Origin of the sequence: Burkholderia seminalis (genome assembly GCF_001718535.1) — a bacterium.
Lineage (GTDB): Bacteria > Pseudomonadota > Gammaproteobacteria > Burkholderiales > Burkholderiaceae > Burkholderia > Burkholderia seminalis.
The window spans coordinates 1248961-2169538 of record NZ_CP013400.1 but is presented as its reverse complement, the minus strand read 5'-3'; the positions used below and the strand labels follow the sequence as shown (position 1 = coordinate 2169538).

800 protein-coding genes, 13 pseudogenes and 1 riboswitch (2 of these 814 running past the window's edge) are annotated in these 920578 nt (G+C 67.2%); of the genes and pseudogenes, 429 read left to right on the top strand and 384 right to left on the bottom strand.

The features are described from left to right. The 7 genes from WJ12_RS30305 to WJ12_RS30275 all read right to left on the bottom strand — a co-directional run. A protein-coding gene (locus WJ12_RS30305) for an LWXIA domain-containing protein (RefSeq protein WP_069245972.1) crosses the window boundary here: on the bottom strand, positions 1-7273 show its 5' portion. Its footprint begins 6239 nt before the window's first position; only the first 7273 of its 13512 coding nucleotides appear in the window; its start codon is at positions 7271-7273; its stop codon lies beyond the left edge, outside the window. Between the two features lie 246 nt (positions 7274-7519). Beyond that, positions 7520-8308, bottom strand: coding sequence for a lytic transglycosylase domain-containing protein (locus WJ12_RS30300; RefSeq protein WP_069245971.1), 789 nt, complete (start codon positions 8306-8308; stop codon positions 7520-7522). Then, complete coding sequence (sctR, locus tag WJ12_RS30295; RefSeq protein ID WP_034189410.1) at positions 8305-8979, bottom strand: type III secretion system export apparatus subunit SctR; 675 nt, start codon at positions 8977-8979, stop codon at positions 8305-8307. Before sctR ends, WJ12_RS30300 begins: the two co-directional genes overlap by 4 nt. 3 nt (positions 8980-8982) lie before the next feature. Beyond that, positions 8983-10137, bottom strand: a complete 1155-nt coding sequence (gene sctQ / locus WJ12_RS30290; protein ID WP_069245970.1) for a type III secretion system cytoplasmic ring protein SctQ — start codon at positions 10135-10137, stop codon at positions 8983-8985. A gap of 372 nt (positions 10138-10509) precedes the next feature. Next, a complete protein-coding gene (locus WJ12_RS30285; protein ID WP_034189412.1) occupies positions 10510-10908 on the bottom strand; it encodes a winged helix-turn-helix domain-containing protein in 399 nt (132 codons plus the stop codon). Positions 10909-11221: 313 nt separating this feature from the next. Further along, the gene (locus WJ12_RS30280) at positions 11222-13432 is read right to left on the bottom strand and encodes a xanthine dehydrogenase family protein molybdopterin-binding subunit (RefSeq protein WP_069245969.1); all 2211 of its coding nucleotides are present in this window, start codon (positions 13430-13432) and stop codon (positions 11222-11224) included. Between the two features lie 2 nt (positions 13433-13434). Then, positions 13435-13896, bottom strand: a complete 462-nt coding sequence (locus tag WJ12_RS30275; protein ID WP_011354470.1) for a (2Fe-2S)-binding protein — start codon at positions 13894-13896, stop codon at positions 13435-13437. 180 nt (positions 13897-14076) lie between these two features. Between WJ12_RS30275 and WJ12_RS30270 the strand changes: the two genes are divergently transcribed. After that, entirely contained in the window at positions 14077-15000 is a 924-nt protein-coding gene (locus tag WJ12_RS30270) for an AraC family transcriptional regulator (protein ID WP_059556784.1), read from the top strand. Between the two features lie 44 nt (positions 15001-15044). On the opposite strand, the gene WJ12_RS36980 is transcribed toward WJ12_RS30270, so the two are convergent. Further along, on the bottom strand, positions 15045-15269 hold the full coding sequence (locus WJ12_RS36980; protein WP_226104081.1) for a hypothetical protein: 225 nt from the start codon (positions 15267-15269) through the stop codon (positions 15045-15047). Between the two features lie 410 nt (positions 15270-15679). Between WJ12_RS36980 and WJ12_RS36160 the strand changes: the two genes are divergently transcribed. The 8 genes from WJ12_RS36160 (at position 15680) to WJ12_RS30230 (ending at position 23129) form a co-directional block, all read left to right on the top strand. Further along, positions 15680-16078, top strand: coding sequence for a hypothetical protein (locus WJ12_RS36160; protein WP_141727549.1), 399 nt, complete (start codon positions 15680-15682; stop codon positions 16076-16078). A 1049-nt stretch (positions 16079-17127) separates the two neighbouring features. Continuing rightward, complete coding sequence (locus tag WJ12_RS30260; protein ID WP_034189521.1) at positions 17128-17451, top strand: hypothetical protein; 324 nt, start codon at positions 17128-17130, stop codon at positions 17449-17451. A 111-nt stretch (positions 17452-17562) separates the two neighbouring features. After that, positions 17563-18153, top strand: a complete 591-nt coding sequence (locus tag WJ12_RS30255; RefSeq protein ID WP_034189416.1) for a hypothetical protein — start codon at positions 17563-17565, stop codon at positions 18151-18153. Between the two features lie 73 nt (positions 18154-18226). Continuing rightward, positions 18227-18508, top strand: a complete 282-nt coding sequence (locus tag WJ12_RS30250; RefSeq protein ID WP_034189417.1) for a hypothetical protein — start codon at positions 18227-18229, stop codon at positions 18506-18508. A 44-nt stretch (positions 18509-18552) separates the two neighbouring features. Then, positions 18553-20217 (top strand): hypothetical protein, encoded by a 1665-nt coding sequence (locus WJ12_RS30245; RefSeq protein WP_059556783.1) that lies wholly within the window; start codon positions 18553-18555, stop codon positions 20215-20217. A 155-nt stretch (positions 20218-20372) separates the two neighbouring features. Beyond that, positions 20373-20957, top strand: coding sequence for a hypothetical protein (locus WJ12_RS30240; protein WP_059556782.1), 585 nt, complete (start codon positions 20373-20375; stop codon positions 20955-20957). 174 nt (positions 20958-21131) lie between these two features. Then, positions 21132-22490: a sigma-54 dependent transcriptional regulator gene (locus tag WJ12_RS30235; RefSeq protein ID WP_233622691.1), complete on the top strand. Its 1359-nt coding sequence runs from the start codon at positions 21132-21134 to the stop codon at positions 22488-22490. Between the two features lie 132 nt (positions 22491-22622). After that, complete coding sequence (locus WJ12_RS30230; RefSeq protein ID WP_059556780.1) at positions 22623-23129, top strand: hypothetical protein; 507 nt, start codon at positions 22623-22625, stop codon at positions 23127-23129. A 27-nt stretch (positions 23130-23156) separates the two neighbouring features. On the opposite strand, the gene WJ12_RS30225 is transcribed toward WJ12_RS30230, so the two are convergent. Next, on the bottom strand, positions 23157-23648 hold the full coding sequence (locus WJ12_RS30225) for a hypothetical protein (RefSeq protein ID WP_034189422.1): 492 nt from the start codon (positions 23646-23648) through the stop codon (positions 23157-23159). 379 nt (positions 23649-24027) lie between these two features. On the opposite strand from WJ12_RS30225, the gene WJ12_RS30220 reads away from it, so the two are divergent. Continuing rightward, positions 24028-24705 (top strand): LuxR C-terminal-related transcriptional regulator, encoded by a 678-nt coding sequence (locus WJ12_RS30220; protein ID WP_059556779.1) that lies wholly within the window; start codon positions 24028-24030, stop codon positions 24703-24705. 25 nt (positions 24706-24730) lie between these two features. On the opposite strand, the gene WJ12_RS30215 is transcribed toward WJ12_RS30220, so the two are convergent. Then, complete coding sequence (locus WJ12_RS30215; protein WP_034189424.1) at positions 24731-26284, bottom strand: methyl-accepting chemotaxis protein; 1554 nt, start codon at positions 26282-26284, stop codon at positions 24731-24733. A gap of 254 nt (positions 26285-26538) precedes the next feature. Here WJ12_RS30215 and panE point away from each other — a divergent pair, with 254 nt between their 5' ends. The 8 genes from panE (at position 26539) to WJ12_RS30175 (ending at position 35792) form a co-directional block, all read left to right on the top strand. Continuing rightward, a complete protein-coding gene (gene panE / locus WJ12_RS30210; protein WP_034189522.1) occupies positions 26539-27486 on the top strand; it encodes a 2-dehydropantoate 2-reductase in 948 nt (315 codons plus the stop codon). A gap of 239 nt (positions 27487-27725) precedes the next feature. Next, positions 27726-28685: an AraC family transcriptional regulator gene (locus tag WJ12_RS30205; protein WP_034189425.1), complete on the top strand. Its 960-nt coding sequence runs from the start codon at positions 27726-27728 to the stop codon at positions 28683-28685. A gap of 119 nt (positions 28686-28804) precedes the next feature. Continuing rightward, positions 28805-29749 carry a substrate-binding domain-containing protein gene (locus tag WJ12_RS30200; RefSeq protein ID WP_069245968.1) on the top strand — a complete coding sequence of 315 codons (945 nt, stop codon included), beginning with the start codon at positions 28805-28807 and terminating at the stop codon, positions 29747-29749. 62 nt (positions 29750-29811) lie between these two features. Next, positions 29812-31332 carry a sugar ABC transporter ATP-binding protein gene (locus tag WJ12_RS30195; RefSeq protein ID WP_069246049.1) on the top strand — a complete coding sequence of 507 codons (1521 nt, stop codon included), beginning with the start codon at positions 29812-29814 and terminating at the stop codon, positions 31330-31332. Further along, positions 31319-32326, top strand: coding sequence for an ABC transporter permease (locus WJ12_RS30190; protein WP_034189427.1), 1008 nt, complete (start codon positions 31319-31321; stop codon positions 32324-32326). Before WJ12_RS30195 ends, WJ12_RS30190 begins: the two co-directional genes overlap by 14 nt. Positions 32327-32372: 46 nt before the next feature. Beyond that, entirely contained in the window at positions 32373-33461 is a 1089-nt protein-coding gene (locus tag WJ12_RS30185) for an alcohol dehydrogenase catalytic domain-containing protein (RefSeq protein WP_034189428.1), read from the top strand. A 31-nt stretch (positions 33462-33492) separates the two neighbouring features. Continuing rightward, positions 33493-35037 carry an FGGY-family carbohydrate kinase gene (locus WJ12_RS30180; RefSeq protein WP_069245967.1) on the top strand — a complete coding sequence of 515 codons (1545 nt, stop codon included), beginning with the start codon at positions 33493-33495 and terminating at the stop codon, positions 35035-35037. After that, entirely contained in the window at positions 35034-35792 is a 759-nt protein-coding gene (locus WJ12_RS30175; protein WP_034189430.1) for an SDR family oxidoreductase, read from the top strand. The genes WJ12_RS30180 and WJ12_RS30175 overlap by 4 nt, the downstream gene beginning before the upstream one ends. Before the next feature lie 68 nt (positions 35793-35860). On the opposite strand, the gene WJ12_RS36530 is transcribed toward WJ12_RS30175, so the two are convergent. The 8 genes from WJ12_RS36530 to WJ12_RS30140 form a co-directional block, all read right to left on the bottom strand. Beyond that, the gene (locus WJ12_RS36530) at positions 35861-36001 is read right to left on the bottom strand and encodes a hypothetical protein (protein WP_021158153.1); all 141 of its coding nucleotides are present in this window, start codon (positions 35999-36001) and stop codon (positions 35861-35863) included. A 178-nt stretch (positions 36002-36179) separates the two neighbouring features. Next, complete coding sequence (locus WJ12_RS30170; RefSeq protein ID WP_034189431.1) at positions 36180-36764, bottom strand: nucleotidyltransferase family protein; 585 nt, start codon at positions 36762-36764, stop codon at positions 36180-36182. A 102-nt stretch (positions 36765-36866) separates the two neighbouring features. Further along, on the bottom strand, positions 36867-37499 hold the full coding sequence (locus tag WJ12_RS30165) for a M15 family metallopeptidase (protein WP_226104061.1): 633 nt from the start codon (positions 37497-37499) through the stop codon (positions 36867-36869). A gap of 186 nt (positions 37500-37685) precedes the next feature. Beyond that, positions 37686-38081 carry a type II toxin-antitoxin system VapC family toxin gene (locus tag WJ12_RS30160; protein ID WP_059556955.1) on the bottom strand — a complete coding sequence of 132 codons (396 nt, stop codon included), beginning with the start codon at positions 38079-38081 and terminating at the stop codon, positions 37686-37688. Continuing rightward, on the bottom strand, positions 38078-38317 hold the full coding sequence (locus WJ12_RS30155; RefSeq protein ID WP_082744637.1) for a type II toxin-antitoxin system Phd/YefM family antitoxin: 240 nt from the start codon (positions 38315-38317) through the stop codon (positions 38078-38080). Before WJ12_RS30155 ends, WJ12_RS30160 begins: the two co-directional genes overlap by 4 nt. A gap of 120 nt (positions 38318-38437) precedes the next feature. Beyond that, positions 38438-39121 carry a Fe2+-dependent dioxygenase gene (locus WJ12_RS30150; RefSeq protein ID WP_034189433.1) on the bottom strand — a complete coding sequence of 228 codons (684 nt, stop codon included), beginning with the start codon at positions 39119-39121 and terminating at the stop codon, positions 38438-38440. Next, positions 39118-39873, bottom strand: coding sequence for a tetratricopeptide repeat protein (locus tag WJ12_RS30145; RefSeq protein WP_034189434.1), 756 nt, complete (start codon positions 39871-39873; stop codon positions 39118-39120). The genes WJ12_RS30150 and WJ12_RS30145 overlap by 4 nt, the downstream gene beginning before the upstream one ends. Before the next feature lie 3 nt (positions 39874-39876). Then, positions 39877-42120, bottom strand: coding sequence for a TonB-dependent receptor (locus tag WJ12_RS30140; protein ID WP_059556773.1), 2244 nt, complete (start codon positions 42118-42120; stop codon positions 39877-39879). Between the two features lie 321 nt (positions 42121-42441). Here WJ12_RS30140 and WJ12_RS30135 point away from each other — a divergent pair, with 321 nt between their 5' ends. Both WJ12_RS30135 and WJ12_RS30130 read left to right on the top strand, forming a co-directional pair. Continuing rightward, positions 42442-42681 carry a FitA-like ribbon-helix-helix domain-containing protein gene (locus WJ12_RS30135; RefSeq protein WP_034189436.1) on the top strand — a complete coding sequence of 80 codons (240 nt, stop codon included), beginning with the start codon at positions 42442-42444 and terminating at the stop codon, positions 42679-42681. Continuing rightward, positions 42678-43097 (top strand): type II toxin-antitoxin system VapC family toxin, encoded by a 420-nt coding sequence (locus WJ12_RS30130; protein ID WP_059556772.1) that lies wholly within the window; start codon positions 42678-42680, stop codon positions 43095-43097. Before WJ12_RS30135 ends, WJ12_RS30130 begins: the two co-directional genes overlap by 4 nt. Before the next feature lie 131 nt (positions 43098-43228). On the opposite strand, the gene WJ12_RS30125 is transcribed toward WJ12_RS30130, so the two are convergent. Beyond that, entirely contained in the window at positions 43229-44524 is a 1296-nt protein-coding gene (locus WJ12_RS30125) for an aspartate carbamoyltransferase (RefSeq protein ID WP_034189438.1), read from the bottom strand. Between the two features lie 233 nt (positions 44525-44757). On the opposite strand from WJ12_RS30125, the gene WJ12_RS30120 reads away from it, so the two are divergent. Beyond that, positions 44758-44892, top strand: a complete 135-nt coding sequence (locus WJ12_RS30120) for an entericidin A/B family lipoprotein (protein WP_021158165.1) — start codon at positions 44758-44760, stop codon at positions 44890-44892. 97 nt (positions 44893-44989) lie between these two features. Here the strand turns inward: WJ12_RS30120 and WJ12_RS30115 are convergent, their stop codons facing one another. The 3 genes from WJ12_RS30115 to WJ12_RS30105 form a co-directional block, all read right to left on the bottom strand. Next, entirely contained in the window at positions 44990-45538 is a 549-nt protein-coding gene (locus WJ12_RS30115) for a hypothetical protein (protein ID WP_034189439.1), read from the bottom strand. Positions 45539-45724: 186 nt separating this feature from the next. Next, on the bottom strand, positions 45725-46678 hold the full coding sequence (locus tag WJ12_RS30110; protein ID WP_059556954.1) for a DMT family transporter: 954 nt from the start codon (positions 46676-46678) through the stop codon (positions 45725-45727). Positions 46679-46858: 180 nt separating this feature from the next. Then, a complete protein-coding gene (locus tag WJ12_RS30105) occupies positions 46859-47653 on the bottom strand; it encodes an AraC family transcriptional regulator (protein WP_034189440.1) in 795 nt (264 codons plus the stop codon). Between the two features lie 170 nt (positions 47654-47823). Between WJ12_RS30105 and WJ12_RS30100 the strand changes: the two genes are divergently transcribed. Together WJ12_RS30100 and WJ12_RS30095 are read left to right on the top strand one after the other, a co-directional pair. After that, positions 47824-48657: a molybdenum cofactor biosynthesis F family protein gene (locus WJ12_RS30100; protein ID WP_059556953.1), complete on the top strand. Its 834-nt coding sequence runs from the start codon at positions 47824-47826 to the stop codon at positions 48655-48657. Next, the gene (locus WJ12_RS30095) at positions 48654-49463 is read left to right on the top strand and encodes an SDR family oxidoreductase (RefSeq protein ID WP_059556771.1); all 810 of its coding nucleotides are present in this window, start codon (positions 48654-48656) and stop codon (positions 49461-49463) included. Before WJ12_RS30100 ends, WJ12_RS30095 begins: the two co-directional genes overlap by 4 nt. Before the next feature lie 104 nt (positions 49464-49567). Here the strand turns inward: WJ12_RS30095 and WJ12_RS30090 are convergent, their stop codons facing one another. The 6 genes from WJ12_RS30090 to WJ12_RS30065 form a co-directional block, all read right to left on the bottom strand. Beyond that, a complete protein-coding gene (locus WJ12_RS30090) occupies positions 49568-50275 on the bottom strand; it encodes a dihydrodipicolinate reductase C-terminal domain-containing protein (RefSeq protein ID WP_059556770.1) in 708 nt (235 codons plus the stop codon). A gap of 151 nt (positions 50276-50426) precedes the next feature. Then, the gene (locus WJ12_RS30085; RefSeq protein ID WP_034189443.1) at positions 50427-51194 is read right to left on the bottom strand and encodes a DUF4410 domain-containing protein; all 768 of its coding nucleotides are present in this window, start codon (positions 51192-51194) and stop codon (positions 50427-50429) included. 227 nt (positions 51195-51421) lie between these two features. Further along, positions 51422-52768 carry an ATP-binding protein gene (locus WJ12_RS30080; RefSeq protein WP_059556769.1) on the bottom strand — a complete coding sequence of 449 codons (1347 nt, stop codon included), beginning with the start codon at positions 52766-52768 and terminating at the stop codon, positions 51422-51424. Beyond that, positions 52768-53481: a response regulator gene (locus WJ12_RS30075; protein WP_034189445.1), complete on the bottom strand. Its 714-nt coding sequence runs from the start codon at positions 53479-53481 to the stop codon at positions 52768-52770. Before WJ12_RS30075 ends, WJ12_RS30080 begins: the two co-directional genes overlap by 1 nt. 45 nt (positions 53482-53526) lie before the next feature. Then, the gene (locus tag WJ12_RS30070; protein WP_226104060.1) at positions 53527-53832 is read right to left on the bottom strand and encodes an EF-hand domain-containing protein; all 306 of its coding nucleotides are present in this window, start codon (positions 53830-53832) and stop codon (positions 53527-53529) included. A 92-nt stretch (positions 53833-53924) separates the two neighbouring features. Continuing rightward, positions 53925-55001: a hypothetical protein gene (locus tag WJ12_RS30065; protein WP_059556952.1), complete on the bottom strand. Its 1077-nt coding sequence runs from the start codon at positions 54999-55001 to the stop codon at positions 53925-53927. A gap of 630 nt (positions 55002-55631) precedes the next feature. Between WJ12_RS30065 and WJ12_RS30060 the strand changes: the two genes are divergently transcribed. The 5 genes from WJ12_RS30060 to creD all read left to right on the top strand — a co-directional run bounded on the left by WJ12_RS30060 (position 55632) and on the right by creD (position 61056). Continuing rightward, positions 55632-56540, top strand: a complete 909-nt coding sequence (locus tag WJ12_RS30060; RefSeq protein ID WP_034189530.1) for a sterol desaturase family protein — start codon at positions 55632-55634, stop codon at positions 56538-56540. Positions 56541-56596: 56 nt separating this feature from the next. Further along, complete coding sequence (locus WJ12_RS30055; protein WP_069245965.1) at positions 56597-57310, top strand: SDR family NAD(P)-dependent oxidoreductase; 714 nt, start codon at positions 56597-56599, stop codon at positions 57308-57310. A 79-nt stretch (positions 57311-57389) separates the two neighbouring features. Next, entirely contained in the window at positions 57390-58100 is a 711-nt protein-coding gene (creB, locus tag WJ12_RS30050; RefSeq protein WP_049032529.1) for a two-component system response regulator CreB, read from the top strand. Between the two features lie 15 nt (positions 58101-58115). Then, on the top strand, positions 58116-59567 hold the full coding sequence (gene creC / locus WJ12_RS30045) for a two-component system sensor histidine kinase CreC (RefSeq protein ID WP_059556767.1): 1452 nt from the start codon (positions 58116-58118) through the stop codon (positions 59565-59567). Between the two features lie 103 nt (positions 59568-59670). Further along, entirely contained in the window at positions 59671-61056 is a 1386-nt protein-coding gene (creD, locus tag WJ12_RS30040; RefSeq protein WP_059556766.1) for a cell envelope integrity protein CreD, read from the top strand. A 76-nt stretch (positions 61057-61132) separates the two neighbouring features. On the opposite strand, the gene WJ12_RS30035 is transcribed toward creD, so the two are convergent. Then, the gene (locus WJ12_RS30035; protein WP_034189450.1) at positions 61133-61555 is read right to left on the bottom strand and encodes a RidA family protein; all 423 of its coding nucleotides are present in this window, start codon (positions 61553-61555) and stop codon (positions 61133-61135) included. Between the two features lie 161 nt (positions 61556-61716). Here WJ12_RS30035 and WJ12_RS30030 point away from each other — a divergent pair, with 161 nt between their 5' ends. Next, complete coding sequence (locus tag WJ12_RS30030) at positions 61717-61914, top strand: oxidoreductase-like domain-containing protein (protein WP_034189451.1); 198 nt, start codon at positions 61717-61719, stop codon at positions 61912-61914. A 72-nt stretch (positions 61915-61986) separates the two neighbouring features. On the opposite strand, the gene WJ12_RS30025 is transcribed toward WJ12_RS30030, so the two are convergent. Continuing rightward, positions 61987-63447, bottom strand: coding sequence for an MFS transporter (locus WJ12_RS30025; protein ID WP_059556765.1), 1461 nt, complete (start codon positions 63445-63447; stop codon positions 61987-61989). Between the two features lie 144 nt (positions 63448-63591). On the opposite strand from WJ12_RS30025, the gene WJ12_RS30020 reads away from it, so the two are divergent. Together WJ12_RS30020 and WJ12_RS30015 are read left to right on the top strand one after the other, a co-directional pair. Then, a complete protein-coding gene (locus WJ12_RS30020) occupies positions 63592-64464 on the top strand; it encodes a LysR family transcriptional regulator (protein WP_034189453.1) in 873 nt (290 codons plus the stop codon). A 60-nt stretch (positions 64465-64524) separates the two neighbouring features. Beyond that, positions 64525-64845, top strand: a complete 321-nt coding sequence (locus WJ12_RS30015) for a DUF7660 family protein (RefSeq protein WP_059556764.1) — start codon at positions 64525-64527, stop codon at positions 64843-64845. A gap of 31 nt (positions 64846-64876) precedes the next feature. On the opposite strand, the gene WJ12_RS30010 is transcribed toward WJ12_RS30015, so the two are convergent. Beyond that, positions 64877-65779, bottom strand: coding sequence for a LysR family transcriptional regulator (locus tag WJ12_RS30010; RefSeq protein ID WP_049033348.1), 903 nt, complete (start codon positions 65777-65779; stop codon positions 64877-64879). Between the two features lie 98 nt (positions 65780-65877). On the opposite strand from WJ12_RS30010, the gene WJ12_RS30005 reads away from it, so the two are divergent. Then, positions 65878-66858 (top strand): NAD-dependent epimerase/dehydratase family protein, encoded by a 981-nt coding sequence (locus WJ12_RS30005; RefSeq protein WP_059556763.1) that lies wholly within the window; start codon positions 65878-65880, stop codon positions 66856-66858. A 350-nt stretch (positions 66859-67208) separates the two neighbouring features. Here the strand turns inward: WJ12_RS30005 and WJ12_RS30000 are convergent, their stop codons facing one another. The 5 genes from WJ12_RS30000 to WJ12_RS29980 all read right to left on the bottom strand — a co-directional run bounded on the left by WJ12_RS30000 (position 67209) and on the right by WJ12_RS29980 (position 72143). Beyond that, complete coding sequence (locus WJ12_RS30000; RefSeq protein ID WP_034189531.1) at positions 67209-67910, bottom strand: DUF2848 domain-containing protein; 702 nt, start codon at positions 67908-67910, stop codon at positions 67209-67211. A gap of 46 nt (positions 67911-67956) precedes the next feature. Then, positions 67957-69264, bottom strand: a complete 1308-nt coding sequence (locus tag WJ12_RS29995; protein WP_069245964.1) for an MFS transporter — start codon at positions 69262-69264, stop codon at positions 67957-67959. An 83-nt stretch (positions 69265-69347) separates the two neighbouring features. Beyond that, complete coding sequence (locus WJ12_RS29990; RefSeq protein WP_034189458.1) at positions 69348-70037, bottom strand: DUF4286 family protein; 690 nt, start codon at positions 70035-70037, stop codon at positions 69348-69350. A 99-nt stretch (positions 70038-70136) separates the two neighbouring features. Continuing rightward, positions 70137-71180, bottom strand: a complete 1044-nt coding sequence (locus WJ12_RS29985) for a LysR family transcriptional regulator (RefSeq protein WP_059556761.1) — start codon at positions 71178-71180, stop codon at positions 70137-70139. Between the two features lie 171 nt (positions 71181-71351). Then, positions 71352-72143 carry an SDR family NAD(P)-dependent oxidoreductase gene (locus tag WJ12_RS29980; protein ID WP_059556760.1) on the bottom strand — a complete coding sequence of 264 codons (792 nt, stop codon included), beginning with the start codon at positions 72141-72143 and terminating at the stop codon, positions 71352-71354. Between the two features lie 401 nt (positions 72144-72544). Here WJ12_RS29980 and ypfJ point away from each other — a divergent pair, with 401 nt between their 5' ends. The 12 genes from ypfJ (at position 72545) to WJ12_RS29920 (ending at position 85583) form a co-directional block, all read left to right on the top strand. Continuing rightward, positions 72545-73426: a KPN_02809 family neutral zinc metallopeptidase gene (gene ypfJ / locus WJ12_RS29975; RefSeq protein ID WP_034189460.1), complete on the top strand. Its 882-nt coding sequence runs from the start codon at positions 72545-72547 to the stop codon at positions 73424-73426. A 161-nt stretch (positions 73427-73587) separates the two neighbouring features. Then, the gene (locus tag WJ12_RS29970; protein WP_059556759.1) at positions 73588-74316 is read left to right on the top strand and encodes a helix-turn-helix transcriptional regulator; all 729 of its coding nucleotides are present in this window, start codon (positions 73588-73590) and stop codon (positions 74314-74316) included. 79 nt (positions 74317-74395) lie between these two features. Then, complete coding sequence (locus WJ12_RS29965) at positions 74396-74593, top strand: hypothetical protein (protein WP_034189462.1); 198 nt, start codon at positions 74396-74398, stop codon at positions 74591-74593. 179 nt (positions 74594-74772) lie between these two features. Beyond that, positions 74773-76275 carry an aldehyde dehydrogenase family protein gene (locus tag WJ12_RS29960; RefSeq protein ID WP_034189463.1) on the top strand — a complete coding sequence of 501 codons (1503 nt, stop codon included), beginning with the start codon at positions 74773-74775 and terminating at the stop codon, positions 76273-76275. A 63-nt stretch (positions 76276-76338) separates the two neighbouring features. Next, a complete protein-coding gene (locus WJ12_RS29955; RefSeq protein WP_034189464.1) occupies positions 76339-77679 on the top strand; it encodes an aspartate aminotransferase family protein in 1341 nt (446 codons plus the stop codon). Between the two features lie 239 nt (positions 77680-77918). Beyond that, the gene (locus WJ12_RS29950; RefSeq protein WP_059556758.1) at positions 77919-79421 is read left to right on the top strand and encodes an APC family permease; all 1503 of its coding nucleotides are present in this window, start codon (positions 77919-77921) and stop codon (positions 79419-79421) included. After that, the gene (locus WJ12_RS29945; RefSeq protein WP_059556757.1) at positions 79418-80005 is read left to right on the top strand and encodes a DUF3156 family protein; all 588 of its coding nucleotides are present in this window, start codon (positions 79418-79420) and stop codon (positions 80003-80005) included. Before WJ12_RS29950 ends, WJ12_RS29945 begins: the two co-directional genes overlap by 4 nt. Before the next feature lie 70 nt (positions 80006-80075). Continuing rightward, positions 80076-81014 carry a helix-turn-helix domain-containing protein gene (locus tag WJ12_RS29940; protein ID WP_034189533.1) on the top strand — a complete coding sequence of 313 codons (939 nt, stop codon included), beginning with the start codon at positions 80076-80078 and terminating at the stop codon, positions 81012-81014. Between the two features lie 165 nt (positions 81015-81179). Next, positions 81180-82388, top strand: a complete 1209-nt coding sequence (locus WJ12_RS29935) for a porin (RefSeq protein WP_059556756.1) — start codon at positions 81180-81182, stop codon at positions 82386-82388. Between the two features lie 195 nt (positions 82389-82583). Further along, entirely contained in the window at positions 82584-83822 is a 1239-nt protein-coding gene (locus tag WJ12_RS29930) for an ABC transporter substrate-binding protein (RefSeq protein ID WP_059556755.1), read from the top strand. A gap of 34 nt (positions 83823-83856) precedes the next feature. Beyond that, complete coding sequence (locus WJ12_RS29925) at positions 83857-84726, top strand: carbohydrate ABC transporter permease (RefSeq protein ID WP_034189469.1); 870 nt, start codon at positions 83857-83859, stop codon at positions 84724-84726. Next, positions 84696-85583, top strand: coding sequence for a carbohydrate ABC transporter permease (locus WJ12_RS29920; protein WP_167361903.1), 888 nt, complete (start codon positions 84696-84698; stop codon positions 85581-85583). The genes WJ12_RS29925 and WJ12_RS29920 overlap by 31 nt, the downstream gene beginning before the upstream one ends. A gap of 32 nt (positions 85584-85615) precedes the next feature. Here the strand turns inward: WJ12_RS29920 and WJ12_RS29915 are convergent, their stop codons facing one another. Then, positions 85616-86638: a LacI family DNA-binding transcriptional regulator gene (locus tag WJ12_RS29915; RefSeq protein WP_059556754.1), complete on the bottom strand. Its 1023-nt coding sequence runs from the start codon at positions 86636-86638 to the stop codon at positions 85616-85618. A gap of 6 nt (positions 86639-86644) precedes the next feature. Here WJ12_RS29915 and WJ12_RS29910 point away from each other — a divergent pair, with 6 nt between their 5' ends. Continuing rightward, a complete protein-coding gene (locus tag WJ12_RS29910; RefSeq protein ID WP_156444737.1) occupies positions 86645-87565 on the top strand; it encodes a phosphatidylinositol-specific phospholipase C in 921 nt (306 codons plus the stop codon). Here the strand turns inward: WJ12_RS29910 and WJ12_RS29905 are convergent, their stop codons facing one another. Both WJ12_RS29905 and WJ12_RS29900 read right to left on the bottom strand, forming a co-directional pair. Then, a complete protein-coding gene (locus WJ12_RS29905) occupies positions 87566-88522 on the bottom strand; it encodes an alpha/beta hydrolase family protein (RefSeq protein ID WP_059556753.1) in 957 nt (318 codons plus the stop codon). 51 nt (positions 88523-88573) lie between these two features. Continuing rightward, the gene (locus tag WJ12_RS29900; protein WP_034189472.1) at positions 88574-89185 is read right to left on the bottom strand and encodes a LysE family translocator; all 612 of its coding nucleotides are present in this window, start codon (positions 89183-89185) and stop codon (positions 88574-88576) included. Between the two features lie 82 nt (positions 89186-89267). Here WJ12_RS29900 and WJ12_RS29895 point away from each other — a divergent pair, with 82 nt between their 5' ends. Then, positions 89268-89795, top strand: coding sequence for a GNAT family N-acetyltransferase (locus WJ12_RS29895; RefSeq protein WP_059556752.1), 528 nt, complete (start codon positions 89268-89270; stop codon positions 89793-89795). Between the two features lie 18 nt (positions 89796-89813). Here the strand turns inward: WJ12_RS29895 and WJ12_RS29890 are convergent, their stop codons facing one another. From WJ12_RS29890 to WJ12_RS36155, 3 genes are all read right to left on the bottom strand, one after another. Beyond that, positions 89814-90875, bottom strand: a complete 1062-nt coding sequence (locus WJ12_RS29890; RefSeq protein ID WP_034189474.1) for an alkene reductase — start codon at positions 90873-90875, stop codon at positions 89814-89816. Positions 90876-90956: 81 nt separating this feature from the next. Beyond that, on the bottom strand, positions 90957-91265 hold the full coding sequence (locus tag WJ12_RS29885) for an ArsR/SmtB family transcription factor (protein WP_034189475.1): 309 nt from the start codon (positions 91263-91265) through the stop codon (positions 90957-90959). Positions 91266-92456: 1191 nt separating this feature from the next. Continuing rightward, entirely contained in the window at positions 92457-92774 is a 318-nt protein-coding gene (locus WJ12_RS36155; RefSeq protein WP_124571842.1) for a hypothetical protein, read from the bottom strand. 685 nt (positions 92775-93459) lie between these two features. On the opposite strand from WJ12_RS36155, the gene WJ12_RS29880 reads away from it, so the two are divergent. Next, positions 93460-99282, top strand: a complete 5823-nt coding sequence (locus WJ12_RS29880) for an ATP-binding protein (protein ID WP_156444736.1) — start codon at positions 93460-93462, stop codon at positions 99280-99282. Positions 99283-99329: 47 nt separating this feature from the next. Then, positions 99330-100388: a hypothetical protein gene (locus WJ12_RS29875; protein ID WP_231750632.1), complete on the top strand. Its 1059-nt coding sequence runs from the start codon at positions 99330-99332 to the stop codon at positions 100386-100388. Positions 100389-100661: 273 nt separating this feature from the next. Here WJ12_RS29875 and WJ12_RS29870 read toward each other — a convergent pair. Together WJ12_RS29870 and WJ12_RS37245 are read right to left on the bottom strand one after the other, a co-directional pair. Then, positions 100662-101141, bottom strand: a pseudogene (locus WJ12_RS29870) (integrase core domain-containing protein); the annotation flags it as partial. A gap of 328 nt (positions 101142-101469) precedes the next feature. Next, positions 101470-102468, bottom strand: coding sequence for a helix-turn-helix transcriptional regulator (locus WJ12_RS37245; protein ID WP_082744636.1), 999 nt, complete (start codon positions 102466-102468; stop codon positions 101470-101472). Between the two features lie 200 nt (positions 102469-102668). On the opposite strand from WJ12_RS37245, the gene WJ12_RS29860 reads away from it, so the two are divergent. From WJ12_RS29860 to WJ12_RS29845, 4 genes are all read left to right on the top strand, one after another. Then, positions 102669-103781 carry a ComEC/Rec2 family competence protein gene (locus tag WJ12_RS29860; protein ID WP_059556748.1) on the top strand — a complete coding sequence of 371 codons (1113 nt, stop codon included), beginning with the start codon at positions 102669-102671 and terminating at the stop codon, positions 103779-103781. Positions 103782-103794: 13 nt separating this feature from the next. After that, on the top strand, positions 103795-106023 hold the full coding sequence (locus WJ12_RS29855; RefSeq protein ID WP_059556747.1) for a Mov34/MPN/PAD-1 family protein: 2229 nt from the start codon (positions 103795-103797) through the stop codon (positions 106021-106023). Then, positions 105938-106780 (top strand): hypothetical protein, encoded by an 843-nt coding sequence (locus tag WJ12_RS29850; RefSeq protein ID WP_231750631.1) that lies wholly within the window; start codon positions 105938-105940, stop codon positions 106778-106780. The genes WJ12_RS29855 and WJ12_RS29850 overlap by 86 nt, the downstream gene beginning before the upstream one ends. Positions 106781-106892: 112 nt before the next feature. Continuing rightward, positions 106893-107813: a DUF6602 domain-containing protein gene (locus WJ12_RS29845; RefSeq protein ID WP_059556745.1), complete on the top strand. Its 921-nt coding sequence runs from the start codon at positions 106893-106895 to the stop codon at positions 107811-107813. A gap of 704 nt (positions 107814-108517) precedes the next feature. On the opposite strand, the gene WJ12_RS36150 is transcribed toward WJ12_RS29845, so the two are convergent. Continuing rightward, positions 108518-109522 carry a hypothetical protein gene (locus WJ12_RS36150; RefSeq protein WP_156444735.1) on the bottom strand — a complete coding sequence of 335 codons (1005 nt, stop codon included), beginning with the start codon at positions 109520-109522 and terminating at the stop codon, positions 108518-108520. A gap of 710 nt (positions 109523-110232) precedes the next feature. Between WJ12_RS36150 and WJ12_RS29835 the strand changes: the two genes are divergently transcribed. Further along, positions 110233-110949: a hypothetical protein gene (locus tag WJ12_RS29835; RefSeq protein WP_156444734.1), complete on the top strand. Its 717-nt coding sequence runs from the start codon at positions 110233-110235 to the stop codon at positions 110947-110949. Between the two features lie 3 nt (positions 110950-110952). Here WJ12_RS29835 and WJ12_RS36145 read toward each other — a convergent pair whose 3' ends face one another. Then, positions 110953-111102 (bottom strand): hypothetical protein, encoded by a 150-nt coding sequence (locus WJ12_RS36145; RefSeq protein WP_156444733.1) that lies wholly within the window; start codon positions 111100-111102, stop codon positions 110953-110955. Positions 111103-111666: 564 nt separating this feature from the next. Here WJ12_RS36145 and WJ12_RS29830 point away from each other — a divergent pair. Further along, positions 111667-112661, top strand: a pseudogene (locus tag WJ12_RS29830) (IS5 family transposase). Positions 112662-112918: 257 nt separating this feature from the next. On the opposite strand, the gene WJ12_RS29825 reads toward WJ12_RS29830, so the two are convergent. After that, positions 112919-113830: a LysR family transcriptional regulator gene (locus WJ12_RS29825; RefSeq protein ID WP_034189481.1), complete on the bottom strand. Its 912-nt coding sequence runs from the start codon at positions 113828-113830 to the stop codon at positions 112919-112921. 310 nt (positions 113831-114140) lie between these two features. Here WJ12_RS29825 and mdlC point away from each other — a divergent pair, with 310 nt between their 5' ends. The 12 genes from mdlC to WJ12_RS29765 all read left to right on the top strand — a co-directional run bounded on the left by mdlC (position 114141) and on the right by WJ12_RS29765 (position 129843). Next, positions 114141-115730 carry a benzoylformate decarboxylase gene (mdlC, locus tag WJ12_RS29820; protein ID WP_059556742.1) on the top strand — a complete coding sequence of 530 codons (1590 nt, stop codon included), beginning with the start codon at positions 114141-114143 and terminating at the stop codon, positions 115728-115730. 70 nt (positions 115731-115800) lie between these two features. Further along, a complete protein-coding gene (locus tag WJ12_RS29815; RefSeq protein WP_404824230.1) occupies positions 115801-117237 on the top strand; it encodes an aldehyde dehydrogenase in 1437 nt (478 codons plus the stop codon). 263 nt (positions 117238-117500) lie between these two features. Continuing rightward, positions 117501-118847 carry an MFS transporter gene (locus tag WJ12_RS29810; protein WP_034189484.1) on the top strand — a complete coding sequence of 449 codons (1347 nt, stop codon included), beginning with the start codon at positions 117501-117503 and terminating at the stop codon, positions 118845-118847. A gap of 113 nt (positions 118848-118960) precedes the next feature. Next, positions 118961-120100, top strand: a complete 1140-nt coding sequence (locus WJ12_RS29805) for an alpha-hydroxy-acid oxidizing protein (RefSeq protein WP_226104048.1) — start codon at positions 118961-118963, stop codon at positions 120098-120100. A 68-nt stretch (positions 120101-120168) separates the two neighbouring features. Further along, entirely contained in the window at positions 120169-121128 is a 960-nt protein-coding gene (locus WJ12_RS29800; protein WP_167361901.1) for an AraC-like ligand-binding domain-containing protein, read from the top strand. A 152-nt stretch (positions 121129-121280) separates the two neighbouring features. Continuing rightward, entirely contained in the window at positions 121281-122333 is a 1053-nt protein-coding gene (locus tag WJ12_RS29795) for a carbon-nitrogen hydrolase family protein (RefSeq protein WP_059556738.1), read from the top strand. Between the two features lie 133 nt (positions 122334-122466). Continuing rightward, complete coding sequence (locus tag WJ12_RS29790; protein ID WP_197423859.1) at positions 122467-123699, top strand: MFS transporter; 1233 nt, start codon at positions 122467-122469, stop codon at positions 123697-123699. Positions 123700-123894: 195 nt separating this feature from the next. Then, on the top strand, positions 123895-125355 hold the full coding sequence (gene iaaH / locus WJ12_RS29785) for an indoleacetamide hydrolase (RefSeq protein WP_059556737.1): 1461 nt from the start codon (positions 123895-123897) through the stop codon (positions 125353-125355). Beyond that, positions 125352-126536, top strand: a complete 1185-nt coding sequence (locus WJ12_RS29780; protein WP_059556736.1) for a substrate-binding domain-containing protein — start codon at positions 125352-125354, stop codon at positions 126534-126536. The genes iaaH and WJ12_RS29780 overlap by 4 nt, the downstream gene beginning before the upstream one ends. A 4-nt stretch (positions 126537-126540) precedes the next feature. After that, complete coding sequence (locus tag WJ12_RS29775) at positions 126541-127386, top strand: branched-chain amino acid ABC transporter permease (RefSeq protein ID WP_059556949.1); 846 nt, start codon at positions 126541-126543, stop codon at positions 127384-127386. Next, positions 127364-129139: a branched-chain amino acid ABC transporter ATP-binding protein/permease gene (locus WJ12_RS29770; protein WP_034189489.1), complete on the top strand. Its 1776-nt coding sequence runs from the start codon at positions 127364-127366 to the stop codon at positions 129137-129139. Before WJ12_RS29775 ends, WJ12_RS29770 begins: the two co-directional genes overlap by 23 nt. After that, positions 129136-129843: an ABC transporter ATP-binding protein gene (locus tag WJ12_RS29765; protein ID WP_226104047.1), complete on the top strand. Its 708-nt coding sequence runs from the start codon at positions 129136-129138 to the stop codon at positions 129841-129843. The genes WJ12_RS29770 and WJ12_RS29765 overlap by 4 nt, the downstream gene beginning before the upstream one ends. Positions 129844-129917: 74 nt before the next feature. On the opposite strand, the gene WJ12_RS29760 is transcribed toward WJ12_RS29765, so the two are convergent. Next, positions 129918-130652: a helix-turn-helix transcriptional regulator gene (locus tag WJ12_RS29760; protein ID WP_034189490.1), complete on the bottom strand. Its 735-nt coding sequence runs from the start codon at positions 130650-130652 to the stop codon at positions 129918-129920. 449 nt (positions 130653-131101) lie between these two features. Between WJ12_RS29760 and WJ12_RS29755 the strand changes: the two genes are divergently transcribed. After that, entirely contained in the window at positions 131102-132160 is a 1059-nt protein-coding gene (locus WJ12_RS29755) for a porin (RefSeq protein ID WP_051701016.1), read from the top strand. 134 nt (positions 132161-132294) lie between these two features. On the opposite strand, the gene WJ12_RS29750 is transcribed toward WJ12_RS29755, so the two are convergent. Beyond that, positions 132295-133686, bottom strand: coding sequence for an aminotransferase-like domain-containing protein (locus WJ12_RS29750; RefSeq protein ID WP_059556734.1), 1392 nt, complete (start codon positions 133684-133686; stop codon positions 132295-132297). Positions 133687-134068: 382 nt separating this feature from the next. Between WJ12_RS29750 and WJ12_RS29745 the strand changes: the two genes are divergently transcribed. From WJ12_RS29745 to WJ12_RS29685, 13 genes and pseudogenes are all read left to right on the top strand, one after another. Further along, positions 134069-134551: an MSMEG_0572/Sll0783 family nitrogen starvation response protein gene (locus WJ12_RS29745; protein ID WP_034189492.1), complete on the top strand. Its 483-nt coding sequence runs from the start codon at positions 134069-134071 to the stop codon at positions 134549-134551. Between the two features lie 19 nt (positions 134552-134570). Continuing rightward, positions 134571-135593: a Nit6803 family nitrilase gene (locus tag WJ12_RS29740; protein WP_059556733.1), complete on the top strand. Its 1023-nt coding sequence runs from the start codon at positions 134571-134573 to the stop codon at positions 135591-135593. Then, a complete protein-coding gene (locus WJ12_RS29735; RefSeq protein WP_059556948.1) occupies positions 135586-136656 on the top strand; it encodes an MSMEG_0568 family radical SAM protein in 1071 nt (356 codons plus the stop codon). The genes WJ12_RS29740 and WJ12_RS29735 overlap by 8 nt, the downstream gene beginning before the upstream one ends. Before the next feature lie 2 nt (positions 136657-136658). Further along, positions 136659-137219: an MSMEG_0567/Sll0786 family nitrogen starvation N-acetyltransferase gene (locus tag WJ12_RS29730; protein WP_124607758.1), complete on the top strand. Its 561-nt coding sequence runs from the start codon at positions 136659-136661 to the stop codon at positions 137217-137219. Next, the gene (locus WJ12_RS29725; RefSeq protein WP_059556732.1) at positions 137216-138202 is read left to right on the top strand and encodes a sll0787 family AIR synthase-like protein; all 987 of its coding nucleotides are present in this window, start codon (positions 137216-137218) and stop codon (positions 138200-138202) included. Before WJ12_RS29730 ends, WJ12_RS29725 begins: the two co-directional genes overlap by 4 nt. Beyond that, the gene (locus WJ12_RS29720; RefSeq protein WP_059556731.1) at positions 138199-139383 is read left to right on the top strand and encodes an MSMEG_0565 family glycosyltransferase; all 1185 of its coding nucleotides are present in this window, start codon (positions 138199-138201) and stop codon (positions 139381-139383) included. The genes WJ12_RS29725 and WJ12_RS29720 overlap by 4 nt, the downstream gene beginning before the upstream one ends. A gap of 9 nt (positions 139384-139392) precedes the next feature. Further along, positions 139393-139677 carry an MSMEG_0570 family nitrogen starvation response protein gene (locus tag WJ12_RS29715; protein ID WP_034189497.1) on the top strand — a complete coding sequence of 95 codons (285 nt, stop codon included), beginning with the start codon at positions 139393-139395 and terminating at the stop codon, positions 139675-139677. Positions 139678-139733: 56 nt separating this feature from the next. After that, positions 139734-141035, top strand: coding sequence for an MSMEG_0569 family flavin-dependent oxidoreductase (locus WJ12_RS29710; protein ID WP_059556730.1), 1302 nt, complete (start codon positions 139734-139736; stop codon positions 141033-141035). Between the two features lie 391 nt (positions 141036-141426). Continuing rightward, on the top strand, positions 141427-141738 hold the full coding sequence (locus tag WJ12_RS29705) for a winged helix-turn-helix transcriptional regulator (RefSeq protein WP_226104046.1): 312 nt from the start codon (positions 141427-141429) through the stop codon (positions 141736-141738). Between the two features lie 84 nt (positions 141739-141822). Continuing rightward, positions 141823-142515: an HAD family hydrolase gene (locus WJ12_RS29700; RefSeq protein ID WP_034189500.1), complete on the top strand. Its 693-nt coding sequence runs from the start codon at positions 141823-141825 to the stop codon at positions 142513-142515. Positions 142516-142549: 34 nt separating this feature from the next. Further along, positions 142550-143902 (top strand): MFS transporter, encoded by a 1353-nt coding sequence (locus tag WJ12_RS29695; RefSeq protein ID WP_167361900.1) that lies wholly within the window; start codon positions 142550-142552, stop codon positions 143900-143902. A gap of 85 nt (positions 143903-143987) precedes the next feature. Next, positions 143988-145163 (top strand): alpha/beta fold hydrolase, encoded by a 1176-nt coding sequence (locus WJ12_RS29690; protein WP_059556728.1) that lies wholly within the window; start codon positions 143988-143990, stop codon positions 145161-145163. A gap of 127 nt (positions 145164-145290) precedes the next feature. Beyond that, positions 145291-146259: pseudogene (locus tag WJ12_RS29685) on the top strand (D-2-hydroxyacid dehydrogenase family protein); the annotation flags it as partial. 267 nt (positions 146260-146526) lie between these two features. On the opposite strand, the gene WJ12_RS29680 reads toward WJ12_RS29685, so the two are convergent. From WJ12_RS29680 to WJ12_RS29665, 4 genes are all read right to left on the bottom strand, one after another. Beyond that, positions 146527-147666 (bottom strand): patatin-like phospholipase family protein, encoded by a 1140-nt coding sequence (locus tag WJ12_RS29680; protein ID WP_059556726.1) that lies wholly within the window; start codon positions 147664-147666, stop codon positions 146527-146529. Positions 147667-147810: 144 nt separating this feature from the next. Next, the gene (locus tag WJ12_RS29675; protein ID WP_049031278.1) at positions 147811-148272 is read right to left on the bottom strand and encodes a cupin domain-containing protein; all 462 of its coding nucleotides are present in this window, start codon (positions 148270-148272) and stop codon (positions 147811-147813) included. Positions 148273-148364: 92 nt separating this feature from the next. After that, positions 148365-148706, bottom strand: coding sequence for a plastocyanin/azurin family copper-binding protein (locus tag WJ12_RS29670; protein WP_049031279.1), 342 nt, complete (start codon positions 148704-148706; stop codon positions 148365-148367). Between the two features lie 19 nt (positions 148707-148725). Then, positions 148726-149670 (bottom strand): metallophosphoesterase family protein, encoded by a 945-nt coding sequence (locus WJ12_RS29665; RefSeq protein ID WP_034189506.1) that lies wholly within the window; start codon positions 149668-149670, stop codon positions 148726-148728. Between the two features lie 257 nt (positions 149671-149927). On the opposite strand from WJ12_RS29665, the gene WJ12_RS29660 reads away from it, so the two are divergent. The 3 genes from WJ12_RS29660 (at position 149928) to WJ12_RS29650 (ending at position 153372) form a co-directional block, all read left to right on the top strand. Further along, a complete protein-coding gene (locus tag WJ12_RS29660) occupies positions 149928-150155 on the top strand; it encodes a hypothetical protein (RefSeq protein WP_059556725.1) in 228 nt (75 codons plus the stop codon). Between the two features lie 101 nt (positions 150156-150256). After that, complete coding sequence (locus WJ12_RS29655; protein ID WP_034189508.1) at positions 150257-152011, top strand: ABC transporter permease; 1755 nt, start codon at positions 150257-150259, stop codon at positions 152009-152011. 11 nt (positions 152012-152022) lie between these two features. Beyond that, positions 152023-153372 (top strand): ABC transporter ATP-binding protein, encoded by a 1350-nt coding sequence (locus WJ12_RS29650; RefSeq protein ID WP_069245961.1) that lies wholly within the window; start codon positions 152023-152025, stop codon positions 153370-153372. A 27-nt stretch (positions 153373-153399) separates the two neighbouring features. Here the strand turns inward: WJ12_RS29650 and WJ12_RS29645 are convergent, their stop codons facing one another. Then, positions 153400-154278, bottom strand: coding sequence for a MurR/RpiR family transcriptional regulator (locus WJ12_RS29645; RefSeq protein ID WP_059557548.1), 879 nt, complete (start codon positions 154276-154278; stop codon positions 153400-153402). Positions 154279-154616: 338 nt separating this feature from the next. Here WJ12_RS29645 and ggt (WJ12_RS29640) point away from each other — a divergent pair, with 338 nt between their 5' ends. Beyond that, positions 154617-156368 (top strand): gamma-glutamyltransferase, encoded by a 1752-nt coding sequence (gene ggt / locus WJ12_RS29640; RefSeq protein WP_034189943.1) that lies wholly within the window; start codon positions 154617-154619, stop codon positions 156366-156368. A gap of 184 nt (positions 156369-156552) precedes the next feature. Then, positions 156553-157881: a dicarboxylate/amino acid:cation symporter gene (locus WJ12_RS29635; protein ID WP_034189942.1), complete on the top strand. Its 1329-nt coding sequence runs from the start codon at positions 156553-156555 to the stop codon at positions 157879-157881. Positions 157882-157940: 59 nt separating this feature from the next. Here WJ12_RS29635 and WJ12_RS29630 read toward each other — a convergent pair whose 3' ends face one another. The 3 genes from WJ12_RS29630 to WJ12_RS29620 all read right to left on the bottom strand — a co-directional run bounded on the left by WJ12_RS29630 (position 157941) and on the right by WJ12_RS29620 (position 160879). After that, on the bottom strand, positions 157941-158882 hold the full coding sequence (locus tag WJ12_RS29630; protein ID WP_208606520.1) for a terpene synthase family protein: 942 nt from the start codon (positions 158880-158882) through the stop codon (positions 157941-157943). 271 nt (positions 158883-159153) lie between these two features. Continuing rightward, a complete protein-coding gene (locus WJ12_RS29625) occupies positions 159154-159543 on the bottom strand; it encodes a DUF3331 domain-containing protein (RefSeq protein ID WP_034189940.1) in 390 nt (129 codons plus the stop codon). A 43-nt stretch (positions 159544-159586) separates the two neighbouring features. After that, on the bottom strand, positions 159587-160879 hold the full coding sequence (locus tag WJ12_RS29620; RefSeq protein ID WP_059557550.1) for an NAD(P)/FAD-dependent oxidoreductase: 1293 nt from the start codon (positions 160877-160879) through the stop codon (positions 159587-159589). Positions 160880-161026: 147 nt separating this feature from the next. Here WJ12_RS29620 and WJ12_RS29615 point away from each other — a divergent pair, with 147 nt between their 5' ends. After that, positions 161027-161680 carry a TetR/AcrR family transcriptional regulator gene (locus tag WJ12_RS29615; protein ID WP_034189938.1) on the top strand — a complete coding sequence of 218 codons (654 nt, stop codon included), beginning with the start codon at positions 161027-161029 and terminating at the stop codon, positions 161678-161680. Between the two features lie 27 nt (positions 161681-161707). Here the strand turns inward: WJ12_RS29615 and WJ12_RS29610 are convergent, their stop codons facing one another. Beyond that, a complete protein-coding gene (locus WJ12_RS29610) occupies positions 161708-162619 on the bottom strand; it encodes a LysR family transcriptional regulator (protein ID WP_059557552.1) in 912 nt (303 codons plus the stop codon). Positions 162620-162727: 108 nt separating this feature from the next. On the opposite strand from WJ12_RS29610, the gene WJ12_RS29605 reads away from it, so the two are divergent. Beyond that, positions 162728-163489, top strand: coding sequence for an SDR family NAD(P)-dependent oxidoreductase (locus WJ12_RS29605; protein WP_059557554.1), 762 nt, complete (start codon positions 162728-162730; stop codon positions 163487-163489). 39 nt (positions 163490-163528) lie between these two features. Here the strand turns inward: WJ12_RS29605 and soxR are convergent, their stop codons facing one another. Beyond that, positions 163529-164008 carry a redox-sensitive transcriptional activator SoxR gene (soxR, locus tag WJ12_RS29600; RefSeq protein WP_027805447.1) on the bottom strand — a complete coding sequence of 160 codons (480 nt, stop codon included), beginning with the start codon at positions 164006-164008 and terminating at the stop codon, positions 163529-163531. Between the two features lie 79 nt (positions 164009-164087). Between soxR and WJ12_RS29595 the strand changes: the two genes are divergently transcribed. The 4 genes from WJ12_RS29595 to WJ12_RS29580 all read left to right on the top strand — a co-directional run bounded on the left by WJ12_RS29595 (position 164088) and on the right by WJ12_RS29580 (position 171865). After that, entirely contained in the window at positions 164088-165284 is a 1197-nt protein-coding gene (locus WJ12_RS29595) for an efflux RND transporter periplasmic adaptor subunit (protein ID WP_059557555.1), read from the top strand. A gap of 13 nt (positions 165285-165297) precedes the next feature. After that, positions 165298-168471: an efflux RND transporter permease subunit gene (locus WJ12_RS29590; protein WP_059557556.1), complete on the top strand. Its 3174-nt coding sequence runs from the start codon at positions 165298-165300 to the stop codon at positions 168469-168471. Continuing rightward, complete coding sequence (locus WJ12_RS29585; RefSeq protein WP_034189932.1) at positions 168468-169979, top strand: efflux transporter outer membrane subunit; 1512 nt, start codon at positions 168468-168470, stop codon at positions 169977-169979. Before WJ12_RS29590 ends, WJ12_RS29585 begins: the two co-directional genes overlap by 4 nt. A 368-nt stretch (positions 169980-170347) precedes the next feature. Next, on the top strand, positions 170348-171865 hold the full coding sequence (locus WJ12_RS29580; protein ID WP_059557558.1) for a purine-cytosine permease family protein: 1518 nt from the start codon (positions 170348-170350) through the stop codon (positions 171863-171865). Between the two features lie 99 nt (positions 171866-171964). Here WJ12_RS29580 and WJ12_RS35515 read toward each other — a convergent pair. After that, a pseudogene (locus WJ12_RS35515) lies at positions 171965-172096 on the bottom strand (SDR family oxidoreductase); the annotation flags it as partial. Positions 172097-172120: 24 nt separating this feature from the next. Then, positions 172121-172294: pseudogene (locus WJ12_RS35510) on the bottom strand (LysR family transcriptional regulator); the annotation flags it as partial. Here WJ12_RS35510 and WJ12_RS36140 point away from each other — a divergent pair. The 3 genes and pseudogenes from WJ12_RS36140 to WJ12_RS29570 form a co-directional block, all read left to right on the top strand. Next, positions 172280-172432: pseudogene (locus WJ12_RS36140) on the top strand (MFS transporter); the annotation flags it as partial. The pseudogenes WJ12_RS35510 and WJ12_RS36140 sit on opposite strands and share 15 nt — an antisense overlap. 151 nt (positions 172433-172583) lie before the next feature. After that, a complete protein-coding gene (locus WJ12_RS29575) occupies positions 172584-173834 on the top strand; it encodes an MFS transporter (protein WP_059557560.1) in 1251 nt (416 codons plus the stop codon). 175 nt (positions 173835-174009) lie between these two features. Beyond that, positions 174010-174621 carry a cysteine hydrolase family protein gene (locus WJ12_RS29570; RefSeq protein WP_059557562.1) on the top strand — a complete coding sequence of 204 codons (612 nt, stop codon included), beginning with the start codon at positions 174010-174012 and terminating at the stop codon, positions 174619-174621. A 19-nt stretch (positions 174622-174640) separates the two neighbouring features. Here the strand turns inward: WJ12_RS29570 and WJ12_RS29565 are convergent, their stop codons facing one another. The 3 genes from WJ12_RS29565 to WJ12_RS29555 all read right to left on the bottom strand — a co-directional run bounded on the left by WJ12_RS29565 (position 174641) and on the right by WJ12_RS29555 (position 178066). Beyond that, on the bottom strand, positions 174641-176266 hold the full coding sequence (locus WJ12_RS29565) for an amidohydrolase (protein ID WP_059557563.1): 1626 nt from the start codon (positions 176264-176266) through the stop codon (positions 174641-174643). A gap of 379 nt (positions 176267-176645) precedes the next feature. Further along, positions 176646-177461, bottom strand: coding sequence for a helix-turn-helix transcriptional regulator (locus WJ12_RS29560; protein WP_226104071.1), 816 nt, complete (start codon positions 177459-177461; stop codon positions 176646-176648). A gap of 128 nt (positions 177462-177589) precedes the next feature. Then, complete coding sequence (locus WJ12_RS29555) at positions 177590-178066, bottom strand: nuclear transport factor 2 family protein (protein ID WP_059557565.1); 477 nt, start codon at positions 178064-178066, stop codon at positions 177590-177592. A gap of 275 nt (positions 178067-178341) precedes the next feature. Between WJ12_RS29555 and WJ12_RS29550 the strand changes: the two genes are divergently transcribed. Beyond that, positions 178342-178728: a winged helix-turn-helix transcriptional regulator gene (locus tag WJ12_RS29550; RefSeq protein ID WP_059557566.1), complete on the top strand. Its 387-nt coding sequence runs from the start codon at positions 178342-178344 to the stop codon at positions 178726-178728. A gap of 269 nt (positions 178729-178997) precedes the next feature. Here the strand turns inward: WJ12_RS29550 and WJ12_RS29545 are convergent, their stop codons facing one another. Further along, the gene (locus WJ12_RS29545) at positions 178998-179369 is read right to left on the bottom strand and encodes a YXWGXW repeat-containing protein (RefSeq protein WP_059557568.1); all 372 of its coding nucleotides are present in this window, start codon (positions 179367-179369) and stop codon (positions 178998-179000) included. A gap of 585 nt (positions 179370-179954) precedes the next feature. On the opposite strand from WJ12_RS29545, the gene WJ12_RS29540 reads away from it, so the two are divergent. Next, complete coding sequence (locus WJ12_RS29540) at positions 179955-181070, top strand: porin (RefSeq protein ID WP_059557570.1); 1116 nt, start codon at positions 179955-179957, stop codon at positions 181068-181070. Positions 181071-181248: 178 nt separating this feature from the next. Here WJ12_RS29540 and WJ12_RS29535 read toward each other — a convergent pair whose 3' ends face one another. Beyond that, positions 181249-181647: a GreA/GreB family elongation factor gene (locus WJ12_RS29535; RefSeq protein WP_034189921.1), complete on the bottom strand. Its 399-nt coding sequence runs from the start codon at positions 181645-181647 to the stop codon at positions 181249-181251. 514 nt (positions 181648-182161) lie between these two features. Between WJ12_RS29535 and WJ12_RS29530 the strand changes: the two genes are divergently transcribed. Beyond that, a complete protein-coding gene (locus WJ12_RS29530; protein ID WP_034189920.1) occupies positions 182162-182491 on the top strand; it encodes a DUF4148 domain-containing protein in 330 nt (109 codons plus the stop codon). Between the two features lie 156 nt (positions 182492-182647). On the opposite strand, the gene WJ12_RS29525 is transcribed toward WJ12_RS29530, so the two are convergent. After that, positions 182648-183106 carry a CBS domain-containing protein gene (locus WJ12_RS29525; protein WP_059557571.1) on the bottom strand — a complete coding sequence of 153 codons (459 nt, stop codon included), beginning with the start codon at positions 183104-183106 and terminating at the stop codon, positions 182648-182650. 178 nt (positions 183107-183284) lie between these two features. On the opposite strand from WJ12_RS29525, the gene ribA reads away from it, so the two are divergent. Both ribA and WJ12_RS29515 read left to right on the top strand, forming a co-directional pair. Next, positions 183285-183935 (top strand): GTP cyclohydrolase II, encoded by a 651-nt coding sequence (gene ribA / locus WJ12_RS29520; RefSeq protein WP_034189918.1) that lies wholly within the window; start codon positions 183285-183287, stop codon positions 183933-183935. 156 nt (positions 183936-184091) lie between these two features. Next, positions 184092-184658, top strand: coding sequence for a GNAT family N-acetyltransferase (locus WJ12_RS29515; protein ID WP_059557573.1), 567 nt, complete (start codon positions 184092-184094; stop codon positions 184656-184658). A gap of 21 nt (positions 184659-184679) precedes the next feature. Here the strand turns inward: WJ12_RS29515 and WJ12_RS29510 are convergent, their stop codons facing one another. Further along, positions 184680-185066 carry a VOC family protein gene (locus WJ12_RS29510; protein WP_059557575.1) on the bottom strand — a complete coding sequence of 129 codons (387 nt, stop codon included), beginning with the start codon at positions 185064-185066 and terminating at the stop codon, positions 184680-184682. Positions 185067-185364: 298 nt separating this feature from the next. Between WJ12_RS29510 and WJ12_RS29505 the strand changes: the two genes are divergently transcribed. Beyond that, positions 185365-185655, top strand: a complete 291-nt coding sequence (locus WJ12_RS29505) for a hypothetical protein (protein ID WP_059557577.1) — start codon at positions 185365-185367, stop codon at positions 185653-185655. Between the two features lie 175 nt (positions 185656-185830). On the opposite strand, the gene WJ12_RS29500 is transcribed toward WJ12_RS29505, so the two are convergent. From WJ12_RS29500 to WJ12_RS29490, 3 genes are all read right to left on the bottom strand, one after another. Further along, positions 185831-186595: a hypothetical protein gene (locus WJ12_RS29500; RefSeq protein WP_197423869.1), complete on the bottom strand. Its 765-nt coding sequence runs from the start codon at positions 186593-186595 to the stop codon at positions 185831-185833. 51 nt (positions 186596-186646) lie between these two features. Then, positions 186647-187255 (bottom strand): acyl-homoserine-lactone synthase, encoded by a 609-nt coding sequence (locus tag WJ12_RS29495; RefSeq protein ID WP_049035377.1) that lies wholly within the window; start codon positions 187253-187255, stop codon positions 186647-186649. A gap of 209 nt (positions 187256-187464) precedes the next feature. Continuing rightward, the gene (locus WJ12_RS29490; RefSeq protein ID WP_059557581.1) at positions 187465-187908 is read right to left on the bottom strand and encodes a DUF4902 domain-containing protein; all 444 of its coding nucleotides are present in this window, start codon (positions 187906-187908) and stop codon (positions 187465-187467) included. A 73-nt stretch (positions 187909-187981) separates the two neighbouring features. On the opposite strand from WJ12_RS29490, the gene WJ12_RS29485 reads away from it, so the two are divergent. Next, on the top strand, positions 187982-188701 hold the full coding sequence (locus WJ12_RS29485) for an autoinducer binding domain-containing protein (protein WP_034189911.1): 720 nt from the start codon (positions 187982-187984) through the stop codon (positions 188699-188701). Positions 188702-188743: 42 nt separating this feature from the next. Here the strand turns inward: WJ12_RS29485 and WJ12_RS29480 are convergent, their stop codons facing one another. From WJ12_RS29480 to WJ12_RS29460, 5 genes are all read right to left on the bottom strand, one after another. Beyond that, positions 188744-189451 (bottom strand): MgtC/SapB family protein, encoded by a 708-nt coding sequence (locus WJ12_RS29480; RefSeq protein ID WP_006483946.1) that lies wholly within the window; start codon positions 189449-189451, stop codon positions 188744-188746. Between the two features lie 307 nt (positions 189452-189758). Beyond that, positions 189759-191303 (bottom strand): TolC family protein, encoded by a 1545-nt coding sequence (locus WJ12_RS29475; RefSeq protein ID WP_059557583.1) that lies wholly within the window; start codon positions 191301-191303, stop codon positions 189759-189761. After that, positions 191290-193320: an FUSC family protein gene (locus WJ12_RS29470; RefSeq protein WP_059557584.1), complete on the bottom strand. Its 2031-nt coding sequence runs from the start codon at positions 193318-193320 to the stop codon at positions 191290-191292. The genes WJ12_RS29475 and WJ12_RS29470 overlap by 14 nt, the downstream gene beginning before the upstream one ends. Next, the gene (gene mdtN, locus WJ12_RS29465; protein WP_034189908.1) at positions 193301-194350 is read right to left on the bottom strand and encodes a multidrug transporter subunit MdtN; all 1050 of its coding nucleotides are present in this window, start codon (positions 194348-194350) and stop codon (positions 193301-193303) included. Before mdtN ends, WJ12_RS29470 begins: the two co-directional genes overlap by 20 nt. Beyond that, positions 194347-194640 (bottom strand): hypothetical protein, encoded by a 294-nt coding sequence (locus WJ12_RS29460; protein WP_034189907.1) that lies wholly within the window; start codon positions 194638-194640, stop codon positions 194347-194349. The genes mdtN and WJ12_RS29460 overlap by 4 nt, the downstream gene beginning before the upstream one ends. A 529-nt stretch (positions 194641-195169) precedes the next feature. Between WJ12_RS29460 and WJ12_RS29455 the strand changes: the two genes are divergently transcribed. Continuing rightward, complete coding sequence (locus tag WJ12_RS29455) at positions 195170-196315, top strand: metallophosphoesterase (protein ID WP_059557586.1); 1146 nt, start codon at positions 195170-195172, stop codon at positions 196313-196315. A gap of 49 nt (positions 196316-196364) precedes the next feature. On the opposite strand, the gene WJ12_RS29450 is transcribed toward WJ12_RS29455, so the two are convergent. Next, positions 196365-196952, bottom strand: a complete 588-nt coding sequence (locus WJ12_RS29450) for a malonic semialdehyde reductase (protein ID WP_059557610.1) — start codon at positions 196950-196952, stop codon at positions 196365-196367. Positions 196953-197189: 237 nt separating this feature from the next. Here WJ12_RS29450 and WJ12_RS29445 point away from each other — a divergent pair, with 237 nt between their 5' ends. From WJ12_RS29445 to WJ12_RS29425, 5 genes are all read left to right on the top strand, one after another. Continuing rightward, a complete protein-coding gene (locus tag WJ12_RS29445; protein WP_034189905.1) occupies positions 197190-197786 on the top strand; it encodes an alpha-ketoglutarate-dependent dioxygenase AlkB family protein in 597 nt (198 codons plus the stop codon). 303 nt (positions 197787-198089) lie between these two features. Continuing rightward, complete coding sequence (locus WJ12_RS29440; protein ID WP_034189904.1) at positions 198090-198296, top strand: hypothetical protein; 207 nt, start codon at positions 198090-198092, stop codon at positions 198294-198296. Between the two features lie 135 nt (positions 198297-198431). Then, positions 198432-198617 (top strand): hypothetical protein, encoded by a 186-nt coding sequence (locus WJ12_RS29435; RefSeq protein ID WP_059557587.1) that lies wholly within the window; start codon positions 198432-198434, stop codon positions 198615-198617. Positions 198618-198716: 99 nt separating this feature from the next. Next, a complete protein-coding gene (gene tecA / locus WJ12_RS29430) occupies positions 198717-199196 on the top strand; it encodes a type 6 secretion system effector deamidase TecA (protein WP_049035372.1) in 480 nt (159 codons plus the stop codon). A gap of 269 nt (positions 199197-199465) precedes the next feature. Beyond that, positions 199466-200359, top strand: a complete 894-nt coding sequence (locus WJ12_RS29425) for an IclR family transcriptional regulator (protein WP_034189901.1) — start codon at positions 199466-199468, stop codon at positions 200357-200359. Positions 200360-200460: 101 nt separating this feature from the next. Here the strand turns inward: WJ12_RS29425 and WJ12_RS29420 are convergent, their stop codons facing one another. Continuing rightward, positions 200461-201540: a porin gene (locus WJ12_RS29420; RefSeq protein WP_069245960.1), complete on the bottom strand. Its 1080-nt coding sequence runs from the start codon at positions 201538-201540 to the stop codon at positions 200461-200463. Between the two features lie 446 nt (positions 201541-201986). Here WJ12_RS29420 and WJ12_RS29415 point away from each other — a divergent pair, with 446 nt between their 5' ends. The 17 genes from WJ12_RS29415 to WJ12_RS29335 all read left to right on the top strand — a co-directional run bounded on the left by WJ12_RS29415 (position 201987) and on the right by WJ12_RS29335 (position 217109). Continuing rightward, positions 201987-202304: a non-heme iron oxygenase ferredoxin subunit gene (locus WJ12_RS29415; protein WP_006489883.1), complete on the top strand. Its 318-nt coding sequence runs from the start codon at positions 201987-201989 to the stop codon at positions 202302-202304. Position 202305: 1 nt separating this feature from the next. Next, positions 202306-202617 carry a recombinase-like helix-turn-helix domain-containing protein gene (locus WJ12_RS29410; protein ID WP_034189899.1) on the top strand — a complete coding sequence of 104 codons (312 nt, stop codon included), beginning with the start codon at positions 202306-202308 and terminating at the stop codon, positions 202615-202617. 54 nt (positions 202618-202671) lie between these two features. Continuing rightward, positions 202672-203742, top strand: coding sequence for an aromatic ring-hydroxylating dioxygenase subunit alpha (locus tag WJ12_RS29405; protein WP_034189898.1), 1071 nt, complete (start codon positions 202672-202674; stop codon positions 203740-203742). After that, positions 203735-204505, top strand: a complete 771-nt coding sequence (locus WJ12_RS29400; RefSeq protein ID WP_069245959.1) for an SDR family oxidoreductase — start codon at positions 203735-203737, stop codon at positions 204503-204505. Before WJ12_RS29405 ends, WJ12_RS29400 begins: the two co-directional genes overlap by 8 nt. Before the next feature lie 29 nt (positions 204506-204534). Continuing rightward, positions 204535-205062, top strand: a complete 528-nt coding sequence (locus tag WJ12_RS29395) for a cupin domain-containing protein (protein ID WP_034189947.1) — start codon at positions 204535-204537, stop codon at positions 205060-205062. An 18-nt stretch (positions 205063-205080) separates the two neighbouring features. Beyond that, the gene (locus WJ12_RS29390) at positions 205081-205977 is read left to right on the top strand and encodes an alpha/beta fold hydrolase (RefSeq protein ID WP_059557590.1); all 897 of its coding nucleotides are present in this window, start codon (positions 205081-205083) and stop codon (positions 205975-205977) included. Beyond that, positions 205974-206831 (top strand): IclR family transcriptional regulator, encoded by an 858-nt coding sequence (locus WJ12_RS29385; RefSeq protein ID WP_034189895.1) that lies wholly within the window; start codon positions 205974-205976, stop codon positions 206829-206831. Before WJ12_RS29390 ends, WJ12_RS29385 begins: the two co-directional genes overlap by 4 nt. After that, positions 206828-207625: an SDR family oxidoreductase gene (locus WJ12_RS29380; RefSeq protein ID WP_049030514.1), complete on the top strand. Its 798-nt coding sequence runs from the start codon at positions 206828-206830 to the stop codon at positions 207623-207625. Before WJ12_RS29385 ends, WJ12_RS29380 begins: the two co-directional genes overlap by 4 nt. Beyond that, on the top strand, positions 207618-209285 hold the full coding sequence (locus WJ12_RS29375) for a thiamine pyrophosphate-binding protein (protein WP_069245958.1): 1668 nt from the start codon (positions 207618-207620) through the stop codon (positions 209283-209285). The genes WJ12_RS29380 and WJ12_RS29375 overlap by 8 nt, the downstream gene beginning before the upstream one ends. Beyond that, on the top strand, positions 209278-210093 hold the full coding sequence (locus tag WJ12_RS29370) for an aspartate dehydrogenase (RefSeq protein ID WP_069245957.1): 816 nt from the start codon (positions 209278-209280) through the stop codon (positions 210091-210093). The genes WJ12_RS29375 and WJ12_RS29370 overlap by 8 nt, the downstream gene beginning before the upstream one ends. Positions 210094-210165: 72 nt before the next feature. Further along, positions 210166-211656 carry an aldehyde dehydrogenase gene (locus WJ12_RS29365; protein ID WP_034189891.1) on the top strand — a complete coding sequence of 497 codons (1491 nt, stop codon included), beginning with the start codon at positions 210166-210168 and terminating at the stop codon, positions 211654-211656. 18 nt (positions 211657-211674) lie between these two features. Next, positions 211675-212637: a VOC family protein gene (locus WJ12_RS29360; RefSeq protein ID WP_049029270.1), complete on the top strand. Its 963-nt coding sequence runs from the start codon at positions 211675-211677 to the stop codon at positions 212635-212637. Then, positions 212634-213878, top strand: a complete 1245-nt coding sequence (locus WJ12_RS29355; RefSeq protein ID WP_069245956.1) for an NAD(P)/FAD-dependent oxidoreductase — start codon at positions 212634-212636, stop codon at positions 213876-213878. Before WJ12_RS29360 ends, WJ12_RS29355 begins: the two co-directional genes overlap by 4 nt. A gap of 27 nt (positions 213879-213905) precedes the next feature. Then, the gene (locus WJ12_RS29350; RefSeq protein ID WP_034189888.1) at positions 213906-215306 is read left to right on the top strand and encodes an MFS transporter; all 1401 of its coding nucleotides are present in this window, start codon (positions 213906-213908) and stop codon (positions 215304-215306) included. A gap of 173 nt (positions 215307-215479) precedes the next feature. Further along, the gene (locus tag WJ12_RS29345; RefSeq protein ID WP_049032715.1) at positions 215480-216031 is read left to right on the top strand and encodes a GNAT family N-acetyltransferase; all 552 of its coding nucleotides are present in this window, start codon (positions 215480-215482) and stop codon (positions 216029-216031) included. Positions 216032-216107: 76 nt separating this feature from the next. Then, positions 216108-216521 carry a PPC domain-containing DNA-binding protein gene (locus WJ12_RS29340; protein ID WP_069245955.1) on the top strand — a complete coding sequence of 138 codons (414 nt, stop codon included), beginning with the start codon at positions 216108-216110 and terminating at the stop codon, positions 216519-216521. A 75-nt stretch (positions 216522-216596) separates the two neighbouring features. Next, positions 216597-217109, top strand: a complete 513-nt coding sequence (locus WJ12_RS29335) for a DUF4274 domain-containing protein (RefSeq protein WP_069245954.1) — start codon at positions 216597-216599, stop codon at positions 217107-217109. Between the two features lie 113 nt (positions 217110-217222). On the opposite strand, the gene acnB is transcribed toward WJ12_RS29335, so the two are convergent. Further along, positions 217223-219808 carry a bifunctional aconitate hydratase 2/2-methylisocitrate dehydratase gene (acnB, locus tag WJ12_RS29330; protein ID WP_034189884.1) on the bottom strand — a complete coding sequence of 862 codons (2586 nt, stop codon included), beginning with the start codon at positions 219806-219808 and terminating at the stop codon, positions 217223-217225. Positions 219809-220037: 229 nt separating this feature from the next. Between acnB and WJ12_RS29325 the strand changes: the two genes are divergently transcribed. Further along, complete coding sequence (locus WJ12_RS29325) at positions 220038-220979, top strand: BPL-N domain-containing protein (RefSeq protein ID WP_226104072.1); 942 nt, start codon at positions 220038-220040, stop codon at positions 220977-220979. Between the two features lie 22 nt (positions 220980-221001). On the opposite strand, the gene WJ12_RS29320 is transcribed toward WJ12_RS29325, so the two are convergent. The 3 genes from WJ12_RS29320 to WJ12_RS29310 form a co-directional block, all read right to left on the bottom strand. Next, complete coding sequence (locus WJ12_RS29320) at positions 221002-221475, bottom strand: nuclear transport factor 2 family protein (RefSeq protein WP_034189882.1); 474 nt, start codon at positions 221473-221475, stop codon at positions 221002-221004. Between the two features lie 117 nt (positions 221476-221592). Next, positions 221593-221841, bottom strand: coding sequence for a hypothetical protein (locus WJ12_RS29315; protein WP_034189881.1), 249 nt, complete (start codon positions 221839-221841; stop codon positions 221593-221595). A 558-nt stretch (positions 221842-222399) separates the two neighbouring features. Further along, positions 222400-222834 (bottom strand): universal stress protein, encoded by a 435-nt coding sequence (locus WJ12_RS29310; RefSeq protein ID WP_034189880.1) that lies wholly within the window; start codon positions 222832-222834, stop codon positions 222400-222402. Positions 222835-223202: 368 nt separating this feature from the next. Here WJ12_RS29310 and WJ12_RS29305 point away from each other — a divergent pair, with 368 nt between their 5' ends. The 6 genes from WJ12_RS29305 to WJ12_RS29280 all read left to right on the top strand — a co-directional run bounded on the left by WJ12_RS29305 (position 223203) and on the right by WJ12_RS29280 (position 228208). Continuing rightward, positions 223203-224687, top strand: a complete 1485-nt coding sequence (locus WJ12_RS29305; protein ID WP_069245952.1) for an amidase — start codon at positions 223203-223205, stop codon at positions 224685-224687. 341 nt (positions 224688-225028) lie between these two features. Further along, positions 225029-225718, top strand: coding sequence for a hypothetical protein (locus WJ12_RS29300; protein WP_049030883.1), 690 nt, complete (start codon positions 225029-225031; stop codon positions 225716-225718). A 145-nt stretch (positions 225719-225863) separates the two neighbouring features. Continuing rightward, a complete protein-coding gene (locus WJ12_RS29295) occupies positions 225864-226697 on the top strand; it encodes an arylamine N-acetyltransferase family protein (RefSeq protein WP_069245951.1) in 834 nt (277 codons plus the stop codon). 114 nt (positions 226698-226811) lie between these two features. After that, positions 226812-226988: a ribbon-helix-helix protein, CopG family gene (locus WJ12_RS29290; RefSeq protein ID WP_034189876.1), complete on the top strand. Its 177-nt coding sequence runs from the start codon at positions 226812-226814 to the stop codon at positions 226986-226988. 1 nt (position 226989) lies between these two features. Then, positions 226990-227340, top strand: a complete 351-nt coding sequence (locus WJ12_RS29285; RefSeq protein WP_034189875.1) for a VOC family protein — start codon at positions 226990-226992, stop codon at positions 227338-227340. Between the two features lie 7 nt (positions 227341-227347). Next, complete coding sequence (locus tag WJ12_RS29280) at positions 227348-228208, top strand: class I SAM-dependent methyltransferase (protein ID WP_069245950.1); 861 nt, start codon at positions 227348-227350, stop codon at positions 228206-228208. Positions 228209-228212: 4 nt separating this feature from the next. On the opposite strand, the gene WJ12_RS29275 is transcribed toward WJ12_RS29280, so the two are convergent. The 4 genes from WJ12_RS29275 to WJ12_RS29260 all read right to left on the bottom strand — a co-directional run bounded on the left by WJ12_RS29275 (position 228213) and on the right by WJ12_RS29260 (position 235110). Then, positions 228213-233054, bottom strand: a complete 4842-nt coding sequence (locus WJ12_RS29275) for an NAD-glutamate dehydrogenase (protein WP_069245949.1) — start codon at positions 233052-233054, stop codon at positions 228213-228215. A gap of 165 nt (positions 233055-233219) precedes the next feature. Beyond that, positions 233220-233408, bottom strand: a complete 189-nt coding sequence (locus WJ12_RS29270; RefSeq protein WP_034189872.1) for a 4-oxalocrotonate tautomerase — start codon at positions 233406-233408, stop codon at positions 233220-233222. 57 nt (positions 233409-233465) lie between these two features. Beyond that, on the bottom strand, positions 233466-234242 hold the full coding sequence (locus tag WJ12_RS29265; RefSeq protein WP_059557604.1) for a class II aldolase/adducin family protein: 777 nt from the start codon (positions 234240-234242) through the stop codon (positions 233466-233468). Next, a complete protein-coding gene (locus WJ12_RS29260) occupies positions 234217-235110 on the bottom strand; it encodes an urea transporter (RefSeq protein WP_059557605.1) in 894 nt (297 codons plus the stop codon). The genes WJ12_RS29265 and WJ12_RS29260 overlap by 26 nt, the downstream gene beginning before the upstream one ends. Positions 235111-235365: 255 nt before the next feature. On the opposite strand from WJ12_RS29260, the gene WJ12_RS29255 reads away from it, so the two are divergent. After that, the gene (locus WJ12_RS29255; protein WP_069245948.1) at positions 235366-235926 is read left to right on the top strand and encodes a putative glycolipid-binding domain-containing protein; all 561 of its coding nucleotides are present in this window, start codon (positions 235366-235368) and stop codon (positions 235924-235926) included. Here the strand turns inward: WJ12_RS29255 and WJ12_RS29250 are convergent. From WJ12_RS29250 to WJ12_RS29230, 5 genes are all read right to left on the bottom strand, one after another. After that, positions 235881-236792, bottom strand: coding sequence for an alpha/beta fold hydrolase (locus WJ12_RS29250; protein WP_069245947.1), 912 nt, complete (start codon positions 236790-236792; stop codon positions 235881-235883). The two genes, WJ12_RS29255 and WJ12_RS29250, sit on opposite strands and share 46 nt — an antisense overlap. Positions 236793-236796: 4 nt before the next feature. Further along, positions 236797-237702 carry a metal-dependent hydrolase gene (locus WJ12_RS29245; RefSeq protein WP_034189867.1) on the bottom strand — a complete coding sequence of 302 codons (906 nt, stop codon included), beginning with the start codon at positions 237700-237702 and terminating at the stop codon, positions 236797-236799. Further along, the gene (locus WJ12_RS29240) at positions 237699-238637 is read right to left on the bottom strand and encodes an SDR family NAD(P)-dependent oxidoreductase (protein ID WP_069245946.1); all 939 of its coding nucleotides are present in this window, start codon (positions 238635-238637) and stop codon (positions 237699-237701) included. The genes WJ12_RS29245 and WJ12_RS29240 overlap by 4 nt, the downstream gene beginning before the upstream one ends. 21 nt (positions 238638-238658) lie before the next feature. Continuing rightward, on the bottom strand, positions 238659-240236 hold the full coding sequence (locus WJ12_RS29235; RefSeq protein ID WP_069245945.1) for a flavin-containing monooxygenase: 1578 nt from the start codon (positions 240234-240236) through the stop codon (positions 238659-238661). A 247-nt stretch (positions 240237-240483) separates the two neighbouring features. Continuing rightward, a complete protein-coding gene (locus WJ12_RS29230; protein ID WP_034189946.1) occupies positions 240484-241155 on the bottom strand; it encodes a lysoplasmalogenase in 672 nt (223 codons plus the stop codon). A gap of 374 nt (positions 241156-241529) precedes the next feature. Here WJ12_RS29230 and speB point away from each other — a divergent pair, with 374 nt between their 5' ends. After that, a complete protein-coding gene (speB, locus tag WJ12_RS29225) occupies positions 241530-242498 on the top strand; it encodes an agmatinase (protein WP_069245944.1) in 969 nt (322 codons plus the stop codon). A gap of 57 nt (positions 242499-242555) precedes the next feature. Here speB and ilvA read toward each other — a convergent pair whose 3' ends face one another. The 5 genes from ilvA to WJ12_RS29200 all read right to left on the bottom strand — a co-directional run bounded on the left by ilvA (position 242556) and on the right by WJ12_RS29200 (position 247868). Beyond that, on the bottom strand, positions 242556-244136 hold the full coding sequence (gene ilvA, locus WJ12_RS29220; RefSeq protein ID WP_236871763.1) for a threonine ammonia-lyase, biosynthetic: 1581 nt from the start codon (positions 244134-244136) through the stop codon (positions 242556-242558). Positions 244137-244384: 248 nt separating this feature from the next. After that, positions 244385-245365, bottom strand: coding sequence for a sulfonate ABC transporter substrate-binding protein (locus WJ12_RS29215; protein WP_034187990.1), 981 nt, complete (start codon positions 245363-245365; stop codon positions 244385-244387). A gap of 123 nt (positions 245366-245488) precedes the next feature. After that, on the bottom strand, positions 245489-246337 hold the full coding sequence (locus tag WJ12_RS29210) for a MerR family transcriptional regulator (protein WP_034187989.1): 849 nt from the start codon (positions 246335-246337) through the stop codon (positions 245489-245491). A gap of 27 nt (positions 246338-246364) precedes the next feature. Beyond that, complete coding sequence (locus WJ12_RS29205) at positions 246365-246907, bottom strand: GNAT family N-acetyltransferase (protein WP_034187988.1); 543 nt, start codon at positions 246905-246907, stop codon at positions 246365-246367. An 88-nt stretch (positions 246908-246995) separates the two neighbouring features. Continuing rightward, positions 246996-247868, bottom strand: coding sequence for a LysR family transcriptional regulator (locus tag WJ12_RS29200; RefSeq protein ID WP_051700978.1), 873 nt, complete (start codon positions 247866-247868; stop codon positions 246996-246998). Between the two features lie 131 nt (positions 247869-247999). On the opposite strand from WJ12_RS29200, the gene WJ12_RS29195 reads away from it, so the two are divergent. Then, a complete protein-coding gene (locus tag WJ12_RS29195; protein ID WP_034187986.1) occupies positions 248000-248998 on the top strand; it encodes a quinone oxidoreductase family protein in 999 nt (332 codons plus the stop codon). Between the two features lie 59 nt (positions 248999-249057). Here WJ12_RS29195 and WJ12_RS29190 read toward each other — a convergent pair whose 3' ends face one another. Beyond that, the gene (locus WJ12_RS29190) at positions 249058-250572 is read right to left on the bottom strand and encodes an MDR family MFS transporter (protein ID WP_059556694.1); all 1515 of its coding nucleotides are present in this window, start codon (positions 250570-250572) and stop codon (positions 249058-249060) included. Between the two features lie 231 nt (positions 250573-250803). Between WJ12_RS29190 and WJ12_RS29185 the strand changes: the two genes are divergently transcribed. After that, positions 250804-252363, top strand: coding sequence for a methyl-accepting chemotaxis protein (locus WJ12_RS29185; RefSeq protein WP_059556693.1), 1560 nt, complete (start codon positions 250804-250806; stop codon positions 252361-252363). A 72-nt stretch (positions 252364-252435) separates the two neighbouring features. Here WJ12_RS29185 and WJ12_RS29180 read toward each other — a convergent pair whose 3' ends face one another. The 4 genes from WJ12_RS29180 to WJ12_RS29170 all read right to left on the bottom strand — a co-directional run bounded on the left by WJ12_RS29180 (position 252436) and on the right by WJ12_RS29170 (position 256880). Further along, entirely contained in the window at positions 252436-252807 is a 372-nt protein-coding gene (locus WJ12_RS29180) for a hypothetical protein (RefSeq protein WP_226103996.1), read from the bottom strand. A gap of 26 nt (positions 252808-252833) precedes the next feature. Further along, positions 252834-254048: a DUF6402 family protein gene (locus tag WJ12_RS35495; RefSeq protein ID WP_197423855.1), complete on the bottom strand. Its 1215-nt coding sequence runs from the start codon at positions 254046-254048 to the stop codon at positions 252834-252836. Positions 254049-254239: 191 nt separating this feature from the next. Continuing rightward, the gene (locus tag WJ12_RS29175; RefSeq protein WP_059556692.1) at positions 254240-255907 is read right to left on the bottom strand and encodes an ATP-binding domain-containing protein; all 1668 of its coding nucleotides are present in this window, start codon (positions 255905-255907) and stop codon (positions 254240-254242) included. A gap of 118 nt (positions 255908-256025) precedes the next feature. Next, positions 256026-256880 (bottom strand): helix-turn-helix domain-containing protein, encoded by an 855-nt coding sequence (locus WJ12_RS29170; RefSeq protein ID WP_034187982.1) that lies wholly within the window; start codon positions 256878-256880, stop codon positions 256026-256028. Positions 256881-257106: 226 nt separating this feature from the next. Between WJ12_RS29170 and WJ12_RS29165 the strand changes: the two genes are divergently transcribed. The 12 genes and pseudogenes from WJ12_RS29165 to WJ12_RS29110 all read left to right on the top strand — a co-directional run bounded on the left by WJ12_RS29165 (position 257107) and on the right by WJ12_RS29110 (position 275652). Further along, the gene (locus tag WJ12_RS29165; RefSeq protein ID WP_059556691.1) at positions 257107-258441 is read left to right on the top strand and encodes an NAD(P)/FAD-dependent oxidoreductase; all 1335 of its coding nucleotides are present in this window, start codon (positions 257107-257109) and stop codon (positions 258439-258441) included. Between the two features lie 60 nt (positions 258442-258501). Further along, a complete protein-coding gene (locus tag WJ12_RS29160) occupies positions 258502-259596 on the top strand; it encodes a potassium channel family protein (RefSeq protein ID WP_034187980.1) in 1095 nt (364 codons plus the stop codon). A 425-nt stretch (positions 259597-260021) separates the two neighbouring features. After that, positions 260022-260390: pseudogene (locus WJ12_RS29155) on the top strand (Rieske 2Fe-2S domain-containing protein); the annotation flags it as partial. Between the two features lie 536 nt (positions 260391-260926). Then, the gene (locus tag WJ12_RS29150; protein WP_059556689.1) at positions 260927-261397 is read left to right on the top strand and encodes a hypothetical protein; all 471 of its coding nucleotides are present in this window, start codon (positions 260927-260929) and stop codon (positions 261395-261397) included. Next, positions 261321-264269 (top strand): bifunctional glycoside hydrolase/polysaccharide deacetylase family protein, encoded by a 2949-nt coding sequence (locus tag WJ12_RS36975; protein ID WP_404824224.1) that lies wholly within the window; start codon positions 261321-261323, stop codon positions 264267-264269. Before WJ12_RS29150 ends, WJ12_RS36975 begins: the two co-directional genes overlap by 77 nt. Further along, positions 264172-268392: a tetratricopeptide repeat protein gene (locus tag WJ12_RS29140; RefSeq protein ID WP_226104004.1), complete on the top strand. Its 4221-nt coding sequence runs from the start codon at positions 264172-264174 to the stop codon at positions 268390-268392. The genes WJ12_RS36975 and WJ12_RS29140 overlap by 98 nt, the downstream gene beginning before the upstream one ends. Before the next feature lie 171 nt (positions 268393-268563). Continuing rightward, complete coding sequence (locus WJ12_RS29135; RefSeq protein WP_080287820.1) at positions 268564-269061, top strand: penicillin-binding protein activator LpoB; 498 nt, start codon at positions 268564-268566, stop codon at positions 269059-269061. A gap of 34 nt (positions 269062-269095) precedes the next feature. Beyond that, the gene (locus WJ12_RS29130; RefSeq protein WP_059556686.1) at positions 269096-270556 is read left to right on the top strand and encodes a PelD GGDEF domain-containing protein; all 1461 of its coding nucleotides are present in this window, start codon (positions 269096-269098) and stop codon (positions 270554-270556) included. A gap of 64 nt (positions 270557-270620) precedes the next feature. Further along, entirely contained in the window at positions 270621-271655 is a 1035-nt protein-coding gene (locus tag WJ12_RS29125; protein WP_059556724.1) for a tetratricopeptide repeat protein, read from the top strand. Further along, the gene (pelF, locus tag WJ12_RS29120) at positions 271652-273298 is read left to right on the top strand and encodes a GT4 family glycosyltransferase PelF (protein WP_059556685.1); all 1647 of its coding nucleotides are present in this window, start codon (positions 271652-271654) and stop codon (positions 273296-273298) included. Before WJ12_RS29125 ends, pelF begins: the two co-directional genes overlap by 4 nt. Beyond that, positions 273298-274671 carry an exopolysaccharide Pel transporter PelG gene (pelG, locus tag WJ12_RS29115; RefSeq protein WP_059556684.1) on the top strand — a complete coding sequence of 458 codons (1374 nt, stop codon included), beginning with the start codon at positions 273298-273300 and terminating at the stop codon, positions 274669-274671. Before pelF ends, pelG begins: the two co-directional genes overlap by 1 nt. A gap of 45 nt (positions 274672-274716) precedes the next feature. Beyond that, positions 274717-275652: an endo alpha-1,4 polygalactosaminidase gene (locus WJ12_RS29110; RefSeq protein WP_236871762.1), complete on the top strand. Its 936-nt coding sequence runs from the start codon at positions 274717-274719 to the stop codon at positions 275650-275652. Here WJ12_RS29110 and WJ12_RS29105 read toward each other — a convergent pair. Then, on the bottom strand, positions 275614-276030 hold the full coding sequence (locus WJ12_RS29105) for a hypothetical protein (RefSeq protein WP_059556683.1): 417 nt from the start codon (positions 276028-276030) through the stop codon (positions 275614-275616). The two genes, WJ12_RS29110 and WJ12_RS29105, sit on opposite strands and share 39 nt — an antisense overlap. A gap of 510 nt (positions 276031-276540) precedes the next feature. On the opposite strand from WJ12_RS29105, the gene WJ12_RS29100 reads away from it, so the two are divergent. Next, positions 276541-278109 (top strand): methyl-accepting chemotaxis protein, encoded by a 1569-nt coding sequence (locus WJ12_RS29100; protein WP_059556682.1) that lies wholly within the window; start codon positions 276541-276543, stop codon positions 278107-278109. A gap of 209 nt (positions 278110-278318) precedes the next feature. On the opposite strand, the gene WJ12_RS29095 is transcribed toward WJ12_RS29100, so the two are convergent. The 7 genes from WJ12_RS29095 to WJ12_RS29070 form a co-directional block, all read right to left on the bottom strand. Then, positions 278319-278588, bottom strand: coding sequence for a hypothetical protein (locus WJ12_RS29095; RefSeq protein WP_034187971.1), 270 nt, complete (start codon positions 278586-278588; stop codon positions 278319-278321). Between the two features lie 209 nt (positions 278589-278797). Then, positions 278798-278974 carry a hypothetical protein gene (locus WJ12_RS36135; protein ID WP_156810509.1) on the bottom strand — a complete coding sequence of 59 codons (177 nt, stop codon included), beginning with the start codon at positions 278972-278974 and terminating at the stop codon, positions 278798-278800. Then, a complete protein-coding gene (locus WJ12_RS29090; RefSeq protein ID WP_051700970.1) occupies positions 278971-279408 on the bottom strand; it encodes a hypothetical protein in 438 nt (145 codons plus the stop codon). Before WJ12_RS29090 ends, WJ12_RS36135 begins: the two co-directional genes overlap by 4 nt. After that, entirely contained in the window at positions 279405-279935 is a 531-nt protein-coding gene (locus WJ12_RS29085) for a chemotaxis protein CheW (protein WP_059556681.1), read from the bottom strand. Before WJ12_RS29085 ends, WJ12_RS29090 begins: the two co-directional genes overlap by 4 nt. 34 nt (positions 279936-279969) lie before the next feature. Continuing rightward, positions 279970-281700, bottom strand: a complete 1731-nt coding sequence (locus WJ12_RS29080; RefSeq protein ID WP_059556680.1) for a methyl-accepting chemotaxis protein — start codon at positions 281698-281700, stop codon at positions 279970-279972. Between the two features lie 331 nt (positions 281701-282031). Next, entirely contained in the window at positions 282032-283411 is a 1380-nt protein-coding gene (locus tag WJ12_RS29075; RefSeq protein WP_034187969.1) for a sigma-54-dependent transcriptional regulator, read from the bottom strand. Next, entirely contained in the window at positions 283393-284892 is a 1500-nt protein-coding gene (locus WJ12_RS29070; protein WP_319000386.1) for a sensor histidine kinase, read from the bottom strand. The genes WJ12_RS29075 and WJ12_RS29070 overlap by 19 nt, the downstream gene beginning before the upstream one ends. 456 nt (positions 284893-285348) lie before the next feature. Between WJ12_RS29070 and WJ12_RS36970 the strand changes: the two are divergent. The 5 genes and pseudogenes from WJ12_RS36970 to WJ12_RS35485 all read left to right on the top strand — a co-directional run. Next, positions 285349-285544, top strand: a pseudogene (locus WJ12_RS36970) (IS3 family transposase); the annotation flags it as partial. Between the two features lie 303 nt (positions 285545-285847). Next, positions 285848-286525, top strand: coding sequence for a YfdX family protein (locus tag WJ12_RS29065; protein ID WP_034187967.1), 678 nt, complete (start codon positions 285848-285850; stop codon positions 286523-286525). A 6-nt stretch (positions 286526-286531) separates the two neighbouring features. Next, entirely contained in the window at positions 286532-286792 is a 261-nt protein-coding gene (locus tag WJ12_RS29060) for a GlsB/YeaQ/YmgE family stress response membrane protein (RefSeq protein WP_034187966.1), read from the top strand. Between the two features lie 605 nt (positions 286793-287397). Next, positions 287398-287619 (top strand): annotated as a pseudogene (locus WJ12_RS37215) (methyl-accepting chemotaxis protein); the annotation flags it as partial. Positions 287620-287754: 135 nt separating this feature from the next. Then, on the top strand, positions 287755-288723 hold the full coding sequence (locus WJ12_RS35485) for an alpha/beta hydrolase family protein (protein ID WP_226103998.1): 969 nt from the start codon (positions 287755-287757) through the stop codon (positions 288721-288723). A 518-nt stretch (positions 288724-289241) separates the two neighbouring features. On the opposite strand, the gene WJ12_RS29055 is transcribed toward WJ12_RS35485, so the two are convergent. Further along, a complete protein-coding gene (locus WJ12_RS29055) occupies positions 289242-290426 on the bottom strand; it encodes a GGDEF domain-containing protein (protein ID WP_059556722.1) in 1185 nt (394 codons plus the stop codon). A 509-nt stretch (positions 290427-290935) separates the two neighbouring features. Then, the gene (locus WJ12_RS29050) at positions 290936-291328 is read right to left on the bottom strand and encodes a tautomerase family protein (protein ID WP_059556678.1); all 393 of its coding nucleotides are present in this window, start codon (positions 291326-291328) and stop codon (positions 290936-290938) included. Positions 291329-291427: 99 nt separating this feature from the next. On the opposite strand from WJ12_RS29050, the gene WJ12_RS29045 reads away from it, so the two are divergent. Together WJ12_RS29045 and WJ12_RS29040 are read left to right on the top strand one after the other, a co-directional pair. Continuing rightward, complete coding sequence (locus tag WJ12_RS29045) at positions 291428-292336, top strand: LysR family transcriptional regulator (protein ID WP_034187963.1); 909 nt, start codon at positions 291428-291430, stop codon at positions 292334-292336. A 133-nt stretch (positions 292337-292469) separates the two neighbouring features. Further along, a complete protein-coding gene (locus WJ12_RS29040) occupies positions 292470-292865 on the top strand; it encodes a tautomerase family protein (RefSeq protein WP_034188006.1) in 396 nt (131 codons plus the stop codon). Between the two features lie 105 nt (positions 292866-292970). Here WJ12_RS29040 and WJ12_RS29035 read toward each other — a convergent pair whose 3' ends face one another. Next, positions 292971-293918, bottom strand: a complete 948-nt coding sequence (locus tag WJ12_RS29035; protein WP_059556677.1) for a GlxA family transcriptional regulator — start codon at positions 293916-293918, stop codon at positions 292971-292973. A 509-nt stretch (positions 293919-294427) separates the two neighbouring features. Here WJ12_RS29035 and WJ12_RS29030 point away from each other — a divergent pair. The 14 genes from WJ12_RS29030 to WJ12_RS28965 all read left to right on the top strand — a co-directional run bounded on the left by WJ12_RS29030 (position 294428) and on the right by WJ12_RS28965 (position 309692). Next, a complete protein-coding gene (locus WJ12_RS29030) occupies positions 294428-295237 on the top strand; it encodes an SDR family NAD(P)-dependent oxidoreductase (RefSeq protein ID WP_059556676.1) in 810 nt (269 codons plus the stop codon). A gap of 31 nt (positions 295238-295268) precedes the next feature. Then, positions 295269-296150: a type 1 glutamine amidotransferase domain-containing protein gene (locus WJ12_RS29025; protein WP_226103999.1), complete on the top strand. Its 882-nt coding sequence runs from the start codon at positions 295269-295271 to the stop codon at positions 296148-296150. A gap of 314 nt (positions 296151-296464) precedes the next feature. Then, the gene (locus WJ12_RS29020) at positions 296465-297016 is read left to right on the top strand and encodes a sigma-70 family RNA polymerase sigma factor (RefSeq protein WP_047903836.1); all 552 of its coding nucleotides are present in this window, start codon (positions 296465-296467) and stop codon (positions 297014-297016) included. Then, on the top strand, positions 296998-297972 hold the full coding sequence (locus WJ12_RS29015; RefSeq protein ID WP_059556675.1) for a DUF4880 domain-containing protein: 975 nt from the start codon (positions 296998-297000) through the stop codon (positions 297970-297972). The genes WJ12_RS29020 and WJ12_RS29015 overlap by 19 nt, the downstream gene beginning before the upstream one ends. Before the next feature lie 132 nt (positions 297973-298104). Continuing rightward, entirely contained in the window at positions 298105-298569 is a 465-nt protein-coding gene (locus WJ12_RS29010; RefSeq protein ID WP_105392488.1) for an Lrp/AsnC family transcriptional regulator, read from the top strand. Between the two features lie 331 nt (positions 298570-298900). Continuing rightward, positions 298901-301270 (top strand): TonB-dependent siderophore receptor, encoded by a 2370-nt coding sequence (locus tag WJ12_RS29005; RefSeq protein WP_059556720.1) that lies wholly within the window; start codon positions 298901-298903, stop codon positions 301268-301270. A 31-nt stretch (positions 301271-301301) separates the two neighbouring features. Next, positions 301302-302057, top strand: a complete 756-nt coding sequence (locus tag WJ12_RS29000; RefSeq protein WP_226104000.1) for an energy transducer TonB — start codon at positions 301302-301304, stop codon at positions 302055-302057. A 22-nt stretch (positions 302058-302079) separates the two neighbouring features. Continuing rightward, the gene (locus tag WJ12_RS28995) at positions 302080-302814 is read left to right on the top strand and encodes a MotA/TolQ/ExbB proton channel family protein (protein WP_034187958.1); all 735 of its coding nucleotides are present in this window, start codon (positions 302080-302082) and stop codon (positions 302812-302814) included. Positions 302815-302827: 13 nt separating this feature from the next. Then, positions 302828-303250: an ExbD/TolR family protein gene (locus WJ12_RS28990; RefSeq protein ID WP_080287816.1), complete on the top strand. Its 423-nt coding sequence runs from the start codon at positions 302828-302830 to the stop codon at positions 303248-303250. Further along, complete coding sequence (locus WJ12_RS28985) at positions 303247-305028, top strand: ABC transporter ATP-binding protein/permease (protein WP_059556673.1); 1782 nt, start codon at positions 303247-303249, stop codon at positions 305026-305028. Before WJ12_RS28990 ends, WJ12_RS28985 begins: the two co-directional genes overlap by 4 nt. Positions 305029-305107: 79 nt before the next feature. Next, positions 305108-306331: a thioredoxin gene (trxA, locus tag WJ12_RS28980; protein ID WP_059556672.1), complete on the top strand. Its 1224-nt coding sequence runs from the start codon at positions 305108-305110 to the stop codon at positions 306329-306331. A gap of 42 nt (positions 306332-306373) precedes the next feature. Next, complete coding sequence (locus WJ12_RS28975; protein ID WP_034187954.1) at positions 306374-307732, top strand: TldD/PmbA family protein; 1359 nt, start codon at positions 306374-306376, stop codon at positions 307730-307732. 12 nt (positions 307733-307744) lie between these two features. Beyond that, on the top strand, positions 307745-309220 hold the full coding sequence (gene tldD / locus WJ12_RS28970) for a metalloprotease TldD (protein ID WP_059556719.1): 1476 nt from the start codon (positions 307745-307747) through the stop codon (positions 309218-309220). A 40-nt stretch (positions 309221-309260) separates the two neighbouring features. After that, positions 309261-309692, top strand: a complete 432-nt coding sequence (locus WJ12_RS28965; RefSeq protein ID WP_226104001.1) for a Fis family transcriptional regulator — start codon at positions 309261-309263, stop codon at positions 309690-309692. A gap of 60 nt (positions 309693-309752) precedes the next feature. Here the strand turns inward: WJ12_RS28965 and WJ12_RS28960 are convergent, their stop codons facing one another. After that, the gene (locus WJ12_RS28960; RefSeq protein ID WP_047903003.1) at positions 309753-310511 is read right to left on the bottom strand and encodes an SDR family oxidoreductase; all 759 of its coding nucleotides are present in this window, start codon (positions 310509-310511) and stop codon (positions 309753-309755) included. A 140-nt stretch (positions 310512-310651) separates the two neighbouring features. Beyond that, the gene (locus WJ12_RS28955; RefSeq protein ID WP_034187951.1) at positions 310652-311596 is read right to left on the bottom strand and encodes a LysR family transcriptional regulator; all 945 of its coding nucleotides are present in this window, start codon (positions 311594-311596) and stop codon (positions 310652-310654) included. Positions 311597-311762: 166 nt separating this feature from the next. Between WJ12_RS28955 and WJ12_RS28950 the strand changes: the two genes are divergently transcribed. After that, a complete protein-coding gene (locus tag WJ12_RS28950) occupies positions 311763-312977 on the top strand; it encodes an FAD-dependent monooxygenase (RefSeq protein ID WP_059556671.1) in 1215 nt (404 codons plus the stop codon). A gap of 51 nt (positions 312978-313028) precedes the next feature. Here WJ12_RS28950 and WJ12_RS28945 read toward each other — a convergent pair whose 3' ends face one another. Both WJ12_RS28945 and WJ12_RS28940 read right to left on the bottom strand, forming a co-directional pair. Then, positions 313029-313964, bottom strand: a complete 936-nt coding sequence (locus WJ12_RS28945; RefSeq protein WP_059556670.1) for an alpha/beta hydrolase — start codon at positions 313962-313964, stop codon at positions 313029-313031. Positions 313965-314025: 61 nt separating this feature from the next. Next, positions 314026-315123, bottom strand: a complete 1098-nt coding sequence (locus WJ12_RS28940) for an OpgC domain-containing protein (protein WP_034188001.1) — start codon at positions 315121-315123, stop codon at positions 314026-314028. Between the two features lie 381 nt (positions 315124-315504). On the opposite strand from WJ12_RS28940, the gene WJ12_RS28935 reads away from it, so the two are divergent. After that, positions 315505-316659, top strand: coding sequence for a porin (locus WJ12_RS28935; RefSeq protein ID WP_059556669.1), 1155 nt, complete (start codon positions 315505-315507; stop codon positions 316657-316659). 37 nt (positions 316660-316696) lie between these two features. Here the strand turns inward: WJ12_RS28935 and WJ12_RS28930 are convergent, their stop codons facing one another. Then, complete coding sequence (locus WJ12_RS28930; RefSeq protein ID WP_034187947.1) at positions 316697-317608, bottom strand: LysR family transcriptional regulator; 912 nt, start codon at positions 317606-317608, stop codon at positions 316697-316699. A 142-nt stretch (positions 317609-317750) separates the two neighbouring features. Here WJ12_RS28930 and WJ12_RS28925 point away from each other — a divergent pair, with 142 nt between their 5' ends. After that, entirely contained in the window at positions 317751-318752 is a 1002-nt protein-coding gene (locus tag WJ12_RS28925) for an aldo/keto reductase (RefSeq protein WP_059556668.1), read from the top strand. A gap of 114 nt (positions 318753-318866) precedes the next feature. After that, the gene (locus tag WJ12_RS28920) at positions 318867-319607 is read left to right on the top strand and encodes a sulfite exporter TauE/SafE family protein (RefSeq protein WP_034187945.1); all 741 of its coding nucleotides are present in this window, start codon (positions 318867-318869) and stop codon (positions 319605-319607) included. Positions 319608-319711: 104 nt separating this feature from the next. Here the strand turns inward: WJ12_RS28920 and WJ12_RS28915 are convergent, their stop codons facing one another. The 3 genes from WJ12_RS28915 to WJ12_RS28905 form a co-directional block, all read right to left on the bottom strand. After that, a complete protein-coding gene (locus WJ12_RS28915; RefSeq protein ID WP_059556667.1) occupies positions 319712-321883 on the bottom strand; it encodes a hypothetical protein in 2172 nt (723 codons plus the stop codon). Positions 321884-322380: 497 nt separating this feature from the next. Next, positions 322381-322767, bottom strand: a complete 387-nt coding sequence (locus tag WJ12_RS28910) for an ester cyclase (RefSeq protein WP_059556718.1) — start codon at positions 322765-322767, stop codon at positions 322381-322383. 35 nt (positions 322768-322802) lie between these two features. Next, positions 322803-323699, bottom strand: a complete 897-nt coding sequence (locus WJ12_RS28905; protein WP_059556666.1) for a LysR substrate-binding domain-containing protein — start codon at positions 323697-323699, stop codon at positions 322803-322805. A gap of 497 nt (positions 323700-324196) precedes the next feature. On the opposite strand from WJ12_RS28905, the gene WJ12_RS28900 reads away from it, so the two are divergent. The 3 genes from WJ12_RS28900 (at position 324197) to WJ12_RS28890 (ending at position 327138) form a co-directional block, all read left to right on the top strand. Then, the gene (locus tag WJ12_RS28900; RefSeq protein ID WP_059556665.1) at positions 324197-325048 is read left to right on the top strand and encodes a peptidoglycan DD-metalloendopeptidase family protein; all 852 of its coding nucleotides are present in this window, start codon (positions 324197-324199) and stop codon (positions 325046-325048) included. Positions 325049-325258: 210 nt separating this feature from the next. Then, positions 325259-326158: a class A beta-lactamase gene (gene bla, locus WJ12_RS28895; protein WP_059556717.1), complete on the top strand. Its 900-nt coding sequence runs from the start codon at positions 325259-325261 to the stop codon at positions 326156-326158. A gap of 107 nt (positions 326159-326265) precedes the next feature. Continuing rightward, positions 326266-327138: a LysR substrate-binding domain-containing protein gene (locus tag WJ12_RS28890; RefSeq protein ID WP_034187999.1), complete on the top strand. Its 873-nt coding sequence runs from the start codon at positions 326266-326268 to the stop codon at positions 327136-327138. Positions 327139-327174: 36 nt separating this feature from the next. Here the strand turns inward: WJ12_RS28890 and WJ12_RS28885 are convergent, their stop codons facing one another. The 9 genes from WJ12_RS28885 to sapR form a co-directional block, all read right to left on the bottom strand. Further along, on the bottom strand, positions 327175-327510 hold the full coding sequence (locus WJ12_RS28885) for a type 1 fimbrial protein (protein WP_034187940.1): 336 nt from the start codon (positions 327508-327510) through the stop codon (positions 327175-327177). A 363-nt stretch (positions 327511-327873) separates the two neighbouring features. After that, positions 327874-328128, bottom strand: a complete 255-nt coding sequence (locus WJ12_RS28880; RefSeq protein ID WP_059556664.1) for a GlsB/YeaQ/YmgE family stress response membrane protein — start codon at positions 328126-328128, stop codon at positions 327874-327876. 129 nt (positions 328129-328257) lie between these two features. Then, positions 328258-329034, bottom strand: coding sequence for an ABC transporter ATP-binding protein (locus WJ12_RS28875; protein ID WP_059556663.1), 777 nt, complete (start codon positions 329032-329034; stop codon positions 328258-328260). After that, entirely contained in the window at positions 329031-329924 is an 894-nt protein-coding gene (locus WJ12_RS28870; protein ID WP_059556662.1) for an ABC transporter ATP-binding protein, read from the bottom strand. The genes WJ12_RS28875 and WJ12_RS28870 overlap by 4 nt, the downstream gene beginning before the upstream one ends. A gap of 1 nt (position 329925) precedes the next feature. Further along, positions 329926-330840 carry a nickel transporter permease gene (gene nikC / locus WJ12_RS28865; protein ID WP_034187936.1) on the bottom strand — a complete coding sequence of 305 codons (915 nt, stop codon included), beginning with the start codon at positions 330838-330840 and terminating at the stop codon, positions 329926-329928. Positions 330841-330906: 66 nt separating this feature from the next. Next, positions 330907-331977, bottom strand: coding sequence for an ABC transporter permease (locus WJ12_RS28860; protein ID WP_059556661.1), 1071 nt, complete (start codon positions 331975-331977; stop codon positions 330907-330909). Between the two features lie 10 nt (positions 331978-331987). Next, positions 331988-333589, bottom strand: a complete 1602-nt coding sequence (locus WJ12_RS28855; protein ID WP_059556660.1) for an ABC transporter substrate-binding protein — start codon at positions 333587-333589, stop codon at positions 331988-331990. 61 nt (positions 333590-333650) lie between these two features. Further along, positions 333651-334214 (bottom strand): D-alanyl-D-alanine dipeptidase, encoded by a 564-nt coding sequence (ddpX, locus tag WJ12_RS28850; protein WP_034187933.1) that lies wholly within the window; start codon positions 334212-334214, stop codon positions 333651-333653. 17 nt (positions 334215-334231) lie between these two features. Next, positions 334232-335131 carry a sap1 transcriptional regulator SapR gene (sapR, locus tag WJ12_RS28845; protein WP_034187932.1) on the bottom strand — a complete coding sequence of 300 codons (900 nt, stop codon included), beginning with the start codon at positions 335129-335131 and terminating at the stop codon, positions 334232-334234. A gap of 399 nt (positions 335132-335530) precedes the next feature. Here sapR and WJ12_RS28840 point away from each other — a divergent pair, with 399 nt between their 5' ends. After that, positions 335531-336787, top strand: a complete 1257-nt coding sequence (locus WJ12_RS28840) for an oxalate decarboxylase family bicupin (protein ID WP_059556659.1) — start codon at positions 335531-335533, stop codon at positions 336785-336787. Positions 336788-336885: 98 nt separating this feature from the next. Further along, a complete protein-coding gene (locus tag WJ12_RS28835; protein WP_059556658.1) occupies positions 336886-338193 on the top strand; it encodes an Nramp family divalent metal transporter in 1308 nt (435 codons plus the stop codon). A gap of 15 nt (positions 338194-338208) precedes the next feature. Here the strand turns inward: WJ12_RS28835 and WJ12_RS28830 are convergent, their stop codons facing one another. The 6 genes from WJ12_RS28830 to WJ12_RS28805 form a co-directional block, all read right to left on the bottom strand. Further along, positions 338209-339462 (bottom strand): hypothetical protein, encoded by a 1254-nt coding sequence (locus tag WJ12_RS28830; RefSeq protein ID WP_059556716.1) that lies wholly within the window; start codon positions 339460-339462, stop codon positions 338209-338211. A 197-nt stretch (positions 339463-339659) separates the two neighbouring features. After that, complete coding sequence (locus WJ12_RS28825) at positions 339660-341249, bottom strand: ABC transporter substrate-binding protein (RefSeq protein ID WP_059556657.1); 1590 nt, start codon at positions 341247-341249, stop codon at positions 339660-339662. Between the two features lie 124 nt (positions 341250-341373). Next, entirely contained in the window at positions 341374-341706 is a 333-nt protein-coding gene (locus WJ12_RS28820) for a sugar ABC transporter ATPase (protein WP_034187928.1), read from the bottom strand. A 268-nt stretch (positions 341707-341974) separates the two neighbouring features. Further along, complete coding sequence (locus WJ12_RS28815) at positions 341975-342304, bottom strand: hypothetical protein (RefSeq protein WP_059556656.1); 330 nt, start codon at positions 342302-342304, stop codon at positions 341975-341977. Positions 342305-342483: 179 nt separating this feature from the next. Then, positions 342484-344043, bottom strand: a complete 1560-nt coding sequence (locus WJ12_RS28810) for a DHA2 family efflux MFS transporter permease subunit (RefSeq protein WP_034187926.1) — start codon at positions 344041-344043, stop codon at positions 342484-342486. A gap of 399 nt (positions 344044-344442) precedes the next feature. Further along, a complete protein-coding gene (locus WJ12_RS28805; protein WP_059556655.1) occupies positions 344443-345345 on the bottom strand; it encodes a LysR family transcriptional regulator in 903 nt (300 codons plus the stop codon). A 146-nt stretch (positions 345346-345491) separates the two neighbouring features. On the opposite strand from WJ12_RS28805, the gene WJ12_RS28800 reads away from it, so the two are divergent. Continuing rightward, a complete protein-coding gene (locus WJ12_RS28800) occupies positions 345492-347522 on the top strand; it encodes an FUSC family protein (RefSeq protein ID WP_059556654.1) in 2031 nt (676 codons plus the stop codon). Between the two features lie 5 nt (positions 347523-347527). Here the strand turns inward: WJ12_RS28800 and WJ12_RS28795 are convergent, their stop codons facing one another. Continuing rightward, entirely contained in the window at positions 347528-348448 is a 921-nt protein-coding gene (locus tag WJ12_RS28795) for a bestrophin family protein (RefSeq protein WP_059556653.1), read from the bottom strand. Between the two features lie 12 nt (positions 348449-348460). Next, positions 348461-350785 carry an FdhF/YdeP family oxidoreductase gene (locus tag WJ12_RS28790; protein WP_069245943.1) on the bottom strand — a complete coding sequence of 775 codons (2325 nt, stop codon included), beginning with the start codon at positions 350783-350785 and terminating at the stop codon, positions 348461-348463. A gap of 155 nt (positions 350786-350940) precedes the next feature. Between WJ12_RS28790 and WJ12_RS28785 the strand changes: the two genes are divergently transcribed. Further along, positions 350941-352362: an aminotransferase-like domain-containing protein gene (locus WJ12_RS28785; protein WP_034187921.1), complete on the top strand. Its 1422-nt coding sequence runs from the start codon at positions 350941-350943 to the stop codon at positions 352360-352362. 48 nt (positions 352363-352410) lie between these two features. Here WJ12_RS28785 and WJ12_RS28780 read toward each other — a convergent pair whose 3' ends face one another. Next, positions 352411-353622 carry a mechanosensitive ion channel family protein gene (locus WJ12_RS28780; protein ID WP_059556651.1) on the bottom strand — a complete coding sequence of 404 codons (1212 nt, stop codon included), beginning with the start codon at positions 353620-353622 and terminating at the stop codon, positions 352411-352413. Positions 353623-353823: 201 nt separating this feature from the next. Then, positions 353824-354120, bottom strand: a complete 297-nt coding sequence (locus tag WJ12_RS28775) for a hypothetical protein (protein WP_154233741.1) — start codon at positions 354118-354120, stop codon at positions 353824-353826. On the opposite strand from WJ12_RS28775, the gene WJ12_RS28770 reads away from it, so the two are divergent. Continuing rightward, positions 354119-355840 (top strand): SulP family inorganic anion transporter, encoded by a 1722-nt coding sequence (locus WJ12_RS28770; protein ID WP_059556650.1) that lies wholly within the window; start codon positions 354119-354121, stop codon positions 355838-355840. The two genes, WJ12_RS28775 and WJ12_RS28770, sit on opposite strands and share 2 nt — an antisense overlap. Positions 355841-355852: 12 nt before the next feature. Here the strand turns inward: WJ12_RS28770 and WJ12_RS28765 are convergent, their stop codons facing one another. Then, complete coding sequence (locus WJ12_RS28765) at positions 355853-356719, bottom strand: LysR family transcriptional regulator (protein ID WP_059556649.1); 867 nt, start codon at positions 356717-356719, stop codon at positions 355853-355855. 51 nt (positions 356720-356770) lie between these two features. On the opposite strand from WJ12_RS28765, the gene WJ12_RS28760 reads away from it, so the two are divergent. Beyond that, positions 356771-357424: a LysE family translocator gene (locus WJ12_RS28760; RefSeq protein ID WP_082744623.1), complete on the top strand. Its 654-nt coding sequence runs from the start codon at positions 356771-356773 to the stop codon at positions 357422-357424. A gap of 36 nt (positions 357425-357460) precedes the next feature. On the opposite strand, the gene WJ12_RS28755 is transcribed toward WJ12_RS28760, so the two are convergent. The 6 genes from WJ12_RS28755 to WJ12_RS28730 form a co-directional block, all read right to left on the bottom strand. After that, on the bottom strand, positions 357461-358915 hold the full coding sequence (locus tag WJ12_RS28755) for a DHA2 family efflux MFS transporter permease subunit (RefSeq protein ID WP_059556648.1): 1455 nt from the start codon (positions 358913-358915) through the stop codon (positions 357461-357463). Beyond that, positions 358912-359475: an isochorismatase family protein gene (locus tag WJ12_RS28750; protein WP_059556647.1), complete on the bottom strand. Its 564-nt coding sequence runs from the start codon at positions 359473-359475 to the stop codon at positions 358912-358914. The genes WJ12_RS28755 and WJ12_RS28750 overlap by 4 nt, the downstream gene beginning before the upstream one ends. Before the next feature lie 68 nt (positions 359476-359543). Further along, positions 359544-359987 carry a MarR family winged helix-turn-helix transcriptional regulator gene (locus WJ12_RS28745; protein ID WP_034187914.1) on the bottom strand — a complete coding sequence of 148 codons (444 nt, stop codon included), beginning with the start codon at positions 359985-359987 and terminating at the stop codon, positions 359544-359546. 85 nt (positions 359988-360072) lie between these two features. Next, a complete protein-coding gene (locus WJ12_RS28740) occupies positions 360073-360306 on the bottom strand; it encodes a DUF7661 family protein (RefSeq protein WP_034187913.1) in 234 nt (77 codons plus the stop codon). Between the two features lie 42 nt (positions 360307-360348). Beyond that, on the bottom strand, positions 360349-361431 hold the full coding sequence (locus WJ12_RS28735) for a serine hydrolase (protein ID WP_059556646.1): 1083 nt from the start codon (positions 361429-361431) through the stop codon (positions 360349-360351). Positions 361432-361614: 183 nt separating this feature from the next. Continuing rightward, complete coding sequence (locus tag WJ12_RS28730) at positions 361615-361893, bottom strand: hypothetical protein (protein WP_059556715.1); 279 nt, start codon at positions 361891-361893, stop codon at positions 361615-361617. A 51-nt stretch (positions 361894-361944) separates the two neighbouring features. Between WJ12_RS28730 and WJ12_RS28725 the strand changes: the two genes are divergently transcribed. Together WJ12_RS28725 and WJ12_RS28720 are read left to right on the top strand one after the other, a co-directional pair. Further along, complete coding sequence (locus WJ12_RS28725; RefSeq protein ID WP_049031348.1) at positions 361945-362820, top strand: LysR family transcriptional regulator; 876 nt, start codon at positions 361945-361947, stop codon at positions 362818-362820. A 73-nt stretch (positions 362821-362893) separates the two neighbouring features. Then, positions 362894-363178 carry a transcriptional regulator gene (locus WJ12_RS28720; protein WP_156444728.1) on the top strand — a complete coding sequence of 95 codons (285 nt, stop codon included), beginning with the start codon at positions 362894-362896 and terminating at the stop codon, positions 363176-363178. A 53-nt stretch (positions 363179-363231) separates the two neighbouring features. Here WJ12_RS28720 and WJ12_RS28715 read toward each other — a convergent pair whose 3' ends face one another. The 4 genes from WJ12_RS28715 to WJ12_RS28705 form a co-directional block, all read right to left on the bottom strand. Beyond that, positions 363232-363975 (bottom strand): transporter, encoded by a 744-nt coding sequence (locus WJ12_RS28715; protein WP_034187910.1) that lies wholly within the window; start codon positions 363973-363975, stop codon positions 363232-363234. A 97-nt stretch (positions 363976-364072) separates the two neighbouring features. Beyond that, positions 364073-366838, bottom strand: a complete 2766-nt coding sequence (mgtA, locus tag WJ12_RS28710) for a magnesium-translocating P-type ATPase (protein ID WP_082744629.1) — start codon at positions 366836-366838, stop codon at positions 364073-364075. Positions 366839-366885: 47 nt separating this feature from the next. Further along, positions 366886-367044: a hypothetical protein gene (locus tag WJ12_RS36655; RefSeq protein ID WP_208606519.1), complete on the bottom strand. Its 159-nt coding sequence runs from the start codon at positions 367042-367044 to the stop codon at positions 366886-366888. 510 nt (positions 367045-367554) lie between these two features. Next, positions 367555-369210: a S8 family peptidase gene (locus WJ12_RS28705; RefSeq protein WP_059556644.1), complete on the bottom strand. Its 1656-nt coding sequence runs from the start codon at positions 369208-369210 to the stop codon at positions 367555-367557. Between the two features lie 423 nt (positions 369211-369633). Here WJ12_RS28705 and WJ12_RS28700 point away from each other — a divergent pair, with 423 nt between their 5' ends. Next, positions 369634-370530 (top strand): glutamate/aspartate ABC transporter substrate-binding protein, encoded by an 897-nt coding sequence (locus tag WJ12_RS28700; protein WP_049034956.1) that lies wholly within the window; start codon positions 369634-369636, stop codon positions 370528-370530. 358 nt (positions 370531-370888) lie between these two features. On the opposite strand, the gene WJ12_RS36130 is transcribed toward WJ12_RS28700, so the two are convergent. Then, on the bottom strand, positions 370889-371026 hold the full coding sequence (locus WJ12_RS36130) for a hypothetical protein (RefSeq protein WP_154233740.1): 138 nt from the start codon (positions 371024-371026) through the stop codon (positions 370889-370891). On the opposite strand from WJ12_RS36130, the gene WJ12_RS28695 reads away from it, so the two are divergent. The 4 genes from WJ12_RS28695 (at position 371025) to WJ12_RS28680 (ending at position 375271) form a co-directional block, all read left to right on the top strand. Continuing rightward, on the top strand, positions 371025-371867 hold the full coding sequence (locus tag WJ12_RS28695; protein WP_034187908.1) for a transporter substrate-binding domain-containing protein: 843 nt from the start codon (positions 371025-371027) through the stop codon (positions 371865-371867). The genes WJ12_RS36130 and WJ12_RS28695 overlap by 2 nt on opposite strands. Before the next feature lie 77 nt (positions 371868-371944). Next, a complete protein-coding gene (locus WJ12_RS28690) occupies positions 371945-373447 on the top strand; it encodes an amino acid ABC transporter permease/ATP-binding protein (protein WP_059556643.1) in 1503 nt (500 codons plus the stop codon). 23 nt (positions 373448-373470) lie between these two features. Continuing rightward, entirely contained in the window at positions 373471-374811 is a 1341-nt protein-coding gene (locus tag WJ12_RS28685; RefSeq protein WP_059556642.1) for an amidase family protein, read from the top strand. A 61-nt stretch (positions 374812-374872) separates the two neighbouring features. Next, positions 374873-375271 (top strand): ectoine synthase, encoded by a 399-nt coding sequence (locus WJ12_RS28680; RefSeq protein ID WP_034187905.1) that lies wholly within the window; start codon positions 374873-374875, stop codon positions 375269-375271. A gap of 49 nt (positions 375272-375320) precedes the next feature. Here WJ12_RS28680 and WJ12_RS28675 read toward each other — a convergent pair whose 3' ends face one another. The 3 genes from WJ12_RS28675 to WJ12_RS28665 form a co-directional block, all read right to left on the bottom strand. Beyond that, a complete protein-coding gene (locus tag WJ12_RS28675; protein ID WP_034187904.1) occupies positions 375321-375995 on the bottom strand; it encodes a GntR family transcriptional regulator in 675 nt (224 codons plus the stop codon). An 85-nt stretch (positions 375996-376080) separates the two neighbouring features. Beyond that, a complete protein-coding gene (locus WJ12_RS28670; RefSeq protein ID WP_034187903.1) occupies positions 376081-376941 on the bottom strand; it encodes an urea carboxylase-associated family protein in 861 nt (286 codons plus the stop codon). A 292-nt stretch (positions 376942-377233) separates the two neighbouring features. Next, positions 377234-377767 (bottom strand): hypothetical protein, encoded by a 534-nt coding sequence (locus tag WJ12_RS28665; protein WP_049031138.1) that lies wholly within the window; start codon positions 377765-377767, stop codon positions 377234-377236. 295 nt (positions 377768-378062) lie between these two features. On the opposite strand from WJ12_RS28665, the gene WJ12_RS28655 reads away from it, so the two are divergent. Both WJ12_RS28655 and WJ12_RS28650 read left to right on the top strand, forming a co-directional pair. Further along, on the top strand, positions 378063-379310 hold the full coding sequence (locus WJ12_RS28655) for a multidrug effflux MFS transporter (protein WP_034187900.1): 1248 nt from the start codon (positions 378063-378065) through the stop codon (positions 379308-379310). A gap of 17 nt (positions 379311-379327) precedes the next feature. Beyond that, positions 379328-379849 (top strand): GNAT family N-acetyltransferase, encoded by a 522-nt coding sequence (locus WJ12_RS28650; RefSeq protein WP_034187899.1) that lies wholly within the window; start codon positions 379328-379330, stop codon positions 379847-379849. A 22-nt stretch (positions 379850-379871) separates the two neighbouring features. Here WJ12_RS28650 and WJ12_RS28645 read toward each other — a convergent pair whose 3' ends face one another. The 3 genes from WJ12_RS28645 to WJ12_RS28635 all read right to left on the bottom strand — a co-directional run bounded on the left by WJ12_RS28645 (position 379872) and on the right by WJ12_RS28635 (position 389004). Continuing rightward, complete coding sequence (locus tag WJ12_RS28645; protein WP_059556640.1) at positions 379872-380561, bottom strand: hypothetical protein; 690 nt, start codon at positions 380559-380561, stop codon at positions 379872-379874. A 159-nt stretch (positions 380562-380720) separates the two neighbouring features. Further along, entirely contained in the window at positions 380721-382958 is a 2238-nt protein-coding gene (gene pbpC / locus WJ12_RS28640) for a penicillin-binding protein 1C (RefSeq protein WP_034187897.1), read from the bottom strand. Between the two features lie 10 nt (positions 382959-382968). Next, a complete protein-coding gene (locus WJ12_RS28635; RefSeq protein WP_059556639.1) occupies positions 382969-389004 on the bottom strand; it encodes an alpha-2-macroglobulin family protein in 6036 nt (2011 codons plus the stop codon). Between the two features lie 305 nt (positions 389005-389309). On the opposite strand from WJ12_RS28635, the gene WJ12_RS28630 reads away from it, so the two are divergent. The 9 genes from WJ12_RS28630 (at position 389310) to WJ12_RS28595 (ending at position 401927) form a co-directional block, all read left to right on the top strand. Continuing rightward, complete coding sequence (locus WJ12_RS28630; protein ID WP_049028374.1) at positions 389310-389816, top strand: sugar dehydrogenase complex small subunit; 507 nt, start codon at positions 389310-389312, stop codon at positions 389814-389816. Then, positions 389816-391435, top strand: a complete 1620-nt coding sequence (locus tag WJ12_RS28625) for a GMC family oxidoreductase (RefSeq protein ID WP_069245942.1) — start codon at positions 389816-389818, stop codon at positions 391433-391435. Before WJ12_RS28630 ends, WJ12_RS28625 begins: the two co-directional genes overlap by 1 nt. 2 nt (positions 391436-391437) lie before the next feature. Next, positions 391438-392715 carry a cytochrome c gene (locus WJ12_RS28620; protein ID WP_059556637.1) on the top strand — a complete coding sequence of 426 codons (1278 nt, stop codon included), beginning with the start codon at positions 391438-391440 and terminating at the stop codon, positions 392713-392715. Between the two features lie 172 nt (positions 392716-392887). Then, positions 392888-393307: a DoxX family protein gene (locus WJ12_RS28615; protein WP_034187892.1), complete on the top strand. Its 420-nt coding sequence runs from the start codon at positions 392888-392890 to the stop codon at positions 393305-393307. Between the two features lie 63 nt (positions 393308-393370). Beyond that, positions 393371-394474, top strand: coding sequence for a porin (locus tag WJ12_RS28610; protein ID WP_034187891.1), 1104 nt, complete (start codon positions 393371-393373; stop codon positions 394472-394474). 784 nt (positions 394475-395258) lie between these two features. Beyond that, on the top strand, positions 395259-397763 hold the full coding sequence (locus tag WJ12_RS28605) for a type VI secretion system Vgr family protein (protein ID WP_069245941.1): 2505 nt from the start codon (positions 395259-395261) through the stop codon (positions 397761-397763). Between the two features lie 60 nt (positions 397764-397823). Beyond that, positions 397824-400757 carry a glycoside hydrolase family 19 protein gene (locus WJ12_RS28600; protein ID WP_083262756.1) on the top strand — a complete coding sequence of 978 codons (2934 nt, stop codon included), beginning with the start codon at positions 397824-397826 and terminating at the stop codon, positions 400755-400757. Next, a complete protein-coding gene (locus WJ12_RS36125; RefSeq protein ID WP_156444727.1) occupies positions 400742-401536 on the top strand; it encodes a hypothetical protein in 795 nt (264 codons plus the stop codon). The genes WJ12_RS28600 and WJ12_RS36125 overlap by 16 nt, the downstream gene beginning before the upstream one ends. A gap of 136 nt (positions 401537-401672) precedes the next feature. Continuing rightward, positions 401673-401927: a PAAR domain-containing protein gene (locus tag WJ12_RS28595; protein ID WP_059556635.1), complete on the top strand. Its 255-nt coding sequence runs from the start codon at positions 401673-401675 to the stop codon at positions 401925-401927. A gap of 620 nt (positions 401928-402547) precedes the next feature. Here WJ12_RS28595 and WJ12_RS28590 read toward each other — a convergent pair. After that, positions 402548-403867 carry an MFS transporter gene (locus WJ12_RS28590; protein WP_034187888.1) on the bottom strand — a complete coding sequence of 440 codons (1320 nt, stop codon included), beginning with the start codon at positions 403865-403867 and terminating at the stop codon, positions 402548-402550. A 42-nt stretch (positions 403868-403909) separates the two neighbouring features. Continuing rightward, positions 403910-405094 carry a M20 aminoacylase family protein gene (locus WJ12_RS28585; protein WP_034187887.1) on the bottom strand — a complete coding sequence of 395 codons (1185 nt, stop codon included), beginning with the start codon at positions 405092-405094 and terminating at the stop codon, positions 403910-403912. A 180-nt stretch (positions 405095-405274) separates the two neighbouring features. Here WJ12_RS28585 and WJ12_RS28580 point away from each other — a divergent pair, with 180 nt between their 5' ends. Beyond that, positions 405275-406177, top strand: coding sequence for a LysR substrate-binding domain-containing protein (locus WJ12_RS28580; protein ID WP_049034222.1), 903 nt, complete (start codon positions 405275-405277; stop codon positions 406175-406177). A 173-nt stretch (positions 406178-406350) separates the two neighbouring features. Then, positions 406351-406671, top strand: coding sequence for a pyrimidine/purine nucleoside phosphorylase (ppnP, locus tag WJ12_RS28575; RefSeq protein ID WP_006478890.1), 321 nt, complete (start codon positions 406351-406353; stop codon positions 406669-406671). Between the two features lie 88 nt (positions 406672-406759). On the opposite strand, the gene WJ12_RS28570 is transcribed toward ppnP, so the two are convergent. The 4 genes from WJ12_RS28570 to WJ12_RS28555 form a co-directional block, all read right to left on the bottom strand. Beyond that, a complete protein-coding gene (locus tag WJ12_RS28570) occupies positions 406760-407095 on the bottom strand; it encodes a hypothetical protein (RefSeq protein WP_021162025.1) in 336 nt (111 codons plus the stop codon). A 412-nt stretch (positions 407096-407507) separates the two neighbouring features. Next, positions 407508-409295, bottom strand: a complete 1788-nt coding sequence (locus WJ12_RS28565; RefSeq protein WP_059556634.1) for a chloride channel protein — start codon at positions 409293-409295, stop codon at positions 407508-407510. Positions 409296-409315: 20 nt separating this feature from the next. Continuing rightward, complete coding sequence (locus tag WJ12_RS28560) at positions 409316-409729, bottom strand: MarR family winged helix-turn-helix transcriptional regulator (protein ID WP_034187884.1); 414 nt, start codon at positions 409727-409729, stop codon at positions 409316-409318. Between the two features lie 123 nt (positions 409730-409852). Further along, positions 409853-411028: an HPP family protein gene (locus WJ12_RS28555; RefSeq protein ID WP_059556633.1), complete on the bottom strand. Its 1176-nt coding sequence runs from the start codon at positions 411026-411028 to the stop codon at positions 409853-409855. A 370-nt stretch (positions 411029-411398) separates the two neighbouring features. Here WJ12_RS28555 and WJ12_RS28550 point away from each other — a divergent pair, with 370 nt between their 5' ends. Further along, entirely contained in the window at positions 411399-412367 is a 969-nt protein-coding gene (locus WJ12_RS28550) for a LysR family transcriptional regulator (protein ID WP_034187882.1), read from the top strand. A gap of 27 nt (positions 412368-412394) precedes the next feature. On the opposite strand, the gene WJ12_RS28545 is transcribed toward WJ12_RS28550, so the two are convergent. After that, entirely contained in the window at positions 412395-413759 is a 1365-nt protein-coding gene (locus WJ12_RS28545; RefSeq protein WP_059556632.1) for an MFS transporter, read from the bottom strand. Between the two features lie 76 nt (positions 413760-413835). Then, the gene (locus WJ12_RS28540) at positions 413836-414774 is read right to left on the bottom strand and encodes a 2-hydroxyacid dehydrogenase (protein WP_059556631.1); all 939 of its coding nucleotides are present in this window, start codon (positions 414772-414774) and stop codon (positions 413836-413838) included. A gap of 113 nt (positions 414775-414887) precedes the next feature. Here WJ12_RS28540 and WJ12_RS28535 point away from each other — a divergent pair, with 113 nt between their 5' ends. The 8 genes from WJ12_RS28535 (at position 414888) to WJ12_RS28495 (ending at position 424517) form a co-directional block, all read left to right on the top strand. After that, positions 414888-415796: a LysR family transcriptional regulator gene (locus tag WJ12_RS28535; protein ID WP_034187879.1), complete on the top strand. Its 909-nt coding sequence runs from the start codon at positions 414888-414890 to the stop codon at positions 415794-415796. A 276-nt stretch (positions 415797-416072) separates the two neighbouring features. Next, a complete protein-coding gene (locus tag WJ12_RS28530; RefSeq protein WP_034187878.1) occupies positions 416073-417104 on the top strand; it encodes a TRAP transporter substrate-binding protein in 1032 nt (343 codons plus the stop codon). 3 nt (positions 417105-417107) lie between these two features. Beyond that, entirely contained in the window at positions 417108-418994 is a 1887-nt protein-coding gene (locus WJ12_RS28525; RefSeq protein WP_082744620.1) for a TRAP transporter large permease, read from the top strand. An 8-nt stretch (positions 418995-419002) separates the two neighbouring features. Further along, positions 419003-420085 (top strand): LacI family DNA-binding transcriptional regulator, encoded by a 1083-nt coding sequence (locus WJ12_RS28520; RefSeq protein WP_059556630.1) that lies wholly within the window; start codon positions 419003-419005, stop codon positions 420083-420085. Further along, the gene (locus WJ12_RS28515) at positions 420082-421104 is read left to right on the top strand and encodes an NAD(P)-dependent oxidoreductase (RefSeq protein WP_059556629.1); all 1023 of its coding nucleotides are present in this window, start codon (positions 420082-420084) and stop codon (positions 421102-421104) included. The genes WJ12_RS28520 and WJ12_RS28515 overlap by 4 nt, the downstream gene beginning before the upstream one ends. Further along, positions 421101-421955: an amidohydrolase family protein gene (locus tag WJ12_RS28510; protein ID WP_034187874.1), complete on the top strand. Its 855-nt coding sequence runs from the start codon at positions 421101-421103 to the stop codon at positions 421953-421955. The genes WJ12_RS28515 and WJ12_RS28510 overlap by 4 nt, the downstream gene beginning before the upstream one ends. A 637-nt stretch (positions 421956-422592) precedes the next feature. Then, positions 422593-423363 carry a hypothetical protein gene (locus tag WJ12_RS28500; protein WP_034187872.1) on the top strand — a complete coding sequence of 257 codons (771 nt, stop codon included), beginning with the start codon at positions 422593-422595 and terminating at the stop codon, positions 423361-423363. Positions 423364-423383: 20 nt separating this feature from the next. After that, positions 423384-424517, top strand: coding sequence for a transporter substrate-binding and LysM peptidoglycan-binding domain-containing protein (locus WJ12_RS28495; RefSeq protein WP_034187871.1), 1134 nt, complete (start codon positions 423384-423386; stop codon positions 424515-424517). A 90-nt stretch (positions 424518-424607) separates the two neighbouring features. Here the strand turns inward: WJ12_RS28495 and WJ12_RS28490 are convergent, their stop codons facing one another. Continuing rightward, positions 424608-425696, bottom strand: coding sequence for a calcium:cation antiporter (locus tag WJ12_RS28490; protein WP_034187870.1), 1089 nt, complete (start codon positions 425694-425696; stop codon positions 424608-424610). 549 nt (positions 425697-426245) lie between these two features. Between WJ12_RS28490 and WJ12_RS28485 the strand changes: the two genes are divergently transcribed. The 5 genes from WJ12_RS28485 (at position 426246) to WJ12_RS28465 (ending at position 431953) form a co-directional block, all read left to right on the top strand. After that, positions 426246-427802, top strand: a complete 1557-nt coding sequence (locus tag WJ12_RS28485; protein ID WP_059556628.1) for a 3-hydroxyacyl-CoA dehydrogenase — start codon at positions 426246-426248, stop codon at positions 427800-427802. 55 nt (positions 427803-427857) lie between these two features. Then, a complete protein-coding gene (gene paaK, locus WJ12_RS28480; protein WP_059556627.1) occupies positions 427858-429180 on the top strand; it encodes a phenylacetate--CoA ligase PaaK in 1323 nt (440 codons plus the stop codon). A gap of 38 nt (positions 429181-429218) precedes the next feature. Further along, positions 429219-430019 (top strand): enoyl-CoA hydratase-related protein, encoded by an 801-nt coding sequence (locus WJ12_RS28475; protein ID WP_059556626.1) that lies wholly within the window; start codon positions 429219-429221, stop codon positions 430017-430019. A 127-nt stretch (positions 430020-430146) separates the two neighbouring features. After that, on the top strand, positions 430147-430827 hold the full coding sequence (locus WJ12_RS28470) for a MarC family protein (protein ID WP_034191227.1): 681 nt from the start codon (positions 430147-430149) through the stop codon (positions 430825-430827). Positions 430828-430972: 145 nt separating this feature from the next. Then, complete coding sequence (locus WJ12_RS28465; protein ID WP_059556625.1) at positions 430973-431953, top strand: aldo/keto reductase; 981 nt, start codon at positions 430973-430975, stop codon at positions 431951-431953. Between the two features lie 35 nt (positions 431954-431988). Here the strand turns inward: WJ12_RS28465 and WJ12_RS28460 are convergent, their stop codons facing one another. The 4 genes from WJ12_RS28460 to WJ12_RS28445 form a co-directional block, all read right to left on the bottom strand. Continuing rightward, entirely contained in the window at positions 431989-432855 is an 867-nt protein-coding gene (locus WJ12_RS28460) for a CPBP family intramembrane glutamic endopeptidase (RefSeq protein WP_059556624.1), read from the bottom strand. Positions 432856-432959: 104 nt separating this feature from the next. Beyond that, on the bottom strand, positions 432960-433616 hold the full coding sequence (locus tag WJ12_RS28455; protein WP_034191647.1) for a VC0807 family protein: 657 nt from the start codon (positions 433614-433616) through the stop codon (positions 432960-432962). Positions 433617-433758: 142 nt separating this feature from the next. Beyond that, positions 433759-435690 (bottom strand): sensor histidine kinase, encoded by a 1932-nt coding sequence (locus WJ12_RS28450; RefSeq protein WP_059556623.1) that lies wholly within the window; start codon positions 435688-435690, stop codon positions 433759-433761. 396 nt (positions 435691-436086) lie between these two features. Further along, on the bottom strand, positions 436087-437151 hold the full coding sequence (locus WJ12_RS28445; RefSeq protein ID WP_034191231.1) for a 2,3-butanediol dehydrogenase: 1065 nt from the start codon (positions 437149-437151) through the stop codon (positions 436087-436089). 589 nt (positions 437152-437740) lie between these two features. Here WJ12_RS28445 and WJ12_RS28440 point away from each other — a divergent pair. Further along, positions 437741-438952 carry an MFS transporter gene (locus WJ12_RS28440; protein WP_059556622.1) on the top strand — a complete coding sequence of 404 codons (1212 nt, stop codon included), beginning with the start codon at positions 437741-437743 and terminating at the stop codon, positions 438950-438952. Between the two features lie 41 nt (positions 438953-438993). Further along, the gene (locus WJ12_RS28435) at positions 438994-439473 is read left to right on the top strand and encodes a DUF3331 domain-containing protein (RefSeq protein WP_059556621.1); all 480 of its coding nucleotides are present in this window, start codon (positions 438994-438996) and stop codon (positions 439471-439473) included. A gap of 29 nt (positions 439474-439502) precedes the next feature. Here the strand turns inward: WJ12_RS28435 and WJ12_RS28430 are convergent, their stop codons facing one another. Further along, positions 439503-440705: a GNAT family N-acetyltransferase gene (locus tag WJ12_RS28430; protein ID WP_059556620.1), complete on the bottom strand. Its 1203-nt coding sequence runs from the start codon at positions 440703-440705 to the stop codon at positions 439503-439505. Positions 440706-440886: 181 nt separating this feature from the next. Here WJ12_RS28430 and pdxR (WJ12_RS28425) point away from each other — a divergent pair, with 181 nt between their 5' ends. From pdxR (WJ12_RS28425) to WJ12_RS28410, 4 genes are all read left to right on the top strand, one after another. Continuing rightward, the gene (gene pdxR / locus WJ12_RS28425; RefSeq protein ID WP_034191235.1) at positions 440887-442359 is read left to right on the top strand and encodes a MocR-like pyridoxine biosynthesis transcription factor PdxR; all 1473 of its coding nucleotides are present in this window, start codon (positions 440887-440889) and stop codon (positions 442357-442359) included. A 215-nt stretch (positions 442360-442574) separates the two neighbouring features. Beyond that, on the top strand, positions 442575-444155 hold the full coding sequence (locus WJ12_RS28420) for a trypsin-like peptidase domain-containing protein (protein ID WP_059556619.1): 1581 nt from the start codon (positions 442575-442577) through the stop codon (positions 444153-444155). 212 nt (positions 444156-444367) lie between these two features. Next, complete coding sequence (locus tag WJ12_RS28415; RefSeq protein ID WP_059556618.1) at positions 444368-445594, top strand: MFS transporter; 1227 nt, start codon at positions 444368-444370, stop codon at positions 445592-445594. A gap of 124 nt (positions 445595-445718) precedes the next feature. Next, positions 445719-446264: a DUF4303 domain-containing protein gene (locus WJ12_RS28410; protein WP_034191238.1), complete on the top strand. Its 546-nt coding sequence runs from the start codon at positions 445719-445721 to the stop codon at positions 446262-446264. A 55-nt stretch (positions 446265-446319) separates the two neighbouring features. Here the strand turns inward: WJ12_RS28410 and WJ12_RS28405 are convergent, their stop codons facing one another. The 7 genes from WJ12_RS28405 to cobA all read right to left on the bottom strand — a co-directional run bounded on the left by WJ12_RS28405 (position 446320) and on the right by cobA (position 452282). Further along, entirely contained in the window at positions 446320-447018 is a 699-nt protein-coding gene (locus WJ12_RS28405; protein WP_046548002.1) for a fumarylacetoacetate hydrolase family protein, read from the bottom strand. Between the two features lie 126 nt (positions 447019-447144). Then, complete coding sequence (locus tag WJ12_RS28400) at positions 447145-448086, bottom strand: helix-turn-helix transcriptional regulator (protein WP_059556617.1); 942 nt, start codon at positions 448084-448086, stop codon at positions 447145-447147. 91 nt (positions 448087-448177) lie between these two features. Next, positions 448178-448960 (bottom strand): YkgJ family cysteine cluster protein, encoded by a 783-nt coding sequence (locus WJ12_RS28395; RefSeq protein WP_059556616.1) that lies wholly within the window; start codon positions 448958-448960, stop codon positions 448178-448180. Positions 448961-449021: 61 nt separating this feature from the next. Then, positions 449022-449621, bottom strand: coding sequence for a uracil-DNA glycosylase family protein (locus WJ12_RS28390; RefSeq protein WP_059556615.1), 600 nt, complete (start codon positions 449619-449621; stop codon positions 449022-449024). A gap of 124 nt (positions 449622-449745) precedes the next feature. After that, positions 449746-450798, bottom strand: coding sequence for a CmpA/NrtA family ABC transporter substrate-binding protein (locus tag WJ12_RS28385; RefSeq protein WP_034191243.1), 1053 nt, complete (start codon positions 450796-450798; stop codon positions 449746-449748). A gap of 5 nt (positions 450799-450803) precedes the next feature. Continuing rightward, complete coding sequence (locus WJ12_RS28380; RefSeq protein WP_034191244.1) at positions 450804-451400, bottom strand: ANTAR domain-containing response regulator; 597 nt, start codon at positions 451398-451400, stop codon at positions 450804-450806. 120 nt (positions 451401-451520) lie between these two features. Next, a complete protein-coding gene (cobA, locus tag WJ12_RS28375; protein WP_049030155.1) occupies positions 451521-452282 on the bottom strand; it encodes a uroporphyrinogen-III C-methyltransferase in 762 nt (253 codons plus the stop codon). 608 nt (positions 452283-452890) lie between these two features. Here cobA and WJ12_RS28370 point away from each other — a divergent pair. The 4 genes from WJ12_RS28370 to WJ12_RS28355 are packed head-to-tail and all read left to right on the top strand — an operon-like array spanning position 452891 to position 461403. Next, complete coding sequence (locus tag WJ12_RS28370) at positions 452891-454216, top strand: MFS transporter (RefSeq protein WP_059556614.1); 1326 nt, start codon at positions 452891-452893, stop codon at positions 454214-454216. Between the two features lie 21 nt (positions 454217-454237). Further along, entirely contained in the window at positions 454238-456823 is a 2586-nt protein-coding gene (gene nirB / locus WJ12_RS28365) for a nitrite reductase large subunit NirB (protein ID WP_059556613.1), read from the top strand. Between the two features lie 31 nt (positions 456824-456854). Then, positions 456855-457199 (top strand): nitrite reductase small subunit NirD, encoded by a 345-nt coding sequence (nirD, locus tag WJ12_RS28360; RefSeq protein WP_034191247.1) that lies wholly within the window; start codon positions 456855-456857, stop codon positions 457197-457199. A 16-nt stretch (positions 457200-457215) separates the two neighbouring features. Further along, positions 457216-461403: a bifunctional nitrate reductase/sulfite reductase flavoprotein subunit alpha gene (locus WJ12_RS28355; protein WP_069245940.1), complete on the top strand. Its 4188-nt coding sequence runs from the start codon at positions 457216-457218 to the stop codon at positions 461401-461403. Positions 461404-461448: 45 nt separating this feature from the next. Here WJ12_RS28355 and WJ12_RS28350 read toward each other — a convergent pair whose 3' ends face one another. Together WJ12_RS28350 and WJ12_RS28345 are read right to left on the bottom strand one after the other, a co-directional pair. Continuing rightward, positions 461449-462225 (bottom strand): SDR family oxidoreductase, encoded by a 777-nt coding sequence (locus WJ12_RS28350; RefSeq protein ID WP_059556611.1) that lies wholly within the window; start codon positions 462223-462225, stop codon positions 461449-461451. A gap of 4 nt (positions 462226-462229) precedes the next feature. After that, positions 462230-462673 (bottom strand): GlcG/HbpS family heme-binding protein, encoded by a 444-nt coding sequence (locus WJ12_RS28345; RefSeq protein ID WP_034191250.1) that lies wholly within the window; start codon positions 462671-462673, stop codon positions 462230-462232. Between the two features lie 95 nt (positions 462674-462768). On the opposite strand from WJ12_RS28345, the gene WJ12_RS28340 reads away from it, so the two are divergent. From WJ12_RS28340 to WJ12_RS28310, 7 genes are all read left to right on the top strand, one after another. Beyond that, a complete protein-coding gene (locus tag WJ12_RS28340) occupies positions 462769-463683 on the top strand; it encodes a LysR family transcriptional regulator (protein ID WP_082744619.1) in 915 nt (304 codons plus the stop codon). 83 nt (positions 463684-463766) lie between these two features. After that, positions 463767-464201: a hypothetical protein gene (locus WJ12_RS28335; RefSeq protein ID WP_059556609.1), complete on the top strand. Its 435-nt coding sequence runs from the start codon at positions 463767-463769 to the stop codon at positions 464199-464201. A gap of 516 nt (positions 464202-464717) precedes the next feature. Beyond that, a complete protein-coding gene (locus WJ12_RS28330; protein WP_069246047.1) occupies positions 464718-466157 on the top strand; it encodes a UbiA family prenyltransferase in 1440 nt (479 codons plus the stop codon). 15 nt (positions 466158-466172) lie between these two features. Next, positions 466173-467363: a hypothetical protein gene (locus tag WJ12_RS28325; protein WP_059556608.1), complete on the top strand. Its 1191-nt coding sequence runs from the start codon at positions 466173-466175 to the stop codon at positions 467361-467363. After that, the gene (locus WJ12_RS28320) at positions 467360-467698 is read left to right on the top strand and encodes a DMT family transporter (RefSeq protein WP_034191254.1); all 339 of its coding nucleotides are present in this window, start codon (positions 467360-467362) and stop codon (positions 467696-467698) included. Before WJ12_RS28325 ends, WJ12_RS28320 begins: the two co-directional genes overlap by 4 nt. Before the next feature lie 494 nt (positions 467699-468192). Beyond that, on the top strand, positions 468193-470787 hold the full coding sequence (gene mprF, locus WJ12_RS28315; protein ID WP_034191255.1) for a bifunctional lysylphosphatidylglycerol flippase/synthetase MprF: 2595 nt from the start codon (positions 468193-468195) through the stop codon (positions 470785-470787). After that, positions 470784-472064 (top strand): virulence factor family protein, encoded by a 1281-nt coding sequence (locus WJ12_RS28310; RefSeq protein ID WP_059556607.1) that lies wholly within the window; start codon positions 470784-470786, stop codon positions 472062-472064. Before mprF ends, WJ12_RS28310 begins: the two co-directional genes overlap by 4 nt. A gap of 79 nt (positions 472065-472143) precedes the next feature. On the opposite strand, the gene WJ12_RS28305 is transcribed toward WJ12_RS28310, so the two are convergent. The 6 genes from WJ12_RS28305 to uxuA form a co-directional block, all read right to left on the bottom strand. Beyond that, positions 472144-472617 (bottom strand): DUF934 domain-containing protein, encoded by a 474-nt coding sequence (locus WJ12_RS28305; protein WP_059556606.1) that lies wholly within the window; start codon positions 472615-472617, stop codon positions 472144-472146. Further along, positions 472614-474398, bottom strand: a complete 1785-nt coding sequence (locus tag WJ12_RS28300) for a nitrite/sulfite reductase (protein ID WP_069245939.1) — start codon at positions 474396-474398, stop codon at positions 472614-472616. Before WJ12_RS28300 ends, WJ12_RS28305 begins: the two co-directional genes overlap by 4 nt. A gap of 205 nt (positions 474399-474603) precedes the next feature. Beyond that, positions 474604-474999 (bottom strand): hypothetical protein, encoded by a 396-nt coding sequence (locus tag WJ12_RS28295; RefSeq protein WP_034191259.1) that lies wholly within the window; start codon positions 474997-474999, stop codon positions 474604-474606. A 100-nt stretch (positions 475000-475099) separates the two neighbouring features. Continuing rightward, on the bottom strand, positions 475100-476533 hold the full coding sequence (locus WJ12_RS28290; protein ID WP_059556604.1) for an aminotransferase-like domain-containing protein: 1434 nt from the start codon (positions 476531-476533) through the stop codon (positions 475100-475102). 128 nt (positions 476534-476661) lie between these two features. Continuing rightward, positions 476662-477972 carry an MFS transporter gene (locus WJ12_RS28285; protein WP_069245938.1) on the bottom strand — a complete coding sequence of 437 codons (1311 nt, stop codon included), beginning with the start codon at positions 477970-477972 and terminating at the stop codon, positions 476662-476664. Between the two features lie 71 nt (positions 477973-478043). Further along, complete coding sequence (uxuA, locus tag WJ12_RS28280) at positions 478044-479105, bottom strand: mannonate dehydratase (RefSeq protein WP_208606518.1); 1062 nt, start codon at positions 479103-479105, stop codon at positions 478044-478046. Between the two features lie 266 nt (positions 479106-479371). Here uxuA and WJ12_RS28275 point away from each other — a divergent pair, with 266 nt between their 5' ends. The 3 genes from WJ12_RS28275 to WJ12_RS28265 all read left to right on the top strand — a co-directional run bounded on the left by WJ12_RS28275 (position 479372) and on the right by WJ12_RS28265 (position 483171). Continuing rightward, entirely contained in the window at positions 479372-480094 is a 723-nt protein-coding gene (locus tag WJ12_RS28275) for a FadR/GntR family transcriptional regulator (protein WP_059556602.1), read from the top strand. 174 nt (positions 480095-480268) lie between these two features. Beyond that, positions 480269-481399, top strand: a complete 1131-nt coding sequence (locus WJ12_RS28270) for an extracellular solute-binding protein (RefSeq protein ID WP_034191651.1) — start codon at positions 480269-480271, stop codon at positions 481397-481399. Continuing rightward, complete coding sequence (locus tag WJ12_RS28265) at positions 481396-483171, top strand: GGDEF domain-containing protein (protein WP_059556601.1); 1776 nt, start codon at positions 481396-481398, stop codon at positions 483169-483171. Before WJ12_RS28270 ends, WJ12_RS28265 begins: the two co-directional genes overlap by 4 nt. Positions 483172-483259: 88 nt before the next feature. Here WJ12_RS28265 and WJ12_RS28260 read toward each other — a convergent pair whose 3' ends face one another. The 3 genes from WJ12_RS28260 to WJ12_RS28250 form a co-directional block, all read right to left on the bottom strand. After that, positions 483260-483559: a DUF4148 domain-containing protein gene (locus tag WJ12_RS28260; RefSeq protein WP_034191264.1), complete on the bottom strand. Its 300-nt coding sequence runs from the start codon at positions 483557-483559 to the stop codon at positions 483260-483262. Positions 483560-483838: 279 nt separating this feature from the next. Next, complete coding sequence (locus WJ12_RS28255; protein ID WP_027791787.1) at positions 483839-484093, bottom strand: hypothetical protein; 255 nt, start codon at positions 484091-484093, stop codon at positions 483839-483841. 53 nt (positions 484094-484146) lie between these two features. Continuing rightward, complete coding sequence (locus WJ12_RS28250; protein WP_082744628.1) at positions 484147-485499, bottom strand: D-serine ammonia-lyase; 1353 nt, start codon at positions 485497-485499, stop codon at positions 484147-484149. A 76-nt stretch (positions 485500-485575) separates the two neighbouring features. Here WJ12_RS28250 and WJ12_RS28245 point away from each other — a divergent pair, with 76 nt between their 5' ends. Then, the gene (locus tag WJ12_RS28245; protein ID WP_059556600.1) at positions 485576-486526 is read left to right on the top strand and encodes a LysR substrate-binding domain-containing protein; all 951 of its coding nucleotides are present in this window, start codon (positions 485576-485578) and stop codon (positions 486524-486526) included. A gap of 369 nt (positions 486527-486895) precedes the next feature. Here WJ12_RS28245 and WJ12_RS28240 read toward each other — a convergent pair whose 3' ends face one another. Further along, positions 486896-487741 (bottom strand): sulfite exporter TauE/SafE family protein, encoded by an 846-nt coding sequence (locus tag WJ12_RS28240; protein WP_034191266.1) that lies wholly within the window; start codon positions 487739-487741, stop codon positions 486896-486898. Positions 487742-488015: 274 nt separating this feature from the next. Here WJ12_RS28240 and WJ12_RS28235 point away from each other — a divergent pair, with 274 nt between their 5' ends. Continuing rightward, on the top strand, positions 488016-488912 hold the full coding sequence (locus WJ12_RS28235) for a LysR family transcriptional regulator (protein WP_059556599.1): 897 nt from the start codon (positions 488016-488018) through the stop codon (positions 488910-488912). A gap of 118 nt (positions 488913-489030) precedes the next feature. Then, positions 489031-489663, top strand: a complete 633-nt coding sequence (locus WJ12_RS28230) for a LysE family translocator (RefSeq protein ID WP_034191268.1) — start codon at positions 489031-489033, stop codon at positions 489661-489663. A 69-nt stretch (positions 489664-489732) separates the two neighbouring features. On the opposite strand, the gene yddG is transcribed toward WJ12_RS28230, so the two are convergent. The 3 genes from yddG to WJ12_RS28215 form a co-directional block, all read right to left on the bottom strand. Next, positions 489733-490677: an aromatic amino acid DMT transporter YddG gene (gene yddG / locus WJ12_RS28225; RefSeq protein WP_148094304.1), complete on the bottom strand. Its 945-nt coding sequence runs from the start codon at positions 490675-490677 to the stop codon at positions 489733-489735. A gap of 185 nt (positions 490678-490862) precedes the next feature. Beyond that, entirely contained in the window at positions 490863-491144 is a 282-nt protein-coding gene (locus WJ12_RS28220; protein WP_059556598.1) for a hypothetical protein, read from the bottom strand. 103 nt (positions 491145-491247) lie between these two features. Then, positions 491248-492933, bottom strand: coding sequence for a purple acid phosphatase family protein (locus WJ12_RS28215; RefSeq protein ID WP_034191271.1), 1686 nt, complete (start codon positions 492931-492933; stop codon positions 491248-491250). A gap of 322 nt (positions 492934-493255) precedes the next feature. On the opposite strand from WJ12_RS28215, the gene WJ12_RS28210 reads away from it, so the two are divergent. The 7 genes from WJ12_RS28210 to WJ12_RS28180 all read left to right on the top strand — a co-directional run bounded on the left by WJ12_RS28210 (position 493256) and on the right by WJ12_RS28180 (position 498556). Beyond that, positions 493256-493555 (top strand): YXWGXW repeat-containing protein, encoded by a 300-nt coding sequence (locus WJ12_RS28210; protein WP_059556712.1) that lies wholly within the window; start codon positions 493256-493258, stop codon positions 493553-493555. 226 nt (positions 493556-493781) lie between these two features. Next, positions 493782-494555 (top strand): RNA polymerase sigma factor, encoded by a 774-nt coding sequence (locus WJ12_RS28205; protein WP_082744618.1) that lies wholly within the window; start codon positions 493782-493784, stop codon positions 494553-494555. Then, positions 494552-494971, top strand: a complete 420-nt coding sequence (locus tag WJ12_RS28200; protein WP_034191273.1) for a hypothetical protein — start codon at positions 494552-494554, stop codon at positions 494969-494971. Before WJ12_RS28205 ends, WJ12_RS28200 begins: the two co-directional genes overlap by 4 nt. Further along, positions 494968-495471: a periplasmic heavy metal sensor gene (locus tag WJ12_RS28195; RefSeq protein WP_034191274.1), complete on the top strand. Its 504-nt coding sequence runs from the start codon at positions 494968-494970 to the stop codon at positions 495469-495471. The genes WJ12_RS28200 and WJ12_RS28195 overlap by 4 nt, the downstream gene beginning before the upstream one ends. A gap of 254 nt (positions 495472-495725) precedes the next feature. Further along, positions 495726-497120: a DUF1800 domain-containing protein gene (locus tag WJ12_RS28190; protein WP_059556597.1), complete on the top strand. Its 1395-nt coding sequence runs from the start codon at positions 495726-495728 to the stop codon at positions 497118-497120. A 2-nt stretch (positions 497121-497122) separates the two neighbouring features. Further along, a complete protein-coding gene (locus WJ12_RS28185) occupies positions 497123-498280 on the top strand; it encodes a DUF1501 domain-containing protein (RefSeq protein WP_034191276.1) in 1158 nt (385 codons plus the stop codon). Positions 498281-498337: 57 nt separating this feature from the next. Continuing rightward, a complete protein-coding gene (locus WJ12_RS28180) occupies positions 498338-498556 on the top strand; it encodes a YXWGXW repeat-containing protein (RefSeq protein WP_049031193.1) in 219 nt (72 codons plus the stop codon). Positions 498557-498626: 70 nt separating this feature from the next. Here the strand turns inward: WJ12_RS28180 and WJ12_RS28175 are convergent, their stop codons facing one another. The 3 genes from WJ12_RS28175 to WJ12_RS36960 form a co-directional block, all read right to left on the bottom strand. Next, positions 498627-499823, bottom strand: a complete 1197-nt coding sequence (locus tag WJ12_RS28175; RefSeq protein WP_059556595.1) for a tyrosine-type recombinase/integrase — start codon at positions 499821-499823, stop codon at positions 498627-498629. Positions 499824-499995: 172 nt separating this feature from the next. Further along, positions 499996-500442, bottom strand: a complete 447-nt coding sequence (locus WJ12_RS28170) for a hypothetical protein (RefSeq protein WP_059556594.1) — start codon at positions 500440-500442, stop codon at positions 499996-499998. Positions 500443-500608: 166 nt separating this feature from the next. Continuing rightward, positions 500609-500773: a hypothetical protein gene (locus WJ12_RS36960; RefSeq protein WP_226103898.1), complete on the bottom strand. Its 165-nt coding sequence runs from the start codon at positions 500771-500773 to the stop codon at positions 500609-500611. Between the two features lie 405 nt (positions 500774-501178). On the opposite strand from WJ12_RS36960, the gene WJ12_RS28160 reads away from it, so the two are divergent. After that, complete coding sequence (locus tag WJ12_RS28160) at positions 501179-501559, top strand: DUF4377 domain-containing protein (protein ID WP_059556593.1); 381 nt, start codon at positions 501179-501181, stop codon at positions 501557-501559. A 9-nt stretch (positions 501560-501568) separates the two neighbouring features. Here the strand turns inward: WJ12_RS28160 and WJ12_RS28155 are convergent, their stop codons facing one another. Next, positions 501569-502957: a DHA2 family efflux MFS transporter permease subunit gene (locus WJ12_RS28155; RefSeq protein ID WP_049036097.1), complete on the bottom strand. Its 1389-nt coding sequence runs from the start codon at positions 502955-502957 to the stop codon at positions 501569-501571. Positions 502958-503707: 750 nt separating this feature from the next. Between WJ12_RS28155 and WJ12_RS28150 the strand changes: the two genes are divergently transcribed. Beyond that, positions 503708-504385, top strand: coding sequence for a hypothetical protein (locus WJ12_RS28150; RefSeq protein ID WP_082744617.1), 678 nt, complete (start codon positions 503708-503710; stop codon positions 504383-504385). A 224-nt stretch (positions 504386-504609) separates the two neighbouring features. On the opposite strand, the gene WJ12_RS28145 is transcribed toward WJ12_RS28150, so the two are convergent. From WJ12_RS28145 to WJ12_RS28130, 4 genes and pseudogenes are all read right to left on the bottom strand, one after another. After that, positions 504610-506775 (bottom strand): hypothetical protein, encoded by a 2166-nt coding sequence (locus tag WJ12_RS28145; RefSeq protein ID WP_156444725.1) that lies wholly within the window; start codon positions 506773-506775, stop codon positions 504610-504612. A gap of 998 nt (positions 506776-507773) precedes the next feature. Beyond that, positions 507774-507890: pseudogene (locus WJ12_RS28140) on the bottom strand (transposase); the annotation flags it as partial. A gap of 248 nt (positions 507891-508138) precedes the next feature. Next, entirely contained in the window at positions 508139-509077 is a 939-nt protein-coding gene (locus WJ12_RS28135) for a response regulator (protein ID WP_034191654.1), read from the bottom strand. Positions 509078-509144: 67 nt separating this feature from the next. Continuing rightward, a complete protein-coding gene (locus WJ12_RS28130) occupies positions 509145-512582 on the bottom strand; it encodes a hybrid sensor histidine kinase/response regulator (RefSeq protein WP_034191284.1) in 3438 nt (1145 codons plus the stop codon). Positions 512583-512806: 224 nt separating this feature from the next. Here WJ12_RS28130 and urtA point away from each other — a divergent pair, with 224 nt between their 5' ends. From urtA to infA, 10 genes are all read left to right on the top strand, one after another. Beyond that, a complete protein-coding gene (gene urtA, locus WJ12_RS28125) occupies positions 512807-514081 on the top strand; it encodes an urea ABC transporter substrate-binding protein (protein ID WP_034191285.1) in 1275 nt (424 codons plus the stop codon). Between the two features lie 55 nt (positions 514082-514136). Further along, positions 514137-515054: an urea ABC transporter permease subunit UrtB gene (gene urtB / locus WJ12_RS28120; protein ID WP_034191655.1), complete on the top strand. Its 918-nt coding sequence runs from the start codon at positions 514137-514139 to the stop codon at positions 515052-515054. Positions 515055-515127: 73 nt separating this feature from the next. Continuing rightward, the gene (urtC, locus tag WJ12_RS28115) at positions 515128-516297 is read left to right on the top strand and encodes an urea ABC transporter permease subunit UrtC (protein ID WP_034191286.1); all 1170 of its coding nucleotides are present in this window, start codon (positions 515128-515130) and stop codon (positions 516295-516297) included. A 3-nt stretch (positions 516298-516300) separates the two neighbouring features. Then, complete coding sequence (gene urtD, locus WJ12_RS28110) at positions 516301-517044, top strand: urea ABC transporter ATP-binding protein UrtD (RefSeq protein WP_034191287.1); 744 nt, start codon at positions 516301-516303, stop codon at positions 517042-517044. Positions 517045-517078: 34 nt separating this feature from the next. Further along, positions 517079-517768 carry an urea ABC transporter ATP-binding subunit UrtE gene (gene urtE, locus WJ12_RS28105; protein ID WP_059556590.1) on the top strand — a complete coding sequence of 230 codons (690 nt, stop codon included), beginning with the start codon at positions 517079-517081 and terminating at the stop codon, positions 517766-517768. 61 nt (positions 517769-517829) lie between these two features. Further along, positions 517830-519068, top strand: coding sequence for a formamidase (gene fmdA, locus WJ12_RS28100; protein ID WP_049036105.1), 1239 nt, complete (start codon positions 517830-517832; stop codon positions 519066-519068). Between the two features lie 37 nt (positions 519069-519105). Beyond that, the gene (locus WJ12_RS28095; RefSeq protein ID WP_034191290.1) at positions 519106-519441 is read left to right on the top strand and encodes an FmdB family zinc ribbon protein; all 336 of its coding nucleotides are present in this window, start codon (positions 519106-519108) and stop codon (positions 519439-519441) included. A gap of 77 nt (positions 519442-519518) precedes the next feature. After that, positions 519519-520544, top strand: coding sequence for an aliphatic amidase (locus WJ12_RS28090; RefSeq protein ID WP_059556589.1), 1026 nt, complete (start codon positions 519519-519521; stop codon positions 520542-520544). Between the two features lie 533 nt (positions 520545-521077). Further along, positions 521078-521281: a cold-shock protein gene (locus WJ12_RS28085; protein ID WP_006483056.1), complete on the top strand. Its 204-nt coding sequence runs from the start codon at positions 521078-521080 to the stop codon at positions 521279-521281. A 468-nt stretch (positions 521282-521749) separates the two neighbouring features. After that, positions 521750-522013, top strand: coding sequence for a translation initiation factor IF-1 (infA, locus tag WJ12_RS28080; RefSeq protein ID WP_006483034.1), 264 nt, complete (start codon positions 521750-521752; stop codon positions 522011-522013). Positions 522014-522182: 169 nt separating this feature from the next. On the opposite strand, the gene WJ12_RS28075 is transcribed toward infA, so the two are convergent. Further along, entirely contained in the window at positions 522183-522989 is an 807-nt protein-coding gene (locus WJ12_RS28075; protein WP_059556588.1) for an alpha/beta fold hydrolase, read from the bottom strand. Between the two features lie 400 nt (positions 522990-523389). Between WJ12_RS28075 and WJ12_RS28070 the strand changes: the two genes are divergently transcribed. The 13 genes from WJ12_RS28070 (at position 523390) to WJ12_RS37205 (ending at position 535004) form a co-directional block, all read left to right on the top strand. After that, a complete protein-coding gene (locus WJ12_RS28070) occupies positions 523390-524637 on the top strand; it encodes an alkaline phosphatase family protein (protein WP_059556587.1) in 1248 nt (415 codons plus the stop codon). Next, positions 524634-524885 carry a hypothetical protein gene (locus WJ12_RS28065; protein ID WP_059556586.1) on the top strand — a complete coding sequence of 84 codons (252 nt, stop codon included), beginning with the start codon at positions 524634-524636 and terminating at the stop codon, positions 524883-524885. The genes WJ12_RS28070 and WJ12_RS28065 overlap by 4 nt, the downstream gene beginning before the upstream one ends. A gap of 630 nt (positions 524886-525515) precedes the next feature. Next, complete coding sequence (locus WJ12_RS28060) at positions 525516-526640, top strand: HlyD family secretion protein (RefSeq protein ID WP_156810508.1); 1125 nt, start codon at positions 525516-525518, stop codon at positions 526638-526640. Positions 526641-526648: 8 nt separating this feature from the next. Then, on the top strand, positions 526649-527563 hold the full coding sequence (locus WJ12_RS28055) for an ABC transporter ATP-binding protein (RefSeq protein WP_226103899.1): 915 nt from the start codon (positions 526649-526651) through the stop codon (positions 527561-527563). A gap of 2 nt (positions 527564-527565) precedes the next feature. Then, positions 527566-528696: an ABC transporter permease gene (locus WJ12_RS28050; RefSeq protein ID WP_059556583.1), complete on the top strand. Its 1131-nt coding sequence runs from the start codon at positions 527566-527568 to the stop codon at positions 528694-528696. 6 nt (positions 528697-528702) lie between these two features. Further along, complete coding sequence (locus WJ12_RS28045) at positions 528703-530172, top strand: efflux transporter outer membrane subunit (RefSeq protein WP_082744615.1); 1470 nt, start codon at positions 528703-528705, stop codon at positions 530170-530172. Positions 530173-530597: 425 nt separating this feature from the next. Further along, positions 530598-530846, top strand: coding sequence for a hypothetical protein (locus tag WJ12_RS28040; protein ID WP_034191296.1), 249 nt, complete (start codon positions 530598-530600; stop codon positions 530844-530846). A 216-nt stretch (positions 530847-531062) separates the two neighbouring features. Next, positions 531063-531362, top strand: a complete 300-nt coding sequence (locus tag WJ12_RS28035) for a hypothetical protein (protein ID WP_034191297.1) — start codon at positions 531063-531065, stop codon at positions 531360-531362. Positions 531363-531529: 167 nt separating this feature from the next. Next, positions 531530-532174 carry a DUF1326 domain-containing protein gene (locus WJ12_RS28030; protein WP_034191298.1) on the top strand — a complete coding sequence of 215 codons (645 nt, stop codon included), beginning with the start codon at positions 531530-531532 and terminating at the stop codon, positions 532172-532174. After that, on the top strand, positions 532171-532962 hold the full coding sequence (locus WJ12_RS28025; protein ID WP_034191299.1) for a DUF2182 domain-containing protein: 792 nt from the start codon (positions 532171-532173) through the stop codon (positions 532960-532962). Before WJ12_RS28030 ends, WJ12_RS28025 begins: the two co-directional genes overlap by 4 nt. Before the next feature lie 85 nt (positions 532963-533047). Next, positions 533048-533395 carry a copper-binding protein gene (locus WJ12_RS28020; protein ID WP_059556581.1) on the top strand — a complete coding sequence of 116 codons (348 nt, stop codon included), beginning with the start codon at positions 533048-533050 and terminating at the stop codon, positions 533393-533395. Positions 533396-533728: 333 nt separating this feature from the next. Next, entirely contained in the window at positions 533729-534109 is a 381-nt protein-coding gene (locus WJ12_RS37210; RefSeq protein ID WP_059556580.1) for a hypothetical protein, read from the top strand. A gap of 88 nt (positions 534110-534197) precedes the next feature. Beyond that, positions 534198-535004, top strand: coding sequence for a collagen-like triple helix repeat-containing protein (locus WJ12_RS37205; protein WP_059556579.1), 807 nt, complete (start codon positions 534198-534200; stop codon positions 535002-535004). Between the two features lie 120 nt (positions 535005-535124). On the opposite strand, the gene WJ12_RS28005 is transcribed toward WJ12_RS37205, so the two are convergent. After that, complete coding sequence (locus tag WJ12_RS28005; protein WP_059556578.1) at positions 535125-535586, bottom strand: Lrp/AsnC family transcriptional regulator; 462 nt, start codon at positions 535584-535586, stop codon at positions 535125-535127. A gap of 114 nt (positions 535587-535700) precedes the next feature. Here WJ12_RS28005 and WJ12_RS28000 point away from each other — a divergent pair, with 114 nt between their 5' ends. Beyond that, positions 535701-536333, top strand: coding sequence for a LysE family translocator (locus tag WJ12_RS28000; RefSeq protein WP_034191304.1), 633 nt, complete (start codon positions 535701-535703; stop codon positions 536331-536333). Here the strand turns inward: WJ12_RS28000 and WJ12_RS27995 are convergent. Genes WJ12_RS27995 through WJ12_RS36955 form a run of 3 tightly spaced genes read right to left on the bottom strand, consistent with a single transcriptional unit; the run spans position 536330 to position 538092 of the window. Beyond that, positions 536330-536737, bottom strand: coding sequence for a DUF6331 family protein (locus WJ12_RS27995; protein WP_059556577.1), 408 nt, complete (start codon positions 536735-536737; stop codon positions 536330-536332). The genes WJ12_RS28000 and WJ12_RS27995 overlap by 4 nt on opposite strands. 7 nt (positions 536738-536744) lie before the next feature. After that, the gene (locus WJ12_RS27990; RefSeq protein WP_059556576.1) at positions 536745-537740 is read right to left on the bottom strand and encodes an alpha/beta hydrolase; all 996 of its coding nucleotides are present in this window, start codon (positions 537738-537740) and stop codon (positions 536745-536747) included. 22 nt (positions 537741-537762) lie between these two features. Beyond that, positions 537763-538092: a TetR-like C-terminal domain-containing protein gene (locus WJ12_RS36955; protein ID WP_226103917.1), complete on the bottom strand. Its 330-nt coding sequence runs from the start codon at positions 538090-538092 to the stop codon at positions 537763-537765. On the opposite strand from WJ12_RS36955, the gene WJ12_RS36950 reads away from it, so the two are divergent. Beyond that, entirely contained in the window at positions 538021-538356 is a 336-nt protein-coding gene (locus tag WJ12_RS36950) for a hypothetical protein (protein ID WP_226103901.1), read from the top strand. The genes WJ12_RS36955 and WJ12_RS36950 overlap by 72 nt on opposite strands. Before the next feature lie 109 nt (positions 538357-538465). Here WJ12_RS36950 and WJ12_RS27980 read toward each other — a convergent pair whose 3' ends face one another. The 5 genes from WJ12_RS27980 to WJ12_RS27960 all read right to left on the bottom strand — a co-directional run bounded on the left by WJ12_RS27980 (position 538466) and on the right by WJ12_RS27960 (position 543765). Beyond that, positions 538466-540394, bottom strand: a complete 1929-nt coding sequence (locus WJ12_RS27980; protein WP_059556574.1) for a TonB-dependent receptor domain-containing protein — start codon at positions 540392-540394, stop codon at positions 538466-538468. 215 nt (positions 540395-540609) lie between these two features. Continuing rightward, positions 540610-540802: riboswitch (cobalamin riboswitch) on the bottom strand. Positions 540803-541218: 416 nt separating this feature from the next. Further along, positions 541219-541467: a hypothetical protein gene (locus WJ12_RS27975; RefSeq protein WP_034191309.1), complete on the bottom strand. Its 249-nt coding sequence runs from the start codon at positions 541465-541467 to the stop codon at positions 541219-541221. Positions 541468-541583: 116 nt separating this feature from the next. Further along, positions 541584-542558 (bottom strand): threo-3-hydroxy-L-aspartate ammonia-lyase, encoded by a 975-nt coding sequence (locus WJ12_RS27970; RefSeq protein ID WP_059556573.1) that lies wholly within the window; start codon positions 542556-542558, stop codon positions 541584-541586. Between the two features lie 50 nt (positions 542559-542608). After that, positions 542609-543247, bottom strand: coding sequence for a helix-turn-helix transcriptional regulator (locus WJ12_RS27965; protein ID WP_049034881.1), 639 nt, complete (start codon positions 543245-543247; stop codon positions 542609-542611). After that, positions 543244-543765: a YbaK/prolyl-tRNA synthetase associated domain-containing protein gene (locus WJ12_RS27960; RefSeq protein WP_049034883.1), complete on the bottom strand. Its 522-nt coding sequence runs from the start codon at positions 543763-543765 to the stop codon at positions 543244-543246. The genes WJ12_RS27965 and WJ12_RS27960 overlap by 4 nt, the downstream gene beginning before the upstream one ends. A gap of 404 nt (positions 543766-544169) precedes the next feature. Between WJ12_RS27960 and WJ12_RS27955 the strand changes: the two genes are divergently transcribed. From WJ12_RS27955 to WJ12_RS27945, 3 genes are all read left to right on the top strand, one after another. After that, positions 544170-545756, top strand: a complete 1587-nt coding sequence (locus tag WJ12_RS27955; RefSeq protein WP_034191313.1) for an isocitrate lyase — start codon at positions 544170-544172, stop codon at positions 545754-545756. A 155-nt stretch (positions 545757-545911) separates the two neighbouring features. Then, positions 545912-546079 carry a hypothetical protein gene (locus tag WJ12_RS37200; protein ID WP_226193956.1) on the top strand — a complete coding sequence of 56 codons (168 nt, stop codon included), beginning with the start codon at positions 545912-545914 and terminating at the stop codon, positions 546077-546079. Between the two features lie 620 nt (positions 546080-546699). Next, complete coding sequence (locus tag WJ12_RS27945) at positions 546700-548565, top strand: phosphoenolpyruvate carboxykinase (GTP) (RefSeq protein ID WP_059556571.1); 1866 nt, start codon at positions 546700-546702, stop codon at positions 548563-548565. Between the two features lie 287 nt (positions 548566-548852). Here the strand turns inward: WJ12_RS27945 and WJ12_RS27940 are convergent, their stop codons facing one another. Further along, positions 548853-550517 carry an acid phosphatase gene (locus WJ12_RS27940; protein WP_059556570.1) on the bottom strand — a complete coding sequence of 555 codons (1665 nt, stop codon included), beginning with the start codon at positions 550515-550517 and terminating at the stop codon, positions 548853-548855. Between the two features lie 479 nt (positions 550518-550996). Here WJ12_RS27940 and ftsH point away from each other — a divergent pair, with 479 nt between their 5' ends. Together ftsH and WJ12_RS27925 are read left to right on the top strand one after the other, a co-directional pair. Beyond that, complete coding sequence (ftsH, locus tag WJ12_RS27930; RefSeq protein ID WP_059556568.1) at positions 550997-552970, top strand: ATP-dependent zinc metalloprotease FtsH; 1974 nt, start codon at positions 550997-550999, stop codon at positions 552968-552970. Positions 552971-553055: 85 nt separating this feature from the next. Further along, the gene (locus WJ12_RS27925; RefSeq protein ID WP_059556567.1) at positions 553056-553523 is read left to right on the top strand and encodes an OsmC family protein; all 468 of its coding nucleotides are present in this window, start codon (positions 553056-553058) and stop codon (positions 553521-553523) included. Positions 553524-553538: 15 nt separating this feature from the next. Here the strand turns inward: WJ12_RS27925 and otsA are convergent, their stop codons facing one another. The 3 genes from otsA to WJ12_RS27910 all read right to left on the bottom strand — a co-directional run bounded on the left by otsA (position 553539) and on the right by WJ12_RS27910 (position 559524). Beyond that, positions 553539-554945 carry an alpha,alpha-trehalose-phosphate synthase (UDP-forming) gene (gene otsA, locus WJ12_RS27920; RefSeq protein WP_034191319.1) on the bottom strand — a complete coding sequence of 469 codons (1407 nt, stop codon included), beginning with the start codon at positions 554943-554945 and terminating at the stop codon, positions 553539-553541. A 421-nt stretch (positions 554946-555366) separates the two neighbouring features. Then, positions 555367-556986, bottom strand: a complete 1620-nt coding sequence (locus WJ12_RS27915; RefSeq protein WP_082744613.1) for a methyl-accepting chemotaxis protein — start codon at positions 556984-556986, stop codon at positions 555367-555369. 459 nt (positions 556987-557445) lie between these two features. Beyond that, entirely contained in the window at positions 557446-559524 is a 2079-nt protein-coding gene (locus WJ12_RS27910; RefSeq protein WP_226103902.1) for a TonB-dependent receptor, read from the bottom strand. Between the two features lie 401 nt (positions 559525-559925). Here WJ12_RS27910 and adhP point away from each other — a divergent pair, with 401 nt between their 5' ends. Beyond that, entirely contained in the window at positions 559926-560954 is a 1029-nt protein-coding gene (adhP, locus tag WJ12_RS27905) for an alcohol dehydrogenase AdhP (protein WP_059556564.1), read from the top strand. 69 nt (positions 560955-561023) lie between these two features. On the opposite strand, the gene WJ12_RS27900 is transcribed toward adhP, so the two are convergent. From WJ12_RS27900 to WJ12_RS27890, 3 genes are all read right to left on the bottom strand, one after another. Continuing rightward, positions 561024-562469 carry a sialidase family protein gene (locus WJ12_RS27900; RefSeq protein ID WP_034191323.1) on the bottom strand — a complete coding sequence of 482 codons (1446 nt, stop codon included), beginning with the start codon at positions 562467-562469 and terminating at the stop codon, positions 561024-561026. 455 nt (positions 562470-562924) lie between these two features. Beyond that, entirely contained in the window at positions 562925-563356 is a 432-nt protein-coding gene (locus WJ12_RS27895) for a MarR family winged helix-turn-helix transcriptional regulator (protein ID WP_059556563.1), read from the bottom strand. Continuing rightward, positions 563353-564270: an alpha/beta hydrolase family protein gene (locus WJ12_RS27890; RefSeq protein WP_049035347.1), complete on the bottom strand. Its 918-nt coding sequence runs from the start codon at positions 564268-564270 to the stop codon at positions 563353-563355. Before WJ12_RS27890 ends, WJ12_RS27895 begins: the two co-directional genes overlap by 4 nt. Positions 564271-564652: 382 nt before the next feature. Here WJ12_RS27890 and WJ12_RS27885 point away from each other — a divergent pair, with 382 nt between their 5' ends. Beyond that, on the top strand, positions 564653-565600 hold the full coding sequence (locus WJ12_RS27885) for an ABC transporter substrate-binding protein (RefSeq protein WP_034191326.1): 948 nt from the start codon (positions 564653-564655) through the stop codon (positions 565598-565600). A gap of 61 nt (positions 565601-565661) precedes the next feature. Beyond that, positions 565662-566756, top strand: a complete 1095-nt coding sequence (locus WJ12_RS27880; RefSeq protein ID WP_059556562.1) for an LLM class flavin-dependent oxidoreductase — start codon at positions 565662-565664, stop codon at positions 566754-566756. Between the two features lie 70 nt (positions 566757-566826). On the opposite strand, the gene WJ12_RS27875 is transcribed toward WJ12_RS27880, so the two are convergent. The 6 genes from WJ12_RS27875 to WJ12_RS27845 are packed head-to-tail and all read right to left on the bottom strand — an operon-like array spanning position 566827 to position 573678. Continuing rightward, entirely contained in the window at positions 566827-567759 is a 933-nt protein-coding gene (locus WJ12_RS27875; RefSeq protein WP_059556561.1) for an ABC transporter substrate-binding protein, read from the bottom strand. A 34-nt stretch (positions 567760-567793) separates the two neighbouring features. Beyond that, positions 567794-569590 carry an amino acid ABC transporter permease/ATP-binding protein gene (locus WJ12_RS37075; RefSeq protein ID WP_082744612.1) on the bottom strand — a complete coding sequence of 599 codons (1797 nt, stop codon included), beginning with the start codon at positions 569588-569590 and terminating at the stop codon, positions 567794-567796. Between the two features lie 59 nt (positions 569591-569649). Continuing rightward, on the bottom strand, positions 569650-571002 hold the full coding sequence (locus WJ12_RS27860) for an LLM class flavin-dependent oxidoreductase (protein WP_034191329.1): 1353 nt from the start codon (positions 571000-571002) through the stop codon (positions 569650-569652). Between the two features lie 7 nt (positions 571003-571009). Continuing rightward, positions 571010-572059 (bottom strand): LLM class flavin-dependent oxidoreductase, encoded by a 1050-nt coding sequence (locus WJ12_RS27855; RefSeq protein ID WP_059556560.1) that lies wholly within the window; start codon positions 572057-572059, stop codon positions 571010-571012. Positions 572060-572111: 52 nt separating this feature from the next. Further along, positions 572112-573059 (bottom strand): ABC transporter substrate-binding protein, encoded by a 948-nt coding sequence (locus tag WJ12_RS27850; RefSeq protein ID WP_034191331.1) that lies wholly within the window; start codon positions 573057-573059, stop codon positions 572112-572114. 58 nt (positions 573060-573117) lie between these two features. Beyond that, the gene (locus tag WJ12_RS27845) at positions 573118-573678 is read right to left on the bottom strand and encodes a GNAT family N-acetyltransferase (protein ID WP_034191332.1); all 561 of its coding nucleotides are present in this window, start codon (positions 573676-573678) and stop codon (positions 573118-573120) included. Positions 573679-574206: 528 nt separating this feature from the next. On the opposite strand from WJ12_RS27845, the gene WJ12_RS27840 reads away from it, so the two are divergent. Together WJ12_RS27840 and WJ12_RS27835 are read left to right on the top strand one after the other, a co-directional pair. Then, on the top strand, positions 574207-574608 hold the full coding sequence (locus WJ12_RS27840; RefSeq protein ID WP_034191333.1) for a hypothetical protein: 402 nt from the start codon (positions 574207-574209) through the stop codon (positions 574606-574608). Positions 574609-574864: 256 nt separating this feature from the next. Further along, positions 574865-575935, top strand: coding sequence for a double zinc ribbon family protein (locus WJ12_RS27835; protein ID WP_034191334.1), 1071 nt, complete (start codon positions 574865-574867; stop codon positions 575933-575935). 96 nt (positions 575936-576031) lie between these two features. Here WJ12_RS27835 and WJ12_RS27830 read toward each other — a convergent pair whose 3' ends face one another. The 3 genes from WJ12_RS27830 to WJ12_RS27820 form a co-directional block, all read right to left on the bottom strand. Further along, entirely contained in the window at positions 576032-576955 is a 924-nt protein-coding gene (locus WJ12_RS27830) for a recombination-associated protein RdgC (RefSeq protein WP_049030612.1), read from the bottom strand. Positions 576956-577111: 156 nt separating this feature from the next. Beyond that, positions 577112-577990: an SDR family oxidoreductase gene (locus WJ12_RS27825; RefSeq protein WP_185732937.1), complete on the bottom strand. Its 879-nt coding sequence runs from the start codon at positions 577988-577990 to the stop codon at positions 577112-577114. 25 nt (positions 577991-578015) lie between these two features. Next, positions 578016-578732: a GNAT family N-acetyltransferase gene (locus WJ12_RS27820; RefSeq protein WP_049030610.1), complete on the bottom strand. Its 717-nt coding sequence runs from the start codon at positions 578730-578732 to the stop codon at positions 578016-578018. A 112-nt stretch (positions 578733-578844) separates the two neighbouring features. Here WJ12_RS27820 and WJ12_RS27815 point away from each other — a divergent pair, with 112 nt between their 5' ends. The 3 genes from WJ12_RS27815 (at position 578845) to WJ12_RS27805 (ending at position 581543) form a co-directional block, all read left to right on the top strand. After that, a complete protein-coding gene (locus WJ12_RS27815; protein WP_059556559.1) occupies positions 578845-579816 on the top strand; it encodes a GlxA family transcriptional regulator in 972 nt (323 codons plus the stop codon). Between the two features lie 333 nt (positions 579817-580149). Beyond that, positions 580150-580557 carry an MAPEG family protein gene (locus WJ12_RS27810; protein ID WP_049030608.1) on the top strand — a complete coding sequence of 136 codons (408 nt, stop codon included), beginning with the start codon at positions 580150-580152 and terminating at the stop codon, positions 580555-580557. A gap of 47 nt (positions 580558-580604) precedes the next feature. Beyond that, on the top strand, positions 580605-581543 hold the full coding sequence (locus WJ12_RS27805; RefSeq protein WP_069245936.1) for a PLP-dependent cysteine synthase family protein: 939 nt from the start codon (positions 580605-580607) through the stop codon (positions 581541-581543). A 117-nt stretch (positions 581544-581660) separates the two neighbouring features. Here the strand turns inward: WJ12_RS27805 and WJ12_RS27800 are convergent, their stop codons facing one another. Beyond that, positions 581661-582695: a succinylglutamate desuccinylase/aspartoacylase family protein gene (locus WJ12_RS27800; RefSeq protein WP_034191340.1), complete on the bottom strand. Its 1035-nt coding sequence runs from the start codon at positions 582693-582695 to the stop codon at positions 581661-581663. Between the two features lie 77 nt (positions 582696-582772). Then, a complete protein-coding gene (locus WJ12_RS27795; RefSeq protein ID WP_034191341.1) occupies positions 582773-583678 on the bottom strand; it encodes a LysR family transcriptional regulator in 906 nt (301 codons plus the stop codon). Between the two features lie 118 nt (positions 583679-583796). Here WJ12_RS27795 and WJ12_RS27790 point away from each other — a divergent pair, with 118 nt between their 5' ends. Together WJ12_RS27790 and WJ12_RS27785 are read left to right on the top strand one after the other, a co-directional pair. Continuing rightward, positions 583797-584378, top strand: coding sequence for a flavodoxin family protein (locus WJ12_RS27790; RefSeq protein ID WP_034191342.1), 582 nt, complete (start codon positions 583797-583799; stop codon positions 584376-584378). Positions 584379-584459: 81 nt separating this feature from the next. Further along, complete coding sequence (locus WJ12_RS27785; protein ID WP_059556557.1) at positions 584460-585515, top strand: aldo/keto reductase; 1056 nt, start codon at positions 584460-584462, stop codon at positions 585513-585515. 208 nt (positions 585516-585723) lie between these two features. Here WJ12_RS27785 and WJ12_RS27780 read toward each other — a convergent pair whose 3' ends face one another. Together WJ12_RS27780 and WJ12_RS27775 are read right to left on the bottom strand one after the other, a co-directional pair. Then, positions 585724-585999 (bottom strand): hypothetical protein, encoded by a 276-nt coding sequence (locus tag WJ12_RS27780; protein WP_034191344.1) that lies wholly within the window; start codon positions 585997-585999, stop codon positions 585724-585726. A 247-nt stretch (positions 586000-586246) separates the two neighbouring features. After that, on the bottom strand, positions 586247-587794 hold the full coding sequence (locus WJ12_RS27775; protein WP_034191345.1) for a sensor domain-containing diguanylate cyclase: 1548 nt from the start codon (positions 587792-587794) through the stop codon (positions 586247-586249). 470 nt (positions 587795-588264) lie between these two features. Here WJ12_RS27775 and WJ12_RS27770 point away from each other — a divergent pair, with 470 nt between their 5' ends. The 3 genes from WJ12_RS27770 to WJ12_RS27760 are packed head-to-tail and all read left to right on the top strand — an operon-like array spanning position 588265 to position 593047. After that, a complete protein-coding gene (locus WJ12_RS27770) occupies positions 588265-591144 on the top strand; it encodes a xanthine dehydrogenase family protein molybdopterin-binding subunit (protein WP_059556556.1) in 2880 nt (959 codons plus the stop codon). Continuing rightward, the gene (locus tag WJ12_RS27765) at positions 591141-591791 is read left to right on the top strand and encodes a (2Fe-2S)-binding protein (RefSeq protein ID WP_059556555.1); all 651 of its coding nucleotides are present in this window, start codon (positions 591141-591143) and stop codon (positions 591789-591791) included. Before WJ12_RS27770 ends, WJ12_RS27765 begins: the two co-directional genes overlap by 4 nt. After that, positions 591788-593047 (top strand): cytochrome c, encoded by a 1260-nt coding sequence (locus WJ12_RS27760; protein WP_059556554.1) that lies wholly within the window; start codon positions 591788-591790, stop codon positions 593045-593047. The genes WJ12_RS27765 and WJ12_RS27760 overlap by 4 nt, the downstream gene beginning before the upstream one ends. A gap of 85 nt (positions 593048-593132) precedes the next feature. On the opposite strand, the gene WJ12_RS36515 is transcribed toward WJ12_RS27760, so the two are convergent. Continuing rightward, complete coding sequence (locus WJ12_RS36515; protein ID WP_167361899.1) at positions 593133-593291, bottom strand: hypothetical protein; 159 nt, start codon at positions 593289-593291, stop codon at positions 593133-593135. Between the two features lie 206 nt (positions 593292-593497). Between WJ12_RS36515 and WJ12_RS27755 the strand changes: the two genes are divergently transcribed. Then, the gene (locus tag WJ12_RS27755) at positions 593498-593971 is read left to right on the top strand and encodes a hypothetical protein (RefSeq protein ID WP_034191350.1); all 474 of its coding nucleotides are present in this window, start codon (positions 593498-593500) and stop codon (positions 593969-593971) included. Between the two features lie 147 nt (positions 593972-594118). On the opposite strand, the gene pal is transcribed toward WJ12_RS27755, so the two are convergent. The 5 genes from pal to WJ12_RS27730 all read right to left on the bottom strand — a co-directional run bounded on the left by pal (position 594119) and on the right by WJ12_RS27730 (position 598660). Continuing rightward, positions 594119-594610, bottom strand: a complete 492-nt coding sequence (gene pal / locus WJ12_RS27750; protein ID WP_034191351.1) for a peptidoglycan-associated lipoprotein Pal — start codon at positions 594608-594610, stop codon at positions 594119-594121. Positions 594611-594983: 373 nt separating this feature from the next. Next, positions 594984-596195 (bottom strand): porin, encoded by a 1212-nt coding sequence (locus WJ12_RS27745; RefSeq protein WP_082744611.1) that lies wholly within the window; start codon positions 596193-596195, stop codon positions 594984-594986. Positions 596196-596434: 239 nt separating this feature from the next. Continuing rightward, positions 596435-597013, bottom strand: coding sequence for a hypothetical protein (locus WJ12_RS27740; protein ID WP_059556553.1), 579 nt, complete (start codon positions 597011-597013; stop codon positions 596435-596437). A 32-nt stretch (positions 597014-597045) separates the two neighbouring features. Then, a complete protein-coding gene (locus WJ12_RS27735; RefSeq protein ID WP_049031807.1) occupies positions 597046-597492 on the bottom strand; it encodes a VOC family protein in 447 nt (148 codons plus the stop codon). A 97-nt stretch (positions 597493-597589) separates the two neighbouring features. Beyond that, on the bottom strand, positions 597590-598660 hold the full coding sequence (locus tag WJ12_RS27730) for an AraC family transcriptional regulator (protein WP_226103904.1): 1071 nt from the start codon (positions 598658-598660) through the stop codon (positions 597590-597592). Between the two features lie 158 nt (positions 598661-598818). Between WJ12_RS27730 and WJ12_RS27725 the strand changes: the two genes are divergently transcribed. Then, positions 598819-599616: a hypothetical protein gene (locus tag WJ12_RS27725; RefSeq protein WP_226103905.1), complete on the top strand. Its 798-nt coding sequence runs from the start codon at positions 598819-598821 to the stop codon at positions 599614-599616. Between the two features lie 231 nt (positions 599617-599847). Here WJ12_RS27725 and WJ12_RS27720 read toward each other — a convergent pair whose 3' ends face one another. After that, positions 599848-600159, bottom strand: a complete 312-nt coding sequence (locus WJ12_RS27720; protein ID WP_034191353.1) for a hypothetical protein — start codon at positions 600157-600159, stop codon at positions 599848-599850. Between the two features lie 738 nt (positions 600160-600897). On the opposite strand from WJ12_RS27720, the gene WJ12_RS35365 reads away from it, so the two are divergent. Then, the gene (locus WJ12_RS35365) at positions 600898-601185 is read left to right on the top strand and encodes a hypothetical protein (protein WP_080288006.1); all 288 of its coding nucleotides are present in this window, start codon (positions 600898-600900) and stop codon (positions 601183-601185) included. A 31-nt stretch (positions 601186-601216) separates the two neighbouring features. Here the strand turns inward: WJ12_RS35365 and WJ12_RS36120 are convergent, their stop codons facing one another. From WJ12_RS36120 to WJ12_RS27710, 3 genes are all read right to left on the bottom strand, one after another. Further along, positions 601217-601363 carry a hypothetical protein gene (locus WJ12_RS36120; protein WP_156444724.1) on the bottom strand — a complete coding sequence of 49 codons (147 nt, stop codon included), beginning with the start codon at positions 601361-601363 and terminating at the stop codon, positions 601217-601219. A gap of 354 nt (positions 601364-601717) precedes the next feature. After that, positions 601718-602032, bottom strand: coding sequence for a hypothetical protein (locus tag WJ12_RS27715; RefSeq protein WP_034191355.1), 315 nt, complete (start codon positions 602030-602032; stop codon positions 601718-601720). A gap of 244 nt (positions 602033-602276) precedes the next feature. After that, positions 602277-603140 carry an SDR family oxidoreductase gene (locus WJ12_RS27710; RefSeq protein ID WP_059556551.1) on the bottom strand — a complete coding sequence of 288 codons (864 nt, stop codon included), beginning with the start codon at positions 603138-603140 and terminating at the stop codon, positions 602277-602279. A gap of 111 nt (positions 603141-603251) precedes the next feature. Between WJ12_RS27710 and WJ12_RS27705 the strand changes: the two genes are divergently transcribed. From WJ12_RS27705 to WJ12_RS27695, 3 genes are all read left to right on the top strand, one after another. Continuing rightward, positions 603252-604151 carry a LysR family transcriptional regulator gene (locus WJ12_RS27705; RefSeq protein ID WP_059556550.1) on the top strand — a complete coding sequence of 300 codons (900 nt, stop codon included), beginning with the start codon at positions 603252-603254 and terminating at the stop codon, positions 604149-604151. Positions 604152-604406: 255 nt separating this feature from the next. Next, the gene (tcuC, locus tag WJ12_RS27700) at positions 604407-605702 is read left to right on the top strand and encodes an MFS transporter (RefSeq protein WP_034191358.1); all 1296 of its coding nucleotides are present in this window, start codon (positions 604407-604409) and stop codon (positions 605700-605702) included. 52 nt (positions 605703-605754) lie between these two features. After that, positions 605755-606537 (top strand): substrate-binding domain-containing protein, encoded by a 783-nt coding sequence (locus WJ12_RS27695; RefSeq protein WP_034191663.1) that lies wholly within the window; start codon positions 605755-605757, stop codon positions 606535-606537. A 40-nt stretch (positions 606538-606577) separates the two neighbouring features. On the opposite strand, the gene dctA is transcribed toward WJ12_RS27695, so the two are convergent. After that, positions 606578-607894 (bottom strand): C4-dicarboxylate transporter DctA, encoded by a 1317-nt coding sequence (dctA, locus tag WJ12_RS27690; protein WP_059556710.1) that lies wholly within the window; start codon positions 607892-607894, stop codon positions 606578-606580. 30 nt (positions 607895-607924) lie between these two features. After that, positions 607925-608848 carry a LysR family transcriptional regulator gene (locus WJ12_RS27685; protein WP_034191665.1) on the bottom strand — a complete coding sequence of 308 codons (924 nt, stop codon included), beginning with the start codon at positions 608846-608848 and terminating at the stop codon, positions 607925-607927. Between the two features lie 573 nt (positions 608849-609421). On the opposite strand from WJ12_RS27685, the gene WJ12_RS27680 reads away from it, so the two are divergent. Beyond that, positions 609422-610921, top strand: a complete 1500-nt coding sequence (locus WJ12_RS27680) for a sensor histidine kinase (RefSeq protein WP_059556549.1) — start codon at positions 609422-609424, stop codon at positions 610919-610921. A 64-nt stretch (positions 610922-610985) separates the two neighbouring features. Continuing rightward, positions 610986-612158, top strand: coding sequence for an alpha-hydroxy acid oxidase (locus tag WJ12_RS27675; protein ID WP_059556548.1), 1173 nt, complete (start codon positions 610986-610988; stop codon positions 612156-612158). A 71-nt stretch (positions 612159-612229) separates the two neighbouring features. On the opposite strand, the gene WJ12_RS27670 is transcribed toward WJ12_RS27675, so the two are convergent. Both WJ12_RS27670 and WJ12_RS27665 read right to left on the bottom strand, forming a co-directional pair. Beyond that, a complete protein-coding gene (locus WJ12_RS27670) occupies positions 612230-612874 on the bottom strand; it encodes a response regulator transcription factor (RefSeq protein ID WP_034191359.1) in 645 nt (214 codons plus the stop codon). Positions 612875-612982: 108 nt separating this feature from the next. After that, the gene (locus tag WJ12_RS27665) at positions 612983-614077 is read right to left on the bottom strand and encodes a porin (RefSeq protein ID WP_034191360.1); all 1095 of its coding nucleotides are present in this window, start codon (positions 614075-614077) and stop codon (positions 612983-612985) included. Positions 614078-614891: 814 nt separating this feature from the next. Between WJ12_RS27665 and WJ12_RS27660 the strand changes: the two genes are divergently transcribed. From WJ12_RS27660 to WJ12_RS27630, 7 genes are all read left to right on the top strand, one after another. After that, a complete protein-coding gene (locus WJ12_RS27660; RefSeq protein WP_034191361.1) occupies positions 614892-616043 on the top strand; it encodes an ABC transporter substrate-binding protein in 1152 nt (383 codons plus the stop codon). Positions 616044-616062: 19 nt separating this feature from the next. Further along, entirely contained in the window at positions 616063-617100 is a 1038-nt protein-coding gene (locus WJ12_RS27655; protein ID WP_034191362.1) for a branched-chain amino acid ABC transporter permease, read from the top strand. Continuing rightward, entirely contained in the window at positions 617097-618905 is a 1809-nt protein-coding gene (locus tag WJ12_RS27650; RefSeq protein WP_034191363.1) for a branched-chain amino acid ABC transporter ATP-binding protein/permease, read from the top strand. Before WJ12_RS27655 ends, WJ12_RS27650 begins: the two co-directional genes overlap by 4 nt. Beyond that, positions 618906-619628 (top strand): ABC transporter ATP-binding protein, encoded by a 723-nt coding sequence (locus WJ12_RS27645; RefSeq protein ID WP_059556546.1) that lies wholly within the window; start codon positions 618906-618908, stop codon positions 619626-619628. A 1-nt stretch (position 619629) separates the two neighbouring features. After that, entirely contained in the window at positions 619630-620676 is a 1047-nt protein-coding gene (locus tag WJ12_RS27640) for a ketopantoate reductase family protein (protein ID WP_059556545.1), read from the top strand. A 39-nt stretch (positions 620677-620715) separates the two neighbouring features. Next, positions 620716-621483, top strand: coding sequence for a class II aldolase/adducin family protein (locus WJ12_RS27635; protein ID WP_059556544.1), 768 nt, complete (start codon positions 620716-620718; stop codon positions 621481-621483). 388 nt (positions 621484-621871) lie between these two features. Continuing rightward, positions 621872-623020 carry a porin gene (locus WJ12_RS27630; protein WP_034191366.1) on the top strand — a complete coding sequence of 383 codons (1149 nt, stop codon included), beginning with the start codon at positions 621872-621874 and terminating at the stop codon, positions 623018-623020. A gap of 303 nt (positions 623021-623323) precedes the next feature. Here the strand turns inward: WJ12_RS27630 and WJ12_RS27625 are convergent, their stop codons facing one another. Then, a complete protein-coding gene (locus WJ12_RS27625; protein WP_034191669.1) occupies positions 623324-623782 on the bottom strand; it encodes an Lrp/AsnC family transcriptional regulator in 459 nt (152 codons plus the stop codon). A gap of 183 nt (positions 623783-623965) precedes the next feature. Here WJ12_RS27625 and WJ12_RS27620 point away from each other — a divergent pair, with 183 nt between their 5' ends. Beyond that, positions 623966-625063 (top strand): branched-chain amino acid aminotransferase, encoded by a 1098-nt coding sequence (locus WJ12_RS27620; RefSeq protein ID WP_049029464.1) that lies wholly within the window; start codon positions 623966-623968, stop codon positions 625061-625063. Between the two features lie 100 nt (positions 625064-625163). Next, positions 625164-627125 (top strand): FUSC family protein, encoded by a 1962-nt coding sequence (locus WJ12_RS27615; RefSeq protein ID WP_226103906.1) that lies wholly within the window; start codon positions 625164-625166, stop codon positions 627123-627125. A 132-nt stretch (positions 627126-627257) separates the two neighbouring features. On the opposite strand, the gene WJ12_RS27610 is transcribed toward WJ12_RS27615, so the two are convergent. From WJ12_RS27610 to WJ12_RS27575, 7 genes are all read right to left on the bottom strand, one after another. Next, positions 627258-628790: a mannitol dehydrogenase family protein gene (locus WJ12_RS27610; protein WP_226103907.1), complete on the bottom strand. Its 1533-nt coding sequence runs from the start codon at positions 628788-628790 to the stop codon at positions 627258-627260. A 24-nt stretch (positions 628791-628814) separates the two neighbouring features. Continuing rightward, on the bottom strand, positions 628815-629543 hold the full coding sequence (locus WJ12_RS27605; protein WP_034191368.1) for an HAD family hydrolase: 729 nt from the start codon (positions 629541-629543) through the stop codon (positions 628815-628817). 55 nt (positions 629544-629598) lie between these two features. Beyond that, on the bottom strand, positions 629599-631014 hold the full coding sequence (locus WJ12_RS27600; RefSeq protein WP_059556542.1) for a sugar porter family MFS transporter: 1416 nt from the start codon (positions 631012-631014) through the stop codon (positions 629599-629601). 810 nt (positions 631015-631824) lie between these two features. Beyond that, positions 631825-632400, bottom strand: coding sequence for a DUF308 domain-containing protein (locus tag WJ12_RS27595; protein ID WP_059556541.1), 576 nt, complete (start codon positions 632398-632400; stop codon positions 631825-631827). A gap of 621 nt (positions 632401-633021) precedes the next feature. After that, positions 633022-633330, bottom strand: a complete 309-nt coding sequence (locus WJ12_RS27585; protein WP_059556540.1) for an EthD family reductase — start codon at positions 633328-633330, stop codon at positions 633022-633024. A 50-nt stretch (positions 633331-633380) separates the two neighbouring features. Continuing rightward, entirely contained in the window at positions 633381-634862 is a 1482-nt protein-coding gene (locus WJ12_RS27580; RefSeq protein ID WP_059556539.1) for an MFS transporter, read from the bottom strand. 49 nt (positions 634863-634911) lie between these two features. Beyond that, positions 634912-635508, bottom strand: a complete 597-nt coding sequence (locus tag WJ12_RS27575; RefSeq protein WP_059556538.1) for a TetR/AcrR family transcriptional regulator — start codon at positions 635506-635508, stop codon at positions 634912-634914. A gap of 200 nt (positions 635509-635708) precedes the next feature. Here WJ12_RS27575 and WJ12_RS27570 point away from each other — a divergent pair, with 200 nt between their 5' ends. From WJ12_RS27570 to WJ12_RS27545, 6 genes are all read left to right on the top strand, one after another. Continuing rightward, complete coding sequence (locus WJ12_RS27570; RefSeq protein ID WP_059556537.1) at positions 635709-637193, top strand: HD domain-containing phosphohydrolase; 1485 nt, start codon at positions 635709-635711, stop codon at positions 637191-637193. Positions 637194-637411: 218 nt separating this feature from the next. Further along, a complete protein-coding gene (locus WJ12_RS27565) occupies positions 637412-637957 on the top strand; it encodes a thioesterase family protein (RefSeq protein WP_059556536.1) in 546 nt (181 codons plus the stop codon). A 29-nt stretch (positions 637958-637986) separates the two neighbouring features. Then, positions 637987-638454, top strand: a complete 468-nt coding sequence (locus WJ12_RS27560) for a Rossmann-fold NAD(P)-binding domain-containing protein (protein ID WP_059556535.1) — start codon at positions 637987-637989, stop codon at positions 638452-638454. A gap of 187 nt (positions 638455-638641) precedes the next feature. Beyond that, on the top strand, positions 638642-639235 hold the full coding sequence (locus WJ12_RS27555; RefSeq protein ID WP_059556534.1) for a cytochrome b/b6 domain-containing protein: 594 nt from the start codon (positions 638642-638644) through the stop codon (positions 639233-639235). Between the two features lie 2 nt (positions 639236-639237). Next, complete coding sequence (locus WJ12_RS27550; protein ID WP_034191378.1) at positions 639238-640029, top strand: molybdopterin-dependent oxidoreductase; 792 nt, start codon at positions 639238-639240, stop codon at positions 640027-640029. Positions 640030-640092: 63 nt separating this feature from the next. Then, a complete protein-coding gene (locus WJ12_RS27545; RefSeq protein ID WP_034191379.1) occupies positions 640093-640707 on the top strand; it encodes a hypothetical protein in 615 nt (204 codons plus the stop codon). A gap of 124 nt (positions 640708-640831) precedes the next feature. Here the strand turns inward: WJ12_RS27545 and WJ12_RS27540 are convergent, their stop codons facing one another. After that, on the bottom strand, positions 640832-641662 hold the full coding sequence (locus tag WJ12_RS27540; protein WP_034191380.1) for an oxidoreductase: 831 nt from the start codon (positions 641660-641662) through the stop codon (positions 640832-640834). 142 nt (positions 641663-641804) lie between these two features. Continuing rightward, positions 641805-642551 (bottom strand): glucose 1-dehydrogenase, encoded by a 747-nt coding sequence (locus WJ12_RS27535; protein WP_059556533.1) that lies wholly within the window; start codon positions 642549-642551, stop codon positions 641805-641807. A 138-nt stretch (positions 642552-642689) separates the two neighbouring features. On the opposite strand from WJ12_RS27535, the gene WJ12_RS27530 reads away from it, so the two are divergent. Further along, positions 642690-643559 (top strand): LysR family transcriptional regulator, encoded by an 870-nt coding sequence (locus tag WJ12_RS27530; RefSeq protein ID WP_059556532.1) that lies wholly within the window; start codon positions 642690-642692, stop codon positions 643557-643559. Positions 643560-643719: 160 nt separating this feature from the next. On the opposite strand, the pseudogene WJ12_RS35360 reads toward WJ12_RS27530, so the two are convergent. The 8 genes and pseudogenes from WJ12_RS35360 to WJ12_RS27495 form a co-directional block, all read right to left on the bottom strand. Beyond that, positions 643720-644184, bottom strand: a pseudogene (locus tag WJ12_RS35360) (helix-turn-helix domain-containing protein); the annotation flags it as partial. Positions 644185-644473: 289 nt separating this feature from the next. Next, complete coding sequence (locus WJ12_RS27525) at positions 644474-645919, bottom strand: NAD-dependent succinate-semialdehyde dehydrogenase (RefSeq protein WP_034191383.1); 1446 nt, start codon at positions 645917-645919, stop codon at positions 644474-644476. A gap of 150 nt (positions 645920-646069) precedes the next feature. Continuing rightward, positions 646070-647368, bottom strand: coding sequence for a c-type cytochrome (locus WJ12_RS27520; RefSeq protein WP_059556531.1), 1299 nt, complete (start codon positions 647366-647368; stop codon positions 646070-646072). Positions 647369-647382: 14 nt separating this feature from the next. Next, entirely contained in the window at positions 647383-649602 is a 2220-nt protein-coding gene (locus tag WJ12_RS27515; protein ID WP_059556530.1) for a xanthine dehydrogenase family protein molybdopterin-binding subunit, read from the bottom strand. Between the two features lies 1 nt (position 649603). Then, on the bottom strand, positions 649604-650059 hold the full coding sequence (locus WJ12_RS27510) for a (2Fe-2S)-binding protein (protein ID WP_021162722.1): 456 nt from the start codon (positions 650057-650059) through the stop codon (positions 649604-649606). Positions 650060-650193: 134 nt separating this feature from the next. Continuing rightward, positions 650194-650493: a putative quinol monooxygenase gene (locus WJ12_RS27505; protein ID WP_034191386.1), complete on the bottom strand. Its 300-nt coding sequence runs from the start codon at positions 650491-650493 to the stop codon at positions 650194-650196. 93 nt (positions 650494-650586) lie between these two features. Beyond that, a complete protein-coding gene (locus tag WJ12_RS27500) occupies positions 650587-651645 on the bottom strand; it encodes an NADP-dependent oxidoreductase (RefSeq protein ID WP_059556529.1) in 1059 nt (352 codons plus the stop codon). 222 nt (positions 651646-651867) lie between these two features. Beyond that, entirely contained in the window at positions 651868-652488 is a 621-nt protein-coding gene (locus tag WJ12_RS27495; protein WP_034191388.1) for a TetR/AcrR family transcriptional regulator, read from the bottom strand. A gap of 301 nt (positions 652489-652789) precedes the next feature. Between WJ12_RS27495 and WJ12_RS27490 the strand changes: the two genes are divergently transcribed. Then, positions 652790-654361, top strand: coding sequence for a hypothetical protein (locus WJ12_RS27490; protein WP_069245935.1), 1572 nt, complete (start codon positions 652790-652792; stop codon positions 654359-654361). 131 nt (positions 654362-654492) lie between these two features. On the opposite strand, the gene WJ12_RS27485 is transcribed toward WJ12_RS27490, so the two are convergent. Next, positions 654493-655512 carry a DNA-binding protein gene (locus WJ12_RS27485; RefSeq protein ID WP_069245934.1) on the bottom strand — a complete coding sequence of 340 codons (1020 nt, stop codon included), beginning with the start codon at positions 655510-655512 and terminating at the stop codon, positions 654493-654495. 372 nt (positions 655513-655884) lie between these two features. Here WJ12_RS27485 and WJ12_RS27480 point away from each other — a divergent pair, with 372 nt between their 5' ends. Next, the gene (locus tag WJ12_RS27480) at positions 655885-656550 is read left to right on the top strand and encodes a cation diffusion facilitator family transporter (protein WP_059556526.1); all 666 of its coding nucleotides are present in this window, start codon (positions 655885-655887) and stop codon (positions 656548-656550) included. A gap of 263 nt (positions 656551-656813) precedes the next feature. Here the strand turns inward: WJ12_RS27480 and WJ12_RS27475 are convergent, their stop codons facing one another. Then, entirely contained in the window at positions 656814-657941 is a 1128-nt protein-coding gene (locus WJ12_RS27475; RefSeq protein ID WP_034191392.1) for a 4-hydroxyphenylpyruvate dioxygenase family protein, read from the bottom strand. A 356-nt stretch (positions 657942-658297) separates the two neighbouring features. Here WJ12_RS27475 and shiA point away from each other — a divergent pair, with 356 nt between their 5' ends. Next, on the top strand, positions 658298-659605 hold the full coding sequence (gene shiA, locus WJ12_RS27470) for a shikimate transporter (RefSeq protein WP_059556525.1): 1308 nt from the start codon (positions 658298-658300) through the stop codon (positions 659603-659605). 33 nt (positions 659606-659638) lie between these two features. Here shiA and WJ12_RS27465 read toward each other — a convergent pair whose 3' ends face one another. Further along, a complete protein-coding gene (locus tag WJ12_RS27465; RefSeq protein WP_226103908.1) occupies positions 659639-660256 on the bottom strand; it encodes an HNH endonuclease in 618 nt (205 codons plus the stop codon). A gap of 364 nt (positions 660257-660620) precedes the next feature. Here WJ12_RS27465 and WJ12_RS27460 point away from each other — a divergent pair, with 364 nt between their 5' ends. Next, positions 660621-661922 carry a UDP-N-acetylglucosamine 1-carboxyvinyltransferase gene (locus tag WJ12_RS27460; RefSeq protein WP_034191394.1) on the top strand — a complete coding sequence of 434 codons (1302 nt, stop codon included), beginning with the start codon at positions 660621-660623 and terminating at the stop codon, positions 661920-661922. A gap of 92 nt (positions 661923-662014) precedes the next feature. Here the strand turns inward: WJ12_RS27460 and WJ12_RS27455 are convergent, their stop codons facing one another. Next, positions 662015-662629, bottom strand: a complete 615-nt coding sequence (locus WJ12_RS27455) for a hypothetical protein (protein ID WP_059556523.1) — start codon at positions 662627-662629, stop codon at positions 662015-662017. 115 nt (positions 662630-662744) lie between these two features. Here WJ12_RS27455 and WJ12_RS27450 point away from each other — a divergent pair, with 115 nt between their 5' ends. Next, positions 662745-663515 (top strand): IclR family transcriptional regulator domain-containing protein, encoded by a 771-nt coding sequence (locus WJ12_RS27450; protein WP_034191396.1) that lies wholly within the window; start codon positions 662745-662747, stop codon positions 663513-663515. A 24-nt stretch (positions 663516-663539) separates the two neighbouring features. Here the strand turns inward: WJ12_RS27450 and WJ12_RS27445 are convergent, their stop codons facing one another. From WJ12_RS27445 to WJ12_RS27425, 5 genes are all read right to left on the bottom strand, one after another. Continuing rightward, the gene (locus tag WJ12_RS27445; protein ID WP_034191397.1) at positions 663540-665840 is read right to left on the bottom strand and encodes an ATP-dependent DNA helicase; all 2301 of its coding nucleotides are present in this window, start codon (positions 665838-665840) and stop codon (positions 663540-663542) included. After that, positions 665837-667534, bottom strand: a complete 1698-nt coding sequence (locus WJ12_RS27440; RefSeq protein WP_059556522.1) for a VRR-NUC domain-containing protein — start codon at positions 667532-667534, stop codon at positions 665837-665839. Before WJ12_RS27440 ends, WJ12_RS27445 begins: the two co-directional genes overlap by 4 nt. 95 nt (positions 667535-667629) lie before the next feature. Beyond that, positions 667630-668511, bottom strand: coding sequence for a MipA/OmpV family protein (locus WJ12_RS27435; protein ID WP_049028585.1), 882 nt, complete (start codon positions 668509-668511; stop codon positions 667630-667632). Positions 668512-668714: 203 nt separating this feature from the next. After that, entirely contained in the window at positions 668715-669026 is a 312-nt protein-coding gene (locus WJ12_RS27430; protein WP_034191672.1) for an ATP-binding protein, read from the bottom strand. Between the two features lie 302 nt (positions 669027-669328). After that, positions 669329-669628, bottom strand: coding sequence for a hypothetical protein (locus tag WJ12_RS27425; protein ID WP_049028584.1), 300 nt, complete (start codon positions 669626-669628; stop codon positions 669329-669331). A 143-nt stretch (positions 669629-669771) separates the two neighbouring features. Here WJ12_RS27425 and WJ12_RS27420 point away from each other — a divergent pair, with 143 nt between their 5' ends. The 3 genes from WJ12_RS27420 to WJ12_RS27410 all read left to right on the top strand — a co-directional run bounded on the left by WJ12_RS27420 (position 669772) and on the right by WJ12_RS27410 (position 671324). After that, positions 669772-670020: a hypothetical protein gene (locus WJ12_RS27420; protein ID WP_049028583.1), complete on the top strand. Its 249-nt coding sequence runs from the start codon at positions 669772-669774 to the stop codon at positions 670018-670020. 338 nt (positions 670021-670358) lie between these two features. After that, entirely contained in the window at positions 670359-670790 is a 432-nt protein-coding gene (locus tag WJ12_RS27415) for a CBS domain-containing protein (RefSeq protein ID WP_034191673.1), read from the top strand. 30 nt (positions 670791-670820) lie between these two features. Next, a complete protein-coding gene (locus WJ12_RS27410; protein ID WP_059556521.1) occupies positions 670821-671324 on the top strand; it encodes a PRC-barrel domain-containing protein in 504 nt (167 codons plus the stop codon). Positions 671325-671330: 6 nt separating this feature from the next. On the opposite strand, the gene WJ12_RS27405 is transcribed toward WJ12_RS27410, so the two are convergent. Genes WJ12_RS27405 through WJ12_RS27395 form a run of 3 tightly spaced genes read right to left on the bottom strand, consistent with a single transcriptional unit; the run spans position 671331 to position 674439 of the window. Beyond that, the gene (locus tag WJ12_RS27405) at positions 671331-671954 is read right to left on the bottom strand and encodes a DUF4142 domain-containing protein (RefSeq protein ID WP_059556520.1); all 624 of its coding nucleotides are present in this window, start codon (positions 671952-671954) and stop codon (positions 671331-671333) included. A 52-nt stretch (positions 671955-672006) separates the two neighbouring features. After that, positions 672007-672414 (bottom strand): BON domain-containing protein, encoded by a 408-nt coding sequence (locus WJ12_RS27400; RefSeq protein ID WP_059556519.1) that lies wholly within the window; start codon positions 672412-672414, stop codon positions 672007-672009. Positions 672415-672450: 36 nt separating this feature from the next. Next, positions 672451-674439: a hybrid sensor histidine kinase/response regulator gene (locus tag WJ12_RS27395; protein WP_059556708.1), complete on the bottom strand. Its 1989-nt coding sequence runs from the start codon at positions 674437-674439 to the stop codon at positions 672451-672453. Between the two features lie 381 nt (positions 674440-674820). On the opposite strand from WJ12_RS27395, the gene WJ12_RS27390 reads away from it, so the two are divergent. Continuing rightward, positions 674821-675858, top strand: a complete 1038-nt coding sequence (locus WJ12_RS27390; protein ID WP_034191405.1) for a sigma-54 interaction domain-containing protein — start codon at positions 674821-674823, stop codon at positions 675856-675858. A 28-nt stretch (positions 675859-675886) separates the two neighbouring features. Here the strand turns inward: WJ12_RS27390 and WJ12_RS27385 are convergent, their stop codons facing one another. Together WJ12_RS27385 and WJ12_RS27380 are read right to left on the bottom strand one after the other, a co-directional pair. Next, complete coding sequence (locus WJ12_RS27385; protein ID WP_034191406.1) at positions 675887-677686, bottom strand: methyl-accepting chemotaxis protein; 1800 nt, start codon at positions 677684-677686, stop codon at positions 675887-675889. 244 nt (positions 677687-677930) lie between these two features. Next, positions 677931-678185 carry a DUF3562 domain-containing protein gene (locus tag WJ12_RS27380; protein ID WP_034191407.1) on the bottom strand — a complete coding sequence of 85 codons (255 nt, stop codon included), beginning with the start codon at positions 678183-678185 and terminating at the stop codon, positions 677931-677933. Positions 678186-678745: 560 nt separating this feature from the next. Here WJ12_RS27380 and WJ12_RS27375 point away from each other — a divergent pair. Both WJ12_RS27375 and WJ12_RS27370 read left to right on the top strand, forming a co-directional pair. Beyond that, positions 678746-679180, top strand: coding sequence for a hypothetical protein (locus WJ12_RS27375; RefSeq protein WP_059556518.1), 435 nt, complete (start codon positions 678746-678748; stop codon positions 679178-679180). Further along, the gene (locus WJ12_RS27370; protein ID WP_049030940.1) at positions 679156-679341 is read left to right on the top strand and encodes a hypothetical protein; all 186 of its coding nucleotides are present in this window, start codon (positions 679156-679158) and stop codon (positions 679339-679341) included. The genes WJ12_RS27375 and WJ12_RS27370 overlap by 25 nt, the downstream gene beginning before the upstream one ends. Positions 679342-679732: 391 nt before the next feature. On the opposite strand, the gene WJ12_RS27365 is transcribed toward WJ12_RS27370, so the two are convergent. The 5 genes from WJ12_RS27365 to WJ12_RS27345 all read right to left on the bottom strand — a co-directional run bounded on the left by WJ12_RS27365 (position 679733) and on the right by WJ12_RS27345 (position 685200). Further along, positions 679733-680668 (bottom strand): universal stress protein, encoded by a 936-nt coding sequence (locus WJ12_RS27365; RefSeq protein WP_069245933.1) that lies wholly within the window; start codon positions 680666-680668, stop codon positions 679733-679735. Positions 680669-680876: 208 nt separating this feature from the next. Continuing rightward, positions 680877-682259 carry an amino acid permease gene (locus WJ12_RS27360; protein ID WP_059556516.1) on the bottom strand — a complete coding sequence of 461 codons (1383 nt, stop codon included), beginning with the start codon at positions 682257-682259 and terminating at the stop codon, positions 680877-680879. A 442-nt stretch (positions 682260-682701) separates the two neighbouring features. After that, positions 682702-683727 (bottom strand): DedA family protein/thiosulfate sulfurtransferase GlpE, encoded by a 1026-nt coding sequence (locus WJ12_RS27355; RefSeq protein ID WP_034191410.1) that lies wholly within the window; start codon positions 683725-683727, stop codon positions 682702-682704. A 187-nt stretch (positions 683728-683914) separates the two neighbouring features. Further along, entirely contained in the window at positions 683915-684421 is a 507-nt protein-coding gene (locus WJ12_RS27350) for a cupin domain-containing protein (RefSeq protein ID WP_059556515.1), read from the bottom strand. A gap of 308 nt (positions 684422-684729) precedes the next feature. Further along, the gene (locus tag WJ12_RS27345; protein WP_034191412.1) at positions 684730-685200 is read right to left on the bottom strand and encodes a universal stress protein; all 471 of its coding nucleotides are present in this window, start codon (positions 685198-685200) and stop codon (positions 684730-684732) included. Between the two features lie 321 nt (positions 685201-685521). Between WJ12_RS27345 and WJ12_RS27340 the strand changes: the two genes are divergently transcribed. Further along, positions 685522-687636: a PAS domain-containing sensor histidine kinase gene (locus WJ12_RS27340; protein ID WP_034191413.1), complete on the top strand. Its 2115-nt coding sequence runs from the start codon at positions 685522-685524 to the stop codon at positions 687634-687636. Beyond that, entirely contained in the window at positions 687633-688280 is a 648-nt protein-coding gene (locus tag WJ12_RS27335; protein WP_006483707.1) for a response regulator, read from the top strand. Before WJ12_RS27340 ends, WJ12_RS27335 begins: the two co-directional genes overlap by 4 nt. A 39-nt stretch (positions 688281-688319) precedes the next feature. On the opposite strand, the gene WJ12_RS27330 is transcribed toward WJ12_RS27335, so the two are convergent. Next, entirely contained in the window at positions 688320-688724 is a 405-nt protein-coding gene (locus WJ12_RS27330) for a lysozyme inhibitor LprI family protein (protein WP_034191414.1), read from the bottom strand. 325 nt (positions 688725-689049) lie between these two features. Here WJ12_RS27330 and WJ12_RS27325 point away from each other — a divergent pair, with 325 nt between their 5' ends. The 3 genes from WJ12_RS27325 to WJ12_RS27315 are packed head-to-tail and all read left to right on the top strand — an operon-like array spanning position 689050 to position 691366. Continuing rightward, positions 689050-689652 carry a DUF1326 domain-containing protein gene (locus WJ12_RS27325; protein WP_034191415.1) on the top strand — a complete coding sequence of 201 codons (603 nt, stop codon included), beginning with the start codon at positions 689050-689052 and terminating at the stop codon, positions 689650-689652. Positions 689653-689675: 23 nt separating this feature from the next. Continuing rightward, positions 689676-690464: a DUF2182 domain-containing protein gene (locus WJ12_RS27320; protein ID WP_059556514.1), complete on the top strand. Its 789-nt coding sequence runs from the start codon at positions 689676-689678 to the stop codon at positions 690462-690464. Between the two features lie 8 nt (positions 690465-690472). Then, positions 690473-691366 (top strand): DMT family transporter, encoded by an 894-nt coding sequence (locus tag WJ12_RS27315; protein ID WP_051701101.1) that lies wholly within the window; start codon positions 690473-690475, stop codon positions 691364-691366. Positions 691367-691466: 100 nt separating this feature from the next. Here the strand turns inward: WJ12_RS27315 and WJ12_RS27310 are convergent, their stop codons facing one another. The 6 genes from WJ12_RS27310 to WJ12_RS27285 form a co-directional block, all read right to left on the bottom strand. After that, positions 691467-691796: a DUF4148 domain-containing protein gene (locus WJ12_RS27310; RefSeq protein ID WP_034191417.1), complete on the bottom strand. Its 330-nt coding sequence runs from the start codon at positions 691794-691796 to the stop codon at positions 691467-691469. Between the two features lie 224 nt (positions 691797-692020). Beyond that, positions 692021-692896, bottom strand: coding sequence for a PilZ domain-containing protein (locus tag WJ12_RS27305; RefSeq protein ID WP_059556513.1), 876 nt, complete (start codon positions 692894-692896; stop codon positions 692021-692023). Between the two features lie 79 nt (positions 692897-692975). Then, entirely contained in the window at positions 692976-695552 is a 2577-nt protein-coding gene (locus WJ12_RS27300) for a penicillin-binding protein 1A (protein WP_059556512.1), read from the bottom strand. Positions 695553-695725: 173 nt separating this feature from the next. After that, positions 695726-696733: a trans-3-hydroxy-L-proline dehydratase gene (gene lhpH, locus WJ12_RS27295; protein WP_059556511.1), complete on the bottom strand. Its 1008-nt coding sequence runs from the start codon at positions 696731-696733 to the stop codon at positions 695726-695728. A 69-nt stretch (positions 696734-696802) separates the two neighbouring features. Beyond that, positions 696803-697924 carry a branched-chain amino acid ABC transporter substrate-binding protein gene (locus tag WJ12_RS27290; protein WP_059556510.1) on the bottom strand — a complete coding sequence of 374 codons (1122 nt, stop codon included), beginning with the start codon at positions 697922-697924 and terminating at the stop codon, positions 696803-696805. A gap of 126 nt (positions 697925-698050) precedes the next feature. Continuing rightward, complete coding sequence (locus tag WJ12_RS27285) at positions 698051-698788, bottom strand: FadR/GntR family transcriptional regulator (protein WP_034191422.1); 738 nt, start codon at positions 698786-698788, stop codon at positions 698051-698053. A 262-nt stretch (positions 698789-699050) separates the two neighbouring features. On the opposite strand from WJ12_RS27285, the gene lhpI reads away from it, so the two are divergent. The 3 genes from lhpI (at position 699051) to WJ12_RS27270 (ending at position 701335) form a co-directional block, all read left to right on the top strand. Further along, positions 699051-699986 carry a bifunctional Delta(1)-pyrroline-2-carboxylate/Delta(1)-piperideine-2-carboxylate reductase gene (gene lhpI / locus WJ12_RS27280; protein WP_034191677.1) on the top strand — a complete coding sequence of 312 codons (936 nt, stop codon included), beginning with the start codon at positions 699051-699053 and terminating at the stop codon, positions 699984-699986. A gap of 151 nt (positions 699987-700137) precedes the next feature. Further along, on the top strand, positions 700138-700542 hold the full coding sequence (locus WJ12_RS27275; protein WP_034191423.1) for a response regulator transcription factor: 405 nt from the start codon (positions 700138-700140) through the stop codon (positions 700540-700542). Between the two features lie 16 nt (positions 700543-700558). Beyond that, entirely contained in the window at positions 700559-701335 is a 777-nt protein-coding gene (locus WJ12_RS27270; RefSeq protein ID WP_034191424.1) for a helix-turn-helix domain-containing protein, read from the top strand. 14 nt (positions 701336-701349) lie between these two features. On the opposite strand, the gene WJ12_RS27265 is transcribed toward WJ12_RS27270, so the two are convergent. The 6 genes from WJ12_RS27265 to WJ12_RS27240 all read right to left on the bottom strand — a co-directional run bounded on the left by WJ12_RS27265 (position 701350) and on the right by WJ12_RS27240 (position 705680). After that, positions 701350-701676, bottom strand: coding sequence for a hypothetical protein (locus tag WJ12_RS27265; protein ID WP_034191425.1), 327 nt, complete (start codon positions 701674-701676; stop codon positions 701350-701352). Positions 701677-701830: 154 nt separating this feature from the next. Next, positions 701831-702070: a hypothetical protein gene (locus WJ12_RS27260; protein ID WP_034191426.1), complete on the bottom strand. Its 240-nt coding sequence runs from the start codon at positions 702068-702070 to the stop codon at positions 701831-701833. Between the two features lie 16 nt (positions 702071-702086). Further along, positions 702087-702377, bottom strand: a complete 291-nt coding sequence (locus WJ12_RS27255) for a DUF1488 family protein (RefSeq protein ID WP_034191427.1) — start codon at positions 702375-702377, stop codon at positions 702087-702089. Positions 702378-702488: 111 nt separating this feature from the next. Then, the gene (locus WJ12_RS27250; RefSeq protein WP_034191428.1) at positions 702489-702887 is read right to left on the bottom strand and encodes a DUF488 domain-containing protein; all 399 of its coding nucleotides are present in this window, start codon (positions 702885-702887) and stop codon (positions 702489-702491) included. 159 nt (positions 702888-703046) lie between these two features. Further along, positions 703047-704249: an amino acid aminotransferase gene (locus WJ12_RS27245; RefSeq protein ID WP_034191429.1), complete on the bottom strand. Its 1203-nt coding sequence runs from the start codon at positions 704247-704249 to the stop codon at positions 703047-703049. Positions 704250-704294: 45 nt separating this feature from the next. Continuing rightward, positions 704295-705680, bottom strand: a complete 1386-nt coding sequence (locus tag WJ12_RS27240) for an amino acid permease (RefSeq protein WP_034191430.1) — start codon at positions 705678-705680, stop codon at positions 704295-704297. A 321-nt stretch (positions 705681-706001) separates the two neighbouring features. Between WJ12_RS27240 and WJ12_RS27235 the strand changes: the two genes are divergently transcribed. The 3 genes from WJ12_RS27235 to WJ12_RS36510 all read left to right on the top strand — a co-directional run bounded on the left by WJ12_RS27235 (position 706002) and on the right by WJ12_RS36510 (position 707945). After that, positions 706002-706475 (top strand): Lrp/AsnC family transcriptional regulator, encoded by a 474-nt coding sequence (locus tag WJ12_RS27235; RefSeq protein WP_049032428.1) that lies wholly within the window; start codon positions 706002-706004, stop codon positions 706473-706475. A gap of 400 nt (positions 706476-706875) precedes the next feature. After that, complete coding sequence (locus WJ12_RS27230; RefSeq protein ID WP_059556509.1) at positions 706876-707508, top strand: type VI secretion system amidase effector protein Tae4; 633 nt, start codon at positions 706876-706878, stop codon at positions 707506-707508. Beyond that, positions 707505-707945, top strand: a complete 441-nt coding sequence (locus WJ12_RS36510) for a hypothetical protein (RefSeq protein ID WP_319000368.1) — start codon at positions 707505-707507, stop codon at positions 707943-707945. Before WJ12_RS27230 ends, WJ12_RS36510 begins: the two co-directional genes overlap by 4 nt. A gap of 21 nt (positions 707946-707966) precedes the next feature. Here the strand turns inward: WJ12_RS36510 and WJ12_RS27225 are convergent, their stop codons facing one another. After that, a complete protein-coding gene (locus WJ12_RS27225) occupies positions 707967-708824 on the bottom strand; it encodes an EamA family transporter (RefSeq protein WP_059556707.1) in 858 nt (285 codons plus the stop codon). Between the two features lie 404 nt (positions 708825-709228). On the opposite strand from WJ12_RS27225, the gene WJ12_RS27220 reads away from it, so the two are divergent. Both WJ12_RS27220 and WJ12_RS27215 read left to right on the top strand, forming a co-directional pair. Further along, the gene (locus tag WJ12_RS27220) at positions 709229-710902 is read left to right on the top strand and encodes a phospholipase C (protein ID WP_034191434.1); all 1674 of its coding nucleotides are present in this window, start codon (positions 709229-709231) and stop codon (positions 710900-710902) included. 95 nt (positions 710903-710997) lie between these two features. Beyond that, on the top strand, positions 710998-712419 hold the full coding sequence (locus tag WJ12_RS27215; protein WP_059556508.1) for a cytochrome-c peroxidase: 1422 nt from the start codon (positions 710998-711000) through the stop codon (positions 712417-712419). Positions 712420-712443: 24 nt separating this feature from the next. Here WJ12_RS27215 and WJ12_RS27210 read toward each other — a convergent pair whose 3' ends face one another. The 5 genes from WJ12_RS27210 to WJ12_RS27190 form a co-directional block, all read right to left on the bottom strand. Continuing rightward, positions 712444-713175 carry a class I SAM-dependent methyltransferase gene (locus WJ12_RS27210; protein ID WP_059556507.1) on the bottom strand — a complete coding sequence of 244 codons (732 nt, stop codon included), beginning with the start codon at positions 713173-713175 and terminating at the stop codon, positions 712444-712446. A 79-nt stretch (positions 713176-713254) separates the two neighbouring features. Then, positions 713255-714565 carry an NAD(P)/FAD-dependent oxidoreductase gene (locus tag WJ12_RS27205; protein ID WP_059556506.1) on the bottom strand — a complete coding sequence of 437 codons (1311 nt, stop codon included), beginning with the start codon at positions 714563-714565 and terminating at the stop codon, positions 713255-713257. After that, positions 714562-715317: an amino acid ABC transporter ATP-binding protein gene (locus WJ12_RS27200; RefSeq protein WP_059556505.1), complete on the bottom strand. Its 756-nt coding sequence runs from the start codon at positions 715315-715317 to the stop codon at positions 714562-714564. Before WJ12_RS27200 ends, WJ12_RS27205 begins: the two co-directional genes overlap by 4 nt. Next, on the bottom strand, positions 715314-715970 hold the full coding sequence (locus WJ12_RS27195; RefSeq protein ID WP_034191439.1) for an amino acid ABC transporter permease: 657 nt from the start codon (positions 715968-715970) through the stop codon (positions 715314-715316). The genes WJ12_RS27200 and WJ12_RS27195 overlap by 4 nt, the downstream gene beginning before the upstream one ends. An 88-nt stretch (positions 715971-716058) precedes the next feature. Continuing rightward, positions 716059-716835, bottom strand: a complete 777-nt coding sequence (locus tag WJ12_RS27190; protein ID WP_034191440.1) for an ABC transporter substrate-binding protein — start codon at positions 716833-716835, stop codon at positions 716059-716061. A 161-nt stretch (positions 716836-716996) separates the two neighbouring features. On the opposite strand from WJ12_RS27190, the gene WJ12_RS27185 reads away from it, so the two are divergent. Continuing rightward, positions 716997-717788: an IclR family transcriptional regulator gene (locus WJ12_RS27185; RefSeq protein ID WP_034191441.1), complete on the top strand. Its 792-nt coding sequence runs from the start codon at positions 716997-716999 to the stop codon at positions 717786-717788. Positions 717789-717968: 180 nt separating this feature from the next. On the opposite strand, the pseudogene WJ12_RS36935 reads toward WJ12_RS27185, so the two are convergent. Beyond that, positions 717969-718016 (bottom strand): annotated as a pseudogene (locus WJ12_RS36935) (hypothetical protein); the annotation flags it as partial. A 180-nt stretch (positions 718017-718196) separates the two neighbouring features. On the opposite strand from WJ12_RS36935, the gene WJ12_RS27180 reads away from it, so the two are divergent. From WJ12_RS27180 to WJ12_RS27165, 4 genes are all read left to right on the top strand, one after another. Further along, positions 718197-718907, top strand: a complete 711-nt coding sequence (locus WJ12_RS27180) for a GntR family transcriptional regulator (RefSeq protein ID WP_059556504.1) — start codon at positions 718197-718199, stop codon at positions 718905-718907. Between the two features lie 58 nt (positions 718908-718965). After that, positions 718966-719772, top strand: a complete 807-nt coding sequence (locus WJ12_RS27175; RefSeq protein ID WP_034191443.1) for an SDR family oxidoreductase — start codon at positions 718966-718968, stop codon at positions 719770-719772. Between the two features lie 35 nt (positions 719773-719807). Then, positions 719808-720740, top strand: coding sequence for a 3,5-dioxohexanoate:acetyl-CoA acetone transferase (gene kce / locus WJ12_RS27170; RefSeq protein ID WP_034191444.1), 933 nt, complete (start codon positions 719808-719810; stop codon positions 720738-720740). Positions 720741-720961: 221 nt separating this feature from the next. Then, a complete protein-coding gene (locus WJ12_RS27165; protein WP_059556503.1) occupies positions 720962-722290 on the top strand; it encodes an MFS transporter in 1329 nt (442 codons plus the stop codon). Positions 722291-722561: 271 nt separating this feature from the next. Here WJ12_RS27165 and WJ12_RS27160 read toward each other — a convergent pair whose 3' ends face one another. Further along, positions 722562-723896, bottom strand: a complete 1335-nt coding sequence (locus WJ12_RS27160) for a chloride channel protein (protein ID WP_059556706.1) — start codon at positions 723894-723896, stop codon at positions 722562-722564. A 164-nt stretch (positions 723897-724060) separates the two neighbouring features. Beyond that, complete coding sequence (codA, locus tag WJ12_RS27155) at positions 724061-725311, bottom strand: cytosine deaminase (RefSeq protein WP_059556502.1); 1251 nt, start codon at positions 725309-725311, stop codon at positions 724061-724063. Between the two features lie 338 nt (positions 725312-725649). On the opposite strand from codA, the gene WJ12_RS27150 reads away from it, so the two are divergent. Together WJ12_RS27150 and WJ12_RS27145 are read left to right on the top strand one after the other, a co-directional pair. After that, positions 725650-726792 carry a porin gene (locus WJ12_RS27150; RefSeq protein ID WP_034191447.1) on the top strand — a complete coding sequence of 381 codons (1143 nt, stop codon included), beginning with the start codon at positions 725650-725652 and terminating at the stop codon, positions 726790-726792. A 206-nt stretch (positions 726793-726998) separates the two neighbouring features. Beyond that, positions 726999-727301 (top strand): DUF4148 domain-containing protein, encoded by a 303-nt coding sequence (locus WJ12_RS27145; RefSeq protein ID WP_059556501.1) that lies wholly within the window; start codon positions 726999-727001, stop codon positions 727299-727301. A 119-nt stretch (positions 727302-727420) separates the two neighbouring features. On the opposite strand, the gene WJ12_RS27140 is transcribed toward WJ12_RS27145, so the two are convergent. Then, complete coding sequence (locus tag WJ12_RS27140; protein ID WP_034191449.1) at positions 727421-728368, bottom strand: LysR family transcriptional regulator; 948 nt, start codon at positions 728366-728368, stop codon at positions 727421-727423. A gap of 200 nt (positions 728369-728568) precedes the next feature. Here WJ12_RS27140 and WJ12_RS27135 point away from each other — a divergent pair, with 200 nt between their 5' ends. Beyond that, a complete protein-coding gene (locus WJ12_RS27135; protein WP_034191450.1) occupies positions 728569-730752 on the top strand; it encodes an FUSC family protein in 2184 nt (727 codons plus the stop codon). 137 nt (positions 730753-730889) lie between these two features. After that, positions 730890-731102 carry a hypothetical protein gene (locus tag WJ12_RS27130; RefSeq protein WP_034191451.1) on the top strand — a complete coding sequence of 71 codons (213 nt, stop codon included), beginning with the start codon at positions 730890-730892 and terminating at the stop codon, positions 731100-731102. Between the two features lie 138 nt (positions 731103-731240). On the opposite strand, the gene WJ12_RS27125 is transcribed toward WJ12_RS27130, so the two are convergent. Together WJ12_RS27125 and WJ12_RS27120 are read right to left on the bottom strand one after the other, a co-directional pair. After that, positions 731241-732350 (bottom strand): DmpA family aminopeptidase, encoded by a 1110-nt coding sequence (locus WJ12_RS27125; RefSeq protein WP_059556500.1) that lies wholly within the window; start codon positions 732348-732350, stop codon positions 731241-731243. Between the two features lie 64 nt (positions 732351-732414). After that, positions 732415-733821, bottom strand: coding sequence for an APC family permease (locus tag WJ12_RS27120; RefSeq protein ID WP_059556499.1), 1407 nt, complete (start codon positions 733819-733821; stop codon positions 732415-732417). A gap of 132 nt (positions 733822-733953) precedes the next feature. On the opposite strand from WJ12_RS27120, the gene WJ12_RS27115 reads away from it, so the two are divergent. Beyond that, positions 733954-734754, top strand: a complete 801-nt coding sequence (locus WJ12_RS27115) for a helix-turn-helix transcriptional regulator (protein ID WP_034191454.1) — start codon at positions 733954-733956, stop codon at positions 734752-734754. Positions 734755-734892: 138 nt separating this feature from the next. Then, positions 734893-735276 carry a hypothetical protein gene (locus WJ12_RS27110; RefSeq protein ID WP_059556498.1) on the top strand — a complete coding sequence of 128 codons (384 nt, stop codon included), beginning with the start codon at positions 734893-734895 and terminating at the stop codon, positions 735274-735276. Positions 735277-735348: 72 nt separating this feature from the next. On the opposite strand, the gene WJ12_RS27105 is transcribed toward WJ12_RS27110, so the two are convergent. Together WJ12_RS27105 and WJ12_RS27100 are read right to left on the bottom strand one after the other, a co-directional pair. After that, positions 735349-735654: a panthothenate synthetase gene (locus tag WJ12_RS27105; RefSeq protein ID WP_034191456.1), complete on the bottom strand. Its 306-nt coding sequence runs from the start codon at positions 735652-735654 to the stop codon at positions 735349-735351. A gap of 172 nt (positions 735655-735826) precedes the next feature. Then, a complete protein-coding gene (locus WJ12_RS27100) occupies positions 735827-737278 on the bottom strand; it encodes a cytochrome P450 (RefSeq protein WP_059556705.1) in 1452 nt (483 codons plus the stop codon). 87 nt (positions 737279-737365) lie between these two features. Between WJ12_RS27100 and WJ12_RS27095 the strand changes: the two genes are divergently transcribed. From WJ12_RS27095 to WJ12_RS27090, 3 genes are all read left to right on the top strand, one after another. Next, entirely contained in the window at positions 737366-738304 is a 939-nt protein-coding gene (locus WJ12_RS27095) for a helix-turn-helix domain-containing protein (protein WP_059556497.1), read from the top strand. Beyond that, entirely contained in the window at positions 738295-738453 is a 159-nt protein-coding gene (locus WJ12_RS35325; RefSeq protein WP_261340697.1) for a DMT family transporter, read from the top strand. The genes WJ12_RS27095 and WJ12_RS35325 overlap by 10 nt, the downstream gene beginning before the upstream one ends. Positions 738454-738742: 289 nt before the next feature. After that, positions 738743-739117, top strand: coding sequence for a COG4315 family predicted lipoprotein (locus WJ12_RS27090; RefSeq protein WP_049028502.1), 375 nt, complete (start codon positions 738743-738745; stop codon positions 739115-739117). 114 nt (positions 739118-739231) lie between these two features. Here WJ12_RS27090 and WJ12_RS27085 read toward each other — a convergent pair whose 3' ends face one another. Together WJ12_RS27085 and aptA are read right to left on the bottom strand one after the other, a co-directional pair. After that, positions 739232-740749 (bottom strand): CoA-acylating methylmalonate-semialdehyde dehydrogenase, encoded by a 1518-nt coding sequence (locus WJ12_RS27085; RefSeq protein ID WP_059556496.1) that lies wholly within the window; start codon positions 740747-740749, stop codon positions 739232-739234. 48 nt (positions 740750-740797) lie between these two features. Further along, positions 740798-742153, bottom strand: a complete 1356-nt coding sequence (gene aptA, locus WJ12_RS27080; protein WP_034191682.1) for an omega-aminotransferase AptA — start codon at positions 742151-742153, stop codon at positions 740798-740800. Between the two features lie 105 nt (positions 742154-742258). Here aptA and WJ12_RS27075 point away from each other — a divergent pair, with 105 nt between their 5' ends. Further along, entirely contained in the window at positions 742259-743209 is a 951-nt protein-coding gene (locus WJ12_RS27075; RefSeq protein WP_049028381.1) for a LysR family transcriptional regulator, read from the top strand. An 88-nt stretch (positions 743210-743297) separates the two neighbouring features. Here WJ12_RS27075 and WJ12_RS27070 read toward each other — a convergent pair whose 3' ends face one another. From WJ12_RS27070 to WJ12_RS27060, 3 genes are read right to left on the bottom strand one after another with little or no spacing between them, the layout of a single operon-like run. Further along, a complete protein-coding gene (locus WJ12_RS27070; protein ID WP_034191460.1) occupies positions 743298-744554 on the bottom strand; it encodes an MFS transporter in 1257 nt (418 codons plus the stop codon). After that, a complete protein-coding gene (locus tag WJ12_RS27065) occupies positions 744551-744886 on the bottom strand; it encodes a hypothetical protein (RefSeq protein ID WP_034191461.1) in 336 nt (111 codons plus the stop codon). The genes WJ12_RS27070 and WJ12_RS27065 overlap by 4 nt, the downstream gene beginning before the upstream one ends. Positions 744887-744923: 37 nt before the next feature. Beyond that, the gene (locus tag WJ12_RS27060) at positions 744924-745394 is read right to left on the bottom strand and encodes a MarR family winged helix-turn-helix transcriptional regulator (protein WP_059556495.1); all 471 of its coding nucleotides are present in this window, start codon (positions 745392-745394) and stop codon (positions 744924-744926) included. Positions 745395-745562: 168 nt separating this feature from the next. On the opposite strand from WJ12_RS27060, the gene WJ12_RS27055 reads away from it, so the two are divergent. Further along, positions 745563-746054, top strand: coding sequence for a 2,4'-dihydroxyacetophenone dioxygenase family protein (locus WJ12_RS27055; protein WP_059556494.1), 492 nt, complete (start codon positions 745563-745565; stop codon positions 746052-746054). Positions 746055-746075: 21 nt separating this feature from the next. On the opposite strand, the gene WJ12_RS27050 is transcribed toward WJ12_RS27055, so the two are convergent. After that, positions 746076-747224, bottom strand: a complete 1149-nt coding sequence (locus WJ12_RS27050) for an epoxide hydrolase family protein (RefSeq protein ID WP_069245932.1) — start codon at positions 747222-747224, stop codon at positions 746076-746078. Positions 747225-747289: 65 nt separating this feature from the next. Beyond that, the gene (locus WJ12_RS27045; protein ID WP_059556492.1) at positions 747290-748249 is read right to left on the bottom strand and encodes a GlxA family transcriptional regulator; all 960 of its coding nucleotides are present in this window, start codon (positions 748247-748249) and stop codon (positions 747290-747292) included. Positions 748250-748385: 136 nt separating this feature from the next. Here WJ12_RS27045 and WJ12_RS27040 point away from each other — a divergent pair, with 136 nt between their 5' ends. Further along, positions 748386-749180 carry an SDR family NAD(P)-dependent oxidoreductase gene (locus WJ12_RS27040; RefSeq protein WP_034191466.1) on the top strand — a complete coding sequence of 265 codons (795 nt, stop codon included), beginning with the start codon at positions 748386-748388 and terminating at the stop codon, positions 749178-749180. A 334-nt stretch (positions 749181-749514) separates the two neighbouring features. Next, positions 749515-751299 (top strand): sensor domain-containing diguanylate cyclase, encoded by a 1785-nt coding sequence (locus WJ12_RS27035; RefSeq protein WP_049033847.1) that lies wholly within the window; start codon positions 749515-749517, stop codon positions 751297-751299. Positions 751300-751369: 70 nt separating this feature from the next. Here WJ12_RS27035 and WJ12_RS27030 read toward each other — a convergent pair whose 3' ends face one another. From WJ12_RS27030 to WJ12_RS27020, 3 genes are all read right to left on the bottom strand, one after another. Then, the gene (locus tag WJ12_RS27030; protein WP_059556491.1) at positions 751370-752731 is read right to left on the bottom strand and encodes an MFS transporter; all 1362 of its coding nucleotides are present in this window, start codon (positions 752729-752731) and stop codon (positions 751370-751372) included. Between the two features lie 86 nt (positions 752732-752817). Further along, the gene (locus tag WJ12_RS27025; protein ID WP_059556490.1) at positions 752818-754164 is read right to left on the bottom strand and encodes an MFS transporter; all 1347 of its coding nucleotides are present in this window, start codon (positions 754162-754164) and stop codon (positions 752818-752820) included. Positions 754165-754343: 179 nt separating this feature from the next. Next, positions 754344-755303 carry an MBL fold metallo-hydrolase gene (locus WJ12_RS27020; protein WP_006482658.1) on the bottom strand — a complete coding sequence of 320 codons (960 nt, stop codon included), beginning with the start codon at positions 755301-755303 and terminating at the stop codon, positions 754344-754346. Between the two features lie 176 nt (positions 755304-755479). On the opposite strand from WJ12_RS27020, the gene WJ12_RS27015 reads away from it, so the two are divergent. Both WJ12_RS27015 and WJ12_RS27010 read left to right on the top strand, forming a co-directional pair. Beyond that, the gene (locus WJ12_RS27015; protein ID WP_059556489.1) at positions 755480-757138 is read left to right on the top strand and encodes an IclR family transcriptional regulator; all 1659 of its coding nucleotides are present in this window, start codon (positions 755480-755482) and stop codon (positions 757136-757138) included. 232 nt (positions 757139-757370) lie between these two features. Continuing rightward, positions 757371-757514 carry a hypothetical protein gene (locus tag WJ12_RS27010; protein WP_167361898.1) on the top strand — a complete coding sequence of 48 codons (144 nt, stop codon included), beginning with the start codon at positions 757371-757373 and terminating at the stop codon, positions 757512-757514. Positions 757515-757838: 324 nt separating this feature from the next. Here WJ12_RS27010 and WJ12_RS27005 read toward each other — a convergent pair whose 3' ends face one another. Beyond that, positions 757839-758321, bottom strand: coding sequence for an Lrp/AsnC family transcriptional regulator (locus WJ12_RS27005; protein WP_034191471.1), 483 nt, complete (start codon positions 758319-758321; stop codon positions 757839-757841). A gap of 285 nt (positions 758322-758606) precedes the next feature. On the opposite strand from WJ12_RS27005, the gene WJ12_RS27000 reads away from it, so the two are divergent. From WJ12_RS27000 to WJ12_RS26985, 4 genes are all read left to right on the top strand, one after another. Next, positions 758607-759263 carry a LysE family translocator gene (locus tag WJ12_RS27000; protein WP_049031151.1) on the top strand — a complete coding sequence of 219 codons (657 nt, stop codon included), beginning with the start codon at positions 758607-758609 and terminating at the stop codon, positions 759261-759263. A 121-nt stretch (positions 759264-759384) separates the two neighbouring features. Further along, on the top strand, positions 759385-760560 hold the full coding sequence (gene kch / locus WJ12_RS26995) for a voltage-gated potassium channel protein (RefSeq protein ID WP_049031150.1): 1176 nt from the start codon (positions 759385-759387) through the stop codon (positions 760558-760560). Between the two features lie 61 nt (positions 760561-760621). Continuing rightward, positions 760622-761053: a YqaA family protein gene (locus WJ12_RS26990; protein WP_049031149.1), complete on the top strand. Its 432-nt coding sequence runs from the start codon at positions 760622-760624 to the stop codon at positions 761051-761053. A 161-nt stretch (positions 761054-761214) separates the two neighbouring features. Beyond that, entirely contained in the window at positions 761215-763197 is a 1983-nt protein-coding gene (locus WJ12_RS26985) for a methyl-accepting chemotaxis protein (RefSeq protein ID WP_059556488.1), read from the top strand. 32 nt (positions 763198-763229) lie between these two features. Here the strand turns inward: WJ12_RS26985 and WJ12_RS26980 are convergent, their stop codons facing one another. Next, positions 763230-764882 (bottom strand): acyl-CoA synthetase, encoded by a 1653-nt coding sequence (locus WJ12_RS26980; RefSeq protein ID WP_059556487.1) that lies wholly within the window; start codon positions 764880-764882, stop codon positions 763230-763232. 168 nt (positions 764883-765050) lie between these two features. Here WJ12_RS26980 and WJ12_RS26975 point away from each other — a divergent pair, with 168 nt between their 5' ends. From WJ12_RS26975 to WJ12_RS26950, 6 genes are all read left to right on the top strand, one after another. Beyond that, a complete protein-coding gene (locus WJ12_RS26975) occupies positions 765051-765794 on the top strand; it encodes a Crp/Fnr family transcriptional regulator (RefSeq protein ID WP_059556486.1) in 744 nt (247 codons plus the stop codon). A gap of 186 nt (positions 765795-765980) precedes the next feature. Then, positions 765981-769148: an efflux RND transporter permease subunit gene (locus WJ12_RS26970; RefSeq protein ID WP_034191478.1), complete on the top strand. Its 3168-nt coding sequence runs from the start codon at positions 765981-765983 to the stop codon at positions 769146-769148. A 37-nt stretch (positions 769149-769185) separates the two neighbouring features. Further along, a complete protein-coding gene (locus tag WJ12_RS26965) occupies positions 769186-770415 on the top strand; it encodes an efflux RND transporter periplasmic adaptor subunit (protein WP_059556485.1) in 1230 nt (409 codons plus the stop codon). Positions 770416-770432: 17 nt separating this feature from the next. Further along, the gene (locus WJ12_RS26960) at positions 770433-771920 is read left to right on the top strand and encodes an efflux transporter outer membrane subunit (RefSeq protein WP_156444729.1); all 1488 of its coding nucleotides are present in this window, start codon (positions 770433-770435) and stop codon (positions 771918-771920) included. A gap of 12 nt (positions 771921-771932) precedes the next feature. Beyond that, complete coding sequence (locus WJ12_RS26955; protein ID WP_034191481.1) at positions 771933-772628, top strand: heavy metal response regulator transcription factor; 696 nt, start codon at positions 771933-771935, stop codon at positions 772626-772628. After that, the gene (locus WJ12_RS26950) at positions 772625-774091 is read left to right on the top strand and encodes a heavy metal sensor histidine kinase (RefSeq protein WP_059556483.1); all 1467 of its coding nucleotides are present in this window, start codon (positions 772625-772627) and stop codon (positions 774089-774091) included. The genes WJ12_RS26955 and WJ12_RS26950 overlap by 4 nt, the downstream gene beginning before the upstream one ends. A 72-nt stretch (positions 774092-774163) precedes the next feature. Here the strand turns inward: WJ12_RS26950 and WJ12_RS26945 are convergent, their stop codons facing one another. From WJ12_RS26945 to WJ12_RS26930, 4 genes are all read right to left on the bottom strand, one after another. Further along, positions 774164-775204, bottom strand: a complete 1041-nt coding sequence (locus WJ12_RS26945) for an AraC-like ligand-binding domain-containing protein (RefSeq protein ID WP_059556482.1) — start codon at positions 775202-775204, stop codon at positions 774164-774166. 144 nt (positions 775205-775348) lie between these two features. Next, positions 775349-776875, bottom strand: coding sequence for an amidase (locus WJ12_RS26940; protein ID WP_034191484.1), 1527 nt, complete (start codon positions 776873-776875; stop codon positions 775349-775351). Between the two features lie 55 nt (positions 776876-776930). Beyond that, a complete protein-coding gene (gene oxdA, locus WJ12_RS26935) occupies positions 776931-777989 on the bottom strand; it encodes an aliphatic aldoxime dehydratase (protein ID WP_059556481.1) in 1059 nt (352 codons plus the stop codon). A 95-nt stretch (positions 777990-778084) separates the two neighbouring features. After that, positions 778085-778981: a transporter gene (locus WJ12_RS26930; RefSeq protein WP_034191486.1), complete on the bottom strand. Its 897-nt coding sequence runs from the start codon at positions 778979-778981 to the stop codon at positions 778085-778087. A gap of 523 nt (positions 778982-779504) precedes the next feature. On the opposite strand from WJ12_RS26930, the gene nthA reads away from it, so the two are divergent. From nthA to WJ12_RS26910, 4 genes are all read left to right on the top strand, one after another. Then, entirely contained in the window at positions 779505-780104 is a 600-nt protein-coding gene (gene nthA / locus WJ12_RS26925) for a nitrile hydratase subunit alpha (RefSeq protein WP_059556480.1), read from the top strand. Between the two features lie 44 nt (positions 780105-780148). Beyond that, positions 780149-780802, top strand: a complete 654-nt coding sequence (gene nthB / locus WJ12_RS26920) for a nitrile hydratase subunit beta (protein ID WP_034191488.1) — start codon at positions 780149-780151, stop codon at positions 780800-780802. After that, complete coding sequence (locus tag WJ12_RS26915) at positions 780799-782061, top strand: GTP-binding protein (protein ID WP_059556479.1); 1263 nt, start codon at positions 780799-780801, stop codon at positions 782059-782061. Before nthB ends, WJ12_RS26915 begins: the two co-directional genes overlap by 4 nt. Before the next feature lie 184 nt (positions 782062-782245). Beyond that, complete coding sequence (locus WJ12_RS26910; protein WP_049031615.1) at positions 782246-782833, top strand: LysE family translocator; 588 nt, start codon at positions 782246-782248, stop codon at positions 782831-782833. Between the two features lie 12 nt (positions 782834-782845). Here the strand turns inward: WJ12_RS26910 and WJ12_RS26905 are convergent, their stop codons facing one another. Further along, complete coding sequence (locus WJ12_RS26905) at positions 782846-783691, bottom strand: helix-turn-helix domain-containing protein (protein ID WP_059556478.1); 846 nt, start codon at positions 783689-783691, stop codon at positions 782846-782848. A gap of 170 nt (positions 783692-783861) precedes the next feature. On the opposite strand from WJ12_RS26905, the gene WJ12_RS26900 reads away from it, so the two are divergent. Beyond that, complete coding sequence (locus WJ12_RS26900) at positions 783862-784656, top strand: SDR family NAD(P)-dependent oxidoreductase (protein ID WP_049029691.1); 795 nt, start codon at positions 783862-783864, stop codon at positions 784654-784656. 27 nt (positions 784657-784683) lie between these two features. Here the strand turns inward: WJ12_RS26900 and WJ12_RS26895 are convergent, their stop codons facing one another. The 5 genes from WJ12_RS26895 to WJ12_RS26875 all read right to left on the bottom strand — a co-directional run bounded on the left by WJ12_RS26895 (position 784684) and on the right by WJ12_RS26875 (position 789832). Continuing rightward, positions 784684-785058, bottom strand: coding sequence for a hypothetical protein (locus WJ12_RS26895; protein WP_034191495.1), 375 nt, complete (start codon positions 785056-785058; stop codon positions 784684-784686). A 213-nt stretch (positions 785059-785271) separates the two neighbouring features. Next, positions 785272-786342 (bottom strand): AI-2E family transporter, encoded by a 1071-nt coding sequence (locus tag WJ12_RS26890; protein ID WP_034191496.1) that lies wholly within the window; start codon positions 786340-786342, stop codon positions 785272-785274. 124 nt (positions 786343-786466) lie between these two features. After that, positions 786467-787576: an NADH:flavin oxidoreductase/NADH oxidase gene (locus WJ12_RS26885; protein ID WP_034191497.1), complete on the bottom strand. Its 1110-nt coding sequence runs from the start codon at positions 787574-787576 to the stop codon at positions 786467-786469. Between the two features lie 141 nt (positions 787577-787717). Then, on the bottom strand, positions 787718-788404 hold the full coding sequence (locus WJ12_RS26880; protein WP_059556477.1) for a type 1 glutamine amidotransferase domain-containing protein: 687 nt from the start codon (positions 788402-788404) through the stop codon (positions 787718-787720). 414 nt (positions 788405-788818) lie between these two features. Then, positions 788819-789832 carry a substrate-binding domain-containing protein gene (locus WJ12_RS26875; RefSeq protein ID WP_059556476.1) on the bottom strand — a complete coding sequence of 338 codons (1014 nt, stop codon included), beginning with the start codon at positions 789830-789832 and terminating at the stop codon, positions 788819-788821. A gap of 187 nt (positions 789833-790019) precedes the next feature. On the opposite strand from WJ12_RS26875, the gene WJ12_RS26870 reads away from it, so the two are divergent. Next, positions 790020-791603 (top strand): glycoside hydrolase family 68 protein, encoded by a 1584-nt coding sequence (locus WJ12_RS26870; protein ID WP_069245931.1) that lies wholly within the window; start codon positions 790020-790022, stop codon positions 791601-791603. A 163-nt stretch (positions 791604-791766) separates the two neighbouring features. Next, positions 791767-793389: a glycoside hydrolase family 32 protein gene (locus tag WJ12_RS26865; RefSeq protein WP_059556474.1), complete on the top strand. Its 1623-nt coding sequence runs from the start codon at positions 791767-791769 to the stop codon at positions 793387-793389. A 90-nt stretch (positions 793390-793479) separates the two neighbouring features. On the opposite strand, the gene WJ12_RS26860 is transcribed toward WJ12_RS26865, so the two are convergent. Further along, positions 793480-794229, bottom strand: coding sequence for an SDR family oxidoreductase (locus WJ12_RS26860; RefSeq protein ID WP_059556704.1), 750 nt, complete (start codon positions 794227-794229; stop codon positions 793480-793482). A 121-nt stretch (positions 794230-794350) separates the two neighbouring features. Then, the gene (locus WJ12_RS26855) at positions 794351-795268 is read right to left on the bottom strand and encodes a LysR family transcriptional regulator (RefSeq protein ID WP_059556473.1); all 918 of its coding nucleotides are present in this window, start codon (positions 795266-795268) and stop codon (positions 794351-794353) included. Positions 795269-795432: 164 nt separating this feature from the next. Between WJ12_RS26855 and pdxR (WJ12_RS26850) the strand changes: the two genes are divergently transcribed. The 8 genes from pdxR (WJ12_RS26850) (at position 795433) to WJ12_RS26815 (ending at position 803348) form a co-directional block, all read left to right on the top strand. Next, entirely contained in the window at positions 795433-796917 is a 1485-nt protein-coding gene (pdxR, locus tag WJ12_RS26850; RefSeq protein WP_059556472.1) for a MocR-like pyridoxine biosynthesis transcription factor PdxR, read from the top strand. Between the two features lie 95 nt (positions 796918-797012). Continuing rightward, positions 797013-797450 carry a carboxymuconolactone decarboxylase family protein gene (locus WJ12_RS26845; RefSeq protein WP_049032701.1) on the top strand — a complete coding sequence of 146 codons (438 nt, stop codon included), beginning with the start codon at positions 797013-797015 and terminating at the stop codon, positions 797448-797450. 10 nt (positions 797451-797460) lie between these two features. Then, complete coding sequence (locus WJ12_RS26840; protein ID WP_059556471.1) at positions 797461-797880, top strand: cupin domain-containing protein; 420 nt, start codon at positions 797461-797463, stop codon at positions 797878-797880. 211 nt (positions 797881-798091) lie between these two features. Further along, the gene (locus tag WJ12_RS26835; protein WP_034191506.1) at positions 798092-798790 is read left to right on the top strand and encodes a TetR/AcrR family transcriptional regulator; all 699 of its coding nucleotides are present in this window, start codon (positions 798092-798094) and stop codon (positions 798788-798790) included. Then, the gene (locus WJ12_RS26830) at positions 798787-799752 is read left to right on the top strand and encodes an HlyD family secretion protein (RefSeq protein WP_156444723.1); all 966 of its coding nucleotides are present in this window, start codon (positions 798787-798789) and stop codon (positions 799750-799752) included. Before WJ12_RS26835 ends, WJ12_RS26830 begins: the two co-directional genes overlap by 4 nt. Then, positions 799749-800696 carry an ABC transporter ATP-binding protein gene (locus WJ12_RS26825; RefSeq protein ID WP_034191508.1) on the top strand — a complete coding sequence of 316 codons (948 nt, stop codon included), beginning with the start codon at positions 799749-799751 and terminating at the stop codon, positions 800694-800696. The genes WJ12_RS26830 and WJ12_RS26825 overlap by 4 nt, the downstream gene beginning before the upstream one ends. Beyond that, complete coding sequence (locus tag WJ12_RS26820; RefSeq protein ID WP_059556470.1) at positions 800693-801847, top strand: ABC transporter permease; 1155 nt, start codon at positions 800693-800695, stop codon at positions 801845-801847. The genes WJ12_RS26825 and WJ12_RS26820 overlap by 4 nt, the downstream gene beginning before the upstream one ends. A gap of 10 nt (positions 801848-801857) precedes the next feature. Continuing rightward, positions 801858-803348: an efflux transporter outer membrane subunit gene (locus WJ12_RS26815; RefSeq protein ID WP_059556469.1), complete on the top strand. Its 1491-nt coding sequence runs from the start codon at positions 801858-801860 to the stop codon at positions 803346-803348. An 89-nt stretch (positions 803349-803437) separates the two neighbouring features. Here WJ12_RS26815 and WJ12_RS26810 read toward each other — a convergent pair whose 3' ends face one another. Both WJ12_RS26810 and WJ12_RS26805 read right to left on the bottom strand, forming a co-directional pair. Continuing rightward, positions 803438-804655: a porin gene (locus WJ12_RS26810; RefSeq protein WP_049034896.1), complete on the bottom strand. Its 1218-nt coding sequence runs from the start codon at positions 804653-804655 to the stop codon at positions 803438-803440. 478 nt (positions 804656-805133) lie between these two features. Further along, positions 805134-806198, bottom strand: a complete 1065-nt coding sequence (locus WJ12_RS26805) for a phytoene/squalene synthase family protein (protein ID WP_059556468.1) — start codon at positions 806196-806198, stop codon at positions 805134-805136. A 374-nt stretch (positions 806199-806572) separates the two neighbouring features. On the opposite strand from WJ12_RS26805, the gene WJ12_RS26800 reads away from it, so the two are divergent. After that, positions 806573-807715: a glycerophosphodiester phosphodiesterase gene (locus WJ12_RS26800; RefSeq protein ID WP_059556467.1), complete on the top strand. Its 1143-nt coding sequence runs from the start codon at positions 806573-806575 to the stop codon at positions 807713-807715. Positions 807716-807758: 43 nt separating this feature from the next. Here the strand turns inward: WJ12_RS26800 and WJ12_RS26795 are convergent, their stop codons facing one another. Both WJ12_RS26795 and WJ12_RS26790 read right to left on the bottom strand, forming a co-directional pair. After that, positions 807759-809384: a rhodanese-related sulfurtransferase gene (locus WJ12_RS26795; RefSeq protein ID WP_059556466.1), complete on the bottom strand. Its 1626-nt coding sequence runs from the start codon at positions 809382-809384 to the stop codon at positions 807759-807761. Positions 809385-809484: 100 nt separating this feature from the next. After that, positions 809485-810051 (bottom strand): cysteine dioxygenase family protein, encoded by a 567-nt coding sequence (locus WJ12_RS26790; protein WP_034191515.1) that lies wholly within the window; start codon positions 810049-810051, stop codon positions 809485-809487. A 17-nt stretch (positions 810052-810068) separates the two neighbouring features. Here WJ12_RS26790 and WJ12_RS26785 point away from each other — a divergent pair, with 17 nt between their 5' ends. Continuing rightward, complete coding sequence (locus WJ12_RS26785; RefSeq protein ID WP_197423852.1) at positions 810069-811043, top strand: LysR family transcriptional regulator; 975 nt, start codon at positions 810069-810071, stop codon at positions 811041-811043. 61 nt (positions 811044-811104) lie between these two features. Here WJ12_RS26785 and WJ12_RS26780 read toward each other — a convergent pair whose 3' ends face one another. Beyond that, positions 811105-812439: an acyl-CoA dehydrogenase family protein gene (locus tag WJ12_RS26780; RefSeq protein ID WP_034191517.1), complete on the bottom strand. Its 1335-nt coding sequence runs from the start codon at positions 812437-812439 to the stop codon at positions 811105-811107. A gap of 214 nt (positions 812440-812653) precedes the next feature. On the opposite strand from WJ12_RS26780, the gene WJ12_RS26775 reads away from it, so the two are divergent. The 8 genes from WJ12_RS26775 (at position 812654) to WJ12_RS26740 (ending at position 820751) form a co-directional block, all read left to right on the top strand. After that, entirely contained in the window at positions 812654-813739 is a 1086-nt protein-coding gene (locus WJ12_RS26775; protein WP_049032552.1) for an LLM class flavin-dependent oxidoreductase, read from the top strand. Positions 813740-813762: 23 nt separating this feature from the next. Then, positions 813763-814602 (top strand): class II aldolase/adducin family protein, encoded by an 840-nt coding sequence (locus WJ12_RS26770; RefSeq protein WP_034191519.1) that lies wholly within the window; start codon positions 813763-813765, stop codon positions 814600-814602. A 30-nt stretch (positions 814603-814632) separates the two neighbouring features. Beyond that, complete coding sequence (locus tag WJ12_RS26765) at positions 814633-815667, top strand: ABC transporter substrate-binding protein (RefSeq protein WP_034191520.1); 1035 nt, start codon at positions 814633-814635, stop codon at positions 815665-815667. Positions 815668-815671: 4 nt separating this feature from the next. Continuing rightward, the gene (locus WJ12_RS26760; protein ID WP_059556463.1) at positions 815672-816763 is read left to right on the top strand and encodes an ABC transporter permease; all 1092 of its coding nucleotides are present in this window, start codon (positions 815672-815674) and stop codon (positions 816761-816763) included. Then, positions 816757-817572 (top strand): ABC transporter ATP-binding protein, encoded by an 816-nt coding sequence (locus WJ12_RS26755; protein ID WP_059556462.1) that lies wholly within the window; start codon positions 816757-816759, stop codon positions 817570-817572. The genes WJ12_RS26760 and WJ12_RS26755 overlap by 7 nt, the downstream gene beginning before the upstream one ends. A gap of 50 nt (positions 817573-817622) precedes the next feature. Continuing rightward, complete coding sequence (locus tag WJ12_RS26750; protein WP_059556461.1) at positions 817623-818807, top strand: c-type cytochrome; 1185 nt, start codon at positions 817623-817625, stop codon at positions 818805-818807. A 34-nt stretch (positions 818808-818841) separates the two neighbouring features. Further along, on the top strand, positions 818842-819795 hold the full coding sequence (locus WJ12_RS26745) for an ABC transporter substrate-binding protein (RefSeq protein ID WP_034191524.1): 954 nt from the start codon (positions 818842-818844) through the stop codon (positions 819793-819795). Between the two features lie 89 nt (positions 819796-819884). Then, a complete protein-coding gene (locus tag WJ12_RS26740; RefSeq protein WP_034191525.1) occupies positions 819885-820751 on the top strand; it encodes an MOSC domain-containing protein in 867 nt (288 codons plus the stop codon). Positions 820752-820793: 42 nt separating this feature from the next. On the opposite strand, the gene WJ12_RS26735 is transcribed toward WJ12_RS26740, so the two are convergent. The 3 genes from WJ12_RS26735 to WJ12_RS26725 all read right to left on the bottom strand — a co-directional run bounded on the left by WJ12_RS26735 (position 820794) and on the right by WJ12_RS26725 (position 824253). After that, complete coding sequence (locus tag WJ12_RS26735; protein WP_034191526.1) at positions 820794-822215, bottom strand: sensor histidine kinase; 1422 nt, start codon at positions 822213-822215, stop codon at positions 820794-820796. Then, positions 822212-822892, bottom strand: coding sequence for a response regulator (locus tag WJ12_RS26730; RefSeq protein ID WP_059556460.1), 681 nt, complete (start codon positions 822890-822892; stop codon positions 822212-822214). Before WJ12_RS26730 ends, WJ12_RS26735 begins: the two co-directional genes overlap by 4 nt. A gap of 125 nt (positions 822893-823017) precedes the next feature. Further along, on the bottom strand, positions 823018-824253 hold the full coding sequence (locus WJ12_RS26725) for a multidrug effflux MFS transporter (protein WP_059556459.1): 1236 nt from the start codon (positions 824251-824253) through the stop codon (positions 823018-823020). Positions 824254-824356: 103 nt separating this feature from the next. Between WJ12_RS26725 and pdxR (WJ12_RS26720) the strand changes: the two genes are divergently transcribed. From pdxR (WJ12_RS26720) to WJ12_RS26700, 5 genes are all read left to right on the top strand, one after another. Continuing rightward, a complete protein-coding gene (gene pdxR, locus WJ12_RS26720; protein WP_069245930.1) occupies positions 824357-825829 on the top strand; it encodes a MocR-like pyridoxine biosynthesis transcription factor PdxR in 1473 nt (490 codons plus the stop codon). Positions 825830-826045: 216 nt separating this feature from the next. Then, the gene (locus tag WJ12_RS26715; RefSeq protein WP_034191529.1) at positions 826046-827146 is read left to right on the top strand and encodes an ABC transporter substrate-binding protein; all 1101 of its coding nucleotides are present in this window, start codon (positions 826046-826048) and stop codon (positions 827144-827146) included. 113 nt (positions 827147-827259) lie between these two features. Then, positions 827260-829032, top strand: coding sequence for an ABC transporter permease (locus tag WJ12_RS26710; protein ID WP_034191530.1), 1773 nt, complete (start codon positions 827260-827262; stop codon positions 829030-829032). Continuing rightward, the gene (locus WJ12_RS26705; protein WP_034191531.1) at positions 829025-830092 is read left to right on the top strand and encodes an ABC transporter ATP-binding protein; all 1068 of its coding nucleotides are present in this window, start codon (positions 829025-829027) and stop codon (positions 830090-830092) included. Before WJ12_RS26710 ends, WJ12_RS26705 begins: the two co-directional genes overlap by 8 nt. A gap of 142 nt (positions 830093-830234) precedes the next feature. Beyond that, on the top strand, positions 830235-831326 hold the full coding sequence (locus WJ12_RS26700) for a porin (RefSeq protein ID WP_059556457.1): 1092 nt from the start codon (positions 830235-830237) through the stop codon (positions 831324-831326). A 141-nt stretch (positions 831327-831467) separates the two neighbouring features. Here WJ12_RS26700 and WJ12_RS26695 read toward each other — a convergent pair whose 3' ends face one another. Together WJ12_RS26695 and WJ12_RS26690 are read right to left on the bottom strand one after the other, a co-directional pair. Further along, complete coding sequence (locus WJ12_RS26695; protein WP_034191533.1) at positions 831468-832433, bottom strand: quinone oxidoreductase family protein; 966 nt, start codon at positions 832431-832433, stop codon at positions 831468-831470. Positions 832434-832479: 46 nt separating this feature from the next. Further along, positions 832480-832731, bottom strand: a complete 252-nt coding sequence (locus WJ12_RS26690; protein WP_034191534.1) for a hypothetical protein — start codon at positions 832729-832731, stop codon at positions 832480-832482. 95 nt (positions 832732-832826) lie between these two features. Here WJ12_RS26690 and WJ12_RS26685 point away from each other — a divergent pair, with 95 nt between their 5' ends. Further along, positions 832827-833627 carry an AraC family transcriptional regulator gene (locus tag WJ12_RS26685; RefSeq protein ID WP_059556456.1) on the top strand — a complete coding sequence of 267 codons (801 nt, stop codon included), beginning with the start codon at positions 832827-832829 and terminating at the stop codon, positions 833625-833627. Between the two features lie 239 nt (positions 833628-833866). Here the strand turns inward: WJ12_RS26685 and hpaI are convergent, their stop codons facing one another. The 7 genes from hpaI to WJ12_RS26650 are packed head-to-tail and all read right to left on the bottom strand — an operon-like array spanning position 833867 to position 839773. Beyond that, positions 833867-834673: a 4-hydroxy-2-oxoheptanedioate aldolase gene (gene hpaI, locus WJ12_RS26680; protein ID WP_059556455.1), complete on the bottom strand. Its 807-nt coding sequence runs from the start codon at positions 834671-834673 to the stop codon at positions 833867-833869. An 11-nt stretch (positions 834674-834684) separates the two neighbouring features. Then, positions 834685-835488, bottom strand: a complete 804-nt coding sequence (hpaH, locus tag WJ12_RS26675; protein WP_049036266.1) for a 2-oxo-hept-4-ene-1,7-dioate hydratase — start codon at positions 835486-835488, stop codon at positions 834685-834687. 20 nt (positions 835489-835508) lie between these two features. Continuing rightward, a complete protein-coding gene (locus WJ12_RS26670; protein ID WP_034191538.1) occupies positions 835509-835901 on the bottom strand; it encodes a 5-carboxymethyl-2-hydroxymuconate Delta-isomerase in 393 nt (130 codons plus the stop codon). Positions 835902-835945: 44 nt separating this feature from the next. Next, entirely contained in the window at positions 835946-836794 is an 849-nt protein-coding gene (hpaD, locus tag WJ12_RS26665; RefSeq protein WP_059556454.1) for a 3,4-dihydroxyphenylacetate 2,3-dioxygenase, read from the bottom strand. A gap of 42 nt (positions 836795-836836) precedes the next feature. Then, positions 836837-838300, bottom strand: a complete 1464-nt coding sequence (gene hpaE / locus WJ12_RS26660) for a 5-carboxymethyl-2-hydroxymuconate semialdehyde dehydrogenase (RefSeq protein WP_034191540.1) — start codon at positions 838298-838300, stop codon at positions 836837-836839. Positions 838301-838322: 22 nt separating this feature from the next. Then, on the bottom strand, positions 838323-839087 hold the full coding sequence (locus WJ12_RS26655; protein WP_034191541.1) for a fumarylacetoacetate hydrolase family protein: 765 nt from the start codon (positions 839085-839087) through the stop codon (positions 838323-838325). Then, entirely contained in the window at positions 839084-839773 is a 690-nt protein-coding gene (locus WJ12_RS26650; RefSeq protein WP_034191542.1) for a fumarylacetoacetate hydrolase family protein, read from the bottom strand. Before WJ12_RS26650 ends, WJ12_RS26655 begins: the two co-directional genes overlap by 4 nt. Positions 839774-839925: 152 nt before the next feature. Here WJ12_RS26650 and hpaR point away from each other — a divergent pair, with 152 nt between their 5' ends. Beyond that, complete coding sequence (gene hpaR / locus WJ12_RS26645; protein WP_034191543.1) at positions 839926-840366, top strand: homoprotocatechuate degradation operon regulator HpaR; 441 nt, start codon at positions 839926-839928, stop codon at positions 840364-840366. 54 nt (positions 840367-840420) lie between these two features. Here the strand turns inward: hpaR and WJ12_RS26640 are convergent, their stop codons facing one another. After that, positions 840421-841632 (bottom strand): SDR family oxidoreductase, encoded by a 1212-nt coding sequence (locus WJ12_RS26640; RefSeq protein ID WP_059556453.1) that lies wholly within the window; start codon positions 841630-841632, stop codon positions 840421-840423. Between the two features lie 647 nt (positions 841633-842279). On the opposite strand from WJ12_RS26640, the gene WJ12_RS26635 reads away from it, so the two are divergent. From WJ12_RS26635 to WJ12_RS26625, 3 genes and pseudogenes are all read left to right on the top strand, one after another. Further along, complete coding sequence (locus WJ12_RS26635; RefSeq protein ID WP_034191545.1) at positions 842280-842624, top strand: DUF3564 family protein; 345 nt, start codon at positions 842280-842282, stop codon at positions 842622-842624. 421 nt (positions 842625-843045) lie between these two features. Next, on the top strand, positions 843046-844938 hold the full coding sequence (locus WJ12_RS26630) for a peptidoglycan D,D-transpeptidase FtsI family protein (RefSeq protein WP_034191546.1): 1893 nt from the start codon (positions 843046-843048) through the stop codon (positions 844936-844938). A gap of 139 nt (positions 844939-845077) precedes the next feature. Continuing rightward, positions 845078-845437: pseudogene (locus WJ12_RS26625) on the top strand (SDR family oxidoreductase); the annotation flags it as partial. A gap of 75 nt (positions 845438-845512) precedes the next feature. Here WJ12_RS26625 and WJ12_RS26620 read toward each other — a convergent pair. The 4 genes from WJ12_RS26620 to WJ12_RS26605 form a co-directional block, all read right to left on the bottom strand. Next, positions 845513-847228: a cation:proton antiporter domain-containing protein gene (locus WJ12_RS26620; RefSeq protein ID WP_034191547.1), complete on the bottom strand. Its 1716-nt coding sequence runs from the start codon at positions 847226-847228 to the stop codon at positions 845513-845515. A 208-nt stretch (positions 847229-847436) separates the two neighbouring features. Continuing rightward, positions 847437-848858, bottom strand: a complete 1422-nt coding sequence (locus tag WJ12_RS26615; protein WP_034191548.1) for a cytochrome c — start codon at positions 848856-848858, stop codon at positions 847437-847439. Further along, the gene (locus tag WJ12_RS26610; RefSeq protein ID WP_034191549.1) at positions 848855-850633 is read right to left on the bottom strand and encodes a GMC family oxidoreductase; all 1779 of its coding nucleotides are present in this window, start codon (positions 850631-850633) and stop codon (positions 848855-848857) included. The genes WJ12_RS26615 and WJ12_RS26610 overlap by 4 nt, the downstream gene beginning before the upstream one ends. After that, positions 850633-851373: a gluconate 2-dehydrogenase subunit 3 family protein gene (locus WJ12_RS26605; RefSeq protein WP_034191685.1), complete on the bottom strand. Its 741-nt coding sequence runs from the start codon at positions 851371-851373 to the stop codon at positions 850633-850635. Before WJ12_RS26605 ends, WJ12_RS26610 begins: the two co-directional genes overlap by 1 nt. Before the next feature lie 602 nt (positions 851374-851975). On the opposite strand from WJ12_RS26605, the gene WJ12_RS26600 reads away from it, so the two are divergent. Next, positions 851976-852560 (top strand): RNA 2'-phosphotransferase, encoded by a 585-nt coding sequence (locus WJ12_RS26600; protein WP_059556452.1) that lies wholly within the window; start codon positions 851976-851978, stop codon positions 852558-852560. 12 nt (positions 852561-852572) lie between these two features. On the opposite strand, the gene WJ12_RS26595 is transcribed toward WJ12_RS26600, so the two are convergent. Continuing rightward, on the bottom strand, positions 852573-852989 hold the full coding sequence (locus tag WJ12_RS26595; RefSeq protein WP_034191550.1) for a DUF3995 domain-containing protein: 417 nt from the start codon (positions 852987-852989) through the stop codon (positions 852573-852575). Between the two features lie 284 nt (positions 852990-853273). On the opposite strand from WJ12_RS26595, the gene ald reads away from it, so the two are divergent. Next, a complete protein-coding gene (gene ald / locus WJ12_RS26590) occupies positions 853274-854389 on the top strand; it encodes an alanine dehydrogenase (protein ID WP_034191551.1) in 1116 nt (371 codons plus the stop codon). A gap of 53 nt (positions 854390-854442) precedes the next feature. Here the strand turns inward: ald and polX are convergent, their stop codons facing one another. The 5 genes from polX to WJ12_RS26565 form a co-directional block, all read right to left on the bottom strand. Continuing rightward, complete coding sequence (polX, locus tag WJ12_RS26585; RefSeq protein ID WP_059556702.1) at positions 854443-856209, bottom strand: DNA polymerase/3'-5' exonuclease PolX; 1767 nt, start codon at positions 856207-856209, stop codon at positions 854443-854445. 152 nt (positions 856210-856361) lie between these two features. Beyond that, positions 856362-856754: a TraR/DksA family transcriptional regulator gene (locus WJ12_RS26580; protein ID WP_034191552.1), complete on the bottom strand. Its 393-nt coding sequence runs from the start codon at positions 856752-856754 to the stop codon at positions 856362-856364. Positions 856755-857055: 301 nt separating this feature from the next. Continuing rightward, positions 857056-858228 (bottom strand): glycosyltransferase family 4 protein, encoded by a 1173-nt coding sequence (locus WJ12_RS26575; protein WP_059556451.1) that lies wholly within the window; start codon positions 858226-858228, stop codon positions 857056-857058. A gap of 153 nt (positions 858229-858381) precedes the next feature. Beyond that, on the bottom strand, positions 858382-859797 hold the full coding sequence (locus WJ12_RS26570; protein ID WP_226103912.1) for an undecaprenyl-phosphate glucose phosphotransferase: 1416 nt from the start codon (positions 859795-859797) through the stop codon (positions 858382-858384). Positions 859798-859799: 2 nt separating this feature from the next. Next, entirely contained in the window at positions 859800-860582 is a 783-nt protein-coding gene (locus WJ12_RS26565; protein ID WP_034191554.1) for a Crp/Fnr family transcriptional regulator, read from the bottom strand. 919 nt (positions 860583-861501) lie between these two features. Between WJ12_RS26565 and WJ12_RS26560 the strand changes: the two genes are divergently transcribed. From WJ12_RS26560 to WJ12_RS26535, 6 genes are all read left to right on the top strand, one after another. Further along, positions 861502-862284 carry a Crp/Fnr family transcriptional regulator gene (locus WJ12_RS26560; RefSeq protein ID WP_034191555.1) on the top strand — a complete coding sequence of 261 codons (783 nt, stop codon included), beginning with the start codon at positions 861502-861504 and terminating at the stop codon, positions 862282-862284. A gap of 167 nt (positions 862285-862451) precedes the next feature. Then, positions 862452-862703 carry an acyl carrier protein gene (locus tag WJ12_RS26555; RefSeq protein ID WP_006490451.1) on the top strand — a complete coding sequence of 84 codons (252 nt, stop codon included), beginning with the start codon at positions 862452-862454 and terminating at the stop codon, positions 862701-862703. Beyond that, positions 862700-863896 (top strand): acyl-CoA dehydrogenase family protein, encoded by a 1197-nt coding sequence (locus tag WJ12_RS26550; RefSeq protein ID WP_034191556.1) that lies wholly within the window; start codon positions 862700-862702, stop codon positions 863894-863896. Before WJ12_RS26555 ends, WJ12_RS26550 begins: the two co-directional genes overlap by 4 nt. Further along, positions 863893-864867, top strand: a complete 975-nt coding sequence (locus WJ12_RS26545) for an amino acid--[acyl-carrier-protein] ligase (RefSeq protein WP_034191557.1) — start codon at positions 863893-863895, stop codon at positions 864865-864867. The genes WJ12_RS26550 and WJ12_RS26545 overlap by 4 nt, the downstream gene beginning before the upstream one ends. Continuing rightward, the gene (locus WJ12_RS26540) at positions 864864-865919 is read left to right on the top strand and encodes a DUF1839 family protein (protein ID WP_034191689.1); all 1056 of its coding nucleotides are present in this window, start codon (positions 864864-864866) and stop codon (positions 865917-865919) included. The genes WJ12_RS26545 and WJ12_RS26540 overlap by 4 nt, the downstream gene beginning before the upstream one ends. A 29-nt stretch (positions 865920-865948) precedes the next feature. Next, positions 865949-868399 (top strand): glycoside hydrolase family 2 protein, encoded by a 2451-nt coding sequence (locus WJ12_RS26535; RefSeq protein ID WP_226103913.1) that lies wholly within the window; start codon positions 865949-865951, stop codon positions 868397-868399. Between the two features lie 60 nt (positions 868400-868459). Here the strand turns inward: WJ12_RS26535 and WJ12_RS26530 are convergent, their stop codons facing one another. Then, a complete protein-coding gene (locus WJ12_RS26530) occupies positions 868460-869851 on the bottom strand; it encodes a sigma-54 dependent transcriptional regulator (RefSeq protein ID WP_034191559.1) in 1392 nt (463 codons plus the stop codon). Between the two features lie 699 nt (positions 869852-870550). Further along, on the bottom strand, positions 870551-871768 hold the full coding sequence (locus WJ12_RS26525) for a glycosyltransferase family 4 protein (RefSeq protein ID WP_082744626.1): 1218 nt from the start codon (positions 871766-871768) through the stop codon (positions 870551-870553). A gap of 239 nt (positions 871769-872007) precedes the next feature. Here WJ12_RS26525 and WJ12_RS26520 point away from each other — a divergent pair, with 239 nt between their 5' ends. Together WJ12_RS26520 and WJ12_RS26515 are read left to right on the top strand one after the other, a co-directional pair. After that, positions 872008-872670: a GNAT family N-acetyltransferase gene (locus WJ12_RS26520; RefSeq protein WP_082744608.1), complete on the top strand. Its 663-nt coding sequence runs from the start codon at positions 872008-872010 to the stop codon at positions 872668-872670. Then, a complete protein-coding gene (locus WJ12_RS26515; RefSeq protein WP_034191560.1) occupies positions 872667-874229 on the top strand; it encodes a mannose-1-phosphate guanylyltransferase/mannose-6-phosphate isomerase in 1563 nt (520 codons plus the stop codon). The genes WJ12_RS26520 and WJ12_RS26515 overlap by 4 nt, the downstream gene beginning before the upstream one ends. A 36-nt stretch (positions 874230-874265) precedes the next feature. Here WJ12_RS26515 and WJ12_RS26510 read toward each other — a convergent pair whose 3' ends face one another. From WJ12_RS26510 to WJ12_RS26490, 5 genes are all read right to left on the bottom strand, one after another. Continuing rightward, positions 874266-875468, bottom strand: a complete 1203-nt coding sequence (locus tag WJ12_RS26510; RefSeq protein WP_059556700.1) for a right-handed parallel beta-helix repeat-containing protein — start codon at positions 875466-875468, stop codon at positions 874266-874268. 74 nt (positions 875469-875542) lie between these two features. Further along, positions 875543-876601 carry an acyltransferase family protein gene (locus WJ12_RS26505; RefSeq protein WP_059556448.1) on the bottom strand — a complete coding sequence of 353 codons (1059 nt, stop codon included), beginning with the start codon at positions 876599-876601 and terminating at the stop codon, positions 875543-875545. A 108-nt stretch (positions 876602-876709) separates the two neighbouring features. Beyond that, positions 876710-878062 carry a hypothetical protein gene (locus tag WJ12_RS26500; protein ID WP_059556447.1) on the bottom strand — a complete coding sequence of 451 codons (1353 nt, stop codon included), beginning with the start codon at positions 878060-878062 and terminating at the stop codon, positions 876710-876712. A 61-nt stretch (positions 878063-878123) separates the two neighbouring features. Continuing rightward, positions 878124-880391: a polysaccharide biosynthesis tyrosine autokinase gene (locus WJ12_RS26495; RefSeq protein ID WP_059556446.1), complete on the bottom strand. Its 2268-nt coding sequence runs from the start codon at positions 880389-880391 to the stop codon at positions 878124-878126. 55 nt (positions 880392-880446) lie between these two features. After that, positions 880447-881655, bottom strand: coding sequence for a polysaccharide biosynthesis/export family protein (locus WJ12_RS26490; RefSeq protein WP_059556445.1), 1209 nt, complete (start codon positions 881653-881655; stop codon positions 880447-880449). A gap of 81 nt (positions 881656-881736) precedes the next feature. Between WJ12_RS26490 and WJ12_RS35315 the strand changes: the two genes are divergently transcribed. Next, positions 881737-882198: a hypothetical protein gene (locus WJ12_RS35315; RefSeq protein WP_226103914.1), complete on the top strand. Its 462-nt coding sequence runs from the start codon at positions 881737-881739 to the stop codon at positions 882196-882198. 155 nt (positions 882199-882353) lie between these two features. On the opposite strand, the gene WJ12_RS26480 is transcribed toward WJ12_RS35315, so the two are convergent. Further along, the gene (locus tag WJ12_RS26480; protein ID WP_059556444.1) at positions 882354-884204 is read right to left on the bottom strand and encodes a serine aminopeptidase domain-containing protein; all 1851 of its coding nucleotides are present in this window, start codon (positions 884202-884204) and stop codon (positions 882354-882356) included. A 488-nt stretch (positions 884205-884692) separates the two neighbouring features. Between WJ12_RS26480 and WJ12_RS26475 the strand changes: the two genes are divergently transcribed. From WJ12_RS26475 to WJ12_RS26465, 3 genes are all read left to right on the top strand, one after another. Next, on the top strand, positions 884693-885949 hold the full coding sequence (locus WJ12_RS26475) for an oligosaccharide flippase family protein (protein ID WP_034191694.1): 1257 nt from the start codon (positions 884693-884695) through the stop codon (positions 885947-885949). A 75-nt stretch (positions 885950-886024) separates the two neighbouring features. Then, positions 886025-887083 carry a glycosyltransferase family 2 protein gene (locus WJ12_RS26470; protein ID WP_034191566.1) on the top strand — a complete coding sequence of 353 codons (1059 nt, stop codon included), beginning with the start codon at positions 886025-886027 and terminating at the stop codon, positions 887081-887083. A 450-nt stretch (positions 887084-887533) separates the two neighbouring features. Continuing rightward, positions 887534-889735, top strand: a complete 2202-nt coding sequence (locus tag WJ12_RS26465; RefSeq protein ID WP_059556699.1) for a glycoside hydrolase family 3 C-terminal domain-containing protein — start codon at positions 887534-887536, stop codon at positions 889733-889735. A 65-nt stretch (positions 889736-889800) separates the two neighbouring features. Here WJ12_RS26465 and WJ12_RS37060 read toward each other — a convergent pair whose 3' ends face one another. Continuing rightward, entirely contained in the window at positions 889801-889926 is a 126-nt protein-coding gene (locus WJ12_RS37060) for a hypothetical protein (protein WP_257786268.1), read from the bottom strand. Beyond that, positions 889923-890501 carry a DUF4865 family protein gene (locus WJ12_RS26460; RefSeq protein ID WP_197423856.1) on the bottom strand — a complete coding sequence of 193 codons (579 nt, stop codon included), beginning with the start codon at positions 890499-890501 and terminating at the stop codon, positions 889923-889925. Before WJ12_RS26460 ends, WJ12_RS37060 begins: the two co-directional genes overlap by 4 nt. A 130-nt stretch (positions 890502-890631) precedes the next feature. On the opposite strand from WJ12_RS26460, the gene WJ12_RS26455 reads away from it, so the two are divergent. Beyond that, positions 890632-891489 (top strand): LysR family transcriptional regulator, encoded by an 858-nt coding sequence (locus WJ12_RS26455; RefSeq protein ID WP_059556698.1) that lies wholly within the window; start codon positions 890632-890634, stop codon positions 891487-891489. A gap of 354 nt (positions 891490-891843) precedes the next feature. Further along, positions 891844-892431 carry an IMPACT family protein gene (locus WJ12_RS26450; protein WP_034191569.1) on the top strand — a complete coding sequence of 196 codons (588 nt, stop codon included), beginning with the start codon at positions 891844-891846 and terminating at the stop codon, positions 892429-892431. Between the two features lie 60 nt (positions 892432-892491). On the opposite strand, the gene ppk2 is transcribed toward WJ12_RS26450, so the two are convergent. The 7 genes from ppk2 to WJ12_RS36110 form a co-directional block, all read right to left on the bottom strand. Next, positions 892492-893442 carry a polyphosphate kinase 2 gene (gene ppk2, locus WJ12_RS26445; protein WP_034191570.1) on the bottom strand — a complete coding sequence of 317 codons (951 nt, stop codon included), beginning with the start codon at positions 893440-893442 and terminating at the stop codon, positions 892492-892494. A gap of 88 nt (positions 893443-893530) precedes the next feature. Next, the gene (locus WJ12_RS26440) at positions 893531-894925 is read right to left on the bottom strand and encodes an OmpW/AlkL family protein (protein WP_059556442.1); all 1395 of its coding nucleotides are present in this window, start codon (positions 894923-894925) and stop codon (positions 893531-893533) included. Positions 894926-894929: 4 nt separating this feature from the next. Continuing rightward, on the bottom strand, positions 894930-896225 hold the full coding sequence (locus WJ12_RS26435) for a beta-barrel domain-containing protein (RefSeq protein ID WP_059556441.1): 1296 nt from the start codon (positions 896223-896225) through the stop codon (positions 894930-894932). Positions 896226-896237: 12 nt separating this feature from the next. Next, positions 896238-897242, bottom strand: coding sequence for a lysophospholipid acyltransferase family protein (locus WJ12_RS26430; protein WP_034191696.1), 1005 nt, complete (start codon positions 897240-897242; stop codon positions 896238-896240). Beyond that, a complete protein-coding gene (locus tag WJ12_RS26425) occupies positions 897239-899359 on the bottom strand; it encodes a peptidase domain-containing ABC transporter (RefSeq protein WP_059556440.1) in 2121 nt (706 codons plus the stop codon). Before WJ12_RS26425 ends, WJ12_RS26430 begins: the two co-directional genes overlap by 4 nt. A gap of 131 nt (positions 899360-899490) precedes the next feature. Further along, a complete protein-coding gene (locus WJ12_RS26420) occupies positions 899491-899676 on the bottom strand; it encodes a hypothetical protein (RefSeq protein ID WP_027791386.1) in 186 nt (61 codons plus the stop codon). A gap of 225 nt (positions 899677-899901) precedes the next feature. Continuing rightward, entirely contained in the window at positions 899902-900075 is a 174-nt protein-coding gene (locus tag WJ12_RS36110; RefSeq protein ID WP_006495012.1) for a hypothetical protein, read from the bottom strand. Positions 900076-900455: 380 nt separating this feature from the next. On the opposite strand from WJ12_RS36110, the gene WJ12_RS26415 reads away from it, so the two are divergent. Beyond that, positions 900456-901772: a TolC family protein gene (locus WJ12_RS26415; RefSeq protein WP_404824206.1), complete on the top strand. Its 1317-nt coding sequence runs from the start codon at positions 900456-900458 to the stop codon at positions 901770-901772. A 213-nt stretch (positions 901773-901985) separates the two neighbouring features. On the opposite strand, the gene WJ12_RS26410 is transcribed toward WJ12_RS26415, so the two are convergent. After that, positions 901986-902435, bottom strand: coding sequence for a winged helix-turn-helix transcriptional regulator (locus WJ12_RS26410; protein ID WP_059556439.1), 450 nt, complete (start codon positions 902433-902435; stop codon positions 901986-901988). 352 nt (positions 902436-902787) lie between these two features. Between WJ12_RS26410 and WJ12_RS26405 the strand changes: the two genes are divergently transcribed. Together WJ12_RS26405 and WJ12_RS26400 are read left to right on the top strand one after the other, a co-directional pair. Beyond that, on the top strand, positions 902788-903711 hold the full coding sequence (locus WJ12_RS26405; protein ID WP_059556438.1) for an alpha/beta fold hydrolase: 924 nt from the start codon (positions 902788-902790) through the stop codon (positions 903709-903711). A 478-nt stretch (positions 903712-904189) separates the two neighbouring features. Beyond that, complete coding sequence (locus WJ12_RS26400; RefSeq protein WP_059556437.1) at positions 904190-906613, top strand: right-handed parallel beta-helix repeat-containing protein; 2424 nt, start codon at positions 904190-904192, stop codon at positions 906611-906613. Between the two features lie 256 nt (positions 906614-906869). On the opposite strand, the gene ggt (WJ12_RS26395) is transcribed toward WJ12_RS26400, so the two are convergent. Then, positions 906870-908591 (bottom strand): gamma-glutamyltransferase, encoded by a 1722-nt coding sequence (gene ggt / locus WJ12_RS26395; protein ID WP_034191577.1) that lies wholly within the window; start codon positions 908589-908591, stop codon positions 906870-906872. Positions 908592-909001: 410 nt separating this feature from the next. Between ggt (WJ12_RS26395) and WJ12_RS26390 the strand changes: the two genes are divergently transcribed. The 3 genes from WJ12_RS26390 (at position 909002) to WJ12_RS26380 (ending at position 915599) form a co-directional block, all read left to right on the top strand. After that, a complete protein-coding gene (locus WJ12_RS26390; RefSeq protein WP_034191578.1) occupies positions 909002-909526 on the top strand; it encodes a metal-dependent hydrolase in 525 nt (174 codons plus the stop codon). Positions 909527-909716: 190 nt separating this feature from the next. After that, a complete protein-coding gene (locus WJ12_RS26385) occupies positions 909717-914183 on the top strand; it encodes a DEAD/DEAH box helicase (protein ID WP_059556436.1) in 4467 nt (1488 codons plus the stop codon). Positions 914184-914324: 141 nt separating this feature from the next. After that, a complete protein-coding gene (locus tag WJ12_RS26380) occupies positions 914325-915599 on the top strand; it encodes an APC family permease (protein WP_034191580.1) in 1275 nt (424 codons plus the stop codon). 92 nt (positions 915600-915691) lie between these two features. Here the strand turns inward: WJ12_RS26380 and WJ12_RS26375 are convergent, their stop codons facing one another. The 4 genes from WJ12_RS26375 to WJ12_RS26360 form a co-directional block, all read right to left on the bottom strand. Next, positions 915692-915988 (bottom strand): XRE family transcriptional regulator, encoded by a 297-nt coding sequence (locus WJ12_RS26375; RefSeq protein ID WP_059556435.1) that lies wholly within the window; start codon positions 915986-915988, stop codon positions 915692-915694. Positions 915989-916060: 72 nt separating this feature from the next. Next, positions 916061-916420 (bottom strand): type II toxin-antitoxin system RelE/ParE family toxin, encoded by a 360-nt coding sequence (locus tag WJ12_RS26370; RefSeq protein ID WP_049033345.1) that lies wholly within the window; start codon positions 916418-916420, stop codon positions 916061-916063. A gap of 127 nt (positions 916421-916547) precedes the next feature. Continuing rightward, on the bottom strand, positions 916548-917534 hold the full coding sequence (gene pcaQ / locus WJ12_RS26365) for a pca operon transcription factor PcaQ (RefSeq protein ID WP_059556434.1): 987 nt from the start codon (positions 917532-917534) through the stop codon (positions 916548-916550). Between the two features lie 77 nt (positions 917535-917611). Next, positions 917612-918349, bottom strand: a complete 738-nt coding sequence (locus tag WJ12_RS26360; RefSeq protein WP_034191583.1) for a helix-turn-helix domain-containing protein — start codon at positions 918347-918349, stop codon at positions 917612-917614. Between the two features lie 120 nt (positions 918350-918469). Between WJ12_RS26360 and WJ12_RS26355 the strand changes: the two genes are divergently transcribed. From WJ12_RS26355 to pcaG, 3 genes are all read left to right on the top strand, one after another. Then, positions 918470-919045, top strand: a complete 576-nt coding sequence (locus WJ12_RS26355) for a YiiX/YebB-like N1pC/P60 family cysteine hydrolase (RefSeq protein WP_034191584.1) — start codon at positions 918470-918472, stop codon at positions 919043-919045. A gap of 277 nt (positions 919046-919322) precedes the next feature. Then, a complete protein-coding gene (pcaH, locus tag WJ12_RS26350; protein ID WP_006489685.1) occupies positions 919323-920030 on the top strand; it encodes a protocatechuate 3,4-dioxygenase subunit beta in 708 nt (235 codons plus the stop codon). 3 nt (positions 920031-920033) lie between these two features. Further along, a protein-coding gene (gene pcaG / locus WJ12_RS26345; RefSeq protein WP_034191585.1) for a protocatechuate 3,4-dioxygenase subunit alpha crosses the window boundary here: on the top strand, positions 920034-920578 show its 5' portion. 49 nt of this gene lie beyond the right edge of the window; only the first 545 of its 594 coding nucleotides appear in the window; its start codon is at positions 920034-920036; the stop codon falls past the right edge of the window.

Sequence of the window (920578 nt, the reverse complement as noted above, 5' to 3'; positions counted from 1 at the left end):
GGTCGTAGGACAGCGGGCCCGAGCGGTCGAGCGTCAGTGCGTCGACGCCGGCTACCGGCTTGCCGTCGAACGGCGACGCCTTCACCGGGCGGGCGCGCGACCATGCCGTTTCCTCGGCGAGCGTGGCGGCCGTGTCGCGCGGCGCCGGCATCGTGACCCCGGTACGCCGCGCGGCCTGCGCGTGGCGCCGATACAGCTCGCCGTAGGTCACGCCGCCGTCGAGCGACGTCGGGCTGTGCTCGAACGCGTCGGCGAGGCGCGCGAGCGAGGCGGCGTCACCGGGCCGCGCGCGGCCGTATTCGTTGGCGATCGCCTCGGGCAGCGCGACGTGGCGGCCGATGTCGACGCCGAGGTTCGCCCGGATCTCGTCGCGCACCGCGAATGCGTTGACCTGCGCGCGCGCCTCGGCGAGCAGCGCGCTACGCACGTAACCCTGCGTCGAGCCGTAGTCGAGCCCGAGCGTGCCGGTCGCGGCCTCGAGCGCATGGCGGGCCTCGTGCGCGAGCACGTAGACCATCGATCCGGTCGACCGCAGGCCGCCGTCGATCGTGACGCGGCGCCGCCGCGTATCGATCTTGCTGCCGCCGCCGGGCTTGCCGCGCACGACTTTCCAGCCGGCGTCGGTGCCGAGCCGAAGCTGCTGCGACAGCAGGCTCGACGCGTCGATCAGCCGGTACGCTTCCTTCGGCAGCGGGGCGCCGCCGAAGCGCATCCGCACGCGCGTGATGACCGACGGTTTTTGCACGAACGCATCGGGCGGCGGCGTTTCGGCGAGCCGCGGATGCGCGAGTTCGATGTTGCCGCGCTCGAGGCCCTGCGTCAGCGCGCGCTCGATCACCGCGAGCCGCTGCAGCGCGGTGAAGTGCTCGCCCGCGCCCGTGCCGATCGGGCCGGGGTCGCTCAGCAGGAAATCGCCGCCGCGCGTGAAGAGGCCTTGCAGGTCGAAGCCGATGCCCGTGCGTTCGACGACTTCGCGAATCTGCCGGATATGCTCGAGCGCCGCGCGCGACACCACGCGCGGCAGCGCGCCCGTCTCGAAGCCGTAGCTGTGGAACACGCCCAGCGGCCGGTACAGCACGGCGACGCGGTTCAGCGCGGAGAACGGACCGTGCATCGTCACGGTCTTCAGGTCGTACGCGGCGAGATCGTCGAGTGCGATGCTCTCGTCGATCGCCGCTTCGATCTGGCGGGCTTCCGACGTATGCGGGCCGTGGTCGTAAACCGCGAGCGCGGCATCGTGGCCGAGCGCGAACACGGTTTTTTCGCCGCCGGCGCCGAGCAGTTCGCCGACGTGACGCTCGACGTCGATCCGCGCGGCCGGATTGCCCTCGACGTGCACGCCTTCGGCGTCGGCCGCCAGCGGCCCGAGATCGTGCGGTGCCGCGGGCGCCGGGTCGTAGCGGCGGAACACGCCAGTGTCGAGCAGCGCCGCGCGTTCGCCGACCGCGTGCGGGGGCGGCGCATACACCGGCCGCTGCCACAGGTTCGCGAGCTGCGCGGCAGCCGCATCGCCGCCGTGCTTCGCCGACAACACGATCGAATAGCCGTCCTTGATCAGGAACGACGGCGCCTGGTCGAGCGCGTATTCATGCACGCTGGCCGGTTGTCCACCCGCGAGCAGCGTGCCGTCCGGCAACGTGTCGGCATGCAGCATCAGCACGCCTTCGTCCTGCAGCATCGTGAAGTGGCGGCTGCGCGCTGCTTGCAGGTCGGCCGCGGCAGGCACGGGCCCGTCGCCGAACGGCGATGCATAGTCGGCATGCGCGCGGCTCCAGGCGACGCGTTCGTCGAAGCTGCGCACGCCGCGCGGCGCGTCGGCGGTCTCGTGCGTTTGCGGCGCGGGCATTCGGCGCGGGATGCCGCCGCGGCGCTTCTGGCGCGACCACACGTCGTCGTAGAAGTCGCGGTAGGTCTCGCCGTCGCGGCCCGATACGGGCGCATCCGCGAATGCGTCGACGAGGCGTCCGACCGTGCCCGCGTAGTCGTGCGACGGCGCGCGCCACGCGGCGCCTTCGCGCTCGATCGCATCGGGCAGGCGCACATGCGCGGCAATGTCGCCGCCACCCGCGAGCTTGATTTCGTAGCGTGCCTCGAACGCGTTGATCTGCGCGCGCGCCTCGGCTTCGAGCGCCTTGCGCGTGAAGCGGCTGCGGTTGCCGTAGTCGAGATTCAGCACACCGGCCATCGCCTCGACCGCATGGCGCGCTTCGTGCGCGAGCGTATATGTGATGCTGCCCGGATGCTGGAGCGCGCCGTCGATCGTCACGCGACGCTTGCGCGGGTCGATGCGGCTGCCGCCGCCGCGCTTGCCGAGCGTCACGCGCCAGCCGGCGTCCTGCAGCATGCGCAGTTGGGTGGCGAGCGTGCCCGACTGCATCGCGAGCGCCTGTGCGGCTTCGGGCAGCGCCGCGCCGCCGAAGCGCATCTGCATCCGCGTGACCCAGCCCGGCTTCGATGCGTCGGGGTCGGGCGGGGCGGTCTCGGTCGTTTCGGGGTGCGCGGCGGCGAGGCCGATGTCGTCGTTCGCTGCGGCGCGACGTTCGCCGCCGGTCGGTGCGGGTGCGGTCTGGTCGCCCGCGTCGTCGATCGCGCGCGTGCCGCGGTCGGCCGCGGCCGTTTCCCGCTCCGCGTTCCGCTCGGGCGCACCGGGGCGTTCCGGCCTGACGAGCACGAGCACGCGGTTCGGCGCGCTGAACACGCCGTCGAGCGCCTTGACCGGCTCGGGCGGCGCGGCCGTACGGGGCATCGCCGGTTCGTTCGGGCCGCGCTTGCCGGCCAGCACGATCACCGTGTCGTCGCCGGCAGCCGGGCGGGGCGATGCCGGCGGCGTTTCGTCGGCCGCGGCCGCGCCCGGCAAGCCGGTTTCGGCCGCCGTGGTTTCCGGCGCGGGATCGAAACGCAGCACGCGTGCGTCGGCGCGCAGCTGGCCGTCGGCGCCGAACGCGTCGGGTGCGGCGGCGTAGACGGGCTTCTGCCAGCGGTTCGCGAGTTCGGGCGCCAGTGCCGCGTCATGTTCGCCCGCGACGACGATCACCGGCTCGTCGAGATCCTGCGGGCGCAACGCGGACGGCCGTGCGCCAGGCGCGTCCTGCGCCGCGCGGTCGCGCACGACATAGACGGTGCGGTCGCCGACCTCCAGCGGTTCGGCGCTCGGCCCGCGTGGGACCGCGACGCCGGCCGGATCGCGCGCGGCCGCCCGGGCGGCCGGCGCTTCGTCCGTCAGGTCGACGATTTTCACGTTGACGCGCGGCGGCGAGCCATCCGTCTTCGTTCGCGTGCCGCCGCCGGCGGGTTCCTCGAGGTCGGCGGGCCGCGTGCGCAACGCCTGCGCGTCCTCGCTGCGCCGGTCGTTGCGCGCGGCCGACGTGCGGTCCAGTTCGGTTTCGTCGTGCTGCTGATCGATGCGCGCGCGTTCCTGGCTCGCGCGCTGCGTGCTGCGGGCGTTGTTCGCCGTGCTGGCCGTTTCGCTTTCGGCGGCCGTCTGCGCGAGGCTGCGCGGCGCCTGCGTGTCGGCGCCGCTTGCCTGCCGGATCGCTTCGCTCGTCTGCGCAAGGGTGTGATCGAGCAGTTCGAGCCGCGTCTTCGGGACGACGTTCGGCGTCGTGGTCATCTCGCCGTCCGGGCCGAACGACAGGCGCTCGCCGGTTCCCGTCACGTCGTCGATGCGCGTGCCGTTGGTCCATTCCTTCGGCGAGGCCGACACGACGGACAGCGTGCCGTCCTCGCCGAGCACCACCGATTTGCCGGGCGGCATCTGCTTGCTGGACGTCTTGTCGAGCACGCGGATCGGTTGGTTGTCGTAGGTCAGGATCTTGTCGCCGACCATCAGCATGCCGTCGGGCGACACCTTCACGGCTTCCCCGTCGAGCGTCGCCCGGGTGCGGCCGTAGGCGAGCGACGACACGTCGCCCTTGTTCAGGATCCGGCCGAGCATCTGGCTGTCGACCGTGACGGTGTCGCCGTCGGCCCCGCGGATCGGCACCGGCCGGCCGGTGTGCGTGCGCACCGACGTCACCGCGCGTTCCTTCAGGCCGCCGGCGGCCATCAGCGCGACGTTGGTGATCCCGGACTTGAGCTGCTCGCCGGCCGCCTTCGTGTCGCCCTTGACGAAATAGTCGTAGCCCGCTTCGCCGAACGCCTCGACCGCGCCGCCCACGCCCGTCACGACCGCGGTGGCGCGCGCGCCGGTGGTAAGCACCGATGCGACCTTCGGCGTGCGCGTGAGCGCCGTGACCGCGCGCGTGAACAGCTTGCTGCCGGCGAGCTTCGCGGCGCCCGCCGCGCCCATCGGCACGAGGTTGATGAAGTCGGCCCGCGCGCCCGCGTCGGTAAACGGATTGAGACTGCGCCCGTGGTCGGCGCGGTTGGCCAGATCGAGGCCCGCGCTCGTCATCGTCGCGCCGATCGCCGTGTACATCATCCCCGCGCCGAGGATGTTCAGCGGCACGCCGACGATCGCGCCGATGCCGGTGCCGTCGAGCAGCGTGCCGAGACCTTCGAGCGCCATCCCGCCGACCATCATGCCGATGTTCAGGCCCGTGCTGGTCAGCGTGTTCAGGAAACTGTCGAAGCCGCTTTCGTGATGCGCGGCCTTCGACACGAGCTGCAGCGAGCCGTCCGCGTTGTGACCGGTCGCGATGTCGACGGTGCCGTCCTTCGACAGCTCGTTGTTGTCGATGTAGTCGTTGATGTCGTTGTAGGTGCTCGCCGTCTCGTCGACGTACTGCGTGCCGTCCTTGCCGCTGACCTTGAACAGCGCGCTGGTGGTCATGCCGGCATCCTTGGCGGCGTAGACCATCGGCAGCACGTTGACCTGCGTCGTCGCACCGCCGCCGATCGACAGCAGCTTGTCGCGCACGCTGTTGATCGTCGACAGCTTATCCTTGTCGGTGTAGCGCGCGACATCGTCTTTCGTCGGCGATACGGGATCCGAACCATCGCTCGACGATGCCGTGTTCGGCACGTCGGGCTGCATGCCGAGCGCGACGCCGATCAGGTTGCGCTGCTCGTTGTCGGTCAGCTTGCCGAACGCGATCGTATCGCCGTTCTGCGTGCTCGCGCTCGCCGCGTCGAGCAGCGAGTTCGACAGCTCGCCGCGGTGCGCCTCGTAGAAGTCGTGCAGCGCCTTCTTGTAGTCGTTGCCGGCGTCAGAGTCGGGCGCCGCGTAGCGCAGCCGCTCGTCGAGTCCCGCGTCGAATTGATCCATCAATACCTGCTGATGCGACGTCTCGCTCAGCAGTTGCAGACGTTGCACCGCATTGTCGGCCTGCGTGACGGCCGCCTTCGCCTTGTCGAGCGGGTCCTGGTACAGGTTGGGCCGCGGCATCGACGGCGCCGGGATCATGTCGTCGCCCGCGACGGTGCGAAAACGCATCGGCGGCGGATTCGCGGCTGCCCAGTCGTCGTACTGCTTCTGCACCGACGCGAGCGTGCTCTTCGCCTGCGTCTGCTGGATGCGCGCCTGCGACAGCGCGAGCTGGGTCGCGCGCTCGTTGACCGAATCCGACATGCGGCCGTCGGCCGCGCGGATCGCGCCCGCGACGGTCTGCATGCGCTTCACGTCGAGCATCGTCGGGCCGGCCTGCGCGGCGGACGGGCCCGACGACTGCGGCAGCAGGAACGGGCTGTCGAGCAGCGGCGACGCGGGCAGCGACGCTGCGCCGTTGGACCCGGGCAACGTCGGCGGGGCCAGCGGCGACGCACTCGGCAGCGTTGGCGTGCCGGCGGGAGCGGCCGACGTCGCCGTCGACAACGACGATGCGGGCAGCCCCGGCAGGCCGTTCGCGGTCGACAGCGACGGCGTCAGCAGCGGCGGTTGAAGCCTCGGCTTCGTGAATATCGATTGCGCGTTCACCTGCGCCTTGATCTGCGATGCCTGATCGTCGTACTGCTGCGCGAGCGTCGCACCGTACGCGACGACGAAACCGTCGTGCGCGATGCTTGCCTGCTGCTTCGCCTGATCGAGCTTCGCATACGCATCGCCGAGGTCCATATCGACCTGCGGATCCTTGATCATCGCGTGCGGATTGTCCTTGTGCCACGCGTTGGATGCGTCCAGCTTCTTCGTATAGTCGGCCTGCAGCGCGTCGACCTGCCGCTGCGCGGACAGCATCTGCAGATAACCGCCGCTCGTGTTCGCGGCCGTCTGCGCGCGGGCGAGCGCGGTCTTCGCGTCCGACACCGCATTCGCGACGACCACCGTCGGTCCTTCCTTGCCGCTGGCCGAATCGTAGCGCTGCTGCGCGTTCGTGAGCGCCAGGCTGTCGTTGGCCGCGCCGTACGCGGCGTTCGCATAGTTCGCATCCTTCGCGGCGGACGTGACCGCCTGCTGCGCGGCATCCTGCGAAGCGGGGGCATCGGGCATCGTGACCTGCAGTTCCAGCGGCTGCAGTGCATCGTTCAGCCGCCCGACGCCCGCATCGAGCGCGGCCTTGTAGTCCGGATCGGCGAGGTACGACTGGAACTGCGTATACGCGAGGTTGGAATTCGCGACGTCCGCGAAGTATTTCGACGCGCCCACGGCCGCCTTCGCGCTGGCGGTCTGCCAGTCGTCGTAGAGCCGGATCTGCAGCGGATTCTTGCAGTCGCCCGGCTGCGGTACCCAGTTCGGATCGTTCGCATGATCGGGGAAGGCGGCCAGCAGCGTCTTGAACTGCTGGTCGGCCGCGTGCTGCGCGTCGCCGGCGTCCGTCACCTTGCCGGAATCGTCGATCTTCATCCCGGCCGGCATGTCGGCGTTCGCCTGTTCGCCGTACAGGATCATGTAGCCGGCGTCGGTGGTCACGTTCAGCTCGCGCTGCGCGGTGTCGGCCGCCGTGCGCGCCTTCGCGTAGTCGGCCTGCGCGGTCTTGCGGTCGTCGGCCGTCGACTCGGGATCGCGGTTGACCAGGTGCAGCACGTTCTGCGCGCCCTGCAGCGTCTGCGATGCGTTGTCGTAGTTCGTCTGCGCGTCCTGGATCGCTTTCTGCACCGCGCGCGTCTTGTCGTTCTCGACGGTGATGTCGGGCGGCGGCGCCGTATATTGCGCGGCCATGTTCTGGATCAGCGACGTCGCGGACTGGATCTCGGCGTTGGTCGGCTTCGACGGATCGGTGGCCAGCGATGCGGAGACGGGAATCGGCGGGGCGACGCTCGGGCTCGCGGGCCCGGCGGCCGGATCGTCCTTTTTCGGCGGCGGAGGCGGCGGGGGCGGCGGTGCGACGACCGGATTCAGCGTTTCCGACAGGAAGCGCTGCCAGTTGACACCCAGTCCCACTCCGTCGATCAACAGCATGCTCGTCTCCGTTGAACCGCCCAATGCGCGGCACGCGCGGCGCCCTGCGCGCCGCGACGTGATCGTTCGAGTGTACGGACGCCCCCGGCGACGGGAACACCGCTGTTTCGTAGCGGCAGGAAGGGGTCGGCGCCCGGGCGCCGCGCGGGCTACGAGACGGGCGCCGCGTGCGGCAGCCGTGCCGCGCGGCGTGGTTCGGACCCCTGAAAGCGCCGCGCGTGCAGGGCGCCGCGCGCGCTCATGCGGTCACTGATCGAGACACCGCACGCACAGCCGCTTCGTCTGGCTCGCCGACAAGCCGTGGCACATCATCACGACCGGGCGCGCATGGCACGACGGCGGGTCGGCGGAGGCAGCCGGCAACGGCAGCCTGCGCGCGCGATCGGGCGGCGTGGTCGCGGCCGCGTCCATGCGTCGCTGCCGCGCCGTCGGCGGCACGTCACGCACCACCGGGATCGGTTCGACGCCGCCTTCGCGCGCGTTGCGCTGCGCGCTCGCGACGACGCGGCTCACGTAGCCGCTCGAGAAGCCGGTCGTGAAGTTGCCGCTGTAGTAGCACGACAGCGCCGCGCGCAGTGCGGCCTGCGTGGCGCGGCCGGTGCCCGACGAGCGCGCGAAGCATTCGGTCAGGATCGCGCCGCCGGCCTGCAGGTTGCGGCATGGCTCGAACATCGTCGTTTCGTCGAGCCCGTATTTCGCGAAGTTGCGCGCGTTCACCTGCGCGAGGCCGACGCTGTAGCTGTAACCGCGCGACGACAGTTCGCGCGCGGTCGCGCGCGCTTCGTCGAGCGACGCGGGCTGGCGCGTCAGGTGGCCGCCGACCACGCCGATCGCATACGGATTGAAGCCCGACTCGGTGCGCACCAGCGCGGCGAGCGTGTCGGGATCGACGTTCGGCGCGCAGGCGCGCGCGAGTCGAGCGAAACCCGCGGCAGCGCCGGCCGCCCGCGCGTCACGCGGCTGCAGGCCCGCCAGCGCGAGCACGGCCAGCGCGCACAGGCACGCCGCCGCGATTCGCAGGCCGCGCGCGTTCATCCCGCACCCGCCACGCGGTACGACATCACGAGCCCGTGCACGAGCAGCGACCAGCCGTCGAGCGCGACGAACAGCAGCAGCTTGAACGGCACCGAGATCGTCGTCGGCGAGATCATCTGCATCCCGAGCGCGAGCAGGATGTTCGCGACCAGCAGGTCGACGACGATGAACACGATGTAGATCACGAAACCGATCTGGAACGCCTTCGTCAGCTCGGCGAGCGTGAAGCTCGGCACCAGCACGAGCAGGTCGTCGTCCTTGATGCCGTCGGCGCGGTGCTTCGGCCAGACCGCCGTCGCGGTGCGCACGAAGAACTCGCGGTCGCGCTGCCGCGTGTGCGACACGAGGAATTCCTTGATCGGCGGCAGCGCGGCATCGGCGAGCGCGCCGACGTCGGCCGTCGACAGCTGCCCCGACGCGTCGAAGTGGCGCGCCTGCAGCGCATCGCGGATCGACATCCCGACGGGCGCCATGATGAACAGCGACAGGATCAGCGCGATGCCGTTCAGCACGAGGTTCGGCGGCACCTGCTGGATGCCGAGCGCGGAGCGCAGCAGGCCGAGCACGACCACGAGCTTCGTGTAGCTCGTCACCATCAGCGCCGCGAACGGCGCGATGCCGAGCGCGGCGATCACCGCGATCAGCGCGACCGGGTTCGGCAGGTTGCCCATCGTTCAGCGCTCGCGCGGCGCGGGTTGCGTCAGCGTGACGACGCGCACGCCGAGTTTCTGGCCGACCGCGATCAGGTGGCCGGTGCCGATCAGCATCCCGTTCGCGACGAGATGGATCACGCTCTGGTTGATCCCTTGCTGCAGTTCGATCACGGCGCCCGGCTGCAGCGCGCTCAGCTCGCCGAGCGGCATCGACGCGGGCGGCAGCTCGAAGCGCAGGTCGACCGCGAGGCCGTCGAGCGTGCGCGGCGCATCGGCGGATGGCGCATCGTGTGTCGTGACGGGCGCGTGGTCGGTGCGGGTCGGTTCCAAAGGCATCTCCCTGATTCGTTCGACGGTCAGCCGGTTGCCCGACGGCCGTCCGGTGATTTCCCACGCCGGCGCGGCCGGCAGTCGCGCGACGCACAGCAGGTTCTGCTCGTGCGCCTGCCAGCGTTCGATCGCGATGATGTCGCCGCCGACGATGTCGGCCAGTTCGGCCGTCGTCAGCTCGGTGCGGCCGATCTCGAACACGAGCGGCACGGGCAGGTTCGCGTAGGCCGCGCGCGCATCGGCGAGCGCGGCCGGCGCGGTCGCGAAGAACACGGCCAGTGCATCCGGCACGTCGAACAGCAGCGCGCCATGGCAACGCCACGCGGCATCGGCGCGCCGCAGCTCGAAGCGCAGCGCGGCCGGCGCCGCACGCCAGGCCGGCACGCGCTCGGGCGGCGGCAGCAGCTCCACGCGCTGCCGCGTCGCGGCCTGCAGCACGGCCGCGAGCGGCGCGCCCAGGTCGGCGAGCAGCGCCGCGCGGATCACGGCCGGCACGGCCGGATCGGCTGCGTCGCCGAGCCATTCCGTTTCCGCGACCGGATCGATCCACAGCGTGCCGGTGGCCGGGCCGATGACGAAGCGGTACGCGTGCGCATCGGCGGCCGGCTCCGCGTCGACGCGCCAGCGCACCTCGTACGCGTGCTCGCCGAGCGTGACCGGGACGGCGCCCGTCGCGCCGTACGCGTGCGACAGCCCGCGCGCGGCGGCGGCGGACAGGCGCGGCAGGTACGGCGACGCGTCGAGCGCGACCGCCGCCGGCGCAGCGGCGGGGGGCGCGGAAGCGGCGGGCATCGCCCGGCTCGCGGCGTCGCCGGCGTCGGCATTCGTCAGGAACTGCGCAGGCACGGCGGGATCGGGGCGGATTCGGCGTTGATTCGACGGGTTGTTCCGGGGCCGGCGGCGCCGTAGGGCGCGCGGCTGCTGCGTCGATTGTAGGGACGGCCATGGCCGCGTGCCGGGCCGGAATCCGTAGTCGCACGCATCGTGCGGCGATCGAGCTAGCGGGGTGCTACGAAGCGTGATGAAGCCGGGCAGGCGGCGGCCGGCGCCCAAAAGCAACCGCCGCCCGGAGGCGGCGGTCGGGTCGCGACTGGCTGGCGGGCCGGAGGGCGTGCAGGCCGGATCCGGCTGGCAGGCCGCGAGGCGCTGCGGCTGGGCGCAGCGCGGTGGGGGGGACGTGGCCGCTGCGCCGCGAGCAGGCGGCGCGCGGGGACAGCGTCACGCGTAGTCGGCGGCCATCGCCGGTTGCGGCGCGGCACGCAGGACCGGCGCGGCATCGTGGCGCTCGACGTGCGTCATGGCCGCACCGAACAGCACCAGGCGATAGCCGACCGCGTAGATCGGGATGATCCGCAGGTTCTTGTCGTGTTCGAGCTGCAGCTTCGAACGGATCCGCGAGATATGGGTGTCGAGCGTGCGCGACGACACGCCGAGCTCGCGGCCCCACACGGCTTCCTGGATTGCCTGCCGCGGCACGATCTTGTTCATGTTGTCGAGCAGGAATTCGACGACGTCGAATTCGCGCGGCGTCACGTCAACGACCTTGTTGTCGATTTCGATCGTGCGGCGCACGAAGTTGATTTTTATGTTGTCGATGTACAGGTATTTGCAATCCATGGTGGCCCTCACATGTCCATTAAGGAGTGTTTGCGGGTCCTGTGCTGCAACTTTCGGGCCAGGCAGAGGATTATCGAGCGCCGACTGGCGGCGGCACGGCTGCGCGCGGCCCGGCAGCCTTGAATTTAAAAGAATTTTTAACGGGAGAGGCGAGGCGGACACTGAAGGGGTCCGAGCATCATTGAAGGATTGTTACGTAGCATCGGGTGGGGATGTTACGGGTGACGGGCGTTACGTCTGACGTAACGCGAGGGGCGGCTGGATGGAGACCGGCCACGGGGGCGTTTCGCCCCGCGGCCGGTGCGCCTGCACATCAGGCCTTCGCGCCCTCCGCCGAATCGAACGGCAGCACGTAGTGCCGCTTGCCCGTCGCCGCGAAGATCGCGTTCGCCACGGCCGGGCCGACCGGCGCGACGCCCGGCTCGCCGACGCCGGTCGGCGCCTCGGCCGACGGCACGATATGCACTTCGACCTTCGGCATCTCGGCCATCCGCAGCACCTGGTAGCCGTCGAAGTTGCGCTGCTCGACCTGGCCGTCCTTCAGCGTGATCGCGCTGTGCATCGCCGCGCCGAGCCCGAAGCCGATGCCGCCCTCCATCTGCGCGGCGACGATGTCGGGATTGATCGCGATCCCGCAATCGACCGCGCACACCACGCGCTCGACCTTCACCTTGCCGTCCGCGTCGACCGACACCTCGGCGACCTGCGCGACATAGCTCTTGAACGCCTCGGCGACCGCGATCCCGCGCCCGCGGCCCTTCGGCAGCGGCTTGGCCGGATCCCAGCCGGCCTTCTGCGCGGCGAGATCCAGTACCGCGCGCATCCGCGGTTCCTTCTCGAGCAGGTCGCGGCGGAACGCGTACGGATCCTTGCCCGCCGTGTGCGCGGCTTCGTCGATGAACGCCTCCACCGCGTAGGCCGTGTGCGAGCTGCCGACCACGCGCCACCACAGCACCGGCACGCCGGTCTTCGCGGTGGTGAGCTCGACCGACACGTTCGGCACCGCGTACGGCAGGTTCGCCGCACCCTCGACCGACGTCGCGTCGACGCCGTTCTTGACCATGAACGCTTCGAACGGCGTGCCGGCGAGGATCGACTGGCCGACGATCCGGTGGCGCCAGCCGACCAGCTTGCCGTCCGCGGTCAGGCCCGCGTCGAGCTTGTGGAAGTACATCGGGCGGTACAAGCCGCCCTGGATGTCGTCCTCGCGCGTCCACTGCAGCTTGACGGGCTTGCCGTCCGCGCCGAGCGCCTTCGCGATCGACACGGCCTCGACCACGTAGTCCGACCACGCGTTCGCGCGCCGGCCGAAGCTGCCGCCCGCATACAGCGTGTGGATCTGCACCTGTTCGGGTTTTAGCCCCGCCGTCCTGGCCGCGTTGGCCTGGTCGACGGTCTGGAACTGGTCGCCGGCCCAGATTTCGCAGCTGTTCGCCGTCAGCTTGACGACCGCGTCGAGCGGCTCCATCGGCGCGTGCGCGAGATACGGGAATTCGTACGACGCGCTGATCTTGCGCGCCGCGCCCGCGATCGCCGCGTCGGCGTCGCCGTCCTTGCGCGCCGACGTGCCGGGCTTGTCGGCGAGCTGCCGGTATTCGCGCATGATCTCGCCGGACCCGCGTTTTTCCGCGTGCGCGTCGTCCCACTCGACCTTCAGCGTGTCACGGCCCTGTTTCGCGGCCCAGAAGCCGTTCGCGACGACTGCCACGCCGCCCGGCACCTGCACGACCGACACGACGCCCGGCACGGCCTTCGCGGCCGTCGCGTCGAACGATTTCACCGTGGCGCCGAAGCGCGGCGCGCGCTGCAGCAGCGCGACGCGCATGCCGGGGAAGGTCGTATCGAGCGTGAAATGCGCGGTGCCGTTCGATTTCGCCGACGCGTCGACGCGCGGGATCCGGTGCCCGATCAGCTTGAAATCGGCCGGCTGCTTCAGCGTGACCTTGTCGGGCACGGGCAGCTTCGACGCATCGGCGACGAGCGTGCCGTACGGCGCCGTCTTGCCGCTCTTCGCGTGCGTGACGACGCCATTGGCGGTCGTCAGCTCGCTGGCCGGCACCTTCCAGCGGGCCGCGGCGGCCGACACCAGCATCGCGCGCGCCTTGCCGCCCGCTTCGCGCAGCTGCTGCCACGAGTTCGCCATCGCCGAACTGCCGCCGGTGCCCTGCATCGTGCCGAACGCGAGGTTCGCGTAGCGCTTCGCATCGGCCGGCGCGCTTTCGACGCGCACGTTCGACCAGTTCGCGTCGAGCTCCTCGGCGACGATCGTCGCGATGCCCGTATACGCGCCCTGGCCCATTTCGACGTGCTTCGCGATGACCGTGACGGTGCCGTCGGGCGTGATGCGCAGGAATGCGTTCGGCGCGAAACCGGCTTCGGGCGCGGTCGCGGCGAGCGCGCGGCGGCCGAAGCCGGTGAAGTCGAAGCCGATGGTCAGGCTGACCGCGGCGGCGGCCCCCGCGGTCTTCAGGAACGTGCGGCGCGACGGACGCACGGAGCCGGTGTTGTCGAGTTCGATCGTCATGGTCAGGCTCCCAGCGTCGCGGCTGCGTCGTGGATCGCGGCCCGGATGCGGGCGTAGGTCGCGCAGCGGCACAGGTTGCCGTTCATCGCGGCATCGATGTCCGCGTCGGTCGGCTTCGGGTTCTGTTCCAGCAGCGCGGTGGCCGACATGATCTGGCCGGACTGGCAGTAGCCGCATTGCGGCACCTGCAGCTTGACCCAGGCGGCCTGCACGGCGTGCGCGGGCTTGCTCTGCAGACCCTCGATCGTCGTGATGTGCTTGCCCGCGATGCCGGCGAGCGGCAGCACGCACGAGCGGACGGCCTGGCCTTCGAGATGCACGGTGCACGCGCCGCACTGCGCCATGCCGCAGCCGAACTTCGTGCCGGTCAGTCCCGCGTGTTCGCGAATCGCCCAGAGGACGGGCATCGACGGATCGGCGTCGAGCGTGACGTTCTTGCCGTTCAGGACAAACGAGGTAGGCATTTTTATGTCTCCATGGGGAAAACCCGCCATACGGGCAGGTTAGCCGGGAGTGTGCGCGAGCCGCCGCTTTTTGCGTCTACCCAATCCTGCAAATTTATTGAACAATCCTGCAAATCCCCGGCACGCGGCGGGCCGTTTCGCTATGCTCCCGCGACACGGGAAATCATTCGAGGATGCGTCATGGACATGACCGATATCGTGGCGTCGCGCGAATCCGGGCGGCGCGAGCTGGCATCGCTGATCGGCCGTTTCGCACCGGCCGACGGCTCGCATTCGACGGCCGTGCCGGGCTTGATGCTGCATCGGCACACGCGTCCGGTCGATCTCGGCTGCGGCGTGTCGCGGGCCGCGCTGGTGATCGCCGCGCAGGGCGCGAAGCGCGTGATCGTGGCCGGTCACGCTTACGAATACGACACGCACAATTGCCTGATTACGTCGATCGACTTGCCGATCCTCTCGCGCGTGACGCGCGCGTCGCCGGAGGCGCCGTACCTGTGCCTGTCGCTGACGCTCGATCCGCAGCGCATCGTCGAGCTGGCGGCCGAGATGCGGCTGCCCGAGCCCGATGCGGGCCCGGAAGGCGAGGGGATCGCGCTCGCCGAACTGACGCCGCCGCTGCTCGACGCCGCGCTGCGACTGTTGCGCCTGCTCGATACGCCTGCCGACATTCCGGTCGTCGCACCGTTGATCGAAAAGGAAGTGCTGTACCGGCTGATGACGAGCGGGCAGGGCACGCGGCTGCGACACATGGCCATCGCGGGCAGCCAGACGCACCGGATCGCGCGCGCGATCGAATGGATCCGCGATCACTTCGCGGAGCCGATGCGCGTCGAGTCGCTCGCGCAGGCGGTCAACATGAGCGTGTCGTCGCTGCACCATCATTTCAAGCACGTGACGACGCTGAGCCCGCTGCAGTACCAGAAGCAGTTGCGGCTGCACGAAGCGCGGCGGCTGTTGCTGCGGCAGGGCGGCGACGTCGGGTCGGTCGCCGCCGTCGTCGGCTACGAAAGCGCATCGCAATTCAGCCGCGAATACAGCCGGCTGTTCGGCGCGCCGCCGATGCGCGACGTCGTGCACCTGCGGAAGAAGGAATTGCTCGGCTGAGGTGCCGCCGGCACCGGCCGGCACGCGTCTCGGGCGGTGCGCGGTCATTCATCGCCGTCTCCTTCGTCGAGCATCTCGAGGAACCACAGGTCGATCTGTCCGACGGCGTCGCGCACGCGCTCCATCCCGCTGCACGGGTGCCGTTTCGGCAAGCGCCGGTCCGCCTGTTCCGATGTCGACGAAGCGCCGCGACAGGCGCTCCGGTTTCGCTGACAACCCCGTTGATGCTTGAATGGCGCAAGCGCCGATCGATCGGTGGTGATCTTCATCGCCGTTTCCCCGACACGCAGGTTGCGAGCGGGCCGCCGCCGGTGCTCCGTGTGCCGTGGCGTGCCGCTCGGTGAGAGCCGGACATCAGGCAATCGGCATGCCACGGACGACACGCCGCCGCCGGGCGCGGGCACGGCCATGCCTTCGCCGATCGACAGGCGTGCAGGCGTTTCACGCGTGAATCGTGGGGACAGGCGAATGAGCCGGGCGAGCGCCGGATCAATGCGATTCGATACGATGAAACGCTCGATAAATCAGGCTTTTACGAGATTGTTAACGTAAGGCGCACGTTGAATCGGCATGTTTCATCGATGAGAATCGAGCGGATAAATGCTTGAAAACGTTTCTCGAATGTGTCGCATCCTCGGGGTGTATCCGGCGTGAAAGGTGGGTTGAGCCGGAATGAAAAATGGTGCTTGTGCTTTTGCCGGCATTCCATGTTTACATTTGTTTTAATTATTACGCCGGTAACGGTCGCGATGGCAACATTTTTCGTCGCGCGATCGTGTCGGTATTTTCACGAATGAATCAAATTCGTTTTGCCGAACCGGGGATAAGCAAGCCGAAGACGCATCGAAGGCCGTTGCGTCTGGCGCCGGGGCCGTACGCAGGGTGGATCGATTCTCGTTCGTTTTCGCACGGAAGCCGGGCCGCATACGCATCGAAGCGTCGTTCGTCAGTGGAAACACGGATGCCGCCCGGCGGGCGACGCGGCGCGCTTCTCAAGTTTGAAACACCCGTTCAACCTGCCGTCCGGCAACGCGCCGCGGGCCGGATTCGTCCGTCTAATCACGGGATTGCGTCATGAAGCGCAGCGATCGCGACGTGTGCCAAACCTTTGCCGCGATACATTCCTGAAACAAAAAACGACGTTTCCGGCGAAAAGCCGCGGCCTGGCGGCGGTTCGGCGCGCGCAACGAACGATGGCGCAACGCGTGGCACGCTGCTTGCGGTATTGGACGCATCGGCGGGCGGTCGACACGATGCAACAAAGATGTGGGGGCGACCAACTCGTCAGTAAGCAGTCGGGGAAACGGCGATGAAGACCATAAGCAGTAGTGTGATCCGCGCGTATTTTGCGCACCAATGGGGTAGTCGGAGAAATCGGGGTGTTGCTCACGACGCAGTGCCAGCGTCGCGGGTATTCCATCGCTTTCCCGGCGTCCGCGCCGGCCGCGTGCCGCGGCGGTTGTCGCGCCTCGTGACGAGCGGGCGACAGGGGTGCCCCCTTTCATTCAGTTCACCCGGATGGGTCAGGCTGTTCGTGCCGGACAGCGTGACGCCGTTTCGTCTTCAACCGTGCAGGGCGGTTTCGATCGCGCCGGGCCAGTACCGGCGCCGGCCGGATTAGATCGAACGCACGTCGGCCGGATTGTCCGGACGCCCTTTCTTCGCCAGCTCAGGGAGCAAACATGCCATCTGTCTGCAATGCGGCACCGTCGTCGCTCGGCTGACGAGCGCCATTTGAACGGCTGTCGTATTTTGCGGTGGTATATATTCGCGCATTTTTGATTTCGAAAACGAATGCCAGTGCCGGTATCCGTTTTCGACGGGGTATCGAAAATCGTGAGCCGGAGGATGCGTGCGTCATTCCGGTTGCGAAATTGGAGGTGTTTTTTAAAAATATTCAATGGTCATAAAAATAATAGAAAACACCTACGCATAAATTTTGGACAAGCTGAAAACATAAAACTAGACTTCGGCTGTCAAAAATGGACAAAAAAATTAAAATTAAGAGCCGGCACGAATTTCTTGATTTGATAGTAATCCTTATTTTTTAAGGATTGCTCGAGGCAGGAAGGTTGATGGCGTGCAGTCTTCCTTGCTCATTCTCTCCACGCCGTTATGGAGTCGACCATGAAGAAGCTTCTGATTGCAGCAGCAGTTCTGGCGGTTTCGGGTGCAGCGTTTGCAGGCAGCGGCACGGTGTCGAGCAGCAATTCGACGAGCGGTGGCCAGACGATGGCCGGAGTTGCCGGGTTCGGCCACTTCTCCGCGACCGATTCGGGCGCAGCACTCGGTGCCGCCGGTGCACTTGCCGGTGGCCCGGGCAGCGCTTCGGTCTCGTACACGAGCCACACGCAAACGTCGACGGTCGGCGGCTTCGGCTTCGGCGGCGCACAGGCTGGCGGCAGCAGCGGTGCGAATGCCGGCTCGACTGGCTGGACGTATCACCACTAAGCCGCGGCGCGTAGCGTTCGTCATTGGCTGGCGGTACGGATGCCGGGCTTCGCCCCATCAGGGCGGGCCTGGCTCCGCCACCGTCGAACTTCCTCACAGCAAGGAATTGCTATGAAAGCCAAAGTCATATTAGCGACAGCGCTCACCGTCCTATCGTCGGCCGCATTGGCAGCAGGTTCGTTCACGAACAACCAGACGCAATCCGTCGCAGCGGGTGTGTCCGGTTCGGTACTGGTCGGATCCGGCAGCTATACGAGCAATTCGACATCGACGGCTGGTGCAAGCGCCGGCAGTACCGTGACACCCGCTGGTTCCGTCGGCACGGCGTCCGCCAACCACAACTCGACTTCGACGGCCAGCGGTTCGGGCATGAACGGAGGCGCGTTCGCGGCAGGCGGCGGTATCGGTGCTGCAGGCTCGTTCGGTGGAAACAGCAAAACGAACGAGAACGCGAATGCGCTGTCGGGAGGGGTGACCGCCACGATCGTACTCGGCGCGAACCACTACACGGCCACGGGTGCGAACGACAACGGCAACGCCAACGCGGGTGCCGCCGGGCTGACGGGCAGTGGTGGGTCTGCTGCGATCACGGGTTCGACTCACTACAACTCGTCGACCGCGTGGAGTACCGGTCCGGCCGGTTCGCCGTCCGCATCGGGTGGAAGCCAGGGCAGTTCGAGCGCGACCGGGAGCAGTCATTAGTCAGGTGTGGGGGGGACCAGTTTCCCAGCGACGCTGGTCTCTTTTCCGCATTGTTGTCACGTAAGGAGTTGGCATGAAGCAGAACCTGATTGCCGCCGCTCTGATGCTCGCGTCTCTGACGGCGTATGGCGCTGACCGTGCTGCCGATGGTGGGCAATCGACTATGCAGACGTCAAACAATCCTGACCAGACAACCAAACCGTCAGAACAACAAACGCTTTCGTCGGGCAGTGCCATCGGCGGACCGGATGCCCAGCAGTGGCAGGGCGTGTCGGCCGGCTCGTGGTCCCAGCTGGGCAGCGGCTGGAAGCAGTTCGGGGAAGCAGCGAAAACTGAAGGCATTCAGGGGAATTAGTACGGTTGCCTGGGTCGGAGGTCAAACCTCGTCCGGAGAGTGAAATGAACAGCAACAGGATCAAGGTGGCATGCGCGGCGATGTTCGCGATGACCACGATCGGTGCCCACGCGCAAACTGCCGACTCGACGTCGAGCGCGCAGTCCTCGACGTCGTCGACGGCCGTCAGCCAGGGTGGCGGTTCGAGCATGAACACGAACACCACGAGCTCGCGCGGCGGCAATGCCACCAGTTCCAGCGGGGTGCGCGGCAGCGGCAATTCGAGCGTGAACTTCAACGTGACGATGCCGTCCAGCACCAGCGGAGGCACGAGCGTGACGCCGCAGTCGCTGCAGTCGTCGGGCGCGCCCGGCACCAACCCGTACAACACCCAGACTTCGGAAAACGTCAACTACTCCGGTACGCAGACGATCAAGACCAACCCGGCGATCCAGGCGCCCGGCCTCACGACCACGCTGTCCGATACCTGCATGGGTTCGGTGAGCGTCGGTGTGTCGTTCCCGGGCTTCGGCGCGACGGGCGGCACGACGCTGGTTGACCAGGCCTGCGTCCGGCGTCTCGATGCGCGTGAATTCCGTGCGATGGGCCTGACCGACGTGGCGCTCGCGCTGCTGTGCCAGAGCGATGCGAACCGGCGCGCGGTGGAAGCGACCGGCCACCTGTGCCCGGGCACGACCGCGCCGCTCGCGCGTTCGAACGTGGCGCCGAGCGTGGAAGCGACCGTCGCGGACGACGTGAAGTATCGCGACCCGATCGTGCGCGACCGCATGGGCCTGCCGCCGCTCGGCTCGGCCGCGCCGGCATCCGCGCCGACGCGTCCGATCCAGACGACGTCGGTGCAGGCAGCGCCTGTTTCGGTGCCGGTTCCGATTCCGGTGCCGGCGGTCGCGCCGGTCGCCGCCGCCCCGGCCGTCGCCGCCCCGGCCGTCGCCGCGCCGGCAGTCGCCGCGGCCACCCCGGCGGTCGCGTCGCCCGCTGTTGCCGCCGCGGCGCCGGCAGTGGCTGCACCGGCGGCAGCGGCGCCCGCGGTTGCTGCGGCACCTGCCGTCGCCGCCGCGCCTGCCGCCGCGGTCGTACCGGCAGCCGCGATGGCGGCCGTGCCGGCTGCGGCTGTCATCGCCGCGCCCGCGGTGGCTGACAAGGCATCGCAAGCGCCTGCCACGCCGGTCGCTGACACGAAGGCCGCCGAGCCCGCCCAGCCCGTGGCTGACACGAAGGCGCCGGAGCCCGCACAGCCCGTTGCCGACACGAAGGCCGCCGAGCCCGCCCAGCCGGTTGCCGACACGAAGGCGCCCGAACCCGTGCAGCCCGTCGCCGACAAGGCACCGGAGCCGATGCCGGCCGCCACCGACAACGCAGCGCAGGCCGCAGGCGAACCGGTTGCCGAACCGATGCCGGCCGCTGCCGTCGTCACGGCGCCGGCAGCCGATGCAAAGGCTGCCGAGCCGGCGCCGCAAGCGACTGTCGAAGCGCCCGCTCCGCAAGCCGCGCTGCCTGAGGCAGCAGCGCCGGCCGACATGCCGACTGCCGACGCGAAGGTGCCCGAAGCGGCCGAATCCGCTGCCGCACCGGCTGCGCCCGCCGCCGACATGCCGGCGTTGAGCGACCCGGCCCAGGCGTTGCCGCCGGCCACGGTCGACCAGCAGGCCGCACCGGCCGCACCGGTTGCGCCGGCGCCGGCCGTCATCTCGACGAGCACGTCGTCGTAAGCACGCGGGGCCGTCTGCCGCGCGGCCGAATGCCGGTCGCCCGGCCGGCGCCCGGCCCCGATGCCCGATGGACGTTTCCGGTTGGACGGGTGTTGGTCCCATCCCCGAGATCAACACCTCTTTTTGCCTGACGAGGATGCAAGGAGGCCTCAATCATGAGGATCTTTTTGGTCGCTTTGCTGCTGGTCAGCGTGCAAGCCGCTGCGCAGACGGTTTTCCAGAATCCCGCGGTGTTCGTGATCCTGAGCGAGCAGACCGCCGCGAATGCCGTGAGCGTTCAGCAGGCGCTGACGACGCTGGGCCGCGCCGACAACACCGCATGCGCGCCGATGGTGATGATCGGCGATCCGCAGATGGTCTACATGATGCCGGAGCAAGGTCATGCGCCGTCGTGGAAGTCGCCGGTATACGGTCGCGGCGCACCGTTCGAAGCGCAGAACGGCCCGACGTCGACGGGCAAGACGGTCGGCGCGATGCAGCATGCCGAGGACATGCAGACGCAGCCGTGGAGCGACGGCAGCGCGATCACGCAGAAGATCGCCGGCGAGTCGAGCGTGACGGCGGCGGACCGCGTGAGCGGGTGGCAGCACAGCGGGCTCGACAGGATCGAGACGGCCCGGGCCGAGGACGTGACGGTGAACGGCAAGACCTACCATGCCTATCGCGACGATCTCAACACGTCGGTGAAGCCGGCCATCGAGCCGCAGATCTACACGCAGCGCGTCGTGTTCTGCCGATAACGAAACATCGATTCGAGGACGGGGCGGCGCCGCGCCGCGGGACCACGGGCCCCGCCGCATGCGATCCGGCAATGGCCGTTCCGACAACCAACCCTACGCGGCGAGGCCATCGTGAACTATTGCTGCCAGCTGAGAGTGTCGGGCCCGCAGGATGTCGAAAGGGAGGCCGGCGCGATGTCGTTCGTCGCCGCCCGGCGCAATCATGCGGTGCCGTCGCGGCCGCTCGTCTACCTGTCGCAGCGGCACGACGCCGCGCTCGCCGACTGCCTGGCGTCGCGCGGCTGGGACGTGTGGCGCGCGAAAACCGTTGCGGACGCACTGAATCTCGTCAAGGCGAACCGCCCGCATGCCGGCATCGTCGATTTCGGCAGTTTCGGGTCGCCCGACATCGCGTCGTTCGAGGCGCTGCTGCGCGACTCGCGCGTCGGCTGGGTCGCGCTCGCCGACGGCGAGCGGCTGCGCGACCTCTCGATCGCGCGCCTGATCCGTCGTTGCTGTTTCGACTACGTGCGCAACGCGACGGCCTATACGACGATCGGCTATCTGGTCGGCCATGCGTACGGGATGCTGAAGCTCGCGGACGGCGACCCGGCTGCCGATGGCGTGCCGCCCGCCGGCGCGATGATCGGCTCGTGCGACGCGATGCGCCGGCTGTTCGCGACGATCCGCAAGGTCGCGAACACGGACGCCACCGTGTTCATCGCCGGCGAATCCGGCACCGGCAAGGAGCTGACCGCGGCGGCGATCCATCAGCAGTCGCTGCGGGCCGATGCGCCGTTCGTCGCCGTGAACTGCGCGGCCATCCCGTCCACGCTGCTGCAGGCCGAACTGTTCGGCCACGAGCGCGGCGCCTTCACGGGCGCGCACCAGCGCAAGATCGGCCGTATCGAGGCCGCGCACGGCGGCACGCTGTTTCTCGACGAGATCGGCGACATGCCGTTCGAGAGCCAGGCGAGCCTGCTGCGATTCCTGCAGGAGGGCAAGATCGAGCGGCTCGGCGGGCACCAGTCGATCGCGGTCGACGTACGGATCGTATCGGCGACCCACGTCGATCTCGAGGCCGCGATGCGAACAGGGCGGTTCCGTGCCGATCTGTACTACCGCTTGTGCGTGCTGCGCATCGACGAGCCGCCGTTGCGCGCACGCGGCCGCGACATCATGCTGCTTGCCGATTACGTGCTGCGGCGTTATCGCGGCGACGGTTCGCACCGGATTCGCGGCTTCACGCCCTGCGCGGTCGAGGCGATCCACAACTATCCCTGGCCGGGCAACGTGCGCGAGTTGATCAACCGGATCCGGTTCGCGGTCGTGATGACGAACGGCCCGCTGATCTCGGCGGCCGATCTCGAACTGCATGCGTACACGTCGCGGCGGCCGCCGACGCTGGCGGAAACGCGCCGGCAGGCCGAGCGGCGCGCGATCGAGGAAACGCTGCTGCGCAACCGCCACCAGCATGCGGACGTCGCGGCCGAACTGGGCATTTCGCGCGCGACGCTGTACCGCCTGATGACCGCACACGGGCTGCACGGCTGATGGGCGCCGGTGCGCGGCGCTCAAGACTGCGCGACAGCGGCCGTTAAGACAGGAAATGACCCGTGCGGACCGCCGGCGCATCGCCGCGCTGGCGGCCGACACGCGGCGCATCACGCTTATCCGAGGGTTATCGTGACAGAGTGCAGTCACTGCGGCAGGACGTTCCTGGTCGGCGGCCGGTCGATCGACGGCCGCCGCTATTGCAGCCGGGTGTGCGCCCGCGCGCATCCGATCATCGTCGAGGCCGAACGGGTGCCCGACGCGAAAGTCCGGCAGTATGTCGACGACTGGCGCTACGGGCCGTGCCCGATCTGCCTGCGCGAAGGGCGGCCGGTCGACGTCCATGCGTCGCATCGCGTCGTGTCGCTCGTGTTCGTCACCCGCTGGGCGACGCGGCGCCACGTGTGTTGCCGCCGCTGCGGACGCCGGAAGCAGGCGCTCGCGCTGCTCGCGTCGGCCGCGCTCGGTTGGTGGGGGCTGCCGTGGGGCATCGTGCTGACGCCGATCCAGCTCGTGCGCAACGCGCTCGGGCTGGCCGCGCGCGATCCGGAGGTCGCGACGCAGCAGTTCGAGCAGTTCGTGCGGCGCAAGCTGGCGGCGCGCCGGCTCGCGCGTGCGGAGCAGGGCGCCGGCACCTGATCGCGCGCGCCGGCGCGTCGCGCCCGCTCAGGCCGGCCGCTCGAAGCCCGACGCGACCCAGCGTTCCGCGCTGGCCTTGTTGAGCTTGAACCCGGCCGACACCTTCGCTTCGGCCAGCAGCTCGCCATACGAATCGAATGCCTTCAGTTGCGCGTACGGCTCGAACTCGTCCGGCACGATGTCGAGCGTCACCGATACCTCCTGCCCGTCGTCGCCCTGGACCGTCACTTCCTTGTGCAGCATCGCGCGCCGCTGCTGCTCGTGCCGCATCAGCACCTCGGTCGCGGTTTTCACGAGCGTGCGGAACGCGTTCGCGTCCATCGGTTTCGGATTCTTCTTGTCGCGGCCCATCGTCCAAGGCCCGACGAGCGCGGGCTCGGACTCGCCGTCCTTGATCATCTCGACGGCCCAGCCGTCGTCGTCTTCGTTCTTGATGATGCGGGCCGTCCAGCCGTTGTCGCGCCAGAGGCCGTCTTCGTGGATGGAGGTGTCGTCGGATTGCAGATCGGAGTCGGTCATGAGGAAAAGGGGCGAGTGCGGGCAGCCGGCAAAAGGGCGGTGGCGCGCGGCCGGCAGCGGCGCATCGCGCGCCGCCGGCGAGCCCGGAGTGGCATGCAAAGGCCGTAATTTTACCTGCTGGCGACCGCATGGCGCGCAACCTCGGCCATCGGGCCGATGCCGCGACCGTCGGCCGCTGGCCGCCGGCCGCCTGAACCCGCGCAAATATCAAACTTGTATTACCTCCCCGGCGGCCGATCCACGTGCCGTCCGATATCCCGCCCGCGCACGGCTTCCTAGAATCGGGTGGCAGGCTAAAAATAGCCTGCTCATCCTTTCAACGCTTGGCCGGCCGCCCGCGTTCCGCGCCGCGCGGCCGGCGAACCACCAGGAACTGCGCATGAGGAAATTCAATGTTCGCATCGTCGTCGCTTACGACTGGCCGCTGACGCTGGCCGGCATCGAGCAGGTCGCCGGCAGCGCCTGCGCGATCGAGCTCGTCGCGGTCTGCCGGAGCACGGCCGAACTGGTCGCGTCGCTCGGCGCGGTCGACTGCGATGTCGTGCTGGTCGACTATGCGATCCGCGGCGACGCGCGGATGGACGGCCTCGCGCTGTTCGGCTGGCTGCGCCGCACGCGGCCGAACGTCGGGATCGTCGCGCTGGTCGCGAACGAGAATCCGCTGATTTTCCGGTCGATCATCGCGACCGGCGGCGTGAGCGTCGTCAGCAAGTTCGACGAGGTCGGCCACATCGTCACGGCGATCCATTCGAGCTACAGCGGCGGCGCGTACCTGTCGCCGGTCGTCAGGCGCGCGCTCGACACGCTCGGCGAGCGCGGCGAGGCGCCGGTGAAGCTGACGGCCCGCGAGATCGAGGTGATTCGCCTGTACCTGTCGGGCGTGCCGATCAAGACGATCGCGCAGCGCCTGAGCAAGGGCAAGCAGACGGTCAGCGCGCAGAAGATGAGCGCGATGAAGAAGCTCGGCGCGAGCAACGACGTCGAGCTGATCCAGCGGGCGGCCGGACTGGGGCTCGGCGGCGGGGCGGGCGCGCTGCCGGCCGGCGGCGCCGCTTGAGCATGCCCGCGCCCGCCGGGCGTCTTCAGGCCGGCAACGCGAACCGCGTGACGGCGTCGCGCAGTGCCTCGGCCTGATCGCGCAGCGAATGCGCGGCTGCCGCCGCCTGTTCGACCAGCGCCGCATTCTGCTGCGTGACCTGGTCCATCTCGCCCACCGCGCGATTGACCTGTTCGATCCCGGCGCTCTGCTCGCGCGACGCATGGCTGATTTCGTCGAGGATCTCGTTCACGCGCCGCACCGACTGCACGAGCTCGGACATCGTCTCGCCCGCGTTGGAAACGAGCGCCGCGCCGTGTTCGACCGTCTCGTTCGACGACACGATCAGCGACTTGATTTCCTTCGCCGCCGTCGCCGAGCGTTGCGCGAGCGAGCGCACTTCGGCCGCGACCACCGCGAAGCCGCGGCCCTGTTCGCCCGCGCGCGCCGCCTCGACGGCCGCGTTCAGCGCGAGGATGTTGGTCTGGAACGCGATGCCGTCGATCACGCCGATGATGTCGCCGATCTTGTGCGAGCGGTCGGTGATCTCGTTCATCGTCCGCACGACGTCGTCGACCACCGCGCTGCCGCGCGTCGCGACCTGCGCGGCCTGGCCGGCGAGTGCCGCGGCCTGCGCGGCGCTGTCCGCGTTCTGTTTCACGTTCGCGGTCATCTGGTCCATGCTCGACGCGGTCTGCACGAGCGCGGCCGCTTGTTCCTCGGTGCGCTGCGACAGGTCCGTGTTGCCGGACGCGATCTCGCTTGCGCCGACGTTGATGTTCTCGGTGCCGGTCCGTACGCGCGACACCATGTCGATCAGCCCGCCCTGCATCGTGTGCAGCGCATGCAGCAGGCTGCCTCGATCGTCCTGCTTCACGGTCACGCGCGCGGTCAGGTCGCCTTGCGCGATGCGCTGCGCGGCGTCGAGCGCGACTTCGAGCTCGCCGCCCAGGTTCGCGCGCACGCTCTTCAGCACCATCACCATCACGGCAGTCGCGATCGCGCCGAGCACGGCCGTCATCGCGAACCAGCGGCCGATGCTCGCGAGCACCGCCGTGCGCACGTCGTTCATGTACATGCCCGTCACCAGATACCAGTCCCACGGCGCGAAGCGCTGCACGGCGCTGGTTTTCTCCTGCGGCTTGTCGGCGCCCGGTTTCGGCCACAGATATTCGACGAAACCCTTGCCGCCCTCGGCGTTGCCGGCCTTCACGATCTCGACGAAGAGGTGCTTGCCGTCCGGGTCGGTGAAGTTCGACACGTCCTTGCCGTTGAGATCGGTCTTGATCGGATGCATCACGATCACCGGCTTCGAATCGTTGATCGAGATGTAGCCGTCAGCGCCGTGACGCATCGCCGCGATCGCCTCGAGCGCCTTCTGCTTCGCATCCGCTTCCGGCAGCGCGTTCTGCTGCGACAGCTTGTAGTAATGGTCCGTCACGCTCGCGGCCTGCGCGACCAGCGAGGCCAACTGGTCGCGGCGGTCCGCGATCATCGACGCGCGCGTCTGCCATGCGCCGAGCCCGGCGATCACGAGCAGGCCGAGCCACAGGATGACGATCATCGAGGCGAGTTTCTGATTCAGCGAAAGGTTGCGCATGGTGTGTGGTCGGTCAGTCGAGGAGGCTCGCCGGGGCGGCGTGACGGGATAAGTATCTTGACGGCGCTCGACGCGCGTTACCGTAGACGGGTTATCCCTAGGAATCGGTGCCGCCGCCCATCCCTTCGCTGCCGGTAAGGGTATCTATGCATATGCATAAAGGGTATCGCTATACTGTCGGGCGATGGTGTACGCGCTGCGCGCCCGGGGCTGGCGCCGGCGCGGGCGCTGAACGAAACCGAAAGGAGGCAACGATGCGAATTCTGGTGGTAGGGGCCGGCGCGGTCGGCGGGTACTTCGGCGGCCGGCTGGCCGCGGCAGGGCGTGATGTGACGTTCCTGGTGCGCGACGGCCGGGCCGCGGCACTGGCACGCGACGGGTTGCTGATCCGCAGCCCGCGCGGCGACCTGACGCTGGCGAACGTGCAGACGGTGCGCGCGGCCGACGCGAACGCGGGCATTGCGCCGTTCGACCTCGTGCTGCTGAGCTGCAAGGCATACAGCCTCGACGACGCGATTGCGTCGTTCGCGCCGTTCGTCGGGCCGCGGACGCTGATCCTGCCGATGCTCAACGGGATGCGCCACCTCGACGTGCTGCGCGAGCGCTTCGGCGCCGCGCAGGTGCTCGGCGGGCTGTGCGTGATCGCGGCCACGCTCGATCGCGAGCAGCGCATCGTGCACCTGAACGATACGCACGGCGTGACGTTCGGCGAGCTCGCCGGCGGCGAATCGCCGCGCGTGCGGGCGGTTGCCGACGTGCTCGGCGGCGCGGGCTTCGACGCGACGCTCAGCGACGACGTCGCCGCACGGATGTGGGAAAAATGGGTGTTCCTCGCCACGCTCGCCGCGAGCACGTCGCTGTTTCGCGGCTCGGTCGGCGACATTCTGGCCGCGCCGGATGGCCGCCGCCTGCTCGAGACGATGCTCGCCGAATGCAGCGCGATCGCCGAACACAATGGCCACCGGCCCGATCCGGTCGCCATCGAACGGATGCAGCGGATGGTGCTGACGCCGTCGCCGCTCACCGCGTCGATGCTCCGCGACGTCGAGAACCATGCGCGTGTCGAAGCCGATCACGTGATCGGCGACCTGCTCGCGCGGCGCGACCCGCAGGCGGCCGACGCGTTGTCGCTGCTGCGAATCGCGTACAACCACCTGAAAGCGTACGAGGTGCGCACCGCGCGCGAGCACGCGAGCGCGTAGGCGCCGGCGCGGGCGGCCGCACGGCCGTTCCGCACTGCACAAATTTGCCGTCCGGCGCCGTTTGCGGCCGGATCGCGCAAAAAAGTATCGGAAATCAGGCGTAAAGTTGGTGGAGCCGCGTACGCGATCGACCTACATTGCTTCCCATGCGACCGGTCGCGTCGCCGCGCGGAACGCGGCAACACGCGGCGCGCCGCCGAACAGGCCGGCCAGCGATACATGGGAATGGAGACGCCAACATGATGCACCCCGATCTCGAAGTGGTCGACGTGCGACGCGACGAGTCGTTCAAGGTCTGGTCGCACGGCTATCCGTATCGCACGATCCGTTGGCATTTCCATCCCGAATTCGAGCTGCACCTGATCGTCGCGACGCACGGCAAGTATTTCGTCGGCGATCACGTCGGCTCGTTCGGCCCCGGCCATCTCGTGCTGCTCGGCCCGAACCTGCCGCACAACTGGGTCAGCGACATGGCCGAAGGCGAAACCGTCGAGCGCCGCAATCTCGTGATCCAGTTCGACCCGGCGTTCGTCCGGCGCTGCATGGACGCGTTTCCCGAATGCCGCGACGCGCAGGCGCTGCTCGACGATGCGCGCCGCGGAGTCGGTTTCGACGCCGCGACGAGTGCCGCGATCGCGCCGCTGTTCGACGCATTGCTGGCGGCGCGCGGCATGCGCCGCATCGCGCTGTTCATGACGATCCTTGAACGCCTGTGCGGCGCGGCCGAACGCACGCTGCTCGCGAGCCCCGCGTACGACCAGACCGACGTCACGCCGACGCGGTTGAGCCACGCGCTGTCGTATATCGGCAAGAACCTCGCGTCCGAGCTGCGCGAATCCGATCTCGCGCAGCTGACCGGGCAGAGCGTCAGCGCGTTCTCGCGCGCGTTCCATCGCCAGACGGGCATGCCGTTCGTCCAGTACGTGAATCGTCTGCGGATCGAATCCGCGTGCCAGATGCTGCTCGCCGACGACGCGAACATCACCGACATCTGCTTCCAGGCCGGCTTCAACAACGTGTCGAACTTCAACCGCCAGTTCCGCGCGGTGAAGGGGATGGCGCCGTCCGAATTCCGTGCGCTGCAGCGCCTGAACGCACGCAGCCGCGACCTGGCGCTGCATGCGGCGCCGACCGGCAACCCGATGCCGCCGCGCGTGCTGACGCCCGGCGCGCCCGAACTCGCCCCGCAGCCCGGATGATCGCCGGGCCGTTGCCCGCCTGAGTTTCCCCTCCGTTTCACCCAGCCGATCGCGCCGTTCACGTCGCGAGGGGCGTATTCACCCACGAAAAAGCCGCACACAATTCTGGAGACACCGTCATGACGCACGCATCGCCCGCCTCATTCCCCCGTCGCGCCGCCCGCATGGCGGCCGTTGCCGCGCTCGCCGCCGCGGCGTGGCTGCCCGTCATGGCCGCGCAGGCCGCGCCGCTGCGGATCGGCATGACGTTCCAGGAGCTGAACAACCCGTATTTCGTGACGATGCAGAAGGCGCTGAACGACGCGGCCGCGTCGATCGGCGCGCAGGTCGTCGTCACCGATGCGCATCACGACGTCAGCAAGCAGGTGAGCGACGTCGAGGACATGCTGCAGAAGAAGATCGACATCCTGCTCGTGAACCCGACCGACTCGACCGGCATCCAGTCGGCGATCACGCAGGCGAAGAAGGCCGGCGCGGTGGTGGTGGCCGTCGACGCGAACGCGAACGGCCCGGTCGACTCGTTCGTCGGCTCGAAGAACTACGACGCCGGCGTGATGTCGTGCGAATACCTCGCGAAGGCGATCGGCGGCAGCGGCGAGGTCGCGATCCTCGACGGCATCCCGGTCGTGCCGATCCTCGAACGCGTGCGCGGCTGCAAGGCCGGGCTCGCGAAATTCCCGAACGTGAAGCTGGTCGACACGCAGAACGGCAAGCAGGAGCGCGCGACCGCGCTGTCGGTCACCGAAAACATGATCTCCGCGCATCCGAACCTGAAGGGCATCTTCAGCGTGAACGACGGCGGCTCGATGGGCGCGCTCGCGGCCATCGAAGGGTCGGGCAAGGACATCAAGCTGACGAGCGTCGACGGCGCGCCCGAGGCGATCGCCGCGATCCAGAAGCCGAACTCGAAGTTCATCGAGACGACCGCGCAGTTCCCGGCCGACCAGGTGCGCATCGCGCTCGGCATCGCGATGGCGCGCAAGTGGGGCGCGACGGTGCCGAAGGCGATCCCGGTCGACGTGAAGGTGGTCGATCGCGGCAACGCGAAGGGCTTCAGCTGGTGAACGACGTGCGACGCGACGCGAAGGGCGGCGGCACGGCCGAGGCCCTTCGCACGGAGAAGCCGATGGACACGATACTCAGGCTCAGCCACATCACGAAAAGCTTTCCGGGCGTGAAGGCGCTGTCCGACATTCATCTGGACATCGCGCGCGGCGAGATTCATGCACTGCTCGGCGAGAACGGCGCGGGCAAGTCGACGCTGATGAAGATCCTGTGCGGCATTCATCAGCCGGATGCCGGCACGATCGAGATCGACGGCACCGCGCGCCATTTCGCGGACTATCACGACGCGGTCGCGGCGGGCGTCGGCATCGTGTTCCAGGAATTCAGCCTGATTCCGCACCTCGATGCCGTCGACAACCTGTTCCTCGGCCGCGAGCTGCGCAACCGCTGGGGCGCGCGCGACCGCAAGCGGATGCGCCACGCGGCCGCCGCGATCTTCGCGCGCCTGGGCGTCGCGATCGATCTCGATGCGCCGATCCGCGCGCTGTCGGTCGCGCAGCAGCAGTTCGTCGAGATCGGCAAGGCACTGTCGCTCGACGCGCGCATCCTGATCCTCGACGAGCCGACCGCCACGCTCACACCGGCCGAGGCCGGGCACCTGTTCGCGATCATGCGCGAGCTGAAGCGCCAGGGCGTTGCGATGATCTTCATCTCGCACCATCTCGACGAGATCTTCGCGGTGTGCGACCGCATCACGGTGCTGCGCGACGGCCAGTACGTGGCGACGACCGACGTCGCGCGCACCGACGTCGAGCAACTGGTGCGGATGATGGTCGGCCGCCGGATCGAGAGCAGCTTTCCGCCGAAGCCCAGGTTGCCGAGCGACGCGCCGGCCGTGCTCGAAGTCGACGCGCTGCAGATCGAGCGCGACGGCCCCGTGAACCGCTTCACGTTGCGAGCCGGCGAGATTCTCGGTTTCGCCGGGCTGGTCGGCTCGGGCCGCACCGAGACCGCGCTCGCGGTGATCGGCGCGACGCGTGCGCACCGCAAGGACGTGCGTGTACGCGGCACGGCGGCGAAGCTCGCCGATCCGGCCGATGCGTTGCGCGCCGGTATCGGCATCCTGCCGGAGAGCCGCAAGACGGAAGGGCTCGTCACGTCGTTCTCGATCCGCGACAACATCTCGCTGAACAATCTCGGCAAGTACCGGTCGATGCGCTGGCTGATCGACCGCGGCAGCGAGGCGCGCACGACCCACGACGTGATGCGGCGTGTCGGCGTGAAGGCGCCGTCGATCCACACGGAAGTCGCGACGCTGTCCGGCGGCAACCAGCAGAAGGTCGTGATCGCGCGCTGGCTGAACCATCACACGTCGGTGCTGATCTTCGACGAGCCGACGCGCGGCATCGACGTCGGCGCGAAAGCCGAAATCTACGGGCTGATGCGCGAACTCACCGCGCGCGGCTACGCCATCATCATGATCTCGTCCGAGCTGCCGGAAATCGTCGGCATGTGCGATCGCGTCGCCGTATTCCGGCAAGGACGCATCGAGGCGACGCTCGCCGGCGACGAGATCGATCCCGACACGGTCATGACCTATGCCACGGCCGGCACGCGAGGAGCGACCCATGAACCTGCCTGATTCTTCTTCCACGCCTTCCACGACGCTCGCGGCGACGGCCGGCGACGCGCCGCCGCCACGCGCGCCGTGGACGCAGCTGCGGCGCTCGACGCTGTTCTATCCGCTCGTCGGCCTGATCGTCGTATGCATCGCGATGATGATCGCGAGCCCGAGCTTCCTGTCCGCCGCGAACCTCGAGAACGTGCTGCGCCAGGTGTCGATCAACGCGATCATCGCGGTCGGCATGACCTGCGTGATCCTGACCGGCGGGATCGACCTGTCGGTCGGCTCGGTGATGGCGCTGTCGGGCACGCTCGCGGCCGGGTTGATGGTCGCGGGCGTCAATGCGGTCGCCGCGCTCGCGATCGGCATCGCGGTCGGCCTCGGCTTCGGCTTCCTGAACGGCGTGTTCGTCGCGTTCGCGGGGATGCCGCCGATCATCGTCACGCTTGCCACGATGGGCATCGCGCGCGGCCTCGCGCTGATCTATACGGGCGGCTATCCGATCGACGGCCTGCCCGACTGGGTCGCGTTCTTCGGCAGCGGCAAGGTGCTCGGCATCCAGGCGCCCGTGCTGATCATGCTGGTGGTGTACGCGATCGCGTGGCTGCTGCTCGACCGCATGCCGTTCGGCCGCTACGTGTATGCGATCGGCGGCAACGAGCAGGCGACGCGGCTCACCGGCGTGCGCGTCGCGCGCGTGAAGCTGATCGTCTACACGCTGGCCGGCGTCACGTCGGCGCTGGCCGCGATCGTGCTGACCGGCCGGCTGATGAGCGGGCAGCCGAACGCGGGCGTCGGCTTCGAGCTCGATGCGATCGCGGCCGTCGTGATGGGCGGCACGTCGATCTCGGGCGGGCGCGGCGCGATCCTCGGCACGCTGGTCGGCGCGCTGCTGCTCGGCGTGCTCAACAACGGGCTGAACATGATCGGCGTGAACCCGTATGTGCAGAACGTGATCAAGGGCGGAATCATCCTGCTCGCGATCTACATCAGCCGCGAACGGTCGCGGTAACGATCGATTCATCGGTCTTCCGAATCATCAACGAAAGAGACAACTCATGACGACACCCGAAGCCCAGCCGCGGATGACCGCGGTCGTCTGCCACGGCCCCGAGGATTACCGCGTCGAGCAGGTCGCGAAGCCGCGCCCCGGCGCGAACGAGCTCGTGATCCGCATCGCCGCGTGCGGGATCTGCGCGAGCGACTGCAAGTGCTATACCGGCGCGAAGATGTTCTGGGGCGGCCCGAGCCCGTGGGTGAAGGCGCCCGTGATTCCCGGCCATGAATTCTTCGGTTACGTCGAAGCGCTCGGCGAAGGCGCGGCCGAGCATTTCGGCGTGGCGCCGGGCGACCGCGTGATCGCCGAGCAGATCGTGCCGTGCGGCAAGTGCCGCTATTGCAAGTCGGGCCAGTACTGGATGTGCGAAGTGCACAACATCTTCGGCTTCCAGCGCGAGGTCGCCGACGGCGGGATGGCCGACTACATGCGCATCCCGCCGACCGCGATCGTCCACAAGATCCCGCTCGGCGTATCGCTCGAGGATGCGGCGATCATCGAGCCGCTGTCGTGCGCGATCCACACCGTGAACCGCGGTGACGTCCAGCTCGACGACGTCGTCGTGATTGCCGGCGCGGGCCCGCTGGGGCTGATGATGACGCAGGTCGCGCACCTGAAGACGCCGAAGCGGCTCGTCGTGATCGACCTGATCGACGAACGGCTCGAACTCGCGCGGCAGTACGGCGCCGACGTGACGATCAACCCGAAGCGCGACGATGCGCGCGAGATCGTCCGCGCGCTGACCGACGGCTACGGCTGCGACGTGTACATCGAGACGACCGGTGCGCCGGTCGGCGTGAACCAGGGGCTCGACCTGATCCGCAAGCTGGGCCGCTTCGTCGAATTCAGCGTGTTCGGCGAGGATGCGACGGTCGACTGGTCGATCATCGGCGACCGCAAGGAGCTCGACGTGCGCGGCGCGCACCTGGGGCCATACTGCTATCCGGTCGCGATCGACCTGCTCGCGCGCGGGCTCGTCACGTCGAAAGGCATCGTCACGCACGATTTCGCGCTCGAGGACTGGGACGACGCGATCCGCGTCGCGAAATCGCCCGAATCGATCAAGGTGCTGCTGAAGCCGGCCCGCTGATGCGGCCGGCGTGCGCGTTACCGGAGACATCATGGAATACGTGATTGGCGTCGACATCGGCACGCAGAGCACCAAGGCGCTGCTGGTCGACCGGCATGGCACGATCGTCGCGCGGCACGCGGCCGGCTACCAGCCCGATACGCCGCGCCCGCTGTGGGCCGAGCAGTGGCCGCAGGTCTGGTTCGACGCGGTGCTCGAGTGCATCGCGGGGTGCGTGCGCGACGCGCGTGCGCAGGGCGTGCCGGCCGCTGCGATCCGCGCGGTGTGCGTGAGCAGCCTGTACGGCGGCTCGGGCATTCCGGTCGACATCGACATGCGGCCGCTGCATCCGTGCCTGATCTGGATGGACCGGCGCGCGACCGCGGAAGTCGACTGGGTCAACGAACACGTGAACGTCGAGCGGCTGCGCGTGATCACGGGCAATGGCGTCGACAGCTACTACGGCTTCACGAAGATGCTGTGGCTGCGCGGCCAGCGGCCGGACGTGTGGGCGAACGTGCGCTATTTCCTGCCGCCGAACGCGTACGTGATCTACCTGCTGACCGGCGAAGTGGCGGTCGATCACAGTTCGGCCGGCAACATCGGCGGCGTGTACGACGTCGCGCGCCGCGAGTGGTCCGACGACGCGCTCGACATGCTCGGCATTCCGGCGACGATGATGCCCGAGCGGCTCGTCGATTCGACGGAGATCGTCGGCGGGCTGCTGTCGCAGTGGACGGAGCAGCTCGGCGTGCCGGCCGGCACGCCCGTCGTCGCGGGCGGTGTCGACGCGGCCGTCGCGACCTTCGCGGCCGGCGCGACGCGTACCGGGCAGCATGTCGCGATGATCGGCACCAGCATGTGCTGGGGCTACGTGAGCCGGCATGTCGATGCGCGGCACGGGCTCGTCAGCATGCCGCACGTGTTCGACGGGCAGCGCGACCTGTACGTGTTCGGCGGCGCGATCACGGCCGGCGCGTCGGTTGCGTGGTTCCGCGACCAGTTCTGCCAGGCGGAAATCGATGCGGCGCGCCTGCTGCCGCACGGCGATCCGCACGTGCTGCTCGAGGCGGCGGCCGAACGCGTGCCGGCCGGCGCCGACGGCGTGCTGTTCCTGCCGTACCTGATGGGCGAGCGCAGCCCGGTGTGGGATGCGAAGGCCAGCGGCGCATTCGTCGGGCTGAGTCTCGCGCATACGCGCGCGCACCTGTATCGCGCGGTGCTCGAAGGCGTCGCGTTCGCGTTGCGCCACAACATCGAGGCCGGCCGGCGCGGCGCGGTCGCGCTGGACGACCGGTTGATCGTCGTCGGCGGCGCCGCGCATTCGGCGCTGTGGATGCAGATCATCGCCGACGTGACGGGTTTTCCGGTGTGGACGATCGAGCAGGACGTCGAAGCCGCGATGGGCGCCGCGCTGCTCGCGGGGGTCGGGGCGGGGCTCGTGTCGCACGACGAGGCGCAAGGGGGCTGGGTCACGCTCGTCGAGCGTGCGCGGCCCGACGCCGGCCGCGCCGCGACGTACGACGCGCGTTTCTCGCTCTACACGGCGCTGTATCCGGCACTCAAGCCGATCATGCACAGGCTGGGCACATCATGAACACACGATTCGATTTCAGCGGTGCGCGGGTGCTCGTCACGGGGGCATCGAGCGGGATCGGGCGCGCGTGCGCGGTCGCGCTGGCGCAGGCCGGTGCGCAGGTCGTCGCGGCGGCGCGCGACATGGCCGCGCTCGATGCGCTGGCCGGCGAGACCGCGTGCGAGACATTGCGCATCGACGTCGGCGGCGACGAGCGTGCGATCGACGCGGCGCTCGCCGCGCACGATGCGTTCGACGGCCTCGTCAATTGCGCGGGGATCGCGTCGCTCGAACCGGCACTCGAGGTCGGCGCCGAACAGTTCGATCGCGTGATGGCCGTCAATGCGCGCGGTGCGGCGCTCGTCGCACGCGCCGTCGCGCGGAAGATGATCGAACGCGACGCGCGCGGCGCGGCCCGGGCACGGGGCAGCATCGTCAACGTGTCGAGCCAGGCCGCGCTGGTCGGCCTGCCCGCGCATTTGAGCTACTGCGCGTCGAAGGCGGCGATGGACGCGATCACGCGCGTGCTGTGCATCGAACTCGGGCCGCACGGCATTCGTGTGAACAGCGTGAACCCGACCGTCACGCTCACGCCGATGGCGCAGTTCGCGTGGAGCGAGCCGGAGAAGCGCGCGCCGATGCTGGCCGCGATTCCGCTCGGGCGCTTTGCGGAACCCGACGAAGTCGTCGAGCCGATCCTGTTTTTGCTGAGCGACGCGGCGTCGATGATCAGCGGCGTGTCGCTGCCGGTCGACGGCGGGTATACGGCGCGCTAGGCCGCGTCACGCGGCGATCGCGCATGACGGAAACACGGCCATGAAGGCGCGCGGCAGCCGATGCGCGGCTAAACCGGGTCCTTGCTCGGCGGTCCGTCCGGTTGTTGCGGGTTGTCGTGATGACCGGGCGGCGACGACAGCGGGTCGTCTTCCGGATCGCGGTTCGGGTCGGCCGGTGGCTCGGGCGTCGGGGTCGTGTGGTCGGTCATGGAGAACTCGCGCAGTGCGTGACGGCGGCGCGGCGGGTGCGCCTCGTCTCCGTTATAGCCAATCGGGCGCACGTTTGCAGCGGGATTGTTGCCGCCGGTCGGCGAGCGTCGGGGAAGTTCGCGCGTGGGCGGTTTGCGTGCGGGATCGTGCCGGGCGCGGGCTCCCGCGCGATCGCGGTCAGCGTAAATCCGCAGGCGTATCGACGTCGCGCAGGATGCCGGGATCGTCGACCTCGAGCAGTTTCACCGGCGCACTGGCGAACAGCGCGCGGGCGCCCGTGTCGCCGTCGAGGGCGGCGAGCGCATCGAAATGGTGCGCGGCGAAACCGACCGGATGGCCGCGTACGCCGCGATAGGCGGGCGCCACGATCGAGGCGTCGTCGGCTTCGAGCGCGCGTGTGACCGTTTCGTAGGTGGCCGCGGCGATCCACGGCATGTCGGCGAGCGCGACGAGCCAGCCGCTTGCGTCGGGCGCCGTGCGGACGCCGGCCGCGAGGCTGGCGCCCATGCCGCGCAACGCGTCGGGTGCATAGACGACCTGACAGCCGGCTTCGTTCAGCAGAATCGCGAGTTTCTCGGCGCCGGGACGGACGACCGCGATCACGTCGGCCGTGGCCACCGCGAGACGGCGGGCGGCGGCGACCGCCACCGGCGTACCGTCGGGAAGCACCGCGAGCAGCTTGCTGTGCAGGCCGCTCGGGTCGAAGCGTTGACCAAGGCCGCCCGCGAGCAGGACGCCGGTGGCAAGTGATGCATAGGACATCGGCGCGGGGGGAGTGAGGCAGGTGCTGCGATTGTGCGGGAGCGGGCGGGGATCGGCAAGTGAGGATGTTACCGAGGCGCGCCCGTCAGGCCGGCAAGACTGTCATCGCGATGTCTCGTCGAGCATGCTTTCCTCGACAGGACCGTAAATGGCGTGCGATTCGTTCTTGATGAGGGCCCAATAGCGATCGCCGAACGACCAGTGCCACCATTCGGACGGGTAATTCGTGAAGCCGGCGCTGGCCAGCGCGGCGCTCAATATCTGGCGGTTGCGTGTGGCCGGGCGGCTGATGAACGCGTTGTGCGTGTCACCGGACGACTCCTGGTCGGTGGCGTTCATGATGCTGCCCATGTCGGCTTCGACGCCGTCTGCCGAAATCAGCGTGAGGTCGACGGCGGCGCCGGTCGGGTGAGCGGCGACCTCGGGCGGCGCGACATAGTGGCTCGCGAGTTCGACCAGCACGTCGTCGGACGGCAGCGGATTCAGCGTCGCGCGCAGCGCCGCGAGGTGGCTGGCGAAGTATTCGCGCTGAAGGGCGAGCGGGCGATAGCCTTCCTTCACATACAGGCGCAGGCCGGCCGGGAGCGCGTGCGCGGCGGCGGTCAGCCTTTGCGCGACACCGCGGCGAACCTTCAGGAAATGCGGACTCGTGTTCGCCACGACGCTGCGCGAGTGGTCGACGGCGATGCGTTCATCGAAGGAAGCGAGATCGACGAACCCTTCGTGCGACTCCATCAGGGGGATCGACCGGACGGCGGGATCGGAGAGCGATATCACGGTAGCGGGCAAGTGGCGCGACGACGGTGGCAGGCCACGAACCGATGGGGTGAGGCGGCCGTGGTCGTTCTGGTCAGACGAATCGTCAATATGCCAGAGTCCGGCCGGGGACGCGCGACGATTGGGCCCGCAGGCGGGCGATGCTTACCAGAGTGTCTTCACGTGCGCGTACGCGCGGATTTTTTCGTCTCGGGTGACGAGCGGCGCGCCGAGCCGCCGCGCGGTTGCAACGATCATGCGGTCGGCCGGATCCTTGTGGAACGTGCCGGGCAGGTCGGTGGATTTCGCGGCGATGTCGGCGTCGACGGGCACGAACCGCATGCCGTCGATCTGCGCGACGGTGGCGAGCCACGCGTCGACATCCATCGTCAGGGCGAGGCGATCGTTGCGCACCAGCATGGCGATCTCCCACGCGGAGATCGCGGACGCGGCGAGCCCGCCTTCGCTGCGTGCGCGATCGATCGCGCTGCGCGCTTTCTTGCTGAGCGATGCGTCGCCCGCCGCCCACCATACCAATGCATGCGTATCCAGCACGATCACCGCGACGCCTCCCAATCATCTTCCGCAATCGGATCGAGAGGATTGTCGTAGCGCATGACCGAGCCGCGCAATATGTCCAACGGCTGAGCCTCGCGTGCGTGATACGGCCGGATTTCGAGCGTCGGCTTGCCGTGATCGGTGACGATCAGGCTTTCGCCAGACGACTCGACGAGCCGGAAGTATTCGAGTGCGCGAGCCTTGAATTCGGATTTCGATACGGGAGCGAGAGGCATCACGATATGAGCATGGTCATTTGACGATGGTCATTTTAGGCCCGCATTTCGACCCGACGCAAGCGCCGGGCGTCACGCGTGCGCAACGCGTGGCGCCGGAAAGGGCGGCGTTACCGGTTCGCGCTACGCATCGGCCCACTTCCTCAACAGGTTGTGATAAATCCCCGTCAACGCAATGACCATCGGATCCTTCGCGCCTTTTTCCGCGGACAGCGCCTGAATCTGCGTATCGAGCTGGAACAGCAGCGTGCGGTCGCCGTCGTCGCGCACCATGCTCTGGATCCAGAAGAACGACGCGACGCGCTCGCCGCGCGTCACCGGCGTCACGTGATGCAGGCTCGACGCGGGATACAGCACGAGATCGCCCGCCGGCAGCTTCGCGCGATGCACGCCGTACGTATCCTCGACGCACAGCTCGCCGCCGTCGTACGCATCGGGTTCCGCGAGAAACAGCGTCGCCGACAGATCGCTGCGCACGCGGAAATCGGTGCCGCGCAGCAGCCGGATCGCGTTGTCGACGTGCGTGTCGAACGTCTCGCCGCCGGCATAGCGATTGAACAGCGGCGGGAATACCTTCAACGGCAGCGCCGCCGAAAAGAACAGCGGATGGCGCGCGAGCGCATCCTGGATCGCGTCGCCGACGGCACGCGCGACGGGCGAGCCTTCCGGCAACTGCCGGTTGCGTTTCGCGAGCGCCGACTGCGCGCCGGACGTCGCGTTGCCGTCGACCCATTCGGCGGCATCGAGCAGGTCGCGGCATTGCGCGACCTGCGCCTGGGTCAGTACACCGGGGACATGAAGCATCATGATGCGGATTCCATCGGGTGCGGCGCCAGTTGCATGGCTGCCGAGCGAAAAGCGTCGACCGGCGACGACGCGAGATACGCGCGCATCTTCGCGACGAACGCGGGCGTCGCGGTGGCCGGCACGCGCGCGAGCCAGTCGAGCGCTTCGTCGATGTGCCCGCGCTCGGCGAGCAGCCGCGCATAGTTGAACTGGCCGCGGAAGTCGCCGGCTTCGGCCGCGCGGCGATAGTGGTCGAACGCGGCGCCGGTGTCGACCGGTACGACCCAGCCATCCTCGTAGAAGCCGCCGATCAGGTTGATCGACTTCGCATGGCCGAGCGCGGCCGCACGGCGGAACCAGTCGAGCGCGTCGGGGCGGTTCTCGTCGACGCCGTTGCCGAGCGCGAGCGCCGTCGCGTAGTTGTACATGCCCCAGTCGAGCCCCGCCTGCGCGGCGAGCCGGTACCAGTACACGGCGACCGGCGCGCAGGCGGCCGTGCCCCAGCCGAACTCGTAGCAGCGGCCGAGCATGTTCATCGCCATCGGATGGCCGGCTCGGGCCGCATGCCGGAACCAGTCGAACGCGGCCGCCGGATCGCGCGCGACGCCGTGCCCGTCGAGCAGGTACTGCCCGTAGACAGCCTGCGCATCGACGATGCCGTGGCCGGCGGCCGCCGCGACCCACGCGGCGGCGCGCTCGGGCGGCCCGGCCAGGATGTCGGCGAACTCGCGCGGCGATACCGACGCGAGCGCCTTCAGCGACACGGCCTCCATCGATCAGTAGCGCGCGTTCAGCGTGACGAACGCCGAGCGGCCCGGCGCGATCGACGCATAGTGCGCCGGATACGCCTGATCGAAGTACGTGCGGTTGAACAGGTTGTTCACGTTCAGCTGCAGATCCAGCTTCTTGTTGATCCGGTACTGCGCCATCGCGTCGAAGCGCCAGTACGACGGCACGGCGCGCAGGTTCGCGGGATCGCCGAACACTTCCGACATGTAGAACGCGCCGCCGCCGACCGTGAACTTCGGCGTCACGTCGTAGTTCGACCACATCGTGAGGCTGTGTTTCGGCGTGTTGGGGAAGCGGTTGCCGTTGTTCGCGCGGTCCTTGCCGTTGTCGCGCAGCTCGCTCTTCATGTAGGTGTAACCGCCGAACACCTGCCACTGCTTCGTGATCTGGCCGGCGAGGCCGAGTTCGAGGCCTTGCACGCGCTTGTTGCCGACCATCGCGTACTGGTTGTTCGGCAGCGTCACGCGCGCATTCGTCGTGTCGATCTGGAACAGTGCGGCCGTCAGCGACAGCTTGTCGTTCAGCACGTTCCACTTCGTGCCGAGCTCGATGCTGCGGTTCTTTTCCGGCGACAGCTGATCGGCGTTCGCACCGACGCCGCCGCGGCCCGGCGTGAGCGACTGCGTTTCGCTGCCTTCGCCGAGCATCATGCCGGCCGGCGTCGACGACGTCGCATACGACGCATAGATGCTGCCGTTCCGTGCGGGCTTGAACACGAGGCCGGCTTGCCAGTTGAACAGCGTGTCGTCGCGGGTGGTGGTCTTGCCGCCGTTGGCCTTGGTGTCGGTGAAGCGGGTCGAGTAGTCGTCGACACGCACGCCGGCGTTCACCTGCCAGCGCGGCGTGATCTCGATCGTGTCGAAACCGTAGATCGACTTCGTCGTGGTGCGCGCATGCGCGTAGTCGTTGTTGCGCGTGATCGAACCGGCCCACGGGTCGTTCGGGTTCGGCGACCACAGGCTCGTGCAGTTGTAGCCCGACGCGGCGCCGATGCCTTTCTGGCAGATCTTGCCGGTGTCGGTCGCGACCGTGTACGAATCGCGCTTGCCCCATTCGCGCGACAGCTCGATGCCGGTACTGAAGCTGTGCTTGAACGGGCCCGTGCGGAACTCGCCGAACAGTTCGGTCTGGTTCGCGAGGCTGTTGATCGAGCTGTTGCGGTTGTTGTTGCGGCGCCAGACCTTGCCGTTCACCACGTTGCCCTGACTGTCGTCCGGCTGCGTCCAGATGTAGTCCTGCGTCGATTCCGTGTAGCGCGTGGTGTTGCGGATCGTCAGCGACGACGTGATGTCGTGCTCGATCCTGATCGTGCTGATGTCCGACGTGGTCTTGCGGAAGTCGCGGTCGATCAGGCCGTAGAAGTTGTGGCGGTCGACGGGCGCCGGATAGATCGTGTCGACGTTCGAGGGCTTGTTCGACGTCGTGTAGAAGTACGGGATGCCGCCGTCGGGCATGTCGTCCGTCGACAGGTGGTAGTAGCTCGCGGTCACGCGCGTCGGCGTGCCGAGGCCGAACGCGATCGACGGCGCGACGCCCCAGCGCTCGTTGTTGACGGCATCGCGGCCGGCGACGTCGTTGTTGTGGCTCATCAGGTTCAGGCGGAACGCGGCGTGATCGGCGAACTGCCAGTTGCCGTCGGCCGTGAAGCGGCGGTAGCGGTCGGTGCCGAGGCCCGCGCTCGCGGCGGCCGTCGTGCCGAGGTGCGGGGCCTTCGTGATCAGGTTGATGCTGCCGCCTGCGCCGCCGCGGCCGCCGTAGGCGCCGTCGGAACCCTTGGTGATCTCGACGCGCTCGGTATTGAAGATCTCGCGCGTGGTCGCGCCCGTGTCGCGCATGCCGTCGACGAACAGGCTGCCCTGCGTGTCGTAGCCGCGGATGAACGGACGGTCGCCGAGCGGGTTGCCGCCTTCGCCGGCGCCGAACGTGATGCCGGGTACGGTGCGCAGCGCTTCGGTCAGCGTCGACGCGCCGCTGCTGCGGATCAGTTCCTGCGGGATCACGGTGACGGATTTCGGCGTGTCGACGAGCGGCGCGGTGAATTTCGCGGAAGCGGAAAAGTCGGCCTTGTAGCTGGGCTCGGTCTTGCCCTGGATCTCGATCGGCGCGAGATGGCCTTCGGTGCTGGCGGGGGCCGCGGGCGGCGTGCCGTCGGCGAATGCCGGGCTCGCGGCGAGCACGCCGCAGAGGGTGGTGAATGTACCGAGCTTCAGCTCGTCGGGACGGGACTTCATGATGCGCTTCGACCTCGCGAGGTGGCCCCGGAGACGGTGTGGTGCAGGAATGTGCATGCCGCCGGGAATTATTACGATTTGTTTTCAGGCGGCATTCTATGTAATTTCATGTTGAATGAGAAGCGTTCTTGTTTGTATTTGTGACGGAATCGTTAACGAATGTGTCGGAGGGCTGCGGGCCGGCGATGCGCGGAGAGATGGCCGATCGGCCGAGTATGGCGCGGGTATCGGGCGGACTAGAGTGGTTGCGACTCGACTCGGTCCGTGTGACTGCAAGATGATAAAATGACTGCATTGAAAGCAATCTTGGTGGAACGCGTCATGCCAGTGCTCACCGTTCGAAATTTGCCCGACGAAGTGCATCGCGCACTTCGGATTCGTGCTGCCCGGCATGGTCGCAGTACCGAAGCCGAGGTGCGCGACATCCTCGAACAAGCCGTTCTGCCCGAGGGGCGGCTCAAGCTGGGAACATTGCTGGCGGAATTCGGGCCGGAGGCAGGCGATGACGATTTCGGCATCCAGCGCGACAAGGCGCCAGCCGCTCCGATGAGCTTCGAATGATCCTGGTCGACACGAACGTCATTTCGGAGCCGTTGCGGCGCGAGCCGAGCGCGGCAGTCGTCGAGTGGCTCGATGCGCAGCACGTCGAGACGCTGTTCCTGTCGGCGGTCAGTCTTGCGGAATTGCGGTTCGGCGTCGCCGCGTTGCCGGAGGGGCGCAGGCGGGACTGGCTGCATCAAGGCATCGAGCAGCGCGTCGTCCCGCTGTTTCGAGGTCGGATCCTGCCGTTCGACGATGCGGCGAGCAAAGCGTATGCGAGCCTTTGCGCGCGGGCTCGTGCCGCAGGCAACGCGGTCGCCGTCGCCGATGGTTACATTGCCGCCACGGCCGAGGCGAACGGGCTGATCGTGGCCGCGCGCGACGTCGCGCCGTTCAAGGCGCTCGGGCTTCGCGTCATCGACCCTTGGGCGCGATAGTTCGCGATTTTCAGCCTCTTTCCTTGCGCCGAAATTGAAAACGCGCCGTGCAAGACGGCGCGTTCCGCGTCAGGCCAATCCGGTGCGCTCCCGCAGCGATGGCGGGTGGGCGCGACATGTCCGGTGCGATGTCAGTCCACCCCGTGAAACACCGCGTCTTCCGGCCCGAGGTAGGCAGGCGGGCGCCACGTCGCGTCGCGCATCGAATGCTGAACGAGATTCTCGACGCCGAGCAGCACCGCGAAGATCGCCATCCGCACCGGAATGCCGTTGTCGGTCTGCCGGAAGATGGCTAGACGCGGGTCGCGGTTCAGGTCGACCGACAGGTCGTTCGCGCCGGGCCGGCTGTCGCGCGGCAGCGGGTGCATGATCAGTGTGTCGGGCTTGCACGCCGAATCGACCAGCGCCTGGTTGATCTGGAAATCCGGTGTGTAGCCTTCGAACGATTCGTCGGTGAAGCGCTCCTTCTGGATCCGCGTCGCGTACACGACGTCCGCACCGCGCAATCCGGCCGCGAGGTCGGTCGTCTGCTCGATCACATGGCCGTTCGTCGCGATCTGGTCGACGATGTACGCCGGCATCTCGAGCGTCGGCGGCGACACGAGCGTGAACTTCAGCCCGCGGTACAACGCGAGCAGCTTGACGAGCGAGTGCACGGTACGGCCGTACTTCAGGTCGCCGACCAACGCGATGTGCGCGCCGTCGACGATCTTGCCGAGCCGCGAGAACTCGCGCTGGATCGTATAGAGATCGAGCAGCGCCTGGCTCGGATGTTCGCCGGGGCCGTCGCCGCCATTGATCACGGGCAGGTTGGTGGCGCGCGCGAACTCGGCCACCGAGCCTTTCTCCGGATGGCGGATCACGAGCGCGTCGACGTAGCCGGCCATCACGCGGCTCGTGTCGTAGATCGATTCGCCCTTGGCCATCGACGAGAACGTGAAGCCCGTCGTGTCGCATACCGAGCCGCCGAGCCGGCAGAAGGCCGCGCCGAACGATACGCGGGTGCGCGTGCTGGCCTCGAAGAACAGGTTGCCGAGCACCGCGCCTTCCAGCACGCGCGAGATCTTGTGGCGGCGCGCGATCGGCTGCATCACGTCGGCCACGCGGAACAGCGCCTCGACCGAGTCCCGCGAGAACTGGTCGACCGAGATCAGCTGCGGCTTGCCTTCGAACAGGAACTGCTTCGAGAGTCCTTGCTTGTCTACGCTTTGCGTATAGTCCCCACCATCCGGTGCCGAGCGCTCGACGATTTCCGACACGAAGCGCTCGACGATCTCGGGCATCCCGCGCGATTCCTGCGAGTCGTCGGGCAGCAGCCACGTATCGAGCGCGCGCCGGCTGACGCCGATACGATTGGCGAACGCTTCGCGGGTCATGTTGAGGCGGCGCATCGCGTCGCGGAGGAAGGCTTGCTGGGGAACGGTCATCGGCGGCTCCTGACGGAAAATATACGCGGTGCGTATATTAGTTCGTGGCGCAATGAAGTCAAGGAAAATCTGCGCGACCGGCTGTGTGGCGCGGGTAACACGCGGCGGGTTGGTGCTGGCGCGCCGCTTCCGTCTCCGTATAATCAGGTCAGGCCCCGTGTCCGGCATCCTGTCGTGCGCCGGGCCACACACGATTCGCCCGGTCGGGCTTGTTGATTCGAAGGAGAATGAGAATGACGCGTACGATTGCTGCAATGCTGCTGGTGGTGACCGCCGCGCTCGCCGGATGCAATACGGTCGCCGGCGTGGGCCAGGACATTTCGAAGGGTGGTCAGGCGATCAGCGATACGGCCGAAAAGGCCAAGTAAGGCGACCGGTTCCGGAATGCAGAAGGCGCCGGGCCGTCCCGCGATTGCGGGGCGGCCCGGCGCCTTTTTTGTGTCTGGCGTCAGCGCGGGTGCGGCGTCAGGCGTGTTCGACGAACGCGTAGCGGCCTTCGACCTTGCGCGGCGTGAACCAGCCGTAGTCGGGGAACATCCGGTTGCGCACGTACCACACGTAGCCCACCAGCAGAGCCGTGATCAAGAGGCTGGGCAGCGCGGTCGACGGGTCGCGTCCGAGCTCGGCGACGGTCTTCGGCAACTGAAGCAGCGACAGCAGGATGAACGCGTGATAGGCGCCGACGCGATTCGTCGCAAAACCCCAGATGAACAGCAGCGACAGCGGCACGGTCAACGCGAGGAACACGAGCACGAGGACATTGCCGGCGCCGCTTGCGAAGAAGTAATACGCGAGCATGAGGCTGATCGCCAGCTGGGCGATACCGAGCGCGACCAGGATCCGGATGTGCACCTTGTTCTTGCGGCAGCGCTCGGGGTCGGGGCGCGACGCGATCAGGTGCGCGAGCACGCGATCCTTGAGCCCCTGTCCTGACAGTTCGGCCAGTGCGTCGGCCTTCCTCGTTCCCGCGGAGAGCAGCACCGCGATTCTTGTTTTGGCTTCCTTCCTGTTCATTGCTGGGCGGATTGTCGTTCGGAGGTTGTCAAAGGTTCCGGCCACGCGAATATTGCATCTTGCGAGGTGGCGCGCAATCGATTTGCGGCCCGCGGACACATTCCTACAGTTGCCGGAGCGTGCGGGAGATGGGCCATATGACGACGGGAAGCGGCCGCCGTTGCCGTCTCCCGCGATGGGCGCGGGTCAGTCGGCGGCGGCTCGCGCGGTGGTGGGCGCGGGGCTCGCGGGCTTCGCATCGCGCGTGTCTGCGCGGCGCTCGCGCCGCCGAGTGGCACCGACGAGCATGCCCGCGACGACGAGCGCGATGCCGGCGACTCGCGTGCCGGTCAGCGTTTCACCGAACAGCGCGACCGCGAACAGCACGGCCGAGACCGGCGCGACCGCCGTGAAGAGCGCGGCCTCGGTGCCGCTGGTGCGGGCCGAGCCGGCGTACCAGCACAGGTAGCCGAGCACGGTCGGTACCAGCGCGTAGTAGGCGATCGCCGATACCGCGCCGACGGTCCAGCCATGCGCGGCCGCGCGCCATTCGAATGCCGCCGGCACGAGCGCGAGCACGAAGCCGAGGCCCGACATCGCGGTGGACAGCGCGAGCGGCGTCAGCGGCGCGGCCAGCCGCCGGTTGAGCAGGATGAAGACGGCTTCGCACGCGACGGCGGCCAGCACCAGCGCGTCGCCGGCAAGCGTCTGGAACGACGGCATCGCGTGGCCCGGTGCGAACGTGACGAACAGCACGCCGGCCGTGGCGAGCGCGGCGGCCACCCAGTCGCGCGGCGTCTGCCGCTCGCGCAGCACGACGGCCGCGATCAGCGTGGACATGGCCGGCAGCGTGCCGAGCATCACGCCCGCGTCGAGCGGCGACGACAACTTCGTGCCGCTGATCAGCAGCACCGTATAGCCGACGCCGCCCGCCGCGGCCTGAATGACGAGCAGGACGGCGTCGCGCGCGGAAAGGCGGGGCCAGCGCATGCGCTGCGCGCGCATCAGCGCGAACAGCAGCGGCGTCGCGATCAGGAAACGCAGTGCCGTGGCCGCGAACGGCGGCAGGCCGTCGGCCGCGAGACGGCTCGCGATGACGGTGCTGCCGACGCCCGCCATCGCGGCGGCGAGATAGAGATAGCCGATCAGTCGTGTTTTCATGCGCCGCATCGTCGCGTACGGCGGTTATGTGCGTCTTGAATGAAATTGCAGCGACGGAGGCCTGATTGCGGTGTGCTGCTTGCGTGCGCCGGCGATCCGCGGACCACCGGTGACCGTCGTGCGGGCGACTGCCTTCAAATGCGGTGCGACTGGGCCCGGCGCATCAAGAGGGCGCTCGCGTCAAACCGCCTGTGCGAACCGCCCGGGCGTGATTCCGAACTGGCGCGCGAATGCGCGCGTCAGGTGGCTCTGGTCGGCAAAACCGGCTTCGGCCGCGGCATCGGCGATCGGCATTCCGCTGGCGAGCAGCGCGCGCGCCAGCCGGGCGCGCGACTGGATCAGGTAGGCATGCGGGGTGATGCCGAGCTCGCGCGCAAAGCCGCGCAGCAGCTGGAAGCGGCTCACCCCGCTCAGGCCGGCCAGTTCGGTGAGCGAAACGGGCGCGGCCGGCGCCGCGTCGAGCCGCTCACGGGCCACGCGGACCGCCGGGGCGACGCCGGCCGCCGGCAGCGTGCGGTTCGCATGCCGGGCGAGCAGCCCGGCGACGAGCATCACGAGCGCCTCGTCGCGGGCGATCGACTCGGATGCGCCGGCGACGATGCGAGCATGCAGCCGGCCGACGGCGGCCGCGAGCCGCGCGTCGCGCACGGCCGGGTGCGCCAGCTCGACGCCGCCGAGGCCTTCTTCCGCCGCGACGCCCGCCACCAGCGCGGGTGCGAGGTACAGCATCCGCCAGCGCCGGCCCGTGCCGGCATCGATCGGCGATCCGTCGTGCATTTCGCCCGGGTTGACCATGATCGCATCGCCGGCCAGCGCGTCGACCTGCCCGCGGCCGCTCCACGACCGGTGCGCGCCGCTGACGATCACGCCGACTCCGAATTCGTCGTGCGCGTGACGCGGAAACGCGCGGTCGGATTCGAGGCTGATCGCCTCGATGCCTTCGCCGGTGCGTCGGTAGTGGGTGACACGGTGCATGTGCGCTCCTCGCGCCGGTCGCGGCGCGGATCACGTGCACTTTAGCGCGTTCCGGCGCCGCGCGCCCTTCATCCTTTTGGCGGATACCGCGCGGCATGCGCAGCCCGCACCATGTGCATATCGGCAGCGTACACGGCCCGTCGGGCCTGAAGCTGCGCGGGAGACGGCAGGTGGAACGACAGGGTCCGGTATTCATTCAGGTTGGTGCGCTCGCGGACGGCTTCGCGCCGGAAGCGAACATCCTCGCGTCCGTCGACGCGCTCGCCGGGCGCACGCTCGTGCTCGGTGATGCAGCGGGCGCATGGCGCGTCTATTCGTTCGAGCCGGGCGCGCTGCAGTGGCGCGACGCGGCGACCGACACGGGCGGCCGCGAGCCGTGCCGCGTGACGCGGCTGCGCGAGGGGCTGTACTTCGTCGACTACATCGACACGGCTGCCCGCGCGACGTCGGTCAGTCTCGTGATCGATCTCGACCAGGGCGTATGGACGTCGGTCGTCGGCGTGCTGCCGACCGAAGCCGACACGCGCATCGACGCATTCACGCGCGTCGCGCGCGGGCTGCCGCTGACGGGCGTCGACGCGGCATTCCGGCACGGCACGCTCGGCGGCCACGCGCAGCCGGGGCCGTTGCATGCACCCACGCGCGAGTTGATCGGCAAGCGCACGATGTACCGTTACAGCCCGACCGAATGCTACGAGCACATCTACCTGAACGAGAACTTCTACGCGTGGCAGTGCCTGCAGGGCGTCGAAGGCGGGCTGGCCGATGTCGACCGCTGTCACTACTTCAGGATCGCCGACGCGCTGTATCTGTTCGTGTGGCGCGAAAAGGTGGTGCCGACGCTTGGCGTCGTCCTGATCGATCTCGCGCAGCGCAAGACCGACGGCAAGATCTTCGGCTATCAGGGCGGCGATTTCGGGTCGCTGTCGAACTTCCAGATCGGCGCGTACGCGCAGGTGCTGAACGAAACCGTGCACCCGCTCGGCGGCGAGGCGCAGCGATGAATGCGGTGCCGGGCAGCGGCCGCCTGCGCGCGGATTTCAGCGGGCGCGTCGTGCTCGTCACGGGCGCCGCGCAGGGGATCGGCGCGGCGATCGCACGCCGTTTCGCGGAGTCCGATGCGTTCGTCGCCGTCGCCGACCTGAACGGCGACGCGGCTGCCGCGCAGGCCGAAGCGCTGGCCCGCGCGGGCGGCGACGCGCGGGCGTACCGGGTCGACGCAGCCAGCCGGGACGAACTGGGCGCGCTCGTCGCGGCAGTCGAGCGCGACGGCGGCCGGCTCGATGTCGTCGTTCACAACGCCGCGTATTTTCCGCTGACGCCGTTCACGCACATCGACGAGCCGACGCTCGCGCGCACGCTGTCGGTCAACCTGTCGGCGCTGTTCTGGCTCGCGCAGGCCGCGTTGCCGGCGTTCGAGCGTGCGGGGGCGGGCCGGCTGCTCGTCACGTCGTCGGTGACGGGGCCGCGCGTCGCCTATCCGGGGCTCGCGCATTACGCGGCGTCGAAGGCCGGCGTGAACGGCTTCATTCGCGCGGCGGCGCTGGAGCTTGCGCGTCGCAACGTGACGGTGAACGGCGTCGAGCCGGGAATGATCCGTACCCCGGCGGCCGGCAATCTCGGCGACGCGTCGGTCGCGGCGCAGATCGCACGCGATATCCCGCTCGCGCGGATGGGCGAGCCGGAGGACATCGCGAACGCGATGCTGTTTCTCGCATCGGCCGACGCGGCGTACATCACGGGGCAAACGATCGTCGTCGACGGCGGGGCGACCTTGCCGGAAAGCGGTGCGGTGCTGGGAGACGCCTGACGGCGGGCGCGAACCGTCGCAAGCCGCCTCGGCGGGAAGGCCGCGGCCGGCAGGCGTGGCGGGCGTGGCGGGCGGCGTCACCGCTGGCCGGCCCGTCGCCGTGACTACAGCCAGCCGTTGCGGATGAATTCGACGATCGAATACCGGCGGTTCTCGAGATCCTGTTGCTGGACGGCTTCGACGATGCGCGATACGCCGTCCGCGTAAGGGGTCGCGCCGTACACGCGCGATTCGAGCCGCAGGCTGCATGCACCGTCGTCGATGTGTATCCGGTGCACCGCATGGCGGCCGAGCTGATCGTCGGGGATGCCGAATTCGCCGCGCTGCACGTCCGGGTCGCGCACGGAGCGGATGTCCTCCGCCGGCACGCCGAGCGACTGGGCGATGCCGACGGCCGTGCCGGGGACGGACGTCTTGGCGGCCTGATGCGACTCGGTCAGGCTGATCTTGCAACCGCGAAACAGGTGGCCGCTGGTTTCCAGCATGCTCATGAACTTGAGCATCAGGATGTTCGTGTTCGGACAGAGCACGACCGGAAAATCGTGCGACGCGGTTTCGAGGTCGGAGCCGGTGGACAACTCGATGAGCGGCGACACGGTGGCGCGGCAGAACGCGATCGCGGCGGGGAGTTCGCGGCCGGAACCGGCGTGCACGACGATCGATCGGGCGTCGGTACGTCGGGCGTCGGTACCTCGGGTGTCGGTTCGCGTGCTGTCCGCCCAGGGCAGCACGCGACAGATTGCCGGGTCGAGCGTGTGCGCATCGAGCAGTTCGTGGGCCAGCTTGCCGGTTCCTACGACGATTACTTGCATGGACTTGACGGGTTGGGATTCGGGATTCGGGCCGCGGTCGACGCGGGCCGGCGGGTGGCCCGGTACGGCGGCGCGGCGCGCTGGCCTCGCGCATTATGCCCGGCCGTCCGCCTCCGTGCCGGCCGGGCCGTGCGCGAGACGTCGCGGCGCGTCAGCTTGCCGACGTGGTCGGCAGCCATGCATTCGCCGCATTCTGCGCGGCGAGTTGCTTCGCGATCGAACGCGCGAGGCGGTCCGTATCGGAAGCCACCGTGTCGTGCTTCGCTTCCGACGCGCCATGCAGGCCGGCGCCGACTGCCGCCGACGTCGCGAGACGGCCGGCCACCGCGCCCACCCCGGCGGTTTCGACCATGCCGGGCAGGTGGCCGCTGTTCGCGCTGGCCGAGAACGTGCCGAGCGGCTGCGCGATGCCGTGCGCCGGCTGAAACAGCACGGTGACCGATGCGCCCACTTCGCTCTTGCCCGCGCCGAGCCCGATCAGGATGCGGCGGCGACGGTTGCCGGCGTCGATCGTGTCGAACCGGCCTTCGATCACCAGCGCGTCGCGGCCGTCGGGTACCGGGCCGCGCAGCGCGGGCATGCCTTGCGCCCGGAGTTCACGCACGAGCGCATCGGCGAGTTGATCGCGGGTCTTCAGCGCGCGCTGCTGGCGCTGTGCGTCGGCGGACGAACCGGTGGCGAGCGTCGCGAGTGTGTGGATCATTCCTCCGTCGACCTGGACGTCGGTGGTGCCCACGTCGAACGCGGAGACGTAGACGACCTCGGCATGAACCCGCGGCAGCGTGCGGGCTGCCGGCGCGGCGGCCGTGGTCGTGGTTGCGGTCGATGCGCAACCGGTCATCGCGAGCGTGCCGGCAATCAGCGCGACGCGGGTCAGATGTTTGGCATGGGCGGCAAATGCGCGAAGGGAGGGGAACATGTCGATCTCCGTGGTCTGGATGACGGTGCCGATACCATCGCGGCATTCAGGAACGCGAACGATCGGAAGCGGGGCGTGATCGCTGGCGAGGGAGAGGGTTCATGCCGCTGCGCAACACGCAGGCGCAAGTATGCTCAGGTTGGGTGTCGCGCGCCACGCAGGAATTATGTCGGCGCATGTCACGCGCCGGCGCGCGACATGCGCCGCGCAGTCGGGCTGTCAGGCCGTCACGCCGACAGCGGCGGCCGGGCCGGCGCAGGCGGATCGAGCGGCAGCGCGACGACGGCCTCCAGGCCGCCGCCATCGCGGTCGCGAAACGTCAGCGAACCGCCGTGCAGGCGGGCGATCCGTTCGACGATCGCAAGGCCGAGCCCCGTGCCGCCGGCATGGCCGCGCGCGTTCGCGCCGCGGCTGAACGGTGCCTTCAGCCGTTCGAGTTCGGCGGCGCCGACGCCGTTGCCGCGATCGCTGACGACCGCATACGCGATGCCGTGCTCGGTCCAGGTCCGTACGCCGAGGCCCGTGCGACCGTAGACGACCGCGTTCTGCATCAGGTTCATCAGCAGCCGCATCAGGCCGATCGGGCGGAACGCAAACGCGGGCACGTCGCCTTCGTCGAATTCGAATGCGTGTCCGAGCCCCGCGAAATCCGCGACGAGCTGGCCGATCAGCGCATTCAGGTCGCCGGTTTGCGGGGTCTCGCGCTCGCCGCTGCCGGCGTAATCCATGAATTGCTGCAGGATCGTATCGATCTGGTCGAGGTAGTGCTCGGTCGATGCGGTGAGCGTGTCGTGCGTGCCGCGCGGCAGCGCCATCGCGATCGCCAGGCGCAATTTCGTGAGCGGCGTGCGGATGTCGTGCGACACGCCGGCCAGCATCAGCGAGCGGGTTGCGTCCGCCTGTTGCAGCGCATCGGCCATCCTGTTGAACGCACGGCTCACGTCGGCGATTTCGGTCGGGCCGTCGGTGGGCAGCGGCGGCGGGCGTTCGCCCGCGCTGACTCGCTGGGCCGCGCGCGCCAGCGCGTCGAGCGGCCGGTTCAGGTGGAGCTGGATCAGGTAGCCGGTCAGCGCCGCGAGCAGCGCCAGCGCGACCGACAGCACGAGGGCCGTCGTGATGCCGCTCGCCTGCGCGTCGGCGGCCATCGGCAGCGGCACCCACACCGGCGAGCCGGCGGCATGGAGCCGGATCCACAGGCGTTCGTCGTCGCCCGACTGCCAGCGCGCCGGCAGGTCGGACGGCAGGTGGCGTTCGAGCGCCTGCATGAACACGTCGCGCTGCCAGGTGCGGAAGAAGGCCGCGAGGTCCGGCGCATGCGGCGGTGCCGCCGGCGGCGGCGAGGCCTGCCCGCCGAGCTGCGCGACGAGCGTGCGGCCCGCGTCGGGCGGCATGCCGGCGAGTGCCCGGTCGAGCAACTGCACGTAGTCGGAAAAGATGATCGACGCGCGCTCGATACGCGGACGCTGCACGTAGTGCAGCAGCACGCCGAGCGAACAGACGAGCGACAGCGCGACGAGCGCGACCAGCAGCGCGATGTTGCGCGCGAGCAGCGAGCGCGGCAGCGGGATGCGCATCACGATTCGACGCCGGCCACCAGCATGTAGCCGATGCCCCAGACCGTCTTGATGAAGCGCGGCTTGCCGGGATCGTCCTCGACGATCTGGCGCAGCCGCAGGATCTGCACGTCGACGCTGCGGTCGAGTGCGGCGTGGTCGCGGCCGCGCGCGCGGGCGAGCAGGTTTTCGCGGCTCACCGCGCGGTTCGGCGACGAACCGAGCGCATGCAACAGCAGCATCTGCGCCGAATGGATCTCGACGGGCACGCCGTCGCGCATCAGGGTTTGCTGGCCGACGTCGAACGTGAACGCGCCGAAACGCAAGCGCTGCGACGTGACCGTCGGTTCGCCGGCCGCCATTCTCTGCCGTCGCAACAGCGCACGGATGCGGGCCACGAGTTCGTCGGGGAGAAACGGTTTGGCCAGGTAATCGTCGGCACCCGTCTCCAGGCCGACGACCTTGTCCGCGGCGTCGCCTTTCGCGGTGAGCATCAGGATCGGCAGCGTCTGGCCTTCGGCACGCAGGCGTCGGCACACGCTCAGGCCGTCCTCGGGTTCCATCATCAGGTCGAGCACGAGCAGGTCGTACGGTTCGCGCTGCAGCAGGCGGTCGAGCCGCTTGCCGTCGGCCACCGCGCGCACCTGGAAGCCGTGGCCGGTCAGGAAGCGTTGCAGCATGTTGCGCAACTCGGCTTCGTCGTCGAGCACGACGATCCTGCAAGGCTGTTCCATTGGCTGCCTCCCGGTGCGTACTGCGGGGCCGCACGCGCGCCGCGATCAGCGGGCCGCCATGCGCTGGCGCATGAAGCCGGCGAGCTGCGCGAGCGTGACGTAGCCGTTGTGCTGCACGTCGATCTCGTCGAAATGCTGCGCGACCATCGGCATGCCCGCGGCGGCCTGCTCGCGGGTGAGCTTGCCGTCGTGCGTCGTGTTCGCGCTGGCGAAACGGGTCTGCAACTGCATCAGCGCATGTTCGGCGCGCAGGCCGCCAGCCGCCGCACCCGGCGGCACCTGCTGGGCCGACGCTGCTGCAGAAACGATACACAAAACGACGGCGGCAATCATCTTCTTGATGGACTTCATGGGGTTTCTCCTTGCGTGGCTGACGGGTCTGCGCCGGCCGGGTGGGTTGATGAAACGGAATCGGGTGGAATGCGAAACGGGCTTCGGCGGAATTACGCCCAGTGCGCGGGGACCCAGACGCGGCCGGCCCAGTGAGCGGGCACCCAGATGACGGCGCGCGGCGGGTGAGCGGCATAGACGGCGCGCGGGGCGGCGTACACGGCCCGGGGCAGCGGCGGCGCGAGGTACAGGACCTTCGGCGGCGGCGGTGCGACGTAGACGACGTGTGGCGCGGCGGCGACCACGACGGCCTTCGGTGGCGCGACATGCACGACTTTCGGTGGGGGCGGCGGCGTGACGATGACGGCAGCCGGTGCGGGCGGCGGTGCCGCGGCCACGGCTGCGGCAGGTGCCGGCGCAGGCGCGGCAACGGCGACCGTGGCGGCTGCCGGTGGCGCGGCCACGATCACGGCGGCCGGCGGGGGCGGCGCGACAGGCACCGGTACCGGCGCCGTCCCGCCTGCCACGACGACCGTACCGCCTGCCGCCGTGCCGCCGTGGATCACCGTCGTGCCGCCGGTCGACACCGTGCCGCCGTGGACGATCGTCGAGCCGCCCGACGTCGTTACGACACCCGGCGCCACGCGCGTCGCGCTGCCGGAACGGGTGACGCTCCCGCCGTCGGTGCCGGTCACGGTGCCCGAGCGCGAGCAGGTCGAACCCGCGCAGTTCGTCGATGCGGCGTGGCTGGCCGTGTTGCCGCCCGAACCCGTGATCGTGCCGCTCGACGTGTACTGCCCCGGGCCGTTGCGCGTCACGCTGCCGGACGTCGACGCGCTGCGGCCGTCCGAACCCGTCAGCGAACCGGTGTGCGAGCAGGTGCCGTCCGCGCAGCTCGTGTCGCCGCCGTGCTCGACCGAGCGCCCGTTCGGGCCGACGGCCGTGCCGCTGTTCGAGAACTGGCCGGGCGCGGTGCGCGTGACGGTGCCCGTATTGGTGGCGAGGCCGCCGCCGGGGCCGATCACGCCGCCGGCATGCGAGCAGCTGCCGCCGCCGCACGAGCCGGCATGCGCGCCGCTGTAGGTGCCGCGCGGCGTGTAGGCGGTGCCGTGGCCGGACCAGCCGGCGAAGGCCGGCGCGCTGGCGAGTGTGACGAGGGCGGCGGCGGTGACGAGGAAGCGGTTTTTCATCGGGTGTCCTTGCGGTTCGTTGCGGTGCACGCGGTGGCGTGGCGACGGGACGAACTTTAGGACGGCGACGCGCATCCGTCGCGTCATGAAAGATGTCGCGGTGTTACACGCGGTGCGGTGTTTTTCGGTACGACGAATGCGTGCGCCGGCCGCGTCGATCGCGGGCGTGCCGCGCCAGGCAACGGATCACGGCGATGCAGTCATGAGCGGGGAGGTTTGACGGCAGGGGGCGGCACATCCAGTTCACGGCGCGCAAACGTGTCGCGGTGACATGCGGCGACATATTTGCCGACTGGTTCATGCATGCACCGCGCCGATCCACATATGTCGTCCAGTCGCTGCCGATTCCATCGAACACCTGTTGCACACGCCGCCGGCCTGCTCAACCGCGACATACCGCGACATATTTCTCGCCGGACACGCACGCGTTCGCCTTCCGCCGGCCCGATCTCCAGTCCACACGCGTCCGCGACCGCTGCCGGCCGCTCGAACCCACTTCATCGCGACATACGGCGACATATTTCCTGCGTGGCCTTTCCGTTCCTTGCCCCCTACAGTGCGTTCCATTCGACGCGACAGCGGCATGTGCTGCCCATGACGCGTCCGACTCAACCGAAGGAAAGGCCCATCATGCTCACCACCACCGGAAAGCTCGCGTACATCGTCACGCTCTTCATCGTTGCCGTCTCGCTCGTCGAGGCGGCCGTGCTCACCTGGCGCCGCAGCCGCCAGCCCGAACCGTTCGACTGGAACGAGGTGTGGCTGTCGCTTGCCGATCTCGCGGGCCGCAAGCTGCTCGCGCTCGTGCCGCTGTCGCTCGCCACGCCCGTGTTCGATCTGGCATGGGCGCACCGGCTCTTCACGATCCCGCTCCACAGCGTCGCGCTCGCGCTGCTCGTGTTCGTCGGCCAGGAATTCTGCTACTACTGGTATCACCGCGCGTCGCACCGCGTGCGCTTCTTCTGGTCGACGCATGCGGTGCATCATTCGCCGAACCAGTTGACGCTGTCGTCCGCGTTCCGCCTCGGCTGGACCGGCAAGATCGCCGGCGCCGCGATGTTCTTCACGCCGCTCGTGTGGCTCGGCGTGCGTCCCGAAGCGGTGCTCGCGATCCTGTCGTTCAACCTGATGTACCAGTTCTGGCTGCACAACACGTGGATGCCGAAGCTCGGCTGGCTTGAATACGTGTTCAACACGCCGTCCGCGCATCGCGTGCACCATGCGTCGAACCTCGATTACCTCGATGCGAACTACGGCGGCGTGCTGATCGTGTTCGACCGGCTGTTCGGCACCTATGTCGCCGAGCGCGACGACGAACCGTGCCGCTACGGCCTCGTCACGCCGACGCGTTCGCGCAATCCGTTCGTCGTCGAGCTCGAGCACTGGGCGAGCCTGGCACGCGACGTCGCGACGGCCCGCGACGTGTGGACCGCACTCCGTTTCGTGGTGCTGCCGCCGGGCTGGCGGCCGGGCAACCAGGGCGAAACGACGGAGGAGCTGCGCCGCCGCAGCCTCGTCGCCGTGCGCACGGATGCGTGAACGGCGCTACGCTGTCGGATCTTCGTCAATCACCCTCGATCCAGGAGAACGCATCGATGGAACACGACCTGAAAGGCAAGGCAGTCGCGATCACCGGCGGATTCGGCCATCTGGGCGTCGCGACAGCCGCATGGCTCGGCGCGCGCGGCGCACGCGTCGCGCTGATCGGCCGCGGCGCGGCCCCCGGTGCACCGGCGCTGCCCGGCGTGCCGGCCGATGCATTGCGCATCGGCGGCATCGATCTCGTCGATCCACAGGCGGCCGCGCGGGCACTCGAGTCGGTCAATCGCGAATTCGGCCGGGTCGACGCGCTGCTGAACATCGCGGGCGCATTCGTGTGGCAGACGATCGCCGACGGCGATGCCGCCACGTGGGATCGCATGTACGAACTGAACGTGAAGACGGCGCTGAACGCATCGAAAGCCGCGCTGCCGTACCTGCTGGCGAGCCCGGCCGGCCGTGTCGTCAACATCGGCGCGGGCGCGGCCTTCAAGGCGGGCGCGGGCATGGGCCCGTATGCGGCCGCGAAGGCCGGCGTCGCGCGCCTCACCGAGGCGCTGGCGGCCGAGCTGCTCGACCGCGGCGTGACGGTGAACGCCCTCCTGCCGAGCATCATCGATACGCCGCCGAACCGCGCGGACATGCCCGACGCGGATTTCACGCGCTGGGTGCGGCCGGAACAGATCGCGGCGACGATCGGGTTCCTGCTGTCGGCCGACGCGCAGGCGATCACCGGCGCATCGATTCCGGTGAGCGGCCGCGTGGCGTAGCGCACCGGCCGGGAAGGGGCTCGCGCGGCCGGTCGTGCGTACAATGTCGCACCGGATTGCGCGACCCAGACCCGAGACCATGAATCAGCCCAATATCCTGATCGTCGAAGACGAAACGGCGATCGCGGACACGATCGTCTACGCCCTCGGCACCGACGGCATGCAGACCGTCCACTGCACGCTCGGACAGGCGGCGCTCGACCATCTGCGCGATACGCGCTTCGATCTCGTGGTGCTCGATGTCGGCCTGCCGGACCTCAGCGGCTTCGAAGTGTGCCGGCGGCTGCGCACGTTTACCGACATTCCGGTGATTTTCCTGACCGCGCGGCACGACGAGATCGACCGGATCGTCGGGCTCGAGATCGGCGCCGACGATTACGTGATCAAGCCGTTCTCGCCGCGCGAGCTGGCGGCGCGGGTACGTGTGATCCTGCGCCGCTTCCATCGGACGGCCGCGCCGGAACCGGCGCCCGGGCCCGCGGCGGCGCCGGCGGAACCGACCGCGCAGGGTTTCACGCTCGACACCGACGGCGCGCGCGTATCGTGGCTCGGCCACGCGCTGGACCTCACGCGTTATGAATTCGGCCTGCTGGCGCTGCTGGTCCGGCATCCAGGGCGCATCTACTCGCGGGAACAGCTGATGGACCTCGTGTGGCACGAGGCATTCGACTCCGCCGATCGCACGGTCGACACGCACATCAAGACACTGCGCGCCAAGCTGCGCGCGATCGATCCCGAGCGCGACCCGATCCGCACGCATCGCGGCATGGGTTATTCGCTGCAACCGTAACGACCGGCACCGCCCATGCATATCGGCCTGCGCATCTTCTTCGGTTTTTTCCTGATCGTCGGTCTCGCCGCGCTGATCACGCTGCGCGTGTTCGTGCAGGAGGTGAAGCCCGGCGTGCGCGAGGCGATGGAGGACACGCTCGTCGATACCGCGCAGGTACTCGCGGCGCTGGCAGCCGACGACCTGGCGAACGGGCACATCGCCGACGGCGCGTTCGCGCGTCAGCTCGGCAAGCTGCACGAGCGTCCGGTCAGCGCGAACGTGTGGGGCATCCAGAAGAACGCAATCGGCTACCGCCTCTACGTCACCGATGCGCACGGCATCGTGCGCTACGACTCGTCCGGCAGCGCGGTCGGCCAGGACTATTCGCGCTGGAACGACGTGTACCGGACGCTGCGCGGCGAATACGGCGCGCGCAGCACGCGCAGCGATCCGAACGACGACGGCAGCACCGTGATGCACGTCGCGGCGCCGATCCGGCGCGGGAACGAGATCATCGGCGTGCTGACGATCGCGAAGCCGAACCAGACGGTCGCGCCGTTCATCGCGCGCAGCCAGCGCAAGATCATGCTGTACGGCGCGTTGCTGATGGGCGGCGCGATCCTGATCGGCGCGGCGTGCACGTGGTGGCTGGTGCTCGGGCTGCGGCGCCTGCAGCGCTATGCGCGCGCGATCGCGGCCGGCGAGCGCGCGGCGATGCCGCTGCAGGGCGCGAACGAGCTGGCCGAGCTGGGGCGCGCGGTGGAAAGCATGCATCGGCGGCTGGAGGACCGGCAGTACGTCGAAACCTACATCCACACACTCACGCACGAGATGAAAAGCCCGCTGGCCGCGATCAGCGGCGCGGCCGAACTGCTGCAGGAAGACATGCCGGTCGCGAACCGCCGGCGTTTCACCGAGAACATCCGCCGCCAGGCCGGCCGCCTCGAACAGATGATCCGCAAGCTGCTCGCGCTGGCCGAGGTCGAGCAGCAGCAGCGCCTGTCGGTGCGCGAACCGGTTGCGCTGCGGTCGGTGCTCGACCAGCTCGTCGACGATATCGAGCCGCGCGCGCGGCAGCGCGGCGTGAGCCTGCGGATCGACGCGAACGAGGCGGCCGATCCGGCGGTCGTCGAAGGCGATCCGTTCCTGCTGCGGCAGGCGCTCGGCAACCTGCTCGACAATGCATTGGATTTCGCGCCACGGGGCAGCACGATCCGGATCGCGCTCGAACGGCGGGTGGCGGGCAGGGCGCACGTCGCGGTCGTGCGCGTCGACGACGACGGCCCCGGCGTGCCCGACTACGCGCTGTCGCGCGTGTTCGAGCGCTTCTATTCGCTGCCGCGCCCCGACGGGCAGGATCGCAGCACGGGCCTCGGGCTGTGTTTCGTCCGCGAGGTCGCGATGCTGCACCACGGCCAGGTTGCGCTCGCGAACCGCGACGAAGGCGGCGCGTGCGCGACGCTCACGCTGCCGTCGCCCGGCTGAACGCACTTCACGTTCGCCACACATTCGCTTCACACCGGCTTCAATCGCCCTTCACCGGGGCCGCTCATGCTGACCGCATCTTCCACTACGGTGTCGGTTGGCAATGAATCGAGTCCTGTTGTTCAAATCCATGATCACCGCGTTGCTCGCGCTGGCGATCCTGATCCCGCTGCAGATGGTCCAGAGCATCGTGCGGGAACGCGCCGAGTATCGCGAGAGCGCCTTGCAGAGCATCTGGGCGAGCTATGCGGGCCCGCAGACGGTGACGGGGCCGGTGCTCGTCGTGCGTTACACGGAAGTCACGCGCGTGCGCGACAGCGCGCCGCCGCGCGGCGCGCCGAAGACGAGCCTCCGAAGCGAGACGAAACGCATGCTCGTGTTTCCGAAGACGCTGAACGTCGACGGTGCGCTCGACATCAAGGTCCGTTATCGCGGCATCCACAAGGCGCTCGTGTACGACCTGGCGAGCCGGATGACGGGCACGCTCGCGCTGCCGGACCTGAAGAAGCTGCCGCAGGCGGACGGCCACGTGAGCTTCGCGATCGATGACGCGTATGTCGCGCTCGGCATCGGGGACATTCGCGGGCTGAAGGCGCAGCCCGACCTGCGCATCGGCGGCGAGCGGCTCGAGATCGAGCAGGGCACGCGGCTGGAGAGCCTGCACCAGGGCGTGCATGCGAGCGTCGATCTCGCGGCGCTCGCGAAAGCGGGGGCGGTCGTGCCGTTCAGCATCGACCTGCTGCTGGTCGGTGCGGAATCGGTCGCGTTCGCGCCGGTGGCCGACCAGAACGATTTCTCGCTGAAGTCGAAGTGGCCGCATCCGAGCTTCGGCGGCGCATTCCTGCCGGGCGAGCGCACGATCGATGCAAACGGCTTCACCAGCAACTGGCACGTGACGTCGTTCAACACGAAGGCGCGCGAGCAGGTCGCGTCGGGCAACGGCAACGGCGAGGGCGCGATCGAGATGGCGTCGGTGTCGGTGATCGAGCCCGTGAACGTCTATCTGCAGGCCGAGCGCGCGACGAAGTACGGTGCGCTGTTCGTGATGCTCACGTTCGCGAGCTTCTTCATGTACGAGCTCGTGAAGCGGTTGCGCATTCACCCGATCCAGTACACGCTGGTCGGCTTGTCGCTCGCGCTGTTCTTCCTGCTGCTGTTGAGCCTGTCCGAGCACATCGCGTTCGGCTATGCGTATCTCGCGGCGAGCAGCGCATGCATCGGGCTGCTCGGCTTCTACCTGTCGTTCGTGCTGCACAGCGCGAAGCGCGGCGCGCTGTTCGCGGTGCTGCTCGCGATGCTGTACGCGGCGCTCTACGGGCTGCTGCTGTCGGAAGACAATGCGCTGATGCTCGGTTCGCTGCTGCTGTTCGCGATCCTCGCCGGCATCATGACGCTCACGCGCCGCGTCGACTGGTATTCGCTCGGCGCCGCGTGGCAGCCGCTGGCCGACAAGCCGGGGGCCGCGAAGACCGGCGGGCCGGCGAAGTAAGCGGGCGGGTGGCGAGCAGGTGCGCGCCGGGCGGGAATGCCGCGCCGGCGCGCGATCCCACGCGGGCCGATGTCCGTCACACGGCCGTCTCCGGGCGACGAAACCGCGCCGCCGGAATCTCGGCGATGGCCGCGATCTCGATCAGCAGGTCGGGATGGTAGAGACGCTCGACCTGGACGGTCGTCGTCACCGGATAAGGTGCGGCGAAGTACGTGTTGCGGATGTCGCCGGCCTGCATGAATGCCTCGATGTCGGTGGCGTAATGGACGAGCGAGATCACGTCGCGCATCTGCCCGCCCAGCGCGGCCAGCACATCGCGGACGTTGTCGAGTGTCCGGCGAACCTGGGCGCGCATGTCGCCGGCACCGACTACCTGCCCGTCGCGGTCGAGCGCGACTTGCCCTTTCAGATGCACGATCCGGCCGTCACCCTGGATCACGGCCATCGAGAACGCGCCGAACGGCGCCCAGACTTCCGGTGGATTCACGGCTTCGGCCATCGCGCGGCTCCTATTGGGGGAAATGGGGCGAACGCAGCGGAGTGCCGCGGTCGGCAGTCGCGCCGTGACGGATGCGTTGATCGTCGATCCGCCAGGCTTGCCGAAAGCGGCGGCGGCCCGGATCGCCCTATACTGACCGTTCCACATCACCGGAACACGCCGTGCCGAATCAAGCTTCAGAGGATCCGTCCGTCGACGATCCCCGTCCGACCCCGCCCATCCAGCCCGAACTGGAAGACTGCTGCAACAGCGGCTGCTCGCCGTGCGTCTTCGACCTGTATGACGAGGCGCTTGCGCAGTATCGCATCGACCTGGCCGAATGGGAGGCGCGGCAAGCGCAGCGCAAGCAACCGCATTGAACCGGGGGCGCCGGGGGGGGGGGGGCTGTTCCCGGCCCGGTCGGCCTGCGGGCGAGTCCGTCTCGCTCCCGTTCACGCGCCGGCGTGCAGCCGGCGATGCAGCGGCCCGAGCGCCGTCGACAAGGCGATGCACGCCAGCAACACGACCGTCAGCGTGAACATCGACGTCCTGAATCCCTGCACGTAATCGACCGCGGCCGGATGGCTGCCGAGCCGGGCGAAGAACACGCCGCCGATCGTCGCGGCACCGACGGCCGCGCCGATCTGCAGCATCGCGCTGACCATCCCGGACGCGACGCCCGCGCGGGCCGCGTCGACTTCCGCGAGCACGATCCGTACGACCGACGGCAACACGAGCCCTTGTCCGATCCCGATCGCCGCGATGCCGGCATAGAAGCCGGGCCCCGGCGCGCCTTCGCTCGCGAGCGCGGCAGCGGTTGTGACGCCGGCCGCGAGCATCACGAAGCCGAGCGTGAGGACGCGATGGCCGCCGAACCGGCCGACGAGGCGCGGCATCAGCAGCGGACTGGCGAGGAAGCCGAGCCCGAGCGGCAGGATCGCGAACCCGGACGCGAGCGGCGACCAGTTCAGGCAGCCCTGCAGATAGATCCCGTAACTCAGGAAAAACGCGCTCAGCATGTAGAACAGGAACGCGAGCAGGAGCCCGAGCGCGACGACCGGGTTGCGGAACAGGCGCACGTCGAGCAGCGGATCGCGGCCGCCGGCGAGCCGGCGCGATTCGACGGCCAGCAGCGCGCCGAGCATCGGCAGCGCGCCGACGAGGCACGCGACCATCCACAGCGGCCAGCCGGCCTCGCGGCCGTGCGTGAGCGGGTACACGAGCATCAGCAGGAACAGCGACATCAGCACCGTGCCGGGCACGTCGATGCGCTGGCCGCGCGGCGGCCGGTTCTCCGGAATGAAGCGCCAGCTGCCGATCAGCGCAAGGATGCCGATCGGCAGATTGACGAGGAAGATCGCGCGCCAGCCGAGCCCGAACGGATGCAGGCTGATCAACGCGCCGCCGCCGAGCTGGCCGATCACGGCCGCGAGGCCGAACGCGAACCCGTAGAAGCCCATCACGCGCACCTGTTCCTGCGGGCTGAACACGCTGCGGATCGTCGCGAGCACCTGCGGCGCGAGGATCGCGGCGAACAGGCCCTGCAGCACGCGGCCGCCGACGAGCACGGTGCCGTTGCCGGCGAGTCCGCACAGCGTCGACGCGAGCACGAAGCCGGCCATGCCGGTCATGAACATGCGCTTGCGGCCGTACAGGTCGCCGAGGCGGCCGCCCGTGATCTGGACGACCGCGCTCGCGCATGCATACGCGGACACGACGAGCTGCAGTTCGGCAGGGCGCGCGCCGATGCCGTCGCGGATGGCCGGTAACGCAAGATTCACGATGAAGTAGTCAAGCGGCGGCAGAATGGCGCCGACCAGCAGGACCACGAGCGCCCAGCCGTGATGGCTGCGCGGCGTCGCCGCGGCGGCCGCGCCGGCCGGCGCGCAAGGAGCAAGGGTGGGGTTCGTCATGGCAGCAGGGTCCAAAAAATGAGGGCCGTATGTGCAGGCGACGCACGCCGGCCGTTGACCCCGTATTCTGGCGATCGCCTATGGTTCGGAAAAGCGGGAAAGAGTGGTAGCATCCATCGGGTTATTCGATGGATGGAGAGGGCGATGCGCGGTTTCGACCTGGATCAGTTGCGCACTTTCGCGGCGGTCGCGGACGCCGGCAGCCTGTCGGCCGCCGCGCCGCTGCTGCACCTGTCGCAGTCGACGGTCAGCGAGCAGGTGCGCAAGCTCGAATCGCGCGCCGGCGTGCCGTTGTTCGTGCGCAGCAAGCGCGGCGTCGAGCCGACGCCGGCCGGCACGCGGCTGCTGCAGCACGCCCGGCGCATCGTCGCGTTGAACGAGGCCGCGTTCGACGAGCTGCGCGGGCAGGCGATCAAGGGCGAGCTGCGCGTCGCGATCACCGACTACTACCGTACGAATGAAGTGGCGGGGATGCTGGCACGACTGCGCGAGTGCTATCCGCAGTTGAGCCTGCACGTGAGCGCGATGAAGAGCGTGGACATCGAGGCCGCGCACGCGCGCGGGCAGATCGATCTCGGCGTCGTGATGAACCTGTCGAGCGGGCCGTTCCGGCCGGCGTCGGCCGATGCGCGCTGGGTGTTGCGGCGCGAGCCGCTGTCGTGGGTCGCGTCGCCCGCGCTCGCCGAGCAGTTGCCCGAGCCGCTGCCGCTCGTGCTGCTGCCGGACGACTGCATGATGCATCAGGTCGCCGTGCGCTCGCTCGACGAGCAGCACACGCCGTACGTGCTGGTGCACAGCGCATCGGGGGTCGCGGGGCTGCAGTCGATGCTCGCGGCCGGGCTCGGGGTCGGCTGCCTGTGCGCGTCGGCGATCGGCGACGGCCTGATGCGGCTCGGCACGAAATTCCGCTTGCCGCCGCTGCCCGACGCGGTGTTTTCGCTGACGCCGCCGATGCCGGGCGAACGCGAGACCGTCACCCAGGCGCGCGAAGTGCTGTCGCGCCAGCTGCTGATGTAAAACCTTGCCGCGCGACACGCGGCGGCGCGTATCCGGGAGGCGCGCCAGGGGACCACAGGCATGAACGACGATCTGAAGAACCAGATGGCCGAAAGGCTGCAGGACGCGCTGGAGCGCGTGGTCGACGAGCGCTCGCTGATCCACTTCCTGCGCGTGCTCGGCCATGACTGGCACAAGGAGCGGCAGCTCGAGGCCGACATGCCGCCGTCGCCGTACGCCCGCGCCGCGCTCGGCTGGGAAAACCGCTCGATCGGCGAGTACCTGGAGGCGATGGTCGACTGGGCCGAGGCGTCGGAGGAAGGGCTGCGGTTCTACGACGTGCCCGAGAACCCGTGGCGCCGTCTCGCGGACATCCTGTTCGCCGGAAAAAGCTACGAATAGCGCGGCCCGCGCGATTCACGCCAGCCGCCGTCTACTCGGCGGTTTCGCCATCGACATAAGCACGCAACCCGTTGGCGAGCGCGTCGAACACGGCACGGCAGCGCGGGCTCGTCCGCAGGTCCTCGTGCATCACGACCCAGGTTTCCAGCCGCATCGCGAGTGCGTCCGGCAGCACGCGCACGATCCGGGCGTCGCGTTTCGCGAGCGCCGACTGGCAGAAGCCGATTCCGTAGCCGGCGCGGATCATCGCGAGTTGCGCGAGGTTGCTGTCGGTGCGCAGCGCGAACGCGTCGCGTTTCCATGACGGCATCCCGCGCCCCGCCGAACGGATGAACGGCGTGACCGTATCGAAGCCGATCAGCGCATGATGCGCGAGTGCATCGATCGTCGCGGGTGTCCCGTTGTGCGCGAGGTAGTCGTCGCGGGCATACAGCCCGACCTCGATTTCGCCGATGCGCCGCGCGACGAGCGCCTCCTGCGCGGGCGGCGCCATCCGCACCGCGATGTCGGCCTCGCGCTTCAGCACGTCCTGGATGCGGTCGGTCGGCACCAGTTCGATCACGAGCCCCGGATGCTCGCGCCGCAACCGCGCGAGCATCGGCGGCAGCACCTCGACGGCGATCACGTCGCTGGCCGAGATCCGCACGATGCCGCGCACGCCCGCGCCGTGGCTCGCGGCCGCGCGCTCGAACGCGGCCGCCGCGCTGCGCAGCGCTTCGGCGTGGCCGCGCAGCGCAAGCGCCGCCTCGGTCGGCAGCAGGCCCGACGGCGAGCGCGTGAACAGCGTCTGGCCGAACGCGGCTTCGAGCGCCGCGACGTGGCGGCCGGCCGTCGGCTGCGTGATGCCGAGCGCGCGCGCCGCGCCGGAAAGCGAGCCCTCCGTCAGCACGGCGAGAAAGGTCCGGTAGCGTTCCCAGTTCAGATCGATGGTCATAAATAAATGTATAGCTGATCTTCGAGGTTGGGCAATTTATTGTTAGTCGCCGGCACGCCAGAATGCGTCTCACGATGGTTCATTCAAGGAGAGCGGCGATGACGACGGATACAGGCATGGCGCACCGGCAGGCACTCGTGCTCGGTGCGAGCGGCGGGATTGGCGGGGAAGTCGCGCGGCAGTTGCGCGATGCAGGCTGGCAGGTGCGTGCGCTCAAGCGCGGGCTCGATGCCGAGGTCGTGGAGCGCGACGGCATCGTGTGGATGCGCGGCGATGCGCTGGATCGCGACGCGGTGGTCCGTGCCGCACGCGGCTGCAGCGTGATCGTGCATGCGGTGAATCCGCCCGGATACCGGAACTGGCCGACCCAGGTGCTGCCGATGATCGACAACACGATCGCGGCGGCGACGGGGGCGCAGGCGACCGTCGTGCTGCCCGGGACCGTCTACAACTATGGCGCGGATGCGTTCCCGCTGCTGCGGGAGGATGCCCCGCAGCATCCGGCGACCCGCAAGGGCGCGATCCGCGTCGAGATGGAGCGGCGGCTGCAGGACGCGACCGCGCGGGGCGTGCGCACGATCATCGTGCGGGCGGGCGATTTCTTCGGGGCGAGCGCCCGCAACAACTGGTTCTCGCAGGGGCTGATCAAGCCCGGACGGCCCGTCGCGACCGTCAATGTACCGGGGAGGCAGGGCGTCGGCCATCAGTGGTCGTACCTGCCGGACGCCGCCCGCGCGATGGTCGAACTGATCGAACGGCGCGATGCGCTGGAGCCGTTCGCGCGTTTTCATCTGGGCGGGCACTGGGATGCGGACGGCACGCAGATGGCGCAGGCCGTGCAGCGCGTCGCGCAACGGCACGGGGCGCGCCCGGTGGTGCGGCGCTTTCCGTGGTGGCTCGTGTGGGCGGCGGCGCCGTTCGTCACGACGCTGCGCGAGATGCTGGAGATGCGTTACCTGTGGCGCGAGCCGCTGCGGATGGACAACGCGCGCGTCACCGCGGTGCTCGGCCGCGAGCCGGTGACGCCGCTCGATACGGCGGTGGAGGCGACGCTGGCGGGGCTGGGGTGTCTCAAGTGAGCCTGGGCCCTTGCGACGGGCTTCGCCCGGGCACGGGAAAGCGCCGTCGCGCATTGAAGCACCCGCGGGACAACAATTCTCCACATACCCGCGCACGTCCGATGCGCATCATGTCGGTGATACCGATCATGCGAAAACGGGGGCGCGATGTGGCAATTCGGATGGAAAGCGTCGGTTGCGGGAGCAATCGTGTTCACATTGAGCGGGTGTACCAACCTGGCAGGTGTGCTGTACTGCGACAACTCGCAGTTCAACTTCCCGGACTACCGCTGCTTTGAATCGTACAGGTAGGAACGGGCGCGCCGGCCGAACGCCGCCGCGCGCGCGTCCCGTGCGGTTTTCCGCTGCCGTTACGCCACGACCGGCAACACCTCGACCGCATACCGGTGCCGCAGGCTGCGCCCGAGCACCGGATCGTGCAGTTCCATCTCGAACGCATCGCCGTCGCCCATCGCCGCGATCGCGCCATGCACGGCGACCGTCCCGCCATACATCGCGCAGCGCGCGGGCATCGTGCGGCGGTCGTCGAAACGCCGCCACAGCACGTCCGGCGCGAGCAGGCCGCTCACCGCGCCGTGCTGGTACGCGACCCGTTCGCCATCGCGCGCAATCAGCCACGCACGCATCTCGATCGCGTCCCAGTGACCGGCGACGTCCGCATACCGCCATGCATCGCGGCCGAGCGGTTTCGCGCATACCTGCTTCGACACCGCGACGCCGTACGCCTCGACCTCGCGATCCGTGTGATCGGACCCGACCGTCACCAGCGTGCCGGCCGGGCTGTCGACGAGCACGCACTCGATCTCGCCGCCCGAGCGTGTACCGAGCACGCCGATCGACGGCGCCTGCGTGAGCAGCGCGGACGATACGCGATAGAAGCACGGCGTGGTCGACGGCGGCGCGACGCCGAGCGCCGCGAGTTCGTCGATATGCGCCTGGATCGCGGCCGGGTCGCGGCCGGCCCAGCCGGCAATCACGACGCGCTCGATGTCGACGTCGACGGCGGCCGGTGCATCTTGCAGGGAAATCACGTTGAACGACAGGGCTTGCATGCGGATATCCATTTGAAGTGCGAAGCAATGAATCGGCTGGCGGCGCTCAATCCTCGAGAGCCCGGTGTGCGGTCTCGCGCGCGGCGAGCAGCGCGATCGACGTGACGACGAGCGCGGCGGTGACGTACAGCGACACGGCCGTCGTCGTGCCCGTCTGCCGGAACAGCGTGGCGATCACGAGCGGCGCGAAGCCGCCGCCGACGATGCCCGCGAGCGTGTAGGCGAGCGACGAGCCCGCATAGCGCACGCGGGTGGGGAACTGTTCGGTCACGAACGCGCCCTGCGGGCCATACATCACCGCATGGATCACGAGACCGACCGCAACCGCCGCGACGATCGCGCCGGGGCGCGCCGAATCGAGCATCGCGAAGAACACGAACGCCCACACGATGCCGGCCAGCGCGCCGGCGAGATACACGGGCCGGCGGCCGAAGCGGTCCGACAGCGCGCCGAAGAACGGCACCGCGAGTGCGTTGCACGCGGTGCCGATCATCACGGCCGTCAGCGCGACGGGGCGCGACAGGTGCAGCACGGTCGTCACATAGGTCAGCGTGAACACGACGATCAGCGCATACAGCACGTCCGAGCCGATCCGCGAGCCGCCCGCGATCAGCAGACGCTTCCAGTGATACTTCAGCACGTCGGCGACGGGGACGTCGGCGGTCGCGTGCGATTCGGCGAGTTGCTCGAACTGCGGCGTTTCGTCGACGCCGCGCCGCATCCAGAAACCGAACACGACGAGCAGCGCGCTGGCCGCGAACGGCACGCGCCAGCCCCACGACAGGAAGGCGTCGGACGTGGTCGACAGCGTCACGAGCGCGATGCAGCCGGTGCCGAGCAGCGCGCCGAACGACGGGCCGATCTGCGTCCACGACGCGGACAGCCCGCGCCGCTTCTGGTCGCCATGCTCGACCGACAGCAGCACCGCGCCGGCCCATTCGCCGCCGAGCGCGACGCCCTGCACGAAGCGCAGCGCGACGAGCAGGACCGGGCTCAGGATGCCGGCCTGCGCGTAGGTCGGCAGCGCACCCATCAGCGCGGTCGTCACGCCCATCAGCACGAGCGTGAGCATCAGCACCGCGCGGCGGCCGATGCGGTCGCCGAGGTTGCCGAACACGAAACCGCCGAGCGGGCGCGACACGTAGCCGACCGCATAGGTCGAGAACGCGAGGATCGTGCCGGCCAGCGGATCGACCGACGGGAAGAACAGGTGATTGAAAACGAGCGCGGCGAGCGTGTTGTAGATCGTGAAGTCGTACCACTCGAGCGACGTACCGATCATGCTCGCGGTCGCGAGTCGGCGGGTGCGGACGCGGCGGGGCGCGTGGGCGGCGGGCTGGGCGAGAGTGCTCATGGTATCGGGCGGGTCGTGACGGATGACGGGAGAGGGACCGGCGTGCGGACCGCGTGCGGTGCGGCGAGCGCCGGTGTCGGCGTTCAGGCAGGCAATGCGGCCGCGGCGGCCGGTTCGGCTTCGGCGTCACGGTGCGCAACCCGCGGCGGCGCGGCGGCGCGCCACAGCAGGTCGAACGTGCGGACGTCGTCGTGCCCGGCGAGCGCGGCGGCCACGCGGCGCGTGACGGCTGCGTCGCTGCCTTCGACCAGTACGAGTGCATCGGCGGCCGGGCGGGCGGCCGCATCCGCGCCGATCGGCGCGGACAGGTCGGGTGCGGTGCGGAAGAGTCGTGCGGCGTGGATGCCCGGTTCGTGCAGCGCGTCGTCGAAGCGCGCGCGCAGTGGCGGCACGTCGATGTGCTGCGGCGGCAGCACGAACAGCGCGAGATGCGCGCCTTCGCCGTCGCCGGCCTCGATCGTCAGCTCGCCGACGCGACGCTGCGTGCCCGTCATGCGTTCGAAGTTCGCGAGCGACCAGGCGGTCTGCTGCGTGAAGGCGCGGCGGTACGCGTCGCCGCGGAACACGTCGAGCGCCTCCGTCACGTACAGCGCGAGGTATTTGCGCGGGCCGCCGTCGGTCGCGCGAAAGCGCCGTGCATGCGTGAAGCCGGGAATCGCGACACGTTCCTGCATGTGCTCGCGGTCGTACCACGCGTTGAAGTCGGCTTCGTGCGCGGGGTCGACATCCGTCCAGACGCAAAGCTGGCCGTGCGGGAGGGAAAGGCGGGTCATCGCGGGGTTCCTCGTGACGGGGGTGTCAGGAACCGCAGTGTCCCGAAGACAGGCCGCGCCCGTCCAACAAGAAAACAAATTCGCGGTGAACAGGTTTTCTTATGAGCGGCGCGGGCGGCGTGTCGCGGCGGGGGACGCCGGTGCGGCTCGCGTCGTGCGTTTCGTTTTTGTCGGCGTTGCTGTTGTTGTTCGGGTTGCCTTGCGTGCCGCCGCCGTGTCGATGCGATCGGGCGCGGCCGGGGCGGCAGGCTTTGCGAAGCTCGTAGCCGGGGCCGTTGGACGCGCGACTTCGCTCGCGAGTTCGGCGATGCGCGCGGCCACCGGCAGCCCCTGGCTGCGGTACGTCGCGACGAGCGGCAGCGCGGGGAATTCCGGTTCGACGTCGAGCAGTTCGAGCGCGCCTTCCTGCAGCTCGCGCCCGATGATCGCGGGCGGCAGCGCGGCGACGCCGAAGCCGTCGGCGACGAGGCGGATCATCGCGGCGACCGACGTGATGCAGTTGATGCTGGCCGGCCGCTCGACGGCCGCGAACAAGCGCTCGATCGTCGCATGCGGACCCGAGTGGCGCGAGAAGCTGATGATCGGAAACCCGGCCAGGCGCGCGACGTCGAGCGGCTGGCCGCCGAGCCCGAGGCGCGGGCTCGCGGCCCAGCGTACGGGGAACTCGCACAGCGGCAGGTTCGTGAAGTCGGGGCCCGGCACCGGGTCGGTCTGAAGGATCAGGTCGACGCCGTCGGTGCTGAGCAGACGGGTCAGGTGCAGCGTCGTGTCGCTCGTGATCTCGACGTCGAGGCGCGGATAGCGCTCGCGCAGTTGCGCCATCAGCGCCGGGAACCAGCTGTGCACGATCGACTCGATCACGCCGATCCGGATCAGGCCCGCGTCGCTCGCCGCATCGATGTCGCGGCGCATTTCGCCGTCGAGCCGCACGATCCGCTCCGCATAGGCCAGCATGCGCCGCCCCGCCGGCGTGAGGGTGGCCGAGCGCGTGTTGCGGTCGAACAGGCGCACGTCGAACGCCTCCTCGAGCGACGCGATGCGGCTCGACACGGCGGCCTGCGTCGTGTGCAGCTTTTCGGCCGTGAGCCGGAAGTTTTCCAGCTTCGCGAGCCAGACGAAGGTTTCAAGAAACCGGATGTTCATCGATGTCCGAACGCAGAGGCCGGCCGGGAGCGGCGGCGGGATCGGTCGATGGTAGCGGATTTCCGGGGTGGGAAACGCGCGGGCGCCGGGTGTGTCGTCGCGGGTACGGGCGGCCGGCGGCCGACTCGCCGGCCGCCACCCGGTGTCACGCGGGCGGTGTGCCGGCTTGCATCAAAGCCGGTCGAACGCGAGCGTCGGCACGTCGACGGCCATCGCGCCGCCGTCGGCGACGAGCGTCGCGCCGGTGACGAACGACGCATCCGGCGACGCGAGGAACGCGCAGATGGCCGCGATTTCGTCCGGATCGGCCGCCCGCCGCAGCGGCACGTCGGCGCTGACGCGGGCGTACGCGCCGTCGAGCGAATCGCCGTGCGCGGCCATCAGCGGCTCCATTTCCGCGTCGGCCATCGGCGTGCGGACCCAGCCCGGGCAGACGGCGTTCGCGCGCACGCCTTGCGGGCCATAGTCGCGCGCGAGCGAGCGCGCGAGCCCGAGCAGCGCATGCTTGCCGACCGTGTAGCCGCATACGCCGGGCCCGGCCGCGAGCGCCGCGATCGACGCGACCAGCACGATGCTGCCGCGCTGCGCGATCAGGTCGGGAAGGCACGCGCGTGCACTGACGAATGCGGTGTCCAGGTTCGCGTGCATCGCGTCGCGCCACCGCGCATCGTCGGTTTCGTCCGCGCGGCCGGTGCCGTGGCCGCCCGCGCATGCGACGAGCGCGTCGACGTGACCGAAGCGTTCGGCGATCCGCGGCAGGAAGCCGGCCCAGTCGGCCGTGCTCGCGGCGTCGCCCGCGAGCGCGAGACCGCCCGTTTCGGCGGCCAGCGCGTCGAGCGGCGCCCGACGGCGCCCGATCAGCACGACGCGGTCGCCGCGGCTGGCGAAGCGGCGCGCGCACGCGGCGCCGATGCCGGTGCCCGCGCCGGTGATCGCGATCGTGCGGGAGGGCGGGTGCGTCATGTCGTTCTCCGGAAAGGTGTCGTGAGCGGCCACTTTAGGCGGTGCCGGCACGCGGCGGTATCCGCCGAAAGGATGAATGAAGGCCGTCCGGACGGCCGGTTCGGTCCTGCCCATTTTGCAAAGGCTGACGATGTCCTGCGCCGAATCGCTCTATCCTCCACATTTTTGGGATAAGTCGCGAAAGCCCGGCAAAATAGCGCGGGCGTACGCGCGCATCGACGCGCGGCGCGTCGGCCGGCCGATTCCGTCGTGCGAGCGGCGCGGCGGGCCGGCAGGAACGGCGCGAGCGTGCATCCGCTGCGCGGGTATCGCGTCCGCCGCTGGATCGAGTCGTCGCGACGTATCGCCCGGTTGCGCGCTGGCGCGGCCGGACCATCGACAAGGACAGGGAGGGGCCGGCAATGAGGCTGGACGACGAAAGAGAAAGCATGAACGTCGAGGATCGCCGCGGCGCCGGCGGTTTCGGCGGCGGGCGCGGTGCGACGATCGGCATCGGCACGATCGTGGTCGCGCTGGCCGCGTCGTATTTCTTCGGGATCGACCCGCGCGTGGTGCTCGAGGGCGCGTCGGCGCTGCAGGGCCGCCAGCAGCAGGCGCAACCCGCGCCGGAGCAACGCCAGGGCGCGCCGGCCGCCGATCCGGGCGCGGTGTTCACGCGCAAGGTGCTCGCCAACATCGAGGACACGTGGACGGGCGTCTTCTCGACCCAGCTGCACGCGCAGTATCAGGCGCCGAAGCTCGTGATGTTCACGAACTCGACGCCGACCGCCTGCGGCACGGGCCAGACGGCGATGGGGCCGTTCTATTGCCCGGCCGACCGCAAGGTATATATCGACCTCGGTTTCTACGACGAACTGCGCAAGCGTTTCGGCGCGGGTGGCGATTTCGCGCAGGCCTACGTGATCGCGCACGAAGTCGGCCATCACGTGCAGAACCTGCTCGGCATTTCCGACAAGGTCGATGCGGCGCGCCGCCGGTCGAGCCAGGCGCGCTCGAACGCGCTGTCGGTGCGGATGGAGCTGCAGGCCGACTGCTTCGCCGGCGTGTGGGCGAACAATGCGCAGCGCGCCAACCAGCGGCTGATGGAGCCCGGCGATTTCGAGCAGGGGCTGAAGGCGGCCGCCGCGATCGGCGACGATCGCCTGCAGCAGCAGGGGCAAGGCTACGTCGTGCCGGAAAGCTTCACGCACGGCACCAGCGAACAGCGCGTGTACTGGCTGCGGCGCGGGATGGAATCGGGTGAGGTGAGCGCCTGCGACACGTTCTCCGCGAACGCGCGCTGAATGATGGCGCGCGCATCGTCGCGCGCGTATCGTCCCGGCCGGACCGGTCACCGTCGCCGGACCGGGACGATTTGCCGATTTGTGCTCACCGGCGCTTTTCGGCGCCGGTAGGCTGGCCCGGACTTCGCTATTCGATCCGTTCGCCCGCCGCCGATTCCACCATGCCGATCCCATCCGTTCCCGTCGATCACGCCGCCGCCGACTGGCCGCGCGCGCTGCGCGCGTGCGTGGAGGTGTTCGACGCGTTCGCGAGCCCGTCCGCGATCGTGTTCTACCGGCTCGACCAGAGCGGCGAACCGGCCGATTTCGAGCTGTTCGGGATGCCGGAATCGATGCATCGCACCTATGTCGCCCGCTACCGGATGCTCGATCCGCTGCATCCGTCGCGCTGCGCGGCCGGTGAGCGCGCGGTCGTGACGCTCGCCTCCCAATTGCCTGACGAAAGACGCGAGGCGTCCGCGTACTGGACCCGTTTCCTGCGGCGCCACGACGTGGCCGACGTCGTCGAGATCTGGCTGCGCGACGCGGGCCGCACGATCGGCGCGTTTTCGCTGTTGCGTTTCGGGACCGGGGACGCGTCCGGCCACAGCACGTCAGGGCGGTTCGCGCCCGGCGAAATCGACGCGCTCGCGCGGCTGCAGCCGATGGCCGAAGCCGCGCTGGGCCCGCTGCTGCGCGCGCGGCGCGGGATCCACCGGATCGGCTGCGAGGAGCGGCTCACCTATCGCGAGGAACAGATCGCGCGTCTCGTGCGGGACGGGCGCTCGAACAAGGAGATCGCGCGCGATCTCGCGCTCGGGCAACCGACGATCAAGACCCACCTGATGCGCATGTATCGCAAGCTCGGCGTGTCGAACCGTACCGAACTGGTCGGGGCGCTGTTTCTGTAGTCGTCCTGCAAGCGGGGCCCCGACGTCGTGCAGTACCATGCACGATCGTCGTTTCGATAACAATCAAAGGGCCGGGAAAATGGATGTCGCACTCACTGCCGCTTCGCTGGTGGTCGTCGCGTTGAGCATTGCGCTGCCGATCTTCATCGTCAGAACCGTGCGAAGCGGGACGTACGATTCGCTGTATTTTCTGATCCCGCTGGCACTCGGGGTGTACTGGCTGGACTACCAGGCATACGACTTCCTCGCGTCGATGTCGCAGGGTTTCAAGAACTAGCCTGTCGGTCGGTTCCTCCGTCACGCCCCGCCATCCGACCCGCGGGGTTCGAACCCGCCGCCTTCCCTCACGCGCTGCCAATTTGCGCTCACCGGGCGCGATCCCTCGTCGATACAGTGGTCCGACGCCCGCGTGCCTTACCGGCACGCGGTCCAGCCACGACAATCATCGAGACGCCCATGAGCAACACGAACTTCGTCGCCGTCAGCGACACCGTGCGCACTTTCGTCGCGCGCGATTTCGGCCTCTTCATCGACGGCGACATGCAGCCCGCGCAATCGGCTGCGCGGCTCGACGTGTACGACCCCGCGACGGGCGAGCGGCTCGCGACGGTCGCGGACGCCGACGCTCGCGACGTCGACCGCGCGGTCGCCAGCGCGAAGCGCGCGTTCGACACGCGCGTATGGAGCGGGCTGCGCCCGGCCGACCGCGAACGCATCCTGCTGAAACTCGCCGACCTGATCGAAGGCGACGCCGAGACGCTCGCCCAGCTGGAAACGCTGAACCAGGGCAAGTCGATCCACGTGTCGCGCGCGATCGAGGTCGGCGCGAGCGTCGAATACGTGCGCTACATGGCAGGCTGGGCGACCAAGATCACCGGCCAGACGCTCGACGTGTCGATCCCGTTCCCGCCCGGCGCGCGCTATACGGCCTACACGCGCAAGGAGCCCGTCGGCGTGGTCGCCGCGATCGTGCCGTGGAATTTCCCGCTGATGATCGCCGTGTGGAAGCTGATTCCCGCGCTCGCGGCCGGCTGCACGATCGTGCTGAAGCCGTCGCCGGAAACGCCGCTCACCGCGCTGCGCCTCGCCGAACTCGCCCGCGAGGCCGGCGTGCCGCCCGGCGTGTTCAACGTCGTCACGGGCGGCCGCGTCTGCGGCTCGGCGCTCGCGAGCCACCCGTCGATCGCGAAGATCTCGTTCACGGGCTCGACCGCGACCGGCAAGCTGGTCGGCGCGGCGGCCGTGCAGAACATGACGCGTTTCTCGCTCGAGCTCGGCGGCAAGAACCCGATCGTGATGCTCGACGACGTCGACGTCGCGCAGGCGCTCGACGGGGTCGCCGCCGGCGCGTTCTTCAACCAGGGGCAGGTGTGCGCGGCCGCGTCGCGCCTCTATGTGCACCGCAGCAAGTTCGCGCAGCTCGCCGACGGCCTCGCCGGCGTCGCGCAGTCGATGAAGCTCGGCGCGGGCCTCGACACGACCGCGCAGATCAATCCGCTCGTGTCCGCGCATCATCGCGACAAGGTCGTCCAGCACATCGAAGGCGCGCGCCGCGCGGGCCTCACGTTCCTCGCGGGCGGCACGCCGGCCGACGACCTGCCCGGCTACTACGTGAAGCCGGCCGTGATCGCCGATCCGCATCCGGACAGCGCGATCGTGCGCGACGAGGTGTTCGGCCCCGTGATCGTCGTGGTGCCGTTCGACGACGCGGCCGACGCCGTGCGTCTCGCGAACGCGTCGCCGTACGGCCTTGCCGCGAGCGTCTGGAGCAACGACCTGAAGCGTGTGATGAACCTCGTGCCGCAGATCGAGGCCGGCACCGTCTGGGTGAACTGCCATATCCCGCTCGATCCGTCGATGCCGTTCGGCGGCTACAAGCAATCGGGCATCGGCCGCGAATTCGGCCAGTACGCGATCGAAGGCTTCACCGAAACCAAATCCGTCTGCATCGCGCACTGACGCGCGGCGCGGCCCCCGAATCCGAACGACCCAGGTTCAAACGATCCGACAGTGGAGATTGCAATGAGCTACAACGAAGCGAAATTCTGGCACCCGATGGTGCACCCGAACGAGATGAAGCAGCGCAAGCCGATCCGCATCGTGCGCGGCGACGGCTGCTACGTGTTCGACGAACAGGGCCGCAAGCTCGTCGACGGCGTCGCGGGCCTGTGGAACGTGAACGTGGGCCACAACCGCCAGGAGGTGAAGGACGCGATCGTGCGCCAGCTCGACGAGCTCGAATACTTCCAGCTGTTCGACGGCATTTCGCATCCGCGCGCGGAAGAACTGTCGAAGAAGGTGATCGACATGCTCGAACCCGAAGGGATGCGCCGCGTGCTGTACAGCTCGGGCGGCTCCGATTCGATCGAGACCGCGCTGAAGATCGCGCGCCAGTACTGGAAGGTGCGCGGCCAGGCCGACCGCACGAAGTTCATTTCGCTGAAGCAGGGCTATCACGGCACGCACTTCGGCGGCGCGTCGGTCAACGGCAACACGGTGTTCCGCCGCAACTACGAACCGAACCTGCCCGGCTGCTTCCACGTCGAGACGCCGTGGCTGTACCGCAACCCGTTCACGCAGGATCCCGAGGAACTCGGCCGGATCTGCGCGGAACTGCTCGAGCGCGAGATCCAGTTCCAGAGCCCCGACACGGTCGCCGCGTTCATTGCGGAGCCGATCCAGGGCGCGGGCGGCGTGATCGTGCCGCCGGCCAACTACTGGCCGCTCGTGCGCGAGGTGTGCGACCGCTACGGCGTGCTGCTGATCGCCGACGAGGTCGTGACGGGCTTCGGCCGCAGCGGCAGCCTGTTCGGCAGCCGCGGCTGGGGCGTGCGTCCGGACATCATGTGTCTCGCGAAGGGCATCTCGTCGGGCTACGTGCCGCTCGGCGCGACGGTCGTGAATGCGCGGATCGAGGAGGCATTCGCGGCGAATGCCGATTTCGGCGGCGCGATCATGCACGGCTACACGTATGCGGGCCACCCGGTCGCATGCGCGGCCGCGATCGCGAGCCTCGACATCGTCGTGAAGGAAGACCTGCCGGCGAATGCGGCGAAGCAGGGGGCGTATCTGCTCGAGGCGCTGAAGCCGTTCGCGGAGCGTTTCGCGGCGGTCGGCGAGGTGCGCGGCAAGGGGCTGATGCTCGCGCTCGACCTCGTCGCGAACAAGGACACGCGCGAGCCGATCGACCCGCTGTCAGGCTACGCGAACGCGGTCGCGGAAGTCGCCCGCGAGAACGGCGTGCTGGTGCGCCCGGTCGGCACCAAGATCATCCTGTCGCCGCCGCTCGTGATCCAGCGCGAGCAGCTCGACCGGATCGTCGACGCCCTCGCGGCGGGCTTCGAGGCCGTGCCGTTCGCGTGACGGCGTAGCCGCATGAAGGCAAACCGGCGGCGGGACGCGCGAACGCCGCCGCGGGTTTGCCGATTTGCGCTATGACCTGGTTTTTTTGCCTGCGTATTTTTTCGACATCGGATCACGCCGTGATCGACAGGGGTCCGGGAACGAAGCGCTGAAGCGCCGCCCCGGGCCGATCGCAAGGCAAATTTGGCACCAGCCGCCGACGAAGCGCGGGTTCGGGCCAGCACTGGAAGGAGACGAAGATGTCGGGATGGTCAGGCGTTTCCGGCGCCGCGGGCGACACGTCCGCCGGCTCGCCGGCGCAAGCGGGCGGCGGCACCGCGCTGAAGGCCGGTGCGGTCGGTTTTCCGACCGCGCTGGCGAGCGCCGTCGGCCTCATCATGGCGAGCCCGGTGATCCTCACCGCGACGTCGGGCTTCGGGATGGGCGGCTGGGCGTTCGCGGTCGCGATGATCATCGCGTTCGTGATGATGCAGGCGCAGGCCACCACGTTCTCCGAAGCCGCCGCGATGCTGCCGACGGCCGGCTCGGTCTACGATTATCTGTCGTGCGGGCTCGGCCGCTTCTGGGCGATCACCGGCACGATTTCCGCGTATTTCCTCGTGCACGTGTTCGCCGGCACGGCCGAGACGATCCTGAGCGGCATCATGGCGCTGGTCAACTTCGAATCGCTGAACGCGGCGTTCGAGAAGCACAACAGCTCGTGGCTCGTCGGCGTCGGCCTCGTGGTCACGTTCGCGGTCACCAACATCGTCGGCATCAAGGTGTTCAGCAAGCTGGAGATCGTGCTGACGGCCGGCATGTGGCTGTCGCTGATGATCTTCGGGATCCTCGGTCTCGCGGCCGCGCCCGCCGTGCATCTCGACGGCTGGTTCGGCCGCTCGGAAGTCGGCACGTCGGTGCCGGCCGTGCTGTCGCTCGTCGGGATGGCGATGTTCATGTTCGTCGGCTGCGAGTTCGTCACGCCGCTCGCGCCGGAAATGAAGGCGCCGGGCAGGACGATTCCGCGCGCGATGGCGCTCGGCCTCGTCGGCGTCGCGATCTGCATGTTCCTGTACGGCGCGGCGATCCGCCGCCAGGTCGCGAACGTGCCGGTGAGCCCCGACGGCCTCACGCACCTGCTCGACACGCCGGGCGCGATTCCCGCGTTCGCGCTGCAGGTGCTCGGCCCGTTCGGCCGCGTGTGGTTCGGCATCGCGTTCCTGTGCGCGGGCGCCGCGACGATCAACACGCTGATGGCCGGGCTGCCGCGCATCCTGTACGGGATGGCGATCGACGGCGCGCTGCCGCGCTGCTTCGCATACCTGCATCCGCGCTTCAAGACGCCCGTGGTCGGCATCGTGGCGGCGGCGATCGTGCCGATCTTCCACGCGTGGCTGATCAACGGCAATCTCGACAGCATCCTGCACCTCGTGCTCGCCGCGACCTGCGCGTGGGGCACCGCGTACCTGCTGGTCACGGCATCGGTCGTGATGCTGCGCATCCGCCGCCCGGACCTGCCGCGCCCGTACCGGTCGCCGCTGTTCCCGCTGCCGCAGATCGTGTCGAGCGTCGGCATCGTGCTCGCGATCTGGTACATCACGCCGCCGGGCATGAACGCGCGCGACATCTACGTGCCGTTCGGCGCGATGCTCGGGCTCACCGCGCTGTACGCGCTGTTCTGGACGCTCGTCGTGCAGCGCCGGCATCCGTTCAGGCCGGTGCCGGTCGAGGAAGTGCTGCGCAACGAGCACGTTGCGTCGTGAAGGCCGCGCTCGCCCGCTGGCGCGCGGCGCCCGACGCGCCGCCGCCCGGTCATCGGCCCGGCGCGATCGCCGCGCGGGTGCTGGCCGACCTGCAGGCCGCGCGCGAGGCCGACGATATGGGCGGCGCCACGGCGCGCCTGCCGAACGGCGTGCGCGTGAGTGTCGACGAGCGCGTCGAGCGGCAGTTCCTGATGCATACGGTCAGCGTGAAGGTGGCCGCGACCGTGCGCGGGCCGGCCGCGCAGGGTAGCGCCCGCGTGCGGCAGACCGGCTGGCTGCGCCGGACGGGGATCGACGGGGTACGCGACTCGGGATGCGACCCCGTATTCGCTGACACGCTGACCGCGCTGGTCGCCGAGCCGTCGCTGGTCGACGCGCTGCGGCCGCTGCACCTGACCGAGTGCACGATCGGCGCGCGCGACGGCCGCTGGACGCTCGCGATCGTGCCGTTCGGCGGCAGCGAGGTCGTGAACCGGATGCCGTCGTTTCGCCGCTACGTCCGGCTGACCGGCGAGCAGGCCGCCGCGCTGTCGGCGGCCTTGCTTGCGTTCGAAACCGCACTACGCAGGATTTTGCGAGGGTAAGCTGTGGCGCTGCGTGCCGTGCGAATCCGGCGGCCGCATCCAGGACCCAAGGGTTTTACCGGAGATGCCGATGCTGTTCCAGTCACGCTCACACGAAGACGTGCACGATCACGGGCTCGCGATCGCGGGCTGGCATCAGGTCTACCGCCAGATGACGCCCGGCCCCTTCAAGGGCACCGTCACGCAGGTGCTGTACGACGATTTCCACTTCTTTCGCGAAACCACCAACCGGCGCGTCGCGCAAACCGGGCTTGCGCCGGCCGGGCGCACGTCGCTCGCGGTGCCGTTGTCCGTCCCGCTCGCGGGTACCTTCCAGGGCCAGCCGGTCGACGGTTATGCGCTGCTCGCGCTGCGCGCCGGCGAGGATTTCGAATTCCACACGCCGGAAGGAATGGGGCTCGTCGGGATCAGCGCGGCGTCCGACATGGTCGACGAGCTGTGCGAGGCCGAATTCGGCGCGGCCGGCGCGCGCAAGCTGCGGCACGTGACGCGGCTGTCCGACGAACAGGGCGTTGCGCTCGGCGTGCGGCTGTCGGCGCTGATCGACGACGCGCAGCGCAACCCGGGCCACCTCGAGCACGCGGCCACGCGCAAGATGTTTCGCGACGCGATGCTCGGCATGTTCCTCGATGCCCTCGAACAGGGTATCGGCGTCGAGCGCCGCGACATCACGCATGCCACCTACAGCGATATCGTGAGCCGTTGCGAGAAGCATCTGCGCGACCGGCCCGAGGAGCCCGTCACCGTGCTCGAACTGTGCCGCGCGCTGCGCTGCAGCCGCCGGACGTTGCAGACGAGTTTTCAACGCGTGGCCGACGTCACGCCGGTCGGCTACCTGCGCACGATCCGGCTGAACGCGGTGCGCCGCATGCTGCGCACGACGTCGGCGCAGCAGCTCGGCGTCGGCGAGGCCGCCGCGAGCTGGGGATTCACGCATCTCGGCTATTTCGCGCGAGAGTATCGCGACCTGTTCGGCGAACTGCCTTCCCAGACGACGCGCCCCGAATGATGCGCGCTGCCCGCGACGGCGCCGCCGGGCAGCGTCGCGGGCAGTGCAATCCACCGTTTGCCGATTTGCGATAGAGGTCCTGAATTTTCGCTGGATAGAGTCCCGTCACCCATATCGACAACGCCATCGATTTGCACTGCGAATCGATGAACACAGAGGGCGGACATGAAAATCGGACGACGACTGGCCGCAGCCGCGGCGACGCTGGGTTGCATGCACGCACACGCGCAGACCTCGGGAAGCGTGACGCTGTACGGCACCGTGGATACCGGCATCATCTACTCGACGAACCAGCAGTTCACGCGTGCGGACGGCAACACGGGCGGCGGCCATGCGTGGCAGATGGGCGGCGGCAACCTCGTGCCGTCCCGCTTCGGTTTCCAGGGCGCCGAGCCGCTGGGCGGGGGGCTCGACGCGGTGTTCACGCTCGAGCAGCAGTTCCTGTCCGCGAACGGGCAGGCGCTGCAGGGCGGCACGGCGTTCAGCCGGCAGGCGTGGGTCGGGCTGCGCCAGGACGGCATCGGCACGCTCGGTCTCGGCCGCCAGTACGACTCGTACACCGACATGCTCGGCGCGTACGTGTCGAGCAACAACTGGGCGACGCCGTACGGCTCGCATCTCGGCGACGTCGACAACCTGAATGCCGCATTCAACTTCAACAACGCGGTGAAGTTCACCAGCGCCGATTTCCACGGGCTCACGTTCGGCGGCACGTTCAGCTTCGGCGGGCAGGCCGGCGACTTTTCCGCGAAGCGCGGTTATGCGGTGGCCGCGACGTACACGCGTGCGCCGGTGGCGTTCTCGGTCGGCTATCTCGACCTGCACCAGCCGCTCGACGCGGCGCTCGGCGGCGCGAGCGGCTACATCGGCGATTTCGCGTGCAGCAACGCGGGCGCGATGTACTGCCTGCTGCAGGATGCGGGCTCGATGCGCGCGTTCGGCGCGGGCGGCTCGGTCGCGCTCGGCGCGGCGACGGTCGCGTTGACGTACACGCATACGCGCCTCGGCGACAGCCGCTATTTCTCGACCGCCGCGCAGCCGCGCACGCAGGCGTTCACGTTCGACATCGGCGAGCTGAACGTCACGTACATGTTCACGCCGGCGCTGCAGGGCGGCGTCGCGTACATCTTCAACGCGGCCCATACCGACGGGCGCGGCACGACGCGCTTTCATCAGGTGAATGTCGGCACGAACTACAGCCTGTCGAAGCGCACCGCGCTGTACGCGGTCGCGATCGGCCAGATCGCCAGCGGCACGGGGCTCGGCACCGATGCGAACGGCAACGCGGTGAACTACGCGCAGATCCCGGTGCTCGCGAACAGCAACGCGAGCCGGCAACTGGCCGTGATGGCCGGGATCCGCGTGAACTTCTGACCGGGGCGCAGGGGCGGAGCGGCAGGCGGGGCGGGGCAGCCGGGTGCGGCGGCGGCCGTTCCCGCCGTGTGCCACAAATTCTTAACGATCGGCGTGAACAATGGCGTTCGCATCCGGCGGCCAGCCGCGTCACCCGCGTTGCACACGTGTGCAACGCCTGGCCGCTCCGCCACCACGCCGAACGAGAGAGACCTCATGACCTTGCTGAGCCGCCTGCGCGCGCTGTCCGCCGCCCTTGCGCTGTCCTTCGCCGCCACGCACGCCGCTGCGGCCGATCTCGTCATCGCGGGCCGCGACGACATTTATGGCAAGGGGCTGGCCGACGCCGTCGCCGGCTTCAACAAGCTGCACCCGGGCACCGAGATCGAGCTGCTCAAGCTGCCGAACGCGAACCTGTACCAGAAGCTCAAGCTGTCGATGCGCGAAGGCACCGGCACGTACGACCTCGTGATGATGGACGACACGTGGGCGCCCGAATTCGTCGGCAACGGCTGGCTGAAGCCGCTGCCGGCGTCGCTCGCGGACGCCGATCTCGTGCCGTCCGCCGTCGCGCTCGGCCGCAACGCGGCCGGTGCGCTGTACGCGCTGCCGATCGTCGGCAACGTCGAGATGTTCGCGTACCGCAAGGACCTGCTCGCGAAATACAAGCTGCAGCCGCCGCGCAACTGGGACGACGTGCTGAAGATCGCGCAGACCGTCGGCGGCGCGGACAAGAGCGTGTCGGGCGTCGTGTTTCGCGGGACCAAGGGCAATCCCGTCGTGACGGGCTTCCTGCCGATCCTGTGGGCGTACGGCGGCGACGTGTTCGACCAAGCCGGCAACGTGACGATCGATTCGCGCGAAGCGCAGGCCGCGCTGAAGACGTTCCTCGCGCTGAAGGCGTCCGCACCGAAGGACGTCGACGTGTACGGCGCCGCGGAAGTGCGCGACGCGCTGCAGCGCGGGACGGCCGCGCAGTCGATCGAGGTGTGGCCGGCGTGGGTGCCGGCGCTCGACGATCCGAAGCAGTCGCGCGTGGTCGGGCAGATCGCGCTGCAGCCGCCGCCCGGGCAGACCGCCGGCCCGGCGCCGATGCTCGGCATCTGGCAGATGGGCATTCCGAAGGACGCACCGCACGCGAAGCTCGCGCAGGACTTCCTCGCTTACCTGACCGCGCGCGATACGCAGACGCGCCTCGCCGGCATCGGCATTCCGCCGACCCGCCGCAGCGTGTTCAACGATCCGGCGCTGGTGCGCCAGTACCGCTGGTATCCCGATCAGCTGAAGGCGCTCGAAGCCGGCCGCGCACGGCCGCGCGTGAAGGACTGGCAGCAGGTCGAGAGCATTCTCGGCGACCAGCTGCAGCTCGCGCTGACCGGGCAGGCCGCCCCCGACGCCGCGCTGCGCCAGGCGCAGCAGAAGATCGCGCAGGCGACGGCCGCGGCCGGCAAGTGACCGCCCGCGTCAACCCGGTGGCCGGAGGTCGCGCATGAAGTCCTTCGGCCGCAGCCTGCCGTTCGTCGCCCTGCTCGGGCCCGCGCTGCTGGTGCTCGCCGCGCTCGCGCTGTATCCGGTCGCGCAGGTGCTGATCGATTCGTTCTGTCAGGTCGACTACTCGGCCGGGCGCCGCGCGTTCACGGGGCTCGCGAACTACCGCGCGGTGCTCGGCGACGACGCGTTCGCGGCCGGCTTCGGCAACACGCTGCGCTTCACGATCGTCGCGTCGCTCGCCGAAGTCGCGCTGGGCTTCGGTCTCGCGCTGCTGTTCGTGCGGGCATTTCCGGGCCGGCGCATCGCGCTGCCGCTCGCGATCCTGCCGATGATGCTGTCGACGCTCGTGTGCTCGGCGATCTGGCGCAACTGGCTGAACTTCGACGGCTTCCTGAACACGCTGCTCGCGGCGTTCGGCATCGAAGGCGTGCGCTGGCTGTCCGATCCGCATCTCGCGCTCTGGTCGCTCGCGCTCGTCGACGTCTGGCAGTGGACGCCGATGGCGTTCCTGATCGTGCTGGCCGGGCTGCAGTCGATTCCGCAGGAGCTGTACGAGGCCGCGCGCACCGACGGCGCGAGCGAGTGGCAGTGCCTGCGCGACATCACGCTGCCGCTCGCGGCGCCGCAGATCGGCCTCGCGCTGCTGCTGCGCTCGATCGATACGTTCAAGCTGTTCGACAAGGTCTATGCGCTGACGGGCGGCGGCCCCGGCAATGCGACGCAGACGTTGTCGACCTATATCTACGACACGGGCTTCCGCTTCTTCAACGTCGGCCCGGCCAGCGCCGCGTCGGTGCTGATGCTCGCGGCATCCGCGGTGCTGGTTTCGGGGTACGTATGGCAGACGGTTCGCAAGCGGCGCGCATGACGGTGCATCCCGCACGCGTCAGGGGCCCACGCACGGGCGCCGCATTCGGTCGCGCGGTGCCGTGGGGTTTGCGCGTCGTCGCGCTCGCGCTGTTGCTGCTGCCCTGCCTGTGGATGGCCGGCGCGGCCTTCATGCCGACGCTCGAACGCCTCGATCATCCGCTGCGGATCTGGCCGGCCGCGCCGACCCTCGAGCATTTCGCGTCGGTGTGGTCCAACGGCATCGGTGCGCCGCTGCTCAATTCGCTGCTGGTCGGCTTCGGCACGACGCTGCTCGCGCTGGCGCTCGCGTTTCCGGCCGCGTATGCGCTCGTGCGGCTCCGGTTTCCGGCGCGGCTCGACCTGCTGTTCCTGGTGCTCGTGCTGGCGTTGAAGCTGATGCCGCCGATCACGATCGCGGTGCCGTTGTTCGCACTGGCGAAGCGGCTGCACCTGCTCGATTCGACGTTCGGCCTCATGCTCGCGTACCAGATCTATGCGTTGCCGATGGCGATCTGGATGCTGCTCGCGTTCGTTCGCGAAGTGCCGATCGAGTACGAAGAGGCGGCCTGCATCGACGGTGCGGGGCTCGCGCGGCGGCTCGTGCAGATCGTGCTGCCGTTGTGCGCGCCGGGGCTGATCGCGACCGCGATCTTCGTGTTCATCGCCGCATGGAACGAGTTTCTGATCGCATTGCTGTTCGTGTCGACGCCGAGTCGCTTCACGCTGCCGCTCGCGATTGCCGGCTACGTGACGGAGAACGGCATCGACTGGGGCGACCTGATGAGCGCGGGGCTGATGGCGTCGCTGCCCACGCTGGCCGTGGCCGGCTATGTGCAGCGCTATCTGCTGCGCGGGTTTGCGGGCGGGCTGAAGTGACGCGCGGCCGCGCCGCGCCCGATGTCACGCCGTCACGCGCAGCTGTCCCGCACCACCTGCGCGACCGGCACGACGCGCGTGCGCGACGGGCCGTCGAACGTCTGCATGCGGTCGGCGAGCAGGTCGATCGCCGCGTGCGCGAGGCCGCGCGTGTCCTGCCGGAGCGTCGTCAGCCGATACGCGTCGTATTCGGCGGCGGGGATGTCGTCGAAGCCGATCACGCACAGGTCGTCCGGCACGCGCAAGCCGAATTCGCTGCGCGCGACGTCGATCACGCCGAGCGCGAGCAGGTCGGACGAGCAGAACACGCCGTCGGGCCGTTCGCTCGCGGCGAACAGTTGCCGCGCCGCGTCGATCCCGCTGGCATGGGTATCGGACGGCGTGTCGAGCACGCGGGCGAGCGTCGCGCCGAACGCGTCGCGTTGCGCGAGCGCCTGCTCGAATGCCGCGGCGCGCGACCGCGCGCTGTAGCTGGCCCCGCGCGGCCCGACGAACGCGAGCCGGCGCGCGCCGGCCCGCACGAGCCGCTGCGCCGCCTGGACGGCGCCCGCCGCGTTGTCGCTGACGACGACATCGGCCCCCGGCAGGTTCGCCTCGCGATTGATCATCACGACCGGAATCCGGTGTTCGAGGTACTGTTGCGCGACCGACAGCGGCGGCGACGCGGACGTCATCACGAGCCCCGCGATCCGGTAGCTGAGCAGCTGTTCGAGCGATTGCCTGACCTGGCGCGGATCTTCCGCATTGGTCACGAGCGGCGTCAGCGCACGCTGCCCGAGCGTGGCCATCAGGTCCGACAGCAGCCGCGCGCGAAACGGGTTCTCGAACCCGGCCGTGACGACGCCGATCATGCTGCTGCGCTGCGTGATCATGTCGCGCGCGATCAGGTTGACCTGGTAGCCGAGCGCACGCGCGGCGGCCATCACGCGTTCGCGTGTTTGCGGTGCGATGCTCGCCGTCGGCGAAAATGCGCGCGATACCGCGGAGCGCGAGACGCCTGCCCGCGCCGCGACATCCGACGCCGTCACCCACGGTTTTCTTTCCTTGTCATTCATCGATTCATGATCCCTTCGCGCCACGAAACGTGCATGCCGCTCGCCGACTGGATGTCGGCGCTCGACGATGCGCGGCTGCTGCATACGCTGACCCTACCGGGCAGCCATGACACCTGTGCGTATACGGTCGACGATGCGCTCGTGCGCACGCAGCGCGCGCCGCTCGACGCGCAGCTCGCGCACGGCGTGCGGCTGCTCGACATCCGCTGCCGGCACGTGCGCGACGCGTTCGACATTCATCACGGCGGTATCGCGCTGGGGATGACGTTCGACGACGTGCTGGCAAGCTGTGCGCGCTTTCTCGACGCGCATCCGCGCGAATGCATCGTGATGTCGGTGAAGGACGAGTGGCCGGCCCAGGCGTGCACGCGCGGGTTCGACGCGACGTTCGACGCGCATCGCGCGCGGCACCCGCGGCTGCGCTGGCATGCCGGCGGCACGCTGCCCGCGCTCGGCGACGTGCGCGGCGCGATCGTGCTGCTGCGGCGCTTTCGCAGCGGCCGGCCGCTCGGCATCGACCTGACTGCGTGGCCCGACAACGCGACGTTCACGATCGATCATCCGGACGGCGCGTTCGTGATCCAGGACGAATATCGCGTGCCGGTGGCCGCATCGATCGCGTGGAAGTGGCGCGCGATCGACGCGCTGCTGACGCACCTGCCGGTGCCGGACAGCGGCCGCTGGGCGATCAGTTTCTGCAGCGGGACGGGAATGGGCGCGAATCCTTCCGTGGTGGCGCACGGCGACGGCAGGGTGCCCGGCATTCATGCGAGGCTGGCCGAGCGGTTGCACGCGCAGCGCGGCCCGCATGGCGCGATGCTGCTCGATTTCTGCGATGACGACGACTGGGCGCTGGTGCGCGCGCTGATCGAATGCAATGACCACGTGCCGGAGCAGGGCGTCTGGCGCAAGGCGTTTCGTTGTTAGTCAGCGCAGGTTCGCGTTGAAGAACGCGAGCGCCTTCGCGTCGAGTGTCCGGTGGAAGGCCGCGCGATCGAAGCCCTTTGCGTCGGTGCAGATGTCGGGCGCGTCGCGCGCCAGCTGTTCGGGGCACGGCGCCAGGAATGCGAAATGCGCGGCATTCGATACGACGTGGAATTCCGGCCGCTGCGGCAGCAGGGCCGCCAGCGCGGGCGCCATTTCCGGCACCACGCCGTCGCCGCCGGCCTCGGAGGCCCAGAGCTGGATCGGCGCATGCACGTCCTTCAGCGTGTCGGCGCTCGGGAATGCGTCGAACGGATCGGCGAGCACGTAGGCCTTGATGCGCGGATCGTGCGTCAGCGGCGCTTTCGGCACGTCACCGTCGCGGATTTGCCGGCAGATCGGCCATGCCGGGTCCGGGCAGGCGAGCGCCGCATGCACGAAATCCGGGTTGGCGCCGGCCAGCACGAGGCCCGTGAAGCCGCCGCGCGAAAATCCGAAGAAGCCGATGCGGGTCGGGTCGGTTCGTGCGGCATCCGGCGCCTTGTCCAGCATGTAGTCGACCAGACGCGTGATGTCGGCCGGACGCTCGACGAAGTCGCGCAGATCGGCCGCGCGGCTCATGTCGGAGAACGTGTCGCCCGGATGGTTGATCGCCGCGACGACGTAGCCCGCGTCGGCAAGCGTTTCCGCGAGGTCGTGATGGCCGAGGAACGTGCCGCCGTGGCCGTGCGAGATCACGACGAGCGGCAGCTTGTCGCCGGCGGTCGGGCAGTCGCGCTGCCCTTGCAGCACGAAGGGGCCGATCGTGAGCGGCCGGCCGGGGGCGGCGCAGGGTGTCCAGATGGCCGCCCGCACCGCGGGGCCGCGGGTGTCGGCCGGAATCGTGACGAACTTGACGCCGGCCGCATGCGCGATCGTGGCGGACAGGCAGAGCAGGACGGCCGATAGCCAGGTTTTCATGTGCAATCCCGGGCAAGGGCGGGCGCCGCGATACGCGCCGGACGGAAGCGCTTACCGCGTCGCGATCGCCACTGCCGCGGAGGCCATCGCGGTCGCGCTCGTGCGGTTCGCGATCCGTTTCGCACGCGTCGATGTCAGGAACGTGCGTGCACGCGATGCGAGCAGCGACCAGAAGCAGTCGGCAAGAATCAGCACGGCGAGCATCGTGCCGACGAGTTCGGCCCACGCAGCGACACTGACATGCGCGAGATCGACGATGGTCGGCAGGAGTGCGAGATAGAACACCATGATCTTCGGATTGCCGAGCGTCACGAGCATGCCGGCGACGAACATGCGCCACGGCGACTGGCCGCGCGGCAGGTCGTCCGCGCCCGTGTCGGTGGGCGCGATCCACATTTTCCACGCGAGGAACAGCAGGTACGCGACGCCAAGCAGCTTCAGCACGAACAGGCCCGTCGCGAACGTGCGTGCGAACGCCGACAGCCCCGCGACCGCGAGCGTGAGCCACAGCGCTTCGCCGAGCCACATTGCCATGAGGAACGGCAGAACGTCGCGGATGCCGTTCGTCAGCACGCGCGCGACGAGCGCGGCGACGCTCGGTCCGGGCGTGCCCGCGGTGACGAGCAGGGCGAAGGCGAAGACGGTGAGCGTGGACAGCGTCATGGCGGGCCTCGGAGTGGGACGTTCGAAACGTATGAAGTATCGATTATAGTGACGGCCGTTCCAGCCTGCCTGAATTGCCGTCATGACAGCATCGATCCTGATTCGTCCCGCCACGCGCGAGGACGCGGCCGCGATGGCCGCCGTGGAAGTCGCCGCCGCGCAGCGGTTTCGCGAAATCGGCATGGCCGACATCGCCGACGGCGAGCCGACCGACGCGGCCGCCGTGCTCGCGCGCATCGACGCCGGCCGAGCGTATGTCGCGGTCGATCAGCAGGGGACGTGCGTCGGGTTCGCGTTCTACCGGCTGCTCGACGCGCGGCGCCTGTATCTGGAGGAACTGGATGTCGCGCCGTCGCATGCCGGACAGCGGATCGGCGCGCGCCTGATCGAACAGGTGAGGGCGCGCGCGGTGCAGGAGCACGTCGAGCAGGTGCTGCTGTCGACGTTTCGCGATGCGCCGTGGAATGCGCCGTACTACGCGCGCCTCGGTTTCGACATCGTCGACGACGCATCGCTCGACGATACGCTGCGCGCGATTCGCGCGCACCACGTTGCGCTCGGCCTCGACGAAACGCGGCGCGTGTTCATGCGCGCGGACGTGCGCGCCTGAACACGTGCTGCCTGGCCGTCAGGCCGCGTCGCTCAGCGCCGGGTAGTCGGTGTAACCCGTTTCGCCTTCCGCGTAGAACGTCTCCGGTACCGGCTGGTTGAGCGGTGCGCCGAGTTCGAGGCGGCGCGGCAGGTCCGGGTTCGCGATGAACAGCTTGCCCCAGGCGATCGCGTCGGCGCTGCCGCTGGCGAGCGCGGCTTGCGCGGTGTCGAGCGTGAACTGCTCGTTCGCGATCAGCGGGCCGCCGAACGCTTCCTTCAGGCGCGGGCTCAGGTGGTCGCCCGAATACGATTCGCGCGTGAAGATGAACGCGATCTTGCGGCGGCCGAGCTCGCGAGCGACGTAACCGAACGTGGCCGCCGGATCGGAATCGCCCATCGTGTGCGCGTCGCCGCGCGGTGCGAGGTGCACGCCGACGCGGCCGGCGCCCCACACGTCGATCGCGGCGTCGACCACTTCGAGCAGCAGGCGCGCGCGGTTCTCGATCGGGCCGCCGTACGCGTCGGTGCGGTGGTTGGTGCTGTCCTGCAGGAACTGGTCGAGCAGGTAGCCGTTCGCGCCGTGGATCTCGACGCCGTCGAAGCCGGCGGCCTTCGCGTTCTCGGCACCCTTGCGGTAGGCGGCGACGATACCCGGGATTTCGTCGAGCTCGAGTGCGCGCGGCGTCACGTACGGACGCTGCGGACGCACGAGGCTCACGTGGCCGCCCGCGGCGATCGCGCTCGGCGCGACCGGCAGGTCGCCGTTCAGGAACACCGGATCGGAGATCCGGCCGACGTGCCAGAGCTGCAGCACGATGCGCCCGCCGGCCGCATGCACGGCCTGCGTCACCTGCTTCCACCCTTCGACCTGCTCGTCGGACCAGATGCCCGGCGTGTCCGCATAGCCGACGCCCTGCGGCGTGACCGACGTTGCTTCGGTAATGATCAGGCCGGCCGACGCGCGCTCGCTGTAGTAGCGCGCCATCAGCGCATTCGGCACGCGCGTCGTGCCCGCACGGGCGCGGGTGAGCGGCGCCATCACGATGCGGTTCGGCAGGCTCAGGTCGCCGAGGGTAACGGGGTCGAACAGTGTAGGCATGGCAGATAACCTCTTCTCGAAAGGCGGGGAAGCCGGCGCGTCATGTGCGATGGCGCCCCGCATGGCCGGTTGGGCCGATGGTTAGAGTTCGCGGCGCATGGCGTCGTGAAATGCGTCGATGACGGCCTCGTTGCGCCGGAAGAACGCCCACTGGCCGATCCGCGTCGACGTCACGAGCCCCGCGCGCTGCAGCGTGGCGAGGTGCGCGGAGACGGTCGACTGCGACAGCCCGCAGCGCGCGTCGATCTGGCCCGCGCAGACGCCGTGTTCGTACGGCAGCGTCTGTTGCGGGAAATGCTCGTTGGGCGTTTTCAGCCAGACGAGGATCTCCCGGCGCACGGGGTTCGAGAGCGCTTTCAGGATTGCGTCGATGTCGATTTCGGTCGGCATGGAAGGGCTTGGTGTTTCGGTTCGGCAAACGGGTATCGTCGATGAGCGAATCATATATCGTAATTTAACGATATGCTTGAAACCACTGCTGCCAATGGGGTTGATAGGTGTCGACATACAAACAAGGTCGCACTTATGAAAAGGGGGCTGAAATGTTCAAAAAAGACCACACCTTGTATTTTGCTATGTGGGAAAGTGAGATAACTGGTTGATATCAATCACCTTTATTTTCTGCTGAGTTAGGGGCTTGGGGAGTCAGCAGGGGCGTGCAAAAGTTTCCCGCCAAGAAAATTGATTAGTATTTCTACGTTAATGTGCGTACTAGGTCGCTGTGGCAAGGGAAAGCGATATCATTTCATAAGGCTTTCAAATTGAGGTGGGAATCCACTCAATGTGAGTCGACTGAATGACCTGACGTTGGCGTTTTCCCTGCGGGTGACAGAAGACCAAGGGAGGGCCACGGACGAACGCCGCGCCGACTGCACGGGTGGCTCAATATAGGCCCTTTTTGCGGCGACGGCAGACTTACAGGACCGCGTGACATCTCGTCGACGTTGTGGCGCTCAATCGCGAGAACTGAAGGGGAACATAGTAAGGGCTATGTTACCCTTCATTTCGGGATATGAGCGAAGCCTCCGCTTGCGAGGCACCTTGTCCGAGGGGCATTGAGCGAGCGAAAAGCGGTGCAGTCACCGTTTCGGCGCCCTGGTATTTCTGATGCTGGCGACGACGTGCCGTCGGCAGGTTCATTGGGTATTGCGGCAGACGCGGCCCTGGAGATTCTTCGATTGGGGGTGGGGTGACTGGTGAGGCGGCTTCGTCTCGGTCGATACAGTAGCTTCATTGCGGGTGCCTACATTTGACGTGGTGAAAGGCGAGGGCCTCGGCGGACCGATGGCTGAATTCTCTCCGCGGTGCGGAGAGAATTGGCGAGAGCGTCCGGCAGGGTTGCCTTGTCGCCTCGGGGACGAGGATGACCTGTAGCTGGGTCGTTGTACTCAGATACAGGTCTTCTATTGACTAGCAGTTCGGCGAATCGAGCCAGTGGTGTACGAGCAGCGCCTTTTCAGCCTGACCCGCGGCCGGCCATGCGCGGACGTATGCCTCTGGCAGACCCGCAAACTCGTCAAGCGTGCTGACAACCGAAGAAGGCTGGTCGAGCCCGCGCGGACGCAGTCAACGCTCCGACTGCTAGACGATGGCGGGTGCCCCGTTCTTTGTTGCGCGTTGGCTTGTGATACTCATGCCCGTGGCATACTTTGCCGCGCGTAGGATTGGCGTCACTTCGGCGTCGAAGCCAGCCACATCACATTTGCACCAACGGTGTCCCGCAGGTAGTAGGTTTCTGCAACGGATGGCATCGTCGGTCGCGCCGCGAATAGCTGCGCTGTTCCACGCGAATTCGGCCATCTTGACGAACCGCCAGCTGCCCTGCGGTGTGGCGATGGGCATGCTCGCCGGGTCGCCCGGCATCAACAGGTTCGTGATCCAGAAATTCATATTCAGCATGGTCTCTCTTTACAGACCTAATGGTCGCGTTCGCCCTGAGGGTATTCGACTATTCATATTGAGCTGAGGCCTTGAACGCGAATTCGGCGCAATCTAGCATCTCCACCGGAACTTGTAAGCGAGCGGAGCTTTGACACTACCGTTGTTGCTAACGAGGAGCAGGTTGCGCGGCCGGAGGTCATAGCGTGTCTCACTGCGAACGTCCGTATTTAACAATCCAAATATGAGTTACATTATGTTACAGTTTAACGCTGCGCCTCTTCAGTAACTCGTGGAGGCCGTATCGCGAATTGCCAAAGAACGATCATTCGGGGGAAGAGACTTGCAACGCGAATCGCCTTCGATACAACGCCCCGTCGACGGATTGCCCAAATCGCTCCTCGTGCAGGAAGGTCATACCGTTGCGGCAATAGCTCTCATGCAACGATCAGCGGGGTTAAGCCGAGAGGTTCGTCGCAGCATCGATATCGATGCCCCCTTGCTGAGCGACAAGCGCACCTATCGAACCGTGGCTATCCCGCGCTCAGACGAGCGGGTCCTTACGCACTATCTCAGCGCGTTCGCGCGTTGCTTAGCCTTTTGGTCCTATGTCAGACGTAGGAGCGGGGAGGGGAAGGGGCGAGGTAGTCGGGTTTATGCGCTGGCATTGGACGTTCAGTTGCTTTCAGCTTACGAGCCACGTTGGATGGAGCTCGTTTACGACGAAGTTGCGCTGTCAGCTTCGTGCCAAGAATGGCCGCGAATAGCTGAGAGGCTCATAGACTGGCTCAAGGCGCGCGAAAGATCGCAAAATTGGCCGCAGGCCCTCGGCGTGTTCATGCTTTGGCCGCGCATCGTGGATGATCTTTCTCGATGGGACTCAATGGACGATGCGCAGCGGAACACCTTGGCTCGCGCTGCATTCGCCTTGTCATCGATCGGGTACACGGATTGGTTCGTTCGTGACGCTTTGAAGCGCCAACCTAAGTTGGAAGGCGAGTTTGGTAGCTTAGTGCAAGACTCTGAGCCGGGATTGGGCACAACGCCTGAAGGGAACGTGAGCGTACCCGCCAATATGAACTCTGAGTTGCCCGAGACCATTGAAGATGAGTTGCCCGAGACCGTTGAAGATGAGTGGGACCAGGGGTGGGATCAACTACTTGCTAGATTGAAGCTCCTGACTGAAGAGCTTCAGCAAAGACCGAACTTGGATGCAGTGGAGAACCTCGAAAGTTTGTGTGGCGAGTTGCGCAACGCAGTCGAGAGCATCCCTGTCAGCGATACCCTAGTAAGGGCAAGAATTGATGTTGCCGTCGATACCCTATTTTCAGTCTGCACGCAATTGCAGGCAGAACAGCCTTTCCAATGGCTGGTGGACGAACTTATCCAACAGGTATTGGCCCGTTGGCATTCCGCAAAGCAAGGTTGTACCGAGAGCGATGCACTTACAGCGTTAGCTGAAGAGTCAGAGAAAGCGTGCGCTCGAGTCGAGGTAAGTGCAGAACGTTTTAAGCAGGCCTGGCTCCAGCGTGAGACCCTGCAAGCTGCCGTGGACGCAACAATTGCTCAGTTACGCGGAGTCAAGGCTCCAGCGGAAAGGCGCGCACTTGAACGGAAGAAGGCGGACGAACAGCGCAATCTGCTGGATGCAGAGGACGCGCTCCCACGTTTGGAAGATGAATTGTTGGCGTGCGCCTCGCCTTTCGAACAACCATTCGATCACTGTGCCGATTATTGTGCCGATTATTGTGCCGAAGTGGCCCAACCAAGAGCCGGCGAGTACGCGAACGCTTTTGAACCAACGGTAGCGATCGAACCAGTAGTCGACGTACGCACTTCAGACGATCCGGCCGAGCCGGGGAGCTACGCAAAAGATCTTGAACCTCGCGCCGACTTCGAACTGCGTCAGGAGGCGTCGCAGGCCAATGCGGGGCCCCCGGCCGACGATGTTCAATCAGAACCCGAGGCCGTATCGCAAGCCGAGGCCGGTACACACGATCGGTCATGGCAAGCGGGCTCGCTTCGTATGCCATCAACGCCCGAAGTTGCCCAGACGAAGGCGCCGGACGAGGATCTCTATTCGGCTGAGGCAGGCGACCGTTGCAAGCCTATTTGGATGTTGCTTAACGAGCATCACTTAGGGCTTGCGTACCAGTTCACGAAAGCACTGTCAGTGCAGGATCCGGGCTTGAAGGTGCCTCCGCCGGCACTATTAGCCGCAGTCACCCTCGCCAATAAGCTGGTGTTGCCAGATGGGTCGATCAGAGAAGCGCTCCCCAATTACCTCAATGACCTCTCCCCGGAGATCTTCGTTCAAAACGGCCCTCATGCGTGGCATACCGCGCTGAATCTGCTGCTGGTGGCCGCAACGTTGCGGCCCATGGTCCTCGTTCCTAGTGTAGGGGCGGCAACAGTTGCTGGATACTTGCATCTATCCAACTACCCGGTGTTGTATGGGCTCATCGATGAAATCAGTGGATTGAGCGAAAAGCTTCAGGGTTTCCGCATTGAACTGGCAGCACTCAAAGCGGCGCGCACGGAGGCGGGCACTCAAATGGAGTTGGAGGGCTTGCGACAAGGGGCCAGTGAGTGGTTGGAGACGCACGCTCCGGCGATGACTATGAAATTTGCCGCGGCGACTAATGTTTGGCGTCATTGGACAAAGCCGCAGGGCGTAATTCATCAGCTGGTCTCGCCCGTCGCCTTGCGTGAGACGGGAAGCTTAGCCCAAGTGAAGCAACTGGTTGCGGATCTATCCGACACCGATGGATTCCTCCGTTTAGTCCGCGAAACGGACCGCAAGGATTTGCGTCGAACGCGGGGGGAAGACATTCATTCGGGTGCGCTGAGTCAACTAGAGCGCTGTGCTGGGGAAGCGGTGTTGCTGGCTCGCAAATGGATTAGCTTGGTGGAGTCCGGTGGGCAGCACGGTAGTCGACTTCGTGCCTTGTTGAACGAGGTTCGCTTGACCCTTGATAAAGCGGCACCTGGGTTAGCAGCCGAGTTGGATAGTGGTGAAGAATGCGAATGGGGACTTATAAAGGCTGCCAAAGCGGTTGTCCGATCTGAGTTTCGCGCGATGCAGGACTTGTTCGATCCTGCGGCGCAGCTGCTGTCGGCGGAACCCTCGGCGGCGGAGGCTTTGGCACGGGAAGTCCTGTTGGTTCCTGAGCTGCATCTGTTTGAGCGCTGGGAAGTGAGAACGGCCGCCGACGGTGTGATCTCCGCGATATCCGCGTGGTCGAACGCGCCCGAAGACTGGGAGCACGCCTATAGGGCTCGCGTGGAAAGTGGCGACCTCTTTGGTGCTGAGCTGATCGTGCAAGACTACCCGGACCCGACGCTGGCCGAGCGCTGGGGTACCGAGCTTAAGCGGGAGCGTGAATCTTGGCGCTTGGCCTTGGGGCGTGCAATCGCTGATGTCCGGCGTGAGGTTGAGGTCGGCAGAGCATACGGATATTTGAACGACCAAGACCTCGGGCAATTCGAAACGGAGCTCGTTCGATGCCAAGCGCGAGCCGAACAATTTGGAACGTTTGATGCGGCAATTGCCGCAGTGGGCTCCGTGCGCAGGGCGCTGGAGAGTAATCGTACAACGCGTACCGATCAGGTTCGGCGATCACTTTCTGAAATTCGTCGGAACGAGGAGGCCGAGGTTGGCATAACTGAGGTCGAGAAGATCTTGGCACTCGGCGATGTTGCGACAGCTAACGAACTGCTGCACCGCTTGCGCGATGGTAAGCCGGTATGGCCTGAAGGACACGCTTCGGTCGACCTGTTCACTGATTTCTTCCCCTCGGTAGAGCAAGACGTCGACGCTTGGCTGGAGTCGAATCCTGCTCGGGCTGTCGTAGACGGTGCAATTCGAAGTGGTCAAAAGGTCGGTCCCTTGGACTTCCACCGTCTTGGTTCCGCGCAGCGGGAACAAGCGGCGAGATTGTATGCATTGTGGTCTGACCTGAAGTCCAGAAAGCGAGCAGAAGCGGGGCAACTTGAGGCATTCTTTAGTGGTCTCGGCTTCTCATTCAAACGAGTACAGTCGGCCAATGAGCGTGCGAATAACCGAGATGTTTGGAATCTGGACATAGGTGAGTTGGAAGATCGCACGGTCTGCCCGGTGCCTCACTTCGGGTCCATGGCGAAGGGCCGCTACCGCGTAATCTGCATTTGGGATCAACCGGCGGAGGAAGATATTTTGCAGTTCGTGGGTGACTCGACACTGCAGAAGGCGACGATCATCCTCTACTTCGCTCGCATGAAAGGTCATCGGTGGCGGGAATTGTCGAGACTCGCCAAGACCATGCGCCGGGCGTTCTTGCTAATCGACGAGGTCATGCTCGTCTATTTGGCGGCACAGTCCGTTTCACGGGTGTCCGGGTTCTTCCAGCTTGCCCTTCCATTCGCGTACTCAGCCCCATACGACGCCACGGCGGGGCTCGTGCCTCCGGAGATGTTTTACGGTAGAAGTGCTGAGCTCGATGCCGTAAAGGGACTCAACGGCAGATGCTTCATCTACGGTGGGCGGCAACTGGGCAAAACGGCTCTCTTGCGACGTGCAGAGCAGTCGTTCCACGCGCCGGCGGCGGGCAGATTTTCGCGTTGGGTAGACTTGCGCGCCGAGGGCATTGGTGTAAGTCGCCAGGCAGGGGACTTGTGGATCTGCTTGGCCGAGCATCTGAAAGCCATCAAAGTCCTCGATAGCTCGATCCCAAGCCCAAATCCATCTCGCAAGGGAAGCATTGACACCGTAGTTCACGAACTTAGAAGCTTTCTGGGTCAGGACTCGGATCGTCGTATTTTGCTGTTACTTGATGAGGCAGATCGTTTCTTTGAACAGGACGGGAAGAGCGATTTCGCCGAGACACGGCGCTTGAAGCAACTGATGGATGACACTGCCCGGCGCTTCAAAGTTGTATTCGCAGGTCTGCACAACGTACTTCGGATGACCGAGAGAGCAAACCATCCCTTAGCTCATTTCGGTGAACCCATCAAGGTTGGCCCGCTCGTTGACGAGGATGAAATTAAAGAAGCTGAGGACCTCGTGCGTCGACCAATGGCTGCTTCCGGATTCAGCTTTGAGTCACGCAGTTTGGTCATTCGTGTGCTCGCGCAGACAAACTATTATCCCAGTCTCATCCAGCTGTATTGCGCTCACTTGTTGCGCCACATGCAGTCCGGTATGACCATTGCAAAGCGCAATTCGGGGCCCCGTTACGTCATTACCGACAAGGACATCGAGAGCGTATACTCCAGCGGGGCGCTGCGTGATGAAATTCGATCCAAATTCCGGCTGACGTTGCAGTTGGATCCTCGTTACGAGGTAGTCGCATATGCGATCGCATTGGCTGCCCTACGAGGTACTTTCGCACACGCAGATGGTATGGATTGGCGGAGTATTCGCGAGCGCGGAGCATTGTATTGGTGGCCTGAAGGATTTGTGGACACGAGTGAGCTTGATTTCCGTGTGCTTTTGGACGAGATGGTAGAACTTGGTGTACTCAGCAACGTTCGAAAGGGTTACTACACGCTTCGAAATCCGAATGTCCTTCTGTTGCTTGGTAGCCAAGACGAAATCGAGGCTGTGCTTATAAAGGACCGTGAGCCAGCGGTCGAATTTGAGCTTTCGTTCCGTCCGCCACTCAAAGCGGCGCCAAACAGCCACATTCGCAATCCGCTGACGTACCAGCAGCTTCGAGAACTGATGCGGAGCGAGAATACGATCACTGCACTTGCGGGCAATAGTGCAGGTGGTATTACGCAGGTTGTTGAGGCGTTGCGTGACTACGTGGGTGGGACGGCAGGAGTTGTTGTACTGGACGACTGCCCGGATACTCCGTCGTTCGCAAAATCGTTAGATCGTGCACTAAAGGCCCGTGATACCGAAGGAAACACTTTGATAGTGGTTCCGTCGACTGCTCCTTGGAGCGCCGGCTGGATTGATGCCGCTGAGCAGAAACTCAATCTGCTCAGAAGTCCAAGCAAATTTGTTTCGTTGGTTTTCCTTGCAGATCCACTAACTCTGTGGAGCGCGATGCAAGATAGAGCATCGTTCGTCGGAATGCGTGCGCCTTGGATGTCGTTGCTGCCTTGGACCGACGAGTTCGTCAAGCATTGGCTTGCTGAGCACCAGCTTCCTTCGGAAAAGGAGACACGTCATCAGGTTCGTCAGGTGACTGGCTACTGGCCGTCGGCGCTGCAAGAGTTGGTAGCTAACTGCAGAGAGGCGCGCGAGCTGAAACGACGCATCGAGGAATTGAGCCTTTCTCAAATCGAGTCCGATGATGCAAAGACGTGGGCTGAGCACGTCGGCTTGACAATTCACGACCCGAAGGTCGTGCTCCAGTCGCTAGCGAGTTGGGGAGAGCCTGCGACCGCATCGGAACTGGCGGAGCTTGGAGACGTCACGCGGGATAAGGTGGAGCAAAGCCTTCATTGGGGTGACCTTCTCGGTCTGGTCGTGCGCGAAGGGGGAGACTACTGGAGTCTCGATCCTTTTATCAGCGGACTGCTCAAGAGGTTGCAAAACTGATGCACCTTTGGAATCTTCCGGGGCCTGGTCATTTTCTTGATCAGGCTATGGCTGCGCTGAGAGAGGGCAGTAGTGTTCTCATCCCGGTGCCTCTGCACGGGATGCATGGTCTTTCGCGCGCCTTGGAACAAAAGCTGCACGTTGACGGCTGGGATTGCCATTCTGTTCGCGATGAAGGTGGTGCCCCCGTAGAGCAAATTTTTGCCACACTCTGTCTAGATGACGGAGGTTCCATCCGGCGAACAGTATCTTTGTTACGACAGTGTTTGAAACCTGGGCAGATCGTACTGATCCACGGTGTGCGGCCGTCAACGTGGAGCGCATGGAAGCAGTTTCTTGACGAGTATGAGTTAGCCAGCCGCGGTGTGGGAACGATTGAGCGTCCCCTCGTAGTCTTGCTAACGGAAGGAGTCTCGTTGAGAGAGATGCCGGAAAGAGGTGCGGCGCTGCGTGTATTGGAATGTGAAAACGTAATTGGCGAGATTGATGTACTACTTTTTACTACATCGATACTCCGAAATGGAGTTAAGGCCGACTACAAGTTGAAGCTGATGGCTCGGATGATTTGCCGGCTGGCGTTGTGGGATCTTGATGTTGCCCGATTCTTGACGGAGCGAAAGCCTGATGAATTACTAGACCCTAAGAGGGTGTTGAGCGAGGCCATATTGGAACTTGGATTGCCGGATGGTCTGACCCGGACATGGGAATCTGGAGGAATTCAGCGATTTGATGACGTGGAATGTGCTCATCCGTTTATTGTCGTCAGCGAAGGTGATGTGCATCAGGAGTTGATGATGCGATTGTGGGCAGCGCAGGCGGCGGAGGTTCTTCCAGCGCTTGAGTTGCAGCGCAGAAGTCTCGTACGCCGTATGCGCGGCTTGATAACCATGCCCGTCGTGGTTGACGGCATCAAGTATGATGATCTCGATGACATGGAGATTGGGCCATTGTCGCACGTGGCGCACATTAATCGGTTAAGCAACGCGATCCGTTTGACCGCGAATAAGCTTAAGCGATTGCGAAATAGCCTTGCGCATCTCGAGGTGCTCGGCGCAACCGATGTTTTTGACGAAGCGCTATATCGCCATAATCTGGTGGACCGTTGACTCGTCACGGAAACTCCAGTGCCGGTCAGCGATGTGTCTATTCTTGGATGGAATAGCCTGCGATCGTTGCAAGCTCGAAGTATAAGGCGAGGATTCAGACTTTGAGCCGTTGAGGCATTTCGCAGCCCATAGTAAAGTAGTGTGGAGCAAGCCTCGCGAAGGATCGACTTGAGGGCCAATCGCGCAACTGACCTACGTGATTTCTTCGGGTCATTTCATTCTTGGAGAACGGCCTCGGTTGAACGGTCCCAGTTTTGAGTGCCAAAGGCAATGTTAGTCTTCGGCGTTCTGTTGGTCCGTCAGTTGGGCCTGCAGGCCCAACTGACGGATGTATTCGGCAGGCGGCACTTCACCGAGAGCCCTGTGAGGCCGACTCCCGTTGTATTCGACCCGCCATCGCTCAATTTGCTCCCTGGCGTCGGCCAGCGATGTGAACCAGTGCACGTTCAGGCATTCATCGCGTAGCGTGCCGTTGACCGACTCCACGAATGCGTTATCCGTTGGCTTGCCGGGCCGGCTGAAGGCAATCTCGACCTTGTGATGGTAAGCCCCCAGGTCCATCACCTGACTCGTAAATTCCGAGCCGTTGTTCCAAAACAGCGTGCGGGGCGCTCCGCGTTTGCTCCTCAATTCTTCCAGTGCACGCACGACATCTGAAGCGCTCAGTCGCTGGCCAACATCGATGGCTAGTGCTTCGCGCGTAAAGACGTCGACGATGGTCAGCGCGCGGAACCTCTGGCCGTTCGAAAGCTGCGTTTCATCGTTCGGCTCCTTTCATACTGAAAAAGTCCGCCGGAAACTCGCTTACATCATGGCACTGTTTACTGGGGGCCGCTCAAGTGCATGCCGTGTATCCGATCCCTCCGGCGAGAATCTCGCGAGACCGGCACCTCCGCGATCGATGCAACCCTCAGTCATGTGAGCCATGCCCCCGAGTTTCGATTGAACAAGGCCTCGGCGAGGCCGCTCGTCCCTTGCGCCCAAGTATTTTTCAGGAAAGTGAGTCGACCAGCCTCGGGGTACTCTCTTTTTTGATGGACAATTTTCTCGCTGAACACTGCCTCATCGTCAAGTTCAGTGGTTAGGCTTGGCCCGGCTTAGGTAAAAGCGGCTTTATTTCTGCAAGGTTCGCGATAGTAAGCTGCCGCTCCCCTTTTCGCGGAGAGCCGTTTATCTCGAAATTGAGTGTCCGCAGTGCATAGAACAACATGGCTTGTCGGCAAGTGATGGTTACCTTGCCGTTCTTCATGCCGTAGTCGATTTCGACACCCTTGCGCTGCATGGGGGAAAGCGAAACATCGGGCATTAGGACAAGTTCGACGTGAGTGTTCCACTCCCGGTCGTCTGAAGGCTCGATGTCAGACGCCTTCGGTTCTTCTGCTGACAAGATCCGTCCGAATACGAAATCTTTGAACCCTTTCCGCATGTGGCAGTAAGCGCGAACGTGCCAACGCACACCGTCGTAGCCGAATGCGTGAGGGCTGATGTAGCGTTCCTGTTCCTCGTCGCGAGCGATCGACTGGTAACGAATCTTGAGCATAGCTCGCTCCGCAATTGCACGCAGCATGAGGGCCAGTGTCTTTGATTCGATAGTTCTTGAAGGAAGGGGAACAGACGCCACCGGGGGACAAAACGACAAGAACGTCTGTTCGCTGGCCAGAATCTTTCGCTCTAGTGCTAGCAATTGCGATAGGTACTGCCTTGGCCCAGAGGATTCGAAGAGCGGAGTGAACTCTGCTGAGGCAATGTACGTGCGAGAGCTCGTGTCGTACTGCAAATTTCCTGGGGCCAATTCCATATAACGCGAGATGTCAGCCGACGCTTGAGGCACCGAGATCTTGAAGAACTCGGTCACGTCTCGTCGGTTGATTCGGCCGTCCCACTGCAGGCGGAACTCGATGAACTGGAGGCGACGCTCTTGGCTCCACTTGACCGGCCCGGATTCACCACCTTCACTGGACTTCTTCTTCCCAGCGGAGGTGGTTTTCGTGGAGTCGCTCGTTGCCTCGTCCGCCAGTGCCGCGTGGCTAGCGGACCTTGCGTTTGGGGTCGGTTGGGGCGGAGTGCGATGACGTGGCATTGTGTCCGTATAAAAAGTTGACGCATAAAAAAACTATGCGTATAGTAAGTGTACTGGCAAACGCTTCAACCCGCAAGGGTGGGTTGAGACGTCGTTGCGTGCCCGAATTTGGCGCGCGTTACTCAACCCGACGCTACAAGGACGGACTAACAATTATGGCGACACCTGAAATCACCTTTTTCCCCGTAGGCAACGGAGATATGACCCTTATTAAATTGTCCAGCGGCCGGACGATTCTTATCGATATCAATATCCGGCAGTCCGGCGACGGTGTGCGCGACGTGCTCAAGGATTTGCGCGAGAAACTCGCCGTTGACGAGGAGGGACGCCCGTATGTGGACGTGATGGTGCTGAGCCATCCGGACCAGGACCACTGCCGCGGCCTGCGTGAGCACTTCCATCTGGGCTCGTTGATGGACTACCCGACGAAGGGCGAGCCGTCGAAGATTGTCATTCGCGAGATGTGGTCGTCGCCGCTCGTATTCCGCCGCGCCTCAAAATACCACACGCTGAGTGACGACGCGCGCGCATGGAACACGGAAGCAAAGCGCCGCGTTGTGCTCTTTCGCGAAGAAGGGGAGTTGGAAGATGGCGACCGCATCTTGATTATGGGCGAGGACACGGACGGCAAGACCGACGATATTCTCGACATCGTCGTGAAGACCGATGAGCTCATCACGGCGGTGGCCGGGAACGAGGAGGAGAACTTCAGCGCATTGCTTCTGGCGCCGATGCCTGCTGATGATGAGCACGATGCAGATGAACTCTCAAAGAACGAGTCGAGCATCATCATCAACTACTCCATCGGCACGGGAGCGGTCACGGACGCCGTGAAGTTCCTGTCGGGCGGCGATGCAGAGGTGTACATCTGGGAAAAGCAATGGAAACGCCACAAGGACGACACGACGGCGCTCGAGTACGACTTGCTGTCGACGCCTCACCATTGCTCGTGGCACACACTCTCGTGGCACAGCTGGAGCAAGAAGAAGGAGGACGCTGAAGTGTCTTCCGACGCGCGCAAAGCGCTGTCGCAGACGCGTGCGGGCGCTTACATCGTCGCCAGCAGTAACCTGATTCTCGACGACGACAATGATCCGCCCTGTATCCGCGCGAAGCGCGAGTACGAAGCTATCGCGAAAGAGGCCGCAGGCAAGTTTGTGAACACCTCGGCCCATCCCAACGAGAAGAATCCCGAGCCGATGGTGTTCGAAGTCACGTCGGGTGGCGTCAAGGCGAAATGGAAGGTTGCCGCGGCCCCTGCAGCGGCGGGTGCTGCCGCAGCATTCGGCTCGAAGCCCTTGTCGCACGGCTAAGACGGAGGTCGCCATGAACGCTCTACTGCAGGGTGCAATCCAGTTGCTCGAGGCGCATCCTGCGGTCGAGTCGGTAAAGGTCGAAGAAACCTCCGGCGGTGGCGCAAACGTCTACGCGACGTTTCTCGTTGACTTGCCGTCACGCTGGGCTGCCGCGGGCGCAAGTCCGAACGGCGTCCGAGCGCGAGAGGAAGTGCTCGTCGAATTTCCGTCTGGTTTCCCGGATAGGGCACCGCAATTCACGTTGCGCGAGGATTTTCCGGATGCGTTGCCGCATATCTATCTGCACAAGCGCGGAAGTCGGGTGCCCCCGTGCATTACGTTCGGCGACAAGCTTGATGTAATGCATTCAGACGGCTTCTTTCGCCTTGTCGACCAGATGTCGGATTGGCTCAACAAAGCTGCGGTCGATGAGCTGGCCATCAATGAAAAGGGCTGGGAACCGAGTCGAAGGGACGTTGGTTTCAACTTTGTCGAGATGGACCCCGTGAAACATTTCGACAAGCCACCGTTTGGCGGGTGGCGCCTCTTCATGTGCATGACTGGCTGGAGCAAAGACGGCCGCTGGTCGGTAGCGCGTGACCCTCAGCAGAAGTTCCCAGTCGGCAACCGAGCCTTCATGCATGAGTGGCTGGACACTCTTCGGATGAGCGACACGGCCTATTGGGGACGTGTACCTTTGGTTTTCTGCTGGCCGCAAGCGGCTCCTGGCGGGCAACCCGTTATTCACGAGCGATACAAGGCTGATACGGTCACGACATTTGCTGAGCTTGCTGAGCAGGCCTCAGAGTGGGGGTGTCGAGTTGCGCTAGACGATTTCGTGAGCAATTTCAACCACACCCTTGCCTCGTCGAAAGACAAGGTCGTAACGCTCCTGTATTTCGCCTTCCCGGTGCGCAGGCCCACAAACGTTATCGGCACTACGAGCCAGTTTGAGATTCTGGGCTACAAGATGCAACTCTCGCTGCCGGCCAAACTGGCTCTGGATGACACGACGCTGGTCAGTGCAGTTGCTTTCTCATCTCCCATCTCTTCGAAACTACTGAAGCGGACGTCGGCGCTGCCGGAACTATCGAAGGAGTTGCAGCTGACATTTGCGGGATGCGGGAGCCTCGGGTCGAAGGTTGCGATGCATGTCGCGCGGGCGGGCGGCAAGGCAGCGATGCTTATAGACGGGAAGCTTACTGTCGCGCATAACGTGGCTCGCCATGCGCTCTTGCCCGACGACGTGGCGAACCTCCACGGCAAGGCGGAGCGGCTGGCGCAAATTATGGGAAGCTTTGCTTCAAAACGTCCGAAGTTTGTCGCATCTGACGTTCGCGGCCTGGACTTCAACGCAGCGAAGTACCGAGATTTTTTTCGTGGTGAGCAATCGGTAGTGGTGAACACGACCGGCTCATCCGCTGTGCGCGACTTTTTCGCAAAGGCGAAATTTGACGCACGCGTCATTGAGGGGGCTCTCATCCGTCATGGCGACGCAGCCTTCATGACCGTGGAAGGAGAGGGGAGAAATCCCTCGACTGTCGACCTGCTGTATCACGCGTACGAGCGACTGCGTTCGCTCGGCTTTTTGCGCGATGCGGGTGTAACCGCGGCGGCGAACATTCTCGAAATCGGTATCGGCTGCCACTCGGTCACTATCCCCATGTCTGACGCTCGAGTCTCGCTAGTCGCAGCTGGTATGGGCCAGAGACTGCATCACTACGACGAGGCCGGCTTGCCAGCGACCGGCATGGCGTCCGTTGCTTGTGTGGATGACGATGGAATGTCCATCACGTGGGCTCACGATGAGGTTGGGGCAACGCACGTCGCGGAGGTGTTCGACGAGAAGACGTGGACCGTGCGCGTGCTCGATACGGCCCATAAAAAAATTGTCGCTGATGTTGCAGAGCATCCAACGGTCGAAACTGGCGGCATTATCGTGGGAAGTGTCTCCGCGCTCACGAGAGAGATATTTATCACAGACGTCCTCCCTGCGTCGCCTGACAGCACGCGCTCACCTGCGCGTTTCGTGCTCGGGGTCGAAGGAACTCTCGATACGATTCGCGGCTACGAAGCGCTCGGTGGACACACGCTCTGGTGTCTGGGGACATGGCATAGCCATTTGGCGGTGAGTGGTCCATCACAGATGGACAGGGATACCGCGAAATCGCTCGATGGACAAATACGTCACGCGGCGGTTCTGCTCATTCGCCACCCGCAAGGTTACGCTGCGCTGGTCCGCGATGGCACGCCAGCTTAAAGGTCGCACGGCTTCGATACTCGACACGGCGGGGAAACACATGGACGCTCTACAGCAGGTCGCGCAAGTAGCATCATCTGGAAAGTCGTTGAAAGCGCGCAATATGGTCTGGCTCGTCGGTGTTGGCATTTTCGATGTCATCATATTGTTGGTCATCGCGTTTCATCACCCCATCGACGACTTCACCGCGGATAAGGGGATGGCGCTACGAACAGGCCTGTCGGTTTTCCTGCCCGTTCCCATTATTTTTCTTTCGTACTTGCTCTCGCACTCGCAGAAGGCGATTCTCGTATTCTGGCGCCTTCGTAACCCGATGCCTGGTTCGCGAGCTTTCTCCGTGCATGCACAGACCGATACGCGGATTGACGTCGATACGCTGAAGAAAAATGTGGGGGCTTTCCCGAGTGATGAGCGCGACCAAAATTCGATGTGGTATAGGCTCTACAAGCAGGTGGAGAACGAAGTGTCGGTGCTCGAGAGCCACCAGAAATATCTGATGTTCCGGGACATCGCTGCGATGTCGCTGTTGCTTGTGCCGCTGGTAGCGCTTGGGCTCTTTCTGTTCGGCAACACAGTCAGGGCTATCGTATGGTCTGCGGTGGTCTTCGCAGTCCAGTATCTGATTGCGGCGCTGGCAGCACGTAACTCCGGAATCCGCTTCGTACAGAACGTACTTTGCATCCACTCAGCAAAGAAGGTCAGCGGTTCCCGGCGCGCTGCCCCGAGCAAGCCCGAAAAGAAGGGGGCAGGTCAGTAGAACTGATAAGCCTGCTCAGCGGCTTTGCGTTTATTACCAGAATCCCTAAGAATCTACTTTAAGCCCCGGTCGCACGGACCTTCACCACCTAGCACTTATCTTCGGAGCCGTCATGGCACAAACTCCGGTTGATGTTCGACAGCTGCTGACCGCCACGGCCGCGAGCCTGTGGGCGACGTTCCTTGACAGTGCCGCACATGCCCGGCCAGACCACAAGGGAGGGCCGCGCGAGGCGCGCGTGCGGCAGTTTCTGCGTGAGCGCCTGCCGACGAAGTGGGGTGTCACGCACGGGCACGTGTTCCGTGGCGATGTCACGTCGCCCGAATTCGATGTCCTCGTGTACGACGCACTCAACTGTCCGGGCTGGACGCTCGACGCGGGCGACGATCCGCGGCGTCTTGTCCCGCTGGACGCGGTGATCGGCGTTATCGAGGTCAAGTCTACGCTTGATTACCGCACACTTGCGGCGGCAGTCGACAAGCTTGCGCAGCTGGATGCCGCACTCGCCGCAGAAGCTGCGCAGAACGGTCCCGCCGAGTACGCACCGTTTCGGCATGTCTTCGCGTACCGGCTTGATCCTGACGATGACTTTGACGGCTGGGGCAGGCCCGGCTATGCACTCACGCGGTACGCGGGGGCCCACACCCAGCCTGACGGGATTTTTGTGCTCGACAGTCACTTCTCAGTGCGGGTGAATGGTCACGGCATCGCCCATGCTTTCGGGCTGCATCGCGGCCAGACACCCGAGGAGATCTGGAATTCCACGTACGACCTCCAGAACGAGTCTATCCAGCGCGACCTCCAACTGGACCCGTCGTACTGCAACGATTACTTCACCACCAAGGCGAAGGATGGCCTGCTTTTGCTGGCCTTCCTGACCTACGTAATCCAGCGCGCCTCGCGCTACGAGCCGGCCGGCGTCGACTATGCTGACGAGTTCTGCCGCTGGGGCGGCCCTGCGCTCGGTGGCCTGCTGAACTTTCGCAGCCCACCCGACCCGGACTGTGCAGCCGTCACGGTCCCGCAGGCTTGATCGTGGCCGGCCTGATAGCTGTGGGAGCCGCCCGCCAAGCTCGACGATGAATTGCAACTACAACTGGAACGCCACGGCCTGGGTAATCCCGATGCGGGAGGGCACGGCGATGATGGACACCAGTGGCGTAGCGAGTACGACCGCACCGCGATCATGGTGCTCCAATGCGGAGACGAACCTCGGTATAGTACGGGCGCCAGTTCCCTGACGTGACCACAACGACCGGAGAGTCGGACGAGCCAAATTCTCAAGTTTCTACGTCGAAACTAGGAATACCCGAAGCGAGATATCGCTCATGTGGTTGAACCGGCCCTGGGCCTTGTCGAGACTTCAATTCTTGAGAGAAATGATAGGAGCGCCTCTATCCCTCATCGTGAGGCACCAACCTTCGACTTGAGCCTATCCGATAGCACCTTTACCGAATCTGCGTGACCGATCGCGATATATTCCCGACCGTTGATTCACTAGACAGGTCGGGCCGGGCGCGACTTAGAGGACTAATTGGGTGGTTGTCGTCCAGCTTACTACTGGCGGGTTCCGGCCACTAGCTGCCACTCAATCTTGCTTGCAGATGTCGGCCTCCGTAGCAACACCCGTCACGAACTGGTAGCCGACCGTATTGCGGAGACGTCATAGCTACCTCGGAGTGTTGTCTTAGTTAAGACAACACTCCAGACACTAGAAATTCACGTTCGCCTCGGCTCCTAGCCCTTGTCACGACGCCAATCAACGAACTGTTCCCACGCAAACTGTTCTCTCGCGGCTCGCAGTTCTTCGCTGGCTTCCCTGAACGGCAGAAACTTCACCGTCATGTATTCCGGGCTTGGTTCCTCCACGCCCTCCATTTTGTTCGCAAGGTTGACAAACGCCTCTGACCAGACGATTCCGATACTGTTTTCCATGTTTGGCGCATGAAGCGATAACAGTCCATGATGCTGTTCGCGACGCATCTCCAACACGGTGACTATATGCCTGCTCTTGTTGATCGAGACGAAGTAGTCGAATTGAGCATTATCCCAAGAGCCCTCCGCGTTGCTTGCTGCAAGTTTCGCCCGCGCCCTCGCATCAACGTCACTTTCTAGCGGACGCCGACTGGTTATGACTTTGGTCCCACTAATCTGATTGTTCACAAGGCAAAGGGCCTCCTCGCGAATCATCGTGGCACACATTAGGTCGTCGAAGCTTGGGGTCTCGCCATGAATGACGTACAGGTGATCGCCTTGCCAGCGCACTCCATCTGGAGTTACCCAAGCTGCAATGAAGGCACCTCCTACGCCGTGTTGAGGCAAATAGTCGTGCACACCGTAGCTCTGCAATGCAGAGACTAATTGAGAGAAGATTCGCTCTACATGCAGCGGATGCGAGCCGAGTCGGTTCAACACGTTTTGCAGGCTTGAAACGAGCCCGGTGGTCCATTCATGCTGCCCAGAGGGCAATGTGCTTCCAAGCTGGATTAACCCGCTCACCTCGTCAATCGTTGATGTAGCGACGTTGACATGCAGAAGGCAAGGTCTCTCGGACTCGTAGAAGGCGAAAAGCACATCTGCATCGTTCTCGCAAGGAGTGACGCTAATCAACGCCTCGCTCACAGCTTTTCGTGCATCGAGCTTCAATGCACGAGCTTCTCCATACGCGTCGATTAGCGCACGCGCGGTACGGACATCGCCGGCGAAGCCCGTTAATGTATCGGCCCCGACAGCCAGTTTCATACCTTTTTCGAATACGAATCTCCAAGGCTTTTCCCCAACATCACCCTGCCGCTCCCCAAACACCGTTGTGGTTTCGCTGTCGGCAGAGTCGATTGACGGCGATGCAGAGCTAAAACCGCTGTCCGCGGCGATAAAGACGCCCCGGTCCGTCCATAGGCCTACACAGTATGTCACTCTCAGATTCCCGTAGAAAATTGTGAGGGCGGCCACATCTATCGCGCGCACTGTTCATCGCAATCGTACATCACGCCCATACAGGTCGTGAACGACCGAAGCTCGCTCGAACGTAGACAACGATGCAGCCACGTCGATTGGCTCAAACGGGTCGATATGCGACGGTCGCGCCTTGCAAGGCGGCGGCCGTCCGTGTTCGGCCATGAAGCGATGGTCGCCCCGCGCGTCTCCCCGGCATTTAGAGAGTAGCTCTATACTGTCTACCGCTGTTTGACGCGAGGTGACGAACACGAAATTACGGACGGGCCCAACGGTGCTGATGCGCCCAGAGCGGCCGCGCGGTTGAAAGGAGAGCACAGCGCCATTCTTAGTGTCCAATGTTGGCTCCAGAGCACTCTTCTGCGCCTGGGTACTTTGCGGATTGCGCCCGAAAGACCTGAGAGGGCGGCGAGGACTGGCGTGTCAAGCCCGCTTCCGTGTGTGGCATAGTCAGTCCTGAAACCGAAACCGAAACCGAAACGAGAGGCAACCAAAACATGAGAAAAGTAGACCCTGCCGACGTGAAATCCGACTTCGCTGCATTCGTTGTCGAGAGGCTCGCTTACTTCGATCGGATGTCTGCCCATCTCTTGGCCAAGCCGTCGCCACCACATTGGAAAAAAGACCTCAGTGTACTTTCGGAAATGACGCTCCAGTCGACATACGTTGCCTTTGAGGTGTTCCTTTCAGACCTGCTTCTCGCATACGTGAATCGCGATTTCTCACAGTACCAAGCTGAGCTTGCTACACGCATTGATGCTTCTGTGCGCGCGAAATTCAGAGACTTCGCGGCAGATCGAACTGTTTTTTCTCCGCTCAAACACATCAAGATCGACGATTTGGAAGATGTTGTTGACCCAACCGGCTGGAACCAGACTTTCAAAGACGTGGCGGGACTGAAAAAGCGATTCTCTGAATGGGTCACGCCGGCTCTGGGCGCGAACGTTGCCGCGATCAACGCGTCTGACACCAACCTTATTGACACCACGCATGCCATCCGTAACTTCATTTCGCACCGGAGCGTTAGTTCGAAAAAGGTGATGAACACAGCCTTGGCTTCGATGGCGGTGAATGCCACTTGCCCTAACAATCCACTGGAGCGCGGTGTGCATGACGTACACGACATCGGTGCCTACTTGAAGGCAAACACTGGCGGCAAGCTGCGAATCAAGATTTACATGGAACGGCTCTCAGCCATCGCGCTGACGCTTTAGGTGTCACGTGTACAAGTTCATCGCCAGCATCACCTCGTTCGTGATGTTTCCGTAGTCGCAGAGGTCCTGTGGCGCACCGTTGGTCGGCAAGTACGTATTGTCGACCAAGTGCACGATGGGGTCTTCCACGAGGGCGGTGAGGGTCTTACTCATGGAGGCAAAGCGGGTCGAAAATGTGACGACTGATCCTTGTCACTCAGCGCGAGTTCAGCCGCTGCGACCGACTGACCGCAACCCGCTGCGGAACAGTCATCGGGCATTCCCCATCGAACTTCCGCTTCGGGTCGTTCAGAGTCGTTCGCGTTGCTCCATAACCGCCATTCGTGGTCACGTGCCGATCCTGACGCCGGGATGAATGCGCCAACAAGATAGGGAACCTTATCATGACACCACGATTGCTCGTTCAAACTTGGGTTCCGCCGAACCGGTGACCGCGACTGCCGGCGCCATTGGGGAGTTGACGCTGGTCTTCGCGAGATCGCGGCCAGTGACAACTTTAATTCGCAACGCACAACCTCATGAATTTTCGAGTGTTTCGCATCTTCTGGTCAACGTCAACCGGCGAAGTGACAACTTTGCTTCGCAAACGGTGACAAGTCTAATTTGATCGACGCGAACGGACATCATTAGGGAAACACTGATCAATTCGGCTTGGCGGTCATCGCTGACGAAGCCGAGGGCGTTGTAGAAAGAAGCTCACGGAACGGTCCCACGACGATGAAACGGCAGATTGGTTTTGCAGAAGCGGAAAACCCTGGGCAAGAAGCGAGTGACCCGGCGACAGCGCTTCCTTGCGGAAATGGAGAAGGTGGTGCCGTGGCGGCGCCTGCTGTCGGTGATTGAGCCGTACTACCCGAAAGGTGAACGGGGTCGGCCGCCGATCGGTCTTGAGCAGCATGCTGCGGATCTACTTTCTTCAGCAGTGGTACAGCCTGTCTGACGAAGGGCTTGAGGATGCTCTGTACGACAGCATCGCGATGCGCGCCTTCGCGGGCATCGACCTGGCGCGCGAGGGCGTGCCGGACGCTACCACGCTGCTGAAGTTCCGGCGCCTGCTGGTGGAGCACGAACTGACGCGAAAGCTGTTCGATGAGATCGGCATTGAGTTGTGCGAGCGCGGGCTGATGATGAAGGAAGGCACGCTGGTGGATGCGACGATCTTCGAGGCCCCGCCGTCGACGAAGAATGCCGAAAAGAGCCGGGATCCCGAGATGCACCAGACGAAGAAGGGCAACGAGTGGCATTTCGGCATGAAGGCTCACATCGGGATGGACGCTGACGCGGGGCTGGTGCATAGCGTGATCACCCCGGCCGCCAATGAGTCGGATGTATCGCAGGCACACGCGCTGCTGCACGGCCACGAGCGTGAAGCGTTCGGCGATGCAGGCTACACCGGCGTGGACAAGCGCGAGGAGATGAAGGGGCGGGCACTGAAGTGGCACGTGGCGCTCAGGCGCAGCAAGATCAAGGCGATGCCCCAGGGCATGCTCAAGGATCTGGTGATTGCGGCCGAGCGGACCAAGGCGCAGATTCGTGCGCGGGTTGAGCATGCGTTCCATGTCGTCAAGAATCTGTTCGGACATCGCAAGGTGCGCTACAGGGGGCTGGCCCGGAACACGGCGCAACTGTTCAGCCTGTTTGCACTGGCGAACCTGGTGATGGCACGAAAGCGGCTGTGGCCATGCCATGGGAGCAGTCCGTCTGGTGTGTGAAAAATGCTGGGACGTGGTCGCGCAGATGCCCAAAATTCACTGCGGCGGCCTTCCAGTTTAAAAATTGCGCGCCGTATGTGCCGATCCGGCTGCGATAGGCTCATTGATCAGTGTTTCCTTAGGGAATTGCTGCCCTCTGTATTGGCTGGCAATTCAGGTACGGACATTTATGTGCATCTACAATAGGTATCGGCGTACAAAAGGATTACGGCCGGAAGAAGGGGGCGGAACGCCGAAGCCTTTCGCCGGCCGCCTGCTCACTTGCGCAACGATCCGGTCAGTTGACGCAATTCGTCCAGCAGCTTGACCGCGGGTGTGGGTAGCGTGCCGCGCCGGCGTCGAAACGCGGTCAACGTGCGTTGCGCATCCAGGCCTTCGATGTCCAGCGCGTCAATGACGCCGGCCTTGCTTTCGGTGTCGTACATCGGCTCGGCCATCCATGAGACGAAGCCGCATCGTGCTACCAGGCTTTTGAGCACGGTGACCGAACGGGTCTCGACGGCAATGGCCGGCATCGGGAGGCCTCGGGCTTCGAAGGTTTCTTGCATGTGGGCATAAGGTCCGGTTCCCTTGGGCGTGATGGCCCACCGTTGTGTCAGCGTGTCCTCGAGCCGAAGGCCGCGCGTCGAGCGCAACGGATGATCGGTCGCCGCGACCACGAAACTCCGGTCGGTCCATGAACAATCGGTGAGCGCAGCGACCTCGTCGGTTTCGATTCCCGAGGTGCAGAGCGCGAGGTCGATCTCGTAAGCGAGCAAACCCTCGACGAGACGGTCCCACACGCCTTCAATCACCTCGACGCGCAGGTTGGGCCATTTATCGAGCACGCACGCGATGGCCATCGGCAGCACGAGGCTCGCGATGCTGCCCACCGCGCCCACCTTGATGACGCCTTTCGCGAGGCCGCGCATCGCGTCCAGTTCCTCGCGCGCCTGCTCGGCTTCCCTTTGCAGCAACATGGCATGCGGCATCAACGCCTCGCCCAGCGCGGTCAGCTGCATCCCTTTCGTGTGGCGCTCGAACAGCGGCGCCCCGACCGATTCCTCGAGCCGCTTGATCGATCTGCTCAGCGCGGGCTGGGTCATGTCGAGCAGCGTCGCGGCTCGTCCCAGGCTACCGGCGGACACGATCGTCGTGAACATCGTCAACTGCTGCAGATTGAAACTCATCGTGGCGAACCCGATGGAAAGGGATTAAAGGTATCGAACAAGATCCCGAATGGGAGGGCGGCTAGGTGTCTTCCCTGAAAGGAGCCGCCGCGTACGCTCGCAGCGGCTGCCGGAAAACCGGCTCTGGCGGCGCTCAGCCCCGCCCGGTAAGGCTTCCGGCCTGAATGGACCCATCAGGCCACTCGACGATGTCATGCATGAATGTAATGGCTTTGAGCATTCTTGGCAATTTTCAAACAAGGTATCGAATCCCATACTGCGGCTCATCCCATCACCGCCAGCCCGAATGGCGAACCGCAGAGGATTCGAGATGCAACGAAACACAAGTGGGCAGCCGACCGTTCGCGATGCCGTCGTGGACTTGATGCGGCGCCTCGGCATGACGTCCGTGTTTGCCAATCCCGGCTCGACCGAGCTACCGATGTTCCGCGACTTCCCGGAGGATTTCCGGTACGTGCTGGGCTTGCAGGAAGCGGTCGTTGTCGGCATGGCGGACGGGTATGCGCAGGCGACCGGCAACGCCGCGCTGGTCAACCTGCATTCGGCGGCCGGTGTCGGCAACGCGATGGGCAACATCTTCACGGCGTTCAAGAACCGCACGCCGCTGATCGTGACTGCCGGCCAGCAGGCCCGCTCGATCCTGCCGTTCGATCCGTTTCTGTCGGCATCGCAAGCAACCGAGTTGCCGCGCCCCTACGTGAAATGGAGCATCGAACCGGCTCGTGCCGCGGATGTGCCGCTGGCGCTCGCCCGTGCGTACCACGTGGCGATGCAGGAGCCGCGTGGCCCCGTGTTCGTTTCCATTCCGGTCGACGACTGGGATCAGCCGGCCGACTTCGTCGAGGCGACACGGGTCAGCACTCGGGCCCGCCCCGATCCGGAACGGATCGCGGAGATCGGCGACGCGCTGGATCACTGCCAGCGGCCGGCCATCGTCGTCGGCGCGGAACTCGATCGCGCCGATGCCTGGAGCGAGGTTATCCAGATCGCCGAGCGCCACAACGCGCGGGTTTACGTCGCGCCGATGTCGTCGCGCTGCAGCTTCCCTGAAGATCATCGGCTCTTCGCCGGATTCCTTCCGGCGATGCGCGAAAAAATCGTCCGGATTCTGCACGGGCATGACCTGATTTTCGTCGTCGGGGCGCCGGCGTTCGCGTATCACGTCGAAGGCAGTGGGCCGCATGTGCCTGACGGTGCGGCGTTGTACCAGCTCATCGACGATCCGGCCACCGCGGCGTGGACGCCGGCCGGCACGTCGGTGGTGGCGAACATTCGCCTGGGGCTGGCGGACCTGCTCGCCCGTCCGGCGCCGCGGGGTCGGCCGCTACCGGCGCCTCGCGAGGCCGTCGAGCGCGCCGAGCCCACGGCGGTCATGTCGGTCGCCTATGCGTTGCAGACGCTGTCCGAGGTCCGCCATGCAGCCGATATCGTGGTCGAGGAGGCGCCGAGTTCGCGCCCCGTCATGCAACGGTATCTGCCGTTCACGCGCGGTCAGACGTTCTACACGATGGCAAGCGGCGGTCTGGGCTACGGCATGCCCGCCGCGGTGGGCGTGGCTTTGGGCAAACCGGGCAGCCGCGTGATCGGCCTCATCGGCGACGGCTCGGCGATGTATTCGCCGCAAGCGATCTACAGCGCGGTCCAACTCGCTCTCCCGATCACATTCGTCATCCTGAATAATTCACGCTACGCCGCCTTGCAGGAATTCGCGCCCGTATTTGGCTTTTCCGCGTCGGATCCGGTGCAGGGCACCGATCTCCCTGGGCTGGATTTCGTGTCTCTGGCCCACGGCATGGGCTGCAAGGGGGTTCGGGTGAGCGACGCACGGTTGCTCAAGTCCGCGCTGGAAGACGCGTTGTCGTCGGGTGAAACGCGCCTTGTGGAAATCGTCGTGGCCTGACCGTGAATCGGCGGTTCGGCAGGCCAGCATGTCAAACATATTCGAGGAGACGGAAGTGAATCAGGTAGCGATGCTGATCAATGGCGAGCGCACGATGGCTCGCGACGGGGCGACATTCGAGCGCCGTAACCCGCTCGACGACACGGTCGCCTCGACGGCGCCGGCCGCGACCGTCGCCGATGCACAAGCCGCGGTGCACGCCGCGGCCGCCGCGTTTCCCGCATGGTCGGCGATGGGGCCGGGCGAGCGACGCGCGTTGCTGAATCGAGCGGCGGAGGCACTCGAGGCAAAGGGCGACGCTTTCGCGCTGGCAATGGCAACCGAAACGGGCGCGTCCCGCCTGTGGGCCGATTTCAACGTCAAGCTTGCGGCCGACGGATTGCGCGAAGCCGCTGCGATGATCACGCAGATCTCCGGCGAAGTGATTCCGTCGGACGTACCCGGCAGTCTCGCGCTGGGGGTTCGGCAGGCTGCCGGCGTCGTGCTCGGGATCGCACCGTGGAACGCTCCCGTCATCCTGGGCGTGCGTGCGGTTGCGTTGCCGCTGGCGTGCGGCAATACCGTCGTGCTCAAAGGCTCGGAAATTTGCCCCGCGACCCACGGCCTCATCATCGAGGCATTGCAGGACGCGGGACTGCCGCGCGGCGTCGTGAACTTCGTCACGAATGCGCCGGCGAATGCCGGCGATATTGTCGAAGCGCTGATTGCCGAGCCCGCGGTCAGGCGGGTGAACTTCACGGGTTCGACGCGCGTCGGCCGCATCATCGCGACCCAGTGCGCGAAGTATCTGAAGCCTTCGGTACTTGAACTCGGCGGAAAGGCGCCGTTTCTGGTGCTTCACGATGCCGACGTCGACGCTGCCGTGCAAGGCGCGGCATTCGGCGCGTTCGCCAATTCCGGCCAGATCTGCATGTCCACCGAACGCATCGTCGTCGACACGGCGATCGCCGACGAATTCGTCGCGCGTCTGGCCGAGAAGGCCAAGAGCCTGCCGCTTGGCGATCCGAGAAAGGGCCCGGCCGTCCTCGGTTCCGTCGTGGACATGGCGACCGTCAGGCGATGCAACGACCTGATCGACGACGCGCTGGCGAAAGGCGCGACCCTGGTGTGCGGAGGGAAATCCGATACCACGCTGATGCCGGCCACGTTGCTCGATCACGTGACGGCGGACATGCATATCTACCGGGAGGAGTCGTTCGGGCCCGTCAAGGCGATCGTCCGCGTCGATGGAGACGAAGCGGCCATCGCATGCGCGAACGACAATGAATATGGTCTGTCGGCGGCGGTCTTCAGCCGTGATGTCGCGCGCGCGTTGACGGTCGCGCGGCGTATCGAGTCCGGGCTTTGCCACGTCAACGGGCCGACGGTTCACGACGAGGCGCAAATGCCGTTTGGCGGGATGAAGTCCAGTGGTTTCGGGCATTTCGGCGGCAAAGCCGGAGTCGCGGAATTTACCGATTTGCGCTGGATCACCGTGCAAACGACGCCTCGTCACTACCCGTTCTGATCGTTGCCGCGGTCGGGGCGCGTCTTTTTCATGGTGGAAGAGACGGGCCTCCGGATCGTGGACGCGAACAAAACAACAACGATATACCGGTGAGTAGCCTTCGCTCCTCGAACGACGAGCGATCGGCACAAGGAGACTGCAATGCCTGTCGTCAATTTCGAGTTGTCGCTCGATCGCATCCGGTTCGAGCTTGACCGTCACGTCGGAACACGGATTACCCGGCGATGCGATTCAGACTTGACCGATCTGGCGGGGAGAGCGAAATGAACGATCGTAATCCTCTTCTGCCGACGGTAGACATCGGCCGTACCCTCGACGATGGACCGTTCTCGGCGTTCCAGCGAACGGTCGTCCTGCTCGCCGCGCTTGCGATCGTGATGGATGGATTCGACGGGCAACTCATCGGGTTCGCCATTCCCAGCCTGATCAAGGAATGGGGCATCACGCGCAACGCATTCGCGCCCGCCGTCGCAGCCGGCCTCGTCGGCATGGGGATCGGCAGCGCGTTCGCCGGGCTGTTCGCGGACAGGTTCGGTCGGCGCTGGGCCATCATCGGGAGCGTGCTGGTATTCGGCTTGGCGACGAGTTCGATCGCGCTGTCGCCGGACGTCACGACCATCGCGATCCTGCGCTTCTTCGCGGGACTGGGTATCGGCGGTGCGCTGCCGAGCGCGACGACCATGACGGCGGAATTCACGCCTGCGCGCCGGCGCACGCTCGCCGTGACCGCCACCATCGTTTGCGTACCGCTCGGGGGCATGCTGGCGGGGCTGTTCGCGAGCGTCGTGCTGCCTCATTACGGCTGGCGGGGACTCTTTCTGATCGGCGGCACGCTTCCCGTGGCACTGGCGCTGCTGCTGTATTTCGTCATGCCGGAATCGCCGCGTTATCTTGCCCGCCGTCACGAACGCTGGAACGAATTGCGTCACCTGCTGACCCGCATGTCCCGCTCGATTCAGCCGGACGCCGTGTTCGCCGATCAGAAGGAGCAGAAGGCGGGACCGCGCCCGGGCTTTCGTGCGCTGTTCGCAGACCATCAGGGCCGTGACACGGTGGCGATCTGGGTCGCATTCTTCATGAACCTGGTCGCGGTCTACAGCGCATTCAGCTGGTTGCCGACGATGCTGGCAGGCGAGGGACTCAGCCCGTCGGTGGCCGGTTCCGGTCTGACCGCCTACAACCTCGGCGGCGTATTCGGCGCAATGGGCTGCGCGCTGGCAATCGGTCGGTTCGGATCACGCTGGCCTTTGCTCGTCTGTTGCCTGATGGCATCCGCGAGCGCGCTGTTCCTGCGTGGTCTCGACGTCTCCGCCCACACGACGTTGCTCGTGTTCGGAATCGGTCTGCACGGCCTCTTCGTGAACGCGGTCCAGTCGACGATGTATGCCCTTTGCGCATACGTCTATCCCACCGAGATTCGCGCGACCGGGACCGCGTCCGCGCTCGCGTTCGGGCGGCTTGGCGCGATTCTCAGCGCGTTCGCGGGGGCATTCGTGATCACGCAGGGCGGTGCGTCCGCATACCTGGGCATGCTGGGTGCCGCGATGGCGATGGTGTTCATCTGCCTGATGATCGTGCGTCGCCATATTCCGCCCATCAATGGCGCCTGACCTCGCTCGTCCGGTCGACAGCGGCGCGCGAAACCGCACGCCGGCGCGCCGCGTTTTTTTGCATCACGATTGACTCCGACAGTACCCCGATCATGACAACAGGATTTCCCGGCATGTTCTCCGTCAGCGACTATCGAGACGAAGCCAGACGGCGGCTGCCACGCATGGTGTTCGACTATCTGGAAGGCGCGGCGGACGATGAATCGGGGCTGACGCATAACCGTTCGGCGTTCGACACATTGCAGTTGTTGCCGCGCCGGCTGTCGGACGTCAGCACACGCGCGCAGTCCGTGGCGTTGTTGGGCCGGCGGAACCCGTTACCGCTGGTGATCGCGCCAACGGGCCTCAATGGCGCTTTCTGGCCGAAGGGCGACCTCGCCCTTGCGCGCGCGGCGGGCAAGGCCGGTATTCCGTTCGCGCTGTCGACGGCTTCCAACATGTCCATCGAGGAGGTGGCAAAGGGGGCCGACGGAGAACTGTGGTTTCAACTGTACGTCGTTCATCGCAACCTCGCGAAGAGCCTGGTCAATCGTGCCCGCGCGGCGCGCTATTCGACCCTGATCCTTACCACCGATGTCGCGGTCAACGGCTTTCGCCGACGCGATCTTCGCAACGGTTTCGCGATGCCGTTCAAGGCCAGTGCACGTGCGGCGGTCGACGGACTATCGCACCCGCGCTGGCTTTGGTCCTACCTGATGAACGGCATGCCCGAGCTGAAGAATTTCGCGACGGACGATGCATCGGACACGGCCTCGCAGGCCGCGATCCTGCGCCGACAGATGGATGCGAGTTTCGGTTGGGACGACCTGCGCCGCCTGCGGGACGAATGGCCGGGCAAGCTCCTCGTCAAGGGCATCGTGACGGCCGACGATGCCGCGCGGTGCGTCGAGCTCGGCGCGGACGGCGTCATCGTTTCGAACCATGGCGGCAGGCAACTCGCCGCCCTGCCGGCGACAGCCGACGTGCTGCCGGACATCGTCGAGCGCATCGCGGGCGCGACGGTCATGCTCGACAGCGGCATACGGACGGGGGCCGACGTCGTCAAGGCGATCGCGCTGGGGGCCCAGGCCGTGATGCTGGGGCGCGCCACGTTATACGGGTTGGCGGCCAGAGGGGAAGCCGGCGTGAGCGACGTCATCGAAATGATCAAACGGGAAACGGACCGGACGCTCGCCCTCATCGGTTGTCGCTCGGTGGAGGCGCTCGATCGCAGCTACGTTTCGAAGCGGCCGTCCCGGGGTATTGCGCATTGACGCCGGATTTTGGATGCGCAATGGTCCGGGTTAACGCTCTCGCGTATCTGCCGCCGGAACCTCGTGCCATGAATCAAGTGACGACCACGGATCATTACCATCGCGACGACAGGCTTCTGGCATGGGCGGATCAGGTTCGGGCCAGCTGCGTCCCGATGGTTTTCCGGACCGAGTCCGATCAGGGGTTTCATGGCGAGATTTCGAGCGTGAACACCGACGGCGTGTGTGTGTCGCGGATCTCGGCGGTCGATCACGTCGCGGCGCATGACTGGGACGAAGTGCGGCGCACGGCGGACGACTACCTGCTCGTGGCGATCCAGACCGAAGGGCGAGGCGCGATCGAGCAGGATGCCCGCACCGCGTTCGTCGGCCCTGCCGACATGGTGCTGTTCGATTCGTCGCGCAGTTTCGTCTGGCATTTCTCCGGGCAGCATTACACGATCCGCTTTCCCCGCAAGGCGCTGGAGAAATGGGTGCCGTGCGGCCGGCAGCACACCGCGGTGAGGATTCCCGCGGCCACCGGGATCCGCCGGATCGCCGCGGACCATATCGCGTCCCTGCACCGGGCGCTTTCGTCGGACGAAGGCGCCACGACCGGTTGCGAGCGGCTTGGCGACGTGTCCGCGAACCTGGTCGCGCTGGCGTTGGCGGATTATTTCAACACGGTCCCGCTGCCCAAATCCAACGTGAAAGAGATGCATCTGCTCCGCGCACGTGCGTTGATCTGTGACCGTATTCGCGAACCGGAACTGGGACCCGAACAGATCGCCGATGCACTGGGGGTATCCAGCCGTTATCTTTACCGGCTGTTCGCCGAGGTCGGAGAGTCGATCGGCGAGATCATCTGTACGGCCCGACTCGACGGATGCGGCGAGTGGCTTCGGCAACGCGCCTACGCAAACCGCTCGATTACCGATATTGCGATGGCGTGGGGTTTCAATAACGCATCGCATTTCAGTCGCACGTTTCGACGTCGCTTCGGCATGTCCGCGCGCGACTACCGTGCGACGCATCGCGACGCTGTCTGAATCGCCGCTGAGCAGGCTGCACGTCAATCGCGCGTGCTGGCAGCATAAGCAAAAATCCTGTTCTGTCAGAGTCAAGCGTCCGCCATATTGGCCCCGGACACTTCGTCTACAACGTTGCGGGCGTCCCGTCCCGCGAGTCGTGGAGGAGTATCTTGGCGCTCAATCATCCCCAGTTCAAGGCGGCTGTCGTGCAGGCCGCCCCGGCCTTCCTCGATCTTCAGGCCGGAATCGAAAAGTCCATCCGCTTGATTGAAGAGGCGGCGCGGGCCGGCGCCGCGCTGATCGCATTCCCTGAAGTGTGGCTGCCGGGCTATCCGTTCTACGTCTGGCTCGGTACACCGGCCTGGTATATGAGCAAGGGCTATGTTCAGCGCTACTTCGACAACTCGCTGAGCTACGACAGTCCGGAAGCCGATGCACTGAGGGACGCGGCGAGGAAAAATCGCATCACGGTCGTGATGGGCCTCTCGGAGCGCAAGGGCCACTCGTTGTATATCGCACAATGGATGATCGGCCCCGACGGCGAGACCCTGCTGCAACGGCAGAAACTCAAACCCACCCACCTCGAGCGGACGGTTTTCGGTGACGGGGAGGGCAGCGGCCTGACCGTGATCGACAGTTCGTTGGGCAAGCTCGGCGCGCTGTGTTGTGCCGAACACGTGCAGCCTTTGACCAAAGCCGCCATGTATGCGCAAGGCGAACAGGTCCATGTTGCCGCGTGGCCGAGCTTTTCCCTCTATGAATTCGCCAGCGCATTGAGCCACCAGGTGAACAACGCGGTTTCGCGGACCTATGCCGTCGAAGGCGGGTGCTTCGTCCTCGCGCCGTCGACCGTCGTCACCGAGGAGATGGTCGAGCATCTTTGCGACACCGAGGACAAGCGTCAGCTGTTGCGGGCGGGCGGTGGCCATAGCGTTGGATACGGGCCCGACGGGGCGGAGTTGTTCGACAAGATCGACGAAACCGCGGAAGGCCTGCTCTACGCCAATATCGATCTCGGCACGCAATCGCTGTCGAAGTGCGTGTTCGATCCCGCGGGGCATTACTCGCGGCCCGACGTGCTGCGATTGCTGATCGACCGGCGACCGCGCCCCCCTGTCGCCGAAATACTCGACGGAACGCCGGCGGAGACGGCCGCCGACGATCTAGCCTCATCAGACGGCGGCTGCCCGACCGGGCTTGCGGGCAGCGGCGGAGATCGGTAGCGGGACCATCGGGCTCGCCATGTCGTGTCATGGCGGGCCGGCCGGAGGTTTTCGTTTCGCGGCCCGGTGGGCTTGGCGGTTTTTCTTCGAATCAACGGTCATTCAGTCACGACGATATAGTTAGGATGGCGATATGAAATACAAGGAAAGTAGCGACTACGAATGGAAGATGGTCATCTTTCTTGCGGTGCTGTTCGGCATCGTGGGTCTCGACCGTCTGGTCATCGTGTACCTGTTTCCGGTTCTGCTGCCGGAGCTGAAACTGAACAATACGCAGGCAGGCGCCATCGCCTCGGTGCTCGCGTTGACCTGGGCCATTTCGACATGGGTGCTCGGGAGCCTGTCCGACCGCCACGGGCGCCGCAAGATTCTGCTCGGGTCGTCGATCTTCTTCTCGGTGATGACTGCCTTTACCGGCGTCGCCAAGTCGTTCCACGGCATGCTGCTCGTGCGAGGCCTTCTCGGCGTGGGCGAGGGGGGCGTGTTCAGCGCCAGCGTCGCGACCATCGACGAAATATCGACGCCGAGCCGGCGCGGCCTGAATCTGGGCGTCCACCAGTCGTTTTTCCCTCTTCTGGGTATCGGCCTCGGACCGATCATCGCGACCCAACTCGTGATGCATATGCGCTGGGAGTGGGTGTTTTTCGTGCTCGGCATTCCGGGGCTGTTGCTGACGTTCCTGATCGGCCGGACCATGCGAAAGACGGAGGCCGGTCGCGACACGCAGGCCCGCTCGGCATCGGGTGGCCCCTTGACCGTGCTGAGATACAAGAACATCTGGCTGACCACGGTCATCGGATCGCTGTTCCAGACGGGCCTGTTCGTGTTCTCGACGTTCGTCGCGCTCTATCTGACCAAAGTCGTGGGCCTCGGTCTCGGCACGGTCGGCCTGATCATATCCGGATGGGGTTTCGGCGGGTTTATCGGGATGATCGCCGTTCCGGCGATATCGGATCGGCTCGGGCGGCGGATCGTGCTCGTCGTTTCCGCGGCTTGTTACGGCATCCTGATGTTGGCGTTTGTTCTTTGTCACGCGTCTCCGGTCGTCATGTTCGCCAACCTCTTTGCTGCCGGGATTTGCGGCTTCGGCATCGCACCGCTCTTTCTTGCCGTGATTCCCTGCGAATCCGTCCCGTCCACGCTGACCGGCTCGGCCGTGGGCGTTCCCACCGCAGTCAGTGAACTGATTGGCGGGGTCCTGATGCCGGTGGTGGCAGGCGGGCTCGCCGACACGTTCGGTCTGGGTTATCCGATGCTGATCGTCGGAGGCGTGTCGCTGGTGAGCGCGCTCGTGGGAATGTTTCTCGATGAAACGGTGCCCGCGGCGACGTCGAAGCATGCCGTCTCGACCATCGACGCGGCCTGACCGTTCGGCAACGGGCAGGCGGATGTCGGACCGTTGCGCGGACTCGCGCGACCAGGGCCACTGACGTCGGTCGCGGGGCTGTACCAGGGGCGGTGAAGCGACGCTGTCAGGGTTGACTGCGTCGTCATTTCTGACGATGCGCGACAAAAAGGCCGACGCGCAATCTACGAAGACCGCAATGTACGAGAGACGTAGATGCCCACCCTGCCGCAGCTTTCAGTCGTCGACGCAAAAGGCGCGATCGATCGACGCGAGATCTCCTGCCTGGAATACGTACAGGCGCTGGTGGATCAACAGGCCAACACCGAGTCGCTGAACGGGTTCGCGCATTTCAACCCCGAGACGTTGTTGCAATCGGCGCGAGCCCACGACGAACCGCTCGCAGCCCGGACAGGCCGGATGTCACTTGCCGGCATTCCGTTGGCGATCAAGGACAACATCGACTGCGCGGGCATGCCGACAGCGGCTGGAACGGCCGCGCTTCGCCACGCCGTTCCTCGAGCGCAGGCGCCAGTCGTGGCGCGTGTGGTCGAGGCGGGGGCGTTGGTCGCCGGCAAAGCGAACATGCACGAACTCGCTTTCGGCTGCACCAACGACAACGGATTTTTTGGCCCGGCCCGCAACCCGTATGACCCGTCCAGAATTCCCGGCGGAAGCAGCGGTGGGTCGGCCGTGCTGGTGGCGAGCGGGGCGGTGCCGGCGGCGCTCGGCACCGACACGGGCGGATCGGTGCGCATCCCGGCGGCGCTGTGCGGGCTGGTCGGCTTTCGTCCCACGCACGGACGTTATCCGTCCGAGGGCGTCGTGCCGATATCGCCCACGCGCGACACGGTCGGCCCGATCGCCCGCACCGTTGCCGACGTGATGTTGCTGGACGCGATCCTGTCTGGAAGGGGTTCAGCGCCTCCCGCTGCCGACGATGCACGTGACGTTCGCCTGGCAGTTCCGTACTCGACGTTGTGGGAGGGGTTGTCGCCCGACGCGCGGCCGGTACTCGAACGTGCGCTGCAGACGCTGAAGGATGCGGGCTTCGATCTGGTTGACGTGGACCTGCGACGTTATCCGTTTTTTCGTGCGAAGAAGAACGCAACCATTCCTTTTTTCGAGTTCGGCGGCGCCGTGGGCCGCTATCTGGAAACAGGCGGCGTGGCCGTGACGTTCCCGGAGATCGTTGCCCAGATCAGGAGCCCGGATGTGATCCGGATCGTCGGCGACATCCTGGGGGCCGGTGCGATTTCCGCGGCCGAATACGCCGAAGCGCTCCTCGCGCGAGAGCGGTCCCGCACGTCCTACGTGGCGTGTCTTCGCGAAGTGGAGGCAGATGCGCTGCTGTTTCCCACCGTCCTGATTCCCGCTTGCCGCATCGGCGCCGAAACCGTGGTGGTCGGGTCTGAAGCGCTCGATGTCTTTGCCGCATACACACGAAATACCGAACCGGGCAGCAACGCAGGGGTGCCCGGCATCACCGTTCCCGCAGGCCTGACCCGGGACGGCCTCCCGGTTGGATTGGCGCTGGACGGTGCGCCGTATTCGGATCAGCGAATCCTGCAGATCGGCAAGGAAATGGAGCGCGTCCTGTGTGCGGCGACGTTCCCGCGTCTCGACGCACACGTTCAATCATCCGGCAACGGCTTAACGAGAAAGGCAAGCAAATGAATCGTCGACATATCCTGAAAAGTATTGCGCTCGGTGCCGCCAGTGCCGCGGTGGGCGTCGGGGGGCTCGTTCCGGTGTCGGTTCGCGCGGCAAACCAGCCGCTGAAGTTGGCGCTGATGGCGCCGATGAGCGGGCCGGCCGCATTTTTCGGTCAAGCCTGCAAAAACTGTGCAGCGATGGCGATCGACGAGATCAATGCGCGCGGGGGCGTGTTGGGACGCCCGCTCGAGTTGCTGGTGGGAGATGCCGGCGCCGCGCCTTCCGAGTCCGCGCAGACGGCGCTGCGCCTGTGGAAGCGCGACAAGGCGGAGGTCTTTGTCGGATCGCACGATAGTGCTGTCCGCACGGCGCTGGAAAGTCTGTTCCGAGGCCAGGTGCCTTACTTCTATACCCCGATGTACGAAGGGGGCGATTGCGCGAAGGGCACGTTCTTCGTTGGCGAGACGCCCGCGCAGCAACTGACGCCGGTCATTCCGTGGTTGACCGCCCAGCACCAGGTCAAGCGCTGGTTCCTGATCGGCAACGACTACGTCTGGCCGCGCAAGTCGAACGAAGTGGCGAAAAAGGCGATTCAGGGTTCCGGCGCGACCGTGGTCGGCGAAGAGTACGTTCCGTTCGACGTCGACAACTTCGACGCGGTACTGGGCAAAATTCGCGACAGCAAGGCGGATGCGGTGTTCATCACGCTGGTGGGCGGGTCGGCCGTCACGTTCAACAGAAGTTTTGCGAGCTTCGGTCTCGGCGACAGGATGATCCGCTTCGGCACGATGATCGAGGAAAACACGTTGATCGGGATCGGTGCGTCCAACACCAGGAACCTCTACTCGGCGTCCGGCTTTTTCGCGACGCCGACCGCAACGTCCGCGCCGTTTCTGGAGCGTTATCACAAGCGGTTCGGCGCGTCGGCGGTTTTGAGCAGCATCGGCGAGTCGACGTACGAGGGCGTCCTGATGTATGACGCGATGGCCAGGAAGGCGAATTCCGCGTCGATCGGCGATCTGACGAAGGCCTCCGACGGGGCAGGCTACAAAGGCCCGCGCGGCGTGGTCACGATGAAGTCCCGCAACGTGACGGCCGACATCTTCCTCGCCAGGGCATCAGGTGCGCGATACGACATCGTCAAGACGTTCTCGCAGCTTGGCTCGGCCGAGACCTGTGCGAGCGGAGCGGGTGCGGGTTGACGTCATGCTGCTTTCCCATCTTCTCAATCTCGGGTACGCGTGTGCGGCCCTCGCGCTCACGACGATCGGTCTGGCCATCGTGTTCGGGCTGCTGGGCGTGCTGAACATGGCGCATGGCGAGTTCATCATGCTGGGCGCGTACTCGGTGGTCGTCGTGCAGCGTTTCGGATTACCCGCTTTGCTTGCCATACCCGTGGCGATCGTCGTATGCGCTGCCGTGGGTTGGATCGTCGAACGCGTGCTGGTTCGTCCCTTGTATGAGCGGCCGTTCGATACCTTGCTCGCCACCTGGGGCGTTTCGATCCTGCTGCGCGAAGGGGTGGTCGCATTGTTCGGAAAGGGTTACCAGGACGTGACAGGCGCGGATGGCGCATCGATCGATGTCCTGGGCACCCCGTATCCGGCATTCCGGCTTGCGATGATGCTCGCGGTGGGCCTGGCATTCGCCGCGCTCGCGGCATGGTATGGCCGCAGCCAGACGGGCGCGCGGATTCGGGGCATGGTCGCGAATCCCCTTCTTGCCAGGGCGGCCGGCATCAATACGACCCGGCTGGCCAGCGGCACGTTCATCACGGGGGGGGTGCTGGCCGGGTTGGCGGGGGTGTTGCTCGCGCCGATCGTGCGGGTCGAGCCGTACATGGGCCTCGACTATCTGCTCAATTCGTTTTTCGTGCTCGTGGTCGGCGGCCTGGGCAGCTTGCTCGGTCTCGCGGTCGGCACGTTCGTCATCGGCGGAACGCAGGTCGCGGTGTCGAGTTTCATCGATCAGACGTCGGGTTACACCGCCGTTCTGATCCTGTCCATCTATTTCTTGTGGAGTCGCCCGAATGGCCTCGTCTCGCGCCGTTGAAACGGCCCTCCAGGTTGTCACGGCTGCGGTTCTTCTGAGCTTGCCGCTGTGGGCCGGTGACTACAGTGCAAACCAGATCGGGCTTCTGTTGCTGTATGGAATGGCAACGCAAGGCGTTGCGTTGTGCTGGGGGAATGCGGGCTTTTTGCCGCTGGGCCAAAGCCTGTTCTTCGGGCTGGGCGCGTATGTCAGCGCCTTGGTATTGCGCGCCGCGGCCGCGGCCGGCGGCGAATGGCAGATCGTCCTGCTTCCGCTTGCAGTCGCGGTACCGGCGGCCCTGGCCTATGCCATCGGATTGATCGTCTTTGCGCGCCGGATCGACAGCGGGCCGTTTTTTTCGCTGATTACCCTTGCGTCATGCATGTTGGGATTTCTGTTGGCCAATCAATGGAGCAGCGTCACCGGCGGCTTCAACGGGCTCACCGATATTCCCGACCTGCCGATGACCGACCGGTATGGAAACCTGTATTACGTGATCGCCGTGGCCGCGGTTGTCGTCACGGCGGGGATCACCTGGTTGAGTCGCCGCCCCATCGGGACGCTCTGGGCCGCCCTCTCGGAGAATGAGGATCGCCTCCAGTTCCTTGGATTCGCGACGCACCGGCTGAAGGCGGCCGCTTTCGGCCTCTCGGGCGCGATCGCGGGTCTGGGCGGCGCGCTGTATGCGCCTCACGAGGGTCTCGTTGGCCCTCAGGCGGTCGGCGTCGCGTTGTCGGCGCAGTTCGTCATCTGGGCAGCCGTCGGGGGGAAGCGCAGTCCGTTGGGTGCGCAACTCGGTGCCGTCGTGATCGGGCTGCTCGCCGCGACCTGGCGCGATCTGTTCACCTATTGGGAAGTGCTGGTCGCGCTGATTTTCATCGGTGTGGTGCGGCTGTTTCCCGATGGCCTGGCCGGCGCGGCCGCCGCGCTTGCCCGGATGGCGGGTCTGCGCGTCGCGAACGTCATTCCGGAGAAACGGCTAGATGCTCACGAGATCGCGACGATCGACAGGCGGCCGGCTCAATCCGCGTTGCTCAGTTTCCGCAAGGTGGAAGTCAGCCAGGGGGGCGTCAACATTCTCAACGGGCTCGATCTCGAGGTGGGAGCCGGGGTCATCCATTGTTTCATTGGCCCGAATGGCGCCGGCAAGACGTCGACATTCAACGCAATGACGGGCCGCTTGCCGGTCCGTTCAGGTGAAATTCACTTTCGCGGGACCGAGATTTCGTCCTCTCAGGCGTGGCAGGTCGCCCGACTGGGCATCGGCCGCAAGTTTCAGATTCCCGCGGTGTTTGCCCGGTTGTCGGTCGACCAGAATCTTCAGATCGCCCTGTGGGCGAACCGGATACGTCCTCGGGAGATGCTGAGCGCGGCGCCGCTGCATTGGAATTCGGTTCAACGCGTACGCACGCTCGGGAAATTCGGGTTTCTCGAATCGAATCTGGCGGTTCGTGCGGGCGATCTGTCTCAAGGGATGCGCCAGATGCTGGAGTTCGCGATGGTGGCGATCACCGAGCCGCGTCTTTTGCTCCTCGACGAACCGTGCGCCGGCCTCTCGGCGCACGAAACCCGTCACATGATGGACGCGATCACGTCGACCGTGGGCGAACTGGAGGCGTCAGCCATCGTGATCGAGCATGACATGAGCGCACTCGAAAAGATCGCCGGCAACGTGGTGGTCCTGCATCAGGGAAGAAGCCTCGCGGTCGGATCGCTGTCGCAGATCAAGATGTCGGCAGACGTCAAGGCCGTCTACTCGGGAGGAAGAAAGTGAGCGAACGCCGGCGGGAAGCCGTGTTGAGGTTTTCGTCGATCGTCGCGGGTTACGGCGACACGATGGTGCTCAAGGGAATCAGCGGCGAGGTGGCCGCGGGTAATGTCCTGGGGGTGTTTGGCCGCAACGGTGTGGGCAAGTCGACACTGATGCGCGCCCTGACAGGTGTTATCCAGCCCACTTCCGGGGCAGTCACGGTCAACGGCGGTGAAGTAGGAAAAGTACCGTCGCACCAACGGCGACGTCTGGGGATGAGCTATGCGCCGCAGGAACGGGTTGTCTTCGACAATTTGAGCGTTGCAGACAACCTGACCCTCGGATTCAGGACAAGAAGCCTGGAAGCATACGAAGAATTGTTCGAGATTTTCCCGCGTCTGAAAGAGCGGTTGCCGCAGGCAGCCGGGAAGCTGAGCGGGGGTGAAAAGAAGCTGCTTTCCTTCGCCAGGATCATCGCGGAGCGTTCGCCGCTCACGCTGATCGACGAGCCGTCGGAAGGCGTTCAGCAGGAGAACCTGGAGCGGATGGCATCCGTTATCCGGTCTCGAATCGAGGAAGGCGCGGCGTTCGTGGTGGTCGAACAGAATCTGACGTTTCTCACTTCGATCGCGGACCATTTCATCGGTCTGGATCATGGAGAGGTCGTGCTGTCGGGCGACTCGATCGATATGTCGCGCGACCGGCTCGAAGCCGTATTGGCGGTTTAGGCTTTCGTATCAGGCAATTCGCCGCTCGTGCGTACCTGACGTACCTGAGCGTCGACCGCGCCGTTCAATCGTCGTCACGGCGCGGCCGTTCCGGCCGCGGCGACGGAAGCAGCCAGCTCCGCACGGTTGGAGAATCCCTTCTTGTCCATGATCCGTCGCAAATGGGTGCGTACGGTCGACAAGCTGATGCAGAGAAGGCGGCCGATATCCTGATCGGTACAACCCTTTGCGACGAGCTGGGCGATCTCGCTCTCACGGTCCGTGAGCCCCGTCGCGCTGCCTGCCCGACGTTTGATGGCGCGGCAAAGGAACGGCTCGATCGCATCGAGCACGAGTTTGTCGCGCAGCTCGAATTCAGGCCGATTCCTGGTTCGCCAGATTCTCAGGTCGCTGAGCTGGCGTTCGCCGTCGAAAACGAACACGTTGATCCCGTGATGCAAACCATCCTGCGCGAGAAACTCGTTATAGAACTCGCTTTTCTCCAGGGCAGGCCGGTCCATCACTTCTTCCACGAACGTGGCCCGGCGCATCCTGCAGAGCTGCGCCGTCATCGGGTCATTGTGCTGATACCAGCTTGTGTAGCGACGCACGTGATCCGAGTCGACGTTGACCGCAATCGGGTCGACGTAGGTCCCTTTCTCGGCATCCCAGTTGTAGGAGACGCAGAAATCGGATCGCAACAACCGGGTCAAGTCTGACAAAACGACACGTCTGACATCCACGATCGGTCCGAGCTCTTCGAGCCGCCCGATGATGTCGCCGAAAAGTCGGAGTTCGTCGAGCGTGAGATCGTGAACTGGTGGCTTCAAGGGGGCCTCATCGGTAGGAGGAGTCGGGAGACGGCACGCGCGACAGTCTTGGAAGACTGGTTCGCATTACGCATCAATCATAGCAGTGTAAAAAATCCCGATCAGCAACGAACGTGCGGCCTTTGCCCGTCCGTTGTATTCATGCCGCAGTCGCATCCGCCGCCTGTTTTCGGGCCGAAAGGGATGCCCGCGGCGGACCCTGAATGCCGCCGCCACTGACCGGGATTTCCGCATCGACATTTCTGACGATGGGGCTCAAAAAACGACGGTCATAAAGTGGACGCGCAGTGGGAAGCGGACGTGTTGAGACCGTTCGTCGTGGAGGCAAGCCGGAGGTTTACCCGCAGACGCCTGCCCATTGATCAAACGATTCCAGCGCATTTTCAGCGGGACGTGTTCCTCAGCCATTTTCGTCAACGAAAACTACGCCATAAAATTAGGATAGCGATATGAACAGGATCATCAAGCGAAGCATGGTGGTGTGCGCCGCGGTTGGGTGCGGCGTGGCACATGCGCAGTCGTCAGTGACGCTGTACGGGCTGGTCGATGCGGGCATCACGTACACGAACAATGCAACGTCGGGCACCGGACATGGCGCGCTCGTGCAGTTCACGTCCGGGTCGTCGCAGGGAGATCGTTGGGGGCTGACGGGCAAAGAGGACCTGGGTGGCGGGCTCAAGGCGATCTTCACGCTCGAAAGCGGTTTTCAACTTTCCAACGGGGCCTTGGCGCAGAGCGGGCTGTTGTTCAACCGCGCGGCCTTCGTCGGCCTCGACGGGCGGTTCGGGACGCTGACGCTCGGGCGGCAATACGACTTCATCGGCGATATTTTCCCCGCGTACTCGATCGCGGGAAACACGGCCGCGGGTATCCTCGCGTGGGGCATTCCGGCGTATGCGGCTGGCGGGTATACGCTGGATAACCGACTGTGGGGCGACAACGTCAATAACTCGGTGAAGTATCTTTCGCCGACGATTTCGGGCTTCAGTGTCGGGGCGATGTACGGTTTCGGCAATGTGGCCGGCTCATTGGGCACCAACAGCGCGATGAACTTCCTGCTGAACTACAACCGGGGCGGGCTCGCCGCATCGCTGTCGTATTTCAAGCAGCATAACGCGACCCGCTCCGCGAATTTGACGGAATACGCCGGCGGTGCAACATACAGCCTGGGGAAAGCGCAGATATTCGGTGTGGTGACCGATGTCCAGTTGAGCAGCGGCACCCAAGCGCGCGCGCTGACCTATGACGGCGGCGTGACTTACTTTGTCAGGCCCGACCTCTCGCTCGGCGCCGGGTTCCAGTTCCAGCAGCGCAACAACGGGGTCGGCAGCGCGAATCAGGCGACCATCGGGGCCGATTACTTCATTTCCAAACGCACGGACGTGTATTTCGTCGGGGCGCTCGCGCATGATCATGCGCACGGCGCTCAAATCGAAGCAGCGCTCGGATCGCCGTCCAGCACGAGTTTTCAGACCGCGGCGAGGATCGGCATTCGGCACAAGTTCTGACTGGTGCGGCGGCACGTGCCGGTGGTGCACGGGCGGGCCGGCAGCGCTTGGTCGTGCGTCGAAATACGATGCGCATGTGAGTGGATGCGTCGCGCGGCGTCCGGTTCGTGCGATCCGTCCGCTACCCGGCGCGGCTACATCGCGGCACTGTAAAGATGATGTGCGTCGGTCAGTGCGTCGGCGACAAGCTGCAGGCCGTCGCGGCAGCGCTCCTGATCCTGCGGGCCGCCGAGGCAGAGGCGAATCGCGTCCGGCGGGTTGCCGTCGGTCGAGAATGCCGCGCTTGCCACGGCGGCGACACTCCGGCTTCGCAGATATTGCGCGAGATCCGGTGCTGTCCACTGGCACTCGCCGGGAACCGGCAACCAGAGATGAAAACCGTCGGGATGCGCGTCGAAAGGCCATGCGCCGAGAACGCGGCTGGCGATCGCCTGCCGTGAATGCGCCTCGGATCGGATGGCGGCCAGCATCTCGCTTGCCGTGCCGTCGTTGATCCACTGGGTGGACAGCAGCATCGTGAACGGGCTCGGCATCACGGTCGTGGCGCGCAATGCCCCCGCGATGCGCTGTGTTTCGCGCACCGTCGGCGCCAGCAGGTAGGCGATTCGCAGCCCGGCGCCGAGGTTCTTCGACATGCCGGTCACGTAGTAGGTCAGTTCGGGGGCCAGCAACGCCAGTGGCGGCGGGGCGCTCTGCGGCAGCATCGCGTACGCGTCGTCCTCGATGATGGGCACGTTGTAGCGCATCGCGATATCCGCCAGCGCTTCGCGGCGCCTGAACGGTATCGTGAGCGTGCTTGGATTCTGCAGGGTCGGGTTGCAGTACAGCGCCGCGGGCTGTCCGCTTCGGCAGAACGATTCGAACGCATGCGGCAACGGCCCGTCGTCGTCCCGCGGCAGCGGCTGCAACTGGACGCCCAGTTGCGATGCGATGGCCTTGATGCCGGGGTACGCGAGTGAATCGAGGCAGATCGAATCACCGCGGCGCGCAAGCCGGGAGACGAGCGCGACGAGCGCGCTGTGGATTCCCGGACAAACGAGCACGGTATCGCTGCTGCAGCCGGGCAGGCGATGGGCCAGCCATGCGCGGCCGGCGGCGCGATCCGCCGGTGTGCCGCCGAAATCCTGATATCGCATCAGTTGGTAAGGGTCCGCGGCGGCGAACAATGCCGCCGCCGATTGTTGCAGCCGGCCGACCATCTCGGCCGGTTCAGGGGGCATGTTCATCGACATCTCGATGCTGCTCCCGCCCGACAGCTGGACCGTTTGCGTCGGGCCGCGCACGAACGTGCCGCTTCCTGCCCGCGTATCGAGCAAGCCGCGTCGGCGGGCTTCCGCATACGCGCGGGCGACCGTCGTGTAGTTCAGGTTCAGCGCCCCGGCGAGATCGCGCAGCCCGGGCAGGCGGTCGCGCGGTTTCAGCCGGCCGGCCGCAAGATCTTCCTCGATGAGGTCGGGGATCAGCTGATAGGCCGGTTTCCTGCTTTCCAGCAAGCGCTTCGACCAATGATGGATTGCGTAATCCATACCTGTTTCCATTTGACGATTCATCAAAACGTTAGCATGGCGCATTAATCGAAAAATATATATATCGCGCCGTGGAAGGCGACTGATTGCATTGATTGCATCGTGTATCGGATTGATGCATCGATGCACGCCGGGCGCGCACCGGTTCATGCGTGCTGCATCAGTCAGGTGCGCCGTTCGGCCCGGACGGGCCGTTTTCAGTTGGATCCGGATTGGGGCACGCAAGGATCGAACCGACTGCAGCGGCATTTTTGGATTGAATGATTGCAGAGTGATTGCATCGGGTCGCGGCCCGGTTGGCATATGCGTTGCGTTAATGAGTTCGCCCGGATTCGAAAGCGTTCGGGAATCTCATTCAACTCATTTCCAGACGGAGCGTGCCATGCCCGCAGTCAATCAGCCGCTGCACAAGAAGGGAGATTTCCTCGTCGACTACGAGGAAAAAGTATTCGAAGACGTCAAGGCGGAAGCGGGCGAGAAGGCGCTCGTGACGTTCCACACGGTTGCGTTCGAGGGGTCGATCGGCTTCGTGAACCTCCTGCAGGCGACCCGCCTGCAGCGCAAGGGGTTCGAGACGTCGGTGCTGCTCTACGGCCCCGGCGTGACGCTCGGCCTGCAACGCGGGTTCCCGACACTGGGCGACGAGGCGTTTCCCGGCCATCTGAACTTCAACAAGCAGCTCGTGAAGTTCATGGAGGAAGGCGGGAAAGTCTATGCGTGCCGCTTTGCATTGCAGGCGCTTTACGGGCACGGCGAAGCGTCGCTGATCGAGGGCATCCGGCCGATCAACCCGCTCGACGTGCTCGATATCCAGCTGCTTCACCGCAAGGAGAACGCGCTGATCATCCATACCTGGACCGTTTGATCGAATCACGGGTGCCATCATGTCCGACAAACGCATCGTCCGGGCGGCAGCCGTCCAGATCGCGCCCGATCTGGAACGCGCCGGCGGCACGCTCGACAAGGTCTGCGCGGCGATCGACGAGGCCGCCGGCAAGGGCGTCCAGCTGATCGTCTTTCCCGAAACATTCGTGCCGTACTACCCGTACTTCTCGTTCGTGCGGACGCCGGTCGCGTCCGGCGCCGATCACATGCGGCTCTACGAGCAGGCCGTGACGGTGCCGGGGCCCGTGACGCATGCGGTTGCGGAGCGCGCGCGCCTGCACGGGATGGTGGTCGTGCTCGGCGTGAACGAGCGCGACCACGGCAGCCTGTACAACACGCAGCTGATCTTCGACGGCGACGGGCGCCTCGCGCTGAAGCGCCGCAAGATCACGCCGACGTTTCACGAGCGGATGATCTGGGGGCAGGGGGATGCGGCCGGACTCAAGGTCGTGCGGACCGGTGCCGGACGGGTCGGTGCGCTCGCCTGCTGGGAGCACTACAACCCGCTCGCCCGTTATGCGCTGATGACGCAGCACGAGGAAATTCATTGCAGCCAGTTCCCCGGATCGCTGGTCGGCCCGATCTTCGCGGACCAGATCGAGGTCACGATCCGCCACCACGCGCTGGAGTCCGGCTGCTTCGTCGTCAATGCGACCGGCTGGCTGACGGATGCCCAGATCGAGTCGATCACGGGCGATCCGAATCTGCAGAAGGCCCTGCGCGGCGGATGCAATAGCGCGATCGTGTCCCCGGAGGGGCAGCACCTGGCCGAGCCGTTGCGTGCCGGCGAAGGGATGGTGATCGCCGACCTGGACATGTCGCTGATCACCAAGCGCAAGCGAATGATGGACTCGGTCGGCCATTATGCGCGGCCGGAACTGCTGAGCCTTGCCATCAACGATCGGCCGGCGGCGACGGTGACCCCGATGGGGATCAACGGGTCGGCCGCCCCTGACTTCGAGGGAAACTGCCATGAGCGTGAACGCGAAACCGTCGGTGCAGAGCCGGCAATTGATGACTGAACTGCAGTCGGTCGGGCTGCGCCTCGCGGATCCGCGGGTTGGCGCCGCGAGCCGGCGCGGCGGTGCCGGGCCGTCCGATCACAAGGCCGTGACGGTCGACGGCGTGACCATCATGGTGCCTGTGCACACGAGCACCGCGTGGGATTCGCCGTTCGTCGCGGGGGCGCCCGATGCGGCGGGCGTCAGCCAGCTCTCGCGCGGCACCATCCCGATCGCGAGCATCAGCTTTCCGTCGAACCCGCGCTTCTACGCATTGCAGACGCTGGAGGGCGTGCCGTATTCGCACATCGCGACGCTGCACGGTGCCGACGTGCTGGCGACCACGGTGTTGCAGACCTGCATTCGCTACGAGAGCCGGCGCAAGACCTGCCAGTTCTGCTCGATCGGCCAGTCGCTCGCAGCCGGCAGGACGATCGCCCGCAAGACGCCTGAACAACTCGCCGAGGTGGCGCGCGCGGCGGTCCTGCTCGACGGCGTCAAGCACATGGTATTGACGACCGGCACACCGCCGACGCCCGACCGCGGCGCGCGCGTGCTCTGCGAAAGCGCGTTCGCGATCAAGGCGGCCGTCGATCTCCCGATCCAGGCGCAATGCGAGCCGCCCGACGACGACGGCTGGTTCGAGCGGATGAAGGCAAGCGGGATCGATACGCTGGGCATGCATCTGGAAGCCGTGACGCCGGCCGTGCGCGAACGGATCATGCCCGGCAAGGCGAGCGTGCCGCTGTCCCGCTACATGGCGGCATTCCGCGCGGCCGTCGCGGTGTTCGGCCGCGGACAGGTCAGCACCTACATCCTCGCCGGGCTCGGCGACAGCGCGGCCGCGATCCTCGACATGTCGCGCGAACTGATCGGGTTGGGCGTGTATCCGTTCGTCGTGCCGTTCGTGCCGATCAGCGGCACGCCGCTGGAGAGTCATCCCGCGCCGTCGCCGGAATTCATGCGGGCGGTGCTCGAACCGCTCGGCTCCATGCTGCGCGATGCCGGCATGCGCTCCGCCGACATCAAGGCAGGCTGCGGAAAGTGCGGTGCCTGCTCGTCGCTGTCGACCTACGAGGTATGACCATGTACTGCGCAGAGATGGGACTGGCCGACAGCAGCAGCCCGTACCGGCCAGCCGAATACCGGATCAAATGGGCGGCGCTTCCCTGGGAAATCGACGAGGCATACAAGCTGCGCCGGGCCGTGTTCTGCATCGAGCAGGGCATCTTCGCCGGCGACGATCGCGACGATATCGACCGCCACGCGCAATTGCTGGTCGCGGTCAGTTGCTGCGCGGGGCTGCCGGAGCAGGTGGTCGGCACGGTGCGGATTCACGAAACCGGGCCGGGAACCTGGATGGGCTCGCGGCTCGCGGTGCATCCGGCATTCCGGCGGCAAGGCAGGATCGGCTCGATGCTGATCGCGCTGGCCGTCAGCAGTGCGCATGCCGAAGGTTGCCGGCGCTTCGTCGCACACGTGCAATCGCAGAACGTGCCGCTGTTTCTTCGGCTTCACTGGGATGCGCTCGGCGAGGAAACGTTGTTCGGACGTCCTCATCAACTGATGCAGGCCCAGCTTGAACACTATCCGCCGTGCGGCACGCCGTTCGAGGGTTTCGTCCTGCGGCTGGAGGGGGCGCAATGAGTGTCGAGGATCGCATCGCGACGCTGCGCGCGAGCCGCGGCTTCCAGCACAAGCACGACATCGCCGGCGTGGTTGCGTCGCTCGCGGGCGCATTACCGAACGGCGAACGGGACCTCGCACAGGCCGTCGCGCTCGGTGACGACTGCGCGGCGATTCCCGACGCGGACGGCTACCTGCTGTTTGCGATCGAGGGGATGGTCGGCGATTTCGTCGAGTCGATGCCGTGGTTTGCCGGGTACAGCGGCGTGATGGCGAACGTCAGCGACATCTACGCGATGGGCGGGCGGCCGATCGCCGTCGTCGATGCATTGTGGAGCGACGGAATCGACGCCGCGCGGCCGGTGCTCGCCGGGATGGCCGCGGCGGCGTCCGCGTACGGCGTGCCGATCGTCGGCGGCCACAGCAACACGCGCAGCGTGCAGGGGCAACTGGCCGTATCGATCCTGGGCCGGGCCCGCGCGCTGCTGTCGAGCTTCAGCGCGCGGCCGGGCGATCGCCTGATGATGGCGGTCGACCTGCGCGGCGCATTCGAGGCGCCGTATCCGTTCTGGAATGCGTCGGTCGGCACGCCGCCGGCCCGGCTACGCGGCGATCTGGAGATTCTGCCGACGTTGGCCGAAGCCGGGCTGTGCGACGCCGCGAAGGATATCTCGATGGCCGGCGTGCTCGGGACGGCGCTGATGCTCGCCGAATGCTCGCGCGTCGGTGCGCGGATCGCGCTGGACGCGATCCCGCGTCCTCCAGGGGTCGACTTCGATCGCTGGCTGACGGCCTTTCCGAGCTATGGGTTCGTGATGGCGGCGCGGCCGGCGCATGCCGACGCGATCGCGGAACGCTTCGCGGCGCGCGGGCTTGCGTGCGCGGTGATCGGCGATATCGACGCCTCGTGCGAGGTCGTCGTCGAAGAAGCGGGCGAAACGGCGGTGCTGTGGGATTTCCGGGTCGAGCCGTTCATCACCTGCACCGTTGGGGATGTGCGATGAGCGCCGATACGTTGCGCATCGCACTGCTCACCCACTCGGTCAATCCGCGCGGCGGTGTCGTGCACGCGCTGGAACTCGCCCGTGCGCTGCACGATGCGGGCAGCGACGTCACCGTGTTCGCACCGGCCGCGCCGGGCGAGAGAATGTTCCGCGACGTCCGGTGCCGCGTCGTGCTGGCGCGCGTCGATGGCCATCCGCGCAGCGTCGCGGACATGGTGCGCGCGCGGATTGTCGCGATCAGGCATGCATTGCTGGAGCACGATGCAAGCGGCTTCGACGTGCTGCATGCCCAGGACAGCATCACGGGCAATGCGCTGGCCGACCTGAAGCAGTCGGGTGTAATAGACGGCTTCGTACGGACCGTGCATCACCTCGACGTATTCGACGACCCGCAGCTCGAACGCTGGCAGGCGCGCGCGTGGCGAGCGGCGGACCAGGTGCTGTGCGTGAGCGCTGCGTGGGCAGCCACGATGCGCGGGACGTTCGGGGTCGACGCAAGCGTGGTGCCCAACGGCGTGGACGTCTCCCGGTTCGCTCGGGCGGATCGGGCGGCCGTGCAGGCGGTGCGGCAGCGGTTCGGCCTGCACGGCGCACCGGTCGTCCTCGCGATCGGCGGGATCGAGCAGCGGAAAAATTCGATCGCGCTGCTCGAGGCGTTCGCCCGGTTGCGCGGCACGATGCCCGACGCACGGCTCGTGATCGGGGGCGGCGCGAGTCTGCTCGATCACGATGCCTACGCGCGCCGCTTCGTCGCGCGCGCCGCCGCGCTGGGGCTGGGGATCGGCGTCGACGAAACCGTCGTGTCGACGGGGCCGCTCGACGATGCGGCGCTGGTCGCGCTGATGCACTGCGCCGACGTGGTGTCGATGGTGTCGATCCGGGAGGGATTCGGCCTGGTCGTGCTCGAGGGGCTTGCTTGCGGAAAGCCCGTGGTCGTATCCGAAATCGAACCCTTTACCGAGTATCTGGACGAGCGCGTGTGTGTGTGGGCCGATCCCGCCGATGTGGATTCGATCGCCGGCGCGCTGCGCGACGCGCTATCGGGACGGCGTGCTCCCGATTTCGCACGTGCCGTGCCCGCGCTGATGAACCGCTTCACATGGGAAGCGAGTGCGCGCAGGCATTTGGACATCTACCAGGACAGGCTGGCGCAGCGTGCGCAAGCATCGTCCGCCAAGTGAGGAGGCATCATGCCGGTCATGCATTTTCGGGTCCGTTGGCCCGACCAGTCGGAAACCAATTGCTATTCGCCTTCGACCGTGGTGTCGGAATTTTTCACGCCCGGCACGCAATACGCGCTCGACGACTTCGTCGAACGAGCCCGGCGTGCCCTGGGTATCGGGTCCGAGCGCGTACGGGAGAAATACGGGTTCGCGTGCTCGGCCGCGATGGATGAGCTGGCACGGATCGAAGCGCACGCGCAACGATTTTCTCCGCAGGGCGATGCGACCGTGACCGTCATCGAGCTCGTTTAGGGCGTCCGGCACGCGGCAATCCACCGTCGTCTTCAACACACATTCAGGACTGCATCATGTCAAGCGAACCCGTTGTTTCATCCAGCATCCCGGATATCGATTCCCGTCTCGGCGTAGCGGTCGTCGGCGGCGGGCAGGCAGGACTGTCGATCAGCCACTACCTGAAGCAGGCAGGTATCGATCATCTCGTGTTCGAAAAGGAGACCGTGACGCACACGTGGCGCACGCAGCGCTGGGACGCGTTCTGTCTCGTGACGCCGAACTGGCAGTGTGCGCTGCCGGGTTATCCGTATCGCGGTGCGGATCCGCACGGCTTCATGACGAAGGACGAGATCGTCGAGTATCTCGACGGATTCATCCGCAGCGTCGATGCCCCGGTGCTGGAACACACCGCCGTCGAGCGTGTGACGCGCGACGCGGACGGACGCTATCGCATCGCGACGTCGCGCGGCACGTACACGGCGGATCGGGTCGTCGTGGCATCGGGCGGCTACCATCGGCCGATCGTGCCGCGGATGGCCGAGCGGTTTCCGGCCACGATCGTGCAGATCCAGTCGTCGGAGTACCGGAATCCGGCCGCGTTGCCGGACGGACCGGTTCTCGTGGTCGGATCGGGACAATCGGGTGCGCAGATCGCGGAGGACCTCCACCTCGCCGGGCGAAAGGTGTTCCTCGCGGTGGGCGATGCGCCTCGCTGCGCCCGTTTCTACCGGGGCAGGGACGTCGTCGACTGGCTGGCCGACATGCAGTACTACGACATGCCGGTCGATGCGCATCCGCTGCGCGAAGGCGTGCGCGACAACACCAACCACTATGTGACCGGCCGCGACGGCGGGCGCGATATCGATCTGCGCCGCTTTGCCGCCGACGGGATGGAACTGTACGGCCGGCTGGAGGATTTCACGGGCGGACAGTTGCGCTTCTCCGCGGATCTGGCGGCGCGGCTCGACAGCGCGGACGATACGTACAACCGGATCAACGCCGGCATCGATGCCCATATCGAGAAGAACGGAATCGCGGCGCCCCCTGCGACGCGTTACGCGCCCGTGTGGCGTCCGGCCGGCGAGCGCACGGCGCTCGATCTCGCGGCGAGCGGCATCGCATCGGTCATCTGGTGCATCGGCTTCACCCCGGATTTCAGCTGGCTGGATGCGCCGGTCTTCAACGGCCGCGGTTATCCCGCGCACCGGCGCGGCGTGACGCCGGTTCCGGGGCTCTACTTCGTCGGACTGCCGTGGCTGCACACGTGGGGATCGGGGCGATTCTCCGGCGTTGCGCGCGATGCCGCCCATATCGTCGACCAGATCCGGGCCGAGATGACGGCGCCGCGGCGCTCATCCGAAAGCGTGGCTGCCTGACGCCGCTGCATACGCCATCCATCGCCATCGAGCCGGCATGCCGCGACGCGCGCACGCGAGGCTCGCGGAAGACTGGCCGGGCGACGCGTGCAGGCAGCGTCGCCGGGATGCGCCGGCCGCGCATGCGGGCCGCGACGACCCCGGGTTCTTCGACGAGGGGGCGGCAGCATGCCCATGCGACGATCGTGCCGATGCCCGCCGGTTTCGGCGCGTCGGACTACGCCGACAATCTCGCCTATAACGATGTCTACGATCGCGCGTTGGAAAGTCAAACCGAAACGAAGCTCGATTCAGGCAATTGACTCCGCCGGACGATTGCTTTAAAAAGTAAAGCATGACCACGCCAAGAATCGGACAACGCGTTCGCGGATCGACGACGGGGCGGCCCATCATGGTCGTGCTGGATCTGCTCGGGCGCCGCACCGCGCTGCGCATTTTGTGGGAGCTGCGCGGCTCGCCGCTCACGTTCCGCGCATTGCAGGAAGCCTGCGAAACGAACGCGCGTCTGCTCAACACGCGGCTGGCCGAGCTCAAGGCGTCGGGCCTCGTCGAGCACGGGGAGGGCGGCTATCGTATGACCGCCGAAGGCCGCCGGCTCGAAGCGGCGCTGCAGCCGTTGCTGGGGTGGGCAAGAGAGTGGGCGAAGCGCGACCCGGACGGGCTGGACGCGGCCGATCGCGAACAAGCCGGTCAGGCGCGCTGACCGCTCCTGCGCGCGGGTGCGGTCGCATCGTCATTCCAGGTCACGCGTCGAGCGTGATCCATTTTTCGTTCGCGGAGTCCATTCATGCCTGTTCGGGCCGTCATATTCGACTTCGATCTGACGCTGGCGGATTCGTCCGCGGCGATCGTCGAATGCACGGAATACGCATTGCATCGGCTTGGCGCGGCACGCGCGACACCCGCGCAGATCGGCGCCGTGATCGGTCTGACGCTGCCGCAGATGTTCCGTTCGTTGACGGGCGAGACCGAAGCGGCGCGGGCCGATGCGTTCGCGCGGCACTTCGTCGCGCGTGCCGACGAGATCATGGTGCCCGGCACGCGCATCTATCCCGAGGTGCCGCCGCTGCTTGGACGGCTGCGCGAGCAAGGGCTCGCCGTCGCGATCGTGTCGTCGAAGTTTCGCTACCGGATCGAGGCGATTCTCGAGCGCAACGGCTTGCAGTCGCTGGTCGACGTGTTGATCGGCGGAGAAGACGTGCAACGTCACAAGCCGGATCCCGAAGGGCTCGTGCTGGCGTTGGCGCGGCTGGGCCTGCCTGCCGCCGCCGCGATCTATGTCGGCGACCATGCGGTGGACGCGCAGGCGGCCGAGCGCGCGGGCGTGCCGTTCGTCGGCGCGGTGACCGGCATGACGTCGTTCGATGCGTGGGCGCGCGCGGGCAAGCAGGCGGTCCCGGCGCATATCGGCGAACTGGCCGCGATCGTGCGGCGGATGCAGCACGAGCCGGGCCGGGCGTCCGGCCCGCACGGCGTCTGACGCCGGTTTCGGGAGCCGCACGATGCCGCGCCGCGTGAACCATCTCCGCTGGAAGATCGTCGCGTTTCTGGTCGCGCCGCTGACCTTCGTGATGACGCTCGATCGCGCGGCGATGGCCGTGGCCGCTCCGGCGATCCAGGGCGAACTCGGCCTGTCGATCGTCGAGATGTCGATGATCCTGACGATCTACTTCTGGGCCTATGCGCTCGGCCAGATCCCGGCCGGACGCGCGGCCGAACGCTTCGGGTCGCGCCGCGTGCTGTTCGGCACCAGCACGCTGTGGTCGCTGATGATGATCGTCACGCCGCTCGGCGGTTCGTTCGCCTGGTTGTTCGGTTGCCGGCTGGTGCTTGGCGGCGCGCAGTCGGCAGACTGGTCCAGCAGCGTCGTCGCGCTCAAGCGCTGGTTTCCGGCCGGCGAGCGTGCGAAAGGCAACGCGGTGCTGCTCGCGGGGCTGTATCTGGGCCCGATCGTGTCGGCGCCCCTCACGGCCTGGACGATCGTCCATTTCGGCTGGCATGCCGTCTTCCATGGATTCGGCGCGCTCGGCCTGCTGCTCGGCGCAATCTGGTGGTTCGGCTACCGCGATGCGCCGGCGTCCCATCCGCTGATCACGCCGGCCGAGGCGGACTACATCGCGGCCGGCCAGCCGCCCGGCCAGACGGCCGTGTCGGGTTCGCTCGCGCGTTGCCTGCGGCTGGGGCGTTTCTGGATCTTCGGCATCCAGTACTTCCTGCTCGTGCTGATCCAGAGCTTCTACACGACGTGGCTGCCGACCTACCTGATGCGCGCGCGCGGCCTGTCGCTGAAGGCAATGGGGCTGTACGCGTCGCTGCCGTGGGTGGCCGTGTTCGCGGCGGTATTCGTCGCGGGTACCGTCAGCGACCGGTTGCTGAGGAAAACGGGTTCGATCTACCGGGCGCGCACGCCGGTCGCGATCGCGGGATTCGTCGTGAGCGCGCTGGCCCTGGTCGCCGCGTCGCGCGCGCAGGCGATGGCCGCGGTCATCGCGCTGCTGTGCCTGTCGTTCGCGGCCGTCGGATTCGTGCAGGTCGTCGTGTGGTCGGCCGCGCAGGATCTCGGGCGGCCGTTCGCCGGCGTGATGTCGGGCTGGACCAACGTATGGGGCGCCCTGTCGAACGTCGCGGGGCCGATGGCGCTCGCGCTCGTCGTCAAGATCACCGGCAACTGGGGCAGCGGGATGGTCGTGATCGGTGCCGCGGCGGCCTGCGGCGCGGTGCTGTGGCTGTTCGTGCATCCCGAGCGCCCGCTGCTGGCCGCGACGGCGGGCGGCTTGCCGCCGTCGGCAGCGGGCGGGAATGCGGCGCGCGGCGACGCGGGCGCAACCCGTGCCGACGCCGGGCGGGTGTCCGAGCCGGCCGACTGAGCCGTATTGCACAACGGGCCGGCAGCGCGCGACGGATTCTGCGACCATCGCCGTTAAAGTCCTGTCCGCAACCCGATCCGCTGCCATGTCCCTTATTTCCGTCGCCTTTGCCAGCATCCGGCCCGCGCGTGCGCGGTCGTTCGCCCGTGCGCTGTCGTTCGCACTTTCGCTCTCGGTTTCGATCGCCTGTGCCGTCATCGGCATGGCGGGCAGTGTGCGTCCAGCCGAAGCCGCGACGCCTACCCAGCGCGAACGTCTCGAAGCACCGGTCAAGGCCGTCGCCGACCAGCGCGTGGCCGTCGCGACGCCGCAGGGCAGCGCGGCGCTGCCCGTCTATGCCGACCATCCGCTCGATCAGCCCGCGCCCGACGTCGTGCGCGTGTTCATCGTGATTCACGGCACGCTTCGCAACGCCGACACGTATTACGCGTCGGGGCGCCAGGTCGTCGAGAAGGCCGGCGCGGCCGGCAGCGGCACGATGGTCGTCGCGCCGCAGTTCCTGACGCGCGCCGATACGCGCGCATTCTCGTTGCCCGCATCGACACTCGCGTGGACGCAGGAAGGCTGGAAGGGCGGCGAACCGGCGCGCCAGCCGGGGCCGGTCAGCTCGTTCGCGGCGCTCGACGCGCTGCTCGCGCATTTCGCCGACCGCAGCCTGTACCCGTCGCTGACGACGGTCGTCGTGATCGGTCACTCCGCCGGCGCGCAGTTGCTGCAGCGTTACGCCGTGGCCGGGCACGAAGGCGACGCGCTGGCGCGTGGCGGCGTCGCCGTGCGCTACGTGGTCGCGAACCCGTCGAGCTACCTGTATTTCGACGACGAACGGCCGAATGCCGACGCGATCGCGGGCGGCATCTGCCCGCGCGCGACGCAATGGAAGTACGGGCTGAAGTCGGCGCCGCCTTACGTCGCGTCGCAGGATGGGCGCGAACTCGAAACGCGTTATGTGGCGCGCGATGTCGTGTACCTGCTCGGGCAGGCCGATACGAATCCGTACACGCATTTCATCGACCGTTCGTGCGCGGCGATGGCGCAGGGCCCGTACCGGCTCGCGCGCGGGCTCGCGTATTTCGACTACCTGAAGAAGCGGCACCCGGACGATCTCGCGCAGCAGGTCGTCGAAGTCCCGGGCGTCGGGCATGACGGTCTCGGCATGTTCACGTCCGCTTGCGGGCTGGCCGTGCTGTTCGGGCAGGCCTTGCCGCAATCGTGTCCGGTCGTCGCCGGCACCGCGCCGGCGATGCGGGCGGCAGGGCCGTGAGCGGGCGAGCGAGGTGCGCGCGCGGCGAGAATCGATCGATCAGAAAAATGCAGGAATCGGCGACATAAATTCATTTCCCTGCGCGGCGTTCGCGGTTCAGGATGACGGCGTTCCCAGGAGCGTCCCCATGAACATCACGATCCTCGACGATTATTTCGACACGCTGCGCACGCTGCCGAGCTTTCGCAAGCTGGACGGGCAGGCGGTCACGATCTGGAACGACCATGTGCAGGACGTCGACGCGCTGGCCGAACGCCTGCGCGATACGGAGGTGCTCGTGCTGATTCGCGAGCGCACGCAGATTCGCGCGCCGCTCATCGCCCGGTTGCCGAAGCTGCGGTTGATCAGTCAGCGCAGCGTGTATCCGCATATCGACATCGACGCGTGCACCGCACACGGCGTGATCGTGTCGTCGAACCAGCATGCCGGCACGCCGTCCTATGCGGCTGCCGAACTCACCTGGGGCCTCGTGCTGGCCGCGATGCGCCAGATTCCGCAGCAGATGCGCGCGCTGCAGGCCGGCCACTGGCAAACCGGCGTGGGCCGGACGCTGCGCGGGCGCACGCTGGGCATTTACGGCTACGGCCGGATCGGTGCGGAGGTCGCCCGATACGGCGCCGCGTTCGGGATGAACGTGCGGGTCTGGGCGCGCGAAGCGTCGCGGCAGCGCGCCCGCGACGACGGCTGGCACACGGCGCCGGACAAGCGCACCTTCTTCGAAACCTGCGACGTGCTTTCGTTGCACATGCGGCTCGTGCCCGCCACGCGCGGCATCGTGACGGCCGAGGATCTCGGCCGGATGAAACCCGATGCGCTGCTGGTGAACACGAGCCGCGCGGGCCTCGTCGCCGCGGGCGCGCTCGAGGCGGCATTGCAGGCCGGCCGGCCCGGGATGGCGGCGCTCGACGTGTACGAGACCGAGCCGCTGCGCGACCCGCGGCATCCGTTGCTGCGTTTGCCCAATGTCGTGTGCACGCCGCATATCGCCTACGTGACCGAGGACGAATACGAAACGCAGTTCTCGGATGTGTTCGACCAGATCGTGTCCTATGCGGCCGGACAGCCGATCCACGTGGTCAACCCGGACGTGCTCGCGCATGAAGCGGCATCGATCGAGCCGTTGATCCTCGACCTGCTCGAATGGATCGGGCCCGGCGCGCGGCCGTACGACGAGGTGATCGACGCATGGCGCACGTCGTGCCCGCGCCTGCCGGTCTGGGAGGAGGCGTGCGCGCGCGGTTACGTGGTCCGGCACCATGCGCCCGGCGGCGTGGCGGAGGTCGAAGTGAGCGAAGCCGGCCGCGCCCGTGTCCGGGCCGCGCGCGCCTGAGCGTGCGGGGCGAGCGGCCGCGCCATCCGCGCGTCATGCCGTTTTTTCGGCGACCGGCGCTGCGTCCGGATCGTACACCGTCAAGCCTTCCGTCGGATCCGTCGGCACGTCCCACGGGCGCGCGGCGATCGCCCGTTTCGCCGCGTCGTAGCCGGCCTGCCGGCGCGCCGCGATGCCGGCCGGCGTGAAATCGATGTCCTTCAACTGATTGTCGCCGTCGAGCCGCGGCGCGGCGAGCTTGATCAGGTGCATCGTCGTCTCGCATCCCCACGCGGCGAGCCGGCGCACCGCGGGCGACGCACGGTCGGCTTCCGGCACGTGCCGGACCAGCTCGCGGATCACGTGGCGCAGCCGGTGAATCTGCTGCTGGCGCGCGATGTGGCTGTCGGTGCGGCTCGCGTACTGGATGTCCTTCTGTCGCTCCGACACCTGCCAGATGCTCTCGGGCTCGGGGCCGGCCGGATTCCACATCTGCACGGAGAAGATGATCGAGCTGCGGCGCGGGTTGTCGTCGAGCACGACCTCGACCGGCGTATTCGAATACACGCCGCCGTCCCAGTACGGCGCGCCGTCGATCCGTATCGCCGGAAACGCGGGCGGCAGCGCCCCCGAACTCATGATGTGCTCGATCCCGAGCCGTGTATCGCGTGAATCGAAATAGCGCATCGTGCCCGTACACGCGTTGACGGCGCTGACGGTCAGGCGCGGATGGCCCGCGTTCAGCAAGTCGGGATCGACCAGCGACGCGAGCGTGTCGCGCAGCGGCGCGATCCGGTAGTACGACGCGCGATCGACGCCGAGGCGCGCCAGCGGCCCGAACCACGACGCCGGATTGGGCTGGAAGAAGCCCGTGATGCCGCCGCCGATGATCATCAGCTCGGCCAGCATCCGGTCCCAGCCGGGCAGCAGGGGCGGGACGTCGAAACGGGTCCGTTCGGTCACGCGCCGCCAGAACGCCGACAGCTTGTCGTAGCGCTGCTCCGGCGGGTTGCCCGCGATCAGCGCCGCGTTGATCGCGCCGATCGACGTGCCGACCACCCAGTCGGGCCGGATCCCGGCTTCGTCCATTGCCTGGAACACGCCGAGCTGGAACGCGCCCAGTGCGCCGCCGCCCTGGAGCACGAGCACGACTTGCCCGGGGAGGTCCATTCGTGCCGGCTGGCTCGCGGTCATGGCTTGCCTCGCTGCGTATGACGGTGGGTCGGATCCGAACAGTTCGATTCAGTTTAGGCGATCGATCGCGCGGCGTCGCCCGCCGCGCGACGGCGGCCCGCGTTTGCGTTGCCGCTCGCGTCCGACCCTTTGGCGCGGCCGGCGTCACGCGTCCGGGTAAGGCGTGCCGTCCTTGTGCAGGAACCGGCCGTCGCGGCTCGGGCTCATCAGGTCGATGTCCGGGCAGGTGATCACGTCGTCCGGCGAACGCGAGCCGACTTCGAGATAGACGGCAACCGCGTCCGACCGGTTGACCAGGTGGTGACCGTTGCCCGAGTTCTTCGGAAACGCGGCGCAGTCGCCCGCGCGCAGCACGGTCTCGCCGCCGTCCTCGATCATCACGAGCTCGCCTTCGAGCACGTAGACGAATTCGTCCTCGTCGGAATGCCAGTGCCGCTGGGCCGACCACCCGCCCGGCGGCACGCGCATCAGGTTGACGCCGAAGTCGCGCAGCCCGCCCGCGTCGCCGAGACGCTGGCGGACGCGCTGCGCGCACGGCGCGTCGAACGGCCGCGGATAGCCGCTGCCGCGGCGTTCGGGCACGGCGCCGAGGTCGATCCTGGGCATGGGCGGCTCCGTCTGCCACGCGGGCGAATGGGACGGCGATCATTGTAGGCCGATGCCGCCCGCCATTCGTTCGCGTCGTTTGGCGGGCCGCGTCATTCGACGGTGATCGTCTCCTTCATGTACGGGTGAATCCCGCAGAACACCTTGTAGACGCCCGGCTTGTCGAAGCGAAAGGAGTAGGTGTCGCCCTGGTCGAGCGCCGCCGAGTGAAAGATGCCGGCATCGTTGACGACGGTGTGCGGTTCGCCGTCGAGGTTCTTCCACGTGACGGTCGTGCCGGCCTTGATCGTGGTCGACATCGGCGAAAACATGAAATTGCGGATCGTCACGAGCGGGCCGGCCGGGCCCTGCGCGAACGCGGCGAGCGGCGTGCCGGCGGCGGCCGCGCACAGGATCAGCGCGGCGACGGTGCGGGTTGGCATGAAGCGGATCATGTCGTTCTCCTTGTTTTCATCAGGCCAGCGTCGTGTCGTGAAGCGACGACGCAACCGGATGGCCGGCGAATTCGACGGTCGTCACGCCGAGCATCGCGGGCAGCCGGTCGCGCGGCACCGTGAGCGGCACGGGGCCCGGGCCGTTGCCGGCCGTCGGCTGCGGGAACGCGGTGGAGCGCGCGGTATGGAACGTCACGTTGCCCTCGACCTTCGACACGATCTGGTGAATGTGCCCGTTCAGCACGGTGACCGAGCCGAAGCGGCGCAGCAGCGCCATCGTCTGCGGCGCGTCGCCGGTGCCCCAGCCCCACGGTTCGTAGATGGTCCACATCGGCATGTGCGAGAACACCACGATCGGCGTGCTCGACGAGCGGCCCTTCAGGTCCTGCGCGAGCCATGCGAGCTGGTCGTCGCCGAAACTGCCGAGCCCGTTCGGCTTGAAGTGCATCACGTTGACGAGGCCGATGAAATGCACGCCCGCGTGATCGAAGCTGTAATAACCGCGGTTGTCCGACGCCTTGCCGAACCGGCCGAAATATTCGGCGCCCGACCCGTCGGTGACGTCGTGCTCGCCGGGCACCGTGTGCAGTTCCGGCACGCGCAGCGCGGCCAGCAATTGCGACGCGTGGTCGAACTCCTCGGGCTTGGACAGGTGCGTGATGTCGCCCGTATGGATGGCCAGCGCCGGCATCGCGGGCATCCCGTTGACGAGTTCGATCGTCTGCTTGAGCGTGGCCGATACATCGGGATTCGCGTCCTTGTTGAAGCCGATGTGCGTATCGCTGATCTGCACGAACAGCGGCTTGCCCGCGTCGGCCGGGCGCGCATCGCCGGTCTGCGCGAGCGCGAGGTCGAACGGCGTCAGGATGCCGCCCGACAGCGTAAACAGCGTGCCGAGGCCGCCGAAGGCCATGCATTGCAGGGCCTTGCGGCGCGACGGGCGGGTAGGGGTCGATGAAGACATGGGAGCCTCGCAATCGTGTGACGAAACCGGACGGCCGGATCGTCCTGGAATAAGCCGGCGCCTTCGGATGCGATACCGGCGAAGCGGCGGATTTATTCCCGCGCACGACGCGGTCGACCCCACGTGTTCGCGGCTTCCGGGGCGCCGCGCGATGCCTGGAGGATGACCCGTCAATGTCCTGTAAGTGACACGTCATATTTGCGTCACGGCCGACCGATAGCCTGCGACTCCGAATCACCTCTCTCCGGAGCCCCTTCATGCCGAACCTCGCGGCAACGGAAACGGGCGGCGCGGTCGGCCGCCGCACGCGCACGACCCGCCTCGTGCGGTTCTTTCTGATCGTTGCCTGCGGCATCGCCCATGTCGGCGTTCATCCCGATGCCGAGCCGAGTCCCGTCAAGGAACGCGCGGTCCCGCCGTTCCTGCTGCTGTTCGTCGCGCGGCTGACGGCCGGGATGGCCGGCGCGTACGGGCTGCCGGTATGACTGCGCACGGGCTGTCCTGATTCGCGCCGCGGGGCGCGACGCCTGGCCGCGAGACCGGCGGCCGGACCCATCGACTTTCAATTCGACACAACACGCTACCGATGGATCTCAGTTTCTTCGACCCGAATCGCACCGCCAACGCGTCCGCGTGGCGCGTGCTCCCCAATCGCTGGGACGCCGTCGCGTTTCCGCTGATCATCGGCATCCTCGCGATGGCGATCGTCGGTTTTCACGAGACGATGGCGCCGATCGGCGTACTGCAGACGCAGAAGATCTCGCTCGACCCGTCGAACCTGCCCGAATACGCGTTGCGCACCACGCTGCGGATGCTCGCGGCGATGGTCGCGTCGCTCGCGTTCACGCTCGTCTACGGCACGCTCGCCGCGAAAAGCCGCCGTGCGGGCATGGTGCTGATCCCGATCCTCGACATCCTGCAGTCGGTGCCGGTGCTCGGCTACATCTCGTTTACCGTCACGTTCTTCCTCGCGCTGTTCCCGGGCCGCGTGCTCGGCGCCGAACTGGCGGCGATCTTCGCGATTTTCACGAGCCAGGCGTGGAACATGACGTTCAGCTTCTACCAGTCGCTGCGCACGGTGCCGCGCGACCTGAGCGAAGTGTCGCGCGGCTTTCACCTGACGCCGTGGCAGCGGTTCTGGAAGCTCGACGTACCGTTCTCGCTGCCGGGCCTGATCTGGAACATGATGATGTCGATGTCGGGCGGCTGGTTCTTCGTCGTCGCGTCGGAGGCGATCACGGTCGGCAACCAGACGATCACGCTGCCGGGCATCGGCGCGTATCTCGCGCAAGCGATCTCGGACAAGAACCTCGGCGCGGTCGGCTGGGTGATCGTCGCGATGTCGGTCGTGATCCTTGCCTATGACCAGTTCCTGTTCCGGCCGCTCGTCGCATGGGCCGACAAGTTCCGGATGGAGAACACCGCGTCGGGCGATGCGCCGCAATCCTGGCTGCTCGACATGATGCGCCGCACGCACCTGATCCATCAGCTGCTCGTGCCGGCCGGCTGGCTGCTGTCGCAGGCCGCGCGGATTCCGCTGCGCGTGCCGTCGCGGAAGGGCGCGCGCTCGCGCGGCGCATCGTCGCGCCGCGCATCGCGCCTCGGCGACATCGTGTGGGGCGCGTTCGTGATCCTGCTGACGGCGTACGTCGCGTGGCGCGTCGTCAGCTTCGTCGCGACCGGTGTGACGATGGGCGAGGTCGGCCACGTGCTCGTGCTCGGGCTCATCACGCTGCTGCGCGTGCTGGTGCTGATCGCGATCGCGTCGCTGGTCTGGGTGCCGCTCGGCGTGCTGATCGGGCTGCGTCCGAAGCTGGCCGAGAAGATCCAGCCGCTCGCGCAGTTCCTCGCTGCGTTCCCGGCCAACCTGCTGTTTCCGGTATTCGTCATCGTGATCGTCCACTTCCACCTGAACGCGGACATCTGGCTGTCGCCGCTGATCGTGCTCGGCACGCAGTGGTACATCCTGTTCAACGTGATCGCGGGCGCGATGTCCTATCCGAACGACTACAAGGAAGCGACGAAGAATTTCCGCATCCGCGGCTGGCAGTGGTGGCGGCAGGCGATCCTGCCCGGCATCTTCCCGTACTACGTGACCGGTGCGATCACCGCGTCGGGCGGCGCATGGAACGCGAGCATCGTGTCCGAGTTCGTGCAGTGGGGCGACACGAAGGTCGTTGCGCACGGCCTTGGCGCGTACATCGCGCAGACCACCGCCGCCGGCGATTTCCCGAAGATCATCCTGGGCATCGCCGTGATGTCCCTGTTCGTCACCCTGTTCAACCGTCTGCTGTGGCGTCCGATGTACGCCTACGCGGAATCCCGGCTCCGTCTCGATTGAGAGTAAGCGCGATGCAACCAAATTCGACCGTTATCAACGCACCCACCAAGACGTCCCAGCCGCTGCAGCCGCCGCGCCTCGGCGAGGAAATCCTGCGCGTCGAGCACGTCAACCGCGGCTTCAACAAGACGCAGGGCGAACTGCTCGTGCTCGACGATGCGAACCTGTCGCTGCGCGAAGGCGAGATCGTCGGGCTGCTCGGCCGTTCGGGCTCGGGCAAGTCGACGCTGCTGCGCATCATCGCCGGCCTGATCGAACCGACCGGCGGCGAGGTGACCTACCTCGGCAAGCCGCTGACCGGCCCGGCCGAAGGCGTCGCGATGGTGTTCCAGACCTTCGCGCTGTTCCCGTGGCTCACCGTGCTGCAGAACGTGGAAGCCGGCCTCGAGGCGCTCGGCGTCGGCGCGCGCGAGCGGCGCGAGCGCGCGCTGGCCGCGATCGACCTGATCGGTCTGGACGGCTTCGAGAACGCGTACCCGCGCGAGCTGTCGGGCGGCATGCGCCAGCGCGTCGGTTTTGCGCGCGCGCTCGTGGTCGATCCGACGATCCTGCTGATGGACGAGCCGTTCTCGGCGCTCGACGTGCTGACGGCCGAAACGCTGCGTACCGACCTGCTCGATCTGTGGACGCAAGGCCGCATGCCGATCAAGTCGGTGCTGATCGTCACGCACAACATCGAGGAAGCCGTGTTCATGTGCGACCGGATCCTCGTGCTGTCGTCGAACCCGGGCCGCGTGATCGCCGAGATCAAGGTGCCGTTCAAGCATCCGCGCAACCGGCTCGATACCGATTTCCGCAAGCTGGTCGACGACATCTACGCGAAGATGACGGCGCGCCAGACCGGCGAGGCGACGAAGAAGGGGCTCGAACTCGGCAGCTGGATGCCGCGCGTGTCGACCAACCTGATGGCCGGCCTGATCGAGACGCTCGCGATGGCGCCGTACCACGGCCGCGCGGACATGCCGGAAATCGCGCGTACGCTGCATCTGGAAGTCGACGAACTGTTCCCGATCGCCGAAGTGCTGCAGCACCTCGGTTTCGCGGACGTGCGCGAAGGCGACGTGTTCCTGACGCCGCCCGCACGCGTGTTCGCGGAATTCGGCACGCAGGAGCGCAAGCTGATGTTTGCCGATCATCTGCTGAAGCACGTGCCGCTGGCGGCCCGGATCAAGAAGGTGCTGAACGAGCGCCCGGGCCATCGCGCGCCGCGCGTGCGCTTCGAGCAGGAACTGGAGGATTTCCTGTCGGACGAAGCAGCCGAGGAAACGCTCGACGCGGTGATCGACTGGGGCCGTTACGGCGAAGTCTTTTCGTACAACGACAAGACGGAGGTGTTCAGTCTCGAGGATGTCGAGAGCTGAGGGCCGGGCCCGGATGGCGAGCGATCGTCATTCGGGCAAATCCCGCTGATTCGTATCCTGCTCGATCCCCCCGGTACTGAGCCGCTCGATCTTCTCCATCCGCTGCCGCGCGAGTTCCGGCAGCCGGTTCGTCACGCCGATCACCAGCGCTTCGGCGAGCGCCAGCGCCGGCACGTTGGTCTGCAGCATCGCGAACGGGCGCCCCTGGATGCGCAGCACGATTTCCGCGAATTCGCCGATCGGCGAGCGCCATTCGTCGGTGATCAGCAGGATGCGCGTGCCGAGCCGGTGCGCGGCCTGCGCGAAGCGGATGCTGTCCTTCTGGTAACGGCGGAAATCGAAGATCACGAGCACGTCGTCGCGCCCCATGTCGACCAGTGCGGCCGACGCGAGATTCACGTTCGGCTCGACATGGTGGACATGCGGCCGCGCGTAGGCCAGCGTGAACGAAAACAGCGACGCGAGCGGCGCCGTATAGCGCCCGCCGCCGCAGAAGACGCGCACGCCCGGATCGGCCAGCACTGCCACCGCGGCGTCGAATGCCGCCGCGTCGAGCTTGTCGATCGTGGTCGCGAGCGACCCGGACAGCCGCTCGAAAATCGCCGCATGACTGTCGCGCATGCCCGTTTCCGAGTGGAACGCGTCCATCCGCGCGAGCGGCGAATTCATGGCGGTGTCGATCTCGTCGTGCAGCGCCTGCTGGAACGACGAGTAGTTCGGAAAACCGATCCGGACGACGAAGCGGAATACGGTCGGGTCGCTGACTTCCGCCTGCTTCGCGAACTGCGCGATGGGCCCCAGCCCGAGACTGGGATAGCGATCCAGCAACGCCTGCGCGACTTTCTGTTCCGACGGCGTGAAGCTATCCATCTGGGATAGCAGCAACGCCCTGATGCTCGTCCCCATCGGGCACTCCGGCTCTCTTATCTGAATGACAAACGGCAGACCTGGGTCTGCAGGCGACTCCGCGCATGTTAGCCGATCGACGGACGGCGGGCCGCGACCGTCCCGATATGGGAGGGACGTCTCGCCTGTTCCGATGGCGCGTGCATGAGTGTAATGAAATAAACATGTGAAGGGATTTTTATTGACGAATCACCGCCTTGGATTCAGTGATAACCCTAGGTTTTGGCCCAAAAAAACGAGTGCTATGATCGCGCCTCGCTGAAATGTATCGTTTATTACATGGTTGTCGAGCGACGCATGCCGGCCCGGTCCGGTTTATTTGTCTGGAGGATTCCGTCATGAGGCGGCTCGTAGTACTCACCCTGTTGTCGGCCGTGAGCGTGTGCGCGTTCGCCGCATCGGACCCGGCGGTCGAAGCGAAGAACGGCATGGTCGTGTCGTCGCAGCACTTCGCGTCGCAGATCGGCGTCGACATCCTGAAGGCGGGCGGCAACGCGGTGGACGCGGCGGTGGCGGTCGGCTATGCGCAGGCCGTGACGAATTCGTGCTGCGGCAACATCGGCGGCGGCGGTTTCATGACGCTCCACCTGGCCGACGGCCGCGACCGCTTCATCAATTTCCGCGAGACCGCGCCGGCCGCGGCGTCCGCGAACATGTATCTCGATGCGGCGGGCAACGTCATTCCGGAGCAGAGCCTGTACGGTTATCGCGCGGTCGGCGTGCCGGGCACGGTGGCCGGCCTCGATCTCGCGCAGCGCAAGTACGGGAAACTCACGCGCAAGCAGGTGATGGCGCCGGCGATCCGGCTCGCGCGCGACGGCTTCGTGCTGACGCGCGGCGATACGGACATTCTCGATACGACGGTCGAACGCTTCAGGAAGGACCCGGAAGCCGCGCGCATCTTCCTGCGCCCGGACGGCACGCCGCTGCAGCCGGGCGACCGCCTGGTGCAGAAGGACCTGGCCCGCACGCTCGAGCGCATCGCGGAGCAGGGGCCCGACGCGTTCTATCACGGCGAGATTCCGAAGATCGTCGAAGCGGCCGCCAGGCGCGGCGGCGGCGTGATCACGGCCGCCGACTTCGCGTCCTACCGCGCGCAGGACATGGCGCCGCTGACGTGCACGTATCGCGGCTACGAGTTCGTGTCGGCGCCGCCGCCGAGCTCGGGCGGCGTGACGATGTGCGAGACGCTGAACATCCTCGAAGGGTATGACCTGCGCAAGCTCGGCTATCACTCGGCCGCTGCGGTCCATTACATGACCGAAGCGATGCGCCATGCATACGAAGACCGCAACACGCTGCTCGGCGATCCGAACTTCATCGACAACCCGGTCGCGAAGCTGACGAGCAAGGAATACGCGGCGCAGATCCGCAAGAGCATCCATGCCGACACGGCCACGCCGTCGGTCGACGTGCAGCCCGGTGTCGGCGTCCACGAGAAGCCGGAAACGACGCATTACTCGATCGTCGACCACGACGGCAACGCGGTGTCGACGACCTATACGGTCAACGGCCGTTTCGGCGCCGTGGTCATCGCGCCGGGCACGGGCTTCTTCCTGAACGACGAGATGGACGACTTCACGGTGAAGGTCGGCGCGCAGAACCTGTTCGGCCTCGTGCAGGGCACGCGCAACTCGATCGCGCCGGGCAAGCGTCCGCTGTCGTCGATGGCGCCGACCATCGTCAAGAAGGACGGCAAGGTGTTCATGGTGGTCGGGTCGCCGGGCGGCTCGCGCATCATCACGATCACGCTGCAGACCGTGCTGAACGTGATCGACTACGGGATGACGCCGCAGGACGCGGTCGCCGCGCCGCGCATCCATCACCAGTGGCTGCCGGACGAGGTCTATTACGAAACCTACGGCCTGTCGCCCGATACGCTCGCGATTCTGCGCAACATGGGCTACAAGATGGTCGAGCAGACGCCCTGGGGGGCCGCCGAGCTGATCCTGGTCGGCCTGCCGGGCACCGAAGCGGCGAGCCGCCAGAGTTCCGGGAACGATTCGTCGGTGTCCGGCAACGTGCGGCCCGGTTTCATCTACGGCTACAACGATCCGCGCCGTCCGGCCGGTTCGGCGATCGGCTACTGAGCCGGTCGCATCCCGCTGAACGGCCGCCGCCGGTGTTCGCTTTCCCGCGAATGCCGTCGCGGCGGCGGCAGGTCCGTTCGCGGACACTCGCAAGCCCGACCGGCTTGCCACGCGCGCCCCGCGGCACGGCACGGCTCGCGCGCGGTTTTATCCGTCAACCCCTTTACCGTGCACGGACTCCGTCATGAACAAACGAATGTCAGCGGCAGGCTGGATCCTGCTCGCGATGGCGGCCGGCATCTTCATCGGCTACCTGATCTACACGCAGCTTCCGGACAAGCAGTCGGCCGCGGAAATCGCCGGCTACATCTCGCTCGTGTCCGACGTGTTCCTGCGGCTGATCAAGATGGTGATCGGCCCGCTGGTGTTCTCGACCCTCGTCGTCGGCATCGCGCACATGGGCGACGCGTCGTCGGTCGGGCGCGTGTTCGTGAAGGCGTTCGGCTGGTTCGTCACCGCGTCGCTGGTCTCGCTGCTGCTGGGCCTGCTGATGGCGAACCTGCTGCGGCCCGGCGAGAACCTCGGGCTGCCGCTGCCGGATATCGGTGCGTCCGCGCACCTCGCGACGTCCAAGTTCACGCTGAAGGATTTCGTCGGCCACATGGTGCCGAAATCGATCGCCGAGGCGATGGCGAACAACGAGATCCTGCAGATCGTCGTGTTCTCGATGTTCTTCGGCGTCGCGCTGTCGGCGCTCGGCGAGCATGGCAAGATTCTCGTCGCCGCGATCGACCAGCTCGCGCACGTGATGCTGAAGATCACCGGCTACGTGATGAAGCTCGCGCCGCTCGCGGTGATGGCCGCGATGGCGTCGACCGTCGCGGTCAACGGGCTGTCGATCCTGCTGAAGTTCGCGGTGTTCATGGGCGACTTCTACATGAGCCTCATGCTGCTGTGGACGACGCTCGTCGCCGCCGGGCTGCTGTTCCTCGGCCGCCGGGTGTTCAGGCTGCTGGTGCTGATCAAGGAAGCGTTCATGCTGTCGTTCGCGACCGCGAGCTCGGAAGCCGCGTACCCGAAGATCCTCGATGCGCTCGACCGGTTCGGCGTGCGCCGCAAGATCTCGAGCTTCGTGATGCCGATGGGGTATTCGTTCAACCTCGACGGCTCGATGATGTACTGCACGTTCGCGTCGCTGTTCATCGCGCAGGCCTACAACATCCACCTGTCGCTCGGCACGCAGGTCACGATGCTGCTGGTCCTGATGCTGACGTCGAAAGGGATGGCCGGCGTGCCGCGCGCGTCGCTCGTCGTGATCGCCGCGACGCTGCACCAGTTCAACATCCCGGAAGCCGGGCTGCTGCTGATTCTTGGCGTCGACACGTTCCTCGACATGGGGCGCTCGGCCACGAACGCGGTCGGCAATTCGATTGCCAGCGCGGTGGTCGCGAAGTGGGAGGGCGAGCTGATGTCGGAGTCCGAAGCACTGGCGCATGCCGCGCATCTCGATGCCGAACTCGAGCGGCAGAACGGCGATCCGCGCACGCCGGCCGGCTCGGCGATCGGTTCCTGACCGGCCTTGGACGGCCCGACGGCCGCCGTCGGGCCGCGATCGGGGGAGGTTTCCCCGCTTCAGGGGCGGGCTGCCGTACCCGCCCCGACGGGAACGTGCTCGAGATACGACGTGTTGGCCAGATCGTCCCGGATATAGCGTCCGCCGTCTTCGTACATGAAGATGTGCCAGTCGTAGTTTCCGCGCATCAGGTCGTGCCACATTCCGACGTAGTGCTCGAGCTGCCGCCATTCCTGTTCGCCGGCGGCGGCCGGCAGCACGTCGCTTTGCCGTAGCGCGCGCTGCTGACGCGTGAATTCCCGATAGGCATCGTCCACCAGGCGCCGGCATTCGTCGATGGCGCGATCGAGCGGCCACCCGCGCTCCCGCTCCAGCACCATCACGAAGTTGTGGACTTCCCCCAGGTGCTTTTCGCGCTCGTACGAGAAGACGTCGTTGACGAGAAACACGGTGTCGAGACTGAGATCGCCCAGTTGGCGTACCGCCGGATGGGCAATCGTGCGCGGAGCGATTTCGTATCCGCAGGTCGCCTCCAGGTGATCGAGCAGCACGCGGGCGCCGACCGATTCACGACGGGGTTCCCAGAAGGTATACAGGCTCGGGTACCGGCCGGCGGCATGCCAGTCCGCTTCCCTGAGCCAGCCGTTGAAGAACTGGCGCCAGTGTTCCTGCGTGCGGCGGCGCCAGTGTTCCGACATGTCGTGCGATGCGCGATGCCAGATGTCGAGAAAGGCGCGAATCAGCGGCGTGTCGCGCGCGACGGACCGGTCGTCCGGATCCCAGGTCAACGCAAAGTAAGGCGCGAGGAAATCGCGGACACGCTGCGGACTTTTCGCGACCAGCCCGCAGGTATCTTCGAGAAGGCCCATCAGCGTGACGAAGTCGGCTGCCAGCTGCACCGCGCGTTCGGGCAGGTTGGGCCAGGTCAGTGCCGCGAACGACGGGCCGCCTATCTGCAGTATGCATTTGGCGGCTTCGTCGTCGCTGGTCTGCAGGCCCATGCGTTTCAGCCATGCGCCGTCGCCCGCGTCGAAGCGTCTCGGGTCGTGGCGGGCATCGGACAGGCGGGGAAGGGCGAAATGCACGTTGGGCATGGAGCACACTCCAGGAGCGTCGAGCCGGGCGCGGATGCGTGTTCAGATACTAGTGAATCGTGCCCGGGATGCAAGCGCGTCGTTCAGGCAAGCGTGCCTGGCAGCATCATTGCATCGGCATTCGAAATATTCCCGTGCGCTGTTGCGACGATGCGGGCAAACACGGGCGGCCCGCACGTCACACGGCTTCCACCGTGTCGATGCACGCCGCGAGCACCATCGCGGCGGCGTTGCCCGGCGTCGAGCCGAGCAGTTGCGGCGCGTAGACGCTGTCGCCGATTTCGATCGCGCGCCCCGACAGCGCGCATACGCCGCGCTTGCGCGTCGTGAACAGCCGCCATTTCTGGTAGCCGTAATGCCCGGTGCACGCGTCGCGCCACGAAATCATCACGGTGTCGGCCGTGGGCCGCTCGAGCACGCTGATGGCCGGCTTGCTCGAGGCGTCCCACGACGGCAACCGGTCGCGCGTGACGGTGCGCCGCCGCGGGCCGCCCCACGAGACGGACGGCATGTCGAAACTGCCGATCGCGGCGACGGTCATGAGCCAGGGCGCTGCAGGGTTGTTCATGTCATGTCCCTCGAAACGTTACGTGGTGCCGCCACGCGCGGCATCACGACAGGCGGATGCGCGGCTGCACCCAGCCGTTGATCCGTTCGGCGATCCACAGCAGGGTCGCCTTGGAGAAACCGTGCAGCGCCTGCTGGTGCCGCCGGTAGAGCATCAGGTGGCTGAACTGCGCGAAACGCCCCTGGATGAAGCCGCCGCGAAAGAACCCGAACTGCCCGAGCGTGCCGAACGCGTCGTAGTCGCTGATCGATACGAGCGCGCCGAAATCGTGGAACGCGAACGGCGGCATCGGCGTGCCGTCGAGCCACGCGGGCAGGTGCTTCGCGAGATGTTCGGCCTGCTGCGTCGCGACCTGCGCGGTGGGCGGCAGCGGCCGCTCGTGGCCGTCGGGCAACAGGCTCGCGCAATCGCCGATCGCGAACACGCGTTCGTCGCCCGTGGCCTGCAGCGTCGGGCCGACGACGACCTGGTTCGCGCGGTTCGTGTCGAGCCCGCCGAGCGCCTGCATGAAATCCGGCGCCTTCACGCCGGCTGCCCAGACCATCAGGTCCGCTTCGGCGAACGAACCGTCGCCGTAGTGGAATCCGTTCGCATCGGCCGACGTGACGCGCGTCGACGTCAGCACGTGAAAACCGATCTGTTCGAGCCGCCGCTGCGCGGACGCGGAAATCCGCGGCGGAAACGCGTTCAGGATGCGCGGGCCGCTTTCGAGCAGCGTGAGCTGCAGCCGCTCGCGCACGGTCTCGTCGCCATAGGCCTGCGCGACCTCCAGCAGGCGGCTCAGCTCCGCCGCGAGTTCGACGCCCGTCGCGCCCGCGCCGACGATCGCGACGCGAAACGGTTCGTCGCGCGCGATGCTGCGGAACACGCGCATCCGCAACGCTTCGTTGAAGGTCTCGGCCTGCTGCTGGCTGTCGATGAAGTAGCAGTGCTCGCGCACGCCCGGCACGCCGAAATCGTTGGCCTGGCTGCCGAGCGCGAGGATCAGCACGTCGTATTCGTGTTCACGCGCCTCGATCACCACCGCGCCGTCCTGCGAGCGGATCTCGCCAAGCTGCACGCGGCGGCGCGCACGATCGAGCCCCTTCAGTTCGCCGGGCTGGTACGTGTAGCCGTGGTCGCGGGCATGGGCGAGGAAGATCACCTGCTGCTGCTGGACGTCGCGCGTGCCGGCCGCGATCGTGTGCAGCATCGGCTTCCAGATGTGCGTCGGACTGCGGTCGACGACGGTGACCTGCGCCCGCCCGGACCGGCCGAGACGCTCGCCCAGGCGGGTCGCAAGCTGCAGCCCGGCGATCCCGCCGCCGACGATGACGATGCGTGTAGGGGTTGTCATGGATAAATCATCACGTGATGAATAAGGTATGATCCTAGCGCTTCCCGGCTCCGCGTGTCAACGGAGTCGGGCGGGCAGCCTCGTTACGGGACGTGAAACCGGGGCCCGAACACAGGCATTCGAACCAATCAAGGGGAGCAGGAAAACGTGGCTGAAGTCACTGAGCGCGTGCCGTCGAAGCGGCGTACGCGCGGGCGGCCGCTGGCGGATGCGTCCGTCGGTCCGGACGTGATATTGCGGGCCGCGCGCCGCACCTTCGCGAAGCGCGGCTACGACGCGACGAGCGTGCGCGAGGTCGCGCGCGAACTGGGCATCGACGCGGCGCTGATCGCCCATCATTTCGGCGCGAAGGAAACGTTGTGGCTGGCCGTGGTCGAGCAGATCGTCGAGCTGGCCGCGCCGTTGTTCGATGCACTGCGCGCGCTGCGCGCGTCGTCGCTGCCGCATCGCGACCGCGTGCGGCGCGCGCTCGAGCTGTGCGTCGATCACGAGTTCGCGGAGCCGGATATCGGCATGTTCTTCTCGACCGCGGCGACCGAGGAGGGCGCGCGGCTCGACCGGCTGCAGGAGCGGCTCGTGCGCCCGTATCACGATGCGATGTTTCCGCTGCTGGCGGAGGCGGTCGAGGCGGGCACGATCCGCCCGGTCGATCCGAACATGCTGTTCTTCATGATCGCGAGCGCGATCGGCATGACGGTGTCGTACAGCCACATGATGCTGGAGTTCACGTCGCTGCCGACGCGGCCGGAGGCGTTCCGGCAGGCCGTGCTCGACGTCGTGTTCGGCGTCGTCGGCGACTGACGGCCGCCGCGCGCGCAATGCGCGCGGTCACGTCGCGGCAACCAGCCCCAGTTCACCGACCGCGTTGCGCGCGGTCTCGCGCAGCGCATCGACGAGCGGCGACGGCGTGCGGTAGGCGATCGCCAGCTCGTACGCCAGCGGGCTGCCCGCCTCCTTCAGTTCGCAGAACGCAATGCCTGGCGGCTGCATCGGCACGAACAGGCGCGGCATCAGCGCGACGCCGATGCCGCCCGCGACGAGCCCGGCCGTCGTCTGCATCTGGCGCGGCTGCTGGACCACGCGCGGCGCGAAACCGGCCTGCGCGCAGGCGGTGACGATCAGCGCATGCATGCCGGGCCCATGGTGCGCGGCGAACATGATCCACGGTTCGTCCGCCAGCTCGGCGAGCGCGATGCGCTTGCGGCGCGCGAGCCGGTGGCCGTCGGGCACCGCGGCCACCATCCGGTCGCGCAGCAGCGGCTCGACGCGCACGTCGCCGGCCTCGGCCACCGGCAGCACGACGAGGCCGACGTCCGTGCGGTCCTGGCGCAGCGCGAGCACCTGCTCGGCGGTCGTGCCTTCTTCCAGCTGGAAATCGACGTCCGGATGCCGCTCCTGGAAGGCGCGCAGGATCAGCGGCAGCAGCGCGTTGACCGTGCTGTCGACGAAGCGCAGCCGCAGCGTCCCGCCGAGACCCGCGCCCGTGCGGCGGGCCACGGCCACCGCGCGCTCGGCCTGCTCGAGCGCGCGCCGCGCCTCGAGCAGGAACGCGTCACCGGCCGGCGTGAGCCGCGAGCCACGGTTGTCGCGTTCGAGCAGGGCGACACCCAGGGCGTCCTCGAGCTTGCGGATCGCCGCGCTGAGCGGCGGCTGCGCCATGTGCAGCCGCTCGGCTGCACGCCGGAAGCTCAGCGTCTCGGCGACCGCGACGAATTGCCTGAACTGGCGCAGATCGATCATGCGATACCGTCCGTGTATCAGTAGGTCATCGAATTCGTATTTTACCTATCACCCTGAGCTGCCCAGAATGTCCCTGTCAACACACGTCGACAGTCAGGAGGGCAGGTCATGACGGGCAGCGAACAGCAACGTACGGCGATCGTCACGGGCGGATCGAGCGGGATCGGCTTCGCGATCGCGAGCAGGCTGGCGCAGGAAGGGTATCGGGTCGCGATCGTCGGGCGCGACCTCGCGCGGCTGGAGGCGGCCGTCGCGCGCCTGGGCGGCGCGGCGATCGGGCAGGCGGGCGACCTGAGTGTGCGGCGCGACGCGGCGGCGGCGGTCGCCGCGATCGTCGCGCGGTGGCCGCGCATCGACGTGCTGGTCAACAATGCGGGGCTGACCGGCCGCGTCGGTTCGGATACCGAAGCGGGCGAGGCCGAAGCCGTGTGGGATACCGTGCTCGACGCGAACCTGAAAAGCCTGTTCCTGACGACGATGGCCGTGCTGCCGCACCTGGCCGACCGTGACGCGCGGATCGTCAACATCGGCTCGATCGCGGCGCGCGCGGGCAGCCTGCTGCCGGGCGGCCTTGCCTATGCCGCCGCGAAGGCCGGTGTCGAGGGATTCACCGTTGCGCTCGCGCGCGAACTCGGGCCGCGCGGCATAACGGTCAATACGGTTGCGCCCGGCTATATCGCCGACACGCGTTTCTTCGGCGACGGCGGCGTCGCGCCGGCCATCGCGGCGACGATCCGCGAGCAGACGCCGGTTGGCCGCGTCGGACATCCGGACGACATCGCCGATGCGGTCGCGTGGCTCGCCGGGCCGCGCGCGTCGTTCGTCACGGGCGCGACGGTGGCGGTAAACGGCGGCTGGCGCGTCGGGTGACGCACACGGCGCACGCCGCGGGCGCGGGGGCGCCGCCGGTCATTCGGCATCCGTCGGCGGCTTGTCGCCGAGCCAGCGCCGTGCGCCGGGCCCATTGCGGCCCGCGCGGTCTTCCGGATTGGTCAGCTTGCAGCGCTTCAGCGACAGGCAGCCGCAGCCGATGCATTCGTCGAGGTTGATGTAGAGCCGCTGCAACTCCTCGATCCGGCTCGCGACGCGCTGCTTCCAGCCGCGCGACAGCCGCTGCCAGTCCTTGTTGCTCGGCGCGGTGTCCTCGGGGAGGCTGACGAGCTGCTCGGCGATCTCGTCGAGCGAATAACCGATCTTCTGCGCGAACACGATGAACGCGATCAGCCGCAGCACCGCGCGCGAATAGTGCCGGTGGCTCGAGCCGTTGCGGTGCGACTTGATCAACCCGCGCGTTTCGTAGAAGCGCAGCGTCGACGCCGGCACGCCGCTGCGCGCGGCCACTTCGCGGATCGACATCAGCGGCCATTGCGGGGTTTCCTGGATACCCATGATGTCCTCCGGGAAAGCTTGACTTGAAGTTAACTTCAACTTTTATGCTACGCGGCAGTTTAACCCGTCGCGAGGCATCATGCTCTCCTTATCCCTACGCAGGACGTCGCCTTTGAGCGTCGCCTGCGCACTGTTGCTGGCGTTGTCGGGCTGTCACGACGGCAAAGGCCCGTCGTCGGCCCAGCCCCTTCCCGAAGTCGGCGTCGCCACGGTCGCGCCGCGCACGGTCCGCCTCGCGGACGCGTTCAACGGGCGCGTCGAAGCGGTCGATGCGGTCGAACTGCGGCCGCGCGTAAGCGGCTATCTGCAGCGTGTCGCGTACAAGGAAGGCGACGCGGTCGCGCAGGGGGCGCTGCTGTTCGAGATCGACCCGCGCCCGTACCGGATCGCGCTCGACCGCGCCAGCGCGCAGCAGCAGCGCGCTCGTGCGGCCGCGAGCCTCGCGCAGGTGCAGCTCAAGCGCGTGCAGACGCTGATCGATGCGCACGCGACGTCGCAGGAAGAACTCGACAACGCGCGCGCGACCGCCGAGCAGGCACGCGCGGACCTGCAGGCGGCCGATGCGGCCGTCGCCGACGCGAAGCTCAATCTCGGCTTCACCGAAGTGCGCGCGCCGATCGCCGGGCGTGTCGGCCGCGCGGTCGCGACCGTCGGCAACCTCGCGCGCGCGGACGACACGCTGCTGACGACCGTCGTGTCGCAGGATCCCGTGTACGTGTATTTCGACTGCGACGAGCAGAGCTACCTGCGCTACAACGCGCGCCGCGCCGATCCGAAGCATCGCGCGATCGGCGCCGATCCCGTGCGCGTGGGCCTCGCGAACGAGACGGGCTTCCCGCACGCGGGCACCGTCGATTTCCTCGACAACCGGCTCGATCCGCGGACCGGCACGATCCGCGCACGCGTGCGGCTGCCGAATGCGGATCATACGTTCACGCCGGGCCTGTACGCGCGCGTGCAGCTCGTCAGCGGCCGCGACGAGGATGCGCTGCTCGTCGACGACAAGGCCGTGCTGACCGACCAGGACCGCAAGTACGTCTACGTGATCGGCCCGGGCGACAAGGCGCTGCGCCGCGACGTGACGATCGGCCGCGAGCTGGAGGGAGAGCGGATCGTCGAGAAGGGGCTGCAGGCAGGCGACCGCGTGGTGGTCGACGGCGTGCAGCGGATCTACTATCCGGGCGCGCAGGTGAAGCCGAAGGCGCTGCCCGCGCGCGCCGAGGCCGGTCGCGCCGCGCAGGCCGTGGCCGACGCCGGCACGCCTGCCGCGCATTGACGGGAGCGACGCAATGGATTTCTCCCGATTCTTCATCGACCGGCCGATCTTCGCGGTCGTGCTGTCGATCGTCATCTTCGCGATCGGCTTGATCTCGATTCCGATGCTGCCGGCCGGCGAATATCCGGAAGTCGTGCCGCCGAGCGTCGTCGTGCGGGCGACCTATCCCGGCGCGAACCCGAAGGAAATCGCCGAATCGGTCGCCGAACCGCTGGAAGAAGCGATCGACGGCGTCGAAGGCATCATGTACATGAAGTCGGTGGCGGGATCGGACGGCAGCCTGCAGGTCGTCGTCACGTTCCTGCAGGGCGTCGATCCCGACACGGCCGCCGTGCGCGTGCAGAACCGCGTGAGCCAGGCGTTGTCGCGCCTGCCCGAAGAGGTGCGCCAGTACGGCGTGACCACGCAGAAGCAGTCGCCGACACCGCTGATGTACGTGAGCCTCTACTCGCCGGACAACAGCCGCGATTCGCTGTACCTGCGCAACTACCTGACGCTGCACGTGAAGGACGAGCTGTCGCGGCTCACCGGCATCGGCGACGTCGGCGTGTACGGTTCCGGCGACTACGCGATGCGGCTGTGGCTCGACCCGAACCGGCTCGCGTCGCGCGGGCTCACTGCGAGCGACGTGATCGCGGCCGTGCGCGAGCAGAACGTGCAGGTGTCGGCCGGCCAGCTCGGCGCGGAACCGTCGCCGAAGCGGAACGACTTCCTCGTGTCGATCAACGTGCGCGGCCGCCTGCGCACGGTGCAGGAGTTCGGCGACATCGTGCTGCGCAACGGCGACGACGGCCAGGTCGTGAAGCTGTCCGACGTCGCGCGCATCGAGCTCGGCGCGGGCGACTACACGCTGCGCTCGTATTTCAACGACAGGCATTCGGCCGTGGTCGGCATCTTCCTGTCGCCGGGCGCGAACGCGCTCGATGTCGCGAAGGCCGTGTATGCGAAGCTCGACGCGTTGTCGAAGCGGTTTCCGCCCGGTGTCGCGTACCGCCCGGTGTGGGACCCGACGGTGTTCGTGCGCGAGTCGATCCGCGCGGTGCAGCACACGCTGATCGAGGCCGTCGTGCTGGTCGTGCTCGTCGTGATCCTGTTCCTGCAGACGTGGCGCGCATCGATCATTCCGCTCGTCGCGGTGCCCGTGTCGGTTGTCGGCACGTTCGCGTGGCTCTACCTGCTCGGCTATTCGATCAACACGCTGACGCTGTTCGGGCTCGTGCTCGCGATCGGGATCGTCGTCGACGATGCGATCGTCGTTGTCGAGAACGTCGAGCGCAACATCGCGCAGGGGCTGAGCCCGCGCGATGCCGCGCACCAGGCGATGCGCGAGGTGTCGGGGCCGATCGTCGCGATCGCGCTCGTGCTGTGCGCGGTGTTCGTGCCGATGGCGTTCATGTCGGGCGTCACGGGCCAGTTCTACAAGCAGTTCGCGGTGACGATCGCGATCTCGACGGTGATCTCCGCGATCAACTCGCTGACGTTGTCGCCGGCGCTCGCCGCGAAGCTGCTGCGCCCGCACGGCGCACCGAAGGATGCGCTGACGCGCGCGCTCGATCGCGCATTCGGCTGGCTGTTTCATCCGTTCAACCGGTTCTTCGAGCGCAGCTCCGACCGTTATCACGGCGTCGTCGGCCGCACGCTGAAGCGGCGCGGCGTGGTGTTCGCGGTCTATGCGGCGCTGCTCGCGGCGACCGCGCTGCTGTTCAACGCGGTGCCGGGCGGCTTCATCCCCGTGCAGGACAAGCTGTACCTGTTCGCGGGCGCGAAGCTGCCGGAAGGCGCATCGCTCGCGCGCACCAGCGCGGTGACCGAGCAGATGACGAAGATCGCGCTCGGCACCGACGGCGTCGAGATGGTGCCGGCGTTCGCGGGGCTGAACGCGCTGCAGGGCGTGAACACGCCGAACATCACGAACTCGTACGTGATCCTGAAGCCGTTCGACCGGCGTCACCGCAGCGCCGCGCAGATCAACGCGGACCTGAACGCGCGCTTCGCGGCGATCGACGGCGGCATGACCTATGCGCTGATGCCGCCGCCGATCCAGGGCCTCGGCAACGGTTCGGGCTACGCGCTGTACCTGGAGGATCGCGGCGGGCTCGGCTACGGCGAGTTGCAGAAGGCGTTGTCCGCGTTCCAGGCCGCGGTCGCGAAGACGCCGGGGATGAGCTATCCCGTCAGCTCGTACCAGGCGAACATCCCGCAGCTCGAGGTGAAGGTGGACCGGCTGAAGGCGAAGGCGCAAGGCGTCGCGTTGACCGACCTGTTCAATACGCTGCAGGTGTATCTCGGCTCGATGTACGTGAACGACTTCAATCTCTTCGGCCGCGTGTATCGCGTGATGGCGCAGGCCGACGCGGGCCACCGGCAGACGGCCGCCGACATCGCGAACCTGCGCACGCGCAATGCGAACGGCGAGATGGTGCCGATCGGCTCGATGGTGACGGTCGGGCCCGCGTATGGGCCCGACCCGGTCGTCCGCTACAACGGCTATCCGGCCGCCGACCTGATCGGCGATGCCGATCCGAAGATGATGTCGTCGTCGCAGGCGATCGCGAAGCTCCAGCAGATCGCGAAGGACGTGCTGCCCCCGGGCATCACGCTCGAATGGACCGACCTCAGCTATCAGCAGGTCACGCAGAGCAACGCGGCGATCGTCGTGTTCCCGCTCGCGGTGATGCTCGTGTTTCTCGTGCTCGCGTCGCTGTACGAGAGCTGGACGCTGCCGCTCGCGGTGATCCTGATCGTGCCCGTGTGCATGTGCGCGGCGCTGTTCGGCGTGTGGCTGTCGGGCGGCGACAACAACGTGTTCGTGCAGGTCGGTCTCGTCGTGCTGATGGGGCTCGCGTGCAAGAACGCGATCCTGATCGTCGAATTCGCGCGCGAACTCGAAATCCAGGGCAAGGGCGTGATCGAGGCGGCGCTCGACGCATGCAAGCTGCGCTTGCGCCCGATCGTGATGACGTCGGTCGCGTTCATCGCGGGCTCGGTGCCGTTGCTGATCGGCAGCGGTGCGGGCAGCGAGGTGCGGGCGGCGACCGGCATTACCGTGTTCGCGGGGATGCTGGGCGTCACGCTGTTCGGGCTGTTCCTGACGCCCGTGTTCTATGTGGCGATCCGCAAGCTCGCGGGCGGCACGCCGGCCGTCTGGAGCGAACAGCACGGCACCCTCGAAGGAGAAAACCGATGAGCGCCGCTTTTCGACTTTCCGCGCTCGCGATGTCGTTGACGCTTGCCGCGTGCGCGGTGGGCCCCGATTTCAAGCGGCCCGATATGGCTACGGCCGCACGGTTCGCGCGCGACGGCCATCCGGCGACGCCGCGCGACGCGTCGCCGCCCGATATGCCGCCCGATGCGTCGGCCGCCGCCGATGCCGCGTTCTGGCGCGGCTTCGGCGATCCGGTGCTGACGCAGTTGATCGATGCGGCGCTCGCGGCGAACCAGGACCTGCAAGTGGCCGTGTCGCGCTACGACGCATCGAACGCGCTGCTGTCGCAAGCAACGTTCGACCGCTATCCGACGATCACCGCGAGCGGCCAGATCGGCCATCAGCTGATGAGCAAGGATCAGGCGTTCGGCGCGCCGCGCAGCCAGCGCGACACGCCGACGTCGAACATCGGCATCAACGCCGCGTGGGAACTCGACCTGTTCGGCCGCGTGCGGCGCTCGATCGAGTCGCAGCGCGCGGAAACGGCCGCGAGCGCGGCCGACGTGCGCGCGGTGCGCGTCGCGATCGCGGGCGAAGTGGCGAGCACGTACGTCGATCTGCGCGGCTCGCAGGAGCGGTTGCGAATCGCACGCGAGAACGCCGACAACCAGCAGCAGACGCTTGCGCTGATCAATGCGCGCGTCGGCGCGGGGCGGGGCTCCGACCTCGATGCGGCGCGAGCACGTGCGCAGTACGAATCGACGACGTCGCGGATCGCCGTGTACGAAGCCGCGATCGGCGTCGACGAGCACCGGCTCGCGGTGCTGACCGGGCAGACGCCCGATGCGCTGATCGGCCGCTTCGGTCCGCCGAAAACCGGTGCGTCGCCGGGCACGCCGGTGCCGCTCCCGGCGCTGGCCGCCGACCTCGATCCCGGCACGCCGGGCGACCTGCTGCGCCGGCGTCCCGATGTCGCGGCCGCCGAGGCGCGGCTGCACGCGGCGACCGCGCGCGTCGGCGTCGCGACGGCCGACCTGTTTCCGCGCTTCACGCTGTCGGGGTTGCTCGGCAGCGCGACGAGCAGCTACGGGTTCTTCCGCGCGGGCAGCGACACGAACCTGATCGCGCTCGGCATCGACTGGTCGTTCCTCGACGTCGGCCGTGTGCGCGCGCGGATCGCCGCGAGCGACGCGGAAGCGGCCGGCCAGCTCGCGCAGTACCGGCAGACCGTGCTCGGCGCGCTGGAGGAAACCGAGAACGCGCTGCTGCGCGTTGCCCGCACGCGCGACGAGACCGCGCACCTCATACGCGCGGCCGACGACAGCGCGCGCGCCGCGCAGCTCGCGCAGACCCGCTTTTCGGCCGGCGCGATCGACTACTACGAAGTGCTCGACGCGCAACGGACGCTGCTGCAGGCGCAGGACGCGGCGGCCGACGGCCGGATGCGCAGCGCGGCGTCGACGGTCGCGCTGTACAAGGCGCTCGCGGGCGGCTGGCCGTCGGGCACGGGGCAGGGGGCGCAAGGCCCGCTTGCGCAGTCGGGGAAGTAGCGTGAGGCGGTCGGCGCGGCGTTTCCGTGGCTGCGCACGGCGGCAGGGCTCGATCTCGACGTTTCCGGTTTCCCGCACGTCGAACGCTGGCTGGCCGACATCGCCGCGCGGCCGGCCGTTCAGCGGGGCCTGATCGCCTGCCGCGCGCCGGCGGCCGTGGCGGCGCATTGATTCGCATCGCCCGCGCCGTACGGACGGCGCGGGCACCGGCCGCCTGCCCGCCGGGAAACATTGCTCTCCTTCGTCGTAAACGTCTCGAATGCGTGATATTTGCGGCCGCCGATCCGGTTTAGAGTGGCCGCGAATCGATGACGATGCGTCGTATGGCCGCAGAGCCTTACAGGCGCACCAGAGGAGTGGGAGACAACATGGGTGAAGGCAGGATTACGCAGGTCGAGTCGTTCGGTTTCGAGCGCATTCCCGATGCATCGCGCTATGCGCGGCCGATCGATCTGTTCCGGTTGCTGTTCGGCGGCTGCAATACGTTTTCCACATCGGTGCTCGGCAGCTTTCCGGTGCTGGTCGGGCTGTCGTTCAAGGCCGGTGTCTGCGCGATCGTGCTCGGCGTGCTCGCCGGCACGTGCATCCTCGCGCCGATGAGCCTGTTCGGCCCGCGCAACGGCACGAGCGACCCCGTGTCGTCCGGTGCGCATTTCGGCATCCACGGCCGGATCGTCGGCTCGTTCCTCGCGCTGCTCACGTCGATCGCGTTCTTCTCGCTCGCGGTGTGGAGCTCCGGCGACGCGCTCGTCGGCGGCGCGCACGACATGGTCGGTGTGCCCGTCAACGGCTTCACGCTCGGCGCGGCGTACATGGTGTTCGCGGTGCTCGTGCTGATCGTCTGCATCTACGGCTTCCGTTTCATGCTGTGGGTCAACAAGATCGCCGTGTGGGCCGCGAGCGTGCTGTTCGTCGCGGGCCTGTTCGCGTTCGCCGGCCTGTTCGACATGAACTATGCGGGCACGCTGCAACGGGGCAGCACGGGTTTCTGGGCCGCGTTCGTCGGCGCGGTGCTGGTCGCGCTGAGCAATCCGGTGTCGTTCGCGTCGACGCTCGGCGACTGGGCACGCTATATCCCGCAGCACACGCCGAGGCATCGCGTGATGGGCGCGGTGTTCGCCGCGCAGGTCGCGACGTTCGTGCCGTTCTTCTTCGGCCTTGCGACCGCGACGATCATCGCGTCGAAGGCACCCGCGTTCATTGCGTCGAACGACTACGTCGGCGGGCTGCTCGCGATCTCGCCACGCTGGTTCCTGCTGCCGATGTGCCTGATCGCGATCATCGGCGGGATGTCGACCGGCACGACCGCGCTGTACGGCACCGGCCTCGACGTCTCGAGCATGTTCCCGCGGATCCTGAACCGCGTCCGCGCGACGCTGCTGATCGGCACGATCGCGATCGCGTTCATCTTCGTCGGCCGCTTCTGGTTCAACCTCGTCGAAAGCGTCGCGACGTTCTCGACGCTGATCGATACGTTCAGCTGCCCGTGGATGGCGATCATGGTGATCGGCTACGTGACGCGCCGCGGCTACTATCTTGCCGACGACCTGCAGGTGTTCAATCGCGGGCTGCGCGGCGGCCACTACTGGTTTACGCACGGCTGGAACGTGCGCGCGATGGGCGCATGGCTGCCGGCCGCGTTGGTCGGGCTCGCGTTCGTGAACCTGCCGGGCCAGTTCGTCGGGCCGCTCGGCCACCTCGCGGACGGGCTCGACCTGAGCGTGCCGGTGTCGCTGGCGGTGGGCGGGATGCTGTACTTCGTCTTGCTGACACTGTATCCGGAGCCGGACGGCGTGTACGGCCCGCGCGGGCGCCGCTTCGTGCGCGGCGGCAGGCACGGCGCGCGCGGTGCCGGTGCGCCGGCGATCCAGCCGAAGGGGTATTGAGCGGCGTGGCCTCTTGCTCCATGTCCTGAAGCGCCAACGCCGCCGCGCGGGTCGAGCCGCTGGCGGCGTTGGCGTTTCCGTTTCCGGCAGTGCGGCCGATCAGTGGAGTGTGCAGCCCGCGAGCATCCCGCCGTCGACGATGAATTCCGACCCCGTGCAATACGCGAATTCGTCGGACGCGAGGAACAGCACGAGGCTGCCCACTTCGTCGGGCTCGCCGATGCGCGCGGCAAGGGCTGCGTGCCGATCGACGCGCTACCGTGCGGTCGGCCCCTTGACCGCCAGCCGCCGGCACACGGTCGCGAGCGCGAGCAGGTTCGGATCGCGTTCGTGGCGCTGCAGGAAGCTCAGACCGATCGTCTGGCAGATCATGGGGCCGGCGAGCGGCACGAGCGCGATCTTGTGCGCGAACAGGTCGCGCACGCGGCCGGCTCGCCCGTCGCGCCCGCCTGGTACGTGCTGTTCGCGGCATCGTTCGGGCTGCTCGCGAGCGTGTTCATGCGCGACGGCGCGCCGTGCGTGGTCGCACGCCGGCAATTCCAGGGCGAACCGCTGAGCGCCAGGTAGCGGCCGGCGGCCGCGCCCCGGTGACCCATCGGCGCGGGCGCCGTGCCGGGTAGCGGCGCAGCCGATGGTTAGCATCGCGGGCGGCGGCCTACCGCGGCCGCCGCCCGGTCATTACGCTTGGGCGATCATCCACTCCTTCCGGAAGGTCGCCATGTCCCGGCTCGATTACACGCTGCTCGGCCCCTGTCTGCTCGCCATCGCGCTCGACGCGATGGGATTCGGGCTCGTCTACCCGATGATGTCCGCGATCTTCAGCGATCCGCACGCGGGCATCCTGCCGGCCGACGCCGGCCCGCATCTGCGCAATTTCTATCTCGGTCTCGGCTACGGGATCTACCCGCTGTGCATGTTCTTCGGCTCGTCGCTGATGGGCGAGCTGTCCGATCGCTACGGCCGCCGCAGGATCCTGCTGCTGTGCGTGCTCGGCCTCGCGGCCGGCTACGCGATGATGGCGGCCGGTGCGTGGCACGCCAGCGTTGCGCTGCTGCTGGCCGGCCGCGGGCTCACCGGCCTGATGGCCGGCTGCCAGGGCATCGCGCAGGCGGCGATCACCGACCTGAGCACGCCGGAGAACAAGGCGTACAACATGAGCATCATGTCGCTCGCGTTCAGCGCGGGCGTGATCGTCGGCCCGGTGCTCGGCGGCGTCACGTCCGACCGGACGATCTCGCCGCTGTTCGACTACGGCACGCCGTTCGTGCTGGTCGCCGCGCTGTCGCTCGTCTGTGCGTGCTGGACCTGGGCATCGTATCGCGACTCGGCCGCGCCGCGCGGCGATACGCGCATCGATCCGCTGCTGCCGCTGCGGATCATCTGGGAAGCCGCGCGCCAGCGCAACGTCGCGTTCCTGTCGGTGGTGTTCTTCCTGATGCAGGTCGGCTACGGGCTGTACCTGCAGACCATCATGCTGCTGCTGCAGGCGAAATTCGGCTATACGAGCGCGCGGCTCGGGTTGTTCAGCGGCGTGATCGGCATCTGCTTCGTGTTCGGCCTGCTGTTCGTCGTGCGGCTGATGCTGCGCGTGTGGCGCGTGATCGACATCGCGAAGACGGGCCTGCTCGTCGCCGGGCTGGGCCAGATCCTGTCGGCATGGTTCCCGCACGAACCCGTGCTGTGGGCGCTCGCGATGGTCGTCGGCTGTTTCGACATGGTGGCGTACACGACCATGTATACGGCGTTCTCCGACGCCGTCAGCGAAGACCGGCAGGGCTGGGCGCTCGGCGTCGCGGGCTCGGTGATGGCTGTCGCGTGGGTCGTCACGGGCGCGCTGACCAACCTGCTGCCCGTGTTCGGCGAGACCGGTCTGCTGCTGATCGGCGGCGCGGGCTTCCTGCTCAGCTTCGTGATGATGGCCGCGTACGGGCGGACGCGACCGGGCGCCCGGACGGCCGCGCTGTCGTAGGCGGCACGCACGTTGGCCCGATCCTGTCGGACGTTGTCCCGTGTGCGGCTGTCGCGCGAGGCCGCGCGGCCCGACACTGGCGCCTCGCGGCCGCGGAAGGATCGGGCCGCGTCCGGCGGCGCCGGCCGGCCCGGCGCGCCGTCTCGTCAATATGCGAACCGAAAGGAAGCGACCCATGCAACACCCGACCATCCGTACCCTGGCCGGCGCGACCGCGCCGACGTCGATCGACGCCGCCCGCAGCGCGCTGCTGGTGATCGATTTCCAGAACGAATACTTCAGCGGCCGCCTGCCGATTCCGGACGGGCCGCGCGCGCTGGGCAATGCACGGCGCGTGATCGCGTTCGCCGACCGCGCGGGCATTCCGGTATTTCACGTCCAGCATGTCGATGCGGCCGACAGCCCGATCTTCGCCGACGGCAGCGACGGGTTTCGCTTCCACGCGGACCTGCAGCCGGCGCCGCACCACGCGGTCGTGAAGAAGACGTCGGTGAGCGTGTTCCCGACGACCGACCTCGACGCGCGCCTGAAGGCGGCCGGCGTCGACACGCTGATCGTCACGGGCCTGATGACGCATGCGTGCGTGGCCGGCGCGGCACGCGATGCGGTGCCGCTCGGCTATGCGGTGATCGTCGTCGACGACGCGTGCGCGACGCGCGATCTCGACGTCGCGGACGGCAGCACGGTGCCGCACCGCGACCTCCATCGCGCGACGCTGGCCGCGCTGTCGGACACGTTCGGCGACGTGCTGACGACCGAACAGGTCCTGGCGCTCGACGTCGCCTGACGACGGCGCGGGCCGGCGCTCAGTCGGCCCAGCCGGGCACCGCGTGCACGACTTCGCCGCGGAAGCACGTCTCGATCACGCGGGTTTGCGCGAACGTCTCGACCGGGTGCGCGAACGGATTGCGGTCGAGGATCGCGAAGCTCGCGTCCTTGCCCGCTTCGAGCGAACCGGTGCAGTCGTCGAAACGCAGCGCGTAGGCGGTGTTCACCGTGTAGGCCTCGAGCATCGTGAGCAGGTCGAGCCGTTCGTGCGGGTTCCACGGCGGGCTGTCGGGCTGGTCGATCAGCCGATGCGTGACACCCGTCTGGATGATCTGCATCGGGTCCATCGTGCTGACCGACCAGTCGGAGCCGGCCGCGAGCATCGCGCCCGCGTTGCGCAGGCTGCGGAACGGATAGTTGCGCGCGGTGCGCTCGGCGCCGAGCAGGTCGCGATAGAGCTGTTGCTGCTCCTCGCGGGCGGCCGTCCACAGCGTCTGCACGCTTGCGATCGCGCCGAGCCGGTTGAAGCGGCCCATGTCGGCCGGATCGACGAGCTGCAGGTGCGCAAGCTGCGCGCGCCGGTCGCGCATGCCGTTGCGGCGCTGGACATGTTCGAGCGCGTCGAGCGTCATGCGCACCGCGCGGTCGGCGAGCGTGTGGAAGTGCAGGTCGAAGCCGGCGGTATCGGCGAGCAGGCAGATTTCGTTCAGCGCGTCCTGGCTCCACAGCGCGAGGCCGCAGTCGTCGGTGCCCGCATACGGCTCGAGCAGCGCGGCGGTTTTCGATTCCGGCACGCCGTCGACGAAGATCTTCACCGTGTGCAGGCGCAGGTTGTCGCGCTCGTATTCGCGGCGCCACGCGGCGAAGCGCTCGATCTGCTCGCGCGGGTCGCGGCGCGGGTTTGCGTAGAGCCCCGCGCTCATGTACGCCTTCAGGGTGCCCGCGCGCTGCGCGTCGGCATAGGCCTGGAGCTCGGCTTCGTCGACGCGTGCATCGAACCAGCCGGTGATGCCGTAGCCGTGCGCCATCGCGTGCGCCTTGGCGAGCGACTTCGGGTAGCCGGCCGGGCTCAGCTGCGGAATGAGCGGGCACACGCGGTAGAACGCCGCTTCGTGCACGACGCCGTTCGGCGCGCCCGAGGCGTCGCGCTCGATCACGCCGCCGGACGGATCGGGCGTATCGGCCCGGATGCCGGCCGCTTCGAGGCCCTTCGTGTTGAGGCAGCCGCTGTGCACGTCGAAGCCGACCACGAGCAGCGGCCGGTCGGGCACGATCCGGTCGAGCAGTTCGCGGGTCGGATACGTGCCGAACGCGGCGAGGTTCGCGCCGCCGAGATAGACCCACGGCTCGTTCGGCGTCGCATCGGCGCACGCGCGGATACGCTGCAGGATCGTGCCGGGATCGTTGATGCCGGACAGGTCGAAGTCGCCGAGGATCTGATGGCCTTCGAGCGGGTGCACGTGACCGTCGATGAGGCCCGGCAGCATCAGCCGGCCGGCGAGATCGACCCTTCGCGTCGCGGGGCCGGCCAGCGGGCGGATGTCGTCGTCGTGGCCGACCGCGACGATCTTGCCGTTCCGGGTGGCGAGCGCCTGCGCGAAGCGGCGCTGCACGTCGCCCGTGTAAAGCAGGCCGTTCAGATAGACGGTATCGGCGTGTTGCATGTGTCTCCTCCGGGTAGGGGATCGACGGGCGCGCGTGTACGGCGGGCGGGCCGTGCGGCTCGTCCGGTCGGGTGCGCCCGGTCGGGGTGGAACGGGGTGAGAGGGGTTACGTGCCGGCGCCGCGTGGCGGCGCTGCTGCGCCGTGGCGAAGGTCGGCAACGGCTGCCGGAGCGTCATGCCGGTTTCGCCGACGGGCCCGTATCGGCGAATCGATGAGCGACGCGCTTGCGGCCGTGCAGGCCGGCGTCGATCCGGTAATCGGCATGCCGTGTCTCCGTGGTATCCGACGCGTTGCTGCCGTCGGGTGAGTCAGATACTAGGAGCGGGGCGGCCGGCTGTCTGTCGTCGTTTTGAGGACAACGTGCGACAAAGGCGGCGTTTACCGGCTGCGGTCTTCCTGCGCTTCGTCTTCGGTCACGCACCACGCGAACAGCCCGGCGCGGTTCGCGACGCCGAGCTTCGCGAGCGCGCGGCCGAGATAGGTGCGCACGCTGCTGGCCTTGAGCGCGAGCGTGTCGGCGATTTGCGGGACGGGCCGGCCTTGCAGCACCGCGCGGCAGACGAGCCGCTCGCGCTGCGACAGCGCCGCGCCGCTGGCCGACAGCCGTTGTTCGAAGCGCAGCAGCAGCGCGCCGTCGTCCGAGCGCGGCGTCAGGCGGGCGAGCCGCGCATGCTGGATCAGCAGCGGCAGCACGAAATCGCCGAGCTGCCGCAGCAGCGCCAGTTCGGCCAGCGTATAGGACGGCTGGCCGCGCCGGCGGAACAGCGAGAATGCATAGACATAGTCTCGCTCGCTGCCGAGCAGCGTGCAGTCCTCGCCGAGGTCGCCGAGCGCGAACTGGCGGCCGTACTCGGTCGCCGTGTCGATTTCGTCATTGCAGGAGAACACGAGCTGCGAATCGGTCGCGCGCTCGATATGCGGGAGCAGCGTGTCGTCGCGCCAGTCGCCCTGTGTATACAGATCGAGTGCGTGGCGCGTGCCGTCGGGATCGTCGCCGCCGGCGAAGAACAGCACGTCGACGCTGTTGACCGAGTGGGACGGCGCGTCGCGCCGGTAACGCGTCGCGACGCTGTAATGGGATTGCGGATCGACGGTTTCGCGCAGCCACGCCCAAAGCCGGGCGGGAAACTGCGGACTGCCGAGGCTGGCGACCAGGTCGCCGGCGTTGCTCAGGGAGATATGGGCGGGGTTCATCGTTGACACCGTCTTCGCGAACGGCCGCCTTGGCGGGCCGTGCTTCGCCTGCACCGGAGCGGCGGCGAAGCACGATTGTAGGGGACTTCGCGCGCGCAGGGCACCCGCGCTTGCCCGCCGCCCGCGCGTCAGAACATCGTGTTCCGGTTCGCGGCCGTTTCGGGCACCGGCTGGATCACGTCCCAGTGCTCGACGATCCTGCCGTCCTTCACGCGGAAGATGTCGACCACCGCTTCGCCGCGATCGCCCGGACGCTCGGTCGCGTGCACGTGCAGGTACACCAAGTCGCCGTCGGTCGCGCTGCGGACGATGCGTGCGCGCGAGGCGGGGTTCTTCTGGAATGCGCCGACGAAATACGACACGAACGGCTTCTTGCCGTCCGGCACGTGCGGGTTGTGCTGTTTGTAGTCGTCCGCGACGACGGCGGCGGCTTCGACCGCTTCGTGCTTGTTGAAGAAGCGGTCGTAGAACGTCAGCACGAGCTGGCGGTTGGCTTCCTCGGCAGCCAGGTCGCGGGGAGCCGGGCCGGCGGCCGGCGCGGCCGCCGATGCGGCCAGCAACATGCATGCGGCGACGGTGCGAGCGGAGGAGCAGAGCGATGACATGTGGCGATTTCCTTGTCTGACGGGTCGTGGATGCGCGCGAAACTGCCGGGACGCATGCCGTCCGATGCGCAGCGATCGGACGCAACGCATGCGTCGTTACTGCGGCCGATACGGCGACGCCGCGCCATCGTCATGTTTCGTTGAACTGGCGAATCCCGGCAGTTGTCGGGGCGATCGAATGGTACAGTTGCCGCGAACCCGTCACAAGAAGTCATCGCGGTGTGAACAGGTCACACCGCGATGACCGTGCGTTGCCCGTGAAAGAGAATCCAGTCATGCCGTTGCCGTTAGCCGACGAATCCGTCGAACTCGATCAGCCGTGCCCGATCCGCGATGTCCTCGATCGCATCGGCGACCAGTGGAGCCTGCTCGTGCTCGAGGCGCTGTCCGGCGGCACAATGCGCTTCAACGAACTGGGCCGCGCGATCGGCGATGTGTCGAACCAGATGCTGTCGCGTACGTTGAAGCGGCTCGAACAGGACGGCTTCGTCAGCCGCACGCTGTTCGCCGAAGTGCCGCCGCGCGTCGAATACGCGCTGACCGAGCTCGGGCGCTCGTTCCTGACGCCGATGCAGGCGATGATCAGATGGGCCGATGAACATCATCGCGCGATCCGCGCGGCGCGTCGTCGTGCGCGAGAACAGGAGGGTGGCGGGCGTTGAGCGGCATGCACGGACCGTTGCGTCGATGCACGGCGTGCTGCGGAGGCGCGACGGGACGATGTACGGCCGGATACGTCTGCATCGGCATCGATTGATTTCGTTATCCGAACGGTGCCGTCAGGATGAATAGCCGGGACGATGCGTCGATGTGTGCATCGTGAAGGTGTCCGGGCGCGGGCCGGACGATGCGTTGATGGCGGGCTACGCATCCTGACGCGACGGCGCGAACGGTGCCGCTTCCCGCTTGCCGTCCGGCGCCGTGCGGCGGCCTATCGCCACGAGCCGTCGACGTAGACCCATACCGGCCCCTGGCGGCGCCAGTAGCCGGGTACCCAGCGACGTCCGGGGCGCCGCGCGACCCAGCGGCCGGGCACCCATATATAGCGGCCACGCTGCCAGCGCCAGTAGCCATCCGTCCATATATAGCCGTGCGGCCGGGGCGGCGGCGGCCGGCGGTCGTGCCGGGCCGCGGGGGGCGCGAGGCGCGGGCGATCATCGTACGGCGGGCCGCCGGGCACGCGGTTCGGGCCGGACGGCCGGTACACGGGCGGCGCGGGCTGGGCCGAGGCGGCGCGCAGCCAGCCGGTCCCGGCAAAGGCGGCGGTCAATCCGATGGCGCGCAGCAGCGAGCGTCGATTCATGGCGTGTCCTGTGCAGTAATGAAGGCTGCCTTACATTAGCCTGCCGGAACGCCCGCCGGGTTACGTGAGCGGTTAAGCCTGTTACTGCGTGTCACGGCAGGGCAAACCGCCTGTTCCTTTCTGTCGGCTGACGGGGAGTCGCCCGCGGCGCGGCCGCCGCATTCTGTTTACCAATGGTTGCGAGTGTTTTAGATGTCCAACGCTCGAAGATTGAGACCGGTTCGGGTAAAAATTACCGTTTTGGGGTGCTCGGCCGGATCCGTTTGTTGTTTCTATGCAACCGTCAAGACGATGACATGTAAGAATGGTGCGATGAATGCCTCCAAAATGCTGTCGTCAAGAAGTCAAAAAAAAGCGTTAAAACAAATACTTATGACTAGGCCCCACTTTCATTATTTCTAGTTCTGGAAAAGCTTATTTCTTTATTTGCGGATCGCTCCCCTAGGGTACACCCCTAAACTCACGGTTCCCAAACGGGCAACTATCCGGGCGTGGCCAGCAGGACCGATGGCACTCCCGGGCGGTTGAAGACCGTTTATGAACAAGGTCGCGAGACCTGCCTCTTTTTAGAAGGGAGCTCCACGAATGAACAAGACTCTGATCGTTGCAGCAGCTGCAGCATCGTTCGCTACCGTCGCTCACGCGCAAAGCAGCGTCACGCTGTACGGCGTGCTGGACGCAGGCATCACCTACCAAAGCAACGTCCAACCGGCACTGGGCCAAGCTGGCAAGTCGCGTTGGTCGATGGGTTCGGGCATTGACCAGAGCCGTTTCGGTCTGCGTGGTTCGGAAGACCTCGGTGGCGGCCTGAAGGCAATCTTCACGTTGGAAAGCGGCTTCAACATCGGTAACGGCCGCTTCGCGAACGGCAACGGCGGCATGTTCAACCGCCAAGCTTTCGTCGGCCTGTCGAGCCAGTACGGCACGGTCACGCTGGGTAAGCAATATGACGCAACGCAAGACTACCTGGCGCCGCTGACGGCAACGGGCTCGTGGGGCGGCACGTACTTCGCGCACCCGCTGAACCTCGATCGTCTGAGCACGAACGGTGACGTCGCTCAGAACAACACGATCAAGTACACGAGCGCGAACTACGCTGGCCTGCAATTCGGCGGCACGTACTCGTTCTCGAACAACACGAACTTCGGTAACAACCGTGCGTACAGCGCAGGCGTTGCATACCAGTTCCAAGGCCTGAAGCTGGCGGGTGCATACTCGCAAGCGAACCTGGGTGACGGCACGAACGCAAACGGCGCAACGTCGTCGGCGATCGGTGGCATCGCTAGCCAAGGCCGCGTCCGTACGTACGGCGCTGCTGCTGGTTACGCATTCGGCCCGGCGCAAGTCGGCGCAGCGTGGACGCAAGCGCGTCTCGACAACAATGCTGTTGGTGTGGGCACGCTGCGCACCGACAACTACGAAGTCAACGCAAAGTACAACCTGACGCCGGCTCTCGGCCTGGGTGCTGCTTACACGTACACGAACGCGAAGATCAACAACGGCAGCACGCACTGGAACCAGTTCGGTCTGCAAGCTGACTACGCACTGTCGAAGCGCACGGACGTCTACGCACAAGCTGTGTACCAGCGTGCAGCGAAGAACGGCATCGGCGCATCGATCTACAACGGCGACGTCAGCACGCTGCCGAGCTCGTCGATCAACCAAACCGCAGCAACGGTTGGTCTGCGTCACCGCTTCTAAGCGTGACGGCGGGGTAACCCGCTTCGCAGCATCAAAAAAGGCGCCTTCGGGCGCCTTTTTTTTGTCTGCGGAATGTGATGTCGACGATTCGCGTCGTCCGGATGCAAAAAAGCGAGGCGCGTGCCTCGCTTTTTTCGTTGTGCGTCGGTGTTGCGCGCGGCACTGGCCGCCGGTGACGTCAGCGCGTGTACTCGCCGTTGGCTTCCGGCTGGAACACGATCGCGGAGACTTTCATCTGCTTTTCGGCGCCGCTCGGCTGCATCACCTTGACCATCTGGCCACGCTGCGTGCCCAGCAGCGCCATGCCGACGGGCGAGAAGACGTTCAGGCGGCCGAGTTCGAGATTGGCGGCGTCCGGATAAACAATCGTCCAGGTCGCCTGTTCCTGGGTCGCTTCGTCGAGCAGCGTGATCTGCGAGTTCATCGTGACGACATTGGCCTTGATGGCGTCGGGCTGCACGATGTCGGCACGCTCGAGCAGCGTGTCGAGCATGGTCTGGAAGCGCGGGTTCTGTTCGGCGTGCTTCTCGAGGCGAGCAACGTCGAGTTCGGTCAACTGGTAAAGGCGTTGTTTCATGGCAGTTCTCCAAATGATCGGCAAGGGCAGGCGTGGCGTGCCTATGGGGATCGCCCGGAGCCTGTCTGACCTGGCTCCGGGAGGAGACCGAGCCGTCAGATCAGGCGCCGGGCAGGGGCGAGCGGTGCCTGGGCCGTGCGTCGAGCGAGGGGATGCGCCGGATGGCCGGCGTGCGCGCGCACGCCGGCCGGCCCGGACGGCGAAACCGAAAGGAGCGTGAGCGCGTACATGGTGGATGGAATATCGGCTGGCGATTAAAACCTTACGATTCTACAACACAACCTTCGGGATATGTGATCCGGCTGTTGGCGTTTCGTCAGCGATTGTTGTGCATATAACGCAAGTTGCGCGGGCTGTGTGCGGAAATATTTGGTGATTTTTTCCAAAATTGCAACGCTGTATGTTCCAACTAAGGGTTTCCCCTTGGAGTGACGCGCACTACACTGGATTCATTCGCTTCAGACAGGGTCCTGCCGAGGCGACGTCAAAAGAGAACATATTCCGGAGGTAAATCATGAAGTCGATCATCTACGCAGCCATCGCCGCATCCGTCCTTGCCGCACCGATCGCATCGTTTGCACAGTCCGAACAGGGGCTGACGCGCGACCAGGTCAAGGCCGAACTCGTGCAACTCGAACAGAACGGCTACAAGCCGCTGGCGAGCGATGCGCAGTACCCGAGCAACATCCAGGCAGCCGAACAGCGGATCCAGCCGAACCAGCCGATGCTCGCACAGGCCGATACGAGCGGCTACGGCGCCGTCGCGACGGGCGCGGGCCAAGCCGGCCGCCGCGTGACGCGGGAAGCACCGAATCCGGTGAATTCGGTCTACTTCGGCAACTAATCGAACGTCCCCGGTCTGCCCGAGCGCACCATTCAATCGACGAGACGCGCGCCGTTTGCGCGCGTCGTTCGCCCGCTGGAGCAGAACCTCCGTCGCCGCATGTCGGCGGCTTTCCGCCCAGACGCTGACGCGTTTGGGCCTTTTTTGCTGCGCGGATCAGGTCGAAGCGACCGGCGTGCCGTGAATGTAGTGTTCGAGCTGGCTGATCGTGAACTGCTGATCGGCGATCACGCTCTTCACGAGGTCGCCGATCGAGATGAGGCCGACCAGCTTGCCGCCGTCGAGGACGGGCAGGTGGCGCATCCGGTGCTCGGTCATCAGCGCCATGCACTCGTCGGTGGATTGCGACGGTTCGACGTAGCGTACCTTCGCCGTCATGATTTCCTCGACGCGGGTCGCTTTCGATGAACGGTCCTGCAGGACGACCTTGCGCGCGTAATCGCGCTCGGTGACGATACCCGCGATGTCGTCGCCGTCCAAGACCAGCAACGCGCCGATCCCCTTTTCCGCCATCAGCTTGATGGCGTCGTAGACGAAATCGGTCTTCGTGACGGTGTAGATCGTGCGGCCCGAATCAGGCTTGGCCTTGAGAATCTGCGCGACAGTCGTGCTCATTCGCTTTCTCCGTGTGCAGGTCGATACAGGGAAGGCAGGGCGTTGGTGCGCGACACCCGTTGAGCCCAGTATAGCCGGGCGCGCAGTGGCAGTCGCGTGACGTTTCCAGATTAGCGGTAAACTCCCGTCACGCACTATCCACACAACTCCTACATTCCTGAACGTTTCGATTCAATTCATGATGTCTTCGCGTCCCCAATCGCCCGCGCCGGGCAATGACCAGGCCGACGAGTGCGTGACACTCGTCGCCACCGCGTCGCTGCCTACGCGTTACGGTACGTTCAAGTCATACGCGTTTCGCGTATCGGGCAGCGATGCCGAACATCTTGCGCTCGTGATGGGCGACGTGGCCGGCGAGCAGTCGGTGCTGACGCGGCTGCACTCCGAATGCCTGACCGGCGACGTGTTCGGCTCGTATCGCTGCGATTGCGGCGAGCAGCTCGACCTTGCGTTGCGCTACATCGCGGCGGAAGACCGCGGCGTGCTGTTGTACCTGCGCGGTCATGAAGGGCGCGGGATCGGCCTGAGCAACAAGATCCGCGCGTACGCGCTGCAGGAGCAGGGGCGCGACACCGTCGAGGCGAACCTCGACCTCGGCCTGCCCGACGATGCCCGCGAATACGATTCGGCCGCCGCGATCCTGCGGATCCTCGGCGTGACGTCGGTGCGGCTGATGAGCAACAACCCGGAGAAGTTCGACACGCTCGCGAAGCACGGCATTCCGGTCTGCGAACGCGTGGCGCTGGCGGTGCCCGTACGCGAGGAAAACGAGCGTTATATCCGCACGAAGCAGACGAAGTTCGGGCATTACTTCGAAGAAAACGAGTAATCGCGATGGGCGCACCCGTGCCCGTTTCTCGTGGTTTGTTCCATCGATCGTCGCGGGCGGACGCGACGATCGAGCTTCCTCCTTCGTCAGCCGCCCCGCGTTCGGGTTCGTGATGTCACCAGCGTTCCGCTGCCGCCCGTGCGATTCTCATCACCCATGTCCACCCTCTCGAAGATCGAAACCGAACGCCTGATGCTGCGTCGCTGGCGTGCGTCGGATGCGGGTGCGCTTTCGGCGATGCATGCCGATTCGGACGTGACCGCGTGGCTCGCGCGCGGCCCGATGTCCGTCGACGAGGCGAGCGACCTCATCGCGCACTTCGACGCGCATTTCGATGCACACGGCTTCGGCGTGTGGGCGGTCGAACGTCGTGCCGACGCGACGCTGCTCGGGCTTTGCGGTCTGTCGCATGAAGCGCGTGCAACCCATCCGATGGCGCCGAGCGTCGAGATCATGTGGCGGCAGGCGCGCCACGCGTGGGGGCAGGGCTACGCGCTCGAAGCGGCTGCCGCCGCGTTGGCCGACGGGTTCGGCCGGGCCGGGCTCGGCGAAATCTTCGCGTGGACGGCCGACACCAACGTGCGGTCGCGGCGTGTGATGGAACAGATCGGCATGCTGCGCCAATCCGCGCGCGACTTCGATCATCCCGCGTTGCCGGACGGGCATCCGCTGCGGCCGCACGTCGTGTATGTCGCGCGCGCCGGCGGGGTTGCCGGCGCGTAACGGCTCACGCGTCTGCGCGTGTCAGTGCCACGTGCCGTTCTGCAGCACGATTCGGTAGCCGTCGGCATCCTCGAAGGTCTGGCCGGATATTTCCCAGTACGGATTGAACGACGTCACGGGCATGAAGCCATGTGCGGCGGCGCGCTCGCACGCGGCTTCCCATTCCGGTCGATCGGGCAGGTAGAAGACGATCAGGTCTTCGGGTGTGGGCGACGGCGCGATCGGATGATCCGGGCAGTGCGTGAATTCGAGGTGATAGTCGAGGCCTTCGCGTCCGAGCATCACGCCGGAAAAGCCGTCGTGATCGTCGAAACGCGCGAGGACCGACAGGTCGAGGGCGTCGCGATACATGCGCTCGGTGCGGGCGAGGTTGCTGACCGGGCGGGCAATACGCAAGTGGGCGTGCAAGATGACCTCGGCGAAGGGTGGCGGGCCCGGTCAATGATAAGCGGACCGATCGGGATTGCGTGAGGCGAGCGGATCGTGTCGCGGCGCATGCTCGTCGTGTCGAACGATATCGATTCGTTTCGGCCAAACGAAGCGGAGGGGCGACTCCCGACTCGCTCAAGGTACAACAAACATGACGCTTCAGATTCAGTGTGTGCACCGCGGCCGCCGCATGTCTGCGGAGCCCTCAAATCCCGGCCTTCCGCAGCAGCCTGCTGTTCGACGTGCGGATTCGTGCAGGTCGGACGGGAGATGAGGAATGAGTAAGCCCGATCTGCGTCGGCCGGTTGCCGGACCTTATCGCCAATCGCGATGGGCGGCCGGACTGGAGGCCGTCTTTGGATGGGTGGCCAAGGGCACGTTGGTACTGGCCGGGCTGGCGATGGTCGCGTTGATGGCACTGACGGGTGACGTCGGCGCCGTGACGGACCTGCCGTCGACCAGGAAGGGTTGGCTATACCTGTTGTTGATCCTGGTCGTGGCGCTTGCGCTGATATTTACGGTGTATCACTACTGGCTGCACCCGGCCGGCGCACGTCCGGCGGGTTAGCCGGAACGGAAAATGATGTGGCCCCGAGATCCGCGCAGGCAATAAAAAAGCCCGCTGCTTGAGCGGGCTGAATCCATGTTTGGAGACATGGAGGAGACAGACGTCAATTTAAGGGAAAACCCGGACGTTTGCAAGCGCTAGTTGTATCCATGCAACTGGCAGCCGCGTGATCCATTCACATGCCGCTGGCCCGCGCATGTGCCGCAAACGCGCCGAACCGCTCCTGCGCGACGGGCAGCGCGTACTTGTCGCGCATTTCCGTCTCGATCCATGCACAGGCCTCGCGTGCGCAGTCGGTCAGCGCATGCCGCGTCGCATGGCCGTCGATGTCGTAGACGAAGCGTACGCCGACCTCGTCGTCGGCCACCTGGCGCTCGAGCTGATTGAGCTGCAGTTGCGGCCCGTGCTGCTGCGACAGCGCGCGCAGCTCGTCGAAGTGATATTCGAGCCAGTCGGCAAAGAACAGCGCGTCGCTGTGGCACGGCAGGCGAAAGGCCGTGCTGCGCGACGGGCGCGGGGCGGCCTCGCCGGCCGGTGCGAGCGGCGCGCTGTCAGCGGCGCGGGTCGTATCGACGGGCGCCAGCGGGTGCCGAATGTGCCGGTACGGTGCGCGATCGCGCAGCGCATGCCACAGTAGCTCGTCGCCGGCGGCGCCGGACGGCTGCATCGTCAGGTCGTGCTGCCCGCCTCCGGCCGGGGCGGTGCCGCGAATCACGAGGCGCAGCGAGCAGAGCGGCTCGTCCGCGACCAGCAGCGTCGCGGGGCGCGGCAGCCCGCAGACGAGCGGCGCGGCGCCGGCGGCGCGAAACACGAGCCCGCGGCGGTCGAGCCGCACGAGCGGCAGGGGCCTGGGAAACGACGGATAGGCGACCGCAATGCGGGCGCCGCCGGCGCTCGTCAAGCCGGGCATCATCGCGCGAAAGACCTGAGACTGGTCCACGTTGGTTCTCCTTCGTTACGATGCCGCCCGGACGGACACGCGCGTTCCGGCTCAGGCGGCGATGGCTTGCCGGGTTGCCTGCCCCGGCTCGATTCCTAGCGCGGCAAACGTTTGCGGATCGATGTCGATCCAGCACGCGACCACCAGACGACCGTCCACCTGTTTCGGCGGGCCTGCGCGGTGCGCGTGAATGCCGATCCGGCGGAACAGCCGCTCCATGCTCGCGAACGTCACGCCGATCAGCTGGCGCGCGCCGAGCTGCGCCGCGCATTCGACGACCGCGGCCAGCATCGGGCGCACGGCCCACTCGGCGTTGCCCGGGCCGCCTTCGTCGTCGGTCGCCGCGAACCTGGACAACTCCCAGACGGCGGCCGATTGCGGCAGCGGCATGTCTTCGGCGATCAGGTCGGCGAACAGCGACTTCAGCAGGTACGGGCGCGTGGTGGGCAGCAGGCGCGCGCATCCGCACATGTCGCCGCCGGCGTTCCTCGCGAACACGTAGACGGTATCGTCGCGATCGAACTGGTCGCGCTCGAAGCTTTCGTTCGCCGACGGAAGCGCCCAACCGAGCTGTTCGACGAATACGCGGCGCCGATAGCGCCCTAGATCCGCTGCAAGTTCGTGTGGCAACCGCCCTTCCTCGTGAACGAAGGTCCGCATGGTGTCCTCGGATCTGTGCTTTTGTATGCGTGCATTACATCGCGCGGCACGAGGGAGCTGTAACTGGTAACTCTTACAGGGTGGCGGCCCAAAGGCGCCATTTGCGGCGTGGTAACGGTTTCTTGATCGACGGGATTGAAAACTGGACGGCTTTTGCTTATAAAGAGCGCCAGTCTTGCGAAATGATCAGAGGAATGCGCGGCAGGTTGTCACTGGAGCGTGGGACCGGCATGATAGGTGTCGTTGCGACCGAGCACGGCCGACGCGACCGCGGCGGGCCAGTCCATGCCGGCAAGCCGCGCGGCGAGCGCGGCGGCCGTGCGGACCATGCCGATGTCGGCGCCGGTGGCATCGACGACCATCACGTTGCTGCGGACGTCGCCGCCCGCGATCACGAACGTGCCCGTCGCGCGTTCGAGGTACCAGTCCCAGCCGACCGTCACGTAAGGGGCGCCGGCGCCGGCCGCGCGGTGCCATTCGGTGTAGCCGGCGAGGCGTGCGTCGATCGCGCTGTCGCGCAGTTCGGCCAGCAAGGATGCGTCGAGGCCGCTCGAGACATGGTCGAGTGCAAGCACGGCCAGTGCGTCTTTTGACAGGCGTACGTAGCCGTCCGGGGACGGGCCGGGGACCGGGTGCAGCAAAGGTGAGGTCATGCGCGGAATGTATCAGCCTCGAACGGGTGCTGGAACCTGACAAGTATGACAGCGTGACGTTGTCGGAGAACGAATGGAACTGCGCTGGCAGGATGCCTATCAACAATTCAGCGCCGCGGAAGACGAGCAGCAGCTCTTCCAGCGGATCGCCGCCTATTCGAGGCGGCTGGGATTCGAATACTGCTGCTACGGCATTCGCGTACCGCTGCCCGTATCGAAGCCGTCGGTCGCCATCTTCAATACCTATCCCGACGGCTGGATGGCGCACTACCAGGCGCAAAACTACATCGAGATCGATTCGACGGTTCGCGACGGCGCGCTGAGCACCAACATGATCGTCTGGCCGGATGTCGACCGGATCGACCCGTGCCCGCTGTGGCAGGACGCGCGCGATTTCGGGCTGTCGGTGGGCGTCGCGCAGTCGAGCTGGGCGGCCCGCGGCGCGTTCGGCCTGCTGAGCATCGCGCGCCATGCCGACCGGCTGACGCCTGCCGAAATCAATATGCTGACGCTGCAGACGAACTGGCTCGCGAACCTGTCGCATTCGCTGATGAGCCGCTTCATGGTGCCGAAGCTGTCGCCCGCGGCGGGCGTCACGCTGACCGCGCGCGAGCGCGAGGTGCTGTGCTGGACGGCCGAGGGCAAGACCGCGTGCGAAATCGGCCAGATCCTCAGCATCTCGGAGCGGACGGTCAACTTCCACGTCAACAACATCCTCGAGAAGCTCGGCGCGACCAACAAGGTCCAGGCGGTCGTGAAGGCGATTTCGGCCGGGCTCATCGACGCGCCGTGACGCAGGCGAGGGCGGCGCCGGATGCGGCGGCCGCCACGCCGCTCACTCCATCATCGGTTCCGCTTCCTTCGCGGTCCAGCTCACGCTGGAAATGCTCTTCTCCATGCTCATCCGGCTCGCGATCTGTTCGAGCTTCTGCTGATCCTTCGGATGCAGCTTCAACGTCGCGGTCACCTTCAGCCGGTCCGGCTGATCGGGTACGTCCTCGCTCGTCAGGCTCTGGAACGACAGCGGCTTCGCGTACATCGCGTTCGACAGCAGCGTGCGGATGTGCACTTCGTCGGCGGCCAGGCAGATCACCGTGATCTGGTATTCGCGCACGAGATCGGCGTTCGAGACGGGCGTCGCGTTGATCGCCTGGCTGACACCGCGCAGCACGGTATTGGTGAGCAGCACGACGCCGGTGCCGGCCAGTGCGGGCACGTAATGGCCGGAGCCGGCCAGCACACCGACGGCGGCCGAGCACCACAGCGTCGCGGCCGTGTTGATGCCCTGGATCGAGCCCTTGTCGCGCATGATCACGCCGCCGCCGAGAAAGCCGACGCCCGACACGACGTAGGCGGCGATCTGCGTGACGCCCGCGACGCCATTGCCGGTCAGTACGCCGAGCGTGACGAACAGGCACGCGCCGCTGGCGACGAGCGTGATGGTGCGCAGGCCGGCCGTGCGCTGGCGCATCTGGCGCTCGAGGCCGATGGCGACGCCGCAGGCGAACGCGGTGAAAAGACGGAGTGCGAAATCGAAAGTCATGGTTGTCCTGCCGTGCAAGAAGCGCGCGCCGGCCGTCGTCGCCGCGGCGCAAGGCCATGGGCGACGCGTGGACGGCCGTCATCGCGCGGTACTGTACCGCGCGAATGCGTCATTTAGTGTGTAACGGGGGGCGTGCGGGCTCGCGGAACGCGAGCCGGGGCAGGAGAACTGCGTCGGACAGGCGTTCAGGCGGCAAGCGGCGCACGCAACGGAGTGCTGCAACTGTCCACGATGGTTCCTGAAGGAAGAATGGGCGGCATTCTAGTGGGCGGCGCGCGCAGGCGTCAACCGCCTTGCGGCGGCCGTGCTACTGCGCGGCGCCGATCGTGCCCGTCGCGAGCGCGAGCGCGGCGGCGGCCGACAGCGCGCCCGCATAGCTGTCGACCTCCGCGTTTCGGGCCGCGAGCAGCTGGCTCTGCGCGATCGTCGCGTCGGTGACCGAGCCGACGCCGTTACGGTACGCGGTCAGCGCCGCGTCGTAGCTGGTCTGCGCGGCATCGACGAGCGCCTTGGCCGCGTCGTGCGACGCGAGGCTCGTCTGCACCGCGTTCTGCGCGGCGACGACCTGCCGCACGGCTTCCTCCTTGGTCCGCGTGAGGCGCGCGGACGCGCTTTCCGCATCGTTGCGCGCCTGCATCAGCACGGCCGAGCGCAGGCCGCCGTCGTACAGCGGAATCGTCACGCCGAGAAACACGCCGCCGCCGTAGCGGCTTCCGTTCAGGTTGACGGTCGGCGCCTGGTCGCCGATCGCGGGTAATGCGGAAATGGCCGTGCCGCCACTCGCGTATGACGTCGACGCGGACAGGAAGATCTTCGGCATGAACGCGGCTTCGGCGGCCTTGATCTTCGCGCGATTGGCCTTTTCGAGCGCGAACGCGCCCTGCAGGTCGGGGCGGCGCGCGATCGCATCCGACACGATCGCATCGACCGACGAGCCGAGCGCGGGTGGCAGCGGCCGCTTCGGCAGCGCGGCGATCGTCGGCTTCGACAGCGGCGAGATGCCGAGCGCGGAGACGAGCGCGAGGTAGCTGTCGCTTTCCGCGCCGTTTGCCTGGACGAGCGCGAGGTTCGCCTGCGCGCGGTTCTGCGTCGCCTGCGCGAGCTCGACGACCGTGCCGACGCCGTGCTTGAGCCGCGCGCGCGACGCCGCGAGGATCGCGTCCGCGTTCGCGAGACCCTGCTGGGCGCTGACGGCGCGCGAGCGCGCGGCTTCGTAACGGTAGTACGAGACCGTCACGTCGTGGATCACCTGCTGGTGCACGGCCGTGAACGCGACGTTCGACGCGATCGAGGCCTGTTCGGCCGCTTCGACGCGCGCCGCGCGGCCGCCGAAATCGAACAGCAGCCATTGCAGCGACAGCGCCGAAATCGTGCCGTGCACGGTGGTGTCGCTCGACGAATCGCCGAGGATCGTGGACGTCGAGCCGTGGCTCGTCTGGTACGCGCCCATCGCGGTCGCCGACAGGCGCGGCAGGTAGGCGGCCTTGGCGAGGCCGACCGCGAGCGCCGCATTGCGAGCGTCGTTCCACGCGATGCGGGTGAGCGGGTTCGCCGATTCGGCGAGATCGATCAGCTCGGGCAGCGTGTACGGATGCGCGGCATCGAGCACGGCCGGCGGCGAGACCGACGCGAGCGCCGGCGACGCGGGCAGCGTGTAGTCGTGCGCGCCTGGCGTGGACGCGCGCGGCGGGCCCGGCACGATGTCGCCCGCGGCCGACGTTTGCGGCTGCCACGGGCGGTCGGATGCCTCCGGCGCCAGGTCGATCGACGACGTCGCGCAACCGGCCAGTGCGACGGCGGTCGCGAGGGCGGCTACGGCGATCGAGGCGGCCGGCGGTTCAGGTCGACGCATGGGGGGCAGGCTCCTTCGGTGTGGCTGGACGGGCGGCGTCGGCGATCTGCGCGAGCCGCGTGTCGATCAGGTTCAGCAGCGCGTCGCGTGCGGGGTCGGTGGGGGCGGCGCCCGGCGGCGCGGCCGAGGGTGCGCGGGCGTCCGGACGGGGCACGGCGTTGTCGCCGCCCGGTTCGGTCACGCGCGCGAGTTGCGCGTCGATCGCGATGTCGCCGGGTTGGCGTTCGGCGAGCAGGAACAGCGGGCCTTCGAGCGCGCCGAGTTCCGCGAGCGCGCGCCGCCGCGTGGCCAGCCACGTCGCGGCCGGTCGGACCCACGACGGTTCGTAATGGACCAGGCCGAGCTCCTGCGTGATCGCGCCATGGCGCGCGAACGCTTCGGCCGCGAGCGTGCGTCGCTCGGCCGGCTGCGCGATCCGCGCGATCCGCCGCCACTGGTCGAGCAGCGCGGCGAGCGCGACGTCGATCTGCTTGCCGATGCTGACGGGCCAGATGCGCGTGAACACGAGATACACGACGACGTTGCCGAGCAGGATGCCGATCGTGCGGTCGCGCGCGATCGTCAGGTCGAAGCCGGGGCCGGCGCCCTGGATCACGCACAGGAAAAACGCGAACGCGATCTGGAAACCCGCGTACGCGATGCGCGGCGAGCCGAATGCGATCCACGCGGACAGCCACGCGCCGGCGAACACGAGCGCCATCAGGTGGCCGACCGACGACAGCGCCGGCACGACGAACACGAGCGCGGCGGTGCCGAGCAGCGCGCCGACCATGCAGCCGACGATCCGCAGCGTGAGCTTCTCGACCGTTTCGGCCGTCGAGCCGAGCGACACGATGTAGCAGGTGACGACGCAGGTATGGATGCCCGACCAGTCGAGTTGCGAGTACAGCAGGTAGCAGAAGATCGCCGCGGCGGTCGTCTTCAGCGCATAACGGATGTGGTCGGGATTGGTGCGGGCGTCGGGCAGGAAGAAGCCGCCGCGTGCGGCCGGCGCGGGGGCTTCGGGTATGGCGGCAGGGGCGGCGGCCGCGGCATCGGCCGTCGCGCCCGGCTCCGCGAAACGCGTGATCGCGGCATGGAGGTCGGTCGCGGCGATGCGCGCGAGCGGCGGCAGCGCGTCGGCGGGCGGCAGCGCGAGCGTCACGTCGACCGGGTAGCCGCCGCGTTCGAGAATGGCGGCCATGTCGTCGAGCGTCGCGGCGATCGGCGCGGCGAACGCATCGGGCAGCCGTGCGTCCGGTTCGCGATCGGCCAGCGCGACGCCGACCATCAGCGCGGTGCTCGACGCGATGGCCTGCCGCAGCGCCGCGACGTCGGCGGCGCTCGACGAGCCTTCGAGTTTCGACAGCTTGAGCCACGTGAGCAACTGCTTGTCGCCTTCGCGCAGGCTCGCGTCGAACGCGGCGCGTGTATCGTCGCCGCCGCGCAGTCGTCGCGCGGAGAGCCGCAGCCGCTTCGCGAGTTGCGCGTGCAGGAGCTTGCGCGGCGACGGCGCGATCAGCAGGTTGACGACGATCGCCACGCCGACGGGGATCGCGATCGTCAGCCAGATATAGAGCAACGCGCGCGTCGCGGCCTCGCCGAACGGCGCGAGGCCGAGCTGGTCGAGCCCGAAGCCGACGATCATCGCGAGGATCGCGCCCACCGGGCGCAGCTTGCTGGCGGAAGTCAGATAGAGGAGGGCGACCGACAGCACGGCCATGCAGGCGACCCGCAGGATCGAATAGTCGATGCTGAAGATCGCGATGCCGAGCACGAGCCCGATCACGATCGTGACGATCAGCAGCAGCGCGGCCGCGAGCACGATGCTCGTCACGCGGTCGGCGCGGATCATGAAGAACACGACGTACGCGGACAGCGCGGCTTCGGGCGTGCCATTCGCGGCCGTCACGAGCGCGGTCAGCGCGCAGATGAGCGCGACGCGCACGGCGATGGCCGTGCGCCCCGGAAACGGCGCGAGCAGTCGCAGGACTTCGCGCGGGCCCGGCGCGCGAACGTCAGCGGCAGGCAGTGCCATGCCGGACCTCGACGATCGCGCTGGCGCCGACGCGTACGAGCGCGGCGTCGGGCTCGTCGAGCTTCACGCGCACCGGGAAGCGCTGCGCGACGTGCACCCAGTTCACCGAGTTCTGCACGATCGGCAGCGAGCGCGGCAGGTTGATGCGCGCGCTGTCCGCGATGCCGGCGCCGATGCCGACGACCTTGCCCGTCAGCGGGCGGCTGCGGTCGATCATCGAATAGACGGTGGCGCAATCGCCGACCGCGATGCGGCTCAGCGCCGTCTCGCGGAAGTTGCCGACGGCGAACCATTCGCGCGCGTCGATCAGCGTGAAGATCGACTGGTTCGGCGCGAGGGTTTCGCCGGCGAGCACGGTCAGGCCCGTCACGAGCCCGTCGTGCGGCGCGCGCACGACCGTATCGTCGAGTGCATGCTGTGCGCGTGCGAGCGCGGCTTCGCGCGCATGCAGCGTCGCGATCGCGTCGGCTTCGTCGCCGATCGTCCGGGCCGATGCGTGCTGCTGTTCCTGCGCCTGCGCGAGCGACACGGACGCGTCGCGCTGGCGGACCTTCGCCTGGTCGAACTGCTGCGCGCTGACGTAGCCCTGCGCGGCAAGCGGCGCGAGGCGGTTCACGTCGCGCGTCGCGAGATCGTAGTTCTGCGTCGCGCGCTTGACCTGCTCGGCGGCGACCGCCGCGTTCGAACGCTCGCCGATCAGCGAGCGGCGGCGCGTGTCGAGCGATGCGCGCGCGAGTTCGACGTCGGCCTGCGCCTGCGCGACCGACAGCCGGTACGGCACGGGATCGATCTCGTACAGCAGGTCGCCCTTCGCGACGCGCTGGTTCTCGTGCACGGCGAGTTGCACGATGCGGCCGCCGACCGGCGACGCGACGTGCACGACGTCCGCGTCGATCGACGCGTCGTCGGTGGACGGGTAGGCCGTCGTGCGGTAGTACGCATACACGAGCGCGGCGATGCCGAGCGCGACGATCGCGAGCGCGATCACGCGGCCTTTCACGGACGGGCGGGGGAGTCCGGCGGCCTTCATGCGAACGGCCCCGTGCCGGTGAGCCAGACGATCACGGCGACCACGAGCCCGATCGCGGTGCAGACGGCGAGCTGGTAAGGCACGGTGGCGGCCCAGCCGGTCGCGACGAACACGCGGTGCGCGACGATCGCGCCGATGACGCCGACGATCGCGCTGACGAGCCAGAGCGGGAAATACGCGCCGAACAGCACGTACGACGGGGCGCCTCGCGACGCGCAGCCCGCGAGCGGCAGGGCGGGCGCCAGGGCGGCGGCAACGCGCAGGGGCGCGCGCGGCATTGTTTTTCTCATGGTGTGACGAGCTCGACGTTGGGGGTGGATGCCGGGCGCGGCGCAATGCGGATCGTCGCCGCGACGACGATTCCAGGGTACGGAGCCGATCATAAATCAGCGCGATGCGGATCGCCAGCCATCCGGCGCGCGTGCACGGCACGGGCGGTGCGCGCTCGCGGACGCGCCGACGGTCGTGCCGGTCCGTCCGGCCGCGCGTTTCCGCAACGATGACTGGCCCGCCGCGATTCTGCCAGTGCGCTCTCGCGTAGGGTTGCTAACGGACTGTAAAGGATCGTCAGATGAAAGAAGGGAGGCAGCTTTTGTCATGCCGACGCAGTGCAATGACGGTGGAAACGATCGATTGCTGCCTGACCGTACGCGAATCCGGCCGGCTATCGCGTGAAGCCGCGCGGCCCTTCACCGGCGGCCGCGACCGGTCGTCACGGGCGGGATCTGTGTACCATCGTGCGTATGGCGCGACGTGCGGTACGGGACAGCCCCGTGCCGCGCGTCGCGGAAGCGGTGTCGCAACGAAGGTGAGTGTTCCATGCGAAGTTTCTTTGTCCGGTTCATTGCAATCGGCGTGCTGTTCCATCTGTACGTCGGGATACGGATCATTCCCGATGCATTCGCGTCGCCGGTCGCGCGCACGATCGCGGCGCTCGTGCTGGCGAGCTTCGTCGTGCTGATTCCGGTCGGCATGTTCTCGCGCCGCTTCGACGAAGGCTGGGCGGCGACGCTGGTCGGCTGGGCCGGCGCGCTCGTGATGGGTTTTTTTTCGTCGCTGCTGGTGCTGACGTTGCTGCGCGAGTTCGTGCTGCTCGGCGTGGTCGCGTGGCGGTATCTCGGGCACGACGGCGCGTGGCGCGGCGCCGCGACCGACACGGCGCTCGGCGTGCTGGCGGCCGCGGTGCTCGTCACCGCGATCGGGTTCGTCGGCGCGCGCCGCACGGCGGCGGTCAAGCGCGTGTCGATTCCGGTGGCGGGGCTGCCGGCGGCGCTCGACGGGCTGACGATCGTCCAGCTGTCCGACATCCACGTCGGGCCGACGATCAAGCGGCCGTACATCGAACGGATCGTGCGTGCGGTCAATGCGCTCGACGCCGACCTGGTGGTCGTGACCGGCGACGTGGTGGACGGTTCGGTCAAGCGCCTGCGCGACCACACGGCGCCGCTCGGCCAGATGCGGTCGCGGCACGGCAGCTTCCTCGTGACCGGCAACCATGAGTATTACGCGGGCGCGCATGAGTGGATCGACGAATTCCGCCGCATCGGGCTGACGGTGCTGCTGAACGAGCACGTGCTGATCGAGCATGACGGCGCGCGCGCGGTGCTCGCGGGCGTGACCGATTTCACGGCCGGCGGGTTCGATCCCGCGCATCGCAGCGACCCCGAGCAGGCGCTGGCGGGTGCACCGCGCGACGTCGGCACGAAGATCCTGCTCGCGCATCAGCCGCGCAGCGCGGAAGCGGCGAATCGCGCGGGTTACACCGTGCAGCTGTCGGGCCATACGCACGGCGGCCAGTTCCTGCCGTGGCCGCCGTTCGTACGGATGCAGCAGCCGGTGATCGGCGGGCTGAACCGCTTCGGCGACATGTGGCTTTATACGAGCCGCGGCACCGGATACTGGGGGCCGCCGAACCGCTTCGGCGTGCCGTCCGAGATCGCGCTGATCCGCTTGACGCGTGGTTGAGGCCGGCGCAAGCCCGTTATCGGCGTGAACGGGCCCGCGCTCGCAACCGTTATTCGATGCGGGCGATGTCGTCGAAATCGAAGCGCGGGCTGCGCGGGAACAGGCCGGCCGGATCGCCGTAGCCGAGATTCACGAGGAAGTTGCTCTTGATCGCGGTGCCCGCGAAGAATTCGGCATCGACCTTCGCGCCGTCGAAGCCCGACATCGGGCCCGCGTCGAGGCCGAGCGCGCGTGCGGCCAGGATCAGGTAAGCGCCTTGCAGCGACGCGTTGCGGAACGTGGTGGCCTCGATCAGCGCATCGTTGCCGGCAAACCAACTGCGTGCGTCGGCGTGCGGGAACAGGCGCGGCAGGTGCTCGTAGAACGCGTAGTCCATCCCGACGATCACGGTGACGGGCGCGGCCATCGTTTTCGCGAGGTTGCCGTCGGACAGCGCGGGTTTCAGGCGCGCCTTCGCTTCGGGCGACTTGACGAACACGAAGCGCGCGGGGCTCGAGTTCGCCGACGTCGGGCCGAATTTCGTCAGGTCGATCAGGCGGTGCAGCAGCGCGTCGTCGACGGGTTTGTCCTGCCACGCGTTGTGCGTGCGGGCGGAGCGAAACAGTTGATCGAGGGCGGAATCGGAGAGCGTCGTCATGATGGGATCCGGGAAGAATGCGGCCGGGTCGCGCCGGCCGGCATGGCGGAGAAAAGCGGCGCCCCTCGGCGGGGCGTGCCGCGACACGCCGCGATGATAGCGTGATGCGCGAATGCGCATCGCGGCACGCGGCCGCTTCCTTTCATCGGCGAATGACAGCGCATGGCGGGCCGGGGCGCCGTTGGCTAGTATGCAGACAGGCCTCGTTCGTTCCGTTTCTCGCCCGTTCCTTCCGACATGTCGACCCCCGATTTCTTCGCTGACACGCCCGTGCCCGACGTGGACTGGTATCCCGACTGGCTCGCGCAACCCGATGCCGATCGCGCGCTGGCCGCGCTGATCGGCGAGGTCGCCTGGCGGCAGGACACGATCCGCACGCCGCGCGGCCGCATTCCGTTGCCGAGGCTGACCGCGTGGCAGGGCGAACCGGATGCCGTCTACGTGTACTCGGGGATCCGCAACGTGCCCGCGCCGTGGACGCCGGCCGTGCTCGACCTGAAGCAGGCGGTCGAGGCGACGTGCGGTACGCGCTTCAACAGCGTGCTGCTCAATCGCTATCGGAACGGGCTGGACGGCCTCGGCTGGCATGCGGACAACGAGCCGGCGCTCGGGGATGAACCGGTGATCGCATCGGTGAGCCTCGGGGCGATGCGCGTGTTCGATCTGCGCCACCGCGCGACCGGCATCACGCATGCGTATCGCCTCGTGCACGGCAGCCTGCTCGTGATGCGCGGGCGCACGCAGGCGGAATGGCAGCACCGCGTGCCGAAGGCGCCGGGTGTGCAGGGCGAGCGCGTCAACCTGACTTTTCGGCGCGTGATGTCCGCCGGATAGGTCGCGCCCCGTTTATGCGATCCACGAATGGCCGACGCAAGCAATCGTTCGCGTGTGCGGCACGTTGCCGCACGAATGCGATGCCGCATCGCCCGGCGCGGTGCGGAAGCCCGTGCCGTATGGGTTTCAGTCAGTTTCGATCGACCGGCCGGTTCCGATAGATGAGTGAAACCTCTGATGGTGCGTCGCAACAATTATTGACTAGACTGTCGAATGGCAGAAGCGCGTCGGCACACCGGCGCGACCCTTTCGACATGCCTCGAGTGTGGCCTATGCGGCGCGCAAGGGGCAGGAGCAAAACGCGTGACCGTACTCGACCCTTCCTTCGAACCCTCGCTGCACGTCTTCGAGCAAGACGGCGGATGGCAATGGGCGCTGACGGTGAAGCGGGCGACCGGCGTCGGTGTGAAAGTCGTTGCGTTCAGCCAGGAAGGCTTTCGCGGCGAGGCCGAGGCGTACGCCGCCGGCCAGCTTGCCCGCGCCGAATATGACGCAGCCGTGACGGCCTGACGCCGTCGCGGCGGTCCGCCCGAGGATCGCCTCTCGCCGTCCCCCTTTCGCCGCCCGCTGCCGGGCGGTGCTTGCCCGATTCCTTTCCGTTTTCAGCTTTTTGTCCGCCGCGCGGCGCGCATCGCGCGACACCGCATGCGGGACGTCGTCACGCGCGTCGAGTTCGTGTCGCTCGGCGATCCCGGTGCCGATGCGACGCTGCGGCAACTGCTCATGACCGGCCCGCTGGCGGAGCCGCGGCCCGACATGCCGCAGCCGTTGCGGGTGCGCCCGCGGCTCGCGCCGAATCCCGACACGTTGGCGGCGGCGCGCACGCCGTGACACCGGGAGCAGGGTCGGCGCCGGCGGATATCGTAATAAGATATGAGGTTATCGCGCCGGCGGGACGACGGCGTCCGTTTTCCTCACAAGGAGCTATCCATGCAACTGACCCAGCTAGGCGGGCATGTCGCCCAATCCGGCCTCGGCGAAAGGCAAAAACACGCGCAGGCGCTGATGTTCGGGATGGCCAACATCAACGAGTACGTGTCCGGCGGCGTCTGCTACGACGCCGCGGCCTATGTCCGGTATCTGCTGCGTGCCGACGCGCTGATCGCGCCCGGTGCGCTGCTCGACACGATCGGCCAGCTGTGGAAGTCTCGGTTCAACTTCGAGACCGGCGATCAATGGGACGGACGCGCGAGCATTCCGGCGGGCACCGCGGTCGGCTTCTCCAGAAACGGTAACGTGTTTCATGCGGCGATCGCCGTCGGCGGCAGCCGGATCCGCGCGATCAACGGCGGCCTGCTGGGCAGCGGCTGGATGTATGCGGTCGATCTCGCGCGGGTGCTGGAGCCGGATCCGGCCGGCGGCTTCACCTACGACCGCGCGAACATTCGCGTCTACCTGTCGCGCCTGTAGGCGATCCGGCGCGCCACGCCGGACACGGGCGGCCGCACCTCGGCGGTGCGGCCGGCTGCCCGCCGTTCGGCGATTCCCGCATGGCGTCGCGCCGTCCAACGCTGCTATCCTCTCGACCTTGAATGACACCGCATCGCGGTGTGGATGCGCATGTTGCGTCACGGCGTGCGTGCCGGTGCGATCCGGCGCGCGCGCTGAGGTAGCATGACTGAATATCCACGATGATCCATGACCTGTTTCGTGACTGATTTCCTTTCGTCCATGTCCACATGGTCAAGACAACGATGAGCGGTGCACCCGATCCGGCGACGCCCGGCGACGACGAATCGTCCGGCGGCGCGTCGTCCTACCTGGTGCCGGGGCTCGAACGCGGGCTGCGGATCCTGGCCGAATTCTCCGCGCGCGAGCCCGTGCTCGGCGCGCCGGAACTGTCGAAGCGCATCGGCATTCCGCGCACGACCACGTTCCGCCTGCTGCAGACGCTCGAGGCGCTCGGCTTCCTCGAGCGCGTGAACGGCGACCGTTATTTCCGGCTTGGCGTCGGCGTGCTGCGGCTCGGTTTCGAATACCTGAACTCGCTTGAATTGACCGATCTCGGTACGCCCGTGCTCGAACGGCTGCGCGATGCGACCGGCCTGTCGACGCATCTGCTGATCCGCGACCAGCGCGACGTCGTGTTCGTCGCGAAGGCGCAGAGCAATACGTCGATGTTCGGTTCGGTGAAGGTACACGTCGGCACGCGCTTGCCCGCGCACGCCACCGTGCACGGCCACGTGCTGATGGGCGACCTCACGCGCGACGCGTTGCGTCAGCTCTATCCGGAGAAAAAACTCGAGCAGTTCACCGAGCGCACGCCGGGCAGCGTCGACGAGCTGTACGAACGCGTGCGCCACTACGCGCGGCTCGGCTACGCGGTCAGCGAGGCGGCGTTCGAGAGCGGCATTTCGGCGGTGACCGCGCCCGTGCGCGATCAGTCGGGCTCGATCGTCGCGGCGATCACCGCGACGGTGCCGCGTTCGGAGATCGGCGAGGCCGGCGAGAAGGAACGGCTCGTCGAAGCCGTGTGCGGCGCGGCGGTCGACCTGTCGCAGCGGCTGAACTATCGTCCGCTCGAAAGCGATCCGACGTTCGCGCACGCGCGCCACAAGGTCGCGATGTTCTGACATCGACGCTTCGGGCAGGCCGCCGCACGCGGCCGCGCACAGAAGAAAGAGCGGCCCGCGGGCCGCTCTTTTCGTTTCAGGCGCCGGACGCCCGGCACCGCTCAGAACGAGTGATGGATCCCGGTCAGGACGATCACCTGGTTCGCGGTGCTCGACACGCCGGCCGTGAAGAACGCGGCCTTCGCGCCGCCCGACCCGTGTTCGTAGAGCACGTTCGCATAGAGCTGCGTGCGCTTCGACAGCGCGTAGATGTCGCCGAGCTCGACCTGCGTCCAGCGGCGGCCGGCCAGCGTCGTGGTCGCCGCACCGCCCGCGATCGTGTTGAACGCGCTGCTGCGGTAGTTCACGCCCGCGTCGTAGCTCTGGAACGTATCCGGATAGCCGTTCGACTGCATCTTCGTGCGCGTGTAGAGGCCATGCACGAGGAAGTCGCCGAACTGGTAGGACGCGCCCGCGCCGATGTTCTCGACCTTGTTCGCGAGATAGCCGTTCGCGGTGTTCTGCCCCTGGAACGACGTAATGCCGGTCTGGCTGATCAGGATCGAGCGGTCGTGCTCGTTCGAGTACACGGCCGACGCCTTGAACGGCCCGTTCGCATAGTTCAGCGCGACGCCGACCGACTTGCCGGTCGAGAAGTTCGTCGTGTTGCCGAGCGCCAGCGTGGCCGCGGCCGAGAAACCCGCGAAGGTCGGCGAGCGGTACTTGACCGCGTTGTTGTACGGCACGTTGCCGGTCGCGGCGAGCCCGTCGATGTTGCCCGGGTGGAACGCGTACCAGCTCAACGCGAGGTAGGCCGTGCTGAGCGGATCGAGATAGTCGAACGACAGCGGCGTCTGGCGGCCGAGCGTCAGCGTGCCGTAGCGGTCGGAGCTCAGGCCGACGAATGCCGCGCGGTTCCAGATCGTGTTCGCGGTCGCGAACTGGCCGTTGTTCGTATAGAAGCCGTTTTCGAGCTGAAAGATAGCCGACAGGCCGCCGCCGAGATCTTCCTTGCCCTTCAGGCCCCACCGGTCGGGCTGGGTGTTGCCCTGGATCATCGCCCACTTTGCATGGCCGCCGACGTTGTTCACATATGCGACGCCCGCATCCAGGCTGCCGTACAGCGTCACGCTGCTCTGTGCCCACGCGCCCGACGCGGCGCCCAATCCGACCACTGCTGCTGCTACCGCATGCTTGACCATTTGATCTCCTGAATCTCCAACCTGATGAAAACGTGCCATGGCGGCATGTGCGGGGACGGCCGGCCGTCGCACAGGGGTTCGCCATTTGGTGGGCATTTTTATGTTCCATATAAGGAACGGTGTGCCTCTGATGGAATGGAGTATAGAGTCGTCAAGCACCGTATCAAAAATAAATTTTTCGGGCCGGAAGGGTTTTCCGACGATGCCCGGCATCGGTGCGTGATGCCCAGAAAATGACGATAAATGCCCGTTACACAACAAAAAAATACATTTGACAAGGTGATCGAAGGCGATCGTCGATCGCACGGTCAGTGTTTTCCCTAGGACATGCAGCTTTTTATTTTACTCACGGAAGGTCGCTCCTATAATCACCATCCATAAACTGATGTTCCTGATATGGAACAAATCGGAACAAACCGAGAGTCGATCAGAAGGAAGGGTGTGAGATGTCAGAGCAATGGATTTGCGCCGGTCACGCCGGCGCGCTGTCGGAAGACACGCCGATCGAGTTCAAGCGGACCGACGGCGTCGAAATCGGGATCTATCGCGTCGGCGACGACGTGTATGCGCTCGAAAACGTGTGCCCGCATGCGTACGCGCTGCTGACGCAGGGGTTCGTCGACGAAGGCACGGTCGAATGCCCGCTGCACGAGGCCGTGTTCGACATCAAGACGGGCGAATGCCTGAAGGGTCCGGGCGGGCGCGCGCTGAAGCAGTACGCGGTGCGCCTCGCCGGCGAGGAAATCCAGATCAAGGTGGAATGACATGAAAGAAGCGACCGTCAACTTCAATCCCTTCCTGAAGCCGTGGGTGGCGCCGCAGCCGAACAACGTCGCGGGCAAGGGGCAGATCGAGATCCCCGGCCAGGTCGAGAACCAGGTCTGGCAGAACCGCAAGGCCGCGCCGACGCAGTACGAGAACGATCTCGGCGATGCGCTCGAGCGCGTGTTCGAAGCCGGCGCGACCGAGCTGGACGACGTCGTCGCGGGCCTGAACCGCATCGGCTTCCGCGCACCGGACGGCACTGCGTGGACCGCCGAACGTTTCCGCGCCGAAATGGCCGCGCTGGCGGAATGAGCGCGCCGCGCGCGTGAACGCCGACCCGACGACAACCGCATCCGGAGCACACTGATGACGTCCCCCGTACAACACGCAGTCCAACACGACCCGGTCCGTGACTATCTCGACCGCGGCATCAAGAACTACTGGTATCCCGTTGCACCCAGCTGGCAGGTGTCGAATGCACCCGTCGGCCTCACGCGCCTGTCCGAGCAGATCGTGCTGTGGCGCGATCACGACGGCAAGGTCCACGCGCTCGAGGATCGCTGCCCGCACCGCGGCGCGCGCCTGTCGCTCGGCTGGAACCTCGGCGGCAGCATCGCGTGCTGGTATCACGGCATCGAAGTCGACGGCGGCGGCACCGTCAACCGCGTGCCGGCCGTATCGAACTGTCCGCTCGAAGGCACGAAGTGCGTGAAGTCGTACCCGGTGGAAGAGAAGGCCGGCGCGATCTTCCTGTGGTTCGGCGACGAAGCGCACGGCGAGCCGGCGCCGCTGAACCTGCCCGAGGAACTGGTCGCCGACGAGTACGCCCATTTCCTGTGCGTGTCGAACTGGAAGTGCAATTACCAGTACGCGATCGACAACGTGATGGACCCGATGCACGGCGCGTACCTGCACGCGACGTCGCACTCGATGGCCGAAGGCGACAAGCAGGCCGACATGCGCGTGCGCAAGACGGAAACGGGCCTGATGTTCGAGAAGACCGGCCAGCGCGACGTGAACTTCGACTGGGTCGAGCTCGGCGAAACGGGTTGCCTGTGGATGCGCCTCGCGATTCCGTACAAGCAGAAGTTCGGCCCGGGCGGCAACTTCGGGATCATCGGCTTCGCGACGCCGGTCGACGGCGACAACTGCCAGGTCTATTTCTGGCGGACGCGCAAGGTCGGCGGCTGGCAGCGCGACGTGTGGCGCTTCATGTACCGCAACCGTCTCGAGGGCCTGCACTGGGACGTGCTCGAGCAGGACCGCTACGTCCTCGAAAGCCTCGCGCCGCACGCGCGCGATCACGAATACCTGTACCAGCACGACGTCGGCATCACGCGCGTGCGCCGGATGCTGCGCCAGCGTGCGCAGGAACACCTGTCCGCACTCGATGCGCATCGCGCGGCACACGCCGCTTCGGAGCCCGCGAATGGCTGAGCTCGCTCCGGTCGTGCCGCTGCCGGGGCGCCGCGTGCTCGTCACGGGCGGCGCACGCGGTCTCGGTGCGGCGTTCGTGAGGGCGCTCGCCGCCGCGGGCGCGCAGGTCGCGTTCGGCGACGTGCTCGTCGAAGAGGGCCGCGCGCTGGCCGCGGAACTCGCGCAAGCGGGCCACGCCGCGCATTTCCTCGCGCTCGACCTGGCCGATCCGGCGAGCATCGACGCGTTCGTCGCGCAAGGTGCCGCGGCGCTCGGCGGCATCGATGCGCTGATCAACAACGCGGCGATCACGAACTCGGGCGGCAAGCTGTCGACGGAGCTCGACGTGTCGACGTGGGACGCCGTGATGAACGTGAACGTGCGCGGCGTGTGGCTCGTCAGCAATGCAGCGCTGCCGTACCTCGCGCAGTCGGGCCGCGGCGCGATCGTGAACCTCGCATCGGACACCGCGCTGTGGGGCGCGCCGAAGCTGCTCGCGTACGTCGCGAGCAAGGGCGCGGTGATCGCGATGACGCATGCGCAGGCACGCGAGTTCGGTGCGCACGGCGTGACGGTCAACGCGATTGCGCCTGGGCTCACCGAAGTCGAGGCGACCGCCTACGTGCCGGCCGAGCGTCACGCGTTCTACCTGCAGGGCCGCGCGCTGACGCGCGCGCAGGTGCCCGACGACGTGACGGGCCCCGTGCTGTTCCTGCTGTCGGACGGCGCGCGCTTCGTGACGGGTCAATTGCTGCCGGTGAACGGCGGCTTCGTAATGAATTGATGTTTTCACACTGAATGAAGGAGTGGACGATGGCGGACGCCGATCTCGAACGCAAGTCGTGGGACCAGCCGGAAGGCGCAAGCTTCAACGACTGGATGGAAGGGCGTGTCGCGCGTTACGCGACGCGGCGCTACGACTGGGACGCGCTGAAGTTCCAGGCCGACTACGACCCGAAGTACCGCCGCGCGCAGATGCGCTACGTCGGCACGGGCGGCACGGGCGTCGCGAAGGACGTCAACACGGTGCCGGCCGGCGGCTTCACGTTCTCGACGATGGTCATTCCGGCCGGCAACATCGGCCCGAGCCACATCCACACCGACGTCGAGGAAATCTTCTTCGTGCTGCGCGGCAAGATGAAGGTCATCTGCGAGCGCGACGGCGAGACATGGGAAGCGATCCTCGGCGAGCGCGACCTGATCTCGGTGCCGCCGGGCGTGTATCGCACGGAAATCAACGTTGGCGAGGAAGATGCGCTGATGTGCGTGATGCTCGGGTCACCGAAGCCGATCACGCCGACGTATCCGCCCGATTCGCCGCTCGCGAAGATCAAGCGTTGAGACGGAACCGGTGAAGCAATGAGTGTCATCGACAAACGTGAACGCGACCGCACCGCGGCGTTCGCCGCGCTGCTCGGGCAGTTTCCCGAGCAGCGTTGCGCGGCCGGCGCGGCGGGCACGATCGGTTACCGCGAGGCCGGCGCGCAGCATGCGGGCCGCGCGCTGCCCGTCGTGCTGCTGCACGGGATCGGCTCGGGCGCCGCATCGTGGGTTCGCCAGCTCGACACGCTCGGCGCGTCGCGGCGCGTGCTCGCATGGGATGCGCCCGGTTACGGCGTGTCGACGCCCGTGCACGGCGCGTCGCCGGATGCCGCCGATTACGCGGCATCGCTGAACGCGTGGCTCGAGGCACTCGGCATCGAACGCTGCGTGCTGGTCGGTCATTCGCTCGGCGCGATCGTCGCGGGCGGTCTCGCCCGCGCGATGCCTGCGCGGATCGCCGGCCTGCTGCTGGTATCGCCCGCGGGCGGTTACGGCAGCGCGCCGGCCGATACGCGCGACGCGCGCCGCGACGCGCGGCTCGCGATGCTCGCGGCGCTCGGCCCGGCCGGGCTCGCCGAGCAGCGCAGCGGCAACATGCTGTCCGGTTTCGCGAACGAGGAAGCGAAGGCGTGGGTGCGCTGGAACATGGCGCGCATCGTGCCGGCCGGCTACGCGCAGGCCACGCATCTGCTCGCGAATGCCGATCTCGCGACCGATCTCGCCGGCTTTCGCGGCCGCACGGCCGTGGCCGTCGGCGCGCACGACGCGATCACGCCGCCCGCCGCGTGCGAGCGGATCGCCGCGGCCGCGCACGTCGCGCTACAGGTGATTCCGCAAGCAGGCCACGCCGGCTACGTGGAAGCGCCGGCCGTTTATTCCGCCTTGATCGACGGTTTCTGCCGTCAATGCGACCCACAGCGGGGGCTGGCATGAGCGAACCGCTGCAACGACCGGCATCCGAACACGCGAAGGCCGACGCGAACTATGTGGTGCCGGGCCTCGAACGCGGGCTGCGGATTCTGGCCGAATTCTCGCCGCGCGAGCCGGTGCTCGGCGCGCCCGAACTGTCGAAGCGGCTCGGCATTCCGCGCACGACGGTGTTCCGTCTGCTGCAGACGCTCGAATCGCTCGGCTTTCTCGAGCGTGCGGACAAGGATCGCAACTACAAGCTCGGCATCGCCGTGTTGCGGCTCGGCTTCGAATACCTGAGCTCGCTGGAGCTGACCGATCTCGGCCTGCCGGTGATCGAAAGCCTGCGCGATGCGACCGGCTTCACGACGCACATCGTGATCCGCGACGGCCGCGACGTGGTGTTCGTCGCAAAGGCGCAGAGCCAGTCGCCGGTGTTCAGCTCGATCCGCGTGAACGTCGGCACGCGCCTGCCCGCGCATGCGACGACCCACGGCCACGTGCTGATGGGCGACCTGTCGCTGAAGGAACTGCATGCGCTGTATCCGGAAGGCGCGCTGACCCGGATGACGAGCGCGACGCCGGAAACGGTCGACGCGCTGTACGACGTGATCCGCGAGGATGCGCTGCGCGGCTACGGCGTCAGCAATTCGTCGTTCGAGCGCGGCATCTCGGTGGTCACGGCGCCGGTGCGCAACGAGACGCAGAAGATCGTCGCGTGCATCACGGTGACGGTGCCGCGTCCGGAGATCGACGCGGCGCTGATCGCGGACGGGCTGATCGACAAGGTGCAGCGCGCGGCGGCGGAATTGTCGCGGCGGCTCAATTACCGCTCGGATGACGAGCACACGTTTCTGAAGGCTTTAGGACTCCGATGATTCAGATCGATCTGACCGGGCAGGTCGCGGTGGTGACGGGCGGTTCGTCCGGCATCGGCCTCGCGACGGCCGAACGGTTCCTGCAAGCGGGCGCGTCGGTTGCAATCTGCGGCCGCGACGGCGACCGACTGGCGCGCGCCGAAGCGATGCTCGGCGGGAAATACCCGGGCGCGCAACTGCTCGCCGCGCGCTGCAACGTGCTCGACGAAGCCGACGTGGCTGCATTCGCGCAGGCGGTATCGGCGCGCTTCGGCCGTGCCGACATGCTGGTCAACAACGCCGGCCAGGGTCGCGTGTCGACCTTCGCCGATACGACCGACGACGCATGGCGCGAAGAACTCGAGCTGAAGTACTTCAGCATCATCCGCCCGACGCGCGCGTTCCTGCCGCTGCTGCGCGACGCGCAGGCGCCGACGATCACGTGCGTGAACTCGCTGCTCGCGCTGCAGCCGGAGCCGCACATGGTCGCGACGTCGTCGGCGCGCGCGGGCGTGCTGAGCCTCGTGAAGTCGCTCGCGACCGAACTGGCGCCGCAGCGCATCCGCGTGAACTCGATCCTGATCGGCATCGTCGAGTCGGGGCAGTGGCGCCGTCGCTACGACACGCAGGCGCAGCCCGGCGAAAGCTGGGACGACTGGACGGGCGCGCTCGCCCGCAAGAAGAACATTCCGCTGAACCGCTTCGGCAAGCCTGACGAGGCCGCCTGGGCACTCTTTTATCTCGCAACGCATCTGTCGTCGTACACGACGGGCAGCCATATCGACGTTTCTGGAGGCTTTGCACGCCATGTCTAAAAAAACCACGGTTGGCGAGCTGATTGCCGCCTTTCTCGAGCAGTGCGGCGTGAAAACCGCATTCGGTGTCATCTCGATCCACAACATGCCGATCCTCGACGCGATCAACTCGCGCGGCAACATCCGCTATGTCGGCGCGCGCGGCGAAGCGGGCGCATTGAACATGGCCGACGGGCTGGCCCGCGTGTCGGGCGGCCTCGGCGTCGCGTTCACGAGCACCGGCACCGCGGCCGGCAATGCGGCCGGCGCGATGGTCGAGGCGCTGACGGCCGGCACCGCGCTGCTGCACGTGACGGGACAGATCGAGACGCCTTACCTCGACCAGGATCTGGCGTACATCCACGAAGCGCCCGACCAGCTGTCGATGCTCGACTCGATCTCGAAGGCCGCGTTCCGCGTGCGCACCGTCGAAACCGTGCTGCCGACGATCCGCGAAGCCGTGCGCATCGCGCAAACGGCGCCGACGGGCCCCGTGTCGGTCGAGATTCCGATCGACATCCAGGCAGCCGAAATCGAATGGCCGGAAGACCTCGAACCGGCGCACGTCACGGTGCGCGAGCATGACACCGCGCGCGTCGCGAAGCTCGCCGACGCACTCGCGGCGAAGCGCCGCCCGCTGCTGTGGCTCGGCGGCGGTGCGCGCCACGCGCGTGAGGAAGTCGAACGCCTCGTGAAGCTCGGCTTCGGCGTCGTGACGAGCGTGCAGGGCCGCGGCGTGCTGCCCGAGGATCATCCGGCGACGCTCGGCGCGTTCAACGTGCACGCGTCCGTCGAGGCGTTCTACAACACCTGCGACGCGCTCGTCGTCGTCGGCTCGCGCCTGCGCGGCAACGAGACGCTGAAGTACAAGCTCGCGCTGCCGCAGCCGCTGTTCCGCGTCGACGCCGATGCGCTCGCCGACAACCGCGGCTACCGCAACGAACTGTTCGTGCACGGCGATTCGAAGCGCGTGCTGGCCGAACTGGCCGATCGCCTCGAAGGCCGCCTGTCGGTCGATCCGCAATTCGCGGCCGATCTCGCGGCGGCCCGCGAACAGGCGGTGGCCGACGTGTCGAAGGGCCTCGGGCCGTACAAGAAGCTCGTCGACACGCTGCAGGGCGCGGTCGGCCGCGACTACAACTGGGTGCGCGACGTGACGATCTCGAACAGCACGTGGGGCAACCGCCTGCTGAAGATCTTCGAGCCGCGCTCGGGCGTGCATGCGCTCGGCGGCGGCATCGGCCAGGGCATCCAGATGGGCATCGGCGCGGCGCTCGCGGGCGCCGCGGCGAAGACGGTCTGCCTCGTCGGCGACGGCGGCCTGATGGTCAACGTCGGCGAACTCGTGACGGCCGTGCAGGAAAACGCGAACGTGATGATCGTGCTGATGAACGACCAGTGCTACGGCGTGATCCGCAACATCCAGGACGCGCACTACGGCGGCCGCCGCTGCTTCGTGCAGTTGCACCAGCCCGATTTCGCGCAGTTCTGCGCGAGCTTCGGCCTCACGCACTACCGGATCACGTCGCTCGACGACGCCGAGGCGATCGTGCGCGAAGGGCTGGCGAAGGAAGGGCCGGTGATGGTCGAAGTCGACATGCTGTCGGTCGGCACGTTCGCGTCGCAGTTCGCGGGCCCGCCGGTGAAGAAGGAAGCGCCGACGGAGCGCCAGTATGCGTAACGCGCACGCACCCGTCGACGTCGCGATGATCGGCTTCGGCGCGATCGGCGCGGCCGTGTACCGCGCAGTCGAGCACGATGCGTCGCTGCGCGTCGCGCACGTGATCGTGCCGGAACACCAGCGCGCGGAGGTACAGCGCGTGCTCGGCGGTGCGGTGGAGGTCGTGTCGTCGGTCGACGCACTGGCCCGCCGCCCCGAGTTCGCGCTCGAATGCGCGGGCCACGGCGCACTCGTCGATCACGTCGTGCCGCTGCTGAAGGCCGGCACCGACTGCGCGGTCGCCTCGATCGGCGCGCTGTCCGATCTCGCGCTGCTCGACCTGCTGTCGCGGGCGGCCGACGAAGGCGGCTCGACGGTGACGCTGCTGTCGGGCGCGATCGGCGGCATCGACGCGCTGGCGTCCGCGAAGCAGGGCGGCCTCGACGAAGTGCTGTACGTCGGCCGCAAGCCGCCGCTCGGCTGGCTCGGTACGCCGGCCGAGGCCTTGTGCGACCTGCATGCGATGACCGGGGAAAAGGTGATCTTCGAAGGCACCGCGCGCGACGCCGCGCGGCTGTATCCGAAGAACGCGAACGTCGCGGCAACCGTGGCGCTCGCGGGCCTCGGTCTCGACGCGACGCACGTGCGGCTGATCGCCGATCCGGCGGTCGAGCGCAACGTGCACCGCATCACCGCGCGCGGCGCGTTCGGCGAGATGTCGCTCGAAATGAGCGGCAAGCCGCTGCCCGACAACCCGAAGACGTCCGCGCTGACGGCGTACAGCGCGATCCGCGCGCTGCGCAACCGCGCGGCCCGCTGCGTGATCTGACCGGGCCTTGGACCGTCCGCCCGCGCCACGGCGAGGGCGGACGCGCAGACACAGAATTGTGGGACTTGTGACATGACTCCTTTCGATACCAGCCTCGTACCCGACGGCACCATCCTGGTGGGCGGCGAGTGGCGGCGCGGCCGTGGCGCGCCCTACGCGAGCATTTATCCGGCCGACCAGTCGCTGAACATGGAAGTGTCGACGGCGAACGCGGAAGACGCGGCCGAAGCCGTCGAGGCCGCCGACGCCGCCTGGCGTCGCGCCGATTGGGCCGGGCTGAAGCCGCACCAGCGCGCGCAGGTGCTGTACCGCATTGCCGACCTGATCATGCAGCGCCACGAGGCGCTCGCGAATCTGCAGCGCCGCGACAACGGCAAGCCGATCGGCGAGACGCGCGTGCTGGTGGCGAGTGCGGCGAACACGTTCCGCTATTTCGCGGCGTGCCTCGAGACGCTCGACGAGGAACTGACGCCGTCGCGCGGCGATTACCTGACGATGAGCGTGTACGAGCCGATCGGCGTGATCGCGGCCATCACGCCGTGGAATTCGCCGATCGCTTCCGATGCGCAGAAGCTTGCGCCGGCGCTCGCCGGCGGCAACGCCGTCGTGCTCAAGCCGGCCGAAGTCACGCCGCTCGTGTCGCTCGCGCTGGCGCGCATCTGCGAGGAAGCCGGCGTGCCGAAGGGCGTGCTGAGCGTGCTGCCGGGCAAGGGCTCGGTGATCGGCGACGTGCTCGTGCGCCATCCGCTGGTGAAGAAGGTGTCGTTCACGGGCGGCACCGAGGTGGGCCGCGGCATCGCGCGCCTCGCGGCCGAGAAGCTGATGCCGGTGTCGCTCGAACTCGGCGGCAAGTCGCCGACGATCGTCTGCGACGACGCCGATCTCGATCACGCGGTCAACGGCGTGCTGTACGGCATCTTCAGCTCGTCGGGCGAAGCGTGCATCGCCGGTTCGCGGCTGTTCGTGCAGCGCGCGGTGGCCGACGAATTCATGAAGCGCCTGGTGGCCGGCGCCCGCAAGCTGCGCGTGGGCGACCCGACGCGGCCCGACACGCAGATGGGGCCGCTGATCACCGCGAAGCATCGCGAATCGGTGGAGCGCTACGTCGCGCTCGGCCTCGAGGAAGGCGGCCGCCTGCTGTGCGGCGGCGAGCGGCCGTCGGGCGACGGGCGCGAGAACGGCTTCTTCTATCAGCCGACGATTCTCGAAGGCTTGCCGAACAGTGCACGCATCTGCCAGGAAGAAATCTTCGGTCCCGTGCTCGTCGCGATGCCGTTCGACGACGAAGCGTCGCTGATCGCGCAGGCGAACGACAGCGTGTTCGGCCTCGCGGCCGGCATCTGGACGCGCGACTACAAGCGCGCCTGGCGCATCGCGCGCGCGCTCGAAACGGGCACCGTGTGGATCAACACGTACAAGCTGTTTTCGATTTCCACGCCGTTCTCGGGCTGGAAGGAGAGCGGAATGGGGCGCGAGAAAGGGCGTCTCGGCATCCGCGAGTACATGCAGCAGAAGAGCCTCTACTGGGGCTTGAACGACGCGCCGCTGCCGTGGGCGAACTGAGCGAAGGGGAATGACGCAATGAGCATTTTGGGAATCGAGCAGATCACGTACGGCGTCGACGATCTCGCGACCTGCCGGCGCTTTTTCGCCGACTGGGGGCTGAAGGAAATCGCGTACGACGACACGCGTGCGTGTTTCGAGACGCTGAACGGCTGCACCGTGCTGGCCGTCAAGGCCGACGATCCGGCGCTGCCGCCGGCATTCGAGGCGGGTCCGACGCTGCGGGAAGTCACGTGGGGCGTCGCGACGCAGGGCGAACTCGACGCGCTGCGCACGACACTCGCCGGCCAGCCCGGCTATTACGCGCAGGACGATGCGGTCGGCTGTATCGACCCGAACGGCATGGCGATCCGCATCGAAGTCACGCGCAAGCGTGCCCTGGACATCACGGGCTCGCCGTCGAACGTGTGGGGCCGGACGCTGCGCGTCGACCAGCCGAGCCCGATCTACGCACGCGCGGAGCCGGTCGAGGTCGGGCATGTCGTGTTCTTCACGAACTGCCTCGACGCGCAGGAAAAGTTCTATCACGAACTGCTCGGCTTCGAGACGTCGGACCGCTACCCGGGCCGCGGCGCGTTCATGCGTTGCGCGCCGCACGGCGGCCACCACGACCTGTTCCTGCTCGCGCTGCCGACGGGCAAGCGTGGCCTGAACCACGTCGCGTTCACCGTGCGCGACATCCATGAAGTGTTCGGCGGCGGCATGCACATCGACCGCTGCGGCTGGGAAACGCAACTCGGTCCGGGGCGGCACCCCGTGTCGTCCGCGTACTTCTGGTACTTCCAGAACCCCGCCGGCGGTCTGATCGAGTACTACGCGGACGAAGACATGCTGACGCCCGAATGGCAGCCGCGCGAATTCGAGCCGGGCCCGACCGTGTTCGCCGAATGGGCCGTCGACGGCGGCCTCGACGGCAACACGCGCCGGCAGAAGCACGCGCAGGCGCCGGAAGGCAAGTTCATGACGGAGCGCAAATCATGACCGAAGCGAATACGTCCGCGCAGCCCGCGCCGGGCACGGTCGTCGTGATCGGCGGCGGCCAGGCCGCCGGCTGGGTGCTGAAGACGCTGCGCGCGCAAGGCTACGCGGGCCGTCTCGTGATGATCGCCGACGAGCCGCACCTGCCGTACGAGCGTCCGCCGCTGTCCAAGGCCGTGCTGGCCGGCGACGCCGACATCGAGACCGTGCGCGTCGTGCGTCCCGACGAATTCGACGCGTTGAACGTCGAGGCGTGGCAGCCGGAACGCGCGGCCTCGATCGACCGTGCGCGGCGCGTGGTGACGACCGCGAGCGGGCGCGAGATCGAATACGACCGGCTCGTGATCGCGACCGGCGGCACGTCGCGCCGCCTGCCCGATTCGATCGTCAGGACGCCGAATCTGCATTACCTGCGCACGCTCGACGAAGCGGCCGCGCTCGGCGAGAAACTGCGTGCGAGCCGGCGCGTGCTCGTGATCGGCGGCGGCTGGATCGGCCTCGAAGTCGCGGCGACCGCGCGCAAGCTCGGCGTCGACGCGGTCGTGGTCGAAGGCGCGCCGCGGCTGTGCGGCCGCTCGGTGCCGCAGATCGTGTCGGAGTTCCTGCTCGACCTGCATCGCTCGAACGGGGTCGACGTGCGCACGGGCGCGGCGCTCGCGTCGCTCGACCCGCAGCCGGACGACGCATCGAAGGTACGCGCAACGCTCGCCGACGGCACGACGATCGACGCCGATTTCGCGGTGGCCGGCATCGGCCTCGCGCTGAACGCGTCGCTCGCGAGCGATGCGGGGCTGGCGGTCGACGACGGCATCGTCGTCGACGAATTCGGCGCGACCAGCGACCCGGCGATTTTCGCGTGCGGCGACGTCGCGAACCATCACAACGGCTGGCTGAAGCGGCGCGTGCGGCTCGAATCGTGGGCCAATGCGCAGAACCAGGCGATCGCGGCGGCGAAGGCCGTGCTCGGCGTGCGCGCGCCGTACGCGGAGATTCCGTGGTTCTGGTCCGATCAGTACGACGTGAACCTGCAGATTCTCGGCGATCTGCCGGCCGATGCGCAGCTCGTCGTGCGCGGCGAGCTCGCCGCGCGCCGTGCGACGCTGTTTTTCGTGGGCGATGGGCAGGTGAGAGGTGTCATCGCCGTGAACAACGCACGTGAGCTGAAGCTCGCGCGCAAGTGGATGAACCAGGGCCGGGCCGTGGATACGGAAGCCCTGGCAGACACAACCCAAGCGCTTGCCTGACCGGCGAAAGACCAGGAGATCCCCCGCATGAGCACTTTCGACAACGTCGTGGCCGGTCGCGCCACGATGGAAGCTGCCGCCTCGACGCCCGGCGCGATCATCGCGCGGCTCGAGCGGCTTCCGGCCAACGCGATGCAGATCCGCGCGCGCGTGCTGATCGGTACCGCGACGTTCTTCGACGGCTTCGACGTGATCACGATCGCGGCGACGCTGCCGTTGCTGATTCACAAATGGGGGCTGTCGCCGACGCAGATCGGCATGCTGATCGCGTCCGGCGCGATCGGCCAGCTGATCGGCGCGTTCCTGTTTCCCGCGCTCGCGGAAAAACACGGTCGCGTGAAGGCGATCGCGTGGAGCTCGGCCGTGATCGGCATCACGAGCATCGCGTGCGGCTTCGCGCCGACCTTCGAGGTGTTCGTGCTGCTGCGGATTCTGCAGGGGCTCGGGCTCGGCGGCGAGCTGCCGGTTGCCGCGACGTACATCAACGAGATCACGCGCGCCCATGGCCGCGGCCGTTTCGTGCTGCTGTACGAGATCGTGTTCCCGATCGGGCTGCTCGTGTCGATGGCGCTCGGTGCGTGGCTCGTGCCGCGCTTCGGCTGGGAAATCATGTACTTCGTCGGCGGGTTGCCGCTGATTCTGGCGCTCGTGCTGACGCGCCTCGTGCCGGAATCGCCGCGCTGGCTCGCGTCGCGCGGGCGGCTCGCGGAAGCCGGGCGCGCGACGAGCGCGTTCGAAGCGTCGGTGCGCGGCGATCTGCCGCCCGTCACGCAGACGGCCGCGTTCGACGAGATGGTGCGCCAGCATCCGAAGCGCAGGATGAGCGACCTGTTCCGCGCCGCGTATCGCAAGCGCACGCTCGCGGTGGCGACGTTGTGGGCGACCTGCGGGTTCATCCAGTACGGGCTGTCGACGTGGCTGCCGACGATCTACAAGAACTTCTATCACGCACCGCTGCAGCTCGCGCTGAATCTCGCGGTGATCGGCTCGGTGATGGGCGTGCTCGGCTCGCTGGCCTCCGCGCTGCTGGTCGACAAGCTCGGCCGCAAGCCGGTGATCGTGTGGTCGTTCGTGCTGTGCGCGCTGTCGCTGGCGCTCGCGGGTGTCTATCACGCGTCGTCGGTGTACGTCGTCGCGATCTTCTGCTCGCTGTCGCTCGGGTTGATGGCGTCGGGGTTCATCACCGCGTACGTCTACACGCCGGAGCAATATCCGACGAGCATCCGCGCGTCGGGCTGCGGGCTCGGCAGCGCATGGCTGAAGATCGCGTCGTTCGTCGCGCCGATGGTCGTGCCGCACGCGATCATCGGCGGGAACCTCGCGCCCGCGTTCTACCTGATCGGCATCGTGCCGCTGATCGCGGCGGTGACCGTGCATTTCGTCGGGATCGAGACGAAGGGGAAGGTGCTGGAGGCGCTGGAGGCGTGAGCGCATGCCGCGATGGCGGATGAAGTGAACGGAAGGGCCCGGGTGAGGTTTCCCGGGCCTTCTTGTTTCGGGGCGACCCGGTCGTGTCGCGTGGTTGGCCGCTCGGGTGCGCAATTGTTGACGGACGGCTGGCGTGTTCTAATTCACAGTCGCCATTTCGTCAGACCATTGTCATGCCCCTGTTCGAACCCGTCACGCTGGATACCTCCCGCCTCGTCCTGAGGCCGCCTCGCGAAGCCGACGCGCAGGCGTTCTTCGAGATCTGGTCGGATGCCGAAGCGATGCGCTATTTCTCGTTCTCGCCGATGACGCGGATCGAGCAGGCCGCGGAGCGCGTCGCGCGCAACCTGACGACGTCCGCGAGCGGGCAGGACCTGATCTGCGTGCTCGAACTGCGCGAAACCGGCGAGGCGCTCGGCGAATGCGTGCTGTTCCATGCGCACGAGCAATGCCGGCGCGCCGAGATCGGTTTCAGCCTGCGGCCCAGGTTCTGGCGCGGCGGATACATGCGCGAAGCGGCGACGGCCGTGATCGAGCATGCGTTCGGCGTGCTGAAGCTGAACCGGATCGAGGCCGATATCGATCCGCGCAACGTCGCGTCGGCGCGGCTGCTCGAAAGCCTCGGCTTCGCGCGGGAAGGGCTGCTGCGCGAACGCTGGATCGTCGGCGACGAAGTGTCGGACAGCGCGTTGTACGGGTTGCTGGCGAGCGATCGGCGCGGGTGAGCCGGTGTGACTTGCCCGATTCGCGAGACGAACGTACGCTTTGTCGATACCACGGTCCACCAGCGGGTTCTCGTCCATGCAAGCCCATCCCCTGCGTCTGTCCCCCGGCGACGATCTGCGCGGCGCCATCGAGACGGCATTACGCCAGCACGAATCGCACGCCGCCTTCGTCATCCAGGGCATCGGCAGCCTGAGCGTCGCGCAACTGCGCCTCGCCGGTGTCGACGCGCCGACCGAACTGCGAGGCGACCTCGAAATCCTGACGCTGGCCGGCTCGGTGTCGCCTGACGGCGCGCACCTGCACATGTCCGTTTCGGATGCACACGGCCGCGTGTCCGGCGGCCATGTGTCGGGCGGCTGCGTGGTGCGCACGACGGCCGAGATCCTGCTCGTGCTGCTGCCCGCGCACCGGTTCTCGCGCGAGCTCGACGCGGGCACCGGCTTCAACGAACTGGTCATCCGGCGAGGGCAGGGTGGCGGCGCCGCATGAGTGTCGCGCCGCGGCGCTGGCATGGCCGATCATTCGAGCCCTTCTCGTTACCGCTCATTCCGCAAGATACGATTCATGAACGACTCCGACATCGAACAGAAGGCGTGGGACCTCGTCCGGGCCTGGCTCGAAGGCGCGACGCCCGAGCAGTGGCACCGGTTCGCCGCACGCTCCAATTACGACGGCAACGGCCGCGCGTTGCGCTGGCTGCTGGACAACCGCAACGTCGATCGCGCGACCGCATTGCTGATCTACTGGAATCTCGGCGCTGCGTGGTTCGTGCAGTACGCGAACGAAAGCGATCTGGGCCACGCGTCGTATCAACGCGATACGTTCCGGCTGCTTCGTGAAATCGAGCAACGGTACGCCGACGGCTATTACGCCGATCACGGAATCTGGTTCGATCCGTACGACTTCGATGGCGCAGGGCCGAACGATTATCCGGACGTCCCGGTCGCGCGGCCCGTGCCGGCGCCGATGCTGCAGCCGACCGACGGCCGCGAGTACGTCGATCTCGAAGAAGCGGACGGGTATGACGAGGGCTTGCCGTTCGACGTGGTCGAGCAACTGCACGCGCTGTACGACTGACCGGGCGGGCGCGTCCGGCCGATGACGCATAAAAAAGGCGCCGCAGCCATTCGGCCCGCGGCGCCTATCGGTGCGCTGCGACGTCGACCACCCGCCGCAGCCCGACTGCGTGCTTAGATCTGCACGGTGTCGGCCACTTCCTTGAAGTCTTCGATCTGGTCGAAGTTCATGTACTTGTAGATCTTGTCGCCGTTCGCGCTGAGCACACCCATGTCGGCCATGTACTCTTCCTTGGTCGGGATCTTGCCCAGACGCGAGCAGATCGCCGCCAGTTCCGCCGAGCCGAGATACACGTTCGTGTTCTTGCCGAGACGGTTCGGGAAGTTGCGGGTCGACGTCGACATGACCGTCGCGCCTTCGCGCACCTGAGCCTGGTTACCCATGCACAGCGAGCAGCCCGGCATTTCGGTGCGTGCGCCGGCCGTGCCGAACACGCCATAGTGGCCTTCTTCCGTCAGCTGCTTCTGGTCCATCTTGGTCGGCGGCGCGACCCACAGCTTGACCGGGATGTCGCGCTTGCCTTCCAGCAGCTTCGACGCGGCACGGAAGTGACCGATGTTGGTCATGCACGAGCCGATGAACACTTCGTCGATCTTCGCACCGGCGACGTCGGACAGCGTCTTCACGTCGTCCGGGTCGTTCGGGCAGGCGACGATCGGCTCGTGGATGTCGGCGAGGTCGATCTCGATGACGGCCGCGTACTCGGCGTCGGCATCCGGCGCGAGCAGTTGCGGATCGGCCAGCCACTGTTCCATCGCCGCGATACGGCGCTGCAGGCTGCGCGGATCCTGGTAGCCCTGCGCGATCATCCACTTGAGCAGCGTGATGTTGCTGTTCAGGTACTCGATGATCGGTTCCTTGTTCAGGTGCACCGTGCAACCGGCGGCCGAACGCTCGGCGGACGCATCCGACAGCTCGAACGCTTGCTCGACCTTCAGGTCGGGCAGGCCTTCGATTTCGAGGATGCGGCCCGAGAAGATGTTCTTCTTGCCTTGCTTGGCGACCGTCAGCATGCCTTGCTTGATCGCATACAGCGGGATCGCGTTGACGAGGTCACGCAGCGTGACGCCCGGCTGCATCTTGCCCTTGAAGCGGACCAGCACCGATTCCGGCATGTCCAGCGGCATCGTGCCGGTGGCGGCCGCGAACGCGACGAGGCCCGAGCCCGCCGGGAAGCTGATGCCGATCGGGAAGCGCGTGTGCGAATCGCCGCCGGTGCCGACGGTGTCGGGCAGCAGCATGCGGTTCAGCCACGAGTGGATCACGCCGTCGCCCGGGCGCAGCGCGATACCGCCGCGCGTGCTGATGAAGTTCGGCAGCGTCTGGTGCGTCTTCACGTCGACCGGCTTCGGATACGCGGCGGTGTGGCAGAACGACTGCATCACGAGGTCGGCCGAGAAGCCGAGGCAGGCGAGATCCTTCAGTTCGTCGCGGGTCATCGGGCCCGTGGTGTCCTGCGAGCCGACCGAGGTCATCTTCGGTTCGCAGTACGTGCCCGGGCGCACGCCCTGGCCTTCCGGCAGACCGCATGCGCGGCCGACCATCTTCTGCGCGAGCGAGAAGCCCTTGCCGCTGTCGGCCGGCTGGTGCGGCAGGCGGAACAGCGTCGACGGCGCGAGGCCGAGCGCTTCACGCGCCTTCGCGGTCAGGCCGCGGCCGATGATCAGCGGAATGCGGCCGCCGGCGCGCACTTCGTCGAACAGCACGTCGGACTTGACCTGGAATTCGGCGATCACTTTGCCATCTTTCAGCGCCTTGCCTTCGTACGGGCGCAGTTCGACCACGTCGCCCATTTCCATCTGCGACACGTCGAGCTCGATCGGCAGCGCGCCGGCATCTTCCATCGTGTTGTAGAAGATCGGGGCGATCTTGCCGCCGAGGCACACGCCGCCGAAGCGCTTGTTCGGGACGAACGGGATGTCTTCGCCGGTGAACCACAGCACCGAGTTGGTGGCCGACTTGCGCGAGGAGCCGGTGCCGACCACGTCGCCCACGTACGCGACCAGGTGACCCTTTTCCTTCAGCGATTCGATGAACTTGACCGGGCCGCGCTTGCCGTCTTCTTCCGGCGTGATGCCCGGGCGCGCGTTCTTCAGCATCGCCAGCGCGTGCATCGGGATGTCCGGGCGGGTGGTGGCGTCCGGCGCCGGCGACAGGTCGTCGGTGTTGGTCTCGCCCGTCACCTTGAAGACGGTGATGGTCAGGCTTTGCGGCACTTCCGGACGGCTCGTGAACCATTCGGCGTCGGCCCAGCTCTGCAGCACGGCCTTCGCGTGCGCGTTGCCCTTGTCGGCGAGTTCCTTCACGTCATGGAACTGGTCGAACATCAGCAGGGTTTTCTTCAGCGCGTCGGCCGCGACGGCCGCGACCGCGTCGTCGGACAGCAGCTCGATCAGCGGCTGGATGTTGTAGCCGCCCAGCATCGTGCCGAGCAGTTCGGTGGCGCGTGCGCGCGAGATCAGCGGGCAGGCGGTTTCGCCCTTGGCCACGGCGGCCAGGAAGCCGGCCTTCACGCGGGCGGCTTCGTCGACGCCGGCAGGCACGCGATGGGTGATCAGGTCGACCAGTGTCTGCTCTTCGCCGGCCGGCGGGTTCGTCAGCAATTCGACCAGTTCGGCGGTCTGCTGAGCCGTCAGCGGCAGGGGAGGAATACCGAGCGCGGCGCGGGCGGCCACGTGAGCACGAAAGTTTTCAAGCATGGGGAGACCTGCTGATATTGCGTTTGAGGGGAAGGCCTTGCCGGCACTCCGGGGCGATTCCAGGCACTGCTTTGAGCGGGATTCTAATCTCAATGGTCTGGAACGTCAAATGTCTTATGTCTTATATAAGAGTTGATGTGCGAAGGGCCGGGCATCGGGGCTGCATGGCCGAGCTGGCCTTGTCTGGCGTGGCCCGGTGGGCGGCCGGCGAGCCCGGATCAGGTTGCCGGTGCCGCACATTTCTGCACAAGTACGCGGGAAACGGCACACACGCGGCGCGTTCGCGCGGCTACGCTTCCTGTCGCGCAGCTTGCGATCGGGGTGTGACAGCGCGAGGCGGAAATTGGCGCGTGCCCGCCGATTCGTCCCCGGCGACGGCGATCCTCTTACTCCGGTGTTCAGGACCATGCGATCCAGAGACTCGATTTTCCTGGCGATGTCGCTCGTCGCGTCGTCGGCCGTTCATGCGGCGGCGACCGGCGACGAAACGCGTCGCGAGGCGAGCCGGCCCGTCGCGCTCGTCTATCGCGGCCCCGCCGCGTGCGATGGCTGCCCCGAGGCGATCGCCAGCCGCCTGCGGGAATCGGACGACAAGTTCAAGGTGATCTACGTCGGCCCGGCGGAAAAACTCAAGATCACGCCCGCCGCGCTGGCCGGTGCGGCGTTGTATGTGCAGCCCGGCGGGGGGCAGGACATTTCCGGCGCGGCGGCCAGCATCGGGAAAAATGCAATCAGGGCCGTGCGGCGTTACGTGTCGAACGGCGGGCGTTACCTGGGGCTCTGCATGGGCGCGTACTTGGCGGGCGAACACGGTTTCCGGCTGGTCGACGGCGAGATCGATTCCGAGGTCGGCCGGCCGGGCTCGGCGCTTCACGGCATCGCCGACACGGTCACGCCGGTCGTCTGGCGCGGCAAAAGGCGCTGGATCTACTATCAGGACGGCGCGATGCTCCCGGCCGTGCCGGCCGGCTCGGGCGGTGTCGTGCTGGCGACGTATCCGAACCGCGATATCGCCGCCGCGACGTACCGCTACGGCAGAGGGCGAGTCGGGCTCGCCGGCCCGCATCCCGAGGCCGATGAAAGCTGGTATCGCCGGTACGGCCTCAGGCACCCGGACGGCGTGTTGCCCGACATGGCCGATGACCTGATTCGCGCGACGATGGCGCCGTAGCGGCGCGGTTGCGGGGCGTGACTTATTTCCGCTTCGCCCGGTACGCGTCGAGATTTTTCCGCGCCTGCGCGCGGATGGCGCGTTGCATGAACGGCGTCCAGCCGAGCAGCGCGCCTTTCAGCCCGAGCGCCTGACGCGCCCAGCGCCACAGGTCGAAACTGTCGCGATGCTCGACGATGCGTCCGTCGCGAAACCGGAACCGCGCGTCGATCCGGTTGCCCACCATCCGGCCGGTCGCGGCGAACCGGTAGTGCGCGATCCACGCGGCACGCCCGGCCTGTTCGTCCGCCGCCACGTCGCCGAACGTCAGCGAGAATTCCTGCGCCCGCGCGACCAGCATGCGCCACATGTCGCGGGCGAGGTCGCCGCGCAGTTCGCCGAACGCGGGATCGCTGAAGATGACGTCGTCGGCATAGCAGGCGAGCATCGCGTCGATGTCGCGCTGCTGGAAGGCCGTGTAGAAGCGCTGGATCAGTTCGGTGTTCGGATGACTCATCGTGGGGCGTGGCGGAGGGGCGGACCATGACGTCCGTCGAAGCGTCGATAAGGAAAATGGCGCCGAGCGGCGTGAGCGGGCGGTTTCGCCCGCGGCCGGCATGTTACAGGATGCGCGTCAACGATTCGCCATCGTGACGTCCCGCTCGTCTCGCCCGGTCACCAGGCAACCGGACATGTAGGCCTCGCTCTGGCTGCCGGCGGCGGCCTCGCCGAAGCCGCGGCCGAGCGCGTCGGCCTTCACCTGCGCGGCGCCTTGCTCGCACGCGAGCGGGCTGGCGTCGCGGCCCTGTGCATGCAGGATCGCGCGATCGCCGATCAGATAGGCCAGCAGCGCGAATACGGCGATATGTACGGTTCGTCTCATGATTCGTCTCCTCGTCGCTGCAGCGTAACGCGGATACGTCTGACGAAGCACTTGGGGCTTCCCCCGGTAAACATCTGCTGAAAACGGCGGCGGGGGCGGTGTGATCCCGCCCTGTCTAACGTCGCCGCGCCGGCGCGCGGGTGATTCGCGCGAGTTTGACGAATGTCAGGGTGCGGACGGGCGGCGGCGGTTGCGCGGCCGCTCGAGGCGATAGCATGAACACATGATTTGACGGAATGCGATGGCGGATCAATGCCCCGGTTCCGGCAAGCAGGTGCATGTCGAATATCGCTGTCGAAATAGTGAGGAATCCAAATGCTTAACGTCTCTTCCGTCCTGCTCAGTCTCGCCCCGATGTGGGCCATCCTGCTGCTGGCGTCGTCCGCCGCCGCCTATTTCGTGTTCTGGCGCAAGGTCATCGACTGAACGCCGCTCGATGACAGGACGTGCGCGACGCACCGTGCGCGCACGTCCTCGCCGCGCGTTCGACGGCCGACGGCGCAAGCCCGCGGCCCGTCACGCGACCGGCGGCAAGGGCATCCCCGCGCCCGATGCCGGTCATTGCACGGCCGTCACCGGCACATTCGAAATCCGCACCAGCCGGCCCATCACGCTGCGGCGAAACACCGACATCAGCGCATGCAGCGGATCGTGCCGCGGCGCGACCACCACGATCTCGTCGCATCCGGTCTCGGCTGCCGCGGTTGCGATCGTGTCGGCCACCGGGCCGACCTTCATCACGACGGTGTATTTGACGCCGGCTTCCCGCAGGATCCGCTCCGCCGTCGCCAGATCGTCGGACGCGAACTTCTCCTCGATCGAGCGCAGCCGCGACAGCGGGTAATAGGCCTCGAGCCGCGTCGATTCGAGCGGCGCCTGCACGTTGATCAGCACGATCTCCGACGCGCACCGTTCGCGATACAGGAATGTCGCATGGCGAACCGCCTGCAGCGAGCGGGGCGAGTGACCGACCGGAACCAGCAGCTTGAGCATGAACGATGTCCAGGAAACGAGATGCTTCCAGCGTAGCGTGCGGCCGCGGCGGGCGATCTAAAGAGATCGGGCGGCCGCGTAAAAATGTCGTTAACGCGCGTCGTCGTGTGACGCGCCTAATTAGAAATATAAGAAATTTAAGTTTATGCGCATAAACGATTTCACTGGCCGGGACCGTGTGCATGGCCCGACGCGCCACGCGCCGATTTAGTCGGATCCGCAATGAATCGCGACGGAAAATATCGGAGGTCGCCGATCCGGCGTCGCGTAGAGTAGAGCATCAGCCGCGGCGGCGGCCCCTTCCGGCCGGCCGGGAGCGACCGCCGCCTCGCGGCCCGCCATTCCATTGCGATTCCAGGAGACCCCGCATGCCGCACGGCGCCCCGCAGCTTCTCGCTCCCGCTTCCATTTCCGTCGATCCGATCGTGCGCCTGTCGGCCGGCGAGCTCGCCGCGGCGATCCGCAGCAAGGCGGTATCGTGCGTCGAGACGATGCGCGCGTATCTCGATCACGTCGAGCGAGTGAACGGTGCGGTCAACGCGATCGTCGCGCTGCGCGAGCGCGATGCGTTGCTGGCCGAAGCCGCGGAAAAGGATGCCGCACTGGCGCGCGGCGAGTACCACGGCTGGATGCACGGGATGCCGCAGGCGCCGAAGGATCTGGCGATGACGAAGGGGCTGCGGACGACCTACGGTTCGCCGATCTTCCGCGAGAACGTGCCGCAGGCCGATTCCGTCGGCGTCGCGCGGATGCGCGCGGCCGGCGCGATCTTCATCGGCAAGACCAACACGCCGGAGTTCGGGCTCGGCTCGCACACGTTCAACGAGGTCTATGGCGCCACGCGCAACCCGTACGACCTGACGAAGAGCGCGGGCGGCAGCAGCGGCGGCACGGCGGCGGCGCTCGCGGCGCGGATGCTGCCGGTCGCGGACGGCAGCGATTTCGGCGGTTCGCTGCGCAACCCGGCCGCGTTCTGCAACATCTACGGCTTGCGTCCGTCGCAGGGTCGCGTGCCGCGCTGGCCGGGCGTCGACGTATTCATCCAGCAGCTCGGCATCGAAGGGCCGATGGGCCGCACCGTCGGCGACGTCGCGCAGTTGCTTGCGATCCAGGCCGGCTACGACGCGAACGATCCGCTGTCGCTCGCGGAAGATCCGGCCGTGTTTGCGCGGCCGCTCGACGCCGACCTGCGGGGCAAGCGCATCGCGTGGGTCGGCGACTGGAACGGTTATCTCGCGACCGAGGCCGGCGTGCTTGCGCAGTGCGAGCAGGGGCTCGCGGTGCTGCGCGAGATCGGCTGCGACGTCGACGCCGCGTTGCCGGCGTTCGCCCCCGACCGCATCTGGCGCTTGTGGCTCGCGCACCGGCATCTGCTGTCTGGCGGCGGGCTGCTCGCGCACTATCGCGACCCGGCGCGCCGCGCGCTGCTGAAGCCGGAGGCGATCTACGAAGTCGAGGGGCTGCTCGCGATGCAGGGCGCGGCGGTGTTCGACGCGAGCGTCGAGCGCACCGCGTGGCATCAGGCCGTGCTGAGCTTCTTCGAGCGCTACGATTTCATCGCGGCGCCGACCGCGCAGGTCTTCCCGTTCGACGTCGACCAGCGCTGGCCGAAGGAGATCGCCGGCCGTGCGATGGACACCTATCACCGCTGGATGGAGACGGTCGTGCCGTGGACGCTGGCCGGCTGCCCGGTGATCAACGTGCCGGTCGGCTTCAACGACGCGGGGCTGCCGATGGGCATGCAACTGATCGGGCGCCCGCGTGCCGATCTCGCGGTGCTGCAACTCGCGCGCGGTTACGAGCAGGCGGCCGACTGGGTGGGCCGGCGGCTGCCGGCGTGGATGGTCGCGTAATGGCGCGGCCGGCCGACGGCCGGTATCAGGGTGATGAAACGGGCGGCGGCGAGCCGCCCGTTTTGTTCCGACCGCCGAACGCGACGCCCGGCGGCGATGCGTGTTGCCCTGCTGCATGCAAGGCTTGACTCCGCCCGCATTGACGCAACGGAAGAACGAATGCCGGTGCGCGCGTGAGATCGAACGGCAAACGTGGACGAATCCGAGCAACGACGTCCACCGGTCGCGGAATGGCAAGCGGCTACGCACCGCGATTTCGTTTCGATGTGTTTCAGTCGTTGCGGTACGGCGCGACGCGCTTCGACAATATCGCCTCGACCATTCGGGCACGAGGGAAACACATGAAGCACATTCGCGCGACCGGCCGGTACCTGGCCTCGGCAGGCATCGCGTTCGGCATCCTGGCGAGCGGTGCCGCGCACGCACAACTCGACCTGCAATCGCTCGGCGCATCGCTGCTCGGCGGCGGCCAGCAGCAGGCGGCCCCCGCGCAGGGCGGCGGTGTCGCGCAGTTGCTGCAAGCCTATGTCGGCGCGAACCAGCAGGTCCTGACCGGCCAGTCGTCGCTCGCGTCGGCGATGGGGCTGACCGGTGCGGCCGGGCAGGCGCAGCAGGCCGCGAGCCAGCTGTCCGGCGGCAATGCGCTGACGCCGGCCGCGCTGTCGCAGATGGGCGGCGCGCAGCAATCGGTGTCGCAGGCGCTTGGCCAGGCGTTCGCGAGCGGCGGCGCGACGCACGGCCCGATCGACAAGCAGGCGTTCAGCAACGGCCTCGCGTCGCTCGGGCAGGGGCTCACGCAGTATTCGCAACTGCAGTCGGGGCTCGGCAATCTCGGTTCGACGAGCGCGGCGTCGCTGCTGCAGTCGGGCCTGAACCCGCAGAACATGCAGGCCGCGTCGTATATCGCGCAAAGCGCGCCGGGCCAGTTGCAGTCGCTCGCGGCGACGCTCAGCCAGGCCGTGCAGTTCGCGACGAGCCAGGGCATTTCGGTGCCGTCGGTCGCATCGTCCGCGCTGAAGCTGCTGCCGTAACGTCGTGCGGTTGCGGTTGCGGTTGCGGGTTCGGGTGCGGGCGTGGACGCATCGGCATCGGGTGCGGCGATGAACGATCGCCCCGCCCAACATGGGGATGTCGCACGATGCTATCGTGGCGTGTCCCTGTTATCGGTGCCGGTTCATGATTGATTCGTTCGACCTCTCGCGCTATTTTTTCCGCATCGGCTACGACGGCCCGGCCGAGCCGACGCTCGACGTGCTGCGCCGGCTGCATCTGCTGCATCCGCAGGCGATCCCGTTCGAAAACCTCAACCCGCTGACCGGCGCGCGGGTCGCGCTCGACCTGCCGTCGATCGTCGACAAAGTGATCGAACGCCGCCGCGGCGGCTACTGCTTCGAACTCAACAAGCTGTTCTACACCGCGCTCGCGACGATCGGTTTTCGCGTGACGCCGCTGATCGCGCGCGTACGCTGGATGCGGCCGCCGGACGTGCCTGCCGCGCATACGCACATGCTGCTGCGCATCGACCTCGACGGCGCGGCGTGGCTCGCGGACATCGGTTTCGGCAGCGCGACGCTGACGGCGCCGCTGCGTTTCGTGCCCGACGAGCGGCAACCGACGCCGCACGGCGCGTTTCGTATCGTCGCCGCGCCGGTCGACGGTGAATTCGACGTGCAGCTCGAGACGCCGGACGGCTGGCAGACCACGTACCGCTTCCTGCCGAAGCCGGTCGAATGGATCGATTACGACGCCGCCAACTGGTTCACGTCGACCTATCCCGACTCCATCTTCCTGCATGACCTGATCGCGTGCCGCGTGCTGCCGGAAGGCCGCGCCGCGCTGCGTAACACCACGCTGACGCTGCGCGACGCAGCGGGCGCGGGGCGCGCCGTCACGTTCGACAACGCGGCGGAGTGGAGCGCGTGCCTGCGCGACACCATCGGCGTCAATACCGACGGATTCGATCTCGACGCGCTGTTTGCGCGGCTCGCGGCGCGTGCCGCCGCGCAATAACGCGAACGCACGATCGTCGCAGGGCGGCCGGTGCGCGGGCCGCTTCCGGCTTTCATCGTCGATCCCGCCGCTTGCGCGATTGACATTTGCTATATTGCTAGCATACTAGCATCCATGACCGACGAAGAAGTGAAGCAGTTCAACGTGTACCTGCCGCTCGGCCTGATCCGGCAGGTGAAGCATCGCGCCATCGAAACGGAGCAATCGCTGTCCGCGCTGGTGGCCGACGCATTGCGTGCGTATCTCGCCGCGCCGCCGCCCGGCGCGGAACCGTCCATCAAGGAGCCGTGACATGTCATCCGAGCGAATCGAAGCCGTGTACCTGACGACGCACAACTGGGGCAAGTCGGCGAAGTTCTTCCAGGCGCTGGGCTTCAGGCTGGAATTCGAAACCGATCACCAGTCGGGCCAGCTGCGCAGCGGCGACGGTCCGTTCCTGTTCATCGCCGAAGTGCCGCCGAGCGAGACGCCGGACATGCAGGTCGTGCTCAAGGTGCCCGACGAGCAGTCGGTGCGGCCGCAACCGATCGTCGACGTCGTCACGCCGTTCGAGGACACGCATTGGGGCACGCGCGACATGACCGTGCGCGACCCCGACGGCCGCGTGTGGCGCCTGCAGGCGCCGGGCAAGCAGGGTGCGTGAGGCCGGCATGACCGATATCCGCGAAGACGCCCCCGACAGCACGGCCGCCCGCGTCGCGCTGTGGCGCGCGCTGCACGTGCGGCTCGACGCGCCACCGCACGTGCTGGCCGACGAGGTCGGGCTCCGGTTGCTCGCGCCGCCGCCGGGCTGGCAACAGCGCGGCGACATGGATCCGCAGTTCACGCGGCCGTTTCGCGCGTCGATCGTCGCGCGGGCGCGCTTCATCGAGGATCTCGTGACGGAGCAGGCCGCGCGCGGCGTGAACCAGTACGTGATCCTGGGCGCGGGCCTCGACAGCTTCGCGCAGCGCCGGCCGGACATGGCGTCGCGCGTGACCGTGTTCGAAGTCGATCCGCCGGCGCCGCAGGCCTGGAAGCAGCGCCGTCTGGCCGAGCTCGGTTTCGGCGTGCCCGACTGGCTGCGTTTCGTGCCGGTCGATTTCGAGGCGAAAGCGTCGTGGCGCGACGCGCTCGTCGGCGCGGGGTTCGATGCCGGCAAGCCGGCCGTCGTGGTGTCGACCGGCGTCAGCATGTACCTGACGCGCGAGGCGAACGCGGCCGCGCTGCGCGAGGTCGCGTCGCTCGCGCCGGGCTCGACGCTCGCGATGACGTTCCTGTTGCCGCTGGAGAACGCCGATCCGGATGTGCGTCCGGCGCTCGACATGGCCGCGAAGGGCGCGCGCGCGAGCGGCACGCCGTTCATCAGCTTCTTCATGCCGGCGCAGATCCGGGCGCTCGCGCTGGAGGCCGGTTTTGCGAAGGCCGTGCATGTATCGGCCGCGGAGCTGACGCGCCGCTATTTCGCCGATCGCGCGGACGGCCTGCGGCCGCCGAACAACGCGGAAGAGCTGCTGGTCGCGACGGTCTGAACCGTCACGCGCGTTCGAGCACGGCCATTTCCCGCACGACCACGAGCAGCACCGCCAGGCTCGCGCCCCCCGACGCGCGCAGATCCGCCAGCAGGTGCGCGTAGCGCGCGAGCGCGGCGTCGCGGCGCTCGCGCCACGCGCCGACGATCGTCTCCGGCGTCGTCGAATCCGGTGATTCCGCGAGCGCGCTGGTCGTCAGCGTGCGCTTCAGGCGCGCGACTTCCGCGAGTGCGGCGGCGCGCGCGAGCATGTCCCAGTGCGTCGGCGTCGGCAGTGTCGCCGCGCGCTCGCTGATCCATCCGTAATTGAGCAGCGTGCCGAGCGAGAAATAGACGCCCGCGACGAGTTCGAGGCTGCGGTTGCAGGTGGCCGCCACCTCGGCGATGTCGAGCAGCGCGGCCGAAATATCGCCGCTCGCGACGCGCACCGCGAGCGCGCTGTCGACGCCGGCTTCGACCAGCACGCGCTGCCGCTCGGACAGCGCATCGAGATCGTCGGCCGGCAGCAGCGCCGGCAGTTGCGGGGCGAGCCGTTGCGCCGCGTCGCGGCAGCGGGCGATCAGTTCGGCGACGCCGCCGTCGGCCACCGCGCCGGATTGCAGATGCCGCAGGAACCACAGCGCCGCGCGCTCCAGCAGCCGCGCGACGTCGACGAACATGCGCGCCTGCACGTCGTCGGCCACGCGGTTGTCGAGCGCATCGATGTCGCGCCAGACCGCATCGAGATCGAACACGTCGCGCGCCATGATGCATGCACGCGCGATATCGCCCGGCTGCGCGTCGGTTTCCTCCATCAGCCGGTGCACGAACGCGCAGCCGACACGGTTCACGAGCGCATTGGTCAGGTGCGTCGCGAGAATCTCGCGGCGCAGCGGATGGCGGCCCATCGGTTCGCTGAAACGCTGCTGCAGCGGTTTCGGGAAGTAATCGACCAGCATCGCGGCGACGAGCGGGTCTTCGGGCACGTCGGATTCGAGCAGCGCGTCGTAGAGCCACATCTTGCTGTACGCGAGCAGCACCGCGCGCTCCGGCGACGTGAGGCCGAGCTTCGCGGCTTGCCGCTCGGCGACTTCGTCGTCGGTCGGCAGGAATTCGATCACGCGGTTCAGCCGGCCCGCGCGTTCGAGCCAGCGCATCAGCCGCGCCTCCGCGTCGAGCAGCTCGACCGCATGGCGGCCGGCGATCGACAGCGCCTGCGTCTGGTAGTAGTTGTCGCGCAGCACGAGCAGCCCGACTTCGTCGGTCATTTCCGCGAGCAGCGCATTGCGCTGCTTCTCGGTCATCTCGCCGTCCGACACGACGAGCCCGAGCAGGATCTTGATGTTGACTTCGTGATCCGAACAATCGACGCCGGCCGAGTTGTCGATCGCATCGGTGTTGATGCGGCCGCCGCGCTGCGCGAACTCGATACGGCCGAACTGCGTGCAGCCGAGGTTGCCGCCTTCGCCGACCACCTTGCAGCGCAGGTCCGCGCCGTTCACGCGCACCGCGTCGTTCGCGCGGTCGCCGACCTGCTGGTGGGTTTCGCGCGCGGCCTTCACGTAGGTGCCGATGCCGCCGTTGTACAGCAGGTCGACCGGCGCCTGCAGGATCGCGCGGATCAGCTCCGTCGGCGGCAGCGCATGCGCGTCGATGCCGAGCGCCGCCTGCACGGCCGGCGACAGCGGGATCGTCTTCGCGGTGCGCGGGTACACGCCGCCGCCCGGCGAAATCGCGGCCGGATCGTAGTCGGCCCAGCTCGAGCGTTCGAGCGCGAACAGGCGCGCGCGCTCCGCGAAGCTCGCCGCGGGATCGGGGTTCGGGTCGAGGAACACGTGCCGGTGATCGAACGCGGCGACGAGCCGGATATGCGGCGACAGCAGCATCCCGTTGCCGAACACGTCGCCCGACATGTCGCCGACGCCGACCACCGTGAAGTCGGTCGTCTGCGTATCGATGCCCATCTCGCGGAAGTGCCGCTTCACCGATTCCCACGCGCCGCGTGCGGTGATCGCCATCTTCTTGTGGTCGTAGCCGACCGAGCCGCCGGACGCGAACGCGTCGTCGAGCCAGAAGCCGTATTCGTGCGAGATCGCGTTCGCGTAGTCGGAGAAGGTGGCCGTGCCCTTGTCGGCGGCGACGACCAGGTACGGATCGTCGGCGTCATGGCGGACCACGCCGGGCGGCGGCACGATCGCGTTGCCGACGAGGTTGTCGGTCAGGTCGAGCAGCCCGCGCAGGAAGGTCTGGTAGCACGCGACGCCTTCGCGCATCCACGCTTCGCGATCGCTCGGCGGCGGCGGGTTCTTCACGACGAAGCCGCCTTTCGAGCCGACCGGCACGATCACGACGTTCTTCACCATCTGCGCCTTCATCAGCCCGAGCACTTCGGTGCGGAAATCCTCGCGGCGGTCCGACCAGCGCAGGCCGCCGCGCGCGACGCGCCCGCCGCGCAGGTGCACGCCCTCGACACGCGGCGAATACACCCAGATCTCGAACATCGGCTTCGGTTCGGGCAGGCCCGGTACCTTCGCCGGATTGAACTTGAACGACAGATACGGCTTCGACTCGCCGTTCGCATCGGCGAGGAAGTAGTTCGTGCGCTCGGTCGCGTTGATCACGCCGAGGAACTGGCGCAGGATGCGGTCCTCGTCGAGGTTCGGCACCTGGTCGAGCGCGCCTTCGATCGCCTTCAGCAGCCGTTCGGCCTGCACGTCGCGCGAATCGCCGGTGGCCGGGTCGAAGCGCAGCAGGAACAGCTCGACGAGCTGCCGCGCGATCGCCGGGTTGCCGGTCAGCGCGCGTTCGATATAGGCATCGCTGAACGTCGACCCGACCTGCCGCAGGTATTTCGCGTACGCTCGCAGGATCGTCACTTCGCGTGCGCTCAGGTGCGCGCGCAGCACGAGGCGGTTGAAGTCGTCGTTCTCGATCCGGCCGGTCCAGATCCGGTCGAACGCATCCTCGAACAGGCCTTTCACGCGCTCGATGTCGAACTCGGTATCGTCGGCGAGTTCGAGGCCGAAATCGTGCACCCATGCGTGCGTCGCGTCCTGCGTCTGGATCCGGTACGGCCGCTCCTCGTCGACGCGCACGCCGAGATGCTCGAGCATCGGCAGGCTGCGCGAGAGCGCGATCGGGTCGCCCGCGCGATAGACCTTGAAGCGGAATGCACGCGGCTCGGCCTCGATCGGCCGGTACAGGTTCATCGCGAGCTGGCCGGTGTCCGTCACGCGCTCGATCAGCTCGATGTCGCGCACGGCCGTGCGGGCCGGGTAGTCGTCGCGATAGCCGGCCGGGAACGAATCGGCATAGCGCTGCAGCAGGCGGTTGCCTTGCTCTTCCCCGAAGGCGTCGAGCAGCGCGTCGGCGAGATCGTCCTGCCAGCGGCGCGTGACCTGCACGAGCCGCGTTTCGAGCTCGCGTGTATCGACGTCGGGCATCGTTCCCGGTTCGGCATGCACGACGAAATGAATGCGCGCGAGCGCCGATTCCGACAGCAGCGGCGTGAATTCGACGTTCACGCCGTTGTACGCGTCGACGAGCAGCTTCGCGATGCGGCGGCGCAGGTCGGTGTTGTATTTGTCGCGCGGCACGAACACGAGGCACGACACGAAGCGGTCGAACCGGTCGCGCCGCACGAACAGCCGCGTGCGCTGGTGTTCCTGCAGGCGCAGGATGCCGAGCGCGATGTCGTAGAGCCGGTCTTCGTCGGCCTGGAACAGTTCGTCGCGCGGATAGGTTTCGAGCACCGTCACGAGCGACTTGCCGAGGTGCCCCTTCGGCAGGAAGCCCGCGCGCCGCACGATGTTCGCGCACTTGCGGCGCACGATCGGGATCTCGGTGTACGAACCGAAATAGGCGGTCGACGTGTAGAGCCCGATGAAGCGGCGCTCGCCGGTGACTTTCCCGTCCGCGCCGACGAGCTTCACGCCGACGTAGTCGAGATAGCCGGGCCGGTGCACGGTCGCGCGCGAGTTTGCCTTGGTCAGGAAGATCGGCCACGCGCCGGTGATGATGTCGGCTGCGGCGGGCGGCAGCGGCGTCACGTCGGGCGTGCCCGACGTGCGCAGCGATTCGCGCAGGATGCCGTAGCCCGAGCCCGCGATGCCGCGCAGGCCGAAGCCCGTGCCGTCCGAGACCAGCGCATAGTCGCGCTGGCCGAGGAAGGTGAAGTGATCGGCGGCCATCCATTCGAGGAACGCGCGCGCCTCGATGTCTTCCGCGGTCGATTCGCGCGCCTTCATTTCCTTGATCGTCGCCCGGGCGATGTCGACGATCTTCGGCCAGTCCTCGACCGACGCGCGCACGTCGCCGAGCACGCGCGCGATGTCCGCGCGCAGCGTGTCGAGCAGCGCGGCGTCGCCGCAGCGGTCGACTTCGAAATGGATGAACGACGCGAGTTGCGACTGGCCGTCGCCGGGCGTCGCGCCGCCCGCGTCGACACGCGCGATGCCGCCGTCGGCGCCGCGCCAGATGCGGAACACCGGGTGCAGCGCCGAGTGCAGGGCGAGCCCGAGGCGGTTGACGGCCATCGTGACCGAGTCGACGAGGAACGGCATGTCGTCGTTGACGATCTCGATCACCGTGTGATCGGAGTGCCAGCCGTGCTGTTCGAGGATCGGGTTGTACACGCGCAGCCGCTCGCTGCCGGGCACGAATTTCTGCGCGGTCTGCCAGTGCGCCATCGCGGCGCCGTACAGGTCGGCGATGCCGCGGCTCTGCAGATCGTCGGCGTCGACGAAATCGTAGTAGTGACGCAGGAAGGGTTCGACGATCCGGAAGGTGGCTTCGGGCAGGCGCCCGCGCGCGAATTCGACGACATCGGAGAGCAGGTGTGCGACGACTTCCTCGTTCTTCGCTTCCATGGCGGTCTCCTCGTCGGGTGGCCATTGGCTGCTGCGTCTGTCCGGCATTATGGCGCCGAATGCGTGACAAAGCGATGTGCGGGCGCACAACGCGGGGCGGCCCGAGGCGGCCGCAGCGTGTGAATCAACGCGGGGTGGGCGGTGCCGAAGCGGCGCCGCCGATGCTCAGCCCTCGTCGCTCCACAGCTTCCCGCCCGTCGCCCAGTTCTCCTTCTTCACGTCGGTCAGGATGATGTCGACCGAGCCCGGCGTGCAGCCGAGCGTCTCGCATGTGACGCGCGTGATGGCTTCGACGAATGCGCGCTTCTGGTCGACGCTGCGGCCTTCGAACAGCTGGATATTGAAAGTCGGCATGGCAATGCTCCGGTTGAGGTTGAACGATTCTGCAGGACGAGGATGAGGCACGCGGCGTCAGTCGCGATACGACGGGTCGATCCGGTCGAGGCGGCGCAGCAGCGCCGGCCATTCCAGTTCGCCTTCGATCGCGCCGCCGTCGCGCAGTTGTTCGGCGGTGCGATTGGCGATGGCCGGGTCGGGCAGCACGAGCGGCCCGCCGCCTGCCTGCGCACGCATCTGGACGTCACAGGCCTTGATCAGCGTATCCATCAGCACATACGCTTCGGCCACGGTGCGGCCGACCGTCAGCGTGCCGTGATTGCGCAGCAGCATCGCGGATTTCGCGCCGAGGCTCGCGGTCAGCCGCACGCCTTCGGCCGGCGAGAACGCGAGCGCCTCGTAGTCGTGGTAGGCAAGGTCGCCGTGAAAGCGCAGCGCATGCTGCGACGCGGGCAGCAGCCCGTCGCGCTGGATCGACACGGCGATGCCGGCCGTATTGTGCAGATGCATCACGCAGACGGCGTCGGCGCGCGCGGCATGCACGGCCGCGTGCAGCGCGAAGCCCGTCACGTTGACCGCGTGCGCGCTGTCGCCGATCCGGTTGCCGGCCAGGTCGATCTTCACGAGGTTCGATGCGCGCACCTCGTCGAACGTCAGGCCGAACGGGTTGATCAGGAAGTGGCCGGGCTCGCCGGGCACGGTCGCCGACAGGTGCGTGTAGATCAGGTCGTCCCAGCCGTTCAGCGCGACGAGCCGGTACGCGGCGGCGAGATCGACGCGCATCCGGCGTTCGGCATCCGAGACCGGGCCGCCGGGCTTCACGGCATCAGGACGGTGTGCGAATGACGACATCGGGTTCTCCGAGAGGGAAGCGGCGCGCGACGGCGACGGTTGCCCACGACGCGAGTGCGAACGGGGCCGTGAACGCGGGGACGCCCGCGCGCATCGCGAGCCACTGGATCAGCGCGGCGAGTGCGGCGGCGGCCAGTGCGGCGCGCGGGCCGCGCGACATCAGCGCGAGCGCGGCGAGCGCGCCGTTGAAGCCGAGCAGGCCGTCGGCCAACCAGGCGCCGTTCGCGCCGAGCGCGACCAGCAGCACGGTCGACACGCTCGCGCCGACGAGCGCGAACGCGGCCGCGCGGCGCGATGCGACGGCGAGGCCGGCGACGATCAATACGCCGGGCCAGACGCCTTGCGCGAAGGTGGTCTGCGCGACGCCCGACAGCAATGCGCCGGCAGCGGATGCAAGCGTCGGCACCGGGGCAGTCGCCGCGCCGTCGGCATGCTGCAGCGCGACAAACGGCAGCCACGGCGCGGTGACAGCGAGACAGGGGCTCGAATACGGACACAGGTGCAACCGGGCGAGGGGCCCGCGCGTCGCGCGCTGCACGAGCGCCGCGCCGATCGAGACCAGCGGCACCAGCGCGACGGCCGCAAGCTGACCGGGCGCGAACAGCACGGCGATCAGCGCGGCGAGCGCGCCGTTGAAGCCGTGCAGCCCCTGTTCGACGTCGCGGCGCTCGGCACCCGTCAGCACGGCGGTCATGCTGGCGGCGGCCGAACCGACCAGCGCCGCGCTCGCGAGCCGCAGGTCGGTCAGCGCCAGTGCGACGAGCAGCAGCGCGCCGGTGAACGCGTTCGCCTGTAGCACGATCTGCCCGATGCCGCGCAGCAGGATACGCAGGTCGATCGACGGCGAGGCGGGGCGGGCGGTAGGCATGATGGTGGCGTAGCAGGACGAGCCGCGAGCATAGGACACAATCCCATGCACCGGAATAGGGAATTCTGGATAGTCAGGATTTGTCGCCGATGCACCGAGGTGGGGAATGAGGCGAGCGACCCTGTCGTACCGGCGCTGCATGAACGTTTTTTTGATACGAAATCCGCGTGGTGGGCGAATGGCGGCCTTCGCCGGCGTTGCCGCCGGCGAATTCGTGCGACGATGCCCGGCATCGGGCAACCGGGAGGGGAAAAGATGCGTGAAGTGCGTTGGGCGTCGCTCGAAGGCGACGGGGTCGAACATCTGACGTTCGACCGGAGCGGCGACGCGATCGTCGTCGAAAGCGCGGTGGTCGGCCAGCGGTACGGCCGCGCGTACGGGCTCGCGTATCGCGTCGAGTGCGATCCGCAATGGCGGGTGACCTACGCGGTGCTCAAGGTGATGGGCGGCGGCACGCTCGAGCTGCATGGCGATGGTGCCGGCCACTGGCGCGACGGCTCGGGCCGCGCGCTGCCTGAGCTCGACGGTTGCGTCGACATCGACATCGCGGCGACGCCGTTCACGAATTCGCTGCCGATCGGCCGCCTGGGGCTCGCGCGCGGCGAGCGGCGGCCGATCGACGTCGCGTACATCTCGACGCCGGACCTGAAGGTCACGCCGGTCAAGCAGGCCTACACATGCATCGAGCCGGGCCGGCGCTACCGCTACGAAGGGATCTTCCGGAATTTCACGGCCGAGATGGACATCGACGACGACGGCCTCGTCGTCGACTACGAGACGCTGTTCAGACGCCTGCCGGCGGTTGCGGGCCGCTGAACCGCCGCGTTTGCGACCGACGGCCGCTCCTGCGCGGACGCGAAGCGGTCGATCCGCGACGCGATGATGTCGGGGTGGCGCAGCACGACCCAGTGGCTGCCGTCGATTTCCTCGCGCACGTGGTCGCCGAGCCAGCGGTCGAGGTCGACCGACATCTCGGGCGTCACGTAGCGGTCGCGCACCGGCACGAGGATCTGCACCGGCGCCTGCGCGTATCGTTCGCGCGGCTTGCGTGCCCGTGCGAGAAAATTCGCGCGGTACAGCTGCAGCCCGTTCAGTGCGTTTTTCAGTTGCACGGGATCGCGCTCGGCACGCACGCGCTCGGTCAGTTGCAGCCAGCGCGGCCACAGCGCCGCGCCGCCGAGCCGCCAGACGAGCGACGGCACGACCGGCAGATGGAAGAACGCGATGTACCACGACTTCAGGCTCTGCCTGAGCCGCATCTTCGCGCGGAACACGTGATCGAGGCACGGGCCCGAGATCGACGTGTACGACGCGATCCGGCCGCGGAACGCGGGATCGGTCACGGCCTCCCAGCACTGGATCGAGCCCCAGTCGTGGCCGACCAGATGGAACGGCCGGCCGCCGCAGGTCGCGTCGGCCACCGCTTTCAGGTCGGCGGCGAGCCGCTCGAGCGTGTAGTCGGCGCGGCGGCGCGGCGCATCGGACGCGCCGGCGCCGCGCACGTCGTATGCGATCACGCGGTAGCGCTTCGCGAGCCGCGCGCGGATCGGCGCCCACACGGTGGCCGAGTCGGGGTAACCGTGCACGAGGATCAGCGGCGGCGCGCGACGCGACCCGCTTGCGTAGACGGCGAGTTTCACGTCGCCGGATTGGACGGTCAGCATCTCGTGGGCGCGCGCCATGGCGTCATGCCTGCGGGACCGGGTGCAGCGGCACGCGGCGCGGGGCGGCTTGCGCCGCGTAGCGTGCGTTGGTCGCGTCGATGTTCTCGAGCAGCGAGTCGAGCCCCTGCAGGTACTGGTGGTTGTCGTGGTCCCACGGGTGGAAGCCCGGGCGGAAGTAGTCGAGCCATTCGCGCGCGATGCTCGGAAACACGCCGTGCTTCGGGCCGTACAGATACTTCACGAGGCGCCACATGCCGCCGAACTTGCCGTGTTCGCGACGGTGCGCGCGCATCAGCCGAACGTGGAAGTCGAACACGATCGTCCAGAAGAATACGGTGGTCGTCAGCATCGTGCCCGTGCGCAGCAGGTAGCTGCCGAGGCCCGGCTTCATCACGGTCTTCCACACGTCGTAGGACACCGCCTTGTGCTCGGTTTCCTCCATCGCGTGCCACATCCACATCTGCTGGTAGCCTTCGACCGAGCCGTCGATCCGGTGCTCGTGGCCCGACAGCAGCTGGTTCGCGAGGATCGCCGTGTAGTGCTCGAGCGCGATCGTGATCGCGAGCTGCATCGAATGCGGCAGCACCTTCTTGAACCAGCCGAGGATCGTCCACAGGCGCTTGTCGAGCTTGTGCGCGGGCAGGCCGGACGCCTGCAGCAGGTCGTTGTATTCGATGTGCTCGCGCGTATGCATCGCTTCCTGGCCGATGAAGCCGAGCACCTGTTTCTTCAGCTCGGGATCCTCGATCCGGTCGCGGTAGTTGCGCACCGAATCCATGAAGAAACGCTCGCCGGCCGGAAACAGCAGCGACAGCGCATTCATGAAGTGCGTGACGGGCACGCCTTGAACGTGCCAGTCGCGTGCGCGTTCGGGCGGCAGCGCGAAACGGACGTCGCGCCGCACGGGCATCATGTTCGGGGTCGTCATGATTGTTCTCCTCCCTGATTGCCTGCATTGTTGTAGGTGGCGGCGTGCAGCGGCGCGGGCGCCGGCGTGCCGCGTGCGGCCTCGCGGCGGGCCCGCGCGGCCTCGCGGCGTGTCGCGAGCACGACGAGCGCCTGGTACGCGGCGGGCAGCACGCGCGCCATCCAGTCGCCGGCCTTCGCGTCGCGGCCGATCAGCACGCGGCGCTTGTTCTTGCGCACGCCGGCGAGGATCGTGCGCGCGGCGTCGTCGGCGGTCGTGATGAAGAACTTCTCGAACGTGTCGCGGCCTTGCTGCTCGCTCGCGACCATGAAGCCGACCATGTTCTTCGACACGCGGCTCGCCTGCGCGATGTTCGTGCGGATGCCGCCCGGATGCACGCAGGTCGCCGACACGCCGCACTTCATCATGTCGAGTTCTTGGCGCAGCGATTCGGTGAAGCCGCGCACCGCGAACTTCGTCGCGTTGTAGCCGCTCATGCCCGGCTGCGCGAAGATCCCGAACAGGCTCGACGTGTTGATCACGTGGCCGTCGCCCGATGCCTTCAGGTGCGGCAGGAATGCCTTCGTGCCGTGCACGACGCCCCAGAAATTGATGTTCACGATCCACTCGAGATCGCTGTATTCCATGCCCTCGATCGTGCTCGACAGTGCGACGCCCGCGTTGTTGAAGATCAGGTTGACCTTGCCATGTTCCTTCGCGGTGTCGTCGGCCCACGCGAACATCGCGTCGCGCTCGCCGACGTCCAGCACGCGCGTCGATACGCGCACGTTCGGCGCGATCGCGCGGACGATCCGTTCGGTTTCGGCGAGGCCGACGCCGTTCTTGTCGGCGAGCGACATGTTGCAGCCGGCCTGCGCGAGCTGGACCGCGAGCGCGCGGCCCATGCCCGAACCGGCACCCGTGATCGCGGCGACCTTGTTGGCGAAATCTCTCATGTCGGTGGCTCCTTGTCTGGCTCAGGCCGCTTCGGCGGACGTGGAAGCGGCGGGCGCGGCGGCGGGCCGCGCGGCCGTGTCGTGTTGCGGTGCGCGATACGCGTGGTAATCGGCGATCGAGAAGTGCGCGGTCGCCTGGCGGAAACGCCACGTGAAACCCGGCCACAGCGTCGTGTTCTTGCCGGTGCGCGGATCGAGATACCAGCTCTTGCAGCCGCCCGTCGACCAGATCGCCTTCTTCAGCTTGCCCTGCAGGTCGCTGTTGAACTGCGCCTCGACGAGCGGGCGCACCTCGATCGCCTCGGCGCGCTCGCGGCGCATCGCCTGCAGCGCGCCGAGGATGTATTCGATCTGCGACTCGATCATGAACACCATCGAGTTGTGGCCGAGGCCAGTGTTCGGGCCGACGATCATGAAGAAGTTCGGGTAGCCGGGCAGCGTCGAGCCGAGATACGCGTGCGCGCCGTCGCGCCATGCGTCGACGATGTCGAGCCCGCTGCGGCCGATGATCGCGCCGCGCGGATACGGATCGGCGACCTGGAAGCCGGTGCCGTAGATCAGGCAGTCGACTTCATGGCGGCGGCCGTCGGTCGTCACGACCGCGTCGGCTTCGATGTGGTCGATGCCGGTGGTGATCACGTCGACGTTCTTGCGCGACAGCGCCGGGTAGTAGTCGTTCGAGATCAGCACGCGCTTGCAGCCGAGCGTGTAGTTCGGCGTGACGGTCTTGCGCAGCTCGGGATCGGGGATCTGCTTGCGGATATGGCGCAGCGCGAGCTTCTGCACGTTCTTCATCAGCGACGGATGGATCGCGAAGCCGAGCACGCGCGATTCGAGCATCCAGTAGATGCCGCTGCGCACGGCCTTCTGCGTGAACGGCAGCGTGCGGAACAGCCATTTCTCGAAGCGGGTGAGGTTGCGGTCGGGCTTCGGCATGATCCACGGCGGCGTGCGCTGGAACAGCGCGAGCGTCTTCACGCGCGGCGCGATCTGCGGCACGAACTGGATCGCGCTCGCGCCGGTGCCGATCACCGCGACGCGCTTGCCTTCGAGCGCGTAGTCGTGATCCCACTGCTGCGAATGGAATGCGCGGCCCTGGAAATGCTCGACGCCGGGAATCGCCGGCAGCGCGGCGCGCGACAGGCCGCCCATCCCCGAGATCAGCACGCGCGCGGACAGCCGCTTGCCGTTCGCGAACGTGAGGCGCCAGCGTTGCGCGGCCTCGTCGTATTCGGCGCGCTGCAGCTCGTGGTTCATGCGCAGGTGCGGGCCGACGCCGAAACGCTGCACGCAGTCTTCGAGATACGCGCGGATCTCCGGCTGCGGCGCGAACATGCGCGTCCAGCGCGGGTTCGGCGCGAACGAGAACGAATAGACGTGCGATTGCACGTCGCATGCACACCCGGGGTAATGATTGTCGCGCCACGTGCCGCCGACCGACGCGGCCTTCTCGAGGACGACGAAGTCGGTCACGCCTGTTTGCCGCAGGCGGATCGCCATCCCGAGGCCGGCGAAGCCGGTGCCGATGATGGCGATGTCGATGGTTTCGTCCTGGCCGTCGTGGCCGGGTGGACCGAAAGGCAACGTGCGAGCATTCATCCGGGTGTCTCCGATTTGGCTCATTTTTGAATGTTACATTGTTTGATGTAACGATAGTGGGTGAACCCGGAAACCGCAAGAGGCTAGAAGCGGCGCTCTAAGGGCCGGAAGCCAGGCGGGAAAAGGCTGAGCGGGGGTTTGGAACGGTTCGTTTTCCGCGCCGCGGGATCGGCGGAAAGGGCCGTCGACAGGACGAGACAGGCGATGGACGAGACCGCCGGCGCGCGGCGGCCTGTTTGAAACGGTATCAGGGACGGATCGGGCGGGCGGTCGTCTCATGGAAAACCCCGGCCACGATCGTGACCTGCGCGAGCGCGTAGAGGCCCCAGATCAGGTAGTCGATACCCGGAAAACCGCCGAGGAACCGGCCGACGCCGATCAGCGTATCGGAGCCGACGAAGATCAGGCTGCCGATCGCGACGAGCGCGCCGTGCGTGCGGGCGGCGAGCGCGAAGCTCGCCATCACGCACAGCACCAGCATGTAGACGGCCACCGGCGCGAGCAGCGCGCCGAGATGCGGGAAGAACGCCGCGTAGAACGCCGGCGCGGCGATCCACAGGCCGATCAGCGCGACGATGCGCCAGCCGTGCGGCCGCGCGCGCCAGCGAAAGAAGATCGCGCAGTAGCACACGTGCGTGAGCAGGAAGGACCCGAGGCCGAGGACGAACGACAGCGGCCAGTCGGGCAGCGCGAGCAGGACGTCGCCGAGTACGGCGGTCGCGAGCGCCGCGCACAGCCACGCGCGTTCGCGCGGCGCGCCGCAGGTGCCGCCGGCCGCGAGCAGCAGGATGCCCATCGCGGCCTTCGCGGCGGCCTGGCCCGGATAGGGCGCCGCGGCGAGCGACAGCCCGTACAGCAGCGCGGCGGCGATGGCGAGCGGCCAGAGCCGGCGGTAGGTGGCGGGAAGCGTGGCGAGCAAGGCGGGGGTCTCCGGTGTGTCGTGGTCCGCGGTGGACGGCGCGCCGTCGAGGGCGCGGCTGCCGGCCATTATCCGGAAGAACGCGCGGGCGAAAACCGGCGAATCCTTCTAGGAATCGATGGCGGCCGGCGGCGATGCCGCCGCCGGATTTCTCGGCGCGTTGCCCCGGTTGAACCGGGGCAACGACTTCAATTCGGCTTGTTATGATCGCCGCGGTATTGCCGTTGTCGTTGTCGTTGTCGTTGTCGCTGTTCCGCCCGGCCGCGCGACTGGCTGCGCAGCCGGTGCGTGCCCGATGAATCCCTGCCGTGCCCGACCCGTGCGCTCACAGGGAGCAGGGCGGCGCCGGCTCCCCACGAAAACAGGTCCGACCCATGACCGAACTTCTCCACGGCGACGGCGCGATCCGTCGCACGACGCCGTACGGCTCCTCGATCGAAAACACCTATGCGGGCGTGCTGTCGTTCATGCGCCGCAACTATTCGCGCACGCTCGACGGCGTCGACGTCGCGATTTCCGGCGTGCCGCTCGATCTCGCGACGACCTATCGGTCGGGCGCGCGGCTCGGGCCGGCCGCGATCCGCGCGGCGAGCGTGCAGTTGGCCGAGCTCAATCCGTATCCGTGGGGCTTCGATCCGTTCGACGATCTCGCGGCCGTCGACTACGGCGACTGCTGGTTCGACGAGCACAACCCGCTGTCGATCAAGCCCGCGATCGTCGAGCATGCGCGCACGATCCTGCGGTCCGGCGCGAAGATGCTGACGTTCGGCGGCGACCACTACATCACGTATCCGCTGCTGGTTGCACATGCGGAGCGCTACGGCAGACCGCTTTCGCTGATCCATTTCGACGCGCACTGCGATACGTGGGCCGACGACGAGCCGGACAGCCTCAATCACGGGACGATGTTCTACAAGGCCGTGAAGGAAGGGCTGATCGATCCGGCGACATCGGTGCAGGTCGGGATCCGTACGTGGAACGACGATTTTCTCGGGATCGAGCGGCTCGATGCCGCGTGGGTGCATGACCATGGTTCGCGTGCGGCGGTCGAGCGGATCGTCGACATCGTCGGGTCGCGGCCCGCGTATCTGACGTTCGATATCGACTGTCTCGATCCGGCGTTCGCGCCCGGGACGGGGACGCCGGTCGCGGGCGGGTTGTCGTCCGCGCAGGCGCTGGCGATCGTGCGCGGGCTGGGGGCGGTGAATCTGATTGGCGCGGATGTGGTGGAGGTCGCGCCTGCGTACGATCACGCGGACATCACCGCGATCGCGGCCGCGCATGTCGCGTGCGATCTGCTGTGTCTGTGGCGGCAGAAGAAGGTGGCGGGCGCGGGGAAGTAGGAGAGCGGGGGCATGCCGCCGGCGCGTCGTGTGCGCCGTCGGCATGCGCTTTCGGTCCTACAGGAACAAGCGATAGGCGAGATTGTCGCCTTCCTCGATGGACGGATAGCCAAGCGTCGACAGGAGGTGATCGAATGCCGCGCGGTCCGCTTCCGGCACCTGGATGCCGACGAGGATCGAGCTGTAGTCCGCGCCCTGGTTGCGGTAGTGGAACAGGCTGATGTTCCAGTCCGGCGCCATCGACGACAGGAACTTCATCAGCGCGCCCGGCCGCTCGGGGAATTCGAAGCGGAACAGGCGTTCGTCGAGCGCGAGCGGCGAGCGGCCGCCGACCATGTAGCGGATGTGTTCCTTCGACAGTTCGTCGTGCGTCAGGTCGACGCTCTTGAAGCCGTGCGACTCGAAGTTCGCGGCGATCTCCGCCGATTCGCCGCGGCGCTTGATCTGCACGCCGACGAAGATGTGCGCGGATTGCGCATCGGCGATCCGGTAGTTGAACTCGGTGACGTTGCGGTCGCCGACGAGCGAACAGAAGCGCCTGAAGCTGCCGCGCTCCTCGGGGATCGTGACCGCGAACACCGCTTCGCGCGCCTCGCCGACCTCCGCGCGCTCGGCGACGAAGCGCATCCGGTCGAAGTTCATGTTCGCGCCGGAGGTGACCGCGACGAGCGTCTGGTTCTCGACGCCTTCGCGTTCCGCGTACAGCTTCGCGCCGGCCACCGCGAGCGCGCCGGACGGTTCGAGCACGCTGCGCGTGTCCTGGAACACGTCCTTGATCGCCGCGCACAGCGCGTCGGTGTTGACCGTCACGACGCCGTCGAGGAATGCGCGGCACAGCCGGAAGGTTTCCTCGCCGACGAGCTTCACCGCGGTGCCGTCGGCGAACAGGCCGACCTCGCTGAGCTCGATGCGCTCGCCGGCGTCCAGCGACTGCGCCATCGCGCACGAATCCTCGGCCTGCACGCCGATGACCTTGATCTCCGGGCGCACGGCCTTCACGTACGCGGCGACGCCGGACGCGAGCCCGCCGCCGCCGATCGGCACGAAGATCGCGTGGATCGGGCCCTGGTGCTGGCGCAGGATCTCCATCGCGATGGTGCCCTGGCCGGCGATCACGTACGGATCGTCGAACGGGTGGACGAACGTGAGATCGCGTTCCTGCTGCACCTTGACCGCGTGCGCATAGGCATCGCTGTACGATTCGCCCGCCTGGATCACCTCGACGCTCGGGCCGCCGTGCGCGCGCACGGCATCGACCTTCACCTGCGGGGTCGTGACCGGCACGACGATCACGGCCTTGATGCCCATCCGGGCCGCCGAGAACGCGACGCCCTGCGCGTGGTTGCCGGCCGACGCCGTAATCACGCCGCGCGCGAGCGCGTCCGCCGGAATGTGCGCCATCTTGTTGTACGCGCCGCGCAGCTTGAACGAGAACACCGGCTGGTTGTCCTCGCGCTTCAGGTAAACGGTGTTGTGCAAGCGGGCCGACAGATTGCGGGCCGGCTGGAGTTCCGTCTCGCGTGCGACGTCGTACACACGGGCCGTGAGGATTTTCTTGACGTAGTCGATCGGTGGTCGGGCCTGCTTGACAGGTGCGACGCAGGCGTCGGGCGAGCTGCGATACAAAGACACGGTCATTTCCTTTCGAGGGCGGGTTTGACATGCCCTGGGCGGAAATGAAAAACCCGCCTCAGGGGCGGGTTGTCGTCATTGAGCCGGATGCGCGCTAACCCACCATTCGAAGAATGGTGCGAATAATCAGCGCGATGGCGAATGTTCGGTGGCTCATGTCTTGAAGCATCAACCATTGCAGTGGCAGTTGTCAACCGTACGGAGCGAATGGGTGCCTGGGCCGATCGCCGACACTTCGCGCCGCGGTGCGCGCGTTACTTCGCCGCCAGCGCGCTCGCCACGCTTTTGTCGGTCCACGCGTTCTCTGCCACGCTCAGCTTCTGCGGAATCAGCTTCGCCGCATAAAACGCATCGGCCACCCCTTGCTGGACCGCGACGATCTTCTCGTCGACCGGCACCGCACCGAACGGCACGCGCTTGATCCACGTCTCGACGAGCGGCAACGGCAGGCCGACCTTCGGCGCGATCAGCGCGGCGGTCTCCGACGGATGCCCATTGACCCACAGGCCCGTTTCGCGCACCTGCTTCAGGATCGCGCCGACCACGTCCGCATGCCGTTGCGCGAAATCGCGCGTCGCTTCGTAGAAGTTGTTCGCCGGCGTCAGACCCGTGTAATCGGACAGCGTGCGAATCTTCAGCGAATTCTGCGCGGCCGCGTAGTACGGATCCCAGACTGCCCATGCATCGACGTTGCCGCTCTCGAACGCGGCGCGCGCGTCGGCCGGCGGCAGGTACACCGGGCGAATTTCGTCGTAGCGCACGCCGGCCTTCTTCAGCGCCTCGAGCAACAGGTAGTTCGCGCTCGAACCCTTCTGCAGCGCAACCTTCTTGCCGCGCAGGTCGCCGAGCGAACGGATCGGCGAATCGGCCTTCACGAATACCGCCTCGTTGTGCGGCGACGGCGGCTCCGCGCCGACGTACACGAAGCGCACGCCGGCCGCCTGCGCGAACACGGGCGGCGGCGCGCCGGTGTAGCCGAAATCGATGCTGTTCGCATTCAGCGCCTCGAGCAGTTGCGGGCCGGCCGGGAATTCGAACCATTGAACGTCGTAGCCGAGGGGCTTGAGGCGCGATTCGAGCGCGCCCTGCGCCTTGACGACCGACAACAGGCCGGCCTTCTGATAGCCGATGCGCACGACCTTGTCGGCGGCGCCTTGGGCGAAGCTGGACGTCGCGGCAAGCGCGACGAGTGTGACGGCGGCGGTGCGGGTGATCCAGCGGGTGAAACGAATCATCGAACGGACTCCATGCGAAACGTCTTCGGGGAGCGGCCGGTGCCGCTCGGTTGGAAGAATCGTCGCATGGGCGTTCGTGCCCGCAAACGAAGCATTGCCGATATGAATATGACGGCGGCGGTCCTATGCTTTGTCGCCGTCGCGTGCGGGATCGGATGTATCCGGCGCGCCGGACTGCCGCGCGGCTTCGTCGCTGAGCTTCTTGTCGAGGATCGTCGCGACGCGGCCGCCGAGATACGCGCCCGCCGCGGTTTCGAGCGCGCGGTTCGTCTCGCCTTCGACGAACACGGCCGCGAGCGGGCGCAGGCGCCAGATCGCGTCGACGAGTTCGGGCACGTCGGTGGCCGGCGGCAGCGTGCCGGCGTCGTAGCGGTCGAGCCGCTTCACGACGAGATCGACGAGCAGCCGCGCGATCGCGTCGAAGTGCGGCCGGGCGAGACTGATCACGTCGAGCAGCTCGCGCGGCGGAATGCCTTCCTTCGTCATCGCGGCCGCCGCCTCGAGCAGCGCGGGGCTCTTCGCGACGAACGACAGGCCGCGCCGTTCGAGCAGCCCGAGCTCGGTCACGCGCGACAGCTGCGTGGTCGCCTGCGGGCCGAACATCTGCGCGAGCGCGGCGAGCGAATAGGTCTTCGGCAACTCGTGCGACCAGCGGCCGCCGATCGCGTTTTCGAGGCCGAGGATCGAGCGCAGGTCGTGGCCTTCGTCGATCGCCTTGATCAGGTCCTGGATGTTCGACAGCGTGTAGCCGCGCGCGAGCAAATGGTTGATCAGCTTCAGGCGCGCGACGTGCGTATCGTCGTAGATGCCGACGCGCCCGCGTTTCTCCGGCGGCGCGAGCAAGCCGCGATCCTGGTACGCGCGGACGTTGCGCACGGTGGTGTCGGACACGCGCGCGAGCTCGTCGACCGTGTACTCGTTGCGGGAATCCGGCGCAGCCTCGTCGGGCGTGGAATGAGTCTGTTTTGACATGCGGGCATTCTAGCGCGACGCGGCGGGTCAGGGCGAGGCGGGGAGCGTGTGCGCGCCGCCGCCGAGCGGCCGTTGCAGCAGCGCCGTGTCGATCCAGCGGCCGTGCTTGAAACCGACCGCTTTCAGCACGCCGGCTGGTTCGAAGCCGAATGCGTGGTGCAGCGAGGTCGAGCCGCCGGTGCCGCCGTCGGCGATCACCGCGATCATCTGCCGCCACGGGCCTTGCTCGCAGCGCGCGATCAGCGCCGCGAGCAACGCGCGGCCGATCCCGCGCCCGCGCTGCGCATCGTCGATGTAGATCGAATCCTCGATCGCGAAGCGGTACGCGCTGCGCGTGCGGTACGGCGTGGCATACGCGTAGCCGGCCACGCGGCCGTCGCATTCCGCGACGAGATACGGCAGTCCTTGGCGCAGCACCGCGTCGCGACGCGCGCGCAGTTCGGCGACGTCGGGTGGCGTTTCCTCGAACGACGCGACGCTGTGGTGCACGTGGTGCGCATAGATCGCGTGGATCGCATCGAGGTCGGTGTCGACGGCGTCGCGAACGACGCAGGCAGGAGCAGTGGACATGGCGGAGGCGGCGGAGAAATGAAAACGTTACTATGCCGCTCGCCGTGCGGCTTGGCAAAGCTGTCGGGCAAATTACGGTGTCGGCTGTCTACAGCCGTCCGTCCGCCGCGTGAACCGCATCGGCGATCGCTTCGGCGACGCGCTGCACGCGCGGCGACCGGCGCACGTCCGGGTGAACGACAAGCCAGATCTCGCGCTCGATGTCGCAACGCGGGGCGTCGGTCAGCTCGACGAGCGGCGTAGCGACGCGGGCGGCCGGATCGTCGACGAGAAACCTCGGCAGCAGCGCGACGCCGGCCCCGGCGGCGCACGCGCGATGCTGCGCGGCGAGGTCGTTGGCGATGAACGCGAAACGGCGCCCGGCCGCGAAGCGTTCGAGCCATTGCTGCTGCGGCGTTTGCGCGAGCGCGTCGTCGTAGCCGACGAACGGCCAGGTGTCGGGCGGCGCGTCGGCCCATTCCGGTGCCGCGCACAGCGCGAAACGCATCGTGCCGAGCCGGCGCGCGGCGAGTCCCGGCTCGCTCGGCCGCGACAGCCGCACCGCGAGATCGGCCTCGCGCGCATACAGGTTCGCCGCATGCATCTCGCCCAGCAGGTCGATCCGCAGTGCCGGCCACGCACGCTGTGCCCGGGCCAGGCGCGGCGCGAGGAAATGGCTGGCGAACACGGGCGACGCCGACACGCGCACTACACCGTCGAGCGCCGCGGCCCCTTGCGCGGCGCGCGCGAACGCATGTGCGTCGGCTTCGAGGCGCGCGGCGTGTTCGGCGAGGTGCAGCCCTTCGTCGGTCGGCGGCCAGCCGCGCGGCAGCCGGTCGAACAGCCGGATCCCGAGCGCCGACTCCAGCGCGTCGATGCGCCGCGCGACCGTCGAGTGCTGGACCTGCAGCGCCCGCGCGGCGGCCGACAGGCTGCCGCCGCGCATCACCGCGAGGAAGTAGCGGACGTCGTCCCAGCTCATCGGCAGCGCGGATGCCGGGGCGGAATCCGGATCGGTCGAATTTTGCACAGTAAATGGGCGATTAGCGTGAATTCCGCTCGATTATGCACGATGGGATGATCGCATCACATCATTCGAAAGCGAGGAACGTCATGACCCAGACTGCCCATGCCATCCGGATCGGGATCGACCGTTACGGCGACGCCGGCGTACTGCGCCGCGTCGATGCGCCCGTCGCGCCGCCCGGCGCCGGCGAAGTGCGGATTCGCCAGACCGCGATCGGCGTGAACTTCGTCGACATCTATTTCAGGACGGGTGCGCACGCATTGCCCGCGCTGCCGGACGCCCTCGGTGTCGAAGCGGCCGGTGTGATCGACGCGGTCGGGCCGGGCGTGACCGATCTCGTGCCCGGCCAGCGCGTCGCGTACGCGGGGATGCCGACCGGCAGCTATGCGAACCTGCGCACGATGCCGGCCGGCCGCGTACTGCCGATTCCCGACAACCTGAGCGACGCAGCCGCCGCTGCCGGACTGCTGAAGGGGATCACCGTCTACATGCTGATGCATCGCGTCCGCCAGGTCGGCGCCGGCGACACGGTGCTCGTGCATGCGGCGGCCGGCGGCGTCGGGCTGCTGGCGACGCAGTGGGCGCGCGCGCTCGGCGCGCGGGTGATCGGCACGGTCGGGTCGGCCGCGAAGGCCGCGCTCGTGCGCACGCACGGCGCCGACGCGGTGGTCGATTATCGCGAGGAGGATTTCGTCGCGGCGGCGCGTGCGTTCGGCGGTGGCGCGGGGGTCGATTACGCGATCGACGGAATCGGTGGCGACGTGCTGACGCGCACGCTCGGCGCGGTCCGTCCGTTCGGGATGGTCGCGAGCATCGGGCAGGTGGCCGCGATCGGCACGCGGCAGACGTTCGATCTCGACGAACTGGGCCCGGCCCGTTCGATCGCGCTCGCGCGGCCGAGCGTGCTCGGCTTCATCGCGCGCGACGTCGACGGATATCGGGACGCCGCGCGCGCGACGCTCGACCGGCTGGCCGGCGGCATGCATGTCGAGATCGGCGCGCGGCTGCCGCTCGAACAGGCGGCCGACGCGCACCGGCTGCTGGAGTCGCGCGCGACGACGGGCGGTGTTGTGCTGCTGCCATGACGGCGGTCGCGCGCCGATCGCGAGGCGGCCCGCCGGTCGCGTCGTGATTCGCCGAACGCTCAGTGGTGCTTGCGCAGCGGCGCATCCTCGACGAACCACGCGAGCACGAACGCGATCGCGATCACCGTCGCAGCCGACAGATACACGACATGCAGCGACCCGGCGAACGCGTGCAGATACGCATCGCGCACCGCGCCGGGCAACTGGTGCACGGCGGCCGGGCCGAGCGCGGGCGGCAACGCCGTGCCGGCCGGCAGCGCGTGCATCATCCGCGACTGCAGCCCGTGCGAGAACAGCGCGCCGAACGCGGCGACACCGAGCGAGCCGCCGATCGAGCGGAACAGCGTCGCGCCCGACGTCGCGACGCCCATGTGCCGGAATTCGACCGTGTTCTGCACGGCGAGCGTGAGCACGGGCATCACCATGCCGAGCCCGATCCCGAGCAGCGCCATGTACGCATACATCGTGTGCAGCGGCGTGTCGAGCGTGAGCGTCGCCAGCAGCGCCATCGCGACGCCGCCGATCAGCGTCCCCGCGATCGGGAACATCCGGTACGAACCGAGCCGCGAGATCAGCCGGCCGCTGACGATCGACGTCACGAGCATTCCGCCCATCATCGGCAGCAATTGCAGGCCGGCCTGCGACGGCGTCGAGCCTTTCACGACCTGCAGGTAGAGCGGGATGAACGTGACCGAGCCGAACAGCGCGACACCGACCACGAAGCCGATCAGGCTGACCAGCACGAAGGTGCGATGGCGAAACAGTTCGAGCGGCATGATCGGCTCGACCGCGAGGCGCTCTTCGTAGACGAAGCCGCCGATCGCGACGACGCCGAGCACGAGCGTCATCCACAGTTGCGGCGACGTCCACGGCAGCAGCGAGCCGCCTTCGCTCGTGAACAGGATCACGCAGGTGAGGGCGGTCGCGAGGAACGCGGCGCCCATGTAGTCGATCCGGTGCTTCACGTGCGCGGTGTGCGGCCGGAACGCCACGCCGATCACCGCGAGCGCGAGCAAGCCGAGCGGCAGGTTGATCGTGAAGATCCAGCGCCACGACAGGTGCTCGACCAGGAAGCCGCCGAGCAGCGGGCCGACGATCGTCGCGAGGCCGTAGACGCCGCCGAACATCCCCTGGTAACGCGCGCGGCGATCGGGCGGGACCAGATCGCCGATCGCGGCCATCGTGACGACCATCAGGCCGCCGCCGCCGAGTCCTTGCAGCGCGCGCAGCACGATCAGCTGCGTCATGTCCTGCGCGACGCCGCACAGCGCGGAGCCCGCGAGAAACAGCACGATCGCGGCCTGCAGCACGATCTTGCGGCCGTACAGGTCGCCGAGCTTGCCGTACAGCGGCAGCACGACGGTGGACGACAGCAGGTACGCGGTGACGACCCACGACAGCTGTTCGAGCCCGCCGAGCTCGCCGACGATCGTCGGCAGCGCGGTCGACACGATCGTCTGGTCGAGCGCGGACAGCAGCATGACCAGCAGCAGCGCGGCGACGATCAGGCCGGTCGGCGCGTCCCGGCGCGCCGTTTCGACGGCCGGAGGAGTGAGGAGGGTGTCGCTTGTCATCGATATGTCTGCCATGGCAGGGAATTGAATCGAAATATAGCCATGGATGATTGCCTAGTCAATTTCTGCCCAGCCTTGATATGTTGCAGGCGTAACAGGAGATTGCCGGCACGAAAAATTGACCGGGATCAGACGAGAAACGGGGGCGGACTCAAGTTTCTTGCAGGCAAACCGTAATACAGAGTGCCGCGGACCGATTGCCGCGGCACTTTTCACCGCTCACGTGCCGTCATGAACCTGAACGCCCTGTTTTCCCGTTTCTCGATCCGTACGCGGATCTTCTCCACGCTCGGCCTCGTTGCCCTGCTGCTCGTCGTGTCGGGGCTGATCGGCCTCGCCGGCATGCAGAGCTCGAACCGCGCGCTCGACGAGGCCTACACGCAGCAACTGGCTGCGAAGACCGCGCTGTCCGCGGCGAGCCTGAACCTGACGATCGTGCGCACGACGCTCGATCGCGCGCTGCTGCATCCGGAAGCGCCGGACGTGCCGGATCTCGTCAAGAAGGCCGAGAGCTATCTCGCGAAGGCCGACGCGGCCTGGCGCAACTACGCGGCGATGCCGCACGACGGCGACGAAGGCCCGCTTGCGAGCCGCCTCGACGCCGCGCGCCAGGCGCTGATCGGGCAGGCACTGAAGCCGCTGATCGATGCGATCCGCGAAGGCCGGCGCGACGAGGCCGACCGGCTGCTGATGTCGGTTGCGCCGCCGCTGTCGGTCGCGCTCACGCAGGCGACCGATGCGCTCGACGCATACCAGGTCGCGCGCGGCAAGGACGTGTACGACACCGCGCAGACCTATTACGGCTGGATGCGCATGGGCGCGATCGCGGGCATCGCGTTCGGCCTGGCCGCGTGCCTCGGCTGCGCGATCGGCCTGCATTTCGCGATCACGCAGCCGGTGAACCGGCTGCTGTCGCATTTCCGCCGCCTGTCGGAGGGCGACCTGACGTCGGAAGTGCGCTGGTCGTCGCACGACGAAATGGCCGAGCTGGTGAAGGGCGTGACGGGCATGCAGCGCAGCCTCGCGGATACGGTGCGCCAGGTCAGCCAGGGTTCCGAAGCGATCTCGACGGCGACGCACCAGATCGCGGCCGGCAACACCGACTTGTCGCAGCGCACCGAGGAGCAGGCATCGGCGCTGCAGGAGACGGCCGCGAGCATGGAGCAGCTGACGGCGACCGTGAAGCAGAACGCCGACCACGCGCTCGAGGCGCAGGCCTGCGCGGACAGTGCGAGCGAGATCGCGACGCGCGGCGCGACCGTGGTGGGCGAGGTGATCGGCACGATGAACGAGATCGACCAGAGCTCGCAGAAGGTTGCCGACATCATCGGCACGATCGAGGGCATCGCGTTCCAGACCAACATTCTTGCGCTGAATGCGGCGGTCGAAGCCGCGCGCGCCGGCGAGCAGGGCCGCGGTTTTGCGGTGGTCGCGGGCGAGGTGCGCACGCTCGCGCAGCGCTCGGCGTCCGCAGCGAAGGAAATCCGCACGCTGATCGGCGAATCGGTCGAACGCGTCGCGACCGGCTCGCGGCTCGTCGGCATGGCCGGCACGACGATGCAGGACATCCAGCAGGCGATCGGGCGCGTGACGGGCATCATGACGGAGATCGCGGCCGCATCGGGCGAGCAGCGCGACGGGATCGAGCAGGTGAACCGCGCGGTGTCGCAGATGGATCAGGTGTCGCAGCAGAACGCCGCGCTCGTCGAGCAGGCTGCGGCCGCCGCGGCGTCGCTCGAGGAGCAGGCCGACGGGTTGCGTCGCGCGGTGGGCGCGTTCCGGGTGGCTTGAGGGCCCGTCGAGAAGTGAAGCCCCGGTAACGGGGCTTTATTCTTTTATAAACCGCGATTTTCTGGCGTGCCTTTAAAACAGGGGCAATCTGGCGCGAAGCCAATCCCACCTGGATGGCGGAATCGTCAGATGTTTTTCGTAACGCGATTTGCCGGTCAAATCGATGTAGCGAACCAGGTTGCCCTCGTAATCCAGGGGCGGGTGGAAGACGTTTCCGTGATGCCAGTTGACGGAGAAATATCGTCGAGCGAGAAGCTCGCCGTCTTCGCTGAATACTCTTAGCTCTATATTGTCGTTCGCTGCGTCCTGGTCGTTTCCGCCGGTGCCGCACATCTTGAATCGGTACGGAACGCCATTCATGTTCTTTACGCCGCCGTCCAGTGTCTCCGGATGGTCGTAGAAATCGCATCGCCCGTAGGTGGGGCGACTGAAATGAATGATCAAGCCTGCGGCTATGTAAATGCTAAAGGCTAGGCCAATGTATCTGATGGCTCTATTCTGCATATTTCGCCAAGATTGAGATCGATTGGTTTTTTCAACTTCAAATAAACCGGGTTTGAATATATCACGAAGTCTCTGCCTCGGTGATGTTTCTCACGCCAGCGGCTGTAGTCTGCATTGTGGATTGGAAAGTAAACATCGGAATTTCTGAATTTTCCGATCCAACCCCTTCGCGTGTCTACAGGTTTGTTGATGTTTCTCGACCAAATGCCGATGTCGGAATCTCGTTTTGGAGAGCTTGATCCAGTGAGAATCGATTCGGGGGCAATGATGACTCCGTGCTTGTTCCAGTGCCCTAAGTATTGCTTTCCGTTGAATGAATAGTTGTCTTTCACATATGCATAGATGTGGGTGATTTTTCCGGCGACGTCAAGGCAGTAATAATTTCCCGATTTCTCGTATTTGAAATATTTTTCGCTTGAAATTTCAACTTTTCCGATGGCGACATAAATATTGAAGTTCGCCAGCGCTCCTGTGAGATCGGTTGGGGCGAGATTTTCCAGGGTGTCCCAGTTGCCTATTGGCGCCAGCTGAAATTGCCAATCGTTGTGAAATTTCTGTAAATTGGATGTAAATGGAGTGGTACTGAAGTCGGACGTTGGATTTCTTTCGAAAAAGAGTTTCTTGAGGAAGGATTTTGTGATGTCTGATGCCGTCCGGATGGATCGCTCGCTATAGATGTCGCTTGCCAGAAGTTTTTCGTATTTTCTTTTGACACTTCCGAATTTCAATGCCCAGTCGAGAGTAACGACATTGTCGTTCAGCGGCTGGGTTGATGTCGGGTCATCGTTGTAAATATGCGCATCACCCGCAAACCAGATTCGCGCAAGTTTGGCTGAAACCTTCCAGCCCAAATTGTCCATCGCGATTGGTACGTCCTGGAGATCGAAAAGCGGCGGGTTTTCGCAAGCTTCCGATTCCGCCTGTCTCGGCGATCCTTGGGTTGTTGGTTGATCGGCTTGCGGCGGCGGTTGGGGGGCCGCAGAGGGCTTGGGAGCAGTCGAGGGCCTGGAAATCGGCTTGGGAGGCGGTGGCGGCTTTTCCCCCGGTGCGAGCCGGTCGAGCGAGACACCCCTTTGGGTATCAAGCGGAATGCACCCTTGGGAACCCTTGTATTCCTTCAGCTCCGATCCGAACCACCCCTTTTTCGGCTTGTAGTAAGCCACCTTTTTTACGTCGGCCATGGACTATCCCGTTTGCAACGAATAGCCGGGCATCGTAAAAGCCGGCGGCAAGCGGATAAACCGTCAGCAGTGGCCGAAACAGGGCGAAACGCGGGGGGACAAGGGGGCGAAGCAGGAAGAAATGTGCCCGATTGTGTCGGCGACCGTCATGTCGGCGACCGTCCCCAAGCCGGGCGCGCCGTCCCGCCGCGTTATCCCGCCGCGAGTTGCGCGGCCGCGCGCGACGACGCGACGATCAGCAGCTTCATCGTCGCCCGCGTCGCGCCGACGAACAGCTTGCGCGCGGCACGCGCGTCGAGCGTGTCGAAGTCGACCTCGGTGAGGATCACGCACGGCGCCGACTGGCCCTTGAAGCGATAGATCGAATCGAGCAGCACGTCGCCTTCGCGATATTCGGGGTTGCCGAACAGGTCGTACTTGCCGGTGAAGCTCTTGATCCGGTGCGGGCCGAGCTGGTCGAGCGGCGCGAGCACCGAGCCTTCGCGGCCGCGATACGACAGTACCGCGATGTCCTGCTTGCGGAAGCCGAGCGACAGCGCCTGCGTGACCGCACGCTTGGTCGCGTCGATACAGGCTTCCGCCAATGCGTCGGCCGACGCGCCTGGTTCCCCGTATGCCGATACCGACGGATCCGAACCGTCGAACGGGCTGCCCGAGCGCAGCTCGGCCGCGAGCGGCTCGACGCGGCCGACGACGTCGCGCACGAATTCGAGCAGGTCGCGCGGGCTGCGGTAGTTCGTCAGCGCCTTCAGCGTGACCCAGCCGGGCAGTGCGACGGGCTCGCGCATGTACAGATTCTGCAGCGGATCCTCCAGCCACCACCATGCGCCGTCCGGCGCCAGCAAGCGCTCCAGTGCGGCCGCCCACGGCGCGTGGAAATCCTGTCCTTCGTCGACGACCAGCACGTCGAAGCGCCAGCGCTCGGGAATTGGCGCTTCCGCGAAACGCGCTTCGAGCCGCTCGAATTCGCCGGGCGCCTGGAAGTCGGGCGTATAACCGCTGTCGCGCGCGACCCAGTCGCACAGCTGGTGGTAGTTCGCGATCTTCGCGCCGGGCGGCGCGATGCGCGCGATGTAGTCGGCGAGCGGCCGGTTGAAGCACACGTACAGCACGCGCTTGCCGGCCGCGACGGCGTCGCGCATCGCCTGCACCGCGAGCTGCGTCTTGCCCGAGCCGGCCGTACCGGTGACGCGCAGCCGGAACGGCGCGAATTCGAGCTGGCGCGCCCACGCGGCGAGCCCGCCCGACAACCGCGTGACGAGCGTGCCGGCCTGCCCGACGAGCGCGCTCGTGTCGGGCGTGAGCGCGAGCTCGTCCGCGAGGAAATGGTGGAGTTTCGGCGCGTTCGGAAAGGGCTCGTCGTCCTCGGGCAGGATCTGCAGGATCACGTGCGCGAGCTGGGCCTTGCGCGATGCGTCGACGATACGGTCGGCCGGGACGCCCGCGATCGACGCGTCGCGGATCGAGTAGTCGGGGCAGTACAGCAGCGCCTCGACGCCGTAGACGCCCGCGCCGAGCGCGGCCGTCAGGCGCCGGTGCAGCGTCTCCTGCGTGCGCGCAAGCTGGATCGGGACATTGCGCTCTTTCTGCAGGTAGACCTTCACGAGCCCCTTGGGCGTTTCGCGCAGGAAGCCGGCCTTCTGCTCGATCAGCAGCACGCGGCCGGCCGGGCTCACGACGACGAACGCCGCTTCGCCGAATACCGAGAACGCCTGGTCGGCGCGCGTCCAGTGGACGCCGTGATACACGGTGTAGCTGTCGGGCAGCGCGTGTTCGAGCGCGGCGAGCGTTTCGCGCTCGCGTTCGGCCGCGCCGGTCGCGGCGAGGCTTTTCCAGTCGTCGGGGATGAGGCGGGCCATGGCGTGGGCGGCGGATGCCGGCGTGGGCGTGAACAGGTGCGGCTATTGTACTGATGAACCTGTTCATGCCCGCGGCGCCGCGCGTGCGTTGGCCGCTCGAAGGGCGGCCGGGCGGAGGTTATCCGCGCGCGAGCCGTTTCGCGAGATCGGCGCTGAGAATCGCCATGCGCGCGGGTTTTTCGTAGCAGACGACGTCGAACGCGCGGATCACTTCGCTGATGTCGGCCTCGCTCGCGCGGCCGGTGAGCAGGTCGCCCGTCAGCACGAAAATCGGCGCGCCCGGGTTGTCGGACGTGCGCACGGCCTTGATCGCGGTGGCGGCCGTGCTGTCGTCGAACAGCCATTCGGTCAGCACGGCGTCGAACGCCTGGCCCTGCAGCGCGTCGACGAACGGCGCGAGGCCGTCGAACGAGGCCGTCGAGAAACCCTGCCGTTCGAGGTAGCGGCATAGCTCGGTCGCGCTCACGCGGTCGGGGTCGATCACCGCGACGACAAGCTTGTCGCTCTCCGCGCGGCGCGGATAGATTTCGATCTTGTGCACGTCGTACGCGTTTTGATACAGCACGCCGGTGTGGCGCAGCACGCGCCAGCGGCCGTTCTGTTCGTACGCGACGAACTCGGGGCGCGCACCGGCCTCGAGCGGCGCGCCGATCCATGCGGTGCACGGAATCTCGGCGACGCCCGCATACAGGACGGCCTCCTGCGAATAGGCGCCGACCATGCCGGGGTCGAGCGTTTGCGCGCCGAACAGCTGCGCGGCGGGTTCGCCGTACGCTTCGGCGACTTTCTTGATCTGCGCGAGCGTCCAGGGGCTGCTGCCGCGCAGTTTGCGATGGCCTTGCGAGAAACTCAGGTCGAGGATGCGGCACAGCTCGGTGGTCTGCTGGCGCTTGCCGATGCCGTTGCGGGTCATCAGCTCGCGCACGCGCTCGGCAACCGCGAGGGAATCCGTGGTGATTGCTTCAGTGGTCATGCTACGGGAACGGATCGTGACGTTCAGAACGACGCCTTGCGGCAGTCTCGACGGACAGTCTTCATGACGTCCAATGGCGAGCCGACCGGCCACGCGCGGAAAAGATAACTTTACCGCAAAATGGTCGTCATTCAGTGTCGCGTAAGGTGCGTTTGTGTGAAAGGTGTGTCACGACGTTACCGCCGCGCCCCCTCATCTCGTATGGATTAACGCTTGACAGGAAGCAATGACGACAACCTATCCGCTGCACGATGCCCTGACCCGCGCCGAAACGGCGTTTCCGGCCGAAGCCGACGTGGTGATCGCCGGCGCCGGCATCATGGGCTGCGCCGCCGCGTATTACCTGAGCCTGCGCGGGTTGAAGGCCGTCGTGCTCGACAAGTCGCGCATCGCCGGGCAGCAGTCGACACGCGCCTGGGGCTTCGTGCGGCAGCAGGGCCGCGAGTCGGCCGAGGTGCCGCTGATGATGGCCGGCATGCGAATCTGGGAAGGGTTAGAGGAAACCCTCGGTTTCGATCTCGAATGGCGGCAGGGCGGCTGTCTTTATATTGCGGACAACGAAGCGGACTGGTCGTCGTTCAACGCGTGGCTCGCCATTGCGCGTGAGCACGGGCTCGACACGCGCACGCTCACCCGCGCGCAGATCGACGAACGCGTCAGCGGCCTTTCGCCGCAGGCGCGTACGCTCGGCGGGTTGTATACCGCGACCGACGGGCAGGCCGAGCCGCGTCGCGTGGCCGCCGCGTTCGCCGCGCGCGCCACCGAGGGCGGGGCGCGTTTCTTCGAAGGCTGCGGCGTGACGGCGATCGAGACGGCCGGCGGCGCGGTCGTCGGCGTCGCGACCGAGCGCGGCACGATCCGCACGCGGCGCGTGATCTGCGCGGCCGGCGCGACCAGCTTCCGGCTGCTCGACGGCGTCGGCATCCGGCTGCCGCAGCAGGCCGTTCGCGGCACCTGCATGCGCACCAACGTGGTGCCGCCGGTGTCGGCGGCGACGGTGTGGGGGCATGGCCTCGGCATCCGGCAGCGCAAGAACGGCGCGATCAACCTCGCCGACGACATGCAGGTCGACGTGGACCTGACGCTCGGCCATTTGCGCGGGTTGAGCCTGTTCTGGCCGGAGTTCTGGTCGCAGCGCGACAAATTCCGGTTGCACGTGAATGCGGCGGCGTGGCGCGATGGGCTTGCACGCATCAACGGCGCGGCCGGGCCGATCGAGCCGCGCGATCCGCAGCCGCAGCCGAACCGCGCGCATGCGCCGCGCGCGCTCGCGAAGCTCAAGGCGATCTTCCCCGCGTTGAAGGATGCGCAGATCGTCGAGGCGTGGGCCGGCCTGATCGACGTGCTGCCCGACGGCATCCCGGTGATCGACGCGCCGGGCACGCCCGCGGGGCTCGCGATCGCAACGGGGTTCTGCGGGCACGGTTTCGCGATGGGGCCGATCGTCGGCCGGCTGCTCGCCGAATGGATCGACACGGGCGCGCCGTCGCTCGACCTGTCGGCGTTTCGCGCGCAGCGCTTCGTCGACGGCACGATGGTGCGGCCGCGCAGCATGCTGTGACGGCCGGGTGCGCGCGTTCCCGTCGTAGAATCGAGCCCGCATCCTTCAGGAGAATCCCCGTTGGCAACGCCCTCCGACCAGCGCCGCTCGTTGCGCATGCGCCTGCGTCGCGCCCGCAACCCGTGGCAGGCGCCGCGTGCGCGCACGCTGTTCACGCGTCCCGCGACGTCGCCGCGGCGCACGCTGCTGTTCCGCATCGGCGCGGTCGCGCTGCTGTGCACGCTCGCGTTCGTCGTGCTGTACCTCGATCGCGACGGCTTGCGCGATTCGACCAAGAGCACGCCGATGACCGTCGCCGATCTCGTGTACTTCACGATGGTGACGGTGGCGACGGTCGGCTACGGCGACATCGTGCCCGTCACCGAGCGGGCGCGCCTGCTCGATGCGTTCTTCATCGTGCCGATCCGCATCGTCATCTGGTTCATTTTCCTGGGCACGGCCTATCAGTTCGTGATCCAGCGCGTCATCGAGGAATTCCGCATGAAACGCCTGCAAAAGCAACTGTCCGATCACATCGTCGTGTGCGGTTACGGCCTGTCGGGGTCGATCGCGGTGCGCGAGCTGCTGGAAAGCGGCGTCGATCCGGCGACGATCATCGTGATCGACTCGCAGCAGCAGGCGCTCGAGGCCGCGACGTCGCTCGGCGTGACGGGATTGCTCGGCGATCCCGCCCATGAGGATCTGCTGCAGCAGGCGCAGGTGCGCGCGGCGAAGGCCGTGATCATTTCGGTGACCGACGATCCGACCGCGATCCTGCTGACGCTGTCGGTGCGCAGCATCGCGCCCGATACGAAGATCGTCGTGCGGATCCAGGAGAACCTGTATCAGCGGCAACTGCGGCAGGCCGGCGCGGACGTGATCGTGTCGTCGACGAAGATCGGCGCGCTGCTGCTCGCGGACGCGGTGCACAGCCGCTACATCGTGCCGTTCGTCAACGACATGCTGTCGACGCGCGGGCGGGCGACGCTGATCGAGCGCGAGGCGCTGCCGCACGAGATCGGCTGCATGACGAACGTCGTGCCGGGCGCGATCGTGGTCGGGCTCGACCGCTGCGGGAAGATCCAGTCGTTCTACGAGGATCCGCCGTGCCGGATCGAGGCGGGCGATACGCTGGTGGTGATTCAGTCGGCGCGGATTCCGGATCCGGATGTTTGATGATTGATTGTCACTGTAAAGTCAATTAATTCAATGGGTTGTGGTTGTTTTTCAAGATGGCGTGTCGTTTTTGTCATTGTGTAGGCGTCGTGTAGGCATTCGGGAGTGATATCGGTCTACGTAGATCCTCGTGGAATCGATGCCTCCGAATCGGGTTCGACGGCCGTCAGTCCGAAGCAGCATGTTTTTCAACGATCTTGATAACTTGACCAATCCATTTACATCCGGGTTACGTCTCGATATCTGATGTGGTTAAAGCGATTGCCAACTGTATAGCCCCACCTCCCATGTAGGAGATGTTGGTACAGCCGTTGCACGATGCAAATCGATTCCCAATCGACGTTGGCAATGCTTCTGTCGCTGGCAAAGAGCTGTTGACGTGGTTAGAGCGGCACAAGATGCGAGATCTTTTGTCGCCGCCGCAGGTCACGCGCGCGCTGGGCCTGAACATGTCGCAGATGAACCTGCACTTCGACGGCTACCCCGGCGGGTGCGTGATGACCGTCGCGCTGGACGGAGACGTCAAGTACAAGCTGCTCCGGTGCGTGACGCCGGTGAGCGACGGCAAGAACGTCATGCACATGCTGATCTCGATCAAGAGGGTGGGCGGCGTCCTGCGCCGCGCGACCGACTACCTGCTGTTCGGGCTCCAGACCCGGCAGGCCTCGGGGTACGACGTCAAGATCTGGAACGGGATTAAGCGGGACGGCTGCGGCGCGTACGGCAAATACGACAAGCTCGTGCTCAAGTACCGCGCGTTCTGCCGGGGCTGGGCCGACCGCGTCGGCCGGTAGCGTTGCCGCGGTGATGCCGAGGGCCGCCAGCGGCATCGATATGCCCGATACGCGATGACGAGATGGCCAGATCGCGCCCGATCGGCGATTTTATCGATCGAAGCGAATGCGGGCGTGCTCGCGCGTAGGCACGCCCGCCGCATGTGCCGCGGCGTGGATAAATCGCGGTTAAAGGCAGGCTGTAAGGCAATCGAATTCGGTATTCAAAGCAATCGGTACCCATGATAGCGTGGCGCTGCAAACGTGTGCGGCCATGGTGCGCGTCACGCCTGTTGCGACGTATCGAGGGAGTCGAATGCCATACGCAGGTCATCTTGGGCCGGGATAATCCAGGAACTCCGCCGGTGATTTCGATCTCGGTATGTGGCTCCGGTTCGATTGGGCAACGGCATCATCCCATCTCGCCGCGAATGTCCGTCGAAATGCCTTCGTCGTCTTTACGATGTCGCATCAAAACATAAATTTATGTAAGAACATAAAATTTATCAATGGGCATGGTAATTTAAAAAAGAAGAACAAACGGGGAAATAATAAGTATGGCCAAGTCGGAAAAAGCATCCGGGTTGATGCTTGTCGCTAGTTTCATCGGCTCTTCGGCGATCAATGGCTGCAATGCGCTGCGCTTGCAGCCATTTGCGGTGCGGGTCTTGTGTGTGCTGGCAATCACGTGCTGTTTTTTCGTCGCCTATCGAGGCGAAGTGGTGCCGTCCGGGGCGAAGGCCGAGAGCACGGATTGCTTCGAATATTGCTCGGACATACACGGCATGGGCGCACTTCAAGCCGCCCTCGTACTGGCTGCCGACAAGGCCGCCGGTTTCAGAATCGCCACGCGCTTGCAGATGCCGCGTATCAGGGACGCGGGCCCTCGCAGGCATGGGCGTCGGCAAACGATGAGTGCGCAAACGACCTCCACTTCATCGTGGTTGCTGCATGCACGTGCTCCGATGGAGCGCGACGGCCGCGTGCAGATGGACGGACGTCTGTCGACTTTCGACACCATCCGCTAGGTCTTACCTGTGCTGTGCCGGGGCGGCGTGTGCCGGCATTGCTTTACGTCCGGAACGACACGAATTGAATCACCCACCCAGAGCAAGCGCGGCCTCCGTGCTCGCTGTCCGCGGCAGCGTGGCCGCGATCTTGTGCAGCGCGGCGCTTGCGTTCGTTTCGCTGCACGTCATGGCGGCCGATACCCCGGCAGTTCCATCCTCGTCGGGCGCGCTGCATGCGAACGTCGCGTTTTTCGACGGCGCGCAGCCGCCCGAGGCGTTGCTGCAAGCGTTCGACGCGGTGGTGCTCGATCCGGCCCGAGGCTTCGATCCGGCAACGCACCCGCTCGCGCACACCGTTTGGATCGCGCACGTACCGCATGACGCGTCGGGCTCGGCCCTTGGGCCGGCTGCGTTTGTCTCGCAGCGCATCGAGCCGCTGTGGGCGCGCGGTTATCGCGGCTTCCTGCTCGACACGCCGGAGGCGATCGCATCGAGTGAGGCAATTCATGCGGCCTATCCCGACGCGCGGCTGATCGTCGGCGGCCACGATGCGCTGCGTGCGGCGCAATCGCATGCGAATGTGCTTTACGCGGTACTCGGTCCGCCGCTGGTACGCGGTTTCGTGGACGGCGACGATATGGGTACGGTACGCGACGTCGCCGCTGCAGACCGTGCCGCACGCGTCGACGCGGCACGGATTTTCATGCGTGAGACGCACGTGCCGGTGTTGTCGATCGAGATCTGCGAGCGCACCGACCGTGCATGTGCACGCGCGACGGCCGCGCAGGTCGTCGCGACCGGCGTGACGCCGTACGTGACGGACGCCGGCCGTGACGTCGTCGGCATCGGTGCGATCGAAGTGCTGCCTCGCAAGGTGCTGATCGTGCAGAACCGCGACGCGGATACGCCGGTGGACGAAACGCGCGGCGTGCGCGACCTCGCGATGCCGCTCAACTATCTCGGCTACGACGTCGAATACGCGGATCTCGACGCGCCGCTGCCGGCCGATATCACCCCGGACCGTTACGCGGGCGTCGTCGCCTGGATCGAAGGCGCGGAGCCCGCCGACCCGGCGAGATGGCGGCGCTGGATCGATGCGCGCATCGCGGATCACGTGCCGGTCGCCTTCATGGGACAGTTCGGGTTCGACGCCGCGCAGGAAGAGGGCGCGGCACTCGATCTGCAGCCGGTACCCGGCCCGTTCACGGCGCCGCTCAGCGTCGTGACGCGCGATCCGATGATGCACTTCGAGATCGATCCGAGGCCGGATGCGCGCGATCTCGTCGGGATGCGGGTCGGCTCGCGCAGCCGCGTGCTTTTGCGGCTCGCGGCGGCCGGCACGAACATCGACGCGGCCGCGATCACGCCGTGGGGCGGCTATACGCTGAGTCCGTACACGGTCGTTTCGCTGAACGGCATCGGGCAGACGCGTTGGGCGATCCAGCCGATCTCGTTCGTGACCGACGCGCTGCGTCTCGTGCGGATGCCGTCGCCGAGCGTCACGACGGAGAACGGCCGCCGCCTGTTCATGACGCACGTCGACGGCGACGGCTATGCGTCGCGCGCGGAATTCCCCGGTGCCGATTATTCGGGAGACGCACTCTATCGACGTATCTTCACGCGCTACAAAGTGCCGATGACGTTGTCGGTCATCGAAGGCGAAGTGGGGCCGACAGGCCTGTATCCGAAACTGTCGCCGCGCCTCGAGGCGCTCGCGCGGCAGATGTTCGCGCTGCCGTGGGTGCAGATCGGTTCGCACACCTACTCGCATCCGTTCCAGATGGCCGACCTCGATGCGACGACGGGCGCACGCGTCGACCACCGGAACAACGTCGAGCGCGGCAACGGCGGCGATACGGCGTTCTCGCTGGATATCCCGGGCTACACGTTCGATCTCGACCGCGAGATCGCCGGCTCGATCGCCTACATCGACTCGCGTCTCGCGCCGCCGGGCAAGCGTACCGAAGTGTTGCAATGGCCGGGCGACTGCGAGCCGCCCGCGATCGCCGTGCGCAAGGCCTATGCGGCCGGCGTGCAGAACATCAACGGCGGCGACACGATCATCCGCAAGTCGGTGAACAGCTGGACCCATATCGCGCCGCTCGGCATCGACAAAGGGCCGGGCGCGTACCAGGTATACGCGCCGGACCAGGACGAGAACGTTTACACGAACGACTGGCAGGGACCGTTTTATGGTTTCACGCAGGTACTCGAAACCTACGACATGACGGAGCATCCGTATCGCTTCAAACCGATCGACGTGTACTACCACATGTACAGCGGCACGAAGATCGCGTCGCTGCGCGCGCTGGATCAGATCTACTCGACCGTGCTGACGCAGCCGGTGCTGCCCGTCTACATCACCGATTACACGCACAAGGTGCTGGACTGGCGCGATTTCGCGGTCGCGCGTGAAATGGCCGGCGGCGCATGGGTCGTGCGCGGCAACGGCGACGTGCGCGAGTTGCACTGGCCGCGCAACGACGTGCCGGACCTGCGTGCATCGCAGGGCGTGACAGGTTATGCGCCCGGCCCGGACGGCCTCTATATCCATATTGCCGACGGCGCCGCACGTGTCGTGTTCGAGCGCGCCACGGAGAGCGGACTGCGCGGCGGAGCGCAATCGCATGGCCCGGGCGGGACACCGTACATCGCGCAAGCGAACGGATTCGTCCGGCACTTCCACCGTACCGCCGGCGGGATGTCGTTCGAGTTCGGCGGCTACTACCAGCCGTTCGTCGAGCTTGCCGATGCGCAGCGCTGCCGTGTGCGCATCGCGGGCCGACCGATCGATGCACGGCACGACGGAACGGTTCTCCGTTTCGAAACGGCGGCCGACGTCCGTCTGCCGATGCGCTACCAGCCGGTCGAGATTGCGTGTGACCGGTAATCGCCCGCGTATCGCGCCGCCATGGCTCGTGCTGGTGCTGGCAGGCGTCGTGCTGCTGGCTGGCTATGCGGTTGCACCTCATGACGGGCTGCGTGAGCGGATGGCCGCGGTGGGCGGCCCGAGCGATCTGAGCGCGGCGTATCTCGAAGCATGGTTGAAAGTGCGGCCGCGCGACGAAGCGCTACTGGCGATGCTCGGTGAGCAATATGTGTCGCTGGGCCGGCTCGCGGATGCGGGGCGGGTCGTTCAACGGATGGACGAGGCGGCTTCCCCGCCCCTGCGGCAGGCCGCGATGAAGCTGCAGCTCGCGATCGCGCAGCAACGCACGAACGAGATGCAGGCCGACGATCCGCGCCGTTCCGTTGCGCTTGCCGCACTGCGCCGGCAGATTTCCGATGCTGCCGCGCTCGACTGGTCCGATCGCGATCTCGAATGGTTCGCGCAATCCGCGGCATCGGTCGGTGCCCCCGCGCTCGCGCTGCGGTTCTATGTGCGCCTCGCACGGCGCGACACCGCACATCGCGACAAGTGGGACGGATACGTGTCGCGCTACGCGTTGCAGATCGGCGACTACCAGGAGGCGGCAGACAGCTGGTTCCGGCGTCAGCAGAACGCGACGACGCTCGGCGCACAGCGTCGCTGCTTCATCGCCGGCATTCGTGTGCTGCAGGCCGGCAATCTGACCGCCGATGCAATCGCGGTTGCGCAGCGCCAGAACGACGCGTTCATCGACGATCAGCCGACGCTCGTCGCGTTGCTCGATCTCGCACGGGCGGCGCAGCGGCCGGACCTGATCGAGCGGTATGCGAAGGCGTTGGCGCGGCGCGCGGGGATCGGCGGGATTGCCTATCGGAGCAGGCGCGCGGAGCGCGTGCTCGCCATGCCGGCGGTTCACCGGTCGGGTTCGACGCAGCAGGCGTACGCCTATCTGGACGGTCCGATGGTCTGGGGTGGCGCACGTCGCGGTCGCGTCGCGCGGCAGCTCCGGGCAGGCCATGACGGCCATGGCCCGTTCATCGATGCGGCGCAAGCGCAAGTCACCGCACCGACGCAACCGCGGGCGCACATCGTGAAGGTCGCGCTGCAACGGCGCGACGCAATGATGCGCTTCGTCGACGCGACGCAGGTATCGAATCATGCGAGAGCCGTGCAACTTCGGTCGCCGCCGGCTGCCGACGGGGCGGACATTGCCGATCTTCTCTATCAGTCGTTCCTGGAGTCCGCCGATCCCGCCAATGCGGAGAAGGTCGCGCTCGCGCAGCTCGCCAAGGAACCGCATTCGGCGCTGTGGCGCAAGCGCCTTGCACAGGTGGCCGAATGGAATGGGGCGTCGCAGCTCGCGCTGAAGTCGTGGCTCGACTATGCGCGACAAACGGGCGACCCCGTCGGCTGGCGGAACGTTCGGCGCATCGCCCCGATGCTGGACGACGACGACGCCTACCTGGCCGCTTTGCTGTACGCGGCACGGGCGACGCCCGACGATCTCAAGCTCGTCGATTCCGTCACCGCAACGTATGAGCGTCTCGGGCGGCCGGACGACGCGATCGCGTTCCTCGACGGTCTGCCGCACGGCCGTGAAGCGAACGCGCTCGACGAACGCGCCGGTGCGCTCGCGGAACGTGCCGGCCACGATGACGAGGCACTCGCGATCTACCGTCGGTTGCAACGGCGCGAGCCGCGCAATCCGCGCTACGCGCTGCACACCGCCAATGTGCTGTATCGCGACGGTGACTACGCGGGCGCACTCGATGCAATGACGAATGCGAGCCGTTACGCGCAGGACGGCGAAGTGGCGTTCTGGCGCAACTACGGCGAACTCGCGCGCCTGCTGCAACGTGACGACGCGGCGCACGACGCGTATCGTCATCTGCTGGCGAGCGATGCGGCGACGCCCGACGATCTGGCCGACATGTCGTACTTCTACGATGCGTACCCGATCGACGCCGGCCGCATCTCGGTGCTGCACTACCGGCGCGACCATACCGTGCGCGCGCTGCAGCAGGCGGTTTACTACTACACCGCAGCCGGCGCGATGGAGCGCATCGACGCGCTGCTCGCGAGCCTCACGCCGCGGGAGCGCGAGGCAGCCGAGGCGTCGCCGGGTTTTCTCGGCGTACGTGCCGAGTACGAGCGGCAAGCGGGCCGTCCGCTCGATGCGTTGCACGATCTGCAGCGTGCGGTCGATCTGCCGGGCGCATCGGTGGATCTGAATGCGGCGCTATTGTGGACGCTGGTCGATTACGGCACGGATGCCGAGTTGCATGCGGCGCTCGTGCGCTGGCGCGACAAGGCTTCGGCTGACGCGCCGCTGTGGGGACCGTACGCCGCGGCCGAACTCCGTCTGAACCGGCCCGTCGATGCGCTCGAATATCTGCGCCGTCAGGCCGTGATGATGTCGCACGATCCGCTGTGGCTGATCACGTACGCCGATGCGCAGGAAATGGCGGGACGTCCGGATCTCGCGTGGTCGATTCGTCGCAAGGTGTGGCTGCAGATCGGCGCATTCGGCCGGAAAGAGGCCTGGCAGACGCCGCGGGAACGGGATGCACGGTCCTCGCCGCCGCGGCGGACGACGCAGGAGCGGCAAGCGTCGCAACCCATCCAACGCGGTGTTCCGGCACGTACGTCGCAGGACATCGAGACGCACCTGGAGCTGCGCAGCCGCGGCGTCGATCTGGCTGCGCAATATTCGAATGCCGACCACGCGGTCGCGCTGCTCGATGAACTGCTGAAGGACGGCTCGGCGACTGCCGATTTCATCAGCGAACGCCGTACCTTGCTCGGCGATGCACGCGGTCTTTCGCCGCTCGAATCGTCGGCGCGGGGCAGCACGAAATCGACACAGGACATGCTGGAAAAAGACCGCCGTGCGTACGCCGCGGTCGCGCAGGAGGTGGCGATTAGCTGGGCGCTGTCGCACGAGGCGAATCCGCTGGCGAAGCGGTGGCTCGCGTTGCAGGCGGCGAACCTGTTCGCGCGGCCGGCGTCCGCGCAATTGACCGTCGCGCTAGCCGACGGCGACATCGGGACGATGGAACGTCTGCTCGATCAGGGCGTGCACCTGCCGCGCTACGACCGTATCGATGCGGCCGAAGCCGTCGACCGGCCGGCGCAAGCACAAACGCTCGCGTTCGATGGCCTCGATGGTGCGCCCGACGACAGCGAAATGCATCGGCGTTTCGTCGAAACCGCGCTCGCGTGGCCGCAGTCGCTCGACGCGAGCATGACGACCTACGCCGAACGTCCGCTCGATTACAGCGAGCAGACGATCGCGGCAAGCCGCAAGATCGCCGGGCATTACCTGATCGGCATGACCGCCACGCTCGACCTCCAGCGATCGACGGACGCGTCGCAACTGGTCAACGTGCCGTCGGCGGACCGCTCGCTGGTGGTCCATGCCCGTCGACAGACGCGCGACGATGCGTTCACGGTGAGTGCGGGCCGCCGCGAAGGACTCGACACCTTCTATACGCTCGGACTCGGCGCGGAATTCGGACGCGACGGACCGCTGCGGTTCGGCATACGTGCGGGTCGCGATCAGGTCGCCGACGAGCTGCCGGCGTTGCGCATCGGCGGGATGAAGGACAACCTGATCGCCGATGGAAACTGGCAGGCGAACGAATGCGTGACGGTGTCCGGCAGTGTCGAGATGGACCGCTTCTACAGCCAGGCGCGCACCTATCTCGGTAGCGGCGTACTGTCGACCGCGCAGGTGAGCTACCGAATTCGTACGGCCTACCCGGACTATACGATCCGCGTCGTCGGCACACACGGCGCTTACGGTGCGGGGGGGCGGGCGGACACGCTGATTTCGTCGCTTCTGCCTGCCGCGAGCCGGTCGGCCTCCGCCGGAAACTTCATGCCGGCCACGTACACGCAATACGGATTGTTCGCGGGGTTCGGGACCGATCTGCGCGAACGGTACACGCATCGGTGGCGGCCGTTTCTCGAGGTCGGCGTCGTGCACGATTCGATTCAGGGCGGCGGAGCGGCCATCGATGCCGGCATGGCGGGCTCGGTGTTCGGCGGGGACCACGCCGCATTGTTCATCCAGCACCAGCGTGTATCACGCCTCGGTACGCCCGTGACGGTGGTCGGCGCGCAATACCGCTGGTTTTATTGATTCCGGTTTCCGTCGTCGCGCGGCGCGAACGGAACGACGCACACGATGATGCATACAACGAAGTGAGTAGGGAGTGGTTCGATGAACGAGATGAACGAAGCGGCTGTACGGTCCGGATGGTTGCGCTGCGCGGAGGCAGCCCGGCTCGTCCGTTGGGGCGCGGCGATCGCGATGTCGGCGGCGGTGCTCGCGGGCTGCGGCTCGATGCGCCAGACTGCGGCGCCGACGCTCGCGGCCAGCGATGCGGTGGCGATCGCGCCGATTGCGAACTTCACCGAAACGCCCGCGGCGGGCGGGAGCGCCGCGGCGCTCGCGGCGACCGTGTTGCGCGCGAACGGGCTGGCCGACGTGCGTCTCGCGCCGGCCGACGGAGACGGCAACGCGATGTTCGACACCGCGCAGCGCGACACGGGCGAGCGTCGGCTCGCGTGGGCGCGCGAGCATCACGTGAAGTACGTGCTGGCCGGCGCCGTCGAGGAGTGGCGCTACAAGGTGGGCGTCGACGGCGAGCCGGTCGCCGGCCTGACCTTCGAACTCGTCGACGTCGAGTCGGGCCGGGTCGTCTGGAGCGCCGCGGGTACGCGCAGCGGCTGGAGCCGTTCGAGCCTGTCGAGCGTCGCGAATGCGCTGGTCGGCCGCCTGCTCGCGCCGTTGCGTCCGCGCTCGTGATGCGTGCTCGACACGACTGCACCGGAAGACGACCATGAGCTCCGCGAACGCTACCGATAACCCTCACGGCGGGAGCGGCCCTGCATCGGCGTCGCCTCGATCGCGCCAGACGAATCCGTTCGGGCACCTGAGTCGGATACGCCGTCTCGTCGCGCCGGCCGTTGCGCGGCCGATTTCGGTCGTGGAAACGATCGTGTTCATGCTGATCGTGCTCGCGCTTGCGTGGCACTTCGACCGAAGCGATCCGCTGCTGCTGCATGCGGATTTTCCATGGCTGTGGTTCGGCCCGCTCATCGTCGCGCTGCGTTACGGGACGCTGCTCGGGTTGCTCGCGAACGCGTTGATGATCGGCGCATGGCAATGCGTCGCCCACCTGCATCCTGCCGCGGCCGGCGAAGTGTGGCCGCTGCAGCGCTTCGCCGGCGGCTTGCTGCAGACGATCGTCGTCGGCCATTTCGGCGACACGTGGGGCGCTCGCGCAACTCGGGCGAACGCGCTCAACGACTATCTGAACGACCGGCTCGTCGCGATCACGAAGAGCCACTACCTGATGCGTCTGTCGCACGAGCGGCTGGAAAAGGATTTGCTGTCGAAGCCGACCACGCTCCGGGATTCGATCACCGAACTGCGCCGTCTGTCGCTCGCGCACGGATTCGATGCGCCTCCGCAGGGTGTGGCGAGCACGGTGCGGCTACCCGGTGCGCACGCGCTGCTCGAATTCGTCGCGCAGGCATGTCAGATCGAGGTGGCGGCGCTGTATCCGGTCGAAGGCGCGACGCAGTCGCCCAGAATCGTGTGCGAACCGGTTGCGCGGCTCGGCGATGCATTCGATTTCGACCCGCGCGACGGCCTCGTGGCCCGCATGCTCGAGACGAAATGCATCGCCCATCCGAAGAGCGGCGGCGACGTGGCGCCGAATACGGCGCTGCTGGTCGCCGCGCCGGTCGTGTGCGCCGACGGTCGCCTGATCGCGTTGCTCGCGATCAAGCGCATGCCGTTTCTGTCGCTGAACTTCGATAATCTGCAACTGCTGCTGGTGCTGCTCGGCTTTTACGCGGACGGCGTCGAGCATGCGGCGTGCGTGCGCGACGTGGTGGCGGCGGTACCGGCATGCCCGTACGAATTCGCGCTCGACATCGCGCGTCTGACGCGCCTGCAGCGCGAGTCGGGGATCGCGTCGTCGCTGGTCGCGCTCGTGTTCCAGCACGACGAGGCGGACGATTCGCTGTTCGAGCACGTGATGCGCGGGCGCCGTTCGCTCGATCTCATATGGCCGCTGAAGACGCCGACGCAATCGGTGCTCGTGAACCTGATGCCGGCGACCGATACGGCCGGCGTCGACGGTTATCTCGCGCGCATCGAGGCGAGCTTCGCGGCGCAGTTCGGTCTCGATCTCGAAGGCGCGCGGATCGGCGTGCATACGCTGCATCTGGGCAGCCTCGAACCGGGGGCGGCGTTGCAGCGCCTGCTGAAGGGATGCGGCGTTCATGTCTAGGCCGCGATCCGGTTCGCGGGCGCCCGGTCTCGAGCGGCGCGCGTTGCGCGTGCCGCCGGCGTCGATGCTGGCCGCACTCGCGTCGTGCGTCGGCATTGCGATCGTCGCGGCGCTGCAGTATGCCGTGCTCGTGCAGTTCGGCGGGTCCGCCCGGGTGGGGGCGGCGATGACCGTCCTGGCACCGTCGGTTGACCCCCTGTGGCCCGTGTTCGGGGCGATGGTGGCGGGCGGCGCGGCGCAGGCGGTGCTGTACCGGCAGTTGCTGCCGCAACGTTACCGAACCCAACGCAACGGGACGCTCGCGGCGCTCTGGCTCGCCTGTACGTTCGTGCCGGTCGGCGGCGGCCTCGTCGTGCTGGCCAGCTGTGCGTGGGCGGCTTGCTGGCCCGCGAAGCAGGGCGACGACGCATACGCCGACGTGCCTTTGCCCGAGTTCGTCACCTATCTCGTGTCGCGCGTCTCGCACGGCGGCGGTGCGCGTCTGCAGGCGCGTCTCGTGAATACGCGGGTGGCCGCGTCGGATCGGCTCTCCGCGCTGGTTGCGATCCAGAGCATGCCGACGCGCACGACCGGCACGCTGCTGCGCGATCTGCTCGCCGATCCTCTCGAAGACGTGCGGCTCATCGCATACGGCACGCTCGACCGCGCCGAGAACGAGATCGCGCAGAACATCTTCCGTGCGCAGCAGACGCTCGATGCCGCCGACGACGATGCAACGCGCCAGGCGAATCATCGCCGGCTTGCCGAGCTGTACTTCGAGCTGGTCTATCAGAATCTCGTGCTCGGTGCGGTGCACGGGCACACGCGCGAACAGGCCGACCGCCACGCGCAGGCCGCGCTCGCGATCGACGCAGGCGACGCGGCGATGTGGCTCGTTCGCGGCCGCCTCGCACTCGCGACCGGCGACGCGGACGCGGCCGTGCAATACATGAGCCGTGCGCTCGAATGGGGCTTTCCGCGCGAGCGTCTCGTGCCGTGGCTTGCCGAGGCTGCATTCCTGCGTGGCGAGTATCCGCGCACGGCCGAACTGCTCGCGTCGCTCGGCAACGCGGCCGCGCTGCCCGTTCTCAATCCCGTCGTTCGTTACTGGTCGTCATGAAACCGTCCATTCACCGCCGTGCCGGTCCGTCGACCGCGATCGACGTTTGCCTGCTGCTCGAGGGCACGTTCCCGTATGTGCGAGGCGGCGTATCGAGCTGGGTCAACGAGATGATTCGTGCCTACCCGCACAAGCACTTCGCGATCGTGTTCATCGGCAGCCGGGAAGACGACTATCATGGCGCCGCGTACGCATTGCCCGACAACGTCGTCCACTTCGAGTCCCATTATCTGTATGGCGACGTGCCCGCCGATACGGGCAGCGCACGGGAGATTCCCGGCGACGCCGAAGCGTTCAGGCGTTCGGCTGCGCTGCACGATGCGTGGCGCGGGCGGGATGCGGACGGCGTCGTGGCGAATCCGGCTGCGCTGATGGCTGACCTGGTCCAACTGATCGACGACGACGGACCGCTGAACGAGCGGCAGTTTTCCACCAGCCGCGCGGCGTGGGACTTCATCGTCGAGCGTTATCGCCGCTACTGCACGGACCCGTCCTTCACCGACTACTTCTGGACGGTACGGATCATGCACAAGCCGCTGTGGCAGCTTGCGCGGATCGCACGCGGACTGCCGCCGGCGCGCGTCTATCACACCGTATCGACGGGTTATGCGGGCTTTCTCGGTGCGCTGTTGCATTACCGCACGGGCCGGCCGCTACTCGTTTCCGAGCACGGTATCTATACCAAGGAACGCAAGATCGATCTGCTGCAAAGCGAGTGGATCCGCGACAACCGGGGCGCGTTCGAACGGGACATATCGGCGATCAGCTATTTTCGCGCGCTGTGGGTGCGTTTCTTCGAAGCACTCGGCAAGCTCGCCTACGACGCGGCCGACGAGATCGTCGCGCTCTACGAGGCCAATCGGCACCGTCAGATCGCCGACGGCGCCGATGCCGCCCGGACGCGCAACATTCCGAACGGCGTCGACGTGGACGGCTTCGCGCCGCTGCTGGACAAGCGGGACGGCGGCCCGCGCCGCGTCGTCGCGCTGATCGGCCGCGTGGTGCCGATCAAGGACATCAAGACGTTCGTCCGCGCGATGTTCATCGCATCGCGGACGATGCCGGAAATCGAAGGCTGGATCGTCGGGCCAGAAGAAGAGGATCCCGCGTACGCGCTGGAATGCCGGGCGCTCGCGCAGAGCCTCGGGCTCGCGACGACGGTGCGCTTTCTCGGCTTCCAGCGGATGCACGACATTTTGCCGAAAGTCGACGTGATCGCGCTGACCTCGATCAGCGAGGCGCTCCCGCTCGTCGTGCTCGAAGGCTTCGCGGCCGGCGTGCCGTCGATTACCACGGACGTCGGGTCGTGCCGGCAACTGATCGAGGGGCTCGGAGAGGACGACCGCGCGTTCGGGCCCGCCGGCGCGGTCGTGCCGATCGCGAATCCGGCCGCGTTCGCGCAGGCGGCGCTCGACCTGCTCGGCGACGCGCAGCGCTGGCAGGCCGCGCAGCAAGCCGGCCTCTCCCGCGTCCGACGCTTCTACACGCGTGCACAGATGATCGACCGGTATCGGGCGTTGTACGATGCGCTCGCGATCGCCCCCGACCGGATGCGCCGCGGGCGGCCGTTCGAAGCCGGCTGCCCGGTGCACCATGCAGGTGCGGGCGTGGTTGCATCCGGCTCGAGCAAGGAGGGCCGCTGATGGCCGGCATCGGCTTCGAGTTGCGCAAGATCCTGCGGCAACAGACGCTCTTCGGCGTCGCACGCGCATACGCATATGCGGGGCTGATCAGCTCCGGGCCGCTGATTCTGTCGATATTCGGAATTCTGATCATCGGCGTGATGAGCGTCGCGTTCGTGATACCCAAATATGCGATCGTCCAGTTTCAGGTGTCGGTGACTTACCTGATCGCGTGCAGTCTGATTCTGACCGGGCCGCTGCAATTGTCGTTCACGCGCTTCATCTCCGACCGGCTGTTCGAGAAGCGCGACGATCTCGTGCTGTCGAACTATAACGGTGTGGCGTTGATTGCCACGGCGGCATCGGGATGTGCCGGCTTCATCGCGGTGGCGTCGGGATTTCGCGGCGAGCCGCTGCTATATCGGCTGCTGATGGTCGCGGGATTCGTCATCGTCAGCAATATCTGGATCGCGGTGATCTTTTTGTCCAGCGTGAAACAGTACCGGCAGATTCTCGCGGTATTCCTGGTCGGATACGGCTGCACGGTCGCGTTCGCGCTGATGCTGAACCGGCAGGGCATTTGCGGCCTGCTCGGCGGTTTCGTCGCCGGGCATCTCGTCTTGCTTACCGGGCTTTCGGGGTTGATCTACCGAAACTACCGCAGCGATCGCTTCGTCTCGTTCGAGATGCTCGACCGGCGCTTCGCGTATCCGACGCTCGCGCTTGTCGGACTGCTGTTCAATCTCGGCGTATGGCTCGACAAGTTCATGTTCTGGTATGCACCGGGCACGGGTGTGCAGGTGATCGGGCCGTTGCGTGCATCGGTGATCTACGACATACCCGTGTTCATCGCGTACGTTTGCGTGATGCCCGGGATGGCGACGTTCCTGGTACGCATCGAGGCGGACTTCGTCGAGTATTACGATGCGTTCTACGAAGCCGTGCGCAGCGGTGCGACGCTGCGGCACATCAACGACATGCGCGACATGATGGTCGGCAGCGTGCGCGCCGGGCTGTATGAAATCATCAAGGTGCAGGCCGCCGTGCTGGTGCTGATCGTCGCATTCGGTCACTGGCTGCTGGCGGCCCTGCATATCTCGACGCTGTACCTTCCGCTTCTGCTCGTCGACGTGATCGCCGCGAGTCTGCAGGTGCTGCTGCTGGGTTTGCTGAACGTATTCTTCTATCTCGACGCGCGCCGGCTGGTCGTGGCGCTGTCGACGGCTTTCGTCGCGCTCAACGGCGTGCTGACCGGCATCACGCTATGGATGACGCCGGATGCATACGGCTATGGCTTCGCGCTTGCGCTGCTCGCTCTCGATGTCGCGGCGGTCCTGCTGCTCGACCGCAAGTTCGGCCGCCTCGAATACGAAACCTATATGTTGCGTCATTGAGGAGATATGTTTTCATTCCGAATCCGTCGGCCGCACGGGCGGCCGATGATGGCGCTGGCGCCGGCCGCGGCTGCCATCGCAGTCGTCATCTTGGGTGCGCTGTGCGGGCGGGCAGGCTATGCGCAACCCGCACCGCCCGTATCGTCGCCCGACGCGTGCGATCCGGCCGATGCGATGCGTGCGCATTCCGTCGCGTTCTTCTACGGCAACGACGTGCCGGTTCGCCAGCTGGAGAAGTTCGATGTCGTTGTCGTCGAACCCGACAGCGGCTTCGATCCACGTGCGCAAGACGTGCGACGCCCCGCGTGGTTCGCCTATGTGAGCGTCGGCGAAGTCACGCAGGAGCGCGACTATGCGCGCAGGATGCCGAAACGGTGGTTGTTCGGGCGTAATACGACATGGGCGTCGGCGGTCGTCGATCAGTCGGCGCAGGGGTGGCCGTCGTTTTTCGTCGAACAGGTGATCGCGCCGCTGTGGGCGCGTGGGTACCGAGGCTTCTTTTTCGACACGCTGGATTCGTACCAGCTCGTCGCGAAGACGGAAGTGGCGCGCGCGAAGCAGGAGGCTGGCCTGGTCGCCGTGATCCACGCCGTGAAATCGCGCTATCCGACTGCGCAACTGATCCTGAACCGCGGCTTCGAGATCTTGCCGAAGGTGCATGACGCGATCGCCGCGGTTGCATTCGAATCGCTGTTCGGCAACTGGGATCAGCGCAACCGGCGTTACGGCGCCGTCCCCGCAGCGGATCGCGACTGGTTGCTCGCGCAAGCAAAGGCGATTGAAGCGCGCTATGCGCTACCGGTGGTCTCGATCGACTATTGCCCGCCGGAAGACGCGGCGTGCCGCGACACGATCGCCGCGAAGATTCGCGCGACGGGTCTCATTCCGTATGTGACGGACGGAGCGTTGCGCACCGTCGGCACGGGCCCCGATGCGACGGCATCATGGCGATGCCGCGACGCGAGGTTCGGCGGAGATTGACGCATTCTGCCTACTGCTGTCGAGCGTATCTCGAGACAGCGCGTCGATTGCCGCAATGATCGAATTGAACAGCCCGGAGAGTTCGTCTGCGTGCACACTGACGCGAGCAAGCATTTCTCGCTGCTCGGCGGTCGTGGCCTCTGCTTGCCAGCGCATGAACTGCTCGTCTTGAATCGGTAACGTTTTTCGTTGCCGGGCGTAGTAATGCCGGATTCGTCCAAGCATCGCGCCGTCCAGCACGTGCGGCTCCATTTTGTGCGTGGTCAGTTTGACCTGTATCCCACGCGCTTCGTCCAGTTGAGCGTCGAACAAATAAAGGAAGGTCGGCAAAAACCGGATCGGTCGCCATGCCGGCGCTTGTCGCGTGGTGTCGTTCATCGTTGGAAATCCGCCGGGATGACTGTTTTGTCGATCTGTGTCGAGAGTCCCCCACGCTGCGCGCGCCGGTATTGAGCCACTGGCTGGACATCGACCGCGCAATACATGCAATCGGTATGCCATCGGGTCCGCTGCGATCAGGCAAGGGTTGGCCGGCAGGGCTGAAACCCATGTGTCAACGGTTCGTGACACCGATGTATGGAAATCCGTACTCGTCGCGGTACGCGACGATGCGACCGCGCTGCCGGTTCCCGTTTCCCCGGTGACGAGGGCGTCCAGCATTTTCATCACGGCCGACGCGACGTTTTTCGCGGTAATCGATAAAAAGATAATACGCCCGTGATCGTTTGCGAGGACGGATAGTCACCTGAGGCGCAAGCGTGTCAGGGCAAGCCGACCGATATATCCGACCATCTCGCGAAAGGTTTCCTCAGGCGAGGAATGCATGAGTTACAGGAAGTTTGCCTGCGTGCCGACATAACGAACAACAACACACGGGGGGAAGCAAGCATGGGCTCCATGACAGTCGGCAGGAAGCTGGGCGTTGCATTCGGTATCGTCGTACTTATATCGTTGATCGGCAGCGCGATCTCGATCGTCAATTTTCTGAAGCTGAATCAGGCGAACGGCTGGAACGTTCATAGTTACCAGGTCTTGCGAGCGAACGACGACATGCTGACCAGCATGGTCAACATGGAGACGGGCGTGCGCGGCTACGTGGCCTCGGGGGATGACCGGTTTCTGGAGCCCTACAAGGCAGGCGTCAAGCAGTTCGCCGCGTCGCTCGATGTCGTTCGCGGCCTCACCGCGGACAACGCGGCGCAGCAGCGTCGTCTCGAGACACTGCGCGACATGCATCGGAAGGTGGCGGAGATCGATGACAAGCTGATCGCGATGCGGCGTGACGTCAATGCCGGTACGCAGCCGGCCAACGTGCTGATCGACTACTTCAAGCAGGGCAACGACAAGCAGTTCATGGATCGCTATCGAGCCGTGACCGCCGAGCTGAATGAGGCCGAGCAGTCGCTGCTCGATCAGCGCTCAGGGGAAGTGGCTAGCTTGACTGCGTTGACCAAGTTGACGCTGGCGGCAGCAGGCGTCATCACCGTCGTCCTCTCGATCGTGCTGGGAACCGTCATCACGCGCGGAATCATGCGGTCGCTGGGGGGCGAGCCCGCCGACGCCGCGGTCGTGGCCGGGCGTATTGCCGAAGGCAATCTCGAAGCACCTGTGCCGGTCGCGCCGAACGATCGCGGCAGCCTGATGGCGTCGCTCGAATCGATGCGGCGGCAACTGAGCGGCATCGTGTCGGAAATCCAGTCGACCGCGGAATCGATCACGACTTCGGCTGGCGAAATCGCGCAAGGTAACCTGGATCTCTCGCAGCGAACGGAGGAGCAGGCGGCTTCGCTCGAGGAAACGGCAGCCAGCATGGAGCAGTTGACCGCGACGGTTCGTCAGAATACGGAAAACGCCCGGCAGGCGAATGCGCTCGCGGGCAGCGCGTGCGAGGTCGCGATGCGCGGCGGCGAAGTGGTGAACCAGGTGGTCGACTCCATGCGCGCCATTTCGAGCAGTTCGGGCAAGGTTGCCGAAATCATCGCCGTGATCGAGGGGATTGCGTTCCAGACGAACATCCTCGCGCTGAATGCGGCAGTCGAGGCCGCGCGTGCGGGCGAGCAGGGGCGCGGATTTGCGGTGGTGGCCGGCGAAGTGCGCACGTTGGCGCAACGCAGCGCGAACGCGGCCAAGGAAGTCAAGGATCTCATCACGGGTTCGGTGGAAAGCGTGGCCCAAGGGTCGCAGCAGGTCGAACGCGCGGGCGCCACCATGTCGGAGATCGTGCAGTCCGTGCGGCGAGTGACCGACATCATGAATGAAATCGCATCGGCGTCGGACGAACAGGGAACGGGTATCGAGCAGGTCAACGTCGCCGTGGGCCAGATGGACTCGGTCACGCAGCAGAACGCGGCGCTCGTGGAGCAGGCATCGGCGGCCGCGCAGGCGATGGCGCAGCAGGCGACCACGCTGCGCGAGGTCGTCGGGGTATTCAGGATCGGTCGCGCGCTCGCGCACTGACGCCCCCCGAATCTCGGTGCTCCACTCGAAGTCGATGCGCGAGGCGCCGAGTCGCTCGCGTGGCGATGCTTTCATGGATCGAGGCAGTTTGTCGCAGGATGTTCGGTGAACCGAGCGCCGGCCGTATCGCGCTTCCGTGTGGCGACCGCGTCATGCCCGCATGTCGTTTCGCCCCTCTTCAAGCGTGGATGAATGTCTGCGCAAGCTTTCTACAGGTTCTCGACCGGAACGGGAATCGTCTCGCCTTGATACGGTATCGCCGAGAACGGTCCGACCGCGCGAAGGATCCGATGCCGATTCAGTTCGAAGGCCAACCGAATCTGCTGTTCGCTCGTATCCCGGGCGCCGAGGCAGGTGCGGACCGTCTCGCGCAATAACGAAAACGAGCGATATCCCCAACCGAATCCATAAGCGGAAAATTGCAGCGTGCCCGCATCCGTCAAAACGGGCAGCGTGCTCTCGATCGGTAGCATGTTCATCCTTGGCACCTGTTTGAAGACCATACGGTATGTCGCCGCGCATAGGGGCTGCGTGACGGTCAAGCGAGCATGCCGCGCTATCCGGTCCGCTTTCGACTACGTCCACCGTTGCACGGACCGCTTCCTGTTCGCGCGAAATATGCAAGCGACGTGCCACGTCAAGGCCTATGCCGGACAAAGGCACTGCCAACAGCGAACAATCAGATGTGTCAAGCAATCGATACACCGGCGTCAACGAATTTGACGCCGATCGAGGTTGATGTGGGTATTGTTTTATTGTCGTCAATCAACCGAAATAGTTTGGAAAGGGAGGCGATGCCGGTTACATCGCCGATACCGTTCATTCGCACGGCGGGTTTTCGCAAAGCCAGTGCGCATAGGCTCATGGCGCCGGCTCGAATCGAGGTCGGGCGAACGTCGACGAATCGTTCGGCTGCTTGACGCCGGATGTTGCCCGGGACGATTCGTCGAGCCACGCGATGATCGAATCGTACAGCGCGGCGAGGTGGTCGGCGCGCTCGCCGATCCGCCTGAGCATTTCCCGTTGCTCCGTAGTCGTGGCTTCCCATTGCCAACGCATGAATTGCTCGTATTGAATCGGCAACAGCTTCCGTTGCCCGATGTAGTAATGCGTGACTCGCTCGCGCATCGCAGGATCGGCCATGCGTCCTTCCGTCGTGTGCCGGGTCAATTTGTCGAAGGTCGCCCTCGCTTCGTCCACTTGAATGTCGACCAGATAAAACAGGATCGGCAAAAACTCGATGGGCCGCCATACCGGCGGCCGTTGCGTGTCTTTCGTCATCGTTTGAATGTCGATCAAGCTTCGCTCGGCCGGTTCCAGCGCGCGCCGACATCGATCGTTTCCATCAGTCGATCGATGTCGAGCAGGGTCAGCATTTGTTCGCCGTCGTCCCCTTCATGGATGGCGAGGCCCGTGACGCATTCCGTTTGCATCGCGGTCCCGACCTCCGGCGCGGGGCGGCGAGCGGAGAGATCGATATCGACCACGCCGCTCACCGAGTCGACGATCAAACCGATCGCCTGTTCCGCACCGTCGAGTACGATGATGGCGGTCGGTACGGTGTCGCTGATCGGGTCCAGCGAGAACGTCATGCGCAGGTCGACGATCGGCATGACGAGGCCGCGCAGGTTGATCGTGCCTTTGACGAACGGCGGCGCATCGGCGGCGGACGTCGGTTCTACATAGGGGCGAATTTCGCGGACACTCATGATATCGATGCCGTATTCGTCGTCGCCGAGCACGAAAGCGACAAATACCTGCTTGGTCGCGTCGCCGGCGCTTTCGCGTACGGGTGTGCTCTCCGCGATTTCAACTGCTTCCGTCATGTCATGCTCCAGAAAATGGATGGTTCGTGCCGTATCAAAAGGCGGTCCAGTCTGCTGCCGCGTCCATCGCGGCACGGGGTGACGGCGCGCTTGCCTCCGTCACGGGCGTGCGGCCCGGTCGCACCGGCCGTGACACGGCCGCCGTGGTGGCCGCACCCCGGCGCGTCGCCGGCTGGTCGTAGGCATGGCTATCCACGGACCCGACACGGAAGAACGAGACGGCCTCGGTCAATCGATGGCCCTGATCTTCGAGCGACTTCGACGCGGCCGCCGCTTCTTCCACCAGTGCCGCGTTCTGTTGCGTGACTTCGTCCATCTGCGTGATCGCGATGTTGACCTGTTCGATCCCGCGACTTTGTTCGGAGGACGCCGCGGCGATTTCACCCATGATGTCTGTCACGCGTGCCACGGCCTTCGTCACGTCGGCCATCGTATGGCCCGCATCGTCGGCAAAACGCGAGCCGTCCCGAATCTTCTGGACGGATGCGCCGATCAACGCCTTGATTTCCTTGGCTGCACTCGATGAACGCTGCGCGAGGCTTCTCACTTCGCTCGCCACGACGGCGAAGCCGCGACCCTGTTCGCCCGCGCGGGCAGCTTCCACGGCGGCGTTCAGCGCGAGAATATTGGTCTGGAACGCGATGCCCTCGATGATCCCGGTGATCTCGGCTATCTTCGACGAGCTGTCGCTGATGTCGGTCATGGTTTCCACGACCTGGCTCACCACCGCGCTGCCTTTGTGCGCGACGTCCGACGCACCGTTGGCCAGGGCGCTCGCCTGTTGCGCGCTCTCCGCGTTCTGACGCACGGTAGCGGTGAGCTGTTCCATGCTCGATGCCGTCTCCTGCAGCGACGCCGCCTGTTGCTCCGTGCGGGACGACAGGTCCTGGTTGCCGGACGCGATCTGGCTGGATCCCGTCGCGATGCTGTCCGCGGCGGTACGGACTTGCCCGATCAGGCGGACGAGGCTCGCCTGCATCTCGCCCATCGATGCCAGCACGCTGCCCTGCGGCGCGGCCGCGGCGCCGTCCACGGTGCCGAGGTCGCCCGCCGCGACGCGGCGTGTGATGTCGCTCAGGGCGCCGGGTTCCGCGCCGAGTGCGCGCGTGATGCTGCGCGTGATCAGGAGCGCCGCAACGACGGCGGCGGCGACGGCGGCGAGACAGATGCCGATCAGCAGCGCGCGGTGTCTGTCGTACTGTTGCGCGGACGCCTGCTTGCTTTCGGCCGCCCGATTGCTTGCGAAGCTGGCGTAGGTGTCGGCTGCTGCGACGAGTTCCTTCAGTAGCGGCCGGCATTGATCGTCGATCATCGCGATCGCCTGGTCTCGCTGGCCGTGCAACGCGGCGTCGCCGATCGCGACGGCCACCGGGCCATATCGCGACTCGATGCGATTGATCTCGGCCACCAGCGCGCGGCCTTTCGCCGTCACGTCGGGGTTGGTGGCGATGGCTTCGTTCAGCTGGCGAAGCCGTGCCTGCACTTCGTCGTGCGCCTGCGTCATCGCAACGCGTTCGGCTTCGATATCGTCGGGCTTCGTCACGAGCACCAGATTACGGACGGCGACCGCGCGACGAAGTACCGCCGCACGAACTTTTTCGGTCAATTCCGCGCGCGCACGCGCACCGTCGACGTAGTTGGCGAAACTGTCGTTCGCATCCCCGAGCGCACCGAGTGCGATCACCGAAACCAGAACCACCAGCGCGGCCATCATGCCGAAGGTCAGCGCGAGTTTCGCTCGCACGGTCAATTGTCCGAAGCTCATGTTTAGTCTTCCCTTGTCGTTTGCCCTGGTCGAGCGGTTGTCGTTGTGCTTGTTATGAACGTCGGGTCGGGAAGGCATCGACATGCGTCGACGCTCATCCGCTTCCCGTCGTTGAAATCACGATCACGCAGGGACCGGTACCGGCTTCGATGTCTTCGCGTGCAGTTTCGCGAAGGATGAGCGCCGCCTGCCCGGTGCGATCCGCGAGATCGCTCCGGGCAATACATGCAAGCGGTGTGCCACATAAAGGGGACTGTCGGACAAGGCTTTGCGGGCAGCGCGGCAGCGAGACTGTCAACGCATCCGGACACGCGTGTCCGGCAATCCGACGCTAGCCGATGTCGAGGTGTGCCATGCGCGTGTACAGCGACTGGCGGCTGATGCCGAGCCGCTTCGCTGCTTCCGCGCGATTGTCGCCGGTGAGTCCGAGCGTGCGCAGGATCATCTCGCGCTCGACGGCGGCGAGTGCTTCCGACAGCGGACGATTGAGCATCGCGGCAGGCAGCAGCGCGTCGCGCGAAGGAACACCCGGTTCGTCGAGGAACGCGAGATCGCATCCGGTGACGACGGCGCCGGGCGCGAGTGCATTCACGCGCGCGATCGCGTTGCGCAGTTCGCGTACGTTGCCCGGCCACGCATACGCGATCAGGCGGCGCTCCGCCTGCACGGACAGCCGCTTCGTCGTAGTCGAGGCCGACGTCGTGTCGAGAAAATGGACGGCGAGCGGCAGGATGTCGGCCAGCCGCTCGCGCAGCGGCGGCAGATGAATGGGGATGACGTTGAGTCGGTAAAGCAGGTCTTCGCGAAACGTTCCGTTCGCGACCATGGTCCGCAGGTCCCGATGGGTTGCCGCAATCACGCGGACGTTCACCGAAATGGACCGGTTGACGCCGAGTGGGGTGACTTGCTGTTCCTGCAGCACCCGCAGCAGCTTGGCTTGCATGGAGGTCGCCATGTCGCCGACCTCATCCAGAAAAAGCGTGCCGCCATCGGCTTCGACGATTCGGCCGGTCCGGGCGGCCGTGGCGCCCGTGAAGGCACCTTTGCAATGGCCGAAAAGCTCGCTTTCGAGCAGCTCATGAGGAATCGCCGCGCAATTCACGGCAACGAACGGGCCGGCGCTACGCGACGACTCGACGTGGAGCACCCTGGCCGCGACTTCCTTGCCGGTTCCCGTTTCCCCTGTGATGAGAACGGTCGCGTCCGACGCTGCCGCGCGGCCGATACATTTCTGTACTTCGCGCATCGCCGCGCTGATGCCGAGCAAGCGCGGCTCCGCACCGACAGGTTCGTCGAACGCGTCGACGTTCGCCTGCGCATGGGGAGCGGCATCGGACAGAGGATGGGCCGCGAAGATCCGCTCGAGCAGGCTCGCGATATCGTCGCGGCCGACCGGCTTCGTCAGGTGGTCGAATGCGCCGAGGCGCATGGCGGCGATCGTGTTGCCGCTACGGGCATAGGCGGTCAGTACCACGACGGGGACCGTCGCGAGTCGAGGGACGCGCCGCAGTTTCGCGAGCACGGCAATGCCGTCCATGTCGGGCAACCGGATGTCGAGGAATATGCAGGCGGGTTGCAGACCTCGGTCGACGCGGGCGAGCGCGTGCTCGCCCGTGCCGGCGCATAGGGTTTCGTGACCCAGATCGGTCAGCGTTTCAGACAATCCTTCGCAGAAGGCATCGTCGTCGTCGATCAGCAGGATGGTCGCCATGGGATATCGATGACAAAGCAAGTAGTAGGGGTGGCGGCGTGACAGGCGTTGCCGCCGTGCGACGCTGCGATCTCTCGAACCAGGGTGAGACCGAGCCCGCAGCCGCCGGGCCGCGCGCTGACGAAGGGCTCGAAGATGCGCGCGCGCTCGGCTTCGGCAACGCCAGGGCCGTCGTCGGCGACTTCGAGCACGAAGCGTGCGCCGCATGGTGAAGCGCGGCGGCTGGCCTCGACGTGAACCTTGCCGCCCGGGCGAACGTGCGCCAGCGAATTGACGATCAGATTGTCGAGCGCACGACGCATCTGGGCAGGGTCGAATACGGGGCGATCGGTCGTGTCGCTGGCGGAGGCCGTCGGCATATTGCAGGCCACCGTCAGCGCGACATTCTTGCCGCGCGCGAGCTCGTCGTGTGTCTGCACGCTTTCCGAAAGCCACGTGGCCGGATCGACCGGCTCCAGGCGCGGCGTAACGGGCTGGGTGAGCGCCAGGAGCCTGGACACCTGGATTTCGATGCGCTCGATCTGGCCGAGTATCGAGCGCAGCGCCGATTGCTGCCGGCAGGCATCGCCGGCCAGCGCGTTCTCGGCTTTCAATCGCATCGCGCCAGCCGGATTGCGAATTTCATGCGCAACCTCGGCGGCCAGTGTGCCGAGCAGCGCGACACGATGTGCTTGCGCGAGGCGTATTTCCAGTTCGCTCGCGTGTTCGCGAGCATTGCGGGTACGCGCAGTACAGCGGTTGAATGCATGCGCGATCCGATCCAGTTCCGGCTCGCCCGGGCAGGGGATGCTGCCGGCGGAATCGGCGTCGTCGTTCGAGAGCGCCGTGTCGAGCCGCACGAGTTTGTCGCGCCATGCGCGCAGTGCGAAGGCGAGATACAGGGAAACGGCGAACAGAAGCGCCAGAACGACGGCAAACGTTGCTACGATGGCGTCGCCCTGACGGACCAACATCGATTGCGCGCGCACAAGGGTCCATGCATAGAGCCCGGCATGTCCGTTCACCGGGCACGCGATCGCGACGACTGCGTCGTGGTGCCTTCCCGCTATTTCGGCGGCGGAGCGCACGCCGGTGGACGCTGCCGAGAGCGCGCTCAGGATCAGCGGCGTTTCCGCTTCCGGAATGTCGCGCTTGATGCCGCTGCCGGGGTACGACGGAAACGCGTAAGCCAGAAATCCACCGGCATGCTCGGGCGCATTCGCCGACGGCGCGGAATGCAACGCGCCAGCGTGCCAGAAGCCCCCTTCGATACCCGCGGATGCGGCAAGGGCCGCGTTGAGTACGTCGCGCAACAGTTGAACGCTCGGCTCCGTCGCGTGAGGTAACGACAGCGTGTAGTGGGAAGCAATCGCGTCGCACGCGTCGCTCGCGCGCTGCCTGGCGGAGGCGATCCGGTGGCCTTCGGTGCAACTGGCCATTAACCAGACGATTGCGACCAGCGATGCGCACGACGCCGCGGCAAGTGCCCTGAGTAGCGACAATTGCGTTGAAAACCTCGGTCTGACTAGCGGCATGGTCTTGCGTGGAACGGTGCTACGTCGGTGCTCATGGAAATGGTCTGCACAATGCAGGGCAATCGCGTTCGCGTCTGCGTCGACGTTCGGTCGAGAATAATGGGGTGGCCGTGGGGACGATGTGGCGGGCCATTCTTGTTTGAAGCATGCGATGTATGCGGTACGCACGCACTCGCATCGCTCGGTTGGCAGGTTTTGTCAGACAACAGCTTCTGAAATGCGACACGTTCCGGCTGTGAAATCAATGTGTCAGGCCGGTTCGTGGTCGTATCTGGAAGTGATCCTTATTATCTGAATGGTACATAAACGTTTTATTTTCGTCCTGTGCGCAATCGTTTGCGTATGTGCGCGATCAATAAAAAGCAATGCGGTCCCGCGTCCGCACCGGCACGCCGCGCGTGTGGAAGTTCCACCTCGGCAAGTTTGCGCGAGCAGCGTAGCGAACATTCGTCGACGCGAGCGGCGGTCGAGTCAATGGCGCCGATGATGGGCTGTACGGCGCAGACGCCGCTAGCATTGGGCAAACCAGGTCGATCATGGCGATCGTGATGGCGTGACCACTGACGAACGCGAACGGCTGAAGGCCGTGGAGCGCAACGTTAATGGGACGAGGGAGTCTGTCAGTTCCATTTTTTCAGGCCGGCCTCGGTAAAGATCTCGTCAGGATGGAACATGCTCCGCGCATCCACCGGGACATGACGCCCTCCATTCTGCGGAATCCGAATCAACTCATGTGTTGATTTCCATCGAGAGGCTCCCACTGCGCGCCAGATGGGTTGGTGAAATCTCGTGTTGACCGCCAGGGTTAAGTTTCTTTTAAGTCCGCCTTCGTATCTTGTGTTCAGGGCGCGTGAATGATGCAACTGCGTGATGTCCAGTCCGCCCTACGGGAACAACAACGATCAGAGAAGGAGAATTCGACATGTCCACCCTGAACAGAAAGAAAGTAGCCTTCTGCGTGATGTCGGTCGCATTGCTGGTCTGCGGTACTGTGCCTGCCGGCTATGCGGTCGCGGCCGTCACCCAGGCAAAGGCCGTCAACCAGGATTTCACGAAACTGTCGCATGCCGGGAATCGGGCCATGATTGACGTCATGATTGCCCGATCTGCGCTCTTCGACGGCCATCCTGAGGCGGCCACCCATCTGCTGGCCGACGCCAAGACGGCCATGCAGGCGGCGAAGTCCGACAACTCGGCCTTCATGAAGGCCGAATCGACGCTGAGCGACGCCGCCGGTGCACACGCCAACACGGCTACGAGCAATCAGGCTACGGCATGGCTGCCGGTCGGCGGTGACATGACCGTACTGGATGACTTTACCGCCCAGCCGGTCAAGGCCAAGGCAGTCGCCAACGCCAACGCGGCCTTGAAGAAGGGGGACCGCGAAGGGGCGATCAAGGCGCTGAAACTTGCTGACGTCAATGTCGCCTATACCGTCGACGTCGTTCCACTCGACCAAACCGCCGAGCGTATCGATCAGGCGTCGGCACTGCTGAACGCGGGCAAGTATTACGAAGCAGGTGTCGTCCTGCACCACGTGCAGGACAGCCAGCGCTTCGATCAACTCGATATTAATGCCGTGCCGGCCACCCGCGGATAAACCATCGTGAGCGATACCTCCCATAGCCTGCTGACGTGGATTCTCATCGGCGGTGCGTCAGGCTGCTTTGCCGGGGTGGTCTGGCGTGGACGCCCGTACCAGATCATTCGCGATATCGTTCTGGGCGTCATGGGCGCATGCGTGGTCTCAGGTATTGCTCATGTCCTAGATTTATCGGTAGCCAACAGCGTGTTTCTCGACATTGTCACCTCCACGGCGGGTGCGCTCGTCGCACTCGCCGCAATGCGTCAATTGCGCAAGACCTAGTCTGACGCGCAAGCGGCTGATACGCTCGATACACCGATTGTCGTCGCGCGCCGCGCTGCAACCGACGATCGTCAGGCAACTGAGGATGTTACAGGGCGAGAATCCTGCATGCGCCTTCAAGTTCCCCTCCTAAAAGTACGCGCGCGGCGTTTGTAGAGGTGGCTCCGGCATTTTCTGCTGTGCGCCCCGCGGCATCGGAATCGCGCGTCCGGAGCCGCACGCAGATCGCCGATGACGGCCCCACGCGATGGAGCACGGGGTTCCCAATGCCGTCGATCACGAGTTCCCTTCCGCAAGTTTGCATTTTGTCGTAAACAACTTGTATGGACCATTCATCATCGCCTCGGGAACCTCTATGAGAAATAGGTAAGGATCTAGCCGCCTGACTATCGGATTCGGGTTATTGACGGTCCTACCGGTGGCAATCGCCGTGACCGCGTTTTACGGAATGTGGCAATTGAACCATCAACTTGACGCTATTACGCGAGTAAGCAATACGGAAGCACGGTTGGCAAACCCACTATGCTCATCAATACAGGATCGCGCAATCGCCATCCGGAATCTGGCGTTGCTCACTGCCCAGCAAGATATGGCACAGGAAGCCGACGGCATTCCTTGCGCTCAACGCAGCGGTCGACGCGGCGCGTGCGGATGAGCAGGGACGAGGCGTCGCGGTTGTCGCAGGTGAAGTCCGAACCTTGGCACAACGAAGTGCGGTAGCGGCGAAGGAAATCAACGAGCTCATCGGAACATCGGTATCTCACGTCGCTGCGGGTTCAAATCCGGTTTCGAACGCTGGAGCGACAATGGAGGAGATCGTCCGATCGTAAGCGATCGATAAACGACGCCCCTCGGTCATCAAACGTGTAAGAACGCTCTGATATCCTTCGCCTCTCATTCTGGTTGACCAGGGGAGTAGTGACATGCGTTGGATAGTGCCTCTCGTACTGGCGATCGTATGTATGTCCGCGCTGGCTGATCCGGCCGCTTTTAACGCAGGGATAATCCGGCTCACGGGGGTGAACGAAGCTGCCCCTTTCAACACGGTGATCTTTTACCCTACGCGTGAGCGCGAGGTTCCGTGGCAAGCGGGCCCGTTCACTGTTGAGGCGACGCGCGATGCTTCGCCTGTACCGGATGGCCGTTTCCCCGTTGTATTGATTTCACATGGACGAGGCGGCGGTCCCTTCAGCCACCGTGAATTGGCCACAACTCTGGCTCGCGCCGGATTTATCGTCGTCTTGCCGACGCACGTTGGGGACGCTTCAGGCTATCCCCGAGCGCCGTCCCAAGCCCAGATTCTGATTGATCGCCCCCGGCAGGCAGAGGCCGCGCTCAATGCAGTCCTCGCGGATCCACGGTTTTCCGCGAGCGCCGATGTCGGCCGAATTGGCATGATCGGATACTCAGCCGGTGGCTACACTGCGCTGATTCTGGCCGGAGCGAAACCCGATTTTGCGTATGCCGGTGCGTACTGCGCAGATCACGATGATCCGGGATCGTGTCCGCGTCCAGCAACCAGCAATGGTGCGCACGGCACCCAAGGCAAAGCGGCCGTACCCGCTGACCTGGTAGCTTGGCAACCGCCCGTTGATCGCCGCCTGAAGGCCTTGGTGCTGATGGATCCGCTGGCGATGATGTTCGAGGCATCTGGCTTGTCCGCCGTGCGCGTACCGACGATGCTCTATCGACCGCGGGACGACAGCTATCTTGGTTCTGCGAGAAACGCTCTTGGAGTTGTGTCAGGCTTGCCCACACCGCCCGCAGTCCACATCGTGCCAGGCAACCACTTCGTTTTCATTGATCCTTGTCCGGCCTCGGTCGCGGCCAGTGCGGCACTGATTTGTCAGGATGCGCCCGGGATCGATCGTGTGGGGATTCATCGCCAGATCGACCATGAGGTCGTGGACTTCCTACGCGCAAATCTATAAGTCATCCAGACTGAGCTGACCTGCTCCAGGGAAGCAACGCGGCGTGGTCGATGGCCGACCAAGCGGAAAGCCTGAAAGCGGCAGTGTCTATCTTCAAAGTCGACTAGTAGCCACGGCCGATTCCGTTGCCTTGGCCCATTCACGGTGGCTGAGGGGACCGCCGCCTCGCCCGTGTGAAATCAATACAACGGGGAAGCGGCCATCCGGTACAGGCGAAGCATCGCGCGTCGCCTCAACGGTGACCGGGCCCGCTTGCCACGGAACCTCACGCTCACTCGTAAGGGTAAAAGATCACCGGATTGAAAGCGGCAGAGCCGGATTACCCCTGCGTTAAAAGCGGCCGAATCAGCCAGCGCGGAACGCGTACATACGATCGCCAGTACGAGAGGCACTATCCAACGCATGTCACTGCTCCTGGTCAGCCAGAATGAGAGGCGAAAGCTATTAGAGCGTTCTTGCGCGTTTGATGACCGAGGGGCGTCGTTTATCGATCGCTCATAGTTGACTTATTCGCGATGCTACGCACGTGCGGTCTCGTCGCGCTCTTGTCCTCGGGCGTGATGAACCAGCTGACTGCCACCTTGGGACTTGGCCAGATATAGTGCTTGATCTGCAGCTGCGAGCAGATCGGTGAGTGCAATCATCTCCGAATTCGATGTCGCCAGGCCAATGCTGACGGTTGCTTGAATTCGATGACCGTCGGCGCTGTGAACCATCCTGGCAAACTGGCTCGCAATGATTTCTCCGACTGTTTTCGCGCGATGGCTATCGTGGTCAGGAAGCAGGGCAGCAAATTCTTCACCGCCGATGCGCGCCAGAATCGTATTCGCGTCGGTACTGGCGCGAACCACGCTCGCGAACGACCTCAATACCTCGTCGCCGGCCTTGTGACCATAGCGATCGTTAATTCTCTTGAAGTGGTCGAGATCAAACGCAAGGAGCGTGACGGGGCGTCGACGTATTGCGCAATCGTCGATCACTCGCTCTCCCTCTTCAAAAAACAGCCTGCGATTTCCCAGGCGGGTCAAGTAATCCGTACGGGACTCTTGCAGGAGTTCGCCATGAACTTCCTCCCGGGTGAGCCGGAGTAGCGTCATCGGCAAAATGACGGAATAGAGGACACCCTCGTACATCGTGATTTTGCTCGAAATTGACAATGCTTGCGTCCCAAAAATCGAGACCAGCCATGGCAGGACAATGGCTCTGGCAGCGTAGAACAATGCATGGATTCCCGTCACCGCCACAGCGACGCGTCGAGATTGAACGGCCGGCATCGCGTCACGTCGTGTCAGTTCGAGGGTTGTCATTGCGGAAACGAGCGCGATGGGTATCGCGCTGGCATAGAGCCATACTGCGGCCTGCCAGCGCGCACCGGCCGCCGCCCATGTGAGCCCCATCAAGAGAAGCAGACCGATCGAGCTTGCGAGATGCCGCCGGCCGTTGAACATTGCCACAGCGTGCAAAACCAGGAGATAGCCGCCCAGAATCACGAGATTGCTTATAGCAGCGCCAGCGGAGCCCAGCAGTTCAAGCCGAAACGCAGCCACCGCGCAACCGACCCCTAGCGTCGCATAGCCGGCCGCCAGCATTCGCAGTTCGTTGCTGCGCTTGGGATGCGATACGTGCTCCCAATATGTCATGGCGGAACTGGCCAACAAGGTTCCGATCGCTAAAAGGTAGAGGGTAGCAAGATCGACTTTCATCGTCGTTATAAAGCACGTCGCCGCCACGACGAGGAAGAGGTTGCCGACAAACCTGCAATAACGGCAGATACTAACAATTCTTGAGAATAGACGGGGAAATGGCGATCCTTACGTTTCAAAAACTGTTCTGACCTCCTGTTCTTGCAAGTTCAATCGCAGTACTTTGCGGCGCAGCCAACAGAACGTTGAGTCAAATTTGTGCCGCCAAGCCGCTTGACTGACCCTGAAACGGGTTGGATTCGCTTTCGGGGATGACGTTTCGATTCGATGGCCGGGAATTGGGTTCGTCTCGATCGAGGAGGGAACGGCGAAACCATCGCGCTGGCGTTGCCGGTGATCACGCCCGGTTCGACCCTATCCCCGGCACACCCGGTCGTGCTCCCGCCAGTAGGCCGTCTCGCCGCCGATACCGGCGACACGGTCGGCTGGCCGCTCGGCGTGATGTCGGCAAAGCGCATCGTGACCGACCGTCCGATGGCGCGAGTGACGCAGGAGTTGGGGCGGCGGAGTTACGCCTTCGGCGCGTATTGCATCTCGCCGTTGCCGAACGACCAGTCTTCGCGCGCGACGTCAACGAGGCTGATCCACACATCTTCCTTGCGCACGCCGGCCTTCGCGTGGATGCCGTCCGCAACGGCGCGGTAGAAGGCCTTCTTCACGTCGATCGTGCGCCCCGCGTTCCAGGTGACCTGGATAAACACGATGCCGGACGTGTAAGTCACGCCCAGATATCCGTCGGCCGGATAGACGAGCTCGTCCGGCGCATGGCGCGAAATGATCTGGAACTTGTCGTTCTCCGGGACGTTGGCGATCGTGGTCATCGCTTCGTAGACCGTGTCGCTGACAGCCTTGACGCCTTCGGGCGATGCGTCTTTCGACAGATTGATTCGTACGAGGGGCATTTCATTCTCCGTGGACTGGTGTGCGATTGCGGTTGAGAGTAGGCTAGTGCACAAGTTTCCACAAACGAATGTTTTTCATTGAAATGTTGACGAATCGGAATGATGATTGAAGAACTGAAATCGTTCATCGCGGTAGTCGACGCGGCTTCGCTGACCCGCGCGGCCGATCAGCTGTGCGTGTCGCAATCGACGATATCGAAGCGCATACAGCGGCTCGAGGAGGGGCTGGGCGCCACGTTGTTCGACAGAAACGCCAAGCCGCCGCGGCCGACGGCGCTTGCCAGCCGGGTCTACGAACAGGCCGTGCCGGTTCTGCGCGCGTTGAACCAGCTTCACGACATTGCCCGGGAAGATTCTCCGCCGTCGGGGACGCTGCGCTTCGGCTTGCCGCAGGCCGTCGCGGATATCGTGCTGTTCGACGCCGTCATGACCATGAAGGCGCGGTTTCCTGCGCTGGACGTGAGGTTGCTTACCGACTGGAGCGTCGGTTTGCAGCGCATGGTCGAAAACGGATCGCTCGACGTCGCGTTGCTGATGTTGCCGGCGGGGGCTTCGCTGCCGGAGGACTTCGGCTGCAGCCTCGTCACGAGATTCGATGTGAAGGTGGTGCAGAGCGCGTCGAAGCCGGTCGTCGATGCTCGCGCGACGGTGGAAGCGCTGTCCGCCCACGGGTGGATACTCAACCCTGACGGCTGCGGCTATCGCGCCGCGCTCGAGCGTGCGATGGCCAATCGGGGGCAGCGCTTTCGATTGAGCATCGACACCTATGGAACCGACATGCAACTCAGGCTCGTGGCCAGCGGGCTCGGGCTTGGCCTCGTGCCGACGGACGTGTTGCGCGCGAGCCCGTGGCGTTCGCAGCTCAGCGTCGTCGAGGTCGGCGGCTTTGCGCTGGCGCTGGACGTGTGGCTCGTGTTTCCGCGCGCGCTAGGCAATCTGCGGCGCGCGGTCGATGTGCTCGCGGAGTCGGTGGCGGCCTCCTTCGAGCAACAGGCCATTGGGCAGTAGCGACGCGCTGTGTCCGGAATCATTGCTTATCCGACATGGCGAGGGCGGCGAGCCGGGTGCCAGAATCGGCTGGCAGCCTACGCACAGGCCGATGCCGCACGAGTTCGATCAATCACCTGGAATCCTGACCACCATGCCCTATCTGCAACTGGACGTGAACGACCACTATTCGGTGGAAGCCAAGCAATTGCTCGCCGCCAGAATGAGCGAGACCTATGCGCGGATGATGTCGGTCGATATTCGGCGTATCAGCGTCGCGATCCGGGAACTGGGGCAAGGCGGTGTCTGGCGCATTGCCGAGGCGGGCAAAGCGCCGGTCCCGGTCGCCGTGATGATGCTGGATATCCGGCGGGGGCGCCCGCCCGAGCAGCGCATGGAAGTGGCGCAGGCGCTTTGCGCGCACTGCGTGGAGATTCTCGGCCTGCGTGAGGACCGGCTCAATGTCGAATTCACGCAGCATTCCGGCGACGAGATGTACCACCCGGCGCTGGGCGGTTACAGCCCGGAGTGGGGCCCCGGCGAGCAATAGATCGTCCGCTTGCACGGCTGGCTGCCTGCAGACCTGCTGGTGGTCGGGCGCTCGGGGTTTGGGCAGGCAAGACCGCGCAAACCTCGCCTATTGGTTCAACAAGTCCTAGTTCACGAGCGGCGCGACTCCCGAGGCTCGCTGGATGGTCTGCGGGGGTTGCCCGAACGCGCGCAGAAACGCTTGGCGCATGCGCTCGCGGTCGCCGAATCCGGTTTCTCTCGCAATGATTTCGATCGGGTGGCGCGTCGTTTCCATCATCAGGCGCGCGGCCTCGACGCGCAGCCGCTCGACCGCCTTGGCGGGGGATTGCCCCGTCTCCTCCCGGAACACGCGGCTGAATTGGCGCGGGCTCAAACGTGCCGCCTCCGCCAGTCGTTCCACCGACAGATCGCTCGCCAGGTTTTCGCTCGCATAGGTCAGCGCCATTCGCACGCGGTCCGATCGCGCGTCCAGTTCCAGCAACGTCGAGAATTGCGACTGCCCGCCGCCGCGCCGTTGGTACAGCACGAGCTTGCGCGCGACCATGCGCGCCGTTTCCAGCCCGAAGTCGCTTTCGACGATCGCGAGCGCGAGATCCACCCCGGCGCTCATTCCGGCCGAAGTCCAGACCTGGCCGTCCACGACGAAGATGCGGTCTTCGTCGAGCTGCACGTCCGGATATTGTTTCCTGAAATCCCGCGCGTGATACCAGTGCGTCGTGGCCCGTTTCCCGTCGAGGAGGCCGGCGGCCGCGAGGACGAAGGCGCCCGTGCATATCGACGCAATGCGCCGCGAGTGGAAGGGCGCGCGACGCAGGAAGTCCACCAGCCTCGCCGACGGAAGCCGGCATTCGTTGTCGCCGGCGACGATCAGCGTGTCATAGCCGTCGTTGGCCAGTGGCTCGGTGTTGACCGAAAACCCCTGCGACGACACGACCGCTCCACCGTGCTCGGACACGATCCGGAACTGGTACACCGCCTCGCCGCGGAGCAGATTCGCGTACTCGAACACGCTCGCCACCGCGAGCGCGAGCGACTGGAAATTTGGGTAAACAACGAGTCCTACGGTGTGCATGATGTCCGCCAGGTGGATGGCCTGATTAATTGAATCTAGCATAAAACGGACATCGCCGCGGGCTGCGGTGGCGCTTCACTCATGCCCTTGTGCGCGGCCCGATCCGGGGCTGCCGCGCTTTCGCCGGCATGCCCGTCGATGTCGTCGAGGCGCCGCCCGATGGCGTGGCGCAACGGACTGCGCGACCGTTTCGGGCATCGCGCGACGCGCGTTTCGTGTGGCCTCGATTCAATCAGGATGCCTATCTTCACCGGTTTTCCCCCCTGTCTTTTTCCAGGTTCGTCCTGTCGGCCGTCTTCGGAGGGGGCAAGGCGCCGCGCGGCACCCTCTGCAGGGCCGATTTTGGGTAACCGGGCGTCTCTTGCAAAGGACGAATCCGCAAGGTTTCCGGTCAATGCATCGATGGCAGAAATCATTGCATCTATGACATTGAGGATGAGCGTGGTCGAAGCCAGAATTCATTCCACGAACCGACACCCGGTCGGCTCAATCCACGGAAAGGAAAAGACATGAGCACTTCCACGAAAGGCACCGCGCTGATCACCGGCGCATCGGCCGGCATCGGCGCCATTTACGCGGACCGCCTCGCCAAACGCGGCTACGACCTCATTCTGGTGGCGCGTAATCAGGATCGTCTGAATACGCTGGCGGGTCGCCTTACGGCCGAAACCGGCCGCTCGGTCGAGACCGTTGCCGCCGATCTGAACGACAAGGCCGCGCTCGCGAAGATCGAAGGCATTCTGCGCGAGGACAGCAGCATCACGATGCTGGTGAACAACGCGGGAATTGGCTCGGTCGCGTCGATTCTCAACGGCGACGTCGACACGATGGAGTCGATGATCAATCTGAACATCACCGCGCTCACCCGCCTGACTTACGCCGTCGCCCCGGTGTTCGCCGGCAAGGGCACGGGCACCATCGTCAACATCGGCTCCGTCGTTGGCATTGCGGTCGAACTGCTCAACGGCGTGTACAGCGCGTCGAAGTCGTACGTGCTGAGCTTTGGTCACGCCCTTCAACGCGACCTGGCGGACAAGGGCGTGCGCGTGCAGACGGTGCTGCCCGCGGCGACGGCGACCGAGTTCTGGGATGTGGCCGGCTACGCGAAGCAGAAGGAGGCGGCCAGCACGATGACGGCCGACGACCTGGTGGATGCCGCGCTCGCGGGCCTCGATCAGGGCGAGCTCGTGACGATCCCGACGCTGCACGACGGCGACGGCTGGACGCAATGGGAAGCGGCCCGCCGCGCACTCACGCCGAAATTCGCGAACGCCAAGGCCGCTCCGCGCTACGCGGCGGATGCCAAGGCCGGCGCTTGAACCGGCTCACTCATTTTTTCGGAAGGGTTTGATGATGAACATCCTCAAGATCGGTGCTGCCGTACTCGCCACGTCGGCCGCGTTTGCATCGCCGGTGGGCGCGTCGGCGCAGTCGCGCGGCAAGGTGCTGGTTGTCATGTCGAGCGCTCACGCGCTCGATCTGCGCGATGGCAAGACATATTCGACCGGTTATTACCTCAACGAATTCGTCGTGCCGTACCGCAAGCTCGTCGAGGCGGGCTACGAGCCGGTGATCGCCAATCCGAATGGCGACATGCCGGTGATGGACGCGAACTCGAACAACAAGCTGTTTTTCGGCGGAGACGATGCCGCGCGCGCGGATGCACTGAAATATGCGCAAGGTATCGCGCAACTGAAGCATCCGAAGACGCTCGCGTCCGTCGTCTCCGAGGGGACCGACGGTTATGTCGGCCTGTTTATCCCCGGCGGCCATGCGCCGATGGTCGACCTGCTCAAGGACCGGAATCTCGGCAAGATCCTGGTCAGCTTCCATGACAGCGGCCGTCCCACCGGGATCATCTGTCACGGGCCGATTGTGTTGTTGTCGACGCTGCACGATCCGGATGCCTTCGTTGCATCGATGACCGCCAACGACGGCAAGGCGAATGCCTTCGCGGCCGGCTGGCCGTATGCCGGTTACCGGATGACCGTCTTCTCGACGGGCGAGGAGCAGCAGCTCGAAGGTCCGAACGGGCTCGGTGGCAACGTGCCGTTCTATCCGGTGAACGCGCTGGCCGAAGCCGGCGCCCACGTCGATACGGTGGCGAACTGGCACGGCAATGTCATCGTCGATCGCGAGCTGATCACGGGGCAGCAGCCGATGTCGGCGCCGGAATTCGGCGACGTCCTCGTGGCGAAACTGACGGCCCGCGCGAACGGAGTTCGTCCGTGACGGCAGCGGCCGGGCGTTATTGCGCCCGGCCGCTTCGATTTCGCTGCCGACTCGACATGGACCGGGCAGTGGGCGGCATTTGACGCAGGCGAGCCGGTGGCGATGGATCTCGGGTATCGCGGCGCCCTTGCCGTCCCGGCGTCGAGGACGACTGCCCCGGACGTCAGGGTTCTGGATTGGTATCGCGCCGGCACGCGGCGATTTTGAAATGGCATACTACGACACCGATCTAGCGGGGCATGACGTTGCATTTCGGCAGATGATTGGCATCCTGCAGTGCACGCCCATCGCGCCATCGCTTTGGAAATTGGCACATGAGCACTGGCCCGGCAGCACAGCCTCTCGACAAACTGGAAAGGAGCGACGACGAGTCGGCTCGTTCCCGCTCGGTTTGGCTTGCCAACGAGTTTCGGGCCAGCTATGGATGGTTGAAGGCGAAGCTGCTGCGGCGTGTCGGATCGCCGGCCGATGCCGAGGATCTGGCGTCGTCGTCGTTCGAGGCGCTTGCCGGCGTCGATGACCCGCCAGGTATTCGCGAGCCTCGAGCGTGGCTGACCGTCATCGCCCAGCGTCTCACCTTCGAGATGTGGCGCCGCCGGGATCTCGAGCGCGCGTATCATGAGGCGCTCCTCAATGCCGAGGAACCCCTCGCGCCGTCCGCCGAATCGATCGTCGAGATTTCCCAGGCATTGTTCCTGATCGATCAGGCGCTCGATGGATTGCCTCCGAAAGCGAGAAGTGCCTTTATCTACAGCCAGATCGACGGCCTCACTTATTCCGAGATTGCCGCTCGACTCGGCGTTTCGACAAGCATGGTTCGCAAATACATCGCCCAGGCGCTTACCCGATGCTTTCTGATCAGTTGAATGCCGCGCGCGGCGCCGGCACGGTCGATTCGTGCGCGGAGGAAGCCATTCAGTGGGAGGTCCGGTTGCGTGCCGAGGACGCCACGCAGCAGGATCGCGATGGCTTCGAGGCATGGCGCCGCGCCGATCCCGCGCACGAAGCGGCGTGGATACGGCTCCAGGAGGGGCTGGCACGGTTTGCGTCGCTGCGGAACGCGCCCGGCTCGGCGGTGCGAAGCGCGCTGAACGAGCCGTCCCGTGCGCGGCGCCGCATGTTGAAGGCGGGCGCCGGGGTGGGCGCGCTGGCGCTGGCCGCGATCGGGACGCGAGAACTGGTCCGGGCCTATTCGCTCGACGCCGATTATCACAATGGCGATCTGACGCCGCAGGCCGTGGCGCTGAAAGACGGAACGCCGATCGTCCTCGGGGCATCGGCGCGTGTTTATTGGACGCGGGACGGCGCGCGCGGCGACGTCTATCTTGCGTCCGGCCAGATCCTGTCGAGTCCCGCCACGACGAACCGCTCGCCGTTCGCCGTGAGGACGCGGGACGGGACGGCAATCACGAGCCGCGCCCGCCTGAGCGTCGATGCATTGCGTTATCACACCGTGGTCGCGGTGCAGGGCGGCGATGCAACCCTTGCGACGCCGCGCGGCGGTAGCGTCCGCATCGCCGATGGTTCGGTCTGGTCGCTATCGCCGGGGCGCATTGCCCGCATGCCGGAGACGGCCGCCGACATCTTCGCCTGGAGCCGCGGCACGCTCGTCGTCCTGGATCGGCCGCTGCCTGACATCCTCGAGACGCTGGGCCGCTACTACGGCGGCTATATCCGGTTTCCGCAGGCCGCGCTCGCTCGCCGGGTCAGCGGCGTGTTCCCGCTCAACGACGCCGAGGCGGCGCTGCACCAGCTCGCCAACGGCCTGGGACTCTCCCTGGCCGTGTATGGCAAGGTTCTGGCCGTCGCCTCCGAGGCTTGACGCCGCGCCCCGTTCAGCCGGGGCGCGAAAAAAATTTTTCTTTCCCGGTGTCACTTTTCCCGCTTCGTTGCACAAGGTGAATGAAGGCGTCCGAATGCCTGCGACGCTTACCTTGTCCCGAAGGGGGGAACTGTGATCGACCATATCGACAAGGCCATCCTGACAGTCCTGCAAGAGGACAGCACGCTTTCAGTGGCGGAAATCGCCGATCGCGTGCATTTGTCGACGACGCCTTGCTGGCGCCGCATACAGAAGCTCGAGCAGGACGGCGTCATCGCCCGCCGGGTTGCCCTGCTCGACGCCGACAAGCTCAATGTCGGCGTGACCGTGCTCGTCGAAATCAGGACTGCGCAGCATACCGCGGCCTGGCTCAAACGCTTCTGCGACGTGGTCGCCGACATCCCCGAGGTGATCGAGGTGTACCGCATGAGCGGTCATATCGACTACCTGCTGAAGGTGGTCGTTCCGCACATTGCCGGGTATGACGGCGTGTACAAGCGCTTGATCAGCGAGCTGGAAATTTTCGATGTGAGTTCGAGTTTCTCGATGGAGACCATCAAGCATACGACGAGGTTGCCCCTCGATTACGTTTGCTGATTTTCTTGTCTGCGGATTCCGCCTGCTGGATTGAATTTTCAAGGACGGCGCGGTCGGTGGGAATAAAAAACCGGAAATGGCGCGAAGGACGAATTCTTTCAAAAAAGTATTCCGGGCAGGATCGCTAGACTTTTTCATGTGGATGAGGAGCCGGCAAGCCTGCCGGGGCCGGCGGCCTCGAGCGAAGCCGGGAGTGAAGGGGGAAGGCATGCCGTTGCGGTTGGCCGCTGCTTCTCGACTTCTCGATCGTGTGGGACAAGACAGGCGTTTTGCCGAAATACAACCGACTAGGGATGGGTGCATCGTGGGGATCAAGTTCGACGGCAAGGGTATGGCCCGCAACGTTGCGGCAATGGCGATCGCAATGGCGGTTGCCCAGACTTTCATGGTGTCCGCGGCGTATGCGCAGCAGGCGGAACAACACACCTATCATCTGCCGAGCGGTCCGCTGGATCGCACGTTGGTGGAGATCGCCCGGGTCGCGCAGCTTCCGTTGAGCTATGACGCGTCATTGGTGCAGTCGCTCAAATCGGCGCCGGTGGACGGCACGTATTCGGCCGAGGCCGCGATCCGCAAGGCGTTGCAGGGCACGGGCCTCGACCTGGTTCCGACGGCGAACGGCGGTTACACGCTGGCTCACGTCAAGGCGGATGCCAAGGGGGTTTCGTCGGCGCCGGCCGCTGCCGCAGCCGCAGCCGCGGCGACCACGGCGCAGGTGGACACCACCTTGCCCCTCATCAGCGTGGCGGCCAGCCGGGATTCAGGCGGTACCGGCTTCGTCGCGGAATCGTCCTCCACCTATGCGCGCTCGGATGTGCCGCTGAGCGAGACGCCGAAATCGGTCAGCGTCATCAATGCCGCGGTGATCCAGAGCCAGGGTGCTCAGTCGCTCTCCGATGTGCTGAGGAATGCTTCCGGTGTCGTCACGCGGCCGGGGCCGCTGGGCGTGCCGAATTACACGATTCGCGGGTTTGTAGCGCAAAACCTCACGTCGGATGGATTGTCGACTGTCGGGACGGCCCCTAACGTTACGCCGACGATCGCCATCTCGAGCGTGGAAGTGGTCAAGGGACCCTCGGCCATCGTGAATGGCAACAGTCCGCCGGGAGGCGTCATCAATCTCGTCAAGAAGACGCCGCAGGCCGATCCGTTTCATGAAATCCAGGTGGGCTACGGATCGTACGGCGACACCCAGATCGCGCTGGACAGCACGGGCGCGATCACCGCCGACAAGAAACTCCGGTATCGCTTCATCATCTCGGGTGAACGGGTCGGCCAGAATTCGATGGGATATGACGGCAAGAGAAATTTCTACTTTGCGCCGACTGTGCAATGGAAGGACTCGACCACGGATGTGACGGTCGGCTATGAGCGCACGGTCTACCGCGAGCCGGTTCCCCAGTTCACGCTCGGCCACGCTGCCGGCGATATCTATCGAAACTATATCGACAAGCCGCTTGGCACGCCGTCCGACCATTTCGGCGCGCAAACGGACAATATTTTCATTCATCTCGAACAAAAGCTCGGCTCGGCGCTGACCTTCGTGAGCAAGGGTTCCTATACGCGGACCCAACAAACGCAGCAAGCCTGGACTACGGCCACGCCGCTCTCGGCGACCAACGGCGTGTTGTTCCACAATTTCGATTCGCTCTCGGATTTCTACAGTTGGAGCTTCCAGAACTACCTGCGCGCCAAGTTCAATGTCGGCGCTGCGAAAAATACGGTGATTGCTGGCTGGGACGTTCTTCGCTACAGCCAGCATCAGTTTGACACCACGACATCGAAATTCATTTCCATTCCGAATGTCTTCGGCTCATTTACGCTTCCGTCGTCCGACACGGGAAACCTGATGCCGAATGGGACTACCTACTTCACCCAAACCGGCTTGTATCTACAAGATCAGTTCTCCTACAAGAATTTCCATGCACTCGCGTCCGTGCGCCGGGATACCTATCTGACACATGCGACCTACGCCGGTAACCCACCCCCGGGAAACCATCAGAATGCGTATAGCCCGAGCCTCGGCCTGCTCTACGAACTGACGTCCGAGGTTGCCGCCTACGCCAGCTACAACCGTGGCTTTCAGCCGGGCACGGCGCTTGAATTCGGCGGCGGCGTGCTCCCCCCGCAAACCAGCCAGCAGGTCGAAGTGGGCATGAAGTTCAACCTGCTGGACGACAAGCTGGCCATCACGACCTCGGCTTACCGCACCTCGTTCAGCAATTACAACGTTGCCGACCCGGCCCATCGCGGCTTCTATCTTCCCGCCGGCGGCGCCGTGAGTCGCGGATTCGAAGCGGAGATCAGCGGCCAGCCGCTTCCCGGCGTCAACCTGATCGGTAGCTACACGTACAACGACTTCGTGCAGCCGCCGAACAGCAAGCTGGCGGTGAACCTGCCCAAGAACAGCGCCAGCCTGTGGGCGACCTACAACTTCCGCTCCGAGAAGCTCCAGGGTTTCGGTGTCGGCGCGGGGTTGTTCTTCGCGAGTGGGCAGTACATCGGCACGGGCTCGGCGTATCGCATCCCCAGCCAGGTGGAGACGGATCTCGGCGTGTTCTATCGGAAGAAGGGTTACGGCCTGAATCTTTCGGTCAAGAACGTATTCAATCGCAAGCTCTACTACAGCAGCACGACGCCCTCCTTGATCCCGATGGGACCGGAGCGGACCGTCATGCTCACCGGTACCTATGATTTCTGACACCCTCGAGACTCGGCCGTGGAGCGGCGGCATGTCGAATCCTGAGCGCATCACTCATTCGCGGGCGCGATGGCGGCGCGCGGCGATCGGGGGCGCGGTCGTGCTGGCGCACGCACTGGGGCTGTATCTGATCGTTCATCGCAGCGTGGACCTGATCAGGCTGGAGGCCGACCGGGCCTCCGGTGCGTCGGTTCAGGTCAGGCTCGTTGCCGCGCCGACACCCGAGCCCGTCGCGCGGCCGGAACCGAAGCCCAAGCAGGAGCCTCAGCGGAAGCCGGAACCCAAGCCCGTCGACAAGACCGTGGTGCGGAAGACGGCACCCTTGCTTTCCTCGGAGGCTCCTGCTGCCCGGACCGTCGCGCCAGCCAAGACCGAGCCCGTCAAACCGGTCGAGCCGGCGCCGCCGGCGCCGCCGGTACCGGTGCCCAGCGCGGTCGCGCCCTCTGCTGCGACACCGCCCGCACCCGCGCCGGGCCCCCAACTGCTCGATAGCCCGAAGCAGATCAGCAGCGCGGAGCTCAAGCAGCTCGGTTGCCGTATCCCGCGGCCGGACTATCCGCCGAAGGCCCGGCGGCTGGAGCAGCAAGGCACGGTGGTGGTGAGGCTGAACATCGGCGTGGACGGTGTGGTGAAGACGGCGCGGGTTGCGCAAAGCAGCGGCTACCCGCTGCTGGATGCGGCCGCGCTGGCGGCGATCGAAGCCGGCCATTGCCAGCCCTACACGACCGCCGGTATTGCCCGTGCCGTAGAGGCCGAGCAGCCGATCGCCTTCAACCTGAATGATTGACCTGGAATCTACGGAGCAAAAAATGGAACAGTACGGCATCGCCAACGTCTGGCAGCAGGGCGACTTCATCACCCGGTTCATCTTCGTCTTTCTTCTCGGCATGTCGATCGTGTCGTGGTTCGTCATCGTGACCAAGGGCCTGGCGAATCGACGTCTCGAGGTCATGGGCAAGCGTGCGCAGACGCGCTTCTGGTCCACGCCGTCGCTCGATGACGGCATCGAGGCGCTGGGCGACGGCACCGACAATCCGTATCGCGCCGTGGCCCTTGCCGGCCGCGAGGCGAACGACCAGCAGGCCGGCGGCGACGCGTCGCTGCAAGGCAGCCTCAGCAGCAGCGAATGGGTGGCGCGCGGCCTGCGCAACGCGTTCGACGACGAGGTTGCCCGCCTGCAGAACGGCCTGGCCATTCTCGGGTCGATCGGCAGTACCGCGCCGTTCGTCGGCCTGTTCGGGACCGTGTGGGGCATCTATCACGCGCTGATGGCCATCGGCGTGTCGGGACAGGCCAGCCTCGATCATGTCGCGGGCCCGGTCGGCGAGTCGCTGATCATGACGGCGATCGGCCTGTTCGTGGCGATCCCCGCCGTGCTCGGATTCAACTACGTCAATCGAGGCAACAAGCGGGTGAGCCATCGGCTGAACCGGTTCGTGCACGAGTTGCACGTGTACTTCGTGACGGGCGCCAAGGCCCGCTGCGACGTTCGCCCGGTGCCCGCGGCGCCGGCGACGAGCAAGCGCGTCAACGCCGCCGCCTGACCGGGAGCCTATCGTGTCGATTCTCATGGATGGCAACAACGACGAAGGCGTGATGAACGACATCAACATGACGCCGTTGATCGACGTCATGTTGGTTCTGCTGATCATTTTCATCGTGACGCTACCGGTCATCAACAAGGCGGTGAAGGTCGATCTGCCCAAGGCCGCGGCCCAGCCCGCCCAGTCGAAAACGCAGGACATCGACCTGTCGATCACGGCTGACAAGACCGTGCTGTGGAACAAGGATGTGGTCGACGACGCGGCGCTGAAGCTGCGTGTCGAGGCGGCGTCGAAGCAGGGCGATCCACCGGCCGTCAACATCAATGCCGACGAGCACGTCGAATACGGGAAGGTCGCCGCGATACTCGCGGCGCTGCAGGGCGGCGGGCTGAACAAGATCAATTTCGTCATGCAACCGGACAAGGGCCAGCAATGATCAGGAATCGGGCATTCCCGACGGATCGCGCCGAGGATCGGGATGCCAGGCGTCACTTTCCTTCCGTCTGGAAGTTGATCACGCCGTACTGGACCACCAGGGAGGGCATGCTGTCGGCATTGATGCTCGCCTACGTGCTTGGGGCGGGCTGGAGCCACACCTATATCGCCGTGTGGCTCAACCGATGGACCGGCACGTTCTACGACGCCGTGGGATCCGGGAGGTTTCAGGCGCTGCCGAACCTGCTGTTGCAGTTCCTGCTGGTGTCCATGGCCGCCGCCGCGCTGACGGTGTCCACGGTGGTGATGCAATCGATCGTCGAGATTCGCTGGCGGCGATGGCTGACGACCTGGCTGGCCGATCAGTGGCTGGCCCGCCATACCTACTACCGCATCGAGCGCGACCGCGCGCTCGAGAACATCGATCAGCGTATCGCGGAGGATGCGAAGCAGTTCGTCAAGGACACCTTGCAGCTGTCGATGGGCGTGCTTCAGGTGCCGGTGAGCATCGTGAGCTTCAGCGTGATCCTGTGGTCGATCGGCCATTCCCTGGATCTCGATATCGGTGGACACACGTACAGCATCCACGGATACCTGGTCTATGCCGTCTTTCTCTATCAAGGCCTGTTTTTCTGGGCCACGCACCTGCTCGGCCGACGCTTGATCACCCTCAATGCCAAGCAGAACCGCGTGGAGGGCGACTTCCGCGTGCTGATGGTGCGGGTGCGCGAATTCGCCGAGCAGATCGCCTTCTTCGATGGAAGCGGCGCGGAAGGCAAGCGATTGAACGGGGCTTTTCGCCAGGTCGTTTCGAATCTTTATGCGCTGCTTTGGGTCAACACGCGGGTCTCGCTGTTTACCAACATCGTCGGGCAATTCAGCTCGGTGGTGCCCGTGGTGCCCACGTTGCTGGTATTGCCGCAACTGATAACGGGGGGGCTGACGCTGGGCGGGCTGATGCAATCGAACGCAGCATTCAGTTCCGTGTCCAGTTCCCTGGCGTTCTTTCCGCAGGCCTATCTGGGATTCACCGCGTGGCGCGCCGAAGCGAACCGGCTTCGGGAATTTCTCTACGTGAACGCGCTGGATTCGCGGGGAAACGTCGTGTTGACCGCCGGCGAGCGCGGAGCCGTAGGCGCCCACGGGTTGGTTCTGCGCGACGCAGCCGGCGCGGAGATTGCCCGCGTGCCCGACTTCTCGCTCGCACCCGGTTCGCGCTGTCTGATCCGCGGGCGCTCCGGAAGCGGGAAAAGCACGCTGCTCAGAGCGCTCGCGGGCCTCTGGCCCTACGGCGAGGGCATCGTCACCTGCGGTGCCGAAGGAACGATGTTCGTTCCGCAGCGCAGCTACATTCCCGTCGGCACGTTGAAGGCGGCGATCGCGTATCCGCACGAGGAATCGACGTACACCGACGGCCAATGCGCGGACGTCCTGCGCGCATGCGGCCTCGATGCGCACGTTGCATCGATGCTGGACGCCGATCGCTGGAGCGACCGGCTTTCCGGCGGAGAGCAGCAGCGGGTGGCGTTCGCACGCGTGTTGCTGGCCCGCCCGACCACGATATTTCTCGATGAATGCACGTCGGCGCTCGACACCGAGAGCGAGCGAACGCTCTACCAACTGCTGATCGACTGGCTACCTCAGGCCACGATCCTCAGCGTTGCGCATCGACAGGCGTTGCTGGCCTTTCATCAGCAGACCCTCGACTTTTCGCCGGAACGGGCATCCGCGGTCGCGGCCGGCCTGACCGGCCCGGCTTCGTCTGCCTGCCCGGCATGACACCGTGATCCCGTCAGGACGCTTGCACCTCACCGGGGTCAAGGTCCGACAAAACCGAACTGATGGACAGGAACGTGAAATGAGCGATTTGAAAAGTGTGACCGCCGCGAGCTTCGAGGCCGACGTGATGATGAACAGCCGTCCGGTGCTGGTCGACTTCTGGGCCGAATGGTGCGGGCCGTGCAAGGCGCTGGCGCCGACGCTCGAGAAGGTGGCGCGGAACTTCGACGGCAAGGTCGACATCGTCAAGGTCAACGTCGACGAGCATCCGTCCTTGCGCGAGCGTTTCGGTGTGCGTGGCATTCCCGCCCTGGTGCTCATGAATGGCGGCCACGAGGCGGGCCGCATCGTGGGCCCCCGGTCGGCCACGCAACTGGCGAGTTATCTCGATGCGCACCTGGGAACCGTCACGCAGCTGGCCAGGCCCGAAGTGACGCTTCGCGCGTTCGGCGGTGATCCGCAGGTGAAAGCGGCGCGCATCGCACGGTTGCGCGATTATCTGGATCACAAGCAAGCCGCGCTGGACACCCCCATGTGGCCGGACAAGATCAGCGGCGCACTGGAATTCGTCGCCGACTCGCATGATCCGGACGAGTGCGCATCCGTGTTGGGCATGCCGACCGATGTGGTCGAGGCGGTGACGGTCCTGTCGAGCTATCGAGGCACCCATTTCAAGGCGGCGCTGTTCGTGGCGGACTGGCTGGAAAGCGTGCCGGTCGGCGCGAATCTCTCGACGCTGCCCGGCCGGCTGCTGGTGTCGATCCTGTCGAGCCGGATCGTCTCGGACACGCTGGAGGGAGAATCGAGGTTGCTGGCGATTCGTGACGAGCTGGTTTCGCTGCACGCGGCGGAAACGGACGGCGCTCCTGTGGCGGACGCGAACTGGGCGGACGTCCGACAGGCATCCAGGGCGGCGGCGGCCGAACTCGGCGACGGGAGTGCTGCCGTGGCCGCCGAGGTGCTGGAGGCCGCTTCGTCGTCGTTGGCCCGGAATCCGGACGTCTTGAAGGAATTCGTCTTTTCACTTTGCAGCTCCGTGCGGAAATGGCTTCAGGTCAAATGCAACTGGGGCGCGCAGGACGATGCGCGCTTGAATCAATTGGCGGAAGGGGTCTTCAAGCAGGCAATCGACGCCGGCGTCGAGCCGCCGCGGGGCAGCGCGCTGATGGAGCGGGCGGCGGAGGTCGATCCTCAACTCGTGGGGCGTTTCCTGTCCTATTACGAGGACGGCCATCTTGCCGCGGCCGAGCGGGGCAGCGCGATCGGCGACATGCTGATCGCGCTCACCGGGCAGACCGCCTGACGCATTCGACGACACGATGCCGCATGGCGGAGGAGCAGGCTGATGCAATCGAGCAGTACGCAGTTGCAAACCGTTGCCGCTGAACTGGCGAGTTCGGCGGAGCGTGTGATCGCGTTCGCGCGGCAGGCGGGTGCCGAGGGGACACGCGTGGAGATCGAGGCCGCCGAATCGAGCGCCGTGACCGTGACGAACCGGGTACAGACGGAACGCAGTTTTTGCGGCACCCTGGAGATGACGGTGACGGTGTTGCGCGACGGAAAACGCGCTTTCGCGAAATCGTCGGACCTGTCGGACGACGGACTGAAAAAGATCGTTCGCGCGGCGATCGAGAGTACCGCCGCAACCGAGCCCGATCCCGCGGCCGGATTCGCCGATTCGAGCCAGTTGGCCAGGGACTTTCCCGATCTCGATCTCCATCACCCGCTGGATTGGTCGCTCGACGATATCGGTGCCCATGCGCAACGCGCCGAGGATGCGGCGTTCGCACATGACCCGTCGATCAAGGCGTCGAAGGGCGTGACGGTGAGAACGATGTCGGGCACGTCGTTGCTGGCCACGTCGGCGGGGTTCCATGCGACGGCGCCGTGGTCCGTCCATTCGATCGCATGTGCGCCCGTCGCGTTCGGCACCGGCGAGAAGCAGATCGGTTTCTGGGGCCATGCAAGTCGCGCATTCGACGATCTCGCGAAACCGGAGGAGGTCGGGGCGCTGGCCGCCAGGCGAGCCATCGACGCGCTCGGCGCGACGCAAGTCCCCACGCAGCAATGCCCGGTTTTGTTCGAGCCGTCGGCGTCGCTGGGGCTGCTGGCCGAACTGGTGTCCTCGGCATCGGGGGATGCGCTGTACCGGAGCGGATCGTTCCTGAAGGATGACATCGACGCGCCGTTGTTTCCGCCGCATGTCCAGCTTGACGAGGATCCATTCGTCAGGCGCGGGATGGCCAGCCGCTGCTTCGACAGCGACGGCATTCCGGGCGGGCGCCGCAAGGTGGTGGAGGACGGCCGCCTGCGCGGGCTGTTTCTCGGGCTTTATGCGGCGCGCCGCTTGAACCTGACGCCCACCGGCAACGGCTACGGGCCTCACAACCTCGACATGCGCAGTACACGGACCCAGCCCGGCGACGACTTCGCCGCGATGCTGAGGAAGCTGCATCGCGGACTTCTGGTCACGGAGATGGTCGGCGGCGGCGTGAACCGCCTGACCGGCGATTTCTCCCGCGGCGCCAAGGGGTTCTGGGTGGAAGACGGCGAGGTCCGCTTCCCGGTGAGCGGTATCACGATAGCGTCGAATCTCCGCCGGATGTTCGGCGGACTACAGGCGATCGGCAGCGACGCGTTGACGAGGGGATGGGCGACCTCCGGATCGTGGCTGATCGATGCAATGAAGATCGGGGGAGCTTGAAACATGAGTGACATGAAGCAGTGGCAGGTATTGCGGCCTGCCCGCGAGGAGATCCGCACGCTGGCGCGGCACGCGCTGCTGGACCGGCATGGCATCGACGAAACGGCGCTTTTTTCCGCGATGGGCATCGCCCTCGGCCAGCGATGGGACTTTGCGGATGTCTTCCTCAAGGAAACGACCGCGGAATCCTGGTCGCTGGAAGGCGGGGCCGTGCGCGCGAGTTCGTATCGTTGCGATAGCGGCTTCGGACTGCGCGTGTTGAAGGGAGAGCAGGCGACGCTGGCGAGTTCGCAACGCATCGACGCGATGGCGCTCCGGCATGTTGCGTCGCGACTTAGCGAAACCGGAAGTGGCATGTCGCGTGACGGCTCGGCAGCGATGCAGCGCAGGCCGGTTGCAACGGCACGATCGTTCTACGACCCGGCTCATCCGTTGCGGACGATGGAGGGAGCGGACAAGATCGCGCTGCTGAAGACGCTCGACGAGATCGCCCGGGCCGCCGACCCGCGCGTGATCGAAGTGCATGCCGTGCTGAGCGCCGTGCATGAAACGATCTGGATCGCGCGATGCGACGGCCTGAGTGGCGGCGACGTGCGTCCGCAACTGGCCTTGTGGATCAACGTGCGCGTCAGGTCCGGCGCGCGCGTGGAGAGCGCGAGCGGAGGGATCGGCGGGCGCTATGGCATCCGGACGTGGGATGACGACGAACTTCGTACCTTCGTGCGGGAGCGTGTGACGGCCGCCCTCACGAAGCTGCAGGCGCGGCCGGCGCCGGCCGGAAAAATGACGGTGGTGGTCGGCCCGGGCTGGAATGGCGTCTTGCTGCACGAAGCGGTCGGCCATGGACTGGAAGCCGACGGCGTGCGCCGCGGGACGTCCGCCTTCGCGGGACGCCTCGGCGAAAAGGTGGCGTCCGGGAACGTGACCATCGTCGACGACGGAACGCTCCAGGGGGGCCGCGGTTCCTTGAATATCGACGACGAAGGGTGCGCGACGCGGCGCACGACCTTGATCGAGAACGGCGTGCTGCGCGCGTACATGCAGGATGCGCTGAGCGCGAGGTTGATGGGAATGGAGCCGACCGGAAACGGCCGCCGCGAGGGTTACGCGTCGCCGCCCATGCCGCGCATGACGAACACGTTCATGCTGAACGGGGACCACGAGCCGCAGGAAATCATCGAGTCGGTACGCAACGGTATCTACGTGTCGGGTCTCGAGGGCGGGCAGGTCGACATCACGAGCGGTCAGTTCGTCTTCGAGGCATCCGAGGCCTACCTGATCGAAAACGGCAGGATCACCGCGCCGGTCAAGGGCGCGACGATCACGGGCCACGGCCCCGATACCATCCGGAACATCAGCCTGGTCGGCAACGATCTCGCCTGCGATCCCGGCAGGGCGACGTGCAGCAAGGCGGGGCAGTCGATCCCGGTGGGCGTGGGCCAACCGACCGTGAGGGTGGATGAAATGACCGTCGGAGGCACCGCATAGTCATGGCCGTCGAGGCGGCGCATTGCCGGTGGAATGGAACGTGAATAAATGGGCTCATCGTCTCAGTCAGTCCAGCCGCACGCAACGCGAGGCGAAAACGGAACTGCTGCCCTTGCCGAGGCCGATACGCGATGCCTTGTCGCTGGAGTATCACCTTCAGCTCGAAGCGCTGCATGCCGGGGTGGGGTCGCTTGTCGCGCTTCAGGTCCTGATGAGGACCGTGATCGCCACGGGCATCCTGTGCGAATACGGCTACGGGGATGTCGAGGACGCTTCGTACAAGGACCTGGAAAAGATCGCGAACCACGCGTTTTCCTCGGGTTGCCAAGGGCATTTCCATTTCGACGGCGACGCATTCCATCTGTTCGCGAGGGTGCTGACAACGCATGATTTGCAGCTGGAAGTCGCCCCCGTCAAGGTGATCGACGAAGTCGCGAAGCGCCTGGAGCGATACTGCACGGCGACCCGGTGATCGGGTTCCGAAGAATCGGCCGGTGCGGCGCGCGCAACGCGCCTTCGCCCGCAGCGCGCGCTATCCGCGCCCCACGAACGGCATCGCGGTCGCCATGATCGTCATGTTCAGGATGTTCGTGTCGAGTGGCAGGTTCGCCATCTGGACGACTGCGTTCGCGACATGCGCGACGTCCATCCGCGCCTCGGGCGCGAGGCTGCCGTCCGCTTGCGGGACGCCTTGCGTCATCCGTTCCGTGAGCGAGGTCGCCGCGTTGCCGATGTCGATCTGGCCGCATGCGATGTTGTACCGGCGGCCGTCCAGCGCCAGCGATTTCGTGATCCCGGTCACCGCATGCTTGGTGGCCGTGTACGCGATCGTATCGGGGCGCGGCGCGTGCGCCGAGATCGAGCCGTTGTTGATGATCCGGCCGCCTTGCGGCGTCTGCGCTTTCATCACGCGCCACGCGGCCCGTGCGCACAGAAAGACGCCGGTCAGGTTCGTCGCGACGACGCTGTTCCATACGTCGAGGTCGTATTCGTCGAGCGACACGACCGGGGCGTTGCGTCCGGCATTGTTGAACAGGACGTCGAGCCGGCCGAATTGCTGCGCGATCTGCGCGAACGCGCGGTCGACCGACGCCTCGTCGGTGACGTCGGCGGGAAACGCGTGCGCGTCGCCGCCGGCGGCGCGGATGGTGTCCTGCGTTTCTCGCAACGAGGCCTCCGTGCGCCCGAGCAGCGCGACGGTGAAGCCGGCCTGCGCGAGCGCGATTGCTGCTGCCCGACCGATGCCGGAGCCGGCGCCCGTAACGGCGGCGAATTTCTTCGAGACAGACATGGCTTGATTTCCTGCGGGTTGAGTGAGGAACGAGGCGGCCGAGGTTCGATGTCGTCAGCCCTTCGGCAATGTAGTCGAAATGCGCGGCGCACGGATTCGAGCGATATCGGCACTCGTGTCCGACCACGCGGCGAAGGCGATCATTTCTTCCGGCCAGTCGCGGCCTTCCGTGCTCGTGCGCCCGTCTCCGCGAACAGGTCGACCACGACGTCGCGCAGCCAGCGGTTGCCTTCATCCTGATTGACGCGCGTGTGCCACAACATATGGATCGGCGTGCCGGGCAGCGCGACGGGCAGCGCACGCCAGCCGAGCGAGAACGGCGCGGCGAGCTGCTGCGCGAGATGCTCGGGCACCGTCGCGATCAGGTCGGTGCGCTGCAGGATGTAGCCCACGCTCATGAAATGCGGCACCGTCAGCCTTACCCGGCGCTTCACGCGGCGCCGCTGCAGCCATTCGTCTACCTGCCCGTGACCGGTGCCGGCCGACACCACGACCAGATGTTCGGCGTCGCGCCATGCGTCGACCGTCAGCGCCGCTTCCTCGAGCGGATGGCCGCGCCTGAACAGGCACACGTAGCGCTGATCGAACAACCGGCGCTGATAGAACCCGCCCTTGAGCTGCGGGAGCAGGCCGATCGCGAGATCGACGCGGCCGTCGGCCATTTCGTCGCCGAGGTTGACGCTCGTGTTGCGCACGGTATTGAGCGCGATGCCCGGCGCCGCGCGCGCGAGGTGTTCGAGCAGCGCGGGCAGGAACACGACTTCGCCGATATCGGTCATGCCGATCGTCAGCGTGCGCGTGGCGCGCAGCGGATCGAAACCGGTCTCGGGATTCAGCGCGGCGTGCAGCGTCGCCAGCGCATGCGACACGGGTTCGGCCAGGCGCAGCGCGAACGGCGTCGGCACGACGCCGCCCGGCCCGCGCACGAACAACGGATCGCCGAGCCGGCGGCGCAGCTTCGCGAGCGCGTTGCTGACGCCCGGCTGGCTCATGTTCATCTGTTCGGCGACGCTCGACACGCGCCGCTCCTGCATCAGCCGCTGGAAAAGCAGCAGCAGGTTGAGGTCGATCTCGCTCAGTTCCATGGGTTTCGCGGTGCCCGGTTCATTGCATTCCGTGATGAAGCAGATTCATTTCATTTTATTGCGGGATGAAAGTCCACTCCTGAAAATACCGATACGGCCCATGCACTCGACATGGCCGCTGCGCAAGGCGCGAGCCCCACACGGAAATATCGGAGACACCTTCATCATGCAGACGAATCTGAAGATTGCGATCGTCGGCGCCGGCATCGGCGGCCTGACGCTCGCGCTCGCATTGCGCGAGCACGGCATCGACGCGCAGCTCTACGAGCAGACCCATGAATTGCGCGAAGTCGGCGCGGCCGTCGCGCTGTCGGCCAATGCGACGCGCTTCTACGAACGCATGGGCTTGCGCGCGGCCTTCGATGCGGTGTGCGCGGACATCCCGGGGCTCGTGTATCGCGACGGGCGCAGCGGCGCGGTGATCGGCCATCATCGCGGCGAGCCCGACTACCGCCGGCAATTCGGCGGCGCGTACTGGGGCGTGCATCGCGCGGATCTGCAGGCGATGCTGTCGAACGCGGTCGGTCCCGACTGCATCCATCTCGGCCATCGTCTGGTCGATCTCGCGCAGCAGCCCGATCGCGTGACGCTGTCGTTCGACAACGGCACGCGCGTCGACGCCGATCTCGTGATCGGCGCGGACGGCGCGCGTTCGATCACGCGGCGCTGGATGCTCGGCTACGACGACGCGCTGTATTCGGGCTGCTCGGGTTTTCGCGGCGTGGTGCCGGCCGCACGCATGGACCTGCTGCCCGATCCCGACACGATCCAGTTCTGGGTCGGTCCGCACGGGCATCTGCTGCACTATCCGATCGGCGACAACGGCGACCAGAACTTCCTGCTGGTCGAGCGGCATCCGTCGCCGTGGCCGTCGCGCGACTGGGTCATGCCGGCCCAGGAGGGAGAGCAACTGCGCGTGTTCGGCGACTGGCACCCGGCCGTGGTGCAGATGATCACCGCGGTACCGATCAGCCAGCGCTGGGGGCTGTTCCACCGTCCGCCGCTCGGCCGCTGGAGCCGCGGGCGCGTGACGCTGATCGGCGATGCCGCGCATGCGCTGGTGCCGCACCACGGGCAGGGCGCGAACCAGTCGATCGAGGATGCGGTGGTGCTGGCGGCACAGCTCGCGAAGGCCGGGCCCGGGAAGTGGCGCGAGGCGCAGGAAGCCTACGAGCGGTTGCGTCGCGGCCGCACGCGCAAGGTGCAATACGCATCGATCTCCGCGGCCGACGTGCTGCACCTGCCCGACGGGCCGGCCGCGCAGGCGCGCAACGCGCGTCTGGCCGACCGCGATCGCGTGCTGCAGCACCTCGACTGGATTCACGACTTCGACGCGCTCGACGATGAGCCGAGCGAGCGGCAGGGCGGTACCTGGCTTTGAGCCCGATGGCGGACGCGACAGGTGTTGCGTTCGCCGGTTATCGGCCGGTCGTCACTTCACGCACTCCAGCGCGTACTTCAACCCCTGCCCGAGCACCCCGCGCCACACGTCCCACGTGTGCCCGCCGTCGACGATGCGCAGCTCGGCCGGATTCTGCGCGCGGCGCAGGTGCGTGTACAGCACGCTCGATTCCGCCTGGATCGTCAGGTCGTCGTCGCCGGCCGCGATGAACATCGGCACGCGCCAGCTGCGCGCGAAATAGCCGCGCAGCAGCGCCGGGTAGTTCAGCTCGTGCCACACGCGTGAATCGAACTGCCGGTCGCCGAACACGCCGACGTAGCGCGCGGCGGAATTGAGCGGCGGCTCGTTCGCATAGATCGCGGGGCTCAGCAGCATCGCGCCGCAGAACAGGCCCGGCTCGAGCAGCGAGAAGCGCAGCGCGCCGAAGCCGCCCATCGACACGCCGCCGATCGCGCGGCCCGCACGCTGGTTCGACACCGCGAAGTGCGCCTCGACCTCCGGCAGCAGGTCGTTGAGGAACGCGCTCTGCATCTTCTCCTTGCGGTCGACGTACCAGTCGGTGCCGCCCTGCGGCATCACGATCACGACGGGCGGAATCTCGCGGCGCTCGATCAGCGTGTCGGCGGTGGCCTGCAGGCGGCCTTGCGTGACCCAGTCGTTCGCGTTGCCGGCATTGCCGTGCAGCAGGTACATCACCGGGTAGCGCGCGCCTTCCGGGTTGTAGCCGGGCGGCAGGTAGACGGTGTATGACCAGTCGCGCTTCAGCGACGCCGACCGGAACGTGCGCAGCACGACGCTGCTGCCCGGGTTGACCGGCGGTTCCTGGGCGCTCGACGGTGTCGTGGCGGTCTGGACGGCCGGGGGCGGCGGCACGGGCGAGACCGGCGGCGCGGCCGGCGTGGCGCCGGCGGTGGCGATGGAGCCGGCGATCAGGGCGATGGCGAACGGAAGGGCGAGTCGGCGCATGGCGAAGCGTTTCAGGAGAGGCGCCGGCTATCGTAGCAGCGGCGCGTGACGGCGCGGCGCGTCATCGCCGCGAACGGAACGGCAGCCGCGCGACGAGCGGCCCGTAGAGTTTGGCGACGAGATACAGCAGGCCCATCGCGACGGCGTCGGCGGCCAGGCCGAGCGGCACGTTCAGATAACCTTCGGTCGCCTGGTAGAGCAGCGAATCGACGGCGAGCGAGATGCCGGTGCCCGCGACGAAGCACAGCAGCCCCTGCCGGCCGATCGTGCCGATCCACGGCATCGCGTGCGCGACCTTCTTCATCCAGCCGAGGTGCACGAGCTTCGCGGCGAGCCATGCGATCGCGAGAAAGTTCACGAGCCGCAGCGCGCCGAGGTTCTGCTTGATCGACGGATCGGTCGGGAACGGCTCGATGCGCAGCCGGTAGTACGCGCCGGCCGCGACGATCGCGAGCGAGCCGGCCGTCAGCAGCCAGCCCTGCGGGCGGGGAGCGAGTGTCTGGTAGACGGGCTGGCAGCGCGCGATCACGCCGAGCACGAACAGGAACTGCCACGCGAACGGGTTGAAGTCCCACGGCACGCCTTCGACGGTCGGCAAGAAGCGCGCGACGTGCGGCGCCGCGTACCAGAGCGACCCGCTGAACGCGAGCAGCAGCCACGGCTGCGTGCGCGCCAGCGGCAGCGTGAGCGGGACGAGCAGCGCGAAGAACGCATACATCGGCAGCACCGACGCGAGGTACGGCTGGCGGCGGAACAGCAGGATGTCGCGCAGCGCGGCGAGCGGCTTGTGCAGCAGGCCGTCGAGGTCGTTGGTCGGCATGTTCGGGCCGTCGATCGCGAACGCGTTCAGCGCGGCGGTGATCAGCAGCATCAGCCCGGCCGTCACGAGGAACGCGCGATAGATCTCGAACGCGCGCCGGATGAAGCGCTGGCGCGCGGCGGCCTCGTCGTGCCGTTCGGCGAGCGAGTTGTAGGCAATGGCGGTCGCGAAGCCGCCGAGAAACACGAACACCTCGGCCGCGTCGCACAGCGCGTATGCATGCAGCGTCACGCGCGACAGGATGCTGCCGCCGATATGGTCGACGACGATGACGAGCAGCACGAGGCCGCGGAAGAAATCGAGTTCGGCGTAGCGGCCGGCCCGGGCAGGCGCGGTCATCGGACCGCCGCCCGGCGCGCGCCGCGGGCGCGGCCGGCACGGGCCGCGCATGAGTCGGGGTGAAGCATGACTTCGTGAAGAAATGGCGAACGGATGCGCATTGTGCCACCGATGCGACACCCACCGGGTTTACGCGGATGGCGGGCCCGCCTGCCGCTGCCGATAAGCCCGGTCAGGCGGTCGGCGCAACCGGGCAGTTGGACGAGCGCAACGCTTTGCGCACGGCGACGCCCCCCCGATGGACGGACGGTTTCCGACGTGACACCATTTTATCCTCACGCGGCCGCACACCGCGTCGTCCGCCCTGCGGGCCACACATACAACAGACCAAACATTCGCCGGGCGCTCGGCCCGCCCGGCCCCCGGCTCCGGAGATACGTCATGAAGAAGCACGCCATTTTTGCCGCCGCGCTCGCTGCATTCGCCTCGCCGGCCTTTGCCCAGAACAGCGTGACGCTGTACGGCCTGATCGATGAAGGCATCAATTACACGAACAACGTCAACGTCAATGGGGTCGGAAAGACGAATTACCAGCTCGCGAGCGGCTACGCGCAGGGCAGCCGCTGGGGGCTGAAGGGCAGCGAGGATCTCGGCGGCGGGCTGAAGGCGATCTTCACGCTGGAAAACGGTTTTGACGTCAACAACGGCCGGCTCGGCCAGGGCGGCCGCATGTTCGGCCGCCAGGCGTTCGTCGGGCTGAGCCAGTCGCGCTTCGGCACGCTTACCTTCGGCCGCCAGTACGACGCCGTCGTCGACTATCTCGCGCCGCTGACCGCGAACGGCAACTGGGGCGGCACGCTGTTCTCGCACCCGTTCGACAACGACAACACGGACAACTCGTTCCGCGTCAACAACACGGTCAAGTACGCGAGTCCCGACTGGAACGGACTGACGTTGGGCGGCACGTACAGCTTCAGCAACAGCACGGGCTTCTCGAACAACCGCCAGTACAGCATCGGCGCGCAGTATTCGCTGGCCGGGCTGCAGGTCGCGGCCGCCTATCTGCAGGCGAACAATCCGGGCATCGGCAATGCGGGCGCGATCGCGGCCGACGACGCGAACTTCGTCGCCGACCGCCTGCGCATCTTCGGCGGCGGCGTGAACTACACGTTCGGCCCGGCGACGGTCGGCGTCGTCTACACGAAGACGGACGTGAAGAACCCGGTGTCGACCGTCTACCTGCCGGCCTCGACGTTCGCCGGCCTCGGGCTGACCGCGACCAAGTTCCAGAACATCGAGATCAACGGCAAGTACCAGCTCACGCCCGATTTCTATCTCGGTGCGCAGTACGTGTACACCGACGGGAAGTTCGATGCGGCCGCCGGCTCGTTCAAGCCGAAGTACCACACGGTCGGCCTGATGGCCGACTACAGCCTGTCGAAGCGGACCGACGTGTACCTGCAGGGCGCGTGGCAGAAGGTGGCCGGCGACAAGACCGGCACGGCGGCCGATGGCGGCTACGTCGTCGGGACCGACGGCCCGTCGGCGTCGTCGAACCAGTTCGCGGTGCGCGCCGCGATTCGCCACAAGTTCTGATCGGCGGGCGGGGCCGGCGCCCCGGCGTCGGCCCGCGTCAGTCCGCCAGGTGGGTGCCGCCGAGCGTGTCGGCAAGCCAGTCCACGAAGATCCGCACGCGCGGCGCCAGGTGCCGGCCGTACGGGAACACCACCGACACGGGCAGCGGCCCGGCACGCCATTCCGGCAGCACTTCGACCAGCGAGCCGTCGGCGAGCAGCGGCGCGAGCCCCTCGCGCGGCGCCTGGATCAGCCCGAGGCCCGCGAGGCAGCAGGCGAGATACGCCTGCGAACTGTTGACCGACACGACGCTGTGCATCTTCACCGCGTGCATCTCGCCCGAATCCATGTCCGCGTATTCCCAGTCCAGCTCGCGGCCCGTCCGGCTCGAGAAATAGCCGACCGCGACGTGGTCCGGCAGCTCGTCCGGCGAGCGCGGCGTGCCGTGGCGCGCCAGATACGCGGGCGACGCGCAGTTGATCTGCGCCAGCTCGCCGATGCGCCGCGCGACGAGCGACGTGTCGGACAGCACACCGACGCGTACCGCGCAGTCGATGCCGTCGGCGACGAGATCGACGAAACGGTCGGTCGTGCCGATCACGACGCGCAGGTCGGGGTAGCGCGCGTGGAAATCCGGCAGCGCCGGAATCACCTGGTTCAGCGCGAAGCGTTCGGGCAGGTCGACGCGGATCACGCCGCGCGGCGACGCGCCGGCGTCCTCGAACAGCGTTTCCGCATCGTCGAGATCGGCGAGCAGCTGCACGCAGCGTTCGTAGTAGGTCGCGCCTTCGGCCGTCAGCGCGACGCGCCGCGTCGTGCGTTGCAGCAGGCGGATCTTCAGGTGCTTTTCGAGATACTGGACGGCGTTGCTGACGGTCGGGCGCGGCAGGTGCAACTGCTCGGCCGCTTTCGTGAAGCTGCCGAGATGGGCGACGCGCGCGAAGATGCGCATTGCTTGCAGATGGTCCATGCGGGCGGAAGTCTGGGCGGGGAGGAGAACAGGCTCCATTGTTAATCAGCGTCGAATGGTTTGGTGGCGCGTTTCGCGTTTATCGCGCGGCGTCGTGCGCCCAGAATCCGTTCCATCCACTCACCCTTCGGAGGAAACGGACATGGACACGCGTCAACTGGGCCGCACGGGCCCGCAGGTATCGGCGATCGCGCTCGGCTGCATGGGTATGTCGGACTTGTACGGGCCGGCCGACCGCGACGAGAGCATCGCCACGCTGCACGCGGCGCTCGACAACGGCATCACGATGCTCGACACCGGCGATTTCTACGGGATGGGCGACAACGAGATGCTGATCCGCGATGCGTTGCGCGGCCGCGCGCGCGACCAGGTGCTGATCAGCGTGAAATTCGGCGCGCTGCGCGATCCGGCCGGCGGGTTTGCCGGCTACGACGCACGGCCCGTCGCGATCCGGAACTTCGTCGCGTATTCGCTGAAGCGGCTCGGCACCGACTACATCGACATCTACCGGCCCGCGCGCGTCGATCCGGCCGTGCCGATCGAGGACACGGTCGGCGCGATCGCCGATCTCGTGAAAGCCGGGTACGTGCGCCATATCGGGCTGTCCGAAGCCGGCGTCGACACGATCCGCCGCGCGGCGGCCGTCGCGCCGATTGCCGACCTGCAGATCGAGTATTCGCTGCTGTCGCGCGGCATCGAAGCCGACATCCTGCCGGCCTGTCGCGCGCTCGGCATCGGCGTGACGGCCTACGGCGTGCTGTCGCGCGGGCTGCTCGGCGGGCGCTGGAGCGCGGCACGGCAGGGCGAGCGCGACTTCCGCGCGGCGAGCCCGCGCTTCCAGGGCGACAACCTCGTACACAACCTCGCGCTCGTCGACGCGCTGCGTGCGATCGCCGACGAGAAGGGCAGCAATCCGGCGCAGGTCGCGATCGCGTGGGCGCTGTCGCGCGGCACCGACATCGTGCCGCTGGTCGGTGCGCGCAAGCGCACGCAGCTGCAGGACGGTTTGCTGGCGACAAGAATGCAACTAACGGTCAATGATGTCGACCGCATCGAAGCGGCGGTACCCGCCGGGTCGGCTGCCGGCGAGCGTTATCCCGCCGCCCAGATGGCCCACCTCGACAGCGAGCACGGACGGGGGTGAGCCAGGGGCCGGCCCGTCCGGCGGGGCCTAGCCAGCCTCAGGCAAAACCAGATGGCGGGCTGCGTGGCGGAGCGGCACCATCGGCGCCGTACTCGACCGGATGGAACCACCTCCATGCAAATTCATACGCTGACAATCATCGTGCTGGTGTTCCTGCTGGCCGGCGCGGTCAAGGGCATGATCGGGCTCGGGCTGCCGACGATCGCGATGGGGCTGCTGACGCTCGCGATGCCGCCGTCGGCCGCGGCGAGCCTGCTGCTCGTGCCGTCGTTCATCACCAACGTGTGGCAGTTGGGCCTCGGCCCGTCGTTCGGGCCGCTGCTGCGCCGGCTGTGGCCGCTGCTCGCTGGCCTCACGATCGGCACGCTGACGGGCGGGCTGCCCGCGCTCGCGGCCGGCAGCACGTGGACGCACGCGGCGCTCGGTGTCGTGCTGATCCTGTACGGGGTGTGGGGGCTGGCCGCCGCGCGGCTGCCCGCGCCGGGACGCCGCGAGAAATGGCTGTCCGCCGTGGTCGGTTACCTGACGGGCGTCGTGACGGCGGCAACCGGCGTGTTCGTCGTGCCGGCCGTGCCGTATCTGCAGGCGCTGCGGTTGTCGAAGGACGACCTGATCCAGGCGCTCGGGCTGTCGTTTACCGCATCGACGATCGCGCTCGGCCTGCAGTTGCGCGTATCGGGTGCGTTGCAGACGGTCGACCTCGGCGTGTCGGCACTCGCGCTCGTGCCGGCCCTGGCGGGGATGGCCGGCGGGCAGTATGCGCGACGCGTGATGAGCGAAACGGCGTTCAAGCGCTGCTTCTTCGTCGGGCTGATCGCGCTCGGCGCGTATATGGCCGTTGCGGGGTGGCTGTGAACGGGTACCACGCGCCGCGCGTGGGCGCTGCCCCTTGCTGAAGCGCCCGAAGCCGGCTCAAGCGGCCGGCTTCGGGCGCGTTCACGTGGCGCGAATCACACGGTTCAGGCCGGGTCGGCGTACTTCAGCGACCACCCGAACGTGCGCGTCGTGCCCGCGCCGAGTGCGAACGGCTTCGTCGTGCACGCGAAGTTCGAGTGCAGCTGGCCGATCGGTGTCGTCGACAGCGGGTTCGTCGTGCCGTTCGCCGTGTCGAAGGCGGACAGCGCGCAGGTGTCGAACCCCGACGCCGCATAACCGGTCGCGGCGCTGTTGGCGTACGTCACCGACACGCCATCGCCGTTGGCCTGCGTCGATGCGAAATCCGCGAACGACGTGAAGTCCGTCTCGACCGCGAGGTTGCCCGTGAGCGTACCCGAGCTGAGCGTATCGCTGCGCGAGATCGTGCCGTGCGCGAACGTCAGCACCGTATGCACCTGCAGGTCGAGATCCGTCGTGTAGGCGGCGTTCTTCGATGCGAGGCGGAACTTCGTCGTATCGAACGACACGATCACCTGGCCGTTGGCTTGCTGCACGTTCAGGTTCTTGTAGTACGTGACGGGAATGTACGTCTTCGCGTTGTACGTCACCTGCGGCACCAGCAGCGCGTAGCCGAGGTCGGTCGTGCCGTAGATCAGCTTGTCCGAGAACGGTACCGGGTAGTACGGCGTGTACGAGTTGTAGTCGGGCGCCTGGCTCAGGTTCAGGTTGATCACGCGCCGGCCGTCGCGCACGGTGAGCAGCGCGGCGCTGTACGGATGCGCGGCGTCGGTTGGCTGGTTGTACCAGGTCAGCGTATAGCGCGGCAGCGCGTCGAGCCATGCGCCGTAGTCCGCATCGGCCATCGGCGCCTTGCCGCCGAAACCGAGCTTGTTCCACCACGCGTTCACGTACAGGTACTGGTGCAGCAGGCTGAAGTTCTCGCCCATCACGCGCGGCTTGCCGCGATACGCGTCAGTGCCGCGGCCCTTGACCCACATGTTCACCGACGGTGTCGGCAGCGACGGGTCATACCAGTACGTGTCGAAACGATGCGCGGCCTGGTAGATGAACGTGTACGCGACGCGCTTCTCCTGGTCGGTCAGCACGCCGGCGTTGGCGGCGGCCGTCAGCACTTCCATGAACGCGGAATCGCCGTACGGGCCGATCGAGCGGCCGTAGTTGAAGCCCTGGCCGCTGGCGTTCAGCTGCGGCAGGATCAGGTCGACCGACTTGCGCAGATAGCCCTTCAGTTCGGGCGTGAGATTCGCCACGTTGTCCATCTCGAACGTGCGCTCGACCACTTCGCCAATCAGCAGCGTGCTGTAGCGGTCGAAGCGCGCCTGGTCGTAGTAGGTCGTGTGCGTGTTCGACGCTTCATCGGAGAAGCCGCCGGAAGAATCGTTGCGGATGTGGTTCGTCAGCGTGTACAGCAGCGCATCGCGCGCGCCCATCGCCGCGACGGACGGATCGGTCTTCGACGCGAACGACGGGCTGCTCCAGCCGAGTTTCTGGCGCAGCCCGGCAATGCCGTAGGACACCGCATAGTAATTCTGCGCGGTGTTGAGCGACGCGATGTCGATCGGCGTGCCGGCGGCCGGGCACGTGTTGGTCTTGCCGCTCGCATCGGGGCCGAACATGTCGCAGAAGGTGAGGCGCTGCTGCAGTGTCGCGAGCATCGCGTCGCTGAAGACTTCGTTGAGCATCCCGTGCGCCTTCAGGTTGTTCAGCGCGACGAGATAGTAGTACTCGCCCCACGACGTGTTCGCGTACGTGTAGTTGCCGCCCGACTGCGCCATCATCGCGGTCGTGATCGTCTGGTAGGTCGCGAGGTAGCTCGCATACTGCGGGTCGTTCTTCGACTTCATGTCGATCAGGATGTACGACAGGCCGAGCGCGAGCTTGCCGGGCAGGAATTTGTCGCCGGTGTTCGTGTCGAGCACGTGGACGGGCGTGCCGTCGCCGAGATCCATCACGACCTGCGTGAAGTCGGGCGATTTCCGGATCAGGTCGAACAGCGCGCGCATCTGGCCCATCATCGTGACCGGCACATTCGTGCCGGCCGGCACGCTGGTGTCGGGCGCGCCGTAGACGAGCGCCTGCAGCGAGTTCGCCGCGAGCGCGGGGGGCGTGGACGTGGACGGGGGCGGCGATGACGGCGGCGTATCGGTCACGTCGTTGCCGCCGCACGCGCTGACGAACACGACGGAAAGGGCGCTGAGCGCGGCGCCGAGCGCGAATCTGCTGCGCGGATGCATTGTGTCTCCAGTTTTGAATAGTGATGAAGGACAGGCGGGTGTGGCCGTTGCCGCGCTCGATGCCCGTACCTGACCGTCGCCTTGCAACCCTGATCCCTGAAGGCGGACGGCCTGAATCACAACTCGAGCGGGCAAGCGTTTCCCCCGCGCGGACCGTGGCCGGCGTCGCGCCGATGAATTGGAAAACGTTTTCCAAATTTAGGCATCGCGCGGTGCGATGTCAATGAACTTTCACGTCGGAGGCGCCGGTGAAAACCCGGATGGTGGGAATGACCGGACAGGTGCGCGAATCAGAATTTCGCGAAAATCACGCAAGATATTGCCGATGGGCGAGCGCGTTTCATCCTGGGTGCGGGCGGTGGCGTGGCAAACGGCAGGGCTGAACGACGGCACGCTCTTGGCCAGTCATGAGAGAAAACGTTATCCAGAAGAGCCGAAGTGCATCAGGCGGGAAATCGGATCGCCGATCCCGACCGGCAGCGGCTGCCGCGACGGGGTTAAAGCTGTGCCTCGATCGCGGCCTTGTCGATCACCGACCAGACCTGGCGGATCTTGCCGTCATGAAACTCGTAGAACACGTTCTCGGCGAACGTGACCTTGCGGCCGTCGACGGCCAGCCCCATGAACGTTCCTTTCGGCGAACAGGCGAAACGCAGCCGGCACGCGACGCGCGGCGGCTCGCACGCGAGCAGCCGGATCTCGAAGCGGAGATCGGGAATGTCGCGGTAGTCCCGTTCGAGCATCGCGCGGTAACCGGCGAGGCCGAGCGGGCGGTCGTTGTGGATCACGTCGTCGGCCACGTATTCGCCGAGCGCCTGCCAGTCCTGCCGGTTCAGGCAGTCGATATAGGCGCGATAGCGGGTGGCGAGATCGGTGTCGGTCATGGTCATGGCTCCGAGTATCGACGAGACCGCATGCGTCACCGCGACGCTGCCTCGCCGGACAAGAATGCGACGAATTCGCGCGTGTACTTCGGCAGCGCGTCGAACGAGCGCGCGCAGAGCGTTAGTTTCCGGTGACTCCACGGATCGGACAATTCGACGAGTCGCACGTCCATCGTCTGCATCGCGCGCTCGGCCGCATGACGCGACACGATGCCGATGCCCACGCCGCTCGCGATCACGCGGCAGATCGCATCGAAGCTCTTCAACTGCACGCGATAACGGATCCGCTTGCCGAGCGCGCGCGCCTGGTCGGCGAGATGCACCTGCAACGCGCTGCCGTCGGTGAGGCCGATGAAATCCTCGCCGGCGATCGCGTCGAACGCGACCTTCTCGTGCGACGCGAGCGGATGCGCGGCCGGCACGACGACGATCAGCCAGTCCTCGCGGAACGGCTTCTGTTCGAGCCCGCCGAGCCCGACCGAATCGGCGACGATGCCGACCTCGGCCGTCTTGTTGCGGATCGCATGCACGATCTCCTGGCTCGAGCGCTCCTCGACGCTGACCGACAGCTTCGGGTGATGCGGCAGGTAATTGGCCAGCGCGTCGGGCAGGTATTCGCTCAACGATGCCGTGTTGCACAGCAGCCGGATATGGCCGCGCAGCCCCTGGCCGTATTGCTGCAGTTCGCCGCGCATGTGGTCGATCTGCTGCAGCACGGTGCGCGCATGGTGTTCGAGCGCGCGGCCCGCGTCGGTCGCCTGCGCGCCCGACTTGGTCCGGTGCAGCAGCGGCACGCCGAGCTCGTCCTCCATGCCGCGGATGCGCTCGCTCGCGGCCTGCAGCGTGATGTGCGTGCGCTCCGCGCCGCTCGTGATCGTGCCGGCTTCGCAGATGTTCAGGAAGAGCCGCAGGTCGGTCAGGTCGAAGCGCATGATGGGCGGGGCGTGAGGACGTTGTCGAATGGCCGATAAGTTAGCAGGAACCGCCGCGCCGGTCTCAGGCGCAGCCTGAGGCCCGCTTCGACGGTTCCGTATTTCCGGGGCGCGATCGATGGCCGATCATGGCTGCACATCAACCGGGGAGCCTGTCATGCAGATCGATTCGTCATGGGGCGTGTCGTTCAAGATCGCGCTGCATCTGTTGTTCCTGTGCATCGGCATCGCGTGGGCCTGTGCCGAATTCGTCGGATGGTTGCGTTGAATCGAGTACCTATCGAGGTTGATCCTTCATAGTTTTTTGAAACGAAAATTCTTCCGCTTTCCTGCAAAAAGACCATCAAGTTTTTCCGAAGCGGACCGTATTACCGGTATCGAATGCCGGCCGGCATCCGGTTCGTGATCGTTTGTCATCATTGTTTGCATCCGGTTACACGTCGGCCGTTCCGTTTTTGAGATGCTTGAAAGATTGTCAAACCGGAGTCGGATCGTCCATGAAAACGCGCGAGATTCACCGCAACGCGGCGTGGCTGCCGGGCCTGGCAGCCGCGCTCGTCATGGCCGGTTGTGCAAGTACGCAGTCCGTCCCGCCGAGCGACACGCTCGCGGGCCCCACGTCGAACCAGCCGGCTTCCGCTCCGTCGGCGGCCACGTCCGCCGCGCTGCCGCCGGCGCCGATTCTCGTCGCGCAAAAGTACGTCGTGAAGCGCGGCGACACGCTGACGGGCATCGCGTCCGCGAACGACTGCAGCGTTGCCGACCTGCGCACCTGGAACAAACTGGCCGCGCACGGCAGGCTGCGCATGGGGCAGGTACTGCGCATCGTCAAACAGCAGCCGTTGCCGCCGGCCGGCGCGGCCGGCACGCAAACCGCGGCGGGCAACGGGGCCGCAGGGAGTCAGGCAACGTCGCAGACCACCGCATCGAACGCGAGCGACCGGCAGGTCGTCAAGGAAACGAAACGGCATGCGGGCGGGGTCGCGCTCAAGTGGCCTGCCAACGGCAAGATCGTCGACGGGTTCCGGCCGGGGCAGAACCGCGGCATCCAGATCGCCGGCCGACCGGGCGACCCGGTGCGCGCCGCGGCCGACGGCCGTGTGATGTATGCGGGCACCGGCCTGAACGATTACGGCAGCCTGATCATCGTCCAGCACAACGCCGATTTCCTGACCGCGTATGCGCACAACCGCAAGCTGCTCGTGAAGACGGGCGACATCGTGCGCCAGGGTGACGCGATCGCCGAGATGGGCGACCTCGACAACTCGCGCGTCGCGCTGCTGTTCGAGGTGCGGCGCGACGGCAAGCCGGTGAATCCGATGCCGTACCTGCCTTCGTCGCAAGGGTGACGCGGGGCCGTTTTGCTGGAACGTGGCGGCGCTCGCTGCTACGCTAGGGGCTGTTCATGCGCGTCCCGCGCATGGCGGGGCCGACGGGCGTCATTCGGGGATGCGCGGCGAATGCCGTCGCGGGCCGGCCGTCGGCATGAACCGGCGCGCTTCGTCGAAGCGCGCCCGCGTTGCTTCGTGCCACCGTTTCCGACAGAACACACCGCATTCATGGAACATTCTCCGACACGCCGCTCGCTGTTGCTTGCCGCCGTTGCCGCACCGTTCGTCGCCGCGTGCACGTCCGCGCCGGTCGCCGACCAGGGGCGCGCCCATACCGCGCAGGCCGAACTGGCCGCGCTCGAAAAAGCCTCGAACGGCCGGCTCGGCGTCGCCGCGCTCGATACGTCGAATGGCGTGCGCATCGCCCATCACGCGCGCGAACGCTTCCCGCTGTGCGGCACCTACGCGGTCATGGCGGCCGCCGCGATGCTCGCGCGCGGGTCGCTCGATGCGTCGCTGCTGCCGCGCCGCATCCTGTATCGTCGTTATGAAGTCGTGTCGGGCTCGCCGATTACCGAAAGCCGCGTCGACACGGGCATGACGATCGCGCAGCTGTGCGAGGCGATGCTGCAGGCCGGCGACAAGGGGGCGGGGAACCTGCTGATGGGCGTGCTCGGCGGCCCGCAGGCCGTCACGTCGTTCGCGCGCGAGAGCGGCGACACGACGTTCCGCCTCGACCACTGGGAGCCCGAACTGAACCGGGCCGCGCCCGGCGACGAACGCGACACGTCGACGCCGGTCGCGATGGTCGACACGCTGCAGCGATTGCTGCTCGGCGATACGCTGCACGAGCCGCAGCGTACGCAGCTGACGGAATGGATGGCCGGTGGCGCGCGCGGCGCGACCGGCATCGCGGCGGGCGTGCCGCCGGGCTGGCGCGTCGCGGACAAGGCCGGTACGGGCGGCTACGGCACGACGACCGATGTCGCGGTGCTGTGGCCGCCGTCGCGCGCGCCGATCGTGATGGCCGTGTCGTTCACGCAGCAGCGGGCCGACGCGGCGGCCCGCGCGGACGTCGTCGCGTCGGCGGCGCGCATCGCGGCGGGTGCGTTGACCGCGACGGCCTGACCGTCCGGCGTCTCGCGCAACGCGCACGTTTGGCTTATCGTGTCGGTCTGTGCGCGCCGGTGTCGGCGCGCGGCCCTTTCGCGCCGTATTTCCGTTTCCCGTTCGCCATGCGCCGACTTCCGCCCCTGCACGCGTTGCAGATCTTCTCGACGGTGGCTCGCCACCGCAGCTTCACGCGCGCGGCCGAGCAGCTGTGCATCACGCAGGGCGCGGTGAGCCGGCAGATCCAGACGCTCGAGGCGCACTACGGCTTTCCGCTGTTCAAGCGGCATGCGAAGGGGCTCACGCTGACGGCGGAGGGCGAGCAGCTGCTGCCGGTCGTCAACGAGAGCTTTGCGCGGATCGAGGACATCTCGATGAAGCTCACGCGGCAGCGCACCGATCTCGCGCTGAAGGTGCCGACCTGCGTGATGCGCTGGATGCTGCCGCGCATCATGCGCTTCCAGGGCGAGCACCCCGATCTCCATGTGCAGATCACGACCGCGTGGCAGCACGTCGTCGATTTCTCGACCGAGCCGTTCGATGCGGCGGTCGTCTACGGCACGTCGCCGGGCCCCGGCGTATTCGCGCTGCCGCTGTTCGACGAACGGCTGACGCCCGTCTGCGCGCCCGAATTGCGGCAGGCGTCGCCGCTCGATACGGTCGGCGATCTCGCGCGCCATACGCTGCTCCATCCGACGCGCGACCATCGTGACTGGCGTGCGTGGCTCGACCATGCGGGCGAGCGCGGCGTCGATCCCGCGCGCGGGCCGACGTTCGACACGCTCGATCTCGCGACGAACGCGGCGATGCAGGGTTTCGGCGTCGCGATCGGCGACGTGACGCTCGTCGACGACGACGTCAGCGCGCGCCGGCTCGAACGGCCGTTCGACATCGTGCTCGAAACCGGCGCGCGCTACTTCTTCGTGTATCCCGAAACCATCGGCAGCCAGCAGAAGATCCGCGCGTTCAGCGACTGGATCGCGCGTCATCGCGACTGACGGGCGGCCACGGCGGCGGGCGCCCGACGGCGGATTTTACTGGTAGGTCACGACGGCGATCATCGGCGCATGATTGCTGCCCGTACGCTCAGGTAAAACGATTGCGCGCGAGGCCTGCGTAAAGGTCGTGGTCTTGATCGTGCGCAGGCTGGCCGCGTCGACGAACGCGACTTGTCCGCTTGCCGGACGCGGGCAGTCGGGGCGCACGTGTGCGTGGGCGACATCGGCCGTATCGAGCGCGAACGAGCAGGGCGGCTCGACGATCATGCCGGAGAAGTGAATGATGCCGGACGTGCCGCCGGCAAAGGACGAGGACGTGGCCAGAAGCGAGCCAGCCAGGACGAACGAGGCGGCGAACAGGCGATGCTTCATGACAGGCTCCAGAGAGGAAGCGCGTCGCAGCGGGGCCGCTCGGGTGGCAGTCCGTCAACGCTGCGATGCTGTATGCGTAAACGGCAAAACCATCGGACCTCTTGAATCGAAAAATGGAAATAAAGGGAATAAGCAAACCGCGCGTTATTCCTTCAATCAATTTATCTCAAATTTGCGCGCCCGCAAGTCGGGGATTCGCCGGTCGCGTACGCTCGCTGGAAGACCATTGGCGGATGGGGGAGCGTGCCGTTGAATCGTTGCGAAGCCAACGAGTCGGTAGTTACCCGGTCTCCGGCTCGCCACAAGCAAAACGGCCGCTCTGACGAGCGGCCGTTTTGCATTGACACGACGCGAGCGCGGTGTTCAGCCTGTGCGCTTGCGGATCGCGCCGACGACCACGAGCAGCACGATCGCGCCGATGATGGACGCGATCCAGCCGGCGCCCTGGCCCGGCGCATACCAGCCGGCGGCGCGGCCGACGTAGCCGGCGACCAGCGAGCCGACGACGCCGAGCACGACGGTCATCAGGATACCCATCTTGTCGTCGCCGGGCTTGAGCGCGCGGGCGAGGAGGCCGACGATGAGCCCGACGACCAGGGTTTCGATGAATTGCAGCATGAACGCCTCCCTATTGCGATTGAGCTGTTGATGAAAGGAAATGGACCCGCGTGGCGCGCAAGGGTTCCATGCAACGGCCAGCCGGCGCGTGGCGTGCCGAGTATCGCACGCCGGCGCGTCGCGCGGATGTCAGTTCGCCGGTGTTTCAACCACCGGGTCGAGACGGCGGTAGCCTTCGGTCGCGTTCAGCAGCGTGCGCGTGTAGTCGCGTGCGACCTGTCCTGCCCGCACGTCCTCGACACGGAGCTGTTCGACGATCTCGCCGTGCTGCATGACCGCGACGCGCTGGCACAGGAAGCCGATCACCGCGAGGTTGTGGCTCACGAGGATCATCGTCAGTTGGCGTTCGCGATGCAGGCGGCGCAGCAGGTTCAGGATTTCTGCCTGCACCGACACGTCGAGCGCGGACGTCGGTTCGTCGAGCAGCAGCACGCGCGGTTCGACGATCAACGCACGCGCGATCGCGACGCGCTGCCGCTGGCCGCCCGACAACTGGTGCGGATAGCGAAAACGGAACGCGGGGCCGAGGCCGACCTCGGACAGCGCGCGGGCGATGCGCGCATCGGCGTCGCCGATCGCATGGATCGACAGCGGCTCGCGCAACGTCTGGTCGACCGTGAAGCGCGGATGCAGCGACGCGTACGGATCCTGGAACACCATCTGCACGTGGCGGCGGAACGCGCGATCGGGCGTGCCGCCGACCGGCCGTCCGTCGATCGACAGGCTGCCGGACGCGAGCGGCACCAGGCCCGTCAGCGCACGCAACAGCGTCGACTTGCCGGAACCCGATTCGCCGACGAGCCCGAACACTTCGCCGTCGCGCACCGCGAAGCTCGCATCGCGCACGGCGTCGACGTGACCCGTGCGGGTCGGGAAACGGATCGATGCGTGATCGACGTCGATCATCGTGCTGCCTCCTGTCGGCCGGCGGGCTCGAGCCACGCCGGATCGCGGCGCAGCACGGGCAGTTCGTCGGGCGGGTTCGCGAGCGGCGGGGTCGCCGCGAGCAGCCCGCGCGTGTAGGGATGCGAGGCGTCGCGCAGGTCGCGCGCGGCGCAGGTCTCGACCACGCGGCCCGCATACATCACCGCGACGCGGTCGCAGAACGACATCACGAGCGGCAGGTCGTGGCTGATGAACATCAGGCCCGTGCCGTGGCGCGCGATCATCGCGTCGAGCACCGCGAGCACCTGCATCGACACCGCGACGTCGAGCGCGGACGTCGGTTCGTCGGCGATCAGCAGGCGCGGGCCGGTCGACACCATCATCGCGATCATCACGCGCTGGCCCATGCCGCCCGACAATTCATGCGGATACGCATCGGCGACGCGCGCCGGGTCGCGGATCTGCACGGCGGAGAGCGCGTCGACGATCCGTTCGCGCAGCGCGCGGCCGCGCAGCCCGGGCTCGTGCAGACGAAACGCTTCGCCCATCTGCTTCGCGACTGTCATCACCGGGTTCAGCGAATACTTCGGGTCCTGCAGGATCATGCCCATCTGGCTGCCGCACAGCCGCCGGCGCTCGCGCGGCGACATCGCGAGCAGGTCGTGGCCCGCGAAGCGCATCGTGCGCGCCGACCAGCGGGCGGCGTCGGGCAGCAGGCCGAGCAGCGCGCGGCCCGTCAGCGACTTGCCGGAGCCCGATTCGCCGACGATGCCGAGCCGTTCGCCGGGGGCGAGCGTCAGCGACAGGTCGCGCACGGCGTCGGTGACGACGCCGTCGTGGCCGCGAAAGCCGATCTTCAGCCCGTCGATCTCGCAGAGCGGGGCGGGCGCGGGGGCGGTATTCGTCGGCATGTCATGCTCCATGGCGGGGATCGAAGACGTCGCGCAGCCCGTCGCCGAGCAGGTTGAACGCGAGGCTCACGAGCAGGATCGCGATGCCGGGCAGCGTCGCGACCCACCACGCGTCGAGCAGCACGTTGCGGCCCGATGCGACCATGAAGCCCCATTCGGGGCTCGGCGGTTGCGCGCCCAAGCCGAGAAAGCCGAGGCCCGCGACGGTCAGGATGATGCCGGCCATGTCGAGCGTCGCGCGCACGATCACCGACGACATGCACAGCGGCATGATGTAGCGCAGCAGGATGCGCGGGCCCGACGCGCCCTGCAGCCGGGCGGCGTGGATGTAGTCGGCTTGCGCGATGCGGATCGTCTCCGCGCGCGCGAGCCGCGCATACGCGGGCCACGCGGTGATCGAGATCGCGACGACCGCGTTGATCACGCCGGGCCCGAGCGCGGCCGCGAACGCGAGTGCGAGCACGATCTTCGGGAACGCGAGCGCGATGTCGGTGATGCGCATCAGGACGCTGTCGACGAAGCCGCCGCAATAGCCGGCCGTGGTGCCGATCAGGAGGCCGATCGGCACCACGATCACGACGACGAGCAGCGCGATGCCGAGCGTGAGGCGCGAGCCGGCGATCAGCCGCGAAAGGATGTCGCGGCCGAGCTGGTCGGTGCCGAACCAGTGCGACGGCGAGCCGGGCGGCAGCAGCCGGTCGGACAGCACCTGGCGCAGTGGGTCGTGCGGCATGATCAGCGGGCCGATGATCGCGACGACGATCAGCGCGACGAGGATCGCGAGCCCGAACAGGTTGAGCGGATTGGTGGCGAACCGGCGCCAGCGTCGGTACGCGAGGCCGAGTGCGGCCTGCGAGCGCGACGCGGGCGCATCGGACAGCAGCCACGCGCGCGGCGTGAGGCGCTCGGTGTTCATGATTGGACGACCTTCGGCATCGGCGATGAAAGAAGCGGGGGGAAAGCGGTCATGTCGGCGTAGCCCTCAGCGCGCACGCGGATCGAACACGCGGTAGAGCGCGTCGGTCAGCAGGTTGACGGTGATGAACATCGCGCCGATCACGAGCGTCGCGCCGAGCACCGCGTTCATGTCGGCGTTCAGCAGCGCGCCGGTCAGGTACGAACCGAGCCCCGGCCACGCGAACACGATCTCGGTCAGCACCGAGCCTTCGAGCAGGTTGCTGTACGTAAGCGCGATCACGGTCAGCAGCGGCACCGCGATGTTGCCGAACGCATGCCGCCAGATCACGCGCCGTTCCGACAAGCCCTTCGCGCGCGCGGTGACGATGTATTCCTGACTCAACTGGTCGAGCATGAACGAGCGCGTCATGCGGCTGAGATACGCGACCGAGTAGTAGCCGAGGATCGCGGCCGGCAGCGCGATGTGCGACACCGCGTTGCGGAACACGTCCCACTCGCCGGCGAGCGCGGCGGCGATCAGCAGGCTGCCCGTGCGCGGGTCGACCATCCCGTCGTACACGGGGTCGAGCCGGCCGGGCCCGCCGACCCAGTGCAGCCGCGCGTAGAACAGCAGCAGCCCCATCAGCCCGAGCCAGAACACGGGCACCGAATTGCCGATCAGCCCGACGAAGCGCGCGATGTGATCGATCGGCCGGTTGTGCTTCACGGCGGCCGCGACACCGAGCGGCACGCCGATCGCGATGCCGATCAGCGTGGCGATCGTCGCGAGTTCGAGCGTGGCCGGGAACACGCGCCGGATGTCGTCGAGCACCGGGTTCGCGGTCAGCAGCGACACGCCGAGATTGCCGTGCAGCACGTCGCGCACATAAATCATGAATTGCGTGGCGAGCGGCTTGTCGAGCCCGAGCGCGATGCGTTCGGCCGCGTATGCGTCGGCCGACGCGCGATCGCCGAGGATCGCGAGCACGGGATCGATCGGCACCTTGCGGCCGATCACGAACGTCAGCGCGAGCAGCCCCGCGAACGTGACGGCGAGCGTGAGCGCCCAGCGCAGCCCGCGCAGCGCCCAGCGCACGGCCGGGCGACGCGCGGGCAGCGTGCGCAGTGCTTCGAGTGAGGAGGCGGGAGTCGACATGCGGCGAATCTTATTGCTTCTTCAGGTTGCGGTACGACACGAGATCGTTGATCGGCCCGACCTCGAGCCCGCTCACGCCGGGCCGTGTCGCGACCTGCGCGACTTTCTCGAACATGATCACGAACGGCGAGTGCGCGAGCACTTCCTTCTGCATCGCCTGATACCGCTGCGCGCGTTTCGCGGCGGTCGGCTCGGCGAGCGCGGTGTCGGTTTCCTTCGTCAGTTGCGGGATGTCCCAGCTGTTGCGCCAGGCCAGCATTTTATAGCTCGACTTGTCGGAGTTGTCCGGATTCCACGCGAAACCCTGCGCGTTGCTGTGCGGATCGATGTAGTCGGCCGACCATTCGCCGATGTAGATGTCGTGCTGGCGCGCGCGGTATTTCGCGAGCGTCTGCTTGTTGTCGCCGGGGATCAACTGCACCTTGATGCCCGCCTGCGCGAAGTTCGCCTGCACTGCCTGCGCGATTTCCGTGTACGGATAGTCGTTGCGCACGTCCATCGTCACCGAAAAGCCGTCGGGCACGCCGGCCTTCGCGAGCAGCGCCTTCGCTTTCGCGACGTCGAGCTTGTAGCGGTTCGCGTTCAACGTGCCGAGGAAGCCTTCGGGCAGGAAGGTCTGGTGCACCTTGTAGGTCGTCTTCACGACGTTGCCCTGGATGCCCGCATAGTCGACGAGCCATTTCAGCGCTTCCTGCACGTCGGGCTTCGCGAGCGTCGGGTTCTTCGTGTTCAGGCCGAGATACAGCAGCGTCGCCTGCGGCGAAGCCGATACCTTCGCCTTGCCCGATTTCACGACCGACGCCAGATCGTCGGGGCTCAGGTCGCGCGCCGCGTCGACGTCGCCGTTTTCGAGCAGCAGGCGCTGGCTCGCGGCCTCGGGCACGTGGCGCAGCACGATGCGTTTCATCGCGAGCGGCAACCGGTAGCCGTCGAAGCGCTGCAGCACGAGGCTGTCGCCGGCCGTCCACTTGACCAGCCTGTACGCGCCGGAGCCGGCTTCGTTGGTCTTCAGCCACGCATTGCCGAAGTCGTTGCCTTGCTGATGCGACAGCAGCAGCTTCTTGTCCAGCACCGACGCGGGCCACGAGCCGAGCACGTTCAGCACGAACGTCGGCGCGTACTTGCGGTCGGTGGTGACGGCAATCGTCTGGTCGTCGAGCTTCTTCACGTTCGCGACGACGTTCGCCTTCGTCAGGCCGATGCCGGTCAGCACGGCGGCCGGGCCCTTGTCGAGCAGCACCGCGCGCTGGATCGACCAGGCGACGTCGTCGGCCGTCAGCGGATTGCCCGAGTGGAACTTGAGGCCCGGGCGCAGCTTGAACGTATAGGTCTGGCCGTCGGTGCTCACCGTCCACGACTGCGCGACGTCGCCGTTGAATTTCGACGGATCGCGCAGGTCGACGCGCACGAGCCGGTCATAGGTATTCGCGACGTATTCTTCCGGCACCAGTTCGTAGATCTCGCCCGGGTCGAGCGTCGTGAATTCGTCGAGCAGCGTGGCCATCACGAACATGTCCTTCGGTGTTTCCGCATGCGCGGCGCAAAGCGGAACGGCGGCGAGAACGGCCGCGGCGGCCAGCGCCGCGACGAGTCGGGATGTCGGGAATTTCATGGGCGCTCCATCTGTCGTTGAAGTCGTTGAACGTGAACGGTGAGGGGGACGTGCATCGTCGTTACATCAGGCGCCACGGGCCGCTTGCCGCGTCGTCGATCTGCGGCAGCGCGTGCGAGCCGGGCAGTTCGTAGTGCCACCATTCGCTGTCGATGTGCGCGAAGCCGGCCGCGTGCATCACGCCGAGCAGCAGCAGGCGGTTGCGTTGCACGGCTTCAGGCAGCCCGGCGTGGAAGTGACCCGACGCGGCGACCATCTCGTCGAAACCGGTACCCATGTCGAGCGGCTCGCCGTTCGCGGCGACGAGCGTCAGGTCGAGTGCGGTGCCGCGGCTGTGATTCGAGCCGCGGCCGAGATCGGCGATGAAGTTCGGGTCGGGCAGGAAATCCCACAGGACCTGCTGCGCCTGCGGCGGCCGGTACGCGTCGTAGACGCGCAGCGTGAAGCCGGCTTGCGCCGCGATGTCGACCGCCCGCCGCAACGCGGCCTCGGCCGGCGCCAGCAGCAGGCAGTGCGCATGGCGGTAGATCGGCTTGCCGGTCAGGTTGCGGTCGGTCGCGTAGACGAGATCGATGTCGACGCGATGCGTGGCGGGCGTGATTTCGACGAGGCGGTGATCGTTCATCGGCAGGGCGGTCTCGCTCAGGATTCGAATTGGTCGAACGTGCGCTGCAGTTCGCGGTTGCGTTCGACGCGGCGGTCGATCGCGGGGCCGAGGCGGTCGACCACGGCCGTGATCAGCAGGTTGAACAGGCAGGTGAGCGGCGCGAGCGAATCCCAGAACTGGCCGACATCGGTCTTCACCTGCAGCAGGTCGGACGGCCAGTCGCGCGCCCACGGGCACGACAGGTCGGTGACCAGCGCGAACGGCTGCCCGCGCTCGGCGGCCGCCTGGCAATAGCGGCGCGCGCCGCGCGAATACGCACGCGTATCGGTAACGATGCAGTACGGCCGCTCGAATTCGGAGTTCAGCGAATCGACGTACGAGCCCGACTGGCCATCGGAATAGAACACGCGCGGGCGCAGGTATTCGAGGTAGCTGCTGAAGGCGTTGCTGATGCCGCGCGTCGACTGGATGCCGAGGATGAACACCGCGTCGGCCTGTGCGATCCGGTCGGCGACCTGCGCGAACACCGGGCCTTCGGCGAGCCGGTACACGTGGCGGATCGCATCGAGCTCGCGTTCGAGCGACAACGCGAGCGCGCGTTCGCCGCGGCGGGCGCCGTCGTTGCCGCCGACATCGCCGTCGACCGAGTACGTGCCCACCGTGCGGCGGTATTCGTCGAGCCGGTCGGTGATCATCCACGGACGATCGCTGCCGCCGCGCAGCTCGCGCTTCAGGTCGTCGAGATTGCGGTAGCCCACGCTGCGCAGGAAGCGCCCGACCGAGATGCCGCTGGTGCCGGCCTGCTGCGCGATCTGGTCGGCAGTCTCGAGCCCCAGACGGTCGAGGTTCGCGAGCATGTAGCTCGCGATGCGCTTGGCGGTCGGTGTCAGCTCCGCGTAGCGGGATTCGACGGTACGGGCGAACGCGCAAGTCATCGGCTGTTAGATCGTTGTCGTTTGGTGATCGAATGTCATCTATCTGACAAAGCCAAAATCATTCGCGCCAGCGGATAAAAACTATGGTGTGAGGATGGGTGATAGGTGCGCGACGAACCGGCGTTCGCACGGCTCAACCCCTGAATCGCCGATCGATTGGCGGATCGTTCGCCTTGAATGTCGCGGTGAGCCGTTCCGCCAGTCGTGTCCCGCGGTATCGCGATTATTACAAAATTAAAGCGAATCACATTAAATCATTAATTCAGGTCAATAATTCATTTAAGTTTTGCGTCGATTTGGATTTAACTTGCGTGACGGGATGTTCGATTTTCGATAATCCGAAAACGGCATGTATTCCGTAATGGGAATTCGCTCAATCGAAATAATGAAGAGGCAATCATGACGAATCTTTCTCGACGCAAGATGCTGGCGAATACGGCTGGCGCCATTGCCGCCGCAGGCCTTGCCGTAACGGCCAAAGCCGCGTCGTTCGGCAATCCGGACAGTCCGCCGGAAGGGGCGGTCAACGCGCGCAACAAACAGGGATTGACCGACCCGGGGCCACAAAATCCCGCATTGGCGAATCAATTTCCGTCTTTCCAGGATCCGCCTGCCACCGATATCAACGGGATGCCGTTATTCTGGGCGTCTTTCAATAATGCCCATAAACGCATTCAAAACGGCGGGTGGGCGCGCGAGGTCACGCAGGACGATTTTGCGATTTCCGAAACCATTTCCGGCGTCAATATGCGCCTCACGCGCGGCGGCATTCGCGAGATGCACTGGCACCAGCAGGCCGAGTGGGCAATCATGCTTGACGGCCGCTGCCGGATCACCGTGCTCGACGAACTCGGGCGGCCGTCGGTGCAGGACGTCAAGACCGGCGATCTCTGGTATTTCCCGCCGGGCCTGCCGCATTCGCTGCAGGGCCTCGGCACCGACGGCGCCGAATTCCTGCTCGCGTTCGATAACGGACGCGCATCGGAATTCAATACGCTGCTGCTGACCGACTGGGTCGCGCATACGCCGCCGGACGTGCTCGCGCTCAACTTCGGCGTGCCGGCCGACGCGTTCAGGAACATTCCGCTCGACAACCTGTGGATCTTCCAGGGCGACGAACCAGGCCCGCTCGCGGACGCGCAGCGCGCATCGGCCTCGTCGGCCGGCGCGCCGCCGCATCCGTTCATCTTCTCGCTCGGCGACATGAAACCCGTCAAGAAGACGCGCGGCGGCGAAGTGCGGATCGCGGACAGCACCAACTTCAACATCTCGACGACGGTCGCGGCGGCGCTCGTCACGGTCCATCCGGGCGGCATGCGCGAGTTGCACTGGCATCCGAACGCGGACGAATGGCAGTACTACCTGCAGGGCGAGGCGCGGATGACCGTGTTCGACACGGGGCCGAAGGCGCAGACGGCCGACTTCCGCGCGGGCGACGTGGGCTACGTGAAGAAGAGCCTCGGGCACTACGTGCAGAACACCGGCAAGACCGATCTCGTGTTCCTGGAGATCTTCAAGACCGACCGGTATGCGGAGGTGTCGTTGTCCGACTGGCTCGCGCATACGCCGCCGAAGCTCGTCGAAGCGCACCTGAACGTCGCGCCCGACGTGATCGCGCGGTTTCCGCGCAACCGTCCCGACGTCGTGCCGCTGTAACGCGGCCGGCGCGCCGCGGCCGGCGGGCGGCAGGCCGGCCGTGGCGTCCGCTTCCACTTCCACTTCCACGTAAGCCCCTATCCGAACGGAACCTCACCATGATTCCCGTCACGAGCAAAACCGCCGGCGGCTTCGCGCTGCCGGGCGCGTCTCCCGAACGCATCGACGGCGCGGCGCGCGCCGCGCTGGAAGGCCGCCGCACCGGTATCGCCGCGCTGCTGCCGTTCGTCGGCCCGGCCGTGATCGCGTCGATCGGCTACATGGACCCCGGCAACTTCGCGACCAACATCCAGGCCGGCGCCGCGTACGGCTACCGGCTGCTGTGGGTCGTGCTGGCCGCGAACGCGATCGCGATGCTGTTCCAGGCGATGTCCGCGAAACTCGGCATCGTGACCGGCCGCAACCTCGCCGAGCTGTGCCGCGACCGTTTCCCCGCGCCGGTCGTGCTGGGCATGTGGATCGCGTCGGAAATCGCCGCGATGGCGACCGATCTCGCCGAATTCCTCGGTGGCGCGCTCGCATTCGGGCTGCTGTGCCACCTGTCGCTGTTCGCCGGGATGATCGCGACGGCGCTGGCGACCTGCGCGATCCTCGCACTCGAGAAGCGCGGCTTCCGGCCGCTGGAAGCCGCGATCGCGGCGCTGGTCGGCGTGATCGGCGCGTGTTATCTCGGCGAACTGCTGATCGCGCCGCAGGACTGGCATGCCGCGGCGTTTCATCTGGTCGTCCCGCAGATTCCGGATCACGCGGCGCTGACGATCGCGGTCGGGATCATCGGCGCGACGATCATGCCGCACACGCTGTATCTGCATTCGGGCCTGACGCAGGATCGCGCCGCGCCGCGCGACGACGTGGAACGGCGGCGGCTCGTGCGTTTTTCGAACCGCGAGGTCGTCGTCGCGCTCGGGCTCGCCGGGTTCGTGAATCTCGCGATGGTGATGATGGCGTCGTCGGCGTTCCATGCGAATGCGCCGGGCATGACCGACATCGGCGACGCGTATCACACGCTGATCCCGGTGCTCGGGCCGGCCGCCGGCGTGCTGTTCCTCGTCGCGCTGCTGACGTCGGGCGTATCGAGTTCGGTGGTCGGCACGATGGCCGGGCAGGTCGTGATGCAGGGCTTCATCCATCGCCGCCTGCCGGTGTGGGTGCGCCGCGCGGTGACGATCGCGCCCGCGTTCGCGGTGGTCGCACTCGGCTGCGACGTCACGCGCGCGATGGTCGCGAGCCAGGTCGTGCTCAGTTTCGTGTTGCCGATACCGATGATCGCGCTGTTGATGCTGTCGGCGCGCGAGGACGTGATGGGCGCTTATGCGATGCGGATGCCGCTGAGGATCGTCGCCGGCGCGGCGACGGTCGTGATCGTCGGGTTGAATGCGTACCTGGTGTGGGCGGTGTTCAACTGAGCGGCGGCGGGGCGGCTACTGCTGCATGTCCGGCGCCTCGCGCAGCCGCCAGATCGCGTTGCACTGCTGGCCGCCGAGGCTCGTCGCGCGTAGCGTGACGACGGTGCCGGCGGCGACCTGATACCAGAAATGCGCCATCAGCTCGGTGCCTTTGCGCTGCGCCTGCCCGTCGACCAGCACTTCGCACCGCAGCGGCGACGGCGAACCGGACGGGTGCGTGACGTAGACGTTCAGGCGCGCGATGTCGCGGGTCGCGGTGAACACGACTTCGTGGTTGCCGCTGCCGACGAGCATCGTGCCGCCCGGTTCGTCGATCGCCTGCAGGTAGGCGCCCGCGCTGCCCTCGATCGCGGCGGACGAAACGGTCAGCCCGGCCGATCGCACGTAGTCCGCCGCGGCGATGCGTGCGGCGACCGCGCCGGAGGGCACCGGGGTGCCGTCCGACAGCGCGAACGGCGCGCCGTCGCGCAGCGCGGCGTCGGTGTGGTTCGCGTAGTAGCGCCACCGGTCGAGGAAGCGGATGTCGCCGGTCATGTGCAGCGCGCGGATCGGTTCGTCCTGGTAACGGAGCGTCGTCGTACCGCTGCCCGCGTCGAACGATTCGTGAATGCCGTACTTGCTGACGAAGTTCTGGACCGGGTCGAGCAGCGCCGTTTCGCCCTGGGCGCTCCACAGATGCAGGAACGTCGTGTCGATCCCGAAGCACGCCAGGAAATCGGTGCCGACGCGCGCGAGGCAGTCGCGCAGGTGAGCGGCATAGCGTGCCCATGCGTCGGTGGTCCCGGCCACGAGCCCGGCCTGCAGCGCACCGCCGTGGCGGGCGGTGACCGCGTCGACGACGAGGCGCCAGTGATGGTCGCGCCGCTCGCCGATCAGCGGCGTGACGACGAACGTGCAGAACAGCGGGTCGGGGCACACGTGAATCCGGTCGTCGCCGATCCGCGAGAACAGGTCGAATTGCGGCGCACAGAACCAGATGTCGGCATCGTACAGCGCGAGCTTGCGGATCTGCGGGTTGCGCGCGCAATACCCGGCCGCCTCGATGAAGCGGCCGACCGGCAGCGCATACGCGTCCGACGCGTCGATGACGTCGACCGACTGGCTCGCGAGGATCTGCCGCTTGCGCTCGGACAGCCCGTAGCCGATCACCGCGATCCGTCCGTCGTAGCCGGTCTGCCGGAGCGACAGCAGGAACGGCACGAGCATTTCGTACCACGCGCGGTTGTTGTCGTTGATCGCTACGCAGACCGCGTGCTCGCTCGGATGCATGTTCGGTTCCCGTTGTGCGCACTCGGGCGTGCGCATCCTGTCCTGGTTGGTGACGCGAATCCGGTGACGTGGATCACCGCCGGGCGCCGCCGGCCCCGGTCATTGTAGATCGGCGCCGCCGCGCTACATAGCGCCGGCGCCGCGGCCCATGGCGATTACCCGCGCGCCGGCAGGGCCGGGCACGCGGGCCGCCGCGATTATTTCGCGAGCGTGCGGTATGACACGAGGTCGTTGATCGGCCCGATTTCCGGCCCGGTCGCACCGGGGCGCGTCGCGACCTGCACGACCTTCTCGAACATGATGATGAACGGCGAGTTCGCGAGCACGGCCTTCTGCAGCGCTTCGTAGCGCTGCGCGCGCTTCGCGGGCGACGGCTCGACGAGCGCGGCCTCGGTGTCTTTCGTCAGTTGCGGAATATCCCAGCTGTTGCGCCACGCGAGCATCTTCGTCGGCGATTGATCCGAGTTGTCCGGATTCCATGCGAAGCCGCGCGCGTTGCTGTTCGGGTCCATGTAGTCGGGCGACCATTCGCCGATGAAGATGTCGTGCTGGCGCGCGCGGTACTTGCCGATCGCCTGCTTCGCATCGCCGGGGATCAGCTTCACGCGGATGCCGCCCTGCGCGAAGTTCGCCTGCAGCGCCTGCGCGATCTCGAGGTACGGATAGTCGTTCGGCATGTCCATCGTCACGTCGAAGCCGTTCGGCAAGCCGGCCTTCGCGAGCAGCGCCTTCGCCTTCGCGACGTCCTGCTTGTACGGCCGCGCGTTCGACGTGCCGAGGAAGCCTTCGGGCAGGAAGGTCTGATGCACCTTGTAGGTCGTGCTGACGATGTTGCGCTGGATGCCGTCGTAGTCGACGAGCCATTTCATCGCCTGCTGCACCTCGGGTTTCGCGAGGTTCGGGTTCTTCGTGTTCAGGCTCAGGTACAGCAGCGCGGATACCGGCCACGACGCGACCTTGATCTTGCCGGCCTTCGACAGCGCGGCGAGGCTGTCGGGGCTCAGGTTGCGCGCGGCGTCGGCGTCGCCGTTCTCCAGCAGCAGCCGCTGCGCGGACGCTTCGGGCACGTGGCGGAGCACGACGCGCTTCATCGGGTACGGCGTGCGGTATTTCTCGAAACGCTGCAGCACGATGCTCTCGTTCGGCGTCCACTTGACGAGCTGGTACGGGCCCGAGCCCGCATCGTTGGTCCGCAGCCACGCGCTGCCGAAATCGTTGCCCTGCTGGTGCGACAGCAGCAGCTTCTTGTCGAACACCGAGGCCGGGCACGCGCTGAACACGTTGAGCACGAAGCTCGGCGCGTACTTGCGGTCGGTTTCGAGCACGACGGTCTGCGGATCGACCACGCGCACCTTCTGCATCACGTTCGCCTTCGTGAGGCCGAGATCGGCGAGCACGCCGGCCGGCCCCTTGTCGAGCAGGATGGTGCGCTGCAGCGACCATGCGACGTCGTCGGCGGTGACGGGGTTGCCGGAATGGAACGTGAGGCCGGGGCGCAGCTTGAACGTGTAGGTCGTGCCGTCTGCGCCGACCGTCCACGATTGCGCGATCTGTCCGTCGAAGCGCGTCGGATCCTTCAGGTCGACCCGCACCAGCCGCTCGTAGGTGTTCGCCACGTATTCGGACGGCACCAGCTCGTAGATCCCGCTCGGGTCGAGGGTCGTGAATTCGCCGAGTTGCGTGGCGACGACGAAGATGCCGGGCGGCGTGGCAGCCTGCGCCGGCAGCGCCGGAACAAGCGCGACGAGCGCGGCGCTGACGAACAGCCGGGACAGCAGGTGCTTCATGCGGGCTCCATCGAGAGGGAATCGTGGTGCGATTCTCTCATCGACGGCCGTCCGGATGAAAATATTCGGCGCGCGCGGTGCGGCGCGCGGCAGTCGGCCGGGCGGGTGCCCGGCGCGGGGGGCGTCAGATCGCGCAGCGCGCGATCGCGAAGCGCATGGCTTCCTCGGCCGGTTCGTTGCCCGAGCCGCGCACGACCTTGACGACCGAGCCGTTGCCCGACGGCGTCAGCGTGACGAAGTAGGAATTCGAGCCGACGGCGATATCGGTCACGCCGTTGTGCTGCGATTGCTCGGTGCCCGACAGGCGGCTGTCGAGGCAGTTCGCGATGGCGTAGGCCGGACGTTGCGACGACACGTAGATCATCGGTGCGGCACCCGACGAGGCCGAGTCGGACGAGGGCGCGGAACCGCAGGCGGCGAGCAGGGCGGCGGGAAGGAGCAGCAGGAATCGTTTCATGGTCGGTCGTCGGGTGTCTCGTATCGAGGCTGGGGCGCGGGGTAGGCGAAACGCGAAGCTTCGCGACGAAACCGCCCGGAATCGGGCCGTTTTTGACGGACGACGATGCGACAGGCGGCTGACGACGGAGTATACCCGCAGCATCTGACGCCGTTCGCGCGTTGAAACGATTCGATACAACCAGCCGATCGAACAAGCACCCGCTGCCACATCGCGGCAGCGGGCGTTTCAGGTGATGGCGAATGGGCGCTTGCCGGTGTTGTCGCTGTTATTGGCCGATCTTGTTGCCGACCGCATTGTCCTGCTGGTTCAGCACGTGCTTTTCGCTCTTCGTGATGTGGCCGTGATCCTGCGCGGCCATGTCCCGCTCTTCCCGGCGGATCTTGCGGTCGTCACGGTGCAGGCGCGCGGCCCGGGCGTGCGACATCTCGCCTTCCGTCACTTCGTGATGGATGCGGCGATGCTGGTTCGCGAGGCGCCGGTTGACCGCTTCGCGGCGCGGATGCGCTTGCTGCCACGGCGTTTCGGCGAACGCGGTGCCGGTCAGGACCGACATCAGGGTGGCGGCAATCGCGATTTGACGGGTCAGGGCTCGCATCGTGTTTTCTCCTGTCGTTGCGCCGTCCCTCTGGAGGAGCGGCGCATGACGAAAAAACGCGGTACGGGTGCCGGCTGTTGACGTTTCCGCCTGTATCGATTGCAAGTCTTTATTACGTCGCTAGGTGGCGGCCCGGGCCCGGCATGCGCGGCACGAGGCCCGGCCGCAACGGCCGCGGATCAATGCGCGCCGGCCGCCGCCGCATCGGCATCGCCGCCGCCCGAGCGCGCCGGTTTCGTGATCCAGATGAGCGGGATGATCGCGATGAAGATGATCGCCGACACGTAGAAGATGTCGTTCAACCCCATCACGGCCGCCTGCGAATCGACCGATGCGTTGAAGAACGCGAGCGCCGAATCGGGACTCAGGTGCAGCAGCGAGCGTGTCGTGTCGACCTGTTGCGTGAAGACCGGGTTGGTGACGCTCGCCTGTTCGGTGAGCCGCACGTGATGCAGGATCGTGCGGTCGTTCCACGCGTTGCTGATCAGCGACGTGCCCACCGCGCCGCAGAACGTGCGGCCGAAATTCGACAGGCCGGCCGCGGCCGGGATCTTTTCGGGCGGCAGCCCGGACAGGATGATCGACGTCAGCGGCACGAAGAACATCGCCATCGGAATGCCTTGCAGCAGCGTCGGCAGCACGAGGTCCCAGCGCGACACGTCGGTGTAGAACGTCGTGCGCATCATGAACACGACCGCGAAGCCGACGAACGCGAGCGTCGCGATATAACGCGGGTCGGTGCGTGGCAGCAGGCGTCCCATGACCGGCGTGAGCAGGATCGCGAACAGCCCGAGCGGCGCGGTCGCGAGCCCCGAATCGACCGCACGGTAGCCGAGATAACCCTGCATCCATTGCGGCAGCAGCACGAGCGTGCCGAAGAACATCCCGTACGCGACCGAGATCGCGATCGTGCCGCCCGCGAAGTTGCGCTGCGTGAACAGCCGCAAGTCCACGATCGGGTTGGCCTCGTACAGCTCCCACACGAGGAAGAACGCAAAGCCGATCAGCGCGACGATGCCGAGCGCGACGACGACGGGCGAGTTGAACCAGTCGAGATCCTTGCCCTTGTCGAGCATGATTTGCAGCGACGCGACCCACAGCACGAGCAGCAGCAGGCCGACCGTATCGATCGGCAGGCGGCGCGTGGCCGATTCGCGGTCGCGGAACACGATCCATGTGACGGCCGCCGCGAAGAAGCCGACCGGAATGTTGATGTAGAAGATCCACGACCAGTTGTAGTCGTACGTGATCCAGCCGCCGAGCGACGGCCCCGCGATCGGGCCGACGAGCGCGGTCATCGACCACAGCGCGAGCGCGCTCGACGATTTCTGCCGCGGCCAGGCGCCAAGCAGCAGCGCCTGCGACAGCGGCGCGAGCGGCCCCGCGACCGCGCCCTGCAGGATCCGTGCGGCGAGCAGCGTCGGCAGGTTCGGCGCGATCCCGCACAGCCACGACGCGAACACGAACAGCAGGATCGACGTGACGAACAGGCGCACCTGGCCGAAGCGCTGCGTGAGCCAGCCGGTCAGCGGAATCGACACCGCGTTCGCGGCAGCGAAGATCGTGATTACCCACGTGCCTTCGTCGACCGAGACGCCGAGGTCGCCCGAGATCGTCGGGATCGCGACGTTCGCGATCGACGAGTCGAGCACGTTCATGAACATGGCGAGCGATACCGCGATCGTGCCGATCGCGAGCTTGCCGCCCGACAGCGGCGCCTGGGGTGACGGAGATGACATGGTGTTCCTGCGTGATGAAAGGTGGCCGGGCGGCGCGCGCCGTCGGCCGCGCGCGCGACGCGTGTGCGGGCGGGCCGCGAAGCGGACGGCGCGATGCACCACGCGCGGGCGGCCCGGCAAACGGGGCCGTCCGCGCGCGGCGTGCGGTTCAGGCGTTCGATCGGATCGGCGAAGCCATGACGGGCTTCGGGGCGCGGGCAGGCCGGTCAGGAAGGCGCGACGCGCGTGACGCGGCGGCGGGCAGCGCTCGCGTGGCTGCCGTAACGTGTGTGGCGATTTTTCATGGGCACAGGCTAACGATGCGGCGAACGGCGATCAACGCTCGCGCGCTCATTAATTCCTTTCGTGCGCCGCAATAATGCAGCCGGCCCGCCTCGATGGCCGGTCGCGCGATGCCGGTTACGGCGACGCGCGCCACGCGGTGAAGACTTCCGTCAGGAATTCGACGAATGCGCGCACCTTGCTGTCGAGCGTCGCGCGCTTCGGATACAGCGCGTGCAGTTCGACGTCGTTGGTGCGGTGCCAGTCGGGCAGCACGATTTCGAGTTCGTTGTTCGCGAGCCGCCGCGTGGTGAAGTGCGTGGAGATCAACGCGATGCCGCCGCCGCTCGCGGCCTGGCGCAGCACCGTGACCGATTCGTTCGAGATCAGCACGGGCCGCACCGGCACATCGGCCACGTCGCCGGCCGCGTTGGTGAGCCGCAGCGTCAGGCCGGGCGTGTCGCGGCCGACGAACAGGATGTCGTGATCGGCGAGGTCCTGTGGTGTCTGCGGCCGGCCGGCACGGTCGAGATAGTGCGGGCTGGCCGCGAGTTTCGCGTGCGACCAGCCGAGCGAGCGCGCGACATAGCCGGAATCGGTTAGCACGCCCGTGCGCAGCGCGACGTCGAAGCCGTGCTCGACGAGGTCGAGCGCGCTGTTGTCGTAGATCAGCACGAGCTGCACCAGCGGGTAGCGTCGGCGAAACTCGGCGAGCGCCGGCTCCAGTTCCAGCAGGCCGATCGCGTAGGGCACCAGCACGCGCAGCGTGCCCTCGGGCTCGGTGCGCAGCGCCCGCGCCTGGCGGTCCGCGTCGAGCAGGATTTCCTCGGCGCGCAGGCAGCGTTCGTAATAGTCGCGCCCCGCTTCGGTGACGGACACGCGGCGCGTCGTGCGGTACAGCAGCTGGACGCCGAGATCGTCCTCGAGCTGCCTGACCTTGCGGCTCACGCGGCTGAGCGGCATGTCGAGTTGCGTGGCGGCGGCGGTGAAGCTGCCGCGTTCCACCACGCGCAAGAATATCCGGATGCTTTCGAGGTCCATACGGGGCGTTTCAGGGTTCGGCCTGCGCGCATCTTACCGTCGCGCGCCGGATCGCGGCGGGCCGCACCGATTATCCTGCCCGGTGCAATAACGCATCCCGCCGCCGCCCCGTAGTGGCGGCCCGCGCGCGATCGTATGCTCGCCGGATGAAATTCGCTTTCCCCAGCGTGCCGCCGTTCGCGGCCGTCCGGGCCGCGCTGCGCGACGCGCGCCCGATGTTGCCGCCCGGCGCGCTCGCGTTCGCGCTGCGCAATACCGCCGCGTCGTTGCTCGCACTCTATATCGCGTTCCGGATGAATCTCGACGATCCGAAATGGGCCGCGTCGACCGTGTGGATCGTCGCGCAGGGCAGCCGCGGGATGGGGCTGTCGAAGAGCCAGTACCGGATTCTCGGCACCGCGATCGGCGCGGCCGTCGCGCTCGCGCTGACCGGTGCGTTCGCGCAGACGCCCGAGCTGTTCCTGCCGGCGCTCGCCGCGTGGATCGGGCTGTGCGCGGGCGTCGCGACGTTCCAGCGGAATTTCCGCGCATATGCGGCGGTGCTCGCCGGCTATACGGCCGCGATCATCGCGATGGATGCGGTGTCCGCGCCGCTGCATGCGTTCGACATCGCGGTGGCGCGATTCCTGTATGTGGTCGTCGGCATCCTGTGCGGCGCGCTGTTCGAAACGGTGTTTGCGCCGGGCGCGCCGCTGAACGATGTCCGCACGCGGCTTGCGCGCTATCTCGACCGCGCGGTGACGCTCGGCGCGGGCGCGCTGCGCCGTGAGCCGAACGGGGCGGCCGTGCACCGCCTGTTCGCGGATGCGCTCGAACTCGACACGGCGGCCGAGTATGCCGCGGCCGGCGCGCCGCCGGTGCGCAACGCGATCGGCCATCTGCGCGCGGCGGCGCTGGGCGTGCTCACCGCGCAGGCCGCCGGGCAGGCGATCCGCGAGCATGCGGCGCGCGCCGGCGACGCGCCGGATCCGCTGATCGACGAAGTCGCGCGCGTGCTGGACGGCGTCGCTGCATCGGACACCCCGGGGCACGCGATCGCGGCGTTGCGCGCGCGCGTGGACGACGCACTGCACGCGGCGGCGGCCGCGCAGCGCGGCCCGGACACGTCGCGCCTGCTCACGCTCGACCGGCTGGCGGCGCTGCTCGCCGGGTTCGAGCGCGCGTTCGCGAGCCGGGCGCTGCTCGACCGGCCGGAGCCGCCGCCTTCGCGCGTGCGCTATGCCTTTCACCACGATCCGGTGCTCGCGTGGCACAACGGGATCCGCGCGTTCATCGCGGTGCTGGCCGCATCGGCGATCTGGATCGTCACGGCGTGGCCGTCGGGCGCCGGCTTCGTCGCGATCACGGCCGTGGTCGGCGCGCTGTTCTCGACGCGGCCGAACTCGGTGCGCGCGGCCGTCGGTTTCCTGAAAGGCACGGCATGCGCGGCGGCCGCCGGCGTCGTCTGCAACTTCGTCCTGTTGCCCGCGGTGTCGGGCTTCGAGATGCTCGCGACCATCCTCGGCGTGTTCCTGGTCGCCAACGGCGTCACGATGCGTCATCCGCGCACGGCCGCGATGGGCAGCGCATTCGCGATCTTCTTCTGGAATTTCACGTCGCCGGACAATACCGCGCGCATCGGCGATGCCGCGTTCCTGAACAGCGCGCTCGCCACCATGCTCGGCATCGCGTTCGGCGCGCTGATCTTCGCGCTGGTGTTTCCCGGCGATCCCGGCACGAGCCGGCGGCGGCTGCATCGTGCGGTGCGCCGCGACCTGGCCGGCATCGCACGCGACCCGCGTGCCTGGTCGGAGAGCGTGTGGCTGAGCCGGACGGCCGACCGTCTCGCGCGCGAACTCGGTTTCGCGGGCAGCCTGCCGCAGACGCTGATCGAGCGCGACATGCGCGACCTGCTCGCGATCTGGGGAATCGGCGACAGCCTGCTGTCGCTCGCCGCACTGGCCTCGCGCGAGCCGACCGTGCGCCGTGCGGTGGCCGTGGTGCGCGGCCGCGTCGCGCGGGCGGAATTCGCGCGGCTCGACCGGACCTGCGACGCGGCGGCGCGCGTGCTGCGGCGGCGCGCGGCCGGTCGCGCAGGCGATGCCGCGCAGGCGATGCTGCGCGGTGTCGTGCTGGTGCGGCGGATCGCCGACGCAGCCGCCGAGCACGGCCGTTTCCTGCGCGGCCTCGGCGACTGAGCGGTTCAGGTGAGGCGGTATGCGCGGCCGGGCGTCACTTCGGCCGGCAGCGGCTCGCGGTTCAGTTCGAGCAGCGTGCGTTCGATCTGGCGCGTCATCGCATCGAGCGCGAGATGGTTCGGCCCGTCGCCGAACGGCTCGGCGATCGCATGCGCGATCGCGTCGAGCGCGATCAGCGTATAGGCGACGAACACGGTGACGAACGGTGTCGCCGCGCCGATCGAGTCGACGAGGCCGAACGGCAGCAGCACGCAGTACGCGTAGATGGTCCGGTGCAGCAGCACGTCATAGGAAAACGGGATCGGCGTCGACGCGATCCGTTCGCAGCCGCTCACCATCGCGACGAGATCGTCGAGGCGCGCGTCGAGCATCCACAGGCGCGTATCGGCGAGGCGGCCCGCGTCGGCGCGTGCGGCGAACGCTTCGCGCAGCGCGTGCACGATGACGATCGGGCGGAACCGGGAGCCGGCGACACGCGCATGAGTGGCCTCGTCGAGCAGCCCGCGCAGGTCGGCGGCCGGATCGGTGCCGCGCAGTTGATGCTTGAGCGCATAGACGAAGGCGACGACCTGCCGCACGAAGGCGCGCCGCGATGCGTCGTCGCGGTCGACCGCACCGTAGCAGAGCGCCTGCGAGACCAGCGTGCGCGCGGCGGTCAGGACGCCGCCCCACAGTTGCCGGCCCTCGCGGTAGCGTTCGTAGCTCGCGTTATTGCGAAACCCCGCGAAGATCGCCAGCGTGAGCCCGATCAGCGTGAATGGCGTCGGGTTCAGCGGCACCTTCTCGCCGAGCACGCGGCCGCCGCCCCACACCGCGACGAGGCTGATCGCGAGCGTCAGCACGAGCTGCGGCAGGATGGTGGGCAGCACCGAGCCGTTCCACACGAGCAGCATCCGCAGCCAGTGCTCGCGCGGACGAACGATCATCGTCGCGCTCCGTCAGGCGGCGATCGAGGCCGGCGCGGCCGCGCGATGCAGCAGCACGGGCACCGACTTCGACGTCGGCGTGTTGCACACGTCGCCGACGCTGTCGAGCGGCACGAGCGGGTTGGTTTCCGGGTAATACGCGCCGATGCAGCCGCGCGGGATGTCGTACTCGACGAGCAGGAAGCCGTCCGCGCGCCGCTCGATCCCGTCGTGCCACACGGTTTCCATGTCGACCCATTCGCCGGCCTTCAGGCCGAGCATCGCGAGATCGTCGCGGTTGACGAACACCACGCGGCGCTGGCCGAACACGCCGCGATAGCGGTCGTCGAGCCCGTAGACGGTCGTGTTGTACTGGTCGTGCGAACGGGTCGTCATCAGCGTCATCAGCCGTTCGCCGTGCAGCGCGCGGGCGCGCTGGATCGGCGTGTCGGTCGGCAACGCGTGCGCGATGAAGTTCGCCTTGCCCGTCGGCGTGAGCCACTCGCGATCGCGCGACGCGACGCGCAGGTGGAAGCCGCCCGGCCGCGCGATGCGCGTGTTGTAGTCGTAGAAGCCGTCGAGCGTCGCCTCGATCGCATCGCGGATCTTCGCGTAATCGTCCTTGTACGCGAGCCAGTCGATCTTGCCGCCGCCGAACAGCGCATGGCCGATGTGCGCGACGATCGCGGGCTCCGACATCAGGTTCGGCGACGCCGGTTTGTTCATCCCGTACGACACGTGGACCATGCTCATCGAATCCTCGACCGTCACGCCTTGCGCGACGTTGTCCTGCAGGTCGATTTCGGTGCGGCCGAGCGTCGGCAGGATCAGCGCGTCGCGGCCGTGGATCAGGTGGCTGCGGTTCAGCTTCGTCGTGATGTGCACCGACAGGTCGCAGCGTCGCATGCCTTCCCACGTGCGCGGCGTATCGGGCGTCGCCATCGCGAAGTTGCCGCCGAGGCCGATCAGCACCTTCACGCGGCCTTCGAGCATCCCCTCGATCGTCTCGACGACGTCGTAGCCGTGGTGGCGCGGCGGTTCGAAGTCGAACACGTGGCCGAGGCGGTCGAGGAACGCCTGCGACGGCTTTTCCTCGATGCCGACCGTGCGGTTGCCCTGCACGTTCGAGTGGCCGCGCACCGGGCACAGGCCGGCGCCGGGGCGGCCGATGTTGCCGCGCATCAGCATCAGGTTCGTCAGCATCTGCACGGTCGCGACCGAATGCTTGTGCTGCGTGATGCCCATGCCCCACGTCGCGATCACGCGTTCGCTGCGCGCATAGCGTTGCGCGAGGCTGTCGATCTGCTCGTACGGCACGCCGCTTTCGGCGGTCAGCGCGGACCAGCTTTCGTTGCGCAGGTCGTCGGCGAAGGCGTCGAAACCGGCCGTGTGCTCGGCGATGAACGCGGTGTCGACGACGCGCGGCGCACCGGCGGCGCGCGCGGCGTCGTCGAGTTCGAGCACCCGCTTCGCCATCCCCTTGATCAGCGCGAAATCGCCGCCGATCGTCGGCTGGATGAACGTCGATGCGATCCGGGTGCCCGACATCGTCAGCATCTCGATCGGGCTTTGCGGATCGGCGAAGCGTTCGAGGCCGCGCTCCTTGAGCGGGTTGATCGACACGATCGTCGCGCCGCGCTTCGCGCATTCGCGCAGCTCGCCCATCATCCGGGGGTGGTTGGTCGCGGGGTTCTGGCCGAAGATCAGCAGCATGTCCGCGTGCTCGAAATCGTCGAGCGTGACGGTGCCCTTGCCGACGCCGACCGAGGCCGGCAGCCCGCGGCTCGTCGCCTCGTGGCACATGTTCGAGCAGTCGGGGAAGTTGTTCGTGCCGTACAGCCGCACCAGCAACTGGTACAGGAACGCCGCTTCGTTGCTCGCGCGGCCGGACGTGTAGAACGCGGCCTGGTTCGGGTCGGGCAGCGCGCGCAGGTGGCGCGCGATCAGGTCGAACGCGTCGTCCCACGCGATCGGCACGTAGCGGTCGGTTTGCGCCTCGTACACCATCGGGTCGGTGAGGCGGCCGTGCTGTTCGAGTTCGAAATCCGACTGTTCGAGCAACTCGGTGACCGTGTGCGCGGCGAAGAATTCGGGCGTCACGCGCTTGCTCGTCGCCTCGGCGGCCACCGCCTTCACGCCGTTCTCGCAGAATTCGAACGTCGATGCGTGCTGGCGGTCGGGCCACGCGCAGCCGGGGCAGTCGAAGCCGTCCGGCTGGTTCTGGCGCAGCAGCGTACGGTAGTTGCCGCCTGCGACCTTATCCTTGATCAGGTTGATCGTGACGGCTTTCAGCGCACCCCAGCCGGCGGCCGGGTGAGTGTACGGTTCGATGCGCGCGGTGGCGGATTTCTTTTTCATGGTGCAGCGGGTGTCGGGGTCGATGGGTGCAGAGTACGCGCGGCACCCGTGCCGCTGTGTGTACACCTGTTCGCTTCAAAAAAGAGTACAGTTTCGGCCATTCGCACGGTGCGGATCGCAACTGTGTTGTTGAAGGGAAGTTGAAAGGGAGGCGCGTGAAGCGTTACGAACAACTGGCCGACGATCTCCAGGCGCAGATCGAGCGTGGCGTGTACCGGCCGGGCGAACGGATTCCGTCGGTGCGGCAGGCGAGCCGGCAGCAGCAGCTCAGCGTGACGACCGTGCTGCGCGCCTACCTCGTGCTGGAAAGCCGCGGCCTGATCGAAAGCCGGCCGCAGTCGGGCTACTTCGTGCGGGCACGCGCGGCGGCGCCGGCCGAGGCCGAGCTGCATACGTCGGCGCCGACGGCCGAGCCGTCGGCGGTGGACGTGAGCCGGCTCGTGCTGTCGACGCTGCGCTCGATCGCGCGCGACGACGCGGTGCCGCTCGGTTCGCCGTATCCCGACGCGTCGCAGTTTCCGGTGCAGCGTCTCGCACGCTATGCGCAGACGATCGGGCGACGCCGCACGCGCTGGGGCGTGATCGACGACCTGCCGCCGGGCAACCAGGAACTGATCCGCCAGATCGCGCGGCGCTACGCGGAACGCGGGGTCGCCGTCGAGCCGGGCGAGATCGTGATGACGATCGGCGCGACCGAAGCGATCAACCTGTGCCTGCAGGCCGTCGCGAAGCCGGGCGACACGATCGCGGTGGAGTCGCCGACGTTCTACGCGATGCTGCACGCGATCGAGCGGATGGGCATGCGCGCGCTGGAAGTCGCGACGCACCCGGGCGACGGCATCGATCTTGACGCGCTCGAACGGGTCCTCGAGCGCGAGCGCATCGCCGCGTGCATGGTGATGCCGAATTTCCAGAATCCGCTCGGCTTCCAGATGCCCGATGCGCGCAAGCGCGCGCTCGTCGAACTGCTCGCGAAGCACGGCGTGCCGGCGATCGAGAGCGACGTGTATCACGAGCTGCATTTCGGCGACACGACCCCGAGCGCGCTGAAATCGTTCGACCGTGACGGCCTCGTGCTGCATTGCGCGTCGTTCACGAAGAGCCTGTCGCCGCGTTACCGGATCGGCTGGGCGATGCCGGGCCGCTATCGCGACCAGGTCGAGAAGCTGAAATTCCTCAACACGCTCGCGACGCCCGCGATCGAGCAGCTCGCGATCGCCGAGTACCTGAAATACGACGGCTACGATTTCCACCTGCGGCGCATGCGCAAGCTGTACGCGCAGCAGGCGAGCCTGATGAGCGCGATGGTGCGCCGGTTCTTCCCGGAAGGCACACGGCTGTCGCAGCCGCAGGGCGGGTATGTGCTGTGGGTCGAGCTGCCGCGGCAGGTCGATGCGATGAAGCTGTACACGCTCGCGCTCGCGCAGCGGATCACGGTCGGCCCCGGCCACATGTTCTCGGCGGGCACCGACTACCGGCATTTCATCCGGCTCAACTACAGCTATCCGTGGTCGCGCCAGATCGAGGACGCCTTGAAGGTGCTCGGGCGGCTCGCATCGGAGTGCGCGGCGCGATAGGCGCGGCCGCGTCGCGCATCGACCCGTCCGCGGTGCCCGCGCGCCGGCTTACGCCGCGCGGACCATCTGCCGCATGTCGAAACCCGACGGATGCTGGTACACGCGCAGCCCGAACTCCGGCAGCACCGCGATCAGGTGATCGAACAGGTCGGCCTGGATGGCCTCGTAGTCGACCCACGTCGTCGTATCGGTGAAGCAGTACAGTTCGAGCGGAATGCCTTCGGCGGTGAGCGGCAACTGCCGCGCCATGCAGGTCATGTCGCGGCGGATGCGCGGATGACCCTTCAGGTAGTTCGCGACGTACGCGCGGAACGTGCCCAGATTCGTCAGCTGGCGGCGGTTCGCCGGGCAGTCGCCGGCCGCGCCGAGCGTGCCGTTCCATTGCTCGATCGCGTCGACCTTGTCCTCGAGATAATCCCTCAGCAGCGTCAGGCGTTCGAGCCGTTCGATCTCGTCGTTCGATAGAAAACGCACGCTCGTCGCGTCGACGAACAGCGCGCGCTTGATGCGGCGGCCGCCCGCTTCGGTCATCCCGCGCCAGTTCTGGTAGCTCTCGGTGATCAGCTTCCACGTGGGCACCGTGATGATCGTGTGATCGAAGTTCGCGACCTTGACGGTGTTCAGCGTGATGTCGATGACGGTGCCGTCCGCACCGGCCGACGGCATCGTGATCCAGTCGCCGATCCGCAGCATGTCGTTCGACGACAGCTGCACGCCGGCGACGAGGCCGAGCAGCGTGTCCTTGAAGATCAGCATCAGCACCGCCGACATCGCGCCGATGCCGGACAGCAGCAGGCCGATCTGCTTGCCGGTCGCATCGCCGATCACGACGAGCGCGGCGGTGATGAACATCACGAGCTTGACGAGTTGCATCGCGCCTTTCAGCGACAGGCGCGGCTGGTCGCGCTGGTGCGTGCGGTGGGTGTGCTCGAGCGCGGACAGCGTCGCGCTGATGGTCATCGTCACGAGGAACACGATCAGCGCGAACAGCACCTTGTCGGCGACCTGCGTGACGCGCTCCGGAATGCCGGGCACCGCGCCGAGCCCGAGCTTGACCACGACGAACGGGACGATGCGGTTCAGCCATTTGAAGGCGCCGAACTCGAACAGCGCGTCGTCGATGCGCGTGGCGGACAGCCGCGCGAGGCGCGCGACCACGCGAAACAGCAGGAAATGGACGGCGGCGGTGATCGCGCCGGCGGTGGCAAGCAGAATGAGGATGCCGACGAGCGGCGTCAACCAGGATTCGTTCAGTGTCATGGCGGAAAACAGGGACCTTCTTGTGCGTTGAATCGGCGCCGCGACGCGGCGCGCGCCCGGTGAAGGGCACATGAAAGGGACCGTGATTGTGCCATCGGGTTCCGGACGCGTGGGGTGACGGCGGGTCGAACGGCTCCCGAATACGCTCACCATTGTGCAGGTGTCCTTCGCATCGAAGTGAGGGCGGGCGGTGAATCCGCGTCACCGCAAGCCGGTGCGCGAGTCTGTTGCCGGATGCCTCGCACGCACGGCTGCGATCGGCTCGAACCCGGCGTGGCGGGCCTTCGCGCGTCGACGCGCATGGTCGGCGATCCATGCAATCATGCGAGCGTCGCGGGTGTTGCCGGCATGCCGCACGCGCCGGCGTGCGAGCGGTGCGTCAACGGTGAGCGCCGCGCGCCGCGTTCGCGCACTTGCCAGGCAAGGCCCGCCCGGGGCACGATGCGCGAACGGCTTCGCGATCCTCGCCACTTCTTCGACCTCACGCATTTCACGCATGCAAGATTCCAACGAAAACCGCCCGTCGGGCGTGCGGCTGTTGAAAGGCCTGCTCCCGATCCGCCGGGCAGGCGCCATCCGCGACGTGTTCGCGGGCCTCTCGCTCGCCTCGATGGACATCCCGCAGGTGCTCGGCTACGCGCGCATCGCCGGGATGCCGGCCGTCACGGGCCTCTACACGGTGTTCCTGCCGCTCATTGCATTCGCGTGCTTCGGTGCGTCGCGCCATCTTGTCGTCGCCGCCGACTCCGCGACCGCGACGATCTTCGCGAGCCGGCTGTCGTCGATGGCACCTGCCGGCAGCGCGGAATATGCGGCACTGGCCGGCATGGTCGCGCTGCTGACCGGCGCGATGCTGCTGCTCGCGCGCATCTTCAAGCTCGGTTTTCTCGCCGATTTCCTGTCGCGCACGGTGCTGGTCGGCTTTTTCGCCGGCGTCGGCGTGCAGGTGTCGATCGCGATGCTCGGCGACATGCTCGGGTTGTCGGTGCCGTACCCGGCGTCGCGCAGCCTTGCGCAACTCGACTACGTCGTCACGCATCTCGTCCACGCGAACCGGCCGACGCTCGCGCTCGCGGCGCTCGTGGTCGTCGCGATCCTCGCGTGCAAGCGGTTCGCGCCGCGCGTGCCGATGCCGATGATCGTCGTCGTGGGGAGCATCGCGGCGAGCGCGGCGTTCGACTTCGCCGCGCAGGGCGTTGCGGTGCTCGGGCCCGTCGCGGGCGGGTTGCCGTCGCTGCGCTGGCCGTCCGTCACGTGGCAGCAGTTCCTCGATCTCGTGCCGGTCGCCGCCTCGTGTTTCGTGATGATCATCGCGCAGAGCGCGGCCGCCGCGCGGGTGTTCGCGCAGCAGTACGGCGAAGACGTCGACACCAACGCCGATATCCTCGGCCTCGCGGCCGCGAACGCGGCGGCGGCGGTAGGCGGCGCGTTCGTCGTCAACGGCAGCCCGACGCAGACGGCAATGGCGGATGGCGCGGGCGTGCGCAGCCAGATCGGCCATCTCGCGTTCGCCGCCGTGGTGGCCGTCGTGCTGCTGTTCTTCAGCACGTTCCTGCAGTACCTCCCGCATGCGGTGCTGGCCGGCATCGTGTTCACGATCGCGCTCGGGCTGATCAACGTGCGCAGCCTCGCGGCGATCCGCCAGGAAAGCCCCGGCGAATTCACGCTCGCGCTCGTGACGGCCACGGCCGTCGTGACCGTCGGTGTCGAGCACGGCATCCTGCTGGCCGTCGCGCTGTCGCTGATGCGGCACGTGCGCCACAGCTACCAGCCGCATACGATGGTGCTCGAGCCTGTCGCGGGCAACGGGCGCTGGCTGCCGGTGCCCACGCGGCGCGGTGCGATGACGGCGCCGGGGCTGATCGTCTACCGGTTCGGTTCCGACCTGTTCTTCGCGAACGACCATCTGTTCGCCGGCGAAATCACCGAACTCGTCGACACGGCGCCGGTGCCGCCGCGCTGGTTCGTGATCGATGCGGGGGCGATCACCGATGTCGACTATTCGGCCGCGCGCACGCTGACCGATCTCGTCAAGACGTTGCACGCGCGCGGGATCGGCGTGCTGTTCGGGCGGGTGAACCGCTACCTGCGCGCGGACATGGATCGCCACGGGATCACCGACGTCGTCGGCGCATCGTGCATCTTCGCGACGCTGCATCAGGCGCTGGAGGCGGCGGGCACGACGCCGCCGGCGCCGCAGGAGCCGGGCACGGTGTAGCGCGAACGGGCGCTAGGCGGCCGCGCGCAAGCGCGCGAACCCGTTGCGCAGATAGCGGGCCAGTTCCGTCGCGGCCGGGGTGCGCTGGCCGCGCGGCACATGCAGGTCGATCGAGAAGTTCGGCAGCGCGGGCAGGCCGCTGCCGGCCGGCAGGATATCGAGGTCGGTCGGGACGGTGGACGCGAGCCAGACGGTCACGGCGAGATCGGAGCGCACGGTCGCGGCCGTGGCATCGAAGCTGCCGTTCTCGAACACGGTGCGCCAGGCGCGATCGCAGCCGCGCAGCGCGTCGAGCACGGTCGGGCGGAACGCGCAGGTCTGCGCGACCATCGACACCGGCAGCGGCGTGTTGCGGTGCGCGGTGCCGCCTTTCGCGCCGACCCAGACCAGCCGGTCGACGGCAATGCACTCGCCGCGCGACGACCCGACCGGCGCCTCGACCAGCGCGACGTCGAGGTCGCCCCGCGTGAGCCCCCGGCGCAGTTCCGGCGACGCCGCGCACACGAGCGTGAGCGCGACCTGCGGATGCGCCTGTGCATAGCTTTTCAGGATCGGCGCGAGACAGGTGCCGACCAGGTCCTGCGGCGCACCGAGACGGACCGCGCCTTCCACGGCGCCCGCCGTCATGTCGGTGAGCAGCGCATCGTGTACGGCGAGCAGCCGGCGCGCCTGTTCGAGCAGCCGCTCGCCGGCCGCCGTGAGCAGCAGGTTGCGATGCTCGCGGACGAACAACGGGCCGGACAGCGCCTCGAGCCGCGCGACCTGCTGGCTGATCGCGCCTTGCGTCAGGTGCAGCGCGTGGCCGGCCGCCGTCATGCTGCGATGATCGGCGACCGAGACGAATGCGCGCAACAGCGCGATGTCGAGATTGCGTGCCATGCGTCACATTATGAATGCTAATGGCTGGCATAAAAAGCTTTCGCTTTCGTAATGGAGGGATCGCGGGTAAAAACGGGGCTTCGACGACGACAACCGGGAGCCGCCGTGCCGCTTCACGACTACCTGCCGCTGATGCTGTTCGTGATCGTGTCCACCGTGACGCCGGGCGGCGCGACGACGCTCGCGACCGCGTCGGGCGCCCATTTCGGCTACCGGCGATCGCTGCCGCTGATGGCCGGGATCGCGGCCGGCCTGGCGTCGATGGCGGCCGCGGCGGCGGCCGGGCTCGGCAGTGTGCTGCTCGCGCTGCCGACGTTGCAGCTTGCGATGAAAGCAGCCGGTTCGCTGTACCTCGTGTGGCTGGCCGTCCGCATCGGGCGCGGCGGCAAGCCGCGGCTCGACGCCGCCGTGCACCGGCCGCAAGGGTTCGTCAGCGGGGTGTGGATGCTGTGGCACAACCCGAAAGGCTGGGCGATGACGCTCGGCGCGGCCGCGTCGTTTGCCGCGCTCGCGTCCGGCCCGGCCCGGCTTGGCGTGCTGCTCGGGCTGGCATTCGGCGTGGCCGCGATGGCGTCGTTGTCGTTATGGTGTTTCGCCGGGCTGCTGTTCGCACGCGTGTTGCGCACCGAGCGGCAGTGGCGTTGCCTGAATGCGGGACTGGGGCTGCTGCTCGTGATGTCGATCGTGCCGATGTGGCTGCCGTAGCGGGCCGCCGCGCCTGTCGCGCGACGCGCCCCGGGTTCAGCGCGAGCCGGCCCGCGCGGCGCCGGCAGGCTGGCTCCCGGCAGCGCTCGACCTCAACGGCAGCCGCAGCGTCGTGACGAAGCTCGCCGCATGCAGCGCGCACAGCAGGCCAAACGCCCATGTATACGCGACGGCCGGCGTGCCACCGGGCGACATCGATTCGGCCTGCAGTCGCCACGCGAGGAACAGCGTGCAGATCGTCGTGAACGTCGGGCCGCCGAGGCGCTGCACGATATTGAGCGAGGTGGTCGCCATCGGCAGGTTGCGGCGTTCGACCGATGCATACGCGGCCGAGATCGACGGCGCGCCGATCGCGCTCTGGCCCATGCCGCGCAGGAACAGCGCGGGCACGAGCACCAGCGGATCGTAGCCGGTCAGCGCGAGGAACACGAACGGCAGCGTCGCCGCCAGCGCGAGCAACGCGCCGGCGGCGGCCAGCCGGCGCACGCCGAACCGGCCCGTCAGCGCGCCCATCGACGGATAGGTGACGAGCATGCCGAGCCCGAGCGGCGCGAGCAGCCACCCCATCTCGCCCGGCGAGCGGCCGCACGCCTGGATCAGGAACACGGGAATCAGCATCTGGCCCGCGTACATCGCGCCGTTCGACAGGAACTGCGTGCCGGCCGCCGCGCCGAACACGCGCGAGCGAAACAGCGCGAGATCGATCAGCGCGTGCTCGCCCTGGCGGCGCTCGAAGCGCAGGAACGCGGCGAGCAGCAGCGCCGAGCACGCGAGCGCGGCGATGCCGGGTGCCGAGCCGATTCGTTCGGCGCCGTACAGGAACAGCACGAGGCCCGGCGACAGCAACGCGAGGCCGATCCAATCAAGTGCGCGCGGCTGGACATCGTCGTGGTCGCCCGGCAGGAATCGCACGGCCAGGGCGAGTGCGAGCACGCCGACGGGCAGGTTCACGAGAAACAGCCAGCGCCACGACGCGTGCTGCAGGATCGCGCCGGCCACGACCGGCCCGAGGATCGGCGCAAGCAGCACGGGCACCGCCGCGTAGCCGATCACGCGCGCCATCTGCTGCCCGGCGACGCGCGCGATCATCATCTGCGCCATCGGCGCGAGCAGCCCGCCGCTGACGCCTTGCAGCACGCGGAATGCGATCAGCGACGGCGCGGACCACGCGAGCCCGCACAGCGCCGACGTGAGCGTGAACGCCGAGAAACACCACAGGTACAGCGCTTTCGCGCCGATGCGGTCGACGAGCCAGCCGTTCAGCGGCAGCACCAGCGTCAGCGCGAGCAGGTAGCCGCTCGTCACCCACTGGATCGTCGACAGGCCGGCATGCAGATCGGTCGCGAGGTTCGACAGCGACACGTTGACGATCGTCGCATCGAGCTGCGACAGCAGCGAACCGAGCGTCGCGACCGCGCTGACCTTCCAGATCGACGGATCGAGCCGGCCCGCCGCGAGGCCCGGCGCCGGCTGCGCGCGTTCGTCGCTCACGCGCCGCGCCGGTTGAGCAGCGCGACGATGTCCTGCGTCGTGCCGGTCTCGCCGAGGCGCGGGAACAGGCGCTCGATGCTGTTCACGTGCGCGTCCGCGTTGAGGTCGGTCATCGCATCGACCGCGAGCGTCACGTTGTAGCCGAGTTCGTGGGCCTGCCGCGCGGTCGATTCGACGCCGATGCTCGTCGCGACGCCGGTCAGCACGATCTGCGTGACGCCGGCGGCCTTCAGGTGCGCGTCGAGATCCGTGCCGGTGAATGCGCCCCAGGTCTTCTTCGTCACGACATGGTCGCCGGGTTGCCGGTTCAGCTCGGGCACGAGCTCGGTCCAGTCGGCGGGCAGCGCGTCCCGTCGCGCCGGCTGCTGCGTGCGTCCCGGCGCACCGCCGGCGACGTTGACGAGCACGACCGGCAGGCCGCGGCTGCGGAATGCGTCGAGCAGCGTGCGCGCGTGTGCGATCACCGGGGCGACCGGGTGGGCCGTGGGCAGGGCGACGATGCCTTTCTGCAGGTCGATGACGACCAGTGCCGTGTTCGTGTCGAGGCGGGTTGCGCTCATGATGGGGCTCCGTGGGAAAGGGCGGGGAACACCGGACGCGCGGATGCCGCGCGGCGCGCCGGCGGGATTCATTGCTCGCCGAGGCGGCGGATCAGCGGGATCGCGGCGGCGAGCGTGTCGATGTCCGCGGGCTCGAGCTTCTCGATCGCGGCGCCGAGCCACTTGTGTTTCGCGGCGTTGCGCTTGCGCCGGGCGTCGAGGCCGGCCGCGGTCAGCTTGAACAGGATCTGGCGGCCGTCGGTCGGATGCGGTTCGCGCTCGACGAGCGCGTCTTCCTCCAGGCTCGCGAGAATCGCCTTCATCGACTGCGGCTTCATCGCCTCGGCGCGCGCGAGATCGGCGGTCGTCATCGGCCCGTGCCGTTCGAGCCGCGCGAGCGCGCTCGTCTGGGACATGCCGAGCCCATCGGATTCGATCCCGGAGCGCAGACGGCGGATGAGCTGGCCGACCGCGAGGGTCAGGTCGGCGGCGACGGTTTCGGCGGAAGCGCCGGGTTTGCGTGGCGGGTTCATGCGGCGAATCTTAGAATACGACAGGAAAACTTGCAAGTTTAACTGTTGAATTATCCGCGAGACGACTGCGCGCCCCGGCGCGCGATTACGCGTCGCGCGGCGCGATCGGGACGACTTCGTTGTATTTCGGGGTCGCGCTCTCGTGCAGCAGGTCGCCGAGGTATTGCGCGAGTTCGTCCGCGCCGAGGGCGGACGGGACATGCAGGCCGGCGGGGCGCCGCTTGCCTTCGGCGCCGAGATCGAACACGGCCCAGCAGTCATTCTTGCGTACGACGGCGAGCAGCCGTCCGAAGGCGTTGAAGCGGTATTCGTCCTGCATGGCGTCGCTCCCGTCGGTTGGGCGCGCCGGCTGCCCGCGCGCTTACTGGATCGAGCAGGACAGCCAGCGGTGGATCTTGAGCGCGTCGCTCGAGACGCCGGCCCGCGTCGGCGCGCCGAGCAGCACGACCGTTTCGCGGCGGCCCTTCACGCGCATGCGCATCACGACCCCGTGCCCGGATTCGTTGATGAAGCCGGTTTTCTGCAGCCGGATCGGCAGGCGGCGGTAGCGGACGAGCGGGTCGGAATTCACGTACACGAGTTCGCCGTCGCCGGGGCGCACGGTGGTCGACGTGTCCGTCGAGAAATAGCGGATCAGCGGATCCCGTGCGGCCGCGCCGACGAGCCGAGCGAGATCTTCCGCCGTCGACACGTTGTGCGGCGACAACCCGGTCGGCTCGCGGAAGTGCGTATGGCGCATGCCGAGCCGGCGCGCTTCGCGGTTCATCGCGTTGACGAACGCGGCGCGCCCGCCCGGATAGTCGCGGCTCAGCGCGGCGGCCGCGCGGTTCTCCGACGACATCAGCGCGATATGGAACATGTCGCGGCGCGACAGTGCCGAGCCGACCTGCAGGCGCGAGCCGGTGAACTTGATCGTGTCGCGATCGTGCGCGGTGACGCGCAGCACGCCGTTCAGCGGGCGATCGGCGTCACGCGCGACGACGGCCGTCATCAGCTTCGAGATCGACGCGATCGGCCGCACGGCGCGCGCGTTGCGAGCCAGCAGCGGTGTGCCGGAGTCGACGTCGAGCACGTAGGCCGCGCGTGAATGCAGCGCCCTGACCGCGCGCGGCGTGTAGCCGCAACTGGCGAGCAGCCTGGGTTTTGCGGCCGGGCGCGGCCGCACCGCGGTCGTGCGCTGCGCGCGCCGCTGTTGCGGCGCGGGTGCGGCGTGACGCTTGACGGCTTGATGCTTGACGCGCGGGCGACGGTGCTTGACGGCCTTTTTCGTGCGGTGAGGCTTCTTCTTGACGGCCTTCGAGTGCGCGTGCGCCTGGGCGTGTGCGGTGCGATGCGGCTGCACGTGCTGTGCGGACGCCTTCGCGGCGAACGCGAGCAGCAGGAACGAAAGGGCGAGGATCAGGGAGGTCCGGGCGCGAGGCAGGCGCGCGATGAGGCCGGTCAAGCGAAAGTCTCCTTTTCACGCGCAATGCGGCTGCGCGGAATGCGTGGGCGGTCGGCGGGTGCGGGAAATTATACGGTCGATCGCGTGGCGATGAGAGGGGACGAGTCGCAATGACGCGTGATGTGGGCGGATTCCGATCGTTTTCGTGCCGCCCGTCGGCGCGCCGCGCGGGGTGAAAGCCGTTCAGCGCGGCCAGTTCCGTCGCGACACGACCGCGAAACTGATCGCGATCGAGCCCGTCATGGTGCGCGGCGGCGGGTCTTCGATCGCATCGCCGAAGCGGAAACGCCGACTGCGGCCGTCGGCGCGTTCGGCACGACGTTTCGGTGCGCGCGCATCGGTTGCGGCAGCGTGTTCGTTTGCGTCCGCACCGTCGCATGACGGCTCGGCCACACAATCAACGGCTTGATCGAAAGACATGACGGTGAATTCCGGGAAGGGCATGTCCGTATTGAACGTCACCGCGTTCAATCAGTAAAATGAATATTTCAATCGATCCGATTCCTTTCAAGAATGGAACTGAAACTGCTGCGCACGTTCCTGACGGTGACCGAGCTGTGCCATTTCAGCCGCGCGGCCGATGCGCTGCACATGAGCCAGCCGGCGCTGAGCAAGCAGATCGGCGCGCTCGAGGCGAGCCTGGGCGGCAAGCTGTTCGAGCGCGGCCGGCACGGCGCGGAGCTGACGCCGTTCGGCGAACGCTTCCTGCCCGATGCGCAGGCGCTCGTGCGAGACGCCGACGAGATCCTTGCGCGCGCGAGGGAAGCGACTAGCGGGCAGCGCGGGCATCTGCGGCTCGGTATCTGCCTGTCGGTGCTGATGCTCGTGCCGAAGCTCATCGCCGAGTTCCGGCGGCGCAATCCGGGCATTGCCGTCACGTTGAGCGACCTGTCGTCGTCCGAGCAGACGCGCCGGCTGCGCGCGGGCAAGCTCGACGTCGGGTTTCTGCGTTTGCCGTCCGACGAAGGATTGTCGTCGTTCAAGGTGGTCGACGAAGCGCTCGCGCTCGCGGTGCCGCCGCATCTCGGCTTCAAACGCGTGCCGGCCGACCTCGACGTGCTCAACGAGATCGGCTTCATCGCGCTGCAGCGTGCGCGCGGCCCCGGGCTGGCCGCCCAGATCGACCGGTGGTGCGTCGAGCGGCGCTTCGTGCCGCACGTGATGCAGCAGGCGGAGGACGTGCAGTCGGTGCTGACGTCGGTCGCGGCCGGCGTCGGCGTCGCGTTCATCCCGTCGAGCGCGCGATATCTGCTGCGCGATGCGACGGTGATACCGCTCGACGGCCGGGACGCGAAGTGGCGCGTGGGGCTCGCATGGTTGTCGGATCGCGACGATCCCGTCACCACGCGTTTCGTGTCGTTCATGCGCACCGCGCTCAAGGGCGCGTGACGCGGCGTATAGTATCCGCGATCGCCTTTCCTGAATGAAGGCCGGCCCGGCGCCGGCCGACGCACCCGAACCGATGACTTCAGAATCCGACGAATCCCCGCTCGATCCCGCGCTCGTTGCGACGCTCGCGACGCTGCACGAGGCCGCGAGCGATCCGGCCGGCAAGACGTGGTCGCTGCCGAAGATCGCGAAGCGCACGCAACTGCCGATGAGTACGCTGCGCCGCGTGCTGACGCAGCTCGACGCCGTGGGCCTGAGCGCCACGACGTTGAACGAGGACGGCACCGGTAGCGCCGCGCTGACCGACGAAGGGCGCGCGGTGTGCGCGCAACTGTTCGGCGCGAACGACGGCCCGTGAATGAAGAACGGGCCGCCGATGCGGCCCGCGCTTGCGCGGCGCCATGCCGCGTATTACCAGCGCGCCGTCACGCCGCCCATCACCGAATGACGATAGGTCTGATCGTTCAGCCCGCGCCGGTAGCCGATGTCGAGATCGAGCCAGCGCGTCGGCGAATAGATCGCGCCCGCGAGCACGAATGCCGGATTCGCGCCGGCGGTGGTTTCCGTGTTGCGCGACGTGCCGATGTCGGCCACGAGTTGCAGCCGGTCGGTCGCCTTGTAGATCGCGGCGGCCGACACGGCCCAGGCCGACGTCAGGTCGCCCTGGCGATTCGGCTGGTACGCGATGCCCGCGTTCGCGAGCAGCGAGACACGTGCGACGTCGGCCTGCGCGAGCAACGTCGCACCGGTGCCGACGCGGCCCGTGCCGAGCCCGCGGCTGTCGTTGCCGGTCGGCATCGTCACTTTCGGCTTCAGCGCGAGCGACAGCGGCCCGCGTTCGAAGAAGCGCCATTTCATGCCGATTTCGACATCGCCGATGCCGGCGCCGTTCTCGTCGGTGCGCGTTTGCAGATGCGTGTACGGCGCGTTGACGTACACGTCGGCGTGTTCGCCGAACCCGCGCGTGAGCGTCGCGTTCCACAATTGGTGGCGGCCGCTGTCTTCCTGTTTCGAGGTTTCCTCGCCGTTGAACTCGACCTGCCAGTTCGCGTTGCCCTGCGTGCCCGTGTCGTCGCTGACGAGCGGATGGGCGGCATGGGCTTCGAGGGGCGCAAGAAGGGCGCTCGCGGCGGCGAGCGGAAGGATTCTTTTCATCACATTACCCGTGGAGCGTCGTGAGTGTGCCGGCCCGCGGCGTGGCGCGGGCCGGCACGTCGTCATCCGGACGGAACCGGTACCGATCCGGAACGGATCAGAACCACTGCTTGTAGCGGCGCACGTAGATCGTCTTGACGATCTGCGCAAGCAGGATGTAGCCGATCATCGTCGCGGCGAGCCACAGCCAGTAGGTGCCCGGCAGGTGCATGAAGCCGATCGCTTCCGCGAACGGCGAGAACGGCAGCCAGCAGCCGATCGCGATCGCGGTGAAGGTCGACAGCAGCACCGGCAGCGACGCCGTGCTCTGCAGGAACGGGATCTTCTGCGTGCGCAGCAGGTGCACGACGAGCGTTTGCGACACGAGGCTCTCGATGAACCAGCCGGAGTTCATCACGACCTGGCCGCCCGTACCGCCGTTCAGGTGATACAGCGCGCCCGCGCCGAACACGGTCCACATCAGGACGTACGTCGTGATGTCGAATACCGACGAGGTCGGCCCGACCCACAGCATGAAGCGGCTGATGTTGCCGGCTTCCCATTTGCGCGGCTTCTTCAGGAACTCGGGGTCCATCCGGTCCCACGGCAGCAGCATCTGCGACGTGTCGTAGATCAGGTTCAGCACGAGCAGCTGGGTCGCGAGCATCGGCTCCCACGGCAGGAACGCGCTGGCGACGAGCACCGAGAACACGTTGCCGAAGTTCGAGCTGGCGGTCATGTTCAGGTACTTCAGGATGTTGCCGAACGTCTCGCGGCCCTTGATCACGCCTTCCTCGAGCACCATCAGGCTCTTTTCGAGCAGGATGATGTCGGCGGTTTCCTTCGCGATGTCGGCGCCGCTGTCGACCGAGATGCCGACGTCGGCGTCGCGCAGCGCGGGCGCATCGTTGATGCCGTCGCCAAGGAAGCCGACCGTGTGGCCGTTCGCCTGCAGCGCCTTGACGATGCGCGCCTTCTGCAGCGGCGTGAGCTTCGCGAACACGGTCGTGCGTTCGACGACCTGTGCAAGCGTCGCGTCGTCGAGCGCTTCGATTTCCGTGCCGAGCATCGGCTTGCCGGGTTCGAGGCCGACCTGGCGGCACACCTTCATCGTGACGGTCGGGTTGTCGCCCGTCAGCACCTTCACCGCGACGCCGTTTTCGCGCAGCGCGGCGAGGGCCGGCGCGGCCGATTCCTTCGGCGGATCGAGGAAGGTCAGGAAGCCGCGCACGACGAGATCGTGTTCGTCGGCGGTGCGATACTGCGCGCGCTCGTCGCCGCGTGCAATCGTACGCGTCGCGAGCACGAGCACGCGGAAGCCGTCCTCGTTGTAGGCGGTCGCCTGTTCGAGCAGCCGCTTGCGCGCGACGAAGTCGAGCGGGCGTACGCCGTCTTCGTCCTGCACGTGGGTCGACACGGCGAGCATTTCCTCGACCGCACCCTTGCAGATCAGCAGGTGCGTGCCGTGCCGGTCCTCGACGACGACCGACAGGCGGCGCCGCACGAAGTCGAACGGCAGCTCGTCGATCTTCTTGTAGCCCTGCGGCTTCACGCGTTCGCCGATCTCGTCGGCACGCGCGACGACCGCGATGTCGATCAGGTTCTTCTGGCCGCTCTGGTGAAAGCTGTTCAGCCAGCCGAGCCGCAGGATTTCCTCGTTCTTGTGACCGGACAGGTCGAGGTGATGTTCGAGGATGATCTTGTCCTGCGTGAGCGTGCCGGTCTTGTCGGTGCACAGCACGTCCATCGCGCCGAAGTTCTGCACCGAATTCAGCCGCTTGACCACGACCTTGCGGCGTGCCATCGCCACCGCGCCGCGCGCGAGGTTCGCACTGACGATCATCGGCAGCATCTCGGGCGTCAGGCCGACGGCCACGGCGAGCGCGAACGTGAGCGCGCTCAGCCAGTCGCCCTTGGTCAGCCCGTTGATCATGAACACGATCGGCACCATCACGAACATGAACTTGATCAGCAGCCAGCTCACGCTCGCGACGCCGCGGTCGAAGCTCGTCTCGATGCGCTTGTGGCTCACGACGTTGCGCGCGAGCGAGCCGAAGTACGTGTCTTCTCCGGTCGCGACGACGACGGCCGTCGCCGTGCCGCTGACGACGTTGGTGCCCATGAAGCAGACGTTCTCGAGATCGAGCAGCGACGCCGACGCGTCGGGCGCCGAGCCGGCGGCCGGTGTACCCGCGGACTTGCCGGCCACCGCGCCGAGCGTGTCGTACTTCTCGACGGGCAGCGCTTCGCCGGTCAGTACGGCCTGGCTGATGAACAGGTCGCGCGATGCGAGCAGGCGGACGTCGGCGGGGATCATGTCGCCGGCCGACAGGTGCACGATGTCGCCGGTCACGACCTCGCGCATCGGCACCTCGCGCCGGGTCGGCTCGGACGTGTCGGTCATCGCGCGCTGCACGGTGGCCGTCGTGCGGACCATCGCCTTGAGCTTCTCGGCCGCGCGCAACGAACGGAATTCCTGCACGAAGCGCAGCAGCGCGCTGATCGTGACCATCGTCAGCAGGATCGTCATGCCGACATAGTCGCGATCGTCGGGCGCCGCGAAGTAGACGTCGGTGAAGAAGCTGATGGTGGCGAGCACCAGCAGCACGTAGACGAACGGATTGTGGAACGAGAGCAGCAACTGGCGGGTCCAGTGCGGCGGCTTGTCGTGCGCGATCTCGTTCGGGCCGTAGTGCTGCAGGCGGTCGGCGGCCTGGTCGTAGGTGAGGCCGCGCGTGCTGGTGTGCAGCGTCTTCAGCGTGTCCTCGAGCGGGCGGGCCGCTTCCTGTGCCGCGCGCATGATGCGCGGCGCGTTCTGCTGGCCGGCGCCGCTCTTGATGAAGCCGCGCTGTTTCTTCTGCGATGGGTTGTGTCGTGTTGTCATGAGTCGCTCCTTGCGCACGAGGCGGCGGGCGGGGAGCGACCGTGACGTTATCGACGCACGAGCGCTCCCCGCCGCGTCGCGTCAGGCGCGATCGGCTGTGGATCGGAAAAGGCGGGAACGCTCGCCGGCGCGAGTGAAGCGGTCGGCGTGTCGATGCGCGGCGTCGCACCGGCGAGCGGTAATCGACTACTGTCGTCTGAGTTCATCTGCACTCCTGTCGGTTGCGGATAATCGGCACGGGCGATCGGCGGCGCCGCGCGCAACGAGGCGCGCGGCCGGACGGCACGCGAACGGAGAGCGCGCGCGGCTGGCGCCGCGCGCAACGCGAACGCACGCGCGCAATGGCGCGTCGCGTGCATTCGACGATATCGAAAAATTCGGCGGGAGATCGGGCCGGTAGTCAGGCCGGAAGGACGCCGCATCCTGCTTCCCGGGATGCGGCAGAAGACGAGGCTCTGCGCGTTTTCCTCAGGCAGCAGTCAAGTTGGTCGAGCACCAACTACAACTCGCATCGGTGTTCACAGAACACTCCATGTATTGAGACGGGAGCGATGGTAATGGCTCGTCGTGCGAAGCGTCAACCCTTTTGTCAGGCGTTATTTCGAGATGCTTGGCCGGGCCGGCGTGGGTGCGCGGAATCGCCGGACGGACGGCAACGAAACGGCCGCGCGCACGCCATGCGGGCATGCGCGCGGCCGCGTCGGTCAGCGCGCCGGTTACTGGTTCGCCGACGCGATGGCCGCCCCAGCATCGAGGATGCCCGAGCCTGCCGGCATCGCGGTGCACGACGTCCCGGCTGCCAGCTTCGCCGCGCGCGTGCCGCCTTGCAGCTTTTGCTGGATCTGCGCGGGCGTGAGGTTGCCGTTCACCGACAGCATCAGCGCGGCGACCCCCGACACTTGCGGCGTCGCGAGGCTGGTGCCGTTCGCGGGGCCGTAGGTGTCCGCGCCCGGCGTCGTCGTGCCGGTGTTCGACGTCGACAGGATGTTGACGCCCGGTGCGCTCAGCGAGACATCGGCGCCGAAGTTGCTGAACGATGCGCGGCGGCCCGTCGCGTCGGTCGCGCCGACGGTGATCACGCCGCGGCAGTTCGCGGGCTGGTCGAGGCCGGTCGACAGGCCGTCGTTGCCGGCCGCGACGACCACGGTCACCCCTTTCGCGGTGACGTCGTCGATCGCCTGCTGGAACGTCGTGCTGCATGCGCCGACGCCGCCGAGGCTCAGGTTGATGACCTTCGCCGGCCGCGGGTTCGTCGGGACGCCGTTCACCGCAATGCCGGCTGCCCAGCGCATGCCGTCCGCGATGTCGCTCGTCACGCCGCCGCACTTGCCGAGGACGCGCACCGGCAGGATCTGGCCGAGCCACGACACGCCCGCGATACCCGTGCCGTTGTTGGCGGTCGCGCCGATCACGCCCATCACGCGCGTGCCGTGCCAACTGCTGTCGCTCGGCTGGCTCGCGCAGTGATAGTACGGGCCGTTCGCGTTGTCGAGTTCCTGCTGCGTGACCCAGTCGCCCGGATCGGTTGCGTCGGGGCCGCGCGTCATGCCGTTGTTGCTGGTGTTGACGTTGCTGATGAAGCTGTAGCCGGACAGCAGGTTGCCCACGAGGTCGGCGTGCGGCCGGTAGCCCGTGTCGAGCACGGCCGTGACGACGGTCGGCGAACCCTTGCTCACGTTCCAGGCGGGCGGCAGGTCGATCCCGGCCGTCGGGTCGGACAGGTACCACTGCTGGTTGTAGAGCGGGTCGCTCGGCGTGTCGCGAATCTGCATCGGGTGATCCGGTTCCGCGTAGTCGACATCGCTGTCGGCCGCGAATGCCTGCGCGAGTGCGGCTGCGTCGGTGGCCGCCATGCGCTGGCCGAGCGACAGCACGGCCGCGCCGTTCGAGATCGTCCGTTCGACCTGCACGTTCACCGGCGCTTGCGCGACCGTGCTCGCATAGGCGCGCGCGCTGCCGGCCACCGGCGCCGTCCAGCGCGTCATCGCGCGCTGGATGACCGCGTCGAGCCGCGTCCCGTTGTCGATGGCCGACATCGCACGCGTGGCCGTCAGCGTCTTCAGCTTGACGATCAGGTGATCGACCGGCGGCTCGGCCGGTGCCGTCTGCGCAGCCATCTGCACGGCGGCCTGCTGCGTGGTGCATGCATTGCCGCCTGACGAGGCGGGCGGGGTCGCGGGGGGCGTGGGCGTGGGGGCCGGCGTCGGTGTCGGCGCCGGTGCAGCGTTGGAGGAGGAGGGGTTGCTGCCGTCGCCGCCGCCTCCGCCGCCGCAACCGGCGAGAGGCAGGAGGGCGGCGGCGGATAGCATGCCGGCGAGCATGCGCGCGTGTGCGGAGCGCGCCAGCGCAGAATTGAAACGTTTGGCTCTCATGTTGAAACTCGATCCTCGTAGATAACCGTCGTGCCGGCGGTGGCGCTGGTCCGGCTGATCCGGACCTAGTCTTTTTTGTCTGACGGTTGCAGCAGGGTTGCTGCGACGCGCCATGCACTGGGTAACGGCGTGCGCGGCGGCTTCTTGAGTGCGTTTCGCGAGAAAAACAGGGGGTGCCGCAAACGATTTCGTCGGTGCGGCGCAGCATGAACGCGCGTTTGGAACGGGTGGCACAAAGGGCGGGGGCGAGCCCGTGCGAGGCCGGTCGGGGTGACCGTGCGGCGCGGAATCGATTGGCGCGGCACGGAAAACCTCTTTCACGGTCCGGCCGGTGTTGAAAGTCGCTTACGCTTGCCCTGATGTGACGCGAATATTGTCGGGCGTACGATCGCGGTTCGATCAACGTTTCGTCAGGAGATACGCATGGATCGCCGTTTCCGTTGGCTGGCTGTCGCGCTGTCCTGCGCGCTGGCGGGCGCCGCGCACGCACAGGCCCTTACCGGTACGCTGAAGAAGATCAAGGAGACGGGCGTCGTGTCGCTCGGCATTCGCGAGTCGTCGGTGCCGTTCTCGTATTCGGACAACCAGCAGAAGAACATCGGCTACTCGCGGGACATCGCGTCGCGCATCATCGATCAACTGAAGACGGATCTGAATGCGCCGAACCTCACGGTGAAGGAAATCCCGATCACGTCGCAGAACCGGATTCCGCTGCTGCAGAACGGGACGATCGATTTCGAGTGCGGGTCGACGACGAACACGCTCGAACGGCAGAAGCAGGCCGCGTTCTCGAACAGCATTTTTCTGTACGGCATTCGCTTCAGCACGCGCAAGGACTCGGGCGTGAAGGATTTCGCGGACCTGGCCGGCAAGACGGTCGCGACGACGGCCGGCACGTCGGACGAGCGCCTGCTGCGCAAGCTCAACGAAGAGAAGGCGATGAACATGACGATCATCAGCGCCAAGGATCACGCCGAAGCGTTCATGAACGTCACGACCGGGCGCGCGGTGGCGTTCGTGATGGACGAGCCGCTGCTGTACGGGGAGATCGCGAAGGACCGTAACCCAGGCGCGTACACGGTGTCGGGCACGCCGCTCGTCCACGAAAACTACGCGTGTATGATGCGCAGGGACGATCCGGCGTTCAAGCGGGTCGTCGACGGCGTGATCGCGAAGATGCAGACGTCGGGCGCGGCCGAGAAGCTCTACGACCAGTGGTTCATGCAGCCGATTCCGCCGAAGGGCGTGAGCCTCAACTATCCGCTGTCGCCGGAGATGAAGCAGCTGTTCAAGAATCCGACGGACCAGGCGCAGTACTGATCGCCGCATCGTGGCGGTATCGCGCCGCACATGAAAAACCGCCGGCACATGCCGGCGGTTTTGCTTTGCAGCCCCGGTGCCCGGATCCGCTCGCTTCCCGGCCTGCGAAGCAGCGGCGTCGGAGGCCGCGAACCCGCTCGGCGCCGTCCGTGCCGGATGCCGAAACCCGCCTCCTGATCCCCGCAACACGCATCGTGCCCGCGGCGCCGTATCTCGACGGACGCCGTCCCGGGCCTCGTCCGTGCGAGTTCCTTGCTCCTTTTTGATGACCCGTTCCATGCGCCGGGCGACCGGCGGTGCGTGCACGCCGGTGGCGTATCCGCCGACGCCGTGTGCCGCGTAAACCCGAATTCAGATTTCAATTTGAACTGGTCAGAATCGGCCGAAATTGTTCAACAATCTTCGGCGAAAAATCCCGGAAAGCCGCGCAGGGCGGCGTGCGGGAGGCGTTGTGGCGTTTCAGCGCGGGAGCCGAATAACCCAGGAGCTTCGCCATGTCCGCTCGTCTTCCGCTTCGACGTTTCCTCCGCGGCGCGCTTGTGCCGCTGGCCTTCGCGTGCTCGCTCGCAGCGGCGTCGCCGCTGCAGACGGTGCGGCCCGGCACGCTGCTGGTGGGATCGGATCTCACGTATCCGCCGTACGCGTACCTGGATGCCGGCAAGCCCGCCGGCTTCGACGCCGAGTTCTCGCGGATGCTGGCGCACCACCTGCAACTGGAGCCGGTGTTCCTCGATACACGCTTTCCGGACCTCATCCTCGGGATGAAGGCGCGCCGCTTCGATGTCGTCGCGTCCGCGCTCTATGTGACGCCCGATCGCGTGAAGCAGGTCGATTTCGTGCCGTACCTGAAGACGGGCGCGTCCCTGCTCGTCGCAAAAGGCAGCGCATTTCTGCCGAAGACGCCGCAGGACCTGTGCGGCAAGCGGGTCGGCTCGATCAAGGGCGCGTCCTGGACGCCGAAGCTGCGCGCGGTCTCGCAGGACACCTGCAAGCCGGCCGGTCGCGGCGAGATCGCGATCCTCGAGTTCCCGACGTCGCCGGAAGCGACGTCCGCGCTGATGGCAAAGGCGGTCGACGTCCAGATCGAGGATGCGGCCGTGGCGCAGGGGATCACGAAGCAGACGAACGAGCGCATCGAAATCAGCTCGACGACGCTGCTGTATCCGATCGTGATCGGCCTGGGCGTGACGAAGGGCGACAGCGGCCTGCAGGGCGCGCTCGAAGGCGCGCTGAGCGACGCGAAACGCAGCGGCGAATACGGCAGCCTCGTGAAGAAATACGGGTTGCAGGAGCCCACGCCGGCCGACGTTGCCGGGGCGCTGGGCGCCGCGAAATAAGCGCGAAGCAGGCACGACCCGACCATCGCGTGCCGCTCGGTGCGGCCGCAGCGCCCTTCGGGGTTGAGGAGTCTTCGATGCAGTTCGATTGGCACTATGCGTTTCAACTGTTGCGGGACACGGATTTCTGGCGCGCGTGCGTCGTGGTCGTCGAACTCAGTGTCGCCACGTGGGGGCTCGGCGTGTTGCTCGGGTTTCCGGTGGCGCTCGCGAGGCAGTCGCACCGGCCGCTGCTGAAGCGCGCGGCGGCCGGGTACATCTGGTTCTTCCGCAGCCTGCCGCTGCTCGTGCTGCTGGTCTTCATCTACAACCTCCCGCAGGTCTTCCCCGCGACCAGCGTGGTGCTGTCCGATCCGTTCACGGCCGGCCTGATCGCGATGGTGCTGAGCGAAACCGCGTATTTCGCGGAAATCCATCGCGGCGGGATTCTGTCGGTGCCGCGCGGGCAAATCGAGGCGGGGCGCGCGCTCGGGATCCGCTTTACCGGCATCCAGCGGCTGATCGTGATGCCGCAGGCGATCCGCATTGCGCTGCCCGCGCTCGCGAACGAGTTCATCACGATCGTCAAGCTCACGTCACTGGTGTCCGTGATATCGCTTGCCGAGATCCTGCTCGTCGGACAACGGCTCTACACGCAGAACTTCCTTGTGTTCGAAACGATGCTGGCCGTCGCGTTCTACTACGTGCTGATCGTCACGGTGTTCAGCCGGCTGCTGGGTTATCTCGAGAGGCACCTCGACGTCAGCCGCCGCACGCCCGCGCAGTCAGGCCACGCGGATCTCGAACTGCCGCTGTCGGTGCCTGCTGTCGCGCCCAGACCGCGGGCGAGCGCGGAATTCGCACTGCGCGTGAAAGGCGTGCAGCAGCGCTACGGCCGCCACGAGGTGCTGAAGGATATTCATCTCGACGTCGCGCCCGGGCAGGTCGTGTCGATCATCGGCCCGTCCGGCTCCGGCAAGACCTCGCTGATCCGTACCATCAACGGCCTCGCGCCGGTGAGTGCCGGCGAGATCGACCTGTACGGCGTATCGTTCATCCGCGCGTCCGCTTCGCATCCGCCGCGCGTGTCGGACGCGCGCATCCTGGATATCGGCATGGTGTTCCAGGGCTTCAACCTGTTTCCGCATCGCACCGCGCTGCAGAACGTGACGATGGCGCCGTGCTATCACCGGCAGGCCGATACGGCGGCGGTCCGGCTGCAGGCACTGTCGCTGCTGTCGAAGGTCGGGATGCTCGAACATGCGAACAAGTATCCGCACCAGTTGTCGGGTGGCCAGCAGCAGCGTGTCGCGATTGCGCGTGCGCTCGCGACACGGCCGTCGATCATGTTGTTCGACGAGCCGACATCGGCGCTCGATCCCGAACTCGTCGGTGAAGTGTTGAAGGTCGTCGAGACGCTGGCAGCAGAAGGGATGACGATGGTCATCGTGACCCACGAAATGAATTTCGCGTTCAAGGTTTCCGACCGGATCGTGTTCATGGAGAACGGACGCATCCTGTACGACGTGCCGCCGGAGCGGATCCGCGGCAGCGCGGACGCGCGCGTGAAGGATTTTCTGAAGCACGTTCACTTTGCATGACGGACCACTGGATCGGAGCAGGAATGGACCCGACGGCTTTCCGGCTGAGCGACATGCACGATCATGCGTGTGCCGAGCGACTGCTCGCCTGTCTGGAACGCGCGAACGCGCATCCCGGCGACATCGAAACGGCATGGCTCGCGCGTCGTGACGACGCGGCGACCCGCGAAGCGCGGGCAATGGACGCGTCGTTGCGCGCCGGGACGGCCGATGCGCCGCTGGCCGGGGTCGTACTGGCGGTGAAGGCCTGTTTCGATTGCGAAGGCTGGGTCACGCATGCGGGTTCGCGCGTGCTGGCGGACGCGCTGCCGGCGCGCGCCGACGCCGCACCGGTAGCGGCGCTGCGTCGTGCCGGTGCCGTCGTGGTGGCGCAGACGGCGATGACCGAGTTCGCGTATGGCGCGCTCGGCGTGAACCACGCGTACGGCACGCCGATGACGCCACTCGATGCACGGCGCGAGCGGGTCGCCGGCGGATCGAGTTCGGGCGCGGCCGTATCGTTGGCGCTCGGCGCGGCCGAGCTGTCGCTGGGTTCCGATACGAGCGGTTCCGCGCGCATTCCAGCCGCATTCTGCGGTGTGACCGGATTCAAGCCGTCGCGCGGACGCTATGCGACCGGCGGCATGCAGCTTCTGTCGACCAGCTTCGACGTACCGGGCTTGCTGGCCGCGACGGTCCGCCTGTGCCGGCGCGCGGACGCGGTGCTGCACGGACGCGGCCTGCAACGGGCGGCGCCGGCAACCATTCGCGACTTCACGTTCATCGTGCCCGAGCCATTTGCGACCGACGACCTCGATCCCGTGGTCAGCCGCGCGTTCGACGGATGGTTGTCCCGGCTGTCCGCGCAGGGTGCGCGCATCCTGCGCAAGCGGCTCGATTGCGTGGCCGAGGCCGGTGCCGTCGCCCGCACGGGCGGCATCATCGCCGCGGAGGCGTTCATGCTGCATCGCGCGCGCCTCGCAACGGCCGCGGACCGCTACGATCCGCTGGTCGGGCCGCGCATCGCGGCGGGCGAGCACGTGCGCGCGCACGACTACGCGGCGGCTTTGCTGCGTCTCGCCGCGCTTGCCGATACATACCACGCCGAACTCGGCGACGCGGATGCGGTGTTGACGCCGACGGTGCCGATGCTGCCGCCGCGCCTGGCCGATCTGGCCGACGAAGCCGTGTATCTCGCACGGAATGCGCGGGCGTTCAGGCTGACCGAATTCGCCAACCGGCTCGATCTGCCGAGCATCAGTGTGCCGGGCGACCTGCGGAACAGGCAGCCTGTCGGCTTGCTGATCACAGGGCGCCGCGGCGAAGACGCACGACTTTTCGATGTCGCGGCCACGGTCGAACGGACGCTGACCGGTTTCGCATGACGCGTTTCCCCGCGGCAAGGATCGCCTTGTCATCTTTCATCGTCACTATTCAGAGGTACTTATGATCGTCGTGAGATCGGCCGATATTGCCAATACCGAACGCCATGCGCGCGGCCCGGGCTGGGACAGCAAGCGCATGATCGTCAGGCAGGACGGCGTTGGCTACTCCGTCCACGAAACGCGCGTGCATGAAGGCGCGGAACTGCATCTGCATTACAAGAACCACTTCGAGACCAACTACTGCGTGGCCGGGGAGGGCGAGGTGGTCGACACGGCGACCGGCACCGTGCATCGGATCACGCCCGGAACGATCTATGCGCTGAATCTGAACGATCCGCATATCCTGCGTGCGACGCGCGGCGACCTGCATCTCGTGTGCGTGTTCAATCCGCCGCTGACGGGGCTCGAGACGCATCGGGAAGACGGCAGCTACGCGCTTCCGGCTGAACGGCAAGCCTGACCCCGTGTGCGGTCGGGCCGTTGCGCACCGCATCATGCGGTGCGTGGCGTCAGGCTGCGTCGCGATGGCCGCGCTTGATCGCTTCGACGAGCATCCGTTCGGAATCGTCGAGATAACGCGCCAGCGTGGTAACGGCTTCGCTGCGGCGGTTCTGCGTGAGCAGGTCGTAGATCTGGTATTCGCGCTGGATCCAGTCAGGCGTTTGCACGCGCTTCTCGTCGGGATCGGCCGCGAAGACGAGACGCAACTGCGCCGAGATGGTCCGGAAGAATTCGTCGAGCAGCGCCGACTTCTGAAGCGCGACGATGTGCTGGTGAAACCGCAGGCTGTGCGTGCCGACGGCTTGCCAGTTTTCCTTGTCGAGTTCCCGCTCGGCCGCGCGAATGGCGGTCTGCATCTTTTCGAGCAGCGCCGGCTGGGCGAGTTCGGCCGTGTTCAGCGCATGCAGTTCGAGCGTCCGGCGCGCGACATAGAGATCGCGCACGTCCTGGCGGTTGAGCGTGCGCACGACGACGCCCTTGTGCCGCACGAACGTGACGAGCCCTTCACGGCCGAGCTGATGCAGGACTTCGCGAAGCGAGTTGCGCGACGTGTCGTATTCGGCGGCGAGGTCCATCTCGATCAGCGCCGTGCCGGGCGGCAGCTTGCCGCTGATGATGTGCTCGCGCAGTTGATGGCTGATCCGGTCGGCGACCGACTGTCCTCTCGCTTTTTCGCTTGCCATTCCGTTCGTTCGCTCCTCTCCTGATCGTGCGCCGCCGGCGTGGCCGGCCGGCGGCGTTTCGCCATTCTACGGGCTGCGGCTCGGGTTACGCCGTTTCGCCGTGCTGCCAGTCGGCCTGCGGCTGCTGCATGCCGTGCTGGCCGCGGTACGGCGCGACGGACGGCGACGACCAGCCTTCGAGCAGGCTCGGGTCGAGCCGGTACACCTCGACGCCGAGCGGCCGGCACACGTCGATCGGATCGCGCGCGCCGGGCCCCCACATCGGCACCGACAGATCGCCGCCGGGGCAGGTGGACATCGCGCACAGCACGTCGATTTCGGCGAAGAATTCGAGGTAGTCGCCCGGTTTCGCGGGGCACGCCTTCATGAAGTACTTGTCGTCGTCGTTCAGGCCCGTGCACTGGAACACGTTGAGCACGTCGTGCACGTCGAATTCGGTGAGCCCGTACGGCGCGACCGCGCGCACGAGGTTCGAGTGGCAGTGGAAATGAAAATCCTCGCCGGTCAGCAGCTTGTTCACGTACGGGTCGCAGCGCGTGCCGAGCAGGTCGTGCACGCGGCCGCCGTCGCCGTCGACGCCGTAACCGGCGAGCGTGTCGTCGGTGATCGTGACCATCGGGCGCAGATACGGCAGTGTCGACCAGAGCCGGTCGAACGTCGTCACGTGCGCGGCCTGCAACTGGCGCGTGCGCGACGCCCACATGCGTTCGCGCGGATTGTGCAGGTTCCAGATGTTGAAATCCGCGACTTGCGGGCCCTCGAGCGTGACGATCCGGAATACGTGGCCGGCCGGCACCGTCCAAGCGAAGCCGCTGCGGATCGGCACGACGTGCGAGGCAATCCGTTCGCGCGCGTCCTGGCGCCGGGCAATCGCGGAATAAAAGGCTTCGTCGACGTTCAGGACGGAGCCCTTGGTGACCTGGTAGGCAGCGGGATAGTTCGACATGACGCGGTACTCTCGGGAAAGGTTGGCAGATGCGTCGATCCGGCTGTAACCCTTTATGGTGGCCGGTCAGGCGTCAATTCGCATGATTGATTGTTCAACAATTGATTGGCGCTCCGGGGAGTATAGGGGGAAGGCGGGGAGGTGTGTCAATCGGAGGAAAGTCCGGAGGATCGGGGGCGGTGGCGCACGCGCCGCCTCTGGCGACACGCCGGGCGTCGCACATGAAGAAACCGCCGGCACATGCCGGCGGTTTTGTTTTGCAGCCCGGTCGCTCGTGCGTCGGCGTCGCGCGTCAGGCCTTGATTTCGGGCCCGCGCGCAGCCGGCCGGGCCGGTGCCGACGGCGCCGCCGAAGGCACCGAAGGCCGCGCCGGCACGATGACGAGCACCGGTTGGGGCACGGCCCACGCCGGCATCGCGAACCCGACCGGTTGCGGCATCGGCATGGCGAACGCGTTGGCGAGCGCGATGTGCTGGAGTGCCAGCATCTGCTGCTGCATCGCGACCATCTGCGCCTGGGCTGCCTGCATCCGGTACTGCGCGGCCTGCATCTGCCGCAACGCTGCCGCAGGCGGCATGCCGCCCGACGACGACGTCTGCATCTCGAAGCTCGCGCCGCCTTGCGGGCCGTGCCAGCTCCACGTGCTGACCTTCATCGGGCCGACGGCCGTCTGGACGACGCGCGTTTCGGCTTTCACGGGCACGGCCTGCCCGTCGACGTCGACGAACATCGGTTGGGCGGCGGCTGCCGCGCCGGCCTGGCCGGCCAAGGCGAGCACGGGCACCAGTGCCAGCGCGCCCGCCGCCATATACGAACGGAATCGCATCTTCGTATCTCCATCAAACGAGACTGATCGAATCAACAATGACGTGCGGCTCACGGAGTGAGCCATCCGGGACAATGCCGCCGTCGGCTTAAATCAACATTAAAACCGCGGCCGGCCGCCCCGGTCAGCGCCTTTCCGGAAGGGCCGCGCGGCATTCAACCTCGCCCGCGCCAGGGGGAATCCGGTCGCCTGGCGCCACAACAGGCACAATACGGGATTCGCCACGATCGCACGCCTGTTCGACATTCGAACATCGACGGTGCGGCACCGCTGCCCGATCTCCTTCCCAGTCGTCATGAACGCCACGCTCACTCCCGCGCGCGAGTCGAATTCGCCGCGCTTCCTGCTGTTCCTGATCTGTCTGTTCGCATCCGCCGGCCAGCTCGCGATCGACATCTACGTGCCCGCGCTGCCCGACATGGCGCGCTCGTTCGCGACCACGCCGCAGGCGATCCAGTCGAGCGTGTCCGGCTACATGGCGGCCTATGCGCTCGGCCAGCTGATCTTCGGCCCGATCGCGGACGCGTACGGGCGCAAGCGCGTGCTCGCGTTCGGGCTCGTGATCTACACGATCGGCTGCCTGCTGTCGCTCGGCGCGCCGAACCTCGAGACGTTCATCCTGGCGCGCTGCCTGCAGGGCTTCGGGATCGCGACCACCAACCTGCTGGCGAAGGCGATCATCACCGATTCGTTCTCGGGCCAGGCGCTGATGCACGCGTTCACGTACATGTCGATCGCGTGGGGGCTCGCACCGATCATCGCCCCGGTGATCGGCGCGCACCTGCAGGAATGGTTCGGCTGGCGGGCGTGCCTCGTGTTCCTGCTCGTCTACTCGCTGGTGATGTGGGCGCTGCTGTGGCACTACCGCGAAACCTTGCCGAAGCCGGTGCATCTCGAGCCGCGCACGCTGATGACGAACGCGGGCAAGGTGCTGGCGAGCCCGGTGTTCCAGAGCTGCTTCCTCGCCCAGGGGCTGTGCTACAGCATCCTGCTCGTGTTCAACATCGTCGGGCCGTTCATGGTGCAGACGACGCTGCACAAGCCGCCGACCTTCTTCGGTTATCTCGCGCTCGGGATCGGCTTGATGTATTTCCTCGGCGGGCTGTCGAACCGGATTCACGGGCGCGGGCTGCCGAGCGCCGAGCAACGGCTGCGCATCGGCGCGCGCGTGATGGCCGGCGCATCGGTCACGATGCTGGTGCTCGCGCTGACCGTCGGCCTGCGCGTGTGGACGCTCGCGACCCCGGTGCTCGTGATGGGTTTCTGCGCGGGTGCGATGTACCCGACGCTGATGGCCAAGGGCAATTCGCTGTTTCCGCATATCGCCGGGCTGACGAGCGCGATCCTCGGCTGCGCGCTGCTGCTCGTGTCGTCCGCGATGATGGGGCTGGCCGGCTTCGTGTCGATCCATGTGCTGACGCCGCTTGCGGTGTTCTTCGTCGCGCTGTCGTTCATCGTCGTGTGGATGGTGACGAAGCTGCTGCGCTACCTGTCGCAGCAACAGGCCGCGCCGGTCGTTTGCGGGCGCGGGGAGGCCGCGTAAGCGCGGCCGGCCGACCCATGAGCCGAATCCTGCTGAACCGCGTCGCCCGATCCGACGCCGCCGACCTGATCGCCGCCAATCGCGCAAGCCGCAATCATCATCTGCCGTGGGTCGACTCGTTCGTCGACCAGGCGGGTTTCGACCCATGGTTCGCCCGCTGCCTGACGGGGCCGAACGTCGGCCTCGTCGCACGCGAGCAGGCGTCCGGCGCGGTGGTCGGTGTCGTGAACCTCAACGAGATCGTCGGCGGCGTGTTCCAGAGCGCGTATCTCGCGTACTACGGGATGGCGGATTTCAGCCGCAAGGGGCTGATGACGGATGCGCTGCGCGCGGCGATCGCCGTCGCATTCGGCGAGCTGGGACTGCATCGGCTCGAAGCGAACATCCAGCCCGGCAACCACGCGTCGATCGCGCTGGTGCGGCGGCTCGGCTTCGCGAAAGAGGGCTTTTCGCCGCGCTATCTGCGCATCGGCGGCGAATGGCGCGACCACGAGCGCTGGGCGCTGCTGGCGGACGACGCGCGCGAAGCCGGCACCTGACGGCTGATTCCCGTCGCGCCCGTTACAGCGGATGCGCGGCGCCGGCCTGCTGCAACAGCGAAACGGCAACCGGATCCGGCTGTCCGTTCGAGTCGATCGCGCCGGCCTTGGCCAGTGCGACGAGGTCGCTGTCGACGCCCGGTTGCCCGACCACGAACGATGTGGTCAGGAACGCCGGCGCCGCGAGCGTGACCGCATAGCGCTGCTGCAGGTTCGACACGACGGCCGATTGCGCGGCCTGGACCGCGTTCGGGTCGTTCATCACCTGCTGATCGTGCAGGCTGCCCTGGAAATGACCGATCAGTCCGGCCGTGTTCGTGCCGAGCTGGGCCGCGAGATAGACCAGCATCAACTCGGTCTCGGGCGTCGTATTGAAGGTGCCGCCTGCATACGCGAGCGAATGAAGGCGCGTGCCGCCCGACGCCACGGTGATCACGCACGGCAGCGTCGCGTTGAGCGTCACGCGGTAGTTGCCGCCGCCGTCCGTCAGCGTCGTCGCCGAGCCGGCCGCGCAGCTGACCGTCACCTGCGCGCTCGCGAGCGCGCCGCCCGTCGCGGCCGTACCCGACAGCGCGACGGTTTGCGTATTGTTGTTGAAGCAGACATCGACGCCGAAGCAGGCATCGCCGTTGCACGCCTGGAGGGCGGCGAGCGTTGCGACGCACAAGACGCCCAGCGCGGGGCGGGTGAAGCGTTCGTAGCGAATGTTCATGGTCGCGGACGATCGGAAGAATGGGGCAACCGGTGCGCGTCGGGAAGGCGGCGCTGTTCTCATTCTAGGCCCCGGATCGGCGCGCTGCTGGCTCGTTTGACCCGGTCGCGACGACAGCGACGCACATGCCTCTGCACCGGGGTTGGCCGGTTCACGTGCTCAGGGCTTGCGCGCGGCCGTCTTCGCGAACGCGCCGCGCACCTCGAAGCTGATCGCATCCGCGACGTTGCCGCGTGCGTCGACGAGCTCGAGCCGGTGCCGTCCCGGCCACGGCAGCCATGCGATACGGTCGGCATGCCCGATCACCTTGTCGTCGAGCCGCCATGCGAACTTCGTCGCGCGCCCGGCCGAGCGCTCGAACCAGATGCGCTGATTCCTCGGCGGAATGTCCGGGTCGATCGCGAAGATCGTGCCGTCGGTCGGCGCGCCGATCGTCAGCGGCGCGCGCGCGCCGTCCTTGCCCGGCGCGACGGGCGCCGCGAGCCGGATCGTGTCGACCGCCGTCCCGGCGAGGAACCACTCGTTGCGTGCAGGCTCGATGTCGCGCTCGAACGCGATGCGGCGCGTCTCGACGCCGGCCGGCGCGCGCGGCGCGCGGCTCGGCAGGTCGCGGTGCAGATAACCGACGACGGCCGACCACACGGGCGACGCGCCCGTGACACCCGACACGTCCCACATCGGCGAGCCGTCCGCATTGCCGACCCACACGCCGACCGTATAGCGCGACGTGTAGCCGACGGTCCAGTTGTCGCGCATGTCCTTGCTCGTGCCGGTCTTGACGGCGGAGAAGAAGCGCGTCGCGAGCGGGTTGTCGAAGCCGAACGTGCGCACGCGCGCGTTGTTGTCGGACAGGATGTCGGTGACGATGAAGCTGGCCGCCTCGCTGAACACGCGCGTGCCGTCATTCGTCCCGGCGGGCGTCGATGCGCCGGATGCCGGTGCCGCGGCCGGCAGGTCGACGACCTTGCGCGCGACGCCGCCGTTCGCAAGCGCGCGATAGGCGTTGGTCAGCGAGAGCAGCGTGACGTCGGCGCTGCCGAGTGCGAGGCTGAAGCCGTAGTAGTCGCCTTCCTGCGCGAGCGGCAGGCCGAGTGCGGTCAGCGTGCGCGCGAAGCGGTGCGGCGTGACGAGCACGAGCGTGCGCACGGCCGGCACGTTCAGCGAGCCGCCGAGCGCGCTGCGCACGCTTACCCAGCCCTTGAAATCCTTGTCGTAGTTCTGCGGAATGTACAGGCCGCCGCCGGCGGCGAGGTTGATCGGCGCATCGTCGAGCAGCGACGCGGCCGTCAGCCGTTTCTCGTCGAGCGCCTGTGCATAGAGGAACGGCTTGAGCGTCGAGCCGGCCTGGCGCGGTGCGAGCACGGCATCGACGTCGCGCGCGCTCGACAGTGCGCCCGACGACCCGACCCATGCACGAATCTCGCCGGTCGCGTTGTCGATCACGACGACCGCGCCGTCCTGCACGTTGCGCCGGTGCGCGGGCGCATTGAGTTCGGTCAGCGCGCGCATCAGCGTGTCGCGCGCGAAGCGCTGCAGCGGCGCATCGAGCGTCGTGCGGACCTGCGCGCCGGCCGCCGGTTTGACCTCGGCCGCGATGCGCCGCGCGAAGTGCGGGGCGAGGGCGGCGCCGTCATCGCGCACGGCGCTGGCGGGGCGCGCAACGACGAGCTGCACGTAACCGTCGAGCGATGCGCACGCCGGTTCGGCGTGCATGTCGCGCAGGATCCGGCACGCACGTTCGGCGATCTTCGCGGGCGCCGCGTTCGGCGCACGCACGAGCGCAGCCGCGATCGCCGCCTCGCGCGCGTCGAGGCCCGACGGCGCCTTGCCGAACAGCACCTGCGACAGCGCGCCGAGCCCGACCGTCTCGCCGCGGAACGGCACCAGGTTCAGGTAGGCCTCGAGAATCTGGTCCTTGCGCCAGCCGCGTTCGAGCAGCAGCGCGTTCATCGCCTGCGTGGCCTTTTGCGGCAGCGAACGCTGGCCCGAGCGGCGCGGCGAATCGCTGAGCAGCCCGGCGAGCTGCATCGTGACGGTCGACGCGCCGCGCGTGCGCTCGTTCCACAGGTTGCCCCACGCGGCGCCGGCGATCCCGCGCCAGTCGACGCCGCTGTGTTCGTAGAAGCGCTTGTCCTCGGACACGACGATCGCCTCGCGGAACGCGGGCGAGACATCCGCGAGCGATACCCAGTCGCCGCGCCGTTCGGCGAGGTCGACGCGCGTGCGCTGCAACGGCGTGCCGTCGCGCGCGAGCAGCACCCAGTCGGAACTGCGCCAGTTGCGGCGCACGTCGTCGTAGCCGGGCAGCGCATGTGCAACCAGCGGCGCGGCCAGCACGACGGCGACGAATACGCGGCCGGCGAAACGCGCCGGCCGCGGCCATGCCAGATCGATCATCACGGTCTCGTTACTTGCCCGCGTCGGGCGCCTTCACGGTCATCGGCGGGTTCGGCCACAGGCCGTGGACGGACGGCGCGTACAGCGCCTCGACGCGCGTCGGCGGCAGCCCGAACGTGCCGACGTTGTTCAGCCGCACCGTGTACTCGACCGAGAATTTGCCCTTCGGCAGATAGTCGTAGTACGCGCGGTAGCCGTCGAAATCGCGCTCGATGAATGCCGGCCATGCGCCGTCCGGCGTCTTCTCGCCCTGCGTTGCCGCTTCGGAGTCGCGGCCGAGGCCCGAGCCGAGGATCGTCGCGCCGGCCGGGATCGGATCGTTGACGGCGACCCACGTCATGTCGCTCTGCGCATCGATGTCGAGATGCACGCGCACGACGTCGCCGCGCGTCAGCACGCCCTTGACGGCCGGCGACACGGGCGTGACGGTCTTCGTGATCCGGTAGCCGGCCGCGAACGGCGCACGCAGCGGCACGGCCGCGAGGCTCTCGACCGTCGCCCACGGGCGGCCCGTGCCGTCCTGCGTGACGGACAGCGTGGCTGGCCCCTGCGACGCACGCGGCCACGGCAGCATCACGCTGCGCGCGGCGGCGGCGCGGGTCGCGGCGGTGGACGACACCGGTGCGTCGGCAGGCGCCGGCGCCTGCGACCACGAGATCGAACGCTCGTCGCCGCCGAGCGCGACCTTCGTCGCGCCGGCGACCGGCGTGCTCTCGTAGGTGCGCGAGAAGCGCTCGACCGCGAGCAGCCCGAGGGCGTTCGACGTCGTCGTCTGCCATGCGCCCTGGCGCTGCAGCGCGAGCAGGCCGGCCGTCACCCGCGGCATCTCGTCCTTCCATGCCGGGTCGCCCGCGAATTCCAGCGCGAGACGCGCGGCGTTGGTCTCGTTGCTGGTCATCAGCCACCACAGGTCGTCGTCGCGTGCGGTCGAGAACACGAGCTGCGTGCCCTGGTACGTCAGGCGCGCCCGCAGGATCTGTTCGACCTGCGCGCGTTTCTCGTCGCGCTGCGGGATGTCCTTCACGCGCGTCAGGATCGCGTGATAGTCGATCACCGCCGACGTCGGCCACTGGTTCGGCGCGATCTCGATCGAGCCGAGCATGCGGCCCTGCGCGGCGCCGAAGCGCGACAGCGCCTCGATCGCGGCGAGCTTGCGCAGGTCGCGATCCTGGCGCGGCGCCCACGCGTTGCGCTCGATGCGGCCGTCGACGAAGCGTGCAAGCCCGGCCTCGAGCTGCGTGCGCAGGTCTTCCGGCAGCGCGAAGCGCGGGTCGAGGCGGCTGGCTTCGTCCGACACCACGAGCAGGTACGACGACAACGTCGGGCTGCCGTGGTGCGAATCGTCGGACGACGGCGGGAAATAGCTCGCCAGCCCGTCACCGTCGAGGTAGACCGGCATGCGGGCGATCAGCGCCTGCCATTGCGCCGGGTCGCGCAGGCCGATCGCGCGTGACGTTTGTTGTTCGAGGCAACGGTACGGATAACGCTCGAACCAGCGCCGCACGCCGGGCAGGCCGTCGGCGAGCTTCGACTGCAGCGAGACGGCGATGCCGCCGCGCGGCGAACCCCGCGCGTTGTTCACGGCGCCGGCCGGGGCCGACACGGGCACCGTCAGCGTGCCGTCGACCTGGGCGAGCGTGGCCTGCTGCACGGTCACCGGCAGGGCCGGCACGACCTTCTGCGCGACCGCCAGCGCGTCGGACGCGCGCTTGCCGCCTTGCTCGGCCGCCTCGATGCGCCAGTTCAGCGCACCGGCCGCATCGAGCGCCTGCTCGGGCACGGTGATGGTCCAGGCCACCTCGGTTGCCGTATTGGCCGCGAGCGACACGGTTTGCGGCGCGACGTCGAGACCCGTCACGCGCGGCGTCACGACGACCTGCATCGCGCGGTCGGTCGTGTTGCGCAGCGTGACCTGCGCGCGGAACGCGTCGCCTTCGCGCACGAGCGGCGGCAGGCCGGAGATCAGCTGCAGATCCTGCGTGCTGCGGATCGACGTGCTGCCCGTGCCGAAACGGTCGGGGCCGACCGCCGCGATCGCGACGATCCGGAAGCGCGTGAGCGCGTCGTTCAGCGGCACCTCGACGGTCGCGCTGCCGCTTGCATCGAGCGTCACGCGTGGATTCCACAGCAGCAGCGTGTCGAACAGCTCGCGCGTCGGCGCGCTGCCGCCTCCGCCGCCGGCCGGCACGGCCTTGCGGCCGAAGTGGCGGCGGCCAACGATCTCCATCTGCGCGGTGGCCGTCTCGACGCCGTACGCGCGCCGGCGCAGCATCGCGTCGAGCAGGTCCCAGCTGTTGTTCGGCATCAGTTCGAGTAGCGCCTCATCGACGGCCGCGACCGCGATCTGCGTGCCGGCCGGTGCAGGCTGGCCGTTCGGCAGCGTGACCTTCACGTGCGCCTGCGCCTTGCCGCGCACCGTGTAGCGCGTCGCGTCGGTCGTCACGGTCACGCCGAGGCGATGGACGCCCGTGCCGACCTTGATCTCGCCGAGACCGTAGCGGAACGCGGGCTTCGACAGGTCGACGAACGCCGTCGGCGCTTCATAGTGGCGGCCTTCGCGCCAGAACGCGCGCGCCCATTCGACCGGCGCTTTCCAGCCCCACGTGAAGAACGAATACCACGGCACCTCGCGAATCCGGCCGCGCAGCGCGAGCACCGACACGTACACGTTCGGCCCCCACGAGTCGCCGACCTTCAGGTCGACGGTCGGATTCTTGCCGTTCAGCTCAACGATGTGCGTTTCCATCACGCCGCCGCGTTCGACCGCGACGAGCGCCGTCGCATAGCGGAACGGCATCCGCACCTGGAAGCGGGCCGTTTCGCCCGGTTCGTACGACGTTTTCTCGGGGATCACGTCGATCCGGTCGGTGTTGTCGCCACCGAACCAGAGTTCGTCCTCGCGCGTGACCCACACCGACGTCGACGCATTCGACGTGCGGCCGTCGCCGTCCTTCGCGACCGCGATCAACTGCACGTTGCCGGCCTGTTCGAGCGTCGCGTCGCAGGCCATGCGGCCCTTGTCGTCGGTCTTGCCCGAGCACAGCACGCCGAGCTCGCGCGTGTCGCTCTTGTTGTCGTACGCATAGAAGCCGCCGACCATCCGCTTGCGCGACGAGGTCGTGATGTGCGCGACGCCCTTGATCTCGATCGGCACGGACGCGCGCGGCTTGCCCTGCAAATCGACCGCCAGTGCCTGCACCGGCACGCGCTGGCCGACCGACACCCAGCGGCCGGCCTTGATGCCGGCCACCACCGCGGCCGGCCACAGGATCGTGTCGCCGCGGATCGTCTGCACTTCGCCGTTCGGATCGGCGAACGTCGCTTCCAGCGCGATGCGCTTCGGCGCGTCGACGTCGGGCAGACCCTTGAGCGTGACCGAGCCCGCGCCGTTGCGGTCGAGCGTCAGCGGCAGCTTGTCGGCGATCAGCTTCGTCGCGTCGGGATCGTGGTTCGACGAGGACGCGTTGTCGCCGTCCTGCGAATCGTCGTCGGCGTTGCCGTCGCTCGAGTCGGGACGGTACGGCGTGAAGCTGAAATCCTCGAAGCGATCGGCGAACGGCGGCGATGCCCATTTCATCAGCGCCGATACCTGCACGGGCAGGTTCGATGCGCCGCCGCCCGACACGTAGTCGATCTGCACCGCGAGCGGCGCCTCCTTCGCGGCGACGAGCGGGCTCTTCTGCGCGTCGCGCGCGCCGATCGAGCCTTTCAGCACCGGCAGGCGAAACGCCTCGACGCGGAAGCTGCCGCTGTAGTAGGTGGCGGTCGGTGCATCTTCCGGGCCGCCTTCGAGTTCGACGCTGTATTCGCCGAGCTTCGCGGCGGCCGGCAGCGTGAACTGCGTGTCCGCGCTATGGTCGGCCGCCCACGTGAGCGGCAGCTTGTACGTCTGGCCCGTGCCGAGATGGCGGATCGTCACACGCGTCGGGGTTTGCGACGGGAACGCGAGACTCTGCAGCGTCTCGGTGCGGATGAAATGCTTCATCGACACGGTTTCACCGGCGCGCAGCAGCGTGCGGTCGAACACCGTATGCGCACGCACGGTCGGCGCGCTGTCGGTGTCGGTCGGCACGTTGAAGCGCCACGATTCGATCCCGCGGTTCCAGCCCGAGCTGACGAACGCCATGTCGGGGCCCGTTTTCGGATCGTTGACGCGCGCCGACACGAAGTAGTCGTCGAAGCGCTGCTCCGACGAGCTGCATGCGCGCTTCGGCTCGAACGGCCCGTCGATCTTCAGCAGGCCCTGCGCGTCGGTCGTGCCGGCCGCGATTTCGTCGCCGTTGCAGTCCGACACGCGGATCTGCGCGTTCGGCACCGGCTTGCCCTTGTCGAGCGTCGTGACCCAGACGAGATTGTTCTCGCGGCCCTGTTTGAGGTGCACGCCGAGGTTCGTCACGAGCACGGTGGTGCGCACGTACATGCTCGACGGCTTCGCGAGCAGCGAGCGGCCGAGCGCGGGCGACGCGAGTTCGAGCACGTAGAAGCCGGGCTTGTCGATCGGCACGCCGACCACCTCGAACGGGCGCAGCGTCTTCGGATCGGCCCGCGGCAGCGTCAGCGTTTGCGCGCCGGGCTCGCCCTCGAGCAGCGACAGCGAGCGCACGTCGATGCGGCGATTCTTCGGCGCGGGCTGTTTTTCGCCGGCTTCGAGCGGCACGTAGACGGGGTGCTGGCCCTTGCGGTCGAGCAGGCCGGGAATCTGGCTGTCGATCGAGCCGGCCGTCATCGACCAGTTGTCGAAGCGGTCGACGGTGCGCATCCACTGGCGGATCGCCGTATCGTTCTCGACCTTCAGGTTCGCGAATTGCGCGCCGCCCGCGTTGAGGCCCGCGATATGCAGGTCGGCCTCGACGTTGCGCAGCGTGACGGGCACGAGCGCGGGCGTGTCGGGTTCGGCGAAGCGCTCGACGATCCCGAACGTGCCCGACGAGAATTTCGCGAGCGGCGGCATCGGCGCGGTGCGTGTCGCCAGCGGGAACAGGTCGGCGTTGGACAGCGAGCGGTCGGTCACGTCGCGCAGGCCCGACGGCAGTTCGATCGTCAGGCCGGCCTGCGCGGGCAGCGGCGGGTTGAACGTGACGGTCGTCACTTCCTCGCTGTGGTCGTCGGCCGCGAAGGTCGGGCTCAGCGAGCCGTCGGGGCCGCGCAGCTTGATCGCTTCGGCGTTCTTGCGCGAGATCGGCGCATTGAACGACAGCGTGAGCGGGCGCAGCGGCGTGCAGGGCGCCTTCGCGTTCTCGCGTTCGCACGAGAAGCTCGCGGCGAACGGCGCGCGTACGGTGAAATCGAAGCGGCGTTCGGTTTCGTTCGCGATGCCGCTCGGGCTCGCGACGCCCTTGCCGTAGACGAGCTGCATCTTCGCGCTGGCCGGCAGCGCCTGCGAGCACGACAGCGTCAGCACGCGCGCGGCTTCCTTCTTGAACCCGAAATGATCGAGCAGCGCGTTGCGCGTATCGTCGTCGGCGGCCGTGACCGGAATGCGGTTGCCGATGCCCGCCGCTTCGCACCAGATGTTCGCGAGCGCCGAACGCGGCTCGGCCGGGCCGTTCAGCTTCAACACGAAAACCTGGTGTTCCTCGATTTCCCGCGAGCCGGGGCGCACCGACACCGGGAACGGGCCGCCCGTCTGGAACGTGAAGCGGCGCGGGCCGCTGGCTGCATTGCCGGCGACCGAGCGCAGCGTGTCGTTGAGCGCGACCGAGCAGCGCACGCCGGGCGGCAGGTCGTTTTCGAAGTCGTAAACCCAGGTCTTGTCGTCGAGCCAGTGACCCTGGCCGCGCGCGGCCGTCGAGTCGTTACAGGTCACGCGGGCGGGGTTCGGCGCGGAGGCCGAGCCGAACGCGACCATCGGTTCGTCGAACTTGACGACGCTCTGCCGGACTTCGGTGACGGTGCCTTGCGGCGACACGCTCACCGTGCGCGCCGCGCCCGCGTGCAGCGAAAGCGCCGCTGCGCCGCCGAGCGCCGCGACGGCGCCGAGGCGCCAGAGCAGCCGGATGGTGCGGTCGGTTCGATCGGCTTTGTTGTGTTTGTCGTGCTGCTTCATCGCTCGATTGCCCTCGGAGGGAAGCTTTCTGTTTGATTGCACGCGATTCTAACCGACCGTCATGCGCGCGCATCGCGGCGCGCGGGGTGTCGCCGGCATGCGACACCGGGGTTGCGCGCCGCAGATTTGTCGCGCCGACGACACAAAAATGCATCGAAATTTCGATTGTCTCGGATTGCGGAACATTAAATGGACTATAAAAAGATTGTTCGATCCGATTTGTGCGCGTACATTTCAGGTCCGCGCCAATGTTTGAGAAATATCAAGCGTGGTTTTCCCGAATCCGGTGTTCGAGAGAAGGAAACATGCACAACGACAACACTCCCCACTCGCGTCGCGAAAGCGACGCAACCGCAAGCGGCATCACACGGCGTCAATGGCTGCAGGGCGCACTGGCGCTGACGGCGGCGGGCCTCACCGGCTCGCTGGCGTTGCGGGCCCTGGCCGACGATCCCGGCACAGCGCCGCTCGATACGTTCATGACGCTCTCGGAAGCATTGACCGGCAAGAAGGGGCTGAGCCGCGTGCTCGGCGAACGCTTCCTGCAGGCCTTGCAGAAGGGCTCGTTCAAGACGGCCGACAGCCTGCCGCAACTCGCCGGCGCACTTGCGTCCGGTTCGCTGAACCCCGATCAGGAGGCGCTCGCGCTGAAGATTCTTGAAGCGTGGTATCTCGGCATCGTCGACAACGTCGTGATTACCTACGAAGAAGCATTAATGTTCAGCGTCGTCTCCGATACGCTCGTGATTCCCTCGTATTGCCCCAACAAACCCGGCTTCTGGGCCGAAAAACCGATCGAGAGGCAAGCCTGATGGCCGATACCGATACGCAAAAAGCCGACGTCGTCGTCGTCGGATCGGGTGTCGCAGGCGCGATCGTTGCCCACCAGCTCGCGATGGCCGGCAAGTCCGTGATCCTGCTGGAAGCCGGCCCGCGCATGCCGCGCGGCGACATCGTCGAGCGCTTTCGCAACCAGGTCGACAAGACCGATTTCATGGCGCCGTACCCGTCGAGCGCATGGGCGCCGCATCCGGAATACGGCCCGCCGAACGACTACCTGATCCTGAAGGGCGAGCACAAGTTCAACTCGCAGTACATCCGTGCGGTGGGTGGCACGACGTGGCACTGGGCCGCGTCGGCGTGGCGCTTCATCCCGAACGACTTCAAGATGAAGACCGTGTACGGCGTCGGCCGCGACTGGCCGATCCAGTACGACGACCTCGAGCATTGGTACCAGCGCGCCGAGGAGGAACTCGGCGTGTGGGGCCCGGGCCTCGAGGAAGACCTGTACTCGCCGCGCAAGGCGCCGTACCCGATGCCGCCGCTGCCGTTGTCGTTCAACGAGCAGACGATCAAGAGCGCGCTCAACGGCTATGACCCGAAGTTCCACGTGGTGACCGAGCCCGTCGCGCGCAACAGCCGCCCGTACGACGGCCGGCCGACTTGTTGCGGGAACAACAACTGCATGCCAATCTGCCCGATCGGCGCGATGTACAACGGCATCGTGCACGTCGAGAAGGCCGAGCAGGCCGGCGCGAAGCTGATCGACAGCGCGGTCGTCTACAAGCTCGAGACGGGGCCGGACAAGCGCATCGTCGCCGCGATCTACAAGGACAAGACCGGCGCCGACCATCGCGTCGAGGGCAAGTACTTCGTGATTGCCGCGAACGGCATCGAGACGCCAAAGATCCTGCTGATGTCCGCGAACCGCGATTTCCCGAACGGCGTCGCGAACAGCTCCGACATGGTCGGCCGCAACCTGATGGACCATCCGGGCACCGGCGTGTCGTTCTACGCGAACGAGAAGCTGTGGCCGGGCCGCGGCCCGCAGGAGATGACGTCGCTGATCGGCTTCCGCGACGGCCCGTTCCGCGCGACCGAAGCCGCGAAGAAGATCCACCTGTCGAACATGTCGCGCATCAACCAGGAGACGCAGAAGATCTTCAAGGCCGGCAAGCTGATGAAGCCCGAGGAGCTCGACGCGCAGATCCGCGATCGTTCCGCGCGCTACGTGCAGTTCGACTGTTTCCACGAAATTCTGCCGCAGCCCGAGAACCGCATCGTGCCGAGCAAGACGGCCACCGACGCGATCGGCATCCCGCGCCCCGAGATCACGTATGCGATCGACGATTACGTGAAGCGCGGCGCCGTGCATACGCGCGAGGTCTACGCGACCGCCGCGAAGGTGCTCGGCGGCACCGACGTCGTCTTCAACGACGAGTTCGCGCCGAACAACCACATCACGGGCGCGACGATCATGGGTGCGGATGCACGCGACTCGGTCGTCGACAAGGACTGCCGCACGTTCGACCATCCGAACCTGTTCATCTCGAGCAGCTCGACGATGCCGACCGTCGGTACGGTGAACGTGACGCTGACGATCGCGGCGCTCGCGCTGCGGATGTCGGACACGCTGAAGAAGGAAGTCTGACCGTGCGGAAATCTACTCTCACCTTCCTCCTGGCCGGCTGCCTCGCGCTGCCCGGCCTCGCACGCGCGGCCGATTCGGCCGATCCCGCGCAGGTCAAGCGCGGCGAATACCTCGCGGTCGCGGGCGACTGCATGGCCTGCCACACTGCAAAGGGCGGCAAGCCGTTCGCGGGCGGTCTTGGCATGCCGGTGCCGATGCTCGGCAAGATCTATACGAGCAACATCACGCCCGATCCGGATACCGGCATCGGCAACTGGACGTTCGACGACTTCGAGCGCGCGGTGCGCCACGGCGTCTCGAAGAACGGCGACAACCTGTACCCGGCGATGCCGTACGTGTCGTACGCGAAGATCAACGACGACGACGTGCAGGCGCTGTACGCGTACTTCATGCACGGTGTCGAGCCGGTCAAGCAGGCGCCGCCGAAGAACGAGATCCCCGCGCTGCTGAGCATGCGCTGGCCGCTGAAGGTCTGGAACTGGCTGTTCCTGAAGGACGGCGTGTACCAGCCGAAGCCGGCGCAGAGCGCCGAATGGAACCGCGGTGCGTATCTGGTGCAGGGCCTCGCGCACTGCAGCACGTGCCATACGCCGCGCGGCATCGCGATGCAGGAGAAATCGCTCGACGAAACCGGCGGCAGCTTCCTGTCGGGTTCGGTACTCGCAGGCTGGGACGGCTACAACATCACGTCCGACCCGAACGCGGGGATCGGCGGATGGACGCAGCAGCAGCTCGTCCAGTACCTGCGCACCGGCAGCGTGCCGGGCCTCGCGCAGGCGGCCGGCCCGATGGCCGAGGCGATCGAGCACAGCTTCTCGAAGATGACGGAAGCGGACATCGGCGCGATCTCGACGTACATCCGCACGGTGCCGGCGGTGGCCAGCGGCGACGCGAAGCAGTCGCGCTCGTCGTGGGGCAAGCCGGCCGAGGACGGGCTGAAGCTGCGCGGCGTCGCGCTCGCGTCGTCGGGCATCGATCCGGCGCGGCTGTACCTCGGCAACTGCGCGACGTGCCACCAGATGCAGGGCAAGGGCACGCCGGACGGTTATTACCCGCCGCTGTTCCACAACTCGACGGTCGGCGCGTCGAATCCGACCAACCTCGTGCAGGTGATCCTGAACGGCGTGCAGCGCAAGGCCGGCAGTGAGGATGTCGGGATGCCGGCATTCCGCCACGAGCTGTCGGATGCGCAGATCGCCGCGCTGACGAACTACCTGACCGGGCAGTTCGGCAATCCGGCCGCGAAGGTGACCGAGCAGGACGTCGCGAAGCTGCGCTGACGCGGCGCGCGGCGAAGCAGGGCAACAATAGACAAGAGGAGGCGCACAGCACATCGGGCGGGCCCGATGCCGGTTGTTGCAGAGCGGGACGGGCGGCGCAGGCGGCCGCCCGTCCTGGATCGTTGGCAATCCGGTGCGCGTAGACCGTGCATCGCTTTCGTTGATCGAGACCATGACACCGAATCAACCGTTTCTCGCGTCCCAGCGCGATGTGCTGCTGCTGTTGTCCCGAATCCTGCTCGTGATCCTGTTCGTGATGTTCGGCTGGAAGAAGATCGTCGACTTCTCCGGTACGATCGCGTTCATGGGTTCGGAGGGCGCGCCCGCGCCGATCGTGTCCGCGGCGATCTCCGTCGTGATGGAGCTGTTCGCCGGCATCGCGATCCTGGTCGGCTTCCAGACGCGCCCGCTCGCGCTGCTGCTGGCGCTCTATACGATCGGCACCGGCATCATCGGCCACCACTACTGGACGATGACGGGCGGCGAGCAGATCAACAACATGATTCATTTCTACAAGAACATCGCGATCGCGGGCGGCTTGCTTGCACTGTGCGCAGCGGGCCCCGGCCGATATTCGATCGATCGCGGATAAACGGACCCTGGGCGCGCGCATGGGGCGCGCGCGGGAAGGTCGAGACTCCGAGGGGGCATCATTTTGCGACTTAAACATTTCGCATGGCTGATCGCGGCCGCCACACCGGCGGCCGCCTTTGCACAGACGAGCGTGACGCTGTACGGCCGGATCGACGGCGGCATCGAATACCTGAATCACATCGCGACGCCGAACGGCAGCAAGTCGCGCTGGAGCGCGGAAGGCGGCGACTGGGGCACCAGCATGTTCGGCCTGAAGGGCGTCGAGGATCTCGGCGGCGGGCTGTCGACGGTCTTCAACCTGGAAACCGCATTCCAGGTGATGAACGGCACGACCGGCGGCGGTCGCATGTGGTCGCGGCGCGCGTATGTCGGGCTGAAGAGCAACACGTGGGGCCAGCTGCAGGCCGGCCGCAACCTGTTCATCGACAGCGACGGCGTGTGGGAATTCGACCCGTTCGTTCAGCAGGCGTTTTCGTCGGCGTCGCTCGTGCGTGGCCGCAACTGGCAGCAGAGCAGCAACAACATCGAATATCACAGCCCGGTGATCGGCGGCTTCGACGTGCAGGCGCAGTATGCGTTCGGCAACCAGTCGCGCGGCTTCAACTACGGCGCGGCCGACGATTTCGGCCGCTCGGACGGGATCATGATCTCGTACCATTCGCCGGTGCTCGACGTACGCGGCATCTACGACGAACTGCGCGACAACAACGGCAAGTTCAGCAACATCTTCACCGCGTCGCGCGAGTATTTCGTCGGCGCGAACGTGAAGGTGCAGAAGTTCAAGATCCAGGGCGCGTATACGCACTACCAGGCGCCGGACAGCCCGGCCGGCGTGGCCGATCGCGCCGATCACTACTGGCTCGGCGCGACCTATGCGGCGAATCCGCAATGGGCCGTGACGGCCGGCGGCTATTACGTGAAGGTGGGCGACGGCGGCAGCGACGCATCGCACGATCCGTCGGGGCACGCGATGATGTACGTGCTCGGCACCACGTACAACCTGTCGAAGCGCACGTTCCTATACGGCACGGTCGCGTATGTGCGCAACGGCGGGAATTCGAACTTCTCGCTGCTCGCGACGCCGCGCGATGCGACGTCGGGCACGAGCCCGCTGGCGGGCGAGTCGCAGACGGGGGCGTATGTGGGGATGATGCATACGTTCTAAGCGGGCAACGGCAGATACGTAAAAGGCACGGGTGGTCGCACCCGTGCCTTTTTTGCGTTTACGGCGACTGCGAAGATGATTGCGGCGAGCATATTGGTGTCGACGCGGAATTCGAATGCATCTTGCGAGCCGGGACGGCTGTTATATCGCTGCCGTACATCGAGCGGCCATCGGTTCGCTCATAGCGTATGGCGTACCTGAGTAGTGCGCTGCCGGTGATGCGCACTCGATGGATTCACACTCCGAAACGTTTACGGTCCGGAAATCCGAAGCAGACAACGGATCCGCGATTGGTCGCTATCAACTGATATCGCCACTATTCGATCCGTTCGGCCGACAGCACGGACGTGTCCATGAAGATCGTGCACCGGCGACCATTACCGCACGAAAACCGAGGCTGGCGCCCGTACGGCATGCCATGTCCATCTTCATCCCGGCAATCACGACTTTGCCGACGCTGCCGAATGCAGCTGCTCGACCAGTCGCGAGCCGATGCTTCCCGCGACATTGCCGCAATCGAAAGCAGGATGTAAGTTGTGCGGGATTCATTCCGGCGCGTTGCGACGCTGAATGGGAAAGCATCATCAGCGTACGACGGGACGGATCACGATTGGATGCGATGAATGCCGATTCGGTCCGATTCAGTGGTTTGAATCGCGCCGGTGCCCGAAGGTTCTCACCAGTGGTGGCAATTCCGGGCCTTTTCCTCTTTTGACGAGATAGCAATCAGCTCGTGGCGTTGCCCGGCGGTCGTTTCTGTTACTACATGGTACGGGGTAGCCTGATGGTTTCCGATTTGCTGAACAAGGCGCTGCGCGCGCAATACACGCAACACGGACGGATTGTCCGTCTTGACACGCCGCTTGGCGAGGACCGGTTGATTCCGCTCTATGTCCGGGGGCGTGCGTGCTTGGGGCGAGACTTCGAATTCACGATCGATGCAACCTCGACCCGGCTCGAATTGATTCAGGCCAAGGCCCTGATTCGGCAATCCGTGACGCTGTGGATTCGGCAGACGGACGGGAGCGAAATGCCGATTCACGGTTATGTGACTGCGTTCAGTCGCTTGGGCGCGGACGGTGCCAACACCTACTACCAGCTTCGGTTCAATTCGTTCCTCGCGCTGCTTCGGCTGGGCAGCGACCGTCGGGACTGGGTCGAGGCGCCCGCACAGCAAACCGTGTCCGACGTGCTCGCAAAGTATCCGCAGGCATCCGGTAACGTGACCTGGCAATTGCGTCGAGGGCTACGTTCGTATTCTCAGCGCATGCAATGGGAATCCGACTGGAACTACGTCCACCGCACGTTCGAGGAACTCGGCCTGTTTCCGCGTTTCGACATTGCACCGGACGGCAAGTCGCATCGGGTCGTCATCATGGACGACCTTTTTTCAGTTCCCGAATTGAAGCGCAGGACCATCTCGTTTAGCGGTTCGGTGCAGGACGAGGAATTCGACGGCCTGAGCGAATGGATCGATTCGCAAGAAATCCAGTCCGCCGAACTCGACACGGGCACGTTCGATTACAAGCGTCCGGATCTTTCCAAACACGTCACGATGCCCGCATTCGATCTCGACGATGTTCCAGGCTTGGGCGAGCAATACGAATACACGGGGTCGCACACGTGGTCGGATCGCGACATGGGCGAGGCTCAAGCGAACTTTATCGCCGAGGAATGGCGCTCACGCGCTCAGCGCTTCTACGGAGTGGGCGCGCTGCGTTGCGCATGGCCGGGTCGCTATGGTCTGCTGACCGGGCACCCGGTGCACGATGCGCAGTTGGAACAGGATCGCGAGATGGCGATTCTTTCCGTGAGCTGGCTCATCCAGAATAACGTGCCGGGGCTGGAAAACCTGATGCGCTTTCGCAAGAGCGTGCGCGCGGAGGTCGAGCAAGTGCGTACGAATGGTGCAGGTTCGGTGGTGCGCCATACCGACGGTGGCGTTGGATTTTTCCACGTCGAAATCGAAGCGCAGCGGCGTCGCGTCGCGTTTCGCAGTCCGTTCGAACACAAGAGGCCCGTCATGCAGCTTCAGACCGGCATTGTCGGCGGACCGGGCAGCGAGGAAATCCATACGGATGCGATGTTGCGAGCGAAGGTTCGATTGACATCCGATCGACTCAATGACGGCGACCAGAACGTCTCGGCGTGGATACGCGCGGCGATGCCCGATGCGGGCCACAAGCGCGGCGGCATGTTTCCGCTGCGCAAGAACGACGAAGTCCTGATCGGCTTCGTTAACGGTGATTGCGATCGCCCCGTGATTCTGTCGAGAATGCACGGTGGCGAAAGCATGCCGGAATGGCACACGCACGGGCTGACCTCGGGCTTGTTGTCGCGCGAATACGGCGGCGAAGGTTATAACCAGCTGATGATGGACGACGCCAGCGGGCAGAACCGCGTGCACTTGTATTCGACGAGTTACAGCTCGCATTTGCACCTGGGCTACCTGATCCAGCATTCGGGCAACACGCGCGGTGCATTCATCGGACAGGGCTTCGACCTCAAGTCATTGGGCTACGGTGCGGTGCGGGCCGAACAAGGGCTCTATGTGTCGACGCAACCGGCAGCCACGCAACCGATGCGTGCGACGGCGGCATCCGAACAGCTTACTCGCGCCGAAGCGATGCTGGCGACGACGTCGCAGGCGAGCCAGACGAATCGGGCGCAGAGTCAGCAAGACGGCCACGATGCACTGAAAACTTTCACGGACGCAACGCGGCACCCGGTGGCTGGCACGATCAAGGGTGGGCGCACGGCAGGCGGTGGCACGGGCAACGCGAACGGCTTCGCGAAGCCGATCATGCTGCTGTCGAGTCCGGAAGGCATTGCCGTATCGACACAAGGGTCGGCACACGTTACGGCAAACAAGCAAGCCAATGTGGTTGCCGGCGAGAACATCAACCTCGCGGCCGGGCGAGCATTGCTCGCCAGTGTGCTGGAGCGAATCAGCCTCTTTGCGGAAAAACTCGGTGTCAAGATCTACGCGGGGAGCGGGCCGATAGACCTTCAGGCGCAGAACGATTCGATGAGCTTGGCCGCATCGCAAGACGTGAAAATTACGGCGGGCAAGAGGATGTATCTGTCGGCTGACGAAATCTGGATCGGCGCAAATGGTTCGTACATCAAACTGACGGCGAACATGATCGAGAACGCAACCTCCGGCCAGATTGTAGAAAAGTGTGCGGATTGGGAGAAAGCGGGAGCGGCAAGCGGCGCGCTGCGAAACCCGCTGCATTCGTCGCCGGTATCGGCCGACGGCGGTCGTTTCACCGTGTTCTCCGGTTAAACCGCGCGGCGGGATCGTTCCAATACAAAAAATCCTGAAACCGAATCCGAGTCGGGAATCATGAGCAAGACAATGCCTAAAAAGAAGCACCATCCGGCGTCCGCCCCAAAATCGGCCGCCAAACCTGCGGAACCGGCGGATACGGCACTGAGCTGGGCCTACCCGTTCACGCCGGTAGGCAAGAACGACGCGGCCGACCCGATGACCTATTTCAGGGCGCTGGCCAAGTGCGAAAACGGCTTTTATCCGCTCGGCGTCAGCGGCATGTGGCACGGTGGCGTGCACTTCGCCGACGGCAGCGCGGAAATGCTGAAGCAGGACAGCGGCGTGCGCGCGATTGCGGACGGCAAAATCGTGGCGTATCGGCTGAACGCGAAATACGAGGAAACGACGTACCCGAACAATGCTGGTCGGGCGCACTACTCGACCGGCTTTGTACTGGTCCGCCACGAACTGAAGTTGCCGCCGAAGCCGGCCGCGAAGGAATCCGCGAAATCGGCTCCCGCATCGGCCCCCGCGCCTGCATCGACTGATACCGCGCCCCCGACAGCCGCCCCTGCCAATAACGCGCCGTCCAACGGCAAACCGGCGAACGACAAATCCCTCGTGTTCTTCAGCCTGTACATGCACACGATGGATTGGGCCAGCTATCAGAAAGCAATTGAACAGGCGAAATCGAACCCGAAGCCTGACCCGGCGCTTCCGGTACCGATGTCGTATTGGGAAGGCGATCGCTACTATCGAGTGGGCGGCAAGGCGAAGGACAAGCAAACCGTTCCGAAGCGGAAGGCGCCTGCGCAGCCATCCGCGAAGCGGATCAATGGTGCCGACGATCTGCCTGTCAACAACACGAACCAGAACGAGCCTCCGCCCGCAGATAGCGGTCAAGATGCCACTCCTCCAGCACCGGAGGCAGGCTTGCACATTCGAGAGTTGCCGAACGGAAAGAGCAAGATTATCGGGATATTACCGATGGGGGCCGAAATCGTTGCGGGCGAAGGCGATCCCACACACTTGGACTGGATCAAGATCAAGTCCATTAAATCGGGCACGGTTTTGTCTGCCGAAGTCGGTAAGCCGGTGTCCCCCCAAGCGCCGTGGAGCTACGTGTTCAAAGGGGACCTGGACGCTGTTGTCGATCCGAAACCGCTCGATACGGTAGTGATCCTGAAGGAGCCGCAGCGCGTCAAGGCAGGCGAAGTCGTCGCGCATGTCGGCCAGTATCAATGGCCCAGTAAGGCGAGCCCGATACCGCCGAAGCCGAACTATCCGATGTTGCATCTCGAAGTGTTCGCGGGGCCGGACCTGAAAGACTTCATCGATCAAAGCCGTGCGCGCGCGAAAGAATTGAACGATAAAAACAAACCGCTTCTGGAAATCGAGCCGGGGGCCAAGCTGGTCAGCGAAGTGCCCGCGCCGGATCAGAAACTGACCCAATCCGGATTGAAGCTTGTACCGATAGGCGACGCAAAGGGTTCGCGCTGGATCAAGGTGCAGCCAAAGAGCGTGATGACTGTGCCCGCGAAAGGCAAGCAGAAGGCCAAACAAACCTTCGCGGACGTTGGGAACCCGATGTGGGTTGAAAGCAGTCTCGCGAACACGATCAGCACGTCGAATGTCGCGGGATGGCAGAACTTTCCGCTGGACGTTTCCAAGGCAAGCGGGCCGGGAGCGGATTTCCGGGATGTGCTCCGCCGTACGGATCTCGACAAGCTTGGGGCGGACAATGTCGCGATCGACGACAAGGGGCATCACTGGTGGAACATCACGATTGGTTCGAAGGACGGTTCCGCACGACAAGGATGGGTATGCGATACCGGTCATGACGGCGTGCAGTTGCGTAGCCCTTGGGAATGGCCGGGTTTCGAATTGGTCGACAACGGCAGCGTCAGCCCTGCCGACATGTTCAAACGCCATATCCATACGACCGAACAATATCTGGCGGATGAGGAAGGTACCGAGTTCAAGGGCGCGGCGGGGAAGGTCAACGCTGGCGAACTCATCACGAAACTTGAAACGGCGATCGATACGAACCACGACGGGAAGGTGACTGCACAGGAACTGAAGCATGCGCTGGAAACGCGGTGGATGGCTGAAGCGGTTTCGCACCTTGTTGTGCGCAATGAAACCGAATGGGGTGGCGGTATGGGCAAGTGGGAGGAACTCACCCCGCTCATGAAGAAACAGACCGAGATGTGGAAGACGGAACTTGATCGGCTTGCCAAGCTTCAGTGGTGGGAACAAGTCAAGGGAGTTGATGGCTTTCCTACGGACCTCTCGCCTTGGCACTTCCATCCGATTGGGTTGCTGGGGAATTTTGCGAACACGGATTGCTGTGCAATTACGGTCGAGCTATTGGAAAAGATGTACGGAAAATCGGGAGACTGGTTTACGGGGAAAGGCGGATCAAGGACCTTTGTGCAGGAGTTTCCGGAAAAATACCCGAATATATATAAATACGAAAAATATAAATTCGTTTCGCTGCTTAATAATAAACTTAAGGAATATGGAATTGTCGGTTGTTATCATAAAGCTCATTTTCTCGCGCAATGCTTCCATGAATCGGCTAGATTCGAGACAACAATAGAGTTCGCCTCTGGCGAGGGTTATAATCCCGGGGTGCATCCGGATGCTATTAAAAATGGAAATACTAATCTCGGGGATGGGCCGAAATACAAGGGGAGGGGAATAATTCAACTGACATGGAAAAATAACTATGCAGCATACTCGGCTCACAGGGGGATCGATTTTGTAACCGATCCTGAGCTTATTGCTACCGATATGGAAAACGCTATTGACGCATCTTGCTGGTACTGGCGCAACAAAGGAGCGATTTCGGAAAAATATGACGCCAAGGGCGATATAAATATCATCGTGGATCACGAGAAAAATAATGTCAGATTGGTTACGCTGGCCGTTAATGGTGGACATAATGGATTGCCCGAGCGTCAGGAGCTTTTTGATCGAATCAAGAAAGAGTGGGGATTGGTTTGATGATTTTAAAAATAAATATATTGCTAAAATTTGGCTTGATTTATGCGATCTTTGTGATTGTGTCATCAGTTGCTTCTGCTGAGATTTCCAATGGACTCTCGATAAATAAAAAAGGGGAAATCCGTGATTGTAGCGGTTCGTCAACGTGCAGAAGCATTGAGCCAGCCGGCGATCTAAAAAAGGCCATTGAGGACGGTTACGAGAATTTGGCTATTGTTGATATTTATAAAGATGGAAGTAAAGAAATTGCAGCCACGAGTGGTGGGGCGGATGGTTGTTCGAAATTTTTCTCTTATGATCGTACGTCGCGCAGATTTTCCGTCTTGAGATTCTCGGATCGGGATATATGTAATTTTCGAGTCGAAGGAGGTAGATTGATTAGTTCGTATCGGTTTGATGGAAAGCAATATGAGGATGTCTATAAACTCGAGAATGGAGGATATCAAATCGCAATAAGTGATGCGTGTGTTGGATGTGATGAGGTTTCTCGTTCTGTGTACACTGATGGGAAAATTTCTGAAAAAATAATCGTCACCAATCAGCGGGACTATGTGAAGCGCACGCCGGTAATTACGACGGTTGTTGCGGATAAGGCTGGATTATACGATGACCATTCGGGTTCTTCCTTGGCAAAAATGTATTTGCTGAGAGGGGATAGAGTTCAGCTCGCAGATTTCAATAGTGAAAACGGCCTTTGGTATCTTGTAAAATATTTTACGAGGCGGCATGGTGCTATACTCAAATGGATTAAATGTGAAGACTTGGCTATATGCGAGTAGATCAGATTCCATTAAAAGATGCTGAGTCGATGGGTAAGGTATTGAGATTGAATGGCGTTAGGTGGGGGTGTGAAATTATGAATATAGGATGGAATTTCTGTTGTCGTGAACTCGGATATCCGAGATAGGGTGAGATATGTCCATTAATTTCGTTCGAGTCGGTGATTCTACGGACCACGGAGGCAAAGTCGAAACTGGCTCGTCATCAATGAAATTCGATGGCCGCTACGTCGCGCGTAAAGGCGACCGCGTATCGTGTCCGCAGCATCCGGAGGTGGCGCCGAACGTTATCGAGGAAGGCGACGAATCGATGAAGGACGACGGCATTCCGGTTGCGCGACACGGTCATCGAGCGACATGCGGCTGTCATCTGATTTCGAGTCTCGGGTGACGCTGCAACGGCAGTGGGAAACCTGACCATTGATGCGGGCGTGTCCATGCAGTATTGCGTCTTTACCCCCAGAATCACGATTTCGCAGATGTCGACCGCGTGCCCACGAAGCAACTCGATCGGGTCTTGTCGAATACGATATCGCGTGCCTTATCGATCGCAAGTTTCGGCAACGGCACAGCGAGTCGGGAGCGATCGGCGAGCCGGCGGAACCGGTGCGACTCACGGCGAACATCGACCCACTCGCGTCGTGTGCACGACAGATCAACCGGTTGACGTTGGCCAGCAAGCGTTCGCTGCCATGCGGACGATCGGAATCGTGGAACATCCCGCCTGCATGTTGAGCGAAAGCAGCGCTCGTTTTGGGGAGACGGTGTCGGACATTACGTTTCTCCTGAGTGGCCGATGCAGAAGGAGAATCGAAAAGACCCCGTCCGGAACCGGTGGGGCCTGTGGGAATCGGTGACGCTACGATATTGCGCGCACTCGCCGCACGAGCCCGCCGAAGGCGATCGTGCGTGTGGTCGTCGAAAGGGTGATCGTGGTGTTGTGTATTGGTCAATGATGTCCGATGCGCGCGGCGTCAATGACGCTTCACACACCGGGCATCCCCCCACCGCTCAGTCCAACGCCTTCCCCGCCTTTTCATCCATGCAACGAATCGCGAGCAACGTCATCGCGCCGCAACCGATCGCATACCACGCCGGCGCATTCGGATTCCCGGTTGCCGCGATCAGCCACGTGACGAAAAATTGCGCGAAGCCGCCGAAGATCGCGACGCCCACGCTGTACACCAGCGCACCGCCCGTCGCCCGCACCGCACGCGGGAACAACTCGCCGAGCATGGCCCCCGTCGCGCCAATGTTGATCGCATGCACGATCGACAGCGCGGCGATGATCGACAGCAGCGACGTGGCGCCCGGCCAGCGGTTCAGCGCGATGAACGCCGGGTAGATCGCGGCCATCAGCGCGATGCGCGTCCACCAGACGATCCGGTTGCGCCCGAACAGGTCGGACAGGTGGCCACCGATCGGCGTCACGAGCATCAGGATCGCGCCGGCGACGCAGCCGGCCGTCATCGACAGCCAGGTCGGCAGATGCAGCACCTGCACGCCGTAGATCGCCATGTAGAACACGATGATGTAGTGGATCGACGTGCCGCCGATCGTCACGCCGAGGCCCGCGAACACCGCCTTGCCGTGATGGCGCAGCACGTCGGCGAGCGGCAGCGACGCGACCGGCTCGTCGTGCGCGGCGGCAGGTGCGGCGGCCGGTACCTCCTCGACGGTGCGGCGCAGCCAGTAGCCGAGCGGCACGAACAGCGTGCCGATGATGAACGGCACGCGCCAGCCCCAGCTTTCGAGTTGCGCGGCGTTCAGCGTCGACGTCAGTGCAACGCCGGTGAGCGCGCCGGCGAGCGCGGCGAGCCCCTGGCTCGAGAACTGGAACGACGCGTAGAAGCCGCGCCGATGCTGCGGCGCCTGCTCGAGCAGCAGCGTCGTCGACGCGCCGACTTCGCCGCCCGACGCGAACCCCTGCAGCAGGCGCGCGAGCACGAGCAGCAGCGGTGCGGCGATGCCGATCTGCGCGAAGGTCGGTGCAACCGCGATCGTCGCGGTGCCGAGCGCCATCAGCAGCAGCGTGAGGATCATCGCGCTCTTGCGGCCGGCACGGTCGGCGTACATGCCGATCACGAGCCCGCCGAGCGGACGCGTGACGAAACCGACGCCGAAGCTCGCGACCGCGAGCATCAACTGCCCGAACGGCGAATGCACGGGAAAGAACAGCTTGCCGATCAGGATCGCGAAGAAGCTGTAGACCGTGAAGTCGTAGAACTCGAGCGCGTTGCCGACGGCGGCGGCCGCGATCAGCCGGCGTTTCTTCGCGGCGGCGCGGGCATCGACCGGCGTGCCGGCGAACGGAAGGGCAGACGTTTCCATGGGGTTCCCCCGATAAGCGCGAAACTGCGTGATGAAGGGCCGTCAGGCGGCGAGCCAGGCTTCGGCGACGCGCACCCAATAGCTGGCGCCGATCGCGAGGATGTCGTCGTTGAAGTCGTAGCCGGGGTTGTGCACCATGCAGCCGCCCTTGCTGCCGATCCCGTTGCCGATGAACGCGTAGCAGCCGGGGCGCGCTTCGAGCATGAACGCGAAATCCTCGCTGCCCATCAGCGGTGCGGCTTCGGTTTCGACGCGTTCGGCGCCGAGCATCTGGCGCGCGATGTCGGCCGCGAACGCGGTCGGTTCCGCGTGATTGACGAGCACCGGGTAGCCGTAGTCGTAGTCGACTTCCGCGCTCACGCCGAAGCTTTCCGCCTGGCCTCTCGCGAGTGCTTCGATGCGGCGCGCGAGCAGCGCGCGCACGTCGGCGTTCAGCGCGCGTACCGACAGCTTCATCACGACGGTCTCGGGAATGATGTTGAACGTCTCGCCGGCCTGTACGCTGCCGACCGTGATCACGGCCGCCTGCTGAGCGTCGACCTCGCGCGCGACGATCGTCTGCAGCGCGACCATGATGCTGCCCGCGGCCGACATCGGATCGCGCGCGAAATGCGGCATCGCGCCGTGGCCGCCGACGCCGCGCAGCGTGATCGTCACGCGGTCGGCCGACGCCATCGCGGCGCCGGTGCGGAAGGCCATGTCGCCGGCCGCGCGGCCCGGCATGTTGTGGATCGCGAAGATCGCGTCGCACGGGAAACGGTCGAACAGGCCGTCGTCCATCATCGCCTTCGCGCCGCCGAAGTTTTCCTCGGCCGGCTGGAAGATCAGGTTCAGCGTGCCGGAGAACTGGCGCGTCGCCGCGAGGTGACGCGCCGCGCACAGCAGCATCGCGGTATGGCCGTCATGGCCGCACGCGTGCATCTTGTTCGCATGGCGGCTCGCGTACGGCAGGCCCGTGGCTTCGGCGAGCGGCAGCGCGTCCATGTCGGCGCGCAGCCCGACCGTGCGCGTGCCTTGCCCTTCGCGCAGCACGCCGACGACCCCCGTCTTGCCGATGCCGCGATGCACTTCATAGCCCCAGCCGGTGAGCAGCTCGGCGACGAGGTCGCTCGTGAGCGTCTCTTCGAACGCGAGCTCGGGATGGGCGTGGATGCGGCGGCGCACCTCGACCAGCTCGGGAGCGATCGCGGCGATACCGGGGATGACGGGGTTCACGGCTTGCAGCATGGGGTCTCCAGTGGGGCCGAAGGGCGTTTGACGCGTATATGACGAGCAAGCATATAAATTTCTTTTGCGTACCAGAAGCTGATAAATTGCTTTGGTGCACACCACCGGTTGCCGCTCGGGAATACCCTGAGCCGGTAACGCCGCGATGCACGGGGTTTCCACGGATCACGCGTTGCCGCCATGAAATACCATCAGTTGAAAGCGTTCGTCACCGTTGCCGAAGAAGGCAGCATCCGTGCGGCCGCACGGCGCCTGAACGTGTCGCCGGCGGCGCTGACGAAGGCGGTCAAGGAACTCGAGATCGCGCTCGGCGTGTCGCTCGTCGTGCGTACCGCGCGCGGCGTTCAACTCACCGCGTTCGGCCAGCAATTGCAGGTGCGCGCGCGGCTGATCGTCGCCGAAATGCAGCGCGCCCGCGACGACATCGAGCAGGCACAGGGGGCGATGACGGGCTCCGTGTCGGCGGCGATCACACCGGCGGCCGCGGTGACGATCCTGCCCGACGCGTTTCGGGCATTCCGGCGCCGCTTCCCGGTGGCGCGCGTCAACCTGATCGAAGGGTTTCCGGGCGTCGCGCTGCCGCGCCTGCACGACGGCTCGCTCGATTTCGCGGTGGCGGTCGTCGTCCCCGAACTGCTGGCGGCCGAGTTCGACCATGCGGAGCTTTACGCGAGCCGCTCGCTGATCGTCGCGCGCAAGGGGCATCCGCTCGCGTCGGCCACGTCGCTCGCCGATCTCGTCGACGCCGACTGGCTGATGAACCCGTCGCCGGAAAGCTCGACGCAGGTGTTGTTCAATTCATTCGTCGCGTACGGGCTGCCGGTGCCGGCGCGCGTCGTCGAATGCCCGAGCTTCGGGCTCGCACACAGCCTGATGACCGGTTGCGACCTGATCGCATCGATGCCCGAGCAATTGCTGCAGGGCGAGTGGGCGCGCGACCAGCTCGCGGTGTTGCCGATTCGCGAGCGGCTGCCGGGTGTCTCGGTACAGGTCGTCACGCGCCGCGACAGCCCGCTGACGCCGGCCGCGGCGATGCTGCTCGACTGCTTGCGCGATTCCGCGCGGCGCAAGGGGTTGCGGTGAACCCGAGTTCCACGGCAATCATGTAGTCATCCTGATGATGATCACCCCGACAAGCGACCGGCGGTCGGCCGTTCCGACGTATGCCGCGCGAGCCGGTATGATATCGGCCGGCCCGCCGCTCCGGCCGGCCTCCAATCCATCACTATCCGGCATCCAGCAATCAGAGGCATCACATGACCAGTGCAACCCAATTCGACAACGTATCGGTCGTCAAGCGCGCGAACGTCTATTTCGACGGCAAGTGCGTGTCGCATACCGTGCTCTTCCCGGACGGCACGCGCAAGACGCTCGGCGTGATCCTGCCGTGCGCGCTCAACTTCGGTACGGACGCGCCCGAATTGATGGAAGTGCAGGCCGGCAAGTGCCGCGTGAAACTCGACGGCAGCAGCGAATGGCAAACCTATGGCGCCGGCGAGTCGTTCTCGGTGCCGGGCAAGAGCCGCTTCGACATCGAAGTGCTCGAGACGCTCGATTACGTCTGCAGCTACCTGTAAGCGCGGGCGGCAGAAAAAGAAAAAGCCCCGTCGAAACGGGGCTTGTCGCAAGCGGATGGCGCAAGGCCATCCGGAGCGCCTGTTCGATTTACAGGCAGGCGTTGATGTCGCCGGCCGACGAGGCATCGCCACCGCGGAAACCGACCCAGGTTTTCGCGTTCGCGGCGTTGGCCGGGCGCACCACGGCGGCAGCGCCGTTCGGCGGCTGCTGGCCCGGTGCATAAACGGCCATGGCGAGGCCGTTCGCCAGTTCGTACTGCGACGTCACTTGCTGTTGCGACTTGTCGGCCCACGTCTTGGCGATGCACTGCGCGACCTGGTCGGCGGGCTTTTGGCTTTGTCCCACGTTCTGCAGGGCAGAATCGGCTGCATGAGCAGAAAATGCCACGGTCAATGCGATGAGCGGTAAGTATTTCGCGTTCACGTTATCTCCCTCGAGTCGTGATTGATTAGGTGGGATCCGCAGTAGTACTGCGTGCTAGTGAGATCGCATCGGGCGAGCACGGTTCCGGCTATTCCGAAACAAGTTGTTAACGCGCTTGCCAAATGGCGGCTCCGGTGCTGTGCAGCGTTGCTGCGATGCGGCATGCGTCGTCTGCGACTCGACGTCATGTGTTGCCCGGTCGGCGCGCGGTCCGGTCGTGTGGTGTCGTGACGGCCGCGGCAAACGGCATGTGCGTGCATGCCGTGCCGCGACTCTTTATCAGATGGCGAAGTGGAATGGCTGATTGATGGCCCCGTCGCATGGACACCATCATGACAAACTTTCGCCCGTCGAACTGTTAACCAACTTTAAACGCGGGACGCGACCGAATGTGATGCAGCACGCGGGGGCATCAGCCCGCCTCGCGGGTGCCTGCGTCGCGCAGGTTGACCGGGACGATGGGGCGGAAGCGCTCGCGCTTCTGTTCGTCGTCGAAGTGATGGCGCGCGGGCTTGATCAGGTCGCTGCGCGACACGATGCCGATGACGCGCAGCGATTGCTCGTCGTCGACGACGGGCAGGCGTTCGAGGCCGAGCATCGCGAGTCGCGATGCGACGACGCGGCACGTTTCGTGCGCGAGCGCGACGACCGGCACGCGGTTGGCGAATGCATCGGAGATCGGCGACTCGGCGCCTGCCTCTGCGCGCCGCGCATCGAGCGTCGCACGATCGACGAGGCCGAGCAGGCGGCCGTGCTGCACGACCGGGTACGCGCGATGCGTCTGCTTCGCGCCGAAGTAGCGCGACTCGACGGTAGCGAGCGTCGTCGCGCCGTCGATCGCGACGACCCGGTCGGCCGACGTCATGACTTCGCCGATGTCATGGCGCTCGAGCGGATCGACGCCGTATTCGCGATAGATGTGATAGCCGCGACGCGCGATCTTCTCCGTCATGATCGAACGCTTCATCACGATGGTCGAGAAACCGTGCGCGACGAGCGTCGCCGCGAGCAGCGGCAGCAGCGCGTTCGCGTCGTGCGTGAGGCCGAATGCGAACACGATCGCGGTCAGCGGAGCGCCGAGCGTGGCACCGAGCGTCGCGGCCATGCATACGAGCGGCCACAGCGCCGGATCGCCGCCCGGCAGCATCGGCGACAGCACGGTGCCGAGGCCGGCGCCGAGCATCAGGAGCGGCGCCAGCACGCCGCCCGACGTGCCCGAGCCGAGCGCGATCACCCACATCACGGCCTTCACGACCAGCAGCGCAAGTGCGATCTTCAACGCGATGTGCTGATGAAGCAGATCGCCGATCACGTCGTAGCCGACGCCGAGCGCGCGCGGTTCGAGCCAGCCGCCGATGCCGATCGCGATCGCGCCGAGCGCGGGCCACCACATCCAGTGCACAGGCAGCTTCGCGAAGGTGTCCTCGACGCGATAGAGCGCCGCCGACAGGCCGCACGCGAGCATGCCCGACAGCAGGCCGGCGACGATGCACGACAGCAGCGCGACGGGCGTCGGCACGGCCGTCGTCAGCGGAAACAGCGGATCGACGCCGAAGCACACCGCGCGTGCGAACCCGGCCACCGCGCACGCCAGCGCGACCGGCAGGAAACTGCGCGGACGCCATTCGAACAGCAGCAGCTCGACCGCGAGCAGCACCGCGGCGACCGGCGTGCCGAACACGGCCGTCATGCCGGCGGCCGCACCGGCCACGAGCAGCGTCTTGCGCTCGGCGGCGGTCACGTGCACGCATTGCGCGACCAGCGAGCCGAGTGCGCCGCCCGTCATGATGATCGGGCCTTCGGCGCCGAACGGGCCGCCGCTGCCGATCACGACGCCGGACGACAGCGGCTTCAGGATCGCGACCTTCGGCGACATGCGACTCTTGCCGAACAGGATCGCCTCGATTGCTTCGGGAATGCCGTGGCCGCGGATCTTCCGCGAACCGAAGCGCGCCATCGTCCCGACGATCAGCCCGCCGATCACCGGGATCACGATCACCCATGCGCCGAGCGTGTTGTTCGCCGGGGAGCGGTCGGCGAACGAGAGCTGCTGGAAGAAGAACAGGTTCGTGAACAGGTGGATCAGGCTCGACAGCACGAACGCGGCGAGTGTGCTGAGCAGGCCGATCCCGGCGGCAAGCAACGCGATCCCGGGCAGGCGTTCATTGGGCGCGAAATCGCGTTTGTGTGGTGCGTTCATCGGCGTGGCAAGGGCAAGGGTCAGTAATCGATCCGGGGCACCTGGAACGTGTCCTTGAGCGACTTCAGCTCGGCGCGATGCATGGCCGCGAGGCGGGCGAGCAGCGTTTCGCCGGCCGGCTCGAGGTGGACCTCGACCTGGCGGCGATCGGCTTCGCTCGGCTTGCGCTTCACGAGCCCGAGCGCTTCGCAGCGCGTCACCAGTGCGACGACGCCGTGATGCTGCGCCTGCAGGCGTTCCGCGAGCTCGCCGATGGTCGCCCATTCGCGATGCGGATAGCCCTTGATGTGCAGCAGCAGCAGGTATTGCAGCGGCGTCACGCCTTCGCTTTGCGCGGCGCGTTCGGAGAAGCGCTCGAAGCGGCGCATCTGGTAACGGAACTCGGACAGTTGCTGGAAATCGCTCTTGTTCAGCGCGCGTCGGGTATCGTTCATCGAGGTCGGTCGTACGGACGGTTTCGGTAGCGTCAAATATATCACAACATGATATAAATGAACGATATTGGGCGGAATGGAGACGGTCCGCGCTGCGTCAGCCGTTTTGTGGCGTCACGTGCGTTACGCGGCCTCGAGCATTTGGGTCTGCCGATAAAGGCCCGTCACGAGATCCGTCTGCGTCATGATCCCGACGAGCCGGCGCGACGCATCGACGACCGGAATGTGGTGGTGGCCCGAATGCGTGAACAGCGGCACGAGCGCGGTGATCGGCATCGTTTCCGGCACGCACGCGACGTCGCGCGTCATCACGGTGGCGACGCTCGCAGGCCGGCCGCCGAGCGATTGCGGCAGTCGCGCGGACAGGCGTTGCCACAGCGGGGCCGGGCGGCGCGGCTGGCGCGTGAGGTCGGCGCGCGTGACGATGCCGGTCAGGCGGCCTTCGCCATCGACCACCGGCAGTGCCTTCACGCAGTGACGGTCGAGCAGTGTCAGCGCGGCCGTTACCGACGTCGACGGTGCGACCTCGATCGTGTGTTTCGTCATGAGGTCGGCGCAAGTGAGCTGGCCGAACGTGCGCGTATAGGCCTGCATCTCGGTTTCGCGCAGCAGCGTTTCGAGATCGTCCGGATCGATGTCGAGCCATTCGCCGCGGCGCTTCAGCACCGCGTCGAGATCGCTGCGCGTGAAGCCGCCGTGCGCCGGCACGGCGCCGCCCGCCCGCGGTTTCGCTTCGGGATGTACGCCGCCATGCGGGTAGCGATGCCCGGTCAGCGCGTGATACGCGAGCGCGGCCGACAGCAGGATCGCCGATTGCAGCGCGATCGGCTCCAGCACGAAACGGAAGCCGAGCGAGTGGATGGCCGGGCCGCCGACCACGGCTGTGAGCGCGACGGCGCCCGACGGCGGGTGCACGCAGCGCAGCGCGAACATGCCGCCGATCGCGCACGCGATCGCGACCGCGGCGGCGGTGACCGGATCGGCGATCCATTGCGCGCAGGCAACGCCGACCGTCGCCGCGACGAGATTGCCGCCGATGATCGACCACGGCTGCGCGAGCGGGCTTGCCGGCACCGCGAACAGCAGCACCGCCGATGCCCCCATCGGCGCGACGAGCAGCGGCACGAGGCCCGGCCCGCCGGGTAGCAGCCGCATCGTGGCGCCGACCGTCGCGATTCCCATGAGCGCACCCGTGCACGAACGCAGGCGCTCGCGCCAGCCAAGCGATATCGGATGCGGAAGGAAGCCGTGCAGCCATTGCCGCAACGTGCGGCGCGATGGAGGGGAGCCTGGTGACATGAACGGGCGAGCGGTAAAGGTGACGGCGCGGTGCGGTGCGCGCGCGGTGACGAGAGCGGAATTATATCGTGTTGTGATATAAATTGCCGCGCGGCATCCAGCCGTTGCGCACGGGGGGAGCCCGAGTCTTGCGAAAACCTTTCGTCCGATGAAAGCTTCGGGGGCGGACAATCGCGCAAATTTGTCTGCGGCGGCGTACAATTCCGGCCACTGAATCCCCCGTCATGCCAGAACCACGTACGCGATGCCCGCTCTCCCGCCTTTTCCCCGGCTCGCTGATCGATTCGACGTGGTTCGCGGCCGCGTTCCGTTTCCCCTCTGACGCGAGCGCCGCCGACGCCTCCCCACTGACTCTCCCCAAGCCAATCCAATGGACATGCTCGAAAACATGCGCCTGTTCGTGCGCGTTGTCGAAGCCGGCAGTTTTACTGCGGTCGCGAAGGAAATCGACGCGACCACCGCGCAGGTGTCGCGCGCGGTCTCGAACCTCGAAGCGCACGTACAGACGCGCCTGCTGCATCGCACGACGCGCCACCTCGGTCTGACCGAAAGCGGCGAACGCTATTTCGAGCGCGCGAAGTCGATCCTCGCGGAAATCGACTACGCGAACGCCGAGGCGCGCAACGCGCTGCTGCGGCCGAGCGGCAAGATGCGCATCCATGCGATGACGGGGCTCGGGCAGAGCCATGTCGTGTCGTCGATCGTCCGGTACCAGGAGGACAATCCCGACGTGTCGGTCGAGCTGACGCTTGCGCAGCGGATGCCGAATCTCGTCGAGGAGGGTTACGACGTGTCGATCGTGACGGCGTCGCAACTGCCCGATTCAGGTTATGTCGCGCAGACCTGCGGCACGAGCTGCAGCGTGCTCGTCGCGTCGCGCGAATACCTGGCGCGGCACGGTACGCCGCAGACGCCCGACGAACTGCCGAACCACGTGTGCCTGCGCCTCGACACGCCGGCGTCGCCGGCCGGCGAATGGCGGCTCGAGCGCAGCGACGGCGAGGAGGCGGTCTACGAACTGCAGCCGGCGCCGTTCCAGGTCAACGTGCCGGACGCGCTGTGCGTCGCGGTGCGCGCCGGGCGCGGGATCGCGTGCGTCGCGCTGTACACGGTGCTCGACGACATTCGCGAAGGGCGGCTGATCCGCGTGCTGCCCGAGTATCGGCTGCAGACGGTGAGCGTGTACGCCGTGTATGCGACGCGCCGTTATCTCGACGCGAAGATCCGCACCTTCCTCGATCACCTGCGCACGACGCTCACGCCTGCGCTGGAGAACGACCTGCGCGAGCTCGAGCGGCTGACGATCGAACCGGCACCAGGCGGCCGCAAGCGCGCGTGACGGCGCGCCTGCGCGCGGCGGCGGCGTTCACGCGGCCGGCGTGATGCGGATCCGCTCGAAGCGGCCCGCGAGCCACGTGTATGCGGCGATGCCGATCAGCCCGTGCGCGGCGACGAACCACAGCGCGCCGGCAAACGAACCCGTGCTGGCGACGAAGTAGCCGATCGCGAGCGGCGTGACGATCCCGGCGATGTTGCCGAGGCCGTTGAACACGCCGCCGCTCAGCCCGACCATGCCTTCCGGCGCCGTATCGGCGAGCACGGCCCAGCCGACCGCCGCCAGCCCCTTGCCGAAGAACGCGATCGTCATCAGCGCGATCACGATCGCGTTCGACGACGCGCCGTTCGCGAGCACGAGCAGCGTCGCCATCGCCATCCCCGCGACGAACGGCGTCTTGCGTGCCTTCGACGGATGCAGTCCACGCCGGATCAGCCAGTCCGACAGCACGCCGCCGAGCACGCCGCCCGTGAACCCGCAGATCGCCGGCAGCGCGGCGACCCAGCCGGCTTCCATGATCGTCATCCCGCGCCCCTTGATCAGGTAGATCGGAAACCACGTGATGAAGAAGTACGTGAGTGCCGTGATGCAGTACTGGCCGATATAGATCGCCCACAGGTTCCGGTGGCGGAACAGTTGCGATGCGTCGTGCCACGACACGCGCGGCCGGTGGCGGACGCGATTCGCCTCGAGATCGACGAGCGCGCCGTGTGCGCGCAGGTAGTCACGCTCCGCATCGGTCACGCGCGGGTGGCCGTGAGGTTCGCGATACCACGCGAACCACAGCACCGCGAGCGCGATGCCGAGCAACCCCATCCACAGGAACACGTGCTCCCAGCCGAGCGCGTGCGTGAGCCAGGCCATCGCGGGCGTGAACAGCACGACGGCCATGTACTGCGCGGAATTGAACAGCGCCGACGCGGTGCCGCGTTCGGCGGTCGGGAACCAGCAGGCGACGATCCGCGAATTGGCGGGGAAGGCCGGCGATTCGACGAGGCCGAGCATGAAGCGCATGACGAACAGCGCGAGCGTCGCGCCCACACCCTGCACGGCGAGCCAGCCGACCGTGCCCTGCAGCATCGTGAAGACCGACCACAGCAGCAGGCTCAGGCCGTACACGCGCCGCGCGCCGAAGCGGTCGAGCAGCCAGCCGCCCGGGACCTGGCCGATCGCATAGGCCCAGGCGAACGCGGAAAAGACGATGCCGAGCTGCACGGGCGTCAGCCCGAGGTCGTGCGCGACGCCGGTGCCGGCGATCGACATCGTCGCGCGATCCGCGTAGTTGATGACGGTGACCGCGAAAATCAGCGCGAGGACCGTGTAGCGGACGCGGCCGATCGTGCGCGACGCGGCGGGGGAGGCGGCGAGGGCGGCGCCGCTGGATCGATTGGGCATGCGTGTCTCCTGGCCTCCGTCGGGCGGAGGCATCGGTTGTCGTATCGAGGATGCCGGCCGTACGGCCGCGCCGCGGTCAGCCGGTGACGCTGGTCGGCGGGCGCTGGCCCGCGAAACACGCGGCGAGGTTGGCGAGCACGATCCGGCCCATCTCTTCGCGCGTTTCGTGCGTGGCGCTCGCGCGGTGCGGCTGCACGACGACGCGGTCGAGTTCGAGCAGCGCGGCCGGGACGTGCGGCTCGTTCGCGAACACGTCGAGGCCGGCGCCGGCGATCGTGCCGTCGGCCAGCGCGCGTACGAGCGCGGCCTCGTCGACCAGCTTGCCGCGCGCGACATTGATCAGGAATCCTTGCGGGCCGAGCGCGGCGAGCACGTCGGCCGTCACGAGCACGTTGCCGTGATCGGCCGATGCCGCGATCACGAGCACGTCGCTGTCGCGCGCGAGGGCGGCGAGATCGGGCACGTAGCGATAGCTGCTGTCGCGGTGCTCGCGCGGGCCGAAGTAGCTCACGGGCATCCGGAACGCCTGCGCGCGCTGCGCGATCGCGCGGCCCACGCGGCCGAGCCCGACGATGCCGAGCCGCTTGCCGGTGACCTGCGTCGCGAGCGGCCGGGCCGTCTTGCCCCAGCGGCCGGCGCGCACGATCCGCTCGCCGGCGCCGAGATCGCGCAGCGTCATCAGGATCAGCCCCAGCGCCATGTCGGCCACGTCGTCGGTCAGCACGTCGGGTGTCGTCGTCACGTGGATGCCGCGTGCGCGGGCGCGATCGAGATCGACCGCATCGGTGCCGATGCCGTTGATCGCGACGATCTCGAGCGCGCTCAGCCGGTCCATCAGCGCGGCGGACAGGCCGTTCGCGCCGCCGGTCACGACACCCCGAATGCGCGAGGCCACGCGATCGAGCAGCGCGTCGGGTTGCGCGGCCGCATACGGTCGGTGCACCGCGTAACGGGCGGACAGTTCGGCGTCGATGGTGTCGGGGAGCGGCTGGGTCAGCAGGATGTCGATGGTCATGAAGGTCTCGGTCGTCGTGTTCGGCGCGGGCCGTGCATCAGGTGGAACCGAGTATAGGAATCGCATCGATATCGGTCTAACATCAAAAGACTATCGATTGATTCAAGATTTGGATGATTGAACTACACCAGCTTCGCTGCTTCGTCGCGGTGGCCGAGGAACTGCATTTCGGCCGCGCGGCCAAGCGGCTCTTCATGACCCAGCCGCCGCTCAGCCGGCAGATCCAGCTGCTCGAGCACGCGCTCGGCATCGCGCTGCTCGAACGCAGCAGCCGGCAGGTCAGCCTGACCGCGGCCGGCGAGCGCTTCCTGCGCGATGCGCGGCACATCCTCGAATTCTCGGCACGGGCCGAGCAGGCCGCGCAGCGCGTCGCGCACGGCGGGGCCGGCCGCATCACGCTCGGCTTTACGGCCGTCAGTGCGTACCGGATGATTCCGGTGCTGCTCGCGCACGCCGCGCATGCGCTGCCGGACGTCGACGTCGAATTGCGCGAAATGGTGTCGACCGTGCAGATCGACGCGCTCGCGTCGCGGATGCTCGACGCGGGTTTCGTGCGCCAGCGCGCGGCGCGCCAGCCGCTGGAATACCGGCTCGTGCAGCGCGAGCCGATGCTCGTCGCGGTCGCGCAAGGCGCGCCGCTCGCCGGCTACGAGCAGATCGGCCCCGACGAGCTCGACCGGCAGCCGTTCATCGCGTACTCGCCGAACGAGGGGAAGTACTTCCACGACATGATCTCGGGGATGTTCGCGGGCGCCGGGCGGCTGCCGAACTACCTGCATTACGTCGGGCAGACGCATACGATCCTCGGCCTCGTGCGCGCGGGGCTCGGCGCGGCGCTGGTGCCGGCATCGGCGCGCGAGCTTCATGTCGACGGCGTGGTGTTCCGGCCGCTGGCGGGCGTCAATGTCGCGGCCGAGCTGTATCTCGCGTGGCGGGCGGACAACGATAATCCGGCGCTGCCGGTGTTCAACGCGATGGTCGAGCGGTTTCTGACCGAGAGCACGGACGACGTGGGCGTCTAGCGGCGTTTGCTCGCACGAGCGTGCGCCGGCGTGCGCCGAAAAGTCTGTCGTCTGACGATTCGATCCGCCGTTCGAATTGTTTCGGCTGCAGCCGAAAATGTGCTGGAAGCGGCCAATTTTTGTCCGGTTTTCGCGAAAAAACGCGCTGCACGCCCCCTTGGTTTTCATTTCAGGCAGGGGAAACCCTCATTTTTCCTTATCGGTCATCGTATTACTGTATCGATACACTAAATCGATACAGTGACGTCGCGAGGCGCACTGCAAAGGAGACGGCTCATGAATACCTACACCCGGCGGCGCTTCCTGCAGACGGTGTCGGCGGCCACGCTCGCGGCCGCGGGCGGCTTGCCGGAAAGCGTGCGCGCGCAGCAGCCGGTCGTCGCGCTGCGCTGCTCGTCGTCGATGCCGGCCGACCGGAACGCCGCGCACTACGTGTGGTACGAGCGTCTCGCCGCGAACCTGAAGGCGAGCGTGGGCGATGCGATCCGGGTCGACTACTTTCCGAACAGCCAGCTCGGCAAGGAAAACGACGTCGTGCAGCAGGTCAAGATCGGCGCGATCGACATGATGATCGCGGGCTCGTCGATCTGGGCCACGATCGCGCCGGAGCTCGGGATGCTCGATCTCGGCTACCTGTTCGACAGCTATGCGCATGTCGCGAAGGCGCTCGACGGGCCGGTCGGCACGAGCCTGAACACGCTGCTGCAAAAGCGCGCCGGATGTTCGGTGCTGACCTGGGGCTCGCATTTCGGCGGCCGCTGCGTGTTCACGAAGCAGCCGGTGACGGCGCTGGCGGGACTGAAGGGGACGAAGCTGCGCGTGCTGCCGACGCCCGCGTTCATGGACACCTTCAAGGCGATGGGCGCGGTGCCGACGCCGATTCCGTTCGGCGAGCTGTACATGGCCGTGCAGACGGGCGTCGTCGACGGCCTGGAACACGATCCCGCCACGGTGCTCGCGAGCCGCTTCGACGAGACCGTGAAGTCGTGCTGGCAATCGCACCACGTGTTCGCGGCGATGACCGTCGTGATGGGGCGGCGTGCGCTCGACCGGATTCCGGCTCATCTGCGGCCGGCGTTCGAGCGCGCGGTGGCCGACGCGACCGTGCAGCAGCGTGCGATTGCCGCGCAGAAGGCCGCGCAGGCGGAGCAGGCGCTGAAGCAGCGCGGCATGTCGTTTTACCCGCTGGCCGATGCCGAGCGCGCGGTGCTGCGGCAGACGATGCGCGACCGCCTGTATGTCGCGTTCGCGAAGCAGTATCCGGCCACCGCGCCGCTGTTTCCGGCGATCGCCGCCGCGCGGGGTTGAGCGATGGACATGCATTCCGTCTCGGGCGCCGCATCGGCGCCCGCTGCAGGCCAACCGGCGCATCGCGCCGCCCGCGTGCTCGATGCGGCGCTGCGCTGGATTGAAATCCTGTCGGCGGCGGTGCTCGCCGTCGACGTGCTCGTCGTGTTCGTGTCGGTCGTGTTCCGCTATTTCCTGCACGACCCGGTCGACTGGGCCGAGGAAGTGGCCAGTGCGCTGATGATCGTGCTGGTGTTCTTCGGCGCGGCGACGGTGCTGGGGCGCAGCCAGCATGTCGGCATCGACGTGTTTCGCGGCCGGCTGCCGGCACGCTGGCAGGGCGCGCTGATCCAGGTCGGTCACTGGATCGTGGCGGCCGTCGCGCTGAACCTGCTGGTGTCGTCGTGCCAGTTGCTCGCGGATTCGTACGACCAGATGACGACGGGCGGCTTGCCGGGCTGGATCAACGGGTATCCGATGATGTTCGGCGCGCTGTTCATGACGGTATTCGCACTCGCCAATGCGCTGAACGCGCCGCGCCGCCGGGTGATCGGCACGTTCGCGTGCTGTGCGGCGCTCGCGGTCGCCGTGTACGGCTGGAACGCACTGTGGCCCGCGCATGCGGTCGCGCCGGGCACGCTGCTCGTCGCGGGCTTCGTCGGCGGGCTGGTGCTCGGCGTGCCGATCGGGTTCGTACTGGCGTTTTCCGCGCTGCTGTATTTCCTCGCGGATCCGACGCTGCCGCTGCTCGTCTACTCGCAACAGGTGATGGCCGGTGCCGATCACTTCGTGCTGCTGGCGGTGCCGTTCTTCGTGCTGGCGGGGCTGCTGATGGAGTCCAACGGCATGTCCGCGCGGCTCGTCGAGTTGCTGCTGCGGATGTTCGGACGCGTGCGGGGCGGGCTCGGCCTGATCGTGATCTTCGCGACCGCGTGTTTTTCCGGCGTGTCGGGCTCGAAGCTGGCCGATATCGCGGCGGTGGGCGGCGTCGTGATGCCCGCCGTGCGCCGCGCACGGCAGGACCCGAACGAAACCGCCGCGCTGCTCGCGTGCAGCGCGGTGATGGCCGAGACGATTCCGCCCTGCGTGAACATGATCATCATGGGCTTCGTCGCGAACATCTCGATCGCCGGGCTGTTCGTCGCCGGGATCGTGCCGGCGGCCGTGCTGGCCGCGTCGCTCGCGGTCGTGACGGTGATCACCGGGCGCAAGATCGACGTGGCCGAGGTGTTCGTCGAGCGTCGCGCGTGGCTGCCGCTCGCGGGCGGCGCGCTCGTCGCGCTGGTCATGGTCGCGATGATCGGCAAGGGCGTGACGTCGGGTGTCGCGACGTCGACCGAGGTGTCCGCGTTTGCGGTGGTCTACGCGCTGGTCGTGGGCTGGCTCGCGTTCCGCGAACTGACGTGGCGTTCGGTCGGCCGCGTGTTCGTGCGCGCCGCATCGATGGCGAGCGGCATCCTGTTCATCGTCGCGGCGGCGTCGAGCGTGTCGTTCGCGCTGTCGATCGAGCAGATTCCGGCGCTCGTCTCGGGCACAATGACGGCGTTCGCCCATCAGTACGGCGCGACGATGTTCCTGCTGTTGTCGGCGCTGCTGATGATCGTGTTCGGCGCCGTGCTCGAAGGCGCGCCCGCGCTGATCATCTTCGGGCCGCTGCTCGCGCCGATCGCGCTGCAGCTCGGCATCAACCCGCTGCATTTCGGTACGGTCGTGGTGGTGGCGATGGGGTTCGGGCTGTTCGCGCCGCCGGTCGGCCTCGGGTTGTTCACGACGTGCGCGATCACGGGCACCGAGGTCGGGCGCGTGGCCCGGCCGATGGTGAAATACCTGCTGGTGCTGTTCGTCGCCCTGGTGGCGCTGATCTTCGCACCGGCGTTTTCGTTGTGGCTGCCGGCCCGTTTCGGCCTGTAGCCCGTTCCATGCAAGACGACATGAGTACGATTCAGGACGTGGCCCGTCATGCGGCCGTTTCGGTCAGCACGGTTTCGAACGTGCTCAACGGCCGTACCGATCAGATGAAGCCGGAAACGCTCGAACGCGTGAAGGCCGCGATGGACGCGCTGCGGTACCGGCCGAGCACGCTCGCGCGCCAGCTCAAGACGGGGCAGACGCCGCTCGTCGGACTGCTGGTGCCGTCGATGGCGAACCCGATGTACGGCTACATCGCGCGCGAGGTCGAGGCCTGCGCGCAGGAACAGTACGGTCATCGCGTGCTGATCGGCAACACGTATCGCGACGCGCGCAAGGAGGCGTCGTTCTTCGACGATCTCTACGCGCATGGCGTGCGGCGCGTGATCGTGATCTCGTCGCTCGCCGACGAAAGTCACCTCGAGCGCGCGGCCGAACGCGGGATGACGGTCGTCAGCTACGACCGCCGCGCGACGCCCGGCGAGCCATCGAAGGTCGACCATGTGACGGCCGACAACGAGGCGGCCGCGCGGCTCGCGACGCGCCGCCTCGTCGAGGCGGGCCATACGCGGCTCGCGTTCGCGACGGTGGCCGGCATCACCGTGAGCCGCAGCGACAAGATCCGCGGCTTTCTCGCCGTGGCAGGCGAGGCGGGCGGCGCCACCCAGGCGCGCGTGCTCGACGGCGGCCCCGCCAACGAATACGGCGATTCGGTGATCGTCGATGTCGGGCGTGCGCTCGGCGTCGAGCTCGCGGCCGATCCCGCACGGCCGACCGGCATCGTCGCGGTCAACGACCTGTTCGCGCTCGGCCTGATGGCGGGGCTGCGCGACGGCGGGTTGCGGGTGCCGGACGATGTATCCGTCGTCGGGATGGACGGTCATTTCCTGTCGGCGATCTCGTGGCCGGCGCTGACCACGGTGCAATTGCCCGTTACCGAAATGGCCGGCGAGATGGTGCGGCGCGTGATGCGGCAGGAGGGCGACGCGCCGTCGGCCGCCGGGCAATGCGTGTTCGCGGACGTGACGCTCGTCGAGCGCGCGTCGGTGGCGCCGCCGACGCATGCGGCCGGCACGAGCGGAGGCCGCGCATGACGCGCGTCTACGTCACGCATCCGGTCGGGATGATCGACCACTACTTCGGCGCCAGGGCGCTCGACGCGCTGCGCGCGATCGCGGATGTCGCCTGCAACCCGCACGATCGCGAACTCGACACGGACGAGCTGATTGCCGCCGCGCAGGGATGCGACGCGATCGTCGCGTACCGGCAGACCCCGGCACCGCGCGCGCTGTTCGCGGGGCTGCCGGCACTCGCCGCGTTCCTGCGTTGCGCGGTCGACATCCGCACGGTCGACGTCGCCGCGGCGAGCGCGTTCGGCGTGCTGGTCACGCAGGCGAGCCCCGGCTTCGGGCCGGCCGTCGCCGAATGGGTGGTCGGCGCGATGATCGACCTCGCGCGCGGGATCGGTGGCTACGCGGACGCGTACCATCGTGGCGCGCCGCCCGCGCCCCGGATGGGGCGCGAATTGCGCGGCAGCACGCTCGGCCTGATCGGCTACGGGCAGATCGCGCGCCATCTCGCACCGATCGCGACGGCGCTCGGCATGCGCGTGCTCGTCAGCGATCCGTACGTGCAGGTCGATGCGCGGCCGCTCGAACAGGTCGACTCCGCCACGTTGCTGCGCGACGCGGATTACGTCGTCTGCCTTGCCCCGGCCACGCCGGCCACCGCGAACCTGCTCGATGCGGCGGCATTCGCCGCGATGAAGCCGGGCGCGTGCTTCATCAATGCGTCCCGCGGCGAACTCGTCGACGAGCAGGCGCTGGCCGACGCGCTCGACGGCGGCCGGCTGGCAGGCTGCGCGCTCGACGTCGGCCGCGCGGCGGACCAGATGCCGACGCCCGCGCTGGCCGCGCATCCGCGCGTCATCGCGACCCCGCACATCGGCGGGCTGACGCTGCCGGCGATCGAGCATCAGGCGCTGGAGACGGTCGACCAGCTCGCCGCGCTGCTCGACGGGCGCGTGCCGACCGGCGCCGTCAACGCGGCGCAGGCGACGCGGCTGGAGCGCTGGCGTTCGGCCGTCGCGTCTGCCGCACGGGGCATGCGATGACGCACGACACGACGGGCAGTCGGCCGCCGAACCTGTGCGATTGCCATATCCATATCTACGACGATGCGTATCCGCTCGCGCCGACGGCGACCTTCCGTCCCCCGCATGCGCCGGTGGACGCGTATCGGCGCATGCAACAGGCGCTCGGTCTCACGCGTGTGGTCGTCGTGCAGCCGACCGGCTATGGCTTCGACAACCGCTGCACGCTTGACGCATTGGCCGCGTTCGGCCCGCAGGCGCGCGGCGTCGCGACGGTGCCGGTCGACGTGCCGGACGCCGCGCTCGAGCGGCTGCATGCGGCCGGTATCCGCGGCGTGCGCTTCATGACGCTCGCAGGCGGCGTCGCGCGCTGGGACGAACTGGAACGCCTGGCCGCGCGGATCGCGCCGCTCGGCTGGCACGTCGACGTGCAGCTCGACGGCCGGACGCTGCCGGACGTCGGGTCGATGCTGGCGTCGTTGCCGGCGCGTGTCGTGATCGATCACACGGGCAAGTTCCTGACGCCGGTTGAAACGGAGGCGCCGGCGTTCGTCGCGTTGCGGCGCCTGCTCGATCGCGGCCACGTGTGGGTGAAGCTGTCCGCGCCTTACGAAACGTCGCAGTCCGGTGCGCCCGGTTACGGCGACGTCGCGCGCCTCGCCGCGGTGCTCGCGCGCGAGCACGCGGCGCGTTGCGTGTGGGGCAGCAATTGGCCGCACCCGAATGCGTCGCCAGTGCCCGACGATGCAAACCTGCTGGGCTGGCTGTACGCCTGTGCCGCGAACGACGCGGCGGCCCGTACGATTCTCGTCGACAATCCGGCGGCGCTCTACGGGTTCGATGCGCGCACCTCGCCCGACGCCGCGACGTAGCTGCCGGTCGACCGGCCGGCCGCAGGCTGCGGGACGATGCCAAGCAATCCTGACCGGGCACGGGCGCTTGCCGTGCCGGCAACATGCTTACGGTGTTGAAAGTTGACGTGCGGTGCACGCTTTCGATCGGGAAAGCCACGGGCCATGCCGACCGCTTGACGCTGAATGCCGGTCGGCGCAGGATACGTTCGTGCATTTGGAGCGGGACGCGCCGGCCGCGCGGTTCCTGCACCCGCGACACGCAAAAGAACAACGATGAGCCTTTACGCCCTCGTACCGGAATACCGGCGCCGCATCCGTTCGCGCGCCGCGACGACGCTTCACCCGACGCCCGCCGCGTCACGTATCCGTCATCCCGTTTCGTACCGCACGTCGGTACACTTTCCCGTCCGCGCACGGGCCGCGACGATGAACGGCGCCGGTTCGGCCTGCCGCATCGCACCGTCGCACGCCGCCCCCGATCACCGCATTCCGAACGGCGCCTACACCGGCGTCTCGTGACGTCCGCACGCGCCCATCCTTGCATTGCGCCGCCGGCTTGCCTGTCTGCCGGGCGGCACCGGAGTCCGAAGCATTTCGATTGAGCTTGAAAAAGCACACGTACGCAGTTCGGTTCGAGGTTCCAGGAGAAAAACTCATGTCGCAGCTTTCGAATGAAGCAAACGGCAGTTCGGGGAGTGGCAAGGTCAAGCTGATCAAGTGGGCGATCATCGTCGCCGGCGTCGCGATCGCGGCACCGGCCGCGCTGTTCATCCTGAAGGGGGTGATCGCGCTGGTCACGGCGGGCGTGATCGGTCTCGGCGCGATTTATCTGGCGCCGGTCGTCGCGATGAAGCTCGCGAACCAGAAGGTGAAGATGATCGTCGAGGAGGCGCAGTCGAATCCGATCGAGACGCTGATCAACCAGCTCGCGGAAAAGCGCCAGGACGCGCAGAAGTTCGCGGACAGCATCACCGCGTTTCGTACCGAGGTGAAGAACTTCGAGGGCAAGACGGAACTGTTCGAGAAGCAGTACCCGGACGACGCGCCACGCTTTCGCGCGCAGCTCGACACGATGAAGCAGCTGCTCGCGTTTCGCGAGGGCCGCTACAAGCAGGTGCAGGTCGAACTGAAGAATTTCGCGGCGGCGATCGACCGCGCGAAGGCGATGTGGGACATGTCGCAGGCGGCGCAGAAGATGAACAAGCTCGCGGGCCGGCAGGCGTCCGATACGTTCGAGCAGATCAAGACCGACGTGGCCGTCGATTCGGTGATGCGCTCGGTCAACAAGGCGTTCTCCGAGATGGAGACGTCGCTGATGGATAACCCCGAGGTCAAGCAGGCGCAGCAGCAGGCGGTGCTGAACGGCGGCCGCGCGCCCGGACTCGATGCGGCGAACCCCGCGCAGTTGCCGTCCAAACAACAATAACTTCCCGCAGGCCCTCAACCATGAAAAAACTTCTTGGCGCAATCGCGTTTCTGGTCGTGCTCGTCGGCGTATGGATCGTGCATCAGGGCGGCCTGTCGACGCTGATTCCCGCGCATGACGCGGCATCTTCCTCGACATCCGCCCAAAATGTCGACACCGGGCAGTCCGCGCAGACACCGCCGTCGGCGAACGTGCTGCCGGCCGGCTTCACGCCGCAGGCCAGCACGCTGAAATCGATTGCCGAGAACGGCATCGTGCGAATCTCGGTGCAGAACCCGAGCGAGCCGTTCTTCGGCGAGGACAAGGGAGCACCGCACGGCTTCAACGTCGAATTCGCGCGGCTGCTGTTCGCGGATCCGTCGTTCTCGCGCGGCGGCAAGCCGGTCGTCGTCGATACGCGCCACGAGGTCGACACGTACCCGGGCGTGCCGAAACAGCTGCTCGATACCGACGCGAAGGGGAACCATGTGGTCGACGTCGCGATGGACGGGCTGACGTTCCCGGACAACTCGCCGGCCGGCGTCGTTTATTCAGTGCCGTACGTCGACGATTTCGGCTATTCGCTGATCGTGCGGCAAGGCTCGGCGATCCGCTCGACCGACGATCTCGTCGGCAAGACGGTCGGCATCCTGAAGGGCGACCCCGACGTGCGCGCGTTCGTCACGCGCCAGTATCCGAACGTGCACTTCGTCGAGGTCGACGATTCCGATCCGGCGTTCATCGCGAAGAGCATCGACGGCCGCACGGTCGACGCGTTCATCTACGACTATCCGTTCGCGGTCAGCTCGATCAGGAATACCGACCTGAAATTCGCGGTGACCAAGCTCGACGGCTCGAGCATCGCGTACAAGATCGGCGTGCGCGCCGACGACCAGGATCTGCTGATCTACCTGAACGCCGCGATCGCGAAGCTCAAGCAGTCGCCGCAGTATCTCGACCTGTTGCGCAAATACTTCGTCAGCGACCAGACGGTGACGACCGCGGCCGCATCGGGCGAACATACGTACGTGGTGAAGGCGGGCGACACGCTGAACATGATCGCGGCGAGCAAGCTCGGCAGCGGCCAGCGCTATCGCGAGATCCAGCGCCGCAACAACCTTGCCAATCCGAACCTGATCCTGGCGGGCCAGCACCTCGTGATTCCGGTCCGGTAACGATGGCGTGACGTGAACGCGGGCGGGTGAAGGGACGTAAACGAGCGCGGCCCGGCGGAGGTGATCCGCCGGGCCGCGCGTTTTCGGGCGTCAGTGAGTGATCGACAGGAACAGGTACGCGGCGAACAGCGCGAGGTGAACGACGCCGTGCAGCACCGTCGTGCGCCCCTGGCTGAGCGTGAGCGTGCTGACCAGCAAGGTGAGCGCGAGCAGCACGGTTTCCATCGGCCCGATGCCGAGCGTGAGCGGCTGGCCGACCCAGATGAACACGGCCGCGACGGTCGGGATCGTGAGCCCGATGCTCGCGAGCGCCGAACCGAGCGCGAGGTTCATGCTGGTTTGCAGGCGGTTCGCGCGCGCGGCGGTGACGGCCGCGAGCCCTTCCGGCAGCAGCACGAGCGCGGCGATCACGATGCCGACCGCGGCCTCGGGCGCACCGAGCTTCATGACCGCATGCTCGACGGCCGGCGACAGCAGCTTCGCGAGCAGCACGACCGCGACGAGGCTCGCGAACAGCAGGATCATGCTGGTCACCGCGGTGCGGTTGCTCGGCGCTGCCGCGTGCACCGCCTCGTTCGCGCTGTCGTGCGCGGCGAGGAAGTAGTCGCGGTGGCGTACGGTCTGCACGAACACGAACGCGCCGTACAGCACGAGCGACGCGACGCCGGCGAACGCGAGCTGCGATTTCGAGAAGAACGGGCCCGGCGCGGCGTTCAGGTAGTTCGGCATCACGAGCGACAGCACCGACAGCGACGCGAGTACCGCGAGCGCCTTGCTCGCGCCGCGCCCCTGGAAGTCCTGCTCGCCGTGCTTCCATGCGCCGACCAGCAGGCAGATGCCGACGATGCCGTTGCAGATGATCATCACGGCGGCGAACACGGTATCGCGTGCGAGGCCCGATTTCTCGGGGCCCGCGCCGAGCATCACCGACACGATCAGCGCGACCTCGATGACGGTCACGGCGACCGCGAGCACGAGCGTGCCGAACGGCTCGCCGACGCGATGCGCGACGACTTCAGCATGATGGACGGCGGCGAACACGGCGCCGGCGAGCGCGGCGGCGAGCACCGCGATGACGAGGCCTTCGGCCGGCACGACGCGCGACAGCGCGAGTACCAGCCAGGCGGCAAGCGGGGCCAAGAGGGTCCAGCGCGGGAGCTGGTTGGACGAGAGCGGCATGGAGGGTTTCCTGGTGCGAGTGGCGGCGCGCGACGCGCCGTCACGGGTTGACGAAGCCCGGCCGTACTATCCGCCGAACGAGGACGATGAAACCGAAGGGGGGCAGTGCGCAATGCGCTGCCCTGGGTTCGCCGCGGTGAGGCGGCGAGGGGCGCGGGCGGGCCGAAGCCCGTCGCTGGATGAAACGGTTCAAGGCGGCCGGCCGCGGACGGCGAGGCGAGTCCACGGGACGACGCGCGGGCCGTAGGCCCGGCTCCGACCCCGCAAGGGTGGCCGGCGATGGACGGCGGTGGCGGCGTGACACGCGGTTTCCCCCTGAAATCCGGCGGTTTGTCGAATTTTATCAGGCGTTCCGGGGTCACTATCTCATATTCGAACCCTTACGTTGACCTTTCGGTTCACAAAAAGTGCCCCGATCTTTCGATTTTTTATCTTTGCAGTCTCCGTAACGGTCTCTTGCACGACACATTCGGGCACGCCCTGACATAAATCTACCGACCGGTCGGTTTATAATCGCTCGCACCTCCACTTCATGACGGATCGCAAGCGATGGCTGTTTCCTCTGCACAATCGGTGAACTCGGGCGCGCTGGCGCCGTCGGCCGTCGTCGGCGTGATCGGCGCCGGCGCGATGGGGGCGGGCATCGCGCAGGTCGCGGCCGCGGCCGGCCACACGGTGCTGCTGTACGACCTGAGCGAAGCGGCCTGCGACAAGGCGCTCGCCGGCATCCGCGCACAGTTCGCGCGACTCGCGGAGAAAGGCCGGCTCGAACCGGCGGACGCCGATGCGGCAGGCAACCGGATCCGTCCGGTGCGCGCGCTGGCCGACTTCGCGGGCGCCGCGCTGGTGGTCGAGGCGGCGGCCGAGCGGCTCGACGTGAAGCGCGAGATCTTCGCGACGCTCGAACGCCATGTCGACGACGCCTGCATGCTGGCGACCAACACGTCGTCCATTTCGATCACGTCGATCGCGGCCGGGCTGCGCGTGCCGCGTCGCGTCGCCGGCCTGCATTTCTTCAATCCGGCGCCGCTGATGGCGCTCGTCGAAGTGGTCAGCGGGCTGGCGACCGCTGCCGATGTGGCGCAAGTGCTCTACGCGACTGCCGCCGCGTGGGGCAAGCGGCCCGTGATGGCGAAATCGACGCCCGGTTTCATCGTGAACCGCGTCGCGCGGCCGTATTACGCGGAGGCGCTGCGCGTGCTGAACGAGCAGGGCGGCGCACCGGCCTCGATCGACGCGGTGATGCGCGAGGCCGGCGGTTTCCGGATGGGGCCGTTCGAGCTGATGGACCTGATCGGCCACGACGTGAACTTCGCGGTCACCGAATCGGTGTTCCGCGCGTACTTCAACGATCCGCGCTACACGCCGTCGCTGATCCAGCAGGAACTCGTGAACGCGGGCTTCCTCGGGCGCAAGTCGGGGCGCGGCTTCTATTCGTATGCGGATGGCGCGCCGGCGCCCGCGCCCGATCTCGAACCGCCGCGCGCCGCGCCGGCCGACGTCGTGCTGTTCGCGCAGGACGGCCCGGCCGCCGTGTTGCATGCGCGCTTCGCCGAACGCATCCCGGGTGCCCGGCAGGCGGGCATGCAGCAGGACGACCTGCTCGCGACGACCGGCCGCGCGTCGATCGCGCTGACCGACGGCCGCACCGCCACCGCGCGCGCCGCGCAGACGGGCGTGGCCGATCTCGTGCTCGTCGACCTCGCGCGCGATTACGCGCAGGCCGGGCTCGTCGCGCTGACGCGCGCGCTCCAGTGCGGCGACGCGGCCTATGCGGATGCGGTAGGCCTGTTCCAGCAGGCGGGCTTTCGCGTCGTCGGCGTCGCCGACGTGCCGGGGATGGTCGCGATGCGTACCGTCGCGATGCTCGCGAACGAGGCGGCCGACACGGTGAACCAGGGCGTGTGCTCGCCCGCCGATCTCGATCTCGCGATGGAAAAGGGCGTGAACTACCCGTGCGGCCCGCTCGCGTGGGCCGATGCGATCGGCATCGGCCGCGTGTTTCGCGTGCTGTCGAACCTGGCGGCGAGCTACGGCGAGGACCGTTATCGCGTGTCGCCGCGCATCGCCGCGCTGCACGCGGCCGGCCGGACGTTCCGGTCGTGATCGTCTTGCCATTTCGAACACGATAACGACATCACTCCACTGGAGGAGCACCCCGATGACTCACCCGACGCATCCCGCCGCCGCCCTCGAACCGATCGAGACCGCCAGCCGCGACGAACTGCAGGCGCTGCAGCTCGAGCGCCTCAAGTGGTCGCTGCGCCACGCGTACGACAACGTCCCGCACTATCGCCGCACGTTCGACGCGGCCGGCGTGCATCCGGACGACCTGAAGTCGCTCGCCGATCTCGCGAAATTCCCGTTCTCGACCAAGAACGACCTGCGCGACAACTATCCGTTCGGGCTCTTCGCGGTGCCGCGCGAGCAGGTCGTGCGCGTCCATGCATCGAGCGGCACGACCGGCAAGCCGACGGTGGTCGGCTACACCGCGCGCGACATCGACACCTGGGCGAACGTGACCGCGCGCTCGATCCGCGCGGCCGGCGGCCGCCCGGGCGACACGCTGCACAACGCGTTCGGCTATGGCCTGTTCACGGGCGGTCTCGGGATTCACTACGGTGCCGAGCGGCTCGGCTGCATGGTCGTGCCGATGTCGGGCGGACAGACCGAGAAGCAGGTGCAGCTGATCCGCGATTTCGAGCCGAGGATCATCCTCGTCACGCCGTCGTACATGCTGAACCTGATCGACGAGATGGTGCGGCAGGGGATGGACCCGGCCGAATCGTCGCTGAAGATCGGCATCTTCGGCGCCGAGCCGTGGACGCAGGCGCTGCGCGAGGAGGTCGAAACGCGCGTGGGCATCGACGCGCTCGATATCTACGGGCTGTCGGAAGTGATGGGCCCGGGTGTCGCGTGCGAATGCGTCGAGACGAAGGATGGCCCGGTGATCTGGGAAGACCATTTCTATCCGGAGATCATCGATCCCGTCACGGGCGAAGTGCTGCCCGACGGCAGCCAGGGCGAGCTCGTCTTCACGTCGCTGACGAAGGAGGCGATGCCGGTGATCCGCTACCGCACGCGCGACCTCACCGCGCTGCTGCCGCCGACCGCGCGCGCGATGCGCCGTCTCGCGAAGATCACGGGCCGCTCCGACGACATGCTGATCGTGCGCGGCGTGAACGTGTTCCCGAGCCAGATCGAGGAGATCGTCGTCGCGCTGCCGCAGCTGTCGGGCCAGTTCCAGATCACGCTGTCGCGCGACGGTCACATGGACCGGCTCGACCTCGCGGTCGAGCTGCGCTCCGAGGTGGCGGCGTCCGTCACCGACGGCGATCGCGCGGCGCTTGCGCGCGAGCTGCAGCACCGGATCAAGACGATGGTCGGCGTGTCGTCCGGCGTGACGGTGCTGGCGGCCGGCGGCATTCCCGCCACCGCGACCGGCAAGGCGCGTCGCGTGATCGATCGTCGCCAGGCCGCCTGATGCCGATATTTGCCGTTCACCCCGAGGAAACCTGTTCGATGGATGGATTGAAGACCCTGGCCGTCACGGTCGATGCGCGCGGCATCGCGACCGTCGCGCTGCAGCGCGGCGACGTGCTCAACGCGTTCGACGAGACGATGATCGCCGAGCTGACCGATGCGTTCACGGCGCTCGGCCGGCGCGACGACGTACGCGCGATCGTGCTGCGTTCGGACGGCCGCGCATTTTGCGCGGGCGCCGACCTGCAGTGGATGCAGCGGGCGAGCGCGAACGACGCGGCCGCGAACCTGCGCGATGCCGAGCGTTTCGCCGCGATGATGCGCGCGATCCGGCAGTGCCCGAAACCGACGGTCGCACGCGTGCAGGGCCACGCGTTCGGCGGCGGTGTCGGCCTGTGCGCGGCCTGCGATATCGTGATTGCGAGCGACCACGCGCGCTTTTCGGTCAGCGAGGCGCGCTTCGGGATCCTGCCGGCCGTGATCGGCCCGTATCTGGTCGAGGCGGTCGGCCAGCGCCAGGCGCGCCGGCTCGCGTTGACCGCGACGCAGCTCGCCGCCGCCGAAGCCGTCGCGATCGGCCTGATCCACCAGGCCGTGCCGCTCGATGCGCTCGACGAAACGCTCGACCGCACGCTCGCCGAACTGGGCCGCAACGGCCCGCACGCGCTGATGGAGATCAAGCGCTTCTTCGACGCGATCGGCGAGTATCCGCCGTCGGACGAGCGTGCGGCATTCACCGCGCAGACGATTTCCCGCGTGCGGGCGACGCCGGAAGCGAAGGAGGGCTTCGCCGCGTTCTTCGCGAAGCGGCCGCCGGCCTGGGAGGCGGGCGCCGAGTAAGGCGGCGCGACCCCGATCGGCGGCGAAACGGGCCGGTCCGCGAATTGCGTCTCGGGCGCGGGCGCTTGCTCTACAATGCGTGACCCCCGGCGCGCTGCCGGCCCAGCCCCGACCGATGCTTCGCACGATGATCGTCAACCGCCTTATCTCCGAGATCCTGTTCGGCTTCACCGGCCTGATCGGCATCATCAATCCGATCGGCATCGCGTTCCTGTTTCTCGAACGGACCGAGGCGCTCACCGAGCACGAGCGCGACCTGCTCGCGAGAAAGGTCGCGTTCAACTCGTTCGTCGTGCTGCTGGTCGCGTTCTTCGCCGGCACGCCGGTGCTGCATTTCTTCGGCATCTCGATGGAAGCGCTGCGGATCGGCGGCGGCTTCGCGGTTGCGGTGGCCGGCTGGCAGATGCTGAACGAGCCCGACGGGCCTGGCGGCCCGGGCGGCGGCGACACGCCGGTCAAGCCGATCGACGCGAACGCGATCATGACGCGCGCGTTCTTCCCGCTGACCGTGCCGCTGACGGTCGGCCCCGGCTCGATCGCCACCGCGATCGCGCTGAACGCGAACCGCACGCACAAGCTGTCGGAGTTCATGCTGTCGAGCATCGTGTCGATCGCCGTCTCCGTGCTCGTCGCGGTCGTGATCTGGCAGGTCTATAGCCGCTCCGCGCTGCTCGCGCGCTACCTCGGCAGCGAAGGGACCAAGGTCGCGAAGCGCGTGTCGGCGTTCCTGCTGCTGTGCATCGGCGTACAGATCATGCTGACCGGCTTCTCCGCGTTCCTGCAGCCGATCGCCGACCAGGCCAAGTAACCGGATCGTCCCGGTTCATCCTTTCACGCAGCCTGCACGCGTGCGCGTGCCGTACGCGTTCGCGCGGTGCGGGATACCATGCGACGTCCGGCGGATGCGCGACGCGCATGTCGCCGCAATCCCAACTTGAGTGGCGAGGCGTGCAATGGAATACGTGAAATTCGGGTCGACCGGGCTGGACGTGTCGAAGCTGGTGCTGGGTTGCATGACGTTCGGCGAGCCGCTGCGCGGCACGCACCCATGGACGCTGCCGGAAGCGGAAAGCCGGCCGATCATCCAGCGGGCGGTCGAAGCCGGCATCAACTTCTTCGACACCGCGAACATGTACTCGGACGGCACGTCGGAGGAGATCGTCGGCCGTGCGCTGCGCGATTTCACGAAGCGCGACGACGTCGTGATCGCGACCAAGGTGTTCTACCGGATGCGCCCGGGGCCGAACGGCGCCGGCCTGTCGCGCAAGGCGATCATGACGGACATCGACCAGAGCCTGAAGCGGCTCGGCACCGACTACGTCGATCTTTACCAGATCCACCGCTGGGACTACGGCACGCCGATCGAGGAGACGCTCGAGGCGCTGCACGACGTCGTGAAGGCCGGCAAGGCACGCTATATCGGCGCATCGTCGATGTTCGCGTGGCAGTTCGCGAAGGCGCTGCACATGTCGAAACAGAACGGCTGGACCCGCTTCGTCAGCATGCAGAACCACCTGAACCTGCTGTATCGGGAAGAGGAGCGCGAAATGCTGCCGCTGTGCGAGGACGAAGGCATCGCGGTGATTCCGTGGAGCCCGCTCGCACGCGGCCGGCTGACGCGCAGCTGGGACGAATCGTCGGAACGGCAGCGGAAGGACGACGTCGGCCAGCGGCTGTACGACGCGACGATCGAGGCGGACAAGGCGATCGTCGACGCCGTTGCGGCGATCGCCGCCGCGCGCAACGTGCCGCGGGCGCAGGTCGCGCTGGCGTGGGTGGCCCAGAAGCGCGGCGTGACCGCGCCGATCGTCGGCATCTCGAAGCCGCAGCAACTGGACGACGCACTCGGCGCGCTCGAGTTGAAGCTGACCGACGACGAAATCGCCACGCTCGAGCGCCCGTACGTGCCGCACGCGGTCGCCGGGTTCAACTGACCGAGCGGCCCCGCTGGCGCCGCCGCGCACCGCGTTCAGCGCGCGGCGGCGAGCATCGGGTAGGTGAACAGGCCGAAGTGGACGACGTTCAGCCCCGCATGCGCGATGGCGGCTGCGAGCAGGCCGCCGCGCCGCCACGCGAGGCCGTAGCCGGCGCCGGCCAGCGTGCCGAGCACGATCCATTGCCAGCCGCCGGCCGCGTGCGCGGCGCCGAACAGCACGGCGCCGGTCGCGAGCGCGGCCCACGGGCCCCACGAGAACGCGCGGAGCGCGCGCGTCAGCCCGCCTTGCACGTAGCCGCGGAACAGCGCTTCCTCGGCCAGCGTCACGAGCAACAGGTTGTTCACGAGCCACAGCCAGCCCGACGCCGGCCACTTGGGCGCCCAGCCGACCATGCCGAACGCGAGCGCGCCGGCCAGGCACGCGGCGGCCGTCGCGACGGCCGCCATCGCGCCGGTGCGCAGCGCGCGCGGCAGGGCGACGTCGGGCGCGACCCACGGCAGTGCCCACAGCAGCCACAGGCCGACCAGCGGCTTGTCGAGATTCAGGTACATCGTGAACGGCACGGCGTCCGGCGTGAAGCGCGTCGGGCCGATCACGAGCGGATTGTGGAACCCGGGGATCAGGTGCAGGCTCAGCGCGATCGCCAGCGCGGCAAACACGGCGTGCGCGGCGATCCGCACCGCGCGTGGGCGTGCGGGCAGCACGCCCCACGCGGCCGCGGCCAGCAGCGCGAGCGGCGCCAGCGCGAGCGCCCCGAGCTTGCCGAACGCCAGCGCGACGGCATAGCCGAACGTCGCCAGGATGATGCTCAGGCCGTGCAGCGGACGATGCCAGGCGAATGCGGCGGCCGCGAACAGGGCGAGCCAGATCGTGGCACACGGAAGGAGCGAAAGGGACATGACGGGACAGGCTTGGGTCGGACGAGACGCCGCGCATCATACAGCAGCCGTCGCGACTGCCGCCGGCGCGCGACGAACGGGTGGAGCCGGCAGCGGGCCGGGCGTCAGCGGCCGGCGGTCTCGGTGACGCCGTTGCGGCCCGGGATGTCGACGCTGTTGCGCACGCGCATTCGCCGCCGGTACCAGAACGTCCACGCCAGCAGACAGCCGAACACGGTGTAGCCGACGATCGGCGACACGACGAGCACGCGCTCGACCGGCCAGGTCATCACCATCCAGCAGCGCAGCAGCATTTCCAGCGTCATGACGCCGCCCCACACGAACGTCATCCGCCGCAGCATCTGCCGTAGCCCCGGCTGCGCGGCCCAGACCGCTTCGAAATGTGCGGCGCCGCCGTCCATCTCGCGGGCCACGGTCGCGCGGGCGAGATAGAAGATCAACGGGCGTGTGCGGAACAGCGACAGCAGGAACACGACGCCGATCGTACCCGACGCGAGCGATTCGCGCATCAGCAGCGTGCGCGGGCTGCCGCCGAGCGCCATCCCGATGATCGACAGCGCGATGCCGAGCAGCACGATGGCCGCCACCGCGTCGACGCGGCGCGAGCGGACGAATTCGACGATCGACCAGACGATCGGCGGGACTGCCGACGCGTACAGCGCGCCGGTTTCGCCGAAATGCGGTTGCGCGACCCGGTAGGCCACCCACGGCAGCACGAGGTTGACGAAGAGTTCGAGTATCAGTCCGGCTCGCGGTTTCACGGTGCGCCATTCCACGCAGGTTGGGGCGAACGCGCGACGGACGGGGTGGCCCGCGGTTGCCCCGAAAAGGGTTCGGTCCAGTATATCGAAGAATCGTGCGCGGCTGCGGCGCCGCAATCGCCGTCTGCCGCGTCCGGTCGCGTCACGCGTTGGCGACCGACGGCAGCGTGATCGTGACCGCGGTGCCTTGCAACACGGCGCTTTCCACCTGGATCGCGCCGCCATGCCGCTCGACGACGGCCTTGACGAACGCCATGCCGAGCCCGACGCCGCTGGTTTCCGGTTGTCCGGCGGTGCGAAAGCGCCGGTAACGCTCGAACAGCCGCGTCTGGTCCGCGCTGCTGATTCCGCATCCGCTGTCGCGGATCGTGCAGCGTACCGTCTTGCCGTCGGCGCCCGGCTCGACCCGGCATTCGACGCTCGTCAGCGACGCGCTGTACTTGATTGCGTTGTCCAGCAGGTTGATCAGCGCGCGCGACAGCAGGGCCGGGTCGCCCGGCACGACCGTATCGTCGCGTCGGGGCACGTCGTCGATCGACATGTGCTTGCGGTGCGCGAGCGGCCACACCGCGTCGCGGGCCTCGTTCATCAGGTCGGCGAGATTGACCGGCACGTGTTCGTATTCGCCGGCCTCGGCACGCGACAGCTGTGCGAAACCGTCGGCCATCGCCAGCGTGTGCCGCGCGATCCTGGCGATCCTCGCGAACTGCTGCTTCGTCCGTGCATCGCGCGCGTGGTCTTCCTGCGCGTCGATCAGGATGATCAGCGACGTCAGCGGCGCGCGCATGTCGTGCGAGAACAGCGTCAGCATGTCGTTGCGCTGGCGCTCGAGCATGTCGCGGCGGACATACGCGTGGCGCAACGTCTCCAGCGCATCGTGGATGCGGGCGATCTCGGGCCCGATGCCGCGCGGCATCGCGACGTGCGCCGTATCGCCGTCGCTGAGCGCGACGATCCGGCGGCCGAGCGCATCGAGCGGTTTCGACAGCAGCCGCTGCGTGCCGCGCGCGAGCGAGATCAGGATCGCGACGCTGAGCGCGGTCGCGAGCGCCGATATCGCGACCTTGATCCGGGCCGTGTCGCGGTCCGAAACGGCCTGACGCCGGGCGACGTCGATGACGCGGTCGCGCAGCAGTTCGCATGGCCGGAAATACGGGACGATCGTCCTCGAGAAGTCGGCGGCGCTCATCGCATAAGTGCCGGTCCGGCCGCTCGCGACGATCGTGTCGACGAGCGGGAGCAGGTGAGTGTCGAACGCCGCGTCGAGCTGCGCGTACTCGCGCGCGACGTCGGCATCGTCGAGCTGTGCGCCGATCGCGCCGTCGATCAGGGCGCGCAATTGCTCGATGCGCCCGCGCATCAGCATGATGTCCGCGAACTGCGCGCGATCGAGTGCCTGCCGTTTGAACATCGGCGCGATGAGCACGGAGCCCGTGCGGCCCGCGTATTCCCGGAGATCGCTCAGGAGCCGCGCCAGCAGGATCGCGCCAGACGTGCGCGGATCGCGCATTGCCGTGTCGGCCATCGCGCCGTCGATCAGCCGCGACACGGTGTCGACGACACGGAACAGGCGCGCCTGCGCGTGCTGGATATCGCGAACGGTGCGTGACGCGAGCGGTCGGGCGGCGAGCGCGTCGACTTCCGCGCGCGCATCGGCGAGCGTGATCCGGATGGCGTCGAGTGCGTGCAGCAGGTTGCCGCGCTCGCGGTCGTCGAGCGCGGCCGCCTGCCCGATGGCGGTGCGCAAGCGCGCGAGCGCCTGGTTGGAACGGTCGCGGGCGGCGAGCAGGTTGCGCAGTTTCGTCGTGTCGTCGTTCTGCGGGCGCACCAGCAGGTCGTTCGTCGGGCCGCGCTCGGCCGAGAGCAGGTTGGCGGCGACCATCGTGCCGTGGATGAATTCGAAGCTTTGCAGGTCGGCGTTTTCCTGCCGGTATTGCCGGAAACTTCCCCAGATGATCGTGCCGCACAGCACGGCCAGCAGCGTGGTGACGAGCGCGAAGCCGATATGGGTCTTCTGCTGGATCGTCAGCGTTCGAACGTTGTTTGCGTGATCCCGATGGAACGAGAGGGTCATGACACACCATGTTTGCAAGCTATCCCGGGTAGGCCGTATTGTCGGCCTGTCGGCGCCGTTGCACCGTGAGGTTCAACAGGGGCGCCGCCGTTTCGCGGCGGCACCGATCGCGGCCGGGAAGCCGCATCGCGCGTTGCACAGGATCGCCTTGCGCCACGGTCCTGTCGATACCGGGTGAAACATGGTTGATCGGGAGAAACCCTGATCGCGTGTCAGGCAGGTGGCGCGTTGTGCTTGATTGTATGGATAACGAAGTTTATTCGAAACCGTGTCCGCGTCTGGAAACGAGATGCGGTTCGCTTCGGACGGTGGCAGCGGGAAATCGGGAGAGGGCGGTCGGATGCGTCGCCCGGGAATTGGGCGACGGTCGGCCATGAAGCGGTGAGGCGCGTGCTATCAGGAAACGGCGGGCTGCACGATGATCTTCACGTTCCGGTCCTTGTGGTTGACCAGTTCCTCGAACCCGCGCGCGACGATGTCGCCGAGCGCGATGCGCCCGGTGATGAGCGGCTGCACGTCGATGCGGCCGTCCGCGATGAAACGGATCACGTCCGCGAACTCGCCGTTGTAGGCGAGCGAGCCGATCACTTCCTTCTCGGTCGACACGATGTCGAAGAAGTTGAACGGCGTCGGCTCCTCGAAGATGCCGACCATCACCGACTTGCCGGCCTTGCGGATCACGTCGATCGCGAGCTTCGCGGTGGCCGTGTGCCCGATGCACTCGAACGACACGTCGGCGCCGTAACCACCCGTCAGCGCCTTTACTTCCGCGACCGCGTCCGACGTCTTCGGATCGATGACGACGCTCGCGCCGACTTCCAGCGCCTTCTGCTTGCGCGCGGCCGACATCTCCAGCGCGATCACGCGCCCGGCGCCCGCGGCCTTCGCGCACATGATCGTGCACAGGCCGATCGTGCCCGCGCCGACCACGACGACGGTCTGCCCGACGATGTTGCCGGCCTTCTTCACCGCATGCAGCCCGACCGCGAGCGGCTCGATCAGTGCGCCGGCCTCGGTCGGGAAGTTGTCGGGCAGCTTGTACAGCAGTTCGGCCGGCACGTTGACGAATTCGGCGAACGCGCCGTTGTTCATCAGCCCGGTGAACGCGAGGTTCTCGCAGATGTTGTACAGCCCGTGCCGGCAATACCAGCAGGTGCCGCAATGCTGGCACGCATCGGCCGTCACGCGGTCGCCGACCGCGAAGCCGGAGACGCCTTCGCCGAGATCGGCGATCTCGCCGCTGAACTCGTGGCCGAGGATGCACTGGCCTTTCAGTCCCGTCAGCGGATGCGGCGCGTCGACCGGGATGAACACGGGCCCCGCGACGTATTCATGCAGGTCGGAGCCGCAGATGCCGCACCAGTGCACGCGAATCGTGACCCAGCCGGCCGGCGGGCGCTGCGGAACGGGAACCTCTTCGACGCGGATGTCGTGGCGGCCGCGCCAGACGGCGGCTTTCATGCTGCGGGCGGTGATCGGTGCCGGTGTACTCACGTTGCTGTCTCCGTCAGGTTGTCGTCGGGCGCGTGGCATGGCTGCCGCGGCGCCCGTCGCGCGAATGCGCGCTCGACCGGTATGCAGGAACGGGGCCAGCGTGGATCGGTGTGCGTTACGGTGCGCCGACGGGTGGGAAGGTGTGCGGTGCGGTATGTTTCCGTGCATTGACCGTGGATGATCCGACCGGAAGCGTGCGCGGAATTTGCTGCACCCGCGAAACGGAGGATTGCGTGAGACGCCGGGACATTCGTCTCAATGCAATGAGACGAATGGCGAGACGAACGGAGGCGTGTGGCGGGCGTCGATACGCGCTCAGGAGACGATTTCGTCCACCGCGACCGACGCGAGCGGCGTGACGCCGGCGGCACGATGCCGCGGCTGACCGGTCCCGGTCGCGGCCGGTGTGCTGACCGATTGCCACGGTCCCCGAAACGCATCGTTGCGCAAGTTACCCCTTTACTTGAAGTTAACTTCAATTTGTATCATGTGCGCCAGTCCGACTGCGGGCGCGTGAGACATCCCGTTGCGCGCGCCCGCTTCAACGGAGGTGGAGATGACCGAATCGCCTGTCGCGGCCGATGCCGCCGCGCTGCCGTCGCGCGGTTACCGGGCCGCCGTCGCGAACGTCGTGCTGGCGAGCATCGTAGCGGCGCTGCACGTCGGCAAGGCGACGATCGCGTTACCGTCGTTGCAACACGAGTTCGGTGGCTCGCTTGCATCGCTGAGCGGGATCATGTCGGTGTTTCCGTTCGTCGGCGTGTTCGGCGGGATCGCGGCCGGGTTGCTGGTGCGGCGCTGGGGCGACCGGCGGTTGCTGACGACGGGCCTCGTTTTCCTCGGGGTGTCGAGCGTCGCAGGCGCGTGGGCGGGCAGCTTCGCGCTGCTGCTGGCCACGCGCTTCGCCGAAGGGCTCGGTTTCGTGATCGTGGTTGTTGCCGCGCCGGCCGTGCTGAATCGCGTGACGCCGCCCGAGCGGCGCAATCTCGCGTTCGGTCTGTGGAGCACGTTCATGCCGGCCGGCATGGCGCTGTCGATGCTCGTCGGGCCGCTGCTCGGCGGCTGGCGCAACGGCTGGCTCGCGGCCGCGGTCCTGACGTTCGTCGCGGCGGCCGCGGTACCCGTGACGACATCGGCCGGCACGCCGTCGCGTCAGGCGGCTGCGACACGCATCGGGCCCGCGCTGCGCGACGTGCTCGGGTCGCGCTCGACCACGCTCCTGGCGCTGGGCTTCGCGACCTACAACGTGCAGTTCTTCGCGGTGATGACGTTCCTGCCGGTGTTCCTGATGCAGCGCCTCGGCGTCACGGTCGGCGCGGCGGGGCTGATCAGTGCGGCGATCGTCGCCGCGTGCGTGATCGGCAACCTGACGGCCGGCTGGTTGCTGTCACGCGGTGCGCGGCCGGGAATCGTGATGGCCGCGACGTCGGTTGCGATCGGTGCGGCCGGCGCGGGGCTCTTCGGCGCGGCGACGCCCGCGCCGCTCGCGGTCGCGCTGGGCTTCGCGTTCTCGGCCCTGGCCGGGATGCTGCCCGCGACGATTCTCGCCTGTGCGCCGGGTTCCGCGCCTTCGCCGTCGCTGGCGCCGCTCAGTATCGGCTGGGTCGTGCAGGGCAACTATCTCGGCCAGGTGATCGGGCCGCTGGCGATCGGCGCGATCGTCGGTGCGTTCGGCTGGCGTGGCGGCATCGGGCTGATGCTCGCGGCCGCCGCGGCCGGTGCGGCGATCGGCGTGGCGTTGCTGCGCGAACCGCTGGGCCGGCGCTGAGTGCGCCGGTGCCGTTCAACCTGCACGGAAATTCGTCAAGCATGCTCAACACCCTGGAAAGCCCGACCTGCGAAGAAGACGTGTCGTGCGACGCGCCTGCATATGGCGAGCACGAAGCGAGGCCGCCGCGCGATGGCGTCGTCGCCCAACCGTTCGTGACGATCGGCCGTGCGTCGGGGCCGGAGCACGCGGCGGCGGTTTCGCCGTTGCGTCCGCAACTGTTCGTCACGGTGCTGGAGGCCGGTGACGACGGCCTGCTGATTCGATGGGTCGAGAGCGGCCGTTGCCATTACGGCGAACAACGCTGGCGTTTGCGCGTCGCGCTGCAGCCGGGCCGCTGCGCGATCTCAGGGCAGCCGATCGCGCCGGGCGAGCCCGTGTTCCGGCCGGTGCGGCGGCCCGTGCCGGCCAATGGCGATGAGATGATCTGCCCGGCGTCGGTGCCGGGCGCGGCCGCCGCGACGCGCGACGTGGCCGCGGGGCACGACGACGCGCACGACTCGGCCGACGTGCTCGACTGAGCGGAACGCCGGCCGGCCGCGAATCCGCGTTACTTCTTCAGATCGTGCCGGTACTGGATGAACCCCGAATTGTTCGCGAGCTTGTCGTACAGCGCGCGCGCGGTCGTGTTGGTTTCGTGCGTGAGCCAGTACACGCGGCTCGCGCCGGCTTCGCGGGCGCGTGCGTAGACGGCCTCGATCAGCGCGCCGCCCGCGCCTTGCCCGCGCGCGTCGGGGGCCGTGTACAGGTCCTGCAGATAGCAGTACGGCCCTTCGGTCCAGCACGAACGGTGGTAGATCGAATGCACGATCCCGACCAGCTTGCCCGACGCGTCGAAGGCGCCCAGCACGAACATCGGTTCGGCCGGATCCATCAGGCGTGCCCACGTCGTGGCGAATACCGCATCGCTCAGCGCGGTGTCGTAGAACTTCTGATAGCCCTGCCACAGCGGGCGCCACGCGGCTTCGTCGGCGGCGACGAGCGGGCGTACCGTGACGCGCGTGGCGTCGTTCGCACGGCTGGCCGCGTCGCGCGCGCCGGCCTGCGCGTGGCGGATCGCGGTGAGCGAGCGGCGCTGGTTGCCCTGCGCGTCGAAGTTGTCCGGTGCGAGCCACGCTTCGAACGCGGCGCGCACGTCCGGCCATTCGCCGTCGACGATCGAGAACCAGGCGGTGTCGCGATTGCGGCCCTTGTAGACGATCGCCTGCCGGAACGTGCCTTCGTAACGGAAGCCGAGCCGCGCGGCCGCCTTGCGCGACGGTTCGTTGAGGTCGTCGCACTTCCATTCGTAGCGCCGGTAGCCGAGCGTGTCGAACGCGTACTTCATCAGCAGGAACTGCGCTTCGGTCGAGACCGGCGTGCGCTTGAGCAGCGGCGAGAACGTGACGGAGCCGACTTCGATCACGCCGTTGGCCGGATCGATGCGCATCAGCGCGAGCGTGCCGACCGCGCGGCCCGTGGCGCGATCGATCACCGTGTAGTGCAGCGGATCGGCGCTCGCCTGCGCGCCGCGTGCGTAGTCGCGGTAGCTTGCCTCGTCGGTGTACGGGCCGTGCGCGAGATAGGTCCAGTCGCTGCCGTCGGGCGCTTGTGCGTAGGCGGCGTACAGGTCGGCCGCATGGCGCTCGGCGTCGAGCGGTTCGAGCCGGCAGTAGCGGCCTTCGAGCGCGATGCGCTCCGGGCGCGGGCGCGCGGACCAGTCGGGGACGGGGTGGCCGATGGATTGCTGGAAGGCGTTGGTGAGCGTGGACAAGGTCGATCTCGCTTCGGTTGGCGGCCGGCGACATGCCGGCATGCAGACGATCGTAGTCCCGGCGAGGTACCATGAGAAGCGCCAGGGATCGGCAAATTTATGGTGCCACGATCTGGCGGCCGCCAGCTTCGCGCCACTCGCCGCGCGCCACGTTCCGACATTTTCACGCTGCGATGTTCCGATGACGACTGCCTTTCCTTCCGGCGACGCGCCGTTGCTGCCGCTCGACGCACCGCTGGCGCGCGCACCGGGCGCGCCTTCGCTGCAGCGCCAGTTGCTGCGCCGCGTGCGCGACGCGATTCTCGGCGGAGCGATGCCGGCCGGCACGCGGCTGCCTGGCACGCGCGCGCTGGCGGAGACGCTCGGCGTGTCGCGCAACACGACGGCCGCGGTCTACGAGCAGCTCGTCGCCGAGGGGTTCCTGCAGTCCGACCGTCGCGGCACACGCGTGGTCGGGCTGTCGCGGCCGGCGCCGCCGCGCCGGCGAGCGGCGCCGCCGGCCGTCGCCCAGCGGCTCGGCCGGATTCGCCCGAGCCTCATCGGCGCCGGCGAGTCGGAGGGGTTCCGGCCGGGCGTGCCCGCGCTGTCGCATTTCCCGGTGGACGCGTGGCGGCACGCGATCGACCGCGCATTGCGCCGTGCCGGCCGCGACCTGCTGGCGTACGGCGACCCGCTCGGCGAGCGCGCGCTGCGCGAATCGATCGCGCGCCATCTGGCCGTGACGCGCGGCGTGCGCTGCGATCCCGAGCAGATCGTGATCACGGAAGGCGCGCAGGGCGCGATCGCGCTGTGCGCGCAGCTGCTGACCAACCCGGGCGATACGGTGTGGGTCGAGGAGCCCGGCTATCGCGGCGCGCGTACGGCGATGCAGGCGGCCGATCTCGAGGTCGTGCCGATGCCGGTCGACGCGGAGGGACTGCGCGCGGAAGCGGACGACTGGCGCGAACGGACGCCGCGCCTCGTCTACACGACGCCGTCGAACCAGTTCCCGACCGGCGCCGTGCTGTCGATTTCGCGCCGGCTCGCGCTGATCGATGCGGCGCGCCGGCATCGCGCGTGGATCATCGAGGACGACTACGACAGCGAATTCCGTCACACCGGCGAGCCGATCGGCGCGATGCACGGGCTTGCTCCCGATTCGCCCGTCGTTTATCTCGGTTCGTTCAGCAAGACGATGTTTCCGGCGTTGCGGATCGGTTTTCTCGTGCTGCCCGAGGCGCTGTTGGCCGCCGTGCGACCGGCGCTGCCGGAGATGCTGCGCGGCGGGACGCGTCACGTGCAGCTCGCGCTGGCCGATTTCATCGAGACCGGCGAGTACGGCCGGCATCTCGGGCGGATGCGCCGGCTGTATCGCGACCGGCGGCGTTTGTTGCTCGCCGCGCTCGACAGCAGCCTCGGCGTGCCGCACCAGGTGGAGGGCGGGCCGTGCGGGCTGCATCTCGCGTTGCGGATGCCGGCGCGCTATCGCGACCGCGCGATCGTCGACGCGGCCCGCGCGCACGGCATCGGGCCGTTTCCGCTGTCGGGCTTTTCGATCGACGCGGGGCGGGCGGGCAACGGGCTCGTGCTCGGGTTCGGCAATACGTCGGCCGATGCGTTCGAGCCGATGTTGAGGATGCTGTCGGCGCTCGCGGAGCGGGTGGCCGGGAGTTGATTCGTTGCCGGACTTGTGCGGATTGACGAACCGCGCACTTTGTCCGGAACGAACGCCATCGCGGCTCCGCGCCCGCCGCCCCATCCGGCATACGGGTTTCGATTCATCTGTTCGAACAGGCCGCGTGGACTATAAATGGATGCGTGTACCGGTGCTTGTCGGGCGCCTGCGCGTTTCGCGCAGGCCGGCGCCGCGACTGCCGGGGGAGGTGCACCGTGGTTTGCCAGACGCTTGCTCGCGCCGTGCTTCGCACCGCGTTGATCGGGGGCGTGCTTGCCGTTTTTTCGCCGCCGCCCGCTGCCGTTGCCGCCCCCCTCGCACCGCCCGCCGCGCCACGCGCGATGAAGCAGCGGGCGCCCGCCGCGCCTTACGCGATGCCGGTCGATTTTCCGGCGATCGTCGACCGCTACGGTCCGGCCGTCGTGACCATCATGGCTGCCGCGCCCGACCAGCAAACGGGCGGTCCGTCCTTCGCGATGCTCGATCCCGACGATCCGCTCGCCGCATTTTTCCGGCACGACGCGCCGGCGCCCGCGCAGGGAGCGCAGGCGCCGCAGACGCCGGCACCCGATACGGCGCCGCGTGCGGTGTCGGGTAGCGGCTCGGGCTTCATCGTCAGCGCCGACGGCCTGATCCTCACGTCGGCCCACGTGGTCGACGAGGCGACCGACGTGACGGTGCGGCTGACCGACCGCCGCGAATTCAAGGCGACCGTGCTGGCCGTCGATCCGCAAAGCGATGTCGCGTTGCTGCGCGTCAGCGCGACGAAACTGCCGTTCGTGCGCATCGGCGATGCGTCGAAGGTCCGCGCGGGTGAGCCGGTGATGACGATCGGCGCGCCGGACGGGTCGGGCAACACGGTCACGGCCGGCATCGTCAGTGCGACGTCGCACCGCTTGCCGGACGGCAGCACGTTCCCGTTCTTCGAAACCGACATCTCGCCGAATCCCGACAACTCGGGCGGCCCCGTGTTCAATCGCGCGGGCGACGTGATCGGCATCGCGGTGCAGGTCTACACCGGCAACGATCGCTACGCGAGCATGACGTTCGCGATTCCGATCGCATTCGCGGCAAAGGTGCGCGCGCAGTGGCAGGCGCAACAGCAGACACAGATGCAGGCGCAACAGGCTCAGGCGTCCGCCCCCGGGGCGTCGCCCGGCAACGCGTTCGGCGTCGACGTGCAGGACGTCGGCGTCGGGCTGGCTGCGGCATTCGGGCTGCCGCGCCCGGCGGGCGCGCTCGTCAATGGCGTCGCGCCGGGCTCGCCGGCCGCCGCGGCCGGTCTGAAGCCCGGCGACGTGATCGTGAAGTTCGGCGACAAGGCGATTGGCCGTTCGGCCGAACTGAACGACCTGGCCGCAGCGCTGCCGCCCGGCGAGAAGGCGCCGCTGCGCGTGATCCGCAACCGCGCGCCGGTGATGCTGACGATCACGGGCGCCGATGACGCGGCCGGGAACGCACCGGCCGCGACGGCGGGCATGGCCGCGCCGAAGGCTGCGGCACGATCGGGCCCGGGGGCGGGCGACCGGGGCGACCGGCTGGGACTGACGATGCACGCGCTGAGCGACGACGAGCGCCGTTCGACGGGGCTCGCGGTCGGGATGATGGTGGACGCGGTGCACGGGCCGGCCGCGAGCGCGGGCATCCAGCCGGGCGACGTCGTCCTGGAACTCAACGACACGCTGCTCGAGACGCCGGACGACGTGCAGTCGCTCGAAGCGAGCGGCGGCAACGTGATCGCCGTGCTGATCCAGCGCAACAACGCGCGGAAGTTCGTGTCGGTGCGCGCGCGTTAGGGCGTTGACGCGGCCGGCGTCGTTCGCCTAACATCGTCCGATATCACGGGCGGTCTGCCCGGCATTCAGGAGCCATTCGGCATGAAAACGGCTTGCTTCATCGTCGTAGTCCACAGGCGCAGGGTCCGGTAGCGGCACCGCGCCGGCACCCATGCGCCCCCGACTCGTTCGGGGGTTTTTTTTTGCTTTGCGCACGGCCGTCGGGCACGTGCATGGAGGGCATCCGCTTGTCATCGAACCCGCCGATCGATTCCGCCCCGGCGTCGCCGCGACAGGCGACGCTGATCCTGCTCTGCGCGCTCTCGGTGCTGCCGCTGAGCCTGTTCCTGCCGTCGTTGCCGGCGATCGCGCGCGACCTGCGCACCGACTATGCGCTCGTCGCGCTGTCGCTCGGCGGTTACGCGGCGGTGGCCGCGTTGCTCGAGTTCGTGATGGGACCGCTGTCGGACCGGTTCGGGCGGCGGCCGGTCGTGCTGACGAGCGTCGGCATATTCGCGCTCGGTTCGCTCGGCTGCGCGATGGCGACCGATGTCCGCGTGTTTCTCGCGTGCCGGGTGATGCAGGCGGCGATCACGTCGGTCTACCCGGTGTCGATGGCGACGATCCGCGATACCGGCGGCGGCGCGCGCGCGGCGAGCCGGATCGGCTATGCGGCGATGGCGGCCGCGTTCGCGCCGATGCTCGGCCCGACGCTCGGCGGCGCGCTCGACCAGGCGGCCGGCTGGCGGGCGAGCTTCTGGCTGCTCGGCGCGGCCGGCATCGCGCTGTTCGGCTGGTGCGCGTTCGATCTCGTCGAAACCCATACGCAGCGTTCATCGAGCTTCCGGCAGCAGCTTCGTGCCTATCCGGCGCTGCTGCGCGCGCGCCGTTTCTGGGCCTATGCGCTTTGCATGGCGTTCTCGACGGGCGCGTTCTACGCATTCCTGGCCGGCGCGCCGCTCGCCGCGAAAACGCTGTTCGGCATCCCGCCGGCGGAGATCGGCTTCTGCATGGGGACGATCACGGCCGGTTTCGTCGGCGGCAGCTTTCTGGCCGCGCGTGTCGCGCGCCGCTACGCACTGGCCACGACGATCCTGTGCGGACGCGTCGTCGCGTGTGCGGGGCCGCTGATCGCGCTTGCGCTCGTGTTCGGCGGCGCGACGCGTGCGCTCGCGTGGTTCGGCCCGTGCGTGCTGGTCGGCATCGGCAACGGGCTGACGAATCCCGGCGCGCATGCCGGCGCGGTGTCGGTGCGCCCGGAGCTGGCGGGCACCGCGTCGGGGCTGGCCGGTGCGATGACGATCGCCGGCGGCGCCGCGTGGTCGTCGCTGACGGGCGCGGTGCTGACCGCCGGCAACGCGGGTTACGCGCCGCTCGCGATGATGCTGCTGTCGACGGCGATCGCGCTGGCGGCCGCGATCTGCGTGAGGATATTCGATGCGCGGGACGCCGCACGCTGACCGCGGGTGCGGCCCGGTACCTTGGCGCGACCGATTGGCGGACAATCCGTCGAATACCGGGAGACGATGCACCCTCCGCGAGCCGTATTCGCCGACGCGCGAACGGTGCTTGGGCGAGGAAGCGATGAGCGATTTTTCAGATTTCCAGCGGGACATTGCCGATGCCGCGAGGGCGACCTTCAAGGCGCTGCGGGCGTTGCACCCCGACGAACATTTCTACGCGTTCGCGCTTTATACGGACAGCGGCGCGATGACGGTGGTGCCGGCCGCCAATTCGATCGAGGGGCTGCGCCGGATCCGCGCGCAACGGGCGATCGCGGACGACGATCCGGCGCCGTGGTGCACGTGGGGCTCCGCCGAATGGGCGTACGAGGCGGCGGAGGCCTCGCCGTTCAACGCGATCTGCGGCAGGCTGGCCGACGAAGTGCTGAGCCCGCGGTTCGTCCAGTCGCGATTCGCGGCATTCTCGCGGCAACTGCAGACCGACATGATCGAGGCATTGCGGCTGCTCGACCGCGAGGGCCTGTTCGGTACGGGCGAGGACAGGGCGGCCATCACGCTGTTCGTGTCGATCAGCGACGACGACGCGGCCGAGGCGCTGGAAAACGCATCGGCGAAAGCGCTGAATCCGCCGGCCGTCGCCGACGCATTCCTGCGCCGTTACGGCTGACCGGCATCGGGATACCGCACGGCGGCCCGGACGGGCGGCCGCCGTGCGTGCCGCATTACGGCTTCGCGCCCACCACGAATTCGAACGTCGCGACGCCGTCGACGCCGCCCGTCACGCGGTCGCCCGGCTGCAGCGCGCCGACGCCGGCCGGCGTGCCGGTGAAGATCAGGTCGCCGGCCTTCAGCTCGACCGAACGCGACACGTAGGCGATGACGTCGGGCACGGCCCAGATCATGTCGGCCAGATCGCCTTGCTGGCGCGTGTCGCCGTTCACGGCGAGCCAGATGCGGCCCGTCGCCGGGTGGCCGGTGGCCGACGCCGCGCGCAGGGCGGTCACGGGGCCCGACGCGTCGAAACCCTTCGCCCAGTCCCACGGGCGGCTCAGCTTCTTCGCCTCGGCCTGCAGGTCGCGGCGCGTGAGGTCGACACCGACGCCGTAGCCCCAGACGTGCGACAGCGCGTCGGCCGGGTCGATCGACCGGCCGTCCTTGCCGATGGCGACCACCAGCTCGATTTCATGATGGAGGTCGTTCGTCAGCGGCGGATAGGCGACGGTGCCGCTGGCCGGGACGATCGCGTCGGCCGGCTTCGTGAAGAAGAACGGCGGTTCGCGGTCGGGATCGGCGCCCATTTCGCGGGCATGGTCGGCGTAGTTGCGGCCGACGCAGAATACGCGGCGCACCGGAAAGCGCGCGGACGACTGGTCGACTTCGACGGAAGGACGCTCGGCGGCGTCGATGACATAGGCGGACATCGGATGGCCTCGTTCGGTGGGAAGACGGATACCGGTGCCCGTGCGGCGCCCGGGTCGGCATGCGTGCAACGATACCCGACGCGCGGGCGGCCGGATGCGACGCAACTGCGTTTTACCGGGACAAAACTACGTGTCGGCGGCCGCCGGCGCATCGTCGCCGTCCGGGAGCGCGGCGTTCGCGTCGCGGTAGGCCTTCGGCGACACGCCGACGCGCGCCCGGAAGCGCCGCGCGAAATACCCTTCGTCGCGGAAGCCGACCGAGCGCGCGATGTCCGCGATGCGCCGGCTCGTGTGGGCCAGCAGCGATTGCGCGAGCGCGATCCGGCGCTCGGTCACGAGATCGGTGAACGTGCTGCCGGTTTCCTTGCGGATCAGGTGCGCGAGATAGTTCGGCGACAGGAACGCGGCCTCGGCGGTCGCGGCGAGCGTCAGGTCCTCGCGGGTCAGGTTCGCGCGGACGTGCCGCAGCACGCGCGCGAGCGCGTCGCGCCGGCCCGCGCGCTGGGCGCCGCGCTGCGCGAGCTTGTCGAGCGCACCCGCATACTGCGTGCAGACGAGCCCGATCAGCTGCAGCAGATAGCCGCGCAGCAACGTGGTCGAGCCGAACGTGCGCACGCGATCGGTGTCGAGCATGCACAGCGCGAGGCGGCGTGCCTCGTCGAACGTGTCGCCGGTCAGGATGAAGTCGAGATGCTCCTGGAAGCGGAACGGCGTCAGCTCGGGGAAGCGGTGTGCGGGCACGTCCTCGAGATCGAGCGGATCGACGTCGAGATCGGCGCGCAGGAACGCCTGGCTGAAGTTGATCACGATGAAATGCGCGCCGTCCGGATGCGGGATCAGGTGCTCGCGGTGCGGCAGCACGAACGCGAGCGCGCCGCGCGGAAACGGCCGCGTGACGCCGCCGATCCGTTGCTCGGTGTCGCCGCCGAGGTTGAACTGGATCTGGAAATACGCGTGCCGGTGCGGCTCGGTGATCGCCTGCCGCGACGCCTGGTCGCGGATGTAGAAGTCGAGCCGGTCGCTGCGTTCGGGCATCCCGTACAGGCGCGGCGGGGCGGTGGAGGGCATGAGGGATTCTGCTGTGGATGACGCGGTTGAGCCGCGATGGTACAGCGAACCGGGCGCGGCCGGAACGTGCGGGCGCGTGGCGGCGCGGCGATCAGGCGTCCGGATGGAAGCCGAGATAGCGGGCGTGCGGCTCCGTGCCGCGGGCGGCGAGCATGCTCGATGCACCGACCGACACGAGCGTTTCCACCGTGGGCGCGCGGTTCGACACCAGCGTCCATTCGATTGCGGCGCGGGTTTCGGCCGGCAACGGGGTGCGCAGGTCGGTCAGCGCGGCGAGCAACGCGGCGGCCGGCGGCGCATGAACCATGAAGCCTTCGTTGGCGACGGCCGCGGTGTCGATGCCCAGCGCCGCGCACAGCCGCGCGCGCAACGGCGTCTCGGCTTCGCTCGCCGCGCGCGAGCGTGCGATGGTCTCGTGCGTTGCCGCGTCCACGAGCATGCCGCCGCGGACCAGCGGCGCGCGCTGCCACGCGTCGGGCGGGCATTGCTTGCCGCCGGGCATCAGCGGCACGAACGGATTGACTTCGGCCGGATAGATCCGGCACACGAGCGGGCGTTCGTCGTAGATCCCGCAGCGCAGGTCGTCGCGCAGGTTCGGGCACGGGCCGGCATGCGACGCGGTGAGCACGGCCGTGATGCGCACGGGCAGCGAACCGCTCGTCGCGGGCGTCGAACGCGCGCGCTTGTAGGCAGCGAACGCGTCGCCGGGCTCGGGTTCGACGGGCCACGGCATCGCGTCGCACAGCAGTTCCACGTGGCCGCCGCGTTGCAGCCATGCGATCGCCTCGTCGAGCGTCAGCGGAATGCGCAGGTCGCGGCAGCATGCGCCGCATCCGGTGCAGGCAAAGTCGAGGTCGGTCGAGGTGGTATTCATGAGGGGATGGCGGGGACATCGGGCGGGACGCGAGGCATGGCGAAGCCGCCGGTGATTGCGTTCATCGGCCGAGCAGCGGTGCCACGCGGCGGCGGAGTTCGGGCACGACTTCGGCGTCGAACCACGGGTGGTGCTTGAACCACGCCTGGTTGCGCGGCGACGGATGCGGCAGCGGCACCACGCCGGGGCCGTAGTCGCGCCACGCATGCACGGTGTCGGTCAGCGTCGCCTGGCGCGTGTCGCGCAGGAAATGCCGCTGCGCGTACTGGCCGACCAGCAGCGTCAGGCGGATCGACGGCAGTTCGGCCAGCAGCCGGTCGAGCCACAGCGGCGCGCACTCCGGGCGCGGCGGGTTGTCGCCGCTCGCGCCGCGGCCCGGATAGCAGAAACCCATCGGCACGATCGCGAAGCGCGCTTCGTCGTAGAAGGTGTCGGCGTCGACGTCGAGCCAGCCGCGCAGCCGCTTGCCGCTCGCGTCGTCCCACGGGATGCCGCTCGCGTGGACGCGTGTGCCCGGCGCCTGCCCGACGATCAGGATGCGTGCGTCGCGATGGGCGCGCACGACGGGGCGCGGGCCGAGCGGCAGGTCGGCTTCGCAGGCACGGCACGCGCGGATTTCGGTGAGCAGCACGTCGAGCGGCGCGCGCGTACGTTTCGGCATCGATTCGGATCGGGGACGGAGTGGTCATGCGGTGTCGCCCGGGCGGTGCCTGTCGGCCGCCGCCGGGTGGCCCGGAGCGGTGTGGCGCGGCCCGGGAGCGTGCCTTCGGCTTCAGGCGCCCGCATTACGCGCGCGACGGGCCCGATGCGCCGCCTTCGGCGACTGCAGCATCATACAACGCGGTCTGCGCGATTGCCGCGGCGATCGCCGCATCGTCGTGCGGGCCGTCGAGCATCCCCCAGCGCCGGTATTGGGACAGGAACCAGCGGCCTTCGAGCGGATCGGGCCGGTTCACGGTACCGCCGTCGTGGAAGCGGATCGGCAGCGGCGGCGTGGCGAACGGCCCGGCGCCGTAGTCGCCGAGCAGGCGCGGCGCGATCAAGCGGGCCGGCACGCCGAGCGCGTCGGGCGACGCGAGCCAGTCGGCGGCCTCGCGGCGATGCGCGGCGCTGTCGAGCCACGCACACGCATCGACGAGCGTGCGGATCAGCGCTCGCGCGGTGGCCGGATACAGCGCGACGAAGTCGCGCCGTGCCGCCAGCACCTTTTCCGGATGATCGGGCCAGATCTCGCTCGTGACCGCGACGGTGCGGCCCGCGCCGCATGCGTCGGCCACCGCGTGCCATGGCTCGCCGGCACAGAAGCCGTCGAGCTCGCCGCCGGCGAGCGCGGCGACCATCTCGGGCGGCGGGATCACGACGCTGCGCACGTCGCGCAGCGGATCGACGCCGTGCGACGCGAGCCAGTGGTTCAGCCACATCGCGTGCGTGCCGGTCGGGAACGTCTGCGCGAGCAGCGGCTTGCGGCCGAGCGTCGCGAACGTGTCGCGCAGGCTGCCGGTGTCGCGGAACGCGTCGGCGAGGCCGCGCGACAACGTGATCGCCTGGCCGTTGCGGTTCAGCACCATCAGCGCGGCCATGTCGGCCTGCGGGCCGCCGATGCCGAGCTGCAGCCCGGTGACGAGGCCGTACAGCGCATGCGCGGCGTCGAGTTCGCCGCTCAGCAGCTTGTCGCGCACGGCGGCCCAGGACGGCTGGCGGCTCGGCTCGAGCGTGAGGCCGTGCCGCGCGCCGAGGTTCAGGCGCTGCGCGACGATCAGCGGGGCCGCGTCGCTCAGCGCGACGAACCCGAGGCGAAGATGGGCGCGTTCCGGCGCGGCGGGAGGTGAGGTATCCATGGCACTCATGACTGGGGTGAGGCGTCGAGCAGTTGGCGCGCGACGTCGACGATGCGCAGGCCCTGATCCATCGCGCGCTTGCGCAGCGCCGCGTACGCATCGTGCTCGGACAGCTTGCGCTGGTCCATCAGCGCGCGTTTCGCGCGGTCGATCAGCTTGCGTTCGGCGAGTTCGCGCTCGACGTCGGCCAGCCGGCGGCGCAGCGCATCGTCGTGCGAGAAGCGCGCGAGCGCGACTTCGAGAATCGGGGCGAGCCGCTCGGCCGACAAGCCTTCGACGAGATACGCGCTGACGCCCGCGCCGACCGCCGCGCGGATCAGTTCCTGGTCGGCGTCGTGGCTGAACATCAGCACGGGGCGCGGCGCGGTCGTGTGCATCACCGCGAGTTGTTCGAGCGTGTCGCGCGACGGCGAATCGGTGTCGATGATCACGACGTCGGGGCGCTGCTCCTCGACGGCTGCCGGCAGGCGCGCGGGTGTCGCGACGTCGTTCAGCATCTCGTAGCCGAGGCGCGCGAGCGCGTCGCCGAGCTCGCCGATCGGCTTGTCGGTGTCGGTAACGAGCAGCACGCGCAGGCGGGGGGGCTGGGCAGGCGAACTCATGAGGCAGGCGACGGGAGCGGTGAAGCCGCGGGGCCGCGCGCGAACGACGCATGCAGGCCGCGCGCGTGGCCGTTGGCGGCGGGAACGGAGAGCGGCCGAAGCCGTGCGAAGCCGCGCATGTCAGGCGGCCCGCGAAAACACCGTGCCGACCGCGGCATCCGCATCCTGCGCGGCGGCTTCGCCGATCGCGCCGCCGACGAGGATCACGGCCGGGCTGCCGAGCCGCGCGGCGTCGATGCCGTGCGCAAGCGTGCCGAGCGTGCCGGTCCAGCGGCGTTCGTCGGGCGTGCCGGCCCATTGCACGGCCGCTGCCGGCGTCGACGCCGGCAGCGCGGCGAGCAGGCCCGACGCGATGCGGTCGATGCGGCTCATCCCCATGTAGATCGCGAGCGTCGTGCCGGTCGCCGCGAGCCGCGCCCAGTCGGGTTCGCCGTGATCCTGGCGGTGCGCGGTGACGAACGTGACGCCCTGGCAGTGCGCGCGGTGCGTGAGCGAGACGCCGAGGCTCGCGGCGGCCGCGAATCCCGACGAGATGCCGCTGACGATCTCGACCGGAATCGCGGCGGCGCGCAGTGTCGCGAGTTCTTCGCCGGCGCGGCCGAACAGCAGCGCGTCGCCGCCTTTCACGCGCACCACGTGCGCGCCGCGCAGCGCGTAGCGGCGCATCAGCTTCTCGATGAATGCCTGCGGCGTGGAGCGGCAGCCGCCGCGCTTGCCGACGCGGATCACGCGCGCCCGCGGCGCGAGTTCGGCGATGCCGGGCGCGACCAGGTCGTCGAGCAGCAGCACGTCGGCGGCGGCGAGTGCCTTTACGGCCTTCAACGTGAGGAGATCGGGATCGCCGGGGCCGGCGCCCAGCAGCGTGACTTTGCCAGTCGTCATGTCGTGTTCCATTGCCGCATGCGTGCGTGCGGCGGTCGATAACGGTCTGCGCGGTGGCGGCGGGCGATCGAAACGCACCGGCATCCGCCGTGCCGCGCACGGGAGGGACGCCGTTGTCCTGGGGGAGCCTGCCCCGAAGGGCGGGCAAGGGTTTGCGGGAACTGCCCACCGGCGCCGTTGCCGGTGTCGCGCACGAGATCGAGCAATATCCGGGCCAACCGGTGCACGGCCCGGCACGCACCGCGCGCGGGCAGCCGCCATGCCGTATCGCGTGCGTCGCGCGCCACGTGTGCGCACCGCGATGTCGCACGGCGACAGTGCTGCAGCGCACCACATCTGTGCCTCGCTGCCTCACCGCGCAGCGTCCGCCGCGCGTCGCCGGGCGCCGCATGCCGGCCGGCGAGCCTTGTACGGCGGGGCTGCGGGCCCGATTGGCGGCAACATGGCATGGCGTTTGCGTAAGCCAATTCGGGCGGATCAACGGCGATTCGTCCGCAGTACCGATTACCGACGCGCCCGGCAACGGGCTTCTTGGGCAACGGCGTCCTACGCATCGGGTCTCGACGAGACCGGGTGCGCAGGACGCCGTTTTTCGTTTGGCGGATGACATGACCGACAAAGCTACCCGTATCGATCTCTTCAGCTTCCGCACCGCGCCGATGCGCGCGTTCCACATGACGTGGATGGCGTTCTTCGTCTGTTTCTTCGCGTGGTTCGCGTGCGCGCCGCTGATGCCGCTCATTGCACGCGAATTTCACCTGACGGCGGCTCAGGTCGCCAACATCAACATCGCCGCAGTGGCTGCGACGATCGCCGTGCGGCTGCTCGTCGGCCCGTTGTGCGACCGCTTCGGCCCGCGCCGCGTGTATGTCGGCCTGCTGCTGCTCGGCGCGATTCCCGTGTTCGCGGTGTCGTTCACGCACGACTATCTGTCGTTCCTGATCTGCCGGCTCGGCATCGGTGCGATCGGCGCGGGCTTCGTGATCACGCAGTACCACACGTCGGTCATGTTCGCGCCGAACGTCGTCGGCACCGCGAACGCGACGACGGCGGGCTGGGGCAACGCCGGTGCCGGCGCGACGCAGGCGCTGATGCCGCTGCTCGTCGCCGCCGGCCTGATGCTCGGCCTCGGCGAGGATTCGTCGTGGCGCGTCGCGCTGGTCGTGCCGGGCGTCGCGATGCTCGTGATGGCCTGGGCGTACTGGCGTTTCACGCAGGACTGCCCGCAAGGCGACATCATCGCGCTGCGCAAGGAAGGCGTGACGGTCGACAGCGGCAAGAAGGGCGGCTGGGCGAGCTTTGTCGCCGCTTGCGCGAACTATCGCGTGTGGATGCTGTTCGTCACCTACGGTGCGTGCTTCGGCGTCGAGGTATTCATCCACAACATCGCCGCGCTGTACTACGTCAATCACTTCAGCCTGTCGCTGAAGGACGCCGGTTTCGCGGTCGGCCTGTTCGGGCTGCTCGCGCTGTTCGCCCGCGCGCTCGGCGGCTGGCTGTCCGACAAGATCGCCACGCGCCGCAGCCTCGACGTGCGCGCGGCGCTGCTGTGCGCGCTGATCGTCGGCGAAGGGCTCGGGCTGATCTGGTTCTCGCATGCGCAAAGCGTCGGCGTCGCACTCGTCGCGATGCTGGCCTTCGGCCTGTTCACGCACATGGCCTGCGGCGCGACCTACGCGCTGGTGCCGTTCATCGACCGCAAGGCGCTCGGCGGCGTCGCGGGGATCGTCGGCGCGGGCGGCAACGTCGGCGCGGTGGCGGCGGCTTTCCTGCTGAAGGGCGTGGGTGACGTGCAGCAGACGCTGAGCCTGCTCGGCCTCGTCGTGACCGCGACCGCGCTGTGCGCGATGGCCGTGCGCTTCAGCGAAGAACACAAGGCACGCGAAGCCGAGCTGCGCGATCGCGCGCTGGCCGCCGCCAACGCCGCGAACTGATCGAGCGAAGGAACCTTCACCATGAAACTCATCGTCATCGGCCACGGCATGGTCGGCCACAAGTTCCTCGAATGCGTCGCGGCGCAAGCGGGCGAGGCGGGCGCGCTGCAGGTCACCGTGCTCGGCGAGGAGCCGCGCCCGGCCTACGATCGCGTGCACCTGTCCGAGTTCTTCGCGGGCAAGTCGGCGCACGACCTGTCGCTGGTCGAGCCGGGCTTCTTCGAGCGTCATCCGCAGTTCGACCTGCGGCTGAACGCGCAGGTCGCGTCGATCGACCGCGCCGCGCATACGGTCACGCTTGCGTCGGGCGAAACGCTCGCGTACGACAAGCTCGTGCTCGCCACGGGCTCGCGCCCGTTCGTGCCGCCGGTGCCGGGGCGCGATCGCGCAGGCTGCTTCGTGTACCGGACGATCGAGGATCTCGAGGCGATGCAGGCGTGCGGCGCGCACGCGAAGCGCGGCGTCGTGATCGGCGGCGGGCTGCTCGGCCTCGAATGCGCGAAGGCGCTGCGCGACATGGGGCTCGACACCCACGTCGTCGAATTCGCGCCGCGGCTGATGGCCGTGCAGGTCGACGACGGCGGCGGCCGGATGCTGCGCGCGAAGATCGAGGCGCTCGGCGTGACCGTGCATACGGGCAAGAACACGCTGGAAATCGTCGACGGCGAGGACGGCGCGCACCGGATGGCATTCGCCGACGGCACGCATCTCGACGCCGACATGATCGTGTTCTCGGCCGGCATCCGTGCGCGCGACGAACTGGCCCGTGCGTGCGGGCTCGACACCGGCCCGCGCGGCGGCATCGCGATCGACGACGCGTGCCGCACGAGCGACGCCGACATCTACGCGATCGGCGAATGCGCGGCCTGGAACGGCATGGTGTACGGCCTCGTCGCGCCCGGCTACGACATGGCGCGCGTGGTCGCGACGCAGCTTGGCGGCGAGGTCGGCGCGGGGGCCGCAGCCGCGTTCGCGGGCGCCGACATGAGCACGAAGCTGAAGCTGATGGGCGTCGACGTCGCGAGCATCGGCGACGCGCACGGCACGACGGCCGGCAGCCGCACCTACCAGTATGCGGACGAGCGCCGCCAGGTCTACAAGAAGCTCGTGGTATCCGACTGCGGCAAGTTCCTGCACGGCGCGGTGATGGTCGGCGACGCGGCCGAGTACGGCACGCTGCTGCAGATGATGCTGAACCGCATCGAGCTGCCCGAGTCGCCCGAATTCCTGATCCTGCCGTCGTCGGACGGCGCGGCGAAGCCGGCGATCGGCGTCGACGCGCTGCCCGCGGCCGCGCAGATCTGCTCGTGCAACAACGTGTCGAAGTCGCAGATCTGCGCGGCGGTCGCCGACGGCGCGACGAGCCTCGGCGCGCTGAAGACGTGCACGGGCGCCGGCACGTCGTGCGGCGGCTGCGTGCCGCTCGTCACGCAGATCATGAAGGCCGAGATGCGGAAGCAGGGCCTCGCGGTCGACAACCATCTGTGCGAGCACTTCCCGTATTCGCGTCAGGCGCTGTTCCACCTGATTCGCGTCGAGCGCATCACGACCTTCGACGAACTGCTCGCGAAGCACGGCCGCGGGCTCGGCTGCGACGTGTGCAAGCCGGCCGTGGCGGGCATTCTCGCATCGTGCTTCAACGAGTTCGTGCTCAAGAAGGCGCACGCGGGGCTGCAGGATTCGAACGACTATTACCTCGCGAACATCCAGCGCGACGGCACGTACTCGGTCGTGCCGCGCATGCCGGGCGGCGAAGTCACGCCGGAAGGGCTGATCGCGGTCGGTCAGGTCGCGAAGAAATACGGCCTGTATACGAAGATCACGGGCGGCCAGCGCGTCGACCTGTTCGGCGCGCGCGTCGAGCAGTTGCCGTCGATCTGGGAGGAGCTGATCGCGGCCGGCTTCGAGTCGGGGCACGCGTACGGCAAGGCGCTGCGCACGGTGAAATCGTGCGTCGGGTCGACCTGGTGCCGCTACGGCGTCGGCGATTCGGTCGGTCTCGCGATCGACCTCGAGCACCGCTACAAGGGGTTGCGCGCGCCGCACAAGATCAAGTTCGGCGTATCCGGCTGCACGCGCGAATGCGCGGAAGCGCAGGGCAAGGACGTCGGCATCATCGCGACCGAAAAGGGCTGGAACCTGTACGTGTGCGGCAACGGCGGGATGAAACCGCGCCATGCGGAGCTGCTCGCGTCCGACCTCGACCGCGACACGCTGGTCCGCTACGTCGACCGCTTCCTGATGTTCTACGTGCGCACCGCCGACCGGCTGCAGCGCACCAGCGTGTGGCGCGACAACCTCGAAGGCGGTCTCGACTACCTGATCGACGTCGTCGTGCACGACAAGCTCGCGATCGCGGCCGAACTCGAAGCCGACATGCAGCACGTGGTCGACACCTACGAATGCGAATGGAAGCGGGCCGTCACCGATCCGGATACGCGCAAGCGTTTCCGCCACTTCGTGAACAGCGACGCGCCCGACACGACCATCGAATTCGTCGAGACGCGCGGCCAGATCCGGCCCGCGACACCCGGCGAGCGGGCGGGCGGCAAGCGCGTGCCGATTCCCGTCGTGGCCGACAGCGCGACCGAACCGGCAACCGCCTGACCGATATCCGCATCACTTCAAGGAGCCCGTCATGAACGATCGTCTTTCGCCATCCTGGACCCGCGTGTGCGCGCTCGACGACATCGTGCCGAACACCGGCGTGTGCGCGCTCGTCAACGGCGCGCAGGTCGCGGTATTCCACGTCGCGCATGCCGACGGCGGCGTGTTCGCGATCGACAACGTCGATCCGGTATCGCAGGCGGCCGTGATGTCGCGCGGGCTGATCGGCAGCCTCGGCGAGCGCATCGTGGTCGCGTCGCCGCTGTACAAGCAGCACTTCGACCTGCGCACCGGCGAATGCCTGGAGGCGCCCGAGCAGTCGGTGAACGCGTATCCGTCGCGGGTCGAGGACGGTTTCGTATGGATCGCGGCCTGACCGTCCCGGAGCGCGCATGACCGCCACCCCCGTCAAGAGCGTGTGCCCGTACTGCGGCGTCGGCTGCGGAATGGTGCTGCACGTCGAGGACGGCGAAGTCGTCAAGGTCTCCGGCGACGCCGACCATCCGGCCAACTTCGGGCGGCTGTGCACGAAGGGATCGTCGGCGCACGTGGCGCTGCGCCGCTCGGGACGGCTCGACCGCGCGTTCGTGCGCCGCGCGCGCGAGGACGACCTCGTACCGCTGCCGGCGCGCGACGCGATCGCCGAAACCGCGCGCCGGCTGCGCGCGGTGCTCGATGCGCACGGCCCCGACGCGCTGTCGTTCTACGTGTCGGGGCAGATGTCGATCGAGGCGCAATACCTCGTCAACAAGCTCGCGAAGGGTTTCGTCGGCACCCACAACATCGAGTCGAACTCGCGTCTCTGCATGGCGAGCGCGAGCACCGGCTACAAGCAGTCGCTCGGCGCGGACGGCCCGCCCGGGTCGTACCAGGACTTCGATCGCGCGAACCTGTTTTTCGTGATCGGCGCGAACATGGCCGACTGCCACCCGATCCTGTTCCTGCGGATGATGGACCGCGTGAAGGCCGGCGCGAAGCTGATCGTGGTCGATCCGCGCCGCACCGGCACCGCCGACAAGGCCGACCTGTTCCTGCAGATCCGGCCTGGCACCGATCTCGCGCTCGCCAACGGGCTGCTGCATCTGCTGCATGCGAACGGCCGCACCGATGCCGCGTTCATCGACGCATACACGGAAGGCTGGGACGCGATGCCCGCGTTTCTCGCCGACTACACGCCCGAACGCGTGGCCGCGATCACCGGGCTCGCGGAAGCCGACCTGCGCACGGCCGCGCAATGGATCGGCGATGCGCAGGAATGGATGAGCTGCTGGACGATGGGGCTCAACCAGAGCACGCACGGCGTGTGGAACACCAACGCGATCTGCAACCTGCATCTGGCAACCGGCAGGATTTGCCGCGCCGGCAGCGGGCCGTTCTCGCTGACCGGTCAGCCGAACGCGATGGGCGGGCGCGAGATGGGCTACATGGGGCCGGGCTTGCCGGGCCAGCGCTCGGTGCTGTCCGACGACGACCGCCGCTTCGTCGAGCACCTGTGGCGCGTGCCCGCCGGCACGCTGCGCAAGGACGCCGGCAAGGGCACGGTCGACCTGTTCGAACGGATGGCGGCCGGCGACATCAAGGCGTGCTGGATCGTTTGCACGAACCCGGTCGCGACCGTGCCGAACCGGCGGAACGTGATCGCCGGTCTGCAGGCCGCGGAGCTCGTGATCGCGCAGGACGCGTTCCTCGACACCGAGACCAACCGCTACGCGGACATCCTGCTGCCCGGCGCGCTGTGGGCCGAGGGCGACGGCGTGATGGTCAACTCCGAGCGCAACATGACGCTGATGCGCGCGGCGGTCGCGCCGCCCGGCGACGCGCTGCCCGACTGGCGCATCGTCGCGGAAGTCGCGCGTGCGATGGGCTTCGGCGAGGCCTTCGACTATGCGTCGGCGGCCGACGTGTTCGACGAGATCGTGCGCTTCTCGAATCCGGCGACCGGTTACGACCTGCGCGGCGCGAGCCATGCGGCGCTGCGCGACGGCCCGGTGCAATGGCCGGTCGCGCCGGGCACCGCGCGCGAGCGGCATCCGGTCCGCTACCTGAACGACGGCGTGAGCCAGACGCCGCGCACGGCCGCCGACGGCGGCGATGCGCCGCGCATCGCATTCCCGACACCGTCGGGCAAGGCGCGCTTCTTCGCGCGGCCGCACGTCGACCCGGCCGAACTGCCCGACGACACGTTCCCGATCGTGCTGAACACCGGGCGGCTGCAGCATCAGTGGCACACGATGACGAAGACGGGCAAGGTCGCGATGCTGAACAAGCTCAACCCGCGCCCGTTCGTCGAGCTGCACCCGGACGATGCGCGCGCGCTCGGCATTGCGGCGAAGGACGGCGTTGAAATCCGTTCGGCGCGCGGCCGCGCGGTGCTGCCGGCCGTCGTGACCGAACGCGTGCGGCGCGGCAACTGCTTCGCGCCCATGCACTGGAACGACGTGTACGGCGACGACCTGTGCGTCAACGCGGTGACGAACGACGCGATCGATCCGGAATCGCAGCAACCCGAACTGAAATATTGCGCGGTCGCGCTGCGGCGCGTCGACACGGATGCGTTCGCGTCCGCCGATGACGACGCGGCGCAACCCGATGCATGCGCCGACGACGCGGGGCCCGCGCCGGCGCCGGTGCAGGCTGCTGCTTCACAGGAATCCGACATGGCAGACATCGACACTTTCGCGGCCGCGCTCGGCGTCGCCGATCTCGCGCCGCCGCCGTTGACCGATACCGAACGGCTGTATGTGGCGGGCCTCGTCAGCGGGCTGAAGGCCAGCGCCGGCCGGCGCGAGGGCGGTGTGCCGGTGCTGCCGGCCGCCGCGCCGTTGACGCCGCCGGTGCGGCTCTGGCTCGACGGGATGCTCGCGGGCCTGTTCAGCCGCTCGCTGCCTGCGCATGCGCAGGTTGCCGACACCGCCGCGCTGCCGGCCGAGACCGCCGCATCCGGCGGCGTGCGGATCGTGCGCACGCGACCGAAGGTCGTGCTGCTGTGGGCGTCGCAGACCGGCAACATCGAATCGCTGACCGACGACTACGCGACGCGGTTGATGAACGCGGGCTTCGAGATCCGCAGCGCGTGCATGTCCGACTATCCGGTCGCGTCGCTTGCCGGTGCGCAATACGTGCTGCTGATGACGAGCACGTTCGGCGACGGCGACGCACCCGACAACGGCAGCGAGTTCTGGGACGCGCTGCGGGCCGGCAGCGCGGCACGGCTCGACGGCGTGCATTTCGCGGTACTCGCGTTCGGCGACCGCAACTACGACCAGTTCTGCGGCCACGGCCGCCGCCTCGACGCGCGGCTCGCGGAACTCGGCGCGGCGCGCCTGTGCGCGCGCGTCGATTGCGACGTCGAATTCCAGCACGATGCCGACCAGTGGCTCGAACGCGTCGTCGCGCGGATCAAGGAGGCCGACGCGGCGCTGCACGCGGTGCCGTCCGGCGGGATGAGCCCGCCGGGGCTGCTGCCGACGAAGGCGCAGCCGGCGCCGTCGAAGCTCGTCGCGAATGTGCGGCTCAATCGCCCGGGCGCCGTGAAGGACACGCGCTACGTGTCGCTGTCGACCGACGGCGCGAACCTCGAATACGAAACCGGCGATGCGCTCGGCGTGTGGCCGACCAACTGCCCGGAACTGGTCGACGAACTGCTGTCGGTGACCGCGCTGAAGGCCGATGCGCCGGTGTCGGTGGCGGGCGTCGGCGAGATCCGCCTCGGCGACGCGCTCGCGCGCCACTTCGACATCACGCGTCCGCATCCGGATACGCTCGCGTTCATCGCGTCGCGCAGCGCGAACGGTGCGCTGAAGGCGTTGCTCGGCGACGATCGCAAGGGCGACCTGAAGCAATGGCTGTGGGGGCAGCAGCTCGCGGACGTGCTGCACGCGTTTCCGGTCGATCTGTCGGGCACGGAGCTGGTCGGCATGCTCAAGCGCATGCAGCCGCGCCTCTATTCGATCGCGTCGAGCCCGAGCGCGCACCGGGGCGAGATTCACCTGACCGTGTCGGCCGTGCGTTATCACAACGGCCGTCGCGCACGCAAAGGCGTCGCGTCGACGTTCCTCGCCGATCGCGCGGACGATGGACGCGTGCCGGTGTTCGTGCAGAAGTCCGCGCATTTCCGGCCGCCGGTGAACGGCGACGTGCCGATCGTGATGGTCGGCCCCGGCACCGGCGTCGCCCCGTTCCGCGGGTTCCTGCACGAGCGGCAGGCGCGCGGCGCGCGCGGGCGCAACTGGCTGTTCTTCGGCGAGCAGCACGCGCAGACCGACTTCTACTACGGCGACGAACTCGGTGCGATGCACGACAGCGGCTTCCTGACGCGGCTCGATCTCGCGTTCTCGCGCGACCAGGCCGACAAGATCTACGTGCAGGACCGGATGCGCGAGCAGGGCGCCGAGTTGTTCGCGTGGCTGGAGGAAGGCGCGCACTTCTACGTGTGCGGCGACGCCGCGCGGATGGCCAGGGACGTCGATGCGGCGCTGAAGGCCGTCGTTGCCGAGCACGGCGGGATGTCGGACGAAGCCGCGAACGACTATGTCGCGCGGCTCGCGAAGGCTCGGCGCTACATGCGCGACGTGTACTGACCGCGCGAGCGGCGGCGCGCCGTCCGGCGCCTGCCGCCCGGCTCGTCATTGCTGCCGTTCCCATGCGCGCGCCTGTTCGGCGCGTACGAATGCTTCCGACGATTCCGGCAGCAGGTTGCGGAACGCGCCGCCGTCGCTGTCGATCACGTCGACCATCTTCGCGATCATTTCCTCCGGGTCGTGCTGTTCGAGCGGGAACGTCAGCCGCTCGGGCGTCACGGTATGCACGGCGGGATCGCGCCAGCGCCGCGTCGTTTCCATCATCCGGTCGTTGAAGCCCGTGCGGTACGGGCCGGGGTTCACGACCGCGACGCGGATCCCGTGCGGCGCCAGTTCCGCCTGCATCGCCTCGGCCACCGCTTCGACCGCGTGCTTCGACGCGCAATACGCACCCGTGAACGGCCCCGTGATCAGGCCCGCGATCGACGACACGAACACGATCTTGCCGTGCCCGCGCGCGAGCATGCCGCGCGCGATCTGCTGCGTGAGTTCGAGCGGACCGAACACGTTCACGTCGAACAGCTCGCGGACGATCTCGACCGGCAGGTCGACGAGCGCACCGGCCTCGCCGACGCCCGCGTTGTTTACGAGCACGTCGATGTCGAGTTCCGCCGCGCGGGCGCGATCGTGCGCCGACGTGACGTCGAGCTTGATCGCGCGCAACGCGGCGCCGCGTTGCGTGGCGGCGGCCGTCAGTGCGTCGATTTCGGCGGTGACGCGAACGCCGGCCGTCACGTCGTGACCGCGCGCGGCGAGCCGTAAGGCGACCTCGCGGCCGAACCCGGTGCCTGCGCCGGTGATGAGGATGCGCTTCTGTGTCATGGGCTTACCCTGTGGTTGGGAGGTGGAGCGTTGCCGGAAAGCGGTCGCGGCCGTGTCGCGCGATCGCGGTGTCTTCATCGACGCTGCCGCCCGAGACGCCGATCGCGCCGACGCAGCGCCCGTTGCCGTCGATCAGCGGTTCGCCGCCGCCGAACGTGACGAGCCCGCCGTGACTGTGCTCGATGCCGTGCAGCGGACCGTCGCCCGACATCGCGCCGAGCGCATCGGTCGACGCACGGAAGCGGACTGCCGTCAGCGCCTTGCGCTGCGCGAGATCGATCGCGCCGAGGAAGCAATCGTCGGTGCGCACGAAGGCGAGCAGGTTTGCACCGGCATCGACGATGGCGATGGCGACGCCGTCGACCTGCAGCGACGCGGCGTGCGCGAGGGCCGCATCGATCGCGCGACGGGCGGCTGCGAGCGGCAGCGCGGCGGTAACGGGTGACATGCGAAGCTCCGGTGAGACGACAGCGTCAGTGTAGGCAGTTGCGGTATATGGGAGAATCCGCATTCCGCTCGAAAGAGTTTCAAGTTTTTCTAATGATGGGCAGACGCGATCCGATGGCCGGGCTGCACGTGTTCATGACCGTCGCGACGGCCGGCAACTTCACGCGGGCCGCCGCCGCGCTCGGCTTGACGCCGGCTGCCGTCAGTCTCGCGATCGGGCAGCTCGAGGGCGAGCTGAACGTGAAGCTGTTCAACCGCAGCACCCGCGGCGTCAGCCTGACGGAAGCCGGGCAGCGCTACTGGCGGCAGACGGAGCCCGCGTACCGGCAGGTCATGCAGGCGCGCGACGAGCTGAAGGATGCGCGCAGCGAGCCGAGCGGCGTGTTGCGCGTGACCGCGCTGCCGCTGGCGCGCTCGCTCGTGATCGCGCCCGTACTCGCCACGTTTCGCGAGCGTTTTCCGAAAGTCCGGCTCGAGATCCGCTACGAGAACGAACTGGTCGACATCGCGAAGGACGGGTTCGATGCGGGAATCCGGCTGGCCGACCGGTTGCAGCCGGGCATGATCGGCGTGCGCATCGCGCCGGCGCTGACGTGTGCGTTGGTCGCGTCGCCCGGTTATCTGGCACGGCATGGCGTGCCGGCGTCGATTGCGGCACTCGGGCGTCATGCGTGCATCCGGTTCCGTTTCTCGGAAAGCGGACGCCTGCACAAATGGCTGCTGCAAGACGGGCCGCGCGACGTCGACCTCGATCCGGACGGCGTGTTCGTGACGAACGATGCCGACGCGGTGATCGATGCGGCGCGCGCGGGTGTCGGCGTTGCATTCGCGTTCATGCGCGAGCGCATCGAGCAGGATCTGCTTGATGGCTCGCTCGTCGAGGTGCTGCCGGGCGTGTGCCGCACACTGCCGCCGATGTGGCTGTACTACGTGAATCGCAAGCACGTGCCGGCCAAGCTGCGCGCGCTCATCGACGTGTTGCGCGAGCGCGACGGCGCGGACGCGGCGTGATCGCCGCAGCGGCCGGCTGACTGCAGCGCTGGCCGAGGCGGCGCATGATGGCGGCTCCAGCCACGAAGCCACGGAGTCGCGTCATGACGGCAGCCCGGTATTTCCCGATTCGAACCCTTGTGATCGCCGCAGCGCTGGCCGGTGCCGCGACCGGTAGCGCGCCGGCCGTCGGCCAGACGTCGACCGTGCCGGCGGGCTCGGCCGCTGCGACGCCGGATAACGCGATACTCCTGACGGTTTTCCTGAAACACGACCAGGCGCGCCCGCTCGCCGAGCTGAATGCGCAACTCGCGAAGCAGGGGTTCTACAAGGCGTTTCCGCCGCCGGGCGTCGAAGTGGTGAGCTGGACCGTGACAATGGGGATCGGGCAGATCGTCGTGCTGCGGCTGCCGGCGTCGCGGCTGCGCGAGGTCAATCGCGTGCTCGAGGATACGGCGTGGGGCGCCTATCGGACGGAGTTCTATCCGACTTACGACTACAAGGCAATCGCGTTGGGGGAGCGTGAGCGGGGGAGGTGAAGCGTGATCCGGCGTGTCGTGGTTCGGCGATATCGTCCGGTATCGACCGTGTCGAAATTCAGCCGGGAAATGGCCGGAACAGAATTGAGGCGAGTGCCTTTCGATTTTGTCCTGGAGGGAGCCGGGGGATTATGTGTCTTCGTAAATGCATTGCGCATTGAGAGTGACGGAATAACGTGGAATGTTTTGGAGAGAGTCGCCATTTGGTGACATTCTTTAAAAAATAATAGAAATGGCTGCCTGCCGCCCGTCACGTTATCGTGAGTGGGGGCGTCTGTAGTTGACGCGATCATGCGGACAAGGGCGACACGGGACAAAAGTGGTCGTATTGTTGCGGGTTCGGCTTATCGGACCCCGTTTTCTGGTAAGATCCCGCGATTTGAAAAGTATTCACAATGAAGTCGGGGCTGGTGTAAATAAAAAAGAACGCCGATATCGCTTTCTACCGATAAATTTGGCGCAAGGAACGGATTGACCAGTTTGGCGTCGATGTCAAACGGAAATGAATCACACATGATGCGAGAGACCAGAAAATTGCCGCTTGTCGTCGATCTCGACGGCACGCTGACGACGTCGGATACCTTGATGGAATCCGTGATACGCGTCGTCAAGCATCAACCTGCAAACCTGCTGAAATTGCCTTTCTGGCTCGTGGGCGGCCGCGCTGCATTCAAGGGCAAGGTCGCGGAACAGGTTGGTTTTCGGGCCGAGACGCTTCCCTACCGCGAGTCGCTTGTCGATTATCTGGCCCACGAGCGTAAAAGTGGTCGCAAGATCGTGCTGGCAACGGCGGCCCATCGTTCGATTGCCGAGCAGGTGGATGCTCATCTCGGTTTGTTCGACCTCGTCATTGCAACCCATGGCGATACGAACCTGAAAAGCGAGACGAAGCTTGCCGGCATTCGTCAACAAGTCGGCGACGATTTCGTCTACGCCGGAGACAGCAAGGCCGACATCCCGATCTGGGCGAATGCGAAGGGCGCCATTCTGGCGGGCGTCGCCCCCGGTATTGCCGCGGACGTCCGGAGCAACATTCCAGTCGAACGCGAGTTTCCGAACGAGCCTGTCGGGTTCCTGACCTGGTGCAAGGCGTTGCGAGTCCATCAATGGTTGAAGAACCTGCTGCTGTTCGTCCCGCTGTTGACGGCCTTTGCATTCTTTGACGTCGCCAAGGTTGCCACGCTCGTGCTCGCGTTTCTGTCGATGTCACTGGGGGCATCCGCAACGTACATTGCCAACGATCTGTGGGATCTGGACAACGACCGGCGCCATCCGCGCAAGCGCAATCGCGCGTTCGCGAACGGCACGTTGTCGATCGCCCAAGGTATCGGGGGTGCCGCGCTACTGCTCGTGATCGCGCTTGCATTGGCATTCGCGGTGTCGTCCGAGTTTGCGGGAATGTTCGTGCTGTATCTGATATTGACGACCGCATACAGCTGGAGCCTGAAATCCGTCGTGCTGCTCGATGTGGTGGCGTTGTCGCTGCTGTATACGCACCGGATCGTCGCGGGAGCGGTTGCAGCTGAAATCCAGGTCAGCCGCTGGCTTCTCGCGTTTTCCGTGTTTGCCTTTCTCAGCCTGGCGCTCGTGAAGCGTTGCTCGGAACTGGTGTTCCTCCGCCAGAACGGAAAACCCGTATCGGCGGGCCGTGACTATCGTGTAAGTGATCTCGAAGTACTCTGGCCGTTCGGGATCGGCGCGTCGCTTGCCGCGGTGGTCGTGTTCGGCTTGTTTATCAATGCGCCTGAAACGGCCGCCCGTTACACGATTCCCCATCTGCTCTGGTTCGTTCAGATCGGCCTGATCTACTTGTTCGGCCGACTTTGGATCGCAACGGTGCGTGGCGCGATGCACGACGATCCAATCGTCCATATTCTCGAAAACCGGGGTAGTCTCGGCATGCTTTGCGTCATGGTGGCGCTCGTGCTGGCTGCTCACTTTCTGCGCGTGCTGTAAGTAGCGCGGATCCCTATGACGGAAATGAACCGAAACCGCGTGCGGGCATTCTGCCGCTTCGCCATCGTCTACGTGTTGCTCTTCGTGTGCGCCGGTAACATCACCAACAGCATGTTGTTGAAGTGGGGGTTCCGTGACGATCAGAAAGGCGATTTTGCAACGAGCTACAGTCTCGTGGGAATGATGAACGGCGATGCGCCGAAACCCTTTGTCTATCGTTCATCATTTCCGAAAGCCGCGAAATGGATGGTCGAACGCCTCGGGCAAGCCAGGCAGGACAAGCTGTTCAAATCGATCATCCGCCATGATTCGCTGCGCAACGCCTATTTCACGAACGTGCCGGACAAGTATTGGACACCGGTCGTGGCGCTTGTCTATCACCTGACCTACATTGCGATCGTACTGTCGACGCTGCTGGCGCTGTGGATGGTGTACAGGCTGGCCCGGCTGCATGGGTTGAGCTTCGGGCATTCCGTCGGATTTCTGGCGGCGTTCAGTTTCGTTTACCCGCTCACATTTCAGCAGGGCGGCTACTACTACGATTTCTTCGAACTCCTGGGTGTGCTGGCGGCGTGCTACTTCGTATTGACGAAGCGCCTGCTGGCTTGCACGCTGACGATTGCCGTTTTCTCGCTGAACAAGGAGACGTTCTTCCTGGTTCCGCTCGCATTTTTCTTCCTGCATGAACGCGACGTCGCGTTGTCGAGGCGCGTTGCATGGCTGGTTGTGCAATTGGGCATTTGCGCGGTGACCCGGCATTTCGTCATGAGCGGTTATGGCGGGAACGCGGGCGGCTTCGTTGAATATCATATATGGGACAACCTTAAGTTCTGGCTGAATCCGGTGTCCTATTTGTCGTTCTATAACCTCGTCGGCAAGGGAATTTTTACGCCGAGCCTGGAAAACCCGTTGATGCTCGTGCCGCTTGCGGTGTTCTTCCGGGCGGCTTGGCGAGCGACGCCCGCACGTTATCGAGCTTACTTCCTTGCGGCGTTCCTTCCGGTGCTGCTGCTGTTCTGCTTTTTCGGTTATCGGGACGAGGCGCGAAACTTCTCGGTCGTCTTTCCTGCGATCGTGTTGATCGCTCTCCATGGCGCGAATCGGTTCAATGCGATCTTTGGCGGGGGCGCCGGCGAGCCGGACGGCGTTCGTGTCCGGTCCGGTCGTCGGCCCGACGTTGCCACGGTGACGGAGGTCGCGAGATGAATTGGCTGATTGTGATCGCGAGTGGTGCTTTCGGCGGGCTGGCCAGCCTGCTGCTCAGAGTGGCGGCGCTCAAGGGGATTGCGCTTGGCGAGTCGAGCGTATTGCCGTGGATGGTGCGCGGCGCGGCGGTAGGGGCTTATGGTATCGGGTTCGTGCTCTACGCGGTCGCTCTGCGCAAGACTTCGCTCGGCGTTGCGTATCCGACCATGGTTGCGATCTCGATGCTCGTCGTGCTGGGGTTCACGGCGCTGCATGAGCATCTGTTGCGACCGATGCAGGCAGTCGGTGCACTGGTCATCCTGATCGGTGTCTGGATGGTCACGCGTTACGCGTAAATCATAAATGGCCTGGCGTTCGGGGTACCACCGTTGTCGCCACGTGGTCCAGACTGCATCACCGGCCAATCGTCGAAGCCGGGATTGCAACCTTTCAAGCGACGGGCGGCACGTCAGATGACCCGGCCCCGTTTCAGCAGCGCCCACTCCCCGACAAATTCGTCCTCGCCCTCCGCGCCCCGTCCGGCAGATTTTTCCCAAATGCATCACAAGTCATTCATCCGATGAAAAAACTGCCCGTGTTCCCGGTATGATGCGCACCTTGCGTTTGTGCGGTGCACGATTTTTATGTGTTGTCAGCTCGCCCGGCGAGCCACAAAAGCGCACAATGCGAACCTGAAAGATTCTGTAATATAAATTCCGTATACTCGTAAGTTCTGATCCAGGCGCCGCCGGGCCCCGTCTTCGGCCGACCGCCCACGCAGAACAACCAGATACGTCGCCGCTTGGCTTGCCTGCGCCGCGACACGCTATGCACCACCACTGAACAATTTATGTCTTCCCGCCACTCTGGTTCGCCCGGCCGCGCCGCGGCGGTGATCGCCCGTGCCCGGGCGTTGATCCGCAACGAGCGCGTGCTGTCGCCGCTGCTCGCGCTCGGCATCGGCCTGCTGCTGATCGTGGTTTTCCAGCATCTGTCGGAATCCGTCGACTACCGGTCGGTGATCCGCCAACTGCGTCACCTGTCCGCCGGCGAGTGGGGCGCGTCGCTCGCCGCGACGGCCCTCAGTTATCTCGCGCTCGTCGCCCGCGACGCGGTCGGCCTGCGCTATGTCGCCGCGAAAGTACCGCGCGTCGCGCTGTGGATCGGCGCGATCGCCGGCTCCGCGCTCGGTAACGCAACCGGTTTCGGCGCACTGACGGGCGGCGCGGTCCGCGCGCGCGTGTACGGCGTATCGGGCGTGACGCCCGCGCAGATCGGCCGGATGACCGTCTTCACGAGCGGCACGCTGGCGCTCGCGATGGTGCTGATGACGGCGGTCGGCATGGTCTGCGTGCCGGAGGCGCTTGCCGCGATGCTGCACGTGGCGCCCGGCGTGCTCACGTGGACCGGCGCCGCGCTGCTCGTGGTGCTGGCCGTGATGGTCGCGATGTGCGGCCACACCGCGCGCCCGGTCGTCACGCGCTTCAAGTGGCTGTCGTTCGACGTGCCCGCGCGGCGCGATCTCGTCGCGCAGGTCGTCTACGCGGTGCTCGACGTCGTCGCGGCAGGCCTGACGCTGTGGGTGCTGCTGCCGGCCGCGCCGGTCGGTTTCCCGACCTTCATCACCGTCTACGCGGCCGCCTTGCTGCTCGGGATGATCGGCCATACGCCGGGCGGGATCGGCGTGTTCGAAGCCGCGATGGTGTTCACGCTCGGCCGCGAAGTGCCCGCGCACGCGATGGTCGCCGCGCTGATTGCCTATCGCGCGATCTATTTCGGCGTGCCGCTCGTGTTGTCGGCCGGCCTGCTGGCCGGTTTCGAGGGCCGCGCGCTGCGGCGCCGGCTCGTCACGCGGCAGGCCGTGCGCGTGTCGCAGCTCGCACCGGTGTTCCTGAGCCTCGTGACGTTCGCGGTCGGCGGGATGCTGGTGATCTCGAGCGCGACGCCGGCGTTCTGGCATCGGATCGCGATTCTGCGTCATATCGTGCCGTTGTGGGTGCTCGAAGGCTCGCAGGTGATCTGCAGCGTGCTCGGCGTCGCGCTGCTGTTCGTCGCGCGCGGGCTGCTGCGGCGGCTCGACGGCGCATGGTGGATGACCTTCGCGTTGACGCTCGCGAGCCTCGCGCTGTCGCTCGCGAAGGGTCTCGCGTTCGTCGAGGCCGGCGTGCTCGGCACGCTGCTCGTGCTGCTGCTCGTCAGCCGCCGACGCTTCAACCGTCATTCGTCGCTGCTCGCCGAGCGCTTCACGGTGAGCTGGTTCGTGTCGGTGACGATGGTGCTGATGTTGGCCGTGTGGGTGCTGTTCTTCGCGTTCCGCGACGTACCGTACACGCGCGAGCTGTGGTCGCATTTCTCGTTCGATGCGCGTGCGCCGCGCGCGCTGCGCGCGACGCTCGCGGCCGGCGTGTTCGTCGCGCTGTTCGCGCTGTGGCAACTGCTGCGTCCGGCGCCCGGGCGTTTCGTGAAACCCGCGGAGCAGGACCTGATCGACGCGGAGCAGATCATCCGCGCGCAGGAATGCAGCGACGCGGGCCTCGCGCTGATGGGCGACAAGTCCTTCCTGTTTTCCGAATCGCGCCGCGCGTTCCTGATGTACGCGAAGAACGGCCGCACGTGGGCCGCGCTGCACGACCCGGTCGGGCCGCGTGAAGAATGGCCGGCGCTGATCAGCAAGTTCATCGCGCTCGCACACGCGCACAGCGGCCGCGCGGCGTTCTACCAGGTGCGCGCGAACGCGCTGCCGCTGTATCTCGACGCGGGCCTCACGCTGATGAAACTCGGCGAGGAAGCGCATATCGCGCTCGACCGGTTCGACCTGAAGGGTTCGAACCGCTCCCACCTGCGCTACGCGCTGCGCCGCGGCGACAAGGACGCGCTGACGGTCGAGGTGATCGCGCCGGGCGACGTGCCGGCCGCGCTGCCGGCGCTGCGCGACATTTCCGACGGCTGGCTCGATAGCCGCGATGCGCGCGAGAAAAGCTTCTCGGTGGCCGCGTTCCACGACGGCTATCTCGCGACGCAGTCGGTGATGCTCGTGCGGCAGGCCGACAAGCCGATCGCGTTCGTCACGTTCATGACGACCGACCTCAACACCGAGGCGACGGTCGGCGTGATGCGCCATCTGCCGGACGCGTCGCCGTACGCGATGGAGTATCTGTTCACGCAGCTCGCGCTGCATCTGAAGGAAGCGGGTTTCCGCAAGCTGAGCCTGGGCATCGCGCCGTTCTCGGGAATGGGGGCGGCGAAGATGCCGTCGCCGTGGCACCGGCTCGGCCTGATGGTCTGGCGCTTCGGCGGCCGCTTCTACAACTTCCGCGGCTTGCGCGCTTTCAAGAGCAAGTTCGAACCGCACTGGGAGCCGCGTTATCTCGCGGCCTCGGGCTCGGTCGGCGTGTTCGTCACGCTGGCGGATCTGTCATTGCTGGCTGGAGGTCGGCGCTCATGAGTTTGAAGAAGGGAATCGCGCGGGCGGCAGCCGCCTGCGCGGGAATGATGCTGGCCGGCGCCGCGTGCGCCACGCAGCCGGCCGCCGTGAAAGCCGAAACCGTGTCGGGCGGCCGTTATGGGCCCGTTACCGTGACCAAACCGAGCGGGCCGCTGCGCGGATTCGTCGTGCTGTTCTCGCGTGAGGCCGGCTGGAATGCCGCCGATCAGCAGGCGGCCGACGCGCTCGCGAAAGCCGGTGCGATGACGGTCGGCGTCGATACCGAGCGCTACGCGATGAATCTCGCCGCGAAGCAGGAGACCTGCCACCACCTCGACGGCGACGCCGAGGCGGTCAGCCATCAGCTCGAACGTCTCGCGCAGTCGTCGCGTTATTTCACGCCGATCGTCGCGGGCGTGGGCCAGGGCGGCGCGATCGCGAAGCAGATCCTGTCGATGGCGCCGGAGAACACGATCGCCGGCGTCGTGTCGGTCGCCCCGGCCGCGAAGCTCGATCCGCGCTTCAAGCCGTGCCCGCCCGATCCGACGATCGTGCGCCGCGCGATGCCGGGCTTCGTCGAAACGGCGGCCGCGGGCGACAACACGAAGCTGGTCTCGCTCGTCACGTCGCACCTGCGCGACAGCGGCAGCGGCGATGAACTCGACGTGTCGGATCTGCCGCTCGTCGAGCTGCCGGCCAAGGGCGGCAGCGACCGGCTGGCGATCGTGATCTCGGGCGACGGCGGCTGGCGCGATCTCGACAAGACGATCGCCGAGGCGCTGCAGCGCGACGGCGTGTCGGTGGTCGGCATCGACAGCCTGCGTTATTTCTGGAGCGAGAAGCCGCCCGCGCAAGTGAGCCGCGATCTCGCACGCGTGATGCGCACGTACATGGCGCGCTGGCATGCAAGCCGCGTGGCGCTGGTCGGCTACTCGTTCGGCGCCGACGTGATGCCGTTCGCGTACAACCGGCTGCCGGCCGACCTGCGCGACAAGGTCGCGGTGATGTCGCTGCTCGGCTTTGCGCCGTCCGCCGATTTCCAGATCCGCGTGACGGGCTGGCTCGGAATGCCCGCGAGCGACAAGGCGCTGAAGGTCGCGCCGGAAATCGCGAAGGTGCCGCCGCAGCTCGTGCAGTGCTTCTACGGCGCGGAAGAGAAGGACACGATGTGCCCGGCGCTCGCGAACACGGGCGCCGACGTGATCAAGACGCAGGGCGATCACCACTTCGGCCGCGACTACATCGCGCTCGAGAAGAAGATTCTCGGCGGGTTCGGCAAGCCGGTGGCGGCGCGCTGAACGCTGGCGCCCGCGTTGCCGCGGGCACCGGCCGGAATCCTGCCGGTTCATCGTACGGGCGGCCAGCGTGCCGCCCGTTTCATTTTCCGGCCGCTGCCGCCGTCGCCGCCGTCGCCGCTGTCGCCGCTGTCGCCGCCGTGTCGTGCGGCGGCGTGGCCGTTCTCGCGTCGCGCTGATAAAAGCCCGGGAACCGGTCGAGTTGCCGCCGTGCGGCCGCGATTTCGGTGTCGTCGGCGAGCACCGCGCTCGAAAACCCCGTGCGTTCCATCAGCAACAACTGGTCGACCAGCACCTCGCCGGTCGCGCGCAGGTCGCCGGCGAAGCCGAAGCGCTTGCGCAGCAGGTACGCCTGGCTGTACGCGCGTCCGTCCGTGAACGACGGAAACTGCAGGTCGATGCGGGCGGCTTGCGCGATTTGCGCGGCGAGCGGCGCCAGTTCCTCGTCGTTGCCGATCGTCAGCGTCGCGTCGTCGTGCGGCTGCGTGTCGTCGGCGTGGTCGGCCGGCGTCAGCAGGCGGATGCGTGCGTGTGCGATGGAGGTTTCCTGGTTCATGCGTGCTCCGCCCGGTGGCGCGCGTCGTTCGCGGCGGCCTTGAAGGGTTCCGCGCCGATGCGGCGCACGGTGTCGATGAATCGTTCGCTGCGGCCGTTCGTGTCGATCCGCGCGTCGAGGTACGCGCCGACGATCGCATCGACGACATCGACGATCTCGTCCGCCGAGAACGACGGACCGATCACCTTGCCCGGCCGCGCTGGGCCGCTCGCGGCGGAGCCGTCCGACCCGCCGAGCGTCACCTGGTACCACTCCGCGCCGTCCTTGTCGACGCCGAGGATGCCGAGGTGGCCGCTGTGATGATGGCCGCACGAATTGATGCAGCCGCTGATGTGCAGGTCGAGGTCGCCGATGTCGTGCAGCAGGTCGAGATCCTGGAAGCGCTCGGTGATCGCGTCGGCGATCGGGATCGAGCGCGCGTTCGCGAGCGCGCAGAAATCGCCGCCCGGGCACGCGATCATGTCGGTCAGCAGCCCGACGTTCGCGCTCGCCAGCCCGATCGCACGGGCGTTTTCCCACAGCAGGAACAGATCGTCGACATGCACCCACGGCAGCACGACGTTCTGCGTGTGCGTGACGCGCGCCTCGCCGGCCGAGAAGCGGTCGGCGAGATCGGCGAGCGCGTCGAGCTGGTCCGGCGAGGCGTCGCCCGGGGCCTGCAGGCGGCGCTTGAACGACAACGTGACGATGCGCAGCGCCGGATCGCGACGCGCGGCGACATTGCGGGCGAGCCAGCGCGCGAACGCCGGATGACGGGCCGCCTGTGCGGATACGCGTGCCTGCGCGCCGGCGAGGTCGAGCGTGCGGGACTTGAGCCGCGGCGGGACGAACGACGCGGCCACGCGATCGAATTCGGCCTGCGGGATCGTGTGCGGGCCGCCGTCGAGGACGACGATCTGGCGGAACTCTTCCTCGACGTCGTCGATGTAGCGCTGCCCCTCGGTCTTCACGAGGATCTTGATGCGTGCCTTGTACTTGTTGTCGCGGCGCCCGTAGCGGTTGTACACGCGGACGATCGCCTCGATGTAGTTCATCACGTGTTGCCACGGCAGGAACGCGCGCAGCAGCGTCGCGATCATCGGCGTGCGGCCCATTCCGCCGCCGACACTGACGCGAAAGCCGAGTTCGCCCGCGTCGTCGCGCACGAGCTGCAACCCGACGTCGTGCCAGTCGGTTGCCGCGCGGTCTTCGGTCGCACCGGTGATCGCGATCTTGAACTTGCGCGGCAGGAACGCGAATTCGGGATGCAGCGTCGTCCACTGGCGCATCACTTCGGCGAACGGGCGCGGATCGGCGATCTCGTCCGGCGCGACGCCCGCGCGCTCGTCGCACGAGATGTTGCGGATGCAGTTGCCGCTCGTCTGGATGCCGTGCATGTCGACGGTCGCGAGCAGGTCCATCACGTCGGCCGCCTTCGCGAGCGGAATCCAGTTGAACTGCACGTTGGTGCGTGTCGTGAAGTGCGCGCTGCGGGTCGGCAGGCGCAACGTGCCGAGCAGCGCCTGCGCGTCGCATGCGGCGCGGTAGGTGGCGTCGTCGGGCACGTCGTAGTCGCGCGCGATTCGCGCCAGCACGCGGAGCTGCGCGCTCGACAGCTCGCCGTACGGCACGGCGACGCGCAGCATCGGCGCGTGGCGTTGCACATACCAGCCGTTCTGCAGCCGCAGCGGCCGGAACGCGTCTTCGCTCAGCGTGCCGTGCTGCCAGCGCTCGAGCTGGTCGCGGAACTGGGCGGCGCGGCTGTGCACGAGCGCCCGGTCGAAATCGGTATATCGGTACATGACGTGATACGCGAGAAGCGCCGCGGCGCGGATTGCGCGCGGCTCGGACAGGCGTTGCGACGGATGTCAGGCAACGGGAGACAGCGTAGGGAACGCGGTGCGGCGGGACAAGCAGCAGAACGGGACGAAAAAGGCGCAGCAGATGGCGGGCGACACACAGGCGCCGGCGCGGGAGACCGGGCATGCGGCCATGCCCGCGGCGCGATCAAACGCTGGCGTCGACGACGAGCGCCGGATCGAGCGCGCGGATGCGCTGGTCGATGAAGTAGCCGCCGCCTTCCTGATAGCGCAGGAACAAGCGGCCGCACGAGCGGCAGCGGCTGACGCTGCAGCGGTTGTACGGGAAATGGCGCAGGGCGATCGGTGCGTCGTCCGACGCGTAGCGCGTGCCGGCCGGGTGATGCTCCGCATAGGTCGGCTCGGCGTCGCCGGGCGGCACGAGCGTGGCGATTTCGGTCAGTTGCGCATCCTGCAGCGACAGCGGCAGGGTCGTCCATCCGGCGAGCGACGTCTTCGTGCACGTGCACGATTGCGTGACGTGCGCCGCTTCGGCCGTCAGTTTCAACAGGGCGGCGTGATCGAGGTAAGGCAGTTGGCTCATGGGAGATCGTGAAGGTGCGACGGGATCCGCAATGTAACCCGCGCGCGGATTGCCTGCATGGCCGCGACGCGGGCGGCACGCACCGCGCGTACCGTAACGATCAGCCTGCCTTGCGGAGCGGCGGCTGCGCGACCAGTTCGCCGAGCACGCGGATCGCACGCTCGATGTCGCGGCTCCACGGATGACCGAAGTTCACGCGCACGCAGCGCTCGAAGCCGTGCGCGGCCGAAAACAGCGGCCCCGGCGCGACGCTGATGCCGCGAGCGATCGCCTGGCGGTGCAACTCCATCGCGTCGATCGCGTCGGGAAACGCGAGCCACAGGAAGTATCCGCCGTCGGGCCGCACCCATTCGACGCCGGGCGGCAGCCAGCGCCGCAACGCGTCGTCCATCCGGTCGAGCTGAGCGTGCAGCGCGCCGCGCAGCTTGCGCAGGTGGCGGTCGTAGCCGCCGTGCTCGAGATAGTTCGCGATGCCGGCCTGCGCGGGAATGCTGGCCGACAGCGTCGTCATCAGCTTGAGCCGCTGCACCTTCTCGGCGAAGCGGCCGGCGGCGGCCCAGCCGATCCGGTAGCCGGGCGCGAGGGTCTTCGAGAACGAGCTGCAGTGCATCACCAGGCCGTGTCGATCGAACGCGCGCGCGGGCAGCGGATAGTCGGGGCCGAAATGCAGCTCGCCGTACACGTCGTCCTCGATCAGCGGCACCTCGCGCGCCGCGAGCAGGTCGACGAGCGCACGCTTCTTTTCGGTGGACAGCGTGACGCCGGTTGGATTCTGGAAATTGGTCATGAACCAGCACGCGCGGATGGCGTGCCGGTCGAGCGCGTTTGCCAGCGCATCGAGATCGAGGCCCGTATGCGGATCGACGGGAATCTCGACCGCGCGCAGGTCGAGCCGTTCGATCGCCTGCAGCGCCGCATAGAACCCGGGCGCTTCGACCGCGACGACGTCGCCGGGCCGCGTCACGGCCATCAGGCACAGGTTCAGCGCCTCGAGCGCGCCGTTCGTGACGACGATCTCATCGATCGGCTGCGAGATGCCGGTGGCGAGATAGCGGCGCGCGATCTGCTGGCGCAGCGCCTCGTTGCCGGGCGGCAGGTCGACGACCGTGCTCCACGGGCTCACGAGCCGCGTAGCCTGCGCGAGCGACTTCGCCAGGCGCGGCAGCGGAAACAGCTGCGGCGCGGGGAACGCGGAACCGAGCGGCACGATGCCGGGCTGCGTGGCCGCGTCGAGGACGGAGAACACGAGGCTGCTGATGTCGACCTTGCGCGTGGCGCCGGCGCGGCTCGCGCGGCGCTTCGCGGCGGGGTTCGCCGCCGGCGTGGCGCCCGGCGCGACGTAATAGCCCGAGCGTTCGCGTGCACGGATCAAGCCCCACTGTTCGAGCAGGTAATACGCGCGAAACACCGTCGACTGGCTCACGCCGTGCTGCGCGATGATCTGCCGCAGCGACGGCAGGCGCGTGCCGACGGCAAGGTTGCCGTTGCGGATGTCGTCGGCGATCGTATGGGCGAGGGTTTCGTAGCGTTTCATCGGCGTGGGCGGGGCGCGCCGTCGCCGCGCGCGGGCCGGAGTGGCGCCGCGCCGGCGGGCGCGGGTCATTGTCCGACGGGCGGCCCGAAAAGGAAAGCGCGGGGCACCGGCCGCGCGTTCCGGCAGTGTCAGGCCGCGTTCGGCGCCGCATTCCGCCCGTTCGCACGGCCGCGCAGCGGCGGCAGCGGCTCGACCTTGCCGACGACGAACAGGTACGACAGCGCGCCGACCACGCACAGCGCGCCGGCCGCCGCGAGCGGCACGACGAACGAGCCCTTGGTGATCGACAGCATCACGCCCGTGAAGGTCGTGATGAAGATTCCCGCGAGATTGCCCGCGAAGTTCTGGATGCCGCCGATCGACGCGACGTGCGCGGGCGTCGGCGCGATTTCGCCGACGAGCGTCCACACGTTGGCGCCGGCGAACGACAGGCTGGCATACGCGAGGGCGAACAGTCCGAGGCACGCCCACGTGTTTTCGACGAGCGCGGACAGGGCGATCGACGACGACAGCAGCATCCCGGGCACGAGGCAGGTCTTGCGCGCGGCGGTGGCGCTCCAGCCGCGGCGAAACAGGCTGTCCGACACGTAGCCGCCGAGCCAGCCGCCGGGAATCGCGAGCAGCGCGGGCAGCATGCCCCACGTGCCGAGCGATGCGAGCGAGAAGCCGCGCGACTGCAGCAGGTAGCTCGGGAACCACGTGATGAAGAAGTAGATCGCGAAGTTCAGGCAGAACAGGCCGATCATCATCCCCCACACGGTGCGATAGCGGAACAGGTCGAGCCACGATACGGTCGGGCCATCGGTTGCGGCCGCAACGGCCGGTGCGCCGCGTTGCGCGAGCAGCGCATCGACGGCATCGGGTGCGATCGCGCGGTAGCGTTCGGGGTCGCGATAGACGAACCACCAGGCGAGTGCCCACACGATGCCGATGCCGCCCGTGATCACGAACGACCCGCGCCAGCCGACGATCGAGATCAGCCACGCGACGAGCGGCAGCGACAGCGCGGAGCCGACACGCGAGCCGCTGTCGAAGATGCTGCTCGCGAGCCCGCGCTCGCTGCGCGGGAACCAGTTGAACGCGACCTTCGCGAACGACGGGATCGCGGCCGCTTCGCCGACGCCGAGCATCAGCCGTACGCCCACGAGTTGCGCGAGGCCGCGCGCGGCGCCCGTCGCGACGGTGAACACCGACCACCAGCCGACGGCCAGCGCGAGGCTCACGCGCACGCCGACCTTGTCGATGAACCAGCCGGCCGGCAGCTGAAGGAACGCATAGGTCCAGAAGAACGCGCTCAGCACGAGCCCCATGCCGACCGCGTCGAGGCCGAGGTCGGCGCGGATGCTGGGCGCGGCGATCGCGAGGTTCGCGCGGTCGATGAAGTTGATGACGTTGGCCAGGAAGCACATCAGGATCATGACCCATCGGATGCGTGGCATGCGGTGTCTCCGTGCGGAATGTCGTGACGGGCGGCCGGCGATCCGCTGCGCCGGCTGCCTCGATGGGCGGATTACCGCGACGCGTGCGGCGTGCGGTCGAACTTCGCGAGCGCTTCCCACAGGCCGTTCAGGTAGACCGCGCCGAGCGCCCGGTCGTACAGGCCGTAGCCGGGCTTGCCCGTTTCGCCCCAGATCATGCGGCCGTGGTCGGGGCGCACGTAGCCGGTGAAGCCGGTGTCGTGATACGCCTTCACGATCGCGGCGATGTCGAGCGAGCCGCAGCGCGACAGGTGCGCGGTTTCCTCGAAATCGCCGTTCGCGTCGACCTTCACGTTGCGGATGTGTGCGAAGTGGATGCGGCCCATCGCGCCGAACTCGCGCACCAGCGCCTCGACGTCGTTCTGCGGGCCCGCGCCGAGCGAACCCGAGCACAGCGTCAGCCCGTTCGCGGGCGTGTCGACGATGCGCAGGATCCGCGCGAGATCGTCGCGGTTCTTCACGATGCGCGGCAGCCCGAAGATCGGGCGCGGCGGATCGTCCGGGTGGATCGCCATCTTCACGCCGGCTTCCTCGGCAACAGGGATGATCGCCTTCAGGAAGTACTCGAGGTTCGCCCACAGCGCGGCTTCGTCGACGTCGCGATAGTCGGCGAGCAGGGCCTGCAGCTGTTCGGGCCGGTAGCTCGAATCCCAGCCGGGTAGCGCGATGCCGTCGTTCGGATCGATCCGGTCGACCGCGTCGGTGCTGAATGCGAGACAGGTCGAGCCGTCGGCGAGCGTCTTCGACAGCTCGGTGCGCGTCCAGTCGAACACGGGCATGAAGTTGTAGCAGACGACGCGGATGCCGGCCGCGCCGAGCTGGCGGATCGTCTGCCGGTAGTGGTCGATCAGACGATCGCGCCCCGGCTTGCCGAGCTTGATGTCCTCGTGCACGGGCACCGATTCGACGACTTCGAACCGCAGGCCGGCGCGCTCGATCGTTGCTTTCAGCGTTTCGATCTTGTGCGCGGGCCAGACTTCGCCCACCGGTTCGTCGTAGATCGCGGACACGATATGCGTGACGCCCGGGATCTGGCGGATGTATTGCAGCGAGACCGGATCGGACTCGCCGTACCAACGGAAAGACATCTTCACTGGAGCGGCTCCTGGCTGGCGGTTCATGCACGGACGACCGGGCCGCAGCGTGCGGCCCGGTGCCGGTGAGCGGATTATGATTGGTATGCCAGTTAGGCGGGATAGTGGTTTACCAGTTGTGAGGTTATCGCATGGATAACAGACAGCATCCGCGATTGCGCGGCAGGAAGGACCGACAAGCCGAATCAGGTGCGGGTTGAAATTGGTGTACCATTTTGAGGATCCGGTGCCGCGACGGCGCCGGCCAGCCTGTTGCGAGCCTTTCGATGACCGATCTTTCCAGCCTGCCCGCCAGCCGCGACACCGATGCCGCGGACCGCTCCTATATCGGTCTTGCGCGGCAGATTCACGCGATGGTGGCCGCCGGCGCGTTCGAAGCCGGCGCGCGGTTGCCGTCGGAGCGCAGTCTGGCCGACCAGTTCGGCGTGAGTCGCACGCAGGTGCGCGAGGCGATCATCGCGCTCGAGGTGCAGGGGATCGTCGAAGTGCGGATCGGCTCCGGCATCTACGTGTCCGCGGCCGACGCCGCACGGCCGGTGACGTTCGAGGTGCCGCGCGGCCCGGGGCCGATCGAGACGCTGCGCGCGCGCGGGCTGATCGAAGCGGAAGTCGCGGCGCTCGCGGCGACCGAACGCAAGGACGCCGATCTCGACCGCCTGTTTCTCTCGCTGACGACGATGCGCAAGCAGATGGCCGACAAGGCCGCGTACGACGCGGCCGACCGCCAGTTTCATCTGCGGATTGCGGAGTCGACCGGCAATACGGTGCTGCTGCACATGGTCACGGCGATGTGGGACTGCGCGCGCAGCGATCCGCTGTGGGACAAGATCGAGGAGCACTTTCACTCGACCGCGCTGCGCGAGGCGTCGCAGGAGGACCATCAGCGGATCTTCGCGGCGATCATGGCGCGAGACGCGACAGGTGCGCGCGACGCGATGCGTGCACACCTGTCGCGCGTGATCGCGGAGTTCACGCAGGCCTGGCGCTGACGCGGGTTTCAGCGGCGCGACGCGGGCCGCTGTAGCTGCGCCGCATGCCGCATGTCGCCGCCGTCGCCGGTGCCGGCGAACATGCGCGCCGCGTACGGCTTCTTCCAATTGCGCGACCGTCCGATTTATGGTCTCGTTGCGGGATATCGCATCGACTCGAAAAAGGACAGTCGAATGCAGCCGGGCGATTCACGCGGGGTCCGATTGATCAGGGGAATCGGTGCACGCAAGCGTGCACGCGGCGCCGTGCGCAGCCTGCTCATCATATTGACGATAGGCTTTCTGGCACCCGTCGTGCCGGCGTTCTCCGCCTCTCCCGAAACCGTCAACGACAACGTGCTGCGCGTGCTCGCGTGGCCCGGCTATGCGGACAGCGACATCGTCGGCGCGTTCGAGGCGCAGTTTCGCGCGCGCGTCGAAGTGACGTTCGTCGACTCCGACGAAGCGTTGTGGTCGCGGATGCACAGCGCGTCGCCGCCGCCGTACGACGTGCTGGCCGCGAATACGGCCGAGATCCAGCGTTATGCGCGCGAACGCCTGCTCGCGCCGATCGACCTGCAGCGCATTCCGAACCGGCGGCGCCAGTTGCCGAACTTCCAGCAGGTCGCGACGATCGGCGGGCTCGTGCAGGACGGCACGACCTACGCGATCCCGTTCACGTATTCGTCGATGGGGCTGATCTACGACCGCAAGCAGGTGCCGGCCGCGCCGCGCTCGATGCGCGAGCTGTGGAATCCGCGCTACCGCGGCAAGGTGCTCGACTTCAACAGCGCGCAGCACAATTTCTCGTTCGCCGCGCTCGCGCTCGGCTATTCCGATCCGTTCCGGCTGTCGTCCGCGCAGACGCTCGCGGTCGCGCGCAAGCTGATCGACCTGCGCCGCAACCTGCTGACGTATTACACGCTGCCCGAGGAGGCGACCGCGCTGTTCGTCCAGCATCGCGCGGCACTGATGTTCGGCAACTACGGCACGCAGCAGGTCGAACTGCTGCGGCGCGCGGGCGCGGACGTCGGCTACGTGATCCCGGAAGAAGGCGCGCTCGCGTGGCTCGATTGCTGGGCCGTCACGCGCGGCGCGCAACGCCCCGGGTTGGCATTCGCGTGGATCAACTACATGCTCGAACCGGCGATCGGCGCGCTGCTGACCGAGCGCCAGGGGCTCGCGAATACGCTCGAGCCGCCGTCGGGGCTCGACACCGGGCACCAGCATCTCGTGTGGCTCCAGCCCGTCGAGAACATCGCCCGCCGCGAATCGTTGTGGAGCCGTATCGTGTCGGGCGACCGGCCGGAGCGGTTCGGAAAATGATCCGGCTCGGGCTCGTGTCGAAGCTGTCGGTGCTGTTCGCCTGCATCGGCGTGATCGCGTCCGGCACGACCGGCTACTACGCGTATCGCGCCAATCGCGCGATGCTCGTGCAGGAAGCGCAGCACAGCCTGCTGATGTCGACGCAACTGCTCGGGCAACGCTTCACGACCGCGCTGGCGGATGTTGCCGACGACGCGCTCGTGCTCGCGCAGTTGCCGTCGTCCGCGTTCGTCGCGGGTGACGACAAGCCGGACATCGCACGCCGCACGCGGCTCGAGCAGGTGTACCGGAGCTTCATGACAAATCATCCGGAGTACCTGCAGATCCGCCTGATCGCGAGCGGGCATTTCGGGATCGAACGTATCCGTGTCGCTCGCGATGCGAGCGGCATCGTCGTGCTGCCCGAAAGCGCCTTCCAGGAGAAAGGGCAGTTTTCCTACGTATTCGACACGCTCGCGATGGCGCCCGGTCACATCTACCTGTCACCGATCGTGATCAATCACGAGACGGGATCGCACGAGGCCGAGGGGCTGCCGATCCTGCGCGTGGGGACACCGGTGGTCGACATGTCCGGCCGCACGGTCGGCGCGCTCGTCGTCGACGTCGAATTGTCGCGCGTGTTCGACCGGCTCGAGCGCGACCTGCCGGAAGACTATGCGGTCTATCTCGCGAACGAGTGGGGTGATTTTCTCGTGCATCCCGATCCGGCGCAGACGTTCGGTTTCGACCGCGGCCGGCGCGTGCTGATGCAGGACCGTTTCACCGCCACCCGCGCGTTGTTCGACCACGCTCAAACGAACGTGACGCTCAATGGACTCGCGCAGCCCGACGAGGCGCCGGGCCAGATGTTCGCGTTCGCGCGCACGCCGTTCGGGCACGACGAGGGCAACCGCTTCGTCGTGCTCGGCATGGCGCGCCCGCTCGCGGACGTGCTGGCGCCGGCCGGCGTGCTCGGCGAGCGGATCGTCCGGATGGTGCTCGTGTCGAGCCTGCTGGCGGCGATCCTCGCGATCCTGTTCGCGCGTGCGATCACGCGGCCGCTGCAGACGCTGGCGCGTGCCGCGACCCACGTGTTCGACGATTCGGCCGCCGAGCGGCTGCCGACCGCGCGCGCCGACGAGATCGGCGTACTCGCGCGCTGTTTCGACAGCATGCGCGTCGAGATCCGCACGCAGGTCGCGATGCTGCGTGCGAAGCAGCAGGAACTCGCGCACCTCGCCGGCCACGACCCGCTGACCGCGCTGCCGAACCGCCTGCTGTTCATGGAGCATCTCGAAGCTGCGATCTGGCATGCGGCGGCGGTACGCGAAGGGCTGGCGGTGATGTTCGTTGATCTCGACCGCTTCAAGCAGATCAACGACCAGCACGGGCACTCGGCCGGCGATCGCACGCTCGTCGCGGTCGCGAAGCGGCTGAGCCGTGCGCTGCGCAGCGGCGACATGGTCGCGCGGCTCGGCGGCGACGAATTCATCGTGCTGATCGCGGACGTGCGTTCGCCGGCGGTGATCGGCGACGTCGCGGCGCGCATCCAGATCGTGATGGCCGAGGAGCTGGAGTTCGGCGATCGGCGCGTGGCGGTCGGTGCAAGCATCGGTGTCAGCGAGTATCCGGCCGACGGCGCGTCGGCCGAGGAACTGCTCGTCAAGGCCGATGCGGCGATGTACGCGGCGAAGGCGTGCCCGCAGTGCGTGTGCGTGCGCTATCAGGATCTGGTCCGAGGCGGCGTCGCGACGGACGCAGGCGACCGGGTCGCATCGGGCGGCAGCCGCTGACGATCGGGCGGCGAAACTGGCGCTGCAAACGCGACGAGCCCGTCAGGGACGGGCTCGTCGCATGGCGGCACTGCGCACGGCGGCAGGCTTAGTGGCCGAAGTAGACCGAGTCGTGCGCGCTTTGCGGCTTCACGGCCGGTGCACCGCCCTGGACGGTCGCGGCCGGCTGTGCGCCGTAACCGCTGTTGTCGGCGCCGCGCACGCGGGCCTGGGCGGCCTGGATGTCGGCCGGGTAGTACGGGCTCGACAGGCCCGGCTTGTAGCCGGCTTGTTCGAGCTGAACCAGTTCGTTGCGCACCTGGGCGCGGGTCACGGTGCTTTGGGCGAATGCGCTGAACGAAGCGGACAGGGCGACAGCGGCAACGACTGCGGAAACGAGCGATTTCATGATGACCTCCGATGTTTATTGGCTTTCCGCGTTCGACACCATGTCGTAAGCGGTTGATTACATCGTAGGCGCCGGTCGACCTAGGGTAAACGTGAGTTTCAGCGAAAGATCGTTGCAGGCGAGGCAATAATTCCGCGACAAATATCTTCCGTCCCCATTGTGTATTGCCGGGTGTGCAACGGAAAGGCGACCGGGGCGCGGCGTGGATGGCGCGTACGGGCGGGCGCCCGGCGGCAGCGGGAAGCGGGAACGGTGCGGGCAGGCTGCGGGGCGGCCGGCTCAGACGTCGTCGTCGATTTCCTTGCGCTCGCGGCGTTCCTCGTTGCCGCGGCGCGCGCGCAGGCGCTGCCGCGACAGGACGGCGATCACCTGCTGGGTCGGCGCGCCGGACGGGAGTTCGTTGCGGATGCGATCGGGCACCATCGGCAGGCCCGCACGCTGCCGGCGCAGCGCCTTGGCGATTGCCCGGCGGCATTCGTCGCCGTGGCAATCCCATTCATCGCGGATTCTCTGGCAATAACGGCATTGTTCCATCCGGACAGTCTACCCGGTCTTCGGGAACCGGGCTGGGCGCCGGGCGGAACGCGTCACGCGCCGGCGGCGGCGAGCGCTTCCGCGTGAGACTGGAAGCGGCGGTGTTCTTCCGGCGGAACGAGCGAGCCGCCGGTTGCCCAGATGACGTGCGTGGACGCGCGCATGTCGATCGCGTGGCGGCGCAGGTAGTCCCTGCCGGCCGCCGACCGGGCCAGCCAGCCCGGCCCGCCGACGGCGGCCGCGGCCGACGGTTCCAGTTCCACGCCCGTGGCGCGTTGGACCGCGCGCAACTGCGCGTAGAGCTGCGCGTCGCCGACCGTGAAGACGCCCGACAGTTGCGACGCCATCAGCGGGCTGACCAGATGCGACGCTTGCGCGACCGCCAGGCCGTCGGCCTCGGTCCGGTTGTCGAGCCCGATGTCGTAGACTGACACCGGCGTGCCCGCACCGGCAGCGAGCTGGACGAGCATGCACGGCGCCGCGACGGGCTCGGCGAAAAAGCAGTGCACGTGCTCGCCGAACAGCGCCTTGAGGCCATACGTGATGCCGCCTGGCGCGCCGCCGACCCCGCACGGCAGATGGACGAAGAGCGGATGCGCGGCGTCCACGCGGCGACCCGATTCGGCGAGCTGCGCGGCCAGATGCCGGGCGCTCGCGGCGTAGCCGAGGAACAGCATCAGCGAGCCTTCGTCGTCGACGAAGTGGCAGCGCGGTTGAGCGCGCGCCTGCGATCGACCCGCGGCGACGGCCTGCGCGTAATCGCCGTCGTGCTCGACCACGCGGACGCCGCGTTGTCGCAGGCGCGCCTTCTTCCACGGCTTTGCGTCGGTCGACATGTGGACGACCGATTCGAACCCCAGCGCGGCGGCCATCACGCCGATACTCAGGCCGAGATTGCCGGTGCTGCCCACGACGACGGTATGGGTGGCGAACAACGCGCGGGCGGCGGCCGACGCGAGGATCCGCCGGTCGCCAGTGGGGGCGATCAACCCGTGTTCGATCGCGATCGACTCGGCGAGCGCGAGCACTTCATGAAAACCGCCGCGCGCCTTGATCGAACCGGCGACCGGCAATGCATCGTCGCGCTTGATGAACCAGGCGCCGTGCGCGTCGTCCGCGTGCGACAACGCGCGCCGCAAGGTGTCCGCCGGCATCAGCGGCGATTCGATCGTTCCCGCCGTGGCCGCGAGCTCGGGAAACAGCTCGGCCATCAGCGGCGCGCAGCGCGCCAGTCTCGCTTCGGCCGCAACGATGGCGTCGGGTGAGGGCGCGTCCTGCGGCAACGGCCGGCCGGCTTCGGGGTTCAGCCACAGCAGCGGTTGACGGGATTGCAGTCTGGCTAATAGATCGTCGGGTTGAGGTGTGGCGGTCACGGGGCGGCCTTGCGTTCGTTGAGCGAGATTCAGAGCTGGAATGCTACGATTCAAGGCGACCGCGCAAAAGCGCCGATTTCTAATCAATGCATTAGCTGGACTTATACAAATGCGACTGGACGGTTCGATCCTCGGTGCGTTGCACTGCTTTGAAATGGCCGGCCGGCTGTTGAGCTTCACGAAGACGGCGCAGGCGTTCAACCTGACGCAAAGCGCCGTGAGCCAGCAGATCCGGAATCTGGAGGACCGGCTGGGTTATCCGCTGTTCGTGCGACAGGCGCGCGGGTTGAGGCTGACGGAGAAGGGCGCGATTCTGCTCGGGACGATGTCGAGTGCGTTCGGCGATATCCAGCGCACGCTTCAGGCGCTCGGCATGTCGGACGCGCCGCTGCGGGTCAGTTGCCTGCCATCGCTGGCATTGCAGTGGCTGATGCCGCGCCTGACCGCGTTTCACCGGCAACAGCCGAACGTGTCGGTGCGTGTGCAGGCCGAGTTCCAGGTGCTGGATCGCGAGGCGATGGAGACCGGCGACATCGACGTGGCCGTGCGCTACGACCCGGTGCAATACGGTCGACTGCATGCCGAGGTGATGCTCGACGAAATCCTGTTCCCGGTCGCCACGCCGGCGTATCTGGCGCGGCATCCGGCGTTCGCCAGCGGCAAGTCGCCGGCCGGCGTCGTGTTGCTGCACGATGCCGCACCGTGGGTCGGCGCTTCCGAGTTCGTCGAGTGGCGTACATGGCTGGAGGCCGTCCGGCCGGCGTGGCTCCGGCATCTGGATGGGCCGCAGTTCAATTTTTCCAGCCTGGCGATCACGGCCGCGTTGAACCATCAGGGGGTCGCGATGGGGCGCGCGGCGCTCGTGCACGACGAGCTCGCGAGCGGACGGCTCGTCGATGTGTTCGGCGTGCATGTGCGTGCGCCGGCGCGCTACATGCTGCTGTCACGCAACCCGGACGATCCGCGTACCGCCGCGTTTTCGGACTGGCTCAAGGCCGAATGCGTGCGTTTCGGCGAGGCCCGGTCGAGCGTGTCGCCGAAGACGGGGCGGCTTGCATGAACGATGCCGCCGGATAACTCGATCGGAGTGCGAAGAAATCGACGGTGGTGGTATTGCTGAAAATGACGGTTTCCCGTCCGGCGGCATACGGATGGCTTGCGCATGGACGGGCCCGGTTACCTTATCCGAGCGACCAGATGCCCCAGATCGCGATCAACAGGCCGAGGCCCAACCCGCAGCCCAGCAACACATAGGTTTCCATTTCGTGCCTCTGAAAACGTGGCGGCGCGGATGTCGGCATCGGCGCGCGTACAGCACAGTCGGCAGCGTATCGTCGGCATTGACGGTGGGGGCGATACGCCGGGTCCGCGAATACTACGCCTTGCAGCTTTCAGAACGCATGCGCGATCGATGACGGCGCGCCGCCCGCTATTGCCGGACCGCGCGCGCGTGGTCGCCCTGGGCGACAGGCGAGCCGGGCCGGAACACGCCCGATTTCCAGATCATCTGCGAGGCCGCGACGAGCACGAACAGCAGGACGACCATCCGGAAGATCTTCGGCGACATCTTGTCCCGCAGCGGGCGAACCAGCCACATGCCGGCGATGGCCGGCAGGCTGGCCGCCGCCGAGATCGCCAGGTCGGCGCCGCTCGCATGCGCGGCGCCGCTGAACGTCGTGATCAGCGTGACGATCGACACCACGAGGATGATCGCGATCTGCTTCGTGAACACGCGCCCGGTCGCGCCGGCCGAGATCAGGTAGGTCGCGAGCAGCGGCCCCGGAACCGACGCGATGCTTTCCATCAGCGCGGCGCCAAAGCCGAGCGCGAACCCGACAGGTTTTTGCCACGCTTCCGGCAGGTTGAGTTTCGGCGCGGCGAGCATCAGCGCCGCGGCCACGATCAGCAGCGCACCGGATGCCGCCTGCGCGTGTCCCGGATTGAGCGACAGCAGGATCGCGACGCCGACGATATTGCCGATCACGGTGCCTGCGATCGGCGCGGCGATTTTCCTGGCCGTCGCGAGTACCTGGCCGCCTTCCAGCGCCTGCGGAATGTTGCCGAGGATGATCGGCATCGACAGCAGCAGCACCGCCTGCCGGATCGGCAGGAACTGGCTGAGGATCGGCATCGCGATCAGCGGCACGCCGATTCCCGTGATGCCCTTGGCCATCCCGCCCAGCAGCAACGCAACGGCGATGCCGGCCAGGTCGAGCACGGACAGCGCCTGCAGGCTGGAAACCAGTACACCTTCAGTCAGATTGAAATGAATCATGGCGTGGCATGTCGGGGCCGATCCGGCAGGTCGCGCCGGCGAGCATGAGCAACGCGGCGGCGTGGTTCAACCGGGCTAATCGACTGCCGGCCGGTGCGCATGCAAGGGCACGGCGAGTCGCGCGGACATCTTACCCGAGCGCTGCCGGCGATGTCCGGCTCGACCGCGGCGTGGCGCGGGCACGGTGTTCCGTACGATGGACGCGATTCAATATAATTCATGAGGAATTGCCGCTTCATGCAGCAAGTACATGTCATGGAAACAAGGAAATCCGATGACGCTAGCCCAGTTGCAGGCCCTGGCGGCCGTAGTCGAACTCGGATCGCTCACGGCCGCTGCGGACCGGCTCAGCCGCAGCCAGTCCGCGATCAGTCATGCGCTGACCGAGCTGGAGGATCTCACGCAGGTCAAGCTGCTCTGGCGTGACCGGCAGCCGGTCGTCCTGACGGCGGCGGGCGAACGCCTGTGGCCCTACGTCCAGCGCGTCGTCCGTGAAGCGCAGGTACTGCGCCAGCAGTTCAGCCTGTCGCGCGGCAAGCTCGAGGGGCGGCTGGTGGTCGCGTCGCTGCCCAGCGTCTCGCTGGCGTTCGTCGTCCCCGCGCTCGAGGTGTTAAAGGGCCTGCACGAAGGCGTATCGGCGGTGCTGCTCGAAGGCACGGACAGCGAAGTCGAGGGATGGATCGACGACGGGACCGCCGACGTCGGCGTGGTGGCCGGCACGAAGACGTTCGCGCACAACCTGCCGCTGCTCGACGAGGATTTCGTCGCGGTGGCGGCGGACGGCATGTTCGCCGGCCGCAAGCGCGTGTCGGCCAGGCAGTTGTCCGCGGCGCCGTTCATTTTTTCGAAGGCCGGATGCGGGCCGCTGATCGCGGATTACTTCGCGCGCGGCGGCGCGCCGCTGCGGGCCGCGTTCAACGTGGTCGAGATGCGCACCATTCTGTCGATGGCGGAGGCCGGCATGGGCGTATCGATCGTGCCGCGCATCACGCTCACGTACACGCCGTTCGGCGGCCGCGTGCTGGAACTGTCGCCGCGGCTGCATCGTTCCGTGCGGCTGGCCTGGAATACGGCCGGCAACGCGGTAACCGATGAATTCGTGAAACTCGTCGACGCACAACGTGCGAAGGCAGGGAAGGCGATCCACGCACGCGCGAAAAAGGGCAGGTAGCGCACAGCCGGTGCGATGAACGGCGCTCATGGGCAACGTGCAGTTTATTCATGCCGATGATTGCCGGAATGCAATACATTGATCGGACCTCGTCATCGTTGCGCCGAAGGAGATTGCCGTGCCGGCCTTGCCCACCCTGTTTGCATTCGGACTCGTGTCGCTCGGCATGGTGCTGACGCCCGGACCGAACATGATCTACCTGGTGTCGCGCTCGATCTGCCAGGGCCGCCGCGCCGGGCTCGTGTCGCTCGGCGGCGTCGCGCTGGGGTTCGTGTTCTACATGCTGTGCGCGGCGTTGGGCATCACCGCGCTGGTGATGACCGTGCCGTACGCATACGACGCGCTGCGCTTCGCCGGCGCGCTGTATCTGGCGTACCTGGCGTGGCAGGCACTGAAACCCGGTGGCCGCTCCGCGTTCCAGGTCCGGCAATTGCCGCACGACAGCCGCGTCAGGCTGTTCGCGATGGGTTTCGTCACGAACCTGGCGAACCCGAAGATCGCGGTGATGTATCTGTCGCTGTTGCCGCAGTTCATGTCGCCGGGCCACGGCAGCGTGCTCGCGCAATCGCTGGTGCTGGGCTGCGTGCAGATCGCGGTGAGCGTCAGCGTGAATGCGCTGATCGCGTGCATGGCCGGTTCGATCGCGGGCTTTCTCGCGGGGCGGCCGCTCTGGGCGTCGGCCCAGCGCTGGTTGATGGGTACCGTGCTGGCCGGACTCGCCGTGCGGATCGCGCTGGAGTCGCGAAGCTAGCGCGCGAAGGCGGGCGCTTGGGGAACGGCCGGCTGCCGGCCGGCCTTGCGCCGATCGCGCCGGGCAGCATCAACCGTGGCAATTGCCTTCGGCCTTCTTGCCGACCCGAACGGGCATGGCCTTGTCGTTGCGTCGGCTGCGCGTCGAGAGCCAGCACAGGATCGATCCGCCGCACACCATCAACGCGCCTTGCCAGAATTCGACAGACAGCGGCGCATGCAGCAGCGTCGCGGCGAGCGCGGCGGCGAGCACCGGCGTGAAGTACGACGCACCGACGATGACCGTCACGTTGCCATGCATGATGCCGGTGTTCCAGGCCGCATAGCCGAACCCCAGCGCCGACGCTGCCAGCACGAGATACAGGACCGCGTGAAAGCTGAACGTCATGCCGCCGCCGCCTTCGATCGCGAACTTGATCCAGAGCACCGCGGCGACCAGCATGAAGAACGGCGTGACGCCGTTCTTGCCGTCGGCGAGGCGCGCCGTCACCGTGCAATAGGCTGCCCAGATCAGCGCGCCGACGAATGCGAGGCCGTAGCTCAGCGGATTGTCCGCGACGTTGCGCAGCATGCCGGCCGGATCGAGGCCGCGGTCGCCGCCGAGCACCCAGCAGATGCCGAGCATCGACAGCAGGACACCCGGCACGACCAGCAGGTTCGCGCGCTGCTTGTTGAATACGATGGCGGCGACCAGCGTGAGGCTCGGCCACAGATAGTTGACCATCGCGACTTCGATCGCCTGCTGCCCGTTGCTGGCATAGCCGATCGACAGCGCGAGGCACAGCTCGTATGACACGAACAGCAGGCCGCCCCAGCGCAGATAGCTTTTCGGGAACCTGCTCAGGTCGGGGAAGCCGATTGAAAACACCAGTAGCACGGACGCCACCGTATAGATCATCGCGGCGCCGCCGGTCGCGCCGAGGCTTTCGCTGACGCCGCGAACGAGCGCGACCACCGAGGCCCATAACAATACCGCGCCGAGCCCGGCGAGCGTTGCCCTGTTCTTGCGTTTCATGCGTCCTGCCTGTTTCAACATGCCAATTCGATTTCGGATGATACGGGGCCGCTCGCGCGCGCCGTCATCGCGCGCGGCGATGCAATGGGGGGGATTTCGACGGAACCGCGCATTTTAACGGGGCGATGCCGTTGCGGCGATGCAGCCGGACTGGCGTGTACGGCCGATTCGGGTGCGCGAGTCGATCACGCGTCGTCGATACGCCATGCGGCGCCGATCGCCGACAACGCGCGCCCGATCGAGTCGAGCATCGCCTCCCGTGTCGGCCCGAGCGTCGTGACGAGGAAGAATCCCTCTTCGTCGGTCGTCAGGCCGATCAGCGGCCAGCCGGCGGTGTCGCTCCGAACCTCGAGCCGTTGTCGATTGCGATCGATGTCGATGCCGCGATGCGCTTGCCGCAGCGCATTCGCGATGGCATCGAATGCGTTGGCCGACGGGATCGTGTGGATGCGGTATTCGAAACTCATCTTCGTGGGCCGGGGGGCGAGCCGCGCAGTCTAACCCGTGCCGCGGCATCCCGTCCCTCGATGGCCGTGCAACCGGCGCCCGCCGCGGCGGGCGCCCGCACGATCACCGTTCGTGCCGCTTCTTGCTCAGTTCGATCGTTTCGAACAGTTCGTACTGCGCGCTCGGGTGCTGGTCGGCGCCCGGCGCGTGGTAGTAGCGCATCGTGATCGTCGTGTGGCCGCCCGGCTTGCCCGGGTCATGGTCGAACACGGCGATCCCGTAGCCGGTGCCCGTGTCGCGGCGCGCGGACCAGATCGCATCCTCGAGCGCATCGGCCGGCTGGCGCACGAACGTGTTCGGCGCGGTGCCCGGCACCGGCCGGTTCGGCTTCGTGAACACCTTCGCACGCGCAAAGCCGGTCGACGGATTCTCGCCGTACACGTCGAGCGGCGCGCTGGTGCCGCCGCCGCCGAGGATCAGGTGGATCGTGCCGTGGCTCGTGTCGAACCGGGTGCGGTCCGGGTCGTTCGAGCCGACCGGACGCGGCTGCAGCGTCTCGACCACTTCGCCGGTGGTCGCGTCGACGCCCGCGCGGTGATTGCAGCCGCGCACCGGGTAGCTGCGCTCGTAGTCGTGATCGTGTCCGCACAGCACGAGATCGACGCCGTAGCGGTCGAACAGCGGCAGCCACGCTTCGCGAATGCCCTTGTCCGAACCGTTGCCCGTTTTCGACGAACTGAGCGCGTCCTGGTGCATCTGCACGACGATCCAGTCGATGTCGTCGTCATGCGCGGCATGACGCAGCGTGCGTTCGAGCCAGCGCGTCTGCTCGCCGTTGCTGTAGCCGCGCACGTAGAACGACGTGCCGGGTTCGATCGGCGGGCGGCCCGTGCTCGCGGCCGGCACGAGCGGCGCCGGGCCGCCGACGAACGCGGCGGCGTCCTGGTACACGACATCGTCGGCGTCGAGCGACACGAACAGCACCGAGCTCACGCGGAAGCTGTACCAGCGGCCCGGGAAGTGCGTGCCGTTCTCCGGCAGCGAATAGCGCGCGAGATACGAGTCGAGCCCCTGCGGGCCGTTGTTGAACTCGATCTCGTGATTGCCCGGGCACGGCATCCACGGGCGATTCGCGGCCGACGTCTGGTTGTTGTTGCCGAAATCGCGCCACACCTCGGGCTGGTGCGCGGGGTTCAGGTTCGCGTAGCAGAGGTCGCCGTTCAGCAGGTGGAACAGCGGCTGGAACTGCTCGACGGCCTGCACCGCGAACCGGCTTTGCGGCGACGACAGCACCCACGCGCCGTTCGGCGTCGCGAGATCGCCGTAGCTGGTGAAGCGAAACGGCGCGCGGCCGCGCGGCGCCGTCGAGAAATTGGCGGAGAACGGCTGCGCGGCGTTGCCGTCGTTGTCGGCGGTGATCTCGTAGCGGTAGCGCGTATCGGGTTTCAGCCCGTGCACGCGCGCGTGGTACGTGAACACGGTTTCGCCGTTCAGGCCGTCGGTGTACAGGCGCTGGACGCCGTGCACGGTACGCGGCGGCTCGCCGTCGGCGACGATGCGCGCACGCGGATTGACGGCCGGCGCGAGCGACGCCCACGAGATCACGACCTCGGACGCCGGGTCGTTGCCCCACGTCAGGTGAACCTGTTCGGGCGTGCCGTCCGGATTCGACGCGGCGGCGCGCGCGGCTGCGAGGCCGCCGGCGGCGGTGGCGAGGCCGGAGACGCCGGCAAGTTTCAGGAAGCCGCGACGCGATACCGAAGCGGCCGGCTCGTTCGGCTGATCAGGGAGAGTGTCCTGGTTCGACATGGTCGGTGTTTTCGTGGGTGGGGACGCGAGAGGTGGAACCGTGGGGCCGTGCGCGAGCGCGGCCGGGGCATGGGCCGGAAACGAGCGGGATCCCGGTCGCATGCATTGTCGAAGGGCAGTTTTGCCGCGTTGTGACAGCGCCGCAACCCGGCTGGGCGGCAGCCGATACGCGCGATCGCGCGGCGTGGCGTCCGACCCGCGCCGAATCCCGTTCGGTCCGTCTGGAATTTATTTGCGGATTCCGCGACGGAATCGCTTCGCCCGCGCCGTTTAACGCATGAACGGCCGCAACCGGTCGATGCCCGTTACTTCGGAGTCTTTCATGAAACTTTCCGTTCCATTGCGATTTGCCGTGGCCTGCGTGGCCGTGCTGGCGGCATCCGCGTCGTTCGCGCAGGCCGTGATCGTCGCGCCTGTCGCCCCGCCGCCGCCACGCGTCGAAGTGATGCCCGCGCCGCGTGCGGGCTACGTCTGGGACCAGGGGCACTGGCACTGGCGGCAAGGGCGCTACGTGTGGATTCCGGGCCACTGGCAAGTGGTGCGTGTCGGTTATCACTGGGTACCGGGGCATTGGGCCGCGCGCGGGCCGGCCTGGCGCTGGGTGCCCGGCCACTGGGCCTGATGCGTACGACGTCGCGCGGCACGCCGTGCCGGCGCGACGGATTCTTCATGCAACATCATGAGTCGAAGCGATGCCTTTCCGAACCATCGTGATCCTGGCGGCCGCAGCCGTGGTGCTGGCCGGCTGCGTCGTGGTGCCGGCCCGACCGGTGTATTACCGGCCCGCGCCGGTCGTCGTATATTGAGCGCGCCGGCCGCCGGTCGCGCGGCCGGCAGACAGGATCGATATGCCGCGCGAACCGGATGTCGATGAAGCGGACGTGGCCGACGCCGTGTGCGATGCGCGCGGCGTCGACGAACAGTCGGCGTGGCGCCGTCCGGTGATGGCCCGACGCATGCAAGGAGAGCACGACGATGAGCTTCAGCCGGGCGGCGGGTATCCCTGCCGGCACAGGGCGGCGCCCGCGCGCCGCGAGACGGAGCGGGCGGCGTTGAACGATCGCGACGACCGCGATCCGGACGCGGAACTCGTCGCGCGCGTCGGCGCGCGCGATTCATCGGCAGTGCGCGTGCTGGTCGCGCGCAAGCTGCCGCGGCTGCTCGCATTGGCGACGCGCATGCTCGGCGACCGGAACGAAGCCGAGGACGTCGCGCAGGAGACGTTCTTGCGAATCTGGAACCATGCGCCGCGCTGGCGCGAAGGCGAGGCGCGCTTCGATACGTGGCTGCATCGCGTCGTGCTGAATCTCTGCTACGACCGGTTGCGCGGCCGCCGCGAGGAGCCCGTCGATACGCTGCCGGACGTGCCCGACACGCAACCGGAGCCGGCCGCGCATGCGGAGTTGCGTTCGCGCGACGCGCGCGTGCGGCAGGCATTGGCCGCGTTGCCGCCGAGGCAGCGGGAAGCGCTGGTGCTCCAGTACTATCAGGAAATGTCGAATGTGGAAGCGGCCAACCTGATGGGCATCACCGTCGATGCGCTGGAAAGCCTGCTTGCCCGTGCGAGGCGCAACCTGCGCGCGCAGCTGGCCGGCGACCCACCTAGCGAGGACAAGCGATGACACCCGAACGATTTCGTACCATCGTCGCCGCGTACGGCTCCGACGCGCGGCGCTGGCCGGCCGGCGAGCGAGCGGCCGCCGAAGCATGGGCGCAGGCGAACCCGCGCGAAGCGCTGCTGGCGCTGGACGACGCGGCCGACCTCGATGCGTGGCTCGCGTGCGACACGGTCGCACCGCCCGCGCCGTCGCTGGTCGAGCGTATCGTCGCGACGGCGCCCGCGCCGCGGCGCGCGCGACGGCGTGGCAATGTGTGGTGGTCGGGCGCGGCGTTCGCGGGCGTCGGCCTGGCCGGTGCGCTCGCGGGCGCGGTGGCCGTGTCGATGCTGATGCTCGGCAGCGCGCCGCCGTCACAGCATGAATCGGGCTATCTGACGACGACGTTCGGTGGTCCGAGCATCGATTGGAGCGATGAATGACTGAACGTGGCTGGAAATTCATCCTCGTCGGCTCGGTCGTGCTGAACGTGTTCATGCTCGGCGCGATCGGCGGCGGTGCCTATCAGTGGTTCTCGACGCATCGCGACCTGCATGCGGCGGGCGCACCGGCATCGCGCACCGCGTTGCGTTTCGCGGCGGACGAATTGCCCGAGGCGCGACAGCGCGAATTCGCCGCCGCGTTGAAGGCGGCGCGCAAGACCGGCCGCGATTTTGCACGCGAAGGGCGAGACGGCCGGATCACCGTGCTGGACCTGCTCGCCGCGCCGCAACTCGATCGCGCGGCGATCGACGCCGCGCTCGATCGCACGCGCGCGGCCGATACCGCGATGCGTGCGCAGGTCGAGCGCAGCGTCGTCGATTTCGCGGTGACGCTGACGCCCGACGAGCGTATGAAATTCGTCGACGGGTTGCAGCACAGCGGCAACTGGCGCTTGCCGCCGAAGCTGCAGAAGAAGCCTGACCCGCCGGCGAGTCAATGAGCCTTGCGTGACGGCGGCGCGCGATCCGCGTGTCGCCGTCGCGCGCGCTCGGGCACGTGCAATGCGTGCGCCTTTCCGCTGGCTTGCGTCGTCATCGTCGTTGTTCGTTCATTCGTGACGTGCGCTGCCGTGCGACGAGCCTTCCGCCGGTCACTGCGCCCGCGTTCCCCGATCGATATTTATTTGCGATTCCCGCGACGGATTTCCCGGTGCGCCCGCGTTGAACAGGGGTACGCACCGCGAGAGAGCCCGTCATGGACCACCCGAACGACATTACGCCGGCCGCGATCGCGCTGAACCGCTTCGGTCTCGGCGCGCGCGCCGACGAAGCGCCGCCTGCCGACCCGAAGGCGGCGCTCGTCGCGCAATTCGACCGTTACGATGCGCGGCCCGCCGCGTGGGCCGGCGAGCCCGATGCGGTTGCGCTCGCGACGCGCTTCGCGAACGCGCGCAACACGATGACGGGCGACGACGCGGCTGCGAAACGCGCGACCGCGCAGTCGATCCGGCGTGACGGCTACGACGCGTATCGCAGTGCCGTCACCGCACGCATGAACAGCGCGTTGAACACGTCCACGCCATTCGTCGAACATCTCGTGCATTTCTGGGCGAACCATTTCGCGGTGTCGGTCGACAAGGGGCAGGTGGCCGCATATGCGGGCGCGTTCGAACGCGACGCGATCCGCCCGCACGTGCTCGGTCGTTTCGAGGACATGCTCGTCGCCGTCGAGCAGCATCCCGCGATGCAGGTGTTCCTCGACCAGGCGCGCTCGGTCGGCCCGGACAGCCCGGCCGCGCTGCGCGCCGAGGCACGCAACCCGTCGGCAAGGCGCGGGCTGAACGAGAACCTCGCGCGCGAAATCATGGAGCTGCATACGCTCGGCGTGCGCACGGGCTACACGCAAGCGGACGTGACGGAATTCGCGCGTGCGCTGACCGGCTGGAGCATCGCCGGCGGGCGAGGGCCGCAGCCGGGCGATGCCGCGCCCGGTGCGTTCGTGTTTCGCCCGAAGCTGCACGAGCCGGGCACGCGCACGGTGATGGGGCGCACCTACGACCAGCCGGGCGAAGCCCAGGCACGCGCGATCCTGCACGACCTCGCGCGTTCGGATGCGACGGGCCGGCACATCGCGTTCCAGCTCGCCCGTCATTTTGTCGCCGACAATCCGCCGCCCGCGCTGACCGACCGGCTGGCCCGCGCGTTCGATGCGAGCGGCGGCGACCTGCCGACCGTCTATCGCGCGCTCGTCGATGCGCCCGACGCGTGGTCGCCGGTCAATCGCAAGTTCAAGACGCCGTGGGAGTGGGCCGTGTCGTCGCTGCGCGGGCTCGGCTGGCGCGACACGGGCGACCTGAAGGCCGCGCCGCTGCTCGCGCAGCTCGGCCAGCCGGTGTGGCGGCCGGGCTCGCCGGCCGGCTACGACGACGTCGCCGCGAGCTGGGCCGCGCCCGACGCGCTCGTGCGGCGCGTCGAGATTGCACAGCGGCTGGCCGCGCGCACGGGCGACCGGCTCGATCCGCGCACGCTCGGCAACACGCTGCTCGCCGGTTCGATGAGCACGCCGACCGCGACCGCACTGTCGCGCGCGGAAAGCGCGACGACATCGCTCGCGTTGCTGCTCGTCTCGCCCGATTTCCAACGGAGATGACCATGGCCCTGTCACGCCGACAATTCCTGAGCGTTGCCGCCGCCGGCGCGGGCGCGATCCTCGTCGCGCCGCGGATCGTGTTCGCGAACGTCGCGACCGACCGCCGCTTCGTGTTCGTGATCCAGCGCGGCGCGGCCGACGGCCTGAACATCGTCGTCCCGTATGCGGAGCCCGCGTATGCGTCGCTGCGCGGTCCGCTCGCGATCGACACGGCGGCAGCAACGCGGCTCGACGGCACGTTCGCGCTGCACCCGTCGCTCGCGCAGACCGCGCAGCTGTACCGCGACGGGCAGGCGCTGTTCGTTCATGCGATCGCGTCGCCGTACCGCGACCGCTCGCATTTCGACGGCCAGAACGTGCTCGAAACGGGCGGCCGTGCGCCGTACCAGGTGAAGGACGGCTGGCTGAACCGGCTTGCCGCGCTGCTGCCCGCGACGCGCGAAAGCGCGATCGCGTTCGCGCCGACCGTGCCGCTCGCGTTGCGCGGCACCGTGCAGGCCGCGTCGTATGCGCCATCCGGTTTGCCGGCCGCGCCGGACGACCTGCTCGCGCGCGTGTCGTCGCTCTACGAGGCCGATGCGCAGCTCGGCCCGCTGTGGCAGTCGGCGATGGACGCGCGCGGCCTCGCCGGTGATGCGCAGGCGCGGCAGGATCCCGCCGGCGTCGGCAAGCTCGCGGCGACGTTCCTCGCGCGCGACGACGGCCCGCGGATCGCGATGATCGAGACGGGCGGCTGGGACACGCACAGCGCGCAGAACGCGCGACTCGCTAACCAGTTGAAAGCGCTCGACACGATGCTTGCCGCGTTGCGCGACGGCCTCGGGCCCGCGTGGCAGCAGACCACGGTGCTGGTCGCGACCGAGTTCGGCCGCACGGCGGCGGTCAACGGCACGGGCGGCACCGATCACGGGCAGGCGTCGGTCGCGATGCTCGCGGGCGGTGCGGTTGCCGGCGGCCGTGTGATCGCCGACTGGCCGGGGCTGCGGCCGGGTGACCTGTACGAAGGGCGCGACCTGAAGCCGACCGCGTCGCTCGACGCGCTGATCGCCGGCGCGGCCGCCGAAAGCCTGCGGCTCGATCCGCGCCGCACCGCATCCGCGCTGTTCGCGGAAAGCGGCGCGACGCGGCCGATGACCGGCCTGATTCGCGGCGCGGCATGACGCGGCCCAAGCCGCGCTCGTCCCCGCTGGACCATGACATAACAGGGAGAATTGATGATGAAGATCCGGACCGTTTCGTTGGCCATGCTGGTAAGCGCGAGTGCCGTGCTGATGTCCGCCTGCGTGGTCGAACCCGTGCGGCCGCCGCAGCCGGCACCCGTCGTCGAAGTGGCGCCGCCGCCACCGGCGCCCGGTTATCGCTGGGCGAAGGGGCATTACCGGTGGGCCGGCAATCACTGGGCGTGGGTGCCCGGGCACTGGGTGGCCGTGTACTGACCTCGCGTGACGTGCCGAGCGACGGGGAGGCCGGGAAGCGGGGGCGCGTATTGGCGCGGCGGCACGCCGCCTAGTCCCACCCGATCCGGTGTTTCTCCTCCGTTTCGCGATGCCGCCAGTCGTCGTCCGCGTGCAGGTACTGGCTCGTCGTCGTGAGCGATGCGTGGCCGAGGTTGTCGCGCACGAGCCGCAGGTCGACGCGGCCGTCGGCCATGTGCGAGCCCGCGCTGTGACGCAGCCAGTGCGCGGACGCCTGTTCGAGCACGCGCGCCTGGTGGTCGCCGGCTTCGCCGTTCGCACGCAACCGGTCGGCCGCCTGCCGGAATACCTGCTTCACGATCCGGTGCAGCGCCGCGCGCGTGAGCGGCTTGCGTACCTGGCCGGCCGGCAGCACGAGCGGCGTCGGTTCGCCGTCGGACGGCAGCGCCGGCATCCCGTGGGCGCGCCGGTAGCGCGCCAGCTCGGCCATCATCTCGTCGGTGGCCGGCACGAGCCGCTGCCGGCCACCCTTGCCCGTCACGTCGAGCCACCAGCGATCGTGCCCGTTCGCGTCGCGCCGGCAGAAGAACTGGCCCATCGTCGTGTCGGCCGCTTCGGTGATGCGCAGCCCGCCGAGATACAGCAGCGTGAACAGCCAGCGCGCGCGATCCGCATGGAAGCGCGTGCGCGCATCGTCGCGCGGCATCGCGGCGATCGCCTCCTTGACCGACTGCCACAGCGGCTGCCCGAGATGGCGCGTGACGCGCGGCGCGGGACGGCGCTGGCGCTGCCGCGACAACGCGAGCGGATTGCCGGCCAGATAGCCGGCCTGCACGAGCCACGAGAACATCACGTTCAGGATCACCAGCGCCTGCCGCTGGCTGGCCGGCGACAGCGGCCCGTAGAACGGCCGCCAGCGCGGATCGTCGCGCGGATGCTTGCGGCCGCCGTTCGCGCACCACAACTCGGCAGGTGCCGGCGCGAGCAGGAACTGCCGGTAGACGACGAGATCCTCGTGCGTGAGCGACGACAGCGGCTTGCCGCATGCGATCACGGCCCACAGCAGCAGGCGTTCGGCTTCCTTGCGGTAGTTCTGGAACGTGGTCGGCGTGTCGACGAAGCGCGCGAGCCACGCGCGCACGGCGTCGAGATCATGGGTTGCGGCGATCTGCGGATGCGCGTTGCCCGAGCGGTTGGTGCCCGTGCGGCCATCGAGCGCCGCCGGCACGGTCAGCGCATCGATCGGCAGCGGGCGCAGCACGGCGTCGGACGGAACGGGAGAGGGCATGCGAGGGGCGGCGCGTTGCGCGAACCGCGCGGACCTGGCCGGGCGGACGATGGCAACGCGTCAAAGCGTATCGGGAAGCGCCGATGGTACCTGAACGGGGCGCGGCAAAGAAAGCGGCGAGTACCGATCGCGATGATCCCGGTCAGCTGGTCGACCGGGTGACGGGCACGGCCTACAGCGGGCGCCGTTCCCCAAACCACTTCCTGCTGTTCGGCGTCAATAGCAGCAGCGCGGCGATGACCAGCAGGCAATCCGCCAATCGAAGGGTGGAGCCGGGTGCGTGTTCAAGCATCGAGCGCGTGCTGAGTGCGAGGCTGAGCGAGATCCATCCGAGCGTCCACGTTCTGGCCCAGCGCCTTTGACGGCCCAGGTTGAAGAGCAAGATCCCGCCGATCGCGGGAGCGGCGACCATCGGCAGCATCCATGCGATGCCTGCCCAGAACATGGGCTTGACGTGAATCGCAAGGAGTACTTCAGGGTGTCGAATCGTGTCGATTATCCCGCGTGCCGCATTGAAACTCGTGATGCACCACACGACGAAGAGCATCAGCCACGCGCCCAGCGTCGCGCCGGGCATCCGTTCCGCAAAGATCGAACGTCTGATCGTTCGGAGTGCCATCTCGTTTGCCCTCGAATCGGATTGGCCGGCCGATGCGGCGGCTCTTGTCGCCCGCGCCGGTTTCGGCTGTCGGGTTGGCTTGTGCCGGCCGATTATGGGGCCACGCGGAACGAGCATGCAACGTGTTTCAGGCATGCCGGTCGCGGTACAGCGGCCATCGTGCGCGTCACCCCAGCGACAGCCCGCTGTTCAACGACATCCGCACCAGCGTTGCCTGCCGCGTGATGCCCGTCTTCGAAAAGATCGCACGCAGGTACGGGCGCGCGGTGTTCTTGCTGATCGCGAGCGCCAGCACGGTCTCGGCCGGCGTGAGGTCGAACGGCTTGCGCACGACGTCGTGCGGCGTCTGCGACTTGCGCTCGGCATCGCGGATGAAGATCGCGCGCCGGCCCGCGCGGATCGTCCCCGGACCACTCGCTCAACCGTACCGCCCGGATCAGCACGCCGAGAGGGGCTTGCCGGACGGGCGCGACACCGCAATCGCGTGCGCGACCGATAGCGTGATAACACCCGTGCGTTCCGCGCGCACCTGGCGGATCAGCTTCTGCCGCTTGCGGTCCTCCAGCGGATACGACGCTTCGGGCGTGCCGCCGCGCACGCGCGGGCCGTCGCATTCGGCGAAGATCTCGTCCGAGGCAAAATGCGGGTGGTCAGATGCGTTTTGTAAGGTAATTGTGAACTTTCTCGCCGCGCGGGTCGTCTAATCGGCCCTCCAATGCTCCCAGAGGAACCTCAGATGATTCACAAGACCCGAACGCTGCTCGGCGCGGCCGTCATTGCCGGCAGCACGCTCCTCGCCGGATGCCAGACCGACGCGGCCGCCACGGCATCCGGTGCTGCCCGCGCGCCCGACGCCAGGCCCGTGACCAAGACCGTCTACGTCGCGCCGCAGTCCGCGCGCTGCACGGGCGTCGCGCCGATGGAGTGCCTGCAGGTGCGCAGCAGTCCGAGCGAGCCGTGGAGCCTGTGGTACGCCGGCATCGAAGGGTTCGCGTACCAGCCCGGTTACCTGTACACGCTCGAAATCGACGAATACCGCGTCGCGCAGCCGCCGGCCGACGGCTCGTCGATCCGCTGGGTACTCAAGCGCGTCGTCGAACGCCGTCAGGCGAACTGACGGCGGCGTTCATGCCGAGGGCCGCGCCGCCGCACCGGCCGGCGGCGCGGCCGTATCGATCCGCCGGAACACGGCGGACGACAGCAGCGTCACCGCCCCCATGCACGCGAACGACAGCATGAACCCGTGCGCCATCGAGCCCCAACCGGCGGCGAACAGGTTCACGAGCCCGCCGCCGATCGACACGCCCAGGCCCATCGCGAGCATCTGCATCATCGTGAACAGGCTGTTGCCGCTGCCGGCGTCGGCATGCGACAGCCCCTTGAGCGTCACGCCGTTCATCGCCGCGAACTGCATCGAGTTCGCCGTGCCGAACACGATCAGCAGCACGCCTTCCAGCACCGGCGCGGGCCGTGCCGATACCAGCGCGAATCCGGCGATCGCGCAGCCGACGATCGCCGTGTTCACGACCAGAAACGCCGCATAGCCGAACCGCTTCACGAGCGGCGCGATCCAGCGTTTCGCGATCACGCCCGCGATCGCGGCCGGCAGCATCATCAACCCCGACTGCAGCGGCGTATAGCCGAGCTGCACCTGCATCAGCAGCGGCAGCAGGAACGGCACCGAACTCGTGCCGATCCGGCACAGCAGGTTGCCGAGCAGCCCGGACCCGAAATTCGGCTCGCGGAACAGTCCGAGCCGGAACAGCGGCTGCGCGCGCCGCCTCGCATGCGGCAGGTACGCGAGCGCGCTCGCGAGGCCGACCACGGCGAGCCCGGCCGCCCACGCGGCACGATGTGCAGGCATCGGCGGGTCGATCGCGAGCGACAGCGCGATCATCGCGGCCGACAGCAGCGCGCAGCCGACGAAGTCGAACGGCGGCGGCTGCGTCGCCTGGTCGTGCGGCAGGTAGCGCTGTACCGCGATGAAGCCGACCACGCCGACCGGCACGTTGACGATGAACACCCAGTGCCATGAAATCGCCTGTGTGAGCCAGCCGCCGAGCGTCGGGCCGACGATCGGGCCGAGCTGGCCGGCGATCGACACGAACGCGATCGCCGCGACGTACTGTTCGCCCGGCACGCGACGCAGCACGGCGAGCCGCCCGATCGGCAGCAGCATCGAGCCGCCGATGCCCTGCACGGCGCGCGCGACGACGAGCTGGCCGAGCGTATGGGACGCCGCGCAGCCGATCGACGCGAGCACGAACACGAGGATCGCGACCGAAAACACGCGGCGCGTGCCGAACCGGTCGGCGAGCCAGCCGGACGCCGGCGTGAGCATCGCCATCATCAGCGTGTAGGCGACCACGACGGGCTGCATCGCGAGCGGCGACGCATGCAGGCTTTGGGCGATCGAAGGCAGCGCGGTGTTGACGATCGTCGTGTCGAGCGACTGCATGAAGAACGCAGCGGCGACGATCCAGAGCAGCGCGGAGTGTGTGGGTTCCCGGGACATGGCGAAAGGCAGGGTACGACGGCCGGGCCGGCGTCGTGCCGGCCTTCAGGCGTTCGATGGTACCGATTCCGGCGGCTGCCGGGAAGCCGTCCGCGCGTGCCCGGCCCGATGGCCGCGTCCGTCTCCACGGACAAGATGCATGCGCACGCATCGGTATTCACCCTACCTCGCCATGTGCGGAGTGGCATCGGCGTCGTTTGCGCCCGTTTCGAGGGCACATTTTTGCAACGTTTTTCCAGCGCATTCCTCTGCACACGATTGATCGCCATGGCGACGCGCGTGCGCTGACGGCCGTCCGGCCTCGTTTCACAGGCATCGCGCGATCGGCGTGCAAGACCGTCAATCGCGTCTTTCGGCCTGGCGCGCCGAATACGGATACGTTCCTGAAACATTTTCCCGTCATCGCGACCCGCGTTGCCGCCCGTGCGCGCCGGTCACGCCTTCCCCGCTGCGGTTTGCGCCGCATGGCACGTGGCTTGCGGTTGACCCGGTGCCGCCGGTGCAGACGGATTCGCCAGAACGATTGCACATCGGCGGCATGTAACGACATCGAAACAAACCGGGGATCGGATCGGGGAGCGGGGCGTCGTGTGCCGCGACGCAGGCGCCGCGCATGTCGTATCGGTCATGCGCACGGGGCAACGCGTTCCCGATCCGTCGAACAGCAAGCTTGCTTGCAGGGTGTCGTGCCGGGGTTCGCACCGCGCATCGCGACGAAGGCCGCGTGCGGCGGGGCGTCGCGCCCGGCACATGTCGGGGGAGGCGCCCATGAAAACGACAGTGAACCAATGGGCATTCATCGCGGTGGTGTTTGCCGCGAGTGCGCACGCGCAGGAAATCTACCTGCAGGGCGGTACGCAGGGCGTCGGCATCGGTGCGGCCGTCAGCTTCAATTCGATGCTGGGCGCGCATGCGGATTTCAATGCGATCGATCTTTCGCATGACTTCACGGTGGCCGGCAATCGCTATCAGGACGACCTGAAGCTGCGTCAGGGCGGTTTGTACGCGGACATCTTTCCGTGGCGCGGCAGCGGCTTCCGCGCGACGCTCGGGTTGCGCTTCAACGACGACGAGCTTCGCGGCGTGTCGGTACCGACCAACGGCACGTACGTGTTCGGCGGCAAGCGGTATCCGGCGTTGCCGGGGATGTATGCGGTCGCGCAAGCGCGTTATCCGACCGTGATGCCGTACGTAGGAATCGGCTACGGGCACCGGCCGGCGTCGAAAGGGCTCGGATTCGTCGCCGATATCGGCGTCGCGTACGGGATGCCGAAATGTTCGTACTCGCTGTCGCCGGAACTGGCCGCCGCGGCCGGACCGGCGAAGAGCCAGATCCTGGTCGCGAGCGGGCTCGATCAACTGCGACAGGTGATGTCGCGATACCGGTGGTATCCGGTCTTGCAGATCGGGATTTCGTACCGGTTTTAGCGACTTGTTTCGAGAAATCGTAACTAGTGGAAAAGAACCCTTGTGGTTACGGGTTTTTTGCTGTTTGCGTTTTATATGCTGATTGCGAGTCAGCCGCCCATGTCGACGTAACTGCGCGCGCCCTGAGCGTGAATCGCGGTCGGACATACGCGCCTGCCCCGTGCCTTGCATATCACGCAGCGGCCGCATGCCACGTTGAACTGCACGGACACCAAGCCGCCCTTCTACAGGTTCGTGACGTCGGAGCCGATCTCGACGGCTTCAACGGTGACTTCATGGCGAGGACGAGCTGACTGTCGCGCTGCGATTCCTGCCGTGGGCACCACAGGTTCACGTGGCACGATGAACAGGCTGGCAAAGCGAAAGTCGTTGTCGCCGAGATCAGCGTTGCGTGCGATCCGCACGTAGTTGACGCCGGGCGCGAACGGAAAGACGTCGTTTGTCTCGTAATAGTGAAAGGCTCGACCATCCTCGCCGAGCAGCGCGGGGCTGCCTTCGCGCGAGGCCAATGCGGCGGTGGCGAGCACGCGTTGCCCAATATGCGCCGTGAGCGTCAAATTGACGAACGTGTCCGAGGTCGTCCTCACGTCTGCCAGCAACGGGACAAGGCGGCAGGCGATCGGTGCCGCGGTGCGGTTCGTCACGACGAAGGTCAGATGCTTGCCGACCAGGATCGACTTGCCGATCATCACGTCCGGGTAAGCGGCCGGCGAGCCGAGTGTCGACGAATCCGCCAGGCTGAAACCGCAGGTCAAGTCGAGTTCGAGCCCGACGTCGGCGCCATGCAATTCCGCGAGTTGCGACGCGGACGAGTAGTGTCGCAGTGCCATGCCGGCATATGGAACGCTGCGGCCCGAATCCTCGCGACACGTCTTGTCGGAATAGGTGCCCGGTGCGGTCAGGAACGCCGAAACGAAATAACCCGGCTCGAGTTTCGCCGCGTTGCCGGGTGTATACGACTGGATGTAATCCGGGTTGTCGACCAGATCGAGGACGTTGCCGTATCCGTCGGTTGCCGCCGAATAGCGCGTGCCGGTGCCGTCCTGCACCTGCAGCGCATAGAGAAACTGGTTTTCGTTACGGAAGAAGTTCGCCCCCCGCACGGACGCTTTCCAGATGCAGCCGAGACCATCCGTCAACTCGCCCGCTGACTGATTCGCGGCGAACGAGTGCCGAATCGCGAGCAGGCTGCCCGACACGCCGTCGAAGCCGCCGGTGCAACCTTGCGCGTCGATGTGTGTCGATCGGCCTGCGCCGTCGACGAATGTCTGATTCATGCGGACGACGCACGGATCGCCGCCGTAACCGCAATGGCAGATTGCGAGCAGATCCGTCACGTACGACGTGCGAGACGGCAGCGTTGCGTCAGCCGTGCTGCGTACGACGTCGTGCGTGTAGATCTCCATCGAGTTGCGGAAGTCGATCTTCTTCCGGTGCATAGCCGTGAAGCAGCTCTTCGCCGATTCGAGAAACCTCGCATGACCGAGCGTATAGAAGTTGCGGACGTAGTCGTTCTTTTTGTCCGGATCGGAAAGCGAGTTCAGGTGCTCGGCGAGCACTTTCTGCATGGCATTCTGGTACTGGTAGATCTTCTCGCGCATCTCGCCCAGTGTCGCGGCGACCGTGTCGGGCGCAAGAGAGAGCTGGTCGCGCATCGACAGGTACACGCCGTACATCGAAACCTGCGCGCCGCAGGCGAGTGCGTGCATCGTCAACCCCTGATATTCGGAACCCTTGATCAGGAACATCGGCGTGAGCATCGTGCAACCGCTCCAGAACGCCGCGAACTTCGCGGTGATGGCGTCCACCATCGACGCCGAATAGGGCGGCGAGTTTCTTCGCACGAATTCGACGAGGAAGTGCAAGTCGTCGTTGATGCCCGCCAGCGTTTGACGCATGATCTCGACGTTGTTTTTCGAAATCTCGTCCGTCGCGATGCGACGGATTATCGTTTCCTCATCCGGCCCGCGCTCGAATAGCGTATTCAGGTGGTTGAACAACAGGTTCAACACTTCGCCGACGAGCGGCCCGGCGGCCGGAATGAACGATGCGAGCGCCTTGATCGTGACTTCGCCGAATGCGATGAGCCCCGGCAGGGTATTGGTCGACAACGCTGCATTGACGATATCCACGATTGCGATTGTCGCCGGCTGGTATTGCTCGATCTGGGTCTTGATTTCGCCGAGCTTCATTTTGAAGCCGGGAACCAGCAAGTCGTTTTCATCGAAAGCATGGACGGGCGGGGCGGCATTTCCCTCGAGCCCCGAGGCGATCGCGCGCGATCGGGCCGATGGCGTGCCGTCATCGCCGCCGCACGCGGCGAGCAGCGGCAGCACTGCACTGCATGCGCTGTACATCAGGAAGGCTCGTCGGTCGATTCGAGGTGTCATCGCGTCTCCGTAGGACAGTAACGGTGTCACGTGCGGCCAGTGCAATCGGCGACGAACTGGCGGACGTGCGGGTACCCGGCGTACCGGGTAACGGGAGCGGATGCGGGGAGCGGCGGTTCGGTTGCCGCCTGCGTGCAGAGAGAGGACGTCGTGATTCTCGACCTCTTGAAGTAGGGGAACGGTAGCATATTCATTGTCGAATCGTCAAAGAATGTGAACCTTTAAAGTATTTAGTTTAACAAAATGACTGTTGACTACATGGTCGCCAGTTTGTAGCCCGCATATTCGACTTATTGAAATTTGTGAAGTGTGTAGTTAAACCTGGCTATGCGATGAGTCGAGCTGTCATCGGTAAAGACTCGCCACAACAGGGAACAGGGTTGTGCAGTGAGCAACTGGAACGGATGAGCGGCTTCGATTGCATGGCCGATTGCGATGCATGATCAAACGCAGTTCGCGATCTCCGCTGGACTGCGGCGGAGCGCGCTTCGTTCGCAGCGATTTACATGATGAAGTTCCTGCAACCCGTACGAGGGAACACACATTCGTATCGGCAAGCGAGGCGACCGACATCTCCGTACCTTGCTCATACACGGTGCTCGCGCGGTACTCCGAACCGCACCAACCAGACATGACAAGAAGCACGCCTGGGCTCTCGCATCGCAATGCCAGACGACGCGCCAATCGGGCCATGGTTGCGATCGCGAACAAGATTGCATGTGTGATCTGGTCGATGCTCGCAACCGGCCGGTCGTATCGGAAATCAGTGTGGCAACGTCACCAGCGATGCGTTGACGAATTGACGAGTGGCACTCCGGTCGATCCGGGCGAGCAGGGAACCAGTCTCTTATAACGGTCCCTGAGGTCTGCCAGTTGTCGAGGCCCGCACGCGTGGAATTCCGGTTGGGCGCTGGGCGATGCCCTGACGCCGGATGGAGGGACGCAATCGACTTCCGTGTCTGTCAACTTCCGTTTGCTGTTGGGAGCAGTCCATGGATGTAGAAAATCGCGTCGCTGATCCCCGTCTTGCGGCAGACCTCCGCGACAGGCGTTCCCCGCGCGGCCTGCCTCGACGCGTATGTGATCTGCTCTTCGGTGAACTTGCTCTTCTTCACGGCATGACCTCCTGGTCTCAATGACAACGTCATGCCGGAATTTTCCACTGTCAACTGGGACAGTGTTGTGGGTTCGCCTCACTCACCGAAGCTGTCTCGTCGGCGCGTTTGCGTTGGTGTCGTCATCACGGAGCCGCGGGGCAGGCGGCTGGCGCGCCGCGCAACGGGATAGCGCCGCACGAACCGTTCGCCAGGGCGAGAGGCACGGTATCGGTGTTGACGAAGGACGAGTCCGGAATTGACGCGCTTCAGGCACGTTCGAGCATTTTGATCGCTGCGGCGGCTGCGCCTGCGCGGGTCTCGACATGTAGCTTGCGGAACAGGTGTTCAAGATGCTTGTTCACCGTGCGCGGGGCTATGCCGAGAATGTCGCCGATATCGCGGTTTGTCTTGCCGTGCGACACCCACAGCAGCACTTCGGCTTCCCGTATGGTCAGGCCGAAGCGTTCGGCGAGCGCATTGCAATGCGCCGTGTCGTCTCTTTCCTTGAGGATCACGATCCATTCGCCCGGTTCCGGACCGAGCGTCGCACTGGCCGAGCGACGTATCTGGCCCGTGCTGACTTCGTGCACGGCGTCCCCTTGGGCGCCGCGCGCGAGCCAGTCGATGAACCACATGCGCAGCGGGGCAGGCAGAGTCGGTGGCGCATCGGACCCGCGTGCGTTCTTGGTTTGCCCGGCATCGGCGGGGCCGTCATGCGTAGTCGCGTATGCGGCGATATGATGCGCAGCCTGCGGACTCTGCCAACGAATCGTGCCGTCCGCGCCGACGATCAGCGCCGCGCGTGTGTCGAGCGACAGTGCCGCCTCCGCGTACAACTGCGCACGTGAACGCCGTACGTGGGCGCCGATGCGCGCGCACAACTCCTCGGGCTGCACCGGTTTGGTCACGTAGTCGATGCCGCCCACGCGAAAGCCGCGTACGACGTGCTCACTCTCCGTCAATGCGGTCATGAAGATGACGGGAAGATGCTCGTGCCGTCCGTCCTGCTTGATACGCAGGCATGTTTCGAAGCCGTCCATGTCGGGCATCATTGCATCAAGCAATACCACGTCGGGCGTCACGCGCGCGAGGCGTTTAAGCGCATCCTCGCCGGACAGGGCAACGATAACCGTGTAGCCGTGCGCCTGCAGCGTATCGGAAAGAAAAGCGAGGTTCTCCGGCGTGTCGTCGACGATCAGTATCATGGGCCGTTCGTGCAGCCACGCGGCCGGGTTGTCGGCGAGCGGGGAGGCCGCGATGGTGGTGCGTGCGTCACGCGTTCGAGCCGCGCGCGAGTCGGTCAAGTTCATGCTCGAGTTCCCTTAGCTGAAAACGTTCCGCCAACGAGCGCAACGCGTCGATTTGATGCCGCAACTCGGGCCAGGTCTCGCGCGCGGCGTCGAGCTGTTCGATCACGCCCTGTACGTAGCCGACTTCGAGATGCGCATGCAGGTGTTCGATGAGTTCGCGCGGCCACACGGCGAGCGCGAGCGGCTGCGTCGCGGCCGGTGCGTTTGCCGCCGGAAGTGAGCTCGCTTCGGTATCGGACGCAATCCAGTCGAGTGCAAGCAGTTGCGCAAGCTTGTCGAGCAGCAGATTCACCTGCAGCGGCTTGACCAGATAATCCTTGCATCCGGTCGCGCTTGCGCGATCGCGGTCATCGGCGAACGCGTTGGCGGAGAGCAGAACGATGGGCGCGTTCGACAACTGATTCTCGGAGATCAGGCGACTGGTTTCGTAGCCGTCCATCAACGGCATCGAAATGTCCATGATGATGGCGTCCGCCGTGTGCATCGCAAGCCAGCGCAGCGCATCGGTGCCGCTGGCCGCTTCAGCGACATCGAAGCCAAGCGGCGTGAGCAACTGCACGACGATGTCGCGCTGGTCGTCGAGGTCGTCGACGACGAGAATGGTGCGGCGCGCCCCCGTATAGCCGCGAATCGACGCGAGTTCGGTGCGTGTTTCGGCTGCCGTGTCAACGGCGGGGGCGAACAGGCGGACCACAAAGCGCGTGCCATGCCCGACTTCACTGTCCACCTCCAGGCTGCCGCCGAGCGCTTGCGTGAGCAGGCGGCAGATCGTGAGCCCGAGACCGGCGCCGTGATCGTACGCATGGGCTGCTTCGCCGCGTTCGAACGGCAGGAACAGGCGCTCCAGTTCGCTGGGCGGGATGCCGGGGCCGGTATCGATCACCTCGAATTTGAGTGTATCGAGCACATGACTCACGCGCAGCGTGATCGTGCCGCTCGACGTGAAGCGGATCGCGTTGCCGATCAGGTTGGTGAGGATCTGACTCATGCACTTCTGGTCCGTGCGCACGGTGGCGGGAAGCCGACCGACCGTCTGCACGTCGAATGCGAGTGCCTTTTCGAGCGCCTGAGGCCGCAGCATCGACGTAAGGTGGGCGACGAAATCGGCGAGGGATACCTTGGCGATGTTCAACTGAAGCTTGCCTGCCTCGATGCGCGCGATGTCGAGCAGCCCGTCGACGAGCGCGAGCAAATGCTCGCCGCTGCGATGGATCGTGCGCACGGCGTTGTAGCGCATCGGCGTGAGTTCTTCCTTCGCCTGCAGCAGCAATTGCGCGTAGCCGAGAATGCTGTTCAACGGAGTGCGCAACTCGTGGCTCAAACCGGAGACGTAACGGCTTTTGGCCTGATTGGCCGATTCCGCAGCGGCGGTCGCACGCTTGAGCGCCGCGTCGGTCTTCTGATGCGCGTCGATTTCAAGCATCAGCAATTCGTTTTGCCGCTGCGACTCTTCCTGCGTGACGCGGCGGTTTTCGCGCTCCAGCACGAACCACCAGGCCGCGATGCAGCCCACCAACGAGAGCGCGAGAAAAATATTCAGGAAGCTACCCGAGAGCGCGCGGCCGATCGATGGTCCGGCGGCGATCATCGAAGTCGCGCTCTGCGACCAGATCAGATAGAGCACGCTGCCCAGCACCGCGAGCATGGCGAGCACGAGGCTCGCATAGTGAATGAGGCGCAGCGCGGCGGGGCCGAGTCGCGCGCCCGGCAGCACGCGGTGCAGCGCGCGGTCGGCCTGCGCGGCGAAGCGCGCGTGCGGTTTGCAGCGGTCGTGGCAGCGCGAGTCGAGCGAGCAGCACAGCGAGCAGATCGTGCCTCCATAGGCCGGGCAGTACGCCGTATCGTCCGGTTCGAAGGTGTTTTCGCAGATCGCGCAGCGCAGCGAGGTGGCGTCGCCGGTCGGTTGCGCGGCACGGGCAATGTAATAGCGCCCGCGCGTGAGTACCGCGAGCACGGGCGCGCACGCGAACGCCGCACCGAACGCGATGAACGACGACATCGCCTTGGCGAGCACGCCGAACAGGCCGCTATGCGCGAGCATCGCGACGGCGGCTGCGATCAGCATCGCACCGACACCCACGGGATTCACATCGTAGAGATGCGCGCGCTTGAACTCGATATGTCGCGGGCTATAGCCAAGCGGCTTGTTGATGACGAGATCGGCGAACAACGCGCCGATCCACGCAATCGCGATGTTCGCGTAGAGCGACAGCACCTTGGCGATCGCATCGAACACGCCCATTTCCACGAGAAGCAACGCGATCATGACGTTGAACACGAGCCATACCACGCGGCCCGGATGGCTGTGCGTGAGCCGCGCGAAAAAATTGGACCAGGCGAGCGAGCCCGCATAGGCATTGGTCACGTTGATCTTCAACTGCGAGACGATCACGAACAGCGTCATCGCGGGCAGCGCCCAACTCGCGAGCCCCAACGGATCGAGCAGCAGATGATAGGCGACGAGGTACATCTGCGTAGGCTGGGTCGCGTGGCTCGCATCGACCTCGTACTGGAGCGCAATGAAGGCGAGGAATGCCCCGCCCAGCATCTTGAGCGCGCCGGGTACGATCCAGCCCGGCCCCGTCGAGAGCAGCGCGAACCACCAGCGCGTGCGGTTCTTCGCGGTGAGCGGCGGCAGGAAGCGCAGATAGTCCACCTGTTCGCCCACCTGTACGATCAGCGCGAACACGACCGTCGATGCTTGACCGAAGGCAATCAGGCTGAAAGCGCGGCCCTGCGGCGCGAAGCCCGCGAAGGTGGTCCACTGCGCGACCAGGTCGGGATGGTGCCACAGCACGGCTGCGTAGGGCAGCACGAACAAGACGAGCCACAGCGGCTGCGTCCAGCTTTGCAGGCGGTTGATCAGCGTGATGCCGAACATGACGATCGGAATCACCACGAGCGAACTCACGACGTAGGCGATCGCCAGGGAAATGTGGAAATACAGCTGGAGCGCAAGCGACATGATGGCCGCTTCGAGCGCGAAAAAAATAAACGTGAACACCGCGTACAGCAGCGAGGTGACCGTCGAGCCGATATAGCCAAAGCCCGCGCCGCGCGTGAGCAGATCCATGTCCACGCCGTAGCGCGCCGCGTAATAGCTGATGGGCAAACTGGTGAGCCAGATCAGCACGGACACGGCCGCGATGGCCCAGAGCGTGTTCGTGAAGCCGTAGTTGACGACGAGACTGCCGCCTATCGCCTCCAGCACCAGAAACGACACCGCGCCAATCGCCGTATTGGCCACGCGCAGCTCCGACCAGCGCCGGAACGAGCGCGGCGTGAAGCGCAGCGCGTAGTCCTCGAGGGTTTCGTCGCCAACCCAGGCGTTGTAGTCGCGGCGCACCTTGACGATGCGTTGCGTACCGGGCGCGCCCACTGACGGGTGACTCTGGGACATGAAGATGATCCGAAATGGTGCGAAAGCGGCACGAGCGGGGCGCGAACGGCGTCACGGCGGACCGCACCGCTCAGGATCGCCCTGCAATGCAAATTACATTCCAGCACGCGCGCCGGGAATACGTCGATTGACGTATTTCGATCGTCAAATTGGCTTTCTACATTGCGTCCAACCTCGACCCAGCCCGCAGCGACCCGCATCGGGCACCCGATAAGGAGAACGTGATGTCCGCAGACGATCGACTCGATGACGATGCCCGGATGCCTTCGCCACTGCGCCGGAAAATGCTCGGCGGCCTGGCCGCCGCGCCGCTGATGGCACTGGGCCTGCCGCGCGGCGCGTTTGCGCAAACGCCGCCCACGGCGAAGGTCAATACCACGGGCCTCGCGGTCACGGACACGACGGTGACGGTCGGCCAGCTTCATTCGGCCACCGGCACGATGGCGATTTCCGAAACCGGCTCGATCCAGGCCGAACGCCTCGCCATCGAGCAGATCAACGCGATGGGCGGCGTGCTCGGCCGCAAGGTGCAGATCATTCAGGAAGACGGCGCCTCCGACTGGCCGACCTTCGCCGAAAAATCGAAGAAGCTGCTGGAGAACGACCACGTCGCGGCGGTGTTCGGCTGCTGGACCTCGGCCTCGCGCAAGGCGGTGCTGCCGGTGTTCGAGAAGGATAACGGCCTGCTCTATTACCCGACCTTCTACGAAGGCCTCGAACAGTCGAAGAACGTGTTCTACACGGGCCAGGAAGCGACCCAGCAGATTCTCTGGGCGCTCGACTGGGCCTCGAACACCAAGAAGGCCAAGACGTTCTTTCTGATCGGCTCCGACTACATCTGGCCGCGCACCTCGAACAAGATCGCGCGCCGTCATATCGAACAGCATCTGCATGCGAAGGTGGCGGGCGAGGAGTATTACCCGCTCGGCACCACCGAGTTCGCGTCGTTGATGAACAAGATCAAGCTCGCGCGTCCGGACTGCATCTTCGCGACCGTGGTGGGCGGCTCGAACGTGGCGTTCTACAAGCAGCTCAAGGCCGCGGGCATCACGCCGCAGAAGCAGTTCCTGCTGACGCTGTCGGTGACCGAAGACGAAGTGCTCGGCATCGGCGGCGACAACTTCGCGGGTTTCTATTCGTCGATGAAGTATTTCCAGTCGCTCGATAACGAGAACAACAAGAAGTTCGTCGCGGCGTTCAAGGCGCGCTACGGGCAGAAGTCGGTGATCGGCGACGTGACGCAGGCCGCCTATCTCGGCCCGTGGATCTGGAAGGCGGCGTGCGAGCGCGCGGGCAGCTTCGACGTGGACAAGGTGGTCGCGCATTCGGCCGGCATCGAGGTGGCGAACGCGCCGCAAGGGTACGCGAAGGTCGATGCGAACCACCACCTGTGGAGCCGCTCGCTGATCGGCGAAGGGCAGGCGAACGGCCAGTTCAAGGTCGTCGCGCAGTCGGAGCAGCCGATCCAGCCGAATCCGTTCCCGAAGGGCTACATGTAATCCGTCAACCGCAGCGGCGCGGCGGGCCATGATGCCGCCGCGCGAGGAGCGTTCGATGTCCGCTACCGATATTTTCAACATCACGCTGATGCAGGGCTTCGCCGGTCTGAGCCTCTTCAGCGTCCTGCTCCTGATGGGGCTCGGGCTCGCCGTGATCTTCGGCCAGATGGGCGTGATCAACATGGCGCACGGCGAATTCATGACGATCGGCGCCTATACGGTCTACATGTTTTCGTGGTTGTCGCAGAACGTCTGGCACGCGCTCACGCCCGTGTATTTCTTCTTCGCGATTCTCGCGGCGTTCGCGCTGGCCTTCGCGGCGGGCTGGCTCGCCGAATGGGCGCTGATTCGCCATCTGTACAAGCGCCCGCTCGACACGCTGCTCGCCACCTGGGGCCTGAGCCTCGGCATGCAGCAGGTGTTCCGGTCGACCTTCGGGCCGAAGGAGGTGAGTCCGGCGCTGCCCGACTGGCTGATGGGGTCGTGGGAGCCCACGCCCGGCCTCGACATTCCGGTGAGCGGCATGTTCGTGATGGGCCTCGCGCTGCTGATGACGGGCGGGCTGCTGCTCGCGCTTTATCGCTCGCGCTGGGGCTTGCGCGTGCGCGCCACGGTCGCGAACCGGCCGATGGCGAACGCGGCGGGCATCAACACGCAGCGCACCGACCGCATGACTTTCGCGATTGGCTGCGGTATCGCGGGCGTGGCGGGCGCGGCTTTCACGGCCATCGGCTCGACGGGACCGACGAGCGGCTCGCTCTATATCGTCGATTCGTTTCTCGTCGTGACGTTTGGCGGCGCGGCGAGCCTGCTCGGTACCGTGGCGTCGGCATTCGGCATCGCGCAGATGCAGTCGATCAGCGAGTTCTTTCTCTCGGGCTCGATTGCGCGCGTGCTCACGCTGCTCACCGTCGTGGTGATTCTCATGCTGCGTCCGCAGGGCCTGTTCGCCTCGAAGGTGAGGCGAGTCTAAGCACATCGGCTCACGTCAGCGCGCGTTCATGCGCAAGCCTCATTCACAGCTTCATTCGTATGGAGAGATGGACATGGAACCCATCCAACCCACGGCGGGCGGCGTATCGCCGCGATCCGGCCCGGGCGCGCCGCCGGCCGGCTGGCGGGCTCGCGCGGCGCGGCTCGACGCGTCCGGCTACGCGGGCATCGTGCTGCTTGCGCTGCTCATCGTGGTCGTGTTTCCGCTCGCGCTCGACACGTTCCGTCTGAACCTGATGGGCAAGTACCTGACCTACGCGTTCGTGGCGATCGGCCTCGTGATCGCGTGGGGCTACGGCGGCGTGCTCAGTCTCGGCCAGGGCGTGTTCTTCGGCCTCGGCGGTTACGCGATGGCGATGTTTCTCAAGCTCGAAGCGTCCGATCCGGCCGCCACGCGCACGCAGACCACGCCGGGCATTCCCGACTTCATGGACTGGAACCAGCTCACCGCGCTGCCCGCATGGTGGAAACCGTTTCATGGATTGCCGTTCTCGATACTCGCGGTGCTCGTCGTGCCGACGGCGCTCGCGTTCGTGATCGGCTACGCGATGTTCAAGCGGCGCGTGGGCGGCGTCTACTTCGCGATCATCACGCAGGCGGTTGCGCTGATCCTCTCGGTGCTCATCATCGGCCAGCAAGGCTATACGGGCGGCGTGAACGGCATCACCGACCTGCGCACGCTGCTCGGCTGGGACATCCGCACCGATCACGCGAAGCTGATCCTGTACTTCGTGAACGCCGCGCTGCTGATCGGCGCGCTGCTCGCCTGCCGCTACGTTCAGCGCAGCAAGCTCGGCACGCTGCTGCTCGCGATGCGCGACAAGGAAGACCGCGTGCGCTTCTCGGGCTACGACGTCGCCATGTTCAAGGTGTTCGCGTTCTGTCTCGCGGCGATGCTCGCGGCCGTCGGCGGCGCGATGTTCACGCTGCAGGTGGGCTTCATGTCGCCGTCGTTCGTCGGCATCGTGCCGTCGATCGAAATGGTGATCTACGCGGCCATCGGCGGGCGCATGTCGCTGGTCGGCGCGGTGTACGGCGCGATTCTCGTCAATCTCGGCAAGAGCTGGTTCTCGGAGAGCTTTCCGAACCTCTGGCTCTATCTGATGGCGGCGATGTTCATCGGCGTGGTGATGGTGTTTCCGAACGGGCTGGCGGGTCTGTACGAAGAGCATGTGCGCCCGCGCGTGAGACGTCTGCTCGGCGCGGCGAACAAGGAGGCGTGAAGCATGAGCAATACCGACTTTCTGCTCGCGATCGAAGACCTGACCGTGTCGTTCGACGGCTTCAAGGCGATCGATTCGCTCAATCTCTATCTCGAACGCGGCGAGTTGCGCGTGGTGATCGGCCCGAACGGCGCGGGCAAGACCACGCTGCTCGATCTCATCTGCGGCAAGACCAGGGAAACGGCGGGCAGCATCAAGTTCCGCAACGAGGAAATCACGAAGCTCGCGGAATTCCGCCGCGTGCGTCAAGGGATCGGCCGCAAGTTCCAGACGCCGTCGATTTACGAAAACCTGAGCGTGGCGCAGAACCTCGAAGTGTCGTTTCCGCGCGGTCGCAGCGTGTTTGGCGCGCTCGCCTATCGGGAGGACACCGAAGTGGCCGATCGCGTGCGCGACGTGGCCAGTGAAATCGGCCTCGCCGGCGCGCTCGATCTGGAAGCGGGGCTGCTTTCGCACGGCCAGAAACAGTGGCTCGAAATCGGCATGCTGCTGATGCAGGATCCGGAACTGTTGATGCTCGACGAGCCGATTGCCGGCATGAGCGTGCGCGAGCGCGAACTGACCGCCGACCTGCTCGACCGCATCTGCCGCAACCGCTCGATGATCGTGATCGAACACGACATGGCGTTTGTGGAACGCATCGCGCACAAGGTCACGGTCATGCATCAGGGGAAGATCCTCGCGGAAGGGCCGATGGCGCAGGTGCAGGCCGATCCGCGCGTGATCGACGTCTACCTCGGCCACTGAGTCGGCAATCGAACGACAACACGGAGAACACATCATGCTGGAAGTCGACGATCTCGTCGTCAGCTACGGCCAGAGCGAAGTGCTGCACGGCATCGGCTTTTCCGTTGCGCAAGGCGAAAGCGTGGCCGTGATGGGCCGCAACGGCATGGGCAAGACCACGTTGTTCAAGGCGCTGATCGGCATGCTGCCCGCCAATCGCGGCACGGTGCGCGTGGCCGGCGCCGACGTTTCGAAGGACGAGAGCTACCGCCGCGTGTCGAAGGGCATCGGCTACGTGCCGCAAGGCCGGCAGATCTTCGCGTCGCTGAGCGTCGAGGAAAACATTCGGACGGGCCTCGAAAACGCGCAGAGCCAGCAGGTGCCCGACGAACTTTACGCGTTGTTTCCCGTGCTGTTCGACATGAGAAAGCGCAAGGGCGGCAATCTCTCTGGCGGTCAGCAACAGCAACTCGCGATTGCGCGCGCGCTTGCAACCGACCCGAAAGTGCTGCTGCTCGACGAGCCGACCGAAGGCATCCAGCCGTCCGTCATCAAGGACATCGCCAGGGCGCTCAACCAGATTCGCACGAGCCGCAATATCGCCATCGTCGTCTCGGAGCAGGTGTTGAGCTTCGCGCTCGACGTGGCCGACCGCCTGTTCGTGATCGAGGGCGGCCGCTTCGTGCACCAAAGCACGCGTGACGCGGGCGACACCGACCGCATCCGCGAATACCTCTCCGTCTGAGCGCGGCGCGGCGTTCGCGCGCCGCGCCGTATGTCAATCCGCGAACCCAGGAGCCAATGCCATGCCCGAGACTCTCATCAAGGTCGATCTGAACCAGTCGGCCTACGAAAACGAACAGGTACACAACCGCTGGCACCCCGACATTCCGATGGCCTGCTGGGTGAAGCCCGGCGACGACTTCATTCTCGAAACCTACGACTGGACCGGCGGTTTCATCAAGAACGACGACAGCGCCGACGACGTGCGCGACATCGACCTGTCGATCGTGCACTTTCTCTCCGGCCCGGTGGGCGTGCAAGGCGCCGAGCCCGGCGACCTGCTGGTGGTCGACCTGCTCGACATCGGCGCGAAGGCCGACAGTCAGTGGGGCTTCAACGGCTTCTTTTCGAAGACCAACGGCGGCGGCTTTCTGACCGATCATTTCCCCAGCGCGCAAAAATCGATCTGGGATTTTCACGGTGTCTATACGCGTTCGCGCCATATTCCGGGCGTGAATTTCGCGGGCCTGATTCACCCGGGCCTGATCGGCTGCCTGCCCGATCCGAAATTGCTGGAGACCTGGAATGCGCGTGAAACCGGCCTGATCGCCACCGCGCCCGATCGCGTGCCGCCGCTCGCGAATCCGCCGTTCGCGGCCACCGCCCACATGGGCAAGCTCGCGGGCGAGGCGCGCGACAAGGCCGCCGCGCAGGGCGCACGCACGGTGCCGCCGCGCGAGCATGGCGGCAATTGCGACATCAAGGATTTGTCGCGCGGCTCGAAGGTGTTTTTCCCGGTCTACGTGGATGGCGCGGGCCTTTCGGTCGGCGACCTGCACTTCAGCCAGGGGGACGGCGAGATCACGTTCTGCGGCGCGATCGAAATGGCCGGCTGGGTGCACATGCGCGTGAATCTCATCAAGGGCGGCATGGCGAAATACGGGATTCGCAATCCCGTCTTTCAGCCCAGCCCGATCACGCCGACCTATAACGATTACCTCATTTTCGAAGGTATTTCCGTCGACGAGCAGGGTGGCCAGCATTATCTCGACGTCACCACCGCGTATCGCCAGGCGTGCCTGAACGCGATCGAGTATCTGAAGAAATTCGGTTATTCGGGCGCGCAAGCGTATTCGCTGCTCGGCTGCGCGCCGGTGCAGGGGCATATCAGCGGCGTGGTGGATATTCCGAACGCGTGCGCGACCTTGTGGCTGCCCACGCAGATCTTCGATTTCGACATTCGCCCGAATGCCGACGGCCCGATCCGGCACATCCAGGGCGGCGTGGATCTGCCGTGTTCGCCGGATCTCGCGAAGGCGTGAGCGGCACACTGAAATAACGCAGGAAAAGGAGGCTGTCATGCCCATCTACGACTTCGAGTGCGCAAGCTGCGGGCCGTTCTCGGTCATGCGCCGCATCGCGGATCGCGAAAAACCGTGCCGTTGTCCCGAGTGCGGCGCGCAAGGCGGGCGCGTGATCGGCGCGCCATCGCTGGCGCTGATGACGGGGGCGCGCCGCGCCGCGCACGCGACCAACGAGCGTGCCGCGCACGCGCCGCGTCAGTCCGACGACGGGCCGCCGCTGCGCCATCGCGCCGGCTGCAGTTGCTGCTCGGGCGGCGCGGCGAAGCTTGCCGGCACGGCGTCGGACGGCCTCAAGCGGCCGGCGGGACGGCCCTGGATGATCAGCCACTAAGGTGTGCCGCGCGCGAGCCGATGCCCGGAAGCAGCGGCCGTCGCGCGCGGCGTCAACGTGTTCGAGGAGGAAGCGTCATGCGACATGGTGATATTTCGAGCAGCCGCGATTGTGTGGGTGTCGCGGTAGTCAACTACAAGATGCCGCGTCTGCACACGAAGGCGGAGGTGCTCGACAACGCGCGCCGCATCGCCGACATGGTGGTCGGCATGAAACAGGGTTTGCCAGGCATGGATCTCGTGGTGTTCCCCGAGTATTCGACCCACGGCATCATGTACGACCGCCAGGAGATGTTCGATACGGCGTCGACGATCCCCGGCGAGGAGACCGACATCTTCGCGGCGGCGTGCCGCAAGGCCAACGTGTGGGGCGTGTTCTCGATCACGGGCGAGCGCCACGAGGCGCATCCGCGCAAGGTACCGTACAACACGCTCGTGTTGATCGACAATCGCGGCGAGATCGTGCAGAAGTATCGCAAGATCATGCCGTGGACGCCGATCGAAGGCTGGTACCCGGGCGACCGGACCTATGTGACGGACGGGCCGAAGGGTCTCAAGATCAGCCTGATCATCTGCGATGACGGAAATTATCCGGAAATCTGGCGCGACTGCGCGATGAACGGCGCGGAGCTGATCGTGCGCTGCCAGGGCTATATGTATCCGGCGAAAGAACAGCAGGTGATGGTCGCGAAGGCCATGGCGTGGATGAACAATACCTACGTGGCAGTGGCCAACGCCACGGGCTGGGACGGTGTGTATTCGTACTTCGGCCATTCCGCGATCGTGGGGTTCGACGGGCGCACGCTCGGCGAATGCGGCGAGGAGGAAATGGGCGTGCAGTATGCGGAGCTGTCGCTCGGGATGATTCGCGACGCGCGGCGTAACATGCAGTCGCAGAATCATCTGTACAAGCTGCTGCATCGCGGCTATACCGGCACGATCAATTCCGGCGATGGCGCGAATGGCGTCGCGGACTGTCCATTCGGGTTCTATCGCTACTGGATCGCGGATCCCGACGCCACGCGTCGCCGCGTCGAAGCGCTTACGCGCGCAACGCCCGGCACGCCGGAGTGCCCGATCGAAGGTATTCCGCATCAAGACTGAGCGCGTGCGTTCCCGGCTTCGTGCGCGCACTTTGCGACCGTGCACCGTGCGCCGATCGACTGTTTCGGGAACCTGTTCGAGGACCACCAGGCGACGCAGCTGACGGGGCAGGGCAACGGGCAGCCGACTCGCGGTTCTACCTGGACATGGCCGACGTGCGGCCGGCGAGCGTCGCGCGCAAGGCGTTCGAGACGCGGATTCGCGACGGGGGCGAGCCGCCGGCGCCGCATCACGTGTTCGAGCCGCGGTAAAAAGACGGGCAGGCCGCCCGAAAACGGGGGCGCATCGGAATGTGCGCCGTCGGCCGGTCACGCCCGCCACGCAAGGCGCACGCGGCGATCGCATGCTGCACTGCATCGAAATGGCTTGACGAAATGGCCGCTACGGCGTAGTGTCCATGGTCGAAGTGTTCAAGAAGTTCGATTGCTCATCATTGGCCGCGCTCCGTGCGGCAGTCGTTGGTCTCTCCCTCTTTGATTCTTTCTGTGCCCGTCGCGGGCGCATGTTCAATTATTTGTATTAAGGAAGTATTTGTGGATACCGGTACCGTCAAGTGGTTCAACGAAACCAAGGGCTTTGGTTTCATCTCCCCGGACAACGGCGGCGACGATCTGTTCGCCCATTTCTCGGAAATTCGCGGCACGGGTTTCAAGACCCTGGCCGAAGGCCAGAAGGTCAGCTTCGAAGTGAAGCGCGGCCCGAAGGGTCTGCAAGCGTCGAACATCACGCCGCAGTAAGCCGCAACGGCAGCGGCCGCCAGTCGGTGGCCGTTGCCGGATGGAGTTTCGCGCGAGGCGCCGCCCTGGCGGCGCCGGCGCGTTCCGATGCGCACGACCGATGCATCGCGACATTCACGATGCATCGGTCGTGACGCCTCCCTCCTCGCATGCCTGAACGGCGTGCGACGTAACGCCCTCGCAAAGCGCTCGCCGCTTCGCGAGCGCATCACCCGCTTCAACGCATCAACCTGAGCAGACCGCCGCCATGTCGTAGCCGGCGCGGTCCCGACTTGCGCGGCGCTCATCCCGCCGCCGCCACCGACCGCCCGAACGCCGCAACGCGCCGGGCTCCGATCGCAAGACAGGCCTGTGGCCCGTCTGAACGAACCGATCCCCGGCAGCCTGCCGGCGGCCGTCCCGTTACGGGATGCCGCGCCGGGCAGATCGCCGCGGCCGCGGTCTATCACCTTGTCTGGAGGAATTGGTTTGGCAAAAGAAGAACTGCTGGAACTCGACGGAATCGTCGACGAAGTGCTGCCGGACAGCAAATACCGTGTGACGCTGGAAAACGGCGTCGTGGTTGGCGCGTACGCGTCGGGCCGCATGCGCAAGAACCACATCCGGATTCTCGCGGGCGACCGCGTGACGCTGGAACTGTCGGTCTACGACCTCACGAAGGGCCGCATCAACTTCCGTCACAAGGACGCGAATTCCCCGCGTCCGCCGCGAAGCGGCCAGCCGCGTCGTTAAGCGGCCTCGACCGGTGCGCGGCCACTCGCGCACCGGGTCGAAACCCGTCCGGCCACGCGGCCGGACGCACCGGATGAACGCGCGTTGCATGCCGTTCGTCGGTCGCGGCGGCGCCGTCATGCCGCGGCGGCCCCCACCGCCTTCACCGGCCGCCGCGCGTGCGCAACGCTCAGGCGGCCGCGTCCCGCAGGAAATCCTCGACGATCATCGCGAAGTACGGCGGACATTCCTGCATCGGGTAATGCCCGCAATTCGGTATCGTCACGAGCCGCGCGACCGGGTGCCACGCGAGAAAGGTCGCCTGCATCGCCGCTGCGTCGATTCCCGGATCCTTGTCGCCGACGATTACCAGAAAGCGCGTGTCGAGCCCGCGGATGTCGTCGACGAAATCCGCGCCCGTCAGCATGTCGAGATACGCGAGTTGGCAACCCGGCGCCACGCGTTCGCGGTTCTGCCGCAACTTCAGATCGGCCCAGCGCGCCGACAATCCACCCGTCACGAATCGCACGAGCCGCCGAAACGCATCGTCGTCGACCGTCGTGCTCGCGAAGAATGCGCGCGCGTCGGCGCCCAGGCGGTTGCCGGCCGCCGACACCGGACACACGGCGATCGCGCTCTTGATGCGTGACGGCGCATCGGCTGCGAGCCGCTGCGTCGCCATGCCGGTCATCGAATGGCCGATCACGTGAAAGCGCTGCCAGCCGAGACGATCCGCGAGCGCGAGGCAATCGGCGGAAATCTCGTCGACGGTGCATGCGCCGGTCAGGTGGCGGGACGCGCCGTAGCCGCGCAGGTCGACGAACACGTACGTGAAGGCTGTTTCGTCGAGATACGGCAGCGTTGCCGTGTAGTTCGTGTGGTCGCCGAGCCAGTCGTGCAGGACCATCACGCATTCGGGGCCGGCGCCATGCCGCAGGGAGCCGAGCCCGTCGTGGTTGCCGGTCGGGCGGGCGGAGGAGGTGTCGATGGGGTTCATTTCAAGTCGTTTCCGTCTGGTTGGGGAACCAAAACGAAACGCCCTCCCGGCGGACCGGGAGGGCGTCTTGAAAGTGCGTCGATCGTATCGGGCCGATCGGCGAAAGTCAACGCCCGACGTGCCTTTCCGCGCGACACCTCGATGCGCTGCGCATCGGCCCGGCGGTTGTCGTCCGACGGCAGGACACGATCACCGACCGATATCGTCGGGCTCGCCTATGCGGCCGGGGGCCGTCCATGCCGCGACGCGGTGCGCACGATGCTTTACGCGCGGGGCGGCGCGGCCGTACACTCGTCGGCAATTCGCGGCCCGCGCGCGTGGCTTGCCATTCCTTCGGTGGCTTTCAGCGGGCCGACGATCGTGCCAGCCGGACATTCGTCGCGCGACGCCAGGAGGCGCCATGAGTGCAGACGCAGCCCCCGCATCCCCGTCCGTTCAGGACCGCATCCGGCACGTGTTCGTGCTGATGCTCGAGAACCGTTCCTTCGATCACCTGTTTGCACTGTCGGGCATTGCCGACATCGTCGCCGCGTCGCCGGGCAACAGCAACGCGTACGGCGGCGCGGTCTATCCGTTCGGCGGCGGCGCGCCCGACCGGATGCCGACCGATCCGTGCCACGAATTCACCGACGTGCTCGAACAGCTGTGCGGCGCGGGCGTACCGTTCGTGAAAGGGCAGGCCTATCCGTCCATCACCAATTCGGGTTTCGTGTCGAACTACGCGACGTCGCATTCCGAAGGCACGCCGCCGCGGCCGGTCGATGCGGGCAAGATCATGCAGGGTGTCGACGTCGCGACGCAGGCGCCGTCGCTTTACGCGCTCGCGAACGCGTTCGTGCTGTGTGATGCGTGGCATGCATCGATGCCGGGGCCGACCTGGCCGAACCGCTTCTTCCTGCATGGCGCGTCGTCGGCCGGGCTCGACCATTCGCCGACCAAGCAGGAAATGCTGGGATGGGACGGGTTCGACGGTTTTCCGTATCCGAAGGGTTCGATCTTCGGCGCGCTCGGCGACGACAACTGGCGCATCTACCAGGACCAGACGGGCGACCCGCTCGGCCACGTGCCGCAGGTCGCGTCGTTGAAGGGCATCAGCTTCTTCGACATCGACGATCTCGCGCATTTCGACGCCGATCTCGCGGCCGGCTACACGGCGCGCTATACGTTCATCGAGCCCGGTTATGGCGACATCGTGCACGGTACCTATCAGAACGGCAGCTCGCAGCATCCGATGGACGGTCTCGCCGGCGGCGACCGGCTCGCCGCGCGCGTGTACAACGCGATCCGCAATTCGCCGGTGTGGAACAGCAGCCTGTTCGTGATCGTCTACGACGAGCACGGCGGCTTCTACGATTCGGTCGGGCCGGGCGCCGCGCCGCCGCCGAACGACGGCGCGCCCGCGACGCTGAACGCGAGCGGCTTCGGCTTCGACGTGTACGGCGTGCGCGTGCCGGCGATCGTGATTTCGCCGTGGGTCGCGGCCGGGCACGTCGATCACACGCCGTATGACCATGCATCGGTCGCCGCGACGCTCGAGCGGCTGTTCGGCCTCGCGCCGCTGACCGATCGCGACCGCCTCGCCAACGACCTGCTGGCGCTCGTGACGCCTACGTGCCGGACGGATTGTCCGCAAAGGATCGGAACATGAGTACCACCACCCCGACTCCGGACCCGCGCGATGCGCTGCCCGTGCGCGACGGCACGAGCCTGATCGCGTATCTGCACATCCTGAGGAAAGCGCATGCGGCGCTCGTCGGACAGGAGCAGGCGCATCAACGCTTCAGCGAGATCGTCACGCGCGGGCAGGCGCGGCGGTACATCGAGGAACTGATGCCGGTGCTGCTGCACAAGCGTGCCGAGCATCGGGCGCGCAAGCATGGCGGGAAGCATCGTTGAGCGGGGGAAGCGGGACGTACGGAGAGGCAGAAGGGTCACGCTGCGGCGCTCGATGAGTGCGGCCAGTTCGAACGGCCCGAATCGGGCACGACACTTTTCCCCGCCACATGTTGGTTCGGCGAGCCTGCGCCGACCGGCTGACAGCGTACTGGCGGTAACCGTTGGGTCGTGTCACGTTGCCATTGTCTGCGCGACGTGTTGCGGCCTTGTCCTCCGCCTGGCCACTACCCGTGCCAAGGACATCCGTCGAATGGGCGGATTTTCCCCCTCTTGGCACAGTGGTGTCGCGGTCGGCAATGCGGATTTCCCTTAGCCACAATATTGGTTGGCGCTGCTCATGCAGCGTATCGGGGCATTTCCGGTATTTGCATTCCTGCTTAGTACTGGTACTAGCATTTTGTTTGTTTCGAATTGAAAAATAACGATCCAATATCAAAATTAAAAATTAAAGCGATGAATTTGGCGTTGACGAATCGGATGGCAAAAAAATAGAATTCATCGCCGTATCGATTCTTTCGTGAAAATACTTTGACGAGATTTGTGTGGAGCGCTCTCCGTATTAAAAGTTAATGTCGAAAGACGCTGTTGTCGGTATTTCGTCAAGCTGACGTTGTTCGCCGACGGAGACCATTGCTGTACGCAATACGTGACCGAAATCCGGCGTGCGGCGGCCGCCGAGTTTCTCGACGCGTATACGAAGCGGATCGGCGGCCGATGCCAGTCGGACCGTCGCTTGCCGACCATCTGACGGTCGTCGCATACAACCACGCCACATTCGGCTTCTTCCCTATGGAACGCATCACGCTCATGCCCAGGTGGGCCGGGTACGGCTTCGTTTGCGCGAGCTTCGTCGCCGCGGGCTGTACAAAGTCGCCGGAAACGTATCACGGTTATGTCGAAGGGCAGTTTTCCTATCTGTCGGCACCGTATTCGGGAAATCTGAAGACTTTGCGCGCGACACGCGGCGATCGTGTCGAAGCGGGCACGGTCGTTTTCGAAATCGGTGCGCCGGACCTGGAACAGGCAATCAAGCGTCAGTATCACCAGTGGCAATCGTCGCTGGACGTGCTCGGCGACCTGGAGCAGGGCAAGCGTTCATCGGAAATCGATACGGTGAACGCACAGCTCGAACAGACCCGGGCGAACGCCGCGCTTTCCGCGCAACGGCTCGCCCGCGCGGAAGCCGACTACGCGATACAGGCAATCTCGCTCGATCAGCTCGAACGCGAACGTGCGGCGGCCCGGGTGGACAAAGCACGAGTCAGCGAAGTCGCCAGTCAACTGAAGACGGCGCGCCTGCCGGCACGCGACGGTCAACTGCAATCGCAACGACAGAGCGCCGACGCGCAGCAGGCCGAATACGAACGGCTGCAGACGCAATTGCGGCAACTGTCGGTGCTGGCTCCCGGCAAGGGCGTCGTCGTCGATACGTTCTTCACGCCGGGCGAGTGGGTCGTCGCCGGCACCCCGGTGGTGAAGATCCTGGTCGATCTCAATACGAAGGTTCGCTTCTTCGTGCCCGAGGCCGCCCTGGCCAATTTCCGCGTCGGTCGTGTCGTGCGGATCGCATGCGACGGTTGCGACCGCGGCTACACGGCGACGATCAGTCATATCGCGTCGGACGCAGAATATACGCCGCCCGTCATCTACAGCAACGACGCACGCTCGAAGCTGGTGTTTCTCGTCGAAGCGCGGCCCGATACCGTTGCCGCGCGTGGCCTGCACCCCGGCCTGCCGATCGAGGTGACGCGATGAGTCATGCGATGCCGCTGATCGATGTGCGCGATCTGAACAAGCATTTCGGCACACGGCACGTCGTCAAAAACCTGAGCCTGCAGGTTGGTCGGGGCGAGATATTCGGCTTTCTCGGACCGAACGGCAGCGGCAAGACGACCTCGTTGCGCATGATGTGCGGACTGCTGACGCCGGATTCAGGCAGCGGGACCTGCCTTGGATTCGACATCCTGAAGGAATGCCGGGAGATCAAGCGCCGAGTCGGCTACATGACACAGCGTTTTTCGTACTGGGAAGACTTGACGGTGCGGGAGAACCTCGATTTCGTCGCGCGACTGTATGAGATCGACGCGCGAAAGGAACGCGTCGCGCGGATCCTCGCCGAGATGGGCCTGGAGTCGCGCTCGAACCAGCTGACCGGCTCATTGTCGGGCGGCTGGAAGCAACGGGTGGCGCTTGCCGCTGCGCTGTTGCAGTCGCCCGAACTGCTGCTGCTCGACGAACCGACGGCTGGCGTCGACCCGGGCGTGCGCCGGGTGTTCTGGGAGGAATTGCACCGTCTGGCAGCCCGCGGTATTTCCGTGCTTGTCAGCACGCACTATATGGACGAGGCCGAACGTTGCCACAAGCTGGCCTACATCTCGTACGGCACGCTGCTGGCCCACGGCGAGGTCGGTGATCTCGTGCGACGGCATGCGCTCCACACCTGGTCGGTGTCCGGTGGCGACCTCGTCCGGCTGAACGACCGGCTCAAGGGCCGGCCGGGCGTCGAGCAGGTGATTGCAATCGGTCGTGCATTGCACGTATCGGGACGTGACGAGGCCGTGCTTGGAGCGAGTCTCGCAGCAGTTTGCGGCGCGGGTGTCGAGATTCGCAGAATCGAGACGAATATCGAGCACGTCTTCCTGCATTTGATGAAGGGCACATCCGGGGAGTCCGGCTGATCATGATCCGCATCTCGATTTCCCGCTGGTGGAGCATGGTGACGAAGGAGTTCTTGCAGATCCGCCGCGATCGCGTGACGCTCGGGATGATCGCCGTGTTGCCGATCGTGCAGCTGGCGCTGTTCGGTTTTGCGATCAACAGTGATCCCAGGCATCTGCCGACGATCGTGCTCGCCGACGACACAAGCGAATTTTCGCGATCGCTCGTCGCCGGCATGCGCAACACGGGGTATTTCGACGTCCAGGGCGGCCTGTTTTCCGAACGCGCGGCCCGTGACGCGCTGCAAAAGGGCATCGTGCAGTTCGTGGTCAGCGTGCCGCACGACTTCTCGCGACGGCTGGTGCGCAACGAGCATCCGGAAATTCTGGTCGAGGCGGATGCGACCGATCCCGCCGCAACGGGAAATGCGATCGCCGCTCTCAATACGATGACGCAGACGGTGTTGAACAAGGATTTGATCGGAGCCTTGGTGAGAACCGCGCCTCCGCAAGCATTCTCGGCCCGGGTGCACCGGATCTACAATCCCGCCGGCATTACGCAGTACAACATCATCCCCGGATTGATGGGCGTCATCCTGTCGATGACGATGGTCATGATGACGAGCCTCGCGATTACGCGCGAACGTGAACGCGGAACGATCGAGAACATCCTCGCGTCGCCGGCAACCTCGATCGAGGTGATCTGCGGAAAAATCGTGCCGTACATCCTGATCGGGCTCCTGCAGTGCACGATCATCCTGCTGGCGGCCCGGTTCGTGTTCAGCGTGCCGTTTGAGGGCAATCCTGTAACGGTCTACTGCCTCGCATCGTTGCTGATCGTCGCGAACCTGATGGTCGGCATCGCCATATCGTCGGTCGCGCGGAGCCAGTTGCAGGCGATGCAGATGACGTTCTTCTATTTCCTGCCGAGCGTCCTGCTCTCCGGATTCATGTTTCCGTTTGCCGGCATGCCAGGCTGGGCGCGGCTGCTCGGCAACGGATTGCCGCTGACCTATTTCAACCGGGCCATTCGCGGTGTTCTCCTGAAGGGGAGCGGATGGAACGAAATATGGCCCGATGCCGCGACGATGGTCGTGTTCGCTCTGGTTGCAATGACGGTCGGCCTGCTCGCGTACCGCACCACGCTCGATTGAACGACGATGGCACAACGAACCTATCCACGCCGCCGTGCCTGCCGCGCGATTGCGGTTCTGTCGATCGCGGTCGTCATCGTCGCGGGGCAGGGGTGCAGCCATCCTGCGTTTGTCCCCCGATCCACGAGCGACCTGGCATTGCCGGCCACCTTCATGGGGATGAGCGTCCGCTCGACCGATCGCGACGAGGCCGGCATGCCTGTCGAACGCGACCCGCGCTGGTGGCGGCACTTTGGTTCGTCGGCGCTGGATGCGCTCGTCGAGCAGGCGATGCGGGACAGTCCGTCGATACGGAGCGCGGAGTCGCGGTTGATCGAGGCGACGAAGTATCTTGCGGGACAACAGGGTGCCAGTCGCTATCCGCAGGTCGACGTCGGCGCGTCAGCCAAAAGGGAGCAGTTGAATACTGCGGCCGCCGGTCTGCCGATGATTCCCAACCCGTCCCCGTTCATGCTGTACAACACGAACGTGAGCGTTCGATACGATTTCGATTTCTTCGGCGCACAGCGCCATCGGGTCGAGGCGAAACGGTATGAAGCAGCGCTGAGAAGGCATCAGGCCGACGCCGCGCGCTTGACACTGGTCAGCAATATCATCGCTGCGGTGGTCCGGGAAGGGCGGCTGCGTGACGAAATGGACGTGAACGACGCAGTGTTGCGGAACCGGCGAGCCGTTGGGAAGATGCTGCGCGAACGGCATGAAATCGGCAGCGTCGCGCATCGGGAAACGATCGATGGCGATTCGGACGTCGATCGAATCGAAGCGGAACGGGCGGCATTGCATGCGGAACTGCTGAAAATCCGGTTTCAACTCGCGGCCTATGCCGGTGTTCCATCGCCCGAGTCGCTGCCTCGGTTTCGCCTGGACGACTTGCAATTGCCGCAAGACTTGCCGTCGACGGTGCCGTCGGGGCTCGTGCGGCAACGGCCCGACATTCTCGCAGCGGAGGCGCGCCTGCATATTGCCGGCGAACTGGCCGGCATCGCCACGGCCAATCTTTACCCGCGGATCGAACTGGGGGCGAGCATCGGGTCGTCGCCGCTGGCGCTCGGTCAGTTGTTTGCCGGCGGCGCGACGATCTGGAATATCGGTGCCCAGCTTGGCGCACCGGTTTTTCGCGGTGGAGAATTGCGTGCCGCACGGGATGCGGCGATCGCCGCCTACGATGCCACGTTCGAGGACTATCGGACGGTCGTGCTGGGCGCGTTGCAGAGCGTCGCCGATGCGATGACCGAAATCGATCGCGACGCGATCGCGCTGCAAGCGCGTCGAGCGGTCGCGCAACGGCAACGGACCGTTCTGGAGATGACCCGGCGTCAGTTCGAGAACGGCAGTTCGGATCGGCTTCATGTGCTGCGCGACGAGTATGCATATGATCTGGCGCGGCTCGAGATGATTCGCGTTCGTGCGGCCAGGATGGCCAGTACGGTTTCCTTCTTTGCCGCCGTCGGTGGCGATGCGTATCGTCGGGATTGACTGCCCGTGCGCCGAGCGGGCGTCGGAGTGGGTGACCGCCGGGATGCAGGCCGGGCGGTTCCGTCCCGCGTCAATGCCGAGGCGAGACAGGGCAAGAACCTCCGTTACGCCATCCCCCCGCGTCAGCGCATCGCGGTCGGGGCGGGATCGGCGCGTCCATGATCGGCACGACGAGATCCTCGATGTCGCTCGTGACGACCCACGTATGCCGGGCGTGCGCGGCGACGTCGCGAATCCGCTCGCCGCTTCCGGGATCGACGATCAGCGCGATCGTGTTCTGTTTCGTCATGAGCGTTCCCCGTTGTGGTTACCCGGTCGACACTGTTTCACGCGTACCGGTCAATCGGGACGATACCCGGGCGATTGCGTCACGCATCGCCATTGGCTTAAGATCGACAGGAGTTCACCACACGCGTCCAGCACCAATGAAAAAAAGCATGAGCCTGCGGGTCGCCGTCATCGCCTCGGCTGTTGCGGTATACAGCGTCTACATGCACATCGACCAGCTGATCAGCGGCTGCATGTGGGTCAGGGGCCGTCAGCGCTGCAGTTTCGAAAACAGTGCGAATTTCGAAGGCTGGATGAATCTCGACTTGCTGATCACGTGCTGCTGGGTCGCCGCGGCGGTGGTGGGCTGGATTTCCGTCGCGCAGGTCGCGAAGAAGCCGGAGTAGCGGCGTGACGTACGTGCCCGATTGGATCGGTACGAAATGTCGGCTTGTCTGGCTGAATCTGTCAATCCGTGACAACGCGTATTCGTCGAGCGGCAGCGGGGGCGCGCTTCGTCCTTTCGAGCGGGTCATGAATCCGTGACCGGTCGATAGCCGGCGCGATCGTGGCGATCCCTGGCGAGAAGCGTTGCATCGCGCGCTGCGCGAAGGGAGGTTCCCATGCAGTTTCCGACGGGATCGGTGGTCGCGCTCAGCTCGGCCTCCGCGACGATGTTCTCGATGGGCATGCTGTTTCTCGGTTACTGGGGATTGCACGAACCGCTGCCCTGGCGGTTCGGCGACTATGTCGTCGTGGTGCTCGCGCTGGCGGGCTTCGCCTGTCTCGCGTGCGTGCCGTTTCTCGCCACCTCGCCGATGAAGACCCCCGGTGACGAATCTCGGATGCTCGTCGCACGGCGCGCGTTTCTGGGCGGCGCGAGCGCGGTGTGGTGTGCGATCGTCGCGTCGTTGCTCGTGTGACGCGACGGGGCGGAGACAGCGACCGGAATGCCGATGCGCACGCGGTTCGATAAGTCATATATGAGGCGCGGAAACACCGATTTAACGCGGGCATTCCTGCTTTGATTTCCCCGATAGCGTGCACTAGATTCGAAGCGTTCATGTGTCACAGAGCGCGAGGTGGAGCCATGACGCCGTGGGAGATTCAGGGCACCGAAATGATCAGCTGCAATTGCTCATACGGTTGCCCATGCCAGTTCAATGCGCTGCCGACCAACGGCAACTGCGAGGCGATGGGCGCGATTTCGATCGACAGCGGTCACTACGGCGACGTGGTGCTCGACGGCGTCCGGATCGCGGTCGTGTTCCATTGGCCGGGCGCCGTCCACGAAGGTCACGGAAAGTGCCAGCCGATCGTCGACGAACGCGCCAGCCTGGCGCAGCGCGATGCCGTGCTGAAGATCATGACCGGTCAGGATACCGATCCGTTCGCGACGATGTTCTCGGTGTACGCGTCGACGCTGGAGCACGCGTTCGATCCGATCTTCGCGAAGATCGATTTCGACGTGGATGTCGATGCCCGGCATGGCCGGATTCATGTCGATGGCGTGTTCGACCTCGCGGGCGACCCGATCCGCAATCCGGTGACGGGCGACGCGCATCGCGTGCGAATCGACCTGCCGCACGGTTTCGAATACGAACTGGCCGAGATCGGTTCGGGCACGGGGCGCTCGCACGGCAACCTCGCGCTGAATCTCGACGGCACCTATGCGCAGTTCGCGCGGCTGCACCTGAACAATCACGGACTGATCCGGCATCGCGTCGCGGCATGACTCCGCTCGGCATCTGGCTCGGGCGCGAGCGCGTCATCACGCTGCTCGGCATGGCCGCGCTCGTCGCCGTGTGCTGGTTCTACCTGTGGACGGGCGCGGGTACCGGCATGTCGGCGCTGGAGATGACGACGGTCGCGCTCTTTCCGCATCGGCTCGCGGACGACCCGGGCAGCATGGAGCCGTCGCTGCCGACCGTGATCGTGATGTGGTGGGTGATGATGATCGCGATGATGACGCCCGGTGCGGCGCCGCTCGTGATGCTGTACCGGCGCGTGTTGCGGCATCGCGGCAACGGGGAAGCGGGCTCGGCGTTCACGTCGGTGTCGCTGCTGGCCGGTTATCTGACGGCCTGGCTCGCGTTTTCGATCGGCGCGGCCTGGCTTCAGGCACTGCTGCAGCCGGCGGGGTTGATCTCGGCGATGATGCTGTGGTCGAAGAGCGCGGCCCTTTCCGCGTTCGTGCTGGCGCTGGCCGGGCTCTATCAGTTCTCGCCGCTCAAGCGCGCGTGTCTGCGGCAATGCCGCGCGCCGGCCGCGTTCCTGGTCGCGCACTGGCGTCCGGGCGTCGCCGGCAGTTTCCTGCTCGGTGCGCGCCATGGGGCGTACTGCGTGGGCTGCTGCTGGCTCCTGATGGCGCTGCTGTTCGTCGGCGGCGTGATGAACGTCGTGTGGATTGCCGCGTTGTCGCTGTTCGTGTTTGCGGAAAAGATCCTGCCGGGCGGAGAACGTGTCGGCCGCGCGCTCGGCGTCGTGCTGATCGTGTGGGCCGGCGCGACGTTGCTGGTCTGATCGTCCGCGGCTGGCGCCAGCGGCCGTGCACCGGCCGTGATGGTGCTCGCACCGGCAACGCAGCCATGTCAACGGGAGACGATCGATGAAGATCCGCTTTCATGCCGCTGCCGTCTTGTGTGCGGTGGCAACCGTTGCGATGCCGGTATTGGCCGCCGGCGACATGGCCGGCATGGACATGGGCGGCAGGAAGATGGCGGCACCGGACGCCGCGCTGACCGATGCCGAGGTGAAGAAGGTCGACACCGGGCGCGGGATGGTCACGCTTCGGCACGGCGCGCTCGACAACGTCGGGATGCCGGCGATGACGATGGCGTTCAAGGCCGGCGATGCGGTGACGATCGGGGCGCTGCGCACCGGCGACAAGGTCAGGGTTCGGATCGAGCGCGTGGACGGCGTGCTCACGATCGTGAAGCTGGTGAAGGGTCCGTGACGACGGGCGGTGCGGACAGGTTCGCCGCGGGCCGACGATGCGCGGCCCGGCATGCTTTCGCCATTCATGCTACGTAACGCAAGGCCGATGTTACGTCCGCGTTGCCGGGACGCAGGTGCGGATCGGCAAGGTCGAGCCGGCGCCGAAGCGATGCGCCGTACCCGAACGCGCCGCCGGCAGGTCATCGCGTCCCGATCGAAAGACTGTGAACGGGGCCGACGGAAATGGCACGGTAGATGCTTGATGGAAGGATCGCGCTGAATAGCAGACGGGGGCTTCCATGCAACATCCATTCATCAAGGCGAATGTCGCGTTCGCCGCCATTGTCGCGGCATGCACGCTGGCTGCGTGTGGTGGCGGAGACATCACGGCACCGCCGCTGGCCGGCAACACCATCGGGACGAGTACCAGCGGGACGACCAGCGGTACCAGTGGGTCGAGCGGTTCGAGCAGCGGTGGTACCAGCGGGTCGAGCGGTTCGAGCAGCAGTGGTACGAGCAGCAGTGGCACGAGCAGCAGTGGCACGAGCAGCAGTGGCACGAGCAGCAGTGGTACGAGCAGCAGTGGCACGAGCAGCAGTGGCACGAGCAGCAGTGGTACGAGCAGCAGCGGCACGAGCAGCAGTGGTACGAGCAGCAGTGGCACGAGCAGCAGTGGCACGAGCAGCAGTGGCACAAGCAGCAGTGGCACAAGCAGCAGTGGCACGAGCAGTAGCGGCACGAGCAGCAGCGGCACGAGCAGTAGCGGCACGAGCGGCGCGCCAGGCACGAACGGCATCATCAGCTCCGTCGGCGGGATCGTGATGGACGCGGGCACCACGCTTGCCGGCGTGACCCTCCCCGGCGTCAGCAGGGGCGTCACCGTCGGGCCTGCCGACACGGTGACCGGTGTCGGCACGATCATCAGCCAGACGTCGAACGTCGTGAGTGCCGGTCTCGGCCAGATCGGCATCGTACCGAACCCGGTCGGCACGACGGTCGCTGGCCTCGGCAACATCGTCGCGTCGACCAGCAACCCCGTCAGCGGCCTCAGCGAAACCGTCAAGGCGCTCGGTACCGGCCCGCTCTCGCCGCTTTCACCGCTTACGACACCGATCAGCGGGCTGCTCGATACGGTGTCCAGCGGTTTGAGAACGGGCGGCACGACGCTCGGCGCGGCGTTGTCGTCGGGCCCGGTCCAGCAGGCGACGCAGGCGATCAGCACGGCGATCACGCCGCTCGTGACGACGGCGGGCCAGCTCACGCAGCAGGTCGGCACCGCCACCGGCCTCGGGCAGCCGGTGGCCGGCCTGCTCGGGCAGGTCGGCGCGGCGGTCACGTCGGCCGGATGGAAGGTGAGCGCCGCGTCGCCTCAGCCGCTCGTCGGCGGCGTCGGCACCCTTGTCCGGGCGGTCGGCAACACGGTTACCAACGTGGGCGGCCTCGTGAATCCGGGCGGCGCGAACGGTGCGGTGCCGATCTCCGGGCTGGTGACGAGCGTGGTCGGCGGCATCCCGGCGACCGTGCACGATGGTCCCGCGACCGGCACACCGGCGGGTGGTCTCGCCAATCCGCTTGCGCCGGTGACGTCGCTGGTCGGAGGCCTGCTCGGCGGCCTGGCCGGCAAGTAGCCGGTGTGCGTCGATCGCGGCGGCGGACAGCCGGCCTGTCATTGACGGGCCGGCTGGCGCCACGGGTGACTGGTCGATGGCGTTCGACGCGCGGCCGGTCGTCTGGCCCTGATCGACGCATCATCCGCGCGTGTCGCCGAGCTTCGATGGCGGTCGTGCGAGCCCGCGCGCCGGCACCGGCGTCGACATCATGATCGACGTGCGCGTTTCGCCGTACAGGTTGATGCGTTCGATCAATTGTTCGAGATGGGTCATGCCGATCGCGACGAGCCGCATCACATACGAATCCGCGCCCGTCACGTGATGGCACTCGACGACTTCGGGAATCGTCTCCAGCAGCTTGAGGAACTTCGCTTTCGCCGGCTGCGGCACCGTGATGCCGATCAGCGCGCTCACCGGGTAGCCGGCCGCGGCCGGATTGATCCGCGCCGTATAACCCTCGATGACGCCGGCCGATTCGAGGCGCTTCACGCGCTCCGTCACCGCCGGCACCGACAGGTGTACCTGGCGTGCCAGTTCCGTATAGCTGATGCGGCCGTTGGCCTGCAGCAGCGACAGTACCTTCCAGTCCAGATCGTCCATTGCGGCGGAGTTTTTAAGGTAGAGCCGCCATTTTTCCTTAAAAACCGCATTCAGCGGTGACCGGACTTTCCCTACGATGCCTGTTCAACCCGTGGATGCCACAAGGAGCAGGCGATGCTGTTCATCAAGTCCGTCGTGATGGGGCTGTCGATCGCGGTGCCGGTCGGCCCGATCGGCATGTTGTGCATTCAGCGCAGCCTGAGCCGGGGTTTTCGGGCGGGGTTCGCGACGGGCATCGGCGCCGCGTGCGCCGACGCGATCTACGGCCTGCTCGGCGCGCTGGGCATCGCAGGCATCGTTACCGCGTTCCCGATGCTGACCGTCGGCCTGAAAATCGGCGGCGGCGCATTTCTCGTCTGGCTCGCGTGGACCATCTTGCGTCAGCCGCCGGCCGAGGCGGCGCTGCAGCGCGACCTGCCGCGCACGACCGTGCTGCGGGATTTCCTGACGACGTTCGGCCTCACGCTGTCGAACCCGATGACGATCCTGTCGTTCGTCGGGATTTTCGCGGCGCTCGGCCCGCTGTCGGGCACGCCCGGCAGCTCGGTCGGGCCTGCCGTGGCGTGGATGGTCGCCGGTGTGTTCGTCGGCTCCGCCGCGTGGTGGCTGTGCCTGAGCAGCGCGACCGCCGCGCTGCGCACGAAGCTGTCGCTCGCGTTCATGCACGGGCTGTCGCGCGTATCGGCGGCCGTCATCGCGGTATTCGGCGCGGTCCAACTGGTCGCAGGCGCGCGCGCGATGATCTAGGCGTCGTTCGACCGGATGGCGTCGATCGTCGTTCGGATATGGGCGAGCAGTTCGAGCATCACCGTTTTCCGAAAGTACTGGTTCATGCGCGTGCTGACGGCGACATCGGCCGGCAACGCGTCGATCGCACGCTGGACCGACAACAGATCGTCGGCGAGCCGAGCCGGCGCATCGGGCGGCCACCGGTCGAGCGCCGTGGCGATTTCGTCCGGCCAGAAACCGAACGCGTCGATGCCGCAGCATCCGGCGACGCAGTTCGTCTCCAGCGCATCGAGCAACGGCATGACCGCGGTCAGATGCGGGTCGATTTCGACCGCGCGCCCCTGGCCGCCCGCCAGATCGCCGACTTCGATCCAGCGATCCTTGCCGATGCTGATGTCGTCCTTGTGCGGTTTTCCGTTCATCGCCGGCTCAATTCAGGGCCCGGAAATGGGCATGCATGAAGCGTGCGATCTCCCGGGTGAGTTCGATATCCTCCGGCGCGCCCATGAACCCGCCGTGCGGCATGCCTTCGAACACATGCAGTTCGGTCGGCACTTGCGCGCGCCGCAACGCGCGGTGCAGGCGAACCGCGTTCGACAGGAACAGGTCGCGCGTACCGCTCTGGATGAACGTCGGCGGGAAGCCGGCCGAGAAATCGCCGAACAGCGGCGACAGATACGGATGCGCGAGATCGGCGCCGTTCGCGTAGAGCAGGTTGTTCGGCATCAGCGACGCCGGCAGCACGACGTCGACGAGCCGGTTGGTCTCGAAGCTGTCGCCGGATTCGGTCAGATCGGCTTCCGGCGACAGCAGGACGAGCGCGGCCGGCAGCGGCAAGCCTTCGTCGCGGGCACGCAGCACCATCGCGGCCGCGAGATTGCCGCCGGCCGAGCGGCCGCCGATGACGATGTTTTCCGGCGCGTGGCGCGCCAGCACGAACGCATAGGCCGCGATGCAATCGTCGAGCGCGGCCGGATACGGATGCTCGGGCGGCATGCGGTAATCGACGCCGTAGCAGCGAACGCCCAGGCGGTCGGCATGCATCTGTGCGCCGGCGCGGCATGCGGTGCCGCCGCCGACGATCAGCGCGCCGCCATGCAGGTCGATGTACGCGCATTCGTCGGAAGCGGCCGCTTCGGGCGTCGCGACGTGCAGGTCCGCATCGCCGGCCCGGATCGTCTCGACGCTCGAACGCAGATGGCCGGCCAGTTGCCCGACCGCGGCTGTGTAATGCGCGTCGGCGGCCGCCTTCACGCGCATCCACGCGTCGACATCGTCGGGCGCGGGCATCACGTGCAGCGCATTCAGCGGCACGCCGTCGTCGCCGACCAGGCGTTGCAACGCGGCTCGCGCTTCGTCGCTGATCGAGGTGGGGAAGGGCACGACGCGGCTCGGCAGCACGACGCCATCGGGTTTGTCGTTCATCGCTTGAATTCCATCAGGCCCGTCAAGCGGCCGAAGGCCAGTGGCGCAGCATCACGTCGAGCGCATCGAGGCTGCGCGACCACGATGCGTCGGAATCCGGTGTGCCGTGCGAGAAACCGCCGGCGCCTTCGAGCGTCACGTAGCCCATGAAGAAGCCGCCGAGCAGGCGGATCGCATGGGCCTGCTCGGCTTCCGGCAGGTCGTAGCTGCGCAGCACGGCCGAGGTCATCCTGACGAGCCGCCCGCCCGCGCTTTCGGCGGCGCGCTCGGGGCTCACCGGATGGCGCGCGGCCGCAAAGCGACCGGGGTGTGCGCGCGCATAGTCGCGATAGACGTTCGCGAGCGCGGTCAGCGCATCCTTGCCGGTGCGGTCGGCCAGCGCATCGGCGGCGCGATCGGCCAGCTCCTGCAGCGCGAACAGCGCGATCCGGCTCTTGAGATCGTCGAAACTCGGGACATGGGAATACAGGCTGGCCAGCTTGACGCCGAAATGCCGCGCGAGCGCCGCGCCGGTGAGCGGCTCGAAGCCGGTTTCGTCGGCGAGCCGCGCGCCGGCTTCGACGAGTTTGTCTACGGTAATGCCGGCACGCGCCGTGACGAATGCTATGGAAATTAGTCAAAAAACTAATTCTATTAGTTTTTGCCGCGAAGTCAATTTCCCGTACGCCGCCGGCCACGCCGATCCGCCCCGGCGCCCGCGACGCAGGCGCCGGGGCGACCGGTCGTCAGAACGTGTAGGTGACCTTGCCGAACGCGGTGCGGCCGAGCGTGTTGTAGCCGTACGCGGTCATGTATTGCCGGTCGAACAGGTTCGACAGCGACGCCGACACCGTCAGGTGCGAATTGATCCGGTACGACGCGCGCAGGCTCACCGTCAGGTACGACGGCAGATACGTCGTGTTGGCCGGGTCGTCGAACGTCGTGCCGCCGTAGAGCAGCGATGCGCCCGTGCTCAGCGCGTGGAGCTTCAGTTCGTCCCACGTGTGGTCGACGCTGAGGCTGACCGTCTGACGCGGCCGGCGGTTGAGCCAGGTCTGGTTGGTCTCGTCCTGCGGATTCAGGAGGCCGACGGCCAGACTCACCGGCGTCGAGCGGCCGATCGTCCCCTTGTACGACAGGTCGATGCCGCGGATGTGCGAGCGGCCGATGTTCATCGGCGAGAACGTTGCCGGGTTGTACGCGATCAGGTTGTTGACGTGCGTGTCGTAGACCGCCGCCGAGAACGTGCCGTACGACGTGTTCGCGTCGAGCGCGGCCTCGACCGACGTGCTGCGTTCCGGGCTGAGGTTCGGATTGCCGTAGCCGGGGTAGTACAGGTCGTTGAAACTCGGCAGGCGGAATGCGTTGCCGTACGACACGCGCGCGGTGTAGACCGGCGTGATCGTCCACGACAGCGCGGCGTTGCCGGTGTTCACGCCTTGCCCGGCGATGATCTCGCGACGCCCCGCGAGGAACAGCGTCACGCTGCCGAGCGTGGCCGACTGATGCAGCGAAAACGCCGAGTCGTTGCGCGTCGGTATGCCGCCGGGCGCGTCGATCGGCAGGAATGCCTGTTCGCGCGTGAAATCGTAGGCGAGCTTCGTTTCGCCCGACAGCGGCAGGCCGAACAGGCGGAACCCGTGCGCCTGATGGGTCAGCGACGTCGACGTGCTGATGCGCTGCGAATTGATCTGGTCGGTTGCGAGGGCCGGATTGTCCGCGTAGATGAACTGGCGGTCGTTCGCATAACCGAACGACTGGTCGAACTGCGTATCGGGCGTGATGTCGAGATGAAATGCGACGCCGGTCGTCAGCTGGTGATCGAGCTCGCGATTCGCATAGCCGCTGTTGTCGTAGGACAGGTCGGAGCGGTGATACAGCGCGAACGTCGAGATCGACCAGTTGTCGCGCGCATAGCCGAGCCGCGCATCGAGATCCTGCGCGTGATACGGATTGCGGCCGGCTTCGTGACCGTAGAAGAAGGGCCGCGTCGCATCGATGCCGGCCGTGTTGTAGTCGTGCAGCCCCAGCGAGTAGGTGACACCGCCGAGCGCGGCCAGCGGCCCTGTCGACGGCAGGGTGCCCGACGTGCGGAACTGCGTGTCGAACGTCTTGTTCGATCCGCCGCCGAACGACACGGTGGTCTGGTTCGGCCGGTTGGCGGCGCGGCGCGTGAAGAGCTGCACGACGCCGCCCATCGCGTTGCTGCCGAACGATGCGGCGGCCGGGCCCGAAATCACTTCCACGCGTTCGAACGCGTCGGTCGGCAGGTCGGCCCACGGCGCGATGCCGGTGGTCGGCGAGCCGATCCGGATCCCGTCGATGAACACGGCGACCTGGCTGGCCGACGAGCCGCGGATGCTGACCGACGCGGACGAGCCGGGGCCGCCGCTCTGCGAGACGGTCACGCCCGGCAGCGTCGCGAGCGCCTGCGTGATGCTCGGGTCGGTCGACGACAGCCGGTCGAGATCTTCTCGCGTAAGCACCTGCGTCGACGCATAGCGCCGGTCGAACGATTCGGGCAGGTGCCGCGTGTCGGTCACGCTGATCGTCGGCAGATCGGCGCCTTCCGCGGGCTGGGCGGGCGGCTGGAGCGCGGTATCGCCGGCGGCATGGGCGAGCGGGGTGAGCAGCGCGGTGGCGGCGGATGTGGCGAGCAGGTAACGAAGGTTCATCAGACAGCGAGAGAAAGCGTGTGGCGCGTAGGGCGGTCGCGAGCGAAGGGCGGGCAGGTTGCGCATGCCGACGGCGTGTCGGCGCGACGCTTCCGGCAGGGAAGCGGATTCGGGAACGAAGGACATCTGACGGATCCTGAGGTCGGGTCGTCCATGCAACGGGCGACCGCCAACGGCGGCGCTTGCGCATCGGGACACCCCGCCCGGTGCGGCTGCTGGACCTCGGGTCGATGGCAGGTCTCCTGGCTCGCGGGTCGTCATCCGTGCGGACCTTCCCGGTTTCCCAGTGGCGCGCAGTGGCACGGATTCGCCGCTCACAGTTGCGGGGGCAGCCGCAGATTCGAGTCGTTGCCCGTTCTGCGTTCCCTTTTGATCCCATCGCTGGGAACCATCAGCGCGCAAGGGTAATGGCGTGCGCTCCCGCACGTCAATTGCCGCGCCGCGCGAGGGTGCGAAAAAACGTCATTCTCCGGCAAGCGCTTTCCGAATCCTTTCGCTTGTGTGTTGGTGTCGAGTTTCTCGTCTGATGAATCGGGAGGGGCAAGCGGCATGCGAGCCGCGTCGTATCGAAGGCGAAACCGTAGGTTGTCCGGTCGACGTCAGCCGGCGCGTTGAGCAGCCCGGGCAGCGGCACAGCGTTGTCGCGGCGCGGATCGCCGAGCCGCATGCCGGTCGGTCGCCGCGGTTGCACGATCGGCCAGCCGAACAGCTGCAGATCGCGGAACAGCCCGCACCGACGACATCCTCGCCGCACGCGACCCGTCGCTGCCGGCGTTCTGATTGCCGGCGGGGCCGGGCGCGGCAGCGGCGCCCGGCGCGCGCCGTTACATGTGCGTGCCGGCGTGCGCGCGGCCGCCCGGGTCGCCGCCCCGATCGGGCGGCGTATTGTTCTGATCGATCTTCGCGAGCACGAAGCCGGCGTGCGGCAACGCGCCGGGCGAGCGGTGCATCGCTTGCGCGACGACGTCGTGCGGCGATGCGGCGGGGAAACCGGATGACGTCGCGCCCGGTTGGGCGAACGCCGGAAGGGAGGCGACCGCCAGGGCGGCGGCGACGATCGCGTGCGTGTTCATGGTGGCTCCTTCACGACTGACTGCGGGCAACGTCATCAGTCTAGGGCGCGAAACTTAACGCGTCGTGAAGGTGCCATGGCGCACGGATGACAGGATGTTCATGTGCGCCGCGACGCTCAGGCCGGCGTCGACACCAGTGCGCAGAAGTTCTCGAGATCGACGTTGCCGCCGCTGATCACGACGCCCACGCGCTTGCCCTGCAGCGCGTCCTTCATCCGTCGCGCGGCGGCGAACGCCAGGCAGCCGGTCGGCTCGACGACAATCTTCATACGGGTGGCGAAGAAGCGCATGCAGTCGATCAGCTCCGCGTCGGTCGCGGTCAGGATGTCGTCGACGTCGCGGCGGAGGATCGGGAACGTCAGGTTGCCGAGGTATTGCGTCTGCGCGCCGTCGGCGATCGTGCGCGGCGTGTCGATCCGCACGATCGCGCCGGACCGGAACGATTGCTGGCCGTCGTTGCCGGCTTCGGGTTCCACACCGTACAACTTCGCGTGCGGCGACAGCGCGCGGGTCGACAGCGCGGTGCCCGACAGCAGCCCGCCGCCGCCGAGCGGCGCGAACACCGCGTCGAGCGGGCCGACTTCGTCGAACAGTTCCTTGGCCGCCGTGCCCTGGCCGGCGATCACGTCCGGATGGTCGTAGGGCGGCACCAGCGTGAGTCCGTGCCGTTCCGCAAGATCGCGCCCGATCTGCTCGCGGTCCTCGGTGTAGCGGTCGTAGGTCACGACGTTGCCACCGTAGCCACGCGTCGCGGCCATCTTCGCGGCCGGCGCATCCTGCGGCATCACGATCGTCGCGGGAATACCGAGGATGCGCGCCGACAGCGCGATCGCCTGGGCATGGTTGCCGGACGAGAACGCGACGACGCCGTGGCGGCGCTGTTCGGCGTTGAAACGCGACAACGCATTGAACGCGCCGCGGAACTTGAAGGCGCCCATGCGCTGCAGGTTCTCGCACTTGAAGAACACCTGCGCGCCGAGCGCTTCGTCGATCGTTCGCGACGTCATCACCGGCGTGCGGTGCGCATGGCCTTCGAGCCGGGCCGCGGCCGCGGCGACGTCGTCGTACGTGGGGAGGGTCGGAGAGTTCATGGTTGCTCGAGAGTCGGAAAGGTCAGTCAACTGGAAAGCAGGGCCCCGCGTCACTTCGCGTCGTTGTAGACGGTCGCGCGCGAGACGCCGAGATGCTGCGACACGATCTCCATCGCGCGGCGCACCTCGAGGAAGCCGTCGGCCTTCAGCGTCTGCAGCAGCTCGCGGCGCTGGTCGGTCTTCAACTCGCGCGGCGTCGTCGCGAGGCGCGTCGCGAACGCGTCGATGCGCTGCCGGATCGCGTCCGCCCCGGCCGGATCGAGCGTGTCGACGACGGCCTCGCCGTCCGTGCGGCAGAACTGGTTCAGCATGCCCTGGAAGCCGCGGAACAGCGTGACGTCCGCATTCAGGCACAGCGCGGCCACGTAGCGCCCGGTTGAATCCTTGATGCCGATCGACGTGCTTTTCGCGGTGCGGCCGTCCGCGAAGCGGTTCGGGTAGTTCGCGAGCACCTGCGGGAAATCGTCGTCGGCGATGCGGGCGAGGCCGAGTTCGGTCGCGGGATCGCCGACCGCGCGCCCGGACAGGTTGTTGTGGATCGCGAGGATCGCGTGTTCCGGCGTGCGCAGGTCGTGCACGACGACCTCGGTGAACGGCGCGAACATCTCGCCGAGCCCTTCGGCGATGCGCTGCACCTGTTCGATCAGCGACGCCTGTTCGGACGACGGTGGCGTGCGGCGCGTGCTCATGCGTTTTCCCGGGGCGACGGGGCGTCGGCCGTTTCCGGCCGCGTGATGTCGGCCAGCAGCGGCCGGGCGATCCGCACGTAGTCGGCCGAGTCGAGCACGACCGAGCGGTCGAGGCGGCCCGCGTTGAAGGCGATCTCCGCGTTGCGTTCGACCAGCGCGGGATCGACGACGAGCGTGACGTTCGCGTCGAATACGAACGGCGGCACGGCGCCCATCACGCAGCGCGTGACGGCGGCCGCGACATCGGGCGACGCGAGCGTCGCCTTGCGGCGGCCAACTGCCTCGGCAACCTTGCGGAAGTCGATCTTCAGGTGGCCGGGGATCACGGCGAGCGCGGTCGCGTCGCCGCCGTCCTTGAACGTGCAGAGCATGGCCTTCGCCCCCTGTTCGGGGCGCGTGCCGCGGATCGCGGCGATCACGTCGGATTTACCTTCCGCCGGATGTTCGAGCACGCGGAAACGTGCACCGGACGTATTCAGCAGATCGCACAGCGTGTCGAAAACGGGAGAGTCGTTCATGTCGCTCCGGGCGGGAAGGCGCGCATCGCGGCGCGCGGGGAGCGAGCGTGCCGCTCGCTATCGATGGATTGTCCAAGTATAGACGTTTTGTCATGAGATAGGGCAACAGCGGGTGAGCCCGTGCGGGGTCTTTCTCCAACTGCGAAAGGCCGTTTCGTATTGCGAAATCTCCGCGAAGTTCCCGTCGCGCCGCCTTTCCGCCGCTTGAAAACTTGTTTTGCATCGCAAAATCGATCTGCTATCTCATTGAAAAACAAGGAAAATTTATATCTTATGTCTTATATAAGAGTTGGCCGAAAGCGCGCCGGACAGGATTAATATTGAGTCCATGCAGTTCGCTTCGTCACACGAAGCGGGCACGCTGAACCCTTTACTCAAATGCGCTTCGTTCCCAGGAGATAGACATGTCCCAATATCAAGACGACATCAAGGCAGTGGCTGGCTTGAAGGAGAACCACGGCAGCGCGTGGAACGCCATCAGTCCCGAGTATGCCGCCCGCATGCGTGCCCAGAACAAGTTCAAGACCGGCCTGGACATCGCGAAGTACACCGCGAAGATCATGCGCGCCGACATGGCCGCGTACGATGCCGACCCGGCCAAGTACACGCAGTCGCTGGGCTGCTGGCACGGTTTCATCGGCCAGCAGAAGATGATCTCCATCAAGAAGCACTTCAACAGCACCGAACGCCGCTACCTGTATCTGTCGGGCTGGATGGTCGCCGCGCTGCGCTCGGAGTTCGGCCCGCTGCCGGACCAGTCGATGCACGAAAAGACCTCGGTCAGCGCGCTGATCCGCGAGCTGTACACGTTCCTGCGCCAGGCCGACGCCCGTGAGCTGGGCGGCCTGTTCCGCGAGCTGGATGCGGCGAAGGACGCGACTGCCAAGGCCGCGATCCAGGAAAAGATCGACAACCACGTGACGCACGTCGTGCCGATCATCGCCGACATCGACGCGGGCTTCGGCAACGCGGAAGCGACCTACCTGCTGGCCAAGCAGTTCATCGAAGCCGGCGCCTGCTGCATCCAGATCGAAAACCAGGTGTCCGACGAGAAGCAGTGCGGCCACCAGGACGGCAAGGTCACGGTGCCGCACGAGGATTTCCTCGCGAAGATCCGCGCGATCCGCTACGCGTTCCTGGAACTGGGCGTGGACGACGGCGTCATCGTCGCGCGTACCGACTCGCTGGGCGCCGGCCTGACCAAGCAGATCGCCGTGACGACCACGCCGGGCGACCTGGGCGACCAATACAATGCGTTCCTCGATTGCGAAGAACTGTCGGCGGATCAGCTGGGTAACGGCGACGTCGTCATCAAGCGCGACGGCAAGCTGCTGCGTCCGAAGCGCCTGCCGAGCAACCTGTTCCAGTTCCGCGCCGGCACGGGCGAAGCGCGTTGCGTGCTCGATTGCATCACGTCGCTGCAGAACGGCGCCGACCTGCTGTGGATCGAAACCGAAAAACCGCATATCGCGCAGATCGGCGGCATGGTCAGCGAGATCCGCAAGGTGATCCCGAACGCGAAGCTGGTGTACAACAACAGCCCGTCGTTCAACTGGACGCTGAACTTCCGTCAGCAGGCGTACGACGCGATGAAGGCCGAAGGCAAGGACGTGTCGGCCTACGACCGTGCGCAGCTGATGAGCGTCGAGTACGACGAGACCGAACTGGCCAAGCTCGCCGACGAGAAGATCCGCACGTTCCAGGCCGACGCGTCGCGTGAAGCCGGCATCTTCCATCACCTGATCACGCTGCCGACGTACCACACGGCCGCACTGTCGACCGACAACCTGGCCAAGGAATACTTCGGCGACCAGGGCATGCTCGGCTACGTGGCCGGCGTGCAGCGCAAGGAAATCCGCCAGGGCATCGCCTGCGTGAAGCATCAGAACATGTCCGGTTCGGACATCGGCGACGACCACAAGGAATACTTCAGCGGCGAAGCGGCGCTGAAGGCGGCAGGCAAGGACAACACGATGAACCAGTTCTCGTAATCGCCGGTCCCGCAGCACGACGCCAGCCCTTCGGGGCTGGCTTTTTTTTATTCGCTCGATTCCCGCGCCTTGGCCGCGCACGGCCTTCAAGACGTACTGGCTCGTCCACTACATCGATCTGGTCGAAATCGACGAAGCGTCCGCAGCTGTCCATCATGTCAGCCACGTTGCGCTGGAACGGCGACGTTCCGCACGTAGCGGAAATTGTCCGGCGTATCGATCGCGACGCGCGCGTGATGACCGTGCCACACGTCGCGAACGTGCCGCTGCAGCGTGTCGGCTTGCCGGACGAAATCGCGCGCGACGCTGTTCCTCGCGCGTGATGACGTGTCGTATCGCAACGGCGCCGGACTGGCCGTCGACGGCGGGATGGCGGCGGGCGCGTATTACCCCGGATTGCCGGGCGCGCCGTTTTGAGCAGGGGCGTGCGCCGGGCATTCGGCCGGGATGTTTGTGTGCGCAACCTAATTCAGGGTTTGCCTGAGTAGCGAAAACGCGAATTCGCCGGGCCTGCATGCGCGTTTTTCATGTGCGCGGCCAGCGGGCCATTTGTTCCGTTTTCACCAAACCCTTGCCCGACGGACGTTTCGTGCGATTCGTCCCCGGCCGCGCTCGGACCGGCGCAGCCGGCATGACCTGCCGGCAACGCATGTACCCGCGCATCGTCACAATTGTTTCTTGTTGCAACGCAACGCCCGCCCAATATCGGCGATGGTATGCTGACCGGCATGGAAGTTGTAAGGCAGGTTGCATGCATGGCGAAACTCGCGTTCGCATCTTCTAACGAGACATCACATCCTCTCGCCCGCCTCGCGGCATCGACACGCGCCCTGCGCGCGTGCTCCACGTCGCGCGTTGCTGCGACCTGCGCGCCGATCGCATCCCCCATCTCGCGGGCTCGCCCGCATCCCCCATCCTCGCCCAATAATCTGGAGACATTTCCATGTCGCAAAACACCATGGCCGAAGCGACGCACGGCCCGCTGATCGCTCCACCGGCTTTCGTCAAACATCGCAAGCTGATCGACTGGGTGTCGCGCATCGCGGCGCTCACGGAGCCCGAACGCGTCGTGTGGTGTGACGGTTCGCAGGAAGAATACGACGCGCTGTGCCAGGCGATGGTCGACCAGGGCACGCTCACGCGCCTGAACCCGGCGAAGCGCCCGAACTCGTATCTCGCGCAGTCGGATCCGTCGGACGTTGCGCGCGTCGAGGATCGCACGTTCATCTGCGCGGCCTCGCGCGACGACGTCGGCCCGACCAACAACTGGATCGAGCCGGCCGAAATGCGCGAGACGCTCAACGGGCTGTTCCGCGGCTCGATGCGCGGCCGCACGCTGTACGTCGTGCCGTTCTCGATGGGCCCGCTCGGCTCGCCGATCGCGCACGTCGGCGTCGAACTCTCCGACAGCCCGTACGTGGCGGTGAACATGCGGATCATGACGCGCATGGGCCGCGACGTATACGACGTGCTCGGCGAGGACGGCGAATTCGTGCCGTGCGTGCACAGCGTCGGTCATCCGCTCGAAGCGGGCCAGCAGGATGTGCCGTGGCCGTGCAACCCGGTCAAGTACATCGTGCATTTCCCGGAAACGCGCGAAATCTGGAGCTTCGGCTCGGGCTACGGCGGCAACGCGCTGCTCGGCAAGAAATGCTTCGCACTGCGCATCGCGTCGACAATGGGCCGCGACCAGGGCTGGCTCGCGGAACACATGCTGATCCTCGGCGTGACGTCGCCGGCCGGCAGGAAGTATCACGTCGCGGCCGCATTCCCGTCCGCGTGCGGCAAGACCAACTTCGCGATGCTGATTCCGCCGCAGGGCTTCAACGGCTGGAAGGTCACGACGATCGGCGACGACATCGCGTGGCTGAAGCCCGGCCGCGACGGCCGCCTGTATGCGATCAATCCGGAAGCCGGCTTCTTCGGCGTCGCGCCGGGCACCGGCGTGAAGACGAACCCGAACGCGATCGCGACGCTGACGAAGAACGTGATCTTCACGAACGTCGCGCTGACGGAGGACGGCGATGTGTGGTGGGAAGGGCTGACCGATACGCCGCCCGCGAAGCTGACCGACTGGCAGGGCAATCCGTGGACGCCGGAGATCGGCAAGGAGACGGGCCGCAAGGCCGCGCATCCGAATTCGCGCTTCACGGCGCCGGCCGCGCAGTGCCCGTCGATCGACGACGACTGGGAGAACCCGGCCGGCGTACCGATCGACGCGTTCATCTTCGGTGGCCGACGCTCGACCACGGTGCCCCTCGTGACCGAGGCGCGCGACTGGATCGAAGGCGTGTACATGGCCGCGACGATGGGCTCGGAGACGACCGCCGCCGCGGTCGGCCAGCAGGGCATCGTGCGTCGCGATCCGTTCGCGATGCTGCCGTTCTGCGGCTACAACGTCAGCGATTATTTCGCGCACTGGCTCAAGCTCGGCAAGCAGCTCGAAGCCGCGGGCGCGACGTTGCCGAAGATCTACTGCGTGAACTGGTTCCGCAAGGACGCGAACGGCAAGTTCGTGTGGCCGGGCTTCGGCGAAAACATGCGCGTGCTGAAGTGGATGCTCGATCGTCTCGAAGGCACGGGCGGCGGCGGCGAGCACGCGTTCGGCGTCTCGCCGGCGTATGAAGACCTGCATTGGGACGGCCTCGATTTCACGCGCGAGCAGTTCGACGCGGTGACGTCGATGAACGCGGACGAATGGCGCGAGGAACTGAAGCTGCATGCGGCGCTGTTCGACACGCTGAAGCTGCGTTTGCCCGCTGAAATGACCGACACGATGAAGAAGATCGAGGCGCGCCTCGGCGTGTAACGATCCGGATCGTCGTATCGACGTACCACCGCCGACGTCCCGCCGCCGGCATGCCTCGCCGGCGGCGGGACGTTTTTGCATCCGCGTCGCTTGCTGCGCGCTGTAATGCGCGACGACTTCGTCGACCGCGCGTTGCACGTCGCCGCGCCCCGTGTAGATCGCGACATCGGGCAACCGCGGATGCTCGCGGTCGAGCGGGGTACGTCCCGCAGGTTGCCGGCTCTGTGAACGATCGCCGCGAAACAGTCGGCGACGCCCACGTTCTCGTCGCAGACTATCGCCAGCCTTCAGCCGAGGTCGAGCGCGTTCGTCAGGTCGCCCGGCGGCGTCGCGCCGCGTGCGGCGAAAGCGTTGTTGCGCAGGACCACGCCGTCGAGCGGTGCGAGCCCGTGCACGCGGCTGATGAAACGCAGGATCGAGTTCGTGTCGTACAGCGTGTGATCGACGAAGCCCTGCTTCGCGAACGGCGAGATCACGAGCGCCGGAATCCGCGAACCGGGGCCCCAGCGGTCGCCGACCGGCGGCGCGACGTGATCCCACCAGCCGCCGTTCTCGTCGTGCGTCATCACGATCACCGTGTTTTCCCATTGCGGACCGCGCCGGATATGGTCGATCACGGTCGCGATGTGACGGTCGCCCGATTCGATGTCCGCGTAACCCGCATGCATGTTCAGGTTGCCTTGCGGCTTGTAGAACGTGACGGCCGGCAGGCGGCCCGCGTCGATGTCGGCGATGAAGTGATTGGTCGACGGATCGTCGCCGAGCCCCGCGTCGCGCAGATGCCGGCGGCGGGCTTCGGTGCCCGGCGCATAGTTCGCGAAGTAGTTGAACGGCTGGTGGTGGTACTGGAAATCGGGCACGGTGCCCGTGTCGCGATGCTCGAGCGCGTACTGCCACGCGCCGCTGTACCACGCCCAGTCGACGTTCTTCTCCGACAGGCGGTCGCCGATCGTCGCATAGCCCTGCGGCGGCATCACGCGATGGTCGGCCGGGTCCGCATACGCGGCGTTGCCCGGGTCGGGCGGCGGCACGTAGCTCGGCTGGTACGGCGGCGCCATCGTGTTCACGCCGTAGCCGTCCGGCGTCAGCGGGCCGTCGGCCGCGAACTTCGGCGGGCCGTCGAGCGCGGACGCGGGCGAATCGTCGGCGAGCTTCAGGCGCGTGCCGGCCGGATCGTCGCCTTCGACCTTCGACAGCAGTTTTGTCGCATGCGGGTGCTTGTGCGCGTCCGGATACAGCGGCGGCTGCGCGGAGATCAGGAACATGTGGTTCATCCACGAACCACCGAAGGCCGCCATGAAGAAGTTGTCGCACAGCGTGTATTGCCGCGCCAGATTCCACAGCCGCAGCGAATCGGCCGAGTTGCGGTAATGACCCATCACGAGGCCGCCCGAATCGGCCCACGCGGCGAACTGGTTGTTGCGGCCGGCCGCGATCTGCATCTGGTTCTGGTAGAAGCGGTGCCACAGGTCGCGCGTGATCACGCCGTTCGGCAGCGGCCGGCCCTGCGCGTCGGCGATCCGGAACGGCGCGTTCGGCAGCCGGTCGATGTCGCGCTCGGCGATCGCATAGCGCTTGCCGTCCACTTCCTGCGCCTGCGGCACGAGCCCGCCCCAGATCTTCGGCAGCACCGGCAGCGGCGTCTTGCCGTCGCGATCGAGCTGCTGCGCGTGTTCGGGCCGCACGTCGCTGAGCGGGTACTGGACGCCGGGGAAATCGCCGTACAGGTTCGCGAAGCTGCGGTTTTCCGCGTAGATCACGACGATGTGGCGCACGCGCTGACGCAACGCCTCGTCGATGCGCAGGTCGGCGGCCGAACGCGGCGCGGTGCCCGCGGTGGTTTCGCAGCCGCCGAGCGCGACACCGGCGCCGAGCGCGGCGAGGCCGCCGAGCAAGCGGCGGCGGTCGGGGTCGGCGGGAAGGTCGTCGGGGCGATCGGGGGTATCGGTCACGTCGTGGGCTCCTCGATTGGGCGGGTGGGCGGTGTCGTTCTATGCGCGGCGGCGTCGCTCGGGCTGCCGCGATGCGTGACGGGAGGCAATTGCCGGTCGTGGCGCGGAAAGCGCAGGTGACCGAATTGTCATAAAAATGTCACGAATGCGACTATACCGCGCCGAGTGCCGCGAATGAAAGCCGTTTGTCGGACGCGTCGACGCGCGCGGCAGGCGATGCGGGACGCCCGCGCGCGAGCTAGACTGGATTCAGGGGCGGCGCGTCGTGGCGCGGCGTGCCGCCCGGGTGACGATCGCCCGGCGGCGCCGGCCGACGGCGTCGTCGCGGCGTCGTCGATCCGATGCAGCGAGGCGACCCAGCGAGGCGATGATGGTGCGAATGGCCGTCGTGTTCGCACGGCTGCCGATGCCGCGTGCCGGTTGCGCGCGCGTGTCCGCGTGAGCGATCGCCGCGCAACGCACGAGGCCGGCCCGATGTCATGGACAGGAAATTCGACTATCCGGGATTGCTGATCGCGGCGGGCTTCTTCGTGCTGTTCGCTGCGCAGTTGCTGATGCTGCATCCGGCGTCGGCGCCGATTGCATACAGCGATTTCCACAAGCTCGTCGCCGCGCGGCTCGTCGACGATCTCGAGGTCGGCCCCGCGTCGATCTCGGGCACGCTGAAGATGCCGCGGGCCGGCGCGATGCTGCCGGCATCCGAAGCCGCGGCCGTGCAGCAGGCCGGCGCGCCGTGGCGCTTCACGACCAACCGCGTGACCGACGAGCACCTGACCGACACGCTGACCGCCGCCGGCATCCGCTATCACGGCACGCCCGACACGGGCTGGATCGCCGCGCTCGCGTCTTGGCTGCTGCCGCTCGTGCTGCTCGTGTTCGTGTGGAACATGATGCTGCGCAGGCGCGGCGGGCTGCAGGACTTCACGGGGATGGGCAAGAGCCGCGCGCGCGTGTACGTGCAGCAGGAAACCGGCATCACGTTCGACGATATCGCGGGCATCGACGAGGCGAAGGCCGAGCTGCAGCAGCTCGTCGCGTTCCTGCGCAATCCCGATCGCTACCAGCGGCTCGGCGGCAAGATCCCGAAGGGCGTGCTGATCGTCGGCGCGCCGGGCACGGGCAAGACGCTGCTTGCGCGCGCGGTGGCCGGCGAGGCGGCCGTGCCGTTCTTCTCGATCAGCGGGTCGGCGTTCGTCGAGATGTTCGTCGGCGTGGGCGCGGCGCGCGTGCGCGACCTGTTCGAGCAGGCGCAGCAGAAGGCGCCGTGCATCGTATTCGTCGACGAGCTCGATGCGCTCGGCAAGGTGCGCGGCGTCGGCCCGATGTCGGGCAACGACGAGCGCGAGCAGACGCTCAACCAGCTGCTCGTCGAGATGGACGGCTTCCAGGCAGGCTCGGGCGTGATCATCATGGCCGCGACGAACCGCCCCGAGATCCTCGATCCCGCGCTGCTGCGGCCGGGCCGCTTCGATCGCCACATCGCGATCGACCGGCCCGACGTGAACGGCCGCCGGCAGATTCTCGGCGTGCACGTGAAGCGCGTGAAGCTCGCGGCCGACGTCGACCTCGGCGAACTCGCGTCGCGCACGCCGGGCTTCGTCGGCGCCGATCTCGCGAACGTCGTCAACGAGGCCGCGCTGCACGCGGCCGAACTCGGCAAGCCGGCGATCGGCATGGCCGATTTCGACGAGGCGATCGACCGCGCGCTGACCGGACTCGAGCGCAAGAGCCGCGTGATGAACGCGCAGGAGAAGCTGACCATCGCGTATCACGAAGCCGGTCATGCGCTCGTCGCGGAAAGCCGCGCGCATTGCGACCCGGTGAAGAAGGTGTCGATCATTCCGCGCGGTGTCGCCGCGCTGGGCTACACGCAGCAAGTGCCGACCGAGGATCGCTACGTGCTGCGCCGGAGCGAGCTGCTCGACCGGATCGACGCGCTGCTCGGCGGGCGTGTCGCGGAAGAGCTCGTGTTCGGCGATGTCTCGACCGGCGCGCAGAACGATCTCGAACGCGCGACCGCGATGGCACGCCACATGGTCATGCAGTACGGGATGAGCGAGAAGATCGGGCTCGCGACGTTCGACGACGGCGAGGCGCGCCAGGGCATGCCCGGTGCGTGGCAGACAGGCGCGGGTCGCTGCAGCGAGCATACGGCACGGATGATCGACGACGAGGTGCGCATGTTGCTGGCCGACGCACATGCGCGGGTGGTCGCGACGCTCGGCGAGCGCCGCGACGCGCTCGAGCGTATCGCGCGACGGCTGCTGCGATGCGAGGTGCTCGAGCGCGACGCGCTGCAGGCGCTGATCGACGGGCGCAGCGAACCGCCGCCGCCGGCAGCGGCGCCCGACGGCACCGCCGGACCGCGCGGCGATGCGCTCGCGCCGGAGCAGGCGTCGGCGGTCGAGCGCGATTTCGTCGCGTGCGGGCCGCCGCGCGAACCCGAACGCTGAATGCGCGTCGCGGGCCCGCGAACGGTGCATGCCGCTGCGGCGATGCGCAGGCCTTCCTGTTCCCCTTTCCAGACACGGAGCCGCCATGAGCGAGGCGCACGTATCGGTCGATGCCGCGCAGCAGGCGCGCTTTTGCTTCGAAGTCAGGTTTGCCGGCACGACGCTGTCGCCGGTGCTCACCGACGAGCCGCCGCCGCTCGGCGACGGGCGCGGGCCGAACCCGGTCCGGCTGCTGGCCACGGCGGTCGCGAGCTGTCTCGCGGCGAGCCTGCTGTTCGCGCTGAACAAGCAGCACGTCGATCCGCAGCCGATTGCCGCGCATATCGACGTCGCCATGGTGCGGAACGAAGCAGGGCGCGTGCGCGTGGGCGCGATGAACGTGCGGCTGTCGATCGGCAGGACATGGGCCGATCTCGCGGCGGCGACGCGCGAGCTCGATCAGTTCGATGCGTATTGCGTGGTGACCGAGCGCATGCGCGCGGGCATTCCGATTTCGGCCGACGTGTGCGACGCGAACGGTACGACGCTGGAATGCGCGGCGACCAAGGCGTGACGGTGTGTCAGTGCGTCACGATTCGGTCGCGGCCGCGACTTCGGCCGCTTCGGCGAGCGCGTCGAGAAAGCGGGTGCGCCACCAGTGCACGTCGGTCTGGCGCACGATCGCCATCAGCGCCGAGTGACGCTGGCGGCGCTCTTCGAGCGGCATCGTGAGCGCGCGCTGGATCGCCTGCGCGGTGCCTTGCGTGTCGTACGGATTGACGAGCAGCGCCGGCTTCAGCTGCTCGGCCGCGCCGGCGAAGCGCGACAGCACGAGCACGCCCGGATCGGTTGCGTCCTGTGCGGCGAGGAACTCCTTCGCGACGAGGTTCATGCCGTCGCGCAGCGGCGTGACGAGCGCGACGCGGCTCGCGCGATAGAGGCCCGGCAGGCGCTTGCGCGCAACCGTGCGGTGAATGTAGCGCATCGGCATCCATTCGAGTTCGCCGTAGTCGCCGTTGATCGCGCCGCACAGGCTGTCCATTTCGCGCCGCAGGTCGTCGTAGGCGCCGAGATTCTCGCGGCTCGGCGCGGCGATCTGGATCAGCGTCGCGCGATCGCGGTTCTCCGGATATCGTTCGAGCAACTGGCGGAACGCATGCACGCGCTGCGGCAATCCCTTCGTGTAATCGAGCCGGTCGACGCCGACGAGCAACTGGCGGCGCGAATATTCGTCGCGCATCCGGTCGAACATGTCGAGGCCGTCGCGATCGCGTGCGAGCGATTCGAATTCGTCGACGTTGATGCCGATCGGGAATGCCCCGGCCGACAACGTGCGGCCGAACGCGCGCAGGCGGCCGTCCGGCAGCCGCGCGGCACCGGCTTCCGCTTCGACGTAATGCTCGAAGTGCAGCAGATCCGATTCGGTCTGGAAGCCGACGAGGTCGTACGCGAACAGCGAGCGCATCAGCCATTCGTGTTCCGGGATCGCGGCCATGATCGGCGGCGGCGGCATCGGGATGTGCAGGAAGAAGCCGATCGGGTTCGTGCAGCCCATCGCGCGCAGCTCGGCCGCGAGCGGAATCAGCTGGTAGTCGTGGACCCAGATGGTGTCGTCGGGCCGCAGCAGCGTGCGCAGCTTGCGCGCGAACAACTGGTTCACGCGCCGGTAACCGTCGGCGAAGCGCCGGTCGAACTGCGCGAGATCGAGCCGGTAGTGAAACACCGGCCACAGCACGTTGTTCGAGTAGCCGAGGTAGTAAGCGTCGTAATCCTGCGGATCGAGATCGATCGTCGCGAGCTGGATGCCGCCGACGTTCTGGATCTGCACGTCGTCGCCGTGCGCCGGCTGATCCTCGTCGCCGCGTAGCCTGCCGCTCCAGCCGAACCATACGCCGCCGGTTTCCTGCAGGCTGTCTTTCACGGCGACGGCGAGGCCGCCGGCCGCGGCTTTACGGGGATCTGCGATGCGATTGGATACGACGACGAGTCGGCTCACCAGCTCTCCTGACGATTGTTGGGGGAAAGGTTCGTGCGGCCGAGGCGCGAGAAGCTGACGCCGCCATCGACGCGCCGTGCGCGATGCGATGGGGCCGCAGTGCGATCGGGCGGGAGTCAGGGCATGCGATTCGCCGTCCGGTCGAGGGTGCTCTTTTTTAGGATACTCGTCATTCGCTCGTTTTAAAAGTCTCCATCGACGAGCGGCGCGGGAGGCAATGCAGCGCGATTTCCATGATGGCGGAATGGCCATGCGCACCAGGCGGGCGGGATCGAAACTTGCGCGACACGGCCCATGCGGCGCGCGTCATGCCATGCGGCGCGTCCGTCCGCATGCGTGCCGTGAACGCGCGGCGCGGACCGGCGACGCGCGAAACAGCGTGCGCGTCGTCGTCTCCCGGGCGTATCGGCTATACGGCGGGTTACACGGCGGCCGGTTGCCAGTGACGCATGTCGGCCTCGTGCGCATGTACGCCGTGCGACGTCACATGCGCACCGGACGGCATCCGGAATGCGGCGACCGTTTCGGACAGTTCGCGGCCCTGCGCCTCGAGCGACTTCGATGCGGCCGCGGCCTGCTCGACGAGCGCCGCGTTCTGCTGCGTCGTCTCGTCCATCTGCGTGATCGTCAGGTTCACCTGGTCGATGCCGCGGCTCTGCTCGGCCGAGGCGGCCGCGATCTCGCCCATGATGTCCGTCACGCGCGCGACGGCCTGCGTGACGTCGGACATCGTCTTGCCGGCTTCCCCCGCGAGCGCCGAGCCGTCCTGGATCGTCTGCACCGACGCGGAGATCAGCTCCTTGATTTCCTTCGCTGCCGTCGACGAGCGTTGCGCGAGACTGCGCACCTCGCTCGCGACGACCGCGAAGCCGCGACCCTGTTCGCCCGCGCGTGCGGCTTCGACAGCCGCGTTCAGCGCAAGGATGTTGGTCTGGAAGGCGATGCCCTCGATGATGCCCGTGATGTCGGCGATCTTCGACGAGCTTTGGCCGATTTCCGTCATCGTGTCGACCACGCGGCCGACCACCGAACTGCCGCGCTGCGCGACGTCCGATGCATTCGCGGCGAGCGTGCTTGCCTGTTGCGCATTCTCCGCGTTCAGCCGCACCGTCGACGTGAATTCCTCCATCGTCGCGGCGGTTTCCTGCAGCGACGCGGCCTGTTCCTCGGTGCGCTGGCTCAGGTCGAGGTTGCCCGACGCGATCTCGCTCACCGCGTGCGCGATGCTGTTCGACGAATCGCGCACGCGCCCGACGATGCCGATCAGCCGCTCGTTCATCGTTCGCAGCGCGTCGAGCAGGTCGCGCGTTTCGTCGTTGCCGCTGACCTCGATGCGGCTACCGAGATCGCCGTTCGCGACCGTGCGTGCGACGTCCACCGCCGAGCCGATCGGCACCGTGATCTTGCGTGTGAGCCACAGACCGCCGGCCACGGCGACCGCAACCGCGATCAGGCAGATGCCGGCCAGCAGGTTGCGCTCCATCGCGTAGCGGTCCGCGAACTGCTGCGCGAGCGCGAGTTCGCGTTCATGCGTATAGGTTGCATACGCATCGGTCGCGCGCACCAGCTGCGCGAGCAGCGGGCGGCAGTTGTCGTCGATGTCGGCGGTCGCCTCGTCCTTCTTGCCGGCCTGCGCGAGCCCGACGATGCGCAGCGCGACGGGCCCGTAATTGCCCTCGATGCGCACGATGTCGCCCACCAGTTCGCGTGCGCGATCGGAGGTATCGGTTGCGTTCGCCATCATGTCCTTGAGCTTCGCGAGACGTTCCTGGACGTCCTTGTGCGCCTGGTTCACTTCGGCGAGTTCGGCTTCGACGTCGGACGGCTTGGTCACGAGCACGAGGTTGCGCGCGGCGATCGCGCGACGGTCGACCGCGGTGCGGATTTGCGCGGACAGGTTCGCCCGCGCGCTGATGCCGTTCATGTAGCGGGAGAACTCGGCGTTCGTATCGGACAGTGCCTTGAGGGCCATGCCCGACACGATCACGACGACCGCGGCGAGCAGGCCGAAGCCGCCAAGGAGTTTTGTCTTGATGCTCATTCTGGCGATTTTCACGTTGTGCCCCTGCGTGAGTAGTTGGCAAATGGAATTTATTGTTCGACCAGATACGGGCTCGTGCCGGCATTAACGGGTATACCGGATGATTCTTTACCCTTCGAAAACCCTGATATTCGTTTTTTTAGCGCTGGAAGCGTTGTCCGGAGGGGATTCTTGATCCAGATCAAAAAAGCGTGGATCGCCCGTGATTCAAGGGTTTATACATGGAATTTGAAACCGGTTTTATTGGTGAAACAAGAAACTTCTATTTTATTTGCAATCGTCTGACGATTTTGATTCGATTTACGGGTGAATAACGGAATTTCGTTTTCGGAAAATCGGGGAGAGCGCCGATCCGGGTGTGCGTCGCTTGATTGGCGCAATGGACGGGTGAACGGAAACGGGCGCGCCCTGCAGACGCGCCGGAGCGGCCCGCGGCGGACGCCGCGAGCCTTGGGAGGGTCAGAACGTGGTGCACAATCCGGCCATCACGCTGCGCCCGCCTTCGGGCGCGAAGCCGCGCACGACCGACGTCGAATAGCGGATGTCCTGGTTCGTCAGGTTGTCGCCGCGCAGGTACGCGAGCCAGTGCGTCGGGCCGACGCGGAACTTGTAGGTCAGCATCACGCCGAGCGAGGTATAGCCGTCCGTCGAAAAATCGTTGTCCGGCACGCGATGCTGCGACCACGCGTGCGTGACCTGCGCGCGCGCGCCGAACGGCCCGTAGCCGTAGTCGGCCGCGAGCGTCGCGCGCAGCGGTGCGATGCGCGGCAGCGGCTGGCCCGTGTCGACGTTGCGCGCGTGGGTGTAGTCGGCCGTCAGTTCGAGGTCGACCGTGTGGCCGCGCCGCGAGAACGCGCGCCACTTGCCGTCCAGCTCGACGCCGTAGAACTCGGCGCGCACGCCGCGATAGATCGCCTCGTTGAGCGAGCCGTCGGTGCCGGGCGCGACGGGGTCGCCGTCGTCGTCCACGACGCGGCCGGTGTTGTACTCGGTCAGGTAGTTCGAGAAGCGGTTGTAGAACACGCCGACACTGCCGCGGTTCGGGCCGCTCGCGTAGCGCAGCGACAGGTCGGTCGACACGGCTTTTTCCTTCGACGCATTCGGGTTGCCGATCAGGAACTGGCCGGTCGCATCGTGCGGGCCGTTCGAATACAGCTCGTAGAAGGTCGGCGCGCGTTCGGTGTACGCGACGTTGGCCGCGACCGACCATACCGGCGTCAGCGAGAACAGCGCGCCGGCGGACAGGCTGCCCGCGTTGAAGTCGCGCGGTTGCGCGCCCGCGAATTTCTCGACGCCGGCCGGATCGGGATCGACCTTCACGTGCTCGAAGCGCCCGCCGAGGCTCAGCTTCAGCGCGGGGACGACCTGCCATTCCTCGAGGCCGAACAGCGCGACGCTGTTGGTGCGCGTGGACGGCACGAGCATTTCGTCGCCGAGCGCGGAGAACGTGTTCTGGCCGAACTGCACGCCGATCGCGCCTTCGAACGGGCCGATCTTGCGATGCCGCGCCTCGATGCGCGCCTCGTAGCCGCGATTGCGGAAGGTGGTCGCCGTCTCGCCGTTGTCGACTTCCTTGTGGCGATAGTCGGTGTACGCGAAATCGAACTTCAGCTTCGTAAACGGCCCGCTCAGGTTGCGCACCTCGGATGCGAGCGCCAGGCGTTCCTGGCGCATGCGCAGCCGCACGTCGCTTTCCGCGACGGAACCGTAGTTCGATTCGTAGCCGCTATAGGACAGGCCCGCGAAGCCGTCGGCCCACGTGTACGACGCGCCGACCGCGCCGCCGTGCACGCGTCCGTCGCTGTTCGGCACGCTGCCTTCCGGCTGCGGCGTGTCGGGGCCGTCGATCGCGCGTTGCTGGCTGCTGCGCGCGTAGCCGGGAATCCGCAGCTTGCTGGTTTCTCGGTCGAACGCGTCGACGTGGAACGCGAAGCGGCCGTTGCCGCCTTCGACTTGCGCGGCGCCCGCGCGCACGGAATTCGCGCCGCCGTAGCGCGCGTCGAGCGCACCCGTCACGCCCTGGATCGCTTCGCGCGGAATGCGGTTGTCGATCGTGTTGACGACGCCGCCCACCGCGTTGCCGCCGTACAGGAGCGCGGCCGGGCCGCGCACGATTTCGACGCGTTCGATCGACAGCGGATCCTGCGGCACCGCATGGTCGTACGACAGCGACGACGCATCGTAGGCCGCGACGCCGTTCTGCAGCAGCCGGATCCGGTCGCCGTCCATCCCGCGGATGATCGGGCGGCCGACCATCGGGCCGTAAGTCGTGGTCGACACGCCGGGCAGCCCGTTGAGCGTTTCGCCGAGCGAATCGGCCTGGCGGCGCGTCAGCGCATCGCCGGAAAGCTGGACGGTGGGCGCGATCAGTTCGGTGTCGCCGAGCGGGTTCGCGGTCACGAAGATCGGCGCGAGCGGGGCGGCCGCGGGCGTGCCGGACGAGGCGGGCGCATCGGTCTGCGCGTGGGCGACGGCGGCGAACACCATCAGCGACAGGGACGAGAGCGGGCGAAGCGGTAAGCGAGGGAGGTCGCGCATGGTCGGTGAATCGGTTGGAATCGGATCGGATAACGAGCGATGCGGATCACGACTGGATACGATATATTGTTGCGTCAATGACGCGCAGTGACCCGTTGAAACATGGCTCGACGAGGCCCGGTCGCTCAACGCGGGATAGCGTCGGGCGGACGAGTTCGCGAAATGATATGTTATATCATTACAAAATCCAAGCTGAACGGCTGTCGTCGCGGGGCTTCAGCCCGATCGCCGGGAGGGCGGCGGCGAGCGGGCGGTGTCCGCCGCTGCGAGCTTCGTCCCCGCCGCGACCGTGGCGAATCCGCGCCGGTCGACGCATCCGTCCCGATGCGTTGACCCGCATCAACGTGCTCCGACGCCGAAACCGGATACTGGGTCGCTCATCGACCAGACAGGAGCAACGCATGACCCAGACCATGAAAGCGGCCGTGGTACACGCGTTCGGCGAGCCGTTGCGCATCGAGGAAGTCCCGATCCCTGCGCCGGGGCCCGGCCGGATTCTCGTCAACATCAAGGCGTCGGGTGTCTGCCATACCGATCTGCACGCGGCGGACGGCGACTGGCCGGTCAAGCCGTCGCTGCCGTTCATTCCGGGCCATGAAGGCGTGGGCATCGTTGCCGCGGTCGGCGCGGGCGTCACGCACGTGCGCGAGGGCGACCGCGTCGGCGTACCGTGGCTCTACACGGCATGCGGCCATTGCGAGTACTGCTGCACGGGCTGGGAAACGCTGTGCCACGGCCAGCAGAACACCGGTTATTCGGTGAACGGCAGCTACGCGGAATACGTGCTGGCCGATCCCGATTACGTCGGCCAGTTGCCCGCGCAGGTGGCATTCGACGAGATCGCGCCGATCCTGTGTGCAGGCGTCACGGTCTACAAGGGCATTCGCGTCACCGATACGCGCCCGGGCCAGTGGCTGGCGATCTCCGGCATCGGCGGTCTCGGGCACGTGGCCGTGCAATACGCGCGTGCGATGGGCCTGCACGTCGCGGCCGTCGACATCTCGCCCGACAAGCTCGCGCTGGCACGGCAACTGGGCGCGCAGCTGACGATCGATGCGTCGGTCGACGACCCCGCGAAAGTGATCCAGAAGGAAATCGGCGGCGCGCACGGCGTGCTCGTCACGGCCGTGTCGCGCAGCGCGTTCGCGCAGGCGCTGGGGATGGTCCGGCGCGGCGGCACGGTGGCGCTCAACGGGTTGCCGCCGGGCGATTTCCCGTTGCCGATCTTCTCGACCGTGCTGAACGGCATCACCGTGCGCGGGTCGATCGTCGGCACGCGGCGCGATCTGCAGGAGTCGCTCGATTTCGCGGCGGATGGCCTGGTGCGCGCGCACATCCACCGCGACCGGCTCGCCAACATCAACGACGTATTCGCGAAGCTGCGGGAAGGAAAGGTCGACGGACGCATCGTGCTGACCGACATGCAGTGAGGCCGTGACCCTGCGCGTGCCGCCGCGCGCCGACCGGCATCGTGCGGCGGCGCGGCGGTCAGCCTCGCATCACGGTGCGAAGAACACGTCGGTGCGGTTCGTCAGGTTGCCCGCGTTGGTCTGCACGAAGAACGGGTGGAACGACGATGACGGGAGCACGTCGAGCCCCTGGTAGTCGCCGATGAAGAATCCTTCGGCGTTGGGGGCGAGCTTCATGTCGAACGGGCCGCCGACGCGCCGCTCGTCGGCGAACGTCGTGCCGCCGTCATGCGAGATCTTGCGCCAGAAGCCGGTCGGCAGCGTCGTCGTGTTGCCGGCCTGCAGATCGCGGAAGTCGTAGTAGGTGACCATCACGGCGCCCGTGTTGTCGACGCGCACCGACGGATTGAACGCGGGGCGCCCGGTCGGCGTGTTCAACTGCTGCGGCGTGCTCCACGTCGCGCCGCCGTCCTTCGACGTCGAGACGGCGATCTCGTCGTACTTGCCGCCGTTGAAGCGGCTGTCCTGCCACACCACGTAGAGCTGCCCCGAGGCCGGATCGATCGCGGGTTCCGGAATGATGTCGCCGGTGCGCACGGGCTCGCCGGTGTTCGGGTCGGTGACGCCGACCGTCTGCAGCCCCGCGATCACCCGTGGCTTCGTCCACGTCGCGCCGTCGTCGCTCGACTGGATGAACGCGACCTTGCCGGCGGCCTTGCTGAACGGCGGCTGGATCAGGTCGAAGAAGTCGTAGAGCGTGCCGCTCTTCGGATCGACGACGATCTGGTTGCCGATCGTCTGCTGACGCGACGGCACGTTGACGATGACTTTCGCGGCGCTCCATGTCTTGCCGCCGTCGGTCGTCTTCGAGAACAGCGTCGGTCCGCGGAACGCCTGCGTATGCAGGTTCGCGTACGGGTTGCCGTTCGGCAGCTCGAGGCGGTCCCATACCGCATAGGCGGTGCCGGCCTTCACGGGGTTCGCCGTCACCGATTCCTTGTCGTTGAAGAACTGCGTCGTCGGCTCGTCGTTCGCGATCAGCACGGCCGGGCTGCTCCACGTCTGTCCGCCGTCGGTCGATACCGACGCGGCCACCGCGTTGGCGTTGTTCGACTGGTTGAACGAGATCGATACCGAATACGCGGTGCCGTCCGGCCCGAACGATACCCACGGATCGGACGCGCGCTCGTACTTCAGCCCGCCCGGCGCGCATGCGCTGAACGGCTGCGGCGTGCGGGCCCAGGTCGCGCCCGCGTCGAACGTGTAGCCGGCGACGAGCCCGTGGGCGCCGCCGTTCGACCAGCGGTCCTGCTGCCACACGCCGATCATGTTCGTCGGGTTCGCGGGGTTGACCGCGAGCCACGGCTCGACTTCGGCATTCACGTAGTTGGTGCCGGGGCCGCCGATGGTGCACGCGACGAACGGGCTCGGGCCGGACACGACGACAGGCTCGGCGTGCGCCGCGGCAGCGGCGGCCATCGCCATCGCGGCGGACAGGCGGGTGACAAGCGAAGGGGACACGATCGTGCGTCGCATGGACTGCTCCTCGTTGACGGGCGGTGGCGACGAGATGGCGCGCGCACGGCCACGCGAGCCGGGGCGCGGCGAATCGTGCCGCGCCCGCCGCTGCGTGCCGTTCAGGATGCCGCTTCAGTCATCGCGATCCGCGTGCGCTGGAATCCGCCAGCACATCGGTTAAGACTCCTCTTCATTTTCATTGCTTGTCGGGTGTGCCTGGGAGGTCGACTCGGCGGGAAGGCCGGTCCGGGCATGCGACGAATGTGTCGAGGTGGATTGCAATGTAGGTGATTCGAATGCCGCCCGACAGGCAGTTTTTTGTAACAGTAAGTAGCCGGAAAGCGTTGCCGGCGGTGTGTGCCGGCCACGCAAAATTTGCCGTCGCGACGGCATGGAAATCGAATCGATAACGCGAATCGCAATTGCTTCGATTGATGCCGGTGCGGCCCGGTGACGGACGGGGAGCGCGCCGTTCAGCGCTCGGCCGGAAACCGGTCCTGCAACGCGTGCAGCCAGCGGGCGACGACATCGAGTTCGTCGTTGGAAAACCCGTCGCACAGCTTGCCGTTCAGTTCGCGCAGCAGCACGCGCGCGCGCTTGAGCGCTGCGTGGCCGTCGTCGGTCAGGTACAGCCGCGTTGCTCGGCCGTCGTCCGAGTCGGCGTGACGCGCGATGAGGCCGGCCTTTGCCATGCGGTCGGCGAGGCCCGTCATCGCGGACGGCGCGAGTTGCAGCGCGGCGCCGACTTCGCCGATCAGCGCGCCGTCCTGCTTCGCGAGACAGAACAGCGCGCCGGCCTGCGCGGCGCTCGCGCGCGTCTCGGTTTCGGCCTTGCGGTCGATCCAGCGCTGCACGCGCCGCTGGCCGATGTTCAACATGAAAAAGAGTCGTCGGTCTTCGCTCAAGCTGGGTTCCCGGCTGCAATGGAAAGGGAGGGACGGCCCGCGGTGCGCGGCGTGTCGAGTGCCCGCGCGAGCCAGTCGGCCACGTCGGGCCACAGCACGGTGCCGGGCCGGCTGCGAAAGAAGCCCATGTGCCCGACCGGGCCGCTGCCCGCCGCGTGCGGATCGATCTGGCGGCGTTCGACCTGTGCGCGGGTCAGATAGCTTACCAGCAGGCCGATCGCGGCCGGGTTCGCCCACGGATCGTCGTCGAAGCCGAGCGCGAGAATCGGCAACCGTTGCTTCGCGAAGCGCTCGGCCGCGCCGAGCGTCGGATCGTCGAAGAAATAATGCGGCAGCGTCGTCCAGCGGCTCCATTCGCGGAACACGCCGGCCGGCAGATCCTCGCCGAGCCCGAGCCGCTTGCCGGGTACGTAGCCGAGCAACATGGACGTCAGCGGGCCGAGCACGCGCAGGATCAGCCGCACCTTCACGCGTTCGGCCGCCCGCGCGATCAGCCGCGTGCTGCCCGCATGCGCGGCGACGAGCACCGCCGCGCGCAGGTGCGGAGTCGCGGCGGACAGTCCGATCGCATGCCCGCCGACACTGTGGCCGACCGCCAGCAGCGGCAGCCCTTCGTACGCCTGCCGCGCCCATGCGGTCGCGGCGCCGACGTCGAGCTCCATCCAGTCGCGCATGCGCGAGCGCAGCGCGGCCAGGCGCGCGGGCCGCGACGCGCCGATGCCGCGGTAGTTGTAGGTCAGCGCCGCGAAGCCGCGTTCGGTCAGGAAGCGCGCGAAGCCCGCATACAGCCGTTCGGGCACGGCCGTTGCCGGATGGATCAGCACCAGCGCGCGCGGCGCGGCGTCCGGCGACCACAGCGTGCCGCGCAGCGTGTAGCCGTCGGCGGCGGAAAACTCGATGGGTTGGGAGGTCATGGCCGTGCTCGTTCCGGGTAGTTGTTTCGCATACGAAATATAGTCCCGGATTTATTTCGCGCACGAAATATCTATCGAGTAATCATTCGAACTGCGGACGGCGGACGGCGGACGGCGGCCGGCGGACGGCGAACGGCGAACGGCGAACGGCGAACGGCGAACGGCGGCGGTCCGGGGCGAGTCCGATGCGATTGCACTCGCTTCATAAAATATTTGCATCTTTACAAAGCAGAATATTGCGTTTGTCTCATAAAGCAGATCGACGTATCGTCACCGGTTTCATCCGGTCCGCCTTTCGTTGCACTCGGCGGACGACGCGGCGCCGCCTTCGCGGGGCCGCCTGCCAACCTTCCGGGAGATCACGTTGTCGAGCCGAATCGTCATGGCGCTCTTGCTGGCGCTTGCCGCCCAGCCGGGCTTTGCCAAGGACACCGTCACGCTGCGCGTCGGTGAACAGAACTACTTCAACATCCAGGCGTCGATGGAGGCGTCCGGCGTGCTGAAGGACCTGCCTTACACGATCGAGTGGAAGCACTTCCAGGCCGCCGCTCCCGTCGCCGAAAGCCTGAACGGCAATGCGATCGACGTCGGCTTCCTCGGCGATTCCGCGCTGCTGACGCTGGCCGCGCGCGGCGCGCCGGTCAAGGTCGTCGCGGTATCGCGGCAAAGCCTCGACGGCGTCGCGATCCTCGTGCCGAAGGATTCGCCCGTGCGCACCGTGGCCGACCTGCAGGGCAAGACCATCGCCGTCTGGCGCGGCGCGTGGAGCCAGCAGCTCGTGCTGCGCGCGCTCGAACACGCGGGCCTGCGCGCCGATTCGGTCAAGTACGCGTACCTGATGCCGATCGATGCGACCAACGCGCTCGCGAACGGCTCGGTCGACGCCGTGTCGCTGTGGGAGCCGTTCGTCAGCACCCTCGCGCTGCGGCAAGGCGCGCGGACGGTGACGACCGCGCAGGGGTTGATGCCCGCGCTGAGTTTCGTCGCCGCGAACGAGCAGGCCGCATCGGGCAAGCGCGCCGAGATCACCGACTTCCTGCGGCGCGTGGTGGCCGCGCGTCAGTGGGTCGACAGCCATCCGCGCGAGTACGCGGACCTGTGGGCCAAGCGCGCGAAGCTCGAACCGGACGTCGCGTACCGCTGGCTGAACAACGCGAAGCAGCGCGTCGGCCCGGTCGACGAAACGGCCGCGAAGGACGCGCAGAATACCGCCGACTTCCTGCACAAGGCCGGCGTGATTCCGGTCGCGTACGACACGTCGAAACTGCTCGACCGCTCGTATGCGGGCGCATTCGCGGTGCCCGCGCAGAAGACGGCCGCCGCGCAGTGACCGTGCGGCCATTCCGGCGATTTTCCCGATTCCCGATCGATCCACCCAAGGACATTCCGACATGCCAGTCGACATCATCGGCATGATCACCGCGACGCCCGGCGCGGAGGTCGACGTACCGGGCGGCGCGGCCGTCCAGCCCGATTACGTGCGCCGCTTCGCGCAGGCGCACGAGGCGGCCGGCTTCGACCAGATCCTGGTCGGCCATTTCAGCAACGCGGCGGACGGCTTCATCGTCGCGTCGTTCGCGGCCGCCGCGACCGAGCGCATCCGCATCCTGCTCGCGCATCGGCCGGGCGTGATCGTGCCGTCGGCCGCCGCGCGGCAGATCGCGACGCTCGACGTGTTCAGCGGCGGCCGGCTGGCGCTGAATGTCGTGTCGGGCGGCGACGACGCGGACCTGCAGCGCGACGGCGATTTCGTGCCGCACGATGCGCGCTACCGCCGCACCGGCGAATATCTCGACGTGCTGAAGCGGATCTGGCTGGCCGACGCGCCGGTCGATCACGACGGCACGTTCTACCGGCTGCGCGGCGCGTCGCCGCTCGTGAAGGGCACGCAGCGGCCGCATGTGCCGATCTATTTCGGCGGGTCGTCGCCGGCCGCGCTGGCGGTCGCGGGCGAGCATGCGGACGTCTACATGACCTGGGGCGAGCCGCTCGAAGCGGTGCGCGAGCAGATCGCGCGCGTGCGGGCCGCCGCCGCGCCGTTCGGGCGTGCGCCGCGTATCAGCGTGTCGTTCCGGCCGATCGTTGCCGATACCGAGGCGGCCGCCTGGGAGAAGGCCGAGGCGATCCGCGCGCGCGTGCGCGCGGCGCGGGTCGCGAACGGCCAGCCGATTGCCGGGCATGCGCCGCAGAATGCGGGCTCGCAGCGGCTGATGGCAGCGGCCGCACAGGGCGACGTGCTCGACGAGCGGTTGTGGATGGGGGTCGCGAACCTGACCGGCGCGCGCTGGAATTCGACCGCGCTGGTCGGCACGCCGGAACAGGTCGCGCGGGCGCTGGGCGCGTATTACCGGCTCGGCGTGTCGACGTTCCTGATTCGCGGGTTCGATCCGCTCGACGATGCGCTGGCCTACGGGCGCGACCTGATTCCGGCGATTCACGCGCATGTTGCGGAACTCGACCGGCATCAGGCAGCCGTGCCGGCATAGACGAACAGCCCGCACGTCGAATCGCCCCGGCAGGTCCCTCGCGGCATGCCGGGGCGATTGCATGGGCGGTTCAGAACGACGGCAACCCCGGCGGATTGGTTTCCGCGCGCGCGATCGCCTCGCTCTGCAACCCCCAACGCGCGAGCGCCTGCCCGTAACGACCGCTGCCGATCAGCGCATTCGTCGCGAGCGTCAGCGCCGGTGCGAGCCCGCTGCCGCGACGCGTCGCGATCGCGACATCGGCATTGGCCGGCCAGCCCGCATTGACAACGCCGACGCGGCGGATCTTGCCGCTGCGCGCGGCCTCGTACGCGAGCGACGCGTTCGGGTTCAGCTCCGCATCGGCGCGGCCCGACAGCAGCGCGACGCGCGCCGTCGCATCGTCGTCGAAGTAGAGCAGTTCGGCCGGCTTCAGCCCCTGCGCGACGTTGCGCTTGCTCCATTCGAGCAGGATGCGCTCCTGGCTCGTGCCGGCGCCGGTGATGATCCGCAGGCCCGCGACGTCCTTCGGCTCGGCGATCTTCGCGATCGGGCTGCCGGTGCGCACGTAGAAGCCGTGCAGCCCGAGCCGGTAGGTCGTGAAGTCGTATTTCTCCTTGCGCTTCTCGGTCACGCCCACATTCGAGATCACCGCGTCGTACTTGCCGGACGTCAGCCCGAGCGGCCAGTCGGCCCAGGCGATCGGCACCAGCACGAGCGTGCGGCCGAGCGCGTCGGCGACGAGCTGCGCGTAATCGGGATCGGCGCCGACCACGGTGCGCGCGTCGGTCGCGTAGGTCGACACGGGCGGCGCGTGCGGCGAAATCGCGACCGTGAATGCGCCGTCGCGCACCCAGCGGTAGGCGGCCGCCGCGCGGATCGCCGCGTCGTCGCGGTCCGCGCGCAGGCGGCCGGCCTGGCGCGGGTCGAGATCGGCGGTGGCCGCCGCCGCGTGCGCGGCCTGCCACGGCAGGACGGTCGCCGCGGCCAGCGCGGCGGTGATGAACTGGCGCCGGTCGGTCATCGTGCGGCTCCTTGCAGGGGGGACGCGGCGCGCATCACAGCACCCGCGACAGGAACGCGCGTGTGCGCGGATGGGCCGGCGCATCGAGCACGGCGGCCGGCGGTCCGGCCTCGACGATGCGCCCGCGCTCCATGAACAGCACGTTGTCGGCGACTTCGCGCGCGAAGCCGATCTCGTGCGTGACGATCACGAGCGTCGTGCCCGAGCGTGCGAGTTCCTTGATCACGTCGAGCACTTCGTTGACGAGTTCGGGATCGAGCGCCGACGTCGGTTCGTCGAACAGCAGCACCTTCGGACGCAACGCGAGCGCCCGCGCGATCGCGACGCGCTGCTGCTGGCCGCCCGACAACTGGCGCGGGTACGCATCGGCCTTGTCGGCGAGGCCGACGCGCGCGAGCAGCGTGCGCGCGGTGCGTTCGGCATCGTCGCGCGTGACGCCGCCGACAGCAACCGGCGCTTCGATCAGGTTCTCGAGCACCGTCAGGTGCGGGAACAGGTTGAAGTTCTGGAACACCATGCCGACGGCCGTGCGCCGCTTCAGCACATCGCGCTCCTTCAGCTCGTGGAGCACGTCGCCGTCGCGGCGATAGCCGATCAGTTCGCCGTCGATGTCGATGTAGCCGTCGTCGACGCGTTCGAGATGGTTGATCGTGCGCAACAGCGTCGACTTGCCTGAGCCGGACGGCCCGACGATCGCGGTCACGCTGCCGCGCGGCGCGACGAACGACACGTTGTCGAGCACGCGCTGCATGCCGAACTGCTTCGATACACCGTGCACGGCCACTTCGCCGCCGGTGCGCGGCGCGGCGTCGGCAGCGGCATCGTCGCGGGTATCGCTTGCGGCCGGCGCGATCGCCGCCGCGCGGCGCGCCGCGGCACGCCGCCACAGCACGCCGATGCGCGCGAGCGCGAACGTGAGCACGGACGGCGGCGGATTGCGCAGCGCACCGCGCGCATAGTGCCGCTCGACCTGCACCTGGATCGCCGACAGCACGGTCAGGATGATCAGGTACCAGACGGTCGCGACCATCAGCAGCGGAATCACTTCGAGATTGCGGCGGTAGATCACCTGCACCGTGTAGAACAGCTCCGGCATCGCGAGCACGTACACCATCGACGTGCCTTTCGCGAGCGAGATCAGGTCGTTGAACGCGGTCGGCAGGATCGCGCGCATCGCCTGCGGCAGCACGATCCGTGTGGTCTGGCGGCCGCGCGGCAGCCCGAGCGCGGCCGCTGCCTCGAGCTGCCCCTGGTCGACCGCGAGAATGCCGCCGCGTATCACTTCCGCGGAAAAGGCCGCGTGGTTCAGCGTGAGGCCGAGCACGGCCGCGAGGAACGGGCTGATCAGGTCGGTGGTCGGCGCCTCGAACCACACGATGTCGGTGAACGGCACGCCGAGCCGCACGTGTTCGTACAGGTAGCCGAGGTTGTTCAGGATCAGCAGCAGCACGATCAGCGGAATCGAGCGGAACAGCCACACGAAGGTCCAGGCGCTGGCGGACAGCAGGCGCGAACGCGACAGCCGGGCCAGCGCGACGAACGCGCCGAGCGCGAAGCCGAACACCGCACCCAGCAGCGTCAGCAGCAGCGTGCGCGCGAGCCCCGACAGCACCGGCGGCGACAGGAACCATTCGGCGAACACCGGCCAGCCCCATTGCGGATTGCCGAGTATCGAATGCAGCGCGATCGCGATCAGCACCAGCGCGAGCACGGTGCCGGCCGTGCGCGACCGGTGGCGCGCGGGCACGATCCGCAAACGCGTGCCGGCGTCGCGCGCGCCGGGGGAAGAGAGCGGCGGCAGTGCGCCGCCGAGATGGGTCGTGTCGCTCATGTCGTTGGAAATCCTCGAGTCGTCGGGCAGGCGCGCCGCGCACGGGCGGCGCGGCGGCGTCAGGCGTGCGCTTCGGCCGCCGTTTCGTGCGGCGCGCCGGGCGCCGCATGGCGGCTAGCCTTGCGCGGCAGGCCGAGGTGGTCGCGCAGCGTCGCGCCGGGCAGGTCGCGGCTGTAGCGGCCGCGCGCCTCGAGCACCGGAATCACGAGTTCGACGAAATCGTCGACGCCCTGCGCCTGCACCGGAAAACCGAGGATGAAGCCGTCGCCGGCGCCTGCATCGTGCCAGCGGATCAGTTCGTCGGCGACATGCTCGGCCGTGCCGATGAAGTTCGGGCGCGGCGTGGCGACCGCGAGCGCGGTTTCGCGCAGCGACAGGCCTTTCCGCTTCGCGTCGGCCTTGATCCGGTCGGTGGTCGAGCGGAAGCTGTTGCGGCCGAGGTCGCCGAGTTCCGGGAACGGCGCGTCGAGCGCGTACTGCGTGAAGTCGTGGTGATCGAAATAGCGGCCGAGGTACGCGAGCGCCTCGTCGATCGTCAGCAGGTCGCGGATCGCCTGGTATTTGTCTTCCGCCTCGGCGGCCGTGCGGCCGACGATCGGCCCGACGCCGGGGAAGATCTTCACGTCGCCGGCTTGCCGCCCGTGCTCGATCGCGCTCTGCTTCACGCGCCGCGTGAACGCGGCCGTTTCCTCGATCGACGGCGAATGCGTGAACACGGCGTCCGCGTACTTGCCCGCGAGTCCGATCCCGGTGTCGGACGAGCCGGCCTGGAAGATCACCGGCTGCCCCTGTGGCGAGCGCTGGATGTTCAGCGGCCCCGCGACCTGGAAGAAGCGGCCGTGGTGGTTGAGCGTGTGGAGCTTGTCGCGATCGAAGAAACGGCCGGTCGCGCGGTCGCGCACGAATGCGTCGTCGTCCCAGCTGTCCCACAGGCCCTGCACGACGTCGAGGTATTCGTCGGCGATCTCGTAGCGCAGTTCGTGATCGGGATGCGCCTTGCCGAAATTCCTCGCGGTGCCTTCGAGCGGCGTCGTCACGACGTTCCAGCCCGCGCGGCCGCCGCTGATCGCATCGAGCGACGCGAGCTGGCGCGCGACCGTGAACGGCTCGCTGTACGACGTCGAGATCGTGCCCGCGAGCCCGATCTTCTTCGTCGCGACCGCCAGCGCCGACAACACGGTCAGCGGCTCGAAGCGGTTCAGGAAGTGCGGGATCGACTTCTCGTTGATGTAGAGGCCGTCCGCGACGAACGCGAACGCGATGCCGGCGGCTTCCGCCTTGCGCGCGACGCCGATCGCGAAGTCGAGGTTGATGCTCGCGTCCGGCGGGTTGCTCGGATGCCGCCATGCGTTCATGTGGCTGCCTGCGCCTTGCAGCATCAGGCCGAAGGGGATCGATCGTCGGGTCGTCATGGGAGCGTCACGCGTTCTGGTCAGGGGAGAGGGCGCGGTCGGCCGCGAGGGCCGCCCGCAACGGGGTGGCCGACAGCGCGCCGCCGAGCCATTCGGCCGACGCGAGCCGCGCCGCGTAGTCGGTCACCGGCGAATCGATCACGAATGCATCGACGTCGAGCCGCCGGCTCAACGCGTCGAGCGCGCGGTGGATGCGCTCGGGCGTATCGGCCAGCACGGTCGGGCGCAGTTCGTCGATCCGGTAGTCGGACGCGCCGCTTTGCCGCGCGAATTCGGCGGCCGCCTGCGCGCTGGCGAGGTTGAAGCTCTGCCCGCCCGCGAACTGCAGCTTGAAGATCTTCAGCGGCCCGATCAGTTGCTCGGCTTCGTCGCGCGTCGGCGCGGCGACCGCATACAGCGCGACGAGCGGCTTCGTGCCGCCCGCGCCGCGGTATGCATCGAGCGAGCGTTCGAGATTCGCATCGTCGCCATTGAAATGGCCCGCGTAGCAGAAGCGCCAGCCGTTGCGCGCGGCGAGCGCACCGCTCTCCGGCGAGCCGCCGAGCAGGATGCGCTCGGGCGGCTGCGGCGCCACCGGCATCGCGACCGCGCCGGCGAGCGGATGATCTTCGGCGACGCCCCAGCCGAGAAACGCGTCGAGCTCCGCGAGCTGGCCCGCGAAGTCGGGCTTGCGCGCCTTGTCGTGAAACCACTGCAGCGCGCGTGTGGTCAGCGGCAGGCCACCAGGCGCCTTGCCGATGCCGAGATCGACGCGGCCGGGCGCGAGCGCGGCCAGCAGCTTGAACGTCTCGGCGACCTTGAACGGGCTGTAGTGCTGCAGCATCACGCCGCCCGAGCCGATCCGGATCCGGGACGTATGCGCGAGCAGGTGCGCGACGACGATTTCCGGCGCAGAACTCGCGAAGCCCGGTGTGCCGTGATGCTCGGCGACCCAGAAACGCGCGTAGCCGAGCTGTTCGGCGCGCCGCGCGAGTGCGGTGGTGAAGCGCAGCGCGTCGGCGGCGGTCGCGCCGTCGGCGATCGGACTCTTGTCCAGCAGCGAAAGCGAATAAGACATGATGGGCGGCGTTCCTGCGTGAGCGGGGATGGGCTGTGGTGGCGCGCGGTGTTCAGCTCTTCGGCAGCCCCGGCGGATTCGTGCGTGACTGGTCGATCGCTTCGGACGCGAGGTTCCAGCGATCGAGCACCTGCTGGTAGCGGCCGTTCTTGATCAGCCCGTTCAGCGCGACGGTCAGCGGATCGGCGAGGCCGCTGCCGCGACGCGTCGCGATCGCGATGTCGGCCGTACGCGGCCAGCCGCCGCTGATCGCGCCGACGAGCCGCGTCTTGCCTTGCTGCGCGCTCTGGTACGCGAGCACCGAGTTCACGCTGAACACCGCATCGGCCCGGCCCGACTGCACGGCGACGATGCGCATCGCCTGGTCGTCGTAGTACTGGATCTGCACCGGTTTCAGCCCGTGCGCGACGTTCTCGCGATCCCAGGCGAGCAGGATCTTTTCCTGGTTGGTGCCGGCGTCGGTCACGATGCGCAGGCCGGCGACGTCCTTCGGCTCGCGGATCGCCTGGATCTTGCTGTCGTTGCGCACGTAGAAGCCGACCTGATCCTTGCGATACGTCGAGAAATCAAGCTTCTGCTTGCGTTCCTCGGTGACGGTCACGTTCGAGATCACCGCGTCGACTTTCCCCGATTCGAGCGCGAGCGGCCAGTCGGCCCACGCGAGCGCGACGATCTTCAGCTTGCGGCCGAGGCTGTCGGACACGAGCTGGCCGATGTCGGCGTCGAAGCCGATCACCGTGCGCGCGTCGGTCGCATACGAGCTGATCGGCGGCAGGCTCGGCGCGATGCCGATCGTCAGCGTGCCGGGCTCCGCGAACTTGAACGACGCAGGCACCGCGCGCTCGACCGCCGCGTCGGCCGTGCCGCGCGGACGGCCGCGCTGCTCGGGGCTCAGGTCGAACGTCGCGGCGGCTGCCGCGGCAGCGAAGGCGGTGAGGCCGATCAGCGCGGCGGCCAGCGTGCGCACGGTGCGGGAAGAAAGCGGTACGGCTCGGTGCATGAAAACGTCCTGTGGTGGAAGGCGGAAGGCGAGAAATGAGGTGTCCGGCGCGGCGCCGTCAGCGCGGCAGCACCGGTTCGGGCACGGGCGCCCACAGGTCGGCGAGCGTCGAGGTGCGCGACGGATCGACGAGATCCTTGCCGAAGCGCAGGTGGAAATACGCTTCCGGGTCGATCGACGCATCGAACAGCCGCGTATAGCCGGTGCGGTCGTACAGCGCCCACGCTTCGGGCTGGCGAAAGCCGGTGGTCAGGTAGAGGCGGCGGTAGCCCTGCCGCGCGGCGCGCAGTTCGAGCGCTTCGACGATGCGTCGCGCGAGGCCTTGGCGGCGCAGGTCGGTGCGCGTCCAGATGCGTTTGAGTTCGGCGGTCTGCGCGTCGTAGCGCTTGAACGCGCCGCCGCCGATCGTCTCGCCGTCGCGCAGCAGCAGGACGAATGCGCCTTCGGGCGGCGCGAACAGGTCGGCCGGGTAGCGCGCGAGTTCGTCGCGCGCGGACGCGCGGCTGTCCGGGCGGTATGCGTCGTAACGGGTCGAATACTCGTCGATCAGCGCGTCGATCAGCGGTTGCGCGCGGACGTCGAGCGGCGTCGTGTCGATGATGCGGTCGTTCGTGGCCATGGGCATCGCGAAGGGCGCGCGATGCGGACGTTCCTGGCGGGGTGCGGGCACGCGGCCCGTCCGGTCTGTTCCGTTATCGCGGCGCGGTTGTCGTGATGGCGGCGGTTGCTGCGCATCCTGCGATGCCGGGGGCGCGCCGCCGCCGTTTCGAACACGTTAGCGGCAGGACGGGCAAAGGCGAACGAAGCAATTTCGATAAGGATTTCGCAGGCGGCGTCAGAAGGCTCGCAACCGGCGTGGGGTGGGGCAACCGGGTGCTGCGCGAAGCCACGCCCGTTTGGCGGGTGACCGACGAACAGGAAGGCGGGGGATTTGCCGACAGGAGCAGGTGGCGTTTCGCCGCGATCGGCTTTCCGGGCGCCGATCTTGCCGGTAGTATTGCCCCATGCTCCCGCTATCGCCCGGCTTCTACGGCGCACGGCCAACCCATCCGTGACGAGGGCGGCAAGCTCTTTGAAGGTCAACAAACCGTTTCGACGATACGTGTGGTGGCGTGGGCCGGGACAACGGCATTGACGGGAATGCATCATGGCATCCGAGTGGAAGCACCGCGTCAGACTGTTTGCGCAGCGTTTCTGGCAGCCGACCAGCGCATGCATGACCTGCATGCCGGGGAGTTGGGGCAATATCATGAGCGTTGCCCACTGGACCATTGCCTTTCATACCGGCCTGCTTACCGGACTCCTGGCCGTCCTCCTGACTTTCACGCCCGCGGCGAAACTCTACGCGCACCGATTCGGCAACGCGCTGGTCGTCGGCATCCTGACGACGCTGGGCGACGCGTATTCGCACACGAGTCACTACCGCATCCCCTATGTCGAGCACATCCTGACGGGCGTCGTTTCAGGGCTCTTGGCGCTGGCAGCCTCCTATCTCCTCGAAGACCGCGCGCGACGCCTTCGTGCGATTTGGGCGCGCGTTTTCGGATAGCTTGCGCGCCGGCATGCCGAACCTGCCCGGCCGAGCGGAGCGGCGCCGACCTGACGACACGGGTACCTGGCTGCCGTGCCGGTCCGAACGGCGTTCAGGGGCCGCTTGAACATGCGATATTCTTCAATGGCCGTCGCGCGCGGATGATCGGCCAGCGCGCGTGCCGTCCGTCCCTGTCAAGACGTGGCGGCAATACCGGCGCAGCCGAAAGGGCTGACTCAAATCCGGTCATGACCATTCCAACAAGGGCAAAACAATGAGGATTTCGAGCGACGGCCTGACCCGTCCAGCGCGGCTGCTGCGACTCGCTTCATGGGTGATTGCAATCGTCTTCGCCGTTTTTCTGAACATGCTCGGCAGTCTCGTGATTCGCGACATGGCGTTCGCCCCGAGCGGCGGGCCGCCCGTCATCGAGCAATTCGCCGATGCGCCGACGAAAGCGCGCCTGGACGCGGCGCGGCGCGATCTGCAGGCCCGGCGCGACGCGCTCGCCGAGCAGGCGAGCACGATGGAAGTGGCGCGCGGCCGCGCCGCGAAGGCGTACGCGGCCGAGAAGGAAAGCTTCCGCAACTGGCTGGCAACCCGCTCGGCGACGGGAGACAGTGCGAGGGACCCGGACATTCTGGCGAGAACCCGCAAGCTCGATACGCTCCAGGCGGTGGTGACCAACTGGCAGCATCAGATCGACGCGATCGGCGACCAGCAACGGGCACTGGCATCGCGGCAGACTGAAGTCGACACGCAGATCGCCGACGCGGACGCCGCAGCCGAAAAACGCTTCGACGCGGCGACCCGGCATTACGAGTTGCAGGTGTTCGGACTGCGGCTGGCGCTGACGCTGCCGATCCTGCTGATCGCGATCGGGTTGTTCATCCGCTACCGCAACGCGCGCTATTGGCCTTTCGTCTATGGTTTCGGCCTGTTCGCGCTGAGCGCGTTTTTCATCGAACTGGTCCCGTACCTGCCGAATTTCGGTGGCTACGTCCGGGTCCTGGTCGGCATTGTGCTCACGGTATTCGCCGGCCTCTACATGATGAAGGCCTTTCAGCGTTATGCCGAACGCAAGCGGCTCGAACTGCAGCAGGACCAGGGGGAACGTGCACGGACGATCGGATACGAAAAGGCCGTTCGCTCGCTCGAGAAAAAGCGCTGCCCGTCATGCGACAAGCAATGGAATCTCGGCGGCGACGATGCCACGTTCTGCGTGCATTGCGGATTACGGCTCTTCAACGTATGCGGATGCGGCGGCCGGAATTTCTATTTCTTCCCGCATTGTCATCAGTGCGGTGCGCCGCAGGGAAACGCGTCGCCGGCGTCGTCCGATTGACGGCCGGCGTGCGGGCAACCCGCAATCGCAGCGGCGCCGACGCCGGCCGGCGGCTGCTTCGGCGCGCGGCCGACGAGCGTCGCCCCGCGACGGCGTTCAGGCCGCGGCCGCCCGTTGAATCGCGTCCTGCTGATCGCCACCCAGGATATCGACGAGATCGGTCAACATCCGCGCGAGTTCACCGGTCATCAGCGCGACGTCCGAGTCGAAGCGTTCGTCGTCGTTCTGGGCAGTGGGATCCGCGGCTTCCTTGATCACGTCGAGCGGCGTGACACGCTTGATCGTCAGCGACGGTGTCAGCACGAACGAGATCCTGTCGTTCCAGGTCATCGCGAGGCGCATGCACTGCTTGCCGGCCTCGATGTGCCGGCGCATGTCGTTCGTTTCCAGCGCGTGGCCGACGTATCGCACGGTGGCGCCGCCTTCGCCGGTCGAGCGCAGCTCGGCGTCCTGGTCCACGGTGAATCCGCCCGGCGCGTCCCCCGACAGCAGCCAATCCGTCATCGCGGCGACCGGCGACAGCGCCACCTGAACGCCGGCGAGCGGCAACTGATCGATCGATTTGACGAGCAGGCCGCGCACGTCGTCGGCGAGCGCCTGTGCTGCCGCATCGATGACGAGCCAGCCGTTCGCCGTATCGATCCACACGCGGGTGTCGCGGCGAATGGTGAACGCGCGCGGCAGCAGCTCGTCGGTGACCTGCTCCTTGAGTTCGCGCATCTGCTTTCGCCCGACCTTGAAGCCCTGCTGTTCCTCGACTTCAAGCGCCCGCGCCTTGGTCACCTGGTTGACGACGGATGCCGGGAGCAGCTTCTTTTCGGCGCGAAACACCAGCAGCATCTGCCGGTTGATCGAATACACGAGCGCGCCGTCGTCACGCGGCGACGCCCAGCCGTGGCGCTGCATCTCGAGGCTGTTGGCCGGCTGGAACGCGTGGGGCGCCAGCCATTTTTCCATCTGATCGGGGGTAACGGCCCAGGGCGCCGGAAGACGATGAAGCTGAAGGTTCTTGAACCACATAGGTGTACGGGCAAAGCGCGTCATTCTATATGACAGGGACGGCTTCAGCAGTGAGTAGCCGTCATCGCCCTCGACGGAAATGACGGCCGTCGGCCGGCGCGAAGCTGACGAGGGCAGTGCCGCTGGGCGATATGGGCTTCTGCGTCGGCCGCACCCTCAAGCCGCCGCGGATCGTCTTTTCGGCTCGGCGAGGTGCGCCAGTCCGAGGCCGTCGAGCACCTGCGCCTGAATCGAGGCCGATTGGGCATTGAGGGCGTCCGTACCGAATGACTGTCCGACGACCCAACGCGGTGGGCGCGTACCGTTTGCTTGTTCGACCAACTGCACGATCGCTTCGGCGACGTCGTGCGGATTCGGCGCGTCGTCGCTCGCGAACAGCGTCATCAGGGTCTCCACCATCTTGTCCGGAATCGCACCGACTTCACCGTAGCCGGGGGCGCGCGCGGCGTCGGAGGGCCGTTGCGCGCTCGCGAAGATATTCGTCGGATAGTTGCTGGGTTGAACGAGAACGACGTCGATGCCCAACGTCGACAACTCGTAACGATAGCTGTCGGTCAGCGCTTCAAGCGCGAACTTCGATGCGCCATAGAGACCGAAGAACGGAAACGTCACGCGGCCGAGTATCGAGCCGATGTTCACGATCAGGCCTTCGCCCTGTTTCCTGAAAGTCGGAAGTACTGCCCGCGACGTTCGCTGGATGCCGAATACATTCACGTCGAAGAGTGCCTGTACCTGCTTCGTCGTGAACGCCTCGGAAATACCCGCCGATCCGATCCCGGCGTTGTTGACCAGGACGTCGAGATGCCCGGCATCGTCCAGCACGGAAGCGACGGCGCGCTCGACGGACGCGTCGTCCGTCACGTCGAGTTCGACGACGTGCACGCCTGTTGCCCGAAGGGCGTCGGCATGCGGCCGATTGCGGCCGGCGATGTCGCGCATCGACGCGAATACGCGGTGCCCGGCCGCCGAGAGCGTCTCCGCCGTATCGCGGCCGAAGCCGCTGCTGGCGCCGGTGATCAGAATGGTTTTGGACATGTCGAGTGTTTTCCAGCAAGCAAGGTTAGAGAGCCGCAACCGAATCGGCGTGAGCCTGTCCGATGCGGTTGAGATGAAACGTGCGACGTAATTGGAACCCCAGGCCCTCATACAGCCGAATCGCGGAAACGTTGTCGCTGAATACGTGCAGAAACGGTGTTTCGCCGCGCTGCCCGATTTCCCGTCGCAAGACGTTCACGAGCCGCCCGGCGAGTCCGTTGCCTCGATGCGCGTCATCCACGCAAACGGCGCTGATCTCGACGTATCCGTCGATGCGCATGCGTTCGCCGGCCATCGCAACAAGACGCCCCCGTTCGCGAATGCCGATGTAATTGCCCGTTGCGACGGTCCGCTTGCCGAAAGGTCCCGGCTTGGTTCTCCGGGCCAGTTCGAGCATATCGTTCGCGTCGGCGGCGCCTAACCGAACGATTGCCTCGTTATCGCTCCTTCCCGCATCGAGAGGCGAGGCGACCATTTGATGGATCACGCCCGCCTGCTCTGTTTGAAGTCCGTCGACCGGGCCAATCGGTTCGACGGATAGCAAGGCGAGTTGCTCGCGAGGCCGTAAGAGGGCTTGGAGCGCCCGGTATGCGGCGGGCGTTTCGGCGGCCAGCGCGGCAAAAGGCGCCACATCGGGATGGTATCGACGCGCGAGCGCGTCACCTTGTCCGAGGTGCGCCTGCTTCGTCGTGAGGGCCAACCAGACGGGATGGTCGAGGCCGACAGGTTCCGAACCGCTCATGCTTTTCCCCTTTGCCAGGCAGCTGGAATCTTCGCTGCAATGCTGTGCAGTCTAGGTTTTCCCCGGGAAGCGGGCTATAGTCGTAAATGACATTAATGGATGTGTTTACGACATGAGATTATCCATTCTGGCCCTTGAGGGGCTATTCGACACCGGCCTTACGGTGCTGCTGGATACCTTCGCGATGGCCAATGAACTGGCTGCTGCCCGGGGCTTTGCCGTGCCGCCCTTCGACGTCGGGGTAGTGGGCGTACGCAGACGCGTCCGGACCGCGCACGGACTGTCCATGCTGGCGGAGCCGGCAAGCAGCGTACGCCACGTCGACTGGGTGGTCGTGCCCGCGCCTGGCATCAGACAGCCGGAGCGCCTGATCGAGGCACTGGAGCGTCCGGATGTGCGCGATGCAATGGCGCACCTTCGGGCGTGGCATGCCGATGGCGTCGGCGTCGCCGCCGCTTGCATCGGTACGTTCGTGCTGGCGGAAGCCGGGCTTCTGGATCATCGCGAGGCGACCACCACCTGGTCGCTCTCGCCGTTCTTTCGTCAACGTTATCCGGCCGTGGACCTGAACGATTCGCGCATGGTCGTCGCTGCGGATCGTCTGGTGACGGCAGGGTCGGCAATGGGGCATCTCGACCTTGCGCTCTGGTTGCTGCGTCAAGCGAGTCCCGAACTGGCCACGCTCGTTGCGCGTTTCATGCTGATCGACAAGCGTTCGTCACAGGCCGAATACGTCATTCCGGATTACCTTGCGCACGCGGATCCGCTGGTCGCTCGATTCGAGCGATGGGCTCGCGAGAATCTTTCCGTGGGTTTTTCGCTTCAGACGGCCGCCGCCGCCCTGGCCGTCGGGCCGCGCACGTTGCAGCGCCGTACCGAGGCGGTACTCGGGAAGTCGCCCCTGGCGTTTTTCCAGGATCTCCGGATCGAACGGGCGCAGAATCTCGTGTCGATGGGTTACGACCTGGAAAGGATCGCAAGCGAGGTCGGCTATGCGGATGCGGCGACGTTGCGGGCGTTGTTGCGCCGCAGGCTCGGCCGTGGGGTGCGGGAGCTCCGGGCCAACAGCCGGCTGGGTCGTTGACCGTGAGGCGTCGACGAAGGCTGGATCAATCTCGAAAGCAATCCTGAATACATCCTGCGCGGTCATGTCGCACTGGGCCCGGTCCCGGGCAAGCTGGTGTCGCGTACGGCCTGAATGAATCCGATGGGCGACGCGTGGCCGTTTGCGCGACGTTTCGCCGATGCATCGTCCCGATCAAAAAGACGGGTGAATTCCATATCGATGGGATGTCGCGATTGTCGCTATTAATGTCATTTATGACTATGGCGAGGGCCTCGTCGCGCGTCTAGACTGCGAAGCATTTCCGGCAACCGCAGATCTGTCCTGCACCTTCAGTCCGACAGGGCCCATCCGATGACACGCTCGCCCGAACTCCACCTGCTGACGCTTACTGCGATCGCGACGCTGCTGATGTGGATCCCCTACATGCTGGCCAGAATCGCGACGCATGGCCTGATGGCGGCCTTGAACAATCCCGACCCGTCCGCTCCGCCCGGTCCGCCGTGGGCAGAACGTGCACGGCGCGCGCATGCGAACGCGATCGAGAATCTCGCCGTGTTCGCCCCGCTCGTGCTGATGTGCGCGATGACGGGGGCGAGCAGCCCGGCGACGGTGTTCTCGGCCAGGCTCTATCTGGGCGCTCGGCTGATTCATTACGTTGTCTACGCCGCAGGCATTCCTGTCGTGCGCACGATCGCTTTCCTTGCCGGCTTCGCGGCGACGCTCACGTTCGCCGTGGTGTTGCTCGGACACGCGAGCTAACCGCCGCCTGTTTGCGTTTTACCCGTTCGCTTCTTTCAGAGGTCACCATGAAATCGACGCCGAGCAATCTCCTCGACACGATTGGCAACACGTCACTCGTCCCGTTGCGCAACGTTGTTCCAAAGAACGGCGCGCGCCTTTTCGTCAAGCTGGAAAGTCAGAATCCGACCGGCAGCATGAAGGACCGGATCGCGCTCGAGATGATCGAAGCGCCCGAACGCGATGGGCGCTTGAAGCCTGGCGGCGCGGTGGTCGAATACACCGGCGGCAGCACGGGCGTATCGCTTGCGCTGGTGTGCGCCGTCAAGCGGCATCCGCTCCATCTGGTGTCATCGGACGCGTTCTCGAGGGAGAAACTGGATCACATGCGTCTGCTCGGCGCGAAGCTGACGCTCGTTCCCAGCGACAACGGCAGGCAAACCGAGAAGTTGACGAAGGACATGATTCGCGAAGCGCATCGAATTGCCGGCGAGACGGGCGCATACATCACTGCGCAGATGGAAAATACCGATCAGCTCAATGCCTCTACGAAGATGGCCGACGAGATCTGGGAACAGACCGGCGGGCGTCTCGACGGCTTCGTCCAGAGTGTCGGTACGGCTGCGTCGCTGCGCGGGATTTCGCGGCGCTTGCGCGAACACGATGCACGCATTCGGATCGCCGGCGTGGAGCCGGCCGAATCCGCGGTGCTGTTGGGCGGGGCGACCGGGGCGCACAAGATCGACGGGATCGGCGCGGGTTATGTCGTGCCGCTTTGGCGCGACGGCATCGCCGACGAACTCGAGCGGGTGTCCACGGAGGACGCGAAAGCGATGGCGTTCCGGCTGGCCGCCGAGGAGGGGCTGTTCTGCGGTACGTCGACCGGCGCCAACGTAACCGGCGCATTGCGCGTTGCCGAACGGCTCGGCCCCGACGCCACGATCGTGACGATCATGTGCGACACGGGCATGAAGTACCTGAAGTCGTTCGCGCAAACGCTCGCCTGACGGCCATGCATCGGCGCCGCATCGTTTTGCACCGGGCGGCAACCGCCCGCATTCGCGGCGCGTGTCGCGGGCAGGCCATCCGGTATCCGCGACTTCCCCGGGCGCCCGTCGCGTCGATCACTCGACGACACGCGGCGGCGTCGACAACTCCGCCAGCTGAAACATGCAATCCCCCCGCTGCACCTGCGCGGGCACGCGCTTGCACACCACCTCGCCATCGCCCTTGAACCGGTGCAGCACCGGTTCGCGCAACGGCGTATCGGGGAAATGCACCCATGCCGCCGGCTGCCCGGCCTTCACCTGGTCGCCGAGTTCGACGAGCGGCTCATACAGCCCGCGCTCGTACGCATAGACGAAATGACGATCGCCGTCGACACGCATGAAGCGCGTGACGGTCGGCGGCGCGTCGGGCACGAGCGCGCCGTGCAGCAGGCCGATATAACCGAGGTAATGCAGCAGCCCGTGGCGGCCGAGCCGGATCAGCGACGGATCGGCCATGCCGGCGCCGCCGAGTTCGGTCACGATCGAGATCGCGCCTTGCCGGCGCGCGGCCGACGCCGAATGCACGGGATTCGGCGCATGCAGCAGCGCATTCTGCAACCCGAACGCGACCAGCAGCCCGTTGAGCTTCGCGGCCTCGTCGGCGTCGAGCGGATCGATCGCGAGCATGTTGCCGCCCTGGTACAGCAGCGAGCTGCCGCCCGAATGCAGGTCGACCAGGTACTGCGCGCGCGACAGCAGCGCATGCTCGATGTAGTGGGCGATCATCTGCGTCGGCGTGCCGGTCGGGTCGCCGGGGAAGCTGCGGTTCAGGTTGCCTTCGTCGAGCGGCGACACGCGCAGGCCGGCATCGGCCGCCGGGAAATTCGCCATCGGCAGCAGGATCAGTTGCCCGCTCACCATCTCGGGTTCGATCTCGCGCATCAGTTGCGACACGATGATCTGGCCTTCGTATTCATCGCCGTGGTTGCCGGCCATCACGAGCGCGACCGGGCCGTCGCCGTTGCGGATCGACGCGATCGGGATCGGCAGCCAGCCGTATGCCGAGCGGTGCACGGAATGCGGCAGCCGCAGGTAGCCCGCGTGCTTGCCTTGCGCGTCGAGATCGATTTCGCAGTGAATGGGATTGCGGTGTGAAGAGGAGGCGGTCATGGCAGCTTCGTTCGATGAACGGAATCTGCCATCTTATCGGGAAACGGCGGTGTGCCGCGCCGAACCTCCACGTGCCCTCAATCGAAATACGGCGCCAGTACCCGTTCGATCCAATCCATGAACGCCCGGACGCGCGGCGACAGATTGCGCCGATGGGCCACGACGAGCGACGCGGCGAGCGGTTCCGGCCGCAGGTCGGGCAGCACTTCCACCAGCGCGCCGCTGGCGACGTGAGTCGCGACCCCTGAATAACCGGCCTGGATCAACCCGATGCCGGCAAGCCCGGCCGCATGATAGGTCTGCACGTTGTTGACCTGCATCGCGCTCGGCAGCGCAAGCGTCGCATAACCGTCGCCGCTCGGATATTCCCAGCCGGCATGCCGGGCGCCGAGCGTCAGCGAGTACTGGACCATCCGGTGGCCGTCGCGGAGCAGGTCGTCGAGCGTATGCGGTACGCCATACCGCGCCAGATAACCGGGACTTGCCGCATTGATCATGCGCAGCCGGCCCAACGGACGGGCGATCAGCGTCTCGTCGACGATCGGACCCAGGCGGATCACGCAATCGAATCCTTCCTGCACGAGATCGACGCGCCGATCGGTGCTCGACAGCTCCAGTTCCAGCTCCGGGTGTGCCGCCATCAGTTGCGGGAGCGCGGGAACCACGACGCTGCGCGCCAGCTCGGTCGGCATGTCGACGCGCAACCTTCCCCGCAGGCGGGCGCCGTCGGCGGCGAACATCGATTGCAGCTCCTGGACGTCGGCCAGCAGGTCCCGTGCGCGCGAATAGAACGCGCGGCCGTCGTCGGTCAGCTGGACGCTGCGCGTGGTTCGATGCAGCAGCGCCACGCCGACGTCGCGCTCGAGTTGACGGATCACCATCGAGACACGGCCTTTCTGGATGCCGAGACTTTCGGCCGCCCGCGTGAAGCTCGTCATTTCGGCGACACGCGCAAAGATCAACAGCGCATCGAGGTTTTGCATTGTTCACTCACGGAGTAACAGAACGTTCAATCGGCCATCATTTATAACTCAGTTGCGACTCAGTAGAGTGCTTTCCGACGTCGTCACCCGACGACGACCTCGATGGAAGGGCACCACCATGACGCAACACGTTTCTCCGGCCAGGACGGCCGTGGTCTACCACTCCGGCTATGGCCATACTCGACGGCTGGCCGCGGCGGTCGCCGAGGGCGCCGGTGCCGTACTCGTCGCGATCGACGCCGACGGCAACATCGCGGAGGACGCGTGGGACACGCTGGCCGGCGCCGACGCGATCCTGTTCGGCTCGCCGACCTACATGGGCGGCCCCAGCTGGCAGTTCAAGAAGTTCGCCGATGCGTCGTCGAAGGCCTGGTTCGACGGCGCGTGGCGCGACAAGATCTTCGGCGGCTTCACCAACAGCGCGAGCATCAACGGCGACAAGCTCAATACGCTCGAATACTTCGTTCTGCTGGCCGGGCAGCACGGCGGCATCTGGGTGAGCATGGACATCAAGCCGGCGAACCTGAAGGCATCGGCACGTGACGACCTGAACCGCATGGGCTCCTATATCGCGCCGATGGCGCAGACGCCGGCCGACGCGTCGCCCGACGAGATGTCGCCGGGGGATCTCGAGACCGCCCGCCGCTACGGCGCGCGCGTCGCGACGATCGCCGGACGGTTTCGGACCGGGCAGCGCTGAGTCATCCGAAGTCCTTGCATGCGCGGTGCGTCCGGCAGGACGCCGCCGCGTTTTTTCAGCCGATCCTGAAGGAAAACGACCATGAAATACAAGCGACTGGGCCGCACCGGCCTGTATGTCTCGGAGCTGTGTCTCGGCACGATGACGCTGGGCGGCAATGCGGATGCCGGCATGTGGGCGGCGATCGGCGCACTGGATCAACGCGACGCGACCCGGCTGATTGCCCGCGGGCTGGACGCGGGAATCAACTTCATCGATACCGCCGACGTCTACTCGTTCGGCCAGTCCGAACGCCTCGTCGGACAGGCGCTGCGGGACATCGGCGTCCCGCGCAACGAGATCGTGCTGGCGACCAAGACGGCCGGCGCGATGGGCCCGAAGCCCAACGACCAGGGCGCGTCGCGCGGCCACATCATGGACGCCGTGCAGCGCAGCCTGGAACGCCTCCAGGTCGACCACATCGATCTTTACCAGATACACGCCAGCGATTCCGTCACGCCGGTCGAGGAGACGTTGCGCGCGCTCGACGATCTGACGCGCCAGGGACTGGTTCGCCATGTCGGTGTCTCCAACTGGCGCGCGGGAAAAATCGGCAAGGCGCTTGGCCTGAGCCAGGGGCTCCATGCGACGCGCTTCGAGACGCTGCAGGCCTACTATTCCATCGCCGGACGCGACGTGGAGCGCGAATTGGTGCCGCTCGCGATCGACGAGCAGATGGGGTTGCTGGTCTGGTCGCCGCTTGCCGGCGGGTTGCTGTCGGGGAAGTTCGGTCCCGGTGCGTCCGCCGAGGACGGCTCGCGACGCAGTCATTTCGACTTTCCGCCGGTCGACCTCGAGCGCGCGTGGCCGTGCGTTGCCGCGATGCGCTCGATCGCCGACGCGCACGGGGTCTCGGTCGCGCGGATCGCGCTGGCCTGGTTGCTGGCGAAGCCGCATGTCACGAGCGTCATCGTCGGCGCCAAACGGATCGAGCAGCTCGAAGACAATCTCGGCGCGGTCGACGTCGTCCTGACCGAGGATGAACTGGCCGGCCTGGACGCCGTGAGTGCGTTGCCGCCCGCCTATCCGGGCTGGATGATCGATCGTCAGGACGCGGGCAGGGTGCCGCGGCCTTTTACGGGCGTCGCGTCGAAATAAGCCGGCACGCCTCGCGGGCGTTCGAGCGGGCGAAGCGACCTCGTTGCTTCGTCAACCGCGACAGGTTCATTTCGATCGACGAGAACGGCAACGCGAGATCGCGCGGATGTTGCAGCGTTGAATGCATGCGGCGCGTGGCGGGCTGCATCCGGGCATCGAATTTCGCGCCGGTCCCTTGTCGCGACAGGGGCCGGCGCGGGCGACCGGCTTACCGGCCCGATGTTTCAGCTTCGAGACGTCCTTCTTCCCACAGTGCCCAGAAACGGCTGCCGGCGCGATACGGATTCGCGCGTCGCGTGCCGTGATCGGCGATGCCCTGGCGAAACGCGCCGTACAGCGTCAGCGGCGGATTGTCGACGCAGGCGGCTTCGCGCGCGGCCGGCATGCGGCGCTCGGACACGAGCCGGCGGATCAGCGATGCGCCGTCGATCACATCCAGTTCGTCGATGGTTTCGCTGCGGCTGAGGACTTCGACGGTATTCATGTTGGGTCTCCCTGACAACCTGTTTCCCTGACAGGGAGCAATAAGGGTGCCAACCATGAAAAGCCTTGCACTGCGTCGAACGTGCCGGCTTCTGCCGTCAACGTGATGCGCGGCAAGCGGCGATGTTACGGAACATGTCACGTGACACGCGAATGCGCGATGTCACGCGCGAACCCGTCATGCGTTTCGGAATTGACTCATCGGGACGATACGACGGGCAGGGAAAGAACGGTGAGGCGCTGCCCGGTCAGCTCGCGGCGGCCGGCACCACGCGGCGGCTGCCGCTCGAGTAGAAGCAGTAGATGCCCTTGCCGGCGGACTTCGCGTCGTACAGCGCGCTGTCGGCCTGCCGGATCAGTTCGTCGGGCGAGCCGTGGCCGTCGTCGAGCGCGATGCCGATGCTGATGCCGATGCAGACGGTCTCGCCGATCGACAGCGCGTACGGCGCCGAGACCTGCCGGATGATGCGCGCGGCGAGGACCGAGCACGCCTGCATCGTCGTGTCGTCGATCGCGACGATGAACTCGTCGCCGCCGATGCGCGCCGCGAGCTCGCCAGGCGGCAGCGTCTTGCCGAGCCGCTCGGCGACCTGCGTGAGCACTTCGTCGCCGGCCTGGTGGCCGAAGCGGTCGTTGATCGCCTTGAAGCCGTCGAGATCGAGATACATGACGGCGAAGGCAGGGCCCGGCAGGCGCGGCCGGCGTGCGAGCCGTCGCGTGAGCTCCGCATGCAGTTCGTGGCGGTTCGGCAAACCCGTCAGCGCATCGTGCCGCGCGAGGTGGCGGATATGTTGTTCGGTCTGGCGGCGCGCGGTGACATCCTCCACGATGATCACCGCATTGCCGTCCGGCACGCGATGGCGCGTCAGTTCGAGCTGGCGGCCGTCGGCCAGCGCGATGTCGAACGGCTCCGGTTCGGCGCGGCGCAGCCACGCGTTGCACTGCGCGGCGAGGCCGGCGCCGGAATCGGCCACGGCGTTCGCGCCGAGCGCGGCAACGACGTCGGGCAACGGCGCATCGAGCATGATCTCGCGCGGCGATCCGAACAGCTGCGCGGTGCGCCGGTTCGCGACGATCACGCGGCTGTCGCCGTCGATCATGCACAGGCCGTGCGGCATATAGGTGAGCGCGGCGTCGAAGCGCGCGACGAGTTCGGCGTTGCGCTGGCGTGCGGCGATCAGCGCGACGAGCACGCGGTAGTGTCGCTGGACGACCGTGCGCATCGCGGCGAGGTAGATCACGAGCGGCGGCACCAGCAGCCAGGCGCCCGACCGGTGGGCGAGCAGGGCGCCGACGCCGATCGGCAGCACGCCGAGCGTGACCTGCGTCATCGCGAGCCGCGGCAGCGCCGAATTGCGCGACGCAATCCCGCCGAACACGCCGCCGGCGACCATCACCGACAGCGTGCCGAGCTCGACGTCGACGGCCTGCACGCAGCCCATCACGCCGAGGCCGAGCACGAAGCACGCGACGAGCGAGACGGGCGCGTAGCGCATCGCCCAGTATTCGGCGCGGTCGTCGCCGGCATCGCGCCGCACGGCGTACGCGCGTGCGATCGCGAGCCGCGCGATGAGCAGGCCGAAGTCGGCGACGAGCCAGGCGACGCACCAGAGCTGCTGCAGCCGAAGCAGGGCGACGGCCGCGACGAAGCTGCTCGCGAGCCCGGACAGCGCCATCGGGCGCACGTCCTCGAACAACGTCACGAGCATCGACGGGCGCAGCGCGGCCGTCACGCGGTGGTTGCCGGAGGGAGGAGTGGCGAGAACGGAGTTCAGGAGGGATGTCCTGACTGCCATGGTCTTTTTACCTCGACACGATGTCGCGATGGCTGGCGGTGCCCGCACGGCACGTGGCGGAAGCACCGGCCGGTGCCGGATGCGCACGACATTACCATGAAAAATGCGCGATGCGGGCCGGCCGGCAGCACCGCGCACCGCGTCGGAGGTGGGGCGTCAGCGCTGCCTGCGAAAGTCTTGCGCATTCGCCGGCGCGCGGGCCGCATCGCTGCGAGCGGAACGATGCATCGCGCATGCTTGCCGCATGCCGCCAGGATGGCCGGGGCCGGAGCGAACCCGCGGTCGACGCGGACGAATGTGCGCCGCGACCGCCCGCCACAGCCCGGCTGAATCCCGTTATAAGAAATTCAATAAGTATTTCATGCGGGAAATACTATAGGCGATATATCTAAAACAATGCCAGAATGCGCGCCGCTCCGAACGTCGCGACACCCGATCGCCGTCCGAGCCGCATCAGGAGGTTCCCCCCAATGAAAAACCACGGCCTGTCACGGCGGGGTTTTCTGAAAGCCAGCGTGCTGGCGGGCGTCGCGGTGTATGTCGCGCCCCTCGGCAGCCGCGCATTCGCGGCGCTCTTCGAAGAAAAACTCCTCACCCCTGTCAAATGGGATAGCGTCACCGGCATCCCCCAATTCCGCATCGACGGCATCGCGAAGGTCACGGGCGCGAAAGTGTTCGCCCGCGACGTGCGCGCCGCCGACATGCCGCACTGGCCGCAGCAGCAGTCGCATGCGCTGATCCTGCGCGTCACGCAGGCCGACCGTGCGTACGAGGGTTTCGACCTGTCGCTGCTCGGCGACGACCTGAAGCCGGACCGCGTGGTCACGGCCGACGATCTCGCGCGCGACGGCGTCGCGTTCCCGGCGTTCTACGGCGACGACATGCTGTTGCCGGCCGGCAAGACGCCCGCGTACCTCGGTCATGCGGTCGCGATCCTCATCTATCACGACTTCGCGCGCTTCCGTTTCGCGAAGAACGCGCTCAAGTTCCGCGACGACGTGATCCGCTACGGCGCGGTCACGGGCCCGCTCGAGCGCGACCCGTGGGGGACCTTCCGCTACGTGCGCGTGGGCGGCAAGACGGCCTATGACGACGATGTCTATTCGAGCCTGAAGGACGCGCCGATCTTCCCGAGCATGATGCGCAAGCACCTGCCGGTGTGGCCGGACGGCAAGGAGCACGGCAAGCTCGACGAGCAGGGCATGTTCCTGGCCGGGCAGATCGCCGACGAGCTCGACCATCCGTCGGCCGACTGGCTCGTGTTCGAGCGCGAATACAACACGCAGTCGGTCGACACGGCCGCGCTCGAACCCGACAACGCGAACTGCTGGTACGACGCTGCGACGCAGGCGCTGCACCTCGTCGTGCCGACGCAGTCGCCGCTCGAAGTGTCGGAGAACGCGGCCGCGATGGTCGCGAAATGCCGCTTCCCGGTGAAGAAGCTGTTCGTGCATCCGTGCTACACGGTCGGCTACGGCTCGAAGGATCACTTCAACGTGCCGTTCTACGGCCTTGTCTGCGCGCTGTACGCGGACGGGCGTCCGGTGCGTTTCGCGAACGATCGCTACGAGCAGTTCCAGACGTCGCTGAAGCGTCACGCGTTCAAGATGCGCTACCGGATCGCGGTCGACCGCAACACGGGCCTGCTGCAGTCGTTCAAGGGCGACTTCGAGGCGAACGGCGGCGGGCGCTCGAACTTCTCGCCGTCGGTCGCGATGGTCGGCGCCACGGCCGCGCAATCGATCTACTACTTCCCGAAGAGCGACCTCGCCGCCGTCGCGATCGCGTCGCGCGCGATCGACGCCGGCTCCGCACGCGGCTACGGCACGCTGCAGAGCATGGCCGCGACCGAGATGGCCGTCGACGAGATCGCCGCGCAGCTGAACATCGATCCGATCGATTTTCGTCTGCGCAACGCGCTGCGTTCGGGGATGAAGAACACGCAGGGGGCGATTCCCGCCGGCGCGCTGCGCGTCGACGAGGTGCTGGAGCGCGCGAGGCAGCATCCGCTGTGGACGCGTCGCGTCGCGCGCAAGGCCGAATTCGAGGCGGCGCACCCGGGCCAGCGCTACGGCGTCGGCTTCGCATGCGTGCAGAAGGATTTCGGCACGGGCGCGGAAGCGTCGTTCGCGAAGGTCGAGTTCGACGAGAACGGCAAGGTGTCGCTGCAGCACACGGCAGCCGAGATCGGCACCGGGATGTCGACGTCGCAGGCCGTCGCGGTCGCGAAATGGCTCGGTCGTCCGGCGACGGACGTGCGTGTGGCCGTGACCGAATGGCCGGACCTGCCGGTCGAGACGAGCGGCGATCCGTACCTGATGTCGCAGGCCGACCAGGATCGCCTGAGCGCGAACCCGCGCTGGTCGCCGGGCTACGCGTCGCCATCGAGCGCGACGAACTCGGCGTACTACTTCACGCACAGCACGCGCGAAGCCGCACGTGCGGTGTTCCGCTACGGCCTGTGGCCGGCCGCGATGTCGATCTGGACGCGCGGCCTCGGCGGCGGCCAGGCCGCGCCGTACACGATTCGTATCGAGGACGCGCGCTGGGTCGACGGCAAGCTGACCGCCGACGGCCTCGAGCCGCTGACGTTCGAACAGCTCGCGAAGCAGGCGCATGCGCTCGGCCTGCCGACCGGCGCCGTCGTGCACGTGTTCAACCGCTGGCAGTGGACCGACGCCGAGTTCGAAGTGGGCGGCACGGTTGAACGTCTGCCGATCGACGGGCTGTCGCTGCGTGTCGGCGCGCCGAAGACGGGCGCCGACAGCGGCCCGGTGCCGGGGACCGCCGCGCCGGCCGGCGCGACCGCGATGCACGGCACGCTGGCGCCGACGGCGAACGGTTATCGCGTGCTGGACCGCAAGCGCGTGTTCATCCCGCCGACGAGCCGCAACAACGCGGCGGTCACGTACTACACGGCGGTCGGCACGCTCGTCGAGCTGGCCGTGCATGAAGCGACCGGCAAGGTCGAGCTGCTCACGCACCACTCGATCATGGAATGCGGCAACCAGATCTCGCCGCAGCTCGTGTCGGGCCAGTTGCAGGGCGGCCTTGCGATGGGCATCGGCCATGCGCTGCACGAGTACCTGCCGCTCTACGAGGACGGCCCCGGCAACGGCACGTGGAACTTCAACCGCTATCGGTTGCCGCGCGCGTCGGACGTCGCCGTGTGGACGCAAACGGGCGACGTGCTGCCGCCGTTGTCGGAGACCGATCCGCCGAAGGGCGTCGCGGAAGTGGTGATGATTCCCGTCGTCGGCGCGATCGTGAACGGCATCGCGCACGCGATCGGCCATCGTTTCACCGACCTGCCGGTGACCCCGCAAAAGATTCAGGAGGTGCTCGCATGACGACCGCCCAAACCGCGGCTTCGGCCGCGAGCGCCGGCGCGGCTGCGACCGGCGCTTCCGCACCGGCTGCGCCGGCCGCCGTCGAGCGGCCGCTCGTCCGGTTCCAGCAGAAGCCGCTGTCGGTCAATATCAACGGCAAGTCCGTCGGCCCGATGCAGGTGCCGGAAGGGCTGATGATGATCGAGTTCCTGCACGAGTACGCGGGTCTGACCGGTTCGCGGCTCGGCTGCGGGCAGGGCATTTGCCACGCATGCGTCGTGATCGTCGACAAGCCGGACGGCACCAGCGAGGAGATGCGCACCTGCATCACCGGCGCGCACTTCTTCCACGGCCGTTCGATCCGCACGATCGAAGGCCACGCGAAGCGCAACGAAGCCGGCGAAGTGGTCGAGCTGTCGCCGGTCCAGCAGAAATTCCTGGAGCACTTCAGCTTCCAGTGCGGCTACTGCACGCCGGGCTTCGTCAACGCGGCGACCGTGCTGATCGAACGCCTGAAGCGCGAGCCGATCGCGAAGGCCGACGTCGAGCGCACGATCACCGAGGCGCTCGACGCGCACATCTGCCGCTGCACGGGCTATGTCCGTTACTACGAAGCCGTCAAGGACGTGGTGCTGACGACGCCGGGACTCGTGAAGGACGCCGCATGAAACGCACATTCGCTTTTCGTGTCGCGAGGGCCGCGGGCCTGCCCGCGCTCGCGGCGGCCTGCGCGCTGCTGCTCGCGGCGTGCGGCGGCCACGACACGCCGGTCCCGAGCGCGGCTACCGGCGCGCCCGGCGCCGACCAGGTCGCGCGCGGCCGCTATCTCGTCAAGGCCGCCGACTGCGCGGCGTGCCACACCGCGAAGGACGGCGCGCCGTTCGCCGGCGGCGCGGCGCTCGAATCGCCGTTCGGCACGTTCTACGGCTCGAACATCACGCCCGACAAGGATCAAGGGATCGGCAGCTGGAGCGCGGACGATTTCTACGCCGCGCTGCACGACGGCAAGGCGCCCGGCAAGCGCCTGTATCCGTCGATGCCGTACACGTCGTACCGGCAGCTCACGCGCGCCGACGCCGATGCGATGTACGCGTACCTGATGACGGTCAAGCCCGTCGCGCAGGAAAACCGCGCGCACGACCTGAAGTTCCCGTACAACCTGCGCTTCGGCATGGTCTTCTGGGACATGGTGTTCCTGAAGGACAGCCTGCCGGACGCGTCGGTCGGGCAATCCGCCGACTGGCAGCGCGGCCGCTATCTCGCGGGCGCGCTCGGCCACTGCGCGGAATGCCATACGCCGCGTGCGTTCACGGGCCAGCTCGACGGTGCGAAGCCGTTCGCCGGCGCGGCGCTCGGCCGCGTGGCCGCGCCCGACATCACGCCGGCCGGCCTCGCCGCGCGCGGCTGGACGGGCACCGACCTGCAGACGTTCTTCGGCGTCGGCATCGCGCCGCAGGGCTCGGCGTTCGGCGAGATGTATCCGGTCGTGCACCTGAGCACGCAATACATGACGAAGGACGACCTGCGCGCGCTGTCGGTGTACCTGCTCGGCGATACGCCGCCTGCGCCGCAACCGGTGAAGCCGGTGTCCGCCGATGCCGCGCAGCTCGCGGCGGGCCGCTCGGTGTATCTGGCGGTCTGCGCGGGGTGCCACGGCTTCAACGGCGAAGGCAAGCCGCACGTCGCGGTGCCGATGAACGGCAACTCGACGGTGCGCCAGGGCGATCCGCGCAACCTGCTGGTCGCGATGCTCGACGGCATCGACGAGCAGAAGTTCGCCGGCTTCGAAAACCTGCAGGCGATGCCGGGCTTCGCGCGTACGCTCAGCGATGACGAGCTCGCGCAGCTCGCGAACTACCTGCGCGCGACGTGGGGCGGCCAGCCCGCGAGCGTCACGCCGGCCGACGTGAAGGCGATGCGTTAAGTCGTGCCCGGGGCGGGGCATCGTGCGCGAGGCAGCCGGTTTCCGGCGCTCGCGCGCGATGCCCCGCCCCTTTTCCGGCGGCGTTTCAGTAACCGCCGCCGCCTCCGCCTCCGCTTCCTCCCGAGCCGCCATAGCGGCTCATGCCGGGTCCTTGCGACACGCCGCTGCCCGACGACGTACATCCCGCCGACAGGACAAGCATCAGCGCCGCGATCAGCATCGCGGCCAAGGTTGCCGATTTCATCGCGATCTCCTTGCAGCGCGCAGGCCGCCGGACAGGCCGGTTCGCATGAACCGCGCGTCTGCGCGATGACGAAACGCGTCGGGCGGGGCGTTTATTCCATGGTTTTTGCCTATCGCCCTGCGCGAAGCGGCCGGATCGACGGCGGCGGGCGTCGCCTTGGTACACTCCGGCACGCCGCCATTCCGATTCCGACTACAAGAAGAACCATGAGTGCTACCGTCGAGCGCCCGCCGCGCCATTCCTCGCGCCTGTCCCGCCGTGCCGTACTCGGCTGTCTATCGTTTGCCATCGGCGGCCCGCTGGTCGCGTCGCTCGTCTGGCCGGCGGTGATGCTGATCGCATGGTCGCTGATCGACGGCCCGTCATGGCACGTGCTGACAGTCAGCGCCGGCATGGTGCCGCTGATTTTCTTCGCGTCGTTCGTGTTCGGCTACTTCCTGCCGGCGATGGCGACCGGCGGGATCATGGGCGCGATCGGCCCGCAGGTCCGGCGGCGCTGGTTCGTGCTGCTGGGCACGATCGTGGGCGCCGGCGCGATGATCGGTTATGTCCTGCTCGTGGCCTGGATGATCAAGGCCGACAAGGTGGGCGACATCAACGCGATCGCGACGCTCGATGCGATCGTGACGTCCGCGGTGATGTCGCACTGGCTGCACCGGCGGCTCGAACGGCGGCGTTGAAGGCGACGTGCCGCGCGACGGGCGCCTGCGCGGTGACGCGCATGAGCCGGGCAAGCCGGACGGCACCGCGCGGCCGCGACTGCGGCCGGCGGCCTGCGTTGCCTTCCCTTGGCACGAATGCCGCCCGCGCGGCGGTGGATCAACGGATCAACGATAGACGAGATCGGCGCGGCGGTTCTGCGCCCACGCATCCTCGTCGTGACCGAGCGCGACCGGCTTTTCCTTGCCGAGGCTGACGGCCTCGAGTTGCGTGGCCGGGACGCCGAGCGTCTGGAGCGCGCTGAACACGGCCTGCGACCGGCGCTGGCCGAGCGCGAGGTTGTATTCGGACGTGCCGCGTTCGTCGGTGTTGCCCTGGATCAGCACGCGGCGCGCGGGATGGCTGCGCAGGTAGTCGGCGTGCGCCTGCAGCAGCGACTGGAACTCGGGCTTCACGGTGTACTGGTCGAAATCGAAGTAGATGCTGCGCTTGGCAAGCGGGCCGTTCGGATTGTCGAGCTCGTCGGCAGACACCGTCGCGACGGCTTCGCTCGAAGGCGTGGGCGCCGCGCCGGCATTCTCGGGCGTTTTCGCCGCGTTGTGGCAACCCGCCAGCAGTACGAAAATTGACAGGACCGCAAATCGGTTCATTTTGCTCATCGTTCGTCTCCAGCGGTTGACTGCGTTGAAAGCGCGGCGCGTGCGGGCTGCACGCAGCTGTACGGCCGCCATGGCGCGAAAGGGTCGGCTTCGTCGACGTGATGCAGGTTCGTAAGCCGGTGGTGCGCCAGATGAAAGAGTGTTGCGGCCGGAACGCCGAAATACGGCGTCGCTGCAAACAGATTAGGAAAAATGTCACATCGTGACCAGTTTCTTCGCATTTTTTGCGCAAACGCGACAGTCGAGCGGCATTCCTGTTCCCGCCCGCCGCGCGCGGTGAGCCGAGCCACAGCGATCAGGTCGCGCTTTTGTGCGGCCTGATCGCGCGGCTCACGGCGATCGGGCGTGCGGGATACCGTCCGCCGCCGCCTCGTCAGAACTTGTGCCGCAGCCCCAGCGCGACGACCACCTGGTTGCTGTTCGCCGACGGCGTCAGCGTCCAGACGGTCGCATTGAACGCCGGATTGCCGTTACCGCCGCTCACGCTCTGGTAGACGCCTTCGAGATAGGCGTCCGTGCGCTTCGACAGCGCATAGTCGGCCTGAGCGACGACCTGGTTCCATTTCGGGCGCGTCTGGCCCGTGCGTGTGTCGAAGCGGCCCATCGTATACGTGTATGCGGCGGCGACGCTCAGCGCACGCGTGACGAAGTAGCGGCCGTCGACCGTGAAGTTGTCGAACACCAGCGATTCCCCCTTCAGCGGTGCGATGTTGCTGCCCTGAAGCACGCCCGTCACGCCGTCGGTGGTCGAGTGCGACCACGCGGCGCCGACCGAGTGCGGCCCGAACGCATAACGTCCGGCCATCGCCCAGATCTGCTGGTTGCCGCCCGTGATCGTCGCCGAGCCGTCGGCCGTGCTCAGTGCGCCGTCCGGGTTCGGCGCATTGCGGTCGCGGCTGATCTTCAGGTAGCCGGCGCCGAGCTTCAACGGCCCGTTCGCATACGACACCCCCGCGCTCCATGCCGCGTTGTTGGAGAACTGGCCGGCCGTGTTCGAGAAGCCGAACATCGCGCCGAACGTCAGCCCGCGATACGTCGGGCTCGTGTACTTCACCGCGTTGTTGATGCGGATGTTGCGGTTCGAATCGTCGTTGTCGTACGGGTGGACCGCGAGGTTGCCGCCCCAGCCGGGGCCGGACGCGCCGAGCGGCGTCACGAAGTCGAGAATCAGGTCGTACTGGCGGCCGAAGGTGAACGTGCCGGCCGTCTTCGAACTCACGCCGACCCAGGCCTGACGGCCGAACAGGTCGACGCCTTTCTGCGACAGCTTGCCGTTCGTGCCCGAGAAGCCGTTCTCGAGCGCGAAGACCGCGGCCATCCCGCCGCCGAGGTCCTCGCGGCCGCGCAGCCCCCAGCGCGATGCGTTCAGTGCGCCGCTCGTCAGCGCGACGGTGCCGCTGCCGGGCGATCCCGCACCCTGCGTGCGCTGGTTGGTCGCGTAGGTGATCGACGTATCGATCAGGCCGTAGAGCGTCACGCTGCTCTGGGCGTGCGCGATGCCCGGTGCGATGCCGGTCAGGCAGGCGGCAATGACGGTCCCCGCGACGCATGCGCCGGCATGCTTGTTCATCTGGTAGGAGTGCATAGGAGTTTTTATCGTTGATCCGGCGCGATGGCCGGCGGGTCGCATCGGCGTACCGGCCGACGGATCGAGCGGCCATTATTGGAGATCGTGCGGCCGTCGATTAAGGCGTTGCACAGGAAAGGTCCTCTGCGAAATCGAATGGAATCGCGAGGGCGGCTGCGGGGATTCAGGCCGGAGCGGGACGTGTGTCGCGGCGTCCGGCGGTTCGAGCCGGGGGCGCGTGATCGTTCGTCGAACGCTTAACGGTGGGCCATCGCCAGCGCGGTGTCGAGGCCGCCATTCCGATACGCGGCCCGCACGGCGCTCGCCCGGGCTTCGAGCGCGTCGGGCGTGAGTCCGCGTCGCAGCCGGACGGTGACGCGCGGCAACGCGGCGAGCTGGTTGCGCAACTGCACGATCGATCGGCAGCAACGGAAGGCCGACGATCGCGCATCGGGGCACGACGCGGCCTCGGCAAGCTCGGCTGCCCATTCGACACCGCGATGGCGCCTGGCTTCGTCCAGATGCGGCAGATAGCGCGCGTCACCCGATAGCGCGATCAGCAGGGCTGCCCAGTGCGCGCCGCGCCATCCGAGCGGCATGTCGCCCGTCAGGTCGGCCAGCAGCGTGTCGTCGAGCACGGACAGGCTTTGCTGGCACAGGGAGTGGAAGTCGAGCGGCCGATAGCGAACCCGCGGGTAGTCGCGCAGCACATGCCCGAGTTCGTAGCCGGCATCGACGGCAGCAGCCAGGAACGATTCGGCCGGCGCAGGGCGGTTCAAGTGCAACGTCGGCACGCACAGGAAAAGCCGGCTGATGTCGTCGGGGTGGCAGTGCATCGCGAATGTCGGGCGGGGGCGGCGCAAACCTGCTACTGATCGCCCGACAGCAGCGCGGTGTAACGCCGCTGCATTTCATCGGGTTCGACCGCTTCGATCGTCTGTCCGATCAACCAGTCGTAACCGAACGGGTCGCGGATCCGGCCGGAACGCTCGCCGTAGAACTGATCCTGGATCGCGCGTGTCAGGCTGGCGCCGGCCGCGATGGCGGCGGCGATCGTCGCGTCGGCGTCGTCGACATGAAGATGGAGCGCCATCGGCGCGTTGCCCGCCGGGTCGAGGGCGAAGAGATCGTATTCCGGGAACTCGTCCGAGATCATCAGCGTGCACGGCCCGAGCTGCAATTCCGCGTGACCGATGCGTCCCGACGGTTCGACCAGACGGAATTTTTCGCGCGCGCCGAATGCCTTCGCATAGAACGCGATGGCGTCCTCCGCGCGTTTGGCGCGCAGATACGGAAAGACTTCGTGAATCGCCATGGTGCCCTCCGATCAACGGCGAGAGTGTGGCCCGATCCTATCGGGCATTTCGCGCCCGGTCTTGAACAAAATTGACCGCCGCCGTGGCGGCAGCGCGTCAGAGCGGTACGTGAAAGCCGTTCGCGCTCGCGCGTCGCCGGTACTGTTCCGGCGACAAGCCGGTGAATTCGAGGAATTCGCGATTGAAATGCGGTTGATCGGCATAGCCTGCGAGCGCGGCGGCATCGGCCCACGAGGCGGCCGGTTCGGCCGACAGCCCGTCGAGCATCTGCCCGAAGCGGCGCACGCGGCCGTAGCGTTTCGGCGGCATGCCGACCGCGTCGCGAAATCGTGCGACGAAGTGACGGTGACTGCAGCCGATCTGCTGCACGATTGCACGTACCTCCGTGCCGCGATTCAATTGCGCGATCGATTCGGCGATGGCCGGGTCGATGCCGGCCACACGCGGCAGCCGCGCCGTCAACAGCGTTTCCCAGAGATCCAGCCGCGCAGCGGCGGAATCGATTTCGCCGAGCCGGTCGCGTAGGCCGAAAGCGGCGGCGCCCCACAAATCGTCGAGCGACAGGTGCAGGCCGTAGAGAGCCGATGCCGGTACACCGGTGACGAGCCGGACCGCGCCCGGCCGAATCAGCGCGCCGACGGTCGGTACCGGAACGGCGACGTCCTTGATATACGGGGCCGCCCGTGGGCCGCCGATCACGGCGACGCCGATCGTTCGGCCGGTCTGGTCGGCGGCGTGATCGAAGAGGCGCAACGGATCCGCGTCGAGCCGGATCGCAAGGTGGACCGCGCCGGTCGGCAGCACGCGCTCGCGGCAATGTTCGTTTCGGATCGGAAACGGCGGATACGAGGCCCACACCGAGTCGATGAAGCGCCGCAGATATCCGCCGGGGCGGCGGCTGAGGATCATGGGTTCCCGTGATCGTCGGCGGCACGGCGCGCGGGATGCGCGGCCAAGCCGTTCGGTGCTGATCACGCGGATTCTACTGCGGATGGCGGATGGACGCCGACGTTGTCGGCGTTGCCGGGAGGCATGGATTGACGCCATCGGCGGGAGGCGCGCCGCGGATGCGACGGCGCCTGCGGACGGAGGAAGCCGCGGGTTCGGGCTCGATGCCAGACCGTTCGCGGGAATGACAGTGCCGCTCGACGAACGTCGGGTGCCCATGCGCCCGCGATCCCGAGGCCGGAATCCACCAGGACGAGACGCAAATCCACCGGGAACGGCGAGGGGGCGGGGCAGAATAGGGCGAGCGTGGCGACTGGCGGCCGGTGTCGGCAGATCGCCGGTTCACGACAATTCCACTACTCTTCACTGCGTTCCCGATGCCCAATATCTTGCGTCGACCCTGGTCGGCACCACGAACGACGGCGAGCGTCGCATTCGTCGCCAGCCTGCTCACCGGATGCGCTGCCGTGACTTCGTCCGCTCCGGCCGATCCTCAGCAGCAGTTCGTTGCCCAGCAGCGAAACGACAACATGCGGTACCTCGATAGCCTCGCGGCGTACAAGCCGTTGTTCGAGAATCCCGGCGGCTATAGTCACGCGCAAGTGCTGGAAAAGTACGACGCGATGCTCTATCAATACTCGGTCGCCGCGGTGAGCTGGGTGCGCGCGATGTATCCTGCCGCCCGGCAAACGCTGCCGCCCGCTCTTCAGCCGTTGCCCACGCCGTCCGGGCCGCTCGGTATCGCGGACGTGAACCGGCACTACGAGCATGCGCTCGGCATGAACGTCGGCATGTGGGAGATCAGCATGGCCGCGGATTTCGGCAAGCCGTCGAAACTGGCGGTGCCGAGATATGACGGTCCGGTGCTCTTCATGCCGGTTGCGCCGCCTTTCCCGCCGCTTCAGGATGTTCGCGATCCGCAGTTCGCACGGCTGGTGACCATGACGAAGAAAGTGGATGCCGAGCAGAAGGCGGACCTCGCTCGACAACGTGCGGAGACCGCGAAACAGATGGCGGAGACCGCCGCGAGGCACGCGGCAAACCATCCCCCGGGACCGAATCCGCTCGACTCGATCGATCCGCGGACCGGATTGCCGTATCCGCAGCCGCAGGTAGAGACCCAGCGCTGGTGCACGATGATGGGCAATGGCGTTGGCGGGCGGGTGCCGTGTTGACGCGCGGGGACAAGCGGATGTGAGCGGTCGACTGGAATCGATCAAGCTCGCGCATGCTCGACGGGATGACGAAATGGGTCAAAAGTCGCCGGTCGCGCACCGGAGGGCGACGCCCGGGCGATTTCACGAATCGTCGCTCGTGGCGTCGTGGATCAAGGCATACCTGCCTTCGGGCCGCAGCGAGTGATCGACCAGCCGCTGGCACGGCGCGTGAGCGCCGGCAAACCGCTGTCACCGGTGCTTCATTTCCTCGGCTTCCACCGCGGCGAGCCGTTCCTCGCTTGCGGAAACGGATTCCATGGCTTCGTCGATCGATGCCAATGCAAACTCGCAGGCCAGTTTCGTTTCCTCGACGGTACGCTCCGGCGCATCATCGTCGCTTGGCGGAGGGGCAAGCATGTCTCCGAGCATCATTGCCAGCTCGGGGGTATCCCATTGCTCGCCCCTTTGCTTTTTCCGCTTGATATAGTGCCGGATTTCCGTGTCCTGCTCCGGCGAGAGTGGGAGATGTCGAAACGTGTTGCTTGGGCTGGCGTCGATCATGATGTTGCTCCCGAGTTTGAAGTCGGCGGGTGACGAAACAGGGGCCTATTTGCCGCAGCGCGCCCCTTGAATTCCCGCGAGGCGCCCTAGCAGCTCGTCCACTTGGAGTTCAAGGACCTTGTTTCGATCAGATTGCCTGCGGAGTTTGTCGAGCCTGACTCGCCAATATGCAGGATCGCTTACAGACGATTTGTTGATGAAGGCGTGCTGTGCTCGTTCAAGCAGCCCGATGGCTCGCCTGATATGGACCAGCTCGCGTTCCACATCGCAGTACCAGTTCATGTTCGCCGCCTTTTGATTAAGTTTTGCATCTCGACTTGATGCCCGGCGAGAACACGTGGATTCCGAAAAGCGGTACAAGAACCGGTTCTGTGCGGTGCAGCTGCCGCACGGCGCGACGAGTTGAAGAGATTGGGAAATACGGTGCCCAAGCCATGGCAAGGCCCAAGCTGGAGGGGGGAGTCGGCGGTTCGCGCATACGGCCCGGATGAACCCATCATACGCGTATCGCCGGGCGCGCAACCGTTTTATTTCGGCCGCGACGAGGCGTGCGGACTCGATGTTTTCTCATCACGTCGAGAGGCGACCGGGCAGCTTCGGCTCGATGTCACGGGCACGCCAGAGCGCGACCATCGCGCGGCGAGCGCGGATACCTGCAGTCGGCGCGCTTCGAAAATCTGCGTCACCCTGCGCTACCCGTTCCGTGTATAGTGGGTCTCCCCTTGTGGAGTCACCAACATGCCGACATATCCGCTTCTTCTCTACAAGGGGTACGAACTTCATCCTCTTGTCTTCGCCCGCACGTTCATTCGCTTCGACAGGCATTCGCGTTATGCCGAAGGGTATGACATTGCGGTGCGCATATGCCGTCCGTCCTCGATAGCAAGCTCCCCCGCAAGCCGTGTTTTCCGGCTGAACCAGCCGCACACGTTCTCCGATTTCGGAGTGGCAAGGCGTGCGGCACGACAGCAAGGCAAGGACATCATCGACGGGAAGGTGAGCGGGGCTTCGGTCGTCGATTTCTGAAAGCGGTCTTCCCCCGGTCTCCCGGACGGGTTCACTCGCCCGTCATACGTCGCTCGAACTGAGCCGGGCTGACGAAGTTCGGCGTCGAGCGCCGACGGTGCGGATGGCGGAAGCGCTCGATGTAGTCGAACACACCGGAACGCGCTGCGTCACGCGCGCGATAGACGCGTCGGTTCATGCGCCCGATCTTCGGGGTGCTAACAAACCGCCCACGGCGGCATTGCCCCGGCAACCGCGTCGACGGTTCGTGCTACAGGTAATGGCCGCTTGCCCGAGTAGCGACCGGAAGCCTTGACGGGTGTACCGGGCGGATTCAAACGGTCGTCGCCACACTCAATCGTCGAACTGATTTCGGGTACGCGTCCGGCGCTTCCGCCGGTGTCTTCGGGCATCGCGATCGCGCGTCGATTCAGGCCAACGAGCAAGCCGCCCGTCCCAACGCGCGGTATTCGGCAACATTGGCTGGATATCCGGACGGGCCGGGCGCCAGAGCAGACAAGACGCTCCCGTCGGTTTCCGCGCCGGCCGCCTTTTACGCGTCTTTCAGCCAGGGCATTTCGACGGGCGACACGACCAGTTGCCGGAATTCGCGCTTCAGATCGAAGATGAACCCGACCAGGATCATGGATTCGGCGTAGGGAATCGGAAAGACCTGCGGATTTTCCGGCGTCCGCAGGGGACGCTCGGGCGTGTCCGCTGTCGCCGCGGCGTTCTCGCGCACGCTTTCCAGTTCGTCCGCCATGGGGAAGCCACCGACTTCCAGCACACGGCTGCGCAGATCGCTGAAGGGCTCGACGCGCGCAGCGTCTTCGTGATATTCGGGCACTTCGTAAACGAACCAGGACATTGTCGTCTCCCATGAGAAGGGGCGCTATTCTAACGCCGCGCGACGATCCGGCGAAGATCGGCCATGGCGTGCGATGGCCGCGGGTGCCGCGAGGCAGTCCGGCAGAGGCGATTTCTGACGAGGCGGCCCGCTGCCGAGGCGCCGACAGCATGGCGGTCGCGGCGAACCGGCCCTGCACGGCGACCGGTTCCCCGCGTGCAACAGCTCGCACGGCCGCACGGAGCTTGAAGGCCCGGTATCGCGCTCAGCGGACGAGGGCTGCCGCGAAGTCGCGATACGTCCGCAGCGGGCGGCCGAGGATCGCGGTCAGCCGCTCGACATCGCCTGCTTCCGGCACCATGCCGTCGCTGACGTACCGCTCGGCCATCAGCCGCATTTCGTAGGCCATCCATTTCGGCATGAACTGCGCGAAGTTGTGTTCGAACGGCGAGGGATCGTCGCCGCCATAGGCAATCGGACGGCCGAGCGTGTCCGACCAGACGACCGCCAGTTGCGGGCCCGTCAGCGTGTCCGGCCCGACCAGGTTGAGCGTCTCGACCGGCAGCTTGCCGGGCGCGTCGTGGCGGCGGATCAGTTCGAGTGCCGCCACTTCCGCGATGTCGCGCACGTCGACCATCGCGACGCCCTTGCTGCCGATCGGGATCGGGTAGATGCCGTGCTCGACGATCACGTCCTTGACCATCGATTCGTTATCCATGAAATACGCCGGCCGCAGGATCGTCGCGCTGAAGCCCATCTGCTCGATCATCCGCTCGGCGCCGGATTTCACCGCGAAGTGCGGCACGTTCACGAAACGGTCGGCGTGCAGGACGGACAGATAGACGACGCGCTCGATCCCCGATTCGCGGGCGAGGTTCAGCGCGATCAGCGCCTGTGTGAATTCGTCGCCCGCCACGCCGTTGAGCAGAAACAGCGTGCGTACGCCGGAGAAGGCCGTGCGAAGCGCGTCGATGTCGAGCATGTCGCCCTGCGCGACGGTTACCGCGGCGGGGAAGTCGGCTCGGGACGGATCGCGTACCAGCACGCGCACGTCGACGCCGCGATCGACGAGTTGACGGGCGACCTGGCGGCCCACACGGCCGGTGGCGCCGGTTACGAGAATGGTCATGATGTTCGCTCCTGGAATTTCGGTTGGGTTGACCTGCCCACGTAAGGTAGGTGATCCACAAACGATCCGGAAGGTGTGGTAAATAGACATATCATCTCACTGGTGGAACACATGGACCTCCTTGCGCTCGCCGATTTCAATCTCGTCGCCCGTCATGGCAGCTTCGGCGAAGCCGCGCGGGTGGCGGGGCGCCCGAAGGCGACGCTGTCGCGCCGCGTCGCGGAGCTGGAGAACAGTCTGTCGCTGCGCCTGTTCGAGCGCGGCTCGCGCGGCGTGAAGCTCACGCAGGAAGGGCGCGCGCTCTACGAGCGGACGGGCACGCTGCTCGCGGAGCTCGCGGACAGCGCGTCGGCGATTGCGTCGGGGAGCGAGCGGCCGCGCGGCCGGCTGCGCATCAGCGCGCCGATGCTTTTTTCCCAGTTCGCGATGGGGAAGCTGGTGGCGACGTTCGCGCTGAAATACCCGGAGATCCGGCTCGAGGTGACGACGGAAGACCGGCCCGTCGACATGATCGAGGAAGGGTACGACCTCGTGATCCGCGTGAACCCGGACCCCGACGAAAGCCTGATCGGGCGCGTGTTCCTGCGCGACCGGCTCGTCGTCGTCGCGAGGCCCGAGCTGGCGCGGCCCACCGGCGATGCGCCCGTACCGGCCGTCGTGCGCGGGGGCGACGGCCGGCGCACCGCATGGGACGTCACGGGGCCCGCCGGAGCATCACGCATCGCGATCGAGCCCGTGGCCCGGCTGTCGTCGCTGGTCATGGTGCGCGACACGGTGCGTCTGGGACTGGGCGCGGCTTGCCTCCCGGTATCGCTCGTGAGCGGCGATCTGGCCGCCGGCACGCTCGTCAGCTGGGGCGACGTACCGGGCCCCGAAATCGCGCTGTGGGCGCTGTATCCGTCCCGGCGATTGCTGAGCGTCCGCGTTTCCGCATTTCTCGATCACCTGAAGGATGCGTTCCCGTCCGGAAAGCCGGAAGAACTGGCTGCCTATACCGAACCGGCACGGTGAAACGGCGCCGGCCTCGGCTCGCACGCCTTGCTGCACGAGGCGAGCGAGGGATCGTGACGTCCCGCCTCCGTGCGGCGCGACGTTCGGCGGACAGGCGCTGACCGAAACCGGCGAGGCCACGCCGATTGATAACCTTGTTGCATCAATCCTTCCAAAAATCGCACTTATCGTTTGATCGATGCCGGGCGAACATTCGACAAAACGACAATCCACCATCCCCTCCCGCGTATTTCAGGTTTTTCAGGAGACACCCAGATGCACCCCTCGTCCAGCCTTCCGGCCGAACGTTCGAAGGCCGCTGCGATCTTTCGCGTCACGGCCGGCAATTTTCTCGAGCAGTTCGACTTCTTCCTGTTCGGCTTTTACGCCACGCAGATCGCCAATGTCTTCTTTCCCGCGCAAAGCGAGTTCGCGTCGTTGATGATGACCTTCGCCGTGTTCGGCGCCGGCTTCCTGATGCGGCCGCTGGGCGCCATCGTGCTGGGCGCGTACATCGACGAGGTCGGCCGCCGCAAGGGTCTGATCGTCACGCTGTCGATCATGGCGAGCGGCACCATCCTGATCGCGTTCGTGCCGGGCTACGCGACGATCGGCCTGCTGGCGCCCGCGCTCGTGCTGATCGGGCGGCTGCTGCAGGGCTTCTCCGCGGGTGCCGAGCTGGGCGGCGTATCGGTCTATCTCGCCGAGCTGGCGACGCCCGGCCGCAAGGGCTTCTTCACGAGCTGGCAGTCGGCCAGCCAGCAGGTCGCGATCGTCGTCGCGGCGGGCCTGGGCTTCGCGCTCAACCAGTGGCTGAGCGCATCGGCGATCGCATCGTGGGGATGGCGCGTGCCGTTCTTCGTCGGCTGCATGATCGTCCCGTTCATCTTCATGCTGCGCCGCAACCTGGAGGAAACCCAGGAGTTCAAGGCTCGCAAGCATCGTCCGGGCATGAAGGAAGTGTTCGGTACGCTGGTCCAGAACTGGGGCATCGTGATCGCCGGCATGATGCTGGTCGCGATGACCACCACGAGCTTCTACCTGATCACGGTGTACGCGCCGACCTTCGGCAAGACGGTGCTGCATCTGAGCACCGCCGACAGCCTGCTCGTGACGCTTTGCGTCGGTGTGTCGAATTTCGTATGGCTGCCGATCGGCGGTGCGCTGTCCGACCGGATCGGCCGCCGTCCGCTGCTGGTCGGCATGACGATGCTCACCGTCGTGACCGCCTACCCGGCGCTCTCGCTGCTGGCTCACGCGCCGTCGTTCGTCAACATGCTGCTCGTCCTGCTCTGGCTCTCGTTCATGTACGGGATCTACAACGGTGCGATGGTCGTCGCGCTCACCGAAGTGATGCCGGTGCAGGTGCGCGTCGCGGGCTTCTCGCTCGCCTACAGCCTTGCGACGGCCGTATTCGGCGGCTTCACGCCGGCCATCTCGACCGCGCTCATCCACATGACGGGCGACAAGGCCGCGCCGGGCTACTGGATGAGCTTCGCCGCGGTGTGCGCGCTGCTTGCGACTTTCGCGCTCTATCGTCACCGCACGGCGACGCTCACGCCGGCGCATTGATGTCCGGCCCATCCGGAACTTCACTCACACACGAATTCGCATGACCACGACCATGAGAAATCCGCTCCTGAAATTTTGCGTCACCGCGCTCGTCGCCGCCTCGGCGTTTGCTGCCAACGTACAGGCGGCCGAGCTCCACGTGATGAGCTCGGGTGGCTTCACCGCCGCCTACAAACTGCTCGGCCCCCGTTTCGCGGCCGCGACCGGCAATACGCTCGACACCGCGCTCGGCCCGTCGATGGGCCAGGCGCCCCAGGCGATTCCGAACCGGCTCGCGCGCGGCGAGCCGGCCGACGCCGTCATCATGGTCGGCTACGCGCTGGACGAACTGATCAAGCAAGGGAAGGTCATCCCCGGCTCCCGCGTCGAGCTGGCCGACTCGCGCATCGGCATGGTGGTGCGCGACGGCGCGGCAAAGCCGGACATCAGCACCGCAGAAGGTCTCAAGCAGGTGCTGCTGCACGCGAAGTCGATCGCCTATTCGGACAGCGCGAGCGGCGTGTATATCGAACGCGAACTGTTCAAGAAGCTCGGCATCGAGGAGCAGGTGAAGTCGAAGGCGAAGATGATCCCGCGGATTCCGGTGGCGTCGGTCGTCGCGAACGGCGACTATGAAATCGGCTTCCAGCAGGTCAGCGAGCTGCTGCCCGTCCCCGGTGCGACCTTCGTCGGCAAGATTCCCGAATCGCTGCAGTCGGTCACGCGCTTCGCTGCCGGCATCCCCGTCGGTGCGCAGCATCCGAAGGAAGCGAAGGCGCTACTGGACTATCTTGCGTCGCCCGACGTGCAGGCCGACGTGAAATCGACCGGGCTGGATTCCGCATCCGCTCATTGAGCCCGATCGGCGGGAAGGCCTGCGTCAGACCGCCTTCCCGTCACCGCCGGCCGGCATCTGGCGTGGCCGTGTTTTGATCGGGCCCGTCAGGGGAGGCCGGCCCGGCCATGGCGAGCCGCTGCGCCAGGCGTGTCCGATCGCACGCGCCTTCCCACGACGACACGAAGATCACCGCGCAGGCATTGCTGATCACGCTCGTCAGCGCTCGCGCCTCGGACATGAAGCGATCGATGCCGACCAGCAGCGCGACGCCGGCGACGGGCAGGTCGGGCATGACGGCGAGCGTCGCGACCAGCGCGACGAGCCCGCTGCCGGATACGCCGGCCGCTCCCTTGGAGGTAAGCAGCATGATCGCGAGCATCGTCGCGATCTGCGACGCGGAGAGGGGCACGTCGCACGCTTGCGCGATGAACAATGCCGCGAGCGTCAGATAGATCGCGGTTCCGTCCAGATTGAACGAATAACCCGCCGGCAGCACGAGTCCCACGACGCCTTTGTCGCAGCCGAGCGCTTCCAGCTTGACGATCAGACGCGGCAGGACCGGCTCCGTGGACGATGTCGCGAGGACGATGAGCAACTCTTCGCGCATGTAGCGCAGAAGCCGCCACAGCGCGAAACCGTGCAGTCGCGCGAGCGGTGCGAGCACCAGCACGACGAACAGCACGCAGGCCACGTAGAAGGACGCCATCAGCTTCGCAAGCGAGCCGACCGACCCGATGCCGAATCGGCCGACCGTGAACGCCATCGCGCCGAATGCGCCGAGCGGCGCGAGCCGCATGATCATCGCGAGCACGCGAAAGACGACCTGGGCGACACCGTCGATCAGCGCAAGCACGGGCCGACCGGCCCGCGGATGCGCATTCAGCGAGAAACCGAACAACAGCGACAGCAGCAGCACCGGCAACACTTCGCCTTTGGCAAACGCGCCGAGCATCGTGTCCGGAATCATGCCGAGTCCGAACGCCACGAGGTCGCGCGGCTCCGCATGCTTCGCATACGGAGCGAGGATGCTCGCGTCCAGGTGGTGGACATCGATGTGCATGCCGGCGCCCGGTTGCAGCACGTATGCGGTGACGAGCCCGAACGCGAGCGCGGCGGCGGTCAACAGATAGAAGAGCGCCAGCGCCCGCACGATCGTGCGGCCGATGGCCTTTCCGTCCGCCAGCGACGTGATGCCCGAGACGATCGTGCAAAAGACGATCGGGGCGATGGTCATCTTCACCAGGCCGACGAATGCATCGCTGAGGGGCTTGAGCATCGCGCCCGCCGCCGGCCATGCGTGACCGATGCCGATGCCGAGCAACATCGCGAGCAGAACCTGCACGTAAAGCGATCCAAGCAGTCTGGCCAACCTCACCATCCGTTCCTTCGTGTCTCTCTGTGGTCGTTATGCCGATGCGCCGCTGCTGGCGATACCGCCACGCCTTGCCTCGATGACCATCTGATGGAATGCCTCGGCGGCCGGCGTGAGGGGGCGTCCGCGCCGCTTGACGATGCCCACGCGTCGTTTGACGACCGGTTCGACGAGCGGCACGCTCGTGAGTATAGGGTGGTCATGCCCGGGCATCGCCATCGAAGGCACTGCGGCGACGCCGAGCCCGGCTTCGATCAAGCCGAGCAGGGTCGTCACGTGGCGTGTCTCGCAGACGCTCGGCGTACGCGGCGCGACGGCAGCCAGCGCCTGGTCCAGCAGCAGACGGTTGCCGGAAGTCTTGTCGACCGACACATAATCGTGCTCGTAAAGCTCGCTCCAGGTCACGCGCTTCTTGCGAGCGAGCGGGTGGTCGCGGCGACAGGCGGCAACGAACCGCTCCTGGAGCAACACCTTGAACTCGATCTCCGCCTCCTGGCTGCCGATGAAACTCACGCCGAAATCCGCCTCGCCGCTGATGACGGCCCCGAGCACCTCGTTGGCGCTTGCATCGAGCAGTTTCACCCTGATGCGCGGAAAGCGCTGATGATAGCGCGCGATGACGGCGGGCAGGAAGTAGTAGGCGACCGACGGCACACAGGCGATCGTCACATGACCCAGGCGGCTCGATGACACGTCGCGAATGCCGAGCAGCGCGGCATCGAGGTCGTCCAGCAGTTGTTCGGCACTCTGCGCGAACACGCGACCGACGGTGGTGAGCGAGACGCTGCGCGTGGTGCGCTCGAAGAGCCGCACGCCGAGCGCTTCCTCGAGCTTGTCGATCCGGCGGCTCAGGGCCGGCTGGGAAATACTGACGGCGTCCGCGGCCTTTCGGAAGCTGCCCGTTTCCACGACGGCGCGAAATGCCTGCAAGTCGGTTAAATCGAAGTTGATCGCCACGCACAAGTCTCCACCACGCTAATGGCGAGCATTGTGCATGATTCCGCTCGCGCCATGCGTGTCCCGCTGTCCACGCGGCAACGATAACGCGGCGCGGCGTGCTGCCCGGCCGCGCCGCGACCGATCTTCCCGACGGCGCTTCCCGATGTACCGTGTCGCTTTCGCCCAGGCAGAGCTTTCGCATCGGCCGCGCCGCCAGCGTGCCATCAGTGAAGCGTCTGCAACCCATTTCCGATTCGGTGCAGCGGCTGAAAACGGACGTTTCAGATGATTGGGTGCGATGCCATGGGCGCCCGAAACCTCCGAGCGTGCCTTCTTGTTCCGCTCGTTTTTCCCTCCGAGGATTACAGCAGCTTGGCCGGTGTGCCTGGAAGAACGGGGGGAGGCCGGACTGACCAGCCCAATTTTCGTCCCGGTCTTGGTTGGAAAATGCCGGCTCTTGAGGCCGACCCGATAAAGAAACCTTTGGCGCGAGACCCCATTTCAACCCTATGAGTCAAAATTGACGATGCGCTAAGCTTTGGTCAGGCCTTCGTTGCACGGCCTTCACACTTCATCGTTGGGGCTGAGCGAATGGAAACGTCCTCCGGATTCGAACTGCTGGATGCCGATCGCCTTGCGCTTCTTCAATCGCTGAAGACGTGCATGATCCTGCACGACGCAAAGACCAAGGCCATTCTTTGGGCCAACGCCGCCGCATGCAATGCACTGGGCTTCACCGTCGAAGAATTGCGACCGCTCAAGGCGCCCGATATGAGCCGCAACGCGGAGAAATACCGACACGAGATCGGCTTGCAGTGGCTAAAGGATGCAGCGGAGAACGGCGAGAGCATCATCGAGTGGTGTTATCGCGCGAAAGACGGCACGGAGATCCTGTCGGAAGCGGTAGCGACATGCGTCAAGCTGCACGATCGCGACGTGCTGATGGTCCAGTTCAGGGATATCGCCGCCGAGGAGCGGATCAAGAAGGACCTGAAGCGATTCGAGACCCGCCTCAGGGAGTTCATGCACGACCTGAGCGAAGGGATTGCAGTGTTGTCGGCAAACGGCGAGATCAAATATCTGAGCGAGTCGTCATGCCGGCTGCTTGGCTTGCAGGCCGATGCGTCGACGCTGATCGATTTCACCGCGTTATGCGATGGCGCGTCGCGGCGGATCGTGCTTGCCCAGCTCGCCGAGGCGGAGCTGCATCACGAGCCGACTTCGTTTCGCTACCGGATCAGAAATGGTGATGGATCGCTGCGCTGGCATGACGCATTTTGCCGCCACGTCGAACTGGAAGACGATCTGACCGGCATCCTGCTGCATTTTCGCGATGTCACGCCTCAAGTCGAGGCGGAGGAAATGCGTCGGGCAAGCGAACGCAAGCTCGAATACCTCGCACGCTACAACGCGATGGGGGAGATGGCGATGACGCTCTCGCACGAACTCAGTCAGCCACTTGCGTCGGCGCGCAATTTTCTCGAGGGCGGCATGATGCGACTCAACGAGTCGCCCGTTACGCCGGACGAAGTGATGTGGGGGCTGGAGAGCGTGCTCAAGCAGGTCGAGCGCGCATCGGTCATCATCAAGAGCGTGCGTGATTACGTCGTGAAGCTCGAGCAGGTTGAAGAGGCGATCGACCTGAACGACATCGTGCACGATGTCGAGTATTTCATCGCCCTGAAGGCGCGTGAGGTTGGCGTGGCGTTCGAATTCGCGCTTAGCGATCGCCCGATACGGGTCCGCTGTGAAAAGATTCTGATCGGGCAGGTGATCCTCAATTTCGCCTTCAATGCGGTCGAGGCCATGCTCGACGTGCCCGAGACATCGCGTTTCCTGACCATCGGGACCTGTTCGGAGCACGGTCGCGCAGTGTTGCGCGTGTCGGACACCGGTGTCGGAATCGATCTCGGCCAGCATGAGAAGGTATTCGATGGCTTCTTCACGTCGAAGCTCGGGGGTAACGGTATCGGGCTCTCGCTCTGCAAGAACATCGTTTCCAGGCATGGCGGCGATGTCTGGGCCGAAGCCAATCCGGGCCGCGGCACGTCTTTCTGCTTCACGCTTCCGCTGGAAGCGCCGAATGGATGACTCACGGTCGGCCGCGAGTTAACCGCCGCAATTCGTTCACACCTGATCCATGCCTCGAACACCGATGAAAAGACGTCTGTCCGTTCCGACTCAATATAACCACGCCTGCAATGTCGAGGAACTCCGGATGCTGGCTCGGCACAGGCTGCCGAATTTCGCGTTCGAATATCTGGATGGCGGCGCAGAGGACGAGGTGACGATGCGAGCCAACCGAAGCGCATTCGAGCGCTGGCGCTTCGTGCCGAAGACACTTGTCGACACCCAGCGGCGGGACCTGTCGACCACGCTGTTCGGCAAGCGCGTCGCGTTGCCGTTGATCGTCGCGCCTACCGGTTTCAACGGCATCTACCACCGTCACGCGGATCTGTCGCTCGCTCGGGCCGCGGCGCGGACGGGCATCCCGTTCACGCTCAGCACGGTGTCGAACCGGCGCGTCGACGAACTGGCGCGCGATGCGGGCGGACGCGTCTGGATGCAGCTCTACATGCTGAAGGATCGCGCGGTAACCTCGGGATTGATGTATCGGGCGGCTCAGGCGGGTTGCGACACGCTGGTCCTGACCACGGACGCGACCCATCTCGGCAATCGGGAATGGGCGCAGCGGCCGTTTCGTGCACCGATGAAATTGAACTGGCGCAATCGGGTCGATGCGCTGTGCCACCCGCGCTGGATCGGGAATGTGCTGATGCCGAACGGTGCGCCGACGTTTGCAAACCTTGCCGAATATCTGCCGGCCGGTCAGCAAAGCGTGCGTAGCGGCATGGGCTATATGGCGAGCCAGATGGATGCTTCGATCACGTGGGACGATGTGGCATGGCTGCGCGAACGCTGGAAGGGCACGCTGATCGTCAAGGGCGTGTTGGATGCCGACGATGCCACCCGCGCAATTCGGGCGGGTGCGGAGGGTTTGGTCGTTTCCAATCACGGCGGTCGTCAGCTCGACGGCACCGTGCCGTCGATCGACGTGCTCGCCGAGATCGTTCGCGTCTGCGCGGGACGAGCAACGGTGATCGTGGATAGCGGTTTTCGCCGCGGTACCGATGTGGTGAAGGCACTCGCACTTGGTGCGCATGCGGTGATGATCGGCCGACCGGTGCTTTACGGGGTCGCGGCGGGCGGAGAGCAGGGTGCGCTGCATGCGCTATCCTTGCTGGGCGCCGAAATCGACCGTACGCTGGGACAGCTTGGTTGTCCCTCGATTGAGGCGTTAGGTCCGCAATTTCTGCGTGCGGCGTGACGCCCGGCCGCGCGCCCATTCAGGGCAGGCTGATCGGTGGAAGTGGCCGGCTGAATGTCTGCCCGTGAAGGCTAGCCACGCGGGTGGGGCGCGGCCATTGCGTGCCGCGCCTCGATTACGTCCTTGAGCAGGCTCGCAAATGAGGTCGCGCCGAGTTTCTCCTTGATGCTCGCGCGATAGACGTCGACGGTTTTGGCGCTGATACCCAGCTCGCGCGCAATCAGCTTGCTCGCTTTTCCTTCGATCACGCCATTCAGTACTTCCTGCTCACGCGGCGTAAGCGCTCGGATGCGCTGGATCAGCGCCTGGAGGTGCTGATTCGCGCGATGCGTTTCGCTGGCGATCTTCATCGCGTTCTGGATGCGGTCGAGCATCTGTTGCGAGTTGTAGGGCTTCTCGACGAAATCGATCGCGCCGTTCTGCAGGGCACGTACCGACATCGGGATATCGCCATGACCCGAAACGAAAATGATCGGCAGCGAAACACCTCGACGGTTGAGTTCCGCTTGCAGATCGAAGCCGCTGACCCCAGGCATGCGCACGTCCAGCACCAGGCAACCCGGTACGCCAGGATCGAACTGTTCCAGGAATTCCACTGGCCCCTGAAAGCAGCGGGTTTGAATCTTCACCGAGGCGAGCAACCAGGAAAGCGACGTACGCATATCCTCGTCGTCATCGACGACGTACACAAGGGGGAGCTGAGTCGGTGCATCCATATCGTGCTTCGGTTCGCTGCAATGAGAATAGCTGGCCGCCCCGAAACATCGAGCCGGTCAGCTGTCATCGTAGCGGTTCAAAAAAAATTTCGGTAAGCGATTCCGCGTCTAGAACAAGTGCAACATGCCGATCACGACCGAGTTCGAATTCTGGCCCGGCTTGGGGGCGGCGAGCGCAGCGGGACCGCCCGCATTGTTCAGCGAGAACGCCGCGGCGTCGCCGTTGCGAACCTCGGCGGCACCGGCATAGACGATGGTGCGCTTCGACAACGGATAGTCGTAACGGATACCGAACGAATCCGCGTTGCCATCGCTATTGGCGATCTTGCGATAGTGGCCGTAGCTGAGCAGTAGTTTGCCGATGCTGATCGGTACTTCGGCGCTTGCTTCGAAAAAATCGGAATGCGGATTCGCGTAGGTCGAACCGGCCATGTTGGGAACGTCCTGGCCGCCGCGGTGCCTCACATAAACGAAGGCGGGTTTTACGAAGCCGAAGTTGTACGACACGCCGGCCAGTGCGTAATTGCCGCCTTCCACCGGGCTACTCGCGGTGAGCGTCTTGACCGGGCTGAAGCGTTGAAGCTGATAGCCGATATCTACAGACAAATTGTTGTACACGTAGTTGACGCCCCCGCTGTAGGTGTCGCCAAGCGACGCCGGGGCGCCGTTCGACGCGCCGTTGTTGCCTCTGGCCACCAGTGCACGAACGACGAACCCGCCGATGCGCGGCGATACATAGCGCAACGAGTTACTCACGCGCAGTGAAGGGCCGTAGACGAAATTGTCGGCCGCATTGCCCCAGCCCAGGCCGGCGCCGTACGCGGGCAGCGAATACGTGACGAGGATCGTGTGAATCGGGGTGTAGTTGACGCCGGCCTGAAACGCGCCGAACGATCCCGCGAGACCGACCCACGATTCGCGGCCGAACAGTGCGCCGTTCTGCCCGCCAACGCCGTTGAAGGAGTTGAATCCATTCTCGAGCTTGAAAATGGCACGCAGTCCTCCCCCGAGGTCTTCGACGCCCTTGAGTCCCCATGAGGTGGCGGCTATGTCGCCGCTGCCCATGTGGACTGCGTGATTGGGACCGAAGTTCGAATATTCGATCGACGTGTCGATCCGGCCATACAGGGTAATGCTCGATTGAGCAAGGACTGGCGTTGCGCACAACGTCAATGCAGAGGTGAGAATGATTCGCTTGGTCATGCTGTTGGTTCCCCTGGAGTGAAGGTCCGTTACGTGTCTCGTCGTTTTTGGAAGCCGGTATTCGACGACATGATTCGTAGTCCATATTGGTAAGGAAGGTGGAGCCCTTTCCAAAAGACCGGCGATCGTGTCCTTCGAGAAAACGACCATGCCGCAGTGAATTCGCTGGGCCATGCCAGGCGCAGGAAGGCTGGGGCGATGGGGTAGGCGCCGCCGGTACCGACTTCGGCACGCTGAAATATCCCGACGACGAGCGCAGTCTAGGTGATCGCTTTTTTGGCGGTAAGCCAAGGGATGCACGTATCGCAGCAGCAGAATCTTTAGGTTTGTACTGAATTCTTCGCCGGTGTGACAGTGGCAGCGACGGAGTGCGGAACCCGTCGATTCATTACACGAACCCGTTTTCGACTCGGCGGCCGACTAAAGATTTTCCTAGGTCGTCAGGTGGTTTTGTTGGGTTACCGTCAAAAAAGAGTTCTCTTAGACTGCCTTCACGGTTTAACGAGTCGGCTCATCCGATGCGTGCCGCTCGGCTTTGTCCGATAAGGCGATGCAAAGCACCCACGCCTGAATCGCCGCCGACATTGCTGGTGTGCCTGAACCGATCAAGCGGCAGGCATGGCGTGTTTGCGGTTAACGGAACGTTGTGCGTCGATGCGCTCGACATCAAGGCTCGAGAAGACGCCGGCGCACTGAACTGCGACGGCCGACAGTTTCATCGACTGCGATGCGTGCGCGAATCCGTCGAACCGAATGAATGGCCGATCCTCGATTAACTCACTGGTGTTCGCTAACCTGTCCTCGGGAGTTTGCAATGTTGTTGAAGAAGATTTCGACGGTGGCGCTCGTCGCACTAGCCGCCTGTTGGCTGCCGGCTCACGCGCAGCTCAAGATCGGTGTGGTTACTTCGTCGACGGGGCCGACGGCACTTGTCGGCATTCCGCAGAAAAATACGGTGCCGCTGTTGCCGAAGAAAATCGGCGATCTGAGCGTCGACTATATTTCGCTGGATGACGCGAGCGACCCCACCGCGTCGGTGACCAACTTCAAGAAGCTCATCTCCGAAAACAAGGTCGACGCGATCATCGGACCGACCGGCTCACCCAACGCGATGGGGGTGATCCAGTTCGCCGCCGAATCCGGCACGCCGATGTTGGCCCCGGTCGGGACCGCCGCGGTGGTTCTGCCTATGACCGAGCAGAAAAAGTGGGTGTTCAAGACCACGCAAAACGATGACCTGATTGCTCAGGCGCTGGTCGACCATATGGTCGGGACCGGTGTGAAAACCGTGGCTTTCATTGGCTTGAACGACCCGTATGGCGAGAACTGGTATCGGGTGTTCTCGGGCCTCGCGAAGACTCACGGGATTCAGATTACCGCGAATGAACGCTATCAGCGCGCCGACAGTTCGGTAACGGGGCAGGCGCTCAAGGTGATGGCGAGCCATCCGGATGCGGTGCTGATCGCGGCACCCGGCGGCGCGAGCGTACTACCGGAATCGACGCTGTACGACCTCGGCTACAAGGGCAGGTTTTATCAGACGCACGGCGCGGCGTTGCCGGATTTTCTGAAGCTTGGCGGCCGCAAGGTCGAGGGCACGGTGCTGGCTGCGAGTCTCATGCTCGTGCTGCCCGAGATACCCGATAGCAATCCGTCGAAGAAAGTCGCGACCACCTACATCGATGCCTATCAGAAGCTGAACGGCACGAAGCCCGCCACCTTCGGCGCGAACGTCTACGATGCGGGCCTCCTGCTCGAACGTGCGGTGCCGATCGCGGAAAAAAAGGCGGGGCGCCCCGGTACGCCTGCGTTTCGCAGCGCATTGCGAGACGCACTCGAGCAGACCCGCGATCTGGTCGGCACGCAGGGCATCTACAACATGAGTTCCGTCGATCACAGCGGTTTCGACGATCGCGGCCGCGTGCTGATTACCGTCAAGAACGGCAATTGGGCGCTCATCAAATAAGCGAAAGCCAGACGTCCCGATGAACGCTCAGATAGTTTTGATCCTAGGTCAGGACGGCTTCACCAACGGTGCAATTTATGCGTTGCTGGCGTTGTCGATCCTGCTGGTATTCAGTGTCACCCGGGTGCTGTTCATCCCTCAGGGTGAATTCGTGGTCTACGGCGCATTGACGATGGCCGCGATGCAGTCGGGCAAGTCACTGCTCGTCGTGTGGTTGCTGGTCGCTTTCTCGTTGGCCGAAGTGGCGGCGGACCTCGCCGAGCGCTATCGGCGCACCGGCGTGCTTCGCCTGTCCGCCACCGGGGGCGCGAAGCTCGCTTATGCGTGCGTGCTCGCTGCCTTGGTGCATGTGTTGCCGGTGGCTCAACTCCCTGTCTCGCTGCAGGCCCTGCTGACCTTTGCGCTGATCGTGCCGCTCGGCCCCCAGTTGTATCGGCTGTTCTATCAACCGCTTGCTGGATCGTCGGTGTTGGTGCTGATGATCGTGTCGATTTCGGTGCATATGGCGCTGGTCGGTTTGGGTTTGCTGATCTTCGGCCCGGAGGGGGCGCGCATTACGCCGTTCGTCGACGTGCCGTTGCAGCTCGGCGCCATCAACCTGAGCAGCCAGGCATTGCTGATCATTTCGACGTCCGTACTGCTGATGATCGTGATGAGGCAGGCATTCGAACGCACCGTTTACGGCAAGGCGTTGCGTGCAGTCGCGTTCAACCGGGTCGGTGCCCGGCTGATGGGTATTTCGCCGGTATTCGCGGGCAAGGCGACGTTTTTCATCGCCGCGCTAATCGGCGTGCTGTCCGGGATTCTGATTGCGCCACTGACAACACTGTATTTCGACTCGGGCTTTCTGATCAGTCTGAAAGGTTTCGTCGGCTCGATCATCGGCGGGCTCGTCAGCTATCCCGTCGCGGCGGCAGGGGCGTTCGTGGTGGGACTGATCGAATCGTTCTCGGCATTCTGGGCTAGCCCCTACAAGGAGATCATCGTTTTTACGCTGCTCATCCCGGTGCTCCTGTGGCGCTCCCTGAAGAGTCATCCTGTTGAGGAGGAAGAATGACGCCTCGCCGCATCTTCATTTGTGCACTGGTGTTGCTGGCGGTTGTCCCGGTCGTGCTGCCGCCGTTCTACGTGACGCTGTTCAACTACATCGCGTTGTACGCACTCGTGACGCTTGGCCTCGTGCTGTTGACGGGCGTCGGCGGCATGACCAGCTTCGGCCAGGCGGCCTTCGTCGGTATCGGCGCCTACACCACCGCGGTGCTGACCGCGCATGCCGCGACGCTGCCGGCATGGATCGGCTGGCTGGGCACATCGCCGTGGTTGACGCTCGTGGCGGGGTTGGTGTTGACGCTGGTGGCCGCGTGCCTGATCGGTGCGTTGACTTTGCGCCTGTCGGGCCACTTCCTGCCGCTCGGGACGATCGCATGGGGCCTGAGTCTCTATTTCGCGTTCGGCGCGATCGGCGGATTGGGCGGCAATACGGGCATCGCCGATATTCCGCCGGTGACGCTGGCGGGCGTCAGCCTGCGCGACGGCGCCCGGATGTACTACCTGATCTGGCTGTTCCTGCTGGTGGCGATCGTCTGTACCGGCAATCTGCTCGATTCACGCGCGGGCCGTGCGATACGGGCGCTCAAGGGCGGCACGGTTATGGCTGAAGCGATGGGGGTGAATACGGCGCGGGCGCGCATGGTGATCTTCGTCATCGCGGCATTGCAGGCGAGCGCGTCCGGTTGGCTCTATGCGCATATGCAGCAGTTCGTGAACCCGGTGCCGTTCGGCATCCAGATGGGGATCGACTACGTGTTCATGGCCGTTATCGGCGGTGCGGGACAAGTGTGGGGTGCGCTGCTGGGGGCGGGTGTATTCACCATCGCCAAGCAGTGGTTGCAGGACATCCTGCCGAAGCTGCTCGGCGAAACGGGCAACTTCGAGATCATCGTGTTCGGCTTCGGCATGGTGTTCCTGCTGCATTACGCGCGGGGCGGTTTGTGGCCGCTGTTCGCGCGCCGGCTGTCGATGCTCGGCCGAAATGCGAGCCGCAAGCGCGCCCGTGTGGATGCGAATGCCGCGGCGTTGCCGAAGCGCGCCATGCCGCCGAGGCGTGACGTCCTGCTGGAAGTGCGTGAGGTCACGCGCCGATTTGGTGGTCTGGTGGCGAACGATGCCGTCAGCTTGAACGTGCGCGCAGCGGAGATTGTTGCGTTGTTGGGGCCGAACGGCGCGGGCAAGAGCACGATGTTCAATCAGATCTCCGGCGTCGATACGCCGACCTCCGGCGAGGTCGTGTTTCGCGGCGAACGCATCACCGGCATCGGTTCGAGAAAGATCGCGCAGCGCGGGATGAGTCGCACGTTTCAGCATGTGCGGTTGCTGAGCCGGATGAGCGTGCTTGACAACGTCGCGCTGGGTGCGCACCTGCGCGGAAGCAGTGGCGAACTGCGCGCCGCGTTCCGGTGCGAACGCGACGAAGAGCGCAGTTTGCTTGCCGAAGCCGCACGGCAGATCCACCGCGTCGGGCTTGGGGCCCATCTGAACGAGGAAGCCGGATCGCTGGCTCTTGGACAGCAACGCGTACTGGAAATCGCCAGGGCACTCGCGTCCGATCCTTGCCTGCTGTTGCTCGACGAGCCCGCGGCCGGCTTGCGCTATCAGGAGAAGCGCGATCTCGCCGAGTTGCTGAACAAGCTGCGCGAAGAGGGCCTCGCGATTCTGCTGGTCGAGCACGACATGGACTTCGTGATGAATCTGGTCGATCGCGTGGTGGTGATGGATTTTGGCAAGAAGATCGCCGAAGGTCTGCCGGCCGAGGTGCAAAAGCATCCAGCGGTACTCGAGGCCTATCTGGGCGGGGAGGAGTGAATGGCCGGAGAACTGCTGGAGGTACGCAATCTGTCGGCCTCATATGGCAAGGTGCGCGCGCTGTCGAACGTCAGCCTGCGGGTGGGCGAAGGGCAGATCGTGACCGTGATCGGACCGAACGGCGCAGGCAAGACCACGTTGCTGTCGGCACTCATGGGTGTGCTGCCGTCGGACGGCGAGATCGCATTCTGCGGCGGTCATCACCCGCATGCGCCGATCGAGGACAGGGTCGCGGCCGGGATGAATCTCGTGCCCGAAAAGCGCGAGTTGTTTGCCGAAATGCCGGTGGAGGACAACCTGTTGCTAGGCGCATTCAGCCGGATTCGCCAAGGCCATCGCGATCACCCGCAGACGATGCAGGAGGTCTACGACCTGTTTCCTCGCTTGCGGCAGCGTCGCAACCAGGCCGCGGGCACGCTGTCCGGCGGCGAGCGCCAGATGCTTGCAGTCGGACGCGCGTTGATGGCGCGGCCCAGGCTGCTGATGCTCGACGAGCCGAGTCTGGGGCTGGCGCCGCTGATCGTGCGCGAAATGTTCCGTATTGTCGCGGCGCTGCGTGAGCGCGGCGTGTCGATCCTGCTGATCGAGCAGAACGCGCGTGCCGCGCTGAAAGTCGCGGATTACGCGTACGTGCTTGAAACCGGCACGTTGACGATGGAGGGACCGGCGGACGAGATCGCCCGGGACTCGCGGATCGTCGACGTTTACCTGGGATTATCTTGAGATGGAGCGGAAGGAAGAACAAGGCCGTCGAGGCGGCAATCCATCGGGCACGAAGATCTGCGTGGCGGGTGCCGGCGCGATCGGCAGCACCCTGGCGGCACGGCTTGCCGCCAGTGGTCGGGCGGTCAGCGTGTTTGCGCGGGGCGCGACACTCGGGGCCATCCGCCGACGAGGGATCGAACTGGATGATCTGTCCGGTTCGATCCGGGTGAATGTCCCCGCCAGCGATCGAGCCGACGATTTCGATAGACAGGACATCGTATTCGTTTGTGCGAAGGCGCACGCGTTACCGGGTTTGCTGACGTCCATCAAGCCCATGCTCGGAAAGGAAACGGTGGTCGTTCCGGCGGTGAACGGGGTGCCGTGGTGGTACTTCGGCGGCGAGGGCGGTCGTGAGCACGGAAGTGCCGGCAGTGGCCCCGACTACGAATCGGTACGCGCGGTGGACCCGGACGGCAGCCTTGCCGCGATGCTGCCGTCACGGCAGATCCTTGGGTGCGTCGTGTATATCACCGCCGAAGTGCGCGAACCCGGGCGCGTTGTCGCAACCAATCCGCACCGGATGATTCTCGGCGAACTGGACAACCGTCCGAGCGTGCGCCTGGAGCAAGTCTGTGCGCTGCTCTCGGACGCGGGCATCGATACGCGCGCCAGCGGGCGCATTCGCGATGACGTATGGACCAAGCTGGTTGCCAATCTCTCGTCCAATCCGCTCTCCGTCATCACCGGTGGGACCTTGCAGGACATTTATGGCGCAGCGGAATTGCGCGAGGTGGTGGTCGACATGATGGGCGAGGTGATCAGCGTGGCCGAGCGCTACGGCGCACGCATCGCGCTGAATCAGGACGCATTTCTCGTCCAGGGGGAAAAGATGGGGGCATTCCGCACATCGATGCTGCAGGACTACGAGAAGGGACAGCGTCTGGAACTGGCGGCGATTGGCGACGCCGTGGTCGAGCTTGCCGACCGGTATGGCATTCCAATGCCGACTACCCGCGCGATTCTCGCGCTCACGCGTTATCGAACGACGCAGCGCACGCTTCGTTAAAGCATGTACGACAGAAGGGCATTTCAAACGGGAATAGTCATGACATATGCCACCCTTTCAGATATTCAAAAACCGAGCCACATTGCCGACGCAGAATGGGCGCTGCGTGTTCAGCTGACGGAGTTCTATCATCTGATCGATTACATGGGCTGGACGGAAATGATCTTCAACCATATCTCGGCGCGGTTGCCGGGCGAAGATGCACATTACCTCGTCAATCCATTCGGTTTGAACTACTACGAAGTGACGCCGGAGAACTTGCTGAAGGTCGACCACGAGGGGCATCTGATCGATCCATCACCGTATCCGGGCAATCCCGCCGGGTTCGCGCTGCACAGTGCGATCCATGGCGCACGGGAGGATGTGCATTGCATCGTCCACACCCATACGACGCCGATTTCGGCGATCGCCCAGAAGGAAGAGGGCTTTCGCCACGACGACTTCTACGGCGCGCAGCTGTTCGGGCGGGTGGCCTATCACACGTTTGAAGGGATCACGCTGTTTGCTGACGAGAAGACACGGATGCTCGCGAGTCTCGGCGACAAACATGTGCTCGTGCTGCGTAATCACGGTATCGCCGTTTGCGAGAAGGACATTCCGGGAACCTTCATGCTGCTGTGGACGGCGCAGCGTGCCGCTGAAATTCAATGCCAGGCCGCTGCGCTGCGCGGCAGCGATGTGCAGCTGGCGGATGCGATCAAGGCGCGCTGTTCGGAGCTTGCGGCGCAGTTGATCCGCCATGACCGGTTCGCGATCAAGCTGTTCGATGCGATGGTGAGGAAGATGCGGCACGGTCCACGGAGGTGACGGCAAGGCGTTGCCGGCAGAACGAGGCGGTCGCACGGAAAGTGGCGCGGCCGCGGCAAGCGCTCGTTCGAGCCAACTGCGGGCGCACGCCGCTTCGCGTCTCCGCGGCGGCTGGCTACGCATCGTATGCGGTTGATAGATCACGCGCTTCTCACGGGATCACGGCTGTCGTGGCGGGGGCCGGTCCACTTTCCACCAGCCCGCTAGCCCTATTTCGCGCCGACAAATATCCCCCATTCTGGAGAGCACCTTCCCACCGCGAGGGGCTAACAGAAAAAAATCGGCTCATTACACTGCGCCCGTCGCATCGCCGAGCAGCCTCGACGCGGCATATACGGAGCGCGGAAGCGTTACGACCGGAAAACGAAAGACCTGGGGGTAAATCGTCATGAGAATGCGTTGGGGGATCATCGCACCCGCCACCTTGCTTGCTGCCACCGCGCATGCGCAGAGCAGCGTGACGCTCTACGGCAAGATCGAGGACGGTATCAACTACACGAGCAACGCACGCGGCCACGGAACCGTGCAATTGCAAAGCGGCTATGACTACGGCAGCCGCTGGGGTATCAAGGGCACGGAAGATCTTGGCGGAGGCTACCAAGCGATTTTCACGCTCGAAAGCGGTTTCGACGTCAACACCGGCAAAATGAACCAAGGTGGCCGGGAATTCGGCCGCCAAGCCTTCGTCGGCATCGCGTCGGATCGGTACGGCACCCTGACGTTCGGTCGCCAGTACGATCCGAGCGTCGACATCTTCTCGCCGCTCACCGCCAACGGCAACTGGACCGGCTACCTGTTCTCGCATCCGTACGACAACGACAACACCGACTACTCGTTTCGCGTGAATAACGCGGTCAAGTACGTGTCGCCGGTGTGGCACGGCGTCACCGCGGAGGCGATGTATGGATTCAGCAATCAGGCGGGTGGCTTCGCGAACAACCGCCTGTATGGCGCCGCGCTGCAATACCAGCAGGGCGGGCTGACGGTCGGCGCGTCGTATTTGAAGATCAATCACGCAAGCAATGCCGATTCGACCGGCGCGATCACCGGCGACAATACGTTCGACGCATCGTCGCAGCAGAACATCGGCATCGGCGTGAATTATGCGTTCTCGAACGCGCTGGTGGGATTCACGTATTCGCACGTCGACGTCTACGATCCGACTTCGAACGCGTATTTCACCGGTACGACGCAGCCGGCGGGCGGTGCGTGGAAATCGTGGAAGTTCGACAACTTCGAGGTGAACGGCCTCTATCACTTCACGACCGCGTTCTACATCGGCGCGGCATATACGTACACTCAGGCCCGCGTCGCGTCGACGGTCGGCGCGTTCAATCCGAAGTGGCATCAACTGAGCACGAAGTTGAATTACGACTTGTCGAAACGCACATCGGTATTTGTGGAGGGCGTCTATCAGCATGCGATGAACGCGCACACCGGAACCGACTTCGACTACGCGTACATTCCGGGCGCCGCCGATATCTCGTCAGGCCCGAATCAATATGTCGCGCGTATCGCGCTGCTGCATCATTTCTGACACCAATGCCGTTCGCGGAGTCATGCAGCCTCCGCGCCTCCCATCTCACCCCTCAATCGCCGACACGAGTCCCGGTTCGACAGGAACCGACCGATCTTGCTGCGGCGGGTTACCGACCCGCTGTCGTCGGCGATACACCGCCAACCGCCGCGTGCCGCATCGCGCGCGCGAAACTGCCTGACGGTGTCCGCATCACGGGCCAAGCGCTCGCCATGACGCGCCCCATCGATCGCCGCTTTCGTGGATCTCCATGCACTGCCGGCCCGGGGCGGTACCGATTCACTTTCGCAGCGGCGTGCGCGATCAAAGCGGCAGCACGGAAGTCTGCTTGATCTTCTGCATCGGAATCTCAGTTTTCACGCTCTGCACGCCGTCGATCCGGGTCAGGTGATCGATCTGGAATTTCCGATAGGCGTCGATATTGGCGGTCACGACGCGCAGCAGGCAATCGCAATCGCCCGCCATCAAGTGGCATTCGAGAACCTGTGGAAGACGTTGGACCACCTCGGTGAAATGGTCGACGGTTTTCGCGTCCTGGCTTGTCAGCCAGATGCGGACGAAGACAGTCAGCCCCGCACCGATCTTCGATGCGTCGAGCAGCGCCGAGTAGCGCTCGATGACGCCGGCCTGCTCCAGCTGCTTGACTCGACGCAGGCACGGCGACGGCGACAAGCCCACCTTCTGCGCCAGTTCCACATTCTGGATTCGCCCATCTTCCTGAAGCACTCTCAGAATGCGACGGTCCATTTCGTCCAGTTCGATCACGGCCATTGACCCAGCTTGTTCGATTGAGGCACACGATGCCTGAATGTTCGACTTTTGAAGCATTGAATTGCCAAACCGGTTTCATCTTAGGTCGAACACGCAACCGGAAATTATTTTTTCTACGATAAATTTTTGTCCGTAGCAGCCGGAACGGTCCCGCTGCCGATCAAGGAGCAAAAGATGAGCGCCAGTCCTGTCCAGGACTTCGAATTCGAAAGAAATCCTCACCCTGTCGAGGCCGCCGAGCGCACCGCGCTGCTCGACAATCCCGGTTTCGGCCGTGTCTTCACGGACCACATGGTGACGATCCGGTACTCGGCGGAACAAGGGTGGCATCACGCGAAAATCGGGCCGCGCGAGTCGTTTCGATTCGATCCGGCGACGCTCGTGCTGCACTACGCGCAGGAAATTTTCGAGGGCTTGAAGGCCTACCGGTTGCCGGACGGCGGCGCGGCCTTATTCCGTCCCGATGCGAATGCGCGGCGCTTTCGCCATTCGGCCGAACGGCTCTCGATGGCACCGTTGCCGGAGGCGATGTTCGTCGAATCGGTACGCGCGCTGGTCCGGGCCGATCGTGACTGGATTCCGGCGTTCGACGGGGCGGCCCTGTATTTGCGTCCGTTCATGATCGCGACGGAGGCGGTGCTCGGCGTGAAGCCGTCGCCCGAGTACCTGTACTGCGTGATCGCGACGCCGGTCGGCGCGTACTTCAAGAGCGGCGCGTCGGGCGTGACGCTGTGGGTGTCGGAACACTACACGCGGGCGGCACCGGGCGGCACGGGCGACGCGAAATGCGGCGGCAACTATGCAGCCAGCCTGGCTGCCCAGGCGGAGGCGATCCGCGAAGGCTGCGAGCAGGTGGTGTTTCTGGATGCGGTCGAACGCCGCTGGATCGAGGAACTGGGGGGGATGAACGTGTTCTTCGTGTTCGACGACGGGTCGATCCAGACGCCGCCGCTGAATGGGACGATTCTGCCAGGCATCACGCGCGCGTCGTTGATCACGCTGGCGCGTGATATGAATTACACGGTGCGGGAGGAGGGCTACACGATCGAGCAGTGGCAGGCGGATGCACGCAGCGGCCGTCTGGTCGAGGCGTTCGCATGCGGCACGGCGGCGGCCGTGACGGCGATCGGCCGGGTGAAGGGCCGTGCGTACGACTTCACGATCGGCGATGGTGGCGCGGGGCCGGTCACATTGCGCCTGAAGGCGGCGCTGCTCGATATCCAGAACGGGCGCGAAGCCGACCGCCACGGCTGGGTGGACCGCGTGTTTTGAGTTCGGCAACGCGGCCCTCACGACTCGCGAGGGCCGTCATGAAAGCCGCGGCCGGCGTTCGGCCGGAAACAGCCGCGCTGCCTCTTGGAATTCTTCGATCATGTCAGCTGTTTCGTTGTCGCGTGCCATTGACCGCCTGTTTATTGTCGACCCCGGTCTTCATCGGCTGCTGGGCGGTGTGCGCGCCGCGCTGGCGAGCTTGCTCGCCGGCGCGTTCGGCATTGCACTGGCGCTTCACCTCGGTTTTGCGATCACCACCGGCGCCGTTGGAATACTTTTTGCGATGATCGCACCGCTTTTCCTGCGTGATGCTCATCGGCTGGACTGGTATGAATCGCTTGCATGGCAGTACGGCGTCGCCTGCGCGAGTTTCGCCGCGGCCGCCTTCGTGAGCGCTTGGCCAGCCGTTGGCAAGGCAGGTTTCGTGCTCGTCCTGTTCTGTTCGATGCTGTGCCAGACCCGGGGGCCGCGCACGATCGGATGCGCGTTCCTGGCGATTGCCATGTACTACCTCGGTCTCTATCTGCATCCGATCGCGCCACAGGTCGGCCGCATGCTGGTGATGTCGATCGCAGGCCTCGCGAGTGTCGTATTCGTCTGCCGGACGCTGTTGCCGATGCATGCGGCGCGCACGCCCCGGCTCATCGCGCGCTCGGTATCGCTGCAAGCGGCATGCATCGCACGGAGTGACGTGCCGGCCGCCGGCGCATTGGACGCGATGGCGCATTTACTGGCGCTGAACGAGGCCGCCATCGCACTCGAGCATCACGCATCGACACTCGATGAAGGCGACGCGCACGCGTTGCACGCCGCGCTCGTCGCATTGGAGATCGCGGCGGCTCGACGCGTGCTGAACCACGATCGGACCGACGTTGCCGCCGCGGCGCTACGCGCCGCGATTGCTCGCTTCGATACCGTAGCCGGCGAAGTGGTGGCGCGCATGACCGTCACACGTCCGCCCGTGACGCCGCAGCGCGCGCCCGTGGTTCCGTGGATCGCCGGATGGCGCACGCTCGCATGGTTGCCGGCGATCCGCGCCGCGGCGGCTGCGTTCGCCGCGATGTTGATCGGCGAGACGCTGTCGTCGGAGCGGTGGATGTGGGCGGTGCTCAGCACATTCGTCGTGTTCTTTGGTACGTATTCGTGCGCGGACACGATCTATCGCGGCGCGCAACGTGTCGCCGGTACGCTCGCCGGCGCGCTCGCGAGCGTACTCGTCGTTGGTGCCATTCATCATGCGAATGCACTCGTGGTCATCGTAATGGGCGTTTGTGTGTTTGCCTGGGCGTACCACATCCTGCATGCATACGGGCGCGGCGTTTTTTTCCTCACGGTGCTGATCGGCCTCGTCTATGCGCAACTGGGGTTCGAGATCGGCCCGCTTGCCGAACTGCGTATCGGCGAGGTGTTGATCGGCTGTGCGGTGTCGCTCGCGGCGGCGATGCTGGTGATGCCGCTGGCGGCGTCGCGCCACATTGCGACGCGCTCGCACAGCCTGTTGGCGGCGCTGCGCGAACTCGTGCACGAACGCGACGATGGCACGCGGCCGGGGGCGGCGCAGACGCGCGCGGCCGATCGCCGTTTTCACGAGGTGCGCCTGGCCATCAGGCCGCTGGCCGCGTGGCGCATGCGCCGTGTATCCGGCGATGCGCGACGGTTGTCGGACACGCTGCGCTACTGCTGGCTGTACGGCCGAATCGTAGCGACACGCCTGCCTGTTGATGCCGATGACCCGGTGGTCGCATTCGAGCGGCATGCGCGCGCGGTCATCGTTACACGAATCGATGCGTTGATGCGCGATCTGGATCGCAGCGGCTCGATTCGACTCGATGCGGCCGCGCACGTCGCGCACGGGCCGCTCTCAATGTCCGGTGATCATCCGTTACCGCCCCAGCGGGACCTGGCCCGGCTCGACGCGAAGTTGATCGAACTCAATCGGGTATTCGAGGACGCGCTGTTCGGAAAGAGCCGGGCAAGGAACGATGGTCGGGACAACTGCGGCTCTCGCATCACTCCCCCCTTGCTCGCCGACGCGAGTGCGGGTGCGGCCGGAACCGGCTGATCTCGCCGGGGCGGGGCGCCGACATGCCGTCGTCGGCGGTACCCGCTATCCGCAGATCATTCGGACGATCGTCCAGCGCATTGCCCGGACGGGAGCATTCGCGCGACCGATGTTCCGGTCGCGATACGTCGTTCAAGCATCCGGATCGAGCGCGAGCCGGATCGCATCGCGAGTCCTGCCTCGTGCCACAGCGGCCTGCATCGTGCGGAATGGCTCGATGAATCTCGCGTGGGCATCGAGGCCCAGAGCGGCGAACGGCTTCGAGTTGAGGATCGCAAGCGGATCGCCGCTTCGCACGCGATCGAGATCCGCTGCATCGAACCGCGGTTCGCTGACGGCGAACGGGTGGCCGAGATCGTCGATACCCTTCAGGTAATGCTGAAAGCAAGCCAGCAGCAGTGCTTCACGGCGCATGTCGCCGTTGTGCGCGATCAGTGCCCCGATGGTCTTTTCATGAAACACCGGGATCTTCGACGTGCCGTCGTGCGCGACGCGCAGCAACTGGTCGCCCAGTGCGGCGTTGCGGAAGCGCGCGAGCGTATCTTGAGCATAGGCGCGCGCGGACACGCCGTGCGGCAGCGTGAGGATCGGGCCGACGTCCCGGGTAAGGAAGGTGTCGAGCAGCGCGGCGAGATCGCGATCAGCCATTGCGTCATGGACGAAGCGATGTCCCAACAGAATCGCCGGATAAGCGAGCAACATGTGAGAAGCGTTCAGCATGCGCCCCTTCATTGCCTCGTACGCATGGACGTCGTCGCGCAATTCGACACCCGCGGCGTCGAATGCCGGGCGTCCAGCGCTGAAACTGTCCTCGACCACCCATTGCGAGAACGTTTCGGCAACGACGGGCGCCGTATCGTCAATGCCTGACGACCGGTTGGCGCGCAGGCGAACCGCGTCCGTCACCTGCGGCGCGATCCGATCGACCATGCTGTTCGGGAACGCGACGTAACGCTCGATCCAGGCAGCGAGATCGACGTCGACCGCACGCGCGAAATCGAGCACCGCGCGTCGTGCGGTATCGCCGTTACCGCGCAGATTGTCGCAGGACATCACGGTGAAGGGCAGTACGTTCGCGGCACGGCGCCGTCTGAGCGCTTCGACGATAAACCCGAACGCGGTACGGGGTGGCCCACCCAGGAGATCGTATGCGACGTCGGGCGCATCGAACCGAAATGCGCCGGTCGTCTCGTCGAGGTTGTAACCGCCTTCCGTGATCGTCAGCGATACGATCCGGATCGCTGGATCGGCAAGCCTGGCCAGTACCGCCTCGGGATCGCTCGGTGCGTGCAGATACTCGATCATGGCACCGATGACGCGCACGGTTGTCGTGCCGTCGCTCGAGAACTCCGTCAGCGTATAGAGGCAATCCTGTGCGCGGAGCGCATCGGCCTTTGCGATCGAGGACCGGCTGTTACCCAGCCCGATTCCGCATATTGCCCAGTTTTCGTGACCGGGCAGATGCAGCAAATGGTCGATGTAGCGCGCCTGATGTGCGCGGTGGAAATTGCCGACACCGATATGCGCGATGCCCGCCGTCAGGCGATGATGATCGTATCCAGGAACGGCGACGTGCGGCGCGGCCCGTCCGATGGTGGCATGGGAGAGCGGCTGGAGCGCGGCATCCCCGCGCTCCAGCGTGGAAGCGTTGTCATTCATGATCATGGGGTGTTTCCTGGTCGAGGGAGGTCAGGCGCGCACGCGCAAATCGGGCGTCGCTTCGTGCATCTGTTGCAGCCAGCGTTCGACGAGGGACGGCAGCGCGGCCATGTCGTCGAAAACGACGGACGCACCTGCAGCGCGCAATTTGTCCGTTTGCGTTCGTGCCGCATGCGCGGCGCCCACGAAACCGAGTACGGTCATGCCGGCGGCGATCGCGGCTGCGGTACCCGTCGCGCTGTCTTCGATGACGATGCAGCGTTCGGGCGCGACGTGCATGCGAACGGCGGCGGCCAAATAGACATCGGGGGCGGGCTTCGGCGAGGGCACCTGGTCGGCCGTCAACAATCGTTCGCCGAAAATGTCGGCCAGGCCGATCCGGTCGACCACGCTGCGCACGTAGGAAAGATCGCTGTTGCTCGCGCACGCCTTGACGAGCGGAATGGCGTCGAATGCGTCGCGCACGCCGTCGATGGCCGGCGCATTCACCGCGCTTGCGTGGACGTCCATGCGAATCGCCTCGACCGTGTCGTCGTCGAGAGGCCGATCGACGATGGTTGCGACGGCGCGCAGCAGTTGCTCGGCGCGCATGCCGAGCATGGGGCGCACGACGTCGCGAAGGCCGGCGAGCGCCCACCGGTGCTCGAGGCGAGTCACGATGATGTGTTCGGCGATTGCCTCGCTGTTGACGAGCACGCCATCGCAATCGCTGATGAGCGCATAGTCCGAAAGTCGACGAGTGGCAGTGAGTTCGTTCATGTCGGTTTCCGTGATGGGGGGACGGGATCGATGCGACTGTCTTGACTGGGGTCGATCATGAATGGCGCGGTCCGAAGGTTCCGCGCTTCAATGCGCGCTCGATGTCCTCGAGACTGCGACCGCGCGTTTCCGGCACCATCAAGTAGATGAACACCCATGCGAGCGCGTTGAGACCCGCGTATGCCCACATCGCGCCGCCGACACCGAGCCATTGGGTCACGGTCAGCGCAGTTCCGGTCAGCAGCAGGTTCGAGCCCCACAGCATCGCGGCGTGCGCGCCGGTGGCCTGGTTGCGAATCGCGACGGGATAGATTTCCGCGCCCGTCAGCCAGCCGATCACCTGGATACCGCCGGCGTTGAACACCATGAACGCGATCAGGCACGCGACGATCCACAGTTGCTGCATGGGCGAAACGACGTCGCCGCGCAGCAGGCAGCCAAGCAGGACAAGGCTGGCTGCCGCGACGGGCAGCGTCGCGAGGCTGAGCGTGCGGCGGCCGACATGGTCGACGATCAGCTTGCCGATGAAGGTCATCACGAGATAGGTGACTGCGACGCCGAGTGCGGCCCAGAGCGATGCCGACGCCCCGAATCCCGCGTCGCGCAGGAACGTCGGCGTGTAATAGATCATCATCTCGATGCCGCTGAGCTGGGTGAACGCGGCGACGCCGAGGCCGGCAACGAGGGCGGGGCGTACCCAGGGCTCGCGCATCGTGCGCCAGCCCGATGTTGCGCCGTGCTGTTGTCGCTCGACCACATCCTGGATATCGGCAATCTCGTGCCGGACGGCTGCTTGAGATTCCCGAACCTTCGACAACTCGCCATGCGCGTCGGCGATGCGATCCTGCTCGACGAGCCAGCGCGGGCTGCGCGGCAGTCTGGTCATGCCATACATCAGGATCACCGACGGGACGACGGCGATGCCGATCATCGCCCGCCAAGGAAACAGGTCGTTGCCTGCGACGCCGATCAATGCTGCGAGCAGGATGCCGATGCCGATCGATACGTTGAAGTAGGTCACCAGGCGACCTCGCTTGTCCGGCTCCGCGAGCTCCGCGATGTAGGTCGGCACGATCTGCGTCGAGCCGCCGACCGCGAATCCGAGCACGAGCCGCGATGCGGCAAGGGACCACACGTCGGGCGATAGTGCGGCAGCCAGCACGCCGGCCGCATAGATCGCCGAGACGATCGTGATGGTCTTGCGGCGTCCGAGTGCGGCCGACATGCGGGTGCCGGCCAGTGCACCGATCACTGCGCCGAGCAGGATCGCCGCGGCGACGAGCTCTTGAGCGCGGTAGTCGAGCTCGAACTCACGCGCGATGAGGGGCAGGGCGCCCGAAATGATGCCGGTGTCGTATCCGTAGAGCCCGCCGGCGATCGCCGCGATCGATGCGACGGTACGCATGTAGGCGGACGGGGTGGGCCGGGGGCGGGCCGCGGGTGTGCCGGGAAAGGCAGAATCAGAAGCCATGACGGTTTTCCTTGTAATGCGTGCGTCGCGCGGGGTGAACGAACGCGTAACGTGACGACATGCGCCCGCTCCGGTAAAAGGCGCCGCCGCACGAGTGGCAACGCTTCACTGAAGTCGCGGAGCAGGACGGCGCAGACGGACGCTCAGGTGAGCGCGTGGACGTGGCCGGGCGGCATACCGCCGCGTCGGGCAAATGGAACGCGCCGATAGGGTGGACTTCCGGTTTGTACCCGGGGGGATTGCCTGGTCATGTCGGTCACCGAGTGTGGAAACCGTTCGCGGCCCATCCAAACCGGTTTGGATCGAGGGCGTGACGATTCCTCTGGTTGAGCACGATCTGGAGCCGCACTTTGGAGCAAGGCGCCAGTGTCTCCTCTGGCGCTTCACGGCCTGCGTGGCAGGCGAACGATTCCGCCGTTGCCGGCTGGAGTCGTGAGGGTATTTCGGCGGACCCAACAATGAGGTGCCGAAAAAGAGGATGCCAGCCGAGAGAGGCTGGCGGGCTAGGGTCTCGTGGCGAAATCTACAAGGAGCTTGTCGCCCGAGTCATGAACAATTATCCAGAAACGGAGCAAAAGATCAAGTCTACGAAATCATGTTGGCTACATGCCCGCAATCTGGCGGCAAGCTGCGGGTGAAAGTCGGGGCGGCACATTTCTCGTTGCTCGGATCGCGGCCGTCGATACCGCCACCTTCGCGGACCTGATCGCACCGATCCGCGCGCGGCGCCTCCGAGGTCATTCCAGACGCCGCTGATCCATGCGTTGAGCATGGGAGGGCGCCGCGGGTGCACGGAGATTTATCCGGTGCTCACGACTTGCTGCGCCGCATCCGCCGCACCTGCAGCCAAACGGCCGATATCAGGAAATAGAGGGCGCCGATCGCCGCGTAGCCTGCGATCTTCACGATCGCGGGCGGCATGGATGCGTGGCTTTGGACAATGAAGAACAAACCGGCCAGCGCTGATTGCGCACCGCTCAGGACCATCACCCACTGCGCGCCGACATGCTTCCAACGACGCACGGCGGTGCCGAGCTGAAGCGCACCGGAGAGAATGGCCCAGATGCCGAACACCGTGAGTACCGCGTGCATGCCAGCATTCAACGCCGCTAATACCGCCAGGGTCGCGACGGCGCTGATCGCGACGTTGACCGCCTGCGTACGATTTGCTGCCGTCCCGCCGCTGCGAGCCAGGTCGACGAAATTGGCGAGCGCGTCCCAGGCCGGATAAACGACCAACAGGATCGCTGCGCAGGCCGCGCTCTGCCGCCCGACGGAAAACGCCAGCGCGACCCAGATCAGCGAGAATATCGCCCTGGAAAAGTAGTACCGTTTCAGCCATCGACCGTCGGCTGGAGCATGGAATTCGGGGCGGCTGTTAACCATTTGCACTCCTTTGTATATCGAATCATCGCGCCGGTCGGCGGGCAGGGGCGCAGCTGACCGGATCTCCAATGCGCCGAGTATCTCAATCGTCGGGGGCTGCCGCTATCGGTCGGATGTCCGATGGTGAAGGTTCGGCGGTTGCCCAGGCCGATGCAGGGTATCTCGCGTATCGACAATGACGGTTGTGCCGTTCAGGTCGGCCCGTCGTTCTCTCGTGCCGGGCGATCTGGCGCAGGCGCGCCGGCGTCCGCCCATCGGTCGCCCAGCGCCGCGATCGCGAAGTAGACGGCACCCACCGCTTCGCAGGAAAGCAGCGCGCCGGCCAGTGCCGTTCGCGCGCCGGCCGAGATCGTTCGCCATGACGTGCCGGCATCCCGCCGGCGCGCCACGGCGATGCCGATCCGCAGCCCCCCGACAGCACGGCGAATATGCCGAGCGCCCGGGGCAGGCCGCTCGCCAATGCAACGATGAAGCGCTGACGTTCCGACATGGCGGCCGTCCTCACGGTTCGGTCACTCGCGTGACGGTTGCCTATCCTGGCATCCGGCCGTTCGCGGGAGCCATCGGACAAATAACCGATGGAGCCGGCCGGAACTGACGCATGGCGGCGCGCAACCGCCGTTACCGCGCGTACGAGACGACATCCGTGATGTGCCGATCGGGCGCGATATCGGTGAACGCGTCGATGTCGGCCATGACGTCCGCCGCCTCCGCCGACGCGAACGCGGCGTCCAGCGCGGCCCGATCCACGAAGCGGCACATCGCCACGACGATCAGTTCGCTGTCCTCTCTCGAGGGGAAGAAGGCATCGACATATTCGAGCCCGTACCGTTTCCAGGATTTCTCCACCAGCGGAATGTGTTGCTCGACGTAGTAGCGAACATCGAACCGGGTGCCCGCGGCTCGGCGATAGGAAACGACGAAATACATGAGGCCTCTCCAGGTCGGACTGATGCAACGATGAATGTCGAGACGGGCGACTACGGCCGATTGCGTTCAGGGCCGAAGCCCGGCCGGACGGCCGCCCGCACCGAGGTCGGCGCGGCGGGCGCGCGGGCGAGCGAGATGCCCAGCGCGGCGCCGGCGGCGAGGAACAACGAAATCGAGAGAAGCGCGACGATGAACGCGTGCGCAATGGCCGCCGGATCCTGGCGCGTGCCGAGGACCGTATAGAAAATTCCGCCGATGATCGCGACGCTGAGCGACGTGCTGACCTGCAGCGTCGAACTGGCAATGCCGGCGATCATGCCGGAAAGCGCCGGTGCGACGCGCCCGGTCACCATGCGCATCAGCGTGGGCAGCGCGAGCCCCTGTCCGAAACCGATGACGAACAGCGCGGCGGCGAGCGGGACCGACGCGAGCGGCATCCCGATCGGCGTGGCATCGATCAACCACGCGAGGCCGACGAGCCCGACGACCTCCAGCCCCATGCCGAACGGATTGACGTAAGCGCCGATGACACGTGTGCAGAAAGGCGTCGACAACGGCCCGAGCAGGAACCCCACGCCGAACGGCAAGAACACGAGGCCCGCGCTCAGCGCGTCGACGTGCAACGCGTTTTGCAGATACACCGAAAACAGCAGGAAAAACCCACCGATCGCATACAGCAGCAGCGCGATCAGCAATGCCCGTCCCAGCCCTGGCGCGCGCAGCGCGGCCGGATCGAGCAGCGGTGCGCCGCCGCGGCTGCCCAGCCGGCGCTCGTAGCGCCAGAAGCACGCGGCGAGGGCCGGCACCGCGAGCAGCGACACCCATGCCCAGACGGGCCAGCCCGCTTCGCGTCCCTCGATCAGCGGCACGATCAGCGCGCCCAGCGTCAGCATCGACAGCGCGGTGCCGCCGAGGTCGAGCTTGCGCGCATGCTGCGCGCGCGTTTCCTTCAACAGCGGAATCCCGAACAGCACGACCAGAATCGCCAGCGGCAGATTGACGAGGAAGATCGTGCGCCAACCCAGGTTCAGCAGGTTCAGCGAGATCAGGATCCCGCCCAGCGCCTGCCCGACCACGGCGGCGAGGCCGAACACCGCGCCATACAGGCTGAGCGCGAGCGGCTTCTCCGCTTCCGGGAAGATCGCCTGGATCGAGGCGAGTGCCTGCGGCGCCATGATCGCGGCCGTCACGCCCTGCAATGCGCGACCGACGATGAGCGTCCACGGCGAGCTGGCGAGGCCGCACAGCATCGAGGCCGTCGCAAATCCGATCAACCCGAGAAAGAACATGCGACCGCGGCCGAACAGGTCGCCCAACCGCCCGCCGGTGATCAGCGTCACCGCGTACAGTCCGGCATACGACGAAATGACGAGTTGCTCGGCCGACGACGAGGCGCCCAGCTCCGCGCGGATCGACGGCAGCGCGACATTGATGATGAAGAAGTCCAGCGGCGGCAGGAACGCGCCGACGAGCAGGACCGAAAACATCGCCCAGCGACGCGGGTCGGGCGAGACGGGATCATTTTGTGACATCAACGGCTCTCCATACGGAACCGATTGGTTCCAAATTGGGTAAAAAAATTCAGTCGAGGAGGCGCATCGTGCGGTCGACCAGCGCGAGCATGTCGCGCTCGGGTACGCCGGTTTTCCCCAGCACGCGCATGCCTTCGACCTGGCAGACGAGCAGACGCGCCAACACCTGTTCGTCCTGCTCGGCGATCTCGCCGCTCGCCTGGCCGCGGACGATCGCGCCCGCATAGAGCTGCTGCAGGCGCCGGAACATGCGCCCCGTGCGCTCCGCGACATCCGCGTCGCGCGCGGCCAGTTCGGTGGTCATCGCGACCGCGAGGCACCCCCGCCGGCCCGCCTCGCCGACGGACAGGTGCGCATAGCGCAGCAGCGAGTCGCGAATCGCATCCTTCACGGGGCCGGGTTGCGACAGGATGTCCGCGGTCGCCTTGAGCCCGTCGGCCATGTACAGGTCGAGCGCCGCCAGCAGCAGCGCCTTCTTGTCGCCGAATGCCTTGTAGAGACTGCCGCGCGACAAGCCGGTGCCGGCCATCAGGTCGGGCAGGGACGCGCCTTCATAGCCGTGGTCCCAGAAAACGTCCATCGCGTCGCGCGCGGCATCGCCAAGTTCGAATTCGCGGGGGCGGCCCACGCCAGCCGGATTTGCCATCGGTCAGTATCGCAAATGATGCGGTGCTTGAAAGTGGCCTTCATTATATGGACCGATCGGTTCCGATGTCAATGTGCATGTAACGGCAGGGCGCCTGTTCACGCGGACGCTGCGCACCGTCGCGGGGGGCGAAGCGCCGCGTACATCGCATCGTAGGCCTCGCGTATGATCTGCGGTGATCTCCACGATTTTCCGTGTCCATGCCCACGTTCGACGTCGATGCAAACCAGAACACGCTGCGGGTGTTCGATTCGGTAAGAGCGCTCGCGTTCGTCGGCGACCTCAGCATGGGACAGCCGACCGACCATTCATTGCGCACCGGATGGCTGGCGGCGCGACTCGCGCGCGCGGCCGGGCTCGATTCGCAGACTTGCGATACGGTGCGCGAGGTGGCGCTGCTGCGCTGGTCGGGCTGCACCGCGAACGCGGCGGGCTTCGCCGACGTGTTCGGCGACGACATCGCGATCAGGCTGGCGATGCTCGAGGGACGATCCGACTGGGCGGCGCCGCTGGAGGCGCTGGGTGGCGCAGCGTCCGTCATGTTGCCGCTCGCGCAGACTCACTGCGAGGTATCGGGAGAGATTGCGAGCATGTCGGGCCTGTCCGGCATGACGGCAACGTCGCTCCGTCACATCTTCGAAACGTGGGATGGCGCGGGGTTTCCCGCGAACATGGCTCGCGACGCGGTGCCGATGCCCGTGTTTGTGGTCGCGCTGGCGGGCGACCTGGAGGTTTTCGGTCGTACCCATGGCATCGAGCGGGCGCTCGAGCTCATCGAGCAGCGTTCCGACAGTCGATATCCGGCCCATCTCGTCGGAACGGCCGTCAGGAACGCAAGCGGCTGGCTGGAGGAGGTCGGGCGTGCGACGCTCGACGATTTCGACGCCGCGCTGATCACGCCCGACATGCAACGGATGACCTCGGCCGAACTGATCGCCGATGTGATCGATCTCAAGTTGCCCTGGATGACGGGCTTTTCGCGTGCGGTCGCGACGACCGCGGCGGCAAGCTGCGAGCGGCTTGCACTCGATCGAACGGCGCAGGCGCGCGTCTACCAGGCTGCGTTGATTCACGGTATAGGCCGTGCCGCCGTCCCCAACGCGGTGTGGAATCAGCGCGAGACGCTGGCGGCCAGCGCGTGGGAAAAGATTCGGCTGGTGCCGTACTGGACGGCGCGCGCCGGCAGGCAAACCGGGGCCCTCGCCGAGGCCGCCGAGCTCGCTTCCCACGCTTACGAGCGGCAGGACGGATCGGGATACTTCCGCGGGGCAGCCGGCCGTGCGTTGACGCTCGAGGCGCGTGTGCTGGCCGCCTCGGTAGCGTGGGTGGCGCTGCGTTCGCCACGGCCCTGGCGCGACGCGCTGTCGGCCGAAGCCGCCAGGCAGGTGTTGCGCGAAGAGGTCGAGCGCGGCCGGTTGAGCGACGAAGCGGTCGATGCGATCGTGGAGCCGGCACCCACGGGCGGACGGTTCGCGAAACGCGCCACGCAGGGGGCGCGGCTGTCGGCGCGGGAGATGGACGTGCTGCGCGTGATCTCGCGCGGCGCGAGCAACAAGGAAGCCGCGCGCGCGCTCGCGATGAGCCCGAGCACCGTGCGCACCCACGTCGAAAGCATGTTTCGCAAGCTCGATTGCTCGACGCGCGCGGCAGCCACACTCAAGGCGTCGGCGATGGGGCTGCTGTAGCGATAGAGCCTTGCCCGGTCGCAACGTATCGTGATTCGGCGATGTCGCCGTCGCGCGAGCGGGCCGCCAGCTCCGGGCGGTCACTCCAGCCGTATCGGTCACTCGACCGATACGCGTGGCATGGGTCGTCGCGTAATCTGGGGCGCTTCGATGGCTTCCCCTTCGGTACGAATGCCGCGACGCGCGCGCTGCCCCGGCACCGTCAACCCCCACCATTCATGAATCTACTGTTGCGTTTGTGCGTTACGTTCCTGCTGAGCCGGCGACGTCGGCGACTGCATGTCCTCGACACCTGCGTCACGCCGTTCCGCGTGTGGCCCAATGACCTCGATGTGCTGCGCCACATGACGAATGGCCGCTACTTCGCCATTCTCGATCTGGGGCGGGTCGATCTGTTGCTGCGCTCGCGCGTGTGGCCGCGCGTCAATGCGCAAAAGTGGTATCCCGTCGTCACGCTCGAGACGATACGATTTCATCGATCGCTGCATTTGTGGGAGCGTTACGACGTCACGACGCGTGTGATCGGTTGGGACGAAAAACATGTGTTTCTGGAGCAGGGGTTCAGGCGTGGCGGGGTCGAGGTCGCGCTCGGCGTCGTGCGAACGCGGTTCCTGAAGCGCGGCGGCGGCACCGTGCCGACCGACGAACTACTGGCGCGGATCGGCGTGACCCAGCCATCGCCCGATCTGCCCGAATGGGTCGTGCAATGGAGCCGGGCCGAGGGCGGGATGACGGTGCGTGCGGAATCGGTCCTGCAAACCTGACGCACCGCGATGCGTAGCCGGGTGCGGACATGCTGTCAGCGGTCGCCATGGCCTTCGTCGGCGCCGGCAGTATGGCGGTCGGCGTGGCCGACGACATGATCGTCCCGGGGGCAGGGCAGTTCGGTTGCGGCGCGGTGCATGCGCTCGGCAGCTGGGACACGAGGGTGACCGCCACGCCCCCCAAAGACGCGGGCAAGCTGACCATCCGGGTCCTGCTCGCGAACCCCGGAGCGTCAACACAGGCGCCCAGGTGTCGGCGCCGCCTGACTAAGCCCGTCGAGCGGGTCACCGGCCGCGTCTTCGTGAAGACGGCATGGAGTCTCGACACACTGAACGCCGACCTGGTCGCCACCCCCGACGACGTGATGGCGCGCTATCGGGTCGCTTTCGGGCACGGTGACGGCATGTGGCGGGATAAATCCGCCACCTTCAATGCGCGCGAGGGGCTGAGCGTGCTCGGCGTCGAAGCGTACCTGCGGCTGGTCGGCCCTCGCTGACGCGTCCCTCGGCGGCCTGCCGCCGTTGTTCCGGCCGGCCGCCTGTACATCGGCTCGGCAGGAGTCCGACCGGGGTCGGTCGTTCGACCGATACCGGCGCGTCGCGGCAATTGCGATCCTTCTCGTCACGCCCATGTCACCACGGCATGGCCCGCGCACCATCCGCAAGGTTACGAGGACGTTCGCTTTGAAGCGCTCGACGATTCATCCGCTGTGGGTTCGTCTTTTCCACTGGCTCAATGCCGCCGCAGTCATCGCCCTGTGCCTGAGCGGCTGGCAGGTCTACAACGCATCGCCGATTTTCAGGACGGTTACGTTTCCGCCTTCCATCACGCTTGGCGGCTGGCTGGGCGGTGCGCTCCTGTGGCACTTCGCGGCGATGTGGATCCTGGCCGGCAACCTGTTCGTCTATCTCGTGCTCGGCATTGCAACCGGGCGGTTGCGCAGGAAGCTGCTGCCGCTCGGCGTGCGGGCGGTCTTTTCCGACCTCGCCGCCGCGCTGCGCGGAAAGCTGGGTCATGACGATCCGGCACGGTACAACGCCGTGCAGAAGTTCGCGTATCTCGGCGTGCTCTTCGATATCGGGCTGCTCGTGCTGTCGGGGCTCGCTATCTGGAAACCGGTGCAGTTCCCGGTCCTGCGGACATTGATGGGTGGATTCGACAACGCGCGCGTCGTTCATTTCGTCGCCATGAGCGTGATCGTCGGTTTTTTTGCCGTTCACATCGTGATGGTCGCGCTCGTTCCGCGCTCACTGCTGACGATGATTCGAGGGCGCTGATCATGCACGAGCCAAAACGTTCCCCTCACGCCGATCGCGTCTCGCAGCTCGATGCGGATGCGATCGTCAAGGATGCGCGCAACGCACTCCAGTCGACGCAACGCCGCCTGTTCGGCAAGCGAATCCTCACGCTCGGCGGACTGATGCTGCTTTCCGGCTGCGAGCTGACCGACGACCAGTCAGTGAACACGATGCTGCGCCGCGTGTCGTCGTTCAACGACGACGTGCAGGCTTTGCTGTTCGATCCGCGCAAGCTTGCGCCGACGTATCCGGAGTCGATGATCGCGCGGCCTTTCCCGTTCAATGCGTATTACGACATCGATCAGGTGCCGGACGTGGATGCGGCGAGATATCGGCTCCAGGTCGGCGGACTGGTCAAAGGCAAGCGTGCGTGGACGCTCGACGAACTCCGTGCGCTGCCGCAGGAAAGCCAGGTCACGCGGCATATCTGCATCGAAGGGTGGAGCGCGATCGGGAAGTGGGGCGGCGTGCGATTTTCGGACTTCCTGTTGCGCGCCGGCGCCGACACCACCGCGAAGTACGTCGCGCTGCATTGCGCCGACAACTACTGGACGAGCATCGACATGCCGACTGCGCTCCATCCGCAAACGCTGCTGACGCTCACCTATGACGGCAGCGTCTTGCCGGCGAAGTACGGCTTCCCGATGAAGCTGCGCATGCCGACCAAGCTCGGATACAAGAATCCCAAACATATCGTCGCCATCACGGTGACCAACGCATTCCCGGGCGGTTATTGGGAAAACCAGGGATACAACTGGTTTGGCGGTTCCTGAGCCCTTGGCCCTGGATATCGCGCCGGTGACATTCTCGATCGCAACCTCTTCAAAGGAGCATTCATGTCCATTCGACTCAAACTCGTCGCTTCCGTCGTCGCGGCCACGCTGGCCGGCAGTGCGCTCGCGCAATCCGCTGCGAGCAAGCCCGAGCGCATTCGCGGCGACATCGTCTCGTTTTCCGGCAGCAGCCTGAAGGTACACCGCCGCAGCGGCGAGACCGTGCTCATCAATGTCGCACCGTCGGCCAACGTGAACGCGGTGAAGGCGATTCAGCTTTCCGATATCAAACCCGGTTCCTATGTCGGCGCGGCGGCCATGCCGGGCGAGAACGGCAAGTTGATCGCGAAGGAAGTGCTCGTGTTCCCCGAAGCCGCGCGCGGCATGGGTGAAGGCCACTATGCATGGGATCTCGCCGCGAACAGCACGATGACGAACGCCAGTGTCGATACGGTCGTTCAAGGCACGAGCGGGCGCGATCTCAAGCTGTCGTACAAGGGCGGCAGCAACACGATCACGGTGCCGCCCGACGCACCGGTCGTGACGCTCGTCCCGGCGACGCGCGCCGATTTGTCGACGGGCAAGAAGATCTTCGTCGTGGCCACGCCGGGCAAGGACGGGGCCTACGACGGACGCCAGATCGTGGTCGAGAAGGATGGCGTCGCACCTCCGATGTAAGCCGGCCGCCCGGCGGGCGACACGTCGTTCGCCGGCGTGCAACCCGATCGAACCGATGGGCGAGGACCGGGCGACGCGTCCGCGATTCCGTGTTCGGGCCGACCGTCACGTCGGCCCGGCGCCATCAATCGAAGTCGGTTGCGATGGACAGCGCACGCCACGCGTCGATGTCCTGGCGGAACGCCTTCAGCTTGCGCTCCGCAATGGCATGAGCGTTCGGCCCGATCGGCAGGTGCAAGGGCGGATCGTCCGAGTCGATTGCCTGAATCATTACCGCGGCGGCTTTGGCAGGATCGCCTGCCTGATGTCCGTCGTTGCTGTCGCGGTAGCTGCGCGCGGAGCCGGCGGTTGCCGCATAGTCGCTGATCTGCTGCCTGGCGACCGCGATCGAGCGCCCCAGGAATTCGGTTCGAAACGGACCCGGCTCGACGATGATCACGCGAATGCCCATCGGTTCGACTTCCTGCGCGAGTGCCTCCGACAGGCCTTCGACCGCAAACTTCGTCGCGTTGTAATAGCCGCGGCCACCCGAACCGGCGATACCGGCACCGGACGACAGGTTTACGATCCTGCCGCCTCCGGTGCGTCGCATCAGCGGCAATGCCGCACGCGTCGTCTCGACGAGTCCGAAGACGTTCACATCGAATAACGGCCGGTATTCCTCCGGGGTGCCTTCTTCGATCGCCCCCATGAATCCATGCCCGGCGTTATTGACCAGCACGTCCAACCTGCCGAACGTTTCGGCCGTCAAGGCAATGGCCGCTTGTATCGTCTCCGGCTTCGTCACGTCCAACGCTGCAGCACGCAGCGTGTCCGGGTAATGCCGAGCGAGATCGCGTAGCGTTTCCGGCGCACGCGCCGTTGCCACCACGTGGTCGCCGCGCGCGGCCGCCATGCGTGCGAGATGCAGGCCGAAGCCGCCGGAGCAGCCGGTGATCAACCAGGTTTTGTTCATGCGTTTCTCCTTTCACTTGATGCTGTGTTTCGATTCGCTCGACGGGGCATGCCAACATGCGCGCCGATGCGGAACCGACATGTTTCTCGTGGAAGCGCTCATGTCTGTTGCGCACGGCGTGCATGCCCGCGAGCAGGCCGCGTCAGCGCATGCCGCCCGACGCAAGGACGATCTCGCCCGTCATCCACTCCGAGTCGTCCGACGCGAGAAATGAAACGATCGGCGCGATGTCCCGCACCTGGCCGATACGGCCAAGCGGTGTCTGGTCCGCGTTCCATGTTTCGAAGTCCGAGCCGATCACCGCGGCAGCATGGGTGCCCTCCGTTTCCACCAGGCCGGGGTTCACGGCATTGACCCGGATGCCGCGCGGGCCGAGCTCCCGCGAGAGCACGCCGGTGATGGCGTCGATGGCGCCTTTCGTGCCGCTGTAGATGGCACTTTCGGCCGGCAGGACGCGCGTCACGTTGGAACCGATGTTGACGATGCTGCTGCCTTTGCCGAGATGCGGCGCCGCGGCCCCGACGACCAGCAGCGGGCCGAGAACGTTGATGTCGAATTGCTCGCGGTAGCGCGCCTCGGTGGTCTCCTCGATCCTGGCGAACTGATAGACGCCGGCGTTGTTCACCACGATATCCAACCGTCCGAAATGGTCGACGGCTACGTTGACGAGCGCCTCGACCTCCGTCTCGTTCGTCACGTCGGCGCGCACCGCCAATGCCTGCCCACCGGCGGCCTGAATGTCCGCGACGACCTTTTCGGCATTGCTCGCGCTCGATGCGTAGTTGACGACGACCTGTGCGCCGTCGGCCGCCAGCTGGCGCGCGATGCCTGCGCCGATTCCTTTCGATGCTCCCGTCACGATCGCGACCTTGCCCTTCAACTTGTCCATGACTTCACGCTCCGCAGACGTTGGCCCCCGGCGGGGCGGTTCGGTTGATGAAAGTCACCATCGTGAGGCTCACACAATTGTTTGTGAATGGTCGTTCTTGTATATTTGGCGTACATTTTTGAACGACGATCCATCGCAATGGAATGGAGTGATGTCCGGGTCTTTCTGGCGGTCAAGCGGGGCGGATCTTTCGGTGCGGCAGCCCGAAGCCTGGGCGTGAGCCATCCGACGATCGGCCGCCGGATCAAGGCACTCGAGGATGAAGCCGGGCAGGCGTTGTTTCGCAGGACCGCGGATGGGCTCGTGCTCACGGACGCCGGGGATACCGTGCTGAGCCTGGCCGAAGCCATGGAAAACGCGGCGCTGGCCATGGAACGGCGTCTGGCCGGTAATCAAGACCGCCTCGAAGGCATCTTGCGTATATCGTGCGCGGAGTGGTTCGCCGGCTACGTGCTCGCGCCGGTTCTGGCGGAACTGGCGCGCCGTCATCCGGCCGTGGTGCCGGAAGTGATCGCGAGTTACCGATTGCTGAGCCTGTCACGCCGCGAGGCCGACCTGGCCTTCCGGATCGTTCCTTTCACCGAACCGGACATCGTTCAGCGCCGCCTGATGAGCGTTCCGTACGGTCTTTACGGCACGGCCGAAACCGTACGTGCGTTGCGGCATGATCCTGCTTCGGTGGGGTTGATCGTGATGAACACGGCGCAATCTCACTTCCCCGATGTCGCCTGGCTGCTCGACAGGTTCCCTCGGTCGCGGCGTGTCTTCACCAGCACGAGCCGCGCCGTTCAGGCCAGGATGTGTGGGGTAGGCATGGGCATGGCGGTCCTGCCACGGCCGCTGGGCGACGCGACATCGGCACTGCTGCGCATCGAAACGCCGGAGCCGCCACCGTCCAGAGACATATGGGTGGGTTATCACCATGACCTTCGGCATATGGATCGCTTGCGCGCGATGCTCGATATCGCCGATACGATGCTGAGCGAATCCCGGATTCAGATGCCGTAGCGCCAGCTCAATACAGATGTCGCATGTTTCATCGGCCTTTGCGTCATTCAGCGTTGAAGCACCGAGCCTGAAGCAGCAGGGCGCTTGCGTTTATCCACGGGCCTTGGCGGACCGCTGGTTCGATTCCGCTCGAGATGTAACCTGCAGAATTGCGGCATCCATGTCTGCCGCCTGAAACGGCGTGGCTCAGTTCACCCAGGCACGCCCGACGCGCTCGTGGCTGATAAACCTTCGGCGGCCGCTGCCGGCGCGGAATCCACAAGCCAGCCTCCGTCATCAGCTTCCGGACCGTCTCCTTGGCCAGCCGAATGCCGTGACATTCCCAGCGCTTCTCGCAAGCCAGTGTCGGTCCGAAATCGGCGTAGCGATCACGGATGACCGATAGCGCCCGGTCGGCGGCTCCTGGGTCCAGCCGACGGTTGCCGGGCTTCGATCGGTGTCCCGATACCAAACCCGCCGCGCCATGTTCCCGAAGTCGGGCGACCAGCCGGCGAATCTGCCGGGTCGTCAGTTCCAGCCGTTCCGCCGCACGCCACGGCTTGAGCTTGCCATCCGCCACGTCCTGAATGACCTTGAATCGGTCCAGCTCGCGCATCGTCATCGTGATCCGCTCCGTTGCAGCCATCGCAGCCTCCGGCGCCGGACACCCGGCGGCCGGACAGCTTACGCGGCACGAAAGCGGACATTTCAATCTAGCCACTACAATCCAAACTATCGATAATTCACGTTATGTAAAATCAAATATTGGATGACGGCTACCCCGTTTTCCCGCACGTCCCGACGATCTTCGATCGTGATAAATCCTTCCGACAAAGCGCTTAAGCAATTATCGGGCGCATGCCGTGCATGGCATGCGCCCGGTGACACGCGAAACCTGAAAAAATGCCCGCCGTAGCGGGCACACGCGACACGCGTCAGACGGCCATAACCGTGACCGACTTCGTGACGAGGTACGGCTCGAGCGCTTCCGGCCCGCCTTCCGACCCATAGCCCGAATCCTTCACGCCGCCGAACGGCATTTCCGGCCACGGCGTTGCCGGCTGGTTGATCCACAGCATCCCGACTTCCAGGCGCTGCGTGAGCAGATGCACGTTCGCGAACGAACGCGTGAACGCATAGCCGGCCAGCCCGAACGGCAGACGGTTCGCTTCGGCGATCGCGTCCTCGAGCTTGTCGAAGCCGCGAATCGCCGCGACCGGGCCGAACGGCTCGTTGTTGAACACGTCCGCTTCGAGCGGCACGTCCGCGATCACGGTCGGCGCGAAGAAGTTGCCTTCCGAGCCGATCCGCTCGCCGCCGGTTTCGATGCGCGCACCGACCTTGCGTGCGTTGTCGACGACCGACGCCATCGCGGTGAGGCGGCGCGGGTTCGCGAGCGCACCGAGCGTCGTGCCTTCCTCGAGACCGTTGCCGACCTTCAGCCCTTCCGCATGCTTGACCAGCGCACGCGTGAATTCGTCACGGATGCTGTTGTGCACGAGGAAGCGCGTGGGCGAAATGCAGACCTGCCCTGCGTTGCGGAACTTCGCACCGCCGGCGGCCTTCACCGCGAGCGCGACGTCGGCGTCTTCCGCGACGATCACCGGTGCGTGGCCGCCCAGCTCCATCGTCGCGCGCTTCATGTGCAGGCCGGCCAGCGAGGCAAGCTGCTTGCCGACCGGCGTCGAACCGGTGAACGTGACCTTGCGGATCACCGGATGCGGAATCAGGTACGACGAGATTTCGGCCGGATCGCCGTACACGAGGCCGATCACGCCGGCCGGCACGCCGGCGTCGACGAACGCGCGCAACAGCGCGGCCGGCGACGCGGGGGTTTCTTCCGGCGCCTTCACGAGGAACGAACAGCCGGTCGCGAGCGCCGCGCTCAGCTTGCGCACGACCTGGTTGACCGGGAAATTCCACGGCGTGAATGCGGCAACCGGGCCGACCGGTTCCTTCACGACCGTCTGCTGCGCGCCGAGGTTGCGCGGCGGCACGATCCGGCCGTACACACGGCGGCCTTCGTCCGCGAACCATTCGATGATGTCGGCGGCCGACAGCACTTCGACGCGTGCTTCGGTGAGCGGCTTGCCCTGCTCCTGCGTCATCAGCTGCGCGATCGCGTCGGCGCGTTCGCGCACGAGTGCGGCGGCCTTGCGCATCGTCGCCGCGCGCTCGTGCGCGGGCACCTTGCGCCACGTTTCGAAACCGCGCTGCGCGGCGGCGAGCGCACGGTCGAGATCGGCGATGCCCGCGTGGGCCACCTTGCCGATCGGCTTGCCGGTCGCCGGGTTCACGACGTCGATCGTCTTGCCGCTCGCGGCGTCGACCCACTCGCCGTCGATCAGCAGTTGCGTATCCGTATAAGTCACGTTAGCCATCCAGACACCCCTACATTGCGTCGATTGAAGGCGCGCTGCCGCGAACAGCCGCGCGCCGGTTGACAGAAAGAGCCAGGCCGCCGGGGCAGGCACGCACCCGGCGGTGTCGACGACAGGCGCGGCCCGCCGTCGTCCCGCATCGCGCCGCGCTCAGTGCGCGGCCGCCGTCGCCTTGCGGAGTTTCGCGACGTCCGCCGCCTGCACGGCCGGCGCGCCGTTGTTCCAGCCGGCGCGCATGAACGTCAGCACGTCGGCGATCTGCTGGTCGTTCAGCTGGTTCGAGAACGCCGGCATCGGATAGGCGGACGGCACACCGCCGATCACGAGCGTGTCGCTGCCGTTCAGCGTCACGTTGATCAGCGACGATGCATCGGCCTCGAGCACGTTCGGATTGCCGGCGAGCGGCGCGAGCAGCGGCGCGTAACCGCGCCCGTCCGCACCGTGGCAATGCAGGCAGTAAGCGTTATACACCTTCGCGCCCGGATCGGCTGCCGGCCGGCCCAGCGCCACCTGCGTCGCCTTCGGATCGTAGCTGTACGGCGGCGCACCGGTGCCGCCTGCGGCCGGCAGCGATTTCAGGTAGCGCGACATCGCGGCCAGGTCGTCGTCCGTCAACGCCTGCGTGCTGTGGTTGATCACGCTCACCATCGAGCCGAACGCGGTCGCGTGACGGTTCGCGCCGGTCTTCAGGAACTGCGCGACCTCGGCCTCGTTCCAGCGGCCGAGCCCCGTATTGTGCTCGCCGGTCAGGTTCGACGCGAACCAGTTGTCGATCGACGCACCCGACAGGAACGCCGTGCCGCGTTCGTCGAGTGCCTTCTCCTGGAAGCCGACACCGCGCGGCGTGTGGCACGACCCGCAGTGCCCGAGCCCCTGCACGAGATAGGCGCCGCGGTTCCACATCGCGTCCTTGTCCGGCTTGTCGGCATAAGGCGCCGAGTCGAGGAACACCATGTTCCACAGCGCGAGCGGCCAGCGCATGTTGAGCGGCCAGGGAATGTCGGACGGCCGGTTCGCCTGCTTGACCGGCTCGACGCCGTGCATGAAGTACGCATACAGCGCCTTCACGTCGTCGTCCTTCAGCTTCGCGTACGACGGATACGGCATCGCCGGATACAGGTTGTGGCCGTCCTTCGCGACGCCCTTGCGCAGCGCGCCCGCGAACTCGGCTTCCGTATAGCCGCCGATGCCCGTCTCCGGATCGGGCGTGATGTTGGTCGTGTAGATCGCGCCCATCGGCGTGACCATCTTCAGGCCGCCCGCGAAGGGCGTACCGCGCGGCGCGGTGTGGCACGCAACGCAGTCGCCGGCTTTCGCGAGATAGGCGCCGCGCGCGACGAGCGCGCTGTCGGTCGGTGCCGTTTCCGCGGCATGCGCGGTCGTGCCGGCCAGCAGCGCGGACAATGCAAGCAGCGATGCGCTGAGCGTGTTCAAGGTGAGGTTTCGCATGGTCGTCGCCTCCCTCAAGCCGTCTTCAGCTGGTTGCCGACCGGCAGCTTGCGCAGCCGCGTGCCGGTCGCCGCGAAGATCGCGTTCGACAGCGCCGCCGCCGTCGCCGCCGTGCCCGGCTCGCCGATCCCGCCCGGCGCTTCGCCGCTCTTCACCAGATGGACCTCGATCGGCGGCGTTTCGTTGATCCGCATCATCCGGTAGTCGGTAAAGTTGCTCTGCATCACGCGGCCGTCCTCGATCGTGATCTCGCCGTACAGCGCGCCCGTGATCCCGAAGATGATGCCGCCCTGCACCTGCGCCTCGATCGTGTTCGGATTGACGACCATCCCGCAATCGACCGCGCACACGGCGCGCTTGACCTGCACCTCGCCGCCGTCCACCGCGACGTCGATGACGATCGAGAAGAAGCTGCCGAACGCGTGCATCACCGACACGCCCCGCCCCTGCCCCTTCGGCAACGACGCGCCCCAGCCGGCGGCCTTCGTCGCGACGTCGAGCACGTTGCGTGCGCGCGGCGTCTTGTCGAGCAGCGCGCGGCGATATTGCACGGGGTCGGTCTTGGTCTGCGCGGCGAGTTCGTCGATGAAGCTCTCGACGACGAACGTGCCCCGGGTCGGCCCGACGCCGCGCCAGAACGCGGTCGGCACGTGGCGCGGCTCCTGGCGCACGTAGTCGACGAGCTGGTTCGGCAGGTCGTACGGCAGTTCGGCCGCGACCTCGACCGCGTCGGGATCGACGCCGTTCTGGAATGCGGGCGGCGCGAAGCGTGCCATGATCGACGAACCGACGATTCGGTGCTGCCATGCGACGGGCTTGCCGTTCGCGTCGAGGCCGGCCGAAATCTTGTCGTAGTAGCACGGCCGGTACATGTCGTGCTGAACGTCTTCCTCGCGTGTCCAGATCACCTTCACCGGCGCGTTGACCTGCTTGCCGACCTTCACGGCCTGGCCGATCATGTCGGTCTCGAGCCGACGCCCGAAGCCGCCGCCGAGCAGATGGTTGTGCACGACGATCTTGTCGGGCGACAGGCCCGTGAGTTGCTGCGCGGTGTCAACCGCGCGCGTCGGTACCTGCGTGCCGACCCAGATCTCGCAGCCGTCGCCGCGCACGTGCACCGTGCAGTTCACGGGCTCCATCGTCGCGTGCGCGAGCAACGGCTGTTCGTAGACGGCGTCGACGCGCGTCTTCGCGTTCGCGAATGCCTTGCCGACGTCCCCTTCCTTGCGTGCGACCGCGCCCTTGCCGTTCGCCGCCGCCTGCGCGAGATCCGCGAACAGATCCTTGGTCGACACCTTCGCGCCCGCGCCCTCGTTCCACTTCACGACGAGTGCCGATGCGCCGCGCTTCGCGGCCCACGTGTGATCGCCGACCACCGCGACCGCGTTGTCGACGTGCACGACCTGGCGCACGCCGGGAATCTTTTTCGCGGCCGTATCGTCGACGCTCGCGACCGTGCCGCCGAATACCGGGCTGTTCACGATCACCGCGTACAGCATGCCGGGCAGGCGCACGTCGAGCCCGAACTGCGCGGTGCCGTCGACCTTCTCCGGCGAGTCGAGGCGCTTCGCGGGCGTGCCGATCAGCTTGAAATCCTCGGGCTTCTTCAGGACGACGTCCTTCGGCACCGGCAGTTTCGCCGCGGCGTCGGCCAACTGGCCGTACGATGCGCGCCGGCCGCTGGGCGGATGCTGTACTTCGCCGTTCGCCGCGCGGCAGGTGGCCGGATCGACGTTCCATTGTTTCGCGGCCGCCGAGACCAGCAGCGTACGCGCGGTGGCGCCCGCGCGGCGCATCGGTTCCCACGCGTAGCGCACCGACGTCGAGCCGCCGGTGAGCTGGCCGCCGAGCAGCGGATCCATGAACAGTTTCTCGTTCGGCGGCGCGTGGTCGAGCGTCACGTTCGACAGCGGCACTTCGAGCTCCTCGGCGATCAGCATCGGCAGCGCCGTATAGACACCCTGCCCCATCTCGACTTTCGGCATCACCAGCGTGACCTTGCCGGCACGGTCGATCTGCACGAACGCGTTCGGCGCGAACACGCCGGGCTGCGCCGGTTCGGCCGCGTCACCGCCGATCACCGAGCGCCGCGCATCGTCGCCCGCCGCCGGCAGGCTGAAGCCGAGCAGCAATCCGCCGCCGGCCGCCGCGCCAAGCGACATGCCGAGTTTGAGGAACGAACGGCGCGACACGCCCGCGCCGGCCCGACCTGCTTCGATCAATCCTCGCGACATGTCAGGCCTCCTTCGCGGCTTGCTTCACGGCCGCGCGAATCCGGTTGTACGTGCCGCAGCGGCAGATATTGCCGGCCATCGCCGCGTCGATGTCGGCGTCGCTCGGGTTGGGGTTCGACGCGATCAGCGCGGTGGCCGCCATCACCTGCCCCGACTGGCAGTAGCCGCACTGGACGACGTCGAGCTCGCGCCATGCCTGCTGGACCTTGTGGCCGGCCGGCGTCGCGCCGACGGCTTCGATCGTCGTGATCTTGCGGCCCGCGACGGCCGCGACCGGCAGGACGCACGAACGCGCGGCGACGCCGTCGAGATGCACGGTGCACGCGCCGCATTGCGCGATTCCGCAGCCGAACTTGGTGCCGGTCAGACCGACGACGTCGCGCAGTACCCAGAGCAAGGGCATGTCGTCGGGGGCGTCGACCGTGCGGGTTTCGCCGTTGATGTTGAGGGTGACCATTCAGCCTCCGGGCCGGTGTATTGGGGAAGCGGCGCGAACGACGTTGCGCCGTGTTTTCTTCATGTCCGCTGCGTGGTGCGCAACGGATGCCGCGCGGCCCTGATGGGGGCGAGCCGCGTGGGGGTACTGCATCGTTACTCGGCCACGTCGATGCCCGACAGCACCTTGATGACCGGCGGCGCCGTGAACCAGTCGGCCGACTTCACACGGAATTCGCCGAAATACGGGCTCGCGAGGTGCGCGTCGAACGCGGCCTGGTCGTCGTAGATCTCGTACAGGTGCAGGTTCGGCGAGCCGTCCTGTTCGCGGAACAGGTCGTAGCGCCGGTTGCCCGGTTCGGTACGCGTCTTCGCGACCATGCTGCGCAGTTCGGCCTCGGCGGCCTGCGCATGTTCGGGTTTCACGAACAGCGAAGCGATTACGTGAAGCGCCATGTCGTCACTCCTTTGGAAACGGAATCGAGCATGCCACAAGCTGGCGGCGCGCGACGCCAGCGTGCAACGCATGCGGGTGGTCGTACCGCGAGATCAAGCCAGTTCGTCCGGGCCGACGCGCACGACGACCTTGCCGAAATTCTTGCCGGCAAGCAAGCCGATCAGGGCTTCCGGTGCGTCGGCAAGCTCGGGAACGACGTCCTCGCGCGTCTTCACCTTGCCCTGCGCGACCCACTCGCTCATGTCCTTCAGGAACGGCGCATAGCCGGTCGCATAGTGATCGAGGATGATGAAACCCTGCATCCGGATGCGCTTGCGCAGGATCGTGCCCATCAGCGCCGGCACGCGATCGCGGCCGGTCGACACGGCCTTGTCGTCGTATGCCGTGTCGTTGTAATGCGCAATGATCCCGCAGACGGGCACGCGCGCATGGTCGTTCAGCAGCGGCCAGACCGCGTCGAACACCGCGCCGCCCACGTTCTCGAAATAGACGTCGATGCCGTTCGGGCACGCGTCCTTCAGCTTCGCGGCGAACGCCGGATCGCGATGGTCGACGCATGCGTCGAAGCCGAGCGTGCCGGTCACGTACGCGCACTTGTCGGCGCCGCCCGCGACGCCGACCACGCGGCAGCCCTTCAGCTTCGCGATCTGGCCGACCACTGCGCCGACCGCGCCGCTCGCTGCCGCGACGACCACCGTCTCGCCGGCTTTCGGCTCGCCGATCTTCAGCAACCCCGTGTACGCGGTGAAGCCCGGCATGCCGAGCACGCCGAGGGCAAACGACGGATGCGCGAAATCGCGGCCGAGCGGGATCAGGTCGCGTCCGTCCGACAGCGCATAGTCCTGCCAGCCGGCTCCGGCGACGACGAGATCGCCTTCGCGGAAGGCAGGCAGGTTCGACGTTACGACTTGGCTGACCGTGCCGCCGACCATCGGCTGGCCGAGCTCGGCAGGCGGCGCGTAGGACGGCGTGTCGTTCATCCGGCCGCGCATGTACGGATCGAGCGACAACCAGATCGTGCGCAGCAGCACCTGGCCGGCGCCCGGCGTCGGTACGTCGCCGGTTTCGGCGCGGAAGTTGTCCGGTGTCGGGGCGCCGACCGGGCGCGAATTCAGGATGATCTGGCGGTTTGTGGTCTTGCTTTGCGGCATGTGGGCCTCCGTCGACAGGAATGAAGGTGCTTCGTGAGCACGATCGGATCAGGGGTGGATCAGCAGAAGATGCGCGCCGGCGTTCACGCCGGCGTGGGCGCACACGTGCGGTGGGGACAATCGGGACAGCGTAACGCGGCGTGAAGCATTCGTCATGCGGATTTGAGTAGACCAGTCGTCTAGAATCAGGGCAAAAACAAGGCGCGCGGAAGCGCGCCCGGCTTACGACGGCGCACCGCCCTGCGCGGCCGGCGGCAGGTTCAGCATGCGCCGCGTTTCGACCATCGCTCTTTCGAGCGGCTGGCGGTTGCGGTGAATCTTTTCCAGCAGCGTCGCGCCCAGCCACAGCTCGTACAGGATCGCGGCCGTGTACGCCGGATCGTCGACCGCGCGCAGCGAGCCGTCGGCCAGCCCGGCCTCGATGCCGCCCGCGAGCCGTTCGATGATCTGGCTCGTGCCGCGTCGCAGCACCGCACGCATCGCCTCCGACAGGTCCGACACTTCCGCGCCGAGTTTCACCGCAAGGCACTTGCCTTCCGGATCGTCCGCGCACTGCGTGTGCAGCCAGTTGCCCCAGTACGTCATCAGGCGCTCGGCGCCGGTGCCGGCCTGCTGCTTGAGCAGGTTGTCGAGATGCGCGAGATAGCCTTCGAAATACGATTCGAGCAGCGCTTCGCCGAATGCCTCTTTCGAGCCGAAGTAATGGTAGAACGAGCCCTTCGGGATGCCCGCCGCAGCGAGAATCTCGTTCAGACCGACCGCCGAAAACCCCTTGTGGAGCATGATCGGCTTCGCGATATTCAGGATGTGCTGGCGAACTTCCGCGCCTGAAGATGCATTCATGATGGCGTATGGTAGCAACGATTAGACCGGTCGTCTAGCGACGTCGAACCGGCATGTTGAGCGGCACTTTACCCGATCCCCGGCGCGCCCCCAATGCCCGGCGGCGTTCCCCCCCCCCCCGCCACGGCGTGCGCGGCGTCACACGGGCGACTCGGTTTCGTCGCAGGCGTTTCATCGATCTCCCGCTTAAATACGCGCGGCGCAAGTGCCGGCGGTGGCCCAACAGCAGCCGGCATTGCACACGTGTGCAATGCGCCGGACCGTCGTTGCCTCCTCTCGAACCCGTGACCAGGAACGCCCCATGACCGCCTCGAAACCCGCTCGCCCGCCCGCGCCGACCCGCCGGCGCTTCATCCAGCGCGGCGCCGCGCTGACCCTGTCGCCGCTCGTCGGCACGCTGGCCGCTTGCGGCGGCGACGGCAACACGACATCCGCGTCGTCGTTGGCCGCGACCGGCGGCGCGAATCCGGCCGCGCGCAGCTACGGCATCGCCGACCGCTCGATCACGATCAACGTCACCAATGCGATCCCGTCGACGTCGCTCGCGTTCGGCAATGCGGCGAGCCAGAGCGGCTCGACGCCGCAGGCATCGCAAGCGTTGGTCGCAACCGGGCAATCGACGGCCGTCCGCGCATCGAACAGCTGGGGCGATTGCACGGGGTCGTTCAGCCTCGCCGGCGGCGACGCGTCGTTAGCGATTGCCTACACGCATCCGTTCGGCTCGCAGCCGACCACCGTCGGCGTCACGCCGTCGGCCGGCTACGTGTCGGGCGCCGACGCCGCGACGTTTCCCGGCCACGACTCGGTCGCGAATCTCACCTTGTATCGCGGCGTCGCGACCGCGAACGGCGCATGGGTCGTCCCGCTCGCGCAACTCGCGACGCCGCCGTCCAACAACTGCCAGGATTTCGCGAACAGCATGTTCGGCAGCAGCGTGCGCACAGCCGCGGCCATCCAGTCTGCGTACCAGGGCACCGGGCCGCTCGGCTATGTGCCGCCTGCCGACTTCACCGGCGGCCAGCTCGCGGGCTTCGTCGCGCAATGGGTGCAGCGCTGGCAGAAAGGCGTGTCGTACACCGTGCTGCCCGGCGCCGATGCGCAGCTCGTCGATGCGCTGAAGCAGTACGTGTCGAGCGCGTCGAACGCCGGCCCGCTGACGATGTGGGTGCCGCAGATCGCGTGGCAGGCCGGCACGGATCCGGCGGTTTTCTCGCTGACGGGCTATCGCGCGTTTCCGTTCGTCGACGCGCAGGGCAACTGGGTCGCGGCGACGTTGTCCGCGTTCCTGACACTGCTGGCGGCCGGTTCGCACCTCGTCGCGATCAGTGCGACGAGCGATCTGCCGGCGGGCGTCACGATGCAGGCGTTCGACAGCTTCATGGGCGCGAGCGGGCTGACGACGTCGACGGATATCGGCAATTCGCACTATGCGTCGGTCGTGAACACGACGGGCCGTTACTACCTGAGCGTCGGCAACGATTTCGCGCCGGTGAACTGCGGGCTGATCCTGTCGTTCCTGTACGGGCGCACCGTGAACAACCTGCTCGCGGGTGCCGGTACGTACAACACGTTCATCCAGCTCGAAGGATGGCAGGCCGGCGGCTCACGTCACAACGCCGACTACGCGACGTATCAGCAGACGCTGTGGAGCATCTCGACGTACGGCGCGTCCGCGTACAGCGAGAAGCGCGCGACGTCGATCTTCCTCGCGCCGGCCGGCTGGACGCCGCAGGTCTACCAGACGACGCGGATGATGCCGTACGTCGGCGCCTATGCGCAGTCGAACGGTACGCCGCAGGGCTGGCTGAATACGTCGCTCGTGACGATTCCGGCCGATGCGCCGCCGTTGCCGTCTCGGTATGTGACGAGTTGAGCGGAGTCGGAGCGAGCCGTTTCGCGTTCGAATGCGTTGCGTTGCGTTGCGTTGCGTCGGGGCGGGCCGGCTGCCGGTCGGCGCTCGAGGCGTGCGTCGACATCGGTCGGCACATGCTCGCGGGTAGGCGGTCAACCCGCCGCTTCGCCGGTGCGCTTTCTCGTGCGGGCCTTCCGCTCTTCCCGCTGCGCGGCAGGTGCCGTCTTGACGCCGCGCAGCGGCGCCCGGCGGGCGAGTACCGCCATCTCGCGCCGCAACGTATCCAGTTCCTTGACGCGTGTCGCATCGGTCGCCTGCGCGCCGTCGAGTTGCCCCTGAAGCACGCCGCAACGATGCAGCGCGTCGCCGAGTTGCGTCTGCAGGTCGGCGATGTCCTTTCGGTGCCGCGCATCGCGTTGCTCCATGCGCGATGCGGTCGCGTCGAGTTCCTTTTGCAATCGCGCGGCCGCGAGCCGCTCGCGATCGATCTCCTGAAGCGCCCGTTTTTCCGACGCGCGCAGGCGTTCCTCGGCGCGGCCCGCGTCGTCGCGCAACCGGTCGAGCTGGGTCGTGAAATCCGCACGTGCCTGCGCGAGTGCGCGGTCGGCTTCCGTGTTGTCGGCCTTCAGGCGTTCGATATCCGCTTGCAGCGCTTGCCGCGAGGCTTCGTCGGCCGCCCTCGCCTGCTCCAGTTCCTGAATGCGTACCTGCGCAGCCAGCAACGCAGCCGTGCGTTGCTCCAGCGCGGTTTCGGTGCGGGCCAGCTCGGCCTGCCGCGTCGTGACCTCCGCTTTCGCCGCGGCGCGCTCTGCTTCGACTTCCGCGCGCAGCGCATCGAGCGCGGCAGCGGCATCGGTGCTCGACCGGCTCCAGAGTGCGGCGACCAGTTCGCCGGCTGCCGCCTGCAGATCGGCCGGCAAATCGGGATGCTCGATGCGCACGCGGCTCTTCTCCCGCAGCTCGGCCCAGAACTCGCCGAGGACGGCCGTCGGCGTGCTCATGCTGCCCTTGCGGACGAGCTGATACAGGCGGTTTGCCGTAGGCGTGATGCCGAAGCGGAAGAACAGCAGCGCGCAGGCTTCGCGGTAGAGCTCGCGGGTTTTCGGGAAGTCGGCCTTGAGGCGCTCGATTTCGGCGGTCAAGCGTGGTTCGTCGGCAGCGAGGTCGGACATGGCGATGTTCGTCGGGAATTTTGTAAATAATATAACGTAAACCGTTAAATATCTACTCAATCACGGACTTTAATTTGACATTATTTCTATAATGTTGAATTCAATCGGCGTCGCTCTCCTGTTCGATATCGCGGCACATGATCGACTGCCCCGCTTTCGCCTTGCCCAGGCTGCATGGCAAACACGCTGCTACAGCTGCGCTGGAAAGCCGGCCGCCCTGCCTTGCGGTGTCAACTGAAAAACCGAAGATCGCGGAACCCGGCCGATGCGCGCGCAGTGCAGACCGCTGATGCCGCATCGACTGTCATGGATCTGCCACCGTCGACCGGTAGCGTTCGGGGCTGACCCACGCTATCGATAGACGAATCCGCCATGCAGCGCACGTCTCGCGCCACGCCCCATCTTTATGCGGCCACGTCGCGCGCCCTCGCCGTCAGCCTCGCGATCAACCTGATGCTGCTCGCCGCCGAGACGGCCGCGGCGTGGTCCGCGCATTCGTCGGGGCTGCTCGCGGATGTCGCGCATGCCGCGATCGACCTCGCGGCCGATGCGCTGATCCTCGTCGCATGCCGGCTCGACGCACGCCTGCCGCCGGAGCGGCGTCCGACCTACGAACCGCTCGCGCTCGCGGGCCTCGGCGCGCTGCTCGTCGCGACCGGCGCGCAGATGATCTGGCAGGCGATGAACCGGTTCGATGCGCCGCCCGTCGTGCAGCCGGGTGCGGCGACGCTCGCGCTCGTTGCCGTCACGCTCGTCGGCAAGACCGCGTTGTCGCACTGGATGCTGCGCAAGGCGCGCGAGACCGGTTCCGCGCTGCTCGAGGCAACCGGCTGGCATGTGCGTACCGATGCGCTGTCGTCGTTGCTGGCGGCGCTCGCGATGAGCGCGGCGCTGGTCGGCTTCGCCCGCCTTGACGACGTGGCCGCGCTCGCGATCGGCGCGCTCGTGATCCGCACGGGCGCCGGGTTCGTCCGGCGCGGCTGCGCGCAATGGCCGGCGCTCGCCGGGTGGGCGAATCGATCGACGCGCGGATCGTGAACGCGGCGGGGTGAACGTCCGATACATGCCCTCGGCGGCACGGAATGAAGAAGAGGCTCGCACGGTGCGAGCCTCTTTTGCAGAATGCCGTCGCCACCGCGCAATTCACGACCCCTCGCCCGATGCCGATGGCTCGGCCACTTACCCGAGCGGCACCGCACTTCCGAGCGGAATCCGCATGAGCGTTGCCTGCCGCGTAACACCCGCCTTCGAAAAGATCGCGCGCGGGTGCGTGCGCGCCGTGTGCTCCGGCGCCTGACCGCTCAGCCGGCGGCGCGCGCGCGGGCGAGCGCCGCGAGGTTTCCTTCGCCGAACCCGTGGTGCCCCTGGCGCTGCACGATCTCGAAGAAAATCTCACCGGGCCGGCGCTTCACGAAGGTCTGGAAGAACAGCTTCGGCACGCCGTCGCTGCCGATCTCGCCGTCGACCAGCACCGCACGGCGGCGCAGCGCATCGAGATCGACGCCGTGCCCCGGCAGCCGCGCATCGACGTCGTCGTAATAGCGCGCGGGCGGCTCGATGAATTCGACGCCGTTCGCACGCAGCGCATCGACGCACGACAGGATGTCGTCGGTGGCCAGCGCGACGTGCTGCACGCCCTCACCCGGATGATCGGGCAGATACGCGTGCATCAGCTCGGTGCGCCGCGTGCCTTCCTCGTAGACCGGAATCCGCACCGCGCCGCACGGCGACACCATCACACGCGATTCCTCGGACACATGCCAGTGGGCATCGATTTCGTGGATCTCGCGAAAATGCAGCAGGTCATGGTAGAAATCCAGCCACTCCCGCATGCGCCCGGCGCCGACGGTTTGCGTGAAGTGGTCGACCTGCTGCAGGCCGACGCCGACGCAGTCGAGATCGGTGTGCGCGGTGGCGATGTCGATCGGCCGGAAATCGATGTCGAAGATCGAGATGTCGCCGACGCCGCCGCGCTGGCCGCCCCGCCCGCGCCAGCGGTCGACGAAATACAGGTGCGAATCGCCGATGCCCTGGATCGCCGGGATCTTCAGCTCGCCCACGCCGACCTTTTCACCCTCGAACGCCCACGCGCCGAGCTCGATCGCGCGTTCGAACGCGCGCCGGGCGCTCGCCACCCGCAACCCGATCGCGCAGACGCCCATCCCGTATTCCTCCGCATAGCGCGCGGCGAACGAATCGGGCTCGGCATTGATCAGGAAGTGCATCTGCCCCTGCCGGTACAGCGTGACGTTCTTGCTGACGTGGCGTGCAATCGCCTTGAACCCGAGCTGCTCGAAGCGCTGCGCGAGCGCCTCCGGCACGGGCGCAGCGAATTCGACGAATTCGAGGCCGGCCATTCCGAGCGGATTGGCGGCCGGATCGGCAACGGGCGGCGTATCGCTGGGCAGGGGGTGGGAATTGCCGGGCATTCCAGTCTCCGGGGGCATGCGGTCGATGGGGATGGCGCCCGTCGCGTGCGGCGTGCGCGGCTGATGGTGAACCACGCATCCGCGCCGAACGGGCGAATTGTCGATGCTGCAGATTTTAACCAGATCGTTCACGACGGCACACCCTGGCCGAACGGGATATCGTCACGACGCCTAGTGCAAACCCGAAAAGCGTTCGATAATCGCACGAATTTGAACGATAATCGCGCATTTCGTCCGTTTGGCCAATTGCCGCCATGCGGCGCGCACCCTATTCTCCGTTCACCCATCGACTTCAATGCAGCATCGAACGCGGCGCCGCCACGATTCCACGATGCGCCGTGCCAGGAGACACCGCCATGACCCCAACCTTCGACACCCTCGACGCCGCGGCCGGCGCCCGAGCCCGCAACCAGGCCCGCAAGGCCGCGATCGGCAGCTTCGTCGGCGCCGTCGTCGACTGGTACGACTTCCTGCTGTACGGGATCGTCGCCGCGCTGGTATTCAATTCCGAGTTCTTCCCGAAAGTCAGTCCGACGATGGGCACGCTCGCGGCGTTCGCGACGTTCGGCGTCGGCTTCCTGTTCCGGCCGCTCGGCGGCGTCGTGTTCGGTCACTACGGCGACCGGCTCGGGCGCAAGCGGATGCTGGTGCTGACCGTGATGCTGATGGGGCTGTCGACGGTCGCGATCGGCCTGCTGCCGACATTCGCGACGATCGGCTGGTGGGCGCCCGTGCTGCTGGTGCTGATGCGCGCGATCCAGGGTTTCGCGGTCGGCGGCGAATGGGGTGGCGCGGCGCTGATGGCCGTCGAGAGCGCGCCCAAGCAAAAGAAGGCGTTCTACAGCAGCGGCGTGCAGGTCGGCTACGGTGTCGGCCTCGTGCTGGCAACGGGCATCGTGTCGATCCTGAGTCATACGCTCGGCGAGGCCGCGTTCAAGTCGTGGGGCTGGCGCCTGCCGTTCGTGTTCAGCATCGTGCTGGTGCTGATCGGGCTGTGGGTCCGCAAGAACATGGACGAGTCGCAGGAGTTCGTCGAGAAGGTCGAGCACGGCAATCGCAAGCTTCGCCTGCCGGTGATGGAAGCACTGACGCGCCATCCGAAGGCGTTCCTGCTGATCATCGCGCTGCGGCTCGCCGAACTGTTCACGATGTATATCGTCACCGCGTTCGCGCTCAGCTATTCGACGACGAACCTCGGCATGTCGCGCGACCTGTTCCTGAACATCGGCCTGCTGGTCGGCGCGGTGAGCTGCGTGACGATCCCGTGCTTCGCGTGGCTGGCGGACCGTTACGGCCTGCGCCGGATCTACCTGATCGGCGCGCTGATCGGGCTCGCGTCCGCGGTGCCGTTCTTCGTCGCGCTGGAGGCGCGGTCGATCGCCTGGATCGTGATCTTCTCGATCCTGTTGGCGAACGCCGCGCACGACATGGTCGTAAGCGTCCAGCAGCCGCTGTTCACCGAGCTGTTCGGCGCCGAGTACCGCTACAGCGGCGCGGGTGTCGGCTACCAGTTCGCGAGCGTCGTCGGCGGCGGGTTCACGCCGTTCATCGCGGTCGGCCTCGTCAGCCTGGCCGGCGGTTCGTGGCACCTGGTCGCAGGCTATCTCGCGGTGGGCTGCCTGATCTCGCTGGTGGTCGCCGCGCGAATGCGCGCGGCGGGGTGAGGGAATGAGTGCGTGGCCGGCGAGCGTCGCCGGCTACGCGCGAACGAGGCGCGGCAGCCGTGCGTAGAGGCGTTCGACGAGGTGCCGGGCGCCTTCGCCGTAATGCAGTTCGCGGTGGCAGTTCGGGCAAACGGCTACTGTGTTCGACACGAGATCGGGGCCCCGCTCCGCTAGTTTGCGGACGTGGTGCGCCTCCAGATACGGCAGCCCGTCGGCGCCCTTGAACGGCGCGGGCTCGTTGCAACATTCGCAAATCCCATTCGCTTGCGCCAACACCCAAGCCTTGACTGCCGGATCGCGGCGAATCTGGGTCACGGTTGCACTGGTGACCGCAGGACTTGCGTTGCCCAAAGGCGGCACAATCTGCGGCTTTTTCAATGCGTCGCGCACGTCGAGTTCGAATTTCACGGTTGGAGCGGCCGACCGCTGTTCCAGTTCGTTGATGAACCGCTCGATCAACACGCCATTCGAGCCGACGTTTTTTGCGGGCTTGAGCCCAGGAAGCCATTGACGGCCCATGAGCGCGAGCACATACGAAATGTTTTGCATCCGGTACTCGAATGCTTTCGCCGTGCGATTGAATTGCACGGCCAGCCTGTCGTACACCGCTTTCTTGACGTAGGACTGCCCCGAGCGCTCGCGCTCGAGCATTTTGAGATATTCGTCGACCGACGAGCGAAGTTCGTCAGGCGTCCACGGCCGCCCATCGGCACTCGTAGAAACGTCGTCAGTTGGGAGGGATTGCGGTGTTGGTGTCGACATGAAGGGCCGTGTTAGGAATTCCGGCCTCGATTTTACGAGATAAGAAACCGATCCGATCCCAGTAACATCGGCAGGCCATTTTCGCTTTCGCGCGCCGATCTCGCCGCCGGATTGCCAATGTCAGCCGCGGGCCAACGTCAAACACCGTCAATCGCGCGCCCGATTCCCCCTTTTCCCCTCTGAACATTCCACGCCACCGGCCGAGCAATGGCATCATATGGGCCTACGTCAGTCACCGATACGCCCCCATATCATGTCGAATCTCATCGTCCACGGCGGCACTCCGCTGCGCGGGGACATCAAGCCGTCCGCGAACAAGAACGCCGTCCTGCCGATTCTGTGCGCCACCCTGTTGACCGATCAGCCGTTGCGCCTCGTCGGCGTGCCGGACATCACCGACGTGCGCAAGATCCTCGACATCTTCCGCACGCTCGGCAGCGACGTGTCGGTCGACTTCACGACCGGCCTGCTCGAACTCCACCATCGCAACACCAGGTTCGATCCGGCCGTCCACCGGCTGCCCGAGGCGATGCGCTCGTCGATCATGCTGATTCCGCCGCTGCTCGCGCGCTTCGGCGTCGCGCGCCTCGAGAACGACGTGAAGGGCTGCACGCTCGGCGTGCGCGAGATCGACCCGCACGTCGAGGTATTCGAGCGCTTCGGCGCGCACATCGAGCGCACGCCCGATTCGCTGATCGTTCGCACCGACGGTCCGCTGACGGCCAACGATCACTGGTTCGACTACGCGTCGGTGACGACCACCGAGAACTTCGCGCTGTGCGCGACGGCCGCGAGCGGCACGTCGACGCTGATGAACGCGGCGTCCGAGCCGCACGTGCAGGAGTTCTGCCAGTTCCTCGCGATGATCGGCGTCTCGATCGAGGGCATCGGCACGTCGCGGCTGTGCGTGACGGGCGGCGGCAAGCTCGGCGGCGGCGAGTTCCGCTTCGCCGAGGATTTCCACGAGATCGCGACGTTCCTCGCGCTCGGCGCGATCACCGGCGGCGACATCACGGTACGCAACTCGTCGCCCGAGCATTTCCCGCTGATCGATCGCACGTTCGCGAAGTTCGGCGTCAACGTCACGCACCGCGACGGCTGGTCGCGCGCGGAACGCGACGGCCCGCTGCGCGTGCGCCGGCCGTTCACGCAGAACATCCTGACCAAGGTCGAAGCCGCGCCGTGGCCGTACCTGCCGGTCGACCTGCTGCCGATCTTCATCGCACTCGGCGTGCGGGCGGAAGGCAGCGCGATGTTCTGGAACAAGGTCTACGACGGCGCGCTCGGCTGGTCCGGCGAGTTGTCGAAGTTCGGCGCGCACGTGCTGCTGTCCGATCCGCACCGGCTGATCACGTTCGGCGGGCTGCAACTGACGCCGGCACGCGTCGAGAGCCCGTACATCATCCGCGTCGCGATCGCGCTGCTGATGGTCGCCGCGAGCATCGAAGGCCGCTCGGAAATCATGAACGCGCTGCCGATTCGCCGCGCGCATCCGCATTTCGTCGAGAACCTGCGGTCGGTCGGCGCGAACGTCGAGTGGACGAGCAGCGAGTAACGCGCTGAAGCACGCGGCGCGCGCGATTCGGGCGCCACGTTCACGTGGCGGCTTTGACCGGCCGCCGGCCTCTGCCAGGCCCCCTTCCCGCGTTACTCGCCGCCACTGCAATCGGCGTCGCCGGCGCCCATGTGGTCGAATCCATTGAGCATCACGGCCGTCGTGCCGCGTGCAGGGTTGCTCGGCCGCTTCGCGAGGCGTTCATCGAGCGCGGCCGACGGATACTGGACGCTCGTATCCATCACATTGCCCGGCTGCGACCGCAGTTCCGCCTCGGTCAGCTTGCTTCCCTCCGCACGCGGCAGCCCGAATGCCTTGCGCACCTCCGCTTCGTTCCACGTTCCCTTCAGCGTGACCGTGACCATTTGCAGGTTGCCATGCTCCCAGTCCAGGTCGACCTTCGTCGCGAGCGGATGCACGCTGGCCGCGAGCCGGTCGGGGAACGCCGGGCCTTCGTAGTACGCCTTCGTGTTCTTGCATGCGTCGCCCGCGTTCCGGTACTTCTTGAGCGCGCAATTGAAGCGTTTGTCGCGGTAACCGAACGTCGTTTCGACGTAGCAGCCGAATGCCGGCGACGCCATGCGGGGCCACGCACGGATGTCGACGGCCGGTTTGGAGAGGGTTGCGTCGCCAGTCGCGGGATTCGCCGCGGCAAGCAGCGGCACGGCCGCGACGAGCGCGGCCAGGGCGGATTCTCGGATTTTCATTGTTCTGTTCCAGTCGGAGCGGCGATTCTAGCGCGGCTTCGCCAGCCCGGTCGATCTGCGCGATAATCGCCCAATTCTGCGCGCTCACCGCGCACACGCGTTCCGCCATCCACCGATGAAAAAGCCCGAGCTCGACCGACGCGACTGGATTGCCGGCCTCGAAAAAGGCCTGATGATCCTCGAAGCCTTTGACAGCCAGCACGCACGCATGACGCCCACGCAGGCCGCCGCCCGCACGGGCCTCACGCGCACGGCCGCGCGGCGCTACCTGCTGACGCTCGAATCGCTCGGCTACGTGTACACCGACGGCAAGCTGTACGGCCTCACGCCGCGCGTGCTGCGGGTCGGCTGGTCGTACTTCGATTCGGCGCGTCTGCCGCGCACGGTCCAGCCCTATCTGCAACAACTGAGCGCGTCGCTGAACGAATCGGCGTACGTCAGCGTGCTCGATGGCTGGGAACTGGTGTTCATCGCGCGCAATGGCGTGTCGCGGGTGATGACGACCGGCTTCGTGCTCGGCGCACGCGTGCCGGCGCCGCTGACGTCGCCGGGGGTCGTGCTGCTCGCCCATCACCCCGATCGCGAGGCCGTGCGCGCGTGGCTCGACGAAACCGAGCTGCCGCCGTTCACGCCGCATACGATCACCAACAAGGCGCGGCTGCTCGAACAGGTGGACCATGCGCGCGACGCCGGTTTCGCGGCGATCGAGCAGCAATTGCAGGTCGGCGTGCGCGGGATCGCGGTGCCGCTGAAGAACCGTCACGGCGAAGTGGTCGCCGCGCTGAGCACGAACATGCCGATCGGCGCGGAGACGGCCGACGCAGCCGTGCGGCGCGTGCTGCCGCACCTGCAGGAAGCCGCACTCGCGATGCTCAACGTGCTGTAGCGGCGGGCAGCCCCACCTGCTCCGTCATCCGATCCGCCACCATCGCGGCAGCAGGTCGCGTACTTCGCGCCTGCGATACCGGTCGTCGATCAGGTGCACGACACCTTCGTCGTGCTCGGTGCGGATCACGCGCCCGGCCGCCTGCACGACCTTCTGCAAGCCCGGATACAGGTACATGTAGTCGTAGCCGTTGCCGAAACGCGCCTCCATCGTGCGCCGCATCTGCTCGTTGATGTCGTTGACCTGCGGCAGCCCGAGCGTCGCGATGAACGCGCCGATCAGCCGCTCGCCGACCAGGTCCACGCCTTCCGAAAACGCCCCGCCCAGCACGGCGAAGCCGACGCCGCGCCCGCCCGCGTCGAAGCGCGCGAGAAACGCGTCGCGCTCGCTTTCGGCCATGCCGGGCGCCTGAGCCCATACGGGCACGTCGGGATGGCGCGTTTGCATCAGCGCGACCACGCGCCCGAGGTAGTCGAAGCTGCTGAGGAAACCGAGGTAGTTGCCGGGCCGCGTCGCGTATTGCGCGGCGATCAGGTCGGCGATCGGTTCGAGCGACCGGTCGCGATCGCGCCAGCGCGTCGACACGTGACTCGCGACGCGCACCGTCAGCTGCTCGGCGCGGAACGGCCCGTCGACGTCGAGCCAGCCGGTATCGCTCGGCAGCCCGAGCGTGTCGCGATAGAAATGGAACGGGCTCAGCGTGCCCGAGAACAGCACGGTCGCGCGTGCGGTGTCGTAGCGCGCGGCCAGAAAGCCGGCCGGAATCACGTTGCGCACGCACAGCGTCGACTGGACGCGGCGGCGCCGGCTTGCCGAGGCGACGCCATCGAGCGCCGGCTGGCGCGGCATCGGTTCGCCATGCAGCGTCGCGTCGAAGATCGATGCGCTGTCGAACGCTTCGGCGAGTACGCCGAACTGGATCGCGTCGAAATGAAATCGCAGCAGCGCATCGCCGTTCGCGCGCGGCGCGTCGGTCAGGTGTTCGCCGATCGCCGCGACGAGGTTCTGCACGGCCGACACGATCGGGCCTGGCACGTCCGGATACGCGGCATAACGCTCGGTCTGCGCGCGATTGACCGTGCCCCAGGCACGAGCGAGCCGGTCGAACGCCTTGCGCAGCGCCGCCGGCGCAGCTTCGCGGGCGGCCGCGAACGCGAACGGATCGAGCGACGCGCTGTACATCCTGCGCGCGCGGTCGAGCAGGTTGTGCGCTTCGTCGACGAGCACGCCGACGCGCCACTGGTTCTGCTGCGCGAGCGTATGCAGCATCGCGCTGCCGTCGTAGTAGTAGTTGTAGTCGCCGATCACCATGTCCGACCAGCGCGCGAGTTCCTGCGACAGGTAGTACGGACAGACGTCGTGAGCCCGCGCGGCCGTGCGCACGGTATCGCGATCGAGCAGCCCGGCCTCGATCGCCGCATCGCGCGCGGCCGGCAGCCGGTCGTAGAAGCCTTTCGCGAGCGGGCACGATTCGCCATGGCACGCGCTGTCCGGATGCTCGCACGCCTTGTCGCGCGCGACGAGTTCCAGCACGCGCAGCGGCAGCGCGCGCGTGCCGGCGCCGAGCGTCGTCGCCGCTTCGAGCGCGAGCGCCCGGCCGGGCGTTTTCGCGGTCAGGAAGAATACGTGGTCGAGTTCGCCCTCGCCGCACGCCTTCAGCAGGGGAAACACGGTGCCGAGCGTCTTGCCGATGCCGGTCGGCGCCTGCGCCATCAGGCAGCGCGCGTCGCGCGCCGCGCGATAGACCGAGACCGCCAGCTCGCGCTGGCCGCTGCGGAACTGCCCGTGCGGAAATGCCAGCGCACGCAGCGCCGCGTCGCGTGCGGCACGATGAGCCGTTTCGCGCTCGGCCCAGCCGACGAAGCATGCACATTGCTCGGCGAAGAACGTGGCGAGCGTGCCGGCATCGAGCGTCTCGGTCAGCACGGTCTCGCGCTCGGACACGATGTCGAAATACACGAGCGCGACGTCGATTTCCTTCAGGCCGCGCGCGTCGCACATCAGGTGCGCATAGACCTTCGCCTGCGCCCAGTGCAGCGTGCGGTGGTTGGCCGGCATCGCGTCTAAGCTGCCGCGATAGGTCTTGATTTCCTCGATGCGGTTCGCCACGGGATCGTAGCCGTCCGCGCGGCCGCGCACGGTGAGCGTGCCCCACGTGCCCGTCAGCGCGATCTCGGTTTCGTAGCGCGCGCCGCGCTTCGACGTGACCGCGCCGTGGCCGGCGATGCCTTCGAGCGCGGTCGGCGCGGGCGTGAAGCGCAGGTCGAGATCGCCGCGCCGCGCGGTGAACTCGCACATCGCACGCACCGCGACGACGTAGCTCATGCGGACAGCCCCGCCGCTTCCGCGCGCGCCACGCCCTCGCCGGCCCATGCCACGTCGACGACGCGCACCGGCATGCCGTGCGCGACGCAGTAGGCGAGCCAGCGCGTCTGGTTGTCCTGCAACCGGTCGCCGGGGCCTTTCACCTCGATCAGCTCGTAACGGCGCTCATCGGGCCAGAAGCGGACCAGATCGGGCAGCCCCGAGCGGTTGCTGCGGATATCAGCGAGCAGGCGCGTGAACCACAGCCGCAGGTGCTCGGGTGGCAGGCACGCGAGCGCCTCTTCGAGCAGCGCGTCGGTCAGCACGCCCCAGAATACGAACGGCGACTGCAACCCTGCCTTCGCCGCGAAATGCCGGCGGATCGTGTCACGGTACGCGCCCGAATCGAGCTGCGCGAAACAGGCGTCGAATGCGTCCGCCCGGCGCACGGCGAAATCGGGCGCGTGCAGGTCGGCCGGGCCGCGCTGGAACGGGTGGAAGAACGCACCGGGCACGGCCGCGAACACGGGCTCCCAGCACAGCAGGCCGAACAGCGAATTGATCAGCGTGTTTTCGACGTAATGGACCGGCGCCGCCGGCTGCGCGAGATGATCGCGCACCGCGAATTCGACGCTGACGAACGCGTCGGGACGCGCGAGCACGAGCGTCTCGCGCGGCACGTCGGCCGCGGCTGCCGCACGTTCGACGCGCTGGCCGGCGCGGCGCAGCAGACGCGGCAGCATGCGCTCGACGCGCTGGCGTTCCTCGTCGCTCTCGAAGCGGCCGCGCGCATCGAGCGCCAGCGCGAGCGCGTCGGCGTCGCGCCCGCAGCGCTCGAGCACGCGGATGCGCCGGTGGCGGCTGCCGGGCCACGCGCTGCGCGCATACGCGTCGAGCGCGGCGTCCCAGTCGGCCCGCCGCTCGCAGGTCTGCCCGAGCGCAAAAAGCAGTTTCGCGCGACGCGTCGCGAGCCATGGCTGCGCGCAGCCGACCGCATCGATCGCGCGCGTCAGGTCGTCGAACGGCACGTCGTCGGGCCACGCATCGAGCGCGTCGCGGCACGTCTGAAGCGCGAGATACGCGTCGACGTCGCCGCGCTGCTGGAACGCGCGCGACGACGGCGCGATCGGCACGCTTTCGTACTGGAACACGCCGAGATCGGCGAGCACGAACTCGCTCCAGTCCTGATGCAGATTGCCGAAGAACATCAGCCGCAGCCGGTCGCACAATGCGCCGACCGTCACGCGCAGCACACGGTCGCCGGCCTGCGCGCACCACGCGTCGAGCGGCTGCGCGGTGTCGTCGTACGTGGCCCGCAGCCGTTCGAGCCATTCGGGCTTGCGCTCGCCCGCATGCGCCGCGAGCGACGGGAAGATGTGCAGCAGGTCGGCCTTGGTCGACAGCGCGAACAGCGCGTCGAGCGTGAGCGCGGGCGCCGGGTCGACCCAGCCGAGCGCGACGAGCGGCGCGGCCGCGTCGAGCGTGCTGCCGATTTCGTCGTACACGAGCTTGCTCGCGCGGAAGTCGGACCCGCTGCGCATCAGCATCCGCACGAGCAGCGCGCGCGACGGCTGCGGCAGCGTCGCGAACTGCCGGACGAACGTGTGCTCGTGCGCGTCGAACAGGTCGTCGTAACGCTCGCCGAGCCAGGCCAGCGCGCGTTCGAAATTGGTCAGGTAGTAAAACGCCGGGGGCGTCGGCGAAGCAGGCGTCACGGAGATCGATCACTGTACGTTTGTACAGGTCGGAATCATATCAAATGTGACGGCCGATGCCGCGTGCGGCATCGGCCCTCCGCGGCCCGGCGCGGTCAGAACTGGTAATTCACCGACATGTCGAACACGCCGTTGGTCGACTGCTGCGTGATCGGGCTGCGCGCCGCGCGGCCGACGAGCTGCTCGAGCGCGCCGTCCATCGTGACGAACCAGTGCTTGTTCACGAACCACACCATCGTCACGCCGACGCCGGCCGACTTGATCCCCGCGCCCGACGAATAGGCCGGCAGCCCGGAGCGCGCGGCGGCGCCCGGGTTCACGCCGAACCAGCTGTTCATGTAGCGCGAGTCGGCGAACGACACGGTCGGCCCCGCGAACCAGAAGAAATTCTCGTTGCTGCCCGGCATCGGCATGTACGCGGAGAAATCGCCGGTCCAGCCGTTCGAGCCGCCGATGCTGCGCCGGACATCCGCACGCAGCACGAGCGGGAAATCCTTCGAGATCACGTAATCGGCCGCCAGTTTCATCACGGGCGCCGCATTGATGTTGTCGAGGCCGTTCAGGTGGCCGAGATCGTCGGCCGAGCGGCGCCCGAGGTCATAGCCGACCGACAGGCTCACGCGCCAGTTCGGCCCGCGCAGCACGTTCGCGCCGAGGCCTTCGCCCGTCGACAGGAAAAACAGGTCGCGGTAGCGGATGTCGACGTTCGGGCCGCCCATCACGCGATAACGATCCGAGCCCGCGTAGCGGGGCTGCAGCGTCATCGCGGCGCCGAGGCTGACCTGCCAGGTCGGAATGTTCGGGTCGAACAGTTTCTGGAGCGGCACGCCCGCCGAGTATTGCCATTCGCCGAGCGGCGAAGGCGTCTGGGCCGACGCGTCGCGGGCGCCGGACGCGGCGAGCGCCGCGAATGCCGAAAGACCGGATACGAACCGGCGGGTGCCGGGTGACAGCAACAGGCGAGCAACTGTGGCCAAGGTGGTCTCCGTCGGTTGCGCGAAACGAACCTGGGGGAAAGCGCATCGCGCGTCGTCGTCGGCACCGGCCGGCAGCGTGCTGCGCGAACGTAGCGTGCGCTGAATTAACGGACATCCTACGCGACACGCGCGCAGACGCAAAGCGCCCGTTGTGCGCGGGCACTTTGCCGGATTCCGGCACGCGCCGGTGTTGGATGGCGGAATCAGAAACGCTCGACGTGATAGTCGCCGGCCAGCGCGGCCGGGCTGCGCGACGACATCATTCGCGAGAAGCCGTCGGCGAGCCGGCCGAGCGCCAGCTGTTTCTGGCTGGCGTCCCAGTGCGTATAAGCGTCGTACGCGGCATCGTCGAACGACACGGTGACGGCGGCCGGGCGGCCGCTGGCGCGAAAGCCGATCTGCAGCACGCCGCCCGGCAGTTCCTCGATGTGATAGCGCAGCGAACGCGATTCGAAATAGCGGCCCAGCACCTGAGCGATCGCGCGCTTGTCGGGTGATTGCACGTGAATGTCCATGACGGTCCTCCTTTTCAGTGTTCGCGCGGCCGGTTGTGGCGCCCTGCTTCCGCCCGGCATCCGCATCGGCGGCGGGTTCGACGGCGGGTCGCCCTGCGGCAGCCCGTCGGGCACGGGCGGGTCGACCGGATCGTCGGGTCCGGGCGGTACCGGATGCGGGTCGACGTCGGGGGTCGTCGGTTCGGGGCGGTGCAGCGTGGATGGCGTCTTCATGTTTCTCCTGCGCGACGGCGCGCGCCTCTCGATGGCGCCGCGAACGCGCAAGCGGCGTGCCCGCTCTTACCCGTCATGCATGCGGCCGCTCAGTCGTCATAGGCCGCCATCACCAGCCACATCATGCGCCCCTCCGCGTTCAGTCGAACCGCGAGCGCGAACGGATCGGACGGCGCGCAATGCGCGACGAGCGCCCGCTGCGCACGCTCGGGGCCGTCGTAGACGGTGTCGTTCAGTTCGCGTACCTCGTCCTTGCCGTCGAACATCCGCCGCTCGGGCCGATAGACCAGCGATTCGCGCTTCCACGCGGCGAATCGCGCGCGCACGCTGGCGAAATCGCCGCCGCAGACGTTCGCGTCGTAACGTATCCTTTCCCTGGTTGCATTCATCACGATGTCCTCTTGTCCATGCGGACGGCACGCGACTCATGTCCCGCGTGCGCGTCCGGATTCCCCGGCGCGCAAGCGTCGTGCCGTCGGCCCGTCACGGGCACGGCGCTTGCGCGTGCATCCATGACCAAGGAGGTTCGACCATGACCGCTTACGCCACCGGCCGCCGCGACGCCGTGTCACCGGCTGCCGGACCGTTCCGTCTCGCCCCGTCGCGCCCACCGTCCGAAGACAAGACGGAGGAACGCATCGACGAAGGGCTCGAGGAGACGTTTCCGGCCAGCGATCCGCCCGCCGTCGGCGGCGCGACCCGTATCGACCCCGCCAAGCCGTCCGGCAAGCACGAACGTCGCGCGCCGCACGACCCTTCCCCGCCCCGCGATCACGGCTGACGGCGGCACCCGGCTCGCGATGCGCACCGCCGCATCGGCGGGCCGGATCCATTCGGAGCGATCTGATGAAACACCTCGAACGCAGATGGCATGAGATCAGCGGCGCCGCCGGCGTCGCCGCGCTGGCCGCCATCGAGAGCGCAGTGGTGCTGGCCATCGTCGTCATGACGGGCGTCGGCCACTGACGTTTCGCGCCGCCCGTCGCGGCAGCCGCCGTGGAAGATGTACAAGCGGGCTGGCAAATTTCTCCGTTGCGCGGCCGTCGAGGCCCGGCGCATGCGCAGTGCGCGCGGCACGGCATCTGCTCCCGTTTCGTCCTGCTCACGAAGGAGGCGTTCATGTATCGCGTCAACGAGATCATGTCGCGCGACGTGGTGTGCGTCGCACCGACCGACACGATTCGCCATGCAGCCGAACTGATGCAGCGCTTCGATATCGGCGTGCTGCCCGTTTGCGACGGCACCGAACTCGTCGCGATCGTCACGGACCGCGACCTGGCGGTGCGCGGACTGTCGCACGGCCATGCGCCCGATACGCCGGTGCTGGCTGTCGCATCCGCGCCCGTGCAGTGGTGTGTCGAGGACGACGGCGTCGGCGACGTTCAGCAACGGATGGCCGACGTGCAACTGCATCGCTTGCCGGTGCTCGACCGCGACCGCCGGGTGGTCGGCATCGTGTCGCTCGGCGACATCGCGACACGCGCGGGCGGCCCCGAACGCGACGAGCTGGCCAATACGCTCGAGGACGTGTCGCTGCCGCGCCGGCGCTGACCGCCCGCGGCTTCGACCAGGAGAAGATCGATGACTATGGACAGAGCGTCGCGCGGCGACACGCGCATCGTGGGCGGCGATCGCCGCCCGACCGGCCGCGGGCCGGGGCCTGACGTGATGGCCGCCCGGACGCTCGCGGGCGATCGCGTGCTGACGATCGAAGGCGACGACATCGGCCAGGTGGCGAACATCATGCTCGACGTGCGGGCCGGCCGCATCGCCTACGCGGTCGTCGCGTCGGGCGGCATACGCGGGCTCGGCGGCAAGCTGCTCGCGGTGCCGTGGAGCATGCTGGTGCTCGACGTCGAGCGCACATGCTTCGTGCTGCCGGTCGCGACCGAACTCGTGCGCGACGCGCCCGGCTTCGACCCGGACTGCTGGCCCGCGATGGCCGATCCGGACTGGGCCGGGGCGCTGCATGCGTACTACGGCAGTGCGCCGTACTGGCTGATCGAGGAAGGCGAAACGGCGCTCGACTCGCCGCCGCACGAGGCCTCGCCGGACGGTCCCGAGGACGCCAAGCGGCGCCGTTGATGCCGGTCAGTGCGCGGCCGCGACGGTCCGCGCGAGTTGCCGCGCGGCGGCCAGATGCGCGTTCAGCGTCGCCAGCGTGCCGGCCGCGAACGCGCGAAGCTGCGAATCACGGCCGTTCCTCGCTTCGGCTTCGTACAGCCGGATCGCCTCCTCATGCGCTCGCGGGCCCGCCAGCGCGACATATGCGGTGTCGAACGCATGGCCCTCCTTCGTCCGCAATGCCGTCACCGCCGGATCGACCAGCATCCGCGCCTGTACCGGTACGCCCTTTTGCGCGCCGAGCTGCCGCAATTCGCCGGCGATGCGGGCGTGATCGTCGATCATCCGGCGCGCGAACGCCTTCACGGCGGGATTCGACGCACGGTCGAGCGCGAGCTGGCTGGCTTGCCGTTCGACCTTGTCGAGCATGCCTGCCTTGTCGACGAACTCGGCATCGATGCCGGTGGGCCGCTGCGTCATGCCGGCCTCGTCGGCGGTCGTGCCGGGGCGGACGACGCCCGGCGCGACCTGTATCGACGACGCGGGCGGCGTCTGCGCGTGCGAATACGCGAGCGCCAGTACGCCGACGGCGGCAGCCAGCGCGAGGGTCACCCGCGGGCGACCGTGCCGTTTTCTCGGGCTCCTGGTCATCCTGACCTCCGTGTGCCGCGACGGAGCGGGCCGGCGCTGCCCGCGCGTCACGTTACTTCCGGCGGATCTGCAGCTTGTCGCTCACCCCTCGTACGCCGTCGACGTCATGCGCCACGCGGATCGCGGTCGCGCGCTGCCGTTCGTCGGGCACGCTGCCCGACAGTTCGGCGACACGATGACGAACCTGGACGTCGATGTCGCCGGACGCCAATCCGCGTTCGGCGACGAGCGCGGCCCTGACGCGGGACGCGAGCGTCGCATCGCGGATCTGGCCGCCGACGGCCGATGCCTGGCTCGCGAGCTTCGCACCGACGCCCTCGTCGGCCGCTGCATGACGGGGTGTCGCGATCCATGCACACGACAGCATCAGCAGGCTCGCGATCGACACGACCGGCCGCATGCGCCGCCGCGCCTGCTTGCTGCCCGCGCCGTTGCACCGCCTGGTTTCCGCTGCATCCATCGATGCCTCCCTCGTTCCGTTGTCGCCGGGCGGCGCTCAGCCGCGCCGTTTCCCGCGCTGCGCATCGTCCGGCGCGACGTCGACGATCACGCTCGCAAGCGTCGGCATGTCGACCGGCTTGCACAGATACGCATCGAAGCCGGCGGCCAGCACACGGTGGCGGTCGGCCTTGCCGGCGTGCGCGGTGACCGCGACGACCGGCAAGTGCCCGCTGCCGCCCGGCAAATGGCGAATCCGGTCGAGCAACCAGAAACCGTCGCCGTCCGGCATCGCAAGATCCGACAGCACGACGCTCGGCGGATGCTGCGCCACCGCGTCGAGCGCGTCGTGCCCCGACTGCGCGGTCGACACCTGCGCGCCCATCGTTTCGAGCGCCGCGGCGAGGCTCGCGCGCGAGGTGGCGTCGTCGTCGACGACGAGCACGCGCTGGCCGTCGAGCGCGACCGAGTCGGGCCCGCCTGCGCGGCGCGCCCGATTCTCGGCCGGGTCGTCGGCGTCCCAGCCGGCCGGCAGCGTGACCGTCACGGTCATCCCGCGTCCGGGGCCGGCGCTCGTCGCGACCACGTCGCCGCCGTGCAGCTGCGCGATGTTGCGCACGATCGACAGGCCGAGCCCGAGGCCGCGCTTCGGCGACGCGAACGCGCCTTCGGGGCGGCTGAAGGTCTCGAACAGATGCGGCAGGTATTCCGGTGCGATCCCTTGGCCCGTATCGGCGACCGACAGCCGCACGCGTTCGCCCGCACGCGTCAGCGATACGGTGACGCGGCCGCCCGCAGGCGTGAACTTGATCGCGTTCGACAACAGGTTCGACAGCACCTGGCGCACGCGCTCGCCATCGGCCGGAATCACGCAGGCGGGCATCGTGTACGCCGCCGACAGTTCGAGGCCGTTCGCCTGCGCGGTTGCAGCGAGCTCGCGCGTTGCATCGCGCACGACGCGCACGAGATCGACCGGCACGCGTTCGAGACGCAGCCGGCCCGTCGCGAGCGACGACGCGTCGAGCAGGTCGCCGACCATGTGCGACAGCGACCGCGCGCTGCGATCGATCGCGTCGATCGCCTGCTCCGCGAGCCCATGCCCGTCCACGTTGCGCAGCACCTCGACCCATCCGTAGATCACGTTCAGCGGTGTGCGCAGCTCGTGCGACACCGTGGCGAGCAATTCATCCTTCAGCCGGTTCGCGGTGTCGGCCTGCGCACGCGCGTCGCGGGCGCCGCGCAACGAGCGCAGGTCGCGCCGCTCGCCGCGGCGGCGTTCGCGCGCCTCACGCAGCGTCATCGACAGGCCCGTGCAGTTGCCCTGCGCATCGACGATCGGCGACGCGGCGAAGGTCGCGCGAAAACGGCCGCCGTCGCGCCGCACGCACAGTACGTCGAGCGGCCCGACCGGCGCATGCAGGTTCGCGAACGTCGCGGGCACCGGATGCCGCCGCAGCCAGCGCGGCGTGATCATCTCGGCGACGTCGCGCCCGCTTGCCTGCGCCGCGTCGAGCCCGAAGAGCCGGCGCGCGGCCGGGTTCCAGCTCGTGATCCGGCGCGTGGTGTCGACGCCGACGATCGCATCGGGCGACGCGTCGACCACCCGGCGCAAGAGGCTGTCGTCGGGATCGCGTGCGAGCGGCGCGGGCTCGCGATGCAGCGGGCGCGCTTCGGTGTTCGCGTCGTCATCGTCGTCGACTGCGTGCAGGCGATCGTTCGCGATCAGCGGCTTCACCGCCGCCACCAGCACGCACTCGACGAAGCTGATCGCGACGAACGCGCCGGCCCGCGCGAGCAGCGTGGCCAGCGGCGCATCGCGCCACCACAGCGTGCCCATCACGGCCACGCTCGCGACGGCCGCGGCAAGGCCGCCACCGAACGACGTCAGCCATGCGGCAGCCGCAACCCCCGCATAAAAAGGCAGCGGCGCAAATGGCGCGTGCCCGCCGACGGCGTGAATCGCCCACGCCTGCAGCGCGGACGCCAGCCCGACGGCCAGCACGACCCATGCACCCTGCCGCAACAGCTCATGGGTCAGGGTCTTCATTGCATCCTTGCCTCGCGCCGGTTCCCGTCGTGCGGCGTCGTACCGTTCGGCCATCCGAGATACCGTCGAGCGTGCCGGGCGGGCCCGGAGACATCCGCAAGCCATGTGCCCGGGACGGGCGTGACGCGGTGATCCGGCGAGGATGGCGGGACGGTGCATGAGCGCAGGCGGTCCGGCGCCGATGCAGGCTGGCCGCTGCTTCGGCCGAAAGCGGTCGCGACCGCCTTTTTTCATCGGCTTTCTGTAAAAAGGCGCGAGTCCGACCCTCGATCGAGCCGCCTTTCCCGGTGAGCCCGGACACCGATGGGCGAATTCTTCCGTCCCCGTCGCGGACATTGGAAATTACTATTCCGCGGCACCTTCGCGGCCGTTTCGCTGTCGATGATAAATATTGCAATGAACGGAACGCGTGATGCCGAATTTCAAAACGGCCCGCCTATGCCGATGAATGAAACCGCAAACCGGTCGAAGCAGCGCGCAGACGGCCGCCGGCTGTCCGGCCGGTCCTCCGCGATGCGCACGCTGCTCGGCCGCATCGAGAAAATCGCGCCGACCCGCGCCAGCGTGATGATTGCCGGCGAAAGCGGGGTCGGCAAGGACATCGTCGCGCGCCGGCTGCACGATCTGAGTGCGCGGCGCGACGGTCCGTTCGTGCCCGTGAATTGCGGCGCGATTCCACCCGATATCGCCGAATCGCAATTGTTCGGGCACGAGAAAGGCAGTTTCACGGGCGCGATCGCGCAGCGGGAGGGCTTTTTCGAGGCCGCGCGCGGCGGCACGCTGCTGCTCGACGAGATCGCCGAGATGCCCGCGGCGCTGCAGGTGAAGCTGCTGCGGGCGATCGAATCGAACGTGATCGTGCGGGTGGGCGGCACCGAGCCGATTCCGCTCGACGTGCGCATCGTGTCGGCCACGCGCCACAACCCGGCCGACGCCGTGCGCGACGGCCGGCTGCGCGAGGACCTGTTCTACCGGCTCGCCGCGTTCGCGCTGTACGTACCGCCGCTGCGCCAGCGCGACGGCGACGTCGAGACGATCGCGCAGGAATTCGTCGACACGCTGAATGCGCGGCACCGCTCGCACAAGCGGCTGACCGACGCGGCGATCGCGGCACTTCGCGCATACTCGTGGCCCGGCAACGTGCGCGAGCTGCACAACACGATCGAGCGTGCGTACATCCTGTCGGACGACGGCATCGACGTGACGCTGCCGAAGCAGCCGATGCCGCCCGACCGCACGTCGGAGGGCGCGATGGCGCTGCCGCTCGGCGCGACGCTGCACCATGCGCAGCAACGCTTCATCGCCGCCACACTGCGCCACTTCGACGGCAACAAGCCGCGCGCGGCCAAGGCGCTCGGCATCAGCCTGAAAACGCTCTACAACCGGCTCGCGCTGATGCGCGACGGCGGCTGCTCCTGAGCGCGGCGGCGGCGCTTTCCGGCCGCGGTTACGCGACCTTGAACCGCCCGACCGTCGTCGCCAGCGCATTCGCCTGCGACTGCAGCGCGGTCGCCGCGGCGGTCGACTGTTCGACGAGCGCCGCGTTCTGCTGGACCATTTCATCGAGCTGCGTGACCGCGCGGTTCACTTCCTGGATGCCGCGCGTCTGCTCGTTCGCGGCATGCGTGATCTCGGAGATGATGGTCGTCACGTTCGACACGTTGGACACGATCTCGCGCATCGTGTCGCCGGCCTGGCGCACCTGCCCGGAGCCGGCCGACACGCTCGCGACCGTCGATTCGACCAGCACCTTCACTTCGCGCGCGGCCTGCGCGCTGCGTTGCGCAAGGCTGCGCACTTCCTGCGCGACGACCGCGAAGCCGCGGCCTTGCTCGCCCGCACGCGCCGCTTCGACGGCCGCGTTCAATGCGAGGATGTTGGTCTGGAACGCGATGCCGTCGATCACGCCGATGATGTCGCCGATCCGGCCGGACGCTTCCTCGATCTTCTCCATTGTCGCGACGACGTCCGACACGACCACGCCGCCGTGCGACGCGATCCGCGAGGCCGCCGCCGCGCGCTCGTCGGCCTGGCCGGCGGCGGCCGCCGACTGGCCGACGGTCGCGGTGATCTCTTCCATCGACGCAGCCGTCTCCTCGAGGCTCGCCGCGGCCGATTCGGTCCGCGACGACAGGTCCTGGTTGCCCGCCGCGATCTCGTTCGCGGCCGTGCGCACCGATTCGCTCGCGTCGCGGATCTCGCGCATCACGTCGTTCAGCTTGTCGACGAAGCTGTTGAACGAGCGCGCGATGTCGGCGACTTCGTCGCGGCCTTCGGCCGGCAGGCGCTGCGTCAGGTCGCCGGCGCCCGAGCCGATCGCGGCCATCGCCTGGCGGACCTGCGACAGGCGGCGGAACGCGGTCGCGGTGATCGCGCCGATGATCAGCGACGCGACGCCGACGATCACGACCAGCGTGATCAGCGACGCGGTCAGCAGCGAGCGCATGCCGGCCGTCGCCTCAGCCTTGTCGAGCAGCACCAGCGCATACCAGTCGGTGCCCGGCACGGGGCGCGCACGCACCAGCTTCGCGTCGCCGCCGACGCTCACCTCGACGGGGGCCGTCGCGGCCGCGATCGTCGCCGCGCCCGTCGCGCCGAGTTCCGGCGACACGTCGGCGACCGGCTTCAGCGTGAGCTTCGGGTCCGGATGCGCGACGACGTGGCCGCTGCTGTCGACCAGCATCCCGAAGCTCGCGGGCGTCGGGCGGATCGACTTCACGTTGGCGATCACGCTGTCCATCGCGACGTCCGCGGCAACGACGCCCTTCAGCGCACCGTCACGCAGGATCGGCACCGCGAACGTGACGACGAGGTTGCCGGTGCCGGCATCGACGTAAGGCGGCGTGACGACCGGCTTGCCGGCTTGCGCGGCCTGCTTGTACCACGGGCGGCCGGTCGGATCGTAGTCGGGCGGGATGCCGGTCGGGTCGGAGAAGCGGAACGCCTTGTCGGCATAGCCAGCGTAGACGTTCGTGAAGCCGCCGGCCGTGGCCATCTGCTTGAACACCGGCAGCGGATCGGGCGCGAGCGCCGCATCCTGCAGCGACGCGATCATCCGGCTCCGGGTCGCGACCCAGTCGGCGATCCCGACCACGTGGCCGCTCGCGACGGAGGTCAGGTTGCGGTCGATCGCGTCGTCGTTGTACGAGCGCGCGATGAAGTAGTTGATCAGTGTGCTGGCGACGAGCGCGAATACGACAATGGCGACGCACGCGGCAAGGATGCGGGCGCGGATGGACGAAAACATGGCAACGACTCGGTAAGGGAGCGCGAACGCCCGGTGGACGAATTCACCGGGTAAACGGCAATCGCGCCACTTACTTGAGGCCGTTGTGACAATTCAATGAAATGGATGGCGAAAGAGGTGGCAGCTGTCAGCGGATCGTCAGGTTGCGCGCTGCGAAACCGAGGCGGCTGGCCCCGCTTGAAAGCGGTCGAGCGCGATTCGGCCGCGGCCGGCGACGGTCCGTGTCAGCCGCGGCAATCGCCTGTCACAGGCGGACGCTCGGGCGCGGATCGGCTTCCGCCGGCGCCGCGCGGGCCTGCGTGTCGGCGTCGAAATCGTCCCGCTGCCGCATCCGTTCGCGCAGGTTCCGGATCGCGAACACGTGGATGTAGTCGTGCACGCGTGCGCCGGACGACAACACACGCACCTCATCGTCGAGCATCGCACGCAACTGATCCGCGCCGATCGCACGCTGCTCGGCGATTTCCTTCAGTGAATCGAGCAAATTGTCCCTGGACATCGACAGACTCCTGACAGTCGAGGAATAAAGAAACGACGGTACTGGAAGCTTAGACACGGGTCGGCCGCGCGGCGTGCGATGCGCCGGCGCGTGTTTGCGCGCGATCAACGGCACGTTGCGTGCCGCCGTGCCGATCCGTTCCCGAACCGGCCGCGCTTGATTCGCGGCGCAAACGGCCCGCGAACGAGACTGGACGTGCTGCCACGCCACCCCGGGGCGCGACACCGGCGACAGGCGGGCGATGGTCCCCCGCTCGACGCAGATGCACGGGAGACCATAGACCGGCAGAAAACCTGAGTCAAGCGACGCCCGCCCCCGGTTCATTCGTCGGAACGAATGAGCCGGATCGACGGCCGGCGGACGAACGGCCAATTGGCCGCGATGCGTGTCAGCGGATTCCGATACGCGCCGCGCAATACCTGACAACGACTTCAGCGCGCGCCGCTTGGCAGCCTGCTGCCGCCACACGATACTGATGCCATGAACAACGCGTTCATGCCGGATCATCGCCCAGCCAGCCATCGAGCGAGGCACGCGGGGCCTGGCGCAGGAGACCAACCATGGCACATCGCAACTTCCCGGGCCGGGACGGCCAGCGGCGCGCGTCGGGCAACGCGCGCGCCCTGCCCGCCCGGACCGTATCGGCCGGCAACCGTCCGTCCGACGATCTCGACACCTTGCTCGCGCTCGCTCGCGAAGCCGGACTGCTCGTCACGCTCGACGGGCAAATCGGCCGCGAAAAGTACCAGAGCGTCGCGGGGTCGATCCTCGCGCTGCAGCGGTTCGCCGCGGCGCTCGGCGCGCGACAGGCGGGCGACGCGCCGGACGAATCGGAGCCGCGCCGCAAGGCTCGCCCCGGCTGGCCGCATGCAAACCGGCTGCGCAGCCGCGCGTGCAACGCATGCGGGCCGATGCACGTCGTGCACCCGCGCTCGCACGTGCGACGCGGCGTCGTCCGCCGGCACGACCTGTGCTCGATTCTTCGCACCACCTGAACACGCCTGCAGTCGATGCACGGCACGCGGCCGTGCGATGGCTGCGCGCCGCGACACTTCCGCCGCGCCTGCTGCCGCCGCATGAATGCGGCGCCGCCGCGCCCGGCTCGACCTTCGCCGCGATCGGCCTCGACATCGCGCGCCCATACGTGCCGTTCTGAACGGCCGCATGCAAAACAATACCTGCGGGGAAAGTGATCCGACGGGGCCAGCCAGGCGGAAAGCGGACGGGGTGCGTGCACCCCGTCCGTCCTCCAAGGCAGCCGCGGGCTGCCTACCCTCGTGCCAGAGAGTTCTCGGTCGGATGACACGCCATGCAGTCGATGGCGCGGCTCCGGAAATGGTTGCGGCGATTTGAACGCGCCGTCGAGCGCGGCCGGCCGGATCGGCGATTTCGATGCTTGTCATGCAGGCATGGCTGTCGTCGCCCATGCACGAAAGACCATCGTCGCGGCCGGTTGTTCCATTACTGTCTCACGCGAAGCGCATGCCGTTTCTGATGCAGGTCAATCGATATCGGCTTCGTGCAAGATGTCGCATCGTTCTTGCCATTCACGCGGCGCCCCGCACGAGCAACACGGGCACCTGGGCAAGATGCGCGACACGGCGTGCGACGCTGCCGATCAGCCAGGCGGCAATGCCGCGCCGGCCATGCGTGCCGATCACCAGCAGCTCCGCTCGCCAGTGCACGGCATCGCGCATCAGTGCATGCGCCACGTCGTCGCTGGTCGGACGCGTTTCGACGATGCCGCGCTTGGTCGGATTCCCGGTCGCATGAAACAGCGGCGCGACTTTCGCGAGCGCCTCCTCGCCCTCCGCACGGTACGCATCCTCGAGCGCACGCACCGGCACGATATCGGTCAGACGAATCGCGCGATCGATCACGTAGGCGGCATACAACAACGTCGTCGGTGCCGCGAAGCCGAGCCCGACGCGCACCGCGTGCAGCGACGGCTCGCTGCCGTCGACCGCGAACATCAGCCGTTGCAGCTCACCCTCCGACGGCCGGGCGTAGGCAGCCGGTACGATCAGCAGCGCACAGCGCGCACGCTTCGACAGCGTGTCCGACATCGCGCCCTCGACGAGCCGCAGCAGCCCGTGGTGCGGATTCGCACCGACCACCAGCGCGTCCGCCTGCCACGCCGACGTGTCGTTCACCAGCGCATCGGCGACCGTGCCGCCCGTGACCGATGTATCGATGACGGCCTGCTCGACCTCGATGCCGCTGTCGGCAAACAGCGCCGCGATCCGCGCGTTGATGGCGTTCGCTTCGCCGATCATCTCCTCGCGCGCGGAGGTCAGCAACGCGTCGATGCGCGGGATGTCCGGCAGGACGAGCCGCGGGTTGTCGATCACGCAGACGATGCGCAATCGCATGCCGGGACGCAGCAGCGTGTGCACGTAGCGTGCGGCGGACAGCGATTCGGGCGTGGGATCGACGGCCAGCGCGATCCGCGTGAGCGTCGGGATGGACTGGGCAGGCTGCATGGCGAAGGCCTCCGTGCGTGCGCGTCGTCGCGGAACGACGACGGGAGCCTCGCGCGGCAGCGGCGCGCGGCGGCCGGGTGGACGCCGCGGTCGCGGGGATCGGCGGATAACCACGCGAAGCGCGGACAAGCGATTCGTTCAGCATAGGTCGTCCCGCCCGCCGGTGCATGATCGCGATCAACGATCGCGCGGCTCCCTGCCCCGGCGCTTACGGCTTCGTCGGTATCGAGGCGGCCGGACGGTTCGCGTAGAACAGCGCATATGCGATGCCGAGCAGCACGATCCACACGGGCCCGATCACGAGCGCGACGCGTGTATCGGGCGTCAACGCCATCAGCACGACGACCAGCACGAGAAAACCGAGCGCGACGAACGAACCGAGCGGATAGAACGGCACGCGGATCGGCAGGCGCGCGATCTTGTCGGCCGACAGCGTGCGGCGAAAGCGCATCTGCGCGATCAGGATCACGCACCACGTCCAGATCGCGCCGAACGTCGACACCGACGTGAGCCACGTGAACACGTGTTGCGGCGCGAGATAGTTGAGCAGCACGCCGATCAGCAGCAGCGCGACCGACACGATCACGCCGTACACCGGCACGCCGTTGCGGTTCACGCGGCCGAGCATGGCCGGCGCCTGACCCTGCTGCGCGAGGTTGTAGAGCATCCGCGCGGTGCTGAACAGGCCGCTGTTGCACGACGACAGCGCCGCGGTCAGCACGACGAAGTTGATGATGCCGGCGGCCGCCGGAATGCCGAGCCGCGAGAACGTCATCACGAACGGGCTGCCCTGCGTGCCGATCTGGTCCCACGGATACAGCGACATGATCACGAACAGCGCGCCGATGTAGAAAATCAGCACGCGCCAGAACACCGAGTTCACGGCCTTCGTCAGCGACTTTTCCGGGTTGCGCGCTTCGCCGGCCGTGAGGCCGAGCATCTCGACGCCCAGATACGCGAACATCACGATAGGCAGCGCGGCGATCACGCCGTTGATCCCGTTCGGCATGAAGCCGCCGTGCGACCACAGGTTCGAGATGCCGGTCGCGACCCCGCCGTTGCCGATGCCGAACGCGATCATCAGCCCGCCGCCGATGATCATCAGCACGATCGTGACGATCTTGATCAGCGCGAACCAGAACTCGAATTCGCCGTACAGCTTGACCGCGATGAAGTTCACCGAGCCCATCGCCATGAGCGCCGCGAGCGCCCAGATCCAGTTCGGCACGCCGGGGAACCACATGTGCATGTAGACGCCGACCGCCGTGATTTCCGCCATGCAGGTGACGATCCACACGAACCAGTAGGTCCAGCCGGTCAGGTAGCCGGCGAGCGGTCCCAGGTAGTCGCGTGCGTAACGGCTGAACGCGCCGGCGACCGGATTGGTGATCGCCATTTCGCCGAGTGCGCGCATGATCAGGAAGATCGCGATGCCGCCCAGCAGATAGGTCAGCAGAATGGCCGGGCCGGCTGTGCGGATCGCGGTGGCCGAGCCCAGGAACAGGCCGACGCCGATCGTCGCGCCGAGCGCCATCAGGTTGATGTGCCGTTCCTCCAGCCCGCGGTGCAACTGGTCTTCTGGTTGCTTCAAGTCCGTCTCCTGGCAGCCGCAAGCGGGCCGCCGTCATTGTGTCGATGTCAATGCGCGACCATTCATGCCTATTTCGGCAACCGAAAACGAAATAATCTCCGCCGTCATTTTCCGAATGAGAAACGACGCGGATATTGCGTCAATCCGATGGGAATCGCCGCGGATTATCCGTATGCTCCGGAGCAATCCGGAAAACGGATCGGGCCTTTCACGGAATACGCCCGTGTGGCCCGTCTGACGCGGCTGTGCGCGTGGCGGGCGACGACGGGATCAATCGCTTTCGGCGTGAACGGACACGCGTCGAATGTGCGCGATCATGCGCACGCAATATGCAGGCGGGATTATAGGGAAGATCGGAGGTTTGGCGCCAGCCGATTTTCGTAAAAATCGCGGCGCGTGAAATCGGTGGTCGGATTTGAATGCGCGCGTCACGGCACGCGCATTATTTCGACAACGTCGCCCGCACCGTATATTCGCCTTCGAGCGCACCGTGATCCGGCCGCACGAAGTACCGCGACGAATCCAGATCGGCCGGCAGCGGCTCGACCGGATAACCATGCTTTTCCCACGCATCGAGGCCGCCCTTCAGCGCCCGGATGTTGTGGATCATCTTCTTGCGCTGCATCTTCGCGATCAGACGCTTGGCCGTGGCCTCGTTCGGACACACGCAATAGACGACGATCGGCCGTTTCAGCATTTCCGGGTCGAGCAGGTCCGGCGAATCGAGATCGACCGGCACCGCGCCGGCGATCCGGTACGGCTCGCGCTCGCGGATCGCCTTCGGCCGCGCGTCGAAGATCAGCGGCGGTTCGTCCGACGTCATCATCTCGACGAGCTGCGGCGGCGAGATGCGCACCTGCGCGAGATAGCGGCGGAACTGCACGCGGCGCACCCAGCGGTACAGCAGGAACGTGATGAAGATGGCGAGGAACGCATCGAGGATCGTGCCGCCGCTCGCGCGCACCCACAGCACGAACTGGACGATCTGGTCGTGAATGGCCGCGCCGCCGACCAGCCAGAACGCGGCCCACAGCGATGCACCGGCCAGATCCCAGAACAGGAACACGCCGACGCCGATCGCGGTCGTGCCGAGCAGCGGTGCCGATACGAGGCCGAGGCCGGGCAGGAATTTCGACAGCACCAGCAGCGGCGCACCGTATCTTTCGAATACGTTACGGGCAAAGCGCAGCGTCGTGTCGAGCGACAGCGAGAAGCGCACGAGGCCGTTCAGCAGGCGCCGGCCGCGCGTACGGCCCATGAAGAACCACATCGAATCGGCCAGCATCGTCGCGCCGATCGCCGCCGCGAACATGCTGGCCCAGGACGCCTGCCCCATCGCCGCCATCGTCCCGCCGAGAATCAGCATCGGCACGGCCGGCACCGGCACGCCGAGCTGCGTGATCAACACGCTCGCGAACACGGCCCACGGGCCGAGCGACGATGGAATAGCGATGGGAAAGTGCCACACGGCGGCGCTCCTGGAAAGCATGCGGGCCGCGCGACGGGGGCCGTCGGTACGGCAGTGCAACGGCCACCGCGGCACGTCCGCAGCCGACCACGTGCATCACCGGCATTCTAAACGGGTTTGGCCGCGCTCGCGCGGAACACGCACCGTCGGCACGGGCTTCGCGCCGATGGTTGCACAACCGTGACGGTCACACGTCGGCGCGCGGCGCGAGCCGGGCGACGTGTTCCGCGTAATCGGGAAACGCGGCCGCCAGCGCGGCCGTGTCGGCCAGCTCGAATTCCGCAAACTCGAACCCGGGCGCCACCGTGCAGCCGACGAGCGCGACGTGCTCGGGCGACGCGCAGCGCGCGCCGAACCAGCGCCCGGCCGGCACGACCGCCTGGAACACCGTGCCCGGATGCGTGAGCGGGTTGCCGAGCCGATGAATCGTCAGCCCGTCGCGCGCGTCGAGCACCCACACTTCGATCGGGTCGCCCGCGTAGAAATGCCAGACTTCGTCGGAGCGGATCCGGTGCCACGACGAATACGCGCCGTCGCACAGCAGGTAGTAGATCGCGGTCGACGCGGCGCGTGGCGCACCGTCGGCCGGCCGCACGACCGAATCGGTCGCGCGGTAGGTTTCGCGGAAATAGCCGCCTTCGGGATGCGGCTGCAGATCGAACTGGCGAATCAGGTCGGGGGCGGAGATCGGCATGGCGGATGACGTCGGTAAGGTAGGTAACCGGCATCCGGCGGCCGGCCCGGTTCATCGCCCGTGCGACCGGTTCCAGCCGGATACCCCTGCGTCGATCGCCGCGGCCATGCGCGCGGCGATCGAGCGGACTCCGGTCGATGCTGCCAGAACTGCATGTCGGGATGCAACCGTGTGCGTGCAATCGCGGACCTTCGGGTGCGCGCGATGCGCCGCCAAGGACGTCGAGCGTTTCAGCAGACAGACTGCCGGTGCACGTGCGCTGCCGCGTTCCGTTCGCGGCAGCCCATGCAGTTGCGCCGGACCGCGTGCTACGCCGCCGCCGGCGTACCGGGCTCGTCGTGCCGCACCAGCAGCACGGGCCGGTCGGCCGCGCGCAGCAGCGATTCCGCGACGCTGCCGAGCAGCAGCCGGCGCAGGCCGTGCCGGCCGCTCGTGCCCATCACGATCAGGTCCGCGTCGGCTTCGGCCGCCGTGCGCATCAGCACGGTGGCGACATCCTCGCCGTATGCGTCGAGCGCACGCACGGAGCCGGTCACACGCTGCTGCGCGAGCGCCGCTTTCGCGTCGTCGAGCACCGGCGTCACGGCATCGGTCGCGGCCGCATCGCCGTCGTGCTCGGCCGCGAAGCCCGCGTCGACGTCGACGAGTTGAGGCCGGTGCTCGACGACATACGCGCAGGTGACTTCACCGCCGGACGCCGCCGCGATCCGGATCGCCTCGTTCAGCGCGAGACGCGCGCTCGGGCTGCCGTCGAGCCCGACGAAAATCCGCTTGTACATGGTCCGTCCCTCCGACCGGGCACGCGTCGCGCATCGCGCCGCGGCGGCCCGTTATCGCCAGCCGGCCCGGTGCCGGCTGGCCTGCCGAACAGTCTGCCCCACGTGCCGACGCGCCACTTGACGCGCGTCAAGCGCGGCCGGCGGACTCGCTGCTTCACGCCGCCTGCCGCAATTTCAGGTGACCCTATTACAAAAAATGCGTAAACCGCGCACAATTTCATCTCGAAAACAGACGCTACACGCAACCGGTGCGAGTTTTCCCCGGTTTTGCTGCGCTGCCCGAGTGCCCCGGGCAGCCCGAACAACAGTCATGGCCATTGAATGACCGCCAGTGGAACCCCGACGCGTGACGCCCGAGGGCCCACGCGCCTCCCGACCATGTTACGCCAGCCGCTCGCGGCTGGCGTCGTTGCGCTGTGCGCCGGCGCCCTGCTGTCGCTGTGCGTCGCGCTGCTGGTGCGCGAGCAGTGGCAAGGCGCGGTGCATGCGCGCTTCGAACGCCGCACGACGCACGTGAGCGCGATGCTGCGCCACGAGCTGCAGACCGGTGTCGCCGTGCTCGAAGGCGCGCGCGGCGCGTTCGGTCTCGTCCCGGGCATGACGCCCGAGCAATGGCGCCGGTACGCGGAGACGCTCGATCTCGACAGCGCCCGCTCGCCGGTCCGGCAGATCGGCTATGCGCCGCTGACGCCCGCCGCCCGCGGCGCCCTCGCCGGCGCGAAGCCGTTGCCGGCCGGCCCGCTCGCGGCCGCGGCGCTCAGCGCGCCCGCCTCGAACTCGCCGGTCGTCCGCTTCGGCGCATCCGACGCGGCGCCGCTCACACGCGCGCTGCAGAGCGGCGACATCGCGCTCGGCGTCCACCCGGTCGACGACGATACCTCCCGCGACGCCCGCACGCTGACGCTGTTCCTGCCCGTGACCACCTCGCCGCATGCGGCCGTCACGCCGTCCGGCACGCGCGAAGCCGGCGTCGACGGGGTGCTGTTCGCGGCGTTGAGCCCGCGGCGCCTGGTCGAGCGCGCACTCGACGCGGAACGCGGAATCGACCTGCGGATGACGGCCGGCGGCGATCCGCGCGCGATCGCCAGCGTCGAGTCGACGACCGACGAAGCGTCGGCATCGCCCGACCTGATGCGGCGCACCGACGTGCTGAATTTCGGCGGCACCGCGCTGTCGCTCGCCTATTCCGCGGACGGCCGCCCGAGCGCGACCGGCGCGCAGCGCGCGGCCGGCACCGTGCTCGCCGCGGGGCTGATCGCGTCGTTCGCGTTCGCGGCGCTCGTCCATGCGCTGCTGCGCGGCCGCGCCGGCGCGGCCGCCGATGCCGGCGCGAGCAGCCGCGGCATCCTCAACGAGGCGCGGATGATGGGCATCATCCGTTCGTCGATGGAAGCGATCATCACGATCGACGAGAAGCAGACGGTCGTGATCTTCAATCCGATGGCCGAGCAGGTGTTCGGCGTGTCCGCGATGGAGGCGATCGGCGCGCCGCTGTCGCGCTTCATCCCCGAGCGGTTCCGCGCCGCGCACGCGAAGCACGTCGACCAGTTCGGCGTGACGGGCGTCTCCGAGCGGCAGATGGGCCGCCAGCGCGTGCTGTTCGGGCTGCGCGCGAACGGCGAGGAATTCCCGATCGAGGCGTCGATCTCGCAGATCCGCGACGCGTCGGGCAAGCTCTATACCGTGATGCTGCGCGACATCACCGAGCGGCTGCGCGCCGAGAACGCGCTGAAGCAGTCGCGCGAGGAATTGCGCGAGCTGTCGGCGAACCTGCAGAACGTGCGCGAAGAAGAAAAGACGCGGATCGCACGCGAACTGCACGACGACCTCGGCCAGCAGCTCACCGCGCTGAAAATGGACTTGTCGGTCGTCGAGCAGCAATTGCGGATGCCCGGCCGCGCGCAGCCCGACGCGGGCGTGCAGACGCACCTGCAGGGCATGCGGCGGCTGATCGACGCGACGGTCGCGTCGGTGCGGCGCATCGCGGCCGACCTGCGCCCGGTGATGCTCGACGATCTCGGCCTCGTGCCCGCGATCGAATGGCTCGCGAACGATTTCACGAACCGCTACGGAATCGATGTCGAACGCCACATCGAAACGGGCGGCCTCACGTTCACCAGCGCGGGCGCGACCACGCTGTTCCGCATCGTCCAGGAAGCGCTGACGAACGTCGCGCGTCATGCGGACGCGACACGCGTCGCGCTGCGGCTCGACATCGAGGAAGGCTTCTGCGTGCTGCGCGTCGCGGACAACGGCCGCGGCGCGGCCCACGGCGCGCCGGCCCACGAGGACAAGTCGTTCGGCCTGATCGGGATTCGCGAACGCGCACACATGCTCGGCGGCACCGTGACGATCGACACCGCGCTCGCGCGCGGCTTCTCGATTACCGTCGCATTTCCGCTCAGTACCGTTCAACAGGAAACGCTCATCACATGATCAAGGTGCTCATCGCCGACGACCATACGCTCGTACGCGACGGTCTGCGGCACATCCTCCAGAACGCCACCGGATTCGAGGTGGCCGGCGAGGCTTGCGACGGCCCGTCGACGATCGCGCTCGTGCGCGCGACGCCCGCGCAGGTGCTCGTGCTCGACCTGTCGATGCCGGGCCGCAACGGCGTCGAGCTGATCAAGCAGATCAAGGACGAGAAACCCGCGCTGCGCGTGCTCGTGCTGACGATGCATGCGGAGCAGCAATACGCGGTGCGTGCGTTCCGCGCGGGTGCGTCGGGTTATCTGACGAAGGAAAGCGCGAGCGCCGAGCTGGTCGGCGCGGTCACGAAGGTGGCGTCGGGCGGCGTCTACGTGAGCCTCGCGATGGCCGAGCAGTTCGCGCAGAGCCTGAACGAGCCGGCCGAGACGCTGCCGCACCAGCGGCTGTCCGATCGCGAATTCGACGTGTTCCGGCGGATCGCCGCCGGCCAGACGCTGACCGAGATCGCGAACGCGCTGTGCGTGAGCGCGAAGACCGTCAGCACCTACAAGACGCGAATCCTGGAAAAGATGCAGATGCCGCACGAAGCGGCGCTGGTGCGGTACGCGATGCGGCACAAGCTGCTCGACGAGACGGACGACGTCTAGCCGGCGTATCGCGGGCCCGGCCGGGCCCGCGCCTGCCCTTTACTTGCCGGGCACCGGGCACGCGAGATCGCCTTCCTCGCAGGACAGATAACCCTTCAGCGTTTCGGTACGCACTTTCGTCAGATCGTCGAGGCAGGTCGAGACGACCATCGGATACGCGCTGCCGCCCTCCGCGTTCGCGCTGGAGAAACCGCATTCGGCATCGCGGTAGGCAATCCACGCGCGCTGCGCGTTCACGAGCTTGTCGGCGAGCGGCCGCGCATCGCGCAGGCGCGCGGTGACGGCCTGGTAGGTCCGGTTCAGCTCGCCGTCGGATTTCCTGTACGCGCGATCGGCACATGCCGTCATCGCCGCCTGATCCGCCGCGTCCGCACAATTCGCCTGTGCATGGGCGACGTTCGCTAGCAGCGCCAGCGAGCACAACAGACCGGTCAAGACACGCATGGATGCTCCTTGTTGTTCGTTGAAATGCGGAACCCGGTGCCGGGCCGGTTGCCCTGCCGCGCCTCGGCGCGCGGCGACACCGTCCGCGATGCTAGCGCACGCGCAGACGCTTGTCAGCCGGCGCCTTGCATATCGGCCCCGCACGCCTACACTGGAAAATCGATACGCCGTTTCAGGCCGCGCTATCGCATCCATCCCGTCTTCGCTTCCGCCGCATTCCTCAGCGCATTTCGCGTTCGCGACGCCGAGCGGGCGTGACGTTTCGTCAGCCGGTTTCCTCCGCCCAGCACAACGCGCAAGCGCCGTCGCTCCCCTGGAGGAAATCATGAGCTATCACCTGGAAGGCCGTCTGCTCGAGGTCTGCAACTGCCGCGTACTCTGCCCGTGCTGGATCGGCGAGGATCCGGATTTCGGCGTCTGCGACACCATCGTCGCGTGGCACGTCGACAAGGGCACCGTCGACGGTGTCGACGTCGGCGGCAACACGATCGCCGCGGTGTGCCGCGTGCCGGGCAACATCCTGCAAGGCAACTGGACGGCCGCGATCTACGTGAGCGACACCGCATCCGACGCGCAGGAGCAGGCGCTCCTCAAGGTCTATACGGGCCAGGCCGGCGGCCCGATCGCCGAGCTCGCGAAACTGATCGGCAAGGTCGTGTCGGTCGAACGCGCGCCGATCACGTTCGATGTCGTCGGCGCCCGCGGCACGCTGTCGATCGGCACCGACTACCACGCGGAACTCGAACCGTATCTCGGCCCGAGCGGCGCGCAGACGACGCTGGCGGATACCGTGTTCTCGACGGTACCCGGCGCCCCCGTGTTCGTCGGCAAGGCGCCCGTCTACCGGTCGAAGAACGCGGCGATCGGCATCGACGTCGATCTGAAGAATCACAACGCGCTGCAGAGCACGTTCCAGTTCGACGCATGAATCGCGGCCGCACGTAACCGACCATGGCCGCGCGGCTGCATCGGCGACTGTTTCCGTTCGTGCTCGCGAGTCTCGTCGGATTCGCGTGGGTCACGCTGTGGGCGTGGACGCGCAGCCCGTACGGGCGCTATCTCGAGCACGGCGAGAACGCGTCGTCGTTGCCGTTCAGCACGCTGTGCCGCGCGCTGCCGGGCGGCGCGCTGTGGCTGCCGGCCGCGTTCGACGCGGCCGCCTGGACGCTGATGATCCTCGCGATGATGCTGCCGACGACGCTGACGCTGTTCGACACGTTCTCACGCGTCGTGGCGGGGCGCCCCGACCGCGCGCGGCTGCTCGCACTCGTCGGCCTCGGCTACGTCGCGGCATGGAGCGGCTTCGGTCTCGTCGCGCATGGCCTGCACGCGCTGCTGCTGGCGGGCGTCGCGCACGTGCCGGCGCTGGCGTGGCGCGGCTGGTTGATCGGCGCGGCCGTCCTTGCGCTGGCCGGCGCGTTTCAGTTCAGCGGATTGAAGGCGCGCTGTCTCGAACGTTGTCGCACGCCGCTCGGTTTCGTGATCGGCCACTGGCGCGGCCGCTCGCCGTTGCGGCACGCGTTCGCGCTGGGCGCCAGTCACGGCCTGTTCTGCGTCGGCTGCTGCTGGGCGCTGATGCTGCTGATGTTCGTCGTCGGTGCGGGCAGTCTCGGCTGGATGCTGTCGCTCGCCGCGCTGATGGCCCTCGAAAAGAACGCCGTGTGGGGACGGCAACTCACCGCGCCGCTCGGTGCCGCGCTGTTCGGCGCGGCCGTGCTGATCGTCGCCGGTCACGCGTGAGGCCCGCGATGCGCCCGCCCGCCTCCGCACTCGCGTCGCACGTGCGGCCGGGCGCACGCGCCGCCGTGCTGACGTCGGTCGCGATGCTTGCGTTCGCATCGAACTCGCTGCTGTGCCGGCTTGCGCTGCAGGCCGGCCGGATCGACGCGGCCAGCTTCGGCACCGTGCGCCTCGTGTCAGGCGCGCTGATGCTCGCGCTCGTCGCACGCGCGGGGGCGCGGCGGGCCGCCCAGCCGGCGGACTGGCCTGCGGCGGCGATGCTGTTCGCGTATGTCGCATGCTTCTCGTTCGCGTACCTGACCGTCAGCGCCGCCACCGGCGCGCTGATCCTGTTCGGCGCGGTGCAGCTGACGATGTTCGCGGCCGGCTGGCGCGCCGGCGAACGGTTTGCTCCCGCGGGCTGGGCCGGATTCGGCGCGGCGCTGGCCGGGTTGCTGTATCTGGTCTCGCCGGGGCTCGCCGCGCCGACGCCGGGCGGCGCCGCACTGATGACGGTCGCCGGCATTGCATGGGGCATCTATTCGATACGCGGCCGTCGAACCGCCGATCCGGTCGCGGCGACCGCCGGCAATTTCATGCGGGCCGCGCCGCTGGCACTCGCGTTGAGCGCCGCGCTCGCCGGCCGCCTTCACCTGACACCGGCCGGCATCGCGCTCGCCGTGCTGTCCGGCGCGCTGACTTCGGGCATCGGCTACGTGATCTGGTACGCCGCGCTGCGGCACCTGACCGCGATGCGCGCCGCGGCGGTCCAGTTGTCGGTGCCGCCGATCGCCGCGTGCGGCGCCGTGCTGTTCTTGTCGGAGCAGCCGACCTGGCGTCTCGCGCTCGCGTCGGCCGCGATCCTCGGCGGTGTCGCCGCCGTGCTCGCGAGCCGTGCCCGCCATGCGGGCGCCGGGTCGTGATGCCGATCGGCCGCCCAAATGCAAAACCCGCGCACGGCGGACACCGTGCGCGGGTTCAGCGGAAGCGGCCAGTCCGGCACCCTCGCGGGCGCCTGCCGGCTTAGTGGCCGAAGTACACCGACGAGCGATCGGCGGCGGCCGGCACGACCACGCGCTGGCCCGACTGCGACGTGGCGGCGGCATTCGCGCCGTAGCCCGTTGCGTCGGCTTGCGCGCCGGTGTTTTGCGCGGCGGCGATCTTCGCTTGCGCGGCCTGGATGTTTTCCGGGTAGTTCATCCAGTCGTTCGGGTTGTAGCCGGCCTTTTCGAGCTGGACCAGCTCGGCGCGCACTTGCGCGCGCGTCAGCGGCTGCTGGTTCGATTGGGCGAACGAGACGACCGGTGCGGCCACGAGGGCGGCCAGTGCAACTGCCTTGATCAGCGATTTCATGATGCGTTACCTCCAGGATTGTTTTGTCAGGCGCTTCGGACTCGGGGTCGTTGCGCATGAGTAGAAGTCTAGGAGTCGCGGCTATCAGGGTAAATACTTAAATCGCAAATTCACTGTTGACGGAAACCGTACAATCTCGCGGGAATAAGCCGATTCATCAGATGATTATCGGCGCTCACGCACCGAATACCTCGATGCGCTGTCCGCCGTGCGCCGGCCGTCCGTCAGCGCAGGCGATCGGTATCCGCCGACGCCATCAGCCGGTCGAACAGCAGCGCCTTCAGGCGGACCCGGTCGCCGTCGGCGGGTTCGCCGAACGCCGTGTGATGCAGCGTCAGCGCCGGCGTCACCGGATCGGCATGGACGGCGCGCACCGTGCCGTCGAGCGCCAGCAGCTCGACCCGGTCGGCGGCCGCATACGGGAGCAGCACGCGCAACGGCTCGCCGGTTGCGGCGATCGTCCGGTCGACGGCAATCGACAGCCCGTTCAGGCTGATGTCGCGCACCATCCCGATGCCTTCCGCAGGGTCCGCTCCGCCCGCGCAGCAGGCCGCGATCCGCACCGGCACGCGCGGCTCCGCGCGCGTGCGCAGCCGGTCGACGAAGCCGGGAGGCGACAGGATCATGAACGGCGCGGCCCCCGACGCCTGCACCGCCTCGATCGTCGCACCGAAACGGGACACCGCGGCGCGGCCGATCGCGACCGCCTCGATGTCGTCGCCGCGCGCGAATTCCAGCACGGCCGCCGGCTGCGGCTCGACGAACAGCGCGCCCGATGCGGCGACGCCGATCAGCCGGCAGCGCTGCAACGCGCGTGTCGTGCCGACCCGGCGGCGGATGCCGATCGCGGCACCCGCCGACAGTCCCATGCGCGTGGCCGGCGGCATCGCGGCCTGCGCGCGCGGATCGGCGTCGGCGTCGTCGCGACGGCGCATGGGCCGGAAATGGTCGAACAGGAAAGCGTGCTGCGCGGCATCGCGCAGTGTCGTGCCGGCCGGCAGCAGTGCGGCGCCGTCGGCATCGTAGAGATCGAAGCCGAGCGGAACGCCGGCGCAAAGATCGTCGCGCGCGAGTGCGACGTAGTCGGTGGAAAGCCGCATCGGAGAGGCGCGGAGCGACCGCGCGAGCTGTCGTGACAACTTGATTACGGCAGCATCGCGCGAAATCTGAACGGCTTCGTTACTGGGAAGCGCCGCTCGCGTCGGGCGCGGACGGCGCCGGCGGCTGCAGCGGCGCGGCGGCAGGCGCCGCACCAAGGCCCGCGCTGCCGCCGCTCGTCGTGCCGGCGCTCGCCGGCGGCTGCGCGGGCTGCGGTTGGGACGCGCCCGCCGACAACGCGGCGGCCGATGCGGCCACTTCGGACGCCGGCACCCATTCCTCGACGAGACCGCCGGACGCGGCCTCGGGTGCCGATGCGGCCGACGCATCCGAAGCCGCACCTTCGTCGACCTCGGGCGGACGCTCGATACGCTGTGTCCTGACGGGCGCGGACGCCTTCTTCGATTCGGGCGGGAACCACGTGTCGAACAGGTCCGTCACACGCTCGCGCAGCGACGCGAACCAGCCGGGTGACGGCTCGGTATCGAACTTCGCCTTCGCGTCGACGAGGCGGGCGCGTTGCGCACGCTGGAAGAAATCGCCGACGATCGGCAGCGCGCTGTGCGCGCCCTGCCCCCAGTAGTCGCTGCGCAGCGTCACGCGGCCGTCGTCGAAGCCGACCCACGCGCCGGCGACGAGGCCCGGCTGCATCAGGATGAACCAGCCGTCCGCGTTGTCCTGCGTCGTGCCCGTCTTGCCGGCCACGTCGCCGCGGATCCCGAAACGCGTGCGGATGCTGCCGCCCGTGCCGCGCGTCACGACGTCGCGCATCACGCCGAGCAGCGTCTTGTCGGTTTCGGCGTCGAGCGCCCGTTCGGGCGGCGCCGGCGCGTATTCGGCGAGCACCTCGCCCTGGCGGTTCTCGATGCGCGTGACCATCTGCGGCTCGACGTACAGCCCGCCGTTCGCGATCGTCGCGTAAGACGCGACCATCTCCTTGAGCGTGACCGGGCTCGTGCCGAGCGCGAGCGACGGCACGCGTTCGAGCGGGCTTTCGCGCACGCCCATGTCGCGCGCGAGCCGCGCGACCGCGGCCGGCCCGACCTGCTCCATCACCTGCGCGGTGATCCGGTTGCGCGACAGCGCGACCGCGTCGCGCAGCGTCATCGGCTTGCCGGTCGGCGGCACGTCGTCGTTCGGCCGCCAGATCTCGCCGCCCTTCAGCGGGATCTCGACCGGCTGGTCGATGAACGTGTCGTCCGGCTTCATTCCCTTCGCGAACGCGACACCATAGACGAACGGCTTGAACGTCGAGCCCGGCTGGCGCCGCGCCTGCGCGACGTGGTCGAACGGCTCGCGGGTGAAATCGCGGCTGCCGACCCAGGCGCGGATCTGCCCGTCACGCGGATCGATCGCGAGGAAACCCGCCTGAACGTCGGTCTTCGCCTTGCACAGCGCGCGCATGAAGCCGCGGTCGGCCGCGAGCAGCTTCATCGCGGCCGCGTCGTCCTTGCCGGCGTCCTGCGCGGCCTTGTACTCGGGCGACTCGCGCATGAAGGTGCGGAACACCTCGTTGTCGGTGCCGCAGCCGTCGCGGCCGCTCCATGCGCCGTTCGCGATGCCCTGCAACTGGTTGCCCTGCAGCGTGAGCGCCTGCGTCGCCATCTGCTGCAGCCGCGAGTCGATCGTCGTGCGCACGATCAGCCCGTCCGAGTAGATGTTGTAGTCGTTGCGGTCGGCCCACGCGATCAACCACTTGCGCAACTGCTGCGCGAAGTGCGGCGCCGGCCCCGGCGGCTCCTTCTGGCGCTCGAAATCGATGCGCAGCGGCCGGCGCTGCAGCTGCGCGAACTGCGCCGGCGACAGCTTGCCGTACTTCACCATCTGGCCGAGCACCGTATTGCGCCGCTGCAGCGCGCGCTCCGGGTTCAGCACCGGGTTGTAGTAGCTGTTGCCCTTCAGCATCCCGACGAGCGTCGCGCTGTCGAGCACGTCGAGCTCGTCGGCCGACTTGTCGAAGTAGGTGCGCGCGGCCATCTCGACGCCGTACGCGTTGTACAGGAACGGCACCGTGTTCAGGTAGGTTTCGAGGATCTGGTCCTTGCTGTAGACCGCCTCGATCTTCAGCGCGGTGATCGCCTCCTTCACCTTGCGGGTGAGCGTCGGCGCGCGGCCGATCTCGTCCGGATACAGGTTGCGCGCGAGCTGCTGCGTGATCGTCGAGCCGCCCTGGCGGCTGCCGGAGAACGTATGGAGCGCGGCCGAGGCCGTGCGCTTCCAGTCGAGGCCGTGATGCGCGTAGAAGCGGTGATCCTCGGTCGCGATCAGCGCGTCGACCATGTGCGGCGAGATCTGCTTGAGCGGCACCCACTCGCGGTTGGACGGCTTGAATTCGGCCAGCAGCTTGCCGTCGGCGGACAGCACCTGCGCCGGCTGGTCGACGCGCGCCTTGCGGATGTCGCCGATGCCCGGCGTGAACGGGATCAGCACGACCACGTACGCCACGAACAGCGCCGGCACGGCGGCGCCCGTGAGCAGCACGCCGCGGCGCGTCGGGTGACGGAGATGGCGCCACGCGGTGGCGGCAAGAGGCTTGACCCGCGCCACGGCGGCAGCCGCGACGGGTTGGGCGCGCGCGACCCATCTGGCACAGAAGGCACGCACTGACGACACGTTTCGGCGATTCACGCGGGTGGAGCTCGGCTGAAAAGGCTGCATCGTACCAAACTCGCGCGGCCCCACGGCCGCGGCGGCGTTGCGCGGGCGCGCGCCGCGCGGCTGCGCCCGTGTTGCGCACGCAAAAAAGGCGCGTGCCCCGCAACGGGAACGACGCGCCAAACCTGGTACGACAACCGGGAAACGGCTCGACGGCGGCTGATCGGCGCCGCCGCTCAGCGCACGAGGAAGCCGTAAGTCAGCGGGTCGCGCTCGTCGACGATCCAGTTCGCGAACCCGCAGATGTGCGCACTGCCCTCCACCTCCGGAATCACGGCCGGGATGTCGCCGACCGTCGTTTCGCGCAGCACGCGCCCCTTGAAGACCGTGCCGACGATCGATTCGTTGACGAGCGTGTCGCCGGCCGCGAGCAACCCGCGCTGGTACAGCTGCGCGACACGGCCGCCGGTGCCGGAGCCCGTGGGCGAACGGTCGACCTCGCGATCCGCGAACACGCAGCAGTTCGCCTGCGTCGAGCCCGGATGGCGCGGCGCATTCGCGATGATCGTGCCGTAGATGTGGTTGATCTCCGGGATTTCCGGATGCACGACCGGGTACTTCGCGTTCGCGGCGGCCTTCACTTCCGCGCCGAAGCGGATCAGTTTCTCGACCGCCGACTCGCGCACCGGCAGGTCGAACGGCGCACCGTCGACGTAGAAATAGAACGCGCCGCCGTACGCGATGTCGCCGGTCACGGTGCCGAACGACGGCGTCTCGACCGACACGTCGCGCTGCCAGATGAACGACGGCACGTTGACGAAGCGCACGGGCCCCGCATGCTCGCCGTCCCACCGGACGAAGGCCTCGATGAAGCCGCACGGCGCGTCGATGCCGACCCGCGTTTCCGGCACCGTGCGCTGCACCCAGCCGAGCTCGACGGCGGCGGTCGACAACGCGATCACGCCGTGCCCGCAATGGTCGCTGTAGCCTTCGTTGTGCACGAAGATCACGCCGAAATCGGCATTCGGCGAGACCGGCTCGGTCAGGTAGCCGCCGTACATGTCGGCGTGGCCGCGCGGCTCGAACATCAGCGCGCGGCGGATCTCGTCGGCGTGCGCCTTGAGCCACGCGCGGCGCTGGACGATCGTGTCGCCGGGCAGGCGCGGCAGCCCGCTCGTGACGATGCGGAACGCTTCGCCGCCCGTATGGACTTCGACGGTGGAAAGGGATCGGGAAATTTTCATGTCGAATCGGATGCGTTGAAACGAAGGACGGCGGCCGCGCCGCCGTCCGGTGGCAAGCGTGGGCGCCGGTTACTTCGCGTACGGCTCCGGCAGGCCGTTGCGGATCACGTAGACGGTCGTCGGCGCGCCCTTCAGGTCGCCGTTCGCGTCGAACGAATAGGTGCCCGCGACGCCCGCATAGTTCGACTTCGCGAGCTGCGCGATCAGCTTCGCCTTGTCGGTGGTCGTACCGGCCTTGACCATCGCGTCGGCGAGCAGCTTCATCCCGTCGTAGTAGTTGACGCCATAGACCTGCGTATCGGTGTGATAGGTGTCGTGGTACTTCTTCAGGAACGCGCGTCCGGCCGCCGTCTTCTCGAGCGCGACGCCGCCCTGCGCGCAGTAGACGATCGATGCCGCGTCGCCCGCGACCTTGCCCATGTCCGCCGAGCAGATGCCGTCGCCGCCGAGCAGCTTCGCGCGCAGCCCGCGCTGCTTCATCTGCTTGGCCATCGGCGCGCCCTGCGCCGCATAACCGCCGAGGAAGATCACGTCGGGGTTGCCGGCCTTGATCTTGGTGAGGATGCCGAGGAAGTCGGTGGCCGACGAGTTCGTGTACTCCTGGTCGACGATCCGGATCCCGTTCGCCTTCGCGACGTTCATGAACTGCTCGGCAACGCCCTGCCCGTAAGCGGTGCGATCGTCGATCACGGCGGCCGTCTTCGCGTTCAGCGTCTTCGCGGCGAACGTCGCCATCGTGCCGCCGAGCTGTTCGTCGCTCGCGCCGATCCGGAAGATGTTCTTGAAGCCCTGCTTCGTCAGGGCCGGGTTCGACGCGACCGGCAGGATCGGCACGCCGGCAGTCGAGTACACGCGCGACGCGGGGATCGCGACGCCCGAGTTGTACGGTCCGAGCACCGCGACGACGCCCTTGTCGACGAGGTTCTGCGCGACCTGCACGCCGGCCTTCGGGTCAGCCTGGTCGTCTTCGGAAACCAGTTTGAACGTGACGGCCTTGCCGGCGACCTTGATGCCGGCCTTGTTGAGTTCGTCCACGGCGAGCCGCGCGCCGTTTTCGTTGTCCTTGCCGTTCGCGGCCTGCGGCCCGGTGAGCGGCGCCGAATGGCCGATCATCACGACTTCCTGCGCGTGCGCGGAAGTCAGCGCGCCGGCGGCAACGGCCACCGAGAGCGCGGTAACGAGGTGTCGCATGATGTCTCCTGATTGGTTTTGAGTGAAACCAATGTAGGACACACGTGGTCACATCGCAAGCAATTTCAAAATAATTTCGGAATTTTGGTCATATTTAAGACCAGAATGCATTCGCGCGGATTCGTTCTACTTCGGCGCGATGTCGCGCCGCACGCGGCGGATGTGCTGTTCGACGTAGAACGCGGCCGCATCGGCATCGCCCGACACGATCGCCTCGTAGATCAGCCGGTGCTCGGACACGTAGAGCCGGATCCGGCCCGCGTCGTAGATGCCGTCGTCCTTCAGCCGTTTCCACAGCGGCTGGTCCATCGTCTTCGCGACTTCGTCCGCGATCTTCACCATCAGCGCGTCGCCCGTCATCAGCGCGAGTTGTCGGTGGAACAGCCGGTCGCTCTCGTTCCAGAGCGCGCGCTGGTGCGGATCGTCGACGTCGGTGATGGTTTCCATCTGCGCGAGATAACGCTCGGCACCGGGATCGGCGCGGCCATGGGCGGCCGCGAGACGTGCGATCGCGGGCTCCAGGATCAGCCGGACGTCGAGTGTCGACGTCGGGCTGAAGTCGGCCTCGGACGCCATCGGCGCGTCGCCGCGCCGCGCGAGCACGTCGAGCGGCGCCGCGACGACATAGGTGCCCGAATTGCGCTTCGTGAACACCAGCCCTTCGTTCTGCAGCGCGCCGAGCGCCTCGCGCACGGCCGGCCGGCCGACCTGGAACAGCGCGGCGAGCTCGCGCTCGGACGGCAGGCGCGACTCGGCCGCGTAGCGCCCGGCGCGGATTTCGTCGCGGATCTTCTCGGCTACCTGCTCGTAGATCTGCAGCGGCCGGAAACCGCCTTCGATTGATTCGGGACGCGCGGACATCATCGTATGGCTCCTGCCCGGTCGCGGGCGTGGATCTGGAATGGGTTCGCACTATACCGGAGCGGCGCCGGTATCGCGCCACGGCAACCCTTCTGGACAGATATTAGAACCAAAACCGGCTCGACGCTTTATTTTCTGGGTTGCGGGCGCGCCAGAAAGTGGTATAGATTCGATCCACGCTGCCTGGTGTCGCGGTATCCGGCAGCCCCGTGGCGGGCGCGGCATGCGCCCGCCGTCCACGCTCACGACGCATACGACGTACACGATGACCGCCCTTTCCCCGATTCCCGTTTTCGATGCGGCCGACACGGCCGCATTGCTCGACTACCCGGCGCTGCTCGCCACGCTCAGGCAAGCCGTTGCCGAGTATGCGGCGGGCGAGATCGTCAGCCCCGAGCGCCTCGTCGTGCCGCTGCAGGCCGGCGGCGTGATGCTGTCGATGCCGTCGAGCGCGCGCGACCTCGCGAGCCACAAGCTCGTGAACGTCTGCCCCGGTAACGGCACGCGCGGCCTGCCGACGATCCTCGGCCAGGTGAGCGCGTACGACGCGACCACGGGCGAGCTGCGCTTCGCGCTCGACGGCCCGACGGTCACCGGCCGCCGCACGGCGGCCGTCACCGCGCTCGGCATCGAGGCGCTGCATGGCGCCGCGCCGCGCGACGTCCTGCTGATCGGCACCGGCAAGCAGGCGGCCAATCACGCGGAAGCGCTCGCGGCGATCTTCCCGGAAGCGCGCCTCCACGTGCGCGGCACGCGCGCCGACAGCGCGGCCGCGTTCTGCGCGGCGCATCGCGCGCAGGCGCCGCGGCTCGCACCGCTCGACGGCGAAGCGATTCCCGACGCGATCGACGTCGTCGTCACGCTGACGACGAGCCGCACGCCCGTCTACCGGGAAGCCGCGCGCGAGGGCCGGCTCGTGGTCGGCGTCGGCGCGTTCACCGCGGATGCCGCCGAGATCGGCGCGAACACCGTGCACGGCAGCCGGCTCGTCGTCGACGATCCGGCCGGCGCGCGCCACGAGGCCGGCGACCTGATCGTCGCGCAGGTCGACTGGCAGCACGTCGCGTCGCTCGCCGACGTGCTGAACGGCACGTTCGCGCGCGGCGGGCCGATGCTGTTCAAGAGCGTCGGCTGCGCTGCATGGGATCTCGCCGCGTGCCGCACGGCGCGCGATGCGCTCGAGGCGCGCGGCGCCGGCTGACCGCGTACCGGCATATCGCGGCGACATCGGAGCCGCGCCGGCGGTTTCCCGGACGCGTTGTAGGAAACGCCCTACAACGCGTCGAAGCGGCCTACACGAACTTCCAATTCGGCCGATTTCAATTTCGGCGGCGCAACACGATACTGCCGGCATGAATGCCAGCCTGTCACCCGCCGCGCTCAGGGTGTTTCTCGTCGATCACGCCGTCGCCGTCCGTCAGCGGATCGCGCTGCTCGTCGGCGCGATCCGCGGCGTCGCCGTCGTGGGCGAAGCGGAAGACGGCCAGGACGCGTGGACGCACATCCGCAGTTGCCGGGCGGATGTCGTGATCGTCGACGTGCGGCTCGCGGACGGCAGCGGCCTCGCCCTCATCGGGATGCTGTCGAAGGTCGCACCGCGCATCGTCACGATCGTGCTGACGAATCATTCGGCGCCGGCATTCAGAGAGGCATGCGCGACGGCGGGAGCCGACTACTTCTTCGACAAGACCGTCGAATTCGACGCCGCATGCCGTGTCATCGAATCCCTGGTGCACGCTCGTGTGCACCACCCCTGACGAGCCGGAGTGACTTATGTCCACAGCCACCGCCTGCGCCGCCGACGTGTCCGTCGTACCCCGGCCAACGATTCCGCTGCGCGCGGCCGCGCGCGCCGACGCCGCCAAACATCCGGCCGCACGCTGCTCGGCCTGCGCGATGCGCTCGATGTGCCTGCCGCACCTGACGGCCGCCGAGTACGGCCGCCTCGACTCGATCATCTGCACGACCCGGCACGTTCGCCAGGGTGACGCGCTGTTCCGCATCGACGATCCGTTCCAGAGCATCTATGCGGTGCGCGCGGGTTCGTTCAAGACGGTGATGATGCATCGCGACGGCCGCGAGCACGTGACGGGCTTCCAGATCGCCGGCGAAACGCTCGGGATGGACGGCATCGGCAGCGGCCAGCATTGCTGCGACGCGATCGCGCTGGAGGACAGCGTCGTGTGCATCATTCCGTTCGGCGCGCTCGAAGCCGCCTGCCGCGAGATCAAGCCGATGCAGCACTTCCTCTACCAGATGCTGAGCAGCGAGATCGTTCGCGAATCGAGCCAGATGCTGCTGCTCGGCACGATGTCGGCCGAACAGCGCGTCGCGCATTTCCTGCTGAACCTGTCGTCCCGTTTCGAGGCGCGCGGTTATTCGGCGACCGAATTCAACCTGCGGATGACGCGCGAGGAAATCGGCTGCTATCTCGGGATGAAGCTCGAGACCGTCAGCCGGATGTTCTCGCGGTTCCATCGCGACGCGCTGGTCGAAACGCGCGGCAAGCGCGTGCGCATCCTCGACGCGCACGCGCTCGCGCAGGTCTGACGCGCGACGCCGGATCATCGGCGCAGCGCCGCCCTTGCGCCGCTCGCCTGCCACGCGATCAGCGCCTGCTCGGCCTGGGCGAATGCGCGGCGCAGCGCGTCGTCGAGGTCGTTTCCCGCGCATGGCGGCAGCGGCCTGAGCGCCGCGTCGTGCATCACCAGGTCGAGCCGCACGTCGTACAGCCGCACGCCATCGGTCGCCACGCGCGATTCGATCGCGAGGTGGCAGCCGCCGATCAGCGCGCGGAACCGCTCGAGCCGCACCAGCTGCGCGCCGGCCTCGGCTTCCACCGCGGCGGACCCGGTGAATCCCCGGCAGGCGATCTGCATGCCCACGCCCATGTCCTACTCTCCCGACGGGGCCGCCCGCTCGTCGACCGCCTTGCATGCGCCCGCCCGCACACGATGCGGCGGCACGCGTTTCCCGTGGCGTGGCGCGATTCTGCGACCGCGGCCCGGCCGACAATCCTCCCGCGCCGTCCTGGCGCGGGTCCGTTCATACGTTGAAGACCTGCGACGTCTTCATCTCGATCCAGGTCATGCCGGCGCGCAGCCCTTCGATCATGGCCTCGCGCTCGGTCGGATACGCGTGACTGTGCTCGAACGTATGATGAAACCGAGCGGCACCGGCGCCGTGCTCGACGGACACGCGGCAGCGGAATTCGCCCGATTCGCACGGTCGCGTCTCGACTTCGACCGACCAGTCGCGTTCGTGAATGTTGCCCTGCAGTGTCATGCGCCCTCCTGCGGTATCAGCCTTCGAGCCGGAAGTGGCCGCTGTGCAGCAGCACCGGCCGGCCGCCGATTTCCTCGAGCATCCGTCGCGCCATCGCCTCGATAGCCGGGCGGTGCCCGTCGAATGCGGTCAGCAGGTCGCTTTCGAGCAGCGACCGCGCGCCGAAATGGTCTTCCAGCGCCTCGGCCGTGACCGCGCACTGTACGCAACGTCCGTCGACCAGCGCCGAAAACGCGACGACCAGGTCGCGCGCGCAATATTCGGGCGGCTCGGGCGGAAAAGTGATGTGCATCGGTCGGCCTGTCATCGTCGTGATGGCTCCATGACGAGAGCATAGTGGCGCGCGCGGCCGCGCGCTTGACCCACGTCAAGCGGTCCGCTGCACCGCACGATCCCGGTGCAGCCGCGCGACGCGGCTTCAGCCCGCGTCGGGCTCGATCGCCGCGCCGCGCTGCGCGAGCAGCTCGCGCAGCACGCTGCGGTGGCAATGGCGCTCGTCTTCGCAGTAGCAGCCGATCGAGAACGCCGTGGTGGCCGACAGCGCCGCCAGCAGGTCCAGCACCTTCGCCGGGTCGCCCTGCGCCATCTCCGCGCGAAAGTGGCGCTTGAATGCATTCCATTCGGCGTCGGTTTCGGCGGCCTGTGCCTGGGCAACGAGTTCGGCACTCGGCGACAGCGTCGGCAGCCATACATCATAGTAGTCGCGCGACGCGAATTCCGCCTTAGGTACGCCGCGCGGCGGCCGCCGCACCGTACCGATCCGCAGCCCCTCGCCGGCCGCGCGCGGCGTGCCGAGCCGGATGATCCGGATGCCCATGTCGCTCCCTTTTCGTGTTGCGTCCGATGCCGCATCGTACCGCCGCACGCGCCGTCGCGTCTGTCTTCCGGCGCACGTTGCCGCCGCGCAAGAAAAAACCGGCTGCCCCCGCGACGGGGGACAGCCGGCTCATCCTGCGTCGTTCGGTGCGCGCCGCGCTCAGACGCCGCTCTTCAGCACCTTGCCGATCGCGTCCGCGACGATGCCGACGTTCGAGTCGTTCAGGCCCGCCACGCACATCCGGCCCGAACGCAGGATGTACACGCCGTGCACTTCGCGCAGCGCGTCGACCTGCGATTCGGTCAGGCCCGTGTATGTGAACATCCCGCGCTGCTTCACGTAGCGCGTGAGCGCCTCGCCGCCGACATGGTCGCGCAGGCCGTCGTGGATCGACTGGCGCATCCGCGCGATGCGGCGGCACATGGCCGACAGCTCCTCTTCCCATTGCTTGCGCAGTGCCGGCGTGCCCAGCACGGCCGCGACGACCTTCGCACCGTAGGTTTGCGGGTTGCTGTAGTTCGAGCGCACGGCGCCGGCCAGCTGGCCGAGCACGCGCTCGGCCGCGGCTGCGTCTTCGCAGACGACGCTCAGCCCGCCCACGCGCTCGCCGTACAGCGAGAAGTTCTTCGAGAACGAGTTCGCGACGAGCGTCGGCACGCCGCGGCGAGCCAGTTCGCGCACCGCGAACGCGTCCGCGTCGAGACCCGCGCCGAAGCCCTGGTACGCCATGTCGACGAACGGCAGCAGCCCGCGCGCCTCGATCACGTCGATCAGTTTCTCCCACTGGCCTTCGTCGAGGTCGACGCCGGTCGGGTTATGGCAGCACGCATGCAGCAGCACGATGCTGCGCGCCGGCAGCGCGTCGATCGCCGCGAGCATCGCGTCGAACTTCAGGCCGCCCGTCGCCTCGTCGTAGTACGGGTAGGTATTCACCGTGAAGCCGGCGCGCTCGAAGATGAAGCGGTGGTTTTCCCAGCTCGGATCGCTGAGCCACACCTGCGCATCCGGGAAATAGCGCTTCAGGAAATCGGCGCCGACCTTCAGTGCGCCCGAGCCGCCGAGCGTCTGCAGCGTCGCGATGCGGCCGGCCGCGCGGGCGGGGTGATCGGCGCCGAACACGAGCGATTGCACGGCGTCGCGGTACGCGGCCAGGCCGACCATCGGCAGGTACGGCTTCGGGCCGCTGTCGCGCTGCAGCGCGGTTTCGGCTTCGCGCACGGCGCCCATCACCGGAATCCGGCCTTCGGCGTCGAAATAGATCCCGATGCTCAGGTTGACCTTCTGGTCGCGCGGATCTTTCTGGAAGTTCTCGTTGAGCGTCAGGATCGGGTCGCCCGGGTACGCGTCGATGTGTTCGAACATGGCTATGTCGGTCTCGTTTGGAAGAATGATCGGTCGTGGCCTGCGTCAGCGTGCGGAGGCGCCGTCGTGCATCGCAAAGCCTGCATTCTTCTGACGGAAGCGATACCCGATCGCGAGCACCGCGAGCCATACCGGGATCAGGTACACCGACAGGCGGAGATCCGGCGTCAGGTACATCACGACGAGAATGCCGGCCATGAATGCCAGGCACAGGTAATTCGTGAAAGGATAGCCCAGACTGCGGAAGGAAGTCTTCTCCCCGGCCGCGCGCTTGGCCTGGCGGAACTTCAGGTGGATCAGGCTGATCATCGCCCAGTTGATGATCAGCGCCGACACGACGAGGCCCATCAGCACCTCGAACGCCTTGCCCGGCATGAAGTAGTTGACCAGCACGCACACGCCGGTCGCGAGCGCCGACGCGCCGAGCGCGGCGAGCGGAATGCCGCGCTTGTTCACCGAGCACAGCACCTTCGGCGCGTTGCCCTGCTGCGCGAGGCCGAACAGCATCCGGCTGTTGCTGTACACCCCGCTGTTGTAGACCGACAGCGCGGCCGTCAGCACGACCACGTTCAGCACGTTGGCGACCACGTTGCTGCTCAGCGCGTGGAAGATCAGCACGAACGGGCTGCCGCCGGTGACGACCTTTTCCCACGGATACAGCGACAGCAGCACCGCGAGCGCGCCGATGTAGAAAATCAGGATCCGGTAGATCACCTGGTTGGTCGCGCGAGGAATGCTGTGCTTCGGATCGTCGGCCTCGGCCGCGGTGATGCCGATCAGCTCCAGCCCGCCGAACGAGAACATGATCGCGGCCATCGACATCACGAGCCCCGACACGCCGTTCGGGAAGAAGCCGCCGTGCTGCCACAGGTTCCGCACGCTCGCCTCCGGCCCCGCGTGGCCGCTCGCGAGCAGCCAGCCGCCGAAGCCGATCATGCCGACGATCGCGGCGACCTTGATGATCGAGAACCAGAATTCCGTCTCGCCGTACGACTTCACGCTCGCCAGGTTGAGCAGGTTGATCGCGACGAAGAACACCAGCGCCGACACCCAGGTCGGCACGCCGGGCCACCAGTACTGCACGTAGATCCCGACGGCCGACAGCTCGGCCATGCTGACGAGGATGTACAGCACCCAGTAGTTCCAGCCCGACAGGAAGCCGGTGAAGTGGCCGACGTACTTGTTCGCGAAAAAGCTGAACGAGCCGGCGACGGGCTCGTCGACGACCATCTCGCCGAGCTGGCGCATGATGAAGAACGCGACGATGCCGGCCACCGCGTAGCCGAGCAGCACGGACGGGCCGGCCATCTTGATCGTCTGCGCGATGCCGAGGAACAGCCCCGTGCCGAGCGCGCCGCCGAGCGCAATCAGCTGGATGTGCCGGTTCTTCAGCCCGCGCTTCAGGCCGTCGCTCTCGTTACCAGAAACCATGTCTTCTCCACTCTGTCCGCCTCCGCCTGACGCGGTGCGGCGCGCCTCGGTGTGCCGGGCGCTGTTTTACTGTGCCGGCGGCCGTTCGTGGGGGCGCCGGGTTGGGGACTGCAATCTTCGCGTGAGGCGGCAACCGATTTGCGTCGGCGTGCCGGCCACACTGGCCGCAACTCCTCCGCCCACGCCGCGCTGCCGCGGCCGCATACGAAAATCCGGGGTCAGTTTAGCGTCGCGACCGCGAAATCGGGTTGCGTAACCCGCTCATGCAAACCCTACATTATGAGATAAGATTGCATCCAGGAGACGAATGAGGAAACAAAAATGCCTGACCCGGTTCTCGATCGCATCGATCGCCACTTGCTGTCGGTGCTGCAGGAGAACGGCCGCGCGTCGAACCTCGATCTGGCGAAGGCCGTGGGACTGTCGCCCGCGCAGACGTTGCGGCGCCATCGCCGGCTGGAGGAAATCGGTGCGATCCGCCGTTACGAAACCCGGCTCTGCGCCGACACGCTCGGCTTCGGCGTCACCGCGTTCGTGCACGTGACGATGGAGCGCGGGCATATCCGCGATTTGTCGAAGTTCCAGAAACTCGTGTCGGATCTCGCGCAGATCCAGGAATGTTTCTCGGTGACGGGCGACATCGACTACGTGCTGAAAGTCGTCGCGCACGATCTGAAGGGGCTGTCGCGATTCCTGCTCGAGACGCTGATGCGCATCCCCGGCGTGAGCGGCGTGCATTCGAGCGTGTGCCTCGACGAAATCAAGTGTACGAGCGCGATGCCGGTGGAAGCGTAACACCCGCGCGGGCGAGGTGTTCACGCGAAGGTCGCCGGTGCCGCAGGCATCATCATGGTTCCGGCTGCGTCAGGCAGGCGTTGAGCAGCTCGCAGGGCCACAGGCTGCGCTTTCCTGCGCAACGTAGCTGTCGCGGCGCGTCTGTCGTGATCGACATTGCCCGGAAAACGTGTTCGACTGCGGCATCGTGCGAGGGCACCGATTAATGGGACGCCCATCAATCGGTAGCAAATTTCACGAAAAGTCGTACAAGTCCAATAGGCGACTTGTTTCTTATCAGCGATCGTCTTCGATTCCTTAATGCATCAGGAATCGACTATGGCAACCCGCCGTAGCAACAGCCAGCGATCCGACCGCTTCCGTCGGATTCGTCATCGCCGCCACATATGGGGCGTAGCCGATGCCGAACCCGTCCACGAAAGTCCGCACCAATAACACGCCGCATTCTCAAAAAACGGTACAGCTCAAAACACTGACATTTCAGGAGCTTTGGAACGCATATCCGAAGAAGGATCCATATGATGACCCGACCGGCGAGTATAAAAATCAATGCGCGATCCGGATGAGCGTAACTTTCCACGCAATCGGCAGCGGCATGAAGTCGTTTTCTCAGAAAGTATTGAAGCCCATGCCAGGAAAACGAACGCTCGGACGCCTCATCCTCGATGGGAAGGCAACTGCGACCCGCGCCTACGAACTAGCAGAATGGTTGAAGCTTCGCCCATTCCTTGGCTTGGGCAAGCCGGAAAATATCACCGGACAGGATTGGCAGGACAAGGTAAAAGGCCGAACCGGTATCGTCTATTTCTTCGGTTATTGGCGGCAGGACGGTGATTCGGCTGACGCATTCAGCGGCGGACATATCGATCTGTGGAACAAGGACACGCTCACACCCTCGGCTGCGTCGTTCTGGCGATTTCGCATTGGCGTGCCGTCCATGATTAACCCGCTCGATTATCTTCGGGGCCGACGCGGAAACTGGTACTCGGACCTCGCCAATTCGAACGAAATCCTTTTCTGGGAAGTTGAATGAAACGGCTGGCCGTCACCCTCGGCGGATTCATATGGGGCTTGCTCGTTACCTGGGCATCCCTTTACACGTTCAGCCGAATTCATTGGCCCACTACACCGTCACATTCGACCGGCTGCAACGACATGGAGCACTGCGCTCCTCAGGCGGTATTCGTGGTCGGTCTGCTCGCACTCACGTTGTGGCCCTCGGTCCTCTTTGCCGTCATCAATGCGTTCGCTTATCGGCGCTGGTCGTCGCGTAGATGGGGAAACGTGTTCGTTATGGCTACGCTATTCGTCGTCGTTTTTCATCTCGCGAGCTACGCGGCGCCTGCGCTAGGTCTCTTCAGCCAGGCCGGATCACCGGAGCGGCGCAACGCAGTTTGTGCGCCGCCTCGCTCCGTCAAGCGACAGCCCGATACATCGGTGCGTGTGACGATTTCGTCTGCAACCGCCTAAACTTGCGACTATCGTCAATGCTCACCGCACCGCCTCGAACGCACTGATCAACAACGCCCCGCAAGCAATCACCATGCACCCTGCCGCCCGGCGCGGCGTCAGCCGCTCGCCGAGATACACGCGCGCGATCAGCGCCGCGAACACCACGCTCGTCTCGCGCAGCGCCGACACCGGCCCCATCGGCGCCCGGTCCATCGCCCAGATGACGATGCCGTACGCAAGCGCGGCGAACACCCCGCCGCATGCGGCCTTCGCCGTTTCGCCGACCGCCTGCGTCAGCCGCAACGGCCCCGCGCGCAGCCGGTAGTACGCGGCCATCATCGCCCCCGTCAGCACGAACATCCACGCGGTATAGCCGACCGTGTTGCCGCTCTCGCGCACGCCGATCCCGTCGACCACGCTGTACGCCGCGATCGACACGCCGGTCGCGAACGCGGTCGGCAGCACCCTCGCGATCGGATGCGTTGCGCCGCGTCCGCGATCCAGCCCGATCGCCAGGATGCCCGCGCAGATCAGCACGAGCCCGCCTTGCGCGCCGACGTTCAGCCGCTCGCCCGCGAACGCCGCCGCGCCGAGCGTGACGAGCAGCGGCGCGGTGCCGCGCGCGACCGGATACGCGACGGTCAGGTCGCCATGCTCGTACGCGCGCACGAGCAGCAACGTGTAGACGACGTGCAGCACCGCCGACGCGACGACGCACAACCAGCTCGACGCTGAAATAGGCGCGGCGGCCGGCAGGAACAGCAGCGCGAACAGCCCGATCGCGATCTGCAGCACGGTGGCCGAACGCAGCCGGTCGCCGCTGCCGCGGACCAGCGCGTTCCACGCCGCATGGAGGAACGCGGCGCACAGCACGGCAAACAGGACGGGAATCGGCACGATGAATACTCGCAGACGCGCGCCGACGTCGATCGTCGCCGCAGGGCGTTCATCGTATGAATCCGTCACCGGATTGTCAAAAACGTCGGCGTGCACGGCGGCGCGAACGCGCCCGCCGGCCGTGCGCCGCCCCGCCCGGCGCGGCATCGGCGGCCGCGGCCCGCCGCGCCGCGGCACCTGCCGCGGCGGCCGCACGCGGTCTGCCCCTTTCCGTTCTCTTTCGCGCCTCGTGCCGGCGTAATGGAATCGATACCGCGGTGCAACCGTCACGAAACCACTCCGTCCCCATATCTTCATATGCGGCTGTTTCAATGCGCGTGCTCTCTCACGCGCTCCGCGCCGACCGACACGCCACGGCGACGGAGCCGCGCCCCACCCTCGAAGACCTTACCTGGAGTTTCCCGATGTTCCGTCAAGCCTTGCTCGTCACCGCCTGCGCAGCCGCGGCGCTGGCGCTGTTCGCCTGCGGCGGCAGCGACGATCCCACGTCGACGCCCGCCGTGTCGTCGCAGGATGCGCTGCAGACCGCCACGCCGATCAAGCACGTGGTCGTGATCTACGGCGAGAACATCTCGTTCGACCACTACTTCGGCACCTATCCGAACGCGACGAACCCGTCGGGCGAACCGGCGTTCACCGCGAAAGCGGGCACGCCGACGTCGAACGGGCTGACGGGCACGCTGCTGACCGCGAACCCGAACTTCACGAACACGGCCAACGGCACCGACGCGGCGAACCCGTTCCGCCTCGACCGCACGCAGGCCGCGACCGCCGACCAGAACCACGCGTACACGGCCGAGCAGCAGGCCGAGGACAACGGCCTCGCCGACCTGTTCCCGAAGTACACCGGCAAGGGCTCGTCCGGTGGCGCCGGCGCGTTCGGCACGAAGGGCCAGGTGATGGGCTACTTCGACGGCAACACCGTGACCGCGCTGTGGAACTACGCGCAGCGCTTCGCGATGAGCGACAACACGTTCACGACGGTCTACGGCCCGTCGACGCCCGGCGCGCTGAACGTGGTATCCGGCCAGACCAACGGGATGCAGATCGTCAAGACGTCGAAGCAGCCGTCGACGCTCGCGGCCAGCTCGTACTACATCAATGACGGCCAGGGCGGCTTCACGATGATCAACGACGTCGACCCGGGCTTCGACGTGTGCTCGAGCACGACCGACCAGGCGATGATGACGGGCAAGAACATCGGCGACCTGCTGAACGGCGCGAAGATCACGTGGGGCGGCTTCATGGGCGGCTTCAACCTGTCGACGACGAACGGCAACGGTACGACGGGCTGCGCGCGCAGCACGGTCGCCACCGCCGTGAACGCCGCGACGGCCGACTACATCCCGCACCACAACTGGTTCCAGTACTACGCGTCGACCGCGAACCCGCAGCACACGCGCCCGAGCTCGGTCGCGGCGATCGGTTCGAGCTTCCAGGCCGACGGCAAGACCGCCGAGCCGGCGAACCACCAGTACGACACGGACGACTTCTTCGCCGCCGTGAAGGCCGGCAACTTCCCGTCGGTCAGCTACCTGAAGGCGCCGGCCGCGCAGGACGGGCATGCGGGCTATTCGGATCCGCTCGACGAGCAGGCGTTCGTGACCAAGGTCGTCAACTTCCTGCAGCAGCAGCCGGACTGGCAGAACACGGCCGTGATCGTCACGTACGACGACTCGGACGGCTGGTACGACCACGTGTACACGGCGCCGACGCACGCATCGTCGGACCCGGTCGACCAGGTCAACGGCGCCGGCAAGTGCGGCACGGGCGGCACCACCGGCGTGAACGGCGCGACCGTGAACGGCCGTTGCGGCCCGGGCGTGCGCATTCCGCTGGTCGTGATCTCGCCGTATGCGAAGCAGAACTACGTCGACCACACGATGCTCGACCAGGCGTCCGTCGTGCGCTTCATCGAGGACAACTGGCTCGGCGGCCAGCGCATCGGCGGCGGTTCGTTCGATGCGACCGCGGGCGACCTGCGCAACCTGTTCGACTTCACGTCGAAGCCGAACACGACGCCGCTGTACCTCGACCCGACGCTCGGCACCGCACTGAGCGCCGCACCGGCGATCTGAGCGTCGCCTGCCCGACCGCATGGCCGGCGCCTCGCGCGCCGGCCGTTTCCATTTAACGCGCCGCGTCGAGCGGCGCCCGAGTTCCGATCGACAGCATGACAGCCCGACCCGCGTTCCCCTCTTCCGACGCCTCCGGCACCCCCGCGCCGCGCGCCCCTTCCCGCCTGCCGCGCCGCGCGGCGTTCGTGTTCGGCGCGGCCGTGCTCGGCTACGGCGCGTTCGCGATCGCGTTTCCCGCGCGGGTGCCGGCGGCCATCGGCACCGTCGTCGCCGACTGGACCGGCGCGAACCCGCATCCGGTCGTGCTGCAGCGGCCCGCCGCGCAGCCGCTGTCGGCGGTCGCGCAGCTCGGGCGCGCGCTGTTCCACGATCCGTCGCTGTCCGCGTCGGGCAAGCAGTCGTGCGCGTCGTGCCACAGCCCCGACCACGCGTACGGGCCGCCGAATGCGCTCGACGTGCAGCCGGGCGGCCTCGCGATGACGCAGCAGGGCTATCGCCCGCCGCCGTCGCTGATGTACCTGTACCGCCAGCCGAACTTCAGCATCGGCCCGGATGCCGGTGAAAACGACGCCGCGCCGAGCGTCGCGCAGCAGGCCGCGTCGGCGGCCGGCGTCGTCAAGGCGCAGAAGGTGGCCGGCACGTCGGCCGCGCCGCAGCTCGTGCCGCAAGGCGGGATGTTCTGGGACGGCCGCGCCGACACGCTGCAGCAGCAGGCGTTCGGCCCGCTGCTGAATCCGGTCGAGATGGCGAACGCGAGCATCGACGACGTGGCGCGCAAGCTCGCGCAGTCGTCGCACCGCGCGCAACTGGTGCAACTGTTCGGCGCGCGCGTGTTCGACAGCCCGCAGCTCGCGGTGTCGGAGGCGATGTTCGCGATCGCGCGCTACCAGGTCGAGGATCCGTCGTTCCATCCGTACAACAGCAAGTACGACCGCTGGCTCGAAGGCCGCGCGCGCCTCACGCAGGCCGAGCTGCGCGGCCTGCGCCTGTTCAACGATCCGGACAAGGCGAATTGCGCGGGCTGCCATCTGTCGAAACCCGGCAAGGACGGGTTGCCGCCGATGTTCACCGATTACCAGTACGAGGCGCTCGGTGCGCCGCGCAATCAGGCGCTTGCGCAGAACCGCAACCCGGCGTTCCACGATCTCGGCGTGTGCGGACCGTTCCGCGACGACCTGAAGGACCAGACGCAGTATTGCGGGATGTTCCTGACGCCGACGCTGCGCAACTCGGCGACGCGCCGCGTGTTCTTCCACAACGGCGTGTTCCATACGCTCGACCAGGTGATGGCGTTCTACAACGAGCGCAGCATCTCGCCGCAGAAGTTCTATTCGCGCGGCGCGGACGGCAAGGTCGACGAGTACGACGACCTCCCGCCGAAATATCGCGCGAACGTCGACGTGACCGACGCGCCGTTCGACCGCAAGCCGGGCGACAAGCCCGCGATGACCGCGCAGGACATCAAGGACATCGAGGCGTTTCTCGGCACGCTGAACGACGAGCCGGCACGGCACTGAACGCCGCTCGGGCGTCGCGCCGCATCAGCGGCGCGCGCGGATGCACAGGAAGGCCGGCGCCAGCGACAGCTCCGCGTGGAGCCGTTCCGACGCCGCCTTCATCTCCGGCAGCGGCTTCGGTTCGACGAACCGTTCGAGCCGCCAGCCGCCGTCGGCGAGCGCATTCAGGATGTCGGCCAGCGGCCGCCGCCAGGCTTCGACGTAGGGCCTCGGCTCGCCGAACCCCGACCAGTGGAAACCGAAGCGTGATGTGTCGAAGTACGTGCCTTCCCCGCGCGTCCGTTCGTCCATCCAGTCGCGCATCGGATGCGCCATCGAGAACACGAGCGTCGCGCCGGGGCGCGCGATGCGCCTGAATTCGCGCAGCGTCGGCGCGAGATCGCGCACGTAGTCGAGCGCGAGCGAGCACAGCACCTTGTCGACCGCATGATCCGGCAGCCACGCGAGCGGCGCCTCCAGGTCGCCTTCCACGATGTCGACCGCGAGGCCGTCGCAGCGCGTTCGCGCGAGCGCGACCATCTCCGGCGTGACGTCGAACGCATGCACGGTCGCGCCGCGGTGCGCCAAGTGTTCGCTGCAGATGCCGGGGCCGCACCCGGCGTCGAGCACCGTCAGGCCGTCGACGTCGCCGAGCAGCGCCAGCGTCGCCGGCCGTTCGTACAGCGCGTTGTGCGCCTTCGTCGGCGCGATGTCCGCGTAGCGTTGCGCGAAGCTCGCATAGGCGCGGCGGCCGGGCGATTCGTTCGGATCGGTCATGCGGCATCCGTCGGCGGAAACTGGGAGTGTCGATTCTGCCCGATCGGACGACGGTTGGCGATCCTGCTTCCCGCCTGCGTTACGACAGGCTGTCGAGCAGCCGGTACCAGGCCACGCCGGCCGCGATATAGAAGCGCTGCAGCCCGTGAAACGGAATCGGCCGGATCGGCGTGACGCGGAACGGCAGCGGCAGTTGCGCGTCGCCCGACAGGTGCGCGGCCAGATGCTTGCCGAGCGTCGTCGCCATCGCGATGCCGCGCCCGTTGTAGCCGAGCGCGATCGTCACGCCCGGCGCCGGCTCGTGCACGTGCGGCATGAAATCCGCGGTGATCGCGACGCGTCCGGCCCAGCGGTATTCGAACCGGACGCCCTTGAGTTGCGGATACAGCAGCGTCGCCGCACGCTCGAGATGGCGCCAGTCGCTCGCCGCACGCGGTTCCGCGAACGGGCCGCGACCGCCCATCAGCAGGCGTCCCGCCGCATCGCGCCGGAAGTACAGCAGCAGGCGCCGCGCATCCGATGCGACTTCGCCGCCGGCGAGAATGTCGCGGCCGAGTTCCGGCGCGAGCGGTTGCGTCGCGACGATGAAGCTGTTCGCGGCGATCACCGACTGGCGCAAGCCGGGCCACAGTCCGTCGGTATAGCCATTGGTCGCGAGCACGACGCGGTCGGCCGATACCGTCGCGCCGCCGGCGGTCGCGACCTGCCAGCGACCGCCGGCACGCGTCAGCCCGACGGCGCGCGTCAGCCCGTGCACGACCGCCCCGCTCGCCTGTGCGGCGCGCACGAGGCCGCGCGTATAGCTGAGCGGCTGCACGCTGCCCGCGCGGCGATCGATCCAGCCGCCCGCGTAGGCGCCGGTGCCGAGCCGGCGCGCGACGTCGTCGCGACCGAGCAGTTCGACCGGCGCGCCCCGCGCGGCCCATTGCTGTGCGCGCCGCGCGACCGTCTCGAGCATCGCGGCGGTCGGCGCCGGCTGGATCCAGCCGTGGCGACGCGCGTCGCAATCGATCGCGTGCCGCGCGATCAGGTCGAACACCGTGTCGGCCGCCCCGCCGACCACGCCGGCAAGCTGCTCGCCGGCCTCGTCGCCGAACCGGCGGATCAGTTCGTCGGGATCGTATTTCAGGCCCGGAATCACCTGCCCGCCGTTGCGGCCCGACGCCCCCCAGCCCGGCTGCGCGCCGTCGATCACGCGCACGTTCACGCCGCGTTCGGCCAGGTGGAGCGCGGTCGACAGGCCGGTGAAGCCGGCGCCGACGATCGCGACGTCGCACGACGCGGACGCATCGAGCGCGGGGGTATCGGGCGCCGGCGCGGCGGTCGCCGCCCACAGCGAATCGGGCCACTGCGTGTCGGGCCATCCGGGTGCCGCGTTCCTTGCACTCATGTTCGATCCGGGTTGGCGGCGTCGTCCGACGCCAGCAGGCGACGCAGGAATTCCTGCGTGCGGGGATGCTTCGGCTGCGTGAGCACGTCGCGCGCGGCGCCGCTTTCGCAGATGGTGCCGTCGTGCAGGAAGCACACGCGATCGGCCACCTCGCGGGCGAACGCCATTTCGTGCGTGACGACCACCATGGTCATGCCGTCGCGCGCGAGCCCGCGCATCACGCCGAGCACCTCGCCGACGAGTTCGGGGTCGAGCGCCGAGGTCGGTTCGTCGAACAGGATCGCCTGCGGCTCCATCGCGAGCGCGCGTGCGATCGCGACGCGCTGCTGCTGCCCGCCCGACAGTTCGGACGGGTATGCGTTCATCCGGTGCGCGAGCCCGACCTTGTCGAGCAGCGCGCGGGCCTGCTCGCGCGCTTGCGCGGCCGGCCTGCGCCGCACGTGGACGGGCCCCTCCATCACGTTCTCGAGCGCCGTGCGGTGCGCGAACAGGTTGAAGCGCTGGAAGACCATGCCGACCCGCATCCGCAACTCGTGAATGCGTTTCGAATGCGCATCGACCTTCACGCCGTCGATCGTGATCGACCCTTCGTCGTAAGTCTCGAAGCCGTTGATACAGCGCAGCACGGTCGACTTGCCCGAGCCGGACGGCCCGATCAGGCACACGACCTCACCCTGCTGCACGTCGAGGCTCACGCCCTTCAGCACGGCGTGCTGCTGGAAACGCTTGTGTATCGCATCGATCCGGATCATGTGCTTCTCCTCAGCGAGAGCCGCTTGCCGAGCCGGTTCACGCCGAACATCAGCGGCAAGCCCAGCGCGAGGTACAGCAACGCGACGAGCGTATAGACGCTCATGTTCTGGAACGTCGACGACGCGATCAGCTGCCCGGCGCGCGTGATCTCCGCGACCGTGATCGTCGATGCGACCGATGAATCCTTCAGCAGCATCACGAGCGTGTTGCCGTACGGCGGCAGCGCGATGCGGAACGCCTGCGGCAACACCACGCGCCGCATGATCATCGGGCCGCGCATGCCGATCGCGTGCGCGGCCTCGATCTGGCCGCGGTCGATCGCCTCGATGCCGGCGCGGAAGTTTTCCGCCTGGTAGGCGGAGTACGCGATGCCGAGGCCGAGCACGCCGGCCTGGAACGCCGACAGCTGGATGCCGAGATCGGGCAGCACGAAGTACATGTAGAACAGCTGCACGATGATCGGCAGCCCGCGGATCACGTTGACGACCGTGCTGCCGGCCGTCGCCACGACACGGTTGCGCGACACCTTCAGCAATGCGAGGATCAGCCCGAGCACCGAGCTGAGCACGAACGCGCATGCGGTGATCTCGATCGTGACCACCGCGCCCTTCAGCAGGATCGGCAGGAAATCGATCGCGTTCTGAAAAAACATGAGGTCTCCTATGCGACGACCTGGCGACGCGCCGCAGTGGGTGCCCGCGACACGCGGGCGATACCGTCCGGGCCTCCCGGACGGGCGCTCAGCTCATGTGCCACTTCTGCAGGATCTGCTGCAGCGTGCCGTCGCTCTTCATCTTGCGGATCGCGCCGTTGAGCTGCTCGAGCGTTGCCGTGTCGCCCTTGCGCACGATGAAGCAGACCTGCCCCTTCACGACGCTCTGGTATTCGGGCACGAGCCGCACCTGACGGTTGACGCCGTGTTCGATCTGGTACGCGACGATCGGCTGGTCGGCGAAGCCGGCCTTGATGCGCCCGAGCGCGACGTCGCGCATGATGTCCGCGATCGAATCGTAGGTCCGGACTTCCTTGAAGATGCCCTTCTTGTTGAGCGCGTCGACGAACGCCGTACCGACCTGCGCGCCGACCACCTGCCCCTTGAAATCGTCCATCGACGTGTAGCGGCCCGGGTCGTCCGCCTTCACGATCAGGCCTTCGCCGAACGAATAGACCGTGTCGGAAAAGTCGACGACCTGCTGGCGCGCCGGCGTCTTCAGCATCGCGGCCGAGATGATGTCGATCTTCTGCGTGGTGAGCGACGGGATCAGCGCCGAGAACACGGTCTGCTGCACGTCGACGCGAAAGCCGGCCGACTGCCCGGCCGCGGTGATCGCATCGACCATCATCCCCTGGATCGAATTGCTCTTGACGTCGAGAAACGTGAACGGCACGCCAGTGGCCGTCGCGCCGACCTTCAGCGTCGGCTCGGCCGCGGCGGCGCCGGGCGATGCCGCGCCGAGCGCGATGCAGGTGGCGAAACCGGCGGCCAGTGCGCCGAACCGCTTGATGAACGAAACCATGGTGCCTCCTTCTCGAATACTTCGGTGCGCCGACTGGTCGCGGATCGACACTGCGACGGTGACTCGATCTTAAAACGAATCAAAAATATCGAGAAAAGATTTTTTAGTATCGATATGCGATACGCTATGATGCGTTATCGAATCGATTCGGCCCCTTGCCCATGGAAACGTCGCCCGATCAGTCAAACGACCTGCTGTTCAACCAGTCGCTGGAGAAAGGGCTGAACGTGTTGCGCGCGTTCAGCGCGAAGCGGCGCACGATGACGCTGGCGGAAGTGGCCGACGCCGCGGGCATGACGAAAAGCTCGGCGCAGCGCATGGTCTATACGCTCGAGAAGCTCGGCTACATCCGCAAGCATCCGGTTACGCGGCGCTACCAGCTCACGCCGCACGTGATGCGGATCGGCTTCAACTATCTCGCGGCCGATACGCTGATCGACGTGGCGAATCCGTTTCTGTCGGAGCTCACGAACCTGACCGGCGAAACCACCAACCTCACCGAGCCGGACGAGGACGAGATGGTGTACGTCGCGCGTTTCGTGTCGACGAAGTTCGTGCCGATCCACATGCCGATCGGCAGCCGCATCCCGATGTATTGCACCGGCTGCGGCCGCGCATTCCTGAGCGCGCTGCCGCCCGGCGACGCGCGCGCGCGTCTCGACGCCATGGCGCGCCCGCCGCACACGCCGCGCACGGTCACGGCGCTCGACGAACTGGTCGCGCTGCTCGACGGCGCGCGGCGCGAAGGCTACGCCACCAACCAGGAAGAACTGTTCATCGGCGACATGTCGATCGCGGCGCCCGTGCTCGGCAGCCAGGGGCAGCCGGTGGCGGCCGTGCACGTGGTTGCGCCGACGAGCCGCTGGACCTTCGACGACGCGCGCCGCAAGCTCGCGCCGGCCGTGATCGACTGCGCGCGCGGCATCAGCAATTCGATCAGGACGCTCGAGTAGGGTTCGTGGCGCGGAAGGCGCGGTGTACGACGGCGTTTGATCGTCAGCGCGGCTTCTGCGGCTTCTTGGTCCGATAGGTACCGTTCGGGTGCACACGCGTTGTTTCGCCGCGGCGTCCCGTGCTCTGCCGTGGTACAGATCGACGCACTTCAGGTAGTCGAACTTCACGTCGCCGACATCCGCTTCGACGACCGGATGTCGATAATCCCGCGCCAGATGCTTCGCCACCCGTGCGTGAATGACGTCCGGCGCATGCTCCGAAGCGGTACCTGGCCGTCAACCCTCGTCTGCCCTTCCTCGGCGTTTTCCCCGATCCCGTTCGTCTTGACTCCGCCCGCCGCATCGTCAACACTTCGCCTATCGCAAGTGTGATCACAGATCGCAGATCAAACCCAGGAGAACCCCGCCTTGGCGCCTCGTATCGTCCCGCCCGCACTGAAAGCCATCGAACAGGAAACGATGGCCGACAAGGTCTACCAGCAACTGCGCGAAGCGCTGATGAGCGGCCGTTTCGCGCCCGGCCAGGCGTTGAGCCTGCGCAGCGTCGCCGAGGCGGTCGGTTCGTCGACGATGCCCGTGCGCGCCGCGCTCACGCGGCTGCGCGCCGAGCGCGCGCTGGTCGACGGCCCGAATCGCGCGCTCGTCGTGCCGCCGATGACGCTCGACATGCTCGACGAACTGCGCGACGTGCGGATCGCACTCGAGGGCTGCATCGCCGAGCGTGCGTGCGAACGAATGAGCGACGCGCAGATCGCGGCCGTGCGCAAGACCTGCGAGACGATGCAGGCGCACGTCGAAGCCGGCCGCTCGCGCGCTTACCTGCAAAGCAATTTCGCCTTCCACAGCGCGATCTACGCGCACGGCGCCAGCGAAAGCACGCTCGCGATCGTCGAGAACTTGTGGATGCGGGTCGGGCCGTTCCTGAACATGGTCGCGCTCGACATCCCGCACATGCGGCGCTCGATGGACGCGCACCGCGCGATCGTCGACGCCCTCGAACGGCGCGACGGCACCGGCGTGCGGGCCGGCATCGCGCTCGACATCGGCGGCGCCGCACACGATCTCGCCGAAACCTTGCGGGCCGAACAGGCCCCGCGAACCGTGAACGCAAAGCCGTAGCGGCCGCCCGCCGCGGGCGGCTGCGATCCTACAACATCAACGATGGAGACAACCCGGCATGACAGCTTCCGACCTGCTGAAACCCTATGACGGCCTGCGCGTCCTCGTGACGGGCGGCGCATCGGGCATCGGCCTCGACATCGCCGACGCGTTCGCCGAGTGCGGCGCCCGCGTGCATGTGTGCGACGCGTCGCCAGCCGCGCTGGCCGCACTCGCCGACCGGCCGCCGCGCGCCGGGGCCGGTGCGATCAGCGCGACGCTGGCGGACGTATCCGATCCGGCCGCCGTCGAACGCGTGTTCGACGACGTCGCGGCAACGCTCGGCGGCCTCGACGTGCTGGTCAACAACGCGGGGATCGCCGGCCCGACCGGCGGCATCGACGAGATCGACCCCGTGCAGTGGGAACAAACCGTCGCGATCAACCTGAACGCACAGTTCCAGTTCGCGCGCCGTGCGGTGCCGCTGCTGCGCGACGCGAAACATGGCGGCGCGATCATCGCGTTGTCGTCGGTCGCCGGGCGGCTCGGCTACGCGTTCCGCACGCCGTACGCCGCGACGAAATGGGCCGTGGTCGGCCTCGTGAAGAGCCTCGCGATCGAACTGGGCCCGCTCGGCATCCGCGTGAATGCGATTCAGCCCGGCATCGTGCGTGGCCCGCGGATGCGCCGCGTGATCGACGCACGCGCGCAGCAACTGGGCATCGGTTACGACGAAATGGAGAAGCGCTATCTCGAGAAGATCTCGCTGCGGCGCATGACCGACCCGGCCGAAATCGCCGCGACCGCGCTGTTCCTGTGCTCGCCGGGCGGGCACGGAATCACGGGGCAGGCCATCTCCGTCTGCGGCAACGTCGAAGTGCTGTGACGCACCCGGCATCGTTCACCGAAAGGAATCCATCCGTGGCAAACGCTCGCAAAGTCATCATCACCTGTGCGCCCACCGGCGCGATCCACACGCCGTCGATGTCGCCGTACCTGCCCGTGACGCCGCACGAGATCGAAACGGCCGCCGTCGCGGCCGCCGAGGCCGGCGCGGCGATCCTGCACCTCCACGCGCGCCATCCGTCCGACGGCAAGCCGACCCAGGATCCGGCGGTGTTCGCCGAATTCCTGCCGCGCATCAAGGCGCAAACCGACGCGGTGATCAACCTCACGTCGGGCGGTAGCCCGCACATGACGGTCGACGAACGGCTGCAGCCCGCGCTGCATTTCCAGCCCGAGGTCGCTTCGCTGAACATGGGCTCGATGAACTTCGGGCTGTACCCGATGCTCGAGCGCTTTCGGGAGCTGAAGCATCCGTGGGAACGCGAACACCTCGAGAAGAGCCGCGACCTGGTGTTCAAGAACACCTTCGCCGACATCGAGACGATCCTCACGCGCTGCGGAGCGAACGGTACGCGTTTCGAATTCGAGTGCTACGACATTTCGCACCTGTACAACCTTGCGCATTTTGTCGACCGCGGGCTCGCGAAGCCGCCGTTCTTCGTGCAAAGCGTGTTCGGCCTGCTCGGCGGGATCGGTGCCCATCCGGAAGACCTGATGCACATGCGCCGCACGGCCGACCGCCTGTTCGGCGGCGACTACGTGTGGTCGATCCTCGGTGCCGGCCGCAACCAGATTCCGCTCGCGACGATCGGCGCGGCACAAGGCGCGAACGTGCGCGTCGGGCTCGAGGATTCGCTGTGGATCGCGCCGGGCAAGCTCGCGGAATCGAGCGCCGCGCAGGTGCTGAAAATGCGCCAGGTGCTCGAAGGTCTATCGCTGGAGATCGCGACACCGGCCGAAGCGCGCGCGATGCTCGCACTCAAGGGCGGCGACGCGGTGAATTTCTGACCGCGGGTCGCGCCCCGACACCCGAACCCGCAAGCGCAGTGACAAGGCGCCGGCCCGAGCCGGCCGGCGCCCGGACGCCCATCATCGCCCCGCTCCGTTCGAGCGCCGCCGGCGCGGCTCCGTCGTCTGCCCATCCGCTGCATGCCCCGCAGCGGCATTTGCCGAACGCGGCGCACCGTGCTTGCCGTGCGCGCCGGTTCGCCCTTACCGGAGTCGTCCGCATGTCCACTCATCACGCCCAGGCCCTGCCTTCCGCCGCCGGCGACGCGAGCGCGTCGCTGAACCGGCTGCTGTTCCGCAAACTCATGCCGTTGCTGATCGCCGCATACGTGATCAGCTTTCTCGACCGCACCAACATCGCGTTCGCCAAACATTCGATGGGGGTCGATCTCGGCATTTCATCGGCCGCGTACGGACTCGGCGCGGGGCTGTTCTTCCTGACCTATGCGCTCTTCGAAATCCCGAGCAACCTGATCATGCATCGCGTCGGTGCCCGCTTCTGGATCACGCGGATCATGATCACCTGGGGCGCGCTGTCGATCGCGATGGCGTTCGTCCGCGGCGAGACGTCGTTCTACGTGATGCGCCTGCTGCTCGGGGCCGCCGAAGCCGGGCTGTTTCCCGGCGTGATGCTGTACCTGACGTACTGGTTCGGTCGCGAGGAGCGTGCGCGCGCCACCGGCTACTTCCTGCTCGGGGTGTGCATCGCAAACATCGTCGGCGGCCCACTGGCCGGCGCGCTGATCGAACTCGACGGCACGCTCGGTTTCCACGGCTGGCAATGGCTGTTCGTCGTCGAAGGGATTCCGGCGATCCTGCTCGCCTTCGTCGTGTGGGCACGGTTGCCGGATCGTCCGGGCACCGCGCCGTGGCTTGCCCCGGAGACCGGGCGCGCACTCGAACGCACGCTGGCCGCCGAGCAGGATGCGGGCGTCGGCACGCACGGCGGGCATGCGTTCGGCACCGCACTGCGCGACCCGCAGATCTGGCTCGCGATCTTCGTGTACTTCTGCCACCAGTTGACCATCTATACGGTGATTTTCTTCCTGCCGGGCATCATCGGCGCCTCGGGACGCTTCTCGCCGTTCGCGGTGGGGTTGTTGACCGCGCTGCCCTGGCTCGCCGCCGCATGCGGCGCCGCAACGCTGCCGCGCTTTGCACGCGAGTCACGGCATGCGCGCCGGATGCTGTGCGCGGGGCTGGTCGTGATGGCGGCCGGGATGGTCGGCGCGGCGCATACGTCGCCGGTTGCGGGGCTCCTGTGCGTGTGCGTGGCCGCATCGATGTTCTTCGTCGTGCAGTCGATCGTCTTCACGTTTCCCGCGTCGCGGCTGGCCGGTAGCGCACTGGCGGGCGGACTCGGGCTCGTGAATACGTGCGGGTTGCTCGGTGGCTTCGTCGGGCCGACCGTCGTCGGCGCGATCGAACAGGCCACCGGCAATGCGAAGAACGGGCTGACCCTGCTGGCCGCCGCGCTCCTCGTCGCCGCGTTCGCGAGTCTCGCGTTGCGTCACGGGCACGAACGCCGGGCCGCACGATCGCACGGCTGACGGCGGGCCGGATCCGGGATGGCGAGATGCGGACGAAGCACGCCGCCCGGATCTCGCCCCGCTCGATCAGAACAGATCCATCCGCGCCACACACCCCGCGCCCGAAAACTGGCGCGTCGTCACGACGTATCCCATGACCTCGAGCGCGGGCCCTTTTGCACGAAACGCAGCACGAGGAACCCCGCGCACCGCGCCGCGACAACTCGGCGACCCGGTAAGCGACGCCGAATCGACACAGACGACGTGGCCCGCCCTCAGCCGCTCGGGCGCGTCAGCGCGCCGTCGTCGCAGGCGCGTTCACGGCGGCAACCGCACTCGCCCGTCGCTCCGCCAGCCGCTGCGCGAACCGGTACGCAACGAGCGAGCCGGCCACGGCCAGCAGCATCGGCACGAGGCTGTCGTGATTCGCGCGCGTGAATTCGAGCAGCAGCACCACGGCCGTGATCGGCATCTGCATCGACGCGGCCAGGAACGCGGTCGCGCCGATCAGCGCACACCCGCCGATCGATGCGCCCGGCCACACGAGGCTCCACAGACCGCCGAGCACGACGCCGATCAGTGCACCGTTCGCCAGGCCCGGCGTCAGCAGCCCGCCCTCCGCGCCGGCCCGCAGGCTGCCTGCCTCGATCAGCACCTTCAGCACGAGCAACGCAGCGGCCAGGCCGATCGTCAGCGTGCCGTCGAAACCCAGCGACGCCGGCCCCTTACCGTTGCCGAGCAGTTGAGGAAACCCCATCGCGAGCACACCGATCACCACGAAATTGACCAGCGCGAACAGGGGCAGCCGCCAGTCTTTCGGCGCGTTCGCCCGTGCGCGGGTCGTGAGCCGCACGAAACCGTATGCGGCGAAACCGAACAGCGGCCCGCAGACGATCGACCACGCGACGAGCGGCGTGCTCAGCACGAACGGCGGCACCGTGTACTGGTGCTCGTTGCCGAGGCCGATCCACGCGACGGCCGCCGCGATCGCCGAGGTCACGACCGCGACGACCAGCGCACGCAGCTCGAACGTGCCGAGCAGCACTTCGAGCACGAAGATCGCGCCGCCAAGCGGCACGTTGTAGACCGCCGCGAGGCCCGCGCCGGCGCCGCACGCGACCATCAGCCGGCAGTCGTCGGGCGTGAGCCCCGCGGCGTGCGCAAACCGCCCGGCCAGCAGCGAACCGATCTCGCGCGGTGCGACTTCGCGGCCCAGCGGCGAGCCGAGCGCAACGGTGACGATCTGCAGCAGCGCGTGAACCGTCGTGCTGACGAACGGCATCCGCGGATCGGCCGCACGCACCGCGCGGCGGATGCTGACGAGCGGCCGGCCATACCGGTAGAGCGCCCACCAGCCGCCGCCGGCGACGATTCCGCAGACGGTCAGCACCGCGCCCCGGCGCAGCGGATCGGCGCCGGTCACCCCGCCGAGGAAGCTCTCGGAACCGATCACGTGCGCGATGCTGTAGCCGTACGCGATGTGCTGGATCGCATGCAGCAGCAGCGCGAGCAGCATGCCGCCCAGGCCCGCGCCAAGACCGGTCAGGACCGTGACGACGGCCATCCGCGCGAACGGGCTGGCAGGCGGCGGAGAGGATGCGGGAGCGGACGGAAGATCGAGGCGCATGAGGTCGGCGAACGGGATCGAAAGGACGGCGCGCAACACGCGCACCGTCGTCAGGACCGCATCGTAGGCCCGCACCGATCATGAGACAAACGTATTTTTAGCATCAACTCATGCATTCGATGAATACATGCGATCGGACGAGGCCGTGCGCCCCGCCTTCCGCGTCAGTCCGGATACGTCACGCGCTCCGGTTCGCGCCGCATGATCACCTTCCCGTGGCGAACCGACAGCGTGGCCTTCGCCTGCCGGCGCACGGCTTCGTAGTCGCTGTCCGCATCGAGCACCACGAGATTCGCCGGACGCCCGGCCGCGATGCCGTAGCCGTCGCCGAGATGCAGCGCCGTCGCGCTGTGGTCGGTCACGAAGTCGAGGCAGCGCTGCAGGTCCTCGTAACCCATCATGTGGCAGATATGGAGGCCCGCGTCGAGCACGCGCAGGATGTTGCCGTTGCCGAGCGGATACCACGGATCCTTGATCGAATCCTGCCCGAAGCACACGTTGAGCCCGGCGCGGTCGAGTTCGGCGACGCGCGTGACGCCGCGCCGCTTCGGAAACGTATCGAAACGTCCTTGCAGGTGGATGCTCTCGGTCGGGCACGAGATGAAGTTCAGGCCCGCGCGCTTCAGCAGCCGGAACAGCTTCGAGCAGTACGCGTTGTCGTACGAGCCCATCGCGGTCGTGTGGCTCGCGGTCACGCGGGCGCCCATTCCGCGCACGCGCGCGGCTTCGGCGAGCACTTCCAGAAAGCGCGAATGCGGGTCGTCGGTCTCGTCGCAATGCACGTCGACGAGGCAGCCGGTGCGTTCCGCGAGGTCCATCAGGAAGCCGATCGAGCTGACGCCCTGCTCGCGCGTGTTCTCGAAATGCGGAATGCCGCCGACGACATCCGCGCCGAGGTCGATCGCCTGCTCCATCAACGCGCGGCCGCCGTCGAACGATTCGATGCCCTCCTGCGGAAACGCGACGATCTGCAGGTCGATCAGCCCGCGCGCCTCGTCCTTCACTTCCAGCATCGCCTTCAGCGCGGCGAGCGTCGGATCGGTCACGTCGACGTGCGTGCGCACGTGCTGGATTCCGTGGTCGCGCAGCATGCCGATCGCCGCATGCGCGCGCGCTTTCGTGTCCTCGTGCGTGATCGTCGCCTTGCGTTCGGCCCAGCGCTCGATGCCCTCGAACAGCGTGCCGCTCATGTTCCATGCCGGCTCGCCGGCCGTCAGCACCGCATCGAGGTGGATATGCGGCTCGACGAGCGGCGGAATCGCGAGCCGGCCGCCGCCGTCGATATCGCCGGGGTTCGCCGGCGCGATCGGCGCGATCGGCGCGGATTGCGCATCGATCCGCGCGATCGTGCCGCCGTCGATGCCGATCGTGAACAGGCCGTCGCGGCCGCGCAAGCGTACGTTGAACAGATTCATGTGGAGGCCCCTTGTTGTATGCATGACGCGCGCCGCGCGATTGGCGCCGGCGGCCGTGCGATCCCGGTGACCAGTATGGATGAAAAACATCGATGCGCGCACGCGCCGCGCATGTTGCGTCGGCACGACAGCCGGCCACGGCCGGACGGAAGCCCGGCGTCGGCGATCACGTGAAAACCGCCGGCCTCGCGCGCACGCCGCGCGACATGTCGGTTTTGTGAAGGACTCTTGCCGGATCCGGAAAGGTGCGCTCGCCGCGCCGGCGGCCGCGCGCGCGCAGGGCGTTCCTATACTTGCGCCGAACTTTGGTTTCCCGTCCCACACGCAGGAGCTTCACCATGAAAAAAACCCTGATCGCCGGTGCATGCGCGGCCGCCCTGTTCGCGCCGCTCGCCCATGCGCAGAGCTCGGTCACGCTGTACGGCCTGATCGACGCCGGCATCGCCTATACCAACAACGTGAACGGCGCGTCGCAGTGGCGCATGGCCAGCGGCACGGTCAACGGCAGCCGTTTCGGCCTGCGCGGCACCGAGGATCTCGGCGGCGGCCTGAAGGCGCTGTTCGTGCTCGAGAACGGCTTCAACGTGAACAACGGCGGCCTCGGCCAAGACGGCAAGCTGTTCGGCCGTCACGCGTACGTCGGCCTGAGCCAGGCCGGCTACGGCACGCTGACGCTCGGCCGCCAGTACGACACGATGGTCGACTTCGTCGCGCCGCTGTCCGCGACGGCCGGCGATTTCGGCGATGCAGGCTTCGCGCATCCGTTCGACAACGACAACCTGAACCACTCGCTGCGCATCAACAACGCGGTCAAGTACACGAGCGATTCGCTCGCCGGTTTCAAGGTCGGCGCGATGTACGCGTTCTCGAACTCGACGAACTTCAGCGCCAACCGCGCGTACAGCGTCGCGGCGAGCTACACGAACGGCCCGCTCAAGCTGGCCGGCGCGTACTTGCAGATGAACGGCACGAAGGGCTCGACGAGCGCGAGCCCCGGCGCGACCGATTCGGCCGAGGCAAAGAGCGTGAACCAGGGCGGCTGGTCGATCGGTTCGGACCGCATGCGCGCCTACGGCGGCGGCGTCGGCTACGTGTTCGGCCCGGCGACGGTCGGCTTCGTCTACACGCGCTCGCAGTACGACAACACGGGCTCGTTCGGCGCCGCCGGCCAGGTCGCATTCAACAACTACGACGTGAACGTGCGCTACGCGGTCACCCCGGCGGTCAGCCTCGGCGTCGCCTACGTGTACACGGACGCCAGCGTGTCGAATCCCGACAGCAAGCACGGCTCGGATCCGAAGTGGCACCAGGTCGACCTGCAGGCCGTGTACAAGCTGTCGCGCCGCACCGACCTGTACGCGGAAGCGATGTTTCAGCACGCGTCGGGCCGCGGCTACCAGGCGTTCATCAACACGTCGGGCGGCGCATCGAGCACGGCGAACCAGGTCGTCGGCACGATCGGCATGCGCACGCGCTTCTGAACGGCGTGATGCCGCGTCGCGCGTGGCGCACGGAACATCGGTTCGTGCGCCACGCGCGATGCGCCGCCAATGTTGTTCCATCTGGAAGGCAGCCTGCCGGGAATCGGGGTTTTTGTGCGTGCGACCGCTACGTAGACTGGCGTCGAAGGCTCGGGTCATGCATCACGCATCGATCCGTCCACCTACCCCGTATTCAGGAGAACCCCGTGAAATCGCTCGTCGTTACCGCCGCCGCTGCCGTCCTGCTTGCCGCACCGGCCCTGTCGTTCGCCCAGCAGGCACAGGCGCCCGTCACGCGCGCGCAGGTGCTGCAGGAACTGATCGATCTGGAATCGGTCGGCTACAACCCGGCGCGCGGTGAAGCCGACAACTATCCGGACGACATCATGGCCGCGCAGCAACGGCTGCAGGCGAAGCGCCTCGCGGAACACAAGGCCGCGCAGGCCGCGTACGGCCCGGCCGGCCAGCCGGCCACCGAATCCGGCGCGGCGGCGAAGCCCGCGCCGTGACGACGTGACGACGCGCCTCGCCCGCGCGAGGGATGTTCCGCGGGCAACGCGCGTCTCGCGCATGCGTGAAGAAGCCGGACAGGACACGGCGCCCCCGTGTGCGCCCGGCGTGCAGGCCTTCAGGCAGCCTGCGGTTCGCGGTCGATCGCGTTCAGCATCTCGACGTCGCGCGCGATCATGCCCGGCACCTGCGCACGCAGCATCTCGACCCAGGTCCGCACCTTCGCATCGACGAAACGGCGCGACGGATACAGCGCGTACACGTTCATCTTCTGCAGGATGTGCGCGGGCAGCACGCGCACGAGCGTGCCGTCGCGCAGTGCGTCGATCGCCGCGTACAGCGGCAGCATGCCGATCCCGATGCCGTCGCGGATCGCCAGTGCGAGCGATTCGGCCGTATTGGTCTGCACCGGCCCCGAGACGTGGATCTGCTCGACGCCTTCGGGGCCCTCGAGCACCCACTCGTGCGTCGGGAACGCGGGCGTGCACAGCGTCAGGCACGCATGCGCGGCGAGATCCTGCGGACGGGCCGGCGCACCGTGCCGTTTCACATAGTCGGGCGACGCGCACAGGATGCTGAACGTGGAGCCGAGCAGGTGCGACACGAGTTCCGAATCGGGCAGTGACGACGCGGTCACGACGGCCATGTCGCTGGTGCCGTCGAACAGGTCGGGCATGCGCTGCGACAGCGACAGCTCGATCGACACGTCCGGGAACTGCGCGTGATAACGCGTCAGCGCGGGCAATACGTAGTGGTGACCGACGCTCGCGAAGCTGTGCATGCGCAACACGCCGGCCGGCCGTTCGTGCGCGCAACTCGCTTCTTCTTCCGCACGGTCGACGTCGGCGAGGATCTGGCGGCAGCGCCGCAGATAGCTTTCGCCGGCCGACGTGAGCGCGAGACGGCGTGTCGAGCGATTCATCAGACGGGTGCGCAGCCGCGCCTCGAGTTCCGACACCGCGCGCGACATCGCGCCCGTCGTCGAATTCAGCGATTGCGCCGCGGCCGTGAAGCTGCCCGTCTCGACGACGCGCGAAAACACCCGCATGTTTTGTAGGGTATCCATTCCTGTGAGCAACCTGTAGCGGAACCGCTATTTTCCTCCACTGGATGCGACAGATTGTTACTCCGGCTGCAACTATCGTTTCCCCGGAGCTGCGTTAATGCGCACGCGCCGCACTCCTACAATCGGCGCCTCACCAGTCGAACGGCCCCGTTCGGATGCGCCGCGGCCCCGCCCCGGCCCCGCCTCGGCCCCCTCTTTTCATGAAGCCACCACCTGCGATCGAGCAATCTTCCATCGAACCCGCGCGATGGAGGGCCTGGCTCGAACCGCTCGGCGACGCCGCGCGCGACTGGGCGACCCGCGACGGGCTGATCTGGCTGCATCTCGCGAAAACCGTGCTTGCGGCACTGCTGGCGATGGGCATCGCGATGCGCCTCGAGATGTCCCAGCCGCGCACGGCGATGACGACCGTGTTCGTGCTGATGCAGCCGCTCTCGGGCATGGTGTTCGCGAAGAGCTTCTATCGCGTGCTCGGCACGGCGGCCGGCCTCGTCGCCGCGCTCGCGCTCGGCGGACTGTTCGCGCAGCAGCCCGAGCTGTACATGGCCGGCATCACACTGTGGATCGGCGGCTGTATCGCGCTCGCGGTACGCAACCGCCACTTCCGCTGGTACGGCTTCGTGCTCGCCGGCTACACGGCCGCGCTGATCGGCCTGCCGGCCGTGATGACGCCGCAGACGCTGTTCCAGTCCGCGCTCACCCGCGCCGCGGAAGTCGCGCTCGGCATCGCCTGCTCGGGCGCGGTCAGCGCGCTGATCCTGCCGCTGAGTTCCGCGAAGGCGCTGATGCGCTCGCTGAGCGCGCGCCATGCGACATTCGCGGCGTTCGCCGCCGGTGCGCTGGCTGGCGACGTCGCGCGCGGCGATTTCGAGCGGCGCTTCGCCGATTTCGTCGACGACATCGTCGGTTTCGAGGCCAACCGCGCGTTCGCGTCGTTCGAGGATCCGCACATTCGCGCGCGCAGCCGCCGCCTTGCGCGACTGAACAGCGAGTTCATGAATGCCTGCACGCGACTGCATGCGCTGCACCAGCTCGTCAAGCGCCTGCGCGCGAACCAGTCGGACGCGGTGCTCGCTGCGCTCGCGCCGCATGTCGACGCGCTCGCCCTGCGCTTCGCGGCACTGCGCGACGAGCGGCCGCGCGGCATCACGCCGGCCACCGGCGCGCTGCTCGAACTGCGCCGCTTCCACGGTGCATTGCCGAAGGCCGCGCGCGCGTCGCGCCGAACCATCGAGGAACATGCCGCGGGCGGCCTGCTCGACTTCGATACCGCGATCGAGCTGATGTACCGCTTCATCGGCGAATATCTCGGCTATGCCGATACCTACGCGTCGCTCGACCAGGACGATCACGCGTTCGAGCGCTCCGTCACGCATTACGCGGTAAAGACCAATGCGTTCTTCGTCGGTTTCGCGTTCCTGCGCACGGTTGTCGCCGTCGGCGCGATGAGTGCGTTCTGGATCGCCTCCGAATGGCCGAGCGGCTCGCTCGCCGTGATCGCCACGGCGATCGCGTGCGCGCTCAGCTCGACGTCGCCGCGCGCGCCGAAGTTCGTCGCGCAAATGAGCGTCGGCGCGGCGTTCGCGACCGCCGTCGGCTACGTGTTCCTGTGCTACGTGTATCCGAACATCGACGGCTTCCCGCTGCTGTGCGCGACACTCGCGCCGGTGCTCGGCCTCGGCGCGTTCCTCGCCATGCGGCCCGGCCTGTCCGGCTACGGAATCGGCTTCGCGGTGTTCTTCTGCCTGCTCGCCGGCCCCGACAACGCGATCGCGTATACGCCCGAAGTGCTGATCAACAACGGGCTGGCGATCGTCGTCGCGATGCTCGCGTGCTCGCTCGTGTTCGCGGTCGTCTTCCCGACCCACATGCCGTGGCTCACCGGCCGCATCGCCCACGACCTGCGCCGCCAGGTCACGCTCGCGTGCGAAGGCGCGCCGGTCGGCCTCGCGCAGCGTTTCCAGTCGAGTACGCACGACCTGATGGCGCAACTGCGCACGCTGCTCGTGCGGCGTACCCGGCAGCACCGCGACGCCATGCGCTGGATGCTGTCGACGCTCGAGGTCGGCCACGCCGTGATCGACCTGCGCGACGAGCTGCGCGCGTTCAGTGCCTCGAAACCGCCGCAGACGCTGCGCTGGACCACCTCGATCGACGCGGTGCTGCACGAGCTGCCGCGCTTCTTCGACGACCCGACGCCCGGCCATCACGCACGCACGCTGAAATCGGTGAATCTCGCGATCCGCGCGGCGCAGCACACGCTGCAGGCCTGGTACGCGGTGCCCGATGCGCGCCGGAGCATGCAGCGGATCGTCGGCTGCCTGCACTTCATGCGCACCGCGCTGCTCGACAAGGATGCGCCGTTCAACCGGCGCCGCCATTGAGGATCGATGCGTGCGCAACGGGATCCTTGTTCCGGATGGAAATAAGCTCTACAGCCCCGGTGATTAATCTTTAAGCAGTGCGAGCCTATAGTTTCCTCACTGCCAGCGCGACTGGCACTCACCCAGGAGAACCCAAAATGAAGCCGCTGCACCTCGCCCTCGTTGCCCTGTCGCTCACCGCCGCTGTCGCCCACGCACAGCCGGCGCCGGCGGACGCCGCACCGCAACAGGCGAACCGCGCCGAAGCCGTCAAGGCCGCGGGCCGTGTCGATCGTTCGCAATCGAAGCAGGAAGACCCGAACGCCTGTGTCGGCCCGGTCAGCTTCTGCAACATCTACTTCGGCAGCTGAGCATGACGCCGCGTCGTCACGGCCAGGCCCGCATCGCCCGCACGGCATGCATCGCATGCGCGGGCGGACGGCGGTCCGGCCGATCGCCGCATCGCCGCCCCGTTCCACGCCGCTTCGATTGAAGCGGCGCTCGCCGTTTCAGGCGCCGCGCCCCGGCCGCCACCCCACTTCGCGCAACGCATCGAGCAGGCGCGCCCGCCCGAGCCCCTCGACCCGCGCACCGCGCGATTCGACGTCGCCGCCCGCGACCAGCGCATTCACGATCGCTTCCTCCACCGCTTCCGCCGCCGCGACGAACAGCGCGGAAATGTGGTCGTTGTTGACCATCTTCAGATCGGTGGTCGGCGCGCCCTTGCTGCCGTAGTTCGCCGCGGGCAGGCCGTCATTGCCCGTTGCGAATGCCAGGAAGACGTCGCCGCTCGAATCCTCGGTACCGCCGCCGACGCGTGCGAGCCCGACGCTCGCGCGCTGCGCGAGGCGCGTGCACTGATGCGGCAGAAGCGGCGCATCGGTCGCGAGCGTCACGACGATCGATCCCATGCCCGGCTCGCCTTTGGCGCCCTGGTCGCGGAACGGCGAATGCACGTGCCGCAGCACCTCGCCGACCGGGTAGCCGGCCACCCGCAGCATTTCGCGCACGCCGTAGTTTGCCTGGACGAGCGCGCCGACGGTCCAGCCGCCCGCATCGTTCGCGAGCACGCGCGAGGCGGTGCCGATGCCGCCCTTGAACTCGTGGCAGATCATCCCCGTGCCGCCGCCGACGCCGCCTTCCGCGACCGGCCCCGACTGCGCGGCGGCCAGCGCGCGCTGCAGGTGCGCGGCGCTCACGTGCTGCCCCCAGATGTCGTTCAGCAGCCCGTCGTAGGTTTCCATCACGACCGGCATGCACCAGTACACGCGGCCGGCCGCCGCTGCACGCTCGTTCGCGACGAGCGCGTCGCGCACCGTGCCGACGCTGTGCGTGTTCGTATAGGCGATCGGCGTCGTCAGCAGGCCGGCCTCGCGGATCCATTCGAGCCCCGTCGCGTCGCCGTTGCCGTTCAGCACGTGCACACCCGCGAAGCACGGCGAATCGTGCGCGGCGCCCGCGCGCGGCTCGATGACGGTCACGCCGGTGCGGATCGATGCGTCGCCGTTCTCGACGTTCAGCGTGCAATGTCCGACCCGCACGCCCGGTACGTCCGTGATCGCGTTGAAGCGGCCCGGCGTGCCGAGCCCGATGCGGATGCCGAGATCCCTCGTGCGCATGATGCAGTTCCTCCAGTCTTTCCGTGGTTCGGTATGTCGATGCTGCAAGGTGTCGATCCGCCGCTCAGAGCGCGCGGAACGCTTCGCTGTGGCGCGCCCATGCCCCGTACATCACGAGTGCGGCGGCCAGCAGCCCCGCGATGATGATCAGGTCGGTCGACTTCGTCGCGGTCGCCAGCGTCGTGTACAGCGTGTAGGCCGCGCCGGCCACCGCGACGAGCGGCGTCACGGGCCACAGCGGCATCCGGTAATGATGCTCGACGTCGCGACGCACGAACCGGCTCGCGAGCGCGGCCAGCCCGACGACCAGGTAGATCAGCAGCAGCAGGTCGACCGTGAACGCGGTCAGTTCGTCGAGGCTCGACACGAACACGAGCCCGGCCGACGGCACCGCCAGCGCGAGCGTCGCGAGCCACGGCGATTCGAGGCGCGGATGGATCGTCGAGAATGCGCGGTTGCAGGCGCGCGACCAGAGTGCATGCCGGCCGCTGCTGTACAGCAGGCGGCCCATCGTGATCACGATCGCGATGATCGCGTTGAACACCGACAGGAAGATCCCGCCGCTGACCACGCGCGACACGGCCGGGTTGCTCAGCGAACGCACCACATAGCCGATCGGGTCGGCACTCTTCGTCAGTTCCGTGAGCGACGGCGCGCCGAGCACGATCGCGGTGAGCGGCACCAGTTCGACGACGAGGATCACGAGCAGCGAATAGATCACCGCCTTCGCGACGTTGCGGTTGCCGCCGCGCAGGTCTTCCGCGAGATACGCGGCCGAGCCGAAGCCGTTGTAGCAGAAGATCGCGGTGCCGATCGCCGGCACGATGGCCGCGAGCGTCGCCGGCACGAGCGCGTTGCCGCTCGCGACGACCGGCGCGATCAGCACGTCGGCGCCGCGATGCGGCGAACCGAAGCCGAGCCCCGCGATCAGCATCAGCACGCCTATCTCGACGACCAGGAACGCGCCGGTAATCCACGCGTTCGTCTTGATGTTCAGCATGCCGAGCAGGTAGCTGAGCAGCACGATCGTCAGCGCGACCGACTGGTTGCCGAAGTGCGTGCCGAGCGCGTTGTTCAGGTAGGGCGCGGCGCCGCTCGCGAGCACGGCCGGGATGAACACGCTGACGGACAGCACCGTGATGAAGGTCAGGTAGCCGGGCAGCGTGCCGAATACGCGCTTGGCCATCACGTATTCGCCGCCCGCGCTGCGGTGCGCGGCGCTGAGCTCCGCGTAGCAAAGCGCGAACGCCAGTGCAAGCACGCCGCCGAGCACGAACGACAGCACGGCACCGCTGCCGGCCTGCTGGATCGCGAACGGCGCGATCACGAAGATCGAGCTGGCAGGCGTCACGCCCGATACGGTGATCATCACCGCGTCGCGCACGCTGAGCGTCTGCGACAGCGCGCGCGGCGCGTCTTCCGTTGCAGGCGCCGCTTGCAGGCTACCCGTCGATTCCGACATCATCGCCATTTCGTTCTCCTGTGCTCCTTTGCTGCCAATTTTTGAACACCCATACTCGGGCCCGATTGATTGCGTGGCAGTCTAGGAAGCCAATTTCAGGACCGCTATTCCCCCTTCGTGTTACGCCCTTCCGGTGGTGGTATGGATCGTCTCTTTTCCGAAATCGCGATGCATCAGGCGCTTGGCCGCGCAATCGATCATCTCGGCCAGCCGCGCTTCTGGCGGTTCCTGGTGCTGCTGCTCAACGAAATGGTGCCGTTCGACAACGCGCTCGCGACCGCGGTCGGCCGCGACGGCGTGCCGCTCGTGCTCGACGAATACGACACCGGCGGCACCGACAACGCATCGCCCGTGCCGCTCTACCTGAACGGCGTGTATCTGCTCGACCCGTTCCTGCAGGCCGCGCACGACGGGCTCGCCGACGGCTGCTACCGGCTCGAGGAAGTCGCGCCCGACCTGTTCCGGCAAAGCGAATATTTCCTCAGCTATTTCCGCGATGCGGTCGGCGACGACGAGATCCAGATTCTCGTGCGGCCGAACGCCGATACGCTGCTGTCGCTGTCGCTCGGCGCGGCCGCGCGCTTCGACGTCGAGCCGCTCGGCAAGCTGACGGCCGCGATGCCGTGGGTGCTCGCGGCGATGCGGCAGCACTGGCGGCTGGTGGGCGACGCCGCACGCGCGACGCCCGACGCCGATCTCGGCGCGCGCGTCGAGCAGGCGCTCGCGCGCTTCGGCGCGGGCGTGCTGACCGACCGCGAGATGTCGATCGCGCGCATGGTGCTGCGCGGCAATTCGTCGAAGGCGATCGCCGAGCGGCTGGCGATATCGCCCGAAACGGTGAAGGTGCATCGGCGCCATCTGTACGCGAAACTCGGGATTTCATCGCAGCCCGAGCTGTTTTCGCGGTTCATCCGGGCGCTCGGGGAAGATGCGGCCGGGTGAACGCCTCGATCGCGGTAGATGGCAACGGGCGCGGAATCGGGCACTATCCATACATCGATTCGCGCCGTGATCGGCCGGTGAAGCAGGCACGGAGGTTTCGCCGACCACACGGCCGCCCCGATACAGGAGACCCGATTCATGTCGCTCGTTCCGCTCATCGGACTTGGCTGGCTGCTGCTGTGTGCCGTCAGCGCCGCTTCGATCGTGCTCGTGCCGCCCGTGGTGCTGGCCGCCTGCCTGATGGGCAAGGACGTCTGGTCGATCCTGACGCGCGGCCGGCTGCAGTTCGCATTCCTCGCCTACCTAGGCTCCGCGCCGGTGCCGGCGGTCTTCACGTTCCTGCTCGAAGCCGGCACCACGGCCGGAAATGCCGGCGGCGTGGCATCCGACAGCCTGAACGCATGGAACGCGCGGTGCTTTTTCGTTTTCCTCGGCGCGGCGGCGCTGAGCGGGCTGCTGTTGCTGTGCCGGCCGAAAGACCGGCCGGCGGCACCCGTCGAGCCGTCGCGGCCTGCGCGATAGTCGGCACGCGAACGCCGCGCCATGCCTCCCGCCCCGTTGTCGGGCAGGGGCACGGCCACGCGCGGCATCCTGCTACCGCCACTTCGCGCCGAGTTGCGCGAGCCCGGCGTTCCGCAGATCGTCCGGCAGCATCACCACGCGGAACTCGCAGTCCGCATTCAACATCAGGAACCACGGCTCCGCGAGCGCCGGGATTTGCGACGGGTCGTCCAGATTGACGATCACGACCGCGCCGCGCCCGCCGCTCTGCTCCGTGAAATACACGGCCTCCGGCTTGACCGCCTCGAGTATTCGCGAGATCACGTCGCCGACGCTGCCGTCGCGCACCAGCGTATTGAACGGCTCGTGAGGAATTCGTATGTTGAGAAGCATGCGCATGACCGTCCTCCGTTGGGTCCGCCCGGCCTGGGCCCTTCAAGCATAGGTGCTGCGCGACGCCGCGCCAGGACGCCGAACACCGTTGCCGGCATGCATTCACGTTCCGACGATTCGACGACACGGCATCGCTCGCACGGTCGTCACTCGCGCGATGCGCGCGTGACCGGCTCGGTCACGCCGGCCCTTGTGCCGAGGCCGCCTCGGCCGTCAGCCCCGGCGACGCGATCGCCAGATGCAACGCCTGCCGCGGCCGCAGCGTCACGTTCAACACCGGTCGCGGCGGCGCCGTGCCGGGCGGAACCGACAGCACGTAGCGCTGCAGGAGCATCGCGGCCACCACGGTCATCTCCGTCATCGCCAGATGCTGCCCGAGGCACACGCGCGGGCCGGTGCCGAACGGCATGTACGCGCCGCGCGGCAGCGGCGGCGCGTCGTCGGCGAAGCGCGCCGGCCGGAACGCATGCGGCTCGGGAAACCAGCGTTCGTCGAGATGCATCAACTGCAACGGCAGCATGAACAGCGTCCGCGCGGGAAACTGCCAGGCGCCCAGCGCAACCGGCCGCGATGCGCGACGGCTGATCAGGATCGGCGCCGCCGGGTACAGCCGCATCGTTTCCTCGAGCGTCTGCGTCAGGTAGCGCAATGCCGGGCGCGTGTCGGTGCTCGGCGCGCGGCCGTCCAGCACGCGCACGACCTCGTCCCGCGCGGCAGCCTGCACGTCCGGATGCGCCGCCATGCTCCACGCCCACCAGGTCAACGTGGCCGCGGCCGTCTCGTGTCCGGCCAGGAACGCCGTCATGCATTCGTCGCGCACGGCCTGCAGCGGCCAGACGCGCGCGTCGGCGCGATGCAGCCGCAGCAGGCGCGACAGCAGATCGTCGGGCCAGCCGTGCTCGGGACGGTCGAGACGCGCATGCAGTTGCCGGTCGATCAGCCCGTTCAGCACCGCGAGCGCCCGCGCCTTGCCGCGCTTCCACGGCATCCAGTCCGGTGCGCTCACCGGCTGGTAAAACTCGGCATTGGACACGGCGCTCACCGTGCGCACGGCGGCCTCGGCCACGCGCGCATCCTCGCCGATCGCATCGGAAAACATCGCGCGCATGATCACGTCCATCGCGAGCGACGTCAGCGCGCTTTCGATCGGCCAACGCGCGTCGTGCGCGGGCCATTGCGCGAGCGCATGGCCGGCCGTCGCGGCGATCGCCGGAACGAACGCCTGTACCGGCTTCGGCATGAAATTCGGCTGCAACGCGTGCCGCTTGTCGCGCCATGCGTCGCCTTCGGCCACCAGCACGCTGTGCCCGTGTACCTGCGAGAACACGCGGATGCCGCGCTCCCAGCGCACGAGCGCATCGTGATGCGTGACCAGCAGTTCGCGCACGAGCGCGGGATCGGTCACGGCCACCACGTGCTCGGGCCACATGCGCAGATGCACGACGTCGCCATGCTCGCGCTGCCAGCCCGCGAGCGTGCCTAGCAGGTCGCGCGACATCGCGCGCAGCAACGACCACCCCGTCAGGCCGGCGCGCGGCCCCGGCGGCCATACGCCGGGCGGGTGAAGCACGGGCGCCGGCGCTGCGGCGCCCGCATGGAAGGGACATGGGGAGGAGGTTCGCGGGTTCATGCGGCGGATTGTCCGCGGCGACGCGGCGGCGGTCTTGAACGCAAACGACATCGACACGCATGCAGGCCGTCCCTATACTCCGGCGTCATGTGCTCCGGCCCGCCCCCGATCCTGCCGTCATGCCCCGATCCGCTCGCGCGCGCGCCGTGCGTGCTGCGCGGCGGCCGCGCGCCGCATGCGCGGCTGTATCCGGCGCCGGCCGCGTTGCAAGGCGCGGTGGTCGCGATCATCTGCCGCGACACGCGCGGCTTCGCGCTGGACGCAGCGCAGCGGCTGACGCACTTCCCGGCGTCACCGCTCGTCTGTCTCGCGTGGTATCGCGCTCTCGACGCGGGGCTCGTCGAGAGCGCGCCCGACGGCCCGCGCTGGCGCGCGTTCGGCGCGTCGGCGACGCTGTCCGGCAGCCAGTCGGCGCCGACCGTCAGCTGGGCGCCGACCACCGGTCAGGGCGGCATCGTCTGCTTCCATGCCGACGCGGCCCGCGTGCTGTTCGGGATCGGGCTGCCCGAGATTCACGACCGCTTCGTCGATGCGCGTGTCGCGCTCGACGACGGCTGGCGGCCGCTGCTCGACGCATTGGCCGAGACGGACGGCGACGCCGCGGCGCTGGCCGCGCTCGACCGCCACCTGGCGCCGCGCTGGCGCGCGCTGCGCGGCGGCACGACGCCGCTGTCGTCGCTGCGCGACGCGGGCCGCAGTTGGGCCGAACGGCTCGCGCTGCAGGCACGCGAATGGCGGCACACGCACAGCGCGCGCCAGGTCGAGCGGCGCATCAAGGCGTACAGCGGGCGTTCGTTGCGCGACTGGCATACGCTGGTGCGCAGCGAAGGCGCGTTCTTTGCCGCGCGGGCGCGGCAGGAAGCCGGCGAGCCGGTCGACTGGGCGGCGCTGGCGCTGGATGAAGGCTTTGCCGACCAGGCCCACCTGAGCCGCGCGACGCGGCGCATCACGGGCTTTGCGCCGACCGAATTCGTGCGGCGCTTCGCCGACGACGAATCGTTCTGGATGTACCGGCTGTGGGTGTAGCCCGCGCCGCCGTGTTCACGAACCGGGTGCCCGTGTTCGGCGTGCTGCTGTCGGTCGCGCCGCTCGGCGAACCGCTGTCGCCGTCGATACTGGCCGGCGGCGTGCTCGTGATCACGGGCGTCGCGCTGACCAATCGCGCCAGACGCTGACGCGCCGGCGTGCGCCGCGCGTTCGGGGACGGATGCGGAATACCGGCGCGCAGGCAATCGCCGCGCCGTTGCGCGATGCCTACGCGCGGCCGATATGCCCCCCGATCTTCTCGCAGCCCCGCGCAAAACCGCCTATCGTGAAGAAGGCGCCCCGTTTGCCGCCATGCGATCCCGCGTCAAGCTCGCGAACGGCAACGGCATCGCGTTCCGGCACCATTCATCGCGATCGTCGCGCACGCTTGCCCGTGCGCGCGGTTGCGGCCGCCCACCGGACCATCAGGAGGCACACATGAAAGCCGTGCTGCTCGTCAGCTCCGCTCTGCTCGCCATTGCATCCGCTTCGGCTACGGCCCAGGGTTCCATCACGAAGGAAGAAAACGGCGCGCTCGTCGCCGCCAACGGGATGACCGTCTACACGTTCGACCACGACAAACCCAATGCCGGCACCAGCGCCTGCACGGGCCAGTGCGAATCCTTCTGGCCGCCCTACAAGGCCAGCGCGACCGACGTCCCGGTCGGCCCCTACACGATCGTCAAGCGCGACGACGGCAGCCCGCAATGGGCCTACAAGGGCAAGCCGCTGTACTTCTTCTCGAAGGACATGAAACAGGGCGACCGCAACGGCGACAACTTCAAGAACATGTGGCACGTGGTTGCGCCGTAAGCGTCCTTCCGCCGCCTTCCGCCCGATCCGTGCACAAGCAAAAAAGCCTGCCCCGATCGTCGACCGGGACAGGCTTCGGCACGTCGCGCCGGCTGCGTGCAGCCGGCTTGCGCGTCAGCGGCTCGACGGGAAGCTGAATACCGTCCCTTCGCGCACGCCGGCCGACGGCCAGCGCTGCGTGATCGTCTTGCGTTTCGTGTAGAAACGCACGGCGTCCGGGCCGTATGCGTGCAGGTCGCCGAACAGCGAACGCTTCCAGCCGCCGAACGAGTGGTACGCGACCGGCACCGGCAGCGGCACGTTGATGCCGACCATGCCGATCTGGATGTTGTCGCTGAAGTAACGCGCGGCCTCACCGTCGCGCGTGAACAGGCACGTGCCGTTGCCGTATTCGTGCGCGTCGATCAGCGCCATCGCCTCGTCGAGCGACTTCAGGCGGATCACGCCGAGCACGGGCCCGAAGATCTCGTGCTGGTAGATCGGCATGCCGGGCTTCACGTTGTCGAACAGGCACGGGCCGAGGTAGTAGCCGCCGTCGTGGCCGTCGACCTTCACGCCGCGGCCGTCGACGACGAGCGTCGCGCCCGCCGCGACGCCCGCATCGACGAAGCCCGTCACCTTCTCGAAGTGCTGCCGCGTCACGAGCGGGCCCATGTCGACACCCGCGCCGTTGCCCGGGCCGACCTTCATCTTCTCGATCTCGGCCTTCAACCCCGCGACGACCTGGTCGCCCGTCTCGTCGCCGATCGCGACGACGAGCGGAATCGCCATGCAGCGCTCGCCGCACGAGCCGTACGCGGCGCCCATCAGCGCGTTCACCGCATTGCCGATGTCGGCGTCCGGCATCACGACCGCGAAGTTCTTCGCGCCGCCGAGCGCCTGCACGCGCTTGCCGTGCGCGCAGCCGGTCGAGTAGATGTATTCGGCGATCGGCGTCGAGCCGACGAAGCTCACGGCTTTCACGCGCGGGTCGGTCAGGATCGTGTCGACCGCCTCCTTGTCGCCGTTCACGACGTTCAGCACGCCCGGCGGCAGGCCGGCCTCGAGCGCGAGCTCGGCCATGCGCAGCGTCGACGACGGCGTGCGCTCGGACGGCTTCAGCACGAACGTGTTGCCGCACGCGACGGCCATCGGCCACATCCACAGCGGCACCATCACCGGGAAGTTGAACGGCGTGATGCCGGAGACGACGCCGAGCGCCTGGAACTCGCTCCACGAATCGATCGCGGGGCCGACGTTCTTGCTGTGCTCACCCTTCAGCAGCTCGGGCACGTACGTCGCGTATTCGACGTTCTCGATCCCGCGCTGCAGTTCGCCCATCGCGTCGGCGAGCACCTTGCCGTGCTCGGCCGTGATCAGCGCGCACAGCTCGTCGGCATGCTCTTCGAGCAGCGTCTTGAAGCGGCTCATCACGCGCGCGCGCTTCAGCGGCGGCGTGTTGCGCCACGCCGGGAACGCGGCCTGCGCGGACGCGATCGCGGCTTCGACGGTCGGCTTGTCGGCGAGCGCGACGCTCTTGTCCGATTCGCCGGTGGCCGGGTCGAACACCGGCTGGACGCGGTGGCCGCCGTCGACGCGCTTGCCGTCGATCAGGTGGCCGATGGTGGAGGTGACGTTGCTGTCGTGTTTCATCGTTGAGGCTCTTTCGTGAATGCGGTTGTCGCGGGGGCGAGCCGCGGCTCAGTCCACTTCGTTCAGTGCGTCGGACAGCGCGTTGACCAGGTTGTCGATCTCGCGCTTCTCGGCGATGAACGGCGGCGCGAGCTGGATCGTGTCGCCGCCGTAGCGCACGTAGAAGCCCTTCGCCCAGCAGCGCATCGCGATCTCGTACGGACGTCGTGCCGGCTCGCCCGGCAGTGCCGCGATCGTCAGGCCGGCCGCCAGCCCGTAGTTGCGGATGTCCGCGATGTGGCGCTGGCCCTTCAGCCCGTGCACGGCCGCCTCGAAATGCGGCGCGAGATCGCGCACGCGGGCCACCGCGTCCTCCTTCACCAGCAGGTCCAGCGCCGCGACGCCGGCCGCGCACGCGACCGGGTGCGCCGAATACGTGTAGCCGTGCGGGAACTCGAGCATGTACTCGGGGCCACCCGCGGCCATGAACGTGTCGTAGATCTCCTTCGTCGCGATCACGCCGCCGAGCGGCTGCGCGCCGTTCGTCACCTGCTTCGCGAAGTTCATGATGTCCGGCACCACGCCGAATGCGTCGGCGCCCGTCATCGCGCCGGCACGGCCGAAGCCCGTGATGACCTCGTCGAAGATCAGCAGGATGTCGTGCGCGGTACAGATGTCGCGCAGGCGCTTCAGATAGCCCTTCGGCGGCACGACCACGCCCGCCGAACCGGAAAACGGCTCGACGATCACGGCCGCGATGTTCGACGCGTCGTGCAGCGCGATCAGCTCGAGCAGGCGGTCGGCCAGCTCGGCGCCGTGCTCGGGCATCCCGCGCGAGAACTTGTTCTCGGCGAGTTGCGTGTGCGGCAGGAAATCGGCGTCGAGGCCCTGGCCGAACAGCTTGCGGTTCGGCCCGATCCCGCCGACCGAGATGCCGCCGAAGTTCACGCCGTGGTAGCCCTTCTCGCGGCCGATCAGGCGCGTCTTCGTGCCCTTGCCCTTCGCGCGCCAGTATGCGCGGGCCAGCTTCAGCGACGTGTCGGCGGCTTCCGAACCCGAGCCCGTGAAGAACACGTAGTCGAGGCCGGCCGGCGTCAGTTCCTTGATCTTGTTTGCGAGTTCGAACGATTTCGGGTGGCCGAACTGGAATGCCGGCGCGTAGTCGAGCTGCGCGATCTGGCGGCTCACGGCCTCGACGATCTCCGTGCGGCCGTGACCGAGGCCCGTGCACCAGAGGCCCGACAGGCCGTCGAAGATCTTGCGGCCTTCGGCGTCCGTGTAATACGCGCCCTTGCCCGACACGATCATGCGCGGATCGGCCTTGAACTGGCGATTGGCCGTGAACGGCATCCAGTGCGCGTCGAGCCACGCGGCGTCGGTGCGCAGGTTCGTGTCGTCGTGCTGGGCGGTGGTGATGTCGGTCATGTCGGTCGGCGCGGCGCGCCCCTCTTCCTTGTGATGATGTTGCACATTGTCGGGACGCCAATTAGTCTTTTGAATATCGCAATATCAATGTTCACTTGCTCAACTATGCAAGCAAAGAAACCGAAGAGCCGCGCGCTGCTGGGGCAGCTCAGCGACATGGACCTGCGCCTGCTGCGGGTCTTCAAGGGCGTCGTGCAGTGCGGCGGGATGGCGGCGGCCGAACTGGAACTGAATATCGGCATCTCGACGATCAGCCGGCACGTGAAGGATCTCGAAACGCGCCTCGGCCTGGTGCTGTGCCGGCGCGGCCGCGCCGGCTTCACGCTGACGCCGGAAGGCCAGACGGTGTACGAGGAGACGCTGCGCCTACTGGCGTCGATGGAAGCATTTCGCAGCAGGATCGACGGCATTCACGACAAGATGGGCGGAGAATTGCACGTCGCCGTGTTCGACAAGACGGCCACCAACCCGCATGCGCGGCTCGGCGACGCGATCCGCCAGTTCGCCGACGAGGCGCCCGACGTCACGCTGAACCTGCATGTTGCGTCGATCAACGAAGTCGAGCGCGGGATCATCGACGGCAGCTATCAGGTCGGGATCATTCCCGCGCACCGCAATTCGGGCAGCCTCGAGTATGCGGAGCTGTTCGACGAACGGATGCTGCTCTACTGCGGCCGTCAGCATCCGCTGTTCGATGCGCCGCACGGCAAGCTCACGTGGACGACGATCCGCGACCACGCGTTCGCCGGGCTCGGCTTCCATTCACCGAACATGGAGCTGAGTCATCGCGCGAAGCTCACGCGCAGCGCGACCGCGTCGGACCAGGAGTCGATCGCGACGCTGATCCTGTCCGGCCGCTACCTCGGCTTCCTGCCCGACCACTACGCGGAAAGTTTCGAAAACAAGGGGTTGATGCAGCCGATCGCGCCGCACCGGTTCAATTACCGGTGCCGGTTCGTGAGCCTGCTGCGGCGCTCGCCGCGGCCGTCGCGGGCCGCGCTGCTGTTCCAGTCGTGCCTGGAAGCCGCGCATGCGGCCGTGCGGCCGGCGGCGTAGACAGCTCGCGCGGGTCATCCCGGCGAATCCGTTTCCCGGCGGCGGCATCGCATGACGGGCGGACGCGCCGCCCGCCGCCTTGCGTGCATCAGGCGGCGTCGCGCTGTTCGACCGCGCGTCCCGCGCGCAGCGTGTCGCGGTTGCGCTTCACGAAATGCGTCGCGACGAGCGCCGCGGCAAAACCGGACGCCGCGCCGACGCCGAGCGCCCAGCGCGGGCCGAGATGGTTCGCGACCCAGCCGGCCACCGGCGCGCCGATCGGCGTGCCGCCGAGCGCGACCGCGAGGCGCAGCGCCATCACGCGGCCGCGCATCGCCGGCTCGGTGGACAGCTGCATCAGGCTGTTGGTCGAGTTCATGAAGGTGATCGCGGCGACGCCCGTCAGCACGAGCGCGGCCGCGAACAGCCAGTAGCCGGGCGCCAGCGCGGCGAACGTACAACCGAGCCCGAACAGCGCCGCGCCGAACCACAGATGCCCGAAGCGCGGCTGCTCGCGGCGGGCCGCCAGCAGCGCGCCGGACACCGTGCCGACCGCCATCATCGACGACAGGAACCCGAACCCGCGCGCATCGACGTGAAACACGCTGGCGGCCATCGTCGAGATGAACAGCTGGAAGTTGAGCCCGAACGTGCCGATCAGGAACAGCATCACGAGGATCGCCTTCAGGTCCTCGCGGTGCCACACGTAGCGGAAGCCGTCGAGCAGCCCGCCGCGCGAGCGGCCCGCGCGCAGGTTCGCGCGCAGCTCGTCCTCCCGGAGCAGCAGCAGCGATGCCAGCACCGCGAAGAAGCTGAGCCCGTTGGCAACGAATGCCCAGCCCGTGCCGACCGACGCGATCATGAACCCCGCCGCCGCCGGGCCGATCATCCGCGCGGCGTTGAACGACGTCGAATTGAGCGCGACCGCATTCGCCAGCTCGCGATCGCCGACCAGTTCCGCGACGAAGGTCTGCCGCACCGGCGCGTCGAACGCCGACGCACAGCCGAACAGGAACGCAAAAACGTACACGTGCTCGAGCCGTGCAGCGCCCGTGACCGTCAGCATGCCGAGCGCCAGCGCCAGCACGCCCATCAGCGCCTGGGTCGTCATCAGCAGCTTGCGCTGGTCGAAGCGGTCGGCCGCGTAGCCGGTCCACGGCAACAGCAGCAGCTGCGGCCCGAACTGCAGCGCCATCACCGTGCCGACGGCCGACGCGTCGTGATGCGTGAGTTGCGTGAGGACGAGCCAGTCCTGCGCGGTACGCTGCACCCAGGTGCCGATGTTCGACACCAGCGAGCCGATCGCCCAGACGCGATAGTTGAAGCTGCGAAGCGAGCGGAACACGCCCGCCGCCGGCACGCTCATGGCCGCTTCCGGCCGGGCTCGTTGCCGCCGTGCAGGGTGCCGAAGTGCCACGCGAGGAACAGGCCGAGCGCGAGGATGCCGAGCCCGAGCGCCGCGGCGTCGGCCGTGCTTCTCAGGTCGAAATCGCCGACGCGGCACACGAGCGCGTAGGCGATCGCGAGGTTCACGACGCCCCACACGACATTCACGGTGGACGACGACAGCCCGCGGCCGGACGGATTCGCGAACGGCGTCTGGAACGGCTCGCCGCGCAGCCCGCTGACGAGATGCGGCACGACGTTCGCGAGAAACGCGCCGCCGAAGAAGTACGACACGAGATGCAGGAGGTTCATGGTCGGGCGGTCCTTTCGGCGTGCGGGCCGAGGCGGTTCACGGGCGGGCGGGATCCTGGAATTCGGCGAGCCGCTGCAGCAGCTTCACGGCAGCGGCGAGCTCGGCCTGTTCCGCCGCCGACAACTGCGCGTGCAGCGCGCGGAACAGCCAGTCGTCCTTGGCTGCACGGTTGGCCTGCAGCATCTTGCGAAACCCGGGGGTGAGCGCGATCAGCGTCTGCCGGCCGTCGGTCGGGTCGGGCGCGCCGCTGACGGCGCCGAGCGCCTCGAGCGTCGCGACCGTCACGCGCATCGACTGCGGGCGCACGCTTTCGGCACGGGCCAGCGCCGATACGGTAGCCGGGCCGTCGCGGTCGAGCCGCAGCAGCACCGATTTCTGCGATGAAGTGAGGTCGTTCGGATGGGTCTGCTCCCGCATGCGCCGTATCAGTTTGCCGACCGAGATGCGGAGTTCGCCGGCGAGCCCGGCAAGCGGGCGCGTATCGGAGGGGGACGATCGCGTGTTCATGGCGCCACGATATCACATCGACAGTTTAACTGTACAGTTTGGCTGTATATTTCAGGTTGTCAGGATCGTGGGCCCGGCCAGACCCGCGTCGCCGAGAACGGCCGCGTTCCGCCGTGCGAAGCGGCTCTGCGATAATGCGGGCTCCCCATTTCCGCTCCGCCTCCCGCCATGACGCAGCCGCCCGCCCCGCCCTCCACCGACCTGCCGCCGATCTCGTGCCTGCCCGGCGACGCGCTGCCGTGGCTGCCGATGAGCGCCGACCTGCCGGGGCTCGCGATCAAGTACCTGCACATCAATGCGGCCGAGGACACGCTCACCGCGCTGCTGAAGATGCCGGCCGGCGGCACGCTGCCGCGCCACCGTCACGACGGCGAGGTGTTCGTCCATACGCTGCAGGGTGCGTGGCGCTACCTGGAGTACGACTGGGTCGCGCACGCCGGCTCGACCGTGCTCGAACCGGCCGGCTCGGTGCACACGCCGGAAACGCTCGGCGCGCCGGGCGAGGACGTGATCACGCTGAACGTGATGCGCGGCGACCTCGTGCTGCTCGACGACGACGGCCGCGAGACCGCGCGCGAGAATTGCCGCGTCGCGCTGCTGCGCCAGCGCAAGCATGCGCGCACCGCACCGGACGACGCCGCGCCGTTCGTCACGCGGTAAGCCAGACGGCCCGGCCGCGCATTACCGAAACCGCCGGAAGAATCGCCGCACGTCGTCGGCCAGCAGATCCGGCTCCTCCATCGCGGCAAAATGGCCGCCGCTCGGCATGTCGGTCCACTGCACGACGTCGAATACGCGTTCGAGCCAGCTGCGCGGCGGCCGGCCGATTTCCTTCGGGAAACGCGCATACGCGACGGGCACCGCCACGCGTTGCCCGGCCGCGAAGCGCATCGGCTGCAGCCGGTTTTCCCAATACATCTGCATCGACGAGCCGATGCAGCCGGTGAACCAGTAGAGCGAGATGCCGGTCAGCAGCGTATCGTGCGAAAACCGCCGCGCGACGTCGCCGTCGCAATCGCTCCATGCGCGGAATTTCTCGGCGATCCATGCGGCCAGCCCGGCCGGCGAATCGTTGAGCGCGACGGCCAGCGTCTGCGGCTTGGTCATGTGCATATGGGCGTATCCGCCTTCCAGCGCGGCCCACTCGCCGCGCTGCGTCAGGAAGGCCTGCTCGTCTCCGGTCAACGGCAACGCCGCGTCGGCCGGCGGCTCGTAACTGCCGGGCAGGTAGTTCAGATGGATGCCGTCCACCCGGTCGGCATGTCGCGCACCGAGCGCGATCGACACGCCCGCGCCGAGATCGCCGCCCTGCGCACCGAAGCGCCGATAACCGAGACCGGACATCAACGCCGCCCAGCGGTCGGCGACCTGGAATGCCGCCATGCCCGGCGCCCCGGGCGCGGGCGAAAACAGGAAGCCGGGCAACGACGGCACGACGACGTCGAACGCATCGTCGGGATCGCCGCCGAAGGCCGCCGGGTCGCACAGGCGGTCGATCAGCGCGTCGAATTCGAACACGGAGCCCGGCCAGCCGTGCGTGATGACGAGCGGATAAGGTTTCGGTCCCGCCCCGCGCCGGTGAATGAAATGCACGCGCTGCCCGCTTACGTCGGCAACGAACTGCGGCAACCGGTTCAGCGCACGCTCCACCGCACGCCAGTCGAAGCCTTCGGCCCAGTATGCAACCAGTTCGCGCAGCCACGCGCCGTCGACGCCCTGCTGCCACGGCTCGGCGGGTGTCAGCAGCGGCGGGCGGCTGTCGCGCAGCCGCCGGCGCAGGTCGTCCAGCGCATGGTCGGGTATCGCAATGTGGAACGGCTCGGCGGGCATGGCGTCTCCTCACGAAGGGTGCCGGAGATTTTGCGCGCTTTTCCCGGGCCGCGCTGGCGCCCGCGTCAGCCCGTTTCCCGTTCGTCCAGCCGCGCGTCGCGCCGCATCGCCTGCGGCGGCACGCCGAACCCGCGCACGAACGCCTCGCGCATGTGCCGGCGGTCGCGAAAGCCGTTCTCCTTCGCGATCACGTCGAGCGGATGGCGGCTCTGCTCGATCATCAGCCGCGCGGATTCGAGCCGCAGCCGTTCGATCGCCTTCGCCGGCGACTGCCCCGTTTCGAGCGTGAACACCCGGCTGAACTGGCGCGGGCTCAGGTGGACGGCTTCGGCGAGTGCCTCGACGGTCAGCGCGCGGCCGAGGTTGCGCCGCGCATAGTTCAGCGCGTTCTGGATCCGGTCGGATTTCGGCGCGAGATCGAGCATTTCGGAATGCTGCGACTGGCCGCCGCCGCGGCGCTGGTGCATCACGAGCTTGTGCGCGACCGAGCGCGCGGCGTCGGCGCCCAGGTCCTTTTCCACCATCGCGAGCGCGAGGTCCAGCCCGGCCGTCATCCCGGCCGAGGTCCAGATCGGCCCGTCGACGATGTAGATCCGGTCTTCCTCGACGCGAATCTCCGGGTAGTGCCGCTGCATGTCGCGGCCGAACGCCCAGTGCGTGGTCGCGCGGCGCTGCGCGAGCAGCCCGGCCTCGGCCAGCACGAACGCGCCCGTGCAGATGCCGGCGATCCGCCGCGCGCGCGCATTCGCGCGCCTCAGGTAGGTGACGACGCCGGCCGGCGCCGGCGAGACGAGCGGATCGTTGACGCCTGCGACGATCCACGTATCGACGTCGATCCGCCCGCGCAGCGCGCGCGTCGCGACCGTCAGCCCGAGCGACGAGCGCACGTCGCCGCCGTCGACCGAATAGCTGTCCATCACGTAGAACGGCTCGCGCGTGCCCATGTTCGCGTACTCGAACACCGACTGCGCGGCGAGCGCCATGATCTGGAAGCCGTCGCTGATCAGAAAGCCGATTCGGTGCATGAGGATTCTCCGGTCCCGGGCGCGGTCATCGGCCCGATGTCCTGAATCATACCCATCTACGTCATTTGTGTCGCCGCACTTCGGCGCCAGAATGGCTTCACGCCATCCGGCCATTCCCACCGAAACGGAGCACATCATGACGCAAGCACATCGCGGTACCGCCCTCATTACCGGCGCCTCGTCGGGCATCGGCGCCGTCTACGCGGACCGCCTCGCGCGCCGCGGCTACGACCTGATCCTGGTCGCGCGCAATCGCGACCGGCTGAGCGCCCTCGCCGAGCGCATCACGAACGACACGCAGCGCAGCGTCGAGATCGTCGACGCGGACCTCAACGACCGCGCGGCGCTCGCCGCCGTCGAGGCGAAGCTCAAGCAGGACGCGAGCATCACGCTGCTCGTGAACAACGCGGGCATCGGCACGCATGCGCCGCTGCTCGACAGCGACGTCGACGCGATGACGCGAATGATCGACCTGAACGTGACGGCGCTCACGCGCCTGACCTACGCGGCCGTGCCCGGCTTCGTCGCGCGCGGCGGCGGCGCCGTGATCAACATTTCGTCGATCGTCGCGATCTCGCCGGAAACGCTGAACGGCGTGTATGGCGGCAGCAAGGCGTTCGTGCTCGCGTTCAGCCAGTCGCTGCATCACGAACTCGCCGACAAGGGCGTACGGGTGCAGGCCGTGCTGCCGGGCGCGACGGCCACCGATTTCTGGCAGACGGGCGGCCTGCCGCTCGAGCACCTGCCGAAGGAAATCGTGATGACGGCGCCCGACATGGTCGACGCGGCACTCGTCGGCTTCGATCGCGGCGAACTCGTGACGATCCCGTCGCTGCACGCGGGCGACGAATGGGACGCATACGAGACCGCACGCCGCACGATGGCGCCGCACCTGTCGTCCGATACGCCCGCACCGCGCTACGCGAGCTGATCGATCGCGCCGGCCCCGCGCCGAGCGGGGCCGGCCAACGGATCGAACGCCGGCAAACGTGACGGAACACGGCGATGCCCGGCGACGACTCGACCGACGGTCGCCCGGCGTTCGGCGGCAGGTTGACGGGCCGGCGCGGAACGCTCGATTCGTCTGCGGGAACGCTCTCGCGAATTCGTTCCCCGACGGCACAAATGACCGGTGCCACCCATCGATTCCGACACGCTTGCCACGCATTCCGCGCGACAGTAAGCTCTGCGATTGCAGTCCCCACGCAACCTCGTCCGATCACGAGGGCAATCGTCCGTTGCGGAATTCGACCAGGCGGTTCCGTATGTTCATCACCGAGACCGGCGACGCGCCGGCCGCCGCACGCGATCCCGCCGACAAGCAGCCGGCGCTTGCGGCGCTGCCCGAACTCGTCGCCGTCTGCCGTATTGCGCGTGCGCATGCACGCGCGGCCGGCGCGTTCGTCGCGCGCGCCGGCCGCGGCACGCAACGCGTGCTGGCGGCCGACGGAGCCGTGCCCGACCCGCTTCCGGTCGACTGTTTTCCAGCGCGCGTCGAACGCGACCCGTCCGCCGGCAGACGCTACGTCATACACGACCTGCGATGCGACGACGGCCCGCCGCACGCGCCGCAGATCGTCGCGGCCTGTGAGCTGACCGCTGCCGACGGCACGACGCTCGGCACGCTGTGCATCGCCAACGACACCCCCCTGACGCTCGACGGCACGCCATGCGCGCTGCTGCTCGATCTCGCGGTCGTGGCCGAGCGCGCGCTGGCCCGCGCCCTCACGGAAACCGCGTTGCGCGAACGGCTGGCGCGCGTCGAGGAGCACAGCACGCTGACGGCGCTGGCGCTGACCGAAAGCGGCACCGGCGTGTGGGATCGCAACGTGGAAACCGGCGAGATCCATTATTCGCCGGCGTGGAAGGCGATGCTCGGCTATGCGCCGCACGAGCTGAGCAACCGGATCGAGGACGCTTACGAACGCCTGCATCCGGACGACGCCGACGACGTGAAGGCCGCGATGCTCGCCCATTTCGAGAGCCGGACCGACAGCTACGAAGTCGAGCACCGCATCCGCTGCAAGGACGGCACGTACAAGTGGATCCGCAGCCGCGGCAAGGTGATCGCGCGCGACGGCAACGGCCGCGCGCTGCGGATGGTCGGCACGACCACCGACATCACCGCGCTGCGCGAGCTCGCCGAGCGGCTGCTCGACTCGGCCGCGCTCGTCACGGACCTCACCGACCAGGTTCCCGGGCTCGTATTCCAGTTGCGGCAGACCGCCGGCGGGCGCCGCTTCTTCTCGTATGCGAGCGCCGGTGTCCGCGACATCTACGAACTGACGTCCGAGCAGCTCGCCCGCCAGGCGGACACGGTCGAGATGCGGATCCATCCGGCCGACCTGGCCGCCTATCGGCAGTCGCTGCAGGAATCGTCGGTGCACCTGACGCCGTGGCGTCTCGAGTATCGCGTGCTGCTGCCCGGGCAGGGCCTGCGCTGGCGCGAAGGCGATGCGCGCCCGCAGCGCACGATCGACGGCGGCACCGTGTGGCACGGCTTCATCACCGATGCGACCGACCGCAAGCACATCGAGGCCGAATTGCACCGGATGGCGACGACCGACCATCTGACGCAACTGTCGAATCGCCATGCGTTCATGCGGCAAAGCGAAGCGGCGCTACGCGGCGTACGCGCGACCGGCCACGCTGCCGCCGTGCTGATGCTCGACCTCGATCACTTCAAGGCGCTGAACGACCGCTGGGGCCACCCGCTCGGCGACCGCGCGCTGCGGCATTTCGCGCGGCTGCTGCTCGCGGAAACCGGGCCGGACTGCATCGTGGGCCGGGTCGGCGGCGAGGAGTTCGCGATCGTGCTGCCGGGATCGGACCTCGAGACGGCGCTGGCCTTTGCGCGGCGCGTGCAGCAGCGCGCGCGGCAGACGCAGCTCACGCACGAGGACGAGCAGATCGTGCTGACCGTCAGCATCGGCATCGACGCGATGCGGGAATCGGACCTGGGTGCCTACCAGGCGCTGTCGCGCGCCGACAAGGCGCTCTATCTCGCGAAGGAACGCGGCCGCAACCGGATCGAGGTGTATCGGGCATAGCCGCGGCGCCCGCTTCCGCCGGGAACGGGACGACGGCATCCCGCCGCCGCCCAGTCACGCGGCCTCGCCGTCAAGGCGCGGCGTCCGCCCGCGCACCCGCCTCGCCGCGCCGCACGCCCAGCAGCATCGCGATCGCGCACGCGGCCAGCAGCGCCGCGATCATCAGCATCGCCGGATCCATGCTGCCGGTGCGCGTACGGATCAGCCCGACGAGCCAGGGCGTGATCATCCCGCTCGACACGCCGATGCTGCTGATCAGCGCGATCCCGCCCGCCGCGCCGGCGCCCGAGAAATACGCGGACGGCACGGCCCAGAACACCGGATGCGCGGCGAAGATCAGCGTCGCCGCGATCGACAGCAGCGCCATCATCGCGACGATGCTCGGCAGGTGCAGCGTCAGCAGCGCGAGCGCCGCCGCGCCGCCGAACGCACAGGCGGCGAAGTGGCGGCGCCGTTCGCGCTTGCGGTCCGAGCGCCGCGCGATCGCGATCAGGCCGGCCGCGCCGATCGCATTCGGCACGACCGACAGCAGGCTGATCTGCACGACGTCGTGAATGCCGAATTCGCGGATCATCAGCGGCATCCAGAACAGCAGCATCAGCAGCGCGGTGGTCAACGAGAAGTAGATGAACGCGAACAGGTACGTGCGCGGTTCGGCCAGCACCTGCCGCAGCGAATGCGGCGCCGGCGCGCCCGTGCGGGCGCGGTCGGCGGCCAGGTCCGCCGCCAGCCGCTCGCGCTCGGCGTCGGACAGCCAGCGCGCGTGCTCCGGCCGGTCGCACAGCCAGAACCACGCGACCACGCCGAGCAGGATCGCGGGCGCGCCTTCGATCGCGAACATCCATTGCCAGCCGTGCAGCCCCATCACGCCGGACATCCCGCGCATGAGCCAGCCCGACAGCAGCCCGCCGACCATCCCGGCCACCGCGACGCCCGCGTAGAAGATCGACAGCACCGACGCGCGCCGCCGCGCCGGGTACCAGTACGTCAGGTAGAACACCACGCCCGGAAAGAACCCGGCCTCGAACAGCCCGAGCAGGAAGCGCAGCACGTAGAAGTGCCTGGCGCTGTCGACGGTGATCATCGCGACCGACACCGCGCCCCACAGGCACATGATCCGCGCGAACGTGCGGCGCGCGCCGAAGCGGCGCAGCAGCGCGTTGCTCGGCACCTCGAACAGCACGTAGCCGACGAAGAACAGCACCGCGCCGAGGCTGTACATCGCGTCGGTCAGGCCGAGATCCTGCCGCATCTGCAACTGCGCGAAGCCGATGTTGCTGCGATCGAGGATCGACACGATGTAGCAGATGAACAGGAACGGCACGATCCGCAGGCCGATACGGCGGTACAGCGCATCGTCGTCGGCCGCATCCGTCGAACCGGCGGCGGATGCGGCGGCCGGTGCGGCGTGCGCGTGAAGAGGGGCTGACATCGATCGTCTCCTCGATGGATTCGGGTGCGGGCGAAGAGGAAGCGCCGGCCGCCGCCGCCCGCGGGCCGCGACCGGTCGTCACGTGCTCAGCCGCGTGGCGCGCTTTCGCCCTTCACGCCGAGCATCAGCGCGGCGCCGCTGGCCACCAGCAGCGCGGCGAGCAGGTACACGGCGAGATCCATGCTGCCGGTGCGCGTGCGGATCATCCCGATCACCCACGGGCTGACGATGCCGCTCGTGATCCCGAGGCTGCTGATCAGCGCGATCCCGGCCGCGGCCGCGTTGCCCGACAGGTAGCGGGTCGGTACGGCCCAGAAGATCGGCAGCGCGGCGAAGATCAGCGTCGCCGCGATCGACAGGCACGCGAGCATCGCCGCGAAGCTGTGCAGGTGCAGCGTCAGCGCCGCGAGCGCGAGCCCGCCGCCGATCGTGCAGCACGCGAAGTGCTTGCGGCGCTCGCCGGTGCGGTCCGAGCGGCGCGCGATCAGCACCAGCCCGACCGCGCCGACCGCGTTCGGCACGACCGTGTAGAGGCTCACCGCGACGACATCGGTCACGCCGAAGTCGCGGATCATCAGCGGCATCCAGAAGTTGAGCGTCAGCGACGCGCAGGTCAGCGAAAAATAGATGAACGCGAACAGGTACACGCGCGGGTTCGCGAGCGCGGCCATCACGCTGCGCCCGTCGTGCGCGCTGCCGTGCCCGCGGCCTTCGGCGCACAGCGCGGCGACGCGCGCCTTGTCGTCGGCCGTGAGCCATGCGGCGTCCTGCGGCCGGTCGACCAGGAACGTGAACGCGGCGAACGCGAGCAGGATCGCCGGCGCGCCTTCGATCGCGAACATCCATTGCCAGCCGTGCAGCCCGAGCACGCCGCTCATGTCGCGCATGATCCAGCCCGACAGCAGGCCGCCGAGCACGCCGGCCACCGCGACGCCCGCGAAGAACACCGAGATCGCCGCCGCGCGCCGGTTCGCCGGGAACCAGTAGGTCAGGTACAGCACGATGCCGGGGAAGAAGCCGGCTTCGAACACGCCGAGCAGGAAGCGCAGCACGTAGAAGTGCGACGGCTGCGACACGAACATCATCCCGGTCGACGCGAGACCCCACAGCAGCATGATCCGCATGAATGTCCGGCGCGCGCCGAAGCGCGCGAGCAGCATGTTGCTCGGCACTTCGCAGAATACGTAGCCGACGTAGAACACCGCGGCGCCGAGGCCGTACATCGCATCGCTGAAGCCGAGATCGTGCTTCATCTGCAACTGCGCGAAGCCGATGTTGATGCGGTCGAGAAACGACACGACGTAGCAGAGGAACAGGAACGGGACGATCCGCCACGCGATCTTGCGGAACAGTTGCGCGTCGCTGAATTCGGATACCGAAGCCGACGCACGCGCGTGCGCGAGCGTCGTTCCGGCGGGAAGCGATTGGGGCATGTCTCTCTCCAAACGGGCCGCGCGATTCGCGCGCGCGGCAGTCTCCGAGGGCGTGCGTGCGCCCTGCTTTCTTGTGAGACCGGATCCGGCTGCCGGCACCGCGGCGCACTGCCGCCGCGGATGCCGCAACCGTCGGGGAAACGGCGATGCTTACGTCAGCGCTCGCCGTCGTGCGCCGCTCAGTCCTGCAGCGCGGCCCACATGTCCTTGTCGCGCTGCGCGGTCCAGATGCGCGGATGCGCGATGCCGCTCGCTTCGTCGAAGGCGCGCGACACGTCGAACGGCAGGCAGTGTTCGTAGATGAACACGTGGCCGAACTTCGGGTCCATCGCTTCGCGCGTGAGCGCCATCGCCGCCTTCAGGTCGAGATTGCGCTCGACGGCCTTGCGGCCCTGCGCGAGCAGCGTCGTGACGAAATCCTTCGTGTAGTCGAGGCCCTTGTTCACCTCCGCCGGGTTCAGCAGCGCGGGGCCGCGGCCCGGCACGAGCTTCTCGGCGCCGAGCGCGCGCAGCGCCTCGAGCGTGGCCGGCCACTGTTCGAGCTGCGCATCGCCGCAGTAGCACGCGGCGTCGTACTCGACGAGGTCGCCCGAGAACAGCACCTTCTGCGACGGCAGCCAGACGATCGTGTCGCCCTTCGTGTGGCCCGAGCCGACGTGCATGATCTTCACCTCGAGCTTGCCGAGGAACAGCGTGATCTCGCGCTCGAACACGAGCGTCGGCCAGGTCAGGCCCGGCACCGTCTCGACGCCGGCGAACAGGCGCGGGAAGCGTTCGATCTCCGACTTCATGTCGGCCTCACCGCGCTCGACGATCATCTCGTACGTGCCGCGGCTCGCGATCACGTGCTGCGCGCCTTCGTCGAAATACGCGGACGCGCCGAGCACGCGCACCGCGTGGTAATGCGACAGCACCACGTGCTTGATCGGCTTGTCGGTCACGCTGCGGATCTTCGCGATCAGGTCCTGCGCCATCGCGGGCGTCGCGGTCGTGTCGACGATCAGCACGCTGTCGTCGCCGATGATCACGCCCGAGTTCGGGTCGCCTTCGGCGGTGTACGCGTAGGCGTTCTCGGACAGCTTCGTCCAGGTGACTTTCTTCTCTTCCAGATCGGCTTGGGAGGCGAATGCTTTGGCCATGTTGCGTTCCGTGGCTGCGAGCCATGTGTTGAGGGGAGTGAGCGGATCATCTTCCCGCATCGAATATTTGTCAATGACAAAGTCGCTTGTTATTGTCTAATACGGGTAAACCTGCGGGCTGGCGCGATAAATGGCGTCGGATACCATGCGGGGTTTCGTCAAGGAAGAATCATCGCGTGCAGAACCACGAAGTCAGCGCGGACGATGCGCCGCCCAAGGCGCAGCGCGGCATCCAGAGTGTCGAGGTCGGCGGCCGGCTGCTCGACGCGCTCGCGCGCCGGCGCAAGCCGCTCGGGCTGTCGGAACTGGCCGCGGCGGCCGACCTGTCGACCGCGCAGGCGCATACCTATCTCGTCAGCCTGACGCGGCTCGCGCTCGTGAAGCGCGACGCGATCACCGGCAACTACGAGCCGGGCCCGCTGTCGCTGCGGCTCGGGCTGATGTCGATCGAGCGTCAACCGGCCTACCGCGCGACGCTGCCGCACGCGGTGCGACTCGCCGAAGCCGTGGGCCTGAGCGTCGCGCTGTCGGTGCCGGGCGCGCTCGGCCCGACGATCGTGCGCATCGAGCACGGTGGTTATCCGTTGCATGTGAACCTGCACGTCGGCTCGGTGATGTCGCTCGACACGACGGCGACCGGCCGCGTGTTCCGCGCATTCGGCGAACCCGCGCAGCTCGACGCGATGGCGGCGAGCCAGGCCGGCGCGGGCGAGACGCTCGCGGGCGCCGAGGGCGTGCAGCCGGCGCCGGACGCGGACGTGCAGCAGGCCGAACGCGAGGCGATCCGCGCACGCGGCATCGAACGCGGCATCGACCGGCCGAGCCCCGGCGTCAGCGCGATGTGCGTGCCCGTCCTCGACGCGCACGGGCGTCTGCAGCTTGCGTTGACGGTGATCGGTTCGAGCGGGTCGATCGATGTCGACTGGCACGGCCCGATTGCGACGGCCTTGCGCGAAGCAGCGCGGCAGGCCACCGCGTCGCTCGGCGCGGAAAGGGCGAACCAGGCCGAACCGCTGGCCGCCCCGGCAGCGGGCCCGGCTCGCGTGCCACCGGCACTGGCCGACGACGCGAAGGCGCAACGCGGGATCAACGCGCTCGACAGCACCGGCGACCTGCTGCTCGCGCTGGTGTCGGCGGGCCGCGCGCTGCCGTTGCGCGATCTCGCGGCGGCAGCCGGCATGCCGGCCGCGAAGGCGTTCCCCCATCTCGTCAGCCTGCAGAAGATCGGCCTGCTGAGCCGCGACGACGCCGGCTGCTTCGACGGCGGCCCGCTCGCGCAGGCGCTCGGCCTGATCGCGATGCAGCGCGTGTCGCCGACGCGCGACGCGGAAGCCGAGATCGTCGCGCTGGCCGCCGCGACAGACATGAGCGTCGCCGCCGCGACGCTCGGCCCGCTCGGCCCGACCGTGATCCGTCTCGAGGAATCGGCACGGCCGCAGCACGTGAGCCTGCAGGTCGGCACCGTGATGTCGCTCGTCAATACGGCGATCGGCCGGATCTTCGCGTCCGGCATGTCCGAGGACGTGCTGGCCGACCTGCTCGCCAACGAGCCCGTGCGCCTCGCGGGCAGCCGCACCGCGCCGGACGACGCCGCATTCCGTGCGCGGCTCGCGGCGATTCGCGCGGACGAACTCGATTTCGCATTCGACGCGCCGGTGCCGGGCATCGGCACGGTCGCCGCGCCCGTGTTCGATCACACCGGCAGCATCCGGCTCGTGATCGCGATCATCGGCTCGTCGCGCGGCTTCCCGCGCGGGCCGGACAGCGACCTCGCACAGGCACTGCTCGCCGCGACGCGGCGACTGTCCTGGCGGTTCGGGTGGATCGGCCGGTAATCGCGCCCCGTTTCCCCTACACTCGCCTTCCCTTGTCCCGCTTCCCGCGAAGCCTGGCCGGGACGGCCTCGGCACGCCTGTCCGCGACGCAAACGCGGTCAGACATGCATGTTGCGCGGCAGCAACATAAAGTGTCAGGAATTCTCATATAACGAAATCGCATTTCACAAGGCGGTGATGCTCCGTTATGATTAGGGTTATCCCTAACTCGCCACCTATACGGGGCTTCGTCATGCAAACGTCCAACGTCTCCAACCGTTCCACCCAATCCACCGGCTGGCTCGCACGTGTGAGCGAGCTGCTTGCAGAAGCGTGGGCGCTCCACCTCGAGAACTGCGAAATCATCGCGCAAGCACACGCGCGCCTGCCGCGCTGAGCAGGCCGACCGGCCGCCAGCGGCCGCTGCGTCGGGCATCGGAACATGGCGGTGCCGGCGTGGAAACAGGCCGGGCTCGTCCCGGCCGGCCGTGCTCACCGCGCCGCGAGCGTTTGAAGGTCATCTCGAGGCCGCTTCAAGGCCGATAGCCGGCGCACGATTGCGCCGGACCGCCGCCACCGGAAGATTCATCCGTTTTCCGCGCTCGCCTGCCGACTCTGCCGGCAAGCGTTGCCTGTCGGCCCTTTGGCGGTTTTCTCCGCGCCCCGCCCGCAGCCGCACGCGCCGTCGTTTCAACGACGGCCGCCCTCCGTCCGCACCCCGTCACACCTGGATCGAAGGCACGTCCTTCATGCAACGCAGCGCGAACATCGAGCGGCTGTGGCGGATGCTCGAAATCCGGTACAGCTTTTCGCGCAGGAAGCGCTCGTAGCCGGCCGTGCCGTCCACCGCGACCTTGATCCAGTAGTCGTACTCGCCGGACACCAGATACGCCTCGAGCACTTCCGGCAGCGCCGCCAGCTCCGAACCGAAACGCGCGAGCGCGTCGTCCTCGTGGCGATCGAGCGTGACTTCGAGGATCACGATGTCCGCGTAGCCGAGCATGCGCTGGTTGACCAGCGCGACGTACCCGTCGATGTAGCCGTCGAGTTCGAGTTGCCGCGTGCGGTTCCAGCAGGCGGTGGTCGACATGCCGATCTGTTCGGCGAGTTCGGCGTTCGACAGGCGCGCGTTTTTCTGCAATGCGCCCAGGATCTTGCGGTCCTGGTTGTCGAGCGTTCTCGGCGTGCGTTCGCGGGTAGCCATGATGAAAAGAATCTTCTACTTAAAATCAGCATTCTAGCTGAACAGGATTCCGGTTTCAGGCCCGTTTAGCCGGAAAACAGGAAGCCTTTTAACCGGGCCGCTTGATACATTTTCACCATGCCTGCTGCCCGGCACGCTCCCCGCGACCACCCCTTCGCAGCGGGACGCACGGCCGCAATCACGAGTTGCGGTGCCGGGCCGCAGGCATGCGATTCCCCGCCGCCCGCACGCCTATCCGATCGCGTGCGGGGCCGGTGCCCGCGGCCCTGTTCCTGCACTCCCGTCATGTCGTTCAAGCTTTATCTGTCGTTCCTCGCTGCTTCCGTCGTCCTGATTTACGCCCCCGGTCCCGTCAACCTGCTCACGATGAACCAGGCGCTGCGCGCCGGCTGGCGCCGCGCGCTGCCGTGCGTGTGGGGCGGCACGCTCGCGGTGCTGCTGCAACTCGCGCTGACCGCGCTGTGCCTGAATTCGCTGGTGCATGTCAGCGCGCATGCCTTGACCGCGCTGCGCTGGGCCGGCGCCGCGTATCTCGTGTGGCTCGGCGCCAGGCAATGGCTCAGCCGGGCGCCGGCCAACGCATCCGCTCCGTCCACCGATGCCGCGGCCGGAGCCGCAATCGCCCGGCAGGACACCGACACCGACCGCGCGCTGTTCTGGCGCGGCGTCGCGACCTCCGGCCTGAATCCGAAAACGCTGCTGTTCTTTCCGTCGTTCTTTCCGCAGTTCATCAGCCCGAATGCCGACTGGAGCCTGAACCTTCAATTCCTGCTGCTCGCGACGACGTTCGCGTTGCTGTTCGCGGGCGGCGTCGCGTCGATGGCGCTGTTCTCGCACCGGCTGAGCCGCGCGCTGCAGCGGCCGGCGCGGATGCGCGCGATGAACCGCGTGACGGGCGGGCTGCTCGTCGGAATGGGCGCGATGATGGTCGGGTGGAACTGAACGGCCCGGTCTGCCGGCTTCGTCGCGGCCGCCGTCGAGCCCCGCGAAAAAGCAGCCGCTCGCCGAATGCTTTAGGGTAGCGGCTGGTTCGTTGGACATGCCCGGGCCGCCGGGCGACTGAATGAAGCACGTCACTACCCGCCTGCGGCGCCTGTTCGCGCCGATCGGCCTGCACTGGTATCTCGCCCTCCTTCTCGCGCTCGATGCGTTGATGGTGCTGCGCCCCGTCGTCGAGCATGCGCGGCTCGGCCTGCATCACGCGTGGCTCGCCGATGCGCTGAACCTCGTCGACACCGCGGGGCTCGTCGTGCTGCCGCAAGTCGTCGTCGCGGCCGGCCTCGCGACGATGGCCATCGGCATCGTGCTGCGCGCCCGCGTCGCGTGGGTGCTGTCGATCGTGCTGCTGGTCGCGGCCGCCGCGATCAGCATGCTCGGCGGCTATCGCAGCCACGCGGTGTTCGTCTACACGGCCGTGCTGGTCGTCGCGCTGCTCTATTACTGGCGGCACTTCGACCGCGCGAGCATCGCCGCGAGCAGCCTGTTCGCGTTGCTGAGCATCGTGTCGCTGCTGATCTACGCGACCTTCGGCGTGCTGTACCTCGGCGACGAATTCACGCCGCCCGTCCACGATCTCGCCACCGCCGTCTATTTCTCGATCGTGTCGATGTCGACGGTCGGCTACGGCGACATCGTCCCGCACGCGCCGACCGCGCGGCTGTTCACCGCCTCGGTGATCGTGCTCGGCATCACCGTGTTCGCGACATCGATCAGCGCGGTCGTCGGCCCCGTGATCGGCGGCAATCTGAAACGGATCGTCAAGGGAGGCCTGTCGAACGTGATCCGCAAGCATCATTTCCTGATCGTCGGCGCGACGCCGGTTGCGCACGCGGTACACGACGGGCTGCGCAAGCGCGGCTACGCGGTGACCGTCGTCGTGCCGGCCGGCGTCGAGCACAACTACGCGGCCTCGACCGACCTGATCGTCGGCGACGCGGCCGATCATGCGGTGCTGGAAAGCGCCGGCGCGGCGACCGCGCGTGCCGTGCTCGCGCTGCGCTCCGACGACGCCGAGAACGCGTTCGTCATCCTCGCGATCCGCGAGATCGCGCCGACGGTGCGAACGGTCGCGCTCGTGAACCAGCAGCGCAACCTCGAACGGCTGCGCCTGCTGAAACCCGACATGGTGTTCTCGCCGCAGCAACTCGCGGGCGAACTGCTCGCCAGCACGCTCAACGACGAACCGGTCGACAAGTCGTTGATCTCGCACCTGCTGTTCGGCACGGCCGGCGCCACCTAGCACCGTGCGCCCGTGATCGCCTGATCCGGGCCGGCCGGCATTCGGCCGGTACAATCGCGCGATGTCCGAATTGCTCACTTACGGCGGCCTGTTCGCCGTGTCGATGGTCGCCGCGACCCTGTTCCCGCTCCAGTCCGAAGCCGTGCTCGCGGGCCTGCTGCTCGCCGGGCGCGAACCCGTGTGGGCGCTGGTGCTCGTCGCGAGCATCGGCAACGTCGCCGGCTCGGCGATCAACTGGGCGCTCGGGCGCGGCATCGAGCACTTCCGCGACCGCCGCTGGTTTCCGGTCAAGCCGTCCGCGCTCGCGCGCGCCGAGCGCTGGTACGGGCGCTACGGCCGCTGGTCGCTGCTGCTCAGCTGGGCGCCGGTCATCGGCGATCCGCTGACGATGATCGCCGGCGTGCTGCGCGAGCCGCTGCCGACCTTTCTCGTCATCGTGACGATCGCGAAAGTCGGCCGCTACCTGGCCGTCGCGTGGCTCGTGACGCACTGACCCGCTGACCGGCCGACGCGCGCCACCGACCTCCGGCAACACCCGTTCGCGGCGCCGCCGGCTTCGTCCCGCTAAAGATTTCGCCGAATCTGCCGTTTTCCTTACGGACTGCGGTGACGCGTGCGTTCCGCCCCTCTCACTCTCCCCACTCAGGATGTTTCATGAGATCGACCCAATTGGGCCGGGTGAGCGTCGGCGCGCGTCTGGCCGCGCTGGCGTGCGTGCTCGTCGCCCTGCTGTTTACCGTGTTCGCGTGGACGCTCGCCCATTTCGCCGGCCAGCAGCTCGCTGAAGAAGCCCATCTGCGGATCGCCGACAAGGAGCAGTCGATCCGCGCGATGGTCGACCTGTTCGACAAGGCCCTGACCGCCGAAGCGAACCGCTCGATGACGCTGTTCGCGAGCTTCCTGCCGGCCGATTTCTCGCTCGACGCGGCCCGCACGGTCGACATCGGCGGCGTCGCCGCGCCGACCCTCCTCGCGGGCGGCCAGCCGCTCGACCTCGACTACGCGATTCCCGACCAGTTCCTGAAGAAAAGCGGCGCGATCGCGACGATCTTCGCGCGCGACGGCGACGATTTCGTGCGCATCACGACGTCGCTGAAGAAGCAGGACGGCGCGCGCGCCGTCGGCACCCGGCTCGACCGCGCCGGGCCCGCGTATGCGCCGCTGGTCGCCGGGCGCAGCTATACCGGCCTCGCGAGGCTGTTCGGCCGGCCGTACATCACGCAGTACAAGCCGGTGACCGACGCGAGCGGCCGCGTGATCGGCGCGCTGTTCGTCGGCCTCGACATCGGCAACGAACTCAAGCTCGTCGAAGACGGCATCCGCTCGCTGAAGATCGGCGACAACGGCTACTACTTCGTGCTCGATGCGTCGCAGGGCCCGTCGCGCGGCACCTTCGTCGTGCATCCCGATGCGGCCGGCCAACCCGCCGACGACACGCGTGCGCCGTATGCGCGGATGCTCGCGGCCGGCCAGGGGCGGCTCGCGTACACGTCGACCGACCCGGCCGCGCACGACAGCGGCCCGACCGCGAAATTCGTATCGTTCACGACGATTCCGCAGTGGCAGTGGCTCGTCGGCGGCATCGCGCTCGACGACGAACTGCTCGCCGCCATGCGCGCCACCCGCAACCGCTTCCTGATGATCGGCGCGGTGCTCGTCGCGGCGTTCGCGACGCTGTTCGTGATCGTCGTGCGGCGTGTCGTGAGCCGGCCGCTGGAAGCCGCCGCCCGCGCCTCCGAGCGCTACGCGGCGGGCGATCTCAGCGTGCGCATCCGCGACGGCGCGCACGCGCGCGGCAGCGCCGGCAACGACGAGATCGGCCGGCTCGTGCAGGCGGTCGACGGCATCGGCGACGGCCTCGCGCGGATCGTCGCGCAGGTACGCAACAGCTCGGCCGACATCGCGCACGGCACGGTCGGCATCGCGGCCGGCAGCGGCGACATCGCCGCGCGGATCGCGACGCAGGCGAGCAGCGTCGAGCAGACGGCCGCCAGCATGGAACAGATCACCGCCGCCGTGCAGCAAAGCGCCGAGCATGCGGCGCAAGCCAACATGCTGGTCGCGGACGCGTCGGCCGCCGCGACGAACGGCGACGCCGCGGTGCAGCGCGTGGCCGCGACGATGGACGACATCGGCCGCGCGACGCGCCGGATCGCCGAGATCACCGGTACGATCGAAGGCATCGCGTTCCAGACCAACATCCTCGCGCTGAACGCGGCCGTCGAGGCCGCCCGTGCGGGCGAGCACGGCAAGGGGTTCGCGGTGGTCGCGGCCGAGGTGCGCGCGCTTGCGCAGCGCAGCGCGGCCGCCGTCAAGGAGATCGACGCGCTGAGCGCCGAATCGTCGACGACGGTCGAACAGGGTTACCGGATCGCGGACGCCGCGCGCGGCACGATGCGCGAGATCGTCGCGCGGGTCGACCAGGTCCGCACGCTGATCGGCGAGATCAGCGCCGCGTCGCGCGAGCAATCGACCGGCATCGAGCAGGTCAACCTCGCCGTCACGCAGATCGGCGACGCGACGCAGCAGAACGCGATGCTGATCTCGGACGCCGAGCGCGCGGCCGTCGCGCTGCGCGACCAGGCCGCGCAGCTGTCGGACGCGGTCAGCGTGTTCCGGCTCGAACGCGACGCGTGACGGACGCCGGATGATCGGGCCCGGCGCCGCGCCTACTTCTTGTCGCCCGCCAGGTCGATCGCCTTGTCCGAGCCAACCGCGTTGCGCAGCTGGAACTTCTGGATCTTGCCGGTCGACGTCTTCGGCAGCTCGCCGAAGCGCACGGCCTTCGGCACCTTGAAGCCCGCCAGCAGTTGCCGGCAATGCGCGACGATCTCCGCCTCGGTGGCGCTCGCGCCTTCGCGCAGCTCGACGAACGCGCACGGCACCTCGCCCCATTTCGGGTCGGGCATCGCGACGACCGCCGCGACGGCGACGGCCGGATGGCGGTACAGCGCGTCCTCGACCTCGATGCTCGAGATGTTCTCGCCGCCCGAGATGATGATGTCCTTCTTGCGATCCTTGATCCGGATATAGCCGTCCGGCATCAGCACCGCGAGATCGCCCGTATGGAACCAGCCGCCGTGGAACGCCTCGTCGGTCGCCTTCGGGTTCTTCAGGTAGCCCTTCATGCAGATGTTGCCGCGGAACATGATCTCGCCGAGCGTCTCGCCGTCGGCCGGCACCGGCGTCATCGTGTCGGGATCGAGCACCGTCGCGCCCGCCTCGAGGTGGTAGCGCACGCCCTGGCGCGCATTGAGCCGGGCGCGGTCCTCGTCGGGCAGTTCGTCCCAGTGCGCCTGCTTCGCGCAGACGGTCGCCGGGCCGTAGACCTCGGTCAGCCCGTACACGTGCAGCAGGTCGAAGCCGATCTCCTTCATCTTCGCGATCACGGCCGGCGCGGGCGCCGCACCCGCGACCATCGCGTGCACCGTGTGGTCGATTCCGGCGCGGAATTCCGCCGGCGCGTTCGCGATCGCGCTCTGCACGATCGGCGCGCCGCAGTAATGCGTGACGCGCTCGCGGCGGATCAGGTCGAACACGGTCTTCGCGTCGAACCTGCGCAGGCACACGTTCACGCCCGCGCGCGCGGCGACCGCCCACGGGAAGCACCAGCCGTTGCAGTGGAACATCGGCAGCGTCCACAGATACACCGCGTGCTTCGGCATGTCCCATTCGAGGAGGTTGCTGACCGCCGCGAGATACGCGCCGCGGTGATGGTAGACGACGCCCTTCGGGTCGCCGGTCGTGCCGGACGTGTAGTTCAGCGCGATCGCGTCCCACTCGTCGGCGGGCGGCGTCCACGCGTAGTCGGCATCGCCGCCGGCCACGAACGCCTCGTAGTCGGTCGCGCCCGCGAACCGCTCGGGATCGGCCGGCATCGCGTCGGCCACGCTGACGATCTTCAGGCCCGGCACCTCGAGCGCCGCGCGATGCGCGAACTCCGCGTACTCGGTGTCGACGATCAGCACCTTCGCCTCGCCGTGACGAAGCATGAACAGCACCGACGGCACGTCGAGGCGCGTGTTGATCGTGTTGAGCACCGCGCCGGCCATCGGCACGCCGAAGTGCGCCTCGACCATCGCCGGGATGTTCGGCAGCATCGCCGCGACCGTGTCGCCGCGCTCGACGCCGGCCCGCGCAAGCGCGCTCGCCAGTTGCTTCGCACGCGTGTAGGTCTCGCCCCACGTGCGCTGCACGTCGCCGTGCACGATCGCCACGCGCTCGCCGTAGACTTCGGCCGTCCGGACCAGGAAGTCGATCGGGGTGAGCGGCACGTAATTGGCGTCGCGGCGGCCGAGTCCGGCCTCGAACATCTGCGTCATGATCCTGTCTCCCGTATTCTGCCGACCGGCGTGCATGCACCCCGGATCGTTTTGATGTGGTTCAATTGCCGACAGCCTAACGGGCGTTATTGTGAGCCGTCTGTCATCGAAACGACAGAGTGCCTTTCGAGCGCTGCGCGTTATCCCTATCCTCGCAAACCCGCACCCATGCACGATCACCCCGTAGCGCCGCCCGACGCGGCCGACCCGCTTCCCGAACCGGGCCCGCTGCCCGCCCTGGCGACGCTGTTCGGCCAGTGCGCGTGGTTCCGCACGCTCGCGCCCGAGCACCAGGCGCTCGTGCTCGCGCAGTCGCACGTCGAGCAATGCGAGGCCGGCGACGTGATCGCGCGCCGGCTCGCGCCGTCCGAATACTGGATCGGCGTGCACCAGGGGCTGCTGAAGCTCGCGATCTTCAACGTGTCGGGGCGCGGCTGCACGTTTTCCGGCGTGCCGTCGGGCGGCTGGTTCGGCGAAGGCAGCGTGATCAAGCGCGAGCTGCGCAAGTACGAGGTCGTCGCGATCCAGCGCTCGACCGTGCTGTTCGTGCCGGTCGATACCTTCCACGCGCTGCTCGATACCAGCCTGCCGTTCACGCGCTTCGTGATTCATCAGCTGAACAACCGGATGGGCGAATTCATCGCGTCGATCCAGAACAGCCGGCTGCTCGACGTCGACGCGCGCGTCGCGCAGGCGCTCGCGCAGCTGTTCAACCCCGACCTGTATCCGGACACCGGCCCGTCGCTGTCGATCTCGCAGGAGGAACTGGGGATGCTCGTCGGCGTGTCGCGGCAACGGATCAACCAGGCGCTGCAGCAGCTCGAGAAGCTCGGCGCGTTGCGGCTCGCGTACAACCAGATCGAGGTCGTCGATCTGCGTGCGCTCGCGCGCTTCGGGATGGAGCAGCTGTGAACGCGGCACGATCGGCGAAACCGCCGCCATCGCGACGCATGCCTTCCGTCTGCGGAATCGGCCGACCACCCGCCCGCCCCAACCTGACAGTTCCGCCAGTTTCGCGACAGTAACCCGTTCCACGCCGACGCCTATCATTCGGGTTCCCTTCACCGACGCCTGATCACCGCCTGTCCCGCCGCCTCCATGTGGATCGTCAATCTCGCGCTCAGGCGCCCCTACACGTTCATCGTCATGGCCATCATGATCGTGCTGGCCACCCCGCTGGCGCTGATGCGCACACCGGTCGACGTGCTGCCCGCGATCAACATCCCCGTGATCAGCGTCATCTGGAATTACAGCGGCTTCTCCGCGACGGAGATGACCAACCGGATCACGTCCGTCCATGAACGGATCCTGACGACGACCGTCAACAACATCCAGCACGTCGAATCGACGTCGCTGCCCGGCATCGCCGTCGTGAAGGTGTTCCTGCAGCCGGGCGCCAACGTGCAGACGGCGATCGCGCAGACGGTGTCCTCCGCGCAGGCGATCGTGCGACAGATGCCGCAGGGGGCGACGCCGCCGCTCGTGATCACCTATTCGGCGTCGAGCATCCCGGTGATCCAGCTCGGGCTGTCGAGCAAGACGCTCAGCGAACAGTCGCTCGCCGACATCGCGCTCAACTTCCTGCGCCCGCAGCTGATCACGGTGCCCGGCGTGCAGATCCCGTTCCCGTACGGCGGCCGCACGCGCGTGGTCGCGATCGACCTCGATCCGCAGGCGCTGCAGGCGAAAGGCCTGACGCCGGCCGACATCGTCAACGCGGTGAACGCGCAGAATCTCGTGCTGCCGACCGGCACCGCGAAGATGGGCCCGACCGAATACCGGATCGACACGAACGCGTCGGCCGACACCGTCGCCGACATCAGCAACCTGCCGATCCAGACCGTCAACGGCGCGACGACCTACCTGCGCGAGGTCGCGGCGGTGCGCGACGGCTTCGCGCCGCAGACCAACGTCGTGCGGCAGAACGGCCAGCGCGGCGTGCTCATCTCGATCCTGAAAAGCGGCGACGCGTCCACGCTGAAGGTCGTGTCGGACCTGAAGGCGCTGCTGCCGAAGGTGATCCCGACGCTGCCCGAAGGGCTCACGATCACGCCGTTGTTCGACCAGTCGGTGTTCGTCAACGCGGCCGTCCAGGGCGTGATCCACGAGGCGCTGATCGCCGCCGTGCTGACCGCGATGATGATCCTGCTGTTCCTCGGCAACTGGCGCAGCACGCTGATCATCGCGATCTCGATCCCGCTGTCGATCTTCACGTCGCTGATCGCGCTGTCCGCGCTCGGCGAGACCATCAACATCATGACGCTCGGCGGGCTCGCGCTCGCGGTCGGCATTCTCGTCGACGACGCGACCGTCACGATCGAGAACATCGAGCGGCACCTGCATCTCGGCACCAACCTGCACGACGCGATCCTCGAAGGCGCGGGCGAGATCGCGGTGCCCGCGTTCGTGTCGACGCTGTGCATCTGCATCGTGTTCGTGCCGATGTTCTTCCTGACGGGCGTCGCGCGCTTCCTGTTCGTGCCGCTCGCCGAAGCCGTCGTGTTCGCGATGCTCGCGTCGTACGTGCTGTCGCGCACGCTGGTGCCGACGCTCGCGATGCTGCTGTTCCGCCCGCAGCAGGCGGGCACCGGCCCCGACCATTCGACGTCGCGCTTCGCGCGCATCCATCACGCGTTCAATCGCGCGTTCGAGCGGCTGCGTGCGTGGTACATCGTGCTGCTGAGCATCCTGCTGGTGCGCCGCCGTTTCTACGCGATGTGCTTCCTCGGCTTCTGCGTGCTGTCGACGGGCCTGGTTTTCGTGCTCGGGCGCGACTTCTTCCCGAACGCCGATTCCGGCAACATCCGCCTGCACATGCGCGCGCCGACCGGCTACCGGATCGAGGAAACCGCGCGCCTCGCCGACCAGGTCGAGCGCGTGATCCGCGAAACCGTGCCGGCCGACGAGCTCGGCGCGATCGTCGACAACCTCGGCCTGCCGGTGAGCGGCATCAACCTGTCGTACAGCAACGCCGGCACGATCGGTACGCTCGACGGCGAGCTGCTGATCGCGCTGAAACCGGGCCACCGCGCGACCCAGCACTACGTGCAGACGCTGCGCACGCTGCTGCCCCAGCGCTTCCCGGGCGTCGAGTTCTTCTTCCAGCCGTCGGACATCATCACGCAGATCCTCAACTTCGGTCAGCCGGCCGCGATCGACGTGCAGGTGCTCGGCAACGATCTCGCGAGTAACATGACCATCGCGAGCAGCCTGATGAAAAAGTTCAGGCAAATCCCCGGCGCCGTCGACGTGCACGTGCTGCAACGCAACGACGAACCGACCCTGCTGGCCGACATGGATCGTACGCGCATGCAGCAGCTCAACCTCTCCGCGCAGAACGTCGCGCAGAACATGCTGATCTCGTTGTCCGGCAGTTCGCAGACGACGCCGTCGTTCTGGATCAACCCGCGCACCGGCGTGCAGTACCCGCTGCAGATCCAGACCCCGCAATACAGCATCTCGTCGGTCGACGACCTGCTCGGCACGCCGATCTCGGCGAGCGGCCGCACGGGCACGCCGCTGCAGCTGCTCGGCAACCTCGTGCAGGTGCGCAGCACCGCGAACCCGGCCGTGATCACGCACTACAACATCCGCCCCGCGATCGACGTGTACGTGAGCGTCGAGGGTCGCGACCTCGGCGCGGTCGCGGGCGAGATCGACCGCATCGTGGCGGATGCGCGCGCGACGCTGCCGCGCGGCACCGACCTGACGATGCGCGGCCAGATCGAGACGATGCGCACGTCGTATCTCGGCCTCGGCGCGGGCGTCGCGATGGCGATCGTGCTCGTCTACCTGCTGATCGTCGTCAACTTCCAGTCGTGGCTCGACCCGCTGATCATCATCAGCGCGATGCCGGCCGCGCTCGCCGGCATCGCGTGGATGCTGTTCATCACCGGCACGCACCTGAGCGTGCCCGCGCTGACCGGCGCGATCATGACGGTCGGCGTCGCGACCGCGAACAGCATCCTGGTCGTGTCGTTCGCGCGCCAGCGCCTCGCGGCCGGCGCGCCGCCGCTCACGGCCGCGCTGGAGGCCGGCGCGACGCGGATCCGGCCGGTGCTGATGACGGCGCTCGCGATGATCATCGGGATGGTGCCGATGGCGCTCGGTCTCGGCGAAGGCGCCGAGCAGAACGCGCCGCTCGGCCGCGCGGTGATCGGCGGACTGCTGTTCGCGACCGTTTCGACGTTGCTGTTCGTGCCGCTCGTGTTCGGCGGCGTGCATGCGCGGCTGGCCCGCCGCCGTGCGCGTCAGGCCGGACACTGACTTTCGTCCCCCCTACCCGGTTGAATTGGTTGAATTCATGGAAGAGAAACATCACAGCGCCGTCGGCATCCAGGTGGACGAACACGGCATGCATCTGCCGACGCGCACGTCGGTGTCGCGGCGCGGGCGCATCGTCCTGATCGTGATCGGCGTGCTGCTGGCCGCCGGCGCCGCGCGGACGATCGTCGTCAACGTGCTGAACGGCCACCGGCTCGACGCTGTCGCCGAGCAGAACACGCGCCAGTACGTGACCGTCGTGCACCCGGTCGACGCGGCCACCGGCGGCAAGCTGACGCTGCCCGGCACGCTGCGCGGCTTCGTCGAGGCACCGATCTATGCGCGAGCGAGCGGCTACGTGCTGCGCTGGCAGGCCGACATCGGCACGCACGTGAAGCAGGGGCAAACGCTCGCCGAACTCGACACGCCCGAGTTGAACCAGGAACTCGCGCAGGCCACCGCGCAACGCCAGCAGGCGCAGGCCGCGCTCGCGCTCGCGAAGACGTCGTTCGACCGCGCGCAGCAGCTGCGCCAGCGCGATGCCGTGTCGCAGCAGGAACTCGACGACCGGCAAGGCGCGTTCAACCAGGGCACCGCGAACCTCGCCGCGGCCGATGCGAACATGCGCCGGCTCACCGAGCTGAAGGGTTTCCAGCGGATCGCCGCGCCGATCGACGGGATCGTCACGCAGCGCAACGTCGACGTCGGCGATCTCGTCAGTTCCGGCAACGCGGGCCGTGCGCTGTTCACGGTCGTGCAGGCCGACCGGCTGCGCCTGTACGTCCAGGTGCCGCAGGCCTACGCGCAGCAGGTGAAGGTCGGCCAGCACGTGAGCGTCGCGCAGGCCGAGCTGCCGGGCCGGACCTTCGACGGCACGATCACGCGCACGTCCGAGGCGATCGACGTCGCGACGCGCTCGCTGCAGATCGAGATCACGCTGCCGAACCCCGACGGGCGGCTGCTGCCCGGCGCGTACGTGCAGGCCACGCTGCCGATGACGCCGATCGGCCGCCTGCAGGTGCCGGCCAATACGCTGCTGTTCCGCGGCGAAGGCCCGACGGTCGCGACCGTCGATGCGAACGGCCAGGTCCACCTGAAGCAGGTGACGGTCGTGCGCACGATCGGCCAGACGCTCGAGGTCGACGGCCCGCTCACGCCGAACGACCGCCTCGTCGCGAACCCGAGCGACGCGCTCGCGAACGGCGACAAGGTCGTCGTGCAGGCGCCGGCCGCGCAGCCCGCTTCTTCCGTCGCGGGAGCAAAGTCGTGATCGCGTTGCGCGCACGCATGCGGCCCGCGGCGCTCGCCGCCGTCGCGGCCGCAACCGTCCTCGCCGGCTGCACGGTCGGCCCCGACTACCAGCGCCCGGCCGTCGACACGCCGGCCGCATGGCGGCTCGACCCGGCCGACGCGTACTGGCACCCGGCCGCGCCGGCCCGCGCGCCGCTCGACCCCGCGTGGTGGACCGCGTTCGGCGATCCGCAACTCGACGCACTCGAAACCGACGCGCTGCGCAACAACCAGAACCTGAAGGCCGTGGCCGCGCGCTACGACCAGGCGAAAGCGACGCTCGCGTCGGTCGCGTCCGCGCAATATCCGGCCGTCGGCCTGACCGCGAGCGGCCAGCGCTTCAAGATCTCCGGCGACCGCCCGCAGACCAACTACGCGACGCAAAGCATGTCGACCGTGCAGAACGACGTCCAGGTCGGCGCGGCCGTCAGCTACGAACTCGACCTGTTCGGCCGCGTGCGGCGCAGCGTCGAATCGGCGCAGGCAACCACCGAGCAGGCGCGCGACGATTTCGCGAACGCGCGCCTCGTGCTGAGCGCCGATCTCGCGTCGAGCTATTTCGCGCTGCGCGAGCTCGATACCGAGATCGACGTCGTCAAGCGGTCGATCGACCTGCAGCAGAAGGCGCTCGACTACGTGAGCGCGCGCCACGACCTCGGCGCGGTGTCGGGTCTCGATCTGCTGCAGCAGCGCGCGCAGCTCGACGCGACGCGCACGCAGGCGCAGTTGCTGATCCAGCAGCGCGCGCAGGTCGAAACCGCGATCGCGACGCTGGTCGGCACGCCGGCCCCCGCCTTCTCGCTGCCCCCGCGCGTGGTGCCGATCAACGCGCCCGCGCTGCCGACCGGCATGCCGAGCGACCTGCTGCAGCGGCGGCCCGACGTCGCGTCGGCCGAGCGCGCGATGGCCGCCGCGAACGCGCAGATCGGCGTCGCGCGCGCCGCGTATTTCCCGCGCATCACGCTGTCGCCGGACATCGGCTGGGACGCGACGCGGTTCGCGGGCCTGTTCACCGTGCCGGCGCTGCTGTGGTCGGTCGGCGGGTCGCTCAGCCAGCCGCTGTTCGAAGGCGGCAGGCTGAAGGCCGGCGTCGATTTCGCGCAGGCCGGCTACGTCGCCGCGCAGGCCAGCTACCGGCAAACCGTGCTCACCGCGTTCCAGGAGGTGCAAAATGCGGTCACGGGCCTGTCGGTGCTCGCCGACGCCGCGCAGCAGGCATCGGCGGCCGTCGACGACGCGCGCAAGCTCGTGTCGCTCGCGCAGGACCGCTACGCGGGCGGCCTGACGCCGTTCATCGACGTGCTGACGGCCCAGCAGCAACTCCTGACGAGCGAGCGCCAGGCCGTGCAGATCCAGGGCCAGCGCGCGGCGCTCGTCGTGTTTCTCGCGAAGGCGCTCGGCGGCGGCTGGGACGGCGCCGCGCCGTCCGACGTCGCGGCCGCGGCCCCGCCGCGCGCCGCGAGCGTCGGCCCTCAACCCGATTAGGCGGACAACCCTATGAAAGTCCTGATCGTCGAAGACGAACCGAAAGTCGTCGAATACCTGAAGAGCGGCCTGACCGAGGAGGGCTGGGTCGTCGATACCGCGCTCGACGGCGAGGACGGCGCATGGAAAGCCGTCGAATTCGACTACGACGTGGTCGTGCTCGACGTGATGCTGCCGAAGCTCGACGGCTTCGGCGTGCTGCGCGCGCTGCGCACGCAGAAGCAGACGCCCGTCATCATGCTGACCGCGCGCGACCGCGTCGACGATCGCGTGCGCGGGCTGCGCGGCGGCGCCGACGACTACCTGACCAAGCCCTTCTCGTTTCTCGAGCTGATTGAACGGCTGCGCGCGCTGACGCGCCGCGCGCGCGTGCAGGAGTCGACGCTGATCTCGATCGGCGACCTGCGCGTCGACCTGATCGGCCGCCGCGCGACGCGCGACGGCACGCGGCTCGACCTGACCGCGCAGGAATTCCAGCTGCTCGGCGTGCTGGCCCGGCGCAGCGGCGAGGTGCTGTCGAAGACGACGATCGCCGAACTGGTGTGGGACGTGAACTTCGACAGCAACGCGAACGTCGTCGAGACGGCGATCAAGCGGCTGCGCGCGAAGCTCGACGGCCCGTTCGCGGACAAGCTGCTGCACACGATCCGCGGGATGGGCTACGTGCTCGAGGCGCGCGAGGACGGCGACACGGAGCGGCGGGCATGAAACGCTCGATCATCCTGCGGCTCTCGGCGATGTTCGGCATCGTGTCGCTGCTCGTGTTCACGCTGGTCGGCTGCGGGCTGTTCGTGATGATGGAGCGCCAGCTGTTCGCCGAGTTGCGCGCGACGCTCGACACGCGCGCCAAGGTCGCCGCGATGATCGTGTCGCACGCGACCACGGCCGCGCGCGGCCGCCTGATGCAGGAAAAACTCGCCGATCTCGAACCGCCCGACGGTTCGACGCATTATCAGGTGGTCAGCGACAACCCCGCGTTCCGCTTCGGCAGCCCCGTCGACGGCGTGCCGCTCGACCCGCCGTTCGGCGCGTTCCAGCGCTACCAGCTCAACGACAGCAGCTACGCGGTGATGACCAAGACCGTCACGCTGCCCGGCGCCGACGAGCGGCCGACGCTGCAGCTGGTCGTCGCGACCTCGTGCGAACGCACGCAGCGGATGCTGCGCCGCTTCGGCTGGACGCTGGCCGCGCTGATCGCGACAGCGACCGTCATCACGCTGCTGCTGAGCCGCGCGGTCGCGCGCTTCGGGCTCGCACCGCTCGACCGGCTGTCGCAGGACGCGGCGAGCGTGAGCGCGACGAACCGCCGCCAGCGGCTGCAGACCGACGCGCTGCCCACCGAGCTGCGCGATCTCGCGACATCGTTCAACGGCGCGCTCGAACGGATCCAGCAAACCTACGCGCGACTCGAGGCGTTCAACGCGGATGTCGCACACGAGCTGCGCACGCCGATCAGCATCCTGATCGGCCAGACCCAGGTCGCGCTGACGAGCCGTGACCGCTCGGTCGACCGGATGCGCCAGACGCTGCAGTCGAACCTCGAGGAATTCGAGCGGCTGCGCGTGATCATCAACGACATGCTGTTCCTGTCGCGCAGCGACCGCGGCGAACGCGCGGCCGACCTGAAGGACGTGTCGCTCGCCGACGAGGTGCGGCGCATGCTCGATTTCCTCGAGATCCCGCTCGACGAGGCGCAATTGCACGCCGAACTGCACGGCGATGCGCGCGCGGCCGTCGATCCGTCGCTGTTCCGCCGCGCGATGACGAACCTGCTGATCAACGCGATCCAGCATTCCGCGCCCGGCGCGACGTTACAAGTGACGATCACGCGGCGCGACACGCTCGTCGAGATGGCCGTGTCGAACCCCGGCGAGCCGATCGATCCAGTGCAGCGCTCGCACGTGTTCGAGCGCTTCTACCGGCTCGAGGAAGCACGCGCGAACAGCAAGGAGAACCACGGGCTCGGGCTGTCGATCGTCAAGGCCGTGGCCGAGATGCACGGCGGCGGCGTGTTCGTCGCGTGCGCGGGCGGCGTCAATACGTTCGGCTTCTCGGTGTCGACGGAACCCCGCGCGGGCGGACCGCTGCGCGCGGGCGACGCAACCGGTGCAACCGGCGTGGTCGACTCCGCCGATTCGCGGCCGGCGCACGCGCCGCGGGCGCTGCACTGAAGTCGGCCGAGCCTGTCCACGTCCGGCCGCCGCGATCGGCGCTGGCCGGCCACGAACGCGGCCCGGGACGCATTACGCGCGCGGCTTGCCGCCCTGCTCGCGCCACGCCCGCGGCGACATCGCGAACCGCTCGCGAAACACGCGGCTGAAATGCGACATGTCGTTGAAGCCCCAGCGCAATGCGACGTCGGACACGCGCAGCGCCGCGCACTGCGGATTCGCGAGATCCAGCGCGCACCGTTCGAGCCGCAGGTTCCATACGTAACGCATCAGCGACGTCTCCTCGGCCTCGAACAGCTTGTTGATGTACCGCGACGAAATCCCGATCGACTGCTCGATCAGCATCGGGTTCAGCTCCGGGTCGTGCAGGTGCTCGAGCACATGCCGCTTCACACGCGTCAGCGTCAACGCCTTCATCCTCGACTGCGCGAGGTCGTTGCGCTGCATGCCCCCCAGCGTCATCGCGATCAGCGAGATCGCGGTATCCGACAACTGCCGCATCTCGTCCTCGGTCACGCTGCGGATCTGCGACGACATCTGCTCGAGAAACGCACGCATGACGCTACCGACGCCGTCCCCGGTTTGCGTCGGGCACGCCGTGCGGTGCTCCATCCCGACGACGAGCTGGTTCAGGGTCGCGCGGGGAATGCTGACGACGATCTCGCGCCACGACTGGCCGAACTGCAGGTGGTGAGGCCGTGTCGCGTCGTAGATCGCGAAATCCCCGGGGTGCAGCGTGACGATCTTGCCGTCCTGCTCGACCGACTGGCTGCCCTCGAGCATCAAGACCCCGAAATACTTGTCCTCGTACTCGCTGCGCGCCTGGCGATAACGCCGGATCACGGCCTGCTCGCTCGCGTGGATTTCCGAGATGCGCATCTTTTCGCACTTGCGCTGCCGCACCCGGCCGAAGAAATCGGCTTTCTGCACGGCGGCGATCTGCACGTCCGCGAACAGGCGCAGAATCGTCTCGCGCCAGAATTCGATACGCTGGCTGACCGAGCCGTCGATCGGCACCTCGATGGCCGCGTTCGTCCGTTCGTCCAGCGGGCTGCCGGACGCCGGACCGGGCGCGTCGCCGCTTGCGGCGCGCGGGAGAGGACGCATCGTCATGATCGTGCCCTACAGGGGTTGGCAAACACGCAGCCGATAGCGTGCCCGTTCAAAAGCGCCTTGTCCAATCGATGACCGCGCACGCCGCGTTGCCGGTCGAACCGGCACGCGGCGCGGCGGCCGCGCGCTACCGCGCCGGGCATGTCACGCGTACGTCGTCCGACGCCAGTCGGACGACTGTTCATACGCATACGCCACGCGGTAGAGCGTCGCTTCGTCGAAACGGCGCCCGACCAGTTGCAGCCCGATCGGCAGGTCGTCGGCGACCCCGCACGGCAGCGACATCGCCGGATGCCCGGACACGTCGAACGGCGCGGTATTCGCGAGCATCTCGAACGCCCGCGTCAGCGACTCGGACATCGCACAACCGGGCGCCGGCAGCTTCGACGCGCGCATCGGCACGGTCGGCATCAGCAATACGTCATACGATTGCAGCGCCGCGTCGTAAGCCGATCGCAAGCGCCGCGCGAGGTTCTGGCTCTTCGCGTAGTAGCGCCCGCGATACCGGCTCGTGAAATATTCGCCGAGCAGCATCGTCACCTTCACGGTATCCGGCAACTCGTCGGCGCGCTCGCGCCAGCCTGCGTGGTGATCGATCATGCCGGTCACGTACAGGCCGCCCCAGTTGAAACCGTGGCTGTTGCCCTTCATCATCTGCTGCGTCGCCCCCTCGGCCGCGATCGGCAGCCAGATCGCGGTGCCGGCCGCATGCAGCGGCACCGACACTTCATCGACGCGCGCGCCGAGCTTGTGCAACCGGTACGCGGCGGCCCGCACGGCCTCGTCGACCACGTTCTCCGAATTCGCGAGCCCGAACGCCTCGCGCAGGATGCCGATCCGCAGTCCCGCGATGCCGTCGCGGATCGCGCCGAGATAATCGGCGCGCGGCGGCAGCGCCCGCTGGCGCGGATCGAGCCCGTCGTCGCCCGCGATCACGTCGAGCAGCAGCGCGTTGTCGAGCACGTTGCCCGTCATCGGTCCCAGATGATCGACGGTCGCCTCGATCGGCATCGCGCCGGTATACGGCACGAGCCCGTGCGTCGGCTTCATCCCGTAGATGCCGCAATAGGCGGACGGGATCCGGACCGAGCCGCCCTGGTCGCCGCCGAGCGCCATGTCGACCTCGCCGCTCGCAACGAGCGCGCCGCTGCCCGACGACGAGCCGCCGGACGAGTGCCCGGCCTTGCGCGGATTGTGCACCGGCCCCGACGCGCTCGTGTGCGAGCCGCCGGAAAAGCAGTAGTACTCGCAGGTCGACTTGCCGGCGATCGTGCCGCCGGCGTCGAGCACCCGCGTGACGACGGTCGCATCGACGTCGGGCACGTAGCCCTCGAACGTGGTCGAGCCATTGCGCATCGGCACGCCGGCGACGCAGATGTTGTCTTTCACGACCACCGTCTTGCCGCGCAGCTTGCCGTCGGCGGCGCCGTGGATCGTGCTCTTGCGCGCCCACGCGCCGTAACGGTTCTCGTCGCCTTCCGGGCGGTAGCCGGGCGTGCGCGGATACGCGACGACGGGCAGATAGTCGGGCAGCGCGTCGATCGCATCGTAGGCGTCGAAGTTCGCCTGCAGCGCATCGTCGTAGTCGGCGAGTTGGCGGGAATCGAGATGAAAGCCGAAGCCGGCTGCAATATCGGACAGTTGTTCGCGGGTCGGGCGTTTGATGGCCATCGACGTTCTCCAGTTCGGTAAGCGGCACCGCCGGCCCCGGCGGTGCCGGCGGGATTCAGCGGGCGATGGCGACGGCGTCGCGCATCATCCCGGTGCGCGGATGGCAGTTCACGTATTCGTAGACCTGATGCTTCGCGTCGAAGACGGAAACCTCGTGATACAGCCGCAGTTTCGACAGCCCGGTGACGACGCGGAAGAAGGTGACGAAGATCCGCAGGTGCGTCGGATGGGATTCGGCCCATCGTTCGAGGCGGTCGAGCGAGCGCCAGTGGCCGATGTTGTAGCTCTCGTCGAGCACGTTGCCGTCGAGATCGATCGAGCGCACGTAGCGGTTGCTGTAGCAGCCGACGTCCGTGCCGTTGTCGCGCAGGAAGTCCATTCCGCTGCGCAGCGTCGGCTCGATCTCCTCGAGATACAGCCGGCGCTCGTCGTGTTCGGCCGCGCGCCAGTCCTGGCCGGAGCGAATCAGCGCGATGTTGTCGTGCGCCAGCACGACCACGCGGCCGCCGCGGGCCGGATCGCCCTCGACGATGCGCAACTCGCCGTCCGCGCGCATCCAGTCCGTCTGCGAGATCGGGAACCGGTCGCGCATCGATCCCCAGTAACCGTGCTCCTCGATCTCGCCGCTGACGCCATCCATGATCGCGCCGACGCCGGGGAAATCGTTCGTGAATGCGTAGAGCGTCTCGAACTGCTCGGCGCGCGGCGCGACGATTTCCCGGAAGTAGCCGATGCCGTCCGCGAGGCGCGCGTCGGAGGTCCACCATTCGATGAGTGCCGGCGACGCGATCCAGCGCGCATACGCGGCCGAATCGCGCCAGTAGCCGACGGCGATCAGGTTCTCGTAACCCTGGTCGTCGGTGTGTTGCGTCAGATCGAAGTTGTTCGGGCCGTCCTGCACGCCGAAATCGGCGACGATCCGGCGCAACGCGGCCAGCGCCGCCGCGCGCTTGTCGGCGCCGCTGTATTGCACGCCGAAATAGCCCATCACGACCTGGCTCAGGTCTTCGGCGGCCCGGGCGACGTACATCGGGAACGGCGGCTGGTAGTCATCGGCGACGCGGCGCGACAGCGTCCGCGGGCAGACCAGGTGTTTGTCGATGGCGGATTCCATGCATGACCTCTCTGGAAAGGGAATCGGGTGTCGAGGTATCGACGTTGGGGACACGGAGCGACATGCACCGGGCGTATCCCGGCGCATGCGGCCGGTCAGAAGATGTGCGCGTAACGCAGGCCCGCGAGCACACTGTTCTTCGGGCCGTTGCGCACGCTCAGGTCGGTGCCGAGCTGGATTTGCACCTGATCGGACTTCGTCACGAATTTCGCCGCGGTGAGCCGCAGGCGCGTCGTGCGAAGCGCGTCGTTGTTGTCCGCACCGTCGACGCTCGTTTCACCGCCCCAGAGCTGGGTGATACCGACCGCGAGCGACGTGCCCGGATCGGGCATGTAACGCACCATCGCCTGTGCGCTGTAGCTCATCCGCTGATGCAGCGTCGCGCCGCTCGCGCCGTACGACGTGTTGTTGCCGTACCAGATCGCGTCGCCGACGAGATCGAGCGCCCACTGCGGCGAAAAGTGCTTGATGTAGGCCGCCTGGAAATCGAGCGACCAGCGGTTGGCGCCGAGATTGAGACCGCGGTTCTGGTCGTAGCTCCCGGTCGGCGCGTAGACGTAGACCGTCGCGGCGACGACGTCCTTCGCGTCGTTCAGGCGGAATTTCAACGGTGCGGTCAGGATCACGTCGCCGACACCGTTCGTACTGCCAAGCGCGCCGGCGTTGCCAAAGCTGCTGATGTGACCGAACGGCAGCAACACCTGCGGATCGATCGTGAGCCTGTCGGTGAGCTGGAACACGTGCAGCAGGCGGGCGATGCCGACATTCGACTGCAGGTCGAAATCCGACGTCCGGTGGCCGTTCGCGTAGTACGCGTTCGTCGCGGAATAGTTGTAGTACAGCACGCCGATCGTCGCGCCGGCCGGATACTGCTCGTAGTCGCCGGGATCGACCTCGACCGCGCCCGCGTAATGCGATGCGACGGCGATCAGCGACAAACCGATCCAGCGCGCGATTCGCTTCAGTTTCATTCTGTTGACGTTGTCCATCATGCTCCTCACCTGGTGGCGCAGACACCGCCACGCTCGACGCACGACGAACGGGAACCGTCGCCGGATAGTGGAATCGCGGGGTGCTGGCTGACTGTTGTTCCGCCGGTCCATCGGGGATGCCGGCGATTCGCGACATCGAACGGCCGTCGCTTGAGGATGAGAATAGGAAGGCAAAATCCGCAGTTCTGTTTTCCGGCGGAACAAGAAATTGGCTGTGGCGGACCTGCGCTTCCGATGTCATGCAGCGGTCGCAAAACGTGCGCCGGCTGCCACGGTTTTCGTGTCGGGTGCCCCGCCCATTGCCGCCCATTGCCGTCCATCGCCGTGCATCCGTGCGCGCCGGCCCCACGCCGCGCCACGGGGCCGTCTCAGCATAGTTTCCGATCCGTGCCGGCAAAGAACCGTGCTTTTTCTCTTCTTACCCTGCTCGTCGAGCGTGACCGACACCACGCGGCCACCCCCGCCAGGGCCGTCCCGACGCCGTGGCGGCGGTCAACCCGAACCACCACAAGGAGCCCCCACGATGAGTACGACCCCTTCCGCGGAAACGGTCTCGACGCCCGGCGAACGTGCCTGGGCGCTGTTTCGCGTGATGAAAGAGAAGAACCTGATCCCCAACGGCTATATCGAAGGCCTGACCGAGCTGATGTCCACGACCTGGGATCCGGCCAACGGCGCGCGCATCGTCGCGCGTGCGTGGGTCGACCCGGCGTTTCGCGAACTGCTGCTGAAGGACGGCACGGCCGCATGCGCGCAATTCGGCTACACCGGCCCGCAGGGCGAATACATCGTCGCGCTCGAAGACACGCCCACGCTGAAGAACGTGATCGTCTGCAGCCTGTGCTCATGCACGAACTGGCCGGTCCTCGGGCTGCCGCCCGAGTGGTACAAGGGCTTCGAATATCGTGCGCGACTCGTCCGCGAGGGCCGCACGGTGCTGCGCGAACTCGGCACCGACCTGCCCGACGACGTCGTCGTGAAGGTCTGGGATACGACCGCCGAGACCCGCTATCTCGTGCTGCCCGTGCGGCCGGCCGGCAGCGAGCAGATGAGCGAGGAACAACTGCGCACGCTCGTCACGAAGGACGTGCTGATCGGCGTGGCGCTGCCGCGCGCGCACTGACTCGCCCCCCGTTTCGCTTTCGTCCTTCATCTCGGAGATCACATATGGACGGCTTTCACGACCTCGGCGGCTTCCAGGGTTTCGGCCCGGTGCCGCATACGATCAACAGTCTGGGCTACAAGCCGGTCTTCAAGGAAGACTGGGAACATCTCGCGTACAGCCTGATGTTCGTCGGCGTGGACCAACTGAAAAAATTCAGCGTCGACGAGGTACGTCACGCGGTCGAACGCATCGATGTACGCCAGCATGTCGGCACGCGCTACTACGAGCGCTACGTGATCGCGACGGCGACATTGCTCGTCGAAACCGGCGTGCTCACGCAGGATGAACTCGACCGCGCGCTCGGTTCGCATTTCCGGCTCGCGAACCCGCCGACATCCGGCGGCCGCGCGGCTCCGCCCGACTCGACGCGGTTCGAGGTCGGCGAGCGTGTCGTCGTTCGCGACGAATACGTCAGCGGACACATCCGCGCGCCGGGCTACGTTCGCGGCAAGGAAGGCGTCGTGCTGCACCGGACGACCGAATCGTGGCCCTTCCCGGACGCGATCGGCCACGGCGACACCGGCGCCGCGCATCAGCCGACCTACCATGTCGAGTTCCGCGTGAAGGATCTGTGGGGCGACGCCGCCGACGACGGCTACGTCGTGGTCGACCTGTTCGAAGGCTACCTGGATCGCGCGTCCGGGCCGAGCGCATGACGACGCCGGGGACGCCAGGCGCGCCGGCCGCCCCCGGCCCGAGGATTCCGGTCACCGTGCTGTCCGGCTTCCTCGGCGCCGGGAAAACGACGTTGCTGAACCACATCCTGCGCAATCGCGCAGGACTGAAGGTCGCCGTGATCGTCAACGACATGAGCGAAGTGAACATCGACGCCGACGACGTGCGGCGCAACGTCGAGCTGCATCGAGGCGAGGACGAACTGGTCGAGATGAGCAACGGCTGCATCTGCTGCACGCTGCGCGCCGACCTGCTCGAGCAGATCAGCACGCTCGCGCGGCAGCGCCGCTTCGATTATCTGCTGATCGAATCGACCGGCATCTCGGAGCCGATGCCGGTCGCGGAGACGTTTGCGTTTCTCGATCGGGACGGTTTCAGCCTGAGCGAGCTGGCACGGCTGGACACGCTCGTCACGGTGGTCGACGGCGAGACGTTCGAGGACATGATCGCGTCGGCCGAACCGGTCGCGCACGACGCGGCGCTCGCGAACGACGGCCATTCCGGCCCGCCGCGCAAGCTGTCGGACCTGCTGCTCGAGCAAGTCGAATACGCGAACGTGATCCTCGTGAGCCGTCTCGACCGGATCGGCCATGCGGGTTTCGACCGGCTGCGCGCGATGCTTGCGTCGCTGAATCCGGCTGCGCGAATCCTGCCGATGCAGCACGGCAAGGTCGATCCGTCGGACGTGCTGGATACCCGGCGCTTCGATCTGCCGGCGCTGGTCGAATCGCCGGGATGGATGCAGCGCATGCAGATCGACGAACGCCCGTCGGAATCGGATGCGTACGGGATCGCGTCGTGGACCTATCGCGAACGTGCGCCGTTTCATCCGGCGCGCCTGCTCGCCTGGCTGCGTCGTCCGTGGGACAACGGCCGGCTGCTGCGCTGCAAGGGTTATGTCTGGGCTGCGCACCGGTATACCGACATCGCCATGCTGGTGCAGACGGGCGGCGCGTTCCAGTGGGGTTACGTCGGGCGATGGTGGCGATTCATCCCGCAGTCGGACTGGCCGCACGACGACTATCGCCGCGACGGCGTGCTGAAGAAATGGGAGGAGCCGGCAGGGGATTGTCGGCAGGAAATCGTGTTCATCGGGCAGTCGGTCGATCACGACCGGTTGCGTCGCGAACTCGATGCGTGCCTGCTGACGGTCGAGGAAATCGACGCGGGCCCGGAGTCATGGCGGCGCCTTCCGGAAGCTGACGCGTTCGACGCGCTCGCGGCGGCCTCCCGTCCGTGACGTGAGACGCGATGCCTTCGGTTGCAACGCCTGCGTCCAACGACTTTCGAGCGCCGGTGAGCGCTGTACCCGGTTCGGCGTTACCCGAATCCCGGCAGCGCCGCCGAGGGCAGTTTTCTTCAATACCGGCACGCGCGGCTTCTTTAGTCTCGATGCGACTTTGACATTCGCATGGAGGCAATCAATGAGCATGCTGGTTTCGATGGCCGCGTTCGCGCTGGCGTCCTCGATCACGCCCGGTCCCGTCAACATCGTCGCGCTCAGCGCGGGCGCGCGCCACGGTCTCGGCGCAAGCCTGCGGTATGCGGCCGGCGCGACGCTCGGCTTCGTCGCGCTGTTCCTGCTGATCGGCCTCGGGCTGCACGCCGCGCTCGCGCGCTGGCCGATGCTGACGACGGCCACGCAGTGGTCGGGAATCGCGTTCCTGCTCTACCTGGCGCTGCGGCTCGCGCTCGACGACGGCCGGCTGTCGGCCGACCCGGACGTGGCCGGCCCGTCGGCGGCGGCCGGCGCCGCGATGCAGTGGCTCAATCCGAAGGCATGGCTCGCGTGCGTGGCCGCGATGGGCGCGTACGCGGCCGATGGCGACCGTGCACAGGTCTGGCAATTCGCCGCGCTGTATCTGGTGATCTGCTTCGCGTCGATCGCCTGCTGGGCGTACGCGGGCGCGTCGCTGCGGCACCGGCTCGCGAACGCGCGGCGCATGCGCGTGTTCAACCGGTTGATGGCGCTGCTGCTCGCGGGCAGCGCGCTGTTCCTGCTCGACGTGTAGCCGCGCCGCCGGTCAGCGCATCGCGCTGCGGTACTGTCCGGGCGTCGCGGCCGCGATGCGCCGGAACGCGCGCTGGAAATGGGCCTGGTCGGCAAAACCGGCGTCGAGCGCGACTTCGGCGATCGGCCGGCCGCGGCGCAGCTCGGTACGGCCGTACTGGACACGGCGATCGATCAGGAACGCGTGCGGCGTCATCCCGTAGCGCGCGTTGAACGCGCGGATCAGGTACGACGGCGACAGGTCGGCGGCCGCGCAGATCGCATCGAGCGTCACGCCCTCGCGGCAATGTGCCGCGATGTAGTCGGCCGCGCGCGCGAGCTTGGCGTTGTCGTCGCCCGGCCGCGGGTCGGGCGGCTCGCGATCGAGCGCGCCGTGCAGTTGCGTGAAGAATTCGACCGCCGCGCTTTCCTTGCCGAGCGGATCGACGGCAGGCGCCACGAGCGTGCGATAGAAACCGCCAAATTGCGCGAACAGGTCGCGCCGCTCCGTCAACTTCGGCGAAAACCCGCAAAAGTCGCCATTCGGATCACGGCCCAGCGCATGCTGCAGCCGCGTGAGCCACGGCACGTCGACATAGACCATCCGGTACGCCCACGCGTCGGGGCCGTACGGGTTGCACGCATGCACCTGTTCCGGATCGATGATGACGAGCACGCCGCGCCCGACGTGCGCGTGCGTCGCGCCGTTCACGTAGGTACTCGTGCCGCCGACGATCGCGCCCACCGAAAACGTGTCGTGCGTATGTTTCGCGTAACAGATCTCGCGGCCGTCGTCGACGGTGCGCGCTTCGATGAACGGCAGCGCCGCATCGCGCCAGAACGGCGACGGATCGATGGATCGGTTGGCGGTACGGCTCACGCGGCGGGCTCCCGGTTCGGACGGCGAACGCTCACCGTACAAGACTGTGCGGCGCCGCGCAACCGGATCCGTCGGCTTCAGCGCGGGATCGCGCGGTTTCGCCTAAGCTTTGAGTTCCGGCCGCCGCGGCACACGCGGCGGTTCCCGTTCACTCCTCTCCCGTCACGCTCATGCACATCGATCTGAAAGGCAAGACCGCGGTCGTCACCGCTTCCACCGCCGGCATCGGGCTCGCGATCGCCGAAGGGCTCGCGCGCGCCGGTGCGCGCGTCGTCGTCAACGGCCGCAGCGACGCGTCGGTGCAATCGGCGCTCGCGCAACTGCGCGCGGCAGTGCCCGGCGCAAGCTTCGAGGGCGTCGCCGCCGACCTGTCCGACGCAGCCGGCGTCGCGCGCATCACGCAGCACACGCCCGAGGCCGACATCCTCGTCAACAATGCGGGCATCTACGGCCTGAAGGCGTTCTTCGAGATCGACGACGCCGAGTGGGAACATTACTTCCAGATGAACGTGATGTCCGGCGTGCGGCTCGCACGGCATTACCTGAAGGGGATGATCGAACGCAATGCCGGGCGCGTCGTGTTCATTTCGTCGGAATCGGGCCTGAACATCCCGGTCGACATGATTCATTACGGGTTCACGAAAACCGCGCAACTGTCGATCGCGCGCGGCCTCGCGAAGCTCGCCGCCGGCACCAGCGTCACCGTCAATTCGGTGCTGCCGGGGCCGACGATGTCGGACGGCGTGCGCGCGATGCTGAAGGAAACGGCCGACGCATCCGGCCGCAGCGTCGACGACGTGGCCGTGGAGTTCGTGCGCAATCACCGCTCGAGCTCGATCATCCAGCGGCCCGCGACGCCCGAGGAAGTCGCGAACCTGGTGGTCTACGTGTGCTCGCCGCAGGCTTCGGCGACGACCGGCGCCGCGCTGCGTGTCGATGGCGGCGTGGTCGATACGATTGCGTAACGGCCGGCGCCCGCGGGCCGCCGCGCACTAGCGCGAAGCGGCCTTGCCCGGCTGGAGCGCGCCCTTGCGATCGGCGTCCATGCAGGTGTCGAAGCCGTACTGCGTGACGACGCCGGCCTTGTCGAACACGACGAAGTACGTCCGGTGATCGTTGCCGTGCTCGATGAAGTAGTTGTAGCAGACGCCGCTGCCGTTGCGGACCATCCAGACGCTGCGCGGGTTGCCGGCCGCGCGGACGACATCGGCGCGCGTCGCGCCGTGCCGCGACGCGGCCCGCGCGAGCGGCGTGCGCGAATACGAGAACGGCAGCCACGCGTCGAACCAGGCGCAACCGTGCAACATCAGGCAGCCTGCGGCCAGAGACAGCATCGCTGCGGGACGGGACATCGGAATCAATCGCATGCTTGGGGAAAATCTGCTGCGCCATGCCGGCGTGATCGAAAGCCCCATGCTACTCGACCTTTGGGTCCGGATCGAAAAGAAATGTAGAGATCTTTATACAAATCCCTGCAGGTCATGCCCGCGCGCAAGCCCGGTCGTTGCGGCCCGCGCATGCTTGTACGCGCATCGAACCCGCCGCGCCGATGCATCAAATCGGCACAACGTCGCGCATCGTCACGCGATCCACTCGGCCCACAGCATCGTCAGCACCGTCATCAGCGCGGGGCCGACGAACAGCCCGATCAGGCCGAACGTCTCGGCGCCGCCGAGGATGCCGAACAGCACCAGCAGGAACGGCAGCCGCGTCGAGCCGCCGATCAGCACCGGCCGCACGAAATGCTCGGCGACGAACACGACGACGAAACCGAGCACGGCCACCACGACGGCCCACACCGTCGCACCCTGCACGAACAACCAGAGCGCCGCGCCGCAGAACACGATCGGCGCGCAGAACGGCAGCATCGCGGCAATCGCCGTGACGAGGCCGAGCAGCGCCGCGTGCGGGACGCCGGCCAACGCATACGCGATGCCGAGCAGCGCACCCTCGCCGAGCCCGACGACGACGAGCCCCGTCACGGTGCCGTACACGGCCTTGACCATCCGGTCGATCAGTTCCGCGCCGTTGTGCCCGAACGCGCGCCGCGCGCCCTGCAGCAATGCGCCCGACAGCTTGTGGCCCGCGCGCAGGATCACGAACAGCGTGACGAGCATGAAGCCGAATTCGAGCAGCACATGCGCGACCTTCGTGCCGAACTGCCGCCCGTACGCGAGGAATTTCTCGCTGCTGACGCCGTGCATCGCGCTGGCCGCATGCAGCGGATGGCCGAGATTGGCCTGCCACCATTCGGTGATCTGCGCCGAGCCGTAAGGCAGCCGGCTGACGACGTCCGGCAACGGAATGCCGCTGTCCTGGACCGACTTCAACCACTCGCGCAGGTCGTGCGCCTGCCCGATCGCCTGGATGGTCGCGACCGCGACCGGCAGCACGACGAGCAACGAGATCGCGGCCGTGATGACGGTCGCGATCAGCGTCGGCCGGTCACGGAACAGCCGATGCGATTCGAAGCGTTTGAGCAGCGGCCACATCGCGATGGCGATCACGCAGGCCCATGCGATGGCGGGAATGAAGTCGCGGATGATCCACAGCGCGAGCACCAGCAGCGCCGCATACAGCACGACGCGGGCAATCTGCTGCGCGCGCGGCCGTGCGGCGGAATCGGGAGACGACGGGACATGTGCGCCCATGGCACCTCTGTCGAAATGAAAAATGGCGGTTCGCGCAGGCAACCGGCCTGCATGAACCGCCATTCTATCCATCGGCGCCGGATCGGCGACGCGCAATATGCGCGCGCCGTGTCGTGAAGGCGGCTCAGGCCGCCTTGTCGGCGATCCGGTAACGCTCGAGCCAGTGCGCGTACGGCGCGGGCAGCGTCCACGACGGACGCTCGACGCCGAGCTGCTTGGCCGCGTAGTACGGCCAGTGCGGATCGGCCAGATGCGCGCGGCCGACCATCACGAGATCGAGCTGCGCGTCGGCCACCACGCGGTTCGCCAGTTGCGGCGTGTCGATCCCCCATGCGGACGACACCGGCAGCCCGGCCTCGCGGCGCACGCGCTCGGCGATCGGCGCGAGGAACGCCGGGCCCCATGGAATCTGCGCGGCGGGTGTCGAGAAGCCGACCGACACGCTCAGCATGTCGAGCCCTTCCCGCTTCATCCGCTGCGTGAGCGCGATCGACTCGGCGAGCGTCTCTTCGTCACGGCCGTCGTATTCGATCACGCCAAGGCGCGCGGTCAACGGCAGGTGCTCGGGCCAGACCTTGCGCACGGCCGCGAGCGTGTCGACGAGGAAGCGGCCGCGATTCTCCGCCGAGCCGCCATATTCGTCGGTACGGTGGTTCGAATGCACCGAGAAGAAGCTCTGGCCCAGGTAACCGTGCGCGAAGTGCAGTTCGAGCCACTCGAAGCCGAGATCGCGCGCACGCTTCGCCGATGCGACGAAATCGGCCTGCACGCGGGCGATATCGTCGTGCGTCATTTCACGCGGCACTTTCGGCAGGTGCGCGCCGAACGGCACGGCCGACGGTGCGATGGTCTGCCAGCCGCGCGGATCGCCGTCGGCGATATGGTCGTCGCCTTCCCACGGACGGTTCGCGCTCGCCTTGCGGCCCGCATGCGCGATCTGGATGCCGGGTACCGAGCCGGCCGCCTTGATCGCCGCGACGGACGGCGCGAACGCTTCGGCCTGCGCATCGTTCCACAGCCCCGCGCAGCCCGGCGTGATGCGCCCTTCCGGCGACACGGCCGTCGCCTCCGCGATCACGAGACCCGCGCCGCCGCGCGCGATGCCGGCCAGATGCACGTGATGCCAGTCGTTGACGACGCCGTCTTCGGCGACGTACTGGCACATCGGCGGCACCGCGATACGGTTGCGCAGCGTGACATCCTTGAGTTTGAACGGTTCGAACAGGGCAGACATCCACGACTCCTTTGCTTGGTTCTGCAAAACGACAGGGAACGCGCCGCGCGATGCGCACGGCGGAACGATACGGGCCGTCGGCGGGCCGGCCGTGCCCGGCGACGAAACGGGAACGGCGCCGGACCGGCCGGCGCCATGCGGTCAGCGGCGGCCGAGCTTGGCGAGCAATGCCTCGGCAGCGGGCGCCGACGACGCGGGGTTCTGCCCCGTGATCAGCAGCCCGTCGGTGACGACGTGCGGCGCCCAGTCGGCGCTGCGCTCGAATTCCGCGCCGTTGGTCTTCAGCATGTCCTCGACGAGGAACGGCACGACTTCCGTCAGTTCGACGGCGGCTTCCTCGCTGTTGGTGAAACCCGTCGCGCGCTTGCCGCGCACCACCGATTCGCCGGTCTGCGGGTTCTTCACGTGGCGCAACACGCCCGGCGCGTGGCAGACGGCCGCGACCGGCTTGCCGGCGGCGAGCGCGCGCTCGATCAGGCCGATCGAATGCAGATCCTCGGCGAGATCCCACAGCGGGCCGTGGCCGCCCGGGTAGAACACGGCGTCGTAGTCGTCCACCGACACGTCGGTCAGCTTGTGCGTCGACGCGAGCTGCGCCTTGGCTGCCGCATCGGCGTCGAAGCGGCGCGTGGCGTCGGTCTGCGCGGACGGATCGCTGCTTTTCGGGTCGAGCGGCGGTTGGCCGCCCTTCGGCGATGCGAGCGTCAGTTCGACGCCCGCATCCTTGAACGCGTAGTACGGCGCGGCCAGTTCCTCGAGCCAGAAGCCGGTCTTCTTGCCGGTGTCGCCGAGCGTGTCGTGCGAGGTCAGGACAACCAGAATCTTCATGATCGGACACTCCTTCGAAAATGAACGGGGGAACAGGGCCGCGCAACCGGCGATGGCCGGTCGGCGCGGTACGCCTGTCGGTTAGTCAGCGCTGGCGCGTCATCGTGCGATCGATCGCGCCGAATACCACGCCTCTATTAGACCAGTCGTCTAGAAATGGGCCAAATAAAACGACGGCGTCTCGCCGCATGGACAGCATCGCAGCACGAAATGGCATTTTCGCGTCCGTGTCGTCCACGCCCCGAATACGTCGTCGCATTCATGAGGACGGATGATAGGCCGGATTAGACCGGTCGTCTAGAAAAACGGGTATTCGCCCCTGCCGCCGTCATGGCCTTTCCATCACGCCCGATGCCGGACCCGGCCCGGCAACGCGCGCGGGGCCGATCACGCCCCGCACCGTTCCCGCGCCGGCTAGCCGCGCAGCGGGCCGTCGGTGTCGCCGGTCTCGATGACCGGCGCCTCGAGCCGATGCTCGTGCACGCCGTCGCCCAGCAGCCGCAGCATGAGTTCCGCCAGCGCGCGCCCCGACGCATGCCCGGTCGGCTGCACGACGGCCGTCACGCGATACGGATGCGTGATGTCCGGCGGCACGCCGTCATAGACGATCAGCGACATGTCCGCGCCCAGGCGCAACCCGCTGTCCGCGAGCACACGGAACGCGCCGCCGCCCGCGATGTTGTTGTCGACGAGCAGCGCCGTCGGCCGCTCGTCTCGCGCGAGCAATGCCCGCATGGCCTGCCACCCGCCATCGTGCGTGAACGGGCACTCGACGAGCAGCGCCGGATCGGGTTCGATGCCCGCTTCGCGCAACGCCGACAGAAAACCGGCGCGCCGCTGTGCGGCGAAATTCAGCACCAGCGGCGCGCTGATCATCGCGATGCGCCGATGCCCGAAGGCGATCAGCCTGCGCACCGCATCGCGCGCGCCGGCCTCGTTGTCGAAATCGAACCACGCGTACGGTTCGGTCGCCTGCGTGCGGCCGTACGCGACGTACGGAAACGCGCTCGATTGCAGGTACGCGATGCGCGGATCGTCGACGAGCGTGCGCGCGACGATCAGCCCGTCGACCAGTTTGCCGTCGACGATCCGCCGATAGGTCTCCAGCTCCGCGTTCGGTCGCGCGGACGCGATGATGAAATCGAGATTGCGCTCGGCGAGCCGCTCGGTCACGCCCGCGACAACCTCGCCGAAACGCGGATCGCCAAGATCGCCCGCACCGAACGGATAAACGATTCCGATCATGTCCGCTCGACCGGTCGCCAGCCGGCGCGCGGTCGGATCGGCCACGTAGCCCATTTCCCGCGCCGCCCGCGCGACGCGTTCGCGGGTTGCCTCGCTGACGTCGTCGTAACCGTTCAACGCGCGGCTGACCGTCGTGCGCGACAGCCCGAGCGCATCCGATAGCGCCTTCAGATTCACCTTCACCGTCGTTCCTCGCCCTTCATGCGCCGCACGGCATGCCGATTGGCGGCAATTGTTTCCTGTCGGTAGTGATTACCGTCAAATAATTATCTTTTGACGTCCAAACCGGTTTGAAATAGCATCCAAACCGGTTTGGACATCGATGCCCACTCAGCCGTTCACTTTCACCTTCCCAGGAAACGACGACGAGATGACATACTTTCCCTTTTTCCGCCCGGCGACGACCCGGCGTTTGCTGCTCGCTGGCGGCGCACTCGCCGCCTTCGCGTCCGTCGCGCACGCGCAGTCCGGCGGCACGGGCGCGCCCATGCCCACGCCTCACTCCCAGCAAGCCTACGACCCCGAAGGCAACTTCACGATGCGCTGGACGCGCGCGGACATCCGCCAGATCGTCGCGCAATCGCACACCGCCGGCGCCGACCGGAACTCGCTGCCGCAAGCGCTGACGATGCCGGACATCCCGCAGGATTTCCCGCTGATCAACTCGAACGTGTGGGTGTGGGACACCTGGCCGCTGGCCGACCTGCGCACCAACCAGCTCAGCTACAAGGGCTGGGAGGTGATCTTTTCGCTCACCGCCGATCCGCACGCGGGCTACACGTTCGACGACCGTCACGTCCATGCGCGCATCGGCTTCTTCTACCGCCGCGCGGGCATCCCCGCGTCGCAGCGCCCCGCGAACGGCGGCTGGACCTGGGGCGGCCACCTGTTCCCGGACGGCGCGAGCGCCAGGGTGTTCGGCACCGCGCCGATGACCAACAACGCCGAATGGTCGGGCTCGGCTCGCCTCACGCACGGCGACAACGTCAGCCTCTACTACACCGCGACGTCGTTCAACCGCTCGGCGCCCGGCGGCGCCGACATCACGCCGCCGCAGGCGATCATCACGCGCACCGACGGCCACATCCATGCCGACGACAAGCACGTGTGGTTCAGCGGCTTCGACGATCACAAGGCGCTGCTGGAGCCGGACGGCAAGTACTACCAGACCGGCCAGCAGAACACCTACTTCTCGTTCCGCGATCCGTTCGTGTTCACCGACCCCGCGCATCCGGGCAGGACCTACATGGTCTTCGAAGGCAACACGGGCGGCCCGCGCGGCGCACGCACCTGTACCGACGCCGACCTGGGCTACGCGGCGAACGATCCGTACAAGGAGGATCTCAACGCGGTGATGAATTCGGGCGCAGTGTATCAAAAGGCCAATGTCGGCCTCGCGATCGCCACGAACCCGCAACTGACCGAGTGGAAGTTCCTGCCGCCGATCCTGTCGGCGAACTGCGTCGACGACCAGACCGAGCGGCCGCAGATCTACCTGAAGGACGGCAAGTACTACCTGTTCACGATCAGCCACCGCACGACGATGGCGGCCGGCGTCGACGGCCCGGACGGCGTGTACGGCTTCGTCGGCAACGGGATCCGCAGCGACTTCCTGCCGCTGAACGGCGGCAGCGGGCTCGTGCTCGGCAACCCGACCGATTTCTCCGCGCCGGCCGGCGCGCCGTATTCGCAGGATCCGAACCAGAACCCGCGCGAATTCCAGTCGTATTCGCACTACGTGATGCCGGGCGGGCTCGTCGAGTCGTTCATCGATGCGATCGGCCCGCGCCGCGGCGGCACGCTCGCGCCGACGGTGAAAGTGCGCATCAACGGCACGTCGACGGCGGTCGACCGCGCCTACGGAAGCGGCGGGCTCGGCGGCTACGGCGACATCCCCGCGAACCTGCCTGCAACCGGGGCCGGCCACAACGACGGCAGCAGCCAGGTCAATTAGGATAACCAACTATAAAGAAAGCCGGTAAAGCCCGGGGTCGAGGAGGCGCATATCGCGCGTGTCGCGTGTGCGCCTCCCTTTTTTTTCGAACACACGCGCGTGCCGCCGTCGAACGCGGCATGCGCCCCTTGCCCGCTTCGCCCGACGAAGCACGGTACCGCGCATGAATTCGACGTCTTTCCGCCTTACCTTCCGGATCGCCCGGTTGCTGCTCGCCTGCCTGGCGTGCTCGCAGGTCGCCGCCGCCCCGTGCGACGCACCGGCCGGCCAGGGCACGCCGCAATGGCGGCCCGCGCTTCACTACACGCCGCAGCGCAACTGGATGAACGATCCGAACGGGCTCGTCTACGACAACGGTCGTTATCACCTGTTCTATCAATACAATCCGCTCGGCAACGACTGGGGCAACATGTCGTGGGGCCATGCGACGAGCACCGATCTCGTCCACTGGCGCGAAGAGCCGGTCGCGATGCGCGCGAACGCATCGGAGGAAATCTTCTCCGGCTCGATCGTCGCCGACACGCTGAACACGTCCGGTCTCGGCAAACCGGGCCGCACGCCGCTCGTCGCGCTGTATACGAGCGTCTACAAGCCCGGCTCGGGTCACGCACCGGGCGTCCAGGCCCAGTCGCTCGCGTACAGCCTCGACCAGGGCACGACCTGGCAGCCGTATGCGCACAACCCGGTGCTCACGCTCGATCCGGAATCGAAGGAATTTCGCGACCCGAAAGTGTCGTGGTATGCGCCGGGCGGCTACTGGCTGATGACGACGGTCGTCGCCGACGCGCACGTCGTGAAGCTCTATCGCTCCGACGACCTGATCCACTGGAATTTCCTGAGCGACTTCACGCGGCCGGGCGTGCCGCACGACGGCGCGCTGTGGGAAATGCCGGACCTCGTGCCGCTGCCGCTCGACGACGATCCGCAACGCATCAGGTGGGTCATGATCGTCAACGTCAACCCGTGGTCGATCGCGGGCGGTTCCGGGGCGATGTATTTCGTCGGCGATTTCGACGGCCGCACGTTCGTGCCCGACCACATTGCGCCCGCCGGCTCCGATCCCGCGCAATTCCGCTGGGTCGATCACGGCGCGGACTTCTACGCGGCCGGCACGTTCTCGGGCGCGCCCGGCGCGCGGCCCGTCGCGATCGCGTGGATGAGCAACTGGGATTACGCGGCGAAAGCGCCGACTGCGCCGTGGCGCGGCGCGACCACCCTGCCGCGCGAACTGTCGCTGAAGACGATCGACGGCGAACCGACGCTCTTCGTCACGCCGGCGGCCGCATTCGATGCGTGGGCGGACAGCCGGCCCGTCGTGCACGCAGGCGACCTCACGGTCGACTCCGCGACGCGCGTGCTGCCGGCCGCGACGCGCGGCGTGGTCCAGCGCATCACGGTGACGATGGCGCCGCGGCAAGCGGCGCGCGCCGGCCTGATCGTCCGGGGTTCCGCCGACGGGTCGACCGGCACCCGGATCGTCTACGACACGGCGAAACGCACGCTGACGCTCGACCGTTCCCGCTCGGGCGAAACGCATTTCGCCGACAAGTTCAGCCGCGAGCACATCGTGGACCTGCCGCTCGAGCGCGGCCAAGTGCGGCTCGAGATCGTCGTCGATCGCGGCTCGGTCGAAGTGTTCGCGAACGGCGGCCGCGTGGCGCTGACCGACCTGGTCTTTCCGCCGCTCGATGCGGACCGCGTCGCCGTGTTCGCCGAGCACGGCCGCGCGACATTCTCCGGGCTCACGGTGACGCAGCTCGAAGCCGGCGCCTGCGCCGCCCGCTAGGCGCGGTTCGCCTGCTCCGTCCCGCGCGTGGCGGGGCCGTCCGCCCGGGCGCCGCGGCGCCCGGCGAACGGCCTTCGTCGGTGTCGCGGATCAGAGCAGGCCCATCCCGCCCGACGCGATGATTTCCGCGCCGACGATGAACGCCGATTCCGCCGCGCTCAGGTGCAGCACCGTCGACGCGATTTCTTCCGGCGTACCGAAACGACCGACCGGGACGAGGCCCTTGATCTTGTCGGCCGTCTCGTCGAGCGTCGCCGCATCGAGCCCGAGCTTGCCGTACAGCGGCGTCTGCACCGGTCCCGGGCTGACGACGTTCACGCGCACGCCGTGCGGCAACAGTTCCGTCGACAGCGTCTTCGCGAACGAATTGACGGCCGCCTTGCTCGCCGCGTACACCGACGAGCCGGGCATCCCGATGTGCGCGTTGATCGAACCGTTGATCACGATCGACGCGCCGCGGTTCAGCAGCGGCACCAGCGACTGGATCTGGAAATACGCGCCCTTCACGTTGGTGTTGAACACGAGGTCCCACATGGCCTCGTCGCTGTCGGCGAACGGCGCGAGCTTCGCGACGCCCGCGTTGATGAACACGGCGTCGAGCCGGGCGCCCGCCGTCGCGATCGCGTCGGCCAGCGCGCGCGCCGACGCGACGCTGCCGGCCTCGTTGCGGATCGCCAGCGCGCCTTCGCCGAGCGATTGCCGGGCGGCTTCCAGCGTCTGGGCGTCGCGCCCGGTGATGATGACCCGCGCGCCTTCGGCCGCGAATGCCTTGGCGGCCGCCAGGCCGATGCCGCTGTTGCCGCCCGTGACGAGGACCGTTTTTCCTTCGAAGCGTTGCATGATGTTCTCCTGTGAACCGGTGAGTTGACCGTGAACACAGGATGCGCCCGGCGCGCGCCCTTGCCGTACGACGGGCGCGACGAACATGTTCGAAAACATCGAACATGTTTGGGCGGCCGCTTCAGCCGACGACGTCGATCCCGTCGAGCAGCCGCTGCGCGAGGCGCGGCTCGCGCAGTTGCTCGAGCCACCATTGCAGCGCGCGGCCGTCGCGTTCGCCATGCCACGCCACGTAAAGCAGGTTCGGCTCGCGCGGATCGGCCGTCTGTTTCTCGACCAGTTCGCCGCGCGCAAGCAGCGACGTGACACGCCGGCGCGGCACCCAGCCGATCCCGAGCGCGTCGCGCTGCGCGAGGATCTTCGCGCGCATCGACGGCACCGCGAGCACGGGCTGGCCGCCGAGCAGCCCGTACGCACGGCCGGCCGCGCGCCGCGACGAATCGGCGACGACGACCGCGCGATGTGCGCCGATCGCGTCGCGCGTCAGCACGCCGCCCGCGGCGGCCAGCGGATGGCGCGGCGACACCGCGAACACCCATTCCATCGCGCCGAGCTCGAACCATTTGAAGCCGGGAATCGCCGGCGGCTCGTTGGTCGCGCCGACCACCAGGTCCGCGCGGCCGTCGCGCAACGCTTCCCAGGTACCGCCGAGCACTTCGTGCGTGAAGCGCAGCGACACGCCGGAATCGAGCGCGTCGAACGCGCGGACGACCGGCAGCAGCGTGTCGAACTCCAGCACCTCGTCGCTGACGATCCACAGCCGGTCCTCCCAGCCGCTCGCGATCTGCCGGACGCGCTGCGTGAGCCGCGCGACGTCCAGCGCCAGCCGTGCCGCCTCGTCGGCCAGCACCTGTCCGGCCGGCGTGAGCTGCAGCCGGTAGCCGCGCCGGTCGAACAGCAGCGCGTCGAACCGCGTTTCGAGCTGGCGCGCCGCGTGCGACACCGTCGACGGCGCCTTGCCGAGCCGCGCGGCCGCTCGCGACAGGCTGCCGGTGGCACGGATCGCGTCGAGCAGCGCCAGTTCGTCTTCGGACAGCATGAGGTCGCTCCAGGGGTAAGGGTGTCGTGGATCGTAAGGCAGCGGCGGCCTGCGGTCCAATCGCGCGATGCGGGCGGCGCTCGCGCCGGCACGCTGCCGATCCGTCGGCCGACTTCCGGTATCCTGATCGGCATTGAATCGTCACGATCGAGGTAACCACCGCGATGGACATCGCGATCCGCATCGAAGGCCGTCACGACCTGACGGGGCAGATCTTCCGGCAGCTGCGCACGGCGATCGTCGACGGGCGCCTCGAAGGCGGCGCGCGGCTGCCGTCGACGCGCGATCTCGCGAAACAGCTCGGCGTGTCGCGCAAGACGACGCTCGACGCGTTCGAGCGCCTCGTCGCCGAGGGCTACCTGACTACGCGCGCGGGCGACGGCACGTTCGTCGCGGACGGCCTCGCGCGCGTGCCGCACGCGGCGGCGATGCCGGCGCCGTCGATCGTCGACGCCACGCCGCGTGTCGATGCGGTCGACGCCCGCGCGCTGTGGAACGACCTGCCCGACGCGCTCGCGATGCCCGCGCCGCAGGATGCGCCGGGCTTCGACTTCCGCGGCGGCGTGACCGACAAGACGCTGTTCCCGTTCGACGCATGGCGGCGCTGCCTGCATCACGCGCTGCGCCAGCAGGCGCGCGGCCGCGGCCAGTATCACGACCCGGCCGGCGACCCGCAGCTGCGCGGCGCGATCGCGCGCTACGTCGCGTTCAGCCGCGCGGTCGCGTGCGGCTGGGACGACGTGCTCGTCACGCACGGCGCGCAACAGGCGCTCGACCTGCTCGCGCGTGTCGTCGTGCGGCCTGGCGACGTGGTCGCGGTCGAGGATCCCGGTTATCCGCCCGCGCGCGCCGCGTTCGCATCGCTCGGCGCGACCGTGATCGGCGTACCGGTCGACGCGCACGGCCTCGTCACCGGCCGCCTGCCCGACGAAGCCCGGCTCGTCTACGTGACGCCGTCGCACCAGTTCCCGCTCGGGATGCCGATGACGCTGGAACGGCGCATCGCGCTGCTCGAATGGGCGCAGCGCCGCCGCGCGGTGATCATCGAGGACGACTACGACGGCGAATTCCGCTTCGAGGGCCGGCCGGTCGAATCGCTGAAGAGCCTCGACCGCACGGGCCTCGTCGCGTACGTCGGCACGTTCTCGAAGACGATCTTTCCCGAACTGCGGATCGGCTACGCGATTCCGCCGCGCGCGCTGCGCGGCGCGCTGGCCAAGGCGAAGCAGATCGTCGACTGGCACACCTGCACGCTGACGCAGGCGGCGCTCGCGCGCTTCATGCTCGAAGGCGATTTCGCCCGGCACCTGAAGCGCGTGCAGAAGCACTACGACGCGCGACGCAAGATGCTGATCGCGCATCTGCGCGGCGAACTCGCGCCGTGGTTCGACGCGATCGTGCCGACCGCCGGCATCCACCTCGCCGCGCACCTGAAGCCGGGCCTCGACGAAGCGGCACTGGTCCGCGCGGCGCGTGCGCAGGACATCGGCCTGTACGGAATCTCGGCGTTTCACGTCGGCGTGCCGGTGCGCGCGGGGCTGCTGTTCGGCTATGGCGGGATCGACGCGCTGCGCATCGACACGGCGCTCGCGAAACTGGCCGGGCTGCTCGGCGCGGGCGGGGCCGGCGGACCATCACTGGTTACCTGAATTTCCACGAAATTGGCTATTCAAGCAGGCCAGTCGGTTTCGTAAAGTGGGTCCTGTCGCGCCGCCCCGGCGCCACCCACCGAAAAGGACCTGCCATGCAACCGCGCCTGAACTTCTATACCGCCAGCCCGAACGCCATCAAGGTGATGCGCAACGCCGAGGACTTCATCGCGAAGAGCTCGATCGAGAAGCCGCTCGCCGAACTCGTCCGCCTGCGCGCGTCGCAGATCAACGGCTGTGCATTCTGTGTCGACATGCACACGACCGACGCGCGCAAGGGCGGCGAAACCGACCGCCGTCTCGCGACCGTCGTCGTGTGGCGCGAAACGCCGTTCTTCACCGAGCGCGAACGCGCGGCGCTGGAATGGACCGAGGCGCTGACGCTGGTGGCCGACAACCACGTGCCGGACGCCGTCTGGGAAGCCGTCAAGCCGCACTTCACCGACGAGGAACTGTTCGACCTGTCGATGCTGATCGCGACGATCAACACGTGGAACCGCTTCGCGATCGCGTTCCGCAAGATGCCCGAGTAAGGAACCGGCAATGACCCGCTCCCCGCTCCATCGCACCGTTCTGGGCGCCGCGCTCGCGCTCGGCGCCGCGCTGCCGGCCGCCGCCTTCGCGCACGATGCCGGCGACAGCGTTCATGCGATCATGCAGCAGGCCGTGCCCGAAGCGCCCGGCAAGCGCGTCGTCGTCGCGACCGTCGACTATGCGCCCGGCCAGGCGTCCGCCCCACACCGGCACCTCGGCTCGGTGTTTGCCGTCGTGTCGAAAGGCGAAGTGCTGTCGCAGGTGAACGACGGCCCGCTGCGCCGCTACCGCGCCGGCGAGGGCTGGTACGAGGCACCCGGCTCGCGCCACCCGGTGTCGCGCAACGCAAGCGCGACCGAGCCCGCGCAGCTCGTCGTGTTCGGCCTGACCGGCGAGCACGAACCGCTGAAGTCGCCGATCGATCGGTAACCCCTTGGCGGGGCGCGTGCGCTACCGCTGGCGCGCGCCCGCTCGCCCTTTTCCCCGTTAACTGCTCCCTACATGCCACCGGCGGCGCACTGCGTGCCGCGACGTGGCGCCCCGCGCGTCCGTGGCCGGATTCGACGCACGCCTGATCGAGATCAAGGGCGGCGAAAACCCTTCCTTGAAATTAACTAACTCATCAATTAGCGTCGATTTCATGAACGCGAAAGCCACCGTCGCCAGGCCGCGCGGGCGCCGCCCGTCGGTGGACGATTTCGACCTGCGCGGCCATATGCTCGACGTCGCGATCGCGTTGTTCGCCGAGCGCGGCATCGCCGCGACGACGGTCGCGCAGATCGCGGCGGCCGCCGGCGTCACGTCGGCGATGGTCCACTACTACTTCACGAACCGCGAACAGTTGCTCGACGCGATCGTCGAGGAGCGGCTCGCGCAGGTCATCGCGTTCGTGTGGCGGCCGACCGAACCGCGGATCGAGAACGATCCGTTCGCGCTCGTCGCCGAACTCGTCGACCGCTTCTTCGACGTCACGCACCGCATGCCGTGGCTGCCGTCGATCTGGCTGCGCGAGATCGTCCACGAAGGCGGGTTGCTGCGCGAGCGGATGGTCCGGCGCATCCCGCTCGACCATATCGGCGGCTTCGCCGAACGCATTCGCGCCGCGCAGCAGGCCGGCACGCTGAACCCGGCGCTCGAACCGGCGTTCCTGTTCCACTCGATCATCGCGCTCGTGATGCTGCCGCTCGCCACCGCGAAGCTGTGGCACAGCGCGCGCGGCCTGCCGCCGATCGACCGCGACACGTTGCACCGGCACGTGCGCGCGCTGCTCGGCTCGGGCATGCAGCCGCCCGCGGCCGCGCCGCGCGCACGCGGCCCGTCGCCGCGGAGGCCGTCGTGAACGCGCCCCGCTCGCGCCTGCCGGCGCTGGCCGCCGCGATCGCGCTGCTCGCCGGCTGCGAACGCTCGACGGGTAGCGGCACGACCTACCAGGGTTATGTCGAAGGCGAATTCGTGTACCTGTCGTCGTCGCAGTCGGGCACGCTCACGCAACTGGCGGTCGAGCGGGGTCAGGCCGTCGCCGCCGGCACGCCGGCGTTCTCGCTCGAAGCCGTCAGCGAAACGGCCGCGCTGCGCCAGGCGCAGCATCAGCTCGAGGCCGCACGCGCGCAGCTTGCCGACCTGCAGACCGGCAAGCGTCCGCCGGAAATCGCCGTCACGCAGGCGCAGCTCGCGCAGGCCAGCGCACAAGCTGCGCGGGCCGCCGCGCAACTCGCGCGCGACGAACGCCAGTACGCGGCCGGCGGCCTGTCGAAGCAGCAACTCGACGATTCGCGCACGGCCGCGCAGACGACGGCCGCGCAGATGCGCGAGCTGCAAAAGCAGGTCGACGTCGCGCGCCTGCCGGGCCGCGCGCAACAGGTCGCCGCGCAAGCCGCACAGGTCGACGCCGCGCAGGCGGCCGTGGCCGAAGCACAATGGAAGCTCGACCAGAAGCGCGTTGCCGCGCCGGGCGCCGGACGCGTGTACGACACGCTGTACCGCGTCGGCGAATGGGTGCAGACCGGCAACCCGGTCGTGCAGATGTTGCCGCCGCAGAACCTGAAGGTGCGCTTCTTCGTGCCGGAAGCGGCCATCGCCTCGCTCGCGCCGGGGCACACGGTCGCGATCCATTGCGACGGCTGCGCGGCCGACGTGCCCGCGCGCATCACCTATGTGTCGAGCGAGGCCGAATACACGCCGCCCGTGATCTACAGCAACGAGAGCCGCACCAAGCTCGTGTTCATGATCGAGGCGCGCCCCGCCGCCGCCGATGCGCCGAAGCTGCATCCGGGCCAGCCCGTCGCCGTGAGCGTGCGATGAACGCGCCGCCCGCCCCGTACGCGATCGACGTCGACCGGTTGAACAAGCGGTTCGGCGACAAGCACGTCGTGAAGGACGTGTCGCTGCGCGTCGCGCGCGGCGAGATCTTCGGTTTTCTCGGACCGAACGGCAGCGGCAAGACGACGTCGATCCGGATGATGTGCGGATTGCTCACGCCGGATGCGGGCAGCGGAACCTGCCTCGGCTACGACATCGTGCGCGACAGCGCGCAGATCAAGCGGCGCGTCGGCTACATGACGCAGCGCTTCTCCTACTGGGAAGACCTGTCGATCCGCGAGAACCTCGACTTCGTCGCCCGCGTGTACGGGATGCGCGACCGCAAGGCGGCCGTCGCGCGCGCGCTCGACGGGCTCGGCCTCGCGAGCCGCGCCGACCAGCTCACGGGCGCGCTGTCGGGCGGCTGGAAGCAGCGCCTCGCGCTGGCCGCGTGCATGCTGCACGAGCCCGAGCTGCTGCTGCTCGACGAGCCGACCGCCGGCGTCGACCCGGCCGCGCGCCGCGATTTCTGGGAGGAGCTGCACCGGCTCGCCGCGCGCGGGATCTCGGTGCTCGTCAGCACGCACTACATGGACGAGGCCGAGCGCTGCCACAAGCTCGCGTACATCGCGTACGGCGAACTGCTCGCGCAGGGCACGTCGGCCGAGATCGTCGCATCGCAAGGGCTTGCGACCCGCGCGATCGCCGGCGAGCACCTGACCGAATTGTCCGCGCGGCTGCGCACGATGCCGGGCGTCGACCAGACGGTCGTGTTCGGCTCGGCGCTGCACGTGAGCGGCCGCGACCGCGCGCGGCTCGACGCGACGCTCGAACAGGTCGCCCGCGATACGCCGCTGCAGGTCGTGCCGATCGACACCGGGCTCGAGGACGTGTTCATCTACATGATGGGCCGCGCATCCGCGCCGCCCGGCCGGGTGTCGCCATGAACGCGTGGGCGGGCCTGCGTGAATCGTTCTCGGTCGCGCGCTGGTGGAGCATCGTGCTGAAGGAGTTCCTGCAGCTGCGCCGCGATCGCGTGACCTTCGCGATGATCGTCGGCGTGCCGATCATCCAGCTCGCGCTGTTCGGCTTCGCGATCAACACCGATCCGAAGCACCTGCCGACCGCCGTGATCGTCGCCGACGGCAGCCCGTTCGCGCGCAGCTTCATCGCCGCGATGCGCAATTCCGCGTACTTCGACATCGTCGACACCTTGCCCGACGAGGCGGCCGGCCGCCGTGCGCTCGCACGCGGCGACGTGCAGTTCGTGCTGAGCGTGCCGGCCGATTTCTCGCGGCGGCTGCTGCGCGGCGAGCGCCCGGCGCTGCTGGTCGAGGCGGACGCGACCGACCCCGTCGCCACGGCGTCGGCGATCGGCGCGCTGCCGGGCCTCGTGCAACCGGTCGCCAACAAGGACCTGACGGGGCCGCTCGCGCACCTGAACGGCCGCCCGGCCGCGTTCGACGTCGTGCTGCACCGGCTGTACAACCCGGAAGGCATCACGCAGTACAACGTCGTGCCGGGCCTGATGGGCGTGATCCTGACGATGACGATGGTGATGATGACGGGTCTCGCGATCACGCGCGAACGCGAGCGCGGCACGATGGAGAACCTGCTCGCGACGCCCGTGCGGCCGCTCGAGGTGATGACGGGCAAGATCGTCCCGTACGTGCTGATCGGGCTGATCCAGGTGTCGATCATCGTCGCCGCGTCGCGCTTCGTGTTCGACGTGCCGTTCGTCGGCGGCGTGTTCGCGCTGTACCTGTCGGCACTGCTGTTCATCGCCGCGAACCTGACGGTCGGCATCACGCTGTCGTCGCTCGCGCAGAACCAGTTGCAGGCGATGCAGCTCGCGGTGTTCTACTTCCTGCCGAACATCCTGCTGTCGGGTTTCATGTTCCCGTTCGCCGGCATGCCGAAGTGGGCGCAGGTCATCGGCAACCTGCTGCCGCTCACCTACTTCAACCGCCTCGTGCGCGGCATCCTGCTGAAAGGCAACGGCTGGGCCGACCTGTGGCCGTCCGTGTGGCCGGTCGCGCTGTTCACCGTCGTCGTGATGGGCGTCGCGCTGCGCTTCTACCGGCGCACGCTCGATTAGGCCGCATGCGATGACACCGGCCCCGCATCGCCCCTTCCGCACTGCCGCCGGCTGCGCATTGGCCGCCGCGGCGCTGCTCGTCGCCGGATGCGCGGTCGGGCCGGACTTCCGCCCGCCCGCCGCACCGGCCGCGCGGCAGTACACGCGCGGCGAGCTGCCCGCGACGACGGCCGCCGCCAGCGGCCCGGCCGGCGACGCGCAGATTTTCTCGTCGGCCGACCACACGCCGCGGCGCTGGTGGACACGGTTCGGCTCCGAACCGTTGAACCGGCTCGTCGACACCGCGTGGCAAAACAGTCCGACGCTCGCCGAAGCCCGCGCGCGGCTCGACGAAGCGCGGCAGAACCATGCGGCCGAAGCCGGCGCGACGATGCTGCCGCGTGTCGACGCGAACCTGTCCGCCACGCGCGAGCAAGTCGATACCACCGCGTTCGGGCTGCCGGCCAACGTGCCGAACCCCGGGCCGTTTACGCTGTACGACGCGTCGGTCAGCGTGTCGTACGTGCTCGATGTGTTTGGCGGCAACCGGCGCGCGCTCGAAGCACTGCGTGCGCAGGTCGACTATCAGGCCTACACGCTCGACGCCGCACGGCTGACGCTTGCGGGCAACGTCGTCGCCACCGCGATCCTGCGCGCCTCGCTCGCGCAACAGGTCGCGCTCACGCGGCAGCTCGTCGACGCGCAGGCGCGGCAGTTGCGCATCGTCGAAGCGCGTTATGCGGCAGGCGGCGTGTCGCAAGCCGACGTGCACGCGCAACGCGCGCTGCTCGCGCAGACGCAGGCGTCGCTGCCGCCGCTCGCGGCCCGCCTCGGGCAGGCCGGCCACCGGCTCGCGATCCTGCTCGGCGCGGCGCCATCGGATGCCGTGCTGCCCGAACTCGCGCTCGATGCGCTGGCGCTGCCGCGCGCGCTGCCCGTCGCGCTGCCGTCGACGCTCGCCCGCGAACGACCCGACATCCGCGCGGCGGAAGCCGTGCTGCATCAGGCGAGCGCGAACGTCGGCGTGGCCACCGCGAACCTGTATCCGCGTTTCTCGATTTCGGCGGGAATCGGTTCGGAGCGCACGCGCATCGCGGATATCGTCGGCGGGCTCAATGTATGGAATGTCGGCCTCGGTCTCACGCAGCCGCTTTTCCACGGCGGCGAACTGCGCGCGAGAAAGCGCGCGGCGGAGGCGGCCTACGACGCGGCATTCGCGAGTTATCGGGAAACCGTATTGCTGGCGCTTCAACAGGTGGCCGACGCGATGCGCGCGGTCGAACACGATGCGGCCGCCTTGCAGGCGCGGGACACGGCCGCACGGGAAGCGGCCGCCACCCATGCGATTGCCGGCGACCGCTACATGGCGGGCGGGATCGGCACGTTCGAGCTGCTCGATGCACAGCGGCAGGCGCTGCAGACGGCGCTCGACCGCACGCGCGCGCAGGCCGACCGGCTGGCCGATACGGCGGCGCTGTTCCAGGCGCTGGCGGGGAACTGGACGGACGAGACGGTGAAATGAACGAGACGGCAGCACCCATGAAAAAACCGGCCCGAAGGCCGGTTTTTTCGTACCGCATGCCGCAAGCGGCGCTCGCGCGCCGCGCGACATCAGAAGCGGTGGATCAGGCCGACGCCGACGCCGATCTGGTTCTGCTTCGAACCTGCGCCCACGCCGTCGCCGATCGACGTCGTGGCCACCTGGACGCCGCCAGTCTTGCTCAGCGTGTTGCCGCTGGCGTGCTGGTAAGCCTCAACCGCGTACAGGCCCGTGCGCTTCGACAGGCTGTAGTACTGCGACAGCGTGACCTGGTGGTACTTGGCCGAGCTCGTGATGCCGTTCGACTGCGTTGCCGCCGTGTACGAGTAGCCCGCCGCGAAGTCCCACTGAGCCGCTGCCTTCCAGTGCAGCACGGCGCCAGCCGTGTTGAAGATCGCCGTGTTGCGGAACGACGAACCGACGCCCGGCGTGTACTGGACGTTCGAGTACGACGCCGAAATGTCCCATGCCGGCGTGAACTGGTAGCCCGCCGTCACGGCGACACGTTGCTGCGATTGCGCGGTCGCGTAGCCGTTGTTGATCGACGAGACTGCCGGCTGGTTGCCGTCGCCCGTTGCCGTCAGGCCGTTCTGGACCGTCGAGTTCGCGCCCCACGCGCCGCCACCCAGCGTCGCGTTGTTGACCTTCTGGTAGCCGACCGCGATGCCTGCCGGGCCGTTCAGGTACTGGATCGCCGCGCTCCACGTCGAGCCGCGGTTCGTCGCGCCTGCCACGCCGCCGAACGAGTACGAACCGCCGACCGTGAAGCCGTAGAACTTCGGCGACATGTAGACGAGCGAGTTGTTCGCGCGGTAGCTGGTATCCAGCGAATCGATATCGCCCGGGTGCGCGCCGTAATAGCCGGTCAGCCAGGTCGTCGGGCTGTACGGCGACAGCAGCGTGTAGTACGCGGTGTACTGGCGGCCGGCCGTCAGCGTACCGTACGTGGCGTTGGTCATCCCGACCCATGCCTGACGCGTGAAGATGCCGTTGGTCCACTGCGACGAGCCGTTAGCCGTGTTGACGCCGGCTTCCAACTGGAAAATCGCCTTCGTGCCGCCGCCGAGATCTTCGCTGCCCTTCAGGCCGAAGCGGCTGCCTGCCCACACGCCGGTGGACATTTGCACCTTCGAGTGACCACCCGAGACCGCGCCGGTGCTCGACGAGTTGTTCTGCCAAGCGATACCGTTGTCGACGATACCGTACAGGGTCACGCTGCTCTGGGCGTGGGCGGCGGTAGCGGCTGCAAGGCCCACTGCCGTCATGGCGAAAGCGACGCGCTTTTTCATTGATTCTCCGTCCTCAAAGAATGATTTCTTTTCTGGTGTGGTTTTATGACTGACACATGTGCGAGTACATGCCGACGCGATTCTGACGGATTACCAATCGTTTCCCAACATGTGCAGTCGGTCATCGTATGATCGACGCAACGCGCGGGTTCACCAAGCGGTTACATAACACCTGAAAACGCTTACGCGGTGGGCCTTTCCGGCATTTCCCGGTGAAAACCCTAGCTTTACATTTTTACTGGTGCAACACGACCGTCCGATGTTGTCAGACGCCTTCGGCAAAAAAATCATCTTACAAATGCGCGATCGCAGCTGACGCCGCGATTCACGCCGCCGCGCAGGATCGCTGACGTTCATGACACCCATGTTTCGCGAAACGAAATCATGAAAACGTTTCAGTTCGTGTGGGGAAAATCGGACAGGGCGGGCCCGGCGAACGCGGGCCGAAGGGGATGCCGGCGCGCCGCGCCGGCGCGTGTCAGCGTGATGCCGGGCCGGCGAGCCGCACGGCCACCGCGTCCGCCAGCGCGGTCGTGCGCGCCCGGATCGCCGCGTTCGAGCCGACCAGCGCGAGCGACGACGCCATGATCCGGTAGATGCGCTTTCTCGGCACCTTGGCCGGCTTGGCCGGATCGAGCCAGGCATCGTGGCCGGCCAGCAGCTCGAGCGTTTCGAGGCCGATCATGATCGGCCACAGGCACGCGAGCCGCAGCCGCACGAAACGGCGCGGGATCGCGAGTGTGTACCGGCAGGCGTCGCGATACTGGTCGAGCGTCACGCGCAACAGGTCGACCAGCACGCCGCGCGCGCGCGCCGACGCGTCCGGTTGCATCAGGTCGGCCACGCCGAGCCCGTGCGCGCCCAGCACGTCGTCCGGCAGATAGCAGCGGCCGATGCGCAGGTCCTTCGCGCAATCGCGCAGGATGTTGGTCATCTGCAGCGCCTTGCCGAACCGGATGCCCTTCCCGCGCATGTCCGGCAGGTCCCAGCCGCGCGCGGCGCGCGTGTGCGCGCCCGTCATGTCGGTCCAGAACTCGCCGACGCAGCCGGCGACGAGGTACGTGTAGCGGTCGAGCGCGTCGCGCGTCGGCAGCGACGCGACCTGCCCCGACTGCTCGTCGGGGAACGTGCGCAGGTCGAATTCCATCCCCGACGTGAGCGTCGCGACGACCTTGCGGATCGACGCGCGATCCGCATCCGGCTGCGCGCGCAACAGCGCGAGCATCGGCGCCATCGAGCCGAGCAGCACATGCTCGTGCGAATCGGTCTGCATCCGCGTCACGTCCTCGAGCGCGCGCGACAGCGCCACGCCGTCGCCGAGGCGCTCGATCTCGTCGCGCAGGCCGGTCAGCAGCGCCGCACGGCGATCGGGCGCGACGAGCGCGGTGTCGGCGATTGTGTCGGCCGCGCGCGCGAGCAGGTACGCGAGGCCGACCGGGTCGCGCATGCCGTCGGGCAGCACGCGCAGCGTCAGGTAGAAGGAGCGGGAAACGTTCTTCAGCAGGTCGCCGAGCAGGAAGGCGGAATCGGTTCGAGTCGTCATGGGTCGGGGAAAATCGGCCGGCGCGGGCCCCGGACGCCCACGGGCGCCGGGCGCCCGCGCCGGCCGCGAGTCGCCGCATCGTCGCGTCAGGCGGGCGTCCGCCCCGGCGCGGCGATGCAAAATTCCCGCAAGTTTAGTGCATCCGGCGCGCGGGCCGCCGGCGGCGGCCGGATCGCGGCGCCCGCCAGGCCATCGTCGACGCTCCCGCCACGCGCATCGCGACCTGAAAAAGCAGAATGGAAAGGTCAAAGTAATACATATGTAATTATTCGGTGCGACGATCGCGCACCGTTCGATCCCGTGCGGCACGGCCCCCTGCCGCGCCGACGGACCGACCGCCCCTTTTCCGACTCCCGTTTCGAAGGTTCATCGACATGCTCTTCAAGCGCCCGACCTCTCCGCGCTACGTCCCGTTCGCCTGTGCCGCCGCGTTCCTGCTCGCCGCGTGCGGCGGCGACGATCTGACGCGCGATCCCGCCCAGCCGATTTCCGCGAAGGTCCAGGTGGTCGGCCATCGCGGCGCGAGCGCGCTGCGCCCCGAACACACGCTGGCGTCGTACCGCAAGGCGATCGAGGACGGCGCGGACGTGATCGAGCCCGACCTCGTGTCGACGCGCGACGGCGTGCTCGTCGCGCGCCACGAGAACGAGATCTCGGGCACGACGAACGTGTCCGCGCTGCCGCAGTTCGCGAGCCGCAAGGCGACCAAGACGATCGACGGCGCGCAGCTGACCGGCTGGTTCACCGAGGATTTCACGCTCGCCGAACTGAAGACGCTGCGCGCACGCGAGCGCATTCCGCAGGTGCGCCCCGCGAACACCGCGTACAACGACCAGTTCGAAATCCCGACGTTCGACGAGATCGTCGCGCTCGCGAAGCAGATGTCCGCGCAGACCGGCCGCACGATCCACCTGTATCCGGAAACCAAGCATCCCACCTACTTCCAGTCGATCAATCTGCCGCTCGAGGACCGTCTCGTCGACGCGCTGCTGAAGGATACCTACACGTCGCGCACGGCGACCGTCTACATCCAGTCGTTCGAGGTCGCGAACCTGAAGACGATCCGCAACCGGATCAAGTCGACCCAGCCGAACTGGAAGCTCGTGCAGCTGATGGACGAAGCCGGCCAGCGCCCGTACGACTTCGTGAAGGCGAACGACAAGCGCACCTACGGCGACCTGTCGACGCGCGACGGCATGCGCGAGATCGCGACCTATGCGAACGGCGTGGGGCCGTACAAGACGTCGATCATCGCGGTCGCCGCGGACGGCACGCTGCAGCAGCCGACACCGTACGTGCGCGACGCGCACGAGGCCGGCCTCGTCGTGCATCCGTACACGTTCCGCCCGGAGAACAACTTCCTGCCCGCGTCGCTGAAGGATGGCGGCACGCCGGCCACGCGCAACACGGCGGGCTCGGTGCGCGAGATCCAGGCGTACCTGCGCGCGGGTATCGACGGCTTCTTCACCGACGATCCGGCCGTCGGCCGCACGGCCGTCGATACGTTCAAGCGCTGACACGCGCGAACCGGGCGCGGCGCGCCCGGTCGCACCGTATCGGTCAGATCACGTTGAAGTGGTGCGTGCCGTCCCGCTTCAACTGGTCGACCAGCCCGTATTCCCAGTCGAGATACGCCTGCATCGCGGCGGCCGCATTGTCGGTGCCTTCGTACGGGCGCCGGTAGCGGTCAACGCGCGGCGACGCGAGACGCGTCTCGCCGCTTTCGAGCGGCAGTCCGGCGTCGATCCACGCGGCCGTGCCGCCGGTCAGCACCGAGATGCCGGCCGACGCCGGCAGCAGCGCGCGCGCATCGTCCGCCGCGAACCGCGCCAGCAGGCTCGATCCGCACGTGAACACATAGCGCTTCGCCGGCGGGATCGCGGCAAGCGCGTCACGCAACTGCGCACGCACGGCGAACCACGCGCCCGGAACATGGCGCTTCACGTAATTCGCGCTGGCCGTCACGTCGACGATCGCGAGTTCGCCGGGCGCCGCTTCCTTCAGCCAGCCCGCGAGCGTCGCGGGCGACACCTCGGTCGCGGGCGGCGTCGCCGGCACGTCGCGCGGCGGCTGGCCGCGCTCGCCGAACGCCGCCGCGCCGGCCGGTTCCACGACGCGCACGTCCCAGCCCATCTGCGCGAGCCACGACGCGGTCATGTCCGCGCGCACGCCGTCGTCGTCGGCGAGCACGATCCGCGCGCCGCGCACGGCCGCGTGATGATCGGTCTCCTGCACGAGCTGGCCGCCCGGCGTGCTCAGGAAGCCCGGCAGGTGGCCGGCCTCGTATTCCTCCGGCGTGCGCACGTCGAAGCGGTACAGCGTGCGGCCCGGCTCGTCGAGCGCCGCGACGTCGGCCAGCGCGATCCGCGGCACGCCGGCGCGTTCGGCCACCGCCCGGGCGGCCTGGCGCGCTTGCGCGCGCTGCGTCGCGTCGATCTCGTCCGGAAAGCGGCGCGCCGCGCCATGCTCGAGCGTCTGGCCGGCCAGCGTCCAGCCGATCGTGCCGTTGCGCAGTGCCGCGACCGGATTCGGCAGCCCCGCGTTGACGAGCGACTGCGTGCCGATGATGCTGCGCGTGCGGCCCGCGCAGTTGACGATCACCTGCGTCGCCGGATCCGGCGCGAGCGCGCGCACGCGCAGCACGAGCTCCGCGCCCGGCACGCTCGTCGACGTCGGAATGGTCATCGTCTGGTATTCGTCGAACCGGCGCGCGTCGACGATCACGACGTCGGCCTTCGCATCGATCAGCGCCTGCACCTCCTGCGCCGAAAGCGACGGCGTATGACGCTCGGCTTCGACCCATTCGCCGAACGACTTGCTCGGCACGTTCACGTCGATGAACAGTTCGCCGCCCGCGGCCAGCCAGCCGGCGAGACCGCCGTCGAACAACCGCACGTCGGTGTAGCCGAGCTGCGCGAGCTTCTCGGCCGCGCGCGGCGCGAGATCCTCGCCGCCCGCTTCGCCGAACACGACGATCGGCGTGTCGCGGCGCGGAATCCGCGTCCACGCGTCGAGTTCGAGTTTCGACAGCGGAAAATTGGCGGCCCACAGCGGATGGCCCTGCGCGTACGGATCTTCCTCGCGTACGTCGATCAGCGCGAGCTCGTCGCGGGCCAGCAGCCGCGCGCGCACCTCCTGGTACGACGCGACGGGAAAACGGGAAAGGGAATCGGCGGATTGCGTCACGATGTCTCTGAAAACGTTGAAGTCGGTGAAAAAAGCGAAACGGGTCGATCCGGGTGCTGCCGGCGCATGCCCGCAACGGGCCGCGCCGACGGGCTCCGCGTCAGGCATTCGAATAGCCCGACACGAAAGGCTTCACGGTGCCGTCGTCCAGGAACACGGCACGCTCGACCTTGCCGATGTTCGCGCCGTACACGTGGATGCTGATCGACACGCGATCGGCGAACGCGTTGGTCACGCGATGCACGTCGCCGATGCGCGGCGACACGGCTTCGACCTCGCCCGGCGCCAGCCGCACGGCGTCGCCGGCCGGCACCGGCTTGCCTGCCGCGTCGAACCGGTAAGGCTGCGAGAACTCGCCGCCGCGCAGCATCCCGATCAGCCCCCACACCGTGTGGTTGTGGATCGGCGTCGTCTGGCCGGGCCCCCACACGAAGCTGACGACCGAGAACCGCTCGTCCGGGTCGAGATGCAGCAGGTATTGCCGATAGCGCTCGGGATCGGGCTGCGCGAACGCGTCGGGCAACCAGTCGTCGTGTTCGACGAGGGCGGCGAGCAGCGCGCCGCCCTCGTCGAGAATGCGCGCCTCGTTCGCGCCGGACGCGAGCAGCGTGCCCAGACCGTCGACGAACGGACGCAGCGGCGTCTGCTGCAACGAAAGCGTACTCATCGGCCGTCTCCTCGAATATGATGCCGAATATGATGGATCGTCATGATGCACCCGAAAGACCATGCAGAACAAACATGAAAATTAGCGATATCGATGCTTTTGCAGCGGTCGTCCGCTGCCAGACCCTGAGCCAGGCCGCGGCCGAGCTCGGGATGACGCAGCCCGCGATCACGCGGCGCGTCCAGAATCTCGAGGAAGCGCTCGGCGTGACCCTGCTCGACCGCAACACGAAGCCGCCGCGCCCGACCGACATCGGCCGGCGGGTCTTCGAGCAGTGTCGCGCGATCCTGCGCGAGGTCGATGCGCTGCGCGAGCTGACGGCCGGCGAGCAGCCGCCCGCCGGCGAATTCCGACTCGGACTCACGCAGGGACTCGGCGAACTGATGCTGCCCGCCCTGATCGCCGAACTCACCGCGCAGTGGCCGGCGCTCGCGACCCAGGTCGCGACGGCCTGGGGCGGCGCGCTTGTCGAGCGCGTCGCGCGCCGCGAACTCGACGCGGCGCTCGTGTTCCTCGCACGCGAGATGGTGCTGCCGGCGCACGTCGAGGGCGAACGGCTGCTCGCCACGCGGCTCGTCGCGGTCGGCCGCAAGGGCGACTGGCCGCGCCGCAGCTACCGGCTCGCCGATTGCCACGCGCGCGGCTGGGTGCTCAATCCCGACGGCTGCGGCTTTCGCGCGGGGCTGCGGCGCGCGCTCGACGCGCAGGGCCTGCCGATGCCGGTCACGCTCGACGCCTACGGCCGCGACCTGCAACTGCAGAGCGTCGCGAACGGCTTCGGTATCGGGCTGATGCCGCTGCCGCTCGTCGAAGGCAGCCCGTTGCGCGACGCGCTCGACATCGTGCCGCTCGCCGATTTCAAGCCGCAGATCGATCTGTGGCTGCTGCGCCGGCACGATGCGGTCCGCTTCGACGCGCCGCTCGCGGCCGTTGCCGCGCACGCGCGCACGGCGTTCGCGGTGCCCGAGCAGTCGCACGGCAAGGCGGCTTGACCGGACGGGGCGGCGCCTGCTGCGCGCCGCCCGGCTTCCCTGCGCGGCAACCCTGCCGCGCTCACGCATCGGGTCGACCGCGTTCGGCGTCGTCGCGTGGCGCTGCGCCCGCCCCGGCCGTCGTGTCGCTCGCGCTCGCCGCGTCGAGCGCTGCCCGCCCCGCCGCCACCGCGATCGCGTCGTCCTGCGGCGTATGCACGCGGCTGCACAGCACGTCGCGATAGTGGCGTTCGAGCGGATTGGCGCGGCTCAGCCCATGATTGCCCGACAGCTTCAACGCCTGCTCGACCGTGCGGATCGCGTGCTCGGTCACGGTTCGCTTGACGAGGCCGCTCGTCGTGACCGACGGCGCATTGCCCGCATCGGTGCGCGCGACGAGATCGTCGAGCAGCACGCGGTTCGTGTGCAGCCAGCCCTCGATTTCGCCGACCGCTTCCTGCACGCGCGGCAACGTCGCGAGCGGCGCACCGAGCCCGCTCGGCGCACGCGTCGTCGCGAATTCGACCAGCCAGTCGCGCGACGCCCGCGCGACCGCGTCGTACAGGCTGCCGAGCAGCACGACCATCCACGCCTGCTGGTCGGCCTGCGCGTCGGCATCCGCATGGGTCGCGGCCGACACGGCCCACTCTCCCGGTGCACGCACGTCGACCGCGTGATCGGCCGGCAGCCGCACGTCGTCGAAGACGACTTCGTGGCTGCCCGATGCGCGCAAGCCGAGGTGGTTCCAGCTTTCGATCACGCGGATGCGCTCGCCATCGGCGTCACGGTCGCGCGGCACGAGGAACACGCCGACGCGCGGCTCCCGTTCGTCGGTGCGCGCCCACACGGCCAGCCAGCGCAGTGCCGGAATGCCGGTGCTGTAGAGCTTGTGGCCGGACAGCCGCCAGCCGTCGCCGTCGCGGCGCGCGATGGTGGCCGGCAGCCCGCCGCGCGACGGCGATCCGAGCGCCGGCTCGACGCGCAGCGCGTTGATCAGCGCGCCGTGCGCAACCGCGCTGTCGAACACCGCGCGCCGCACCGGGGCCGGCCAGCGGTTGTCGGCGCGGCCGAGCGCGCGATGCTGCAGATAGGTCATCGTCAGCACCAGCGCGGTCGCCGGATCGGCCCGCGCGACGGCGGCCACGATCCGGCTCGCCCGCGCGAGCGTTGCACCGGCGCCGCCATGCTCGCGCGGCACGACCTGCGCGATCAGCCCCGCGCGATGCAGCCGCGCGAAGTTCTCGTGCGGAAAACGGCCGTCGGCGTCGTTGCGGGCCGCATCGGCGGCCAGGTCGGGCGCGAGGCGGTCGAGCAGCGCGGCGACGCGTGCGTCGTTCGCATCGTCGGCCGGGTCGGCAGGCAGGAGACGCAGCGCAGGCTGCGGGGACGGCGAGGAAGCGGCAAGGCTGGCGGACATCGAGACGGATTCCCTGGGGAGTGCAAACACGGCGCCAACGCGCGCCCGATCATTCACGAGCCCACAGCGTATGCGTAACGCAATCCGGCCCAAACCATGCAAATCTGATATTCAAATCGGGATTGATTATTTCCGTTCCGCATGATCCCGGCGTTAACCTGCGCTCCATTCCTGCCCGGCCGTGCGCCGGGACATCCCCGCACCGGAGACCCAGATGAGCGTCGAATTCATCGGCATGATCCAGAGCCAGAAGCAGTCGGAAATCCACCCGGCGTCCGGCCCCGTGGTCGATCCCGACTACGTGCGCGACTTCGCGCGCGCCCACGAAACGGCCGGCTTCGACCGGATCCTCGTGCCGCATCATTCGACCGGCCCGTCGGCGACGCTGACGATCGCGTTCGCCGCGGCCGCGACCGAGCGCATCCACTTCATGCTCGCGCATCGTCCGGGCTTCACCGCGCCGACGCTCGCCGCGCGGCAGATCGCGACGCTCGACCAGTTCAGCCGCGGCCGGCTCGCCGTGCACTTCATCTCCGGCGGCTCGGACAGCGAGCAGCAGCGCGACGGCGATTTCCTCGACCATGACGCGCGTTATGCACGCACCGACGAATACCTCGGCATCCTGCGGCGGATCTGGACCGAAGCGCAGCCGTTCGATCACGACGGCGCGCACTACCGGTTCACGCAGGGTTTTTCGGAAGTGAAGCCGTTCCAGCAGCCGCATGTGCCGATCTACTTCGGCGGCGCGTCGGAAGCCGCGCTCGCGGTGGCCGGCAAGCACGCGGACGTCTATGCGCTGTGGGGCGAGTCGCTCGACCAGGTGCGCGACCTGACCACCCGCGTGCGCGCCGAAGCCGCGAAGCACGGCCGGCAGGTGCGCTTCTCGGTGTCGTTCCGCCCGATCCTCGCCGCGACCGAAGACGAAGCGTGGGCGCGCGCGCACCGCATCCTCGACGAAACGCGCCGCCTGCGCGAAGCGGCCGGCCTCGGCGCCGGCGGCCCGCAGCAGAGTGAAGGCGCGCGCCGCCTGCTTGCCGCGGCCGATCGCGGCTCGCGCGTCGACAAGCGGCTGTGGACCGAGATCGCGAAGCTCACCGGCGCGCGCTCGAACTCGACGGCGCTCGTCGGCACACCCGAGCAGGTCGCCGATGCGCTGCTCGACTACTACGACCTCGGCGTGACGACCTTCCTGATCCGCGGCTTCGACCCGCTGGAAGACGCGATCGACTACGGCCGCGAACTGATTCCGCGCGTGCGCGGCGCCGTCGCCGCCCGCGACGCCGCACGTCGCGCCGCCTGAGCCCAACGGAGCGATACCTCATCATGTCCGCCGTCCTGTCCTCGCCCGTGCGCACCGCATCGGGCCTCGAACTCGCCGAAGCGCCGCGCCAGCATTTCTGGTTCGACCCGACCGCGCCGCGCACCGACGTCGCCGCCGAACGCCGCCACCGGCAGGAGCGGCTCGCGGCCGCGTTCCGCCTGTTCGCGCGCTTCGGTTTCGCGTCGGGCCTCGCCGGCCACATCACCGCGCGCGATCCGGAGCTGCCCGATCACTTCTGGGTGAACCCGCTCGGCGTGCATTTCTCGCAGATCAAGGTGTCCGACCTGCTGCTCGTGAATGCCCGCGGCGAGACCGCGATCGGCACGCGGCCGCTGAACAAGGCCGCATTCGCGATCCATGCGGCGATCCACGAAGCCCATCCGCACGTCGTCGCCGCGGCGCACACGCACTCGACCTACGGCAAGGCGTGGTCGACACTCGGCCGTCCGCTCGATCCGCTCACGCAGGACGCATGCGTGTTCTACGAGGATCACGCGCTGTTCGACGATTTCACGGGGATGGTCGTCGATACCAGCGAAGGCGCACGGATCGCCGATGCGCTCGCGAAACCGGACGGCAGCACGCACAAGGGCGTGATCCTGAAGAACCACGGGATCCTGACGGCCGGCCCGACGGTCGAGGCCGCCGCATGGTGGTACATCGCGCTCGACAACGTCGCGCACACGCAGTTGCTGGCGGAAGCGGCCGGCACGCCGCAGCCGATCGATCACGCCACCGCGCGCCACACGCACGGCCAGATCGGCGGCCCCGACGGTGCGCTGCATGCGTTCGACAGCCTGTTCGCGCGCGTCCTCGCCGACGAACCCGACCTGCTCGACTGAGCGCCTTTCCGCAAGACCGGAGACCAGACGATGACCCACACCACCGCACCCGCGCCCGCCGGCGCGCACGACGACAAACGCCGCCGGCTGCTGCGCGCGGCCGGCGCCGCCGCGCTCGCCGCGCCGGCGATCACGCTCGGCCGCAAGGCATGGTCCGCGCCGCCGCTGAAGAAGCTCACGTTCGCGTGGAACCAGAACGCGTTCTGCCTGACGCCGATCGTCGTCGCGCAGGAGCGCGGCTTCTTCGAGAAAAACGGCCTGAAGGTCGAGCTGATCAACTACAGCGGCTCGACCGACCAGCTGCTCGAATCGATCGCGACCGGCAAGGCCGATGCGGCGGTCGGGATGATCCACCGCTGGCTCAAGCCGCTCGAAGCCGGCTTCGACGTGAAGATCATCGGCAGTTCGCACGGCGGTTGCGTGCGGCTGCTCGGCGCGAAGGCGGCCGGCGTCACGACGCTGCAGGCGCTGAAGGGCAAGACGGTCGGCGTCAGCGATCTGGCCGCGCCCGGCAAGCACTTCTTCTCGATCCTGCTCGCGAAGAACGGGATCGATCCCGAGCGCGACATCACGTGGCGGCAGTATCCGGCCGACCTGCTCGGCGTCGCGGTCGACAAGGGCGAGATTCACGCGATCGCCGACGGCGACCCGAACCTCTATCTGCTCGAGAAGCGCAGCAACGGCGCGTACACGGAACTCGCGACGAACCTGTCCGGCGAATACGCGCGCAAGGTGTGCTGCGTGATCGGCGCGCGCGGCGATCTCGTCCGCAACGACCGGCCGTCGGCCGCCGCACTCGCGCGCTCGATCGTGCAGGCCACCGAATACACGCACGACAACCCGAACGAAGCCGCGAAGGTGTTCGCGAAATACTCGCCGAAGATCGACCCCGAGGATCTGCGCAAGCTGTACGCGACGCTCACCTATACGCATCACCCGACCAACGTCGACCTGCAGCAGGAGATCGCATTCTATGCGGACGACTTCCGCCGCATCAGCGTGCTGAAGAAGAGCACGGACCCGCAGCGCTTCGCGCAGCAGGTCTACGCCAACGTACTGGGGTAACGCGATGTCGACGATCGAACACGCTTCCGCCACTCGCACAGCGCCGGCACCTGCCGGCGGCAGTGTCGCCCCGTCCGTGCGCGTCGCCTGCACGGCCTGCGAAGCCACGCAGGCCGCCGAAGCGCGCCGCGCTCGCCTCTGGCCGACCGGGATCGTCGCCGCATTCGCGTGGGCCGCGCTCGGCGCGCTCACGCAACTGTGGCCGAACCGCATCGTCGGCTTCAGCGACTGGGCGTACACCGACACGTTCGGCACGGCCGCGTGGACGATCGCCGCACTGCTGCTGGCCGCCGCGACGCTCGGCCATCTCGTCCCCGCCACGCGCACGCGGCTCGCCCGCGTACGCCCGGCCGGCCCGTGGCTCGTCGCGTTGCCGCTCGTGCTCGCCGCGTGGGAGATCGTCACCGCGAAAACCGGCTGGCTGCCGACGCCGTTCTTCGCGCCGCCGCAGGCGCTGATCGAGGTCTACGTCGACGACTGGCCGCGACTCGCGGGCAGCGCCGGCAATACGCTGAGGCTGCTCGCGCTCGGGTTTGCGTACGGCGTCGCGGTCGGCTTCGCGGTGGGCGTGTCGATCGGCTGGTCGCGCCGGATCGGCTACTGGGTGCATCCGGTGCTGCGCGTGCTCGGCCCCGTGCCGGCCACCGCGCTGCTGCCCCTCACGTTCTACTTCTTCCCGTCGAGCTATTCGGCCGCCGCGTTCCTGATCGCGCTCGCCACCGGCTTCCCGGTCGCGGTGCTCACGTGGTCGGGCGTCGCGAGCGTCAACAAGCAGTACTACGACGTCGCGCGCACGCTCGGCGCGAACGCGCGCTTCCTCGTGCTGCGCGTCGCGATTCCGGCCGCGCTGCCGCACGTGTTCGTCGGCATCTTCATGGGGCTGAGCGCGTCGTTCACGGTGCTGGTCGTCGCGGAAATGATGGGCGTGAAGTCGGGGCTCGGCTGGTACCTGAGCTGGGCGCAGGGCTGGGCGTCGTACGTGAACATGTATGCGGCGCTGATCGTGATGGCGCTGCTGTTTTCCGGGCTGATCGCGCTGCTGTTCGCGGTGCGCGACCGTGTGCTCGCGTGGCAGAAAGGAACCGTCAAATGGTAAGCGCCGCCGTGCTGGACTCCCCCGTTGCCGCCGCACCCGCCGTCACCGCGCCACGCGGCGCGCGCATCGACATTCGCCGCGTGAGCCATGCGTTCGACGGGCCCGGCGGTGCGCTGCCGGTGCTCGACGACGTCACGCTGTCGGTCGCGGCCGGCGAATTCGTCGCGCTGCTCGGCCCGAGCGGTTGCGGGAAATCGACGCTGCTGCGCCTCGTCGCGGGGCTCGACGCGGCACGGCAAGGCCACATCGCGCAGGACGGCGTGCCGATCGAGCGCCCCGATCCGTCGCGCATCGTCGTGTTCCAGGACCCGACGCTGTACCCGTGGCGGCGCGTGCGCGCGAACGTCGCACTCGGCCTCGAAGCGCGCGGCGTGGCGCGCACCGCGCAGCATCGCGTCGACGATGCGCTCGCGCGCGTCGGGCTGCAGGACTTCGCGAACGTGTTCCCGCATCAGCTGTCCGGCGGGATGGCGCAACGCGTCGCGCTCGCCCGCGCGCTCGTCAACGATCCGCGCCTGCTGATTCTCGACGAGCCGCTCGGCAAGCTCGATTCGCTGACGCGGCTCACGATGCAGGCCGAGCTGACCGCGCTGTGGCAACGCGACGGTTTCTCCGCGCTGCTCGTCACGCACGACGTCGAGGAAGCGCTGTTCCTCGCGCAGCGCGTGATCGTGTTCGGTCCCCGCCCGGCACGGATCGTCGCCGAATTGCACGTCGACCTGCCCTACCCGCGCCATCGCGGCGACCCGCGCCTCGCCGAATTGCGCCACGACGCGCTGCGGCATCTCGGACTCGACGCGAGCTGGTAGATGCCGGGTGCCGTTCGACGTCCGGTCGCTGCCCGGCTCTGGCGCGTGCGATGAACGCACCGCTCTTCTCCGACTGGGCGATCGCGTTCCTGCAACTGCTGTATCGCGCGCAAATCGCGCTGGCACGTGTGCTGCACGCGCTCGGCCTGACGGCGGACGCGGACGGTCAGGGCGCGTGGCCATGGGCGCACCGTATCGCGCTCGAAACGCTGCGCATCGATGCCGGACTGACGCGGCAACTCGCGTTCGCGTGCGCAGCGACGGCACTGGCGGTCGTGCTCGCGTGCATCGCGCTCGTTTCGCGCAGGCGGCGTGTCGCCTCCGCGCTCGCCGCGCTGGCCGTCGCGTGGTTCGCGCCGTGGCCGCCTTCGTCGCTGTGGCTCGCGCCGGCCGTGCCGACGAGCTTCCAGCGCGATCCCGCGCCGTTTTCCGTATCGAGCGTGATGCGCGGCGCGCACCTGTATGCGCAACACTGCGCCGCGTGCCATGGCGCGGACGGCCGTGGCGAAGGGCCGCTCGCGGCCACGCTCGCGCACTGGCCGCCGACCTTTGCCGGCACGCTGCTCGCGCGGCGCCTCGACGGCGAACTGTTCTGGCGCGTGCGGCACGGCACACGCGACGAGCACGGCGCGTCGACGATGCCCGGTTTCGCCGCGACACTCGGCCCGCAGGACACGTGGGCCGTGCTCGACTACCTGAAGGCGCTGGCCGCGGGCAGCGGCGCGCAGGCGGAAGGCGCATGGCCGGTGCCCGTCCCGCTGCCGGCGCTCGACGTGCGCTGCGGCGACGCCGCGCCGCAACCGCTCGATCGCTGGCGCGAAGGCCAGCGCGTGCGGATCGTCGCGCTCGCGCCGGGCGCGCCGCCGCCGCCGGAAGACGCGCGCTGGCAAACCTTGCTCGTCACCGAACGCGGCGCGTCCGTCGCGGCGCCCTCGATCGGCACGCGCGCGAACTGCGTCGCGACGACGCCCGATACGTGGCGCGCGTTCGCCACGATTGCCGGCATCGCGCCCGATGCGCTCGGCGGCACGCAACTGCTCGCCGATCGCCGAGGCTGGCTGCGGGCGCGCGCGTTGCCGGGCAGCGCCGGCTGGTCGGATGCCGACCTGCTGTGCCGCTCGAGTGCGGCGGCACGACCGACCGTGCCGGCCGCCGGCGGCGACGCGCTGACCGCACTGCTGCTGCGCGTCGACACCGAACCCGTGCGCGACGTGCAGGCCGGGCTCCCGCATTGAATCCCTGAACCCGTTCTTCCAACCGAACTCCACGATGAATCCGACCCGACGCCATTTCCTCGCACAGGCGAGCGCCCTCGCCACGATCGCCGCGGCGCCTGCCGCACTGCGCGCGCAATCGGGCGCACGGCCGCTGCTGCGCGCCGGCGACCAGAAAGGCGGGCTGCGCGCGCTGCTCGAAGCGGCCGGCGAACTGAACGGCCTCGCGTACGACATCGCGTGGACCGAATTCCCGGCCGCCGCGCCGCTCGCCGAAGCCCTGAACGCGGCGGCCGTCGACTGCGGCCCGATCGGCGACGCGCCGGTGATCTTCGCGCTCGCGTCGGGCGCCCGCATCAAGGTGATCGGCGCGAACCGTTCCGATCCGTACGGCACGGCCGTGCTCGTGCAACCCGACGCGGCGCTGAAAGGCGCGGCCGACCTGAAGGGCAAGCGCATCGGCACCACGCGCGGCTCGATCGGCCATTTCGTCACGCTGAAGGCGCTCGACGCGGCCGGCCTGCCGCCCGATGCGGTGTCGTTCCGCTTCCTGCCGCCGGCCGACACGATGCTGGCGCTCGCCACCGGTTCGATCGACGCATGGGCGACCTGGGAGCCCTACACGGCGCTCGCCGAAACGAGCGGCCGCGCACGCGTGCTGGTCAACGGCCGCGGGCTGTGGTCGGGCCTCAGCTATCTCGCGGCGACCGACGCGGCGATCGCGTCGAAGCGCGACGTGCTGCACGATTTCCTGCGGCGCGTCGTGCGCGCGCAGACGTGGTCGTACCGGCACGTCGACGCGTATTCGGCGGCGCTCGCGCGCATCATCGGCATTCCGCCGGCCGCCGCGAAGCTGCAGTTCGAGCGCCGCAACACGCGCTGGCTGCCGATCGACGCGACGGTGATCGCCGAACAGCAGCGCACGGCCGACTTCTACCTGAAGGCCGGGCTGCTGCGCCAGCCGCTCGACGTGCGCACGACGTTCGATACGGGCTTTCCGCTCGCCTGAACGGCCGCGCGGCAGCGTGCAACGGCCCAAACGGCTTCGGCACGATCTGGCACAATCGCGATTCGACCATCCCGCGTTCAGCCAGCGTCATGCCAGCCATCACCGAACTCTTCGTCTATCCGATCAAATCCTGCGCCGGCATCGCGCTGACGCGTGCGCAACTGCTCGAAACGGGCCTCGCGTACGACCGCCACTGGCTGATCACCGATCCCGACGGGCAGATGATCACGCAGCGCACGCACCCGCGCCTCGCGCTGATCCGCACGGCATTCGACAACGACGCGCTCGTGCTGAACGCGCCGGGCATGCCGGAAATCCGCACGCCGCTCGACGGCGACGCATCGCCCGCGACGCCCGGGATGGCGGCGACCGTCTGGCGCGACACCGTCGACGCGATCGACACGGGCGCCGACACGGCCGCCTGGCTCACCGAATACCTCGGTACGCCGACGAAGCTCGCGCGCTTCGGGCCCGACGCGCGCCGCGGCTGCAACCGCAAATGGACCGGCGAGATCGAAACGCACACGCAGTTCGCGGACGGCTATCCGCTGCTCGTGATCGGCCAGTCGTCGCTCGACGACCTGAACGCGCGGCTCGCCGCGAAAGGCGCGCCGGCGATTCCGATGAACCGCTTCCGCCCGAACATCGTCGTGTCGGATCTCGACGCGTACGAGGAGGATTTCGTCGAACACCTCGACGCCGACGGCGACACGCCGGTGCGGCTGCGCCTCGTGAAGCTGTGCACGCGCTGCCCGATGCCGACGATCGACCAGGCCACCGGCGCGCCCGACCCCGCGTGGCCGCACGAGCCGACCGACACGCTGCAGACCTATCGCGCGAACCCGAACTACGACGACGCGCTGACGTTCGGCATCAATGCGATCGTCGTCGAAGGTGCCGGTGCGTGGCTCGAAATCGGCCAGCCGGTCGAAGCGGAGATCGGGTTCGGCGACTGAGCCGGACCACCGCCCTTTCCCGTCCCGCCTCCTCACGCGCGATCACGCGGCGCGCGGCACCGCCTCGGTCGCCGCCGCCGGTAGCCGGATCGTCACGATCAGTCCGCCGCCGGCCGCATCGGCCAGCGTCACGCTGCCCTGATGCACGCGTGCGATCTCCCGCACGATCGACAACCCGAGCCCCGTTCCCTCGACCGTCTGCGTCTTGCTGCCGCGATGGAAACGCTCGAACACCGCGTCGCGCTCGTCCGCCGGGATGCCCGGCCCGTTGTCGATCACGTCGAGCCGCGCGTGCTCGCCGTCGCGCGACACGCGCACCGTGATCACCGCGTGGTCGCCCGCATAGCGGATCGCGTTGTCGATCAGGTTGCCGACCATCTCGCCGAGCAGATCGGGCTGCCCGAGCACGTCGACATCGGCCTCGTGCTCGAAGCCGAGATCGATGTCGCGCGCCCGGGCGACCGGCGACCAGTCGAGCGTCACGCTGCGCGCGAGCCGGTGCAGTTCGACCGGCTTGTGCGCGATCGCATGGCCGCTGTCCGAATCGAGCCGCGACAGTGACAGCAGTTGCTGGACGATCTTCGCGGCCTGCCGCACCGCGCCGTTCGCACGCCGCAGGTGCCCGTTCGCGCGCGGCTGCTCGTCGGGCCGCAGCGCGAGTTCGACGCCGGCCTGCACGGCCGCGAGCGGCGTCTTCAGCTGATGGGCCGCATCGGCGAAGAAGCGGCGCCGCGCGACCTGCATCCGCTGCGTGCGGCCGATGTACTGGTTGATCGAATCGACGAGCGGCGTGAGCTCGCTCGGCATCGCACCGGTATCGAGCGGCGTCGTGTCGTCCTCGCTGCGCGCGGCCACGGTGGCCGACAGCCGGTTCAGCGGCCGCAGCCCGCGCCCGACGCCGAGCCACACGATCCCGAGCGCGAGCACGACGAGCAGGCCCTCCTGCAGCAGCGACCCGACCAGGATCTCGCGCGCGAGCGCCTGGCGCGCCTCGATCGTCTCGCCGACCATCACCCACACGATGCGCGACTGCGCGGTCGGCACGTCGTGCACCGGGATGCGCAGCGCGGCCATCCGCAACTGCTCGCCGCGATACACGACGTCGTAGTAGCGCGTGACGAACAGTTCGCCGTCGCCCGCGTCGCGTCCCTGCGGCAGCGGCAGGTCCGGGTAGCCGGTGATCGTGTGGCCGTTGTCCTCGCGGATCAGGTAGTAGATCTTGCCGCCGTCGCTCGATTCGAGCATTTCGAGCGCGAGATACGGCAGGTCGACCTCGATCTCGCCGTCGTTGAGCCGCACGCCTTCGCGGATCGACTTCAGCGACGACGACAGCGTACGGTCGAATGCGACGTGCGCGGCGTTCATCGCGCGCTGGTACGTGAGCCACGAGTCGAGCGCGAGCAGCCCGAGCAGCGGCAGCAGCAGCCACAGCGCGACCTGCGTGCGCAGGTTCGGGCGAATCATTCGTCGTTCTCCGCCTTCGCTTCGAGCAGATAACCGAGCCCGCGCAGCGTGACGATCGCGACACCCGTGTTCTCCAGCTTCTTGCGCAACCGGTACACGTAGATTTCGATCGCATCGGCATTGACCGACTCGTCGAGCCCGAAGATCTTCTCCGACAGCGTGTCCTTGTTGATCGCGCGGCCGTTGCGCAGGATCAGCACCTCGAGCACCGAGCGCTCGCGCGGCGTGAGCGACAGCGGCTCGCCCGCGAGATGGAAGCTGCGATCGATGCTGTCGTACGAAAGCGGCCCGCATTCGACGCGCGAATGCTCGTGGCCGAGGCTGCGCCGGATCAGCGCGCGGGCGCGCGCCTCCAGCTCGGTCAGCTCGAACGGCTTCGCGAGATAGTCGTCGGCGCCGAGATCGAGCCCCTTCACGCGGTCCTCGACCGACCCGTGCGCGGTGAGGATCAGCACCGGCACCGGGTTGCGGCGCGCGCGCAGCCGCCGCAGCACCTCCAGCCCGTCGAGCTTCGGCAGCCCGAGATCGAGGATCACCAGCGCGTAATCCTGCGTGCGCAGCACGTGGTCCGCCGCCTCGCCGTCCGCCATGTGATCGACCGCGAAGCGCGCGGCGCTCAGCGCATCGCTCAGCGACTGGGCCAGGTTCGGATTGTCTTCGACGAGCAGCACGCGCATGGGGATTCCGGTAAGGTCAGCGACAGGCCGCTACATTACATGATCCTTTCCATGTCGACGCCTCGCGGAAACACGGGTTGCGCGGGGGCCGCCAAGCCGCCGCGCGCGCCGCCGACGGCCGCCGCTCAGCGTTCCGCGGCGGGATGACCGGGCGCCGCGAAGCGCGCATCGCCGGCCGCATGCCGCTCGCGAAGGCCGACGACCACCGCGACGAACGCGACGCTCGCGCCGGCCGTCACGACGATCATCGGGTGCGCGGTGCCGTCCGACAGCCACGCCAGCACGCCGCCGCACGCGGCCGTGATCGCCATCTGGATAAAGAAGAACAGCCCCGACGCGGTGCCGGCGATCTGCGTATACGGCTGCATCACCGCGAACTGGCACGCCGGAATCGCGATCCCGACCGCGATCATCACGACGAACATCGGCACGACCAGTGCGGCCACCGACATCGGGGCGAGCGCGCCGCCGGCCCACAGCATGGCGGCGCCGGCCAGATTCACGGCGGCCGCCGCCGCGATGACCGAATCGGCTTGCCAGCGCCCGCCGGTCCGCGCGAACGCGCTCGAGCCGATCAGGTAGCCGAACACGGTCACGCCGAAGATCGCCGCATAGACCGGGCCGGACACGCCGATCTGCCGCTGGAACAGCGTCGACGATTCCGCGATGAACGGGTAGTACGTGCAGTAAACGAAGCTGATCGCGAGCGAGTAGCGCAGGAAACGTCGCTCGCGCAGCAGGCCGGCGTAGGTCCGCAGGAGCCCGGGGCCCGGCGCCGGCCGCGCGGCCTGTTCGCGCGTCTCGGGCAGCACGCGCAGCACCATCGCGGTCGCGACCAGCCCGCCCGCCGCGAGCCATCCGAACACGCCGCGCCAGCCGAGCCACGCGGCGATCGCGCTGCCGGCCAGCGGCGCGACCACCGGCGACAGCGCCATGCCGGCCGAGATATGGCCGAGCATCGTGGCCTGCGTCGCGGCCGGAAAGCGCTCGCGCACGATGACGCGGCCGATCACCGTGCCGGTGCAGCCGCCGAGCGCCTGAAAGATGCGCGCGACGATGAGGGCCGCGACGCCGCTCGACAGCGCGCACGCCACGCTCGCGACGACGTACACGCACAGACCGCCGAGCAGCACGGGACGGCGCCCGTAACGGTCGGACAACGGCCCCGACACCAGCATCGACAGCGCATAGCCGACCATGTAGAGGGTGAGCGTGAGCTGCAATTGGGCGTCGGTGCCGTGCAGCGCGTCCGCCATCGCGGGCAGCGACGGCAGGTATGCATCGATCGTGACGCGCGGCAGGCACACGACGAGCATCAACAGGAACAACCAGCCCCGCTGGGGCAATGAGCGTGTCTTCATGCGGCAAGTCCGTTTCCGGTCCGAGGAGAAAGGGTCGACAGCAATCTAAGGGGAAAGTGATATAAGCTGAAGGACCATTAAATCGACCACCGACTGGACCACTATGCCGCGAGGCAAAGCCGCGATTCCGCTCGATCTGCCGCGCCCTTCCGGGCTGTCGGCCGGCAGCCCGTCGTCGAAGCAGGAATGCATTGCCGACACGATTCGCGACGCGATCCTGAAGCGCCTGCTGCCTGCCGACAGCCCGCTGCCGTCCAGCCGGACGCTGGCCGTGCGCTGGGACATCGCGCGCGGCACCGTCGAAGCGGCGTACGACATCCTGTGCGCCGAGGGCTACATCGCCCGCACGCGAGGGTCCGGCACGCGCGTCTGCGCGGTGGTGCCGGACAGCTATCTGCGCGCGGCCGCGCAGCCTCGTCCCGGCAACGCACACCGCGAGCCGGCAGGCGGCCCGGACGAGTCCGAATCCGAACACGGCGTGCGCCCGGGCGTCCCGTTCGTCGCGCGGCTCGCCGATCCCGGCCTGATGCCGATGCAGCAATGGAAGAAGGCGCTCGGCGCGAGCCTGCTTGCCGCGACGGCCAACGAGCTCGGCGCGACGCCCGCGCAAGGCGTCGACAGCCTCCGCGACGAAATCGCCGCGTACCTGCGCGAATATCGCGGCATTCCGTGCGACGCCAGCGACATCTTCATCACGACCGGCATCCGCCATTCGATCGACCTCGTCGCGCGCACGGTGCTCGCGCCGGGCTCGACGGTGCTGATGGAAGATCCCGGCTACGTGTCGGCGTGGCAGATCTTCACGATCGCGGGCGCGACCGTGATCGACGTGCCGGTCGATCGGGAAGGCATCGACACGGCGTCGCTGCACCGGCATCCCGATGCGCGTGCCGTCTACGTGACGCCCGCGCATCAGGCACCGCTCGGCGTCACGATGTCGGTGTCGCGCCGGCTCGAACTGCTCGACTGGGCGCAGCGCGGCCGCGCGTGGATCGTCGAAGACGACTACGACGGCGAATTCAGCTACCAGACCGCCCCGCTGCCCGCGCTGAAATCGCTCGACGCGTGCGACCGCGTGATCTACTGCGGCTCGTTCAACAAGACGCTGTTCTCGGGGCTGCGCATCGGCTTCATGGTCGTACCGAAAGCGCTGCGGCCGGCGCTGTCGGCCGTGTGGCATGCGACCGCGCGCGCGGTCGGCGCAGCGCCGCAACTGGCGCTGGCCCGCTTCATCGCCAGCGGCGATTTCGCGAAGCACCTGCGCGCCGCGCGGCACGCGTACCGCCAGCGGCGCGACATCGTGCTCGAGCAGCTGGCGAAGCACGCCGGCGGACGGTTCGCGGTATCCGGCGAGCACGCGGGCTTTCATTTCGTGCTGTGGCTGCCGCCCGGGACGGACGACGCGACGGTTGTCGCCCGGGCCCGCGCGGCCGGCATCGCGTTGCAGCCGATCCGCGAATTCTGCCGAAGCGCCCGGCGTGAAGCGGGTGTCGTCGTCGGATATTCCGCGCTGACGGCCGCGCATGCACGGCATGGCGGCCGGATCCTCGGCCAGTTGCTGGCGGCCTCCGCCTAGCGGTCGTTGCGGGCGTTCCCGCGCCTGCCCGGCCCCGCTTCTGTTCCCGTCCGAACCATGCCGCACGCCGCGCAACCCGCGGCGGCGGCCGCCGCGACCTCGGGAAATCCATGACGCAAACGACGCGATTGTGAACGGGAATGAAAGCAGGCTGAAAGTGCCCCGCAATTAACATCCGCGTCACTCGAACAACACCACGCATAACTGGAGGAAGACATGTCGTTTGCACCGAAGCGCGTTGCCGCCGCACTGGCGATCGTCCTGGGCACTGCCGCCGGCGGCGCCGTCGCGCAGGTTCCGGCCGGGTATCCGGGTAATTACCAGGGCGTGATCGACGCCGCGAAGAAGGAAGGCAAGCTGATCGTCTACTCGACGACCGACACGGGCCTCGTGCGCCCGCTGATCAAGGACTTCGAAAGCCTGTACGGCGTGAAGGTCGAGTACAACGACATGAACAGCACCGAGCTGTACAACCGCTACATCAGCGAAAACGCGGCGAGCAGCACCAGCGCCGACGTGCTGTGGAGCTCCGCGATGGACCTGCAGGTCAAGCTCGTCAACGACGGCCTGATGGCGGCCTACGATTCGCCCGAAAGCCCGAACGTGCCTCAATGGGCGCAGTACCAGAAGCAGGCGTACGGCACGACCTTCGAGCCGCTCGCGATCGTCTACAACAAGCGCCTGATCCCCGAGAACGAAGTGCCGAAGACGCGCGCCGAGCTGATCAAGCTGCTCGCGTCGCAACCGGACAAGTTCAAGGGCAAGCTCACGACGTACGACGTCGAGAAATCCGGCGTCGGCTTCAACGCGCTGACGCAGGACGCGCACCTGAACGAGAAGGTCACGTGGGAACTCGTGAAGGCGATCGGCGCGACGGGCCCGAAGCTGCAGTCGAGCACCGGCGCGATGATGGAGCGCATCTCGTCGGGCGAGAACCTGATCGGCTACAACATCATCGGTTCGTATGCGTACGCGAAGGCGAAGAAGGACAAGTCCATCGGATACGTGTTTCCGAAGGACTACACGCAGATCGTGAGCCGCCTCGCCACCATCTCGAAGAAGGCGAAAAACCCGAACGCCGCCAAGCTGTGGGTGGACTACCTGCTGTCGAAACGCGGCCAGACCATGATCGCGAACCAGGCGAACCTGTATGCGATCCGCACGGACGTGACCGGCGAGACGTCGGCCGCGAGCCTCACGAAGGAACTCGGCGATTCGCTGAAGCCGATCCAGATCGGCACCGGCCTGCTCGTCTATCTGGACCAGTCGAAGCGGCTCGCGTTCCTGAAGCAATGGCAGCAGGCGATCAAGAGCTGATCCGCTGACCGGCTCCGGCCGACCCACGGCCGCCCGCCGCACGTCGCGCGGGCGGCCCTTCCCCTTACCGACTTCCTTGAGGCGGCCATCCGGATGGCCGCAGGGGCGAACTCATGCTTTCAACCAGCACCCCCGGCACGGCACCGGCCGCGCCACCCGCCGCCGGCCCGCGCGACGCGATTCCCGCGCTGCCGGTCAACAGCCTGCAGCCGCTCGCCGGCATGCTGCGCTGGATCGTCGTCGCGGTACTCACCATCGCGGTCGCACTGCCGCTCGGCTTCATCCTGTTCCAGAGCCTGCTGTCCGCGCCGTTCTTCGACGCGAACAAGACGCTCGGCATCGACGGCTTCCGTTTCGTCTTCAGCGATCCCGATTTCTGGTCGGCCGTGAAGAACTCGTTCATCATCGCCGGCGGGATGCTGTTCATCTCGATCCCGCTCGGCGGCATCCTCGCGTTCCTGATGGTGCGCACCGACCTGCCCGGCCGTCGCTGGCTCGAACCGCTGCTGCTCACGCCCGTGTTCGTGTCGCCGATGGTGCTCGCGTTCGGCTACGTGGTCGCGGCCGGACCGGTCGGCTTCTACTCGGTGTGGTTCAAGGAACTGTTCGGGGTACAGAACATCCCCTGGAACGTGTACTCGGTCTTCGCGATCACGGTGATCGTCGGCCTCACGCACGTGCCGCACGTGTACCTGTATTCGTCGGCCGCGTTGCGCAACCTCGGCTCGGACGTCGAGGAAGCCGCGCGCGTGGCGGGCGCCCGCCCGTTCCGCGTCGCGCTCGACGTGAGCCTGCCGATGACGATGCCCGCGCTGCTGTTCGCCGGCGTGCTCGTGTTCTTCCTCGGCTTCGAAGTGTTCGGGCTGCCGCTCGTGCTCGGCGATCCGGAAGGCCACCTGGTGCTCGCGACCTACCTGTACAAGCTGACCAACAAGCTCGGCGTGCCGTCGTATCACCTGATGGCCGCGGTCGCCGTGTGCATCGTCGCGATCACGTTCCCGCTCGTGCTGCTGCAGCGCCGCCTGCTGAAGACCGCGAACCGCTTCGTCACCGTGAAGGGCAAGGCCGGCCGGACGACAGTGCTGCCGCTCGGCGTGTGGCGCTGGGTCGCGCTCGCGATCGTCGTGCTGTGGCTGATGCTGACCGTGATCGTGCCGATCTCGGGCATCGTGCTGCGCGCATTCGTGACCAACTGGGGCGAAGGCGTCGCGCTCGCCGAAGTGCTGACGCTGTCGAACTTCATCGAGCTGTTCGAGCAGGACAACCTGGTGCGCGCGATCGTCAACACGCTCGGCATCGGCGTGATCGGCGGCGCGCTCGCGATCGGCTTCTACTCGCTCGTCGCGTTCGCCGGCCACCGCCGCCCCGACTGGGCGACCAAGCTGCTCGACTACCTCGTGCTGCTGCCGCGCGCGGTGCCGGGCCTGCTCGCCGGTCTCGCGTTCCTGTGGATCTTCCTGTTCGTGCCGGGCCTGCGCGAACTGAAGAACTCGATGTGGAGCATCTGGATCGCGTACACGGTCGTGTGGCTCGCGTACGGGATGCGCCTCATCCAGAGCGCGCTGCTGCAGGTCGGCCCGGAACTCGAGGAAGCCGGCCGCAGCGTCGGCGCGACGCGCAGCCGCGTGTCGCTCGACGTGACGCTGCCGCTCGTGCGCTTCGGCCTGCTCGCCGCGTGGCTGCTGATCTTCATGATCTTCGAGCGCGAATACTCGACGGCCGTCTACCTGCTGTCGCCCGGCACCGAAGTGATCGGCGCGCTGCTCGTGTCGCTGTGGGCGACCGGCGCCGTCGACCAGGTCGCCGCGCTTTCTGTCATCAACATCGCGATGGTCGGCGCCGGTCTCGGCGTGGCCCTGCGCTTCGGAGTGAAACTTCATGGATAAGCTCATCGTCGACGACCTGCACCTCAGCTACGGCGCCAATCCGATCCTCAAGGGCGTGTCGTTCGAACTGAAGGCCGGCGAAGTCGTGTGCCTGCTCGGCGCGTCGGGCAGCGGCAAGACCACGCTGCTGCGCGCGGTGGCCGGCCTCGAACAGCCGTCCGACGGCCGCATCCAGCTCGACGACCGCGTGTTCTTCGACGGCGCGAAACGCGTCGACCTGCCCGTCGAGCAGCGCTCGCTCGGCCTCGTGTTCCAGTCGTACGCGCTGTGGCCGCACCGCACCGTCGCCGACAACGTCGGCTACGGACTGAAGCTGCGCCGCGTCGCCCCAGCCGAACAGAAGCGCCGCGTGCAGACCGCGCTCGATCAGCTCGGCCTCGGCCATCTCGCGGAACGTTTTCCGCACCAGCTGTCGGGTGGCCAGCAGCAGCGCGTCGCGATCGCACGCGCGCTCGTCTACAACCCGCCGGTGATCCTGCTCGACGAGCCGCTGTCGAACCTCGACGCGAAGCTGCGCGAGGAAGCGCGTGCGTGGCTGCGCGAGCTGATCGTGTCGCTCGGGCTGTCGGCCCTGTGCGTGACGCACGACCAGACCGAGGCGATGGCGATGTCCGACCGCATCCTGCTGCTGCGCAACGGCCGCATCGAACAGGAAGGCACGCCGGCCGAGCTGTACGGCGCGCCGCGCTCGCTGTACACGGCCGAATTCATGGGCAGCAACAACCGGATCGATGCGCGCGTCGCCGCGATCGACGGCGAATGCGTGACGCTCGCCGGCGACGGCTGGGAACTGCGGGCGCTGGCCCGCGACACGCTCGCGCCGGGCCAGGACGCGCAGGCCGTGATCCGCCTCGAACGCGTGCAGGTCACCGACGGCCCGGGCGCGAACCGGCTGCAGGCCGACCTCGTCACGTCGATGTATCTCGGCGACCGCTGGGAATACCTGTTCCATTGCGGCGACATGCGCCTGCGCGCGTTCGGCCACGTGCCGCGCGCGGCCGGCAAGCACTGGATCGAATTCCCGACCAACGACTGCTGGGCGTTCGCGAAAGCGGGCTGACCCGGTCGCGGCGGCTCACGTGCCGCCGCGCATCCCGCCACGCATGGACTTCCCGTCCGGCGGACGCCTCCCGGTGTCCGCCGCGGGCGGATGCGCGCCTAACCGACTCACCCAACCCACAAGAACCAAGGAGACACCGTCAATGAAATCACGCGCAGAGCGTTCCCTTCGCGCCGCCGTCCTGACCGGATCGGCCGCCGTCGCCGGACTCGCGGCAGGCGCCGCGCACGCGCAGTCGTCGGTCACGATGTACGGGATCATGGATGCCGGCATCGAATACACGAACCATGCGGCGCCCGAAGGCGGCAGTTCGGTCAAGCTCAAGTCGGGCAACAAGAACACCTCGCGCTGGGGCTTGCGCGGCGTCGAGGATCTCGGCGGCGGGCTGAAGGCCGTGTTCCGACTCGAAAGCGGGATCGACCTCGCGAACGGCGCGCTCGACGACGGCCCCGACTCGATCTTCGCGCGCCGCGCGACGGTCGGCCTGAAGAGCAAATGGGGCGAACTGACGCTCGGCCGCAACTACACCGTCACCTACGACTACATGCTGCCGTTCGACCCGATGGGTTACGCGCAGAACTACTCGTGGGCCTCGGCGTCGACGGCGACGGGCGGCCGCAAGGACGGCATGTTCACGCGCTCGTCGAACGCGGTGCGCTACGACGGCGAATTCGGCGGCTTCAAGTTCGGCGCGTTGTACGGCTTCGGCAACGTGCCGGGCAGCGTGAAGACCAGCTCGAAATACGACTTCGCGGTCGGCTACGAGAAAGGCCCGTTCGCGGCGGTCGTCACGTTCGACCGGCAGAACGGCGCGGCCGACAGCGTCACGCCGGCCGATACGGTCAACTATATCCAGGGCGTCCATGCCGGCCTGAGCTACGACTTCGGCAACCTGAAGACGATGGCCGGCTACCGCAACTACAAACGCACATTCCGCACCACGGCGGCGAACCAGCTGAGCGACACGTACTGGCTCGGCGGGTCGTATCAGTTCACGCCGGCGTTCTCGCTGATCGCGGCCGTCTATCACCAGAACATCAAGGGCGGCAGCGATGCCGATCCGACGCTGGTGTCGATGCGCGCGAACTACGCGCTGTCGAAGCGCACGGTGCTGTACGCGGCCGGCGCGTTCGCGATCGCGAAACACGACCAGAAGGTTGGCGTGTCGCGCGATTTCGCGGGATACGGCACGACCCAGGTCGGCGTCACGGCGGGGATCCAGCAGCGGTTCTGACACTCGGGCCGGCGGGCGGCGGCAGTCGGTCGACCGCCGTTCAGCCAGGCCACGCGCGGCGGCATCGCGGCGAACCGCCGGCCGCCGCCGCCCAGCGTGCCCCTCGCGTCACGTCCGGCGCGCTGCGTTTCGATGCGCCGCTCACTCGCCGCGCATCGTGAACACCGGGCGCACGAGACTGTTCGTATCGCCCCAGTGTTCGCCCACGGCCGACAGCGGCACCGTGCGCGTGTCGATCGCGAGGCCGGCCGGCCCGGCCGCGTCGAACACACCGCGCACCGACGCCAGCAAGCGGGGCAGCGACACGCTGCCGATGCCGCTGCCCATCAGTTCGATCGCGGTCGCCCGCAGCACCGCGCCCGGCAGCAGCACGTCCGCGCCGCCGATCGAGCCGATCTGCACGAATCGCAGCCGGCGGCCGTCGGGCGTCGCCTTCGCGGCGGCAAGCAAGAGCGTCTGCGCGCTGGCGCCCCACAGATAGTCGAGCACGACGTCCACACCTTCGCGGAAATGCGGTTCGAGCGCGCGTGCCAGATGTGCGTCGTCCTGTTGCAGCGACACGACCGCATCCGCACCGGCGCTCGGCAACGCCTGCAGCGCGGCTGCGTTGCGGCCCGTCGCGATCACCTTCGCGGCGCCGAGATGCTTCGCGATCCGCACTGCCAGCCGCCCCGACGTACCCGTCGCACCGTTGACGAGTACCGTCTCGCCCGCGACGAGCCGCGCGCGCTCGGTCAGCGCCGCCCACGACGACATCCCGGGAATCGCGATCGCCGCCGCCGTGACGTCGTCGAGCGAATCGGGCAGCGGCACGCACCGCGTATCGGGCGCGATCGTGCGCTCGGCCATCGCGCCGAACGGGGCGGGTGCGCCGAAGAAGTAGACGCGCTGCCCGTCGTCGAGACGGCGGCCCACCCCGTCGACGCCGACGACGAACGGATAACGCCCGTCCGACGAGTAATGCGTGCCGGCCGCGCGCGCCTGCGCGAGCCGGCTCAGCGCGGACGCCGTCACGTCGATCAGGCTGTGGCCCGGCATCGCGCGCGGCGCATCGAATTCCATCTGAACGGGACGCTCGCCGGCGCCCGTCACGACTGCTGCTTTCATGGTGACTCCTTGAATCGGGGATCTCGATCGACGGTTCAGCTGCGCATCAGCGTGCGTCGAGCCACGCGCGCAGCGCGGGATCGCGCACTTCCAGCACGTCGAACAGGCCGAGCGCGCGCAGCGCCGGCAATGCGTCGATCGCGTCGGCCTCCGCGCGCGCCCGGTCGGCGGGCTCGGCGTGCGGGTCGGTCAACACGCGCGCGTTGACCAGGAACGCGCCGACGGTCCCCTTGCGGATCGTCGTTCCGCCGGTTTCGATCCGGTCGGCATGGTCGGGAAGCATCTGTTCGGCTCGCATCGCGTCGTACTCCGGTTGTCATCGATGGATGCAGTGTAGGCGTGCGAAGCCGGCCAATCTCCGGTATAACAGCCATTCGATACCGATATCCGGCCATGTCCGATCCGCTTCTGCCCGCCCGATTCGTCACGTCCGACGACGGCCCGTTCGTGGTCGCCGCCGTGCTGTCGCAACGCGACCCGCGCGTGACCGCGCCGCATTCGCATGCGCGCGGCCAGCTCGTCGGCGCGCTGAGCGGGCTGCTGACGATCGGCCTCGATGACCAGGCCTGGGTCGTGCCGGCCATTCACGCGATCTGGATTCCGCCGCATTGCCGGCATTCGTTGCGTTCGTTCGGGCCGATTTCCGGCTGGTCGGCGTTCGTCGCCGAAGCACGCTGCGCGGCACTGCCGGCCGCGCCGCGCGCGATCCGCACGACACCGCTGCTGCGTGAAGCCGTGCAGCGCGCGGCAAGCTGGGGCGATTCGGAACTGGATGCCGCGCAAACGCGCATCGCCGACGTGATCCTGGACGAAATCGCGTCGTCGGAGGTCGAGGCACTGGGACTGGTACGGCCGCGAGACGCGCGGCTGATGAAGATCACCGATGCGCTGGCCACGAATCTCGCGGACAACCGGCGGCTGGAGGAATGGGCCGCATGGGCCGGCATCAGTGCGCGAACGATGAGCCGCCGCTTCGTCGCCGAGACGGGGCTGACGTTCGCGCAGTGGCGTCAGCAGGCCAGGTTGCTGCGGGCGCTGGAGAGAATCGCCGATGACGTGCCGGTGACGACGATCGCGCTCGATCTCGGGTACGACAACGTGAGCGCGTTCATCGACATGTTCCGGCGGGCGTTGGGGACGACGCCTGGACGGTATATGGAGAACGGGGAGACATCGACAATCGACGCACGGTAACAACACGCGACCGGCTTGAAACGTCAAACGATTCGCGGAATCCGGTTCAATTCAGATGATCGTCCGGTAGGCGCGCTGCCCTTCGACAGCGGCCCGCATCTCGCGCTCGACGGGCAAGATCGTAGCGGACATCGTGGTGTGGGGCATCGCGCGCTCCAAACCGGGGTTCTGGATGGCGTGATTTTTTCGCAATAAACGAAAAGTGATATCGCCCTCTATAAACGGTCTGTCCGTTTCGTTCAATACGTGCCGTCGCCCTTCTCCGCGGCCTTGCCCCCCTTCCCCTTGAACTGCGCCGCCAGCCGCTCCGCGCTCCTCGCGAGCAGCGTCGTATCGACCCCGACCGCGACGAACAGCGCGCCCGCGTCCAGATAGCGTCGCGCGGCCGCCTCATCCGCGCTCAGAATGCCCGGCGCCTTGCCGGCCGCCTGGATCATCCGGATCGCGCCGTCGATCGCGGCCTGCACGACCGGGTGGCCCGGATTGCCGAGATGCCCGAGATCGGCGGCCAGGTCAGCCGGCCCGATGAACACGCCGTCGACGCCTTCGACCCGCGCGATCGCATCGATCGCATCGAGCCCCGCGCGTGTCTCGACCTGCACGAGCACGGCCATCTCGTCGTTCGCGCGATGCAGGTAGTCGCCCACACGATTCCACCGCGACGCGCGTGCCAGCGCACTGCCGACGCCGCGCATCCCGTGCGGCGGGTAACGCGTCGCGGCCACGGCCGCGCGCGCTTCGTCGGCGCTCTGCACCATCGGGACCAGCAGCGTCTGCGCCCCGAGATCGAGCACCTGCTTGACGATCACCGGATCGTTCCACGGCACGCGCACGACCGGATGCGACGGATACGGCGCGATCGCCTGCAACTGCGCGAGGATCGTCGGCACCGTGTTCGGCGCATGCTCGCCGTCGATCAGCAACCAGTCGAATCCCGCGCCCGCGACGACCTCGGCGCTGTACGGATTCGCGAGCCCGAGCCACAGCCCGATCTGCGCTTCGCCGCGCGCGAGCGCGGCCTTGAAGACATTCGACGGAATCTGCATCGTTCGCTACCTCACTCGAAATGGCACTGGATCGTCCCGAGCGGGCCGTAGTCGACGCTGAACGTATCGCCCGGCCGCGCCGCACACGGCCGCGTGAACGACCCGCCGAGCACGATCTGCCCGGGTTCCAGCGCGACGCCGAAACGCGACAGCCGGTTCGCGAGCCACGCGACGCCGTTCGCCGGATGGTTCAGCACGCCGGCCGCGACGCCCGTTTCCTCGACCACGCCGTTGCGCGACATGATCGCCGCGACCCAGCGCAGGTCGACGTCCTGCGGCCGCACCGGCCGGCCGCCGATCACGACGCCCGCGTTCGCGGCGTTGTCGGCGATCGTGTCGAACACCTTGCGCGGCCGTTTCGTATCGGGGTCGATGGACTGGCTGCGCGCGTCGATGATCTCGAGCGCGGGCACGACGTAATCGACCGCGTCGTACACGTCGAAGATCGTGCAGTTCGGGCCCGAGAGCCGCTTGCCGAGCACGAACGCGAGTTCGACCTCGACGCGCGGCACGATGAAGCGGCCGGTCGGGATCGTGCCGCCGTCGTCGAAGAACATGTCGTCGAGCAGCGCGCCGTAGTCGGGCTCGTCGATCTGCGACGTGTTCTGCATCGCCTTCGACGTGAGGCCGATCTTGTGCCCCTTCAGCGTGCGGCCTTCCGCGAGCTTGAGGGTCACCCACGCGCGCTGGATCGCATACGCGTCGTCGATCGTGATGTCGGGATGGTCGAGCGAGATCTGGCGGATCTGCGTGCGCTCGCGCTCGGCGTCGTGCAGACGCCGCGCGAGCTGGTCGATGAGGGCGGGTTCGAGCATGGTCGGATCGGGAATGGGGTTCAGCCGGCCCGCTTGTAGCGGGCGTGGATGTTGTTGTGCTTGTACGAGCCGCTTTCGCTGAACTCGGTCAGTTCCATCGACAGCGCGAGGTAGCGTTTCGCGTACAGCTCGGCGAAATGCGCCTTGATCGCATCGAACAGCGCATCGCACGCGGCCTTCTTCTGCGCGTCGGTACGCCCCGAGCCGATCTTCAGCGTCACGTGGACGAAGGCGTCGTCCTCCGTGCCGTCGGCGACGCAGTAGTCCTGCAGTTCGAGCGCGCGCGAGCGGATGCCGCCGGTCGGGAACACGCCGCCCTGCGCGATCAGCGTCGCGTTGATCGTGCGCAGCAGCGCGGGAATGCGCGCGTCGTCGCGGATGTTCGCGGTGTATTCGACGACGATGTGTGGCATGGCAAATCTCCGTTCGGATTCGATTGCTTGGCAGGCGGCAGCGCTCAGGCGAGCGGAAAGATCGCGTTGATCTGCCCGGTGCCCGAACTCGCGAAATAGTCGGTGACGATCTCGACGGGCTTGTCGTAACGATCCCAGCCGAGCAGCCCGAGCAGCATCGCCGTGTCGTGCATCCCGCCTTCGCCGTGGCAATGGAGGTTGTACTCGGGCAGCATCGCGCAGAAGGTCTTGAAGTCGCCCTGCTTCCACAGCTCGACCACGCGCAGGTCGACCTGGCGGAAGAATTCGCGGCTGATCTGGTGGATCGATTCCTCGGGGCTGCCGTTGTCGTTGAAGCGGTGCGACAACGAGCCGCTCGCGAGGAACGCGACGTTCGAATCGCTCTTCTCGATCGCCTCGAGCAGCGCCTCGCCGAAGCGGCGGCTTTCGTCGAGCTGATGCCACATGCACCAGCCGGCGATCGACACGACCTTGAAATGCTGGTCGCCGTTCATGTAGCGCATCGGCACGAGCGTGCCGTATTCGAGTTCCAGGCTGTCGATCTCGTGCGCGCGCGTCGCGATGCCGCGCCCGGTGGCCGTCTCGGCGATCAGCCGGCCGAGCGCCGGGTTGCCCGGATACGCGTACGTCATGTCGCGGATGAAATGCGGCAGCTCGTTGCTCGTGTACGTGCCCGAGAACCGCGCGTTGCAGTTCACGTGATAACCGGCATTGACGAGCCAGTGCACGTCCGACACGACGATCGTGTCGACGCCGAGCGCGCGGCAGCGCTCGCCGATCAGCTGGTGGCCGCGGATCGCCGCCTCGCGGCAACCGTGATGCCTGCCGGGCAGTTCCGACAGATACATCGACGGCACGTGCGTGATCTTCGCGGCGAGGGACAGTTTGCCCATCGTTCAGTCTCCGTTTGGTTCGTTATCGCGGCGAAACGACCGTCACACGCCCCAGCGCGGGATGTGGTGCGAACCCATCGAGATGCACACGTTCTTGATCTCCGCGAACACCTCGAAACTGTACTCGCCGCCCTCGCGCCCGGTGCCCGACTCCTTCACGCCGCCGAACGGCTGGCGCAGGTCGCGCACGTTCTGACTGTTCACGAACACCATCCCGGCCTCGATCCCGCGTGCGAGACGATGCACCTTGCCGACGTCCTGCGTCCAGATATACGACGCAAGGCCATACGCGGTGTCGTTCGCGAGCCGCAGCCCTTCGTCTTCGTCCTCGAACGGAATGATGCAGGCGACCGGCCCGAAGATCTCTTCCTGCGCGATACGCATCCGGTTGTCGACGTCGGCGAACACGGTCGGGCGCACGAAGTTGCCGTTGCGCAGATGCGCGGGCAGCCCGGCCGGCTTGTCCGCGCCGCCCGCGACCACGCGCGCGCCTTCCTGCTCGCCGATGCGAATGTAGCCCGTCACCTTCTCCCAGTGCTGGCGCGTGATCATCGCGCCGAGATTCGTGCCCGGATCGGCCGGGTCGCCGACCACCAGGTTGTTCGCGCGGCGCGCGAATTCCTGCACGAAGCGGTCGTAGATCGTGCGCTGCACGAAGATCCGCGAACCGGCGGTGCACCGTTCGCCGTTGATCGAGAAGATCGTGAACAGCGACGCGTCGAGCGCGCGGTCGAAATCGGCGTCGTCGAAGATCAGCACCGGCGACTTGCCGCCGAGCTCCATCGAATACTTCTTGAGGCCCGCGCGCTCCATGATCCGCTTGCCCGTCACGGTGCCGCCGGTGAACGACACCGCGCGCACGTCGGGATGGCGCACGAGCGCGTCGCCGGCCGTCGCGCCGTAGCCCTGCACGACGTTCAGCACGCCGGGCGGAATGCCGGCTTCGAGCGCGAGCCGGCCGAGCTGGTCGGCCGTCAGCGGCGACAGTTCCGACATCTTCAGCACGGCCGTATTGCCGAGCGCGAGGCACGGCGCCGTCTTCCACGTGGCCGTCATGAACGGCACGTTCCATGGCGACACCAGCGCGCACACGCCCACCGGCTGGTACAGCGTGTAGTTCAGCATCTGGTCGTCGACCGGATACGTGCGGCCGTTCATCTGCACGCACACTTCCGCGAAGAAATTGAAGTTCTCCGAGGCGCGCGGAATCAGCTGCTTGCTCGTCTGCGCGATCGGCAGGCCGGTGTCCTGCGTCTCCAGCGCCGCGAGCATCGGCACGTTCTTCTCGATCAGCTCGCCGAGCTTGCGCATCAGCTTCGCGCGCGCCTTCGCGGGCGTGTTCGCCCATTTCGGGAACGCCGCCTTCGCCGCGCGCACGGCCGCGTCGACCTCGGCCTCGCCGCCCGACGCGACGTCGGTGATGACGTCGCCCGTCGCGGGGTTCAGCGTCGTGAAGGTCTCGCGGCTCTCGACTTCGCGGCCGTCGATCCAGTGCTTGATGGTCATGTGCTCTCCTTGGGCGACGGGCTCAGCCGGCGCGATAGTAGTCTGCTTCGCCGACGATCGTGTTCACGAGCCGGCCAATCCCTTCGATCTCGGTCACGACCTCGTCGCCCGGCTGCGTGTCCGCCAGCCCCTCGGGCGTGCCGGTCAGGATCAGGTCGCCCGGCGCGAGCGTCATGAAGCCGCTGATGTGCTCGATCAGCGCCGGCACGTCGAAGATCATGTCGCGCGTGCTGCCGCGCTGCGTCTCGTGGCCGTTCACGGTCGTGCGCAGCATCAGGTCGCCCGCGTCGCCGATCTCGTCGCGGCTGACGAACCACGGCCCGAGCGGCGTGCAGGTATCGCGGTTCTTCACGCGCAGGTTCGGGCGATAGTAGTTCTCGAGATAGTCGCGGATCGCGTAGTCGTTCGCGACCGTGTAGCCGGCCACGTAGTCGACGGCCTGCGCACGGCTCACGTTGCGCGCGGGCCGGCCGATCACGACGGCCAGTTCGCACTCGTAGTGCATGTGCGTCGCATCCGCCGGGCGCACGGTGCGCGACCGGTGGCCGATGAACGTGTTCGGTCCCTTCAGGAAGATCAGGGGCTCGCTCGGCGCCTTGAACGCGAGTTCCTTCGCGTGGTCGGCGTAGTTGAGGCCGAGCGCGAACGTCGTGCGCGGCGCGACGGGCGGCAGCCACGCCACCGCCTCCTCGGCGACCACGCGCCCCGTATCGAGGCGGATCGTGCCGTCGCCGGCCGGTTCGGCCGCATGCAGTGCGCCGTTGTAGATCACGCGCGCCGTCTTCATCGTGCTTCCTCCGCAATCAGCGTATGCCGCAGCGTGCCGATCCCGGCGGCCGAAATCTCGATCGTGCTGCCCGCGCGGGCGCGCGGTGCGCCGCCCGCGACGCCGAGCAACAGCACGTCGCCCGCGTCGAACGACATGAACGCGGTCACATCGGCGATCAGTTCGCGCACCGGGCGGATCAGCGTGGCGGTCGACGCGGACACGGCCAGTTCGCCGTCGATCCGCACCGTCAGGCCGATCGCGTCGACGTCGCCGAGCGCGGCGGCCGGCACGATGGCCGGGCCCAGCGGGCAGAAGCCGTCACGGCACTTGAAGCGCACGGCCGGGCGGTAGTAATCGGGGTGCGGCACCGACACGTCGCTCGCGAGCGTGAAGCCGTGCACGTAGTCGAGCGCCTGCGCGGCCGGCACGCGCGTCGCGCGCCGGGCGAACACGACGGCCACCGACGCGCCGATTTCCAGCGCGTCGACGCCGGCCGGCACGACGACGGCGGCGCCGTCGCCCGCATGCGTGTTGGCGGGTTTGATGTACAGGATCGGCGCCTGCGGCGGGCGGCCGTAAGGCGGCGCGTTCACGGCGTCGCCGAGCGCGTCGAGCGCGACGCGCTCGTTGAGCAGTGCGCCATAGACGGTACCGATGGCGACCGGCAACGGCGGCGCCGCGGCGGTCGTGCAAGACAGCTCCATGCGTCATTCCCCTGCCGCGCGTCGCGGCGCATCGTCAATAGTTAATATCTTAAGTAAACAATCGCACACTGGCAACCTCGATTACCCTGATACGCGAAATCCATCTCCTTCGGCTGTTAAGATTGATACGTCCCCGTCCTTTACCCACCCCGATGAACCGTACGCTCGACCATCGCAACCTGGCCATGCTGCTGCTCGAGGCCCGCGAAACGCTGATGGGTCTGTTTCGCCCCATTCTCAAGGAATTCGCGTTGACCGAACAGCAATGGCGGATCATCCGCGTGCTCGACGGCGAACCGGCGCAGGCGCTCGAGGCGGGACAGATCGCCAGGCGCTGCTGCATCCTGAGCCCGAGCCTCACCGGCGTGCTGGAACGGATGGAGCGCGACGGCCTGATCACGCGCACGCGCGCGCAGGAAGATCAGCGCCGGCTGCTGGTCAGCCTGACGCCGCAAAGCAGGAAGCTGGTGACGGAGATCGGTCCGCGCATCGACGAGCAATACCGGCAACTCGAGTCGCGCTTCGGCGAGGACGGCCTCGAAGACATCTACCGCGCGCTCGACCGGCTCATCGAACTCGGCGGCAACGCATAAGGAAAGCGCCCGCTCCCGCCGCGCGCGGGAACGGGTGCGGTGCGGCGCGGGCAGTCAGTGCAACGCGCCGCGCATCAACTCGGTCACGGCCACGCCGCGCGACGTGCGCATGCACTCCTCGACGTAATCGATGAACGGCAACGGCTCGAAATCGATTTCGTCGCGCACGCGGCGGTTGTCGAACACGCGATCGACCGTCGCGAATTCCCCGCAGCGCTGCAATGCACGGCCGATCACGCGTTCGAGTGCCGGATCGGCCCGCCCGAGCACGTCTCGCACCACGAGCGGCAGTTCCGCCGGCGCGCACGCGGCGTAGCGCGGCGCACCCGTCATCCCCGCCGCCTCGTCCATCGCCCGCACGATCTGCGCGACCTGCGGCGCCTCGTCGCCGGCCGACACGTGATAGACGTCGTGGGCGAGCGTCGGCTTCACGGCCAGCAGCATCGTCGCGCGCGCCACGTCGTCCACCGACACGATGTCGATGCGCGTCATCGGCCGCGCGGTGAAGCGACGCGCGGCATGCGCGAGGCGGAACATCCAGAACGAATTCGGCGCGGGCCGCGTGCCGAGCACCGTATGACCGACCACATGCGACGGCCGCACGACGACGAGCGGCAGCCCGAGCGCGCGCAGGCGCTGTTCGGTTTCGGCCTTCGCGTGCAGATAATCGGCCGCGAGCACCGCACCCGGCAGGCCTTCGTCGTCGTGCGCCGGGTCGTTCGCCGCAGCGCCCGCCGCCTGTTCCTGCACGATCCCGCCGCGGCCCGCGTGCGCATAGGCCGTGCCGACGTACACGAAACGCTGCAGGCGCGGCGCGCGCGCGAAGCGTTCGGCGAAATGCACCGCATCGGCGATGTCGGCCTGCAGATGCGCGCCGTCGGCCGGCGACGCATGGCCGGCGCAGTGAATCACGTGCGTCGCCCCGGCGAGGCGCGGCGCATCGGCGCCGTGCCACACGTCGCCGAGCGCGCCGACGATCACGTTCGCATCGGTCAGGCGCGACGCCCAGTACGGCGCAAGCCCCGCGCGCAGCGCCGCCTCGCGCAGCCGCGCGACGGCGTGGCCGCGATCCTGCGCGCGCACGACGCACACGATGCGTTCGAGCAGCCCCGCATTGACGAGCGCCGTCAGCACGGTACTGCCGATGAAGCCGGTTGCGCCGGTCAGCACCAGGCGCCCGACGTTCGCCGCCGCGACCGGTGCGCTGGCCGGCGACACGAGGCTCGTCCGCCAGTTGAGCGACAACGCGGTTTTCCAGATCAGCACGATAGTCTCCTTCGAAGAATCGGCCGGGCGGCGCGGTGCCCGCGGTTGCGGGCCGCGCACGGCTCACGGCCGGGCCGGGGCTGACGCGGCCCCGGCAGTCCCGATCGGGCGTGCGGCCTGCGATCGCGTCGATCGCTCTCTGGCACGAGATGGCGGCAGCCGCCGCGGACGGGCGTCCGCGGCACAGGATCGGGACCTTCCCAGTGTGGGGCCCGACCGAATGCAAGTCTGTCCCGAAAGTTTCGTGAAAGTGTGCCGATTTGTACGCGATTGTCGGAGTGTGTCGTGCCGGACCCGCCGTCGGCACGACGAAACGTCCGCCCGGTCGGTGTCCCGACTGCGCCATGTCGCATCCGTCGGCACCGTTTCGGTGGCCGGTCGCGCGCGACAGATCGACGCGCCCCGCGCGCGGGTCATCCCATCTCCCGACCGCCTTCGACGCGCCTCTCGACACCGCGATCTCCGCTAACGCCCGTGATGGCAAGTGCCTCCGAAACGACCATGAATCGTCAGACGTCGTTCCATCTGAAACCGGAATGAACTCAATAAGGATTGTTTGAGGATTATCACTTGCGTTTCACACCAGTCTATCTAGACTGATCAAGTCAAAACGGTCGAATGCGTCAATTTTTCAGGAGACGATCACAATGCGCCTCACCATTCGGATTAATGGCAGCGAATCGGCAACCCGGCACGCTTTCGCAGTTCTATGGGTCGATACCGACGAGGGACTGTGGTCGCGCGAGGCACATCAGGGCATCGATCTCCCGGCCTGGGGCAAGGTCCGCGACGTCGAGGGCGCGATGGCGCTCTGCGCGGCCGATGGCGGCAACGCCGTGTGCCAGCTGAAGGGGCTGTCGTTCGGCGCGACGCAGCGCGAACAGGGCCCTGCCGTCCTCGCCGGCGACCACGCCGGTGCATGGCGGCTGCAGGCGGTCGATCGCTGCACGACCCAGCCGGAATACCGGGAATTCATTTCCGTTGCCCGATAGCATTCATCAAGGTAAATCGTCTGCGGTTTTCGGGTTTATTCCGGTGCCAGTGATATTCATTTCGATATTCATGATTATCGACGCCCCCTTTCGGGGCGTTTCTCATTTTCGGGCATAAAGAAATAATCGAGGCCCGGGCAATTGATCGCGCTGCGTCGGCGGTCGCGCTCGACCGGCACCCGAATCCGCCTCCCCGGATCGCCCCCCTGCCGAGCATCCCCCCGTTGCCTGCCGTGACGTCGGCCGCCCGCTTTCGCCGTGCTTTTTTGCTGCCTTCGTTTTTCATGTCCGGCCAAGTCGCCGTTTTGACGTTTTTTCACGGGGCCGGAACACACTTTCCCCACACGACGTTTACTCATTTATTACAATCGCATTATCCAGACTGATTTGCCGCCGACGGGCGGCCCGAACCGGCCATTGCATGAGCGTGAAAAAGAAGACCCACCCCGCCGATCCGTACGCGGCCGCGACCAAGAATCCGATGCTCGCGTCGCGCCTGCCGATGTGGCGCTCGAGGTTGATCGTGATCGTCGTGTTCCTCGCGTTCGCCGCGCTGATCGCGCGGGCCTTCTGGGTGCAGGTCGCGAACCAGGATTTCTATGTCGGACAGGGCCAGAAGCGCTACCAGCGCACGATCGAGCTCGACGCGATGCGCGGTCGCATCGTCGACCGCAACGGCGCGATGCTCGCGGTCAGCCTGTCGACCTATGAAATCTGGGCGAACCCGAAACAGGTCGCCGATACCGACTACCCGCAGATCGCCAAGCTGCTCGACATGCCGCTCGTCGAGGTGAAGCGGCGTCTGGGCAACGAGAAGACCTTCGTGCTGCTCAAGCGGCAGGTGGACGCCGATACCGCGGGCCGCCTCGACAAGCTCGCGATCGACGGCATCACGCAGATCGCCGATTCGAAGCGCTTCTATCCGGAAGGCGAATCGGCCGCGCACGTGGTCGGCTTCACGAACGTCGAGGACAAGGGCCAGGAAGGCGTCGAACTCGCGGCGAATGCACGCCTGCAAGGCACGTCGGGGCAACGTGAGGTGATCCGCGACCGGCTCGGCCGCATCGTGTCGGATACGCGCCCGCTCGTCCCCGCGCAGCACGGCGCGACGATCGAACTGACGATCGATCGCCGCATCCAGCAGCTCGCGTACAGCCAGCTCAAGGCCGCCGTGATCGAGAACAACGCGGTGGCAGGCAGCGTCGTCGTGCTCGACGCGCAGAACGGCGAGATCCTCGCGCTCGCGAACTACCCGACCTTCGACCCGAACGATCGTGCCCGCCTGACCGGCCAGCAGTTGCGCAACCGCGCGGTGATCGACACGTTCGAACCGGGCTCGACGATCAAGCCGCTCGTCGTCGCGCTGTCGATCGACGAACGCAAGGTCACGCCGAACACGATCATCAACACGTCGCCCGGCACCTACAAGATCGGCCCGGCCGTGATTCACGACACGTCGAACCACGGGTCGCTGACGGTTTCGCAGGCGCTGCAGAAGTCGAGCAACGTCGCGCTCGCGAAGCTCGCGCTGAACCTGCCCGCCGAAACGATCTGGAACAAGTACCAGGAGTACGGGATCGGCCGCGCGCCGGAACTGACGTTCCCGGGCGTGGCGTCGGGCCGGCTGCGCGGCTACAAGCGCTGGCGGCCGATCGAGCAGGCGACGATGGCTTACGGCTACGGCCTGTCGATGTCGCTGCTGCAGATCGCGCAGACCTACACGGCTTATGCGGGCGACGGCACGCTGCACCCGGTGTCGCTGCTGAAGAACGGCACCGATCAGCAGACGATCGACGCGCATCGCGGCCACCGCGTGACGTCGCCGCAAACGGCCGCGTCGATCCGCTCGATGCTCGAGATGGCGGTCGGCGAAGGCGGTACGGGGCGCCGCGCGCGCGTCGACGGCTACCGGATCGGCGGCAAGACCGGTACCGCGCGCAAGCAGGTCGGCGCGACCTATGCAAAGGGCAAGTACCGCGCGCTGTTCGCGGGGATGGCGCCGATGAGCAACCCGCGCCTGATCGTCGCCGTGATGATCGACGAGCCGCGCGGCAAGGGCTACTACGGCGGCACGGTGGCCGGCCCGGTGTTCGCGTCGGTCACGAGCGGCTCGCTGCAATTGCTCGGCGTACCGCCCGATGCGCCGGTCGAGCCCGAGAAGAATGCGCCGGCAAAAGCGGCTGCGCCGCAGAAGACGGTAGCCGCGCCGAAGGCTTCGCCGGCCCGGACGGCTGCCGCGCGGAAACCATCCGCGCCGCTCGAGACGGCCGCACGATCCGGCACGGCCGCGCCGGCGAAGGCTGCCGCAGGCTGACGACGCCGTCCGGGCGATGCCGGATGCGCGTCACTCCTTCCCGCTTTCATCTCACGTTCCAGGAACGCCCCGCATCATTTGAGGGTTCCCGCCGCGTCCTCCTGCAATGTTTGCGCGCCGCAGGTGGCCTTGCCTGTGCGCCCGACTACAACATCCGGCCTACAGCGCGGCCCAGGCCGGGCTGATCAGCGGCACGAAATCGCTGGCGATCGAATAGGGCCGCGACGGCGTGCGCGCGAACATCGTGCTGCCCGGCACGGTGAAGACACCCGCGTGGGAAGCACGCGTGCGGCGCAATCCGCAGGTGTTCGAGCAATCGAGAAAGGGGTATCCGCCCGACGATTTCGCGACGCCCGTCGACGTCGCGCAGGCCGCGCCGTTCCTGGGTTCGCCGGCCGCTCGGATCATCACCGGCGTCGCGCTGCCGGTGGACGGCGGCCTGCTGGCCGGCAATCGCGTGGTGATGGCGCGGGAACCGACGCTCGAGACGTTCTACTGACACCGAAGCCCGCAGGGCCGGCGGCCGCCCGGGCCGCCGCGCGCTGCCCGGTGCGCGGCGCGATGCCGCGCGCCGTCAATGCGCGGCCGCGACCGGCTTCACCATCCGGCCGAGCACGTGCTCGGTCATCCCGCGCGCGAGTTCGGTCTCGCCCATGAACACGGTGCCGACACCCTCGCTGGACAGCAGCGCGGCCTCGTCGCCGCTGTTGGTGCACAGCACGACCTCGAGCGTCGGGTTGAGCGTGCGCGAGATCTCGACGATCTGCCGCACGTCGAACACGTCGGGCAGCGTGACGACCAGCATCCCGGCCCGCGCGATATGCGCCTGCACGAGCACGATCGGCTCGATCGCGTCGCCCGACACGGCCGCGATGCCGTCCGCGCGCAGCTTCTCGACGAGCTCGCGATTCTGCTCGACGACGACATAGGCGATCCCGCGCTCGTCCAGCGCATGCGCGATCCGCGTGCCGACCTTGCCGTAGCCGACGATCACGACCTGCCCGGTCAAGTGGGTCTGCGGCGTCGACATCGGCAGCGCGGCGAGCGGATCGTCGCGCGCCTCGAGCTTGCGCGCGAACGCCGAATGCTTGCGGATCCACACGAGCGCCGGGTCGATCATCGCGAACAGCAGCGTGTTCATCGCGATCGAAATCAGCGCGACCGCCAGGATCAGGCTCTGCCCCTCGGCCGACAAGAGCCCGAGCGCACGCCCGAGCCCCGCGAGAATGAACGAGAATTCGCCGATCTGCGCGAGGCCCGCGCCGACCGTCAGCGCGGTGTTCAGCGGATAGCGGAACGCGATCACGAGCGCGACGGCCGCGAGCGTCTTGCCGACCAGCACGATCGCCGCGACCTCGATCACGTGCAGCGGCTCCTCGAGCAGCACCTTCGGGTCGAACAGCATGCCGACCGAGATGAAGAACAGCACCGAGAACGCGTCGCGCAGCGGCAAGGTCTCATCGGCCGCGCGCCGACTGAATTCCGACTCGCGCATCATCATCCCGGCGAAGAACGCGCCAAGCGCGAACGACACGTCGAACAGCTTCGCCGCGCCGAACGCGATCCCGACCGCGGCCGCGATCATGCACAGCGTGAACAGCTCGCGCGAGCCGGTGCGCGCGACGAGCCACAGAATGCGCGGAAACACGCGCTTGCCGACCACCAGCATCAGCGCGATGAACGCCGCGACCTTCAGCATCGTGACGCCGAGCGTGCCCCACACGCTGCCGCCCGCCGCATGCGTATCGCCGGGCGGCGTGCCGCCGAGCAGCCCCGCGACGGGCGGCAGCAGCACCAGCACGAGCACCATCACGAGATCCTCGACGACCAGCCAGCCGACCGCGATGCGCCCGTTGACCGTCTCGACGAGCCCGCGCCCTTCCAGCGCGCGCAGCAGCACGACGGTACTCGCGACCGACAAGGCGAGCCCGAACACCAGCGCCGCACCGAGGCTCCAGCCCCACGTGAGCGCGAGCCCGCCGCCGAGCAGGGTCGCGACGGTAATCTGGACGACCGCGCCCGGCAGCGCGATCTTGCGCACCGCGAGCAGATCGCCGAGCGAAAAATGCAGGCCGACGCCGAACATCAGCAGCATGACGCCCACTTCCGCAAGCTGCTGCGCGAGCGACAGGTCGCCGACGAAACCGGGCGTGCCGGGGCCGATCACGATCCCGGCAAGCAGATAGCCGACCAGCGGCGGCATTTTCAGCAGCGACGCGAGGTAACCGAAGATCATCGCGAGACCGAAACCGGCCGCGAGCAACGCAATCAGGCTGACGTCATGAGGCATCCCCCCTCCCAAGCTCTTGTAACTATTTAGTAAGGTTCAAGAGTGAAAGGATAAGGGATGAGGCGGAAGAATGGCGCGCGGCCGCGAAAAATTCACGCGGCCGCGCGCTGTTGCGGGGTGCAACCCCGGCGAAACGACGGGCGCCGCACGTCGCGGCCGGCGCCCTGAAACGGGTAGAACCGGCGGGGCCGGCGCCCCGCCGCCCGCGTCAGCGCGACGCTTGCGGGAACCGCGCGCCCGGCGGCGGCTCCGGCCGCGTCGACGGCACGCTCTTGCGCACCTTCGCGACTTGCGCGGCCGTCACCGGCGCACCCGTGTTGCCCCAGCTCGTGCGCACGAAGTTCGACACGTCGGCGACTTCCTGGTCCGACAGGCGCCAGCCGAACGGCGGCATCGTGAAGGTCGACGGCGCGGTGCGCGTCCCCTCCAGCGCGCTGCCTTCCAGCACGACGTGGATCAGCGAGGTCGGATCGTCCCCCTGCACGACCGGGTTGCCGGCCAGCGCCGGGAACACGCGCGTGTAGCCGTGGCCGTCGCTGCGGTGGCAGGCCATGCAGTTGTCGCGATAGACGGCCGCGCCCGGCTTGCTCGCGTCGCCCGTCTGCAGCGCCTTCGCGGCGGCCGCGTCGTACACGTGCGGCTGCTCGCCCTGCACGCGCGGCGGCAGCGTCTTCAGGTAGCGCGCGATCGCGTTCAGGTCGTCGTCGGTCATGTGCTGCATGCTGTGGCCGACCACGTCCGTCATCCCGCCGAACGCGGCCGTGCGCAGCGTGCGGCCCGTCTTCAGGAACTGCACGATCTCGGCTTCGTTCCACGTCCCCAGGCCCGTGCGCGGCTCGCCGCGCAGGCTCGTCGGCACCCAGCCGTCGATCGCCGCGCCGCCGGCCAGGAAGTCAGGGCCGTCCGCATCGGTCAGCCCGCGCTCCTGCATCGTCGGCGCGCGCGGCGTGTGGCACGCGCCGCAGTGGCCGAGGCCCTGTACGAGATACGCGCCGCGCGCGACCACCGGATCGGTGTACGGCGCCGCATCGAACGGCTTCGGCGCCGGCGCGAACAGCTTGCGCCAGATCCCGAGCGGCCAGCGCATCGACAGCGGCCACACGATGTCGACCGCGCGGTTCTCGTGCTCGACGGGCGCGACGCCGTGCATGAAGTACGCGTACAGCGCCTTCATGTCGTCGTCGGTCAGGCGCGAATACGACGGGAACGGCATGGCCGGATACATCGTGTCGCCGTTCTTGCGCACGCCCTCGCGCACCGCGCGCGTGAAGTCCTCGTAAGTCCAGCCGCCGAGACCCGTCTTCGGGTCCGGCGTGATGTTCGTCGAGTAGATGCCGCCGATCGGCGTGTCGAACTTCAGCCCGCCGGCGAACGGCTTGCCGCCGCTCGCGGTGTGGCATGCGATACAGTCGCCGGCGCGCGCGAGGTATTCGCCGCGCTTGACCAGGCTCGCGTCGGCCGACCGGGCCACCGGTGCAGCCGCCGGGCCGGAAGCCGCGGCGGGCGCCGCCGGTTGCGCGACGGCCGTCGTGCCGGCGAGGCCGAACACGGCCCAGCTCGCCGCGGCCGCGAGGGCACGCGACCACGAGGACATGCGGCGCGTGGCGAGGGAATTCATCGTCCTCTTCATACGGTCACCAGCGGGGCAGGATTTTTCAGGTATTGCTCGCGGATCGCGCGTGCCGACCAGTAGGCCAGCGCCGCGATGATCCCGGTCGGGTTGTAGCCGATGCCCTGCGGCAGCGCGGACGCGCCCATCACGAACACGTTGTGCACGTCCCAGCACTGCAGGTAGCGGTTCAGCACGCTCGTCTTCGGGTCGGTGCCCATGATCGCGCCGCCGACGAGGTGGGTCGTCTGGTAGGCGCGCGAATCGAAGTGCTTGCCGAACTCGCGCGTCGACACGCTGATCGCCTTCGGCCCCATCGCTTCCGCGATCTTCTTCATCTGCCCGGTCACGTATTGCGCCATCTTGATGTCGTTGTCCTTCCAGTCGAACGTCATCCGCAACAGCGGCTGACCGTACGAATCGCGATAGGTCGGGTCGAGGTCGAGATACACGTCGCGGTACGACATGTTGGTGCCGTGCGCGTCCATCGAGATCGTGTGCGCGTAGTTGTCCTTGACGGCCTTCTTCCACGCGGAACCCCACTGCGGCGTGCCGGGCGGCGTCGCGATGCCGCTGATCGGCTTCACGCCGGCCTGGTTCACCCACAGCGGCGAACCGCCGACGAAGCCGAGCGGGCCGTGGTCGAAGTTGTCTGCGTTGAAATCGTCCACCGCGACGCCGTTGCCGCCCGCGCCGATGAACGGATTCGTGTAGGTGTCCTTGTCGAAAAACGCCTTGATCGTCGACAGGTTCTGGTACGCGAAATTGCGGCCCACGACACCCTCGCCCGAGACCGGATCGTACGGCTTGCCGATGCCCGACAGCAGCAGCAGGTGCACGTTGTGATACTGGAACGCGGCCACGATCACGAGATCGGCCGGCTGGTGCACTTCGCGCCCGGCCGGATCGACGTAGGTCACGCCGGTCGCGCGCTTCTTCGTGTCGTCGAGGTCGACCCGCAGCACGTGGCACTTCGAGCGCAGCTCGAAGTTCGGCGCCTGCTTCAGCGCGGGCAGGATGTTCAGGTTCGGCGACGCCTTCGAGTACATGTAGCACGCGTAACCGCTGCAGTAGCCGCAGAAGTTGCACGGGCCCATCTGCACGCCGTACGGGTTCGTGTACGGGCCCGACGTGTTCGCCGACGGCAGCCGGTACGGATGCAGGCCGAGCGACTTGGCGGCGTCGAAGAAGCGCTGCGCCGAATACGTATTGAGCTGCGCGGGCAGCGGGAAGTTGTCGCTGCGGTTCGCCTCGAACACGTTGCCGTCGCCGACCACCTTGCCGCCGACCTTGTACGCCTGCCCCGACGTGCCGAACACCTTCTCGGCGAAGTCGAAATGCGGCTCGAGCTCGTCGTAGGTCACGCCCGTATCCTGGATCGTCATCCCTTCGGGGATGAACTTCCGGCCGTAGCGCTCTTCATAGTGGCTGCGCAGGCGCAGCTCTTCCGGCGTGATCCGGAAATGCACGCCCGACCAGTGCAGCCCCGCGCCGCCGACGCCTTCGCCCGGCAGGAACGCGGCGAGCTGCCGGTACGGCAGCGCGGTGTCCTGCAGGCCGTGGCGGATCGACACGGTCGTCTTCGACAGGTCGAGGAACAGTTTCTTGCGGATGTTGTACGTCAGCTCGTCGATCGTGTTCGGATACGCGCCGTCCGGGTACGTATCGCGATATTCGCCGCGCTCGAGCGCGACGACCTTCAGGCCCGCTTCGGTCAGTTCCTTCGCGAGAATCGCACCGGTCCAGCCGAAGCCGACGATCACCGCATCGACATGCGGCTTTTTCTCTGCGGCCATCAGCTGCGCTCCCCGTTGATCGAGACGGGCCCGTACGGATAGGGCTTGCCGCTCTGGTTGACGAAATCCATGAAGTCCGCGCGTGCGCCCGGAAAGCCGATCATCTTCCACGCGGCCATGTCGTGATTGCCGCCGTGCACCGGATCGCAGAAATAACCTTCGCGCGTGTTCTGCAGCAACTGGCCGAAGAACACGCCGGGCGGGACGTCGTCGATCTGCGCGGCGCCCTTCTCCAGCGCGCCGAGCACGGTGTCGCGCGTCGGTGCGTCGAGATCCGCGAACGCCTTGCCGTGCGCCTTTTCGCAATAACGGTTGACGGCCGCGATGCCGAGCCGGTAGATGTCGCGGGGCACCAGCTTCAACTGGTAACCCAGCTCGGGCACGCCCTGCTGGAACGGCCCCTGCATGTACCACGTCGCGCCGTGCGCATACGGCGTCTCCATCTGGCGGTCGATGAATTCGGGCACGCCCGATTCGAGCGCGCCGGGGCCTTCGGCGTCGGCCGGGATAAGCCGGTCGACGGCGGCCTGGACGAACGCCCACTCCTTCGCATCGAAGAAGGTCGGCTTGTACGGGGCGCGCTCGGCGCTGGACGATGCGGCGGGCGCGCTGCCGGCCGTCGTCGCGGACGGCGACGACGAGCGCAGGTCGCAGCCGGCGACCGACGCGATCGGCACGAGCGCGACCGACGTGCGCAGGAAACGGCGGCGCGAGTTGGGTTTGTCAGGTGGCGTGGACATGGTCGGATGTTGATCGTTGGGGATCGGCGCCGGCCACGCGCATTCCGCATGCCGCGTGGCCGGCCGGAAGCCGTGCCGCATGCGGCTGGCCGTCCTGTTCTTCATATGTTGCGAACAACCTCGATGCGGGCAACGGCCGCGCGATGCACGGTGACGCCTTCATGCGGCCGCGCGTCGCGCCGGCGACGGCGGCGCGCTGCACGGATCGACCTCTTAACGGGCCCTATCGTCAGACAAATAGCGGCCTTTCGACCGGCATCTGCTGCCATCGCCATGACCCTTGTTCAACTTAGGCGCCGCGTTTGCCGACGGCAAGCGCAACGCGCACGACCCTCTTTAGGGCCCGGCGACGAGTGCGGCGAATTATAGCTGGAACCGGTTCCATTGCTACAGGGTTCGATGCAATTCAATGCATCGAAAATCGCAACAATTGAAAAATCTGAAAACCGGAATGCGCAAGGATGCGCGCGATCGCAGGTGGATGAAGGGGGCAGGCAGGCGTTCGTTGCCTGGAGGACGACCCGGAGAGCTGTCTCTTTCCAGCCACGCGGCACCACGCGACGGCGCCGGAGCGCGCCGTACCCTGGTAGCCTCCGCCTCTCATGAATACCCGGAAAAACAAATCGCTGGCGCCCGATTCGACCAGCATCAGCAAATATCTGAGCTACCTGCTACGCCACGAGCCGCAGGCGATCGGCCTGCAACTCGATGCGCAAGGCTGGGCCGATATCGGTCGGTTGATTGCCGGCGCCGCCCGTCACGGACACCGGCTCGATCGCGCGACGATCGAAAGCGTCTGTGCAACCAGCGACAAGCAGCGCTTCGCGCTTTCCGACGACGGTCAGCGCATTCGCGCGGTGCAGGGCCATTCGACGCCCGTCGTGCAACGGCGTTATCCGGCCGCGCAGCCGCCCGAGCGCCTCTATCACGGCACGGCGACGCGCTTCCTCGATTCGATTCGTGCGCAAGGACTGAAACCCGGCGCCCGGCATCACGTGCACCTGTCGGCCGACATCGGGACGGCACAGGCGGTTGGCGCGCGCTACGGCGTGCCGGTGATTCTCGAGGTCGACGCGCAGCGCATGCACCGGCAGGGCCGCACGTTCTTCATTGCCGAAAACGGCGTCTGGCTGACCGACGCCGTGCCGGCCGAATGCCTTGCGCCGATCGATGCGCCCGCGGGTTGAACCGCCCGCCGCTCACCGCGTCCAGAACATCGACGCGATGGACAGCGCCAGCGCCGCGCACAGCGGCGAGTAATACAGCGAGTCCATCCGTGCGAAACGCGACCCGCGAATGCGCTTGAAGAAGCCGACGTAGCGGAAATCGCCGACGGCGCGCACCGCGAAGATCAGTGCGAGCGCAACGACCGCGAACGCGATCGTGCCGGGATACGCGTTACGCCCCAGCCAGCCGGCACGCGCGGCCACCACGCATGCGCCGCCCAGCAGCGCCGCCGCGACGGCAAGCGTGCCGATCGCGGTCGGCCGCAGCAGCGGCACGCCATCCAGTTCCGGAATCGCCGCACGCTTGCCGCGCCGCCCGCCCAACGCCCAGTAGACGTGTACGAGCGCGATCGCGCAAAGCGTCGGCACGCTGAAATACGCGCCGGTCATGTCGTTCGTGTCCTTGTCTCGTTGTTCTGCCGGAAGGGTTCCGGCGCGCGGCCCCGGCCCGCGCCACGCATGACGATACCGAAACCCGGCGACGCGTGCATTGCGACCTGCGGTCGCAACCCGTGGCAGCACGTGGTGCGATGCAGTGCGCGTGCCGGTCGCCCGGGCCGGCCGCTTGACTTCCCTTCGCGCGCTACTACCCTGTTATTCCAGTACCGCGGTCGGCACGCCGCAGCGTCGTACCGACCGCACGACAACGATAACGAAGGCCATGGAGGCGACTCATGCTGATCGGTGTGCCGAAGGAGATCAAGAACCACGAATATCGCGTCGGCCTCACGCCGGCCGGCGCGCACGAACTCACGCGGCACGGCCATCGCGTGCTCGTGCAGCGCGGCGCGGGCACCGCGATCGGCCTGCTCGACGACGACTACACCGCCGCCGGCGCATCGCTCTGCGACGGCGCCGACGAAGTCTTCGCGCGCGCCGACATGATCATCAAGGTCAAGGAGCCGCAGCCGGCCGAATGCGCGATGCTGCGACGCGGCCAGATCCTCTACGCGTACCTGCATCTCGCGCCCGATCCCGACCAGGCGGCCGCGCTCGTGAAATCCGGCGCGGTCTGCATCGCGTACGAAACCGTGACGGGCCCCGGCGGCGGCCTGCCGCTGCTCGCGCCGATGAGCGAGGTGGCCGGACGCATGTCGATCCAGGTCGCGGCAACCCACCTCGAAAGCCCGCGCGGCGGCCGCGGCCTGCTGATGGCCGGCGTGCCCGGCGTGCCGGCCGCGCACGTCGTCGTGCTCGGCGCGGGTGTCGTGGGCACCGGCGCGCTGCAGATGGCGGTCGGCCTCGGCGCACGCGTCACCGTGCTCGACAACAACGTCAACCGGTTGCGCCAGCTCGACCTCGTGTTCGCCAACCGGATTTCGACCGTCTGCTCGAACGCGCATACGGTCGACGCAGCCGTGCGCGACGCCGACGTCGTGATCGGTGCGGTGCTCGTGCCGGGCGCATCGGCGCCGCGCCTCGTCACGCGCGACATGATCGCGACGATGCGCAAGGGTGCCGTCGTCGTCGACGTCGCGATCGACCAGGGCGGCTGCTTCGAGACCTCGCATGCGACGACGCATGCCGACCCGACCTTCGTCGTCGACGGCGTCGTGCACTACTGCGTCGCGAACATGCCCGGCGCGGTCGCGCGCACGTCGACCTTCGCGCTGAACAACGCGACGCTCGGGCATGCGCTCGCGCTCGCCGACAAGGGCTGGAAGCAGGCGATGACCGACGATCCGCATCTGCGCGCGGGCCTGAACGTCTGCGACGGGCACATCACGTACGAAGCGGTCGCGCTGGCGCTCGGCCTGCCCTATGTGCCGGCGACCGGCATGCTCGCGTGACCGTGCCGGAATGACATGAACGCACGGCGGGCAGCATGCGTTGCCGCCCGCGTTCATCCCCCCTTCGACCGGCTCCGCTTCGTCCCGCCGCCCTCGCCCATCGTCCGTGCCAGCAGCGGCCGCAGTTGCGCGAGCGTGCACGTGTTCAGCACATCCCGCCGCGTGAGCCAGCCGCGCCGCGCCTGATCGATGCCGTACGCGAGATTGTCGAATTCGTCCGTGCCGTACGCATCGGAACCGATCGCGACCCGCACGCCGGCCCGCGCGGCCTCGCGGCACCAGATGTCGGGCAAATCGAGCCGCCGCGGCTGTGCATCGAGTTCGACGAAGCAGCCGCGCGCCGCGGCCTGGGCAATCACGCGCGGCACGTCGAGTTCGACTGCCTCGCGTTCGCCGAGCATGCGGCCGGTCGGGTGCGCGAGAATCGTGAAATGCGGGTGGTCCATCGCGCGCAGCAGGCGATCGGTCTGTGCCTGGCGCGGCAAGTCGAAGTGATCGCGGACGGCTCCGACCACGAGATCGAGCCGGCCGAGCATCGCGTCGGGCACATCGAGGCTGCCGTCCTCGCGAATACCGGCCTCCACGCCCCTGAGCAGCACGAAATCGTCGAACGACGCATTGATGCGATCGATCTCGTCCAGCTGTCGCGCAAGCCACTCGAAGTCGTGGCGGCCGCCGTCGGCAGGCGGTGCACGATCGGTGATCGCCAGATAAGCGAGCCCGCGCGCACGGGCCGCGTCGGCCATCGCGCGCAGGCCGTCGCGGCCGCCCGACGCGTCGGTATGCGCATGCAGGTCGCCGTGGAGATGCCTGCGTTCGACCAGGGCCGGCAGCGTGCCGGCGCGCGACGCATCGATCTCGCCGCGATCCTCGCGCAGCTCGGGCGGCACCTCGTGCAACCCGATGGCGGCATAGACCGAGGCCTCCGTGTCGCCGGCAATCCGCTCGTCGCCGCGAAACACGCCGTATTCGTTGATCTTCAGCCCGCCGGCCTGCGCGATCCTGCGCAGCGCAATATTGTGCGCCTTCGATCCGGTGAAGTAGACGAGCGCCGCGCCGAACGCATCGGCATCGACCACGCGCAGGTCGACCTGCAAACCGTTGGCGAGTACGACGCTCGACTTCGTCTTGCCGTGCGCGAGCACACGCGCCACGTCGCCATGGCCGACGAACGCATCGGCGACGGCGGCCGGGTCGCGTGCGGTGACGAGGATGTCGAGATCGCCGACGGTTTCGCGGCGACGACGAAAACTGCCGGCCGGCACGGCCTTGCCGACGCCCGCGACCGCGCGCAGGCGGTCGAGCAACGGCATCAGCGACCGCGCGGCGTCGGGCAGCAGGAAGCGTTGCGGCTCGCGCTGCAGGCGATCGTCGATCGCTTCGAGCAGATGGGCTTCGGTTTTCGCGCCGAAGCCCGGCAGCTCGCGCACGTGACCGTTTTTCGCTTCGGCACGCAACTGTTCGAGCGAATCGACGTGCAGCGCATCATGCAGCGCCTTCACGCGTTTCGCGCCCAGCCCCGGCACGTCGAGCAACTCGACGATCGCACCCGGCAACGCATGGCGCAGCGTTTGCTGCAGCTCGCAGGTGCCGGTCGCGGCGATCTCGCGCAGCTTCGACGCAAGATCCGGACCGATCGACGGAATCTTGCCGAGATCGTCGCCGTTCGCGATCATCGTCGGAATATCGCGACCGTAGTCGGCAATCGTCCGTGCGGCGTTGCGGTAGGCCCGCACGCGAAACGGATTGGCGCCCTGGATCTCGAGCATGTCGGCGATCTCGGCGAATACGGCCGCGCACTCGGCATTGTGGATCGGCATGATCGGCGTGGCTCCCTTCCACGTGGATGGCGCCGCGTACTGGCGCCACGGCGCCTGCCCGCCCGTCGGCATCGCAGGTCGACGCCACCGGGCGCCCGTCCTTCATCGTACGCCCGCTGCGCATCGCGTGCAGCGCCGTTGCGGCCGCGACGTCAGAGGGAAGCGCGCGGGGTCGTCGCGTAGTGCCGCTCGTAGATCGACTGGCAATGCGTGCAGCGCTCGGCGGCCGGGCGCGCCAGCAGCCGCTCGTAGCCCACCGCGCCGTCGCAATCGATGCATTCGCCGTAGCTGCCGTCGCGCATCCGCTGCAGGGCGCGGCCGATCGCGCGCAGTTCGGTCAGTCTCATGCCGATCAATGCGTGATCGACGTCGACGAACAGGTCCGCGTTTGCCTCGTCGCCCTCGTCCGGCGCCGCGCCGGCAAGGTCCGCGTAGGATTCCGACGCGCGCTGGTCCTCGCTCGCGCGGATCTCCGCACGCAGCGCCTGCTCGCTCTCGTTCAGCCGCTGTTTCAGCGTCTGCCGTTGTTGTGGGTCGAGCGCCATGGCCGTCTCTCCTGTTCCGGGTTCCGCGCGAAAGCGTACGGCGCGCGGTGTCGCGCCGGTGCGCGGCGAAACTGCGTGACCGCCGTCGCCGCGCGTCCGGATACGCGCCCGGCAGCACGAAGCGCCGGACGCATTCGACGCAGGATAAACCCATTGAACACGCGTGTGTTGACCGGAATCAGCAGGCCGTCCGCGCGCCCGAAAATCGGGGACGGATGTGAAACGCGGCGTCGCCGGATTCGTCCGACGCAGGCGCCGCCGGGATCGACCCAGCCGTTGCGTCGGACCGCGTCACCGCCCGTCAGGTATCGGCACGGACGATATCGAGCAACGCGCGCGCCGAGCGCTGCCAGCTGTACCGCCGCGCATGCTCGCGGCCCGTCGTGCGCAGCCGCGCCCGCAGTTCGGGATCGTCCATCACACGAGCGATTGCGGCGGCGATGTCCGGCGGCGAATAGGCATCGCAGAACAGCGCAGCGCCGCCGCAGACTTCCGGCAGCGAGCCCTCGTGCGACACGATGACGGGGCAACCGCACCGCATCGCCTCGAGCGGCGGCAAGCCAAATCCTTCGTACAACGATGGGAAAACGAAGCATCCGGCGTGCTCGTACAGCGCTTTCAGTTCGCCATCGGTCACGTAACCGGCCCACGTGACGTAGGGATCGTCCTCGCGCAGGCCTGCCTCCCGTACCCCGAATATCTTCGCATTGGCACCGCCCGCGATCACGAAGCGCAACGTCGGGTGCGACGCCCGCATCAACGCGATCGCGGCCAGTGCGCGCACGAGATTCTTTCCCGGCGCGAGCGACCCGACGAACAGCACATAGCCGTCCGTCTCGAGATTCAGGCGCGACAGCACGCCCGGATCGGCGTCGATCCGGTCGATGTGATCGACCGCGCCCGGTACGACGGACAGGCGCGCCGGCGGTACCCCGAGCCGGGCGGCCAGCCGTGCCCGCGAAAAATGCGACACCGTCACGATATGACGCGCGCGCCGCTTCAGGATCGAGAACGCGAAGCGGTACCACAGACGGAATGCGAGCGAGTAACCGGCCGGCAGATCGAAGACCGCCGCATCGTGAATCATCAGCAGCTGATCGCGCTTCACCAGCGGGCCGATGTTGCACAGGCTCAACAGGGTTCGGCCGCGCGTCGTGCGCGGCAGCGTCCATTGCTCCCACAGCGCGCCGTGCCGGCGCCCGACGGTCTGCGGCCGTGCGCCGGCCGGCATGGCCGCCGGATCGTGATCGACCGGCACGACGAGCGACGGTTCGTCACCGGCATTCGCGAGGCGCGCGAGTTCGGCCGTCAGTTCGTAGGCCACGCGCTGAACGCCGGTCATGCGCTGCGCCGTGAATTTTCCGTTGATTGCGAGGCGCCGCAACCGCGCGGTTTGCGCGGCGGCGCCGACGTCCCGTTCCGCGCGCGCTTCCTGCAGTACCGGTGCGCTGCGCTCCCGAATCGACGTTGACATGATCGTGACTGTTCCGATGGCTGCGGCACGATGAGGCGCCGCCGGACACCCCGCTGAGCGGAATGCTGCTGTGCCGTCAGTGTGTCCGCCGCCGCCGATCCGGTCGGTACGTTCGACCGCACAACGCCCGGCTTTCCGGACGATTCGCCATCCTCAGAAAGCGTTGCGGCCGATGAAGCCGCGCACGACCGTCAACAGGATGATCTTCATGTCGAACCAGAAGCTCCAGTTCTGCATGTAGAAAAGATCGAATTTCACGCGCGCCGCCATCGCCTCGACCTTGCGCGTCTCGCCGCGATAGCCGTTCACCTGCGCCCATCCGGTGATGCCCGGACGCACGCGATAGCGGTACATGTAGCAGTCGATCAGTTGCCGATAGAGGTCGTCGTGTTCGATCGCGTGCGGGCGCGGCCCGACGACCGACATCTGCCCGAACAGCACGTTGAAGAACTGCGGCAGCTCGTCGAGCGACGTGCGCCGCAGGAATGCGCCGACGCGCGTGATGCGCGCGTCGTTGCGCGAGGCCTGCCGCAAGACGCCCGGCTGCGCGCGATGCACACGCATCGTCCGGAACTTCAGGATGTCGAACTCGCGGCCGTCCACGCCCTTGCGGCGCTGCCTGAACAGCACGGGCCCCGGTGACGACAGCTTGACCGCGATCGCCAGGATCGACAGCAGCGGCAGCAACGGAATCAGCACGCCGAATGCGAACAGCCGGTCGAACGCGAACTTCGCCCACAGCTCTGGCGCCGAGCTCGGCGTGGTCGCGAGATTGATCGCCGGCATGCCGAGCACGTCGGTCGCGGAGCGATCGACGACCGCCATCTGCCGCACATCGGGCAGCAGCCGCAGCTCGACGAACTCGTCGCGCAACTCGCGCACGATGCGCTGGATCCGCCATTCGTGCGACATCGGCAACGTGAGCCACACTTCGTCGATCTCGCCGTTGCGGATCATGTCGCGCAGCGTGGCCCAGTCGTCGATCACCGGCACGCCGCCGATGCCGCCCGCGGCGGCCGGTGCGTCGTCATCGAAGACGCATGCCGCCACGAACGGGCCGTTCGGCGCGAGCTGCATCCGCTCGACCGCCACGCGCCCGTATGCCGTTGCGCCGACCACGGCGACACGGCGTTGCCGCGCACGCGGGTCGTTGCGTGTCAGCACGACGGCCAGCAGCGCGGCGCGGCCGAGCAGCAACGCCGCGTCGCCGGCCAGCACCGTGTGCACGAGCCAGCGTGTCGTGACGGTGCCGCCTCGATTCATGATCCACATCGCGGCGGCCACCGTCAGCACGCTCGCGCAGACGACCGCCACCATCGTCTGGGTCAGCACGTGCACGCCGCCCCGCACCGCCACGCCGCCACGCACGGCGCGCAGGTAGCGCGGCAGCAGCGCCACCGTCAGCACGCACAGCAGCGCGATCGCACCGCGCTGCGCATCGGACAACTCACGCCATGCGAGGCCGGACGCGGCCTGCGCCGCAAGCGCCCCCGCCAGCACGAGCACGACATCGAGCGCCGCGATCGCGGCACGCCGCATCGCATTCGTTCCACCGGACGTCGACTGCATCGTCATGCACCATGTGCCGGGAATCCGCGATGCACCTCCGGCAGGCGCGGGCGAACCGGCGCCGGCCTCGCATTCCCGCGCGCCCCGAGCAACCGGCGATAGTCGGCGCGAATCAGGTCGTAGCATTCGCACGCATGGTGTTCGAGACCGTCGCGGTCGAGCACCGTGATGCGGCCGCGGCGCTGCCGGATCAATCCGGCTTCCTGCAGGTTGCCGGCGGCCTCCGTCACGCCTTCGCGCCGCACGCCGAGCATGTTCGCGATCGTCTGCTGCGTGACGGCCAGCTCGTCGCCGTCGATGCGGTCGTGCGCGAGCAGCAGCCAGCGGCTCAACTGCTCGCTGACCGAGTGATGACGGTTGCACAGCGCGCTGCGCGAGATCTGCGCCATCGTCGCCTGGCAGTAGTTGAGCAGCAGCCGGTACGTCTGCGGCGATCGCTCGAATTCGGCACGCATCACGCAACTCGGCACGCGATACGCCATCCCGCCGATGCGCACCTCGACCCGGTTCGACGCCGCGATGCCGCCCACCAGCGTCCCGAGGCCGACCACGCCTTCACGGCCGACCACCGCCACCTCGACCATCGCGCCGTCCTCCATCAGGTGCTGCACCGACATCATCGCCGTCGTCGGAAAATACAGATGGCGCATCGGCTCGCCGACCCGGTCGAGCATGCCGGCCTTGATCCGGACCAGTTCGAGATGCGGTGCGATAGTGCGGATGCTGTCCTCCGGGAGTGCATCGAGGATGGCGTTCGCCGTGTAGCTCGAGTGAAGATGAAGCATGTCTGTATCCCTTTATTGTCCGCACCGCCTGCAGCCGCGTGCACGGAACTCGTTATCGCAATGCGCGTCCGGACGTTGACAACGGTTGCGGCCCACAACCCTGATTCCGACCGACCATCGACTTGTTACCGCCGAATTGAGTCGGCCGCCCCGTTTCGACACGCGAATTCGAATAAGCGATTTACGTGCCAATAGCCGCCCATCCTTAATATATGAATCACACTCGATTTGGATCGCCCGAATATTCGGCCTCGCACCATAAAAAGCGTCTCATTTCCGGACACTCTTCCGGCGACGGACACCGCAATTGATTTGACTGAACAATTCTTCTGCATCGAGCCGGGGCAAACGGATCGGGGCCGCGAAGCTTGTCGTTCAAACACTTACAGCCTATTTTCAATTGTTTCCGTGATGTTCAGGACCACGCTTCCCGGTGTCGCCGTGCTTCACACGTTCGTTTGAAACTGTCTCAAATTTGAATCGGCGTACGCATTCCCCGTTCTGTAACCTGTCGCACACATCGCACGCAAGCCATTGATCCTGATGGACATTCAGGCAGACCCCGTTTATTTGTCAAATAATGTTCAACGTGCGCCCGATGATTTTCACGTACGATGCACACCGTCATCCGATTGATTCCCGAACAAGATTGAATGACGGACCCGCTCGGCATTCCATTTCCGGATGATTAATTCGACGGAAATGAACCATTAAATCCGCATGACGTTTGCACTCGACCAAAATCGTCAAACTTTGCAAGATGACGTAATGTGCAATTGATCGATTTCAATCGCGTGCTAGCCTTTTCGCAGCATCGTCATTCGATTTTCGATGAACACAAATTCGCACGATCGTGCTGAATCCCGTTTTCACGGGACCGCCACGACGACGCGAGATCGCCACCCTACGAGGATGTGCCGTGACTCTCCAGGCCAACGACGCCGTCGCCTACGCGAACGGCATGATCGAGCTTTCCCACAGCTTCGATGCCAACCGGTTTCTCGCGGCCATCGACCGCGACGAACTCGCCACGCTGGCACCCCACCTGCAGCTCGTTCACCTGAAATCGGGGCAAGTGCTGTGCGAACCCGGTGAAATGCTCACCGCGGTGTACCTGCCGGTCACGACGGCGATCTCGCTGCAGTACGTGTCGTCCGGCGGCATGACGCTGGAGGTGGCGGAGATCGGCAGCGAGAGCGTGGTCTGCGACGACGTGATCGGCGGCAGCGGCCGGATGCCCTGCCGTGCGGTGGCCTGCCGCGACGGCTTCGTCTACCGGCTCGACCGGCGCGTATTCGCCGCCGCGTTCGACGCATCGCCGGTGATCCGCCATCTCGTGTTCGTCTGCGTGCGTCTGCTGATGGCGCAGGTGTCGCAGATCACGTTCTGCAGCCGGCATCACGTGCTGAAACATCAGCTATGCAGATGGTTCCTGCTCGCGTACGACCGCACGCGCAGCATCGAGATCCAGGTGACGCACAGCATGCTCGCGCAGATGCTCGGCGTGCGGCGCGAAACGGTCACGGATGCCGCCGGCGAAATCCAGAAGCTCGGCCTGATCCGGCAATACCGCAGCTCGATCGAGCTTGCCGACCTCGACGGCCTCGAAAGGATGTCGTGTGGCTGCCGCGCGATCGTGCGCGACGAAATGAAGCGCATTCTGTCGGCCGACTCGGGCGTGCCGGCCGCATCGCGCGCGTGATCGACGGACCGGCCCGGCACCGCGAGCACGCCGGGTCAGCCGATTGTAGGGTGGCGAACAGAACGCCGTGCCTGCCAATGGTCTACTGATGCCGGACTGCCGGGGGGACGTCAGCGCACATCGCGCGTCTGCCCGAGCGGACGACACCACGCACGCCGGAGCAGCACGTGAAAAACGAAATCAGAACCATCCTCAAGCACGTCGCCCACCTCGAAGCCGCGATCGATTCGATCGGCGACGGGGACGACCTCTACGAAGCGGGCCTCTCCTCGCTCGACACGATCCAGCTGATGCTCGCGATCGAGAAGCAGTTCAACATCGAGATTCCCGACGAGATGCTGAACCGCAACCTGTTCCGCAGCATCGACGCACTCGCGGACACGATCGCCACCCTGCAACGCACCGAGCATTCCGCATGAGCGCGCCGCTTCCCGAACTCGCGGCCGACAGCGAATCGCATCGGCTCGACGAGGCTGCGCACGCCGTCGCACAGATCGCCGCGCAGCACGCGGATGCGGTCGATCGCGACGCGCGCTGCCCCGTCGAGGCGATCGAGGCAATGCGCGCGCGCCGGCTGCTCGGCGCGATGGTGCCGACCCATCTCGGCGGTGCGGGCGCGTCGCTGGAAGATATCGCGTCGGCCTGCTCGATCCTCGGCCAGGCCTGCGCGTCGTCGGCGATGGTGTTCGCGATGCACCAGATCCAGGTCGCCTGCATCGTCGACCATGCTGCCGACCAGGGCTGGCACAAGCTGTTCCTGCAGCAGCTCGTGCGCCACCAGTGGCTGCTCGCGTCGGCGACGTCGGAAGACGGCGTCGGCGGCAACCTGCGCGCGAGCCAGTGCGCGCTCGAAACCGACGGCGGCGGGTTCCGGCTGCGCAAATCCGCGCCGACGATCTCGTATGGCGACTATGCGGACGGCATCCTCGCGACCGCACGCCGCGACGCCGACGCCCCGGCGTCCGAGCAGGTGCTCGTCACGCTGCTGCGCGACGGCTATACGCTCACGCGCCGCGGCGAATGGGACACGCTCGGGATGCGCGGCACCTGCAGCAACGGCTTCGTGCTCGATGCGCAAGGCGCCGCCGTCCAGTGCCTGCCGGTCCCGTTCGCGAAGATCGCCGAAGAAACGATGGTGCCGGTGTCGCACATCCTGTGGGCCGCCGTCTGGATCGGCGTGGCCGGCGACGCGTTCCATCGCGCGCACCAGTTCTTCCGCGCACAGGCGCGCCAGACCGACGGCGCGCCGTCGCCCGCGGCGCGGCGCATCGCCGAATCGCTCGCGCTGATGCAGGCGATGCAGGCCCGTGTCGACGCCGTGCTGCGCCTCCACGCGAACGCGTCGACCAGCTCGTGGTCGGCCAGCATGGCCCGGGCCGCCGAGATCAACACGCTGAAGACCTACGTGTCGACGACCGCGCTCGAAGTCGCGCACCAGGCGATGATGATCTGCGGGATGGCCGGCTACAAGCAAGGCACGCCGTTCAGCATCGGCCGTCACATTCGCGACCTGCTCGCGGCGCCGCTGATGATCAGCAACGACCGCATTGCCGCCAACACTGCGAGCCTGCTGCTCGCGCTGCGTCCTGCGACGCTGGAGAAACATACGTGAACGATCGCCTCGCCGTGCCCTCCGCCGCCTCCACTCCCGCCGACGCGCCGCTCGACCGCGCGGGCGTCAACCCGCTGCGCGACGAACTGATCGACGCGGGCCTGCTGGTCTCGACCGGCATCCAGGGCCTGTTCGGCCGCAGCGAACGATTCGAGCGCGTCGTCGAAGCGCTCGACGCATTCGTCACGCGCGTCGGCGCCGACCAGCAAGCCGAAGTGCTGCGCTTCCCGCCGGCGATGAGCCGCATCGAGTTCGAGCGCAGCGAATACATGAAGAGCTTCCCGCAGCTGGCTGGCAGCGTGCACGCGTTCTGCGGCGACGAACACCAGCACCAGCGCGTGCTGCAGTGCCTCGATCGCGGCGACGACTGGACCGAAAGCCAGAAGCCGACCTACGTCGTGATGACGCCGGCCGCGTGCTACCCGGTCTATCCGGTCGTCGCGCGCGCGGGGGCGCTGCCCGCCGACGGCCGGATCGTCGACGTGTTCTCGTACTGCTTCCGGCACGAGCCGTCGCTCGACCCGACCCGCATGCAGCTGTTCCGGATGCGCGAGTACGTGCGCATCGGCACGCCCGAACAGATCGTCGCGTTCCGCGAAACGTGGATCGAGCGCGGCACGCGGATGATCGAGGCGCTGCGCCTGCCGAACGCGATCGATCTCGCCAACGATCCGTTCTTCGGCCGGGGCGGCAAGATCGTCGCGAACAGCCAGCGCGAGCAGAACCTGAAGTTCGAGCTGCTGATCCCGATCGAGCACGACGACCGTCAGACCGCGTGCCTGAGCTTCAACTACCACATGGACCATTTCGGCCTGCTGTGGAACATCCGCACCGCAACGGACGACGTCGCGCACACGGGCTGCGTCGGCTTCGGCCTCGAACGGCTCACGCTCGCGCTGTTCCGCCACCACGGCTTCGACATCGACGCATGGCCGGTCGAGGTGCGCGACGTACTGTGGGGCGCGCGATGAGGTTCGTCTCCCGCGACGGCGAAGACGCGTCGTTCGAGGACGTGCGCCACCGCGCACGCCACTACCGGCCGCACCCGCTGCACAGTCAGGAGATGGTCTGGAAGCAGACCAACTGCTACGTCGACATGTGGCTCGAGGTGCTCCGGTGGTGGGGCCTGAATCCGTACGCGGCGCTGCCGTTTACGATCGCGCTCGATTTCGAGGGCGACCAGTTCACGTTCTTCAAGTTTCCGCACGACGAACTGGAGCGGCTCTACGGGATCGTCGTGCAGGAACATTCGATCTACGAACCGCTCGACCAGCACATCGAGACCCAGGTCGCGCGCGGCCACCTGATGATCGTCGAGGTCGACGCGTGGTTCCTGCCCGACACGCGCGGCAGCAGCTATCGCACACAACATACGAAGACGACGATCGGCATCGACGCCATCGACCGCGTGAAGCACCAGATCGGCTATTTCCACAATAGCGGTTACTACGTGGCCGAGGATTTCGACTACAACGGGCTCGTCGGCGGCAGTTCGCCGATGACGCTGCCGCCGTACGTCGAATGCGCGAAACGGCGGTTTACGCCGCTCGACGAGCGCGCGCTCTGCGACGCATCGCTCGCGGCGCTGCAGCGTCACCTGCGGCGCCTGCCGGTCGTCAATCCGATCGCCGCCTTCCGGCGGCAGTTGCAGACCGACGCACGGACTCTCGCCGATGCACCGCTCGAGCACTTCCACGCGTACTCGTTCAATTCGGTGCGGCAGCTCGGCGCAAACTTCGAACTGTTCGGCCACTACGCACGCTGGCTGCAGGCCAGCGGCTGCGTCGGGCCGTTCGCCGAGATCCGCGCCGCGTGCGATCGCATCGCGTCGGAAGCGATGGTGCTGGAATTCCGGCTTGCGCGCGCCTGCGCGCGCGGCAAGGAAGAACGCGGCGACTCGACGCTCGAGGCGATCGAGGCCGCGTATGCCGACCTCGTCGCCTGCGCGCGGCAGATCGGCGCGCCGCTGCGACATGTCGCGCCCGTGCGCAGCGACGCGGCGCCCGTGCCGGTCATGCGGTGACGCGCGCGCGAGCCCTGCCCGCGTGGTCGATGCTCGCGACGGCCGCGGGCGCCGTGCGGGAACCGTGCGACCTTCCGGCGGATGACGCCGGCTGGATCGCGGCGCCCGTGCCCGGCACGGTCGCGCAGGCGCTCACGCTGGCCGGCCGGGTCGACGATGCGCGCTCGCTCGACGAGCGCGACCACTGGTACCGGATCGAGCTGCGCGGGCACGGGCCGCGCGTGCTGCGCTTCCACGGCCTCGCGACGCTCGCGCAGGCCTGGCTCGACGACACGCCGATCCTCCGCTCCGACAGCATGTTCGTCACGCACGACGTACCCGTGTCGCTCGACGGCACGCACCGGCTGACGCTCTGCTTTCGCGCGCTCGCGCCGCGGCTGCGCGACGCGCGCGCGCCGCGCCGGGCGCGCTGGCGCACGCGGCTCGCCGAGCCGGCCGCGTTGCGCACGGTCCGCGCATCGTTGTTCGGGCACATGCCGGGCTGGTTTCCGCCGGCGGTACCGGCCGGCCCGTGGCGGCCCGTCGAGGTGCTCGATCCGGCCCACGGCCCCGTCCTGGTCGATGCGCGCCTGCAGGCGCGCATCGAAGGCGACACGGGCTGGCTCGACGCGGAACTGGCGTTCGCCGCGCCGCTGCCCGACAGCATCGCCGCGCGGCTGTCGTGCGGCGAGCATCATGCGACGCTGGAACGCACCGGCACCGACCGCCTGCGCGCCAGCGTCGCCGTACCCAGCGTGCGTCGCTGGTGGCCGCATACGCACGGCGAACCGGCACTCTACGAGATCACGCTGCATATCGGCGACGAACGGCGGCCGCTCGGCTCGACCGGCTTCCGCACGATCGAGGTCGACGGCGGCGCCGACGGCAAGGGCTTCGGGTTGCGCATCAACGGCGTACCGGTGTTCGCGCGCGGCGCGTGCTGGAGCAGCGCCGCCCCGCTCGCGCTGCACGCGGACGACGCGGCCTACGGCCGCCTGCTCGGGCTCGCACGCGACGCCGGCTTCAACATGATCCGCGTCGGCGGCACGATGACCTATGAGGCCGACGCGTTCCACGCATGGTGCGACCGGCTCGGGCTGCTGGTCTGGCAGGACTTCATGTTCGCGAACTTCGACTACGCGCTCGACGATCCCGCGTTCGCGGACAACGTCGATCGCGAGGCGGATCAGTTTCTCGCGCGCCGCGGCGCTTCGCCGTCGCTGGCGGTGCTGTGCGGCGGCAGCGAGATCGCACAACAGGCCGCGATGTCGGGACTCGCGCCGAAGCAGCGCTTCCTCGAGCTGACGGCCGAGCGGCTGGCCGGCCACGCGGCCGCACGCCGCCCCGACGTCCCGTACGTGCCCGATTCGCCCGACGGCGGCGTGCTGCCGTTCACGCCGCGCGAACGCGTGTCGCACTACTACGGCGTCGGCGCGTACCTGCGCCCGCTCGACGACGCGCGCCGCGCCGACGTGCGCTTCGCGAGCGAATGCCTCGCGTTCGCGAACGTGCCGTGCGATGCGACGCTCGCGGAGCTCGGCTGGCCCGGCGTGCACGAGCCGCGCTGGAAGACGGCCGTGCCGCGCGACCCCGGCACGTCGTGGGATTTCGAGGATGTCCGCGACCACTATCTGCGGACGCTGTACGACGTCGCGCCCGACCGGCTGCGGCGCGAGGATCCGGCCCGCTACTTCGAGCTGTCGCGCGCGGTGATCGCCGACCTGATGCGCGAAACGTTCTCGGAGTGGCGGCGCACCGGCTCGCGCTGCGCCGGCGCGCTCGTGTGGCAGTTCCAGGACGTGATGCCCGGAGCAGGATGGGGGGTGATCGACGCCGCGCACCGGCCGAAATCGGCGTGGTATGCGCTGCGGCAAGTGCTGCAGCCAGTCCAGGTGCTGCTCGTCGACGAAGGCTTGAACGGGCTCGACGTGCATGTGGTCAACGAGCACCCGGCGCCGCTGTCGGCGTCGATCGAGCTGGTCGCGCTGCGCGACGGCCGCACGCCGGTCGCGCGGGCCGGCTGCCCGGTGCGGATCGCCGCGCACGACGCGATGCGGATCGGCTCGGCCGACCTGCTCGGCCGTTTCTTCGACTGGACCTATGCATACCGTTTCGGGCCCTGCGAACACGACACCGTTGTCGCGACGCTGCGCACCGACGACGGCACCCTGCTGTCGCAGGCGTTCCATTTCCCGTCCCGCACCCATCCGGCCGTACTGGCGCGCCGCGAACTCGGAATCGAGGCGTGCGTATCGCGCACCGGTGGCACGTGGCATGTCGACATCGACACGCGGCACGTCGCGCGCCACGTGCAGATCGACGCACCGGGCTTCATGCCGCGCGACGACTGGTTCCACCTCGCGCCGGGCACGCCGGCGCGCGTCGCGCTCGTTCCGCTGCAATCGGCCGGGCACAACCCGGCGAGCGACGACGTGCCGCCTGCGGTGGACATCCGTGCAGTGAATGCCGCGCGCGCGGTGCGCGCGACGCACGCCGGTTGATGCGGCGCTCGCGGCCGCCGTGTGCCGCGAGCGTGTTCCATCCCCGCCCGATCGAACCGCTCAGTCGGACGAGCCCGTCCCGCGCGGCCGCTCGATGCCGTACGCCTCCATCCAGCGATACAGCGTCGCGCGCGACACGCCGAGTTCGCGCGCGGAGGCCGCGACGCGGCCGCGCGTGCGCAGCAGCGCCGTTTCGATCGCCTCGCGCTCGATCGACTTGCGGATGTCGGCCACCGACGGCGACGCCGCATCGAGACAGTATTCGAGCTCGAGATCCCGCGCGGTGATCAGCCGCCCTTCCGTCATCACGACCGCACGGCGCACGCGGTTGATCAGTTCGCGGACATTGCCCGGCCAGTCGTGCTTGTACAGCGCGGTGATCGCATCGGTCGAGAAACCGCGCACGCGATGGCGCGCGTCGCCGCGGAAACGTTCGAGCATGTGATGCGCGAGCAGTTCGATGTCCTTGCCGCGCGCGCGCAGCGGCGGCTGGTCGATACGCATCACGCACAGACGGTGGAACAGGTCGGCACGAAAACGGCCCTCCTCCATCGCATCGCGCAGGTCGACGTGCGTGGCCGACACGATCCGGACGTCGACCGGCACCGGATCGCTGCCGCCGAGCCGGTGAATCGAACGCTCCTGCAAAAACCGCAGCAGGCTCGCCTGGCTCTCGTGCGGCAGGTCGCCGATTTCGTCGAGCAGCAGCGTGCCGCCGTTCGCGGCTTCGACATAGCCGATCTTGCGCGCGTTCGCGCCGGTAAACGCGCCGCGCTCGTAGCCGAACAACTCGGACTGCAGTAGATGCGGCGGAATCGCGCCGCAGTTGACCGCGACGAACGGGCCGTTGCGCCGTTCCGAATGGCGATGGATCGCGACGGCCGTCAGTTCCTTGCCGGTGCCCGTTTCGCCGAACACGAATACCGGTGCGTCGGTGCGCGCGAAACGCCGCACCGTATCGAACAGCCGCAGCATCGCGCTGCAGGTGCCGACGATGCCCTTCTCCTCCGATTCGAGCTGTTCGCGGTCGCGGGCAAACAGGCACTCCATGCCGTACGCATGGCCGACCGTATCGGCGATCCGCTGATGCGACGCGGGCAACGTGACGTAGTCGAAGCAATAGTCGCGCAACAGCGCGCGCACGTTCGGCGACGCGGTCTGGCCGACGTCGACGAGCGCGACCCACACGACGTCGCGCATCGACGCGCAGGTCGACGCGATGCTGCCGATCGCATCGGCATGGCCGCCGCTGAGATCGAGGATGCCGCAGGTGATTTCGCCGGACGTGTCGCGCAACTCGTTCGCATGCGCGACGACCGACACTTTCCAGTCGCGGCGCGACAATTCCTTTCGCAGCATCACGGAAGGCGACTGCGTCCAGTAGATCAGCGGACGCTGCCCGTTACCGCTCCCCGCGCCGGCGCTCTTATCGCGCGTTATTGGCATATTCATAACGACCCATCACTTTCTTCACTCCGTGACCCGTTCGTGTGCGCCGCGGCCGGCGGCGCATGGCCGCCTTTTCGCGCTGCGTTGCCGCAGTCTTGGCGAAGATCGAATCTGCACACGGCGAGAACCCCCGGAGGTCGAGCCGGATGTGTCACCCGGCCTCGTTGTCATCGAACTCGAACGGAACGCGCGGCTGCGGGAGCCGCGACATTCCGGCTTTGAAGCGACCCGCCGTCAGGCGGGACACGTCGGCAAACGGAACATCCGTCCGCATGTGCGTCGCGTCGTACACGACAGTCGCGCCCGATGCTGAACCGGACGGCGGCCAACCCGCTTGCGGAATGACCGCCGCATGTGATCCGTTCGTGAATTTACACCCCGTTTCGCGATGGTCTTGTTACCAAAAGATAATCCTGAATCAGGCGGTTACGCAGCCGGGTCGCCCCGCGCGACACCCCTTTGGCCACTGAGATTTGATTATCTACGAGCATTCCCGTCAATCAGTGCCAAATACTACTTTTCCGCGAGATTGGCGCCGTCGATTGGATGTGATTTTCATCGAAATCCGAGAAAAAAACCGGCACCGCATTCCATGTACCGCATAATCGTGCGTGCCGCCGGCCGGCCGGGCCGTCTCGGTGCCGCGCGCGGGTCGCCCGACCGTTACATACCGTAATCAACCGGCACGATCGCCGCCCGGGCTCACAGTGCCGTCTCGCCCTGCCGGACCGGCCGGTCGCGCATGCCGTCCACGGCCGATGCGTCGTCGCCCGGCGTGAAACCGGCGGGGCCGGCCATTTCCTCCTGTAACGCAGCATAGCCGTCCATCACGAAGCGCGTAAACTCGTCCCGAAAGCGCGCAGAGCCGAAGAATTCGGCATTCGCGCGACATGCATGCGGATCGATCGACCCGCGCGGCAGCGCTTCGAAACGGACCAGTGCGTCGAGCAGCGCGTCGACCGTCTGTGCGCGGTAGAACAGCCCCGTTGCGCCGGTGCCCGGCCATGCGCGCACCGATTCGCGCACGCCGCCCTTCCCGTACGCGATCACCGGCGTGCCGCAGGCCTGTGCCTCGACCGGCGAAATGCCGAAATCCTCTTCCGCCGCGAACACGAATGCGCGCGCGCGCTGCAGGTGGTCGTGCAGCACGTCGAACGGCTGGTAGCCGAGCAGCGTGACGTTCGGCCCGGCCAGCGCGCGGATTTTCGCCATCTCCGGCCCGTCGCCGATCACGACGAGGCGGCGTTCGGGCGTACGCGAGAACGCCTCGACGATCAGGTCGATCCGCTTGTACGGCACGAGCCGAGACGCGGTCAGGTAGAACGCGTCCTTGTCCGGGCGCAGCGACAGGTGGTCGACGTCGACCGGCGGATAGATCACCGTCGCGTCGCGCCGGTAGGTCTTGCGAATGCGGCGTGCGATGAAGTGCGAATTCGCGGCCACGCGATCGACGCCGTTCGCCGAGCGCGCATCCCAGTTGCGGATGTAATGCAGGAGCGCCCGCGCGATCGCCGATTTCGGCCCGCGCGCGAGCCCGGCCTCGTTCAGGTACTGGTGCTGCAGGTCCCATGCGTAGCGCACGGGCGAATGCACGTAGCTGGCGTGAAACTGGTCCGGGCCGGTCAGCACGCCCTTCGCGACCGCATACGAGCTCGACAGCACGACGTCGTAGGCCGACAGGTCGAACTGCTCGATCGCCAGCGGAAACAACGGCAGGTAGCTGCGGTAGCGCGTGCGCGCGAACGGCAGCTTCTGGATGAAGGACGTGCGCACCGCGCGGCCGCGCAGGCAGTCACGATCCTCGAGGAAATCGACGAGGCTGTAGACGTCGGCCTGCGGAAAGCAGTCGATCATGTGCGCCAGCACGCGTTCGGCGCCACCAGGCACGACCAGCCAGTCATGAACGATCGCAATCTTCAAGTACCGCTCCCGATTCTTCATTGACGTTCGATATGGGTCAGCCGCGCAACACGGCCCCATGTCGTGCCAATTATCGGAAAGCCCCGCCACGACCGATGTGTGCTATCGCACATTGCGCTGCTGTCGGCGCGCCGGAACCGTCGTGCCGTTCACGGTCCGGTTTGCCGGACTGCGAGCGGGACGACAAACCGGACCGTGAGTGCGCTTTCGAACAGACCGGCGCGCACGCCATCCGCATCATGATCATCGCCACACCGCACGGAACGAACGCGTCCGTGCGGCACGGCGTGCTGAAGGTTTCACACGAGGACCGCATCATGGAATGGCATTGTTGTGAATTCGAACATCTGAGCGCCGTCGATCTCTATGCAATCCTGCGCGCACGCAACGCCGTGCTGGTCGTCGAGGATGCGCATACCCATCTCGACATCGACGGCAAGGACGCGGGCGCATTGCACGTCTATGCGACCGTGTGCAACGGCGACACGGCGGAAGTCGCGGCCTACGCACGGATCCTGCCCGGCGACGACATCGATCCGGACGTCGTGATCGACAAGGTACTGACGAGCGAAGCGTGCCGCGACGGCGATACGCTCGAGCATCTGCTCGAACGTGCCCTGACCGCCGCGCTGGCCGCGTGGCCGGACGCCGCGCTGCGCATGCACGTCCCCGAGCCGCGCCAGGCGTTCTACAAACGTTTCGGATTCCGCAAGGCATACGGACCGTATCTCGAACAGGGCGCGCCGTTCGTCGGCATGATCCGGCCGGCCGACCGCGCCGCCGGCGCGTTGCGCCAGCTGCTGTCCCGGGCCGTTTCGACCGCCCGGCCCCGAACCGAAGACGCGCGCGCCGACGGCCGCGTACACAACCGGCTGCCCGCCGATACCGGAGCCAACCGATGACCCGCACCCTACGCCCGGTTCCCGAGCCTGACCTGCCACGCATCCTGCCGGTCATCCTCGCCGGCGGTTCCGGCACGCGCCTTTGGCCGCTGTCGCGCGAACAGTATCCGAAGCAGCTGATCGAACTGACGTCGAACGAATCGCCGCTGTCGGCGACCGCACGCCGCCTGAACGGCATCGCGAACGCGGCGCTGGGCGACACGCTGTTGCTGGTATGCGGCGAACAGCATCGCATCATGAGCGCCGCTCAAGTGGTCGACCGTGCGGCGCCCGCGCGCATCTTGCTCGAACCGGCCGCGCGCAATACGGCACCGGCGCTCACGCTCGCCGCGCTCGACGCCAGCGCGCTCGCGGACGATCCCGTGCTCGCCGTGATGCCGGCCGATCACGTGATCGCCGATGTCGGCGCGTTCCAGGACGCGATCGCACGCGCGGCGCGTTACGCGCAGGAAGGCGCGATCGTCACGCTCGGCGTGCTGCCGCGCCGCGCGGAAACGGGCTACGGCTATATCCGGGTGGGCGAGCCGCGGACGAGCCGCCATGGCGGTCAAGGCGGCTATTCGATCGGACGCTTCGTCGAGAAACCCGACGCGGTGCTCGCCGAGCGCTACCTGCAATCGGGCGACTACTGGTGGAACAGCGGGATTTTCGTCACGCGCGCCTCGGTCTGGCTCAACGCGATTCGCGCGCTGGCGCCCGAGATCCACACGGCCTGCGAGTCGGCATGGCGAGCGGGCGTCGCCGAGGATCCGTTCTTCCGGATCGACGCGGCGGCCTTCGACGCCTGCCCGTCCGACTCGATCGACTACGCGGTCATGGAGCGTCTCGCCGACCACAGCGAACTCGGCATCGAGGGCATCGTGGTGCCGCTTTCGGCCGGCTGGTCGGACGTCGGCACGTGGGATGCGATCTGGGAAATCATGCCGAAGGACGATCACGGCAACGTCGCGCGCGGCCCGATCGTGTTCGAGGACACGCAGGACAGCCTCGTGCGCTCCGAGGGTCGTCTCGTCGCGTGCGTCGGGATGAAGGATGTCGTCGTGATCGAAACGCCCGACGCGGTGCTCGTCGCGAACAAGCACGACGTGCAGCGCGTGAAGAACATCGTCGCGCGCCTGAAGAGCGACCGGCGCCCGCAGGCGAGCGAGCACCGCAAGGTGCAGCGTCCGTGGGGGCACTACGATTCGATCGATCTCGGCGAGCGGTTCCAGGTGAAGCGGATCGTCGTCGAACCGGGCAAGCGGCTGTCGTTGCAGATGCACTATCACCGCGCCGAGCACTGGATCGTCGTGCGCGGCACCGCGAAGGTGACGCGCGGCAACGAGACCTTTCTGCTCAGCGAGAACGAGTCGACGTACATCGCCGTCGGCGAAGTCCATCGTCTCGAGAATCCCGGCCGGATTCCGCTGGAAATCATCGAGGTGCAGTCGGGCAACTATCTCGGCGAGGACGACATCGTGCGCTTCGACGACCAGTACGGGCGCCCCGTCGTCGACACGCTGCCGGAACGGCACGCGGTGTCGAACGTGCAAGTGGTGGAGGGAGACGTCGTCCGCTAATCGCGGGCCGCGCCTGCCGGCGCGTGCATCGGGTCGTCAATCGATGCCGCGCCGCGACGGGCGCGCCTGCCTGAGCGCTTCACGCACGCGCGGCAACGCCGAGGGGTCCGCCCCGACCTTGTCGGCCAATGCTTGCTGCACAACCTGCGCCCCGCACGACCCGGCCTGCGCGCCACCCGAGGGGCAGCCTCCGCCCCCGCCTACCTGCACGGGCATGCCGCCGATCGCGGAGAAGCGGTTGTCCGCGATCCGGTACTGCGATACGTTTCCCCACACGCGAATGCCGGCGAACCGTGCGCGCGACACGCGGTTGCCGATCACGGCCACGCGCGTCACCGAGCCCGACCACGTGCTGACGTCGATCGCGGCCTGCTGCGTGAGCGGGCGCGGATCGGTACGCACGGCCGCGGTCTGGATATCCGAAATCTCGTTGTTCTCGACCAGCACGCCGGACGCGCCGTAAGTCCGGAAGCTGTCCTCCTGCGCGACGAGAATGCCCGCGCTCACCTGCACGTTGCGCACGACGTTGTTCTCGATCGTCACGTCGGCACCGCCGACCACCGTGATGCCGCGCCCCCACGCGTTGCCTTCGAGCGAGTTGCCGGTGATCAGCACGTTGCGGCTGAGCACGCCGTCGCCCTGGTAGCTCACCACGGCGATCATGTCGTCGCCGGTGCCGCGCACGAGGTTGCCCTTGACCAGCACGTTGCGCGCGCCATGCGTGATGTGGATGCCGTCGGCCAGCGTCGACAGCACCTCGTTGCCGACGATCGCGACGTCCGTTCCGCCGAATACGAAGATGCCGCCACCACCACCGTCGATCGCGTTGTCGAGCACCTGCACGTCGTGCCCCGTCACTTCGATCTTGGTCGACCCGGGCGTGCCCATCCGCGTCGTACCCGTTCCCACCAGCCTGAATCCGGCGATCGTCGTGCCGGTGCCGCGCATCTCGATCGTCTGGTCGTCCGGCACGGTCGCGATCAGCGTCGCGCCGTAGCCCGACAGCACGACCTGCGCCTGCCGAACGACGAGCGAGCGGTCAACGATGTAGCGCCCCGGCGCGAACACGAGTCGCTGGCCCGGCTGCAGCGCATCCAGCGCGCGTTGCAGTGCGTCGGCCTGATCGGCGCCGTCGGGCGCCGGGGCGACACGGGCATCCGGCACGGCCGAGCCGATCGACGTCTGTTCGGTTTGAAATGCCGTCCCAGCGTGGACCGTGACGGTGGGACCGGTGATCATCCACATACCAAGCATCACACAGCAAAGACGGGAACGGCATCGGCGCCCGGTCTTGTGAGTCAAGCCCACGCGTGTCATGCCGGTTGCGGACGCGCCGCCGCGCCGCGCCCAGGCCACGCCGGAAAGCCGGCGATACGCGCGGTGCCAGTGCGCAGCGCAATCAGATAAGCCATCATCGGCACCGCCACGCCGGCGAGCGTACCGAGCACGAGGTGCGTCGCGAGACTGCCGACGCCGACGCGCATCAGCACGATGCGCACGCCGGCCATCACCAGGATATGCATCAGGTAGATCGGCATCGACGCGTAGCCGATCGCCGCGAGCCAGCCGGCACGCGCGGACGACGCTGCATGGCGGTATGCAAGCTGCAGCATCAGCGTGATGCCGGCGAACGCGGCGGGAACGGCCCAAATGCTCGTCGCGCTTCCGACGCCGTGCGCGAAGGCGACTGCCGCGACAAAGGCGACCGCCGTCAGCCCGCACATCGCAGGATGGCTGTTGCGTTCGAGCCAGCCCGGCAACGCACGCGACGCGACGACGCCGGCCACGAAGAACGGCCAGTTCATCAGCGCGGTCGACACGATGCCCCATTGCGTCACCGTTCCGATCGCGAGCCCGAGCACCGCGCTTGCCAGGAGCGCACCACGGATGCGCGGCGCCATCGGCACCTGGGGGAACACCGGCACCCATCGTGCAAACAGCCACGCGGCGATCATGCATAGCATCAGCGCGTACAGGAACCAGAACTGCGCGAACGGCCGCCATCCGATCGAGAGCAGGTCTCCGAACGTGAACGGATGATTGGTGCCACGCGACGCCATCGCAATCTGCACGCCGCCTTGCAGGACCGACCACAACAGGTACGGATAGACGATCGTGCGCACTTTCGATCCGATGAACCGTTTCGGCGCGCCACGCAACGAGTGGCAGACGTGCAGCCCGGACAGGAAGAAGAACAGTGGCATGTGAAACGTGTAGATCACGTAGTCGATCCACGCAAACACGGTATCGGGCACGCCGGCCGGCACGAGCCCCGACGAAACGGCGCCGCGCAGGACGTGCCCGTATACGACAAGAATGATGCCGGCGCCGCGGGCGACATCCAGGCTGGTTTCGCGTGCAGTCGTATTCATGTAAAGGTCGATGCCGTGGCCCCGTCCGGGCCCGCGCGCGTGGCGAATGGTCGTGAGAAGCTCCACTCTATGCACGCTCGCCGCGGAATACTGTGGGCTGGACGACAGTTAGCCGATGTCGGGCGTGTGCCGGATCACTGCGCCGCGTACGGCCACGGACGATGTCCGTTCCGGCCGCTTTACGAAGTATCGGAACACGACGACCAGCAGCACGATCGGCACGAAGTCCCGGCCACTGAACAGGTTTGGAATCCGCAGTATTTCCATCAGAGACACGTACAGCACCGCGTGCGCGCAGCACCAGAATCCGCTCCCGCGACGCCACCCCGCGTAGCCGCGCCCGAACACCCAGCCGGCGAACGCCGCGTTCAACAGCCCGAACCAGCCCCACTCGTAGAAGTGGACGAAGATGCCGGATGGATTGTTGAACTCGGGATCGGCATAGCTGTTCAGGAACAGGTCGACACTGTCGCCCGAGTCGAGCCACGGCTGGAGCGTCGCGCCGATCAGCGGAAAGTGCAACAGCCAGTCGAACGTGAACATCGGATGCCCGCTGCCCCAGCCGAGCACGTTGAGGATCCCGGCACCGTTGTTCAGCGACGTCGAGTAGTACAGGCCCAGGCGTTCGAGTGCGAAATCGAGGATGTTGTCGTAGATGTTGATGTAGTAGGTTTCCCACGACCGGTTGTATTCGTTCACGATGAACAGGCCGAGCAGCAGCGGGATCGCCGCGTACGGCCCAAGCGCCAGCAGTCGCAGCCGCTTGCGGCCGAGCCGGAACCGCACGACCATCAGCGCGAACGGCAGCGCAACCTCGATGATCGCGAGCCGCTCCGCGAAGATGAAACTGCGCAACAGCGTCAGTACGACCAGCACGGCCAGGTACGCCTTGTAGCGGTTGAAGCCCTTGACCGGCGTCCTGAATACGTAGAAATAGAGCGCGACGAACGGTGCCGTAGCCTGCGTGAACGAACTCAGGCCCGTGACGCGCCCTTTCAGTTCGATCAGCTCGAACGTGTTCGCCGTGCCGGTGAGGAACGACAGCAGCACGGCCGGATGTGCAAGCACGCCGCTCATCATCACGAGATAGCCGAACAGCGCGAGCGCGAACACGAAATCGAGCACGTGCGGCGACAGCTCGGCCGCTCTGTCGCCTGGCCCCTTCCGGACCTGCGCATCGGTCGTCGCGAACCACGCGGCCGCTGTCAGCACCAGCAGGAACAGGCCGCCCGCAAACGCGGAATACCCGTCGAAATAGATGCGCGCGATCGACTTCTGATCGCCGAGCAGGCTCATCGAAAGCAGCCCGTACAACGGCAGGATGAAGAGCAGCACGAGCCGTGCCGGATCCTCCCACCAGTAACCTGCGTAACCGGCCGCGCGGCCGGTGTGCGCCGCTCCGCCGCGCCTCGCCGGCCGCGGCAGTCGCGCTCGCGAGCCGGCCGCCACTCGTTTGTTCATGATGTCCGTTCCATTGCTTCACGCACATGCGCCTCGCCGGGCGACGCCACGCATCCGCCGCTCAGCGGGCCGGGCCGCGCGCGCCCATTACGCCCGCGTAGCCGGATGCGGCCTGATGAGTGTTCTCATGCGTGTAACCGTAGTCGTACCGCCCCGGCGAGCCCTTGAAGTCGTTCAGGATCACGCCGCGTACGGCGATTTGCGCGTGCTCGAGCCGTCGCGCGCTTTCGTCGAGTTCCGTCAGCGTCGTCACACCGCTGCGCGCGACGAGAAACACGGTTCCGGCCAGGCGCCCAAGTACCAGCGCGTCGGCCACCGGCAGCAGCGGCGGACCGTCGATCACGACCATGTCGTAATGTGACGCGGCGCGCTCGATCAGTTCGGTGAACGCGGGTTGGAGCAGCAATTCACCCGGGTCGGGCACGACGTTGCCCATCGGCATGAAATCGAGACCGGGCATCGCGTCGCGCTTGAGCGCCTGGTCGAACCCGTGCGTGCCGCCCACGACATCCGACAGGCCCGGCGCACGACTGAAGCGGAACTGCTCGTGCAGTGAACCCTTCCGCAGATCCGCGTCGATCAACAGCACGCGCCGTTTCGCGGCGCCCACCAGCGACGCGAGATTCGCCGCGACGAACGACTTGCCGACGCCCGTCGTCGGCCCTGAGATCAGCACGATGCGATTCGGTGCGTCGGGCATCGCCAGTTGCAGCGCCGTGCGGAAATTGCGCAGGCTTTCGAGCGCCGCGCCCTCCGGTGCCGTCGGCAGTGACGGCTGGCGCCCGTTGCGCCGCCGCGCGGCCTTCGACGGCGGCGGGTTCTGTCCAGACGGCGGGCTGTGTGGCACCGCCGCGAACACCGTCAGGCCCGTCGACCATTCGATTTCCTCGGCATCACCGATCGTGCCGGCAACGCGCTGTCGCACGATCACGATCGCGGCGCCCGCCAGCAGGCCGAGAAGCAACGACGCGATCACGGCCATCCCGCGATGCGGCCCGGTGGGCGTCTCGGCGATCCTTGCCGCATCGACGATGCGCACCGTTCCGGTCTTGCTAGCCCGCGCGAGGATCATCTGCTGACGCGTGTTGAGCAGGTTCGTATAGAGCGCGGTATCGACGGCCACGTCACGCTGCAGTTGCAGCACGCCCTGCTCGACGGTCGGCAGTTGCTGGATCTGCTTGCGCACCGTGTCGAGCGAGTGTTGCGCATCGGCGAGCTGCGCATCGACGGCCACGACGGCCGGATGCTTGGGCATGAACCGCGTCAGCAATTCCTCGCGGCGCTGCTGCAGCGTCTGCACGCGCGTCTCGATGTCGACCGACTGCTGACGCAACGCGAGCCCTTCATCGCTCGTATTGACTGTGCCGTGCGATGCGCGAAACGCGTTGAAGCGGCTTTCGGCCTTTTCGAGTTGCGCCTTCAGTTGCGGCAGCTGTGCATCCATGAAGCGGATCAGCTTGTCGGCCGCTTCGGACTTGCGCTGCGTGTTCTGCGCCAGATACGCGTCGCCGACCGCATTGAGCACGCGGCTGTCGTGCACGGGATCGGGGCCGTCGAGCGTCACGCCGATCATGTTCGACTGCTTGCCGCGCTCCGAGATCAGTGCGTTCTTCTGCAGCCACGCGGTCGCCTCTTCGTCGCCGTAGCGCGTCAAGTCGAAGCGTGCGCCCGGCTCGCCCGCGACTTCGCGCACGAACACGTCGAGCGGCCCCTGCGGTGTCTCGACGTGCAGTGGTTGGCCGATCCTGCCCTGCCAGACGGGCCCGCTCCTGCCGAGCCACCCCGTGCGCTGCAGCGTATAGGTGCCGCCGTTGCCGACGACGAGTGCGAAACGCTTACCGACGAAACGCTTCGGCACGTCGAAGGTCGGGACGTCGATGCGCTCCGTGCCATACACGTAACCGCCGGGCAGCGGCGACGACAGCCCGTCGGCCGCGTTCACCAGCCGCCAGCCGATGACCGGCAGGTAATGCGGCCGCGCATCGATGGCCAGATTGGTATCGTCGACCGCACGCGCCATCACCGCTCGCGATTTCAGCACCTCGATCTCGGTCGATGCATCGGTTTTCAGGTCGAACACCGAAGACGGATCGCCGGGCGGCGAGTTCGTTTTCGACTCGGTCGGGCTCTGCTCGACCTGAAACAGGATGTCGGTCCGGTAGACCGGGCGCGCGCAGAGCGCATAGAGGGTCCCGGCCAGCGCACCGGCGAGCGCCGTGCACAGAATCAGCCGCCGCCCACCATGGAGCATGGCCCAGTAGCGGCGGTACGGATAGGACGGCCGCAACGTGGGTCCGTCGTGCGGGTCGGGGAGAGTCTGAGCGTTCATACAGGATCGGTCCCGTAGACGCGACGCATCGCGATAATGCGATCCGTCACGAGGTTCACGGCGAAATGGCCTTGGCCGTCAGCGCACCCTGCGCGGACGACGGAATCAGCAAGTTGACGACGCGGCTCCAGCGCACCAGCGACGACGCGTCGACGAACACCACATCGCGGCGCTCGAGCGGGAACCGGTCGGCCAGCGCGAACGACGCCGGCGAGCGTCCGTCGAGGTGATAGACCTGCGGCCGGTTGCCGGGCCCGCGCCGCACCACGAACACCTGCCGCGCATCCGCGGTGTACTGGCTGACGCCGCCCGTGTCGCCGAGCGCTTCGCCAAGGCTCATCCGGCCGTCGGTCAGCGTCAGCGTCGCCGGACGCGACACTTCGCCTAGCACGAACACCTTGCTGTCGCTCGCCGCGCGCACGCGCACGAGATCACCGTCCCGCAGCAGGATGTTCGTCGGGTTGATGCCTGCGGCCAGCATCGCCGGAAGGCTCACCATCACGGTCTTGTCGCCGCGCGTCACTGATACCTGCGAGCGGTCGGCCGTCGCGGTAAATCCGCCTGCGCGGTCGATCGCCTCGGGCAGCGTCATCGGCATGTCGTTGACGATCTGCAGCCCCGGAGTGCGTACTTCGCCGTCGAGATAGACGCGCTTGCTGCGATACGCCTGGACGCGCACCGCGATCTGCGGATTGCGCACGTACTCCCCGAGCCGCTTGGTCAGCACCGCGCGCGCTTGCGCCTCGGTCAGCCCCGCCACGTGCACGAGGCCGGCATACGCGAATTGCACGCTGCCGCTTGCGTCCACCGTGTAGCCGGTCGCGACCGAACTCGCGCCCACGCCATCGCCGCCGCCCGTCGTCTGGGTCGTCGGCAGGTTCAGTTCGGGGTGATCCCACACGACGATGTTCAGCACGTCGCCGGGGCCAATCACGTAGGGCTTCGGCGTACCGAACAACTGGCGGATTTCGGCGTCGACGTTCGCATGCTGTGCCGCATGCTGCTGCTCGACGAATGCCGGTGTGATCTCGATCAGGTCTTCGCTCGACACGTTCTGCACGCCGTCGAGGCCGCCCGCGCCCGATGCGTCGGCGCTCACGCGCGCGTTCGCGTCGCGTTCGGCCGGCGGGTGATACGTCATGCCCGGTGAAAGCGCACACGCGCTCAGCGTGCACACGGTCGCCGCCAGCGCCACGTGCGACAGCCAGCGCGTGCGTGACTGCCGCATCGCGTATGTCGATTGCCTTTGCGTCGTCGTTGACATGGTGTCCTTCCGAAACTGTGCGGTAACCCGCCGAATGCGACAGGTTCCGGCATTACGCTTGCCTGCGCGGCTCGCATTGCGGTGCCGCGCGCCCCTCGTCACCGCACGTCTTCCGTACGATTCGTCATGAACTGCTCTTTATCGCTTTCGTCGCTCATCTGCATCCTGTCGGCCGGCATCGCCTGCGCCGCCGATGCCCAATCGTTGCACCCCGACCCGGCCGATACGTCGACCTTCATCTCGCCGAGGGCAGTCTCGCCGGCCCTGCCGATCCCCCGGCAACGTTCCGCCCAGACCGCGACGGTCAGCTCCGCGACGCCGAATTCCGATTCCGCTGCGCCCGGCCTTGCGCTTCCCGGCATCCACGCCGACGCGGAGCCGGAATCGCGTGCCCGCGGGGCGCTGCGCCGGCCGCTCGTGCCGAAGCGGCCGGGCCGCCCGAAAGAGGCCAGCGCACCCGGCGACGGCGCATGGGATACCGGCACGCTGTACGCATCGCCGTACACCGCTTCGCCCTATACGCAACGTGGTGACACGAACTGAAGCCGCCCCGTCGCGCGCCGACGCAATGGCTCGGGCGCCGATACGGGATTGGACACCAGCGCGACAGGCACGTCTGTGATCAAGCCCACCGAAAGCCGATCTTCATACGAACGAGGATCGCACCCCGCTAACCGCCCAGCGTCGCGCGACGCGCATCAGGAACTTCTGACCGACACGTTCGCATAAGGTCGATCGGCCGTGTCGGGTGCCGACGGATTGGCGTCGCGTACTACCATCCAGCCCCAGTCGCCGCTCAACGCCTGCGTGCAGAGATCGATCACGGCGGCGGTTCCCGCAATGCCATACAAGGCGTGGTCGACCTGCGGCATCAGGTGCAGGCGCACGTGGCGCGAGCGCCGAAACGCATGTTCGACCGCGCCGAAGTGACGCCGGACGTCGTCGATACCGGGATCGAGTGCACCGTAGACGAGCATCGTCCGGACGTTGCGTTGCGCAAGTTCGCGCATCACGCCGCGCGGCGTACCGGCGCGCGGCTTCCAGCCGACGCGCGCGGCCGCCGTCTTCACGGGCACGCTGACGCGCGCGATAACGTTGGCGGCCACCGCGCGCAGGATCGGGCGCACGTCGCGCCGTTCGAGGACGAGCCGCTTCCAGCGCCGCCAGTCACGCACCGACAGCCAGTAGCCGCGCACCGAGTTGATCCGCTGCTTCTGCGCCGCTTCGAGCGTGAGCCCGGCCGGCCACACGAAACGCGCGAGGTTGATCGCGATCACGCCGCCGAGCGATACCGTTTTCACTGCCGCATGCAACGCCGCATAGGCGCCCGAACAGATGCCGGCCGCGACGACGTCCGGATGACCGAGCGCGCGCAACCAGTCCGCCGCTGCCGCGACGTCGTCGATCGCCTGCGGCGAATACACGACGCCCGACTGGTCGTCCGGTGCATCGGGCCCGCTGTCGCCGACACCATTCACGTCGATCCGCAACGTCGTCACGCCGGCCCGCGCCAGCGTGCGGGCCAGTCGCACGCCAAAGCGCCCTTCGCCACTGCGTGGATTCGTCGACGTGTTCGCGATCACGAGCGCCGGACCGACCGGCGTGGCAGGCGGCATGTCGGCCGGGCGGCACAGCACGCCAACCAGCCGGCCCGGGCCGACCGCGACGACTTGCTCCGTCATGTCGCCCATGTCGAGCGCAACGGCCGACTCACCACTCCATGCGTGGGCGGCGCGTAGCGGAACGCCGGCAGCGACGCCCCGGCCCGGAGCACGCGCGACGACCCAGTTCACCACCGTGTCGATCGCCGCGTGTGGCAGGTGCGAGCGCGTGCCGTCCAGCATCGTCGTCGGCCATTCACGGAACGGTTCGCACGTCACGTTCACGCCGCGCGCCAGCAGTGCGTCGCGCAACGCCGGTCCGTCGCCCTGCTCCGGCTGGATCAGCAGCATCGCGCCGGGCAGCGCCGGCGCATCGCGCACGACGTCGCACAGATCGACGGCCTTCAGCGCATCGACAAATTCGGCCGGGAAGCGATGTCCGAGCACGTTCATGCACGGTTCGTCGCGATGCGCGGCGCGGGTCGCAGGCGGCATCGTATCGAGCCACTGACGATGCACGAACGACAGCTCGCGCAGGTACGCACGGCCGCGCACGACCGGCGACAGCGCGACCACCGCATCGACGCGCGGCAACGTGCACCGACCTGCAGCGGCCAGCATCGCGAACAGCGCGCCCGCCCGAATGCCGACGAGCGTCACGGTGGTCACGCCGGCTTCGTCCCGCAACAGGTCGATCGCACGATGAATGCTGTCGATGCTGGCGGCATGCCGCCCGGCATCGAGGTCGTCGCCGGGCGAATCGCCGGCGCATGGATAGTTGAACCGCAACACCGTCACGCCCGCACGGGCGAGACGCTCCGCGACGGCCCGCATGAGCTTGTGCGTCCATGCAGCTTCGTGGCCCAGCGATTCGCACAGGATCACGCCCTGCGCCGTCTGTCCTTCGTGCAGCCACCCAACGCAGCTGCCGAACGTTATCGGCTTCACTCGGTACTCCTCGGAGCAGTATTTGTTATTCCGTGCACAACCGTGCCAGCGGCGACACCGGAATACACGATGTCGCGACTCCGGCCGCTGGCCGGTGCTGGCAGGAACCGGCCGCAGTCATCCGCCGCGCCCCTGCGCGGCCCGCTTGCCGTGTTCCATGCGTGTGATTAGATCATTGGGCCCGATCGGGCTTCGGTGCGCCAGCTTACAAATGCATTCATCACCGACACGACGCAACGCCGTGCCCCTTTAGCGATTCGTTCCGTCATGCGAACGGAATCCGCGAACGGTAGGCTCGCGAACAATGCCGCGTTGCTCGCCCCGTATCATGGCCACCATCCGATGTGGCCGTGCCGGCATCGCCGGTCGAAACCGGCACCGGAACGGTTCGCGAATCCTCGCAGCCGGGTCAGCGCCGACCGGCCGCGCATCCGTACGGCTGCACGCAACCCGCCGCCATGCGATACCCAACGGCGCCGACCGAGCGAATGTCAAACCTCAAGAAGAACTTCCTGCTGCTGCTGACGCTGCAGATTTCGATGTATGCGGTGCCGCTGCTGATCGCGCCGCTGCTGACGCACGCACTGGGCCCGGAAGGCTATGGCCAGCTCGCGTTCTCGCTGGCGGTGATCGCGTATCTCACCAACTGCACGAGCTACAGCTTCGACCTGACCGCCACGCCGCGCATAGCACTCGCACGCGACGACCGCGCCGAACGCTCACGCATCTTCTGGGCGACGCTGTATGCGCAGATCGGAATCGCGGCCATCTGCTTCGTCGTGCTGGTGCTGCTGACCCTGCTAATCGGGCGCTTCGGCGATGACCGCGACCTGCTGCTGATCGGCTTCGGCATGGTGGCCGGCGTCGCATTCACGCCCGGCTGGTATTTCCAGGGCATGGAGAAGCTGCGCGCACTCAGCGTGATCCTGTTCGTCGGCCGGGTGTTGAGCCTGCCCGCGATGTTCGCGCTCGTACACAGCCCGGCGGACATCGATCGCGCGATGATCGTCAACGCCGCTGTGCCGGTACTATCGGCGATCGCGCTGGCCGTCTACCTGTACTTTCATCGCGAAATCGACTTCGTCCGCGTCGGCGTGGCCGACATCGCCGAATCGCTGAAAGGCGGCTGGCAAGTGTTTCTCGCGTCGACGTCGATTGCGTTCTATGCGTCGACCAACACCGTGTTGCTCGGCTTCGTGTCGGGCAACGTCGCGGCCGGCTACTTCGCGGCCGGCGACAAGCTGATCCGCGCGGCGCTCAGCCTGCTCCAGCCGCTGAAGGCCGCCACCTATCCGCGCATCAACTACCTGATGCGGCATGCGCGCAACGACGCGTTCTCGTTCCTGCGCAAACTTTTCGTCGTACAGGTCGTGATGGTGCTCGGCATCTCGCTCGTGATTTTCTTCGGGGCGCCGCTGGCCGTGCGTATCCTGTATGGCCCGTCGTACGAGCCGACGGTTCACGTACTGCGCTGGATGGCATTCATCCCGTTCATGGCCGGCATGACCGACCTGTTCGGCGTGCAGACCATGCTGCCACTTGGCATGAAGACGGCATTCACGCGTATCCTGATGTCGTCCGGCATCCTGAACATCGTGCTGCTTCCCGTCCTCGCGAAGTACTTTGCGGAACTGGGTGCCGCGGCCGCCGTTCTGCTCGCGGAGGCCGCAGTCGCCGCCGCGCTCGCGGCCGTCGTCTATCGCGCCGGCATTCCGCTGCCCGGCAGTTCCATTGCGCGCCGCTAGCACGCGGCCGCACGATGGCGTGGCACCCGTTCCCCGCGCCGAAATGCCTGAACCGAATTCACGCGGGAGCCGCTCATGGCAGACCTGACCATTGCAATCTGCAACTACAACCACGGCGTCTATCTGCGTGCCGCGATCGACTCCGCGCTTGCCCAGACCGCCAACGACATCCGCGTCCTCGTGGTCGACGACGGTTCGACCGACGACTCCCGCGACATCATCCGCTCGTACGGGGATCGCATCGTGGCAGTCTTCCAGGAGAATTGCGGCCAGGTCGCCGCCTACAACCGCGCGCTGGAGCATGTCCTGACCCCTTACGTGCTGCTGCTCGACGCGGACGACCTGCTCTACCGCGACGCGGCCGCCCGCGTGCTGGCCGCGTTCGCCTCCGGCGACTTCGTGAAGGTGCATTTCCGGCTCGACGTGATGACGCGGGAAGGCATCGCGACGGGCGTCACGGTCCCACAGTCGGGCGTGGCCACCGATTGCGGCCGCCTGCTGCGCGCGGGCTGGCTTTATCCGTCGCCGCCTGCGTCGGGTAACGCATACCGGAGCGACGCGCTCAGGCGCATCTTCCCGGTACCCGTCACGCCCGACAACCTGCACGGCGCCGATTTCTATGCGATCTACGGGATCGCACTGCTCGGTGCCATTCACATGATCGACGCGACGCTCGGCGGCTATCGTGTTCATCGGCCGGCTACCCCTGCCGATAGCGAAGTCAACCGCGACACGGCCGATCTTGCATTTGCCAATGCGGAAGATGCGGCCACGGGTGCGTTGAAGGCGGCGCGCCGATGGTCGACGCTGCGTGCCATTGCCGGCTCGCGGCTTCACGAAGCGCTGCCGGGCGAACCGTTCGACTTCTCGATCGAAAAGGCGCACTTCGCGAGCACGCTGTACCGCGCGCCGCTCGCGCGCCGCTGGCGCTGGTTCCTGTCCGATTCGGGACGCTACTGGCATACCGTGCTGCGCAATCCGTTCTGGCGGCCGTTCAAGAAACTGGCCGTCACCGGCCTGTCTCTCGCGTGCCTGCTGCCATCGTCGACGCTCAGCGACCGCGCGATTCGCTATATCGCGAATCCGCTCGCGCGCGTTCGCCCGACGACCGAACCGCGAACCGCGGCCCGCTAGCGACGGCTGGAGTCAATTCGATGCACGCGCAACGAGACGGGTCTCCTGCACCGCTGCATTGCCGCATGAAAACACCTGTATCCAGGTACTTCTTACCCCGCCATCCGATCCCCATCGGGAACGTTGACCGCCTTTTCCTCCCACCGCTCCACCGCGTCGAAAAAAGATCGTACGTATCGGTACAAACACCGATGCTGTAGTCAAACTACATTCGTACGATTGGTCGCTGCAGAGAATCGCTACATCCGATTCGGCAGTGTCGGACGGTCCGCGTCGCCGTCCTCGATGTTCGATCGGGCCCAACCGGCCGTAACGATTCCCCGCCCGGCCTGGCATGCCGACGCGCAACCACCCTGCATCGCCAGCCGAATACGTCCGATGCGAATCCATCGGACGTGCGCAGCTCCAGACATCATTCGAACAACCGGCAATACGATCATGGAGAGCAACATGCGGGACACCCTCTGGCCGGCCGTCGTGCTGGCAGCGACCCTCTGCACCACCGCCTACGCCGGCAACGCCGATTTCAATTCGCAGGGCGACGCGACCGACGCATTCGCGTCAGCCGCCGCGCAGCGGCGCGCCGACCTGCTCGTGCGCAAGATGACGCTCGACGAGAAGCTCCAGTTCATTCATTCGCAATACGAAATGTCAAAAGTGCCGGGCGGCGGTGCCGGCTACATCCAGGGTGTGCCTCGGCTCGGTATTCCCGATCTCAACATGGTGGATTCGGCGACGGGCTCCGGCAGCACCTCGCAGGCCAGCACCACGTTCCCGGCGACGATCGCCGTCGCCGCGAGCTGGGATCGCCGGCTGTCGTACGACTATGGCAAGCAAGTCGCGATCCAGTTGCGCGCGCAAGGATTCGGCATGGGCCTCGCGGGCGGCACCAATCTCGCGCGCGAGCCGCGCGGCGGCCGCCTGTTCGAGTATCTCGGCGAAGATCCGCTGCTTGCCGGCGACCTGCTCGCCGAACGCACGCTCGCCACGCAGCGGCAGAAGGTCATCGCGACGATCAAGCACTACGCCGGCAACGAACAGGAGCACGGCCGGATGGGCGGCAACACGCAGATCGACGAACGCACGCTGCGCGAGCTTTACCTGCTGCCGTTCGAGATCGCCGCGAAGCGCGGCCGCCCCGGCAGCGTGATGTGCAGCTACAACCGCCTGAACGGCACGTATGCGTGCGAAAACCCTCACCTGCTGAACGACGTGCTGAAGAACGAATGGGGCTTCCAGGGCCAGGTGCAGTCCGACTGGGGCGCCGCGCACAGCACCGCGGCCGCGATCAACGCCGGGCTCGACGAGGAAGAAGACGTCGGGCCGACCGCCTACCTCACCCCGGCGGCCGTCAAGCAGGCGATCGCGAACGGCTCGGTGTCGACCGCGCGCCTCGACGACATGGTGCGCCGCAAGCTCGCCGTGATGATCCGCGTCGGCGTGATGGACGATCCGGCCAAGGGCGGCGGCACGATCGATTTCGCGGCCGCGAACCGGTTCGCGCAGGCAGCCGCCGAGCAGTCGATCGTGCTGCTGAAGAACGACGGCAACCAGTTGCCGCTGGCCGCGTCGGCGCTGTCGCGTATCGCCGTGATCGGCGGCCACGCGGATGCGGCCGTGCTGTCCGGCGGCGGCTCCGGCAACACGCGCGATCCGGTTTCGGGTTCGTTCGCGGGCTGCGGCGGCCTGACGTTCGGGTCGTCGACGGGCTGCAGCTGGTGGCGCAATCCGTGGCTGAAGGTCGACGTGCCGATCGTCGCGGCCATTCGCGCGCTCGCGCCGGCCGCGCAGGTCACGTACGCGGGCAATAGCGATCAGCAGTCGCCGTTCCGCGCGTACACGCAGCAGGAGATCGACCAGGCCGCGGCGCTCGCGGGCCGCTCGGACGTCGCGATCGTCGTGGTCGCGCAACCGGCCGGCGAGGATTTCGGCGACCTGCAGAGCCTGAGCCTCGCGAATCCGTCGAACCAGGATGCGCTCGTCGAAGCCGTCGCGCGTGCGAATCCGCACACGATCGTCGTCGTCCAGAGCGGCAATCCGGTGCTGATGCCTTGGAAGGACAACGTATCGGCGATCGTCGAGGCGTGGTATCCGGGCGAAGCCGGCGGCAAGGCGATCGCGAACGTGCTGTTCGGCGCGGTGAATCCGTCCGGCAAGCTGCCCGTCACGTTCCCGGCGCGCGATCAGGACTCGCCGACCTGGGGGCAAAACGGCGCGTTCGACAACGATCCCGTCTACGCGGAAAAGCTGAACATGGGCTATCGCTGGTACGACGCGCGCAACATCAAGCCGATGTTCGAGTTCGGCTACGGGCTGTCCTATACGCACTTCGCGTACTCGGGACTGTCGGTGTCGAGACAATGGGACGGCTCGCTGAGCGTCGCATTCACGGTGCGCAACGACGGGCGTGTCGCCGGCGCGGAAACGCCGCAGGTCTATCTCGGCGTGCCGTACAAGGACGAGCCGCCGAAACGGCTGGTCGGCTGGGAGAAGATCCGGCTGAATCCGGGCGAAGCGCGGCGCGTGCGCGTGACCGTGTCGCCGCGGATGCAAAGCGTGTGGGACACGTCGCGTAACGGCTGGCGGGTCGTCTCGGGCGGGACGGTGTATGTCGGTGCGTCGTCGCGCGATATCCGGCTTCAAGGCAACTGATCGCCGGTGAACCCGCGGGGAGCCGCGTGCCCGGCTCCCCGTCTTTGCCGATCGTTCGAGCAGCGTTACCGGAGCAGCAGCGCCAGCACCGCCGCGAGCGCGGCCATCGCGACGATCGCCGCGGCCACGCCGGCCAGATGCGCGGCAACCACCAGGCCGGCCGGCAATCGCGACCCGATGCCGGCCATCACGCACCACCCGCTTCCAGCGTATCGAGCAACGGCCGCGCCAGGTGCAGGACCTGATACACCGTACCCGTGCCACCCTCGTCCGGTTCGTGCTCCGTGACGACGGCCCGCGTCAGTCGCCAGCGCAGCGGGTCGAGACTGACGACAGCGGCCACCACGCCCTGCCGTGCCGCCGTTTCGCGATTGCGCGCGATCTCTCCTGCAAGCGTCGCGTCGAGGTCGGCATCCGGCGGAATATCGAGGGTTTCCAAACGCGCGAAGCGTCCCGTCGACGCACGGCCCTTGCGAGCCTCGAGCACGACCTGGGTTTCGATCGGCGCGCGCCCGAAGCTGTCCGTCACGACCCGATAGCGGCCGGCCGTCACGAACCGCGCGAACGCCTGTTCGTTACGCCACAGATAAAAAGACGCATAGCCGTTTTCCGTCGCGCCGTAACGGCCGGCCTCGCGCAGCAGGAACCCCTTGAACAGCAGATCGGGCGTGTCGTCCCAGAGCGCGCCGCGTTCGCGCACGCGGTTGCGGATGATGTCGAGGTCGTAGTCCGCCGGCAGGCGGTGCACGTAGTACGCGGTCAGCATGGTCGACTCCTGGCGAAAGCAACGGGTGACATTCAGGAAAACGTGCGAACAGCGTAGAAGACCTTGAATCATTTGAAAAGACGATGGCATCATATTTCAATGATTCGATTATTAAATGGATGAGTGCGCGATGAAAACGCTCGACATCGAAGCCGTGCAAGCGTTCGTGCTGACCGCCGACCTCAAGAGCTTCACGCGAGCCGCGGAAGCGATGGACACGACGCAATCGGCCGTGAGCCTGAAGATCAAGCGGCTCGAAGAGGGGCTCGGCCGCCGCCTGCTGGAGCGCACGCCGCGGCAGGTCCGCCTGTCGGCCGACGGCACCGCGTTCCTCGAGCCGGCGCGCGAGCTGGTGGCCGCGCACCACGGCGCAATCGGCGCGTTCGGCACGGGCCAGCGGCGGCTGGTGATCGGCGTCAGCCACCATGTCGTCGGCGCCGATCTGCCGATGCTGCTGCGACGCATGAGCGAAGCGGAGCCGACACTCGTGCTGGAGATCCGCGTCGCGGCGTCGCGCGACGTGCTCGATGCATTCGACCGCGGCCAGCTCGACGCGGCCGTCGCGCTGCAGCACGACAGCCGGCGGCTCGACGGCGAGACCATCCTGTCGGAGTCGTTCGGCTGGATGGCCGCAGCCGATTTCGAGTACCATCCGCCGCAACCGCTGCGGCTGGCCACGCAGGCCGAACCTTGCAGCGTGCGGCGCATGGCCGTTGGCGCACTGGACGAGGCCGGTGTTCCGTGGACCGAGGTGTTCGTCGGCGGCGGTATCGCGACGATCGGCGCGGCGGTATCCGCGGGGCTGGCCGTCGCGGCGCTCGGGCATCGCGTGGCGCCCGCCGGCACGGTCGACGTCGGAACGCGATACGGGCTGCCGCCGTTGCCGGCGCGCGACGTGGTGCTCCATTCCAGCCTGACCGACGCGCGCGCCCGGCAGGCACTGCGCACGCTCGGCGCGGCGCTGCGGTCGTCGATCGGGGTACGTTGACGTCGCACGCACGGGTGCGTTCCGAAGCCCTCACGGGGAAAACCATGCGCCCGCTGCGCGACCGGTTCAACGAGCGCGGGGCCGCCCTTCAGCTATCCACGCGATCGACCTCGGGAGCCCATGGTTGTTCGACGGGCGGCATGCTCGCGCACGGTGGCCATCTTCGTCTGCGTCTTCGTATCCGGCACATCGCCCGAGCCGGGTTTCGACCGCATCGAAATGCTTCGATGCGCACCACGGTAAAATTCCCGTTTCGTCCCGTCCGCGCGTGCAGGTGCCATCCACGTGCGGGCCGATATCCCAGCATCGCCAGGCCATCATCACCTTGACTTCCTTACCCGTTGCTCGCGGCGCATGAGTTACACGCTCGCCACCACCTATATCCGCGAACTCGAGATCCGCAAGAGCCGCTTCATCGGGCTCGCGATCCCGGTTGACGACCGCGATGCCGCGATGCAGGCGCTGCAACGCCTGCGCGACGCGCATCCGACGGCCACCCATGTGTGCTGGGCGCTGCTGGCCGGCGGCCAGTCGGGCATGTCGGACGACGGCGAGCCGTCGGGCACGGCCGGCCGGCCCATTCTCGAAGTGCTGCGTCATCACGATCTCGACGGCGTGCTCGGCGCGGTCGTGCGTTACTACGGCGGGGTGAAGCTCGGCGCGGGCGGACTGGTGCGCGCCTATACGGATGCGATCGCCTCGGCGCTGCTCGATGCCGAGCGCATCGAGCGCATTCGCCAGACGCGGCTCGCGATCGAGATCGGCTACCCGGAGGAGGCGCGCGTGCGCCGCTGGATCGAACAGGCCGGATACGAACTGGTGGACAGCACGTACGGCATGACGGTGAAACTGGTGATCAAGCTGCCGGAAACCGCCGAGGCCGATGCGAGGGCCGAATTGTTCGACCTGACCCAGGGGCGCTCGGGGTTTCCGGACCTGTGACGCGCGGGCAAGGCACCTGCCTTCCCCGCTTTGCCTGACGCTGCCAGGCGCATTCCTGCGTCAGTAAGTATCCGGCACGATCATGTCGTCCGGCGTCGGCCGGCGGATGTAGTCCTCGTGATGCTCGCGCGGCGGCAGGTCGATCGACGGGTGCGGCACCTCGTGATACGGCACCTGGCCCAGCAGATGGTGGATGCAGTTCAGCCGCGCGCGCTTCTTGTCGACGGCCTGCACGACCCACCACGGCGCCTCGGGAATATGCGTGCGCTGCAGCATCTCCTCCTTCGCGGCCGTATAAGCCTCCCAGCGGCGCCGGCTTTCGAGGTCCATCGGGCTCAGCTTCCACTGCTTCAGCGGATCCTGGATCCGCGCCTGGAAACGTACTTCCTGCTCGTGATCGGTGATCGAGAACCAGTACTTGACGATCTGGATGCCGCTGCGCACGAGCATCTTCTCGAACTCGGGTACCGACCGGAAGAACTCCTCGTACTCGTCGTCGGTACAGAAATTCATCACGCGCTCGACGCCCGCGCGGTTGTACCAGCTGCGGTCGAACAGCACGATCTCGCCGCCGGCCGGCAGATGCGCGACGTAGCGCTGGAAGTACCATTGCGTGCGCTCGCGGTTGTTCGGCGCGGGCAGCGCGGCGACACGGCACACGCGCGGATTCAGGCGCTGCGTGATCCGCTTGATCACGCCACCCTTGCCGGCCGCGTCGCGCCCTTCGAAAATGACGACGAGCCGGTGCCCGGTGCTCACGACCCAGTCCTGCAGTTTCACGAGTTCGCCCTGCAGCCGGAACAGCTCGCGGAAATACTGCTTGCGTGCCTCGCGACGCGCCTGCGAAAACAGCAAGTCGTCGCCGTCGTCGAAGCGACGGTCGTCGAGTTCCATTTCGAGTTCTTCGTCGTATGCGTCGACGAGATCTTCCTCGAAGCGGCGCTGACGCGCTTCCATCGAGCTCGAATCGGCAAGGTTGTCGGTCTCGGTGCGGGTATCTTTGTCGCCCATGGGGCCTCCTTCCATCATTGACGCGGCCAAACTTCGCCATTATCCCAGCGTCGCGCGTCAAATTGATGAAAACCGGCCGCCGGGACCGTCAGAAGCGGAAGTTCAGCAGCACGCTGGCCAGCACCGGATTGGCCGAAATATCGAAGGTGTTCGATGCAAGCGTCCGGTTCGGCTGGCTGATGTCGAGCGTGATCTTCGTCCGCAGCGGAATATAGGTGACCATCCCCGTGATCCAGAGCCGGCGCGTGATCTGGTAGCTCGCGCCGACGGTGAACACCGGCTCCCACACGCTCTTCACCTTCGCCGACACATTGGTCCGCCCCGACAGCAGCAGGTCGCCGCCGGCATCCCAGATCCGCTGGAACATCGCCGGGTCGAGCAACAGCGACTGCAGGCTGCCGATGTCCGCGCCTGCCGCGAGCAGCCCGCCGAGCGACGCGAGCTTGCGCTGGAACACGGGGTTCAGGTTCGTGTTCGTGAAGCGCGTGTAGCTGACGCCGATGCCCGCGAACGGCCGGAAGCGATCGTCGCGCTCGCCGAGGTAGTACTTGAACACGACGGACCCGAGCCACGCGCGCGTGGTCGCGAGCGGATTGCTTTGCGTGTTCGCAAGGTCGATCAGCGGAAAACGCCCCTGGACGCCGGCAAAGATGCGCTCGAGCGGCAGCGCGATGCTGCCGTGCCCGCGCAGCGTCAGCACCGGCGGAATGCCCGCGCCGAGTTCGGCCGCCCAGTGCTCCGATAAAAAGTGGGTGAACGTGAACGCCAGCGTGTTCGTATTGCTGAGCGACAGGCTCGACCCGGCGTTCTGGAAGCTGTTCAGCCCGAGCGCGTCGGTATGCGTCGTCACGGGCGTCGACCGGCCGGTCGTCCCGACGAAGTGCCAGCCGAGGCCGACCATGTTGCGGTCGTCGCCCATCAGCTGCTCGAGCAACGGCGGCGCCTGCGCGGCCGGCAGATCGGGCAGCCGCGACGGATCGACCGGATGCAGTTCGTACGGCATCCGGCCGGCGTGGACCACGCCGCCAGCCGATGCGTCATCCGCCGTTGCCTCGCGCGGCGCGGCCGGCGCGCAGCCGTCGTCCGCGCCGTTGTCGTCGAAGCCGATACCGTCGACGCCATCGTCGCGCGCTCCCGCGCACGCGCGCCCCGCTTCGCCGGTGCGCTGCCCGAGCGTGATCTTGCGTGCGCTCAACGGGACGGCGTCGAGCGGCGGCACGCCGGCCGCAGCGCCATCGCGCCCGCCGCGCGCCGGCCCTGCATCGGTCGCCCACGCGCTCGCGTCGAACCCGTCCGCATCGCCGCCCGGCCAGAAGCCGATCCCGTCGGCACCGGCCTGCCAGCGCGGCGCGGCATCGCCGTCCGGCTGCGGCGCGCCGTGCGCGGCAGCCGCGCACGCGAACAGCGTCGCGCCGAGCCAGCGCGACAACGGACGCACGGCGCCCGGCCGCGCGCGGCGGCGGGTAATGTCGCGATTCGCCATCGGCTCAGGCCGGCACGCCGAACAGGCGCTGGCGGATCCGGTACAGCGGCTCGAACAGCCATTCGAGCAGGCTGCGCCGCTCCAGCACGACGTCGGCCTTCAGCATCATCCCGGCCCGCAGCGACAGCGGCCGCCCCTCGAAGGACGGCGTTCGATCGGCGAGTTCGACCCAGGTCTTGAAGTAGGTCTGCGACGCGGCCGCATCGCCCGGCAGGTTCAGCTCCTTCGCCGAAAACGCGACCGGCGAGATCGACAGCACCTTGCCGCGATAGGTGCCGAACTTCTCGACCGGATAGCTTGCGTACGCAACCTTCACTTCCTGCCCCTTCTTCACGAAGCCGGCCTTCGACGACGGAATGTAGACCTCGGCGATCAGCCCGTCGGCCTGCGCGGGCAGGATCTCGACGACGCGCGTGCCCGGCGGGTCGATCACACCGCCCTGCACGACGTCGAGCCGCACGATCTGCCCGTCGGCCGGCGCGTACAGCACCTGGTTCACGTTCTCGTCGATGTTGTATTCCTTCGCGTTCAGCTCCTCCTGCTTGATCTTCAGTTCCGCGTTCGCGCCGTCGTACTTGCTCTGCATCGTGTCGAGGTCGCCGCGCAGCTTCATCGCGTTCTTCGCAAGCTCGGCGCGGCGCAGCAGCAGGTCCTGGTACGCCTGCCCGGCCTGCAGGTACTGCGTGTTGACCTGGTTGTACTGTTCGAGCGTCACGACCTGCTCGTCGAGCAGCTGCTTCACGCGTGCGCGCCGTTCGCCGTACTCGTCGACGATGCGCTTCTGGTCCTGGATCTGCCGGTCGATCAGCCCACGGCTCTCGCCTTGCGCGGCGATCTGCTGGTTGATCTGCTGCACCGACGACCGGTATTCGAGCCGTGCCGCGTCGATCTGCTGCGTCACCTCCACGCGTTGCCGGTCGAGCGCCGCACGCATGCCCTGCACGTTGTTCGCCTGGCTGACGAAGCTCGTGTCGCGCGTCACCGCCATCAGCCGCTGGCCGGCCTTCACCTGCTGGTCCTTGCCGACGTAGATGTCGCGCACCGCCCAGCCCGGCGGCGCGCCGACGCCGATCAGCCCCGAGCGCGGCGTCAGCATCCCCGACACGCTCTCGGTATTCGCGTAGCTCAGTTCGACGAGCGCCGTCACGAACATCGCGAACATCGCCAGCGACAGGTAGCAGAAAAACCGCATCGACACCGGCACGTCGACGACGCCGTGGATCACGGTGCCGAAAGTGGTGCCGCGCGCGAGCTTGCGCGACGGCTTCTGTTCTTGGAGGGCGGAATTCCAGATCGGCATGGGGCAGGCTCGTCAGGCGCGACGCCGCGCGGCCGCATCGAGCAGCGGCGTCGGCATCAGGTAAGGCGTGAAGTGTTCCCAGAAATGCCATTGCTCGGGCTGGCGCACGAGCGCCTGTTCGAGGCGGTCGACGATGCGCTGGTGCGTCGCGCGCACCGGCGATGCGTCGTCGTCCGCCCCGAGCATCGGCGCGAGCGGGCTGGCCGCGAGCCCGGTGAAATGCACCGCGCAGCGATCGCGAAACGGCACGCCCGTCGCATACGCGACGAGCAGCGGAATCCCCTGTTCGACCGCGAGCTTCACGCCGCCGCCGGCCATCCGCACCCAGCGCCCGCCGAGCCGGCAGCGGTTGGTCTTGCCGAACTTGCCGTGCAGGTCGGAAAACAGCAGGAACACGGGCGCTTCGCGCCGCAGGCTCGTGATCAGCCGCCGCAGATGCACGCGCTCCTCGATGTCGATGAACTCGACGTCGCCCGCGCCGTATTCGGCGACGAGCCGCAGTGCATCGTCGAAGAACGCGCCAGGCGCGTCGCGATGCAGGATCACCATCAGCTTGCGGTCGTCGGGAATCATGAAGCGCAGTTTCGTGACGAACAGCATCAGGTTGCCGAAGTGCAGCCCCGCGAGCATCAGCGGGCCGCCGCGTGCGAGCGCCGCGCGCAATTGATCGTCGCCTTCGCACGCCATCCCGTCGATCATCGACTTCATCGACGCGAGGCTGTGCGTGCGCAGCTTGAGTCCGGCGAACTCGGCCTCGAACAGCTCGCGCACGATCGCGGCCGATACTTCCCGCACGCGCCGCGGATCGTCGTTCAGGTGCGCGCTCAGCATGTAGGCGACCGCGCGTTCGATCGATTCGCGAATGGGCGGAAAGCAGCGCAGGCATGCGCCCGAGCACCAGCGCATCAGCCGCAGCCCGAACGCGGGGGACGTACGCAGCGCGACCGCACGCACCGCGCGGCGCAGCAGGAACGCATACGAGAACGGATTGAGCAGGAAGAGCCGCCCGAGCATCACCGTGCCTCCTCGGCCGCGTGCCACGCGCCGGTCGCATCGGTCAATACGCCGTCGTGCATCTGGTAGATGCGGTCGACCATCGACAGGATCGACGCGTCGTGCGTGACGAGCACGATCGTGCACGGCAGCGTCAACACGTTGCGGCAGATCTCGTGCGTCGTCGCCTGGTCGAGGTTCGACGAAAACTCGTCGAGGATCAGCAGGCGCGGCTCGCAATACAGCGCCCGCGCGATCAGCAGCCGTTGCATCTGGCCGGCCGACAGGAACTTCTGCGTATCGCCGAGCGGCGTGTCGTAGCGGTGGTCGAGCCGCTCGATCTCGTCGTGGATGCAGGCGAGCTTCGCCGCGTCGAACATCGCGCCGATCCGCGGCGCCGGCGCGAAGTTCGTGATGTTGTCGCGGATCGTCCCGCGAAACAGCTGGTCGGACTGCGTGACGGCCGCGAGATGCTTGCGGTACTGCCGCAGGTTCACTTCCGCGAGATCGACGCCGCCGACGAACAGCGTGCCCGGGTCCGGGCGCACGAGCCCGCAGATCAGGTTCAACAGCGTCGTCTTGCCGCTGCCGGTGCGGCCGACGATCGCGATCTTGGCGCCGGCCGGCACGTCGAGCGCGATGTCGCGCAGGATCGGACGGTTGCCGCCCTTCGGCGTGTACGACAGCGCGCGGATCGACAGCGCACCGTCGAATCCGTCGATCGGTCGTACGACCGCATCCGGCGCGGGCTCCTCGGTCTCGGTCTGCAGCACGTCGGCGACGCGGTCCATGTGCACCTGCAGCACCTTGCGGCGCACATGGAGCTGGATCGAATCGATGAACTTGTCGGCGAACAGGTTCTTGTACTGGATGAACGCGTAGATCACGCCGATCGTGCTCTGTCCGTGCATCACGAGCCACGCGCCGTACGTGACGATCACGAGTTGCTCGACGTGCACGATCCCCTTCGAGATCGCATCGAACAGCAGTTGCAGCCGCTCCTGCTGGCGCATCGCCTGCAGCTTCTGCGTGAACGCGTTGACCCACAGGCTGCTGCGCGCGGTCTCGGCCGACAGCAGCTTGATCGAATGCGCGGAACGGATGTTCTCGATCAGCAGCGCATCGGCTTGCGCGCCGCGCGTGAGGATCTGCGACATCGCGTCCTGCAGCCGCGGCTGGATCGCGAGCCGGCTCAGCGCGAACAGCACCATCCCCGCGAGGCTGATGCCGGCCAGCACCGGGCTGTAGTACAACATCAGCACGAGCGTCAGCGTGCAGGTGACGATATTCAGCAGCCCGCCGACCAGCCCGTCGACGAGAAAGCGCCCGACCTCCGACACCGACGACACGCGCGAAATCGAATCGCCGGTGTTGTGGAACAGGAAATAGCCGATCGGCAGCCGCGCGAGATGGCCGACCATGTTCGCCGACAGCTGCTGCGACACGATGTTGCGCAGGTAGCTCTTGATGTTGCCGACGAGGTTCGCGTACAGCGTGTCGAACAGGAACACGATCGCGAACAGGATCGTCAGCAGGTACAGGATGTCGACGTCGGTCTTCTTCAGCGCCTCGTCGATCGTCAGCTGCACGTACGACGGGCCGAGCAGCAGCAGGAGCTGCGCGGCGACGCCGCCCGCGATGCCGATCGCGAGGCTCTTGCGGATGCCCGTCAGCCCTGCGAGGTAGTCGCGCAACCGGATCCGGTCGGTCGGACCCGCCCGCGTGAAGCCGATGTCCGGATTCAGTTCGAGCGCATAACCGGTGATGTGCGTGAGCGCCTGCGCGAGCGGCAGCTTCGTCTCGCCGAGCGCGGGGTCGACGATGTGCACGCTGCCGTAGCCGACCTTCGTCAGCACGACATAGTGGTTCATCCCCCAATGCAGGATGCACGGCGTCTTGAGCGCGTCGAGTTCTCCCGCGTCGAACTGCAACCCGCGCGCGCGCAGCCCGAGATCGTTCGAGATCTCCATCAGGTCGAAGAACGACAGCCCGGAATCGATCCGCACCGGATAGCGGTTGCGCAGCGTGCGCAACGTCGTTTCGCGCCCGTGCCACGACGCGATCATCGCGAGGCAGGCCAGGCCGCACTCCGTCACCTCGTCCTGCAGGACCGGACGGACTTTGCGCGTATTGAAGAGCATGGTCGGGCACCCGGGGCGCGACGACACGCCGCCCGGGCCTGCCGTGCGGGCCCGTGGCGGGTCGTGCGCGATACGCATGGGCGCAGCCGGCGCACTGCCGGCCGCGGCGGAAGACCGGTGTTACCGGCCGCTCAGCGCGACGAGCCTAGCGACATCCGGAACTGTTCGACGGCGCGGGTCTGGTACTGGGTCATCAGGCCCTGCAGCGTGGTCCCGATCGACTGGTTGACGAGATCGACCGTATAGGCAGCCGAATTGGAGTAAAGCGACGCGCCGCCACGAATCTGGCGGGCCTGTTCTTCCGTGATGTCTCGCATTTGTTGTGGCCTTTATATTGTCGGAATGCCTGCAGCCGTCAGCCAATCGAAAACTCAATGGCCGTTTACTTTATTACGGATATAATCCGGCACTCCCGCCTCCTGATAATCGCCCGATTCCGAAATAATGCATTCCGGAGTCGCTTAATTGCCACTGCGGCGATCGATTCTTTTCCTTCTGTTTCGCGGCATCTCGCGCGGGGGGCGCCTCCCCGCGCACGGCGGTTACTTGCCGGTGTTGTTGAACGTCTTCGGGTTCTGCAGGTAATTGCCGAGGCTCGGCAGGAACTGGCCGAGCGCGGTCACCACCGGCGCGGCGTCAACGGCGAGGCTGCCCAGCGAGCTGATCGCCCCGCCGCCATGCACATTCCTGACCTGTTCCGTCGTCATGACCTTCATCATTCTCTCCTCGTAAAAAATAAAGATGATGCAAAGAACCTTCATTGAAAGACAAACGGCTTTTAATCCCTAGCGACTTGTTAATCTAATAATCACCGCGATTACCAGCCGAAATCAGGCTATCATGCGGTCGCATCGGAATTCAATGGAGGACACACTCTTACAGTCGCAATTTCCGATGTATGAGGGGCAAGCGACATTCATGTTTTTTGAATTCCAATTTCAAAACGTTTAAATCCCGCCGCAATGCGTTGCGGCACGGGCAGGAGGCGGAGACGGCCATGTTTGAAACGAGGCGCGCGAATGGCGGATCGGCAACGCGGAATGCGGGTATTTCCTTATCAAGATTTCCAACTAGGTGGAATCCCCGACTTGCAACCATGACACTGATCGCTGTAACGGTTATCGGTACGACCACGAACGCGCACGCGTTCTGCCTCGACACCGCCTACCAGTACGCATCCGTGCACGATCCGCGCTATCTGCAGGCGCGCAGCGAATACGACGCGGCCCGCCAGAAATTCCCCGAAGCGCGCGCGCAGATGCTGCCGCAAGCCGCCGCGCAACTCGAATGGGGGCGCTACGGTACGCATGCGAACCTGTTCGGCATCGACGTCAGCGGCTCGAGCAATGCCGCATACGGTTCCGCCCAGATCACGCAGGCCCTGTTCAACGTGCCCTACCTGTACGACATGCGGCGCGCGACCGAGTACGAGGAATCGGCGAAGCAGAAACTCGCGGTCGCGAGGCAGGACCTGATCCTGCGCGTCGCGAACGCGTGCTTCGACCTGCTGAGCGCGCGCGAGAAACTGCAGTCGGCCGACGACGAGGTCAGCGCGCTGGCACGGCTCGAAAGCGACACGCGGCGCATGGCGCAACTCGGGATGAAGACGATCGGCGACACCGCCGAAATCGAGGCGCGCCGCAGCCTCGCCCAATCCGACGAAGCGCTCGCGCAGACCGACGTCGACGCGCGGCGCGCACGCTACGAGACACTGCTCGGCTCGACGATCGACTTCACGCGCTGGCCCCGGCTCGCGATGCGCGGGTCGTCGCCGCGCATTCCGTCCGGCGACTACGCGCCGCAGGACAACCCCGCGTACCGTCAGGCGTATCGCGACGTACAGGTCGCGCGGCTCGCCGCCAAGCGCGTCGGCGCCGAGCACTTGCCGACCGTCGACCTGTTCGCGTCGTATTCGCGCGGGCTCAACCCGAACCTGCGCGGGCTCACCGATCGGTCCGACTTCCATCAGAGCGCGTTCGGCGTGCAGGTGACGATTCCGATCTTCTCCGGCGGCAGCGTGTACTACCGGCAGGTGGAAGCCGAGCACGTGACCGAGCAATACCGCAACCGGCTGCGCGAGGTCGAGGAGCAACTGGGCACCGATCATCGCGAGGCGCTGTCCGCGCTCGAATCGGTCGGCAAGCGCATCCGCGCGCTGCAGCAGTCGCTGCAGGCCGCGCGGCTCGCGTACGATTCGTCGATGAAAGCGCATCAGGTCGGTTACAGCACGACGTACGAAACGCTGAACCTGCGGCGGGACATCTCGGGTATCCGGCAGAAGCTGTTCGACAGTTACCTCGATGCGCTGAAGCTGCAACTGAAGCTGAAAAGCGTGCTCGGCACGCTCGACGAGCAGTCGCTGATCGCGGTGGACAGCTTTCTCGAAAGCAACGCGGCGAACGACCGGAGCTGACGGCGGTTCGATGCATGCGCGGTCTGCCGCGGTTCGAAACCCGCTGGTGTTGCGTGTGCCTCGCCGGCGAGTCCGCTGCGAATGCCGCGGCGGCCCCCGACTGGAAAAACCGGCGCGGCGCGGCCGCTACCGCAGAGCGACGAAGCGCTTCGCCGAGGCCTGCGAGAAGCCGCTTCAAGCGGCCAGCATGCAGCCGGAAGGCGATCCCGCATGTCAGCCGGGCGGCGGCAGCACGACCGTGTCTTCCGGCCCGAGCACGCGCCCGTCCTGCGAACGAAGCTCCAGCTTCCTGATCGGCAGTCCGGTTTTCCGGTCGACGAGCAGCACGTGCGCCTCGTCCGGTTCGAAGCAGAAATCCTCACCCCACTGCCGCAATGCGACCAGCAGCGGAAACAGCCCGCGCCCCTTCTCGGTCAGCACGTACTCGTGATGCGCGCCGCCGTCGGCGGCCGGCACGATGTCCATGATCCCGTGCGAGACCAGGTTGCGCAGGCGAGCCGCCAGGATGTTCTTCGCGAGGCCGAGGTTTTTCTGGAATTCGCCGAAACGGCTCAGCCCGTCGAACGCGTCACGCACGATCAGCAGCGACCACCCGTCGCCGATCGCATCGAGCGGGCGGGCAACGCCGCAAAGGGAATCTTCGTGCGTGGTTCGTCGGTTCATCGGTGCGTGCGGTTACGCCGTTCCCTGTGGGCAGGCTGAGCGGCAGTCGTTTTCCATTGAAATGAATGGTTGCAATATAAAACCCGTCTACCCAAAGATCAATGGGGCGAACCCGACTGTTCGCGATCGGCGAACGGCGCGGAGGTTTCGACTCCGATCGGCCTGAGATTCAAGCCGATTGACTCGTCAATCACGCCATCATCGCTTTCCGACGCTTCGCCACGCATCAACGACGACACCCGGCGGCAGTCGACCGGATCGCGCTTCTGGTTGCAACTTGAAACCTCATGTCCTACGCTTCCATTCGGTTTCATATTGAAACCAAACTACTCGACTACCGAAGGAGCGTTCGATGATCCGGTCCGATGCCACGTTCGACGGCACCTTTCCCTTCGCCCCGCATTTCGACGATGCATCCGGCTTCCGGATGCACTACGTGGACGAAGGACCGCGCGACGGCGAAACCGTCCTGTGCCTGCATGGCGAACCTACGTGGGGTTACCTGTTCCGCCATCTGGTGACAACGCTGCGTCCGACGTACCGCGTCGTCGTGCCCGATCACATGGGATTCGGCAAAAGCGCGACGCCGCGGGACCGCAGCTACTGGCTGCAGGACCACATCGACAACCTCGAGCGCTTCGTGCTCGCGCGCGGCCTCGAGCGCATCACGCTCGTGATGCACGATTTCGGCGGCCCGGTCGGCATGGGGCTCGCCGCACGTCATCCGGACCGGATCCGGCGCATCGTGTCGGCGAACGGACCAACGCCGTTCGGCCAGCCCGATCTCGTCGAGCGCCTGAATGCGAATGCTCGCGAGGCGCCGTGGTTCCAGTGGATCATGCGCGCGGCGGCCGACGATACGCTCGAAACGGTGCTCGGTCAGCTCGGCTTCAACATCCTGAGCACGCTGAAGCTGAACGGGTTCGAGAACCACGCGGTCATCACCGACACGTGGATCGCCGCGTACGGAGCGCCGTTCGCGCAACCGGCCGACTGTCTCGGCGCGATCGGCTGGGCTCGCGGCTTTGCCGCCGGCGCGCACCGGTTCGAGGAGCCCGATGCGGCGGCACTGCGCGCGATACGCGGCAAACCCGCGCTCGCGCTCTGGGGAGATGCCGACCGGACGCTCGGCGCGGAACACTTCCTGCCGCTTTTCACCGCGTTGTTTCCGTCCGCGCCCGTCGAGCGGCTGGCGGGCGTCGGGCACTACTGCTTCGAGGATGCGCCCGACGCCATCGCCAAGCGGATCGCCGGCTTCATCCGGGCCACCGCTTGAACGCCGGTCATCGCCGGAGCAAGCTTCGCAACGCGTTTCCTTCCGGCGACCATTCACCGGATTGGATTCTGGTGCGGACACCAATCGCGCCGGGCAATTTTCGGTGCCTGTCGACGACGTACCATTACAGCGGACATCCATTGTCATGCTGGCGTACGTTTAAGGCGACCAGTAGTCGCCGCAAATATAATCGTCCGCTCCGCCCAGAAATATAATCTGTTGTCTTCCGCACCGTTCTCAAAGAAATCACGCCCACCTCGGACTCAAGACGTATCATGAATCCTGCTCGCATCCTTTCATTTAATCAAATGAACGGAGTATCGATCTTGAAATCTCGAAAATGAATCGGCGAACTCCATTGCAAGGGTCAATTTTTCCCGTACCGCTCAAACGGTGAATTCAATCGGAATGGTCGCCGATCATTAAAAAATCTCATTTTAATTCCCGTTGATTAATTGCGATAACAAGGAGTATTCCAATGACAACAGAAATCCCGGCAACCTATATCGTAGGCACGGCAACCGGACTGATTCCGCGCACGCTTTTACAGGAGTTGGTCGACCTTCCGACGAGTGTAAGACGCTTCGGCGTCATGGGCGACGGCGTGACTGACGATACAGCAGCGCTCCAAGTAGCATTCAATGCCGGGACGCCTCTTTATTTCCCTCCCGGCGTCTATCTATACAGCAATACACTGACTGCAACCGCATCGATTATCGGGGCCGGCTGGAATTCAGTTCTCCAGTGCACTACATCGCAAGGCCAAAATGCATCAATATACTGGAAAAACATCAGCAATTTAAAAATCCAGAATTTGCGGTTTTTCTCGAAAAACGCGACCGGATACTATGCCAACGAAAACGCCGGGCCAATCAATTTGGAAGCGTGCAGCCAGTTCGAGATATCCGGATGCCAGATCAACAATGCCGCGAGTCAGGCTATCATGATGCGTGCCTGTGTGAACGGGAAAGTATTCGGAAATACGGTGCTCAATGTCTGGCACGACGGCTTCCATGTTACCGGAGCAAGTTCGGACATTACGATCGTAAACAACGAAGTGATCAATGGTGGCGATGACGCGTTTGCTATTGTCGGATATCAAAGCGATCGTGCCCGCCCCCGCCGCATCATCATTGCAAACAATCGTGTCGATCAGACCAAATATGCACGCGGCATTGCCATTGTTGGCGCTCAAGACCTGACGGTCTCCGGAAACCATATTTATAACTCCCAGTGCGCGGGAATTTATATTGCCTCGGAATCCGGCTATCAAACGTACGGCAACGACAATATAAAAGTAACCGACAACATCCTGGATACGTGCGGCATATCATCCGATATCGTCGCCCGCCCCAACCTTCCGAACGCCCCAAATTCTTACGGGGCGTTGCATTTAACCACAGCCAATGGATCCAACAACTCCAACATTTCAATCATCAACAACACGATCAAGAATTCGGCGGGATACCCGATCTTTTTAGGGGCATCCGGCGGCACCCACATTCAGGTCAACATTTCACAGAACGCGATAGTCAATGGCTGGGATCCGAACAACAAGAACGGATTCACGTTGACGACGATCAGTGCGACCTCGGCATCGACGACGCTGAACTTCGCCAATACCCCGGGTGTCGCGGTCGGCATGACGGCGTGGTATTTCAATGGATCGACGAGCATAGCGATAGGCACGGTCGTATCGGCAGGTGTATCGACAGTCACGCTGAGCCAGAATGCAACTGTACCGAGTGGCGGAATCGTGGTCTTTTCCGGTGTCGGACTGTTCGGTGCGACGATCGTGACAACCGCTTCCACTGCGAGTGCCGCTACGTCGTTGACATTCGCCTCGACAACCGGCGTCACCTATAACGACAACTACGGTTTCGGGTCGCCCGGCAACGAAACGACAGGCGTGTCGATCGGACAAAGCGTCAGCGGGACCAACATCGCGGCCGGCACCTTCGTGACTGGTGTGACGGCGACCTCGGTGACGCTCAGCAAGGCGACGACCGGCACCGTCGCGAGCGGTGCATCCATCGTCTTTACGCCGATGGTCTGCACGACATCTCAAACGATCACGACCTCGGCCGCAGCGGCGGCAGGGACCAATACGCTGACGTTTACACCGTATCCGTCGGCACGCGGCTGTGCGGTGGGACAAGGCGTATCCGGAACGAATATCCCGGTCGGCACTTACGTGGCGTCGGTCTCCGGTAACGGAAATGGCCCGACCGTCACGCTGTCCAACAATTTCACCGGCAGCGGAATTGCAAACGGCGCATCCATTACATTCACCGGAACAGGTTCATTGAGCACATCCGCCGGAATCTTCCTGTCTGCCACTAGCGAGTGTATCGTTTCGAATAATCAACTATCCGGTATCGCGAAGGACGGTATTTATTTCGATGGTTCGTGCTCGCATTCTACGGACATTAATAGCAACATTGGAGAAAACATCGGTTGCTGCAACGCATTTGGCTGTCTTATCACGATCGCAACACTCTCGGCAGGGGCATCCCTCAAATTGAGAGGAAATTATCTGGCTCAACCGGTCAATTATCCCCGAGCAGTCGGCAACTTTATTTATGCTGCTTCGTGGAACAACATATCGTGGAATGAAGACAATTTCGCCCAAAACGGGTTTGCCGCTCCCTATGTGCAGATGGATCTCGTTTTTCCGACAGTCGGCGCTTCGCCGTGGACGTTCACGAACAACAACCTGAGCGCGGTCAGCATGTCGATCGCCGGAGGCACCGTCTTGTCAATCAATGTCTCCCGAAACGGGCAAGCCGCCTATGCGAGCGGCTTGACGAACGGAATGATCGATCTCAAGTCAGGCGACGCAATGACGGTGGCCTATACCGTCGCCCCCACTGTCACGATGATTCCGAGACTGGGGCAATAGCACGTACGCGACTGCGGGATTGACGCGGGGGTACAGACCGGATACGACACACCGCGCTCCCACCTTGGGTCTGGATCGACGCAAGTTCCGTTCCGGCAGAACAGCAGCAGTGCGACGGCAACGCAAAATCGCCCGACCCCACTCGGCGTAGTCTGCTCGGTGGGGATCGGGCTCACCGTCTTATCCGCGCCGGACTCTTGCCCGACGTCAAGCGCCGTTCGCGCGACCGCCGCGGCGATCACGCAACAGGCTCCCGTCAGCGAATAACCCGCGTCACACCGCGCCCGCGCGGATCGGCCATCGCTTCCGGCGTCTTGCCGTCGATCTTGATGACCTGGATGTCGCCGCTGAAATCCTGCCCCTTCAGCGTGTAGCCGCGCGCCTCGATCTGCTTCGCGAGCTCGCCTTCGATCGGGTGGTACGGCTCCCAGAAGATCGTGTTCGGCGGCAGCAGCTGGTGATGGAAGCGCATCGCGCCGACCGCTTCCTTCAACGGCATCTTGAAGTCATAGATGTTGTTGATCACCTGGAAGATCGACGTGAAGATGCGAGAGCCGCCCGGCGTGCCGATCACGAGCGACACCTTGCCGTCCTTCGTCATGATCGTCGGCGACATCGACGACAGCGGGCGCTTCTTCGGTTCGATCGCGTTCGCGTCGCTGCCGACCACGCCGAACATGTTCGCGACACCCGGCTTCGCGGAGAAGTCGTCCATCTCGTCGTTCAGCACGATGCCCGTGCCGTCGGCGATCACGCCCGAGCCGAAGTATCCGTTGATCGTGTACGTGTTCGACACCGCGTTGCCCCACTTGTCGACGACCGAGAAGTGCGTCGTTTCGGCCTTCTCCGGCATCGTCGTGCCGAGGCCCGGCTGCACGCTCTTCGTGTCCGACGGCTCCTTCGGGTTGACCTCGGCCGCCCGCTTCGCGATGTAGGCGTCGTCGGTCAACTGCGCGATCGGCACCTTGTAGAAGTCGGGATCGCCGAGATACTGCGCACGGTCCGCGAACACGCGTTTCTCGATTTCCGCGACGAGGTGGATGTACTGCGGCGAATTGAGCTTCACGCCCTCGAAGTCCTGCTTGAGGTCGGCCTTCATCTTCAGCAACTGCACAAGGCCGATGCCGCCCGAGCTCGGCGGCGGCGCGGTGATCACGTCGTAGCCGTTCCACTTCGCCTGCACCGGCTGGCGCCACACCGCACGATACTGCGCGAGATCCTCGGTGGTGATCAGCCCGTTGCCGTCGCCGGTCTTCATCGACGCGGCGATCAGTTCGGCCGTCTTGCCCTTGTAAAAACCTTCCGCGCCGTCGTTCGCGATGCGCGTGAGCACGTCGGCGAGGTCGGGTTGCTTGAAGTTCGCGCCGGCCTTCAGCCCGGAGAAGTATTTGTCGAAGTTGGTCTTGCCGCCGAATTCCTTCGATGCATCGACGCCGCGCTGCGCGAGTTGCTCGTCGACGACGAAACCGTCGCGCGCATAGTGGATCGCCGGCGCGAGCACCTGCTTCCACTTCAGCTTGCCGAAGCGCTTCTGCGCTTCCCACATGCCGGCGACCGTGCCCGGCACGCCGACCGCGCGCGGACCGTACAGGCTCATGCCCTTGACGACGTTGCCGTCCTTGTCGAGGTACATGTCCTTCGTCGCGGCGAGCGGCGCGCGCTCGCGGTAGTCGATGAAGTACGGCTTGCCGTCCTTGTAGATCGTCATGAAGCCGCCACCGCCGATGTTGCCGGCTTCCGGATACGTGACGGCGAGCGTGAAGGCGATCGCAACCGCCGCATCGATCGCGTTGCCGCCTTCCTTGAAGATCCGCTCCGCGGCATCCGCGCTGTACTTGTCGGCCACCGCAACGGCCGAACTCGTCAGGACCGCCGGCTGCGGCCCTTTCGCATAGGCGGGCGCGTTCGGCATAAACCCGATGCCGGCCATCGTCGCAAGCACGGCAGCGGATGATTTGAAGCGATTCAGCGTAGTCATTGCATGTCCCCCATGTGGATCTCCTTCAGGCAGGAAAGGCACCTGATCCGTCGATGACCGCCGGCGCGCCGGCGGCGATCGGCCGGCTTCGTAGTATAGGGGGACAATAAGGGTCGAACACGCGGCATGCAACGACGGCACGCCGATCGTGTGCGCGCGGTCACATTGCAGCGCCGCGACGGCCAAACGAATCGGTCGAAACGGCATGCGTTGCGCGCCCGATGCACGCCGTCACGCAGCGCGCAAAACCGAAAAGTTGCGAACCTCGCCGCCTGCCACGCGGCACACGCAAAAAAATCTGCAAACGCCCCTCCCGCAGCGCGGGTCGATCTGAGAAGATAGCGCCCCGCTTTCGCACGACATCGCTGTTTCGTTCACGTGCCGCTTCACGTTTGCTTGTCTCGCTCCCTATGGCATCACACAACGCACATCATGCGTCCGGCTTCGCGGCCGGCGTCGCCGCCGCCGTCCTCGTCGCGCAAACCGGCGCCACCGGCCCCTGGCACACCGGCATGCTCGCCGCGTTCGTCGCGGGCGTCGCCGGCGGCACCGCACCCGACTGGCTCGAAGTCGCCTGGTGGACCCGCAAGCGCCGCCTGTGGATCACGCATCGCACCGTCACGCACTGGGGCATCGGCTGGGTCGCGCTGCTTGCGCTCGGATGGCACGGGCTGACTCATCATCCGCATCCGCTGTGGGCCGCACCGCTGTTCGGCTTCGCCTGCGGCGGCGTGATGCACCTGCTCGCCGACTGGCCGAACCCGCTCGGCGTGCCGTGGATCTGGCGGCGTCACTCGCTCAACCTGTGGAACAGCGGGCATTGCGACCTGATCGTCGTGGCCGCCGCCTGGGGCGGCACGCTGTGGCTCGCGCAATCGCTGTGGTCGCGCGCGCCGCTGCTCGAACACTGGCTCGGCTGGCTGCATCGCGTTTAGTTGCAATCCGTCGCCATTCGACGCGAAGAATGGCACGCAACTTTCGGTTCGTTGAAAGCGCGCCGCGAGCCCCCATCTGAAGATGAATCGTCGATAGGCCTGCCCGGCACGCACCCGCGACGTCTGGCACACTGACGATTCGATTCATGCGCGGTTCGCCCGCGCACTCGCACCCCATTTCAACGCTCCGATGGACGTCACCGCTACCCGCCCTGCCGCCCGTGCGCTCGACGTGTTCCACCCGGCCGTGGCCGCGTGGTTCCGCCGCACGTTTGCCGCGCCGACCGGCGCGCAGGCGCTCGCGTGGCCCCACATCAAAGCCGGCCGGTCGACGCTCGTCGCCGCGCCGACCGGCTCCGGCAAGACGCTCACCGCGTTCCTGTGCGCGCTCGACGATCTGGTGCGCGATGCGCTGGCGCACGACGGCACGCTGCCCGATGCCACGCTGGTCGTCTACGTGTCGCCGCTGAAGGCGCTGTCGAACGACATCCACGTGAACCTCGACGCGCCGCTCGCCGGCATCGCCGAATCGCTCGCGCAACTCGGCCTGCCGGTGCCGGCGATCCGCACCGCGGTGCGTACCGGCGACACCACGCAGGCCGAGCGTGCCGCACTGCGCAAGCGCGCGCCGCACATCCTCGTCACCACGCCCGAATCGCTGTACGTGCTGCTGTCGTCCACCTCCGGGCGGCAAATGCTGTCGAACGTGCGCTCGGTGATCGTCGACGAGATCCATGCGCTCGCGTCGTCCAAGCGCGGCAGCCATCTCGCGCTGTCGCTCGAACGCCTCGACGCGCTGGCCGGCCGCGCGCTGCCGCGCATCGGGCTGTCGGCGACGCAAAAGCCGATCGACGCGGTCGCGCGCTTCCTGGTCGGCGGCCCGGCCGATGCGCCGCGCGACTGTACGATCGTCGACACCGGCCACACGCGCGAGCGCGACCTCGCGCTCGAACTGCCGAACGTGCCGCTCGAACCGGTGATGGCCACCGACGTGTGGGAACAGGTGTACGACCGCATCGCCGGGCTCGCCGCCGCGCATCGCACGACGCTCGTGTTCGTCAACACGCGGCGCACCGCCGAGCGCATGGCGCGCCATCTCGCCGACCGGCTCGGCAAGGATGCGATCGCCGCGCATCACGGCAGCCTGGCCAAGGAACACCGCTTCGATGCCGAGCAACGCCTGAAGCGCGGCGAACTGAAGCTGCTCGTCGCGACCGCGTCGCTTGAACTCGGCATCGACATCGGCGACGTCGATCTCGTCTGCCAGGTCGGCTCGCCGCGCGGCATCGCGCCGTTCCTGCAGCGCGTCGGCCGTTCGGGGCACCACGTCGGCGGCGTGCCGAAGGGGCGCCTCTTCCCGCTGTCGCGCGACGAGCTCGTCGAATGCGCGGCACTGCTCGACTGCGTGCAACGCGGCGAACTCGACGCGTTGCGGATTCCCGAAGCGCCGCTCGACGTGCTCGCGCAGCAGATCGTGGCCGAAGTCGCGTGTGCGGAGTGGCAGGAAGACGCGCTGTACGCGAGCTTCACGCGTGCCGCGCCGTACGCAAGGCTGACACGCGAGCGCTTCGACGAAGTGATGAAGATGCTCGCCGAAGGCTTCACGAGCCGTCGCGGCGTGCGCGGCGCGTACCTGCATCGCGACGTGGTCGGCGGCACCGTGCGCGGGCGCCGCAATGCGATGATGACCGCGACCACGTCGGGCGGCACGATCCCCGACATGGCCGACTACGCGGTCCTGCTCGAACCGCAGGGCATCCAGGTCGGCACCGTCAACGAGGATTTCGCGATCGAAAGCCTGGCCGGCGACGTGTTCCAGCTCGGCAACCAGTCGTACCGGATCATTCGCGTGGAAACGGGCCGCGTGCGCGTCGAGGACGCCCAAGGCCAGTCGCCGAACATTCCGTTCTGGCTCGGCGAGGCACCGGGGCGCAGCGACGAACTGTCGGCGGCGGTCGGCCGGCTGCGCGCGCGGCTCGACGGGCTGTTCGCCGACGGCGACCGGCTGGCCGGCAAAGGCGCCCGCGCCGGTGGGCGCAAGCGTGCGGCCGGCCAGGCCGCGAGCGACGCGAAACCCGATGCGACAGCCGAAGCGGGCACCGCGCTCTCCTCCGCCGAAAGCCGCCTCGCGCCCGCCTTGCGCTGGCTCGTCGACGCGCTCGGCCTGTCGCCGGACGCCGCGCGCCAGATCGTCGACTACCTCGCCCGTGCCCGCGCCGCGCTCGGTGCGCTGCCCACGCAGGACACGCTCGTGATGGAGCGTTTCTTCGACGAATCGGGCGGCACGCAGCTCGTGATCCACTCGCCGTTCGGCAGCCGCATCAATCGCGCCTGGGGGCTCGCGCTGCGCAAGCGCTTCTGCCGCAGCTTCAACTTCGAGCTGCAGGCCGCCGCGACCGACGACGCGATCATCCTGTCGCTGTCGCTCGCGCACAGCTTCGCGCTCGACGACGTGTGGCGCTACCTGCGTTCGGCCAGCGCCGAGCACGTGCTGGTCCAGGCGCTGCTCGACGCGCCGATGTTCGGCGTGCGCTGGCGCTGGAATGCGACGACCGCGCTTGCGCTCCCGCGCTTCACCGGCGGCCGGCGCACCGCGCCGCAACTGCAGCGGATGAAGAGCGAGGACTTGCTCGCGACCGTGTTCCCCGATCAGGTCGCGTGCCTCGAGAACATCGTCGGCGAACGCGAGATTCCGCACCACCCGCTCGTCGACCAGACACTCGACGACTGCCTGCACGATGCAATGGACACCGACGGCTGGCTCGCGCTGCTGCGCCGGATCGAAAGCGGCGCGATCGAGCTCGTCGCGCGCGACCTGCCCGCGCCGTCGCCGCTCGCGGCCGAAATCCTGAACGCGAAGCCCTACGCGTTCCTCGACGACGCGCCGCTCGAGGAGCGCCGCACGCAGGCCGTGCAGTCGCGCCGCTGGAGCGACCCCGAATCGGCCGACGATCTCGGCGCGCTCGACGCCGACGCGATCGACGCGGTGCGCGACGAAGCCTGGCCGCTCGTGCGCGACGTCGATGAAATGCACGATGCGCTGCTCACGCTCGCGTGCATCACCGACGGCGAAGCGCACGCACACGCAGGCTGGCCCGACCTGCTCGCGGCGCTCGCCGAACGCCGCCGCGCGACGAAGCTCGTTACGCCGGGCGGCGCCGTGCTGTGGGTACCGGTCGAGCGGCTCGTGTGCGTGCGCGCGCTGCATCCCGATGCGCGCCCGACGCCGGCGCTCAAGGTACCGGCCGCCTGCGCACAGCCATGGGACGCGGATGCGGCCCTCGTCGACGTGACCCGTGCACGGCTCACGGGCTTCGGGCCGCTCGCGCTCGACGCGATCGCCGCACCGCTCGGCCTGCCGGCTTCGGCGATCGCGACGGCACTCGCTGCGCTGGAGCGCGAAGGCTACGTGATGCGCGGCCGCTTCACGCCCGGCGCGACGACCGACGAATGGTGCGAACGTCATCTGCTTGCGCGCATTCATCGCTATACGGTAAAGCGGCTGCGCCGCGAGATCGAACCGGTCGAACGCGCCGATTTCATGCGCTTCCTGTTCCACTGGCAGCACCTGACACCCGACACGCGCGGCACGGGCCGCGACGCACTCGCGGCCGTGGTCGAACAGCTCGAAGGCTACGAGGCCGCGGCGAGCGCGTGGGAAGACGCGCTGCTGCCCGCGCGGCTGACCGACTACATGGCCGGCGGCCTCGACGAGCTGTGCCGCTCGGGCAAGCTGGTCTGGACACGCATCGGCGCACCCGCACGGGCGGCCGGCACGCCCGTGAAAACGACGCCGATCGTGCTGCTGCCGCGCCGCCATCTTTCCGCCTGGCAGGCGCTGCGCGATCCCGATGCGCAACCGGCGCTGTCGGCACGCGCCACGCAGGTACGCGAGGCACTCGCCGCGCACGGCGCGATGTTCTTCGATGCCTTGCTCGACGACCTGCACATGCTGCCCGTCGAGCTCGAGCAGGCGCTCGGCGAACTCGTGTCGGCCGGCCTCGTGAACGCGGACAGCTACGCCGGCCTGCGCGCGTTGCTGAAACCGGCCGTGAAGCGCGGCGCGACCTATGCACCGCGCACGCGACGCGGCGGCGCGCTGATCGGCGGGATGGACGACGCGGGCCGCTGGGCACTCGTGCAGCGTCACGCGCCGCCGGTCGACGGCCCCACGCCGAAACGCGGGCCGGCCACGACCGATCCCGACGCACTCGAACACATCGTCTGGACGCTGCTGCGCCGTTACGGCGTCGTGTTCTGGCGGCTGCTCGAACGCGAGGCCGACTGGCTGCCGAGCTGGCGCGAACTCGTGCGCGTGCTGCAACGGCTCGAAGCGCGCGGCGAGATTCGCGGCGGACGTTTCGTGGCCGGACTCGCCGGCGAGCAGTTCGCGCTGCCCGATGCCATCCCGATCCTGCGCGAACTCAGGCGGCAACCGGGCGACGGGCAATACGTGTGCGTGACGGGCGCCGACCCGCTGAACCTCGCCGGCACGCTGCTGCCCGGCGACAAGGTGCCGGCGCTGGCCGGCAATCGCGTGCTGTTCCGCGACGGCGTGCCCATCGCGTCGCTCGTGTCGGGCACGTTCCACTATGCGCCCGACCTGTCGCCCGGCGCGCGCGAGGACGCGCGCCTGCGGCTCGCGCGCCACTGCTGACATCGGCTGACACGCACGTCACACGGACTACTGATCGCCGCGCCGCATTGCCGCGATCGTTCCGGTAGCATCGAGCGACTGACCGCGCGGGCTTTGCGCGCGATCACCCGCACACAACAAGCCTTCCGGAGACTGCCGCTCATGTCGTCGCATGCCGATTCGCCCGCCGCTCGTCACGCGGGCTCATTGACCATTTTCCAGGGCGCCGCGCTGTATATCGGCGCCGTGCTCGGCACGGGCGTGATCGCGCTGCCCGCGCTTGCCGCGGAGGTCGCGGGCCCGGCCTCACTGCTTGCATGGGCCGCACTCGTCGTGCTGTCGGGGCCGCTTGCGGCCACCTTCGCCGCGCTCGGCGCACGTTATCCCGATTCCGGCGGTGTCTCGACCTACGCACGGCGCGCATTCGGCCCGAAAGCCGCGGCCATCGTCGGCTGGTGCTTCTATTTCGCGGTGCCGGCCGGCGCACCGGCCGCCGCGATGTTCGGCGGCGCCTACGTCGCGGCCGTCACGGGCGGCGGGCACACGACGATCATCGTCACGGCCGCGGCGCTGATCGCGACCGTGTCGGCCGCGAACGCCTTCGGCGTCACCGTATCGGGCCGCATGCAACTCGTGCTGTCGGCGCTGCTCGTCACGCTGCTGCTCGCCGCGGTGCTGGCGTCCGCGCCGCATGCGCGCTCCGCGAACCTGCAGCCGTTCGCCCCGCACGGCTGGCTCGCGGTCGGCCAGGCCGCCGCGCTGCTGGTATGGAGCTTCGCAGGCTGGGAAGCGATCACGCATCTCGCGGCCGAATTCCGCCGGCCCGCGCACGACATGCCGCGCTCGGCCGGTATCGCGGTCGTGGTCGTCGGGTTCCTGTACCTGTCGGTCGCCGCCGCGAGCGTGATGGTGCTCGGGCCGTCGGCCGGCGCATCAGGGGCGCCGCTCGCCGAGCTGATCGCGGGCGGTATCGGCGGCCACGCGCAGGTGCTGGCGGCGGCCGCCGCGCTGCTGCTCACGCTCGGCACGATGAACGCGTATTTCGCGGGCGCGGCCAAGCTCGGCGCGGCGCTCGGACGCGACGGCGCATTGCCCGCTTGGCTCGCGCAGGGCAGCCAGGTCGGCGGCGTGCCGCGCCGCAGCCTCGGCGTGATCGCCTTGCTTGCAGCCGTCGCGCTGGCCGCGACGACGCTCTCGGACGTCGGCCCCAAGCCGCTCGTGCTCGTCACGTCCGGATGTTTCGTGATGGTGTACGGGCTTGGCGCCGCGGCCGCGTTGAAGTTGTTGCCGCGCGGCGGGATCGCGTACCGCTGCGCGTGGGTTTCGCTGGTCGCGGTCGCCGGGTTGTTCCTCACGACCGGATGGTATTTCCTGTGCCCGCTGCTGCTCGCGGGCGCTGCGCTGCTTTATCTGCAGGTGACCGCGTCACGCAAATGACCCGGGGCAAGCGGGCCGACGCGTGCCCGCTTGTGGCCAGCCGCCTGTGACGGGCGCCGTCCCGAACGCCGGGCGCGACGACTTCACGCCGGTCAGGCCGGCACCAGCGTGAAACTGAGCCGCTTGCCGAGTGCGGCGGCCGCGCTCGCGAGCGTCGCCAGCGTGAGGCTCGTGTCGGATTCGTCGAGCAGCCGGTTGAGCGCGGCGCGACTGGTTTTCATCCGCGCCGCCATCGCGGTTTTCGTGATGTGCTGCGCCTTCATTTCCTCGCCGATCTGCCACGCGATCACGCGCTTGATCGCGGTCGCGGTGGCCGCCTCGAGATTGCCTTCCGCCTCGAGGAAGGCGTCGAAATCGCTGCCGATATACGGGTTGTTCGTGGTCGTCATGTCGTACTCCAGTGCAGGGCGTTGCCGGCTGCCCGACCGTCGGGGCGAGGCATTCCGGCGCAACCGGGGAATTCAGGTGGCGTGCGCCAGCGCTTTCAGGCGCGCGACGGTGACGGCGAGATCGTCCGGCGGCGTGGCCCGCGACTGCTTGAAGAAGCCGTGCAACAGGACCATCGTGCCGCCGGAGACCGTGAACAGCACGCGGACACTCCGCCCCGGCAGCATCACCCGGATCTCCCACAGATCCTTCGCCATCTTCCGGACCAGCGGCATGCCGAGCGGCCAGCCGAGCTGCACGGTCTTGATCTCCTCGCCGATCGCCCTTCGCTCCGCTTGCCCGAGCGCGTTGAGCCATTCGCGCACCGGCTCGTTGCCACGGGCCGTGCGGAAGAACCGCACGCCGAGCGTGACCTGGATCTGCTGTCTCGCCATCGTCTTGTCGCCGATCGTACCAAAAAAGGTACGATATGCCAAGCACCATGTGGTTCGCTACTGGCCGAATGGCCGATCCGGCCGCGGGAAAACGGATCGCATCGCACGGCCCGTGCAGCCCGACGGATCAACCGTCGCGGCGGGCCGGTTTGCGCGCGGGACGTGGCGCGCGGTGCGCGCCCGCCTCGCCGAACCGCGACCGCGCGATGTCGCGCACCGCGTCGATCAGCGTTCGCGCAACCGGCGACGGCTGCGCATCGGTACGCAGCACGAGCCCGACCGGCTCGTCGGTGCCCGCGGACGGCAGCGGCAGGCGCGCCAGCGCACCGGCCGACAGGTCGTATTCGGCTGCATAGAGCGGCACGAACCAGACTGCGTCGTTCTCGAGCGCCAGCGCGCGGGCGACCGATACCGACAGCACCTCGATGAACGAATCCAGCGGCGGTGCGCCGCATGCGCCGAGCAGTTGCTCGGCCGACTGCCGGATCAGCGTGCCGAACGGCGGCAGCACGACCGGATAGCGTGCGAGTTCGGCAGCGGGCGCCGCGCTCGCGAGCAGCGGATGCCCGGCCCGCACCACCGCGACGAGCGGCTCGTTGTACAACTGCTCGAACGCGAGCCCGATCATCCGCTCCGGCTCCGACAGGCGCCCGATCGCGCACTCGATCGCGCCGGATTTCAGGCGCTCGAGCAGATCGGCGTTCGCGGCCGTCGCGATCCGCACGACGACGCGCGGCCAGCGTGCGGCCAGCGCCTTCATCAGCGCGGGCGCGAGCGAGGCCGCGACGGTCGGCAGCATGCCGATTTCGAGCGTCGCCGCGGCGGCCCCGCCCTCGCGCGCGAGCAGCCCGACGCCTTGCCGCAATGCCAGCACGCAGGCGTTCGCGTGCGGCATGAACAACCGCGCTTCGCGGGTCGGCTGTGCACCCTGCCGGCCGCGTTCGAACAGCTTCACGCCGAGGATCGCCTCCAGTTCGGCGATCGTCTTCGACACGGCCGGCTGCGTGATCGACAGGCTTTCGGCGGCCTTCTGCACGCCGCCCAACTGCGCGACCGCGAGAAAACACTGCAGGTGCCGGAACTTGACGCGGCCGTCGGCGATACGATTATTCATAACGGGCGGTTATGCAGATGACGATGAAATGCCATTTTGCATAACTTTCCGGATAGCCCCAAGCACTCGGCGCGATATCACGTGCCGCGTCGCAGCGCGTGGAACCCCGCCGGCTCCCAGATCCGCTTCGCGATCAGCAGGCCCGTGCCATGCTTCTGCCCGAGCGGCGCGGACGACGATTCCGCATGCAGCGCGGCCGCCTTGTTGCGCAGCCGGCGCAACTCCAGTTCGAGCTCCGCGGCGGCGGCCTCGGTCAGCATCCCTTGCGAGAACGTCATCGTCTCGCCGGCGCCGTCGAAGCGGCTGTCGAGAAAATCGCCGAGCGCATGCGCATGGAAGTACCGGCGGATCGGCCCGCCCGGCAGCCAGTCGAAGTCGCGCGCGACGCGCACGCGAATCCGGTCGCCCGGCAGCAGCGCGACGACGTTCATCCGGTCGAGCATCAGCAGGTATTTCACGCACTCGGCCTTCGTCACCTGATAGGCCGACACGATGTCCTGCACGGTCCAGTAGTTGATCGCGCAGACGGCCACGAGCAGCAGTTTCTCGTCCGACACGAGCAGCGCCTCCTGCTGTTCGGTCAGCACGTGCAGCCGCGGCGCCGATACCGACGCCTCCTGCACGAGCTCGGCCAACGTATAGCCGAGCAGTTGCGCGATCTCCGCCAGACGCTCCAGCGTGAACCGGCCGCTGGCGAACAGCCGTTTCACGCTCGTCTCGGAGACGTCGAGCGCCCGCGCGACGTCGCGGTAGGTCATGCCCTGCGCCTTCAACTGGCGCTTCAGCGTGTCGATGAGTTGGGCGGTTTCGGTCATTTTGGTATCGAAAAATGATGCTTCAGGTCGAATATTAGGCTACTCGCACAGGCAAATTAACACTTATCGTTACTTGTCCGCATAATCCGCTCCGTCCTGTCACTCGACGACGAAGCCGAAATGACCACCCGAACCGAAACCGCCGCGTACCCACCGCATGACACAGCCCCGCGCGAGGCACGCGACACCGATCGCACGTTGCCGCTTGCGACCGTCCGCACGCTGGCCGCCGGCGCGCATGTCGGCGATCTCGTATTCATCCGCGTGCCGGCAAGGGCGCCGAGCGACGCGGCAGGCACGACGGCTTCGGCGGGTGCGTGGACCAACCGCTTCGGCATCGTCGTCGATACGTCGGGCGACGAACCGGTGATCGCCGAATCCGCTGCATTGGCGTGGACGAAGCTCACGCCGCTGTCGCGCTTCGTCGCCCATACCGAAGGCGGGCGCATCGCGCTGGCGCGCCGTATCGCGGCGCCGTCGGCCGACGCTCAGCGCCAGACGCACGCGATGGCCGAACAGCGCATCGACGCACTGCTCGGCCATCGCTTCAACCCGCGGGTGCGGCGCGGATTCTGCGCGCAATACGTATTCGACGTGCTGGGTGCCGAGCGGACCGCGACGCCGGCCGCGCTGTTGCGCAGCGACGCGCTGTCGCTCGAATTCGACGGGATCGTGTTCGATCCCGCCCGCCGCTGACAACGGGCGCGCTCAGGGAGACCGCATAACGACAAGAACAAACGACAAAAAATAGCGACGGGCTGGCTGGAGGGCCGTGCACGGGGTCGTCATCGACGACGCGAAGCCCGATCGCTTTCATCCGCCGGACAGGCATCCTGTCCGGCGGATTTTTCATGGGCGTGTCGAACATAACGAATGGTTATGCGTCCGACGAAAAAAGGTCATTTTGCATAACTTTCCGGATTGGCTAAAGTCATGCCATCCACTTTGCGAAAAACCTAACAGGAGACGCCCGATGGATTCCCCCACGATCCTCACGCCGCGCGACTGGCCGTCGCATCCGGCCTATGTCCACCCCGAGTACCGCTCGTCGGTGAAGCGCGGCCCGACCCGCCCGCTGATCCCGCTGAAAGAGAAGCTGCGCGACCAGTACGCGCCCGTCTACGGCGCCGAGGATCTCGGCGCGCTCGACCACGACCTGACGAAGAACGCCGTGAAGAACGGCGAGCCGCTCGGTGAGCGCATGGTCGTCACGGGCCGCGTGCTCGATGAAGGCGGCAAGCCCGTGCGCAACACGCTCGTCGAGGTGTGGCAGGCGAACGCGGCCGGCCGCTACGTGCATAAGGTCGACCAGCACGACGCGCCGCTCGACCCGAACTTCCTCGGCGCCGGCCGCTGCCTGACCGACGACGAAGGCCGCTACCGCTTCCTGACGATCAAGCCCGGCGCGTATCCGTGGGGCAACCATCCGAACGCGTGGCGCCCGAATCACATCCACTTCTCGCTGTTCGGCGATTACTTCGGCTCGCGTCTCGTCACGCAGATGTACTTCCCCGGCGATCCGCTGCTCGCGTACGACCCGATCTTCCAGGGCACGCCCGAGGCCGCGCGCGATCGCCTGATCTCGCGCTTCTCGATGGACATCACCGAAGAAGGCTATGCGCTCGGCTACGAATTCGACATCGTGCTGCGCGGCCGCGACGCCACCCCGATGGAGCGCTGAACCATGACGACGCTGAAGCAAACCCCTTCGCAGACGGTCGGCCCGTACTTCGCGTACGGCCTGTGCCCGCAGCAATACGACTATGACCTGAAGAGCCTGTTCACGCCGACGATCGCCGCGGCGCACGCCGAAGGCGAGCACGTGCTGCTGGTCGGCCAGGTGTTCGACGGCGACGGCAACGTCGTCGGCGACGCGGTGCTCGAATTCACGCAGGTGGACAGCGCGGGCCGCTACCCGGCCTCGCGCGCCGACATCGCGGCCTCCGGCTTCACGGGTTTCGCGCGGGTCGGCACGGGCACCGACGCGCAACAACGCTTCGTCGTCGAGACGGTGAAGCCGGGCCGCATCGCCGCCGACGAGGCACCGCACATCAACGTGACCGTGATGATGCGCGGGATCCTCACCCATGCGTTCACGCGCGTGTACTTCGACGACGAAGCCGCGGCGAACGCCACCGACCCCGTGCTGAACGCGGTGCCGGCCGAGCGCCGCGCGACGCTCGTCGCGAAACGCGACGCGCAACCGGGCCGTCCGGTCGTCTACCGCTT

Bases quoted from the DNA above. Each gene is read 5' to 3' on its own strand.
- WJ12_RS30300 (WP_069245971.1), bottom strand. From the start codon at position 8,308: ATGAACGCGCGCGGCCTGCGAATCGCGGCGGCGTGCCTGTGCGCGCTG.
- sctR (WP_034189410.1), bottom strand. From the start codon at position 8,979: ATGGGCAACCTGCCGAACCCGGTCGCGCTGATCGCGGTGATCGCCGCG.
- WJ12_RS30285 (WP_034189412.1), bottom strand. From the start codon at position 10,908: ATGGATTGCAAATACCTGTACATCGACAACATAAAAATCAACTTCGTG.
- WJ12_RS30280 (WP_069245969.1), bottom strand. From the start codon at position 13,432: ATGACGATCGAACTCGACAACACCGGCTCCGTGCGTCCGTCGCGCCGC.
- WJ12_RS30275 (WP_011354470.1), bottom strand. From the start codon at position 13,896: ATGCCTACCTCGTTTGTCCTGAACGGCAAGAACGTCACGCTCGACGCC.
- WJ12_RS30270 (WP_059556784.1), top strand. From the start codon at position 14,077: ATGGACATGACCGATATCGTGGCGTCGCGCGAATCCGGGCGGCGCGAG.
- WJ12_RS36980 (WP_226104081.1), bottom strand. From the start codon at position 15,269: ATGAAGATCACCACCGATCGATCGGCGCTTGCGCCATTCAAGCATCAA.
- WJ12_RS36160 (WP_141727549.1), top strand. From the start codon at position 15,680: ATGGTGCTTGTGCTTTTGCCGGCATTCCATGTTTACATTTGTTTTAAT.
- WJ12_RS30260 (WP_034189521.1), top strand. From the start codon at position 17,128: ATGAAGAAGCTTCTGATTGCAGCAGCAGTTCTGGCGGTTTCGGGTGCA.
- WJ12_RS30255 (WP_034189416.1), top strand. From the start codon at position 17,563: ATGAAAGCCAAAGTCATATTAGCGACAGCGCTCACCGTCCTATCGTCG.
- WJ12_RS30250 (WP_034189417.1), top strand. From the start codon at position 18,227: ATGAAGCAGAACCTGATTGCCGCCGCTCTGATGCTCGCGTCTCTGACG.
- WJ12_RS30245 (WP_059556783.1), top strand. From the start codon at position 18,553: ATGAACAGCAACAGGATCAAGGTGGCATGCGCGGCGATGTTCGCGATG.
- WJ12_RS30240 (WP_059556782.1), top strand. From the start codon at position 20,373: ATGAGGATCTTTTTGGTCGCTTTGCTGCTGGTCAGCGTGCAAGCCGCT.
- WJ12_RS30235 (WP_233622691.1), top strand. From the start codon at position 21,132: ATGTCGTTCGTCGCCGCCCGGCGCAATCATGCGGTGCCGTCGCGGCCG.
- WJ12_RS30225 (WP_034189422.1), bottom strand. From the start codon at position 23,648: ATGACCGACTCCGATCTGCAATCCGACGACACCTCCATCCACGAAGAC.
- WJ12_RS30220 (WP_059556779.1), top strand. From the start codon at position 24,028: ATGAGGAAATTCAATGTTCGCATCGTCGTCGCTTACGACTGGCCGCTG.
- WJ12_RS30215 (WP_034189424.1), bottom strand. From the start codon at position 26,284: ATGCGCAACCTTTCGCTGAATCAGAAACTCGCCTCGATGATCGTCATC.
- panE (WP_034189522.1), top strand. From the start codon at position 26,539: ATGCGAATTCTGGTGGTAGGGGCCGGCGCGGTCGGCGGGTACTTCGGC.
- WJ12_RS30205 (WP_034189425.1), top strand. From the start codon at position 27,726: ATGATGCACCCCGATCTCGAAGTGGTCGACGTGCGACGCGACGAGTCG.
- WJ12_RS30200 (WP_069245968.1), top strand. From the start codon at position 28,805: ATGACGCACGCATCGCCCGCCTCATTCCCCCGTCGCGCCGCCCGCATG.
- WJ12_RS30195 (WP_069246049.1), top strand. From the start codon at position 29,812: ATGGACACGATACTCAGGCTCAGCCACATCACGAAAAGCTTTCCGGGC.
- WJ12_RS30190 (WP_034189427.1), top strand. From the start codon at position 31,319: ATGAACCTGCCTGATTCTTCTTCCACGCCTTCCACGACGCTCGCGGCG.
- WJ12_RS30185 (WP_034189428.1), top strand. From the start codon at position 32,373: ATGACGACACCCGAAGCCCAGCCGCGGATGACCGCGGTCGTCTGCCAC.
- WJ12_RS30180 (WP_069245967.1), top strand. From the start codon at position 33,493: ATGGAATACGTGATTGGCGTCGACATCGGCACGCAGAGCACCAAGGCG.
- WJ12_RS30175 (WP_034189430.1), top strand. From the start codon at position 35,034: ATGAACACACGATTCGATTTCAGCGGTGCGCGGGTGCTCGTCACGGGG.
- WJ12_RS36530 (WP_021158153.1), bottom strand. From the start codon at position 36,001: ATGACCGACCACACGACCCCGACGCCCGAGCCACCGGCCGACCCGAAC.
- WJ12_RS30170 (WP_034189431.1), bottom strand. From the start codon at position 36,764: ATGTCCTATGCATCACTTGCCACCGGCGTCCTGCTCGCGGGCGGCCTT.
- WJ12_RS30165 (WP_226104061.1), bottom strand. From the start codon at position 37,499: ATGGAGTCGCACGAAGGGTTCGTCGATCTCGCTTCCTTCGATGAACGC.
- WJ12_RS30150 (WP_034189433.1), bottom strand. From the start codon at position 39,121: ATGATGCTTCATGTCCCCGGTGTACTGACCCAGGCGCAGGTCGCGCAA.
- WJ12_RS30145 (WP_034189434.1), bottom strand. From the start codon at position 39,873: ATGGAGGCCGTGTCGCTGAAGGCGCTCGCGTCGGTATCGCCGCGCGAG.
- WJ12_RS30140 (WP_059556773.1), bottom strand. From the start codon at position 42,120: ATGAAGTCCCGTCCCGACGAGCTGAAGCTCGGTACATTCACCACCCTC.
- WJ12_RS30135 (WP_034189436.1), top strand. From the start codon at position 42,442: ATGCCAGTGCTCACCGTTCGAAATTTGCCCGACGAAGTGCATCGCGCA.
- WJ12_RS30130 (WP_059556772.1), top strand. From the start codon at position 42,678: ATGATCCTGGTCGACACGAACGTCATTTCGGAGCCGTTGCGGCGCGAG.
- WJ12_RS30125 (WP_034189438.1), bottom strand. From the start codon at position 44,524: ATGACCGTTCCCCAGCAAGCCTTCCTCCGCGACGCGATGCGCCGCCTC.
- WJ12_RS30120 (WP_021158165.1), top strand. From the start codon at position 44,758: ATGACGCGTACGATTGCTGCAATGCTGCTGGTGGTGACCGCCGCGCTC.
- WJ12_RS30115 (WP_034189439.1), bottom strand. From the start codon at position 45,538: ATGAACAGGAAGGAAGCCAAAACAAGAATCGCGGTGCTGCTCTCCGCG.
- WJ12_RS30110 (WP_059556954.1), bottom strand. From the start codon at position 46,678: ATGAAAACACGACTGATCGGCTATCTCTATCTCGCCGCCGCGATGGCG.
- WJ12_RS30105 (WP_034189440.1), bottom strand. From the start codon at position 47,653: ATGCACCGTGTCACCCACTACCGACGCACCGGCGAAGGCATCGAGGCG.
- WJ12_RS30095 (WP_059556771.1), top strand. From the start codon at position 48,654: ATGAATGCGGTGCCGGGCAGCGGCCGCCTGCGCGCGGATTTCAGCGGG.
- WJ12_RS30090 (WP_059556770.1), bottom strand. From the start codon at position 50,275: ATGCAAGTAATCGTCGTAGGAACCGGCAAGCTGGCCCACGAACTGCTC.
- WJ12_RS30085 (WP_034189443.1), bottom strand. From the start codon at position 51,194: ATGTTCCCCTCCCTTCGCGCATTTGCCGCCCATGCCAAACATCTGACC.
- WJ12_RS30080 (WP_059556769.1), bottom strand. From the start codon at position 52,768: ATGCGCATCCCGCTGCCGCGCTCGCTGCTCGCGCGCAACATCGCGCTG.
- WJ12_RS30075 (WP_034189445.1), bottom strand. From the start codon at position 53,481: ATGGAACAGCCTTGCAGGATCGTCGTGCTCGACGACGAAGCCGAGTTG.
- WJ12_RS30070 (WP_226104060.1), bottom strand. From the start codon at position 53,832: ATGAAGTCCATCAAGAAGATGATTGCCGCCGTCGTTTTGTGTATCGTT.
- WJ12_RS30065 (WP_059556952.1), bottom strand. From the start codon at position 55,001: ATGAAAAACCGCTTCCTCGTCACCGCCGCCGCCCTCGTCACACTCGCC.
- WJ12_RS30060 (WP_034189530.1), top strand. From the start codon at position 55,632: ATGCTCACCACCACCGGAAAGCTCGCGTACATCGTCACGCTCTTCATC.
- WJ12_RS30055 (WP_069245965.1), top strand. From the start codon at position 56,597: ATGGAACACGACCTGAAAGGCAAGGCAGTCGCGATCACCGGCGGATTC.
- creB (WP_049032529.1), top strand. From the start codon at position 57,390: ATGAATCAGCCCAATATCCTGATCGTCGAAGACGAAACGGCGATCGCG.
- creC (WP_059556767.1), top strand. From the start codon at position 58,116: ATGCATATCGGCCTGCGCATCTTCTTCGGTTTTTTCCTGATCGTCGGT.
- creD (WP_059556766.1), top strand. From the start codon at position 59,671: ATGAATCGAGTCCTGTTGTTCAAATCCATGATCACCGCGTTGCTCGCG.
- WJ12_RS30035 (WP_034189450.1), bottom strand. From the start codon at position 61,555: ATGGCCGAAGCCGTGAATCCACCGGAAGTCTGGGCGCCGTTCGGCGCG.
- WJ12_RS30025 (WP_059556765.1), bottom strand. From the start codon at position 63,447: ATGACGAACCCCACCCTTGCTCCTTGCGCGCCGGCCGGCGCGGCCGCC.
- WJ12_RS30020 (WP_034189453.1), top strand. From the start codon at position 63,592: ATGCGCGGTTTCGACCTGGATCAGTTGCGCACTTTCGCGGCGGTCGCG.
- WJ12_RS30015 (WP_059556764.1), top strand. From the start codon at position 64,525: ATGAACGACGATCTGAAGAACCAGATGGCCGAAAGGCTGCAGGACGCG.
- WJ12_RS30010 (WP_049033348.1), bottom strand. From the start codon at position 65,779: ATGACCATCGATCTGAACTGGGAACGCTACCGGACCTTTCTCGCCGTG.
- WJ12_RS30005 (WP_059556763.1), top strand. From the start codon at position 65,878: ATGACGACGGATACAGGCATGGCGCACCGGCAGGCACTCGTGCTCGGT.
- WJ12_RS30000 (WP_034189531.1), bottom strand. From the start codon at position 67,910: ATGCAAGCCCTGTCGTTCAACGTGATTTCCCTGCAAGATGCACCGGCC.
- WJ12_RS29995 (WP_069245964.1), bottom strand. From the start codon at position 69,264: ATGAGCACTCTCGCCCAGCCCGCCGCCCACGCGCCCCGCCGCGTCCGC.
- WJ12_RS29990 (WP_034189458.1), bottom strand. From the start codon at position 70,037: ATGACCCGCCTTTCCCTCCCGCACGGCCAGCTTTGCGTCTGGACGGAT.
- WJ12_RS29985 (WP_059556761.1), bottom strand. From the start codon at position 71,180: ATGAACATCCGGTTTCTTGAAACCTTCGTCTGGCTCGCGAAGCTGGAA.
- WJ12_RS29980 (WP_059556760.1), bottom strand. From the start codon at position 72,143: ATGACGCACCCGCCCTCCCGCACGATCGCGATCACCGGCGCGGGCACC.
- ypfJ (WP_034189460.1), top strand. From the start codon at position 72,545: ATGAGGCTGGACGACGAAAGAGAAAGCATGAACGTCGAGGATCGCCGC.
- WJ12_RS29970 (WP_059556759.1), top strand. From the start codon at position 73,588: ATGCCGATCCCATCCGTTCCCGTCGATCACGCCGCCGCCGACTGGCCG.
- WJ12_RS29965 (WP_034189462.1), top strand. From the start codon at position 74,396: ATGGATGTCGCACTCACTGCCGCTTCGCTGGTGGTCGTCGCGTTGAGC.
- WJ12_RS29960 (WP_034189463.1), top strand. From the start codon at position 74,773: ATGAGCAACACGAACTTCGTCGCCGTCAGCGACACCGTGCGCACTTTC.
- WJ12_RS29955 (WP_034189464.1), top strand. From the start codon at position 76,339: ATGAGCTACAACGAAGCGAAATTCTGGCACCCGATGGTGCACCCGAAC.
- WJ12_RS29950 (WP_059556758.1), top strand. From the start codon at position 77,919: ATGTCGGGATGGTCAGGCGTTTCCGGCGCCGCGGGCGACACGTCCGCC.
- WJ12_RS29940 (WP_034189533.1), top strand. From the start codon at position 80,076: ATGCTGTTCCAGTCACGCTCACACGAAGACGTGCACGATCACGGGCTC.
- WJ12_RS29935 (WP_059556756.1), top strand. From the start codon at position 81,180: ATGAAAATCGGACGACGACTGGCCGCAGCCGCGGCGACGCTGGGTTGC.
- WJ12_RS29930 (WP_059556755.1), top strand. From the start codon at position 82,584: ATGACCTTGCTGAGCCGCCTGCGCGCGCTGTCCGCCGCCCTTGCGCTG.
- WJ12_RS29925 (WP_034189469.1), top strand. From the start codon at position 83,857: ATGAAGTCCTTCGGCCGCAGCCTGCCGTTCGTCGCCCTGCTCGGGCCC.
- WJ12_RS29920 (WP_167361903.1), top strand. From the start codon at position 84,696: ATGGCAGACGGTTCGCAAGCGGCGCGCATGACGGTGCATCCCGCACGC.
- WJ12_RS29915 (WP_059556754.1), bottom strand. From the start codon at position 86,638: ATGAATGACAAGGAAAGAAAACCGTGGGTGACGGCGTCGGATGTCGCG.
- WJ12_RS29910 (WP_156444737.1), top strand. From the start codon at position 86,645: ATGATCCCTTCGCGCCACGAAACGTGCATGCCGCTCGCCGACTGGATG.
- WJ12_RS29905 (WP_059556753.1), bottom strand. From the start codon at position 88,522: ATGAAAACCTGGCTATCGGCCGTCCTGCTCTGCCTGTCCGCCACGATC.
- WJ12_RS29900 (WP_034189472.1), bottom strand. From the start codon at position 89,185: ATGACGCTGTCCACGCTCACCGTCTTCGCCTTCGCCCTGCTCGTCACC.
- WJ12_RS29895 (WP_059556752.1), top strand. From the start codon at position 89,268: ATGACAGCATCGATCCTGATTCGTCCCGCCACGCGCGAGGACGCGGCC.
- WJ12_RS29890 (WP_034189474.1), bottom strand. From the start codon at position 90,875: ATGCCTACACTGTTCGACCCCGTTACCCTCGGCGACCTGAGCCTGCCG.
- WJ12_RS29885 (WP_034189475.1), bottom strand. From the start codon at position 91,265: ATGCCGACCGAAATCGACATCGACGCAATCCTGAAAGCGCTCTCGAAC.
- WJ12_RS36155 (WP_124571842.1), bottom strand. From the start codon at position 92,774: ATGCTGAATATGAATTTCTGGATCACGAACCTGTTGATGCCGGGCGAC.
- WJ12_RS29880 (WP_156444736.1), top strand. From the start codon at position 93,460: ATGGAGCTCGTTTACGACGAAGTTGCGCTGTCAGCTTCGTGCCAAGAA.
- WJ12_RS29875 (WP_231750632.1), top strand. From the start codon at position 99,330: ATGGCTGCGCTGAGAGAGGGCAGTAGTGTTCTCATCCCGGTGCCTCTG.
- WJ12_RS37245 (WP_082744636.1), bottom strand. From the start codon at position 102,468: ATGCCACGTCATCGCACTCCGCCCCAACCGACCCCAAACGCAAGGTCC.
- WJ12_RS29860 (WP_059556748.1), top strand. From the start codon at position 102,669: ATGACCCTTATTAAATTGTCCAGCGGCCGGACGATTCTTATCGATATC.
- WJ12_RS29855 (WP_059556747.1), top strand. From the start codon at position 103,795: ATGAACGCTCTACTGCAGGGTGCAATCCAGTTGCTCGAGGCGCATCCT.
- WJ12_RS29850 (WP_231750631.1), top strand. From the start codon at position 105,938: ATGGACAAATACGTCACGCGGCGGTTCTGCTCATTCGCCACCCGCAAG.
- WJ12_RS29845 (WP_059556745.1), top strand. From the start codon at position 106,893: ATGGCACAAACTCCGGTTGATGTTCGACAGCTGCTGACCGCCACGGCC.
- WJ12_RS36150 (WP_156444735.1), bottom strand. From the start codon at position 109,522: ATGAAACTGGCTGTCGGGGCCGATACATTAACGGGCTTCGCCGGCGAT.
- WJ12_RS29835 (WP_156444734.1), top strand. From the start codon at position 110,233: ATGAGAAAAGTAGACCCTGCCGACGTGAAATCCGACTTCGCTGCATTC.
- WJ12_RS36145 (WP_156444733.1), bottom strand. From the start codon at position 111,102: ATGAGTAAGACCCTCACCGCCCTCGTGGAAGACCCCATCGTGCACTTG.
- WJ12_RS29825 (WP_034189481.1), bottom strand. From the start codon at position 113,830: ATGAGTTTCAATCTGCAGCAGTTGACGATGTTCACGACGATCGTGTCC.
- mdlC (WP_059556742.1), top strand. From the start codon at position 114,141: ATGCAACGAAACACAAGTGGGCAGCCGACCGTTCGCGATGCCGTCGTG.
- WJ12_RS29815 (WP_404824230.1), top strand. From the start codon at position 115,801: ATGCTGATCAATGGCGAGCGCACGATGGCTCGCGACGGGGCGACATTC.
- WJ12_RS29810 (WP_034189484.1), top strand. From the start codon at position 117,501: ATGAACGATCGTAATCCTCTTCTGCCGACGGTAGACATCGGCCGTACC.
- WJ12_RS29805 (WP_226104048.1), top strand. From the start codon at position 118,961: ATGTTCTCCGTCAGCGACTATCGAGACGAAGCCAGACGGCGGCTGCCA.
- WJ12_RS29800 (WP_167361901.1), top strand. From the start codon at position 120,169: ATGAATCAAGTGACGACCACGGATCATTACCATCGCGACGACAGGCTT.
- WJ12_RS29790 (WP_197423859.1), top strand. From the start codon at position 122,467: ATGAAATACAAGGAAAGTAGCGACTACGAATGGAAGATGGTCATCTTT.
- iaaH (WP_059556737.1), top strand. From the start codon at position 123,895: ATGCCCACCCTGCCGCAGCTTTCAGTCGTCGACGCAAAAGGCGCGATC.
- WJ12_RS29780 (WP_059556736.1), top strand. From the start codon at position 125,352: ATGAATCGTCGACATATCCTGAAAAGTATTGCGCTCGGTGCCGCCAGT.
- WJ12_RS29775 (WP_059556949.1), top strand. From the start codon at position 126,541: ATGCTGCTTTCCCATCTTCTCAATCTCGGGTACGCGTGTGCGGCCCTC.
- WJ12_RS29770 (WP_034189489.1), top strand. From the start codon at position 127,364: ATGGCCTCGTCTCGCGCCGTTGAAACGGCCCTCCAGGTTGTCACGGCT.
- WJ12_RS29755 (WP_051701016.1), top strand. From the start codon at position 131,102: ATGAACAGGATCATCAAGCGAAGCATGGTGGTGTGCGCCGCGGTTGGG.
- WJ12_RS29750 (WP_059556734.1), bottom strand. From the start codon at position 133,686: ATGGATTACGCAATCCATCATTGGTCGAAGCGCTTGCTGGAAAGCAGG.
- WJ12_RS29745 (WP_034189492.1), top strand. From the start codon at position 134,069: ATGCCCGCAGTCAATCAGCCGCTGCACAAGAAGGGAGATTTCCTCGTC.
- WJ12_RS29740 (WP_059556733.1), top strand. From the start codon at position 134,571: ATGTCCGACAAACGCATCGTCCGGGCGGCAGCCGTCCAGATCGCGCCC.
- WJ12_RS29735 (WP_059556948.1), top strand. From the start codon at position 135,586: ATGACTGAACTGCAGTCGGTCGGGCTGCGCCTCGCGGATCCGCGGGTT.
- WJ12_RS29730 (WP_124607758.1), top strand. From the start codon at position 136,659: ATGTACTGCGCAGAGATGGGACTGGCCGACAGCAGCAGCCCGTACCGG.
- WJ12_RS29725 (WP_059556732.1), top strand. From the start codon at position 137,216: ATGAGTGTCGAGGATCGCATCGCGACGCTGCGCGCGAGCCGCGGCTTC.
- WJ12_RS29720 (WP_059556731.1), top strand. From the start codon at position 138,199: ATGAGCGCCGATACGTTGCGCATCGCACTGCTCACCCACTCGGTCAAT.
- WJ12_RS29715 (WP_034189497.1), top strand. From the start codon at position 139,393: ATGCCGGTCATGCATTTTCGGGTCCGTTGGCCCGACCAGTCGGAAACC.
- WJ12_RS29710 (WP_059556730.1), top strand. From the start codon at position 139,734: ATGTCAAGCGAACCCGTTGTTTCATCCAGCATCCCGGATATCGATTCC.
- WJ12_RS29705 (WP_226104046.1), top strand. From the start codon at position 141,427: ATGGTCGTGCTGGATCTGCTCGGGCGCCGCACCGCGCTGCGCATTTTG.
- WJ12_RS29700 (WP_034189500.1), top strand. From the start codon at position 141,823: ATGCCTGTTCGGGCCGTCATATTCGACTTCGATCTGACGCTGGCGGAT.
- WJ12_RS29690 (WP_059556728.1), top strand. From the start codon at position 143,988: ATGTCCCTTATTTCCGTCGCCTTTGCCAGCATCCGGCCCGCGCGTGCG.
- WJ12_RS29680 (WP_059556726.1), bottom strand. From the start codon at position 147,666: ATGACCGCGAGCCAGCCGGCACGAATGGACCTCCCCGGGCAAGTCGTG.
- WJ12_RS29675 (WP_049031278.1), bottom strand. From the start codon at position 148,272: ATGCCCAGGATCGACCTCGGCGCCGTGCCCGAACGCCGCGGCAGCGGC.
- WJ12_RS29670 (WP_049031279.1), bottom strand. From the start codon at position 148,706: ATGATCCGCTTCATGCCAACCCGCACCGTCGCCGCGCTGATCCTGTGC.
- WJ12_RS29665 (WP_034189506.1), bottom strand. From the start codon at position 149,670: ATGTCTTCATCGACCCCTACCCGCCCGTCGCGCCGCAAGGCCCTGCAA.
- WJ12_RS29660 (WP_059556725.1), top strand. From the start codon at position 149,928: ATGCCGAACCTCGCGGCAACGGAAACGGGCGGCGCGGTCGGCCGCCGC.
- WJ12_RS29655 (WP_034189508.1), top strand. From the start codon at position 150,257: ATGGATCTCAGTTTCTTCGACCCGAATCGCACCGCCAACGCGTCCGCG.
- WJ12_RS29650 (WP_069245961.1), top strand. From the start codon at position 152,023: ATGCAACCAAATTCGACCGTTATCAACGCACCCACCAAGACGTCCCAG.
- WJ12_RS29645 (WP_059557548.1), bottom strand. From the start codon at position 154,278: ATGGGGACGAGCATCAGGGCGTTGCTGCTATCCCAGATGGATAGCTTC.
- ggt (WP_034189943.1), top strand. From the start codon at position 154,617: ATGAGGCGGCTCGTAGTACTCACCCTGTTGTCGGCCGTGAGCGTGTGC.
- WJ12_RS29635 (WP_034189942.1), top strand. From the start codon at position 156,553: ATGAACAAACGAATGTCAGCGGCAGGCTGGATCCTGCTCGCGATGGCG.
- WJ12_RS29630 (WP_208606520.1), bottom strand. From the start codon at position 158,882: ATGGGCCTGCAGACCAGCGACGACGAAGCCGCCAAATGCATACTGCAG.
- WJ12_RS29625 (WP_034189940.1), bottom strand. From the start codon at position 159,543: ATGAACAACCCTGCAGCGCCCTGGCTCATGACCGTCGCCGCGATCGGC.
- WJ12_RS29620 (WP_059557550.1), bottom strand. From the start codon at position 160,879: ATGACAACCCCTACACGCATCGTCATCGTCGGCGGCGGGATCGCCGGG.
- WJ12_RS29610 (WP_059557552.1), bottom strand. From the start codon at position 162,619: ATGATCGATCTGCGCCAGTTCAGGCAATTCGTCGCGGTCGCCGAGACG.
- WJ12_RS29605 (WP_059557554.1), top strand. From the start codon at position 162,728: ATGACGGGCAGCGAACAGCAACGTACGGCGATCGTCACGGGCGGATCG.
- soxR (WP_027805447.1), bottom strand. From the start codon at position 164,008: ATGGGTATCCAGGAAACCCCGCAATGGCCGCTGATGTCGATCCGCGAA.
- WJ12_RS29595 (WP_059557555.1), top strand. From the start codon at position 164,088: ATGCTCTCCTTATCCCTACGCAGGACGTCGCCTTTGAGCGTCGCCTGC.
- WJ12_RS29590 (WP_059557556.1), top strand. From the start codon at position 165,298: ATGGATTTCTCCCGATTCTTCATCGACCGGCCGATCTTCGCGGTCGTG.
- WJ12_RS29585 (WP_034189932.1), top strand. From the start codon at position 168,468: ATGAGCGCCGCTTTTCGACTTTCCGCGCTCGCGATGTCGTTGACGCTT.
- WJ12_RS29580 (WP_059557558.1), top strand. From the start codon at position 170,348: ATGGGTGAAGGCAGGATTACGCAGGTCGAGTCGTTCGGTTTCGAGCGC.
- WJ12_RS29575 (WP_059557560.1), top strand. From the start codon at position 172,584: ATGTCCCGGCTCGATTACACGCTGCTCGGCCCCTGTCTGCTCGCCATC.
- WJ12_RS29570 (WP_059557562.1), top strand. From the start codon at position 174,010: ATGCAACACCCGACCATCCGTACCCTGGCCGGCGCGACCGCGCCGACG.
- WJ12_RS29565 (WP_059557563.1), bottom strand. From the start codon at position 176,266: ATGCAACACGCCGATACCGTCTATCTGAACGGCCTGCTTTACACGGGC.
- WJ12_RS29560 (WP_226104071.1), bottom strand. From the start codon at position 177,461: ATGAACCCCGCCCATATCTCCCTGAGCAACGCCGGCGACCTGGTCGCC.
- WJ12_RS29555 (WP_059557565.1), bottom strand. From the start codon at position 178,066: ATGTCATCGCTCTGCTCCTCCGCTCGCACCGTCGCCGCATGCATGTTG.
- WJ12_RS29550 (WP_059557566.1), top strand. From the start codon at position 178,342: ATGCCGTTGCCGTTAGCCGACGAATCCGTCGAACTCGATCAGCCGTGC.
- WJ12_RS29545 (WP_059557568.1), bottom strand. From the start codon at position 179,369: ATGAATCGACGCTCGCTGCTGCGCGCCATCGGATTGACCGCCGCCTTT.
- WJ12_RS29540 (WP_059557570.1), top strand. From the start codon at position 179,955: ATGAACAAGACTCTGATCGTTGCAGCAGCTGCAGCATCGTTCGCTACC.
- WJ12_RS29535 (WP_034189921.1), bottom strand. From the start codon at position 181,647: ATGAAACAACGCCTTTACCAGTTGACCGAACTCGACGTTGCTCGCCTC.
- WJ12_RS29530 (WP_034189920.1), top strand. From the start codon at position 182,162: ATGAAGTCGATCATCTACGCAGCCATCGCCGCATCCGTCCTTGCCGCA.
- WJ12_RS29525 (WP_059557571.1), bottom strand. From the start codon at position 183,106: ATGAGCACGACTGTCGCGCAGATTCTCAAGGCCAAGCCTGATTCGGGC.
- ribA (WP_034189918.1), top strand. From the start codon at position 183,285: ATGATGTCTTCGCGTCCCCAATCGCCCGCGCCGGGCAATGACCAGGCC.
- WJ12_RS29515 (WP_059557573.1), top strand. From the start codon at position 184,092: ATGTCCACCCTCTCGAAGATCGAAACCGAACGCCTGATGCTGCGTCGC.
- WJ12_RS29505 (WP_059557577.1), top strand. From the start codon at position 185,365: ATGAGTAAGCCCGATCTGCGTCGGCCGGTTGCCGGACCTTATCGCCAA.
- WJ12_RS29495 (WP_049035377.1), bottom strand. From the start codon at position 187,255: ATGCGGACCTTCGTTCACGAGGAAGGGCGGTTGCCACACGAACTTGCA.
- WJ12_RS29490 (WP_059557581.1), bottom strand. From the start codon at position 187,908: ATGACCTCACCTTTGCTGCACCCGGTCCCCGGCCCGTCCCCGGACGGC.
- WJ12_RS29485 (WP_034189911.1), top strand. From the start codon at position 187,982: ATGGAACTGCGCTGGCAGGATGCCTATCAACAATTCAGCGCCGCGGAA.
- WJ12_RS29480 (WP_006483946.1), bottom strand. From the start codon at position 189,451: ATGACTTTCGATTTCGCACTCCGTCTTTTCACCGCGTTCGCCTGCGGC.
- WJ12_RS29475 (WP_059557583.1), bottom strand. From the start codon at position 191,303: ATGCGTCGACCTGAACCGCCGGCCGCCTCGATCGCCGTAGCCGCCCTC.
- WJ12_RS29470 (WP_059557584.1), bottom strand. From the start codon at position 193,320: ATGGCACTGCCTGCCGCTGACGTTCGCGCGCCGGGCCCGCGCGAAGTC.
- mdtN (WP_034189908.1), bottom strand. From the start codon at position 194,350: ATGAAGGCCGCCGGACTCCCCCGCCCGTCCGTGAAAGGCCGCGTGATC.
- WJ12_RS29460 (WP_034189907.1), bottom strand. From the start codon at position 194,640: ATGAGAAAAACAATGCCGCGCGCGCCCCTGCGCGTTGCCGCCGCCCTG.
- WJ12_RS29455 (WP_059557586.1), top strand. From the start codon at position 195,170: ATGCGAAGTTTCTTTGTCCGGTTCATTGCAATCGGCGTGCTGTTCCAT.
- WJ12_RS29450 (WP_059557610.1), bottom strand. From the start codon at position 196,952: ATGACGACGCTCTCCGATTCCGCCCTCGATCAACTGTTTCGCTCCGCC.
- WJ12_RS29445 (WP_034189905.1), top strand. From the start codon at position 197,190: ATGTCGACCCCCGATTTCTTCGCTGACACGCCCGTGCCCGACGTGGAC.
- WJ12_RS29435 (WP_059557587.1), top strand. From the start codon at position 198,432: ATGCGGGACGTCGTCACGCGCGTCGAGTTCGTGTCGCTCGGCGATCCC.
- tecA (WP_049035372.1), top strand. From the start codon at position 198,717: ATGCAACTGACCCAGCTAGGCGGGCATGTCGCCCAATCCGGCCTCGGC.
- WJ12_RS29425 (WP_034189901.1), top strand. From the start codon at position 199,466: ATGGTCAAGACAACGATGAGCGGTGCACCCGATCCGGCGACGCCCGGC.
- WJ12_RS29420 (WP_069245960.1), bottom strand. From the start codon at position 201,540: ATGGTCAAGCATGCGGTAGCAGCAGCAGTGGTCGGATTGGGCGCCGCG.
- WJ12_RS29415 (WP_006489883.1), top strand. From the start codon at position 201,987: ATGTCAGAGCAATGGATTTGCGCCGGTCACGCCGGCGCGCTGTCGGAA.
- WJ12_RS29410 (WP_034189899.1), top strand. From the start codon at position 202,306: ATGAAAGAAGCGACCGTCAACTTCAATCCCTTCCTGAAGCCGTGGGTG.
- WJ12_RS29405 (WP_034189898.1), top strand. From the start codon at position 202,672: ATGACGTCCCCCGTACAACACGCAGTCCAACACGACCCGGTCCGTGAC.
- WJ12_RS29400 (WP_069245959.1), top strand. From the start codon at position 203,735: ATGGCTGAGCTCGCTCCGGTCGTGCCGCTGCCGGGGCGCCGCGTGCTC.
- WJ12_RS29395 (WP_034189947.1), top strand. From the start codon at position 204,535: ATGGCGGACGCCGATCTCGAACGCAAGTCGTGGGACCAGCCGGAAGGC.
- WJ12_RS29390 (WP_059557590.1), top strand. From the start codon at position 205,081: ATGAGTGTCATCGACAAACGTGAACGCGACCGCACCGCGGCGTTCGCC.
- WJ12_RS29385 (WP_034189895.1), top strand. From the start codon at position 205,974: ATGAGCGAACCGCTGCAACGACCGGCATCCGAACACGCGAAGGCCGAC.
- WJ12_RS29380 (WP_049030514.1), top strand. From the start codon at position 206,828: ATGATTCAGATCGATCTGACCGGGCAGGTCGCGGTGGTGACGGGCGGT.
- WJ12_RS29375 (WP_069245958.1), top strand. From the start codon at position 207,618: ATGTCTAAAAAAACCACGGTTGGCGAGCTGATTGCCGCCTTTCTCGAG.
- WJ12_RS29370 (WP_069245957.1), top strand. From the start codon at position 209,278: ATGCGTAACGCGCACGCACCCGTCGACGTCGCGATGATCGGCTTCGGC.
- WJ12_RS29365 (WP_034189891.1), top strand. From the start codon at position 210,166: ATGACTCCTTTCGATACCAGCCTCGTACCCGACGGCACCATCCTGGTG.
- WJ12_RS29360 (WP_049029270.1), top strand. From the start codon at position 211,675: ATGAGCATTTTGGGAATCGAGCAGATCACGTACGGCGTCGACGATCTC.
- WJ12_RS29355 (WP_069245956.1), top strand. From the start codon at position 212,634: ATGACCGAAGCGAATACGTCCGCGCAGCCCGCGCCGGGCACGGTCGTC.
- WJ12_RS29350 (WP_034189888.1), top strand. From the start codon at position 213,906: ATGAGCACTTTCGACAACGTCGTGGCCGGTCGCGCCACGATGGAAGCT.
- WJ12_RS29345 (WP_049032715.1), top strand. From the start codon at position 215,480: ATGCCCCTGTTCGAACCCGTCACGCTGGATACCTCCCGCCTCGTCCTG.
- WJ12_RS29340 (WP_069245955.1), top strand. From the start codon at position 216,108: ATGCAAGCCCATCCCCTGCGTCTGTCCCCCGGCGACGATCTGCGCGGC.
- WJ12_RS29335 (WP_069245954.1), top strand. From the start codon at position 216,597: ATGAACGACTCCGACATCGAACAGAAGGCGTGGGACCTCGTCCGGGCC.
- acnB (WP_034189884.1), bottom strand. From the start codon at position 219,808: ATGCTTGAAAACTTTCGTGCTCACGTGGCCGCCCGCGCCGCGCTCGGT.
- WJ12_RS29320 (WP_034189882.1), bottom strand. From the start codon at position 221,475: ATGAGTCATCCGAACACCGAACTGATCCAGCGCTTCTACACGGCCTTC.
- WJ12_RS29315 (WP_034189881.1), bottom strand. From the start codon at position 221,841: ATGAGACGAACCGTACATATCGCCGTATTCGCGCTGCTGGCCTATCTG.
- WJ12_RS29310 (WP_034189880.1), bottom strand. From the start codon at position 222,834: ATGCTCAAGCTGCTGGTTCCGGTCGGTCACTCGCCCCGCTCGCTGCAG.
- WJ12_RS29305 (WP_069245952.1), top strand. From the start codon at position 223,203: ATGCCGCACGGCGCCCCGCAGCTTCTCGCTCCCGCTTCCATTTCCGTC.
- WJ12_RS29300 (WP_049030883.1), top strand. From the start codon at position 225,029: ATGAAGCACATTCGCGCGACCGGCCGGTACCTGGCCTCGGCAGGCATC.
- WJ12_RS29295 (WP_069245951.1), top strand. From the start codon at position 225,864: ATGATTGATTCGTTCGACCTCTCGCGCTATTTTTTCCGCATCGGCTAC.
- WJ12_RS29290 (WP_034189876.1), top strand. From the start codon at position 226,812: ATGACCGACGAAGAAGTGAAGCAGTTCAACGTGTACCTGCCGCTCGGC.
- WJ12_RS29285 (WP_034189875.1), top strand. From the start codon at position 226,990: ATGTCATCCGAGCGAATCGAAGCCGTGTACCTGACGACGCACAACTGG.
- WJ12_RS29280 (WP_069245950.1), top strand. From the start codon at position 227,348: ATGACCGATATCCGCGAAGACGCCCCCGACAGCACGGCCGCCCGCGTC.
- WJ12_RS29275 (WP_069245949.1), bottom strand. From the start codon at position 233,054: ATGGAAGCGAAGAACGAGGAAGTCGTCGCACACCTGCTCTCCGATGTC.
- WJ12_RS29270 (WP_034189872.1), bottom strand. From the start codon at position 233,408: ATGCCGACTTTCAATATCCAGCTGTTCGAAGGCCGCAGCGTCGACCAG.
- WJ12_RS29265 (WP_059557604.1), bottom strand. From the start codon at position 234,242: ATGTCGTCATTCGCACACCGTCCTGATGCCGTGAAGCCCGGCGGCCCG.
- WJ12_RS29260 (WP_059557605.1), bottom strand. From the start codon at position 235,110: ATGCCTACCGCCCGCCCCGCCTCGCCGTCGATCGACCTGCGTATCCTG.
- WJ12_RS29255 (WP_069245948.1), top strand. From the start codon at position 235,366: ATGCGTGAAGTGCGTTGGGCGTCGCTCGAAGGCGACGGGGTCGAACAT.
- WJ12_RS29250 (WP_069245947.1), bottom strand. From the start codon at position 236,792: ATGGCGCGCGCCCACGAGATGCTGACCGTCCAATCCGGCGACGTGAAA.
- WJ12_RS29245 (WP_034189867.1), bottom strand. From the start codon at position 237,702: ATGACGACCCCGAACATGATGCCCGTGCGGCGCGACGTCCGTTTCGCG.
- WJ12_RS29240 (WP_069245946.1), bottom strand. From the start codon at position 238,637: ATGAGAGATTTCGCCAACAAGGTCGCCGCGATCACGGGTGCCGGTTCG.
- WJ12_RS29235 (WP_069245945.1), bottom strand. From the start codon at position 240,236: ATGAATGCTCGCACGTTGCCTTTCGGTCCACCCGGCCACGACGGCCAG.
- speB (WP_069245944.1), top strand. From the start codon at position 241,530: ATGACCGAACTTCTCCACGGCGACGGCGCGATCCGTCGCACGACGCCG.
- ilvA (WP_236871763.1), bottom strand. From the start codon at position 244,136: ATGACCGTGTCTTTGTATCGCAGCTCGCCCGACGCCTGCGTCGCACCT.
- WJ12_RS29215 (WP_034187990.1), bottom strand. From the start codon at position 245,365: ATGATTCGTTTCACCCGCTGGATCACCCGCACCGCCGCCGTCACACTC.
- WJ12_RS29210 (WP_034187989.1), bottom strand. From the start codon at position 246,337: ATGTCAAAACAGACTCATTCCACGCCCGACGAGGCTGCGCCGGATTCC.
- WJ12_RS29205 (WP_034187988.1), bottom strand. From the start codon at position 246,907: ATGTCCACTGCTCCTGCCTGCGTCGTTCGCGACGCCGTCGACACCGAC.
- WJ12_RS29200 (WP_051700978.1), bottom strand. From the start codon at position 247,868: ATGAGCTGGGACGACGTCCGCTACTTCCTCGCGGTGATGCGCGGCGGC.
- WJ12_RS29195 (WP_034187986.1), top strand. From the start codon at position 248,000: ATGACCCAGACTGCCCATGCCATCCGGATCGGGATCGACCGTTACGGC.
- WJ12_RS29190 (WP_059556694.1), bottom strand. From the start codon at position 250,572: ATGACAAGCGACACCCTCCTCACTCCTCCGGCCGTCGAAACGGCGCGC.
- WJ12_RS29185 (WP_059556693.1), top strand. From the start codon at position 250,804: ATGAACCTGAACGCCCTGTTTTCCCGTTTCTCGATCCGTACGCGGATC.
- WJ12_RS35495 (WP_197423855.1), bottom strand. From the start codon at position 254,048: ATGGCCGACGTAAAAAAGGTGGCTTACTACAAGCCGAAAAAGGGGTGG.
- WJ12_RS29175 (WP_059556692.1), bottom strand. From the start codon at position 255,907: ATGGCCCGCCTCATCCCCGACGACTGGAAAAGCCTCGCCGCGACCGGC.
- WJ12_RS29170 (WP_034187982.1), bottom strand. From the start codon at position 256,880: ATGACCACTGAAGCAATCACCACGGATTCCCTCGCGGTTGCCGAGCGC.
- WJ12_RS29165 (WP_059556691.1), top strand. From the start codon at position 257,107: ATGACGACAACCTATCCGCTGCACGATGCCCTGACCCGCGCCGAAACG.
- WJ12_RS29150 (WP_059556689.1), top strand. From the start codon at position 260,927: ATGGCCAAGTCGGAAAAAGCATCCGGGTTGATGCTTGTCGCTAGTTTC.
- WJ12_RS36975 (WP_404824224.1), top strand. From the start codon at position 261,321: ATGCACGTGCTCCGATGGAGCGCGACGGCCGCGTGCAGATGGACGGAC.
- WJ12_RS29140 (WP_226104004.1), top strand. From the start codon at position 264,172: ATGCACGGCACGACGGAACGGTTCTCCGTTTCGAAACGGCGGCCGACG.
- WJ12_RS29135 (WP_080287820.1), top strand. From the start codon at position 268,564: ATGTCGGCGGCGGTGCTCGCGGGCTGCGGCTCGATGCGCCAGACTGCG.
- WJ12_RS29130 (WP_059556686.1), top strand. From the start codon at position 269,096: ATGAGCTCCGCGAACGCTACCGATAACCCTCACGGCGGGAGCGGCCCT.
- WJ12_RS29125 (WP_059556724.1), top strand. From the start codon at position 270,621: ATGCTGGCCGCACTCGCGTCGTGCGTCGGCATTGCGATCGTCGCGGCG.
- pelF (WP_059556685.1), top strand. From the start codon at position 271,652: ATGAAACCGTCCATTCACCGCCGTGCCGGTCCGTCGACCGCGATCGAC.
- pelG (WP_059556684.1), top strand. From the start codon at position 273,298: ATGGCCGGCATCGGCTTCGAGTTGCGCAAGATCCTGCGGCAACAGACG.
- WJ12_RS29110 (WP_236871762.1), top strand. From the start codon at position 274,717: ATGATGGCGCTGGCGCCGGCCGCGGCTGCCATCGCAGTCGTCATCTTG.
- WJ12_RS29105 (WP_059556683.1), bottom strand. From the start codon at position 276,030: ATGAACGACACCACGCGACAAGCGCCGGCATGGCGACCGATCCGGTTT.
- WJ12_RS29100 (WP_059556682.1), top strand. From the start codon at position 276,541: ATGGGCTCCATGACAGTCGGCAGGAAGCTGGGCGTTGCATTCGGTATC.
- WJ12_RS29095 (WP_034187971.1), bottom strand. From the start codon at position 278,588: ATGAACATGCTACCGATCGAGAGCACGCTGCCCGTTTTGACGGATGCG.
- WJ12_RS36135 (WP_156810509.1), bottom strand. From the start codon at position 278,974: ATGAGCCTATGCGCACTGGCTTTGCGAAAACCCGCCGTGCGAATGAAC.
- WJ12_RS29085 (WP_059556681.1), bottom strand. From the start codon at position 279,935: ATGACGGAAGCAGTTGAAATCGCGGAGAGCACACCCGTACGCGAAAGC.
- WJ12_RS29080 (WP_059556680.1), bottom strand. From the start codon at position 281,700: ATGAGCTTCGGACAATTGACCGTGCGAGCGAAACTCGCGCTGACCTTC.
- WJ12_RS29075 (WP_034187969.1), bottom strand. From the start codon at position 283,411: ATGGCGACCATCCTGCTGATCGACGACGACGATGCCTTCTGCGAAGGA.
- WJ12_RS29065 (WP_034187967.1), top strand. From the start codon at position 285,848: ATGTCCACCCTGAACAGAAAGAAAGTAGCCTTCTGCGTGATGTCGGTC.
- WJ12_RS35485 (WP_226103998.1), top strand. From the start codon at position 287,755: ATGTCCGCGCTGGCTGATCCGGCCGCTTTTAACGCAGGGATAATCCGG.
- WJ12_RS29055 (WP_059556722.1), bottom strand. From the start codon at position 290,426: ATGAAAGTCGATCTTGCTACCCTCTACCTTTTAGCGATCGGAACCTTG.
- WJ12_RS29050 (WP_059556678.1), bottom strand. From the start codon at position 291,328: ATGCCCCTCGTACGAATCAATCTGTCGAAAGACGCATCGCCCGAAGGC.
- WJ12_RS29045 (WP_034187963.1), top strand. From the start codon at position 291,428: ATGATGATTGAAGAACTGAAATCGTTCATCGCGGTAGTCGACGCGGCT.
- WJ12_RS29040 (WP_034188006.1), top strand. From the start codon at position 292,470: ATGCCCTATCTGCAACTGGACGTGAACGACCACTATTCGGTGGAAGCC.
- WJ12_RS29035 (WP_059556677.1), bottom strand. From the start codon at position 293,918: ATGCACACCGTAGGACTCGTTGTTTACCCAAATTTCCAGTCGCTCGCG.
- WJ12_RS29030 (WP_059556676.1), top strand. From the start codon at position 294,428: ATGAGCACTTCCACGAAAGGCACCGCGCTGATCACCGGCGCATCGGCC.
- WJ12_RS29025 (WP_226103999.1), top strand. From the start codon at position 295,269: ATGATGAACATCCTCAAGATCGGTGCTGCCGTACTCGCCACGTCGGCC.
- WJ12_RS29020 (WP_047903836.1), top strand. From the start codon at position 296,465: ATGAGCACTGGCCCGGCAGCACAGCCTCTCGACAAACTGGAAAGGAGC.
- WJ12_RS29015 (WP_059556675.1), top strand. From the start codon at position 296,998: ATGCTTTCTGATCAGTTGAATGCCGCGCGCGGCGCCGGCACGGTCGAT.
- WJ12_RS29005 (WP_059556720.1), top strand. From the start codon at position 298,901: ATGGCCCGCAACGTTGCGGCAATGGCGATCGCAATGGCGGTTGCCCAG.
- WJ12_RS29000 (WP_226104000.1), top strand. From the start codon at position 301,302: ATGTCGAATCCTGAGCGCATCACTCATTCGCGGGCGCGATGGCGGCGC.
- WJ12_RS28995 (WP_034187958.1), top strand. From the start codon at position 302,080: ATGGAACAGTACGGCATCGCCAACGTCTGGCAGCAGGGCGACTTCATC.
- WJ12_RS28985 (WP_059556673.1), top strand. From the start codon at position 303,247: ATGATCAGGAATCGGGCATTCCCGACGGATCGCGCCGAGGATCGGGAT.
- trxA (WP_059556672.1), top strand. From the start codon at position 305,108: ATGAGCGATTTGAAAAGTGTGACCGCCGCGAGCTTCGAGGCCGACGTG.
- WJ12_RS28975 (WP_034187954.1), top strand. From the start codon at position 306,374: ATGCAATCGAGCAGTACGCAGTTGCAAACCGTTGCCGCTGAACTGGCG.
- tldD (WP_059556719.1), top strand. From the start codon at position 307,745: ATGAAGCAGTGGCAGGTATTGCGGCCTGCCCGCGAGGAGATCCGCACG.
- WJ12_RS28960 (WP_047903003.1), bottom strand. From the start codon at position 310,511: ATGTCTGTCTCGAAGAAATTCGCCGCCGTTACGGGCGCCGGCTCCGGC.
- WJ12_RS28955 (WP_034187951.1), bottom strand. From the start codon at position 311,596: ATGGAACTGAGCGAGATCGACCTCAACCTGCTGCTGCTTTTCCAGCGG.
- WJ12_RS28950 (WP_059556671.1), top strand. From the start codon at position 311,763: ATGCAGACGAATCTGAAGATTGCGATCGTCGGCGCCGGCATCGGCGGC.
- WJ12_RS28945 (WP_059556670.1), bottom strand. From the start codon at position 313,964: ATGCGCCGACTCGCCCTTCCGTTCGCCATCGCCCTGATCGCCGGCTCC.
- WJ12_RS28940 (WP_034188001.1), bottom strand. From the start codon at position 315,123: ATGACCGCGCCTGCCCGGGCCGGCCGCTACGCCGAACTCGATTTCTTC.
- WJ12_RS28935 (WP_059556669.1), top strand. From the start codon at position 315,505: ATGAAGAAGCACGCCATTTTTGCCGCCGCGCTCGCTGCATTCGCCTCG.
- WJ12_RS28930 (WP_034187947.1), bottom strand. From the start codon at position 317,608: ATGGACCATCTGCAAGCAATGCGCATCTTCGCGCGCGTCGCCCATCTC.
- WJ12_RS28925 (WP_059556668.1), top strand. From the start codon at position 317,751: ATGGACACGCGTCAACTGGGCCGCACGGGCCCGCAGGTATCGGCGATC.
- WJ12_RS28920 (WP_034187945.1), top strand. From the start codon at position 318,867: ATGCAAATTCATACGCTGACAATCATCGTGCTGGTGTTCCTGCTGGCC.
- WJ12_RS28915 (WP_059556667.1), bottom strand. From the start codon at position 321,883: ATGCATCCGCGCAGCAGATTCGCGCTCGGCGCCGCGCTCAGCGCCCTT.
- WJ12_RS28910 (WP_059556718.1), bottom strand. From the start codon at position 322,767: ATGACCGACACCGATCTCGCCACCCGCTATCGCGCCTATATCGACTGC.
- WJ12_RS28905 (WP_059556666.1), bottom strand. From the start codon at position 323,699: ATGCGCTTCGACCTGACCGACCTGCGGCTCTTCCTGAACATCTGCGAA.
- WJ12_RS28900 (WP_059556665.1), top strand. From the start codon at position 324,197: ATGAAAACGCGCGAGATTCACCGCAACGCGGCGTGGCTGCCGGGCCTG.
- bla (WP_059556717.1), top strand. From the start codon at position 325,259: ATGGAACATTCTCCGACACGCCGCTCGCTGTTGCTTGCCGCCGTTGCC.
- WJ12_RS28890 (WP_034187999.1), top strand. From the start codon at position 326,266: ATGCGCCGACTTCCGCCCCTGCACGCGTTGCAGATCTTCTCGACGGTG.
- WJ12_RS28885 (WP_034187940.1), bottom strand. From the start codon at position 327,510: ATGAAGCATCGCCTGTTCGCCGCCTCGTTCGTCCTGGCTGGCTCGCTT.
- WJ12_RS28880 (WP_059556664.1), bottom strand. From the start codon at position 328,128: ATGCTGCAATTCATCGAAACCCTGGTCGTCGGGCTCATCGTCGGCCTC.
- WJ12_RS28875 (WP_059556663.1), bottom strand. From the start codon at position 329,034: ATGATCGACGTCGATCACGCATCGATCCGTTTCCCGACCCGCACGGGT.
- WJ12_RS28870 (WP_059556662.1), bottom strand. From the start codon at position 329,924: ATGCCGACGAATACCGCCCCCGCGCCCGCCCCGCTCTGCGAGATCGAC.
- nikC (WP_034187936.1), bottom strand. From the start codon at position 330,840: ATGAACACCGAGCGCCTCACGCCGCGCGCGTGGCTGCTGTCCGATGCG.
- WJ12_RS28860 (WP_059556661.1), bottom strand. From the start codon at position 331,977: ATGTCGACTCCCGCCTCCTCACTCGAAGCACTGCGCACGCTGCCCGCG.
- WJ12_RS28855 (WP_059556660.1), bottom strand. From the start codon at position 333,589: ATGAAATTCCCGACATCCCGACTCGTCGCGGCGCTGGCCGCCGCGGCC.
- ddpX (WP_034187933.1), bottom strand. From the start codon at position 334,214: ATGAACGATCACCGCCTCGTCGAAATCACGCCCGCCACGCATCGCGTC.
- sapR (WP_034187932.1), bottom strand. From the start codon at position 335,131: ATGACTTGCGCGTTCGCCCGTACCGTCGAATCCCGCTACGCGGAGCTG.
- WJ12_RS28840 (WP_059556659.1), top strand. From the start codon at position 335,531: ATGACGAATCTTTCTCGACGCAAGATGCTGGCGAATACGGCTGGCGCC.
- WJ12_RS28835 (WP_059556658.1), top strand. From the start codon at position 336,886: ATGATTCCCGTCACGAGCAAAACCGCCGGCGGCTTCGCGCTGCCGGGC.
- WJ12_RS28830 (WP_059556716.1), bottom strand. From the start codon at position 339,462: ATGCATCCGAGCGAGCACGCGGTCTGCGTAGCGATCAACGACAACAAC.
- WJ12_RS28825 (WP_059556657.1), bottom strand. From the start codon at position 341,249: ATGAAGCACCTGCTGTCCCGGCTGTTCGTCAGCGCCGCGCTCGTCGCG.
- WJ12_RS28820 (WP_034187928.1), bottom strand. From the start codon at position 341,706: ATGAAACGATTCCTGCTGCTCCTTCCCGCCGCCCTGCTCGCCGCCTGC.
- WJ12_RS28815 (WP_059556656.1), bottom strand. From the start codon at position 342,304: ATGCGAGCCCTGACCCGTCAAATCGCGATTGCCGCCACCCTGATGTCG.
- WJ12_RS28810 (WP_034187926.1), bottom strand. From the start codon at position 344,043: ATGTCATCTCCGTCACCCCAGGCGCCGCTGTCGGGCGGCAAGCTCGCG.
- WJ12_RS28805 (WP_059556655.1), bottom strand. From the start codon at position 345,345: ATGGACCTCGAAAGCATCCGGATATTCTTGCGCGTGGTGGAACGCGGC.
- WJ12_RS28800 (WP_059556654.1), top strand. From the start codon at position 345,492: ATGAAATTCGCTTTCCCCAGCGTGCCGCCGTTCGCGGCCGTCCGGGCC.
- WJ12_RS28795 (WP_059556653.1), bottom strand. From the start codon at position 348,448: ATGATCGTTCGTCCGCGCGAGCACTGGCTGCGGATGCTGCTCGTGTGG.
- WJ12_RS28790 (WP_069245943.1), bottom strand. From the start codon at position 350,785: ATGAAAAAGAAATCCGCCACCGCGCGCATCGAACCGTACACTCACCCG.
- WJ12_RS28780 (WP_059556651.1), bottom strand. From the start codon at position 353,622: ATGACACTGAACGAATCCTGGTTGACGCCGCTCGTCGGCATCCTCATT.
- WJ12_RS28770 (WP_059556650.1), top strand. From the start codon at position 354,119: ATGCAAGATTCCAACGAAAACCGCCCGTCGGGCGTGCGGCTGTTGAAA.
- WJ12_RS28775 (WP_154233741.1), bottom strand. From the start codon at position 354,120: ATGCGTGAAATGCGTGAGGTCGAAGAAGTGGCGAGGATCGCGAAGCCG.
- WJ12_RS28765 (WP_059556649.1), bottom strand. From the start codon at position 356,719: ATGGCACGCAATCTCGACATCGCGCTGTTGCGCGCATTCGTCTCGGTC.
- WJ12_RS28760 (WP_082744623.1), top strand. From the start codon at position 356,771: ATGGAGGGATCGCGGGTAAAAACGGGGCTTCGACGACGACAACCGGGA.
- WJ12_RS28750 (WP_059556647.1), bottom strand. From the start codon at position 359,475: ATGAGCGCAACCCGCCTCGACACGAACACGGCACTGGTCGTCATCGAC.
- WJ12_RS28745 (WP_034187914.1), bottom strand. From the start codon at position 359,987: ATGAACCCGCCACGCAAACCCGGCGCTTCCGCCGAAACCGTCGCCGCC.
- WJ12_RS28740 (WP_034187913.1), bottom strand. From the start codon at position 360,306: ATGCAGGACGAATACCGCTTCAACGCCTTCGGACGGCTGCTCGCCGTC.
- WJ12_RS28725 (WP_049031348.1), top strand. From the start codon at position 361,945: ATGGAACTGAAACTGCTGCGCACGTTCCTGACGGTGACCGAGCTGTGC.
- WJ12_RS28720 (WP_156444728.1), top strand. From the start codon at position 362,894: ATGACTTCAGAATCCGACGAATCCCCGCTCGATCCCGCGCTCGTTGCG.
- WJ12_RS28715 (WP_034187910.1), bottom strand. From the start codon at position 363,975: ATGAAAAGAATCCTTCCGCTCGCCGCCGCGAGCGCCCTTCTTGCGCCC.
- mgtA (WP_082744629.1), bottom strand. From the start codon at position 366,838: ATGACAACACGACACAACCCATCGCAGAAGAAACAGCGCGGCTTCATC.
- WJ12_RS36655 (WP_208606519.1), bottom strand. From the start codon at position 367,044: ATGAACTCAGACGACAGTAGTCGATTACCGCTCGCCGGTGCGACGCCG.
- WJ12_RS28705 (WP_059556644.1), bottom strand. From the start codon at position 369,210: ATGAGAGCCAAACGTTTCAATTCTGCGCTGGCGCGCTCCGCACACGCG.
- WJ12_RS28700 (WP_049034956.1), top strand. From the start codon at position 369,634: ATGGATCGCCGTTTCCGTTGGCTGGCTGTCGCGCTGTCCTGCGCGCTG.
- WJ12_RS28695 (WP_034187908.1), top strand. From the start codon at position 371,025: ATGTCCGCTCGTCTTCCGCTTCGACGTTTCCTCCGCGGCGCGCTTGTG.
- WJ12_RS36130 (WP_154233740.1), bottom strand. From the start codon at position 371,026: ATGGCGAAGCTCCTGGGTTATTCGGCTCCCGCGCTGAAACGCCACAAC.
- WJ12_RS28690 (WP_059556643.1), top strand. From the start codon at position 371,945: ATGCAGTTCGATTGGCACTATGCGTTTCAACTGTTGCGGGACACGGAT.
- WJ12_RS28685 (WP_059556642.1), top strand. From the start codon at position 373,471: ATGGACCCGACGGCTTTCCGGCTGAGCGACATGCACGATCATGCGTGT.
- WJ12_RS28680 (WP_034187905.1), top strand. From the start codon at position 374,873: ATGATCGTCGTGAGATCGGCCGATATTGCCAATACCGAACGCCATGCG.
- WJ12_RS28675 (WP_034187904.1), bottom strand. From the start codon at position 375,995: ATGGCAAGCGAAAAAGCGAGAGGACAGTCGGTCGCCGACCGGATCAGC.
- WJ12_RS28670 (WP_034187903.1), bottom strand. From the start codon at position 376,941: ATGTCGAACTATCCCGCTGCCTACCAGGTCACCAAGGGCTCCGTCCTG.
- WJ12_RS28665 (WP_049031138.1), bottom strand. From the start codon at position 377,767: ATGCGATTCCGTTCGTATATGGCGGCGGGCGCGCTGGCACTGGTGCCC.
- WJ12_RS28655 (WP_034187900.1), top strand. From the start codon at position 378,063: ATGAACGCCACGCTCACTCCCGCGCGCGAGTCGAATTCGCCGCGCTTC.
- WJ12_RS28650 (WP_034187899.1), top strand. From the start codon at position 379,328: ATGAGCCGAATCCTGCTGAACCGCGTCGCCCGATCCGACGCCGCCGAC.
- WJ12_RS28645 (WP_059556640.1), bottom strand. From the start codon at position 380,561: ATGAACATTCGCTACGAACGCTTCACCCGCCCCGCGCTGGGCGTCTTG.
- pbpC (WP_034187897.1), bottom strand. From the start codon at position 382,958: ATGATCGATCTGGCATGGCCGCGGCCGGCGCGTTTCGCCGGCCGCGTA.
- WJ12_RS28635 (WP_059556639.1), bottom strand. From the start codon at position 389,004: ATGAAGCAGCACGACAAACACAACAAAGCCGATCGAACCGACCGCACC.
- WJ12_RS28630 (WP_049028374.1), top strand. From the start codon at position 389,310: ATGCACAACGACAACACTCCCCACTCGCGTCGCGAAAGCGACGCAACC.
- WJ12_RS28625 (WP_069245942.1), top strand. From the start codon at position 389,816: ATGGCCGATACCGATACGCAAAAAGCCGACGTCGTCGTCGTCGGATCG.
- WJ12_RS28615 (WP_034187892.1), top strand. From the start codon at position 392,888: ATGACACCGAATCAACCGTTTCTCGCGTCCCAGCGCGATGTGCTGCTG.
- WJ12_RS28605 (WP_069245941.1), top strand. From the start codon at position 395,259: ATGGTTTCCGATTTGCTGAACAAGGCGCTGCGCGCGCAATACACGCAA.
- WJ12_RS28600 (WP_083262756.1), top strand. From the start codon at position 397,824: ATGAGCAAGACAATGCCTAAAAAGAAGCACCATCCGGCGTCCGCCCCA.
- WJ12_RS28595 (WP_059556635.1), top strand. From the start codon at position 401,673: ATGTCCATTAATTTCGTTCGAGTCGGTGATTCTACGGACCACGGAGGC.
- WJ12_RS28590 (WP_034187888.1), bottom strand. From the start codon at position 403,867: ATGGAAACGTCTGCCCTTCCGTTCGCCGGCACGCCGGTCGATGCCCGC.
- WJ12_RS28585 (WP_034187887.1), bottom strand. From the start codon at position 405,094: ATGCTGCAAGCCGTGAACCCCGTCATCCCCGGTATCGCCGCGATCGCT.
- WJ12_RS28580 (WP_049034222.1), top strand. From the start codon at position 405,275: ATGAAATACCATCAGTTGAAAGCGTTCGTCACCGTTGCCGAAGAAGGC.
- ppnP (WP_006478890.1), top strand. From the start codon at position 406,351: ATGACCAGTGCAACCCAATTCGACAACGTATCGGTCGTCAAGCGCGCG.
- WJ12_RS28565 (WP_059556634.1), bottom strand. From the start codon at position 409,295: ATGAACGCACCACACAAACGCGATTTCGCGCCCAATGAACGCCTGCCC.
- WJ12_RS28560 (WP_034187884.1), bottom strand. From the start codon at position 409,729: ATGAACGATACCCGACGCGCGCTGAACAAGAGCGATTTCCAGCAACTG.
- WJ12_RS28555 (WP_059556633.1), bottom strand. From the start codon at position 411,028: ATGTCACCAGGCTCCCCTCCATCGCGCCGCACGTTGCGGCAATGGCTG.
- WJ12_RS28550 (WP_034187882.1), top strand. From the start codon at position 411,399: ATGGACATGCTCGAAAACATGCGCCTGTTCGTGCGCGTTGTCGAAGCC.
- WJ12_RS28545 (WP_059556632.1), bottom strand. From the start codon at position 413,759: ATGCCCAATCGATCCAGCGGCGCCGCCCTCGCCGCCTCCCCCGCCGCG.
- WJ12_RS28540 (WP_059556631.1), bottom strand. From the start codon at position 414,774: ATGACCATCGACATCCTGCTGACCCAGCCGCTCCCCGACACCATCGAC.
- WJ12_RS28535 (WP_034187879.1), top strand. From the start codon at position 414,888: ATGATTGAACTACACCAGCTTCGCTGCTTCGTCGCGGTGGCCGAGGAA.
- WJ12_RS28530 (WP_034187878.1), top strand. From the start codon at position 416,073: ATGAATACCTACACCCGGCGGCGCTTCCTGCAGACGGTGTCGGCGGCC.
- WJ12_RS28525 (WP_082744620.1), top strand. From the start codon at position 417,108: ATGGACATGCATTCCGTCTCGGGCGCCGCATCGGCGCCCGCTGCAGGC.
- WJ12_RS28520 (WP_059556630.1), top strand. From the start codon at position 419,003: ATGCAAGACGACATGAGTACGATTCAGGACGTGGCCCGTCATGCGGCC.
- WJ12_RS28515 (WP_059556629.1), top strand. From the start codon at position 420,082: ATGACGCGCGTCTACGTCACGCATCCGGTCGGGATGATCGACCACTAC.
- WJ12_RS28510 (WP_034187874.1), top strand. From the start codon at position 421,101: ATGACGCACGACACGACGGGCAGTCGGCCGCCGAACCTGTGCGATTGC.
- WJ12_RS28500 (WP_034187872.1), top strand. From the start codon at position 422,593: ATGTCGCAGCTTTCGAATGAAGCAAACGGCAGTTCGGGGAGTGGCAAG.
- WJ12_RS28495 (WP_034187871.1), top strand. From the start codon at position 423,384: ATGAAAAAACTTCTTGGCGCAATCGCGTTTCTGGTCGTGCTCGTCGGC.
- WJ12_RS28490 (WP_034187870.1), bottom strand. From the start codon at position 425,696: ATGCCGCTCTCGTCCAACCAGCTCCCGCGCTGGACCCTCTTGGCCCCG.
- WJ12_RS28485 (WP_059556628.1), top strand. From the start codon at position 426,246: ATGGCTGTTTCCTCTGCACAATCGGTGAACTCGGGCGCGCTGGCGCCG.
- paaK (WP_059556627.1), top strand. From the start codon at position 427,858: ATGACTCACCCGACGCATCCCGCCGCCGCCCTCGAACCGATCGAGACC.
- WJ12_RS28475 (WP_059556626.1), top strand. From the start codon at position 429,219: ATGGATGGATTGAAGACCCTGGCCGTCACGGTCGATGCGCGCGGCATC.
- WJ12_RS28470 (WP_034191227.1), top strand. From the start codon at position 430,147: ATGATCGTCAACCGCCTTATCTCCGAGATCCTGTTCGGCTTCACCGGC.
- WJ12_RS28465 (WP_059556625.1), top strand. From the start codon at position 430,973: ATGGAATACGTGAAATTCGGGTCGACCGGGCTGGACGTGTCGAAGCTG.
- WJ12_RS28460 (WP_059556624.1), bottom strand. From the start codon at position 432,855: ATGTCCCTTTCGCTCCTTCCGTGTGCCACGATCTGGCTCGCCCTGTTC.
- WJ12_RS28450 (WP_059556623.1), bottom strand. From the start codon at position 435,690: ATGACCCTCTCGTTCCATCGGGATCACGCAAACAACGTTCGAACGCTG.
- WJ12_RS28445 (WP_034191231.1), bottom strand. From the start codon at position 437,151: ATGAAAGCCGCCGTCTGGCGCGGCCGCCACGACATCCGCGTCGAAGAG.
- WJ12_RS28440 (WP_059556622.1), top strand. From the start codon at position 437,741: ATGACCGAATCGCCTGTCGCGGCCGATGCCGCCGCGCTGCCGTCGCGC.
- WJ12_RS28435 (WP_059556621.1), top strand. From the start codon at position 438,994: ATGCTCAACACCCTGGAAAGCCCGACCTGCGAAGAAGACGTGTCGTGC.
- pdxR (WP_034191235.1), top strand. From the start codon at position 440,887: ATGACGACTGCCTTTCCTTCCGGCGACGCGCCGTTGCTGCCGCTCGAC.
- WJ12_RS28415 (WP_059556618.1), top strand. From the start codon at position 444,368: ATGGAGGGCATCCGCTTGTCATCGAACCCGCCGATCGATTCCGCCCCG.
- WJ12_RS28410 (WP_034191238.1), top strand. From the start codon at position 445,719: ATGAGCGATTTTTCAGATTTCCAGCGGGACATTGCCGATGCCGCGAGG.
- WJ12_RS28405 (WP_046548002.1), bottom strand. From the start codon at position 447,018: ATGTCCGCCTATGTCATCGACGCCGCCGAGCGTCCTTCCGTCGAAGTC.
- WJ12_RS28400 (WP_059556617.1), bottom strand. From the start codon at position 448,086: ATGCCCTCCACCGCCCCGCCGCGCCTGTACGGGATGCCCGAACGCAGC.
- WJ12_RS28395 (WP_059556616.1), bottom strand. From the start codon at position 448,960: ATGAATACCACCTCGACCGACCTCGACTTTGCCTGCACCGGATGCGGC.
- WJ12_RS28390 (WP_059556615.1), bottom strand. From the start codon at position 449,621: ATGCCGAAACGTACGCGCGCGCCGCTCGACGTGCTGCTCACCGAAATC.
- WJ12_RS28385 (WP_034191243.1), bottom strand. From the start codon at position 450,798: ATGGATACCTCACCTCCCGCCGCGCCGGAACGCGCCCATCTTCGCCTC.
- WJ12_RS28380 (WP_034191244.1), bottom strand. From the start codon at position 451,400: ATGAGTTCGCCTGCCCAGCCCCCCCGCCTGCGCGTGCTGCTCGTTACC.
- cobA (WP_049030155.1), bottom strand. From the start codon at position 452,282: ATGACGACTGGCAAAGTCACGCTGCTGGGCGCCGGCCCCGGCGATCCC.
- WJ12_RS28370 (WP_059556614.1), top strand. From the start codon at position 452,891: ATGACCGACAAAGCTACCCGTATCGATCTCTTCAGCTTCCGCACCGCG.
- nirB (WP_059556613.1), top strand. From the start codon at position 454,238: ATGAAACTCATCGTCATCGGCCACGGCATGGTCGGCCACAAGTTCCTC.
- nirD (WP_034191247.1), top strand. From the start codon at position 456,855: ATGAACGATCGTCTTTCGCCATCCTGGACCCGCGTGTGCGCGCTCGAC.
- WJ12_RS28355 (WP_069245940.1), top strand. From the start codon at position 457,216: ATGACCGCCACCCCCGTCAAGAGCGTGTGCCCGTACTGCGGCGTCGGC.
- WJ12_RS28350 (WP_059556611.1), bottom strand. From the start codon at position 462,225: ATGACACAGAAGCGCATCCTCATCACCGGCGCAGGCACCGGGTTCGGC.
- WJ12_RS28345 (WP_034191250.1), bottom strand. From the start codon at position 462,673: ATGTCACCCGTTACCGCCGCGCTGCCGCTCGCAGCCGCCCGTCGCGCG.
- WJ12_RS28340 (WP_082744619.1), top strand. From the start codon at position 462,769: ATGGGCAGACGCGATCCGATGGCCGGGCTGCACGTGTTCATGACCGTC.
- WJ12_RS28335 (WP_059556609.1), top strand. From the start codon at position 463,767: ATGACGGCAGCCCGGTATTTCCCGATTCGAACCCTTGTGATCGCCGCA.
- WJ12_RS28330 (WP_069246047.1), top strand. From the start codon at position 464,718: ATGCGAGAGACCAGAAAATTGCCGCTTGTCGTCGATCTCGACGGCACG.
- WJ12_RS28325 (WP_059556608.1), top strand. From the start codon at position 466,173: ATGACGGAAATGAACCGAAACCGCGTGCGGGCATTCTGCCGCTTCGCC.
- WJ12_RS28320 (WP_034191254.1), top strand. From the start codon at position 467,360: ATGAATTGGCTGATTGTGATCGCGAGTGGTGCTTTCGGCGGGCTGGCC.
- mprF (WP_034191255.1), top strand. From the start codon at position 468,193: ATGTCTTCCCGCCACTCTGGTTCGCCCGGCCGCGCCGCGGCGGTGATC.
- WJ12_RS28310 (WP_059556607.1), top strand. From the start codon at position 470,784: ATGAGTTTGAAGAAGGGAATCGCGCGGGCGGCAGCCGCCTGCGCGGGA.
- WJ12_RS28305 (WP_059556606.1), bottom strand. From the start codon at position 472,617: ATGAACCAGGAAACCTCCATCGCACACGCACGCATCCGCCTGCTGACG.
- WJ12_RS28300 (WP_069245939.1), bottom strand. From the start codon at position 474,398: ATGTACCGATATACCGATTTCGACCGGGCGCTCGTGCACAGCCGCGCC.
- WJ12_RS28295 (WP_034191259.1), bottom strand. From the start codon at position 474,999: ATGAGCCAACTGCCTTACCTCGATCACGCCGCCCTGTTGAAACTGACG.
- WJ12_RS28290 (WP_059556604.1), bottom strand. From the start codon at position 476,533: ATGAAACGCTACGAAACCCTCGCCCATACGATCGCCGACGACATCCGC.
- WJ12_RS28285 (WP_069245938.1), bottom strand. From the start codon at position 477,972: ATGCCACGCATCCGATGGGTCATGATCCTGATGTGCTTCCTGGCCAAC.
- WJ12_RS28275 (WP_059556602.1), top strand. From the start codon at position 479,372: ATGACCGATCTTTCCAGCCTGCCCGCCAGCCGCGACACCGATGCCGCG.
- WJ12_RS28270 (WP_034191651.1), top strand. From the start codon at position 480,269: ATGCAGCCGGGCGATTCACGCGGGGTCCGATTGATCAGGGGAATCGGT.
- WJ12_RS28265 (WP_059556601.1), top strand. From the start codon at position 481,396: ATGATCCGGCTCGGGCTCGTGTCGAAGCTGTCGGTGCTGTTCGCCTGC.
- WJ12_RS28260 (WP_034191264.1), bottom strand. From the start codon at position 483,559: ATGAAATCGCTCGTTTCCGCAGTCGTTGCCGCTGTCGCCCTGTCCGCT.
- WJ12_RS28255 (WP_027791787.1), bottom strand. From the start codon at position 484,093: ATGGAACAATGCCGTTATTGCCAGAGAATCCGCGATGAATGGGATTGC.
- WJ12_RS28245 (WP_059556600.1), top strand. From the start codon at position 485,576: ATGCGACTGGACGGTTCGATCCTCGGTGCGTTGCACTGCTTTGAAATG.
- WJ12_RS28240 (WP_034191266.1), bottom strand. From the start codon at position 487,741: ATGATTCATTTCAATCTGACTGAAGGTGTACTGGTTTCCAGCCTGCAG.
- WJ12_RS28235 (WP_059556599.1), top strand. From the start codon at position 488,016: ATGACGCTAGCCCAGTTGCAGGCCCTGGCGGCCGTAGTCGAACTCGGA.
- yddG (WP_148094304.1), bottom strand. From the start codon at position 490,677: ATGAAACGCAAGAACAGGGCAACGCTCGCCGGGCTCGGCGCGGTATTG.
- WJ12_RS28220 (WP_059556598.1), bottom strand. From the start codon at position 491,144: ATGAGTTTCGAATACCGCATCCACACGATCCCGTCGGCCAACGCATTC.
- WJ12_RS28215 (WP_034191271.1), bottom strand. From the start codon at position 492,933: ATGTCGAACCAGGACACTCTCCCTGATCAGCCGAACGAGCCGGCCGCT.
- WJ12_RS28210 (WP_059556712.1), top strand. From the start codon at position 493,256: ATGAAACTTTCCGTTCCATTGCGATTTGCCGTGGCCTGCGTGGCCGTG.
- WJ12_RS28205 (WP_082744618.1), top strand. From the start codon at position 493,782: ATGCCGCGCGAACCGGATGTCGATGAAGCGGACGTGGCCGACGCCGTG.
- WJ12_RS28200 (WP_034191273.1), top strand. From the start codon at position 494,552: ATGACACCCGAACGATTTCGTACCATCGTCGCCGCGTACGGCTCCGAC.
- WJ12_RS28195 (WP_034191274.1), top strand. From the start codon at position 494,968: ATGACTGAACGTGGCTGGAAATTCATCCTCGTCGGCTCGGTCGTGCTG.
- WJ12_RS28190 (WP_059556597.1), top strand. From the start codon at position 495,726: ATGGACCACCCGAACGACATTACGCCGGCCGCGATCGCGCTGAACCGC.
- WJ12_RS28185 (WP_034191276.1), top strand. From the start codon at position 497,123: ATGGCCCTGTCACGCCGACAATTCCTGAGCGTTGCCGCCGCCGGCGCG.
- WJ12_RS28180 (WP_049031193.1), top strand. From the start codon at position 498,338: ATGAAGATCCGGACCGTTTCGTTGGCCATGCTGGTAAGCGCGAGTGCC.
- WJ12_RS28175 (WP_059556595.1), bottom strand. From the start codon at position 499,823: ATGCCCTCTCCCGTTCCGTCCGACGCCGTGCTGCGCCCGCTGCCGATC.
- WJ12_RS28170 (WP_059556594.1), bottom strand. From the start codon at position 500,442: ATGGCACTCCGAACGATCAGACGTTCGATCTTTGCGGAACGGATGCCC.
- WJ12_RS28160 (WP_059556593.1), top strand. From the start codon at position 501,179: ATGATTCACAAGACCCGAACGCTGCTCGGCGCGGCCGTCATTGCCGGC.
- WJ12_RS28155 (WP_049036097.1), bottom strand. From the start codon at position 502,957: ATGTCCCGGGAACCCACACACTCCGCGCTGCTCTGGATCGTCGCCGCT.
- WJ12_RS28150 (WP_082744617.1), top strand. From the start codon at position 503,708: ATGTCGGGGGAGGCGCCCATGAAAACGACAGTGAACCAATGGGCATTC.
- WJ12_RS28145 (WP_156444725.1), bottom strand. From the start codon at position 506,775: ATGACACCTCGAATCGACCGACGAGCCTTCCTGATGTACAGCGCATGC.
- WJ12_RS28135 (WP_034191654.1), bottom strand. From the start codon at position 509,077: ATGATACTGATCGTCGACGACACGCCGGAGAACCTCGCTTTTCTTTCC.
- WJ12_RS28130 (WP_034191284.1), bottom strand. From the start codon at position 512,582: ATGTCCCAGAGTCACCCGTCAGTGGGCGCGCCCGGTACGCAACGCATC.
- urtA (WP_034191285.1), top strand. From the start codon at position 512,807: ATGTCCGCAGACGATCGACTCGATGACGATGCCCGGATGCCTTCGCCA.
- urtB (WP_034191655.1), top strand. From the start codon at position 514,137: ATGTCCGCTACCGATATTTTCAACATCACGCTGATGCAGGGCTTCGCC.
- urtC (WP_034191286.1), top strand. From the start codon at position 515,128: ATGGAACCCATCCAACCCACGGCGGGCGGCGTATCGCCGCGATCCGGC.
- urtD (WP_034191287.1), top strand. From the start codon at position 516,301: ATGAGCAATACCGACTTTCTGCTCGCGATCGAAGACCTGACCGTGTCG.
- urtE (WP_059556590.1), top strand. From the start codon at position 517,079: ATGCTGGAAGTCGACGATCTCGTCGTCAGCTACGGCCAGAGCGAAGTG.
- fmdA (WP_049036105.1), top strand. From the start codon at position 517,830: ATGCCCGAGACTCTCATCAAGGTCGATCTGAACCAGTCGGCCTACGAA.
- WJ12_RS28095 (WP_034191290.1), top strand. From the start codon at position 519,106: ATGCCCATCTACGACTTCGAGTGCGCAAGCTGCGGGCCGTTCTCGGTC.
- WJ12_RS28090 (WP_059556589.1), top strand. From the start codon at position 519,519: ATGCGACATGGTGATATTTCGAGCAGCCGCGATTGTGTGGGTGTCGCG.
- WJ12_RS28075 (WP_059556588.1), bottom strand. From the start codon at position 522,989: ATGAACCCCATCGACACCTCCTCCGCCCGCCCGACCGGCAACCACGAC.
- WJ12_RS28070 (WP_059556587.1), top strand. From the start codon at position 523,390: ATGAGTGCAGACGCAGCCCCCGCATCCCCGTCCGTTCAGGACCGCATC.
- WJ12_RS28065 (WP_059556586.1), top strand. From the start codon at position 524,634: ATGAGTACCACCACCCCGACTCCGGACCCGCGCGATGCGCTGCCCGTG.
- WJ12_RS28055 (WP_226103899.1), top strand. From the start codon at position 526,649: ATGCCGCTGATCGATGTGCGCGATCTGAACAAGCATTTCGGCACACGG.
- WJ12_RS28050 (WP_059556583.1), top strand. From the start codon at position 527,566: ATGATCCGCATCTCGATTTCCCGCTGGTGGAGCATGGTGACGAAGGAG.
- WJ12_RS28045 (WP_082744615.1), top strand. From the start codon at position 528,703: ATGGCACAACGAACCTATCCACGCCGCCGTGCCTGCCGCGCGATTGCG.
- WJ12_RS28040 (WP_034191296.1), top strand. From the start codon at position 530,598: ATGAAAAAAAGCATGAGCCTGCGGGTCGCCGTCATCGCCTCGGCTGTT.
- WJ12_RS28035 (WP_034191297.1), top strand. From the start codon at position 531,063: ATGCAGTTTCCGACGGGATCGGTGGTCGCGCTCAGCTCGGCCTCCGCG.
- WJ12_RS28030 (WP_034191298.1), top strand. From the start codon at position 531,530: ATGACGCCGTGGGAGATTCAGGGCACCGAAATGATCAGCTGCAATTGC.
- WJ12_RS28025 (WP_034191299.1), top strand. From the start codon at position 532,171: ATGACTCCGCTCGGCATCTGGCTCGGGCGCGAGCGCGTCATCACGCTG.
- WJ12_RS28020 (WP_059556581.1), top strand. From the start codon at position 533,048: ATGAAGATCCGCTTTCATGCCGCTGCCGTCTTGTGTGCGGTGGCAACC.
- WJ12_RS37210 (WP_059556580.1), top strand. From the start codon at position 533,729: ATGCACGCTGGCTGCGTGTGGTGGCGGAGACATCACGGCACCGCCGCT.
- WJ12_RS37205 (WP_059556579.1), top strand. From the start codon at position 534,198: ATGGACGCGGGCACCACGCTTGCCGGCGTGACCCTCCCCGGCGTCAGC.
- WJ12_RS28005 (WP_059556578.1), bottom strand. From the start codon at position 535,586: ATGGACGATCTGGACTGGAAGGTACTGTCGCTGCTGCAGGCCAACGGC.
- WJ12_RS28000 (WP_034191304.1), top strand. From the start codon at position 535,701: ATGCTGTTCATCAAGTCCGTCGTGATGGGGCTGTCGATCGCGGTGCCG.
- WJ12_RS27995 (WP_059556577.1), bottom strand. From the start codon at position 536,737: ATGAACGGAAAACCGCACAAGGACGACATCAGCATCGGCAAGGATCGC.
- WJ12_RS27990 (WP_059556576.1), bottom strand. From the start codon at position 537,740: ATGAACGACAAACCCGATGGCGTCGTGCTGCCGAGCCGCGTCGTGCCC.
- WJ12_RS36950 (WP_226103901.1), top strand. From the start codon at position 538,021: ATGGCGCGCGGCCGCAAAGCGACCGGGGTGTGCGCGCGCATAGTCGCG.
- WJ12_RS27980 (WP_059556574.1), bottom strand. From the start codon at position 540,394: ATGAACCTTCGTTACCTGCTCGCCACATCCGCCGCCACCGCGCTGCTC.
- WJ12_RS27975 (WP_034191309.1), bottom strand. From the start codon at position 541,467: ATGAACACGCACGCGATCGTCGCCGCCGCCCTGGCGGTCGCCTCCCTT.
- WJ12_RS27970 (WP_059556573.1), bottom strand. From the start codon at position 542,558: ATGAACTCTCCGACCCTCCCCACGTACGACGACGTCGCCGCGGCCGCG.
- WJ12_RS27965 (WP_049034881.1), bottom strand. From the start codon at position 543,247: ATGAGCACGCGCCGCACGCCACCGTCGTCCGAACAGGCGTCGCTGATC.
- WJ12_RS27960 (WP_049034883.1), bottom strand. From the start codon at position 543,765: ATGAACGACTCTCCCGTTTTCGACACGCTGTGCGATCTGCTGAATACG.
- WJ12_RS27955 (WP_034191313.1), top strand. From the start codon at position 544,170: ATGTCCCAATATCAAGACGACATCAAGGCAGTGGCTGGCTTGAAGGAG.
- WJ12_RS37200 (WP_226193956.1), top strand. From the start codon at position 545,912: ATGTCAGCCACGTTGCGCTGGAACGGCGACGTTCCGCACGTAGCGGAA.
- WJ12_RS27945 (WP_059556571.1), top strand. From the start codon at position 546,700: ATGTCGCAAAACACCATGGCCGAAGCGACGCACGGCCCGCTGATCGCT.
- ftsH (WP_059556568.1), top strand. From the start codon at position 550,997: ATGGACAGGAAATTCGACTATCCGGGATTGCTGATCGCGGCGGGCTTC.
- WJ12_RS27925 (WP_059556567.1), top strand. From the start codon at position 553,056: ATGAGCGAGGCGCACGTATCGGTCGATGCCGCGCAGCAGGCGCGCTTT.
- WJ12_RS27915 (WP_082744613.1), bottom strand. From the start codon at position 556,986: ATGAGCATCAAGACAAAACTCCTTGGCGGCTTCGGCCTGCTCGCCGCG.
- WJ12_RS27910 (WP_226103902.1), bottom strand. From the start codon at position 559,524: ATGCGCGACCTCCCTCGCTTACCGCTTCGCCCGCTCTCGTCCCTGTCG.
- adhP (WP_059556564.1), top strand. From the start codon at position 559,926: ATGACCCAGACCATGAAAGCGGCCGTGGTACACGCGTTCGGCGAGCCG.
- WJ12_RS27900 (WP_034191323.1), bottom strand. From the start codon at position 562,469: ATGCGACGCACGATCGTGTCCCCTTCGCTTGTCACCCGCCTGTCCGCC.
- WJ12_RS27890 (WP_049035347.1), bottom strand. From the start codon at position 564,270: ATGACCTCCCAACCCATCGAGTTTTCCGCCGCCGACGGCTACACGCTG.
- WJ12_RS27885 (WP_034191326.1), top strand. From the start codon at position 564,653: ATGGCGCTCTTGCTGGCGCTTGCCGCCCAGCCGGGCTTTGCCAAGGAC.
- WJ12_RS27880 (WP_059556562.1), top strand. From the start codon at position 565,662: ATGCCAGTCGACATCATCGGCATGATCACCGCGACGCCCGGCGCGGAG.
- WJ12_RS27875 (WP_059556561.1), bottom strand. From the start codon at position 567,759: ATGACCGACCGGCGCCAGTTCATCACCGCCGCGCTGGCCGCGGCGACC.
- WJ12_RS37075 (WP_082744612.1), bottom strand. From the start codon at position 569,590: ATGAGCGACACGACCCATCTCGGCGGCGCACTGCCGCCGCTCTCTTCC.
- WJ12_RS27860 (WP_034191329.1), bottom strand. From the start codon at position 571,002: ATGACGACCCGACGATCGATCCCCTTCGGCCTGATGCTGCAAGGCGCA.
- WJ12_RS27855 (WP_059556560.1), bottom strand. From the start codon at position 572,059: ATGTCTTATTCGCTTTCGCTGCTGGACAAGAGTCCGATCGCCGACGGC.
- WJ12_RS27850 (WP_034191331.1), bottom strand. From the start codon at position 573,059: ATGCACCGAGCCGTACCGCTTTCTTCCCGCACCGTGCGCACGCTGGCC.
- WJ12_RS27845 (WP_034191332.1), bottom strand. From the start codon at position 573,678: ATGGCCACGAACGACCGCATCATCGACACGACGCCGCTCGACGTCCGC.
- WJ12_RS27840 (WP_034191333.1), top strand. From the start codon at position 574,207: ATGGCATCCGAGTGGAAGCACCGCGTCAGACTGTTTGCGCAGCGTTTC.
- WJ12_RS27835 (WP_034191334.1), top strand. From the start codon at position 574,865: ATGAGGATTTCGAGCGACGGCCTGACCCGTCCAGCGCGGCTGCTGCGA.
- WJ12_RS27830 (WP_049030612.1), bottom strand. From the start codon at position 576,955: ATGTGGTTCAAGAACCTTCAGCTTCATCGTCTTCCGGCGCCCTGGGCC.
- WJ12_RS27825 (WP_185732937.1), bottom strand. From the start codon at position 577,990: ATGTCCAAAACCATTCTGATCACCGGCGCCAGCAGCGGCTTCGGCCGC.
- WJ12_RS27820 (WP_049030610.1), bottom strand. From the start codon at position 578,732: ATGAGCGGTTCGGAACCTGTCGGCCTCGACCATCCCGTCTGGTTGGCC.
- WJ12_RS27815 (WP_059556559.1), top strand. From the start codon at position 578,845: ATGAGATTATCCATTCTGGCCCTTGAGGGGCTATTCGACACCGGCCTT.
- WJ12_RS27810 (WP_049030608.1), top strand. From the start codon at position 580,150: ATGACACGCTCGCCCGAACTCCACCTGCTGACGCTTACTGCGATCGCG.
- WJ12_RS27805 (WP_069245936.1), top strand. From the start codon at position 580,605: ATGAAATCGACGCCGAGCAATCTCCTCGACACGATTGGCAACACGTCA.
- WJ12_RS27800 (WP_034191340.1), bottom strand. From the start codon at position 582,695: ATGACCGCCTCCTCTTCACACCGCAATCCCATTCACTGCGAAATCGAT.
- WJ12_RS27795 (WP_034191341.1), bottom strand. From the start codon at position 583,678: ATGCAAAACCTCGATGCGCTGTTGATCTTTGCGCGTGTCGCCGAAATG.
- WJ12_RS27790 (WP_034191342.1), top strand. From the start codon at position 583,797: ATGACGCAACACGTTTCTCCGGCCAGGACGGCCGTGGTCTACCACTCC.
- WJ12_RS27785 (WP_059556557.1), top strand. From the start codon at position 584,460: ATGAAATACAAGCGACTGGGCCGCACCGGCCTGTATGTCTCGGAGCTG.
- WJ12_RS27780 (WP_034191344.1), bottom strand. From the start codon at position 585,999: ATGAATACCGTCGAAGTCCTCAGCCGCAGCGAAACCATCGACGAACTG.
- WJ12_RS27775 (WP_034191345.1), bottom strand. From the start codon at position 587,794: ATGGCAGTCAGGACATCCCTCCTGAACTCCGTTCTCGCCACTCCTCCC.
- WJ12_RS27770 (WP_059556556.1), top strand. From the start codon at position 588,265: ATGAAAAACCACGGCCTGTCACGGCGGGGTTTTCTGAAAGCCAGCGTG.
- WJ12_RS27765 (WP_059556555.1), top strand. From the start codon at position 591,141: ATGACGACCGCCCAAACCGCGGCTTCGGCCGCGAGCGCCGGCGCGGCT.
- WJ12_RS27760 (WP_059556554.1), top strand. From the start codon at position 591,788: ATGAAACGCACATTCGCTTTTCGTGTCGCGAGGGCCGCGGGCCTGCCC.
- WJ12_RS36515 (WP_167361899.1), bottom strand. From the start codon at position 593,291: ATGAAATCGGCAACCTTGGCCGCGATGCTGATCGCGGCGCTGATGCTT.
- WJ12_RS27755 (WP_034191350.1), top strand. From the start codon at position 593,498: ATGAGTGCTACCGTCGAGCGCCCGCCGCGCCATTCCTCGCGCCTGTCC.
- pal (WP_034191351.1), bottom strand. From the start codon at position 594,610: ATGAGCAAAATGAACCGATTTGCGGTCCTGTCAATTTTCGTACTGCTG.
- WJ12_RS27745 (WP_082744611.1), bottom strand. From the start codon at position 596,195: ATGCACTCCTACCAGATGAACAAGCATGCCGGCGCATGCGTCGCGGGG.
- WJ12_RS27740 (WP_059556553.1), bottom strand. From the start codon at position 597,013: ATGCACTGCCACCCCGACGACATCAGCCGGCTTTTCCTGTGCGTGCCG.
- WJ12_RS27735 (WP_049031807.1), bottom strand. From the start codon at position 597,492: ATGGCGATTCACGAAGTCTTTCCGTATCTGCGCGCCAAACGCGCGGAG.
- WJ12_RS27730 (WP_226103904.1), bottom strand. From the start codon at position 598,660: ATGGGCACCCGACGTTCGTCGAGCGGCACTGTCATTCCCGCGAACGGT.
- WJ12_RS27725 (WP_226103905.1), top strand. From the start codon at position 598,819: ATGCCCAATATCTTGCGTCGACCCTGGTCGGCACCACGAACGACGGCG.
- WJ12_RS27720 (WP_034191353.1), bottom strand. From the start codon at position 600,159: ATGATCGACGCCAGCCCAAGCAACACGTTTCGACATCTCCCACTCTCG.
- WJ12_RS35365 (WP_080288006.1), top strand. From the start codon at position 600,898: ATGCCGACATATCCGCTTCTTCTCTACAAGGGGTACGAACTTCATCCT.
- WJ12_RS36120 (WP_156444724.1), bottom strand. From the start codon at position 601,363: ATGAACCGACGCGTCTATCGCGCGCGTGACGCAGCGCGTTCCGGTGTG.
- WJ12_RS27715 (WP_034191355.1), bottom strand. From the start codon at position 602,032: ATGTCCTGGTTCGTTTACGAAGTGCCCGAATATCACGAAGACGCTGCG.
- WJ12_RS27710 (WP_059556551.1), bottom strand. From the start codon at position 603,140: ATGACCATTCTCGTAACCGGCGCCACCGGCCGTGTGGGCCGCCAGGTC.
- WJ12_RS27705 (WP_059556550.1), top strand. From the start codon at position 603,252: ATGGACCTCCTTGCGCTCGCCGATTTCAATCTCGTCGCCCGTCATGGC.
- tcuC (WP_034191358.1), top strand. From the start codon at position 604,407: ATGCACCCCTCGTCCAGCCTTCCGGCCGAACGTTCGAAGGCCGCTGCG.
- WJ12_RS27695 (WP_034191663.1), top strand. From the start codon at position 605,755: ATGAGAAATCCGCTCCTGAAATTTTGCGTCACCGCGCTCGTCGCCGCC.
- WJ12_RS27680 (WP_059556549.1), top strand. From the start codon at position 609,422: ATGGAAACGTCCTCCGGATTCGAACTGCTGGATGCCGATCGCCTTGCG.
- WJ12_RS27675 (WP_059556548.1), top strand. From the start codon at position 610,986: ATGAAAAGACGTCTGTCCGTTCCGACTCAATATAACCACGCCTGCAAT.
- WJ12_RS27670 (WP_034191359.1), bottom strand. From the start codon at position 612,874: ATGGATGCACCGACTCAGCTCCCCCTTGTGTACGTCGTCGATGACGAC.
- WJ12_RS27665 (WP_034191360.1), bottom strand. From the start codon at position 614,077: ATGACCAAGCGAATCATTCTCACCTCTGCATTGACGTTGTGCGCAACG.
- WJ12_RS27660 (WP_034191361.1), top strand. From the start codon at position 614,892: ATGTTGTTGAAGAAGATTTCGACGGTGGCGCTCGTCGCACTAGCCGCC.
- WJ12_RS27655 (WP_034191362.1), top strand. From the start codon at position 616,063: ATGAACGCTCAGATAGTTTTGATCCTAGGTCAGGACGGCTTCACCAAC.
- WJ12_RS27650 (WP_034191363.1), top strand. From the start codon at position 617,097: ATGACGCCTCGCCGCATCTTCATTTGTGCACTGGTGTTGCTGGCGGTT.
- WJ12_RS27645 (WP_059556546.1), top strand. From the start codon at position 618,906: ATGGCCGGAGAACTGCTGGAGGTACGCAATCTGTCGGCCTCATATGGC.
- WJ12_RS27640 (WP_059556545.1), top strand. From the start codon at position 619,630: ATGGAGCGGAAGGAAGAACAAGGCCGTCGAGGCGGCAATCCATCGGGC.
- WJ12_RS27635 (WP_059556544.1), top strand. From the start codon at position 620,716: ATGACATATGCCACCCTTTCAGATATTCAAAAACCGAGCCACATTGCC.
- WJ12_RS27630 (WP_034191366.1), top strand. From the start codon at position 621,872: ATGAGAATGCGTTGGGGGATCATCGCACCCGCCACCTTGCTTGCTGCC.
- WJ12_RS27620 (WP_049029464.1), top strand. From the start codon at position 623,966: ATGAGCGCCAGTCCTGTCCAGGACTTCGAATTCGAAAGAAATCCTCAC.
- WJ12_RS27615 (WP_226103906.1), top strand. From the start codon at position 625,164: ATGTCAGCTGTTTCGTTGTCGCGTGCCATTGACCGCCTGTTTATTGTC.
- WJ12_RS27610 (WP_226103907.1), bottom strand. From the start codon at position 628,790: ATGATCATGAATGACAACGCTTCCACGCTGGAGCGCGGGGATGCCGCG.
- WJ12_RS27605 (WP_034191368.1), bottom strand. From the start codon at position 629,543: ATGAACGAACTCACTGCCACTCGTCGACTTTCGGACTATGCGCTCATC.
- WJ12_RS27600 (WP_059556542.1), bottom strand. From the start codon at position 631,014: ATGGCTTCTGATTCTGCCTTTCCCGGCACACCCGCGGCCCGCCCCCGG.
- WJ12_RS27595 (WP_059556541.1), bottom strand. From the start codon at position 632,400: ATGGTTAACAGCCGCCCCGAATTCCATGCTCCAGCCGACGGTCGATGG.
- WJ12_RS27585 (WP_059556540.1), bottom strand. From the start codon at position 633,330: ATGTATTTCGTCGTTTCCTATCGCCGAGCCGCGGGCACCCGGTTCGAT.
- WJ12_RS27580 (WP_059556539.1), bottom strand. From the start codon at position 634,862: ATGTCACAAAATGATCCCGTCTCGCCCGACCCGCGTCGCTGGGCGATG.
- WJ12_RS27575 (WP_059556538.1), bottom strand. From the start codon at position 635,508: ATGGCAAATCCGGCTGGCGTGGGCCGCCCCCGCGAATTCGAACTTGGC.
- WJ12_RS27570 (WP_059556537.1), top strand. From the start codon at position 635,709: ATGCCCACGTTCGACGTCGATGCAAACCAGAACACGCTGCGGGTGTTC.
- WJ12_RS27565 (WP_059556536.1), top strand. From the start codon at position 637,412: ATGAATCTACTGTTGCGTTTGTGCGTTACGTTCCTGCTGAGCCGGCGA.
- WJ12_RS27560 (WP_059556535.1), top strand. From the start codon at position 637,987: ATGCTGTCAGCGGTCGCCATGGCCTTCGTCGGCGCCGGCAGTATGGCG.
- WJ12_RS27550 (WP_034191378.1), top strand. From the start codon at position 639,238: ATGCACGAGCCAAAACGTTCCCCTCACGCCGATCGCGTCTCGCAGCTC.
- WJ12_RS27545 (WP_034191379.1), top strand. From the start codon at position 640,093: ATGTCCATTCGACTCAAACTCGTCGCTTCCGTCGTCGCGGCCACGCTG.
- WJ12_RS27540 (WP_034191380.1), bottom strand. From the start codon at position 641,662: ATGAACAAAACCTGGTTGATCACCGGCTGCTCCGGCGGCTTCGGCCTG.
- WJ12_RS27535 (WP_059556533.1), bottom strand. From the start codon at position 642,551: ATGGACAAGTTGAAGGGCAAGGTCGCGATCGTGACGGGAGCATCGAAA.
- WJ12_RS27530 (WP_059556532.1), top strand. From the start codon at position 642,690: ATGGAATGGAGTGATGTCCGGGTCTTTCTGGCGGTCAAGCGGGGCGGA.
- WJ12_RS27525 (WP_034191383.1), bottom strand. From the start codon at position 645,919: ATGGCTAACGTGACTTATACGGATACGCAACTGCTGATCGACGGCGAG.
- WJ12_RS27520 (WP_059556531.1), bottom strand. From the start codon at position 647,368: ATGCGAAACCTCACCTTGAACACGCTCAGCGCATCGCTGCTTGCATTG.
- WJ12_RS27515 (WP_059556530.1), bottom strand. From the start codon at position 649,602: ATGTCGCGAGGATTGATCGAAGCAGGTCGGGCCGGCGCGGGCGTGTCG.
- WJ12_RS27510 (WP_021162722.1), bottom strand. From the start codon at position 650,059: ATGGTCACCCTCAACATCAACGGCGAAACCCGCACGGTCGACGCCCCC.
- WJ12_RS27505 (WP_034191386.1), bottom strand. From the start codon at position 650,493: ATGGCGCTTCACGTAATCGCTTCGCTGTTCGTGAAACCCGAACATGCG.
- WJ12_RS27500 (WP_059556529.1), bottom strand. From the start codon at position 651,645: ATGCCGCAAAGCAAGACCACAAACCGCCAGATCATCCTGAATTCGCGC.
- WJ12_RS27495 (WP_034191388.1), bottom strand. From the start codon at position 652,488: ATGAATGCATCTTCAGGCGCGGAAGTTCGCCAGCACATCCTGAATATC.
- WJ12_RS27490 (WP_069245935.1), top strand. From the start codon at position 652,790: ATGACCGCCTCGAAACCCGCTCGCCCGCCCGCGCCGACCCGCCGGCGC.
- WJ12_RS27485 (WP_069245934.1), bottom strand. From the start codon at position 655,512: ATGTCCGACCTCGCTGCCGACGAACCACGCTTGACCGCCGAAATCGAG.
- WJ12_RS27480 (WP_059556526.1), top strand. From the start codon at position 655,885: ATGCAGCGCACGTCTCGCGCCACGCCCCATCTTTATGCGGCCACGTCG.
- WJ12_RS27475 (WP_034191392.1), bottom strand. From the start codon at position 657,941: ATGCCCGGCAATTCCCACCCCCTGCCCAGCGATACGCCGCCCGTTGCC.
- shiA (WP_059556525.1), top strand. From the start codon at position 658,298: ATGACCCCAACCTTCGACACCCTCGACGCCGCGGCCGGCGCCCGAGCC.
- WJ12_RS27465 (WP_226103908.1), bottom strand. From the start codon at position 660,256: ATGCTCGAGCGCGAGCGCTCGGGGCAGTCCTACGTCAAGAAAGCGGTG.
- WJ12_RS27460 (WP_034191394.1), top strand. From the start codon at position 660,621: ATGTCGAATCTCATCGTCCACGGCGGCACTCCGCTGCGCGGGGACATC.
- WJ12_RS27455 (WP_059556523.1), bottom strand. From the start codon at position 662,629: ATGAAAATCCGAGAATCCGCCCTGGCCGCGCTCGTCGCGGCCGTGCCG.
- WJ12_RS27450 (WP_034191396.1), top strand. From the start codon at position 662,745: ATGAAAAAGCCCGAGCTCGACCGACGCGACTGGATTGCCGGCCTCGAA.
- WJ12_RS27445 (WP_034191397.1), bottom strand. From the start codon at position 665,840: ATGAGCTACGTCGTCGCGGTGCGTGCGATGTGCGAGTTCACCGCGCGG.
- WJ12_RS27430 (WP_034191672.1), bottom strand. From the start codon at position 669,026: ATGGACATTCACGTGCAATCACCCGACAAGCGCGCGATCGCTCAGGTG.
- WJ12_RS27425 (WP_049028584.1), bottom strand. From the start codon at position 669,628: ATGAATGCAACCAGGGAAAGGATACGTTACGACGCGAACGTCTGCGGC.
- WJ12_RS27420 (WP_049028583.1), top strand. From the start codon at position 669,772: ATGACCGCTTACGCCACCGGCCGCCGCGACGCCGTGTCACCGGCTGCC.
- WJ12_RS27415 (WP_034191673.1), top strand. From the start codon at position 670,359: ATGTATCGCGTCAACGAGATCATGTCGCGCGACGTGGTGTGCGTCGCA.
- WJ12_RS27410 (WP_059556521.1), top strand. From the start codon at position 670,821: ATGACTATGGACAGAGCGTCGCGCGGCGACACGCGCATCGTGGGCGGC.
- WJ12_RS27405 (WP_059556520.1), bottom strand. From the start codon at position 671,954: ATGACCAGGAGCCCGAGAAAACGGCACGGTCGCCCGCGGGTGACCCTC.
- WJ12_RS27400 (WP_059556519.1), bottom strand. From the start codon at position 672,414: ATGGATGCAGCGGAAACCAGGCGGTGCAACGGCGCGGGCAGCAAGCAG.
- WJ12_RS27395 (WP_059556708.1), bottom strand. From the start codon at position 674,439: ATGAAGACCCTGACCCATGAGCTGTTGCGGCAGGGTGCATGGGTCGTG.
- WJ12_RS27390 (WP_034191405.1), top strand. From the start codon at position 674,821: ATGATAAATATTGCAATGAACGGAACGCGTGATGCCGAATTTCAAAAC.
- WJ12_RS27385 (WP_034191406.1), bottom strand. From the start codon at position 677,686: ATGTTTTCGTCCATCCGCGCCCGCATCCTTGCCGCGTGCGTCGCCATT.
- WJ12_RS27380 (WP_034191407.1), bottom strand. From the start codon at position 678,185: ATGTCCAGGGACAATTTGCTCGATTCACTGAAGGAAATCGCCGAGCAG.
- WJ12_RS27375 (WP_059556518.1), top strand. From the start codon at position 678,746: ATGGCACATCGCAACTTCCCGGGCCGGGACGGCCAGCGGCGCGCGTCG.
- WJ12_RS27365 (WP_069245933.1), bottom strand. From the start codon at position 680,668: ATGCAGCCTGCCCAGTCCATCCCGACGCTCACGCGGATCGCGCTGGCC.
- WJ12_RS27350 (WP_059556515.1), bottom strand. From the start codon at position 684,421: ATGCCGATCTCCGCCCCCGACCTGATTCGCCAGTTCGATCTGCAGCCG.
- WJ12_RS27345 (WP_034191412.1), bottom strand. From the start codon at position 685,200: ATGTACAAGCGGATTTTCGTCGGGCTCGACGGCAGCCCGAGCGCGCGT.
- WJ12_RS27340 (WP_034191413.1), top strand. From the start codon at position 685,522: ATGACCGCCAGTGGAACCCCGACGCGTGACGCCCGAGGGCCCACGCGC.
- WJ12_RS27335 (WP_006483707.1), top strand. From the start codon at position 687,633: ATGATCAAGGTGCTCATCGCCGACGACCATACGCTCGTACGCGACGGT.
- WJ12_RS27330 (WP_034191414.1), bottom strand. From the start codon at position 688,724: ATGCGTGTCTTGACCGGTCTGTTGTGCTCGCTGGCGCTGCTAGCGAAC.
- WJ12_RS27325 (WP_034191415.1), top strand. From the start codon at position 689,050: ATGAGCTATCACCTGGAAGGCCGTCTGCTCGAGGTCTGCAACTGCCGC.
- WJ12_RS27320 (WP_059556514.1), top strand. From the start codon at position 689,676: ATGGCCGCGCGGCTGCATCGGCGACTGTTTCCGTTCGTGCTCGCGAGT.
- WJ12_RS27315 (WP_051701101.1), top strand. From the start codon at position 690,473: ATGCGCCCGCCCGCCTCCGCACTCGCGTCGCACGTGCGGCCGGGCGCA.
- WJ12_RS27310 (WP_034191417.1), bottom strand. From the start codon at position 691,796: ATGAAATCGCTGATCAAGGCAGTTGCACTGGCCGCCCTCGTGGCCGCA.
- WJ12_RS27305 (WP_059556513.1), bottom strand. From the start codon at position 692,896: ATGCGGCTTTCCACCGACTACGTCGCACTCGCGCGCGACGATCTTTGC.
- WJ12_RS27300 (WP_059556512.1), bottom strand. From the start codon at position 695,552: ATGCAGCCTTTTCAGCCGAGCTCCACCCGCGTGAATCGCCGAAACGTG.
- lhpH (WP_059556511.1), bottom strand. From the start codon at position 696,733: ATGAAAATTTCCCGATCCCTTTCCACCGTCGAAGTCCATACGGGCGGC.
- WJ12_RS27290 (WP_059556510.1), bottom strand. From the start codon at position 697,924: ATGCGACACCTCGTTACCGCGCTCTCGGTGGCCGTTGCCGCCGGCGCG.
- WJ12_RS27285 (WP_034191422.1), bottom strand. From the start codon at position 698,788: ATGATGTCCGCGCGTCCCGAATCAATCGAAGGCGGTTTCCGGCCGCTG.
- lhpI (WP_034191677.1), top strand. From the start codon at position 699,051: ATGACCGCCCTTTCCCCGATTCCCGTTTTCGATGCGGCCGACACGGCC.
- WJ12_RS27275 (WP_034191423.1), top strand. From the start codon at position 700,138: ATGAATGCCAGCCTGTCACCCGCCGCGCTCAGGGTGTTTCTCGTCGAT.
- WJ12_RS27270 (WP_034191424.1), top strand. From the start codon at position 700,559: ATGTCCACAGCCACCGCCTGCGCCGCCGACGTGTCCGTCGTACCCCGG.
- WJ12_RS27265 (WP_034191425.1), bottom strand. From the start codon at position 701,676: ATGGGCGTGGGCATGCAGATCGCCTGCCGGGGATTCACCGGGTCCGCC.
- WJ12_RS27260 (WP_034191426.1), bottom strand. From the start codon at position 702,070: ATGACACTGCAGGGCAACATTCACGAACGCGACTGGTCGGTCGAAGTC.
- WJ12_RS27255 (WP_034191427.1), bottom strand. From the start codon at position 702,377: ATGACAGGCCGACCGATGCACATCACTTTTCCGCCCGAGCCGCCCGAA.
- WJ12_RS27250 (WP_034191428.1), bottom strand. From the start codon at position 702,887: ATGGGCATCCGGATCATCCGGCTCGGCACGCCGCGCGCGGCCGGCGAG.
- WJ12_RS27245 (WP_034191429.1), bottom strand. From the start codon at position 704,249: ATGTTCGAACACATCGACGCGTACCCGGGCGACCCGATCCTGACGCTC.
- WJ12_RS27240 (WP_034191430.1), bottom strand. From the start codon at position 705,680: ATGGTTTCTGGTAACGAGAGCGACGGCCTGAAGCGCGGGCTGAAGAAC.
- WJ12_RS27235 (WP_049032428.1), top strand. From the start codon at position 706,002: ATGCCTGACCCGGTTCTCGATCGCATCGATCGCCACTTGCTGTCGGTG.
- WJ12_RS27230 (WP_059556509.1), top strand. From the start codon at position 706,876: ATGCCGAACCCGTCCACGAAAGTCCGCACCAATAACACGCCGCATTCT.
- WJ12_RS36510 (WP_319000368.1), top strand. From the start codon at position 707,505: ATGAAACGGCTGGCCGTCACCCTCGGCGGATTCATATGGGGCTTGCTC.
- WJ12_RS27220 (WP_034191434.1), top strand. From the start codon at position 709,229: ATGTTCCGTCAAGCCTTGCTCGTCACCGCCTGCGCAGCCGCGGCGCTG.
- WJ12_RS27215 (WP_059556508.1), top strand. From the start codon at position 710,998: ATGACAGCCCGACCCGCGTTCCCCTCTTCCGACGCCTCCGGCACCCCC.
- WJ12_RS27210 (WP_059556507.1), bottom strand. From the start codon at position 713,175: ATGACCGATCCGAACGAATCGCCCGGCCGCCGCGCCTATGCGAGCTTC.
- WJ12_RS27205 (WP_059556506.1), bottom strand. From the start codon at position 714,565: ATGAGTGCAAGGAACGCGGCACCCGGATGGCCCGACACGCAGTGGCCC.
- WJ12_RS27200 (WP_059556505.1), bottom strand. From the start codon at position 715,317: ATGATCCGGATCGATGCGATACACAAGCGTTTCCAGCAGCACGCCGTG.
- WJ12_RS27195 (WP_034191439.1), bottom strand. From the start codon at position 715,970: ATGTTTTTTCAGAACGCGATCGATTTCCTGCCGATCCTGCTGAAGGGC.
- WJ12_RS27190 (WP_034191440.1), bottom strand. From the start codon at position 716,835: ATGGTTTCGTTCATCAAGCGGTTCGGCGCACTGGCCGCCGGTTTCGCC.
- WJ12_RS27185 (WP_034191441.1), top strand. From the start codon at position 716,997: ATGGAAACGTCGCCCGATCAGTCAAACGACCTGCTGTTCAACCAGTCG.
- WJ12_RS27175 (WP_034191443.1), top strand. From the start codon at position 718,966: ATGACAGCTTCCGACCTGCTGAAACCCTATGACGGCCTGCGCGTCCTC.
- WJ12_RS27165 (WP_059556503.1), top strand. From the start codon at position 720,962: ATGTCCACTCATCACGCCCAGGCCCTGCCTTCCGCCGCCGGCGACGCG.
- WJ12_RS27160 (WP_059556706.1), bottom strand. From the start codon at position 723,896: ATGCGCCTCGATCTTCCGTCCGCTCCCGCATCCTCTCCGCCGCCTGCC.
- codA (WP_059556502.1), bottom strand. From the start codon at position 725,311: ATGAATCTGTTCAACGTACGCTTGCGCGGCCGCGACGGCCTGTTCACG.
- WJ12_RS27150 (WP_034191447.1), top strand. From the start codon at position 725,650: ATGAAAAAAACCCTGATCGCCGGTGCATGCGCGGCCGCCCTGTTCGCG.
- WJ12_RS27140 (WP_034191449.1), bottom strand. From the start codon at position 728,368: ATGGATACCCTACAAAACATGCGGGTGTTTTCGCGCGTCGTCGAGACG.
- WJ12_RS27135 (WP_034191450.1), top strand. From the start codon at position 728,569: ATGAAGCCACCACCTGCGATCGAGCAATCTTCCATCGAACCCGCGCGA.
- WJ12_RS27130 (WP_034191451.1), top strand. From the start codon at position 730,890: ATGAAGCCGCTGCACCTCGCCCTCGTTGCCCTGTCGCTCACCGCCGCT.
- WJ12_RS27125 (WP_059556500.1), bottom strand. From the start codon at position 732,350: ATGCGCACGAGGGATCTCGGCATCCGCATCGGGCTCGGCACGCCGGGC.
- WJ12_RS27120 (WP_059556499.1), bottom strand. From the start codon at position 733,821: ATGGCGATGATGTCGGAATCGACGGGTAGCCTGCAAGCGGCGCCTGCA.
- WJ12_RS27115 (WP_034191454.1), top strand. From the start codon at position 733,954: ATGGATCGTCTCTTTTCCGAAATCGCGATGCATCAGGCGCTTGGCCGC.
- WJ12_RS27110 (WP_059556498.1), top strand. From the start codon at position 734,893: ATGTCGCTCGTTCCGCTCATCGGACTTGGCTGGCTGCTGCTGTGTGCC.
- WJ12_RS27105 (WP_034191456.1), bottom strand. From the start codon at position 735,654: ATGCGCATGCTTCTCAACATACGAATTCCTCACGAGCCGTTCAATACG.
- WJ12_RS27100 (WP_059556705.1), bottom strand. From the start codon at position 737,278: ATGAACCCGCGAACCTCCTCCCCATGTCCCTTCCATGCGGGCGCCGCA.
- WJ12_RS27095 (WP_059556497.1), top strand. From the start codon at position 737,366: ATGTGCTCCGGCCCGCCCCCGATCCTGCCGTCATGCCCCGATCCGCTC.
- WJ12_RS27090 (WP_049028502.1), top strand. From the start codon at position 738,743: ATGAAAGCCGTGCTGCTCGTCAGCTCCGCTCTGCTCGCCATTGCATCC.
- WJ12_RS27085 (WP_059556496.1), bottom strand. From the start codon at position 740,749: ATGAAACACGACAGCAACGTCACCTCCACCATCGGCCACCTGATCGAC.
- aptA (WP_034191682.1), bottom strand. From the start codon at position 742,153: ATGACCGACATCACCACCGCCCAGCACGACGACACGAACCTGCGCACC.
- WJ12_RS27075 (WP_049028381.1), top strand. From the start codon at position 742,259: ATGCAAGCAAAGAAACCGAAGAGCCGCGCGCTGCTGGGGCAGCTCAGC.
- WJ12_RS27070 (WP_034191460.1), bottom strand. From the start codon at position 744,554: ATGAGCGTGCCGGCGGCGGGCGTGTTCCGCTCGCTTCGCAGCTTCAAC.
- WJ12_RS27065 (WP_034191461.1), bottom strand. From the start codon at position 744,886: ATGAACCTCCTGCATCTCGTGTCGTACTTCTTCGGCGGCGCGTTTCTC.
- WJ12_RS27060 (WP_059556495.1), bottom strand. From the start codon at position 745,394: ATGAACACGCGATCGTCCCCCTCCGATACGCGCCCGCTTGCCGGGCTC.
- WJ12_RS27055 (WP_059556494.1), top strand. From the start codon at position 745,563: ATGACGCAGCCGCCCGCCCCGCCCTCCACCGACCTGCCGCCGATCTCG.
- WJ12_RS27050 (WP_069245932.1), bottom strand. From the start codon at position 747,224: ATGCCCGCCGAGCCGTTCCACATTGCGATACCCGACCATGCGCTGGAC.
- WJ12_RS27045 (WP_059556492.1), bottom strand. From the start codon at position 748,249: ATGCACCGAATCGGCTTTCTGATCAGCGACGGCTTCCAGATCATGGCG.
- WJ12_RS27040 (WP_034191466.1), top strand. From the start codon at position 748,386: ATGACGCAAGCACATCGCGGTACCGCCCTCATTACCGGCGCCTCGTCG.
- WJ12_RS27035 (WP_049033847.1), top strand. From the start codon at position 749,515: ATGTTCATCACCGAGACCGGCGACGCGCCGGCCGCCGCACGCGATCCC.
- WJ12_RS27030 (WP_059556491.1), bottom strand. From the start codon at position 752,731: ATGTCAGCCCCTCTTCACGCGCACGCCGCACCGGCCGCCGCATCCGCC.
- WJ12_RS27025 (WP_059556490.1), bottom strand. From the start codon at position 754,164: ATGCCCCAATCGCTTCCCGCCGGAACGACGCTCGCGCACGCGCGTGCG.
- WJ12_RS27020 (WP_006482658.1), bottom strand. From the start codon at position 755,303: ATGGCCAAAGCATTCGCCTCCCAAGCCGATCTGGAAGAGAAGAAAGTC.
- WJ12_RS27010 (WP_167361898.1), top strand. From the start codon at position 757,371: ATGCAAACGTCCAACGTCTCCAACCGTTCCACCCAATCCACCGGCTGG.
- WJ12_RS27005 (WP_034191471.1), bottom strand. From the start codon at position 758,321: ATGGCTACCCGCGAACGCACGCCGAGAACGCTCGACAACCAGGACCGC.
- WJ12_RS27000 (WP_049031151.1), top strand. From the start codon at position 758,607: ATGTCGTTCAAGCTTTATCTGTCGTTCCTCGCTGCTTCCGTCGTCCTG.
- kch (WP_049031150.1), top strand. From the start codon at position 759,385: ATGAAGCACGTCACTACCCGCCTGCGGCGCCTGTTCGCGCCGATCGGC.
- WJ12_RS26990 (WP_049031149.1), top strand. From the start codon at position 760,622: ATGTCCGAATTGCTCACTTACGGCGGCCTGTTCGCCGTGTCGATGGTC.
- WJ12_RS26985 (WP_059556488.1), top strand. From the start codon at position 761,215: ATGAGATCGACCCAATTGGGCCGGGTGAGCGTCGGCGCGCGTCTGGCC.
- WJ12_RS26980 (WP_059556487.1), bottom strand. From the start codon at position 764,882: ATGACGCAGATGTTCGAGGCCGGACTCGGCCGCCGCGACGCCAATTAC.
- WJ12_RS26975 (WP_059556486.1), top strand. From the start codon at position 765,051: ATGCACGATCACCCCGTAGCGCCGCCCGACGCGGCCGACCCGCTTCCC.
- WJ12_RS26970 (WP_034191478.1), top strand. From the start codon at position 765,981: ATGTGGATCGTCAATCTCGCGCTCAGGCGCCCCTACACGTTCATCGTC.
- WJ12_RS26965 (WP_059556485.1), top strand. From the start codon at position 769,186: ATGGAAGAGAAACATCACAGCGCCGTCGGCATCCAGGTGGACGAACAC.
- WJ12_RS26960 (WP_156444729.1), top strand. From the start codon at position 770,433: ATGCGGCCCGCGGCGCTCGCCGCCGTCGCGGCCGCAACCGTCCTCGCC.
- WJ12_RS26955 (WP_034191481.1), top strand. From the start codon at position 771,933: ATGAAAGTCCTGATCGTCGAAGACGAACCGAAAGTCGTCGAATACCTG.
- WJ12_RS26950 (WP_059556483.1), top strand. From the start codon at position 772,625: ATGAAACGCTCGATCATCCTGCGGCTCTCGGCGATGTTCGGCATCGTG.
- WJ12_RS26945 (WP_059556482.1), bottom strand. From the start codon at position 775,204: ATGACGATGCGTCCTCTCCCGCGCGCCGCAAGCGGCGACGCGCCCGGT.
- WJ12_RS26940 (WP_034191484.1), bottom strand. From the start codon at position 776,875: ATGGCCATCAAACGCCCGACCCGCGAACAACTGTCCGATATTGCAGCC.
- oxdA (WP_059556481.1), bottom strand. From the start codon at position 777,989: ATGGAATCCGCCATCGACAAACACCTGGTCTGCCCGCGGACGCTGTCG.
- WJ12_RS26930 (WP_034191486.1), bottom strand. From the start codon at position 778,981: ATGATGGACAACGTCAACAGAATGAAACTGAAGCGAATCGCGCGCTGG.
- nthA (WP_059556480.1), top strand. From the start codon at position 779,505: ATGAGTACGACCCCTTCCGCGGAAACGGTCTCGACGCCCGGCGAACGT.
- nthB (WP_034191488.1), top strand. From the start codon at position 780,149: ATGGACGGCTTTCACGACCTCGGCGGCTTCCAGGGTTTCGGCCCGGTG.
- WJ12_RS26915 (WP_059556479.1), top strand. From the start codon at position 780,799: ATGACGACGCCGGGGACGCCAGGCGCGCCGGCCGCCCCCGGCCCGAGG.
- WJ12_RS26910 (WP_049031615.1), top strand. From the start codon at position 782,246: ATGAGCATGCTGGTTTCGATGGCCGCGTTCGCGCTGGCGTCCTCGATC.
- WJ12_RS26900 (WP_049029691.1), top strand. From the start codon at position 783,862: ATGCACATCGATCTGAAAGGCAAGACCGCGGTCGTCACCGCTTCCACC.
- WJ12_RS26895 (WP_034191495.1), bottom strand. From the start codon at position 785,058: ATGCGATTGATTCCGATGTCCCGTCCCGCAGCGATGCTGTCTCTGGCC.
- WJ12_RS26890 (WP_034191496.1), bottom strand. From the start codon at position 786,342: ATGGGCGCACATGTCCCGTCGTCTCCCGATTCCGCCGCACGGCCGCGC.
- WJ12_RS26885 (WP_034191497.1), bottom strand. From the start codon at position 787,576: ATGTCTGCCCTGTTCGAACCGTTCAAACTCAAGGATGTCACGCTGCGC.
- WJ12_RS26880 (WP_059556477.1), bottom strand. From the start codon at position 788,404: ATGAAGATTCTGGTTGTCCTGACCTCGCACGACACGCTCGGCGACACC.
- WJ12_RS26870 (WP_069245931.1), top strand. From the start codon at position 790,020: ATGACATACTTTCCCTTTTTCCGCCCGGCGACGACCCGGCGTTTGCTG.
- WJ12_RS26865 (WP_059556474.1), top strand. From the start codon at position 791,767: ATGAATTCGACGTCTTTCCGCCTTACCTTCCGGATCGCCCGGTTGCTG.
- WJ12_RS26860 (WP_059556704.1), bottom strand. From the start codon at position 794,229: ATGCAACGCTTCGAAGGAAAAACGGTCCTCGTCACGGGCGGCAACAGC.
- WJ12_RS26855 (WP_059556473.1), bottom strand. From the start codon at position 795,268: ATGCTGTCCGAAGACGAACTGGCGCTGCTCGACGCGATCCGTGCCACC.
- pdxR (WP_059556472.1), top strand. From the start codon at position 795,433: ATGGACATCGCGATCCGCATCGAAGGCCGTCACGACCTGACGGGGCAG.
- WJ12_RS26845 (WP_049032701.1), top strand. From the start codon at position 797,013: ATGCAACCGCGCCTGAACTTCTATACCGCCAGCCCGAACGCCATCAAG.
- WJ12_RS26840 (WP_059556471.1), top strand. From the start codon at position 797,461: ATGACCCGCTCCCCGCTCCATCGCACCGTTCTGGGCGCCGCGCTCGCG.
- WJ12_RS26835 (WP_034191506.1), top strand. From the start codon at position 798,092: ATGAACGCGAAAGCCACCGTCGCCAGGCCGCGCGGGCGCCGCCCGTCG.
- WJ12_RS26825 (WP_034191508.1), top strand. From the start codon at position 799,749: ATGAACGCGCCGCCCGCCCCGTACGCGATCGACGTCGACCGGTTGAAC.
- WJ12_RS26820 (WP_059556470.1), top strand. From the start codon at position 800,693: ATGAACGCGTGGGCGGGCCTGCGTGAATCGTTCTCGGTCGCGCGCTGG.
- WJ12_RS26815 (WP_059556469.1), top strand. From the start codon at position 801,858: ATGACACCGGCCCCGCATCGCCCCTTCCGCACTGCCGCCGGCTGCGCA.
- WJ12_RS26810 (WP_049034896.1), bottom strand. From the start codon at position 804,655: ATGAAAAAGCGCGTCGCTTTCGCCATGACGGCAGTGGGCCTTGCAGCC.
- WJ12_RS26805 (WP_059556468.1), bottom strand. From the start codon at position 806,198: ATGACGACTCGAACCGATTCCGCCTTCCTGCTCGGCGACCTGCTGAAG.
- WJ12_RS26800 (WP_059556467.1), top strand. From the start codon at position 806,573: ATGCTCTTCAAGCGCCCGACCTCTCCGCGCTACGTCCCGTTCGCCTGT.
- WJ12_RS26790 (WP_034191515.1), bottom strand. From the start codon at position 810,051: ATGAGTACGCTTTCGTTGCAGCAGACGCCGCTGCGTCCGTTCGTCGAC.
- WJ12_RS26785 (WP_197423852.1), top strand. From the start codon at position 810,069: ATGATGCCGAATATGATGGATCGTCATGATGCACCCGAAAGACCATGC.
- WJ12_RS26780 (WP_034191517.1), bottom strand. From the start codon at position 812,439: ATGTCCGCCAGCCTTGCCGCTTCCTCGCCGTCCCCGCAGCCTGCGCTG.
- WJ12_RS26775 (WP_049032552.1), top strand. From the start codon at position 812,654: ATGAGCGTCGAATTCATCGGCATGATCCAGAGCCAGAAGCAGTCGGAA.
- WJ12_RS26770 (WP_034191519.1), top strand. From the start codon at position 813,763: ATGTCCGCCGTCCTGTCCTCGCCCGTGCGCACCGCATCGGGCCTCGAA.
- WJ12_RS26765 (WP_034191520.1), top strand. From the start codon at position 814,633: ATGACCCACACCACCGCACCCGCGCCCGCCGGCGCGCACGACGACAAA.
- WJ12_RS26760 (WP_059556463.1), top strand. From the start codon at position 815,672: ATGTCGACGATCGAACACGCTTCCGCCACTCGCACAGCGCCGGCACCT.
- WJ12_RS26755 (WP_059556462.1), top strand. From the start codon at position 816,757: ATGGTAAGCGCCGCCGTGCTGGACTCCCCCGTTGCCGCCGCACCCGCC.
- WJ12_RS26750 (WP_059556461.1), top strand. From the start codon at position 817,623: ATGAACGCACCGCTCTTCTCCGACTGGGCGATCGCGTTCCTGCAACTG.
- WJ12_RS26745 (WP_034191524.1), top strand. From the start codon at position 818,842: ATGAATCCGACCCGACGCCATTTCCTCGCACAGGCGAGCGCCCTCGCC.
- WJ12_RS26740 (WP_034191525.1), top strand. From the start codon at position 819,885: ATGCCAGCCATCACCGAACTCTTCGTCTATCCGATCAAATCCTGCGCC.
- WJ12_RS26735 (WP_034191526.1), bottom strand. From the start codon at position 822,215: ATGATTCGCCCGAACCTGCGCACGCAGGTCGCGCTGTGGCTGCTGCTG.
- WJ12_RS26730 (WP_059556460.1), bottom strand. From the start codon at position 822,892: ATGCGCGTGCTGCTCGTCGAAGACAATCCGAACCTGGCCCAGTCGCTG.
- WJ12_RS26725 (WP_059556459.1), bottom strand. From the start codon at position 824,253: ATGAAGACACGCTCATTGCCCCAGCGGGGCTGGTTGTTCCTGTTGATG.
- pdxR (WP_069245930.1), top strand. From the start codon at position 824,357: ATGCCGCGAGGCAAAGCCGCGATTCCGCTCGATCTGCCGCGCCCTTCC.
- WJ12_RS26715 (WP_034191529.1), top strand. From the start codon at position 826,046: ATGTCGTTTGCACCGAAGCGCGTTGCCGCCGCACTGGCGATCGTCCTG.
- WJ12_RS26710 (WP_034191530.1), top strand. From the start codon at position 827,260: ATGCTTTCAACCAGCACCCCCGGCACGGCACCGGCCGCGCCACCCGCC.
- WJ12_RS26705 (WP_034191531.1), top strand. From the start codon at position 829,025: ATGGATAAGCTCATCGTCGACGACCTGCACCTCAGCTACGGCGCCAAT.
- WJ12_RS26700 (WP_059556457.1), top strand. From the start codon at position 830,235: ATGAAATCACGCGCAGAGCGTTCCCTTCGCGCCGCCGTCCTGACCGGA.
- WJ12_RS26695 (WP_034191533.1), bottom strand. From the start codon at position 832,433: ATGAAAGCAGCAGTCGTGACGGGCGCCGGCGAGCGTCCCGTTCAGATG.
- WJ12_RS26690 (WP_034191534.1), bottom strand. From the start codon at position 832,731: ATGCGAGCCGAACAGATGCTTCCCGACCATGCCGACCGGATCGAAACC.
- WJ12_RS26685 (WP_059556456.1), top strand. From the start codon at position 832,827: ATGTCCGATCCGCTTCTGCCCGCCCGATTCGTCACGTCCGACGACGGC.
- hpaI (WP_059556455.1), bottom strand. From the start codon at position 834,673: ATGCAGATTCCGTCGAATGTCTTCAAGGCCGCGCTCGCGCGCGGCGAA.
- hpaH (WP_049036266.1), bottom strand. From the start codon at position 835,488: ATGCTCGAACCCGCCCTCATCGACCAGCTCGCGCGGCGTCTGCACGAC.
- WJ12_RS26670 (WP_034191538.1), bottom strand. From the start codon at position 835,901: ATGCCACACATCGTCGTCGAATACACCGCGAACATCCGCGACGACGCG.
- hpaD (WP_059556454.1), bottom strand. From the start codon at position 836,794: ATGGGCAAACTGTCCCTCGCCGCGAAGATCACGCACGTGCCGTCGATG.
- hpaE (WP_034191540.1), bottom strand. From the start codon at position 838,300: ATGACCATCAAGCACTGGATCGACGGCCGCGAAGTCGAGAGCCGCGAG.
- WJ12_RS26655 (WP_034191541.1), bottom strand. From the start codon at position 839,087: ATGAAGACGGCGCGCGTGATCTACAACGGCGCACTGCATGCGGCCGAA.
- WJ12_RS26650 (WP_034191542.1), bottom strand. From the start codon at position 839,773: ATGGAGCTGTCTTGCACGACCGCCGCGGCGCCGCCGTTGCCGGTCGCC.
- hpaR (WP_034191543.1), top strand. From the start codon at position 839,926: ATGAACCGTACGCTCGACCATCGCAACCTGGCCATGCTGCTGCTCGAG.
- WJ12_RS26635 (WP_034191545.1), top strand. From the start codon at position 842,280: ATGCGCCTCACCATTCGGATTAATGGCAGCGAATCGGCAACCCGGCAC.
- WJ12_RS26630 (WP_034191546.1), top strand. From the start codon at position 843,046: ATGAGCGTGAAAAAGAAGACCCACCCCGCCGATCCGTACGCGGCCGCG.
- WJ12_RS26620 (WP_034191547.1), bottom strand. From the start codon at position 847,228: ATGCCTCATGACGTCAGCCTGATTGCGTTGCTCGCGGCCGGTTTCGGT.
- WJ12_RS26615 (WP_034191548.1), bottom strand. From the start codon at position 848,858: ATGAAGAGGACGATGAATTCCCTCGCCACGCGCCGCATGTCCTCGTGG.
- WJ12_RS26610 (WP_034191549.1), bottom strand. From the start codon at position 850,633: ATGGCCGCAGAGAAAAAGCCGCATGTCGATGCGGTGATCGTCGGCTTC.
- WJ12_RS26605 (WP_034191685.1), bottom strand. From the start codon at position 851,373: ATGTCCACGCCACCTGACAAACCCAACTCGCGCCGCCGTTTCCTGCGC.
- WJ12_RS26600 (WP_059556452.1), top strand. From the start codon at position 851,976: ATGAATACCCGGAAAAACAAATCGCTGGCGCCCGATTCGACCAGCATC.
- WJ12_RS26595 (WP_034191550.1), bottom strand. From the start codon at position 852,989: ATGACCGGCGCGTATTTCAGCGTGCCGACGCTTTGCGCGATCGCGCTC.
- ald (WP_034191551.1), top strand. From the start codon at position 853,274: ATGCTGATCGGTGTGCCGAAGGAGATCAAGAACCACGAATATCGCGTC.
- polX (WP_059556702.1), bottom strand. From the start codon at position 856,209: ATGCCGATCCACAATGCCGAGTGCGCGGCCGTATTCGCCGAGATCGCC.
- WJ12_RS26580 (WP_034191552.1), bottom strand. From the start codon at position 856,754: ATGGCGCTCGACCCACAACAACGGCAGACGCTGAAACAGCGGCTGAAC.
- WJ12_RS26575 (WP_059556451.1), bottom strand. From the start codon at position 858,228: ATGTCAACGTCGATTCGGGAGCGCAGCGCACCGGTACTGCAGGAAGCG.
- WJ12_RS26570 (WP_226103912.1), bottom strand. From the start codon at position 859,797: ATGCAGTCGACGTCCGGTGGAACGAATGCGATGCGGCGTGCCGCGATC.
- WJ12_RS26565 (WP_034191554.1), bottom strand. From the start codon at position 860,582: ATGCTTCATCTTCACTCGAGCTACACGGCGAACGCCATCCTCGATGCA.
- WJ12_RS26550 (WP_034191556.1), top strand. From the start codon at position 862,700: ATGAGCGCGCCGCTTCCCGAACTCGCGGCCGACAGCGAATCGCATCGG.
- WJ12_RS26540 (WP_034191689.1), top strand. From the start codon at position 864,864: ATGAGGTTCGTCTCCCGCGACGGCGAAGACGCGTCGTTCGAGGACGTG.
- WJ12_RS26535 (WP_226103913.1), top strand. From the start codon at position 865,949: ATGCTCGCGACGGCCGCGGGCGCCGTGCGGGAACCGTGCGACCTTCCG.
- WJ12_RS26530 (WP_034191559.1), bottom strand. From the start codon at position 869,851: ATGAATATGCCAATAACGCGCGATAAGAGCGCCGGCGCGGGGAGCGGT.
- WJ12_RS26520 (WP_082744608.1), top strand. From the start codon at position 872,008: ATGATCATCGCCACACCGCACGGAACGAACGCGTCCGTGCGGCACGGC.
- WJ12_RS26515 (WP_034191560.1), top strand. From the start codon at position 872,667: ATGACCCGCACCCTACGCCCGGTTCCCGAGCCTGACCTGCCACGCATC.
- WJ12_RS26510 (WP_059556700.1), bottom strand. From the start codon at position 875,468: ATGATCACCGGTCCCACCGTCACGGTCCACGCTGGGACGGCATTTCAA.
- WJ12_RS26505 (WP_059556448.1), bottom strand. From the start codon at position 876,601: ATGAATACGACTGCACGCGAAACCAGCCTGGATGTCGCCCGCGGCGCC.
- WJ12_RS26500 (WP_059556447.1), bottom strand. From the start codon at position 878,062: ATGAACAAACGAGTGGCGGCCGGCTCGCGAGCGCGACTGCCGCGGCCG.
- WJ12_RS26495 (WP_059556446.1), bottom strand. From the start codon at position 880,391: ATGAACGCTCAGACTCTCCCCGACCCGCACGACGGACCCACGTTGCGG.
- WJ12_RS26490 (WP_059556445.1), bottom strand. From the start codon at position 881,655: ATGTCAACGACGACGCAAAGGCAATCGACATACGCGATGCGGCAGTCA.
- WJ12_RS26475 (WP_034191694.1), top strand. From the start codon at position 884,693: ATGTCAAACCTCAAGAAGAACTTCCTGCTGCTGCTGACGCTGCAGATT.
- WJ12_RS26470 (WP_034191566.1), top strand. From the start codon at position 886,025: ATGGCAGACCTGACCATTGCAATCTGCAACTACAACCACGGCGTCTAT.
- WJ12_RS26465 (WP_059556699.1), top strand. From the start codon at position 887,534: ATGCGGGACACCCTCTGGCCGGCCGTCGTGCTGGCAGCGACCCTCTGC.
- WJ12_RS26460 (WP_197423856.1), bottom strand. From the start codon at position 890,501: ATGCTGACCGCGTACTACGTGCACCGCCTGCCGGCGGACTACGACCTC.
- WJ12_RS26455 (WP_059556698.1), top strand. From the start codon at position 890,632: ATGAAAACGCTCGACATCGAAGCCGTGCAAGCGTTCGTGCTGACCGCC.
- WJ12_RS26450 (WP_034191569.1), top strand. From the start codon at position 891,844: ATGAGTTACACGCTCGCCACCACCTATATCCGCGAACTCGAGATCCGC.
- ppk2 (WP_034191570.1), bottom strand. From the start codon at position 893,442: ATGGGCGACAAAGATACCCGCACCGAGACCGACAACCTTGCCGATTCG.
- WJ12_RS26440 (WP_059556442.1), bottom strand. From the start codon at position 894,925: ATGGCGAATCGCGACATTACCCGCCGCCGCGCGCGGCCGGGCGCCGTG.
- WJ12_RS26435 (WP_059556441.1), bottom strand. From the start codon at position 896,225: ATGCCGATCTGGAATTCCGCCCTCCAAGAACAGAAGCCGTCGCGCAAG.
- WJ12_RS26425 (WP_059556440.1), bottom strand. From the start codon at position 899,359: ATGCTCTTCAATACGCGCAAAGTCCGTCCGGTCCTGCAGGACGAGGTG.
- WJ12_RS26420 (WP_027791386.1), bottom strand. From the start codon at position 899,676: ATGCGAGACATCACGGAAGAACAGGCCCGCCAGATTCGTGGCGGCGCG.
- WJ12_RS36110 (WP_006495012.1), bottom strand. From the start codon at position 900,075: ATGAAGGTCATGACGACGGAACAGGTCAGGAATGTGCATGGCGGCGGG.
- WJ12_RS26415 (WP_404824206.1), top strand. From the start codon at position 900,456: ATGACACTGATCGCTGTAACGGTTATCGGTACGACCACGAACGCGCAC.
- WJ12_RS26410 (WP_059556439.1), bottom strand. From the start codon at position 902,435: ATGAACCGACGAACCACGCACGAAGATTCCCTTTGCGGCGTTGCCCGC.
- WJ12_RS26405 (WP_059556438.1), top strand. From the start codon at position 902,788: ATGATCCGGTCCGATGCCACGTTCGACGGCACCTTTCCCTTCGCCCCG.
- WJ12_RS26400 (WP_059556437.1), top strand. From the start codon at position 904,190: ATGACAACAGAAATCCCGGCAACCTATATCGTAGGCACGGCAACCGGA.
- ggt (WP_034191577.1), bottom strand. From the start codon at position 908,591: ATGACTACGCTGAATCGCTTCAAATCATCCGCTGCCGTGCTTGCGACG.
- WJ12_RS26390 (WP_034191578.1), top strand. From the start codon at position 909,002: ATGGCATCACACAACGCACATCATGCGTCCGGCTTCGCGGCCGGCGTC.
- WJ12_RS26385 (WP_059556436.1), top strand. From the start codon at position 909,717: ATGGACGTCACCGCTACCCGCCCTGCCGCCCGTGCGCTCGACGTGTTC.
- WJ12_RS26380 (WP_034191580.1), top strand. From the start codon at position 914,325: ATGTCGTCGCATGCCGATTCGCCCGCCGCTCGTCACGCGGGCTCATTG.
- WJ12_RS26375 (WP_059556435.1), bottom strand. From the start codon at position 915,988: ATGACGACCACGAACAACCCGTATATCGGCAGCGATTTCGACGCCTTC.
- WJ12_RS26370 (WP_049033345.1), bottom strand. From the start codon at position 916,420: ATGGCGAGACAGCAGATCCAGGTCACGCTCGGCGTGCGGTTCTTCCGC.
- pcaQ (WP_059556434.1), bottom strand. From the start codon at position 917,534: ATGAATAATCGTATCGCCGACGGCCGCGTCAAGTTCCGGCACCTGCAG.
- WJ12_RS26360 (WP_034191583.1), bottom strand. From the start codon at position 918,349: ATGACCGAAACCGCCCAACTCATCGACACGCTGAAGCGCCAGTTGAAG.
- WJ12_RS26355 (WP_034191584.1), top strand. From the start codon at position 918,470: ATGACCACCCGAACCGAAACCGCCGCGTACCCACCGCATGACACAGCC.
- pcaH (WP_006489685.1), top strand. From the start codon at position 919,323: ATGGATTCCCCCACGATCCTCACGCCGCGCGACTGGCCGTCGCATCCG.